Consider the following 922,746-nt stretch of genomic DNA (forward strand, 5'->3'; position numbering starts at 1 on the left):
TTATCCCGACTTGTTGAAAAAGGTAGGATCGAGCAGGTAGAAAAGAAACGTATTCAAGAAAACATTTCCTTTGTGCCTCAAATGGAAAGCCTTCATGATAGTGACTTGACCATTGAAGCGATCGTTGAAAACCTAGAAGTAAAAAAAGAAGTGTTTACACAAATAGAGCATTTAGTTTCTGACGATTGTATTATAGCTTCAAATACTTCAAGCCTAAGTATTACAAGTATTGCTGCTTCATTGAAGAAGCCAGAACGCTGTATAGGAATTCACTTTTTCAATCCGGCGCCATTGATGAAATTGGTGGAGATCATTCCAGCAGTGCAAACAGATGAAAAGATCACAGATGTCTGTGTATCGACGATAAAAAGTTGGAGAAAGACCACTGCGGTAGCAAAGGATACTCCAGGATTTATCGTCAATCGAGTAGCGAGACCATTCTACAGTGAGGCACTGAGAATGTATGAAGAAGGAATGGCTGACATCCCAATGCTAGACAAGGTTGTGCGCCAAATGGGTTTCCGTATGGGGCCATTTGAACTGATGGATTTTATAGGCCATGATGTTAATTATGTGGTGACCGAATCGGTTTTTGGAGCATTCTATTACGATCCACGTTATAAGCCATCGCTGACTCAAAAGCGATTGGTTGAAGCTGGCTGGCTGGGAAGAAAATCAGGTCGCGGATTCTACAAATTTGAAGACGGAAATAAAATTGAGCCAGATCACGATCCAGAAATGCTTACTGGCGCTGACGCTAAAGCCATTCAAGATCGCTTGCTGGTCATGCTTATCAATGAAGCTGCCGATGCACTTTATCTAAAAATTGCAACTGCCGAAGATCTTGACAACGCCATGACAAAAGGCGTTAATTACCCCAAGGGTTTACTGGCTTGGGCTGATGAGAAAGGATTGGATTGGTGCGTGAATCAGCTGGATGCATTGTATGATTTTTATAGGGAAGATCGATACAGGTGTTCGCCTCTACTGCGTAGTAAAGCGAGCAAGAAGGAAACCTTTTTCCAATCATGATAGAAGGAAAAGAAATTCCAGCCAAAATGCTTTCGCTCGATCCATTTTCCACATGGATGGGAATGGAGATCATCCATGTTGAAGTTGGCCGAGTCAAATTAGGGATGAATATCAGACCTGAGATGCTCAATAGTATGGGAAAGGCGCACGGTGGCATTACCTATGCACTGGCAGACACCGCTTTTGGCTTCACTTCAAATACACATGGTAAATATGCCGTGTCCATCGAGACCAGCATCAACCACATCGAGGCGCTGGAAGCTGGCGATTACATCACCGCAGAATGCACGCTGGATAAAACCAAAACCAAAGTCGGTTTCAATATCGTCGAGGTTAAAAAAGACGACGAATTGGTAGCCCTTTTCAAAGGCGTGGTTTATAGAACCAATAAGGATTGGGAATGAGTTCGCTTTTGCGAAAGCGAAATAGGAGATGAGATGATTAGAGGATGAGAGAAATAGTTTAATTGACGATATTTAAAAAAAATATGAATAGTAAGTATGTATTTGCTTTCGAAAAACTAGATGTATATCATAAAGCAATTGATTATGGCGAACACGTTCATTTGCAAATAAAGTCTTTTCCCAAAGATGAATTATATGCCATTTCCAGCCAATATAGACGAGCAGCAGATTCTATTGCTTTAAATATTTCTGAAGGCTACCCAGGAAGTGATGCTCAATTCATCAAACATTTGAATATTGCAATTTATAGTGCAAATGAATGTATTACTTGTAGCACCAAAGCCTTTAAAAGAAATTATATTGATTTTGAGAAAGATGAGGAAAACAGGATGTTGATCACAGAATTAACAAAAATGCTTTCGTCACTAAGGTCATACGTTAGAAAAAGATCTTTGTAATCCAACAGTATCAGCCTCATCTTCTCATCCACTAATCCTCTAAAACACTAATTAATGAACACCTACATAATAGACGGAATAAGAACACCAGTCGGCAATTATAAAGGAACACTATCCACCGTAAGACCCGACGATCTAGCAGCACACGTGATTAAAACACTAGTTGAAAAACATCCAGAAATCCCACAAGAAGATTATGCCGATGTGATTATGGGTTGTGCCAATCAAGCTGGTGAGGACAATCGTAATGTGGCTCGCATGGCCGGGTTATTGGCAGGATTACCATTTTCTGTTCCGGGAGAAACCGTCAACAGATTATGCAGCTCTGGATTAAGTGCTATCGTTCATGCGCATCGTGCGATACAAACCGGTGATGGCGAAGTGTTCATCTCTGGCGGCGTTGAGAACATGACTCGTGGCCCATTAGTCATTGCAAAACCTAGCAGTGCTTTTGGAACCGACTCTAAAATGTACGATTCCAGTTTTGGCTGGCGATTTGTCAATCAAAAGATGGCCGATATGTATGGTGTGGACGGTATGGGAAATACAGCTGAGAATCTAGTTTCCAAATTCGATATCTCCCGTGAGGATCAAGATAAATTTGCATCATGGTCACAACAAAAAGCAGCCGAAGCCAGGGAGTCTGGAAGACTTGCCAAAGAAATTGTGCCCGTTGAGATTCCGCAGCGTAAAAAAGATCCAATCATTTTTAAAGATGACGAATTTATACGCCCTGGTACAACCGTTGAAATTCTTGCCAAACTACGTCCAGCATTCAAAAAAGAAGGCGGATCAGTTACTGCCGGAAACGCTAGTGGTTTAAACGATGGTGCGGCGGCAACGATTATCGCCAGTGAGGATGCCGTTAAAAAATACGGACTCAAACCTATTGCAAAAATTTTGAGCAGCGCTGTAGTAGGTGTAGAGCCTAGAATCATGGGGATAGGTCCTGTAGAAGCAAGTAATAAAGCTCTTGAAAAGGCTGGTCTGACCATGGCTGATATGGGCGTTATAGAATTAAACGAGGCTTTTGCCTCGCAAGCTTTAGCCTGCATCAGAGAATGGGGGTTGAAAGATGACGATCCACGTATCAATCCTAATGGTGGTTCGATCGCCATAGGCCATCCGCTAGGGATGACGGGAACGCGACTGGCTTATACTGCAGCTTTGGAGTTATCGCTTTCGCGAAAGCGATATGCCCTCATCACCATGTGCGTAGGAGTTGGTCAAGGTTATGCGATGGTTATTGAGAATGTAGGTTTAAATTAGTTATCGAAATTCCAATAATTATTTCGTTTTAATACAAATTCATGATGAGGCACTTTTATCTTTTAATTTTCTTTTACTCCATCCCATTTCTGATGCTTTCTCAAGAGGTATCTATGGAAATTCTTTACAGGGAACATTCAGAGTATCCTCATGAAATCGCCTATGCCCATGTAAATAAATCAGTGCTTGTTCAAGGAGAGCAATTTGCATTTACTGCCTATGTCTATGATCGGAACCTCAAGCGACCAAGTTTCTTAACTCGTAACCTCTATTTTCAATTGACGTCAGAAAATGGTACTGTAATGGAGGAAGCTATGCTGTTAGTTAATAACGGGTCGACTGAGACAGTTGTAGAATTAGATTCGACATACGCAGCAGGTAATTACAAAATGAAGCTTTTCACTCGCTGGATGAAAAACCAATCAGATAAGCCTGAATTTACAACTGAGATCAAAGTGCTTTCTAAGGAGAACAGTCTTAGGGTTACAGAGGAAGTAATAACAAAGCCCTATGATATGCAATATTTTGCTGAGGGTGGTAAGTTATTAATGTCAGTCAATAATACGCTAGGGATCCTTATTAAAGACTCAAAAGGTCGTGGAGTTGAAATAAATAACGGCGAATTACTAGCTGGCCAAAAAGTGATTTCCTCATTCAGTACTAATGAAATGGGGTCTTCAAGAGTTTACTTTACTCCAGAACCTGGAACATCTTATTCCATTAAGGCAGTCATTGACGGTAAGACAATTATAAAAAGTATCAATGACATTTTAGATACTGGAATGATTTTATCAGTTAATCCATTAGGCAATGAAATTGGGATCACCTTAAGTACGAATAGTACTAGTTTGAGCCAAGTGGATGGCGATTATAAGGTTGCTGTACATGATGATTTGAATTTACAAGTTATTGTCATGCCTGTAAAAAAGCTTTCACAAACCACTTTTCTATCGGCAAATGAGGTTTCTCCTGGTATTAATATGGTCACTGTTTTTAATGAAGAAGGAGAGCCAATTCTTGAGAGAACATTCTTCAACTATAAAAATCTTCCTAAGAGTAATATTGCTTCAATTCAAGCAAATACTGTACTGGACTCTATAAATGTCGAGCTACAACTAGATAAAAAATTCAAATACGAAGCTCCCAATAAAGTTAGCCTCTCCATATTCCCTGTAAGCACAAAGGCTATTGATAGGAATAACTCTCTTGTTAGTAGATTCTTTTTAGGTTCTCATATTAAAGGGACTGTAGAAAACCCATCGTATTATTTCAATGATATCAACCGTCGAGTTAAATATGATATGGACAATTTGATGATCACTCAAGGTTGGACAGGTTATGAATGGGATAAACTATTTGGACCATCAAATAAACCTACTTACAGTTTTGATCAAGGGATTTCATTTAAAGCTCAGATAAATTCTAGAAACACAAGCCAGTTCATGATTTATCCTTTAAATAATTCAACTAGTGCGATTGTTGACCTCAAGGAAGGTTCAAACTTCTTTACAGCTACTGAGCTATATGCCATTGAGGGAGATGAGCTGCGAGTTAGCGGTATAAATAAGAAAGGAAAAAACATAAAACCTAATTTATACCCGACATTTGAACCTCGAGCCATTCCTAGGTATGACAGCAATGCTCCATATCTTGAGCTGCCTGTCGAGCCTGTATTAGAAGATCTGAATATCGGATCTTTCTTTCAAGGCGCGCAGGAGCTAGAGGCGGTAATCGTCAAAGCTGATGTGGAGAAAGAACGATTTCAGAAAATTATTGACCGCGAGCGTGGGTCAGTGGATGTATTTGATGATAAGGATAGAGCTAAATATTATAATCTTGCCACCTATTTAAGTCGTAGAGGCTTCAACACTTCTAGTGAAGATGGTATTTTCACTATAACTTCAAATTCTCGTGGTAATGGAGGTGTGGGATCACCATCGATTTTGATTGATGATGCATTCTATTCTGATCCATCTATTTTGACAACTCTTGATCCTAGTATTATTGATTATGTTGTAATTAATCGGGATGGGATAGGTGAGCGCCTTTCCAATAAGTTCGGGATAATTAAAATTTACACGAACCCATTGCTGTCACCTATTAGATCTCAAGACGCTATTTCTACAGCTTACCAAGTTCCGCTTAAGTTTTCAAAGAAAAAACTCTATTATAGACCAGAATACGGCAGCTATAATAGCGATTTCTTTAAGCAAGTCGGGATCATACATTTTCTTACAGATAATGACATTAGTGAAGATGGGAAGGTCAACTTTGGGTTCCCAAATCTTTTGAAAGATGAATATTTGGTCGTGTTAGAAGGTTGGACTGCAGATGGAGTTCTTATCAGTGAGGTTTTCGAAATCAAAATGTAACTGTGTTTTCGCTTTCGCGAAAGCGAAAAGTCCACATATCCATATGCAAAACAGTAGTAAAATAAAATGCTAGGAAAATTGAGAATTAATATCAATTTCTAATTTTTAAAAAAGCCTTCTACTTGTGAGTAGAAGGCTTTTTTAAATATAAATGAAGTGAGTTTTAAATGACCTCAATAAACAAACCAGCGTCGGTCTTAGCAACCTTAGCCACCTTTTTTCCAGTCAATCCTTTAACGGCTTTGTCCCATTTTTTATTAGAAAGGCCAGACTCTTCTTTCAACTGATTCAAGTCCACTTTTTCATGCTTTTTCAAACGCTCAAAAACAACTTTCTCATCCTCATTCAATTCTATACCTGCTTTTTTCTCAGGACGCATTTGAGGGAAGAATAGCACCTCTTGAATCGATGGGTTATTAGTTAAAAACATGATCAAGCGATCCATTCCTATTCCTAGTCCAGAAGTTGGAGGCATACCATATTCTAACGCTCTTAAGAAATCTTGATCAATAAACATAGCCTCATCATCACCACGGTCTGCAAGGGCTGCTTGAGCCTCAAAACGTTCTCGCTGGTCAATAGGGTCATTCAACTCACTGTAGGCATTGGCAATTTCTTTACCACATACCATTAGCTCAAAACGCTCTGTCAATTCTGGATTGTCGCGGTGCGTTTTACATAACGGACTCATCTCTTTAGGATAATCGGTTATGAATGTTGGTTGGATATAGTTTCCTTCACACTTCTCACCGAATATCTCGTCTATCAATTTCCCTTTACCCATGGATTTATCGACGTCGATGCCTTGCGCTTTCGCGAAAGCGAACAACTCTTCCTCACTCTTACCAGTAATATCAAAACCTGTAAAATGTTTGATAGAGTCGGTCATGGTCACTCGTGGATAAGGAGTTTTCCACTCAATCTCATGCTCGCCAAAAGTACTCGTCGTTTTACCATTTACCTTTACAGCACAGTGTTCCAAAAGGTTTTCTGTAAACTCCATCATCCAATTATAATCCTTGTAGGAAACGTAAATTTCCATCGCTGTGAATTCAGGATTGTGGGTGCGATCCATTCCCTCATTTCTAAAGTTTTTGCTGAATTCATAAACGCCGTCAAAACCACCAACGATCAAACGCTTCAAGTACAGCTCATTAGCAATACGCATATAAAGCGGTATGTCTAGTGAGTTGTGGTGCGTCACAAAAGGTTTTGCCGCAGCACCACCAGGAATGGGCTGGAGGATAGGCGTTTCTACTTCAAAATACTCTCGATCATTAAAAAAGGATCGCATGGCATTGAAAAGCTTTGTTCGCTTTACAAAAACGTCTTTTACTTTAGGGTTGACCACAAGATCAGCATACCGCTGGCGGTAACGCATTTCTGGATCGTTGAATTCATCATAGGTATTTCCATCAGCATCTGTTTTAGGCAATGGCAATGGTTTTAAGGCCTTGCTCAACAGTTCAAAATTTTTGACCATCACGGTTTGCTCTCCCACGTTAGTCATAAATAACTCTCCTTCTATGCCAACAAAATCGCCTATATCGAGCAATTTTTTATAAAGCTCATTATATAAAGTCTTATCGTCTCCAGGGCAAATCTCATCGCGATTGAAATATACCTGAATCTTTCCTTTACCGTCTTGGATCTCTGCAAAGGATGCTTTTCCTTGAATTCTTCTAGACATCAATCGGCCAGCGATGACTACTTTTTTTCCTTCTTCAAAATCAGATTTGATAGAAGCAGTAGTGGCATTCACATGGTATTGGGCTGCAGGATAAGGGTCGATTCCCATCTCACGGATTTTCCCTAGTTTTTCACGGCGTACGATTTCTTGTTCAGAAAGTGGCATTTGTCAATTTATTTAAGCAGGCAAAGATAACTTTGTAATGTGGTGTGGCAAAACACATTTGACTTTGACTATTAGTGAGCTGTATGATGTTTTCGCTTTCGCGAAAGCGAATTACCTCAAATAGCGGAATTAATTTTTAGAACCAGTGTAACTATTACCTAGTTTGAATGTCTTATCAAACACAATCTGTGATTTTATGTCCATTTGGAGAGTACTTCTTTCTATCATTATGCCACCTCTTGCCGTCCTTGATAAAGGTTGTGGTTCTATAGTTATTGTTTTTATTCTGACATTGCTGGGATGGGTGCCTGGGGTCATTGCTGCCTTGATTATTTTGAATAATCCTAATAGGTAAACCCATCCAATTTTGATACTATTGATTGCTTTGGTCCGCAAACACAGGGGCAATTAAATCTGTTGGCTGTACCTTTACAGGATGAATAAAACCGTCATTTTTCAGGATCTAGGCCGCAAGGATTACAAGGAAGTTTGGGATTACCAGGAGGAACTGTTTAAAGATATCCTGGATACTAAAATTCAAAATAGAAGGCAGGACGCTGGGTTAGAAACTGAGAATCACTTATTGTTTGTGGAACACGATCATGTATACACGCTGGGTAAAAGTGGAGATGTAGAGCACCTTCTGGCAAATGATCAAAAACTTGCTGACATAGGTGCTACTTATTATAAAATCAATCGTGGCGGAGATATAACCTATCATGGACCTGGGCAAATCACAGGTTATCCTATTCTTGATCTAGAAAACTTTTTTACAGATATTCATAAATACTTGCGTTTTCTAGAAGAAATCTTTATCAAAATTCTAGCAGATTACGGTTTGAAAGGCGAGCGCAGCCCTGGCGAGACAGGCGTGTGGCTGGATTTAGGTACGCCATTTGCTCGCAAAATATGTGCTCTAGGTGTACGAGCCAGTCGATGGGTGACCATGCACGGTTTTGCGTTTAATGTTAACACAAACCTTGGCTATTTTGATCACATCATACCATGCGGAATTCAAGACAAAGCGGTCACATCGCTCGCATCTGAATTAAAACGTGAAATTGACATGGATGAGGTGAAACAAAAAATTAAAATGTATTTCACAGAATTGTTTGAGGCTGAGCTGGTAGGCTAAAGTCTAAATCACCAGAGCTCTAATATTTGGCACTTTCTTAAGTGTCCGCTTTTTCCTACTGGATTATTTTTAAAGCATGACGCTCACACCAAAACAAATCAAGGAAGCTTTATCAGAACCAGAAATCGCAGCACATCTCGCTGATCTGGTGTATATTCAAGATGAACACCTTACCATACATAGAAAAAAATACGGCCGCGGTTTTACCTATTTGATTAATAATAAGGATCGAGTTAAGGACAAGGCAGAGCTCAAACGTATCAAATCTTTAGTAATTCCACCCGGTTGGAATAACGTGCGTATTTCCGCAGTGGCAAATGGGCATTTGCAATCCGTAGGGCGAGATGATAAAGGTCGCAAGGTGTATCGATACCATGATTTGTGGAACATTTTGAGAAACCAAACTAAGTTTTTTAAAATGTCCGCTTTCGCGAAAGCGTTACCCAAAATTAGAATGCGATTGCAACAAGATCTTCATTTAGAAGGAATGCCTCGCAACAAGTGTCTTGCTATCGTCTTGTCTGTAATGGACTTGACTCATGTGCGAGTAGGTAATGAATACTATGCTAAAAAAAATAAAACTTACGGGCTATCCACGTTGCGTACAAAACATTTGAAAGAAACTATCGAGGGAATATCCTTTGAGTTCAAGGGTAAAAAAGGAGTACAACAAAACACTCAAATTGATGACCCTGAGCTAGTTGAATTAATTCATGAATGTCAAGATATTCCGGGCTGGGAACTTTTTCAATACTATGATGAAAAGGGAAAACACCATGCTATTGATAGCGGGATGATCAATGATTACATCCATGAAATAGGAGGGGAAATTTTCACGGCTAAAGACTTTAGAACCTGGGGAGCGAGCACCGTTTTCTTTGAAACCATGATCAAGCTACCTGAACCTACTACCAAAAAGCAAACCAATCATAACATACTTACCGGGTATGACGCTGCGGCGGAAGAATTAGGAAATACAAGAGCAGTGTGCAGACAGTACTATGTGCATCCAGAGATTCCGAACGTGTACGAAACCGGAGATTTCAGCAAGTGGCGTAAAAAGGCAAGTTCTTACAAACAAAAAGATTTGCTATCCCCTGCGGAACGTTGTGTAAAAGAGATCATTCAAAATTTCGAAATTGAGTTTCAATTAGAAGCTTAGTTACCATTTATAAATAATCACGTCATTTCCATCTCTAGTGGTAAGGTAACGTTCTTTACCACCAGCAATTTCCGCTGTGCCATTACCATATACAGGTAAAAACGGTAAAATGGATCCCTTAGAGTCTATGATGTAGACTTTATTTTCTCCGTTGTCAACAACACTTACAAATTCTTGGGATCCCACTTTAGTTATTTCTGCTGGCAGGTATGTGCCATAAGGCAGATCAGCCTTATTCCCATTAAACTGAATGGTGTTTTTTGTTTGAATGAGCTGACTGCGTTCAGTCATGTATATATGACTCTCTGGATCTAATGAAGTTTTGGCTGTAGTCACTTTACCAGTAGTAGGATTAACCTGAAGGAGTTTGTTTTGAGAATTAATAAACTGAATCAAATTGTTGTTGAAATACAAAGGTGATCTAGCTTCTATTTTATCCTTAATTCGGGTTCGCACTTGTCCTGTTCTGCTCAACAATTGCAATTGATTTCTAGCTGTAGTAAATGCAATGTAATCTTTATTACCTCTTTTAAAATGCTGAGGAGAACTCGTAATCTTACCTGATTTTTTATAGTTGAATCCGCTGACTGTGTTTCCTCGATTGTTCAGTAAGGTTATCTCATCACCTGTGGTTACCACAAATCTATAATCTTTATCATTGTCGTAATCAAAGACGCTTAGAGGTTGAGTGATGGTTTTTTTAGCATCGTAGGGGAACTGATCAACATTTTCACCATCTCTGTCCAATAGGTACACTTTCTTCTCAGTTGAGAATAGCAATTGCTTCCTTCCATTTTTATACACATCCACTGCATGAATGTCTCCCACTATTTTAGAGTCTAAAGATTTGCTCCAGTACGGCGTCCCGTTTTCAGAGATTAAAGTGAGCTGAAAATCTTCAGATTGAAAGGCGACATCTTGGGTGTTATTGAGATGATTGGGAAACAAATGTGGTCCAGCAATAATATTCTTTTCAGATTTGAAAGTTCCTATTTGCGCAACAAGAGGTTGATCTGCAGCGGTCGTTGCATAGGGTATTTCCATTCTGTAAAACGCATAACCATCCTCATGGACGTATTGACTGATGATTGCTTTTGTAGTACTCATGTCAATTGCGTTCAAGACTTTTAGGTCTTCTTTACTAACCTCAATAATTGGTGATTTCAAAGATGGTACACTGGTGATATTGATGAGGCTACTGCTGTTACTTATGTTCTTTTTAGCGTCTTTCCACCATAATTGAGCTGCAAGTGTGGTTCCATTTTCATAATTAGAAACAATCATTTCAATGCTTTCTCTATCTGCAGCGATCACTAAAAAGTCATCTAGTAAAGCGACTTGTGAAAAAGACCCTTCAGTAAGTAATGGAGAAAGTGAATTTGTGGTAATAGGTTTGGTCAACGAATAAATTGATTGATCACGATACGTGGACTTGGCACTGCTTAAACTATCTAAATCCATGAATAAAGTTTCATAGGGTAAAAGAGTAAATGCCAAGGCACTTCCTTGTTCCAATTGAATTTGACTGACTTCCTGTGCGTTAGATAGAATGTCCATGAGCTGCGGACTTACTGTTGGCATTCGATTGTAATATGTAGTCAGATTGTTAGTCAATTGACTAACATCACCATACGTAAATGCGCTTAGGGAACGACTGTTTGCCGGAGCGATTCGATCCAGCTGATTTTCTTGAGCTTCTAAATTATTATACAGCGCATGCTTTTGTTTGATGCTATCTTTATAGGAGATCAACCCTTCAAAATGCAAGGCAGTAGGATCTTTTTTTAGGCTTAATTGAAACCATTGCGCATAATTATGTAGCTCTGATTTATTTCTTCCTAAAAGAAAATAGTACAGCCAGTTTTGATCAGTTGCTCTCACATAAAAACTTAAGTCATCGTGGGTGCGTTCATAGAGTTTTTGAAACCCTGGATCAAAAACATATTCTGCAATATTCCTTCTTATCAAACTCTCCACTACTAAAAGAGATGAACTTGCTATATGAACGCCGTCTTTGTTTGCAGAGTAATAACTTCCTCCTTTAGCTGATTTCTCTAAAATTTCTATCTGGTTGTATTCGATTCGTTTTTTAATAGAGGCACTGTCAATTGGATTTTTGAACCCTTCTGTCACTAGGGTAATGGCAACCTGATTTTTACCCTCAATGCTTAGTGCTATAAAAGACTCCTCTTTTAAACTATAGTTATCTAGAAATGCGCTAGCTTTTTTGAGTTCCTCCATTCTGGAAAGCGACTGCAATTGTTCCATCAACGGGTTATCATTTAGTAGCAACTGTAAATCATCCATATCAGACAATGCTACAATAATTTTAGAGTCCGTAGGAATGCTGTGAACTAAGGCGTTTTCTACGCTCACCGTATCAGTGCAACTGGTGAGAATTAATATAAAACCAAGAATTCCTAATAGTTTGCTCATGAATGATAATTTGAGCAAAAATAGAAGGTTATACGGCAATAGCATGGCTTTTTAAGAAAGTTATAGCGGCAATTTCAACTGCTCTGGCAACAGTTTAAAACTCATGCGATGGTAAATGGTCGTACCGTGCTCCCGTATAGCAGATCTATGTTGAGCAGTAGGATAGCCTTGATTTTTCTGCCATTTGTACTGTGGGAATTCTTTGTCCAATTGCTCCATAAATTCATCCCTATATGTTTTAGCCAGTATGGAGGCTGCCGCAATATGGAGGTATTTTCCATCCCCTTTAATAACAGTAGTAGCGGGAATATCTTTGTACTTGTGGAAACGATTTCCATCCACAGCAATATGTTCTGGTCTGATTTTGAGACCGTCAATAGCTAAATGCATCGCAAGTAGACTGGCATTTAAAATATTGATTTCGTCTATTTTGGCTTGATGCACATGAGCCACATGGTAGCACAGGGCTTCTTTTTCAATGACTTCTCTCAGTTGGTTTCTTCGCTTTCGCGAAAGCGTTTTACTATCAGTCAATCCTGCACAAACAAAACCTTGTGGTAGAATCACAGCTGCGGCAGTCACGGGTCCAGCCAGACAACCCCTACCAGCCTCGTCAGTTCCGCATTCGATTAAGTCGAGATGTATTTTTTCTTTTAAGGAAGTCAATGATTAAGAAATTCATGTACTTCAACAAATCTATAACATGTCCTAGTATATTAGAAAGAAATGAAGGAGGCTTAAATTTTTACTCGCAGGAATTATTGCAGCCTATGAATTCATAGTGGGGAAGTTTAACTAAAATCCTCGCCAGAAATTAAAACAATTTTTCTATGAAAAAACTACTAGTTCCTGAATCGGAAAGGTAAACTGCACCTGAGCTGTTGGTGGCACGTCGACAACTAACACTAAGTCTTGAGTTTGCCGGAATGAATAAAGTTTGAGTAAAGGATATCGAACCTCTTATAGAGCCATCGCTTGCTTTCATTTCTGAGCTTTTAAAAAATGGACCAACCTCAGTATTGTCTATCTCAAGTCGAGCTTCAATTTGTGATAAGCCACCGTTTGTAGGATCTGCTTCCATCGATAAATTAACGGTAATCTGATAACGGCCAGCTTCTTTTACATCAAGAAAACGTCTATTTATGGGATTACTGGATGGGGTCGAGTTAGGTCTCTGGTACAACTCTGGAGCATCATTGAATGCAGGCTTTGTGGCTGGCAGTCCAAAAATATCTGCCTTTGTAGCTCCTACCACGTTTAAATTATTATCAGTATGATTGCTGGAATTTATGAACTTTGCCATGGAGCCGATAGTAGCGTTGAGCCTTTGCCATTTAGTTACCGTCCAGTAAAAATAACCTCTTTGTAGATCTTCATTAATATTATAAACTAAGGTTCCTTTCCTTGTGTTTTCGGGTAATGGGTCGGTTTTGCTTAAATCGGTCAAATGTACTTTAGTAAAGAGAACACCAGACTTCTCAGTTCCATCTAGATCTTCTACATGGAGAATTGTTCCTGTTGCAGGAGAATCAGTTCCAATCCCTACCTGAGCAGTTGCAGGAAAGCAAATGCCTAAGGCAAACATGACTACAAGAGTGGTGTAAAAATGATTGGAAAGATTAGGAAGCATATATGAGGTGATAATTGAGTTAAAGTATTTTTTGTATAAAGATGGTCGATGTTCCAAGGGACCTGAGTCTTACAATTCCCACATTTTCTGATTTTGAAGATTGATGTCTTAAGGTTATGGTTTGACCCGCATTTATTTTCACAGATTGTGTGAATGAAAGTGAACCGTTATCTGTAGGTGATGTTGAAGTCATGTTCATTTCTGTACTACGATACAGAGGACCTCTATCTGACCCGTTTACTCGTATGCGTATATCAATTTCTGCACGTCCATCTCTTCTTGCATTTCCAGAAGTACCGTAATTACCTACCAGCGATAGTGCCACTGTGACTTGGTAAATTCCGGTTTCATTCACCGTAATTCCAGTGGTCCCGCTAGCCTGGTACAGCACCGTATTATCATTAAATTCAGTACTTCCTACAATTTGAACGGTACCGCCACCATTATTCAAATTTCCTGATGTAACCTGAGCGTTTGGATTTTTGAACTTTGCCATTTGACCTACATACGCATTGAACCGCACCCAGGATGAACCGTCCCAAAAATAAAAACCTGGACCTGATTCAAGATTAGTATTGAAAACTAAGGTTCCAGATTCGGTTCCTACGGGCAATGGGCTGATTGTAGTAAGATCAACAATATCCGCTTCAGGTAGTACAACACCAGATGAACTAGGAGAGCCATTTACCTCCAATAGAAGACCAACCGCTGGAGCACCATCAGTTCCTATCCCAACTTGTGCAAGACCAGATATCGCAGCTAATAGAAATAGTAACGTGAGGAGAATTCTACCGAATATATATGTCAAATTAGTATTCATAAAATCAGTTGATCTTTATGATGTAGAATGAACTAGGGCGACTTGCATTAAGCCATACTATATTGTCACCACTAGCATTTGATCGATAGGAAGCTAGACTTATTACGTCATCTTTTTTTAATTCTATAATCTCAACAAAGCTTACGGCACCATCGTCATCTTCAGAGTTGCGATTATCATCCATTTCAGAACTATGCTGATTAGATCCAGGATAGGTGGTATTTCCTAAACTATCGGTAATTTGGAGCCTTATTTCAACAACATTATCATCAATTAAGTCATTATCCTCTTGAGCCTCCAGGCCTAAAGTAACTGCGATACGGTATCTACCGCTAGCGTTTATTTTAAGATTTTTACTTTGTTCTGTAGAATTAGCACCAACCGTCTCATAGAGATTGTTGTTATCGTTAAATTCCGGATTACCAAATATGGGGATCTTGAATCCAGCGCTTACATCTTGATTCAAATCACCAGCGGCGCCATCAGCTACAGGGTTGCCGTAAAGCTCTTTCTTCCCAATATATGGATCTACATACCTCCAAGTGTGGGCTGGTTTATCCCACCATACATAACCTAATCCAGATGCGGTATTTGTATTGAAAGTAAGAGTGCCGTCCTCAATACCAATAGGGAATGGCGCCTCCGTATTTAAATCTTCAATGTTTGATCTTGTAAGAATAACTCCTTGTGTTCCATCGCCAGTAACCTCAAAGGCTACTCCAGGTGAAAAATGGGTAGTATTGATGCCAGCCTGTGCCATCAAGGGATGACAATCCGTAAAATGCAAAGCAAGAAAAATAAGTAGAATGGATCTCATACATTTAACCTTACGAATAAAAGTAGGAGTCAGATGTCTGAATATCGGTGTTTTATGTTTTTTTAACGTTATTTGGCGATATTCTATGCATTTGGTCGGTTAACACTTTGGTTATTAAGATTTTACTTACAGATTTATTCGATGATTTCTGACTAACACTTGTTAGTCATCGCTCCTTAGATTTTGTATTTTAGCAAAAGAAAAAGGGATAGTTCGCTTTCGCGAAAGCGAAATTCCATCAAAACCAGATTAGAACTAATTATCTATGATTTTAAAGAGTTATATAAACGGTCAGTGGCAGGCAGGAAAACAGGACGGTAACGAGCGTTTCATGTGGGATGCCATTACCGGTGAGCAAATAGGAGCTACCTCTACGGCAAATCTTGATATCGCATCAGTTTTACAATACGGTCGCGATCATGGGAAGACATTACGCAACATGACCTTCCAACAACGTGGAAACATGATCAAGAAACTGGCGTTGTATTTGGAAAAACGCAAAGCTAAATTTTACGAAGTAAGCTATAGAACTGGAGCGACACGCGCCGACTCCTGGGTAGATATAGAAGGTGGTTTTGGAAATCTTTTTGCAAACGCAAGTCTGCGTAAACTCTTTCCAGATCAATCCTACGCGGTTGAAGGCGATCCTATAGATCTATCTCGTGGAGGTCGCTTTATGGCGCATCATATTTTGGTGCCACGTCGTGGTGTAGCTGTGCATATCAACGCTTTTAACTTCCCGGTTTGGGGAATGTTGGAAAAATGCGCCGTCAATTGGATGGCAGGAATGCCAGCAGTCGTATTGCCAGCACCACAAACCGCATTTTTAACCGAGGCTGTCGTGCGCGAAATCATAGCCAGCGGGATTCTACCTGAAGGAGCTTTGCAATTGCTTAGTGGCTTGACCACAAATATCTTGGACAACGTAAATTCTACAGATGTTGTGACCTTTACAGGTAGTGCGGCAACTGGAAGAAAATTAAAATCGCATCCGCGATTGTTGGAAGAATCGGTGCCATTTACCATGGAAGCAGATTCCTTAAACTCCTCGGTTTTGGGACCAGATGCGGTTCCTGGGACTCCAGAATTTGACATTTTTGTCAAGGAAGTACGCAAAGAAATGACCTCAAAAGCCGGCCAAAAATGTACGGCTATTCGCAGGATCATGGTTCCAGAGAATTTGATGGAAGACGTTCAGATCGCGCTAGGAAAACAACTATCACAAACCGTCATCGGTGATCCATTATTGCGGGAAACCCGCATGGGCGCGATGATCAACAACGAGCAGCGTGATACTTTAAAGGAGCAAATTAGCAAGATCTCAAAAACTGCAGACATCGTTTACGGGAATCTGGATGAGGTTCAGATCACCGGCGATCGCGCCCAGAAAGGTGCGTTTATGTCGCCTATTTTGATGCGAGAGGATGAGCCATTCAAGAATACCCAGGTTCACGAGGTAGAATGCTTTGGTCCGGTGAGTACGTTGATGCCCTACAAAAACTTGGACGAGGCGATTGAGCTAGCTCACATGGGCAAAGGCTCGCTGGTGAGCAGTGTGGTCACTGGAGATGACGCTTTCGCGAAAGCGTACACCATCAACGCCGCATCATCACACGGCAGAATATTGACTTTGAATAGAGAAAGTGCACCACAATCCACGGGTCATGGTTCGCCGTTACCATTATTGGTTCACGGTGGTCCAGGACGCGCCGGTGGCGGTGAGGAAATGGGCGGTTTGCGCGGTATTAAGCACTACATGCAGCGATGTGCCGTTCAGGGAAGCCCAACATCTTTGACCGAAATCACTGGAATTTACCAACCCAACGGCGCCTACAAAGAAGCCGAAAAACATCCGTTCGCCTATCATTATGAGGACATAAAACCCGGAATGTCTCTGGAAACGCATAAACGTACTTTAACCGATACTGATATTCAGAACTTTGCAAATTTGACTTGGGATCATTTTTATGCGCATACTGATATTACCAGTCTGGAAGGCAGTATTTTTAAGAAACGAACGGCTCACGGTTACTTTATCATCAGTGCTGCCGCAGGACTTTTTGTCTATCCCAATAAAGGTCCAGTATCTGCTAACTACGGCTTGGAAGATATCAGATTCTTACGACCTTTATATCACAACGATACAATTTATGTGCGGTTGACCTGCAAGGAAAAACGCGAGCGCGACGTCAATGGCCGCGAGCACCCTAGCGGAATCGTAAAATGGTACGTTGAAGTCTTTGATGCAGAGCCAGTAGATTATGAAAATGGCAAAACCGATGAAGAAGCAGAGTCGCTTGTCGCAATTGCCACGATCCTGACCATGGTTGAAAAACGCCAGGACACGTTCCCAGAAATCACTGAAGGTTATATCAAGTCCGCTTTCGCGAAATTGAACTCGGACACAAAACCTCAATGGGGAATCATGACCGCACAACACATGGTCGAGCATCTGGAAATGAGTTACAGAATCGCTGCTGGTCAGATTCAGGATTTTGAGGTGGCAACACCAGAAGAACATTTGGAAAAAGTCGCCGCAACCTTATGGAACTACAAAAAGATGCCGCAAAACCATAAAATGCCGTTGATGAAGCAGGACGGCACGCTGGAAGATTTGAAGCATGAAGATCTGCAAACTGCCAAAGCCAAAATGCTAGAAGCACGTGAGGAATACCTGGATTATTTCAAACGCAACCCAAAGGCCGTGACTAAGAATGCTGTTTTTGGAGAGTTGAGTAAGTATGAGTGGAGTTTGTTGGAAAGGAAGCATGTTTCACACCACCTAACTCAATTTGGAATAATCGATTAAGCGAAGCCGCTATGCAGCGGCTTGACAGTCGAATAGTCAAGCCGTCGCAGGACGGCTTCGCTACCTAACTAACGAAATCATTAAAACTAGCATCTACCCACAATGAATACAATGTTCACCTACATCATGGCTCATATCGAGAATCGATTGTTTTATGTAGGTGTAACAAACAATATAAAACAAATAGTCTTTGACCATAAGAATGCGACCTTTGAAACACATACCGGACATTATAATATCAAGCAATTGGGTCTGGTTCGAAAAGCAAGATGGACCTATAGATGCGATAAGGCGTGAAAAATTGATCAAGAAATGGAAAAGAGAATACAAAATCAATCTAATAGAGTCGATAAACCCAGAATGGAAAGATCTTGCAAACAATTGGAATTTTGATGGGTTTGTAACGAGTAAAGAGAGATTTAATTAAACTAGAAACCGAAGCCGCTCTGCAGCGGCTTGAATAAGATTTGAAAATAACGAGTGAGCGAAGCCGTCCTGCGACGGCTTGACACATAAAACTGAAATTTTGACTAAGGAATACGTAAAAACAACAACAGAAAATCAAATAACAACCATAGAATTCTTCCACCCAGCACACAACTCGCTGCCAGGCGATATTCTAGCACAACTGGCTCAAGCGATCACAGATGCGGGAAATGACGACGACACCAAAGTCGTTATTTTAAAATCAGGCGGTGAGCGCACATTTTGTGCTGGCGCCAGTTTCAAAGAATTGATAGCCATCGAAGATGAAAAGACCGGCGAGGTATTTTTCAGCGGCTTTGCAAATGTGATTAATGCGATGCGCAAATGTCCCAAGTTTATCATAGGTCGCGTTCAAGGAAAAACAGTTGGTGGCGGCGTTGGTGTTGCCAGTGCCACAGATTATTGTTTTGCAACCAAATTTGCGAGCATCAAACTGAGTGAATTAAACATAGGAATTGGCCCATTTGTGGTAGGTCCAGCTGTCGAGCGCAAACTAGGTTTAAGCGGTATGAGCCAGATCGCCATTAACGCAAACGAATTTTATTCACCAGAATGGGCGCAACAAAACGGATTGTTTGCTGAGGTTTACGATTCCACAAAAGACATGGATGAAGCCGTCCAGAAATTTGCAGAAAATCTGTGCAACTACAATCCAGAAGCTATGAAACACATGAAAGAAATGATGTGGTCCAATTGTGAGAATTGGGACGAACTTTTGGCGGAACGCGCTAAGATTTCAGGTAGATTGGTTTTGAGTGAATTTACTAAAGAGACACTGAAACGATTTAAATAGAAAAACCTCTTCAATCTCTTAAAAATTGAAGAGGTTTAAAATTTACTGCTGCTTACTTGTTCTTATAATCTGAAGAATAAGTAATAAAAAGAGCAGGATGAAAACCATAAAAGTTGAGTCCATTTTCATATCTTTATTTTACTAAAACATTTGACCAGCAGCATCCGCTGTAGATACTTAGGTAATAGTTTGAAGGCTTTCCTAAGATATTTTAAATGTACAATAAAAATCCTTATTTAGAATGATTCTAAATAAGGATTTTTCATTAAAGTTATTATCATCGTTCTTATATCTAAAAAACTCATGATTTACAGCTTCAAATCCCACATACCAGTAATACACGAGAGTTCATTTGTGCATCCGCTGGCGGCGGTGATTGGTAATGTGATCATCGGGAAAAATTGTTATGTGGGCCCTAGCGCGGTGATACGCGGCGATTGGGGCGAGATTATTCTGGAAGATGGCGTCAATGTCCAGGAAAATTGCACGGTTCATATGTTTCCTGGTAAGAGCATTCGCTTTAAAGAGAGCGCACACATCGGGCATGGAGCTGTGATTCATGGAGCTAATCTGGGTCGCAACTGCTTGATAGGCATGAACAGCGTGATCATGGACGATGCGGTAATAGGCGATGAGTGCATCGTAGGTGCAATGTCATTTGTTAAGGCTGAAGTTGTTTTTGAACCACGCAGCCTCATTGTGGGCAATCCTGCCAAAAAAATAAAGGAAGTGAGCGAGGAGATGATCGCCTGGAAAACCGCGGGAACAAAACTTTACCAGCAGCTACCGGCTGATTGTCACGCGACAATGAAGCAAGTTGAGCCTTTACGAGAAATTCCCGCAAACCGCCCTGTTCAGGAAGATTTTTATAAGACGTTGCGGGAGATAAAGAAAAATTGAACTTTGAGTTCTGACTTCTGAATTTAGCTGTCAGGCTAAGCCTGTCGAAGCCGAGAACTCAGTTTATATGACTTGTCAATGGTAGGGTTACGGCTCTGAGAAAAAACTAGAATCTACTCAAGTCTAATTCCACTAGACTTTGCTTATTCATCAAATCAGTCGTACGTCTCACGTCTGCAAGAATTGAGCAAAGCTTAAGACGAGCTAGTCTTTTGTCAAACTCCGCTTTCGCGAAAGCGAATTCCAACACAATCTTCTCTACTAACAACTGTTAGTTTTTGTAAATTTGAAACATGGCAAAAACCACAGATTTTATACTGCCCAAAATGGGCGAATCGATTACGGAAGGAACGATTCTCAACTGGCTTGTTCAAGAAGGTGATTCCTTTGAAGAAGGCGATATCATCGTAGAAGTTGGGACTGACAAGGTAGATAATGAAGTGCCTGCACCATTTGACGGTACAATGATTAAATATCTCGCAGGTGCTGGAGATGTCGTAGAAATAGGAAAGCCGGTTGCAAAACTCGAAGCTTCAAGTGGTGAAAGCTCAAAAAAAGTGACGCCCAGCGATGACCATCAGGAAATTAAAAAACCTGCTGGACTGGAAGATGTTTCATCAGAAAAAGATTCTGACAAAAAGAAAGAGATGCTGAAACAAGTTCAGCATGACAAAAAACGTAGTGTTTCAAGTTCAAGTTCAAGTTCAAGTTCGGTTTCAACCTCGTACATCAATAAAGACTTATTTGTAAGTCCGCTAGTTGACAAAATTGCTCGTGAGAATCACATGTCTTATGAAGAACTCGCTCGTATTCCTGCTACTGGAAACAAAGGTAGATTGCGCAAAAGTGATGTGATCCAGTATTTGAAAGAAGGCAGGCCCAATCAGTTTGCTCAAGCAGTTTCAAACGAGCCAGACCCAACGGCATATCGCATACCGCAATTAAAGTTTGATAAAGGTCAAGGCAAGATTATTGAAATGGATCGCATGCGATCCATGATTGCAGATCACATGGTATATTCTGTGCACACGAGTCCGCATGTGACGGCTTATGTTGAGGCAGACTTGACGGACTTGGTGAATTGGCGCAATAAAAACAAAGCACCTTTTCAAGAGAAATATGGTGAGAAATTGACATTTACACCTTTGTTTGTGGATGCCGTGGCGAGAGCGATCAAAGAATTTCCTAATATCAACGCCAGTGTTGATGGGAAAAATATTATCGTCAAAGAAAACATCAATGTAGGAATGGCAACCGCTTTACCATCAGGAAATCTAATTGTCCCGGTCGTTAAAAATGCCGATCAAAAATCATTACAGGAAATTGCTGCAGATGTGAATCGCATGGCAAACCTTGCAAGAGAGAATAAGTTAGGTGGCGATGATATTAAGGGTGGTACGTTCACCATTTCAAATGTTGGGACTTTCGGTTCGTTGATGGGAACACCTATTATCAATCAGCCAGAAGTGGCTATTCTCGCCACCGGAATTATTAAAAAACGTGCTGAAGTAATGACGCGCGATGGAGAAGATAGCATTGAGATACGCAGTATGATGATGTTGTCCTTATCATTTGACCATCGGGTTGTTGATGGGTTTTTAGGAGGAAGCTTTTTAAAGCAAGTGGCGATAAACTTAGAAAAAGCTCCAGAAAGTAGCTGTTAAACAAAGCCGCTCTTTGGCGGCTTGATATTAAAAATGAGCATTTGAAAAAGTCAGTTTTAGAAGAAGGTTATAAGAACTTGGTAACCGCCAAGGCAATGGCAGAACTCTACGAGGAAAACTTTAAACAAGTTTCCAAGTACGTTCACGCGACCAGTCGCGGTCATGAGGTTATTCAGACTGCTATAGGAATGCAGCTTTTGCCACAGGATTATGCGTTTCCCTATTATCGGGATGATGCGATGCTGCTGGCAATTGGGATGAAGCCATACGATTTGATGCTACAACTGCTCGCTAAAAAAGCAGATCCATTTTCAGGTGGTCGCACCTATTATTCACATCCGTCATTGAATGACATTGACAAGCCTAAAATACCGCATCAATCCAGTGCGACTGGAATGCAGGCAATTCCTGCTACTGGTGTGGCTCTTGGTTTCCATTACCGCGAGAGCTTAACTGAGGATCAAAGAAATGAACTTGAATCAAATTCGAGTTCAAGTTCGGCTTCAGACTCAATAGTTGTCTGTTCCCTAGGCGACGCATCTGTTACTGAAGGTGAGATTGCCGAGGCTATGCAAATGGCGGCACTCAAGCAGTTACCTATCTTATATTTAGTTCAGGACAACGGTTGGGACATCAGTGCTAATGCAGCAGAAACTCGAGCGCAAAATGCCTACGAATATGCTGCTGGTTTTCATGGTATTGAGCGCATTTCGATCGATGGGACTGACTTTGAGGAAAGCTACAATACTTTAAATGAGGTTATTCGCAAGATTAGAAGTGAGCGCAGGCCATTTTTGGTTCACGCGACCGTGCCGTTATTGAATCACCATACCAGCGGTGTGCGCATGGAGTTCTATCGCGATGATTTGGAAGAATCCAGAGAGCGCGACCCATATCCGCGTATGCGTGATTTGATGCAGAAAAACGGTTTTAGTGCAGAAGAGCTGGATGATTTTGACGCTTTCGCGAAAGCGGAAACCCAAAAGGCATTAGAACAAGCCACCGAAATGCCAGATCCAGAACCAGCCGACTTATACATGCACGACTTTGCACCAACGCCCATAACCGAAGAAAAAGGCGAGCGATCACCAGCAGGAGCAGAGAAAGTAGTGATGGTAGATTGCGCGCTATTTGCCATTGAAGAATTGATGCGCAAGCACCCAGAATGTTTGCTGTATGGGCAAGATGTAGGCGGTAGGTTAGGTGGTGTTTTTAGAGAAGCTGCTACGCTGGCGCAAAAATTTGGCGATAATCGTGTATTCAACACACCTATCCAGGAAGCATTCATCGTAGGATCAACAGTAGGAATGAGCGCTGCAGGACTAAAACCCATCGTAGAAGTACAATTTGCAGATTATATCTGGCCTGGATTGAACCAACTGTTTACAGAGGTTTCCAGATCCTGCTACTTAAGCAATGGCAAATGGCCAGTGTCAATGATACTGCGTGTTCCCATAGGAGCTTACGGTAGTGGTGGACCTTACCATTCCAGTTCTATGGAAAGTGTGGTATCCAATATTAGAGGTTTGAAAATTGCCTATCCATCAAATGGTGCCGACTTGAAAGGACTGATGAAAGCAGCCTATTATGATCCTAATCCGGTAGTGATTTTTGAGCACAAAGGATTGTATTGGTCTAAAGTTAAAGGCACCAAAGGCGCTACGAGTATTGAGCCTAGTGAGGATTACGTGTTGCCTTTTGGCAAGGCTTGGGTCTTGCAGGAAATCTGGAAAAAAGAGGAAGAAGAAACCTTGAGCATCATCACTTATGGTATGGGCGTGCACTGGTCAATGAATGCCACTGCAGAACTTGGTTTACAGGATCGGGTAGAAATAGTGGATTTGAGAACGCTGCACCCGCTGGATTATGAGACGGTTTTTGCGAGTGTCAAGAAATGCGGTAAATGTCTGGTGGTGACAGAAGAACCTAGCGAGAATAGTTTCTCAAGAGCCTTGCAAGGTCGCATTCAAGAAGAATGCTTCAGATATCTGGATGCACCAGTGATGGTTATAGGATCTGAGAATATGCCTGCGATACCGTTGAATTCTGTTTTGGAAGAAACTATGATACCGAGTACAGAGAAGGTTAAGGTTAAGATTGATGAAGTTTTGAAATACTAATAAATTGCTATGAGAGTCACCCTAGAAAGGAAAAACGACAATTACCTGCTAGAAGCAAAAGGAGCGTCTGGAATTCCCGTAATGATTGATAATAAGTCCAGCGAGACCGTGCAAGGCTCCAGTCCTATGGAATTAATTCTAATGGGTGTTGGCGGTTGTAGTGCTATTGATATTATACATATCTTGAAAAAACAACGACAAACAATTTCTAGCTACAAGGTAGAAGTAGAAGGAGAACGTTTTGAGCTGGATGATTCCAAACCATTTAAGGCGATGAAAGTTGTTGTTTATCTAGAAGGAGAAATCACGCCAGAAAAAGCACAACGCGCAGCCGATTTGAGTTTCCAGAAATACTGTTCGGTTTCTAAGACGTTTGATAGAGTAGTGGCAATTACTTACACCATATCTCTTAATGGAAAAGAATTATAAAAGCTTCTGGGAATCTAGATTAGCTTTTACCTTAAGCCTAATAGTATAGGCTTTTATCGAACATATTTAAAGCAAAAAAACATCCCAATGAGCTTAAGCTCATTGGGATGTTTTTTTAAGTAGTAGCAGGTTAATTGGCCGCTTTAGCAGAAATTAAAGTGGCGCCATTAGCAGCAAGTAGAGTTAGGGTAGAACCGTTTTTTTGATATGAGTTTACTTTGTCCAGTGCGGCAATAAATTCATTCTCTTTACTCATGTCAGCACATGATTTTCTAGTAAGAGCAACATCGCCTATGTTCAATTGAAAATTCTCAACGGTAAAAGTTGCGTTATATGTATTACAACCCGCATTTCCACTCACGGTTTTTCCTAAACCATTGAAAATGATAGTCGCACCATTGTTCACTTTAGCTCCGTTCAGGACTTCCACATTATAAGTTCCATTCAGTTCTACGCGACTTCCTGTGTTCAGGACTTGGCGAGTTTCATCACAGCTGGTTAAAGAAAACGTGAGTAATGCTATCAAGCTTATAGATAATAGATTTTTCATAATAGTTATTTTAAGTTGGCTCTAAAGTATCCAGATTACTTCAAGACTTCTCTCAAATTATTGATAAAAAAATCCAGCAACGTTAGGTTGCTGGACTCGTGTAAGTTTCTGTCAATCAAAAGTTACCTATTATTCTTAGGGGGAAATTGCATTAAGATCTCTCTCACCATCTCGTTTGTGCGCTCTACCTTAGCCTGTGGCGTTGACTTCAATGCAGCTTCACCTATACCTTGCCAGATCAACTCTTTATTTTGAGCATCTATAAGATCTATATATAAAACGCCCTCGGTCGTTCTCGAAACGTCGCCTAAAGGAGCACTATAGCCAAAACCACCCCAACCGAAGCCCCAGCCCCAGCCAAAACCTCGTCCTCAGTTGTTATAAACATTCACTCGCTCTTTACTGTCTGTAAATATGCTTACTAACACGTCTGGGTTCTCTGATTTGGTAAAGCCTTTAGCAATCATTTCACTATCAATAGCTCGAAGAATACGTTTTTTATCAAGCTCAGAAATTTGAGCTTCATCAATTCCTTTCTTAAGATAAGCAAAGGTTTTGTATTGATTGAAGTCGGTGCCTATTGCATAATCCTGAGAAACACGAACAGTTTGACAGCCCACCATTGCAGTGATGACTAACAAGAGTAAAAGTAATTTTTTCATAGCGATGATTTTATTTGATAAGTTCGCTTTCGCGAAAGCGAATAAATTTCAACATACAGCATCAATTTTAATGCCGTAATTATCAGAAGATTTCGGGACTAGTGATCTTTATTCTTATCGTATCCATAAGGACAATGCCTGCAACCGTTCTTACAGCAATAGCCGCGCTTCAAATGGTATTGTTCTGTAAAACATCGATAGCCGTCTGGCGTGAGATAATAGTCACCATCTTCTAACGGAATGTGTTTTTTCATACCGTAAAGATAGCAAGGACTATCTGATGCGCTCTACAAATATGCTGGATACTACACCTGGATTTTCGGTAGCGCTCCTGAAAAAGACATCGCCTGCATTTGCTTCACGGGCGCCTATAATAGAAATATCATCACCAGTTTGTAGTTCTAGAACCTCCGTAAAACTTACCGATGAGTTGTTGTGTCCGTCCAACTGTCGAACGTAATTATTGGAATGCTTTGCTCCAGGAAAGGAGTCCGCACCAGCTCTAGTTAATTCTATAAATACATCTACATTAGTTCTAGCTGTAGTACTCTGAAACGAGAGGTTTACGGTAAAACGGTATAAACCATCTTCGTTAATAATTAGGTCATTCTCATCTGCGGCTCCTGTCGCCGGAGCGGCAACGGCAGCATTATCATTCCAAAGGACATTTCCAAACAAAGGCAATTCATTACTTCCCGATACGAAATTTTCATTAACATTGCGCTGATTAGCACCACCAGCAGTATATTGATCATTCACGGCAAATTTTGCGGTAAAGGGTTCTAAATATTCTTTTTCAACTACCTCTCCAGCATTATTTACTAGCAAGTTATAGGAAGGAGTGCCCAATTTATTACCTTGACCATACAGGTCAAAAATAATTGTACCAGCATCATCAAGTGATAAGGTTGACCCTATATCCTCAGCATTTGCTTCATTCCCAACGGTGTAAAATTTTAATTGTGAATTAGTCGTCGAGGCGATTCCAATAGCAGCATCAAAAAAGTTTCCTGAGTTTCTAAAAGCAATTCCTAGCTCGTCATCGTTATTCGTTCTACGAATAATAAACGCATCTCTACCATCAACATTTGCGGTAGCTGTGCTGTTTATTTGAAGGCTGTTCTCATCGACATTAATTTGTCGCAGTTCCCCAATGGTACCATCTCCCTTATAAATACTCTCATCACTTTCACTATCTGAAAGTCTGAGCCAGCCAGTAGTATTTCCGCTCCAGTAATAAAAGCCTATTTCAATTCCAGTTGAGGAAATCTCATTAAAAACAAGGGTGCCCTCAGATGCAGCAGCAGGTAGTGGAGCGATAGTCGATAGGTCAGTAATTTCAACTTTGGGAATCAAAATACCTTTGTTTCCTGACCCGTCTTCAATGTGTAACAGGGTTCCATCAGCTGGAAGGTTTGTACCGATCCCAACTTGCGCGGTGCTGATTACCCCTAAAAGAGTAAAACTAAAAAGTAAAAGTTTATTCATTTTAATTGTATCTACAGAAAAGCAAATATATCAGTAGAAAAACGCTTTTTATCGATTAGTATGTTAATTATTGTAAAAGCATTAGGTTTTTTAACCTATTAGAGGCCTGAAAACTATGTTTTTAAACATATGATAAAGGAGTACGCGTGTTTTTATGTGTTTTATCGACATTAATATTTAAAAGAGATCTCACTGCTCTTAATTTTGATCCACAAGAATCACGATTGATTCAATTCATCAAGTAACTATTTCTTTTAAGCCGGCTAATCTTCTTATAAGTATATCCTATTACCTTTGAGTTCGTATAAAATTTTAATGGTAGTCACATTTCGTTTACTCAAGAGTTTAAATGTAGAAGCAATCGCTTTATTTCCTGTTATAATATTCCAAGGCAAAGCCTTAAGGAATCAAAATGCTTTGTTGAATCACGAACGCATTCACCTAAAGCAGCAATTGGAGTTACTGGTCATACCATTTTACATATGGTATATTATTGAATATTTATTCTTACGCAGGAATAGAAATCATAAGGATGCCTATCGCAATATCGTATTTGAAAAAGAAGCCTATAGTAAAGAGAATGATTTACATTTTTTGGAAACCAGGTCGTTTTGGAATTTTTTAAACTATTATAGATGCTGAACAAATGAAGTTGTTCGACCATAAAGATTCTGTAAATCAACATTTCAAAACCTTTGAAGATCTGAATGTGACCATTGATATCAAAAGGGAAGACTTGTTGCATAAGGAAGTTTCAGGAAATAAACTGCGTAAGTTGAGATACAATCTTAAGGCGGCACTAGATCAAGAATACTCGCAGGTCTTGACTTATGGGGGTGCTTACTCCAACCATATAGCAGCGACAGCTGCTGCTTGCAGAATTGTAGGACTATCTTCTATAGGAATTATACGTGGTGAGGAATTAGGTGACACTTTAGAAAAAACACTAGCTACCAACCAGACATTGAGAACTGCTCATAAAAACGGCATGCAATTGAAGTTTGTAAGCAGAAAGGAGTATCGGGAAAAAATGGAGGTAGATTTTCAAGCTCAATTGATGTTAGATTATGGTGTGTTCTACAATATTCCTGAAGGTGGTACGAACGCGCTTGCTGTAAAGGGAGCAAACGAAATCCTTACGTCTAAAGATTTGGAGTCGTATGATGTTATTTGCGTGGCAGGTGGCACTGGAGGGACTGCCGCAGGCATCATCAACTCAGTAAATGAGGGCCATCAAGTATTTGTTTTTTCAGCATTGAAAGGAGATTTTCTTCGTCGAGATATTGAAAAATTTAGTTCTGATAGGTCTTTCGAGTTGGTGGGGGAAAACCATTTTGGCGGTTATGTACGATCTAATGATGCGCTCATTGATTATATGAATGTTCGCTTTCGCGAAAGCGGAATTCCGCTCGACCCCATCTACACAGGAAAAATGATGTATCGCCTAGAACAAATGATACAACAAGGAATTTTTAACGGCAAAACTCGTATTTTAGCCATCCATACAGGTGGTCTACAAGGTATACCTGGTTACAACCAAATGCTCAAGAAAAAAGGACGTCTACAACTGCAGTATGAAGATCACATTTAAAACTCTATTTATTCTAGTGTTTACCGCAGCGCTGCTGGTTTCCTGTGGCTCTAAGAAAAAAGTTACGACTACAAAAAGACGTGCGAAAACCACTAAAACAGTTCCTGAAAAACCAGAGGTTTCTGATCCAGTAAGTACTACAGAAACAGAGGATAAGGTTACTAAAACCATTACACCGTCCTATAAAGACGATGTCGCTGCTTATATCGACTTATTTGCTGCTGATGCCATGAAAGAAATGCAGTTGTATAAAATTCCTGCAAGTATCACTCTTGCCCAAGGTATTTTAGAAAGCGGCTCTGGAAAAGGAAGGCTCGCAGTAGAAGCGAACAACCATTTTGGAGTGAAATGTCATACGGGTTGGAATGGTGGTAAAATTTATCACGATGACGATGCCTCACAAGAATGTTTCAGAAAATATAAAGATGCATCCTATTCTTATAGGGATCATTCACTTTTCCTGACAGAACGTTCCCGATATCAAAATTTATTTAGACTCAAGTCTGATGACTATAGAGGTTGGGCTAGAGGCCTTAAGGATGCTGGATATGCTACAGATAGAAAATATCCTGACAAATTGATCAGTTTGATTGAACGTTACGATTTGGCCAAATATGATGCGCAAGTTTTAGGCAAAGCCTATGCTCGTAAGTCTGTTGAATCTGGTACGCCAGCATCTTTAGAATATATCATAATCAAAGGCGATACTTTATATCAAATTGCTCGAAAACACAATACAACAGTCGATCACATCAAGCGCCTCAATGGTATTAGCGGTGATAGTATCAGCATAGGTGACAAGTTGATGATTGAACGCGACTCTAAAAATTAATACATGTCCTTTACTTATAAGAGAAGTAGTGCCCTTTTTAATGAAGCTCAAAAATACATTCCTGGTGGTGTAAATTCCCCAGTACGTGCATTCAATGCAGTGGGTGGTGATCCAGTCTATGTTAAAAGCGCCAAAGGAGCTTATTTGCATACAGAAGATGGAAATAGACTCATCGACTACATCGCATCATGGGGGCCTATGATTTTGGGACATGCTTTTGAACCTGTGGTAGAGGCAGTCATTGAAGCCACTAAAAAAGGTACTTCATATGGAATGCCTACAGAGCTAGAAACTGAAATTGCCAAATTAGTCGTTTCCATGGCGCCCAATGTGGATCAAGTGCGCATGGTGAATAGTGGGACTGAGGCTTGTATGAGTGCTGTTAGACTAGCACGCGGTTTTACAGGAAGAGATAAGATTATAAAATTTGCTGGCTGTTATCACGGCCATAGCGACTCTTTTTTAATACAAGCAGGTAGTGGGGCGGTCACCTTTGGAAGTCCCAATAGTCCAGGAGTTACAGCAGGAACTGCTAAGGACACCTTACTAGCTCAGTACAACAACCTAGAGCAAGTCGCTGATATTTTTGAAAAAAATGAAGGGCAGATTGCTTGCGTTATCATCGAGCCTATCGCAGGAAATATGGGCTGTATCATTCCGCAAGAAGGTTTTTTAGAAGGGATACGAGACTTGTGTGACGTCCATGGAGCCTTATTTGTTTTTGATGAAGTCATGACTGGCTTTAGGCTTGCCCGTGGTGGAGCACAAGAAACCACTGGTGTTAAGGCAGACATCGTTACCTATGGAAAAGTAATAGGCGGTGGTTTACCAGTCGGTGCGTTTGCAGCAAGACGGCAAATTATGGATCATTTAGCACCTACAGGACCTGTTTACCAGGCAGGCACATTAAGTGGAAACCCGCTTGCGATGAGCGCTGGGATGGCGATGTTGACTCATTTGAATAACAACCCTGAAATATTCAACAGTCTCGCTGGAAAGTCAGAACACCTCCATAAGGGGATTGCCGAGACTCTTTCTAGACAAGGCATCGATCACCAAATCAATAGATACGGGAGTATGATTTCTGTACACTTTACAGATCAGCCCGTGCTGGATTTTGAGACAGCAGCGACTGGTAACAATGACTGGTTTAAAAAATATTTTCACGGTATGTTGGAGCGTGGTATTTATTTACCGCCCAGTGCCTTTGAGAGTTACTTTTTAAATGATGCCTTGTCTTATGAAGATTTGGACAGAACTATTGAGGCAGTAGATGCCGTGGTAGGGAAGTGGTAATGTGGTTTTTTCGCTTTCGCGAAAGCGAACTTCCTCTCAATTCACTCGCACAACAGTAATCAGTTTACTGAAATCTTCTTCTCCTAAAAACTGACGAAGTCCAAACTTGTATTCTACTTCAAGTTCTTTTAGCGCAGCTATATTTTTAGTTTCTGGCTTTTTCTTGTAGTGATTGGCAGCCTTAGCATAGGTGGTTACGATTTTTTCCAGCCCAGGAACTTTAGAGGCGTCCAGTTGTGTCTTTTCAATGATCATGGAAAGCTCTTTTTCAGGCTCAATTAATTGCTGTGATTTTTTCCTGGCATTTTCATTCATGATTTTCAATTGTTCTTGCGATACAACCTTATTTTTTTGTTGTGCCACTGAAGAAAAACTGGCAAGAATGATAGCAAAGAACAATAAAAATTTCATGGGACTCGAGAGTGGTTTAAAATAGCATACAAAGATGTAACGTTTTTAGGTCATTTCAATTGCTTCAAATGCAAAAAGCCTGAAAACTAATGTCTTCAGGCTTAATTTTAACTATTTTTGGCTAAGAGCTAGCCACGTTTTGCGCGTTGCATACGTTTACCGCGATAATTTTTCTGTCGAGCAGCCATTTTTTCAAACTGAGAATACTGCTCTTCATTCATGATTTTTTTGAAGGCTCTTTTCGTTGCAATCTTTTGATCCATGCTTTTTTGTTTCATGGCCATTTTTTGATCTGTAGGAAGCGCTTTGAATTCCTCTTTAGTCATTTTATTTGCTTTACGCTCGGCAATGCTTGTAGCTAATACGGCTTCAATTTCTTTTTGCTGTTTGTCAGTCAGGTCTAAAGCTAATGTCATTTTTTGCGCTTGCATGGAAGCTAGTTGTTCTGGAGCAATGTTTGCAGCAATATCTCGTCGATCATTTTGACGATCAGTGCCTCTTTTTTGAGCTTGAACGCTGATAATGGCAAACATAAATACTAGTGGTAATAGGATGTTTTTCATGATGTTATGTTTATAATTCTTATGTGATTATGACGCAACACTGTTTCAATAGTTTAAGGAGGGGAGATGATATTCCTTCTATTATAGATGAAAACAATCTTCTCAAACCTCAATTTAGAGAGCTGACACGACGTTTATAGAGAGCCAGTGTATAATCTGTTAATGCGCTACAAGCTCAACTAAGAATGTTTTAGACTTCATATTAATACCTATTTTTGACAACTCGAGTTTTACTATGAAGCACCTTTTATTTCTATTCTTTTTAGTGTCTGCTGCATGCATTGCTCAGCAACGTATCCCTAGAGATGGAACTCCAAGAACTGATCAACGTCCATTAAATAATAAAGAGGTTAGTGTAGAAGGAGAAAAGCCACCTATAACTGACTATTTAATTATCAGTCAAAATAGAGATACTACTTTCGTCGATACCACCTTGACCATTCAAAAGGATTATAAATTCAATTATTTGCGTCAGGATGATTTTGAATATATGCCGTTCCAAAACATAGGACAACCTTATAATAAGTTGGTGAAACGATTTGACATGGAACAACTTTCCCCCAGAATGGGTGCAGAGGCTCGTCATGATAACTATTACGAAATCGATGATATCAATGACTACTACGTTCCTACACCTTTAACGGAACTTTACTTTAAAACGGTCATCAATCAAGGACAACAACTGGATGCCTTATTTACTAGCAACTTATCTCCTAAGTTTAATTTTTCCATCAGTTATAAAGGAATGCGTAGCGCTGGGGATTATGTAAACTCATTGACAAGTACTGGTAATTTCAAATTTACATCAAGCTATTTTTCTGAGAGGCAAAAATACCGGATGCGACTTCATACGGTTTTTCAGGATTTGTCCAATCAAGAGAACGGTGGACTATCGGCTGACGCTTTACAAGGTTTTATCAGTGAAGATGAAGCTTTAGATGATCGTGGTAGGTTAGAACCTAATCTAGATACAGCAACAAGTTTATTAGATGGTAAGCGATTTTACATTGATCAGGATTACGAAGTTTTGGGAAGTGTGGATAGTTTGAGCAATTACAGCCTAAGAGTTTACAACAGGGCCTATTTTGAAGACAAATTTTATCGATATACGGAAGCTAGCGCCACTGAAAGTTTCTTAGGAGAAGCTTACAGACCCACAAACTTGAAGGATAAAACAAATCTTGAAGAGGGTATGCTTGAGCTGGGAGCATCCCTTGATCATAAGGTTTTAGGATATTATAAAGCTGGAGTATCCCGACTGGAATATAATTATGGTTACGATCGCATTGTCAATCAAGCTACCGGTATCGTCCCTAATAGGCTTCAAGGAGAGATCTACCAATTCAAAGCAGAGTTTGCAAAAAGGATAGGTGTTTTTGAGTTACAAGCCCGCGGTGGAATCAACATTGCAGGAGATTTAGATGGGCAATTCTTAAATGCCATGGCCACCGTAGATTTCAAAAATTTCTCTGTAGCAGCAGGTGCTGGAATTAGCTCCAGAGCACCTAATTTTAATTTTCAATTGCATCAAAGCGATTATGTACTCTATAATTGGTCAAATAACTTTAGCAATGTTGAGAAGCAGCAATTGTCCTTTCAAATAATCTCTCCTAAATATCTCGATTTAGATATTGAATTAAATACACTTCAAGATTACACCTATTTTAAAGAGAACCTCATTACGAATGATACGGGTGATGTCACAGGTTATACGGCAGCACCTGTTCAAACAAATGAAGAACTCACTTACTTAAAGATCAAGGCGCATAAATCCTTTACCTTTTTAAGGTATTTTGGATCAGATCATACGCTGCTTTTTCAAAACGTCACACAAAAAGAAAATGTAATTAATGTGCCTAGTTTCATTACTAGAAACTCGCTGTACTATAAAAACCGTTTTTTTCAAAATGCGTTGCTTCTTCAAACAGGAGTAACCCTTAAATATTTTGATGAGTACCGTATGGATGGCTATGATCCGGTGTTGGGAGAGTTCTATTCCCAAAACTCTACCACGTTAGGAGCTTTTCCCTTAGTTGATATTTTCTTAGATGCAAAAATTCAACAAACTAGAATCTTCTTTAAATTGGAAAATGCCACATCTCCACTAGGGAGGCCTGAATATTTTAGTGCTCCTAGGCATCCGTTTCGCGATTTGAGTTTGAGATTTGGACTCGTTTGGAACTTTTTCTTATAAGAAAATGTGAAATTGACGACCAGTTGTATGTCAATTATTTGCTAAAAAGGTTAATTCTTAAATATGTAAGTTTCTGTTTTTTAGTTTTCTATACTTTTCGTTTTGTTAAGTTTTGGTTTTCCTTCTCAATTTATTGACAACTGCGAGAAAAGCTTAAGCGTAAGTTTGGGGAAAATTATAAACTATGAAAATGAACAAGCTAACATTGGCCTTACTTGCGGGAGCAGTAACCTTTATTTCATGTAACGATGATGATTTAAATGATGGAAACAATAATCGCGCTGAATTATATGCGACTAGTAACACTAATGGTGCAGTAACAGTCTATGACTTTGCAAATGCCAGTAGCGCAACAACTACCACTCTTAACGTAACTGCCTCAACAGACAATGAAGGTATAGTTTACGACAACCGAACCGATCAACTTATTTTTGCAAGTAGAACTTTAGGTTCTGTTGTCATTGCTACTAATATCGCTGACCAAATCAATGGCACCGTAAGTACCTTGACTACTAACGTGGGCCCAAGCAATTTATCAAGTCCTAGATCTATTGCAATTAATGGCGACTTTATCGTAGTAGCAGATAATGCCAGTAATCAATTATTTATCTACCAGCGCTCAGGAACTACTTTAACTCTAAGAAATACCGTGAGTGTGATTATAGCGTTGTGGCAAATACAATTTAGCGGTAACGACTTATACGCTGTTGTGGATCAAACAAATAATCTAGCGGTATTTCAAAATTTCTTGAACAACTCTACTAATGCAGCGGTTGCTCCATCTAAACAAATAGCTATTGAAGGAATTACTAGAACTCACGGGCTTGTTTACAACAGTGAAGATGATATCATGATTTTAACAGATATAGGTGCAGCAACAGGAGCAGGCGCTGATACAGATGGCGGATTTCATATCATTTCTAACTTTACCAGTAAATTTAATGCTGTAGCAAATGGAGGGACACTTGCTCTAGCAAACAATCAAGTGCGAGTAGCTGGAACAGCAACGTTTTTAGGCAATCCTGTGGCGGCAGCATATGATGCACAAACAAATACTATATTCATTGCAGAACGAGCAAACGCTGGCGGTCGAGTACTTGGGTTTGATAGTTCTGCCAGCGGTAACGTTGCGCCTAGAATTAATAATCAATTGGCAGGAGCAAGTACAGTGTTTTTTTATGCAAACAATTAGATAAATATCCCTAAACAAAGGCCCCTTCTTATGAAGGGGCTTTTTTATGTGTAAAATTTTAATTCTGTTGTATCTTTAACCGTGCAAAAGTTTAGAAATTTAATTTCGTTAAGTCTGTTGGTGCTGTTTTTTGCAGCACAGTCAACGGCATTGCACCAACTTACGCATGAGGACGCTGCAGCGCCTTGTAAAATTTGCTTGGTATCTAATCAATTGCAACAATTGAATTTGGCTACAGCCTCTATTAGTGAGGTTCCAGTACCAATCCAACAACTCTTTATTCAACAAATTGAGGGGGAATTCGCTTTCGCGAAAGCGAACTCTTTATCATTCTACTACCTTTCCCGACCGCCGCCTAGTTGCTAAAAAATGATGTAATGCACCAGTGAGGTGCAAATTTTTAAGTAACTAATTTCAAATTCATGTTAAAACAACTATGGACGGTTGTGACTATACTTTTTATAGGTATACCTATTGTCAATGCTCAAGATTGTCAGATCCAGCTCAAAGGTACCGTGACTGATTTCCATGATGGTGAACCTTTGGCATTTGCCCAGTTCTACATCAAGGATCAACAAAAATCCACTACCTCAAATGAGGAGGGGACCTATATATTTAGAAATCTTTGTGCGGGTGAGTACGAGATGATAATTTCTCATTTTGATTGTATCACTAAGACCGTAAAGTTATCCATATATGAGGATCAGATTCAAAACTTCACCCTGGAACATCATGTAAATGATCTAGATCAAGTCAAGGTGATTGCAGACGTCCACGACGATCATGAATCAACCCAATCCACTACACGTGTCTTGAAAGAGACGATCAACAAGTATAGTGGAGCAACCTTAGGTGATGCGCTGGCTACGGTTCAAGGGGTATCTATATTGAAAACAGGCAATAGCGTTACAAAGCCAGTTATTCATGGATTATACGGCAGCCGTGTAGCTATAGTAAATGATGGTATGCGCCAGCAGGATCAGGAATGGGGGGTAGAACATGCACCTAATATTGACCTAAATACAGCCGGGAACATTCAAGTGATTAAAGGGGCTAGTGCCTTGAGGTATGGTGGAGATGCAATTGGTGGCACCATTTTAATTGACCCAGAGCGTGTTATTGTAAAAGACACTTTAAAAGGTCAGTTGATAAGCCAAATTCAAAGCAATGGTCGAGGCGGTAGTGTTACAGGAAGCTTGGGAAATTACAATAATACCGGTTGGTATCAACAAGCAACCTTGACTTATAAAAGGTTAGGTGATTTTGAAGCCCCAGATTATGTGTTGAGCAACACAGGAAGTTCTACATATGCTGCAAATCTCGTTGCTGGTTACCAGTCATTTGAATATGGAGCGAGTCTTAAATATTCTTTTTATGATAGTGAGCTTGGGATCTTACGAGCTTCACATATTGGAAATGCTGCTGGTCTAGCGCAAAGTATAAATTCTGGTCAACCGTTTCGTATTAGCGATTTTACTTATGATATAGATGCACCTAAACAAGAAGTTCAACATCATGCGGTTCAATTTAATGGCTATAAAAGGTTGAAGGATCTTGGAAAGCTGGAAGTTGATTATTCTTTCCAATACAACAACAGACTTGAATTTGATATACGACGGGCAGAGAATCGCGATAGAGCATCGCTAGACCTGGATCTGTTTACCCATAATTTGATGACGTACCTATTGATAGATCGCTATAGCAATACTGATATTGAAATAGGAATTGACGGAATGCTTCAGACTAATATTCCCAATCCGGATACCGGTGTTCGCCGATTAATTCCTGATTACGAGAGTCAAAAAGTTGGTGCGTTTGCATCTGTAAACCATGAATTGAATGATAAATGGTTTCTAGAAGCAGGAGCGAGATATGACTATTACCATATTGATGCAGAGAAATTTTACATTTCTACTAGATGGGAATCCTTAGGTTATGATCAGCAGTTTCCACAGTTTGAAGTGAGTGAAAATGAAGGTCAGATATTTACAAATCCAGTACTGGATTTTAATTTGATGGCTTTTACTGTAGGTGCTAAATATTTGATGGATGATCATTATGATTTTTCGGTAAACCTGAGTACTGCAAACAGGGCACCCAATCCATCAGAACTTTTCAGTGATGGATTGCATCATGCGCTGGCCACTATTGAGTTGGGTCAATTGGATCTACAAAAAGAGCAATCATACAAGATCAATTTAACCGCTCATGCAGTTCATAATGATTTTGATATAGAAATCAATCCTTATGTCAATATTGTACAGGATTTTATGCAATTGATACCTATAGGTCTGGAGACTACTGGTAGAGGTGCTTTTCCTGTCTCGCAATATGAACAAGTAAATGCGGTGCTTGCCGGCGTTGATCTAGGTGCGACTTGGAATATCTTTTATAGATCCCTGGTTGATCCAGAAACAAGGAGGGAAAGTATAGATGAAAATCTGCTACTTAATTCTAGATTTTCTTACATCTATGGTCAAAATACTACGGATGATGAACCATTGATTTACATGCCACCACCAGTTTTTGACAATGAGCTGGTCTGGGAAAATGGAATTATTGACAACCTCACCTTAAGAATTTCTAATACTACCATGTTAAAGCAAAATAGGTTTCCTGACACTGATTTTCCGGCGGAGGTATTTGATGATCAGGGAAATTCAACTATTGTGAACGTAGAAATATCGGAAACCCCTAAGGCTTACTCGTTGTGGAATCTTGTAGCTAGTTACGCTTTCGCGAAAGCGCAATTAAACTTGAGCCTCAACAACGTTTTAAATACCACATATCGAGACTATCTCAATAGACAACGTTTCTATGCAGATGATATAGGTCGTGATATACAATTACAATTCATTTATAATTTTTAAAAACTTTTAATTCTAAGACAACGATTATGAAAAATAGATTCAAATTTTTACCAGCACTTTTAATTGTAGCATCATTAATCTCCTGTGGGGATGATGATACACCAGTGCAAATTAATGAGGATGAGTTAATCACAACTGTTGAGTATGAAATGATTAATACTGCAGATGCCAGCAATGTTGTAACATTCCGTCAAGTTGATAATGATGCAGACGGTCCTAATCCCCCAATAATTAACATTACCGGTACGATACAGGCAAACGCAACTTATACTGGGAGCGTACGCTTTCTTAACGAGTTGGACTCACCCGTTGATAATATTACCCTGGAAGTTCAGGAAGAGGCAGATGAGCATGAAGTGTTCTATGGTGTAAATACCGCTGGTGTTAGCATTGTAAAAACAGACACAGATGGCAATGGAAACCCACTTGGCTTGAATACTTCTATAACAACAGGAGCAGTAGGTTCAGGGAACTTAACCATTACGTTAATACATGAGCCTATTAAGCCTAACAATGGCTTGACTAGCGCAGGTGGTGAAGCAGATGTTGTAGCTTCATTTGATTTTGACGTGCAATAAGCATTAAGTTTATTAAATAAACAAACCGTCTTGAGACTTATCTCAAGACGGGTTCTTATTTTGAAAATAGTAGATCTTATTTACAGTATTTTGTGCATCGTCAACCACGTTTTCAACGTCGTCGCTAACTGTATTTTCTTCTCTAAAGCTAGAAATACATGCGGCAAATATTGCCGCGATGGTCAATACTACAATTTTTTTGATCTTTCGTTTAAATGTAAGGTTAAGATCAACGATAAATTACAACGGTCTACGACCTGAAATAATATTGATCAAAATAACAATAACTGCGATCACTAAAAGGATATGAATCAATCCACCAGTTCCTAATCCAGGAACAACACCTAACAGTCCTAATAGCCAAACGACAACACAGATTACGGCAACAAGCCAAAGAATACTTCTCATAATAGTTAGTTTTTTAAGTTATAAAGTGAATTTACTTACAAACTAAAGAGGGTTTTGTTAACGAAACTGCAATTTTGCAATATTTAATACAATTAAATGTAAGGTCTGCTTGAAAATGCGATAAGTCCTAATTTTTTAATAATCTTCTGGGCTGTTAATTACTTTTTCAGCTTTATTCTTATGGGCCTTTAGTAAATCTGGATCCATCTTTTTAAGCAGCGCCATCATCATATTCATGCGTTGGTTATTACTGAAATGAACTTCCTTCTCGTCTAAAAAATGCCAGTATAGCGAGTTGAAGGGACACGCATCATCTTCCGCTTTTTTCTTATTTACTTGATAGGCGCAACCCTTACAATAGTTACTCATTTTATTAATATAACTGCCGCTGGAAACATAGGGTTTGGTAGCCACCAGCCCGCCATCAGCCCACTGCGACATGCCGCGAGTATTGGTGATTTCTACCCATTCAATAGCGTCGATATAAACACCTAGATACCACTCGTCCACATAATTAGGATCTGTCATGGTGAGTAAGGCATAATTGCCTGTAATCATCAAGCGCTGTATGTGATGGGCATAAGCGTTGTCCAGCGAGTTGTTGATGCTGTGCTTAAGGCAATTCATTTTGGTCTCGCCTGTCCAGTAAAAATCTGGAAGCTTGTTGCGGTTTTCAAGTTCATTTCGATGTTGATAGTCCGGCATCTCTTTCCAGTAAATTCCGCGCATAAACTCGCGCCAGCCTAATATTTGTCGTATGAACCCTTCTATTTGTGAAATGTGGATAGGGTTGTTGGTTTTTTCGCTTTCGCGAAAGCGATCTACAGCAGTTTCAATGACTTCCATCGGGCTTAAGAGCTTGCTATTCATCGCAAAGCTGAGTCTGGAATGGAAGAGGTAATCCTGATCTGTATGCATTGCATCTTGAAAATCACCAAAGTGTTCCAGTAAATTCTCGCAGAAGTAATTCAACACATCCAACGCATCCTGGCGAGTGGTGGGCCAGTTGAAATTAGTTTCATCAATACGACCAAAAGTGGCTACACCTTCCTTCTCTAGCAATTCTATGATCTCGCTTACATCTTTACGGAATCCTCTCTCATGCGGGATGGGAGTTTTCTCGTCCCATTTCTTGCGATTGCTCTGGTCATAATTCCATTTACCACCTTCAGGTTCTTTATCACCCTCGATCATGATGTCATATTTCTTACGCATATCGCGATAGAAATACTCCATGGTCAACCGCTTTTTGCCTTCAAAGAATTTTTTGACATCCATTCTTTTAGTAAGGAAATGCTCTGTATCATAACCTTGCCACTCAATTTCCAGCGATTCACAAAAGTCTTTGAGCTGTTGATCCAGGCGCCACTCGTCTGGTGCGAGGTATTCAAACTTCTCAATACTGTGTTTCTCAATCAACGCATTGAGGTTATCGACTAAATCTTGCTGGTTGTCCTTATGATCTAATTGATAATAGACATTCTCAAAACCTCGATCATCCATCCATTCTTTAAAGCCCCTCATAGCCATAAAGAAGGCGACGACCTTTTGAATGTGATGTTTTACATAATCAGTTTCTTGGCGCATTTCAGCCATGAAATAAACGATATGGTCTTGATCGCCATTGTACCAACTGTGTTTGTGATTGAGTTGATCACCTAGGATAAGTCGTAGTGTTTTAGGGTTTTGGTCAGCCATATTGTAACAAATTTGTTCCTGAATCTACTTATATTTTATAATCACGGATCTTTAAGTTATGCTAAACAGAAAAAATCTCACAGTTATCATCTCTTTATTTTACGCCGCAGGTTTCATTTTATATGCGACGGTTGCAGATGTGGACGGATCTGACATTGCCCTTTATGCAGCTTTAGGATTTGCTCTTATAATGATGTTTTCATCAAATTTAAACTCTTGTAAACTTTATTCTCTAACCTCAAAAAATCGGAACCATGGAATATAATCTTCTTAAAAAATCACTTTTTGGCTTGACAGCACTTTGGTTGATCCTATTGATTATTTGTGCTTTTGTTTTAAATGTTTCTCAAACCTCCTTGCTTATGATATATATTACGGGACAAGGATTTCTTATGGCCCTTTTAATTCCTTATTTGCAGCAGCGTAAAGAGCGCAGGAAGCGTTGTGATTTATAGTAATTTGTCTTGAAGCCATAATTTTCTATACTTCTTATCGCCATCGTATCGATCTGCCTGTGATTGGATGTTGAAGGTTCGATTTCTTGGGTCATTTCCAACACCGCTGTTATACATCCAATTTCCGTAATTGGAATGCACATCATAGTCGATAAGAATATGTTCAAAATAAGCGGCGCCTATTCTCCAGTCTTGCTCTAGATGCATGGACCAATAGCTAGCCACATTTTGCCTACCTCGATTGCTCATGAATCCAGTTGCAGCTATTTCTCTCATATTAGCATTGACAAAATCTTCTGAAGTCGTTCCATTCATCCAGTCTTTTAATGCCGGCTTGTTGGAGTTCCATTCGTACTCTTTTTCTAGAATCCCACCTAGAGCAAACAATTTCTCTTTATGCTTAAGTGAAACGTATTTAAAAAAGTCACGCCATATCAATTCAAAAATCAACCAATAGGTATCCTGATTTTTTTGCACTTCTTTTTCAAATCTCTTGACTTCATGATAGATTTGCCGTGGGGAAATACAACCGATAGCTAACCAAGCACTAAACTTGCTACTGTAATCAGAACCTATAAGTCCATTTCTAGTCTTTTTATAATATTGAAGTTTTTTAGTCTCCCAGAAATAATGGTTCAATCGGTTCCAGGCTTCTTTCTCGCCGCCCTGCCATGGGAATGCACTTCGCGAATCTTTTTCAAACTCTTCTAGTCCTAAGTCTTCTAAAGTGGGAATTGTAGTCTCTGGGACCTTTGGTGATTCTTGATGGTACCCGTCTATAGAAACACAATCTCTTATACGGGCTTCTTTTTCTAACTTTTTACGAAACCCAGTATAAACTTTAGGTATTTCTTTAATAGTAAACGGAATATCGTCTGGATGATACAAGAATTGATCAAAAACTCGGTAGCCACTAATTCCAGTTTTCAATCCAGCCGATTCTAAGGCATCACCAACTGCATTTTCCTGATCCAATTCATCTCGTGTCCATTCTTTTTGGAGGTAGATATTCTTAATAGAATATTCGGTGACTAGATCGGGAATGACCTCTTCAGGTGATCTATGATAAACTAATAAAGGAATGTCGAACTTTTGCAGTTGCTCTCGCAAGTCTTTTACTGCTTCTTGTATAAAACGAGCCCTATACTTTCCTGTTTTTCCAAAAGGCAATTCAATTTTAAGATCCATCGCAAAGTCGCTCTCTTGATAAAAGCGTGGATCAAAAAAATAAACTCCTATGACATGACCTTCTGCATCACACGCTGCCTTAAGACTCGTATTATCTTCAGTCCTTAAATCATTTCTAAACCAAACTAAATTCATACCCTTAAATCATCCTTTATTACTTGAACATTTTTTACTGCAGTATTTCACTTGATCCCAGTTCTTTTCCCACTTTTTTCTCCATGTAAACTCACGGTCACATGTAAGGCAAACCTTTGTGGGTAAATTGTTAGGATTTCGAGCTTTTTGTTTCAATGCTGATTTTTATCTTCAGTAGAATTAAAATTCTAAAGCTTTCAATTCTTCATCAACTTTTGCATAACTCAATCGTTTTTCAATGTTGCAAGCAGCGTAACCATCCAATCCATTTATGGCAAGTGAACCTGCTTTTTCTAGATTCAACCAGCCGTCTTCCAGCTGGATTCCTTCTTTTAAATAGATGTCTGTAATGCGGCACAAGACCATGATACATTTATTCTCCTTAATGTAATATTCGCTTTCATACTGAGCAGCTACTTGAATCACTGCTTCTTTCACAAACGGCGCTTTGATTCCAGTTCTAGATAGTTTTTCGATTCCCAGCTTCTCAAATTCCGAGGTGGAGGCATCGTACTTTGCGCTGCTCTGGTGCGCGGGATCTACAAGTGGTGCAATGACATGATTTAAAGTGAGTTCTCCCGTTTGTTTCAGGTTTTCATAGGTGTGACCCACACCGTGTCCTAAGGGGCGCTGAATAAAGGAAAATAAAGCAGGATCGCTACCTAGATGGGTCACACTGCTAAATATCGCAACATTGTCAATACCATTTTCAGATTGAGTGGCGAGCAGATTGGCACTTTTAAATCCGGTTACACTATTAATCAAATTACCTCGATAAAATCGGTTCATTTGATTCAGATCTGTAGTGGTATAATGGGTCATTTAGGAGGGTTTCTTTCAAAGGTAGCCCATAGCATTACTGCGCTTTCATTTTAGAATTTAAAAGTTTCCTAAATTAGGATATGGATATGGACAAGGCATTTCAGGTAAATAAGGACAGTTGGAACCGCAAGACGCAGGTTCATTATGAAAGCGATTTTTACGATAAGTTCGCTTTCGCGAAAGCGAAAAACTCATTAAACAGTTACGAGCAAGAAGCATTAGGTGATGTGACAGGCAAATCTTTGTTGCATTTGCAATGCCATTTTGGGCAAGACAGTTTAAGCTGGGCAAATAAGGGAGCTGTTGTAACAGGAGTGGATATTAGTGATACGTCCATAGAACTGGCGAGAAAATTAAGTGCCGACTTAGAAATACCAGCCCAATTTATTTGTTGTAATGTTTTAGACACAGCCCAGTTCCTAAAGAGACCATTTGATATCATTTACACCAGTTACGGAAGCATCGGCTGGTTGCCAGACTTAATGCCTTGGGCTCAAATGATTTCTAAATTATTGAAACCTGGCGGAACCTTCTATATGGTAGAATTTCATCCTATTGCCTGGATGTTCGACTACAATAAGGAGACTCCAGCAATGTCGTATGCGTATCATAAAAAGGAAGCTATTTATGAAGAGTATGAGGGCACTTATGCTGATCCCACAGCTTCTATTCAAGTAGCCGAGTATGGCTGGAACCATTCCTTAAGTGAAATCATTCAAAGTTTGATCGATGCGGGCTTATCCATCCACAAATTTGCCGAGCATGATGCAAGCCCTTATCAGATCTTTCCTGGCATGACAGAAGAAGATGGTATGTATGTGCTCAAAAATCAATTGTACCCACTCCTGTTTGAAATAGAGGCAAAGAAAGTGATTTAGGTTAATGTATTGCTAATGATTAAATGCACGATGCTCGCCTTGATCAATAATTCTATTTTTGATCAAAACTAATATTTATGGCAATTCTGGGTCCTATCATAAAGGCAGCTTTAAACATTCATGAGTATTTCACTCATGTGGATGATCATCATAAAGCCCAACAACGAGTACTTAAAGAACTCTTAGAGAAAGCCACTAAAACAGAATTTGGTAAAGAATACAACTTTAAGGAGATTCTTAAGGATAAAGATATGCACGAGGCTTTTGATAATGCCATTCCTTATCACGATTACCATAGTATGGAAGAGAAGTGGTGGAGTAGGCTTAAGAACGGTGAAAAAGACATCACCTGGCCAGGAATGCCGTCCTATATGGCACGCAGCAGTGGGACTACTGGAAAAAAAAGTAAAATGATTCCTGTAACCGATGACATGTTAGATGCCATTAGCGCTGCGGGAACACGACAAGTGAGCGCGCTGACTAATTTTGACCTGGACGCTGATGTTTTTGAAAAAGAAGCACTAGCACTAGGAAGTTCCACGCGTCTTGAAGAAGTGAATGGATTCAAAGTAGGAGAAATTAGTGGTATTGCCGCTAGTAATATTCCAGAGTTTTTAGAAAGTAAATACCGCCCAGGAGCGGATATAGCGGCCATTGATGACTGGGATAAAAAAGTGCAAACCATAGCAGAAAAGTCAGCTGATTGGGATATTGCCATGATCAGTGGGATACCATCTTGGCTAGAATTAATGCTTAAAAAAGTGATGGAGTATCATAAAGTCGATTCCATTCATGACGTCTGGCCATCGCTAAGCGTCTACACTACCGGTGGGGTAGCTTTTGAACCTTACCGTGATAGCTTTGAGGCTTTGTTTAAAAAGCCTGTAGCCATAGTAGACACCTATCTTGCCAGTGAGGGGTTTATCGCTTGTCAGCAAAGGCCAGAAAGTACTGCCATGCAGTTGATAACTGATGGAGGTATCTATTTTGAGTTTGTTCCTTTTAAACCAGAATACATTTTAGAAGACGGGAGCTTGCGTCAAGATGTGGTTGCACTAGATATTTCTCAAGTAGAGCCTGACGTAGACTATGTATTAATCATCTCTACGGTTGGCGGTGCGTGGCGCTACCTGATAGGCGACACGATCGCGTTTACTGACGTCAATCATGCTGAAATAAAAATCACTGGTCGAACCAAATTCTTTTTAAATGTTGTAGGTAGCCAACTATCGGTCCTGAAAATGGAAACCGCGCTAGGAGAACTGCAGGAAAAATATAATACCAGTATAAAGGAATTCACCGTTTATGCTAGTAAGATTGATGGAGAGTTTCATCACAAATGGTTCCTAGAAACTGAAACCGAAACAAACGAGGAAGATCTTGCTGATGCTTTGGATCAAAAATTACAGGAGGCCAATAAAAATTACTCCGTAGCACGCAGTAAAGCTTTAAAAGGGGTAAAGGTTACTAAGGTTCCAGAAGGCTTCTTCAATCAGTGGAATGCTCATCAAAAGAAAATGGGCGGTCAGGTAAAAATGGCTAAAGTTCTCAGCGATGATAAACAAGAAGAATGGGAAGCTTTTGTAAAAGAAGAGCTGGGTCAATAAAGGTAAGTAGAACATGCAATTCGCTTTCGCGAAAGCGAACCAGCATCAGCTCAATTCTTCCAGACTGGGTTTCTTGCCAGTTTCTGCATAGCGGTTGATCAACTCTGATATTTCCTCAGGCGACAAGTAAAATTTGCGCATGTGATTTTTATAGGCGTCTGATAAACTGGTGTGGTTAAGAATGAATTCTTTAGTCTTTAAAATATAATCGCCCATACCGTGTTTCACAGCATAGTCGTCTGCCGCGCGCTCCACCTCCTTTATATGAGTAGGTGAGTATAAGTACTTGATCCCGAAAAAAATCATACCTAAGCTAGAACGTCTGCGGTAATCCATCACGTGACCTAATTCATGTCCCAACCATCCTGTGAGCACATCATCTGGTATTTCATCTATGGTAAAAACCTCATTCTCCACTTTAAACTCTTTGCTAATCAGAATGATATAGGCCCGGTTTTTTCTAGAACTGAATAGGCTTTTCCACTTAGGTTGCGCTTGCATAAAGTTCTTGCGCACCATATCGTTGTACTTGAATTCAACCTCGGTATCGGCCAATTCTGGGTAAAACGACATGGCTAACTCCGCCTCGGCTCTAATGTTTTCGGGAACGATTAATTTAGGGTACTTCATGGACTGGAAAGATACTTGTTACTAGATTTTCTGTCGTGAATAATGCGTTAAATCAGTATAATAGAGTTTACAGATGGTTTTTCGCTTTCGCGAAAGCGAACTTCCTATCAAATTCTAATCTCTAGAGTTACATAATAATTACGGTCCTGTGAGGGGATAATTCCAGGTCCTGGATAACCCGTGGCGCGTCTAGTGAAGTAACTGTTATTCAAAACATTGTTGATTCCTGCTTCCAGTTTGTAGTTTTTGTACTTGTAGGAAGCGGAAAAGTCTAAAATATCATAGCTGGGAATGGCACCTATCACACCGCTTTGGTTAGCTTCGGTAGAATTAGTGGCATCTGTGAACTGGCGTGACAAATAGCTGTACTGTAGACTAGCCAGAAAATTCTTGTAGCCGGCTGTGATTCCTGTTTTAAAATTGAGTTCAGGGACAAATTCTACTTCTTTTCCTTCCACGCCATTCTCATCAGACCTTGTATATTCAGAGCGTATATAGGACGTATTGACAAAAAAATTGAAATTGTAATCCTTGTTGTTGTTGAGTAAAACCTTTCTAAGATTAAAATCTACCAGTGATTCAAGACCGTAGAGAAAAGCATCACCTACATTAGTTCTTAAGACTTTGATATTTCCATCAGGACTTTCCTGTATAATGAAACCAATGCGATCTTCATAGGATAGCCCAAAAACATTAACGTCATAGGAAAAGTAGTCCTGGTAATTACCACGTGCTCCCAGATCTGTAGTAAAACCCCTCTCGTCTGTGATATTAGGATCAATCTGAAAAGCTGGATTCACAGTACTGATGTCGTTGAAGGTCACAGACCGGTAATTCTGAGAAATATTACCGTAAAACTCTAGGCTATTGGAAGGCTTGTAACTTGAGCCTAGACCCAATAATACAAAGGAGCGTTCATTCACGGTTTCTTCTTCAATACGCTGGTTGAGGATAACATTTCCTGCAGCATCTGTGTTGATGCGTTGAAAATATCCATCACTTTCTGTTTTTATGTATTCGAATCTTACACCTGGAGTAACGCTTAGCTTTTCATTTAGATAAAGAATATTTTCTCCAAAAAAAGACAGATTGCGGTTGGGGTAATCAAATTCATTTTGTGTTGGGAAATTAGGAAACTCATCATTGCGAAATTCAAAATCTGGACCACTCCCGTCAGACCCAGGCCCTTGTCGGCTGTAATTTCTCGCTCGGTAATACTTGGACCCTATCAGGAATGTAGCATCACGATCTGCAATAGTATATTCAGAAACCAATCGCGTCTCAAATCCATAATTATTAAAATCTCCCACAATCAGGTCCCTAGGACCGCCTGGATCAACCTGGCTTACTCTATTAGATCTAAAGCCAACTGATTTCCTGGAGGCATCCAGTCCAAATGCACTAAAAGAGAAGTTGGTATTCTCAGAAAATTTGTGATCCAACCTTAGATTGTAAAGCAACCAATCTACTTTGAACCAGTTGCGCTCCCTATTGCTCTGGAAAGGGTCGTTGTTGAACTGAACATCTGTCAAGCCACCCGCTTGTTGAGCTAGGTATCTCAAATAGGTGAGCTCTCCAGTTATTTTAGTCTTTTCATTAAAGGTATACCCTATATGGGAGTATACATTCTTGCTCTCAAACTGGGAATTAGGTCTAAAGCCATCTCCTTTTTTATAGTTAAAGAAGGTATAATAACTCCATTTGCCTGCAGTACCGCTGGCACTGGTAAAGTTGGTATACAGGTTGTTGCTGCCTAAGGTATTGCGAGTAAGAATTTCCAAAGGTTTGTCCTTCACTGGTTCCTTCATAACAAAATTGATCAACCCGCCAAACTGCGTCCCGTATTGAAGAGAGGCCGCACCACGTATGATTTGGATTTCCTTCAAACCTTCAGCGGCAGGCGAGTAGTAGCTTTCAGGATAACCTAGCACATCAGCGCTGATGTCGTATCCATTTTGTCGTGTGTTGAAATTTGCGGTTCGGTTGGGGTCCAGTCCGCGTCCCCCTATATTAAGTTGCAATCCAGCATCGTCATTCTGAAAAATATTGAGTCCAGCTACCTGATTGTAGATCTGTCTTGCATTGTTAGTAGCTAAGTTTGCGGTAGAATTTTCTAGGAGGACGACCTCAGTTTTTTTACCGGCATAGATGGCTGTTCCTTCTACATCCTTCAATCTTTTTAGCTTAAAGATTTGTTCCTTACGGGCATTAATCTGCACGGCGTTAAGTGTTTCTGTAAGTGGTGCGAGCTGGAAATCCAGTTGAGTCGCACCAGTAATGTTCACGGTTAGTTCAATGACCTCATAGTTGGGCGCATAAATCACAAGGCTTATTTCATTCTTGTTTGTAGTGAACGAATAATTACCCTGTACATCTGTTGTGGAAAGTAATGCACGGTCTTTTTCATAGATGCTGGCCTGGATAACGGGTAGTCCCGAGGCAGCTTCAGTTATTTTACCTTTTATTTGAGTTTGTGCAAATGCGACAAACCCCAATAAACTGGCTAATAGAAAAATTCTATAATCCTTTGATCTCATCATTGAATGGTAAAATCCAGTCTTTATGCTGGAATGATTCTTTAATTTTATAAAGGTCAACGTTTTTATTGATATAAGGTTGACTCAGCCTGCCATTGAGTGCTACATAGGAATCTACATAAACCTCAATATTCTCGTGACCTTGCGCTTTGAAATGATCGCCCAGAAAATGGGCATATTGTAATATAAAATCCGGCTGAAAACTCATTTGCTTTTCTTGAAATGACGTTAGAAAATCAGAATTATCAACTAGAAAACTTTCTCCTGTCTGGCCGTTTACAATTCGGTATTGGGCATATCCCATTTTTTCCATGAGCATCACCCGCCATGAAAACCTGAAGCCTTCCTCAGTCCAGAAAAGTTCACCGGGATACAGGAGATATCTCCAGGGTAGTAATATTTGTACGCTCAGGAATAAGGCCAAAAAGACATATAAAGGTCTGGCGCGCCTGGTGCGATAAACATTTACAAGGTGTATTTTTCTCTTCCTGCCATACCAGCTGGCTATAGGTGACAAAAGTTTTTTAAGAATTCTGATGATCTTCTTATGCAAAGCCGGCTCAAAAAAGATCAGACAGCTTACGATCATGACCCACGGGAAAATACCTATGGGAAACAAAATCCGGGTAAGTACGTGAAATACCACTACCAGCAGGAAGCCCAACCATCTGGTTTTTCTGAAAATCAGCAAGAAGGGAATGGACAGGTCATACAGCATCCCAGACCAGCTCATCGCATAAGGAATCCAAGCTTCCTGCATCAGACTTCCGAAAACGGGTAGGTCATATTTTGAAGGCAACCACATCTTTAACGGCATGGCGCGCAACAGCCAGTCGGTATTTATTTTGGCCAGTCCGGCATAGAAATAAACGATGCAAATCAGTAATTTGATGCTGTCTATGGTCCAGCGCGGTATGTATTTATACGCTTTCGCGAAAGCGTAACAATCCACCGCATAAAACCTATTGGCAGGTAAAAAGATCATTAGAAAACTAAGTACACTTACAAAATAGTAATGGTTGAGGTAGGTAGTCTTATCCATCAACTCTATATAAGTAAAGGACAGGAAAAACAGGATGATCGCAATCCTGTACTTATAGCCAATAGCTACCATCAGTGCAGATAGCCCACAAATCGCAAATAGCAGATAGGTATAATCTCCCAGTGGACGCACCCATTCAAAGCCATAATAAGTAAAATGGAATTGTGGCTCGATATAAAGTTTCTCAATCCAGCCGTAGGACCAGAATCTGACAATTCCTAAAAACATCATGATCCCAAACCCTATACGGAAGACCGCAAGAGGTGCGCTGGAGACTGTTTTATTTAGATAATTATTCAGAGAAATCATAAGATAAAAAAATCGCCAGCAGGACTGGCGACTTTCAAAGGCTAATATAAATGGTTAATCCCCATCTGCATCCACATAGTCCACAGATATATTGAGTATTTGCAGCATGTCCACTTTCATGAAGATAACAGCGCGTTGCAATTCATCATAGGTCATGGTCATCTGACTATTGTCATTAATGACCTGTTGAGACAAATCATTATTAAGCGTTTCCATCTTTGTGCTCGCTGCACCAAACTGGTCATTGATCATGGTAGAAAGTGATACAGTGGTGGAAGCATCTACATAATCAGAATAACTTAAACCAGTAGCTGTACTTCCGTAGGCTTTCCCGTTGAAAAAATCCTGGACTGCCTTTAAACTTTCCATTGCCAGTTCTTTTGAATAAACCTCGCTGTAGAGTCCTTCCACACGATCAGGCAACGGATTGTTGGAAAAAACACCTGCCGGTATTCCTATTTTATTTGCACGAAGGCCTTTTTCGTAATAAAATATGAAGTCATTAACCAGCATGTTAATAGCGCTGGTAGCAGAGTTTCCTGTGCTTTCTATAAAGTTGGCTCTAAAGGCGTTGTTCCAATCAGTCAGCACGACTGTGGTTAGACTCTTCATTTGATCAGTAAGGTCTTCTAGATACTTAATATTGCCGGCTGCATTAGCAGCTGTCGTATATTCAGCAATAATGTCTGAATCATTAGTAGCCAGACCATAAATCATATACTCCACTGCTGGAAAACCTACGGCATCCTGGTTATTTACACTACCCAGGTCATAGCCGCCATTGGAAATGTTAGCCTCAATATCCGAAACATTAGTAGGAAATATATTCATTTGAAAGGCATATTGAATTTCCTCTGCCTTTCCAATATTGAACATTTCCACATACTGCCAGATTTTATAAGCCTCCAGCCAGGAAGCCCTCATTGCGTCCAGGTTTGACTGATTTGGATTGCCAGTAAAGGCCGCACGTGCTGCTGTTAATTGGACAAGCTTGCCTTCCAGATCTGTCATTGCGGGAATTATGATATTATCCGCAAGGTTGACCATCATGGCCTTACGGTCAAAGTTGGCTTGATCGTTTCCGGTATCTGTATCGTTATCACTGCTGCAAGAAGCAAGCGTGATGGCGATAAAGGCTAAAAATGCGATCTTTCTCATAAAAGTATTTGATTAAATTAAAGCTGCAATTGTTTTTTACCTTGAGGAAGTCGAAGTAAATCAACTTTCTTAACTGTATGGAGTTTAGTTTGCTGCTTGGGCAGTTGTAAAACTAAATCTAGCCGATATCTGATCAGAAAGTTGGTCCAATGTAGCAGGGCTCACATCCCAGAAACCATCACCTGCAGTCAATTGATCCAGCATGGATTGTACTTCGTTTCTTGAAAAGTAAGGCTGATTCGTATTAGGTTCTCTGGTGAATTGCAGACTGTAGATAAAGCCGTAACCTTCAGATAATCCGTGGAATGCACTTGCTTTATCTGAGCTTAGCTTTGCTTTTCCAGATTGTAAATAGTACACAGCTCTTACCCCAATCACTTTGGAGACATTTTCTCTTATGATTTGAGCCTGCTGATCACGTAGCTCGTAATCTCCTGCAACGATAGCTGCACGTCCCAGTTTGAATGCATTATAGATATTTGCAGCAATACCGGTGAAATCAGCATCAGCTTCTACACTGGCAACATATTTATTTAAAAAACTGTCTTGATTTAAAACTGGTGTTGCAGGCGTGCTTTCAGCGCCGTAAAGATACCCGTAGGCCTCATCCCATTTATGCTCCATGGTGGTATAATTCTTACCGGCTGCAAGAATCTTTTGGTCATTTTCAAGGCGGTTATCTGCCTCATCAAGTACTAAAGGGCTTAGGTAGTTGTTCAACATTTGATCAGTCATCAAACCACCTATTAATGATTTTGCAAATGCCTGATTGTATTCCAGACCATCACCATTAATATAACGAACGGCACCACCACCTGCTTGCTGCAAGTTTCCGGGAACTCCTTTACTTGCGGTGTTGTTCCATGCTGGGAATACTTCATTCACCTGTCTGGAAATGAAGCTGTCAAAATCAGATTTAATGGCAGCAGATGCAGTGCTGTTACTTCCAAAGAAATCTATACTTGCAGCCACTTTACTGCGAACACTTTTATCAGATTGATTAAGCTCAGGATCGTCAAAATCATTTGATCCTTGTGTATGAGCAAACTTACCGTCAATCTCTGCTTCTGTAAAGGATGTATTTAGAAAGGCTTGTGCTGTTGCTTCAGACATTTCAATACGTGTGGTTTGGCCAGAAAAATTTACCGTACTTGAATTGTTTCTTGTAAAAGAATAAGTTGCCGGTGCTTCTACCATTATTGGGTCCACAATATCATTATCATCATCGCAGCTATAAAAAGCCAGCAGAGATAAAACGGAAGTGGTGAGCAAAGGAATTCTTATTTTCATTTTATTTTTATTTAGAATTGATTAAAATAATTGTCTTTGCAAAACTATAGGTTTATTTAGAATAAATAAAAATAGATGAGAATAAATTCTATTGATAATTTCTATTCTAAGATCACTGTCTAAAAGAAATTCTTATGAGGGTTGATTAGAAGTGATAGAACTCACTAGTTTTTGGTGGGCCTCGACGCAATCCCCAAGCGAAACGCCATAGATGAAATTTCCAGCAGTAGAGAAATTAGGATTTTCTGTTTCCCAAGATTGTATTTTTTCGATCAATTTACGGTGACCTACTTCTTTTTGAGGAATGGCGTGGGGCCATTTTTTGCTATGTACTAGTTCTATAGGCCCTTCTATACCAGTCCATTTTCTCAAATAAGGAATACACAAGCGTTCCAAAACATCAGTTATGGATTTGTGCTCGCAATGATCAGGCCTCACAAAAAACGTGATCAACGCATATTTACCGGTCAAGCCTGTTGTGAATGTATTGCCATTATAAAGTGTGCCGATAAAATCTTTCCTCTCATACATAGAAGCTAAAAACCCAAAGCCTATTGTTTTCGATTCTAATTCTGATCGGTTGACTTTTACTTGTATGGTCCACATAGGATTATAAGTAATCTCTAATTTTGGGAAACTGGCTGTTTTCATAATGCTCTCTAGCGCATAAGACGGCAGAGTAGAAATGATGTGGCCAGCCCGAATGAAATCGCCATTCTTTTTTTTAATAATCCAGCTTTCCGCATTTTTATATATAGACGAGATCTGGTACTCATAACAAATGTGGTCTTGAAGCTTTCGCGAAAGCGTACTAGGCAAAGTCTCCATGCCATCTTTGAAACTCACTATTTTTCTAGGAGCAGCGGGAGACTTTTTCAAACCCTTCAATAGGCTTCCATATTCTATCTCTAGTGCAACAAATCGAGGAAAAACTGATGCCATCTCGAGCTTTGAAGGATCTCCCGCATAGATACCGCTAACGATTGCACCAGCCAGTCGCTGGGCTACTTGAGATCCAAATCGTCGTGTAAAAAAATCTAATACCGTTTCTCCATCAGGAGAGGAGCTCTTTATGAAAGGCTCCTTTAAAATGCGCAGTTTTGCTGTGAAGGATAGAATCTGCGTCGTTAATAACGTGAGCGGTGAGGCTTTAAGTGTATGTAATTGATCACCCCAAAGAATCTGACGCACCTTACTTTCTTCCCGCGCGTTGATGATTTGATTGCTAATTCCTAAATCCTCGCACAGTTGGGCAACTGTAGGAGTGAGGATCATAGAATTCGCACCAGATTCTACTACAAAGCCGTCAGTAAAGGAAGATTCAATAACTCCGCCAGCTCTTTGAGTAGCTTCTAGAACTATAAAGTCAAGACCTCGACTTTGCAATGCATGTCCAGTACTGAGACCAGAAAGTCCTGCGCCCAACACTACATAATCGTATGAATCCTTTAACTGCATGAGACAAAGGTACTACAGGGCTTTACCATAGGCTAGTATTTTGTCACTCATCATTTCGCGAGCTAACAATTTTGAATTTTATTTAGGTGGTGGAACTTTTTTCGCTTTCGCGAAAGCGGAAGTACCCATCTGATTTTCAGTTTAATAATGAGGTAAACAAATGGAGTTACGAAAACGTTTTCGTTAACTGGCACGATCGTTGAAAATACCTTAACAGCGGCCGCCGAAAAGCTTATAGAGTAGGCAACACCCTAAATACCTAAGTCATGAAAAAAATTATACTTTTTGTTGCAGCAGGTCTCTTGATGATGACAACTGCACAAGCCATCGAGAGAACTAATGATGGTCCGATCAAAGGGTACTCTAAACGTTACCAAAAGGTACAACCAGTTTTGTTTACCTATGAAAATGTAGATTATGCGATATACCCTGATGGACATCTAGAGTTTGAAGTCCCTCGTTATGTTACTAACGCGCATTATTCTAGACGGGCTACAGATAACCGTAGAGGTAGTTATGCCCGTCAAAATCTACAGTACAACCGTTACGGGCAGGTGACTTTCATCAACGGAACTCGTGTGTTTTACAACCGCAACGGTCAAGTTGCCCGATTAGGAGCACTGGATGTCGATTACCATCGCGGTATTCTAGATCGTGTGGGTGGACTGGACGTACGTTACAACAGGAACGGCAAACTGATAGCTGCTAGAGGTCACGTTAATATCTATGCAGACCTAGGCTACAGACATGATTGTAGCAGTCACAATTTTGGACATGTTGATGTTCACGGTTATGCTCAAAACGACCGCGATTGGGATGAAGGCGTTTACTTCAAAAGAGGTAAAAAGTCTAAATAAAGTTGCAGCACTTTGAACCAAACTCCTTGTTTCACAACAAGGAGTTTTTTTATGCGCTGTTGAAATTGTGATGGACAATCTATAACGATTAACTTTGCGGACTTTAAAAAAATACAATTATGCAAGAAGGTATATACGCAAAATTTCATACTAGTAAAGGAGAGATCTTAGTTCAATTACATTACAAAAGAACTCCTGGAACCGTAGGAAACTTTGTAGCATTAGCAGAAGGAAATTTAGAAAACGATGCAAAACCGCAAGGAACGCCTTATTACGACGGGTTGAAGTTCCACCGTGTGATTCCAGATTTCATGGTACAAGGTGGCGACCCACAAGGGACAGGTTCTGGTGGTCCTGGATATCAATTTGATGATGAATTCCACCCAGAATTGCGTCACGATGGCCCTGGGGTATTGAGTATGGCAAATGCGGGTCCAGGAACGAATGGATCACAGTTTTTTATTACGCACATTGAAACAGCATGGTTGGATGACAAGCATACCGTTTTTGGAAAAGTGGTTGAAGGACAAGACGTGGTAGATGCCATCGCTCAAGGCGATTCTATTGAGAAATTAGAGATAGTAAGAGAAGGCGAGGATGCTAAAAAATTCAATGCAGTAGAAAGCTTCCGTCAATTTGAAGGTGCTGGAAAAGCGCGTGAAGAGCAAGCTAGAAAGCAAGCAGAAAATGAATTAGATGAGATCGCAGCTGGCTTTGATAAAACCGAGAGCGGTTTGCGCTACAAAATTATTAATAAAGGGAGCGGTGCCAAAGCCGAGAAAGGTAAAATGGTGAGTGTTCACTATAAGGGAATGCTTCCTAACGGGAAGGTTTTTGATTCTAGTTTTGAACGCAAAAAACCAATTGATTTTACATTAGGAGTTGGTCAAGTCATCGCAGGGTGGGATGAAGGCATTCAATTACTCCAAGTAGGTGATAAGGCGCGTTTTGTAATACCATCACACATAGCTTACGGCAGTGCTGGTGCAGGTGGCGTAATTCCTCCAAATGCGACACTTGTATTTGATGTAGAATTAGTGGCAGTCAAATAAGTTGCTCCACTATATATTTCAAATCCCCAAATGAATTCGTCATTTGGGGATTTTCTTTTACGACCAATAGTTCTAATAGGGCATTAGTTCTATCGAGGTTGTTATATTTAACGCAAGTTTTAAAAATATGAAGTTACTAGTCAATTTTTGCCGTGGATTTGTAGGTCTCTTGTTCATATTCAGCGGTATGGTAAAGCTGAACGACCCTTTAGGGTTTTCCTATAAACTCGATGAATATTTTAGTGCTGCGGTGCTAGGCCTGGAATTTTTACAACCTTTTGCGCTTCCCTTAGCCATCTTTCTAGTGGTCTTTGAAGTGGTTTTAGGTATTATGTTGCTGCTGGGTTTTCACCGTAAGTTTACCGTGTGGGCGCTGTTGTTAATGATTTTGTTCTTTACGTTCTTAACGTTTTATTCTGCATATTTTGATAAAGTAACAGATTGCGGTTGTTTTGGAGATGCGATACCCTTGACGCCATGGCAAAGCTTTATTAAAGACATTATTTTACTGCTCATGATTGTCATTTTGTTCATGAATGTAAAGTTGATCAAACCGTTGTTTTCTAAATTTTACTCTTCAGTAATTACGCTTGTTATCACCTTAGGCTGTTTTGCAATAGCTTATTATGTATTGATGCACTTGCCTATACTCGATTTCAGAGCCTACAAAGTAGGTACTAACATCAGCAAGGCCATGCAAGAAGATCCTAATAGACCTGATGTCTATGGCTATGATTGGTACTATGAGAACAATGGGGAAGAAGAGGTCATAACTACGCAAGGTTTACCACCAGTAGGCAGACCTAATTATACTAAAGTAGAAACCCGACTCATTGAGAAAGGCTATGAACCACCCATACATGATTTTGTAATCAACGATGGAGATACTGATGTTACTCAAGAAGTATTGGCAGAGTCTAAAGTTGCTGTCATCATCATCTACAATTTAAGAAATGCAGAAAACAGTGGGATGCTGCAGTTGCCTAGTTTCATAAATCAAGCAAGAGCTGCGGGTTACAAAGTGATTGCCTTAAGTTCCTCGTCACCAGAAATTACCAATCAAGCCAAGAAAAGTTATGGACTCGATTTGGAATTCTATACTACTGATGGAACTGCATTAAAAACCATTGTCCGATCCAATCCTGGGATCATGCTATTGGAAAACGGCGTTATCACAGCTAAATCGCACTGGAGTGATCTAGAGGATCTGGATTTATGATCAGTTATCTCTTAAAGAAAATAGGCTATGCACTGCTCACTTTATATGGAGTAGTCACTGTTGTTTTTTTATTGTTTTATCTGTTACCAGGTGATCCTGCACAAATGATGATGGGACAAAATGAAAGTGAGCAGCAGCTCAGATCCTTACGCAGTAAATATGGTTTTGATCAGTCTTTGGGCACCCAGTATTTGTATTTTATTAATGATTTAAGTCCCTTATCTTTTCATAGCACACAAGTTGAATATTTCACTTATGACAATGGCAAATACACTGGTGTATCCTTATTTTCTGTAGAAGAGGTTGAACTACAAATCAAATGGCCCTATCTGAGAGAGTCCTTTCAAAAATCAGGTAAAAAGGTAAGTGCCGTGATAGGAGAAACTCTACCTAACACTATGTTACTAGCCGTTTGCGCCATTTGCGTGGCGCTATGTATAGGTTTGATTTTAGGAGTAATTGCTGCATTGAATAAAAATAATTGGATCGATAACAGCATACAGTTGGTAAGCACTATGGGCATGAGTGTTCCTAGTTTTTTTAGTGCGATCATCTTTGCTTACTTGTTTGGTTATTTGTGGCATGAATATACAGGTTTACGTATGAGCGGCAGCCTTTATGAATTGGATGATTATGGCGAGCAAGTAGTGGTCCAATGGCGCAATCTTATATTGCCAGCAATAGTGCTAGGTATTCGTCCGCTAGCAGTCATTAGCCAGTTAATGCGTAATAGTTTGCTAGAAGTAATGGGTCAGCAATACATCGTGACTGCTTATGCCAAAGGATTGACACAATACCAGGTGATCATGCGTCACGCTTTTAAAAATGCTTTGAATCCAGTGATCACAGCGGTAAGTGGTTGGTTTGCCAGCATGCTGGCCGGAGCCGTGTTTGTAGAATACATCTTCAACTGGAACGGACTGGGTAAAGAGATTGTGGAAGCATTGAACACTCTTGATTTGCCAGTAATTACAGGTGCCGTTTTAGTGATTGCAACCTTGTTTATTGTAATCAATATTTTAGTGGATCTGATGTATGTTGCCTTAGATCCTAGAGTAAAATTAGACTGACCATTCCTTTATTTTATCGACACTCGGCCTAAAAATCCGCCAATGATTTTATCAATATCTTTGTGGCTTAAATTATTAAGGATCCCAGAGTTCCCTAAGAACCTAAGACCATGAAATACCTAGTACTTATTTTATCCCTAACTTTTACTACTTTTTGTATCGCTCAAGGCGAAAACGAACAAATCAAAATAGATTTTCAAAAGTATGCTAGCGCCTTAAAAAGCAAGCAATACACTCAAGCTACTTCCTACATGCCAGACGCCTTATTTGAAAAAGTGGGTAAAGAACAGCTGGTACAAGAAATGAAAAACACCTTTGAAAGTGATGAGACTGATGTGAAAATTAAGGCAATTGAAATAGTTGGGTACAGCGATAAATCAACTTTAGATGGTATTACCTATGTTCCTATTCAATTCAATCAAAAATTTGACATCAAATATCTAAACCTTTTTGATGCGACTGATGATGAACAATCCCGCAATTCAACTACTAAATTTATTGTTCAAATGTTGAACGAGTCCATGCCAGAGTCAAACGTCAGCTTTGATCAAAAGCAAGAAGTTTTTGTAGTAAGTAGTAATAAAAAAGCTGTCGCTATGAAGTCAAGTGCAGCTGACAGTTGGAAATTTATTGTTATAGAAGCCCAATTGAGAAGCAAGCTGGAAGGTTTACTGCCAGCAATAGTAATTCAAAAATTAAAAATATGAGAACTAACATCGTTGCCGGTAACTGGAAAATGAATTGTGATCTACCCATGACGCAGGATTTGATTGCAAAAATTAAAAAAGAATTATCTGGTGAGCTCAAATGTGAGTTGATGATAGCGCCATCGCACCCCTTTTTATACGCTGCCTTTAATGCCTCTTTAGACACTCCTATAGAAGTAGTGGCACAAAATGCCTCAGCACACCATAGTGGTGCGTATACAGGAGAAGTTTCTATCGATATGTTACAAAGTGTCGGCGTACAGACCGTAATTTTAGGACATTCTGAACGTAGAGATATCTTTAAAGAAACAGATCAGGAATTAGCTGATAAAACCAAAACGGCTGTCGACAAAGGCATGAAGGTCATTTTTTGTTGTGGTGAGCATTTAGAAGAGCGTAAAGCAGGAAATCATTTTGTTACCGTTACTCAACAAATTGAAGAAGGACTGTTCCAACTAGATGATAAGGAATGGAAACAAATTATATTGGCTTACGAGCCTGTCTGGGCAATAGGTACTGGTGAAACCGCCAGTCCAGAGCAAGCGCAAGAAATGCATGCACATATTAGAAAATTTGTTGCAGACAAGTATGGCGATAAAACAGCAGACAAAGTGAGTATACTTTATGGTGGTAGCGTGAAGCCAGAAAATGCTGCTGAGATTTTTGCAAAACCAGATGTGGATGGAGGTCTAGTAGGTGGCGCATCCCTAGATGCGAGTTCTTTTATTGCCATAGCTAAATCATTCTAGATGTCAAAAGTGACTGATCAATTATACGTGGAATACACATTCACCGTAGAACCTACAGAGCCTTGGAATGATATTTTAGCATCAGATTTAGGTGCTCTAGGTTTTGAAAGCTTCATGGAAACGGACGAAGGTCTTTTGGCTTACGTCCAAAAAGATATAGATCACGAGGACCTTTTGAAAGATCTTGAACTCTTGCAAAATGATTTAGTAGAGATCGCTTTCGCGAAAGCGGATATCCCAGCCACCAACTGGAACCACGAGTGGGAAAGTAACTTTGAACCTATAGTAGTGCAAGATCGATGCGAGGTGCGCGCGCCTTTTCATCCCAGTCATGATACAGAGTTTGACATCGTTATAGAGCCAAAGATGAGTTTCGGTACGGGACACCACCAGACCACGCACATGATGCTGGAGCATTTATTAGAACTGAATGTGCAAGGTCAAAAAGTCTTGGATATGGGTAGTGGCACTGGCGTATTGGCCATTCTCGCTCAAATGCGAGGAGCAAGCACTGTGGATGCCATTGATATTGATACCTGGTGTTATGAGAATGCATTAGAAAACGTGGAGCGTAACAAAGTCGATCAAGTGACCGTAATTCTAGGAGGCGCAGAGCAGTTGGTAGATAAATATTACGATACGATCATCGCAAATATCAACCGTAACATCTTACTGGCAGACATACCAACTTATGCCCAATGCCTTTCATCAGGAGGTAGATTGTTGCTCAGTGGTTTTTATGAGGTAGATTTAGACGCTATAAAAGCGGCCTGTGTTGCCGCAGGAATGGAGTACGTGAGTCATAAGAAAAAGGCTGACTGGGTAGCTCCAGTGTTTTTAAAAAAGTAAAATTGCGTTAAACCAGTTTTTCAAACCCGTATCTTTATTTAATTTTGCAGTATTATGAAATTGAGCACACAGATACAAGAACTTCCAGAACTGGATGTGGAAGTGGCTGAAAAGCAAGAGAATAGAATAGTCTTATTTAATGATGAGGTCAACACATTTGACCACGTGATTGACATGCTAGTAGAGGCTTGTGACCACACACCTATACAGGCAGAACAATGTAGTTTGATTGTTCATTATAAAGGAAAGTGCAACGTGAAAACGGGTGAATACGATGATTTAGAACCACGATGTTCTAAACTTTTGGAAGCTGGATTAACAGCAGAGATTCAGTAGATGCAAATGATAAAAAGAATAAGCCCGATCGAAATCATTCGATCGGGCTTATTTTATTTTAAATCGCAATCTGCTCAAAGAAAGAGCCAATTTTCAAATGTCGATCAACCAGGTGGATCTCAATAATCCAGTGTCTTTGCTGTCCTTGAGAATTTAATTTATTCATAGAGACGTGATTCTCAGGATGAATGTAGTTGGTTTTTTCTTCACCATCTAGTTGTTCATGAGGGAAATGACCTATTAGATGCCCAGCAATAGGTCCACCAAATTCCCATCCTGCATCTTGTGCTAGACTCACACAATAACGGTATAATTCTGCACCAGTGATAGCAGGGTTTTTTTGAACGAGTTCTTGAGCGATAAACCATAAACGTTCACTATCGGCCGCTAATTTTAATTTGTAAGCATCGTTCCCAACCACATACGTACGGCCATAGTCTGCTTCCCATTCTTCCAGGATAGGACCAAAATCTAAGAACACAATATCGTCTTCTTGAACGGTCAAGTTAGGTGGATTCTCATCGTACGGGTGCAATGTATTTTCACCCGCTCGAACGATGCGTTTGTGCCAGTATTTTTTGATGCCGTAAAGCTCATCAGCCAATTTGAAAACGGCCTCATTGATTTCTTTCTCAGTGACTCCAGCGCGAATGATATTTCTCGATTCGATCTCTTTAAATAGTCCTGCAGCTTTTTCTTCAGCCGCTATAAGTTGTTCTATGCTATTACTCATACGGTAAAAATAAACTCTAAATCCTTTATCGCACAGCCATTTTGACCATGATCCTCGAACCTTTGAAAAATAGACGATACGTTAAATAAAACTAATAATATTAATGTTTAATAGTAATGCTATTATATTTGAGGCGACAAAAAATAATATGCAAACGCTACTCAAAAATTTGACAGTGGAGATTAATGATAAAATTTTCCTCAAAAACCCAGAGTCTTCTGATTTAGGAAAGCGCATCATTAAGGCCAGTATTCAAATGATTCATGAAATGGGCTTTGAACAATTTACTTTCCGAAAATTAGGAAAAGAAATTGGTTCTAACGAGAGTTCCATCTACCGCTATTTTGAAAGTAAGCATAAGTTATTACTTTATCTAACTTCTTGGTATTGGGGCTGGATGGAATACCAACTTATTCTGAAAACAATTGCTGTGACAGACGATCAAAAAAAATTGACTACCGCAGTTCAAATTCTCACACAAGAAGTTGTTGAGGATATGAATTTTGAGCATATTGATGAGGTGACCCTGAGTAAGATTGTGGTGGAAGAGTATTCAAAATCCTATTTGACTAAAGAAGTGGATCAAGAAAACAAAGACGGATATTTTGCCATTTATAAAAGGTTGGTTTTAAGATTACGCGATATGATTGCAGCGGTTAGTCCGGAATATGCCTTTGCAGCCTCTTTGAGTAGTACTATTGTAGAAGGTTCCCTTCATCAACATTTTTTAAAAAGACATTTTACAGTATTGACAGATTGTAATCAAGAAGTGTCTCCAACAGATTACTTCCTTAATCTAATACACTTGATAACCCAAGAATCATGAGTGACAAAAAACAAATTCTTACTGCATGGCAGCGTTTGACTCGCATGTTGCAGTTGGATAAGCGTGACGTGTATCAAATATTTTATTATGCCATTTTTGCTGGACTAGTAGGTTTGTCTTTACCGCTAGGTATTCAGGCGATCATCAACTTAGTACAAGGGGCACAAATATCTACCTCGTGGATTTTATTGGTTGTATTAGTAACCTTAGGGGTAGCTTTTGGTGGGGTTTTACAAATAATGCAAATACGTATAACCGAGAACATTCAACAAAAGATATTCACGCGATCGTCTTTTGAATTTGCGTATCGTTTTCCTAAGATTAAGATGAGTGAGTTGCGCAACTACTATCCGCCTGAATTAGCCAACCGTTTCTTTGACACTCTTACCATACAGAAAAGTCTATCTAAGTTGCTGGTTGATTTCCCAACGGCTTTATTGCAAATCATTTTCGGATTATTGTTGCTTTCATTTTATCATCCATTCTTTATAGCATACGGACTTCTATTGCTCGTCCTTGGATTCATTCTATTCAAGTTTACTGCTGAGCGTGGATTAAAGTCAAGTATGAAAGAGTCAAAAAGTAAATATAAAGTGGCTCACTGGATACAAGAAATCGCTAGGTCAGTTATCAGTTTTAAATTGTCAGGTAGCACTACACATGCCGTAGATCGCAATGATGAATTGACGGCAGACTATTTGACACATCGAGAAAAGCATTTCAAGGTGCTGATACTACAAGCCATTCAAATGATAGGTTTCAAGGTTTTAGTGACAGCAGGATTGTTGATTATTGGTGGATTCCTAGTATTAAATCAAGAAATGAACTTAGGTCAGTTTGTAGCGGCGGAATTAATTATCATCATCATTATAGCAGCTGTAGAAAAAATCATTTCGGGACTAGAATCCTTTTATGATATGCTGACTTCTTTGGAAAAATTAGGTGAAGTGGTAGACAAAGAATTAGAACTGTCTACTGGTGCCAAACCTTTTAAAGACGACGAGAACTTTAGAGTTGAATTGGAAAATGTGAGCTACACTGTGCCTAACAGAACCTCGCCTATTTTAAAAGACATTTCTTTGAAAATTAGCGAGCATTGTACCATTTTGCTTAATGGGCCTAATGGTAGTGGAAAATCTAGCTTACTGCGATTAATTGCAGGAATCAACGAGCCTACCTCAGGTAACGTTTATCTTAATGATACAGACTTACGCGGTGTTAACCTCAATTATTATAGATCTAACATAGGGCAATCCTTGACTGAAGAAACTCCATTTGAGGGATCTCTTAGAAATAACATCACTTTTGGCGATAAGAACATCACAGATGATCGCATCTATTGGGCGTTAGAAAAAGTTGGGCTTTTGGTTTATTTAAAACAGTTGCCTCAAGGTCTGGAAACCATGATCTACCCTGAAGGGAAACAAATTAGCTATACAGTAGGTAGGAAAATAGTTTTAGCGCGCAGTATCATTCGTAACCCAAAAATGCTAATACTTAAAAATCCATTAGATCAATTTGAACCAGAAGAAAGCGACCGTATCATGAAGTTCTTAACTGATCCAGCAAATGGCTGGTCGTTAATAGTCGTAAGCCAAAACATAAAATGGTTGGACCGCTGTGGTAGAGTAGTCACTCTAGACAATGGCCGCATCATAACTGATAAATCCATATAAGCATGCTTAATATTTCTAAAGTAAAACTGGAAAATAGACTGGATTTGGACAATTATACATCTGGTAAAAAAATATTGAATAAAACGCACTTTCAATATTTTAATAGATTCTTATTAGGGTTTGCACTAGTGTTAATCATCATACTATTTATGCCTTGGACACAAACAGTCACAGGCAATGGGTTTGTAACTACACTTACACCAGCACAACGCCCTCAAACCATACAATCTCCTATTCCCGGCAAGCTGGAAAATTGGTTTGTACGCGAGGGTGATATAGTTCGTCGTGGGGACACTATTTTGCAAATTAGTGAGGTGAAGAGTGAATATTTTGATCCCTTATTAGTCGAGCGTACAGGAAATCAGATTGATGCTAAAAGCAATTCCGTTGTAGCTTATGGTCAGAAAATTCAAGCTTTAGGACAGCAAACAGGTGCCCTATCAGCAGAGCGTCAGCTCAAGTTAAGTCAGGCTCAAAACAAAATCAAACAAGCAAATCTAAAAGTGATAAGTGACAGTATTGATTTAGAAGCGGCTAAAACTAATCTTAGGATTGCTGAAACTCAACTAAATCGTACACAAACACTAGAAAATGAAGGCCTAAAAGCGATGACTGATGTAGAAGAGAAACGATTAAAACTTCAGGAAACTCAAGCCAAAAAAATCTCATTGGAGCAAAAACTTTTACAAAGTCGCAATGAAGTAATCAATGCCCAGATAGAGATAAGCCGCATCATTCAAGAATACAACGAAAAGATTGCTAAGACCCAGAGCGACCGCTTTAGTGCAGAGTCGGCACAGCTAGACGTAGCGGCTCAAGTGAGTAAATTAGAATCAGACCGGGCAAATTACAGCATACGCAGTGGCATGTACTACATCACAGCTCCACAAGATGGACAGATTAACAAAGCGATTAAGTCAGGTATAGGTGAAACCTTCAAGGAAGGAGAACCGCTAGTAAATATCATGCCTACAAATTATGAGCTCGCTGTAGAAACATTTGTAGAGCCACTAGACCTACCATTATTACATGTAGGTGAAAAAGTGCGGGTTCAATTTGATGGATGGCCAGCTATCGTATTTTCGGGTTGGCCCAACGCAAGTTATGGTACTTATGGAGCAGAGATTGTAGCAGTCGAGACCTTCGTCAGCGACACAGTGCCTGGAAAATATCGCGTGCTTCTTGCGCCAGATGAAGATCAGGATCATGACTGGCCAGACGGTTTGCGCCCAGGATCTGGTGCTTATACCATTGCACTTTTGGATGACGTACCAGTGTGGTACGAACTCTGGAGAAAGCTCAACGGTTTCCCGCCTAATTATTACACGCCTAACACCGCTAGCGATGCAAAGAAAAAATAAGCTATTTGTTCTTCTCACAGCACTATTACTGTTAAGTGCAGGTTGTATGGAGGCAAGTTCGCTTTCGCGAAAGCAAACTTTACAACAAGTCCCATCACAAGTAAAACTGGACAGTACAGTTCTAGGATTTCAGGAGTTTTTAGGGTACGTAAAACGACACCATCCCGTCGCTAAACAAGCCGAATTACTGATCGAAGAATCACAGGCAAACCTCTTACGTGCCCGCGGTGGATTTGACCCTAAAATTGAAGTAGATTACCGCCGCAAGGATTTTAAAGGAACTGAGTATTACGATGAGCTTTCAGGAGTGTTTAAAATCCCCACCTGGTATGGAGTGGAGTTTAAAGCAGGAGCAGATCGCAATGAAGGAACTTTTTTAGATCCATCCTTAACAGTGCCTGAAGATGGTCTTTTTAGCGCTGGAGTGCAGGTGGATTTAGGGCAAGGACTTTGGATTAATGAGCGCATGGCTACCTTGCGTAAAGCGCGATTGTTTGAAAAGCAAAACGCCGCACAGCGAGACTTGCAGGCAAATGAAATATTATATGAGGCCTCTCTGGCCTATTTTGAATGGTGGCGAGCAACTCGCGAGGTGCGAGTGTTCCAGCAAATTCTAGAGGCGGCTCGTATCAGAGAGCGAGGCGTGATCATCAGTGCCCGGGAAGGTGATAAGGCTGATATTGATACAGTTGAAGCAGGTATAGCCGTCCAAAGCCGACAGTTAAGCCTCGAGCAAGCCCTTGTAGATGAGGTAAAAAGTAGGCTTAAACTGTCTAACTATTTGTGGCTGGATGGTGTTCCAGTAGAATTGCAAGAAGCGGTTGTCCCTCAGGAAACATTGGAAGGTAGTATTGATGTGGTATTAGGGGTGTTAGGAGTGAGTCTAGATCAATTCAATATGCAAAACCACCCTAAGATTTTAGCATTGAATTTTAAATTAGATCAGCTAGAGGTGGATCGACAATTAAAGGCTAATAAATTATTACCTAAGATAACTGTAGACTATAACTTTCTAACACCAGATTGGGATCAAGTAAATACGATAACCCAAGATAATTATAAAGCAGGACTAACATTCGCTTATCCCATTTTTACAAGAAAAGAGCGAGGAGACTTGCGCCTTTCAAAAATCAAGATTCAAGATGCCCGTTATGGTTTGCAAGCAGAATCCTTGATACTTCAAAACAAGGTAAGTTCCATTTTTGCGCAACTGGAGAGCTATCAACGTCAACAAGATATCGCCAGCACTCTTGCTGATAATACCATGAGAATGCTGCAAGCGGAAAATCGCAGGTTTGAACTGGGCGACAGTTCTTTGTTCATTATTAATTCAAGAGAGGTAAAACTCATTGAGGCTCGATTGAAGCAGCTAGAAGTGCAACTCAAGCTATTTACCGCAAAAGCAGATTTATTTAGAAGCTTAGTCTTACAACCAGAAAACTTCTAGTCTTGTAAGGTGCTTAAACAATCTTGATTGAGCTAGTCCAGATCATCTTCTGGGGAAGGAACATAGGTTTTATCACTGTCTTCAGTAAGTCTTCTGATTTCTGCCATTTCCTCATCAGTTAATTCCCGGTAGTGCCCTACCGGCATGTCGAGTGAGACATTCATGATACGGACGCGTTTTAGTTTGGTTACCCGGTAATCTAAAAACTCACACATGCGACGTATCTGACGATTCAATCCTTGAGTCAATACAATCCGGAACGTTTTTCTTCCTATTTGCTCTACCTCACAATCTCTGGTTACGGTATCCAGAATGGGAATACCACTTCCCATACGTTTGATGAACCGTTCATTGATACTGTGATCGACTGTGACGATGTATTCTTTTTCATGATTGTTTCTGGCTCGCAAGATTTTATTGACAATGTCTCCATCATTAGTTAGAAAGATCAAACCTTCACTTGGTTTATCTAATCGACCTATGGGGAAAATACGGGTAGGATAATTGATGAAATCAATGATGTTGTCCTTTTCAACCCGGCGGTCTGTAGTACATACGATACCTACAGGTTTATTAAATGCAATGTAAACTGGCTTTTCCTTTTTGTTAGATATCTTTTCTCCGTCAACAGCAACTTCATCAGCTGCGTGAACCTTAGTTCCTAGTTCTGGCAACTTTCCATTTATGGTTACTCGTTCTTGCTCGATTAATTTATCGGCAGCGCGGCGGGAACAAAATCCTTGCTCGCTTAAATATTTGTTGATTCTAATTCCGTTAGACATATGGCAAAGGTACTAAAGGCAATGCAGGATTGAGAGGAGAAGTTTTGTAGAAAAAAAGCTTTTTGCTGCAGCTTTCCATTTTCAAATTTTATTTTTCAATAGGCAATAGGCAATAGGCAATAGGCAATAGGCAATAGGCAATAGGCAATAGGCAATAGGCAATAGGCAATAGGCAATAGGCAATAGGCAATAGGCAATAGGCAATAGGCAATAGGCAATAGGCAATAGGCAATAGGCAATAGGTAATAGGCAATATTTAAATAGTATCTTTGCGTGCAATTAAATTCAATTGCAATGATCTCACACGATGCTAAGTTTGTAGGCGAAGGCCTCACTTACGACGATGTTCTTTTAGTACCTGGTTACAGCGAGGTATTACCTAGAGAAGTCAGTATAAAAAGTAAATTTTCCCGCAACATTACTCTTAATGTTCCTATTGTATCTGCTGCTATGGATACGGTAACAGAAAGCCGCATGGCTATTGCTATGGCGCAAGAAGGTGGAATCGGGATTCTTCATAAGAACATGTCCATAGAAGCACAAGCTCAAAAAGTACGTCGCGTGAAACGTGCAGAGAGTGGAATGATCATCGACCCAGTTACACTTACTGAAAAAGCAACTATAGGGGATGCTAAAGCCAGCATGCGTGAGCATGGCATAGGCGGGATACCGATTGTTGATGCAGATGGATTTATCAAGGGAATCGTTACCAATAGAGATCTAAGATTTGAAAAGAAAGACAGCCGCTCTGTAACGGAAGTAATGACCTCTGAAAATTTGATCACTGCTAAAGCCGGAACCTCATTGCAGCAAGCAGAATTGATTTTACAAGAACATAAAATTGAAAAGCTTTTAGTAGTATCAGACGATAACAAACTGGTTGGTCTGATCACATTTAGAGATATCACTAAATTAACCTTGCAACCTAATGCCAATAAAGACCAGTACGGCCGCCTAAGGGTCGCAGCGGCTATAGGTGTGACGGGTGATGCCGTAGATCGCGCTCGAGCCTTAGTCAATGCGGGTGTAGATGCGGTAGTAATTGATACGGCTCATGGTCATACTAAAGGTGTGGTAGATGTGCTTAAAGATGTCAAAAAACACTTTCCAGAACTAGATGTTGTAGTTGGTAATGTTGCAACTGCAGCTGCAGCAAAATATTTAGCTGATGCCGGTGCTGATGCCGTAAAAGTGGGGATAGGTCCAGGATCTATTTGTACGACCCGTGTGGTCGCTGGAGTTGGGTTCCCTCAATTAAGTGCCGTGATGGAAGCAGCACATGCCTTGAAAGGTTCTGGAATTCCAGTCATTGCAGATGGTGGAATTCGTTATACAGGTGATATTCCTAAAGCTCTCGCTGCAGGAGCAGATTGTGTGATGTTAGGATCTATGCTTGCCGGTACTACAGAATCTCCTGGTGAGACTATCATCTATGATGGTCGTAAGTATAAATCATACCGTGGTATGGGATCTGTAGAAGCTATGCAAACTGGATCTAAAGACCGGTACTTCCAGGATGTAGAAGACGATATCAAAAAATTAGTTCCAGAAGGAATTGTAGGACGTGTACCATTCAAAGGAGACCTTGTGGAAAGCATGACACAGTTTGTTGGAGGATTGCGAGCAGGAATGGGGTATTGCGGTGCAGGAACCATTGAGGATTTGAAAGAAAAAGGACAATTTGTAAAAATCACAGCTGCAGGAGTTCATGAGAGCCATCCGCATGATGTGACCATTACTAAAGAAGCACCTAATTACAGCCGTAACTAGATGAAGATTATTTGTATAGGCCGCAATTATGTTGATCATATTGCGGAGCTAAACAATCAACGTCCAGAAGAGCCTGTGGTGTTTATGAAACCAGACACGTCTATTTTACTGGATAAAAACCCGTTTTTCATACCAGAGTTTTCTGACGATATACATCATGAGGTGGAAGTCGTTGTAAAGATTAATCGACTAGGGAAACACATTCAGAAAAAATTTGCTCATAAATATTATGAGGAAATCGGTCTCGGCATTGATTTTACAGCACGGGATTTACAGAAAAAACTAAAAGATCAAGGGTTGCCCTGGGAAAAGGCAAAGTCATTTGATGGAGCTACCGTAGTTTCTAGAAACTTTCTAAAAAAAGAAGATCTAGGAGACCTTGATAATCTACCATTTCAACTGTACAAAAACGACCAACTTCAACAAGATGGGAATACCCACTTAATGCTGTGGAAGATCGATGAACTAATAGCATACGTTTCTCAATACTTCACCCTTAAAATAGGAGACCTTATATTTACCGGCACGCCAGCAGGAGTTTCTAGAGTAGTAGCAGACGATGAGTTGAGAGGAGTTTTAGCGGGTGAAGAACAATTTCAAATACGCATTAAATGAGTAAAGCATATGATTTAAGTAAGGTTCGCGAGCTGTCCGATGACGACGCTGACTTTATAAAAGCTATGGTAGAAACCTTTATCGAAGAGATTCCCATGGATTTAGAACAATTGGCCATGGCTGTAGTAAACGATGATCGAGGTCTCGTGCATGAGTATGCACACAAGATCAAGCCTACGGTAGATATGTTCGGCTTATCCTGTTTGTACGATGTCCTAGTGCTAGAAGCATGGGGAAAGTCTGAGGACGAGATGGAGATCAATGAGCATTTCATGCGGGTTCAAGAAGAATTACAAAAAGCAGTCGATCAGCTTAAAGAGGACTTTTAAGTCATGAAGGCAACCATCATCACTATAGGTGACGAGATTTTGATAGGCCAGATTGTGGATTCCAACTCCGCTTGGATGGGTAGCGCACTCAATAAAATTGGCATTTCTGTCTTTGAGATCATTTCTATAGGGGACGATAGGGATCATATTTTGTCCGCTTTCGCGAAAGCGGAACAACAATCAGACTTAGTGCTGGTCACAGGAGGTTTGGGGCCTACTAAAGACGATATCACCAAAACTACTATCTGCGAATATTTTGACGACCATCTGGTACATAACCAAGAAGTCTTGCAGCACATCAGAGAAATGTTTGCAAAATATGTGAAGGATGCGATTGTGCCAGCTAACGAATTGCAAGCGATGGTGCCGTCCAAAGCTACTATTTTAAAGAATGCTTACGGTACAGCTCCTGGAATGTGGCTGGAGCGAAATAATACAATTTTCGTTTCTATGCCTGGAGTTCCTTTCGAGATGAAGTCTTTGATGGGCGATGAGGTGTTACCATTGTTAAGCAAAACAGCAGGGCTGCCTTATATATACCACCGTACTATACTTACAGCAGGTCAAGGTGAAAGTACCATTGCATTGAGGGTAGAGGCTTGGGAGGATGCTCTGCCGCCTCATATCAAGCTCGCGTATTTGCCTAGTTTAGGGTCTGTTCGCTTGCGGTTGTCCAGTACAGGTAGCCACAGGGATCAAGTGATAAATGCAGTAGATGATCAAGTGGTTGCTTTATATGAATTGATAGAAGACATCATTATAGGAGAAAGTAATGAAGATTCTATGGCGCAACAAGTGTCTGCTCTTTTCAAAAAATCAGGATTAACACTAGCAGTAGCTGAAAGCTGTACAGGCGGTCAAATTGCGCAGCAATTGACAGAGCATTCTGGCGCATCTCAATTTTTTATGGGAGCTTCAGTGACCTACGCAACTCGTTCAAAAATTGACCTTCTAGATGTAGATCCAGCGGTAATTGATACACATACAGTAGTTAGTGAACAAGTCGCTATAGCTATGGCTGTAGGGGCGCGTAAAAAATTTCATTCAGATATAGCGGTGTCCACTACGGGCAACGCTGGACCCAGTAAAGGAGATAGTGATGCAGAGGTCGGAACTGTCTTCATAGGTATTTCTACTGAAGATGAGTCGTTTGCGATTAAATTCATGATGGGAAACCACCGAGAACGTGTAATTCAGAAAACCGTCAACAAGGCATTTGAACTCTTGCAAAAAGAAATATTAAAATTACAGGCAAAATAGGTTTGTGTGTTCCAATTTATATTCGTTATTTTGCATTCCGATTTTAAACACAGATAATCATGTCACGAGTTTGTGAACTTACTGGTAAAAAAGCGATGTCTGGGAACAATGTTTCTCACGCTATGAACAAAACGAAGCGTAGATTCAACGTGAACTTGTTCAAAAAACGTTTTTACCTTCCAACTGAAGATAAGTGGATCACCTTGCGTGTCTCTGCTAAAGCGATAAAGAACATCAATAAAAAAGGCATTACTGCCATGGTTAAAGAAGCTCGTGCAAACGGCTTAATTTCCAAGAAGTAATTCCTGATAGAATAGCACTAAGATGGCAAAGAAAGGCAATAGAATACAAGTAATCTTGGAATGTACAGAGCATAAGGCTACTGGACAACCAGGTACTTCTCGTTACATCACAACGAAGAATAAAAAAAATACTCCAGATCGTCTTGAAATCAAGAAATTCAACCCGATCTTGAAGAAAATGACTGTTCATAAAGAAATTAAATAATTAAGACATGGCAAAGAAATCCATAGCAACCCTTCAATCTGGGTCAAAAAGATTAACTAAAGCCATCAAGATGGTGAAGTCGCCTAAGACTGGTGCTTATACATTTGTAAGCGCTATCATGGCTCCTGAATTAGTAAACGATTTCTTGGAAAAGAAATAAGTTGGTTAGTTAAGATGATAAGACCGCGTTGCGTTAGCAGCGCGGTCTTTTTTTTGAATTGTTTTCTCAGCGGCTGGAAGCCATCAACTAGTGGTGTGTTCTAAGAAGCGGCATCAACTTTTTTCTTCATAAGTATGGATACCTCGCTATATGTTAACTTTGCCTAACCAACGGATTACTATGAGTTTTTTTAAAAAAATATTTACCAAAGAGAAGAAAGAAAGTCTGGATAAAGGTTTAGAGAAATCTAAATCCAGCTTTATGGATAAATTAGGTAAAGCTGTAGCTGGAAAGTCTAAAGTAGACGATGATCTTTTAGACGACCTTGAAGATGTTTTAGTGTCTAGCGACATAGGCGTTGCTACTACCATTAAAATAATCAACAGGATTGAAGAGCGCGTCGCTAGAGATAAATACTTAGGAACGGAAGAACTCAATAAAATCATGAGGGAAGAAATTGCCGGATTGATGAGTGAGGTCAATAGCGGTGATGCTACTGATTTTGTTATTCCCCAACAAGACGTCCCTTATGTAGTAATGATTGTAGGGGTGAACGGTGTAGGAAAGACGACTACCATTGGAAAACTTGCCCATCAACTTAAAAAGGCAGGCAAAAAAGTAGTTTTAGGTGCGGGCGATACGTTTAGAGCCGCCGCGGTGGACCAATTACAGATCTGGGCTGATCGCGTAGGAGTAGATATCGTAAAACAAAAAATGGGAAGTGATCCAGCCAGCGTGGCCTTTGATACCTTACAAAGTGCCGTCGCTAGTAAAGCAGACGTCGTGTTGTTAGACACAGCCGGAAGGCTGCATAACAAAGTCAACCTGATGAACGAGTTGACTAAGATCAAACGAGTCATGGAAAAGGTGATTCCTGGAGCGCCTCACGATGTGATGTTAGTTCTTGACGGGTCTACAGGTCAAAATGCTTTTGAGCAAGCCAAGCAATTTACAGCAGCTACAGAGGTGACATCACTAGCAATAACTAAATTAGACGGCACCGCAAAAGGTGGTGTGGTAATAGGCATCTCTGACCAATTTCAAATTCCAGTACGCTACATAGGTGTAGGGGAAGGAATGGAAGATTTACAAGTGTTCAATAAAGTCGAGTTTGTAGATAGTTTCTTCAATTAGCACATTTATTCTTCGATCAATAAAAACACTCCAGAGAACAACAGGTTTCTCTGGAGTGTTTTATTTTTAGACAAAGATTCACTCATGAGAAAATTAGTACTCCTATTCGCTTTTAGCTTAAGCTTTCTGGCTTGTAAAACTTCTGAAACTACGTCTACCACTGGGTCAAAAGCCGCAGAAAAAGATCAACCAGAACAAATAGATACGCTCACCCCATTAGAGTTGAAGGTACTGGACTCTAAATACATTACGAGAGAGGATGTGTTTGCAGGCCTAGAACAACAGGTTTTGGACTTCAGTACTAATTCTTCTAATGGCACTCGAACGGTTGAGCTACTAAATAAACTTGTTCTAGAAAAGAGTATTCCTGAAATACAAAAAGCGATCTACGATGGCAAGTTTACTTATGAAGAGCTCAGTTTGTACTACTTAAATAGAATTTACAAATACGACAGGAACAACGATCTTTCTTTGAATTCCGTAATTGCACTTAACCCAAAGGTATTAGAACAAGCGAGAGAGGCAGATGCTCGTTTGGAGAAAATGAAAGAGAATGGCGAGACATTGGACCCCTACAGCATCGTTGGAATGCCTATCCTATTAAAGGATAACATCAATACCGCTGACATACCTACAACGGCTGGAGCAGCTGTCTTAATTGACAACCAAACAGACGACGCACAACTCGTTAAAAATCTTAAAGATGCGGGAGCGATTATCTTGGGTAAAGCAAACCTAAGCGAGTGGGCCTATTTCTTTTGTGGCGATTGTCCCAGCGGGTATAGCGCTGTAGGTGGTCAAACCTTAAGTCCTTACAAGAGAAAATATTTCGATACAGGCGGTTCCAGTAGTGGTAGCGGCGTCTCGGTTGCTGCAAACTTTGCAGTAGCTGCGGTAGGGTCTGAAACTAGCGGCTCTATACTTTCTCCAGCGTCCCAAAACTCTGTTGTTGGATTGAAACCTACGGTAGGTACAATTTCAGGACAAGGCGTTGTTCCTATCTCTAGTTATTTAGATACAGCAGGACCCATGGCTAAGAATGTAGTGGATACTGCTATTTTATTGAACGCTATGCGAGGAGCAGATTCAGATGTTTTGGAAAAAGAATTAATTCCTAAATTAAAGTCTTACTCCCTAGAAGGAAAGAGGTTTGGTGTATTTAAAAACTTCTTAGAAACCCCCTTATACGCTGCTGCTATCCAAGATATCAAAAATCAAGGAGCTGTTATTGTAGAATTAGAGCCTAAGGAAGTCCGCTTAAATGGATTTTTGAAACTGCTTAACGCAGACATGAAGCTGGATTTACCTCAATATTTCAAAACTGCAGGTAATTCAAAGTATAGCAGCTGGGATGTGTATCAAGTCATGCAGGAAAATCTTAAAGACTCTCTAAGAGCAATGCCTTACGGTCAACGTTTATTTCAAGGCATCATGGACGAACCTGAAATGACAGACGTTGAATTTGCAGCATTCAAAGCTGAAATGACACAAACAGCTCAAGAGTATTTGAATGGGTACTTCGAACGCTATGAATTAGATGGGATCCTTTCTATTAATAACTATACCGCAGGAGTTGCCGCGGTGGGCTTTTTCCCTGCTATGACAGTTCCTATGGGTTATGATAAAGATGGAAAGCCATATGGTTTGACCTTTATTGCACCCTCAGGAAAGGATAGAGAATTGTTAGGATGGGGAGCAGGTTATGAACGCGTAAGTAAGAAGCGACAAATGCCGACAGACTACCAAAAGTAACCCATGTCACAAGATAACAAACCACCTTTATTTACCCCTAAAAGCCTGCGCATTTTCACTAAAATTGTGGCGATTTATGGTGCTTTCTATGTAGCTACAGTCATTGCAAAAAGCATTAGCGATCCGCTAAGTGAGAATCCTATGGCGCCGTCGAATGGGTATATGCCGCTTTATTTTTTGGCTGCAGTTCATTTGGTTTTGGGAGGGGTTAACCTAGCAATCATCTTATTTAAAAAATACAACTGGATCATTCCTTCCATTAGTGCAATCCTTATGATAGGCGCTAGAGTCTATTATGAGGATATTGCCTTGTGGGTTTGGAGTTGGTCGTAATAAATACATTATGAAAAATTTCCATTGGCTATTCTTAGCCTTTACCTCAGTGGGCATAGTTTCAGCTCAAGATTATGAAAAGTTGTCTCAAGAATATCGCAATGAGTTATCGAGAGAATATAAAGCAGCAGACAATCCGCCTTTATCGGGAATGGATAAGGTGAATTTTAAAGCCTTAAAATTTTACGATTTCAATCCAGATTTTGTGATTGAAGCAAGATTTGAGGCATTAGACAATACGCAAGAAATGCAACTCAACACCTCTAAACCCTTGATCCAAACCTACACCAAGTATGGCTACCTTCATTTCCAGTATGAAGGGAAACAACATAAGTTGCTCGTATTGCAAGCGGAGAATTTAAAGAATGATCCAGAGTATTACAATTACCTGTCCGTATATTTTACAGATGAAACGAATGGTAAAGGATCCTACAAAATGGGGCGCTATATGGAATTGCGCGCACCGCTAGAGGAAACCTTAGTCCTCAATTTTAACAACACTTACAACCCGTATTGCGCCTATAGTGATCGCTATGCCTGTCCAGTTCCCCCTAAAGAAAACAAATTACCCTTTGCTATTGAGGCGGGAGTAAAGACAGGTTTTCACGGCAAGCTGATTAAAAAGTAGAGTAACTATCATTCTAAGTTTCTTAGAAAAGCTAAATTTTGATTCTTATGACGCTTTCGCGAAAGAGAACTATTGACAAATTGTTTTTATCGACACCAGCTTGTAGATAGGACTTCAAAGAATCAATTCACTTAGAGTAATGTGATTAGCTAACTCCGAGGTTTGGTATTAGGTAAGTTGGTTTTCATAAAACAAATGTATATCCTATTCCAATTTGGAACTCCTCATATTTGCCCACATGTTTATAGCTAACATAAGGCTTCCATCTCCTGAAATAATAAGAAGCCCTAGAGTTAAATTCATGTAACTGATTCCAATAAATAAAATCTGTGGAAATCTCAAAACCTCCTAAAAAATAATTACTATACCCCAAACCGAAACCGATGTTATTAGTCCTTTGGTCACCATTGTAATTCAAATGGCCAACAATTACACTTAATGTTCCAAGCTTATATGCAGATGAATTTTTCAGTGTGATTCTTGATTTTACTTTATAACTAAAATATTGATTGCCATTAAAAGCTGCCTTTTCAAAAGTTCCAATTAAACTGAGATAGATGGGAGCATTTAATTGTATATATTTCTGAAGTTGTATAATAGCATTTTTGTTTCTATTAAAATCTGTGGAATAGGCAAGAGTTGCATTCAGCCCACCCGGAATCTGATCATACAGATTTTGAAACGTGAATCCATAGGTATTATAATTAATACCATAATGGGGACTGATTTTGTAAAGATTATGATGAGAATGTATCACTACAAGATCCTCATTAACTTTTAATTCAACATCTATAACATTTGAATCACTTACCTCAATACTTCGACTCTCGTATCCTGAAAATTTAAACAGCAGCGTGTCTGTTGGTTGTGCGTGAATAGAATAATTACCATCAAAATCAGAGGTCGCCTTTTCTTCAGTTTTTAAATTTTTAATAGTAACCCCTAGTATTGGCTCATCATCAATATCTGTAATTTTTCCAGTGATACTATTTTGGCAAGCCGCCCATTGACCAATACATATCAGTAATATTGTAAGAAAAAAAGGCTTTTTAAGCATACTTAAAAATAAATACAGTTTAAGTTCTCCTAACTTAAAGGATCATTAATAGGACACATTATTCTAAGTATTAAAAAAAGACCAATGAAAAAAATCATCGGCTTTTAATCCACTTTCTTCAGAAACCTATAATAGGCGATAAACTAGGCCGACGGATGATATGGTACCTACAAGTTCTGCAGGTGAAGCGTTTGCTGTCGTAAAACTGTTTCGTAAACGCAATTTCACTTCAGCGCTTATTTTTCTACTTATTTCAACTCCAGCTAAAATATTGAAACTAAAATCTGTCGCGAAAACCCTATTTCTAGCAGGTTCATCATATAATAATTCTGAAGAACTCAAAACCGAGTTATATTGAATTTGCACGCCAGGATAAAATCTTAAATTGTCGCTAGCATAAATGTAATATCGAGGACCAATACCTATACTCAAAGTATTATATGTTATCTCCGCTTCTGTTTCTTGTCTATTAAAATCTGATTGATTATTCTCAAAATATATAGCAGTATCATTGAATGATGCATAAGCTAGTTCCCCCACTAAAGTAAACTTGTTGTTAGCCGGGTCAAGGTTATATTCAGCTCTCAAATTAGGTGAAAAACTGGTCCCGCCAAATTCTGCGTCACCTCTAATGGCTGTTGTGAAGTCTGCCGTGATTGTATTAAAATTGACTGCAAGCCCAACGAGTATAGACCAAGGCTTGTAATTGCTCTGCGTTTCGAAGACAGCAGCTGGTGCACCGTTACATTCATTAGTCTTTAAAATATATTTTGTCAGATCCTTCTCATCATAATCCACATCTGCAATGATGGACGAAATGAAACTGTCACAACCGTATCCTTCAAAAAGGGTTCTTCGGTAGTCGGTGTTTTTAGAAATACCTTCTACGCTGTTTGAATAAACATTATAGACAAGTAGCTCTGGTGTCTGCATCTCTCTAGCTGCATAATAGCTGGTGTTTCTACTTGTTCTGTAAGCGTAAAGATCAATAGCTCCCTCCACTATCTGTTCTAAGAGGATAGTTTCTTTCTTTAATACTGGGTCTTTTCCTGGTGAAGCATCATTTTCTTTGAAACTACTCTTGTTGACTTGAACCTTAAACTTTTTAAATCGTACGGAATTATCATCGTAACCAAATTCCTCAATCTGATCAATCTCATATCCATTAAGATCACCTCCCTTGCTAGTTGCATAATAAATCATTTCAGGAGTCACATTATAATTAGATCTTTCAAAATAAACGGATGATTTAGTTCCGTTTTCTTTGATGATGTAACCGGGAACTTGTGTCGTTTGAGCCCCACAAAACGCGGTTAACAATAAAACTATTGGTATGAGGTAATTTTTTTTCAAAGTTGATATTTTAAAATTTAGTCCAAAATACATACTGTATGTGGATTTTCAATTTCGAAACATAGGTTTTTAAAATAAACAAGGTAAACTGTTGATCTTAAGTTTCCGCTTTCGCGAAAGCGGGATTTTCTTAAAAACGTATGGTTTTAGATAAATAAATAGAAAATTCATTGTAGGCTTCAAGATCCTCATATTGCAAACCAATGTCAACTATACGATTGTTATACTCTGTACCTAAAATCCAATGATATAAATCTCTATATTTTACAAAGGAACCGTTGAAGCATATGCCAGAAGGTATATAGATAGAGTGTTTTATACCGTAGCCAAAACTTTCTATGTTTTCGCTAGCGTTATAGTTGAGATGAGCCAGTACAATTGAAGGTATCCATTTAAAAATACGGTAGTTTGTACCTGGATTTAAAATCAATTGGTAATTAAAAAATTGATTTCCTTTAAAGTCTGCTTTTTGGAATGCTATAGTGGTAGATAAATCCCAATCGTTCCTTAATCTAAAATGTTTTTCCATAGTTACGTCTGCACGATCGTTGCTGGAAAAATCAGTTGCATATCCTAAATTTATATCTGTATCCGCTAATATGTTTAGATAACCAGTATTAGCATAAATGCCAGTTGTTCCATAATTGGATCCATAACTAACGCCAATTTTTTTGGGCTTGTAATACTCTGTTATCACTAGCACACAACCAGGAATCAACTTCAGCCTAATTTCAATGTTATTAGTATTAGTTACTACATATTGTAAATTTTCATAATAGATATTTTCAATATTCAGGGTGTCGCCTACTTTTGCTCGAATTAAGAATCTGCCTTTATTGTCAGTGAATTCAATCTTTTTCTTAGAGCTGACGTTTTTAATAGAGGTGTATGAAATACCTTCTCCTAGAGAATCTAAGACCACACCTCGAATCTTGCGTTGTGCCTCGCAGGACAGACTCGTCATTATTAGAGCCAGCAAGAAAATTAATAATCTCATGAGCTAAAGATATATAACTTAATCCCGTCAGCTGTTTAAAGTGAACGGCCACATTTGTCGTAAATTTGCAGCCGCTATGAGAACAAAATCAAGAAAGAAGAATCGTATCAATGTCATCACCTTAGGATGTTCTAAGAATGTCTATGACAGTGAAGTGTTGATGGGGCAACTGAAAGCCAGTGGTAAAGACGTGGTCCATGAGGAAGAAGGCAACATTGTCGTGATCAACACCTGTGGGTTTATTGACAATGCCAAAGAAGAATCTGTCAATACCATCCTTGATTTTGTAGACCGCAAGAGCCGCGGTGAGGTAGATCAAGTATTTGTATCGGGTTGTTTGTCAGAACGCTACAAGCCAGATCTTCAAAAAGAAATCCCAGATGTAGACCAGTATTTTGGAACTACAGAATTACCTTCTTTACTTAAAGCGTTAGGTGCAGACTATAAACATGAACTCATAGGCGAGCGTGTCACTACAACACCAAAGAATTACGCGTACTTCAAGATTGCTGAAGGTTGCGATAGACCTTGTTCCTTTTGTGCGATTCCCCTAATGCGTGGTGGTCACAAGAGTACACCTATAGAGCATTTGGTCATCGAGGCAGAAAAACTAGCTGCTAAAGGTGTTAAGGAATTGATTCTCATCGCTCAGGATTTGACCTATTACGGTTTAGATCTCTATAAAAAACGCCGCCTTGCAGATCTTTTGAAAGAATTGGCTAAAGTGGAAGGCATCGAATGGATCCGCATGCATTATGCGTTTCCAACTGGGTTTCCTGTTGATGTTCTCGATGTGATGAATGAGGAACCTAAGGTTTGTAATTATCTAGATATACCACTGCAGCACATTTCTACGCCAGTTCTAAAATCCATGCGACGTGGAACTACCTTTGAGAAGACGAATGCGTTGCTGGATCGCTTTCGCGAAAGCGTACCACAAATGTCCATAAGAACAACCTTGATTGTAGGTTATCCAGGAGAAACCGAAGAGGATTTTGAGATTTTAAAGCAATGGGTCAAAGACCAACGCTTTGAACGTATGGGCTGTTTTACTTATTCTCATGAAGAGAATACACATGCTTACAACCTAGAAGACGACGTTCCTGCGGAAGTTAAGCAAGAACGTGCTAATGAAATCATGGAAATTCAATCTCAAATCTCTTGGGAGCTGAATCAGCAAAAAATTGGACAACAGTTTAAGGTGATGATCGATCGCAAACGTGGAAACCATTTTGTAGGTCGAACCGAGTTTGATAGTCCTGATGTGGATAATGAGGTTCTAATAGATGCGGGTCATCACTATTGTAGCGTTGGGGAGTTTATCAATGTTGAAATAGTGGATGCTGAAGACTTTGACCTGTATGCAGTACCTGTAGCTTAATTTTCTTTTTCTTCATTACGCTCCGCTTTGCGTTCTCTAAAGCTCTGCTTAAAATTGCGTCGTTTGCGATTTTTAACTGAGGTTTGACGTGACTTGTTCCAGCCTAGAAAGATGAAAAAAGCTAGTACTACTGCACCTATGTAGATCCAATCTGTATTCATCCTGTAAAAATAGCAAAACAATAAAAAAGGCTCGCATTTATAAGCGAGCCTTTTTTTGGTTAGTGGCTGAGGTAAATTAATTCCCAGATCCAAATTGATACCTGATCCGAACTCCAGTAAAGAATAACTTTGCCTCGTTTATGTACTCATTACCAGCATTGTTTTGGGCGTGCAGTACGCCGTTGCTAATAAAATTAGTTGGCTCAGTACTATTGAAGCTCAATATTCCAGCATTAGGTGCATCTTCCTTGATGTCATTGAGTCCATATTCTACGAACGCACCAAAGTATATAAATGCATTGTTAGGTAAGGTTTCCTTTATTCCCAATTCTAGAGTCGCATTGATACTGTTGCTGAGTTCTACGTCTCTTTCTGCAAAATCAATTGGACCGTAGGTGCCAAAACCTGCAAAAGCTGGCGCGGTCAATGTTCCATTGAACCTCTCAAAAAATCCAGACGTCGTCAACCTTTGAGCTTGAGAATCTTGGGACGCATTCATAATTAGATTATAAGATGCACCAGCTCTCACATAAAAGCGTGTATGTCCAGTGGTCTCGAACTGCACGTTGAGAGGTATGGACAGGTTTTGGAATTCTTGAACTTCAGAATATCCAGAAACCTGATACATAAACCTAAAGTTTTCACCTTCTAGATCTTGGGCATTGTTTTGCACACCCGATAAATTACTAATGGCAGATCTTGAACGCTGGAAGGAATAACCCAAACCGCTGTTCAAACTCCAGTTTTCAGATAAGGATAGATTGACCCCCAATTCTAATCCGGCACCTGGCTCAACACTAGTGTTGCTAAGGATGCCTTCAGTGTTGAGTTCAGTAAACTGAAATTGACCACCTAGGGTGAGATTAATATCCTGAGCATTGATCAAACTCAAACTCCCAAAGAATAGGACGAGCAATGTAGTTAGCTTAATTGTCTTCATAATTATTATATATAGAATCTATTCTTTGTTTTATTGTTTGATGAAATTTAAGTATTTATCGATTCGGCTAGATTTCAAGATGACACGATAAACACCAACTGGCAAATTATCGGACAGATTGATCACTGTTTCTCGTGTGGATGATTCAACAGACTTTACAAGTCTACCATTTTGATCAAAAATATTGTACTGTGCATCGATTAAGTCCTGTTCAGGGTAATCAGCCATCAGTTTCAATTGTTGCTCAACAACAGGGTTTTGAAGAATCCTGAAAGAGAATGTGTTTCCTAAATCCAAGGTTGACTCACAGGTTTGTAAAACATCCCCATTAGGTAAAGTCATTCTCACCATATAGGTAGCATTAGGGTCAAGCTGGTCACTAGCATTATCACCTTCTGAGAAGAATTGATCTGTACCTACTTGTCGACCGTTTTTGAACCATTGATAAGCCACAAATGAATAACCTCCATTATTAGCTGGATTATTGTTTACTACTAATGTGTTGCCATACTTCTGCTCTACAATGGCGTCAAAAACAAATCTTTTCTCAATTACCAAATTGAAGGTTCTGGTATCTCGACCGTTTTCAGCAGTTACTATAATCGCTCTTCGGTAAAGTCGCGGATCAGGAGTGGCAATACTAAAGGATTCACCGGTGGAGAAGGTGGCGCCAGTGTTGCTTTCTACTTCTACATCAACTGAAGATATACTGTTGTCACAATCGATCAAGTAGTAAATATCAGTATCAGGATTAGTGAATGTTTCATTATTAATAGTAATTGACTCTATAGTGGTTTCTCTGTACAGATATACTTCCAATTCTTGAGCTACTGGCATTGCTGGTAAATAGTTGTTATCGCCAGATTGACTTGCAATAATCTCAACAAACCCTTCTGCCTCTAGACTTACAAAGCCTATAGAACTAACCGTTGCAGCTGCTGGATTGGTAAGAGGAACAAATGAATATTCTATATCAAGACCAGATGAACTTGTCGCATTCAACTGGAAGTCTGGATCAGTAGACAGACGTCTTCTTTCCAGAGCATCAAAGGTAATCGTCTGTTCTGCTTGCTCAATCGTAAGTACGGCATCAATAATTACTTGTGGGCAATCTGCGCTAGAGCTGGTAATTATTGCGGTTACTATGTAAGTACCTGCTTCAGTTTGATCATTGTTGGTATAAGTCACTGTCGCATCTGCAGGGATGTTTTCTACATCAAGTGATCTCACGCTTCCATCATAAACAAATGTAGCGTCAGCTAGTGTCGCATTTTCAATATCACTACCAGCTATTATCATATTTTGTGTTTGAGTGGTTGTATTACCATTGCCATCATCATAAGTCCATGTAACCACGGTAGTTCCTACCATTTCGATAGGAAAAACAGCATCATTGGTTACCGCAACTGTTCCACCACAGTTATCAGTAGCCGTTGGAGCAGCAAGAGTTGTTATAGAACACTGTGCAACTACATCATCAAGAGTAACTACATCTGGAATTGGAGCAGTCACGTCATCAATGATCACGTTTTGTGTTTGTGTACTTACGTTTCCGTTCCTGTCATCGTAAGACCAAGTCACTACAGTAGTTCCTTGAACTGTGATTGGTAAGGTTGCGTCGTTCGTTACAGTAACCACACCACCACAATTATCGGTTGCTGTTGGAGCAACAAGCGTAGTTATTGAACATTCTGCTGTGACATCTGTCAAGGTCACCACATCAGGTACCGGAGCCGTCACATCATCAATCACAACATTTTGCGTTTGGGTATTAATGTTTCCATTGCCGTCATCATAAGACCAAGTAACCACTGTAGTTCCTTGGGCAGTGATTGGTAAAATAGCATCGTTAGTTACCGTAATCGTACCACTGCAATTATCAGTTGCGGTTGGAGCAACAAGTGTAGTTATTGAACACTCTGCTGTGACATCTGCCAAGGTCACCAAATCAGATACTGGTGCTGTGACATCATCAATAACTACATTCTGCGTTTGTGTACTAATATTTCCATTACCATCGTCATAAGACCAAGTAACCACTGTAGTTCCTTGAGCAGTGATGGGTAGATTAGCATCATTCGTTACTGTAACCACAGCACCACAATTATCGGTTGCTGTTGGAGCAACAAGTGTAGTTATTGAACATTCTGCTGTTATATAATCAAGAGTAACCACATCTGGAATTGGAGCAGTCATGTCATCAATGATCACATTTTGTGTTTGCGTACTTACATTACCATTTCCATCATCAAATGACCAAGTTACAACCGTAGTTCCTTGAGTTGTGATAGGTAATGTAGCATCGTTGGAGACTGTAATCAATCCGCCACAGTTATCTGTAGCTGTTGGAGCAACAAGGGTTGTTATGGAACACTCTGCTGTGACATCTGCAAGCGTTGTTACATCAGGTACTGGAGCCGTCACATCATCAATGATTACGTTTTGCATCTGTGTACTCAAGTTTCCATTACCATCTTCATAAGACCAAGTAACCACTGTTGTTCCTTGAGTTGTGATAGGCAAAGTAGCGTCATTGGTAACAGTAACCAATCCAGCACAGTTATCAGTTGCCGTTGGAGCAGCAAGAGTCGTTACAGAACATTCTGCTGTGACATCTGCCAAGGTCACCACATCAGGTACTGGAGCGATTATATCATCAATCACAATATTTTGCGTTTGTGTACTCAAGTTTCCATTACCATCGTCATAAGACCAAGTAACCACTGTAGTTCCTTGAGCGGTGATAGGTAAAGTAGCATCGTTGGTAACAGTAACCAATCCACTACAGTTATCCGTAGCTGTTGGAGCGACAAGAGTCGTTATGGAGCACTCTGCTGTGACATCTGCCAAGGTGACCTCATCAGGTACCGGTGCCGTCACATCATCAACGATTACGTTTTGCGTCTGTGTACTCACGTTTCCATTACCATCGTCATAAGACCAAGTAACCACTGTAGCTCCTTGAGCAGTGATGGGTAGAGTAGCATCATTCGTTACTGTAACCATAGCACCACAATTATCGGTTGCTGTTGGAGCAACCAATGCGGTTACGGAACACTGTGCGGTGATATCTGCTAAAGCCACTACAACAGGTACTGGTGCTGTCACATCATCAATCACAACATTTTGCGTTTGCGTACTCACGTTTCCATTGCCATCGTCATAAGACCAAGTTACAACCGTAGTTCCTTGAGCCGTGATAGGTAAAACAGCATCATTTGTTACCGTAACCACACCACCACAATTATCGGTTGCCGTAGGAGCAACTAGAGTTGTTACAGAACATTGTGCCGTTACATCATCAAGAGTAACCACATCAGGTACCGGAGCTGTCACATCATCAATCACAACATTTTGCGTTTGCGTACTCACGTTTCCATTGCCATCGTCATAAGACCAAGTAACCACTGTAGTTCCTTGAGCGGTGATGGGTAAAGTAGCATCATTCGTTACCGTAACCACACTAACACAATTATCAGTTGCTGTTGGAGCAATTAGTGTGGTTATTGAACACTCTGCTGTGACATCAGATAAGGTTACCACATCAGGTACTGGAGCAGTAACATCATCAATAATTATATTCTGCGTCTGTGTGCTAATATTTCCATATTGATCTTCAAAAGACCAGGTAATCAACGTAGAAGTTCCTTCACCTGTGATAGGTAGTGTTGCATTATTAGTAACCGTGACCATTCCGCCACAATTGTCCGTAGCTGTTGGTGCAGTAAGCGAAGTCACTTCGCACTCGGCATTAATATCTGCTAGTAAAGCGACATCTGGTACTGGCGGCAAATCATCAACCACCGTCACGGTAGCTGTTTGCGATGCCGTATTTCCTACATTATCAGTAGCTGTAAGCGTTACCGTATTAGCGCCTACATCACTACAATTAAATGTTTCTTGATCCAAGCTAAAAGAAGTAATCATACATGGATTGGTGGTTCCTAAATCACCAGAAACTAGGCTGGCATTCAAACCTCTTGGCGTTGAAAAATCATCAAATAAACTGCCATTACTTCTAAAAAAGCTACCATTAAATCGCAATCTCAAATCGAATTCTTGATCAAAATCAATGAGATCGCCCGTATTTTTTCCATCTTGTACAATCAGCATTTCACTCTGTGCGGCAAAAGTACTATTAGGATTGTAGCCTGCCCAAACAACTGTTCCCGACCTGCGATAAAATGGTGAGCCACCAGCACGAGCAGGACTCGAAGCATCCACTCGTAAAACTACATAGTCACCCGCTCTTACTTTTAATCCATCAAAAGCAGCACTGGATTGTCTATTTGCTGGTACCGAGTTAATGACCATAGGATACCCATTGGATACCGCTCCTATAAATGTACTGGAAGCACCACCTAGCTGGCCGCCGTCATCTCCTATTTTCACAACTGCGCCCCCATAATTCATTCCTTCTACACATGATGATACACTAGAGCCATCGTCAATATCCTGAGGTGTGATGGAGGCACTACCATCAGCATCCAGCATTACGGTAATATCCTGAGTGACTACGGTAGGTGGAGTTCTACGTATGGTCACTTTGCTGTCATCTGTTGTTTCTGTGATTTGTGATCCTGCAAACCCAGCCAAATCGGTATAATCGATAGTAAACCCAACGATACCATCAGGTAGAGCGGTTTGATCCAGTGTAGCGATATTTGGAACCGTATAAGTAGCTGTCCAGTTTTGTGGACTTGCGCCTTGGGCTACGGTTGCCGTTTGACCTGCAATAGTTACCAATGGGCTGTTTTGCAAATCTTCCCTAGCTTCAAAGTTGAGGCTGATGGTTTCTCCCGCTTTCGCGAAAGCGGAATCACTATTATTACTACTGATAACAACAGAATTCAATGTAGGAGGCGCATCCACAATTACCGTACGTGTTACCTCGTTAGCTGCATTAAGTCCTATATCATTAATGTTATAGGTGATTACATAAGTTCCAGCTGTGTTGATGTCAACAGTATCACCGCCTACAACAACATCTGCTACATTAATCTGACAATTGTCACTAACGCTAACTCCAGCATCTGTATAAGAAGAACCTCGTAAAACAACTTCTGAAGAGTTCCCATTAAGAGTGATTACTGGAGCGGTTACATCATCAATAATGATATTTTGATTTTGGAATGCGATATTCCCGTTTCCATCGTCATAAGACCAAGTAACAACCGTAGTTCCTTGAGTCGTGATTGGTAACGTAGCATTGTTAGTTACAGTTACTGTTCCGCCACAGTTATCGGTGGCAGTTGGTGCCACCAGGCTAGTGATTTCGCATTCTGCCGTTACATCCGTTAGCGTTGCTGCATCGGGTACAGGTGCCACAGTATCTTCTATTGCAATATCAAAATCAAAAGTATTTGGACAACTTCCGTTAGTGGTATAGGAGACAGTATAGTTTCCAATAGTTGATGTATCCAGGTCAATTTTTCCAGTGCTAGTATCAAGTGTTAAACCGGTACTGGAGGAAAACGATCCACCTGCCAGACCTGTGACGGTAGGGATTGGATCAGTTCCATTAGGACAATAGGATGCTTCGCTGTATGCAAATGTTGCATCGTCTAAAGCGTTGATGGTTACAGAAGCCGTCGCACTGTTCGGACAACTTCCTGTAGTGGTATATGTTACTGTATAAGTCCCAGGCGTAGAAGCAGAAACATCTATAGTACCAGTCAAACTAATAATAGAAAGACCAGCAGTAGAACTAAAAGCTCCACCAGCAAGTCCAGTAATAGTTGGTGTTGGATCAGTATCACTCACGCAAAATGCAGCAGCACTATAGGAGAAGCTTGCATCATCTGCGGCTGTGGTGTTGACAGTTATAAAACCGCAAGAGCCTGGAGTAGCGCTACCACCTTCACCTCTTACATAATACGTTGTGGATGGTGAGGAAGGTGTTACTGAAATAGTACTTCCAGTAGTGGTCGCGATTGGTGTGCCCCCACAGGAACCGGTATATACAACCCACTGTGTAGCATCGTTCAAGGAACCAGAAATCGTAATTTCTGATGTTTCCCCTACACAAACACTAGAAGGACTTACACTTAGTGTAGGAACTGTAGGTTCAGTCACTGCTGGAGCAAATACGCTACCAGAATACATGGTTTGTACTGCGACTGGATAGTTAAAATCTCCATTGGTCCAATTGCTAGTATCATTAAATTGCGCAGCACATTGTGCCGCCGTTCCATTACAGCTTGTAGGACCGGTATAATATCCTTCAATATTGCCATTGGGAGCTCCTTGAGCGGTTTGTCCGTCCACCAGCCCTGTACCAGTCAAGGTCGTGGCCGCACCGCCAGTTAAATCACCATAGAAAGTAAGAAAAATTTGAGGATTGGTCCTGGTACCTATAAGAGCATAAAGTTGCTCAGATAAGGCATTCATGTTGAAACCAGAATCTGACTCTGTAGCAGTACCTTGATTGGCTTGAATGCCAAGACCATTATCATCTGCATCTTGAATAATGATGACGGTTCCTATCGAGATGGTTGCGCCTGTATTATTGGTCCAGGTTACATCACCTTCACTGGTAGGACTTACAAAGGCACTGCCATCCCATTCTTCATCAGTAAATACTATGGTGGTGTTGGATGGAGCATCGTCAAGCAGTATGAAGGAAAATCCATCATCATCATTGTGATAGGCTACAATGGCAATATCGCCTGGGGCGTCTATAGATCCGTTGCTGTTTTGCGCTTTCGCGAAAGCGAACATAAATAGCAGCCCTAAAAGCAAGCAAAACTTGTTTGAGTAATTTTTAATCATTGGAAAGGTATTGTATTGAAAAATATGTGTGGGTAATTAACTTCTAGAAGGGAAGACTCCTTGCAAGGCAATGATATAATGTACGCCTAAAAACGGACTACGATTATTTTGTGCCTGATTACCACCTGTATTGCCCACCGTTATGGTGCCGGTTACTGGAATATCTGCACCACCTAATTTACCATTAGCTGACCCTGTGGTGTAAGTATCTTCCCCATTATTAGCAGGAATACCTGCACCTGGATTAACCTCATCTGCATCTCCTGCAGTAGTATTTACGGGTATCGCAATACCACCTGTTGTAAGTGCAGCTGTATGAGTATGACTGGGTAATTGGAGTGCGGTCATCGTTTCAGTTTCTGTTCCTCCTTTTTGCCCTATTTGAATGGTAGATAAACCAGGACCATTTCCAGGTCCTACAGGCGTGCGTCCCCTAAGATCTGGCAAGGCAAATGTGGTACGGCAATCACCACCATATTGACAACCTATAATTGAAAATAAGGCCTGGTTTTGTGCAATTGATAAAAGTTGCCCGTTGCAGAACGCCCAACCGCGAGGTGCGAAATTACCGGCGAATAATTTTACTTCACCTATAAAACCTTCTTGCTGTGCAAAAGAGTTGAAAGAAGTAAATAATGCAAATGCGAGAATGAGTAGTGTTTTTTTCATGAGAATAGTTTTAATGGTTGTTTGGATGTTGTTTCAAAATTTATAATAATGGAAAAGTTGATTTTATTAGAAAGAAAGGATTTATTTAGAGATGTTCATTTTTGTTTATGATCGTATTATTTGGTCTCGACATATTTGTATAGTCTAGATTCCGCGTAAGCGGAATCGTATTTGAGTTCTAAAAAGCTAGGGTAGCATGATGTCAAATTTTACATGGAATTTGACGGTTTTATTCATTACAATTTTGGCAACAAATAAATAGTTTATAGGGGAAACTAGATTGTAATTTTACGACATTTTTGTAGGAAATCTTAAAGAAATTCACATTAATTAAGGAATATTTTGTAGGAATAAATATGTTTAAGCTTCAATAGTCCATCAAACAGTAGAAACTTGGAAAGATTTCCAATCAATATGAGTGTTACTATGGAAAAAGCAATTTTTACCGTCTACCGATTCCTCACATCACTCTCCACAACACCATCACGCAGTCTTATGACTCTATGGGCATGTTCAGCGATTTCTTCCTCGTGAGTTACAAGGATCACGGTATTACCGTCTGCATGGATCTTGTCAAATAATGCCATGATTTCGACCCCAGTTTTTGAATCTAGGTTACCTGTTGGCTCATCGGCAAGGATAATGGATGGGTTGTTGACTAGCGCCCGACCTACGGCAACGCGCTGGCGTTGTCCACCAGAAAGCTGATTAGGCTGGTGATCCATACGATCAGCAAGTCCTACGCTGGTGAGTACTTCTGTAGCTCTGGCGTTGCGATCTTTTTTGGACATCCCTGCATAAATCATCGGCAGCGCCACGTTGTCTAAAGCTGTCGTTCTAGGTAACAAATTAAACGTTTGAAATACAAAGCCTATTTCTTTATTGCGGATTTCCGCAAGCTGGTCATCACTTAAACTAGAAACATCAGTGCCGTTGAGGCGGTAGGTTCCACCTGTAGGTGTATCTAGACATCCCAACAGATTCATCAAGGTTGATTTTCCAGATCCTGAAGGTCCCATAAACGCAATGTAATCTCCTCGTTTTATATCAAGATCGATACCTTTTAAGACTTTGACTTCTTCTTGACCCAATTTGAAATTACGCACGATATCGCGTACCTCGATGACATTCTCACTCATAATTGATTCTTGCTAGTTGTTCATAGGACGCAAACTAGTTCCTATCGTTACAATTTGACGTAAAAAGCTTGTTGAAACTGTTCTTTTCTCAAGAATAACAAGCCCCATTGGAAGGTGTTGATGCTTGCGGTTACTTGAGGATGGCTTGTTAGTTTCTTCCACGCTTTGGTCATTCCGCTGGACCAATGTATATCATCTACAACTATAACCGTATTTGAATGGCAATAGGGCAGCAAATTCTCAAAATACTCTAGTGTAGCATTGCCATCGTGATGACCGTCCATAAAAATAAGATCATAAGTTCCTGAAGGTTTAAGAGCTAATTCACCGTCAAAAAAATCACTGAAGGTTCCTAAGATTAACTCAATATTTTGGAAGTCAGTTTCTTGCAATTTTTCTTTTGCAAATTTCCAAACTTCCCGGCTACCCTCAATGCTGGTCACCTGGTCAGCGGCTAAGGCCAAAGCATGTGTCCCTATTCCTAAGGATGTTCCCAGCTCCAAAACACGTTTTGCCTTTAAATGATAAGCAAGGCGGTACAATAATTTGGTTCTTTTGAAACTACTGCAATTATTCTTTAAAATGTCTCTAGATGTCCGGATGTCGTCGTGCAATCGTTTACTACCAGCGCCATGATCCTCAATTTGAAGTTGTTGCGGGTGGTTGTTTACGCTTTCGCGAAAGCGAACTATTTTATCATAAGCAGCATAATGAGACTGATCTTGCAAACACTCCCGATTCAAAGCAAATACAAATGGCGAGTGGATCCCGTGCAGGTGAATGGATTTGAGTCTGTGTAGAACGTAATGTTTGAGTTGGTGAAGCACCATGTAAAAGTAAGAATTCTCGATCTACCTGTCACCTTGAACTTGTTTCAACGTCTACAAAGAATTCTCGACATACCTGTCACCCTGAATTCATTTCAGGGTCTTGCCGTTAAGAAGAACTCAAGCTTGTTTCAACTCGTTTCCCTTTCAGGACTTAGATCATTCCACTCAGGGTTTTCTGCTTCAATTAAATTGATCTTCCATTGCCGATGCCAGTTCTTTAACTGTTTTTCCCTAGCAATAGCATCATTCACATATTGAAAGTCTTCAAAATAAACCAGCTTATGAGCTTGATATTTCTTAGTGAAAGTTGACCCATCACCCAGTCGATGGCGTCTCAAGCGGCCTTCGATTCCACCAGTGACACCTATGTATAAAACACCATCCTTTTTATTAGAGAGAAAGTACACGGTGTAGTTGTGGAAGGAACGTCTAGGCATCGTGGAAATCTACAATATTCTGACTATGATTCAAGAGATGCTGAAACAAGTTCAGCATGACACATCTCTTTTATTGTCACCATGAACTCGTTTCAGGGTCTCTCCTTGCGAAGGGCAAATCCCATCAGCAACTGTAATTTTTTTTGTTTGGTTATTGCTAGTCTAAAAATCTGAGCCTGTTCTAGTAGATGCTGAAACAAGTTCAGGATGACAGATATCAAAATATCTAAACACCCAACCGCTCCGTCAACTCCAGCCATTCCATTTCTTTCTCTTCCAGTTCTTCCTTTACCGCTCCCAGTTTGATGCTGTTCTCAGTCATGGTTTCTGGATCTATGGATTCATCAAGAAAGCTGTCTTGAAGCTTTTTACGATCGACTTCTAGCTGCTTAATTTTATTTTCCAATCGGGAAAGCTCTTTTTGATCTTCTCGAGAGATTCCTGCAGGAGCTGTTTTTTTCTCAGGTTTTGGGGCTGCTTTGACTTCGGGAGCCTTGACGGTCTCTTTTTCCAGAGCAATATCAGTGGTCCCAACGTAAGCCCTAAAGTCAGAATAGTTTCCAGGGAAATCGGTGATTTCACCAGACTGATTAAAGACTAATAAGTGATCTACAATCTTATCCATGAAGTAACGGTCGTGACTTACCACCACGATACATCCTGGGAAATCCATCAAGAAATTTTCCAGAACGTTTAAGGTAGGAATGTCCAGGTCATTGGTAGGCTCATCAAGAATTAAGAAATTAGGATTCTGAATCAAGATCGTACACAGGTATAATCGTTTTCGTTCCCCACCGCTTAACTTTTCTACAAAATCATGTTTCTTTTTGTTGTCAAAAAGGAAGCGTTCCAGCAATTGGCTCGCGCTTATGATTTTACCTTTGTTGAGCGGGATGTATTCGCCGTATTCTTTCACTACATCAATCACTTTTTGACCAGGTTTGATATTGATACCACTCTGGGTGTAGTAGCCTATTTTTACGGTTTCTCCTATGGTTACTTTACCAGTATCTGGAGCAAGGTCGCCATTGATGATGTTTAAGAAAGTAGATTTCCCAGTACCATTTTTACCTATGATTCCCACACGCTCGCCACGCTGGAAGTTGTAGTCGAAGTTTTCAATCAAATTCTTGTCACCAAAGGATTTTGAAATCTTGTGTAGTTCCACCACTTTAGTTCCCATGCGCTGCATATTGATCTCTAGCTCTACTTGGTGCTCTTGACGTCTGTTAAACGCCGCTTCCTTGATCGTGTAGAAATCGTCAATTCTAGATTTAGACTTTGTCGTTCGCGCTTTCGGCTGGCGACGCATCCATTGCAATTCTTTTTTATACAACTGTTGCGCTTTCTCTTGAGTGGTTTGCTCAATCTCTAAGCGCTCCTCTTTTTTCTCCACATAATAAGAGTAGTTCCCTTTGTAGGTATATAGATTCCCATTGTCCAGTTCTATAATTTCATTACACACACGATCCAAGAAATATCTATCGTGCGTCACCATCAAAATGGTATAATCTTCTTGCTTGAAATATTCTTCCAGCCATTCTATCATCTCCAGATCCAGGTGGTTGGTAGGTTCATCCATGATCAACAGCTGTGGATCAGACAACAAGGCAATCGCCATGGCGATACGCTTTTTCTGGCCACCACTTAATTTACCAACCTTCTGAGACAGATTGTCCAGTTTTAATTTAGAAAGAATCTGTTTGTATTTGGTTTCAAAATCCCAAGCGTTATGCGATTCCATCTGGTCAAAAGCTTTCTGATACGCATCTGCATCGTCCATGTTTTCCATCGCCTTTTCATAACGAGCGATGATTTGGATGGTAGGAATATCAGAAGCAAGAATCACTTCTTCAATAGTTTGCTCCTGATTCAAATCAGGTTCTTGGGAAAGGAAAGCCATGCGTAAATCATTACGACGGTTCACACTACCCGAGTCGGGTTGTTCTTTTCCCGCAATAATGTTGAGCAGCGAGGTTTTACCGTACCCGTTTTTAGCTACAAAACCGATCTTTTGACCTTGGTTGATACCCAGCGATACATTTTCAAAAAGCGCTTTGTCAGCAAAGGCTCTTGATACATTTTCAACACTTATATAATTCATGGAAGTTCCTCAGAAATAAGCGGCAAAGTTACTTCTTTTCTAGGGGTGCTGGATGGCCCTAAATGAAAGTTTCACAGGTTGACTAACATTGCTAAAATAGGAGATGCAAAGTAGATTAATGATTAGTTCGCTTTCGCGAAAGCGAACTTACTACAATAATTATGCAAGAAATAAGTTAGTTTAACGAGAATACACCTATACACAACGGGTTATGCTAGGCAATTCATTAAGATAATTTTATATTTACCGCTTATACACTTGAGAATATGCGTAAAGCAACGCTTGTACTGATAGTGGGAATGCTCATTTTAACCGCATCCTGCATTCCGCTTAATAAAATTACCTACTTACAAGAATCCAAGTCGACGGCCACTGATAGTTTGATGACCGCTAGACGGCTGCAACCACCTTATAGATTGCAGGTGAATGATGTGTTAAATATTACGTTAGCGAATAGTCCTGACCCAAATCTAACCCTTGCTTTCGCCCCTAATGCTGGAGAGGCAACAAGTGGTGCTGGTACTATAGGTTATGGGATAGATATTAGGGGAGACATACGGTTGCCCGAAATAGGGAAAGTGAAAGCCATTGGATTGACTACTGAAGAACTTCAAGAAAAGATCAAGGACATTTTACTGGAAAAATACTTTAAACAAGAAGAAGAACTGTTCTTAACCGTAAAACTCGCTGGAATCTCATACACCATGGTTGGAGAGGTGACAGGAACAGGTCAGCAAAGTGTCCAAAAAGAACAAATCAATATTATCGAGGCGATTGCCGCTGGCGGCGGAGTTCCCGTTACAGGGGATTTGACCGCAGTCAAAATTATACGCAATTATCCAGATGGAGTAAAAGTGCATAAACTGGACCTAACTGATCTGGACGTGGTGTATTCTCCTTATTACTACATTCAACCTAACGATATGATTGTGGTGGATCCTTTACCACAAAAAGTGATAGGAACTGGAACCACTGGTCTTTCTACATTTGGGACTATTGTCACGGTGCTTAGTGCTTTAGTGACCTCTATATTATTATTTACAAGGCTGTAGATGGAAGAAGAAAAAGAAGTGAACGCATTGTCTGGCATGTTTGATGTCAAGCAGTTTCTGCAAAAGCTCATCGGTTTGTGGTGGTTATTTTTGTTGTGCCTAGTGATAGGTTTAAGCTATGCGTATTACAAAAACCAATTTATTCAAACCTATTACAACATTGGTGCAATGATCAGCATCAAGGATAATACGAATCCGCTATTTACAAACAACCAAAGCTTAACTTTCAATTGGGGTGGAACAACAGATAAAGTAACCACAGCTATCACTCAGTTTAAATCTAGGTCACATGCAGAAAATGTCGTGGACCGCTTGCAGTATTACGTGGGCTACATTAAAGAAGGAGACTATTTCAATATAGACGCCTATAAGAAGACACCATTTTTTGTCTATATAGACACTACTCAAGCGCAGTTGTACCAGCAACCCATTCGCATTACCGTGTTGGATCAAGAACGTTTTGAATTGAGTGCGAATTTCGCCGCAGCAACCGCTAGCGGTTTTGACTACGGTGCCAAAGAACCAGTTCGAGTTCAGGTTCCTCAAGGAGCCTGGAAACAGCAATTTCAATTTGGGGAGTCTATAGCTTTGCCATTCTTCAAAGGAACCATCGAACGAACCGCAGAAAATACGGCAACGGGAGAGTGGGTGATACGATTGGAGAATTACTGGGGTACGGTCATGAAGTACAAGGGAATATCCGTGAGCCAACAACCGGACGGATCCTCTATACTGGCGTTAAGCTTAGAGGGACTTAACAAACAGCGTTTGATTGATTACATCAACACCAGTAGTGAGGTCTTAGTGACGGAGGAATTACGAAAGAAAAATAAATTTGCAGTAAGCACCATTGCTTATATCGATAGCAGCCTTCAAACACAAAGTGCCTTATTGAAGGAGTCAGAATCAGAACTGGAATCCTTTAGGGACAATAGTCAATTGATTGACGTGTCTGCACAGAATGCAGGTTTTAATGAAAAGTTGACCAGTTTTGAGATTCAAAAACGGGACTTGCTCAATCGGTTGAATTACTATGAAAATCTGGAATCCTACTTGAAGCGCAGGTCGGACTATACGTCGATTCAAGCTCCATCTGTAGTGGGAATTTCTGAAGGGAGTATAGGTGAATATGTGGGTTCTCTAGTACAATTGTCAGAGGAGCGCAAGCGTAAAGAATTTACATTAAAACCCGATGCTCCGGTATTTAGAGAACTGGACCGCAGCATTGATGCATTAAAAGTCGTGATTTATGAAAATATCACCAGCTCTACTGCGCTACTTAATAATGAATTAGGTGTCATTAATAGGGAAATCAATAAACTGGAATCCCAAATTAAACGATTACCAAAAGAGCAGCAAGAATTTTTAAAAATCCAACGCCAATTCGATATTACACAGCAGGCCTACAACGTTTTTCAAGCCAAAAGGGCAGAGGCAGAGCTTGTAAAAGCAGCAAACGTTTCAGATGTTTATATTATTGATGAGGCAAAGGATACAGGACAAGGAGGAAGTAGCAAGGATAGCAATATCAACTACTTAATAGCATTATTAATAGGTATTGCGATACCCGTAACGGTTGCTTTCATATTAACACTATTAGATACCTTCATCCACACCCCTAAAGAGCTGGAAAAATTGTCGCCAGTTCCACTGATAGGAGTGGTAGGTCAAATGAAGCATGACAATAATCTAGTGGTGTATGAGCAACCCAGATCTGCTATTGCAGAGTCGTTTAGAGGCTTACGATCCAGTCTGCATTTCATGTACAACCCAGAGTCGCAATACGGTTCGAGAACTATCATGGTGACCAGTAGCGTAAGTGGTGAGGGAAAAACATTTACCAGTATCAACCTAGCCACCATTTTTGCGCTAAGCGGAAAGCGAACTTTATTGGTAGGATTGGACCTCAGGAAGCCTAAAATATTCGATGATTTTAATATTGAGAATACGATTGGTGTGTCTAACTATCTAGTGAAGGATGCTACCCTTAATGAAATTATCAAGTCCTCTGGGATTGAGAACCTGGACTTGATTCTTTCAGGACCAGTACCTCCCAACCCTAGCGAACTGATCATGACTGCCCGTGCGGGAGATATGCTAGAAGAGTTGCGCAAGGCATACGATTATATTGTTTTAGATACACCTCCATTGGGCTTGGTATCCGACGCTATGGAAATTTCAAAACACGCAGATGCCTCCTTATATGTAGTACGACAGGGCTATACTAAAAAGGGAATGCTGGACATCATCAACGACAAATACCTAAAAGAGGAACTAGGCAACGTGAGTCTGTTGTTCAACTATTTTGATGACCGTGCAAGGTATGGCTATGGATACGGCTATGGGTATGGGGCTTACGGAAATGGGTATCATGAAAATACTCCGAGTAAGACAGCCGCATACCGATTGAAAAAACAAATTAAGAAATTGTTTTCGCTTTCAAGGAGCAAAGCGACGAAGAAGTCTATCCCGGACAACGATCCGGGACTAAAGCGGAATTAATTAAAACCACTGACATGAAAGAAGAAGAGTGGTTGTATGAGATAAAGCCGAAGGGCAGCTTGATCCAGCTTAATTTTAAAGAGATCTGGCAGTACCGTGATTTGTTGGTGCTGTTCGTCAAGCGTGATATAGTTACTGTTTACAAGCAGACCATACTAGGGCCGTTGTGGTATTTGATTCAACCCTTGTTTACTAGTGTGATTTTTACCTTGGTTTTTAATGGGTTTGGGGATATTCAAACCGGTTCCATCAATCCATTTCTTTTTAATCTTGCAGGGATTACCATGTGGAATTATTTCAGGGATTGTCTTACAGGAACCAGCAATACCTTTACTGCGAATGCAGGTATTTTTGGGAAGGTATATTTTCCAAGGGTCGTCGTTCCTATGAGTGTGACCTTTTCAAATGTCTTTAAGTTTGGAATACAACTATTTATCTTTATCGTGTTCTATTTCTATTTTGCATACAATGGCGGTGCGGGAACACCTAATATATACTTTTTGCTGCTTCCAGCTTATATTCTGATTATGGCATTGACCGGTTTGGGATTGGGAATGATGATTAGTTCTGCAACAACGAAATATAGAGACTTAAGCGTTTTAGTAGGTTTTGGAGTACAACTATTAATGTATGTGAGTGCTGTTCCTTACTCGTTAAGCGAGATTAAGAATTCTGATAAAGGCTGGGTCAACCAAGTATTACCATTTATTGAATGGAATCCTCTGACACAAATCATAGAAGGGTTTCGATTTATGACTTTGGGGTTGGGAGAGTTTAGTTGGCCCATGTTTTTTTATACTTTTATTATTAGTGTTGTATTTTTTCTTGTTGGTTTGATGGTGTTTAATAGAACAGAACGTTCGTTTATTGATACGGTGTAATGAGCAATATCATTCTTAAAGCAGAAAATATAAGCAAGCAATACCGATTGGGATTGATCGGTACAGGAACTATATCGCATGATTTAAATCGCTGGTGGTCTAAGATTCGTGGTAAGGAGGATCCTTATCTCAAGGTTGGGGCTGTCAACGATCGCTCAAGTAAGGCTACGGAAGACTACGTCTGGGCATTAAAGGATATCAACTTTGAGGTAAAACGTGGTGAGGTACTGGGAATTATAGGAAAAAATGGAGCAGGAAAATCTACACTACTCAAAATCCTATCAAGAGTTACAAGCCCAACAACAGGAAGTATTAAGACCAAAGGACGTATCGCGAGCTTACTTGAAGTAGGAACTGGCTTTCACCCAGAGCTTACTGGACGGGAGAATATATATCTCAACGGTGCCATCTTGGGAATGTCCAAGTCAGAAATTCACTCAAAGATTGATGAGATCGTGGAATTCTCAGGATGTGAAATGTATATCGATACTCCCACTAAGCGTTATTCCAGCGGTATGACGGTACGATTGGCTTTTGCGGTGGCAGCATTTCTCGAACCAGATATTCTTGTGGTAGATGAGGTACTAGCCGTTGGGGATGCAGAGTTTCAGAAAAAGGCTATTGGTAAGATGCAGGATATATCGCAAGGTGAGGGTAGAACGGTGCTGTTTGTGAGTCATAATATGGCGGTCGTCCAAAAATTATGTGGTAGAGTAATACTTCTTGAGAATGGCGCGATAAAGGAGGTTGGTGATTGTGTAGAAGTTGTTGCTAGTTATCTAAAAAAAGCTTCTCTTTTATCAAATATTTTTTCTGATACAACGGAAGAAGATGAAGTAAATAAAATTAGAAAAATTGAGGTCATCACTAGCAATAAATCATTTTTCCAGGATCAGTTATCTCAACTCACCATCATATTTGAATTGAAAATAGTAAATCGTATTAACGATGCTGCATTATCCTTTCAAATTGTTGATACCTTGGAAACACCTCTTGTCCATTTACTTATATTGTCAAAAGACCAAGATTTTGGAAAAACTACGGGAACAGTCATGTTAAAAGCTATAATACCAGAATTAGCACTTTATCCAGGCATTTATACGATAAATGCATTTCTAGCAGATAATACTATTAAAAAAACTTATTCCAGATTGATTCAGGTGTGTGGTTTTGAGGTTGTAAAAACAGAAAGCCGGGATTACTACTGGAAAAAGGGGTCTGCAATTTATAACGAGAAAAATACGAGCTGGGAAATTGCTTAATACATGAATAGTCCTATATCACATAAAGAAGCTCTTAAGATTGATAGTTTTAAAGCCCAACAGATTATAAAGTTGTACGAAGACCAAATCAAACTAGATGTTTCTAGACATTTTAAGGGCATTGAGAATATAGATCTTTATGAATGTGCGCAAACGGGCTATAGATTTTATTATCCTTTTTCAACCATAGGCGATGCACAATTCTATAAGGACCTGGCACACGTGCGCAGCAATTATTATTCTACCAGGTGGGAACACAAACAGATAGCGGCTAGGATTGATAGGGAAGAATCTGTCCTAGAAATAGGCTCTGGATATGGAATCTTTTTAACTTTGCTTAAGGAGCGTGGTGTTCACGATGTGACAGGAATTGAATTAAGTGCCCACGCCGCTCAGCATTGTTCGGATAAAGGCTTGCCAGTTTTCCAGCAAACAGTGGAGCAAGTAGCAGGAAAAAATAAATTATACGATGTGGTCTGTGCTTTTCAAGTTCTTGAACACATCACAGACGTACATTCATTCTTGAGCGCATGTCTAGCAGTGCTCCACCCTGGTGGTAGATTGATTTTAGGGGTACCCAACAATAATCCATTTTTATTTAAAAATGACAAGTATCATACACTCAATTTGCCGCCACACCATGCCGGTTTATGGTCTGGTGATTCTTTGAAAGCTCTCAGTGATATTTTAGATATGACAGCAGTATCTTTGTCTTATGAACCATTGTCCTATTGTATGCAGGCTTATATATCAAGTCAGATTACCAATAGCCGCAATCCTTTAAGAAAATCAATCTTTATTTCAGGACAAAAAGTTCTAGGAAGACATTTCGGTAAACTCGTAAATAAAGTAGAAAAAGGTAGAAATGTACTTGCGGTATTTAAAAAAGTAGATCATGGATAACTTTACCAGAATACCTTTTAATGCTAGCAATCTAGATAGATATTATATACGCACCTCTATTGTAAAAGCCATAGAAGATCAACTATCTGTATTAAGTGGTAAATTATTAGACATAGGCTGTGGTAAAATGCCATATAAGAAGTTCATACTAGAGAAAAGCAACGTAATCCTGTACACAGGTCTTGATATAGAAGAGGCAATTACTTACGATGCGCAAGTTAAACCAGATTATATCTGGAATGGTATGAATATGCCCTTTGAAGATAATTCCTATGACTGTGCTTTAGGGACAGAAGTTTTAGAGCACTGTCCGTCACCTGAAATAATACTTAACGAGGTATGTAGAGTTCTTAAGCCAGGCGGTCTTTTTATGGGTACCGTGCCTTTTCTTTGGCCATTACACGAGGTGCCACATGATGAATATCGTTTCACGCCTTATGCGTTGGAAAGGCACTTGCATGCAGCAGGATTTACTGCAATTGAGATCTGTGCAACAGGCGGCTGGCATGCATCAATGGCACAAATGCTGGGTCTATGGACAAGAAGATCTGGGTTGTCGCTTAGATCACGAAAGGTGTTGAGTTATATAATCAAGCCCATTATGTCTAAACTCATAAAAATGGACGCAGGCACACCAGTTAGTTTTAAAGAAAGCCAGATGATTACAGGACTAAGTTTTACAGCCAAAAAATGATAAATGAAAAATTTAATATAGCCATTTTTTCACCGAATCAAAACCCGTATTCAGAAACCTTCATCCAGGCGCACAAAAATTATCTAGAAGGCAATATCTTCTATTACTACGGTACAGGTATCAATACCCAATTAGAAAACAGCGCAAGAGTTTTTGATAAAAAATCTAACTGGTTTTATAAGTCTTACAGTATAATAGCAAACAAACCTAAGCACTATCATCAAGCGGTCATATTATCACGCTCTTTGCGTCAACATAAAATTGATATTGCTTTGATTCAGTATGGAACTCATGCCGCCCACCTGCTTCCAGTATTTGAACGCTGCGGTATACCATTTGTAGTCCATTTTCATGGTTATGATGCGAGCATAAGAACCATTGTAAAGGGAAATAATAGTTATCAATCTGTATTTAAAAATGCAGCTTCAGTTCTTGTTGTCTCAAAGAAGATGGAGGAAATGGTGATGGATATGGGGTGCTCTGCTGATAAGCTAGTCCTTAATCATTACGGTGCTCAGCCTCTTTTTAATCAGATACAGTGTAAGTTTTCAAAGCCACAATTTATAGCCATAGGTAGGTTTGTAGATAAAAAAGCGCCCTATTACACCATTTTGGCCTTTTCCAAAATAGTGGATCTGTTCCCAGAAGCACGATTAATAATAGCAGGCAATGGTGTCCTATATAATACCTGTAGGAATCTTGTCAAACATCTAGAGCTTGAAGATAAAGTAAAACTTGCAGGTGTGATCACACCAGAAAAATTTCAAGAATATCTACAAGAGTCCATGGCTTTTGTGCAACATAGTGTTACAGCACTCAATGGAGATATGGAGGGAACACCACTTGCCGTGATAGAGGCTAGTACGGCCGGACTACCAGTTATTTCTACCTACCATGCAGGAATTCCGGATGTTATTCTTCATGGAAAAACGGGACTCTTGTGTGAAGAGCACGATGTAAATGAAATGGCAGCAAATATGGTTAAAGTATTAGCAGATAGAGAATATGCTATGCAATTAGGCAAGGCTGGCAAAAAGCATATGGCCTCAAATTACTCATTTGAGCGGCATATTAACAACCTAAAACAAGTACTTCATAAAGCGACAAATAAAACAGTTTCATAATGGATGAAGTGCTGGTAACCATAATTATACCGACTTATAACCGCGCTCACCTGATAGGGAAAACACTGGAGTCTGTCAAGGATCAGGCTTTCCAGTACTAGGAACGTATCTTGGTGGATGATGGAAGCTTTGATAGTACGGAGGAGATTTTTCTCAATTTTACGAGAGCAGATTTTCGATTATTCTATCACAAAAAACCAGAGGATCGCCCTAAGGGAGAAATAGTGATAGGTAATGATTTTTGGATAGGAGCCAATACTGTGATTCTGTCTGGAGTAATAATTGTTGATAGGGTTGTTGTCGAGGCTATGTCTTTAGTTGGGCATCACGTGCCACCTTCTGCTATAGTCAGTGGAAACTCAGTAAAAGTCATTGGGTACAGATTTGATAAGGAGATAAAAAATAAGATAAAATGATTCAGCAATTTTTAATTACCAGATTTGATCTTAACTCTAAAGATTGGAAGTTAGATAAAAATTACAAACAAATTGATAAAACAGAATGGCTAGTTATAAGAATACAACTTTTTAAAAAGTACTGTTTGCCTAGTGTACTCAATCAAAAAGAAAAGAGTTTCATTTGGATCATTTACTTTCAGGTTGGTTATGAATACCTGACTGAAAACCTTGTACAAGAATTGAGTAAATACAGTTTTATTAAACCTATATATAAGCACGATTATGAAGATTTTGTTGCAACTAGTCCTAATGACATTTTAAAATTTATATCTCCTGAAACTAAAAATATTATAACCACTCGACTGGATAATGATGATATGATTTCACCTTCGTTTACAAGTCATGTAAGAAGAGTAACATCCAGATCGATTAAGAAACCGTTTATTCTAGATTTTCCATACGGGCTTTGCATGCAGGCAGATCCGGTGGTTTTTACCCGTTACAATCATAAGCTTAACCAATTCATAAGTTATATTGAACCACTTGATGCTGTTAACAAACCGAAAACTGTTTATGCCCAACAGCATAATCAATGGCACAATCACGCTGCTGTTCTTGAAGACCCTACTCCTAATTTATGGGTGCAGGTAGTTCATGAAAGAAATATCACTAATCAATTAGAGGGAGTTCTTTCCTATTCAACGGACATAAAAGGATATCCAGAACAAATTGTAGCACTACCTGCAACCTATAATTTGCTCATTTTTGCTATGAAATGTAAGGCTGCATTTCCCACTATACCTGGTCGTTATTTTTTAAAACGTTTAAAAAAATCCATCGGTTTTGGTTAAAAACTTAGTTTCTATCATCATTCCGGTATTTAATAGAGCTGGTGTTATTCCTGACACGATCAACTCCTTGATCAATCAGTCATATACACAGTGGGAGTGTATTGTTGTTGATGATGGATCTATTGATAGTACTGTGGAAGTTGTTTCCGCTTTCGCGAAAGCGGACAAAAGAATAAAATTGTTAGAAAGGCCGAGCCATGTGGGTAAAGGAGCAAACGCTTGTAGAAATTTAGGATTTTCAATTGCTAAAGGCTCCTATGTACAATGGCTCGACAGCGATGACGCACTTCATGAAGATAAGCTTAGGATACAAATGGAGGCAGCTCATTTAAATGATAAATTTACTTTATTTACAGCGGCATGGGGTTCTTTTGAAAGTACCGGAGAGTTAGCGGGCCTCGAGATCATAACGCGATTAGTGTATAATTCATTCCCTCATGTGGATGATTTTTTAGAAAGTATATCTTCCTCCTATGGGTTTCTTCCACCACATGTTTATTTGATGCATAAAGACCTTGTTCAGGAAGCTGGCGGCTGGAACGATAAATTGTCGATCAATCAAGATGGTGAATTTATGAGTAGAGTGTTTGTGAAATCAAGCCAGGTGGTCTATTGCGACGGCTCTATCGCTTATTACCGAAATAACACTGATGATCTACAAAGAACAAGTGTACTTAACTCTCATGGTAAAGCGGTAGATCTAATAAAAAGTTGGAAGATGATTGAAAAGGTTTTGAATATCAGATATAAAAAACAACTTAATTACGTTTTTACTGCAAAACAATTAGTTTATGACAGGATTAAGTCTGACTTCCCTGAATTAATCGCGGAAAATAAAGAATTTTTTGAAAGTACTGCATTCAAACAAAGGCACTGGTTGGGAAATTATTTTAGGAGATTGAAACAATTTATCAATGGATAAACAAAAAACAATCCTATTTAAATTAGGCCAGTTTCCACACCTTTCGGAAACCTTTATTATTTCTCAAATCAAACTTGCCATAGATGCTGGTTACAATGTTAAAATTTTAGTGAGACAGCTTATGGATGTATCTATATTAACTGATACCGTAGCGGTCACTAATTATGATATTCTTTCAAGAATCTTCATTGAAAACTATAATATTCCTAATAATAAGTTTAAAAGAGTAATTATAGCACTATGGAAAGCAGCGCTGGCTTTTATAGATTTGAATCTTCTCATAATGCATTGTAGATCTTTTAAATCATTTAGCCTTGCTCATATTTATCAATTTTCTTTCTATCAACAATTCACTGATATAGATATCATCCATGTGCAATTTGGAACTAACACAAGACCTGTAGATATTCTTAAGCAGATAGGTTTTTTAAAAGGTAAATTAGTTATCTCATTTCATGGGCATGATGCATTCTTTCCTATAAATGGTGTAATACCTATAGATAATTATTATGATTACGCTTTTGCTAATGCTGACTTTATCATCGCAAATACAAATTATCTGAAGAAGGCATTAATAAATATTGACTGCCCTGAAGAAAAAATCAAAGTGATCAATATACCTGTGGACCCTATTTTCTTTGAGACACCTATTCAAATGAGAAGCAATTCAAGAACTTTGCGAATTATCACAATTGGAAGACTTCACAAGATAAAAGGACATGCTCTATGTATAAAAGCTATGAAAGAGCTCAAAATGAAAGGTGTTGATGTGACTTTAACTATCGTAGGGGATGGTAAAGAAAAGGAGAGTCTACTGAGTTCAATCCAGACTGAAGAATTAATAAATCAAGTGTTTCTCCTAGGCAAAAAAAGTCAAAATCAAATTATTGATCTTTTAGATCAACATGATGTTTATATTACCACGTCAATTCCTGTTGAATATGGAAGGCGTGAAACACAAGGCATTGCAACTATTGAAGCACAAGCAAGAGGTCTTGTAGTTGTAGCTTTTGACTCTGGAGGTATCAAATATACTTTACAAGATAAAGTAAGTGGTTTTTTAGTAAAAGAAGGAGATGTGGATCAGTTAGTTGATAAGCTGATTTATTTATTTCAAAATAAAGACCAACGATTGAGGATGAGTAGCAATGCGATTAAGGTTGCTAAAGACAGATTTTCACAAGAAGTGATCCAGAAACAATGGATAAATATTTATGGAGGGCCTTAAACAATGAATGCAAACACTGGTAATTTAGTTTCTGTTGTAATTCCGTGTTATAATAATTATGACACCATTGAGTGCGCGATTGAATCAATTAAAGTTCAAACTTTTCCCAATATAGAAATTATCGTTGTTGATGATGGTTCTAATCAAGTGACAAAAAATGTACTTAAAAAATTGTCTTCTCATATAAATATTTTGATAGTACAAGAGAACCAAGGTCAGTCCACGGCACGCAATCGTGGTATTGAAAAATCCCAAGGAGAATTTATTGTTACACTAGATGCAGATGATTCCTTTGAACCTAGTTTTATTGAAAAAGCGGTTCGTATGGCACTTGATGACTCAACTGTTCAAATGGTTTCTTGCCACGCAAAGGTTATTTATGAAAACGCAAGTTTTATTTATAAACCTAAAGGAGGTACATTGCAAAATTTCCTATTTGAAAATGCCGCTTTGGGAAATCTTCTTTATCGTAAATCAAGCTGGTTTGAAATTGGTGGCTACGATGAGAGTATGAGAAAAGGCTGGGAAGATTGGGAATTTCATATAAGACTACTTAAGATAGGTGGTAGTTGCAAAATTTTACCCGAAACTCTATTTACCTATAACCGGTTGCAAACGAGCACGACAAATCTGGCTAATCAAAATAGATTACAGCTTACGAAGTACATTTTTTCTAAACATAAGGAGTTGTATAAAGAATATTTTGAGGAAACTGTAGATTATTTTCTTCAGAAAATAGATAATTTGGAGGGAAATAAGAATAAAGCTTTTCAATCGTTGGATTACAAATTAGGAAAGGTGCTGATGAGTCCTTTGCGATATATCAAAAGGAAAATCTATTGAGTTCCAAAGTCACAATTCTGCTAAGTACTTTTAATAGGGCTCAATTAATTGAGGAAACACTTGTGTCTATTCAAAATCAAACCTATCAAAATTTCGAATGTCTTATTACAGACGATAATTCAACGGATAGTACTGAAAAAGTGGTTAACGAATTTTGTATCAATGATTCGAGATTTACCTATCATCGCAAACCTAGATCATATCCAAATGGTCTTTCCGCAAACAGAAATTTTGGCCTTGATTTAGCCAAAGCGTTGGATGCTAAATACATTCAATTTTTTGACGATGATGATATAATGCATCCGAAAAAAATAGAAATGCAAATGATGTTTTTTAAACAAGATCCTCTTTTAGAAATTGTCGGGTGCAAATTTCAAGGCTTTATAGGAGATTTTGACCTTGACAAGCATGAATATGTTGGAGACATGAAAGTACAGTCTAATGATTTAGCTTGGGATTTTTTGAATTTAAATATTAGATTGAACTCGGGAGGCCCTATTTTTAAATTTAGCCTATTGAGTGAGTTTCGTTTCGATGAGCAATTATTGAATTTCGCTGAAGAAACTGAATACTATCTGAGAGTTTTTTTTATTAAAAAACCTAATTATGCGGCTTGCGATAATTTTTTATTTTTTTATAGACATCATCAAGATACGAATACATCAACTACCAAAAACTCTATTATTAAGCATGGTTCTCGTTTATATATTTTAGATAAATTGTATGAATTTATTGAAAACAACCAACTGTTTGAAAGTAGACTCTACGCTTTTTTCATTAAAGTTTATACTATAGATTCTTATAATAAGGAGATGTTACTTAAAATTAATAAATCTTTAATAACTACATCACATGAAAATCATATAAGCTTTGTTAAAATAAAAAAATTTCAATTTCTGATTTGGTTTCATAGATTTTATCGAAAAGTGTTTTTTAAAATATCTTTCTTATGCGAGAAGGGGTAAATCCACAAAAGAATAAAACGTGCATGAATAAGCGATTTTTTAATCGGATTATTATTCCTGTTTATATACCTGATGAGCCCGATCAATATCACGAGGAATCTGATAAAATTTTTGAAATTTGTTTGAATAGCCTTCGTAAAACTATAAATCTAGAAAAGACAGCGATTACAGTAATTAACAATGGTCGATCATCAAGAGTTAAAAGCATAGTCTTTAATAACCATGATATTATAGATAAGTACGTGGAATATACTTTCAACAAAGGTAAAGTTTATCCCATACTAAATGAAGCCAGATCATGTTATGAGCCCTATATTACAATTTGTGATGCGGATGTAGCTTTCTTTGAAGGTTGGGAAAATGCTGTTTTCGATATCTTTAAAAAGTTTAAAAAAGCTGGTGTAGTCGCTCCTCTTCCGTGTCAAGGATTAGCCCTAAATAATAATAGCACCTTGTTTTTTGACAATTATTTTTTAGGGAAAGTAAAGTACGGTAAAATTGTTAGTAAACTCGACAGTGAATTGTATATCAAAGGCTTAGGCAACTCCGCAGTCTACGAGAGAAATAATCGGGATTTTGATTGGATTCAGAAACAATATTTTTTAGAAAAGGATATTGTAGCTATTGTTGGATCAGGACATTTTGTGGCGACTTATAAGTCCAGTATATTTAAAGGAGATTATAGTTTCCCGAAAAAAGTATTTGAAAATGGATATGAGGATGAATTTATCGATAAGCTTGCCGACATAAACGGTTTTTATAGATTGTCAACACGTAAATCATATGCATTTCATATGGGTAATAAAGTAGATGACTACATTAATACGATAAAACAATCTCTAGATTCTTCTATTGAAATAAACGAATTTGAAATCGAATTCTCTACTTTCCAAAACACTAGAAATAAAACTTACTTTCTCAGAAACTTTGTTTTTAAGGGAATAAGGAAATTTTTCAATCTTTAAGATTTAATATTAATTATATGTTTATAACACAGAGATTGAAAGAGGTAATATATCGTAGATACGACATCACATTTTCGAGAACAGGAGATGATATACAACTTTTAAAACTTGTTAACTTTGCACAACCTGGTACATATGTAGATGTTGGATGTTGGCACCCTATAAAGGCATCAAATACTTATAGATTCTATGCTAGAGGTTGGAAGGGTATATGTATTGATGCGAACCCTTTAATCAAGACAACTTTTAATAAATACAGACCAAACGACAATTTTGTAAATTGCTTAATCGGTTCAGAGTCTTCTGTTGATATGGAGTATTTTTTGTTGGAGGAAGAATTTAGCTCAATGAATACCTTAGATTACCAATTTTTGTTGGATCATGGAATTCAGGATAAAATAAAGACAATCCTAAAGCTTCCAGTTTTATCTCTTAAATCAGTTCTTGATCAACACCTGACAACATCCGATAAGCTAGCATTTTTTGATGTAGACGTAGAGGGATACGATTTAGAGGTTTTAAAGTCCAATGACTGGCTAAAATATAGGCCAAAAGTTGTTATGGTAGAATCAAACCTTAACATTGAAGAAGATTTGAAAAGTGAAGTTTATAGTTTTATGAAAAGCGTTGGATATCGATATATTGCTAAATCAGTGGTAAATAGAAGTTTAGAAAACACGTTTTTTATAGATGATAATTAATTGAATTTATTTTTTAGTTAATCAGCGCATTTTAACTTCTTGATACCACTTAAATTTTATGTTTAAAAGAATCTTGATTCTTGCTGAGACTATAGACTCCAACTCAAGCAGTGCAGGAAAGGCAAACCATGCAATGATACAATCCTTACATGCTGCCGGTTTTAAAATTAAGATATATCACTTCTCCCACGATCAAATTTATATAGATCAAATCGAAGTAACTCTAATAAAAGAAATTAAAAGTGACCTTAACTATTGGCTAAGTCGTTCGCAGCGAGTATTACAACGACTTTCAAAAAGGAATTTTTCAAAACAGTTAGAGAACTTATTCGGCTTTTCCTTTACTTTCAAAAATGACGCGTTTAGCATGGCAAGAGCTCTTGAAAAGGAAAGTATAACTGACTTTGATTTGCTCTTAACTTTAAGCAAAGGGGCTAGTTATAGAACACACGCAGCTCTTCTTAAGCTACCTCAATGGCATAACAAGTGGCTTGCTTACATTCACGATCCATATCCATTTCATTGGTATCCTAACCCGTATAACTGGATCGAGGCTGGGTATAAGTTTAAAGAAGCTTTTTTCGTTCAAGTTATAAAAAAGGCCCAATATCTTGGCTATCCATCACAAAATCTCGCCACATGGATGAGTGCTTTTAATGATCAGTTCGCCCATAAAGCCGTGATTTTACCTCATCAGGCTGATGCAACCGATTTTGACATCAATAATTTACCAGAATTTTTTAATGTCCAAGATTTTAATGTTCTTCATGCTGGTAACCTAATGACCACGCGCGATCCACAGCCGCTCATACTGGCATGGAAAGAATTTATACTAGAAAACCCAAACGCTAAGAAAAATGCACGTCTCACGATCGTAGGCCACTCCCAGCATTTTAGAACTCAATTAGAACTTGCTGCGGCTCAAGATGAGTCAATCATTATACAGCCTTTTTATATGGATTATAAGGTGGTGCGTGCTATGGAATCTTTTGCTTCTGTAAATATAATTTTGGAAGCTGTTGCCAAAGAAAGTCCTTTCCTACCTGGTAAATTCCCGGGACTTGTGATAGCAAATGCACCTATACTGCACTTGGGACCATCTAACAGCGAAACAAGAAGGCTATTGGGAAAGAATTACCTCTATGCGGCCGAAGCCGATGATGTTCAATATATCAAAGAACTATTGAATAATTTATTTAACAAATGGCAGGCCTGTGATAAGGTTCTTTTGCTGGATCGCGCTGACCTAGATGAATATGTGTCGCCAATTTTTTTAAAGCAGCAGATTCAAAAGTTAAACTAGGATGAAAAAGATAAGCCTTCTCATTGCTACAAAAAACCGAAAGGAATCTCTGGCCTATACTTTGGAGAAGTGTTCATTTTTAGTTCAAGATCCAGAAGTTGAATGTATAATTTGTGATGACGGATCTAGTGATGGAACCTCCCAATTCTTGCAGCAGCATTATCCTCATATCACAATCTTAAGACATGAGACCAGTAATGGGATACATAGCTGTCGCAATAGCATGTTTGAAAAAGTGAGCACTCCATTTGCTATAACTGTAGATGATGATATTCATTTCTTGAAAAAGATTAAAATAGAAGAAATATTAGAATTCTTTCAAGACCATCAGGATGCGGCAGTAATGGCGTTTCGGATTTTTTGGGGTATTGAAGCTCCTCATATTATTGAACATCAGGATGTGATAGAACGCGTTCGATCATTCGGTGCAGGTGCTCACGCGATGAGAATGAGCGATTGGAAAAAAATACGTATGCTGCCTGAATGGTTTGAATTTTATGGAGAAGAAGATTTAATGGCGCTGGAGTTATTTAAACAAGAAAGGTATATTTATTACTACCCTGACATAGGAGTTCACCATCGTGTAGATCTTAAAACGCGCAAACTAGATAGACAGGACTATTATACCAGATTACGTAAAGGAATACGTTCTGGATGGTACTTGTATGCGATGTATTACCCAGTGAGAAAAGGCCTATTAAAAATCGCATATTCTCTATATTCCAAGCTGAAGAATTTTGTGTTTCATGGTGATCTAAAAATGGCTCAAACTCTATTTTACGTAATTAAAGATTTTACCCTTCATATTTTTTCGTATAAAAATGAATCTAGGTTAACATCTAAAGAATTAAAATTATACGAAAAGTTACCAGAGGCAAAAATCTATTGGTTACCCAAAGATCAAAATTCATGAAAACCCTAACCATCATCCCAGCACGAGGCGGTTCTAAACGACTGCCAGGAAAGAATCTCATGGAATTGGGAAGTCAAACGCTGCTGGAACATAGCATCGCTTTCGCGAAAGCGAACTCCTCCTACATGGATGCAATAGTTGTCTCTACTGATGATGAAGCCATAGCAAAAGTTGCCGAAAGTCATGGTGTTGCTGTGGTGATGCGACCAGCTGTGTTGGCTAGCGATACGAGCACTACGGTAGAAGCCTTGAAACACGTATTGGAGCAACCCGATTATCCAGAAGTGGAAACCCTTATTTTATTACAACCCACTAATCCGCTGAGACCATCGAGCCTATTGGAAGACGCAATGGAGACTTGGAACTCGCACCCTTTAGATACGCTATTCACTTGTAGCAGGATGACCCACAAATTTGGTTCTATTAAAAACAACCAATTTCATCCTGAAAATTATAGGTACGGTCAACGCTCTCAAGATCTAAAGCCCTTGTTTTATGAGAATGGGTTGTTATATATCTGTTCTGCCAAAAGTATTAAGAAGGGAATTATGATCGATGAAAACCATTATGCGATGGTAGTTGACCATGAATATGCCAGTATTGATATAGACAATCAGGCAGATCTTGATTATGCTCGTTATATTTGGCAACGAGATAATTCCTAGAGAGTTCCCATGTCCCAAAATCCCATATTTCAGATTGCCCAAAGAAAAGTAGGGACAAATTATGCTCCTTTGGTTATTGCAGAAATAGGGATCAACCACAACGGATCTCTTAAAATCGCCAAGGAAATGGTGGATGCCGCTGCCCGTGCTGGCGTGGAAGTAGTAAAGCACCAAACCCATATCGTTGAAGACGAGATGTCTGGCGCCGCAAAAAAGGTAATTCCCGGCAATGCTGATATTTCCATTTATGAAATCATGGAGGCTTGTTCCCTTAATGAGGAAGACGAGATTGCCCTAAAGGATTATGTGGAAGAAAAGGGAATGCTTTTTATCTCTACTCCTTTTTCACGTGCCGCTGCTGACCGTTTAGAGTGTATGAATGTGGTGGCCTATAAAATAGGGAGCGGCGAGTGTAATAACTACCCGCTGCTGGAGCATATTGCTAGCTTTGGTAAACCTGTTATTTTAAGTACAGGAATGAATACCATAGAAAGTGTTTCAAAAGCGGTAGCCATTTTTGATAAACATCAAGTTCCCGTAGCGGTGCTGCATACCACAAACCTATATCCTACACCACCGCACCTGGTACGACTAGGAGCCATGCAGGAACTCCACCAGGCGTTTCCCGATAAGGTATTTGGCCTTTCAGACCATACCTTGGGTAATATTGCGTGTCTGGGTGCGGTAGCCCATGGTGCATCTATTTTGGAACGACATTTTACAGATCATATGCAACGCACAGGACCAGATATAGTTTGTTCCATGGATGAACAAGCCTGCGCAGATTTGATACAGCAAAGTGCTCTTATGGCACAGATGCGAGGTGGTCATAAAGGTCCAGCAGCAGAGGAACAAGTGACTATCGACTTTGCCTTTGCTACCGTTTGCACGATTGCACCCATCAAAAAAGGAGAGGTATTTACTAAAGAAAATATTTGGGTAAAGCGACCTGGGACTGGTGAAATCCTAGCAGCAGAGTATGATGACATTTTAGGGAAAAAGGCGCTGAGTGATATTGGGCTGGATGAGCAATTGACCTATAAAGACATCGGGTAGATGAAAAAAATTGCATTTCTTACCGGTACACGAGCAGATTTTGGAAAGCTGAAATCACTGATTACGGCAGTGGATCAAAGTCCGCTTTTGGAGTATTCCATATTTGCGACGGGAATGCATTTGATGGACCTTTATGGTCGTACGGTCATAGAGATTGAAAAAGCAGGTTTTAAAAATATTTATAAAGCCTCCAATTCTACTGCAGAGACCACCATGGATCTAACGCTGGCAAGAACCATTGAAGAGTTTTCCAAATTTATAAAGGAAACCAAGCCAGACTTGATCGTAGTTCACGGCGATCGGGTGGAAACCCTTGCGGGAGCCATTTCAGGATCCCTCAACAATATATTGGTGGCCCATGTGGAAGGTGGTGAGATTTCTGGTACTGTTGACGAGCTATTGCGGCATGCGGTGAGCAAAATGAGTCACATCCACTTTGTTTCCAACGATACCGCTGCCCGCAGGTTGCGCCAAATGGGGGAGCTGGATGAATCGATTATTACCACAGGTTCTCCAGATCTGGATATCCTATTTTCAGCTCAGCTGCCCGACCTAAAAACCGCGATGGATTATTATGGGATTCCGTTTGAGGAGTATGCCATTGCCCTATACCATCCAGTGACCACAAATGCCCAGAACAAAAAGGATGCCCGCAGTTTTGTGGATGCTCTTCTACGAGACGATTCCAATTACGTGGTGATCTATCCAAACAACGATTTGGGTTCCAATGATATTTTAGAAGAGTATGCCCGCTTTCGCGAAAGCGGAAAACGATTCAAACTATTTCCTTCCCTGAAATTTGAGTATTTCATCACATTATTGAAACACGCACGCTTTCTCATAGGGAATAGCAGCGCTGGGATTCATGAATCACCTTATTTAGGGGTGCCTACCGTCAATATAGGTCGAAGACAGGAAAACCGTGATCTAGATAATGATACCATTATTCATACGTTAAGCGATCCTAATGCTATTTTGGAAGGTGTTTCCAAAGCCAAAAAACAAAAACTAAAACCACGTAAAATACATCAACAGGTTACTGCAGCTCACCATTTTATAAAAGTGTTGGAACAGCCAACTATCTGGGGAATAGATCATCAAAAACAGTTTAGGGACTTGAGCGTTTAAATGAGCAATAGTTCCAAACATAGCACTTTAGGTTTAGTTATTACAGATGGCGTAGGCTACCGTAATTTCCTTTTGAGTGATTTTCCCAAGGCGGTAGCTTCATCTTTCGAAAAAGTGGTGCTGTTTTCAGGATTACCTGCTAGTGCTTTTGAACAGTTGGATGTTACACGATTTACGATTGTGGAATTACCCATATATAGAGAGACGAAACGACAATGGTTTTGGCGAAAGCTGCGGGAGATCGCCCATTTGAGAATGTTTCCCAACAATGATGGAATAAGGGATAATCTGTCTATGAATTACCGCACTGGCTGGCGTCCCAACGATATTTTAGTTAAGATCATCTATGCATGGACGTGGATCAATCCGTCAGAGAAAGCCGTGCAACAATTTGAAAAGTACCGCAACAATTGTTTGAATGATAGCCCTGAACAAACGATTGTCGACAATCTATTGGACAATTACCCAGTGGATCTTCTGTTTTTCACACACCAGCGGCCACCATTTATTGCGCTTCTTACCATAGCAGCAGAAAAACGCAAAATACCTACAGCTACCTTTATTTTCTCTTGGGATAACCTTGCTTCCAAGGGTAGAATGGCTTCCACTTTTGATCATTACCTCACGTGGAGTGAATTGATGAAGAATGATCTCCTCTATTTTTACAAAAACGTTAGTGAATCTCAGGTTCACGTGGTGGGAACACCACAATTTGAGCCTTACGTGTTGGAAGAATTTCACCGGGATAGAAATTGGTTGTTGAATAAATTCGATCTTGATCCTGACAAAAAAACGATCTGCTACAGTTGCGCGGATAAATCTATAGGCCCTAACGATCCCATAGTGATTGCATCCATAGCCCAAGCAATAGATAACAAGGAAATAGAAGGCGCCCAGCTATTGGTACGTACCTCACCAGCCGAAGATCCCGACAGGTTCAAGGAAGTAAAAGATAATTATCCAGAAATCAAATGGAACTACCCTCGATGGAAACTCACTAGGGAGAACCATCCTGAACCTTGGAGTCAGCGCATTCCCGATAGGGAGGACATAGCAGAGTTGAGATCAGTTTTAGAATATTCCGACATTAATGTCAATATGTGCTCTACCATGAGTCTGGACTTCATGATCTTTGATAAACCCGTAATCAATACGGTTTTTGGGAATCCAGAGAATGGTTTATACAATGACCAGCGGTTTTTAAAATATCAACATTATAAAACAGTGATAGAAAGCGGTGCCGTGAGTATAGCAAAAAATAAACAAGAATTAATCGACCAAATCAATTTTTCGCTTGAAAATCCTACCGCAAGACTTAAACAACAAAGAGAATTGGTTAAGTTGCAAATAAGTAAACCATTAGAAGGAACCTCAAAAAGGATCAGTACTGAACTAGCAAAATTAATCTCCCGTTGAAAATAAAAGTCCTGATCGTATTTGGTACTAGACCTGAAGCCATAAAAATGGTGCCAGTGATTAAGTCTTTTAGAGCAGATGACGCCTTTGAAACCATTGTTTGCAATACCGCACAGCACCGCGAGATGACTGATCAAGTGCTGGAATTTTTCTCCCTCAAAGGAGATTACGATCTGGACATCATGCAAAAAGAGCAATCTCTTAATGGTCTAATGGGCAGGTTAATTACAAAACTGGACAATGTCTTAGAAGAGGTTATCCCTGATATAGTTCTTGTGCATGGTGACACCAGTACTTGTCTGGCAGCAACCCTGGCGAGCTTCCATAAACAGATTCCTGTAGGTCACGTGGAGGCTGGTTTGCGTACGTATGATTTTACCCAGCCATTTCCTGAGGAAATGAATCGCCAAGTCTGTGATAAGTTGGCCACCTTACATTTTGCTCCCACAGACAATGCGGTTGCTGCGCTCCTTCAAGAAGGGGTAAAGAGCAATTCAATTTTCAAGACCGGCAACACTATCGTTGATGCAGTTGAACTTGCATTACCCATGATTAAAAACAATCATCCACGTATCCAGCAAATGGACAGCTGGTTAAATCCAAGTTCACGATTAATTCTAGTCACAGGCCACCGTCGAGAGAATTTCGGTAAGGCACTTCTGGAGGTAATAGGAGCACTCAAAGAAATTTCAGAGTTGGATAACGTGCAACTTGTTTATCCAGTACACCTCAATCCTAATGTTCAAGATCCAGTATATGATCTGTTGGGTAATATATATAATTTATTATTGTGTGATCCCTTGGATTATGAGAGCTTTCTATGGCTTATGAAGCGTTGTGATTTTATAATTACCGATAGTGGAGGGATTCAGGAAGAGGCTACGGTTTTAGGGAAAAATGTGCTAATCACTAGAAATACTACGGAAAGGCAAGAAGCTGTAACAGCAGGTTTTGTCAAATTAGTAGGCACTGATAAGGGTAAAATAGTAAAAGAGGCTATTCATCTTCTCCAGCAGTCGCCACAAAAGCAGGATAAAGACAATCCTTACGGGAGTGGCGATGCAGCCACCCAGATTCTAAATGCGGTGAAAACTCATTTTATTGTATAAGCGACCAAAACATATAGCCATCGTTTGCAACTATGAAGTACGTCCAGATCGAGTAGGTGGTATGGATCGTTTTTTTGTGGCGTACGATGCTTTCGCGAAAGCGAACAGCTTTCAAGTAACTTGGTACTTCTCAAGATTTGAACCCTATTCTTTTTATAGCAACTTGACCATCAAAAATGCTGATGGAGAAAATGTGGAATCTTTCTTTTTGAAGCAACTCGCCGTAACGGCAGACGAATACGACATTTTGATCACTCATTTTACATCCTTATGCAATTCCTTTTATAAGCAAGCTAGAAAGATCCAGGATTTTGAGAAGGTTATTGTTGTAGATCATAATCCACGACCATTGAATGGGTTCACGTTCAAAAAACGACTAAAGAACAGGGTTAAAGGATTGTTATATCACAAATACGTCGATCAATTTATAGGTGTTTCTAACTATACCAGTCATCACATCATTAAAGATTTGGGCCTTCATGTAGCTGGTAAAACAACGACTATACATAATGGAATTGACACAAGTCAGGTGTGTACCAGTCAGCGTAATCGAGCAAGAACGTATACCCAGACTGATAAATTAAAATTGATTATTGTTTCTCATTTGCGGGAGTCTAAAGGAATACAGGATGTGATTGCAGCAATTTCAAAATTAGAACCTGCAGAACTTCAAAAAGTCGAAACTCATATTTATGGTTCTGGACCTATGGAGAAGGAACTAAAAGATCAGGTTGCTCTAAATGATCTCTCTAATTGCATATTCTTTAAAGGCAGCTCAGCTCAGATACCTGAATTGTTAGCCGATTTTGATTACCTACTACAACCTACTTATATGGAGTGTTTTAGCCTATCAATTCTGGAAAGCCTGGCAGCAAACGTACCTGTCATAACCACTACTGTGGGTGGTAATCCAGAAATCATTATTGAGGGTGAAAATGGTTTTTTGTTTGAGGCAAAAAATACCACCAGATTAATACAGATTCTGAAAGATTTACTCAATAATGAAAAAGGTATATACACTTCAACAAGCGATACAATTAGAAATGGGTATACTCTGGAAAAGATGGTGATCGACCATTTAAAACCAATCAATTGATGCATATAGGACTTATAACTACAGAGTACCCTATTTCAGGAACGGGAGCTTACGGTGGAATTGGAACCAGTATGAAAAATATGGCGCTGGGATTGGTTTCTCAAAACGTCAAGGTCAGCGTTTTTCTAATTAGCCAGAAGCTGGGAAAAGTCATAGAGGAAGACGGAGTGACTGTATATTTTATAGAGCAATTGAAATACCCAGTACTCAGTTGGTTTTTTTATAAAAAGCATGTTCAACACTATATCAATAAAATAATACAATCAGAGAGAATCGATGCGATAGAAGCTCCTGACTGGAGTGGTATTACTGCGTTCATGAGCTTTAAATGCCCACTAGTATTGCGATTTCATGGCACGGATGCTTATTTCTGTGAACTTGAAGGTCGTAAGCAAAAGTTTAAAAACTACTGGTTAGAGAAGTTTGCATTAAATGGTGCAGACCATTTCGTTTCAGTAAGTGAGTTTACCGCAGTACGAACTCGACAATTATTTAAATTACAATCTAAGATCACAATTATCCCTAACGCCGTGAATCTCGATTATTTTGTACCAGAAAAAGAAGAGGAAGAGCCACTGCAAATATTGTATTTTGGCACTTTGATCCGTAAAAAAGGCGTATTAGATCTAATAGAGATTTTTAATCAGGTGGTAGAGAAGCTTCCAGAAATAAAACTTTATCTAGCAGGAGTTGACACTAGGGATATCAAAACAGCTAGATCTACCAAGGAATTAATGATGGAGAGGCTGTCGCTTAAAGCGAAAAAACAAACCATTTTTTTAGGAAAATTAGAATACGCATTAATGAGATCAGAAATTGCTAAGGCTACCGTCATCGCATTGCCCAGTTATGCAGAGGCATTACCTATGACGTGGATTGAGGCCATGGCGATGGAAAAGGCGCTGGTCACAAGTGACATAGGATGGGCTAATGAGGTAATGGTAGAAGGAGAAACAGGATTTACAGTGTCGCCTGATAACCATAATTTCTATGCTCAACGTCTTGTAGAATTCCTGATAAGTCCAGAATTACGCAGGGAAATGGGGTTGAAAGCTAGAAGTAGAGTAAAGGCAAAATTCTCTCAAGAGGTTATTGCGCAGTTGAATTTAAATTTTTATCAAGGTATTATTGATTAAATGAAGGAATTTAAAACCACTCAAGGAGAAGTTTTGCTGTACATAGGTGCTCCAGATTTCAAAATGCTGGAAGCATTAGCCGCCGGTCCTGGAGATGTGTGGCATTCTGGCTTACAATCTGGACTCATGGATGCATTTCAGGAAATTAAGTTTCAGGTCGCTACCTTCTGGTGGTATATCAACGATTTTCCTAGTAACGATATCGTCATTTCATGGCGCATGCCTCATGATGCTTTTGTGGTACGCAAGACGGTATGGGAACAAACGATTGGACTCGATCATAACTATGAAGATGCTTTCATGTCCGGGCTTGATTTTGCCTACCGCATGTTGAGGTATGCTGGAGCGACCGTACTAAATGTAGCACGATTATTTCCTGTTGATGATAAGCGATTCAGTGTGAGTCGAGAAGACAGGTTTAGATTTTATCTCAAATTTTTTAAGGTCGATCATAGCCTATACATGATTTATCGAGCGCCTTTGTCTGCTAAACTAGCTGAAATAAACACATTTCTCAAACTCAAAAAAGTTACCAATCGCTATGATCAAGAGCTAATCAAACCAAGGAAATTAGCTCCGGTCTCAGGGAATCCGAAGGTGAGCTACATTATTCCCACGATGATGCGGCAACATATGACAGCTTCCCTTTTAAAAGATCTTGCAAATCAAACCTATGACCTACATGAGGTAATTTTGGTAGATGCAACACCAGAGGCTGAGAGAATCGATGGTATTTATGACGGTAATTTTCCATTTAATCTCAAGGTAAAATGGCAAGAGACGCAAGGAAGTTGTCGTGCGAGAAATGAGGCCATTGAGCTTAGTAGTGGTGAGTTTGTTGTTTTCGGAGATGATGATATCAAAATTCAGCCAGACTTTGTAGAAAAGCACATCCAGTTTTTACAAACTTATAAGGCAGATGCTTGTACCGGACTAGATATTATGGCAGACCATCCAGAGCAAAATCTAGATGACCTCAGCTATAAGTTAGACCATCTTGACCCTTGGTTTTTTAGAACCGGTGTCTCTCAATCTTTTAATAATGCCAACTCTTGTGTGCGGCGAGAATGGATTGAAAAGATAGGACTCAATGACATCAACTTTGACGGTGGTTACGGAGAAGACAGCGATTATGGCATCAGGCTAGTTAAAAATGGTGCAATCGTAATGTACAATCCTTTTTCTAAAAATTTACATCTGAAACCTGCTAAGGGTGGTTACAGATGGTGGGGAGATCAAAGTAAAAGAAAAGGGAAACAAAGAAAACCACAACCCTGGGAAGGAGATCGAAGAGTAACTAACATTATCCCAGTTCCAAGCCCTACAATTTCTTATTTTAATCTGAAACACTTTACTCAAGAGCAGGTCAAGGAGTATCGACACATTTACTTTTTTAAGCAATTATTGAAGAAAAATTTATTGGGATTACCAATAAAAATTGCTAAGCTGGCGCATAAAAGAAAGCAGTTTAAGGAATCTATGATCTATGCACATAATTTGATCAAGAAAGGCCCACAATACAAATAAATGAAACTTTCACTCATCATCTGTACTTTTGAGCGGCCGCAGGCAATTATGAGCCTCTTAACTTCTGTGCAGCAGCAGACCCGCTATCCAGATGAAATCCTAATTATTGATGGAAGCAAGGATGATCGAACGGAAGTTCGCTTTCGCGAAAGCGAAATCGGTAAAATCAATTATCATAAGGTTACAGAGATAGATCGTGGGTTGACTAAGCAACGCAATTATGGTATTGAACAGGTCTCTAGAGACACAGATATTGTGGCATTTCTAGATGATGACGTCATCTTGCAACCCGATTATTTTGAAAAATTGCTACAAACGTATGAAATCCATCCTGCAGCGGTAGGAGTAGGGGGTTACATAACTAATGAGATCCTGTGGCAAGAAACCAAATCTGTCAATCCACGAGACCTCAATTACTTTTACTTTGACGGATACCGTCGCAAGGAAAGCAGCCGTTATAAGCTAAGACGCCGGCTGGGCTTGGTACAGCAAACACCTCCTGGGGTGTATCCTACATTTGGTCATGGTAGATCCATAAGCTTTCTACCGCCTTCAGGGAAGACCTATCAAGTCAATCAGTTAATGGGAGGTGTGTCTAGTTTCCCTCTAAGCCTGCTGAAAGAACATAAGTTCTCTGAATATTTTGAGGGTTACGGATTGTATGAGGATGCACATTTCACTTTAAGAGTATCCAAAATTGGCAATTTGTATTTGAACACAGCGGCTCAATTAGAGCATCACCATGATCCAGGAGGAAGACCTAATTTATTTAACTATGGTAAAATGGTGGTTCGCAATGGTTGGCTGGTTTGGCGTACCTTCAACCCTGTACCTAATTGGAACGATAGGTACAAATGGTGGGTGATTACTATCCTATTAGCTGTTATTCGCTTTTTGAATATATGTACCACTAGGGATCGATCTGGTTCATTTCAAGAATTTTCAGGAAGGGTTATAGGGATGTTCACACTACTATTAAATAAACCAAAGAATTGAAATTCAGCAAAGACATAAATAGGTATCGGGAGTATAGTGATAGGAAGAACGTTCTCTTTTTACTATTTACGCAGCAGGGTTTATGGGCTCTGTTTTATTACCGTGTGTTTAATGCCATTTACAGATCAAAGCTACCTGGCCTACTTAAAAAGCTACTATTGGTAATTGGAGTTTTGTTCCAGAAAAAAGTAGAAATTCTTACCGGGATCACTTTACCATATAGCACTCAAATTGGTGAAGGCTTATATATCGGTCATCATTCCGGAATCATTGTGAATGCAAACGCTGTTATAGGTTCCAATTGTAATATATCTCAAGGGGTAACCATAGGCGTGAGCGGTCGTGGAGACCAACGCGGAGTGCCAATAATTGGCAATCGCGTATACATAGGGGTGAACGCAGTGATAGCAGGTCGAATTACAGTAGGTGATGCTGCAGTCATCGCAGCTAATTCATTAGTGACTAGAAATGTTGACTCGCACACTACCGTGATGGGCGTGCCGGCTGTTCAGGTAAGTGATAATGATAGTAGAGACTACATATAATGAAGTTGTTAATCGTTTCAGACGCGCCCATTTTATATCGTAATGACATGAAGATGGCCTATGCTCCTTATGTCAAAGAAATGGATTTATGGATGCGACATGTCTCACAGACAACGTTTTTGTGCCCGGCAACATATAATCGCAACTTACTTATAACTCCATTTGAAAATCAAGAATTCAACCATGTCAAGGTGCGCCGGTTGGAATTTCATAGAGTTGCTGCAGCTGTACTATCGCTGTTATCAATTCCGTTTCAAATCTATCGTTTGTATAGCGAGATGAAAAAGGCAGACCACGTGCACCTGCGAGCTCCAGGAAACTTAGCATTGTTAGCCGGATTTGTTGCTCTATCGCTTTCGCGAAAGCGGAAAACCATCAAATATGCGGGCAATTGGGACCCCAGTGCAAAGCAACCCTTGTCCTACCGCCTTCAAAAGAAATTGTTTTCCAGCCCAAAATGGTCTGAAAACACCAGCGTAATGGCCTACGGTCAATGGTCTGGACAGAGTGGTAACATCAAACCGTTTTTCACAGCCACTTATAGTAAAGTAGAAAGGAAAGTCTATAGTAAAACGCTCCAAACTCCATTCCAATTCCTTTTTGTGGGAACACTTTCCAAAAATAAGAATCCATATTTATTAATTGAACTAGTCAAGGAATTGAACCGAAAAGGGATCAGGTCAGAAGCTCACTTTTATGGAGACGGTCCAATGAGGCAAGAATTAATTCGATATTGTCAGCCTGCGCCTGTCGAAGGCTTGTCCGAGAACAATAACAATGTCAGTTCGAGCTGTCATCCTGAGCCTGTCGAAGGAGCAGTCGAGAACAGTTCAGCTTCCAATGAAGACATTGACTATAACAAATCACAATTCTATTTTCATGGGAACCAACCCGCAGGTATTGTGAAGAAAGCTTACGAAGGCGCCCATTTCGTATTTCTAGCATCCCAAAGTGAAGGTTGGCCTAAAGTTATTGCGGAAGCTATGTGGCACGGATGTCTACCCATCGCCACACCAGTAAGCTGCGTTCCTTGGATGTTAAATCAAAATAGGGAGGAAAACAAAAAGGTAAATTGGGAAACAGACCGCGGGATACTTTTTTACTCCATGGAACAAACCGTTTCTGAAATCAAAATAATGATGGCCCATTCAGTGTATTATGAACACATGTCTCAAAAAGCACAACAATGGTCACAACAGTACACTCTAGAAAAGTTCGATGAAGCAATTAAGAACCTTCTTCACAACTGAATAAATCACACATAAATTGGATGAGTAGAAGATATTCAAAGACAGTACCACACACTTTTAACTTTTAGTTTGTCACTTAAAACTGCTAACATCAAACTATTCATTATTCACTTTTAGTTTTTCACTTCATATATTCAACTTCCTACTCACAAAAATTGAATTCCTACCTTTAACCGCTGCAAGATATACCCTATGCGTGTACTCCAAATTATTGACACCCTACATCCTGGAGGTGCTGAGCGAATGGCTGTTCAAATCGCAAACGGTCTCGTGGGTATTGTAGAGTTATCTGCTCTATGTTGTACAAGGGAAGAGGGTTTTTTGAAACAACAATTACATCCTGAAGTAGTCTTCTTATTTGCAAATCGCGAGGGACAGGTGGGTTTCAAAGGAATCTTTAGAATAAATAAATTTATAAAGGCTCATAGGATTACTCATATTCATGCGCATAGCTCTTCTATTTATACTAGTTTCCTATTGGCTTTTATATTTCCCAAGCTTAAAATCATTTGGCATGACCATTATGGAAATGCTCAGTTCCTAGAAAATCGACCCATTTGGAAAATTAAATTAGCTACTAAAAAGGTAGACGCTATCATTTCCGTCAATCCAGATCTTAAAAACTGGGCTTTCAAAAATGAGTTGTCTAAAAACCTTTTTTACTTACCCAATTTTGTGGAAGACAGAGGAAGTGATACTAAAGAAGTATCGTTACCAGGCATTGATGGTAAACGCATTGTATGTCTAGCTAATTTAAGACTTCAGAAAAATCACGCCTTATTGTTGAAGGCTTGGAAAGAGTTACACTATATCTTTCCAGAATGGAATCTTCTGTTAGTTGGGAAGGGCTTTGAAGACGATTATCAAGAAATGATAGAGAGCTTAATACACAACAATCAATTAGCTACTAGCGTTCACCTATTAGGTGCTCGAACTGATATAGATGAAATTTTGTCTAGCTCAGATATTGCGGTTCTATCATCTTCCTCTGAAGGCCTACCGCTCGCTTTGTTAGAATATGGATTAGCAGGTTTGCCTGTGGTAGTTACAGATGTAGGTGCTTGTAAAGAAGTCGTGCAAGGGTTGGGTAAAGTCGTACCAGCAGAGAACGTTGATGCTTTAAAATTAGCAGTATCTGAATTGATAGAAACCCCAGAATTACGAGCCACTTTGGGAGCTGCCTTTCAAAAGCATGTACGAAATACATATGGAGCCCAGAATTATTTGAATAAATTGCTAGACATATACCAAAGAACGAATGATTAAGGTTGAAAAGCTTTCTTATCCCATTCTCATTATAGCACACTTAATAATGGCGCTAACGGTTGTGGTAGTTCCATTTACAGCGACCATTTTCTTTTATTTGATTACAGGGTATTTCACGCTTCGGATTTTTTCAAATGCAGATCGTGCTCATGAGGCCCTCTTGGCGGCTTGTTATCTGACTTGTTGGGAGGTGTTTCTGCGCATGAACAATGTCTTGTTCTTTTATGAAATGATTAAATATCTGGTATTGATATTTATGAGTTTAGGTATTTTTTACCGTGGCTTTTCCATTAAGTCTTTGCCCTACGTAATATACCTACTTTTAATGATCCCTAGTATCGTAGTTGCATCTCAAGCCATACCACTAGGAGAAAGTTTACGTAAAGCAGTAGCCTTTAACTTGAGCGGTCCTGTGACTTTAGGTGTGGTCGCGATTTACTGTTATCAACGAAATATTGAGGTGAAACGACTAGATGAAATACTCAAAATATCAGTTGGTCCGATCGCAATGTTGATGTTGTACTTATTTCTAGTCACTCCAAATGTGAGAGACATTGTGACCAGTACTGCCTCTAACTTTGCCTTATCAGGCGGTTATGGGCCTAATCAAGTAGCGACTGCACTGGGTATAGGTATGTTTATTTGTTTTGCCCGTTTTTTACGAGAACGCGACTTTTGGACGAATGTCATTGACATAACGCTGCTCATAGGAATGACCTATCGGGCGTGGCTTACCTTCTCTAGAGGTGGAGTTATTACCGCAGCGGCAATGATAATATCTGTGGTGATTACTATATTTATTTTAAAACGTTCCTCATTTCGAGTTTCTATGTTGCCTAAATTAGTTGTTCTAGCGTTCGGTGTCGTATTAGCATGGGGCTTCACCTCACTAGTTACGAAAGGGTTGATAGATAAACGCTATGCCAATCAAGATGCCGCAGGAAGGATTAAAGAGGACTTGAGTACTGGTAGAGAAGAGTTAATAACTATTGAGTTGGAGGCTTTTGCAGAAAATCCTATTGCCGGTATAGGAGCGGGTCAGGTGAAATACTACAGGGCAAAAAAGGATGGTATCCTTGCAGCTTCCCACAATGAGACCAGTCGCTTATTATCGGAGCATGGAGCCATCGGTATTTTATCCTTATTGGTTTTGATTTTTACACCACTCATTTATAGATTCAGTCACAGGCGTAATACCTATTTTTATGCCTTTTTAATTTTCTGGTTTGCTACGATCAATCACAGCGCCATGCGAATCGCTGCGCCTTCGTTTATTTATGGATTAGCCTTGCTAAACGTCATTCCAGATAGGAAGAAAAAAAGATCGATAGCAAAATTGAACCGCTGGGAGAAAAGAGGCTTTCGTCGATCAACTTCAGTTCCGATAATCGCAACACCATCAACATGAGTGCAGGTCGCATTCTATACATTGGTAATCAATTGTCAAACGCTGGCAAGACCTCCACAACCATTGATACGTTGAGTGTTTTACTGCAAAAGGAAGGCTTTAAAGTAAACACAGCCTCCTCTGTTTCTAATAAGTTGCTGCGTTTGTTGGATATGATACGAGCGACACTTAGGTATACGAATTGGTCTGATTACGTGTTAATAGATACGTACAGCACTCAAAATTTCTGGTATGCGATTCTAATAGGAAAGTTGTGTGAAAAACTTCAGTTAAAATATATACCGATCCTCCACGGTGGTGCACTTCCTAATCGACTTAAAACGCAGCCCAAATTATTACTCAATTTTCTTGAAAAGGCACATCAAGTCGTGAGTCCAAGTGATTATTTGAAGCACGCTTTCGCGAAAGCGGGATTTCACAACATACAGATTATACCCAATTCCATTGAATTAGAGCGGTATCCCTACATCAAACGCAAAACTTTTGAACCGAAATTATTATGGGTACGTTCTTTTGCAGAGATATATCATCCGCAAATGCCACTAGAGGTTTTGAAGACCTTGCAAACCATATTCCCAAACGCCCAACTGACCATGGTAGGCCCAGATAAAGATGGAAGTCTAGGTCTTTGTCAAAAAATAGCGGAAGCTGAAAATCTAAATGTGACTTTTACTGGTTTATTAACCAAGGAACAGTGGATCGAACTGGCCGCCACTCATGACATTTTTTTAAACACCTCAAAATTTGATAACATGCCAGTGAGTGTCTTAGAGGCAATGGCTCTAGGACTTCCTATAGTATCTACAGATGTAGGAGGTATTCCCTTCCTTTTAACGAATAGCTTGAATGCATTACTAGTATCAAATGGGGATGTACAGACTATGTGCGCATCCGTAACGGAGTTAGTCGAGAATAATGGACTGGCTCAAGATATTTCTTACAATGCTCGTAAATTAGTCGAACACATGGATTGGCAACACATTAAATCTCTGTGGAATAACTTGTTGAGCGATTAAACAATATATTTGATTCCGTTTTGACAATCCCCTAAATGACCAAAACTGGTTCCATACACTTCGAAATTTCTGAACGCAAGATTCTCTTACGTATCATTGATATAAGCGTGGTCTTGCTTGCTGTAAACCTGATTGGTATCTTATTTGATTTGCGCTATTTCAAGATCGATCTTGAAAATTGGGAATGGTCGGTCATGCTTGGTTTTTATATTTTCTTTTTTGCCAATGTTTTTGAATTGTACGACCTTAAAAAAGCCAGTCGCATTAACAGTACGTTACGCAGTGTGACATACACGGCTTCACTAACAGCGCTAGCCTATTTATTGACGCCATATTTAACGCCAACCCTACCAGATAACCGACTTCAAATCCTCTATTTTTTCGTTACAATTACAGGCTCACTGATGATATGGAGGGCCATCTACATTAAGTTATTTGCAAGCTCTAGGTTCAACAAACGCATAATTATTGTCGCTGATGCAGTGGATGCAGTAGATATAGCCCAAAGCCTGCAAGAGGCAGATCCTAATTATTTTATTGAAGGCTATATCAATACCGATGCTAGCGTTATGATAGGTCATGACGACCGCTTACCCATTCTAAGCATGGAGGAAGCCATGGATAAACTCAATCATGAGAACGTATCTGAAATTGTAATTGCAAGTGCTAATGTGGAAGGAATTACTCCGGCCATATATTCTTGGCTCATAGAACTGGTAGAAACTGGTTATTCGGTCAGGGAATATACGCAGGTGTATGAAGAGATGACAGACCGGGTGCCTGTAAGTTTTGTAGGTAAAGATTTTTATAGATACTTTCCATTTGCACGGAGTAATCAAAATCAATTATACCGGGTATATCACAGAACTTTTGATATACTAGTGTCCTTAGTTGGGGTCTTATTAGGCTTGTTGATTTTACCTATAGTAGTGCTAGGAAATATACTTGGCAACCGTGGATCGTTATTCTATACTCAGGTAAGAGTGGGACGCAATAGAAAGGAGTTTAAGATTATAAAATTTCGTACTATGGTGATGAATGCCGAGAAAGACGGTGCTCAGTTCACAGTAAAAAGAGATGTGCGCGTAACCTTCTTCGGTAATTTTCTAAGGAAGACGCGGATTGATGAGTTCCCTCAATTCTTCAACATTCTCAAAGGAGAAATGAGCGTTATAGGTCCTCGTCCTGAGCGTCCTGTGTTTGTAAAAACCTTGACAGAAAAAATTCCATTTTATGAAACTCGGCATATTGTGAAACCTGGATTAACAGGATGGGCACAGGTTAAGGCAAACTATGGAGAGTCTTATGAGGATCATTTAAGAAAACTCCAGTATGACTTATTCTACATCAAAAAGCGCAGTATTTTCCTCGATATTCGGATTCTAGTGAAAACCTTGAGCACGGTTATATTTTTCAAAGGACAGTAGGTGGAGTAAACCTCAAATTCCAAGCTCCAAATGGCAACACTACACCTTCGATCAGGATTATAGATAAATTCGAAATTCAGCGGGCACCACTTACAAAGGACAACTCGCGTTCCCTGCGGGAACTCTCGTGATTTAAGACAAAAGACTTTTGGTGTGATGAATTCATCATTGTTTTTGCCTTGAACCTAAAATCAAGAACCATAATGTCATACGTCTTACGTCAGCGACATCAGAGCGCAGCGATGATGGAGCCAGTCTTTTGTCAAGATTGTGGTCTAGTTCAAAATTCAGTGGATGTAGGACAAAGGACAACTCGCGTTCCCTGCGGGAACTCTCGTGACTTAAGACAAAAGACTTTTGTTGCAGTGAATTCATCATTGTTTTTGAATTGAACCTGAAGTCAAGAACCATAATGTCATACGTCTTACGTCAGCGACATCAGAGCGTAGCAACGATGGAGCCGGTCTTTTGTCAGCAAGATTAAAGCTCAGCGATAAACGAGCCAGTCGTACGTCAGCGACATCAGAGCACAGCGATGATGAAGCAACTTGGTTTACTTGCGCTTCATCTTTCCTCGCTTAAAAATCGCGAATAGGAGTACAAATAATCCCATACCGCAAGCAATTCTAGCAATATAATCACCGTGACGGCTATAAAAAGTGATTTCGTCAGAGAGCCCGATGGTTGCTTTAATAGATCCTCTTTTTTCATAGGCTAAGCGGTGAGTGACTGTACCGGTAGGAGTAATGATCGCACTAATGCCAGTGTTTGCACTGCGGGCAATCCAGCGTCTGGTTTCGATGGCCCTCAGTCTGGCGATACTTAAATGTTGTTGATGTCCTTGGGTATTTCCCCACCAGGCATCATTGGTAATTATCGCTAGGAACTGCGCTCCATTTTGAATATAATCACCTACATACTCACCATAAACCGACTCGTAACATATTACTGGAGCAACCAGAGTCCCATGAGTACTTTGAAAAACAGATCTGTTGCCCTGAGTCGTTTTGGTTCCCATGGTACCCCCTAGATCAATCATTACATCTCCCAATAGCGGTTGCAGAACTGACTTGTATGGAAAATTCTCCACACCCACTACTAATTTTGACTTATGATACAATTCAGGCGCAAAACCTGGTTTAAGGAAAAAAGCACTGTTGAAGTCGTTGTAATAAAAATCTCCTTGCGGGAAATAATTGGTTTGAGAGGTAGCTTTATCAGCATCTCTAAACCGCTCTAATATAGATATCCCGCCTAGAAAGGAAGTCTCGGGATTTGCTAGTAGGTATTGCTGCAAGTTATTTACACTGCGGTCGTAGGGAATGCTATTTAATTCAATAGCATCTGCAAGTACGGTTTCAGGGGCAATGATGAGGTCCGTTTCCGGAGTTATTTTCTCTTGTGAAAGCTGCTCAATCAAACGAACAAGGCTGTCATTATCGAGATCGTATTTCTCTACGTACGGCTCTATATTTGGTTGCAACACAACAACTTCCGTGGTTCTCTCAGGAAGATCATCGTTAGGCTTCAATAGTAAAGAAGCTATAATAGGAAGAAGCAGACAAGTCGCTGCTACTCGCACAAATTTGACACCTATAATAAGGCTGAAGGTTTTTCCGCTTTCGCGAAAGCGAACCCACAACAAATACAATGCAATGTTTGAAACCCAAATCCACAGAGAACCACCGAAGGTTCCTGTGTACTCATACCATTGAATCCAGGAGGTATACTCGCTAAACCCATTGCCCAGATTGAGCCAAGGCCAGGAGAAGTCCCAGTGCAAATGCAAGTATTCAAACCCGATCCAAAGACATACTAAAAATGTAAGTCCTGCGCCTGTGGTCGATCGTCTCGCAAACAAATGATAACACCAGAAAACAGCCGCCATCAGTAAAGAATTGACCAAAACCGCAAACCACATCCCAAATGCCGTGGAAAAATACAACCATGAGGTAGTGGCAATATTCCAGATAAAAAAAGCTAGATATCCAACTCCAAGAACCTTCCATCCACGTTTTTTAGTTTCGGAGAGTCTGATGTTACGCTCTGCCCATAATAAGGGAACAAATGCGATCAATAACAGCGCTGGAAAACCATACGTAGGCCATCCTAACCAAAGTAAAATTCCTGTGATTAACGCGAGCAATAAATTCTTAGGCATAGTTGAAGTCGGTTCTACTGCTAAAATAAAGTGTAATTTACAGAACTAGGCAGTTTCAAGTTTGCTATCTACTAAAAACAGACAGGTCTACATTCAATGAAAAAATATTTGAATAAATTGCAGCACTGGAATCGCCAATATCAGTCAAGGCATAATTGATGGAAATTCCTTTGTATTTGAAGCCTATACCTATGTTAGGCTGGAATGTCACATCTTCATTACCATCTGGTTGCTGTACATTCTGGAAATTACCAACGCCAGCTCTAACAAAAACCAGATTGGTATAGCCATATTCTAACCCAATGGCAGGCGTTGCACTAACTGCACTGCTGGAGATGACATCATTGGTTTGTATGAACCTCATGTTCAAGTCTACTTCTGCCGTCAATACGTGATCGTAGTGAAACGTAAATTCACGAGCAGCTCCCAATTGTAATTTAGGCAAGGTAATTTCAGTAGTTTCTGGAAGTTCTTGGTTTTGATTTTCTACTGCACCGCTCACGCTAGCATAAGCCTCCTCATCAATGGACCAGGTGTTATAGGTAGTCGTGATATCTCTAGCCATTAAACCGAAACTCCACTCGCCACGCTCCATTTGTAGACCTAGATCCAGTCCAAAACCTATGGAACTCGCAAAATCACCTATGACACGACGTATTACTTTTACATTCCCACCATAGGAGAAGCCGTCCAGTTTAGACTCTCTTGCATAGGAAGCAGTAAAAGCCCAGTCTGCTGTTGAAAATGTCGATATACGGTCGTAATTAATATTTCCTTGATCGTCAATCAGCTGGGTGGTATTCAAAATGTCGTCCACTGAAAACCGAATGATGGAAAACCCAAAGGCACTTTGATCATCAATGGGCATTGCATAGGAGCCATAATTGTATTGCGCAATATTTGCAAAATAATTGGCATGCATGAGAGATAGCTCTTTTTGCTCTAGCCGCATCAACCCTGCAGGGTTCCAGTAACCAGAGTTTGCATTTCCAGTTTTGGCTACCACGGCATTACTCATCCCTAATGCCGCAGCATCGACACCTATATTTAAAAATTCGTTGGAGTAGGCTCTTGAGGTTTGCGCTTTCGCGAAAGCGGAACAAATCAAAATCACTAATAGAATAAAAGTCCTCAATGGCATGATGGTTCTGATCGCAAATATCTAGGTTTATCCCTTAATAACTTCATAATGTTGTGGATATTGTCCTGCCACAGCACCCGTAGCGCTAGGAATTTAATGCATATTTGTACCTATGAAACAGTGGATTCCTAATTGTATTACGCTTCTAAATTTGTTGTGTGGTTGTATTGCCGCATTATTTGCTTTTACAGACGACCTGATTATCGCAGGTATTTTTGTGGCAGCCGGTATTTTCTTAGATTTTTTTGACGGTCTTGCTGCTCGGTTTTTAAAAGTATCCAGCGATCTAGGGGGTGAGCTGGATTCCATGGCAGATTTGATCACTAGTGGTCTAGTACCAGGAATTGTGATGTTTCAATTGCTGAATGATTCACTGGGCGTCAACTTGATAGAAGGGGCCTCTTCTTTTAAATTAGGCATGAATGAGCACGCGATTTCTCACCCTTATGTAGCATTAATTGGTTTTCTTATAACTGCTGCTAGTGCCTTGCGACTGGCACGTTTCAATCTAGACACGCGTCAAACCGATTCGTTTATAGGATTGCCTACGCCGGCTAATGCGATCTTTATTATCTCTTTAGGAATCATCGCTCAAATCACAGATACAGACTGGATCTATATGATTCTAGATAACCCATACATTCTTACAGCTATAACACTATTCAGTTGTTATATCTTAAATGCAGAACTACCGCTTTTCGCATTAAAATTTAAGAACTTCGGTTTTAAAGGGAATGAAATACGTTGGGTTTTCCTAGCAGTATCCGTAGTACTAATTCTACTGTTGCAGCTGTACGCAGTACCTTGTATTATCTTGATTTATGTGTTTATGAGCTTGTTCCCACAAGCAGAAAAATCTCTGTAAGCTTAATCTGTAAAAATCTTCTTTTTACGCAACTCAAAGTTTTGGCCTAAATACACCCTGCGTACCACTTCGTCGGCAGCCAATTCTTCTGGGTTCCCTTGCTTTAAGATTTTACCTTCAAACATCAGGTAGGTTCTATCGGTAATGGCAAGTGTTTCTTGAACGTTGTGATCGGTAATAAGAATACCAATATTCTTTTTAGTCAATTGCGCCACGATACGTTGAATGTCTTCTACCGCCACTGGGTCCACTCCTGCAAAAGGTTCATCTAGTAAAATAAAATTAGGGTTTGTCGCCAGTGCTCTGGCAATCTCTGTACGACGGCGTTCTCCACCTGATAATAAATCACCACGACGTTTGCGTCTGTCAGTTAAACCAAATTCCTCCAGCAACATATCCCGACGTTCTAATTGCTCTTTTTTAGAAAGGTCTGTCAATTGCAAAACTCCTAGAATATTATCTTCAATAGAAAGCTTCCTGAAAACGGAAGCCTCTTGAGCTAGGTAACCAATACCATTTTGTGCCCTTTTGTACATAGGGTATTTTGTAATATTGGTCTCATTGAGAAATACCTTGCCACCGGTAGGTTTGATCAATCCTACCATCATGTAAAAAGTGGTAGTTTTACCAGCACCGTTAGGGCCTAAGAGTCCAACGATCTCGCCTTGATTGACTTCTAGAGATACGCCTTTAACGACGGGTCTGCCTTTATAGGCTTTCTGTAAATTATCAGCGGTGAGCTTTTGTTGCATAGAAGACAAATTTAGGTTTTCCAATTCTCAATTTTCAATTCTGTATTCAGAATTTAGTAGCTTGCGGTAAAATACATCACAAAATGAACATTCCTAGATTCCTTATAGGGGACAACGCTCATTATCCAGAAGATATTTTCATCATTCACATGGATTATCCCAGATTCATCATCAACTTAAAAGATGATGAGGTAGAATTTTTAGAAGAAATTGAAAAGAAAGACAAAGAAGAACTGGAAGAAGAAACCAAAACCTTGATTGAAGAAGCCAGCCGCTTCTATGACGAGCAGATGGAGATGTACGAGAATGAATGATATCAAAGAACTAGACTGGAACGCCACGCTCTACCTCAATGATTGGGGAGGCGATGGGGTAGATCTATTCTTCAATATCATTACTCACAAACTATACTCGATTCCTTTATACTTGCTGTTGTTTTTCTTTTTCCAAAGAAAATTAGGCTGGCGCAACCTAGGGATTGCGTTAATCGCTATTGCTCTTATGATAGCGGCAAGCGATCAATTGGCCAATTTATTTAAAGATGGTTTTGAAAGATTGCGACCTTTTAGAGAGCCTGGGCTGGAAGGATTGATTTCTAAAGTAGGAGATAGCGGCGGTACTTACGGGTTCTATAGCGCACATGCGAGTAGCGTTTTTGCCCTAGCCACATTTACTATTCTGCTGTTTCGTAAACAACAAGCGTGGTTGACCTGTCTAATTATAGTTTGGGCGATCACTGTCGCCTACAGTCGCGTTTATTTAGGATTGCATTATTTGGGCGATGTACTGATGGGGGGTTTGATGGGAATTCTTCTAGGTTTTCTATGCTATCATTTGTTCGCTTTCGCGAAAGCGAAATATGGAGTCAATGCATCTTAAACCTATGATTTCAATAATCGCTCCGCTGCCTCAAAAGCGGTGATTTTCTTTTCTAAAACCTGTCGCTCTAGTTTTTCTATCAACAGCTGAATTTCAGGGCGGTTGTAAAACTCCGACTTCAATTGGTCTTCAATGGTTTGATGCAACCAGAACAATTCTTGATTATTTCTGCGGTTCTCAAAACTGCCGCTCTCGTTGGTATAGTTTTGGAATTCAGTGATTTTCTGGTAGACTTCTTCAATGCCTAGATGATTCAATCCACTTGCGGTAAGTACTTTTGTGCTCCAACCATGTTCTTTTTCAGGCAGTAGGTGTAAGGCATTTTGGAACTCTCGTTTAGCATGTTTTGCGGCGGTTTGATTTTCTCCGTCTGCTTTATTTATGACGATCATGTCTGCCATTTCCATAATTCCTCTTTTAATACCTTGTAAATCGTCGCCAGCTCCAGCGAGCTTGAGTAGTAGAAAGAAATCTGTCATGCTGTGAACAGCAGTTTCACTTTGTCCCACGCCCACGGTTTCAATGATGATAAAATCGAAGCCTGCAGCCTCGCAAAGAACTATAGCCTCTCGGGTTTTACGAGCTACACCTCCTAGCGTGGTTCCTGCTGGACTAGGCCTGATAAAGGCTTTTTCACTCTTCACCAATTCCTCCATACGCGTTTTATCGCCTAGAATACTGCCACGAGTAATACTACTAGAGGGATCAATAGCCAGTACCGCTACCTTCCTTCCTGACTCAATCAGCGTGCTGCCTAGGGATTCGATAAACGTAGATTTGCCCACGCCTGGAACGCCTGTGATTCCTAATCTAAAGGAATCGCCAGAGTAGGGAAGGGCTTTGCCTAAGATCGCTTTCGCGAAAGCGGAATCTTTACCCGCCGTACTTTCAACCAAAGTGATCGCTTGACTCAATGCGCTAATGTTTCCTTGCTGAATGGATTCAAATAACGCCTCTATATCAATAGATGCTTTTTGTCGCCTGAGTTTAGGATTGATGTGTGAGGATTCCAAATGTTACCGATTATGCTCTAAAGATCGCAAATCTAAAGGGAAAGTCCACTTAACAATCCATTTCCTTACATGGATCGTGGCCCCAGTTTTTCAAACTGTACCTCCAGTCAGATTCCTTAATGTCGCTGCTAGGTTTTTGTGCGCTGTGACGGTGAACGTAACCTATCACTTCATTCATATGGTTATAGTTAGCAGCCGTCAACTCATCTTTTTTCTTGTTTTTAATCTTGATAATTTTACGGCCAGATTTGTGTCCTATGGACTCTCCATCGCCGCTATCTTTACCTACACTTTTAGATTTTTCAGTATCCAGCCAGTCTTCTAGTTCACTAGGCGTCATGTTGACTACATTGTAAAACTCATCATAGATCTCGTCTTTGCTCTTGTCGCTCATGTTTTTTGTTTTCAAGATACTAACTATTGCAATCTGAAAAACCTACAAGAATGTTAAGTCGATTGGTCTCGCAACACTATTCTAAAGCTGATTGATAGTAGCTATAATGATTATACCAAGGGTAATCATGGATAGAAATAATATAGGTAGTGTATATTTTAAACCTGTGTTACGAACTAACTGTATTATAGCATAGAGAATTGACCCAAGAACTACAGCAATCATAGGGATCGTCATCAACTCACCAATGATTTGGATGAATTGAAAATTCCATTGATTTAAGGCTACTATAATTAACATTATGAAGTAAATCAATGCTATACCATTTAGTATAAATACGATCTTATTTATCTTCATGACCTTCGTTAGTAGATTTTGAATTTGTAATGTACTGCAAAATAAAAATGCCTTACTGTTAAGCAAGGCATTTTTTGTTTGTTACGCTTTCGCGAAAGCGAACTTATCAATAAATTAAAACTTTTCTAAAACCCATTCTCCTTTATTGATCAATGGAATGGCAGCTTTATACTTACAGCTTTTAGATTCACCAGTCATGACATTTTTGATGGTCACCTGATCATTACGGCCTATTTTAGGTTGGTCGCGCGTGATGGTTTCAGTCACTGGCTGGCGTTGTTGTTGACTTGCGCCAGCGCCTACCGCACGTGCTTGTGCTGCTTGCTCATCGCTGTTCAACACTTCATCCTTAGAGGTAGTGGTTTTTTCTGCCTTTTGCTCTCTAGCTTCTTTGATCGCTGCGGTGTCCTGAGTAGGTAAATCGCCTTTGAACATAAATCCAATTACTTCCTTATTCACCTTATCGATCATTTCTTTGAAGAGTTCAAAAGCTTCAAATTTATAGATCAGTAGCGGGTCTTTTTGTTCGTGAACCGCTAGCTGTACGCTTTGCTTCAACTCATCCATTTTACGCAAGTGCGTTTTCCAGGCGTCGTCGATAATCGCAAGTGTAATGTTCTTTTCAAAGTCAGTTACTAAAGAACGACCTTCAGACTCATAAGCTTCCTTCAAATTAGTAGAGACATTCAATGTTTTGATACCATCTGTAAATGGTACTGCGATACGCTCATAATTGCGCTCGTCGTTTTCTACTACATTCTTAATTACTGGGAACACCTCTTTAGCTGTGCGTTCCATTTTTTGCTTGTAGTGATCGTAAGCTGCTTTATAAATAATAGAAGCAATCTGTTGCTCGCTTTTGCTCTTAAATTCCGCCTCAGTAATCGGGCTGCTCATAGAGAAGTAACGAATCAACTCAAAGTCAAAGTTTTTGAAGTCTTGAGAGATCTTATTAGTCTGCGCTATGTTCTCTGAAATATCATAGATCATGTTAGCAATATCCACTGCGAGACGATCTCCAAACAAGGCATGGTATCTACGCTTATAGATTACCTCACGCTGTGCATTCATGACATCATCATACTCCAGCAGACGCTTACGAACTCCAAATGCGTTTTCTTCTACTTTCTTTTGCGCACGTTCAATGGATTTAGAAATCATGGAGTGCTGAATCACTTCGCCTTCTTTCATTCCCAGTCTGTCCATGGTTTTAGCCATACGTTCTGAACCGAATAAACGCATCAAGTTATCTTCCAGCGATACATAAAACTGAGAGCTTCCTGGGTCTCCTTGACGACCCGCACGACCTCTTAACTGTCTGTCTACACGACGGGAGTCGTGACGCTCTGTACCAATGATGGCAAGACCACCTGCTTTTTTAACCTCAGGAGATAGTTTGATGTCCGTACCACGACCTGCCATGTTGGTAGCTATCGTGATTTGTCCCGGATTACCGGCTTCTGCGACTATTTCCGCTTCCCGTTTGTGTTGCTTGGCATTCAAAACATTGTGGTCAATACCCGCGCGTTGCAGTGTACGACTTAATAATTCTGAAATATCAACCGATGTTGTACCAATCAATACAGGACGACCTGCTTCTTTCAAACGTGTAATTTCTTCAATCACCGCACCGTATTTCTCACGTTTCGTTTTGTAAACCAAATCCTGACGGTCGTCACGAGCTATAGGACGGTTGGTAGGAATTTCTACCACATCCAATTTATAAATTTCCCAGAATTCTCCAGCCTCAGTAACAGCAGTACCTGTCATACCAGACAGTTTCTTGTACATACGGAAGTAGTTCTGCAATGTAATGGTAGCAAAAGTTTGCGTCGCATCCTGAATCTTTACATTCTCTTTGGCCTCAATCGCCTGGTGCAATCCATCGCTATAACGACGACCGTCCATAATACGACCGGTTTGTTCGTCTACGATCATTACCTGCTCTTCGCTGGTAGTTTTGATGGCGCCAGTAGTAGCATCACGTGTCTTTTTATCCTTAGACATTACCACATATTCCGTATCGCGCTCAAAAAGCGTGTATGCTTTCAGTAGCTGGTTAAGCGTGTGAATACGTTCAGATTTCACAGCAAATTCACGGAAAAGCTCCTCTTTTTTCTCTGCTTCCTCTTCTTTAGAAAGCCCAGCATTCTCTATGCGGCCTATTTCCATTCCTACTTCAGGCATGATAAAGAATTCAGGATCATCGTCACCTGAAAGGAAGTCAAGTCCCTTGTCAGTAAGTTCTACTTGATTGTTTTTTTCGTCAATGACAAAGTACAAATCCGCATCTACCGTAGGCATCTCGCGGTTGTTATCCTGCATGTAGTGATTCTCCGTTTTTTGAAGTAAAGTTCTATTTCCTTCTTCACTCAGGTATTTAATCAAGGCTTTATTCTTCGGCAACCCTCTGTAAACTCTTAGTAGTTCTAATCCACCTTCCTTAAGGTCGCCTTCAGATATGAGTTTTTTGGCTTTCGCCAAAGTTTGCGTCAATTCTTTACGTTGCGCATTTACAATATTGTCTACTGGGCGCTTAAGAACGTCAAATTCCTGACGATCTCCTTCTGGTACTGGTCCAGAAATAATCAATGGGGTACGAGCATCATCAATTAAAACGGAATCCGTTTCATCAATAATTGCATAATTGTGTTTGCGTTGTACAAGGTCACCAGTGGCGTGAGCCATGTTATCTCTCAAGTAATCAAAACCAAATTCATTGTTGGTTCCATAAGTAATGTCAGCTAGGTAGGCATTTCTACGAGCTGTAGAATTAGGTTTGTGATAATCGATACAATCGATCGTCATACCATGGAATTCAAATAAAGGTCCGATCCAGGCGCTATCACGTTTAGCCAGGTAGTCATTCACGGTTACCACGTGAACCCCATTACCAGTTAGAGCATTTAAGTAAACAGGTAGGGTCGCTACTAGTGTTTTACCTTCACCTGTTTGCATTTCTGCAATTTTACCTAGGTGTAATGCGGTACCACCTATAAGTTGAACATCATAATGAATCATGTCCCAAGTGATTGGCTTTCCTGCGGCATCCCAAGAGTTGGACCAGATCGCATGATCGCCATCTAGAGTCACATAATCTTTTGTGCCACTTAGTTCTCTGTCCCGCGCACTAGCTGAAACTCTTAATTCTGTATTATGGAAAAAGCGTTTGGCTGTTTCTTTAACTACGGCAAAGGCCTCTGGCATGATTTCATTCAATACCACTTCTGCCTCGTCATAGGATTGTGCTTCTAGCTTGTCTATCTGTTCATAGATTTCCTCCCGCTTGTCAATATCTTCCTCTGCATTAGCATCTTCTTTCAAGGATGCAATTTGCTGTAGCGTGTTCGCTTTCGCTTGAGCGATCTTTTCTTTGAACTCTGCTGTTTTTTGCCTTAACTCATCTAGAGACAAAGCTTCCATTGCAGACTCGTAAGTCAGCGTTTTGGTTACAGTAGGTTGTAGTTCTGCGACATCTTTTTTTGATTTATCGCCTACAAATATTTTTAAAACGGAATCTAATAGTCCCATGAATTGTTATATAATTGATTAATAGCTATTTAACTTAAGTAAAATGCTCTTGTAAAGTTCTTAAATTAAAAGCAAAAAAAAAGCCTCTTACGAGACTTTTATAGGGTTGTGATGTCTAGTATTCATCCTCATTCCAGAGGTAATCATCGTCAGTTGGATAATCTGGCCATATTTCTTGGATAGATTCATACATATCGCCTTCATCTTCAATAGCTTGTAGGTTTTCCACAACTTCTAATGGCGCTCCTGTACGGATCGCATAGTCGATAAGCTCATCCTTTTCTGCTGGCCAAGGTGCGTCACTCAAATAGGAGGCAAGTTCTAGTGTCCAATACATAATGTAACTCGTTTATTTATTTTGCAAAAATAGACGTATTGCCCACTTTTGCAAGTTTTTTTGATAATTTAAGATTCAAGATTTTAAAGAGCGGTTAAGCTTTTGGAAATCAATTCGTTTTAGTCAAAGTTTGAAGTGTGTATTTCCTTGGTTGGCTGTCGTTTTTCTTCAATAGATGAGGAAGCCCGGCCCAGCGATCTTATTATTTTTTAGGAATCCACTTGATTTCTTCTGCCTGAAGATCTTTGGACAATTTACGTGCCAGTACAAATAGATAGTCAGAAAGTCTGTTGAGGTATTTGAGAACTTGTGGGTGAACAGGAGTTAATTCGTTAAGTGCTGTAGATAAGCGTTCTGCGCGTCTGCAAACTGTTCGAGCGATGTGACAGAATGACACAGATTGATGCCCTCCAGGCAATATGAAATGAGTCATGGCTGGCAAAGCTTCCTCCATTTGATCCATTTCATGTTCTAATTTTAAAATATCAGTATCAGTAACTTTTGGAATGGTAAGTCGTTCTTTCCCATTTTTAAGTAACTCTTTCTCTGGCGGAGTAGCAAGTATAGAGCCTATGGTGAATAAACGATCTTGTACTTCTATTAAAAATGCTTGCGTTTTCTCGTCAACTTTTTGATCTCTAAGGAGTCCTATCCAGGAATTAAGCTCGTCTACTGTTCCATAACTATCAATGCGTAAATCATGCTTAGGCACTCGGCTGCCTCCAAATAATGAAGTCTCACCAGTATCGCCTGTTTTTGTATAGATTTTCATAGTTGTTTATTAATTAGGGAATGGGATCGTTCTTATGATCCACCACTTTTATCTGTGAGTTGATCTCTAAGAGTGATTCAATGAACTTATTATTGTTAACTGGGCTAATGTAAAGCTCACTGTAATTTTTAGAACTGATGATAATACCATTACGCGCGGTTGCCGGCTTCAAACCTACCCATAGCGTAGTGTTTTTTGTTACCTGTCTAATATCGGCTATCTTAATTGAGCCTCTAATAGGGCCAGATACGTATTTGAGCTCTCCGTTTTCAAGAACATAATAGGTATGCACAAGTATCCAAAGCAAAAACAAAGGAACTGCGAGTATCAAAACAATACTTGGAATCCAGATGTCCAAATCTTTATTTGTATTGTTGAGCGCAGAAAAAAGAAGATAGAGCATTAAGGTGGATACAACAATAACCACGCTTATCATCAAAAATCCTTTTTTGCTTCTAAACTTCATTATTATGATTTTTCTTATTCTACCTTAGATTGCTGTTCTACAGCATCCCAATACTCATAAGCTCGACGCAAGTGCGGGATGACAATGGTACCACCTACTAATGTAGCGATGGACAAAGCTTCTACCACCTCTTCTTTAGTTAGGCCAGCCTTATGGCTTGCCTCTAAATGGTATTTGACACAGTCATCACACCTCAAAACGGTACTGGCAACTAGACCAAGTAATTCTTTAGTCTTTTTATCTAAGGCTCCTGCTGCAAAAGCATTGGTGTCCAGATTGAAGATACGTTTGATAATTTTATTATTGTCTTCTAAGATCGCGTCATTCATTTTTGCGCGGTAGGAATTGAAGTCTTCTACGATGTTACTCATGGGGATTTATTGAGATTGTTTTGCTAATTTTCTTTTGGCTCTCGCCTCACGTTTTAAAACGAATTTTGATATGTAAATACTCAGCTCATATAATATGAGAACAGGTATGGCAACTATAATTTGGCTAGCGATGTCTGGCGGTGTGATGACAGCAGCAACGATCAAGACTATGACTAGAGCAAACTTGCGGTATTTGCGCATACCTTCTGGTGTCGCAAGACCTATTTTAGTCAGGAAATAGATGATAATAGGCAGTTCAAACAAAATTCCACTGGCTAAGGCACTGGCCCTGATATAAGCGACATAACTTTGAATGCTAGGTTGGGTTTCTACAAAATCACTCAACTGGTAGGTCAACATAAAATGAACCGATAGTGGTGCAATCACGTAATACCCGAACACCACTCCTATAAAGAATAGTAGGCTGCTCACGATAATGAAACCGCTGCTGTATTTGCGCTCATTGTTTTTGAGTCCTGGAGAAATAAATTTCCAAAATTGCCACAATACCCATGGAAAAGCCACTACAAATCCAACGGTTATTGATGTCCAAACGTGAACACTGAACAAATCAGACATTTCTCTTGACTGCAGGATGAAATTGAAGTTAGGATCACAGAATTCGCTTTCAATCCCAAAGAAGCGACCTATTTTACAAAAGGTCTGATAGGTTACAAAGTCTCTTTTTATGGGGCCAAATATGACTGTATCAAAGATGAATTTGCGAGCTAAAAATGCGACGACTGCACCTATCATAATTCCTATGATGGAGCGAATCAGGCACCAGCGCAATTCCTCCACGTGGTCCAGAAAGGACATATTATTAGGGTCTGCTTTCTTACGTGCCATTTATACGATCCCTTCTCTAATGACGTCGTGAATGTGAACCACACCTGCATAGTTATCCTGCTCATCTACCGCAATCAATTGCGAGATGTGTTTTTCCTCCATGAGTTCCCTAGCCTGTATCGCCATCCAGTCGGTTGGAATGGTTTTAGGATTTTTACTCATGATATCTTGAGCTACAAGTGAATCGATGTCTTTACCACTAGTGAGCATACGTCTTAAGTCCCCATCGGTAATGATGCCTTTCACTTTTTTGTCTTCCACGACTACAGTCATTCCCAGCATATTTTCTGAGATATTCACAATGACTTCTCTCATAGAGGTTTGCAGTGCTACTTCTGGTTTGCTGCGTTGATCTGATAGATCGCGTACTCTTAGGTATAATTTTTTACCTAAGGCGCCACCAGGATGGTATCTGGCAAAATCTTGATCGGTAAATCCTTTTAGTTCCAGCAGGCTGACTGCCAGTGCATCACCTATTACCAACTGGACTGTAGTGCTGGTGGTAGGAGCAAGACCGTTAGGGCATGCTTCTTCTTGAATAGGAGCCAGTAAAACATAATCTGCCTCTGTCCCAAGGAAAGAATCTCGATTACTGGTAATCGCAATTAATTTATTGCTGAAATTTTTTATGAGGGGAACGAGCACTTTGATCTCTGGAGTGTTTCCGCTTTTAGAAATACACACCACTACGTCATTTTTTTGTACAATTCCTAGGTCGCCATGGATCGCATCAGCGGCATGCATGAAAATGGCTGGTGTGCCCGTAGAGTTCATGGTTGCTACAATTTTCTGCGCAATGATAGCACTTTTACCTATACCAGTAACGATGACTCTTCCTTGCGATTGGTGGATGTGGAGTACCGCTTTCGCGAAAGCGGAATCCACCACATTTTCCAGTTCTTTGACAGCATTTGCCTCAATGCGAATGGTGCGTTTTGCTACTTCTAGAATTTGATCTGCGGTGCTCAAAGGCAATTGGGTTTTGAACGATTTGTGTAAAACGAATTTAATCGTAAATTTAAGGGTACAAAGATAAACAAAAACAGAGCAGCCGTATGGCATTTAAGCATTCTGGATTAGAGGAAAACCTCAAGAAATACTTCGGTTTTAGTCAGTTTAGAGGACTGCAGGAAAGCGTAGTTACCTCATTATTAAATAAGGAAGATGTATTTGTGATCATGCCCACCGGCGGTGGCAAGTCCTTATGCTATCAATTACCTGCATTAATGCAAGACGGGACGGCGATTATTGTGTCGCCTCTTATTGCGCTAATGAAGAATCAAGTAGATGCCATTCGTGGTATCTCTGATAATGATGGTGTAGCACACGTACTTAATAGCAGTCTTACCAAGGGCGAGATCCAGCGCGTCAAAGAAGACATTGAAAACGGAGTGACTAAGCTACTTTATGTAGCGCCCGAGTCCCTGACTAAGGAAGAATATGTCGACTTTTTAAAAGATCAGACGATATCCTTTCTAGCAGTCGATGAAGCCCACTGTATTAGTGAATGGGGTCACGACTTTAGACCGGAATACCGCAATTTGCGTAAGATAATAGATCGCATAGGTGACGATATACCTATTATAGGGCTTACTGCTACTGCGACACCTAAGGTGCAGGAGGATATTCTCAAGAATCTACAAATTCCTAACGCAACTACTTTTAAAGCGTCCTTTAATAGACCGAACCTTTATTATGAAGTTCGACCTAAAACAGAAACGGTTGATGCGGACATTACTAGGTTCATCAAACAGAATGAAGGTAAATCTGGGATCGTTTACTGTTTGTCCCGCAAGCGAGTAGAAGAGCTTTCTCAGGTACTTCAAGTGAACGGGATCAAAGCAGTTCCCTACCATGCAGGGCTGGATGGAAAAACGAGAGCCGCGCATCAAGACATGTTCCTTATGGAAGATGTAGATGTGGTGGTTGCTACCATAGCTTTTGGAATGGGAATCGATAAACCAGATGTACGGTTTGTAATTCACCATGATATCCCGAAAAGTATTGAATCCTATTATCAAGAAACCGGTAGAGCCGGTCGCGATGGAGGCGAAGGTCATTGTCTGGCATATTATAGTTATAAGGACATTGAGAAACTAGAAAAATTCATGTCTGGTAAACCTATTGCTGAACAAGAAATAGGTCACGCCCTTTTGCAGGAAATGGTGGGTTACTCTGAGACCAGCATGAGTCGCAGGCAGTATATCTTACATTATTTTGGAGAAGAGTTTGATCCCGCCACTGGTTTAGGAGGTGACATGGATGACAATATGCGGAATCCAAAACCACAGCGAGAAGCGGTGGATGAGGTGAAAAAGTTGATCAATGTAGTGGAAGCTGCGGGAGAACGCTATAAATCAAAAGACATCGTCAAGATTTTAATAGGGAAGAGCAACGCAATGATTGCAAGTCATAAGTTGGATGCTCATGAATATTTCGGTAGTGGGAAAGATCATGAAGCAACATTTTGGACCGCTTTGATACGACAAGTCATAGTTGCCAGATTCCTGCGCAAGGATATTGAATCTTATGGCACATTGAAATTGACTGATGTCGGTAGAGAATTTGTCAAGAATGGTAAATCGTTTATGATGAGCGATGATCATACGTATCATGATGACGCTAACTCCATTGTGGGAGCTGGAAAAACAGCTGCGCTTGATGATAAACTGGTCAAAATGCTAAAGGACTTGCGTAAAAAAGTCGCCCATCAAAAAAAGGTGCCGCCTTATGTAGTGTTTCAAGATCCTTCCATTGAAGACATGGCTACTAAATTCCCAATCACCACGGAAGAACTTGCTAATATCAACGGAGTAGGAGAAGGCAAGGCGCGTAAATTTGGGAAAGCATTTGTAGATCTAATTTCGCAATATGTGGAAGACAATGATATCATTAGACCTGACGACTTAATTATTAAATCTACCGGTACTAAAAGCGGAAATAAACTTTACTTCATAACCAGTATAGACCGCAAACTCTCTTTTGAAGATATCGCTGACGCGAAAGGGATGGAGATGGTAGATCTTATCAATGAATTAGAAAGTATCGTGTATAGCGGTACTAAACTTAATGTAGGCTATTGGGTAGATGAGGTTCTGGATGACGACCAGCAAGAAGAACTCCACGAGTATTTTATGGAATCTGAAAATGATCACATCGACGCTGCTATGGAGGAGTTTGATGGCGACTATGAAGAAGAAGAGCTGCGCTTGTACCGACTCAAATTTATCAGTGAAGTAGGGAATTAGGGTGCTGATTTTTAATTTCAAGGTTCAAAATCGGAAGTGGTAATTTCTGAACCGTAAAATCTCAAATCTCAAATCCCAAAAGGTGAATTGCCAATTGTTGATTTCCTTAGGAAATCTTTGATTGCCGATTGCCAATTCTTTTGAATTTGTTTTCTTTAACAGCCTCCAGCCTCCAGCCTCCAGCCTCCAGCCTCCAGCCTCCAGCCTTCCAAAATCAAGAAAGCTCCTATCGTCATCACGATAGGAGCTTTTCAATTATAGCTAGCGTTAGATTACGCCTTATTCCCTAATAAAAGCAATTCGTTACAAATCACCTCAGTAGTATAACGTTTGTTGCCTTCTTTGTCTTCCCAAGATCTGGTGGTCAATTTACCATCGATGCCTACTTGTTTTCCTTTTGTGACGTATTTCTCAATGATCTCTGCTGTTTTGTTCCAGGCAACCACTTGGTGCCATTGAGTATCAGATACCTGTTCTCCTTGTTTGTTTTTATAACGATCAGTGGTAGCGATAGAGAATTTAGCAATCTTCTTTCCGTCAGTCAGGTTAACGATTTCTGGATCTGCTCCTAGGTGACCGATCAATTGTACTTTGTTGTTTAATGTGCTCATGTTGAATTTGTTTATATGGTTTATAAAGTGCTGCCATCGTTTGTTTCTGGATGACGGTGCAAATATGTAGCGACTTTCAAATTCACAAATCAAATTAAATAATTGCTTTCGTTTATTGTCGTTTGTAAACGTTTAATGATTTGAGTTGATCTGTGTTTATTGGTAAAAGGTAGAATTGACGTTCTATGTTAAAGGTGTTTATTTATTGAGTATTTTAGGGTTACGGATAGGAATGGTACTTACCAGGTATTGTATGCAAGCTGAAAAAGAATAATATGAGTGGAATAATAGCATTTTGCGAGAATGATAAATGCAAATCAGTTTTTGAATTTTCAAACCTGATTGGAGGAAGAGGTTCAGCTATAATTAAAATGACCAACTCGAAAGTAGGACCATGTCCAAACTGTGGTTCCAAAGGTGTTGTTTCCGACGGAGTGTATAAATATTTTGATGAAGCTATTTCCTTTATTAGAGGCCCGAAATCATCTATTGAACAACTTTTAGAATTAAAGAATTTAATAGAAACGTTTAAGAATAATCCAAAACCGAAAGAAGAGGTAGTAAAAGAAGTTGAAAAGATTTCGCCTGAATATGCTGAAACAATCAAAAAAACACCAGGAATTGATTACCATAAATGGATTACAACAATTTTGGCAATTTTAACAGCTGCTATATTAGTTCAACAAACCTACTTTAAAGGAAGTGATGACGAACTAAAAGATAAAGTCATTGAGCAATTACTAAAACAAAATCAAACGCTAATTGAACAGAAAAAACCACAACCAATCAATCTTAGCATAAAAATTGGGCGCAATGACAAATGCCATTGTGGTAGTGGAATAAAATATAAGAAGTGTTGTTTGAATAAAAAGTAAAGCCTGCGGACAACGGCAAAGGTATAATGTGTGTGAAGCGTTGGCTCCCGTTTGGCTGTCACCTTGCCTTTTAATGTTTTTGATTGATGAAGATAGTTAAAGTGATTGAATTGTAGTCTCGCGTGGAGCATTTGGAACGCCTTATGCGCATTATGCAGAGTGCATGACTGTTAGTGCAGGAAGCGAATTGCAGATGTGTAAGGCTTTTAGCATTGGCTATTTTGTAAACCTAATTTGTAAATTCAGATTAAAATATAGTTCTCTGTTTTTTTTATATATTTCGCCAAATCTGTGGCGAGAAGAACTTGCAGTATCTAGTTTTGTATTATTTAGCAGGTAATCCTCGAATTCATTTCTGTTGTAAATGTGGTAGCACAAAATATCTCCGTCTTCTTTTACGATTAAATATCCGCCTGTCGCATCATATTTTCCTGTCCAAACTTGCGATGGCATCATTCCCAGAGCAACATCTGTCAAGAAGCGTTTTATTTTGTATTCGTAAAACTTATGTTCGTTTTCAATGTCAAAGTTTAATGGATTTTGGTCAGCCGTTTTGTTTACCAAATCGGTCAAATGCGAAAACTCACTTGAATAAAAATCAAAAACAATTTGCGATAAAATCTCTGGTAACAAACTGTCAATTAGAACCAGATTATTTGAAAATATTTGTCGTTCTGTTTTTATAAAATCAAATTGCCCACCATTCTTTTGAATTTGAACAATTCTATCCATTATTTTACTTCTCGAAGCAATTGAATTGATTTTTTCAATTTCGTTTTCAGTTAAATTAGCTCCAACAATTTTATAAATAAAGTTTGTCGTTTTACCTGCATTTAATAGAGTAGAAGGGCTCCCCAGTTGCGATTTTATGCTAAATCCCAATGTAGGTTGTTGATTGGTTCTTTGGTCATGAACAACAATCGTAATATCAGTTTTTGCATAAGAACTAGCTTTTAAGGAAATACAATTTATGGATTGCATAAACTCCTCAATTTCTGGAACTGAAAAAGTCCTTTCTTTATTTTGCTTGATTGCATTTAAAAGAAAAAGTGCTTTGTCTTTAAAGTCTGAAATATGGATTTTTAAAACTTCTTCATCTCCCGAAACTAAAATAATCTCACCTTGGATTGAATAATCAAATTTACCGTTGTTTTCGGTGCGAAGTATTTTGATAATTGGGTAAACTAACCCTTCTAATTTTTCAATGTCTTTGTTTCCAAGAAATAATTGTTTGTCACCTAATAATTTGAAAAGCGCATACACCTCGCTCCATTCTCCCTTATTTCCGGTAATCATTTACAGTTAAGTTTTTCTATTATTTTTTCCGCTGTTGCTTGGATTGCGGGAACTGCAACTGAATTTCCGAATTGTTTGTATGCTTGTGCGTCTGAGACTATGATTTTAAAATTGTCTGGAAATCCCTGTAATCTTGCCCATTCTCGTGGTGTCATTTTTCTAATTCCTTCTCGATTAACCTTTCCTGAAATGTTAGTTATTGGTTTAAAATTCGTAAGTCTATCATCAAAAACTAAATTTCGTTCTCTGCCCATTCCACCACAAACAACTGCGTTTGCTGTTCCATCATTTGCAATTATTTCGTAACCAAATCCATTTCCTTTGCTTTCGTGGCGTGCTCTGTGATTTTTTAATGTTTGAACATAAGTTGTCGATAAATAATATTTAACAGAAACTTCTTCTTGTTCTAAAATATCATCTAATACTGCTGTTTTATTAGTTGGTTCTGGATACTGAAAATCAGTTATTCCTAAATCTTTACGGAAACCTACGATCAAGATTCGTTCACGATTTTGAGGAACGCCAAATTCTTTTGCATTTAATATTTGTGGTTCAGGTACATAATAGCCTAAATCTTCTCGAAGCACGTTTAATATTGTCGCCAAAGTTTTTCCTTTATCGTGATTTCTTAGTCCTTTTACATTTTCTAAAAAAATCGCTTTAGGTTGTTTCTTTTTTATAATTTCTGCAACATCAAAAAACAAGGTTCCTCGTGTATCTTCAAATCCTCCTCGTCTTCCCGCAATCGAAAACGCTTGACAAGGAAAGCCTGCACAAAGCACATCAAAATTGTCTGGAATATAATTTTTTGTTTCATTTTTTGTAATATCTCCAAAAGGAATTTCTCCAAAATTGGCTTTATAAGTTTGCTTTGAATATTTGTCCCATTCGCTTGTAAAAACACACTTTCCTTTAAGATTTTGAAGAGCTAAACGAAATCCACCAATTCCTGCAAAAAGGTCGATAAACTTAAAATTCGGTTTTTTAGGTGCTGGAAATGGAATAGATTTATTGAGGTCGAAAATGAGATATTGAAGTGCTTCCTCTGCTACTTTATTTGTAACTTCTTCTGTTGGATATTCTCTTTCAAGAATTTCTCTTACGTAGGAAAGTGCATCTTTTTTGTAATATCGAGAAACTCCATTTTTATGATTGTGTAAATAATGCGTAAAAGAAGCAGGTTTAGAATTATCAGAGTCAACTACTTTTATTTCAAATAGTTGTTTGTCAATGTTTTCTATGTCAATTCTTTCTTCAATCATCATTTACTATTTAACCTTACAAGCTAGTAAAGTTTGCTGTTTTGGTCGGTCGGTTTTTATATTTTTATTCACAATTTTATTGAGCGCAAAGGTAAGGAACAGCTCTTATGATTTTTCTGTGTTGGCTTATATATTGTCATAAAACTAATGTGCTGGTTGTGCGGCTGGGTTCAGCTTGCAGGTATCGAAAAACATTATCAAGCGGGAAATATTATCGCAAAGTACTATTCCGCCGACAACTTACCCAGTTCAAAACATTTAGGAGCCGATGTTCTACAGTTTTTAGAGTTCTATGAGAATCTCACCTATTCCGATAGTTCATTCAGTGATCACTTTAACAATGAAGCATTCGAGACTAAACAAATAAGGTTACATTGGAGAATCGAAAGGAATTCATCGCTTTCAAAAAAAGTGAAAAAGTTGAAAGGGTATAAATGTGAAGCCTGTGAAATGAAATTTGTAGATAAATATGGAGAAATTGGCAAGCAGTTTATCGAAGCTCATCATTTAAAACCTATTTCTGAACTTGGGATTGGGAAATTTAAAGTTGATCTTGAAAATGATTTTGCGGTACTATGTAGTAATTGCCACAGTATGATTCATAAGCTTGCTGACCCAAGCGATTTGAATGAACTAAAAAAAATCTTAACGAGTGTAAATAGCAATGGCTTAAATTAATTATTTGTTCTCTCGAACTTCGCTTTCGTAACGAATAATACAAATGGTACAAATAATATATTAAACAAAAGATTCTGACAAATAACCAAAAAACTTAAACTACAAATGAACAACTACATCAAAGCATACACCGGCAGCGCCATCACTATAAATAGATTAGCAGATCTATTTCAAAAAGAGAATATCACCTTCCTTATCAAGGATCGCAAAGAATCGGCTAGACTGGCCGGATTTGGCAGTACGGGTGATGATGTGGAATTACACATTCTGGAATCAGACGTAGACAAGGCGCGACCAATTATTACGGCTTTCGACAATCCGTAGCTGCAATACGTAAAAAGCGGATAGGCCTGGTCAAATCAGACGAAGTCAGTTATTTAAGATTCAACTTTGACGGTCTGAATTCCGGTTACTAGTACCTCTTTTCTTGAGAAACTTGATGTAGTAATTCCTCGCCGCGCTCCATTCTTTTGTAATTCTCTACCACTTGCGACGCTACTGATGCGGCATTGCTCACACTCGCCACGTGTGGTGTAATTAGAATTTCTTTTCGTTGCCAGAAGGGATGGTCTTCGGGAAGTGGTTCTGTATGGAACACATCTAGGGCAGCACCAGACAAGGCTCCTTGATCGAGTGCAGCGATTAAATCCGCGTCCTTCAAATGACCTCCACGCGCTACATTGATCAGGTAAGCTCCTTTAGGTAGTTTTTCAAATAGAGATTGGTTAAGAATTTCAGCGGTTGCTGGTGTCAACGGCAGCAGGCATACCAGAATCTCGCAATCTTCTAAAAATTCATCCAGCGCATCTTCCTTATAGCTTTTGATGCCTGCTATATTTTTTTTGCTCTGTGACCAGCCACTTACTTTAAAACCTGTTTTTTGTAGTTTTTTTCCTACTGCTTGCCCCAATGTTCCAAAGCCTAAAATACCAACCGAGACATCTGCCACACGCTTATAAGACATAGGTTTCCAGACGCCCTCTTTTTGGAGCTGTGTGTAGCCGGTAAGATTTTTAATATAGTTGAGACATTGAGCAAGCACAAATTCTTGCATGTCGCCCGACAGCTTTTTATCTACAATACGGGTCAATGGAACATCTTGAGGTAGCGATGGATCCTCAAACAAGTGATCCACGCCGGCTCCCATAGAACCGATCACTTTCAATTCAGGATATTTCTCAAAGACCCCATGAGGTGCCTTCCAGGTAATAGCCATGTGAATATCTCCCGGATTCTCAACCGTTGCTGGAGTATGTACAGCAATCTTAGGATCTTCAGCTTTAAGAGCCTTGATCCACGAGTCGTAGTTGTTGTCGTTTCTTATGAGAAGTAATGCCACTTTCTTGATTTTGGTTTAAAAATAGAAAAGCCAAACCAGATCAAAGAATGTTTAATGCGGGTTTAAGTTTTGTAGAGGAGCTCGCTTTCGCGAAAGCGAAATAAACCTTATGTCCTTACCATTGATAGCCCACCTGAAAGACCACAGGCACCGCAACACCGTCGTTGTGAGTAAAAATGTTCCCGTTGGAGTAGTGAATGATCTTCAACTCCGCATTCCAGCGCCGATTCTTACCGAAGTATGCGCCAGCAGCTATAAAATCTTGATAAGTGATTTTAGGCCCAGTTTCCTCGCCATCAATATCTTCTCTTGTTATAAAAGTAGGGCCGATCACGCTATAGGTAGCATACATGTCAAAAGCCTCCCGCCTCCAGAAAAAGAAACTCATTTGCGGGTAAACAGAAAAAGCGGCAGTCCAGTCCTTGTCGATACTGCTCTCAAAAGCGGTAGCGCTTATCCCATAACCCAGACTGAAAAACTTTTTAGAGCTATAAACGGTAGAAGCATAGTTTATTAGTAAAGTTTTGGACGCTTTAGCATCTCCATACCAAAACACAGGCAAACCCAATCCGTCAGTTTCACCAACTCTGGCATTCATGGAGAAAATCTTATTAGGCGCATACCCTATAAAGTCATTTCCATACCCCAATTGCAGCGTTTTAGAAGGAAAGAAGGGCTTTTTGTCAGCTTCTGATTCTGTGACTTTAGGAGTTAATTCATTGAGGTTGTATTGCACACCAGCACTAAATTGCTGTATGGAGGGTTGATTTTCTTGTGCTTTAGGCAAAAAAACTCCGTGCGCTAAGAGCTCCCACTGGTCAGATAGTTTGTAAGTAACTCCAGCACCGGTCAAAAGAGAGAAATAGCGGTAATCTGTTAGGCCTGCCTGATTCCCTAAGCTGAAACCTTTGCGGGCGACAGTAGCAGGACCAGCCTCTATAAAAACTCCCCAGGTGTCATTGATTGGAACGTCTTTTTTCACGGTAAGCGACCACAAGTTTGTCCAGACACTCTTGTTTAAGTCAGTTCCATTCACCTTGTTGTATTGAAACCAGGCTGCCGGTCTCAGCACACCATATTGAATCGCCCAGTTTTCAGAGAACTCATAGCCTAATAAAATGCGACCAGAGAACCGGTTAGGGCTGGTGTCCTGATAGGTGAATCCTGGTTCGAGCTGTTTTTGATTGAAATCATTGTAAATTAATCCCAGATTGAACTGTACGTAGGTTTTGGAAAGAAATGGATAATCTTCATCTGCAGCTTGTCCATATGAAATAATGGGTAGCAGTAGTACAAAAGGCAAGAGGTAGATTATTTTCAACAGATTCACTATAAGAAGTGGTAAATGTACCTTTTATGCTCCTAAATTAAAAGAAGGGCAGGAAGGTGTCTATGATTTCGCTTTCGCGAAAGCGAAATTCCTATCAAGGTCAAAATAAAAAATCCCGACCATTGCTGGTCGGGATTTCCTTAAATGCGAGAGGTGGTTACACCTTATTTTACTTGATTGACTACAGCTGCGAAAGCTTCTGGGTGATTCATTGCAAGGTCAGCAAGAACTTTACGATTCAACTCGATGTTGTTCTTCTTAACCGCTCCCATAAACTGTGAGTAGCTCATTCCATGCATTCTTGCACCAGCGTTGATACGCGTGATCCACAATGCGCGGAAGGTTCTTTTTTTGTTTCTTCTATCGCGGTAGGAGTAAACCATCGCTTTCTCCACTGCGTTTTTAGCAACCGTCCAAACGTTCTTACGTCTTCCAAAGTAACCTTTGGCCAGTTTCATTATTTTTTTTCTGCGGGCTCTACTGGCCACTCTATTTTTAGCTCTTGGCATAATTTAATTTTTTAGTAGCAGGCGATCTTTGTTGATTCTTAAAAAGCCTGTTTACTGGGTTTGTAAATAATTAATAAACCATCAAGGTTTACAAGATTACGGTCTTACTTAAGACGTAACTGTAATTTGATATTGTCTTCGTCTGCTTTGTGCACAAGTGTATCGTGCGTCAAAGCTAGTTTACGTTTTTTGCTTTTCTTAGTCAGGATGTGACTTTTAAAAGCGTGTTTTCTTTTGATCTTTCCTGTACCTGTAAGCTTAAAACGCTTTTTAGCACTGGATTTTGTTTTCATCTTAGGCATAAGTTCCTTTTTTAAATTCTCGCATCCTTAATATTGAAATTGTGATTTTCAAAACGCTATTCTCGACTACCGCTCGAATCAGCTTTAAGAACCCCATTAATTTTAAGGACTGCAAAAGTAGGTTTTTTATTCTAATCTTAATTATTAAGATTACTTTTTATTATGAGGATTTATTCCTCCTCATCGCTATCAGGCTCGTATAAACTTAATGCGATTTCGATATTAAGATTACCTGCTAGTTGGAGAAGTTCAGGTTCCAAGAATTTTGTTTGGATATAAAAATCCGGATACAGATTCTCGATAGCAAAATCTAAATAGATAGAGTCCTCTTTTCCTGTGTGCATACCATATGTACTTATCGTACTAAGATATTTATAGTTTTGCTTCAAGAAATTTACGGCATCTGCTTTTTGCCTGTCAAAATCATTATAATCAGCATTACTTACTTCCAGTTGAAAACCACTTGTTTCATGAAACTCAGAATCCAGTTTCATTCTAGGATCCCTTTTTTCACCTATTCTACGTATGGAATAAGCGTTTAATTTTGAAAATGACAGGAATTCATCAACCTTAAATTTTTCTCCCGAAACTCTTAGAATACAACTCATTTGAATGCTTTTTTAAAACAAGCCAAAGCTATAAAAGACTGTCCCGAGTTGGAACAGTCTTTTATCTATTTTCTGTCAATCTAGTGATCTATACACTAGAGCAACGTGATTATTTCTTCTTAGGAGCTAAGAACATGTTCATACGTTTCCCTTCCATTTTAGGCATTTGCTCTACTTTACCTAGCTCTTCAAGGTCTTGAGCCAGTCTTAAAAGCAAGATTTCACCTTGATCTTTATAGATAATGGAACGTCCTTTAAAGAATACGTAAGCTTTAAGCTTAGCTCCTTCTTTAAGGAACTTCTCAGCGTGGTTCTTTTTAAATTCGTAATCATGATCATCCGTATTCGGTCCGAAACGGATTTCTTTGATAACTACTTTAGAAGCGTTTGCCTTCATGGCTTTCTCGCGCTTCTTTTGCTCATAGACAAACTTTTTGTAGTCCATGATTTTAGCTACTGGTGGATCTGCATTAGGAGAGATCTCTACAAGATCCATTTCCATTTCCTGAGCTTTCGCTAGGGCATCTCTAGTGTCGATGATTTGTGGTTCCACACCTTCACCTACCAGGCGTAATTTGCGCGCACGAATTTTCTCGTTGATTGCGTGCTTGTCTTCTTTGATAATCCGCGCTGGTCCGCGGCTTCTGCGTCTTCTTATTGCTATGGCTAGATAATTTTAATTAAACTTAATTTTCAAATGTTTTGATACTGTCAGAGACTTCTTTTTGAATCATGGCTGCAAATTGCTCGGCAGTCATTGTTCCTAAATCATCTCCTCCATGTTTACGTACAGAAATAGTGCCATCCTTCTCTTCTTGCTCTCCAACAATTAACATGTAGGGCAATTTGGCCATTTCTGCCTCGCGGATTTTCTTGCCCATCGTTTCGGCTCGATTATCCACGGTAGTGCGAATTTCGTGATTTTCAAGAGTATCTGCGATCTTTTTAGCATAATTTTCATATTTCTCGCTCAAAGACAGCACAGTACACTGTTCAGGCATCAACCACAATGGGAAATTACCACCAGTATGTTCTAATAAAATCGCAATAAATCGTTCCATACTGCCAAAAGGCGCACGGTGAATCATTACCGGACGGTGTGACTCATTGTCAGCCCCTTTATACCATAAGTCAAATCGTTCTGGCAGGTTGTAATCTACTTGAATGGTTCCTAGTTGCCAACTTCTACCTAAAGCATCCTTGACCATAAAGTCAAGTTTAGGTCCGTAGAATGCTGCTTCACCTTCTTCCACTACATAATTAAGACCTTTAGCCTTGGCAGCCCTCAAGATGGCATTTTCTGCTTTATCCCAGTTTTCTAGATCTCCTATATATTTCTCTGGTTTTTTAGGGTCTCGTATGCTTACTTGAGCGGTAAAGTTTTCAAAACCTAGAGATCCGAAAACGTATAAAACCAAATCGATCACATCCATAAACTCTTGATCAAGTTGATCTGGAGTACAGAAGATGTGAGCATCATCCTGAGTAAAACCTCTAACACGGGTTAATCCATGCAGCTCACCACTTTGCTCATAACGGTAAACGGTGCCGAATTCTGCAAAACGTTTAGGCAAGTCACGGTAGGACCACTGTATGCTTTTATAGATCTCACAATGATGAGGGCAGTTCATAGGTTTTAACAAGAACTCCTCGTCATCTGCAGGAGTTTTGATGGGTTGAAAAGAATCTGCACCATATTTTTCATAGTGACCGCTAGTAACGTATAGCTCTTTTGAACCTATGTGCGGTGTCACCACCATTTCATAGCCAGCCTTTTTCTGAGCAGCTTTTAAGAAATTTTCTAAACGTTCCCTCAGTGCAGCGCCTTTAGGCAACCACAACGGTAAACCTTGACCTACTCGTTGAGAGAAGGTGAACAACTGTAATTCTTTACCTAATTTTCTATGATCACGTTTTTTAGCCTCTTCGAGTAGCTCAAGGTACTCTGTTAGATCTTTTTGTTTAGGAAAGGAGATTCCGTACAATCGTGTCAATTGTGGATTCTTTTCATCACCGCGCCAGTAAGCACCAGCAATACTCATAATTTTCACGGCTTTGATAATTCCAGTATTTGGAATGTGTCCACCGCGGCACAAATCTGTAAAAGTATCATGATCACAAAAGGTGATTTCACCGTCCGTCAAATTCTCGATCAACTCTACTTTGAAGGAGTTGTCTTGATCTTTATACAGCTGTAACGCATCTGCTTTAGAAACGCTGCGCATTTCAAACTCGTGTTTACCACGCGCAATCTCAATCATTTTTTTCTCGATAGCGGGAATATCCGCTTCAGTGATGGAGCGACCGGCAAAATCGATGTCGTAATAAAAGCCGTTATCTATCGCTGGGCCAATAGTCAGCTTTGCTTCAGGGAATAATTCTTCTACCGCTTGAGCCATCACGTGTGATGAGGAATGCCAGAAGGCTTCTTTTCCTTCGTCATCGTTAAAGGTGTAAAGTACGAGACTTCCGTCCTCGTTTAATGGGGTTTTGGTTTCTACCTTAATACCATTAAATTTTGCGCTGATCACATTGCGGGCAAGCCCGTGTGAAATGCTCATGGCAACATCCATGGGAGTCGCCCCTTTATCGAATTCTTTAATGCTGCCATCTGGCAGTGTGATTTTGATCATAACTACAAAATATGAACTCACAAAGTTACACTCTTTGATGGGATAGCCAACTCAAAAATTCGAGCATTACTGCAGATGATTTTTCATTAATAGTTTGTAATATTATACACTTAAACTATTTAAAATGAATGCATTTGTAGGGGAGTGCAATTGTTTGAAGATGTTCACGATTCTGATTTTTTTCGCTTTCGCGAAAGCGAACTCACAATCAGACACATCTATAGCAGTAAATTCTCCCATAACTTTTACTAAAAATACGACACGGACAGAGCTGTTTGACATTATCAAGTCTCTGGCTGATGAGCATCAGGTCAAAGCACAACTCACGGCTTACAGACGTAGCAGTGATCGAATCAATAGTCTAGGTTTCAAGTTTACTGATGCTACTGGCAAAGTTTCTGAATTTGAAACAGAGGCCTCAACTGGTATATCTGACCTTTGTTTAAATGTATCAGTGGAGGGAAGTGTCACCTTTTTCGGCCTTTGTAGTTCCCCCACGGTGGCTGAAAAAATACGTGGTGATACTACGCCAGCGGATTTAATAACTGTAGTATCTACCAACAGTTCTCCTGCCAAAGTCAATGTAAGAGAGCAACAACTGGAGGTGTTGAGGGAGAATGCAGTAGCCAGAGACCGAGCCAGAAATAGTTTGAAACTTCAAAACGAGTTAGCCAGAAAAGAAACTAATGTAGCAGTGCTGGAGGAGCGGCAAGATGAAATTGTCAGTGCTACTGATATGTTAAGACAGCAACAACAGATTGCTAGAGAAGAATTAAAGCAATTAGAAAAAGAAACTAACGCGGTGAAACGCGAGCGTAAACAGTTAGACTATAATAATGAGCGTGCACTAGCTAAAAGAGATTCCTTAAGAGATCAGCAGGCGCGATTACAACAACAACTAGAAAGAGAACAAAAAGAATTAGAGGCCACGATTCAAGCCCAGAACATAGCAAGGGAGCTTATTGCAAAGCAACAACAAGTAATTGAAGAGCAAGGTCTAAAAGCTGAAACGGCTGAAAACTTAAAAGCTTATCGTACAGCACTTTTGGGCAAAGAAGGTAATGAGACGCTTAAGAAAAAAGGATTTCTCTTCTTTGCTGCAGACCAGTGTTCCTATCAAATCTATGAAGGCTACACGATCATATTTGATGCCCTAGGTAGAATATTATTTACTATTAATAAGGAGCTGTCACAATCACCTATGAGCGGTGAATTGAAAATCAACGGTAAACGTTACACTTACTTATATCAGGCCAATTCCTTAATGGTAAAAAACCAAGTAGGTCAAGCCGTAAATCAATACGGAGAATTACTATACCCCTCACAGGAGGCTGAAATCCAACTTCAATTCAATACCACTCACGAGTTTACCATAGAAGCTGGCTTAAGCCCACGAGAACTACTGGCTGCTTTTATGGATATAGGGACCCTCAACTTTGAAGCAGCTATACTTCGGGAAACCCGTAATGCTAAGGGGGTATTAGTAGAATTAATCTTTCAACTACAAGGGGATGAATTTGTGTTTCAAGATCCAGCAGGAATCTCTTCTATACGTATAGAATTGGATCAACCACAATTGCTATCGCGAGTAGTACCTGCGAGTGCTGGCTAGTGGTTCAAAAACCTAGCTAATCGCAAAACCGTGTTATTATTTATTACTTAGACTGCACATGATAAATATATTCTTATGAGGATGTAGGTAGTGAGCTTTTGTCTATGTGTCTCCATGTTCGCTTACGCAGAAGCGCAAACGACAACGGCTGCACCACAAGCCACAGAATATCTTATCACAGCACAGGATAATCGCACCAGCCTGTTTGAGATGATCCAAAGTTTAAAAGAAAACCACGGGATCTAAACTAAGTTCAATTCTTACAAACTCAATAACCATCTGATAACGGGTTTACATTTGGAATTCGTTCCAAATGCTGGATCAGGGATATGTTTTTTATGTCTGCAAAGCAATACAGTTATGAAGTTCACAAATCCAAAAGCTTAATTTTTGACGCCATGAAGCGTACCGTTTTGGTTATACCTACGGAACTTAGTGAACTGCCAGTAATGGGCATGACTATTTTGAATGGGTTGCACTATAAATTTAGATATAGAGTAATTAACCATTAAAAATGCAGCAGATGAATTGTTGAACTTAGAAGAAAAGCCTCTAGAGGCAGCTTAAAAATGAAAACGAAAAAGCATGCTTAAAGCCTTCTTTTTGTGGTTACTTCTAAACTTTTTCAATCAATTCCAGTCGCTGCTCTCTAAATTGAAGATATCTTCAACGCCGGTCTCAAAAACATGAGCCAGTCTTAAAGCGAGCACTGTAGAAGGTACATATTTCCCTTTTTCCATTGCGTTAATGGTTTGTCGGCTCACTTGAATTTTATCAGCAAGATCTTGTTGGGTCAAGGAGAATTTAGCTCTCCATACTTTCAAACTATTCTGCATCAAGAGAATTTTTAAGCAGTCTTTTTTGCCATTGAAATCGGACGATAAAGAACATTAAAAGGGACAACATGTTAAGGGCAAGAACAAGGAATAGATCAAATCCAGAAATCAAAAAAATACTGATGATCAAAACAGCATAGTTGAAATAAAATGCCCAGATAAGAGAATCCTTGCGGATGCTTGTAATCATTTCATCCTCCCGTTTTTCCTTGGAGAAAGCAAATACAACACCGCTAATGATGGCGATACTTAAAAGTAATAGATCTGCTATATCTCGTTCTACCCAAACAAAAAATTGCCGACTGCCAAATAAAGGATTGTCAGTAACCACAGGAAGGCTTACTTCTAGTTCCATCCAGTTTAATTCAATACCTAAAAGCATTTCAGCTGCAAGGAATAGAAAACACGGAATGAAAATAATAAGTGAAGGTATTTTCAATGTATTCGGAAAAAGGATGTTTGCGCTCATGATCTAAAATTATTTACCAAAAGTAAAACAAACTTTACAAAAAGTAATGTGTATTTCACTTATTTCATACAAAACGATTGATTTAGTTGAATAACTATAAAAATAGTTTGATAACTGGACTTATAGTTATATGTTTGAAATGTGTTAGGGACCTGCCTGCCAGCAGGCAGGTTGAGGCAAGCTACCGCGTAGCGCCGAAAGCCGGATCTCGGCTTAGCCGAGAAACGCTCAAATTAAGAAACTATGGAGAAGTTAACTCAAAAAGAGGAAGAGGTCATGCAGGTTCTTTGGGATCTGGAGAAGGCTTTTGTAAAAGAAATAGTACCACAACTCGAGGGGTCTAATCATTACAATACCATTTCTACAGTAGTGCGTAAGCTAGAGGAAAAAGGATATGTAGGTTATGAGGCATATGGCAAAACACACCAGTACCATCCTATCATTGATAAATCCAGTTACCGCAATAAGTTCGTTAACAACGCCATGACTAGTTATTTCAACGATTCATATAAAAATATGGTCTCCTTTTTTGCTAAAGAAGAGAAAATCAGTGCTGACGAGCTGAGAGAAATCCTAGAAATGATTGAATCTAAAGAAGACTAGCCATGGAAGAAGCATTCATTTACTTGTTGAAAAGCGCAGGGGTACTCAGCATCTTTGTGTTGACCTATCACTTTTTGTTGCGCCGTCTGACCTTTTTTAGAGCCAACCGCTATTTTTTATTGTTTGGTATGATTGCTAGTATAGGGTTTCCTTTAATAGAAATCACACAGGTAGTTTATGTAGAACAACCAGTTGTCACCGCAACGCCACAGCCATTAATGACGCCTATGGCTTACGTTTTACAGGAGCCAGTGAAGCAACCAGTTCTGGATATCGATCAAATGTTGTTATACTTATACGCCGCAATCAGCCTATTTTTTCTGGGCAAAATGACAGTCGAGTTGCTGTCCTTGTCCAGATTGATACGTGCTGGTAAACGCAGGATAGAAGATGGTTTTGTGAGAATATCGCTTTCGCGAAAGGTGACTCCCTTCAGCTTCTTTAACTACATCTGTTTTTACGAAAAAGAAGAGAACAGCCTTGCTAGTGATTTGATCCTGAAACACGAGCAAGTTCATGCGCGGGAGTGGCATAGCATCGATCTATTACTAACTCATTTGTACTGTGCTATTTTCTGGATGAATCCGTTAGCGTGGTGGCTCAAACGACAGATAGGAGAAAACCTAGAATTTATAGCAGATGCCCATGCCAAAGTAGAAAACACCACCGGCATAAGCTACGAACGCACCTTACTTTCCAGTGCTGCCAGTCACATGCAACCTGCACTGGCCAACAATTTTTTCACACCATTCATTAAAAAACGAATTCAAATGCTACAAAAAGAAACTTCAAAAACCTGGAACGCTTATAAATATGCGTTGATACTGCCTGTGATTGTATTATTCCTGTACAGTTTCAATACGGTGACAAAGACAGAGTATGTGAAAACAGCAATGAAAAAGAGTATGGTAAATCAGGAAGCGTCTAACTCTGAAAACATGGCAGCTGTCAAACCATTGCAGGATGAAACGCAAATTAGTAGTCTAGGAGATAGTATAGAAAATAAAGGCGAGGTGACTGAAGAAAAAATCGAATTCAAAATCCCACCGACTACTACACAAGAAAGCCTTGAAAGAATCAAAAAGCAACTGAAATCAGATCATAACGTCGATTTAAAAATCAGCAATCTTAAATATAAAGATGGAAAAATTACATCTATCAATATACAGTTAGATGACAATCGTGGCTTTAAAGGCTCGCAATCCTATACAGATGATACCGCCATTCCAACGATTTGCATCACTGGAATTATTGACGAGAAAAGAAAAAGCTGGAATATGGGCAACTGTGATAGTCCTAACATGACGGTGATTCAATCCAGTGATCAGTGGGCTGATTTGAAAGCTATGATTCCTAATTTAAATCTTACAAAGTTAGAGCTAAAGATGGATGATGAGCAAATGGACTCTTTGCGAGCTACATTGAAACGCATGAAAATCGAACTGGCAAATTTGGACATTCCTGAAATGGATGCGCAAATGATGAAACAGCTGAAGGAAATGCAACGAGAGTTCAAAAATATGAACATGGACTCCATGCAAAGAGAAATGAAAAAATCCATTCGTGTAGCTCGGCAGGAACTTAAAAAAACGGATATGGATTCTATAAGAAATCAAATGAAGGTGATGAGAGATTCTTTACGAAAGAATGTATTCATTCTTCGTGAGGATCGGGAGCAGTGGAGAGATTCTATGTTGAAAAATCAGAGAAATACCATTTACGCTTATCAAGGCAAAACACCTAGAGAGGGATACGAAGGATTTCTTTCTTCAAATTCTATTTCTACTTCACCGTTATTTATACTTGATGGACAAGCTGTTCAAGAATCTGTATTCAAAAACTTAAATCCGAATAGGATTGAATCAGTTAGTGTTTTGAAAGACAAATCGGCAACATCAATTTATGGTAAAGAAGGTGAAAATGGGGTTATTATAGTCACCACAAAGTTATCTAGTTCTCAAAAGAAGGATTCTTCTGCAGGTATTCAATATTCAGCTAAATCTGCAAAATTTAATCCTGATGACAAAAGCCTTACCATATACACGCCTATTGAAATTAAAGGATTGCGAGGTCTTACCTCTGATAAATATCCATCCATTACCGTTGATGGCAAAAAAATAACTGAAGAAGAATTCAGAGACATTGATCCCCAAACTATTAAATTAATCAATGTTTTAAAAGGAGAGGCAGCTACAAAAGCATATGGATCAAAGGTAGAAAACGGATTGATTGAGATTGTTTTAAAAAGTGCTGAAGAAATGAAAATGACAGAAGATGAGCTTCACAATAAAATGTTCCCAAAAAGACAAACCACTATTAGTTCTTCACCAACTAAAAAAGTTTCTTTTGTAATAACGATAGATGAATTCACTGATTCAGAAATGAGTCTGCTAGAGAAAAAGCTTAAAAAAGAAGGCTATAATTTTAATCTTAAAACGTTTAGGAAGAAAGGCAATGAAGTTTCAAAACTTAAGTTTGACCTAGACGGTACATCTTATACTTTTGAACCTAGAAATGGAATAAAGAGTTTAACGATATCTATAAACAACAGAGATAAAGAACCTCAAGTAAGTGCGGTAACTTTTTAAAAGGTAATTCCCAATGTCAGACAGAGCTTGTCGACGGCGAGTAGTTATATACTGCTCTAAAGGTATTCCACAAGCTCAGACTGACATTGTTGTTTCTTGTCCTGTTGAATTCGATGATGCCGAAGGTTTCTCTAATTCAGTATCTCTTGAAACAGCGGAACGATATCGAGGTTACCAAATAACCGACGGGTTTCCTGGCCTTGTAGTCTATTAGATTTGACCTCCGCTCCGTGAGACCCTGAAATAAATTCAGGGTGACAAGTAGCAGGAGCTTTTTAAGTCGTTCGTCATACGTCAGCAAGATCAAAGCGAGGCGATGATCGAGCAAGTCGCTCGTCAAAAACACTATACTCCATACTCTATGTTCAGATTTTTCTAAATACAAACCCTAACTCTAATCCATCTTTGACGTTTCCTTAGCAAAAGCCTAAGACAGATTTACCTAGATTTAGAGATATGAAAAAATCAATTTTCAAAACACTTTCAAAGCTCAACAAGAAAATCCTACCCAGCTACAGCAAGGATCCAAATTTTAATCTTGCCAAGGCTTCGAAACTCCAAATGGCACTCATAGGCTACAAAACCTGGGTGACTAAAAACGCACTGGATTAGTGTTTGCGAGCCTTACAGATCAATGCGGTAGGCAAATTCAGTTGGATAAACCTCCACAACGCATCATCTGCTTAGTGCCATCCATTACGGAACTGCTGTATGATTTAGGCTTAGAAAACCGAATCGTTGGGATTACCAGATATTGCGTTCACCCGCCACAGGCTTTGAAGGAAAAACGTGTGGTCGGTGGAACCAAGAAAATTATCAATAAACGCCTTCTGGACCTAGAGCCAGATCTTATCATTTGCAATAAGGAAGAAAACACGTCAGCTATGGTGGGTTTCTGCTCCACGGTCGCGACTACCTATGTTTCTGACATCAGCACGCTGGAAGAATCTCTAGAAATGATACAGCAGTTGGGTGAATTGACAGATACTATTGCCGCAGCTTCTACTATTTCTAGTAAAATCAATGCGCTTTTCAGAAACATCAAACCCATAACAAAACCCATCCCAGCAATATATTTGATTTGGAAAAATCCATATATGAGCATCGGCACTGATACTTTCATACATGATATGATGGAAAAAGCAGGCTTTGAGAATGCCGTTGCGCCTCAAACGCGCTATCCACAACTAGAATTGGAGGACCTGGTTCGGCTGGAGCCTCAAGTGGTCCTGCTTTCGTCAGAACCTTATAATTTCAAATCAAGCGATGCCGTTGAAATTTGTTCCGCTTTCGCGAAAGCGGAAAAAAAACCACCTCAATGCCTTATCGTCAATGGCGAATTATTCTCCTGGTATGGCAGCAGGATGCTGAAGTCACCGGAATATTTTAAGGAACTCAGAGCGCAAATCGAAGCGGAGTCTGTGACAAATTCTCGGTGATTAAATGTAACTTTCAAGCTTCAAATTATACCAACTAACTAAACGAAATAACTATGAGTAGTGGAAAAATATTCGGCATAGGTGCCGTAGTTCTCATCATCATTTTGGTGATTTATGGAGTGTCTTGGAATAACAGTACGGTAACGGTAAGCGAGAAAGTACAGTCCCAATGGGCTAATGTGGAAAGCAGCTATCAAAGGCGCTCTGACCTTATTCCTAACATTGTTTCAACTGCAAAGCAATATGCAGAGTTTGAGCAAGCAACATTGACGGGAGTTATTGAAGCAAGAGCTAAAGCTACCAGTATCAACGTAGACGCATCTAACCTGACAGCAGAAAGTATTCAAGCTTTTAGTCAGGCACAAAGTGCCGTTTCTAGTGGTCTAGGCCGCTTATTAGCTACTTATGAGAATTACCCAGACTTGAAAGCAAATGAAAACTTCAAGGAATTGATCAATGAATTGGAACGTACAGAAAACCGCATCAACGTAGAGCGTAATCGATATAATGAGGACGTTAGAGCTTACAATACTAGGATTAAAAAATTCCCAGGAGCCATGTTAGCTTCCATTTTTGGATTTGATGAATCTCCTTATTTCCAGGCAGATGAAGGCGCGCAAAATGCGCCTAACGTAGGCGATTTATTTAATAACTAATCATGGCGAGCCAGGTAGAAAAATTCCTAACCGCTGCGGAAGAGGAGCAAATCGTAGAAAGCATACGTGCGGCCGAAAAGCTCACCAGTGGCGAGATACGAGTGCACCTTGAAAGCAGCTGTGAAGGCAAGGTTTACGACCGTGCCCAAGAACTTTTTCACCTGCTTAAAATGGACAATACCAAGCAAGCGAACGGTATCTTGTTTTACCTAGCCGTGGACGACCGCAAATTCTCGGTTTTAGGCGACAAGGGAATCCATGCTCATGTGGGCGACGACTTTTGGAACAGCATACGGGAAGTGATGGAGGCTCGCTTCCGCGAAAGCGAATTTAAAAATGGGCTCATTGCAGGAATTGAAATGGCAGGAGAGAAGCTCGCTGCTTTTTTTCCGTGGCAAGAAGACGATGTGAACGAATTACCAGACCAGATATCGACCAGTTGAAAAACATCCAATTTATTATAGTTGCTGCGGTACTGCTAGTTTCCAGTCTTGGAAGTGCGCAATATACCATACCGCCTAAACCAACCTCAACTACCGGTCAAACCTCCGTTTACGATTACATCGACCTATTAGATGCAGAGCAAAAATCTACATTGGAGAACAAACTCATACGTTATGCAGATAGTACGAGCACCCAGATAGTGGTGGCAATAATTGAGTCGACTAATGGTGAGGACATCAGTTTACTTAGTACCCGTTGGGCTCAAGAATGGGGAGTAGGTCAAGAAAATGAAGACAATGGGATTTTTATTTTACTAGCCCATGGCGACCGATTTATCGATATTAGTACTGGATACGGTATTGAATACCGAATGACGGACCTCATGACAGAGCGTATCATCAACCGGGTCATCATTCCAGAATTTAAAAGTGGTGATTTTTACGCTGGGCTCGACAAAGGCGCAGATGCGATATTTGCTGCCTTAAATGGTGAATTTGTGGAAACCCGAGACTTTTCTAAAAGTTCCGGAATCCCTGTTAAGGCACTAATATTTATTGCCTTCATCGTTCTGATGATTGTGTTGAGTGTTAAGAAGAACAAAGGCGGCGGTAAAAATGGCGGCAATAGGTCTGGCGCATCCTTGCTGGACATTATTGTGTTGAGCAGTCTGGGACGCGGCGGTTTTGGCGGCGGTGGCGGCGGCTTCGGTGGCGGCTTCGGTGGTGGCGGTGGTTTTGGTGGCGGCTTTGGCGGCGGTGGTTTCGGTGGCGGTGGTGCTAGTGGTGGGTGGTAGTTATCATCTGTTTGGTAGTACTTTAAGATAGCTTAGACTTCGGTTCAAACCCAAACGAATTATACTTCAATGAATTGTGGCAAAAAACTTGATGAGGTTTCCGAAACCAACCTCATGCGTTATTTCTCCTTTGCTTTTCTCATTTTTTCTATTTTAATAATCACTTCATGCGATCCATTGACGGATTGCATCATTCCTAGCAGACCTGAACTTCCAGAAAAAATATTTCCTAGTGCTTACTTAGGAAGCTATTATGAGGAAAGCTTTAGAGCTGCAATCGACAACTCTACTAATGACAACGGATACTTTTATTTCTTCTCGATCAGCAACCTTCCTAGAGGTCTAGACTATGAATCGGAAGGTCGTGAGTTGTTCATCTATGGAATACCAGAAGAAACAGGTGACTTTGAATTCACTGTTTATGTGAGTGTAGACGAGCCAGACTATGGCTATGTAGATGACGATCCAGGAATTTTTGAAGATGATGACAACTTATGCGAGGACAGCAACTCCAGAAAATACCGATTGCGGGTACAGTAATCAGTGGTTACTAGTGCTCTACGTTGCCCATCTTAAATAAACGTACCTTTGCAGCTTAATACATTACATGACATTTAAAGAATTGGGGCTCGACGAGTCCATCCTGAAAGCTTTACAGGACCAAGGATATGAGAATCCAACACCTATTCAAGCACAATCCATTCCCATCTTATTAAAAGGCAAAGACCTCCTAGGGGTTGCACAAACGGGAACGGGTAAAACGGCAGCATTTGCCATTCCGATACTACAACAATTATTAGAAGGCGAAGGGCCTAGAAAAAAACGCAAAATAAGAACACTGGTAGTTACTCCTACAAGAGAGCTTGCCATACAGATTGATGAAAATTTCACCGCTTACGCGAAATATACCAACATCAAAAACACGGTCATATTTGGTGGTGTGAACCAGACGAAGCAAGTATATGCGTTGCACCAGGGCGTTGACGTACTCGTGGCAACTCCAGGAAGACTACTTGATTTGATCAACCAGAAATATATTTCCTTAGCAGATATCGAGTATTTCGTCCTTGATGAGGCTGATCAGATGCTGGACATGGGTTTCATCCACGATATCAAAAAGTTGTTGAAACTATTGCCTAAGCAACGTCAGTCGCTATTCTTTAGTGCAACCATGCCTAGAGCGATCGTCGATCTTTCTAAGCAAATTTTAGGAGACTTTGAGCGCGTTACTATTGAACCTAAGCAAACCACTGCTGAAAAAGTAGAACAACGCATCTACCACGTCAATAAAAAGCACAAAACCGATTTGCTAGTTCATTTGCTGGAAGGCGATATGAACGATGCTACCTTAGTTTTTTCCAGAACAAAACATGGAGCTAACAAGATCGTCAAAGACCTAGAGAAGGCGGGTATCAAAAGTGCTGCTATTCATGGTAATAAGTCACAAACGGCTCGTCAACGTGCCTTAGGTGATTTTAAAGATGGAAAATTACAAGCGCTTGTGGCCACGGATATTGCAGCCAGAGGTATTGATATCGATGAGTTATCTTACGTGATCAATTACGATTTGCCTAACGTCCCAGAATCTTATGTTCACCGCATAGGTCGTACGGGTAGAGCTGGAGCAAGCGGTCTTGCAGCAAGTTTTTGTATGCTGGAAGAACGACCATTCCTAAAGGATATTGAGAAATTGATCCAGACAAAGATTCCAGTAGTGGACGATCACCCATTTGAATTTAAAATGGAAGATGCTGCAGAACCTAGTTTGAAAAAACAAGGTGGTAATCGCGGCGGTAATCGCTCTAAGCGACCTTCTAACAACTCAAGATCTAGTTCAGGAGGCAATCGCAATAAGAGCAGAAATAAAAACAGAAGTTCTAGCAACTAATTTTTTATAAATTTATTTCCAAAAATGGCGGCATCAAGCCGCCATTTTTTTGTGATCTATTTTCGTTTTGTCAAGGATCAATAATTTAATATTGAGTTCGCTTTCGCGGAAGCGACACAAGCATTTACATTCAGCAGTTATACAGATCGCTGGAATTGTCTATTTACTGATAGTTCCAAATGTATTAATCCAACCTCATCAAACCCTAATTGCCTATAGTAATCGCATAAGGCAGGATTTGACGCATCGCAATCCAATCGCAGGAATTGTTTATGGTTAGTCACCGCAAGCTCATGTATTTTTCGAATTATTTGAGCACCTATACCTTGCCCTTTATAATCTGGATGTACAACAAGAGAATGAATATAGTAAGCACTGTCGCTACGTTCTCCCCAGTATTTCAAATCAAGCTCCATAAGGCGGTACATCGCAATGATTTTAGAATCAAGCTCTAAGAAAAAGTATTCCTTGTTTTCAAATCCTTGTTTGAGCCACTCCAGCCGCTCCTGAGGTGGATCCAGCCAGTAACTCCACTGTGATAATTGCTTGAACTGAAGTCGCAAAGCGGCAATTTTCAAAAGCTCTAATGCCGCTGATATTTGATCTGGCTTTGCATTGAGGTACTTATATGAGTCTGTTTCTTTCAATGGGTTTGAATTAAGAGTGGCGTTTATAGACAGATAATTTCAGGAGTGTAAGCTTGACCTGGTAAAACTAGTAATCCTTTTAATCAACTATCTTTGCTCGCTTAATTTTTAGTCAAAAAATTAGTTTCATGAAGCTTTTCAGCAATTTCACAAGCAATCCTAAAAACGATATTTTAGCAGGGATTACAGTATCTCTAGCAATGATTCCAGAGGTGGTTGCTTTTGCTTTTGTAGCAGGTATTGATCCATTAGTAGCTCTTTCGGGTGCATTTATCATTGGTTTAATCACAGCTCTTTTTGGTGGTCGTCCAGGATTAATCTCTGGTGCTGCAGGTGCGGTGGCGGTAATTTTTGTTGATCTAATCATTAAAGGGCACGAGAAAGGGATGTTGATGGAAAATCCTATTGAAAATATGGGGTTGTACTATCTGTTCGCTGCTGTCATTCTAATGGGAGTAATTCAAATCTTAGCCGGAGTTTTTAAAATAGGAAAATTTGTGAGATTGATTCCGCATCCAGTGATGATGGGATTTGTAAATGGTCTCGCTATCGTCATTTTTCTGGCTCAGGTGGAGATGTTTTCTCATAAAAACCTAGTCATAGGAGCAGGTGGAGTAAAAAAATACGTGAGTACTTACATGCAAGGTACAGAGCTCTGGATCATGATGGGGCTTGTAGCTTTGACCATGGGAATCATTTGGGTGTTGCCTAAACTCACTAAAAAGATTCCAGCAGCCCTAACTGCAATTCTCATCACCACTGCTGTGGTTGTTTTGACCGGTATGGATGTGAGCACCGTAGGTTCTTACATCATTGAAGGCGGCGGTACTGGACTCAAAGGCGAAGTCCCTACACCAAATCTCGAATTGTGGGAAAACCTACCTATAGGATATGATACATTCAAATTTATACTACCCTATGCATTTCTAGCTGCAGCAGTAGGTCTGATTGAGTCACTGATGACGATGAACCTGGTCGATGAATTGACGGAGACTCGCGGTAGTGGTAACCGAGAGTGTGTAGCCCAAGGTGCGGGTAATATAGTTAGTGGGCTCTTCGGTGGGACAGGAGGTTGCGGAATGATAGGTCAGACGGTGATTAATATCAATGCTGGTGGGCGAGGGCGCTTATCTGGAGTTATGATGGCGGTTACTTTACTGGTCTTTATACTCTTTACTGACAAATTGATAGAACAAGTACCTATTGCAGCATTGATAGGGGTCATGTTTATGATGGTCATTGAAACTTTTGCCTGGTCCAGTTTTAGGATATTAAGAAAAATCCCATTGTCTGACGCGTTTGTTCTCATAATAGTTTCTATCGTGACTGTTGTATTTGACTTAGCTATTGCGGTTTTCGTCGGCGTTATTATCTCAGCTTTGGTGTTTGCCTGGGAAAGCGCAAAACGCATCAGGGCTCGCAAGAGTATGAAGGATGATGGAACTAAAGTTTATGAGATTTGGGGACCTTTATTCTTTGGGTCGGTCACCGATTTTAATAAGAAATTTGACCCTAAAAATGATCCCGATAAAGTGGAAATCGACTTTATAGAAGCTCGTGTTCAGGATCATTCTGGTATCGAGGCATTGCGAGGGGTAGCCAACAAATACCTGGATTTAGGAAAAGATATTAAATTAACGCACTTGAGCCCAGAATGTAAGGAGCTTTTGATGCGCAGGAACCCAGAATTTGAAACCATTATTGAGACCAGCATTGAAGACCCTCGTTATCATATAGCGACAGATTTACTGGATGCTGAAGTCTAGTAGGGGACTCTTTTCAAGTTCGCTTTCGCGAAAGCGAACTCCACAACCTAATCCGTTTCATATACCAGTTTCATGGTGATGGAAGCGGTTTTTTCTTTAGAGCTGGTATTATAAGTACCGCCCCAGCTGTAATCCTCTGAACTATTTTGACCGGTAATTTGGAACACGCCCATATCTGCAGATTGTAAATCACCTAAGGTGCCACCAGAGTTTTTTGCGATTTGCTCTGCCCGGATACGTGCATCCTCAGTAGCCTTAGAAATCATTTCTATTTTAAGATCAGAGAGTTTAGTATAGTAATAGCGTGGTGCTCGCGAGTACAGCTGTACACCTTGATTGAGCAATTCCGTAACCTCTCTGGAAATGCGCTCAATTTTTTCTACATTATTAGACTGCACATTGATGGTTTGCGAGAGTTCATAGCCAACGAAGTTTGATCCTTGGTAATTACCGTTACTTCCATAAATTGGAGCCGTTTTTTCCGCCGTATTTACAGCGCTGAAAACTAACATGGAATCACTCAAGCCTTTAGTTTTTAAATAACTTTCAATAGTTTTCTTATTTCTCGCGAGCTCAGCATACGCATCACTGAGTATAGGACTGCTGGCAGTAAACCTTCCTTCCCAAACGATCAAATCAGATACAAAATCTTGACTGCCTAATCCAGTCACGTCAATAGTGCCCTGTTTGTGATTGCGATTCATAAACGCATTGCCTAAAAATGCAGCAGCGATTACTATAGCAAGTCCAAAAATGATGGCAGGAATGGAGTTTTTCATGATCTAGGAATTTGTTCTTAAAAATAGCATATTCTAAAGAAATTGATAGCTGGATAACGATAGGACATTCTAGAATATGCCCTATACCCAATTCCTGTTACTATATCAATCCCTAACAAATTCAGAAAATCTTCATGCAATAGAAGCTTTTTCAATATCTAATTACCGTTTGTTTCTCAAATTTTAAGGATCCGCGTGACTATGTTGGTGAGCTTTATGGTAGGATCTTCGTTGATATTGGGTGCGCTGCTGGAAAATCCTCGTTATAGAAAGCCTTAAAATCAGGTAAATATTTCTGGAAAGTTCGCTTTCGCGAAAGCGGAATATTTCACTATTTCTTCACCTTCAAAATCCCTATTTTTGAGGAAAACTCTCTATCCATGGATCTAGACTTCAATAAAAACGAAGATCACAACAAGATGTTACTGTCTGCAATGAAACAAAAGCTGGCAGAAGTACATAAAGGTGGCGGCGAGAAGCGCATTGCCAAACACCATTCTAAAGGAAAAATGACCGCTCACGAGCGTATAAATTACCTGCTAGATGATGCTGAAAAAGCTATTGAAATAGCAGCATTTGCAGGAGATGGAATGTATGAAGAGCATGGCGGCTGTCCTAGCGGTGGTGTTGTAGTTAAAATAGGTCACGTACAAGGCAGGCAAGTGATTGTCGTGGCAAATGATGCTACTGTAAAAGCTGGAGCTTGGTTTCCTATTACGGGTAAAAAGAACTTGAGAGCGCAAGAGATTGCGATGGAAAATAGGTTGCCTATTATTTACCTTGTGGATAGTGCTGGGGTTTATTTGCCTATGCAGGACGAGATCTTCCCAGATAAAGAACACTTTGGGCGCATTTTTAGAAATAACGCCGTGATGAGCAGCATGGGAATCACCCAGATTGCTGCGGTGATGGGAAGTTGTGTGGCCGGTGGAGCCTATTTACCTATCATGAGTGATGAGGCGTTGATCGTAGACAAAACAGGAAGTATTTTCCTTGCAGGAAGCTATCTAGTTAAGGCTGCCATAGGAGAGAGTATCGATAACGAGACATTGGGTGGTGCTACTACCCACTGCGAAATAAGCGGTGTGACGGACTACAAAGCCAAAGATGATAAAGATGCCCTAGATAAGATCAAGCGATTGCTGGATAAGATAGGAGATTATGATAAGGCTGGATTTAGCAAGGTAAAAGCAGTAAAGCCTGGTAAAGATCCTGAAGAGCTATTTGGTGTATTGCCTCGCGAGCGTAATGCGCAATACGATATGATGGAGATTATCGAGCGCATGATTGATGCTGATACTTTTGAAGAATACAAGGCGGGTTATGGACAGACGATAATTACCGGTTATGCCCGTATCGATGGCTGGGCTGTTGGAATAGTAGCCAACCAAAGAAAAATTGTAAAAACTAAGAAAGGCGAGATGCAATTTGGTGGTGTAATCTACAGCGATAGTGCAGACAAGGCCACTAGATTTATTGCCAATTGTAATCAGAAAAAAGTACCACTCGTATTTTTACAAGATGTGACCGGTTTTATGGTAGGCTCTAAATCAGAGCACGGCGGTATAATTAAAGATGGCGCCAAAATGGTGAGCGCGGTATCAAATAGCGTTGTACCTAAATTCACCGTAGTAATTGGAAACAGCTACGGTGCAGGAAATTATGCGATGTGTGGAAAGGCTTACGATCCACGATTGATTTTTGCATGGCCAAGTGCTGAGCTTGCCGTGATGTCAGGAAACAGTGCTGCCAAAGTATTGATGCAAATCGAAAAGGCTTCTCTAGAGAAATCAGGCAACAAACTGACTGAAGAAGAAGAAAAAGAGCTCTTTGCAAAAACAAAGAATCGCTATGATGAGCAGGTGTCACCGTACTATGCTGCATCTAGAATTTGGACAGATGGAATCATCGATCCGCGGGATACAAGAAAATGGATCTCCATGGGAATCGAAGCCGCAAATCATGCTCCTATTACTAAAGACTTTAATCTGGGGGTGATACAGACATAATGTTTTTCACTTCCTTTGAATTATACTAAATCCCGCACACAGCGGGATTTTCTCGTAATGGAGCAAAGAGAAGTTTGGCTAAGTATCAAAACTGGAGTTTTCAAACAGGAACCTGAGTACTATTCTTTACTTCTTTGATAGTAAAAGAACTTTGTGTGCTGCCTATATGCTCAATGCTGGTAAGTTTTTCGGTCATAAATTCTCTAAAATGTTCCATGTCTCGTACGTAAACTTTTAATAAGTAATCATATTCACCACTCACATGAAAGCATTCAACAACCTCATCAAGTTTTGAAACTTGTGCTTCAAATAATTTTATGTGTTTTTGAGAGTGTTGTGCTAATTTAATATGGCAAAACACCTGAAATCCTAAACCGACTTTCTTCTTATCAATCAGTGCCACGTAATTCTTAATAACGCCATTACGTTCTAATTTTTTGATACGCTCAAATACGGCGGTCACTGATAAATTTAGGTTTAACGAGAGCTTTTTATTGGTTTGCTTTGCATCATTTTGCAATAGGTGGATCAGTTTGATGTCTGTAGGATCTAGTTGAAACATGAATAATTATCTGTTATGTTGATAATAAGGTATTCTTTATTAGATAAAAATAGTTTTAAAACATCTTATTGCTGAATATTATTCTATAATTATACATATATGTTGAATATAGGTCTATTAAAATTTAGTTTTAACGAAAAATAGACTTCGTGGATTACAAGAATTTCAAGCCGGCAAATAACATTCAAGATCTTCAATATTTCGGCGAATTCGGTGGTGTGAATCCGTCAATTTCTGATTCTTCGACCTATACTTTTTTGTCAGCTAAAACTATGTTTGACACCTTTGAAGGAAATGCAGATGGCTGTTATCTCTATTCTCGTCATTCCACACCCTCAAACCTCTATTTAGGGGAGGCGCTTGCTGCTATGGAAGGTACTGAAACCGCTAATGTCGCTGCAAGTGGTATGGGGGCGATTACCCCAACTATATTACACTATTGTCATGCAGGTGATCATGTCGTTTCCAGCCGTACTATTTATGGAGGTACTTATGCATTTCTTAAGAACTTCACACCTAGATTAGGGATTCAAACCTCTTTCGTAGATATAACAAAACTTGATCTGGTTGAAGCCGCTATACGGCCAGAAACTAAAATTATATTCTGTGAGTGCGTTAGCAATCCACTACTTGAAATTGCCGACATCCGAAAATTGGCAGCGCTTGCAAAGAAATACAACATTCAGTTATTGGTGGATAATACATTTTCACCTTTGTCCATATCTCCAGCCGCATTAGGTGCAGATGTTATCATGCACAGTCTAACAAAGTTTATTAATGGAAGCAGTGATACTATGGGAGGTGTTGTTTGCGGCACTCAAGAGCTCATAGACAGATTGCGTAATGTAAATGATGGCGCCAGCATGTTGTTGGGAGCTTCCATGGATAGCTTGCGCGCTGCCTCCATTCTTAAAAACTTAAGAACCTTGCACATACGTATGCAACAGCATAGTAAAAATGCTATGTTTCTTGCCCAAAAGTTTGAGGCAGACGGGTTTAGAACAGTTTACCCTGGGCTCAAATCGCATCCCGGCCACGAACTCATGACTTCCCAAATGAATAAGCAGTACGGCTACGGCGGGATGCTTACCATCGACGTAGGAAGTCTGGATCGTGCAAATGCTTTGATGGAATTGATGCAAGAAAGAAATCTAGGATATTTGGCGGTTAGTTTAGGGTTCTATAAAACCTTATTTTCTGCGCCAGGTACATCAACCTCCAGTGAAATTCCAGAGGACGAGCAAAAGGAAATGGGACTTACTGATGGATTGATCCGTTTTTCCATAGGTCTAGATGCAGACATTGAACGCACCTATGAGCTCATGAAGCAATGTATGCAAGAAACGTTGAATTAGAATTCACAACAAGTAGAATTAATTCAACTAGACAAAGAAGGTGAAATAATTAATTATAATCGTAGAAGCGTGGCCATCTCCACCTGCATTTGCATGGCTTTGGCTCTCGCAGCCTCAGCAAAATCTTCTTGCTGTGACGCATAGATAATACCTCGAGAGGAGTTGACTAGTAATCCCACTTGATCGTTTGCTCCATATTTATAAACTTCCTCAAGACTACCGCCTTGTGCGCCTACACCAGGAACGAGGAGGAATGAATCAGGTACTATTTTTCTAATGTCCTGCAAGTATTCCGCTTTAGTGGCGCCTACTACGTACATCAAACGCTCGCTGTTCTTGTACTGCGAGGTGGTTTTCAGTACTTGCTGGTAAAGCGGTAATCGATCAATTGTTTTCGTTTGAAAATCAAAGGCACCAGCGTTTGAAGTTAAAGCTAGCAAGATGGCAAACTTGTCCTCAAACTCTAAAAATGGCTCCACGCTATCTTTTCCCATGTAGGGTGCAATAGTAACGCTGTCAAAGTTGAGGTCTTCAAAAAAGGCTTTGGCGTAACGGGTGGAAGTATTTCCTATATCGCCGCGTTTGGCATCAGCTATCGTAAAGTGGTCTGGGTAATTTTTATTGAGATATTGGATTGTTTTCTCCAGCGATTGCCAGCCTTTCACTCCGTATGCTTCAAAAAACGCGGTATTTGGCTTGTATGCAACACATAAATCGTGTGTGGTGTCGATAATCGCTTTCGCGAAAGCGAACATAGGATCTTCCTCCTGCAACAAATGTGGAGGGATCTTTTCCAGATCTATATCAAGACCTACGCATAGGAATGATTTTTTGAGTTTTATTTGTTGACTAAGTTCTTTCTGCGTCATCTATTAAGAGGTAATTATTTTTTTCAATAAATGATTTACTTAATTTCAATTTCACCAATGATTTGCTCACCATAGTAAATTTTAAACTCCGTGAGTTCCTTAGGCAACGCAAAATAGATATCAATCTTACATGCTCTGAGATCCTCTGGATGAAGATAAGGCGAAATGATTTTGGGTTTCTTCTTAGTACCAAAATTTATATTGGGAGATATATCTTCATAACCCACTATGCTGTAGTCCTGGAAGGTATCCTTTATCTCAGGCTCGTAACAAACAAACTCTTGGATACTGCTATCAATTGATTGATTTTCTATCAATTTATCAAACGGCAGAAAGATCCATCCAGCCGCGTAATTGTAACGAACATCCAGCGGCCTTACCCTAACTTTATACGCATCTGAGACTAGATAGAATTTATTTGGGTCAAAGTTTTCTTTTTTACCCGATAAGGATTTCATTTTGAACCTTACCTGAACTCGTTTGGCTTCTTTTGCCGTTTTTATGGAATAGATCCAAGTTGCGCCTGAAGCTTTTTTAGCTTTTATAAACTTAAATTTAAAATTATCTGACTCTACATAATTTTGACCTTTTGCTTGAAGGCTAAAAACACACAGCAGGACCAATATTAACTTCTTACTCATTGCTATTATTGTTGGCAATCTTAAATCAACTTATGATTACAAAAGGCTAAATCCCATCGTCATTCATCTGCATCTTCTCCGTATTGTGAACCAGTTGTAATTCATCTAGAATCTTCTGGATATCACCGTTAATGATATTGTCTAGATCATACAGTGTCAAATTGATTCTATGGTCGGTTACACGTCCTTGCGAGTAGTTATAGGTGCGTATTTTGGCACTACGGTCACCACTGCTCACCATGCTTTTACGCTTGGCACTGTCGGCCTCCATTTTCTTTGCCAGTTCAATCTCATACAAGCGAGAGCGTAATACTTTTAACGCTTTTTCAAGATTCTTGTGTGATGATTTCTCATCCTGACAACTCACGATCATTCCTGTAGGCTCGTGGTGTAGTTTAATAGCAGAATACGTTGTGTTAACAGATTGCCCTCCAGGACCAGTAGATGTGGTACGCTCAATACGTACTTCACTCATGTCTAGTTGTACGTCAAATTCTTCTGCTTCAGGAAGCACCATAACGGTAGCGGCACTTGTGTGTACACGACCTTGAGTTTCAGTTTGTGGAACGCGCTGTACGCGGTGTACTCCAGCTTCAAACTTTAAGATGCCGTAAACGTCATCGCCGTTCACTTCAAAAATGATCTCTTTGTATCCGCCACTGGTACCGTGACTGGTATCCACCACGTTAGTGCTCCAGCCTTTAGAGGAACAATACTTCTCATACATACGGTATAAATCACCTGCAAAAATACTGGCTTCATCGCCACCAGTCCCTGCACGTATTTCCATGACCGCATTTTTAGCATCTTCAGGATCCTTAGGGATCATCATCATGCGTATTTCCTCTTCCAGTTTTGGAATGGCTTCCTTGGCTTCATCCAGCTGCATTTGTGCCATCTCGACCATGTCTGGATCGCTACCATCAGCAAGGATTTCTTGGGCTTCTTCAAGATTAGCGGTAAGTTCCACATATTCCTCACGCTTATCCATCAAGTCTTTGAGGTCCTTATATTCCTTAGTTAAAGCGACGTACCTCTTTTGATCAGAGATAATATCTGGCTGAATGATCAAATCATTCACCTCGTCAAACCTATTTTTTACAATGTTTAATTTATCTAGCATCTTCTATTTCAATCCTGCGAAAATACGGAAATTGCACCTAAGATGAAACGCTCCAAACATATAGGTTTAGGCGGTGGTTGCCACTGGTGTACTGAGGCTGTGTTCCAGCAATTGGAAGGGGTTCTTGAGGTCAAGCAAGGCTACATTGCCAGTAAAATTCCGGCTGATAGCTGGAGCGAAGGCATTCTTTTAGAGTATAACCCTTCGGTGATTTCACTCGAATTCTTGATTGATGTGCATTTGGAAACTCATGCCTCAACTGTGTTCCATCATCGCAGAGAGGAATATCGTAGCGCTATATATTTTTATAATCAAGACCAATGCAGTGAAGTAGAAGTGATAATGAGTTCGCTTTCGCGAAAGCGAAATAAATCCTACATCACACAACTACTGCCATTTGTGAAATTTAAGGAATCTCGAGAATCCATCAGGGATTATTACCGCACAAGGCCAGAGGCCCCTTTTTGTAAGAGGTACATCGAGCCGAAGTTGGCATTGGTTCAGCAAATGAATTCCAAGTCGAAACGAGGTCTATGAAATGTTGTGGGTATCAATACTCAAACTTCCCAAATTCACTTTCGATCGTCAACTTCTTGTGTTCGCTAGTTTCAACACGACCTACGATTTGGGCGTCCACATTAAATGATTGGGAAATCTCAATGATTTCTTGAGCAATAGACTCATTTACATACAGCTCCATGCGGTGTCCCATGTTGAATACTTGGTGCATTTCTTTCCAGTCGGTACCCGATTCTTCTTGGATCATTTTGAATAGAGGCGGCAGGTCAAATAGATTATCCTTGATGATATGAAGTTCCTTTATAAAATGCAAAATCTTAGTTTGGGCACCACCACTGCAGTGTACCATTCCATGAAGGTCTTTTTTATCGACTGTATCTAAAATTTTCTTAATGATGGGAGCATAGGTGCGGGTAGGAGAAAGCACCAGTTTTCCTGCATCTAACGGACTTCCATCCACCGCATCCTTCAAATCTTTTGATCCAGAATACACCAGGTTTACTGGGACATGGGAGTCATAACTTTCAGGAAATTGAGTCGCCAAAGTTTTATTGAAAACATCGTGTCGCGCACTGGTCAAACCATTGCTGCCCATCCCGCCGTTGTATTCTGTTTCATAGGTGGCTTGTCCAGAGCTGGAAAGTCCAACGATAACGTCACCTGCTGTAATGTTTGCATTGTCAATGACATCCTTGCGTTTCATGCGAGCAGTAACGGTAGAATCTACGATGATGGTACGAACTAGATCGCCCACATCTGCCGTTTCACCGCCTGTAGAAATAATCTCCACACCATGAGATTTCAGATCTGCAATCAGTTCTTCCGTTCCAGTGATGATGGCACTAATGACTTCGCCAGGGATTAGGTTTTTGTTGCGGCCTATGGTGCTAGAAAGTAAAATATTGTCAGTTGCTCCTACACATAATAGATCGTCAATATTCATGATGAGTGCATCTTGAGCAATTCCCTTCCAAACAGATAAATCTCCTGTTTGTTTCCAATACATATAAGCGAGACTGGACTTTGTTCCAGCACCATCAGCATGCATGACCAAACAATGATCGTCTGATCCGGTCAGGTGATCTGGTACGATTTTACAAAAGGCTTGTGGAAAAAGGCCTTTGTCGACATTTTTAATGGCATTATGTACATCTTCCTTGCCAGCGCTAACACCGCGCTGCGCGTATCTATTGGAAATATCTTTTCTCATATTACAAAAATACTATTTCCTAATTAGTATAGATAGGGCTATGCCAGAAAGTGTTTCTGGAATGTTGAGAATTAATCTTTGCGCCTAGAGGATCCTTGACTGGCAAGAATACTATCCACTACTTTAAGTCTTTCTGGGCTGTATTGAAATGCCAACTTCATCAATTCACTTGCCTCTAATCCTTTAAGTGATTCTTCTAATTTTAATTTCTTAAGTCTAGACTTTAATTGCCGAATCAATCTACGATTCGCCGCACTTTCTTTCGGGTTTTCTCTTAAGTTAGTTACAAAATTATAGGGGTGTTTAATATGCTGCTTTGCTGCGATTGCTTCGACTTCAGTCGCTGGTAATAACACTGACCAACTGGCACGATCCCAAGTGTAACTTAATCTTAATATGGCAATTCTGGCAGCGTTCCCGTCCTTCAATTCATTATTTAGCACGACACTCAAGCTATCTTTATAGTCCAGTACTTCATTAGGCTTAAAATTCATTCCCGCCTTCCAGGTTTCAAATTGATCACTGCTTGTTAGAATTTTATGATCCTCATCTAACTCTCTATAGTTGTATTCTAACCAGTCTATTTTTAAAAGGCTATCTAAGGCTTTTTGACGCGCTGGCTCTTTAGGATTTTGAGCGGATGCCATTGACGTTATTAAAGCAATTAAGAAAAGTAAATTCTTCATAATCTTTTATTCTGGCATTCTAGCTAAGTTTACCCGTTCCGTGTTCGTAGAAAGGGTTCCCAAGAAGGCGATAACTGCATTTATTTCTTCCCGACTTAATCCTAGTGGTTTGAGCAGCGGCGATGGCTGCGGTATGAGCGAATCGCGTCCTATTCCAATATATTTAGACTGAATAGGAGCAGGGTTCCCTAAATTATATAAGTCTAAAACATCCACTAAATTAGGGAAATGTCCATGATGCATCCAGGGTCCTGTTCTTGTTGTTTCTCGCAAACTAGGCGTTCTAAATTTTCCTAAATCAAGCAAATCGTTGGTAACGTAATACCTTCCTAAGTCTTCATCTTTAGTACCGAAAAGGTGTTGACCATCATTATGGTATTGATTATCACTGAAATAAGGAGTGTTATGACAATTGATACATTGTGCCTTTGTTCTAAATAAGTGTAAGCCTTGAAGTTCTTGATCTGAAAACTGGCTATCATCACCACTAATAAACTTATCAAATTTGCTTTTAGGACTTTTTACCGTTCGCTCAAAAGTGGCAATCGCATCTAGAATACGATCTAGCGTTACCTCTTCATCCCCAAAGGCGTCCTTGAACATAGGTTTATATCCTTCCACTGCGGCGATATTCTCCACTGCAATGTCAAGATTTGAGTTCATCTCTAGTTTATCCGGTATAGGAAAGCGGGCTTGATCTTCTAAACTTTCTGCACGCCCATCCCAGAATAATTCATCAGCATAAGCACTATTTAAAATAGTCATTGCATTGCGTCGTCCTCTCTGGCGCATATGTCCAAAGGATCTAGTCAAATTATCCGTCCAGGCGAGCTCTGGATTGTGGCAGGAAGCACAAGCGATATGTCCAGTTTCTGAAAGTCTGCCATCAAAAAAGAGCATTTTTCCCAGTTCCTTTTTAGATTTTGAATATGGGTTGGTTACTGGAAATTTTACTTTTGGCAAGAGCCCTAAATCTTCAAAACTTTCGCGATCTACAAGGCTGTCCAATTGTGGCTCTGGCCATAAGTTGGAATTTGGTTGACCGTAGAGAGCTCTCAATTTGTCAATCTCGCTATATCCTTCGGCTTGCTCTGTATTCTTGCAACTGGTAAAAGCCATTGCCATGATGGCAATCAAAAAAAAGGTACTAACTATTTTTATGTGTTGTAAGTCTGTCAAATTTATAGTTGTTGGGTGAAATTACGCTTTCGCGAAAGCGAACTCATTCATAATATTGATTTACAGGTCGATGGGTGTTTTGCAGTCAATACTTAGAGGGACTGGATCATTAAAATTGCTAAAGTTATATATGCGATAGAAATCTGTACGGGTGCCACCAAAAAGGCGCGTGTTGGTAGCATTGAACTCCAGAATAATCTCAAATAATCCTGGGCTGATTTCCCTATAAGTTCCATTACCACTTATTTTAATTTGTTCGCTAATTGAACCGTTGCTTACTGTTGTGCCAATAGTTATTGTCTGATTTATTACAATAACCTGTCCAGAAACAGATGAGGTACCGTCATTATCAGGAAAAAATTCGAGCGCCGGTACAATATTTAATCCTGGTGAGGTATCTGCATTAGAACCTTCATTGGTGAACCATCTGCGCAGGTTGAATGGGTTGGTTGTTCGATTTTCAAGCAAGGTTTCAAAACTCACCCGGAACCTATGGTAGTAGATATCATCTGCAGGATCTGCAGTGCCATTGTCACTTCCTAACACCGCATTAGGATTATTTGCATCCACAATCACGGGCTGTGTAAATGTGTTAAAATCTGACCATTGACAGTTGCCGTCGTCATTTGCATCAAACCAGTGAGCACCGTAAACCCTATAGAATTGATCAGCCGTATCATAAAAACTAGCGGCAGGATTTAAGCTCTGGTCACGATCCACTAAGGCGTCTCTAACAATTTCAAGACTTGTATTTCCAACAAACTCTGAATTTTCCAATCTGTTTAACTGTAGTTCAGTCCGGTATTCTTGAGCGTCAATCGCAAAATCTTCTAATGTTCTAAAAACGTAACTTATGGTAGATTCATCTGGATTGGGCAATCTTTCTATTTCAAAATCAAAATTAGATTGAGTGGCGGTGAATGGCTCAAAATTAGCAAGATCTTGTTCGGGATAGCCATTAGGGAAATTAAGATCGATGACGACCTCTTCGCCAATATTTCCTGTCACGTCGATCCTGGTTTGATCTCCTTTAAGACCATAAATCAAGTCTACTTCTTCAAGATTAATCAATATGAAATTATTGGGAATCTGTGTGTTGGGTGTGCCTATTCGAACTTCAGGATTACTGGATTCAATCAGTTCAATGGTAAGTGAGGGATCATCACTAGCATCCCACTTTTCATTAAATCGTACAAATAAGGTATCTACTAATTGACTGCCCTGAAAGGACAGCTGTGCTGGTGTGATTTCAAAATTGGTTATATTATTTGCTGTGGCACTATAATCTACAGTCACCATTTCTTCTAAAGGAGTGCTAGTAAGTGCTACGGGAATTTTTAAGGTTTGAAACCTATCCTTGTTATAAATAGCAACTGATGGGCTTCTTAGATCAATAGTGGGAGCCTCGATGGGTTTGTTATTAGCATCTAGCTGGAGGAAGAATCTCACAAACTTTCCTTGACTTTCATCAAACGAACGTCCATTGTCATCATCATTGTCGCAGGCAGACAATACGATCAGCAACAAGAAACTCAGCAAAAACTGTATTTTAGTAGCCTTCATTTTGTTGGATGTTTTCGTTATTGTCAATACTTTCCTGTGGGATGGGTAATATGAAAAATGGCGATGGATAATTAAGATTGCAGATGCTAGATAAGCAACCTTCATCGCGAACTATATCTTTTTTATATCGAATGATGTCATAAAGCAGATGGGATTCAAAGGCTAATTCTCTGCGACGTTCTAAGAATATTTCTTCTAGTAAATTAGCATTGCTGTCAACATTTTCCAGTCCTGCACGATTTCTTATCGCATTTAAACGTTGTAATGCGAGATCAGTTCCTGGCGTTGCTCTGGTTAAAGCCTCTGCCTGAATAAGGTACATTTCGCTTAAACGAATGTAGGTAGTTTGATTATTGGCTTGGTATTTCTTAGTAAATACATAAGGCCTGTTTTCAAGTCCTGTAGGTGTGCTTGTCGGTAGACTTTTTTGTTCATACAAGCTAGCTCGTATATCTTGCGCTTCTATCAATTCTAAAAGGTCGCCGCTGGCAGTATATCTATTATAAGTCGTGTTATTGGTAAAAAGATAGTACGCAGCAATACTAGAAGATACATTTAAGTCTGATGTCAATGGTGCGGCAAACGATAGGATGAATTCATCAAGATCTTCATCTGTAAGCCATTGATTAACATAGGCGTCCTGTGAAGTTAGGTTCAAGCCAGAACTCTCTATAACGGTATTTGCTTGTGAAGCAGCAGTTGTCCAATCATTGTTTTGCAAGGCAATACGTGCATAAATAGCTCTAGCAGATATTTCATTAAAGTAGAATATCTCAGAACCGTTAGATGCAAATGAATTGCCAGTGAACAGGTCAATCGCTGTTTCTAAATCCTGTTGCAACAACTCATAGACCTTGGCTGCGGTTTCTCTACTTGGGAAATCGATTCCTGTTTGTAAGGTGGAGTTATTGTAAACTATTCCTGGATGTGAACCATCACCAGTAAAGTTGATGTTTTGCGCAAATACGAGGCTGAGCTGGTAATGAGCCAGTGCTCTTGCAGTCAATAACTCTGCTAGTAATTGATCCTTTTGAAGGCTGGACAAAAAATCAAGTCCATCTACTCGTTCCAGCGCTAGATTTACACTATTGATAATGTCATAGCCTGTATCATAAAAAGTTTCAAATTCAGATGATTCAGGAGTATTCTGGAAGGAATAGGTCAAATTAATATTTGATGGTACTTCCAGCACCTTATTAATGATTCTAGGAGCAAAAGTTATATTACCACCCATAATACCTGGATAGACGTGTATAAAACTTGAAGTTTGAGCTTCTATCTGAAAATATACGCCAGAAAGGATTTGCTGCACACCTTCCAAACTTGAAAACTGCTCGTCAAAAGAAACCTGCTCATCTGGCTCGACATCGAGAAAATCACTACAGGATAGAGTGATGAGAAATAAGCTAGAGATATAAAAAAACTTTTTCATCAAAATGTAGTATTAAGTCCTAAGGAAAAGGTGCGCTGCTGTGGATACACATTAGTCAATTCTGCAATGCCATTGCGACCTTCAATTCTTTTGTCAGTATACCAATAATATAAATTTGACCCATTGAAATTGAAGGAGAGTGAGTTTACAGGTAGGTTCCACTTTTCCACTGGGGCATCGTAGGACACGGTGACTGATTTTAATTGAAAATTACTCCCATCATAGATATACCTGGAAGAGTTCACAAGCGTATTGGTATTGGTAGGAGCAGGGTTAGCAGCTAGATCACCAGGTGCTCTCCAAGCATCATAAAATACATTGACATTTAGATTACGATTGGTCAGTACATTGTACCCATCTACAAGATTGCGATCCAGACGAATATCGCCGCCATAAGTAAAGGAAGTAATAATGCCCAGTTGGAATGATTTGTAGCTTAGATTGTTTCGCATTCCTCCATAAAAATTGGGTTGTGAGTCCCCAATTTTTTTGGTGTCCGTGATATTAAAATTGGCTCTTACTTCTGCTGTATCGTAAATATTTCCATTTATTAAAAACAACTCTCTTCCTGTTGCAGGGTCGATACCTATACTCTCGTATCCCAAGAACGCACTTGTGCTGGTGCCTACTTGTTGGGCGCGAGCTATTTCTGCATTAGAGAAAGTTGATCCAGACCCACTCAAGGAAAGCACCTTATTATTTAATGAAGCGGCATTAAGACTGGTCGACCAATTAAAATCAGTTTTAGCAAACCAGTCGACATTTAGGGAAAGCTCTAAGCCACGGTTGCGCATGGAGGCACCATTGATCTGAATGTTATTGTATCCAGATTCTGGTAATGCTGGACGTGAGGTAATCTGATCTTCAATTAGGTCGTTAAAGAATTCTAGAGTAGCCTTGAACGACTGATTAAAGTTCCAGTCAACACCTATATTGAACTTGTTATTTTTTTCCCAACCTAGTTCAGGATTGGGAGCTGTATCACTGGGCGTAGCTCTAAAAAACCCTCGATTGTAGCCTTGATCATCGATATCATACAGCCCTAGCGCTGCATAACTACCTATTCTTGAATTACCCGTGGTTCCATAACTCATACGCAACCTTAGAAAATCTGTAAATGATGAGGATTTTAAAAACTTTTCCTTAGAAAGCACCCAGCTTATTCCCGCTCCACCATTGTATGCTGTGTTGTTATCCTCTCCAAAAGCTGAGCTTTGATCTATCCTGAAGTTGATCAGTAAAAAATATTTCTTATCAAAGTCATAGTTGAATTGAGAAAACAATGAGCGTCCATAACGTTCTGAAGTATCTGATTCTCGATCAATTTCTGCTGCTAGTTCAATTGGCTGCGGTCTTTCAAAGTTTACGAAATCAGCAGCGCGGATATAACTAAATTCTACTTTCTCACCCCTGGTTTCCAATCCTGTTATAGCGGAAAATCCATGTTTCTCACTAAATATGTTTTCATAAGACAATGTCGTACTCCAGTTCCAGGATCGATTGTCACGTTCCCTGAGAATACGGCGACCAAATTCCCCATTGTTTGAGATACCACTACCATTAAGTCCAGAGAAGAACTTGTCTTCATCCTTGTTAGAATAGTCCGTTCCATAAAGCATGGTAATATTAAACTGGTCGCTAAATTTGTAATTTAGGTTCAAGCTTCCCAGTAGCGCAAAGGTTTTAGCTTCAGAAACATTTTGCTGCGCCACGGCAATTGGATTTCCTATGTTCGGGAACTGGGTAAACTCCCCATTTTCATTCCTTATGGGAATTGTTGGATCAACGGCAAAACTGTAAAGAGTATTTGGATTGTTTTTTGTAATCCACGACGGCGATAATTTGAGAGCAGCATTAAATTTGTCAGACACATAGTTGGTTGTAAAACTCGTGTTCCACTGCTGAAAGCTGTTATAGGCCTGGGCTTCCTGTCGGTCTTGGTATGTTACGCTTCCGCGAAAGCGTAATTCACGACTTCCTCCGGTTGCAGCTATGGAATATCTAGAAAAGGTTCCTGTCTCATTTAATTGTTCAAACCAGTCCGTATTCACTCCATTATAAGGCTTTACAGCACCAAGGTCACCATTATTGATATTGTAGAGGTTGCTAAGCTCATTAAACTGCTCACCGTTCATATACTGTATCTGGTTGAAGGCGTTAGTGAATCCACCTTGGATCGATGCATTGAGTTTGATCTTGCCTCTGGCTCCAGACTTGGTAGTAATAAGTATAACACCATTAGCAGCATCTGCTCCATACAAACCTACTGCTGCCGCATCCTTGAGTATTTCGATAGATTCGATATCCCTGATACCAACCCTCGCCAGCGGATTCAAAAAATTTTCTGAAAACCGACCAGTGCCAGCATCAAAAAAGTCATTGCCTTCTATACCTATTTCCTCTGTCAGGATAATTCCGTCCACGATAATTAGTGGTTGAGTGCTCGTGCCCACAACATTAGCATTCAAAGGTGTTAGTGATCCTTGACCACGAATATCAATAGATACGGGTTCACCTAGATTGGGATTGCTCGTAATTAGGACTCCAGCGACTTGACCTTCAAGAAGTTCGTCAATGCTCGTTGCTGGCTGTTCTGTGGCGAGATCGCTAGGTTTTACAGTCGAGATACTTCCTACTACTTCTTCCCGTCTTTTCTTAGTTCCATAGGATGAGGTGATGACAACGGCATCTAATGATTCAATATCTTGCTCTAGTACGATGTTAAAAGTTGATTTAGTACCTACAGTTACTTCTTTAGTTAAATACCCAATGGAGGAAAAAATTAGAACTGTATTGTTAATCTCGTTCGTTCGAATGACATAATTGAATTTTCCGTCAAAATCAGTGGTGGTTCCTTGATTTGCACCCTTTACCTGAATAGTTACTCCAAACAAAGGTGCTCCAGTGGCATCAGTCACACTTCCACTAATAGGACGCGTGGACTGCGCCCACAAGGCGAAAGATCCAAAAAAGAAAGCAACGAAAAATAATCGCATAAGGGCTTTTTGATTATAAGAAAGCTGCACGGAATTGTTACCCCTGCAGCTTTTATCGTTTTAAAATACCAACTGGTTTACTCTACGATCAACTTCATTTTAGTAGCAATACCGGTTTGCTGAAGCTCTACAAAATAGATTCCAGTGGTTAAATTATGGGTCAATTGATTGTTTTGCAATTTCCCCTCAAGTACAGATCTACCTCCTAAGTCATAAATTGAAAAAGCGGCATCAGCGGCAAGATCTCCCGAGAAGCTAACAACGCCATTGGATGGGTTAGGATACATTCTCAACACTTGTTTGTTTACTGGTTTTATGGATGCTGTTGCTGGATTGAAAACAAATAACTCTTTGCCATCACTGCCGTTATCACCTTCCATATAAATCAAACCGTCCAACAAGACTAAATCGTCTATATCGATAATTGTGTTATCTATTTGACGAGTGGTAATGCCGTCTGTTCTGAATAGATTTCCACTAGTATCATCGCTGTCCTCACCACGGTAGTACACCACGTTTCCAACGGTCACGTAATCAGAAGGATCATGATTAGCATTAGTTCCTGAATTTGTGCTTATTTGAGTGATCACACCAGATGCCGTATCTAGTATCCATAATTGGTCACCTGCACCATTATCTCCTTCAAATAGTAAATCGTTGTTAAAGTTATAGATATTATTAACTCCATTCATACCTAAGGTCGCGGCAGCTGGAACTTCAATAGTGTTATTTTCGGTGCCGTCTGACTGCCATAGATCACCTTGAGCTTCAAAATAAAGAAGATTATTTGCCACTGTGAATCCTGAAATCCCAGAGTTTGCATTCCCTGATGCAATATCTTTAATTAATGTAAAGGTGTCGGTTGCTGGATTGTAAGAATACAGTTCACGACCGAAAGCAGGTTCGTCCACTGTTGTCTCCATGTATAGATAAAGTAGGCCATTGTATGCTGCAATTTCTGAAACTGTTGTTATCTCACCGTTGCCAGAGGAATTAGGAGCAATTTGAGCTGGGTTTGTCCCATCCCATTCTGTCAACTGGTTGTTGCCATCTGCTTGATTAGTTGTCAAATAGACCACATCATTAAAAACAATAGCGTTGTTAGGGACGTCTCCAGCTACAGATGGAAAAAGATCTACTTTGACCGTTCCAGCTTCTGTAAGGTCTGTCTTCCACAATTCAGAATCACCATCGTTTGCAGTGAAGTACAGTTCATTATTAAATTGAAAAACATTGAAAGGACTAGAACTGCCTGTGCCAGGATTGATGTCTTTAAGCAAACTGGTTCCTGTAGCAGTACCATCGCTGATCCATGGTTCGCGACTTACATCAACGCCACCTGAGTTGGTTCCAGAAGTATCGTCTGCAGAGAAAAACAAGCTGCCATTGAATACCGTAATGTTTGTAGGAGCAGAATTTCCTGAACCTGGATTTATGTCTATGATTTGGGTAGGAGCTTGAGCTCCTGCAGCGACAATACTCGCTATGGAAAATAGTAAAGTGTAAAGTGTTTTCATAATAGGGATTTTGATTTACAAATTTAAAAACTATTTAGATTTGTTCTAAATAAACTTGTTATTTTTTAATAAAGATAATTTAACAATCTGATATATAGAAGTTAAACTTATTTAAAGGTCGCAAACGATTTCGCGTCATCGCAAAAAAAATCCTCAACAAGTGAGGATTTTTAGTTCATAATGACTGAATTACTTTGTGAAAAGCAACTCGCGGTATTTAGTTATTGGCCACAATTCGTCGTCTACTAAAATTTCTAATTTATCACAGTGGTATCTGATATCTTCAAAGAATGGCTTGACTTCATCACAGTACAGATGAGCGGTTTCAACAGCATCTTTTGCGTTGTTGGCTTTTTTACGAGCCTCCGTCATGTCGGTAATTCCTTTATTGATATTTGCCATGTGATCAGAAATTTCTTCGATAATCAACATTTGTTCATGTGCAACTTTCTTAAAGTCCTTACCGTAGATTTCTTTAAGTCCGCGTACGTTTTCAATCAATGTGTTTTGATACTTGATTGCAGTGGGTATCACGTGATTGCGAGCAATATCTCCTAGCAAACGTCCTTCAATCTGTATACGCATAGCGTAATCCTCTATCTCAATCTCATAACGTGCTTCAGACTCCACACGGCTCATGATATTTAAATCTTCAAATAGGGCAATACTTTTCTTGGAAATTTTAGCCTTAAGCGCTGTTGGAGTCGTTTTGTTGTTACTCAGGCCACGTTTTTTAGCTTCTTTCTCCCACGCTTCTCCATAACCATCACCTTCAAATCTAATCTTCTTAGATTTTTTAATGTAGTCTCTTAGGACATTAAATATTGCTTCATCTTTCTTAAGCTTTTTGCCTTTGATCAATGCATCTACTTCTTCTTTAAATTCCATCAACTGCTTAGCAACGATGGCATTTAAAACGGTCATCGGGTTTGCACAGTTTGCAGTGGAACCTACAGCACGCAATTCAAATTTATTACCAGTAAAGGCAAATGGTGAGGTACGGTTACGGTCTGTGTTGTCCAGAATAACTTCCGGAATTTTTCCAACTACATTTAATTTAAGATCGGTCTTTTCCTCTGGGCTTAGTTTGCCGTCGGTAACTTTTTCTAGTTCGTCAAGAACTTTAGTCAATTGGGAGCCGATGAATACAGAGATAATCGCAGGTGGTGCTTCATTTGCACCTAGACGGTGATCGTTAGATGCACTTGCGATGGTGGCTCTCAATAATTCTTCATGATCGTGAACCGCCTTTATCGTATTAATAAAGAAAGTCAGGAATTGAAGGTTCTTCATAGGTGTGCTACCTGGACTTAATAGATTAACACCTGTGTTTGTAGATAAGGACCAGTTATTATGTTTTCCACTTCCATTAATACCTGCAAATGGCTTCTCGTGGAACAATACTTTAAAGTGGTGTCTAGATGCAACCTTGCGCATCACGTCCATCAACAAACTATTGTGGTCTACTGCTAGATTAGCTTCTTCAAAAATAGGAGCCAATTCAAACTGATTCGGCGCTACCTCGTTATGTCTTGTTTTTACTGGAATACCTAAAAGCATGCATTCGGTCTCCATATCTCGCATAAAATTCAATACCCTTGATGGAATTGCACCAAAGTAATGGTCGTCGAGCTGTTGTCCTTTCGCGGAAGCGTGACCCAGTAACGTACGTCCAGAAAGGTCTAAATCAGGTCTGGAGGAAGCCAAGGCACTATCGATCAAGAAATATTCTTGTTCCCATCCTAATGTTGCGATGGTTTTATTAACGTTTTTATCAAAATATTTACAGACAGCGGTAGCTGCTTGATCTATCGATTGTAGCGATCTCAATAAAGGCGTTTTATAATCTAATGCCTCACCTGTATAAGCTACAAATACCGTAGGAATACACAATGTTGTTCCCATGATAAATGCTGGAGATGTTGGATCCCAAGCAGTATACCCACGTGCTTCAAAGGTATTTCTAATCCCACCGTTAGGGAAGGAGGAGGCATCTGGTTCTTGTTGTACTAGTTGTCCTCCACCAAATTTTTCCATCACCTCACCATCGGGTTCCAATTCAAAAAATGCATCATGCTTCTCTGCAGTAGAACCAGTTAAAGGTTGGAACCAGTGTGTGTAGTGTGTTGCTCCATTTTGAATGGACCATTCCTTCATTCCTGTAGAGATGTGATCTGCAATTTCACGGTCGATTTTAGCACCATTCTCCATGGCTGCCATCACGCTTTTATAAGCTTGCTTTGTCAAATGTTGACGCATTGCAGCTTTATTGAATACGTGCTTACCAAATATTTCACTTCGTCTCGCAGGTTCTTTGACGACAACGGGTTGACGATTAAGTGTTTCTTTAATTGCTTGAAATCTAAGTGTGGACATGGGTATATTTTAAATTGATGCTGCAAAAATATTAAAATAATGGTATGACCCTGCAATTAATAAGGGTTAATCATAAAAAATTAAGATTTAATTTTAAACTACCCTATAATTTATAGGGTGCTAAAAGCAAAGTATAGGAATAATCCGTAGGAAATGAGTAGAAACAACCCCTTAAACCTAGAAATAATATATTTCTTAGGTAAATAGGCTAACGGCAGCAGAATTAATGCAAAACCTACCATCCACCATATGTCGTTATTAAGAAGTCGTAAATTATCTCCATCCAGGTAAATAGGCTCAATTAAGGCGGTGATACCTAAAACAGAGCCTAAATTAAATATATTACTACCCACTAGATTTCCTAAGGATATGGCTTTTTCCTTCTTTAGTGCAGCAATGACGGATGCGGCCAATTCTGGAACGCTGGTCCCTACAGCCACCATAGATACGGCGATCACACTTTCAGGAATAGCTAATTGTGTTGCGATTTGAACCGCACCTTTGACCAGCCATTCTGATCCCAGCCATAAAGCGATGCCTCCTAAAATTAGAAAAACGATGATTTTCCACCAGGGACTAGAGGTGCCATCCTCGTTCACATCAATATCGACGGTTACCGCTGCAGGCTCTTTGCGAGCTTTACGTATAAGGGCTGCTAGGAATACCGCAAGTAGAGCTAGCAATAACAAGCCTTCCCATCTTAAAAGATCGTTACCCCATTTCAATAAGCCGTAACCTAGAAAACTAAAAAAGACCATCCATGGCCAGTTGAATTTAAAAAAGTCTTTTTCCATGCCTAGTGGAGCAATCAATGCTGTAACGCCTAGTACGATTCCAATATTAGCAATGTTTGACCCCACGACATTTCCTACCGCAAGACCAGAAAACCCAGAAAGAGCCCCTTGAATACTTACGATGAGCTCAGGAGCGCTAGTGGCAAAAGAAACCACAGTAAGCCCGATGATCATCCTAGAAAGATTCAGCTTTAGAGAAAGCCCCACTGAGGAACGAACTAAAAACTCACCTCCAGCCACTAATAAAATAAACCCTAATAAAAGATATAAAATACTCATTTAGTAATCTCTAACGTCAGTCATTATAAAATCCTCAAGCTTCTCATCACCATCAGTATGTAATACACTTACATCGCCAGTAGTTTCAAGTACTACGGCACGAACTTCGCTTAACCGTATGACATTGGCTTCCCGTAATTTGCCTCTCAATTCATCTTTGGTAACCTTAGTTTTTTCTAGATTTTCTTCTAAGATTTTTCCATCCCGCATTAACAAAATAGGGGAATTGTCCATTAAATTTTGTCCGGTGTCGCTTTTGAACATCAGTACGGTTACAAGATAATTAATAAGGTATAGTAAGCCAATTAGCAATGCTCCTACAAATAAGGAAGGTGAGCTGGTCGCGGCACTCATGGCGAGTAAGTTACCAATCGCAACCGTGTTTAGAAAGTCAAATCCAGTCATTTTACTGAAGCTCTTTAAACCGAAAACCCGAGTATAGAGGATAATCAAAATGTACAGTACGACCGTGCCCACCAGTACTTCTGGCATGATCTCAATTTTATCTGTAAAGTGTTTCCAGTTGATTTCCATAATAGTTTTGATTCGTTATGAGGTTAGTTTCGCTTTCGCGAAAGCGGACTTTTTAAAAGCTTTTCCTGCAATATAGAGTTTTGTTTGAGGGTTCCTTACCTTACAAATACATCAGAAACCTGTTTTCAATTCTATAGCTATATCATATTGTAGGGGAGATTTACATAAAGGACGGTATATATTGTCCTTGCCTATCTCCTTGAGCTCCATGACGACTAGATTCCGGTTGTCTTGTAATTCTTGAAAGGTGTTGTCCACAAACTGAGCAGAGGATATATCGTCCTGATAGTAGCGCAAGCGATCCTTGCCTTTTGACTCACTTTCAGTCGCTAGCATTTCTTCTTCATTAGACAATTGGTAGCTCACTTTGTAAGGGTGTTTTTCTTTTTTCTTTTTTGATTTACTGTGCATGGCAAAAACAGCATTGACCTCGGTAGCTCCTGGTGTTAAACTCTTTTTGCTATTGGTACTGGATAAAAGTATCAGAGAAGATAGTGCCAACAAAAATGTGGTGCAGCGTAACTGTATCATAAGTTTTCTTTTATTTTGTGGACAATCTTCCTCAAAAATAACTCAAACCTAACCTGCTAAACAGGATCAGACTCGTATTTTTACCCAAATTTTAAGATCCATATTATGAAGTTTTTTATTGATACCGCAAATCTGGAACAGATTGCAGATGCTCAAGATCTAGGCGTACTGGATGGAGTGACTACCAACCCAAGTCTTATGGCTAAAGAAGGTATTACGGGACAAGATAATATCATCAACCACTATAAGAAAATTTGTGAAATTGTTGACGGCGATGTGAGTGCCGAGGTAATTTCAACAGATTTTGACGGTATGGTGCGCGAGGGAGAAGCTCTTGCAAAACTTCACAAACAGATAGTTGTTAAAATTCCTATGATCAAAGATGGTGTAAAAGCGATCAAGTATTTTTCTGATAAAGGAATAAAAACCAATTGTACTCTCGTTTTTAGTGCTGGACAAGCCTTGCTTGCTGCTAAAGCTGGTGCAACTTATGTTTCTCCATTTATCGGGAGATTAGACGATATAAGTACAGACGGGCTGAACCTCATTGCAGAGATCCGTTTGATATATGACAATTATGGATTTGAAACAGAGATCTTAGCAGCGTCGGTACGTCATACCATGCATATTTTAGAATGCGCTAAACTAGGAGCTGATGTAATGACTGGACCATTATCTTCTATTGAAGGTTTGTTAAAACACCCATTGACAGATATAGGACTGGCTAAGTTCCTTGAGGATTATAAAAAAGGAAACTCCTAAGGTCACTTTATTTCATAAACTAAAAGCCCGAGATTCGAAGGAATCTCGGGCTTTTTTATATGCTTTTGAAATGTCACCTATTTATATATCCCAGTAAGGTAGATTCTATCTTATAATAAAATAGATTGATATTAGGATCTATTATGGTCAACTTGCGATCCACTACCATGCTGCGGTTGCTGTTGCGCAGTGCTAATTGTCTATTGATTGCTGACTTATCGTAAAGTTGGTATTCTCTAGAGTTTCTAAAGTCATTGTTAGCTATGATATCTTGCCACTGGTCAAAATCCAACTGGTCGATGTTAATTCCTATAAATTCAATTTCTGGATACTTTAATTGTAAGTCCTTTACTTGATCATGAATGCTCAAGGCATAATCCTTGTCTTGAATCGACCAATAATACAATACGGTTAATTTTTTTACCTGTTTACTAAGGCTTGTGCGCTCATTATCCATGTTCCGCAAGTCAAAATCAGGTAACTCATTCCCTGGATCCAGGCTTATATAAGTTGCCGCCATTTGGGCAATCTCTTCATTGATTTTTTCGTCTGTAGAAATGGCAAGAAAATCCTTAACCAGCAAATTAATCTCTTCGGCATTTTTACGGCCGCGTATGAAATTACGTATTTCACCTGCTACAAAAACGTTTTGAAGCTGGTCATTCTCAAATAAGCTGTCTATCACTTTAAGACGTTCTTTATTGTATATGTAATTGTTTAGGTCAATATCTTTTGAAGACCTTTTTGACAGGTTGCGATAAGCTAAATTAGAAGCTAGGGCATTGACATATGGTCGGTACGCAAAGTTGTTAAGAAGCTTAGGTAAATCGATCTCTACCCTATTTCTATGCGCAAAAAATTCCTCTGGGACGTTGACATCTTTGTCTATATAGATGTTACTGTCGTGAATGATAGGGTAGCGTTCAAGCTCATAATAGCTGTTGAGCTTGATGATAAACTCTGCAAACTCAACAAACCTAGGGTTGAAAACATATTTTTTACTTGCTTCCTTGAGCTTTGCCAGTCGTTCTTCTTTGACTTTATGAACGTTGTCGTAAAATACACGCGGTGATTTATTCTCAAACTTCAACATGTCCATATTTGAATCCTCAATTTGTGAGAATAGATTGATCAAAAAAGTATTCTCTCGATCATGTGTCCCAGTAAAAGCTATAGTTTCGTCAAAAGCTCTTGTGTTAGCTCTGATACTTAAGCTATCTCCTTGATCAAGAAAAACCCATTGGGACTCTCCTGGATAGAATATGGTATAAAGGCCAGAATCTAACTTGTCAAATGTTTTTCTAAAAATCCCTTCTTCATCCAGCTGTAAAGTGTCATGCACATTGTCATAATTAGTTAAAACGACATAGGAATATTTTGGGTTTACAATCTTACCGCTCACACTAGTAATGGTAGGCTTGTCTTCTTCACAGGATAATAGAGAGGCAAACAGGAGCATTCCTATAATGTAATAATATGCTTTTGAAGTTCGCTTTCGCGAAAGCGTAAAAATTTCAATCATGATGGCACTTGTGGGTAGGTTACAAAAAAAACGGATCTCACCCAGTCAACGAGTTAATGGGCTGTTAAAAAGGGGGTTGTTCGTTTGTGTGAAAACCCTTTATTAATCGTATTTTTGCAGCCTTAAAAATCAAATTATGCTTACGGTTTCTAATCTTTCAGTTCAATTCGGTAAACGCGTCTTATTTGACGAGGTCAATGCCAAATTTGGCGGGAGTAATTGCTATGGAATCATCGGTGCTAACGGTGCAGGAAAGTCTACCTTTCTTAAAATTATGACTGGTAAGATGGAGCCTACCAGCGGTCATGTGCATCTAGAGGCAGGAAAACGCATGAGTGTTCTAGAACAAGATCACAACGCGCATGATAAGGATACGGTGCTGGAAACCGTTCTTAAAGGAAACAAGCCTCTACATAAATTGAAATCTGAAATCGATGCATTGTATGCCGATTATACTGATGAGAATGCAGAGAAGATAGGAGAGTTACAAGTGCTGTTTGAAGAAATGGACGGCTGGAATGCAGATAGTGCTGCGGCATCTTTACTTTCTAATCTTGGGATAGGCGAGGAGTACCATTACACTCTAATGGAGGACATGGATAATAAACTGAAGGTGCGTGTGCTTTTAGCCCAGGCATTATTCGGTAATCCAGATGTCTTGATCATGGATGAGCCTACTAATGATCTGGATTATGAGACGATTAACTGGTTAGAGAATTTCTTAGCTAACTATGAAAATACAGTGATTGTAGTGTCGCATGACCGTCACTTTCTAGATGCGGTTTGTACTAATATTGCAGATATCGATTTCGGTAAAGTAAATCAGTACAGTGGTAATTATACCTTCTGGTACGAATCTTCCCAGCTCGCTGCAAGGCAACGCCAACAAGCTAACAAGAAAGCAGAGGAAAAGAAAAAAGAATTACAAGAGTTCATTGCAAGATTCAGCGCAAACGTAGCCAAATCAAAGCAAGCGACTTCGCGTAAAAAGATGATCGAGAAATTAGATATTTCAGAGATTAAACCATCTTCCAGACGCTATCCTGCCATCATTTTTGATCGCGATAGAGAAGCGGGAGATCAAATTCTTAATGTAGAAAAACTAACAGGATCGGTGGACGGTGAAGTTTTGTTCAAAGACATTAATTTGAACGTTGCCAAAGGCGATAAAATCATCCTTTATTCTAAAGACAGCCGTGCGACCTCGTTGTTCTACGATATCATCAATGGCAAGACTAAAGCTGATTCTGGCGAATTTCAGTGGGGAGTTACTACCACGCAAAGTTATTTACCAGTAGACAATTCAGAATATTTTGATACTGATATGAATCTGGTAGATTGGCTGCGTCAATATGCGCAGACAGAAGAAGAACGTGAAGAGGTATTTCTACGTGGATTTTTAGGGAAAATGATTTTCTCTGGAGAAGAAGCCTTGAAAAGCGCCCGTGTCCTTTCAGGAGGTGAAAAAGTACGCTGCATGCTTTCCAGAATGATGATGAAGCGTGCCAATGTATTGATGGTAGATGAACCTACCAACCACCTAGACCTAGAATCCATTCAAGCATTCAACAATAGTTTGAAAAACTTTAAAGGCACCGTGTTGTTGACCACACACGATCATGAGTTTGCACAAACTGTGGGTAATCGAGTAGTAGAATTGACGCCTAATGGAGTAATTGACCGCTATAGCACATTTGAAGATTACATGGACGATAAGAAAATTAAAGAGTTGCGACAAAAAATGTACAACTCATAGATGTTCTAGCTGTCCATCTTTAATAGATAGGCATCATCTTTGCGCTAGTTCCCGTGAATTGTAATTAACTTTGTTGAAGAGTATCCATTATGGGAATTTTATCACGTCGCAAAAATAAAAAATACTCCTACGAGCCACGCTATTACCAGAATAAGGACAAGGATGGCAATCCATTTGAGATCAAACATAAATTTGATGATCAACGTTCCACCATTCATAACCATGGTTTAAAGGGCAAGTTTCACAATGCCCTACGTGACTACAAGGAAGGCACAGATCGCATCGCGAGAAATCGCATTTATATCATTGCGGCGATCCTGATCTTACTTTTTCTATGGCTCATCGATTTTGACCTATCCATCTTTAGCATTTAATTGACTTCATGTCAGACATCATTCGTTTATTACCAGATCATGTAGCAAACCAGATTGCGGCCGGTGAGGTTGTCCAAAGACCAGCTAGTGTGGTTAAAGAATTGATGGAAAATGCGATTGACGCTTCCGCGAAAGCGATTACCCTCATCATTAAGGATGCTGGTAAAACATTAGTCCAGGTCATCGACGACGGTAAAGGAATGAGCACCACTGATGCCCGAATGGCATTTGAACGTCACGCCACTTCTAAGATTTCCACTGCACAAGATTTATTCAATTTGGCCACCAAAGGTTTTAGAGGAGAAGCCTTAGCCTCTGTAGCTGCAATCGCGCATGTGAGTGTCAAAACCAGACGGGAAAATGACGATCTAGGCACCCAGATCGACATTGAAGGTAGTAAAGTGACATCTCAAGAACCTGTAGTAACTCCTGTCGGAACCATGATCAGCGTTCGTAATTTATTTTACAACGTTCCTGCTCGTAGAAAATTCTTGAAATCTGACAGCGTGGAGCTGCGCAATATTACCAACGAGTTCCATCGCGTTGCGATGGCGCATCCACAGATTGCTTTTCGCTTTGTGAACAATGACAGCGAGCTGTTCAATCTGCCGGCCAGCACCTACAGGCATCGCATTGTCAATATCATGGGTTCCCGAGTCGACGATAAGCTGGTGCCCATAAAAGAACAAACAGAACTGGTCAATATTCAAGGCTATGTAGGTAAGCCTGAATTTGCACGTAAAACTAAGGGGCTGCAATATTTTTTTGTCAATGATAGATTCATCAAACATTCCTATCTGCACCATGCAGTAGTGAGTGCTTTTGAAGGCTTATTGCCAGATAAAGCAAACCCCAGTTATTTTTTATATCTAGACGTTCCACCAGATAGTGTAGATATCAATATTCACCCTACCAAGACGGAAGTCAAATTTGAGGACGAACACAGTTTATACGCTATTGTTCGTGCCAGTGTTAAGCATGCTTTGGGACAATTCAGTATTGACGCCATAGATTTTCAAAAAGATACGGAACTCGACTTGCCTTATGAGACGATCAAAAATGGAGCACAAGCACCCAGAATTGAAGTAGACCCTGATTTCAATCCTTTTCAGCCTTCGGGTTCTTCCCACAGTCAAAAAACCAATTCACATTACCACCCTAAACCAGCGGGCAATTGGGACGCACTGTATGCAGGATTAGAAGAAAAATCAACGTTAACTGATGAAGGTTCATTAGAGCCAGCATCAGAAACGCTGTTTTCAAGTACGGAATCTACCACCACTAATATTTTTCAGCTACAGCGCAAGTACATTATCAGCACCTTGCAAAGTGGCTTGCTAGTCATCAATCAAAACAGGGCGCATGAGCGCGTTTTGTACGAGCAATTGCTGCGACAACTAACCGTGCAAAACGGCGTGAGTCAACAGCTTTTATTTCCTATACAATGGGAACGTCCCATAGAAGAGGTACAGATTTTATCCCAGCTGCAACAAGAGTTAGAAAGCGTAGGTTTTCTATTTAAAAATATAGGACAAAATATTGTCGAGATTGAAGGTTTGCCACTAGATTTAAAATCAGCTGATGTGGAAAGCCTTTTAGATTCTATCATCAAATTCCAACAAGAGGAATTGCCAGACGCAAATTTTTCTCATGTGGATCGATTGGCTTCCCGTATGGCTACCAGCATGGCGTTAAAAACTGGTGATGCGCTCAATGCACAGCAAATGCAACAATTGATTGACGAATTGTTTGCCTGCAAAGAGCCAGAATTGACAGCCCAAGGCAAGAAAGTTTTTACAACTATTACAGGAGAACACCTGAACGCAAAATTTAATTAATACATGTTTGATAACATTTCACCAGTAGTAAAGAATTTGCTCATTTTAAATGTAGTCGTCTTTATAGGTGCTGGTTTTATAGCCCCAGAACTCTCTGATGATTTAACCTTGTGGTATTATCAAAATCCTAAATTTCAGGTTTGGCAAATCGTGACCCACATGTTTATGCATGGCAGTATCATGCATATTGTATTCAATATGTACGCTTTGCTCATCTTTGGTCCACCGCTGGAGCGATGGATGGGAACTAACAAGTTCATTTTTTTCTACTTTGCCTCTGGAATCGGTGCTTATTTATTGACAACAGTTATTGATTTTATAGAATATCAAAGTATTGTAAGTGAGTTGGCTGGTCAAGGTTATGGAGCACAGGAAATAACAGAGATCATTTTCACTCCTAATCGCGGCACTAATTTATGGCAAGGAATGGTAGGCGCCAGCGGTTGTATCTTCGGTGTGTTAGCTGGTTTTGCTTACATGTATCCTAATATAAAACTACAGATCTTATTTATACCTTACCCCATTGCTGCAAAATGGCTGATAGGCGCTTATGTGTTGTATGAAACATTGAGTACATTCGGGATATTAAGTTTACAAGATAATGTAGGACATGCGGCGCATTTAGGCGGTGCCATCTTTGGATTTATTATGGTCTGGTACTGGAAGCGCAATGATATGGACAGTTATAGAATTGATTGATGGATTTTTTAGACAACCTTAAACTTAAATATGCCCAGCTCGACTTGAGTGGGAAATTGGTCGTATGGGTTAGTTTGACAACCCTTTTGTTTTGGTTGTTGGGCTATTTATACAACCCTATCACAGACTGGTTTGGTATACCAGCGGGATTTGTGCCTGCGGTGTTACAACCTTGGTCTTGGTTTACCTATGGATTTTTACATGGTGGTATTTTCCACTTGTTTTTCAATATGCTGGTGCTCTATTTTACTGGCCAGATGATGCTCAATCTCTTCAGCGGGCGACAATTTTTGACCTTGTTTTTCACAGGTATTCTTGCCGGTGGTTTTGCGTTCACACTGGCAAGTGGTCTATTTACTGACTTTTTTGAAAACACCTTGCTGGTAGGGGCAAGCGCGGGAGTTTACGCCACTTTATTTTTCATCTGTTCGTATATGCCAGACACGCCAGTACGATTGTTTTTTGTGCTAAATGTCAAGCTTAAATATCTCGCTTTCGCACTGATTGCGTTGGATGTTTTTGCCATTGTGACGAATACCAATGCTGGAGGTAGTGTAGCTCACCTTGCTGGAGCAGCTTTAGGATATTATGCGGCAACTCGCATGAAAGAAGGTATAGATGTATTAGAAGGGTTCGCGGTTGTAGGCGATTCTATAGTAAGCTTTTTCAAATCCAGTGCTAAGAAAGCACCGCGCAGGGGAAAGATGAAAACAGTCTATAAGAACCAGAGTAAAACTAGCCAAACCAAGCCTTCTTCCAACCATCAACAGCGCATCGATGGCATTTTGGATAAAATATCAGAGAGTGGTTATGAGAGTTTAAGCCGCGATGAAAAGGACTTTCTTTTCAAGGCTGGTAAGGAATAGAGTGCCGGTGGTAATTTCGCTTTCGCGAAAGCGAACTTCACAAAAATCACTTCTAGAATCTAGTAGGATCTTCCTCACCCGTGTCATAAAAACTAGGCAATTGCCAGCTGAACATCACCGCAAAAAAGCGAATGAGGATCACGGTAAATCCAGCTATGAAAAACCTGAAGTTTTCTAATACGCCTATTTTGATCATTAAAAAATAGACAACGCCACCGGCAAGACAAGCGGTAGCATAAATATTTTTTCTGAAAATCACAGGAATCTCGTTCACTAATATATCACGTATCACACCTCCAAAACAAGCGGTCACACAACCCAAGGTGATGCAAATCACGGGATGCAATCCGGCTTGAAGTCCCATTTCAAGGCCTACCACAGTATAAAGACCTATTCCTATAGTGTCAAATAAAAACAAGGTTTTACGTAATTTTAAAAGCCACTTTCTAAAAATGAAGGTAACCACAACACATATGAGAATGGTGTAAACTAAATTCATATTCAGCATCCAGGAAACTGGCTGTACGCCGATTAAAATATCACGCAAGGTACCACCGCCCGCAGCAGTTACAAATGCCATGATAATCACACCGAATGGATCCAAGCGTTTAGAAAAAGCAGCCAAAGCTCCTGATACTGCAAAGGCAACGGTACCCAGCAGGTCAATAAAATCAATTACATTCATCTAGTTGCCTTGTGTTAAGTAGGAATAATCCTTGAGTACGGTACGTATAAAAATACCGTCGCGTAAATCGCTGTTGAGCTGCAATAAACCTTCTACCTTTTGGCGCAATAGACGCAAGGTTTCATAATCACGGCTTTCACCAGCCAGGCGGTAAATCTCCTTAATCTCATTGATGTCTTTATCTGACAGCATATGAACGGTCAAAAATGTGGGTTCATAATCCTCCTTCACATCTTCAAGAATGGTGTGACTAATTTTTGTTTTTTTACGGGTGTCGATCACAATAGTATCAGACGCCATGTCGCCCAATCGCTGGTTTTTATCACTAAAAATAATGGATAATGTTCCAGGTCCTGGTAAGAACAACCAGATATCTACCAATCGCAATATCCAACTCACTAAATAGTCGCTCCAGGTTGCTGGAGAACCATCGATTTTGACCACTTTAGTTTGTACTATAAACTTTCCTGGGGTATGGCCATTAAATAAAATATTGAAGAACAGGGAGTAAAAAGCCACGGGTAGGAATAAGAGCTGGCTCAACCCAAAAGTGGTAAATCGATCCAGCAATTGGCCCAATCCATCTGTGATATAACCTATGATAATCAGATAGATAAATAAGATAAGAGCATCAATTAAAAATCCTACAATGCGGTAGCCTAGACTCGCCACTTTATAGTGGATATTGACATTCTGCGCCGTATTGATTAAGGTGTTTGACATGCGTTAATTAGTTTTTATCTTTAGCCAAAATTCACAGAATGCGCGAGGCGGCTTTTGTCAAACAAAATAAAGCAAAATGGATGGCATTTGAAAAGGCACTAGACGCTAATTCAAATATGAATGCAGATAGGCTCGCTGGTTTGTACATTCAACTGACAAACGATCTGTCCTTTGCGCAAACTTATTATCAGGACAGTAAAACGTTATTATACCTCAACTCCCTTGCCAGTCAGGCACACCAGAAGATTTACGTTAATAAAAAAGAAAAAGGAAATAAACTGTTCCGATTCTTTAAAACTGAATTTCCACTCTTTTTTGCCGACTATCAGAAAACCTTCCTCTACGCATTCCTCATTTTCATGGTAGCGGTTGGAATTGGAACCATCAGTAGCTTAAACGATGATTCCTTTGTGCGGTTAATTCTAGGAGATTCTTATGTAAATATGACCCTTGAAAATATTAGAGATGGAAACCCGACTGGAGTGTATCAGGAAGATGGAGCGCTGGGAATGTTTCTGGCTATTACCATCAATAATATACGAGTAGGGATGATCTGTTTTGCCTTTGGACTATTGACTTCTATAGGTACGAGTTATATCTTGTTTTCAAACGGTATTATGGTAGGAGCTTTTTTCTCCATGTTTGCGATGGAGAATGTAGCGCTGGAATCCTGGAGTGTCATTATGCTGCACGGGACCATTGAATTAAGTGTAATAGTTATTTGTGGTGCGGCAGGAATGGTGATGGGTAATGCCATTCTATTTCCTGGTACTTATTCAAGGCGGGTTTCTTTTGTAAAAGGAGCTAAAGCAGGAATCAAAATCGTCCTGAGCACCGTACCTTTATTCATCATTGCTGGTGCAATAGAAGGGTTTGTAACTAGATACGCTTTTATGCCAGCTATCCTCAAATACACCATACTGGTCATAAGCGCTAGCATCATTATAGGATATTACGTCATCTATCCTCAATACCTTAAAAGACAGCATGAGCAATTACGTAGAGCCTAGGTTAAGAAGGGATTTCGGTGGGATCATCACGGCCTTTTTTAATTTTTTAAAGGCCAATATCAAAGGGATTATCAACGTCTTTATAGGTTACAATGGAATGTTTTTTATTCTTTTTCTCATAAGCGTTTACTTCTTAATTACTGGGTTTGTAGAGTTTTTAATCTTGCAAAACTCTGTAGTTTATGGCGGTAATGTAAGTACAGATTCAGCTGCGATTACTATGGCAATAGCTACTATTTTTCTATTTCTAATCATCTTCATTGCAACCATCTTTAATTTTTCTCTATGTTCTAATTACTTGTCTATATATGAGAAGGGGAAGAAAAATAACATCCCTAAAAGAGAGGTTTGGATTAAAACAAAACAAAATATTTTAGGTGTAATTTTATTTTCACTTTTAGCAGTAGGAATCTATGTTATCTATGGAATAGGATATTTTATCTTGAATCTGATTTTAGTTTATATCCCTTTATTACCTTTTATAATTAGTATAGTGTTAGGAGGAGCATTGAATTCTTGGATTGGAATGGCGTTAATGTCATATATACACAATGAAAGCAAGAATATTTTAGAAGCATTTGGTGAATCATGGCAACTCCTATTCAGCGGTTTCTGGAAAGCCGTTGGAGTGAATGTTGTGCTGGGTACCTTAATTCAAATCTGTATATTTTCCCTGCAAATCGTTCCTGGAATCATCTTCGGTGTGATTGCATTTCACGCGATAGAAGATTCGGGTAGCTTTACAGACAGCACCATCAGTCATATACTTGTGATCGTATTCTTGACGCTATTTTGCATCATGTTTATGTTCATACAGCTGCTATCACAAATCATCAACGCCTTTCTATACTTTAACCTACACGAGTTCAAAAACAACGAGTACCTGCGCAGTCGCATCACTCAAATAGGCAGCATAGAATGAGGCATTTTGTTGTTATTATGATGTTGTTAAGTTTCGCTTTCGCGAAAGCGCAATCCCTACAAGACCTCGTTCCTAAAATAGAGCAGCGTCCTAGACAAATCACGGACACGCTTGATCGAGACTACGATGACCGAAGTATTCAAAGCAGACAATTTCCAGAAAATCTTAGGGAGAACTACACCGGCGAGGATTTTAACTATGAAGAAACGACCGAAGAAGTCAATAACATATTTGGTGACTTTTTTGAATGGTTGTTTAGACAGTTGGGAAGGCTGTTTGGAATCGATATTAGTCCGTTTTGGGGTACCGTCATCAAATGGGTGATCTATGCCTTGTTTGGAGCGGTTGCGATTTACTTTTTGGTCAAGCTATTGTCTAACGAGAAAATTTCAGGAATCCGAGCACGAGGCGCTAAGCGCGGCAACGAGATTAAAATGGATGAAACACATATCGAGGAAATCGATTTGAGCCAATTTATCAAAGATGCGATTACCAATGGAAACTATAGAAATGCAGTGCGGTACTTATACCTCAACTCTCTCAAGAAATTAAGTGCAAGTGGGAAAATCGATTGGGATTTTCAAAAAACCAATGGTGATTATTATAGAGAATTAAAGGACAGTGCGCTAAAAGATCAATTTAAAAAAGTTTCCTATCTGTACGATTACATCTGGTATGGAGAATTCCCTATTGATGAAGTTGCTTTTAAAAAGGCACAAACCGAGTTTGATCGACTCAATAAACAAGCAGCCTAGTGGATAAAAGATCAAAAATCATACTCTACGCTTTAGGCGCCATTTTGGTAAGTCTGTTTGTTGTTGAGAGCAATAGGCCACAGCCCATCAACTGGAGCCCCAGCTACACTAGTGGAGACAAGGTGCCTTTAGGTGCTTATGTGTTGTTTGATAACCTTCCAGAACTATTTAAGGAATCTACCGTTTCCAGTGTCAATGAAGTTCCTGTGGACTTCCTAAGAGCGCATCAAAAGGAAACAGACGCCAGTTATATTTTTTTGAATGATTACCTGGTTTTTGATCAAACCGAGACGGATTATTTAATGGAATTCGTGGCACGTGGAAACAAAGTTTTTATAGCCGTGAGCAATGCGGTAGGGCCACTAGCAGACACCTTAAAATTAGAGGTGAGTTCTAATAGTTACTACGCTGGCGGTTCTGAAGATACCATCCGTACCCGATTGGTAAACCCATCTTTTGACGATCGCAGTTATGTGTACCATAGGGAAGGAACTTATCGATATTTTGAGGCGTATGATACTTTGCGAACTAAGGTGCTGGGCGAGGTGCTGGCCTTCAATCCTGACTCTGGATATTTAGAATCTCTATTTGAAAACGAGGACGAGCAAATAGAAGAAGCTGCCGAAATAAGTGATGATATCGAAGATGAAGAAGATTTTGAAACGATCAAATTGAGGGAGCTGAAAACTCGCAAAACTCCGCAAGTTAATTTTGTAGAAATCAAGGTAGGCGATGGGGCTTTCTATTACAATCTCAATCCCATTGCTTACAGTAATTATTATTTATTAAATGGTAAGGAAGCCTTTGCGGCAGAATCACTTTCTTATTTAAATAGCGGTCCTGTTTTCTTTGATGATTATGGAAAGTCGGGTAGGAAGGTGGTAAGCTCTTCCATTCGGTTTATATTATCTCAATCATCTTTGAGATGGGCGTATTATATTGCAATAGCTGGGGTCTTGTTGTACATGCTTTTTGTAAGCAAACGCGAGCAACGCATTGTACCTGTGGTAAACCCGTTAGAAAATGCCACTGTAGAATTTACGAGAACCATTGGGAATCTGTACTATCAAAGTGGCGATTTTACCAGTATTGTAGAAAAGAAAATCACTTTTTTTCTAGAACGCATCCGCAGTTCTTTATACCTGAACACGGATAAACTAGATGGAATTTTTATCAAAAGACTGTCGGCTAAGTCAGGAAAATCTCTTGATCAGACCAGAGACATTATAGAATACATTAATACATTGAGGGCTAAACCCCTACACAACGAATACGAATTAAAGCAACTCAATAAGCGCATTGAAGCTTTTTTTAAAGAAAAAAAATAGATGGAAGAAAATCAAAATATCAATCCAGAAGATCATAACAACAATCTTCCAGAGCCTGCTCAAAAACAACACGTTCATGAAGCGAACTCCTCTAATCATATGGAAGAGGATGTCACCCCAGACTCCACTAATAACCTGGCTTCAACACCAGATGAGTCTAGTGATCTGAAATTTAGCAATAGAGTAGATCTATCTGATCTGTCAGAAGCTGTAGAAAAGGTAAAGAACGAGCTGCGCAAAGTCATTGTAGGTCAAGAAGAGATGATGGACCTTTTGATTGTTTCTATTCTTGCAAATGGTCACTCGTTGATTGAAGGAGTTCCTGGGGTAGCCAAGACGGTGACTGCTAAATTACTTGCTAAAACCATGCAGGTCGGTTTTTCTAGAATTCAGTTTACTCCAGACTTGATGCCAAGCGACATTCTAGGAACCTCTGTATTTTCTATGAAGAACAATGAATTTGAGTTCAAAAATGGACCGATTTTTTCAAATATCATTTTGATTGATGAGATCAATAGAGCTCCAGCAAAAACACAAGCGGCTCTTTTTGAAGCGATGGCAGAGCGTCAGGTGACTATTGATGGTAAAGAATATACGATGGAACGACCGTTCTTAGTATTTGCTACTCAAAATCCAATAGAGCAAGAAGGAACCTACCGACTGCCAGAGGCACAACTAGATCGTTTTCTATTTAAAATCAATGTGTCGTACCCTAACCTTGAAGAGGAAATTAAAATATTAGAAGGTAATCACCACCGTAAAAATGCAGTTCCAGAATCCTTGATTGAAGGCATTATGACGGCAGAGCAAATTGTGAGGCATCAGGAAACAGTTCGCGGCATTGTGGTAGAAGATAATTTGATCAAATACATTGCAGAGATTGTTTTGAATACGCGAGACAATGCTAACCTTTATTTAGGAGCGTCGCCTAGGGCATCTATTGCGATCATGAACGGCTCTAAAGCCTATGCAGCCATAATGGGTAGAGACTTTGTCACTCCAGATGATGTGAAGTACATAGCAAAGGCTGTTATGAGACACCGCATTATACTGACCCCAGAACGCGAGATGGAAGGCTTTACAGCAGATCGTGCGGTAAACCAAATATTAGAGACCATCGAGATCCCTAGATAGTGAAGAAAATTTTTAAAGCTACATTCCTTACGAAAAGGTTCTTTCAAGTATTGATTGCCATCGTACTCTTATTCATTCTAGCCTTCTTTTTTGAACGCTTAGAAGACTATTTAGTGCTTGGTTTCTTCATTTTGATAGGACTGCTTGTGGTGGATTTGTTCCTATTGTATTTGCCTAAATCTGGAGTCATGGGCAGTCGAGTGTTGCCTGATAAATTTTCTAATGGGGATGAAAACCCTGTTGAGATTCGCTTAAGAAACAATTACTCGTTTAAGGCATCTTATCGCATCATTGATGAGCTACCCGTGCAGTTTCAGAAAAGAGATTTTAAAATTGAGACTACACCAGAAAAGGGTAAAGCCCATACATTAACGTACACCGCTCGACCTGTGGAACGTGGTGAGTTTCATTTTGGTTCTTTGAATGTTTTTGTTAAATCTGGAATAGGTTTGGTGTGGCGTAAGTATATTTTTGACCATAATGCAATGGTGCCTAATTATCCCTCTTTTCTTCAAATGAGGAAATATGAACTGATGGCTTTTACGAATAAGCTCAAGGATTATGGGATGAAGAAAATCCGTAGGATAGGCCATACCATGGAATTTGAGCAAATTAAAGATTATACACTTGGTGATGATGTGCGGAATATCAACTGGAAAGCTACTGCCAAGCGTAATCAGTTAATGATCAACCAATTTCAGGATGAGAAGTCACAGCCGGTGTATTCTGTAATTGATAAAGGGCGAGTGATGAAAATGCCTTTTGAAGGGTTGAAACTGGTGGATTATGCCATAAACGCAACTCTAGTCATTTCAAATATTGCCTTGAAAAAAGGAGATAAAGCGGGTATGTTCAGTTTTTCGAGTAAAGTGGATAATCAAGTGATGGCGCAAAAACGGTCGTCACAAATGAATCTTATCTTAGAAACGCTATACAATCTGGAAACCGACTTTCGCGAAAGCGATTTCTCTAGACTTTATATAGACATCAAGCGCAAAATAACACAACGCAGTCTTTTATTGCTGTACACTAATTTTGAAACACTGGACGCATTGCACAGGCAATTGCCCTATTTACAAGCTATTGCTAAAAATCATTTATTAGTTGTGGTATTTTTTGAAAATACCGAGTTGTCCCAGATGCTAGAGGAACCTGTTGAGAATACACAGGATATTTTCACTAAAACTATTGCTGAAAAGTTCGCTTATGAAAAAAAGCTCATCGTTAATGAGCTTAATAAATTTGGAATACAAACGATTTTGACTAAGCCTCAAGAGCTTACGGTCAATACGATTAATAAGTATTTAGAGATAAAAGCTAGAGGGTTGCTCTAGTGAAAAGAACTAGTTAAGCGTATTCTAGACGCCTGCGAGTTTCCATGATTTCATGATACAACTTCTTAGCTTTAGAGTGAATCTCATTGGCCCTCTCGCGATTCCTCAAAGAGATTTCGAAAGATTTACGCATCAACTCGCTATACCTTCTTTCCTTTTTAATAAGTAGTCTTTCTTGTTCTGCTATTTGAATATCCGTCATTCCAGCCTTCTTCTTTCTGTAAATTCTGCTGCAAAACTATTGAATACCATGTAAACAAGCTTTTAAGGCCGTCCTAAGGTTTGTTAGAGAAAAGTTAAAACCGATTCGCTATACACTTGCTAGTCTTGTAATGCGAATACCCTTTTTAGCAAATCTGTAGTTCTTGCATTAACTTGAGTTCTAATTTGCACCTCTTCTTTAGCAATCATCGTAAAAACTCCTTCTAAAGCCTTTTGAGTCACATAATCTCTCAAGTCTGGATTCACATCATTTAACAAGGGGATTCTATTGTAACGGGTGATTGCATCTTCCCAAAGCCGGGTAGCACCAACTTCTCCCAGATTTTTATCAATCACTGGGGAGAACTTATTGTAAAGTTCTTGCTGAGTTTTGGACTGCAAATAAGCCGTTGCGGCTCTTTGATCACCTAATAAAATATTTTTCGCATCATTAAAGGTGATGTCTTTTACTGCATCTACAAAAATGGGCAAAGCTTCCTTAGTCGCTTCTTCAGCGGCGCGGTTGAGTAGTTTTAAACCTTCATCAGCGACGCTGCCTAATCCTATTTTGCGCAAGCCGTTATCTACTTCCTGTAATTCTTGGGGTAGTAAAATCTTTACCGCTTCATTTCTAAAAAAGCCATCGGTTGCAGATAATTTGATAACTTCTTGGGAAACACCTTTATTTAGAGCTTGACGTAAGCCATTTCCTATATCTGCTTGAGATAATGCTCCGGTTTGAGGAAGTTGACTGGCTATGGATTGAAGCTCTGCACAAGAGCTCAATACTGAAACTGCAAATGCAAGAATGATAATTCTCTTCATGGAAAACGTATTTTGATAAAGGTAAACGGCTCAAGGTTCTGCCTGTCGTAATAAAACGGTAAAACTGAAACGTAAAAAACCCGTCAATCGACGGGCTTTAAAAAGACTATGGTTCTTCAATTATTGATCAATAGACCCCATTACTTTTTGTGCAAAAGCATTGGCAGCTTCAATACCACTCATACCTTGTTCTACATTATTATGAACTTCTATTGCACCACAAATGTTAGTGATCAATTCGCCTACCACATCCATTTCTTCATCAGTTACAGATCTGTGTTCCACAAAATGCTCTAACACCTCAAGAGTACTTTCTAGTTGCTCTTTGTTAGCTCCTTTCTGTAGGTGTCTAATTACTGGTAACTTCATGTACGAGGTCTTTTAGATTTTCAAATTTGTTAGTTTGTACTTGGTTCACAAACGCTCCATCCTTGAAGGTCGCAAACGTAGGCAGGTTGTCTACCGTTGCTAGTTTTCTTGATTCTGGATACTTTTCAGCATCTGCTAGAATAAAGATCATATCCTCGTTTTCTGAAGCTAGTTTCTTGAACTTAGGCTTCATCACGCGACAGTTTCCACACCAGCTCGCCATGTATTGAACCACTACTTTTTTATTTCCTGCTACGATTTCCTGCAGGTTGTCTTGTTCTAAAGTTTGCATTTTTTTAGTATTAAGTATTAGGTACAAAGTATTAAGACACTTTGCTTTTCAAATTAAACGGTATCAAGTACAACGACCTCGCTAAAAGTCTTTGTACTTAATACTTGGTACTTTGTACTAAAATTAGTTTTGAGACAAGTACGCTGCAGTTGCTAGGCGATCTGCTTTCATAGCGTCTTTTCCTTCTTCCCAGTTTGCTGGACATACCTCACCATTCTTTTGAACGTGTGCATACGCATCAATCATTCTCAAGAATTCATTCACATTACGTCCTACGGGCATGTGATTTACACCTTCATGGAATACAGTTCCTTCCTCATCGATCAAGTAAGTCGCACGGAAGCTTACGTTATCGCCTTTCAACAAATACCCTTCAAGGTCGTCGTTGTATTCTTCATCTGCATCTAGAATATCTAACATGGTAGATAGGTTTCTATTAGAGTCAGCAATTAGCGGATACGTGATTCCTTCAATACCACCGTTATCTTTTGGCGTGTTTAACCAGGCAAAGTGAACTTCTGCAGTGTCACAAGAAGCACCTATGACCATGGTGTTTCTCTTTTCAAATTCTTCTAGAGCTTCTTGAAAAGCGTGAAGTTCAGTTGGGCATACAAAAGTGAAATCTTTTGGGTACCAGAATAAAAGTACTTTCTTGTTGTTGTTTTTTGCTTCTTCCAGAACGTTGATTTGAAACGTGTCGCCCATTTCGTTCATTGCGTTTACGTTAAGATCTGGAAATTTTCTTCCTACTATAGCCATTATAAATTTATTTTTTAATTGGCTGCAAAAGTAGGTGTCGCTTTCGCGAAAGCGAACTCAATCTAATTTAATGAACATATGTGATAATAGAATAAAACAATAGTAAGACAGCTTCAAAATAAGAACTGATTATATCATTCTTCTTGAGGTTTGATCTCGTTCACATCTACATTTTTACTGGCGGCAAAGTTGAAGCCGCTTTCCCACCAGGCTAGCATTTTTTGCTTGTTGAAAATCAGTGAGTTTGTGGTTAAAACGGTAGGTGTATAGTAAATGTTTATGATCGCATTTTTATTACTAGCTACAAATTTACCTATGGCGATGTTCTGCTTCTCAATGCGGTCCATCATAAATCCATGGAGATTAGTTAGCAGTGAAAATGGATTTTTAGCAGGTAAATTATTCAATTGGGTGACTTCTGTCTCTAAAACGATGACATCAAGCGTGGTCGCGCCACGTTCAATAGCCTCTTTAATAGGTACCATACTCCCAAAACCACCGTCGGCATAATCGCACCCATTTTTATGTGCCACACTCATAAACGGAATGTAGTTACAAGAAATCCAGATCCAATCGCAAAAATCTTCATAGGAGAAATCGCGTATGGATTTGTACTGGGTCTCATGGGAGGAAAGGTTAGAAACCGTTACCAACACGTCCTTGTCTGACGCCTTTAGTTGTTCAAACTCCGCCACCGTAAGGGTTTTACCAATGAGCTTTCGCAGGTTTTTACTTTCCCCAAAGGTTTTTTTTCCTTTCAAAAAACGCCTCAACACATTCCAGTGGTTAATACTAATTTGCTGGTGGTTGAATTTGTCTGTTTTGATTAAAAAAGGAGAATCGTTGAAAATGGACTTTTGATTGACGTGTGTATATACATCTTTGATTTTTTCAATTTTTTGAAGCGCCAAGTGAGAAATGAGCAAGCTACCTGTAGATGTTCCTATATACAGGTCATAGTCGTGGTGAAGTTCCTGAATCAAATACTGCGCAACGCCGCCCGCAAAAGCGCCCTTGCTGCCACCACCAGAAATAACTAATGCTCTCATAGGTTAATCGTCGCTATAGGGTGAAAGAAGGGTTGAGCAATAAATTAATTTCATATAGGATGAATTGAAATAAGCGTATAACCAAAGATACCCGAAACTTAGTCAGTTTCAGGTATCTTGAATTTCTAGTTTTTTTTGGTACCTATTAGATCGCACTCACTCTCCAAAGCACGCCACTGTCATCGTCGTTCACTAACAAACTTCCGTCCTTGTGAACAGTAACTCCTACAGGTCTACCGTATACATCTTTATCAGAGCCTTTAGCAGTAAAGCCGGTCAAGAAGTCCATCGGCGGTTGTGGTTTTCCTGCAGCGTCAAACGGGATAAAAACTACTTTGTATCCGCTTAATGGTTTGCGGTTCCAGGAACCGTGTTGGCCTATAAACGCCCCATTTTTGTAAAGCTTTGGAAATTGGTTTGCAGTATAAAATGTAAAACCTAAAGATGCGGTGTGTGGTCCTAGCGGCACATCTGGAACGATGGCTTTGTCAACCAATTCTTGATGTGGGTCTTCACTCCATCGTGGATCTTTAATATCTCCATAATAGGAGTAAGGCCAGCCGTACCAGCCGCCTTTTTTAACGCTGGTAGCATAATCAGGAACTAAGTTATTTCCTAATTTATCTCTTTCATTAACTGCTGTCCAAAGTTCGCCAGTAACTGGATTCCAGTCCATTCCAACTGGATTTCTTAGTCCAGTAGCGTATTCTATTTCTCCGCTTCCATCAGGGTTGATTTCCAGAATGGTGGCACGACGCTTTTCATATTCCATACCGTTTTCTCCAACATTGGATCCAGAACCTACCGAAATGTAGATTTTAGATTGGTCAGCATTCGTAATCAAGTTTCGAGTCCAGTGATTGTTATAACCACCTGCAGGCAAATCTAAAATTTTAGTTCCTGAGCCGTTAAGTTGTTCCATTCCATTGGTATATGGATATTGGTACAAGCCGTCCGTGTTTGCTACATAAAAGGTATTCCCAATAATCAACATCCCAAACGGCTGATTTAATCCGCTAACGAATACGTTTTGATAATCGGCTTCACCGTCCTTATCCGTATCGCGTAGCAAGGTGATTTGGTTCGCGCTATTTCTGGTGTTGGATTCTATGACAAATACATCTCCATTATCGTGAACATAAGTCCATCTTGGATGTTTTAACGCTTTCGCGAAAGCGTTTACTTTAAAACCTTCAGGAGCTGTAGGCATGTTGCCATCTTGCCAACCTATCACATTACTCACCAAAACTTCTGATTCAGTCGCGTAAGGCGCTGGTAAAGTAATTTCACCTATAGCGGTAGTTACTACTTGATTGGAATTATCGCTCATTTCTTCCTTGACTTCCTGCGGAGTGCTATCCTTAGGGTCTTTTGACTTACAGGAAATCAACAGTAAAGAAAATAATAACGTATATAAATACTTGTTCATAGCTTTTGTTTTGAAGTTATAAAAATAGGAGGTAAGGGGTAGAAAGGAGCTGTGGTTAACGGGATTTTAGGGAAAGGTTTTAAGAAAATAAGGCACAAGAAATTAGATGTAGTAGATTAATTGTAGTACAGAAAAAAATATGAATTAATATTTGTGCTTGCTTGTTTTGAACATAAAAAGTAGACCAGCCTCGAAAAAATTAGTCCTATTGATTCTATCGTAGTTCGCAATGAAACTCAATTTATCATTAATAAGAAACATTCTATAATAAACTGCATAAGTTAGGTACTTATTCCAGTAGCCTAGTTGCGCACCGTACTGTAATTGCAAATTGTAATGGTGTCTTTCAATGCCTATCGCTCCGCCAAAACCTTTATAATTATTGAAACTTTGAATACCAATTTTGGTCGTCAGTAAAGAGTTTATGAAGTTTAGACTTGTAACATTTGAAGATAGATTATAGGCTTCGAATTGAAAATTAGAATAATCCTTTTTAATGTACTCGATTGAGTTGTTGAAGAAAACCTTGCTAAATAATGAATTGTAATAGGTGAATTTTGTTTCATATGTCAAGTTATCTGCAAAGTCAGTAGCGATAGCTAATTTTAGTGATATTTTCTCCTGGAAACTTTCAAAGTGCATTAGGTTCTGCTCTTCTTGTCCATTACTAATTGAAATACCGTAGGGCGCAAAACTCAAATCTGAAAAACTACCAATTGACATCCAGATTCCACGTTCTCTAAAAGTCTGCATATTAACAGTTATGAACGCATTGTTCTCAAGTTCATATTCAACTACTTCATAGCCTGAAAGACTAAAGAGTAAAATGTTGAAACCTTCAGGAACCGTAATTTCAAATTTACCATCAAAATCGGTTTGTGTAATTACGTTTGTTCCTTTTACTGAAACTGTAGCGCCTAAAATTGGAGTTTCATTTTCTAATACCACTCCTTTATATACTTGACTAAAAGCTAAGTAATTCATTAGTAAGATCAGAATGGTCAGTAAGTCCTTCAATATGATCGTTTATAATATTTCTGGCTACAGCTCCACCTGCCTCTCACCAACTACCTTCCCAGAAAGTTCCTTAATCTTAATGCTAAACGCCGCAAACAGTAAGGTCATAAATGGCGATAGGTAATTAAAAATCGCATAAGGTAAATAAGAGACCACGTCAACACCTAATGTGGTGCTTTGATACGCTCCACAAGTATTCCAAGGGATCAGTACGGAAGTTACAGTACCAGAATCTTCCAGAGTTCTAGACAAGTTTTCTGGTGCTAGCCCTTTATCTCTATAGGCTTTAGCATACATTTTTCCTGGAACTACGATCGCTAGATATTGATCACTAGCCGTCACGTTAATGGCGAGACAACTCACCACCGTACTTGCAAACAATCCAAAAACCGAATCAAATAAATTCAATAGGGCCTTACTGATAGTAGCTAGTGCCCCTATCGCATCCATCACACCGCCGAAAACCATAGCGCAAACGATGAGCCAGATGGTTCCTAACATTCCTGCCATTCCACCTGCTTCAAATAACCCGGCAAGCTTTTCGCCTATTTCCACATTATCTGTGATAGGAGCTATGGAGGTGTCCACAGTAATAGCGTTCATGATGCCTTTATAAGCAGAAACCGTATCCCAATTCTCTAACCCACTAGCAGCAAGAACTAAATCTGGTTGGAAAAATAAAGCAGCGGCAGCCGCTAACAAGGTCCCGACTAGTAAAGCTACTAGAGGCGATACTTTCTTCACAATCATAGCAATAACTAGAACAGGAACTACAAATAGCCAAGGTGAGGTATTGAACGTATTGTCAATTGCGCTTTGGTAAGAGGAAATATCTGCTTTACCGGTATGCTCTATGGTGAAACCTAGAATCACAAAAACAATCAGCGTAATAATGATGGTCGGTACTGTGGTAAGCGTCATGTATTTGATGTGCGTAAACAAATCAGTTCCCGCCATGGCAGGAGCAAGATTTGTGGTATCACTTAACGGTGATAGCTTATCGCCAAAATAAGCCCCACTCAAGACCGCACCCGCAGTCATCCCAGCATTAATGTCTAGTGCTCCAGCAATACCTATTAGTGCAATACCCACAGTTGCGCTGGTCGTCCAGCTGCTTCCTGTTGCAACGGAGATGACCGCACAAATAACCACACAAGCAGCTAGAAAAATGGTCGGGTTCAAAATGTCAAGCCCATAGTAAATCATGGTGGGAATGATCCCGCTTATGAGCCACGTACCAGCCAGTGCACCTACCATTAATAAGATAAGGATGGCACCAGTAGTCGATTTTAAGTTTTGGGCGACTTCTTCAATCATGGTTTCATAAGAGACCTTATTAAAAAAGCCAACAATCGCAGCCACCGCTGCACCTAGTAAGAGGATAAATTGGTTAGATCCAGATAAGGCATCATCGCCATACACCACTAAAACATTAAAGGCAAGCATGCCTATAAGAGCGGCCACAGGGATCAAGGCTTCCCAAATGTTTAATTCTCTGTTTTCAATAATTTTTTCGTCCTCGTGGTTAATGTTTTGGCTTTCCATGTAAAATAAAGATGTCCGTAATGTTACAACTTTGCAATTGCAGTTGCAAACCCTATTCGTGCCTTACATAGGTTTCTAGCAGTTTTTTCTCATATCCTAGCTTTCGCGAAAGCGTAACTGCCACCCGCATCAAAGGACGCAACAATTTGAATAACAAGGAGTCCACTTGTGTATCACCCCATTCCAATAAGAGTACGGCATAAAAAGGATTATACGGAATTTGATTTGGACCAAATGTTTTTCCATCACTTACCAACCCAAAAAGTACGGCCATAAAGTTCTCAAAACCGGGTTGACCAGGTTCTAATCGCGCGCGAAAAACGATCGGCACGTCATTAGGATTGTAAAATCGGTGGTTGTGCCTGATGGGTACTTTGAATTTCTCTCCTGGTGTCAGGCGTAGTTCTTTTCCTAGATAGTGAACTCCTAATATTCCCTCAATAGGCTCAAATTCTTCCGTGAACTGCTGGTGGTAATGCACAGGGTTACCACCTCCAGGTTGTAGCTCTACTTCTATATATGTGTAAGTGCCATCCGTGCTTCGGCTGGTAGCGAGTAGCGTTGCTTTTTCTTTAGTAATGGGATTCCTATAGATAGTTGGCATGCTCAAAGCTAAGTGCTAGCACATGCATTTGTTTGATAAAGTGATAATAAATACCAATTAGCAGGCTTTACTTAGGCCGCTTTTAAATAGTATTTTTGTATTCCAAAAATTTTAAGGATGTCAGAGCAAATAGAACGAATAAAGTGTTTGATTATCGGGTCAGGACCCGCAGGATATACCGCAGCTATATATGCAGCACGTGCAGATATGCACCCTATCATGTACACAGGGATGGAACCTGGTGGACAATTAACTACAACGACAGAGGTGGATAATTTTCCTGGATATCCAGACGGTATCGATGGACCAGCGATGATGGTAGATTTACAAAAACAAGCGGAACGTTTTGGTACTGAAGTTCGATTTGGTATGGTAACGGCTGTAGAGTTTTCTAATGAAAGAGGTGGAATTCACAAAGTGACTGTCGACGGTAAAACAAACCTAGAAGCAAATACGGTAATTATTTCTACAGGAGCATCTGCAAAATATTTAGGATTAGAGAGTGAGCAACGTTTGCGCGGTGGTGGTGTAAGTGCTTGTGCAGTATGTGATGGTTTTTTCTATAAAAATCAAGATGTAGCTATTGTTGGAGCAGGAGATACGGCTGCAGAGGAAGCATCATACCTAGCCAAAATATGTAAAAGCGTTACGATGCTTGTCCGTAAAGATTATATGAAAGCTTCTAAAGCCATGCAACACCGGGTACATAGCCTAAAAAACATTGAGGTGCTTTATAACAGCGAGGTGGATGAGGTGCTAGGTGATAATGTAGTAGAAGGTTTGCGCATCGTGAATAATGAAACTGGAAACAAACATGACATCGAGATCACAGGATTGTTTATCGCTATAGGTCACAAACCTAACACAGACATCTTCAAAGGACAGCTGGATATGGGTGCTGATGGATATTTGAAAACCACACCAGGAACTACTAAAACTAATTTACCAGGTGTGTTTGCCAGTGGTGATGTCCAGGATAAAATCTACCGTCAAGCAGTCACTGCTGCTGGATCTGGTTGTATGGCGGCTCTAGATGCAGAACGTTATCTTGCCGACATAGGCGTGGTGGCAGAGGTGAAGGCTGGAGACTATAGTATTGAGTAACCCTAGAAATAGCAGAATAAAAAAATCCCTTGCTGGCAACGCCAGCAAGGGATTTTTAGTTGGTTCAAATGATGATTATCCCTTCATCAAAGCAGCCTTGCCAGCAAACTCTACCATGTCAATTTTGGCGCTGTTGTAAAGTGTTGTCTTAGAATCCCCAGAGGCTCTCAGTTCTATATTGTTAGATACGTTTACGGTAGCTTCAGCGTCTTTTTTGATGTTCAGCTTAAGATCTTTAAGGTCCAATTTTTCAGCGGTCAGACTACACTTTCCTTCCAGTACCATACTGGAATCGTCTGCATCTCCTTCCATACGTGCCGCGGCACGATCTGTCATCATAAAGTCAATTTGTTTGTACATTACTAAAGCTTTCGTGTCAGAAGAACCAGTCAAGTTGAATTGTGCAGTATCACCACTCAAATTACATTCTGACCTGGAGTCTGCCATTCCATTAAAAGTCAAGTTATTGACACGTCCAGTTAGAAACACCTTAGCATCGTCTTTTACATTAACTTGTAAGTTGTCCATTCTCAAATTTGTCACGGTAGAGATTTCAGCATCCTCAAAGGCTGTGATTTTATTCATTCCAGGCGTATAAATCACAGTTATTTTCATGCGTTTGCTGCGTCTGATATCTGCCGATGTTTTTACCGTAAGAATCCCACCTATTACGTCAACATTGATATACTGGTGTAAATTAGAGTCAGTTGCGATATCCACTTTGGGTTCTGGCCCTTCAGCAAGGGATACCTCAAAATCTTCTCCTATGCTGACTTCTTGGAATTCTGTTAATTCAATAATTCTTGTAGTGACATCTCGGTTGCCTTTTACTTTTTGCGCTTTCGCGAAAGCGAAACTCAATAAAAGGACTGTTACTATTCCTATATTTTTCATTCTGTTCGTTTGAACTCAAAATTAACGAAAAACCGCTCCACAACAGTGAAACGGTTCTTAATGTATTGCCTAAATTATAGGAGGATCCAGTCGATGAGGTAATAGAGTAATGCTATCATGGCTGTTCCTTTTTAGAGTTCCATGCGATAGTTTTTACATCTGTTTTTGTGGTGACCCATCCTTCATCCTCTTTTGATTGTACCGCATCATTTTGAGAAACTCCATCGTTACCATCATATTTCCAATCTCCATCATTTTCTTCTACTGGAACACTGGGTTGCGTGATGCTGTCGTTTGAAATTTCCTCGACTTCTTTCACCTCTTCTATCACGGGACAATCCAGACATACTGCTTTACCGTCTTTGATCTGGTAGGTATACTCATTGTTATTACCCAGGTTGAAGGCATCGTTGCTTATCCAGGATCTATAACGCTCGCCGAATCGTTCATTGAATCTAGCTTTAGTAGCTTCTGGTAGATAGATCATCACCTCAATATCTGGATCGATAAATCTACTATCCTTAGGCAGCGTGAAATAATCCGAAGCTACAAAGGAAGAGTCTGTCAACTTGTATTCAAATTGAATTGCTTTTGCGCGTTCCTTGGCTTGTTCAAAGCTGGAGCCTTTTCCTTTATATAGGATTTCTACTCTAGCCACAGAATCTGTGGTTGAGCCTATAGCAAACTTAGTTTCGTAGTACCTGATCATCTCTACACCATTGACCTTGTCAAAATCAATTTGAAACGCTCGTCGATTACTATTATAACGGCCTTGATTTCCAGAATCGGTTAATTCTAATGAAAACACCTTTTCCTTATCAACACTAAATTTCTCTGTTTTTTGGACGGTCGCGTCGATCGCCTGGCTCGCTGCAATTCTACCTATCATGATACTCAAAGCAATGACAGCAACAATCCAAACCGCTGCTAGCGAAATGTAAACTTTAGAACCTAAAGCTTTCAAGTTACTTACTAAGAGCCTAAGACCCAGCACGGCCAACAAGAACAAGGGTATTCCCGCTGTCAATATAATGGCTAGTATGAGCCAAAAGCTTGCAAATTCAGAAGGTACTACCAGATCAAATATATTGAGCAGGCTGTAACCGTCTATATTGATAAAACTTGCTGTAATAGTAGAGACAATCAAGGCAACTAGGGCAATGGTTGAAACCAAGAAGAGCAAAAGTCCAAATATTTTGACTATGGCTTTTAAAATTCCCTTTATGATTCTGCCCAGTACACTGAAGAAACGAACGGTACCTCTTTTTCCCTTTTGACCTACGATACGGTAGTCGGCGTCGGTCTTCCCGTCGACTACTGGTTCAAAACCCGACTTGAAGTTCTCTTCAATATTAGATATGTTCACTTCTTTGCCCATCATGGTCAAACGTTGGTTTGTTGTTACCGCATCTGGAACAAAAATCCATAAGATCAAATAGATAAAGAAGGAAAAGCCAGAGGTCAAGAACAAAGTAACGATCCATAAAACGCGAACCCAAACAGTGTCAATCCCTAAGTAATAGCCCAATCCAGAACTTACACCACCTATATAACCGTTTTGTGTATCTCTAAATAATTGCTTGCTTCTCATAGCATAAGCAGGGCGCTTAGCTTTAGATTCGGACTCGTTGAAGATCTCTTCGTCTACTTCATAATCTTCTGGTTGGCCCATGATGTCTATCACGGCTTCTACATGTCCTATGGATATGACTTGTTGATCGTTAGCACGCTTTTCTAGGAAAAGCTCTGCAATTCTGGATTCTATATCGCTCATGATCTCGTCAGCGCCAGTAGTTCCTGCAAAGGACCTGCGTACCGCAGCCAGATAACGCTGTAAGCGTTGATAGGCATCTTCGTCTATGTGGAAGAACAGCCCAGCGAGGTTGATGTTGATGGTCTTGTTCATGATGTTTGAGTTTTAGGTTTGGTAACTAGGTTTACGGCATTTTTAAGATCATCCCATGTGCTGGAAAGTTCTGTCAGGAAAATTTTCCCTGTTTCAGTCAGGCCATAGTATTTACGAGGTGGCCCGCCCGTGCTTTCTTCCCATCTATAATTAAGGAGTCCGGCATTTTTAAGTCTGGTGAGCAGTGGATAGATCGTTCCTTCCACTACCAGGAGTTTAGCATCTTTCAAAGTCTCAAGGATCTCTGCCACATAGGCATCTTCTTCCTTAAGAATGGATAGAATGCAGTACTCCAGTACGCCTTTGCGCATTTGCGCCTTTGTGTTTTCTATCTTCATGTTAGTCTGTATTAGTAGTTTCCTTCTCGCTATGGTCAGGAATAAAATTGATGGTTAGTGGGTAATGATACATTTCACCTTCATGTGCTTTCATGGCAGCCTTGATGGTACACACAAGATCTACAATAGCAAGTGCCAGTATCAAGGTTCCACAAATAATACCACTAGCGACAATGGTAGAAAAGATTCCCATGTCTTCCGCAAACGGGAAATAATGGCCATCCATTTGCTCCCATAGGGTTGGCCCGCCTGATATCATACTGCCTATAATGATACCGCCACCAATGAACGCGAGAATAACCGTCCATAAGGTGATGCTCAATTGAAAGTTGATAGCCTGTTTCCCGTGCCTATCGATAAAATCCGACTTCTTAGAATTGACCATCCACAATAAAATGGGGAGGATAAAATTTCCAAGAGGAAACAACCACTTTCCAAATGTGGCTAAATGTATTCCCATGGCAATATTGCGATGGTTGAATTGGTTTTGTTTTTCCATGACCTATTAATTTCTTATGCAAATATATATCTAAAAGATAGTATTATGCAATACAAAGTACCATATATTTTTTAATTGATAGATGTTTGAATGCAGTTCGCTTTCGCGAAAGCTTAATGATATCAGTTGTTACGGCTTATTTTGCCCTATGGAAATAATTTTCAAATTATAGTGGTGTAAAACTCATAAGTCAGACAATATTGATAAAACAGATATGAAATGAGACCCGCAAATGCTATCTTAGCCATCAACTGGACTCATCCTGGATTCCATTTTATATCATTTCTATGGCAAGTATTACACCTTTCAATATCAACACCTTTGTATTTTTCAAATTACCCAGTTGTTGGTGGAGCGGTGTTCGCGTTAAAGAAATTACACCAGAGCAATGCGTGGTAAGCGTTAAACACCGTTGGTTCAATCAAAATCCTTTCAACAGCATGTATTTTGCCGTGCAAGCAATGGCAGCAGAACTTTCAACGGGTGCTTTAGTCATGTCTGCCATCAAGAATTCCAATGCTAAAGTCAGCATGCTGGTGGCTAATAACGAAGCTACGTTTACTAAAAAGGCCACGGGTCGCATCACATTTACCTGCAATGATGGGGAAGCCATTACAGCTGCAATTCAAAAAACTGTAACTACTGGTGAAGGTCAAACCCTATGGATGGAATCCAGCGGTTTTAATGAAGAGGGGATTCAGGTGAGCAAATTTCGTTTTGAGTGGACGGTAAAACGTAAAGGTTGATTTCCATCTAATTTTGAGCCTTTTATAACAATCATAGAGAGCAACGCAGCCTATCTTGGTGCCATGAAAGCAACCTTCCAGAAATATACGTTAGAATTCAAACAACCCGCAGGAACTTCTCGTGGTGTACTCCATACTAAAGACACCTACTATTTAATCCTTGATAATGGAACAGAGAAAGGAATAGGGGAGTGCAACTTGTTCAAAGGCTTGTCCAGTGACGACCGGCCCGGTTATGAAGAGAAGTTGCAATGGGTTTGCGACCATATAGGAATGAAACCAGCCCAAATGATGGAAGCGCTACAAGACTGGCCTTCCATTCTTTTTGGCTATGAAATGGCCATGCAATCCCTACAATCGGCTGATCCGTTTACTTTATTCCCATCACCTTTTACAGAGTCTCAAGACTCAATTCCTATCAATGGTTTAGTCTGGATGGGTGATCAAAAATTCATGATGACCCAGTTAGAAGAGAAATTGGCTTCTGGTTTTGATTGTATCAAATTGAAGATAGGCGCGATCGACTTTGATGCTGAGATGGAGCTGTTGAAGTCGATACGATCTCGCTTTCGCGAAAGCGAAGTCACCATAAGAGTCGATGCAAACGGCGCTTTCAAACCGTCAGAAGTTCTATCCAAGCTTGATGAGATTTCAAAATATAAGGTGCATAGCATTGAACAACCCATTAAGGCAGGACAATGGCAAGAAATGGCGCAATTATGCGAGAAGACTCCTTTACCCATTGCACTGGATGAAGAGTTAATTGGGATATATCAGCCTGAAGAGCGCGAACAATGCCTGGAAACTATAAGACCTCAATACATTATACTGAAACCGGCGTTGGTAGGAGGTTTCGCTAATTCCAGAGCATGGATCAATCTAGCGACAGAGCGCAGTATAGGCTGGTGGATGACCAGTGCGCTGGAATCTAATGTAGGTTTAAATGCCATAGCACAATTCACCTATACATTAGGAGTTAAAATGCCTCAGGGCCTAGGAACTGGTGGCTTATACACTAATAACATAGAATCGCCATTAGAAATTAAGAAGGGAAGCTTGTACTGTAACGATACAGCTGGCTGGAAGACTAACCTTCTAAATCAATAATTATGTTTATTAAAAGAGCTGCTAATGCACAGAATGAAGCCTGGCGTTGGCTATTAGGCTTGTTAGTAATCTTTCTTGGATGTCAATTATTAGGAGCCATTCCCTTTACTATAGCTATTGCAGCTAAAGCTGTTAGTGACGGCAATATAGCGGTGTTGAGTGATCAATCTGCTTTGATGTCCTATTTACCTTCTAACGTTACTTTTTTCTTTTTGATGTTTACGTTTGTGATAGGTACCGTTGTATGGTGGTTATGGGTGAAGTATGTACATAAACTTACCTGGACCCAAGCGACCACCAGTAGAGCAAAATTTGACTGGAGTCGTACCTGGTTTGCATTTGGAATTGTTGGGATTACCTCAATCATCACAACGGTCGCAGGATATTATCTAATGCCAGAAGATTACCTATGGAATTTTGATCCAGTTAACTTTGGGATCTTGTTTGTATTAGCGATTATTTTAGTGCCTATACAGACGACTTGGGAGGAGTTGTACTTCCGTAGTTATATGATGCAGGGAGTAGGATTGATGGCAAAAAATAGGGCAGTACCTTTCATATTGACTTCGGTGGTTTTTGGGATGATGCACATTTTTAATCCTGAAATAGGAAAGCTGGGCTACACTGTTATGTTTTGGTACATTGGAACTGGATTTCTATTAGGACTTTTCACTTTGATGGATGAAGGAACGGAACTGGCGATAGGTTTTCATGCAGCAAATAACTTGTTTATTGCGTTGCTTGTCACAGCAGACTGGACCGCTTTTCAAACCGAATCACTGTTGATTGATATTTCAGATCCTGAAGTGAATTTTACCACATTTATTCCTCTATTGGTTTATTATCCGCTCCTAGTTCTTTTATTTGCATGGAAGTATAAGTGGAAGAATTGGAACCAACGATTGTTCGGTAAGATCGAGTTGCCACTCCAGACGGAAGCCGACGACTCCACATTCGAAAATCCTTAAACCTACATTATGATTCCTGAAGTACATCCCAGTTTTAAATTAAATGGTAGATCCTTAGACCATAATGGTCTAATGACTGTAGCATATAGTTATGTGAAAGAAGGAGAGATGTACGAGAAACAGGTAGGTGATTTTCTTTTGAACTGGATGGATGATTTCTCTTATCATACCGTATTTTCTAGTGGTTCTACAGGAAAGCCTAAGGAATATCGATTGGAAAAAGAGCACATGATCAACAGCGCACGCATGACTGGCGAGCGATTCAAGTTGCCTGCAGGAAGCGATGTATTAGGATGTTTGCCATTGAGTTATGTAGCTGGAAAACTAATGATGGTTCGCGCTATTGAATTAGGCTGGCACATCGACTTAGTCATGCCATCTCGCAATCCATTAGAAAAAGCAACTAAAAGATATGATTTTACGGCACTTACGGCTTATCAAGTTAAGCATTCGCTAGACCATCTTTACAAAAGTCGTAAGACCATCATCGGCGGTGGGCCAGTGGATGAGGCTTTAGTAGAATCTCTTAACGGGCGCCATACCAGAGCATATCATACCTATGGGATGACTGAAACCAGCACTCATGTGGGGATACGTGAATTGTATCCTAAATATGAGGAGTTTTTTACAGCATTGCCTGGAATTAAAGTCCGATTGAACGGCGCTGACTGCCTCATTGTCGATGCGCCAGACTTAATTAATGAGCCTGTGGTGAGTAATGATCTCGCTATTGTAGAGGGAGAAAAACGATTCAAAATTCTAGGAAGAACTGATAATGTGATTATTTCAGGTGGTGTTAAAATCCATCCAGAAAATCTGGAAAACAAGCTGTCTAAGTATATTGACGGGCGGTTTTTCATATCCTCTGAGCCTGAAAAGGATTTAGGTCAGCAAGTAGTTCTTTATGTAGAAGGAGGTGAGGTAGAATTAGAGTCCGCTTTCGCGAAAGCGAAATTAGACCGGTTTGAAAAGCCACGACGCATCATTTTCGTTCCGCAATTTGCTGAAACGCACACCGCTAAAGTGGATCGAAAGGTGATTATATCAAAGTATAAGAAAAAAACGGCTTAGTGTAGTTGCTCCTTTATAGCATCAGTCGCTTGATCGAGCATTTTATAAACGTTGATAAATCCTTGACTCCCGCCATAGTAAGGATCTGGAACATCTAGATTTTCACCGGGAAAGGGCACATCTAGAATCTTTTTTATTTTTTGACGTTGTTCGTCACTGGTTGCCATGGCTTGAACGTCCTCCAGATTAGACTGGTCCATGACGTAGATATAATCGAACTTTTCAAGATCTTCAGGTAGCAACTTTCGACTTTGTTGACTGCAAATATCCAATCCGTTTTTCTCAGCCACTTCAATAGAGCGCTTATCAGGAGCTTCTCCTTTGTGACCGCCACTGGTTCCAGCACTGTCCACAACAAACTTGGTGAAATTTAGTTTGGATCGCATCAATCCCTCAGCCAATGGCGAGCGACAAATGTTCCCCAAACACACCATTAAAATGGAAGTCTGAGACTTCATACTAATTCGCCAGCTTTTTACGCAAATCCTCTACGTATTTATTGAATTGTTTATCAGTGGACGCTAGATTGTCTACTGTTTTACAAGCATGTAATACAGTGGCATGGTCTCTTTTTCCAATTTTAGAACCTATACTCGCTAGGGAGGCTTTGGTCATTTTCTTAGAGAAATACATGGCTAATTGACGGGCTTGTACAATGTGTCGCTTTCTTGTTTTAGATTGCAAGGTCTCCACATCCATCTGGAAGTAATCACTTACTACTTTCTGAATCTGATCGATGCTGATTTCACGTTTGGTATTCTTAACGTAGTTCTCAACAATCTTTTTAGCCAGTTCAATAGTGATGTCCTTGTGATTGAAAGAGGAATGAGCAATCAAGGATATGATAGCACCTTCTAGCTCACGGATGTTGGTCTTGATATTATCAGCTAGATAGTTGATGATATCTTCCTCCATCTCTACACCATCGCGGTACAACTTGTTCTTGATGATGGAAACCCGAGTCTCATAGTCAGGATGGTTGAGTTCTGCACTCAATCCCCATTTGAAACGGGAAAGTAAGCGTTGCTCAATATCTTGCATGTCTACTGGTTTCTTGTCACTAGTTAGAATGACTTGCTTGCCGTTTTGATGCAAGTGGTTGAAAATATGGAAGAATACATCCTGTGTTCCCGCCTTGCTTGCAAAGAACTGAATGTCATCGACAATCAATACATCCACTATCTGGTAGAAGTGAATAAAGTCGTTGCGATTGTTCTTGCGTACAGACTCAATAAATTGTTGCGTAAACTTTTCGGCGCTTATATAGAGAACAGTTTTGTCTGGGTAGTTTTCTTTAATACCAACACCTATAGCGTGAGCCAAGTGTGTTTTTCCCAATCCTACACCACCAAAAATAAGTAACGGATTAAAAGAAGTTCCCCCAGGTTTATTAGCTACCGCCATTCCTGCGCTGCGTGCTAAGCGGTTAGAGTCACCTTCTAGGAAGCTGTCAAAATTATAAGAGGGATTCAGTTGAGACTCAATCTTAACATGACGTATTCCTGGAATGATAAATGGGTTCTTAAGCTCAGGACTTTTGCTGCGTACAGGCGCATCAACACTTTGAGAGTTGGAAATAGAACGGTTGCTGCTAGGTATTTTTTCAGTGAACGGCTCCATACCATTTAAGGAGTTCTCCATTTTAATGGCATAAATCAATTTTGCGCCCTCACCTAGCTCTTTAGTAAGAGCCGTTTTTAATAGTTTGATATAGTGTTCTTCTAACCATTCATAGAAAAATCTACTAGGAACTTGAATGCTTAGGGCAGTGTCTGTAAGCTTTACTGCTTTTATAGGAAGGAACCAGGTCTTGTATGCTTGAGGATTAATATTATCTTTTATAAATTCAAGACAGTTTTCCCATACCGATTCTGCAGTCGATGTCATAAACACTTTTTTATAGTTAGATTTGGCTCTCATGAGTAGGAAAATATCGTTAATGAACGATCCCTCAAGAGCGGTACAAATATGTGTATAAAAAACCTTAAAAAAAACTAAAAAGGGGTTTGATATTTTCCAAAATTAATCGCATGCAGTAAAGCTTTTTAACCACCTAATTTTAATTCATAATTTTAATGAAAACATCAAATGTTAAGATTCAAACTCGGTACTCTGAGACGGATCAAATGGGAATCATACACCATGCTAACTACTTGATATACATGGAGCAAGCAAGATTGGAGTGGTTGAACGCTTTAGGGTTTTCTTACCAGAAAATGGAAGAAAATGGAGTGCTGTTACCTGTCTATCAGATAGATATAAAGTACAAAAATCCGATTAAGTTTGGTGATGAAATTACCATCAAAACTACCCTTAAGAATCCCCCTACAACTAGAGTCGTTTTTGAATATGAAATCAGTAAAAACGATGGAAATATTTGTGCCACGGCAGAACTTACACTGGTGTTCACTGACGCAAGTACATTTAGACCCAGAAAACCCATTCCAGAATTCTTGGAAAGATGTCAAGAATTATTCTTTGAGTAAGTTTTCAACGTTGTATACCACTATAGAAATATGCTAGAAGATTATTTTGCCGATTTAAAACAGGATTTGCGTGGAGCCATGAGCAAACGCAACCACCCATTTAAGTATGCATACCTCGCAACGGTTGATGAAAATTTACAACCTAGGTCAAGGACTATTGTGATCAGAGAAGTGAGTGAACAGCTAGAGTGTGTCATTTTTACGGACTCACGAACTACTAAAGCTCACCAGCTTCAAATCAATCCTAAAGCAAGTCTATTATTTTACCATCCTAAATCCTTACGTCAAATACGCCTGGATGGAAAATTGGAAATCATCACTGAGGCTAACGAAGTCAAACACCTCTTTTCTAAGGTAACTTCTAAGTCTATAAAAGATTATACCACTGAATTGCCGCCTGGATCGCCCATTAAGAATCCCGATCATGTCAACTACATGGAGCGGAATGAGAATCACTTTTTGCCATTGCGTTTTGTACCCCATGCAGCTGAATTGTTGCAACTCAAGCGACCTAATCACTTAAGGGCTTTATATACTAGAAAAAGTGGGCAATGGAATGGACAATGGTTGGTGCCTTAAGATGTTGCCTTTATGGGGTACATTTTATTTAACTCCTCCACTACGGCATCTATTTGAGATAGTGGTACAGCAATATCTATCTGGCAGGAAGTAGTAAGCTCTTGGCTCTTGATGGTATACTGGCGTTCATCGATGAATCGCATGACCTGACTCATTTGTGGGTACTCAAAGAAAATTTGAACATTTCCTGTGATGACTCTTAGGACAACCTCTGCTTCATCTAATGTTTGTCGCGCAGCCTCTCGATAGGCTTGTATCAGTCCGCCGACCCCTAGTTTTGTGCCTCCAAATATTCTTGTCACAACCACCAGAATATCGCTCATTTCCAAGGTGTTAATTTGTGAAAGTATGGGGTCTCCAGCGCTATGACTGGGCTCGCCATCATCATTGGAACGGTAATTATCTGCCGTAGCACCTAGTTTCCAAGCATAGCAATGGTGGTTTGCTTTTTGGTATTTTTTGCGTAATGGCTGTATATATTCAGCAACTTGAGATTCGTCGGTTAATGGGAAGGCGGTTGCGTAAAATTTGCTTCCACGCTCTTTGTAGAGAATTTCTGGAGTAGGTAATATGATAGTTTTATAAGAATCTTTCATAGGAGTTACGCTTTCGCGAAAGCGATACAAGCTATAGCTACAACAGCAAGTAAGATGCCCCAGTAATTTTTAGGCAGCAATCGCTCTTTAAATAGTAGGAAACCAAGCAGGGCGGTGAACAATACAGTTCCCACATGATTGATGGGGAAGATGACGCTACTTTCCATATCGGTTTTCAGTGCTTTTATGATAAAAAAGATAGAAAAGTAATTTGGAACACCTAATGCGATACCAGCTGCTATAGATTTCCAGTGCAGCCAGCGTCCTTTAATAGCTTCATAGATCAATACTAATGTGCCCACGGCACAAGCCATGGTAAAGCACACCGCGCTGAATAAAGGTTCCTCGCCGCTAGGGACGTGAACTTTTTCGGCGTATTTTAACACAGTGTCGATGGTTCCACTGCCTAAAAATAGAAGTAGGGGCAATATAAAGTAGCCTTTTTGAAGGGGAAGCCCGTCTTTGGATTTCAGGGATACTAAGTAAACTGAAGCTAGTGCGATCACGATACCAACAATCTTTAACCATCCCAAAGATTCATTGTACAACCATATTCCAAAAAATACCGGAATGACTAGAGACATTTTGCTAGCAACCGCTGCGACAGACAGGCCGTTCTTTTGACTGGTCAACGCCATCACGTTAAATATGATGATGAATAAAGAACCTAAAAAGATGGAATACCAGATCCAACTGGAAGCAAGTATGGTGGATGCATTGAAAGTTCCTTGATAGGCAATAAAACCTGTGATGGAGGCCACCACATAATTCACCACAATTGCGTGTAGAGTATTTACCTTGAATACTCCATAATATTTAAAGATCACATACAACAAACTGGATGTGGCAACACTTAAAAACAACCAGATCATGCTTTTATATAGGTTTTAAGCACGTCATTTTGAATGATAAGGCGATTTTTCAATTCGGCTAACGCAGGTATATGAGGAGCAGGTAAGCCGTCTTTAAGGTAGACTACCGTTCCTATATATTGATGAATTTCATCCCACGCGTCTGCATTGAGAAAGCTTTGCAGGGTTTTCAATCCGCCTTCTACAATGACTGATTGGATTTGTAAATCGTAGAGATCTTTAAGGATGGATTGTATCTCGTTAGAAGGTCTATGAAGGACTTTAGTATCCGCCTGTTCATCAAAGATCTTGTAGGTTTTAATTAGATCATTTTTGGAATCCAGCACCACACGCACCGGTTGCTTCCCATGCCAGTCCCTAACCGTAAGGCTGGGGTCGTCATCTATCACCGTTTTTCCACCTACTAAAATAGCTTGTTCTTGCGCTCTGGTTTTATGCACGTATTGCCTAGTTTCTGTTCCGGTAATCCATACGGGCTTGTTTTCGTTTTTGGAAAGAGGCGCTAAAAAACCATCGGCACTTTGTGCCCATTTGAGAATAATGTAGGGACGCTGTTTTTTATGAAACGTAAAAAATCGCTTATTGAGCTCGTTACATTCTGTTTCCAGGAAGCCAACGTCTACTTTAATTCCTGCCTGTTCCAGTAATCGCACTCCTTTACCAGCTACTTTTTCATGAGGATCCAGTGTCCCTATGACAACTTGCTTAAACCCTTTTTCTATAAGCAAGAGCGCACAAGGCGGAGTCTTGCCGTGATGGGAGCAGGGTTCAAGATTTACATAAATGATTGCTTTTGAAAAGTTGGTAACACCTCTTTGTTCTGCATCTGCAATTGCATTGACCTCCGCATGAGGTTTACCGGCTTGATGATGGAAGCCTTCGCCTAAAATAACTCCATCAGCACCTACAATCACAGATCCTACCAGCGGGTTAGGATAGGTAGTACCCAATCCATTTTGTGCTAGTTGCAAACAACGTTGCATGTAGAAGTTATGGTTCATAGATCTGGCAAATTTAGGTTTTGTGAATTAAAGGCAGGGATATGAATATAAGTTTAGCGCATTTTTTGAATCCTAGTTTTAGGGCATTACTATCTTTGAAAGATGAAGATTAGAAAAATACATCCTGATGATAATCCTACTGTGCGAGATATCATTCAGCAAACCATTCTAGAGCACAATGCTCCTAAAGTAGGCACTGCCTACAGCGATGCGGCAACCCAAAGCATGTATGCCGCCTATCAAAAACCTAGAGCTGCATACTTTGTAGTGGAAAATGAAGGCAAAATTTATGGTGGAGCAGGAATCGCTGCATTGGATAATTTTGATGGAAATACCTGTGAACTACAAAAAATGTATTTTCTACCGGAAGCACGTGGTAAAGGATATGGCAAGCAATTGATAGAGCGATGTCTTGAGACTGCAAGAAGTTTTAAATATGAACAGGTCTATCTAGAAACCATGGACAACATGTATGATGCCCAAGGCTTGTATAAGCGAGTAGGTTTTGAATTGCTCACACAGCCATTAGGCAATACGGGTCACTACAGCTGTCCCGTTCAAATGATCAAAAAAATTAAAGACGAATGATTTTAAGGCAGATGCGAGACGTGTATGTGAACCGGTTGGAGCATTTGTATCCTGAAACGGAATCTATTTCCATTTTCAAGATACTTTGCGAGGACTTGTTGCACTTGTCAAAATCTGACATTATGATACGAGGCGAGGAGCCCTTGTCGCATTTAAATGAAGAAATTCTGTTGAAATCTTTAGAGACCTTATTGGATGGAAAACCAGTGCAACAGATCACTGGTCTGGCCCATTTTTATGGCCATGTATTCAAAGTAAATCGTCACACACTTATCCCTCGTCAGGAAACTGAAGAGCTGGTGCAATGGATCCTTGACGATCACAAAGGCAAGACGGTTCAAAATGTTTTTGACATAGGTACTGGTAGTGGATGTATTGGGATTTCTTTGGGGGACGCTTTCGCGAAAGCGAATACTTCATCAAACTCCTTGCAAATTACCTTATTGGATGTTTCCAAGGAAGCCTTGCAAGTGGCTGGTGCAAATGCCAAAGCCATTGCGCCAGTAGTCGCTATAAACTGCATTGAGAAAGATATCTTACAAGAAGACTCCTTGGGTGATTATGATATTATCGTTAGCAATCCACCTTATGTACGTGAGTTAGAAAAATCACAGCTACATATTAATGTGATCGACCATGAGCCAGGTACAGCACTTTTCGTCACAGATGAGAATCCGCTGGTGTTTTATATAAAAATATTAGAATTGGCGACCAGTCAAGCCAGACCATTGGTTTATTTTGAAATCAACCAATACCTACCTGAGCAAATGAAAAATCTTGCCGCTCAATTGGGTTACAAAAGCGAGATCCGCAATGATTTGAATGGGAATGCGCGCATGATGAAATGCTGGAAATAATCAGAAATTAAAATACTACACCTTAACAACCAATGGATCCTAAAACTCAAATAGAATCACTTAGAACCGAATTGCGCGAGCATAATTATAATTATTATGTAACCGATGAGCCCTCGGTTTCTGATTTTGAATTTGATAAAAAATTGGAGCAATTAAAAGTATTAGAAGCAGCGCATCCAGAGTTTTACGATGCGACAAGTCCATCGGTACGGGTAGGAGGTGAGATTACCAAAAATTTCAAAACGGTCAAGCATAAAAACCGAATGTACTCTTTAGATAACTCCTATAACAGAGAGGATCTGGAAGATTGGGAAAAGCGTTTGCAGAAAGCTGTAGATGGTGATTTAGAATACGTGTGCGAACTCAAATATGATGGTGCCAGTATCAGTCTGCACTATGAAAATGGAACTTTCGCTCAAGCAGTAACTCGCGGCGATGGAACTCAAGGCGATGATGTGACCGCTAATGTGCGGACTATCAAGTCAGTGCCCTTACAACTAAAGGGAGACGATGTTCCGGCAGAATTTGAAATACGTGGAGAAATCGTGTTGCCCTGGGATGGGTTTCACAAAATGAATAAAGAACGGGAAGCACTGGGGCTGGAGTTGTACCGCAATCCTCGTAATACCGCCAGTGGAAGTTTAAAGTTGCAAGACAGCGCAGCAGTCGCTAGCCGTCCTTTAGAATGTTTGCTGTATCAGTTAGTAGGTAATGAGCTACCTTTTAAAACACAAGAAGAAGGACTGGAAGCTGCGAGAAGATGGGGATTCAAAGTTCCACCACACTCTACCCTAGTTAAAGGGATCGATGGAGTTTTAAAATTTATCGACTACTGGGAGGTGGCTCGTAAAGAGTTACCCTATGAAACGGATGGGGTGGTCATTAAAGTCAATAAACTACAGAATCAGGAAGAGCTAGGCTTTACCGCCAAAGCACCCAGATGGGCGATGGCCTATAAATTCAGCGCAGAGCAAGTTTCCACCCGACTAGAAGAAATCACCTATCAAGTAGGTCGTACTGGGGCCATAACACCTGTAGCTAATTTACAGCCGGTGGAAGTTTCAGGTACTACAGTTAAGAGAGCCAGTCTTCATAATGCAGATCAAATTGAAAAACTGGACGTGCGTGTGGGCGATGAAGTTTTTGTAGAAAAAGGAGGGGAGATCATTCCTAAAATTATCGCGGTAGATCTTACGAAACGACCTGCAAATTCACAGCCTACGGTCTATGCTACGCATTGTCCGGAGTGTGGTACGGCATTAGAACGCCATGAAGGTGAGGCGCAGCATTATTGTCCTAACGACAGCAGTTGCCCGCCTCAAGTCAAAGGCCGAATCCAGCACTTTATTTCCCGCAAAGCGATGGATATCGATGGTATTGGGTCTGAAACGGTAGACCAGTTAGTAGAAGCTGGTTTGATCCATAATTATGCAGACTTGTACGACTTGCAATACGAGCAAATCATTCCACTAGACCGAATGGCTGAAAAGAGCGCTAAAAATATGTTGGCAGGAATTGAAGCTAGCAAGCAAATACCGTTTGAACGCGTGCTTTTTGCATTGGGGATTAGATATGTGGGAGAAACAGTTGCTAAAAAATTGGCCAGACATTACAAATCCATGGATGCTTTGAGGGAAATGCCGCAAACTACTGATAATGAATCTGCTGATTTATTCAGTGAAACTGTGGAGGAAGAGGATTTCAAGGAGGGTAGCGACGAAGAAGTTCACACTGAGCGCAGTCGAAGTGCGAACGCGGAAAAAATTCAAGAGCTAAGCGCTGTACCAGAAATTGGTGAACGAATCGCAGCTTCAGTGGTAGATTTTATTACAGATTCTAAGCATATGGAATTGATAGATCGTTTGAAGGATGCAGGTCTACAATTCTCGTTGAGTGCAGAGGAACTTTCTAACAGATCTGATGAGTTAGCCGGTAAAAGCTTTGTGATTTCTGGGGTTTTTGAAATGTCAAGGAATGATCTAAAAAAGCTGATAGAGGACAATGGCGGCAAAGTGAGTAGTTCACTTTCTTCCAAAACCGATTATCTGGTACGAGGTGAGAATATGGGACCCTCTAAACTTGAAAAAGCAGAAAAGTTAGACATCAAGATGATCAGCGAGCAAGAGTTTCTGGCGATGATTTGATCTTAAAAAACACGTAGGAAAAAAACAGCATAAACATAAAGTCATTCAATCCGTAAACGGAATAGAATAGTCCTGCCATAACATCCTGATCATAAACATCAAGTAAGCTATGGTTAGAGATCCAGTAAGAATAAGCAATTACATAAGCCAGTTTCTCCAATACAAATACGCCAACAAGCCATTTGACTTTATCAAAAATGCGAGCTACTGCTATAAAAGCAAGACCCCAAACCATAATCATCAAAAGTCCAAAATAAGACATGACTACCGGGTCTGTCTCTGGAATCACATTGTTGGTAAAGCCCTTTGTAAAGATCAAAACACCTAAGGTGTTCATGACTCCTGAGACGATAAAGCCTTTAGTGATGGTGGAGTTGGTCATAGATTAATGTCTGGAATTCAAGATGAAAATATGCTGAAAATTATAATAAACTTTAAAGGTCAAGGTTTATTCTCTAATTTAATTGTGTAAAAAAATACTTTTTCAGTTCTTCAATGCTTAAGGATAATTTATCATTCATTTTCTGCAGTTCATAAAGATATAATGTATCGCTGAAGCCTACATGTTTTCTCGCCTGCTTAAACATAATTAAATCCGCTAAAAACTTAAAACTCAGTGATTGTTGATTTTGATTTTTACTTGCAATAAATAACTTGGTTCCGGTCAGCGGGAACACTAGATCTTCTTTCCAAATATTTGATGAATCAGAACTTTTAAATATAATAGGATTGTCGGATATCATTTTAGGACAATCGCTCGAGTAGGATGAAATTGAATAAGGAAGATTTGATTGAGTACCCAAATAAAAATTTCTGAAGGCCATCATTAAACTTAAACCTTTTTGAAATTCGTTATTACCTGATAATCCATTTTCTCTTTCACCATCCTTATCGTTGTTCATTATTATTCCAAACTCTTTTAATCCGTGGATTCTAAGAAATTCTTGGATAACCTTCTTGCTCTCTGGCAACCTTCCATGAACTTGACTAATAAAAAGTTTTAGAACTGGTATATCAACTTCTGAAATTCCATAACGATTGTTTGCTGTAGATTTTTCCATAATTGAAAAAATCTTTGAAGCCATGTTATCCAATTTAGAATGAAAAAATTCTAGAAAATCAGATTCTTTAGAGTCGAGAAATACTGTATTTGCATTATTTTCAAAAAAATAAGATTTCGGAGAAAATTCCTTTGAGTTTTTTTTAAAAGTCTGTTGTTCAACATCGAAGATGTAAAACTTTTTATTGCGATTCAAAAAACCTTTTAAATAAAAAACTGGTAGATAATGATGTCTTGATGATCGACTATTAAACTTATTATTCATTCAAGATGCTTGGTCTATGCGTTTAAAATAATCAGTATTTATATAAAAGCAGAAAATCTAAACCTCATAAACCACTTTCTCACCAGCAGCCAGTTCCCCTTTATTCATGTAAAAGTCGATACGTCCCACATTGATGCCATAACAACCCACTTGATTGACCATCACAATTTCACCTGTGGCATTAGTCACTAAATCTGGTTGTTCTAGGAAGGTATGGGTGTGGCCACCTATAATGAGGTCGATACCGCTGGTTTGTTGTGCTAGGGCAATGTCACTGATTTTATCGCTTCCGTACTTGTACCCTAAGTGAGACATGCAAATGACAATGTCACATTGTTCTTTTTCGCGTAAAGCGATCACCATATCCTGAGCTATCATTAATGGGTCCAGGTACTCTGTTTCCTTATACATTTTAGGAGCGACAAGCCCTTCCAATTGAATCCCCAGCCCGAATAAACCTATACGCACGCCATCTTTCACCATCACCTTATAAGGCTTAGTCTGTCCCTCCATAATCGTATTGCTGAAATCATAGTTGGAGATGACAAAATCAAAATTAGCATGAGGGAGTTGCTTGTAGAGCCCATCAATACCGGCATCAAAATCATGGTTCCCGATGGTGGCAGCATCATACCCCATCATGCTCATCAATTTAATTTCCAGTTCACCACCATAAAAATTGAAGTAGGGTGTTCCTTGAAAGATGTCACCGCAGTCCAGAAGAATGGTATTTGGGTTTTCATTGCGCACCTTTTTGATCAAGGCTGCGCGTCTCGCGACACCACCTTTTCCATCATCACGCCCACCATTGATGGGCTCGATGTGAGAATGGGTATCGTTCGTATGAAGAATGGTAATTTTCTTATAAGCCTCTTTCTCATCTATGTCACTGAAAAGTCCAGCAGCAAGAGCTGTGTTACTCCAAAGTCCAGCTCCTGCAATGATTCCAGCGGCAGATGTGTTTCTTATAAATTTTCTACGTTCCATACTTAGTCCTTTTTTGTAAATCTATTGTCCACATCAAAACCTAAAGTATCGGTTTTTTTAAAATAATCGATCATGGCATTACGTACTTTATAATCTATTCGGGTACTGGAAATAGCTCTTGTAAAAAAGTCCATGTTGTCTCCTCCAGACAATAGGTAATCATTAGTCATGACAAAATAATTGCGATCGTATGTTAATGGGCTTCCATTTAAAGTGACTGATTTAATAGCATCGTCTTGAAGCTCGATTTGTAGCCCGTCAAAAGGATGCGCTAGTTTTTTAGCAGCTAGATAATTGACTAGTTCTTTCATCTCTGCCGGCGCAAGTTCAGCCACCACAATTTCGTTTTCAAAAGGCATTACCTCATATGCAGTGCGCAACGTCACATCGCCTTGTGGAATTCCAGCACGTATGCCGCCATGATTGAGTAAAACTACATCTACATCATTGCCAGTTCTGGATGTATATACGGGCTCGCCTTGCATCCTGGCGATCGCTGCCATCATATTTCCTATGCGGGTATTTAATGGCGTATCATTTTTGTACATGGCTGCAGGATTGTAGCTCAGCGGTGTGTCCATCTGTAGGTCAAGACTTTTTTTGTAGGGAGCGATGTAGTTTTCAATTTCATCGACCGCGTTGATGGTAGAATCGATTTGAGTTTGGCTAGCTGTCAGCTTCTTAGCTGTGTAGGTTTCTGTCTTGCAGGATGTTGTGAGGAATATCGCTTTCGCGAAAGCGAAAACCATTAAACCTTTCCTGCAAGTTACCGTCATAGATATTTTCATAGGTGATTGTTATACCTTTGTTGGGTTAGTAAAAGTAAATGATTTTTGACGTTTTAAAGAGCCGATGGCTGCGCAAAGAGCAGGACAAGATCAGGAAGGAAAACAGGTTACGCAATGCCTCTAAACCTTCCTCTATGGTGGTCTTGTACAATGCAGATGCCGAGAAATCAACGCTTTTTATAGAGCAATGGGCTAAAGCACTGGGTATTGAAGAAGTGACTCTAGTGGGAATGACTAAAGACGCTCAAGCGACCTCTAGTGCAAACCACATTTACTTGCACTCAAAGTCCCTTAAATGGTCTGGCGGTATCGCAGACATTCATCTTGAAAATTTGTTAAAATCTAAGGTTGACTTGCAGATCAATTATTTTAAAGAAGCGGAAGCCCTAATATATTATGTGGCACTGGCATTGCGAGTTGATTTTAAAGTGGGATTTCCTACACAGGATGTCGAATTATATGACCTTGCGATAGATACCTCGCTGGATCAAAAAGAACTTTTTATAGCAGAATTAAAGAAATATCTAAACATTATAACAACATAAAATGCAGGAATTAATAGGAACTGGAGTCGCTCTAATCACCCCTTTTAAAAAAGATGGTAGCGTTGATCACTCCGCTTTAGAGAAGCTTGTTGAATTTCAAATCGATAACGGTACGGACTATCTAGTAGTTTTAGGGACTACAGGTGAAGTAGTGACTTTAACTAGTGAGGAGAAAGAGGCGGTTGTGGCTACGGTCATTAAAGCAAACGACAGCAAGTTGCCACTGGTCATTGGGATAGGAGGGAATGATACTAGGATTGTAGTAGAGCAGATCAAGAAAACAGATCTAAGTCCGTTCGCAGCTATTTTATCTGTTTCTCCTGCGTATAACAAACCTACTCAAGAAGGAATTTACCAACACTTTAAAGCGATCGCCGAGGCTACAGATAAACCCATAATATTGTACAATGTACCAGGGCGCACGTCTTCAAACATCTCAGTCGCGACTGTTGTAAGGTTAGCTCACGATTTTGAAAATATTGTTGCGATTAAAGAAGCGGCAGGAGATATCGTACAGGCTATGAAAATGATTCAGTACTCTCCGCCAGAATTCTTGGTCATTTCAGGAGATGATATGATCGCATTACCTATGACTTTAGCGGGTGGTGCAGGAGTGATATCAGTAATTGGACAAGCAATAGCTCAAGATTTCAGCGATATGATACGTTATGCCTTGAATGGAGATGTTCAAGAAGCCTATGAATTGCATTATAAGATCGCGCCTAGTATTGATTTGATCTTTGAACAGGGAAATCCTGGTGGGATCAAGTCGTTGTTAGCTCATTTAGGTATAGGAGAAGAGAATCTACGTTTACCCTTAGTTCCTGTGGATGAAGATTTGAGAAAGCGCATGAAATCCTTTCTAGACGCATACGAGAACTAGAGTAGACACGTTTAACCTTAAGGTGCGTTTGCCTGTGAATTGGCTACCTTTGCACCGTATTAAAAATAAACAATGAAGCAAATCACGGTTCTTTTATTAATCGTCATCGCAATTACTGGCTGTTCTAATTATCAGAAAGCATTAAAATCAGAAAGCAAGCAGTATCAAATAACAGTTGCAGATTCTTTATATGCTGCAGAGAAATATGGTAAAGCCATTAGTCTTTATGAGAAGGTAGTACCTCAATTCCGCGGTACAGATAGTGCGGCACCAGCAGCTTTGAAATATGCAAATGCATTGTATTACGATGGTCGTTATCCAGAGAGTGGGTATCAATTTGAAACCTATCGCAATAGTTATGTAGGTGATCCTAATAGAGAATATGCGACCTTTATGATAGGTAAAAGCTTGTATGAGATGGCGCCTATTTATTCTAAAGATCAAGAGCCTACTAAGCGTGCCATGACTAAATTTCAAGACTACATCAATCTATATCCTAATGGGGAATATCTTGATGAGGCTAATGCACTGGTAGATGAGATGCGATATAAGCTGGACAAGAAAGCTTATGAGATTGCAAAAAATTACCACAAGAGAGCACCATTTTCAAGAGGTGGATTCGTATCTGCGATCACCACCTTTGAAAACTTTATTGTCGATCATCCAGGGTCAGAATTTCAAGACGACGCTCACTTTTATTTGATTGATTCTCAATACAATTATGCTGTAAATAGTTTTGCAGTTTTAATTCCAGAAAGACTTGAGCTTGCTAAGGAATATTATGATACCTTTGCAATCCGTTTTCCTGACAGCGAATACATGGCTGAAGCAAACGACTTGTTGATGAAAATCAACGAATACAATAACTTAAGAACTGAATAATACTATGGATACTAAAAACCTTAAAGCACCCAATACGACGGTTACTTATGATAGGGATCTTTTAACAGCCCCTACTGGTAACATGTATGAGGCTATTTCCATTATTGCAAAACGTGCAGAGCAGATCAATACTGACATCAAGGAAGAATTGATCGAGAAGTTAGAAGAATTTGCAACTTACAATGACTCGCTAGAAGAGATCTTTGAAAACAAGGAACAGATAGAAGTTTCTAAATTCTACGAACGTTTGCCTAAACCACATTCTATCGCCGTACAGGAATGGATGGATGGTAAAATTTATCACAGAGACACAGGAATTGCTGAATAGATTCCCATGAATATTTTAAGCGGGAAAAACATATTGCTAGGAGTAACTGGTGGTATAGCCGCTTACAAAGCTACATTTTTGACGCGCCTGCTTGTAAAAGCGGGCGCTTCTGTTAGGGTAGTAATGACACCGGCAGCGCGTGATTTTGTCACACCTCTTTCTTTATCCACTTTATCTAAAAATCCTGTCCTATCTTCATTTGTAAATGAAGAGGATGAGAATGGCGTATGGAATAATCATGTAGAATTAGGTCTATGGGCTGATTTGATGATCATTGCTCCAGCCACTGCAAACACAATGAGTAAAATGGTGAATGGGAACATTGACAATTTGCTGCTCGCCGTATATTCCAGTGCCAAGTGCCCGGTTTATTTTGCTCCAGCGATGGATCTGGATATGTACAAACATCCGTCTACCACAGCTAATTTTGAAAAACTTGCTGGCTACGGCAATCACATGATCCCAGCAGGCGATGGAGAACTAGCCAGCGGGCTTTCGGGAAAAGGCCGCATGGCAGAACCAGAAGAGATCGTAGCTTTTGTCAGCCAGCAGTTAGAGAGAGAGCAACCTTTAAGAGGTAAGAGATGCTTGATTACGGCAGGTCCTACCCATGAATCTATAGATCCAGTACGTTTTATAGGCAACCACAGCACTGGTAAAATGGGCATGGCACTAGCGCAAGATTTAGCAAATAGAGGCGCTACGGTTACATTGATTATGGGGCCTAGCGCTGTGCAAAATCAGCATGAGTTGATCAGAAGAATTGATGTGGTCAGTGCTCAAGAAATGTATGACGCCGTTCATATGTACGTTTCCTCTCAGGATTATGCTATTTTTAGCGCCGCCGTGGCAGATTATAAACCAGTGAATACTGCTAACCAAAAAATAAAAAAGCAATCTGATACGTTAACTATAGAGCTAGTAAAGAATCCAGATATTCTAGCGAGTGTCGGAGCTTTAAAGGAAAGACCCTTTTTAGTAGGATTTGCACTTGAGACGGAGAATGAATTAGAGTTCGCTTTCGCGAAAGCGAAAAAGAAAAACACCGATTTACTAATCTTAAATTCCATGCGGGATGAAGGAGCAGGTTTTGGTACCGATACGAACAAAATTACCATCATTGATAAATCTGGAAATGCAGAGGCGTTTCCTGTAAAGTCAAAACAAATGGTGGCTAAAGATATTATTGATGAGATTATTAAACGTACGAGTTAGCATAGTCAGCCTGCTTTGCTGGTTCATTGCGTTCTCCACCATGGCGCAGGAGTTCAATATGACCGTTCAAGTGAACGCGCAAAATATTGCTCAGCCGGATCAGACAATTTTCAAAACATTAGAGACTTCCATGCAGGAGTTTATCAATAACACCAAGTGGACGGAGAAGAACTATGATGAGGAAGAACGTATTAATGGTGCCTTGATTTTCGTAGTTACAAATTATGATAACAATCGTTTTCAAGGGAACTTTCAATTGTCCGTTTCCAGACCTGTTTATAACTCCACTTACACGTCGACCATTTTCAATTACAAGGACAACGACATTAGTTTTGAATACATAGAGAACTCTCCTTTTTTTTACAATGACAATCAGTTTCAGAGTAACCTGACGTCTTTGGTTACCTTTTATGTCTATACTGTTTTAGGTATAGATGGGGATACATTTGCTTTGAAAGGTGGTCAAAAGTATCATGAGGAAGCACAACAAATTGTCAATCTCGCACAATCTTCTAGAAATATAGGTTGGAATCCTGGAGACGGGAACGGGTTGATCTCTAGATACCGCTTGAACAACGATTTGTTATCAGATACCTACAAGGAGTATCGAGAGATAATGTATGATTATCACATCAATGGGATGGATAAGTTTGCCTTGAACCCTAAGGAGGTGAAACAAAACTTGCAAGGGTACATTATGAAATTTGAGGAGTTGAACTCTAGACGCCCCAACAGTTTGTTGCAACGTACCTTTTTTGATGCTAAGGCGGACGAGATCACCAGCATTTACACAGGTGGTCCAGCGGTAAATATTGCTAAGTTTAAGGAAACACTTCAAGATCTCGCACCTAATCAATCTACAAAATGGCGCAGTATAAAGGTGTAAATGAGCTTGGGCAGCGATTGCATTTTAGTTAGATTTAGGCAGCGATAATCGCTGCTTTTTTTTTGAATCAAACTCTTGTTTTTTAGTTGCTTAAAGAAATTCACATACAGAATTATGCCTTGATCGATCAGCTGGATTTGACGCTAGATGAAGGTTTGACGATGATTACAGGAGAAACTGGTGCTGGAAAATCTATTTTACTTGGTGCTCTGGGGCTAGTTACAGGAAAGCGTGCGGATTTATCTGCAATACGAGATACCTCTACCAAATGTGTGGTAGAAGCTCATTTTGATATTTCAAAATTGGGATTAAAGTCCTTCTTTGAAGCGGAGGATTTAGATTATTATGATGTCAGTATTATCAGGCGGGAGATATTATCCTCTGGTAAAAGTCGCTCGTTCATAAATGATACTCCAGTTACCTTAAGCACTATAAGTGAAATAGGAGGAGATCTGATAGATATTCATTCACAGCACCAAACTTTACAGCTCGCTACAGACCAATTCCAAATGGATACGCTCAATGCGTTTGTGAACGAACAGACTAAAACTACCGATCCATCTGGGAATAAACTGTTATTGGATTACCAGTCAAAGCTCAAAGAGTACAAAACACAAGTAAAGTCCTTAAAAGAATTTAAGGACAATCAAGCAGCCTTAGCTCGTGAGCTGGATTACAATACGTTTTTACTGAATGAACTTGAAGAGGCGCAACTGGACGGCTTGAATCAGGAAGAGTTGGAACAAGAAAACGAACAGCTCAGTAACGTTGAGGTTATTACGGAAGCATTGGGGCTGTTAGAACATCAACTCACCGCAGATGGTGATGGGATCATTGATGAACTGCGTGAAATCAAGGCAAAATTGAAAACAGTGGAATCTTTTTCAGCAGCTTATAAATCCTTGAATGAACGATTGACTTCAGTTATTGTAGAATTAGAAGACGTATCAGTCGAGACAGAACGCCAAAAGAGTCAAGTAGAAGTAGATCCAGAGCGTTTAGAGACGGTCAATTCAATATTAGGCACTCTAGATAACTTGTACCGTAAACATCAAATGGACAATGTTCAAGACCTGCTGCAATTAAGAGATGACCTTGCAGATAAAGTTTTGACGGCTCAAAATATGGACAGTAAGATCAAGAAAATGGAAACCTTGATCACTGCCACTGTGAAAGAATTAGATATCCTAGCCTTGCAATTGCGTCAGCTGCGTATGGATCACAAAGTAGCAATGGAGCAGCAAATTCTCGACACGGTCATGCTATTGGGAATGCCTGATGCCCAATTCAAAATTGAAATGACTGGCTTGAATGCCTATAATGACTATGGTAAAGATGAGGTCATTTTTACCTTTACTGCAAATCGTGGTTCACAGCTTCTTGCTTTGGACAAGGCGGCTTCTGGTGGTGAATTGTCGAGATTAATGCTGGCTATAAAAGCGCTGCTTTCACGATGCAAACAGTTACCAACTATAATTTTTGACGAGATTGATACCGGCGTTAGCGGTTCCATTGCAGAAAAGATGGCGGTAATCATGAAACGCATGTCTAGCGCCATGCAAGTTATTACCATCACCCATCTACCTCAAATTGCCGCTGCAGGAGACGATCATGTGATCGTACGTAAGAAAAATGAAGGCGATCGTACCGTTTCTACCATAGAAAAATTAGGCCAAAATGCTAGAGTAGAGGAGATTGCCCAAATGTTAAGCGGTGGTAGCGTGTCAGATGCTGCTCGTGAAAATGCACGTATTTTACTTCAATAGATAATTTTATATTTGCATTATATAATCAACTTATGTCTTACAACTTACTTAAAGGAAAACGAGGAATCATATTTGGCGCATTGGATGAGAATTCCATCGCTTGGAAAACCGCAAAACTAGCGCATGCTGAAGGTGCAACGTTCGTGTTGACGAACGCTCCAGTAGCGATGCGTATGGGAGAAATCAACAAACTTGCGGAAGAATGCGGGAGTGAAATCATTCCAGCAGACGCTACCAGTGTTGAAGATTTAGAAAACCTAGTAAGCAAGTCTGTTGAGATTCTAGGCGGGAAATTAGATTTTGTATTACACTCCATCGGCATGTCTGTAAATGTGCGTAAAGGAAAAGCGTATACAGATCAAAACTATGCATGGACAGAAAAAGGGTGGGATGTGAGTGCTGTCTCTTTCCATAAGACCATGCAAACCTTGTACAAACAAGACGCTATGAATGAATGGGGAAGCATCGTTGCCTTGACTTACATGGCAGCCCAGCGTACGTTCCCAGATTACAATGATATGGCAGATAACAAAGCCTATCTAGAAAGTATTGCGCGCAGTTTTGGATACTTCTTTGGGAAAGACAAAAAGGTTCGTGTAAATACCATCTCACAATCTCCAACGCCTACAACCGCTGGTAGCGGTGTGAAGGGTTTTGAAGGATTCTTGAGCTATGCAGAAAAAATGAGCCCGCTAGGAAATGCTACAGCTCAAGATTGTGCAGAGTATACCATGACTTTATTTTCTGATTACACAAAAAAAGTGACCATGCAGAATTTGTTCCATGATGGTGGATTTTCCAACACAGGAGTAAGTCAAGAAGTCATCGAGAAGTTTTAAATACAAGTTTACAAATAAACTAAAAAGGCTGTTTCTACAGCCTTTTTCAATTTAATAATGGAAGAGTTGCAGTTTTCGTTTATAGTACCCGTCTTCAACCGTCCAGTTGAGGTGGAACAACTATTGGAAAGCCTCAGCCGTGTGCGCAGTGCATCTTCCTTTGAAGTTGTAATAATAGAAGATGGTTCTAGTGAAACTTGTGAGCAGGTCTGTTCTCGCTTTCGCGAAAGCGTAAACATTTCCTACTTCTATAAGAAAAACACAGGTCCAGGCGATTCCAGAAATTATGGAATGCAAAATGCCCAAGGGAATTACTTTATTATCCTTGACAGCGACTGCTTAGTGCCAGTGCATTATCTAGAAGTTGTTAAGGAACAGCTCAGATTACATTATGTGGATTGTTATGGAGGTCCAGACGCGGCAAATGACCGTTTTTCAGATTTGCAAAAGGCTATAAACTATTCCATGACCTCTATTTTGACTACCGGCGGTATACGCGGTGGGAGTGAGGCTCTAGGCAAATTTCAGCCACGTAGCTTTAATATGGGCTTGAGTAAAAAAGCATTTGAAGCAACGGGAGGTTTTAGCACCATACATCCTGGTGAAGATCCAGATTTAAGCATCCGTTTGTGGGATCTAGGATTTGAAACTGCCTTGTTCAAGCAAGCATATGTATTTCATGAGCGACGTATTTCCTGGCGATTATTTTTCAAACAGGTGAAGAAGTTTGGAACTGTTCGGGTCATTTTAAATAAATGGCATCCACATACATCGAAACTCACCTATTGGTTTCCAACTGTTTTTCTTTTCTATTTTTTGATAGCACTCCTATTTACGTTAACGGGTCAACTTTTTTTAATAGGGACCGTATTGTTCTATCTAGCGCTGGTGGGTTTCGATTCTACTCTGAAGAATGGAGTTAAGATTGGTATGATGAGTATCCTGGCAGTGGTGATTCAGTTCTCAGGTTATGGTTTGGGTTTTATAAATGGTTATCTTCAAATAAATTTTCTGAAACGGGAAGAGCGGATTGCTTTTCCTAGCCTATTCTTTACAAAATGACCAGATCAGATTACAGTAAGTTTTTTTCATTCATAGTTTTTACTATTGCGGCTGCGATATTGTGGTTCCTTTTTCGCTACAACAACACCTATGTAGAGGATACTACGGTGAAAGTGAAATGGTCAAATGTTCCAGTGGATATCGAGTTAAATGATGACTCTAGAACTGTTGAAGTTCCTGTGAAGGTTCAGGCAAGTGGATTTCGATTACTGTGGCTCAATTACAAAGTTGTTTCTAGTACCATTGATTTCAATACGTCTGTCAACTCTAGAAATGGGGAGCTTATTTTCCGTCCAGAAAATTCTAGGAAAATGATCAACGCAGCAGTTGGTGAAGATATTCAAGTGCTGGAGATCGACAACACACCTATATCCATAGGCTATGAAAAATTTGCTTCTAAAAAAGTCCCTCTTAGGAAAAATTTCAAGGTGAAATTTCAGGGTAATTATCAAGAAGTAGGTGAAAGTGATTTTGACTTAGATGTAGTGACTATTACAGGTAATGATAAGCTAGTTAATAAGTTAGATTTTCTTGATGTTGAGCTAGATAATATCACAATTGAAGATTCACTAGTGGTTAAGAAAATTGATTTGAACGCTCTTTACCCTAAATTAAGAATTGATCCTCCAGTAGTTTCTTATACCATTCGTGCCGCTCAAATGACTGAAGGTTCCATGCGTATTCCTATAACTCTAATCAATAAGCCAGTAGACGCTAAAATCAAGTTGATTCCAGAAGTGGTTACTGTGGTGTTTTCTTGCAGGTTAAAAGACTATGAATCAGTCAGTGCTGATGATTTTAAGGTAACTGTAGATCTTCAAAACCTAAGCTCTGGAGACACTACTGCCGTGCCTATGGTAACTGTTTCTAATGAAGTCGTCAATGAAGCCCGTGTTCAGCCTCAATCTGTACAAATTCTAATTATTCAATGAAAATTGTTGGTCTAACTGGCGGCATAGGTAGCGGTAAAAGTACTGTCGCAGCTGAATTTAAAAAACTTGGGATTCCTGTTTACATTGCTGACGAGGAGTCAAAAATAATATTGAACTCTGACCCTGGAGCTATTCAAGAAGTCAAGAGTCTATTAGGCGAAGAAAGTTATAAGCTGTTAGAAGATGGGTCCACAGTTGCAAACAGAGCTTGGATAGGTGAACAGGTCTTTAATAATTCTCAATTATTAGAAGAATTAAATGCAATACTTCACCCTAAGGTGAGGCAGCATTTTGAACAGTGGCAGGCATCTAAAGACGCAATTTATTGCATTTATGAGGCAGCTATTTTGTTTGAAACTGGTGGTGATAGCAGGTGTGATTTTACCATTTTAGTTACAGCTCCTGAACAGGAAAGAATTAGAAGAGTCATGAAAAGAGATCAGGTTTCAGAAGCTACGGTCAAAGCGCGTATGAAGAATCAGTGGGCGGAGTCAAAGCGTATAAAAAAAGCAGATTTCTTAATAGTAAATGAAGATTTACACAAGATTCCTTGTTACGTAAATAATGTTCACGTTTTTATGTTAAAAAATTGAGGATAGTTATAAATTATGTAAAGTTAAGATTGGGTTAAAGAGTAATTAACACTTTATCTAACTGTTAAATTTGCGCTGTGCAAAAAAGGTTACTTTATACTTTAATAGGCTTGATGAGCCTTTCCCTTATAGGGATTATCGTAGTTCAGATTTATTGGATTACTAATAGCATTCGTTATAACGATGAGCAGTTTTCATTTGCAGTAAAACAGACCATGGTAAGCGTAGCTACAGAGCTAGAAAATAGAGAGATAGGTAGTTACCAGCTTGCATTACAAAACCTGAAGGATACCTTAGGCGGGAATATAGAGCCAGGCAAGCTGAGAAGGTTACTGCTTGCCCAACAAAATAGAAGACTTATTGAAAACTCTACTCTTCACAATAACCCACTCATAGAGGATTATAAATTAGATCCACAACTTACCGATCTAGATCTGGACAGCATTACTTTTAAAAGATTGTTTGACTCAAATGGAAAGCTGAATCGGAAAGAGGAAAATGCGTCAACAGACAACAAAATCCGGTATTCAGAACTTGATAATTTTGCTCGAAAAGTTACAGGAGAACGTGCCAGTGAATATTTTAGCATCCTTCCCTTACCACAACGAGTTTCAATTGAAGAAGTTTACGAATTAATAAAGTTAGAATTAGAGAAACGTCAAATCGAAGCTCGATTTGAATTTGCTATTTACCAAGACGGTTTTGCTACTAGAGTTCAATCTCCGGACTTTACATATGTTCCAGACGCTACCTGGGATTATCCTATTTATAGGACATCCTATGATACTGTAGAGCCTTATTACTTATATATATCACTTCCACAAAGAAAGAAGGTAATTCTTTCATCCATAATGGGAATGGCTTTACTATCTCTTGTTTTCACTACTGTCATTGTAGTTGCCTATTCAAGCGCAATTAATCAAATTTTCAAACAACGTCAGATTTCTCAAATCAAAACTGACTTTATTAATAATATGACTCATGAGTTCAAGACACCTATAGCAACTATTAATCTAGCCCTAGACTCATTAAACCATCCTAAAATTTCTTCAGATCCCGAGAAAGTGAAGAATTACTTGAGGATGATAAGAGAAGAAAATAAAAGGATGCATGGACAAGTAGAAAATGTGCTGCAAATCTCTAAGCTAGAAAAGAATGACTTGAACTTGTCTAAAGAGCGCGTAGAGATGAATGAGTTGATTAATGATAGCATCACTCATGTCCAATTATTGTTAGAAGAAAAGAATGGAACCATTAAAACCCATTTAGGAGCATTACGCACCGTGGTGTTAGCTAACGAGAGTCATATGACTAATGTCATTGTCAACATATTAGAAAATGCAATCAAGTATACTGAAAGTGCGCCCATCATTGATGTTTACACAGAGAATGTAAAAAATAAATTAGTCATTAAGGTACGGGATCAAGGAATCGGAATGGGAAAAGCGGCGCAACGTAAGGCATTTCAAAAATTCTTTAGAGAACATACCGGTGATATTCACAATGTAAAAGGTCATGGATTAGGTCTTGCATACTCAAAACGCATACTTGAGGACCATGAGGGAGAAATTTATGTACAAAGTGTTAAAGGAAAAGGTAGTACCTTTTCAATCCACTTGCCGCTAATAGTTTAAATCAATCAATTAATTCAATATTTATGGAAACTGAGAACAAAAAAATTCTACTCGTAGAGGACGATCCCAACTTTGGTACCGTGCTCAAGGACTACCTGATCATGAACGATTTTGATGTAGTTCATGCTAAAAATGGAATGGAAGGTTTTGAGAAGTTCAAAAAAGACAATTACGACCTTTGTATCCTAGACGTGATGATGCCTTATAAGGATGGTTTCACGCTAGCTAAAGAAATTCGCGAGAAAAACGAAGATGTGCCTATCGTGTTCCTTACAGCTAAAGCCATGAAAGAAGATGTGCTAAGAGGTTATAAAGTAGGAGCAGATGATTATTTGAATAAACCTTTTGATAGCGAAGTTCTATTGATGAAGGTTAAAGCGATCATACAGCGTAAAGGTCAAGACAGCATTGCTGATTCTAAAGAGTTTGAATTCCAAATAGGAAACTTCCATTTAAATTCTAAACTCAGATTCCTTTCTTACAATGATCAAGAGCCTATCAAACTTTCTCCTAAAGAAAATGAGTTGTTGAGATTGCTCGCTCTTCACTTAAATGATTTGATGCCTAGAGAACTGGCATTGACTAAGATATGGAGAGATGATAACTACTTCACCTCTAGATCTATGGACGTATACATTGCTAAATTACGTAAGTACTTGAAGCCAGATGATAATGTTGAAATTGTGAACATTCACGGTGAAGGATTTCGTCTACTGGTAAAAGATCAAGTAGATTACTAATCTAAAGTACGTTAAGATTCCATAAATTTTTCTTGGACCCGCTTTACAATCTCTGTATGGCGGGTCTTATAGGAAAACCATGTGACACTAGGGTCTTTTCTGTACCAAGTCATTTGTCGTTTGGCAAACCTTCTAGAATTTCTTTTAATTAACCTAATTCCCTCTTCTAGGGAATAATTATATTCTAAGTAAGGAAATAACTCTTGATAGCCCACCGTTTTTAGGGCGGTTAATTCTTTATAGGGTAAAAGTTCTCGAACTTCTTCTAGTAATCCAGCTTTCAGCATCACATCGACTCGATGATTGATGCGCGCATAAAGCTCTTCTCTAGGTGCCTCAAGTCCTATTTTTATTACCTCAAAACTCCGTTTTTTACTAGTGCTAGTTCTAAAACTAGAAAAAGTTTCTCCACTACTTCTATAGATACTTAGAGCTCTCAGAATACGTCGTGGATTGGATATGTCAACCTTGGCGGCATATTCGTGATCAACTTTACGTAATTCCTCTACTAATGCGTCTAAGCCATCTTGATTCAGTTCTTTTTCTAACTGTTGTTCTATAGCTTCCGGAACTTCTGGAAAATCATCGAGGCCATGAGTTATCGCCTTTTCATACAAGGCGCTACCACCCACCATAATGACTTCATCATGTTTCTTAAATAATTGATCCAGCAATTCAATCGCGTCTCTTTCAAAATCACCCACGCTATAATCCTGATGGATCGACAAGTTTTGAATAAAATGATGTGGTGCAGCTTCCAGTTCTTCTGTCGATGGAACTGCGGTGCCTATGGTCATTTCTTTAAAAAACTGTCTAGAGTCGCAGGAAATGATTTCTGTTTGGTACGCTTTCGAGAAAGCGATACCTAGCGCAGTCTTTCCCACTGCAGTAGGGCCTATGATGGTAATAAGTCGTTTGCGCTGCATTTACAATGAATATCCGCACTTGTGGCAGTAAGTGGCACCATCTTGGTGTTTTTTGGCAAGGCAATTTTGACACACCTGAGTGTTGACATGGCGGTACTCTGGATTGTTCAGTGGATCTGCAGGTTTTTTATCCTTAGCTCCGCTGGTATATTCAGCACTCACAATACCTGTAGGGACAGCGATGATTCCGTAACCCATGATCATAATTACACTTGCTAGAAACTGACCCATAGGAGTTACGGGTGCGATGTCGCCAAAACCAACAGTGGTCAATGTCACAATACACCAGTAAATGGAGACTGGAATGCTTACAAAACCACTATCAGCGCCCTCTACAAGATACATGAGGGTTCCCATAATGATGGATATTACTAATACTGCGAAAAGAAAAACTAGAATTTTAGGAAAGCTAGATTTAAGCGCCTTACTCAATTTATCTGCTTCTCCTATAAAACGTGTGATTTTTAGAATTCTGAAAACTCTTAGAAGGCGCAAAGAACGCACTGCGAGTAAGGCGTTGTAGCCTCCTGGTAAGAAAAAAGTTAAATAAAGTGGTGCTGTGGAAAGTAAATCAATAATCCCATAGAAGCTGAAAATATACTTACTAGGCTTATTTATGGTAACGATTCTCAATACATACTCTATGGTAAAGAATATCGTAATGACCCATTCGGCCATAATAAATTCTTCTGCAAATCTTGATCCTAAAGATGGAACACTTTCCAGCAATACTAATATAACGCTGATGATGATGACCACCAGCAACAACACGTCAAACAACTTTCCAGCAGGCGTATCAGCTTCATAAATGATTTCATGGAGCTTGCGTCGCCATTCGGCAGTTGGTTTGACTTGAGATTTAGGCATTAATAGTTTTTAACATAGCGAGCAGGTTGAGACTCGTGCATCATCTGATACACCTTATCAAAGATGTCGTCCACACTTGGTTTTGAGAAATAATCCCCATCAGTACCGTAAGCTGGGCGGTGATCCTTGGCAGTCAAACAATCTGGTTTGCTATCGAGCAGTTTCCAAGCATTTTGCTTATTGACTACCTGATCAAGTATAAATGCACTAGCACCCCCAGGCACATCTTCATCAATGATTAATAAGCGACTTGTCTTTTCCAAGCTCTTTCTAATGTCTTGTGAAATGTCGAAAGGCAGCAAGGACTGAACATCTATTACCTCTGCATCAATATTGACAGTTTCTAGAACTTCAGCAGCTTCCATTACTAGTCGCAATGTGGAACCATAAGAAACTAGGGTGATATCCGTTCCTTCTCTCAATACTTCTATTTTACCTACCGGAGTTTTAAATTCTCCCAGGTTTGTAGGCTTTTGCTCTTTCAAACGATACCCATTTAGACACTCTACAATAAGTGCTGGCTCATCGGCTTCTAGCATAGTGTTGTAGAAACCAGCAGCTTGCGTCATATTGCGTGGGACTAAAACATGAATACCTCTTACTAAATTTATGATCCCACCCATAGGGGAACCACTGTGCCAAATACCTTCCAACCGGTGACCACGTGTTCTAATAATGAGTGGCGCTTTCTGCTTACCAGCAGTTCTATACTGAACGGTGGCGAGGTCATCACTCATCAATTGTAAGCAGTACAGCAGATAATCTAGATATTGAATTTCAGCAATAGGGCGTAAACCTCTCATGGCCATTCCAATTCCTTGACCTAATATAGTAGCCTCACGGATTCCTGCATCTGCTACTCTTAAAGCTCCATATTTTTCCTGCATACCTTCAAGCCCTTGGTTCACGTCACCAATGGCTCCAGCATCCTCACCAAATACCAATACTTCCGGAAACTTTGCGAATAGAGCATCAAAGTTGTCACGCATGATGACTCGCGCATCCACTTCCTCCGCCTCTTCATCGTATTCTGCAGCTACTGCATCAATGTTAGTCGCCGCCCATTTGGAATGGCTGTGAAGAAAATCACCGTAATTATGATGTTGAGTTTTGATATAGTCATCGCTCCACTCTTTCAAAGCAGCAATAGCTGGATTGCTTTCTTTTAAGGAAAGACGTAGAACCTTGCGAACGGATTCCATCAATTCTTTACGCACTGGTTCCCGTTGCGCTTTTAATTCTTCTATTATAGGAGTAATGAAGTTTTTATTTGCTGAGGCACTGGCAACGGCATTCATCAAATCAATTGCTTGATCTTTCTCCTGCTTTATAGGATTTAAGTATGCTTCCCACGCTGCTTTTTTACCTTCACGTACTTGCTTTTTGATATCTTTCTCAATAGAGGTTAAATCTTCCTCTGTTGCAAAATCATTTTGTAGAATCCACTCTCTGAACTTTACGTTACAATCATGCTCGCGCTCCCACTGCAAGCGATCTTCGTTTTTATAACGCTCATGAGATCCACTAGTAGAATGTCCTTGAGGCTGCGTTAATTCTTGTACATGAATCATGACAGGTACATGCTCCTCTCTAGCTACAGCTCCAGCCTTTTCATAGGTTTCCACCAGTTCTGGATAGTTCCAGCCTTGAACTTCCATCAGTTCATAACCATCGTGATCTTCATCTCTTTGAAAACCAGACTGAATTTTACTGATGTTTTCTTTAGTTGTTTGATGTCTCGCATGAACGCTAATACCATATTCATCGTCCCAAACACTTATAACCATAGGTACTTGTAAGACTCCTGCGGCATTGAATGTTTCCCAGAAATGTCCTTCACTGGTACTTGCATTTCCAATAGTTCCCCAGGCCACTTCATTTCCATCGTTGGAAAACCCATTGTCTTCAGGTATCAAATCGTTATGTCTATAAACTTTAGAAGCTTGCGCCAGTCCCAAAAGCCTAGGCATTTGAGCAGCAGTAGGGGAAATGTCTGCGCTGGAGTTTTTCTGGTCTACCAATCGTTTCCAAGAACCATCTTCATTCAAACTGTGGGTGGAAAAATGCCCTCCCATTTGACGTCCTGCGCTCATAGGTTCTTGGGCAATATCAGTATTAGCATATAGACCTGCAAAAAACTGCTCAATGGTCAGTTCGCCTATTGCCATCATAAATGTCTGGTCGCGGTAGTATCCACTGCGGAAATCTCCATTTTTGAAAGATCTAGCCCAAGCAAGCTGGGGTAATTCTTTTCCATCTCCAAAAATCCCAAACTTTGCTTTTCCAGTTAAAACCTCTCTACGTCCTAATAAACTGCATTCCCGACTGGTAACTGCAATTTTATAATCCTTAAGAACTTCATTTTTAAAATCTTCCTGTAATAAAGGCTGTTCAGCTGTTTCTTTTGTCTGCATAGGTGTTTCTCGCTTGTCCACAAAGATAATCAAACCCTTTGCCAGTTACAACCAGATCAATACCAACGCCTGTTGAAAAGGCTCACAAACGTATTGATGTCTAACGTCACAATAAAGCGGATTTTTTGATCATAATCTGGTTGTGCGACTTCCCAACCTTTATTGCTGTATAACGGAAAGTAAAGCTCAAAATAATCCTGTAACAGGTTAAGGCGCACACCACTATCGTAAACAAATTTTGCACTAGCTTCTGAGTTTTTTACTAGCCCAACATCGCCATAGGCATAAATATATTTCCAAATACTGTAGGAAGCATTTGCTGTCGTGATCCATCGATTTGCAAATGCAGGTTCCAATTGAGATTTAAAACCGCCTTCAGCTACAATGAGTTGCTGGGAAAATAACCCTGAATCTTCCGACCGGCCATAGTAATTATAATCAAACAAATAATCTGTGGGTCTGTCCAATGCAAAAGAGAAAAAATCATCACTTCCCGTATCATTATACAAAAAGGTTCCTGCAAACAATCTAAAGTTAAGTTGGCGATTGTCCTTGAAAAGCTTTCGCCATTCTAGACTTCCGTCGAGTTTGCCAAATTTCGTAGAGATTTCAGTACCTATATTATAGGAAAAAAATCTTTTAAAATTAGGATCACTATGCGACCAGGTGATGGCAAATACATTGTAATCCGGCTCTGAAACTGGGTTCAAATCACTGCGCTCCCGGTTCACCAATACATTACGAAAATTGAGTCGCTGCTTGCGATTGCTGCGCAGGTCTTCCGGTCTAAAAGACAGGCTCAAAAATCCAGAAAATCTGCGATATAAAAGATCCTCTTCATAGCTATAGGTGTTTGCACTCAAACCATAGCGCACTTCATAAAGTCTTTCTGTACGATCTTGCATGGGGTGTGCATAGGCAAAGCCAATAGAACCTATTAATTTCTTAGAGTTAAAACCGTACGTTGGATTAATACCATATCTAAATGGTTTTGGCAATAGATTCCCATTGTAAAATCGCGCTCCTAAACTTACCCCATCGTATAAATTAAAGCCTAGATCTGGAATTAAAAAAACTTCGGTTTTTGTCGGGTCTTCTACATCTTTAAAAAACTTGAAGCGTAAGGGACGGTTGATACTAGGAAAATCTTTGAGTGTACGGTAATTGTCCCGCTGTGAAAATTCAGGAATAAGCTGCTCATAATTAATGGCGATGCGGTCTGCACGCTTTCGCGAAAGCGTAATTGTAGTATCTCTTGCAAAAGCAGGAATCCATTCTTTGGTCAAGATACTATCGTTTTTCAACCTATAAAATGGTACCGGGAGCATTCTTCCAGACTTGTTTTTCAACTTAACCTTCAGTGAATCTTCATCCCTGCTGACTGACCTGATCTTCCAGTCCATTCTCACATGAGTGGTGATGAAATCTTCAAAAAACCAGTCGGTAGATTCATTTGCATGTGAATTTAAAACTCGCTGAAATTCAGAAGTATTAGTAGGTTCGGTTAAAGAACTCGCATATAGCTGTTGAATCGTTTTCTCTAAAGATGCATCATCCAGGTAATCGTCTAAATACATGAATCCAACGCCTGCTTTATAAGGAATTCCTAGTTCTTGATTGTATTTGACTAAGCTGTCTCCAGGAGTGACCAGCGCTTGATCCAGATTGAGTCGAGCCGTATTGAGAAATAACAAGGAATATTGATCGTTAAACTTAAGTTTTGCAGCATTAAAACTGCGCAACCCCCACACTTTACTGAATTTTCCGGCGATTTTTAAATCAGGATAAGCATTTTCCTGATACTTCATCAATGTGTAGATGGTAATTGCGTTTTGCAACCAAAATTCATCCCTTGGATTTATAAGGTAACCGCTTTCCACCCATTTACGGGTCATCGCCTTAAGCATCTGCACCTCATAACTAAATCCATCTGGAAACGGATTGATAAAATCTGGCAACGAACTCAATCCATAAACAGGACTTTCCTTGTAATACCTATTGGAGATCAAAATTTGATCGTGAGGGTACGGGCCTAGATGCTCAGTTAAATAATCTGTAATCTTGTTTAAGACCACAATTTTCATAGGGTCTGATAGATTGTCATCTTTCAGGTCTGAAATGATCGTCAGTTGATCTGTATGGTATCTTTTGAATTGTAGTTTTTCCTTGCGTATATACAAATCAGCCTCTTTATAGCCGCTGCCTCCAAAAAGATAACTGTTATAAGTGTTTGTAGGAGCCTCTAGTTGTAGAGGTATCGTACTGATTGCATTAAAATTTGTGGGAATATGAAGAGATATGGTAAAGTCCATAGGTGCTCCATAAAAATCATTCAAATCTTTGTGAGAGTAGTATTGCCAGTCGCCATTAGCAAATACTGCTGGATGTAAATACCAAAACTTCAGGTTGTATTCTCCTGTACTGGTTTTCCCATAGTCTGTAAAATCATCTTCAGGAATGGTGACCTCATAATTTAAAATAAAAGTCCTAGAACTGCCTGGAATGAGGGGCTCTTCAAGTAATAATTCCACCACATCTTTTTGATTAGGCAGTCTATGGACCGTGTAATCAGCCGCAGCAGTTTGCTGTTGGAAGACGGTTTTACCACGATCTTCTTCTTTTGAAAACTGGAACCTATTTTTGAAATCTTCAGCGAACCTATTAGCTAGGGCAGTTTCTACATTGCTGAACGAGTTTGCCCAATCTAAAAGTACCACCCGATCCCAGGATTGGGAAGAGGTGTTTGTAATTACCAGTGTTTGCTCAATTTTAATAAGATCTTTGCCAGGCTCTAGATAAGCTATGATCTTCGTTTCTTGTTGAGCAAGAAGAAAAAAGGGAAAAAATAAAAATAGATATCTCAAATGTTTCAAGAACAAATTCTTTTTAGGGCAAACGTTTAAGATTGGTAAGTTTGAGTATTAGTACTTGTGAGAAAGTGCTGCAAAATAAACAATTAAAACAAAGATCGTACCCAATCCTAAAAATTAGGGCTCAAAGAATATTTGTTATAGAAATCATTAATGATTTGCACCGCTTCATCGCTCGTATCGACCACATGCAAAAGATCGATGTCCTCTGGACTTATAGTAAAGAATTTTTTGTCGAGAGTGCTCTTGATCCAATCCATCAACCCTTCCCAAAACTCACTACCCATTAGAATAATGGGAAATCTTCCTATTTTTTTAGTTTGGATCAACGTAATCGCTTCAAAAAGTTCGTCTAGCGTACCAAAACCTCCAGGCATTACAACAAAGCCTTGGGAATATTTGACAAACATGACTTTGCGAGCAAAGAAATAATCAAAGTCCAAACTCTTATCGCTGTCGATATACGGATTGTCGTGTTGTTCAAATGGCAATGCAATATTCAGCCCTACAGATGTACCGCCACCTAGATGAGCACCTTTATTACCTGCTTCCATTATTCCTGGACCGCCACCAGTAATAACACCGTATCCATTTTCTACTATCTTACCAGCTACTTCAGTGGCAAGTTGGTAGTATTTATTATCTGGTTTTAATCGAGCGCTTCCAAAAATAGAAACACATGGTCCTATGCGACTCATGCGCTCAAACCCCATTACGAATTCTGATAAAATTTTGAAGGTGGCCCAACTATCGTTGGTTTTCAAATCGTTCCATCCTTTTTCTCTGATCTCTTTTCTCATGTGCTTACTTCAATTCTTTTTTAAGAAACCTAGCCGTATGGCTAGTTTTATGTTTTGCTACTTGTTCTGGCGTTCCTACGGCAATTACCTCGCCACCGCCGCGGCCGCCTTCCATACCTATATCGATGATATGATCTGCGATTTTAATCACGTCCATATTATGTTCAATGACAAGTACCGTGTTGCCCTTATCTACAAGTTTATTTAGGACTTGTAATAATACTCTAATATCTTCAAAATGCAATCCTGTGGTAGGTTCATCTAGAATGTAGAAGGTGTTTCCTGTATCTCTTTTAGATAATTCTGACGCCAGTTTTATGCGTTGTGCCTCACCACCAGATAGAGTAGTGGATTGCTGCCCTAGTGTAATATAACCTAGGCCTACATCTTTTATTGTTTTCAGTTTTCTATAGATCTTAGGAATGGCTTCAAAGAAGTCTGTAGCCTCATTGATCGTCATGTTTAGTACATCACTGATGGATTTTCCTTTGTAACGTATTTCTAGTGTTTCCCTATTGAATCGTTTTCCTTGACAAGTTTCACAAGTCACATAAACGTCAGGGAGGAAATTCATTTCAATGACTCTTAATCCGCCACCTTTACAGGTTTCACAACGACCACCTACTACATTAAAACTAAACCTGCCTGGTTTGTAGCCTCTTATTAAAGCTTCTGGAGTTTTTGCAAAAAGGCTGCGTACTTCATTAAATGTCCCGGTGTAAGTTGCTGGGTTAGATCGTGGTGTGCGACCTATTGGGCTTTGATTGATGTCAATTACCTTGTCGCACTCATCTAAACCTTTAATGGACTTGTAAGGCATAGGAACTTTTACTCCATTAAAGAAATGAGCATTCATTATAGGGTATAGCGTTTCATTGATCAACGTGGACTTCCCACTTCCTGAAACACCACTTACTACAATCATTTTTCCAAGAGGAAAATCAACGCTGATGTTTTTCAGGTTATTTCCAGTACACCCTTTCAATGAGATTTTCTTCCCGTTTCCTTTTCTTCTCGTTTTTGGAATCTCGATTTCTCGAGTACCATTGAGGTATTGAGCTGTAAGTGTATTATGCTTTAAAATTTCAGTAGGTGTCCCCTCGCTAATGATCTCTCCACCATGTTTTCCAGCATGAGGTCCTATATCAATTACATGATCGGCACGCTCAATCATATCTTTATCGTGTTCTACTACAATTACAGAGTTCCCAACGTCTCTTAAAGATTCTAGAGAATTGATTAATTTTTCATTGTCTCGCTGGTGCAATCCTATGCTGGGCTCATCGAGTATGTATAGAACTCCAACCAGTTGGGAGCCTATTTGAGTAGCCAGACGTATGCGCTGGGCTTCTCCTCCTGAGAGTGATTTAGCACTTCGGTTTAGGGATAAATAATCCAATCCCACGTCTAGCAAAAATTGTAAACGTTCTCGAATCTCCTTTAATAATTCAGTTGCGATTTGTTTTTGCTTTCGCGAAAGCGAAGGTTCCAAATCATCAAACCATGCGACTAGCTGCACAATATCCATTATGGCAAGCTCTGCAATATTCTTTTCGTTGACTTTGAAGTACAAGGACTCTTTGCGCAATCGGGTGCCTTCACAGTCAGGACATTCCACGCGATCCATAAATTCTTTTGCCCAGCGCTGCAAGCTGGTACTGTCGTTGTTTTGATAGGTTTGCTCAATGAAATTAGCAATACCCTCAAAATCAATTTTATAATTGCGCTTCACGCCCAATTGTTTAGAATCAACTTCTAGCGATTCATTACCACCGTAAAGGATCATTTGAATCGCCTCGTCAGATACCTCACTCAATGGGTCAGTTAGTTTGAAGTCAAACTTTTGAGCTATCAGCTCTAATTGTTTGAAAATCCAATTTTTCTTATTGTCAGGATATGGCGCTAGACCGCCTTTTTTAATAGAAAGGCTGCGATCTGGAATAATTTTATCATCGTTGACTTTATATAATGTTCCTATACCGTTACAGGTAGCGCATGCCCCTTTGGGCGAGTTGAATGAAAAGTTATTCGGTTCTGGTTCTGGATACGAGATTCCTGAACTGGGACACATTAAATTACGTGAGAAATAACGACCTTCTTTAGAATCTTGGGGCACCACTATAGCAATATCATTACCATGATACATGGCCGTATTGATGGATTCTTCCAGTCTCTTGATGTCGTTCTCGCTATCTCTTACTTGAATCCTATCAATGACAATTTCAATATCATGGATCTTATAGCGATCTAGTTTCATTCCTTTAGTGATATCTACAATCACACCATCCACACGCACTTTCACAAAGCCTTGTTTGGCTATTTGTTCAAATAGCTCTCTGTAATGACCTTTACGTGATCTGATGACGGGAGCTACTAAGCTGATGCGCTGCCCGTTATATTCTTCTATGATCAATTCTCGTATTTGCTCGTCACTATAACTTACCATTTTTTCTCCAGTATTGTAGGAGTAGGCATCGCTAGCTCTGGCAAATAACAATCGTAGAAAATCGTAGATTTCAGTAATAGTTCCCACCGTACTTCGTGGACTTTTTGATGTGGTTTTCTGCTCAATGGCGATTACAGGGGATAACCCATCAATTTTATCGACATCAGGTCGTTCTAATCCACCTAAGAACTGACGTGCGTAAGCCGAAAATGTCTCAATGTATCTGCGTTGACCTTCCGCATATATCGTATCGAAGGCTAGGGAACTTTTTCCTGATCCAGACAAGCCTGTAATGACAACTAATTTTTCTCGTGGTATATTGACATCAATGTTCTTAAGGTTATGAACACGAGCGCCCTGTACCTCAATCATTTCTTCGTTTTCAGACATATTTTTTTGCAATCCCGCGAAGTTACCTCATACATCTTTTAAGACCTTATAATCTTATCTCAAAAAAATACATGTAAACGGTCTTGATGGGTCGCTCGATTAAAAGACAAATTACAGCTTCACTTTATCGATTAATCTGGTAATCTATCGTAAATCGACCTGGTTTTAAAATCCTTTAAGAACCTATTACGTAGATGTTTTTAAGTTTAAGAGAATCGAGAAAATTAAGGTCGCATGGGAGGTTATTACGAAAAAACAGATTATAAGACAATATCTTATGCTGTAATACGAGTTGCTCTAGGGGGTTATTTATTGTTTCATTCTATTATAGGGATCATTGATTTTGACCAGTTTATGGTCACGGCACTTTCCTATTTTGAAGAAGGGTCTTCTATCTCCTTTCTTGCTTATCTAACTCCTATTGTTCCATTTATGGAGTTCTTTCTAGCTTTGATGATATTGACTGGTCTTTATACAAGGTTGGCCTTACAGTGGGCCATAGGTGTCGGCATCTTTTTTATGCTATTTTTTCATTTTACAGATGATTTAACGTCTGCTCTAGAACACGCTTATGGTGTCATTGTCAAAATTTCCTTATTGAGTTTGTTGTTCTTAAATAAGTACTCGCTAGATTATTATAATTTATGGAATGTCTCAAAAGAGACTAAAACTATTTGATCTGAATATCTGTAATAGGAATGTTTATTCCAAAGACACTTTTTCTTTTTGAAATAGGAAACCCAGCATCTGTCACTTCCCAATCATTCCATTTTGCTTCCACGCCATCAAAAGGTAGGATGCTTACCCACATTTTAAAATTTTGAGGGCGGTAATTCTTGTCCAACTTCCATACATAAACATCTCCTGGTGTAGTGCCTCCACTCAAGTAGCGAACTAACAATTTTTCTTGTGCATCTTCCCTGATAATTTCACGTTCAGTCCCTGGATCCATTATCTTGTGTGGAGCCACCATCCAGAAACTATCATTATTGAAGTTTTTCAACGCATAAGCTATAGCGTCTTGAGTGTCATTTTCATTCAATGGCGTTCCATCTTCAAAAGCTAAACTGTTGGTATTAGATTCTAGATCCAGCTTTACAAATTTGTCATCCCAGCGCACTTCTACCATCCCTTGCTGTGGATACCACTTGTAATGGTTAGTTCCTCTAAAGGTCCAGGAAATAAGTTCAGCTTCTTTGAATTTTTCATGCTCGATGGCATCCAGAACCTTAAAAGCAAGTTCATCAGCGGCAGGTCCAGAGAGGCCCGTTGGAACATCTTCAGCAAGGGCGATTTTTAGAATTAAAAAAAGAATAGCGAGTAAGGCAATGAGGCCTAAAACACCTCGTAGAAGCCACTTTAAAATTGTTTTCAAAAGAATCGGTTTTGGGTTGAAATTACGACATAAAAAAATCTGCCGTGAATGGATCGCGGCAGATTTTATAATTCTATTCAGGCTTACTAGTCCTGTTTAGGGAATTTCTTCTTGTAATCAATAATAGCTTGTTCCACGATTTCCATGGCTTTTGCGCGCCCTTGGAAGTCTTCCACGTCTACTGTCTTATTCTCTAATTTCTTATAATCTTCAAAGAAATTACGCATCTCTTTTTTCCAAAATTCTGGAAGTTCTGCTACATCATTGAAGTGAGCAACGCTCATATCATTGGCCGCAACTGCGATGATCTTATCGTCCATCTCGCCACCGTCCATCATTTGCATCACGCCTATTACTTTAGCTTCTACTAAACACATAGGGACGATTTCAATTTGAGAAAGCACTAGAATATCTAGTGGATCTTGATCGTCACAATAGGTTTGAGGTATAAAACCGTAATTAGTAGGGTAGTACATGGAGGAGTAAATCACTCGATCCAGAATCAACATTCCGGTTTCCTTGTCTAGCTCGTATTTGGCTCTTGTGTTCTTCGGTATTTCAATAATTCCTGTTACCGTTTCAGGTGCATTTTCGCCGTGGCTCACGTCATGCCATGGATTCATCTTCTGTGTCATAATTTTTGTAAAAGGCTGCAAATTTAAGGTTTATACGCTTTCGCGAAAGCGAACTCACCACAAAACTCTGCACTTTAAGTACCTGATCTATTTTTAACGAAAGGTTTTACCGGCTTAAACCCTTGTTAAAAGGGCAATCGCGTAAATTTTCTCCACTTATGACGACTATCTTTATGATATGATGAGACAAGAAAGAAGCGGTTTTAAGTTTGAGCACTTTAACCCTAAGGATCTCGACCCATTTGACAAGCTTTTTGATATTTTCAAAGAGTTGATTACCCATACTTCTGGAGATTTTGATGAGGCCATCGACTGGTTGCGTGAGTTGGATAAAGAGTATAAACTAACCACTCCAGAATACACAGTGGATGATTTTATTGAAGATTTAAAAGAGCGTGGTTATATAAGGGAAGAATTTGATCCAGAAAAAGGTGGCGATGGAGAAGGAGACGAAGAAGGCAATGGTCCTGGAAAGTATTCTATTACTGCCAAAACAGAACAACTATTGCGCAAACATGCCCTAGATCAAATCTTTGGCAACATGCGTAAGGGCAATACAGGGAATCACAAGACCAACAAGCTAGGTTCAGGAGATGAGCATACCGGTGACTTAAGGGAATATAGATTCGGCGATGGGCTGGATCGTATTTCCATGACAGAGAGTTTGCGCAATGCCCAGGTCAACCATGGGATGGATGATTTCTATTTGTCAGAAAGTGACTTGATTGTAGAAGATACACAGTTCAAGGCACAGATGAGTACGGTGTTGATGATTGACATCTCACATTCCATGATTCTTTATGGGGAAGATCGTATTACACCCGCAAAAAAAGTGGCGATGGCACTTGCCGAGTTGATCACAACAAGGTATCCTAAAGACACACTAGATATTATCGTTTTTGGGAACGACGCCTGGCCTATTAAAATAGCCGATTTGCCCTATCTTAAAGTCGGGCCTTATCACACCAACACTGTTGCTGGCTTGCAATTAGCTATGGATATTCTACGTCGCAAGAGGAATACCAACAAGCAAATCTTTATGATTACTGATGGGAAGCCTAGCTGTTTGCGATTGAAGGATGGCAGGTATTACAAAAACTCCAACGGTTTGGACGAATACATTGTAGAGAAGTGCTACACGATGGCAGCTCAAGCACGCCGTTTGCATATACCTATCACCACATTTATGATCGCCAATGACCCTTATTTACAACGATTTATAGATGAATTTACCGAAGCAAATCAAGGGAAAGCCTTTTTCACAGGATTGCAAGGTCTGGGCGAAATGATCTTCCATGATTATGAAGCGAATAGGAGGAAGAGGTTGAAGTAATGATCAAAAACAAAGAAACATACATAGCCATTAATATTGTTGGAGTTGTAGTTACCATGATTCTAGGAACTTGGATTTCAATGAGTGCAAATGGTTTAACTACAAGCGGACATGGAGGGTTTCTAAACTTGATACTTCCAGCTTTTGTAGGTTTGCTTACCTTGATATTATTTTTTGTAGCCAGATTGCTTTTCAAAAGGTACAGTTGGGTAGTTACTATTATTGGATTGGTTAGCCTAATCTACTGGTCCATAAAGCTTTATTTAAATAAAATGTAGAGGAGGACTAACTTCGAAAACTAATGCTGTAGAATAATAAACTTTAAATAAAGAATTATAAATTAAAAAAAAGCTGTCTGTTCGAGCGGAGTTGAGAACTAAGTTCCACCTGCCGAAACAGCAAAGAAATAAAACAACAAACGAATTCGCATAGAAGTGCGAATTCTATATAAAGAAATATGAAGATAGAAAACATTAAAACTATAGGTGATCTTAAGAAATCTGGATGGACGTCAAAGTCCATTAAGGATGAATTAAGAGATAACCTTAAGGAGAATATTAAAAGAGGAACAGAATCTTTTACCGGGATTCATGGATATGAAAACAGCGTAATTCCAGAACTGGAACGAGCGATCCTATCCAGACACAATATCAACCTATTAGGTCTAAGGGGTCAAGCTAAAACACGATTGGCTCGCCTTATGACAGGCCTGCTTGATGAGTATATTCCTTACGTAACAGAAAGTGAGATTCATGATGATCCATTGAACCCGTTATCGAGAACAGCGATGCAGTTGATTGAAGAACATGGTGATGCTACGCCTATTTCTTGGTTGCACAGAGACGATCGGTTTTATGAAAAGCTGGCCACACCAGATGTAACGGTGGCAGATTTGATAGGAGATATAGACCCTATAAAAGCGGCCAACTTAAAACTAAGTTATGCCGACGATCGCGTGATTCACTATGGAATGATTCCAAGAGCAAACCGTTGCATTTTTGTCATCAATGAGCTTCCAGATTTACAAGCCAGAATCCAGGTGGCATTGTTCAACATATTACAAGAAGGTGATATTCAAATACGTGGATTTAAGTTACGCCTCGCACTTGATATGCAATTTGTATTTACTGCCAACCCTGAAGATTATACGAATCGTGGTAGTATTGTAACCCCATTGAAAGATAGAATTGGTTCTCAAATTTTGACCCATTATCCTGAGAACATCCAAATCGCCAAGACCATTACGCAACAAGAAGCTAAAAACGATGAGCGCACAAAGGATGGTGTCTATGTACCAGAATTAGCTAAGGACCTGTTGGAACAAATAAGTTTTGCAGCTCGTGAGAGTGAGTATGTAGATGAAAAAAGTGGCGTAAGTGCTCGTATGAGCATCACGGCCTATGAGAATTTATTGAGTACCGCAGAGCGACGTGCCTTAATGAATGGCGATGATAAAACGAACATTCGACTGTCTGATTTCGCTGGAGTGATTCCTTCTATTACTGGGAAGATTGAGCTGGTTTATGAAGGAGAGCAAGAAGGTGCAGCCTTTGTAGCTAATGAGCTGATTGGCGAAGCCATTAAAACTTTGTTTCCAGAATACTTTCCAGAATTGAAGAAGCTCAAGAAACCTGATGAGGAAACGCCTTATGATAAATTGGTAGAATGGTTCTTCAATAACGACGCTTTGGAATTGCTCGATGAATTGAATGATTCGGATTACAGAGCATTGATTGACCAAGTAGGACCTCTAGAGGATTTAGTGCAGAAACACCAGCCAGAAACAACTAAGGAAGATCGGTATTTCCTAAAGGAGTTCATCCTATGGGCATTAGTAGAATTCGACAAGCTTAGTAAAAAGCGATTTACAGAAGGCTATCAGTTCAACGACTTATACAGTGATTTTGTAAAAGGAATCTAGACGATTTAAAATTAAATTTTGGTTGCTACTCGAGGGGGTTTACCTTTGAGTATCAACCATTTTTTATGTCCTATCGTTACTTCCTTTTGTTACTTATCATTCTAGCAACTTCATGTAAAAGCGATACAGAGGTCGTGAAACCTTTCTCTGAAAACCAATTGCAAAAGATGGACATGACTGCGGTTAGCATGATGGATGCCTTGGCAAGCAACAGGCCAGAGGTTGTAATTCGCAATTTTGATCATCGCTCTTTTTCAAAACGTTTGGGTAAAAAATTCTTTTCCTTTAAGAAAGAAGAGCAGGGCTTTTTAATGGGAATTCTGATGAACTCGCTGGCTGAGCAAATTTTCACATTATCACAAACTATTACTAAGGCAGGTTTGAAACTTCAAATGATCGATGCTCGTCACAAAGGTAAAGTTTCCCAAGTGACAATTAAAGTCATGGATGCTGAAGAAGAATCGACTATTACCTATTTTGTCTTATACCTTAAGGAAAACGTAAATGGGGATTTTGTCCTTGTCAATTTCTATGATGTTTTTTCTGGAAAGAGTTTCTCTCAACTGGCGCAAGATCTTCTCGCCATCGATTTTGAAAATGAGAATATCGCTAGGTTATTTGAAAAACAGCGATTCAGGATATTAGAAGCCAGACACTTGGAGAGCTTTGGCAACTATCAAGAAGCTTACATGCAAATGGATTCTGTAACTACTGAGTTTAGAAACTTTGGAGTGTATCCTGTTTATAGGGCATTACTTTCCAGTCACTTGAATGACAGCCTTTATTTGAAAGAGTTAGAAAACCTTAAACAAATCACTCCTAATCATCAGAGTGTCCTTTTTTATGACTGCATCAGCACTTATGTCAAAACAGATGAAAAAGATCAATCGGAATGTCTTGAGGAATTTTTAATTGAATTACTGGACAATTAGTAAGTTCAAAATCAGGCGTAGATCAGAGGTTGAGATTAAAAAACCAAATTCTTACTTACCGGAAATCATAAGATTTTTAGCCTCTTTAGCTACTGCATCAGCTTCTTTGATTTGCCCCATCTTTCTTAGTAAAGAAGATTTCACATAAAGATTTTGTCCAGATTTTTCAATTTCAATCGCACGATTGATAAGAGCCATCCCAGACAGCAAATCCTGCTTATCTGTAAGGTTTTGAGCAATAGAACTGGCAGTTTGCGATAACAGCTTTTCACGATGCCATAATTGATCTAGATTCTTCTTAGTTAATTTAGGGTGTGATCCAGCAATAACTTTGTATTTACTAGGTACTGGAGCGTACACTAATAAATTTTTAGAGGCTGGCAGCTTTGCATTTTTGGCCACTAAAGCATTGAAAGCAGCTGGAGCTAGGGCGCCTGTATGTTGATCTACCAGGGTTCCATTCTTTAAAAACAGGAATGTGGGAACACCAGGGATGTTCAAAACCTCGTCAGTAATATTCTCGTCTATGTCTAATTTGTAAATCTTTGCAACACTTTTTGGGTCTGTAGCCATCGCTTCAATGGTAGGCTTCATCATGCGACAAGGACCGCACCAACTGGCCGTAAAATAGAGGATCTTCATCTCGTCATCAACCACTGCTGCGGTAGTAGCGATTTCGCTATCCGTTATATACTGTTGTGCTTGCAATTGAGATAGAGCAACTAGTGAAAAAAAACTGATAAGTAAGTACTTCATTCGTATGGTGTTTGCAGTGATGCTATCTAATTTTATACCAACTTGTGGTTTGTGCCAATAATGTGGAGGTTTTCGCTTTCGCGAAAGCGGAATCACCACACACATCACACACAAAAATAAGGACTTCATAGGTCAACTTAAATTCAAACAATGAATAACCGAAAAGAACAACTGGAAGCGCTGGATCGATTGCTTACCATAATGGATGAATTGCGAGAAGGCTGTCCCTGGGACCGCAAGCAAACCTTGCAATCCTTGCGGCACTTGACGATTGAAGAAACCTATGAGTTAGGTGATGCAATACTGGACAACGATCTCGATGAAATACCTAAAGAATTAGGGGATTTGCTTTTACATATTATTTTCTATGCTAAAATAGGTTCAGAAACGGGTGATTTTGACATAGCAAGCGTAGCGCATGGCATATCAGACAAACTAGTTTCACGTCACCCTCATATTTATGGAGACGTAAAGGTAAAGGACGAGGAAGAAGTCAAGCAAAACTGGGAAGCACTCAAATTAAAAGAAGGCAAGAAAAGCGTGCTGGAAGGAGTGCCTATGAGTTTGCCGGCTTTAGTGAAAAGTTCGCGCATTCAAGATAAAGTAGCCGGTGTAGGTTTTGACTGGGAGCATCCAGAACAAGTGAAAGAAAAGCTGGAAGAAGAACTGGCTGAGCTTCAGGTTGAAGTTGACAAAGGCGATAAAGATGCCATTGAAGCAGAATTTGGCGATGTGTTGTTCTCTCTTGTCAATTATGGGAAACATCTAGGCGTGAATCCTGAAGATGCGCTGGAGCGAACTAATAAAAAGTTTATCAAACGCTTTCAATATCTAGAATCCAAAGCCAATGAATTAGGAAAACCACTGAGCGATATGACCTTGGGAGAGATGGATGTATTTTGGGATGAGGCTAAAAAGCTTTAAATTAAAAACGGCGCCCCTCGGGCGCCGTTTTCTTCTTTTTCATTGCAATTTAAATTAAGCTTGCACTTAATTAGTCTTCATAGATCACTTTAGCATTAGCGATATCTTCATCTAGATCTGCCATTGTAGTAAAGTATCTATTGTTGTCGTTGAAAATCCGTTCAGGACGTTCTCCTACAATTACATATTCTACATCTAATTGTGGTGCGTTAATCATCACTTGATCTTGTTTACGCACTGTTTTTCCTTCTAGATCCATGTCGCTGTCTTCTAGGGTAGCAATAACATACAATTTATTACGTGTTGCGCGTACTTGTTGGATTTCAAGGTTCATATCGTTTCCTGAAATTTCAGTTTCTACAGTCAAGGTTCTTTCTGCCTTTTCTCCTGGCATGTCAAAATCAATCACGGGAACTTCAACTTCTTCTTCTTCCATGACTACAACTAATTTAGGTACTTCTACCATTTTAGTGGTCGTGCTAACATCTACATCCATCCAGTCAACATCATATTCTGGAAGATCACCAGATTCTGCTTCTACTTCTACATCAACTTCTGGCATTTCACCGCTTTCAGTTTTATTGATGTCACAACTGGTTAAAACAGCTGCTAGGGCAAAAATGGATACTATTCTAGTTTTCATAATTTTAGTTTTAGTTATTGGTCTTTGTGGTTAAAAATTGGTCGGTGTGTTTTGATAAATTTATTTGGAAGTGACTATAAATGCATGAATGACACCAGGGATGAAAAAGATTAATGTCAAGATCAAATTGATCAAGAAATCTTTCCCGAATCCTTTAGCGAGTCCAACACCCAATGGCGGAATAAAAATGTTCAAAATAATGGTTAGAATGCTCATATTAATTAGTTTAGGTTGATCGCAAGTTATATGGATCCCCTAGCTAATGTCGTTAAGCATTCCCTAATTAAGTAGGAATTAACGTATGAATATTAGATTCCAGTAAAAGTAGAAGGGGTTATGATGCGCATTTGAGCTTTTACAGAGTCACTGACGTCAAGGCCTTCAATAAAATCTGCCATGCTTTGAGCTGTGATCTTTTGATTAGTCCTAGTTAACTCTTTTAAAGCTTCGTATGGGTTAGGATAAGCCTCTCTTCTTAAAATGGTTTGAATAGCTTCAGCCACTACTGCCCAATTATCATCTAGGTCTGCAGTAATTTTTTGTTGGTTAAGTAAGAGCTTGCTCAATCCTTTTGAAGTCGCTTTGAAAGCGATGATGGTATGAGCTAGAGGAACTCCCACATTGCGCAGTACGGTAGAGTCTGTAAGATCTCTTTGTAATCTAGATATAGGTAGTTTGGCTGCCAGGTGCTCAAATAAAGCATTTGCAATGCCTAGATTTCCTTCACTATTCTCAAAATCGATAGGATTTACTTTATGTGGCATCGCACTGGACCCTATTTCCCCAGCCTTAATCTTTTGCTTAAAGTAGTCCATAGAGATATAGGTCCAGATGTCGCGATCTAAATCTATTAATATAGTATTGATTCGTTTCAACGCATCAAATAAAGCCGCCATAAAATCGTAATGCTCAATTTGAGTCGTTGGGAAACTGTGTTTTAAACCTAAACGATTTTCTACAAAGTCATTACCGAATATCCTCCAATCAATCTCTGGAAACGCCACATGATGCGCATTGTAGTTTCCAGTAGCTCCACCAAATTTTGCGGCATGTGGGATGTCTTTGAGCATTTTCAATTGCTCTTGAAGACGCACTACAAATACTTTGAATTCTTTTCCTAATCGAGTAGGAGAGGCAGGTTGACCATGAGTCCTAGCAAGCATGGGGACATCTTTCCAATCCTCAGCTAGCTGATCAATTTGTTCAATTAGCTTTTCAAGTTCAGGCTGGTATACTTGTTCTACCGCATCTCTGATTGATAATGGTATAGCGGTATTATTGATGTCTTGAGAAGTCAGTCCAAAGTGAATGAACTCTTTATGGCTCTCTAGATTCAATTCGTCAAACTTGTTCTTTAAAAAATACTCTACTGCCTTTACATCGTGGTTGGTAGTCTTTTCAATTTCCTTAATTGCTTCGGCGTCTTCCAAGGTAAAATCCTTGTACAACTTTCTCAAGTCAGATTGAATCTCATTGCTAAGAGGTTGCAGCTGAGAAATTCCGCTTTCGCTTAAAGCGATAAAATATTCCACCTCGATCAACACTCGATATTGTATCAAGGAAGCTTCAGAAAAATAATTAGAAAGGGACTCGACCTTAGAACGGTAGCGGCCATCAATAGGCGAAATTGCTTGTAAAGACATAGTGTAGCTTTAAAGCCTGCAAAAATAGGATTTTAGACTGAAGAAATAGGGGTCAGGCCTGGCTAATGCATCTTGTTATGCATTCAAGTTTTTGAGTACTTTTCCTGCGACGCTTTTATAGCCTGCGTTTTGAGGATTCGGTAAATGCTCCTCGATTAACGCTGGGAGCTGCTGGTGCACCCATTCAAACTCCTGACCTAATAAAAATAAGGCCTTGGTAGCAAATGCCAAGTTAGCCGTCTTACCACGAGCTGTCAGCAGTTCATTAAAGCAACCTTCTACCAGTTGCTCTCGCATTTTTATACTGAGCAAAGACTGCAGTGGATGCCGTTTTCTGGAATAATAGGCTTTTGAAACTAGGTAGCCAATTTTAGTAAGCGACCGCATACCAGAATGATTGATGGCTGTGGGGAAAAGCGCGCAAATATCCTTGAGGTGTGGATAGCATTCAGATTCATGAAGCAAAAAGGATTGCTCTAGGCACCAGCAAGCTTGATGAGAAACACCTGATTCCGGTCTGCATAAAAGAATAAGTTCCGTCATTAAATTAAGCTCAACACAGATTTTACCTAATCGAACTCGTGGTTCTTTATAAGCTTTGAGATTTTGTAATTCCTTTTTTAATACAAGCGCATCCATGAATCACTTAGCATTGTGAAGGTCTGCATGGATCATGTCACAGGCTTTTTGGATTCCTGTACTTGCGTTCTCTGCAATTACCGTAAGTCCATTTCCACTGTTTAATGTTGGGCTAGGGTCTACTAAATAGATAGGTGAAGCTGCTGGCGCATAATGCATTAACCCAGCTGCAGGGTAGACTTGCAGGGATGTTCCCACTACAATTACCGCATCTGCGTTTTGAATCCAGTCGATAGCTTCATCCATAGCGGGAACCTCTTCACCAAACCAGACAATATGTGGTCGCATTTGTGATCCCGCGGCACATTTATCGTGGATGGTGATATCTTCAGTCCACTCTTGGATATCTTTTATGTTACTAGAACTGCGAGCCTTGCGCAGCTCGCCATGTAAATGTAGTACTTGGCTAGATCCCGCACGCTCGTGCAAATCGTCTACGTTTTGAGTGATGACTTGAACCTCATAATTGCGTTCCAAGGCAGCAATACAATGATGCGCTGCATTAGGTTCCACGTCCTTCAACTGCGCACGTCTCTTATTGTAGAAATCAAGAACCAATTCTGGATTGGCCTGCCAGCCTTCAGGTGATGCAACTTCCATCACATCATGTCCTTCCCACAAACCCCCAGCATCTCTGAAGGTAGAAATACCACTTTCTGCACTCACACCAGCTCCTGATAATACGACTATTTTTTTCATGGGTTCCATTTTTCAGCTTCAATTACTACCGCACCGCGACCGTTGATGCTGGTAAAGAATAGATAATTAAATTCACTTTCCGTAAAGTTATATTTTGTGCGGATTTGTTTCACGCTTTCGCGAAAGTTTCTGGTCACCACCGCATGCGCACCTTTACCGTATTCTCGCTTGATAGACTTAGGTTTGTAATCTTGTGTTTTTTTTACCTTAAAAATTCTTCCTGGAAAATCTATAAACTCTTCAGAAGTAAGCAAGTGCGCGTCCTGATCTATCTTTTGAATTTTATACTCTTCAGCTAGTTGCGCAAAGGCTTGTGTTTTCATTACGGCAGCGTTGGGTTCGTATACATACGCCTTTACTTCACTAAATTCTAGAACTGGAAGGTAGCCAGGGCTGTATGAAAATTTGGGTTGATCTGTCTCTAGGTTGACAGCGGTGATAGTTAGAGAAGTATCTTTTTTATTCAACAACCATAGCAATTCTTTGACTTCATTTTTAACCGCCACTACGTGAATTTCTACCACATTAGGAAGTTGTTGAAGTCCGGCAGTAATGTCTAGCATCGGCGATGTCTTAATCAAAATTTGATCTGATTTATCAAATAGCAATTCAATATGTTCCAATACATTGGGTTCATAATCGGTAAGCAGTACTGCCTTGCTGGAGGCTGCTGTTTTGCGGCTAGGATCTAGATAAATTAGGTCAAAGCTCTGGTCTGTATTTCTTAAAAATGCAATGCCATCCTCACAAACACTTTTAGTTGGTAATTGTAAGGCTGATAGGTTGTGTGCTGTAATTTCTTGTAGGGATTTATCTCGTTCCACATGGGTGGTTTGAGAGTACGCTTTCGCGAAAGCGATTACATCAACCCCTAAACCACCAGTCAAGTCTATCATACTATTGCCTTGAGTGATCTGCGCTTTATAAGCTGCAGTGGAGGCAGAACTGGTTTGCTCTAAATTGACCTTAGGAGGGAATAGGATTTCCCGATGTTCAAAAAGTAAAGGAAATTTGTATCGCGCCTTTTGCAGACCGATTAATTGTTGGGTTAAGTCTTTGACCTCGATTTCAAATGGATGCGACTTGAGGATGAATCCAGCCGGTGATTCATGAAGGTGCTCCATCAAATACTCTCGCACTTGTGGTTGCAGCACTTTCAAATTCATAGTTACAGGTTTTGGGTAAGTTTTTTAACGATTTTATACTCGCTCAAGAATTCTTTTGAAATCACCTTGATAGCGGTATACAATGGTATAGCTAAGACCAGTCCCAGTATACCGAAAACTAGTCCTGCGATCAATATAATAATAAATATTTCCAGAGGGTGTGATCGAACTGATTTTCCAAAAATCAACGGTTGATTGAGGAAGTTGTCGATCAACTGGATGATTCCATAACCTATAGTAACCACAATGAGTTTAGGTAAAATAATTTCTGTAAAGTTGGCCCCAAGGTTATCACTTATTACAAATGCACACATCAGTACATAACCTATTGCTGGACCTAGATAAGGAATCAAGTTGAGCAAGGCACAAAAGAAGGAAATGATCAATGCATTTTGTACTCCTAAAGATAGCAGGATGACGCTATACAAAACAAATAAGATGGCAATTTGAAATACCAGTCCTATGAAATATCTGGAAAGCAGTTGTTTAATCTTAGTAAATGCTCGCAAAAACTGGCCTTCATTCCCTTTTTTAGAAAATACTAGAACACCTTCTAGCAATAGTCGGCTGTCTTTCAATAAAAAGAAAGATATAAATAGGATAGAGAATAATCCAATCATGAAACTTCCCAAGGTTCCAAAAAAACCATTGACAAACTGGGGTACGATGTCCATTGTAAAGTTCTCGCGTACAAACTCCAAGTTCTGTATGCGTTCTAATACATTGACACGATTGATCCCAAAATAATCGCTGATTTGCTCATTGAGGACTTCTAGATTTTCCTTGACTTCCTCAATATTGATTTTAGATATGTTTTCTCCCTGTTCTGCTATTACAGGTATGACCATCAGAATCGCTCCCACGATGATGGAAAACAGGAAAAGTAATGTGACGATTACTGCTAGAGTGTTAGGAAAGCGCAGTTGATCTCTTAAGAATAGTACTATAGGTCGTCCAATTAAGGATAGAACGGCTGCGATTCCAATATAGAATAGGACAGATTGTATTTCCCAAAGAAACCATGCCAGCAAGATGACACCGCCTATGATGAGCAAAGCTCTCAAAAGTCCAAAGGCGATTGCTCGCGACATTGATTTAGGTTCCATAAATTAATTAATTGGTAAACACGTACTTAACAATATTTGCTCCCATATCCAGGGCTTTACGCCTTACATTTGGCGGGTCATTGTGTACTTCTGGACTTTCCCAGCCATCCCCCAAATCGCTTTCAAATGTAAATAAAAGAACTAATCTATTTTCATGAAATATTCCAAGAGCCTGAGGACGGTTGCCTTCATGCTCATGTATTTTAGGTAATCCCTGTGGAAATTTCACGTAGGAACTGAAGATGGGATGAGAGGCAGAAAGCTCTTTCCATTGCTTATCAGGAAACAAGCGAATGATCTCTTTGTCAAGATAGGGTTTCATTCCATAGTTGTCGTCTATATGAAGAAATCCACCACTCAATAAATAGCTCCTAAGATTTTCAATCTGTGCATCATTGAAGACCACATTCCCGTGTCCCGTCATATGTAAAAACGGATATTGAAAGATGTCAATACTTTGCGGTTCTACGGTTGGGATTTTAGTGGATATAGTAGTGCCTATGTTAGAATTACAGTAGCGAACTAGATTAGGAAGGGCTGTGGGGTTGGCGTACCAATCGCCACCACCATCATATTTTAACAAGGCAATCTCTTGAGCTTGGCTGATGGAAGCTATTAAAAAACCGATTACCACAAGGAAGTGCGGTGCTGCTATTTTTGGCATATTAAAAAAAATGTTAAAAAAAGTTATCAAAAATTAGAATAATAAGATCAGTTTTTCATAGTTTTATCGTGAGCGCCCCCTAATACAGCTTACTTATGAATTTCAAACCTTTTGTAAGAATCTTGATTCCATCTATCAGTCTATTTTTGGCATTCATGCTTTTAGCTTTCCAACATATGCAAAATAACGGAGAAAGTAATGAAAAACAGAATGAAAACGAGCTAGCCAAAATAGAGGCATCTACGGATAAAGACACGCAAGGCTCCTAGTCGCTAAAGCTATTGCTATATTTTTGATAAGCACTTGTAATAAACACATCGCTGACATTTGCTATTTGAGTACTTCTAATAATTTTTAGCTTTGCTGTTGGGCCGCATTGAATAAGCTAGCGGCATAAACTCCAGCGGTTTCAGTGCGCAGTCTTGTTGCTCCTAAATGAACTGGCTGATAATTCTTTACTAAGGCTTGTTCTATTTCTTGAGGTGTAAAATCTCCCTCAGGTCCTATAAGTAATGTAATTTCTAAATCTTTTTCCAGAAAACCGGAAAGATGCTTTTTCTGTGTTTGCTCACAGTGAGCTATCAATTTTATACTTGAGCTCTCAGTTTCCATAAATTCTTCTAGAGAAGTGAGCTCGTTCAATTTGGGTTTGTGAAGCTGCAAGGACTGTTTCATAGCACTTACAAGTATCTTATCAAATCGATCCCATTTAATGGAGCGTCGTTCACTGTTACTACACAGCAATGGAGTGATTTCTGTAATTCCCAATTCCGTTGATTTTTCTAGGAACCATTCCATACGATCATTCATTTTTGTAGGAGCTATGGCAATATGAAGTTGACCACTGGGAGCAGGCTCAAATTTTACATGCTGTAACTTAAGTGAGCACTTGTTGCTGGTCAATTGTGTAATAGTTCCATCAAATAAATCACCTGTACCATTAGTAATAGATACCTGGTCGCCTACTTTTTTGCGCAATACTTTAGTGATATGCCGTGTATCCTCTTTTTCTAAAGAAAGCAGAGTAGTGGTGGCTGTAGCTTGTGGAAAGTAAAATAGTTGCATTACATGGAAATTCTAGCAGTAGCGGTTACCTCAAGTCCAGCAAAATCTTTTTGTAAAAACTTGTAGTAACCAGAAATACCTATCATCGCTGCGTTATCTGTAGTGTATTGAAAAGGCGGTATAAAAACCTTCCACCCTTTTTCTTTTTTAGAAAGCAAGCGTTCTCTGATGCCAGAATTAGCACTCACGCCACCTCCAATAGCCACAGACTTAATGCCTGTTTTATTAACAGCTTTTTCTAATTTTTGGAATAGGATTTCTATGATAGTGTATTGAACGCTAGCACAAATATCTTCTAAATTTTCTTTGATGAAATCTAGATTTTCTTTGACTTGCTTTTGGATAAAATACAGCACACTAGTTTTAAACCCGCTGAAACTGTAGTCTAGGTTAGGAGCTTTAGGAATTGGAAAGGAAAACGCGTGGGGATTTCCCTTTCGCGCAAGCGAGTCTATTATTGGGCCAGCTGGGTAATCCAATCCAAGCATTTTTCCTGTTTTATCAAAGGCTTCCCCTACAGCGTCGTCCATGGTAGTGCCTATCACTTCCATCTCGTGATGATCTGTCACTTTTACTATTTGAGTGTGTCCACCACTGATGGTCAATGCTAAGAATGGGAACTCAGGTTTTTCCTGACCTTCGTCTATAAAATGAGCTAATATATGAGCCTGCATATGATGAACCTCTATCAAAGGAATATCTAATGCCAGCGATAAACTCTTGGCAAAACTGCTCCCTACCAGCAAGCTACCCATGAGGCCAGGACCTCTAGTGAAAGCTATTGCAGTGAGTTGCTTTTTGTCGATATTTGCCTGCGCTAAGGCGGTGTGGACTACTGGAACGATATTCGACTGGTGCGCACGCGAGGCCAACTCTGGAACTACACCACCATATTGTTGATGCACTTTTTGACCAGCTATCACGTTTGATAGAACTTGATCATTTTTGAGCACTGCGCAGGAGGTGTCATCACAAGAAGATTCTATGGAAAGAATGTATGAAATCTTTGAAGCCATGAGTTGGTCGGGCATAGAAATTGGTAATCTTTGCAAAAGTAAATGATCTGTTATTAAAAAGCTTTTTAAAATACTAGGTAGAACGTTACTGGTGCTGTTGGGGCTTTTTATAATCCTAGTGATCGCTTTTTCTTTCCCGTCTGTTCAAACGGCAACCGCACATTACCTCACAGATTATTTAAATGATACGTATGATGTCGATATAGCTATCGACAAGGTAGCCATTACCTACTCAGGTGAAGTTGAGGTAGGTGCATCTCGAGCATTAGATCATCATCAGGATACGATAATCTCGTTCAATAATCTCTCTACTTCTATTCTTAGTTTTTCAGAGTTAATTTCATCTGCCCCTGTATTTGGTGATGTGAAGATTGATCAGTTGTATTTAAATATGCGCCGTTATGAAGGCGAGGAGTCAGACAACCTAAATATATTCCTTAAAAAATTTGCCAGCGAGTCCTCTAGTCAGCAGCCGTTCACCTTAAATACAGGAGAGATTTTGCTTACAGATGCACACATTAGGATTGTAGATGAAAATGCCAATCACCCTGAGCTGTTTGAAGCTAAAAATCTGAATATGATTGCTAACGACTTTAGAATCGATGGCAATGAATTGTTTGCAGATATTCAGAAGTCGAACTTTGTTATGTATAATGGCGCCATCAGTGAGAATAATGACGATCAAGGTTTTGTAGTGAAGCAATTGCAGGCTGATTTCTATTATTCTCCAGTACAAATTAAGGCTCAAGAACTTTATCTAGAAACCGCAGGATCTTATTTACAAGGCAACTTACAGTTGGATTATGGAGAAGGTGATTTTGCCGACTTTGTAGAAAAGGTAAAATGGACGTTTGGTATAGAAAAAGCAAGTATTGCTACAAATGAGCTGGACATGTTTTATGATGAATTCGTGAAAAACGAAAGCATCAGTATTTCTGGAAACATGACTGGTACTCTAAACGAGTTTGAAGTTCAAAATCTTTCTGCACAAGCATTAGGTGACCTAAATATTGAAGGTGATGTGCGTTTCAAGAATCTTATCAAAAACATCGATAATTTCTACCTTGAAGGTAATTTTAAAACTTTGCAAGTCAGCAATACTGATTTAAGAGCTTTTCTGCCAAATGTTCTAGGGAACCAACTTCCAGCAAGCTTGAATCAATTAGGGACAGTAACGGCTCAAGGATTTGCCAGCGTGAGTCGGGATAGGATAGTTTCAAAATTATCTGCTACCAGTCGTCAAGGGTTCCTAGATACTGATTTGACATTGACTGAGATCCGCTCAGGGTTCATAGGATATTCTGGAAATATAAAAGCTGCCAATTTTAATATAGGCGGCATTACTAAAACACCTAATTTAGGTAGAACCAGTCTCAATTTAAACGTGGATGGGCGTGGGTTTGATCCTAACAATGCGAGGTTGCGACTTACTGGAGACATCTCAAGATTATCGTACAACGGCTATAACTATAGGAATATCAGGGTGAATGGAGATTTACGCAAGCCTGTATTTAATGGGAAAGTGGTTGTCAAAGATCCTAATCTTCAAATGGAATTTGATGGTCTTGTAGACATCTCTCAAGAGATCAACACCTATGATTTCAAGGCATCTATCGTCTATGCTGATCTTAAGGCCACCAACATCTTTACTAGAGACAGTACTGCAATTTTAAAGGGTGATGTAGTGATTGACATGAATGGTACTAATATCAACGATGCTGCGGGTACCATCAAATTTGCTGATGCGAGTTATCAAAACGACAACGATACTTACTTCTTTGAGGATTTTGTGATTGAGAGCACGTTTGAAGATGATGTGCGTTTAATCACAATTAATAGTCCAGATATTATAGAGGGTGAGGTGCGTGGCCAATTCAAAATCGAAGAAATTCCAGAGCTTTTTAAAAATGCCATTGGGAATGTGTATACCAATTATAAGTCAAATCAGATCACTCAAGACCAGTATTTGGATTATGAGTTTAAGATCTATGACAAGATTGTTGACTTATTCTTTCCTGATATCGCTCTAGGCGAAAACACAATTCTTAAAGGTCAAGTAGCAAGTAATGAGGCTCAGTTCAAGCTTACCTTTAGATCACCACAAATCAAAGTTTTTGATGTCGATCTGAAGCAAGTCAATATACAAGTGAATAATCAGAATCCATTATTCAATACGTACATCAAAATTGACGATATTAAAAATGGATTTTATGATGTGCAGGATTTTCAGTTAATAAATGTGACCAGACAGGACACCTTATTATTCCGGACTGAATTTACTAGTGAAGACCAGCAAGACGACAAGTACAACCTTAGCTTTTACCACACGATTAATGATGAGAACAAGTCAGTAGTTGGTATACGCAAGAGCGATTTAAAATATCAAGGTAAAAAGTGGGTGATCAATCCATCAAATGAGGACGTGAAATTAGTATTTGATAATGATTTTCAAGAATTTCAGCTGGATACCTTGCGAGCACAGCACCTAAATGAACGCATTAGCATCGCTGGTCTAGTGAAAGGTAAAGACACTAAAGATGTCAATTTAAAATTTGACGGAGTGCGTATTTCTAGTTTGACCAAACCTATCGACAGTTTGAAAATGAGAGGTCGTATAGATGGGGAGCTTAAACTAGAACAAATCAATGGGAATTATGCGCCCACTAGTGATTTTTCCATCAATGACTTTGAGGTCAATAATACTCCCTTAGGAGATTTTGCGATGAAGGTCAAGGGTAATGAAGATTTAAGTATCTATGATGTGAATGCCCAATTGAAAAACGATCTGCAACGTACCTTTATAGCTAATGGTACGATTAACACGAGTGGTGAATTTTCTACTATAGATGTCACGGCAGATTTTGATGAGTTTAATTTGGTTTCATTGAGTCCGTTAGGAGGAATAGTCATAGATCAGATCAGAGGCTATGCCACTGGTAACGCTAGAGCCACAGGACGACTCACCGAGCCACAAATTGCGGGTCAGCTCCAGTTAAGAGAAGCGGGACTGCGAGTTCCTTATTTGAATACAGATTTTGATTTTCAAGAAAATGCGATAGTAGATATCACTAGCAACAGTTTTGATTTTGGTGAAATTCTATTGACGGATACTAAGTACAACACGACAGGTGAACTTTCAGGGCAGATCCAGCATAAGAATTTTGGTTTCTGGGAGTTAGACCTGACCTTAGAATCTGATCGTCTATTAGTGTTGGATACAGAACTAACTGAAGAAGCCTTGTATTACGGTACCGCATTTATCGATGGTCAAGCCACCATTACCGGACCTACTGATGAACTTTTTATTGATGTGGTTGCAACCACAGGCGACGGGACCATTTTTAAAATCCCAATTGACGATGGAGAATCTTTAGGAGACACATCGGCTATTTACTTTTTAAGTCCAGAAGAAAAAGAAGCACGACTTTCAGGACAGGAAACTGAAATTAAAGAAATTTCTGGACTGGAGCTGCGATTTGATCTAGAGGTAACACCTACAGCAACAGTTGAAATAACGGTAGATCCTACTAACGGCAGTTACTTGAGAGGTAGTGGCTATGGAAACTTATTACTAGAAATCAATACACTAGGAAAATTTGTAATGAACGGTGATTTTATCGTTACCGAAGGTATTTACAACTTTAAGTACGCAGGACTGGTAAACAAAGAATTCATTATTGAACCGGGCGGAACAGTAGACTGGAATGGTGACCCGACAGATGCAAATATCGATGTGAGCGCCACATATGCAACGCGTGCAAACCCATCCGTTTTACTGGACAATCCCAACTTAAACGCTCAAATACCTGTTGAGGTAATCACTAGACTTGAAGGGAATTTGAGTTTCTTCGATCCAGAATTTGAGATCGCATTTCCTAATGCGAATAGCGTTGTAAAGTCAGAGTTGCAATACCGTCTTGAGGATAAGTCACAGCGACAACTACAAGCCTTATCTCTGGTGACAGCCGGATCATTCTATAACCCGAACAGTATAGGTCAAAATGCCGTGACTGGGAATCTAGTGGAAAGCCTTTCTGGTATCGTAAATGATATTGTAAGTAGTGGGGACAGCCGTCTTGATTTTGGAGTAACCTATGAAGCATCAGAGCGCAACCCAAATTCAGATATTCAGAGGTCCGATCGATTTGGGATTACCTTGACCACTCAAATCAGCGATCGTGTATTCATTAATGGAAAGCTGGGAGTTCCTGTAGGAAGCACCACCACTTCAGAACGGGCGATAATTGGGAATGTAGAAATCCAATTCCTTTTAAATAAAACCGGTTCACTCACCTTAAAAATATTCAATCGGGAAAATGCGTTACAACAAATAGGACAGCAAGAAGGGTACGATCAAGGTGTAGGATTACAGTACAGTATCGACTTCAACAGCATTCAAGAATTATATCAAAAGCTTTTTTACAAGACCATCACTAAATCGCCCCAACTTCAGAAAAAAGAAACGGAAGATGAATATGATGCTACAGATGAAATTAATAACGGGTAAACATTAGCGCAATACCAATGTTTTGATGACCTCTTTACCTAAGTGTTTATTAAGGTTGTCTACAATCTTACTGCGCCCGTAAGAGAGCTCCTGCCGCAATACAGAGGATGATAAGTCAATAAACAACTTCTCACCAGTAAATTTAATTTGAGTGGTATAACTCATCACTCCTGGCCCCATCACTTCCTTCCAGGCATCGTTGACATCTACCTTTAAGAATCCTTGATTCAGCTTGTTTTGCGCCTTGAAATCACTCAGGGCATCACTCATGTTTAGAAAGTCTTCTTTTTTATTATTGCGCATCAGGATCGTAAGATTTGTAGTTGTAAATAGTTCCGTCTTCGTGAATCAAGATTAATTCGTCCTCCGTAGCTTTTTTTAAGGTTTGAGAATAAGAATTTTCGCCATCAGCAAACTTGAGAACCAGCTGATTTTCATCATTTACCCAGACAAATTTCACGGCATCACCGTAAGATATGAATCGTCCATCATAAGTAGGGCTTACACGACTTTTAGTGCCACTAGTGCCTTCCACATTAAAAAAGTCCATATGATTCGTAAATGGAAATTCTTTCTCGCTGCCGTCTGGCTTTTCTACTGTGTCAATACTCCAGTAGCCTTGAAGGTGTTCTAATTTCTTTTTGTTGCTTTGATCGTCACAACTCACTGTCATTAGGACTATGAAAAGTATCCAGGCATATCTCATAATTCAAACATTTTATAGGATTGGTTGACATTTTTGATCACCGCTTCAGTCCTGTCGCGATGTGTGTCACTGATGAATAGTTGACCGAATTGCTCATTATTTACCATACCTATCAATTGGGATACACGGTCTTCATCCAGTTTGTCAAAGATGTCATCCAGCAATAGAATAGGGACTGTTCCACTTTTACTCTTTATAAATTCAAACTGTGCCAGTTTTAAGGCTGTTAAAAAACTTTTTTGTTGTCCCTGGCTGCCGTATTTCTTGACAGGATGACCGTCCAGTGTAAATATCAGATCATCCTTATGTGTTCCAGCACTGGTATATTGTAGCTGTAAATCCTTTTGCTGGGCTGCGTTAAAAACTTGCGTAGGATCAGCATCGTTAAAGTCAGACTTGTATTCAATAGCTACCGTTTCTTCCGCACTGCGGGAAATCTGGGTATAAAAATCCTTGAAGATAGGAGTGAAGCTTTCTAAAAATTCTACACGTATGCGATGGATGAAAGTTCCCAGCCGGACCATTTGCTCATCATAAACAGTCAGTGCATCGCTGTCAAACTTACGATTGGCCGCAAAGTATTTGAGCAAGGCATTGCGCTGTTGCAGCAACTTGTTGTAATGAATCAGACTGGTCAGATAACTACTATTTTCTAATGAAATAACACCATCCAAAAATTTACGACGCGTCTCGCTACCTTCAATAATCAAGTCGCGATCTGCAGGAGAGATAATGACCAACGGTAGCAACCCTATGTGATCACTGATCTTGTCATAAATTTTCCCGTTGCGCTTCACGATACGTTTGTTCCCTCGTTTAGCACTAACCACTACATTTTCTTCCTTTTCTGCTTTTTCAAATTTCCCATTGATCACAAAAAAATCAGCTTCGTGATTGATATTTTGTAGGGTTACAGGATTAAAATTGCTTTTAGCAAAGGAAAGGTGGTAAATGGCGTCCAGCACGTTCGTTTTCCCTTTCCCATTTTTGCCTACAAAGCAATTGATCTTCTCATCCATCTCAAAATCGGCGCTTTCGAAGCTTTTGTAATTGATAAGGCTGAGAGATTTGAGATGCATGAAAAATTGGGTATCTATTTGATTGTATGGAAGTTGTGTTTATTTCGCTTTCGCGAAAGCGAACTAGCTAGACCAACATTGCTACTACAGCAAATTTAAGGTTTGCCAGCTAGAAGATTAAGTAGCAGCACATTTTTTAATATAGATAAAAATGATATTTTTGCGCGTTCAATAAATTTGATAATGGCCGCATACAATAAACGAGGTTACAAGCCTAAAACGAAGAAAGAAAAAGAAGTCATCGAGGAAAACGAGTCAGCTACAGCTGAGGTGTTTACAACTCTTGACGAAGGTGCTGGAAAAACGGAGGAGTGGGTTGAGAAAAATCAAAACATAATTCTTTATACAGTAATTGCTATTGCGGTAATCGCTTTGGGAATATGGGCGTACACTGAGTTTGTGTTAGAGCCTAAAGGTGAGGAAGCCTTACAAGAATCTGTTCAAGCTGATGAATTTTATCAAATGGCAGTAAATGCAACAGGTGAAGAGCAAGATTCTTTATTTAATCTAGCCCTAGAAGGTGGCGAGGGAAAATACGGTCTTCTTAAAATTGCAGACGAATATTCAGGGACTGAAGCTGGTAATATTGCTAATTACCAAATAGGTATGGCGTACCTTAATCTAGGTGGTGCTAATTATCAGAAGGCTATTGATTATTTGACTGCTTATGATGGTGATGGATCTGTCATGGAAGCTTATGCAAATGCTGGGATAGGTGATGCTCTAGTTCAAGTAGGTCAAGAAGCAGATGCTATTTCATACTATAATAAGGCAGCAGATATTGTTCCTAATGAATTTACAACTCCTAAATACCTATTGAAAGCAGCACAAGCTTCTCTTAATACGGGAGACTATAGCGCGGCGATCAAGAACCTTGAGCGTATTGAAGAAGAATATCCTGAAGCTGCAGAAGCCCAAACGGCTCAAATTCTTCTAGGTCAAGCAGAAGCTGCGGCTAACTAGTCATGGCAACAGCAGGGAAAGATTTATCTGCCTATGACAAGGAGGCATTACCAGACGCTTCTGGAATGCGTATAGGAATCGTTGTTGCAGAATGGAACGATGATATTACCGAAAACTTATTTAAAGGCGCCCAATCCACTCTTGTGGATTGTGGTGTTTCTAGCGATCACATATTTAGATACAATGTACCAGGTTCTTTTGAACTCATATATGGTTGTCGCAAGATGCAGGAAAGCACATTTTCTATTGCAGGAAAGCGTAAGAAACAAGAGCTGGATGCCGTGATCGCTATAGGTAGCGTGATACGTGGCGAAACGGCTCACTTTGATTTTGTATGTCAAGGAGTAACTAATGGGATCAAAGACTTAAATCTAAATAAAACTAGAATCCCAGTCATCTTTTGTGTATTGACAGATGATACCCACGCGCAATCAGTAGCACGTAGTGGTGGTATTCACGGGAACAAAGGGTCTGAAGCGGCCATCGCAGCAATTAAGATGGCGGCTTTGAAGGAAATGTAAAGCCTTCTTTTTCACACTTTATAATTACCGATTGTTTATCAAAGTTTGAGACGACCTCACAGCTTTGCAGCTATGCGGGAACATCTCCCATAACCATAGAGTCTTTCTGGCAATAGCCTGAGAGGCAAGGTGAGAATCAACAGGGCTGATAAAACAAAGAAAGCTAAGGGTTAAAAGACCCATCTTATCCCGCAATTCTAGAAAAAAATATTGCTGTTTCAAATTGTTAAGCCAGTCCGAGGTAAAAGCTTAAAATCCCTAGTGTGTTAAAAAAGCCATGTATCATGATCAGCAACCATAAATCGTATTTGCGCACATAGAAAATCACGGATAAGATTGCTCCGATAATTACTACAACTAGTTGACCTGTAATTCCTTGCTGCATGTGCATGTAACCGAAAAAACCGCAAATTATTAGAATGTTAATAATCAGGCTGATGGTACTGTCTCCAAAGAATTTGATGAAGTGTCGCATTAGATAGCCTCGAAAAATAATTTCTTCTCCAAATCCTGCAGTAGCCCAAACTATTAATAAATAAAGAATCGTGACTTCAAGATTTCCTTCTAAATGATTCATGCTAGAGTAATCTATGGGAACTCCTGTAAGCATCTCGATTCCAGGTACCACTGCAAAGACATAAAAAATAAAAAGTCCCAGTGCAATTAACGGTGCACGCAAAAGGAGATTTTTTACATTAAAATTTATACGTTTAAATCCAAGCGCTGAAAACGGCTTTCCTTTGTATTCAATATAATTGGCTATAATAATAATGATAGAGAGAATTATATTTTCAAAAGGCGTCCTGGTAAGTGGCCCGAAGTACATGAAACAAATTATGGAAAGGGTGACTAATGGGATTACTATTTGGCGTAAGTTCATTTTTTCTATTTTAAATTCGGAAACGAATTAATGAACTAAACAGTTGAAAACCCTAGGAATGATCAAGGTTTTGACTGAATGGTAGTAAATTGATTACTGGATAGTCGTTAATTATTAATTTATTTTTTTTGAAACCAGGCCATAAATGCATTTCGTTTATAACGGCTGATGCTGATTTCGGCAATTTTATCATTCTCAATTGATGGTTTCAATGCAATCCGTAACTTGCCGTTGGCAATCTTTTCAATTTGGTCTACTGCATCTTTGTGAATGATAACTTGACGGTTGACTCTAAAAAATAATTGGTCGTTTATTTTTTCTTCGAGTTCATTCAATGTAAAATCTGTGGTCACCGTAGTGCCATCATTTTGAACAGCATACACAATTTTATTTTCGCTGTAGAAACATGCGATACTTTTGTATGTTAGCTTGGTTATTTTTGCACCACTTTCAATAGTGATTTCTTGATCTTTTAAAGATAGCTTATATAAATTGTAAATATCTAGGCAGTAGGCTAATGCAATTAGAATAGTACTTAGCAATAATGTAATCAGCAATCCAATCAATAAATAATAGAATTCAGTTTCTGCACGCGCAATTTTATTTAAGATTATACTTAAAGGGATATACATGACAGTGATATACCCAAGAGTAGAGATCATGTACCACATAATGGATGCAACTTCCACTTTCTTAGAGAAATACTTTTTTCTGTAAAACTGAAAATTAAGCTCTGCTATGATTCCGATAAGTATGCACAGGGCAATAGTGGATAGAAATCCTTCTTTAGGGAATCTATAGAATTCTGCATCTGGGAAACTCTCAGGGGTTGACAAATGATTGACGACTAAAGAGAAAACTGTAAAGACAAGTAATTTCTGAAACCAACTCCATAGAAAACCTTGGCTACGTTTTGCTGATACTGATTTTAATGTCGTCTTGATGTTTTGTGAAGCATCCATTAAGTAATAATTCTCTTAGAATATAGAACGATGTGTTCCTACCATGTCAATTAACCGGATTTATAATCTTAAAGCTACTTTAAATTTGCTGATTTTACCTGAGTAAACGCTTATTCAGTTTACTTATAAGAATAGCACAAATTTCACGCGATTACGCTTTCGCGAAAGCGAACTATTTTTTTGTTCTATGCATTTTTAAGAGACTTATGAGCTGTGAGAATTGTGTGATAATTCACCTAAAAACTTCAGGAAACTGATGTGTCATTCTTTGCCTTCCACCAGCGGTACAATTGGTAGAAACCTAGTACGATCAATAGTACCGAAAAGAAAACCTGATACGTCGCCATGTCTTCCTCGCCTGTGAAATAATCATAGGTCTTCCATGAACCGATTCCTATAAAGGCGAGGGCTAAAACAAAATTGTAATTGGCTTTAGTAGAATCACTCATTGTCAGATTCCTTTTTTTGTGTAAGTACGGTGTAACCTACAAAGAGTCCATACACGATAAAGGCTCCCGCAAGAATGAGCTGCCAGGTAGGCATATCTGCTTGTTCAGTATAATACATAAAGAACCGGTACGCGCCAAATCCAATAAATAATAAGGCGAAAATCCCTCCTAATAAAGGATTACGTTGTTGTGCAGCCATGGGTATTAATTTAATACCGCCAAGATAAAAAAAAACGCCCCTTTAATGGGGCGTTTTCCAACTTAAACTAACTATTACAATGAAAGCACTAGGCGTTAAAGTAATTACTATTCCAGATGCTGGTATTAAAGTTTTTGCCGGCGGCAAAGGAATAATACAACACCATACTGGCTATGGATTTAAAGGTGAAAAAGAATATTAACACAAACTGTACACCGCTGGTCTCTTTAGAGAATAAACCATTAGGGACTGCATATGCCGCAATTAAACTCACTAACAGGGTACATAAAATAAGATTCTCAAATGATTTGAAAGGCCAGGCCCATGCTTTTCTAAAAAAGTTCAAATCATTACCCCATTTGTGGATCAAATAAAAATACCCGTTTCCTATGGGAGCAAAGAGTAGGGGATCATCTGCATTCTCTAACTTGAACATTTTAGATGGTGCCACAATTTTAAAACCTCTCAGCGTCATTTCGTGATCTTTCTCCAATTGCTTGATTTTATTCAGCGCTTCTTGTGGGATCTCGTTCTTAAAGTATTTGGTATCTAAAAATCGCAACCGGTAGTCTACACAAATATCACGAATTTGATCCACGTGATATATCCTATCGGTCTCCAGTAAATCAATGTTGAAAGGATTGCGAGGTGTTGGCTTTTGAGGGCTTTTCATCCTTGCAATGATGGCATCTTCTTTACGATCATCTTCCGTAAGAATAGCTGAAACTTGTTCTAGGATATCAGTATCCTTAAAGGCTTTCTTGCGTGCTTTTTGCAACTGGTGCTCGATGTTCGTCCTGCTCAACATAAGATTGGATTTAGGATATGAAGATGGAAATTTAATTCAAAATATCTTCCTTATGTCCTTTATGTCGAGCAGCTAGCAAGAACCTATCAGTCTAGCAAAAATATTTTTCACCAATAGCTGTAGTCTAGCGATTGAATTATCTCAATACAGCTCCCGCCTGCTTTTCTAGTTGCGCCTGTAGTTTGCCCATGACTTTATCAATTTGCTTATCTGTCAAAGTTTTTTCTGGATCCTGCAATACAAAGCTCAATGCATAGGATTTTTTGTCCTCAGGAAGCTCTTTACCTTCATAGACATCAAACAAATCGACGGACTTTAGCAACTGGCGTTCTGTTTGAAAAGCAATATTCTGCAGTTCTTTAAAGGGTGTTTTCTTATCTATTAATAAGGCTAGATCACGATGCACTGCTGGTGATTTTGAAATAGAGGAAACGGATTGATGCTCCTTGCGTATTAATTTAACGATCTCGCTCCAGTATAAATTTGCATAATACACTGGCTCATCAATATCAAAAGCTCTGGCAATTTTTTTCTTAACTATTCCTAGATCTACTAATTTGCTACCGCTATTTAAGGCAAGGCCTTCACTCAAGAAATCAAGTTTAGACTCTTTTTCATTTAAATTTTGTATTCCCAATCGGTTCAATACCGCTACTACCGCTCCTTTTAAAAAGAAAAAATCTGCATCTTGTTGTGTGGAGTTCCATGATTTTCCCTGAAGTTTTCCAACCGTTAGGATGGAAAGATGCTTCTGCTCCGTACGAGTGCCTTTTTGATATTCGTGGTAGGTGTTCCCGAATTCAAAGAACTTCAAGTTGTTCTGTTTGCGGTTCAAATTGTAGGCCACAGCCTCTAGACCGCCGTACAATAAACTTTGTCGCAAGACAGATAAGTCATTGCTAAGTGGGTTGAGGATCTTGACCTCATTTTTAGAAGAAATCTGTTCGGTAAATTGGTGGTACTTATCTGAGGTCAGGCTGTTCGCCATCATTTCAGTAAATCCTTGACCTATCAATTGCTGCGCAACAATATTCTCTAATTTGTAATTGTCCAGTTTAGAACTGGTCGCGATCGTAGCATTGAGCTTAGTAGAAGTTTCGATTCTATCATAACCGTAGACTCTCAAGATCTCTTCAATTACATCAACTGGTCTAGAAACATCATTTCTATAAGCAGGAATACTCAACCCTAGGCCTGCCTCGGTAACATTTTTCACATTGATGTCCAGCGTTCTCAAAATGTCTTTGATTTCGATACGATCAATTTGCTGACCTATCAATGAGTCGATCTTGGCGAAGGGTAGAAACACCTCGCTGTCCTCAATTTTATGAGGATACAAATCTGAAATATCGCTCGCAATCTCACCACCTGCTAATTCTTTAATTAGAATGGCTGCACGTTTTAGAGCATCTTCAGTAATGTTAGGATCTATACCTCGCTCAAACCTAAAAGAGGCGTCTGTATTAAAACCATGTCTTTTTGCTGTTTTACGTACGCTTACAGGATTGAAATAGGCACTTTCTAGAAAGATAGACGTCGTACTGTCAGTCACCCCACTATTTTGACCGCCGTAAACTCCAGCGATGCACAATGGTTTTTCTGCATCGCAAATCATTAAGTCCTCTTCATGCAACTCGTGTACCTCGCCATCCAGCGTAGTGAAGGGAGTACCAGAGCTTAAAGTTTGCACTACAATTTTTTTGCCTTCGATTTTGGCAGCGTCAAAAGCATGCAGTGGCTGTCCCAACTCATGCATCACATAATTGGTGACATCCACAACGTTATTTTTAGGCGCAATACCTATCGCCTTCAAGCGGTTTTGCAACCATGCTGGTGAGGCTGCAAGATTTAATCCCTTAATAGTTAAACCGCAATACCTAGGAGCTAATTCTTTATTTACCACCTCTATATCAAAGCGGTCGCTTCTAGAATCGACGTGAAAACTACTAAAAGATGGCGTGATGAATTCTGGAGCTGATTCGGTTATTGCGAGGCCAGCACGTAAATCGCGGGCAACGCCCAGGTGCGACATAGCATCTGCACGATTAGGTGTTAATCCTATTTCAATGACTTGGTCGGTTTCTATTTCAAAAACGGTAGCTAGTGGTGTTCCAATTTCTAGATCACCATCCAGCACCATGATTCCATCGTGTGAGGTGCCTAAACCTAACTCATCCTCAGCACAAATCATCCCATGGCTTTCTTCACCACGTATTTTTCCTTTTCTAATCGTCCAGGCTTCTCCTTTGTCATCATAAAGCACTGTTCCAATGGTGGCTACGGGTACTTTTTGACCTGCAGCAACATTTGTGGCACCACAAACGATTTGAACCACTTCAGTACCTAGATCGACTTTTGTGAGTTTGAGCTTGTCAGCATTTGGATGCTTGTAACATTCCAAAACCTTGCCCACAACCACGCCTTTCAAGCCACCTTTCACACTCTCAAACGGTGTCACACCTTCTACTTCTAACCCTAGTGAAGTTAATAAAGCGGTATGTTTATCCAGATCGTCAGGTACATTGATGAACTGTTTTAGCCAATTGTAAGAAATCTTCATAAAAGGTCGATTTGAACGCACAAAGATAGTGGGAATACCGCTTTCGCGAAAGCGGAACACTTCTTAATACTCATGTAATAAAGTGGAGTTAGAGTCCGTAAAGTAATGGGATTTTAATATTCCCAGCGGCGTAATTTATTGAGTTCTTCCATATCTTGAAGCTGCTCTGCAGGGATCACTTTAGAAAATGAAGCATGTTGCTCAATCGCGTACTCCAATTGCTCCACAATTTTCTCTACAGAATCATTTTCATAGTCGATTTCTAATGGTGCTTTAATCTCCATAGATTGTAGGATGTTGCGTTTTTTGATGCGCAAGCCTTTTTTGTCAAAACTGCGTCTAAAGCCATCAATAACTACTGGCACAACAATAGGTTTATATTGCTTAATGATGTGCGCTGTTCCTTTACGTATAGGTTTAAAAGGTTTTGTGGTGCCTTGTGGGAAGGTAATGACCCAGCCGTCCTCTAGTGCGATTCCAATGTTTTTAGTGTCGTCTGGATTTACAGATCTATTGACTTCTTCTCCCTTAGCTCGCCAGGTGCGTTCTACGGTTATGGCGCCAGCGTATGCCATGATTTTAGGCAATAGACCACTTTCCATGGTTTCCTTAGCGGCAACGTAGTAAATATTAAGTTTAGGTTTCCATAGGTAGCCTACATTCTCAATGCTGTCCTTGCGTCCAGAAAGGGAAGCGTTGAAAACGTGAAACATGCTCACAACATCTGCAAAATAGGTCTGGTGATTAGAAACAAATAGAACTCCTGTAGAAGGTAAGTCTTTTATGATTTCACTACCATCGATTTGTAGTTCATTAAAACCGCGATAACGGCGGTGGGAGAGGACTCCCATGATTCGGATCAACCAGAGTTTTAAAAATAGAATATGGCCAAAAGGATTTTTCTTGAACAATCCCATATAAAATGTCAAATTTGAACGAAAGGCTAAGGTACTAAATCAAGTCCTTATCTACCGTATAAAATTAGAGTTGATACACTCTTGTTTCTTTAAAATTCTACTTATCAAATAGAGGCAGCATCATTTCCCTTAGTTCATAAAGTATCATGGCTGTTGCGCCCCAAACGACTTGTTTTTGCAATAAAAAACAAGGGACATCTGTATTGTCTAGATAGCTTGTGGAAAGGTTAACCTTTGATATGTTTTTGGGATCCAGCAAATCCATTAATGGCACTTCAATGATTGACTTTACCTCGCTGGGTTGCGGTTTGAAGGATAAGTTCGCTTTCGCGAAAGCGAGATACGGCCTAACCATATAATTGCTAGGAGGAATGTAAATAGGAGTCACAGACCGGATCAAGAGCTGGTCCGATTGCGCTATACCCACTTCTTCCTCTGTCTCACGCAAGGCAGTGACTGAAAAATCAGCATCTTCTTTTTCTGCACGTCCACCAGGAAATGCAATTTGCCCACTGTGTTTCCCTTTGGAAATCATGCGTTCAATCAATACAAAATAAGGTACATCATTTTTAGGGTACAACAACATCATAGTAGCAGCCTCCTTAGGTGTTTTAGTAGACAGTTGAGCGCGCTGCAATTCGTCCAAACGTTCTACCGCTGCCATTTGTAGCTGCGCTTTCTCGCCTGGCAATGACATATTCCTTAATTTTGGAACATTATCTAAAAAGTCGCTGAATGAAATCAATGTGGATCTGTTTATGTATGCTGGTAGTCCTCGTTTCTTGTAAAGATACTACAGCCGACTCAAAACCGCCGCAGAAGGAAGAAGCACCGCCACCCAGTAAGGAAGAGCAAGAAGAAGAATCCCTAGCGGAATTCTACAAACCTAGGGTAAGCTATGAAGGCGATACCTTGTTAAGCTACATTCCCCAAGATAGTGTCAAAGCATTTTTTACCAGATATGGAAAGAGAAATCCAGAAACCAAAGTGCGTATGTCCACAAAATATGGAGATATCGATATGGAACTGTTTACCGAAACCCCTATATACAGGGCCAGCTTTATCTATTTAATCAAAAACGGCTATTTTGATGAAACAGTAGTTTACCGCACCGTGCCCAGGTTCATCGTTCAAGCGGGTCATAGCGATAACAAGATCACCGCTGAAAAACGTACCAGTGCTGGGAACTATAAGTTGGAGCCTAATTTTTTACCGAATGTCAAGCATGCCTATGGCACGTTGAGTAGTGCTAAACAATGGGAAGATAATCCAGAGGACTGGCACAATCCCTTTGACTTTTTTATCTCTCTGAGAGCTACAGACCATTTAGATGGAGAGCATACCATTTTCGGTAGAGTGACTTCAGGAATGGAAGTAGCAGAGAAAATTTCTCAAGTAGAAACCGACACTGCGGAATGGCCCTTAATTGATGTTTATATTAAGATGAGTGTGTTGGAGTAGGAGGTTGTACTATCCTTTAAGTTTAAGTTTAAGTTTAAGTTTAAACTGAAACTGAAACTTAAATCTCTATCTCAGTCATTTTTAAAAATTGAATAAGGAGAGAATTGAAGATTAAGCAAATGAAGTGATGTTTTTTAAAACTCAATTTGAGTGTCTAAGTTTATTTAGCTGCACCTATAAACATCTGACAAACAAAATTTTAGTAACCCATTTTTGGATTGTAATGGTAAAAAGAAAAAGAATTGACCTTTAGCTAAGGTTATGAGCGATGAAAAAACAATTTTTCCTCATACCTCATACCTCATACCTCATACCTCATTCCTCATACCTTAAACACTAGTAATTAGTATCTGTAGACAATCGCATTGATATTCATACCAGCACCAACACTGGCAAACATCACCACATCCCCTTTTTCAACTTGGTGGTCTGGCATTTTTCCTTTTACCACAAGATCCATCACCGTAGGAACAGTGGCCACACTGCTATTCCCTAATTTATGTATGATCATAGGCATGATGTGTTTAGGCATTTCCATTCCATAGAGTTTATAGAATCGAGTCACGATAGCTTCATCCATTTTTTCGTTAGCTTGATGGATAAAGATTTTCTTCAAGTCTTTAATGTCCACACCTGATTGATCTAAGGCTGCCTTCATTCCTTCAGGAACTTTTGACAACGCAAAATTATAGATGCGACGACCGTACATTTTGATATACTGGGTCTTGTCTTTTATGTTGACGTTATAGGATTTTTGGTTGAAGATAAAATAGGCTTCTTCTTCTGTATAAGTTGCAGTTGCTTGACCTATAATACCATGCTCATCATCGCTAGGTTCTACAATAACTGCGCCTGCGCCATCAGAGTAGATCATGGAATCCCTATCGTGTGGATCTACGACTCTAGAAAGGGCTTCCGCACCTATGACCAAAACCTTTTGAGCTAATCCCGATTTGATAAAGGAATCAGCTTGTGTCAATCCTAAAATCCATCCCGGACAACCAAATAGTACATCATAAGCAACGCACTTAGGGTTTTTTATACCTAGTTTTTGTTTCACTCGAGTACCTAAACTTGGCACCATATCACTGCTTCCACCATCTGGTTTGACGTCTCCGTAGTTATGGGCAACGATGATAAAATCAATAGTTTCTGGATCACACCTTGCATCATCAATCGCATTTCTTGCGGCACTAGTTGCAAGATCGCTTGTGAACATCTCGTCGTTCATATAACGACGTTCTTCAATTCCAGTAATTGCTACAAATTTTTCAATAATAGTAGCATTATCGCTCCCGAAAGAAGTGCCGTCATTATTCAAGAATTCGTGATTTAAGAACTCTTCATTTTTTCTAACGACATCAGGAATATAACTTCCAACTCCAGTAATCTTAGCTCTCATAAAATGATATAATCGGTAAAAAAAGTGATAATTACTTGAATATCCTATTTCTTAGTTGATTTTTGTATGCATGCATAGTAAATTGAAAAACTGCCAAACGGCAGTTTCCAATTCATTATTTACAAATATTCTTCCATAGGAGCACACGTACACATCAAATTGCGGTCTCCATAAGCATCGTCTGCACGACGTACGGTAGGCCAGAATTTATTGTTTGCAACCCAGTCTAATGGATAGGCCGCCTGCTCTCTAGTATAAGGAAAGTCCCAATTATTTGAAGTCAACATCATCATGGTGTGCGGTGCGTTCTTCAAGACATTGTTAGGTTCGTCTTTGTCTGTAGTCGCAATTTCTTTGCGTATGGAAATCATGGCTTCACAAAAACGATCGATTTCTGCTTTGCTTTCAGACTCAGTAGGTTCAATCATCATGGTTCCTGCCACCGGGAAAGAAACGGTAGGGGCGTGGAATCCATAGTCCATTAAACGCTTTGCGATGTCAACAACTTCAATTCCATGATCCTTGAATGGTCGGCAATCGATAATCATTTCATGAGCTGCACGTCCTTGTTCTCCAGAATACAAACACTCATAGCTGCCCTTCAAGCGCTCCTTGATGTAATTAGCATTTACGATCGCATATTCTGTAGATCTTTTCAATCCATCAGCTCCCAGCATACAGATGTAACCATAGGATATCAAACACGCCAGTGCGCTACCAAAAGGAGCAGCACTAATAGGCGTGATTGCTTGATCACCACCAGTTGGAATAATAGGGTTGGTAGGCAAGAAAGGTACCAGTCGTTCTGCCACACAGATAGGACCTACACCTGGGCCACCGCCACCATGAGGGATAGCAAAGGTTTTATGTAGGTTCAAGTGACAAACGTCTGCACCGATGTTTCCTGGGTTGGTCAGTCCTACTTGCGCATTCATGTTAGCACCGTCCATGTAAACCAGACCTCCATTCTCATGAATCAGGCCTGTTATTTCTTTAATAGCACTTTCATACACTCCATGAGTGGATGGATAGGTCACCATCAAAGCGCTTAGGTTGTCTTTGTGCTTTTCTGCTTTCTCACGTAAATCATCTACATCGATGTTTCCGTTTTCAAGAGCTTTAGTAACCACAACCTTCATTCCCGCCATTACGGCACTTGCTGGATTGGTCCCATGAGCACTAGAAGGGATCAAACATATATTTCTGTGATCATCACCGCGAGAAAGGTGGTAGGCTCTAATTGCCATTAAACCAGCAAATTCTCCCTGTGCACCAGAGTTGGGTTGTAACGAAGTTCCAGCAAAACCAGTAGCTTCATTCAATTGCAACTCTAACTTTTTCAACATTTTTTGATAACCCGCTGCCTGGTCAATAGGTACGAATGGGTGAATGTTCCCCCATTGCGGGTCAGATAATGGCAACATTTCTGCTGCGGCATTTAATTTCATGGTACAAGATCCTAATGCAATCATGGAATGATTCAAGGCTAGATCTTTACGTTCTAATTTCTTGATGTAACGCATCAATTCCGTTTCACTGTGGTAGGAATTAAATACTTCAAAAGTTAAGAAATCAGTTTGGCGTCCAGCGCCTAAGTGAGTTTCCTCTAATACTTCTGTTATGGATGAAGCTTCTTTTGAAACCGCTTTCGCGAAAGCGGAAACAATATCATTCAAGTCTGCAAGAGAGGTAGTCTCGTTGATGGAAACCTGAACGGTATCTTCATCTGGGTAATAGAAATTCAATTCTTTTTCCAAAGCCGCTTTGCGCACGGCATCTGCAGGGGTTTTGAAACTTAGTGTATCAAAATAATTTTCATTCGTTTGATAAATTCCTAGTTTTTCAACAGCATCTGCAAGAGTAGCCGCGTGGCCGTGTACTTTTTCAGCAATATATTTCAACCCACGAGGGCCGTGATACACCGCATACATACCTGCCATAACGGCTAGCAATACTTGTGCGGTACAAATGTTAGATGTCGCTTTATCACGTTTAATGTGCTGCTCACGAGTCTGCAATGCCATACGCAATGCACGTTTGCCGTCCATATCTCGAGTCACGCCTATAATACGTCCTGGAATCTGTCTTTTAAAATCTTCTCGAGTAGCAAAGAATGCTGCGTGAGGGCCTCCGTAGCCCAATGGGATTCCAAATCGCTGTGTGGTTCCAACCACTACATCTGCACCCCAGTGACCTGGAGCTTCAAGTACTACTAATGATAAAATATCAGCTGCTACTGCGATGCGGATGCCTTTGTCTTGGCACGCTTTCGCGAAAGCGGAATATTCCACCACATTACCGCTAGCACCAGGATATTGCAATAGAATACCATAGTAACTGTCATCTTTATCCATCTCTTGAGGATTGCCTTCTACCAGCTCAATTCCCAGTGGAATAGCACGGGTTTTCAGCAATTCCTTAGTCTGTGGCAATACATCTTCATCCACGAAAAATTTCACGTGGTTATTTTTCTTTTGATCTCTTTCACGTACCGAAAACAATAAGGTCATCGCCTCTGCAGCTGCTGTGGATTCATCGAGTAGGGAAGCGTTAGCCAGTTCCATCCCAGTCAAATCAGCAACCATGGTCTGATAATTTAATAAGGCTTCTAGACGTCCCTGAGCAATCTCTGCCTGATAAGGTGTGTAAGCGGTATACCAGCCTGGATTTTCAAGGACATTACGCTGGATCACTGCTGGCGTGATCGCCGCATGATAGCCTAAACCTATGTAAGTACGGTACTGTTTGTTCTCGTTACCTAAGGTATTGATGTGCGATAGAAATTCATATTCACTCATCGCATCATCCAGCTGCAGTTCCTGTTGAAGACGTATTCCTGCAGGAATGGTCTCATGGATCAACTGGTCTATACTTTCAACACCTATGGTGGATAGCATTTCAGGTAAGTCAGCGCGGCGTGGTCCTATATGTCTAAGGGCAAAACGATCTGTATTCATAGAGCTTATGTGGGCTATTTTTTCAGGTTACAAAAGTAGTCGATTATGACCTGGAAACTAACATTCAAAGGCAAGCTATCTACATCATTTTTCAACCGTTTAAGCCAAGTTGTTAACGATGCCGATTACATTTGTGCTATGATGTCATTTAAAAGGATTCTTGACTTTTATATTCAAAGCAGTTTGCATGTGAGTTTATGCTTTGTTGCATTCTATACGGTGGTGTCTTTAGAGATGGGGTTTGCGCCCTCGATGTTAGAATTAGTTGCTGTGGGCTGCTCCACTCTTGTTGGTTATAATATAGCCAAATACGTCCATCTACTTAAAGAAAATTTTCAATTTAATGTTGCGATAAAAATACTGACGGGTGTCAGTGCACTCATTGCGGTGATAGCTGTGTTTCAGTTAGGTGTTTACGCTGTGATTTTATTTGGTGTTTGTAGCATCTTGACGGCACTGTACTCCTTACCAGAGATTATAGGGAAAAGCTTCAGGCAGATTCCTGTCGTGAAGTTAATAACCATTGGCGTCTCGTGGTCGGTATTGGCGGTGCTTCTACCACATATTATGTATGAGAATGGAAATTATTTTAAAACCCATTCTGCATTTCATTTTATTTCCAGTCCAGATTATCAGGAGCTTGTATCTGCTGTTTTAAAATATGCACTATTTGTCATAGCCCTATGTATTCCATTTGAAATAAGAGATTTAAAATATGACGCTCCAGAATTGCGCACTTTGCCACAGCTCATAGGGGTTGAAAAAACAAAATACGTTGGAATATTCCTGCTACTTATTTATGGAGCGATGGAACTAGAGAATTACGGCGATCAACAGCTAACTGTTATTCTGACAGGGTGTATTTTAACACTAACAGCCCTAAGCATTTGGTTTGCTGACCGCTTTAAGTCGGATTATTATGCTAGTTTATTTGTGGAAGCTATTCCAATACTATGGCTGGGATTGTTTGTGGTTTTTGGAATTTAACGTCCTAATTCTTCTTTCAACCTGTTTTTAATAAGCTCCTTTTGATCATCCGTCAAGCGAACCCATTTTAACCGGTTCATCTTTTTGGTAAACACATCATTGTTCTTATTAAAGTCGCGACAGCCTGGACAGTGCGAGTTATGTAACTTCAAACGGAATTTCTCCTTTGAATTCAAGTCTCTATATTGATCACGTGTGCTAAGCACATGTGCATCATCGCAATTGATAAAAAGCCTAGCTATCATTATTCGTTTTCATTAAACCATTTATCCTTAAGACACTCCATCAATTGCACCCTGGCACGATGTAGAATAACCCATAAATTTGACGCTGTGATATTATGTTCCTTACAGATTGTTTCGGTTTCCAGATTATCGATGGATTTCTGAACAAAGATGGTGGCGTAACGTTCCGGCAATGCAGCGATGCAAGCATTCAAGGCTTCACCTAGTTCCCGTTGTTCGATTTCATCTTCTACTGTGGGATTGCGCAAGTCACTCACCCGTTCTTCTAGCCAGTCGCCTTCTTGATCACTTGTGTTCAAATAACTGACTCGGACTTCTGCTTTTCCCTTCTTGCTGTTCTGTTTGCGGTATTGATCTATAATCTTCCGTTTTAGAATTGAGATCAACCAAGTCCTTTCAGTACTATTCCCTTGAAATCTATGGGCACTTTTCAATCCTGCCAGAAAGGTTTCAGATACCAAGTCTTGAGCCAATACAGAATCATTAACTCTTGTGATGGTATAATTAAATAGGTAATCACCATAGCGATCTACCCATTTTTCCGGAACCAATTTTACTTCTGGCACTTTTTTATTTTTTATTACTGATTTGCTTTGCAAATCTAATTTTCAATTGCCTATTGTTATTACTCATACGCAAGCCCCATTGTCCTACGGACATTTCCCCAAAAGGGAAAACTTGTGAAACTTTATGCAGTCAAAGTTCTGAAATCTTAATTTCTTAACTGTTCTCGACTGTGCCTCGACAAGCTCAGCATAAACTGCTCGAACTAACATTCTTACTGACTACGCGACCAATCCAGCTCTTTTAAGCAAAGCGTCTATTTTTGGTTCGCTTCCGCGGAAGCGTGTATACAGCAACATTGGATTTTCAGTTCCACCTTTAGAGAGCACATTTTCTTTAAAGCTAGTCCCTATTTCCCGATTAAAAATTCCTTTTTCTTGAAACAGTTCAAACGCATCAGCATCTAAAACCTCGGCCCATTTGTAGGAATAATAACCGGCACTGTACCCACCTTGAAAGATATGCGCAAAAGCAGTACTCATGCAACTATCTACAACATCTGGATACAAATCAGTCTGATCAAAGACTTCTCTTTCATGATTCTTGACATCTGTAATGCCTGTTGGGTCAATCCCATACCAGTGCATGTCCAGCATCCCGAAAGATAACTGTCTCAATGTTTGCAAGCCTTCATGAAATGTTGCCGCTTTTTTTATTTTTTCAATGTACTTAGCTGGGATCACTTCATTAGTCTCGTAATGACGAGCAAATAGTTCCAATGCTTCTTTTTCGTAACACCAGTTCTCTAAAATCTGGCTAGGCAATTCCACAAAATCCCAAAAAACCGAAGTTCCTGATAAACTGCGATACGTAGTATTTGCTAACATACCATGTAGGGCATGACCAAATTCATGGAATAACGTAGTCACCTCGTTAAAAGTCAATAGCGATGGCTTAGTAGCAGTTGGCTTCGTAAAATTACAGACAATAGATACATGAGGACGACTGTTCGTGCCATTTTCAATGTACTGATCTTTAAATGAGGTCATCCACGCGCCATTTCTTTTTCCTTTACGCGGGAAGAAGTCGGCATAAAAGATAGAATTGAGCGTTCCATCTTCATTTTTTACCTCATGAGTAATCACATCTTTATGATACTTAGAAATGGATTCATTCTTTTCAAACGTTAAACCGTACAATCGATTGGCAACTTCAAAGGCACCATCGATAACGTTTTCTAATTTGAAATAGGGTTTGAGCAATTCATCATCCAGCTCAAAATATTCCTTCTTCATTTTTTCTGAAAAATAGGCGCCATCCCATTTTTGCAACTGATCAATTTGATCTAGATTATTTTTTTTCAAATATTCTTGAGCGTAGGCTTCAAGTTCGCGAAATTCTTTTTCAGCAGCGGGTTTTGCTTTTTCCAGCAATTCTTCAGAAAAGGTGCTCACTTTCTCTGGGGTCATGGCCATACGCTCCTCTAAGACGAAATGAGCGTGTGTTTCATAACCTAAAAGATTGGCTCTTTCATGTCGCAATCGAGCAATTTTCAACACATTTTCTTCATTATTGTGTTTGCCCTTGTATGCCCTTGCGCCAAATTCTTTAGAAAATTTCTCACGCAATTCACGGTTATCTGCATACGTCATGAAAGGGATGTAGCTGGGGTAGTCTAGTGTGAACACATAACCTTCTTTATCACGACTTTTAGCCTCTTCTTGAGCTGCTTCTAGAGCGGTTTCTGGCAAACCAGAAAGCTGATTTAAGTCGGTTATATGAAGTTCATAATCTTGCGTCGCGGCAAGTACATTCTCGCCGAAACTCAAACTCAACTCAGAAAGCTGGGTGTCCAGTTCTCTCAACCGTTCCTGCTTACTTTCTGCAAGATTGGCACCGTTGCGAGAAAATCTTTTATATTGCTTTTCTAAGAGCGTCATTTGCTCTGGATCTAGGGAAAGATCCTCCCGCTGATTATATATAGTTTTAACACGGGTAAAGAGTTCCTTATTTAAAGTGACATCGTTACCAAATTTGGATAATTGTGGGCTCACCACTCTCGCAATGCGTTGGATTTCGTCGTTCGTTTCGGCACTGTTCAGGTTAAAAAATATAGAGCTAATTCTGCTCAACGTATCTCCACTTCGGTCTAAGGCTTCAATCGTATTAGAAAAAGTAGGTGGTTGTTGATGAGCCGTAATCTTGTCAATCTCTGACTGGGCAAGGGTTATCGCTTTCGCGAAAGCGGACTCAAAATGGGATTCTTGGATATCAGAAAAAGGAGCCGTTTCAAAAGGTGTCTCAAATTTCTGTAGTAAGGGATTGTTTTCTGTACTCATATTTGTAAAAATACGAGCCAAAAATCAGATGATCTCTATGGATTTGTTAAATACTGAAGTTCTAACTAAAATGTCCGTAGCCGAAAAACACAACCGCAAGTACGACATGAATCCAACCTAAGTAATTGATGTCTTTTTTAGTAAACTGGCGATTGATGATAATAGCTAGTAAAAAATGAATACCACCAGCAACTAGAAAATGCCATTTTACAAAATGGCGCAAGCTCAATTCGTAACCCAACCATGTCAAGGTCAATAACAATGCGACGATGGAAGAGTAGAAATAGGTTTTACTCATGACGCATCTGCGCAGCGGCTTGAGTCACCTTTTCTTTGAGAGATTCCTTGTAGGCGATGATACGATCGCGAACGTCCTCTTGAGTAGCTCCTAAAATTTGAGCGGCAAGTATACCAGCATTCTTAGCTCCGTTCAAAGCGACAGTGGCAACAGGAACGCCACCAGGCATTTGCAAGATAGAAAGAACACTGTCCCAACCATCGATAGAATTACTAGACTTTACAGGAACACCTATAACAGGTAACGGCGATAGACTAGCCACCATTCCTGGTAAATGTGCGGCACCACCAGCACCAGCAATAATCACAGCAATACCTTTTTTGTGTGCATTTTGACCAAATTCAAACATTTTCTCTGGCGTGCGATGGGCGCTGACCACATCTACTTCAGTTTCAATTTGGAGTTCTTTGAGGATATCAATGGCATCTTGCATCACTGGCAAGTCGCTCGTCGATCCCATAATAATGGCAACTTTCATATTCATAGCCGTAAATTTATGAAATACACACCTGATAATTGGAAATGCAGCCTCAAAACTAAGAATGTAACTATAGCGTATGTAAGGTTAACAAAGCTGCAACACAATACCAGGCTTTGTGGATTATTTTTATACAAAATATTTATGATGATCAAGAATCTATTATTAGGAGCATTGGCAATTGCCGCAATTTCCTGTAAATCAAATGCACAAGAGAAATCTGCTGATGGGGAAACCACAGCGAGTAACACTCAAGACTATAAAGTTTCTAAAACTGAAGCCGAGTGGCAATCCATTCTTACTCCAGAAGAATTCAATATTCTGCGCGAGGCGGGAACGGAACCTCCTTTTACCAGTCCATTGAATGAAGAAACCAGCCCGGGAACATTAATTTGTGCTGCTTGTTATGCTCCGCTTTATGAGAATGAGCACAAGTTTAAGTCAGGTACAGGATGGCCTAGTTATGATCGTGCCATTGATGGCGCCATCGTATTGGATAGCGATATGAAAATAGGGTACAAGCGCGATGAAGCTAAATGTGCCACTTGTGGAAGTCACTTAGGACATATTTTTAATGATGGGCCAGAGGAAACTACAGGAAAAAGACACTGTATTAATGGCGTAGCACTGGATTTTGTTCCAGAAGGACAAGCCTTGCCTGAGTTAAGAAAATAGAAAAATTGATATGATGATGATTTGGGCGTTCCCTGAAAATTACGCTTACGCTTCATTTTCAGGTCGGGCTTTCACTTCAATCTTTTAAATAACACGTCGCAATGTATGCGATGTGTTATTTAAAAGGATTTACGTTCAATCCCTACCGCAAGCTGCTCTCATAGAGTGACATTTAAAATTAAAAAGATGACAGAGGAAGAATATAAAAAGAAGTTGACCCCAGAGCAGTACCATGTTTTACGTGAAAAAGGAACAGAGCGACCATTTACAGGCGAACATAATACCAACTATGAAGATGGTGTTTATTCCTGTGCAGCTTGCGGCAATGAGTTGTATAAGTCCGAAACTAAATTTGACAGCGGTTGCGGTTGGCCCTCTTTTGATGATGAGATAGAAGGAGCCATCGAACGCAAACGGGATACCACTCATGGAATGATGCGTACTGAGATTATGTGCGCCAATTGCGGCAGCCATTTAGGTCATGTATTTAATGATGGGCCGACTAATACAGGAATTAGACACTGTGTGAATAGCTTGAGTCTGGACTTTGAGAAGAAGTAAAACTTAAACCTAAGCTAAAGTTTAAATTTAAAAGTCTCAATTCGTTGGGGCTTTTTTGTTTACTTACCTTATCTGAAAGGTTTCAAGCCATCTTCTCAAATTACAAAATCGCTCACGAACATTGATTTTAGGTCCGATAAGTGCCATATTAACAAGAAATACTTGAGTTTTAGAGTTACCTTCTACGTAATAAAAAATATTCTGAATTAACTCGGTTTCCACAATTGATTCTTCATGAAGCCAATAGGTTTCCTTTTCACCTATATGTCCTATTCCTGCTTCAACATATGTCCACTCTTCTGAACTAGAGCCAAACCACAAAGAGGTTAATTCTTGTGTGAAATATTTTTCAAGATCAACATTTTCTTTTTCAACCTCGACTACTCCGATTAAGTCGCTCATACCATCGTGCTCCAGCGAAATAATAATTCCAGGCGTCTCGGGAACCAAATTTTCAAAAACTTCCCAGTTTTCTGGGACTTCGATTGAGTAATCATTCCCAATATTTACAACAGTTTTTAGTTGATGATGGATATTAAGTGTTCTGCAATCTTCAAATGAGTCCCTTGAAGGATTTTCAAAAGAAATTTTATTGACTTTCATAGGCAGGTCTAAATCAATTTGTGCAACACAAATTGAACTTGACAGCAATAATAAAATGATAACACGATTCATCCGACACTTTTTTTTAAACTCAATATTTAATTCCCTAAGAATTCCACTCCGGTAAATCTTCCATCCAAACCTTCATCTTAGTTTTTTTCTGGATCACTCGCATGTGGTTTGCTTCATCTGCGGTGACTAGTGAGATGACCGTTCCTGGATTCTCTGCACGGCCGGTCCTTCCTATACGGTGGATGTAATCTTTAGGAGATCTAGGTAATTCATAATTGATTACAAAAGGAAGAAACTCAATATCAATACCACGAGAAAGTAGATCCGTAGTGACGAGGCAGCGCACTTCGCTATCCGCACTTTTGAATTCGTTGAGGTGAGATTGTCTAGTTCCTTGGGCTTTTTTACCGTGAATCGCTTTTGAAGTTATCCCATTTGTGTTGAGTTTGTCATTCACATGCTCTACTTGATAGGTGGATGAGCAGAAGATCAATACCTGCTTCATCTCATGCTTCTCAATAAGATGTCTCAATAAAACTCCTTTTTTTTCTTCTGTTACTCGGTAACCAATTTGCTTAATGAGCGCCAGATCTTCTTCTGGAACTTGAATGTTGATCACAACAGGATCGAGAGTCAAATACTGAATAATTTCAGAAACCTTAGGCGATAGCGTGGCTGAAAATAACAAGGTCTGCAGACGTTTCGGCAACCTTGCAAAAACCTGATCCATTTCTTCACGGAAACCCATCGACAACATCTTATCGGCTTCATCCAATACCAAGATTTTAGTCTTGGCAATCTTTACTGCGTTCTTCTCCATCAATTCCAATAAACGCCCTGGTGTTGCCACGAGAATGTCTACTGTGTTCATTTTCATCATCTGCGGATTGATACTCACACCTCCATAAACCGCCATGGTGATTAATGGGTTTTTTAAGGCTTTTGAAAAAAGAATGATCGCTTCGCTTACCTGCACAGCGAGTTCGCGTGTGGGTACCATCACCAGCGCTTGAATTTCTCTATTCTCAGACGGCTGATTTTGCAAGCGGTCGAGTAAAGGTAGGACGTAAGCAAGGGTCTTTCCAGAACCGGTTTTAGCAATTCCCATCACATCTTTTCCTTCCAGAATGGGCGTGATGGCTTGTTCTTGAATAGGAGTAGGCTTAGCAAATTGGTTTTTCTCCAATTGGCTAAGGAGTGCACTGGAAAGCTTAAGGTCTTTGAAAGTCATAAATAAAGGTAAAGCTGCAAAGGTACAGACTTAAGATGCTAAACCTTTATTAAGATGTATGAACAGCCTGGCTCAAAATGTCAGGGCATCGTAATTTAACGTATGCCTTCAAAAAAACTCCCTGTTAGCTACTACCAAAACAACGACGTCGTATTTCTTGCCAAAGACCTCATTGGTAAAACCATCGTTTCTATGGTGGATGGTAAGCGCACCAGCGGCACAATTACAGAAACCGAAGCCTATCGCGGTTATGACGATAAGGCTTGCCACGCACATCTAGGTCGATTTACAGAACGCACTAAGGTCATGTATGAATCTGGTGGTGTGGCTTATGTGTATTTGTGTTACGGCATTCACAACTTGTTCAATATCATCACTAATACAAAAGACAATGCCGACGCTATTTTAATAAGAGCCGTTGAACCCGTGGAAGGTATCGAGATTATGCAGGAGCGTCGCGGTAAGGAACTAGATAAAACGCTTACTTCTGGACCTGGAAACTTCAGCAAGGCGTTTGGGTTGGATCGATCGCATTATGGTGAGGATCTTACAGGTAATATTGTGTGGATCGAGGAGTCTAAAGAAAGCAACTTTCGCGAAAGCGATATTATAGAGAGCAAACGCATCGGTATTGATTATGCCGAGGAAGACAAGGATTTGCCATGGCGGTTCTATGTCAACTCTTCCAAGTTTGTTAGCAAGAGATAAGTTCTGGATCTACTTTGCTGTATCGCTTGAACACTGGTCAGGCAGGAAAGCTGAAAACTTCAATCTATCTATATTCTGGATTTTCAAATCCCCATTTATTCCCTTTGTCCCATTGTTCTCTAGAGTTACCATAGGCGGAATAGCCATTATTCGTTTTGAGCATGTGCGCCAGATGCAATAAATTGTAGGTCATAAATGTGGTATTTCGTTTAGTAAAATCGTTGTCTAATCCCACTCTACCATCATCGCCATAACTAGGTCCAGGTCCAGCTTCTCCTATCCAGCCAGCATCGGCTTGTGGTGGTATGGAATAACCCACGTGCTGCATGGAGTATAGAATTCCCATGGCGCAATGCTTGATGCCGTCCTCGTTTCCAGTAATAATGGTACCACCTACTTTTCCGTAGAATTTATATTGTCCCTTTTCATTGGTCATACCGCTCATGGAGTATAATCGCTCTATAAGTAATTGACATTGTGAAGATTTCTCGCCCAGCCATATGGGCGTCCCTATAATTAGGATATCGGCTTCCATGACTTTTTTAGAAATTTCAACCCAGGCGTCTTCTTCCCAGCCGTGTTCCCTCATATCAGGTTGAACGCCGCTAGCGACTGGATGGTCAACAAATCGGATATGCTCTACAGCAACGTTTTCTTTTTCCATGATCGCAGCACTCGCGTCCATTAACAATTTAGTGTGGCTTCTAGTGGGTGATTTTTTTAATGTACAGTTGATGTATAATGCCTTTAATTTTGAGAAGTCTGGAGTATTCATAGAATAAATTTTATGTTATTTAAATATGACGAAATAATCTTATTGTGTCTTTATGTTTCTGTCAAATTTTACCATTTAATGTCAGGTTGTCATTTGTAGTGGTTTGGTACTCGATTTGACCATTGAGGTTGAAAGTGAATTCGCTTTCGCGAAAGCGAAATAATTAATACATCAAAAAAATACAAACGATATATGTCACAACAAGGAAAGATTAATGTAGCGGTGGAGAATATTTTCCCGCTTATCAAAAAGTTCTTATACAGCGATCACGAGATTTTCTTGCGCGAACTGGTTTCTAATGCCACGGATGCAACTCTTAAACTGAAGCACCTTGCCATGATAGGCGAGGCAAGTGTTGAGCTGGGCGACCAGCAAATTGAGGTAAAAATCAATAAGGAAGATGGAACACTACATATTATAGACCAAGGTCTAGGTATGACAGAGGATGAGGTGCAGAAGTATATTAATGACATCGCATTTTCTGGAGCTGAGGAGTTTCTTGAAAAATATAAAGACAGCGCTAAGGACAGCGGTATCATTGGACACTTCGGTCTTGGATTCTATTCTGCCTTTATGGTGGCGGATAAGGTTGAAATTATAACCAAATCCTATAAAGACGAGCCTGCAGTACACTGGACGTGCGATGGTTCTCCTAATTACACGATTGAGCCAGCAGAGAAAGAAAACTTTGGTACGGAGGTCATTCTTCACATCTCTGACGACGAGAAGGAATTTCTTGAAGAAAGTAAGATTCGTGAGTTGTTGACGAAGTACAACAAGTTCATGCCGGTGCCGATCAAGTTTGGTACAAAAACCGAAACTTTAGAGAAGCCAGAAGGCGCTAAAGAAGAGGACAAATCACCGACTCAGGAAGTAGATAACATCATCAACAACCCGAATCCAGCCTGGACTAAGCAACCAACAGAGTTAGAAGATCAGGATTATAAGGACTTCTACCGCGAGTTGTATCCTATGCAGTTTGAGGAGCCATTGTTCCACATTCACTTGAATGTAGATTATCCTTTTAACCTGACAGGAATATTGTATTTCCCTAAGATGACCCAAGACTTGAATGTACAAAAGGATCGCATCCAGTTGTACCAAAATCAGGTTTTCGTCACAGATAATGTGGAAGGTATCGTACCAGAATTCTTGACGATGTTGCGCGGTGTGATTGACAGTCCAGACATTCCGCTGAATGTTTCTCGTTCTTACTTACAAGCAGATGGCGCTGTGAAAAAGATTTCCAGCTATATCACTAGAAAGGTAGCTGACAAATTGAAGTCTTTATTCAATGAAGACCGAGCTGCTTTTGAACAAAAGTGGAACGATATCAAAATCGTTATTGAGTACGGTATGTTGAGTGAGGACAAGTTCTTTGAAAAGTCTGATGCCTTTGCACTCTATCCAACTGTAGATGGTTCTTACTACACGTGGGAAGAATTGATGGAAAAAGTAAAAGACTCTCAAACCGATAAAGACGGGAAAACAGTCTTGTTGTACGCTTCTAATAAAGAGGCGCAACACAGTTATCTCGCTGCCGCGAAAGCTAAAGGCTATGAAGTATTACTGCTAGATTCACCAATCGTATCCCACTTGATGCAGAAGCTAGAGCAATCTAAAGAGAATGTCACTTTTGCCAGAGTAGATGCAGATAGTGTTGATAATCTTATCAAGAAAGAAGAAGAGCAAATCTCTAAATTGTCTGACGAGGAGAAAGAAGCATTACAGAAAAGCATCACTGATACTATTGCAGATACCAGCTATAGCGTTCAAGTAGAAGCCATGAGCAGCGATGCAGCACCATTTATGATTACCCAACCAGAATTTATGCGCCGCATGAAAGAAATGCAAGCGACTGGTGGTGGCGGTATGATGGGCTTTGGCAATATGCCAGACATGTACAATCTAGTCGTGAATGCTAATCATGAGCTAGTTCAAGAAATCTTTAATGCCAAAGCTGGTAAGAAAAAGGATCGCTTGATCAAGCAATCGGTCGATCTTGCTAAGCTTTCTCAAGGATTATTGAAAGGAGAGGCATTGACTGCTTTTGTGAATAGAAGTTATGAGTTGATTAAGTAGATCAATCCAACATATTTGATTTAAGAAAGCCCTCGATTTTTGAGGGTTTTTTTTGTTTTCTGCCAATACTAGTCAATAAGTCTAACTTTCATATAAATTTGAAATTAACATATACCCAATATTAGGTATGTGTCTGATTAACAAATGTGTAAATTTCAGTGAAATAGCTTTGCTGTTCAACCATTAACATAAAATTAACAACCGTTTTAGTATATCGTAAACATTGGTTATTAGTCAATTATAATACCGATAAATAGGTTAATCGATAAACGGTTACTTGGAAATTAGCAAAAAAGTCTTCTATATTTGGATAACATTAAGAAACAACAGATCCCGAAGTTTCTTAATTAGACAGACTTCCCCTTACTGTCATAATTATACCCCTAGAATAATTTACTGTATTCAATAGCACAACTGATGCGTAAGATCTGTTATGCTAGCTCCTGAAAACGTATTTATTAATTCTAAATATTTTAATTATGAAAAGAGTAATTCTCGGCGCAGCAGCGCTACTAGCAGGAGGAATCGCATTTGCGCAAACACCTCCAATTCCATCGGGACCAACGGGACCATCTACAACAGCAACACCTTTATTAGGGCCTATTACAGTGCCAAATAATTATGTTGCACCAGGCCCACAAAAATCTGCACCTGCTTCAGCAACGCCTGGTGTAGGAGGTAATTATTCCTTAATCGATCAAGTAGATAGTGGGAACGATGCAAATGTTCTTCAAGAAGGTACTACTAATGGATCTTTTATTTATCAAATAGGAGATAATACTAGTAACTTGAATACGGCAGATGTATTGCAAAGAGGTAATGTTCAACCAGGAACGAGCGGTGAAAATAACTATGCCCAGATCGATCAGGATGGAGAAGGCAATGATTCAAAGACTCGTCAATATGGTGATATGAACGATGCCCGTTCTAACCAATTAGGAATGAACAATACATCTTCTATTCAACAAGGTAGCTCCGTTGCTGAACAGGCAGAAAGTAACGTTGGTACCGTTGATCAAGAAGGAAATGACAATAATGCGAGTATTCAACAACGTTGGGATAATAACATGGCTTCCTCTACTCAATTAGGAGATCGTAACAAATCCATTCAAGAACAGAACACTGCTGAGGAAGATGGCCCAGGTCAGATAGGTGTGATTTCACAAACTGGAGATGATAACGAAGCTAGACAGTTTCAGCAAGGTAAAGACCCAAATAATCAGGATGCTAACTACGCTGAAATAGTTCAAGGAGGAGGTTCAGGAGCTGATGCTACTGATGCTTTTGCTCAACAAGTTCAAGAAGGTAAAGCAAATGAGGCTTTAATTGAACAGAGATTAAGTGGTGATGAGGCTTATCAAGATCAAAAAGGTAATCGCAATAAAGCGATAGCGCGTCAAAACTTAGGAGGAACTACTACAGGTGGAGATAATTTATCTATGCAAACACAAGACGGTAAGCGCAATGAAGCTGAAGTGTGGCAGCAAGGTAATAATAATAGATCCTTCCAAGAGCAATTGGGTGATGATAACAAAGTATTCCACTATCAATCTTACGGTCAAAATCCTGGTGAAGGAAACCGTGCTACTTCCTTACAAGATGGTAGTATGAATGATTCTCAAATTTTCCAAGGAGGATTTAAGAATGAATCAATCGTTGATCAAAAAGGTGATGGACACATGAGTTATATTACACAGAACCAATTTGGTAGTGTAGTTAATGGAGGTGCTTCTACTTTGAATACTGCAACTGTAATACAGAGAAATTCCGGTGACACGACTGGTCTTAGATCTAAAACTAACCTAACTAAGAGAAGTTCTTCTCTTAATGGTAGCAACTAATAATAGGTTTTAGGGACTTATTATTAAGTAATAGGGTAGGATTGAGAAGGAGATACTTTTCAATCCTACTCCTTACTTATAATAACCTAATTATTGCAACGGCGTTGAATTAGGTTTTAAAATTAATGGCTAATCAAGTAAACAATAATATCATGAAACGGATTATTTATTTTTTCATTTTTCAATTGATTGCAATTACTTCATTGGCTCAAACTTACGTCAATGACAAACCCTTATTAAAAACAGGATCACCAACAACTGCTAGTGAGCAGCTCAACTTGATTTCAAATGAATCCTTTTATAAAACACCATCTCAATCAGCAGCTGTATCAAGAAACCTGGTACTCATAGATCAGGTAGGTGTTAATAATATAGGATTAATATCAACTACTTCAAATGACAGTGAAATCAGCTTGTTTCAATCAGGTACTAACAATCGTGCATTCATAGAACTGAATGCTAAAACTATAAGAGAAAATGTAGTTCAAATAGGTAATGATAATTATTTTCAAGATTACAGCATTCATGGGGCTCAACTTCACACTGCATCCATTTTTCAAGAAGGGAGTTATAATAAAATTATTAGCACAGGTAAAAACAGCCTTTCAGAAAGAATCGAGATAACTCAAAAAGGAGTGGGAAAAGAAGCATACATTATCCATAATTAATGAGATATATTCTTTGCATATTTTTATTTTCAATGGGCCTTACTACGGCTCAAGAATCCTTATATAATCAAACTATAAAGGCAGAAGTCTTACTGGAAGATCAAGGAGGTTTTTTAAATATCACAGGTATGGCGTCCAACCTGACCAATTCGGACCAAAGCATACGTTATGAACTCGCAGTTATCAAGAAGGATACTGCAACAAATAATAGTTCTAAAAACAATCAAACAGGAAGAGGAGTTCTAAAGTCAAAATCTCAAGGAATGTTATCTACTACAAGCGTCAACCTTAACACTCCTGACATTGTAACCATCATGTTATTAATATATGATGTAGAAGATAAATTGATAGGTAAAGACTTGAAACGAATAGAACCGAACACTTTACAACTCAAAAGCGAGCCAAATACATCCTATGATGGTATTGAAATCAGTGGTCTCGTCACTAGAGATATACGTACAGCTCCAGCTCGGAAATTTTACGATTATTTTTATAAAGAATATAAAAAATATCGAATTAATGGGTCGAGGGTGGTATCTATAAAAGAGAAATTTGGTCAAGGTAGAAATACTAGAATAGAGATTTCAGTCGGGACTGATTTAGTGTATCAGTTTTTTCTAAATCCTAATGATGACTTCATTAAGGAAGTAGGGGATTACAGCTTACGGGTTGTTTACCAACACTTTGAAAAATTAAAAGTAATGCAAGCTTCTATTAACAATTAAATACTTTATTATGCTCAAAAAAATTACAACATCGCTCCTGTTGTTATTTGCTCTCTGTTTCACCACAGGTATGAATGCTCAACAATTTAGTTACACTCCTATTAATCCTGCATTTGGAGGTAATACTTTCAATTATCAGTGGCTCATTCAAAGTGCTGAAGCTCAAAATAAATTTACGGATCCTGATGCTGCAAGTAGACGAGATGAGCTTTCGGACCTTGATTCATTTGCAGATGGACTGAATAGACAATTGTTAAGTCAACTTTCTCGAAACTTACTTAATGCTCAGGTCAATTTTGAAAATGGTTTAGAACCAGGTACGTTTAGTTTCGGTAATTTAGAAGTAGAAATTCTAGAATCATTAGATGGTCTAGTGGTAAATATACTCGATACCACAACAGGAGATACCACCACTGTAGTTATACCAAATAACTAATTATGCGGTATTTCAAAAAACTCACAAGATTATTGTGTCTTGTAATTTCATGCGTCTTAATTTCGGGTTGTGGAGCATATTTTAGTCAACCATTGGACACTCAAAATGCTCGCATTGGAGAAACTACTGATGCTACCTATACTTTAAGAAATCTTCCCCCACCAATAGCTCCCGCTGTTGTTGGTGTCTATCGATTTGAAGATCAAACAGGTCAATTCAAACAAACTGAGAACGGATCTACCTTTAGTAATGCAGTCACTCAAGGCGGAACTACAATTCTTATCAAAGCATTGGAAGATTCCAACTGGTTTACCATTATCGAAAGAGAAAACCTTGATAATCTTTTAAATGAGCGAAATATAATTTCTGCCACTCGTAAAGACTACTCCCAACAAACAAACACGCAACAACCACCGTTACCTTCCCTACTATATGCAGGGGTTATCATAGAAGGTGGTATTGTTTCTTATGATACTAACGTTCTTACGGGAGGTGTTGGGGCTCGTTATTTTGGAGCAGGTGGATCTAGTAAATACCGTCAGGATCGAGTAACAGTTTATTTAAGGGCGGTGTTGACCCAAACAGGTCAAGTTATGAAGACGGTCTACGTTTCAAAATCTATTTATTCACAAGCAGTGGATGCCAGCTTATTTAGATATGTCAATTTTAAACGTTTGCTAGAAGCGGAAACAGGCTTTACGAGAAATGAGCCAGCCCAATTAGCAGTTACAGAGGCTATTGAAAAAGCTGTCGAAGCATTAATAGTGGAGGGAATTGACGTGGGGCTGTGGTATCCGAAAGGTGGTCAAAATGTTGCAGATCAGATGCAGCAAAATTATCGAAGTGAAAAAGAAGTAGCTGAGAGAACTGATGTTTACCAGCGTGAACTTCTTGATCGTCGTAGTAAATGGAGGATAGATGCAGGTGGAGGTGCCACTTATGCAAACAATGATTTACCTAATCCATATTATGAATATTCCCTCCTAGCTGGAGTAAAATATAACTTCACACCATTTTTAGGTCTCTACGGTCAAGGCAGCGGTTATAGAATAAAAAACACAGGAACTCTTAATAGACAATTTGCCAGTACCGATCTCAATCTGGAATTTACAGTGCTTCCCTATGAAAAGTTTACTCCCATGATATACGCTGGTCCAGGCTTAAATTATGGAGATGGTTTTAATGTGATCGATTTTAAAGCTCAAGCTGGCCTTTCCTTTGAATATTTAGTATCGCCTAGTATAGGAATAAAAGTCTACGGTGATTATAACGTCGTTTTTTCAGATGAGATGGATCGCATAGTTTCTGGAGTTCGCGATGATCAATACTACAAATTTGGCGCTGGTATTAATGTATACCTAGGTAAAAGTCAGGCTAAAGAAAATTCACCTAGTTATTTAAAGCGACAACAAAAGAAAGAGCTAAAACGAGTAAATGAACTTCAATTGAAAAACGACATGGTGATTGATTCGCTTTCGCGGAAGCAAACTAACTCTAATAATCAACTATAATCATGAAGACAATAATCTATTTAATAGTCACTACTTGTTTATTGATAACAGGTTGTACGGAGGAAACCATCATTGTCAACGGTAAAGGAACTATAACCGGGACGGTGGTAAAAGATGTCACTTTTGAACCTTTGGCGAATGTGAAAATATCTACGAATCCAAATACTAATACTGTTTTTACTGATGACGAAGGTAAATTCACACTGGATGTTGAAAATGGAACCTTTGCTGTAAAAGCGGAGAAGGATGGGTTTCTAGTAAAATTTGAATCTGCAGATGTTGAAACAGATGAGGAAACGACAGTTGTTTTTGAACTACAAATTTCTACTGCAAATAATAAACCGCCACCATCCCCTACACTTATTTTCCCAGCTGATAAGGCAACAGCAATTGATTTTAACGTGACGTTTGATTGGGAGTCGATTGATGTAGATGGTGATTCACTTACTTATACTCTACAATTGAGAAACTCTTTAACCAATGAAGTTGAGAACTTTACTGATATTGAAACTAGTGAGTTTGAAACAAATCTTGAATTTGCTACTAAATATTTTTGGCAAGTTACTGCAGATGATGGTATCAACCTACCAGTGAATAGCGTTATACAAAGCTTTACCACGACCTCATTTCCATCTAATAGATTTCATGTTGTTCGTAAAGTGGGAGACAATAATGTGATTTACGGTGGTGATGATAATGGCAATTTGGTAGCTATAACCTCAGATTCTAAAAACAGTTGGCGACCTAGAGTTAACCGAACGATTTCTAAGATAGCCTTTTTAAGAAATGTAGGAGCTAATGTTCATGTATTTGTCATGGATACGGACGGTACTGATGTTCAACAGGTAACCAGTTCAATTCCAGTGAATGGCTTCAATCTGGATGAGGTAGATATATCTTGGACAAATAATGGAAGTGCCATTTACTATCCATCTCTAGACAAACTCTATCGAATAAATCCCGACGGTGGAGGCTTAACCTTAGTTTATCAAACGAATAATGGAAATCTTATTACAGAAGTAGACTATAATAATGAAGTTATTGCTTTGAAAACTAATAACTTAAATGGGTATAACGTTAATATTTTTACTATTAACGACTCCGGAGTAGTCTTAAATACCGTATTATCAGGTGAACCTGGAGCCGCTGGTGGCCTTGAATTGAGCATAGACAACACCAAATTAGTGTATACTAAAGATGTTTCTGGATTTGAAAATACAGAATACCGCCAACTAGATTCTAGAGTTTTTGTATACTCATTTAATTCTTCCACGAGAGTGGACAGATCCAGCTTGAAACCAAGTGGCACAAATGATTTAGACGCAAGATTTTCACCAACAGATGCTCAAATTATAGTTACTAATAGGTCTAATGATACTGACAGTGGTGGTAAGGTTCAAATATTGAAACCAAACCAAACCACTAATGATGATAGAGAAGACCTTTTTCAAAACTCCTTTATGCCAGACTGGGAATAGCATCCTTTTATCTGTGGGAAGGATGCGTATCCTTTCCTTAAAATTCTAGAAGCTCTGAGCAAGCTTCAATGGAATTAGATATCTGAATATGGTACTTACGCGCATCAATATTACTGGTGCTATTCCCTTACTGGTACAAAAAGAAAGCCAAGCTTGAGATTTAGGGAATCTCGGCTTGGCTTTTATTATTCTAAATATATTTTCAAATATAAGTACATACAATTACTTTAATCGCAAAATCAAATAAATTAACCTTTATATGTGTGTTTAATCGGTTTATCGATCGTTTAAAGGGGTAAAAAGAATGTATTGACAACCTTTGAGATTAAATAACTAATCAAATGAGCGCAAAATTATTTGCTAATTATACTTTCTACTCCAAATCCACACTCTCATAAGCACCTGCATCGGGTTCATTTGACCTGATAGTGCCTTGAATATCAGTTCTGGTTGCGGTAGCTAGATTGCCTAATGCATTTGCAGCACTTTCAGTATCAATGCGCAACAAATCAGACTGGGGATTTTCAAAAAATGGATTCTCGTTCAGTTTTACATTTTCATACAACTGTGTGTTAGTAAAGTCATACAACCCATTACCTACAAAATCGTTGAATCGGTCATTAAATCGCAAGAGTGTATTTTCCATTTTAAAATTGAACTCCACGCCTTCTGCAGCTCTCAAGCTTAATTCTAGATCTCTATCACCATAAATGATGCAATTGGTAAACAATGCTTGATTTAAAGGTTCTGTAAGGTTGGTATTAGGGAACGCATTGGATAGTATCAATGTGGGATCCTGACGGAAGCCTTTATTCCAGTAATTAGTGATTGTGCAATTGTTAAACCTATACGAACCTCCTAAGCGCACAACAAGGGAAGATTGTCCAGCATTATTGATTATTAAATTTTCAGCCTCAATATCTGCTGTTGTAGCGAGTAATCCTATGTTTGAAGAATTGTAAATTTCAGAATTATCTATTTGTAGGGTGGCACCATTGGAATCTGGATTTTGATTGTCCATAATAATTCCTATGCTGGCATTTTTTATCGTCGTGTGGGAGATTTTATGATTTTTACTACCACTCGTGAGCCAAATACCAAACCATTGACCTGCTACATCATCGAAACCTGGTTCTAATCGGTCGCCTTCTAAAATCACCTGATTTTCCATGGTTTCAGTAGTGGATGCCATTCCGTTGATTTGTAGGGAAGCTTCGTTGGCTGCTATAATCCCACTTTGGGAATGAAAAAACAATCGGGCTCCAGGTTCAATCGAGAGCGTTTTTTCAGGTGGTATGCCAGCAAAGCCATAGATCACATAAGGTTTTTCTTTCGTGAAAACGAGCTCCTGATCATTTAGGAAAAATCCAGAGATGCGCACCTCGTTATTTTCTCCGTCTGTTCCTAAAAGTAAGGTCTCTTCGATACCATTAGCATCCCGTTCTGGAAACAGGAATACCGCGTCCTTGACTAAGGTGACCAGTCGTACTTGCTGCAAATTAGCACCGCTATCAAACTCAATGACATCTTCATATACAAACTGATTGGCATTGGAGAAATCAGCGATATTGATTGTAGTTTCTATAAATACGTAGAGCGAGTCGTTAGCCAGCAGTTCTACATTCTCAAATAGTTGTCCTGGCACACCATCCACTGCTAGACGGTATTTAGAATCATTACCACGAGCCAGGCCTACCGTAGGAATCATAATGTCTTGATTGCTGTTATTATAAACCTTGAAAGTACGCGTGCTACTGCCTATGGTGCTGAAAACTGTATCTAGGAACACCGTATCCTGAGAGAAACCTAATTTTCCTGTACTATCTGAGAATTCAAAATCGTTGCGGCAGGAGGACATACTGATGACCACGACACCTAATACTATACTATATAGGAAATTCTTCATTAAGTGATTTCAAAAAGATCCCTTAACTCTTGAGAAATACGCACTGGTTTTCCTGCTTTGTCGATGGCGCACCAGTCAGATGTTGTTTTAGCAAGCAAGGTCATGGTTTCTTTATTATAAATTTCAATAAAACGTTCATACCTCACGTTTGTTGCTCGCCCTACTTGGGTTCTTATTAAGATAGGATCGCCTAGCATGGCGGATTGTTTGTACTCAATACAATGCTTGATCATTACCCAGTCATAGGTTTGAAGTAATTCTTTTGATGCAGCAGTCGTCCAGTGTTCCATGGCTATATCATTAGCCCATTGCACATAAACGACATTATTAACGTGATCCAAGTAGTCGATCTCGTTTTTGGCTACAGTCCGGGTCATTTCAAATATGGGTAAGTGGTCGTTCATTACTGGGTAACTTCTATCTCAAACATTTTAGGCCAGCGCTTTCCGGTCACAAAAAGACGGTTGGAGACTTTGTCGTAGGCAATGCCGTTCAATACATTATCTTCTTTATCCCAGTTCGGAATTTGATTTTTGAGGTCTTTCAAATCAATAGCAGCCTCTAACGCACCGGTTGCAGGATCTACAATCATAATGGCGTTCTCCTGATAAATGTTGGCATATATTTTCCCGTTGACCCATTCTAATTCGTTAATCTGAGTCAAAGATTTTCCTTTAGATACAATTTGAATGTATTCCAATTCTTCAAATGTGTTTGGGTCTAACTTCCAAATCTTATCAGTACCATCGCTCTTGTATAAAAACTCGCCATCATTACATAAACCCCAGCCTTCTTTACTGCTGCTGCCATATTTGAATTGGCCGGTTTGATTTAAGTCTAAGTCATATATATATCCAAAACGCCCGCGCCAGGTCAATTGATAGATGTTATTATTGAGAATGGTCAAACCTTCTGCAAAAACAGTATCAGGTAATTCCTTTTCCTTTAATACGATACCTGTTTCAGCCTCGGTAATACGAATACTAGACTCCCCATATTGCCCAGCACTCTCATACAACTTCCCTTCATGAAATTCTAATCCTTGGGTGTATACATTTGAATGTGGGTAGGTGTTGACAATCGTATAGTTGAGGATCTTCGGCGCTACCGGATTTTTTAAATTGATAGAGGTAGCCGCAGTGGTTACCATTCCATTGTGGTAAACTTTTACCTTGTACGTTAGGTCGCCATAAGGTTGGTTTTTTAGCTTTCGCGAAAGCGTGATTCCCTCAACATCATCTAATCGACGGGCATTTTGCGTCCATACAACGCTATCTACACCAATAGATCCATCGTCGATCAAAGAAATTTGGACCGTGTCGTCCTCATTCCAATCACTTTTATCGTTAGTAATCTCTAACGTATAATTATTTTTAAATTCATCAATATCTGATGTACAGCTTGATAATGAGAGTACTACAACCCCTATAAAAATGGCGTTTTTCAAATTCATGAGTATCTTTTCTAAAGTTGAAATATAGTAAGAAAAAAGCGGCATGAAAACCTTTGGAGGTCTGAAACTAGACCTTATATTTGCACCGGGCAAGTCCTACACAACCAGCTCCTGCTGAACTCCTCCAGGGCGGGAACGCAGCAAAGGTAAGCGGTCGTAGCGGTGTGATGTAGGTAGCTTGCCTTTTTTTGTGCGCTATACTCAAGTTTAACTATCTGATATTTAAACGTTTATGAAAAAAGTAGTTTTAGTAACTGGTGGTTCATCGGGAATTGGGAAGTCCATCGCCCTGCAGTTACAAGGGTCAGGTTACAAGGTTTATGGCACAAGTAGGAATCCACAAAATTATCCAGAAAGCCCTTTTGATCTCATAGCCATGGATGTTCAAGATGAGGACTCCATACGTCAGGGAATTTCTCAAATTATTCAAGCCGAGTCAAAAATTGATGTACTCATTAATAATGCAGGCGTTGGCATCACTGGCCCCATGGAAGAAACTCCTATAGATGCGGTCAAAAACGCAATGGACACTAACTTTTACGGGCCGTTAAGAGTTATTCAAGCGGTATTGCCACACATGCGTGAACGCAGGGAGGGAAGGATCATCAATATTACCAGCATTGCTGGCTATATGGGATTGCCATATCGAGGTGTTTACAGTGCCAGTAAAGGTGCTCTTGAAATTGCAACAGAGGCTTACCGATTAGAATGTGCTCACTTGAACATTCATTTTAGTAATGTTGCGCCAGGTGACTTTGCGACTAACATTGCTGCTGGCAGATTCCATGCTCCAGTGACTGAGGGTAGCGATTACGCTGCGGGATATTCGCACACCTTAAAACTGATCGATGATCATGTGGATGACGGCAACGACCCTATAGAAGTAGCTTATAAAATCGAGGAGATTTTGAAAGAGCAAAGTCCAGGTATTCATTACAAAGTGGGTAGTTTTATGCAAAAGTTTTCCATAGTTTTGAAGAAACTACTCCCTGAGAAAACTTATGAGCGCATGCTCAAAAAGCATTACGGCCTTTAATTAATACATTGTTGATTAGCTATTCTTTTGGCAATCTGTTCTTTACTTCGGCTTAAAAGGAACGATCATTTGATGAGCAAGATCGTCAGGGAAATCTTCATCACCAGGAAATCCTAACTCTAGATTAGGGTCGTGAAAAGGAACGTGTGCTGTTCTGAATAAATAATCCCAAACACTTAAGGATAAACCATAGTTGATACCATACTTATGGTTTTCAGGTAATTTACGGGCATGATGCCACAAATGCATTTTTGGGTTGTTCAGAATATATTTGAATGGCCCGTAATCCCAATTTAAGTTAGCATGATTCAAATGCCCTATGAAAACTCCTAGCATATGGACTACAAAAAATTGCTGGATTCCAAACCCGATCATTGCTAAAGGAGCGTATTGAAGCGTTTTATAAATAATAGTTTCCATAAAATGAAATCGGAATTGAGCTGCAAACCCCATTTCTTTTACACTGTGGTGAACTTTGTGAAACTCCCAAAGCCAAGGCACTCTATGCAATAACCTATGGATGTTCCACTGTATAAAATCTGCTATGACAAACATTATAAGAAGTTGCACCCATACAGGTAGTTTGTCCACCTTAATGGCAACTATATTTTCCCAACCCACGCTATTTAGTAAGTCATTAAATAGTTGAACGCCTACATTAGAAATAGCGTTATAACCCACTAGAGAGAAAAGAAAGAAATTAAAGAACAAGTAAAATAAGTCCAGCCAAAAGTCGCGTCTCAATATTTTCTGATCTTTTCGCCAGGGCAACCAAATCTCAAGAACAAATACCAAAGTAGATAATCCAATCAGCCAATAGAAATAATTATCCCATGCAGGATGAGTGATCTCACGCCATAGATAATTGGCGTAGTCAGAGAAGGATTGAAGAAACAAGTCAAGGTAAATATCCATAAGGTGATGAGTCGGTTAAAATTAGGAAGGTTTACTAGAACCTAGCTCATCATTTCTCAATAAGTAACATCAGCTTGACTATTTTTGAAATGATTTGAAACATAGATTATGATAAGAATAGTATTATTTGCATGCCTTGCACTAGTGGTTGTCAGTTGTAATAATAATAACGAAAGCATTAGCCAAGTAGAAGTACCAATAGCAAGCACATTTGATTGGAACGCTGCTAACGTTTACTTTTTGCTTACTGATAGATTTAATAATGGAGATTTGACCAATGACAATCTTGTACCTCGCAATGAGAAAACTGATAAGCTACGTGGTTTTGAAGGCGGCGACTTCAAGGGGATACAACAAAAAATAGAACAGGATTATTTTACGGATTTAGGAATCAATGCCATCTGGTTGACTCCTATTTTTGAACAGATTGAAGGTGGAGTGGATGAAGGCAGCGGTTTTACATATGCCTATCATGGGTATTGGGCTAAGGACTGGACCGCAGTGGAGCCTTCTTATGGAACGCTTGAAGAATTTAAGGAATTAGTTCAAGCCGCGCACCGCAAGGATATTCGAATTCTATTAGATGTAGTAATCAATCACACAGGACCAGTTACGGCAACAGACCCTCTATGGCCAGAAGACTGGGTACGTACAGGACCTACTTGCACCTATCGAGATCAAGAAACAGCTATGACTTGCACGCTTACTAGCAATTTACCAGACATACGTACGGATAGCAACATAGAGGTGGAGTTGCCAGATCTATTAGTCAACAAATGGAAAGAAGAAGGAAGGTATGAGCAAGAAGTTAAGGAATTAGAGACTTTTTTTGAAAAAAGTCAGCTTCCTAGAACGCCCGTAAACTATATCATAAAATGGGTGACGGACTACGCAAGGGAAACAGGAATTGATGGCTTCAGAATCGATACCGTGAAACATGTAGAAGAATCCGTTTGGACGACCTTTATTGAGCAGTCTCGTAAGGCGTACAACCAATGGAAAAGCAATAATCCAGAACTCATGATCCATGATGACGAGTTCTTTATATTAGGTGAGTTATACGGTTATTACGCCGCTGGAGGTCGCAATTATGCTTTCAATGAATCACAAGTAGATTATTTCGATTCGGGCTACGATGCGATGATCAATTTTGGATTTAAGGAAGATGCTAGAAAAGTCTATTCGACTTTATTTGCAGATTACAACCGTATACGAATTAAACTTAATGAAGAAAAGGAGGGAAGCCCAGTGACTTTTATGAACTATATCAGTTCTCATGACGACGGGCAACCTTTTGATCCTTTGAGAGAAAACCCTATAGATGCGGGTTCAAAACTGTTATTGACCCCAGGAATCTCACAAGTCTATTACGGTGATGAAACCGCTAGAAAACTTCAAGCAGACGGTGTTCAAGGAGATGCGAACTTGAGAACTAAGATGAATTGGGATGAAATCGATCAAATGGTTTTGGCACACTGGCAAAAACTAGGACAATTCCGTAGGAATCATCCAGCAGTGGGAGCTGGACGTGCGATTCCTTTAGAGTATACGGGACCTGGATCACTATCGGCTCGATTCTATAATAAAAATGGAGTAGTAGATGACGTGATCATAGGTGCAGGTTTACCTGATAGCGATATCACTATTGATATTACAAAAGTGTTTAAGACCCAAAAACAGCTGCGTAATGCCTACACCGGCGATCTCTTGACGATAAAGAATGGAAAAGTGACGACACAAGTGACAGAAGGTTTGGTTTTGTTAGAAATTGTAGATGAGTAGTAAGCTTGTTTTTAAGTTAGCTTTCGCGAAAGCGAAATACTTATCATCCTGTTAACATAAATTGGGAATTTGAAATTAAAATTGAGAATCTATTAAGCTAATCAAGCTGTTTTGCTCAATATCTTTAAATAAAAAATAAACCATGAGCACAAATAATTTGAATAACGCCGAAGCACAGAAGAAATACAAAGACCTGTCTACAAGTATCGATTTTGCGATGATGTTGACCCATTTGGATCAAACTCCATTACATGCAATTCCTATGAGTACTAAAAGGGTGGATGATAATGGAACGACTTATTTTTTAAGTAATGCTGATAGCGAGCACAATGCAAATATTGAAAGCGACTCTAGATGTCAATTGTTATACGCTGAGAAGCACAGTATGGAATTTTTAAGCGTGTATGGAAAGGCGGTGATTTCAAGAGATAAGGCACTCATTCACGATTTATATTCTTCAACTGATGACAACTGGTTTGAAGGGAAGGATGATCCTAACATTACCGTGATTACGTTCCATCCAGAAGAAGGTCACTATTGGGACTCTAAATCAAATGCACTCGTAAGCTTATTTAAAATGGGGTACGGCGCAATCACTGGAGAGAAAATGGATGTAGGAGAATCTGGAAGTTTAAAAGATATATAACATAAATATCTTTGAAGCTTGAAGATAAGATTATCGGGTTCAGCACACACTTATGAATAAGCTGATGCAGACTTCTGCAAACAACGATTTGCTCAAGCAACTATTCAACAAGTAAAAGCACAGGTTTTCAATTCATGCAGATGCTAGGGAATACCTCTTTTACTTACCTCTTATTAAAGCAAACCTGACTCAAGATAATGCCAGTAAAAGTTTAGCTGAGCATCATGCAACGGATTGGGAAGAAAAATAACCTTTCCAAATAGTAGAAAAAGAGAACCTGCTTTTGCCAGAGATTATCAAGAAGCGATCAAAGAACATCGCTGTAAACAATAGAAGAAGAAAAAGCCGATCTTTCCAGATCGGCTTTTTTGTTTCTGATGTCTGTCCCGTCCTAATATAAGTTGACACAAAACCGACTTATGTGATTTTTCAACTGCTGCAACTGAGTTGTGATGATCCAGGTTTGTCTCGAGCCCAGTCGGGTCGTTTTTTATACCATTGGTTGTACTTAGGCTGGTCGTCATAAGGATTTTTAAGCATTTCGTAGAACTCTGAAATTAGAGAATAGTCGCCTTGATCAGCTTTGTCGATGGCTAGTTGCGCCATATAGTTGCGCAGTACATATTTGGGATTCGTACGTTGCATTAGAGATAACCTCGCTGCTGCGGAAGCGGATTCCTCATTCAATCTTTTTACATATAAAGAGAGCCAATTATTCCATTCCTGTTTTACTGCGGGTTGTAATTCGTTCAAATTGTAAAATGCCAAGTGCACTCCTTCAAAAGCCTCTGTAATCTTACTTTCTTTATTCACTCCAGATAGTTCCCGGAAGAAAATAGTCATATCAGTTTCATGTTTAGGTAAGAGTTCCAATAATTGAGTAATAAGGTTCAGATCTTCAGGTTGATGTTTGATAAGACCTAGTTTTGATCGCATCATTTGTAAATGTTGCTCTTGATAATTTTTCTTGTACTCGTTGAGAACCGCTTCAAGGCGTTCTGACTCTCCAATCAGTGGGTAAATCGCGTTAGCTAATTGCCATAGATTCCACAGAGCTATTTCTGGCTGCGCACCATACCGGTAACGCTTATGTTGGTTGTCTGTAGTATTAGGTGTCCAGTTAGGGTTATAATCTTCCAGCCAGCCATAAGGGCCATAATCGATCGTGAGCCCTAGAATGGACATGTTATCAGTATTCATGACACCGTGCACAAAACCTACCCGTTGCCAATGAATAATCATTTCCAGGGTGCTATCAGTTACTTGTTTGAAAAACTGGATGTAACGATCTGATGAATTGAAATCAAGGTTTTTAAAATGATGTTTTATGGTAAAATCTAATAACTTTTTTAAATGACCTTCCTCGCCACGTGAGGCTGGTAATTGAAAATTCCCAAAACGCAAAAACGATGGCGCTATCCTGCACACGATAGCTCCTTTTTCTAGAGCAGGATGATGATCGTAAAACATATCTCGCATCACCTCGTCGCCACTCAAGGCTAGGGATAAGGATCTCGTTGTCGGGATACCTAAATAATGCATGGCCTCACTGCACAAGTGTTCTCTGATGCTCGAGCGCAACACAGCAAAACCATCACCGCGTCTGGAATAGGGCGTTGGACCAGCACCTTTAAGCTGTAATTGCTGAACATTTTTTTTTGCTGCTACTTCACCAATATTTATTGCACGACCATCACCCAATTGGCCTGCCCATTGTCCAAACTGAAAACCTCCATAGTTCATAGCAAATGCCTGATGACTCCCAGGTGTCCACTGTCCGGTTAAAGCGTCTTTAAAACGTTCAGTAGCCGTATCATCTTCTGTAAAGCCCAATTCGCTAGCCAGTTCCATGGATACGTGAATTAATTCAGCATTTTCAAATTTTTCTGGTTGTACAAAACTAATTGAAGCTTCTAGTACCTGCCTCGGCTTATTTGTGTAAACAGGGTCAACAGGAAGTTTTTCAATGTAAAAGGAGGTCGTAATCTTCTGAGTCATAGAGTTAAATCGGAAAAGAAATTATTTTAAAAAAAATTATCATTTGTTAATTAAAATTAAAATAATTATTTAAATTAGCGTTGTACAAAGGTTTTAAACGTTCCTTATTGAAACTTTTGATTATTGGCATAGAGAGTGCAAGCAACATTACAAATACTATCCCCTATGAAGACCCTTGAGACTAATTTAAATATTCAAAAGATACGGCAAATTGATTGTGCCGATCTTTTTTTTATAGACGATCTGGTTATTGTTGAAGTAAAGATGCACACCTTAGTCGGAAAGAAACAGTTAGAACATATCATTGAAGCCATAGAGAATGAAATACTAGATATTTCTAAGGTTCATTTTATTTCAAATAGGGTAGACCCTTATTCTCTTAAACCTACTGAGTTTCCATGCCTCAAGAAAAAAATAGATAGTTTCAAAAGTTACTCAGTAGTTACTTATGGAAGTGTTGGGGTGACCAATCTTATTTTTGAACGTATGTTTCTTAAATCGAAAATTGTAAGGTTTGATAGTTTGTTAGAAGCAATCGCCTCTAAAAGAGGAAAAAGCGGTTATGGGGGCAGGGCTTTTTTTGTAGCCTAAGTGGTCATTTAAGTATTTAAATGGTTCTCCACCTGCTTTAAATATATATCGATCATACTACTTCATTGGGTTTAGGGTTAGGATCGTTAATTTTATGGAAAGTCTTCACCAGGATTTATAGAAATTACTTTACTTCAAGTTTATGACTCCATCCAATGTAACAAACCCCAACATCAAATTTAAATACAAACATATTCCCAGTTTACTTTGGGAAAGCGCTAAGGAATGGAATCAAGATAATGTCTGGCAGCTCAGTGCGAGCATTGCTTACTATGCGATTCTTTCTTTACCAGGATTATTAATCATCCTTATTAGTATCGTTGGAGTGATTTGGGATCAGGATATTGCTACAGGAAGATTAACCAGTGACCTGACGGGATTAATAGGCTGGGATGCTGCAGAGGATATTAACAAGATGCTCCAAACTGCTGACCGTGACAATGGTATCCTTGCATCACTAGTAGGGGTAGTGACACTCCTTTTTGGAGCCACAGGTCTTTTTGTACATCTACAGATTTCCTTGAATAAAATCTGGCGGTTGAAGGTTGCCCCTAAGACACCCTGGTGGAAATTATTGACGGACCGGGCAAAAAGTTTCGGTTTCATATTGGTTCTTGGCTTTTTAATTTTAATCAGTTTTATCTTAACTGCCATAATATCCATGTTGCAGGACATTATTCAAACTAATTTTCCTGACTATTTAATTTACCTAGCACATGCGTTGAATTTTCTGATCGCATTAGTCATTATTTCTTTATTGTTCGGATTAATGTTTCGATACCTACCAGACTCTGATTTGAAATGGAAAGTCATATGGCCAGGAGCCATCCTAACTGCATTGCTATTTGAATTGGGGAAATTTCTACTGGAATTATATTTCTCAAATGCTTCTCCTGCCAGTGCCTATGGTGCTGCGGGTATTTTGGTTTTACTGTTGCTTTGGGTTTCTTACAGCGCTTTGATTCTTTTTTACGGCGCCGAATTTGTCAAGGTATACGCAAAACGTTATCACAATGGTATTCAGCCTAATAGTAAGGCCGTTAAGTATCGGGAAGAAGTGGTGGAACTTCCTAAATAGAGAAATAACAAAACCTGCAGCGATTTTCTGTTCAAATTCGCTTTCGCGAAAGCGAACTACCCAATAAACTTCACACATTAGCCTGAGGAATTCTAGAGGCATTAAGAGATATTAGATAGATTTACAACAGAAATATTTCGATACCCATGATTGCAGCCATCTCGCTATTCTTGATTGTCACCTTATCCGCCTTGATTACTAAAATTGCGTCTATCGCCCTTACTCATACCGGATTATCGACAGAAAGCGCTAAGTTTCAGGCTCGATCTGCCTATACTGGTGCAGGTCTAAGCACTCAAGAAACTGAATTGATTATGAATCACCCGGTACGCCGGAAGATCATTTATAATTTGATGTTGATAGGGAACGCTGGTATTGTGACGGTCATGTCCTCGTTAATTTTGACTTTCGTGCTTCCTGAAACAACAGCCTCTAGATTATACGGGTTATTAATTATTGTGGTAGGACTTACCGGTTTGTGGTTTGCCATACGCAGTAAATGGGTTGATCGAGGTCTTTCTAAAATGATCAGTAGTATGTTAAGACGTTATACAGATCTTGAAGTGCAGGATTTTGAAGCAGTGCTGCATTTGAAAAGCAACTATAAAATAAGCGAGGCTAAAGTAGATGCAGACGGGTGGATGTGTCACAAAACGCTCCAAGAATTAAATCTGCGGGAAGAAGGTATAACCATCTTAGGGGTGTATCGTAAGGGCGAAGAATATTTTGGATCACCTTCAGGTCCATTTAAACTGCTACCCAATGACATTGTTACGATTTACGGGAAAGCTGACGGGATTAAAAGTCTGTACAAACGTAAAAAAGACTTTTACGCTCATCTAGAGCACGAACGTTTTGTTGCTCGTGAAGAGAGCAAACGGGAAGAAGAAGTCAAAAAACCTGGGTTGGAGCAAGAATAGTAGGTGGTCATAACTTTCGGCAAAGAACGACCTACTTAAACCAGTGTTATTCTACAATTATTGCAATTAGCGAGTTGTAAAATGGCTTAATTGCTATGTGTATATGGCTTGTACTACATAGGAACATGAGGGTTCCATCAGGTAGTCATAGTAAGAATATATAAATTTCTACACTTAGCGGCATAAGCTTTCAAATAGTTTTTAATAGCCATGAGTGGAGATTCTAAACCTCCTTTTGGATGCCTCTTTCTAATTGAAGTTTTCATAACTGATGATTTCTAGTAAAGATATTAAATAGTTGCAATAACTTTACCTTTAAGTAACGTTAAATTTACATTAGATATATAAAACACTGTAAAACAGTTTATTATAATAAAACACATTTGCTATTTTAACATCTCAAATACTCATAAATAGCAATTTTCTACAAATATGAGCTATAGGTACGTATGCCACTTTCAAGAGATTCTCCGTGGCTGACTTGTAGAGCATCTAGAATTTAAATAAATCGGGTGAGTGCGGTAAAATATTAATTTAAATACGAGTGAAAATATTAGGATTTTTTGGATAATGCTTTCTTCGGTCCTAATATCCTATGGACGTTATACGAGCTTCCCATGCTCAAAATGACACTAGATTATAGTGTAACCATACAAATCATAAGCTTTTAGAGTAGTGATTTTATGATATAACTAGTATTGACTTCTGACGGCACTCGCGAGGAGGCTTTTGTAGATAATTGGATAAATACAAATGCTCGACCTTTCGATTAAATACAGCTACTTTTAAATTTTCGACAAACTGGAATTGATATGAAAAAATCTAAACCATCATTAGAAAATCTAAATTGTCTTAAGTAAAAAAATAATGCCATGCATGAGGTGGATGCTAATTTTTCTCTTATTCAATAGTGACTGGATCAGGTAATCAATTTTCCAGTGGACTTTTAAATAAACGTATAAAAAGCTGTTTGATAAATATTTGTATCCTTTTGGAGGCATAGGGGTGAAAATCATATTTTAGCGTTATAAGCTGAAATATGTATCATTGTAATCCTTAAACTATTTTGATAACCATGGCACTAAATAAAATATGGTAGTTGCAAATTAAGAAGTACCATTTGAAAAATTCTTTTTATTATTTTTTGTAACCTCAATAGTCCCCTGTTTTGATGTTTAAAATTTGTGCCGTTTTCTCATTCCTATTTCTATCCCTGATTCCTAGCAGTGCACAAGAAACTCCTAAAACCGTAGACCCGATACCAGAGCCGCCTTTTTCCTATGCTAAGGAAGAGATGGACTCGATTTTTAGAGTCGCAGAGAAATACTATTATTCAGGGAATTACGAGAAAATCATTAAGAAGGTTCCTGCACTGGTGGAACATGCGAATAGTGTCAATGCAAACCGAGCTGAAACTCGTTTACTCACTATTTTAGGTCTTTCATTTGTCAAACTGGATGATGTCAATAGTGCTGATATTATGTTTCGTGAAGCACTCGATGATGCCTTAAAGCGTCAAGACACCTTCGATATTTTGAGCCACTATATCAATCTTGGGAACACTCATTTCAATAACGATAGTGAAAAAGCCATTGATTATTTTTTACATGGCACTGATTATTTAGGCAATATTGACGTTAGTGATCTTGCCTTGACCATAATTTACAACGATCTAGCGGAGCTTTATATGACTCGCAAGGAAATTGCGAAATCTCAATATTACTTAGATCTAGCTCGACCTAAATTATACCTCCCATCTCTTTCTTCTCGTAAAAACGAATACCTATTCATCAGCTATTATGTTCAAGGACGTCTTGATTTATTACGTGGAGACAACTTCAAAGCGATCGAAAGTGCTAACATATCATTAGACTTACTAGATGAGGGAATAGATATTGAGGAAAAATATCTGATTGGGAATTATAAAAACCTTATTGATGCCTACGATTTAACTGGACAATATGAAAAGTTAAATGAGATTCGCAAACCTTATGATTCAGTTAGAGATCATCGATTTGAGAAGGACAGAATTAGACAAGCACAAATTGCTCGTTTTAAATTCAATACAGATAAGTATCAGCAAGAACTAAAACAATCTCAGTTAGAAAATGAATTAGCATTCCAGGAGGCACAACAAAATCGTATTTTACTTTGGATTTTTTCAGTGGTGAGTGTTATTCTTATTGCATTATTAGGAACGCTACTTTACACTCGCAACAGACGCAATCTGTTATTGAAAAATTTGAAGATTAAAAATGGTCAGTACTTAGAAGCCAAGCAAACTTCAGAGAAATTGGCACAAAAAAATTCAAAATTTCTTTCTACCATAAGTCACGAATTGCGAACCCCATTATACGGTATCATTGGCTTATCCTCCGTATTTCTTAAAAACCCTAAACTCAAAGAATTTGCAGATGATTTTAACTCGCTCAAATTCTCTGCTGATTATTTACTAGCCTTGGTAAATGACGTATTGAGTATCAATAAGTATGAGTCTAAGAAAGGCAGGGAGTTGAAGGAAGAGCATTTTAATATTTACGAACTGGCAACCAGTATTTCGCAGACTTTTCAGTTTTTAAATGAAAAAAATAATAATAGGGTTACACTAACTATAAGGCCAGAAGTTCCTGAAGTTCTGTACGGTGATAAGACTAAACTGTCTCAAGTCATTATGAACTTGCTGAGCAATGCTAGCAAGTTTACTCAAGATGGATCTATCTATTTTACCATTGAGCATCATAATAGTAATGGGGAACTCGTCGAACTCTTGTTTACAGTCCAAGATACCGGTCGCGGTATCAAGGAAGAAGATCAAAAAGAGATATTTGAAGAGTTCACACAAGTGCCTACACATTCTTATGAAGGTGGTACAGGATTAGGATTACCCATCGTTAATAAGCTTTTAAATATTCTAGGGAGCAAGCTTATTATGGAAAGTATCTTCGGTGTGGGGACTACATTTTCTTTTCTATTGCCTTTAGGCATCAGTTCCACTGAAAATTTAGAAACTCATGTGGATGAAGCTGATGTTGACAAACTCAAGAATAAAAAATTGCTCATTGTAGATGACAACAAGATCAATCAATTGGTGACGCAGAAAGTTTTGGAACAATATCAAATGCTTCACGATACGGTCAATAACGGTAAGGAAGCTGTTGATATCGTTGAACATAATGACTACGACTATATCTTGATGGACATCAATATGCCCGTGATGAATGGTATCAAGGCGAGTACGATTATACGTGACAAGGGAATCACGACTCCCATTCTTGCGCTTACCGCTGCTGACGACTTAAATCTAGAGAAAGATATTTTTGCGCACGGCATCAATTCCATTTTGGTAAAACCCTACCAGACAGAGCAATTACTCCATTTATTGTTACGTCACTTGAAGTAGTTTTATAGATGGTATGAGTTCGCTTTCGCGAAAGCGAAAAGCCACACCAGTTCATCTCCTATTAAGCTATCTTGAGCTCATCATCTGTTTATAAAAACTGGTTTTTGACTTATCTTGCTGTACTCAAAACTGAACGATGAAAAATTTTTTCTTTGCCATGCTGTTGCTATATTCCTTGATCGCTTTTGCACAGCAGGATGCAGGCTGGTTGCGCCACAGCACCATATCTCCAGACGGTTCGCAGATTGCCTTCACTTATAAAGGGGATTTATACAAAGTATCGTCTCAAGGTGGTACAGCACAACAGTTGACTTTTCATGAGGCACATGATTATAAAGCCGTGTGGAGCAAGGATGGAAGTCAAATCGCATTTGCTTCTAACCGCTACGGGAATTTTGACGTTTATGTCATGAATGCTAATGGAGGGAGCGCTCAGCGATTGACGTTCCATTCTACAGACGAGGAACCTTTTACATTTACCAGCGACGATAGTTCCATCTTATTTGGTGGAGTGCGCATGGACATTGCAGGTCACCGCCAGTTCCCAACTGGATCACAGCCAGAAGTGTACAAAGTGCCCGTTGCCGGTGGTAGAGTTGATCAGTTGTTCACCATTCCTGCAGAGGCTTTGACTATGAGTGTTGATGGAAAAACAATACTGTACCACGATAAAAAAGGAGGGGAAAACGAGTGGCGCAAGCATCATACTTCCAGTATTACTAGAGACTTGTGGAGTTATGATACCGTTGCCAAATCCCATAAGATGTTAACCACATTTGAAGGTGAGGACCGTCAGCCAGTTTATGGAGTAAATGACCAGACGGTTTATTATTTAAGTGAACAAAGCGGCAATTTCAACGTGCATGAAATGAGCTTGACTAATCCTACCGCCTCTATCCAACTTACCGATTTTAAAACACATCCAGTGCGGTTTTTATCTTACGGTGGTGGAATGTTGAGCTTTGGATACGATGGAAAGTTGTACACCATGAAACCTGGTGAACAGCCTAAGAAATTGAAGGTAAACATCATCACCCAGCAAATTATTAATACAGATAAATTTCTTTCAGTCAATGGAGGCGTTAGCGAGATGGCTATTTCTCCCAATGGTAAAGAAATTGCCTTTATCGCTAGAGGAGAAGTGTTTGTAACCTCAGTAGAAGAATCTTTCACAAAGCGGTTAACAAATACTCCAGAAGCAGAAGATTTTGTAAGCTGGGGTCCTGAAGGTAAATCAGTGGTTTACAGTAGTGAGCGGAATGGCAACTGGAGTATTTTTAAAACCGAAATCGTCCGGGAGGAAGAACCTTTCTTTTTTGCCTCCACTTTGCTCAAAGAAACCCCAGTCATTGAAAATGGAAAAGACAATTACCTCGCACAATTTTCACCAGATGGCAAAAAGCTGGCGTTTATTGAAGATCGCCGTTCCTTAAAAATCAGGGATTTCAAATCTGGCAACGAGATCACACTTTTAACTCCGGAAGATTTGTACCACATGCGAGATGGTGATAAATATTTCAAATGGAGTCCAGATAGCAAATGGTTGCTGGTAGACTGGAGTTTGTCGTTAAACAACAGTGATATATTACTCATGGCAGCTGATGGCTCTAAAAGAGTAAACTTGAATGAAAGTGGTTATTATGATTTCAAGCCAGTGTGGGTCAATGATGGAAAGCAAATGTTGTGGTTTTCTAATAAAGATGGGTTGAAATCCTATGCCACCAGTGGCTCTACTCAAAGTGATGTGTATAGTATGTTTTTTACTCAAGACGCTTGGGATGAGTTCAATTTGAGTAAAGAAGAATACGCTTTGTTGAAAGAGATGAAAAAGCTCTCTGAAAAGGAGAAAGAAAAGGAAAACGAAGAGGATGAAAAGAAGAAGAGTAAAAAGGATAAAGACAAAAAGGAAAAAGAAGAAATCAAAGATCTAAAATTTGATTGGGAGGAAATGAAAGAACGTACCAAGCGTTTTACAATTCACTCTTCTGACATTAGCGATGCAGTTCTTTCTAAGGATGCGAGTAAGCTATATTACCTCACAAAATTTGAAGATAAGCTAGATCTTTGGTCTACTGACCTAAGAACCAAAGAAACTAAAATGGTCATGAAACTCGGTGCCTCATCAGGAAATCTGGAGTGGGATGCAGAAAGAGAAAACCTATTTTTATTGAGTAGCGGTAAAATTTCTAAAATTGATCCTGAGAAAGAAAAGAAGGAATCTGTAACCATTGCTGGAGAAATGGAGTATGAAGCCGTTGCAGAGCGTCAAGCGATGTTTGATCACGTGTGGTTGAGAACTAACGCCATCTTTTACCATTCCGATTTTCATGGGATCGATTGGGACCTCATGAAAACTGAGTATGAGAAGCACTTGCCTTACATAGGCAACAGCAATGAATTTGCAGAGTTATTATCTGAAATGCTAGGCGAACTCAATGTATCTCACGCAGGTGCGGGAGCAGCTAATTATTCTATGGAAAATGAAGATGAAACAGCCTCCCTAGGAATATTTCTAGATTACAATCATACAGGTAATGGTATTAAAATCACGGAAATCCTAAATGGCGGACCTTTAGATAAAGCCAAGTTTGATATCAAACCAGGAATGATCATCCATAAAATTGATGGTCAACCTATACTCAACAACACAGATGTCTCATCATATTTAAACCGTAAAGAAAATAAATTTACCCTATTGGAACTTAGTGACCCTGCTTCAACTGAGTCCATCACGATTACAGTGAAGCCTATCTCCCTAAGAGAGGAACGTGGACTATTGTACCGCCGCTGGGTAAAGAAAAATGAGAAAGAAGTAGAGAAGAAAAGTAATGGCCAGTTGGGTTACGTTCATATCCCAGGTATGAGTGACGGCCCTTATCGGGATGTGTATGAGAAAATGATGGGGAAATTTTTAGACCGTAAAGGGGTGATTGTTGACACTCGATTCAACGGTGGTGGTGATTTAGTGGCAGATCTTGCTGCATTTTTTACAGGAACTCCATTTATTACCTATGCCACAGAGGACCGCGTGGTAGGCGGTGAGCCTACTTCCAGGTGGACTAAGCCTACACTAGCGATGATCAATGAAGCTCAATATAGCGATGGACATTGTTTCGCTTGTGGTTATACAGACTTAAAAATCGGTAAAACAGTTGGGATGCCTACGCCTGGTACTTGCAGTTTTGCAGGGTGGGAGGGACTTCCTGATGGTTCACGCTGGGGTGTGGTTCCAGTGAGCGCTAAAGATATCAATGGGAATTGGATGGAAAACAACCAGACAGAACCCATGATTCAGGTCAAGAACAGACCAGCAACAATTGCAAGCGGGACAGATGAGCAGCTGGATCGTGCTATTATTGAATTATTGAAAGAAGTAGGGTAGCGGTGAGGTAGTTCGCTTTCGCGAAAGCGAACTACCCACTATATCTATCTATTTTGAAATGTCCTATACCTTACACTTTGTCGATGTTTTATACTAAATTTATACGATTAAAGGCGTAAAAAAGTAGAATTAGATCTGCATGAGATAAATTTGCGTAGTATAAGTAGTGTTCCTAGAACACCTTTAACATCCTATGCATATCAAAAGATTTTCGGTATTTCTTCTAGTTTTGATGACGCTACCATTTTGCTTGGCGGTGATACCTATATCTAAAATTAAAAGTTATCAAAAGTTAAATAAAGCTAGTGCTTCAGGAACGTATTTCAACTTCGGCCAATTTTCCTCATATCAATCAATCACTAAATCCTCTACTGTGGCAGACATTTTCTGTCCTGATGATATAGTAGTGGACGCCACCCCAGGCGCATGTGGAGCGATCGTACACTTCGAGGATGCCACAACGCCAGATATTCCACAAGCTCAAGAGGTTATCATGCTTTTTGAAGGTGCTGCAGAGGATGATTCACCATACATTGAAAACGGAATGCGACTGGATGGAAATGGTTTGAGCCATATAGATGCACCCTGGCCCATACCTTGTAACAACCGGCAAGGAGCCGCAATCCATCCGAATACCTCAAACACCTGGACCTACAATGATGGCCAGCCATTTACACCTACCAGGCTTTTTGTTTGTTCGACAAATATGCGCTTTACAACGGGTGACTGTGGTACTGAATTTATCCCAGCTACTACGGGAGAAGTTACTTTTCCTGATACTCCTGAATGGCAGAATATAACTTCCATGGTCTGGGAACAATGGGGAGATGATTTTGATGCCAGTATGGATAATTTTAGATTTATTCCATCGGCGGTTCAGCAAACAGAAGGATTGGAATCTGGATGTTTTTTTCCAGTGGGAACTACGCCAGTCACCTTTAGCGCAACAGATGTTGACGGAACTGTAACCACATGTACCTTCAATGTGACCGTCCGAGATGTAGAGAAGCCCTTCCTAGAACTTAAAGAATTTACCACCGCATTAGATGCTTCCCAACTGGCAAAAATAACTATTGAAGATATTACCACATCATTGCCTACTGATAACTGTGCCATAGATACGATTGTCATAAGCCGAACCATATTTACCTGTTCAGATGTGGGCACTAATGAAATCACAGTTACCGTAACAGATGTTAATGGTAATGTGAGCTCTGATACTGTTATTATCACCATTGATGGCAGTACCTCCAACTCAGGAATTGACCCAATTACGGACGCTGTGAGCTGTGAATCTTATACCTTACCACAAATAACAGGTGAAAACCTATCTGGCTCGCAACGTTATTACACACAACCCAATGGTATGGGGCAGTCTTTCAATGAGGCTGATGTTCTGGTCTTTTCAGATTTTGCCGCTTACCCTGTCCAACTCTTTGCCTATGATGGAAGTTCTAGCAAGGAATGTAAGCCTCAAGCCACTTTTCAGCTCACCATAGAAACTCCTTCACAGTTACAACCTATAGGAGATGTACTAGCTTGTGAGAATTTTATATTTCCAGAAATAGATGGAACTAACCTATCCGGTAATCAAGCCTATTTTACAGAATCCGGTGGTGAAGGCATCAAATATGAAACAGGGGATGAAATAACTCGGGATCCTGAACAGACTTATCCTATCACCATTTTTATATATGATCAAACTTCAACAGCAGCATGTGGTACTGAGGTTTCTTTTCAACTGGATCTTACCGCATGTGAATTGGAAGTCAACATTGAAGCTAGCCAAAATGAAATTTGCGATAACGACATTTCTAGTATCGCTCTCACGGCTGTTACAAATCCAGAAAATGCTCTAGGTACGTATAGCTACACTTGGAGAAAAAACGGAGACCCTGACATTGTATCTACCAGCAAAACTTATAATCTAATTCCTGCATTCACATCTCTTTACGAGGTGACTGTGGTTGATGATGGTGCAGCAGCCACAGTTAATACAGCAAAGGCAAGCATTGAAATTCAGGTAAATGAGGCGCCTATCATTGCCGCGCCATATGCTATAGAAATTTGCGATACTAATGATAGCGGCACAGGTACAGAAGTTATGGACCTAACAACCTTAAGTGATAACATCAGCTTAGATATTGAAAATACTACGGTTACATACCATGACACTCAAGAGTTCGCAAATTCTGGTACGTCACCTTTACCGAGTATCTATGAGTTGAACATGCCAGAAACTTTGATTTATGCACGGGTGACAAACGAGAATACGGGCTGCTTTGAAACTACGAGGATTACATTAGTCTTAAATGAATCTCCTGTAATTCTGCTTGCGCAAAATTATGCTCTTTGTAGCTCTAATGATGATAATAATTCACCTACGATACTTTTAGATTCAGGATTGGAGACATTAAACTATGATTTTGAATGGAGCGTCGATCGAGGAAATGGTTCTGAATCCTTACCGTCTACAGATGCGTCGATCGTGGCAAATGAAATAGGAACCTATACGGTTGTTGCTACAAATCTTGATACAGGATGTAGTGCCACAGCTACTACTATCGTTGATGCCGCTACTCAGCCCACTGAAGTTTCTGCAGTAGCTGAAGTTTCTGCTGTTCTCAATACCCATCGTATTCAAGCTAGTTTGACTCCGGCGCCTGGAGATAATTCAAGATTTCAAGTAAGGTTGGATGATGGAATCTGGTACGACATGAATGCCCGTGCTGGTGAATTCTTCTATAATTTCCAAGGCATAGAAACCGGTAACGGCGTTCATCAAGTTTACTTCAGGGATACAATCGGTTGTTTTTATGATCAGGTGGAAGTGTTATTGGTAGGCGTTCCGCAATTTTTTACACCTAATGGTGATGGTTATAACGATTATTGGAACGTTTTCGGTTCAAACCAGTTGTTGGAAGATTCAAAAGTCTCCATTTTTGACCGTTATGGTAAACTTTTGAGTCAGTTGACAACCACTTCTGCAGGATGGGATGGAAGTTTTAATGGCGAACCATTACCGTCTACGGACTATTGGTTCACTTTGGAACTTAATGATGGTCAAGTGGTTAAAGGTCATTTTGCGATGAAACGGTAATAGAGTTCGATGTAGGGTAAAGAGTTCGCTTTCGCGAAAGCGAAATTTCAACAACTCCAATCTACACCTAGAAATTCAGGATTTATAAACTAGAACCCTGCAACAGTGTTGACTTTGTTATATTTACTTCACCACCAAAATTGACATCGTGAAGAACTATTACATTGGGATCACATTCTTGATTTTGAGTTGCAATGATGCGACTCAACAAACCGTGACGGACACCACTGCTGCCTTAAGTACGGAAATTACATCTATTCCAACGCCCCAATTAACTTTAGAACAAGCCAATAATCTGGCCTTATTGCCTTTATATTGTGTGGACCAGGAATATCCTAATAAAATGGGACACGTGACAGCGTCACCAAAAGATCAAAAACGGCCTACAGCTCAACACCCAGTTTTCTACGGTTGTTTTGACTGGCACAGTGCCGTTCATGGTCACTGGAGCGCGGTCACCTTGCTTAAACAATTTCCTAATCTAGATAAGGCTTCAGAATTGCTAGGAAAGTTGACATCAAATATTACTGCTGCTAATGTAGCGGTAGAGATTGAATACCTGGAATCTGATCACAATACTACTTTTGAACGTACCTATGGGTGGGCATGGCTTCTCAAGCTCCAGCAGGAATTAGATACTTGGGATACCACTTATGGCAGACGCATGGCGGCTGACTTGAAGCCTTTGAGCGATTTGATCGTCGAGCGGTATATAGAATATTTACCTAAACTTCAATATGCGATACGAGTGGGAGAACATTCTAACACAGCATTTGCGATGACCTTGGCCTGGGATTATGCTGTACATAAAAATGAGGTAGCCTTAAAAAGTGCAATTGGAGCTAAAGCCATGGAGTTTTATCGCAATGACGAGGACTGTCCTATCTCCTGGGAGCCTAGTGGCTATGATTTTCTTTCTCCTTGTTTAGAAGAAGTGGACATCATGCGACGCGTCATGCCAGCAGAAGATTTTCACATGTGGCTTGCTAGATTCTTGCCTGAAATGGAGCAAGGAATATTAGATATTGAAATAGGTAAAGTAAGCGATAGAACTGATGGTAAATTAGTTCATATCGACGGATTGAACTTAAGCCGGGCTTGGGTTTTATATGGTCTCGCAGCCCAGTATAAAAGATATGAGCCCCTTGTTGAAATAGCAGATGCTCATTTATCACACACACTTCCCAACCTCGTTGCAGACGACTATGAGGGCGGTCACTGGCTAGGAAGTTTTGCTATTTATGCCTTACAGCAGGCAGGAGATTTTGAGAAGAATATTTAAACGGCAGACATTCTTTTAATTATTAGAGTTTCGAATTTTTGATCTACTGGCGTATCAAGTTAAGAGGTTTCTGCACGTTCATTTCTTAATTGGGTTAGCATAAAAGTTAGAGAATCTAGGAACACTTCGACGCCAAAATTTCTTGGTGTTAATCATCATGGTAGCAGCAAAATTCAAGAGTGAACGCAATCAGCTTATATGAGCGAATTGAGATTTATCAGTAAATTCGAAAAATGAATTCTAGAACCCTATTCTTCTGCTTACTGTATTGTTTTTATGGTTTGCTGGTTCATTCTGCAACAGCTCAACAAGTAGGGGATAGCACAGCGTATTACTATAATAAATTTATTAAGCCTACTAATGATTCAGACCTAGCTAGAGCCTATCTGTATTTTGAAAAGTCCATGCTAGAGAATATTGAAAATAAAAACTTTGCAAAAGCAGTTTATGACTTGAGAAGTATATCTGAGATTCAAAATAGATTAGGACTTTTTAATGAAAGTGAAAAATCTGCGGTTGAAGCTTTAGAGTTGTTGGAACAAATGAAGGATGATGATTTTGTTCTCAATTCCAAAATCGGTTTGTACAATCAACTTGGAATGCTCTACGGTGAGCAAGAAAACTTTTTAAAAGCTCTTGAATACTATGATTACGCTATGAAGAGAGCATGAGATTCATCCAGCATGAACTCCATACGCAATAACAAGGCTGTCATATATAGCAGATTGGGAAAATATGATGCCGCAGTCGCACAACTTACCAAAGTTTACAACTACAACCTTAGCATAAATGACAAGGAAAAAATAGCCAGAGCCATTGATAACTTGGGACATGCAAGATCAAAAATCAATCACCCAATTGCTCTTGATAACCTTATGACAGCGCTTAGCATACGAAAAGAATTGAGTTATGCTAACGGCATCTTTACTAGCTACTACCACTTGAGCGAATATTATAAAGAGAAAGACCCTGTGAAAGCGATGGAGTATGCTAATATGGCTCATGACATTTCAATATCAACAAGTAACCTAAAGCAAAGAGAAGCCGCTCTGGAATTGAAAGTAACTTTGAATAATGATCAAGATATAATTGAATACCTAGCACTTAAGGACAGCATTTCTAATTTTCAAAATCTTTCCAGAAATAAGTATGCGGCGCTAAAATATGATAAACAGTCAGAGGCTAAACGAGCCGATTTGAGTCAGCTCAAAATGGAACGGTGGATCGTTTTTTCGGTGATTGTAATCCTCATTTCTATTTTAATCTATTATTATCAAAAAACAAAACATGCTAAGGAAAAGGAGCAGAAAATCTATGAAACAGAATCTCGAATCTCTAAACGAATTCATGATGAATTAGCAAATGATGTTTATGGTACCATGGTTCAATTAGAAAGCAAGCCCATTAACATACCATCAATCATTAACGATCTTGAAGCTATTTATCACCAAGCTCGAGATATCTCACAAGAGAAAACGGTATTTCATTCTGATGAAGAATATATGGATGACCTCAAACGTATGCTCAGTTCATTTTCAAATAATCAAATTAATATTATTGTTCGTGGACTTTCCAATACGTTGTGGAACGGTATTTCTGGAATTAAGAAAGTGGCAATCCTAAGGGTGCTCAAGGAAGTATTAGTAAATATGAAAAAGCATAGTGGTGCTACAATAGTTTCGATTGTATTTGAACGATTGGAAAAACAGCTAGTGATCACCTACATCGATAACGGGATCGGTGTGAAAAACAATGCTGATAATAAAGGTGTTGGACTCAAAAATGTGGAAACCCGTATTCATTCCATCGGTGGGAGATTTACATTTGATTCTTCAAATAAAAATGGATCAAAAATAGAAATAGCTATTCCAGTTTAACCTTTTAAGTATGTTCAATAAAGTACTCGTAGCAGAAGATTTAGGGAGTATAAATCACAGTGTGGTGCATACCTTAAGAGAACAACTTCAAATAGCAGTTATCGAGCACGCCTTGTACTGTGATGATACCTATTTAAAAGTCTTGAAGTCTATTAAAGATAAAGCACCTTTTGATCTACTCATAACAGATCTTTCCTTTACTAAGGATCACAGGTTTCAAAAGATTCAAAACGGTAAAGACTTGATATCTAAAGTCAGAGAGCAGATTCCTGAAATAAAAATCTTAGTGTATTCTATAGAGAATCGATCCAATGTTATAAAATCGCTCTTTACGGACTATGAGATAAATGGATACATCTGTAAAGGTCGTAATGGGTTAAAGGAGTTGGAACAAGCTGTTCTAGAAATACAGAATGGTATTGAGTACATATCTCCAGAATTAAAAAGGACTTTAAAATCAGATGTTTTTGAGTTACAAGATTATGATGTCCAATTATTAGAGAAATTGTCCCTAGGCGATTCACAAGAAGAAATTTCCATTCAGTTCAAAGAAAATAGAGTTTCACCTAATAGTATTAGCACTATAGAAAAACGATTGAATAAATTGAAGATCGAGTTCAAGGCAAAAAATACCGTTCAGTTAATTGCGATTGTCAAAGACCTTGGAATAATATAATTATCATGTAGAATGGAAATTATAATTTTCCTGTCGTACGTAGATTTTATGACAGATCACTGCTTAATTAATTGCGGTTGATCCCTTGCATCAGTAAATCCGCTTTAAGATATGATTGGCCTTTCAAAAAATTGATCTAGCACTGCACTATCGCTTTCGCGAAAGCGAAACTTCAACTTAAAACTCCTCTAAGTATTCATTCGAGATCAATTTAAAAATTAGCTCTGTTTACGGAAACCCGTAATCAAATACTTTCTCATCATTCTATTTTCGCTTCACAAAATTGATCTGATTTTATCGGAATGGTCAATTTTATCAAGTTCAACAAATTTATTTAAGTGGCCACTTGCTAAGTAATTTACACTTATGTTTTTCTTTTCTTGGGGGAGAAAGGAAGGCAGTAGATTGCAAGGTTAGTGGTTCACTTATTTTATAATTTCAAACAGTTTCAGGATTGCAGTTCCTTCCATTTGCCTGTTGAACCCAACATGTCGTCCATCTTAATCGTTAGAAAGTTATAAGTATTTAAAATTTATCATGAATAGGTATTTAGCAGTTCAATAGTAACTTGAGATGTATCCCCATAAAGTATTTTTAATTTTTAAACCTTTAACAACCAATCGTTAAACTCGGTTAAGGGTTGTGAACTGTCTCATTTAATAGTTTAGATTTCTATTGAAACCAACTTAAACGATCACATTATGAAGGCAGATATTCATTATAAGGAATCCACTTTTACCGTTAAAGGCTATGGAGCTAAAGACGAAAATAATACTACCTTAAAAGAAATGGACGTGGAACGTCCCATGATCAAGGAAGACGAGGTGATCATTGAAACACTATACAGTGGCGTTTGTCACAGCGACATCCACCAGGTCCATAATGACTGGGAAAACACTCGTTACCCATGTGTTCCTGGGCATGAGGTCATCGGTAAAATTGTGAATGCTGGTAGTAAGGTGACTAAATTTAAAGAAGGCGATATTGTAGGGGTAGGTTGTATGATCGATAGCTGTCAAGCATGCCCGCAATGTAAAAATGATCAAGAACAGTTTTGCACAGGACCACACGGTCCCACCATGACTTATAACGGTTATTTTGCTGATCCAGAATCTGATTTCAATACTTATGGCGGCTATGCGTCACACTTGGTTTCCAACCAAGATTTCTTAATTAAAATCCCAGACACTTTAGACATTAAGGCAGCAGCACCCATTTTATGTGCAGGCGTTACTACCTATTCTCCTTTAAAACATTGGGGAGTAAAGAAAGGCGATCAGGTTGCTGTTGTAGGTATTGGCGGTTTAGGCCACATGGGAGTTCAATTGGCAAAGGCTATGGGAGCAAAAGTCACTGCGATCACCACTGAAAAATCTAAAACTGATGATGTCAAAGCTCTAGGAGCAGATCATGTATTGTTATCTACAGACGATAAAGCAATGGAAGAACACGCCATGAAATTTGACTTCATATTAATAACTATACCTAGCGCATTTGACGTCAACCCTTATATCAGTCTGATTGCCCCACGCGGGAGCCTAGTTACCGTGGGACTTTTGGGAGCTTATGAAAGCCCAACCAATAACATGGAAGTCGCAAAATATGCACGTTCCATAGGTGGATCCATTATCGGCGGTATAAAAGAAACACAGGATGTTATGAATTTTTGTGCAAAACACGGGATCCTTCCTGAAGTGGAAATGATCGGAATAGAACAAATTAACGATGCCTTTCAAAAGGTGAAGGAAGAGGATGTTCGCTTCAGGTACGTTATTGACATGAAAAGCTAGCTAGAAATAGTTTGAATATAGTAAATACCTCCTAAATTTCACAAGGAGGTTTTTTTTGAGACGAAGTTCGCTTTCGCGAAAGCGAACTTATTACCTAGTTCCTAATTCTCATGCAAAGAAATATTCAAACCAATGCGACTGGACCAATCGAGCAGTTCTAGAAAAATAAAGAAAGTTATAGAAATTGAACTTAAAAGCGGTAAATTAGTAGGTGTAGATCTTTATACCCCATTGATAATCTAATAGTTGAGTTAGCTTTATTCTAATCAATTTTAATTAAAGCAAATCCCCTTGCTGCTTTCAAAACGAAGCTTTATGACATCAGTAACTGACCACTGGAGTAAAAGAGAATTAGAAGTTTATATCCTGTTGCTATGTGCTTTGGCAGACTCAAATGCTGCCCAAGCTGAGCTGGACTTGATTCATTCTAAAACGGATGGGCCTACATTTTATAAAATGGCTCAAGAAATTTCTGGAGATTCAGAAAAGAAAAGCCTTAAAAAAATACGGAAGAATATCGTGTATCATGACTATTCCATCCAAGAAATAGGAAATTTAAGACGTGAGATGGATGAAGTTTTCCGTGCAGATCAAGTGTATGTTACTAAGGAACGTTTGATGAACGAGGTTCTTCAAAACATTATTTATTGATTTTTTTAAGACAAAAATTAGAACAGCATTAAAGAATGTGGCGGTACAGAAATTCCTAATTTCGAAATTTATTAAGAACTTATAGACTTAAGCTGCCAGTGACTGCCTTAATTTGCCCTTGTACACCTACCCAGCTGTATGAAACATGCTGTGGCATGGCCCATAAAAACATTCATACCGTAATCACTCCAGAACAGCTCATGAGGTCTAGATACAGCGCCTTTGTCCTAGCTGATGTGGATTACCTTCAATTGAGCCAACATTCCTCGCAACGATTGTCAAAAAAAGAGGCTAAAGAATTAAAATTATGGACAAAATCTGTGACTTGGATTCGGTTAGAGGTATTACAAACGACTCAAGGACTTGAGGATTTAGAGACAGGTAGGGTTGAATTCAAGGCTCATTATCTAGAGAATAGCCGCTTACAAGTCATTCATGAGAACTCCAAATTCTGCAAAGAGAATGGGCATTGGGTATATCTAGAAGCTATATAAAGTCAGATGGTGTGAATGTTTTTTTTCGCTTTCGCGAAAGCGAACTCACAACATTATCCATTCTAATTCTATCCTTTTAAGACTCCTTCTGCGCCTGCGTTGCCTTCACAATTTCTTTTAAACGCTGGGCGCGTGTTTCTTTTTGAGAGCGCAATTTATTTTTCTTGCGATCCATTAATTTAGAATGTTTGCCTTTGTTTTTGGTGTTTTTTTCCTTGCCCGTCTTTGCCATGGCTAAATATTTACAGCACAAAGGTAAAGCTTAGGAAAATTCTATTGTGTTTCACTTATGCTTCATTAATAGAGGTTTAAGAATGGATCACCTATCCAAATTTGCATAGGAAGAAGCTATTTCTATGTCCTTGAGGAGAGTTTTATCAAAATTTTGGTTTGTTTATTATTAGACTTAGTTGGAATAAGCCTTACTTTATCGGCCTACAAACAAAATGTAAACATGAGAATAGCAATCCTATCACAAAACCCCAATTTATATTCTACTAAACGCATTGTTGAAGCGGGAACTAAAAAAGGGCATGAGATGGTAATTATAGACCATACGAAATGCAACCTGGTCATTGAAAAAAAGAATCCTACTATTATTTATAAAGGCAAAACACTAACCGATTTTGATGGAGTGATTCCAAGGATAGGTGCATCAGTTACATTCTACGGTACTGCCGTGGTGCGTCAGTTTGAGATGATGAAAGTATTTTCAGCAACTGAATCACAGGCATTAGTAAGATCTCGTGATAAATTGAGAAGTTTACAAATACTATCTCGTGCTGGTCTGGGATTGCCTAAAACAGTTTTTAGTAATTATTCCAAAGACGTGAGCGAGGTGGTAGACGCTGTGGGTGGTGCACCATTGGTGATTAAATTACTGGAAGGAACTCAAGGACTAGGAGTGGTACTTGCAGACAATAGAAACTCTGCCGAGTCGATCTTAGAAGCCTTTAACGGACTTCAAGCACGTGTGATCGCTCAAGAATTTATAAAGGAAGCTGGCGGCGCAGATATTAGAGTATTTATAGTAGATGGCGTTGTTGTAGGAGCTATGAAAAGACAAGGAAAGGAAGGAGAATTTAGATCTAACCTTCACCGTGGCGGTAGCGCAAATATCATTGAACTATCAGATGAAGAAGAAAATGCGGCCCTTAAAGCAGCTAAGGCTATGGGGTTGGGAATTGCAGGTGTTGACTTGCTCCAATCATCTAGAGGTCCATTGATACTTGAGGTAAACTCTTCTCCAGGTCTTGAAGGTATTGAAGCTGCGACTGGTAAAGACATCGCAAATCAAATTATCAGGTATATCGAGCGTAATGCTGGCTAATAGGTTGAGAGTCGATTTAGGTTATTTCCGGTCCCTTAATAGATCAATTTCCTCTGTAGATTTGTACTAGAGTAAAAAATAATTCCAGTGTCGATACATTCGACACTGGAATTTTTGATTTTATAAAGTGTCAATGAGCTATTTGAAACGCCTGCTTCGCAATTTCTAATTCTTCATTTGTTGGAATGACAAGGATCCTAATTTTTGATTCTTGAGATTGGATTTCTCGTAATGAATTGGACCTTATTTCATTTTTTTCTTGGTCTATAGCTAATTCCAGAAACTCCATATCGCTGCATACCTTGCTTCTAAGTAAGTTCGAGTTTTCCCCAATTCCAGCAGTAAAGATGATCGCGTCAACACCATTCATAGCCGCTGCATAGGCACCTATGTATTTCTTGATTCGGTAAGCGTTCATTTCTAGTGCAAGAACGCAGTCCTTATCTCCATTTGCAGCTTCTCTCTGTATATCCCGTAAATCGGCATACCCAGTTAATCCAAGCATACCACTTTCCTTATTTATCATGCGCTCTACGTCGCTCAATTCATATCCTAGTTTATTCACGAGATGAAAGATGATAGCATGATCAATATCGCCACTACGAGATCCCATAATTAATCCATTAGACGGCGCAAACCCTAGACTATGGTCCATGCTCTTTCCGTTTACAATTGCGGTCATGCTGCATCCATTCCCTAAATGGATGGATAGAATTTTAGAAGTTGCTAGTTGCAAATGCGCTATCGCTTTCTCTGAAACATACTTATGGCTGGTACCGTGAAATCCGTAAACCTGAATTCCTTCTTCCTCATATAGTTTATTGGGCAATGCGTATTTTTTTGCCTTTTCTGGTATGGTTTGATGGAAGGCCGTATCAAAAACGGCTATTTGTGGTGCTTTAGGGAAAAGCCGTTCGGCGATATGAATTCCCTCTAGATTATGAGGATTGTGTAAAGGGGCTAATGTCGCAAACTCAGCAATTTTACCTTTAACTTCGTTTGTAATTAAGGTGGTGTTTGTAAATAATTTACCACCGTGTACGACCCGGTGACCTACAGCATCGATTTCCTCTACATGTTTGATCACTCCTTTATCAGAGTCCAACAGTAGCTCAACAATTCGTTCTAAACCCTCTTGATGCGATGCTATCGTTCCAGTTTCTGTAAGCTCTGAATGTTGAGATTTGAAGGAAAGAACAGCATCATTTTGACCTATACGCTCTGCCATGCCGCTGCACACCACTTTTTCAGATGGCATCTGCAATAATTGAAATTTAATGGAAGAACTGCCTGCATTGAGTATTAGTATATTCATTTGTGATAGGTTAAAAGTCTTCTTGCGCCTGGATAGCAGTCACTACTACCGTATTGAAAATATCGTCCACCGTACACCCGCGACTTAAGTCATTTACGGGCTTATTCAAACCTTGAATAATTGGGCCTATGGCCAGCGCTTTGGTCTCCCTTTGAACCGCTTTATAGGTATTGTTACCTGTATTCAAATCTGGAAAAATAAAAACATTAGCCTGGCCAGCGACCTCGCTGTCGGGCATTTTAGTCTTACCCACTTTCATGTCGACGGCTGCATCGTATTGTATAGGTCCTTCTACTTTGAGATCTGGACGTAATTTTTTGACTAAAACAGTCGCTTGCCGTACTCGCTCTACATCTTCTCCCACGCCTGAACTACCTGAAGAATAGGACAGCATTGCAATTTTAGGATCAATATTAAAGGCACGACTGGTGGCAGCAGAGGATATGGCAATTTCTGCCAATTGTTCTGCAGTAGGATTAGGGTTGATGGCGCAATCTCCATAAACAGAAACACGATCTTCTAAGCACATGAAAAATACAGAGGAAACAATGGAAGCCTCAGGTTTGGTTTTAATAAACTGTAATGCTGGCAATATAGTGTGCTGTGTGGTATGAACCGCTCCAGACACCATGCCATCGGCTTTGCCCTTATAGACCATCATCGTCCCATAATAAGAGACGTCTTCCATCAAGTCTTTCGCCATAGCGAGGTTTACATTCTTGTGTTTTCTTAATTCATATAACGCTTCCGCGAAAGCGTCAAAATCAGCACTGTGGACTGGATCAACAATTGAGATTTTATCCAGGTCTAGACCTATGTCTAAAGCGGCGACTTTCTCAGTAATTTGTTTAGGATCTCCCAGTAATGTGATGGTTACGGCATCAATGTCGATCAGTTGTTTGGTAGCTCTAAGGATGCGCTCGTCCATCCCTTCTGGCAAAACGATGTGTTTCTTGTGGGATTTGGCTTTTTGTAAGAGGTTGTATTGGAACATTCTGGGTGTGATGCCGTCTGTTTTAAAAGTAATCAGTCGTTCCACTAAGGCATCAACGTTGACATATTTCTCAAAATCCTTGATCGACGATTCTATCTTCTGTGTATTTTCAGCATAAATCTGCGATTTGATATCGCCTATACTGTTAGTGACCGCATAGGTGCCGCCAGCCACTGAGATTACGGGAACTACATCAGAAAGACCTTCAATCAACTTGATGATAGAATCCTCAGGCACTAGTCCACCAGTAAGTACAATACCAGAAATCGATGGATAGTTTGCAGATATATTAGCCTGTAAAGCGCCTAGAATGATATCTGCCCGGTCGCCAGGAGTGATGACTAGTCCATTTTCCTTTAAGTGCGTCAAGTAATTGCGCAGTTGCATTGCCCCAACGCTGAAGTATCCCGCTTGATTGTTTAAATAATCTCTACCGAAAAGAACTGTCGCATCCAGCACATCAACAATCTCTTTGAGAGATGGGTTTGCTAAAATAGGATTCAGCGGAATAGCATTCACAATGACTTGTGCAGGCAACTTAGACTGCAGATTGGATATTATAGCATTAGTATGATCTGTCTGAACTTTATTAGCGATCACAGCTAGAACCTCGACACCTTTATCTCTAAACGAATCAAATGCAATGCGCAAACTTCCCGTAAGATCTTCCAACGATTTCCCAACGCCACTGGCCAGGATAATGGCAGGAACACCCAGATTGCGTGCAATCGCAACATTTATATCAAACTCGATAAGCGAGCCCTCGCCGCTGAAACTAGTGCCTTCAATAAGTACATAATCGTAGCGCTCTTCCACCGCTTTGTACTTTTCAATAATCCGGCTGATGATTTCATCCTCCTGATTCAAATTTTTCATTCGGATCACCTCACTGCGAGTAAAAGCATAGGCATCCTCAAATTTGAGATCCAGATTGAAATACGTGATTACCGTTTTAATGTGATTATCGATGCTACCTTCTACAAAATCGTCAATAATGGGTCTGAAGTAACCCACCTTTGGAGTTTTACCCAGTAATAAATGCATTAACCCTAGAGAAACTATGGATTTCCCACTGTGCGATTCTATGGTGGTGATGTATATGGCTTTGTTAGGCATAGGCTGTAATGAAGTTTTCTATTTCTTAGGTCGACTATAAAAATAATACTATCACAAGTAAAAGAGGCAACACATATAGGTTCCTCATTAGAAATCCATTGAGAGAATGGAGAGTGAGGCTTTTTTCGCTTTCGCGAAAGCGAATTTCATCTAATTTCATAAAATTTTCGTGGGTTTGAAAACATCAATTAACTTGTTAAAAAAATAGATTCATATGACCCTAGACGACTTGATGGGCAGCTTTACTATCCAAGGAGAAAATCAAAATGCTATGAAAAGCAGCTATTCTGGTACACTAGAGTTGAGCTTGAACAGTGATCTTCAAGTTGTAGCAAATTGGCAGATAGGCGAGGAGCAAACCCAAAGCGGGCTAGGTTTCTATAAAGATAATATTCTGGTAATAAATTTTAAATATACAGGCGGCGACGGAGCTCGATATTACGGGACGGTCGTTTATAAATGCGTGACTAAGGATGTCCTTGTTGGGTTCTGGTCAGAAGAATTGGGAGATCCCGCTTTTTTAGGAACAGAAAAAGCGTACCGGATAAGAAGTAGTCAAAAGATTTTGAACTGATCTAAATGAAATATGACAGTTTTCTTTCTGTTTTACTTGGAATCTTTGGATACATTTAAATTTAAAATTTTCCAGTTGAAAGCATGAGATTTATTTTAAGTATTACTTTATTCCTAGTGAGTGCAATTTCTTTTGCACAGGAAACTATGGGATTTCAGCCTTACCGGCTCACTTTTGAATCAGGTTATTACCATGCAGCTAAAAGAGATGCTAATGGATATCATTCTCAGTTTGATTTTGCTGTTTCTAAGAAGAATCATTTAATCAAACTAAACTTGTCTACTGGTTTAGGCACAAGGTTAGGCCCATCACCAGAATCTAGAAACTTGGGAGAAATTATTATTGAGGAAATATTCTTTCCATTCCGCTATGGGATTGCCTCTGGACAATACGGCTATGCAATGGATCTGAGTAATAAGGTACTATTAGAACCCTACATAGGCGGTGGAGTCTTATTTGCGAATGACTCTAGTTATCTAGTAATTCCAGTATCTGTAAAAGTAATCTATACGCTAGATGCACCTATAGATCTGGGAATTTCAGGAAATTATCAGATCAATGCATTAAATGACTTCTACACAGTTAGTGCGGTTGTAGGGTATCGATTTTAAGTAATATTCATGTTAAAAATTGTTCTTCAAAAAGTAAACCACCCAAAAGGATGGTGCTTGTAAATTCATTAAATAAGTTGATCCCGCACTGGAAAGCATGATGAGTGATAAGCTCTATAGAAGCTAGTCATGGACAAAGCCTTTAACCATTAAGGAATTCACTTAAAAAGCCATAGGTTGCTACCAATTATCTTAAGCTATACTTGTTACTCTTCTCATTTTACAATTATATTGTTGATTCAATGCTCAACCCTCAAAGCACTATGCAAAAAGAATTGATTGCGCTCTTAAAAAAAGTAAAGCAAATGCTCTCACAAACTTTTAAGAGATATGATGATAGATGGCCCTATTTAATTACTGCAATAGTAGCGGCATTAGTCTTTTTTGCGGGTATCAAATTATTTATAGCGCTTACTGAAATTCTTAAATCTGAGTACTTAGCTTCCTACGATACTACCATCAGCGAGAATGTTGCACTCTATCGCAGCCCATATTTGACAGACTATTTTGTTTTTGTAACAAACCTAGGCGATGCACTGGGATACCTTATCGTCTTTTCAGTTTGTACTCTCCTATTTTACCTAATTTTTAAAAATTGGAAATATGTGGCGCAACTGGCTTTAGTTATGGTTTTGGCACTCAGTTCAAATTTGATTTTAAAACAAATTATTAATAGGGCAAGACCAACGGCCGAGCATCTGGTCACTGTAGAAACCTTGAGTTATCCTAGTGGACACGCCATGATGGCAATGGCTTTTTACGGCCTGCTGATTTATTTAATTACTCAATTCAATTTTAGGAAAGCTTATAAATTTCTTGTCATTTTTACTCTTATCGTGCTCATTTTGAGCATTGGTCTCAGCAGGATCTATTTAGGAGTTCATTTTCCGTCAGACATTGCAGGCGGCTTTATCGCTGGGTTTATTTGGGTGGTTTTTTGCGTCATGATTTTCAATTTGATCAAAATATTTAGAAGAGATCCAGCCACTTGATTATGACGTAAACTCTTTTGAGTCATGCTGATGAATGAAGCTGGAGTGCTTTAAACCATGAAGTTACTAGGAAAAACTGATGTGCTGTTTTTGAATTTCTACCTATCTAAGTTGCGATTTAAGAAAATCTAAAGATCCATTCTAGCATTCTAGTCCGTTCTTTACCACATGGGAGAAAAGGTATACCAACTGTCGATTGTTGGATTTGGCGCAAGAGGATTGCATGCGTTAGAATTGTTTTATAGTTCGCTTTCGCGAAAGCGAAATAACATTCAGTCGCAAACCATCATTTTTGAGACCCGTAAAAACCTAGGAACTGGACTTGCCTGGGATCCAGATCAAACGTCTGCGAATTGTAGCAACATCGCTGACCGTGCAATGGATACCCTCCACGGTAGACAAGAATTTACCGTAAATAATGTCATTGTTCCTGCATTTCCTAGCTACCTAGAGTGGTTGGATGAGGTTATGGAGGTACAGGTAGATAATGAAAAGGATTCCTATTCTCCTAGAAAAGTTACTGGAGCCTATCTAGCGCAAAGAGCACGATCCATTCTGGAGCCTTTACAAATTATAAGAATGGTAGAATTGTGCAAAGAACGCATAACAAACATTCAACAATCAGGTAATCAATTTACACTGACTTCAATGGCAGGCAAAAAATATTCATGTGAAAACGTGCTACTTGCACTAGGACATTTGCCGACCAGAATGTCTAACCTTAATAAGAAATGCCTAGAGCACGCGCAGCAGTCAGGAATCCGTTTTAGTAATACGCCTTGCACGGCAACGGCACAAGAGATATATCATGATTCTAAGACAATTCTTATAAAAGGTCTAGGTCTTTCTATGATTGATGTGGTACGCATGATTGTTAAAAATAGAGGAGGAGCGTTTGCTCAAGAATCTAATAGTATTTTTTTGAAATTTATGGGAACCACAGATGTGCAAATTGTTCCCTATTCTCTTGATGGTCTAGCCATGGTACCAAAACCGATAGGCAAACGCGTTGACGATAACTTCAACCCTATAAATGCTGGAAAGGCTGAAATGCTGGCAAGATTGAAAGATGATATTGCTGCTAACAAAATTAAAACGGTTGAGGATATTTTATACCCTATCGCTCGTATCGTGATGAAGATTTATAAAGGTTTTGAAAAAACATATTCAGGTCAATCAATTGAGGCTGAAACTGGTGCAGCGCTGGTCGTAGAATGGTTTAAAAACCCGTTGACTAAAAGTGATCACATCATGGATACCTCAATGCCTATTGTGGAATATATGAAGCTCACCTGCAAGATGTCTCATGGGCAAATTGCATTTTCACTGGATTATACCGCTGGACAGGTATGGAGAGAAATGCAGATAGATATGTATCACTTGTTTACGTATGGCTTATTGCCAGATCTACTAGTGGCAGAATTTATACAAATAAATGAGCAGGTAAAGAGATATAGCTTTGGACCCCCAGTGGCTACTATTTTACAACTCATAGCTTTGCAGGAGGCTGGCGTTCTAAATTTAGATTTTCATCATGATCCAAAAATTAAGTTATCTGAAAATGGATATGAAATTTCTAACCTGAGTCAGTCTATACTATGTGATGCTATGGTAGACAGTGTATTGCCAAGACCTAATATGCGAGAGATTACAGATGACCTAATGAAATCCATATTAGAAAAACCATTGGCTGAGCAGTTTGCTAAACATCTTGGTATACGCGTTTCTGATCGTGCTCAACATCTTTTAAATTCTTGTCCTGTAGCAGGACTTTACACTATAGGTCGCAACGCTAAAGGCTCTATTTATGGTGTGGATTCTATTCTTGAATGTTTTAACAGTGATAGGATGCAACCTGTGATGGATGATATCATCAATAGGTTGTAAACTTTCTTAAGAGCGAGAATATAGAATCGGTTAAATTTTTAAGTAGGTTTTTGTTTCTCCTTTTTACTTCCCGATGCAATATCTTTCTAACCTATATTTTAAAGGGGTTGTGAGAGATTAGGCAACAAATAGGCTACAGAATAGCCATATAATCGGCAGTATCACAACAATCAAGGGAAAATACTTGTTGCCTTATTTGTATCAAAGATAACATATTTCAAGAGGTGCAAAAAAAAAGACCGCTCGTGAGAGCAGTCTCTTTCAACACAATATACAAGCACTATTGGGCTGTACCAGAACCCAAATAAACACTGTTTGATACTTGGCTACCATCAGCAGTAATAAATGCCATAAATAGCTCTACATCATCTCCCGCATAAACGCTCGGTAATGCAACATTATCAGATCCTGTTGCTCTCGTAGCTCCGTCAAGAATAGAAACTGCTTCCTTCTTTGCTGGATTGTACACTAAAAGCATCGCTTTATCTGTTCCGTAGGCGTTTCCACCTGTAGAGTTATCATCCCAAGTGAATGATACTTCGCCAGGTGTAGTTAAATCAACCGCACCGTTAATTGGTGCCGCTAATCCGCCGCGGCTTACAAGCGCATCAGGATAAAACACTTCAAAGTTTGGTTCAACGCCAGAAATAGCATTGTTTAGGATGTAAGACATCGCTGCATTAAACTCTGTTCGCTTTACCGCAAGCTTTTTGTAGCCTTGCTTAATAAATGGCTTTACAGCCTGTAAAAATTCAAGCGTGACGGTAAACTTATTTCTTTGGTTTACTTGTCCCGCAGTTCTCGGATTGGCTACACTCGCAGGTTTAATGCGTAAATAGTCAATTCCTTTCCAGCTTCCACCGATAACGTTTCCAACCTTACCTGAAAGCCCACCTAAAATTCCTTGTGCAATCTTTCCCATTTTGTTTATAGATTTTGGGGTTAATAATTATTGTTCGGATTTGGTACGGCTTTGGCCTGAAGCAATACCCTTTCCGCCTAAAGTATGGCAAGTATTATGCAAACTGCTATTGGCAGTCGCCTTTGCTTTCGGCTGCGCTGTTTTGCCCTTCAACAAAGAAATGGATACATTTTTTTAAAAGAAAAAGAGAAAAAAGAAAGGCAATCGTGTTGTGGCGTGGCAATCCTGTCAAGCTTTTTGGAAAAAATCGTGCGCTTGGATAGGGTTTAAAAAAAAGTACGCCATTTTTCAGCGTACTATTTTTTTCAAAACCCTTGTGGCTTGAGCTTTACTGGATTATAGCGTTGGCCGTAGGAAGCCACGTATCTTTCCGACCTTTTTTTTCTTTGAGAATTTCAATTATTAGATAATCTTTTGTAGAGTAATTCTCTGAAAGGTAAATTCTCTTTAGTGGGATAATAATTTAAATAGTTATAAATCGAAACAAGTAACTGGCTGCCTTGTCTATTATATTGTTTTATAGGAACAAAAAACATTCTTTGAAACTCTGGGAAATTAAAAATTATTCCTTGCATTGATAAATGACTGCCCTTTAATTTATAAGCTATATATCCTGATTTTTGAAGTTTTTTGAAATCAGCTGCATATTTCAGGTTGTCGGTAAATATCGAAGGATTAATGTCTGTTCTTGGTTTCCACTTACGCCCATTTTTAGTAATCTTAAAAATATCTGTTTGTTCAATGTTTTCATTTTCCAAAGGCATCAAGATGAAGTTATATTTTTTCAACTTACCTAAATTGCTACGGTTTCGAAGTATAAGATTTAGTAGATTGACCTTCATAAAATCAGTAAAACGATACATCATTAAGAAGAAACGAAATGATGGAATAACAAGAATAAAATCTCGACGTTTGGCACCCGGTTCATTGATATTGTCATTAGTGAAATGAATATTAAATTCTTTTCTTTTTTGATCAAAACCAATGCTTAAATGGATGCCTTCATCAAATGTTGGTACAGTGAATAAGAAACCTTTTTCTTCACTATTTGACATCCAAATGAAAAGTGATTTAAATTCTTCAAACATTGGCGTAATGTATGCTTTTTAAGCAGGTAATCCAAAAGGCGCGAGCCGCCTGCGAGATGAGCGAGGGTGCTGTGAGTGATAGCCTGTAGCGAGTGTTCAGAAATATGTTTAATCAAATATACTTTTTATGAATGTTAACCAAAATTCGAGCGAAAGGCTCTCACGGCAATGTTGAAAACACAAGGGTGGCGCTGTTTTTTGATGCGGCTGGAAAGGCAAGTGCTGGGAACGAAGGAAGCAATGTATTTAGGATGGCGGTAGATTTTCATCTCTTGATAGGGTTTAAGAGATGTAAGGATATTAAGGAAATTGAGAATTATGATTGATAAGATAACGAGATGAAAAATCTACCGCTGTGTGGTGGCTTACATTGCTGACGGAATGAGTAGCTCTTGTGAGCGGTTGCAATATGGGATCATCCGCCGTTCAGATATTGTAGTAATTTGAACTGTAGATTATAAATTCAGATTTTACTGATTTATAATGAGTATTAGCGGTGATTGCATATTGTGACTTGGGTGCTATCAAAAACTGTGACACCCTGATTAGCCCGAAGCGACACGCAGGCTCGCAAAACAAGAAATAGCGGTTACACCCACAAATTAAGCCACGCGATAGCGTGACCATAAAGGGGTGTGGGTGTAAGAGTAGCTATGGGTGCAAAAGGCGTGTAATGTGTGAAATAAAGCAAGCCGCCACTCTTGGATGGCGCACGTTGGATGTGGTGGCGGTCCCCACAAGGGCAGCTTACCTATGTTCATTTTTATAACTAAATGATAATGCTGTTTATATACCCTTGTGGGGATGCTTTATGGAACTAAATGAAACAACTGGCGCACTCCTTATTACCTGCCTTCCCCAATGTTAATGTCATCACTACAGTTCATTTTGAAGACTGAAATATGATTTGGATTTAAGCGCAAAGGCAAAGAGTACTGGCGATAGTTTTACCAGATTACTTATTAAATACTTTAGAAGGTTTCTTGAAACTATTGTCTGTACTGCGCGGAACCGTAGGCTCTTGCGATTGAAAGTAGTGTAGCTTGCGGAATGGATTGAAAGCGTAAGTGCCGAAGGTGGGGAATTATTTCTCTTTGTTCTTTAATAAAGGATTTGCGCTTAATATTTCATTGGTTCTTTTCATATCAATAAATACGCTGTTGCCGTGCATAATGAACTTTTTTAATAGATCTTCTGATACTTTAAGGGTTTCGAGTAATAGATAACCTATTACAAAATCGAATAGAAAGCTTATGTAGAGTAATTCATATTCACTGTATACATTCTTGTTGGCAATATTGCTATGAACGTGATAATCTCTTGAACGTACTACTTTACTTGGAAATGATTTCCACTCATCATCAGTGAATTTACCGATTAATACAAATGCTATTTTGTAGTGTTTAATGAACTTTGACAGGTTATTTGATTTATGTCCTGCATATAACTTCCCAAAAGCTTCAAAAGATGCTATACTATTAGTAAATCTCTTGTTATGGCTTGTATGGGTAGCTATGAAGTTTTCCATCAACTTGTCCAGGCAGAATTGAAAAGAATTATTAGTATATACTGCGTACAGCACTTTATCTAAATCAACTTTTACTTTCTCATAATCTGTATGTACATAAGTATGTGTGGACTTCGTTAATTTTTTATCATTATAATAAACCTGCTGCCATTCTCCACAGGAAAGACATTTAAAACTGAACCTTTCAAATTTGGCTGACCGCCCAAAGAGTAGTTGTAGCATTTTTTGAAATTGATCATAAATTCTAATCGCTTCCAAAATATCGACAGGCTCATCTTTTTTAAACAGAATTGAACCACGATTTTTAATGTGTAATTCTGTTCTTTCAGAATGAAAATTCAAATAATGACTTATTGTTATTTCTAAACCGATATTATCAATTGTATATAGATCATCAAATTTTTTATAAAGTAGTTTATCATCCAAATGGTCATACCACGTATAATGATTTACCCATTTTACTATTGCATCATTTATAACAGAAAATTCAGAGACTTTTGTATTTAAAGCATCTACGAAATGATCTGCACTTACAAAGGAATATTTAGGACGATATATTCTTGTCTCGACCATTCCAGATGATGAATGCTGAATGTGACAGTCAATAAAAGTTATATAACCTAAACTGGTAAAAACGCCTAAAATTTGTGGTTGCTTATAAACTGTTCTTGGTGCACAAAGATTAGTTTCCAACATTAAATCGTCATCTTTATAAAAAAGCACAGCAAATTGCTTGTTGCTTTCTTCGCCAGCAAACCATACTTCCCCATAATATTTTTGATCCTTGTTCATTCTACAGGATGTTTACCAATTTTATAAAGTAATGAAGCAATGTTTTTTGAAAGGCTTTGTAAAAATGCCTTATCTGTAAATTTTAATATGTAACGTTGTGGCTTGCTCAAGTCAGTAAGTTGATTAGTTTTATGTTCAAGTTCAAACCCTTTTTGCTCAAATGCCTTGATTTCCTTAAAATCCCTATGTGTACTCATTAATTCTCCATTGTGATGAACTAATATATTTCGAGTTTTTCGTAAGCGTTGTATATAGCTCCATTCTGGATCTAAATCTCTAACAGCTATACCCATTGAGCGTGACATAAATAATTTTGCTTTATCCATATCACTACTACCTTTAAGGTCGCTCATTTTATAGGCCGTGTTTTTTTGACGTGCATAGTTATCACATCCATATTTCAATTTATATTCAAGGAATGAGTAAAGTTGAATGACGATTGATTGCCTAAAAAATTGTTTGAAGTGATTGTCAATCTGCCACATATCGTCTATTAAACTCGATGTTAAGTGGTCGTGATATTCTGGTGGGGCATCAATTTGACCTGCTTCTATATCCTTTTGTAATTGATGAAACTTATCTTCAAGTGATTTGCCTTGTAGCTCAAATTGACGTTCTTGTTCATCTATGTAATCATCAATTTGCATCATTTCAAAATCTACCCATTGCGGTAGGAAATAATTCATTAGGTCATTTAATCTTCTTGATCTTGACATATAAGAGCATTAATGAGTTTTAAATCTATTGTAGTAGGATAATTTTAGTTGTACCGCAACATATACTTCAAATAGATACAATTCTGTTGAACCTTTTATTGGAAGCATCGAGACTTGACATTCTTCTCTCAATATCTTTTTAAATGGACCCGAAAATCTATCAAAATCTAATTCCTTTCTTGTACCAGTATGCTCAACACCTTCAATCTCATTATGAAACTCTTTTCCCATTGTGTAACTCAATGAAGATGAGAAATGGTTTGATCCCTTTGTATGTTGATGAATACGCTTGATAACACCACGTGAAATCCCTGTATAGAAAGGTTCATCGTCGAACCAAAACAGATAAATACCTTTGAAATCTTGGTCTTGCTCTAATTGAGGAATTAAGGACTTTAAGGAATTGCGAGAGGTTACTTTTCCAACTCCAGTTTTACCAAAGTTCTCATATATGCTTATCACTCTTGACTTATCTGTGAGCGTGGCGAGCATTGCAGGAAAGCTTTCCGTTATTTTCTTAAATTCCCGAGTTTCATCAGGTAAGAAATTTAATGGCCAATGCTTTTTGAGCTTTATCGTTGGGTTTATTTTTGACATTGCGAATACTAATCTTTAAAAGCTTGTGGAAAATTTCGAACTAAAAAATCAAGAGGATTAACACCTTCCCCTTTCTCCATCCCTAACGCTTCAGGCGAAACATCATCTGTGGGCCAAAGACTTTGTGCATTTGATAATTGGAACAATTTACTTTCTTTGATTTGTTTTGAAAACTTTTCCATTCTACCTTCTTCATTATTATAAGCGAATGCCAGGGAACTGGCTATTAAATCAGCACATTGTACACCCATCTCATCTTGAGAGTTCACTAACTCTACAGAAGAAATTTGATGAGGAAAACTCATAGTACGATTATCGTAACCTATTTCAATAGTCTTTTCAGTCTTGGGGATTAATTCAAGCGTTTTTTCTATGTATCTATTGTAATGTTCAATCTGCTTTGACTGATCAAACCTTACGTCAATTGTATTGCCGATTTGCTTCGCCCATTTATCACAGAGTACCAAAAAAGTTGAAAACGTAACATCTATAGAGAATTGATCAACTGCACTCAATACTTCATCAATATGATTTTTACTTTTTAAAACAGGTTCAAGAATTTCCTTTTCATCAATTTGATTATACAATTCTTTAGTTATAGTGTAAAAATTATTGATTGATAAAGTGTCCTTATTTCTAATCATCGCAACAAATGCTTCGAGAAATATGTTGAATAAATGTTTATTCCAATAGAAATTACCAAAGTAGAATATCCAATTTGTATAAGCTATGTGGCGACCGTGAAGGTATAAGTCATATCCATTATGATGAAATACGGTTTCAATAAGTAGATTAACAATTTGGCCACAAGTAGCAAACTCCTTGTTTGCATAGTATAAGATAATATGATCTTCTTTGATCCAAGGGCTGTTTAAAAAATTTAAAATCTTTCTTCTACCATTACCACTATTTTTTAATTGTTTAAAATGGATTTCGCCATCTACATTGAAAAGCGATTTTATTTCATTTTGTGCAGTTGCATCATAATTGACAGAAGCTAAAACAAAAACTTTCTGATCTTTATTTAACATATCTTGCCCAGTGTTACCTGCTTCATCAAAGTAAATCTTATTCATATTTAAAACTTTTCACTCACGTTTATTAACTGTTTAAGCAAAAGAAATTTTTGACTATCCATTAAATGATTATCTACATCAAGTTTCTTTAACTTATTACTTGCCACTTCCATTTTGCGAAGCATCGGTTTTACGTAATTTAAATAATGATTAAAATATGCACTTATATCATTTTCATCTTTTGCTAACTTGTAGCCACTACGCCCAGCTGCTGTTACTACCAAAATGCCATCGTATCGCAAATCTCTTATCAAAGTTCTTATTTGTTCAACGGTAATGTTTTTATGAAGCCTTGATAAACTACCTTGAATTGAGTGTACATCGACAAATTGATTGGGGTTAATTCTGAAACAGAAATAAAGAAACTTCAATAAATCTACTTTAGGGTCTAATTTAGAATTTTGATTGATATATAGTATTACATCATTAATTACAAACCGTGTGACCAATATAGAGGAACTGTTAGTGGATTTACTTGTAGTAGGTACTTGGTAACGATATGGGAAATATTCTGGTGGCGTCATTTTACCTATTAGAACATCAACAATATCCGACGCTTCTTTAACGTAATGTGAATGTGCAAATACTCTTCCCAAAGAACCAGCCACTAAATCGGCTAACTGAACCAATACTTCATTTTTATCATCAACCATTTTGTAGTTGCTGAACAATGATTGGATACTTAAATTTTTATTCAAATATGAATACATTTCTTGCTTGTATTCTTCAGAAATGAGTTCGTCAACATATATCTCAAAATTCTGATAATCTGAAATGATGTTAGAAGCAAATATCTTTTGGAAGTACTTATAGAAAACTTCCTTTATTTGTAAACCCGCACTGTCAATTTTGGATTTATCTACGACAACAGTATATATCTTAAAGTCAAGATTATTGCTTAAATATTGCAGTGCTTTAAGGCGTTTATCAATTTTTTTAACCGCTCTTGATTTAGATCTTATTTTTTGGCCTTGAAAGAAATTCTTGGAAATATAATCTCTTACTTCATATGCTTTATTGAGATTACTCTCTGAAACTACAATTGCAGAATACACAAAATGTGAAACTTCGTTTTGTGCCTGTAAGTTCATTGAACTTGTACCGAACTCGTCGCCGTAGATATATACTTTTTCTTCCATCCTTAACTATTTTCAACAATTGCAATTTCATCTTCTGTGAGACCATACAACTCATAAACCTTTTGATCAATTTCTTTTTCTGTGACGGCTATTTGATCTTGAAGCTCTTGCGCTTTTTTCTTGTTATCTTCAAAGAGTTCCATCCATTCAAACTCATCTTTTTTGGTAAGCGTAGCGATAGGGTTAAGGCTTTCTTCTGCTCTTAATTTGTTGGTAACTTTTATGGCCTTGTTAAGTTCTTTAATAAATTTCGTAAAATCAAGCTCATACCAATATTCAAGAATTCTTGTGATTTTTAAAAGGCTGTATTGACCAGAGAAATATGACTTGAAATTTGATTTAAGTTTTGTCAGGCTTGCGTTATACCTGATTGTGTTATTAACAGGCTTTGAGAAGTCTATCGCCTTATCAAATTTTATTGGAAAATCTAATATATATGTTCCTTTAAATTGGGCAAATGCTTTGTTTTCAGCACTTGTCATTGATTTGTGGTAAAACCCAAATAAAGATGAATTAAGTTGTGCCAACAACTGGTCTAATTTATATATCTCATCAGGAATAATCAAATAAGAGTTTTTCAATACCATCATATTATCTTCGTCCTTGGTAGCAATAATTGACGAGCCCGTACGACGCATAAGTATCTTTGGTTGTAAATACATATCAAGATTAGCATTACTTTTCATTTCACTTTGTATGAAGTTTACGTACGTTCCTGTATATTCTATGTCATACCTATTAACATCCCTACCTAAAAGTATTGGTAAATGATTTTCATCTTTTTTGTCTTCTGATAACCACAATTTATTATTCCGTGTCTCTAAACCACGATAGACAATCGCGTGATCTTTTAATTTTTCAAAACCATTATCCAATTTTTCCAATAGAGGATTTGAAGAGTATATAAATGGATTATAGCCACTGGTAAAACGATCTTTTTCGAAAGTTGCAGAACCGTAAATATTCTCTTTAATATCAGTTGTAAGTTTTATTGTACTTGGAATAGTGTCACTATTTCTTATGTGAATTACTACTGTTTCAACAACTTCATCAAAAGCAGTATTTTTTAAATAAACTATTTCTTTAATTAATTTGTTATAAACATCTTGCCGCATTTTGGAAAAATATTGACCGTCCATCCAGCTATTAGGAATAATAAACCCTAAATAACCATCGGTTTTTAAAAGAGTATTTAAAGCTAAATCTGTAAATAGGGCATATGTGTTTGGATTATACTCCGCATATTTATAATGCTTGTTTATATAATCTAATGTAGGCTGCCCGAAAATAGATTTTATATAAACTACGTAAGGTGGATTACCTATAATCACATCAAAACCACCATTTTCAAACACTTTCGCGAAAGCGGTTTCCCATTTAAAAGCTTTATCTCCAGCAACACTTTTATTATCTATAAGGCTATTGCCACATTTAATATTACTGCTTAAATCATTGAGTTTACGTCGTGGTTGTGCGGTGCGCAACCATAAGGATAGCTTTGCTATCTCCACACTCTCTTCATTTAGATCTACACCGTAAATGTTGTTCTCCAATATAGTGTTTTCAATATCAGGAAATTGTAAACCACCACCTAATACACGTACTTTAAGCTCGTCTATATAATTGTGTTCCTTTATAAGAAAATCAAGTGCCTGGTTTAAGAATGCTCCAGAACCACAGGCAGGGTCACAAATTGTAATTTGCAGCAACCATTCACGATAGGTGTCGAGAATACTAACTAATTTTTCAATGGTTGTTTTATTACGGTTTTTACGCCCCTTAAAGTATTGTTCTTCATCAAAACCAAGTTCTTGTTTCTTCTCATCACATAGCTTGCCTACGGTATTTTCTACTATGTATTTGGTAACATATTTAGGCGTGTAGAATACACCATCCTTTTTACGCTTACTGGTCTGTTTATCAAAATCGCCACCTTCAATCTCTGCGTTAACGCTCTCGATTTCATTGAGTGAGTTTTCAAAAATGTGTCCCAGTATATTTACATCTACTTGACTTTCAAAATCGTAATTGGATAATTTAAGTGTGTATTTATATAATAGGTCGTTATCTATTTCTAGTGCATCGAGTATGGCATCTGGTTTAAATAAACCACCGTTATAGGCATAGATTTCCGCACGTTTTTCTGTCCCCTTGCGCCCTATATCCAGAAAGTTGAAATACTGCTTAAAAAGACCATATAATGGACGTTCATCGCCAAAATCCCAATCATCTTTCCATTTGTTTAAGATCTGTAAGGTAGAGTTGGAAGGCAGTAACATTCTATCTTCCGCAAAGAAGATAAATAGAAAACGATCTATGAGTTTTTGAGATTTTTGAAACAGCGTTAGTTTGACATTTTTCTCTAATCTGGTTATGTCTTCATCACGTTCAGTTGTGGCGAGCTTATCCTTTACCGTCTTTGAGTTGCGCTTAACCAGATCACGATACAGCTCTCGTTTAAAAATAGAATAGTCCTTATAGAATGCTTTGGTAATTTCTTCTTCTTCAACAATAGATGCTTCTTTAATCTTTAGCGGTGTATTGTTAAGTACCTTATCCAGATGTAAGCACAAATAGAGTAGGTTAAACCGCTTCCGCGAAAGCGTAAACAAATCAAATTCTTCAAACTCTGTAGCATCATTGATGTAAAAGCGCAGCTTTTCAAAGTTGGATGTTACTACATACACACAGCCTTTTTGATTAGCCTTATAATCAAATGCCTGCCGCCTAATGCTCTCCAAGTCCTTTGTATTTGTTCCTTTTAACTCTATAACTCCTATTGCTGTACCGTCTTTAAGAATTGCGCCATCTGCCTTACGAGCGTTTTTCTCATTCTTAAACTCGGTGGTTAGGTTAGAATTAGGGTTTGGGAATAGTGTATAGCCCAGAATATTTACAAACAATTCGTTTAGAAACGTTGCTTGATACTGTTCTTCCTTTGCACTTTTAATATTCTCCTGTATCGTCGTATTCCAGAAGTACTTTTGATATTTTTTATATGCTTTATCTACCGCTGCTTCATTAAGCAAAGCGAGATGTGATTTAAGTACAGATGTTTGAAATAATGCCATTAATGCTTTGTATTGCTATTGATACTCTATTATAAAAACCATAATTTTTCCTTGCCATAAGGTGGCATATCCTTGCCAAAATGAGGTGCTATTTCAGCCACCATTTCAGGATATTTGATAGTAACCGGAACATTTTGCTGTCGCAAAGATTTCCAGTATAAACGGCTAAATTGATACACTTGCTCAATGAGCTTTCTAATCATTGCCGTGTCATTCATTGCCTTTTCATCTGGACTTGTAATGCGAAGCTTTACAGGAAAGGGGTAACCTTCATAATGTGGATATTTCTCTACTCCTGGATAACGGGCATTATTGAAAAGAAGGTATTTATACTCTTTTTTTGCAATCTTGATGAATGTACCGCTTTTAGGCATTAATTTTCCTTGCCAATTTTCATCAAAAGCGATCAAATCTTCAGATTTGGTTTTATTGATATTAACGATGTATAAAGGACATTCCATTTTAAGCATATTCATCATCTTGAGAATAGGCTTTAGTTCCTTGTCGTTCATTTCTTTGTAAAAATGTATGACTACCTTATCAGGATTGTTTTCAACCTTTACAAATTTATCTATGGCATCACTTATAGCTCCTGCCAATTGTGCTGTGTCAGATTTTGCAGAATACTCAAACCCATTAAATTTTCCATTGTTTTGAAAACTAAAGGCACTGGCCACATATTGAACATCTTCTCTCACGTTTTTAAATGCACCTACACCTATTACCAATTCTCGTTTAGGTTGTACAGTAAGTTGCCAAGGTATGCCGTCGAGCTTTGCGAGTAGTGCTAATGAAATGTTAGTCAACTCGTACACAAAATTATCAATCTTACTTTCCAGCTTTTTATAGTCTATCACTTGTGAAATGATACGGCGTTGTAAGAGTTCTTTCTTTACTTGGTAATAAACTTCACGCTTTGCGAGATTAGGCTCAAATTTGCTAAATGGACTTAAATAAATTGCCGCATACGTAATCTCGGGATCAAGATCAAGGTTTTTAATGCCGTTTGATATTTCGGGCATAGGGTTATCCAAATCTTTAAAAACTATACTAAAGCCTTTTTCTACGTGATACAGAATACCTGTAAAGTCCAGCAAACCCTTAAACCAGCTGTGTTGTTTATTGAGATAGCTTTCAAGCTTTACGGCTTCTTCTGCAAAGCTTTCGTGTAGAATGAAGAACAAATGAATGTTTTTATAAGGGGTAGATTTATATGGTTTGTACTTTTTAAAGTCAAATTTAGGAACACGCCCAATACCATTTTTAAATTGTAGATCGTTACACTCATCACTTACATATCCTACTGAACTGCTATCTACTGGAAGGAAATCTTCATTATTGATGGGAACTTCTTTTTTGAAATCTTCTTTAAAGACATATTTACTACACAGGAAATCAATTTTTTCCTTGAACTCTATGTATTTGTTCTCTGGCTTGAACACTTCTGCTTCAAAACCCAATTCACTATTTAACTCTGCATTTAATATGGCATAGGATTTTGTATAGTCGATATCATCTTCATCCCTTATATATTCATATTTGTGATATGTGGCGTTGTGAATTATTCCGCTGAAATTCTTGGCAGACACTTTTTTGACCAATTCCGAAACAGGTTCTTTAATTATCTTGCTCTTTCCATCATAAGCAATTATTAATTCTCCATAATCACTCAACTCTTTAAATTGAAATTTGAATGTGAACTTGTCATAGCGCGCAAACGTTGGATTAGAGTAATCTCGATCTCGTAGCCACAGTTGGTTATCCTTGACAAAATTTCTTTTAACCACCTTACCCTTTTTTCTAAAGAAACGCTTGATAGTGAAGTTATAGTAGTCCTTTAAAAAGTCAGAATTCTGGTCTTTTAGAACAATGTCAAGAGCTTTATAGTTATCATCTGGAAAGTAAAAAGAAGTGTAAATCGTGTCGGTTCCATCAGTGGTGATACCAGGGAATATATCTTCGATATTTGAAGGGAACTTATTGCGGAAAAGTTTACGATTACGATCGTGTTTCTCTTTCGAAAAATACATCGTAATAGGCCCTGTTGGCACATCAAAGGTCAGCGCATTATAGAATAAACTTTCTGTCATTGATTTAAGGTTTTTTGCTTTTTCCTTGGCGTAATTTAGAATTTTTAGACCATCCTGTTCATCACTTATTGTATTGAATATTTTGTCTGCCATCCAAAGCATTAATAATTCATTTTCATCCTGTTCCAGTGCTTTAGCGAAAGCAATAACCTGCTCTTTACGAGCTTCACGATTACCGCGTTCTATTTTACTTAAATAAGCCACATCCATATCCACCGCTGCCGCAAGCTGTCGTAAAAGCAACTGCTTTTCTTCACGTATATTTCTGATGTGTGTTCCAAAATCCATAACTGGAAATATTTAGACTTGTCAATATTTGTCAAATCTAAAAAAAAGAAGGAAACAAACAACTAAAAACAAGTGCTCGTTATTAACAAGTTATTGTCAAAATCGTTTATAACTGTTGTTACGCCAGTGATTTAGGGTGTTTAGGGTGTTCAGGGTTTGCGGAAACAAAGAAATCGGGACTTGCCCGATTTTCTTGATGCTTAAAGTTGAATTGCTGCTAATCGTCAGGAATTAGATATTGACCGTGGCTCTCACGATGTATGATACCATCTTTTACAAACTTGGTTATATAACCTTCTGCCGTCTTGTGCGGAATGCCGTTGGCGTCAGCAATTTCGAGATATTTGGTGCGGTCAAACTTTTTAGGCAAACCTTGTAAGAAACGTTCCTTTTTATTGGGTCTGCGCTTTTTTGCTGGTTCAGTAGGTAAATCATTGAATACTGCACTACTGTGTTGTACCAAGACCGTAATAATCTTTAAACAATTCTCAAAATCTGCATCTTCACATTCCTTTACCGTATTTACGTCGCCATCTTCCATTGTACGTAAGGCTGTAAAAATCATTGCCATTCTAAATGCCACCAATCCCAATCTTCGTACGGTTGCAATGTATTCCATAGGCTGTAAGCTGATATACTTTGCTTGCATTTTTGAGAAATACTCATTAAAGCGCTGTTGCTGCTTCCGCGAAAGCGTAACCCTTATTTCAGGATTGTTTTTGAGTGTCTTGTACAAACCCAAAAACTGATTTCCTAAATTTGTGTAATGCTCTTCTAAACCTACCTTACTATGTGTTGCAAATACATCTTTCCATTCAGGTTTAATATTCATATAGTAGAATACAAAGCGGCTGAATAAGCCGTTTTCTGCATTGGGAACCAATAAAGCAATCTGCTTGGGCGTACCTGATAAGAGCGTTGATAAACACGGTTTTTCAATGTCTACAAGTTCTCGATCTGTCCTGCGGTAGTAACTGATGTTCTCGTGATGAAATGCCTTTCGGAAACCATCGCTATAATTGCCGTAATCAGATTTGAATGCTTGAGTAAGTGTATCGCCTTCGGTTTCAAACATTAATCCGCGACCTTCATTATCTGAAATCAACTGATATACTCCTGTTGTGCTATTGTTGGCAGGAATAAACAGCATCCTTTCAGGTGGTTTAATAGGCTTTTCCAAATTGTCACTTTTATTTTTGTTCATATTATAAGTTGCCATTTCCGCTTCGTGCTGTTGCTTTAAGGATTTCGACTGTTCCCTAAACATTTTATGAATAGGCATTACCAACTTTTTAAGTTGGTTGAGCTTGCCTTTTCCTGCCGAAGCTGCGGCCGTTACAAACAGGTACAAGTTTGCATAGACTTTGCGCTCATCATAAAATCCGTAAAGATTAGGAAAGCAGGCACTTAATACAGTCAATGCACCTAATAATAAAATATCACGTTCTTCTGGACTGCTTGCAGGCTGTGTCACGGCTTTAAGAAATTCAGGTACTGTGTCGTGTACCGCTTGCGGTATCACGGGCATCATCGCAATTGTAGGTTCATCTAACTTTTCTGAAGGAATGCTGTTCTTGCTTTTTGCAAGCTTAATACCAGCTTTGTGAGCGTGATGATAGAAGGTTGCAATATTAATACCGTGTCCAGATGCTGAAAGGCATTTGGTAAATTGGTCGTCGCATTCCTTGTGATCGTAATCTGAAAAGTTGCGGCTTACACGATGGTACATATCTCTGCCTTGCTCGCCGTATTCAGATGCCAATGCAAAACCTATATTTCGCCAGGTTGCATAGTCGCCTGTAATGTCTATTCCAGACTGTTCAATGCTCGAAATATAGCTTTCAATATCATTATTTGTAACTGCTGTAGGCACAGGTTGCTGAACGATGGGTTCTATGGGTGGTGCTTGCTTTGCAGGCTTATCCAGCCATTCTAAAGGATTAAAATTCTTCATAGTGCTCTATGTCTTTTATGAAGAAATGCATTAGGGTCGTGGCATAAAAAACAAGCCCGGGAAATATCCTTACCAGATGCATCTACTTCTATGTTGTATGTATGTTGTAAATAATTTGTAATTGCCTGAAAATACTGTGCGTGTGTTGCCTGTTCAAGATCAACGCGAACAACCCATTTAAGGCCATCGCCCGATGGGGATGCAAATAAAAGTTCTGTGTCAAATGCTTTGTCGGCTAATAATAACTGCCTTGTTTTTTCCAAGTTGTCCAGATGGTCGAAGTCAATCGTGATGAGGTTAGAATGCTTAACCAGATTGTTGTCGTTTCTCCTTTCAAAAACTCCCGAAAATGTGACGTAATCCAAATTGTTTGCTTTGAATTTACGTTTGGTTTTAGGGTCTGTTATTGCTCTTAATTCAGTAGTCACACTTTTATACTTTTCACTTGTGATAAGCTTGTGTATATTATGTAACCGTAGCGTTTCCGAAGGAAATACGTTACGGATAGGTGCTTTAAAAAAACTTATATCTGTGTACCAAGTATCATCTTCATCATTGAGCCACGCAAGTGGATCTTCATCATCTTTTACTTGGATATTAAGATGCAAAGCATCGCAAATACGTATCAGTAAATCATCTTCATTTTCAGTTTTAAAATACTTTGCCGCAAATTCAAAAACATCTCCCTTAAAAGTGGGAATTTCTATATCTGAATGTATTGCTACACCAGCTTGAATGCAAACTGAAAGCGTTTCCTTATCGTCATTAAAAGGATTTCTCGTTATCCCGCAATCCCTTCCCGAAAGGGAAAGGACGGTTGTGCCGGGATAGTACTGTCGTATCACATAGGCGTAAATATTTAGCCCGTAATGTGTCTTATCTAAAATTGCAGCTCTACTTACCATCTGTCTTGAAATTATGGTTATAGTAATTGCTTTTAAACAGATCTTCAATATCAGATACCTTATAGTAGAATTTTCCAGATACTTTGCTGTAAGGCAATGTGCCATTGCTCCTAAAGGTCTGTAGGGTTCGCTTACTAATGTGAAGCATTTGCATCACATCCTGATTATCTACCCAACTGTCTTTTAAGACTTCTGCTCTCGATTGTCTTATGAGTTGGATATATATTTTCAGTTCCTTGATTTGTTCAGAGAGCGCAAGGATTAATGGGATTAAATCGTTCATAGCTGTACCCTTCCTTTATTGATTAGGTAATCGGCAGCTTGCTGTTCGATCTCGTCCTGCGTGTCCATACGGTTGCGTAGCAACCATTGGTCAAGTTCTTCCCTGTGGAAATAGATTTTCTTTCCGTTGGGTTTGTAATGTGGTATGGCTCCTGTACTCGTTAGTTTGTACAGATGCGATTGAGATAGTTCTAAAAAAGCACAAGTCTCGTTAAAATTCAATACCGTTTTTTGCAACGCCTGTTGCTGTTGCAGCATCTTTTCGATGCGGTCTAATTGTTCAATAATGTTATCGTCCATTATTTCTATTGTTATAAATAATTAAGGACGTTTGCGCAAACATCACAGCTGATTGTCAACTGCAAGTGCAATATGGGAAGATGTGCTTGGTACTGTAGAAAAAGGCAAAAATGGTATTAACAACACGCTGTATATTAGCGTGTTGAAATAGAATTGGTATTAACTTTTGGTACTATATAGTTATAATACCACTTTAAGAAATAATGATTTTTTAGCTTATTTGGTCAAGCCAAGGATGTTTGATGAGCAACTGATTGTACTTTGGTCGTTTTGAACCTTCAAAGTTTCGGTATTCCTTATCTGCATAACTACCTGGACCATATCTGTGAGCGAAGAACTTTATGATGTGCTTTCTTTCAATCTTTTTTGGTGGTTTCCCATCGGGAAAAACACGTTCATTGAAGTACCCTTTTTCAAATAATGTGAGAAAAAAGGCAGCTATTACCTGTTTGTTGCCACGTTTGTTATTGAATGAATACTTGTTATCAATAAGATTTTCTTCCACCAATCTTTCTTCAAGACGAGCAAAAGCGTCAGCTTTTGAGGATTTGACCAGCTCTGCATAAGTCAAGATTTTATCATTAGGTATTCTAAAGTCAAGGTCTGCTTTAATCGCGTTGAATTTACCACCTACATTTATAGATGGTTTTGGTTTGCTGATAGGTTTACCACTAAATTCAACTACGTACAAGTCATTAGGTGGTAACTCCTGAAAATATACTTCGTGAATTTCTTCTTGAGTAAGTAATGGTTCATCACTATTGTATGAAAATCTATGCTGCAATTCTAAAAACAATAAAATTGCATTTGCTTTCAAATAAAATATAGCGTGTACGTGGTCTGCATCAGCAGATGCACCCGGAACAGTAAAAGCTTTTTCCTGCATTTCATTATTCTGGATATACTGCTGTATGTTTAATAGATAACTTATAAATCTATTATGCCATTTTTGATATAGAAACTGTAGATGTTCTTCTGTTGAGGTTCTATCAAGTTCTGCTATCATTTCATTAAAATGAAGCGCTGTCTCTTTATCAATGAGCTTTTCGTAATACTTGAGCTTTGGTGAAAATGCTTTTTTAGGAAAGCGGATTTCTTGGGTAGGCGTTGTTTCCTTGTACTCTTTATCAAGTTTTGGAAGTAGCTCTTTAAATTTTAATTCGCTACGTTGGTCTTTTAAATAAGTATCAACATAAAGTATATCAGAAAATAAATCTTTGCTCATTATAAATCAAGTTGAATACGGTTAGAAGCTTCACGTTTTTTGTCATCTATTACTTTTGCATAAATCTGTGTGGTACGCAATTCTTTGTGACCTAATAATTTTGATACTGTATAAATATCAGTTCCCAAAGTTAGCTGAAGCGTAGCGTAAGTGTGCCTTGCGCAGTGAAAAGTGATTGTTTTAGAAATTCCAGCCTTCATCATCCATTGCTGTAACTTAAGATTTGTCCAGGCGCTATAATGTAATCCTTGAAAAACTTTATCTGTTGGGTCTTTTCGGTCGCCCAATAATTGAACAGCTTGTTCTGGAATAGGTAGGGTTTCAGCTCCTTTAGTTTTCTTTTGTCTAAATCTAATGTAGTAACCGTTTTCTTTAGAGTGCTGTAATTCTGACCAAACCATTTTCTCTATATCAGACCATCGCAAGCCGGTAAGGGCAGAAAATATAAAGGCTTTCTTTAGTTCTGGTAATTCACATTCTGTATTAACAGCTTGCTGTAATTCAGATAATGTAAGAAACTCGCGTTGTGGTTCGCCTTGTTTAAAATGGTCAACACCTGCTGCTGGATTTACTCTTAATATACCATCTTTCACAGCTTGCTTAAGAGCTGCTGTGAATTTACCGTAATATGAATATTTAGAATTTTGAGATAATGACTTGTTCGCTCTACCAATTGCAGTCTTATCGAGGTATTCTTTAAACCGTTCTACAAATTGTTTATCAACCTGGTCGAAACTTATGTCAGTTGTTTGAAATGCCTTTAGATGTTTCAACATACTGTACCAATTGCCGTGATTACCTTTACTGGTATTTTTCTTTTCTGCAAGTGCGGTCACATAAGCAATAAAACTTCCCTTTAATTTCTCAATATCCTGAAATCCGTAGTGTCCGTTTTGTATCTCGATTTGTCGCTGTGCACAAATAGTCGTTGCCAGTTCTTTAGTCTTTTTATTGAGATCTTTCTCTGCTTTGCTTTTAGCGTTTAGAGATAGATACAATTTTAGATACTCTGTTTTTCTTTTGCCCTTATGGTAGTAATCAAGGTACAAAGCTATTTTTCCGTTTTTCTTGCGCTCGCGTAGTGTGACTTTCATAAGGCTATTAATTAAAGAGGTTTTCAATCTGGTATCGTGCAACTATATGTTTTCGTCCAAAGGGAACTGCCTTTAGCTGTCCGCGCTTAATCATACGTTGTATGGTCCATCTACTTACACCTATTAATTGTGATGCTTCGGTTACACTTAAAAAATCTTTGTTGGCAATATTAGTAGATGAGGTTTCAACTGCCTGTGGGGTAGTAGTCTGTTGCTTGTGAGTTTCTCGTAAAGCTTGCTTTACTTTTTCTTCTCTCTTAATCTGTTTGTAGTGCCTGCTGTTGCATTTATGCGAACAGTAACGCGTAACTGTGGTACGTGCGGTAAATAGATTTCCACAGTATTCGCAGGTTTTTGGGATGTGTAGATTGGTACTCATATATGGTGCTATTTATGCAGAAGTGGTGCAACGTGGGGCGTTATGGTGCATCATTTCGCTTTGTTTCCTAATCATCATTTTTGGGCAACAAATACACAAAGTAGGCAACGATTAGACAACAAATATAGCTGAAAAAGGGCAAATAAGCAACAAAAAAGAATAGATAAATATGTGTAAAGTAAAGAAAAACAGTTAGTTAAGTACAAAAAGAAAGTTGCTTACTTCCCGATGCAAAACTGACTAAAAATATTCCCCAACAGCTCATCATTAGTGATCTCGCCTGTGATGATGCCAAGTGACTCTGCAGTAGCTTTGATGTCTATGGCGAGGAACTCACTCGAAATATCGTTTTCAATGCCATTTTGAACCTCTAGCAAGGAACTGTACGCTTTTTGCAGAGCGTCATAATGCCTGGCGTTACTCACGATGCTGTCATCTGCGCTCAATGCGCCACTTTGGAAACTGGCAACTAGTGCTTCTTTAAGTTCCTCAACACCAGTACCTGATTTTGCGCTTAACGATATTACAATCGTTTCTGGTGAACGTTTTTTGATTTGTTTAGTGATTTCAGCATGTTGTAAACCTGTAATTTCATCTAGTTTGTTCAAGATGACCACGACAGGTTTATCTGGAAAACGTTCTTTTAAAATCTGGATGCGCATCAAACAGTGCACAATTCGCGGGTTTGAATTGAGCTGTGTGGCGTCCAGTAGATAAAGAACCAATCTGGACTGCTCTGCTTTGGAATAGCTGCGCTGGATCCCCATCGTTTCAATGGTATCTGTTGTTTCCCTGATTCCAGCAGTGTCAATAAACCTAAAACGGATTCCATCGATATTGATTTCGTCCTCAATGCTGTCCCTAGTGGTTCCAGCGATGTCGCTTACAATTGCTTTTTCCTCGTTCAGCAAAGCATTTAATAAAGTAGATTTCCCAACGTTAGGTTCGCCCACAATAGCGATTGGGATTCCCGATTTCAACACATTACCAAGGGCAAAAGAGTCAATCAGCTTCCGCAAGGTTTGTTGGCTTTCAGACAACAGTCGTTTGAGATCATCCCTATTGGCAAATTCCACATCTTCCTCACCAAAATCCAATTCTAATTCTATCATGCTCGAGAAGTTGAGCAATTGCTTTCTTAACCCTTGTAGTTCGCTAGAGAAACCGCCGCGCATTTGCTGTAAAGCAATCTGATGGGCAGTAGCACTCTCGCTAGATATCAAATCGGCTACAGCTTCTGCTTGTGAAAGATCCATTTTGGCATTGAGAAAGGCCTGTAAAGTGAATTCACCGGCCTGAGCCATACGTGCACCTTTTCTCAAACACAAGCCTATGATTTCTTGTTGTATGTAAATGGATCCATGGCAGGAAATTTCTACAACATCCTCTCCCGTATAGGATCTAGGAGCGTCAAACCTAGTCAATAGCACTTGGTCTACGATTCGATCGCCGTCATAAACGTGTCCTAATGTCACTGTATTTGGATGCAGTCGCTCGTATAATTTTGAGGATGGTTTTGAGTGCGCTTTCGCGAAAGCGGGAACAAAAACCGCCGCAGCAATAGCATGAGATTCTGAACCTGAAAGTCGAATCACAGCAATGGCACCTGAACCTGCAGGCGTAGCTAAAGCAACAATAGTATCATTTTTGAACATAGTACAAAGGTACATTCTATTCTTTTGAAGTGGTCATACCGTTCAGAAAAGTCTGTAAATCAAAACAGCCCAATCAAACGATTGGGCTGCTCTTAAATGTAGCGTTGATTGCGTTTATTGGATCATCAATTTGCGGGATAGTTGTTGATCGCCATTAGATAGCGTAATAACATACATACCCTGCGCTATGTCGCTGGTGTTGATTACCGTTGCGCCACTGGAAGTCAAATCTAAAGTTTGATTGATAACTACCTGACCTAAAAGGTTAGTCACCTTCAAGCCTATGTTTGCATTATTCCACTCTGGTACATTCACAAATAAGTGCCCATCGCTTACAGGATTAGGATACACGCTCCATGAAATGGTTGCAGCCTCATCAGTCCCAGCTGTACTTTTGTCAAATTTGAGTTTGAAGCGATCAGCGTTCGCACTTTCGTTTGACGTATCTACCGTATAATTTACTGTATTTTGTCCAGAGTCTAGAGTAGTTTCTGTATTCAAAAACTGATCTACTAGAATCGCCGTAGTTTCAGCTTCCATGTTTTCTAGATTTACCCACAGTTCATAGGTGGCGTATTGATAGTTTCTAAAGTCTAATTCCAGTATTTCTTGATCTGTAGGAACAGCTCTGGATTCAATACTTAAGAACGTATTTTCATCATATTTTCTAGAAATACTTTCATCAATATTAAAAAGCTTTCTAGCATCGTTGAGTGTTTTATCATTTGTCCCATCAAAATTCATTTTCAACTGGTCCACTAAAATTCTTTCCGTACCGTTGATAGCGGTCAAATTCATTGAAATGGACGGTGTTTCGTTTACAGAAAATGTGGTCAAATTAGTTTGCGAGGGAGCTCTGGAAGCTCTATCAAATGTGATAGAAGCGGCACCATTAGTTGCAGTTTCTACAAAGAAGGATTGACCTGGTTGGATGAATTGTAAAGGACTGTCTGCACCGCTAACGTCTATAGTTGCATAAGCTCCTCTCGTAGAAGCATTGGCGTTCCATACATAGACAAAATTAGGATTCAAGTTCGTTTTAGGTAAGGATTCAAAGTTTACCACTGCTTGAAAAGGATTACCAACTAGACTGAAAAATCCTGCTGTAGGATTCAAGGTCACGCTAGGTTCCGTTAGAACTGGTGCTCCTAATGCTCTTAACGTCACATTACTGTTGGGCTGGTTAGCAGGACTGGAAGCCAAGTCATAATTGCGATCCCCTCGCACAAATAGGCGGTATCCTTTTCCTGCTTCAAGAGATAGCACGTCTGTATTGGCAATAGGGTTCCAAGCTGCTGATTGATTGGTAGAGGTGTCTGTATTGTCAAAAGTAAATAATGACGATGCTCCAGTAGTTGTAGCATCAAATCCATTTGCCCCAGTAGTCGAGCCAGTTATATGTGTGCCAAGTCCTGCTACAGCGTTTCCACCATCTTGCCAGTTGTCATAAATGGATCCGGAACTATTCACAGGAGAAGTAACAAAACGAAACGCTCTTCTATCATTAGTGAATGCTGGAATAAAACGTTCCATACTTAGATCTCCAGTTACTGTGGCGCTTGCACCACTAATCAATTGCGCGGTACCGTTAGCATCGCTTGCAAATCGTGTAGTGCCATTGTTGGTCAATGATCCATTAAGGTTAAGTATTTGATCTGATGAGATGGTTAATATTGCAGCACCATCAACAGTGAGTGAGTTATTAATTGTTACAGGGACATCTGCCTCAACTGTATTCTTTACAACGATAGATTCGCTTGGCGTGGGTACGCTTGCATTGACCCAGGTTGCGGTCGAGCTCCAAACTCCATCAGCAATTGTTCTTTTTGTACCGACAAAATCTAAACTTGAAGTAAAGGTTACATCATCGGTTCCCGGATTACCAGATGGTAAACCATCTCCATATCCTTCATCACTTCTAAAAACACCATTTCCACCAAATCCGTCCATGTAGGTAATAACAAATTTGAAATTGTTGGAATTTGAAATTCCCAATTCACTCCAGTCGAATGAAAAAGTAAAAGATGTATCGGTATTGTTAGCTGGGTTTCCAACACCATCTATGAAAGGGAATTCAGCATTTTCAATGAGCTGCCACAACCCTCCAAAGCCAGTGTTGATTGCTATTGCATAATCAGCTTCAAATCCACTTGGGAAGTTAACCACAGAACGTGAAGCTCCATCAAAACCTCCATAACCAGCTATGGAACGTCTTAATTTGTCTCCTGAATTAGGATCGTTAAAATTTACCGTTGAACTAAAGCCCCCTGATTTGGAATCGATATAAATCACCATCTCATTATTGAAATTGTCGCTAGTACCTTTTGTGAAAGTACCTGTAACAGTAGTGCCATTATCTGAAAATTGAAGAGAACTTGGGCCTACTGGACCTCCAAAGCCAGTATTACCATTACCAGAATAATTGACTTGTGCCTGTAACGCTATCGTGGCGAAAAAAAGCGAAAATAATGTCGAAACGTAAAATTTTATCATGATGTTTAATATTTATCTAGTAAATATATTCAATAAATAGTTCTTTCAATCACTGGTTTTAAGTTAGGTAGCATTGATTCCGCACTCTTTATCGATTTTTTAAGGGGTAGTTGGAACTACAAGGTTTTCGTAAATTCTCGGAATTAAGTGCTGTTTGCACAAAATCCTTTATTTTTAAGTATTTAAAAATCTGACCTGATGAAAATGACCTTTAAATGCATTGCGTTTGTGACGGTATTCGCTTTCGCGAAAGCGTACGCACAAGAAAAACTTACCTACCAGCAACCCTCTGAGGAGATTATGAAGCTGGTAGATTATGACCGCCCACCATGGGCATTAATAGATACGGATGCAGAAAACATGGTGCTGCTCTACAGGGATACCTATAAATCCATCGCCGATTTATCTGAAGAAGAAATGCGGCTGGGTGGCTTGCGCATCAATCCTAAAACTAACATAGGCAGCCGAACGACCTTTTATGACAAGGTCGCCATTCAAAAAGTAGGATCTAAAGAAATGCGGCCTGTAACTGGTTTACCCGCTACGCCTAAATTATCCAATGTCAATTGGTCTCCAGATGAATCCATGATAGCCATGACGCACACCACAAATAATGGAACTGAAGTCTGGGTGCTGGACGTGGAAAAAGCAGCAGCCCGCAAACTTACTGACGCTACTGTAAATGCAAATATGGGAAACCCACTGGACTGGTTTAAAGATGGAAAATCTTTATTAGTCAAAATGCTGGCAGATGATCGCAAGCCACTTATTGATACGAGTGTAGACATCCCGTCAGGCCCTACCATTTCTACCAGCGATGGTTCTAAAGCACAAAACAGGACCTATCAGGATTTACTTAAAAACCCTTCAGACGAGCATAATTTTGAGCAACTGGCATTGAGCAAATTGGTGCGAGTACATCTAGATGGAACTTCATCAGATTACCTTCCAGGAGCTATGTATACAGGTGTTTCTTTTTCGCCAGATGGTTCTCATGTGATGGTTTCTAAACTGCAAAAACCTTTTTCTTACATCGTCACATATGGCAGGTTTCCACAACAATCTCATGTATACGACACAAACGCCACTTTAGTTGCTCAAGTAAATGACGTGCCGTTAATTGAAGAAATGCCACAAGGTTTCATGGCAGAACGTGAAGGGAAAAGGAACATGTCCTGGAGGGCAGATCAACCGCATACCTTAATGTTTGCGACTGTTTTAGATAAAGGAGATCCTGAGGTAGAGGTTCCTTACCGTGATCAAGTATATACTTGGGAAAGTCCTTTTAAAGAAGGGACTCAAAAGGAATTGGTAAAGACAAAAGATCGCTTTTCTGGAATCACCTTTGGTGATAAGAATACGGCAATAGTATATGATTACTGGTGGAATACTCGCAATACAAGAACCTATGTATTTGACCCAAGCGATGCCTCAAAAGAACCAACGGTTCTTTTTGATCGCAGCTATCAAGATTCCTATTCAGATCCAGGGAGTTTTGTGACGGTTAAGAATGAATACAATAACAGTGTGCTAAAGCTCAATGGAGATATCGCTTTCCTAATGGGAGATGGGTATTCTGATAAAGGTCAGTTTCCATTTATTGATCAAATAAACCTTGAGACTCAGGATAAAAAGCGTTTATACACGTCCACTTATACAGACAAGAAAGAGACACTAGTTGAAGCGCTAGATATGGATAAAGGAACTGTGTTGGTGCGTATAGAAGGACCTACACAATACCCTAATTACTACATCCGTAATATTTATAAAAAGAACAAACTGGATCAGATCAGTTATTTTGAAAATCCCTTTTCTGGAATGCAAAACGTGCATAAAGAACTCATCACCTATAAAAGAGATGATGGTGTGCCTTTGAACGCAACGTTGTATTTACCACCTAATTATGACATGAAGAAGAAGGAAAAACTTCCTATGCTATTATGGGCTTACCCAGTGGAATACAAGGATGCATCTAATGCTGGTCAAAACACTCAAAACCCTAATGAATTTATCTATCCAAGTTATGGAAGTTTTGTCTATTGGGTGATGAAAGGTTATGCTGTGGTTGACGATGCGGCATTCCCAATTATTGGCGAAGGGGATACAGAGCCAAATGATACCTTTTTAAAGCAATTGGTGGCTAACGGTAAGGCGGCAATTGACGCAGTAGATGAAATGGGGTATATAGATCGAAATAGAGTAGGAGTAGGAGGTCATAGTTACGGTGCTTTTATGACAGCAAATCTATTGGCACATTCTGACCTATTCGCAGCTGGAATCGCTAGATCTGGAGCCTATAACAGAACCTTGACGCCATTTGGCTTTCAAAGTGAGGAACGTAATTACTGGGAGGCGCCAGAAATTTATAATACCATGTCACCTTTCATGAATGCAGAAAAAGTGGATGAGCCTATATTACTTATTCATGGACAGGCAGATAATAATAGCGGTACCTATCCATTACAAAGTGAGCGTTACTTTAATGCCTTAAAAGGTCTGGGAGCTACGGCACGACTGGTAATGTTGCCTAAAGAAAGTCACGGTTATGCCGCTAAAGAGTCCATTCTTCATGTGTTATGGGAGCAAGACCAATGGCTGGATAAATATGTAAAGAATAAGCCAGTGGCAAACAACGAAATGAAAGCAGAACCGCAAATGAAAGGTGAGTAAAACTTTAACCAACCATTAATTAAAAACGATCCCTTGAGGATCGTTTTTTTTGCTTTCAAGAAGTTTTACATAGCCGAAGTTTATGCTGAACTCGCGGAAGTATGAAAGGGAAATCACCTAGAGCATCCCAATCAACACAATAACGAGTTGTATTTTTACGGCATGTATTCAAAGGAAGAAGCAAAGCAAATACGACAGGATTTTTGGACCTTTTTTGGGAAACGGTACCACCGCAAGTGGACTTTGTACGATACAAAAATTAAGGATATCAATCTGAAATTTTCCATGGAAGATCCACGGGCAATGGTTTCAATAGATGTGGAACATGATGATGACGTTTTCCGCGAGTATTATTTTGATAAGTTGAAAAGCCTAAAGTCTATTTTAATAGAAGAAGTTTCTGAAGATTTGGTTTTTGATCCACACTACCTTCTAGAGTCAGGAAAAGAAATTTCTAGAATCTATATCTATCTAGAGCCGGTTAAATTAATGCGTAAAACAGACTGGCCTAAGATTTATGAATTTTTCTATAAGTATATGGATCGCCTAGAAACCTTTTTCTGGGAATATCAAGATTATATCAAGGAGTAAATTATCTCCTTTTTAAGCTTTTTATAGTTCTCATAATCAACTTCAAACCCTCTTCATAACCGTCTTGAAACTGCTTGAAAAGCCTTGGAATCTCTTCAATTTGTTCCTTTCTCTTTGCACGGTTTTCAATTTCTTGTAGCAATAGAGTTTCCTTTTCCATGCCCAGCATTCGATAACTACTTTTCACCTTGTGTGCGAGAAGGCCAGAGGCATAATAATCCTCAATAGACATCTTGTTTTTAAGGTCCTCATAATCATTAGGAACCTCAATCATAAACATTTCCAGCACCGCGATAAATGTTTCTGGATCGTCGCCGAAGGATTCCTTTAATTGTTCTAATTCTAAAATATCATTTTCACTCATAATCATTTGTTTTAGGTCATCCCAACCAGCCATCGCGATCCAGACTGCGGTACTGGATTGCCTCAGCAATGTGTGTTCCGGTTACTTGTTCACTAGCCTCTAAATCGGCAATTGTACGGGAAACTTTTAATATCCTATCATAAGCACGGGCGCTCAAATTCAGTCGCTCCATAGCCTGTTTTAATAATTGTTTGCTAGCATCGTCTAGGGCACAATGCTGTCTAATTTCTTTACTGCCCATTTGGGCATTATAGTGGGTTTTTTCGCTTTCGCGAAAGCGTTCCGTTTGCACATTCCTTGCTGCGGTCACTCGCTCGCGTATCACGGTCGACTTTTCAGCCGTGCGCTCTTCCGTCAATTTCTCAAAAGGCACAGGTGTGACTTCTATATGTATATCAATCCGATCCAATAAAGGCCCTGAGACTTTGCTCAAATACCGCTGCATTTCTGCAGGACTGCTTTGAACAGGCGCGCTAGGGTCATTAAAATAACCGCTAGGACTAGGGTTCATACTCGCGACTAGCATAAAGCTAGAAGGGTAAGTTATTGTAAATTTTGCTCTAGAAATAGTCACCTCGCGATCTTCTAGAGGTTGTCGCATGACTTCCAGTACACCGCGTTTAAATTCAGGAAGCTCATCTAAAAATAAGACACCATTATGACTTAATGAAATTTCACCAGGCTGCGGGTAAGCTCCACCGCCGACTAGTGCTACATCTGATATCGTATGATGCGGACTGCGAAATGGCCGTTGCGCCATTAGACCAGCTTTTTCAAGTGTTCTTCCAGCAACGCTATGTATCTTAGTCGTCTCTAAAGCTTCCTGCAAAGTCATTGGTGGCAAGATGGATGGCAAGCGTTTAGCAAGCATGGTTTTTCCAGCGCCCGGTGGTCCTATTAAAATGATATTATGTCCTCCAGCGGCTGCAATTTCCATACAGCGCTTGATGGACTCTTGACCTTTCACATCTGCAAAATCAAACTCCGGATGCTCTAGAGCTTGAAAGAATTCATCTCTGGTGTCCACAATGGTCTCCTCAAGTTCTTGACCTTTATCAAAAAAGTCAATGACCTGAGATATGTTGTTGACGCCATAGACTTTTACATCATTGACAATTGCCGCTTCACGTGCATTTTGAGTGGGTAAAATAAAACCCTTAAAACCTTCCTGACGTGCCTTAATTGATATAGGTAAAGCTCCCTTGATAGGCTGCAGCGTGCCATCTAGAGACAACTCCCCCATAATAATGTACTTGTCTAAATCATCTGCTTTTATTTGGTTTGAGGAAACTAAAATCCCCATCGCCAGGGGTAAATCATAAGCACTTCCTTCCTTTCTTAAATCTGCAGGAGAGAGGTTGATGATCAACTTCTTACCGGGCATTTTATAACCCACGTTAGATAGAGCCGCTGCAATTCTATAGGAACTCTCGCTTATGGCTTTGTCTGGCAATCCCACAAGATGGTACCCGATACCGGTGGCTGAATTTACCTCGACGGTAATCGTGGTAGCCTCAACACCGAAAACGGCACTCCCATAAACCTTAGTTAACATCCTTAGAATTTTAGAATAAAAGTAAGATAAAAAGCATGAAACATCCATGTTCATACGATTATTAGGATGTACCACCGTTTTGGGCGTTTTTTGCCTAATTAGTAGTCATTAATTTTCAAATTTCCTTAGAATTCTATATCTAGTAATTTAAATAGATTTGATGCTTGTTACGCTTTCGCGAAAGCGCGCTCCTTCCTATCTTTAGTTCATGCAAACATTATTACAAAAAATACAACAACGTCGTTCCATTTTTCCTAAAGACTATACTGGTGACGCAGTATCGAGCGAGCATATGGATCAAATTTTAGAAGCCGCAAGATGGGCGCCCACGCACAAAAAGACCCAGCCCTGGAAATACAAGGTGTTCCAAGGAAATGGGCTGAAGCAGTTGGGCGATTTTATGACCGCTCAGTTTGTAAAGGATTCTGGAAAAGCAGAAAGTTTTAAGTCAAGAAAACTTGCCGAAAAAATGCAGCAGTCATCAGCGGTGGTATTAATATTCTTGAACAGGCAAATCAAAGAGTCATTGCCAGAATGGGAAGAAGTCGCAGCTGTATCTATGAGCGTTCAAAATATGTGGCTGACGGCTCATGATTTGGGTTATGGATGTTATTGGAGCTCTCCTAAATCCTTTGCTAAAATGCAAGAATTTGAGGCGATCGATCTGGAGTCGAACGATCAGTTTCTAGGTTTTCTCTACATAGGAACAGTAGACTCCCAACCAGAAGAACTACCAAAACGCAAATCGGTAGAGGAATTTGTACAATTCATTAATTGACCTATAACTTTTGTAGCTTTATGATAGGTGCGTGTCAAACCTGTGATTCACTGGTTTTATCAACTGATTGTCAAAAAGTTAATACAATAGTTATTGCGAGGAATTAATCGTACTTTTGCAAAATAATTAAATACTGTTATTTGAAAAATTTTGAAGCCTTAGGGCTCTCACAGCCGTTACTTGACGGCCTCGCTGAAATGGGATTTGAAACCCCAACTGAGATTCAGCAACAGTCCATTCCCCTTTTATTGCAACATGATGGAGACTTTATAGGTCTCGCGCAAACCGGTACGGGAAAAACTGCTGCTTTTGGTTTACCCTTATTGGATCTTATAGATTTGAACTCGAGAGAAACGCAAGCCTTAATACTTGCACCTACTCGAGAACTTGCTCAACAAATTTGTGGGCAAATGGAGCAAATGTCCCAAAAGTTGGGCAAGCTTAATGTAGTTCCCGTTTTTGGAGGAGCTAACATCATGAACCAGATACGTGACATACGTCGTGGCGCCCAGATTGTGGTAGCCACACCAGGTCGTTTGATGGACTTGATGAAACGTAAAGAAGTGAATCTTGATTCCCTCAAATTCATGGTACTCGATGAGGCCGATGAGATGCTGAACATGGGATTCAAGGAAGACATCGACTTCATCCTTTCTAAAAGTGATGGCGGTCGTAAAATCTGGCTGTTCTCTGCTACTATGGCTCGCGAGATCAAGCGCATTGTCGATACCTACATGGTACAACCGGAAGAGGTACGTATCAATCAAGAGAATATTGTAAATACCAATATTGAACACAAATCTGTTCAATTAAAGGCATCTGATAAGATTGAGGCATTACGTCGTTACCTGGATTATGATGCAGATATGTTTGGCGTCGTATTTTGTCGTACCAAACGTGATACGCAAAAAGTAGCAGATGAGTTGAATAACAATGGTTATGCAACTGAAGCGTTGCATGGTGATATGTCTCAAGCCCAGCGTGATGCAGCCATGAAGAGATTCCGTGATAAGAATTTGAAATTGTTGATCGCAACAGATGTTGCTGCTCGTGGTATTGATGTAGATGATATTACTCACGTAATTCACTTTGCTTTACCAGATGATCCAGAGTTTTATGCACACCGCTCTGGTCGTACAGCTCGTGCAGGTAAAAAGGGAGTTTCATTAGCCTTGATTACTAAAGGAGATACAAGAAAACTGAAGTATATCGCTAGCAAACTGGGAATTAGTTTTGCTCCAGGTGAAGTGCCAGCATTAGAGGCAATTACTCAAAAACGTATTACTCGATGGTCTGAAAACCTGAAGAATCAAGAAGTGAATCCTAAAATCAGCGATGAGCTGATGAGTACGGTTATTGCTGAATTTGATGAGGTATCTAAGGAAGATTTAATCGCAAGATTATTGACTAAAGAATACAATTCTATTTACAAGCGCAATTCCATTAAGGATGTAAATGACCGTTCTAAAGGACGTGATGACGACCGTGGCGATCGAGGAGATCGCGGTGGACGTAGAGATCGTGGGCCTAAAAACGCTAGAGGTAAGGAAGAAGGAATGAAAACTTATTTCGTTAACCTCGGTCGTAAAGACAACATCAATAAAGGTGCTTTGTTAGGTTACGTTTGTGATGCTACTGGACTTACAGGTGATGACATAGGACGTATCGTACTTGATGGCGCTCATTCTTTCATGGACGTAAAGCAAGAAGTTGCTGCACAAATGGAAAAATTGAACGGTATGCAACGTGATGGGCGAGAGGTTCGAGCTAATGAGCATCATGGTCAAGTAACCGAGTCAAGAGATCGCGGCGACCGTAAAGGTGGTGGCGGTTACAAAGGAAAACACGATGGCGGTGGTGGTTTCAAGGGACGCAGATCTGACGATTCTAAAAGTGGCGGTGGATACAAAGGACGCAGGTCTGATGGAGATTCCTCCTCAGCTCCTAGGTCTGGAGGTTTCAAAGGTCGTAGCACCAAGACGTCTGATGATAGTTCAAGATCACGTTCTTCAAAGCCTAGTGGTGATAAAGGAAGATCTAAGTTCTTTGGTAAGAAATGGGACTAGGTAATTTCTAGTTTTATAAATATTCAAAATCCCATCGTATTGATGGGATTTTTTGTTTGTATTAAAAGTGAATTCTGCGGATTGATATTTTCTTATGCTAATTGGGGGGGGCAGTAGAAGTCTGGTTGGTTTCGACCAGAAAAATATTTTTTTGCATTCTGCTATAGTTAATCATATTTGACGATGATTAAGTATTTTATAATACACTTAAAGTTTCAAACATCGCGTTTGAATCCTTTAAGTGCTTAGAGAAAAGCTCGTTGTTAGCACCATAAGAGTAAACATATATCTCGTCCTCAATTTTAAAAACCCTATCCAATTTTATATAAGATATATTATTCAAAACGAAACTTTGACGAATTAAATAAGTATCTCCTTGAGCTGTTTTTTCAAAACTCTTTTCGATTTTGTGATTTTTGTAAAAACGGGATCTCTGATAATTTTTTTCTACAAAATCATTCAAATTATCTGAGGGCTCCTTCTTAATATCATATTTTAATATAAGGACAGATGCCTTGAAATACCTATTATTATAAATTTCTGGTTTGTAGCTTAAATCACCATGAATATTATTAAATGAATGCCAACCAACCGGAATTGCCAAGCTGTATGTCATGTTTTCTGTAGATTCAGGCGTTGAGTAATTACTTCTAGCATTTTTTTCCTTACTACTAGCACAGCTGAAACTTATAAACAGTATCAATAATATCGTTAAACCTAAAATTGCCTTATTCATAATAACTGTTTTTATAGCTTAAGTTTAATAGAATCCTTAAAAATGAATATTAGGACTCATGATGTAAAGATGGGAGTTTTTGGTGGTGAATCGCAGTTTTTAATTTATTTCAAAAAATAGTTTGACAATTTTGACATTTTAATCAAATATTTCTGCTTTGCAAAACTAAGGTAACAGGCATTTACAATCTTGTATCTATAATCTCCTGAACCACTTCAGGATTCAATAGCGTGGAAATATCTCCCAATTCATCCATCTCACCAGAAGCAATTTTGCGTAATATGCGTCGCATGATTTTTCCAGACCTGGTTTTAGGAAGTCCAGAAGTGAACTGAATTTTTTCCATTTTGGCAATCGCACCTATGCGTTCTGAAATGAGTTGGTTGATCTCGTTGCGCAAGTTGTCGTGATTGCGATCCTCACCAGTTTCTTTAAGAATCACGTAGCCGTATAACGAATTGCCTTTGATATCATGTGGGTATCCCACGATAGCGCTTTCTGCAACTGCAGGGTGTTCATTGATGGCATCTTCAATAGGCGCTGTTCCCAGATTATGACCTGAAACGATGATGACATCATCTACTCGGCCAGTAATGCGATAATATCCTGTAGCGTCCCTTAGAGCGCCATCGCCAGTAAAGTAAGTTCCTGGAAAAGCGGTAAAATAAGTTTCTTTAAACCGATCATGATCGCCGTATATACTGCGAGCGATTCCTGGCCATGGGAATTTCATGCACAAAAACCCGGAGACTTGGTTGCCCTTGAGCTCCTCACCATCTTTGTTCATTAATGCGGGCTGTATTCCCGGCAGCGGTAAGGTAGCAAAAGTGGGGATGGTAGGTGTGGCAAATGGAATAGGGCTGATCATGATACCACCGTTTTCCGTCTGGAACCAGCTGTCTACAATAGGGCAGTTTTTCTTCCCAATATTATCGTTGTACCAGTGCCAGGCTTCTTCGTTAATAGGTTCCCCTACGGTTCCTAGAATTTTTAGCGAACTCAAATCGTATTTTTCTACATGGCTTAGGTTTTCTTTAGCCAATGCACGGATCGATGTTGGAGCAGTGTAAAATTGGTTGACTTTGTGCTTGTCTATAACCTCCCAAAATCTTCCCCAGTGTGGGTATTGAGGTACACCTTCAAACATAAGACTTGTAGCTCCATTCAGCAATGGCCCGTACACAATATAACTGTGTCCGGTAATCCAACCTATGTCTGCACTGCACCAGTAAACATCTGGCTGCTGGTATTGGAAGACGTTTTTAAAAGTATAGGCACTATATACCATGTAGCCAGCGGTAGTGTGTAACATGCCTTTAGGTTTTCCTGTAGACCCTGATGTATAGAGAATGAAAAGTGGATCTTCCGCCTCCATCATTTCAATGGGGCAATGGTCAGATGCTTTTTCCAATAGTGGTTCAAGCCAATGATCCCTATTTTCTTTCATTTTAACCTCGGTTCCTGTGCGTTTCACGACCAGGACACTTTCAATTGATGGCGTTTCCTTTAAAGCCTCGTCTAGGATACCTTTAAGATCTATACTTTTGGTGCCACGATACGAGCCGTCGCTGGTAATTACCATTTTACAACTCGCATCATTAATTCTAGTTTGCAAGGCGGTACTAGAAAACCCAGCAAAAACAACCGAATGTACAGCACCTATGCGAGCACAGGCGAGCATCGTCACCGCTAGATCTGGAATCATGGGCAAATAAACACATACACGGTCGCCGCGTTGTATGCCTTGATCTTTAAGAACATTGGACATTTTACAAACCCGAGAGTGCAATTCCTTATAAGTAATATGCTGTGCAGGCTCTGATGGATCGTTAGGCTCAAAAATAATCGCCGTCGTGTCGCCTAGGGCATAGAGGTGCCGGTCTAGACAATTCTCAGTAATGTTGAGCTGAGCACCTTGAAACCATTGAATTTCAGGTTTATGAAAATCCCATTGCAGTACCTGATCCCAGCGTTTGCGCCAGACAAAATTCTCCTCAGCAATTTCTGCCCAAAATTGTTCTGGTTGCTGGACAGACTTACGGTATACTTGAAAATATTCTTCTAATCCTTTGATATGGTAATTGCTCATGACAACTGCTTTAGGCCATCAAAAGGTAAGCACATCTATTGAATTTCGCGAATCAGATTTTAAATATCGAGGCTTGTTCTTTTCTTCTTGTTTGCAAAACAATGGATGTGGAGTTCGCTTTCGCGAAAGCGAACTTCTGACAAGTTAAGTGGGTCAGTATATGAAGGGTTGCCGCCTAACCCAATAATTCATTGAGCAATGCCGCTAAACGGACGCCACCTTTCTGCAGCTGGTTGCGAACGGTAGACATGTAATCGTACATATAGCGGTAGCCTAGTTTTTCACCTACTTCAGTATTTGCGTACACGTCTTTAACAAGAACACGGCTGTCTTTCATCCAGTCCCGGTGGGTTCCAGCCGCCATAACCTCGCGTTCTTTTTTAGTTAAATGTGGCATATTATCAGCTAACTCCGTATAAGACATTCCGAAGCTCTCAATCATTTTAGTATCCCAAACGCTATGCAAGTTTGTTCCATCGTTGAACCAGCGCACTTGAAAATCATTACCACCTTTATCTTCACTTATACCTACGTGCATAGGCTGGTGCAAGTCGCCTATAAAGTGAACTAATAAGCGCAAGTGAAATGCTTTGTCTTCCTTGCTTGTTAAAGATGATTTAAGGACTTCAATGCATTTATCGATGCCTTGAATAATGTCGCCACGATCGTTGTGTGGGTGTTCCTCATAGGTACTATCAAAAGGTACGTTGACATAATGCCATGGGCCATAAGCACGGTAGGCATCGTCACTTTTAATCTCGTCAGCATATGTGGAGGTCAAGGCCAGCGATTGACCGTCTAGAAGATCAGCAATAGCTTTTTGTGCTTTCTTGTTCAAATATTGCTCTGCTATTTCTCCTGTAGCGCGGTGGCCCGTTTGGCCCCAATCATAGGCTTGAGCGTTAAAGGAAATGAAGCCAATGAATAAAACGAAAAGATATTTCATAGGATAGTATTGTCTAAGGTTAAAAATGTGTGATAAAAGTTGAAAATAGGGACTACAATTTTGCTCTTTGCGCATCGCGTTGCTTTTGGAATCCTGTCAGGAAATTACGCAAATATTGATCATTGAGGGGTTTGTATTTCGCATGTTTCGGATTGCGGAAAAATGCGCTCAACTCCGTCGTGCTTACATTTTGACCGCCTAGACGCAGTAAATAAACGATTTCTTCCGCTTTAAAATTGAAGGCTATTTTGAGTTTACGCAGGATAATGTTGTTATCGAGAACAACCTCCGCCACGGGCGTGCGACCTTCTTGTTTGCCTCTATAATTAACGATGACTCCATTGAGAAATGTTGCCAGATTTTCATCAATCACTACATCAAAGGCTTCATCTTCTTCTTTTTTCAACCAGTCGCTAACTTCAGCTCTAGAAACGGGTTCACCGCCTTTAGCATAGATGTCCATCATGGCATCGTCGCTCAAGTTGAGAATGTAACGCAGGCGTCTTAAAATATCGTTGTTATCCATGTGTTATCTAAGTAGCAGTAGCAAAGATAAGAGTTCGCTTTCGCGAAAGCGAACTTTATTCAATTCTCATTTTTATAAATCACACCATCCTTCATAACAAAATACACCTGGCGCATGGCTTTGATGTCCTGAGTAGGATCGCCATCTACAGCGATCAAGTCGGCAAGTTGATTGTTCTTGATGGTACCTAGTTGTTCCAGGTGAAATATCTGTGCGTTACCAGAGGTTGCTGTTTTGAGCACATCGATAGGAGACATGCCATAATTTACCATCAATTCCAGCTCCCGGTAATTCTCACCATGAGTAAAAACGCCAACATCCCCACCAAAGGCGATGGTAACGCCACTTTTTAGAGCTTGTTGAAAGGATTTCTTCTTTTGAGTAATGCGTTCAGGTTCTGGATCGCTGGCTTTGTTCCAGCCGTTGTACTGTAAAATGGCATCACCTGCTGCAAGGGTAGGGCATAACGCAACATTGTGCTTTTTCATGAGCTCATAAATCTCTGGCGTCGCTGCATCGCCATGTTCAATGGTCTCGACGCCGCCTAGAATAGCCCGTCGCATACCTTCTGGAGTACTGGCATGAGCGACGGCATGGGTTCCAGCGCTTTTTGCTGTTTCTACCATCATTTTAATTTCTTCTAATGAAAAAGTAGGCTGTGATGGAGCACCGGTTTGCCAGCGGTAGTCTGCATAGATTTTAATAAAATCAGCACCATTACCTATTTGACGTCGCACGGTGGCGATTACATCATTGCCGCTGGCTTCTTCTGCACCTAAAGGCACAGTAACGCCATCGTGAAAACCTTTGGGGCCGTAAGCTCCCGTAGCTACGATGGCAGGACCAGCCACTAATAATCGAGGTCCGGGAATGATGCCCTGATCGATGGTTTTCTTAATGTAAACATCGCTGTAACCAGCACCTTCCGCACCCAAGTCTCTCATAGTGGTAACTCCTGCCATTAGCGAATTGCGCACATGATTGGTCGCTCTAATGGATCGCTCGACTGGCGACTCTTTTAACACCTGATCGTTCCAAGAGGTCTCGTTATAGGGATGCAACAAAATATGGGAATGACCTTCAATAATTCCAGGCATCAAGGTTTTTCCAGAAAGTAAAATTTCTTCAGTTCCCACAGGAATTTTGATGGCAGCTCGTCTGCCCACTTGAGAGATCTTATTACCTTCTATCAAAACGACCCAGTCTTTATGTGTTTCCACACCATCAAATACTTGATCTGGAACTAATAAAAATTGGGCATCAACAGTCGTAAAAGAAATGATGATTAGGAAGTAAAGAATAGTTTTCATAGCCATAAAGTAAGTCAAAAAAAAGAGTCCATCCCAGATTGAGGATAGACTCTTTTCAAAAAATAGATCGATCTATTTATCGAACTACGATCTTCTTAGTCACGGATCCTTTTGAATTACTCATTTGCAATAAATAAATACCGCTGGAAAGGCTGTGATCAATACGACCGTTTTGGGTAATCTCTTGATTCAATGCCGTTCTCCCCAAGGCATCAATGATGCGTACCTGAGTAGGTTCTGTCACGTTTTTAAGAAATAAGAATGCATTAGATGGATTAGGATAAATGACGATACCGCTTAATGTATTGCTTTCGCTAGAAAGCGTGTAAGTTTCACCCTGCTTGTTGCCCCAGATAAATTCTACTAATTCAGGGTCATCAATAAATGGGTTTCTGTTGATTTGCCATTCATATATAACATTGTTGCGATTCATTTCAAAATCATCTGGTGGATCCTGGCGATGCCATTGCAGCAATGTCGCTAGATCACCTAACTCGCCTAAACCAGAATCAGGATCTCCATCGACTACATCAATCCCACTATATCTTAAGGCCATGTAAAAAGCAGATCGTGCCACATCGCCATGCCAGCTTCCTTGACTTCCAGTAGGGCCATTATAAAATGAGCCTCCTATACCATAATTTTTATTTCCTCGAGAAGAATTGGTACCGGAATCTGCAGCTCTTAAATGATGGGCATCGCTGTTGCCGTGACGTAAACTGTCCACACTGGTTTCTACCCAGACATTAATTCCATCTGCAATATCATCCTCTTTTATACTGAAGTAACCACCACGAGATCTGGGAAATACATGCTCTCGATTCCAAGAACTTCCAGAGTTTGAATTGCCTTGAAAGTAGACGTCTCTTATTTCATCTTCGGTATAAAGCAACCAGACTTTATTAGAGTTGGTAGGCGTGGCATCTGCATCTCGAAGTATGGTAGTAATATCAGCATAGGTATGCTCTCTTACCACTCCTGTTTGAGCAATAATATCCGTAATCGCGGCTTCTAATTGTGGAGAAGCTAGATTTTCTAGGGAATTGTAGTAATCTGCTGGCGCTGTACTGGCAACCAGGCCATAAGTAGGGTTTAAGGGTGTTCCATAATTTGAAACTTGGAAGTCATCATCAATAACTAAATAAGTTACATTGTCTCGCAATCTCTTGTAGCCCGCTGGTAAATTATTACCTAGGTTGATTCTCAAAAATTCATCGCCCTCATCAATGGTATCGTCGACCAGATTAAAATCTAAGGTTTGTGATGTTCCACCGGCTGGAATGGATATGCTTGTCATACCTGTAAAATCTGCAGTAGTAAAACCTCCATTGCTTAAGGAAAAGTTCAAGTTAAAATCTTCAGGGGCTGGTTTTGTGAGCGTAAATTCGATACTGAAAAAATCACCTTCATTCAAGTTTTCTGTTGCGATAATGGTAAAATTCAACCCTATATAGGAAGGTTCAGTCGTGTCGTTTAAGGAGTGTGGAGTAGGAGTTTTTGCCTCATAAGTACCATCTGCCTTGCGTTGCAAAGAGTTTGTGTTGTTACCTGCGCCTTCGTTGTATTGAACTTGCTCGCCCAGTAAATCTAAGAGTTCTTGGGCATCTGGATCATTAGTTCCATAAACAAGCGCATCGATTAAGGTCTGATCGTTTCTAGCAAAAGTCAAATCTGGAAAATCAGATGGTTCACCTATATATATGGCAACACCATCGGCTCCGTTTTGGAATACACCTCGACCATCACCTAATAATCGATCTACGGCAGGGTTCACATCAGAACTTCCTAAAACCACGAGTCCATTGGAGTCAGAAACCAGTCCGTCCAGGTCTTCCACATAATAACTGCGTCCTTGACCTGTACTTGAGGTGCTGGAACCATTAAAAAGCACCATTATGTATCCATCAAGGGGTTCAAAAGGGTTGTCTGTTTTAAGTTCAATAAACTCTTCTAGATCAACACTTGGGGTATCGGCGTCTAATTCGTTAATAATAATTTGTGAGTTCGCTTTCGCGAAAGCGAAAATTACCACCACAGCTGTAAGTAAAATATTCTTCATAGGAACCTTTATGGGTTGTGTAAAAATACGGGATCATGGCAAGTTCAATGATACCTTAATGTTAAGACTGTTATTTTAAGAGTTTCTCGACGGATTATCGATTGCGATCTGTGTAAGTTTGACTATGACAATTGATAGAACGGACTATTTTTATTCAGATTTGCATGTTTTTACTGGTGCGTTGCCAGAAATTTATTCAAATCCTAGATCCTTTTCTAAGGTTCCAGACGCCTGGAACATTGTAGTGACTGATGTTGAAAATTCTACCGATGCCGTAAAAAATGGTAGGCAGCAGGAAGTAAATTTAGCTGCTACTGGTAGTATTGTTGCCTGTATCAATATTTCAAGAGATGCAGGATTAGAAATTCCGTTTTTCTTTGGTGGTGATGGGGCTACATTATTGATTCCTGATAAGATTCTGCAAGATTGCCTTCATGCGTTAAGCCTACATCGCGAAAGGTGTTTGACATCTTTTGGCTTTCACCTGAGAGTAGGCTATCGCACCGTGCACCAAATGAGGTCTCAAGGTTGTCAGCTGCACATCAGTAAATTCAAGAGGAATTTATACCATGTCATGCCACTGATTGTAGGCGACGCCTTACAGCGCGCAGAAAACGAAATTAAGGGAAATGAACCACAAGACTTCGGAATAGAGGAGTTACAAACGAGAATGCTCAATCTAGAAGGCATGGAATGCAAATGGGACAAAATATCTCCACCTAAAGATGAGAACGAGGTGCTTTCCTTAATCATACACGCAACTGACGTGCTTTATCAGCACGATGCTTACAGCGCTATTTTGAAACGAATTGATGAGATTTATGGAGAAGACACAGAGCGTAATCCAGTCTCGCTAAAACACCTAAAGATGGTGAACCGATTTAACCAACTTAAAAATGAAGTTAAAATAAAATATGCTACTTCTGACCTTAGAAAAATGATCAGTTCTTTCGCTAGGTCGATGTTTGGGAAGCTATACATCAAGTTTACAGAAAAAGGCCGAAATTATTTAACAGAGCTGATACAATTGACGGAAGTATTGTTGCTTGATGGTTCCATCAATACGGTCATCACAGGTTCTATTGAACAGAGGGAACAGCTTTTTGAAATGCTGGATAATATGGAACGCAATCAACAGATCAGCTATGGCTTTTATTCTAGTAAAAGCAGTATTCTGTCTTGTTATGTAACAGCGATCGATGATTACCATATTCACTTTTTAGATGGAGATAATGGTGGCTACACTCAGGCAAGTAAAATTCTTAAGAAAAAACTACGAGCCACAGGATAAAGCAAACTTCAAATTTCTCAAAAGTAATAGAGCCACCTTTAATAAGGTGGCTCTATCTTAAAACTCTAGGGGTTATCTGAAAGCAATAGTTGTTCCTAGAATTTCCAATGTTAATAGTAGGTGAATCGGCGCACCTTAGCGATATACTTAGCGAGTCGTATCACCTGGTGGCTGTAACCGTATTCATTATCATACCATACGTAAACGACAACTTTTTTACCATCAGCACTCACAATAGTAGCGTTAGAATCATAAATCGACGGTGCGTTAGAACCTACAATATCAGTAGAAACCAACTCATTATCGATACTGTATTTGATTTGCTCTACCAGATCACCTTCAAGCGCATATTTCTTTAATGTGGCATTCAGCGCATCCTTACTTGTGGTGTTTTCCAACTCTAAATTCAAAATAGCCAGGGAACCGTTAGGCACTGGTACTCTAATCGCATTTGAAGTTAACTTTCCTTCAAAAGAAGGCAATGCTTTACTTACAGCGCTACCGGCTCCAGTTTCAGTGATTACCATATTTAAAGCAGCAGCTCTACCGCGACGGTATTTGCTGTGCATGTTATCTACTAGATTTTGATCGTTAGTATAAGCGTGAATGGTTTCAAGATGACCACTTACCACGCCAAAACTATCTTCAATCGCTTTCAATACTGGAGTAATCGCATTTGTCGTACAACTGGCTGCTGAGAAAATATCTACATTATCTGGGGAGTGATCTAGATGATTTACTCCATGAACAATGTTAGGAATCCCTTTTCCAGGGGCAGTAAGCAATACCTTATGCGCTCCTTTTGCTTTTAAGTGTCTTTTCAACGCCTGATCATCACGGAAGGCTCCTGTGTTATCGATGATCAAGGCATCATTAATACCATAGGCGGTATAATCAATATCCTCTGGAGCATTTGCACTGATGATTTTTACAGTGGTGCCATTAATTATTAATGACTCATCATCAACATTATAACTAACAGTACCAGAAAAATTACCATGAACGGAATCCTGGGCTAGGAGAGAAGCTCTTTTTTCAAGAACGTTCTCTGTAATTGCACCACGAGTTACAATTGCTCTCAATCGCAATTGACTTCCTTTACCAGCTTTAGTCATCAACTCACGAGCCAGTAAACGGCCTATACGACCAAAACCGTAAAGCACTACATCTTTTGGAGTAATTTCTTCTGTGCCTTTGGCATCTCCTAATTTTTTAGAAACAAAAGCAGTAGCTTCTTGCAGTTCATTTTCTTCTAGATGGTATTCATAAGTCAATTTACCAATATCCAACTTTGATGGTGGAAGGTCCAATGATAGAATAGCTTGAGCGATCTCAACGCTATCAAAAATGGAAATAGGCTTTTGAACAAATTCGCCAGCATATTCATGCAAGTTGATGATCTCGCTCACATTGCGATCGATCAATTGATTTCTAAACAATACCAATTCAATGGACTTATCGTACCATAGATCACTAACCGCTTTAATGAAAGCTACCGCAGCGCGCCGGCGATCGGTTTGAAATGCTAGTTCTTTTTCGTAGATATCTACTTGACTCATGAAATTATTTTTTTTGCAAAAATAGTCTTCTCCAACGTTTTCGTAAAATATGGTAGTGTTTTTTTCGCTTTCGCGAAAGCGAACTCCAAAAGATTATAAACCTTTTAAATATAGGTCATAAAAAAGCCCGATCTATGCGTCGGGCTTTTGTACTATTTAGTAGGCTTAATCAGCGATCAATCGTAATCTTTCTGTTTCACCTTTTGCATTTTTTAACTCTATGATTAAACTTTCATTAGGAGTTACTTTTTGCATCAGCGATCTAAGGTCTTCCACGTTCTTTACTGACCTGTCGTTAATTTTAGTAAGAACATATCCAGTCATATCATACCTAGCAAGGTTTCCTTGAGTTCCAACGATACGGACACCATCGTTGACTTGAAACTCTTCTTTTTCATCACTATTTAAATCTCTCAAGTCCATTTCTAAAGCAGGAATGGTCACAGTAGAATTTTTAGTGATTTCGATTTCTAAATCACGCTCCTTACCGTTTCTCAAAATTCGAGCGGTTACACGGTCACCTGGATTTTTACTGCCTACATAACCAGTCAAATCAGCAAACGATTTCATACGAACGCCATCAATATCGGTAATGATGTCGCCTTTTCTCAATCCCGCCATATCAGCACCACTATCGGTTACAACCTCGCTCACATAAATACCTTCACTGCTGCTCAAGCCCATTTCTGTAGCTACTTTACCATTAATTTGACCTCCCGAAATTCCCAGCATTCCTTTTTGTACGAAGCCAAATTCCATCAAATCCTGTATCACTTTACGGGCATTATTAGAAGGTACCGCAAAAGAATAACCAGTATAAGATCCAGTAGGCGACTGGATGGCAGTATTGATACCTACCAACTCACCGCGAGTATTGACCAAGGCTCCACCAGAGTTTCCCGGGTTTACCGCAGCATCAGTTTGAATAAAACTTTGTGGGGTACTATCTCGCACATCGAGATCACGTCCTTTGGCACTTATAATTCCTGCGGTCACAGTGCTAGTCAAATTGAACGGGTTCCCAACGGCGAGTACCCATTCTCCAATCTTCACTTGATCTGAATCGCCAAAGGCGACAAAAGGCAAGTCTGCATCAGTTTCAATTTTTATTAGGGCAATATCAGAAGTTGGTTCTGTACCTACCACCGTGGCCTTGTAAGTACGATTGTCGTTCAAGGTCACTTCAAGTGCAGAGGAATTAGCAATCACGTGATTATTGGTGACAATATATCCATCCTTAGTTATTATAACGCCGCTACCAGTACCTATAGCTTGTTGCTGTGGGACTCTACCGTACATATAATCTCTCATGGTAGGCCTGCCTCTAGAAACCGTTAGGTTCTTTACGTGGACAACGGCATGGACTGTTTTTTCAGCAGCTTCAGTAAAATCTACACCGGCTATAGAGGTGTTTTCCTCATAACTCACGGGAGTTACAGGTAGAAAAGATTCAGTGTTGCCTATTTGGATTTGGGATTCAGGACTATCTTCTATGAAGATTTTGTACGATCCCAATATAATGGTACCGCCTAAAACTGCGGCACCCATGGTTTTAAGTATTGAATTCATAAATAGGGTTTTATAATTTGTAAACTTTTAAAATTTAATTTCATTGTACTTCAATCCTGTATTAACCCGTATTTAACAAGCGGTATTTTTAGCGTTCCTCTTACATTTGCAAGATGAATTCCATTACATTTTATAAATATCAAGGTACAGGCAACGATTTTATCATTATTGATGATCGTCAGGAAGAGTTCTCCAAAAAAGATACCAAACTTATCCAGAGCTTCTGCGACCGAAAATTTGGCATAGGTGCTGACGGCCTCATCCTCCTTCAAGAACATAGACTACACAATTTCAAAATGGTTTATTTCAATGCAGATGGAAATGAAAGCAGCATGTGCGGTAACGGCGGTCGTTGTGTGGTCAGTTTTGCTCAGTTTTTAGGGCTTGTAAATGAAACGGCTACATTTGAGGCGATTGATGGATTACATGAAGCTCGATTGTTTGATAATCATATAGTCAGTCTACAAATGAAAAATGTGAATTCATTACAAATGTTTGATGGACATGTGTTTATGGATACAGGATCTCCTCATCATGTAGAATTGACAGACAATGTCGATCATGTGGACGTACCTACTCAAGGGCGCTACTTGCGTAATGAATTGTACGGTGCTGCTGGAGCAAACATTAACTTTGTACAATCGCAAACCGCAAGTGTATTTAAGGTACGCACCTACGAGCGTGGGGTGGAAGATGAAACTTTAAGTTGTGGTACTGGAGTCACCGCGGTAGCACTTGCCATGCATAAAACAGGACAGACTCAATCACAAGAGGTAACATTAGAAACCCCAGGTGGAAGTTTGAAAGTGAGTTTTGAACCCACACCGCAAGGTTATGAGAATATTTGGCTTACCGGTCCTGCTGTACAAGTATTTAAAGGAACCATAGTCCTATGATCCTACAAACTGAAACTTGTAAACTGCGTGCGGTGGATCCAGAGGATCTAGATTACATCTATGAGTTGGAGAATAATCCAGCGATATGGGATGTAGGACACACTTTAACGCCTTATTCCAAGTTTACTATTAGAGAATATCTGGAAAACGCGCACCGCGATATTTATGAAGTCAAGCAGTTGCGTATGGCGATTTGTAAGAAGGATGACACCATAGTAGGAGTGGTAGACCTTTATGATTTTGATCCTTATCACAAACGCGCTGGTGTGGGTATCGTGATACCTCAAGACTTTGATAGATCAAAAGGTTTTGCGAGTGCAGGTTTGCAAATGATGATTGACTACAGTTTTAATAGACTGCGGTTGCACCAATTGTATGCTGGTATCGCTGCTGATAATCTGGCGAGCAGAAAATTATTTGAGAAATTACGCTTTCGCGAAAGCGGAACAAAAACAGACTGGATTGCAACAGAAAATGGATTTAAGGACGAAACTATGTATCAACTGATCAATGAATAATTTTAAAAAGATACTCCTAGGTGTGGTATTAGTAGGACTAGTAGTAATGGCAGTTTTTGCCTACCGTGTCTACAGCACTTTCTTTACTCCTAATACCAACTTCACCACAGACACTTATGAAGTGTTGATCCCGACAGGTGCTGATTACAATCAAGCTTTCTTAATTATTGCAGATGCCGTAGCAGATCGAGATGAATTTCATCAAACCGCCGTGCGTAAGGGGTATGTGAAAAATGTAAAGTCAGGCCGGTTTCTTTTGAAGCCAGGCATGTCGAATAACGATATTATCAATACGGTGCGCTCTAAAAATATACCGTTGAATATACGCTTCAACAATCAGGAGCGCTTAGAAAATCTTGCGGGACGCATAGCGTTACAAATTGAGGCAGACAGCGCCTCTTTGATTCAAGCGATGAGAGATTCAACGTTCTTGAAGCAGAATGGATTTACCCAACAAAATGCATTGACCATGTATTTGCCTAATCAATATGAGTTTTACTGGAACAGCAGCGCCACTACCTATAGAGACCGTATGTTGAACGCTTATAAGAACTTTTGGAATGAAGCTCGTCTAGCTAAGGCTCAAAAAATAGGATTGAGCCCTCAAGAAATTACTGTGCTGGCCTCAATAGTGCACAAGGAAACAGCAAAGGCAGATGAGCGCCCTAAGGTAGCTGGTGTTTATATGAATCGATTGAAAGACGGTATGAAACTAGACGCAGATCCTACTGTCATCTATTCTAAAAAACTATTGGAGGGTGATTTTGACCAAGTGATCAAACGTGTCCTATATAAAGATCTAGAACTTGACAGTAAATATAACACCTACAAATATTCAGGATTACCTCCAGGGCCTATAGTTACTGCAGATTTAAACGCGATCGATGCGGTTTTGAATTTTGAAAAACATGATTATTACTACTTCGTCGCAGATGTGCAAAACTTTGGTTATCACAAGTTTGCAAAAAACCTAGCTCAGCATAATGCCAATGCCGCAGAATATAGAAAATGGATTCAACAGCAGAATATCAACCGCTAGTTGAAAATTGACGTTTTAGCCTTTCATCGTTTTAAACAATTGTAGGAATTTACATCAAAAACATAAATATTTCTTAAAGAAGTAGGTCAATTTTAAGTTTTGTGAGCCTACTGTTCATGGCGTATAAGAGCACTTTCGCACCTCCTAAAAACCCCTAAGTTACTGTTTAACACTCTTTTGTGTTGAAACATGATATATGTCGTAAATTTGCAGCGCTTTTAGAAAGAGTGACAGCAACTTTCGAAATAGTAACTTATGAGAACACACTTTGTAAACTTTCTAGCTTATCCAGTCGTTTTGATCGCAGGTTTTTTTGTCTTCAAAAAGGATAACTTGAGTACTAAGAGTATTGCTGCACACCAGGAGTCAAAAATGACTTTCCTATCCAGCGCTGAGCCTATCTTCTATGGTCCAAACCAGGAAGATTTTGAAACCTTCACCCAAGACTTGAGATATTATTCTCTTGCTACTTCCCGTCCAGATTCTTTTATTTCTTTCAGAGAAGCACTTGCTTTCAAAGAAAGCCAAGGAAAATACGGCGTTGTGAATTCGTTGGGTTATTTAGGTAAGTACCAGTTTGGGATGTCCACGTTGCGCCTTTTTGGGGTACGTGATTCTTTGACATTCTTGAATTCTCCTAAATTACAGGAAAAGGTCTTTGTTAAGAATTTGCGTTACAATCACGACTTATTAGAAGATTATATCGAGAAATACGATGGTCAAAAAATAGGAGGTGTAGAAGTCACAGAAAGTGGTATCCTTGCAGCAGCTCATTTAAGCGGTGTAGGTGGTGTTAAGAAATATCTCAGATCAAATGGTCGAGGTCGCAGTCGCGATGCTTATGGGAGTTCTGTGCGAGGATATATGAAGAAATTTGCCGGTTATGATCTAAGTAAGGTCATGAAGAGATAATACAGCACCGGAATAGAAAATCAAAAACCCAACTTGAGAAAGTTGGGTTTTTTGCTTTGCGGTCAAATGGATCGTAGCTTAGTAAATTATAAGACTGGATACCAGTAAGGAGCTTAATAATAGGATGCACGAGAGATTACTTTTACTAAAACAAGGATATCAAGTAGTACTGTATCGTAATAAAAAGTACGGAACCACCAGAACCGATTTTAATAATGGTAAAAGCATTAAATTGTATGCCGAAGAGCTGGGCGGTACCGATTTTATAAGTCTCAATTATTACAGACTAGATTCTGGAGGTGTCTGTAAACCTTGTGAAATGCCTGAGGAAAAAGTGCTTGATTTCTTAAGGAATTATCAAATGGTAGAAGACTCCTTGTAATATCTATTATTTTCAAAAGAAAAAGCATGCCTGAATTACCAGAAGTCCATGGTTACAAAGTTTACATCGATAGCACCAGCCTGCACCAAAAGATAACTCAGTTTGATTGTAGGGATCAGCGCTTGTTGAAACAACCCCTTGCCGATTTTGAAAAACATCTTTTGGGTAAGGAGCTTTCTAAAACTCAAAGAATAGGCAAATACCTATTTATAGTGACTACGGGCGATAAGATCTTGGTTTTGCATTTTGGGATGACCGGACGGCCTAATTATTACAAGTCAGAGGAAGAACGGCCTAAGTTTGGGCACATAGTTTTGACTTTTGAAAACGGATTCCATTTCGCTTTTGAAAACAAAAGGAAATTCGGCTGGTGGGATTTAATAGATTCGGTTGAAGAGTTTAAAAAAGAACATGGTTTAAGTGATGATGCGAGAGACTTAAGTTTTGAAGATTTTAAGGCGTCTCTAGAAACCCGTAAAACGCACATAAAAAAAGTTTTACTAGATCAACGCGTGGCTGCAGGCGTAGGAAACTGGATGGCTGATGAAATTTTATATCAGGCTAGAATGCATCCCAAAAAGAAAGTGGAAGAGATGAATGAGGCTGATATTAAAAAAGTGTTTGATGCCATGAAAAAGGTTATCGAGGTGGCCATTGAGAAGGATGCTCATTACAGCGATTTCCCTGAGGATTTCTTAATGCATTTTAGAGAAAAAGGAGCAAAGTGCCATCACACTGACTGCGAGATTGAAAAGGTAAAACTAGGCGGTAGGAGCACGTATTTTTCTCCAGAGTGGCAGCAGATGTAATTCAATAGAGTCCTGCTCGACCTCTACTATCACTCGAACCTTCTTCTGGGGTGAAATAAATACTTAGAGTTATTTCGCTCGTTCTTACCTACAAGCTCTAACCAGCTGCTGCGGTGGACCCAATGCTTCCGTTACCTGTTTCGAGCGGCAGCCTGCCTGCAGCAGGCAGGTCGAGAAAAGGTTTGTTCTAAAACTTAATTCAATCCCGACTCCCAAAAATTGCACTTCCTATGCGCACCATCGTGCTGCCTTCTTCAAGTGCAATTTCATAATCTCCAGTCATCCCCATGGAAAGTTCTGTAAAGTCATGACGATCTGCTAATACATCGCCTGTTTTGATTTCTTCAAAAAGAGCTTTCAAGGTTTTGAACTCTTTACGCACTTGATTTTTATCGTCTGTAAAAGTTGCCATTCCCATCAGTCCTTTGATTTGAATGTTATCCAAACTTTTAAACGCATCCGACTTCAAGAACTCCGATAATTCCGCTTTGTCAAATCCGTATTTGCTCTCCTCTTCCGCAATGTGCATTTGAAGTAAGCAATCGATGACTCGATCGTTCTTTTTAGCTTGTTTATTCACTTCTTTCGCCAGTCTAGGCGAGTCCACACTGTGAATTAAATGAACGTATGGCGCCATATACTTGACTTTATTACGCTGCGTGTGACCTATCATGTGCCAATGAATGTCTTTGGGCAGCGTTTCCCATTTCTCGGTCATTTCCTGAATCTTATTTTCACCCAGGTGCCGCTGGCCCGCATCATAAGCCTCTTGCAAGTCGCTGTTAGGCTTTGTTTTACTGACGGCTACTAGAGTGGCTTGTGGCTCTACGCTTTCGCGAAAGCGAACTATTTGATCTGCTATTTTACTCATTTTCAAATTCGTAAATGATGAATCCGCTGGGTAATTTAGGGCGGATGTAAGTGCTTTTAGGGGGCATTTTAAGGTCTGCGTCTGCGATGGACTTCATTTGATCTACAGTAGCCGGGAAAAGTCCAAAACCGACTGCGTAAGCTCCTTTGTCGATTTTACTTTTCATAACTAATAGGTCTGACTTTCCATAACTATAATCGATGCGATTGTCGTTGCGTAAATCTTCAATACCTAAAATGGGTTTTAGAATCAAATCATAGAGCATTTGTGTATCGAGATCGTCGAGCGGCGTTTCTATTTTATGGATGTCCTTGCGCAGGTACAAGCTATAGAACTCCCCATCCAGATACATGCAGAAATGGTGCTTTTTAGATGGTTTGTAAATTTCCAAGTCATGATTTTTAATTCTAAAATGCTGATCGAGCTGGATTAAAAATGCCTCTTTAGAAAGTCCGTTAAGGTCTGTCACCATCCGGTTGAATTCATAGATGTTGAGTTGGCTTTCAGCAATAAGAAAACTCATAAAGTAATTGTAGCTCTCGTGTTGATCGCCCATTTCTTGTGAAAGCAAATGAGAGCTCGCACTGCGGTGGTGACCATCTGCGATATATAGCTCAGACTTCTCAGCAAATCGCTTCTCAATCATGCTGCAAATCGCTGGATCAGTGACTGCCCATATTTTATGCCTGTTAGAATCTGTAGTGGCAAAATCGTAAACTGGAAAAGTATCTTTGACTTGAGCGATGATCCTATTGACTTCTGCATCATCTTGATAGGTGAGCAAAACAGGCTCTGCATTGAAGCCTACAATTTTAAGATAATCCTTAAAAAGAATCTCGCGATGACTAAGGGTGTCCTCGTGTTTCTTGATTTTGTTATCTGCATAGTCTACAACGCTGGTCCCAGCGATAATACCCGTATAGCTGTGATGCGGGTCTGTATTCTCATAGATATAAAATGCAGGTTGTTCTTCCTGCATCAAATAACCTTCTTCCTTAAACTCTAGAAACCGGTTGCGTACTAGGTTGAAACGTTCCTCACCCGTAATCTCATGGCTGAACTTGTAACCCGGATTTAGAATTTGCAGAAAACTAAAGGGATTGTACTTGAGCTGCATCTCCAATTCTTCCACAGAGTAATCCTGATAACTGCGCGATATCAAGTGCGCTGCCTTGTCAGGAGTGGATCTGGTGGCTTTAAAGGGTTTTACTGTTGGCATTTAATTATCGATTTATACTTCAAAAATTGAAAAGCAGTTTACCATGGTTGGTTCCTGAAGAAACTATTTTTTAAAGCATTTTAGTAATTATAATTTGTCTTCTTTTTTCAATAGACCCATCAATTTCCTTAGAGGTAAATATGACTTTGTAAAGATCGTACTCATTCAAGTTTAATATTTCTTGATTTACTACACGCTCTATTTCATCAGCCAAACTCTGCGTTTTTTGCTCTTCACCTATATTAAGGTTCGGATCGTTTATCTGTATAGTAAAGCCTAAAAAGGATTTTCCATTTTTTGTTCCTGACTCAAAACCAATATTAACATCCTCAACTTGAACGATTTTTTCAACTTTAGATAAAAACTCTTCATTGCTGCTTTTCATCACAGGCATACCTACAGGATCCTTGGCATTAAATACATTCCTTATTCGATCAGAATCAACACATGAGTTTGAAATCAAAGCGACGATAAAAACAAGCAGAATATTCCTCATAACTATTTTTTAAATGCGTTTGAGATTTTTTCTGCCTTTCTAGATTCTGAATAATCATAAAAACCTTCTCCGGATTTCACACCTTTTTTGCCGGCCATGACCATATTCACCAATAGCGGACATGGAGCATATTTAGGATTCTTAAAGCCATCGTACATCACGTTGAGGATGGAAAGACAAACATCTAGTCCTATAAAATCTGCCAATTGTAATGGCCCCATCGGGTGTGCCATTCCTAGTTTCATTACGGTATCGATTTCCTCCACACCAGCAACACCGTTGTACAAAGTTTCAATCGCTTCGTTGATCATAGGCATTAAAATCCTGTTCGCTACAAATCCAGGATAGTCATTTACCTCCATAGGAGTTTTCCCTAACTCCTCAGATAATTTCATGATCGTGTTTGTCACTTCATCGCTGGTGGAGTATCCTCGAATGATCTCGACCAACTTCATAATCGGTACTGGATTCATAAAGTGCATCCCAATGACCTTGTCAGGTCTTGAAGTTACTGCTGCAATTTGAGTAATGGAGATGGAAGAGGTATTAGTCGCAAGAATACAATTAGACGGAGCAGACTCGTCCATTTGCTTAAAAATCTTCAATTTCAAGTCCAGGTTTTCAGTCGCAGCTTCAACAATCAAATCTGCATTTTTAACGCCATCAGGAAGTGATGTGAAACTCTGGATGTTATCTAAGGTTTCCTTTTTGTCTGCTTCAGAAATCTTCTCTTTAGCGATCATTCGATCCAGGTTTTTACCAATGGTAGAAAGACCGCGATCAATGCTCTCTTGTGAAATGTCCACTAGAGAAACTTGAAAACCGGATTGTGCAAAGGTATGTGCGATGCCGTTCCCCATGGTTCCGGCGCCGATGACTGTGATATTTTTCATTTTATAGTATTATGTGTTATGTACAAAGTATTAAGATTGATTTGAACTACACAGCTGTTCTCGACTGCGCTCGAACTGAGATGATGTGTAATTCAGACTTCGTTTCTAAAGCGATTTGAAATTCTCTATAATTTTCAACGCGACATCTAATGCAGATGTTCCATCCTCTAGATTAACGATAGGTCTGGTATTGTTTTCAATGGCATCTGCAAAGGTTTCTAGCTCCATTAAAATGGCGTTTGATTCTTCAATATCAGGGTTGTCAAAGTAGATTTGCTTTTTGATGCCTTCTGCATTTTGTAGAATCATATCAAAATCTCCTGGAACTTCCGGAGCATCTTTCATGCGGACCACCTCAACTTTTTTAGTTAGAAAATCTACTGATATGTAGGCATCCCGTTGAAAAAACCGGGCCTTACGCATTTTCTTTAGGCTGATCCTACTGGCTGTTAAATTAGCCACACAACCATTCTCAAACTCGATACGGGCATTAGCAATATCTGGAGTTTCAGAAATGACACTCACCCCACTAGAACTTACGGACTTCACAGGACTTTTCACGACGCTCAAAATAGCGTCAATATCATGAATCATTAAGTCTAATACCACGCTCACATCTGTTCCTCGCGGGTTAAATTCTGCCAGACGGTGCGTTTCAATAAACATCGGGTTTTCAATGCGGTCTTGCACAGTCCTGAAGGCATCGTTGAATCGCTCAACATGTCCTACTTGCCCTTTGACATTATGCTTTCGCGAAAGCGATATTAACTCTTGAGCCTCTGCAACGGTAACCGTTATGGGTTTCTCAATAAATAAATGCTTTCCAGCCTCTAGAACTTTCTTGCCGCTCTCGTGATGGTAGGTGGTAGGAGTGACTACATCTATCATGTCACAGGCTGCGATGAGCTCGTCTATATCAGGAAAATAGGTGTATCCCAAGGAGGCTTCTACCTCTCGTGCGTACTCTGGATTAGAATCGTAAAAACCGACTAGCTCATAGCGGTCGGATTGCTGCAATAATTTCAAATGGATTTTTCCCAAATGTCCTGCGCCTAGAACGCCTGCCTTCAACATAAATGGTGTGTTTCCCACAAAAATAGGGATTTAGATGGTTAGTTGATGAGTCTTTGAGCTGTGAGTCTGTGAGTTTTGTTTTTTTGGGCGTTTCCATCCCGCTTTTGGCGGGATAGTCGGGCTTTACGTTGCAAGTCCTCGTCCCGCTTGTGGCGGGACTGTGGGCTTTTCACTTCAATCCCTAACGCATCTAAATTCAAAATTCTAATCGACCATCTGGCATTTGATTTTTTGAACATTGCAACTACTACAGCTGTGAATAAGTACGTTTAAATAGGTTGTAGAAAACCACAAGTTTTGAGGTCGTAATTTTACTTTTGTGTCATCAAGGATGATTTTATACATAAAGGGAAACGGCGCCATCTAGTTCAATTGATGCGCGATAAGGGCATTGCGGACACTACTGTGCTGGACGCAATGAATAAAGTGCCACGTCATTTGTTTCTGGACAGTTCCTTTTTAGAACATGCCTATAAAAACAAGGCATTTCCTATAGGGGCAGATCAAACGATTTCGCATCCCTACACGGTCGCCTTTCAAAGCGAATTATTGCGCGTACAACCAGGCGATAAGATTCTAGAAATAGGGACTGGTAGCGGTTATCAATGTGCTGTTCTTCTAGAAATGAAATTACAAGTGTATACGATTGAACGCCAAAACGAATTGTTCAAACGTACCAGCTCTCTTTTTAGAAAACTACAGTACCGTCCACGTAAGTTTGTGTTTGGTGATGGTTATAAGGGTCTGCCTGAAGAGGCGCCTTTTGATGCCATAATCGTGACCTGTGGCGCACCAGAAATTCCAGATGCTTTATTGAGCCAATTAAAAATAGGAGGCAGGCTTGTGATTCCCGTGGGAGTAGATCATCAAATAATGACGCTAGTCGTGCGCAATTCTGAAACTGACTTTTCAAAGACGACTTATGGCGAATTTAGGTTTGTTCCCTTTCTAGGAGGGAAAGAGTGAATTTGATAGGATGCACCTAGAGCTGGGTATTAAATCAGGTTTCCTGCAAGGATACGCCATACCTCTCTGTTGCTTTTTCTAAATTAGAGGATAGGGATTCTAACCAATTCATATGGTTGGCAATCAGATAGGCCTCCTGCAACCTGTGAAGGGTTTCCGTATCTAATTCTGTATTTCCTTTTTTGATGTTTTCATCCCGTAGATTAGACAGCTGTTCATATTTCTCTAATAAGCTTTCTTGGGCCTCTTCAATGGTTTCTTCTTCCATTTTAGAATCTAAAGGTTCTTGATCTAAACGATCTACAGATCGTTGCAGCGCATTGGTTATTTTATGCAGCAACGTATTGAAACCTTCAGAAGCAGGTGTCGTTTGATGATTGATGATAAAATTACCTATGGAGGCAATAGCACTGATCATGGTTTGATTGAGCGTCACCATTTCGTATATCAATTGAAATTCCTTTCGCTTTGATTCTGGTTCTTGAGTCAATCGTTGGAAGGCAGCGTTCAAATTGCTTACCGCTAAAAAGGCATTCTTTCTGGCCAGATTATACGGTAATTTATAAGCAGTGCGATCTTGATACAATTTCTGAGTGGCCAGCAAATACTCTCTATTCATTTCAAGAGCATTGAGCAATTTAGGCTTCAATGTGTTTGCTTCCCAACTGGGCAAAATCGTATAGTTAGCGATTACAGCAATGACAGCACCTATCACAGTGTCGAGAACGCGGTATTGAATCACCTCAAAAGCATCTGGATTTATAAGTGAATACAAAAAGACAATACTAAGCGTGATCAACGCTGCTGCAGACTTGTAATTAAGCTGCAACATGGCAAAGGCTAGGATTAATGAGAAGTAAGCTAGCAGTGCATAGACTACCGTGTTTTGCGTGAGTAACACGACTCCTACAGCAATCGCTGCACCTATAAGCGTACCGATGATACGATCTTTTGAGCGCGCCTTAGTGAGTCCATAGCTGGGTCGCATGATTACAATAATGGTGAGCAAGATCCAGTAGGTATTTTGAATCTCAAAAAAGTAACCTAATGCATAGGCAAAAACCATGGCTATAGTGAGGCGCAAAGAATGCCGGAACATGTTAGATTTCCAGTTTAAATTTTGCCACAGCACGTTCCATCGATATTCCTGCAAGGTCAAGAACTTGCTGGAATCCTGCCTTTTCAAAGACACTCTCGAGGCATCCTTAACATTGGCCATCACCCGCCTGATCGCTCTTATTTCTTGTAGCAATTGTTCTTGATAATCGTATAAATTTTTAAGGATTAATGCACCTTCACGTGCTTCAGGTAACTTCACTACCTCTATAAAATCTGTTATGGAGGTATTGGCTTTCGCCAAAGCGTGCAAAAGGACATTCTTCTTAGGTATTTTGTCTTTTTGTATGAGCAGTTCCGCAAGACGGATCAAGTGATTCCCCATGACCTTGTTCAGCTTTTTAGAGGCTTTTAGAAATCGTTTGTGGTCTTCAAAAACGTCATCAATAATTTCATAATTCAAATGCTTCGCTTCAATAAGCTCAAATATTTTGATGGAAGACAAAAATATCAACAATTGTTTTTCTTCATACCTAGATCTCCCAGAACGCTTACGGGCGGTGAGCAAGGTTTCTCGTAAGGTTTCTTGCTTTTCATTGATCTGCGTCTGCAACGCAAAGGTTTTCTTTAAGCGATCATCTCTTTTCTCTTTCTTAGAGAGTAATTTACCTCGCAGTTTTAAGTATTCTCCCAGTAAGAGTAGGGTATCTGACAACAGCTGATTCTCATCCTTTTTAGGCGACAACCTTTGAAAAACCATAGAGACTATCAAGTACCATAGCCCACCTATGCCCATTAGTGCTACTTGAAGCAAAATTTCCACAGCTGACTCTTTCTGCACTGCAAATGCAATCACTAATGCCAGCAAACCAGAAAATGATACCAGAGAAGCTCTAAATCCATAAACAGAGATAAGAGCTACTAAGAAGGTGATCAACGCAATAGCTGCCAATAAAAAAGGAAAAAAGGGTTTCAAAAACAGAATAATGGTCGTGATGACCATGGTCAATAAAATACTTACTAAAATGGCGTTTACCTTACGCTTGTAACTTCCAGGTACATCACCAGGAGCATTCAAAAACGCTCCTACAACCACGGCGGGAGCATATTCAAAAAGACCTAGAAGATACAAGACGCCAAAAGGTACTGCAATCGCAACTCCCAAGCGTATACCACGATCAAAGTTGGTGCTCTTAAGAAATAATTCTAATTGTTTGAATTTTTCGTTCAAAGGATTTGCAATTTATCGGGAAAGTTAGAGCAAATATGATGGAGTGAAGGAAGGTTTAAGAAGCATTTCTAACTTCAACGAATAAGTCATTTCAAAAATTCAGTTCTAAAACTTCTATTTACTAATTTACTTTAGCATCCGCCCTCGAGGAGCATCGGCCTCTTGTAAGACAATATCAGAATGTAAAAATTGAGCCGCTGCAGCAGAATCTTTGACTTTACGGGCACTACGTTTCATCATTTCAGATTCAAAAGGTTGAAGCACATGTTTCCTCAAGTCATCACTTTTTTTACTAGATCCCGGCTGGCAGCCTTTAGTGATTTCCCGTGCAAGCGATAGGGCGTCTAACAAGGCCTGGTTTGCTCCTTGACCTTTAAAAGGACTCATAGGGTGCGCTGCATCACCTAATAAGGTCACTGCTCCGCAATTTTTTAAATGTTCTAGTTGAAGTAGTTCTCTATCGTACACGGGATATCCAGATACTTGCTTCACAGCAGTAGCTTCTATGATTTGAGGTATGGGATGGTGCCAGGAGGACGTGATGCGATGCGCTTCTTCTTTTAGAGAGAATGAACCTTGCGAACTCAGGGCTTTCGCTTCTTTCTCTGTTAAGGGATAACTCAATTGCCACATGATGGAATCTTTATTATAAGGCATCATATAGATGCGTTCCTGACCATTAGCTGTTTGAAAAACTGTAGCCGAATCTAGCAATTCACTATCAAAATCGCCAAGTCTAGACAATGGACAAATTCCTAAGATAACGATACAATCAAGGTATTGTAAGGGCGCTTTAGTGTCTAGTACAAAATCTCGCACTGCACTTCGTATTCCATCGGCTCCTACGACCATACCTGCCTTAATTTTTTTTAGCGTTCCATTGAATTGAAAACTCAAGTCAATGGAATCAGAGCCAGTATGGAGTGCTACTAGTTGATGTCCCCATCTTATGGATTGGGATTCTTTTAGTTGTTGTAGTAAGGCCAGTCGCAAAGATTGTCTGGCGATGTGAATATTTGTTCGCTTAGCTTCTGAGGTTTCATTGGACTCCATCCATTTTCTCAAGCCCCATTCTCCTAAAATCGTTCCGTCTGTATGATGAACTACATGACGGGTAGAAACCACGCCGTCTTTAAGAGAGGTGATGCCAAAACCATCCATCGCTTTACTTGCTTGTTGCAAGGTGAGTCCGTAGCCTTGGGATCTTGCGTCAAAACTATCGTCGCGTTCAAATAGCGTGAACGGTATCCCGCGATGCAGGCAAGCTACAGCTAAAGCGGTACCGCCTATACCGCCACCTATGATGGCTACATGTGGGTAGCGTTCTGTATCAGCTTCAGGTGCTTTTTCGTCAGGCAATAGTCCAGATCCTGAGCAGTGGGAACAAGTGGTCAGGTGGCCTTTAGGTGGTGTGGGGATCTCAGTCGCTCCATTGGACTTTTTAAAGTCTATCAGTGCTTGTTGATAGCGCAATTTTGCTTTCTTGCGTATGCGTTGGCTTTTTTTACCACGTCCTTGGCATTTGGGACACATGCTCCAGCTTCCTTGATGTTTTTTTGGTTGTAGTTCACCCATGCCCACAAAGGTACTACATCGCAGAAAGGCTTTATGATTTGATGCGTTTGTGAAGAAGTTCGCTTTCGCGAAAGCGTAAACTTTAAAGATCTCAGAACCTATGACGAAATCTTTAAGTATATCTTTTGCATTGCAATCTTTTCAAAAGTCACAAGTGTCGTTTCTTTACAGCCAAAATTCAAGTAGATGAAATCATTGCAAATGATTCTTTCCAACCGAAACTATTTTGCTCCTTCCTGGGTGTTTTCATCTGTGAATATATTGATAGGTACGTGGATTTTATACATTCCTCACATCAAAATGAAATTTGCGCTGGATGATTCCCAGGTAGGTTTTGCGCTATTTTTTACGGCTATCGGATTGCTTATCTCTATTCCTTTCGTACCGTATTTGAACAAAAAGCTGGGTGTAGGTCGCAGTACGCAAATAGGCATTTTAGTTCTAGCCGTATTGTTCAATCTTCCGCTTTTGGCGGCTAATTACATAAGTCTTTGTGGGAGCTTGTTGCTCACTGGAATTTTGTCTGGTTTTACAAGTACCTCGATGAATTCCTTGGTTTCTATTATTGAAAACAGAAATAACAACAACTTCATGTCTGCGGCACACGGGTTTTTCAGCCTCGGCGGATTCTTAGGTGCTGGAATAGGTAGTTTTCTGATCTTACAGTTCTCTAATCCTAGTTATCACATGCTGTTGATGTCCTCACTGGTGATTGTTACAAATCTTTTCTTATCAAAAAATTACAGTGCTATTAAAGAAGCACCACAGTCAGAGCACCAAGAAAAAACAAATATTTTCAAGAATATCAATCCTGTGTTTGGGCTCTCGATTATAGCTTTTATAATCTTTTTTAATGAAGGTGCCGTGGAGCACTGGAGCAATTTATTCTTGTTTGACATGGTTCAGGTAACAGAAAGCCAAGCAGGATATGGGTTTGTGATTTTCTCGTTAACGATGACGCTGGGAAGATTTCTGGGGGATGGCGTGAGTAGGAGGTTGGGCTCTATAAAAACCATGGGAGCTGGTTTGATCATCGCAGCGATGGCTTATTTACTGATCTTGACAGCAGACTTATTTATCAGCGTTCTAGGGTTTGGGGTCTTAGGTTTAGGTATTTCTGTAATCATTCCTGAACTGTTTCGAATGGCGGGCAGGTCTAAGCAATTGAGTACATCGGTAGCAATTTCGGTGGTGTCAGGTATTGGGTTTTTAGGTTTTTTAGTCGGTCCTGTATTGTTAGGGTTTATATCTAACTGGAGTAGTTTGATGATGAGCTATGTATTCCTATTGCTTTTAATAATCACTGCTTTTGCTCTTGTAGTTTTCCGATTGAGATCAAAGTATTCAGCATCAAAGACTGAGATTACTGAGTGATTTTTTATGTTTGAGTAAGTGAAAACGCTAGTCCGCTGAGAGCCAATGCAACACATTCCTCACAAATTCAATATTTTCTAATGCCGCTGGGGTATTGAAACCTACTTTAAAGGTGTTCCCATTTTGAGAAATCGTTTGAGCTGTAAATAATGCTGCTTCTCCAAATACGGCTATTTTCCCTTTACCGTAATTCATAATCGCGCCTTGATACTGATCCTTAAGATTCACTTGTAAGGTGGAATCATCAAATTGCCACGCAATCTCAGGAACAAGACATCGATCATTTTGATTGAATTTTAGGATCCCAAGAGCTTCATCAGGCTTCCTGAAAGAGGATCCTGTGAATGAAATGACTTTATGGACAGCAGCTCCATAGGTCCCATCTGTCAGGATGCTGTTTGCTAGTCTGTTGTTTTCAACTGTGAAGGCTTCATATCCTTGATCTTTATCAGATAACTGTGCAAATCCATCACAAAAATCAAAACCGAATGCATTGGCCAGCTCGTTTGCAGCGCCGGCAAAAGGCATGTGGTCTGCAATGAGAAGCAATCTTCCGCCATTATTAACCCAAGACTTGATCGTAAGAATTTCATCTTCCGCAAAAGCTGGATAGATAGGACGCCTCCAATTCCCCTGATTTTTAGAATTGATGGGGTTAGCGATGACCAGCACCTTAACTTCACTTAATGCAGTGTTTGAGCTGAATTTTACAAGCTGGTATCCATCTCGTTCTGCCAGTTTAGCAAAAGGAGCAAAGCCACCATCCAGCTGATGTAAATTGTTGTGTTTTCCATCAATGTAAATGATAGGAGCGTCATTGCCGCTATAGCGCGGATTGTCAAATTGAAACTGGAAAAGGGTATCCGGCTGCTGTTGTGCCTGCATGGAGGTGATGGCACATATACCTAATAAGGCGGTAAGTAAGAGTTTGCTGTACATATTATAACCCCAATTCTTTTTCAATACTACTTCATTATTATTTGTCAATTGCTGTAGCGAGCAAATTTAAAATTGCCAATCTTTGAAATGGGCTCCATTTTTATTGCTCATATTTCTTAAAATATAAACTGAAGGTGGTACCCTTATCTACTTCACTTTTCACTTCAATTTTCCCGTCCATAGCCTCAATTTGATTTTTAGTAATGAACAAGCCTATACCTTTTGCATCCTTGTTGCCGTGAAATGTTTTGTACATTCCAAACAGCTTTTTACCAAATTGTTTTAAGTCAATTCCAGTTCCATTGTCTTGTACGTGTAGTATAATAAAATCCTCAGTTTCCTCACTGGTAAAAACAACGGTGCTTTGACGTTCCTTGGAACCGTATTTAATTCCATTGGTAATTAGGTTCAGGAGGATACTATCTACATAGGAGGCAACTCCTAATATCATCAATCCTTCATCGACGTTATTTGTGATATCTGTGTCTGAGTTTTGAGCAAAAAAGGTATTACTTGCTATTGAATTTTCTACCGCCTGGTTTAAATCAATAGGTTTGAGGTTGTCTTTAACGCTGGTGTTGATGGTTACAATCTCATTTAAATGATTGATCGTCTCTTTTAAATTGCTAGAAGCTGTCAATAAATGTGAAAACAACTCGTCTGTTTCGAACTCTGTATGTTCCATGATAAAAATACTTAGGAGCATCTCAAAATTAGTGGAATGGGATTTTAAGTTATGGGATACGATATGTGCAAAGTTGTTGAGCCGTTCATTTTGCTCCCTCGTTTGCTCAATAGTTTTAGTCAACTCTAATTCCTTTTCTTTTAGTGAAGTAACGTCAGTGTGCGCTCCTAACATTCGTATGGGCTTGCCTTCATCATCACGTATGGCAAGACCGCGACATTGTATCCATACGGTATGACCTTCTTTATGTTTGTATCTGACTGTTTGATCATAAGGAAAGTCAGGATTCTGAAAATGCTTTTGGCAATTCTCCACCGCTAGCTCTAGATCTTCAGGATCAATAATACTTTGCCATGCAGCTGCCTTATGCGGCATTTTTTCAGGATCGTAACCTAGGGTAGTCCAAAATTTTGGATTCATCCATTCCTCTTCCATGTTTTCAATATCCCAATACCACAATCCGTCGAGCGCAGAGTCTTGGATAAAATCAAATATTTTAGGGTCTTTTTGTATTAATTTGTACAGTTCTTTTTTGAGATAGTTCATTCAAAGACTAATTAAGGGGGGTTTTTACTTTAATCCAATTGTTACATAATGTACAACTTTCATCAAACACCTATTTTTATAGGCCTGCTTTTAACATATATTCAATGGAATCAATGTGAATTGAAACGGAGGTAAAAATCTACGTACAAGAAGAACGCAGCTATTTAAAACTAGATTTGAAAAACTAAGCTAAATTGAATTATAAAATCATTACAACCACGACAACTAATTTTTTCTTGTTCTGGAAACTTCTATCGATCAGTGTCTTTGTGGCGTTCATAAGCTGTAAAACATCTATTGCGCGTAAATCTCAGAGCACGATGGTTCATCCTTGTGAACCATTTGATGCTTTTGAACAAGTTCAAGCCATGGAAGACGGGAAACTTACCGCATACAAATCAAAGGTGCCAATTGTAATTGATGGTTGTATTGCTGATGAGGTTTGGTCACAATCGGATTGGTACGATATGAATTATATATGGATGGGAGATCCTGTTGCTCTGGAAGATTATCAGGGACGTTTCAAAGTAGCTTGGGATGAGGACTTCCTTTATCTAATAGTCGCAGTGAATGATGATTTTTTAAATCCTACACTTAAAGATGGACTCGAGAACTACTGGAAAGGAGACTATGTTGAGGTTTTTATTGATGAGGATGGGTCAGGTGGAGACCACAAATTCAATCATCAGGCTTTTGCTTATCATGTTTCTACTGAAGGACATGCGATCGACAAAAACACCCAAGAGGAGACCGTTTTCTTTGATGACCACATCAATGTACAACGATCGCAAAATGGATCTATGTACGTCTGGGAAATGGCTATTAAACTCTACGGTAAAAACTTTGATGAAAATTCTAACGCTAATATTCCAGTGTCAATAAAAGCCGAAAAGCGCATCGGTTTTTCAGTCGCGTATGGAGATAATGATGGCCGCTTAACTCGTGAAAACTTTATGGGATCTAAGAAAACACATGGCGCCAATAATGATGAAGGCTACATCAATGCTGATGTTTTTGGGAGTCTTTTATTTAAAGAATAAATAGATCTTCAAACTACTCTTAGAACCGTCAAACCATAAAACGTAATTTTTAAAAACTTGATAGAGCTGAAGCAAAACTAAAAAGCTCCATTTTTCTATATGTAGAAGAATGGAGCTTTAAATTTTACGATGGAAATTCTATATCTCGAGGACAGAAACCTGTACTATGTTATTTCTTGGTCATTTGAACATTAGAAGCTACAGTAACCTCAATCCCTTGGGCTGACACTGTGATTTCTGTATCTGAAGTCTTAGCCGTTCCTGTGCTGATTTCTACTACAGATTCCCCTGTCATAGATCCAGAACCTGCACCAGACACGTCTCCTTTTATGTCTAGATAAACCATGCCATCAGCAATTTTAGTCACGGTGTAGGTGGTTTTTACGTTCATTCCTTGATTGGAGTTTTCTGTGGTCCAGGAAGATCCTACACTTACTTTTTCTTTAGGATAATTAATGGCAGCTTGTCCAGTTGTAAATTGATCGATTCCAGGTACAGCAGGCTCTGATGTTGTTTCCAGCGTATTTCCATAAACGTCTATGCTGCTATAAATCACGGCATTCATCATGGGGCTCAATTGAGATTTTAGCATTTTTCCTGTGGCATCCAGTTCCTCATCACTTTTAGTAGAGTCATAAGTCATTGACATCCCGCCTTGATTTATATCCATAGAAACTGAAGAAATTTTAGACTCTGTTTTGATAAGGTCGTCAGTAACTTCCGCTACTTTCATGTCCATGAGTATGGTCATGTCTGTACCGCCTTGAATTCCAGTCGATTGTTTTTGAACTACTTTGACCTCATAGGTATCACCTTCATTATAATTGAGACGTAATAAGGCAGATTCTTGGCCATAGGCCTGAATGGATACTGCGAGGAATAATACTGCGATTAAGTTTTTCATGCTTTTGTTTACGGATAATTAGTTTTTAAAACGTGCTTTTAAAGCCTGTTTCTTAAAATTAGAAACTCAAATTTAGTGCAATTCCATCAATAATAAATGATGAAAAGCTATAGAGGCGTCTCGTTTTCTTTTTGCACCTTAGAAACATCATAGTGTGGAAATTCTATAGTGATCTCAAGCCGTTGATCTGAAACGCTGCAATTAGCTTGTTAATAAGTTCGCTTTCGCGAAAGCGAAATTCCCATCAAACCCACTGCAAGCAAGTGAATCCATGCTTAACTACAGCAAACTCAAATAAATAACGCTGAACTTATTTTAATGGATGCCCACAGTGAGGCTAATGGGCAAATGATCTGATCCAATATTTTTACCAGTGGATCTTTCTAGAACGGTTATGTTTTTTGAAACGAGGAAGTGGTCTAAAGTGGTTTGGAACAACAGATAGTTTGCCGGCCAGGTGGGTAACAGGCCGAAACCTAGCCGGCTGTCTTTCAAATCTCCTCTGGTAAGCTTCCTGAAGTGATTAGAGAAAGAGGAGGTGTTGAAATCTCCAGCGATGATAAGGTGGTCTGAATAAGTAGCTCGGTTTTCTAAGATGTTGGAGAGATGGGTATTCCTATTTTCAAACGTCTGTTGACTGATAGGCGGTATAGGATGTGTTGCAATCAATGACATGCTGATATTTTCAATGAGAAGATTTGCAATAATGGATGGCTTGCTATTCAATTCAAAATAATCAGCCGTGCCTTGCATTTTGTATTTGCTCCATACAGTAATTCCAAAGTTATCATTCCTAGGCATCAGCTTGCGGTATGGATAGGCTTCCATGATAGGCTCTAGTGCATCTTGCCAGGTAGGAGTGAATTCCATTAGAATTAAAACATCAGGGTCATCTTCAGTAATGTACTGGAGAACAAGCTCTTTCTCTGAATTACTGGAGTGCAAATTGATACTCGTAAATTTCACTTTTTTATGGGATGGCAACTCGGTAGTGTTGCTCTGGAAGTAGTAAGGAGCTATAAAATAGCCGTTCCATAGAACGGCAGAGCTTAACAAGACTAACAGTACTATTCTCCTTTTAATCAAGAAGAAGCAGCTTATGAGCAATACGATGGATAGGGTGAGATACTGGAATTTAAAATTTGAAAAGATGTCAATCAACCAATAATCAGCAGCAATATTGGGAAGGATAGAAGCTACTACAATCGCGATTGTAGCGATCCAAAGGGATTTCTGTACTATGGACTTATTCATGATTTTAAATTACTCAATAGCATCCAGATTCTTGCTTTTTGTACTTAATAGGTCTTAACAGCTTTCTAATTTCAGTTTTGCGGTAAACTCACTATGGTCAAAACTTTTCTTCTACTAGGGAGGTGGAGTCTAAGGAACTTCCAATTATAATTTCAAAATCGATAACACCTATAATCAACTCTTCCTCTGTAATGACTTCAACTTTCCAAAGCCCTGGTTTAATGTTCTTTTTGTAGGTATAACCGCGGTAACCAGCATCTCTGCCTCCAGTAATTTGATAACCTATATCATCGACAATTTCCCAAGTGTCGGTGCTATCGTTATGCCATTTCCAACGATGAAATATGGATTTCTTAATATCCGTTGGGGCAAATATGGATGTGAATACAAATACCTTTTCACCAGGAACGGCTGCAAATTCTAGATGGTGTTTTCTCCAGAATATATACCATTCATTGGCTTCATAAGTGACCACATAATGGTTGTTCTCTACTTTAACATCATGTGCTACCATACCACTATCTAATGCAAGAGGTACAGGTGGTATGAGGTTGAAAAAATAAAATAAATTAATCGTGGTGTAAATGACTACTATAAAACTGATCATTTTTTTTATGCCAATCTCCAAACGGGTGCTGTAGCTGGTTCTATAAATAAAAAGTATAAAAGCCATGGTGAAGGCAAGACTTACAAAACCTGAGATAATAAAAACATAAGTGTTCATTATTTTAATAAATACAGGTGTGATAAAAGTGAAAAACGTAAAATTCACAAAAAAGTAAACACTGAACTGTAAATACTTATTTGATATTCTCTTTTTAAGAAACTCGTTCGCAATAAATAAGGCAAGGAGAATGATAAAAAAGGTGACTGTTTTAGACAGAGAAACACTCCTAAAGAAATAAATTACAAACGCACTTGAAAGACCCCCAAAGAAAAACTGAATGGCTAGTGGTAAGTACATCTCATATCGTTTCAGAAAGCTATTTTTCCACTTACCATCATCAGCTATATTGTAGAGATAAATGCTTAGTGTCAATAAGGTCATGTAGGTGCATAAGGCAATTAAATCATACAACCGATCAATACGCCCAAGAGTTAAAGAGTCGAGAATGAATCCACCGACGAAAAAAAGTAGTGGAGCATATTTTTGATTTGCCTGAAAGGTTCTTGCAACCTTACTATTTCTAACCTTGACTAGAGTTCTTTTCATAGGAATCGTGAAAGAGCTGGAAAGTTAAATAATAAAAGCGATAGGCTTTACTAATTCAAGGCGGCCTTTGAGTGATTTTCAGGTTTAGAAAATGGCTATGAAGATTTTTTTGTGTAAGCTGATTACTTTGCAAGTACTTATCAAACTGAAAATCCGCGAGGATTTTCAGAAATAGGCGAGAACAAGAAATTACTAATAGCCGTTATTGGCAACTGTCTTTATTTAATTTGATACCCATTTTCGAGCATCATTCAATTCATTTATTTTATAGGTCTTTATTTTCATTCCTGGGGTTATAAAATCAGCAACTCCTGATAGCTTATCAATCCACTTTTTATCTGTTACTATGGCGTATTTCCCAACCTTCCCTATTGCTTTTAAATCTACCTGAATTCCTTTCATAAATGTTTTTAGGTTTTCAAGGGCAGGAAACGAATGTAGCACAATTATTAAATTGATTTTTTCTTTTGATTTTCTGTCAAGTATTTCATAAAGTGCACTCATAGATGTATGGTCTAGCTTGTCGTGATGCAATTCAACCTCAAAAACATCATCATCTATTTCATTTATGGTCACATCCGTAAGGTAGTCTTCAGCTCTGTAGGTCTTTTTATCAGTCTCTTTCAACCATTGGATTGCTTCATCCCGTTGGGATTTATCAAAAGTTTTTATAGGCATGTTTGGGGTGAAAAAATTGGCTGTCGGGACTAAGTTGGCCATTAATTTCTTGTCAGACAGTATAGCATATTTTTCAATGACATTGAGCGATGCTGTTTTAAGTTTGAACAATTCATCAAGTGACGAAAAATCTTCCGGCCACGGCAGTTCCTCCATAACTCCTAGCAAGCTAATTTTATCGTTATTTTCCTTAAATTCTTGGAACGATTTCATTAAGTTCTTGGCATCGTTTTCGGTTAATTTACCTTTTGCGTGAAATTCATAAATGTTCGAGTTTTCGATTTTCTTTAAATCCATTTCTCTTAATTTTAATGTTTGTTTTAGCTTGTATATAATGGCAAAGGTATAATGCGTGTGAGGCGTTCCCTCACGTTTGGCTGTTACCTTGCCTTTTAATGGTTTTGTTTGATGAAGATAGTTAATGTCATTGAATTGTAGCCTCGCGTTGAGCATCTTGCATCCGACGAGCACAGCGAGAGGAATGCACTGCCTGATGCGCTTTATGCCATGTTCGTGTCAGTTGGTGGAGGAGGCGATGCCTTAGCTAATTACAAACCAACTTTTCGATCAGGTGTTTCACACCTTTGCCGTTTCTGTCTCCGACGAGCGAGGTAGGAGCGAGAGGAAGACACTAGAGTAGATCGGGAGTCTTGAAATTTTGTGATCCTTTTGATTGATGGATAGTTTTGGCAATGCTCGCATTCGAATCGTTTAGAAATCTAGGCCTTAGATTCAAAATTTCATAGCGGAGAGCTACGGCCGCAGGCAATTGGCCTGAATGTGATTGTATAAGATTAGTGGCGTGCTTAAGCACTTAATTTAGCAAATAAACACCAGATAGAAAATCCGCAAGGATTTTCGTAAGTAGGCGAGAACTAGCCATTAATTTTATACGGTGTTGTAAGCTGGCTTTTTATTTTTAAAATTTCCACCAAGGTTTTTTCGGTTCCATTGGTTGAACTTCAGTTTCTATTTTCCAAAAAGCACCATCGTATTTTTCATCAGCTTTTTTGTTTGTCAAACTAACTCCATATGGATAAATTCCGTCTTCAAGTCCGTTTTGAATTCTTTTCATTAATCTTTGAATTGGCCAACAACGAGTTCCGTCTGCTAAATTCACTTCGATATTCACTTCTCCGTTCGGGTCATTGTCGTCCGTAATCCATTTTGAATCAGGAACATTTTTAATTAAAGTTTCTCCGATATAAGAGCCTATCGAAAATATAGTTCCACCAAAATTTTTGGAAAGGCGACCACCTTTAATCGGTTGTCCGTCTTTCGTATATTTTTGGATAAATCGGTCGATTTCAATTAAACTTCCCATTGAGTAGTCTAATTCGATTCCGTCGGATTTGAACGCTTTTACAGTCCAATCAGATTGCTTTTTTATATCTTCTAATAATGTCGCCATTCAGTATTTTTAGCTTGCTTACAACGGCAAAGGTATAATGCGTGTGAGGCGTTCCCTCACCTTTGGCTGTTACCTTGCCTTTTAATGGTTTTGATTGATGAAGATAGTTAAAGTGATTGAATTGTAGCCTCGCGTAGAGCATTTGGAACGCCTGATGCGCTTTATGCCATGTTCGTGCCAGTTGGTGGAGGAAGCGATGCCTTAGCTAATTACAAACCAACTCTTCGATCAGGTGTTTCACACCTTTGCCGTTCAGGCCAATTGAGTGGTTTGGGAGTCTTGCTATTTTGATGAGCTGACGTGATGTTTGATTCAGGTTGAACAACCGTTATTTATGTTAGAATCGCACTAGTTTGAAGAGCTGATCAAAATAGCATAGCGGAGAACTACGGCCGCAGGCAATTGGCCTGAACGGTCTTGTATATGAAAAGTAGCGGATTTTAATCACTAACTTTTTGGATTATAACTGACCTATAATTTATTCATTTTCTTTCGTTTAAGCTTTAAACTGTTATTTTTTATATACGTTGTTAGCAAACGTACTTTTATTCTATTCCGTTTTCAGCGAGTAATTTGTCAAATGCTTTTCCGCCCCAATCCTTTCTTAAATTTTCGTTTTTTGTTCTTGCATTTAAAATCTGCTTATTTATGTCTTGATTATCATAAGAGATTAACGCTTTGGTAGCAGACAAATAAATATGTGCATTCCATTCCATTTCTAAAATTTCTATTAACGGTTTTACAAATGATTTGTCTTTAATTTCAGATGCTTTTGTAGCATATAAGGGGAAATTATGAACGTTTGATTTCTTTATGTTTTCCCTGATTAATTGAAACCCAAAATCTCTGTCTTTATTTATTATTAAGTCCAGCATTTGTTCATTCAAGCTTTTTGTTTCTTCAAAATTGTCAAAACTGAAATTCGCAATGTCCAATTCATTAGGGTTTTGCATACTTTTTTTAGTCAATTCAAACGTCTTACTTGAATTTAAACTGCTTAAATACTCAAATACCTTTGGCGAAATTTTATTTTCTTCTTCCCATAGCTTCCATAGAAGTTCGTCTTAGCTATCAGATTGAAATTCGTTTAATGCGGAAAAAATCATATTCAAATGATATTTTCTAATATTCTTGTGCTCGACTTGTGTAAAAGGTATCAGTAATTGGTTTTTTGCTTCTTCATTCTTATAGCTTGCAATTGCTCTGTATAATTGTGTCCATTCATTACTATAATGGGTGTTATCCAAAGTCTTTTGAAGCTGTGATTTTAAAAATGTAAAGAATTCTGAATTTGGAAAATTACTTATAGCTTTATATGTATGAAAATATCCGCCTTCTTCAGAATTGTCTTTTTCTCGATTATTGAGAATGAGTTCAATATCCTCTACTTTATTGTATTTGGCTAATTTAACTAATGCAGATTGGTCATTTTTTTCAAGGTATAATTCTTTGATTTTCCCATAATTAGATTCAGATGATTCTATTCGCTGAATTGCACCATACTTGGCATTTAGATTGTTATTTGAGTATACTAACAAGCTGTCCAACTCTCGAAATTGTTGTTTGTTAAGTTTTTTCGAATCTAAATCCACGTATTGAGGTGTTAGCACCTGAATATAAAAATCGCCAACTTTTTCTTGTCCTCCGATACAACCAAACTGTGTACTAATTAATTCATCATCGTTCAAATGGTTTTTCACGATTTTGAATAAGTCAACATTTTTATTGTAAGATAAAGCCCAAAACGAATAGCTTCTAACAACTCCATTAGGGTGATTAGTTAATTCAATCAATTCACTTTCAGTTGCTGTTTTTTTTAAAGTTTCAAAGTTGTCCCATTGTTTTGGTCTCATTCCAGATGAGTAAACCGCAGAACTCATCAATTCATTGACTTTCTCAATTTTCTTTACTGCCTTTTTAGTTTTGTTCGAGATTTTACTATCATCATAATTGCTTTGAGCAAAAGATGAAATGGTTATAAACAGAATTATGATTGTTTGCAGTATTTTCATTTCGGTATGTTTGCTAACGGCAAAGGTATAATGCGTGTGAGGCGTTCGCTCACCTTTGGCTGTTACCTTGCCTTTTATTGTTTTTGGTTGATGAAGATAGTTAATGTGATTGAATTGAAGCCTCGCGTTGAGCATTTGGAACGCCTGACGCGCTTTATGCGTTGTTCGTGCCAGTTGGTGAAGGAGGCGATTCCTTAGCCAAGTACAAACCTATTCTTCGATCAGGTGTTTCACACCTTTGCCGTTTCTGTCTACGACGAGCGAGGTAGGAGCGAGAGGAAGACACTAGAGTAGATCGGGAGTCTTTAAATTTTGAGGTCTTTAAGACTGATTACTATTTTTGGCAATGCTCACATTCGAATCGTTTAGAATTCCAGGCCTTAGATTCAAAATTTCATAGCGGAGAGCTACGGCCGCAGGCAATTGGCCTGAACGGTTTAGGCTATGCGCAGTTGCGTGTCTCAGCCTTATCTTTCCAAATATACCCAAACCGTAGAAAATTCCGCAGGAATTTTCGGATGAGCAAGAACCGAGCAATTGCGTATAGCCAGTGTTGTGAGCTGTACAATTACGGCATTTGTTCAATGGTATAGATTTCCACCAATCTTTTTTTTACCAGTTCCACCAAAAAACTGTGAGAAGTTCTTGTAGGGTTTACACCAGAATTCCCATTTGTAAAGTCAAAAGAAACCAAGGGTTTACCATTAAGTGAGCCGTCATTGCTCAATCCTAATATATTCATAGATGAAATTGAAAATGGATTTTCGTTGATTTTTGTAAAATTCTGCATAGTTCCGTCGAAAGCTTTTACCATTTCAAAATCAATGTTATTAGAAGAATAGTCCGCGTCTTGTCCTTGCATAGAGTAAATTAAAGATTTTAATGAAAAGGCACCGATAATAATATTATGTTCCTCGCTTAACTCTTTTTTAGTAAACCACCTTATATTAATTTGGTTGGAAGCTTCGTAGAATTCTTTTGGCAGATAGATTTCATTATTTTCAACTAATGCTATTGTACGATATGATACACCAACTTGGCTGAAAGTCATCAACTCGATATTTCGTCCACCCTGACTGTTTAGCTTGAACCGTATATTTTCATCAGTATCTAATGCTATTATATCGGTTGACGAATTTCTGTTTTTCCAGAGAATATCATTATTGGTAATATTGAATACTTCTTTTAGTAATTCTATTGGTTTCATAAATGTTGAATTAGTTTTGTAGTATAGCTCACAACGGCAAAGGTATAATGCGTGTGAGGCGTTCCTTCACATTTGGCTATTACCTTGCCTTTTAACGGTTTTGTTTGATGAAGATAGTTAATGTCATTGAATTGTAGCCTCGCGTTGAGCATTTGGAACGCCTGATGCGCATTATGCGTTGTTCGTGCCAGTTGGTGGAGGAGGCGATGCCTTAGCTAATTACAAACCAACTCTTCGATCAGGTGTTTCACACCTTTGCCGTTCAGGCCAATTGAGTAGATCGGGAGTCTTGAAATTTTGAGGTCCTTTTGATTGATCGATAGTTTTGGCACTGCTCGCTTTCGAATCGTTTAGAAATCCAGACCTTAGATTCAAAATTTCATAGCGGAGAGCTACGGCCGCAGGCAATTGGCCTGAACGGTTGTGTATATGGCTCGTAGCGTACAAACTAGCGATTATTTTTCGGTTAAGCACGAGCCGAATTTTTTAATTTTCTTATTACCTTTTCTTTTCAATAAGCCAAATTAAAAAATTTGGCGGACTTGCAAATATGCATTAGCTTAGATTAAGCAACTAATTAGCTATGAGCTATATACGGTGTTGCCCACAGTATTTTTTCAGAGTTCAATTCCGTATTTTCTCAATGTTGCTTTAAACCAACCAGACTTTCCTTTCCAATTGTCATAATTTCTCAATTTTTCAATTGCAATTTTTTTGTAATCGTCATTTTTACTTTCCAACATTATTTTAGTAAACAAGTGTAAATTGACAACTTCATTTTCGGTTTGAAATTTAGCTTTTGGAAAGTCATTTTTTAAATAATTTTCTAATTCCTCCGAGTATTCAGACGAGTAATATTTTTTTAAATAATCAAATGCATAAGCATTATTTTTACTAACAGCCAATTCCGTAATTCGAGGCAAATAATTGTCTTTGTGTTTTCTATTCTTAAAGGTTCTATCATAAAGTAGCCAATAAACTTCTTTTTCTGAATAGATTATCACGCTATCTAATTTTTCCATAGTCAAGTCAGTTGCAAGTGCTTTTTGCATTGCTAAATCTTGCTCGTAATTATTGCCTTTAATTTTTCGAGACTCTTCTAATCTGATTTTATTCCAATATTCGTGATAAATAATTGATGAAACTGGGTCAATTCCCATTATACAACCTTCAAATGTCTCAACCATTTCATTTTTCTGTAATTCAGCTGATAGTAATTCAGGAACATTTCCTTTGTTTGACTGAATGAGCTCAATCGAAGCGTAAGTCCGAATTATTGGATTTTCGTGTCTTGATAATTCTATTAGTTCTTTTTCGGATAGTTTTTTCTTTAATTTTTGAAATCTTGCGTATTGTGGACTTACCATACAAGCAATTCCGACACAATAAGATTCCACTGTATTTACTTTAATAATTGAATTAATCAGTTGTTCTTTTGTTTGCGAAAAACAAAGACTAATTGTCAAACTAAATATTATCGTGAGTAGTTTTTTCATATTGTGGGCAACGTGTTTGGCTATGGTTTCGTTGCGGAATGGTTCGGCAGAATTATTCCGCCGTAAACCAAAGTTAGTAAACACGCAGGAATTTCCGGGAGGAAATTCCGCCGCAATGAACTATAGCCGTTGTTAGGTGTAGTAATTTTCTGATTTCAAACAGCACTAATTATTGCCAAATATAAGTTTGCTGCATAACCACAATAAATCAATAGTTCCTCAATTTCAAATTCCGAATTGTAGTCAGCCATTTCAACATCATAATCATAATTTAATTTCGTCCAGTTATTTACTGAATTTAGTGAAAACTGATGTGTCTCAGATTCATTAAAAACTTCAAATCTTAGTTTCCATTTCGCTTTGTTTTTCAACAAATAGTTAAATTCTTTTCCATTTGCTTTTTCTAGCCTAATAACCATATGACCTTTGAGGTTAAAGGTAATGTCTCCTATCTGGCTTTCATTCTTAAAAATATCGACTTTACTTGTCCAAATATTTTTTGGCTTGATTACAATATTGTTTCCATTTAATGCGGTTTGAGCTTTTTCCGAAAACCAATTAGTATAAGCTAATTCACAAACCTCATCATCATTCTTGATTAGTTTAAAATTACCTTTTCCAGAACTTGATATTATTTTCATTGCATTTGTTTTTTATTACACCTAACGGCAAAGGTATAATGCGTGTGAGGCGTTCCTTCACGTTTGGCTGTTACCTTGCCTTTTAATGGTTTTGATTGATGAAGATAGTTAATGTTATTGAATAGAAGCCTCGCGTGGAGCATTTGGAACGCCTGATGCGCTTTATGCGTTGTTCGTGCCAGTTGGTGAAGGAGGCGATTCCTTAGCCAAGTATAAACCTATTCTTCGATCAGGTGTTTCACACCTTTGCCGTTCAGGCCAATTGAGTAGATCGGGAGTCTTGAAATTTTGTGATCCTTTTGATTGATGGATAGTTTTGGCAATGCTCGCATTCGAATCGTTTAGAAATCTAGGCCTTAGATTCAAAATTTCATAGCGGAGAGCTACGGCCGCAGGCAATTGGCCTGAACGGTTTTGTATATGGCTCGTAGCGTGCAAAATAGCGATTACCTTTCAGTTAAACACGAGCCATTTTTTTTAATTTTATTATTATCTTTTTTGTTAATAAGCCAGATTAAAAAATTTGGCGGACTTCCAAATATACCATAACTTCAATTAAGCAATCAATTAGCTATGAGCTATATACGGTGTTCTACATCGTATTACTTCGCTCTATCATATCTGAAATCATTGAGTGTAATAGCTATTGTTTCGTTATCCCTTCTCAGGATATCGCATTTTATAATTGGTTCAATATAATAAGCCCAACCATGAGGTCCATCTACTGGCTCGCCACCAAGTTCAATTAGTATCAGTTTAACCAATATATTTTTCTCTTTAAAAGGTTCATAAGTAAAAATAGCTTTTCTTGAGAAAGTATTATTCGCTATTTCTATTTCATAAATATTAGTAGAATTTTCGATTCGAACTTTCCCTTCGGAATCTGTTTTTAAAATTCTTAACGTATTAAGTTTTTTGTCTCGCAAAACAACGTTCACTGAAAATTCAGGAAAACTATTAAATGTGTTTATTACAGTAATTTCACTAAAATTTTTATCTTTTTCCGATGAAATTATTTCGATTTCACGAGTTGCGTAAGAGAAAGGTAATTTTTCGCTTTTTTTGAAATTAAAAATTAAAGTCGTATCTGTTCTTATGAACGTTCCAGCAGATTTGAAAGATTCAGCATTACTTTCTTCAATATATTTAAACTTAGAGTTTTTAAGTATAAATTTTGATTTTCGAAGTCCATTATCAAATTCATACACTTCTTTACTGCAACTTATAAGAAGTACAGTCATTATAAGCATTGTTATGATATTGGTTTTGGTCATATGATGTAGAACGGCAAAGGTATAATGCGTGTGAGGCGTTCCCTCACATTTGGCTGTTACCTTACCTAAAATTGATTTAGATTGATGAAGATAGTTAATGCAGTTGAATTGAAGCCTCGCGTGGAGCATTTGGAACGCCTGATGCGCTTTATGCGTTGTTCGGGCCAGTTGGTGAAGGAGGCGATTCCTTAGCCAAGTACAAACCTATTCTTCGATCAGGTGTTTCACACCTTTGCCGTTCAGGCCAATTGAGTAGATCGGGAGTCTTGAAATTTTGAGGTCCTTAGGACTGATTACTTGTTTTGGCAATGCTCACATTCGAATCGTTTAGAAACCCTGGCCTTAGATTTAAAATTTCATAGCGGAGAGCTACGGCCGCAGGCAATTGGCCTGAACGGTCTCGTATAACCGTCAGTTACGGGTTAAATTAGCGTTTATTTTCGGTTTGGCACAGGCTTTAGCAATTCCGAGTGGATTCGGACGTAGTCGAATCCGCCGTAATTGCGGTTATACATTGTTGTAAACAGTTTTTTATTCTTTCTCATTTATTGATTTCAGAGTGTATTTGTCATAAGCTATTAAGTCAAACACTTTGGATTCTCCGGTATTCAACCACTTTTTATAAATCAGTTTTCCGTTCATATAAACGTACAATTCGTTATCCTTTGTTTCTTTTTTGAAAACCATTTTATCCTTGCCAAACTGAAAAGTCAGTTACGATTCCATTTTCGTTAAACTCGATTGTCAAACTTCCAGTATTTATTCCGCGTTTTGACATTCCTAAATAATATTTAAAGTCCGTTTTCACTTCTGAATCTGGTTTTCCCAATAGTTCAATAATTTCCGTTTTCGATTTTCCTTTCAGTTCGTAATTATTTCGCAAACTGTTCATCATATCCCAACGCAATGACCATTCAGATTCCGATTCCGTCCAGTTTTTCCACTTTTCAGAGTCAAATTTTTCGTGAGTGATATTTCCTTTCAGAACAAATCCGATTAGAATTAGCATTCCGAAAATCAGAAATCCGTATTTTAATGCTTTTCTCAATGTTTGTCTTAAATTGTTTACAACGGTCTCGTATAACCGTCAGTTACGGGATTAAAGTTAATGATTTTCGGTTAAGAACTGACGTTAGTAATTCCGAGTGGATTCGGACGTAGTCGAATCCGCCGTAATTGCGGTTATATATTGTTGCCAGCAGTTATTTTTTCCATTTTACTTGGTCAGCAAAATTCTTAAAATCTGCAATTGTTTGTTCGTGCTCTTCCATTGCTGTTCCTCGAATCATAATATAGTTTAGGTCATTTTTCAATAATAAATAATATCGTTTATTCCCATTTTCTAAATTGAATACACCTTCGTAAGCGTCTTGTCCATTTCGCTCCGTTTTAAATTTGTCAACATCATTTAATGAGGTAAGCTCTTTGAAAGTTTTCTCAAAGTCTGATTCATTTCTAAGAACTCCATAAACTATTGCTAATGATGGGTCTTTTTCTCTATTTTTTCTTTCATTCCCGTCTCGCGTATAAAAGTGCGTGTTCTGTGATTTGGTAAAATGTTTGAATCCATTGTAATTGCCGTCAATAATGAATGGTGATAGGGCAAGAGGATTAACAACTATACTTTTATCATACTTTACGTTCTCTAACAGGAATTCAATTTCTTTCTCAGATTTTTCATCGTTTAGAAAATGTTTTGCTGTTAGAAAAGTACAAAATTCATTATCTCCAAAAAGTACCATTCGGATTTTCAAACTATCAGCTGATTTTACAATCAACTGTTTAGCATTAAATCCATCTATTAGATATTGTTTAGTGTCTAAAATTTCTCCGCCACTCCTTTCGATAAATGCTTTATTTAAGTTTTTAGCTTGACTTTCAAAACTATCATTTAATAACTCAGTCACAAGAATCATTGCATCGTTGGCATTAACAAGTCCAACTATTTTTTTCGATTCGGTAAAAGACGATTTTGGAAATAAAACTTTAGTCCCAACAATATTTATCAGTTCAGAATTTTCAATCGATTCAGTTTTTGAATTGTTCTGACCGCAAGAATTTAGAATAAATGCAAAGACTATAAAAATAAGTAATGTTGTTTGTTTCATAATTGCTGGCAACGGCAAAGGTATAATGCGTGTGAGGCGTTCCTTCACATTTGGCTATTACCTTGCCTTTTAACGGTTTTGTTTGATGAAGATAGTTAATGTCATTGAATTGTAGCCTCGCGTTGAGCATTTGGAACGCCTGATGCGCATTATGCGTTGTTCGTGCCAGTTGGTGGAGGAGGCGATGCCTTAGCTAATTACAAACCAACTCTTCGATCAGGTGTTTCACACCTTTGCCGTTCAGGCCAATTGAGTAGATCGGGAGTCTTGAAATTTTGAGGTCCTTTTGATTGATCGATAGTTTTGGCACTGCTCGCTTTCGAATCGTTTAGAAATCCAGACCTTAGATTCAAAATTTCATAGCGGAGAGCTACGGCCGCAGGCAATTGGCCTGAACGTTTGCGTATAAGAATAGTTGCGGGTTTGCGTGCGAGGAATTTCCGCAGGAAATTCAGATGTAGCAAACACGCAACTACCTTTGATTTAGCACTAAACAGCAATTATTTTTATACATTGTTGTGTGCAGTTATTTTATTCCGATTTTTATTTTTCGGTTCTGTTGTTTTTAAAACTCTATTTATTATTATTCCAACATACGAGGTCAGAACAATAATCAGCGATATTATAATTTGCCAATATTCCGATTCCAAATCCTCAAATAATAATTCGAATTGAGGGATTTGGACAAAAGTCAAAATTGTTATTAGCGCTAAAAAAATCAACAATGATTTTAAATTCCGACTTTTTGATTTCGAGTTATATCCGATTAAGAGTTCTTTTGTATAGAAAATCAAAAGTCCAATTGTCAAGACATTCGGCAAGAATAAATTCCAAAATCCATATTTTTCCTTAAACAGATTTCCAAATGTTAAATAACCAAAGGTCAACCAACCAAAAATATAGATTGTGAATAAGGTCAATCCAATCCACAATAATTTAAATAATAATTCTGGTTTCCATTTTTCCATTTCTGATGCTCTAATTGCACACAACGGTCTAGTATAAGAATAGTAGCGGGTTTTTACACACTAATTTTTCGGATAAACACAGACCTTTTATAAATTTACTTGCTTTTGTTTTAGCGATTAATCCGCTATTATTTTTATACATTGTTGTAAGCTGGCTTTCTACGTTCTGCTTTGTTTTTCGAGGTTTTAATGTTAGTTCGAAAGTGAGAGTTGGCGTGAAAGCTCTTTGCAACCGCAGACACGAGGATTGCAATGTGCTTGAACATCAGCGTTGGCTTACACAAGTAACTTTTCTTTTCCATTACCATACACTTTTATTTCCTTTTTAAATGTATAGAGGTAATTTGCAATTAATTTTCTCTCACTTATTTTTTTCTGATTAACTAAATAATGACTTATTTTTTGATTCGTTACAAAATGAATGAGGTCAACTAATTCTGAAAAGGTATAATTCTTATTAATTCCAATGCCAATGCTCTTCTTAAAAATGTCGTTAATCTCAGTTTTAAGAGCTTGCTCTATTTTACCAAGTGAAACACCAGATTTACTTTCTTCCCCTTGTTCTTTTAGCTCTTCTATTGAAGTTGGTAAATCTCCAAATCCTAAAAAAACTTTTGCTCCATTTTCAACTGATTTTCGTCCTAATTGAGCATTAGAATTACAAGATAATGCAATGACTTTTTTTTCATTAAAAACACTCAGGTTTTGTTCATTTATAAAGTTGTCCTCATAAAAATATTTATCCGGTTCTTCAGATTTCACAAGTTCATTTTCTAAAGTTCCATAATAATCTCCTTTTGCTCCATAAAGGCAATTACTTTTTCCGTGACCCATAAACAACAATAACCCGTTAACGGAAAAATCTCGAATGGTGCTCAAACATTGATTGTGTGAGGTTTGATTTGGCTTGACGCTGAAATAATGTAAGTCATCTGAAAACTCTCCTTGTAAATGACTTTTTATTCTATCTAAGAAACTCGTTGATTTATCATAGGGATGAACAATTAAAATCTTTTTACTCATACCTAAATCTTTTCTGTTAGATATGCAATGACTTGTTGAATTATTTCTCTTTTAAACTCAACTCCAAGAATATCATCATTATCTAAGACGTCTGCAACTTCTGCGTAAGACATCCCATTAAATTTCTCGGTTACAAAATTATTTTCAAAAACAAAATCGGGATACAATCTTAAAGCTTGTGTTACAATTAGTTCTGTAGATTGAATGTCATCTTTTAAAAACTTTAAGATAATGGAATCTCTGTCATCTCTATCTAAATATTCGTGTACACTATATTTTATTAATGACTTTATTTTTCCTAAACCCTTTTGTTTAATTATTGCTCTGTCTGGTTCGTTTGCTGTTTTTAAAATTCCTAAGTTAGGTTCAATTATATTTCTAAGCACTTGGTCCAAAACACCAGAGTAAACTAATTTAGGCGTGTACCTAAATAACCTTCTGTTATTGAAATTGCGTAAAAGTTCTACTCCATTAATATCCTCATCATCTAATTCATAATCAAAAGCAATGATGTCGAATACTAGATTATGGTATCTTTTTTTGGCTTCTTTTTCAACTTTATCGATATCAATTTTTCCTAAAGAAAGAACTTCAGTAAATGCGGTATTCCCAACATCAAATTGTCTGCAATCTAAATCAATTCCTTGATGTCTTGCATCTCTAACCAATTGCTTAATTTCTTCAGTTTGGTCATCATTATCTATGATTAAACAACTTCTTTTTATCATTTAATTATTATTTCAAAACAGGCTCCTTTAAGTTTAACATTATTGCCAATTAATTTAATAGTTCCATTCATAGATTTTAAACCCTCCCTTACAGAGTTTAAACCAATACCAGAACCGCCATTTGTTGTTGTAATACCTAGTTCAAAGATTTTGTTTTTTGACTTTTCATCTTCTAAGAATTTTTCCGCTACACCTTTACCATCATCGGAAAAAAGAATTCTTAATTCTTCTTTTGAAGGATTAGTCATATCAATTTCAATTAAACTAGCACCTGCTTTTTCAGAATTTGATATCAGGTCATCAAGAACAACGGACATATCAAGTACACTAAACTTTTTTGTTAATGACGTGTCCTTTTCAACAATCTTGAATTCAAGCTCATTCCTTGGGTATATGTCAGAATAAATTTCGATATACTGTTTGATATATTGAACTACATCAGCTATTTGAGCATTTCTATCTGTTTTGAAGTTGGAACGTGTAATTATTTTGCTAATCTTATTTGCCTTTTCAGATTGAAACTTAATAGCTCCTAAGGATTTAAGTAAGGAATTTTTGGTATAGGAATCGTTTAATATCTTATCATATAAATTATCTACACTACTACTTATTTTTCTAGAAGTAATTTTTATGTTGTGTACTAAACCTTTGGCATCTTCTGTAAGTGTTCTGGAAGATGTTTTTAAGTAGGTGTTCTTTTCTTTTTCTAATTCTAATTCCTCTTGAAGTTTTTTAGCTTCTTCTTCTAACCTGATAGCCTCATCTTCAAGCTCTTTTGTTTCTTCAAACTTCTTTTCAAGCTCTAATTTTAATTTACTCTGTTCCTTTTTAAGCAGTTCAATTTGACTTGCTTGACCTGGGAAATTTTCTATTTCATTTTCTGAGCTTTTTAAATCATTGATTAGTTGTGTTATTTGTTCAGAGGATAGTGTTTTGTTGTTAAGTTGTCCTACAATAGAATCTATTTCAGCTTTAGCTTTTTTAGCCTGCTCATCGGCTAATTCTGTAACTAATTCTTTATTAATAGATAACGATATTATTTCGTCATTTTTAGCATTTATAATTTTTTCAATTATTGATATTACACGCTTATTTCTTGTTAGCAAATCTTCTTTGTACTCTTCTTTCCCTTCGTTCCAGTTTTTGTCATCTAGTACCTTTTTTTCAATTGCTGACTCTTTTAGCGGTGTACTGTCCCATTTTATTCCTTCATCTACAAATCGTTCAAGTCTTCTAAAAGTTTTAAAATAATAACCGTATGGTGCTGAGTTTTTAGTCAGTTGTTCATAATGTTTATTGTTGTCAACACCTGAACGGTTTGAAATAATAAAAAAATCTTCTTTTTCATCATCTAACTCAACTCCATTTATTTCGATACGACCTATTACCTCTCTTGTTCCTAAAAACCTACTGTGTCCTTGTCCTTTTCTTAACTCCATACCCAACCAATCATTCCCTTGGTCTCCGTATGGTGGTATTCTAAATCCATTAATAAAAAGGAAAATAGAACCAAAATCTACAGACCTTATTCCAGTCTGTCTTTTGAAGTATGCCTTTGAATAAGGATTTAAGTAGTATATGTTAACTTCGATATCCTTTAGAAGGTCGAAGGGATTATGTTCTTTAAGTGTAAAAATTTCATTGCCTCTATCTCGTAGTACTGTTGTTATAGTTTTTCCATCTTCTGAAATATTAGCTTTTATGTAAGTAGCTTTGAAATCTAATTTGTTAAAAATCCTATTCTTGACAACACCGTTTATTTTCTCACTTTCTGGTAAACCACGCTCAATTTTTTTGAATTCGTCCGCTTTTATAATTACGTCAAAAGATTCAGCTTCAAAGTTTTGATTTGGATTAATGAAGCGTTCTAGTTGTCTTTTTAGAGATTGAATTTTTGACAAATCCCAATCTTCTCTCAAATTACTGATAAACAGAGTTGTACCTTCCTCAAATTTTTCAAGTTGAGTTTCTTTTACATATTGTTCAATCGGAATCTTATCTAATTCGAAATCTACATCTTGAATATTTTTTTCAATGTCATCAACTTTTTCAAATTCAGTCCAGTCTATAGAAAGTTTTAAAAATGGTTCGTCATTTTTTTTAGTGTAAATAACCAAGGATTTGCCTAACCTATCGCAGGAAAATCTACCAACTCCTTTATTACCTGCCAGCTGTCTATTAAACTCTTCTTTTTTAGATTTTTTTTCAGAATAAGCAATATTTAACCATTTGTTGATAAGGTCATATTCGGACATCCCTGAGCCGGTATCACGAAGTATAATCTTAGATTGGTTATATTTTTTATATTCTTTTGTGGAAAGTTCAGTTATAACATCTCTGAAAATTATTTTTGCTTCATTAGAACCTGCATCAAATGAATTTTTGACCAACTCCAATACAGCAATATTGTCATCTGTAATTAAATCTTTTCCAATTATACTTTTTAAGAGGATATTTGTTCTAAAACTAACTTTTGCCATTACAATATCGAGTTTAAAACAAATCCGACTTGCTCGCCAAATAAAGGTGGTATCGCATTACCTATTTGAGAATATCTAGGTACTTCTTGAGTTCTTCTTTTTCCTCCTGTTGTGTATTTACCTTTGAACTCATACCAATCGTTGAAGGATTGAATTCGGGCATATTCTCGGACAGTAAAAATCCTTGGTTCACAATAATGAATATAATCGTCAGGTAATGTTGTAATGGTTGGTGTTGGTAATGCTCCTGATAATGGGATAATAGTCCTTTTTTTAAGGTTAAACCTATTTTTAATATCGTCTGAAAGAGTTTTATTTTTATCGGCATTTTCGAGTATAAATTCGAATTTTTCGATTGTAGTAGGGTTGTGTTTCGCAAATCTGTGACTATCAGGGATTTTCGCTGAGTAATCTCCTTTTAGAAGTTTTTGATATTTGGATTTAGTTTTGTTGTAAAAACCTGCCTTAAATGATGAAGTGTCAGGTGATACTGTTTCACTAATTCTCAATAAATCGGATATAGCATCTTCCAAGCTATTTGTAATTCCTATTCCTTTATTAACAAGAAATTTTTCTCTTTCCTTTCTTATAGAATCAAAAAAATCTGTTGGTTTTGTATTGCTTGCTATGTCTTTTCTAATACCAACTAATATGAAACGAGTTCTTTTTTGAGGAACTCCATATTCTGAGAAGTCAATTAGTCGACCTTCTACTTTGTAGCCTAAATAATTTTTATCCTTTGGGGTATATTCTAGAGCACTTTTCACGTATTCGGAATACACCTTTCCTTGAATTTTATTTTTGTCAAACTTTTGAGTAAACCCTTTTACATTTTCAAAAAAGATAACTTTTGGTTGTACTTGCCTAATAAATTTGATGTACGATTTGATTAATTTATTTCTCGAATCATTTTCAATCCTTTTGCCTGCTGTTGAAAAACCTTGACAAGGTGGTCCACCAGCGACCATATCAATAGTTCCTCTTAAATTGATTAATTCTTTCGAGTGGTTTTTAATTATTTGATTTATGTCGTGGTTTGATTGTGCCAACCAATTTGGCCATTCAAAATGACTATTGTTTTCAATTAAATTATACTCTAAGGTTTTAAAAGCATCAGGGCTTTTTTCTACTGCAAACTTTCCTTTCCAATGTCCAGAATTGAATAATCCAAGTGATAGTCCACCACAGCCAGCAAATAGGTCGATATATGTTTTCTTTTCACTCATATTTGCTCTGTAGAATTTTTTGTTGAGTATAACAATTCACGAATATCAACATCTAATACGTTTGCTGTTTTCAGTAGATTTTCAAGCGATGGTTGTCTGGCATTAGTACACCATTGAGAAATTGTCGATGCATCTTTTCCAATTTGTTCAGCTAACCATTTGTTTTTTCTCCTTGTCTCAGCAAGAACAACTTTAATCCTGTTGATTTCCAATTCAGCCAATTTATTTGTGTTTAACGCAAATATATTAACTTATTCGGAATAAAATTTACTTTTCTTGATGTTTTTTCAGGGTGGCGGTGGGGAAGTGAAAGCTCTTTTTATTTTGTGAGGCACGAGCAAAATGAAATGTGCTTGAACGTGTGGTGGCTCTTTTTTCAGCTTGCTTACAACGGCAAAGGTATAATGCGTGTGAGGCGTTCCTTCACATTTGGCTATTACCTTGCCTTTTAACGGTTTTGTTTGATGAAGATAGTTAATGTCATTGAATTGTAGCCTCGCGTTGAGCATTTGGAACGCCTGATGCGCATTATGCGTTGTTCGTGCCAGTTGGTGGAGGAGGCGATGCCTTAGCTAATTACAAACCAACTCTTCGATCAGGTGTTTCACACCTTTGCCGTTCAGGCCAATTGAGTAGATCGGGAGTCTTGAAATTTTGAGGTCCTTTTGATTGATCGATAGTTTTGGCACTGCTCGCTTTCGAATCGTTTAGAAATCCAGACCTTAGATTCAAAATTTCATAGCGGAGAGCTACGGCCGCAGGCAATTGGCCTGAACGGTTTTGTATATGGCTCGTAGCGTGCAAATTAGCATTGACTATTCGGTTAAGCACGAGCCGAATTTTTTAATTTTCTTATTACCTTTTCTTTTCAATAAGCCAAATTAAAAAATTTGGCAGACTTCGCAAATATGCCTGAACTTCCGATTAAGCAACTAACTAGCTATGAGCTATATACGTTGTTGTGGCTAGTTATTCCTCGGTTTGCATTTCATCGTTTTCAAATTCTGGCGGTGGCGGTGGAATAATCCTTTTACCATTCATATGCGAAAAATCGAAAAATGAAAACCTTGTATCATTTAGCTCATCTATTCCTATTCTTTTTCCGTTTGATAATTTGTTATATGGTAAACTGAACCATTTTTCAGACAAGTATTCTTTATAATAATCAATTCCAATACTTACTTCCTCTAATGCTAATTTGAGTGATTTTATCGGAAAGGGTTTTTTATAAATTACAACATCAAAATGGACTTTCGAGATTGAATCCCACATTTTTGATTCTGGAATTTGAACGTCATATTTGTGAGTTGATACATTTGGAATTCCGTTTTTCAAATATTCAAATGTTATATATCTTAAAGAATCTATTTTCTTCAGTTCGTCATCAAATAAAATCTTTTCATTATCCACAATACTAATAGATGTGTTGTATTTCCCACATCCAAAATAACCTTCCACGCTATCTCTTAAAAAAAAGTATTCTGACAGCGCTTTTTCAAAATGTTTAGATTTTGGGTTTTCTTGAATGAATTTTGAGTAGTCTAAATATTCCCTAGACTTTTCAGTTTTCAACCACCTAATTTCAGTTTGGTCATTCTCAACTTCCTTGCATTGAATTGCCAAAATTAAAATCAGAAAAATGTTTAGTGATGTTCTCAATTTTTTTTTATAATTAGCCACAACGGCAAAGGTATAATGCGTGTGAGGCGTTCCCTCACATTTGGCTGTTACCTTACCTAAAATTGATTTAGATTGATGAAGATAGTTAATGCAGTTGAATTGAAGCCTCGCGTGGAGCATTTGGAACGCCTGATGCGCTTTATGCGTTGTTCGGGCCAGTTGGTGAAGGAGGCGATTCCTTAGCCAAGTACAAACCTATTCTTCGATCAGGTGTTTCACACCTTTGCCGTTCAGGCCAATTGAGTAGATCGGGAGTCTTGAAATTTTGAGGTCCTTAGGACTGATTACTTGTTTTGGCAATGCTCACATTCGAATCGTTTAGAAACCCTGGCCTTAGATTTAAAATTTCATAGCGGAGAGCTACGGCCGCAGGCAATTGGCCTGAACTAGTGTATAGAAGCAAGTTACACATTAACTTCATTTAAATCAAGCACTTTCAAATCCTAAAAAGCTATAACATGTCGTTTTTTTAAGTGACTTTCACGTGAAAATATCAGCATGTTTCAAGACTTCAACACCTTGCTCCAGATTAAGAAATACAGCAGCAACACCATCAGGTCTTACATAGGACTATTACAGGTGTTTCAAGACTTTTTAGGTTTTCAAATGCCTATGGAACGGTTGGAGGATTACTATCTTTTTCAGAAACTGGGCGAGTTAATCCTCACTAAAAGTTACGTATATACAACCCAAAAGCAATTGTTGAGCGCTGTCAAACTATACCTGCTTGAAATGCATAAGAGAGAAGTTGATTTTAAAAAATTACAACCTAGGGCTCCGCAACAAGTACTGCCCCAAATCCTATCTCTAGAAGAGGTGACTTTATTACTCAATAGAACAACAAATTCTAAACACAAAGCCATGCTGACTGTGGTTTACAGTCTAGGATTAAGAAGCGGTGAATTGATCCAACTTAAAATTTCTGATTTTGACAAACACCGCAATTGTGTATTTATAAGTCAGGCCAAAGGTCGTAAGGATAGAATCCTGCCTTACCCTGATGCCCTTAAATCTATATTGCGAGCCTATTATCTGGAATACAAACCTAGCAACTACCTTTTTGAAGGTCAGAAAAAGGAAACTTATACCACAGGATCGCTGCGCGCAGTATTCAATGCTGCTTGTAAAAGAGCGGGAATTACTAAGCAGGTCACCTGTCATAACCTCAGACATTCCTATGCTACCCATTTATTAGAGGCAGGTACAAATTTAAAGGTGATTCAAAACTTATTAGGACACACTAATATCAAGACCACCTTACTCTATACCCGGGTTTCTGATCGCAGCATCGTCAATACCAGCAGCCCGCTTGATTTTTTGAAATTAGATCATGAAAAAGTCAGTTAACTTGAAATGTCCAAGTCCTAACCAGATAACATTACCCATCCATAACTCACTCGCACAATTAGAATAATTAAGAATCCCTACCTATCTGTAAAGTTCAAGGTTTCCTTGGTGGCTATGAACACCTCTGCGATTCTATGAGCTTATCCGTATAGCACTGTTATCACTTACTTCTTTAAATAATGGAAGGAGCAACCTATTGTGGTAAGTTCGCTTTCGCGAAAGCGAACTCCTTATAAACCAAATTCTATCCCCACTACAAAAGCACCATAATTGCGCTCGCTGGTAATGCTGCGCACATAATCCACCCGGAAAGGGCGGAAGGAGCCAAACCCTATATTGTCGATCCCTGCGCTGACTTCATAATAAGGTTTACGCTCTGTCATCAAGGCTTTGGCACTAAGGATCAAATCATAGTTCAGCTGGTTGATTCCCGGTATTTTACCCATGATGAATCCTTTAAAATCGTGCTGCAGGTGTACCTGTGCATAAGACTTATTGGTACTGTAATCATAGTAATCCAGCAATCCAAAACCATACGGGTTTAATGCCTCTAACTTGTAGCGCAATCGGTTCCCATTAAAATGCTGGCGGTCGATAAAGGAAATGCCGTCTGCATTCAAAAAAGTTCCTGCATTCACCCAATAGCTGGAGCGACCCAAATTCCCTTGATCAAAATTTTGATACACACTGGCGCGAAACTGGTGGTAGTTGTAATTATCACTGCTAGCGGCTATTCCACCTTCATAACCTAGATTGATGGTAGGGTATTTCTCGTTCGTAATATTGATCTTGCGATCTGGATAGCTTTGATACTTTTGCCCTGGGCGTAGGGTCAGGGAAACATTTGTTTTAACCAATTCATGCTCACTGATAAATGCTAATCGTTGATTGTCCAGCAATAAAGGATCGTTAGGCGTATAATCGACATCGGACTGAGTAAACCAAACCTGGTCTGTGGTATTTTGTAAAGGCTGTCGACGCTCGTAGCCTACAGATCCTGAAAGGAAAATTCCATTGCTCACCTCTTCAGAATACCCGATACGGCCGTAATCCAATCCATAGAGTTTAGCATAATTGCGCTCAAAGAATAAACTAGAGATCGTGTTTTCTAGACTGGTAATAGGCCGGGTTGTGTTGATTTGGTTGGCTTGCGTACCACCTGATATACTCAGCGTCCTGCGATTGATTCTATTGAACCTATAGTTAGCGTATGCGGTGTAGCGCAAGCGATCGTCGTCAAATCCATAATTGAAATTGATCCCTGTGCTGAAGGAGCTGTTATAATCTTCATCAAAGCCTTTATTGTAGTTTAGACCTGTGCTGACCACAAAGCCTTGGACGGTATTGAAGCCTTCAAAATTGTCAGCGCCTATCACACCATTGTAGCTTAATCTGGATTGCTTATTGGAATTTCTATAAGAGTATCCCGTCAGTAGTTTCTGAATTTTAAACTTGTTGTTGACCGCATCCACACTGTCCTTATACTTTGGATCGTTCCGTACACTAGAGATGCTGTCTTTTTTTACATATTCTCGAGTTTCTTCGCTTGTCAAAGGGACTGGTCGTATGGTTTTCCAAAACAAACTGTCCTTTTTATTAGCTTCTCTATTGAAAGCTAAGGTTTCTGGACCGAAAGTTCGTTTATCAAAATTAGGATTGAAATTGTAGTTGGTATAATTAGCAATAAACCGACCATTGCCCTTAAACCCAAACAGTCCAAAAGAGAAGGTGATGTTTTGGGTACGTTTGACCCAGTCTTTACTGCTGGGCTCATAAGAGAAATCTTGTTTAAAGGTCAACTCCTTGATGACGGGAACATTGATGTTTAACCCGCTGGTGGTTAATTCTAAACCATAAATAGTCCATTGGTCTTCCACGATGTAAATAAAACCATTAAAGGTATTGTCTTTAGGACGGCGGGAGATGACTTCAATTTTATTGATAAGGAAATTATTGCTATCGAAAAAGGTACCTACTAATTTGTATTTGTAATAGCTAAAAGCATAGTCTGCAATAGGGGAGACGATGCGGTTGTTCAAGTCTATATTGTTGTTGTAGAAATCAAAATTAGCAGCCTCGGCACTGTTGACACTAAAACCTCTGTCGTCACCACTTATTTTACTGGCGGTGATGTATTCTTTAAAGTTATTAGGTGCTTGATAGGCAATATTGCTCACGGTTTCTGATAAATACACAATCCCGCTGCGGTTTAGGGAATCTAGAGAGCCACCTATGTCACCTATTTCTTGGCCTAAAAACTTCTCTGGAACATCTTCCATACGCCATAGTCCACGAGAGTAGAAGTCTGCCGTGTAGCTGGAAGTTTTGAGTCGGTTGGTTTCGCGGTTTTTGATGGCTTCGCGTATGACCCGGTCAGCCGGGTTTTCATCAGTGCGTACCACTACCTCGTCCAGTGAAGTGGTTTCCTCTATTAGGGTGGCATCTTGGGTGAAGAGAAACGTGGTTAGGTTCACCGTAATTTCTTTGGTCTTGTATCCTAGACTTTGAAATATAATGGTATGCTTTCCAGGTTTTTTGAATTCTAGCGCATAGACCCCATCCACATTAGTAGACGTTCCTGTGTAGGTGCCTTTTATATATATGGAGGCAAATGGTATGGGTTCCCCAGCGGCATCGGTTACCGTACCCGTAATTTGGCTAAAAAGGAAAAGAGGTAATAGAAATAAAACGAGAGCGTAAATTGACTTCATAAAAGGTATTGAGAGGATGGATAGTTTGTAGTAAGACACCATAATGAAGTGTAAGTTACTACTGTTAGTTACTCCATAGACTTTTAAGAAGTAAAAAAGTTTAGGCGTTGTAGGTTTTTTTGATTTGATCCAGGCGCTTTTTATTGTCTCGATTCTTCATGGTTTCCCGTTTGTCAAAGAGTTTTTTCCCTTTCGCAAGAGCGATCTGTACCTTAGCAAATCCGCGATCATTGATAAACATCACGATAGGAATGATGGTGTTACCAGAGTTCGTCACATCCTTGTGCAACTTTTTAAGCTCACGTCGTTGCAATAACAATTTACGCGCTGCTTTAGGTGCGTGATTAAAATGCGTGGCATGTGAGTATTCCTGTATGGTCATGTTAATGATCCACAGCTCATCGTCTTTGAACTCACAAAAAGCCTCTGCAATACTGGCTTTTCCTAAGCGTATGGCCTTGATCTCTGTACCCGTAAGTACAATTCCAGCCGTATACTTGTCCAGCAATTCATATTCAAAGCGCGCTTTGCGGTTCTTAATCTGTACGTTGTTCTTAAAATCCATGAAGTCACAAATATAATTTAACAGTTTGAGCCCATCGTTATATATTTGTGAAATGAAAAAAATCCTCTTTTCCATAACGCTAGTAACTTGTAGTATTTTAATTTCCTGTGGCGATCCAGAACCTACCGCCGCTGAAATCATGGATTTAAGCATCCAGGCTCATGGAGCAGATCTTGCTGCAAATGCTCGTATGGACTTTATTTTCAGGGGCATCAACTACAGTGTAGATCGTTATGATGGGCAGTTTGCTTATGAACGCCGTTTCCGTCAAGGCGATATGGATGTTCTGGACCGTTTAGATAACAATGGTTTTACCCGTCATTTTAATGATTCTCTAGTGGTGTTGAACGATACGATCGCGCAGCGCTATCAGTCGTCAGTGAACTCAGTGATTTATTTTGCACAATTGCCTTATGGTCTCGATGGCGATGCAGTTAACCTAAAATTGATAGGCACGGACAGCATCATGGACAGCAATTATTATGAGATTCAGGTTACTTTTAAAGAAGAAGGTGGTGGTGAGGACCACGAGGATGTCTTTGTATACTGGATCGACACGCAAGATTATCTGATTGATTACATGGCCTATTCTTATTGTGAGGATGATTGTGGATTTCGCTTTCGCGAAAGCGTGAACCGTAGAAATCTCAATGGGATCACCGTGCAGGATTACAACAATTATAAATCCAACCGTCAGGATCCAAAGCTAGAAGATCTGGACGACGCCTTTGAGGCTGGAAAATTACAATTGTTGAGCGAGATTAAGACAGAGTTTCCTGACGTGAAACTACATAATAAGTAGAATTCTCATCCTGATTACAATTCAGTAACCCATTCTTACAGTTGGGTCATTCTGCTTTTTTTTAAGCCAGTTGCTAGTGGATCTTTGGGACGTCCTTCAATAAGAAGTACATTTAAGATTCAAGACCAGAACCATGAGATTCAGCTCGATTACCAAAACCATTTTGATCAGCGCCTTTATTGCGCTGGTGATTTCCCTTATTAATTATGGATTTGGCAATCAACCAGTTGATATTTATGAAGCGGCGCAGGATTACTCGATCAATTTTTTGTTTGCCATTAGTATCACTCTGGTAAATGAAACCTTTTTCTCCTATTTCAATGATCGCATGTCTTGGTCCACGGCACCGCTGTTGCGATTAGTTCTAGGTGTTCTAGGCTCAGTTGTGGTTACATTAATCACGTTGTTTTTGCTAATTGCTTTTACCCGAATGATCATATTTGGGATGGGCTGGCAAGAATTTTTGGACTCGCAGCGTCAATCTTGGTATCTGTTTGGAGTTGGGTTTACGCTGGTAATTGCGCTTATTTTTCACCTGTTTTACTTCTATAAACAACTACAACAATCTAAGCTTAAGGAGCAAAAAGTCATTGCCAGTTCAGCGACGGCACAATTTGATGCATTGAAAAACCAGTTGGATCCTCATTTTTTGTTCAACAGTTTGAATGTATTGGTTTCCTTAATTGAAGAGAATCCAAGTGCGGCAGTGAACTTTACCACCTCTTTATCTAAAGTATACAGGTACGTTTTAGAACAACGCGGCAAGCAACTAGTTAGCGTTCAAGAAGAGTTGGCTTTTGCTCGTATATATATAGGACTGCTCAAAATGAGGTTTGAAGACAGCCTAGAAGTTCAAATTCCAGAGCAGGTGTCTCATCCTGAATTACAAATCGTCCCACTTTCCTTGCAGTTATTGATAGAAAATGCCGTCAAACATAACGTCATCAGTTCCAGCCAGCCATTGCACCTGCAAATCTATGAGGCCGATGGACAGCTGGTAATCAAGAACAACCTTCAAGCTAAAAATGTGCTGGGCAACAGCACTGGTGTAGGCCTGGCAAACATCGCCTCCAGGTATGGACTACTCACGGAACAAAAAATGACCATTGATAAAAACCGAACCTCATTTCAAGTGCATTTACCCTTACTGGATCCTGATCGTATACAACAACCTAAAACTACAGCTATGGAAACTCCATTAGAAGATTACCGATTGATGCAAGCCAAAGAGCGCGTGAAAAATATTAAAGAATTCTATGACGAACTCTGGCGCACCGTTTTGATACTGCTCTTTCTAGCCGTGTTGAATTACTTCACCTCAGATTTTCTATGGGTGATATTCCCAGCGATTGGGATGGGGATAGGATTATTTTTTCAATACATGAAAAACTTTGATCGGCATATATTCCTAGGCAAAAACTGGCAGAAAAATAAGTTGGATGAATTGATGAACGACCAAAACTTCTAAACCATGCAAACACAAGAAACTTACCAAGAAAAATATGCCCGGGCCAAGGCTCGTGTGCAGGAACTTAAATCTTTTTACAACCACATCGTTGTGTACGCATTCGTCAACCTGGGCCTTGCTGGATTGAATTACTATACAAATCAATGGAGCTTTCCATGGTTTTTGTTCCCATTATTGGGTTGGGGCATAGGACTGTCCAGTCATGCGGTGCGTACATTTCAATGGGACCCATTGACAAGTCAAGACTGGGAGGAGCGCAAGATTCAAGAGATCCTGCGCAAGGAGGAAAACCAATCTTTACAATAACAGCACATGCGCGTACTTATTATTGAGGATGAAAAACCAGCCGCCCGTCGCTTGCAACGCATGCTGGAACAATTAGATTTAGAAATTTCTCGTGTAGTTCATTCTGTTAAGGAAGCGATAGAATATTTGTCAAGCGCCACTGAGCCAGATTTGATCTTCTTAGACATCCAGTTGAGCGATGGGCTTTCTTTTGAGATATTTGAACACGTACAAATCAACAGCGCGATTATCTTTACCACTGCCTATGACGAGTATGCATTGCAGGCGTTCAAGCTCAACAGCATTGATTACTTACTGAAACCTATAGATGCAGTAGAGTTGGAACAGGCGGTGAATAAGTTTAAAATTCGCTTTCGCGAAAGCGAAAAGTCCAACAGCGTCAGTACACAATTACAACCTATCGACTTGCAACAGATTGCTAAGTTGCTAGGTACTCATCATGAGAATTACAAAACGCGGTTCACCGTGAAAGTAGGGGAGCACATCAAATTATTTACTGCAGATGAAATCCAGCTCTTCTACTCTGAAAACAAAGGTACCTACATCAACCTAGCAAATGGACGTAACTATTTAATAGATGGAAAGCTAGAATCCGTGGAGGCAGACTTAGATCCTAAGCAATTCTTCCGTATTTCTAGGCAGGTCATAGTGCGCATCGATGCCATAACAGATATCATCAGTTATACCAATTCTCGATTAAGAGTAAAGATTGATTCATTTAAAGAACTGGACTTAATTGTGAGTCGAGAGCGAGTAAAGGACTTTAAAGCCTGGTTAGAAGGCTGATAATCTTAAATAGGCGTTAATTCTAGAACCTATAATAGGTCTTTAACATATTCTTTAAAACCGTGATTCTTTATCTGACGTAAGTTTAGCATAATCAATAAAAAAATTACCCATGAAAAAAATTGCCCTTTGGTCCAGTATCGCAATATGCGCCGTAGCCGGTGTCTTTATTGCAGCTGATCACCTAGATGCTCCAGCCGTTGCTATGACAACTTCTGACATCGCAGACTTTTATGCTTTTGAAGGCGCTAACGCTGCCTCCACGACTTTTGTAGTAACGATTCCAGCGGCTGATGCAAACGCACAGTTTGATGAGAATGTACTTATCGAGATCAACATTGATAATACAGGTGCCGCAGATGGTGTTATAGAAGATCTTGTAATCCAAGCTATACGTCAAGGAGACAAAATGTACTTCTTCGGTCCTTATGCACCTAGTCAGACTGGATTGAACAGTACGATCAACACAGATCAGTTTGTAGCTTCTGTAGATATAGGAAGTCAAACAACCGTAGACGGTGTGAATTATTTCGCTGGTTTACGTCAAGATGCTTTCTTCTTTGACTTTGAAAGATTTAATACAGTAGTTGGAACAGCTCCAGCGTCTGGATTTGGTTCCACAGGTAATAATACGTTTGCTCCTTTAAATGTAAACGCTATTGTTATTGAAGTTCCTAATTCTAGACTAGGAACTGCACCACCACACATTGTAGATCAATTGCTACAAACCACTACTGGTCTTCCTGCAGCCTATAATGTCTGGGTGGAAACTAAAAGAAGATAATAACATTTTAAAAAAAATAGAATACCATGAAAATATTCAATATAAAATATACTATCGCAGCAGCTGCGCTAGCTATGATTACCATAAGTTGTGGAAATGATGACGACATCACTGGAAATCCAGTAACAACTGACTTCACTGGTACATTTGTACAAGAAGATCAAATGGGACGTCCAGGTATCAACACTGTTTTCCCAACGACTGATGCAGATGAAAATGCTTTCAATCAAACTATTCCTTCTAATGGAATCAACAGATGGCAGCCAACTTTTCAAGATAAAGTAGAAACTCTGTATAATGCTTACGGAGCATCGTATGAGAATAACATTCTAGGATTGGATTTGCCAACTCTTACAACCGCATTATCATTAGATGTGTTGCAAGTGGCGCCTAACGCTAGTGGACCTACAACCTATTTCGCAAGTACTAGTAACTTCTTGACAGGTCGTAGATTACAGGATGATGTGATTGACGTTTCTTTGATTCTTCTTTTTGGAGGAAACAGCGGAGCACGATTTGACGGTCAAAATGGAACACCTAACTTAGTTTCTGATAACGTAGGACTAGAAGCAGGTGTGACTCAGAGTGCATTCCCATACATGACTGCACCTCAATTTTAGAAATAAATTGATTTAACTTACAAGCCGATTCTAGCAATAGAGTCGGCTTTGTTGTAGTATAAAACCAAATACCGATTATGAAAAAACTATGGATACTTTTTGGCTTCTTAGGACTTGTTTCTTGCAACCAAGAAACCACCCAACAGCCTGAAAACATTACGAACATTGAAGATTATCAAGTCTATCTTGATACGGATGAAACTGAATTGATATCGCAATTAAAAGCAGAGGTGGAAGAATTAAAAACTGAAGCAGCTGGCGACACGACCCGTATCGTACTCAATGGATCGATTGCAGGGAAGTTGAATACATTATTTGATCTTACTGGAAATGTAGATTATTTGAATGAGTCCGTTCGCTTTCGCGAAAGCGTGGTCAAAAACACCTATATACGTCCTGAAAATTCTAAACATGCCCTGGCTCAAGCCTACATCAAGCAACATCGTTTCAAAAAGGCAGATAGCTTAATGCGCAGTTTTACTCAAGAATTTAGTGGTCCAGAAAGTCAAATGGTTCAATTTGACATTGCCATGGAACTTGGAGAATATAAAAAGGCAGAGTCCTTACTAGATTCTATGAGAAATACCGGTGATTATAATTACTTGATACGTGCTGCGAAATGGAATGATTACATAGGGCAGCTGGGAACTACGGTCAACCTGATGGAGAACGCCATGGAACTAGCAGATCAAAGCGGAGACCAGAGTAGACAGTTGTGGAGTTATTCTAACATCGCAGATTACTATGGCCATCATGGCGATCTAGAAAAGTCATATGCACATTACTTAAAAACCTTAGAAAAAGACCCACATAATACCTATGCGTTGAAAGGTATTGCATGGATTGCCTATTCTCATGATAGTGATGTGGAGGAGGCTAGAACCATTCTAGAAAACTTGAGCAAGCGCCACCCCACGCCAGATTATCTACTAGATCTTGCGGAATTGTATGAATTTGAAGGAAAGGAGCAAGAAGCTATGGCCCTAAAGGAGGATTTTATGACCCGAGTTTCAGATCCAGAGTACAGAGGAATGTATAACGCCTATAAGATTACTGAATTGATTGATGCTGGACAGACTCAAAAGGCTGTAGATCTGGCACGAATTGAAGTTCAAAACCGAGCTACTCCTGAAACATATGATTTATTGGGATACGCACTTCTTACTAATGGAGAGGCTCAGGCTGCTTTAGAAAATCATGAGCAATATGTGATAGGTAAAACATTTGAGCCCGTTGCTCAATTCCACACCGCTTTAATCTACAAGGCAAATGGTATGGATAAAGCTGTAGCGGCCTTTAAAGAGGAGCTTCTAGAGACGGAATATGAGATGGGTCCAGTTACTTATAAAAAAATTGAGGCTTTATAAAACCACAACCTAAATGTTTACGTAAGTATACTGATAGTTAATTACTCTGGAATTGAGAAAGTCAGCGTAATTTTTGGTTGGTTAGTTTAGGAATGCCTGGCTCGAGAGAGTCAGGCATTTTTGTTGGTTCTTATTCCTATGTATTTCAGGAAAGCTATCAGGGCGTTTTATTGAATAGCGCCCAGTGTATACAGTCGTTCTAAAGTAGGAGTAGGGCTACCACCAGCTTCTTCTAAGGTTATACCAAAAGCTTGGGTGTCATTAGCATTAGTAAACTCCAGCATCGTTTTAGAACTGGAAGCTACAAGGCCTAAGTTCGTAGGTGTTAATGGATTCAAAGTCAACGACCATAACTGGTAAGTCATGTTAGCTGGTGCTTCAGGCAAGCCAGTAATGTCCAGATAGGTAACGTCTTTTTCTGCGTTGTGAAAGGCTACAGCGCCAGCCGTGGTATGATTTCCTTGACCTGCAAGATTTACTTTAACGGTATTCGGATCTTTAATGAAAGCTAAGGCTTCTTGATAATCTGCATTCAAGGAATCTAAGTCAGTAACTTCATTAGTTAAAAATTCATTTTTTTGTTCTACAGAAACCATCTGCTCAGTAATATCTGTGTTTTCATAGAATAAATAACCACAACCTAAGAACAGTAACAAAGAAGCCGCCCAGCCTAAATACTGGCTCCAGTGGTTATTCTCTGCCTTGGCCTTATCTTCTTTAATGTAGGCTTTGATTGATTCATAAAGAGCAACTTGATCCACTGCAGGAGCTATGCCCGCAGCAAGCTGAAAATAGGCGCTTTCAATGCGTTCTACCTCTTCTTCAAGTTCTGGATTTTGTTTAATGAGTTTAGCAATAGCTAGCGTTTCTTGACGGGTTAATGCCCCACAAACGTATGCCTCTAAATCTCCGCTATTTTTAATTTCTTGTATTTCCATCAGTTAAGCATCATTTCGCGTAAGCTGTTCAGACACTTTCTATGTCTGGTCTTCAATGTACCGGAAGGCATATCTAATTCTTCAGCACCATCCTTAAAGGTAAAACCTTTGAAGAAGATGATGTCAATTATCTTGATACACATGGGTTCCAATTTCTCCACCCATTGTTTCAAAAACAGAGTGTTGGTTTCCTCATCCAGATTATTGTTACTTACGATGATATCTACGAAATTATCAGCACTTAAGTTTTTAAGACTGTTCTTATGACGCTTACTGCGCAGATAATCGACAGAGGCATTTCTGGCTATGTTTAGGATCCAGGTAAAGAATCGACCAGAGTTGGAATCATAGCTATCGGCATTTTTCCATATTTTGATAAATACATCTTGTAATATTTCTTGAGCGACATCGTCGTTTTTGACAATGGCAAAAATCACTCCATGTAACGCGACTTGATACCGTTCGTAAATTCTATTAAAAGCGACCTCGCTGCCTTCTTGCATTCTGGCGATCAGTAGATCGGGTTGAGCATTCATATTGTTTAGTAAATATTTTTAAAGATGCAAAAAAAAATCTACAAGTAGATACTTGTAGATTTTCAATTTTAATCTCGATATGTATTTATTCAATAACACCACAAGCGACTCTCGCTCCAGCAGCACCACTAGGTTGTGATGTGAAATCATCTGCAGTTGCATGTACGATGACTCCTTTTCCTTTAATATTTTTAGTAGCATCATCACAATCCATACACCATTTGTCTGTACTAAAGGTGTAACTAGCTTCACCATTTGCGTTTGCTTCTAGATTCCCTATGTCGCCCATATGGTGCGAACCTTCATCCCAGTCGCCATGCTCGTTAGATTTAGGATTCCAATGTCCACCAGCACTTGTAGCATCAGTCGCACTACAATCTCCATTCTCATGTAAATGAATTGCGTGAACTCCTGGTTCTAATCCAGTAAGGTTAGCAATCATTTTAACTTGCGCGCCTTCTTGTACAAAAGAAATCACTCCTGTAACGTTACTACCACTTTTAGAAGCCATAGGCACAGCTATTTCCATTTTGCTATCCATAGAAGATTCAGAATCCATAGAAGAACTGTCCTCCATTTCAGTCATGGTTTCATCTGTCATTTCTTCCTCTTTAGTTTCTTTACAAGAAACGCTTAAAGTTAAGGCTAGTGCCATTAAGGCAATATTCAATTTTTTCATTGGTTTTAGTTTTATTCTGTGAAGTTAGCCAAGTGCAGTCCAACGACCAACCATTTCACAATTCTTTAAAATTTATGCTTATGATTAAAAAGGCAGAATTTTATCAAACTTATTTGGATTCAGATTTCCTAATTTTAAATTTTCCATAGCATTTAAGGCTACATCTACTCTTTTTTGAGAATCCTTAATCCCGTAGATCAAGAAAATTAAATTGCGCTGTTTACCAGGCAAAAGGGATTCAAATATTTGGTAGGCTTCATAATCACTTAAGAGTACAGCTTCCAGTTCTTCTGTCATAGGAGCTTGATACTTACTGGTATCTTCTTGCATGTCTATATGCACATTATCACCTTCTTCAATAGCAAGTAATTTCTTGTTGGCTTTTGAAAACATAAGGTACCTTAACCCTTTTCTTTTGATAACGCCAGCATAAAGAGTTAACTCGTTCTCATTTGCGCTGACATTTGCAACTACACGTTTGATTTTGTAGATATCCAACTGCTCAGCAATATCTTCTGGAATAATCAATGCGCCTATCCATCCATCTGTATTAAGTGGAGTTGTAAACGTGAAAGTCATTTTATGAGCTTAGTGATCACTTGCGTTTGTGTGTGGAGCGTCTTATGTACTGGACATTTATCTGCTATGACCATCAACTTATCTAGCTGGGTTGGATTCAGATCGCTATCTATTTTTATATGTCTAGTGAACGTATCAATTTTGGCAGTATCACTCTCGCAGTTCTCACAATCCGTCGCATGTTGCTTCCCATAGGTCACATGACATTCTACATTTTGCACCTTCCATTTTTTACGCCGGGCATACATTTGAAGGGTCATGACCGTACAAGAAGCTAAACCGCTTGATACAAGGTCGTAGGGTGTGGGTCCAAAATTATTACCACCATAGCTTACTGGTTCATCTGCTGTAAAATAATGGGATCCTGCTCGCATCTGTGTGGTAAAAAGTGTTTCTTGATCCAGGCTAGCAACTACAGGGAGCTCAGAATCTAATCGATCTTCCTTTTGCTTTTCTAGATATCGAGAGGCCCAGCTGGCAATGACTTCGCCTACATAAATACTATCAACTTTATCTGTTAATAGATGGTCTGCACCATCCAGGCTCAAGAAGCTTTTAGGATGAATCGCTGCATGGTATAGCTTTTCAGCATGTGATATGCCTACAGTTGTGTCCTGGGGGGAATGGCAAATTAAAATTGGACGTCGCAAGTTGTTCAAGGTTTCAGTTACCATTTGCTCATTGATGTCCCTGAGAAACTGTTCTTTGATTTTAAAGGGTCTTCCGCTTAATTCTACTACTGCTTCTCCATTTTCCACAATCGCTTCGAGCTGGTTGCCAAAAAGGTGTTTCACATGTTTCGTATCGCTAGGTGTTCCAATTGTTGCAACAACCTTGATGCATTCCGCTTTCGCGGAAGCGTAAATCACCGCAGCACCGCCTAATGAATGACCTATGGCGAGCGTTGGCGCTTTATAATTTTTCTTCAAATAGTCAATAGCGGAAAGTAAATCCTCCACATTACCCGAGAAATTAGTATCTCCAAAATCACCCTCAGAATCGCCTAGTCCTGTAAAATCAAATCTCAAAACGCCAAAACCAGCGGTAGTAAGCGCTCTAGAAATATTTCTTGTGGCGCTAAAGTTCTTACTGCAAGTGAAACAGTGAGCAAAAATGGCATAGTTATGCGGAAGGCGATCTGCTGGCAATTCTAGCCTGCCGCTTAACTGATAACCTTCCGCATTTTCAAATTCGATTTTTTCGTAATTCATAGACTGATGCTATTCCCAGAGGTCTAGCTGTACTTTTTTCATTTCAGATTTATAGGTTTCCCAGTCTGTAGATAGCCATTCCTTAGTTTCTGCCATGGTTTTTACCGCCATATTTTCAGCTTGAGTATACAGCTGCGTTTCCGTAGCAGTTTGAGGTCCTTGACGGCTATTGATATAGCTTCTTGCTCCATACAGGCGTTGGGTAACTGTAGTCTCTGGGTTGCGGGTAATGCCCTGACGATCGTCGATAGTCCCGAAGTATTTAGCTTGCTCAGTTTCTATGGCTTTGATGATCGAGTCTGTAGTTTTGATTTGCTCTTTGTATTCTTTCTTATCTTTTTCAGTCAAAAGGCTCTTAAAGGCTTCGGCTGTTTTTTTGTTCTTGGCCAACTCTTGAGTGACTTGATAAATGCGGTCTGTTAGGTCTTCCAACTCTTTCATGGCTTCATACTTAGCCTTGCGATTTGCATCACTGATCTCTGAAATTCTGGGATCATCTTGTACGTTAATTTGCGTTTCACTTTCATAACCCGCGTATTCTAATACCGCTTTATAGGTGCCTGGCAACACGTCCACACCACCGTTTTCACGGTCAGAATCGTTAAATCGACGAGAAGGAAAGTTCTTACCGCTTTCCCTCAACCTCCAGTTCCAATCATGTATTCCTTTTTTCTCAGGCGCTTTTGAATTCAGCGTTCTAATTAGTCGTTCCCCATCGTAAATTTTGAGGAATAGGCTGTCTGTCTTTACAGTGTCGGACTTCTTAAGTAAATCTTTATCAAAATAGTATTTGAACCTCCCATTACTACCGCGATTCTCACCTTGATACATAGCATCTGCACTGAATCTGCTACCGGTAGGTTGCTGATATCTGGCGTGGTATGCGATGGGTGGTTCAAATAACTGAATAGGCTTCTCAAATTTTGCATTGTTTCTGGCTAATTCTCGCAACGGACGAATGTCGTCCAGTACCCAAGCTGCACGGCCAAATGTTCCAATAACTAAGTCCTGCTCGCGTGGATGAATCACTAAATCTTTGACAGGTACCGTTGGAAATCCGTTAGTGTATTTAGTCCAATTTTTTGCTCCGTCGATGGAGACATACAACCCATCATCGGTTCCTAAAAACACTAGGTTGTTTTCCTTAGGATCTTCAATGATACTTAAGGTGTAGCTGGCTACATCGTCATTATTTATAATACGTTCCCAACTTTTCCCATAATTAGTTGTGCGGTAGGCGTATGGTTCATAATTGAACCTGCGGTAATCGTTTGCAATTAATAGGGCATGGCCTTTTTTAGTCTGGGATGCTTTGATTTGAGCAATCCAGCTTCCTGCTGGAAGACCTTTTAACCCGTTAGAAACATCAGTCCAGTTGCTACCACCATCTTTAGTCACGTGTACTCGCCCATCATCAGACCCTGTATATATTACATTACGCTCTGCGGCGCTAGGTTCTATGACTAAGAGGGTCGTATGATTTTCAGCTCCTGTGGCATCCATGGTCAACCCTCCAGATTCACCTTGCTTTTGCTTTTCAGGATCGTTAGTGGTCAAGTCTGGGCTTATTACAGTCCAGGTCAATCCCTTGTCAGTTGATTTATGCACAAATTGGCTTCCAAAATAAAGAGTGCTGGAATCAAATGGATCCATTTGAATGGCAGAATTCCAATTGAACCTCAAATCCACATCTGGATCTGGGTGTGTAGGTTGTATGCTATAATTGTTACCAGTTTCCCAATCGTATCGTTGAACAGATCCTTGTTGACTCATGGTATAACCAAAACGGTTGTTATCTGGGTCAGGAATTACGTCAAATCCATCACCAAAGCTAATCTCTTGCCAGTAGCTGTTTCTGATTCCCTGATCACGCCATGTGTATGCAGGTCCTCGCCAACTTCCATTGTCCTGCATCCCACCATACACATTGTACGGCGTCTCCATATCTACATTAATATGATAGAACTGCGCCACGGGAATGTTTCCAATAAATCTCCAGGACTCACCACGATCGTTTGAAATGTTCAAACCACCATCGTTGCCATCAATAATAAAATCAGGATTATTAGGATGAATGTAAAACGCATGATGATCTGGATGAACCCCATTGTTTGCTCCATAAGCATTCATTAATTGGTCAAAATTTCTACCACCATCTTCTGATACGTTTACATAAGTAAATACAGAATACACCCTATTTTCATTAGAAGGATCTACATAGATCTCAGAATAATAAAAGGGTCTATTTCCTATATCACTCTTATCATTAATTTTTTTCCATTTGAACCCTCCATCTGTTGACTTGTAAAGCGCGTTTTTTTTAGCCTCAATTAAGGCGTATACTACGTCAGGATCACTTTTGGCAATAGCCACACCTATACGACCCAGTTCTCCTTTAGGCAAACCATCTTCATCGCTCAATTTTTTCCAGTTGTCACCACCATCATGTGTGATGTACAATCCAGAACCCTCACCGCCCGATTTAAAAAACCATGGATCGCGCTTGTGTTCCCACATTGCGGCAATCAATTTGTTAGGATTGCTAGGATCCATTACTAGATCTGCCGCTCCAGATTTATCGTTAGTGTATAATACTTTTTTCCAGCTCTTCCCACCATCGGTGGTTTTGAAAACTCCACGTTCAGGATGTTCTCCCCATGGAGAACCTATGGCTGCTGCATAAACTGTGTTGGGGTCTGTAGGATCGATTACCACCCTATGAATGTGACGTGTTTTTTCAAGTCCCATTGCTTTCCAGGATTTTCCACCGTCTAGAGATTTGAAAATACCGTAACCACCATTTAAGGAGTTACGTGGGTTCCCTTCTCCAGTTCCCACCCAGATCACACTTGGGTTGGACTGCTGTATAGCTACCGCACCTATAGAGGCGGTGACTTGATCTTCAAAAATAGGTTTCCAAGCAGTTCCAGCACTTTCAGATTTCCACAAACCACCGCTGGCTGTACCAGCGTACATAATATTAGGATCACTTTCTACGACATCAATGCTGGTCACACGACCTGACATTCCGCCTGGACCTATATTTCGAGGTTTCATTTCTTTGACCAGATCTAGATCAAGTTTTTGTGAAAAAGCAGTTAGCGGTAGGATAACCAGTAGGAGTAAGGTAAATTTCTTCATAAAGCTAGAATAAAATAAGTTCCTAAAGATATGAATTGATTCCGCTTTCGCGAAAGCGAACTTCAAACGATTTTCCTACTTCAACAAATCAAAAGCGGTTTGAGCGCTATGCAATGCACCTTCCATATATCCAGGAAGTACAGCACTAGTCTCAGAACCTGCCATAATCAAAGAGTTTTCATGAAATGTTTGTCGCAATAACGAATGGCCATTATTTTGATGTGGGGTAAGAGAGTTATTTGAAGCAACATGTGTAAACTCTTGTTCTTGCCAGACGATTTCTTCATAAGAAATGTAATCTAAAACTCTAGTGCCAAATATTGTTTCCAACTGTTGCATCACTTTTGCTTTCCGGTCTTCTGGAGTCCAAGTATTCGCTTCTGGATGTAGAAAACCCATCATGGCAAATCGATCTTGATCTGCATTGGAATAATCATAAAGCTCTGTGATAGGACCATAATTGCTAAAACTAGTCACCGGAATTTGTTCATATTTCCAAAACGCTTTAGGAAAACCTATTCCAAACTTAATGGAGTTTTCCATCCAGGTATGAGTTTTTGAGGCTATTTGCTGATAGTCATTGGGAAGCTCAGGATCAAAACTGATCCTTGCATTTAAAATGGCCGGAGGCAAGGCGCAAATTACTTTTTCTGTGGTAAAAATTCCTTGAGAGGTTTGAAGTTTATACCCTTTTTCTTCTCTAGTAACTCTATTTACCATAGTGTCCAAATGGATCTTTTCAGCATCTAGGGTGGAAGCAAGTGATAAAATCAAGTTAGTAGCTCCTCCTTTAATACGATAACTGATTTGTTCCTGCGGCGGCAGTTGAAATTGCTGATAACTGGCATTGGCTGTAGGTTGATACCATACTTTAGGCCCCATGCTTTGAGGATGCGTGAGAATGTTTAAATCCTCCAGTAATTGCTTTAACTTAGGATTATAATCCCAAAACCAAGCGGCACCTAGATCTATAGGTACATGATTGCCAGACATTTTAGTGAATATACGACCGCCCAATCGGGATCTACCTTCAAGAATCTGATAGTCCATACCCTTGAGTTGAAGAAGATAGCCTAAATAAACTCCAGTGAGCCCACCGCCCAGAATGGTAATCTTAGCATGCATAAAAAAAGCCTTTGAATGAAATCAAAGGCTTTAAAGGTACTAACTAGTTGCTATTATTGCTGTGGTAACACAATTTCTTCTTTCCACATTTCATCGCCTAGAGGCCTCAATTTATTACTTCCTGAAAACTCTCTGCTAGGGCGTGATTCAATAAATGGATTATTAAAACGACCATTTACAGCGATGTCGTTCAAGCATAAGTTTAGCAGCGGTTCTGACGGGTCGCCTAAAACGCCTAAGTTTCCAAAATTTTCATTTTGTCTGATATCTGGTTGTAAACCATCAAAATAGTCTGTTCTACCGACGCTGTTTAAGCTCTTCAAAACTAGCGGTTGCATAGCATAACGGTGCGCAGGATTTGCACCTTGTCTTGTAAAGTCCTCACTGTCATATAAGGTGATGCTGGCTTGAAATTTACCTGCGGTATCGTCACCTACTTGAACTACATTGACATATGGATCTAATGAATTGATTAATAGTTCACTGGCGCTCGCGCTATTGCCAGTCGTGATGATGTGTACCTTAGATAGAGATAGACGGTTGAGCGCAGCCCCACCTGTGGTGTTATTCTTAAAAAAATTGACCAGTTGGTCTGGATTATTTTCTTGTAAAAATTCTTGAATATCAGGATTCCACTGTTCAGTAGAGAAGACATCAGTTGTAGGATTATTAGTAACTAGACTACCTAGAGTAATGGCACTATTTACAGAACCACCGCTATTATATCTCAAATCAATAACGAGATGGGTGATCCCTTGAGATTTGAAGTTGGCAAATACTGAATTGAGTTGGTCGTCAAACTGGCGTAAAAAACTATTGTAAACTAGATAGCCTACTTTGGCATTGCCTTGATCAATGACTTTACTAACTAGTATAGGGTCTTCTTGAACTTGCGCCTTAGTCAAATTTATGGTGTTGCCATTAGCAATTGGATCTCCATTATTATAATCGGCAAGAGTTATGGTGTAGCTGTTTTGAGCAATCAGCGTTCTAAAATTCGTGCGAGTTAGTTGGATGCCATCAATTTCAGTAAAAATTTGACCACGTACAACACCTTGTGCAGCTGCACTGGTATTAGGAAGTACATATCTTACATAACCAAATATATTATTGACATCATTCGCATAGCCTACCAGACCGAACTCCATTCCATTATTCAAGCTGTTTCCTGAAAGTGCTTGTTCTAAGGCTATGTAATCACTAAAAATAACACTGAATCGATCCACACGGTTGGGGTCGAAGATCAGAGATTCAAAAAAATCTTCAGGTGTATCAAATTGGGCGTGAAAATCTTCTAATTCTTTCACGGTAGAAAATCGATCATCTGCAAGCACAGGAACGTCAGGTTTATATAAATAAAACGCATTCATTCCACGATAAATAAAATTCTTTATCGTTAGGTCACTTGCAAGCTTATCATCATTGTCTTGCGCACAGCTGTTGAGCAGTGCAATAGCGATTAGGGAAAGAAAAAGGGACTTGAAAATTCTCATAGGAGCGCGATGTTATAAGGCATTAAAAATAGATAAACCAATAGGTCTTTAAATCAATATTCTAGAGATTTTACGAAAATCAAAATAGAAAATTGAAGTGTTGAAAAGACTTTATAAAGCATAAACCATGCTAAGATGCTGGTTAAAATGTTTTTTTTCGTCCATTTGTAACATATCGATAACACTCTCGTCATGATAATAGAACCACGTTCATGAACCAACCAAAATTCATAGCGACATTCAAAGAAGTACAGCGTAATATGTACCTGTTGTCTCGCAGATTGCTCACCTCACATGAGGAAGCTGCAGATGCTGTACAGGAGACGATGTTGAAGCTTTGGGAACGCAGAAAAGAACTAGGGAAGATTGCTAACAAGGAAGCCTATGCCATGCAAATGGTAAAGAACTACTCACTGGATCGCTTAAAAAGTAAACAAGCCAGTCACCTGAAAATTGTTCATAGCAACTATGAATCTGATGACCGGAACGTGTTAGATGATCTAGAGCAAGAAGCTAAGGTTGGGATGGTTCAAAAGATGATTGCAGAATTACCTGAAAATTATAAAACAGTCATTCATCTTAGAGATATCGAAGGCTATGATTATGAAGCCATTGAACGCATCATGGACATGAAGTCTACTGCCGTCAGGGTAGTGCTGAGTAGGGCACGCAAGTTGCTTAGAAAGAAAATAGAAGAAAAATATCAAAGCTATACCGCATGAAAAAGCTATTGGAAAAATATTGGGAAGGCAACACCAGCCTTCAAGAAGAGCAGGAGTTGAAGGAATATTTCAACAGTGGTGCCGTGGCACAAGAACACGAGGTGTACCGCGTATTGTTCAACAGTTTTGAGCTTGAAGGCAGCATTGAGGAAGAAGGTTTTGACGCTTTCGCGAAAGTGAAATCACAACAAACTGAAAAGAGCTATTTCAAACGTAGAACATGGACAGGGATCGCAGTTGCCGCAAGTGTCACTGCTATGATTGCAGTAGGATCGGGTTATTATGACCAAGAGCCTGCTCAAGACTTAGGAACCTATGAAACCCCAGAAGAGGCTTATGCCGCTACCGTGGCAGCCTTAGAAATGGTTTCCAATAAATTTAATCAAGGAAAACAAAATTTAAAACCCATTACCGAAATAGAAAAACAGACGGTACAAGTTTTTAATATCAATCAACTTTAATATAAAATCCAAAAAAATGAAAAAAGTAATCTACATAGTGTTATTCCTGGCAACAGCCATGACCGCTACAGCCCAAAATTTTGACGAGGTGGGTAATCTATCTCATGTTTCTGAAACACGAGTGACTGGAGCGATGTTTAAAATGATATCAGGAATTGATATTGATGACCCAGAATTTGCAGAGTTGATGAAGACCGTCAACAATCTTAAGGACTTAAGAGTTTACGCTACAGATGACAAAGGGTCTGCCGCTAAAATGAAATCCTTTGCGGATAATTTTATTTCTAAAAATAATATGGATCTTTTGATGAGTGTTAAGGAAGATGGTCAAAAATTCTCTTTCCACGTACGTAAAGGGAATACGGAGACAAAAATTAAAGAATTGGTAATGTTCATTGATGGCGCCGATTCTAAAGAGTCTAGTGCTGTATTTCTTGTGATCACGGGAGATCTTGATTTGAATCAAATTGCTAAGATCACGCAGCAAATGAATGTACCTGGTCAAAAGCAAATAAAAGAGGCCACACAGAAAAAGTAATATACCCACCATCCAAAAATCAGTATCATGAACAAGCTTATACTAAAAGTAATTGCACTTTCTCTAACAGCAATGGCGCTATTGACCTCTTGTGAACAACAAGAGAGCTTACAACAGTACTATGTAGATCACGAAGAAGCTGATGGCTTCATTATGACCTCCATTCCTAAAACTATCGTACCTATTGATAAAAGCAAATTGAGTAATGAATCTGTTGAGGCATACGAATCGATAAACAAAATCAATGTTTTAGCAATGCCTTTAACCGCTGATAACAAGGAGATGTTTGCACAAGAAACAGAACGATTAAACAAGATCTTTAAAAATGAGAAGTACGAGTTACTCATGTCTCATAATAGCGATGGTTTCAAGGTTAAAATGATGTTTGATGGCACACAAGATGCTATTGATGAAATCATTGTCTATGGAAATTCTCCAGAAATGGGACTGGGTGTAGCGAGAGTATTGGGTACCGATATGAATATGGCTAGGATATTGAACATGATGAAAGAACTGGAAGGAACAAATACAAGCCCAGCAGGAATAGAGATGATGATGAGGGGAATGGGTATGCCTTCACAAAACATGAGAATTGACGCAAAATAGTCGCTATTCTACTAAAATTTATAAGCCCCTTCCTTCAAAAGCAAGGGGCTTTTTGTTTCTAATAATCTGCTCTAGAATACGAGAGAAGAAACTTATATTTGCAGCCGCTTAAAATCAGAAGTTATGAAAGCCGGAATCGTAGGTTTACCAAACGTTGGGAAGTCCACATTATTCAATTGTTTGTCTAATGCTAAGGCGCAAAGCGCCAATTTTCCATTTTGTACCATTGAACCTAATGTAGGTGTGGTGAACGTGCCAGACCCACGTCTCAAGAAATTAGAAGAGCTCGTGAATCCAGAACGTGTCGTTCCTGCTACCGTAGAGATTGTAGATATTGCTGGTCTTGTTAAGGGTGCAAGCAAAGGAGAAGGTCTTGGGAATCAGTTTTTAGGGAACATTAGAGAAACCGACGCGATCATTCACGTGTTGAGATGTTTTGAGAACGATAATATCGTTCACGTAGATGGTAATGTGAACCCTATTAGAGATAAGGAAACTATAGACATCGAACTTCAATTAAAAGATTTAGAGACAGTCGATAAGAAGCTTGAAAAAGTAAAAAAGGCCGCCCGCACAGGAAATAAGGATGCGATGAGAGAAGACGAAGTCTTGTCTGCTGTTAAAAGTGCTTTAGAGTCTGGAAAATCTGTAAGAACCGTACAAGTAGATGAAACGTCGAGAGCGGAGTTTATCAAGCCATTACAGTTCATTACAGACAAGCCTGTTTTATATCTATGTAATGTAAATGATGATGCTGCTGTTACTGGGAATGCTTATGTAGAGCAAGTACGAGAATTGGTGAAAGATGAAAATGCAGAAGTTCTCATTCTAGCAGTAGGGACAGAAGCAGATATTACGGAGCTGGAAAGCTATGAAGAGCGAAAAGAATTTTTAGCAGATATGGGTCTTGACGAGCCAGGAAGCGCTAAGCTGATCCGTTCTGCGTACAAGTTGTTGAATCAAGAAACTTACTTTACCGCTGGTGTAAAAGAAGTTAGAGCATGGACCATTAACTCTGGAGCTACTGGACCACAGGCGGCTGGAGTTATTCATACAGATTTTGAGAAAGGATTCATACGTGCAGAGGTTATTAAATATGACACCTACGTGCAGTATGGCTCAGAACAAAAAGTAAAAGAAGCTGGTAAATTGAAAGTTGAAGGGAAGGAATACATCGTTCAAGATGGAGACATCATGCACTTCTTGTTCAATGTATAATCACTAATTATATTTGAAGTTGCCTTTATTTAGGCATCAATTCGGGATGTGGCGCAGTCTGGTAGCGTACACGGCTGGGGGCCGTGTGGTCGCAGGTTCAAATCCTGTCATCCCGACAAATGAGGCTTTCAAAGCCTATCAAATTATAGCAAAAGCTATGATTTACAAGGTTTTATATGAAATGGGAATATAACTCATATCATGGAAAACCAACCGATTCGGTTAGCAATTCGGTTAGCATACCCCAATAAGGAAAAGTGCTAACCGAATAGGCTGTAAAACACTGTTAATTAAATAGTTGATTTGACATTCGTCGAGAAGTAAGTATAACTTTTAAGACGACAACTATGAAATCACGGTTAGCATTTAGCCTGCTATTTTGGCTGGAAACTTCCAGAGTCCAAAATGGAACGGCTCCAATTATCGCACGTATTACTGTTAATGGTAAGCGATCAAACATCAGTTTGCAAAGAAAAGTTGAGATTGCTCGATGGAGTAAATCCAGATCTAGAGCCACTGGAAGTAGTCAAGAGTCCATAAAGCTCAACCGATTCCTAGATCAGTTTCAAATTGATATCTACGAGACTTTCGACCAGTTAGTAAAAGAGAAGGCTCACATAAGCCCTCAATCCATCAAGGCAAGGTATTTAGGTCAAGATAGCCAAGAATATAGTTTATTGGATCTTGTTGAGTATCACAATGAAAAAATGACCGTTTCACTTACACACGGTACTTTAAAAAATTACTATACCACCCATAAGTATATCAAGCTGTTTTTGAAAAACAAAATGAACACGGATGACCTCAACTTGTCACAGTTGTCTTTTAGGTTTTTAATTGATTTTGAGAACTATCTGCGCAGTCACACTCCGACTGATCATCAAAGGAAGATGGAAAACAATACTGTGATGAAGCACATACAGCGACTTCGTAAGATGGTCACAATGGCTTACAAAATGGAGTGGCTGGCCAAAGATCCATTTGTAAAATTTAAACCTACTTATGTCCGCAATGAGCGTGAATTTTTATCGGATCAGGAGTTGCAGGGTATTATAGAGAAGCAATTTAGAATTGAACGATTGAACTTGGTAAAAGATCTATTTGTTTTCGCCTGCTATACAGGCTTGTCCTACATTGACTTGATAAAACTAAAAATGGACAATATAAGTTTGGGTATCGATGGGAATAAGTGGATTATAACTAACCGTCAAAAAACCAATAACCGAGTTAAAATTCCTTTGTTGGACATTCCTCAGCAGCTAATCGATAAATACTGCGATCATCCCAAGTCAGTAAGCAATGGAACATTGTTTCCTAAAATGTCCAATCAAAAACTGAATTCTTATTTGAAAGAAATCTCCGATCTGTGCGGGATAACTAAAAATCTAACATTTCACATTGCAAGACACACATTTGCGACAACAGTAACCTTGTCAAACGGTGTACCTATAGAAACAGTATCAAAATTGTTAGGGCACAGTAAAATTGCCACAACGCAAATTTATGCTCGAGTATTGGAGCATAAAGTAAGCCATGATATGGCCAATTTAAGAGCTGTTCTCGAGGATGCAAAGGAAAATCAAACCACTAAAAACCAAGAAAGTAAATCGCAACAAATAATTTAATTGTAGCTATTTGACACTAATTACCTTACTTTTGTGTCAAATGAAACGATTTATCCACAAATCAATGGCAGTTCTTATGGCAGCCGTAGTTCTCATGACTACGATGTCGTTTACTGTTGATATTCATTATTGTGGAGATTCTTTAGTAGATTTTTCTTTTGTCCAGCAAGTAAAAACTTGCGGAATGGAAACAGCGCAACCCGCTAAAACTTGTGAGAATCCCAAAATGAGTGAAAAGTCCTGTTGTACAGATCAACAGATTGTCAAGGAAGGCAAAGACGACCTTAAAATATCTTTTGACACACTTAGTTTTGAGCAGCATACGTTCATCGCTGCTTTTACATATTCTTATATAAACTTATTTGAAGGAACCGAATCTGAAGAAGTTCCTTTTGAAGATTACCCGAGACCCTTTGTCAAACGGGATGTGCAAGTGCTGCACCAGACTTTCTTAATTTGATGTATTAGATTTTTAGAATGAAGCCCAACAGCTATGCTGTCGTGGGCTAAAACTCGTGTTTGCCATTTTCCGCAACACGCAATTCCAAAACTCTAATAATAAAATGCTATGCTGAATAAGAGCATTAAATTTCTCATAGAAAATAAACTTGTTGTCGTTCTACTACTCGCTCTATTTGTGGGTTGGGGCGTGGTCAACGCACCCTTTAATTGGGAAACAGGTATTTTGCCCACAGACCCAGTTGCCGTTGATGCCATACCTGATATTGGCGAGAACCAACAAATTGTTTTTACCAAGTGGCAAGGTCGCTCGCCACAGGATATTGAAGACCAAATCACATATCCGCTTACCACTTCCCTTTTGGGTATTCCGGGCGTGAAAACCATCCGTAGTTCATCTATGTTTGGATTTTCCAGTATCTATATCATTTTTGAAGAAGATATCGAGTTCTACTGGTCGCGCAGTCGAATACTCGAAAAACTGAACTCACTTCCTTCAAACCTTTTGCCCGATGGTGTCAATCCATCTCTTGGGCCAGATGCTACAGGTCTCGGACAGATATTTTGGTACACATTGGAAGGTCGCGACAAAGACGGTAACGTAACTGGTGGATGGGATTTACAGGAATTGCGTAGCATTCAGGATTACTATGTGAAGTATGGCTTATCCTCTGCAAGCGGTGTTTCTGAAGTAGCTTCTATAGGCGGTTATGTTCAGGAATATCAAGTGGATATTGATCCAGAAAAAATGCGCCAATATAACGTGAGTATGGGCGATGTGGTCAAAGCTGTAAAGCAGAGCAATCAGGATATAGGTGCGCAAACCCTCGAAATCAACCAAGCCGAATATCTCGTGCGCGGATTGGGTTACGTAAAGTCCATCGCAGACATTGAAAGTGCCGTTGTAGATTCAGAAAACTTTACTTCCATCCGCATCAAAGACGTGGCAAACGTTCATTTGGGACCAGCGACAAGACGTGGCATTCTCGATAAGGAAGGTGCCGAAGTCGTAGGTGGTGTTGTAGTCGCTCGCTATGGTGCAAATCCGTTGGAAGTTATCAATAATGTAAAGGCTCAAATCGCGGAATTAAGTTCTGGACTTCCCACAAAAACTTTGGCAGATGGTCGCACTTCGCAAGTAACCATCGTGCCTTTTTATGACCGTACCGAACTCATTCAGGAAACCTTAGGGACGCTCAACGAAGCCCTGACTTTGGAAATCTTGATTACCATTTTAGTCATTATCATAATGGTGTTCAATCTACGTGCATCCATCCTAATTTCAGGATTGTTGCCCGTAGCTGTTTTAATGGTGTTCATCACGATGAAACTCTTTAACGTAGATGCCAATATTGTTGCACTATCGGGTATTGCCATTGCCATAGGAACTATGGTGGACGTGGGCGTCATACTCGCCGAAAATATGATACGGCATTTAGAAGATGAAAAATTACGCTTTCGCGAAACCGGAATAGAATACACCACAAACGAAATCATCTACAACGCAACTGCCGAAGTTTCTGGCGCTATTCTAACGGCAGTTTTAACGACAATCATCAGTTTCCTTCCCGTATTCACCATGATTGGTGCCGAAGGAAAGTTGTTCCGCCCGCTTGCCTTTACCAAAACAATGGCACTCTCAGCATCGCTTATCATTGCCCTTTTCCTGATTCCGCCATTTGCAGCTTTCCTTTTTCGTAGGACAAACATCAGGAAACGCTCAAAACATTTATTGAATGGAGTCCTTGTGTTGTTTGGTGTTGCTGCATTTATTTATGGCTATTGGTTAGGTCTGATTCTAGTGGCATTTGCAGCTTGCGGCTTTTTCTTTTTACTCAAAGCTAAAAAGGAATACGAGTTACATATTTATAAGTACAACTTCACGCTTAACCAGAACATCATAAATATTATTATTTCGGCCACAGCGATTGTGCTGCTTCTCGCAGAGTACTGGCGACCATTAGGCTTTGACCGCAGCATTGTGATGAACCTGATATTTGTTTCCATCATCTGTTTTGGACTGCTTGGCGTGTTCTCAGTTTTCAGGATATACTATGAGCGTATTTTAAAATGGGCACTTCAGAATAGGTTTCTATTTTTGATAATTCCCACTACGGTGCTCGTGCTCGGTTTCATTATTATGCGTAATACAGGTAAGGAATTTATGCCAGCACTCAATGAAGGTTCATTCTTGCTGATGCCTACATCCCTACCACACGCAGGTGTTGAAGAAAACAAGCGTGTATTACAACAACTCGATATGGCGGTGGCAAGCATCCCAGAAATCGAGACAGTAGTAGGGAAAGCGGGAAGAACAGAAAGCGCACTTGACCCAGCACCGCTATCGATGTATGAGAATGTCATTCAGTATAAATCTGAATATATGCGCAATGCATCTGGCGAGCGACAACGCTATAAGGTCAATGATGATGGATTGTTTGTACTGAAGAACGACAAATTCATTATCAATCCGAACAATGAAATAGATGATAATGTTAACTATGATGAAGCATCGCTCAAAACTTCCGCCACACGCGAAGAGTTGATAGAAGATGACGACGGCGAGTATTACCGAAACTGGCGACCGGACATTGAAAGTCCAGATGATATTTGGAACGAGATTGTACGAGTGACCAAATTACCAGGCGTGACATCGGCACCCAAGTTGCAACCCATCGAAACACGATTGGTAATGCTACAAACGGGAATGCGAGCACCTATGGGTATCAAGGTAAAAGGTCCCGATTTAAAGTCCATAGAAAACTTCGGACTGCAACTGGAAGATATTCTAAAACAAGCCGAAGGCGTAAAAGAGCAAGCTGTTTTTGCAGACCGTATCGTGGGTAAACCCTACTTGCTCATCGACATTAAGCGAGACCAATTGGCCCGATATGGCATATCCATAATGGACGTACAGGAAATCCTCCAAGTGGCCGTGGGCGGAATGCCACTCACGCAGACGGTGGAAGGCCGTGAACGCTATGCCGTTCGGGTTCGCTATCCAAGAGAGTTACGGGCAAATCCAGAAGACTTGCGTAACATCTATGTTCCGGTAGAAAAAGGTAGCCCTGTACCGCTGGGCGATTTGGTAGATATCCGATACGAGCAAGGTCCACAAGTCATTAAAAGTGAAGATACTTTTCTAATTGGCTACGTGCTGTTTGACAAACTCGATGGCTTTGCCGAAGTAGATGTGGTAGAAAATGCCCAAGCCTTGATTCAAGAAAAAATTGATAACGGTTCGCTCGTCGTACCACAGGGCGTGAGCTATCGCTTTACGGGAACGTATGAAAATCAGCTACGAGCAGAAAAAACACTATCGGTTGTTGTGCCACTTTGCTTGCTTGTCATTTTCTTGATTCTGTATTTTCAGTTTAGGTCGGTTTCTACATCACTTATGGTGTTTACTGCCATCGCTGTGGCCTTTGCAGGTGGCTTTATAATGATATGGCTATACGGGCAGGATTGGTTTTTCAATTTCAGCTTTTTCGGCGAAAATCTTCGGGACTTGTTCAATATGAAAACCATCAATTTAAGTGTCGCCGTTTGGGTAGGTTTTATTGCCCTCTTCGGTATTGCTACGGATGATGGTGTGGTAATGGCCACCTATTTAGACCAGTCTTTCAAAAGCAACGAACCAGACAATAAAAAGGGCATTCGTCTTGCCACCTTGGAAGCCGCAGGAAAACGCATCCGTCCTTGTTTAATGACTACCGTAACGACGGTGCTGGCACTACTGCCCGTACTCACATCCACAGGCAAGGGAAGTGATATAATGATACCGATGGCAATTCCCATTTTTGGCGGAATGATAATCGACGTTACGTCCTATTTCTTGTTACCAGTGCTATACAGCTGGAAAAAGGAATACCAACTTAAAAGAGCAAACAAATGAAAAAATTGAAATATATGCTCGCGCTCTTATTTGTTTCTGCTTTCGCGAAAGCGCAACAACTACAATCCTACATCCAGGAAGCTGAAGCAAACAATCCAGAAATTCAAGCCTTTGAACTGCGCTATAATATTGCCGAAGAAAAGGTAAATGAAGCCAACTGGATTCCAAATACCGAAGTGAGTGCCGGCTATTTTGTGAGTGAGCCTGAAACCAGAGTCGGTGCGCAACGTGCACGAATAGGCGTAAAACAGATGTTGCCGTGGTTCGGTACTATTACAGCTCGTGAAAATTATGCCACCGCAATGGCAGATGCCGAATATGTGGACATCACGATTGCAAAGCGCAAGCTCGCACTTTCGGTCGCACAATCCTATTATAGCCTGTATTCTATACGTGCCAAGCAAGCTGTGCTGGATGAAAATATACAGCTATTGCAAACCTATGAGCAACTTGCACTCACGTCTGTAGAAGTAGGTAAAGCGAGTGCCGTAGATGTGTTGCGACTTCAAATACGGCAAAATGAGTTACAGCAACAAAAGGAAGTTTTGGAAGAAGAATTTACGGCAGAACAAACAGCTTTTAACAATTTGCTCAACCGTGAATCAATGATGACTGTTGACGTAGTTCCAGAAATGGAAATTCCGCAGGAAGACCCTTTTTATGAGAATGAAGCGCTGGCGCTCAATCCTGAACTGCTCAAATACGATAAACTTTATGAATCTGTGGCACAATCTGAACTACTCAACCAGCGTGAAAGCTTACCTATGATTGGTTTTGGTGTGGATTACTTGCCCGTAACCGAACGTAGCGATGTTAACTTCAGCGATAATGGGAAAGATGTATTGATGCCAATGGTGTCGATTTCTATACCCATTTTCAATAACCGCTACAAATCCATTTCAAAACAAAATGAACTGCGACAGCAAGAAATAGAGACCCAAAGGGAACAGCGATTGAATGTGCTGGAATCCGCTTTCGCGAAAGCGCAATCACAACGCAACCAAGCTCGCATTGCTTACTACACACAAGAACGCAATCTAAAACAAGCCCAAGATGCCGAAGAAATTCTGGTAAAAAATTATGAAACTGGCACTATCGATTTTAACGATGTGCTGGACATTCAGGAATTGCAGTTGAAGTTTCAGATGAATCAAATCGAGTCGGTGCAGATGTACTACGTACAATCGGCCATTATTAACTATTTAATCAACTAATTATGGTCAAGGATTTTTACATAAAGAATATGGTATGTGATAGATGCATCAAGGTTTTAAGGGATGGACTTGATAAACAAAATATCGAATTGTTACATATCGAATTGGGTCGTTTGCGCCTCGATATCGAGAGCGATGATGAAATCGAAAAATTGAAAACTTTACTTGAAAGTAATGGGTTTTCACTTATTGGCAGTACCGAAGAAAAGCTCACAGAGCAGGTCAAGGTAGAACTGATAAAGGCATTGCAAGAATTGCCTCTGGAACTCGATAAGAAATTATCCGCTCACTTAGCCGATGCATTAGGTCACGAGTATTCTAAAATCAGTAAGGTCTTTTCAATTACCGAAGGCATTACCATCGAGAAGTATTTCATCAAACTCAAAATCGAAAAGGTGAAAGAACTGATACAGGCCAACGAACTCAATTTTACCGAAATGGGACAACTTCTGGGTTATAGCCATATCAATCATTTGAGCAGTCAGTTTAAAAATGAAACGGGAATGAGCCTGACAGCTTATAAATTCCAACAGAAAAATTTTAGGAATTCATTGGACAAAATTATGTAGATAACAACCATAATTTTGACACAGCAGTTTGATTTACAGCAATAATTTTACTTAAATAAAATTATTTTAATCTTAAAAAACAATTGATTTAATCGCATTTGCTTTAAAATAAAACCGAGAACGATGATTAGAAAAATGACAATGTTGCTTGTGCTTCTCATTTCAACAAATAGTATAGCACAATTTGCAGCGAATAAGAGTGAAGAAAATATAGATAATTGGCCAGAACGCGTTTATGACCTTACTATTGACTACGAGACTGTAAATTTTACGGGTAAAGATGTCAAGGCTATGACCATAAATGGTGGTATTCCTGGTCCAAATCTTGAATTTAACGAAGGGGAGTTTGCCATCATCAATGTGACCAATAAAATGGACGTGGAAACTTCAGTGCATTGGCACGGGATGATATTACCAAATTTCTACGACGGCGTTCCATATCTAACCACACCACCCATACTCCCTGGGGAAACTTTACAGTATAAATTTGCCTTAAAACAGTCTGGTACCTATTGGTATCATTCACATACAGGTCTTCAAGAGCAAAGAGGCGTTTATGGCTCAATCCAAATCAACCCTAAAAAAACTGATTTAGAATATGACAAGGATTTAGTTCTCGTTCTGTCAGACTGGATGGATGAAAACCCCAAGACACAGCTTAAAAATTTAAAACGTGGCAACGAGTGGTATCTCATCAAGAAAAACCAAGTACAGAGCTGGGACAAGGTTATTGCCAAGGGAGCTACCGGTGCAAAGCTGAAAATGATGTGGCAACGCATGCCGGATATGGCAATTTTAGATAATTATTACGACAGGTTTTTTATTAATGGAGGAGCAGAACAGAATTACCCAGGTTTCAGCCCTGGCGAAAAGGTTCGGTTACGTTTTGTAAATGCTGCAGCCGCTTCTTATTTCTGGCTAACATTTGGGGGTGAAGACCCCATGCTGGTTTCTGCAGATGGACTGGATGTTGTACCTGTAGAGAAGAATAAAACCTTAATAGGCGTTGCGGAAACTTATGACTTTATTGTTACCATCCCAGAAAGTGGAAAATTGGAAATACGTGCTACTTCTCAGGATGGTTCTGGTCAGGCATCAGCTTATTTGGGAACCGGCAAAATTCTGGATGCGCCTGAAGTTCCAAAACCTGACCTGATAAAGCAAATGCAGCAAATGATGAATATGGGCATGAAAATGGGCGCACCAGCAGCCAAATTCAATCCTTCAAAGAACGATTCCATTGAGAAGATGAAAAAATACGCGATGAAGATGGATGGAATGAAGATGGATGAGATGCAAAAAGACAAAGATTCTACAAAAATGATGCACGACGATATGGCTCATCAGGATATGAAAATGGAAGGTGACAAAGGACAAATGGACGGCGGAATGAAAATGGGTTATATAGTGCCAAAAGACAAGGTTATCGGTGATAATATGAAAACAGGAGGCAATCCGGAATTTAACTATAACTATTTAAAAGCACTTGGAAACACTGAATTTGAAAAGGGAAAACCTGTGCGTGAAATGCTTTTCAACCTAACTGGAAATATGAACCGTTATGTATGGTCAATCAACGGTATTCCTCTTTCTGAAACCGATAAAATAAAAATCAACCAAGGCGAAGTGGTTCGCATTACTCTTAACAATATGACGATGATGCACCACCCAATGCACCTACACGGACACTTTTTTAGGGTGCTTAATGAAAATGGTGAGCGTAGCCCGTTAAAGCATACGGTAAATGTGGCACCGATGCAGAAAGTAGTTATTGAATTTGATGCTGTGGAGTATGGCGATTGGTTTTTCCATTGCCACGTACTTTACCATATCAATAGTGGGATGGCAAGAATATTTAGCTATGATACACCACGTGACGAAAGATTAAAAGGCTATCCACTTACTAATTTGACTACGGAAGCAGACCATATGTGGACTTGGGGCGAAGTAACAGCTGCAAGCCATATGACAGAATTGTTTTATACAGCAACTAACATAAGAAACCAGTTTATAATAAGAGGCGAATATGGTTGGAATGAAAACATAGAAGCAGAGTTTACATACGAACGTTGGCTCAATAGTTACTTCAGAGTGTTTGGTGGTGTGAATGTTGAAAATGAGGGTAAAGATAGTCTTGATGAGATTTCAACCACCGGTGTAGTTGGTGTGAGGTATTTGCTTCCACTGCTTATAGATTCTGATTTGAGAATTGATAATAAACTAAGGCCTACAATCTCTTTCGCGACAGCAACAATGATATTTAGAAATATAGCATTGTTCGGTAAATACGAATACCAAATGGATTTTGGTTGGGTCAGCGATTTTGAGCCAGAAACTGAATTTAAAGAAGAAACTACTTGGCAAGTAGGACTGGAATATGTATTGAGCCGTGACTTCTCATTGATGGGAAGCTACGACAACCGTTTTGGTGCTGGTGGCGGACTCTCTCTAAGATTTTAAAACAATTATCAATTTAAATAAATAACAAAAATGAAAACAGTACAAAGAACAATAGGTACAATGGCACTTGCTGCACTAATGGTGTCAATGGTTTCCTGTAAAGACGGAAACAAAAATGAACCTGCTGCGCCTATAAGCAATGAGATGCACCAAGAGTCTATGGATGATAACAACAATATGGCGATGAATGACAACCAAGATGCACGAGCAGAAGCAATTCTAAAGGATTATTTCAACTTAAAAGATGCGCTTGTGGGCGATGATAACAGCAAAGCAAAAGAGTTGGGCGCAACACTTGCAAATACTTTAGGAAGTTTTGACGCATCCAGCTATTCAGATGGTGAGCAACAAGAACTCAAGGATATTATGGAAGACGCAATTGAACACTCAGAACACATTGCAGAAAGTGATATAGCACACCAGCGTGAGCACTTCAAGATATTGAGCAAGGATGTTACGGATATGGTCGCTATTACTGGAACAGAGATGAAGATATACGAGCAATTCTGCCCAATGTATAATAACAATGGGGGTGGTGCTTGGCTGAGTATGAACGAAGAAATTAGAAATCCCTATTTCGGTGAACAAATGTTGAACTGTGGGAATGTACAGCGAGAAATCAACTAATTGAAGTTTTTAAAATTCATAGCATGGCTTGCCCTTGGGGTACTGGTTGTAATTCAGTTCTTTCCAGTAACACTGAACGAGAGCAATACTCTACCGCAAAGTGATTTTATGGTAGTAAATCAAGTACCTGCAACGATTAAAAATCGGTTGCAGGTTTCATGCTACGATTGCCATAGTAACAATACGGAATATCCATGGTACAGCAGGATTCAGCCTACGGCTTGGTATCTCGAAAACCACATACAGGAAGGCAAGGACGAACTTAATTTTAATGAATGGGACACTTATTCCAGCCGTAGGAAAAACAGCAAGTTGCGTTCCATCATTAATCAGATAGAAAGTGGCGAGATGCCACTGGATAGTTACACACTTATTCACGGTGGTGCAAGACTGGATAGTACTGCTGTAAAAGAAATTATAGGCTATATGGATAGCTTAAAAAAAGATTAAGTCCTGATACGGGAAAAGATAATTTTTTATAATAGTTAGGTTAGAACTTTTCTTGTGTCAGGCGCAAATTAATATGAAAGATTGTTGCAATACAGGTAATAACAAAACGCAGAATAAGAACCCGCTAAAAAATTGGTTCAATTATAGCGTGTACGCTATCATAGCCATTATAGTTCTTGAAGCTTTGGTGCTGCAACTAATTGGGGACTATTAAAAACCGTAAGAGATGAAAACAAAACATTTTTTTTCAATCATTTTGGTCATTGCCTTCTTAGGAGGTTTGACCAAAACCTTTGCCTTAAGTGAGGAACGAAATAGCCTTGATGCAACTGAATTATCGGTCAGCACAGCATCTGCTGTACAATCAGACTCTGTAAAAGCAGATTTTGATGCGTTTCCCAACCTGCACCCTATGGTCGTACATTTTCCCATTGTACTATTGCTGCTAGCGGTGGTTTTACAATTGATACAGTTGTTTACCTTGAACCAGACAATGGACTGGGTAATACTCCTAATGGTAGGGTCTGGGTTTATTGGGGCGTATGTCGCTGGAACATTTGTACACCCGCACACAGAAGGACTTACCGAAATGGCAAAAAGAGTACTGGAACAACACGACAAATATGCCGACTGGACACTTTGGTCGAGTGCTCTTGCCGCTATTCTGAAAATAGTAAGCCGGTTTTGGGTCAAATTAAGGCGTGGTTTTGAAATAGCAGTTTTTGTAGTGATGGCTTTTTCAGCCTATTCGGTGTCTGAGGCAGGACATTATGGTTCGCAGTTGGTATATATAGAGGGAGTCGGTCCACAAGGAAATTATATTGAAACCGAAAGTGAAAAAGGTCACGAGGAAAGTGATGGGCATTCACATTAAACAAGGATAATGAGAAAAGGATTTATCATAACGAGCATCATATTGGTTTTGGCGGTAGCATCCATAATTATAATGTACCCCTTGTTGTGGTGGCTCGCATTGGTATTACTTCCTTTCTTGATTTTAGGACTTATCGATTATTTTCATAAATCAGATAACATTAGGCGTACCTATCCATTATTTGGTAGAATTACCAATTTTCTGGAAAAACAACGGCACGTTGTCCAAGAAACCGTTTTGCTAAACAGGAGGGAAGGAAAGCCCTTTAACTGGATACAAAAGGAAATAGTCTATAAACGTGCCGCGAATGCTAATAAAAGTCAACCTTTTGGCACACAAATACCGTATGATAAGGTTGGTCGTGAATGGTTTACACATTCCACCTATCCGGCAAAAGAAGTTAACGATAATTTCAGGGTAACAGTTGGAAGTTCCAAATGTGATAAGCCTTATTCTGCAAGCATTCTGAATCTTGCGGGAATGAGCTATGGCTCTATCAGCAAAAATGCGACCTTAGCTCTTAATGGCGGTGCTAAAATAGCTGGTTTTGCGCAGAATACAGGCGAAGGTGGTTTTACGCCTTATCATCAGGAATATGGAGCTGATATTATATTCCAAATCGGTACCGGCTACTTCGGATGCCGTACCGAAGAAGGTAATTTCGACCCTGAAAAGTTCAAAGATATCGCCTCACACGAGGTGGTCAAAATGATTGAGATAAAAATTTCCCAAGGGGCTAAACCAGGCTTTGGTGCCATACTACCTGCAAAGAAAAACACCGAAGAAATTGCAAAGTTGAGGGATGTTGAAAAAGGCACTGAAATTCTATCGCCACCGCATCATTCGGCATTTGGAAACGATGAAGAGATGATTTCTTTCATTGGAAAATTGAGAGAGCTTTCCAATGGCAAACCAATTGGCATAAAACTATGTATCGGGCAAAAAGACGAATTTGAAAGAATGGTTCAAGCTTTCGCTGAAAAGCAAAATTATCCAGACTTCATTGCAATTGACGGTGCCGAAGGAGGCTCAGGTGCGGCTCATATGGAATCCCTTCATTGGGCGGGTGTGCCAATAAATGAAGCAATCCATTTTGCACATTACACTTTAATAAAGTACAAGTTGAGTGATGAAATAAAGTTGATGGCGGCAGGAAAGATTATATCGGCTTTTGATATCTATCGAATGCTTGCACTTGGAGCAGATGCCTGCTATAGTGCCAGAGGAATGATGTTTGCCTTGGGCTGTGTTCAATCGCTAAAATGTAATCTTGATACTTGTCCCACAGGTATTACCACTATGGTACCCTCAAGGGTAGATTCATTGGTAGTAGAAGATAAGAAGACCAAAGTGGCCAATTACCATAAAAATACAATAGATGCCTTTAAAGAGTTGCTGGGTTCAATGAGACTTGAAAGTAGGAAGGCCATACATAAAAAATACATTGTTAGAAGAATAAACGAAACCGAAACAAAGACGTATGAAGAAATTTTTATAAAACCCTCAAAAGAATGAGTGATGAACAGGATATAGAAACCACGGCTGCCTTTTATGGGCAACTTTTTAATAGTCCAAAGCGTGTAAAAATGGCGCTATAGTTCCAATAACGATTACAGCTAAAACCTTGGTAACACTTGAATTGGCCCTTCGATTTTTTGTACTTGTTTTTGGAATCGCAAATGTGAAAAGAATTCGAGTGAATAAATAACCCTTAATAACTAAAATTATGAAAACTCTTAAATTGACAACATTCTTAACGCTGCTCCTAATGTCGACAGGACAAATGTTCGGTCAAAATGTAAATACAGAAAAGCAAGCCGTGCTGAAAGTAATGAAAACCTATAAGAATGCGCTGCAAAACCTAACGACCGAAGGTACATTCGAGTTATTTGCAAAAGACTCAGAAGTTTTTGAGTCCGGTGGTGTTGAGGGTTCCTATGCCCACTATATAGAACATCATTTGGGTCCAGAATTGGGGCATTTCAAGAAGTTTGAATTTTCAGATTATGAAATTGAGGCAGAAGTAGATTCGCCCTATGCATTTACTACCGAAACCTACATCTACACAATCGTTCTCAACCCAGATGATAAAGGCAAAAGTAGAACGATAAAGAAAAAAGGGGTGGCAACTTCTATCCTTAAAAAGATAGATGATAAATGGCAGATCGTAAAAACACATTCGTCATCGAGAAACGTAAAATAAGTTATAGCCAATCAATTTGAAACATACTTACCACATACACGGAATGACCTGCAATGGTTGTAGAACGCACGTAGAAGAAACGCTCTCTAAAGTTGAAGGGGTTACCAATGCAGCTGTAGATTTAAAAAAAGCCGAAGCGATCATAGAAATGGATTCCCATATTCCAATAGAGAAATTTCAAGAGGCGCTGAAAGCCAATGGTGGGCAATACAGCATCCATCAAAATGGCGAACATCAGCATACCCACGATAAGAAGAAAGTTGAGAAACCCAAAGGCAAAGGAACGGGAACGTTCTATTGTCCGATGCATTGCGAGGGCGACAAGACTTACGACAAGACAGGCGATTGTCCTGTTTGCGGAATGGATTTGGTTGAAGAAGTTAATCTTTCTGCAACCACATCAGTACAATGGACGTGTCCTATGCACCCAGAAGTCATAAAAGACGAGTCTGGTAGTTGCCCTATATGCGGTATGGATTTAGTACCGATGGAACCCGATTTATCCGCAGAGGAAAAGACCTATAAAAAACTGCTTAAAAAGTTCTGGATAGCAGTCGCCTTCACATTGCCCATTTTTATCATCGCAATGTCCGAAATGCTACCCAACAATCCCTTATATGATGTTTTAGAATTAAAATATTGGAACTGGATTCAGTTTGTACTTTCCATTCCCGTAGTTTTCTACGCTACTTGGATGTTTTTTGAACGCGCCTACCGCAGTATAAAGACGTGGAACCTCAATATGTTCACGCTTATCGGTATCGGTGCAGGCGTTGCTTGGCTGTTCAGCGTGTTCGGGATGCTCGTGCCCGATTTTTTCCCTGACCAATTCAAGACCGAAGCAGGTACGGTACACGTTTATTTTGAAGCGGCTACGGTCATTCTAACCTTGGTATTGCTTGGGCAGGTTCTTGAAGCCCGTGCTCATAGCAAGACAAATTCCTCAGTCAAGGAACTTTTAAAATTAGCACCGAATAAAGCGGTAAAGGTGGTTGATGGCGAAGAACAGGAAGTGGCCATCGATGAAATTAAATTGGGCGATATTCTGCGTGTGAAGCCGGGCGACAAGATTCCCGTGGATGGCGTGATTACCGAAGGCGAAACTACCATTGATGAATCGATGATTACGGGCGAACCCATTCCCGTTAACAAATCTATTGATGATAAAGTAAGTAGTGGCACAATCAACGGTAATCAATCCTTTTTGATGAAAGCTGAAAAGGTTGGATCTGACACCTTGTTATCACAGATTATACAGATGGTCAACTATGCCAGTCGCAGCCGAGCACCCATCCAAAAGTTGGCAGATACCGTTTCGGGATATTTCGTGCCGGTCGTTGTCATAATCGCTTCTGTGACATTCGGCGTTTGGGCAATTTGGGGCCCGGAACCCGCCTATGTATATGCTCTGGTCAATGCCATTGCCGTATTGATTATTGCTTGTCCGTGTGCTTTGGGGCTTGCGACACCAATGTCCGTAATGGTCGGTGTTGGTAAAGGTGCACAAAATGGGGTGCTTATAAAGAATGCCGAAGCTCTTGAAAAAATGGATAAGGTAGATACCCTCATTGTCGATAAGACCGGAACGATAACTGAAGGAAAACCTACAGTTGAGAAAGTGGGTGCTTTTGGAGACCGCTTTCGCGAAAGCGAAATTCTACAATTCATAGCATCTCTAAACAGTTCTAGCGAGCATCCGCTAGCTGAAGCGACTGTGAAATATGGAAAAGAACAAAACACAGAGTTTTTAAAAGCAGATGGATTCAATGCAGTTACTGGAAAAGGTGTTGAAGGTAAAGTGAACGGAAAAGAAGTAGCCTTGGGTAATGCTAAAATGATGGAAATGGCTAATGCTACAGCTTCCGAAGCTATGGAAGAAGAGGCACAATCCTACCAAAAACAGGGGAAGACCGTTTCCTATCTCGCCATTGATGCTAAGGTTGTTGGCTACGTAGTCATAGGCGACAAAATCAAGGAAACGAGTGCAAAAGCTATCAAGGATTTGCAGGATAAGGGAATTGCAGTCATTATGCTTACGGGCGATAATCACGATACAGCCCAAGCTGTCGCAGATGAACTTAAACTTGCAGATTTTCAAGCAAGTATGCTACCGGAAAACAAATTACAAGAAGTCGAGAAATTACAAGAGCAAGGCAAGGTGGTTGCAATGGCAGGCGACGGCATCAACGATGCACCTGCTTTAGCAAAAAGTGATGTAGGTATCGCAATGGGAACAGGAACGGATGTTGCCATTGAAAGTGCAGCCATTACTTTGGTTAAGGGCGATTTACACGGTATCGTAAAGGCAAGAAACCTAAGTGATGCAGTTATGCGGAATATCAAACAGAACCTATTTTTTGCAATGATTTATAACACGCTGGGTATCCCGATTGCAGCGGGATTACTTTACCCCTTCTTCGGAATACTCTTATCGCCAATGATTGCGGCCTTGGCAATGAGCTTTAGTTCGGTATCGGTAATTGCCAATTCATTACGTCTAAAAAGTAAAAACATATAATCTAACTAATTGAATACTTATGAAATATAAAATTTTGATAATCCTATTGATTGTTGCTGTCAGCGGCTGTAAAAACGAAGAAAAGAACAATCCTGAAATAAAGCCAGAGCATAATCATACCCAAAGTGAACCAGAATCTGAGAACAAAAAACCCCTAAGTCCTCACACATCCGCAATGGCGATGATAGGTGATGCACATATTCATATTGATTATTCGTCGCCAGGAGTAAGGGATAGAATTATTTTCGGTGGATTGTTGGCTTACGACCAAGTCTGGCAGGCTGGTGCCCATAAGGCTACTTGGTTGGAAACAAACAAGGATTTAGAAATTGACGGTAAAGAATTGAAAGCTGGGAAATACGGTTTTTTTGTAATTCCAAATCAGGAAGAATGGACAGTCATTTTCAGCAGGAATTGGAACCAGCACGGCAAGGACGACTATACTGAAAAAGATGATGTATTACGGTTTAAAGTGACACCTAAAATTTCCGAAGACATCAAGGAACATTTAGAGTATAAAATAAACAAAACAACTGAGACTTCCGGAACAATATCAATGAGTTGGGAAAAAGTCACAATTGAATTTCCTTTTGAAATAAAATGAAAATAGTGAGAAGAAAAACAGCGAAATGGATTAGAAAAACACACCGCTATTTGGGTATCTTCTTAGGTATTCAGTTTCTGATGTGGACAATCAGCGGGATGTATTTCAGCTGGACAGACATCGACGAGATACACGGTGACCATTTTAAGAAATCGGCACCTGTGCAGACCTCATTTAATGATTTGCTCGGCACATCCCAACTGGCTACTAAAGAACCAGTTCAATCCTTGGAACTTCTAGAAATAGCAAATGAACCTTATTATTGGATTAATGATGCACAGCTTTATAATGCAAGAACCGGTCAAAGGAAAAATGGGATTACTAAAGAAGAGGCACAACAAGTTGCAACTAGGAATATGTCGGACGATTTGGAAATGGAAAAGATCCAATTAGTCGATTCTGTAGGGCCACATCACGAATATCGCGGTCGCCCACTTCCAGCTTATGTAATCTCGTATGAGACACCACAAAATTTAAAAGCCTATGTGGCGGTTGAGAATGGCGCTTTTCAAACGGTGAGACACAGGGATTGGCGCTGGTTTGATTTTCTATGGATGACCCATACTATGGATTATCAGGGAAGGGATAATTTCAACACATTCTTGTTAAGGGCATTTTCACTTTTAGGATTGATAACCGTCTTAAGCGGTTTCGTTTTATGGTATATCAGTTCCCCATCGATCAGAAGACTGAAGAAGAAAATTAAATAATTAGTAACCAAAAAACCAAAAATTATGAATTCAAATGAACACACAAATTCAGGAAAATCAAAAAATCACTATACGCGTTTTGTAGCGATGCTCGCTTGCTCTTTTATAGCAATGTATATTACAATGTATTTAAACACCTATGAATGGGACCACGTATGGTTTAGCCTTACACGCTTCTATATGGTCTGTCTTGGTATCGCTGCAATGGCCATTATCATGTTTGTGGCAATGCGCGGTATGTACCAAAATAAAAGAAAGAATATCGCCATAGTCTTGGGAAGTATCGTTCTCTTTGTAGGTGCATTAGGACTGGTACGTGACCAAAAATCCACCGTGGGCGATGTGCTTTGGATGAAAGCAATGATACCACACCATTCCATTGCAATTTTAACAAGTGAACGGGCAGATATTGAAGACCCTGAAGTCAAGAAGCTGGCAGAAGAAATCATAAAGGCACAACGCAGGGAAATCGCCGAAATGAAAGAAATGATTGAACGTTTAGAGAACGAATAATTAGGGCGCTCGATCGGGCTTTCCGCTATATCTTTTTTGTACAGAAAAAGCACATAAAAGGATACCGCTTCAATCCCTAGCGCATCCACCAGACCTAACAGGTTTTAAAAACAAAAGTTATGAACAAGAACATTTTATATATAGCACTAGCCATAATAATAGGTTTGGGCGCAGGCTGGCTCATTTTTGGAAACGGGTCAAGTGATACCATGGCAAATAAGGATATATCCGATATGTCTGATCAACACGACCACTCTGGCGAGAGCGCAGACCAGATGTGGACGTGCTCTATGCATCCACAGATTATGCAACCCGAAGCTGGCGATTGCCCAATATGTGGAATGGACTTGATACCTGTAGAATCAAGTGCTGACGGTCTCGCAATGGATGAGATTAAAATGACCGAAAACGCAATGGCGTTGGCAAATATTCAAACTACCATTGTGGGTAATGCAGAAAAAAGCGATGATGATGGGATGATATCCCTTTCGGGAAAAATAGCTGCCAACGAAGAAAATAAAACTGTGCAAGCCAGTTATTTTAAAGGCAGAATAGAACGACTCAACGTAAACTATGAAGGTCAACAAGTTAATCGTGGTCAATTATTAGCAACCATTTACGCACCCGACCTTGTCGCAGCACAGCAGGAATTAATTACCGCAGTATCGTTAAAAGAATCGCAACCCGCTTTATACCAAGCTGTTCGCAATAAACTCAAAAACTGGAAGCTTTCAGACGTACAAATTAATGCCATAGAAGAAAGTGGTAAGGTGCGAGAGAACTTCCCGATTTATGCGACGGTTTCCGGAACGGTTTCAGAAGTAATGGCTGCACAGGGTGATTATGTAAATCAAGGACAACCTATTGTGAAATTGAGCAACTTAAATTCCGTTTGGGCAGAATTTGATGCTTATGAAAATCAGATAGCACAATTCAGCGTTGGGCAAAAAATCAACATCACTACCAATGCCTATCCAAACAAAAAATTTGAAGGAACAATTTCGTTTATTGACCCTGTTCTAAATAATGCGACACGAACGGTAACGGTGCGGGCAACTCTGCAAAATAGAGACGACCTATTTAAACCAGGAATGTTTGTGACGGGTAAAGTCAAAGGTGTAACGCAAACTATGGAAAGTTCACTTGCCGTACCCGCAAGTGCTGTACTATGGACAGGCGAGCGCTCATTGGTATATGTAAAAACCAATCCTAACGAGCCTGTATTTGAAATGCGCGAAGTGACCTTGGGCAATCGCTCTGGCGAAACTTACCAAGTATCGTCCGGCTTAAATAACGGCGACGAAATTGTTACCAATGGAACATTTACAGTAGATGCAGCTGCTCAATTACAGGGTAAAAAATCAATGATGAATCAACAGATAATGCCAGATGAATCGGCTATGATGCGCGATATGGAAATGAGTTTCAGTAATGCGTTTAGTTCTGCATTTAAAGAAGTATTACCATCGTATCTAAAAATGAAAGATGCTCTGGTGGCAAGTAATGCTGTAAAGGTTTCCGCTTTCGCGAAAGCGACATCTAAGAAATTAAAGGAAATTTCTACATCGGATTTAGGCAAAATGGAAAAGCAACATCTTACCAAAGGTATCGAGATGCTGGATGCTATCGCAAACAATGATATGTTGGAAAATCAGCGTTCTCACTTCGTCATCCTGAATGAGAATATCGTGCCTATTGCTATGAGTGTTCAAAATTTAAACAATTATTTCATCCAAAAATGCCCGATGGCAAACAACAATAAAGGTGCAGTTTGGTTGAGTACAGAAGAAGAAATTAAGAATCCATATTACGGCGATGCGATGTTGACTTGTGGTAGTGTGATTGAGTCATTGTAATTGTCATTTGCAACCCAGTTCCAAAACCATTCAGTTACCTTTGTACTGTGAGAATATTTGCAATCATACTTTCCATTTATTTCTTGGCACTCAATGTAGTGCCTTGTAGCGATGCGGCAAATAATACCGATGATACCCAAGTTGTTACAGTAATCGATATTGATGGCGACCACGACCAAGACTGTGAGTTATGTTCGCCTTTCTGTCAATGTCATTGCTGTCACGTTCATACAATCGACTTTGGGTTAATGGCGTTTGAGCCATATCAAAGCCCAATATCAAGTAAAATTTTCACATCTTTTCAAAACCACGGCAAGGATTTCCTTACTTCCCTTTTTCAGCCTCCGCAAGTATAATTCAGTTTTCATAGGATAGCTATATCCTGTTTTAAAGTTTTTCTAATTGAAAAGCTTTTTGATGTTTTCGCTTTCAAGCTACTTAGTAGCGCAGAAGTTCATATTGAGCTTGTCGAAATACGAAAGCGTACCCTCTTTTTTAACTGAATTAATTCCCTAATCTATGATTAATAGAATCATTGATTTTTCAATCAATAACAAATTCATTATTGGCCTATTTACCTTGACTCTTATAGGAGTTGGTATTTGGTCAATGGCAACCGTAAACCTTGGTTCGGTACCAGATATTACCAATAATCAGGTTCAAGTAATTACCCAATCGCCCAATCTGGGAACGGAAGATATTGAACAGTTCGTAACCTATCCCGTAGAACTATCTATGGGTAATTTGCCAGGCGTTACCGAAATAAGATCTATCTCACGCTTTGGGCTTTCTGTAGTGACGATCGTTTTTGAAGACGATATGGGGACCTATCTTCCTCGGCAGCTGGTACAGGAAAAACTTAACGAACTGGGCGAATCCATACCTGAAAAATTTGGAAGTCCATCTATGGGGCCCATTTCCACAGGATTAGGTCAAATTTATGAATACACTATAAAACCAGAGGAAGGTTTTGAAAGCAAGTATTCGCCTATGGAACTACGCACCGTTCAGGACTGGGTTATCAAACGACAACTCACATTATTAGAAGGCGTAGTAGAGGTTAATTCTTATGGTGGTTCCATAAAACAGTATGAGGTTGCTGTCGATCCAGAGAAGTTGAACAGTATGGGCATCAGTATTTCACAAGTTTATGAGGCTCTCGCTCGAAACAACGTGAATACAGGAGGTGCTTACATAGAGAAAAATAAAATGTCAAATTTCATAAGGGGCGAAGGTCTTATTCGCTCTTTGGAAGACATCAAGAATATCTCAATTACCAATGAGGGTAACATTCCTATTACTATTGGAGATGTTGCAACGCGTGTCCATTTTGGGAATCAAGTGCGTTACGGTGCTTTTACGCAAGACGGTAAAGAAGCCGTGGGAGGAATAATAATGATGCTAAAAGGATCAAACCCCAATGCTGTTATTGAAAATGTTAAGGATCGTATGGCAGAAATAGAAAAATCCTTGCCAGAAGGTCTAACTATCGTACCTATAATTGATCGTAGTGAACTTATTGCCAGAACTACAGATACGGTTAAGACCAATTTACTAGAAGGTGCTTTGATCGTGATATTTGCCCTTGTTTTATTATTGGGAAGTTTAAGAGGTGGTCTCATTACGGCCACTACCATACCGTTGTCCCTGCTCTTTGCCTTTATCCTGATGAAGCAGTTTAATGTATGGGCAAACTTAATGAGTTTGGGAGCTATCGACTTTGGGATTATTATAGATGGTGCCGTGATTATTATAGAAGGTACGGTGTATGAGATCCAAAAACGCATTAGGTCTGGCAAGCTAGAATTCAATCAAGGCGTGATGGATAAAGTAGCCTATGATGCCGGAAGCACAATGATGAGTTCCGCTTTTTTTGGGCAAATCATTATCCTCATCGTTTTTACGCCTATACTTTTTCTTACAGGTGTAGAAGGTAAGATGTTTAAACCTATGGCATACACCTTTGGGTTTGCAATGATAGGTGCTATCATTTTGTGCCTTACGTATGTTCCAATGATGTCTGCACTCTTTATGAAACCAATCCAAAACACCAAAAACTGGTTTGGTAGATTTGAGCGCTGGCTTGAAAAGGTAAGTGATAGAATCATAGGTGCTATACATAGTGCTTATATGCCTTTATTAAAAGGAGCTCTCAAGCTGAAGCTTATCGTGTTATCATCTGCTGCTGTTCTGCTTATTATCGCTGGATTCATATTTTCTAATATGGGTGGAGAATTCGTGCCGCAGCTCGATGAAGGAGATATAGCAATGCAGGCGTTCATTAGACCTGGAAGCTCGCTAACAGAATCTATTGAAGTTTCAAAGAAAATAGAAACTATCCTATTAGAAAATTTTCCTGAAATTAAAACGGTAACAGCACGTATAGGTGTGGCAGATATCCCTACAGATCCTATGCCTATGGATATTGCAGATATGTACATCATTCTCAATAAGGATATGGACGACTGGACAACCGCTTCTACTAAAGAAGGTCTGATTGAAGCTATCAGGGATAAACTGAATGATGAACTCGTAGGTGTTAATTTATCATTTACCCAACCGGTCGAATTAAGATTTAATGAGCTTTTAGAAGGTGTAAGAGAAGATATTGCAGTAAAGCTATATGGCGAAGATTTAGAGGTGCTATCAGAAAAGATTCAGGAAATGGCTGCGATTATACAGACCGTCCCTGGCGCGGGCGATGTGAGCGCAGAACGTACAGCTGGACTACCACAAATGACCGTAAAGTTCAAACGAGATAAAATGGCGCAATATGGACTGGATATTCAAAAAGTAAATGATTACATAAGTACCGCATTCGCTGGCGGAACCGCAGGAGTAATTTTTGAAGGCGAGAAACGATTTGATCTTGTGGTACGATTTGATGAAAGCCATAGAAAAAGTATCGATGACCTGCGCAATATGTACATCGATCTTAAGGATGGAAATCAGGTGCCCATTATCGAAATAGCCGAGATCGAATACGTCCCTGGACCTATGCAAATCTCACGTGACAATACATATAGAAGAACCTATGTAGGTGTAAATGCACGAGGCAGGGATGTGGAATCCGTAGTAAAAGACATTCAGCAAAAATTAGATGAAGAACTAGACTTGCCACCAGGATATTATATTACCTATGGTGGAGAGTTTGAAAACCTGCAAAGCGCAAAGGATCGTTTGGTAATTGTGGTGCCCATCGCCTTGTTCTTGATATTTATACTATTATACTTTGCCTTAAAATCCTTTTCACAATCCCTAATGATTTACATAGCGATACCCTTGGCAGCCATCGGTGGTGTGTTTGCCTTATGGCTTAGGGATATGCCTTTTAGTATTTCCGCAGGTGTAGGGTTTATTGTGCTATTTGGTGTCGCAGTTCTTAACGGGCTGGTTCTTATTAACCGATTTAATTCTTTAAAGGAAGAAGGCGTTACAAGCATAAAGGATAGAATATTTCAAGGGACTAAAGAACGTATTCGCCCCATAATGCTCACGGCAACCACTGATATTTTCGGATTTTTACCTATGGCATTTTCCACATCAGCCGGTGCAGAGGTGCAGCAACCGCTCGCTACGGTGGTTATTGGTGGGATGCTTACAGCCACCCTGCTCACGTTGGTCGTTCTTCCCGTGCTCTATACCTTTATAGAAAAGCGACGTGAGCGCAAAGACCAGAACAAAATCGGTTCTTTTCATCCGCAAGCATTGACAACGATTTTGATACTTGGTTTTATGTTAGGTGGTACCGCTTTCGCGAAAGCGCAACAAACACAAGCACCTGTGCCAGACCTCATTGTTCAGGATAGCATTACACCGATTACCTTATCTCGGGCTGTAAAAGTTGCCAAAGAGAATTATCCTGCACTTAAAGCGAGCCAACTCGAAATCGAAAGACAGAACGCCCTCACAGGCAATGCCTATGACTTCGGGAGTACGCAAATATTTACAGGTGGAGAAGAAGTGGCAGATGGTCAGGGTGTTTATACATTAGTCGGTATCGGGCAACAGAATATCGATCTACTCGGAATAGGTGCCGAAAAACGCTTGCAACAACAACGCATCCAGTTAGCCGAGACAGCTTTTGATCTTTCTGAAATTCAAATAGAACTGGAAGTCAAAAAAGCCTGGTCAGAAGCTTTTCAGGCAAAAAAGAAGTTCGCTTTGTACCGAGAATTGGACAGCATTTATGGTCAGTTTGCTCGATCGGTAGAGCTCAATTATGAAGTCGAAGCCATTTCAAGATTGGAATATGGCGCCGCGCGCAATCAAGCTTTGCAGGTCAATAATAAATTTCAGCAGGCAGAGACAGACTATTTCATCGCTCTGCAAAAACTCAATCTTTGGTTGACACCAGATACGATGTACACCGTTACTGATGAATTGGGAGATACTGAAATTTCAATTTTAGAGACAGATAATACATTGAATGGACATCCTGAATTATCGCTTTCGCGAAAGCGTATAGACGAAGCACAGGCAAGTTATGATGCAGCAAGAGCAAACTTATTGCCCAAGTTAAATCTGCAAGGTGGCCTACAACGTGTCAACGGCGATAGCGGTTTTTACACATATCAAGCAGGGATTTCCATACCGCTGCTATCGGGTCCAGACCGCAGCCGTGCAAAAGCGGCAAAACTGGATGCACAGATTGCAGAAACCAATGCCGCCTTCAAACAGCGTGAACTGCAATCACAATTTGCACAGGCACGGCAAAATTATGCGCGATGGCGGGACACTTGGTTTTTCTATAAAACCGAAGCCCTGCCGCTTGCCATAGACCAGCGAAAGGGCGCATTGCTGGCGTACAAAGAAGGTGCGCTGGATTATGCAGCATTCACGCAAATTATACGTGATGCCATACAGACCGAAATGGATGCGCTGGAGGCACTCGATAATTATTTAGATGCCTTGTTTGAACTACAATATTTCCAAAACTAAAAAAGATGAAAACGATAAAATATATACCGATTACCGCAATGCTGATGGCATTGACATTGACCAGCTGTGGCGAATCAAAAACTAAAGATGGCCAAAATGAAAAAATAAATTCTAAAACTGAAGAAACTATTTCTGATGATGAATATTCTGATGGCGAAGCTAAAGAAGTAATGCTCACGGCACAGCAATTTGAAGCTTTGCAGATGGAAATTGATACACTCGCGCAACGCAATATGAGTGGTTATGTAGAAGCAAATGGGACCCTGGAAGTACCACCCCAAAACGAAGCAATTATTACCACCCTTGCAGGAGCAAATGTGGCATCCATAGAAGTAATTGAAGGCGACGAGGTGAAAAAAAACCAAGCCGTTGCCTTTTTATCACACCCCAGTATTATACAGATACAGAGTGATTACTTAAATGCGTACAGCAACAGTCGCTTTTTACAACAAGAGTATGAACGCCAAAAAAGGCTTTATGAAGCTGGTGTGGCATCTGGTATGAATTATCAAAAAGGCACGGCAGACTATGAGGCATCTACCGCAATGGTGAATGGATTGGAAGCTCAGTTGCGACAATATAACATCAATGTGAGTGGTGTTCGCAACGGTACTATTTACCAGCGTGTTGCATTGCGCAGTCCCATTGCAGGTGTTGTAGAAAAGGTTTTCATAAAGACTGGACAATATGTAGAACCACAGACCAACCTAATGGAAATAGTAGATACAGACCACGTTCACGCAGATTTAATGGTTTTTGAAAAGGATGTGGATAAAGTAAAGAAAGGACAAAAGGTACGCTTCAGTATTCAATCGAGGTCAGGAAAAGAGCTGGAAGCCGAAATTTATTCGGTCAGCCAGACTTTTGAGCAAGATCCCAAAGCAGTACACGTACACGCAGAAATTGAGAACAAGGGTGGCGGTCTCATCCCTGGAATGTACATTAAAGGTAGGATTGAAGTTGATAACCAGCAGACGACTGCACTACCTGAAAGTGCCATTGTTACAGAAGCTGGTAAGGATTACGTGTTTAAAGTGCAAAAGGAAGGCGATGCGTGGAGTTTTATACCAGTAGAGGTTACAACCGGCGAGAAAGATGGCGACTGGATAGCCATACGCTTTTTCGAAACCCCAGACCCTAATACCCGCTTTGCCTACAATAATGCCTATTACCTTATGGGAGAGATGAATAAAGGCGAAGCAGAACACGAACATTGATGAATATGGAAAAGACAAGAAAGAAAAATTTAAAAGAAGCCAGAACACTACAGGTTTGGAACGTTATTTACGATGTTATCGAAGTGGTGGTATCGCTTATAGCAGGGTTTGCGGCAAACAGCTCGGCATTGATTGGATGGGGGTTGGACAGCACTATAGAAGTTGTAAGTGCGGCAACGTTGGGCTGGCGGTTGCACGGTGAGCTCAAGGGCATTGATGAAGAAAAAGTAAAACGAAGACAAAAAATCACGCTGAATGTGATCGCAATTTCCTTTACGCTAATTTGTATCTTCATTTCGTATGATTCAATTACCAAGCTCATCACTAGGGAAACCGTAAGCTGGAGCACGATGGGACTGGTCATATTGCTGGTCTCGCTCGTTGTGAATCCTATCTTGATCTATTTCAAAAGAAAATATGGAAAGAAACTGGACAGTCCCGCCTTACTGGCGGATGCCAAGGACACCTTTATTTGCCTGTACCAGACCGTGGTCGTACTTATAGGATTACTATTGGTCAACTGGCTGGGCTGGTGGTGGGCAGATCCTGTAGCGGCATTGCTTATCGTCCCCTATGCTGCAAAAGAAGGCTGGGAAGCCTATAATAAAGCTAAGAACATCAACTATAATATCGTACAAAATGACTGAAATAGAAAGAACCTTAAATGATCATAGCGTGCGTCCCACTGCTATGCGCATATTGATCTATAAATATCTTGCTGAACAAAAGATTGCTCAGGCATTGCTTGATATTGAAACCGCTTTCGCGAAAGCGGAACGCTCCACCATTTTCAGAACATTGAAAACATTTGAAGAAAATGGGATTGTGCACCAGATAGAAGACGGCACTGGAATCACGAAGTATGCGCTTTGTGAGCCAGGTTGTAATTGTGAGATAGAACAAGATTTACACCTGCACTTTCGCTGTAATAATTGCAACGAAACCGTATGTCTTACCGAGCATAAAATTCCGCATATCAACCTGCCAGATGGCTACGTGGCCGAAGATGTAAATCTTGTCGTGACAGGTATTTGTGAAAAGTGTAGTTGCTGACTTTGCACAACGGTTGCGCAATAGTTTCAGTAAATTGTATTATGCAAAAACCCATAATATGATACAGATACTAAATTCAGATAAAGAAAATGTAATTGCAGCTCGCATCACGGGCACAATTTCAAAGAAGGATGTGGAAAAAATCCACCCGCTCATCCACAACATCGTCGAAAAAGGCAAACAAGTAGATTTCTATTTTGAAATGGAAGACTTTGATGGCTATACCCTCAAGGGTTTTTGGGAAGATATAAAGGCAGATGCGGCTCATATTTCAGATTACGGGAAAATGGCATTTGTAGGCGAAAAGAAATGGCAAGAATGGACTGCAAAAGCTACAGATTTCTTCACAAGTTCTGAAGTACGATTCTTTGAACTGGAAAATAAGGAAGTAGCTACACAATGGATCAAGGCATAATATGAAAAAACAAAAACTTGATTTAAAGGACATAGATCCCAAAGAGCACAAAGGCGAGCACAGTCACAACGATGGCCATAACCATAGCAGTCCAGAACAACTGTCTAATTTCAAAACCTACCTGCCGGCTATTTTCAGCTTTGTAATGTTGATTATCGGGATTGCGGTTGATTACTTTGACACCTTCCAGTTTTTTGAAGGTTGGGTAAGAGTGGTTTGGTACACGGTAGCCTACATACCTGTTGGTTTCCCAGTAATTAGGGAAGGTTGGAAAAGTATTAGAAAAGGGGATTTCTTTACCGAGTTCTTCTTAATGTCTATCGCCACATTAGGGGCGTTCGCCATCGGTGAATATCCTGAAGGTGTGGCGGTGATGTTATTTTATGCGGTGGGCGAACTGTTCCAAAATGCAGCGGTCAATCGAGCAAAAGGAAATATAAAAGCCTTACTCGATGTTAGACCTAATGAAGCTTTGGTTTATCGTAGTGGCGATTATGTTTCAGTAAATCCCGAGACGGTTGAAATTGGCGAAAAGATTCAGGTGCGTGTAGGCGAAAAAGTTCCGCTGGATGGCATTCTGCTGTCTGAAAAGGGTTCTTTTAATACGGCTGCCTTGACAGGCGAAAGCAAACCTCATACTATTGCTAAAGGTGATAGTGTTTTTGCTGGAAGTATCAACCTTGATGGTGTAATCGAGATTGAAACCACAAAAGAATTTAAAGACAGTTCCATTGCACGAATTCTGGATATGGTGCAGAATGCAACTGCCAGAAAATCAAAGACCGAACTGTTCATCAGAAAATTCGCAAGGATTTACACGCCAATCGTTGTATTTCTGGCAATAGGACTGACCTTCCTGGCATACTTCTTTGTGGACGATTACGTGTTTAGGGATTGGCTTTACCGGGCGTTGATATTTCTCGTTATTTCGTGCCCCTGTGCGTTGGTCATTTCTATTCCGCTGGGCTATTTTGGCGGATTGGGTGCGGCATCACGAAACGGTATTCTATTCAAGGGTGCATCCTTTCTCGATGCAATGACCCAAGTGAACACGGTCGTAATGGACAAAACAGGAACTGTTACCAAAGGTGTTTTCAAAATTAAGGAAATCAATTCCATCACATTTGAGGAATCTGATTTTATGAAATACCTGATGGCGATGGAAGAACAATCCACACATCCCATTGCAAAAGCGATTCTTGAGTATAGGGCGGACGGTTCAGATTATGAGGCGACTAATGTTTCAGAGGTTGCCGGAAAGGGATTGAAAGGAACGGTCAATGGGAAGACGGTGTTGGTAGGCAACAAAGCGTTGATGACTTCAAACAACATAGAAGTTCCTTCGGAAACGGATGGTATCGTAGAATCAATTGTAATGGTGTCTATTGATGGGAAATTTGCAGGTTATGTAACCATTGCAGACGAACTAAAGGATGATGCCCATCTGGCCATTAAACAAATTCGGGATTCAGGAATCACCAAAATTATAATGCTATCAGGCGACAAGGACTCTATTACGCAGCAAGTTGCAAAAGAGTTAAACATCGATTGGGCAAAAGGTGGGTTGTTACCAGAAGATAAACTGAATGAAGTCGAAGAACTCAAAAAACAACCTGATACGAAAGTTGCATTCATAGGCGATGGTATCAACGATGCACCTGTTTTGGCAGCAAGTGGTGTAGGTATCGCCATGGGTGGTTTAGGAAGCGATGTCGCCATTGAAACAGCCGATGTTATCATCCAGACCGACCAACCGAGCAAGATTGCAAGAGCGATTAAAATTGGTCGTTCCACACGCAGAATCGTATGGCAAAATATTGCGCTTGCATTTGGTGTAAAAGTCATTGTTTTGATATTGGGTGCTGGTGGGCTTGCGACAATGTGGGAAGCCGTATTTGCTGATGTAGGTGTTGCTTTGTTGGCTATTCTTAATGCTGTTAGGTTGCAGAAGATGAAGTGGGAATAACTGTATTGTCAAAATAATTGAAATTAAATGAAATAAAATTGATTTTTCCTACGGGAACACTTTATTAAATACCTTTAACCAAACACAAACTATATGGTTAAAGAATTACTCGATGCGTTTCTCAAATACAAAGAAGACATCAAACCCCTTATGGATACGGATTTATCAGATCCTTTAAATATCAAAAAGGGTTTAGCGCTCAGTACCAAAAGCATGCATTTTTTGCGCCGCTTGATCCGGGATAAGAAATTTCCAACCATAGAGGAGGAGATTGAGTTTTTTAAACATACCAAACCATTTATCAACGGACGGATTATTTATTTTTCTACGTTGTATAATTTCCAACTCACAAGAAAAGCAGGGTCTATTAAAAAGAGACAAAATTGTATTGATAGGGAGTTGGAAGGCATACAGCTGTTGATACATCGCATTCCAGAATTTTACGGGTACCACCGCACCAATGATACACGTCTCGATGAGTTCTATTTCGTGAGAGGACACGAAAAGTTAGACCTCATCTCTGATCCGTCCTACCATTATACGGATCCAGATTTTTCTACCAGTCACGACATCTCTGTTTCTCAAATTATTGCTTACGATCTACTGACGTTGTATTTCAATAAAGAATTAGAAACACTCAGGCGCATCGAACTCAATCTCAAAACAGAGCCCGAAAGTCCCGCCATCCTTCACGACCTTTCCTGGACCGCTTCTAAAACCGATTTGGTGGAGGTGATCTATGCCTTACAGGCATCTGGAGCTATTCGCGACGGCAGGGCAGAGATCAAGAAAATGGCTCAGGTTTGTGAGACCCTATTCAATCTCGACTTAGGAAATGTGTACAAAACGTATTTAGAAATCAAATCGCGAAAATCTGATAAAACCTTCTTTTTAAACCAACTCAAATCCAGTTTAGATGCGAAGATCCTCAGCGAAGAGGAAAAATACTAAACCCTTAATTACCATCACTTTGAAATTTTCATAGTGTTAAAGTTCTTCGGTACCTGTTCGGTAGTACCGAAGAATTCATATCAATTTAAAGCAGCTTTGTCCAACGAATGTCAAATCAGTGGAAAGGAGCTGCTTTAAAAATGATAACCTGGTGGCTCCTTTTTTTAAAACTTCAAATCTATGCCAGCAGCTATTATTACCACAGACGATCTACACGATTTCAAATTAGAACTTATAGCCGAATTCAAAAAGATCATCGAGCAACCCGCTTCAAAATACGTTAAGAAATACCTCAAGTCCGCTGAGGTAATGGAACTACTTCAGATCAGCCCAGGAACCTTGCAAAACATGCGCATCAATGGAACGCTACCTTATTCAAAGGTGGGCGGGATCATTCTTTACGAGACAGAGGCCATTCAAAAAGTACTGGAGGACAATCGTGTGAATAACCAATAGGAAAATTTGTCCATTTTGATTCATGATGCAAGAAGTCAATTACATCCTACACCTCAACGCAGTATTTAAATTGTTTCAGGAAGATGGAAGGTTAAACCCAACGCATATCAGTTTGTATCTGGCCTTGTTTCAATTATGGAATCATCATCGCTTTCGCGGAAGCTTTCACGTGAACAGAGAAGATGTAATGAAGCTATCTAAAATCGGGTCCAAATCCACCTATCATAAGTGCCTGCGGGAATTGCACAATTACAAGTATTTGATTTATGAGCCATCCCACAATCCATTCAAAGGGTCAAAAATTAAGATGCTCAAATTCAGTTCCCGCGAAGGCGGGAATCTCTTGGAGTCAGACAAACAAATTGATTCAAATCCAACTGTCCCATATTCAAGACAAGTAGTGGGACAAGTGGTGGACTTAGGTGTCCCAAATCAAGGACAAGCACTGGTACCTTCTAATAAACATATACAAACTAATAAAAACAGCTTTAAACTAACCAAGCCAAAAAATGAAAATGAAGTTTTAGAATTTTTCAAAAAAGAAAAGTGGCCAGAGATGGAGGCGCAAAAATTTTACAACCATTACCAATCCATCGGTTGGAAAATAGGAGGGAAGATCAAAATTGAGAATTGGCACGCTTCCGCGAAAAATTGGATGCTCAAAGCTGACGAGATCAAACAAGAAAAACAAGTGTCCCATTTACGGGACAACTCTAACATTCCCCCTCTGGGGGAACCAAAGGGGGCTAACAACCTCCACACCACCCGAAACAAGAACTACAATCAACCCCTTTAATTCCCGCGCAGGCGGGAATCTTTAAAACCTACCACCGAAGTCATCCCGCGTTCATCGCGGGACCGCTTTAATCAAACCACAATCACAAACATACCACCATGACAAACCTCGCCACCACTTTCAATCCAAACACCCCTCACATCATCTACGAGGGTGGTTTGGAATACCGTTTGGGCACCTTGGAAGGAAATCTCATTCAATACGATTTTGCCAAAGTCGTTAAATACTTAGGCGTAAAAGGCAAGCTACTTTTTGGTAAAGATTTCAAACTCTATGATGAGGATAAAGAACTACTCTTAAAACTAGCCAGCTATTTTGTAGGTGATGAGAGTTCCTGCAGCAAGTATGATCTGGAAGTAAGTAAAGGACTTTTACTAACCGGTCCCGTAGGTTGCGGAAAGACAACTCTGATGAGGTTACTCCCTCACTTAACGCCCCACCGTCGTGCCTACGAATTCATGCCCTGCCGCAACATAACTTTTGGTTTCAATCATTTAGGCCACAAAATCATTGAGGACTATGCCACCACAAAACCCTATTGTTTCGACGATCTAGGCGTAGAACAAACCGGCAAGCATTTCGGCCAGGACTGCAATGTCATGGGAGAAATCCTAATCTCCAGATATGAAATATTCAAGAATCTTACACCTCACAACAATTCCCCCTCTGGGGGATTAAAGTGGACAAGGGGCCAAGGGGCTAGGGGATTAAAGGGGTCTTTAACCCACGTCACCACAAACCTCAACGCTGACGAGCTCCAAGAGAAATATGGCGAACGTGTACGCTCACGAATGCGCGAAATGTTTAACCTGATTTCGTTTGATGAGAATAGTGTTGATAAAAGAAAGTAATAATCTCACTCTTTATAGCGAAATTGGGAGTTGCATACCATACCCGTATTTGATATCTAACTCTCACGATCTATTTCTTCAGTGCCCAATATTCTGAACCACCTTCCTCAATGATTCTAGACACCAAAGCTTCAGTCTTGTTTGCAAAGGGAGTTGTATACAGGAATTGAAATAGATCAACCCACATACCTCTCAGGTATAAATATTGTTCGGATGATTTATTTCTGATCGTTCCATTGAGAATTAACAGTTCGCAAATCTCAAGTACCTGTTCGGGACTCCGTTTCGCAAAAGACATAAGCTGTCCTTCTAAGGGGTGTAAAAAAGATAGTTTGCCATCTGTTGATTTGAGAGTGGACAGAATTAGCTCGATCTGTGTATCCATACTCAATAAAGAACTTTTATTCGAAACCCAGAAAGAAAAACATTCAAGGATTTTCTGTTCCGGTCGATGATCAAGGTATCGATGCCACAAATCTTTTAAAGATTGAGATATACCTTCTGGTAGCTTTGAGCTTGAGCTATGCTCTTCATCAATGATGTGGTGCCCTATCAGATCGATAAATCGTGAGTTTGATTTACTACAACCTTTTTCAAAAAATAGATCTACAATCTGTTCGGCTTTATTACCTGTTGCTGCGTAAACGAAGTAATTCATCATATGCGTAGCAATGCCAGTATCAAATGATCCACTGTATTCTCTGTCAGTTTCTGGTACAGGAGGATTTGTAATCCAGTAAACGTACGCGTCTTGATACATCGGTAATTCAAGATATCCAGTCCATGGACTTTGCCTTAAAAATCCTATCCAAACCTGAAGTCTTAAAACATAGGGGTACGATTCAGACCATAAATGTTTCGTTTGGTGAAGTAACCACGATCTATCCAGATTGAATATGGTGCAGGTGTAGAACCCAAACATAAAATGCAATGCTCTGGTTTTTTCATTATAAATGAAATCTTTAAGTGTTGACTGCCATCTTTCAGCTGGATGAATATGCTGAAAGCGACTTTCATTCAAATGCGTTAGAAAATTCATATAAGACATGAAAGCTCTACCACGAATTGAACTTAAGGCAAGTGCTTGGGCATCCCATGCAAGTGAAGGCCCTCCCGCTTTTGAAACAGTTTTTTGTGTGGTTGATAATTCCTCGTCGGTTGGTTTAGGATCCTCATGAAGTAGCATGATTTCTAGAATCTTGCCTAACTGCTCTATACTGGTTGGATTTGTACTCGAATCGATAAAGTTTGAAGATGGCTCTACCAGTTGCGCTACAAGATCTCGCACCCGTGAAAATATCATCTCCTTAGTGGTCAAATCATGAAACCTTGATTGAAAATCCTCAGAATAGGTTACATCTACCAATTTGTCCTCTTTGTATAATGACAAAACTTCGGCAACAAAATCAAGAACTAGCTCTTGATCTTCTTCTATTAGAGCCCCACGAAAACATTCCACAAGTCCATCCAATATGTGATAAACGTACGTGAGCGTTATTTTCTCTGGTTTTAAAAAATCTTTCAGTCTAGGCAAATATTCAGAGGCACGTTCTTTCATGTCTTGAGCTATTAATTTGCCCAGACCCGATGCGTTGATAGGTCGTAGAAATGATTTTGACCTCCTTCTTTTGATAATTTTTTCAGGATGCCATTCCTTTTCTATTTTTTCTATCAGTTCATTAACTGGGAGCTTTGCTAGGTCTAGCTTGTTTATGGGCGATTGATCGAGTACCATACCCCCAGTGACTGTACTTATTGAAGGTGTTGGTTTGTAATTCTCGATCAATTCAATTCCCTCATGAGCCAATTCATTTAGCTGTTCAATGCTTAAAAATTCTTGAATGGCAGAAAAAACAGGTGTGGCATAAACTATTTTACGATGTGAATTTTCTGATTCTTTATTAAAGTACAATAGGTAGTTCTGGAAGATTTTCTTTTTTTCCTGATCGTTGAGTCTGGGATAATGTTTGCTAATAGTTAAACCGTATTCAGCGCCAGAGAGAAATTCAGTGGGTTCATCAAAATGCGTAAAGCGAACAGATTCCTCTACAAAGAGGTCATTGTAGCACATACCTGCCATACCAATCAAATGATATCTCAATTTCCAGCAAATGGGAGAATCGGGTAGTTCATTCCAAATAAGTGAAATATCTTCTGTTTCTGTGGATGCTGCGATAACCCTTTCAGCAAGATGCTTATAACAAAGCAGCAATTTTTCAATAATTTCTGTGTCGTAATCGATGATTGCAGAATGAACATCGGTGGAAACAACATCAAAACTTAAAAAGTTAATAGCATCTTGATAAGGAAAAATAGCTGCTTCATGACTTTCAAGGCATAATCCATTATTAAAAATTTTGCACAGCAATTTGAGTGTGTCAACGGTATGTGCGCTTGGGGTTTCTAGTAAACCTACCAAAGTTTGTTCGGTCGTTGTAACCGCATAATTGAAGGGATTAAACCCTCTGCGTGACCAAGGGTCGTATTTTGTAGGCATTGATGAGTCTACCGCAAACCTAACTTTCAAATAAAGAATAAAATGATTCCAGTTCCCAGTTTCGACTATATTCTCAGCGAGATTTTCCAATAGGTAGTCGGAACGATCTTGTACGTTTTTGAATGACCATGGTGGCGTATCTAACATTTTTAATAAAGCCTCTCTATTGTCGCCTTGAATATATGCAAGAGATCGAATCAAACTATGTCTAGTTGCGGCTGGATCAGCATCTTTGGCAACTCTATAATTCAAAAAAATAGAAGCAATCATGTCTGGAGCCTTGCTGGCAAGTCGTTCAAGTGAAAAAAGCTCAAACGCTAGCCATTGATCCAGTTCAAAATGTTTTACGGACCACTGCAGGTCATCGTAAAAGCCATGCTCGATGAGTACAGATAGCGATTCAGGTGTCACGATGGAATAGAAATACTGCGCTGCATCTAGACTTTTAGTAATATAATTCTTGTTAGCTTCAATATCTGCGATTTCTGGTTCCGCATTTCCAAATTTCAGTACTAACTCGCCTAGACGCTCGTGAACATCTAATTGCCTGAATAGAATTTTATAAAGTTCATCTTCAAATTCATGAACCAGTCCATCATAATCCGATTCTGAAACCTGATCCTTAGGATTGGGTTTGTTCAAATAGTGATGGGCGATATCCGAGAACATATTATAGATCTTTCCTAATTTATTCAAATGTTTGATCTCATTTTTTCTGGTCCCAAACATTTCAAATAGGACTGATTTCTTATCTGTGCCGTTAGGAAACTGAATGAATTTAGATTGGTGCAATACATGGTAAAAGATTTCTCTAAAAGAATGAGCTGATTGAGACATCCAGTCTGGATTTGCTCTCAGGTTAGGTTGCATTGCAAACAAACCGCCCTTATAAAGCTTACTTGCGCTAAAGGGAATATTGTATTGATCAAATAGCTTATCCAGACGCTGGGCAATAAATGTTTGCCTGTCAGTTAAGGTTGTTGTTTGATAAATATTTGATAAAGCTTGATCTAAGGCCATTTAAACAGTATATGGGATAAGCGGATATTCTAAATGAGTACTGCATTATGCTCGATCTTGAATATTCAAAATATAGATAAGATTGTTTCCGCTTTCGCGAAAGCGAAATAGGCAACAATCATCACTACCCTAAAATACAGTATATTTTTAATATAAATCACGTACATTTCACTATTCAAACTAGATCATGATGAATCGGATCAAGGAAATCCTCGAGGACAAAGGTATCAAACAGGTATGGCTGGCACAGCAGCTTGATAAAAGCTACAACGTGGTCAACGGCTATGTACAGAACCGCGCACAGCCCAGTCTGGAGGTGCTTTATGAAATCGCACGCATACTGGATATTGACCCCAAAGAACTATTAATTACCCCTAAAGAGCAACAGTAAGAGATGGACGGTACAAGCCTAACACCACAGGAAATAAAACTACAGCAGCTCAAGGAGCTGCTACCAGAAGCCTTTAGCGAGGGAAAAATAGATTGGGAAAAACTACAGCTCACGCTGGGTAGGGACATTAACTTAAGCAATGAGCGCTATTTACTCAATTGGGCAGGAAAGAGCGATGCCTTTAGGGCACTGCAAACACCAGCCACGCAAACGCTCATACCTCTCAAGGAAGAAAGCATCAATTTTGAGGAAACAGAGAATATTTTTATCGAGGGCGAGAATCTTGAGGTACTTAAAGTATTACAACGAAGCTACTTCAATAAGGTCAAGATGATCTATATAGATCCACCCTACAATACGGGTAACGATAGTTTTATCTATCCAGATAAGTTTAGCGAGACTAAGGACGATTATCAAAAGCGTGTGGGCGATAAGGACGAGGACGGTTATATGACCAAGGAAGGCCTCTACCATAAAAACAGCAAGGAAAACGGTCAGTACCACAGCAACTGGCTCAATATGATGTATCCACGCTTGTTTTTGGCAAAAAATCTATTAAAGGATGACGGCGTGATTTTCGTATCGATTGATGATAATGAAGTGCACAATCTTCGTATGTTGATGAACGAGATTTTTGGAGAAGAAAACTTAATGGGCCAGCTTTTATGGAAACGTAGACAAAATGCAGATAGCAGAAATCAATCAAATGTTTCTACCGATCACGAGTATATTTTAGTCTATTCAAAAAGCTCATTAGCATCCTTCGTCGGAAAAGAAATTGATAAATCTAAATACAAAAACCCAGATAAAGACGAAAGAGGACCTTGGGCAAGTATAGATTTATCAGGATTGGCAACTAAAGACCAACGACCAAATTTACATTATGATATAGTAGATCCAGAAACAAATATCTCTTATCCTCCAAATCCTCGAAGAGGTTGGTCTAAATCTAAATCGAATGTTGAGGAAATGATCGCAGATGGAAGAATATTATTTCCAAAGTTACCGTCCGGAAGACCGAGGGAGAAAAAATTTGTGAAAGATCTGCAAAAGGATCGTACCGGTTTTTCCACTTGGCTCAATTCAAAAATAGTTGGCTACACCACAAATGGAACTAGACAAGTATCAGCTTTAATGGAAGATAAAATTTTTGATTTTCCTAAACCTGTTGCTTTAATTTCATTATTTATTGAACAAATAACTAAAACAAAGGAAGAAGATATTGTATTAGATTTCTTTGCAGGATCGGGTACGACAGGGCAAGCATTATTAGATACAAATGCAGCAGATGATGGCAATAGAAAATATATATGTGTTCAGCTTCAAGAAAGAACATCAGAAAAAAGCGAAGCCTTTAAACAGGGCTACAAAACAATTGCTGATTTAGCAAAAGAACGCATTCGACGTGCCTCATCAAAAATCCAAAATGAAAATCCAGATTATAAAGGCGACCTCGGTTTTAAAGTCCTAAAACTGTCAGACAGCAACTTTAAACAATGGCGCCAGCTGGACGTCAAGGATGAAAAGGCAATCGAAAAGCAACTGGATATGTTTGTCGATCCAGTAAGTGAGAATGCCGTCATAGAAAATATAGTATATGAGTTGCTTCTCAAGTCAGGAAAGGATCTCAACAGTAAAATCACTCACAAGGATAGTCTCTATATTATAAATGACAATGAGCTGGTTATGATGCTGGAGCAAGCCACAGAAGAAACGGTAAAGACAGCAATCAAACTCAAACCAATTAAAGTAATTGCTCTGGACAAATTGTTTAAGGGCAACGATCAGTTAAAAACCAATACGGCATTACAAATGAAGGATGCAGGTATTGAATTTAAAACCATATAAAGATCAATCTAATTCCAAAACTATGTTAGATCGTATTAAAATCAAGGGCTACAAGTCAATCCGTGATCTGGATATAGATCTGGAAATGATCACATTGCTCATAGGAAGCAACGGCGTTGGAAAATCTAATTTCATTTCGTTCTTTAAATTGGTCAACAACATTTACGAGCAAAGACTTGAGCAATATTCTTTAAAACAAGGCATTGACAATCTTTTGTATTATGGTCGTAAAAATACAGATCTCATAGAGGGATATTTGAATTTCGGGAAAAACGCTTACCGTTTCAAATTAGAGCCTCAAGAAACTGGCTCTTTTTTCATAACTCAAGAAGATAGTATTTACCACAATGCACCTAACAATCATTCATTTTGGAATCAGAACACCAAAGAGAGCGGTATTAAAACTTCTAATAGCATACGGGATAGATATTTACGTGAACACTTAGAAACCTTTAAAATCTATCATTTTCACGATACCAGTCCAAGCGCCCCATTACGTACGCCGGCAAATATTAATGACAACAGAATATTGAAGGAAAACGGCGATAATCTTGCGGCCTATTTGTACTACCTACAGGAAAAGCACCCTAAAAGTTTTAAACGTATAGAGAAAACCATTGCCAGTATTGCCCCATTTTTTGAAAGATTTAATTTGGAACCAGACAGGCTAGACGAAACACGTATCAAATTGATATGGAACGAGGTCGATCAACCAGATACCTATTTTGATGCCAGCCATCTATCGGATGGTAGCTTACGCTTTATGGCGCTTACGACATTGTTACTACAGCCTGAATTACCACAAATCATAATCATTGATGAGCCTGAATTAGGCTTGCATCCAGTAGCGGTAAATAAACTCGCAGGGCTTATTAAAAGTGCCGCTGCAAAGGGTTGTCAAGTAATCGTTTCTACCCAATCGGTCAACCTCTTAAACAATTTTGAACCAAAGAACATTATTACGGTGGACAAGGTAGATAATCAATCCAGTTTTGACCGTTTGGACAATAATGACTTGGACAGATGGCTGGACGATTATTCTATGGGCGAATTGTGGACCAAAAGTATCATTAAAGGCCAGCCACAATGAGAAGAATAGTAATTATTGTAGAGGGCGATACAGAAGAGGCTTTTGTAAACACGATGCTGCAACCCTATTTTATACACAAAGGCATCGTTGTGAATTGTTTTAAAATCAAGCATACAAAAGGTGGATTGACTAAATATTCACACTTCAAAAAGGACATCATTAAAACGGTCTATGAAAACAACGTGGTAATATCCAGTCTCATAGATTTTTATGCCTTACCAAAAGATTTTCCTCGTTATGATGAAGCAACAGCCATTGTAAATAAGAGCGACAGATTGTTATTTCTTGAAAATGCCATACGTGAAGATATTGAGCAGACACAAGGAGGATCATTTGCAAACCTATTCCCTTACATCCAGCTGCATGAGTTTGAGGCATTAGTATTCTCATCCATCACAGGTATTCAAGCACTTTTTGAAGAAGATGAAGCAAATATCACACAAATACGAACGATCATTAATGGTCATAATTCGCCAGAAGATATCAATGATAGTCCAGAAACGGCACCGTCAAAACGCTTATTGAATCTGATAAGCGGTTATAATAAAATTGTGGACGGCGTATTAATCTTAGATGAAATAGGCCTTCCTGTAATTATTGAAAAATGTCCACGCTTTCACTGGTGGTTGAATGAATTAGAACGTAGAGCAAGTTTATGAAATTAGAATTTGAAGCATCCTTACCCTACCAAAACGAAGCGCGCAAAAGCGTGATCGATCTATTTGAAGGCCAGCCTAAAGAAGATGCTGCGGTAAATAACAATGTTTATCAAGGCACTCAACAGTCACTCATTGTAGGTGTGAGCAACAACCTCATTTTGTCTGAAGAGCAACTGCTTAAAAACCTAAAAGCTATACAAGAACGCAATGAGATAGAAGCCTCAAAAAAGCTGGACGGTATGAACTTTTCAATAGAGATGGAAACCGGTACAGGTAAAACCTATGTGTATCTGCGTACCATTTATGACCTCAACGAGCAGTATGGTTTTAAAAAGTTTGTCATTGTGGTACCATCGGTGGCCATACGTGAGGGTGTATTGAAAAACTTGGAAATAACGCACGACCACTTTCAGAACATCTATGAAAAGGAACCCATACATTTTCAGGTATATGAGAGCAAGAATGTAAGCAGTCTAAAGGGTTTTGCAAACGGTAATACGATTGAGATAATGGTTATGAATATTGACGCTTTCGCGAAAGATGACAATATTATAAATCAACCACACTATAAAACCAATGGGTTAAAACCAGTAGAGTACATCAAGAGCACAAACCCCATCGTGATTGTGGATGAACCACAAAATATGGAAACCGACAAACGTCGGGAAGCTATTGAAAATTTAAATCCATTGTGCACAATTCGCTATTCTGCAACGCATAGAAACATGTACAATCTCGTCTATAACTTAAATCCAGTAAAGGCTTATGACCTTGGTTTGGTAAAGCAGATTGAAGTAGATAGCGTGATGGAAGAAAATGCAGACAACGCGGCTTATGTAGCGGTCACATCCATTGTCGCAGCAAAAAGAGGTGTCTCAGCCAAAGTCGCTATAATGACCAATACAGACAATGGTGTTAAAAAGAAAACAGTCACGGTAAAAACAGGAAGCGATCTATACAAACTATCCAACAACCGTGAAATTTATAACGAAGGTTTCATTATAGAAGAGATTGATGCAGCCAATAATTGCATTTCATTATCGAACGGAAATATCATCTATAAAGGTGCGTCCCAAGGCGGTCTCAATGAGGAAGTGATGAAATTTCAGATGCGTAAGACGATTGAAGAACACCTTAAAAAAGAAAAGAAATTTCTCGATTTAAAAGATGAGGATGGAAACCCTGAAAAGATAAAAGTACTCTCATTATTCTTCATTGATAAAGTAGCGAACTACAGGAGTTATGATGCAAATAGTAATGCCCTCAAGGGAAAGTTTGCGTTGTGGTTTGAGGAAATTTATAAGGAGCTTGTCGCAAAAAACACATTCAAAGAATTAGATCGTTTTGATATCAATGATATTCATAACGGCTATTTCGCAAGCGACAAAAAAGGCAAATGGAAAGATACGGCAGACACCGCAAGATCAAAAGAAAGTGCTGATGCAGCAGACACCTACAACCTTATTATGAAGGATAAGGAGCGCTTACTGGATATAAAAAACCCATTGCGATTTATCTTTTCACATTCCGCTTTACGAGAAGGTTGGGATAATCCAAACGTGTTTCAAATCTGCACGTTGAATGAAACCAAATCTGAAATTAAGAAGCGACAGGAAATAGGCCGTGGTTTGCGATTGGCGGTCAATGATAGTGGTAAGAGGAATAAAGATAAAAATGTCAATAGGTTAACCGTAATTGCAAATGAGAGTTATGAAGATTTCGCGAAAGCACTACAAAAAGAAATAGAAGACGAGTGCGGTGTTTCCTTTTCTGGAAGAATCAAAAACAAAAGGGAACGAACCCCAATTGAGTACAGAAAAGGATTTGAAGCAGATCCCAAATTCTTGACACTTTGGGAAAAAATCAAGCAGCATACGACGTATCGTGTAGATTATAACACGGATAATTTAATAGAAAAAGCTGCTGAAGTATTGAAGGAGTTACCCGAAATTAAAGCACCTTCCATAAGATCAGTAAAAGTCGGTATTAAAATGGATGCTACTGGTGTAGATACAATGTATGCCAGTGAAGGCTTTCAAAGTTATGACCTGAAAAATTGGCTTATACCAGATGTTTACGAATACATCCAGGATAGAACAGACCTTACCAGATCCACAATAGCTGCCATTCTTAAAAAATCAGGTAGAATGAAAGAGATATTGATCAATCCTCAGCTTTTCCTAGACTTAAGCACACAGGCCATACGACGCACATTATATGAGCTAATGATCAAGGGTATTAAGTATGAAAAAATTGCTGGAAGCGAGTATGAAATGCGCCGTTTTGAAGCGCAAGAACTGGAGATTTACGTCAACGACTTTACCTATACAGTTACCGATGAGAGTAAAACTATTTATAAAGAGTATATCCCATTAGATTCCAAAGTAGAAAGCCAGTTTGCTGCAGATTGTGAATCCAGCGAGAATGTTCAATTCTATTTCAAATTACCTTCTTGGTTTAAAATCCCAACGCCTATAGGAACCTATAATCCAGATTGGGCAGTAATTTTACAAAATGACGCTAAAATATATTTTGTTGCAGAAACTAAGGATACAGGAACCAATGAAGTAGATGTAACAAAACTACACTTAGACGAGCAACTTAAAATAAGGTGTGGAAAGGCACATTTTAAAGAGCTGGACAATGTTGCCTATAAGGTCGTGCGAACTGTTGGGCAATTGAGAGGATAAGGAACCAAATTAATAAAATGTACCCTTCAAATAAATCAGAGCAATGGCCAATCCTATTTCATTTATTAAGCGAGTGCTATTAGGGTATAAGAAGCCAAAGTATAAGTTGATTCAAATGAACTGGAGCATGGTGCAAAAACTAGACTTCTCGCTAGCCACTAAAAATCCAGATGGAAGTACGTCTATTGAATTGACTAAACCACATCCATCGTTTATTAAATCCAAGTTCTCAAAACAACATTTGTCCGAAAATGAGGTTTTGGATTGGATTATTGGTAAAAAACATCTGTATATGCTAATAAACGAAATATTCTATGATTTGAATAGACCTATTTATTCAGCTTTAGAACTCAGAGAACCTTACGTAGATCCTAAATCAATACCTGGAGATCTTGATATGGTCTTATTTCAAAATCCAGACCATGCTATAGGTTTTGAATGTAAAGTAATCAAATTTGATCACGAAAAGCGATTGAATAATTTAGAAAATTCCAGTAGAGCTTTTAACAAACTAAAAGGTATCGATAAAGGCTGGAAACAATTGGATGGTTATAACAAGTTAGGGTTTCACAAGACGTATTTGTTATTGATAATCCTGGATGATCAAAGTTCTAATAAGGCCGAAGGCCAGATATCAAGAAGAATACATAACAAAATTGTAACGGATTTGGATTCACTTAATAAAGAAAGTCAATCAGGGATTTTAATCTACTACATCAGTCAAATTACTCCCTACGAGTTTAATGTACAAAACATAGTAAGACTTGAGAAATACAAAGAAGCGATACCTTCAGTTCAAAAAGAGAGTCTAACTACACTAATTATTGACCGTTTAAAGGATTTTGATAAATTAAGCTATTGATCAATCCCCCACCTCCGGCACTTGCCAGCTCATCATTCATTACCTCATTCCGCAAGCTGCATTCGTGCATTCATTCTTCACTAACAAGAGCCTACGGTTCCGCGCAGTACAGGTAGGTATTATTTTGGAACATGAGAGCATGTGCAGCAGTACCATAAGATCTTTACTCATTAAATAAGTTTATTGCAACTTAAGACCTACCAGTACTCTTTGCCTTTGCGCGCGCATTACATACGGTTTAGTCATGCTTCCAAACTTCAGTAATTCTAGGAGCATCCTGCAAGGCAGGTAATAAGGTGTGCTCCATTCATTCCATTTTGTTCCATAAAACATCCCTGCAAGGGGCACATTTAAGGTCTTGTCATCCTGAACTCGTTTCAGGATCTTCTAGTTGCTAGGAAGATCTAGGTTTCAATCCCCTTGCAAGGACCGCCGCCACTTCCAACGCGCCATCCAAAGAGCGCGGCTTGTTTTATTCCACACATTCCATTCATTACGCACTCGCGTCTACTGTTGCCCCTTTAAAACCCAGTTAGGTAACGCGCCAAAGGCACGAATGCATTTTAAAGGGTCAACCGCCGCTTATCGTTTTGCGAGCCTGCGTATCGCAAGGGCTTCCCGGGTGTCACATTTTTTGACAAGTCAATTCATCACTAACAATAGCAATAACGGTCGTCAGCCGTGCCGTGAAAAAACGGCACCACTTCCTCCCTAAAGAGTAAGAGCTGCTAGCCTTAAAAGAATAAGTAAGTCATCAAATTTTGAATTCCTCTAGGAATTCAAAACAAAAAGTCCCCTCTGGGGATTAGGGGCCAGCAGCACTTACCATTATAACAACATCAAAACACCCCTCAGCCGATCAAAAAACTGCGCCACCCTCGTGTAAACATAGCCGTGAGCACCCTCCAGCCTTAAAAAATTAACGTTGGCGTCAGCTCACGAAAATAAAAAGTCTTCTCTGGGGATTTAGGGGCATAGGGGCTTGGCTTCCAGGTGCCCACTCACGGCACCCTTGCTCATCTCGCAGGCGGCTCGCGCCTTTGGATTACCTGCTTAAAAGTATTCATAAATTGTAACAAACAAAATTGAATATTATGAGCCTTGACAAATATCATTTATCCAAAAAAGGGGAGAACTGGCAACTAAAAAAGGAAGGCAATCAGAGAGCAACAGAAACCTTTGAGGGTACAAAATCTGATGCAATTAAAGAGAGCTCTGCACATTTGAAAAAAGGAGAAGGAGCGTCCCTTAGAATTCATAAAACTGATGGTAAAATCCAGGAAGAACGTACTTATCCACGCTCTAAAGATCCGAAAAGCAGTAAAGGATAGAATAAAAAAAAGTAAACAAAGGTAGTCGGCTTCCCTCGGCCAGCGCTATGATGTAGTAAAGTTCAAGCCACAGGTTTTGAAAAAAATAGCACGCCAAAGGGCAGTTCTATTTTTTTCAAATGTTCATTCAAGCGTGCGATTTTTTCCAAAAAACTTGACAACATCGCCACGCCTTCAATCCTTTTGCTTTCTTTTTTTTGTTTTTCTTTTAAAAGTCATTTTAGTTGGGCTTGGCGGTCTGCCAAATCACCCTGCAAAGAAAAGACCTCAAGATTTCTCAGGAGGTCTTTATAATAAGTACGAATGTCAATTGTTTTTTCGCTTTCGCGAAAGCGATTTATTCCTTCCTCGCAATAGCCTGCTAGTAATCCTGTCTTTCAAATAAATCTTTAGTAGTAGTGAAACTAAAAAACTGATCACCGCTCCAATAACGGCCATCACCACCGAAGTGATCAAATCGTCAGTATCGAAAGACGGAAGAACAGCTGCGATAGCACCACCCAAAGTTCCTGCCTTGATCGATAGATACTTTACAGGCATAGCTAGTAAGTCTTGTCTTTCAAAAACTGTTTCCTAGTCGCTTCTTCTTCCTCTTTGGCCAGCCGATCGTTGAGGTCAGCTCCAAGATTTTTGGAGTTTTCTAAAGCTTTCTCGTCTGCGATCACTGCTTGACTAACGGCTGTGGCCACGGTACCGGCAACGGTCAGATAGGTCGCTATGGCGACCATGGTTGCGGGCAATGCAATTGGTGCAGCAATTACGGCACCGCCAGCGGTAGCGAGAGCGATTCCTATATTCCGCAGAATCCGAAAAAATCGCGGTGTAGGTTTGGAGTAACGTTCTATAATATTCATGATGTTAAGATGTTAGGATGTTATGATGAGTGTAACTTTTTGGTTGAGGTCATAAGTTTGATGACAGAGCGACAGCAACTTGGTTAATGCCGCTTTAGAGGACCAACCTTGACCAATTCCGATCAATTGAGAAACCGGAGCCAGACAGCCGCGCAGTTCCTTTTCTGCATTATTTGCAGGATGAATCAAAATCAAACTGCGGTTGTAGACGTCCGAAACGTGCAAATGATTCCCAAAACGTTTAGACACTCTCGGGATCACGTTATAACTACCTTCTGGAATACAAGAGATTTCCTTTTTGTTGTCTTTCCACGGCAGTTCAATCATAAAGCAGATCAGGACACCATTAATAAAAAGAGCACCATTGGTGCCCTTTTCAAAATAGCTTCGTTTCAGAAGAAGATCCATGTTATACGGTATCTACTGTGGCTACAGATAGCGCATTGTAAGCACCATTCTTAAGCGGATACATCTGTCCGTTCACTTCCTGGTAAAACTCGATCCCAACAACTTGAAGAATCGGTAGTTCAGAACCTGCAGGAAGGGCAACCGCAAGATTGATAGGAGCTGTGTCCGCACCATTGTAGGGAAGAATAGCAGTTTCCGCACTTTCAAAAGTGGAGGTCTCGTTAATAAAGTCCAGCTCTGCAGCACCAGTCGTTACCTTAAAGTGGGTCGTCCCACCAGGAGCCGCAATCCGAATCGTAGGTGAAAAAGCTGCCATGGTCAATCCCACATCTCCTGTATCACGATCTAATGTGGTTGCATAGGGAGCAAACAAGGTGGACCCTAGTTTCCCATTAAGGTTGAATTCAAAACCTTGAAGAACACTCATATCTCCATCCTGAACCGTTCTAAGTCCACGCTCATTAATTGCGTCGGTTTTGGTAACTGCCACCAGACTTTTTGTGAGTCGGCTAACGACTCGTTTGTCCTTTGCATTCTGCAAAAGCACTCGAATCGCATTGCGAATCACCTTGCCACCGTTTCCAGCACGTCCAAATTCAGATCCATTCTCTCGCGTTCTCTGGAACGCAGGATCATTTGCGATACGAGAAGCATCTACGCCACCTTTGGTGCGCGCCAGATGGCCATCGCCGCTTTTGTAGAAAGAAATATCTCCTAGAGTCCCTTTCAGTTTAATAATACCAGTTTGCCTAGCCATAATTCATTGATTTTTTTGATTACGGAACAAATCAAGTTAGATTTACTTAGAGAAATAAATAGCAACCTACATCCCAGCCGATTAGCACGATTTTTGCCAATTGTTCTTGTATTAATGAAGTATAGATTCCTTAGGGATAAAGTATGGATAGGGTATAACAATGAAGATTTTAAGAGCCTGCATATTTCCAAAAGACGTTCACTGCCTCACCGGCAGGAGCGAACGCTATGGCAGGAAGCTATTGAATGACATTAGAAAGCATTTTGATAAACAACCACACCAATTCATTACCGTAGAAGAATTCGCCGAATACAGTGGAATCAAGGAAGAAACAATCACGGAATATTTGCAACAGGTTTCATAGTATTTATGCCTATTTGCATAGGATTAGAACTCCCGAATTCTTATCTTTAAACAGTAGACGGAGTGACAAATAATACTATTTGATAGCACCTGTTTCGGTTAGCAATTCGGTTAGCACCAATTGTTTAGGCTTCTTAACAACCTCATTATCAATAGCGATAAGACAGACGTTCAAATCCTGTCATCCCGACAAATGAGGCTTACACAGTCTATCAAATCATAGCAAATGCTATGATTTACAAGGTTTTAGATAAAATGGTAGTTTAACCCATATCATCGAAAACCAACCGATTCGGTTAACAATTCGGTTAGCAAATTCAAAAAAGAAAAGTGCTAACTGGATAAGTTATAAAAACCTGTTGTTCAAATAGTTGATTTGACATTCGTCTAGAAGTAACTATAACTTTTAAGACGACAACCATGAAATCACGGTTAGTATTTAGTCTGCTATTTTGGCTGGAAACCTCCAGAGTTCAAAATGGAATGGCTCCAATTATCGCACGCATTACTGTAAATGGTAAGCGATCAAACATCAGTTTGCAAAGAAAAGTTGATGTTGCCCGGTGGAGCAAATCCAGATCTAAAGCCACCGGGAGTAGTCAAGAGTCCATAAAACTCAACCGATTCCTAGATCAGTTTCAAATTAATATCTACGAGACTTTCGACAAGTTAGTAAAAGAGAAGGCTCACATAAGCCCTCAATCCATCAAGTCAAGGTATTTAGGTCAAGATAGCCAAGAATATAGTTTATTGGATTTAGTTGAGTATCACAATGAAAAAATGATCATTTCACTTAAATAAGGCACTTCAAAAAATTACTGTACTTCTCATAAGTAGATCAAGCGGTTTTTCAATAGCAAAATGAAGATCGAGGACCTAAACTTAGAAAGTTAAATAAATACCAAAGCCTCACCACAGCAAAACCAGCAATAAGCATAAAGCGTTTGTTTGCATAGATAACCTTAAAACAAACAACAATGAATTTCAAGAACCTAGTAAGAATAAGTATGCTTGGAGCGGCAATCACCCTCGTTTCCTGCGGACCAACAAAAAGTATGGAAGGTGACAAGATGATGAATGATGAGAAAACCGTAATGGTAGGTGGTGCAGCAATGTATCCTTCTAAAAACATTGTGGAGAACGCTGTAAATTCTAAAGACCACACGACACTAGTCGCAGCAGTTAAGGCGGCAGACTTGGTGAGCACCTTACAAGGTGAAGGTCCCTTTACCGTTTTTGCTCCTACAAATGCAGCTTTTGAAAAACTTCCAGCAGGCACAGTAGAGACTTTGCTAAAGCCAGAGAACAAAACAGCACTTCAAGGCGTATTGACGTACCATGTCGTGGCAGGTAATTTCAGTGCAAAAAACATTATTGATGCGATCAATAAAAATAATGGTTCTTTTACAGTTACTACAGTCAACGGCCAAAAACTCACGGCCAGCTTAAAAGGCGGTAAAGTGATCTTAACAGATGCTAAGGGTGGTACATCCACAGTTACTATTGCAGACGTTAACCAGTCCAACGGAGTCATACACGTGGTAGATACCGTACTACTTCCTGCATAATGTAGTTTAGTTTTTATGTTGAAGAGCTGTCTTGTAAAAGGCAGCTTTTTTTATGAAGTTATTTGTCACTTCAAACCTTAACCTCCTGTTCAAAATCCAATGAAAACTTTTTGGGCGACAAGAACAGTTGTAAAACCTGTATTAAAGAATTTGATAAAAAAAATTTAGCTAATTCCGTAGGAGTTAAAAGTTCAATATGTAATAGGATAGGAAGAGAAACAAACTATATCTTAGGACCACGAGTTAAGAATGAAAACAAAGAAATTGAAAACAAAAAATAAGCACAACAAAACCTAAGAAAATATTGGGCAGATAAGGTTTTCAGAAAGGTTTGTTCACTTACCAAATTTCTGTTTCAGTGGACAGGTGCTCAATTCTAAAGCCTTACGTTTCCTAGCCGGAACGTTGGAAGTAACATAAACAAAACGAATAAAATTCAAATTTAAACACTCTTGAAAGATTGTAAAACAAATGAATTACATCGTTGAAAATGAAAAGTTGACCCTACAACATATTCCAGGAAATGGAGCTTGGACTTATCAATTGATAATTCCCAATACAAAAAAATATCAAAGGAAAATGGGGAGATTTAAAAGTTTCAGGGACAATAGATGGTTATGAAATAAAGGGTAAGAATTTGGGACCAGTAAAAAATTCTGACAAAAAAATGTCCGTTAATTCAGAAATTAGAAACGCGATAAATAAAGATGGAGGGGATACCGTAATTGTGACATTATATCTAGAAAATCAAACCGGAACGAATGATAATTCTGAAATTTTGGAATGCTTTAAGGATGCACAAGTATTGCAAATTTTTAAACGACTGGACAAAATGGAACAGACAGAGATTCTAAATGAAATCTGGACTGTTGCAACGGACGACCAAAAAGCGGAAAAAATAATCAAGGCCATTGACAATCTTGAAAGTAAACGAAGATAAGGAAGTGGGAAAATACCAGCGCCCACAATGTATAACCCTTCGTAGCGTGCTTTTGCAACGCGTCTCTTCTTCCAAAAAAAAGGTAAGCAATTATATGCTGCGCCAGCATTTGAAATGCGGTTTTTTAATAGCATGTTTTGATGAATAAATTTCTTCATTTGAAGAGGGCAAGGTGCACCTTATCAATAAGTACACGTATCATTCACTAACTTAAAAACCTTGAAAATTCTAAAGTTTTCGTACGACCAAAGAATCAAACGAATACTGAAATCAAAGCTCTATGAATAACAAAAACGAAGATAGGTTACAGTCGGCCCGCGATGGTTGGAGCAATAGAGGTAGTAGAAGACCTCCTTTTGCTGTTGAGCCCAAGGAAGGTCAGCGTTCTGTTTGGGACTTTCCACGTCCGCCTGTGATTGAAAAAGTGACTAAAAAGGTTCTTGTCAAATATCAAGGCAAAACAATTGTAGATACCCAGAAGGCCTTAGCAGTGTTAGAAACAGCAAGCCCGCCTACCTATTACATCCCACAGGAGGATGTCCAGCTGGATTTGCTAGAACCAATACTCGGGAAAAGCTCCTTTTGCGAGTGGAAGGGTAAAGCAACCTACTTGGTATTAAAGGAGAAAAAGAACCAACCTGTCGCTTGGTCTTATGCAAATCCGTTTGAAGAATTTGAAGAGTTAAAAGGCTACTTAGCGTTCTACCCACAACACCTGGAATGTTTTGTAGGTGAATATCCAGTAAAAGCCCAACCAGGCGAGTTTTATGCGGGCTGGATCACACCTGACTTGACTGGACCTTTTAAAGGAGACAGCGGGACAGGCCACTGGTAATGAGATACTGATATCAAACCCTTCAGCCATTTTTTTGATAACTCCACTTATCATTTTCCTTACACGATCATTCTGCTGCCCATTTAAGGTCTCCTTATAAGGACCGCTAGAGAAGTTTTATGTAGTGGAGAAACCCTGCTAATTTGAGGCTTTCACATTTCGTGAATGGCGGTAATAAAGAAAGGCTTGTGTTGCGAATAGTTGTCCAAACCAAACATGGTAATATGATGTAAAGTTAACCACATGGTAATTTAATAATTCCAAAGCTGATGCACATTTACAGCAAAAAATGGAATTATTTATTTTAGTATTTGCGGCTTTATTTTCAGTCATCAACCCGCTGGGAACTCTTCCTATTTTTGTTGGTCTAACACAAGAACATTCTAGCAGTGAGCGTTCAAAAATTTCGTTATTCACCGCCATTAATGTTTTAATCATTCTGATCATAGCCTTCTTTGTAGGCAGATACATCCTACACTTTTTTGGAATAGGCATTGACTCGTTAAGGATTGCGGGAGGATTGATTATAACTACTTCGGGCTTTGCTCTGCTAACCGGATCATTTTCTAAACATAAGGGAATGGATAAGCAGCGCGTAAAGGACGATGCCTACCAACGGGATGCGATCTCATTAACGCCTCTTGCCATTCCAATGCTCGCGGGACCTGGTTCTATTTCCTTATTGATAGGATTGTATGAACAATACGGTTTATGGATGCAAAAACTTACCGTTATAGCGGCCATCATTGCTGTATGTGTGGCGACCTTTTTAATGCTTCGCTGTTCGCACTATATCGTAAAGTTTTTAGGAGCTTCTGGTATCAATGCAATCTCAAGAATCATTGGCTTTATCGTTATTGCCATTGGTATTGAATATATAAGCTCATCAGCAATAGCTCTTATGCGGCAAATCTAATTTTAGAAAGTAAGCAATATTTAAAGTTTTTCTACCCTCGTGTTGAGCGTTTATAACATCTGCAATGATGGGCTAAAAAAGAAGCGATGATCTTGAGACAGCATGTAAGCAACAGTTTTAATGGTGTTGAAACAGCTCATTTCAATTGGTTGATAAGAACCTAAATTCAAGCAATGTTTATGCGATAAGTTGAATAGAATCCCGCTTTCGCGAAAGCGAAACAAACATAAATTAAAGAACTCCAATAAGAGCTTTTAAATAAGACAGACTTCTTACCAGACTACTTGTCTTTTCGATGAAACCTAACCTTTTTTATACGTTCACCATTTAGTAATAACGCATCTTCATGAAATTTTAAACTATAGGAATTGACCAGTATTTTGGTACTGGATACCAACAAACCTTTTGTGTTCTTGTCCGATCGATAGCTAATCTCGTAATTCGCACCTTCAAGATGTTTCATAGAGATATTAGAGTCTGTTTCTGAGTTGTAATAAGTACCATCGATTTTTTTAAAATCAAAGTCGTTTTCCAGATCATTTACTTTGGTCAGAGAATAAGGTGCGTGGGTTGTATAATAGGCTGTGACTTGCATACCACCTTTAGAATTGGTGGTAAATTCCTGCTTGAAGGCTGGGTCGTATTTCTGGTGAAATATATTATCGGCTTCCCGCTCTAGTTCTACATCATTCCTTCCATCTCTTTTATGGAAAATCTTGTCGTCTCCTTTCTCAAAGGTGAAGGCAAAATTGCTATCAGTTTAATAAGTGCCTAAGAGGTTGTTTTCGCCAATGTAATTCCCAATTGCAGAAGGCTCGGTAACAAGAAAAGTTTCGGTAGAGGGCAGGTTAAACAGGACATCTGCCATTTGCCGTGTCTTACTGGAGGGTATGGACTTTCCAGTGTTTGTTAAGGTTATCATGGATACTGCTTCTTTAGGAAATCGGATCAAAGTTGCTTTCCAGGCACCTGTGGCGCCTTCATGAAAAAGGTTTTCGAGATCTTTATACTTTCCAAATTCTAGCCCGTAACCATAGTTTTTGAACTGAAAATCCTTAATGGTTTCTTGACTTTCTGCGATGATGTTTTTTTTGAATTTCGTCTCGCCACTCCACATACACGAAATTCCAATTTTTGAATGGCTTACTTTACTAACTCTTGGGTTATTATTTCGTGTTCTAATATGTATCTATTGAATCTACCCATTGATTGGAAAAAACATGGTTAAATGAAAATGATTGTCTTTTTCAATCTCTAAGGTTCCTTTTAACTGTTTGTTCATCATGGACACGATTTTCATTCCCATGGTATTCGCTTTGGTACTTTCTATTTTGAAATTACCGTTGTCAAAATATTCAAAAACATACCTATTTTCCTTTTTATGAAAACGTATGGTAATTATGGGATTTTCAATTTTTTCAAATGCATGTTTGTTAGAGTTACTGATCAACTCGTTGAATAAAATGGAAAAAGGAGTGATCTGATCAATACTCATAATTGAAGAGTCGATATCGACGTCATATTCAATATCAAATAAAAATAATTTTTTATAATAGGAAATTATACGCTCTACGTTTTCTTTTACTACCACGTTGTTTTCATTTTCAGTGTTGTAGAGCAGATCGTGAATGCCAGCTATGGACTCTATCCTTCCTTGGCTATTTTCTAAGACACTTTTTAGAAACTCATCGTCGCTATCAGCCATTTGCATTTCTAAAAAACCTGAAATGATTTGCAGATTATTTTTGATCCTGTGATGTATTTCTAACATCATATTATTTTTCACGCTGGCTTCATTTAATGCTATTTCATTTTTTGCAAATAAGCGTTGTTTAATTTGGTATTGATGGAACAAATAGACCAAAATACCTATGACCGCAAGCAATAATAAAATAATGAACCACCAGGTTTTATAAAATACCTGTTCAGAGATTACAGTGAGTTCTAAAGTTTCTCCTAATTTGTTATTAGAAGTGTCTAAGGCTTCAATTTGTAAAGTGTACCTGCCAGGTGCAAGGTTTGCATACAACAATTCCTTACCAGGATAAGTTGCGTACCACTCTGATTCAATTTCTTCACTGAGTAACCTAAATCGATAATTTACATTTTCAGGATTCAAGCTTTCAAAAACTGATGTATGGACAGAAAACCTTCTGTATTCTGATGGTAGAACGATCTCTTCAGTGGTTTTCAAAAATTGAGGCGAAGTATGCATTTCCCATCTATCTTCTTCACTATTAAAAAATGATATGGAGCTAAACTTTGGTTGCACATCAATACTGTTGTTCTTGCTCAAATTTCTCAGATTGAAAAAACTAAGTCCTTTCGAACTACCCATAAAAATATTCCCTTGTGAATCTTTATAAGAGCTGTGCTGGTTCCCTTTTAGTTCGTAAAGTCCTTCTTTTAAACCATACCTCACTATTTTTTTGGTAGATAGGTTAAATGAGACAATACCAGCATGCGTATTAAGCCATAAATTATAATTGTCATCTTCGACCATGCCTACAATAGCGGCATTGAACTGATCGTCATAAATAAAGTCCAGTTTTTTCGTGGTAGTATTAAACCTATAGAGTTCACCTAATTTTGTAGATACTAATACACCGTAACTATCTGAATAGTGGATGGATAGCAAGTTTTCAGCAGCCGCATTTTCAAAGCTATATATTTTGACGATACCATTTATATATTCAAAAAGACCTAGTGATGTAGTGGCATATAGGGTTTTGCCATCAGTGGCAAATTCTTTTACCTGTAAATTCCCGGTATTTGGAATTTTAGCGTATTTGTTTTCATTATTACTGTATTTATAAATAACACCGCCTTGACCGGTCGTAAAAATCGTATCCTTAATTCTGATCATTTCCTCTGCAGGAATGTTCAGCGTTTGATTTTTTATAATCTCAAAACTTGAATTTAGGGTGTATAAATTATTTTGGTTCCCTGTTATGATCTTGTCTTTTTCAATAAAAATATCGCTAGCCTGATTGATGGAGATTTTTTTTCCATTAGATGAAACATCTACTTTTTGAGCTGTATCAGATGCTACATCTATCACATAAAACCCTTCATTCACGGTGGAGACCATATAGGTACTGTCAGGAAGCTGTTGGACAGCTCTCACACTTTTACCCTTAAGAAACGTTTTAAACCTAGTGTTGTTAAAAATATAGACTGATAACTTTTCGCCATCGAGTACGACCAGATCTTGTCCTAATTTTCTATAGGCAATTTTAGAGAAATTCTTAAAGTCAATTGTTGCTAGGACTTCAGGTTTAAGATCATTAAAATCGTAAAGTTTAAACTCACTATAGTCGCCTACTTTTTTGATTGTATACGCTTTGGTAAAATCGGCATTAAAAATAAGGTCGCGATTTAATTGATTATACTCATCTGTTTTTGGCACTTCACTAAACTTCCCGCTTTGGTATTTAAAAACATTTTCATAACCCTCTAGATAATAGAAATCTTGACCGTTGACTTTCAAGAATTTTTGAATCTCATTGGGATAAATAGTCTTTCCATCCTTACTGATAAAATCACCTTCCGACAGTATTTTTATCAATTTACCCTGAGAATCCAGCAGTAAAAACTCTTCGTTGACTACTAATTTTACGATGGAGAATTGATCTGTAGAAACAACATTAGAAAGAAAAGGTCGTTCAACAGGCTGGTCAATAGCTATGGAGTCTATGAACTTCAGCTGTAGGTGATCAATTGCCGCACTGTATAATTTATTTTTTGAGGTAATCAACAACCTTGTTGTATCACCCACCTGATATTCTTTAGAAACGATAAATTCCTTTTTCAAGGTATTATAAGCGTTCACAGGTGAGAATTTCAAAGTCTGAGTATCTATATGAAAGAGCTGTGCTTTGGAGTCTTTATAGAATAATTTTAGATACAGCCCTTTCTCATGCTTAAAAAAAAGGCCATCTTTAATTTCTTTATCTGACGTATTTGGAATTTTTAAAGTAAAAAAATTAGCGCCGTCAAACCGCTGGATAACAATCTCTTTATCGCTAAAAAGGTAAGGGTTAGAGTCTCTGCTTTCTCCTAGAATCCAAAGCCACCCGTCACTATCATATTTGGCATCAAAGGGTTTAGATATTAAATATCCCTCTCTAGAGGTAAAATTGTTTGAACTTAATAGTTTGGAACCTTCCTGCTGGGCAAATAATGTGGAACTATATAAAAATAGAAGAAAGAATAAGTGTTTCAAAAAAACAGTTTTATGAGTTCCAAAAAAGCCAAATGTAAAAAACATCATTCAACTTATAACTAGTCACTTCTCATTGGTTAAATGAATTTTGCAAAAAAGGTCTATTAATCTATATGTCTATTATTTACCCTTATTTCGCTTTCGCGAAAGCGAAATCATCAACTAGGATCTAGGTAGAATTATCTGCAACCTACACCAGCCCTATATCTTTAGAATGTTTCATAGCAACAGAGCTATTCTTGAAATAACATACCGGAACGCCATTTTGTTCTACTATACGCAATGTGTCACTCACTTGGCTTTTAGGATCAGTGCTGACTTGTCTTATGTAAACTGCTAACAGTTGGTTTGGAAAATGCTCTGCGATATAAGTGTAAATAAATGGATCCTGTTGGGTGTCATCACCTAGCAGGATGAACTGGCGTTCAGGATAAAAATTGAGGATAAATTCAATGCGATCTTGCTTATGTTGGTGATTCCCGCCGCCAGAAGACAGTAAGTCAAATATCCCACTTTTGATAGTTTTTAAAAATAAGACGGCTTTAGGAAAACCGTGGAGAATTGTAAACTTCTCTATAAAATTGTACAAGTTCCACTCACTGCTGGATACATAAAAAAACAATGCGGGTTGCGATACTGGCCGTTCTACTTGCGCCAGCAATTGGTAATGCTTTAAAACACCTACAAAAAATTTACGCCTGTTGATATTGCGTGTAAGTAATATATAGATTTTCCTTAAAATACTGGAGGAGTGCGAGATCAAAAACGTATCGTCTATGTCAGATATGATGCCGGGTCCTGGTGCTGCTTTAACTAATTCGCCTGTTGCTTCAATTGATTTGTTGAAATGATTGAGGCTTACTGTAAACCCATGCCATCCATCAGGAATATCTAAATCATGTGAAAGCTCAAATTTGAAAAAGCCATTTTCATTTGAAACAGCTGTGGACTCTAGACCTTTAAATTGAAGAGTGAGGTCAATGTTTTCAATAGTTTTAATACTGAATGTACGCCACATGTAATAGATGCTTTTGAACCAACCGCTTTCTACACTATAGTAAGATGGGTCGTTTTTTTTGAAAACATGGCCACTTATATAAAGCTTTTTATCACTTGCAAAACCTCGATAAATTTTAAGTTTTAATTTCATCCACTTTTGAACCTAACATCTATTTTCGAATATAGGAACAAAAGGCATGAGCAAGAAGCTATCTAAAGATAAAATTTTAATCGTTGTGAATCCCGTTTCGGGAGGTATTGACAAAACTCAATACCTAAATAAAGCCAAAACAAGATACCAAAGCTCCTACGCACTGGAAGTTTACCATACTACAGGCAAAGACGATGATACTGCAATTAAGAAGCTCCTGAAGGAGTCTAAAATATCCCGCATTGTGGTGATGGGTGGCGATGGAACTGTAAAATTAGTCGTCCCTTTAGTGGATAATCAAACTATTATAGGCGTGGTTCCATTAGGGTCTTCAAACGGTCTGGCTACGGACCTTGATCTCCCAACTGATATTGAAGAGGCAATTGCCGTTGCGATAAATACAAATACACGATATATAGATACTTTAAAAATCAACGACCATTTAGGGCTGCATATAAGTGATATGGGATTGAATGCAGAGCTGATTAAGAATTATAGTGAAACCAATATACGTGGACATTTTGGGTATGCGATGAATGTCCTGCCCACGCTTTTTAAAAGCGATATGCCTATGAATTTTACCGTACGAGCAAACGAGCAGGTCAAAGAGTTTAATGCGGTGATGGTTGCATTTGCTAACAGTAAAAAGTTTGGTACTGGAGTAACGATCAACCCGGACGGCGTCGTTGATGATGGTTTTTTTGAAATATTGATTTTTAAGAATTTGGATACCATCAATGTACTTAAAACCATCATGGGCAAAATAGACCTAGACTCAGAATTTGTAGAGGTAATTAAAACTAAGGAAGCCCAAGTAAGCTCAGAGCGTGGCGTTAGCTTACAGATTGACGGAGAATTTTGCGATTATGTACAAAAGGTTAGTATTAGCATTCTGCCTAAAAACATATGTATAGCCGTTCCTAAAACCTCTAGTGACAAACAATCATCAATCTGTTAAGGTCTATCTTCCTATTTTTGCCGATCTACTTGCAATGAGGCGTATATGTTATTTTTAATTTCCAATTATCCATACGAACTTAAATTGGCCTTGTTTATCACACAAGGCTTGTTCTGGACAGCTACTTATATAGAATGTGTACGGGTTGGGTTCAAACAAAAAACGTATGCCGTACCTTTTGTAGCCTTATGTCTGAATTTTGGTTGGGAATTCTATTATACGATTCAAGGGTACCTTTCTGAGGGACTTGATGTTACAACTTCTATTAATTTATTATGGCTCAGTTTTGATACCTTGATCTTAGTGACATATTTCAAATATGGAAATGAATTGAAACTTCCTAAGATTCAATTTTATGGCTACAGCATCGCATTTCTAACGCTTTGTGTTGTGGGATATGCAGTGATTGGGATGCATTTTGATCTCGCAGTATCTGCAGTTTATGCTGGATTTGCCATCAATATATTGATGTCCCTACTGTTTATTAGAATGCTCATACGTCGACCAGGAACTAAAGGTCAAAATATGTTTATTGCGGTGTGTAAATGTTTAGGAACGGTATTTATTACCATCGCCATAGGTGTCGTAGGGATCAATAGGATAGGAGGCGTCAAGCCCTTAATACTGTATACTGGTATTCTTATCTTAATCTTGGATTTGGCTTACATTTTCCTTCTTAAACGAGCCAAAGCGTCCCATAAAGCGGTAGTCTAGCAAGACGAATCGATTGCTAAGTAGACCTATGAAAAGTCTCTAGATACAACTGCTCGACTTTTTCACGAGCCCAAGGCGTGCGGCGTAAAAATTTAAGACTGGATTTTATAGTTGGATTTGTATTAAAAGCATTGATCCTAATTTTTCCACCCAGATCATGCCAGCCGTAATGTTCCACAAGTCGTTCTACCATGTCAGCAAGTTTAACGCCGTGTAAGGGATTATTAGGTTGCGTTTCCATCAGTCGACCTCTAATTCCATAGTTTCTTTTACCGCATTGGAATTTCCATTATCATCCACTTTCACAATGAAAAAATGATCGAAATCAGCATCATCTAGCTCACCATAAACTTGATCTTGTTGCAAATCATTAGCGTATTTATTGATGGTATTGCTATGACCGAAAAGCACTACCGTTTTACCGCGATACTGCTCTAACAATGATTTACCATTGACCTGGCTCACATCATAAATTTCTGTATCTAATTTTTTAGCTTTCGCCAGCGGTGTAGCAGTTTGCAGAGTGCGATTGGTGTCTGAGGACAATACGGCGTCCACATCTTTTAAGAAGAAATAATTAACCCATTGATTTGCACGCTGTTGTCCTTGGGCTGTTAAGTCTGGATTTGACCCTTGATTGGTTTTCTTTTCTGCATGACGTATAAAATAGAAAGTGGTCACGCTTTCATCAGTTTCTGCGTCAGATTGTGATGTGGAGTTGTTGCAGGAAATGATCGCAAAACAAAGTAGGTACATTAGTTTTCTCATGGTAGTTCTTCAATTCTTGTAAAAATAAGCAATCGGGTGCAGGATTTTGTAAATCGCAGTTTTATCCACAATATTGTGAAGAATTGTGTTGATTAATTTCGCTTTCGCGAAAGCGAACTCACCTCAACCTTTCCTATATTTCAAGCTAGTACACATGGAAGCCTATGAGCGAGGAAACTAAATATACGGAGGACAATATACGGTCCCTGGACTGGAAGGAACATATCAGGATGCGTCCTGGAATGTACATTGGGAAGCTGGGCGATGGCTCCAGTGCTGATGACGGAATCTACATCTTACTGAAGGAAGTCATCGATAATTCCATCGATGAATTTGTTATGGGAACTGGTAAAACAATCGAGGTTTCCATACAGACAGAACGTGTTATTGTGCGCGATTATGGTCGTGGGATCCCACTAGGAAAAGTGGTAGACGTCGTTTCTAAAATGAATACTGGAGGGAAATATGACAGCCGCGCCTTCAAGAAATCTGTGGGACTGAATGGGGTAGGTACTAAGGCGGTGAATGCACTTTCCAGCTATTTTAGGGTAGAATCCACTCGTGATAATAAAAGTGCGAGTGCAGAATTTGAGCGAGGCGAGTTGACTAATGAGGAACATCTAGACGAGACCAGCCGAAGAAAAGGAACTAAAATAACCTTTGTTCCCGACGAGGATATTTTTAAGAACTACAAATACCGCCCAGAGTATGTGGCGCGTATGCTTAAATATTATGTATTTCTCAATCCAGGATTAACTATTGTTTTCAATGGAGAGAAGTTCTTTTCTGAAAACGGGTTGAAAGACTTACTGAGTGAAAATATCAATGAATCGGATCGATTGTATCCTATTATTCATTTGCGCGCTGAGGATATTGAGATTGCGATGACACATAGCAAGACCCAGTATTCTGAAGAATACCACTCGTTTGCTAATGGTCAGAATACGACTCAAGGAGGTACGCATCAAGCGGCTTTTAGAGAAGCCGTAGTGAAAACCATACGAGAATATTACAACAAAAATTACGAAGCGAGTGATGTGCGCAAGTCTATTGTCAGTGCCATCGCCATAAAGGTGATGGAACCAGTATTTGAATCACAGACAAAAACTAAATTAGGATCTACAGACATGGGCGGCGATCTGCCCACCGTGCGTACTTTTATTAACGATTTTGTCAAAACGCATCTGGATAATTATTTGCATAAAAACCCAGAAACTGCAGATGCGTTACAACGCAAAATCATTCAAGCGGAACGGGAGCGTAAGGAGCTGAGTGGTATACGTAAGCTCGCGAAGGACCGAGCGAAAAAAGCCAGCCTTCACAACAAGAAATTACGTGACTGCCGGGTGCATTTGACTGATAACAAAAAAGACAATTATCTAGAAAGTACCTTATTCATTACCGAGGGTGACTCGGCCAGTGGATCGATTACAAAATCACGGAATGTGAATACCCAGGCGGTGTTTTCATTGCGAGGTAAGCCATTAAATTCCTATAACATGAGCAAGAAAATTGTTTATGAAAACGAGGAATTCAACTTGCTGCAAGCGGCGCTGAATATTGAGGACAGCATGGAAGACTTGCGGTACAATAAAATCGTGATCGCAACTGATGCGGATGTGGATGGAATGCACATACGATTGTTACTGATCACATTCTTCCTTCAATTCTTCCCAGAATTGATTAAAAAAGGACATTTGTACATCTTACAAACTCCACTTTTCAGAGTACGTAATAAGAAGGAAACTAAATACTGTTACACTCCAGAGGAGCGAGCGGAAGCCCTAGCAACTCTAGGTAAAAATCCAGAGATCACCCGATTTAAAGGATTAGGTGAGATCAGTCCTGACGAATTCCAACACTTCATAGGTGATAACATCAGGTTGGACCCTATCATGCTGGACGACAACATGAGTATAGAAGAACTGTTGAGTTTCTATATGGGTAAAAACACCCCAGACCGTCAGGAGTTTATTATTGATAATTTGAAGGTGGAATTGGATGTGGTGGAAGAAGGTTTGCCTTTGTAATCCTATACTTGAATAAAATAAAAGACACAAAATAAAGGAGATAAAGCTTTGAAAAATAAGACTATCATTATCATTTTAGCAGTTGGCGTCTTTTTAATTATCGTAGGCGCATTGTTCAAAATCTTGCATTGGGGTTTTGGCGAAGGAGCATGGGTAAATGGTAATACGATTTTGGCGACTGGTCTAACTCTAAAAGTTGTTGCATTGGTGTCATTCATCACTAAGTTTTTGAATGGGTATAAAAAATAATGAACAGGAACTTTTCTATTATAAGATTTTATTTATCTCAAATAGTACAAATGTCAGTTCGAGCGCAGTCGAGAACAGTTTGGAAGTTAAAGTTGCTGAATGAAACACTATAAAATAAAGGATGAATATTTAGTATTGACTGACTCTAGCTCGTCTATATTAGCAATGCCCTATATAGCTTTGAGCTTTACGGCCGTGAGCTTAATCCTTACCATCATAAGTAATCGGGATCAAGAATCTGATGCGTTTACAGTTTTGACATGTGCTCTATTAATTTTATGTCTATTTGCAATCGGTTGGGCGTTGATTAAAAAAACATACAAAAATCAGTTCGCTATTGCGGACATAAAACAGGTCAGACAAGGTTCAGTAGACCGCTCGTTATTTTATCTAGTTTTGCACAATGGTAAACAGCGAAATCTTAGCGAAGTAAAAGAAAACATAAGAGCTACAGAATTATTGATGATGTTAAGAGAAATAAACCCTTCAATCACCGCCAATTTCACCGAAAAGGAAGTTAAAACCAGATAGATTTTAAAGCAGCATGAGTGAAGACAACGAAAACGAAGAACTAGAAAACTTAGACGACGGCTTTGAAGAACAAGCTACCGAGACCATCACCCGGGTCACGGGCATGTATAAGGAATGGTTTCTGGATTACGCCAGTTACGTAATTCTAGAGCGTGCCGTGCCTGCGATTGAGGATGGTTTTAAACCCGTTCAACGCCGTATCATGCAGTCCATGAAGGATTTGGATGATGGTCGTTACAACAAGGTGGCTAATATTGTGGGCCACACCATGCAGTACCATCCGCATGGTGATGCTTCCATTGGTGATGCTATGGTTCAAATAGGTCAAAAGGATCTATTGATTGACATGCAGGGTAACTGGGGAAATATTCTCACCGGTGATCCAGCTGCGGCCTCAAGATATATTGAAGCTCGACTATCTAAATTTGCACTGGAAGTTCTCTTCAATCCTAAGATAACAGAATGGCAATCTAGTTATGACGGGCGACGTAAAGAACCTATCAACTTACCTGTTAAATTCCCATTGCTTCTAACACAAGGCGCCGAGGGAATTGCCGTTGGCTTAAGTACTAAAATACTACCACATAACTTCAATGAAATTATTGATGCTAGCATCAAGCATCTACAAGGCAAACGTTTCAAATTATATCCAGATTTCCCAACTGGCGGTGAAGCAGATATTTCTGGTTATAACGATGGAATGCGTGGAGGTAAGGTACGCGTGCGGGCAAAAATGCATTCTCCTGACAAAAATACCATTCTCATAACGGAAATTCCGTTTTCTACAACTACCAGTTCGTTGATTGATTCAATCTTGAAAGCCAATGAAAAAGGCAAGATTAAAATCAAAAAAATCGAAGATAACACTGCTGCAGAGGTAGAAATCCAAATTCACTTGCCACCAGGATTATCGCCAGATAAAACCATGGATGCTCTTTATGCTTTCACAAATTGTGAAGTCAGTGTTTCTCCGCTAGGTTGCGTGATTGAAGATAACAAGCCATTATTTGTTGGAGTGACTGAAATGCTGCGTCGCAGTACAGATCACACAGTAGAAATTATACGTCAGGAGCTTCAAATCCAGCTCGATGAAGTAGAAGAGCAGTGGCACTTTGCCTCCTTGGAGCGCATCTTCATTGAAAATCGCATCTATCGGGATATTGAGGAGGAAGAAACTTGGGATGGAGTGATCAATGCCATAGATAAAGGCTTGAAACCTCACATTACTCATTTGAAACGTGCTGTTACAGTGGACGATATCGTTCGTTTGACAGAAATTAGAATTAAAAGGATTTCCAAATTTGACATAGACAAGGCGCAGCAAAAAATCGAGGCTTTAGAAGATCGAATTGCAGAGCTTAAAAAGAATCTGGAAAACCTGATTGATTTTACCATAGCCTATTTTCAGAAATTACAAAAAGACTACGGTAAAGGCCGCGAACGCATGACTGAGCTCAAAGCTTTTGATGATATTGTGGCTAGCAAGGTGGTGATCAGAAATACTAAACTCTATGTAAACAGGGAAGAAGGTTTTGTAGGTACCAGTTTGAAGCGTGATGAATATGTGGGCGACTGTGCTGATATCGATGATATTATCGTTTTCACGAAAAGTGGAACTATGATGGTCACTAAGGTAGACGCCAAGACTTTCGTGGGTAAAGGCATCTTGCATGTGGCGATCTGGAAGAAAAAAGATAAGCGTACCATCTATAACCTTATCTATAAGGACGGTAAAACTGGGCCAAGTTATGTGAAACGCTTTGCAGTAACCAGCATGACTCGAGATAAGGAATACAATATAGGTTATGGAACCGCAGGAACCAGCGTCCATTATTTCAGTGCTAATCCTAATGGGGAAGCAGAGATTGTTACGATCAACCTTCGTCAACAAGGAAGTATCAAGAAGTTAAAATGGGATTTAGACTTTTCAGATATATTGATCAAAGGAAGATCCTCTAAAGGAAATCTAGTAACTAAGTACAACATCAAGAAAGTAGAGCTCAAAGAAGAAGGTGTGAGTACGTTGAAGCCACGTAAAATATGGTTTGATGAAACGGTAAGGCGCTTGAATGTAGACGGTCGCGGTGATTTGCTAGGGGAGTTTAAAGGTGAAGATCGACTCCTAATTATAAACCAAAAAGGAGACGCAAAAACGGTCATACCTGAAGTTACTTCTCGGTTTGATGACGATATGGTAGTACTTGAGAAATGGATTCCTAATAAACCCATTAGCGCTATTTACTTTAATGGCGAGAAGGAGTTGTTTTATGTGAAGCGATTCTTAATTGAAAATGAAGACAAAGAAGAGTCCTTCATATCAGACCATGATAAGTCCTATTTAGAGATTGTATCCACTTCTCATCGTCCGGTAGCAGAGATTGTATATTCTAAACCCAGAGGTAAAGAACAACCACCTAATGAGGAGGTTGAACTGGAAGAGTTCATTGCTATCAAGGGAATTGCAGCACAAGGTAACATGTTGACTAAAGAGAAGGTCAAGCAAATCAATCTTCTAGACCCGTTGCCTTATGTGGAGCCAGATGTAGAAGAAGTTGAGGTGGTAGAAGAAGAGGAAGACGAGAAAACTACAGGCCCAGCAGAGGCTACGACTTCTAAATTAACTACTGACAGTGATGAGACTGATGACGATTCACCTATTGATGACAAAGGACAAGCAAGCCTGTTCTAATTTAGAAGAAGCTCGAATAAATTATAAAAATGGGGTTATTAACTGAATTTAAGGAGTTTGCGGTCAAAGGAAACATGATCGATATGGCTGTAGGTATTATTATAGGTACCGCGTTCAATAACGTAGTGCAAACTATTGTCAAGAAAGTGCTTCTACCACCTATGTCCATGCTCACGGATGGTGTTAATTTTGCTGAACGCAAATGGGTGCTCAAACCAGCTGTAGATGGCGATGTAGCTACTGAAATTGCGATTGGTTATGGAGAACTGATTGAAGTTTCTATTGATTTTCTAATTATAGCGATAGTTGTTTTTATAGTGATCAAATTAATGAACAAACTACGTAAAAGCGCTGAGGACCCTAAAGATCCTAAAGAAGTGACTCCTAAAGATATTGAACTGTTGAACGATCTTAAAGAGCTGATGCAGGAACAAAATAAAATTTTAACGAGTAAATAATTAGTGGGTCAACCCCATATGCACAGGTGTCATAAGAAGTTCGCTTTCGCGAAAGCGAAATAATAACAGAATCCATTAAACCATTGAGCTTTCTCTAAGTCCTAAAGTGGAAGACTTTTAGTGCTGATTTTTTAGCCAAGATCAGCCATAACATATAGTTTTCATTTTAGATTTATTTGATAGCCAAAAGAAAAGCGCCAGAGAAAGACTCTGGCGCTTTTTTAATTGTTAAAATGGGGTTCTAGATTTTCTTAGCTGTCCCACGATAAATCTGATCGCGCCCAGATTGTTTGAACTCAAATGTATAGGAATCCTCTGTTGTGGTTAGGATTTTAAATAGATAGGCTCTACTATCAGCGTTCGTTTTTGGATTGATAGGTATAACGCGCCATTCACAGGGATTGATCCATTCAATGCGTGATGTATCAATTTGATTCTCAAAATATTCTATTTGAAGATCCTCAGTGCGTTCAAATCTAGTTTTTAGTAACTTTCCTCCAGATTCTTGCTCCCAGACAAACGATCCAGTTCTAAAGTCGGAACAATTCCGTTTGTTGGTATAAGTATCACAACTACTGACGGTCAATACCAGTAGGAGCAAAAGGCAACATTTTCCCATAACTATTTTTAAAAATTAGATATAATAATAAGTAGACGAACATGTGTATGAGCACAAGAGCTATAAATGCATACACTGGAACGCCTAACAATTGATAAGGCCAGGTGTAGGTCCATACTCCCATATTGATAGCTACCATTTCACCTATAGCAGGTATGATAAGCGTCAAGACAATCATCAAAACAATACGCTGGACCAAACTGGGATTTTTTAAAAAAGGAACCAGCTGATGTTCTAATTGGTACAAAATGTAAAAGGCCATCATCCATGCAAACGGCAACCAGGCGGGTAATGTGCTATCAATGTAATGGTATTCCCAATAGTCGTTTGACACTCCCCAATACTCTGCAACAATTCCGAAAACTCCAGTCATCAGCATTCCAGTTATTAGAATCCAATTTTTCGTCCCTTCAGGTTTGATCACTTTTACGTAAGCAACATGAAACAATTTGATCAGAATGAGACCCGCCACTATAAATGGATAGGTTTTTAATAATCCAATCGCTACACCAGCAATAGAAACTTTGAGAATTGCTTTAAAAAATTCTATTAAAACCTTAGAAAGTGAATGGAACATGCATCATTGATAAAGTGCAAAAATAATGCATAGCAAATCGTCGCTAACTACCTGTTGTAAAGAATCCCTATTTACAAATGCATTAGGCCATTAAGAATCAAAAGCTTCAAAAGTACAGTCGTCATAAATCAAAATTACTTTTGTGATATTCTTCCCTTTTTTTGAAAGAGTGGATGTGAGTAAATTGGTAGTCTCTGTTGATTCATTTTTAACTGGATCGATAGAGGTGGAGGTATTTGCCTGAGGTTCTTCCAGGCGTTTTTTACCTGATCCTGAATCTGTAGGTGTGACTATTTGAGGACTTTTTTCTAAAACTTCTGATGTAGAGTAGGTGCCTTTACCATTCAGCAACCAATACAAATCGACGTCTGGAAATTGCTTCAATACGGACATGATAAAATCGAGACTTGGCTTATTACGTCCTGACAATATATGTGAAATAGAACTGCGACCTACGCCGATTTGCTCTGCAAAACTTGAAGCATTCAGGTCATGACGCTCCATAATTTGTTCCAATCGCTTCGAAAAGTCTGCCGAATTTACCATGTGACAAATGTAAACATTTGGAGCCGTATATTATGTTTAAACCTGTAAACAATTCACTTTTTCACCTTGTTTCAATACTTTATATTGTTGTTATCACATCAATTAAAGGTTTAGCTATATTAAATCAAAAGCCTGATATAAAGTATGTAGATAGTATGACAGGCATTCGGTTTAGTTTCTTGGCAGTAAGGGGGTAGATATCAGGTGTAAATCATACAGAAATGTTTACAGTAATAAACATTATTTAAAATTGAACAGTTTACATTGGTAAACAATAAGATGTTTACAATTGTAACATGTGCTGTGTTTACTTGAATTCAACTGGTAAGCGCTAACTTTGCTCTTATGATGGAGAATACTCAGCAACAATCTAAGCCTTTGGGTCGGTACTTTACTTACCAAGAATTTGAAGATCAATTTTTACCTATAGTTCAATCTCTTCCTCAGGATACTTACACCTTCTCCTATTTAGGATCGTCTGTTCAAAATCGTTCCATTTACGGTTTGCAAATCGGTCACGGGAAATTGAAGATTCTGGCATGGTCGCAGATGCATGGCAATGAATCTACTTCTACTCGTGCATTATTAGATCTATTACAATCAACAGATTTAGATCAAATAATTAAAGGTGTGTCATTATATATTATTCCTGTTTTAAATCCAGACGGATTAGAAGATTGGACCAGAGTTAATGCAAATGGAGTGGATTTGAACCGAGATGCTTTGGAGTTAAGTCAGCCAGAAAGTTTGATACTAAAGGACGCATTAGATTTCTTTGAGCCAGACCTTGCATTGAATTTACATGGCCAACGCACCTTTTATGGATTGAATAACAGTGTTCTTCCTGCTCAGCTATCATTTTTGACCCCTTCAGGTGATTCCAATAAGCAAGTGACCGATTCTCGTTTACAGTCTATGTCTTTAATAAATGCCGTTGTTGAGCAGCTCTCAAGCTCCATGGGTGCGGGAATTGGTAGGTATGATGATGGTTATAATCCTAATTGTTGGGGCGATCACTGTCAGTCCCTTGGTATTCCTACGGTGTTGTTTGAGGCTGGGCATTCCGGTGACGATTACTCGAGAGATCAAGTAAAAGGTTTTTATCTGGAGAGCTTGAAGATTGTGATTAGCACAGCTAAAAGGAATATGACTTGGAGCGATGACACGGAAACCAAATACTTTAATATTCCAGAAATCCACAAGAGTTACTGTGACATTCTTATTAGAAACTTAAGCTCTAGTTGTAAATCTGTTGACCTCGCTGTGATGTATCACGAGCAGTTGATAGAAGGACAGCTCTGTTTTATCCCTATGATTTTTGCCATCAACGAGCCTAGCATTTTATATGGACATAGAACAATTGACTTAACCTCACACAAAACCTACAACGATGATTTGGTAATTTCTGAGGATATGGAGGTAAGCTCAGATTCACTAAAAATCCGTTCGTTTATTAAATAATCAATAAATCTTCAATAATATTAGGAATACACTGCTTCTATCTGTTATTTTGTATTAAAAATAAGAAGATACTATGAGGGCTAAAATAGATGATATCGACAAGCAGATTCTTGATGTACTAATTGAGAATACGCGTACACCTTTTACAGATATAGCAAAGCGTTTGAATATATCTGCTGGTACTGTTCATGTGCGGGTCAAGAAGATGGAAGAGTCTGGAATTATTCATGGTTCTTCTTTAACGGTAGATTACCGTCAACTGGGCTACAACTTCATTGCTTATATAGGAGTTTATCTAGAGAAAACCAGTCAAACGCAGTTTGTTCTTAGTCGAATTTCTGAAATTCCCTATGTCACCGTTGCTCACATCACCACAGGAAAATTCAATATTTTCTGTAAAATTAGAGCTAAGGATACCACTCATGCTAAAAAGATCATTTTCCAATTAGATGATATAGACGGCGTGAGTCGTACAGAAACGATGATCAGTCTAGAAGAAAGCATCAACGATAAGAAACGATTGTTGCACAAGGTATTTCAAGACCTATAATGATTTTCCGTAGAGATCTGCGTCCTGCAGAATATGCCGCCTATTACGAAGATTACATCAATTCCATACCCCAGGAAACAGAGATGATGATGCTTTTACAGGATTCTTTACAGGAGACTTTAAAGGTTGTAGAGCAAATTGATAAACCTTTTGACCATCGCTATGGTACAGATAAATGGAATATAGGTCAGGTACTTGCACATAATGTGGATACAGAGCGTGTTTTTTCCTACCGTGCCTTGTCCTTTATGAGAGGTGATGCTGCAGAGCTTCCTGGCTTTGATCAAGATGTGTATAGCAATAGCTTGAGGGATTTCGCTTTCGCGAAAGCGAACTTATTAGAATCCATAGAGGTAGTTAGAAGATCTACCATAGACCTATTTGCAAATGCTACACCAGAAGCCTTAGGATATACAGGAGTGGCAAGCGGTCATACTATGGCAGTACGAGCTATACCATTTGTGATTTGCGGTCATTGGAACCATCATATGCGCATTATAAAGGAGTTATATTAACTACTTTTAAGAAAGTCACCTTGATTTTATCACTCCATAAGGGATCTTTTGTGAAGCCTTAACGGCCGTTTCATGAGATATCCAGGCATCTTTGTAACGAACTAATAAAAACGAAGATGATGAATAAGAGAGTAGCAATTTTAGCAACCAACGGATTTGAAGAAATAGAATTAACTAGCCCTATGCAAGCCTTAAAGGATGCAGGAGCTACTGTACATATTGTAAGTCCTGAGAAAAATGAAATTAAATCTTGGAGAGACGGCAACTGGTCTAACAAATATAAAGTTGATAAGCATATAAGTGAAGTGACAGTTGATGATTATGAAGCCTTGTTATTACCAGGAGGAGTTATAAATCCAGACCAACTACGAACCGATGAAAAATCTATAGGTTTTATTAAGGATTTTTTCAAGCATAAAAAGCCGGTTAGTGCCATTTGTCATGGTTTACAAAGTTTAATCAATGCGGAAGTAGTGGAAGGAAGAAAAGTAACCTCGTATCACTCCATTCGTAAAGACTTAGAAAACGCGGGTGCGCACTGGGTAGATGAAGAAGTAGTAGTGGATCAAGGATTCACCACCAGTAGAAATCCTGATGACTTACCAGCATTTAATAAAAAGGTAGTGGAAGAATTAAGAGAAGGAAAGCATGAAAGACAACATGCATAATTGAAATTCAATAAATTAAAAAATCCCATTCGAATCAACGAATGGGATTTTTTATTGGGTATTATTTGCTTTACTGGTTCAGCATTACCGGCATCACGAGCATTGTTACATTCTCGCCTTCATCAAGGCCGTCCACTGGTGTTAATATTCCAGCACGATTAGGAAGCGACATTTCAAGAGAAACATCATCACAAGTCAAGTTATTCAACATTTCAATCAAGAATCTACTGTTGAAGCCTATTTGCATATCATCACCCTGGTAATCGCAGGTTAATCGCTCATCTGCTTTGTTGCTGTAGTCTAGATCCTCTGCGGAGATGTTCAGTTCTGCTCCAGCCATTTTCAAACGTATTTGATGCGTGGTCTTGTTAGAAAAGATGCTCACACGTCTTACACTGTTCAAAAACTGAGTTCTTGAAATGGTCAGTTTGTTAGGATTTTCCTTAGGGATTACTGCTTCGTAATTAGGATACTTACCATCAATAAGTCTACAGATGATTGTAGTATTTTCAAAAGTGAATTGAGCGTTGCTATCGTTGTACTCAACAAGAACTTCAGCTTCAGTTCCTTGAAGAATGGATTTAAGTAAATTCAATGGTTTTTTAGGCATGATGAATTCCGCAGTCTCATTTGCGGCAAGATCTTCCCGACGGTAGCGTACTAGTTTGTGAGCATCAGTAGCTACAAAGGTTAGTCCATCGCTAGCAAATTGGAAGAAAACCCCACTCATCACGGGTCTTAAATCATCATTTCCTGCTGCAAAAATGGTTTTATTGATAGCGGTAGCCAGTGTATCTCCCATGATAGAGGTGCTGCTAGGATCTTCAAGACTTACTGCTTTTGGAAACTCCTCAGCTGGCGCACAGGCGATTTCTGACTTCCCTTTATCATGGCTTACCGTCATCATAGTACCTTCTGCATGAAAAGTTAGCGGTTGTTCAGGAAAGGTTTTCAGGGTATCTAATAATAGACGTGCAGGTATAGCAATATGTCCATCATCTTGACTTTCCACTTCTAATCTCGTAATAATTGTGGTCTCCATGTCAGATGCAGATACCTTCAGTTCATTGCCTGTAAGATCAAAAAGGAAATTATCGAGAATAGGCAATGTGTTGTTATTATTGATCACGCCACCTAAAAGCTGCAGGTTTTTCTGTAGATAGGAACTGGAAACTATAAACTTCATTCTTTAATATTATGGTTAGCCGACAGCGCTTTAAAAACACTTTTCGGTATAAATTTTGTAATTGAACCTCTAAAATGCGACATATTAAGTCAGTTGCAAAGATATTTTTAATAATATTGAACACGCTACATACTTATCAACAAATTCACTGATTTTTCAAATAAATACTATGTTTAAACAACTACTCACAGCTTCTTTTCTAATCGGCTGCCTTACAATTGGAAAGGCACAAACTGACACAGAGCGTCAGCAAATTATTTCTACTTATGATGAAGGAAAAATAGCGACGGCCAAAGCTTACTTAGAAAATATGGCTGAAAAAAATCGAGCGGAAGTACAAGAATACTTAGCACTAAACCCATCCATACAAAAAACACGTGTTTCAAATGGTGAGTTCGTATGGCTTGAACGTATCGATAGGTATGGGAATCCAGTGTTTATTTCTACTACTAATTTTAATGGGGGATTGACCATTGGGGTGAACCATTTACATAGTGGTGGAAGTCTAGGGCTAAATATTGAAGGACAAGGAATAAATGCTGGGTTGTGGGATGGCGGTTACGCAAGATCCACTCATGCTGAGTTCAATGATAGGGTGACCTTTGGAGAAACCGAAAAGGCCGTAAGTGATCATGGAACACATGTAGGCGGGACCATGATAAGTAGAGGAAATAACACACAGCTTAAAGGTATGGCTCCAAGAGGAACTATAGTTTCTTATCGATTCGATGATGATGTATCAGAAATGTTCAATGAAGCTGCTGCAGGATTATTACTATCCAACCATAGCTATGGTCGCTTGGTGGATGAGTCGACTCCTGTCGCTGTGTTTGGAAAATATGAGGAAACCGCTACAAGTTTTGATTTTGTAACTAATTTATATCCATATTACTTACCTGTGGTAAGTGCAGGTAATGACCGTAATGACGGTTATAACCTTTTAGATAATGGATATGATATACTTACTGATAGAACGCTTTCTAAAAACTCGATGACAGTAGGAGCAGTAGAAGGTATTTTTGCATATTCAGGACCTTCTAGTGTAAAAATGTCAAGTTTTAGTTCTTGGGGACCTACTGATGATGGTCGCATCAAGCCTGATTTAGTAGCAAAAGGAGTTAGCGTTACTAGTTTAGGAAATGATTCTGACACATCGACGGCAACAATGAGTGGAACGTCCATGTCATCCCCTATGGTAACTGGTGGGCTTATGTTGCTTCATCAACTTTTCAATCAACAAGAAGGTAAATTCATGAGGTCAGCTACAGTGAAAGGATTGGCACTGCTCACAACTAAAGAGGCTGGAGATAACCCAGGTCCAGATTACAGGTTTGGTTGGGGACTTCTTGATGTTGAGGCGGCGGCAAAAATGATCTTAGCAAACAATCAGTCCAGTACTATTCTAGAAAGAAGCCTTTCTTCTGGCGGGTCTTATCAAGCTGCTTTTTCTACAAAGGGCTCAAATACGTTATCATTTGCTTTGTCTTGGACTGATCAACCAGGACAGGCACCTAGTGACGCGGAAGATGACCCGACACCGATACTTGTTAATGATTTGGACATTAAAGTAACTGCAGCAGATGGCACGGAATACTTTCCTTATAAACTTGATGTGAATAATCCTGAGGCAGCTGCCACCACTGGTATCAATAATGTAGACAATATTGAAATTATAAAAATAAACGCACCCGCAGGCGATTATACGGTAAGTGTAACTCATAAAGGAAGTTTGTTAGGATCGCAAGCCTATTCCCTATTGGTCAATGGTGCTACACCTAAAACAGCATCCTCTAGAAGAGATCAGATAACCTCATTAAGCATGTTTCCAAATCCTGCAACAAACCAATTCAACATCACTTTTAGTGAGCCTTTGAATGGCGCTAAGATTTTAGTAAACATCTATAATTCTATAGGTCAAGAAGTATTGACTAAGCAATTTGATAATTCAGGAAACTTCAATCAAGCGATCGACATTGCTGGATTATCTAGTGGAATGTACCTTGTAAAAATAGGAGACGGTAATGTTTCTTCCACCCGAAAGTTGATCGTGAGATAAGATTACTTTAGAACCTCAAATTAAAAAGGCTGCCCAGATGGGCAGCCTTTTTAATTCTGTCAAAATGAAATCTTAATAGACTTCTAAAATTTTTTGAGTTTGATCATTATAAGTAAAAGTATCTCCTTCTTTTAAATCTTTCATTGCTTTGAAAATTGGGGCTTCTTTAGAAATAGCATAAATTTTATCTATCTCTTCCCTCATGGGTAGCTCACCCATTGCGATACTAATCAACAGAGTTTTGTCTTGTAATTTTACGATGGCACCTTCTTGTACGGTTTGTTTGCCGCCATGAAAATCCATATTGCTCAAGGTCAATAACATATCTTCATGTTCCTCTCTCAGCTGGGCATGACGTTCAAAATCTCCTAAGAGCTCTCCTTGACTGTCGTCATTGTCATAACCATGCTTCGTTTCATTAGACTCGATACTTTCGTTGATCTCATCTAGTTTTTCTTTGTGCACAGCAATACGTTCTCTTATTTCCTTTTTACAAGCGGCCACGGCAGCTAGTTTCAAATCTTTCATAGCTTGGTTTTAGAGTGCTAAAGATACAAGGCTGCAGCTCTAAAATAGGATGGCTTAATTAAAATTTAGCATTCGGTTAGAGGTCAATGGCCGGACGCTCAAATAACTGAATACTGCTTATCAAACGCTCGCGTACGATATTCATCATGCGCTTATTGAGAGCGCTAGAATTTTCGATATAGGTTTGATATTCATTTAAAGTAAACATACCTATCATGATTCCCTTCAAACTATTGCGGAATTTCTGATCTCTATTGACAGCATTTTCAATGTAGTCTGTTCGCTTAACGACATTGAGACCATAAAAAACATTTTTATGTTTTTTGATGTAGTTTCTGAAAACTTCCACTAGCAAATCGTGTTGAAGTTTAGCCACAGGTCGCAAGGTGCGGTTCTGGAATTGCTCATCAGCGCTCATGGTGTCGTTGATTTTAGCGCTAGGTATATCTGGCCTCAGCGCTACTAGGTATTCGTCTCTATTTTCCATGAGTTGATGTTTCTTAAATGTAATGATGATGTGGGTTTTTACGCTTTCGCGAAAGCGTAGGTTCTCAACAACCTTATCAACACGGTAGGATTAGTTAAACCATTGCAAAGGCTTGCCGCACGCTGGCTCTCGAATTGTATTTTTAAAAGAAAAAGATGATCACCACAATAAATCCATACACAGGCCTAGAATTAGAATCTTATAACGAAGACAGCGTCAAGCAAATTGAAGACAAACTAAAGATTGCTGATGTTGCATTTAAAGAATGGAGAACCACTGACTTTGTCCTCAGGTCTAAATTAATTAAAAAAGTGGGGGTTATGCTTAAAAGTAACTCTAAGGTGTATGCCCGACAAATGGCACTGGAAATGGGCAAGCCTATCTCTCAGGGAATATCAGAAGTTGAAAAATGCGCCTGGCTCTGTGATTATTATGCTGAGAAAGCTCCAGGATTTTTAGAGCAAGAAAATTTTGAAACAGATTATCACAAATCTTATGTGAGTTATGAACCAATAGGGGTGGTGCTTGCCGTGATGCCCTGGAATTACCCGTTTTGGCAAGTCATGCGATTTATTGTTCCAGCATTAATGGCTGGAAATGTAGGTGTTTTAAAACACTCCAGTAGCGTTATGGGATGCGCCGTCATGCTACAAGATCTTTTCCAAGAGGCTGGTTTTCCAGCGGGCTGCTTGACTAGTTTAATTATAGGTAGCGACCCGATTGAAAAAATCATTAAAAACCCAATAATTAAAGCGGTTACTCTGACAGGGTCTAAACCTGCTGGAAGTGCTGTTGCATCTGTTGCGGGTAGTGAAATTAAAAAGTCAGTACTGGAATTGGGAGGAAGTAATGCACTAGTTGTTTTTGATGATGTGGATATAGATAGTGCGGTGGATACTTGTTTGAGTGCTAGATTTCAAAACACAGGTCAAAGTTGTATTGCTGGTAAAAGACTTTTATTGCAAGAAGGAATTGCTGGAGTCTTTTTAAACAAACTAACCCAAAAATTAACAGAACTGAAATCTGGTGACCCTTTAAGTGAAGATACGTATATAGGAGTCATGGCTAGAGCAGATCTTGCAGAAGGGTTGGAAGAAACAATGACTAAATCCCTAAATATGGGAGCCAAATTGCACATAGGAGGAAAACGAAATCAAGCCTATTTTGAACCTACTATTCTAACGAGTGTTACCAGTGATATGCCTGTATTTAAGGAAGAGACCTTTGGACCCTTGCTGTCGGTCACCACTTTTAAAACAGAGGAAGAAGCTGTGGATCTGGTGAATCAATCTGATTTTGGACTAGGAGTTAGTCTTTTTTCACAAAACATCGACCGATTGGAAAAATTAGCTCCGCATTTTGATGATGGTGCTGTGTTTATCAATGAGAAGGTAAGCAGTCATCCTAACTTACCTTTTGGTGGTACTGGAATTTCAGGTTATGGTCGCGAATTATCTAGATTTGGGATTAGGGAATTTGTAAATATTAAGACGGTAGTGGTTAATAAATATTAATCAAATCAGGAATGTCTTCCTAGGGGATGTTTTTTCATCCTTTTTTCAAGAAAAACCATTGTAATCCTATAATAGATATACTGTTATTAAATGCTCCTTTTTGGAGCATTTTTTTTGCCTCGTCCTTTTTGATCCTTACCAATTCAATGTCCTCTTTCTCCTCTGTTTTCCCACCTTCTTTCGTGACCTGTTGTGAAGAGTTTACCTGGGCATAATAAATAGTGATCTGTTCAGAACATCCACCTGGTGAAGGAAAGTAGGTCATTACTTTTTCTAGGTCTTGGATTTCAAAACCTATCTCTTCCTTTACTTCTCGTCTAGCCGCAACTTGCCCTTCTTCATCACCGTCTATAGATCCGGCGACTAACTCCAGCATCCACGGGTTGTTCCTTCTAGCACTAGGATATCTAAATTGGCGAGTGAATAGAAAGGAATCTGTATCCTTTTCATAGATCAATACTGCGACAGAGTCTCCACGTTCCAAACATTCTCTAGTGGCATGGATAGAATCTCCATTATGGACAGCCTCATGGATTACATCTGCTCTAAGCACTTTCAAAAATCCAGAGTAGGCAATTTTTTCATTTTCTATTTCAAACTTCATCTTTAATTTATTTGATGTCTAAGATAATTCCCAAAACGTTTTACAAATCTATCATAGCCTTGTAACTTAGTAAGCTCAATATTTTTCTATGAACAAAAAAATTATTTTAGCTGCGTTTTTAACAGGAACGCTCGCGTTATCAAGTTGTAAGACTAATAAGACCGCTTCCGCGAAAGCGAGCTCTGAAACGGCTAAGTCTAAGGAAAAAGACAATGGGATGAAACCTTATGCTAAGGTCATCACTAAAGATGCTACAACAGACGAAGGTCTTTTTAAAGTCCATCAGCTGGACGACAAATACTACTACGAGATCCCTAACAATACCTTGAAGAAGGATATGTTGTTAGTCAGTCGTATCGCTCAGATTCCTTCTAACCTGGGTGGTGGGTATATGAACGCCGGTAGTAAAACCAATGAACAAGTAGTGGCATGGGAACGATTTCAAGATAAGATCCTTTTAAAGGTAAAATCCTTCTCTGAGGTTTCTTTAGATTCTGCAGCAGCTATAGGAAACTCTGTTAAGGTGAATAATTACGAGCCTACGTTGTATGCTTTCGATATTTTGGCATTGAATCCTGACTCCACTGCAATTGTGATTGATGTGACTAAATTCTTCAGCTCTGACATTCCAGCATTGAGCGGATTGAGCTCAGGATTGCGTTCCAGTTACAAAGTACGCAATCTAGATAGCGATCGCAGCTTTATTAACTCCATCAAAAGTTTCCCAGAAAACGTAGAGGTAAAACAAGATTTCACTTATAACGCATCTGAGCCGCCATCTAATGGATCTGTAGGTTCTATCAGTCTACAAATGAATCAGTCCATGATCTTGCTTCCTAAAGAGCCTATGATGCCTCGATTGAATGATCCTAGGGTAGGTTTCTTCACGGTAGACCAAATTGATTATTCCAGTAAAGCCTTAAAAGCCGATGAGAAAACCTACATACGTCGTTGGAGATTAGAACCTAAAGACCCTGAAGCCTACGCTCGTGGAGAGTTGGTAGAGCCAGTGAAACCAATTGTCTATTATCTAGACCCAGGAACCCCAGAAAATTTAAAAGAGTACATCAAACAAGGTATCGAAGACTGGCAGATTCCATTTGAAGCGGCTGGATTTAAGAATGCCATCATTGCTAAAGATGCTCCAACAATGGAGGAAGACCCTGAGTTTAGTCCAGAGGACATCAGATACTCTGTAGTTCGTTATGTAGCCAGTACAACTCGCAACGCAGTAGGGCCAAGTGTGAGCGACCCAAGATCTGGAGAAATCATTGAAAGCGATATCATCTGGTATCATAATCACTTGAGGTCTTATAGAAACAGATATTTACTAGAAACAGGAGCGGCTAATCCATCTGCTAGGACATTGGACACGGCACCGGAAGAAATAGGAGAGATGATGCGTCAGGTCATTGCTCATGAGGTAGGTCACGCATTAGGTTTCCCTCACAATATGGCAGCGAGTTTTGCTTATAATGTGGAAGACTATAGAGATGGAGATTTTACTCAAGAAAACGGTATTGCAGCAAGTCTTATGGATTATGCTCGTTACAATTACATCGCACAGCCGGGAGACGAGAACATCCGTTTTGTACGTCAAATGGGACCTTATGATGCCTATGCCGTAAACTGGGGGTATCGTGTGATCCCAGGAGCAACTACTCCTGAGGCTGAAGTTGAGACGCTTAACAAATGGATTATGGAAAAAGCTGGTGATCCTAAGTATAAATTCGGTCGTCAAAGCAGCAGTTTTGACCCACAATCACAGACAGAAGCTATAGGAAATGATCCTGTAAAAGCAAGTTCTTACGGAATCAAAAACTTAAAATATGTTGCTGAAAATCTTCCAGATTGGACTTCAGAAAGCACTAATGATTATGACGATCTAGAAGAGTTGTACGGTGAGATGTTAGGCGTTTGGTCCCGTTACGTAGGTCATGTAGTGACTAATGTAGGAGGAGTAAACGAAGATCTTAAAAAGCCAAATCAAAGTGGCACGGTATACAGCAATGTGGATAAGCAAACGCAGAAAGAATCTGTAGACTGGTTAGTGGACAATGTGTTTGAAACTCCAGAATGGTTGATTGATCCTGCGATTGTACAGAATATTGATTATGCTGGATATGCAGAAACGATGAGAGCGCTTCAAGAGCGTCACCTTACAAATTTATTGAGTCTGGATCGCATAGGTAGATTGCTTAATGCAGAAACTGTAGCGACGGATTACTATAGTGCAGTGGATCTATTTGATGACACTAGAAAAGGTGTTTTCCAACCTAATGGTAAGTTGGATATCTACCAAAGAAACTTGCAACGTGCTTTTGTAGATCACATGAGTTCCCTAATGACGGGAGAAATGCGTCGTGGACGTAGTGGTGGTTATTACGATGTAAATCAAAGCGATGTGCGCTCCATTGTTCGTGGGGAGTTAAAGACCCTTCAATCTACAGTACGCTCTAAAATGCGTGGAACTAGCGATACGATCACGAGATTTCATTATGATGACTTATTGTCTAGAATCGATATGATATTGAATCCAGAAAAATAAGATTGTGCATTATTAAATTAGAAAGCAGGCTGCTGAGGCCTGCTTTTTTGTTTGTAGTAGTTTCGCTTTCGCGAAAGCGAACTATAAAATAATCTTTGCTAGCATTGATAATGTGAATAGTGATCTAGATTCAAGCTATACGCAATGAATATTATTTCTTCACCACCAACTCAATGCGATCCTCCTTGATCAAAACCATCTTTTGCTTGTAAAGGTTTCCAACGGCTTTTTTAAAGGATTTTTTACTCATGTTGAAATGGAAACGCACAGAATCTGGAGAACTCTTATCAGTAACTAAAATATATCCTTGCGGACTTTCTCTAAGTGCATCTAGAATGGTCTGGGAGTCAGTCTCAATGACGTTAAGATAGCCTTGTGGCCTTAGAGAAACATCAATTTTCCCGTCCTCACGTATGTTTTTGATAAACCCGATGCCTTCCATATTCTCTTCCAGCTCGATATAAACATCGTCATGATAAAGCAATCCTTCAAATTCATTTTCTATAAGCACCGTAAAACCTAGCGGCGTTTCTTTTTCAATGATAAGGTGTACTTTATCTCCTACTTTTAAATTCATGGGATGGTGTATTTATTTTTTTTGAAACCTTGTAAAAATACTGGAAGCCAGAGAGGTATGAACTGGGTTCATTCATCATCACGTGCAAATGCTTTTAAATTTGTTCCTCACGATTTAATTGCGATCACGTTTTTACATCGGCTATTTCTAGAATGCAATATGAGGATATTTTTAATTTTATGTGGACAATCAGACTCGTAAAATCAAAGACAAAAATAAGACTTTGGAGATGTAAACTTAGCTTCAAAGTGACTTGGTAAATTTAGATTTTTGCGGCGGTTGACTATTCCTTGTGTTCCCTTTCATCACTACGTTCTACCCAAAGGAAAAACACAAAACCTATACCATATAAGCATACATCTATCACGTCAGCCGTATAGCGATCATTAACTTTAGGAAGTAACCATTCAAAGTAAAGGGCATAAACGATGGTAAGGGCAAAGGCGATCCCAATTGGAATCTGTAGGTTCTGATCACCCTTAATTTGCCTGACTGTATATTGACAAATTTTTAATACAATAGGCATACATAACAAATCATTCAGATAGTTATTTACAAGGTTAGGTATATCTATAGAAAGACGTTGGGCTATAAATATCAATAATGCAATCAGCATAAAAACTGGAAAATAAAAACGTTTAATGGTATAGATAAACATTGGGAAAAATGACACAATTTAGGCTGCTATATATCCGAAAACCAATGCTAAAAAACCACCGATAGCTAATACAATAATCCAAGTGGTATAAAAAAAACGCGCCAGATATCTGATGATAATGTTATCATGGTTTTTTGCATTTTCTAGAAAAAGCGTAAAGGCGCTTTTAGGTTTGGTGGTGCTTGAAATCATCTGTTTTTGAACTGCTCGTTCTTTACGTTCTAGTTCACGCTTCAAGGTATTATTGATAAGGGTGCCGCAGACAGGACAATAATCCTTGTTTAGAGATATTTCACCACAATTGGAACATTTTCTATAGATTGTGTTCGCCATATATGTATTTAAAACAGTGAAGTTGCATCAAAAATGATTTAACTTAATGCGAACACCTTTATCAGGAACGCAAAACTCTAATTTAAGGTTTTCTCAGTTTTCAATTGTTTTAAAATAACTGTGATTTCGTTAAGCTTTTCTGAAAGGGAGAGGGTATAGTCAAAAGCGTACCTGTAAAATGCAAACCGAATTTCTAATAAACCAGCACCGTAAATATTTCTCAATATAAATGTACGAAAGCTAGTTATTTCATTGTTCTCAGTTTACCGCCAGCGGTAAAGCTATAATTCAAAGCCTTAGATTCAAAATTTCACCCTGACCCCTAGGATCGAGGTAGGAGAGAGAGGAAGACACCTAGCTACGGCCGTAAGCAATTGGCCTGAACGGTAGGTGTAAGCTCAGAAACGGACTGGCGTTGACCGATGTTCAGCTTAGAGAACAATATAGCAAAAAGGCGAGAATTTTCGAGAGAAAATTCCGTCGTTATTGCGTTTATACATTGCTACCACACGTTTTATTTTCCGTGTTTCAATATTAATATTTTTCCATTCCACGAATCAAAGACCAACTCAAAAGTTCCACCTTTCATTCCTTTTGGAAGAGTTCCAGTCATTATCCAATAGTCACATATCAAATGAATTTGATATGGCTTTTCATATTGAATTTTTTCTTTTCCATAAAGTTCGAACAAAATATTTTCCGCGTAGTCGATTGCATTTTCTTTTTTAGGAATCAGAGGCGATTCCATTATTTTTCTTTCCGATGTATTTTTCAGAGCGTAATCTAGTAATTGTTCTGCATGTATTAGTTCGTCCGACTTATTTTCAAATTCTTGAGCTTGAAGAATCGTCGAGATTAAAAATCCGATTATTATTAGTCCTATTTTCATTTTTTCTAATGTGTGATAACGGCAAAGGTATGATGCGTGTGAGGCGTTCCCTCACATTTGGCTGTTACCTTGACTTATTTTTGTTTTGTTTGATGAAGATAGTTATTAGATCTTGAATTGTAACCTCGCTTGGAGCATCTTGCACCCGACGAGCACAGCGAATGCACTAGAATAGATCGAAAGTCTTGAAGTTTTGAGGTCTTATGACAGATGGATCATTTGGACAGTGAAAGCATTCGAATTGTCTTGAAATTCAGGCCTTAGATTCAAAATTTCAACTTGTCTCCGACGAGCGAGGTAGGAGCGAGAGGAAGACACCCAGCTAAGGCCTCTGGTAATTATTGACCTGAACGTCTCGACTTTGAGTAGTTGAGAGGGTGTTTACTTGCATTACTTATAGCAATCGTTAGGCAACGTTTTTATTTCCGTAATGCTTAATTTCGTTCAGTTCTGATTCTTTAGATTTTTTCTCTTCTTCGATGTCATAATCATCTTGAAGTCCCAGCCAGAACTTGGCAGAATTTCCAAAATATTTACTCAATCGCAAAGCTGTGTCCGCTGTAATTCGACGGTTTCCTTTTACGATTTCCGAAATTCGAGTTTGCGGAATTTTCAAGTCCTTGGAAAGTCGGTAAGCCGTAATTTCCAATGGCTCAAGAAACTCATAATTCAGGATTTCTCCAGGATGTACATTTGCTAACTTTTCCATTGTATTTTTTTAATGATAATCTATTATTTCGACTTCGCTTGCGTTTCCTTTATCCCAAATGAAGATAATCCTCCATTGTTTGTTAAGCCGAATGCTATAAAATTCATTTAATTTTCCAGTCAGTTTTTCAAGTCTGTTTGAGGGCGGAATTCGCAAATCAGCAATGTCCTGCGAGTTGTTCAACATTCTCAATTTTCGACGTCCAACGTTTTGAACTTCAATCGGCATTTTCTTGACACGTATTCCATTCCAAATTTGTTCGGTCTCTTTCGATCCAAAGGAAACAACCATAGGCTCACTTTACGTTACTAACGCGAAAGGTAAGTATAAAGCTTGTTTTTTGCAAATGTAGGAAAAGGCAAATGTATAATTCGTCTGTGGCATTTCCTCACGTTGGGCTGTTACCTTGCCTTAGTTTGAATTTGATTGATGAAGATAGTTAATGTAATTGAATTGTAGCCTCGCGTTGAGCATTTGGAACGCCTGATGCGCTTTATGCCGTGTTCGTGCCAGTTGGTAGAGGAAGCGATGGCTTATCTAATTACAAACCTAACTAAAGACTAGGCGTTTCACACATTTTCCATTCAGGTCAATTCTCTCGTAAGGTCTTTTTATTGATTAGTTACTCTATTTCTACAGTTTTGACAACATCGTTATATTCTTTTTTCAACTTTTCATTCAGTTTAGTTTTAGATAAAAAATCAATCATAACTATGGCATTTTGATCTTTAACATCCAATATATATCTTGTGATATAAGGTTGCTCAACCTCGCCGATTTCTCTATAGTTAACCCATGTTACTTGATTATTTTGACTGATTTTTTCCACGCCAAATGTAAAATTACTTGGTTCGGACACTGAATCTTTTACGATCGCGCCACTCATTAAAGAATACAAGTAAGCTTCAGAATTCTCGTAGGCAATACTTTTTTCAATAAATATCGCGTTAACATCGCTATCTTTTTCATTAATAAGGATTTTAATCCTAGGGTCATGCACATATTCCTCGTAAACAAAATCTTTTGAAACCTTAATTATTAATGTATTATCATCTAAAGTTATTTCATGCAGCTTTAAGCTATCATTCTTATGGTACGACTGTGAATTACAGGCATATATCGTTAAGTACATAAAGGAAATCAAATATCTTATAAAAAGTGTCATATCAGTCTTTTTATTGGTTCCAAGCGGTCAACACCGTTTGAGAGTATATTTTGGATAACTATTATTAGAATGGAAACGGTTATTAATTTCTTCAATAATGTTTTTTCCTAATGTGTGGTAACGGCAAAAGTATAAAGCGCGTGAGCCGTCCCTTCCTTTCTACGCGCTCTCTTTTTGTGGAATCGTAAAATAAAATGTGCTTCCTTCTCCTGGTGTTGATTCTACCCAAATTTTCCCCTCGTGTAAATCAACGATTTTCTTGCAATGTGCCAGGCCTATACCTGTTCCCTCATAGTGTTTTTCAGTATGCAATCGCTTAAATATACTGAAGATTTCTGAAGGGTTCTCTGTGGATATCCCAATACCGTTGTCTTTCACAGCAAATCGCCAGCCATTGTCTTTCTCAGCAGTTATACTTATCACAGGTGTTATACCAGGTTTTACAAACTTGATGGCATTAATGATTAAATTTTGAAAAAGCGAACTAAGTTCTGTTTCATAGCCATTTAATGTGGGTAATGTCCCGATTTCTATTTGAGCATCAGTCTCTTTGATGGTAGATTCTAAATCTTGTTCCACGGTTTCAACGAGCTTTTGACAGTCTATCTGTGTCACTTCTTTCTTGTTTCCAACCGTGCTGTATTCCAACAAGTCGGTAATTAGATTTTTCATTCTACCAATGGACTGATTGATGAATTTTAGAAACGTGATCGCATGTTCATCTAGTGTTTCTCCATAATCACTCTCTATCATTTTTACCAGCATGGAAATGTTGCTGAGAGGTGATTTTAAATCATGAGATGCGATGTAAGCGAACTCACTTAGCTCCTTATTCTTTTTTTCCAGTTCGTTTTTAGCTTTTTCTAATTCTGTCACGTTTCTAAGCATTACGTACACGTAATTGTCTTGAATGTGGTGTACAGAACACTCATAAGTACCTGCCACCATATGATTGGAGTACTGTACCAAGCCTAAATTGATGGTTTCATGTTCCCGAGCCACCTTTCTATAGGTTTCAATAACATACAAGCCTGCTTCATGCGCATAAGCTTCTGGTGCTACCTCCATGATCTTTTTGCCAAAAACTTCCTCCTTTGTTTTCCTCATCTCATACAAAAGAACTTTGTTCATGAATACATATTGAATGCTTTCGATGTCATCCAGATCTGTTACTTGAAAAATACCTACCCCAACGGGCATATCATCAAATGTTTTAGTCAGAATGTCAATGTTTAAAAGGTTATTCATTCGTAAGCGGATTTTTTAGTACCAGACCCAGTTTCCTTTTGGGACAGACCTAATTTAAAAATTTAATGACGGTTTTTATAATAAAATTAACAATTCAATGAAATTAATCGGCAAATGGTATGTTAGGTATCGAGATACAATACAAAAGCCCATTCTGAAAGGAATGGGCTTTTCAAATAGGCTAGGAGAGTGGTTTATTTCTCTCGTGAATATTTCTCCATATAACGCTCGTACAAGTCTTTTTGGCGGGTGTCCAGTGAGATATCACGACCATCAATAAAAGCACGACTCAGCTTGTTAGTTCTCATGTCCAGCGCATTTCCTTCAGATATGAATAGGGTAGCACTTTTCCCTTGTTCTAGAGAACCATAATCCTTGTCAATACCTAGAATTTTAGCTGGGTTCAAGGTTACCATCATCAAGGCTTTTTCTACATCCAGGCCAAAACCAGAAACCGTTCCTGCATAAAAAGGAACGTTACGCACCTGGTGTCGCTCCATACTTCCTGAATTCTCTAGGGCTACCATCACCCCAGCATCTGCTAATAGTTTTGGAAACTTGTACGGCATGTCATAATCCTCATCATCTCTTGCTGGTAAATCGTGTACACGTCCTGCTAAGACTGGGATTCCTGCGGCTGCGATATCCTTGGCTACGTCTTGAGCCCCTTGAGCTCCTACCAGTACGATGTTGCTGGTCATGTTGTTCGCTTTCGCGAAAGCGATGACATCAAGAACTGCTTTCTCCCCACTTACATGGATGTACATATTAGCTTCACCTGCAAGAACTGGTTGTAATGCCTTCAATTTCAAATCGATTTGATCTGGATTGTCTGTGCTACCGTAGGCCTTGCCTTTATTTAAAAGCTGTTGTAGTTCCTCAACTTCCTCGTCATAATCTTTACTAGGCTCGATAGGGCCATAGTTGGGCCAGGAACCGGATCTTGAAAAGCTACGAGGCCAGTTTACGTGAATACCATCATCGACGCGCACTGCGGCATCCTCCCAGTTCCAGGCATCCATTTGTACCACACTCGACTGTCCAGAAACGCGACCACCACGTGGTGTGATCTGGGCGAGAAGAATGCCGTTAGGTCTCATGGTTTCTACCACACGACTTTCTGCATTGTAAGCAATTAAACTGCGCACATGCGGGTTGTATTCTCCTATCTCGTCCTCGTCATCACTAGCGCCCACTGCATCTACTTCTACCAGTCCTAGAGTGGTGTTAGAAGCAATCATTCCAGGGTAAATATGTCTACCACTGGCATCGATCACCTCACCTTTAGGTGCTGTCAATCGTACCGTGGTAGCGTCTGCTATCATTGTCAATTTTCCATCCTCAAATTCTATTACAGAATTCTCGATCACCTCTCCATTTCCTAAATGGGCGGTACCGTTTATGATGCGCACTGCTGTCGACTGTGCGGGAGCAGGTGCTTGCTGTGCCAGGGCGGTAATGCCGAAGAACAGACTTACTAAACTTATATATTTTTTCATGTTCTTCATTTTTACCATTCTATTGTATCACAATCATAAAGGGTTTTCACGGCTTGTTTAGGTGCCTGTGTTTTAAGACCTTTATTTTTTGCCATGATCATTTCATTAACTAATTGCTGACGCTCTTTTTTAACGGCAGCTCTCATTTGCTCATCTTTCTTTATATCAAAGAATACCGCTCCATCAATCATCGTCATTTGCGCTGTCGCTTGAATATCTAAAGGATTTGTGTTCCAAAGAACTAAATCTGCATCCTTACCTTCTTTGATACTACCAGTACGGTCATCAATGTGAAGTAATTTAGCCGGGTTGAGTGTTACAAACTTCCAAGCTTCTTCCTCGCTCACGTCACCGTATTTGACGGCTTTAGCTGCTTCTTGATTCAGTCTTCTAGACATTTCGGCATCATCACTATTGAATGCTGTTACCACTCCTTGCGAGTGCATGATCGCTCCATTGTAAGGTATGGCATCTAGCACTTCATATTTGTAAGCCCACCAGTCAGAGAAGGTGGAACCACCAGCGCCGTGTTCAGCCATCTTATCAGCCACTTTGTAACCTTCTAAAATATGTGTGAATGTATTGAGAACAAAGCCGTAACGCTCTGCCACTTCCATCATCATGTTGATTTCACTTTGTACATAAGAGTGACAGGAAACATAGCGTTCTCCTTTTAGGATTTCAGAAATGACTTCCATTTCTTCATCATATCTAAAGTCATCAGTACCACGAGATTTGTCATAAGCCTGGCCTCTGGTAAAGTAATCTTCAAATACCTGCTCAACACCCATACGTGTTTGTGGGAAGCGAACTCCGTTATCATATCTAGATTGCTTTACGTTTTCACCTAGTGCAAACTTGATGAACTTAGGAGAGTTGTTATAAATCATCTCATCTGGTTTATAACCCCATTTCAATTTGATGATGGCACTACGCCCACCTATAGGGTTAGCGGAACCATGTAATAGTTGCGAAGTAGTTACACCACCCGCAAGATCACGATATAAGTTGATGTCTTCATGATCGACAACGTCTTCAATAGTAACTTCCGCTGTAGAATTATGTCCAGCTTCGTTGACACCACCATCGATACCTATGTGAGAGTGTTCATCAATGATACCGCTAGTTAAATGCATTCCTGTAGCGTCAATAACTCTAGCACCACCAGCGCCTAGGTTGGAGCCTACTTTTGAAATTTTACCATTTTTGACTAAAACATCTGTGTTTTCTAGAATACCATCCGCTTCATTAGTCCACACCGTGGCGTTCTTGTAAAGAATGGTTTCCGCTACTGGTTTTGTGATAGATCCAAAAGCAACATTAGGATAGGTCAAAGGGCCCATTTCTTTCATGGCCATATCTTCATCCTTGTCCTCATCGTCTTTCTTGTCATCTTCTGACTTTTCATCTGTCGTCGTTTTTCGAGCCGTGAAGTTTCTTTCGGTTCCATCAGCAAGGTAGACTTTACCACTAATCATGGAATTGTCAGGACCTAGCTTTGCGTTCCAGCGGTTATAACTTTTATCAGTAGTGTCTTTTTGGGTGGTGGTTACAGTGATCCAGTCTCCATTTCTAGAAATCTTACTACCTAATTTGGTGCTGTCTTGCTTTACCACAACTGATTTAGAATCACCAGAAATAGTCATCGTGTAGTTTTCACCGTTAAGAGAAGTGGTATAGGTACCGTCTACATTTAGAATGCTGCGGTCTTTTAACTGATGCTTAGATCCCTGAACCCAATTCTCATAGATGTCCGTATCCTTATCAAACAATTCACCGGAAGTAACGATGAAGTTGGCCAGCTTTCCTTTTTCCAGCGTACCAATCATGGCATCTGCTTGAAGCATTTTTGCCGGTACAGTAGTTAAAGCAGCAAGTGCTTGGTCAGCGGTTAAGCCATATTCCATAGCTCTCATCAGTTTTTCCTTAAGATCTCCAGGAGACTTCAACCCATGGGTGGTAATTGCATAATTTATTCCTGCTTTTTGAAGCATCATTGGGTTAGCAGGACCTTGTTTCCAGTCGCGCATGGTAGATAAGTTGATGTACCATTCTTGGTAAGGATTGGTTACATCATAGGCATCTTCAAAATCCATTGGTAGGATCAATTGAGCATTAGTTGCTTTGATATCATCGATCATTTCATAAGCGTCCATTCCACCTACAATGATGAATTGTTTGCCTACGCGATCCCCAAGTTTATCTGCTCTCAGAATATTCTTCTTATCTCCAGCTTCTATGTATTGCACCATGTTCTTGGTATTGTTCAAAGCTTCAAGAGAACGGTCTTTAGTTTTTGATTTTCCTTTAGCATACCAGTCGGCATCAAAATGCGCTTGACGCAATAAAGCTAGCGTCCCCATCAGTGAAGTAGGGTAGGATTGGTTGGTCTGACTGCTGCGGTCAAAGGAGTAATAAGCACCGTTTGAGTTTTTCAAAACTCTGCCAGAATCGTCACCGTTGGTATTTAAGGCAACTAACATTCCAGTACCACGGGCGATACCATCATGCAAGTGGGTTTGAACGGTTCCATAACCGGCTTCCATCATGCTTTTAGCGGCTTTCTCATCGTATTCATAAAAATCGATGGCATTTTGCTCTGGTCTGATGTGATCATTCCAGTAAAAACCTTTGCGGCCTTCATCATACTGCTGTCCACCACGAGATGTTCTGGAAGGTTTTTCCATTCCAAAATCACCATAAGCTTCAATAAAAGAAGGATAAATAAAGGTTCCTGTGGCATCCTCTACAAGAGCATTTTTAGGAATCTTGATGTTTTTGCCTATTTCTACAATTTTGCCATCCTTTATTAGAATGGAGGCGTTTTCAATTTTTTTCCCAGGCGCCGTTATAATCGTGGCATTAGTAATTGCCCGGGAGGCACTACTAACGGCAGATATGTCGTCGTTGTTAGGAAAATACTCTTGGGCATGTGAGGTCATTGCAGCCACCGCCAAGAGTGAAAAAAGTAATTTTTTCATATAAGAGGTTGTTTAAAATCTAAAGATAGGGAAGAGATTTTGAATAATAGGCGTGTTACGCTTTCGCGAAAGCGGAATTACCAACGACCTGTAAACAATTTGCTATTTATAGTAATTCACGAGCAAGGCCACAACGTAGGAATACGTGCGCATTCCGTCCGGCTGGTTATTTGCTTTCAAGTAGGATTCATAGGTCTTTTGAGAAATTTTCTCAATGACGTTATCATTATAAGGTGCCCAAAAGTCGCGCAAATCTTGATAATTCTCAATGATGCCGTAATGCATTGCAGCTCTCGCGAGTTCCATCTGTAAGGGATCTTTCATACTCAAATCATTCAAGCAGTACCCTAAAGCAAATATGGTGGCGCTGTACTGAAAGTAAAGATCGTCGTGATTCATGCCTGCCAGTACCGCAATAAAATTGGCTTCATTTTCTTTTGCAAAGCCCAGCTGGTGCGACATTTCATGTAAGATCAAAACAGGTGTTTTATAGTTGTCAATGTAGCCGTTGGTCTGTGCCTCTCCAGTTATGGGATTCAAATAACCGCTGTATCCCATGTAAGTGAGCGGTAAGGTCAATAATGACTTTTTAATACTAGCAGGTCCATAATCTAAGGATGGATAGACGGCACCTAGATTAGAAAATCCAGATGGGGCCAATTCAAACAATTCCGATTGGGATCTAGTAAATTCTACTTTCAATGAATCTACCGGTTGCAGCTGCTCGTGCAGGGCATTAGCTGTAAATACCAATTTTTGTGTGACTCTGATTAACTCTTCATCGGTGTAAGTAGCATCTAATTCTAAAATTTCATTTAATGGCTGCCTGTAATAATTGAAGCCCCATGCAAAATGGAAGAAGGCAAGAATAATGTTTAATGCAGTGAAAACCTGAGTATATCGCTTTCGCGAAAGCGTGACAACCTCCTTAAAATGAATCACAAACCAGCGTATTACAAGAATGATGATAAGCACATATAGAATGTCGCCGAACGAAAATGGAATCCATCCTAAGCCTATACGCATCGCACGGCTGATGTAAGTGTAAATACCCATACTATACCATTTCTCAACAAATGCCGGGAAACGTCGTAACTGCAAATAACCCATGATTTGTATCAACAGCAATACTACCGATAATAGGAGCGGAGCCCATTTTTTCATATCAAAAAAATTAATTCTCTATGGTAACAGGTATAGGTCCCCCATGACTTAAAAAGCCTCCACCTATTTCTTCAACATTCACATCCAGCTCATCCATAGTGCTGATTCTAGAAATATTAACATCTAGTGTTTCCGCATTGGAAAGGCGAACCGTAATCGAACCATCTTCGTTTATAGGTACCATTGCCATAGCTGCAGGCTTTTCAGTGGTAGTAACAAAATTTGATACTGTTAGGATGGAAAGATTCAAGGCGATTACAGCCAAAATCCCTTTGGTAAATAGGTCATTTTTAAACATAGCTCACTTTAATTTGATAGCTAAGATATCGAAATTCAATTTTGGCAGTATTGGTATTGGACGGTTCGCTATCTATCTCTAATTTTTCCGACCTTTGATCAAAAGCTTTACCTATGAATCTTGTTCTAGCCGACTTCAACCAGCACACCCCATTATTACCATTTACTTACACGAGACCTACATCATATATACGTTGCGGAATCTTGACCATGGCAGAGCGATGGGAAAAACTACTGGACTTAAAGACAAGTTATCAGACGGAAGATTATTTACAAATCAAATACCCGATAAAGGAGACCAGTGATAACCTGGTTGTAGCAGGTCATATTTTTGCTACAGATAAGTTGGCTGCTGCCATCCTTAATCTTGAAATAGGGCAGAAGCTACTTGCAGGAAATAACATCGTTGCTTATCGAGCGGAGAAAATCCACACGCCAACCATTGAACTGACTCAAGTATTGTTTACTGAAGAAGATGTGGACGGGATTTTCAACACCTGGGACATCTTCTCAAAAAATGGAAAAGCCCTTCAAGCTGACTTTGATTTAATTACAAAAGGAAGAAAAAGCCAACCCATTCCTGCTAGTGTACAAACCGTAAATCCAGAACAAATATTCCTAGAAGAAGGAGCAGTGGTGCAATTCTCTATTCTAAACGCATCTACAGGACCTATTTACATAGGTAAAAATGCAGAGGTTATGGAAGGTTCCATTATTCGTGGCAGCTTTGCGTTATGTGAGCACAGCGCAACAAAACTGGGAACTAAAGTGTATGGCCCAACGACAATCGGACCGCATTCTAAAATTGGTGGCGAGGTGAATAATTCGGTGATTTTTGGATATTCGAATAAAGGTCATGAAGGTTTCCTAGGCAACAGCGTGCTAGGCGAGTGGTGCAACATAGGCGCCGATACTAATACGAGCAACCTCAAAAACAATTATGCCGAGGTCAAATTATGGAACTATGAGACAGGAAGATTTGCCGCTACTGGTTTGCAGTTTTGTGGTTTGATGATGGGAGATCACTCTAAATGTGGTATCAATACCATGTTCAATACAGGAACCGTTGTGGGCGTGAGTGCTAACATTTACGGTGCCGGATTCCCACGTAATTTCATACCCAGTTTTTCATGGGGTGGTCCACAAGGCACCATGACCTACAAACCTTCTAAAGCCTATGAAGTCGCTCATGTAGTCATGCAACGTCGAGGATTGACCTTAGATCAAACCGATATAGATATTTTAGATGCGGTATTTGAAAAGACAAGTAAGTACCGTAAGGATTAATCAGCTCGCACGTATTTTTCAGCGCAGGCTTCCATACATTGATAATTGACAACCAAAACACCAATCTCTTTGTCCAAGGTATAGGTAGCTTTACAGTCTTCCAATTGGAAACCTTTATCTGAAGGGTTCCAAGTGGCTACGGTACCTTCTTGAAAATTGTTTCCCATGCACACATTTTCATTAGAAATTACAGTTCCATAAGCGGTGAACAATAAAGTTTTATCGCTGTTCACTCTATGAAAAGTCGCCTTGCCATCGCCTATATCACTCAAGGATTCCACGTGTTTCCAGGCACCGATTAAGTCATTATCCACTTCTTGATCATCGCAAGAGGTGGTAAGTATGGCAAGAACAAATACTGCTAGAAATCTCATAATCATTTTTTTGAATTTTAACCTACTCCAACTTTTCAAGCCTTTGTTTAAATTGTTATTTTAGATGCTTTGTCTAAAATTATGAAATACCTACCAACTCTAGCGTCCTATCTGATTGTTTTTTGTTCCGCTTTCGCACCGTGTCAAGCACGGCATACACTTGATAAGTTCGCTTTCGCGAAAGCGAACTTCATCAAAGCGCAATCCACAGAAAACCCACAACAATTCAAAGGCTTCTTCAACTTCATCTATGATGATGACAAAGGAACCATACTGCTGGAAGTGAAGGAGTTGGATAAAGAATTCTTATACGTTCACTCGTTGTCTACTGGTTTAGGTTCTAATGATATAGGGCTGGATCGAGGACAATTAGGCGATGGTGTAGTTGTGAAATGGGTGAAAGCAGGAAATAAATTACTGTTAGTACAACCTAATCAACGATACCGAGCCATCACCAGCAATGAGGAGGAGCGCAAATCTGTTGAGCAAGCTTTTGCAAGATCCGTTATTTATGGATTTGAGATTAAAGACGATAAAAAAGAGAAGACTGAAGTGAGTAAAGGAACCTATACCATCGACTTAACTCCTTTTTTAATGGAAGATGCGCATGGCGTAGCAAAACGATTGAAAGACCGCAATCAAGGTACTTATAAAATAGAAAAATCCAGAAGTGTACTCTGGTTAGAGAACACCAAGGCATTTCCTAAAAATGTAGAATTTGAAGCACTGCTTACTTTTACTGGTGAAGCAAAAGACAGTGATATACGCAGTGTGGCTCCAGATGCCGAATCAGTTAGCGTGATTCAGCATCACAGTTTTGTGGAATTACCAGATGATAATTTTGAGCCTAGAGCCTTCCATCCTAGATCAGGTTCGTTTTACACCAGTTACCTGGACTACAGCAGCCCCATAGGTACCCCAATGGAAAAGCGGTGGATCACCCGACACCGATTGGAGAAGAAAAACCCGCAAGCAGCAATGAGCGAAGCGGTAGAAACTATTATTTATTACTTAGATCGAGGAACACCAGAACCAGTACGTAGTGCTTTGTTAGAAGGTGCCGGCTGGTGGAATCAGGCTTTTGAAAGCGCAGGTTACACAAATGCCTTTCAAGTCAAAATGCTTCCTGAAGGCGCTGATCCGATGGATTGCCGTTACAATGTGATCCAGTGGGTACATCGCAGTACCAGAGGTTGGAGTTATGGTGGTAGTGTGACAGACCCAAGAACAGGAGAAATAATAAAGGGTCATGTAAGTTTAGGGAGTTTGCGCATACGTCAGGACTACATGCTCGCTCAGGGAATGTTGAAAGAACCATTTGCTAACGGTCAAGAATCGCCAGAGATGCTGAAAATGGCGCTAGCAAGAATCCGTCAGCTGGGAGCTCATGAAGTAGGTCATACTCTGGGTTTTGCACATAATTATGCAGCCAGTGTGAGCGATCGCGCTAGTGTTATGGATTATCCGCATCCTAAATATGATCTAGTTGATGGAGAAATAAGCTTGGCTGATGCCTATGATACGGGAATAGGAGAGTGGGATAAATTGACGGTTCAATATTCTTATGGAACACCAGAGGAAAATGAGACTGAAAAAGACTTTTTGTTGAGAATTATCAAGAAGGCAGAATATGAAAATCTTCAATTTATAAGTGATAGCGATGCTAGAGCAACCACAGGCGCTCATGCCGATGCTCATTTATGGGATGGAGGTGAAAACGCAGTGACTGAATTGAACCGAATGATGAAAGTGCGTGAGGTTGCGATGAATCAATTTGGAGTGAATAATGTTGCTGATGGTCAGCCTTTAAGTGTTTTGGAAGATGTATTTGTTCCTGTGTATTTTTCACACCGCTATCAGGTGGAAGCAGCATCTAAGCTGGTAGGAGGGATGCGCTATTCCTATGCTATGAAAAAGGATCAAGCATTTGAGTATGTTTCCAAAAGCGAACAAAAATCGGCACTCAGCGCGTTACTGAATACATTGAAAGTAGAGCAATTGGCCATTCCGCAAGGGGTGTTGAGTTTATTTCCGCCACGGGCTTATGGGTATAATAGAGATCGTGAAAGTTTCAAATCGCAAACTGGAGTCGCTTTTGACCCTGTAGCTGCTGCCGCAACCAGTGCAGATGTGACTCTAGACTTTTTGCTGAACTCCACTCGATTAAATCGCGTGGCACAGCAAGCTATTTATGATGAAGATGCCTTGAACTTAGAAGAAGTTTTAGATCAAACCACAGAGCTTGTAACCAATCAGAGATATAGATCTGCTTATGAAAAACTTATCAAAACCAGATTGGAAGAACAACTATTGCTCAAGTATTTAGGATTGCTATCGAGTAGAGCAACTACGGCTACCGTTGCTGCGGGAGTTTATCAACAAGTGCTGGAGCTCTACGACCGGTATGATGGTTCTAAAGATGCAAATGACCAATTTCTAGCTGCCATGATTGAAGATTATCGATTGCACCCAGAAAATTATGAAGCTGCAGTGGTACCAGGCATTCCGGATGGGAGTCCTATTGGGAGTTGTGGGATGTAGAATTTTGTGATGTTTTTTCTTCTAGTGTAAAGAAAGTGTGCTTTTCAAGGATTTGAGACACCCATCTCTTATCTTCCCTCAAGGGAAGACGATACATGGTGCTGGATTTAGTCTAGACGGTAAATTCTGATATCAATTGTTTCCCTTGAGGGAAATGCCGAAGGCAAAAGGTGTAGCAGAGTGATTGAAATACTTAATTAAATGGTTGTTAGAGAGTTGGTTGATGGAATATGATAATCCACGAATGACGGTAAAACACCCATCTCTTATCTTCCCTCAAGGGAAGACGATACATGGTGCTGCATTTAGTCTAGACGGTAAATTCTAATATCACTTGTTTCCCTTGAGGGAAATGCCGAAGGCAATGGATGTTAAAATATAAATCATGAAGTTTTGAAATATTCGAAATGAGAAACCACAACATTTTACCCTATTCACCCGCAGCAAGAGATTTATCCAAACGTTTGCGAATTAAAATGACAATAACTGAAAAGCTATTTTGGGAACAAGTCAAGCAGTCCAAACTTGGTGTGGTTGTTAGAAGGCAAATGCCGATACTAGATTATGTAGTTGATTTTTACATCAAAGAAATTGGATTGGCTATCGAATTGGATGGCTTTTCCCATGATAACAATGTTCTTGAAGATGGAAAGAGGCAAGGTAGGATTGAGGAATTGGGAGTGACATTTATTCGATTTAGAAATGAACAGATTCAAAAAAATATGGATGAGGTTCTATTAGAATTAAAAGGATTAATTGCTGACTTGAAAAAATAACAACTCAAAACACCCATCTCTTATCTTCCCTCAAGGGAAGACGATACATGGTGCTGCATTTAGTCTAGACGGTAAATTCTGATATCACTTGTTTCCCTTGAGGGAAATGCCGAAGGCAAAGGGTGTTAGAGAGTGATTGGAATACTGACTGAAAATTCCGAATGCAAAAGACGTTAGAGAGTGATTGAAATACTAATCGAACCACTATATCCCACTCACCGCAGCCTCCGCACATCGTTCTCCATCCATCGCAGCACTCACAATACCACCCGCATAACCACCACCTTCACCACAAGGGAATAAATTACTGATTTGTGGATGTTCTAGAGTATCGTTTCTTGGAATCTTCACGGGTGATGAGGTTCTAGACTCTACACCTACAATGTTGGCTTCATTAGTATTATAACCATGCATTTTATCTCCAAAGGCTTGAAATCCTTTACGCAATCGACTGCCTAAATGTTTAGGCAGCAAACTGTGTAATGGTGCACTCAATAAACCTGGCTGATAGGAGCATTCATTTAAACTACTTGATAATTTCCCCTCAACAAAATCAGTCAATCGTTGTGCTGGTGCGGTTTGCGATCTTCCGCCAGCAGTGTAGGAAATACGTTCTAGGCTTTTTTGAAATTCCAGTCCAGCAAGAGCACCGTATTGAGCAAACGATCTCAAATCTTCTTCGGCATTGATTTCTACCACAATACCGCTGTTGGCAAACTTGTTATTTCGTCTTGATGGTGACATACCATTAACAACGACCTCTCCATCTTCAGTAGCTGCAGGGACTATAAACCCGCCTGGGCACATACAAAATGAATATACACCACGTCCTTTTACTTGTTGAACAAGACTGTATGATGCTGCTGGCAGCAGGTCAGGACGTTCCATACCACAATTGTACTGTATGGAGTCAATAATGTGCTGTGGATGCTCGACACGCACGCCCATGGCAAATGATTTGGCCTCTATCTCAATTTTCTTTTTGTCCAGTAAATGAAAGATATCTCTAGCACTATGACCAGTAGCAAGGATGACGCGCTCCACGGCCATTTCGTGCCCGTTATCTAGAATGATGGCTCTTATTTTTTGATCTTTTATTTCAAAGTCGGTCACCTTAGTCTCAAAATGAATCTCACCACCGTAATTCAAAATGGTTTCCCGTATGCGTTGTATGATTTTAGGTAATTTGTTCGTGCCTATATGCGGATGCGCGTCTACTAGAATTTCGTGGGTTGCACCGTGAAAAACTAAGTTTTCGAAAATGCGACGCACGTCACCTCGTTTCAAACTACGCGTGTAGAGTTTCCCGTCGCTATAGGTTCCTGCACCACCCTCACCAAAGCAATAGTTGGAATCAGCATTCACCACATGATCTTGATTGATGGCTTTGATGTCGCGACGGCGTTTTTGCACGTCTTTGCCTCGTTCTAAAACTATAGGTTTGTAGCCCAGCTCAATGCAACGCAAGGCAGCATACATACCTGCAGGTCCAAAACCTATGATGTGGATTTCCTTAGCACTAGAAACATCTTGATAATCAAAATGATATTCAGATTCCTTCGGGAGCTCTTCGTTGATATAAACAGCAAGCTTGTAATTGAATACGACAACCTTTTTACGCGCATCTATAGATTTGCGTAATACTACCACGCCATTGATTTTTGAGGCATCCTCAACTAGAAAGGCCGCAGCTCTTTTAGTCAAATTGGGATCCTGTTCTTCCTCAGGTAGACTTACGCGCAGCTGTATCTCTTTGATCATGTCGCAAATTTATGGATTTGTAAGCAGATACTGCGGGCAATTGATATAGTAGAATTCAATGCTTTGCACTAATTTTAGAGCCTATGAAAAATACATATTTCTTTCTACTGGTTATTATTGTTCAATTTACAAACGCACAAGACTATTATTTTCCAGAGCGCAATGAAAGCTGGCAACCTATCTCTCCTGTTGAGGCTTCTATAGACTCCAATAAACTGGATGCGGTTATCGCTTTCGCGAAAGCGAACGAATATTCAGGTTCAAGGGATTTAAGAATTGCCATCCTAGAAGGATTTAAAAGCGAGCCGTTCCACGAGATACAAGGTCCTACCAAAAAACGCGGCGGGCCGGCGGGAATGATTCTTAAAAATGGAAAATTAGTGACTCAATGGGGCGACACGAAGCGGGTGGATATGACTTTTTCTGTGACAAAAAGCTTTCTGTCCACGGTTGCGGGACTGGCAGTAGATCAAGGATTGATAGCCAATGTTGATGATAAAGTGCAGTCCTATGTTTGGGACGATACATTTGCAGGCAGGCACAATTCTCAAATTACCTGGAGCCAATTGCTACAGCAAAACAGTGCCTGGCAAGGAACGCTTTTTGGCGGGCAAGATTGGGCAGATCGACCACCACGAGAAGGAGGTATTGATGACTGGAAATACGCGAAGCCCGCAACTCCAGGTACGGTTATGGAATATAACGATGTGCGTGTGAATGTGCTAGCTTACAGTTTACTACAGGTGTGGCGTCAACCTTTACCTCAAGTGTTAAAAGAGCATGTAATGGATCGAATAGGCGCTTCTACTACCTGGCGCTGGTACGGCTATAAAGATGCTTGGGTAGATGTGGACGGGCTGCAAATGAAAAGCGTCACTGGCGGTGGACACAGCGGTGCTGGTATGTTCATAAATACTGAGGACATGGCTCGCTTTGGCATGCTGTTTTTGAAGAATGGAAAGTGGAATGATCAGCAATTGATATCATCTGAATGGATCGATGCTGCTATCACACCTTCACAACCAAATGTGAATTACGGATTCATGTGGTGGCTAAATCAAAAAGGTCCTAGACACTGGAATGGTGTAGGAGAGGACGTATTTTATGCAGCTGGTTTTGGTGGTAACTTTATCGTAGTGGATCGTAAAAATGACCTTGTAGTGGTTACTCGATGGTTGGAGCCTAGTAAGATTGGTGTGTTTATGAAGAATCTTATAGATGCTTTTTAGATTAATTTCAAAAGAAATATTACACTTATATCATTAATACCTCATATTACTTAGAATAGCCATATAAAAACTCCAGTCCTTCATAAATGGATTCTGGTAATACCGACGTATGATCTTCATCAGGGTATTTGACGAACTTAAAATGATCTACAGGAAGCCCTTTAGTAAGTAAGTACTCATTAAGTTTATCGGTCCAGGTTGTAATTAGTAAGCCTTCAGAACTTCCATAACATAGGAAAAGTTTCTTTTTAGATACTTCATTTGAAAAGTTACGGTATAAGCTTTCGTAATAATTATCATCTTTAATCCACCATAAAGATGGAGAAATGCTGATATAATTATCAAAAGTAGGTTGAGCTGATGAAAGGTTATGAATACCAAAGAGTCCGCCCAGGGAATGCCCTAAAATGCTTCGGTCTTTGATGTCTGTGTTATAAGTACCATCAATGAAAGGAAAAAGTATATTAGTCAAAAAGCTTGTAAAAAGTTCAGAGCTTCCAGAATTACCTCTTGTGATTTCAAAAAATTTTGGTTGACTAAAAATTACCATGGGAAAACCTAATTTTTCCATTTCGAATGGAGTAGGCGTATAATCCCTAGTGCGCTGTTTGTTAAATTCATATTCATTCCCAGTGGTGGAAATTCCTACCAAAATAGCGGCCCGCACTTTTCTTGAACCTTGTAGTAAAGTGAATGCGCCTACCACGCTATCTTCCAGCCACCAAGCATCTAAATAATAGAGAACGGGATAATCGATTGAATCTTGATAAGTTATAGGTAGTTGAACTTTAATTAAGTAATTCTTCCCTTGCTCTGAGCTTAACAGATGTTCTTGTGATAAATCAGGACTCTTGACCTGTTGTCCAACAACAGTCGCCATGAATGAAAAAACTGTAAAAAGTGCGGTACCAATATACCTTTCCAACTGAAAATATTTTGAATGGTTATTTAAAAAAAAGTGTGTACTCAAAAATAAACAGACTTTGTTTCATTAAAAAGTTGCTAGTTAGCTAAAGGTTCATTTTTAAAATGAGGTTCTAGCAATTTAATTAAAGTGAATTAAATGCACTCCTAGCGTAATAACCAAAAACACCATCAATCAGTTTAACAATTCAACCGCATACTTTGCTTAAGGCTTTCAAAACCTAGAAGTTTAGATGAATGGGACATTACTTTTGAGATTTATAATTCACTAAATACTGCGATGAAACATTGCCCGATCCTTATAGATCGGGCAATTGTAAAACTTTAATCTTTCACGATTTAGTCGTCCTTAACGTCATACCGATCTGCCATCATGACCTTATCCCATGCCTTGACAAAGTCATGTACAAATCTTTCCTGACCATCATCAGCGGCATAGACCTCAGCAATATTCCGTAATTGTGAATTTGAACCAAAAATAAGGTCGCAACGGGTAGCGGTATATTTTGCTTCTCCATTTTCTCTATTTTTTATATCAAACAATAGTTTACTAGAACTTTTCGGTACCCATTCATAATCCATACTTGTGAGCACTTGAAAGAAGTCATTGGTCAATTGGCCTGGACGTTCAGTAAATACTCCATGTTTAGAGTGATCAAAATTTTGATCTAAAACTCTCAGTCCGCCAGTAAGCACTGTCCATTCAGGAGCGCTCAAATTCAGTAATTGAGCCTTGTCAAGGAATATTCTTTCTGTAGACACTCGGTAACCTACTTTGTCATTGTGATAATTCCTAAATCCATCGGACACCGGTTTTAACCAGTCAAAGCTTTCCACATCTGTCAATTCTTGAGTGGTGTCCATACGTCCTGGGGTAAATGGTACTTGCACGTGCGTACCTGCATCATTCGCCGCTTTTTCAATGGCAGTACAACCTCCTAAAACTATTAGATCAGCTAGGGAAATTTGCTTATCTCCAGACTGATTACTATTGAATTTACTTTGAATTTCTTTTAATGTGTCTAGTACCTGATTCAACTCCGTTGGGCGGTTCATTTCCCAATTATTTTGTGGTTCTAATGCTATTCTTGCTCCGTTAGCTCCACCACGTTTATCTGAATGGCGGTAGACGGCAGCTGATGACCATGCGGCAGAAACCAAGGCAGAAACGCTCAAATCACTAGCAAGAATTTGATTTTTCAAATCTGCAATGTCTAAATCGGTTACTAGCTCATGATTGCAGGCAGGTACTGGATCTTGCCATAGTAAATCTTCTTGTGGTACTTCAGGACCTAAATAGCGGTCTTTAGGTCCCATGTCGCGATGTGTCAATTTAAACCACGCTTTCGCGAAAGCGTTTGTAAAATAATCAAAATCACTCATGAATTTTTCACACACTTTACGATAAGCAGGATCTACTTTTAAAGCAATATCTGAAGTCATCATCATTAAATCATCCATCTTACCATCAATGTGAGCATCAGGTGTTTTAGGAGCATCTGGATTGATGGGAGTCCATTGACCCGCACCTGCAGGGCTTTTCTTTTGTTCCCAATCAAACTTAAAAAGGTTGATGAGGTAGTCATTGTCCCAATTAGTTGGGTTTGGAGTCCAAGAACCTTCAATACCATTGGTACTGGTGTATTCTGCATTCCCTGTTCCTACTGGATTGTGCCATCCAAAGCCTTGAGCTTCTATAGAAGCAGCTTCAGGTGCAGCACCAATTTTATCAGCAGGTACAGCACCATGGCTTTTTCCAAAGGCATGTCCTCCAGCTATGAGTGCTACTGTTTCTTCATCATCCATGGCCATACGCTTGAAAGATTCCCGAATGTTTCTAGCAGAGTCTACAGGATCCATGTTACCGCCTGGGCCTTCAGGATTCACATAAATTAAGTTGGAGTGTGTGGCTGCTAATGGATTTTCTAGATCATGATAATCTTCTTTAGGACCACCTACCCAACGCAGGTTTTCATTTACCATTTCTTCTGGATGTCCTAAATGGTTACCGCCTGTTGGGGATTCATCGTATGGCTTGCCATTCCAAAACTCTGGACCCCAATAGGTGCTACGATCTGGTTCCCAGGCATCACGGCGACCTCCAGCAAAACCAAAAGTTGGGAAGTTCATAATTTCTAAAGAACAGTTTCCAGTAAGAACGATAAGATCAGCCCAAGATAGAGCAGCACCATATTTTTTCTTTATAGGCCATATCAAACGTCTGGATTTGTCAATATTACCATTATCCCACCAAGAGTTGATGGGCGCGAATCGTTGCATCCCTTGAGCTGCTCCTCCACGGCCGTCAGCGATACGATAGGTTCCTGCTGAGTGCCAAGCCATGCGAATCATTTGGGGACCATAATTTTTATAATCTGCAGGCCACCAGTCTTTGGAATCTATTAAAACCTCTTTTATATCTTGTTTTAATTGTTTGAAGTCTATGTTATTAAATGCAGTCTTGTAGTCTTCATCGCTTAAGGGGTTGGAAACGGGTTGCTCCTGATGTAGCAATTCAACTTGTAGGCGGTTAGGCCACCAGTCGTCCGTTCTAGGAGCTGTTCCTATGGCACCGCCTATTCGGGTGCCGCGAAATGGACATTTTTCTAAACCTTCTGGGTTTTCAATATTTTTCATTAAAAGGGTTTTTGTAATTTTTAGAAGGATGGACAGCAAATGATTGCGTCGACCTAAAGATGTTATGCTACAATTTATTCCGCTTAGCTTTCATATAAAAGCTTTCTAGCATTATTGGGAATACTTTATAAGAATGGATCAACGATACAGATTTTCAAGTAATTGATCTCTAGCTTAATTTTTTCAACTATTTGATGTGTATTTAGGAAATTCTGACACCTATAAATTTGTGACGAGTTCGCTTTCGCGAAAGCGAAATTCCTTGAAGTATTATTTTTAAAAGTGTCATTGAACGCTCCTAGATAAACTGGTTTTTTATCAATCTTGAGAAAGGTTATTTTCATTGAACAACCACATATAGCTTTCTGGAAATTCACGACGCCAGAACCATTCGCTGTGTGCACCATCTGGAAGGATTACTCGCTTTATTTCGGGCTCACCAAAACCTGCTTTGTGTAAGGTTTTGATCATATCGTCAATATTTTGCACTAACCCAGCACCTTCCTTAGCTCCTCCTAGAAGTACAATTCTCATGTCATTATTTTTTCCTGTCGTGCGCACGTGATCATATACCCGATCAGAAAACCAGAAGGATGGAGAAAAAACACCTGCCTTGCTGAAAATATCTTGGCGTTCTATGGCGGCATAAAAAGAGATCAAACCACCCATGGAGCTTCCCATAATCCCAGTATTCGTTCGGTCTGGTTTAGTCCTGAAATTAGAGTCAATATATGGTTTTAGCGTTTCTACTAAAAAGTTTACATAAGATGCTCCCTCACCGCCACCATAATTAGAATTAACCCAAGGGGAATATTCATCTAATCTAGTACTGCCGCCATTATCAATGCCCACGACTATCACTCCTTGATCTCCACCTTGAAACATCTTATTTAAAGACTCATCTATTTCCCACTCTTCAGAATAACTTGTAGCAGCATCGAATAAATTTTGACCGTCCTGCATATATAAAACTGGGTATGATTTGTTGCTAGCGTCATAATCTGGCGGCAAGTACACCCAAATCCTCCTGCTGCGCTCCAGTTGTGGAATGTCAAAATCTTCGCTTATTATCGTTACATTTTTAGGTGGATCCACTGCAGTAGTTCGAGCATCTTTCCAATTGGATATGTGTAGCTCTATCTGTTTAGGTTTTCCAGAATATGTAAATTTTCGATTACCTAAATCCTGACCGTCTTTGTCTACTTCAACATTGCTCCAGCTGCCTTTAGTAAATTTAAAGTCGTGTTCTCCTAATGATGGATAAAAGGATAGGCTATAGAACCCATTTTCGTTTTCTTCTAGTCTATATTCATCACTATTTGGATTCCAATTATTAAAATCTCCCGCAACATAAATTTGATCTCCAGCAAGCATATCGCTACTACGAACTGTAACTTTCAAGGTGATCTGAGCAAAAATGCTTGAATAACTCAACAAGAGAATAGCGATAAGTGCGGTGTTGAGTTGAAACAACTGCTTCATTTTATTTTTTTTTTAATATAAGAAGATTATTGGTTTTCAGATTGCTACGAATATCGCTTTCGCGAAAGCGGAACTACCCCTAAAACATCTGCTTTTTTAGATGATCACATGAAAATCGTGTCTGGCGAGGAAGTTCGCCATGCTAGATTTTTACCACCGAAATTAGTGTTAGTGAGACTTGTAGATATGCCTTCATGATTTTTGAATCAGCATATAGAGCCACCTCGCTTAAAGTGTCTGAGTGATATCTAGAATTCATTAAGAACGTGTGTACAGTTGTACAAAAGAGTTTAAATTCAGTCAGGTTCATTACATTGAATTCTATCTTTGCAGGATGCAGCAATCTAAGGTTCTTTTTATAACACCTCCTTTTACTCAGTTAAATACAGCCTATCCGGCGTCTGCTTATCTCAAAGGTTTTCTTGAAGGACATGATATATCTTTTTCTCATTGTGATTTAAGTATCGAGTTATTCACCTCAGTTTTCTCTGGTAATTTTCTTCGCTCCATTTTCAAAGAAGCAACAGATTTGGGTAATAATTTTTATCCAAATGTTAGTGCAATGAAAGAGCTTTATATATCAAGGGTTGATATCGTTATAGGCTTTCTTCAAAAGCAGGATATTACAACTGCAAATAAAATATTAGAAACTGATTTTTTACCCTTGGGCCACCGATTAATAAACGTGAGCACTCAAATTAAATGGGAAGCTGGGGAACTAGGAATTATTGATAAAGCAAAGCATTATGGAACCCTATTTATAGAAGAAATAGGTGATTTTATTCAGGCGAATGTCGATGAGTTTTTCGCATTCACTAAATATGCGGAGCAAATCGCTACTGCAGCAAGTAGCTTTGATCAATTGGATGAATTAATGAGGTATCAACCTACACTCATTGAGGATGAAATGATGAATATCCTAGAAGAGAAACTTCAAGAGCACACTCCAGATTTAGTTTGCTTTACGATTCCTTTTCCTGGAAATCTGTTTGCCGCCTTACGTTGTTCTCAGTTTATAAAACAGTTTTTTCCAGGTATTCCAATTGCATTTGGTGGTGGGTATTGTAATACAGAATTACGTTCGCTTACGGACTCCAGAATTTTCAAATTCATTGACTTTATTTCATTGGACGATGGAGAAGGGCCATTACTAAAAATAGTCAAGTATTTAGAAGATGTGATTGATATTGATGAACTTGAAAGAACCTTTGTTCTAGAAAACGGTCAAGTGGTTTACAAGAATAAAATTCCAAATACCATTTTTCATCATAGAAACCTGCCCGCTCCAGATTATTCCGGATTACCATTTGATAAATATGTTTCATTCTTAGATGTGGTCAACCCAATGCATCGCATGTGGACGGATGCTAGATGGAATAAATTGACTATTTCTCACGGTTGTTATTGGAAACAATGCTCATTTTGTGATGTGAGTTTAGATTATATAGGTAATTATCAAAACACAACAGCTGAAGCTTTAGTAGATAAAATTGAGAAAATAATTGAGGATACAGGCATAAATGGTTTTCACTTTGTTGATGAAGCTGCTCCGCCTAAAATGTTGAGAGCCTTATCAAATCAACTGATAGAAAGAAATGTAAACATCACCTGGTGGACAAACATTCGATTTGAAAAAACATTTGATTTTGAATTATGTCAATTAATGCAAAAATCAGGTTGTATAGCCGTTACCGGCGGACTGGAAGTAGCTTCAGATAGATTGTTGGCTAAGATGAAAAAAGGAGTTGATATAGCACAAGTGGCAAGAGTCACTCATAACTTTTCTGAAAATAATATCATGGTTCATGCCTACCTGATGTACGGGTTTCCAATGCAAACCGAGCAGGAAACTATAGATTCCTTAGAAGTTGTGAAGCAATTATTTGAGAGGAACTGTATTCAGTCTGCATTTTGGCATCAATTCACAACAACGGTTCACAGTCCAATAGGCAAGGACCCTCAGGAATTTGGTATAGAAATAACAGGACCTGTTTTTGAAGGCTTTGCTCAAAACGATTTATACCATATCGATGCCCAAGGAGCTGATCACCCTAAATTCACTAAGGGTTTAAACTTTGCATTAAATAATTATTTAAATGGACTGGGATTTAAAGAGAGCTTACAAAATTGGTTTGACTTTCCTGTTCCTAAAACCAGTCACCCAAAAGATCTTATCGAAAGTGTTTTATCCCAAGTTGGAGCTAACTAAATGATTTTACGAAAGGAATCTTTCCCAAGGAAACAATGATTTTCATTTATTGCCCTTGTGTGCCGTTTTTCTTTTCGGCGATTGAGATGTAGATACTAGAGTAGATCGGGAGTCTTGAAATTTTGTGGTCCTTTTGATTGACGGATTGTTTTGGCAATGCACACGTTCGAATGGTTTAGAATACCAATCCTTAGATTCAAAATTTCATAGCGGAGAGCTACGGCCGCAGGCAATTGGCCTGGACGGTTTCGGTTACCGCAAGTTGCGGGATTAAGGACGCGGATTTGTCGGCTTAGTTCAATTAATAATTGGTCTCTAAAATAAACATTTTCACCACACAACCCGTTATTTGCGGTGAACCGATGTTGGGCTTAGTTAATTTCCTTTGGCTTAGTAGATCTTTTGAGTCCAAGAAAATCTATTAAACCTGGATGAACCCTATAAGTTTTTGCGCTTTCTTCAAACTGCGCGCGTGTATTTTTATATTTAAAAATATATTCAGATCCACCATAACCACTACCACCTGCTTTATAATATCCAATAATTGAGAATTCAAATAAGCTTTTCAATGAATCATAAGTATCTATTTCTTCGCTAAAAAGAGATTTTTTCTTTTGTATAGAATTATCAAAATCATCCATGTCGAATTGGTGGTAACCTATACTTTTTATTATTTCTAGAATATTTTCATATTTTGGAACATGTTTATGAATCTCGTCATCAAGTTCATCTAAAAAATACTTGCTATAATCGTTTTTTGCAGAGTTTATTTCTTTATTAGTTATCATGCCTTCTCTTTCATCATTCAAGTTATGAGATTTAATTATTTCATTGCAAAATTGAATTGCATCTCTTGGTCTTAAAAAAGTTCGATCAGTTATATAACTATATTTAGATTGCTTACCAGTCATTAGTTGATTTTCATCGAAAACTTGTTCCCATTTAATTTCTTCGTTAGGTGTTTCCTTCAGATTTTCGGTAAGTCTTCTTTCTATTAATTCTTTTAATGAATGACTTCCTGGTCTGTCCCATTCAATTACCGTAGTTGAAGATTGGGTTAGTTTATTTTTATCTTCAAATTTTAATGAATTGTATATATCGTCTCTAAGAAAGATTATAATAGAAAGCTTCTTATTATTTTCTTTAGCTATTCTATTTATTTCTTTCGCTGCCAGTAATAGTCCGATTACTCTATTATTATAGTCGGGATTTTTAGGATCAAATCCAAGATCTAATTGATCAAACAATATATGGTAAGAATTATCAGGATTTAAGCTACCAATTATATATTCTATCAAATTTAAATTCACCTCTTGTATAACCGTAGGCAGATACTCCATAGGTAATCCTTCTGGGGTCATTGTAGCTTTTATTAGCGCTAAATCAACCGTGAAATTGGATTTAAATTTTAGTTTTTTTGAAGGAGTAAAAATTTGTGTAACATCTGGATCTCTTGTTCCATATGTGTCCACTATAAAACTTTCTATTTTAGACAAATAGTCGAGAGATTCATCATTATATGGCAAGCTTTGATCTTGATTTAATAAAATCTTTGACAGACTCATCAATATTAAATATTTCCAACTGTGAGTAAATTTATCAAAATCTGGTACTCCAATCTTTGCTTGTTTATCATGATAATGCCATGGATAATCTGAGAAGGTATGGCCGAAACTAAAAAAGGAATAATCCTTATTATTTAAAAACTTTTTAAAAATTGCAGTTTTACCTGTTCCTTTTCTTCCTAGAACAATGAATTTTTCAAAATCTCTAATTTCATTATACGAATCATGATTTTGGAAGCACTTCATTAGAAGTTCATCGTTATCGGCATCAATTCCTCCGATTGATTTTATGCTTGTTAAGTTCTTCATATTATTAATTAAGCCCAACAGCAAAGGTATAATGCGTGTGAGGCGTTCCCTCACGTTTGGCTGTTACCTTGCCTTAATTAGTTTTGTTTGATGAAGATAGTTAATGTTATTGAATAGAAGCCTCGCGTGGAGCATCTTGCATCATACGAGCACAGCGAGAGGAATGCACTGCCTGATGCGCATTATGCATTGTTCGTGCCAGTTGGTGGAGGAAGCAAAGCCTTAGCCAAGTACAAACCTATTCTTCGATCAGGCGTTTCACACCTTTGCCGTTTCTGTCTCCGACGAGCGAGGTAGGAGCGAGAGGAAGACACTAGAGTAGATCGGGAGTCTTGAAATTTTGTAGCCTTGTGATTGGTTGTTGATTTTGGCAATACTCGCTTTCGAATGATTTAGAAATCCAGGCCTTAGATTCAAAATTTCATAGCGGAGAGCTACGGCCGCAGGCAATTGGCCTGAACGGTCTCGGATGAGTAGTTGCGTGGGTTAGCAATTAACTTTGCAAGTACGCACCAAACTGAAAATCCGCGAGGATTTTCGTAAGTCGGCAGTGACCTAGTAATGAACATGGGCGTTGTTACAAGCTGGCTTTTTAAATTCCGATTATCTTTTTAAACTTTTTTGGGTATTTATGTCTAAAAAACATACTTGAGGAAAAAAGTCCAAGTATTATCATAAAAGGGAAAAGGAAATATAATTCAGATTTCGCATCGTTCATATCGTATATAATTGTTCCGTCATCTTTTTCTATCTCAAATATTACTGGGTTCCATATTTTTGATTCATTTTTTTTTATCCAAACTTTTACTGTTTTTGAATTAAGTAATGATTTTTTTATGTTTTCATATTTTTCATTTCGGTAGTCATATCCAATGTTTTTAGTTAGCGAATAGATTTGTGTCTGTCCAATTATTTGCAACTGTAATTGAGATTTCGTGCTTTTTACTTTATGAAGACCTCTGTCTGTGACTATTTGTGTATAGTAGGTTTCTATTTTTTTTATTTCTCCAGTTTTAGAAATCAGTGAACTTTTTAATGTGAATAAAGTTGGCGCAAAAAAGTATAAAGCACAAAAAATGCAAGTGATTCCGAAAGTTAAATTCAATTCTGTGTAGTAATTTTTCCACCACTTTTTACTATTCATAAATTCAGAGTAAGTTGCTCATTCAGCTTGCTTGTAACGGCAAAGGTATAATGCGTGTGAGGCGTTCCCTCACATTTGGTTGTTACCTTGCCTTTTAATGGTTTTATTTGATGAAGATAGTTAATGTCATTGAAATAAAGCCTCGCGTGGAGCATTTGGAACGACTGATGCGCATTATGCATAGTTGATGACTGTTGGTGGAGGAAGCGATGACTTATCTAAGTACAGACCTAATTATTAATCGGGCTTTTCACACCTTTGCAGTTTCTGTCTCCGACGAGCGAGGGTAGGAGCGAGAGGAAGACACTAGAGTAGATCGGGAGTCTTGAAATTTTGTGGTCCTTAGGACTGATTACTAGTTTTGGCATTGCTCGCTTTTGAATGATTTAGAAATCCAGGCCTTAGATTCAAAATTTCATAGCGGAGAGCTACGGCCGCAGGCAATTGGCCTGAACGGTCTCGGCTATGAGTAGTTGCGTGGATTAGCACTTAACTTTGCGAGTACGGACCAAACTTAAAATCTGTTAGGATTTTCAGAAGTAGGCGAGAACAAGCAATTACTTATCGCCATTATTGTGCGAAGTTATTCTTTAGTTTTTCAAATTCCTTTTCGTATTTCTCAATTCGAGTTTGGTCTTTTGTCGATAAAAGAAATGGTTTTCTTTTTCCGATAATCATTCTATCATAAACCAAATTTCCATTTTCATCTTTTATTTCGACTTCGTGATAAGGTCGAAACATTGAACATTCCGTTTTGGTCAATTTGACTGCAAGATTTGCATATTCTTTTGTCGGAAACTGATTCGAAAGTTCGAGTATTTTTAAATTTCTCAAATTTGTAATTGGTTCAAGAGATTCTTCTGCGACTTTTATGTTAGTCAGTCTCAAATATTCCAATTGAGGAAGTTTAGAAAGTACTTTTAAGCTGTCAACTTTTAACTTTTTATCTATTCCGCCATCTAATGATAAACTTTTGATTTGAGTCGCTTTCTCCAATGCTGACAAGTCTGAAATCTTGTAATAATCTCTAATCGCTAATTTTTTCAAATTCGGATTAGATTCTATATTCCAAAGCTCAGTCGCTTTTGCATTCCATTCCGTTATTAGAGTTTCACACTTATTTAAATTCTCTAAACAACTTAAGTCTTTTGCAAGAAATTGATAAAGACTCACATATTTCGGTTGATTAAGCGAAAAAATTTGTTCGATGTCTTTTTCTTTAGCTCCAATTAACCAAAGTTTTTCAATATTCAGTTCGTTCAAGAGCTTTCTGTTTTTTACGTCCGCACGAATATGCAATTCAGTTTTAGAATTGTCAAAATCTGCCAAATCAGAAATAAATTTTGGCTTTTTTTCAAATCTGTCTATTGTAATATCGCTCATTTTTTAATTACGCACAACGTCTCGTATAAAAACTGTGCGAGCAGCGAGCGTGATTGTCCGCGGGACAATCCGCTAAGCAAGCAAGCGAGCAGGAAGTTTGGATTTAGAACAGGTTTAAGCATTGTTTTTATATGTTGTTGTAGTGCATTTTTATTTTCCAATACCTGTATTGTTGATATGTTCGACTAAAGCATTTTCCAAATCATCAGATACTTTCCAGAACCTATCATCCATTTTTTCAATATCTTCTTCCAGTTGGTCTTCATCAAATTTATCAAATTCTTCTTGTCGGGCATCTGGTCCTTCAGGAACTCCATTAGGGAAATAGGTTTTATTAAATTTTCGTAACTGGTTTGCAACCGAACTAAAATTTAGATATTCCAAATCCTCAATGGTATCGGCATTTTTGTCCGCTCCGTAATTTATATAATGATCCCATAATCCGTCAGTTGTTAAAGGTTCAACATTAAACCATACTCGCTGTTCTCGATTCAATTTATTGTAATACGAGAATCCTAAATCAACAATTTTTTCCCAAGAATCTTGGGCTTCATCTCTTGTCATAAGTTTTGTTTTTTTAAATGCACTACAACGGCAAAGGTATAATGCGTGTGAGGCGTTCCCCACGTTTGGCTGTTACCTTGCCTTAATTAGTTTTGTTTGATGAAGATAGTTAATGTCATTGAATTGTAGCCTCGCGTGGAGCATCTTGCATCCGACGAGCACAGCGAGAGGAATGCAATGCCTGATGCGCTTTATGCATTGTTCGTGCCAGTTGGTGGAGGAAGCAATGCCTTAGCCAAGTACAAACCTATTCTTCGATCAGGTGTTTCACCCCCTTACCGTTTCTATCTCCGACGAGCGAGGTAGGAGCGAGAGGAAGACACTAGAGTAGATCAGGAGTCTTTAAATTTTTTGGTCCTATTGATTGATGGATTGTTTTGGCAATACTCGCTTTCGAATGATTTAGAAATCCAGGCCTTAGATTCAAAATTTCATAGCGGAGAGCTACGGCCGTAGGCAATTGGCCTGAACGGTCTCGTATAACCGTCAGTTACGGGTTAATATGCGTTAATTTTTAGGTATAGAACTGACTATAACAATTCCGAGTGGATTCGGACGTAGTCGAATCCGCCGTAATTGCGGTTATACGTTGTTGGCAACAGTTTTTTTACCCAATAATATAATTCCAAAAATCACATATTTTAAAATCGGAATGAAAGCAATATAACCTTGTAATTCATAATTTCCCTTTCTTTTGTCAATATATGAGTCAAATTCCGTTGGATATTTTTCCATCAAATAATCTGTTCCGAAATATGTAAATAAAAACTGCAATGTGATAATTCCGAAAAACATTCCAATTAGTTTAATCAGAACTTTTCGAGGATCAATTTCAGTTGGATGATTAAACTTGTTTATTAACCATACAATTAGAAACACAAATATGATAAGGCTCACTATTTCAGGAAGCCATAAAATCATTATTGAGTCCGTTTTATTTATTATCAGAATATTTCTAAAAATGTATTCGATTAAACCACAGAATTCAAGTAATGAGAAACATGCAAAAGCACCTATTCCTAAATTATTGATAAAGTCAGGTTGTATTCTTTTCAAATCTTGTTTGGTTTAAATTGTTGCCAACGGCAAAGGTATATTGCGTTTGAGGCGTTCCCTCACAGGTAAATGTTACCTGGTCTTTTAATGGTTTTGTTTGATGAAGATAGTAAAGTAATTGAATTGAAGCCTCGCGTAGAGCATCCTACATCCGACGAGCACAGTGAGAGGAATGCACTGCCTGATGTGCATTATGCGTTGTTCGTGCCAGTTGGTGGAGGAAGCAATGCCTTAGCCAAGTACAAACCTATTCTTCGATCAGGTGTTTCACCCCCTTACTGTTTCTGTCTCCGACGAGCGAGGTAGGAGCGAGAGGAAGACACTAGAGTAGATCGGGAGTCTTGAAATTTTGAGGTCTTTAGGACTGATTACTAGTTTTTGCAATGCTCGCATTCGAATCGTTTAGAAATCCAGGCCTTAGATTCAAAATTTCATAGCGGAGAGCTACGGCCGCAGGCAATTGGCCTGAACGGTCGTGGCTATGAGTAGTAGTGCGGGCGCAAACACGCACTTTTCTTTCGGTTTAACAAAGAGCCAAAACAAGGTTTTGGCGGTCATCGTAAAATAGCAATTTCTTTCGGGTTAATCACTGCATCCCGCATTATTTATAGCCGTTGTTTTGTGTAGGTTATTTCGCACCAATTTCAAATAATTTGCCGTTTACTTCCAATTTCTGTTCAAGGTTATCCTTATGAAATATCATATACATATCATCTTTTACTTTTGATAATTTGACTATTGTATGATTCTCAATTACTTCTAATATCCCAATATTTTCCTTGGTTTTCAAAAATTCAAACCATCCAGGTGATTTAATTAAGCAATAGTCAAACGTTGTAGAACTTAAGTCACACTTATTAAAATTCAATGTTTCGATTTCGGCTTTGTCAAATTTGCAACCTTTCAAATTGCATAAGCCGAAACTACTATTATTAAACTGGGCTCCTGTAAAATTTACATCTTGAAAATCCTTGTCAATAAAAATGTTCAAGCTCAAATCAGCTCCAGAAAAATTCCAATTATGAAAGTTTGTGAGATTATCGGTTATTGAGGTTGTTTTCAAATGGCAATTTGATAAGTCCAATTTAGATTCATTTAGCTTTAGAAGTCTTTTAGCAATTCCTTGTATTCTGAATTTAGCCTCGTCGCTACGCCACCCTCTTAAATCATCCAATTCTTCCTTATATCTTTCAACGTCATTTTCAATCTTAGTTCTTTCCCTTTGTCTGCTATCCTTCCGGTCTTTATAAGCATCGTATAAAGTTATTAAAATACCAAAGACAAACAAGTCAAAAACTAAACCGTGGAATTCTACAAGAATGTCGTGATAGCTAAAATGTGAATCCAATGAATTCAATATTAGGAGCGTAATAACGCCAGTAAAAGCAAGAGCAGTAAATATTATAATTTTGGTATTATCTTTCAACAGTGTTTTTTTTAACTTACACACAACTCGTTATATAAACTCAAAACTACTTTTTATCCGGAGATTTTCATAGGTTAAGTGCAATTATACTGCTCCTATAACAGCTGCAAAATCTTGTCGCGAGCACTCTTTCGCGAAAGCGAACCCATTAAAATAACTTCTTGCGCAATCCTAAAATACCACCGGCGCATGCTAGAAAAAATCCTAATAAGGCGAGACCTATAATCGTTTGACCGTACAGGAGCTTTCCAATGGAAAACAGCAAGCTGTAAACGCCTGCTACACCTAATAGAAAGGCAATGGTTTTAAATTGGAAATTATGAAATTTAGATTCCTTGCCAAAGATGGCTTGGTTGAATTTTGCTAGGGTATCAGCACTAGTAGGTTGGGTCATAAAGGTCACTAAAAGCCAGGCAATGCTGGTCACCAGTACGTTCAAACAAATTTTCTCATAGCCGGCAAGATCTGTAAATAAGGCGCCGTCCAGTCTGGCATTTACAAAAAAGGCAAGTGCCATTATAAAGGAAACTCCCATAGCCGTAATCTCTGACCACGGGTTGATGCGGTACCAGAACCAGCGCAGGATAAACAACAATCCAGAACCAGCACCTATTTGAATGACTAGGTCAAAAGCGTCTTTTGCTTCTTCCAGGACCAGTGCAAGCAAGCCGGCAAGAACCATCATGATCACGATGGAAACACGACCCACCACAATTTTGTTAGTTTCGGTAGCTGTAGGTTTTATAAAGCGGGCGTAAAAGTCGTTGACCACATAACTGGAACCCCAGTTCAAATGGGTGGAGATCGTACTCATAAATGCCGCTACTAATGACGTGACCACCAGACCTAAAAGTCCTGCGGGTAAAAAGGTCAACATGGCGGGATAACTCAAGTCATTACGTATGAACTGGCTGCCCAGCCCAGGGAATGCGGCGGCTAAGGAATCTAAATTAGGGTAAATAATCAAGGACGCCAGTCCAATAATGATCCATGGCCAAGGTCGCAACGCATAGTGCGCCAGATTAAAAAAAAGTACCGCCCATGTGGCATTTTTTTCATCTTTGGCCGCCAGCATGCGTTGTGCTACGTATCCGCCGCCGCCTGGCTCTGCTCCCGGATACCAGGTACTCCACCATTGTACAGCAATTGGAATAATAAAAATCGCCATGAGTAGGTCTGTATTAGAAAAGTCGGGCATCAAGTTGATTTTAGAAATCACGTTAGGGTGGGAGATCAGGTTTTGCATGCCGCCTATTTCTGGTAGATCCAGAATGTACCAAGTCGCCCAGATGGAACCTACCATCGCAATGATGAACTGTATAAAGTCAGTAATCAATACGCCTTTCAATCCACCAAGAAGTGAATAGGCCACTGTAACTATACTGGCAATAATTAGAGTCCTACCTGCGGTAAAGCCAAACATCACATGACCAATTTTAATGGCCGCAAGACAAACGGTTCCCATGATAATGACATTGAATACCACGCCCAGGTAAACTGCTCTAAAACCTCTTAAAAAGGCGGCGCTTTTACCGTCATACCTCAATTCATAAAACTCTAGGTCTGTAGTGATCCCGCTACGGCGCCACAAGCGCGCATAAAAAAAAACGGTCAGCATGCCTGTCAATAGAAACGCCCACCATTCCCAGTTTCCAGCCACTCCAGTAGTCCTTACAATACCAGCCACAAGGTTAGGCGTGTCTGCAGCAAAGGTGGTAGCGACCATAGATACCCCTAACAACCACCAGGGCATGTTGCGACCAGAAAGGAAAAAGGAATCGGCACTTTGAGAGCTTTTACGGGAGACGATAATTCCTACTACTAGGGAAATCACAAAAAAGGCGATAATAATCGCAAAATCAATAAATTCTAAAGCCATGCACTGAAAAGTTATTAACGAAAACGTTTGAATTTTTATAGAATGCTAAATATAAACGAATTCGTAACTTACAATGACGATTCTTTAATAGATTAGCTAGCAGATTGTCAAAAAGAGTGAATGAATAAAATGCAAAAAATAGGTGTGATGACCTCTGGTGGTGACTCTCCAGGGATGAATGCCGCGATACGTTCTGTAGTTCGTACTTGTGCCTATCATGAATTGGAATGCATCGGTATCTACCGTGGTTTTCAAGGATTGATAGAGGGTGATTTTAAGTCTATGGATGCCCGTAGCGTCAATAATATTGTCAATAAAGGCGGTACTATTTTGAAGAGCGCTCGATCTAAGGAGTTTATGACGAGAAAGGGACGTGATACCGCTTTCGCGAAAGCAAAAGAACAAGGACTTGATGCATTAGTCGTTATAGGTGGTGATGGAAGTTTCACTGGAGCCATGATTTTCTCTGACGAAAATGATTTTCCAGTCATGGGAATCCCAGGAACTATTGATAATGACATTTACGGTACCAGCTCGACTTTAGGATACGATACCGCATTGAATACGGTAGTGGATGCAATTGATAAAATACGCGATACCGCTAGTTCCCATAACCGACTCTTTTTTGTCGAAGTAATGGGGCGTGATGTAGGTAACATTGCACTGAACGCAGGCGTTGGAGCAGGAGCAGAAGAAATTTTGATTCCTGAAGAAAATTTAGGTAAAGACCGTTTGTTAGAGAGTTTGAAACGCAGTCGTGCTTCCGGTAAGTCTTCTAGTATCGTTGTGGTAGCAGAAGGTGATAAAACTGGTGATAATGTTTTTGAATTGAAGGATTATGTAGAAGCAAATTTACCAGAATACGAAGTTCGAGTATCAGTTTTAGGTCACATGCAACGCGGTGGCTCACCATCCTGTTGGGATCGAGTCCTAGCGAGCCGTATGGGAGTTAAAGCAGTAGAAAGCTTGATGGAAGGCAAATCTAACTATATGGTGGGTATACAGGATACTAAAATTGTACTCTGCCCGCTGGATCAAGCTGTCAAAGGAAAAACAGATATTGATAAGGAATTGATACGTGTGAGTGATATCATGACGACTTAAAAGTGAAAAACGAAAAGTGAAGAGTGAAGAGTGAAGAGTGAAGAGTGAAGAGTGAAGAGTGAAGAGTGAAAAATGAAAAGTGAAAAGTGAAAAGTGAAAAGTGAAAAGTGAAAAACGAAAAGTAAAAACTGCCATTTTGATTTTGCGTTTTAGTTAGAAAAAAGATTTTAAGAAGAGCGATAGTCTCTTATAAGTACATTAAAAAAATCGACTGTTGGAAAACAGCCATTAATAGTTAAAAAAAACATCATGAGTAAGAAATTGAAATTAGGAATTAACGGATTTGGACGCATAGGTCGTATTGTTTTTAGAGCGACTTTGGAACGTGATAATGTAGAAGTAGTTGCGATCAACGACTTAGTAGATATAGAGCAATTGGCGTATTTACTCAAGTACGATTCCGTTCACGGTCGTTACGGCGGGACGATTGAAATTAAAGACGGGAACTTGATTGTTGATGGAGTGCATGTAAGAGTAACCGCAGAGCGCGATCCAAAAAACTTGAAGTGGGATGAAGCAGGAGTAGATGTAGTAGCAGATTGTACAGGAATTTTTACAGATTTAGACAATGCACAAGCGCATATCGACGCGGGAGCTAAGAAAGTAGTGATTTCTGCACCTTCTAAAACGGCGCCTATGTTTGTAATGGGTGTGAATGATAATGAACTCACAGCAGACCACAAGATTGTATCTAATGCATCTTGTACCACCAACTGTCTGGCTCCTATGGCCAAAATATTGAATGACACCTTTGGGATTGAAGAAGCGTTGATGACTACAATTCACGCTACTACAGCAACTCAAACAACGGTTGATGGACCTAGTAAAAAGGACTTTAGATCTGGACGTAGCTCTATGGTAAATATTATCCCTGCTTCTACAGGGGCAGCAGTAGCTGTGACTAAGGTAATTCCAGCGTTGAAAGGAAAACTCACAGGAATGGCGTTCCGTGTACCAACGGTAGACGTTTCCGTAGTGGACTTGACGGTAAAGTTGAGTAAAGAAACAAGCCTAGAAGAAATTCACGCTGCATTTAAGAAAGCATCAGAAGGTTCTATGAAAGGTGTGGTAGGTTACACGGATGAGCCTGTAGTATCTCAGGACTTTGTAAGCGATCCACGCACCAGTATTTATGATGCTGAAGCTGCAATTGAATTGAATCCATCTTTCTACAAGTTGGTAAGCTGGTATGATAATGAATTTGGGTATTCCAACAAGTTAGTTGACCTAGCTGAGAAAATTAATTCTCTATAATTTCCTACCTACAAAAAAGCTGCTGGATTTCCAGCAGCTTTTTTATTTATTAACTTCAAAATTCCTACCATGATAGTAATTACTGACGGTGGCTCTACGAAATGCGATTGGATTGCGCTAAATGATCAAGGAGAACAGCTTTTCAAATCTAGAACACGCGGCTTAAATCCGGCAATACTTTCTAGCGACGACCTACAATCTAGAATTTTTGAATCGGAGGAATTGGTGAAGCATAAGAATGAAATTAAAACCATTCATTTTTATGGTGCTGGTTGTGGAACAGAGAAGCCCAGACTAGCGCTAGAAGTGATTCTTCAAACCTATTTCTCAAATGCTGATGTGGTGGTTAAAGAAGACACCGCTGCCGCAGTGTATGCCGCAGTAGGAGATGAGCCAGGTGTGGTCTGTATTTTAGGAACGGGTTCCAATTGTTGCTATTCTGATGGGGAGGAAATTCACCAACGTGTTAAATCCTTAGGTTATACTTTAATGGATGAGGCCAGTGGAAACTGGTATGGGAAGCAATTGATACGTGATTATTATTTTAAAAACATGCCAGAGCCTTTAATGGAAGAGTTTGCGAATTCCTACGATATGAATGATGATTTTATCAAGTTCAATTTATATAAGCAACCTAATCCAAACGCTTACCTCGCCAGTCATGCGGAATTCATCTTCCAACATTTAGAAGAAAATTATATCAAGAAACTATTAAGACGAGGATTGAGAAAATTCTCTAGAAATATGATCCTTCAATTTAGAGAAGAGATCAAGTCCCACCAGGTACACTTTGTAGGTAGCATCGCTCATTTTGCAGAGCACCGCATAAAGCAGGTAGCTATTGAGTATGATTACGAAGTAGGAAATATTGTAAGAAGACCTATTGAAGGATTGGTGGAGTACCACAAGAACAAGCTGAAGGCTTAATGAAATTTTAAATATTCTATTTTAAAATTAAATTCTTTGGTTACCTCTCTTGAGGCTAGAATGTTGAATCTATAAATACAGGATAATAATTCCAATTTAGGTTTCCGCTCGATGATGCCATTTGGGGTATTAAATATCTTAAAGTCTGCCATCTCTAAGTGCATGATCTTCCATTGATTAGCCACAATATCTATGGTCAGGCTAAGCTTGTCGCGTTGCCAGGCTAGATCATGTTCCAATTGAAATTGATAAGGAAAACCATCCGTCATGATTTTAAGTTCTATAAACTTATAATCACTTAAATCTTGAGCTTGTTTCTTAGATCGCAACCCTGCCCATCCTGTTTTTAGATCCTTGCGTACACGACCTTTAAATTCAATAAAATCTTCATGCTGAACAACTTCAGCACTTGAATTGCCACCTACTACTTGATCAGTAAAAGGGATCCAAGAAAGACTTTTAACAGACTCACCAAAGTAAATTTCTTTTGGTTTGACAATATGCATACTAAGATGGAAGGGTTATTTGATACGAAAGGTACCAAAGGAAAAGTTTAAATTACAACTTTTGAACGTAGAAATCTGTCGCTGCCCTAGTCGAGTTTGTGAATAAATAGATGACCTGCTCGCTATCAGTCAACTCCATTTGAAAAAGAAATTCTTGGGAAGCAATTTTCCTGAAATCTATATCGTTGACCAACCATTGAGGGTAGCCGGCGACCTGATTCTTTTTAGTGCTTCCTATGAGTTCTTCTTTAGCAGCACGGTAAAGGCTCCATGGGTTTTTAGGTGATGTATCTACGATCTGATGGTGTATGGTAGCATCGTGATGTATGACTTCTTCCCAAATGGGGAGTGATTTTATTTTTACAAGTTCTGATGCAGCATCTAGTTTTTCTGTGAGTATCAATTGCACGTTAGAAGGATCTTGAAACATTTTGTCCTTATTTAAAAATAAATGCAACTCATAAGTCGGATGTGTTATAGTTCCATAATAGGGAACCGCTTGATTTTTACTATTTTTTGGAGGAGGCAATTCTAAGTTAGAAGCTTTGCCCATCTCAAACTCATATGCCGGTAGCAGTAGAGGTTGTAACAGCGAGGTAGCAGTCATCAATTGATTTGCTGTGATTGCAGCCCCTGCATCTCTCGAGCGCATCAGACTTTCATAATATCTAGAGGACTTCCCAAACAATCGTTCCAAATAATTCCACATAGTAAAAAACGTTTTTAACTAAAAAAGAGCGCTAGGAAGGTAGCGCTCTTTTTAATAAAGTTTAGACTGTCTAAGATTCTTCTCCAGAATTTTCCTCTTCCGTAGCCTCTTCTTCTTTAACTAATTGACGTTGAAGAATATTCAATTGCTTCTGTTTCTCTTTAATCACGTCCAATTCCTTTTTCAAATTCGCAATATTTTTACGTTGCTGCACTAAAAAAGGGTTTTTGTCATCTTTTGCGTTGATAAACTGAAGATTGTTTTCTAATTGTCGGGTTTCATCTTGTATTTCATCTCTGCGCTTGCGCAAATAAAACCGTTCATTCTTGAAATCGCGATCATCACCTTCCTTAAGGCTTTCTAATTTGTTGTTGTATTTCAACATTTCCGCATCTACAGCGCTCATTCCAGCTGCTGTCAATTTAGATTTGACAAGCTTTTCAAACTTCTCCTGTAAGTGTCTTTTGGAATAAGGGATACGACCTAGAGCGTTCCATTCTTCCATAATTGACTCAACCTCCTTCATTATGGTCTCCTTATCATCTTGAGGAACCAGTTCTTTCAACTTGTCATAAACTTCTACCTTCAAAACAAAATTGGCTAGCTCTTCTTTGCTTTCAGCTTTTTTCTGAGCGTTTTGCTGATCAAAAAAGGCGTTACACGCTTTTTGGAAGCGTTTCCAAATCTTATCACTGTCTTTGCGAGGTACATGACCTATTTTCTTCCAATCGGCTTGAATGCGCTTCATGGTGTCTAGAGATTCTTTGAAATTCCCAGCTTCAGAATGCTCTTCAGCAATTTTTACTAACTCTAACTTCTTAGCTAGATTTTCCTGCTGTTCATTTTTCAAGCCTTTATAAAACTCATTCTTTGCTTTATTGAAGTCTCTTGTAACGCTGCGGTATTGGCTCCAGAGTTCGTTATTTACTGCTTTTGGTGCTGGGCCGGTTTGTGTAAAGAGTTCTCTTAACGCATTTATTTCCTTAAGACGTTCCTGCCAGTCGCGGTGGCTGCTAGGTTTACTGTCTATAATATTACGCACTTCTTGAATGATGTTTTCTTTAATAGTCTGGTGTTTACCTGCCATTTTATCACGCTCCTCATAATACGCCTGGCGACGCTCATGAATCACATCTGACGCTGCTTTAAACTCTTCCCAGATAGGATCTCTCAATTCCTTCTCTACTGGGCCAGTATCTTCTTTCCACATGCGGTGCAACTCTTGAAGCTCCCGCAACGCATTATGAACATTAGGCTCGTCACCTAACTCCACCGCTCTAGCAATAATCTTTCTACGGAATTCTAGGTTGCGTTCAAAATCTTTGTCTCGCAACTCCTTACTCAAGGAAATATAGTCGTAGAAGTTCTGCACGTGCAAGCGGTAATCTTCCCATATGATATTGTAGGCATCGTGTGGTATGCTTCCCGTGTTTTTCCAGTCGTCTTGAAGTTGATTGAACTTCTTAAAAGTAGATCCTATATTTTCTTCTTCAGTAATCAGGTTTTTGATCCCTTCAATGATGGCTCGTCGCTTTTCAAGGTTCTGTTCTTTCTCTTTGCGCACCTGACGCTGGAATTCTCCGCGTTGTTTGCGGTAGAGTGCGTGTAGCTCTCTGAATGCTTTACTTTCTGTATTCTTATATTCAAAATCAGCAGAACGTTCTTCTTCTGCCAGTTCTAATTGGGCTTTTCTAAAAGCTTCTTGTTGCTCCAGTTGAGTTTCTTTATCGACCGTTTCAAAAGCTTTTTCAATATCACCTGCTTGTGATTTAATTTTGTTGATAGGGAATTCTTGCATCAAGTGACGCAACTCATCTGTCAACGCCACTATACTCATCTCACTGTAATCCTTTGGTTCTGGATCACTGGCAGTGGCATCAAATTCCTGATCTGATTCTTCATCATCCTCATCTTCATCCACATCAACGATAGGGTCTTCCGTACTTTCTACTTTGTCCTTTTCTTCAACGATAGCATCCTCATGAGTGGAGTCTTGATCATCTTGCTTGGTTGTAGTTTTTACTCCTGTCTTTTTAGCTGTTTCAGGTGATTCTTTCTCTACCTCAATATGCTCTTCCGGCTTTGATTTTTGGGATTCGTCTACCATTGCATTTTCAAGGGTATCTTCTTGCAAGTGATCTTTTTGATCCTTGTTTAGCTGTCCGTCTGCATCTTTAGGCAGGTTATCTTTCGTGTCCATGATATGGGTTTAATTAAGACGGCAAGATAAATAGAATCTCCCGCTATCACAATCTTGTAGAGAATTACCTATTCCAAAGTTCCCAAGCTCGCTCTGCTTGATGCACAAGCATTTGATATCCATTCACTGCCTTAGCACCTTGTTGCAATCCTTTTTTCATGAAAAGTGTCTGGCTAGGATTGTAGACCAGGTCGTAAAGAATGTGCTGTTTTCCTAGATGTTCATAAGGGATTAATGGACATTGATGAATATCTGGATGGGTGCCTAAAGGTGTGGTGTTGATGATCAATTTTACTTGAGAAAGTACATCCTTATTCAGCACTTTGTAATCGATGGTATGTTCGTCATCACCTGGCGATCGACTTACTTTGAGAAAGGGGATTTGTAAGGATTCTAGCGTATAGGCAACTGCTTTAGAAGCACCTCCAGTTCCTAAAATAAGAGCATTGCCGTCAATAGGTAAAAAGGGCTCCAGGCTCTTAGCAAAACCGTAGGCATCGGTATTGTGACCCGTCCAGATGTTATCCTCAATGACCACTGTATTTATCGCGCCTATGATTTCAGCCTCTTCACTCACACGATCTACCACTTTCAACATGCTTTCCTTATAGGGAATTGTCACATTAAGACCTCTCAATATTTCTGATTTTCCTAGCGTGGTGCGTTGAGATGGGTTGTAAAGTACGCTTTCGCGAAAGCGAACTAGATCTTCCTCACTGCCCAATTCAAAATTGCGGTACTCATGATCCTTGAGTTTCAACTCTTCGAACTTTTGTGAAAAATAGGCACGGGAAAAACTGTAATCCAGTCGCGCACCGATCAATCCAAAAATGCTAGACGGGATCTTTTTGGTTTCCATAATGGTCTAATAAATACACGATTCCAAAGCCAATTCCTATCATCACGATGGCGATCCAGGTTTGTGGATCTGCCATGGATGGCCAGTAACGTTCATAGTTTTCAACAATGCGGTTGCCCGTTACATCAAAGGCAAGGTCGCCAAGATTATTTAATTTATAGGTTTCTTCTTTCCAAGGCCACACTACCCCTAAAGAACCGGTTATGAAACCGATGATGGTAGCATTCGTCTCGTCTCGATAATGTTTAAGTGTCCAACCTAATAAATGCGATAAGCTGATCAAGCCCGCTAGTGAGCCAAAAACAAAAACTACCAGTATCACTAATAAATCCATATGAAGTGGGTCGTTCCACCAGGTAAAATCCCCTTGAAGCGATAGAATTACTGTCTTCAAGAAGGTATTGATACTATCGACCAGTAAGAGCACGTAATTTCCTAGCAAAATCAAAATATAACTACCGCTCAATCCTGGCAAGGTCATCCCAGTAACGCTCACCATACCACAAAAAAACACAAAAAATAAATTTGTGTTGTCTTGAGCAGGATCGAGTAGGGAAGTGCCTATGCCTATAGCCGCTCCCAGACATAACAAGCCTATATTTAGCCGGCTCCAGTTATCATAGTTGCGGGACAGGTAGTAAATAGACCCTAGAATCATACCAAAAAAGGCCGCCCAAACTAAAATAGGATAGTATGAAATGAGAACATCAAAACCTAAACTAACTGTGAAATAACTGATAAGCTCACCCAACAACAATAGACCTAAAAACCGACCATTAATATAATACCCAAAACTGCGGAAGCGTCCTGCTGCGAGCAGTTTCAGTGCTTTGAGATTCAGTTTTTGAAAGCTGTATATAAATTCTTCATAGAATCCAGCCACGTAAGCTACAACACCACCGCTGATCCCAGGAACTTTATTAGCCGTACCCATAGCCATACCTTTAAGAACCAGGAAAAACTTATCGCTAAGACTGCGGGTAGGTTGACGCACTATTCAGGTTTTTTTATAGCAAAACGTTCTAAGATAAGAATAAGTAAAAAGCCTATAACTATTAAAGCTATTACCCAAAGCAATTGGGGATCGCCATCATACTGCGAGGGCAAAATACTCTGCTCAAGAAAAGGAACTTCCAGACCTTCACTATTTGTTCTGGTACTCAAGACCTTTTTCCAGGGCCACAATTTGTTTAATGATCCTATCATGAAACCAGTAAGCAGTGCTAGAGTTAGATTTTTTTTGTGTTCAAATAACCATGTTAATGCTCTTGAAAACAACTTAAGTCCTAGGATCGCACCTACACCTACTAAGGCAAGATTACCTAGGCTACGCAATGCTTCCGTCCAATTTCCTTTAATCACTCCTTCTACTAATCCTGTAATAGAACTTAGTACGGTGGTGTAGCTGCCTAATAGCAATAATAAAAAAGCTCCTGATATTCCAGGTAAAATCATGGCGATAATGGCAATGAAACCCGAGAAAATCAGATACCACCAGCTGCCTGGTGCTCCTAATGGTTCTGCAATAGTTATAAAGTAGGAAACTAAGGAACCTACTATAATTGCCACGACAGCTAATAAATTCCACTGCGTAATCTGTTTGCCGATGTACCAAACACTCGCGAGTACTAATCCAAAGAAAAAGGACCACACTAGAACAGGGAAATGCTCTAGGAGATACGTAATTAACTTTGCCAGACTCAATACGCTGATGGCAATACCTAACAACAAGGAAAACAAAAAGCCCAAGTTATATTTGACAACAGTAGCTTTCCAACCTATTCGGTTAAAATCTGTCACCATACTAAAATCTAAGTTGTCAATGGTTTTGATCAACTCTTCATAGATTCCAGTAATAAAAGCAATAGTACCACCAGATACTCCAGGAACAACATCTGCCGCGCCCATCATCATTCCTTTAAGAACTACAGCTCCTTTTGTTTTAAATGACATAAATTGAAACTTCAAATATGAAGTGGTAAACTGTTGTAATACAGCTCTATAACTTTTATTTTTACCTATGAATAGTTTGCTTACGATCTGGACCTACACTAACTATTTTAATAGGAATGTTCAATTCTTTTTCTAAGAAATGGATGTAGTCAGTTAGTTCCTTTGGGAACTCTTTCTCGTCTCTTAGCTTAGTCAAATCCTCTTTCCAGCCTGGCATTTCTGTATAGACTGGTTCTACGTTTTCTGGCTCGATATTATAAGGCAGGTGTTTGATCTCTTTACCACGGTACTTGTAAGCAGTAGCGACTTGGATTTTGTCAAACCCACTCATGACATCACCTTTCATCATCATTAGTTGAGTCACACCATTGATTTCACAAGCATATCTCAAGGCCACAAGATCTAACCATCCACAACGTCTCGCTCTACCAGTAGTAGCACCAAATTCGTTTCCAACCCGTGCCATAATCTCGCCATACTCATCGTCTAATTCCGTTGGGAATGGTCCGCTACCCACACGAGTTGTGTATGCTTTGAAGATTCCATAAACTTCACCTATTTGTGTAGGTGCTACTCCCAGTCCTGTACAAGCTCCAGCTGCTGTAGTGTTAGAAGAGGTTACAAATGGATAGGTTCCAAAATCTATATCTAGTAAGGATCCTTGTGCACCTTCAGCCAGGATGGTTTTTCCATCTCGTTGTGCTTGCTGTAGATATTCTTCAGAATCGATAAAGGTCAATTCTTTCAACGCTTTCACTGCTGCGAAAAATTCTTTTTCTAGTTCCTCAAGGTTGTATTCAATATCCACATTGTGGAAACCGATCATCGCCTCATGCTTGTCAGCCAGATTGCGGTATTTTTCTTTCCATGTAGGCAATTCCAGATCTCCTAAACGTATGCCGTTTCGGCCAGTCTTGTCCATGTAAGTAGGTCCGATACCCTTCAGCGTACTTCCAATTTTTGCTTTCCCTTTTGATGCCTCACTTGCCGCATCTAGCAAACGGTGCGTAGGTAGGATCAAGTGCGCCTTTCGCGAAAGCAATAATACCTTTTTAATGTCTAGATCGAATTGCTTTAAATTATCCAATTCTTTCTTGAAAATCACTGGGTCGATTACGACTCCATTTCCCACGATGTTGATCGCTTCCTTGTGGAAGATCCCGCTAGGAATGGTGTGTAATACATGTTTGATACCATCAAATTCTAGAGTGTGCCCTGCGTTAGGTCCTCCTTGAAATCTTGCTATGATATCGTATTTTGAAGTAAGTACGTCTACGATCTTACCTTTTCCCTCGTCGCCCCATTGAAGACCGAGCAATAAATCTACTGCCATTATGTGTTGTTTTCGGTTGTGTTTTTGACGCCGTAAAAATATAAAGAATGGTTGGTTATCTTGACATCAAAGACCTCCTCAATAGTCTTTTTTATTGACTCAATTCTAGGGTCACAAAACTCGATTACTTCATTAGTATCTTGAATAATCAAATGGTCGTGCTGACGGTCAAAATAGGACTTTTCATAATGCGATTGATTTTGTCCAAATTGATGCCTGCGCACCAGCCCGCAATCCAGTAATATTTCGATCGTATTATAAAGAGTAGCGCGACTTACCCTGTAATTCTGCTCCTTCATTTTTACGTACAAAGACTCGACGTCAAAATGCTCTTCACTAGCATAAATCTCGTCTAAAATAGCATAACGCTCTGGAGTTTTACGATGCTTCTTATCGCTTAAAAATTGGGTGAATACACCACGTACGATTTCCTGCTCTCTTTCTAAATTGTTGATAATTTCACTCATGATTTAAGATCTAGTGACTTTGTCGATGCCGTTAATCTTATTAAGATTTTGCATCAACTTTGTCAACATAGTTATGTTAGGTACAACGACTGTAATATTACCTATAAACACGCCGTCATCACTTGAAAAACTAATGTTTCTAATGTTCACGTGCATATTTTGGGAGATCAACTGGGTGATTTCTTGAACCAGTCCCATCCGGTCAATACCGGTAAGTGTGATATCTCCACGATGTTCTTTCTGGGAGGAATCAATCCATTTTGCTGAAATGATTCGGTACGCATATTTACTTTGTAAACTGATGGCGTTTGGGCAATTGTTTTTGTGCACTTTTATTCCTTCACTCACGGTCGTAAACCCAAAAACCGAATCTCCTGGTATAGGATTACAACATTGTGATAAGGTATAATCTAACTGTGCTTGCTCTTTACCAAAAACCAGCTCATCATATTTTTGTGTGACCTCTTCTTTATGCAACTCGGTATTCTCCGGAGCCTTGCGCATCTTGCTTTTAAAGAAGTTGTATAAGGCGTTGCTGCGACTGCTTGCATACTCCTTGATCATTTTGTTATCGATACTGCCTATTCCCACGCGGTAGAACAGGTCCTGACTGGTCTTCATTTTAAAATACGTCACCATTTCATTGACGGTATTTTCATCCAGTTTGATCTTTTGAGATCTTAACTTTCTGGCAAGAATAACTTTACCTTCATCAGCAACTTCTTTTTGATCGTCCTTAAGAGCACTTTTAATTTTTGACCTGGCTCTAGCTGTGGTAGCATAATCCAGCCAATTTTTGGTCGGCTTTTGATTTTCACTAGTAATTATATCAACCTGATCACCGCTATTAAGTGTGTGAGATAAGGGAACTAATTTACCATTCACTCTGGCACCACGGGTATGTAAACCTACTTCCGTATGTATGGCAAATGCAAAATCGAGTGGCGTAGCACCTTTAGGCAGGGACTTTAGTTCACCTTTAGGCGTAAACACAAAAATTTCTTTGCTGTATAAGTTCAGCTTGAACTGCTCAACAAAATCTATAGCACTGGCCTCTGGATTTTCTAGGGCTTCTTGCAATCGATTAAGCCATTCATCTAGGCCGTCTTCTTCACTGCCTTGCTTGTATTTGTAATGCGCTGCATAGCCTTTTTCAGCTATTTCATGCATGCGCTCACTGCGTATTTGCACCTCTACCCAGCGTCCATCTGGTCCCATCACTGTAATGTGCAGGGCTTCATAACCGGTGGACTTAGGGGAGCTGATCCAATCGCGCAGGCGTACTGGATTTGGTCTAAAATGGTCGGTAACTACACTGTAGATTTTCCAAGCGAGAAACTTCTCATTTGCCCTGTCACTGCGAAATATAATGCGTACCGCAAATTTATCATAGACCTCGTCAAAGCTTACATTTTGCTTTAACATCTTACGGCGTATGGAGAAAACCGATTTAGGTCTTCCTTGAATGCGGTATTCTAAACCTTCCTTATTCAGGCTGTCATCAATAATCCCGCTGAATTGTTTGATGTAATCGTCTTGTTGTTCCTTACTTTCTTTTATGGACTTTTGGATATCGTCAAACACATCAGGCTCCGTGTATTTTAACCCTAGATCTTCTAATTCTGTCTTGATGTTGTACAATCCTAAACGGTGCGCAATAGGAGCGTAGATGTATAGGGTTTCACTAGCGATTTTCACCTGCTTGCTAGGTGGCATACTGTCCATTGTTTGCATATTATGCAAACGATCAGCAATCTTGATAATGATTACTCGCACGTCATCATTGAGGGTCAATAGCATCTTCCGGAAATTCTCTGCTTGAGAAGAGATGTCCGCATCATTTTTGAGGTGCATGATCTTAGTCAATCCATCCACGATCAATGCAACCGTAGGATTGAAAAGTTTTTCAATATCAGCCAGCGTGTATTTGGTATCCTCAACCACGTCGTGAAGCAATGCAGCTGCAATCGCTGTAGCGTCTAGACCTATTTGCTTTGCAACAATTTTTGCAACAGCAATGGGGTGAAAGATGTAGGCTTCTCCAGACTTGCGGCGCTGCGGAGCATGAGCCTCAACGGCTAGATCAAAAGCCTGGCGTATCAATTTCTTGTCATCGCGGGACAAGGCTTGATAGCTGATCTTCAGCAATTCCTTGTATTCCTTGGCAATACGTTTGTTTTCTTCTTTAACCGCAACTTCTGTCATAACAGTAAAAATACATTAGTTTGTACGATTAATCAATATAGAAAGGAGCCATATGTGTGTGGTTTTTTCGCTTTCGCGAAAGCGAAAAAATCAAAAATCATAAGGTGTGAAATAGCAGGTAACCCAATTGGGATTTAAAGACTGTTTTCTATATAAGTGTCAAGAAGGGCTCTCGTTTTATTCTGGATTTTACGTTCCATAATATTTGTCCATCCTATCAAAAAACCGCTGATTCCAAGTGCCTGTCGAGACCAATTCCAAAGGTTGAAATTATCCCGATGATGCACTATAAGTCCATCCTTGAAGTCAAAACTAGCGAGGACCTGATTGACGACCTTGCGATCGCTTTTTCCATAAAAATAAGTTGCCGTCCAGGCTACTTGTGCAGTATCCGCCCCATAAATGAGAACTCTATAGGATATTTGAGGTTTACGTTTTTTGTTTTCTAGTAGCATTTGCCACATGCATTCCGCTCGCTTTCCATGCAGTTGCCCAAAGACTGGGTCTTCAAAAACTATTTGCGGAGCATAACATTCTATCATGCCATGCGCATCGCCGTGAGCGAAGGAGTCGTAGAATTTATTAAGCAGCTGCCGCGTTTCCATGAGAAGATTTGAAGTGAATATAAGAAAATTAACCCAAGGGTTTTCATTTGCTTTTAGTCATTACAATTAGTTTAAACTGTTGCTTTATTTATCGGTATAAATTTCTCTTATAGCAATCTTTGATAATTCTCTAATGTTTGTCTGGTATAGCTGTAGAATTCGGATATATTTGATAAATAACTTACTAAAATCATTTCTTATGGATACTAAATCAGGACACGATAAAGGCGCGGCAAATTCAAATGTTTGGGAAATTAACGACCCTAGCGCTGTTGCTAAATGTCCATTCATGGGTGGTGTACCAACGAGTACCGCAGGAAAAGGAACGACTAATAAAGACTGGTGGCCTAATTCCTTAAACCTAAATATACTAAGACAACATGCTACAAAATCAGATCCTATGGGAGCTGATTTTAACTATGCAGAAGAATTTAAAAGTCTGGATTTAGAAGCTTTAAAGGCTGATTTGAAATCCTTAATGACTGACTCTCAAGACTGGTGGCCGGCAGATTATGGACATTACGGTGGATTATTTATTAGAATGGCCTGGCACAGTGCAGGAACCTACCGTATAGGCGATGGACGCGGTGGTGCAGGATCTGGTACGCAACGATTTGCTCCACTAAATAGCTGGCCAGATAACGGGAATCTTGACAAGGCGCGACTGTTGTTGTGGCCTATCAAGAAAAAATACGGTCGTAAAATCTCTTGGGCAGATTTGATGATTCTAACAGGAAACATGGCCTTAGAATCTATGGGTTTTAAAACTTTTGGTTTTGCAGGCGGTAGAGAAGACGTGTGGGAACCAGAACAAGATATTTACTGGGGATCAGAAACAGAATGGATGGGTAATGAGGCTCGTTATGCGACAGGAGATCTAGAAAGCCCGCTAGGAGCAACTCACATGGGATTGATCTATGTTAATCCTGAAGGTCCTAACGGTAATCCAGACCCACTAGGTTCTGCACATGATATAAGACAGACTTTTGGCCGTATGGCAATGGACGATAAAGAAACTGTAGCTCTTACTGCGGGTGGTCACACCTTTGGAAAAGCTCATGGTGCCGCAGATCCTGAAAAGTATGTAGGAAGCGAACCAGCAGGAGCTGCCATGGAAGAAATGAGTACAGGCTGGAAAAACTCCTATAAAAGTGGTGTGCTAGATGACGCAATCACCAGCGGACTGGAAGGAGCATGGACACCAAACCCTACCCAATGGGATCATGATTATTTTAAAGTATTGTTAGGTTATGAATGGGAATTAACTAAAAGTCCTGCGGGAGCGCACCAGTGGAAACCAACAGCTGAATCCAAGGCTATGAAAGCACCTCGTGCTGGAGATGCCTCGGCAACTCAGGATTTGATGATGTCCACGGCAGATATGGCGCTTAAGAAAGATCCAGAATATTTAAAGATCTCCAAGCACTTTTTAGAAAATCCAGAAGATTTCGAAGACGCTTTCGCGAAAGCGTGGTACAAATTAACCCATAGGGACATGGGACCTAAGTCTCGCTACCTAGGAACAGATGTGCCTGCGGAAGATTTGTTATGGCAAGACCCTTTACCAGAAGTAAAGACTCCTATCATCGATGCATCAGATATTGCACATTTAAAGGAAGTGATACTTGAAACTGGGTTGACAGTGTCTGAATTAGTTTCTGTTGCATGGGCATCTGCTTCTACATTTAGAGGTTCTGATAATCGTGGTGGAGCAAATGGAGCACGCATACGTTTAGCACCGCAAAACCGCTGGGAAGTGAACAATCCGGAGCAGTTAACGAAAGTCTTGAACGCTTTAAAGAAGATCCAAAACGATTTTAATGATACTCGATCAGGTGGTAAACACGTGTCAATGGCAGATTTGATTGTATTAGGAGGAACTGCTGCTGTAGAAAAAGCAGCCAAAGATGCAGGGCATTCAGTTAAAGTTGGTTTTGATGCTGGTAGAGTAGATGCAACTGTAGAGCAAACAGATATAGATTCATTCGGATATCTAGAGCCTAAAGCAGACGGGTTTAGAAACTATGTCAAAAAAGGACAAAAAGCGACCGCAGAAGAATTATTGATCGATCGTGCCAATTTAATGACCTTGTCCATTCCAGAAATGAGTGTGCTGGTAGCTGGTATGCGTGTTTTAGATACCAATTATGATGGTTCTAAGGACGGTGTGTTTACTGATAAACCTGGAACACTTTCCAATGACTTTTTTGTAAACGTGACTGATTTAGGAACCACCTGGAAAGCCATGTCATCTTCAGAAATGTTGTTTGAAGGAAGCGATCGTAAAACAGGAGAAAGCAAATGGAGAGGAACGAGGGCAGACTTGATTTTCGGATCCAATACAGAATTACGAGCAATTGCTGAAGTCTATGCTTGTGAAGATGCACAAGAGAAGTTTGTAAAAGACTTTGCTGCAGCCTGGACTAAAGTGATGAACCTAGATCGATTTGATTTGAAATAAAATCAGTTCGCTTTAAATTTTAAACGGCTCCTATTCGGAGCCGTTTTTTTTTGAACTACATTGATTTTTTATAATCTATCCCTATAGAAATAGGCCTATCTACTTTGATTAGACTTTTTAGCCTTCTTTTCAGCTTTCTTTTCTTTCACCGTCTTAGCCGGTTCTTTTTTCATATTTTTCTTTGCGTCTTTACTTTTAGCCATGATAACATTATTTTAAAGTTAGGCTAATCTAGTCATTTATAATTGAGCAATGTATAGTGTCAATCCCATAACGAATATTAAAAATATTCTAAATAGAGCATCGTAATAGCGATGGTATCAAAAACGGCATGAAAGAAAATACCGTACCATAGATTCCTTTTAAAATACAAGATCAAACCGTGATAGGCCATTCCTGCTAGGCAAGCGTTGATAGCACCGGCCCAACCCAGTTGAACATGATACAACCCAAAAAGTAGTCCAGTAATCACAAAACTTGCAGGAGCCGCAATTTGGTTAGGAAACAGCTTTTCAATATGGGTAAAGATGAAACCATGAAATACAATTTCTTCATACAATCCACCGATGATCCAACCCATCAATAAAATGAAAAGGTAGTATCCTAGGTTTCCTCTTATTTGATCATACAAGGGCACTTCCACATCTTCAAAAACAATAAAGCTCTCCAAGAGCGGAAAGAAAATATATTGAAGAAAACAAAAAAGTATAATCGCCGCAATGGTACCAATCAACAATGGTTTGAGGCTCAATCCCTTTAAGGTTAGACCTACGTAGGCAAAGTTTTCTCCTTCATACCTCAAATAGAGCCCTATCAATAATAGAATGGGTAGGCCATAGAAAAAGGGGAAGGGCACTAGACCAGAGTGCGGTAAGATCAAAGCTGTTGCAACGATCAACAAGATGATGACACTTTCTTTAAGACCAGCTCGTTTTACTTTAACTCCCATTTGCAATAGTTTTATTTGCTGCTAGCATCAAATAGCCTTGACTTCATAGGCTTTCAGGCAATTTTCTAGAGACTCCCCTTCAGAATGTATGCATTCACAGAACTCAAATCCAGCGACTTCATTCTCTGTTCCTTCAAATTGTTGTTGACAATCGCCTACAGAGTTCCTAGGCATTACATCAAAGCCGAACTCTGATATTACAACAGTCAATACCATAACAGCCACCACTCCTGCGAAGAAAGCAAATGGGAATTTATTATTGTACTTCTTTGGCTTTTGGAAAAAAGCAGTCGGCTGGATGTTTTTGAGAGGTAACAAATATTTCAATCGGTCGTAATTCCATACGATCAAGAACAGATTTGCAAACACCATCAATGGAGAGGTAACTAAAGAACCTTCAAATCTAACAGCAATGGAAAGGATGCAAATATTTACAATGATAGGTAGGTACAAAACAGCACCCAATGCAACGGTTCTAGGAATCAAAAGTAATAGTGCAGCGAGAACTTGTGCTACACCTAGAAACGTATAATAATATCCAGTGTGATGCAATGCCTCGAGATAGGCTCCCATAGGATGCAAAGCAGATAAACCACTAGCAAATCGCTCACCAAATATTTTTACAAGACCTGCTACTATAAATGCGTACGCCAGACTAAACCTACAGAAAAGGGAAAAGAGCCAATACCATCTATTCTGCTTGATGCTGAGGTAATGGTTTTCAAACTTAGATAAACGTCCCACGATCGACTTTTTAAAAACTCCTTACGGAATTAGATTATCCATAGGACGTTATCGACACTTATATTGTTACAAGTAGCTCTTTAAAACTAAATTTATCTGTGAATAAAGAAATCATAGGTAGCAGAAATACAAACTAGAGCGTGCCCACAAAATCTGCAAAAACCTCCTTATGTTTTTCCAGATTTAAATCTGGAGATAAGGACGCCCTTACAATGTAATCTTTATCACCTTCCTTAGTTGTTCCCTGGGTGCTTGTTGCAGGAATGGTCCAGTAGCAGCCTTTTAATTGGCCATAGCTCACACAAAATTTACTCTCCGTTGGAATTTCAGAAATCATCATGTTGATGAGTTTCAAATTCAGCTTTCGTTTGTAAGATTCTCGTTCTTCATCGGTCGTACCTTTTGTGGGAAGGTCTAGTGAAAAGACAGAAGGGGTGAAGCCTTGGGCAGCAAGCTCTTCACTTACAAAGTTCATTTTAGCCTCTGGCAATGATTTTTTAATAAAGTTTACGAATTCTCTCGTATTCTCATAAGCATCAGCTATCCTTTGGTTCATGGAGGGCAATTGCTGTGCTAATATTTCAAATTGAAAGCTAGTTGCCTCATTGTCACAAAGTTCTAGATGAAGGCCTATTTTCTCCATTAAACCTGTCGTTTTGTTGTTTCCAACCACATATCCTGCAGTACACTTACCGCCGCTAGGAAATTTTGAGCCACTGGCATAGGAGATCGTTCTCACAGTTGATAGAATTTCTCCTTCTCCTAAAAACTGGTAATTAGGACAAAATGTTTGATCTAATATAAAAACTGGGTCTATAGCAGGAGTGCCGCTAGGCGTAGTTCGCTTTCGCGAAAGCGTACTTTTTAAAGCTTCCAAAACTGGCACTTCCACTCGAGGATTGGTCGGGATTTCTGCAATGATATAAGGAACAGCATCTTGTGCGGCAATTTCTTCTAACACGCGATCGATGCTTCTTACCATATCGTTATCGCCATCTACCGGTAAATCAACCACTTCTACAGTGTCAAGGGTAGCGGCAACCCGTCTTGCTTGATCATTTGTACCTCCATAACAATTAGGTGGGACGATAAACTTGATGGCTTTGCCTTTATGATTTTCAATGGCATCATGAATCAAACCCATCATGATGGCATATTGTATGGATAATCCACTGGATCCTACATGAGGAGTTAAATCAGTACCAGTGACTTTTTTAATAGAGCTTAAAACACTCGCCTTATCGGCTTCCAGATTAGTTTCAATTCTTTCAATTTCAGATTGATTGACAAATGAATGTAAAGCTGTCAAAGAATTTGCTGGAGTCATTGCAATGGTTTCCCTGCGACGCACATGCTGGATATCAGATATGTATTTATTGTTAGCTTTTCCATTGACTGTCAATACACTTCCTAAGTCTCCATGCAGCTGAATGTGAAAATCAATCGAATCAGCTATCGACATTGTGCCTATAGAGGCATCGCTAGAGATAAGTACAGTGCTACCATCAAATACCGCTACCTCACTCATGGAGCTTATTTGTTTCAGCTCAAAAGTATAACCGTAAACTTCCTTAATTAAAGGAGTATCAAAATGTTTTGGGAGCTCGCCAGTATAGAAAACTTGAGTTGTTTTGTTCTGTAGAAGGTTGGTTCTCAAAATAGACAAAAGCGGAATGGACTGAGAGGAAAAACTAATCACATTTTCTGAATCTAAATGATGAATTTTGGCAATTCCCCATTCCAAGATGCAAGAGAGCGGATGTCCTAACCGGATGTAGTCATAAGCCGTGGGCAACTCAAGGAGAACAGATGTATCTGAATTACTTGCCTGATACAATTCCTCAAACTTTTCTAAGAATTGAACCTTAGCAAATTGCTCCTCATAAATATCTAAGCGATGCGTTGTCAATCCTAACCAATCTGTTGGCCTATTTTCTAAAACTTCTTTTATATAATTTAATACTTTATTGTCTTTCATTCTGCAGCTATAATTCGTTTGCTTTCAAGTAGGAGGCTAAAACTTTACCTGGTTTTAATTTCTAGATTACCTACTAATTTTGAAAGTCAAAGGTACAAACCACATATGTCCTTAACTGCATTTGATAAGGTCTTTGCTTAAGTTTATGACTGTGCCTGAGTACAAGATTTAAAAGAACCAACTGGGTCTTTGTAAAAATTGAATCAATATTTTATAACTTTCTAAATAGCACAGAAGAATTCCCCATTAGGACCATCATTCTCCACTAGAGCAGGAGTTAAGGCACCTGGTAAAACTGCCTCTACAGGGTTGTCTGCATGTTCTCCACCTAGATCTGTTTTGAGCCAGGTAGGATCCAGATAATTGATACGTACATTAGTATCTTGAACGGCAATGGCAAGGTCCATGCTCAGCTTATCCACAGCCCACTTAGAAGCACCATATGGAGCTAATTGTGGTTGATCCATAATTCTCGAGGTCACATTGACCACCCGACCAAAATCATTTTCAATCATCGCTGGCATGAAGGCACTACACAATTTGTACATCGCCACTACATTAACCTGGTACGTCTCCATCCAGTCTGTAGTAGAATGGCTCCAAATATCCTCGCGATACGGGCGCATGATTCCAGCATTGTTGTATAGAATGTCAATAGAAATCTGCAAAGCCTTTACTTGCTGGATCAATTTACTGATCTGGTCATCATTGCTCAGATTTCCATAAACACTATAGGTTTTCACAGGATACGATTTTAAGAGATCCAGCGTTTGGCTCGTGCTTTCTTCAGTTCTACCGTGAAGGATAATGTTGCAGCCTTTTTGAGCGAGGCCTAGCGCTATTTGTTGTCCCACGCCACGACTGGAACCAGTTATAAATGCATTTTTACCTTGTACATCAATCATGTGAATTCTTTTAATGTTTGTGATGTGTTCGCTTTCGCGAAAGCGAACTTGCTATTGCTCCACCTTTATAGCAATGAAGCGGAAGCATGAATTATAGAGTACTGTCGTCTTTTTTCTTACCGAAGAATAAAAACTTAAACAATTTAAAACCTCCTAAAGCCAATATACCTACCACAATACCCGTGATCACCTCTGACAAAATGGTGGGTAGCGAGTGCAATAGCTCTTCTATAAAATGGACGTTATGCAAGAAAATGCCACCAGCTACTAATATGAGCGCAATCGTCCCGATGACTGATAAACTCTTTACAATCTTAGGTAATGCAGCTACTAGAAAAGCTCCAACGGAATGCTTAAATCCCTTTTTCTCATTACTAGATTTGATCATCTTGAAACCTAAATCATCCATCCTAACAATGGCGGCAACGATACCATAAACGCCAATGGTAGCGATGATGGCCACCACAGAAACTACTAAAACCTGATTCAAAATAGGCTCTTCAACCACTGAACTAAGGGCGATAATCACGATCTCTACAGACAGAATAAAGTCTGTTACAATTGCTGCTCTGATTTTTTCTTTTTCATGGGCGACAATTTCCTCTTCAGTCATTTCCAAAGGCGGTATGTCCGTTTCAGAAGCAGCATGCGGGAAAATCCATTCATAGATTTTTTCAGCACCTTCAAAGGCGAGATAAATTCCACCTAGTAGAAGGATTATAGTGATTGCCCAAGGCAAAAATGCACTGAGCAAAAACGCTACCGGTAGTATAATTAGTTTGTTTATGAAAGAGCCTTTGGTAATCGCCCACAATACAGGGATTTCTCTTGAGGAAACAAAACCTGAGGCTTTTTCTGCATTTACGGCAAGATCATCGCCTAGAATTCCAGCTGTCTTTTTTGTCGCTACTTTGCTCATCGCAGCCACATCGTCCATAAGAACACCTATATCATCTAGTAAAGCAAAAAATCCTGAGGCCATGTAATTTAAAATTTGTGTAAAGGTACAAAGCAGGTGGAAGTATTGTGTGAATAGCCATAAAGTAACCTACTATTTTGAGATTTATTGATGGGATTGGAATTTCGAAAATCTTCTATGCTACTATAGAAGGATTAATACTCATCAAAGTAGTTCCCTCAAGTGATTTTGATTACACCGATAAAGAAATAATTATCTCTTCGCCTTGTCAATAACATCAGTCGTTAACTCATATTGTCTGATCTGTTACTCTTGACATTTCTCTGGTAAATCAGCTGGATGTACTGTTCTAAAGTCGTGCTTATCCATCGGTATAATTTCCACCATTTTATCGATCATGCCCTGTGGGTCAAATTGGTTATCGGCCATCTGTTGCGCCGCTTTTTCAACATGCTTAACATCTGTAAAATGATGATCATCGTTAAACCATTGTTTGTAAGTGTCATACATTCTATCATTGAATCCAGTATCAAATGGTCCTGGGTTGATTGTTGCGACTGTAATTCCTAAGGGCTTTAATTCATCCCTTAAACATTGAGCAATTACTTCGAGCGCATGTTTTGATGGTATGAACAGCACCGATATTGTGATGTCCTTTTTTTGCAAGTCCTATGGCAGATCCTTTCCCCAGTCCAGATCCTGCGCCTGTAATTAAAATAGTTTTCATGTGTTGTGATAGTTTAGAAAAAGGTACCTCTATGTTGACGTGTATCTACCACAGTTGGCTAAACCTTAAATTATAAAAAGCTAAACTATTATTACTTAATAGGTTTACTATCAATAATTTACTAATGTACAAGTTCAAATTATTATGGACACTTCTCCAATTAGGAAGGATAAATGGTAAAATCAATAGTGACAGGCATGGCTGCGGATTACCGTTAACAACAATGAACCAGTCAGAACATCAAGTTAAGTACCGCTCGCTAACTATCGCTTTGATATTTTCCATACTTAGAGGTTTATGGAAAAAGCCTTTTACAGATTTATATTGACCTGCTTTAGATAGATCGCTTTTATCAGTAGAAGATGAAACAATGTAGATATGAAGATTAGGAAACTCATTGACCTTTTTTTTCTCAACCTTATCTAGAAATCCCCAACCATCTAATACAGGCATATTGATATCTAAAAGAATTGTGTAGGTCCCGTTGACATTCATTTCTTTTTGAAGGTAATCTAAAGCTAATTGACCATTTTCGAATTGATCAATTTGTAGGGTAGTGTCTACGAGTCCTAATAGACGGGCCGCGATCAAACGATAAATAGCATCATCATCAACTAATACAATTTTTCTTTTCATTGGGGCCAATTTACTAATTTATCAGTTCATTTGTTTCACTAACAATGTCCTTGACTATTTGATCCATTTCCATCGTAGAAGTACGTAACTGCTCCATCCAAAAGTTTAAATCATCTGATAAATTAGATTGCTCCTCCAAGAGGTTTATGATGCCCAACACTCTAGAAAGTGGTGCACGTACAACATGTGATTGCGTCCACGCAATATCTCTAAGGGTTTCATTTTGTCGCTCTATTATTTTCATGCGCTGCACAGATTCCGTAATATCCGTCATGGCTCCAACCATGCGAACTGCAACCCCTTTGTCATCCCTAATTATTAAACCTTTGTCTTTTACATACAAGGTTTCACCATTTTCGTTAACTACTCGGTATTCCAGTTCCCATCGGGTTACTGTTGGATCAGCTATTGCTTTGTGAACACTGTTTTGAACTTTTTCAAGGTCTTCGGGATGAAAGTTATCTTGCCAGAATCCAGAAATATTTTTCAAGTTGGAAGCCTTCTTACCGAAAAATCGTTCTACGACTTTATCACGCTCATTGGTACCATTTATTAGGTCCCAATCCCAGATAGAGTCATTAGTAGCCTCAATAACTTTTTCAAAACGTTCTTTCGACTCTAGGATTTTATTTTCAGCCTTTTTACGTTCTGTAATATCTAGAACTATGGCTAGGAATCGTTTTTTGTCGCCTTGGTTTACTAATTGTAAGTGGGCTTCTACAGGATAACTGCTTCCATCTTTCCTTTGATGAATGGTAAAAAAGATAATTTTCTCTTTTTCTCTTGTTTCTAGAGGGTTGATGAGTTCTTTAAACGAGGATATCGTAAAGTTTGGCTTCAAGTCTAACGGTGTTAAGGCTTCAATCTCTTTTGAAGAATATCCTAAATTGATGAGTGCACCTTTATTTATATAGGTATATTGAAGGGTTTCAGCATCAAAAATGTAAATCTCGTTTAAACTGTTTTCAATTGTTTTTTGAAGATTACTTCTTTCTGTTTCAGATTTCTTAATTTCAGTAATATCAATATTAGTCCCTAGATAACCTACTAGTTCGTTGTTCTTATTGAATAGTTCTTTTGCGGTACCGTTCACCCAAACAACATCTCCATTTTTGTGTTGAAATCGGTATTCATAAACCCACTTTCCATTAGATAAAACAGATTTATACCAGTTGTTTTTAACGTAATCCTCATCATCAGGATGTAAAGCGTTGGCCCAACCCTTGCCTAAGGCTTCCTCCATAGTCATACCAGCCAGATCGAGCCAGGTATTATTAGCATAAATGCAATCTCCTTCGACATTTGTCGTATAGATGGCTATAGGTGACTGCTCTGTATATGCTTTAAATTTAGCATCACTTAGCTGTGCTATCTCTTTTGCTTTCAAGGCGTTTATCTCTGCTACTTTACGTTCATGAATATCTTGGAAGCTTCCATAAATCTTTACTCGAACGTTATTTACTACTTCGCTTTTTCCAATAGCTCTATTCCAGCGTTCATTCCCTTTGGCAGTTATCAATAAGATCTCTTCATCAAACTCAATACCGTCACTAATTAAAAGTTCAAGAGCCTTTTGAATGCGCTCTTTACTCTCTCCTACATGGAACTCTATACCTCCAGTTAAAGTAGGATTGTAACTCTCATCCAGCTCTAAAATATCAAAGAGCATTGGTGACCAGTACATGTTATTCCCATCCTGATGAACCAAGTCCATTTCCCAGCTGCCCATTCGTGCTGTTCTAACTGTTTGCTCGAGTAATTTTTCGTTTTTGACCTCTTCGGTAACATCAAGGATAATCGCATTATAGATAACGGAACCGTCCGCTAGAAATTCAGGTTCTCCAGTACCAAGGAAGGTTTTAAATTCACCAGAGGGCATCATATATCTAAAGCGACTATTCCATCTGGTTTTAGTTTCAATAGATCTAGAAACATCAGCTTGAACCTCTTCAAAGTCACCACCATTTTTAACGCCATTCCATATGAGGTCAAAATTTTCTTTGATCTCAGCTGCTGTATAGCCACATAATTGTTCTACTGAACCAGACACATAATTCAGAGCATCCGTTCCATCAGGAAAGATTTGATACTGATAAACCACTCCTGGTAAGTTATCTGCAAGTGATTGCAATCTGACCTCTGCTTCCTTACGGTCGTTGATGTCTTGAACACTACCGTACAAACGAGTACATTTACCATCTACCATTTCTGCAACTCCATTGGCGCGTACCCATATCTCAGTCTTATCAGTGGATACAATGACCGCTTCAAAATCAAACGGGTTTCCAGAGGTGATGGATTCCTGAATCGCCTCCTGCACCATGGGACGAAAATCCTTTCTGTAGAAGTTGATGGCTTCTTCTAAATTTGATTCATATGTGTTTGGGTCTGTTCCATGTATTTCGTGAACCTTGTCAGACCAGAAAAGACTTTGATTTTCTATATCAATTTCCCAACTTCCAATTTTGGCAAGTCTGCTCGCTTGCTGATTCAATTCTCTTAATTTCTTCTCCTCCGTTACATCTCTCTCTACGGCAACCCAGTGTGTATACAATCCTTTTTCATTGGCAACTGGCGTCATTGTGAAGTTATTCCAAAACTCTTCTCCTGATTTTTTGTAATTGATGATAGTAGTTTCACAGGGTTCCAAATTTATAAGAGCTTTGTCTATTCTTGCCAGTTCTTCTGGATTTGTTTTGCGACCGTGAAGTATTCTAGGAGTCTTACCAATGACATCTTTAGCCTCATAACCTGTCATTTCAGTAAACGCTTGATTGACATAAATAATCTTAGGCCCAGGATACTCAACAGGTTCTACTTTTGTCATTAAAATAGCATCTTTAGTATTTGTGATGACACTCTCTAGGAGCTTAAGCGTATGCTCTTTTTCAATTTTATAAGTGATATCCCTAGAGTTAGATACAATACCATTGACTGCCGGATTGTCTGTCATGTTAGTCAGTACCGTTTCTAGCCATCTCCATTCATCCTTATGATTTTTGAAACGAAAAGGTTCTAGAACTACCCTGTTTTGGGTAGTCAATTGATTCAATCCTTCTGAAGCTCTTTCTGCATCTTCTGGGTGGATAAATTCAAAGGCATTTCTGCCTATAAATTCATCGTGTGGGATGCCAAGAACAGATAGACTGGTTGGACTCGCATACTTATAGTTCGCTTCTGCATCTAGTATAGCAATCATATCAGCACCTTCCTGAACTAATGCTTTGAAGCGCTGTTCACTTTGTTGAATTTTAGTTTCTTGCTCAATGATTTCTTTGGCATCCCGTACGACACAATACATGAGTTGTGTAGTTTTATCCCAGTGTACCGACCATAAATTATAGGCAATACCTCCACATTTTTTCTTATATCTATTAATGAAAGATTTGATGTCTTGACCGTTAAGAATGGCTGCTGCTGTTTCTTCAGTTTTAGGCAAATCCTCTTCTTTAATAAAATCAACGTAAGGTTTGCCCACCAACTCTTCAACGGTATACCCCCAATGGTCAATACTAGCAGCGCTGACAAATACAAAATTGCCCTTCTCATTGATGGTACAAAAAACATCCAGGGATGCGTCAATTAATTGATTTGCTTCAGATTTTTGCTTAACAATACGGGTAATATCTCTTGATTTACAAGCTATTGCAAAAATCTCTTGATCGTCTCCTTTGAGTGGTGTTAAGGTGATTTGACCGTAATGTATTTCATTACTTTCAGGATGAGAATAATGTTCTTCTAAATTAAAACACTCGCCTTGTAGCGCCCTACTATAATAATTTTTCCATTTTTCCATATAACCCTCGCCAAATCCTTTTACCAGTACAGGTTCGTAAAGGTTCAGTTCCTTTCCCGTCACTTCTTTTATGAGGTTAAAATATCTCTTGTTCGCATAAATCAATTGTAAGTCAAGATTGATTATCCAAAGAAGGTCCTCGCTTTGATCCAGAAAGATATTTGTCAATTGAGCTTGATCCATTTGAGGGAGGGTTATAATTACATCGAGAATTTAATAAAATTTGACCAAAATTTAACTTTTAGGGTTCTGATTATTTGATCTAAAAACGAAATGTTAAATAGTTTGAAACCAGATAATAAACAATTTTTTAGTAGTCCATTACTTACACAAAAAACCTTGTAGCAACAACGAATATTCCTTTATTTGTGCGTCAAAGCACCAATTTTGGCTGCATTTATAAAAAAAATGAACAAATGTTATCAATATAATCCTACAGGTTTTTTTTGATATGATTTCTTATAGAAATAATTGAGAAGGAACATGAAGTTTAATGATGATAATTTTTAAGCTATATGTGAATGGCTCGAGAATCGGTAAATCCGGTAATAGAATAATTTTTCTACTACTTTATGAAATTATTTTCTTACTCGATGCTTTAGAGAATTTGTTCTAAGAAAAAGAAACCATCATCACCATGATTCGTTTTACTAAGTTAAACTAACTATCAAAAGTCTGTAAATTGTTATTCCACTACAGTGATGATAGATATTTCAAAGTTAGAATGGGGCGCTAGGGAAGTATAGCTTGACTTTTCAGTTATATCTAGTGATTCCGTTTCTGAATCAGGCAACCCTAGCTATGGTTCAATACAAACAAAATCAGCGGCAGGTTTTGACCAAAGTGCGAGATTGGAAAAGCCTTCAAACTTTACGAGAATACCTTTGTTTTTTCCGCTTTCGCGAAAGCGAACCCAATCAAAATCTACGTCTGCAAGTATCAAAGCATCGCGATCAAACAAGGTCTTTGAAAGTGATAACGCAGAATTTACCAAAGGGATTTCGCGAGTTTCATTGGAAAGTAAACCTGATGAGCCCAAGGTACGAGCCTTTAATGATTTGGTAGTAGGGAACTCGATCACGTAATGCCCTAATTGCTTGCCATCATTGAGCAGACAGGCATAAGCTGTATGACCACCACAGGCAAAATGCATGGGAACCTTGTCTTTATTCTCAACGTAGTAGGTCATCTTCAATTCATTTTCAACCAACTCATAAACCACTGAAAATGAAAACCTAAACGGATACTGTTTCAAGGTTTCTGGAGAGCTGTGTAGTGTAAACGAACATTTTGAATCGGTATGCTGCTTAAAAATAAGATCCTCAGTATGCCTGATGATACCGTGTCTGGGCATCAAATAATCCTGACCTTGATATGTGATCTTGTTGCCTTTAATCTTCCCGATAGCAGGAAACAACACTGGCGAACTGCTGCCCCAAACAGATTCCTCAATCTGCCAAATATATTCTTTACCAGTTGCCTTATGCTTTAAGGATCTAATTTCCGCGCCTGTAGAACTTATGGTACAAATGAGTTGATCGTTCTGTATGGTATAGAGCATGCTATTGTTCAATATGCATATGGGACTTACTCTCTAAGACTCCAAATCTCATAAATGGGATCACCTTTGCTGGATAATCCTGAATGATGCCAGTCACCATTCTTTAGATCATAGTCGAACTCAAGACTTGCACCGACTCTGGAATCGTCCTTAGAAAAGAACTCGATATTCTCAGTATATTTTCCATCAACAGTGGAATAGCTGCCACCGCCAGTTCCTTTGAATTCTTTGCTTGTAGTGTCGTAAGCGATCCATTGAAAGCGCGTACCTGAAAGGATTTTCATGGTTTTTCTTGAGCCAGTAGTATCTCTCGATTGAGTCTCACCATCTCTCACACGCCCTGACATTAACCACGCACCATTCAACGCACCTTCAGATCCATCGTCTATCCGACTGAAAGTCATTCCTAGTTCTGGTATTTGCATTGTATCATTATCTACGATAACTTGAAGCTGTTGTTCCTGTCCAACAAGACTTGGATCTTGTGTGTGAAACTCAATGGTTTCGGTTAATACGCCGTTGTTCATTAACCAAGATCCGCCCATAGTGCTCATGAATTTACCTGTGGTTGCGTCATAAGTGGTAAGTACATTATGATCGTCTGTAACGATGGCGACTGTTTTTAGGGTATTTCCGTTGAGATCGGTAGATGTAGCTTCCCATGCACCAGTAATTTCCTGAGCAGTAGTAATGAGAGAAAAGCAGCCAACTAATAAAAGAAAAAGAGTTTTCATAGGTAGATCGTTTAGAGGTTCAAATTAATAAAGAATCAAACAGGATTCATTATTGAAATCTTAATTCTTGGAATAGGTAACTATTAGGTCTGCCACTTCTTGCAAATTAGTTGCAAAGATTTCTGCTTTAGGAGCTAGCGGATATTGCTGCTGTCCAGGTCTAGCAATAAAAGCCGCGCGCCATCCTGCCCATTGAGCGCCAGCGACGTCCCAACCGTGAGCAGCAATCATCATGCATTCATCGGGCTGTACATTCATGTGTTGCGCTGCCCAATCATAGGCTTCTTTAAAAGGCTTGAATTTTCCAGCGCTTTCAACGCTCAACAATTCATCAAACAAGTCAGTCAGTCCAGAATTTTTCATTTGTTGGTTGACTCCTTCGTTGGAGCCATTCGTAAACGCAACTAATTTATAATTGTCATTCTTCAACCGAGTAAGAGCATCTTTAACTTCTGGATGTGGTTTGAGATCGCGTAAAGAATCGATCACAAGACTTTCTGCTTTACGCTTTGAAAGTTCGATATCATTATTGGCCGCCACCATTTGCAAGGTCGCTGCACCAATCTTTGCAAAATCGGCATACTGACCGCCAGCGCTAGTCACTAGCGAATACTGCAATAGAGTCGTAAACCACAATGGCAGCAAATCATCACGACCGTTTAAAAGTTCGCTCACATTTTCTTTCAAACTGGAAAGATCAAGCAAGGTTTCATTCACATCAAAGAATAGGACTTTTGGTCTATGGTTCATTTATTCAGTTTTAAGATTTTGAAGACTCAGACGTCTCGTGCTCTTTTAGTATTTGAGTCAATACTTGTTTGAATACATCTACAGGCTGCGCACCAGTCACGGCACTTTTTCTATCAAATATGATTGTGGGAACGGAATTTACACCTAGTTCTTTCCAATAATTTTCTTGGGTTGTGATTGCTTTTCGCGCTTCTTCATTATTCAATCGTGCCATTCCTTCCTCAGCATTCAGGCCTACATCCAGTAAGGCTTGTTTCAAAACTTCCCGTTTGGAAACATCCTGACGCTCGCTGAAAAATGCTGTGGTTAGCCGCATTTTCAATTCCGTTTGTTTGTTGAATTCCTTGGCATATTCCAATAAGATATGCGAATCAAACGTATTGGCCATGCGCTGTTCTTCGTAATAATCAAAAACAAAATCAACACTATCGCCAGCGGCAGTCATTTGCTCCTGCATTTGTCGGTATTGCTCTAGACTAGAACCATACTTTTCTACAATATGCTCCTGTAAATTCTGACCTTCAGCAGGCATGTTGGGATTGAGCTGGAATGGTTGCCATTCGATTTCGATTTGGTCTTCAATCCCCAATTCATTGATTGCCTTTTCCAATCGTTTGTAACCTATGGTGCACCATGGGCAAACAACGTCTGATACAATGTCGATTTTTAGTTTTTCCTTCATTATTATTTCATATAGTTCGCTTTCGCGAAAGCGAAATACCCATTTATCGCAATGGAAGATTAAGCCCTCTTTGATAAATTAAGTATCCTGCAAAAATCCATACGCCAGCGGTGGATAACAAGTGTATGGTCTTAAAGTTTGGTCCTATTTCTGGAAAAAACAATAACAGGAGTCCGGCGTTAATAGATAAGTGGAACAAGATGGCTATCCACACACTGCCTCTAGAATGTACTACCATCCATGTAATGATGATGGACAGTCCCACCAATAAAACCAGATAGGTAAGAATAGGGAAAAGGTGGAGGGATTTACCGCTTACTAAGGTTCCAAAAGGTGCCCAAAACAATGGGATGTGCCAGCAAAACCAGATAATTCCTATGACAATAGCACTTTTAAGATTGGAAAATTGAGTCTGAAATTCTGCCAACAAAAAGCCTCTCCAGCCTAACTCTTCTCCTAATGGGCCTGCATAAAATCCGGACCATAAAACGATAGGAATAAAAGCAACGGCAGCGAACTTAAAATCTCCAACGCTTCCAAAAAACCACTGATATAACAGTAACCCAATAGCAACAAATACCAGCGGAAGCACCAATATCAGTACATAAATCCACCAAGCTGCTTTGAACATAAAGAGTTTTTTGCACAACTTCCAGGTATTAGAGAACCCATCAAATAGAAGTGTTATAATAATCGAACTTAGGCTCGGCCCGTAAACACCAGCAAAAAAATAGATCAAGAAGGTGTCGATGCTTTCTGCAGTGATTCCGTCTTCCAAATGCTGCAAACCCAGTATCCATAAGGTCCATGACCAGATGAATGTCAATGCTATAAAGGATGCTACTTTCTTAAAATTCATGAACAGTGATGAAATCTTCCCTGCAATTTGAGAAAAATTTGGAAATTAATCAATGAAGTTCTGGTCCTACGGTCGTGCGTTCAACGCATCCGTATACCTATAAATACCGAATCCCTTGATGTTGAGAAACTCCTTATTGGTGATAGCAGTGCTTGCCTGGTAATCATTGCTCCATTCCACAAAGGCTTCCTCGAACTCATGATCCGTGGCGGTTGTAGCAAAGTAATCCCAAATTTCAGGCGCTAACGAACTCTGATTGACATTGAATAGAATAACAATGTTAACTTGTTGGTTGAGTTCCATTCCAGCTTGCGCTAGCAAATTCAACTTATTGACGATGGAGTTTTCTTCAATCGAGCCAGATAAATTCCAGGCGTCTGTATGGTAGTTGGTTAAAAAGATCTCGTCGTGATGGAGAACTAATTCCTTCGCAATGAGTAGGCTAGGTGGCAGACCAGGATCTTTGATCTTTCCTATGTAAAATTGACGCGTCACGCCAGGATTCAATGGACCAGCCATTCCTGGTGGTGGCGTGAATTTCAGATCGTTCAATCTATCGATCCATGGCTCATAATTATCTAGATAATTCATGGTTCCATTCCAGAACTCAATTTCACTGACAATTCCATCTGGCCTGCTGTCTTTGCGACCATCGTGATAGCCTTCAATCTCAGAGAATGAATCCCCAAACCCAGCAGATACAAAAGAAACCTTGACGAAAGGATCTTCGTTATGGGCTTTGTTTACAAAGGCTCTGAGATCATCATCCAGTCCATCGCCCAACGCATCACCAATATTATAGAGATAGATATCAGTAAAATCATTCACATCTACCCATGCGAGCAAATCATCTTCCAAGGCATCATTGCCCAAGATTCCAGCCGTATAAAAGTCATTGATGTAGACACCGCGATGCTCGGCAAGCAGCCCTATGGAAATGGTGTCGTCATCTTCGTCGCAGGAAGAGAAAAGGAGTAGAGTTACTATAGCTAATGTTAAGGATCTTAATATCATAACTCATATAATTATCAGACTATAAACAAGATACGATAATTATTAGGGTTTTTGATTTAGGAGATTACTTAAGCCATTATCTTTCAATTAAGGCTCTTTCAAAAATACCTTTCCAATGAGGTGAAAAAAAAGAAAACTCCCAACCCAACAAAGGATCGAGAGTTCTATAATTATTCAGTTAAACGACTAGGAGATGCTGAAACAAGTTCAGCATGACAGATATTGAAGATGCCGACCTACTTCAGCATGACAGAAATCCAAAGATGTGGATCTGTCTCGACCAAATCAACAATCAACAATCAACAATCGTCAATCTCAAATCGCCAATCCCTAAGCTTCCACAGCTTCAGCACCAATCTCCAATTCTACATCTACTTGATTACGCAAGATATCATCCATGGTTTCACGTTCACGTATCAAGTGTGACTTGCCATTATGCCAAAGCACTTCTGCAGGACGATAACGCGAATTGTAGTTGCTCGCCATGGAGTAGCAATAGGCACCAGCGTTGGAAAAGGCAAGAATATCGCCTTCGGCGATTTCGCTTATTTGTCGGTTTTGTGCAAAAGTGTCCGTTTCACAGATGTAACCTACGACGCTGTAAAAGCGGTTTTTGCCATCTGGATTGGAAATATTCTTGATACCGTGGTAAGACCCATAAAGCATTGGTCTGATCAAGTGATTAAAACCAGAATCCACACCAGCGAAAACCGTGCTGGTCGTTTGCTTGATCACATTGACTTTAGCCAAAAAGTGTCCAGCCTGAGAAACCAAAAACTTACCTGGCTCAAAAGCCAGCGCAATGTCTTTACCGTAACTCTTGCAAAACTCATTAAAACGATCGCTCAGTTGATCGCCCAGTTCTTCAATATCTGTTGATACATCACCTTCTTTGTAAGGTACTTTAAATCCAGAGCCAAAATCGATGAACTCTAGATCTTTAAATTTCGCCGCGGTTTCAAAAAGGATTTCGGTCGCATACAAGAATACGCCTATGTCCAGAATGTCACTACCGGTATGCATGTGCACACCATTCACGGTCATTCCCGTATTTTCTACGATACGCAACAAATGCGGAATCTGATGTATGGAAATACCAAATTTGGAGTCAATGTGACCAACGCTAATGTTAGCATTACCACCAGCCATCACATGCGGATTGATACGCACACAAACAGGAACCGTAGGATGCTTAGCACCAAATTGCTCCAGTATCGACAGGTTGTCAATATTGATCTGCACGCCCATACCGGCCACCTTCTCAATTTCCTCAAGGGAAACGCCATTCGGCGTGTAGATGATTTTGGATGGATCCACGCCAGCAGCTAGGCCCAACTGTACTTCCTGTGAACTCACGGTATCGAGTCCGGCGCCTAACTGTTTAAAAAGCTTCAAGATCGAGATGTTTGACAATGCCTTTACGGCGTAATGGATTCTAAGGTTTTTCGCTTTCGCGAAAGCGGACGTCAAACGTTCATACTGCGAGACAATAGCCTCTGCATCATAGACATAGACAGGACTACCGTGTTCCTGGGCTACGCTCAAAAGATCTTGTGCATTCATTTTATTATGCGTTAAGTTAAGCGTACAAAAATAATAGGAGAGAGGCGGATAACAGCGATAATCCCAAAAAGTTTGTAGTACTTGATTTACATTTTAATTTTAGCTTTTCATTTCGTTTTTATTAGGACGTTCCCTTCGCTACCGCTCAGGTTGGGCTTTGCGTTGCAAGTCCTCGATCGTGCCTCGCTGTGGGCTTTCCACTTCAATCCCTAACGCAAACAGGATTAACGATATGAGATTGGAGATTTTTGATTTCCGATTGAGAAAATGCTTGGTCCAGCGTAGTAGAGACCTTTTTTGGAAGTCAAAATCTTATGATTTCTGTTTTGAGTGTCAGCACTGTATTGAGTTTATCGAGTTGTCGAGAAAAGGAATTTGCAGTAAACTTGCCTTGGAACAAGAACCATATCTTCTCTGTCGCTCGATACTGGTTTACTGGATGGTTGTCAGATGCAGGTTAAACTTCATTGAATAAAATAGAAATGTTCATGAAATTTTTCCCCTTTGGGGAAATGTCCGCCAGGGGGTGGACAATGGGGCCTGCGCAGGAGTAAATACCCACAAACTCAAGGTCTCAGAATCCTCATAACTCTGAACTCGTAAGTCATAACTTTTTATTAGTACCAATAATTTCCATTAACCCGCCTGCTTTCCTATTTTTGCTAGACGAATCGAAAGAATTAAAAAACACATATGAACCTTCACGAATATCAAGGAAAAGAAATTTTAGCCAGTTATGGTGTTACCATTCAACGTGGTAAAATCGCAACTACTCCAGAAGAAGCCGTTAAAGCTGCCAAGGAATTGACCGAGGAAACTGGAACTGGATGGCACGTCATCAAAGCACAGGTACACGCAGGTGGCCGTGGTAAAGGTGGCGGAGTAAAACTTGCCAAAAGTCTTGACGATGTGAAGAAGATCTCTGGTGAGATTATAGGAATGGACCTAGTAACGCCACAAACTTCTGCAGAAGGTAAGCGTGTACACCAAGTATTGATTGCAGAGGATGTTTACGAACCAGGCGAGGTTGAAGTAGAAGAATTCTACATGTCCGTATTATTAGACCGTGCACAAGGGAAAAACATGATTATGTATTCTACCGAAGGTGGAATGGATATCGAGACGGTTGCAGAGGAAACTCCGCATTTGATCTTCACTGAAGTTATTGATCCAGCACACGGATTGCAAGGATTCCAAGCGAGACGTATCGCATTTAACCTAGGTTTGAGCGGTAAGGCATTTAAAGAAATGACCAAATTCGTTTCCAAATTATACAATGCGTACGTAGGATCAGACAGCGCACTATTTGAGATCAATCCAGTATTGAAAGCAAGTGATGAGCGTATCATTGCTGTGGATTGTAAGATTACTTTGGACGAGAATGCATTGTTCCGTCACAAGGATCTTGAGGCGATGCGCGATATAAGAGAAGAAAACCCAACAGAGGTTGAAGCTCGTGCGGTAGGATTGAACTATGTAGATCTTGATGGTAATGTAGGATGTATGGTAAACGGTGCAGGACTTGCGATGGCAACGATGGACTTGATCAAGCAATCTGGTGGTGAACCAGCTAACTTCCTTGACGTGGGTGGTACAGCAGATGCCAAGAGAGTAGAAGAAGCATTCAAAATTATCTTGAAGGATAAAGGAGTGAAAGCTATTCTTGTAAATATCTTTGGTGGTATCGTACGTTGTGACCGTGTGGCACAAGGAATTATCGATGCTAAGAAAAGCATGGGTGACGCGATGAATGTACCATTGATTGTACGTCTCCAAGGAACTAATGCAGAGATCGCAAAAGAATTGATTGACAACTCTGGAATGGATGTACAAAGTGCTATTGAATTTCAGGAAGCAGCAGACAAAGTACAAGCGGTGCTTGCTTAGTCTTCAATACTATTTTTAATTAAACTATTGAAAGCCACGCAACTTGCGTGGCTTTTTTGCATCTTAGCTTCATATCAACATAATACTATGGTTTCCTCAAGATTGGTTTTTCTCGCTATTCCGCTGTTGATCCTATTGAACTCTTGCGATTCAGATAGTGATATTACTGAAGGGAATGAAGTGCTGGAGGTTTTGCATTATAAAAATGTAGCCTATGGATTCGAACCAATCTTGACCACCCAAATTAAAGTCAATCAAACTTCTACAGGCGTAGAAAATTTCTACGGCTACATAGATGGATTCAATTATGAATATGGTTACAATTACCTACTATCTGTAAATGTATTTGAGGTTCAAAACCCATCGGCGGATGGCTCTTCACTTAGATATGAATTAGCTAGGGTGATTTCAAAAACTAAGGTTCCCCCAAATACCACATTCAAAATAGATCTTAAAAAACAATTTGACAATGGTGCGGATTTATATGTTTCAGGTTCATCTGCAACGAGTTTTCAAATTTTAAATCAGCTGGATATCGATTGCTCTGATAGTTGCACAGAGTTGGAAGCGGCACTAAATGAACCTAATGATGTCGTTGGAATTTTCCAACACAATTTTGACGGTACTATTAAGCTGGTTGGATTAGAACGATAGAAGAAAAAAACGCGGAACAAAAAAAAACCGTCCCAAATTCGGGACGGTTTTTTTATGAACTTCTGTAAAAATAAATTCTAAACAAGGGAACTGTTCTCGACACTTCGACCAGCTCAGTGAGACGCTGCCGCTGGAACTGATCTTTGTTTTTACTTCGTATTAATCCTCATCCTCATCAGATTCCTCATCTGCAATCTCAGCAGCTTCTGCATTTGGATCCATTTCTGGTAGTGCGTCTGGGTCTGCCATGTCAGCATCGTCATAGTCATCCACGTCAAATGCTTCCATTTGCATCTCTAATTTCTGGGAGATTTTCACAAGGTATTTCACGTCTTCCGTTTTTACCTCGACCGCATGAATCGTTTCATTCTTGTGATTTTTGAAGGTAATCACGTCGTCATCTCCATAGCCATCAGGATAACGAGCGACCAATAGCTGTAACACATCAGGCGTTAGCTTCTTATAATCAACGATTACATTTCTCATAAATAGGATTTCAATTTTGGGGTAAAATATAAAAATAAGTAAACACCAACAATTATTTCAAAAGAGTTTCTCTAGCTTAAGTATAATTTAAAACCATTCCGAATTTCTTGTACATCAACTACACAATCCGTTTGGTAGGAACCTATGGCATTTAATAGAACAAAACGTACCTCACCGTTGACATTCTTTTTATCGTGAGCCATAAACCCAATGATCTGCTCTACATCTGACGCACTGAATTTAAGACCTAATTCTAAGGCCTCATAAAACTCTTCAATCTGTTTTAAATCCTTTTTACTTAGGCCTGTATTGAGTTGGCTCAAATAGCTTTCAATAATGATCCCTGCGGCAACAGCTTCTCCATGAAGTAACTCCTCTTGCTGTTTAGGATTTGACATGCAGTACGATTCAATAGCATGACCCACGGTATGTCCATAATTTAAGGATTTCCGGGCATCTTTTTCAAATGGATCGCTCAAGACCACGTCATTTTTAATGATGATGGATTGATAAATTAAGGATTCAAAAGTGTCGCTAGAAAAATCAAAGTCCAACTCTAACATATTTTCCCAGTAAGCACGATCGGCAATCAAGCCGTGTTTGAACATCTCAATACTGCCGTTGCGCAATTGCTGCTCTGGTAAGGTGGAAAGGAATTTTGGATCCACAAGAGTCATTACAGGTGGCTGTATGACACCTACCTGATTTTTTAAGGGCCCTAAATCCACACCATTTTTTCCACCTATAGAGGCGTCCACCATCGCTAGCAAACTAGTTGGAACATGAATAAAATCAATACCACGTTTGATAGTGGCAGCTACAAAACCGCCTAAATCTGTGACTACACCACCACCCAAGCTTATAAAAAGACTGTTACGATCACAATTGAGCTCAATCAACGCGTTCCAAACACCGCTGCAAGTATCAATGTTTTTAAATTCCTCACCAGCATCTATTTCAATCACTTCTATTGGAGCCACCGTTTCCAGCTTTGCTGCAAATGGGGCATAACAATGTTCCATGGTATTTTCATCAACAAGGACAAAAACAGTACTCGGTTTTTTAACTGCAATAAACTCATTCAGAGCACGGTAACATTCGTCGCCAAAATGAATGGCATAATTTTCATTGATAATTGAAGTCATTGCTAGAAATACTTGATGTTTGATGGAAATTTCGCTTTCGCGAAAGCGAACTCTCCATTCTCATTACCACTATCGATAATCGCTGTCAAAAGTACCAACTCTATGCTAAAAGACAACTCTTTCCAATTTATATTTGCTAGATGAATCATGATATTTTTGAGAATACCGCAACGGCTTTTGCTTTGAAAACGGACGCTGAGCTGAAGAAATCCCGCTTTATATTTTCTATGATGGGCCGCCAGTGGCTGGTCGATTTAGGGTCTAAAGCTACCATGATGGGTTTAAAAATGGGACTGCCCATTAAAGGATTGGTGCGACATACCATATTTGATCAATTCTGTGGCGGTACGACTGAAGATGAATGCATGCCACTGGTAGAAAAGATGTACAGCAAGGGCGTAAGTTCTATTCTAGATTATTCCGTAGAAGGAAAGTCTAATGAAGCCGATTTTGATAATGTGGTAGGAAAGAAGTTGACCTTAATACATGCTGCTTCAGAAAATGAAGCTCTACCTTTTGAGGTGGTAAAGCCTACCGGTATCGGTCGTTTTTACATATGGCAAAAACTTACGGAGGGAAAAGAACTCACAGCACCAGAGCAACTGGAATGGGAGCGTATCGTGAATCGTGTAGATCTCTTATGTAAAACTGCGGTAGATAGTGATGTTGCCCTCTTATTTGACGGTGAGGAAACCTGGATGCAAGATGCTGCAGATCGACTGATACGTGACATGATGTTGAAATACAATCAGGGAAAAGCTTACATCTATAATACTGTTCAATGCTACCGGCACGATCGCATGGATTACATTAAAGAATTGTATAATGATGCGGTCGCAAACAACTTTATCGTTGGAGCTAAAATTGTACGAGGGGCTTACATGGAGAAAGAGCGTAATCGCGCTGCTCAAATGAATTATCCATCGCCTATTTGTGCTTCAAAAGATGCTACTGATGCAATGTTTAATGGAGTGATGAACTTTATACTGGATCGACTGGATGTGATTAAACTGTGTGTGGGAACTCATAATGAGCAGAGCACGCTGGAAGCCATGCAGATTCTAGAGAATAAAGGTGTACCTGCAGGAACGGAGGATGTGTGGTTTGGTCAGCTTTATGGAATGAGCGATAATTTGACATTTAATCTCGCTAAAGAAAATTATAATGTTTTCAAGATCGTCCCATTTGGTCCGATCAAAGATGTGATGCCTTATTTAATACGTCGTGCACAAGAGAATACCTCAGTTGCAGGACAAGTGGGTAGGGAATTGACCTTGGTCAATGAAGAACTGGAGCGTCGCGACGTTTAATTATTCTATAACCATTTTTTCTACTCGAGCATAGCGCTCACAGTTCGTCACTATTAAAGCAGTCTTGGCCAATTCCTGTCTACCATTAATATAATAACGGTTGCAAGGAACGGTGTCTGTATTTGATTTAGCGAAATCAACATCGCCGTATTTTAGAATCATTTGAATACTCAACGTATCTAATTCTCTATTTTTGAGATTTTCACGCACTTCAGGAGAAAGCCGGATTGACTTTTTACCGATGTCTGCAATCACGCGATCTTCAGGAAACCAGTTGCATTGAGCGCGTTTACCGCTTAAAAAAAAGATGAGAAACACAAGCCCAATAGCGAAACCGCCCATATAAAAGCCCAAGCGTTTGATAAAATCCATGGAGTCGTCTTAAAAGATCAACAAATTTACGTCGCTACACGGCAAGTTATACCACTCCCCAACGGATTTATTGGTAAGAATTCCATGATACATATAAATCCCATTCTTAAGACCCTTGTCCATCCGGATGGAATGCTCAATCCCACCATCATCAGCAATGTTCAAGATGTAAGGGGTGAAGATGTTGCTTAATGATATGGATGCTGTTTTAGAATACCTAGAAGGTAAATTGGGTACACAATAATGCGTAATACCAAATTTTACAAAAGTCGGATTCTCGTGAGTTGTCAATTCGCTAGTTTCAAAACAACCGCCCATATCAATACTTACGTCAATGATCACGGCACCAGGTTTCATGTTCTCTACCATAGTTTGAGAAACGACAACAGGAGCACGGTTTTTACCACTCAAAGCGGCGATGACTACATCGCAACGCCTTAATGCTTTAGATAAATATTTAGGTTGAAGGGTAGAGGTGTATACCGTTTGACTGACATTGTCTTTGATCCTGCGCAAATTTGAAATAGAATTATCAAAAACTTTGACTTGAGCGCCTAGTCCTATAGCGGTGCGTGCAGCGAACTCACCAACAGTGCCAGCACCCATGATGACCACATCAACAGGCGGAACGCCTGTTATATTTCCAAACAATTGACCCGTACGATTGGTGCCACTGCTTAACAATTCTGAAGCGATTAGAATAGCTGCTACTCCAGAGATTTCGCTCAAGGCAGTAGTAGCCACATGATTCCCGTCATCATCTTGAATGAATTCGAAGGCAAGAGCGGTTATTTTCTTAGCGGCTAACTTTTCAAAATAAGATTTATCGCGAGTCTTTAATTGTAAAGCACTGATAAGGACCGTTTGTGGTTTGATCAAGGCAATTTCCTCATCACTGGGAGGTGCTACTTTAAGAACAGTAGGACAAGAGAACACTTTTTTAGTATCTGAAGTTAATTCTGCTCCAGAATTTAGATAGTCATTATCCGTAAAACTACTTCCTAGACCGGCTCCTTTCTCCATCAGAATACGGTGCCCGTGAGCAGTCAAGGCTGCTACTGCATCAGGTGTCAAACAAATGCGCTTTTCTACTTGTTGGTTTTCTTTAGGGATACCAATGAATAATTCCTGCTTGTTGCGCTGAATTTCCAGTCGCTCCTCTTGAGGAATCAATTGGTCTTTAGTAAAAGGTGAGAGGATATGACTCATAAAAGAATTTGAAGAGTCTGTAAGTTAAGAAATTACTTAAAGAATTTATCGCTAGGTTTCTTAACGAAGTTTTCAATCTCAGAAATATCGATATTGTTGATTTTGTCGAAAACTTTGGTTCTAGCTAAATAGGACATAGAAAGGGATGCTACGACTACTGGTACTATATACCCGAGCTCATCTCCTTCATCCATAAATTTAAGATCGTCATTGATAGAGCTGTACAGTTGAAAACCATACATAGCCATTGGAATAATAATACAATGATACCACCAATGCTTACAAGTAAGAAACCAAATAACCATGAGGTAGAAAGGAATAAACTTTCCCATAATAGTCCATGCAGATAACATTACGCTTTCATAATGCTGACTATCAAATGTAAATAAAAAATTGTCCCAGGATTCAACATCCGGGACAACTTCATATGTGTAAAAAAAGTAAGGTGTTATGGCCAGAATGACCGCTACAAAACTACCCGCGAGAAGGTAACTTGATCCTTGCTTTGTCGATTTTTTTTGCATTGGTTGTTTCAGGAGCAAACGATGTTGCTGCGGTTGCAGCTAAAGATACTGCAAAAAGGGAAACTAGGGCAAATGCTTTGAGTGATTTGTTGTTCATGATATTTGGTTTGAGTAATTAAAAAAATGGTTTAAGTAAATAAGTGATACTAAACTAGTACTCAACCCTACTTTTTTTTAATAATTAGACCAATGATCGTTGAAAGAATCAAGTATTCGTTAAAAACACCATTAAGTATTTGCGTCTAACTTAAAAACGTAACAACAGTTCATATATTTCATCGATGAACGACAGCACTTACTCGAATCTCCCTTTTTTGTTCTGTTAGGGTTACTATTTCAACGTGCTGGTAATCAGATAGTAATGGTATTGATAAATCTGGCCATTCTATGAGTTTTAGTGCTGGGCTCTCTAGGTATTCTTCGGCTCCTATATCGTGCAGTTCGTCGATTGAGTTGAGTCTGTAGAGATCAAAATGGTATATAATGCCGTTTGAACCCTTGTATTCATTGACTATACTAAAAGTAGGTGAAGAAATGTCTTCAGTCACTCCTAACTTTTTACAGATCGCTGTAATCAATGTCGTCTTACCGCTACCCATAGGAGCATTAAATAAAAGGGTATTTACTTTCGCGGAAGCGATAACATATTCTGCCGCCTTATCTATGTCCTTTATATGATACTCCATCTATCTAGGGGTAAATACAGCAAACGGAATCAACATTTCTTCCATGGATACGCCACCATGCTGATATGTATTGCGATAATAACTCACATAGTGATTGTAATTGTTAGGGTAAGCAAAGAATAAGTCGCCTTTAGCAAAAATGAAACTACTGCTCATATTGATTTTAGGTAACTTGATCGTGGCTGGGTCTGTTGCTGCTAATACATCCTTGTCTTCATAGGATAAGCTCCTTCCGGTTTTATATCTCAAGTTTAAGCTGGTGTTTTTATCTCCTATTACCTTACTAGGTGTTGTCACATTAATAGTACCGTGGTCTGTAGTCAACACTAACTTCATTCCCAACTCTTGTCCACGCTGTATCATTTCTAATAAGGGTGAATTTTTGAACCAACTGACGGCTAACGATCTATAGGATTTATCGGTACTTGCTAATTCTTTAATAACTTCCATTTCTGTCTTAGAATGGGATAGCATGTCCACAAAGTTGTAAACGATTACCGTCAGATCATTATCTTTTTGAGTTTTGAAACTCTCTTCCAGCTTGCGTCCACTATTTTCATTAGTAATTTTATGATACTGATGTTTGATGGATAGTCCGAGTCTTTTGAGTTGTGCCTCTAGAAAATCGTTCTCATGCATATTCTTCCCGCCTTCTTCCGTATCGTTGAGCCAGTATTCTGGATGTCTTTTCTCCATATCTGCTGGCATTAATCCTGAGAAGATCGCATTACGGGCGTATTGTGTAGCGGTAGGTAAGATGGAGCAATAAGTTTCTTCTTGAATCTTTTTATAATGGGTGTTGATGATGTTTTCAAAAACCTTGAACTGGTCGTAACGCAAATTGTCTACCACCACTAATAATACTTGCTCCTTATTTTTTAAAAGAGGGGCGACTAGGTTTTTAAATAATTGATGGCTCAGTAATGGAGCATCCTCGTTTTTATCTTCAAACCAACTGGGGTAATTCTTATCAATGAATTTGCAGAATTGATGATTGGCTTCGGTTTTTTGAGCGCTAAGTATTTCAAACATGCCAGAATCATCCACGTTTTCTAGCTCAAGTTCCCAGTACAATAGTTTTTGATACAACTGAGTCCATTCTTCATAAGTGTTAATCATGGACATATCCATGGCTATTTTACGAAACTCCCGTTGGTAATCAGATGTAGTTTTGGCATTCACTAATCTAGAGTGGTCTAGATTTTTTTTGAGCGAAAGCAGAATTTGATTTGGATTTACTGGTTTGATCAAATAATCCGCGATTTTAGAACCAATGGCTTCCTCCATGATATATTCCTCCTCACTTTTAGTGATCATGATCACGGGAAGATTGGCTTGTTTTTCTTTGATCTCATGAAGGGTCTCTAATCCTGTAAGACCAGGCATGTTTTCGTCTAAAAGAACAATATCATATAACTCGGTTTCTATAGCTTCTAAAGCCTCAGTTCCAGACACTCGCGTGCTGACCTCATAGCCTTTTTGCTCTAAAAATATAATATGTGGTTTCAGTAGGTCCACTTCATCATCTACCCATAGTATTTTGATCGTTGTCATATCTGTATATTTGTTGAAACGCTTGCATCTATTGAAACAGCAGAACAAACTTAAAATATTAAACGATCCTATCTATGGATTTATTTCCATTCCTAATGATGCGATTTTTGAGTTAATTGAACATCCTTACTTCCAGAGGTTAAGAAGGATTACCCAAATGGGGTTAAGTTATTTAGTTTATCCTGGAGCTCATCATACCAGATTCCATCATGCTATAGGTTGTCTCCATTTAATGCAGCGAGCCGTTCAAGTGCTTCGCTCTAAAGGGATTGTCATTGATGATGTAGAAGAAGATGCTTTATACAAAGCCATATTACTACACGATTTAGGGCATGGTCCTTTTTCACATGCACTGGAAAATTTGATCATTCAGGGCATCAGTCATGAAGAAATTTCACTTCTTTTTATGCAGGATTTGAATGCCCAGTTTAACGGAAGTTTAACCCTTGCTATTAAAATCTTTCAAGGCAAGTACCATCGCCCATTTATGCTAGACTTAATATCAAGCCAGCTGGATATGGATCGTTTAGATTATTTGAAACGCGATAGTTTTTATACAGGAGTAGCTGAAGGCAACATTAACAGCCAGCGCTTGATATCCATGCTCAATGTCGTTGACGACCGTCTAGTAGTAGAAGAAAAAGCACTGTACAGCGTGGAGAATTTCCTTTCAGGCAGGCGCTTGATGTACTGGCAAGTCTACCTACATAAGACTGGAATAGGAGCAGAGCACTTGTTACAAAGTGTGGTCCAAAGAGTTCATGAATTACTGGATAATGGGGTTACTGTAGACATTCCTACTACCTTGCAGTTTTTCTTGAGTAATAAAACCATCGATCGCTCTCAGTTACTGGAACGTTTTGCAGCAATAGATGATACGGATATTTTTACGTTGTTAAAAAGTAACCAGAGTCATAGCGATCTGGTACTGCGAGAATTATGTCAGATGATATTGAACCGACAGTTATTACGCATTAAGTTTTCAAATACACCCGTACCACAGAAAAAGCTAGATAAGAAAATTGAGAAGCTAAAAAAATCCTACAAACTCAATGATAAGGAAGCAAGCTACTTCATTTTTCATGGGGAAATTAGTAATTCCGCTTACGCGAAAGCGAAACCCATATTAATTCTCAACAAAAAAAATAAAGTAGTAGAATTGACAGATGCTGCCAAAGAGCCTAGTTTCAAAGCCTTGGCTAAAGTTGTGACTAAATATTACTATTGTTACCCTAAGATTCAAGATTGATTTAAATTACTATTTTTGCTGTAATGAAATTTAACGTGCAACAAATTGCAGATATACTGGAAGGAACCGTCAGCGGCGATCCCGATATTGAAGTAGATAAGCTATCCAAAATAGAGGAAGGGTCAGAGGGAAGTTTAAGCTTCCTTTCCAATCCCAAGTATACCTCATATATTTATTCTACTAAGGCATCTGCAGTTATAGTCAATGATACTTTTGAACCAGAGCAAGAAGTAGACTGTACCTTAATTAAGGTAGCAGATTCCTACAAGGCTTTTTCTAAATTATTGGAATTTTATCAAGCTGCAAAGCTCAATAAGAATGGTATAGAAAATCCAAGTTTTATACATGAATCGGTATCTTATGGTGACGGTCTTTACTTGGGAGCTTTTTGTAGCGTGTCTAGCAATGTGAAAATAGGGGAGAACGTCAAGATATTTTCCAATGTCAGTATCGCCGAAAATGTAAGTATAGGTGACAATTGCGTGATTTATTCAGGCGCTCACATTATGTCAGATACCGTTATTGGAAATCATGTGGTCATCAATTCAGGCTGTGTTATAGGTGCTGACGGGTTTGGGTTCTCACCTAATAGCGACGGGTCGTATTCTAAGATTCCACAAATAGGAAACGTCATCATTGAGGATAACGTGGATGTAGGCGCATTAACTACTATAGACAGAGCAACTTTAGGAAGTACCATTATCAGAAAGGGAGTGAAACTTGATAATCAAATTCAAGTGGCACATAATGTAGAAATAGGAGAAAATACGGTCATTGCATCACAGACTGGTATTGCTGGTTCCAGTAAAATAGGTAAAAACTGCAGGATAGGTGGTCAGGTTGGAATTGCGGGACACCTTGTAATAGGTGATAATGTAGGTATACAAGCACAATCAGGGATAGGGAAGAACATTAAGTCAAATTCTAATATCCAGGGTTCACCTGCGTTTGATTATGGCGATTGGAATAGGTCTTACGTAAACTTCAAGAACCTTCCTAAACTAGATAAAAGAGTTAGAGACTTAGAAAAAAATAAGGCATAAATGACTGCTACAGAATTTAAGCAAACAACCATTGAAAAGGAAGTTTCCCTAAACGGTGTGGGACTTCATACAGGAAAGAAGGTAACACTTAACTTTAAACCTGCTCCAGCGGATCACGGTTATGCTTTTCAGCGTATCGACCTAGAAGGCGAACCTGTAATTGAAGCGTTAGCCAACTATGTGACAGATACAAAAAGAGGAACAACATTAGATAAGAATGGTGTCCAGATCAATACTTGTGAGCATGTACTGGCTGCCTTAGTAGGGCTGGAGATCGATAACTGTATCATTGAAATTGACAGCAGCGAGCCTCCTATTATGGACGGTTCCTCTAAATATTTCGTAGAGGCTTTAGAAAAAGCTGGTAAAATAGAATTAGAACAAGTTCGCAAGGAATTTGTAGTGAAAGAAGTCATATCCTATAAGGACGAGGAAACGGGTAGCGAAATTTTATTGATGCCCTCTGATTCTTATCAAATCACCACGATGGTAGATTTCGGTACTAAGGTTTTAGGAACTCAAAATGCCACACTTGATAAAATTTCTAATTTCAAGGAAGAGATAGCAAGCTCCAGAACTTTCAGTTTTTTACATGAGATTGAAATGCTTTTAGAGCAGGGTTTGATTCAAGGTGGGGATTTGAATAATGCTATCGTTTATGTAGATAAAGAATTGTCTGAAAAGACAATGACTAATTTGAAGAAGGCTTTTAAAAAGGACAATATTGCTGTAAAACCTAACGGGATTCTAGATAACTTGACCTTACATCACCCTAATGAAGCAGCTAGACATAAGTTACTGGATGTCATTGGTGATTTAGCTCTAGTAGGTTATAGAATTCGAGGTAAAGTGATTGCCACTAAACCTGGTCACTTTGTAAACACACAGTTCGCAAAAAAGCTTTCTAAGATCATCAAGAAAGAAATTCGAGATAATGTTCCTCAAGTGGATATTCATCAAGAGCCTTTGATGGATACAGTGAAGATCATGAGCGTGTTGCCGCATCGACCTCCATTCTTGCTAGTGGACAAGATTTTCAAATTAACAGATACTGAAGTAATTGGTTTGAAGAATGTCACCATGAACGAGCCTTTTTTTACAGGTCACTTCCCAGGACAACCAGTAATGCCTGGAGTTCTTATTGTGGAGGCGATGGCTCAAAATGGTGGGATTTTAGTTCTCAGTACTGTTCCAGATCCAGAAAATTACTTGACTTTTTTCATGAAAATGGACAACGTGAAGTTTAAAAGAAAAGTGTCTCCAGGAGATACACTTATCTTTAAGGCGGAATTGATTACACCTATACGCCGAGGAATTGCACACATGCAAGCCTATGCATATGCAAACGGCATTTTATGTGCCGAAGCAGAGCTGATGGCACAAATTTCAAAAGTAAAATAATGAACCAACCATTAGCATACGTCCACCCAGGAGCAAAAATTGCCAAAAACGTGGTAATTGAACCCTTTACAACCATTCACAATGACGTAGTGATAGGTGAAGGATCTTGGATCGGGTCTAACGTTACTATTATGGAAGGTGCTCGCATTGGAAAAAATGTAAGTATTTTTCCAGGTGCTGTGATATCAGCCGTGCCTCAAGATAAGAAGTTTGATGATGAGGATACCCAAACCATCATAGGCGATGGAACAACTATTAGAGAATGTGTTACGATCAATAGAGGAACCTCTGATCGCATGAAAACTATTATAGGCAAGAACTGCTGGATAATGGCGTATTGTCACATTGCACACGATTGCATTGTGGGTGACAACTGTATCTTTTCAAATAACAGTACCCTTGCTGGACACATTACGGTAGGAGACTACGTCGTGCTTGCAGGAATGTCAGCAGTGCAACAGTTTTGTCAAGTAGGTAGCCATGCATTTGTAACGGGAGGATCCTTAGTTCGTAAGGATGTACCACCATTTGTAAAAGCTGGTCGCGAACCATTGAGCTATGTTGGGATAAACTCAGTTGGGTTGAGAAGACGTGGTTTTGAATTGGAAAAAATCCGAGAGATACAGGATATTTTCAGGATTCTTTACCAAAAGAACTACAACGTAACACAAGCGGTAGAGATAATAGAAGCAGAAATGAGCGCGACTACAGAGCGCGACGAGATATTAGAATTCATCAAAAACTCCAAACGAGGTATCATGAGAGGATACCTAGGAAGCAATTAAATTATGGCATCAACTAGCGACATTAGAAAAGGATTGTGCATACGTTACAACCACGATATTTTTAAAATCATTGAATTTCTTCACGTTAAGCCTGGGAAAGGTCCAGCCTTTGTAAGAACTAAACTTAAAAGTGTCACCACTGGTAAGGTGTTAGACAACACTTTTTCCGCAGGGCATAAAATCGAAGACATACGAGTAGAGTCCCAAAAATTTCAATTCTTATACAAGGATGGGGAATGGTATCACTTTATGAATGCAGAGGATTATACACAAATCCGCTTGCTTGAAAATTCATTAGATACTCCAGAATTGATGAAGGAAGGGGAGAATGTGACCATCCAAATCAATACTGAGGATAACACGCCTTTATCTGTTGATATGCCTCAATATGTAACTCTTGAAGTTACTGCTACAGAACCTGGATTGAAAGGAAATACTGCTACTAATTCTACTAAGCCTGCGACTGTAGAAACAGGTGCAAGTGTGAACGTTCCATTATTTATCAATGAGGGCGATATCATCCGTATTGATACGGAAAAAGGCGCCTATCACGAGCGAATGAAACAATAATTTGAAATTTTCCACCACATATAGATTATCTGAAATCGCTGAAATACTCAACTGTGAGTATGTAGGCGATGCTAATTTTCCTGTGACTGGAATGAATGAAATCCATGTGGTGACACCTGGAGACATCGTTTTTGTTGACCATCCTAAGTATTACCACAAGGCACTGGAAAGTGCAGCGACCATTGTTTTAATCAATAAAAAGGTTGATTGTCCAGAGGGCAAAGCCTTATTACTGTCAGACGACCCATTTCGAGATTTTAATAAATTAACACAGCATTACAATCCTTTTTCCGCTTTCGCGAAAGCGGAACAACCCACCTATAAATTAGGAAAAAACTGTATTATCCAGCCTAACGTATTCATTGCAAATGACGTCGTCATAGGAGACAACTGTGTGATTCATAGTAATGTTTCCATTAACAATGGTTGTGTCATAGGTAATAATGTAACCATACATTCAGGAACCGTTTTAGGAACTGATGCGTTTTACTATAAACGCCGTGCAGATGGTTATGATAAATTGCTTAGCAATGGACGAGTGGTTATAGAAGACAATGTAGAAATAGGTGCCCTGTGTACCATTGATCGTGGTGTGAGCGGCGATACCACCATAGGTTACGGCTCTAAACTGGATAATCAGGTGCACATAGGACATGATACGGTTTTAGGAAAACACGTTTTGATTGCTAGCCAGACGGGAATTTCTGGATGTGTGGTGATTGAAGATGAGGCAAAAATATGGGGACAGGTAGGAATACGTAGTGATGTGACTATAGGCAAAGGAGCAGAAGTATATGCTCAAAGTGGTATTTCTAAAAATGTACCAGCTGGAACCAGTGTATTCGGATCTCCAGCGTCAGATTCAAAAGAAAAGTTTAAAGAGTTGGCTGCTGTCCGTATGCTGCCTAACTTTATGAAAAATAATAAATAACATGTCATTAACGGCAAAAAAGAAGGTTCAAGCATTTTTTGAATCAGATGCATTTAAAAATAAAGAGGTCTATGAAGAATTCCTTCATAAAGACCTTAAGATTTACTGGCATTCAAGTACAGGTTATAATGTTTACGATTTCAATAGTTATTGGGAACTGATAGAATCAGCGTCTTTATCTTATGAAAGTTTAAGGTACGATGTTAGTCATATCTTAAGTGAAAAAGACGAGGTAGCCGTTAGATATACCTTATATTCCAGAACCATCGAAAACCCAAATGAAGAAGTGCCTATAGGGTATTTTATCAGTATTTGGAAAATGGAGAATGGGAAGTTGGCAGAATGCCATCAAACTAGCCATCCAGCAATTTAATTTTAATAAAACTCAACTAAAAAATAAATAAATGAGCGTTTTAGTCAATAAAGATTCTAAAATAATAGTGCAAGGTTTCACAGGTAGTGAAGGAACATTCCACGCAGGTCAAATGATCGAGTACGGAACAAATGTAGTAGGCGGTGTGACTCCAGGAAAAGGAGGACAAACGCATTTAGACAAGCCCGTTTTTAATACCGTTCAAGAAGCGGTAGAGAAAGCAGGAGCTGATGTTACTATCATATTTGTACCGCCAGCATTTGCTGCAGATGCGATAATGGAAGCGGCAGACGCAGGAATCAAAGTGATTATTGCGATTACAGAAGGTATCCCAGTAGCTGACATGGTGAAGGCTGCTGATTATATCAAAGACAAAGACTGTCGATTAGTTGGTCCTAACTGTCCTGGTGTCATTACTCCTGAAGAAGCAAAAGTAGGTATCATGCCAGGTTTTGTATTCAAGAAAGGAAAAGTTGGAATTGTTTCAAAATCAGGAACATTGACTTATGAAGCATCTGACCAGGTGGTGAAGCAAGGCTACGGAATTTCTACAGCTATCGGTATAGGCGGTGATCCAATCATAGGAACAACAACTAAGGAGGCAGTAGAATTATTTATGAATGACCCAGAAACAGAAGCTATCGTTATGATAGGTGAGATAGGTGGTCAGTTAGAAGCAGATGCGGCACAATGGATTAAAGAAACTGGAAACAAAAAACCAGTTATTGGATTTATTGCAGGAGAAACTGCTCCAGCAGGAAGAACCATGGGTCATGCAGGTGCAATCGTAGGTGGCTCAGAAGACACTGCTCAAGCAAAGAAAAAAATAATGAAAGAATGTGGAATTCACGTTGTGGATTCTCCAGCCGAAATTGGTAAAAAAGTCGCTGAAGTTCTAGGTTAGAACTTTTTAAAGGCTTGGCTACCTTTATACTTAAATATCCCCCTTATGGCAGATTACACAATCAACCAAGAAGCGGCAGTCAAAATGAAACTGCACTACCAACAGGAGTATTCACAAACGGTGAAAAAACTGGCAGAGATCAAATCCATACTGGATCAACTGAAAGATGTTGATACTGGTGTGATAGAAGATTATACGCCAGAACAGACTGTGACAGTCTCCCCTCAAAATGATCGAGGAAGAGATACCGCAGCACCTAAACGTAAATACAAGAAAAAGCCTGGACGTAAATCCATATGGGGAAAGTTTATTCTTTCGAGACTTAAATCGACTAGAGTTCCATTATCCTATGATGATATGGCAAATCACGCCATTGCCATCAAGAATTTGGAACCTACAGATTTTGAAAAAATTCGTAAGAAAATCATTGCAGCTGCTTTTGTCTTGCGATCTAAGCAGGATAAGATTGATAATTACGCAATCAAAGGCTCACGTACAAAGTATATGGGTTTGAAAGAATGGTTTGAGCGTGAAGGGCTATTAAAAGATGAATTCCGTAATAAAATTATAACCAAATGAAACTTTTGGAAGGAAAAAATGTGATCATCACTGGTGCCAGTAGAGGTATAGGTAGTGGAATCGCTAGAATGTTTGCACAACACGGCGCTAATGTCGCTTTTACTTACAGCAGCTCTGAAGCTCCTGCTCTAGAACTGGAAAAGGAATTGACTGACCTAGGCGTTAAGTCGAAAGCTTACAAGAGTAACGCAGCAGACTTTAAGGAAGCACACGAACTCATTGATCAAATCACCAAAGATTTTGATTCCATTGACGTATTAATTAATAATGCTGGAATCACTAAAGACAATCTTCTAATGCGCATCAGCGAGGAGGATTTTGATAAGGTCATTGAAGTGAATCTTAAATCAGTTTTCAACATGACTAAAGCTGTACAGCGTACCATGTTGAAACAACGTTCTGGAAGCATCATTAATATGAGCAGTGTGGTAGGTGTTAAAGGTAATGCAGGTCAAACCAACTATGCAGCGAGTAAAGCTGGTATTATCGGCTTTACAAAGTCAGTCGCTTTGGAATTAGGCTCTAGAAATATACGCTGTAACGCCATTGCTCCAGGATTTATTGAGACTGAAATGACCGGCAAGCTTAATGAAGAAACTGTTCAAAGTTGGAGAGAAGCTATTCCTCTAAAGAGAGGTGGAACTCCTGAAGATGTAGCAAATGCTTGTGTGTTTTTAGCAAGTGATTTAAGTGCCTATGTGACGGGTCAGACTCTGCATGTAGATGGAGGAATGCTTACCTAAATAGAGTTTATGATCTGGATCTGGTTGACGCTCGCAGCTTGCGCAGCTATCATTATTGCTTTGATCCAGTACAATTATTTGTTCTCTAGAGCAAGAGACAAAAGAAAACCGTGGTTTGCCGTTTTACGGGCGATCACGGTTTTTTCTATTTTGGTTTTATTCATTTCTCCTAAGTTTGAAAGTACCAGCTACCAAACCTTAAAGCCTCAGCTTGTGGTAATGGTGGATAATAGCATCTCCATAGAACAGCTAGGAATGAGTGATGCCTTAAACACTGATGTATTGAACATTAAGAATGACAGCGAGCTCAATAAGAAATTTGAAGTACTTTTCTATAATTTTGATGCGTCTGTTACCCCAAGTGATAGCCTTTCTTTCAATGGAAAATCTACCGATATTTCTAAAGCTATTTCAGAACCACAAGAGCTCTACAGGGACAGAAATAAATCAATTGTACTACTTACTGACGGGAATCAGACGGTGGGTAAGAGCTATCAATATGAAAAGCTAGATCGCAAAACGCATTTGTATCCTATTGTTTATGGTGATACCACAAACTATCCAGATTTAAAAATCAACCAACTTAATGTCAATCGTTTCAGCTATTTGAAGAATGAGTATCCAGTAGAGGTTTTTCTCAGTTACTCAGGAACTGACGATGTAAGTACTACTTTCAAAATAGAAGAAGGCAATACGACCTTACATCAAGAATCGGTTCGGTTTAACTCAGCTCAAAAGTCGGCCGTTCTTAATTTCAATTTAACGAGTAATTCAGTAGGACTTCATAAGATGGTGGCACAAGTGGAGACCTTGCCTCAGGAAAAAAACACGAGTAATAATAAACGTGATTTTGCGGTCGAGGTAATCGATCAACAATCTAAAATTCTATTGCTCACCACAACAATTCATCCAGATATTGCTGCGATAAAGAATGCTATTGAAAGTAATCAGCAACGTAAGCTAACTATCAAGAACATCAACGATCCTGTCGATATCAATGAGTTCAATATGGTGATACTTTATGGGTATAATTCCGCTTTCGCGAAAGCGAACTCTACCATCAAAACTCTTAACAAGAACACCTGGATTGTTCTAGGAACTAAGCCGGATATTTCTTTTTTGAATCGAAATAACGAAGCTTTCCAGATTGAAAATTACCCTCAGTTTGATGATGTGCAACCTATTGTGAATGAGGCATACCCGAACTTTAATCTCGAGTCCTTCAATTTTGATGGGTACCCGCCAGTGCAATCACCCTTTGGCCAGATTACTGCGAGTACAACTTTACAACCTTTAATGTTTAAGCAAATAGGGAATGTGAAGACGCAACAGCCACTGTGGTTTACTTACGACTTAGGGACCACAAGACATGCTGTTTTTGCAGGAAGCGGTTTATGGCGATGGCGCACTCAAAACTATCTTGACTCTAAGGATTTTAGGAATTTTGATGAGTTGATCAATTCTCAAATCCAATATTTATCCAGTAATAAAAAGCGGGATCGCTTGAGTATTGACTATAAGACCTTCTATTATGAGAATGACCGCATCTTGATTTCAGCCCAATACTTAAATGACAATTATGAATTTAAAGATGATGGGATTCTTAATATTCAACTAACAAATGCAGATACTAAAGAGCATATCATCAGGCCGTTAGTAATTTCAAATTATAATTATTTAGTTGATTTAAGCGGGTTGCCTGCTGGATCTTATGAGTTTTTAATAACCGCTTCAAATGAGAAACTAACACGTTCTGGCAACTTTAATATTTTAGAATTTGATATTGAAAACCAGTTTGTAAATGCAAATTACCAAGGATTACAAACTATCGCTACTGATAACAATTTGTTCTTTCCACGACAAATACAAGAATTAAAAGAAGTATTGCTTAAGGATTCTTTAATGCAAGATGTGGAAAGGCAGGAAGTCTCTTACCAATCTTTGATTGATTGGAAGTTATTGATGGGTATTATCCTTACCTTACTCGCGATAGAATGGTTCTTAAGAAAATACAACGGACTTATTTAACAAAAAACAATTATGGAAAGATTATCTAGAGCTGCGATTTTTGCGATCGTAGGAGTTATTTTATTTATTATAGTCATTATTAAAAGTTCTGTGGTGGTAGAAGCAGGGCAAGCTGGAGTTCTGTTTAGACCGTTCAGTGATGGTATTGATACTGAAAACACCTATGGTGAGGGATTTCATATCATTGCTCCATGGAATGACATGATCATTTATCCTGTTAGACAGTTATCTATCAGTGATAAAATGAGAGTACTTTCAGTCAATGGTCTTGAAGTTTCAGTGGATGGAACCGTATGGTACCAACCAGAATATGACAAACTGCCTTTTTTACATAAGGAGAAAGGGCGCAACTATGAAAGCGAAATCCTTGCACCAGCAATTAGTGCTGCAGCACGTAGTGTGGTAGGAAGATACACACCAGAGCAACTGTATTCCAGTAAGCGTGATGTAATTCAAGCAGAGATATTAGACGAAGTGCGTAAAGAATTGAAAACTCAATATGTGCAGGTTAATCGCGTGCTTGTAGAAGACGTCACTTTACCGACTAAAATTAAAGAAGCAATTGAGCGTAAACTGCGTCAGGAACAAGAGTCATTAGAGTACGAATTCCGCCTTGCTAAAGCAACTAAAGAAGCAGAACGTCAAAAGATTGATGCAGAAGGTAAGGCTGTTGCTAATAAAATCTTAAGCGCATCGCTAACCGACAAGATCCTTACGGAAAAAGGTATTGAAGCTACCTTAAGACTAGCAGAATCTCCTAATTCTAAAGTAGTCGTGGTAGGATCAGGTGACAGTGGATTGCCCATCATCTTAGGCAATCAATAGTCGATATGTCACTTACTAAAAATCCGCGTGATGTGATCACGCGGATTTTTTTATAATTTGAAGTGCCATTAAAGCCAGCACTTAGTTCTTTTCTTTCTTTTTTTCTATGAGTAAGGCAGCGGCTTGTCCTTTCCAATCGTCCCTATGAATTCTTCCAGGAAAGAAATCAATCAGTTGTGTAATTCCTAGCATATCTTGATCAGTCATGTTAGATAACTGGCTGTAATTATAAATACCGATTTCATTCAATTTTTCTTCAACGAAAGGTCCAATACCCACAATTTTCTGAAAATCATCTTTGTTGTGTCGATCTCCACGGCCGAGAGTTGAAAAATCCAACTTCTCTTCAATAATGGTGGTTTTTGCATCGCTACTTAAAGATCCAGAACGCTCTCTGGTTTTCATGGCGCGTACAGGTCCTGGTCTAGATAGTTCATCAATATCTATTCGTTCTTGTGCCTTGCTTGCCTTCGGTTCGGATTTCTGATCCTCCGTTTGGGCATTAGGTGATAAAGGAACTTTGACCTGTTCTGTCTTTACCACGATAGTTTTCTGCGAGCGGCCTCCAAAAAAATAGCCTATTAAAAAAGCCCCAAGCAGCATCGCCGCAATAATCGCATAATAAGGCAGGTGTAAATTGAAATCTTCCATGATTTTATTTCACGATTAGGATAATAGAACGGTTCGCACCAGATGTTCCTGATTTTTTACCGCCTCGCGCTACAGACTGAATTTTATTAGCTGTAATTCCCGATTGTATCAATAACTTTCTCACAGTACTGGCATTATCACGTGATATCGCAAAATTCTCCTCATTATCACCATCTGTAGTGGTATAACTATAAGCGTACACTTTGCTTCCTGGATTTTGATCCAATACTTTCTTGATTTCAGAGGTATAAGCGGTGAATTTTTGATCACCATAAAAGTAGCTGCCCTGAAAGCCAGTTGTGAACTTTTTACTGGCCAATACAGTATTAGAGCCACTGTTGGTTTCTTTATTTACCGGTGTCTTAACGCTAGGGCTTCCTGGAGTAGCAAAGCCTGCAGAGGCATTGGTAGCATTCCCTTTTATTTCCATATGAATGCCGCCGTCAACGTATCCCTTTTCTATATTAAGATTTTTAATGGCACCAGTAGTTATCATTCTATCTGCGACAATCCCAGTAGTACTCAACAAACGCTTTACATATTCTGCTCTAAATTTTCCAATAGAGGCGGATTCTGAAGGATCAGCAAACCCTGTAATTTGTAAGGTAGTTCCTAAGTTTTCCTCTAGATATTTCTTAATTGAAAGACCATACTCTCTACATGCAAAAGGTATTTTCACTTTCTCTAACCCCTTATAGACCGTGGCGAACTCGTTACATTCGATTAATGAACGACCATTAGGTAATATAATGTTGAATTTAGTAGGAGCTGTATAATCAGAAGTTTGAACGACAGGTTCAGGATTAAAAACATCTGTACCTGTTTCTGAACCTACTATGGTAGAATCTGAAAGCATTGGTTCATTTTCAATCAATAAACTATCTTCTTTCTCATCGAGAACTGAGCCTTCGATATCTTCAAAGACTACATCATCCGTTTGAAAGGAATCCTTTAAAGAATTGTTAGTTTGATTTTCGTCGGTTGTAGCAAACAAGTCAGTGGATAAACTTGGTACTGCAAACTCAAGTATGGCAATGCATGCTACAGCATACATGAGAAAAACCAATAAACCACCAAAAAAACTTTTCACTCTATGTAATTTAGATAAATATACTAGTTGTTGTGTTTATCAAGGCAACAACTTGAGTATTAGTTATTAGTTGTCAAGGAATTTTGACTTCAATTCAGGTGTAGGAATCATACAGTTGTCTTTTTTTCCAAACCAATCGTATCTATTGCGAGCGATAAAATCGTAAACGGAATTGGTCAAAAACTTAGGTAAAACCACAAATGCATAAAGTAAAGGCCAGGCACCTGATAGGTTTTTGGCGATCCTTAAGGCAGCACTAGCTTTGATATGCACTTCATCATTCTCTAGTAAAACAATGCTGTCAATTTCCTGAGGATCAATTCCATGCTGATCTAATAATTTAACGCCTACATCGCTTTGTAACGCTGCAAATCTAAATTGATCTTTAGGATCATGATCAATAATGAAAGTGACTGCTTTATTGCAGAGGTTACATACACCATCAAAAAGGATTGTTTTCTTTTCCATTATTTCTTGACTGGTTCTAATTGCTCTAGACTTACTAAGGTAGTAAACATGCCATAATTAACTGTAGCTTTTCCTTTTTCAATAGAATCAATGGTACCAATAGATTTTGAGTCGATTAAACGCACCCGTTCGTCAATTTTGAACTCGTGAACCGGCTTTTCAACCACCACTTCTTGTTTAGGAACGGCTTTGCGTTGCTCTCGAATTTTAGTCACTTTTTGGATGACTTCATTTTCTACCTGCTTTTGTTTTCCCTGTGCTTTTTTGGCCTCTGCCTTTTTCTTAGCAAGCGGTTGCCTTTTTACATTTTCAGTGATCACCATTTTCATCAACTCATCTAATAAAAGTCGCTTCTTCTTATTGTTATGAAAATCCTTAGCTAGTTGATCAAACTTTTTACCAAGCTGTATTTGCCGCTGATTTTTATCATAGAGCTCTTGAAAATCTTCCAATTTTTGCTGTACGCGATCTTGAGTGTCTTCAAGTTTATTAGCCTTCTGAGTGGCTTGAACCTCTTTAGTCCTCAATGATTCATTATTACGCCTTAAATCAGAACGTTCCTTTTGCAACGCAGCAATCGATTTGTCAAAACGTATTTTACCTCGCTCTACCTTTTTCTTTGCCTTATTTATGAGTGAGTAGGGGATTCCATTTTTTTGTGCCACTTCAAATGTGAATGAACTCCCAGCTTCACCTAATTGCAGCTGATATATAGGTTCTAAGGAACGTGCATCAAACAACATATTAGCATTGGTCATTTCTGGCAATTCGTTGGCCAGCATTTTGAGGTTTGTGTAGTGCGTTGTTATAATTCCATAGGATTTGCGAGAATACATTTCTTCCAGCATACTCTCCGCTAAAGCACCTCCCAATTCAGGATCAGACCCTGTACCGAATTCATCAATAAGGAATAAAGTTTTATCATCTGCTTTACGTAAAAAGCCGCGCATATTTTTTAAACGATAACTGTAGGTACTTAGATGATTATCAATACTTTGATTATCTCCTATGTCTGTAAGTATATTATCAAAAAAACAAACCCTACTTTTTTCATGAACAGGAATGAGCATTCCTGCCTGGGTCATAACCTGCAGTAACCCAATTGTCTTAAGAGTAATCGATTTACCTCCAGCATTAGGACCTGAGATGACGATAATGCGATTGTTAGGCGTCAACTGTATACTTTGTGGGTATGTTTTTTCCCCACGCTCTTGATTTGCTACCCACAATAATGGGTGATAGGCATCTACTAGATCTAATTCTCGATTTTCAGTAATCATAGGCAGCACGCCATGAATCTTACGAGCATACTTGGCTTTGGCTGAAATTACATCGGTTGCCGACAGATACTCTCTATAGATTTCAAAATCCTCTTCAAAGTACCTCATAAAATCAGTCAACTCTTTGAGAATGCGCTGTATTTCCTCGTGTTCTTCAATCTCGAGTTCAGACAGCTTTCGCGAAAGCGTTAACACGCGCTCTGGTTCTATATAAGTGATGCTACCGGTCTTGGAACTGCCCATGATCTTTCCCTTTACCTTGCGGCGGTGCATGGAACGAACGGCGAGGACGCGACGGTTTTCTACGACACTTTCTCGGATTTCATCGAGATACTCTAACTTAAGATAATGCGTTAAGGCTGCTCCAAAGCTCCCATTGAGCTGCCCACGAACGCTGTTCATTTCCCTACGCAGATCTTTCAATACAGGTGAGGCATCATCCTTAATTTCTCCAAACCGATCTAGCACCGCATCTACACGCTCTGGAATCTCAGTATTTAATGGGATTTCATTGGTTCTAGTGGCAAGCTTAGGGAAATGCTCTTCAGTTTTTTTGAAAAAACGTATGTGATCATTGACTGACCTAGGAAGGGTTACCAGCCTACGAATGCTTTCTTTTTCTAAAATACTGTTCTCAATTCCTAGCAACTGTAACTCCCGATCTATGGGGTCAAATCCATGATTAGGTATGGAAAACTCAGTGGTATAAGAGGATAAATACTCGTGGGTTTGCGCTAGTGAATTTTTGATGTCACTGGTTTCTGGATAGGGAACCACATTTGCCATACGGTCTTTACCGTCTTCAGTACTGCAATAAACCGTGGCTTGTTTGATGACCTTGTCAAACTCAATATCCTGCAAGGTCTTTTTAGAAATTTTCCTCATGCGCATTACAAAAATAGGGTAGTAGTGGCAGTTGTTATGTGGGATTTTCGCTTTTTTAACGCCCTAAACCTCTTTCTTTATTGTGGACTACTTCATGGCTTTGACCTTGGAGTTTGCTAGTAGACTTATTTAAATTTACAAAAAACAAGTGCATGCCCATAAAAATCGATGAGAGTTGGAAAGAACTATTGCGAGAAGAATTTAGCCAAGAGTATTTTGAGCAACTGATTGAATTCGTCACTGCGGAATATAAGCGTACCACCTGTTACCCGCCGGGTAGCAAGATATTTGCGGCATTTGATCGTACACCCTTTGAGCAAGTTAAAGTGGTCATTATAGGGCAAGATCCTTATCATGGTCCTGGACAAGCTAATGGTTTATGCTTCTCAGTTGCTGATGGGGTAGCGCATCCACCATCGTTGATGAATATTTTTAAAGAACAGCAAAAAGATCTTAATAATCAGTACCCTAATTCTGGAAACCTAGAAAGTTGGGCAGATCAAGGCGTATTATTACTGAATACCGTGCTCACCGTAGAACAGGGAAAGGCTGGAAGTCACCAGAATAAAGGCTGGGAGCGCTTTACTGATCAAGTCATCAAGACCTTGTCTAATGAGCGCGAACAATTGGTTTTCCTTTTATGGGGTGGCTTTGCCAAGGGTAAATTAAAATTAATTGATGAGAAAAAACACTTTGTATTGACCAGTGGCCATCCTTCACCATTGAGTGCTAATCGCGGCTATTGGTTTGGAAATAAACATTTCTCTAGGACTAATCGATACTTGCAGGAAAAAGGCAAGGAGCCGATCAATTGGTAATTATTCCTCCTCGTCTGGAAATGGTAAGTCGTATATGAGTTTTTCAAGCGTGATTTCTTCTTTAGAAATTCCCACCGCTTGAAACTGTTTGTTAATTTTTGCAACGGTTTTTGCTTTCAGTTGTTGGTCTGTAAATTCAGTTCGTAGCAACCATTGTTGAACATCTCCTACCTGCAAATCGTAATGTGAAGCAATGGTTCGGTCGATACTTGGAATGTGTTTGAAATCAAGTGAGTAGGTGTTTATTATTTGAATCATTTTAATCAATGCTTCTTCCTTCTCAGCAATACAGTTATCCGTTGCAGCGATCACAAAACTAGGCCATGGAGTAGCAATGGTTTCTAGCCTTTTAAATATCCCTTGATCCACATAAGGCTGTGTCATATAGCGTTCCCATAGGAACAATTGCGCTTCTCCAGCACTTAGGGATTTTACAGCACCATCTAACGTATTTACCAACTCAAACTTTAAAGTTTTTGGGTTCCAGTCGTGCCTTCTTGCGAGAAGGTAGCTCATCAAATGAGAGCCACTACCATAGCGACTAATGGCAATTACTGGATCAATAAGCTGTGCGGTATCTTCTGCAATTAGACTTGCAGGCGCATGGACACCCCATAATAAAGGGGATTCAACATATACCTGCAAGATTTTGGATGGATTTCCAGCAATTATATCCTTGACAATCCCATCAGTTAAAATACAGGCTACGTCTAGTTCTCCATCCCTTAAAGATTGGCACATGCGACCGGTACCTTCTGGTATGTCTTGCCACTGTAAGTCGATGTTCGCTTTCGCGAAAGCGTTATCCTCTAGAGCTAAGTGCCATGGAAGATTGAAGTGTTCAGGAACGCCGCCTATGGTAATGGTTGTCATGATTATGAGTTATGCTTGTGTTTCTTTTTTAAGTACTTGTAAATCTCCTGTTGGGAGCGCACAATGTCGCTAGCCTCTTCATCCACCATTGGGTTGTCTTCTTCTGGTGTATGCATTCTTGCTTTAATATTGTCTTGCAATTGGATCTTCAATATTTGATCCAACTCCAGGTACACATCATTGTCGTAGATAGGGGTAAGCACCTCAATTCGACGATCCAGATTACGGGACATCCAGTCCGCACTTCCCATGAAAATAAGTGGCTCTCCATTATTATGGAACTTGTAAATACGGCCATGTTCTAGAAAACGATCTACTATGGAAGTCATCTCAATGTTCTCACTGATTCCTTCTAACCCTGGAACTAGACAAGTAAACCCTCTAACAATCAATCGGATTTCTACACCGGCCTGACTGGCTTTATAAAGTAAGTTGATCATACCTTGATCCTCCAGCTGATTCATTTTGGCTGTGATTTTAGCTGTTTTTCCACTTTGGGCACTGTCAATCTCCCTTCGTATCAACTCTTCAAATGTGCGTCTGGTAGTAAAAGGGGAGATAAGTAAATGTTTAGCTCTAGGAATGATCAAATCGCCTTCCAAGACTTGAAAAACACGCAAGAGATCCTTGGTAATCCCTTTATGTGCGGTAAACAGTCCGTGATCACAGTAAATTTTAGAGGTTTTAGCATTAAAGTTGCCAGTACCTATGTAGGCGTATCTTCTTAACTTTCCATTCTCTTTTCTTAGAACGAGCAGTACCTTACTATGTACCTTAATTTTAGGATAACTGTAAATGACGGTAGCACCATGTTCTTCAAAAATACGCCCCCACTTGATGTTATTTTCTTCATCAAAACGGGCTTTAGCCTCTACAAAAACGGTGACTTTTTTACCATTTTCCAAGGCAGTTAGCAGTGAATCAGTCAAGGCACTTTCATCTGCTACACGATAGAGACTTATTTTTATATGTTCCACTTTAGGATCAAGCGCTGACTGATCTATAAACCGCTGTACGTAATCAAAAGACATGAATGGAAAATGAACCAGCTGATCTTTTTGCTTAATCACATCAAAATAATCTTTACCGTGCAAGGCCTTGTGCTCTATAGTCCTTAGATCTGGAGCATGTAGCTCTTCATTATCTGTAGGATCTGGAAAACCGAAAAAATCGTGGAAATTATGATAGGTACCCCCTGAGACCATGTCAATTTTTCCAAGTCCTAGGCTTTTTCTAATGTTTTTAATAACCTCTTTTGGGATACGCTCATCATACAGGAACCGGGTAGGTTGACCATCAGTGCGCTGCTGCAAAGATTCATATATTTTGTCAGCCAATTCACCTTCTAAATCTTGATCTAAATACAGCTCTGCATCTCGTGACAGTTTGATAGAGTAACTATCGACAACCTCTTCATCTGGAAAAATGTTTTTCAATTGGAGCTTGATAATATCGTCAAGAAAGCAGAGGTAGTGTTCTTCATCTTTTTGACCTAAGGATATAAATCGATCCTGCTCTGTTGAGGGTATTTCAACGACGCCGTAACGATTTTCATTTTTAAAAGTGACTAGGAAATAGAGGCTTTGATTTTTTAAAAATATATCACTGGACTTACTGGCTTCCACATATTGAGAGTCTAATTTATTTTTTAGATTCTTTTTAAAGTATTCTGCTACCTCTTTAGAAAAATCAGATTTCAATTTTGAGGCGGTCAATAAGTGAATGTGGTTTGCGGCTAATTCTGGTACAATCTGATCAAAAAATATGTCCCCTAGCTGGTGCTGTTGTTCTCCCACTTTTTTGAGAAGTTGCTTGACAAATTTAGAAGGTCTTAAAGCCAGTTTTTTACGCAAATTTTTGTCAACCCTTTTTAATTGTCGCAATTGCGATACTCGAACCCTAAAATATTCGTCCAGATTAGAAGAGAAAATGGCGATAAACTTGAGTCGTTCATACAAAGGGTTGCTTTGATCAGCTGCTTCTTGCAAGACTCGATCATTAAAACTCAGCCAATTGATGTCTCTATGCTGGTATGGGTATTCTTTTATGGGTTCCAATTGTTTCTGTTGATTTGTTCTTTTAGTTCAATAGTCAGTCCGCTATTTAAATGGCGGCAATGCGCTCTAAGGTAAATTGAATCAATTCATCTACCGTCTTCTCTGGCTGCTCAGAAAAATTGCCAGTCGCTCGATTTGCCAAAACAGCATTTAAAGAAACCGCTCTGTGCCCTAACAAATTAGCCATAGCATATATTCCAGAGGTTTCCATTTCTAAATTGGTAATCTGATGGCCTTCATAATTGAAGTTGGCAATCAAATTTTTGAGTTCTTTATTAGATGGGGCTAATCGCAACCGTCTGCTTTGAGGTCCGTAAAAGCCAACATTAGTTATGGTAGTACCATTTAGCATTTCGAACGTTTGAAAATGCTTGGACAATTCTTTGTTGCATTGAACGATATAAGGTGTTGCCATGTCATCAGATAGCTTCAATTCTTTAACCAGCGCATCTGCAAAGGTTTTGTCTGCTAGATCATTGTCATACCAGTGTAGTAAACTATCAAATCCTATCCCTCGCTGTGATAATAAGAAAGAATCTACTGGGATATTAGGTTGTACCGCTCCAGTAGTCCCTACTCGTATAATGTCTAGCGAAATCAACTCTGACTTGATTTTTCTAGTCTTAAAATCAATATTGACTAACGCATCTAATTCATTGAAAACGATATCAATATTATCCGTTCCGATTCCAGTGGATATGACGCTGATGCGTTTACCCTTATAAGTTCCTGTGTGCGTATGAAATTCTCGTTTGCCTGTTCTGAACTCGATATGATCAAAGTATTTAGAAACCTCTTGAACCCTTTCAGGATCACCCACCGTGATAATTGTATGAGCTAACTGGTCTGGTCGTAAGTTGAGATGGTAAATACTGCCATCATTATTGAGTATTAATTCTGAATCTGAAAATACGTGTTTATCCATCTATTGCTATTGCTATTGCTGAAATTTCTACATTGACAAACTTAGGTAGGTTAGCCACTTCTACAGTTTCCCTTGCTGGAGCATCTTCTTCATTAAAATAACTGCCGTAAATTTTATTGACGGTCCCAAAGTTGTTCATGTCGCTCAGGAAAATACTGGTTTTAACAACACTACTAAAATCCATATCAGCGGCTTTCAAAACCTCCTCTAGGTTTTTCATTACTAGATGAGTTTCTTTTTCAAGGTCTTCTATGTCTAGCTCTCCTGTTTCTGGATTGATGGCGATTTGACCACTGGTGTATAAAGTTCGTTGGCTGCCAGAAGTCCATAATATCGCCTGATTATAAGGTCCAATTGGGCTGGGCGCCGATTTTGTGTAGATAATTTTCTTCATAAGATAAAGATACCTTAAAAGATGTGAGGGAATAAAAAAACGTGCTGCAAGGCAGCACGTTTTAGAATAGATTTAGCAATTGAGGCTATTCTCTCTCAGCCATTTTCATTTCAAAGATCAAATTAGAGTTGGGTGGGATAGGACCACCGCCGTTTGCTCCATAAGCCAATTCAGATGGAATGAAGGCAACAATTTGATCACCGTATTCCATACTTAGTAATGCTTCTCTAAATCCAGGAATCATTCCTACTTCAGGGCTGTATTCAACAGGCATGCTTCTGTAAGCGTTAGCACGCTGCTTGTTAGGATTCACCGCGTCAAACAATAATGCCGTTTCAAGATCACTGCTGTCAAATAAAGTACCGTTTTCTAGGTAACCGCTGTAATCTAATAGCACATTTGTTCCTATAGCTGGTTTTTCACCACTTCCTTTCTTGACCATATAGATGCTTACGCCACTAGGTAGCTTGCGTGCTTTCTCTTTTAAAGCGGCTAGCTCAGCTGCTTTAGCTTCTCTTATCGCTGGTGCTGCTTCACGACGCTCTTCCGCTAGTTTTTCTTCATTCACACGACGTTCCTCTGCAATTTTCTGTTGTTCTTTAAAAACTTCAGGAGCGTCCCACTTTTTAGCTTCCTTTCCTTTACGAATGATACGTACCTTTTTCATTACCACACTATCTACTGGTCGATCTGCCGGTCCAGTTTCTACTGTAGCGATGGAGTCTACCACTGCAAGACCTTCGATTACCTTTCCAAATACATTATAACCGCCGTCCAGGTTTGGGTTAGGCTCATCCATTATAAAAAACTGACTTCCATTTGTGTTAGGGCCAGCGTTAGCCATGGAAAGAACACCTTTAGCATCATGCTTCAACGTGTCAACAATTTCCTGATCAAATTGATATCCTAATTGGCCAGAACCTGTTCCTGTAAAATCACCTCCTTGAATCATAAAACCATCGATCACACGGTGAAAAATCAATCCGTCATAAAACGGCTTTCCTTTTAAGGAGTCGTTTACCTCTGGGTGAGTTCCTTCAGCTAATGCGACAAAGTTTGCAACAGTTGCTGGAGTTGCTTCATAATATAACTCGGCAAACATGGTACCGTGAGTAGTAACGATTTCAGCATAGATCCCGTCTTTGGCATCTGGATACTCTTCTTTACAAGAAGATGCTGTGAGTATAATGGCTAGTGCGATAAGTAAGCCGTTAATTTTCTTCATTTTTTTATTTTTAATTATAGTTAAACGTGTTATGGTAAGTTCGCTTTCGCGAAAGCGAATTTAAAATTATCTTATTTGGTACTTTCTATTTTCAGTAATTTGACGCGGCTTATTAGTGGAGTATTTATCCCAATACGCTTGTTATCACCGTAAAATCCATAGGCAGTATAGGAAGGGAAGTAAAATAACACCTCGTCGTTCTCTTGCATCAATTTTAATCCTTCTCGCAAGCCTTTAAAAACACCGTACTCTTGTTCTAAACTCTTAGTCACAGGAGAAAGTTCTTCTTTAGAATAAATAGTTTCACCTTCTAGATTGCGCAAATCGTACTCAAAAGTCACCCGGTCACCAAATTCTGGACGGTCTCCAGCGATACTATCTTGAACGATAAACCGGTAATAGAAACCATTAGGAGACCTAGTAAACTCAATAGAATCCTGAGCGATTACACTCTCGATATAAGCTTCCTCTGCTGCATTACGCTCTTTATTGAGTTCAATGGAAAAATCAGTAGTAGTGCTTGATTTCCTGCTTTTAGGCTCCCGTACTTCTATTTGATTTTTACAACTGCTAGCCATGATCACCAAAAGGGCGACAGGGAGACTAGATTTTAGTGCGTTGCAGATCTGCTTCATAGTGCGGCAATATACTAATTAATTTATCCACTGTTTCTTGCATAGATGCCTCTGATCGACCACCAGCCGCATTCTTGTGTCCACCGCCATTCCAGTGTTCCCGAGCCAATTGGTTCACGTCAAAGTCGCCTTTAGACCGCAAGGAAGTCTTGATGATGCTTTCATCTGCTTTTTCGATAAAGATCTGTGCAAACACAATACCATCTAGACTTAACGCATAGTTTACAAAACCTTCTGTATCTCCTTTTTGGAAATTGTTGTCGTCCAGTTCTTTTTGAGTGAGCGTGATAAAGGCAGTTCTATAGTTCTCTAAAATAACCATATTATTCAGGGCCACACCTAGAAGTTTCATACGAGTAGGCGTATTGACATCATATATCCTTCTATTAATGTGCTCGCTATCTGCCCCTAAATCCACTAGATTTGCCGCAACACGCAGTGTAGTAGAAGTGGTAGAGCGGTATTTAAAACTACCTGTGTCTGTCAGGATACCCGTGTATAAACTAGAAGCCATTGCAGCATCAATAGTATTTACAGCGTCTAAATTCTCTAGAAAATGATATACCATCTCGCAGGTGCTACTCATTCCCGTATCACTGTACATATAATTAGCAAAATCATCGGGTTGCTGGTGGTGATCAATCATGATAAATGTTGCCTTTGCTTTAGAAAGCGGAGTTTCTAGATCTCCTGCACGGTGAAAGGCATTATGGTCAAGAATAAATATAAGGTCTGCGTCTGCGATAAGATCATCTGATTGATCTCTTGTCATCTCGTAATTGAGAATTTGATCGCTGTGTTCCATCCATTTTAAGAATGTAGGGAAATCATTAGGCGATATCATGGTGGCAGAGTGTCCCGTTTTAGTCAGGTATCCATAAAGGGCTGTAATGGATCCAACGGCATCACCATCAGGACTTTTATGTGGAACTATCACAATGTTTTTAGGGGAGGAAAGCACTGCTTTCAAGCTTTCGTACTGTTCTTTTTGCATAGGGGACAAAAATAAGATTAATACTCTATATACAAATAGGGGGTTCCTTATTTAACCTTGATCTATTATGTACTGAAAAAACGCGCTAGCCCTTGCGGGAAGCCTGATTTAAAGCATTACTTTTGCAGCGCAATTTTAAAAAAGAGAAATGGCAACAAATAGAACATTTACAATGATCAAGCCTGATGCTGTCGAGGATGGACACATCGGTGCAATATTGGAAAAAATTACAAGTAGCGGTTTTAAGATCGCAGCTTTGAAACTTACTCAAATGACGGTAGCTGATGCGCAAGAATTTTACGCAGTACACAGCGAACGTCCATTCTATGGTGAGCTAGTAGAATTCATGTCTCGCGGCCCAATTGTAGCAGCAGTTCTTGAAAAAGATAACGCCGTTGCAGATTTCCGTACGTTGATAGGAGCAACCAACCCAGCTGAAGCTGCTGATGGAACGCTTAGAAAACTTTTTGCTAAAAGTGTAGGTGAAAACGCTGTTCACGGTAGTGATAGCGATGAAAATGCAGCTGTTGAAGCAGCATTCCACTTTGCTGGACGCGAAATGTTTTAGAACTTATTCGTCACATATTGAAAAACCTATCTCTTAATTGAGATGGGTTTTTTGCTTTAGTTCACTTTCGCTCCTGTTGGTTTATTCAATCTTCTTTATCCTGAAAATCCTTTAATTTATACCTGCTTCGCCACCAATAATAAATAGCCATCGCAATTAATGGAGCTAAGAGTTGTAAGAAAATTTTAAGAAAGTTTGTCCCATTGAAATATTCATATTGAAAATTAATATCAGAGCTATAAAACAAAAAAGACAGAATAGTTGCTGCAATGCTTCCAGCTAGTAGACCTTTGGTGACTTTATTCATATACGGATCATTTCAAACTCTTCTGGACCATCGTTTGTGTAGGAAATGCACTTATACCCATAGTCGGTCACATCAGTTATTACCACGCGCAGTGTTTCATTTACCACATTCATATTGTCGTTTTTATCCACGTCTTCAATGTGTAATTCATACTCACAATCAGATATCCAGTTGACGGTGCTGTATATTTTCATTTCAGTACTGGGACTGGTTTCAATGCTCGTACTGTCTGTACGGGTTATGATCCACTCTCCATAAGCTTCATTAGCATACTTGAAAGTTCCAGTTTTTACACTAGAACAATCTAGCACTTCAACCAGGTCATCTTTTTTGTTTTGCTTACAGCTTATGGTGATGAAAGCCAATAGCGAAATCAATATTACTTTATTCATAATCGATGTGAATTTGTTTTGAGCCATTCATAAACTTTGGGCAACGGCAATCCCATTACATTATAATAACAACCTTCTAATTTATCAATGCCCGTATATCCTATCCAGTCTTGGATACCATAAGCACCAGCTCTATCAAATGGCTTGTAGGTTTCTACGTAATAGTTGATTTCAGCCTCAGAAATTTCTTTAAAGTAAACTTCAGTACAGTCCGTAATGGTTTCTTGTAATTTTGAAGATGTAAAGCTTACTGAGGTGAAGACTTCATGTCTCTTATTGCTCATGGAGTGAAGCATGTTTTTAGCCTCTTGGGCATTCTTCGGTTTGCCTAGTGCTTTGCCCTCTAACCATACGATAGTGTCGCTAGTAATGATCAATTGGTTTTCCTGGATGTCATCGCTAAATGCTTTCGCCTTGAGCGTAGAAAGAAACTCTGTGATTTGTCCTCCCTGAAGGTAATCATCATAAACCTCATCTACTGGTCTGGTCTCGATGCGAAAATCAATATCCAGCCCTTTTAAGAGCTCCTGACGTCGTGGTGATTGCGACGCCAAAATAATTTCTACCTGTTGTAATTTTTCTTGCAACATTAAACCTCAAATTTTATAATTCCCATACCCAATACACCAAAAAGCAAGACCAATTTACAAACTAATGAGAGTACCTTAAATTCCTTCAAAGTGCTAGCAGTGAAGAGTCGTAAACCTACAAATAGGAGTGGAGCCACGATTAAAAACAAAATATAATAAAGACTTCGTTGATCTTTATACAACTCAAATGTGGCCAAGTATCCAAGAATAACAACACACACCAAGGTATAAATCGCCATGAACTGAACGGCTCTTTTATTGCCTAAAACTATAGGTAAACTTGACCTGCCGCTAGCGTGGTCACCCTTGACGTCTTGACAATCCTTAATCCATTCCCGCAGTAAATTGACGAGAAATGCAAATAAGGCAAAGACAGCTAAATGTTGCAATGCGCTCAGTTGAGTAGCGCGATTTAAAGCTGTAACAGCAGGAAACAATTCGAACAATGCTGTTATCAGAACAACTGACCCTACTAGAAATGAGATCACAATGTTGCCTACAATCAAAATACTTTTCAGTGTCGTGGCATAGGTGTACAATAAAAAAGCAACACCTATAAACAGCCCTGCCAGCGATGGTTTTTGAATGCTGTTTGCCAGTATGAAACCGCAAGCGATGGCTGTACTAGTAAGGAAGATGTAAATAGTGAATGCTCGTTTTTCAGTAATTGATTTCCCAACAATGACTTGGTCTGGTTTGTTAATGACATCAGTAGCAACATCATAGATATCATTGATGACATTCCCACTGGCAGTTAATAGTGCGGTGGCAAGTATCAGGAGAATTTCTTGCCATGTTTCTAGTCCTTTAACAGCAGCAGTCGATGGAAAATACCAATAGACAATCACAACCTGAGTGATGATTGTCAATAGCACATTAGGCCAGCGTATGAGTCTCAAATAGATCAACTGCTAGCTGCATTAGTTCCAGACACCACATTCCAACGGCTTTGCACTTTTAAAACTTGTTCTATCACATCACGCACGCAAGCATCGCCACCATTGCGATGGGAGATGTAGTCACAAACCCTTTTCACTTCAGGAATAGCGTCTTGAGGGCAAGCGGCTAATCCTGCAAATTCCAAGGCGGGAACATCAGGCATATCATCACCCATGTATAGGATTTGCTCTGGTTTTAAGTCGTGTCTGGTCATGTATTCAGTGAGTTGAACCATTTTATCATGTGCGTTTAAAAAAACATCAGTGATGCCTAAACCTTCTAAACGTGATTTTACACCGTCGTTTTTTCCACCGGTGATGATGCAAACTAAATAACCTTGATTGAGCGCCGTTTTTAGAGCGTAACCGTCTTTAGCATTCATAGTACGCAGTAGCTCGCCGCTTTCTGAGATCAGCAAACGTCCATCTGTTAAGACACCATCGACATCAAAAATAAAGGCTTTGATTTGGCGTAGTAGTTCTTTATAATTTTTTTCCATGAGAATTTTTAATTGAATGAGTAATCGCGCGGTACATCTCGCGATCGCTGTCTATTAATAGTGCTATGTGCTTATTTATCGTGTTTTGATCTCCACGCATAGCGGGTCCAGTTTGTGCGTTTTTAGGTCCTAACTCTTGTGCTTTTTTCAAGGTTTCGATCATCAACGGTTCTAACAAGTCAGTATCCATAGCCGATTGCTCTAGTAATTCCGCGGCTTTATGATAACAATGATTGACGAAATTGTTCATATACACAGCCGCAAGATGCAACTGTCGACGCTGGGCAGAGTTGACTTTTTTCCGCTTTCGCGAAAGCGTGCTCGCCACAAGCTCAAGTTGCTCCATAGTAGAGTCGTTGCTGGCTTCAAGACAAAAGGTAACCTCGCTTAAATCTATAGATCGACCTTTACTAAAAGTTTGAGGAATGTAAAAAACGCCGTAATCGTCAAACCTCGACAATAAGTTTACATCAACACTTCCACTGGTGTGTACTACAGTGGCTTGTGATTTTGATAAACCATCGGAAACTAGTTGTATTTTATCATCAGGAACCGCTAATACGACCAAATCACATAAAGGAATTGATCCCACAAATAATGGGGCTTTGATGTCATTTATCTTACGGTTACTATCATTGCTATAGCCCACAACTTGCACGTTATCGCTGTGAGATTTTTCCATCGCTTGACACAACTGTGTTCCTAAATTACCTGTACCGATAAAAAATACCTTGATCATAGCGTAAAAATACACCCTAACAACCGACTCACAAACTATGGCTGTGCCGCATTTGTGCGGTATCTTTGCAGCCTGTTAATTTGACCTATGAAAGACAGGATTCAAGCACTACTTTTCTCCACCCGTACCATGTCCGTTTTATTACTCACGTTTGCCATTAGTATGGCGGTTGGAACATTTATTGAAAACTCTTACGACACGCCTACTTCAAAGCTGTGGGTGTACAATACCTGGTGGTTTTCACTACTCATGTTTTGGTTAATGCTCAATTTTATTGGGAACATCAAAAGATATCAACTTTGGCAATGGAAAAAATGGGCAACCTTGACCATGCACTTATCCTGGATCCTTATCATCATTGGTGCTGGAATTACTAGGTACATTTCCTATGAAGGGATGATGTTAATTCGAGAAGGGCAAACAGAGAACACGTTTTTAAGCGATGAAACCTACTATAGCGTATTAATCCAAGGGAATGATCCTGATGGGAACCCAATGCAGCGAGAGGTTAAAGAAAAAGTATTGATCACTCAGTATGATTATGACCATACAGAGACTTTTGATTACTACGATCAGGAAATCAGTTTTACTATCGACACCTTGATTTATGATGCCGTGGAAGGTTTGAAGCTAAATGATACTGGCGGTAAATATTTGAAGATCGTTGAAACAGCTGGCGGTAATCGTCACGATCATTTAATTAAAGACGGTGAGGAAGCCAGTATTCATGGTGTTTTGTTTGCAGTCAACAAAGATCCTGAAGAAGCCCAAGAAAAAGGGATGATCAATATTATCGAAAACTGGAATGGCTATTCTATTCAAACTCCCTTTGCCGGCGATTATTTCAGAATGGCAGACCAACAAAAAGGAGATGTCTATGCGGATAGTCTCCAACCGTTGCAATTGCGTTCTTTATACAACATGGCAGGAATGCAATTTGTAATCCCAGAACCAATTCAACAAGGTGAAGTGGGTATTGTAGCTAGTTCAGAGCCTACGGCTGCTAAAGCCTATGGATTGATAGGAACGGTACGCAGCGGCGATGAAGAGAAACGCATAGAAATGCGAGGCGGTAAAGGAATAGAGAGCGATTACTCTGATGTAGAGCTTAATGGGATGAAATTTTATATTAAGTATGGTAGTATTTCTAAAGAACTTCCATTTTCCATTACTCTAGAAGATTTTATTGCTACCAAATACCCTGGAACTGAAAAAGGATATTCCGCCTTTGAAAGTAAAGTGGTAGTGAATGATGCAGACAGCACTATGACTCAAGAGCGTATTTATATGAACAACGTCTTAGACAAGGACGGGTATCGTTTTTTCCAGTCTGGTTTTGATCCTGATGAATTAGGAACGCATTTATCGGTGAACCATGATTTTTGGGGTAAGCTCTTTTCTTATGCAGGTTACATTTTGTTGTACATAGCGATGATGGCACTAATTTTTGATAAGAATACGCGTTTTGGTGAGTTGCGTCGATTGATCAATCGTATAGAAAAGCGCAAGTCTAAATACATAAGTATTTTAATAATTGGTTTAGGAACCTCTCTGTCCTATGCTCAAACACCAATTGTAGATCATACGGGTCACAATCACGCAGTACAGCCTGCGGTGCAAGAAGATCACACTGGTCATGATCACGAGGTAAACGATAACGATACTTCCATGGAAGTTCGGGAAGGTGGTGTGAGCACAAATATGGATGCCGACGCGATGAAAACCACAGAGGCTGGACCTATAACTCCCCAAGTTATTCCTGAAATACCTCTAAGGGTTTTAGACAGTATTATTGTAGCTAACATGGTACCGCAAGCGCAAGCAGATCGTTTCGGTAGAGTAGTGGTGCAGGACAATGGTCGTATGAAACCTATGAGCACCCTAGCTTCTGAAATCCTTAGACGCATGTCTGAAAGAGATTATTATGAGGCTAAAGTGGGCGACTCAACAGTTCGTTTGTCTCCAGAGCAGACGTTGATCAGCATGATGCAATTTGGTCAATTATGGTTTGAAGTACCGGTAATTAAGCTGAATCGTAAAAACGATTCTATCAAGAATGTTTTAGATCTAGATACTTCTCGGTCTTACGCCAGTGGTATGGATTTCTTTAGAAAACCGAACGGTGAAGTTGGTGGTTATAAATTAAGCCCGTTTCTAGATGCTGCAAATAGTGCTGATGTCAAAACAAATATTCAAAACGAATTTATCGATATCAACTTTAGTGTTGGTTTGTTAGACCAAGTGATTACTGGAAGTATTCTAAAAATCTTCCCAAATCCGAATGCTGAAAATAACAAGTGGTTTGCAAGGCCAGAGCTTGAAGATGCCGGTTTTGAGCGTGAGGGAGATTATAATTTTGTAAGAGATTTTATACCAGCTTACACCACATTGCTCAATGAAGGGAATCAAACTGGAGATTATCTGAGAGCCAATACAGCATTGAACAGTCTTTTTGAATTCCAAAAAGCGTATGGAGGTGATATTATCCCATCCCTAGAGAAAATAGAAGCAGAAATCCTTTACAACAAATATGATGTTTTTAAAGGCTTGTACAAATGGTACGTTTGGTTTGGAGTCGTAATGTTGATCTTACTCGTGGTAGAAATCGTGCGCCCTATGAAAGAAATTCGCTGGGCCATCGTCTTTCATAAATATGCGGTAGTTGGAATTTTCTTAGTTCATACAATAGCACTGGGAGTTCGCTGGTACTTGAGTGGTCATGCACCCTGGTCAGATGCTTATGAATCCCTTATATATGTGGCCTGGGCAACCATGGCATTTGGTCTCATGTTCGGTCGTAAAAGTGAGATGACGATTGCAAGTACTGCCTTTGTGGTGGCTATTATATTGTGGGTCGCGCAATTGAACTGGTTGGATCCATCGATAGCCAATTTACAGCCTGTATTGGACTCCTATTGGTTGATGATTCACGTGGCGGTTATTGTGGGTAGCTATGGACCGTTTGCGTTAGGAATGATTTTAGGTATTGTGTCCATGATTCTCATGATCTTTTCAACCGAAAAGAATAAGAAAAAGATGGATCTCAACATTAAGGAGCTTACTTACATCAATGAAGTTTCCTTGACTGTAGGATTGATCATGTTGACCATAGGAAACTTTCTAGGCGCAATGTGGGCTAATGAGAGTTGGGGACGTTACTGGGGTTGGGATCCTAAGGAAACCTGGGCACTCATCACCATATTTGTTTATGCCTTTGTATTACACTTGAGACTAGTTCCAGGCTTGAAAGGTCGATGGACCTTTAACTTGTGGTCGGTACTGGCATTTTACAGTGTGATGATGACTTACTTTGGGGTGAACTTCTACTTATCTGGATTGCACAGTTATGCAAGTGGAGATCAAATATTCTCCTATCAAGCGGTAGTCATCTCGCTCGCAGTTATTGGCGCATTAGCTGCAGTGGCGCGCTGGAGAGAGAAGAAAGTTTATGGGAAGAAGAGGATGAAGTAAATTTCGCTTTCGCGAAAGCGATTTAATCAACCATGCCTTTATCTACAGTAAAAGATCTATGTATATTATTATTTGATATACATTAAGGTATCTGCCAATCGCCACCTTTAAAAGGTTGCAGAAGGAATTAAAAGGATAATGGAACTAGGATTCCGCGATCTTTCAGCGTTCTATTAATCCCTTTATATGTAGCGGGTTTGTAAGAGGTTGTCGTTTCAAATATCTCTTGGAGTATTTCGATTTGTTTTAAGGTAAGTTGTTGATCATCTGTCTGTATATGAATGTTTCCACTATTGTCTACGTCTTGAAATACCATGATAACGCCTCGCACGGGCTTTAATTCGTCATAACTCCTAAATGCATATTGAAATAATTTGGTATACTTCGGGTTAATTTTATTACCAATTCTAAATTCTTCCCACTGTCCTTTGTATTTAAATTTTGGCATTTCATCCACATCTGTTGAAAACATGGCTTCTGATTCAATTACGCCGTTGCAATATGTTTTGATCAATTCAAAAGAACCACTATCACCAGCGGAATATGCTTTTTGTAACCATGTACACCCGCCATTCTGATTTCCTAAATTGAGCTCTAATGCTCCCAGATTAAACAAAGCCGTCTTATTCAACGGCTCTTTTTCAACTATTGCCTTAAATTTTGATTTCGCTGTTTGAAAATCAGCTTGCTGGAACGCTTGATTTCCTTCTAGCATCAACTGGTCTATCTGTGCTTTTTGTGCATTACCCTCAACTAGGACAAAGAAGATTAGTAGCGGTAATAGTATGAATATTCTCATTGGAAAGATTTGTACAAGGATACTAATAATAAGTCCATGTCTAGTCCTAAATAATCTGTATCCATTATTCAGGACTAGAATAAAAATGAAGTTATTCTACAATGAGTTTAAATACTCTGCCTATAGTTCTTGATTGAATTTTTACGAAATAAATCCCAGATTTATCTAGGAAGAATTGATTATGATCTAGACCTTTCTGCACTAATTTCCTACCTGCTACATCATAAACAATAACTTGAACTGACTCTTGTAAACCTTTGACATAGAACACACCTGTTGATGGATTAGGATAAATTGAAACAGAAGCTAAAAGTTCATCTTGTTCTCCTGCAGTGTTTCCATACGTATGACGGCCAACATCTGAAAACGTATTTACTGGAAACGAATTCCATTCTGCCGTAAGGTTGAAGTTGACGTTAGGATTTGCAATCTCAGGTTTTCTGACAAGTGTTTTGTTCTCTCCAAAAACTACATTAGATCCTGCCCCAAATGTTCCTACAATATCGATTAATGTTCCATTTTTGAAAAGGCCAACGGGATCATTACCATTGTAATCTAATGCGGCACCATTGCCTGCAAGAACATCTGATTTATCCTGTAGCGCCTGATCTGCTTGCGAGTTAGCTATGACAAAAACTTGTCCAGTTGCAAGGGTACCAGAGAGTGGTGTGTTATTTTGCCAGTTACCGCTACCATTACCATCTTTTTGAAGGCTGTATGCTGATAAATCTACGGGACTGCCCGTAAAGTTGGCAATTTCTATTGCTTTATTGAAGCTGGTTCCCTCTACATATTCTGAAATGAACAATTCGTCAGCGTTCAATCCCGTGCCTTGGAAAGGAAGATTAGTTACCGTGACGTCATCAGGCTGACCATCATTGTCTGTATCGACATTGGCAATATCATTGGGATCATCACTAATTCCACTCACTATAGAACCTGTATTGGTAGGATCTGTATTTGCGTTAAACTCCGTTTGGTTGGTGACACATTTACAACTACTGTCTAAATCTGCTTGCGTAAGGTCGTATCTTAAAATTCCAAATGGATTGGTACTTGTAGTTCCAGGTGTAAGATTATCTAATTGTCCAGAACTGTCAAAACTACCTTTATCTCCAGCAATGTTGATGTTATATAAGGTTACCGTTCCAATATTAGTTACTGAGTAAAAATATTCTATCTCATCACCTAAGTTTACCATGTTGTCGCCGTTCGTATCAACATATGTTCCTGTTAATTCACCTCGTATAGCAACTTCTTCTGCACCGTTACCCCAAATCATTTGCACGTATTCTGGGTTATCTATATAAGGATTGCGATTGTTTTGATGTTTATAAACTTCGTTGTTGCGATCAATCTCTCGATCTCCTACGGGATCTTGCGCATGCCATTTGAGTAGTAAATTGATGTACCAGTCTTCATACCATTGGTCTGGTGTTCCATTTCTAGGGTCATTTTGCCCATCTGGACTGTCCCAAGAACTGTCGTTAAAATTATCCTCATATCGAGTGGAAAAATAAAGCAGGCTGCGAGCTATGTCACCTTTAAACTCATCTATAGGCTCGAATACCGTTCCTGAAAATCCGGGAGTAACTGACGGTCCCTTTTTGCTACCATTCTGTGATGTGTATGTAGGATTATCTACCTCTCCAAAAGGAAAACTACCTCGCTGCCCATTGACTTGCCCGTCTGTTGGAACCACATGGTGCGCATCGCTGCGCATAGGCTCTTGAGAATTAAATCTTCCTTGAGGGAATAAGTGCTCTCTATTATAACAAGTTCCTTCAGGACCAACATTTCCACAATTTTCACTGAAAGAATAGTTGTAGGGATCTGCTCCATCTGGATTTTCTGAATAAATATCTAAAATAGTGGATGCTTGACTACTATCGTAAAACTCGTCATTATCTGAAGTCTGGTAGAGGCCGATTAATGCACTATAACTTTGCCCATTGTACCCATCGGTAATAATTTGCTTTAAGGCCGTTTTTAGCTCGTAACCCGTTTTTCCATCAGCATTGCTATAATAACCAGCTGGTGCTTGGGCTGCTCCAAAAAGGGAAAGCAAAAAAATGAATAAGGTTATAGTTCTCATAAGCCGATGAATTAATTCTTTCTGAGCAGGCGCGCCATGTAAAATCCGTCAAACCCATCACGGTGCGCTAAAAGAGATTGTGAATCCAATAATTCAAAGTTTGATCCTGCTTCAGAAGCTAGAAATTTTTCTACTTGCAATTCATTTTCTGAGGGTAAAATGGAACATGTCGCATATACCATCAAACCTTCAGGTTTTACCACACGACTATAGGATTGGAGGATCTCTTGTTGAGTTGCTCTGATCTCGTCAAGAAATTCTGGCTGTAATTTCCATTTCGCATCTGGGTTGCGTCGCAGTACTCCTAAACCGCTACATGGTGCATCAATAAGTAATCTATCAATCTTGCTGTCCAGCTTTTTAATGACTTTAGTAGAGTCAATCAAGCGTGTTTCAATATTATGGGCTCCAGCACGACGGGCTCGACGCTTCAATTCGTGTAGTTTTCCTTTATAAATATCGGTTGCTATTACTTGACCCTTATTTTCCATTAAAGCTGCAAGGTGCAAGGATTTTCCACCGGCACCGGCACAAGCATCCATTGCACGCATGCCTGATTCTACTTGTAAATAAGGAGCGATAGTCTGTGATCCAGCATCTTGAACTTCAAAAAGGCCATTTTGGAAAAGGTCGGTTTGAAAAACATTAGCCCGTTCATTGAGAATCAATGCGTCTGGGAAACGCTCATCTGTAGTTGTTTGAATTTCTTCCGCTAGAAGTTTTTCTTGAAGGGTTTTGACATCTGTTTGTAGTGTGTTGGCACGCAATACCACATCAGCTTGTTTGTTCAAAGCAGACATTTCTTTAGCCCACAACTCTTCTCCCAGTTCTTTTCTACCTAAGTCATCAAGCCAGTCTGGAATGGATTCCCGGTATTTCAAATCTGAAGACAGTTCATCAAATTTTCCTTTGATACGGCGTACGGGAGTGTTATAGTATTCTTCCCAGGCAGGTACATCATGTCCTTTAAGAACAATCCATACCGCCGTCAAACGCCACAAATCTGCCGGATTAAATGGCTCTTTTACATTTGCAATGGCAGCGTACAATCGCTTGTAACGCACAATGTCATAGGTAGTTTCCGCAATGAAACCGCGGTCTCTGGAGCCCCAGCGCGTATCTCTTTTAAGGATTTTTTGAATAGCTTGGTCGGCATATTTGCCTTCGTTGAAAATCTGATGCAATGCATCGACAGTTCCTTGTAGTAAATTATGATGAAATCTCATGCTGCAAAAATACAGTTATCTTATGGGGTAGAATGTTACAAAAAGGTTGTTTTTTGTAATGCGGTTGCTGGGGAAGTCCCGCTTTCGCGAAAGCGTAATTTTTCTCAACTTTATTACTAATAAATACAACCATGCATTACAGACTTTTACTTGCGTTACTACTAGTACTCAACTCATGCAAACCAGAATCGGAATTAAAAGAGGATATATCTCCTGTGACTGGGATTGAGCTTCTAGAGATTTCCAATGATTCTTTAAGTGTAAGAGCATTAGAATTTTCAGGAAACACCTTTTGGTTTGCCGGAAACAAAGGAAGTTATGGATCCATCATCGATAGTTCAAAGCAACTAACTAAAGGCCGAGTGATTTATGAAGGAAATGAGTCGCTGGAGTTCCGTTCTATTGCCGTCACTGATAATTTTACTTTTATTCTTACTGCTGGGAATCCTGGATTGATCTATAGAATTTCTCATGAAAATGACTCCCTAGCTCTTGTATATAAAGAAGTAGGAGAAACGGTTTTTTATGATAGTTTGAAATTTTGGAATGATAATGAAGGTATAGCAATGGGTGATCCTCAAGATGGTTGTTTTACCATTTTAATGACAAAAGATGGAGGGAATAACTGGGATAAAGTACCGTGTGAAGCATTGCCAAATATGATAGAAGGAGAAGCTGCTTTTGCTGCGAGCAATTCCAATATAGCAATTAATGGCAATCACATTTGGATCGTTACTGGCGGTGCTGCCGCCCGTGTGTGGCATAGTGCTGATAAAGGCAAAAGTTGGCAAGTCATGGAGTCTCCTATTTCACAAGGTGGAGCGATGACAGGAATCTATGCTGTTGATTTTTATGATGAGAATCTAGGTGTTATCATGGGCGGAGATTGGAATGCCAAAGAAATTAATACATCTAATAAAGCGATAACAAGGGATGGTGGTAAAACATGGAGCCTGCTGGCCGATGGAGTAGGTCCCGGTTATTCTAGTGATATTAGTTTTGTACCTGGAACACAAGGACAAGAACTTCTTGCCGTGGGAACACCTGGGATATGGTGGAGCAGTGATCAAGGAGAAAACTGGATTCAGTTAAGTGAATCAGGATTTTATACTGCTGCATTTTCTCAAATGGATGAAGGTGTACTTGCCGGAAATAATTTGATCAGTAGTTTTCGGTTGATACGTAAATAAATTAATCGATAAACGACACTGATTAGTGATATATAACAAACTGAAAAACAAACATATATATTGAGTCTTGTGTTAAAACTCATATTTTAAGCGATGAAATGCTTTGAAGTCCATTCGACATACTACATTTATATCGGTTTAAGTAAATAAGCACTGATTTTACAATTTGTTGTTTATTAAAATATAGCGGTGGAGATCGCTAGCTAAAAGAGAGGAGGAGTCCTCTCTTTTTTTATGCGTATTATTTTGACTTACTTGACAGAATTTAAAATCTCGTTCACTGCAGTCACATAGTTGCGAGAACCCCCAGCTTTTTTAATCTTCTTCATGGTTTTTTGAGGGTTGTCAAACTGCTCTGCAAAATAGCCCCAAAACCCCTGCATTTTCATTTTTATAGGAGTAGGCCCTTGCAAGAAGGCATCATAATCTGCATATATGGTGTCGTGAAATTCCCTAAATCGTTCCCAGCGGTCTGCGGGATATGCTGAAAGATTATTTTGAATCATATATGGCAACCACGGGTCTGCAATCAAGCCTCTACCTATCATAAAATGATCTATAGAGGGGAAGCGATCTTGGCGTTCTTTAAAAATGCTGACGCTTGTGATATCACCATTATAGTAAAGCTTTTGCTTCGCTCGATCCACGCATTTTTGAAATGCCTCTAGATCGACACCGCCTTTATACAATTGTTTTCCTGTGCGTGCATGAATCGCTATACTCTTAAGTGGATATTTTTCAAGTGTTTCGAAAGTTTCCAAAATATCGCCCGCATGTTCGTAACCCATGCGCATTTTCATGGAAACTACAACATCAGTTTCTGCATGAACTCGTTCCAGTATATGATCAATTTGCTCATGATTGCATATGAGTCCAGAGCCCATACCGCGCTTAGTCACCATAGGGTAGGGACAACCTAGATTCCAGTTTAATTCCTTATATCCTAAGGACCTGATGTAGTTCGCAGCGAGTAGAAACTCTTCTGCATCTGCAGTCATGACTTGTGGGATCAATTCTGGCACTGTATTATTCTCAGGCTCTAAATCTCGTTGATAGGAAGATTTGATTTCTAATTTCCCATTGAACCGTATGTAAGGCGCGTAAAACGTATCAATACCACCAAAAAATTTATGAAACGCATTACGGAATCTAAAGTCGGTAAAACCTTGTAGAGGTGAGGATAGAAGAGTAAAGGGTTTGGACATCAATTGGTTTTATAAACTCGGGTTAGGTCCAGAATATTGATCCCATTAGTTTCAAGTCCGTGAACATTTTTACTAATAAATCTAACACTTTGATCATAGTACAATGGCACAATTGCAGCCTTGTCTATAATCATAGAATCCATTTTTATATAGAGAGCTTCTCGTTCTTTAGGGTCAGGATTAGTTAAAGCGTTTTCATAGTACGCATCAAATTGTGGATCTGAAAAATGCGTGTAATTGGGCCCGTTAGGTGAAAAGTTTTTAGAATAAAACAGAGATAAGTAATTTTCTGCGTCTGGATAGTCTGCAATCCAACTGGAGCGGAAAACGTCCAATTGACCAGCACTTCGCGCTTGCCTTAAGGTGGAAGGTGGCATTACTTCAACCTCCACTTGAATACCTACTTTCTCTAATTCTTTTTGAATGTATTCACACAGGTCCAGATAGTTTGCGTTTGTACTTATCGTAATTTGTGGGTTTGGGTTACCAGATTCGCTCACATATTCAGAAACTAATTGTCTGGCTTTTGTAGGATCATACTCGTAGCCTTGAACCTTGCCACCTGCAGGTAGTCCAGCAGGGATAAACCCGCTGTTTGCGGGAGTTCCTATATTATTGCGCAAATACTTGATCATTTGCTTGCGATCAAAACCTAGATTGATAGCCTTGCGTATTTTTTCACTTTGTAGTTCTGGCGTGTTGCTATCTAATTGTAATCCTAAATATTCAGTATTCAGGAACGGTGCCTTGATCATTTGAACGCGAGTTGCATAGGCAGGTTTCAATTCGCCTTGTGTTGTCAGCAATTCATCCTTATAACTGGGATCGAGAGCGTTTATAAAATCTAAATTCCCTTGTGCAAATTCTAAAAATTCTGATTGTTTATCATTTTTGAAAGTGATAGCTACGGCTTCTAAATAGGGAAGGGCTTTACCTTCATCGTCCACCTCATGATATAAATCATTTCTACGCAATACCAATTTTACGTTTTCCTCCCAACGCTTCATGTAGAAAGGTCCCGTGCCTATGGGGTTGGACCGCTGATCGTAATCTGCATCTAAGCGTTCAGGTCTAGGAATAACAGAGCAGTATTTCATGGTTAATAAACCCAAAAAAGCAGGGAAGGGGTTTTTGAGCTTAATGATTAACTCATTTTCACTTACTACGGAAATGCTATCCACGTTACTCATGATCCAAGACCCAGGAGATGCCACTGTAGGATCGGTCAATCGTTCCAGAGAGTATTTTACATCAGCTGCAGAAACTTCCAATGCACTTGTAGCGTTTTCCGCTTTCGCGAAAGCGATATTCTCATGAAAATAGAGACTATCTTTAAGTTCGAAGTGATATAGAAGTCCATCCTCGCTGACGTGCCAATTCTCGGCCAAATCAGGCACTACCTCCAGATTCTGATCTAGTTTTACCAATCCATTGTAGATAAGGTTACAAGCCCAAATATTGCGCTGGTCTTTAGAGAACGCAGGATCCAGACTGGTAATGTTTGCATGTTCATTATAACGGAAGACCGTAGTTTCATCAATCGCCTCACCAGAATCAGCACAGCGCACTACAATTAGTGCTAATAATAAGAGAAGAAAACCCTTTTTCATGGTGGCAAAGATACTGGTTTGAGTGAGTAGCGATTTGCTAGTGTGGGAGAATGTTATTAAGTCATTGAAAGTTTTTTCAGTCTTTAAATGAAGGTATCTTTGCAGTCTGGTAAAATAGGAACATGAACGCAGTCGCAGACAAGAAATCGGTCGCATTTTATACCTTAGGTTGTAAGCTTAATTTTAGCGAGACTTCTACTATTGCTCGTGATTTTGATAAGCAAGGTTTCGAACGTAAGGAGTTTGAAGAAGCTGCTGATATTTATGTCATCAATACCTGTAGCGTAACGGAGAATGCAGACAAACGTTTTAAGTCCATAGTGAAAAAGGCTCAAAAACAAAATAAAGATGCGTTTACCATTGCGGTAGGTTGTTATGCGCAATTGAAACCAGAAGAACTAGCGGCTGTTGACGGTGTCGATTTGGTTTTAGGGGCAACAGAGAAATTCAAGATCACAGATTATATCCACCAACTTTCAAAAGATGAGCCAGCGCAAATCCACTCTTGTGAGATTGATGAGGCAGACTTTTATGTGGGAAGCTATTCGATAGGTGATCGCACCAGGGCGTTTTTAAAAGTTCAAGATGGGTGTGATTATAAATGTACGTATTGCACGATACCATTAGCGCGAGGAATCTCTCGCAGCGATACTATGGAAAATGTAATCGAAAATGCTCGCGAAATTGCCGCTCAGGACATTAAGGAAATCGTATTGACTGGCGTCAATATAGGGGACTATGGTAAAGGCGAATTTGGAAATAAAAAGCATGAGCACACCTTTTTAGACCTTGTAACCCAATTAGATCAAGTAGAAGGGATTGAACGACTTCGTATTTCTTCCATTGAACCAAATTTATTGAAGAATGAAACCATAGAATTGGTTTCAAAGTCCAGAGCTTTTGTACCTCATTTTCACATACCGTTACAGTCAGGAAGCAATGAGTTGCTGGGTAAAATGAAGCGTCGCTATAAGCGTGAACTGTATGTCGATCGAGTAAAAAAAATCAAGGAACTAATGCCCGATTGCTGCATAGGCGTTGACGTGATCGTCGGTTTTCCTGGCGAGACAGACGATCACTTCATGGATACCTATAAGTTCCTAAGCGATCTTGATATTTCATATTTGCACGTATTTACCTATTCTGAACGCGACGATACAGAGGCTGCGGTAATGGAAGGAGTTGTTCCTATGAATGTGCGCAAGAAACGCTCTAAAATGCTGCGCGGACTCTCGGTTAAAAAACGTCGTGCATTCTATGAAAGCCAACTAGGCAAAACAAAAACAGTCCTTTGGGAAGCTGAAAACAAGGAAGGCTTTATTCAAGGTTTCACAGAGAATTATGTCAAAGTAAAAACCTATTACAATCCAGAACTTGTCAATCATTTGCAGCCGGTACAATTGTTAGAGATCGATGAAGATGGTACCGTACGCGTGGATATTTTATAGTTCGCTTTCGCGAAAGCGAACTATTTATCAATCGCTCTTGCACGTTTGAAATTAATTGTTAGTTTTATACCTATGTTACATAGGTATGTCAAACCCTTCCTTATTTCGTGGTAATCTTACAGCTATTGTGCTCCAATTATTGGAAGCAGAAGGCCGGATGTATGGTTATGAAATCACGCAAAAAGTCAAGGAAAAGACCAATGGATCTTTAAGTATTAAGGAAGGTGCTTTATATCCCATACTTCACAAACTAGAAGCTGAAAATTTCCTTACAGTAGAGGTAGAGAAGGTGGACAAACGCATCCGTAAATACTATAAAATCACAGAAGCTGGTGAACAAGAGCGTGTGACCCAATTGCAAGCCCTAAAAGAATACATGAATACTATGGAGCAACTGTTTCAACCTAAATTGAGTTATTGATGTCGCAATTAACGGACCAGCAAATCGAATCTTTATACAAATTCACAAGACAACATTTTGTAGAATATTACGACCTTCAAACTGAACTTGTAGATCACATGGCCAATGGCATTGATCAACAATGGAATGAAAATACTAATCTAACTTTTGAGCAAGCTAGAGATCGGGAGTTTAAAAAATTTGGTGTTTTTGGATTTATGGATGTTTTAGAACAGCGTCAAAAGGCGATGAGTAAGAAGTATGCAAAAATCGTTTGGCAACATTTCAAGGATTATATGAGATTACCTAAAATTTTAGGTTTTGTGCTCAGCATCTTGATTGCGTATACCATTTTAAAATATACAAGTGTTTCAGAGGAGTTTTTCTTAGGAGCTATAGTTACTAGTGCCATTATCTACATTTCAGCTACTTTTTATAGAAGGAAACAAATTAAGAAGACTCGGGTAGCCAGTGACAAGAAATGGATGTTTGAAGATATTATTTTTAGTCAAGCAGCAACAGGAGGTGTTGCATTAATACCCCTACATTTCTATAACATTTTCGGTCGGCTCTCTGGAATTTCAGAAATGAATTCAGTCTGGATTTTGATTTTAAGTATGATTATTTGCAGTTTCTACCTTTTCCTTTACATCATGACGGTTGAAATTCCACAGATGGCAGATGAATATCTGGAGCAGACGTATCCTGAGTATCGAATGGTGTAAAGTTGTTCCAGCTGCTACTTTACGTCAAAAATGATAGGTAATCCATAAATTACACCTACTGGTTTTCCTTTTTGCCTCCCAGGCTGCATTTTAGGAAGTCGCTCTATGACTCGGATTGCTTCTTCTTCCAGAATAGGGTGAACTGCCTGGGCATTGATACCTATGATCTCCCCAGACTTATCAATTTTAAATTGGACGTTGATATTTATTCTGCCGCTTAATCCTATGGGGCCAGCGACTGAAGCTCTGAAATTATTAGAAACATGGGTAGTAATGCCTTTTTGCATGCATCTTTTATATTCTGCGTTGGTAGTACCTGACTCACAACCAGGGAACACGGGTACTTGTTCAATAATGGCAAAGGCAGTAATTTCTGAAATACTGTCCGTTTCCTTTTTAATGGACTGCTTCTCTATTTCAAACTTCTTTTTTGCTTCTATTTCTTTCCTTATGTTGATTTTTTCCATGCTGCGGGCAAGGCCCACTTGAGCGATAGAAATGGCGGGATCGTTGGGCTTAGACAATTGAATCGCTTTTAAATACGAAGCTTTTGCAAGTTCCAAATCTTCCAGTGCAAAATAAATATTGCCCTCTAGCATATGAACCAATCCAAGTTTTTCTAATTCCTCAGATGCCATACTCTCTTTGACTAGATCCAGCGCTTTCTCAAAATTTTGAGCAGAATAAGCTTTTAAGGTTTTGTTCAATAATCGGATCTCTTTTTTATTGAGATCAGGCATTTGCGCAAAGGCTGTAACGCATGTAGAAATAGCTATGCAAAATGTAAGAATGTAAAATCTCATAATTTTTTGATTCAATGTGATTGAGCTTTGGTCGTAGTAAAGAGGCTATTTAATTCCAAATATGAACATGCATAGATTCTTTCACAGCAATAGGTTTTCCATTTACAGTTGCTGGTTTTAGTTTTGACATTTCTCGTAAGATTCTGATTCCCTCTAATTCTAGCAAGGGATGTGCAGCATAAACTTCAATATCACTTAATGTTCCCTCGTTTGTAACAGTAAAGAACGGGTAAATTACGGTAGGTACATTGATTCCAATATCCTTCAAAATCGTTTTATCAAAATTGAAACTAATTAAATCGTTTACATAATAATGAAAACATTTGTCGGTTGTTTTTTGATCTTCATAGACGCTACAGCCTGGATAAATAACCATACTGTCCAGACTTGTTACTTTTTCAAAATTATTAAGATTCACAATGCCACTAGCAACTTCACCTTCAAATGATTGTTTGGGAACTTTTAAATCTTTGATATGATTTATATTTTTTTGAGATCTTGAAATAGCATTCTGTAAAAAAGTTCTCCGATCATCGGTAATGTCAAGTCCAGTTAATATCTTATAGTAAAGTTTCCTCGATTCATCAAAAGCCTTTTCAGCGAAGTAAATATTAGCTAATAGAAGCTGTGCGTCAGGTTGCTCCTTCAAATCATCTTTTTCCATAGCTTTCAAACACAGTCTCTTGGCTTTTTTGAGATCAAGTTCTCCATAGGCAGCTTTTGACCTTTGAAATAATCTAGAATTTAAATCTATGGATTGCGCATGACCCTTATGAATAAGTGCCATTAGTAAAATAATGGTCAATAATTGCAATCTTTTTATAGTTGGTTTACTAATGCTCATTTTACAAATGTCAAATCGATGGGGAGTCTATAAATGATACTCAAGGGTTTGTCCCTTTGGATTCCTGGAGATAATGCTGGAATAGTATTTAAAACCCTTATAGCTTCAATTTCTAATAGAGGACTCACTCCTTTTACTTGCAGGATTTCTAACTTACCTTCACTATTAATTTTAAACTTGGTCTCAATTCGTCCTTTAGGATATGGAAATACAGAACTTATTAGACCTTTCTGAAATCGACTAGTTATCAAGTTATTCATGGAAGATTGCATGCATGATTTGAGCATGGCGTTTCCTGATACTAGTTCACAACCCGGATAGATAGGAACTCGCTCAAAAACCTTATAGTCCTCTGGATTGTACTTTTTTTTGACCTTAGGTGCTAATTTTAAGGAATCTCGATAAAGTTGATCCTCTTTGTCCTGCTCAAAATAATTCAAACGAGCAGTAGCTCTACCCAGGCTCAATTGACCTATGACCTTTCGTGAATCATTTGAATCTAGATCTTTTATGAAATTGTAGTAAGCAACTCTAGATTCTTCAAAATTTCCTAAAGCAAACTCAATGTTTCCTAGTAAGTAATCTATTTCTGAGGTAGGTGATAATGCGGAGTCTTCTGAATCGATATCCTCAAATAGTCGCTTCGCTTTTTCAAATTTTTGAGAGCGGTAGAGTTTTTCGACCTTTTGAAAATCTTTTTCTATTTTTTTATTTTCAGAATATTTTTCTTGTGAATAAACATTTGAAATCATCAGTGAAAGAATCACAAAGAAAAACCGGTAAAGCATCGTAGCAACTTTTTCCAAATATAGTGATCCCTAGAGGCTGTTTCAAAACTTAATTCAAGGTTAAAATTTATACTTTGCAAACCTTATATTTGCTTCCTATGGCTGGAAATACATTTGGGACTGTTTTTAAATTGACCACATTTGGTGAGTCTCATGGAGTAGCGATTGGGGGTATCATTGACGGCTGTCCAGCAGGAATTCAGCTAGATTTTCAAGCCATTCAGCGTGATTTAGACCGTCGTAAGCCAGGCCAAAGTAAAATTGTAACTCAGCGCAAAGAATCGGATACTGTGCAATTTTTGTCTGGAATCTTTGAAGGTGTGACTACGGGTACGCCTATTGGTTTCCAAATAGTTAATGAAAATCAAAAGTCCAAAGACTATTCGCACATCAAGGATTCGTATCGACCCAGTCATGCAGACAAGGCCTACGATGACAAGTACGGTACGAGAGATTATCGTGGCGGTGGCCGCAGTAGCGCGCGGGAAACAGCTTCCAGAGTTGTGGCGGGTGCCGTTGCAAAACAAATGCTGGCAGGCCTTCAAATTCATGCCTATACCAGTAGCGTCGGCGATTTGAAATTAGATAAAAACTACAAAGAACTCGATTTTAAAGAAATTGAGAATAATGCAGTGCGTTGTGCAGATTCCGCTTTCGCGAAAGCGTGTGAAGACAAAATAATGCAAGTGCGAAAGGCAGGGGATACCATTGGAGGTGTTATAAGTTGCGTGATTCAAAACGTACCGGCATCTTTAGGCGAGCCTGTTTTTGATAAATTGCATGCAGATTTAGGCAAAGCCATGCTTTCTATTAACGCCGTCAAAGGTTTTGAATATGGTAGTGGTTTTGCTGGAAGTGAAATGTTAGGTAGCCAGCACAACGACCTCTATGAGAAGGATGGAAGTACCAAAACCAATCATAGCGGCGGTATTCAGGGAGGCATTTCTAACGGAATGGATATCTATTTCAAAGTGGCTTTCAAACCAGTCGCCACGATCATGCAGTCCCAGCCTACAATTGATAAACAAGGTAACGCTACTGAAATGCAAGGCAAAGGCCGCCATGACCCTTGTGTTGTACCGCGGGCCGTGCCTATAGTAGAAGCTATGGCAGCGCTGGTCCTTGCAGATCACTTTTTAAGAAATAAAACAGCTAGAGTTAACACGTACTCTTGAATAGATTTTGATATTTACAAAAAGAAATAATACCCCACTTACATGAAGAAGTTAGCATTACACTGGCAAATATTAATTGGAATGACCTTAGGGATTCTGTTTGGATTTCTAATGATCCAATTTGATTGGGGTAGAGGCTTTGTAGAAGATTGGATCAATCCGTTAGGGACCATCTTCGTTAATTTATTGAAGCTGATTGCAGTTCCATTGATTTTAGCATCCCTGATCAAAGGGATTTCTGATCTGAAAGATATTGCTAAGTTTCGCAAAATGGGATTGCGCACTATTCTAATTTACATTGCAACGACTGTTATTGCTATTACTCTAGGATTGGTATTAGTTAACGTGTTAAACCCTGGTGCTGGAATCTCACAGGAAACTATTGATAATTTAAGCGCTACTTATGAGGGGAACTCGGACATAGCAGGTAAACTTACTACTGCTGCTGCCCAAAAAGACGCCGGACCCTTACAAGCCTTAGTTGACATGGTTCCGGATAATGCGGTAGCTGCTATGGCCAACAATAGCTTGATGCTTCAAGTAATTTTCTTTGCTATATTTCTAGGTATTTCTATGCTACTCATAGGCGAGAAACGAGCAGAACCATTGAAGAACTTTTTCGATTCTTTAAATGATGTTGTACTTAAAATGGTAGACCTGATCATGTTGACAGCTCCATTTGCTGTATTTGCACTGCTAGCTAATGTTGTTGTTAGTGCAGATGATCCAGATATTTTATTGGCCTTGTTGTTTTATGCAGGAACGGTAGTTTTAGGTTTGCTTTTGATGATAGGCGTTTACTGTTTGATTTTCTGGCTCTACGTCAAAAAATCCCCACTATGGTTTTTAGATAAAATTGCACCTGCACAATTGCTTGCATTTTCTACCAGTTCTAGTGCGGCCACGCTACCGGTAACTATGGAACGTGTTGAAGAACATATGGGGGTTGAAAAAGAAGTAGCCAGTTTTGTACTTCCTGTAGGGGCTACCATCAATATGGATGGAACTAGTTTATACCAAGCTGTAGCTGCGGTTTTTGTGTGTCAAGCTCTAGGTATTGAACTTGCATTGACGGCTCAATTAACTATTGTTCTCACAGCGTTGCTAGCATCTATTGGTTCTGCTGCTGTGCCTGGTGCAGGAATGGTGATGCTGGTGATTGTTTTGGAATCTATCAGTTTCCCTAGCGACTTGCTTCCCATTGCGCTGGCTTTAATCTTTGCGGTTGATCGACCTTTAGATATGTTGCGTACAACTGTAAACGTTACTGGAGATGCTACTGTAGCTTCTATAGTGGCAAAATCTCTTGGAAAATTTGGTGAGCCTAAGGTGGAAGATTGGGACGACAACCTGGATGAGGTGACTTCATAATTTAGCCCAGGTCGCACACGATTTTTCTCATTTCCTATTCAGTGGGTTGAGTTTTCTTGTAGTAGATAATTGGTGGATTACGCTTTCGCGAAAGCGAACAAACCAACAGCTCTCTGCTTCTAACTATTGCATTTACTTAACATCAATCTATATCTTTTATTCATAGTTTGCGCGTACCAACCAATATCCAAAACTATGAATGTCTGTTTTTTAATGTATCCCTGGGAAGAAATTGCGCCAGAAACTGACTCTACTCTTGCCATTATTCATGAATGCGTGAAACGCGGTCATCGAGTAGCTATCGCAACACCTGCAAACCTTACCATTAGAGATAGTGTAGCCTATGCTTTTTCTAAAATGATACGAAAAATGGACAATGTTCCAGCACAGCAGCGTTCCTTTTACAAACGTGCAGAACTTAAAGAAAAGATGTTGCCTTTGGCAGGTTTTGATGTCTTAATGATGCGTGCAAATCCTCCCCTGGATCCTATAGCACTTAACTTCCTAGACAGCGTTAAGGATGATGTTTTTATTGTTAATGATATAGAAGGCCTGCGAGAGGCAAATAACAAGTTATACACCGCATGTTTTGATGATCCAGACAATACCATCATACCGCGCACTCACGTTTCTAAAAACAAAGAATATCTAAAGTCAGTAATTAAAGAGAATCCCAGAGAGAAAATGATTATGAAGCCTTTGAATGGCTATGGAGGTAGTGGGGTGATCATGGTGGAGAAGTCTGCCATGGGAAATGTAAATAGCTTATTGGATTTTTATATTGATAATAAGGATGGAACCACAAACTACATCATCTTACAAGACTACATTGATGGTGCAGAGAAAGGAGATTCTAGAATATTATTATTAAATGGGAAACCTATTGGCGCAGTGCGTCGCGTTCCAGGTGGCGATGATCATCGCTCAAACATTAGTGCTGGCGGGACTTTTGAAAAGCACACTTTGACTCCGGAGGAAAAATTACTCTGCAAGAAAATTGGGCCTAAATTAGTAAAAGATGGACTTTACTTTGTGGGTATTGATGTTATCAACGGCATGCTGGTCGAGGTAAATGTGATGTCCCCTGGAGGAATTATACAAATCAACAAAGCTTCAAAAACAAAGATTCAACAAAAGATTGTCGATTATTTTGAAGAGGAAACCAGTATACGTGTACAAGCACTTGATAGAACCACTAAATTAAAAAGCAAGCTGATTAATGAATAAAATGTCCATACGTAAGATCTTGAGTAAGATCGAGAATGAGGAAACCTTTCACGCAGTAGCTGATGATTATTCCTTTTCCATCAAGATTGATGATTACGTCCCATATGTTTGCGCTGCAGTGCATGATGGGCACCATTTTGATAAACGACTATGGAGCAAATGCTTGCATACGGAATATGACAGGTGGTATGAGGAAGATCCTTGTACTGGCAACATGATTTCCTTATTACCCATAACCATTATCGCGCATGATAGTAGGTTTGAATACGATTTGAACCGTGACCCTAAGGAGGCTATTTATGAAACTGCCTGGGGAAAGACGCTTTGGAAAACACCACTTTCTGAAGCTGAAAAAATGCGAGCTTTAGAAAAACATGATAATTTTTACAGGGTAGTTTTACAATTGATTGTTAAGCTAGAGGAGCAATTCGGCACTGCTGTTTTTTATGATTTTCATTCCTACAATAGGAAACGTTGGGATCGTGAAGTTCCTGTTTTCAATCTAGGAACCTCAAATGTGGATCAGATGAAATACAATTTAGCAATCACTCAATGGCAGGAAATTCTCAACAATGTGACTTTGCCTATTGATCAAAAAGTAACCTGTGCAATTAATGATGTCTTTCAGGGTAATGGATATTTTTTGAAATACGTTACTTCTAACTCGCTGAACTCTTTAGTTTTGGCCACTGAGGTTTCTAAAATTTATTGCGACGAGGAGACTGGTGTCATTTTCCCTGAAGTAGTGCATACCCTTAAGGATAAATTGAAGTATTACATACAATCACACGCACACAGATTTTATGATCGCCACCATACCTATGAATCTTAAACTTAATGTTTGGAATCAAAAATCACTAAGGAATTTCAAGTAGTTCACGAGATTGATGACAATATCCACCGGCTGGTGCGTAATCTTGAGTTACTTGCCTTCATTAATCCATTAAACATTGCTCAGGAGCGAAAGAAATTTTTCAAGGAAAAGTATAAATACGATCCTGAATTCAAATATCGTAAGGTCCGGTTCGATACTTATAAATTGCATAGGCTGTTTTTTAGCCAGCGATTGAAAGACATAGATGACCCTATGATACGGGAGCTCTATAAGGATGTAGTTTATACCTATAGCGGTATGCTACAATGTATTGAGACCATAAGTGAACCAGGCAATCGGTTCTATTTCAACAGCCTGCGCTTTTACGGCACTCCTACGGATAAGATGGTAGAGAATGCAAAGTTTATCCTCCATCACGATGAGGGCGCTGTAGAGCAAACAGCTTTATCTATACCTACTATATCCACCTACGATGCCATTGAATTCTTCAATGAGTACAAGCGTATTTATGACTTTGATTTTGGTATAAAGACGAGTAGCGCGATGAGTGCAGCTGCCATGGTCTCCAATAAAGACCAAATGCTGATTTTAAAAAAGAATCATTTGTTTTCTCAGCATCAACTTAATGTATTAGCTCACCACGAGATTGGAGTGCACTTGGTAACCACATTCAATGCAGCAGAACAACCCTTACATATTTTTAGTAACGGATTTCCTAATAATGTAGAAACACAAGAAGGACTGGCGGTATTTGCTGAATATATGAGCGGTAACCTTACTGTTTCCCGGTTGAGAGAGTTGGCTTATCGTGTCATAGCCACAGATTCTTTAATTAAGGGGAATGACTTTAGTGAGACCTTCAATTTAATTCATAACCAGTTCGGTTTAGATCGCGAACGAGCTTTCAATATTGTATTGAGAGTACATCGTGGTGGTGGTTTTACTAAAGATGCGCTGTACCTCTCAGGATTACAAAAAATTTATTCGCGATATGAAGCAGGAATGAGTATGGAATCATTGTTGTTGGGTAAATGTTCCATAGAATATGAACCAGTAGTGAATCATTTGAAGGAATTGGATTTGGTAAAACCTATATCTTTCCCTTGCAAATCGTTTCAAAAAAACCACAATACTAATCAACGTGTCGAATGGATCTTAGAAAACTTAAAGTAAATGCCCTCTTTTCCATATGCTTGATTAGCATTACAACAGCTTTTGCTCAACACCCTATTGAGGTTCCTATCTATGTGACTACATCCCAAGAACCTGCTGATAAATCTATTATAGCTATAGCTGCAGATCCAGTAGTAGATTATGTGTATAGAAAAGTTGACACCGCTTATAGGTGGGGTTATTCAGGATTCAATAATCTTGTGGTTGGAAACCAAATTTATCCGTTACACTTAGAAGAATATGACGATTTCAATATCGCCGTATTTCAACAAGATTCAACAACTACTATAGTATACTCTGGCGCTCAAGGCGCAGTTAAAAACGATTTTTTATTACAGCGCCGTAAAGCATTTAAAGAATACAGTAATTTACCAGGTTTACTTCAAAGACCTATTGAAGATTTAACTGTTTCTTTGGATAGCTTAAGCTCTACATGGATTACAGAATTAAATTCTTACCCATTTTCAGCTCGTTTTAAAGAAGACGAAAATCAATACTACAGCTCTTATAGCAACTATGTATTGCTTACTCATCAAGTGTTAAAAGAAAAAAAGTCAGACTTGACGGAGTTGGAGTTAGTAGATTTCCCTAAAATTGATTTTAATAATCATCGCTATTATACGACGATACCTTTTTATAGAGAAATGGCTCGAGCGTACCATTTTAAAAGGTTAGTGAATTTAGATTCAAAAGGTAAAGGCCGTCGCTACTTGAGAGATTTGAACGGTTATGCGATGATCAATGATTTGCAAACAAAAGCATTCGTACAATCTACGGAACATCATCCTAAAGCAGAATATTTATTTGATGTTGCAAAGCCTCAATATACTCCACATGATAGAGAAGACCGGCGTCTGCACCGTAGGAGTAGGAAAACAGGAGTTGGAACTGAGTTTATGAACCCACCTAGTTTCGCTTTAGACGGCAAAGCTGTAAGTTTTGATCAACTTAAAGGAAAAAAAGTGTATCTCTTTGTTTACAGTCTTAAGGATCCAAATTTTATTCAAAACTTGAATCGCTGGAATCAATTTCATGCCAATAAAAAACAAGAAGATGTTTATTTTGTCACCTATTCGCTTGATAACGAATTGAACAAGGAGCTATGGAGATCCCTTCAGTTGAATTCTCAAATCGCTGGCTGGAATCTAGGCAGCAACCTCAAAAAATCGAATGAGTGGTGCAAAGATTTAGGAATTGTAGTACTCCCTAGAGTTATTTCTATTGATGATACAGGAATTGTGATTGACCCTAATGTGGATTTAGGCTTTCAAAAATCAAAGTACTAATTAGGTATTCACCATTCTGATTTAAGTAGGGTCAAAGTATAGAAGTTCGCTTTCGCGAAAGCGAACTCTCCCTCAACTGAACTAACTACCTTTGCATTTTAATCTTACCTCATGTCAGAATTGCAAAAAGAACTCGAAGAACGATCAAATAACAGCTGTGAGCTATGTGGTTCCAAAGAATCTTTAATGATTTATGAAGTGCCAGATTCACCAACTGATGTCAAAGATACCAGCGTCTTAGCTTGTTCCACCTGTGTCAATCAACTTACAGATGAAGATCAAGTGGAACCAAATCACTGGCGATGTTTAAATGATTCAATGTGGAATCAAACGCCTGCTGTACAAGTTATTGCATACCGTATGCTCAACCAATTAAAGAGCGAAGGCTGGCCAGCAGATCTTCTAGAAATGATGTACTTAGAAGAGGAGACTAAAACCTGGGCAGAGGCAGGAATCCAGAGAGGTCCACAGATTATTCATAGGGACGCCAACGGTCATATATTGAGCAAGGGTGACAATATTGTTTTAATCAAAGATCTTGACGTAAAAGGAGCAAACTTTGTAGCAAAGCGAGGTACCGCGGTTCGTAATATTTCACTAGTACACGACAATGCAGATCAAATTGAGGGTCGTGCTAACGGTCAGCATATCGTCATTTTAACGCAATACGTAAAGAAAACTTAGTAAGCGTACTTTCTTTTACGCATCCACAAAAACAAGAAACCAGCTCCTAGAATGAGCATCAATGGTACAAGAATGTTAACAGCTTGCCAATAGGTGCGGTTGTCATAACTACGCTTGATATCTAGGAAGGGCACCTTTACATTCTTATTACGCAGTTCCATCAAATTATCATCGGCGAGCATGTAGTTGACTACATTCATTAAAAACTCTTTATTGCCATAAAATTGACCCGTACGCATGTCGTAGCCTAAATCTTGTGGTTGACCACGATCCACCTGATTTTTCATAATATCACCATCGGCAGATAGAAATAGGGCTGTGGGCTGACTTTCCTCTAGAGCATTAGGTAAATCAAAAGGTTTCACTCTGTTCTTGTAGGCGCTGATAAATTGACCTTCAGCCATAGCAGCTAAAGGTTTAGATCCAGACCTATAGAGCGCTGGGTCAATATCCACGTCAATTTCTGATAATGATAAAGCAGCTGGTAGGGTGACCTGTTGGGTTTCTTTACTGGAGGCGAGCAAAATTTTCTTTTTGGTCGCTGTCTTCAAGGTATCTAGACTCCCGGTATACTCAAACTTTACATCTTCCAGATTGCGGGTAATGGTATTGCTGCTATCACCACTAGCCAGCGGGTAATACGGCCATTGAAATGCTTCATATTGCGTATTTCGACCTTCCCCAGTAGCAAGAGCTAGTGCGCCACTCTGTATATCTTTGATTAAACCACGATTGAGTCGCATCCCATAACGGAAAAGCATGTCGTCTAGTTTTAAATCTCTAGGTAATGCATAGGCTATTGCTTCAGGGTTAGCAAGACTGTCATTTTCCATGATTATAGGGTCTATTGCCATGAGCAATTGGCCACCATTCATGAGGTACTGGTCTAGAATAAATTTCTTTGTCTCAGATAATGCCACTGTCGGCTTCGCCTCAATGACTAGATCGTAATTTTTTAACTCTTGGAGTACTTGTACAGGTGTAATGCTATCACTTTTAGTAACAAACTCAATCCCAAATGGTGCCACACGATAATATGCCTGAAGCGACCCGATGAAGTCTGCAAGTTGTAGATCAGTTAACTCACCGCTATCGCGCAGTACAGCTATTTTTTTGTCTTTGGATTTTGAAACTTTACGCAGTCCATCTGCCAGCTGGTATTCCAACTGCTGTATCGAGGCATTGACACGCTCCTCAGTAGTGGAACGAGCTACTTTTTTGAGTAAGGGAATCGCAGTGCGTTTGCCGTCATATGCAATAATTGCATAGGGAATCACAGTCACATTAGTCTGCTTTCCTTTCTCCATGATGGTTGCCATGGCAGGTTGCACACCTTCCGCAGCCAGTCTTTGAATGACTTGATTTGATTCTTCCTGATTCAAATCCTCTAAGGGATTTAGAAACTCATATTTCAAGTTGGGATGAATTGAAGCCAGTTCTTCCAATAATTGACGGGTTTCTTGTTTCAACTTCAGGAATTCAGCAGGTAATTCTCCATCTAGAAAAACATCTACATAGATATCCATAGGTGCTTCATCCAGCAAACTCTTCGTTTCTTTAGAAATAGTGTAACGCCCATCTTCAGTCAAGTCAAATCGATGATGGTAACGACTGGACAGGAAATTGAGCGCGACAAGCGCAACGATCCACAGGACAATATTTCTTACACTGTTCCCCATCACTTCTTACTTAAGCTTGTTTTGAGTGAAATTTCGCTTAAAGCGAAAAAGAATACCGCTACACTAACAAAGTAAATCACATCTCTAGTGTCTAAAACGCCTCGAGCCATACTTTCATAATGAAACTTCATCCCAAAAGAGGGCAATAAGGTGTCGCTAGATACATAACCTGCAGCACCTTCAAACCCGAAATAAATGGCGAAACACAGGACTGCCGCTGCTAAAAACGCCACGATCTGATTACTAGTTATGGTCGAGCAGAATATAGAAATAGAAGTATAGCCTAATGCTAATAACAAAGTGCCTAAATAACTACCTAGCGTACTGCCTAAGTCAATGTTGTAACTAGAAGTTCCCAGTTCACCAATGGTGATGACATATATCAATGTGGGAATCAGTGCTATAAAAATAAGGCTTAATGCAGCTAAGAACTTTCCGCCTATCAAACTACGAATGGAAATAGGTCGTGTCAAGAGAATTTCTAAGGTACCTAAATCCCGTTCTACTGTAAAGCTGCGCATACAAATCGCCGGAATCAAAAACATAAACAACCATGGAATCAATAGGAAAAATGGCGTCAAGTCTGCAAAACCGTAATTCAGAACATTAAACTCACCGTCAAAGACGAAAACAAACAAACTGCTGATTAAAAGAAATATGCAGATGACCAAATAGCCGCTTAGGCTACAGAAAAATCCACGTAATTCCTTTAAATATATGGCTTTCATTTCAGGCTATGGATTTTATTCACTGTATGAGCGATAGGTTTGCGATCAAATAAAGCCTTGGTTTTAGGCCATATTTCTTTAAATAACGTGGAGTGTCGGTAATTATTTAAATCAGCTTCAGATTCCCAATAGCTGTAGGTAAAAAAGGTCTGTGCATCATCCGCGCCTTGATACAACTCCAGTAGTTGGCACCCTGGCTGCTCGCGTATGTTTTCTTTGATTTCTTCAAACATGGTTTCAAAGTCGGCTACCAGATGGGCGTGAAAATGCATTTGTACGATACGGACAATCATGAGTTCTCAAAGTTAATAATTACTGGAGCATCAATTTGTAACCCGAATAATGTACTAGCACTACCCACCGTCATAGGATTAGATCGATATGTTGCAATTTCGATAAGCCCGGAACTGTTGAATACCACCATTCCCTTACCATCCACATCGCGTTTGTTAGGCTCTACTTCAAAATTAACAATGTCAGAATATCTATCATAGATTGCCTTCAACTTCTCACTTCTTGTGGATAAAACAAATTTCCTCCCACGACCTACTTGATGGAATAGTTCCCGGCTAATGTTAGTCACGCTATTCCCATAATTATCTATGTAAATCACTTGACCATTGATATAACTCTGGCTTTCTGAAACAATTGGATGAATGCCAGTAATGGATCTCAAAGATTCTATAGGTCTCCCTATAACCTCAAGAGTCCCGCCACGAGCAATGTGACATGCAGTGCTCACAAATACGTCTAGCGTGGTAAAATTTGATGAGATGCGATCATGAATATTGATCTCAACCATCTTTTCAGCCTTCAGTTTGCTCATGATCAAACACAAAACACCATTGTCTGCACAGATAAAGTAATGACCATTTAATAGTATGGCTACATGCTTGTTCTCTGGAGTATGCTCGGCATCAACCCCTATAATGTGAATAGTTCCCTCTGGGAAAGAAGCATAAGCATTTTGAATGATGTAAGCAGCCTCTGCAATATGAAAAGGGGACACATCATGTGAGATATCCACAATGTTTACCGTTTCCAATTCTTTATAGATCGCTCCTTTAACTGCGCCTACATAGGGGTCTTTCCAGCCAAAATCAGTAGTCAAAGTAATTAAGGGCATAAAAAGACGGTGCAGTTGTTGATTAAATTCAGCATTAAAAGTGAGTGGCACTTGAACGGTTGAAGATAGTTTTTACTATTTTCATAAGCCCATGGGCACTCCCAACAAAACTAAAAAAATAATAGACGTAACACGTCACTTAATTTACCGCTTTTGAACGAACTTGTTATCGACCTTGCCGACGCCAACCCTAGAGAATTTTTTGGGGTGAAAAACAAAAATCTCACCTTCCTCAAACAACACTATCCCAAGCTCAAGATTGTAGCTAGAGGATCTGTTATGAAAGTCTATGGTGATGAAGAACAACTGCAGGAATTTGATAAGCGACTGGAAATGCTCCTGAATCACTTCACTAAGTATAATAAGCTGGATGAAAATACCATCGAGCGTTTACTTACTGCAAACGAGACGGAAAATTATGAATCTAAAGGAACTAGTGATGTGCTAGTTCATGGTAATAATGGCGCATTGATTCGGCCTAAAACGCCTAATCAGCGCAAGTTGGTAAGCTTGTGTAAGCAAAACGATATGGTATTTGCGATCGGCCCTGCAGGTACAGGAAAAACTTATATAGGAGTGGCGCTAGCCGTGCAGGCGTTAAAAAACAGAGAGGTTAAACGAATTATTATTACTAGACCGGCGGTGGAAGCAGGGGAGAACCTAGGATTTTTACCAGGCGATTTGAAAGAGAAACTGGATCCTTACATGCAGCCTATTTATGATGCCTTGCGCGACATGGTTCCTGCAGAAAGGCTCGCAAGCTACATTGAAAAAGGAACGATACAAATCGCTCCTTTAGCATTTATGCGTGGTCGCACGCTCGATCAGGCTTATGTGATTCTTGATGAGTCGCAAAACACTACACATGCTCAAATGAAGATGTTTTTGACCCGCATGGGGAAAGATGCAAAATTCTTTATCACGGGAGATCCTGGACAAATCGACTTGCCACGACGCACCATTTCTGGTCTCAAAGAAGCTCTTTTGATATTAAAAGATGTAGAAGGTGTTGGCATGATGTATCTAGACGATAGTGATGTAGTGCGCCACCGATTGGTTAAGAAGGTAATCGCTGCGTATAAAGAAATTGAAAACCGCAATTAGTGATGGTTCAAGTTCGCTTTCGCGAAAGCGAATACCCTATTCAAAAAAGTAAATAACTAGTTAATAAAATAGCAACCCACAGGTCAAGTTACACTTAGGATTTCTGACCTTTGCCGAAGTTTTAAATTCCCTATATGTTCCTTTTTGATACGATCACAGATACCAACTTCAATTTTCCCGGACAACAGTCCGTATACAAAGGTAAAGTACGCGAGGTGTACGGTTTAGAAAATGATGTATTAGTGATGATTGCTAGTGACCGTTTGAGTGCTTTTGATGTGGTGATGCCACGAGGGATTCCTTTTAAAGGTCAAATCTTAAATCAAATAGCTACTAAAATGATGGCAGCTACTGAAGATATAGTGCCCAATTGGTTGATCGCAACTCCAGATCCTAACGTTGCGATAGGGCATAATTGCGAACCATTCAAAGTAGAAATGGTGATACGCGGGTATATGAGTGGACATGCAGCGAGAGAATACAAAGCAGGAAAACGAGAATTATGCGGTGTTTCCATACCAGAAGGGATGAAAGAAAATGATAAGTTTCCAACACCAATCATCACACCTGCTACTAAAGCGGAAATGGGAGATCACGATGAGGATATCTCTAGAGAGAATATTCTAGCTCGTGGTATAGTTTCAAAAGAAGATTATGAAGTTCTAGAAAAATATACACGAGCGCTTTTTGAACGAGGAACTCAACTGGCTGCAGCTCGCGGGCTCATTCTTGTCGATACTAAATACGAATTCGGAAAAACGGCAAATGGTACTATAGTTTTGATCGACGAAATTCATACTCCAGATTCCTCCAGATATTTTTATGCAGATGGCTACGAGGAACGCCAGCAAAAAGGAGAAGCTCAAAAACAGTTGAGCAAAGAATTTGTTAGACAATGGCTTATTTCTAATAATTTTCAAGGGTTGGAAGGTCAAACCGTTCCTGAAATGACAGATGAATACATCCTTTCTGTAAGTGAACGCTATATAGAACTCTACGAGCAAATCACGGGAGAGGAATTTGAAAAGGCAGACACCAACAACATTTTAGATCGTATTGAACAAAATATAGAAGGTTGGTTGACTCGATAAAACAGGGCAATTTCAAATCTTAATAATGTTCTCAATTGACGTAAAACACTATTTTTTCTGCAATACGTGACTATCTAGCAGCATATGTGCCGATCTGGCAGTGATGCTATTTTTTAAAGCACCATACTAATAAGTCTGTTAACTACTGTAAAACAGTGGGTTAACAAGGAGTTTTATCATTATAGTGAAATACTTTCTCTAAGAGGCTCCATCGCATGAAGCTTGCACCTGGTTAGGTAACTAGAAACTAAATTAAGTTACCAAATGAAAGTACTTGTAATAGGAGCAGGAAATATGGGACTGGCGTATGCCAAGGCTCTTGTAAAATCTGAATACCTAAGTAAGGAAAATCTGATGATCTCAGATACGAGCCCTGAAAAAACTTTAGAGCTTAAAAAAATCAGTCGTTTTGATGTGTACACAGACTTAAATGAATGTTTGCCACTCGCAGACATCGTTTTCATAGCTGTTAAACCATACCACTCTGGCGATTTACTCCAAGAGCTAAAACCGATGACCAAGAAAGACCAAGTTATCGTGTCAATCATGGCAGGCGTTACCATTAAAACCATACAAGACGGTTTAGGCATTCGTAAAGTAGTTAGAGCGATGCCTAATCTCCCAGCCCAAGTGGGTAAAGGGCTCACATCATTTACAGCATCTGAAGAGGTTTCAAGACTGGAGCTTTCCACAGTTCAAAACTTGTTGAATACTACCGGGAAATCTGTGTATTTAGATACAGAGAATGATATTGATGCTTCTACTGGTATTTCAGGTAGTGGTCCAGCATATGTATTTTATTTTATGCAGTCCATGATGGATGCTGCAAAAAAAATGGGCTTTTCAGACCATGATTCTAAAGTACTAGTAAGCCAGACCTTTGAAGGGGCAGTAGAACTTTTTAACCAATCAGATTTAAGCCCAAAATCTTGGATGAATCGGGTAGCTTCTAAGGGTGGAACCACTAGAGCTGCTCTAGACTCTATGGATGACAATAATGTAAAGGAAAAGATTGAAGAGGCAGCATATGCAGCTTTCAATCGTGCTGTAGAACTTGGAAAATAAATATGATAGATATTAAACAATCTAGAAACAGACATAAAAAGAGAGTTGTTGTAAAAGTGGGAACTAATGTGATGGTCAATAAAGACAATCGCATCGTTAGACCCATTCTTAAAAAACTGGTAGATCAAATCGCTCGATTGTACGAAGAGGATATAATTACGATTCTCATTTCTTCTGGGTCTGTGATCGCAGGTATGGAAGTACTGGATGACAATGATATTGAAGATATCACTATAAGAAGACAAGTTTATTCAGCCGTGGGTCAACCTCGTATGATGCGCCATTACTACAGTATATTTCATGATTATGGAATGCGTTGTGCACAAGTTCTTGCCACAAAACGAGATTTTGATGAAGGGAAGCATCGGGAGAACATGATCAATTGTTATGAAGGCTTGTTAAGTCAAGGTATCGTCCCCATTGCTAATGAAGATGATGCAGTATCTCTATCTATGTCCATGTTTACAGATAATGATGAATTAGCAAGTCTCGTCGCAGAATTGATTCATGCAGATATGCTCATATTACTGACAGATATCGATGGGGTCTATGATGGAAACCCAGCAGATAAGGACTCAAGAGTGATAAAATCAGTAACTACTGATCAAGCTGTCGAGCAATTCATACAATCTTCCAATAAAAAAGAAGGTGAAGGTCGCGGCGGAATGAAATCTAAAATAAATGTTGCTAAACAAACCGCAGCTAAAAACATACCCACTTTTATTGCTAACGGTAAACGTGATGATTGCATCATCGATATTGTCAATGGTAAAGAAGTAGGAACACGTATTCACCATGTGAATAATGAAATGGAAAACAAGGACGCTTAAGAGCACCACAGATTTTCAAAAACTAAAATACAAGAATGAAATTATTAAATGAAGTAACTAAAAATAACGTATTACAATCCATGATGGATCAACTTGCGCAACGCAAGGACAATATCATCGAGGCTAATAAGAAAGATCTTAACGCTTTTAGTGGCGATGATCAAGCACTTTATGATCGTCTCATTGTTGATTCAAATAAAGTCGATGACATGATAAGAGCGGTACGTGAAGTGAAAGATCAGCCAGATCCAGTAGGAAAGGTCATTACTGACGACACGCTGGATAACGGTCTTAAAATCACTAATAAAACAGCACCATTCGGTACTATCATGATCATTTATGAATCAAGACCTGATGTGACAATAGAAGCAGCAGTTTTGGCCTTTAAAGCCAATAATAAAATTCTGCTTAAAGGAGGTAAAGAAGCACATGAAAGCAATGAAGAGCTTGTAAAATGCTGGCATCAAGCATTAAAAGACAATGGATTGTCTACCGACTGGATTCAGTACCTAAAAATGGATCGCGCTGCCACCCAAGAGTTTTTGAGGAATCCAGATCAACCACTAGATTTAATTGTGCCAAGAGGTGGAGAGCGTTTAATTGAATTTGTAAAGCAACATGCTAAATGTGCGGTATTGGTAAGTGGGCGTGGTAACAACTTTGCCTATGTCGCTCCAGATGCTGATATAGAGAAAGTGATTCCCGTACTAGTGAATGCTAAAACGGATAAAATCTCTGGGTGTAACGCTTTAGATAAAATTTATATCGATGCTAATCATCCAGATTTGAAAGCTGTAAGTCGAAAAATTGAAAAAGCATTGACTGATAAGAAGGTAGAAATCGTCGCTAGTCAGGAAGTGATAGGTCATCTGGAAACTACTCAACTTATTGAAAATGAAAGCGTTTGGTTTGAAGAGTTTCTTGCCAAAAAAGCAGCAATTGGAATGGTGGATGGATTAGATGATGCTATCGATCACATCAATAAATATTCTGGTGGGCACTCTAATATCATCCTTACTGAGAACTTAGACGATGCAGGAGTTTTCATGGAGCAAGTCGATAGTGCTGCCGTTTATCACAATGCGTCCACTCGATTTACAGATGGAGGTCAAATGGGCGTAGGGGCAGAGCTCGCCATAAGCACTGATAAATTGCATCACCGCGGTCCATTGGGCTTAAAACAATTGGTAACTAATAAATATTACGTGTCTGGAACCGGACAGATCCGTGAATAGTGAGTAATTCTATTTTAAAATCCAAACAGCCTAGACTTAGTTCTGGGCTGTTTTTTTGTGAAAAGTAGTTCGCTTTCGCGAAAGCGAAATAAACGACAAACTTCTTACTAATAACAAATTATCTATTGATATCCAGCTGCCTGCAAATTGAAAAGTCTTGCGTACAGATCATCGTGATCCATTAATTCTTGATGCGTTCCAATTTCAGCAATTTTTCCGTCTTGTAATACTAGAATGCGATCTGCCATTCGAACGGTAGAGAAACGGTGAGAAATGATGATGCTGGTTTTACCCTCAGTAAGGGCTATGAATCGTTCAAAAACGTCATACTCAGCTTGTGCATCAAGAGCACTGGTGGGTTCATCTAGTACCATAATGTCTGCATCTTTCATGTAGGCTCTAGCAAGTGCCACTTTTTGCCATTGTCCACCACTTAGTTCTTGACCTTTAGCAAATCGGCGACCTAATTGTTGATCAATACCATCGGTCATTTCGGCAATTACTTGACTGGCAAGACTTCGCTCAGCGGCATCTGTAATCATTTGGTCATTCTCAATCTGCGCAATATTTCCTACCGCGATATTTTCCCTTAAACGGAATTCATACTTGAAGAAATCCTGGAAAATGACACCAAATCGAGCTCTGTATTCTTCTTTAGAAAATTTATTGATGTTGATCCCATCTAGTAAGATCTCGCCACTAGTAGGCTCGTAGAATCGCAATATCAACTTGATCAATGTGGTTTTACCAGCGCCATTTTGACCTACAAAAGCAATTTTTTCACCTGCTTTAATCTTAAAATTCACACCTACTAAAACAGGAGTATCACTTCCCGGATAATTAAACCTCACGTTCACTAAATTGAAACCTTGTTGGATTTTGTCTGGTAAGGGAACAGGGTCTGCGGTTTCATTTTCTAGCGGAATATCCAAGAAATCAAAATAATCTCTTAAGTAAAGGGCGCTTTCAGAGATACGCGTAAATCTGGAAAAGAACTGCTGCAGGTTGTTTCTCAAGCGGTTAAAAGATCCAGAAAGAAAGGTCAATTCACCAATGGTAAGCACGCCAGCTATCACTTTAAAAATGATAAAGACATAAGCGCCGTAATAAGACAGCGTTCCTAGTATGTTAAAAAGCGATCCATAATTACTTTGTCGCAACGATAAGTTTTTATTAATCAAATAATAACTATGTGATAGATTCTTAAATCTAAACGCGATATAATCTGTCAGCCCAAAAAGCTTTACTTCTTTGGCAGTGGTATTATTAGCACCCACAAATCTCAAGTAATCCAGCTCTCGACGTTCTGATGTCCAGCTGCGTGCTAGGGAATAACGGTGGGAACTGTACTTTGCCTCACTGATAAAAGATGGTATGATGCTTAGTACTAAAAGGACTATCAACCAGGGCTCAAAATAGATCAAAGCCGCTACTAGAGCGATAATACCTATAACGCCCTGCACTTGACTCAACGCATCACTCATCAAATTCACACGCCCGTTGGTTTGTTGTCTGGCACGCTCTAACTTGTCATAAAAATCTGGGTCTTCCAGTTGCTCTAGCGTCAACTCATTGGTTTTACGAATAATTTTTTCTGAAGAGGCATTGGAGTAGAGGTCACCTATCAATCCATCAGTCAACGTGACTAAACGGTTGAGAAGTTCTGTTAATACCACCACACCCAGTTCGATTCCTACATAAGTCCAAAGCCTAGTAAGGTCTTGATCATCCAGCGAGATCTGTAAAATAATCTCGTCAATAATTATTTTTCCGATCCACAATGTCACTACTGGCGATAAGGCAGTAAGCAATCGCGCCAGGCTATTGAGTGCAAATAACTTAGGACTTACCCTCCATATTTCCTTGAAAAATCGCGGGATTGCAGATAAGGAACTGAGAGAAAATACGGAGGTTTTTTTCTTTTCGGTTATGGATTGTAATTGGGGTCTTGCCATGTTTACAAAGATACTTTACAAGAAACGACTCAGGTAATGCAATGTGATTTTAAATGAATTCGCTTTCGCGAAAGCGAACTACAAACCATTTTCCAGCACAACCACAGGCTTCTTTGTCACTCGATAAAATCCAATCGCAGCCGCTAAACCTACGAGCATGAATCCAGCACACATCATAAAAACGTGTTGATGACCCAATTCACCAGGGGAACCATCCAGCAGTATACCAATAGCAGGACCCATAAAAATATCTGGAGTATACCCGACTAGAGAAATCAAACCAACCGCAGTTCCCGTAGCAATTAGCGGAATATGGCCCTCTTGCAAGGCTGCAAAATATAATGTACGGAAGGCGTAGACGCCTGTAGCAATAATCAGTAAGGAAAGAAGAAATAAGGACTCCCAAGAGCCATCTATAATACCGCTAGCAAAGAATAAACAGCCAACGAACGACAACATAAAGCCAATGATCATGAGTAGGGAGGTTTTAGTTCTATCAGCCAGCAGTCCAACGCCTACACCTACAAAAGGCCTGATGTAGAGGAGGTAAGTGCCTACTTTGGCAGATTTAACCTCGTCATAGCCCATCACCTTGCTTGCGTAAAGCGAGAAGATATCTGTTATTTTATATCCCACGTAAGCACATAAGATGATAATCATGAGTAGCCAGACCGTTTTTATTTTGATGACAGTACTGAAGTTTTTTAATAAGTCACGCCAGTGGTCGACTTGTATGGCTTTCTGATCTGCTGCTGGTTTTAAGAATACCACTATTAATACACCTATCAAGGCTACAATGCTGGAACACGCATAAATCACTTGTTGGAATGCGTCCTGTTGATTTGCTGTCGCATCCAGCGCATCTGCATTTATAAAAAATGAAAAAATTAAAATCCCAACTGAACCGAATCCCGCAGCTACTAAACCACGCCCACCATCTAATAATCCGAACGCTAGTCCTTGTCTGTTTTTACCACCTATCACACGCGTGGCTTTTACCATCGCCGCCCAGAATAAAAATATTGTAGTAAATCCCCAATACCCATACAAGAGTTGCAGCGTCCAAAAGTTAGGTTCATTTGCCAGTACGAATCCACCTGCAGCAGTGGCGATAAGTGCTATGGCTATTAAATATTTAGGCGGGTATTTATCGGCAATTGTTCCACCAAATAAATAAGATAAAAACGCAACGATACCGTAGGTGGAGAAGCAAGCGCCCAACTCTGTATTACTCAGTTGGAAAACTTCTAGAAAAGTGGGCCTAAAAATACGCGCCAGCACAAAAGGTAATATGAATACAGCCTCGCCTGCTAGTATAAGCAAGGTGATGTTAAGCCAATTGATGCGAGTTTTGGAAATGATACAAGGTTTAAAGTAAAAATACTAGATTTCTTTGGGCTTTAAAATAAACTTGATCAAGGAGCCTAAGGAAATCAAACTCCAACAAGCCTCTAAAAGAATAAATGGCCAATACCGCAACAGTATAGAGGCGGCGCAAGCGAGAGAAGCTCCTACAAGGTTTAATAAGATAAATGTCAAACTTACTGTTTTGACTCTACCTATTACATTCAAAAAATAAGCAAGTAAAATCAAGAATACCCCAACAGCTCCTATCCAATCTGTCAAATTCATATGCTCTGAGTTTAAACTACTAACGCCTAGAAGATTTCTATATGAAATTCTTCCAGGCGTTAAAAATGTTTAGTTCGTAAGAAATCCTATTAAATCAACTTTTCATTTCCTTTACCGAAATAAGAGAAACTTTGATCTGCCTTCAAAACGAGTAAAGATTCATAAATCATTTTGATCACATTTTCCACATCATCTCTATGCACCATTTCTACTGTTGTATGCATATATCTCAATGGTAAGGAAATTAATGCACTAGGCACGCCGCCATTGCTGTAGGCAAAAGCATCTGTATCTGTTCCTGTAGACCTACTTGTCGCACGTCGCTGGAACGGGATTTTATTTTTAGTAGCGGTATCTATGATTAGATTGCGCAATTTGTTCTGAACAGCTGGGGCATAAGCTACCACAGGTCCCTTACCTATAGCCGCGTCACCGTTGGTTTTTTTGTCAATCATTGGAGTGGTGGTGTCGTGAGTAACATCAGTCACAATCGCTAGATTAGGCTTTAAGCGTTGTGTGATCATTTCCGCTCCGCGTAATCCTATTTCTTCTTGAACACTGTTGGTCACGTACAAACCAAAATCCAACTGTTTCTTATTCTCCTTAAGCAATCTTGCAACTTCAGCAATCATGAAGCCTCCCATACGGTTGTCGAGAGCGCGGCATACGAATTTGTTCTTATTCAGTACGATGAATTCGTCTGGATAAGTGATGACACAACCTACATCAACGCCTAGTTCAAGGACACCTTCTTTATTCTCAGCACCTACATCTATAAAAATGTTTTCCAGTTTTGGAGATTTCTCGTCTGACTTATCACGGGTGTGAATCGCTGGCCAACCGAATACACCAGTGACGATTCCTTTAGCTGTATGGATATTTACGCGCTTAGAAGGGGCAATTTGATGATCACTACCGCCATTGCGTACCACATAAATTAACCCATCATCTGTGATGTAATTGACATACCATGAAATCTCGTCTGCATGACCTTCAATGACGACCTTATATTTTGCATCAGGATTAATGACACCTACAGCAGTTCCATAATCGTCCGTGATAAATTCATCTACGTAAGGCTTCAAATAATCCATCCAGACGTTTTGACCGTTCCATTCGTAGCCTGTAGGTGAGGCAGTGTTCAGGTATTCTTCTAGAAATGCTAGTGATTTATCAGTAAGTATGCTTTTTTGAGCCATGGGTTTTATTTTGAGCGTGAAGATAATAATCGCGGCGGGAAAAGGTTTGATTAACTGTCGTATTCTTATTTTTGGAACGCTTTTTGGCAGTTTTTGGTTATGAATAAAAGAGTATTATTTGTTATTGTTTCGGTTTTTGTTTTCGCTTTCGCGGAAGCGCAAACTACACCAACTACACTACCAACTCCAGGTGATACGGTTAAAACGGCTTCACCTGACTATTACTATATAGATGGAGACAGCGTCAGCGCTATAGAGTTGGATGAAGTTCTACTAATTCAAGATCTTAAATTCACCAGTCGCTATGAGCGCATACGTTACCTAATTTTACAGCGTAAAGTGAAGCGTGTCTGGCCTTATGCTAAACTTGCCGCAGAGCGACTGACGGAACTCGATGAGCGTCTGGCCAGTATTCCCGATGCTCGCGGCCAGCGTAAGTATGCTAAAATGGTAGAAGATTACATCGAGGATGAATTTACTGCGGAGCTTAAGAAACTCACACGTACAGAAGGTCAAATATTGATTAAGTTGATCCATCGTCAAACTGGGGATACTGCTTATGAGCTCATACGCCGTTTGCGCAGTGGATGGAGTGCTTTCTGGTTCAATAATACTGCTAGTATATTTGATATTTCATTAAAGGAGGAATATCAACCTACTACAAATGTTGAGGATTTCTATGTGGAGGATATATTACAACAACAATTCAAACGAGAAGGTCTTGAACCTCAAGAGTCCGCAATCGAATTTGATTATTTCACTGGTAGAAATAATTGGAAAGCTTTTCAAAGTAAGTTACCAGAGGACTACGATAAAGTAAAACTGGCAGAGCGAGCTCAGAAAATTGAAGAGTACAAAAAGAAAAAGCAAAAGAAGGAAGCGAAAAAGGCAAAACGTGAGCGTCGCAGGAAAAACTAAATATTAATTTGCTATAGATGGAGTGAAGAAGTACATATTTAGAAATTTATCAGTAATCTGTACCACTTGATCTAATTGTTCTTCACGACTAATCGTCGCTTTTCCATCACCAAATTGTTTCCCGTAAAACCCAAATTGCGAGTGGTTTCCACCCTTGATGATTTCATGCGTTGCGTGAGGTGGTAATTTATCGGCGTTTGCCTCACTTTTTACAACAGGTGCAATAAAATCTCTACTTCCTGATATTTTCAATACAGGTATTTTGCACAAGGATAAATCAATATCTCTTGGGTGTGTTGTGCCTAATAATACGAGAGCATCTGGAATAATAGGGTATTCTTTTACAAATTGAGCTGCCATTTTCCCACCTTTAGAATGCCCCATAATGACAATTTTCTTTTTGGGATTTTTAAACAGGTCTTTATCTGCGATTTCTTGATATCCTAAATCAGCCATACGCCATGGCATCTTAACGATACTAAAGTCGTAACCTTTGCTTGCAAAACTAGCAGCAAGTGGCTCATAGGCTTCTGGATCTACAAGTGCCCCTGGTAAAAAAATGATTTCTATATCATTGTTAGGTACAGCGGTATAACTAAGCATACCATCGTACTCCATAAAGGCTAGCGCCTTGGATTCACGTAACTGCTCCTGATCAAAGCCTTGTGGTGAAAAACTGATGTACACATACACGAATATGCCTAACCCTATAACAAGCCACAGCAAACCACAATATTTCAAAAATCGCATGCTTAATAAATTGGTTGGTTAATGGTAGTACCAATTTACTAAAAATTTAATGCACAGTATTTAATTCATTGCCTTAATACGTTGACTTAGACTAGGATGCGAATAATTGAAGAAAACGTAGACTGGGTGCGGTGTTAAATTACTTAAGCTACTTTTGGATAAGGTTTTTAATGCTGCGATGAGTGGTGCGCTCTTGTAAGTTTCTTTTGCGTAATGGTCTGCCTGGTATTCAAACTTTCGCGAAAGCGAACTCATTACAATACCCGTTACCGTAGAAATAGGGGAGTACAACAAACCAAATGCAATCAAACCTATATGAAAGGAAGCATTTGATACTCCTAATGCCTGTGCTAATAAGTCGCTATCTACAAATAAAGAAAAGAGCCATAGGGTAAAACCAGTGGTGATCGTGCTTGCCAGCAAATTATAAATGATATGCATTTTCTTGTAATGACCCACTTCATGAGCTAGTACTGCAACAATTTCTTCTTCGGTAAGCTTGTCAATAAGCGTGTCATATAATGTCACTCGCTTCTCACTACCGAAACCGCTGAAATATGCATTTGCTTTTGTAGATCGTTTACTACCATCAATCACATAAATTTTTTCTAATTGAAAACCTACGCTTTCTGCATAGGTCTTGATTTTGTTTTTTAATGCTCCTTCCTGCAGTGGGACTTGTTTATTAAATAAGGGTACAAATAAGCGTGCGTAAAACATATTCATCAACAAGGAAATAACGATAACTAGCATCCACACGTACCACCAAAAGTCATCTCCCGCCCATTGATAGCATAAAATAATCACCGTGAGCAGACCGCTGCCTAAAATAGCGGTCAATAGCCAACCTTTAATTTTATCCAGTAGGAATGTTTTTCTCGAAGTTTTATTGAATCCAAAACGTTCTTCTATTACAAAAGTTCCAAAGTAAGAGAAAGGCAATGAGATCAGTTCTCCAGCGATAGCTATAATCGCAAAAAACACAATGGCTACAAGGATTTCCCCATCTACCATGGATCTTGCCCACTGGTCAACAATGGCAAAACCGTCTAGGAATAGAAAAATTAGAATTGCTGTAAAAGAAACACTGCTGCTTATGAGACCAAATCTGAAATTAGTTTTTTTATACTCTTGTGACCGCTCATATTCTTCTATATCATAAACATCAGAGACCTCGCTGGGTATTGATTTAGAATACCAGGTGAAATTGAGATAGCTCAAACCTCGTTCTAAAACAAAGTCAAAAACTAAAATACCTATAATGATGTAAAATAAGGTCTGCGATTCCATGGAGCTAAGATACTAGGTGACTGACGGTACTCAAATTAAGGTCAAATGAACTTATACACCTTTTCTAACCAAATCCACGCTGGCGTTTTGCTTCAAATAAAAGTACCGCAGCACTAACGGATACGTTCATGGAATCAATCGCGCCTCCCATGGGTATGATGATATTTGTTTTAGCAGCATCGCGCAAGTGCTTTGACAGTCCTGTAGCTTCAGTCCCCACAGCAATAGCCGTGGCAGTTGTAAAGTCCATGCGATCGTAGTTTTCACTTGATTGTAGCGTGGCTGCATATAAATTTATGTCGTTGCTTTTCAAGAATGCAATAGTGTCTGCCGCGCTGGCGATAGCTGTAGGAACGGTAAAAACACAGCCCACGCTGGATCGTATCACATTAGGATTGTATAAGTCTGAGACTGGATCCACAATGATTACGGCATCGATGTTTGCTGCATCTGCAGTTCGCAATAATGCTCCTATATTTCCAGGTTTTTCAGGTGATTCTGCGATAAGGATGAGCGGCGCATTAGATAAATGGAGTTGTGAAAGATGTGGGTTTTTCGCTTTCGCGAAAGCGATACAACCTTCAGTCCCACTGCGATAAGCTAATTTCTCATAGACCTCAGACGATACAGCTATTATATCAGTATTTTCCTCAAGTGTTAATTGCTTTCTTACTTGTGCAGGTTCAAAATCTTCACGACCTAGTAAAATTTCACTACAGACTAAAACCTGAGTCATTTCAAAATTTCCAGCACGCGCCAGTTGGATCTCGCGTTGACCTTCTATGAGAAATTGGCCTTCTTTTTTACGCGTCTTACTCTTGCGTTGAAGCTGTTCCGCATATCTTATCAGGGCATTATGAGGACTGGAAATGTATTTCAAATTGATTGATATAAAACTTAATAGGTCGCTGTTTTAGGCAAGTACTTATCCTTCATCCAGAAAGTGCCAAAGGGAACTACTGACATCAGTAATACAATCACCGTGTCTTTAAAATTCCATTTCAATAACTGACCTACAACGATAGCCAAAACAATATAAGCCAAAAATAAAAAGCCGTGTGTCATACCCACAATGGTATTAGGCAAGCCTATGCCACCTAAATATTTCAACGGCATGGTAACAAATAGGATAAGTAAAAAGGAATAACCCTCAGCAATAGAGAGAATGCGGAAAATATTAATCATTAGTAGACTTTTTCAAATCGTTCAATGACAAAGGTATGTTAGTCTCCCGACCATACAATTTGATTTCTTGAATATCTGCAGGTAGGTAGAACCCTTCTGCCATCAAGGCACGTTTCACATTACCAATCACTCGTCCTTTAGTCTCTGATGCCACTCGCCCGTAATCAACTGTATCCACCCAAAACATGACTTTTAGATTAACGGTACTGGTAGCCAGCTCATCTTCCATCACATAACTGCTGTGCTCCTCGTCAGAAACTACCTTTGGGTCTTCATTTATGGATCGCATAATGGTTTCCTTGGCTAGATTGATATCATCTTCATAATCTAGTCCCACTAGGAAATCCCAACGGAAAAATCCATCCTCAGTGTAGTTCGTTACTGGTTGTGTAATCACATCACTATTAGGAATATAAACATCTTTACCATCAAAGGTTTTGAGTTTTGTATATCGAAACTCCAATGATTTTACTTTACCAAAATTAGAGCCTATTTCAACCGTATCATTTACATTAAAAGGTCGATTAAAACTTAAAATAATACCAGCAATGAAGTTTTGACCTATGTCTTTAAACGCAAAACCTAAAATGACCGCACTCGCACCTGCAGTGGCAAAAATACCAGCGCTAATATCACCAAAACCGGCTACCCGTAGTCCTAACACGATGACGGCAACTATCAGTAAGAAACGAATCGATCTACCTAAAAACCGACTCATCAAGGGGTCATTAGTTCTTGCTCTTGCCCTGCGAGTGGCAAAACGACTAATCATACCTGCAATTAAGAAACCTAAGATAATAATGATCAAACCCAATCCTAATCTAGGAAGGGTTTCAATCAACTCCTCGTAATAGTGACTTAGGGTTTCAGTCAGTTGATTTTGAAAATCAACCTTGTTGGTTGTATTGTTCTGCATTTCTTTTTGGTTTGATGTAAAGTTACAGGCTCAGAAACTTTCAAATGTTAAGCTTAGAAAAAATTCAAGGTAGAAAGAACTACAGGTCTATTTTTGTAACATGCAACAATCTCCAAAAGTTACCATTATAGGTGCCGGTGTTAGCGGTTTATGCGCAGCCATCGCTCTTAAAAATGCCGGAATCACGGCACAAATAATTGAGGCTCAATCCAGCCTAGGCGGTAGGGTACAAACTACTTTAAAAGATAATTTAATCTTAGACCATGGATTCCAAGTACTGCTAGACAGCTATCCTGCGGCACAGAAATACCTTGACCTAAAGACGCTTGACCTTGTCAAATTTGCTCCAGGCGCAATTATCTATAAAGGTGGAAAATCCACTAAAGTTGGGGATCCTACAAGAGATGCGAGTTTCCTATGGGCCACTGCATTTTCTAGCATAGGTAGTATTAAGGATAAGTTGAAGATGTTTTCGCTTTCGCGAAAGCTGAAACAAAAAAGTCTGAAATCCATATTTGAAGCTAAGGAAATAAGCACTTTAGAATACCTAAAGCAAGAAGGTTTTTCAGAAAAAATCATAGAAAACTTTTTCAAACCTTTTTATGCTGGAATTTTTTTAGAAACCGAATTATCCACCAGCAGCCGAATGTTTGAATTTGTGTTCAAAATGTTTTCAGAGGGCTCTGCTACACTGCCATCAACGGGAATTGCTGCCATCTCTATACAGTTGGCACGCCAGTTAGAAGAGGGCCAGATTCAATTAAACAGTTCAGCTTCTAGGGTTCAAGGTTCAAAAATTACCATGGATGATGGAACCCAAGTTCATTCAGATTACACAATCATCGCAGGACAAGCAGATCGATTGATTCCTAATTTACCTATATCTAATTTGCAATGGCATGAAGTAACAGTGCTCTATTTCAAAACCAATCATAAAGGGTTTGGCAAACCTATTATAGGTTTAGTAGCTGATAAGGGTACTTTAACTAACAACTTCCATTTTCTACAAGATCTTTTTAAAGGTCATGATAATGTGATCAGCGTTTCAGTGGTAAAAGCGCATGAGCATGAAGAGCATGAGTTGGCAGCAAGAGTGCGTATGGAGCTAAAAGAATACTGCCATATAGATTTAGGGGAAGTGATTGAGGTAAAAAAGATCAAAAAAGCCCTCCCTAATTTGAGAAACATCAATTATTGTATGGAATCTACAGAAACTCAATTAACGGACCATATTTATCTGGCCGGCGATCATTTAAGTAACGGCTCCCTTAACGCTGCAATGCTTAATGGGGAAGTAGCTGCGCAAGCCGTGATCGATAAAATCGAAGGGAAAGTTCTGGTCGGGTGAGGTAATCAACACAAGCCGATGATACCGAAACGAATCATGAAAACTGTATTTTCCTGTCTCTAATTTATTTGACCATTATTGTGGGTAAATAATTTCTTTAAATTTTAAGACAAATAAAAAATCCAGAAAACTCCTCTCTATAAAGCTTCTGGATTTAGTTAATTACCGTAAAATATGGATGGTTACTTTTTAATCAAGCCAATTTCTACAAGTCGTTGGTGTAAAAATTCGCCAGCAGTAATATCTTCATATTCCTTAGGGTGATTATCATCTACACATTCGTCTAGACAATCTAACTTCATATCACTTCTAGGGTGTAAGAAAAATGGTATCGAATATCGGTGTGTGTGCCACAATTCTCTAGGTGGGTTGACAACACGGTGAATGGTAGATCTCAACTTATTATTAGTATGTCTTTGCAGCATATCACCTACATTAATTACCAATTCGTCTTTTTGAGCGATAGCATCCAGCCACTGCCCATCACGACGTTGTACTTGTAAACCTGGAGCACTCGCACCCATCAACAAAGTAATCAAATTAATGTCTCCATGTGCTCCAGCTCTAACGGCATTTTCAGGTTCACTTGTAATAGGCGGATAGTGAATAGGGCGCAGGATAGAGTTTCCATTACTTGCCCAGTGGTCAAAATAATTTTCTTGAAGTCCTATGTGCAAGGCCAGCGCACGTAGCACGTATATACCTGTTTTTTCTAACATGCGGTAGGCCTCCATTCCAGTTTCATTAAAATCTGGAAGCTCTTTTACTACAACATTTTCTGGATAAGTTTCTGTCAATTCAGCATCATTGCTAGGCTCCTGACCAAAATGCCAGAACTCTTTCAAGTCGCCTTCTTTTTTGCCCTTTGCGTGCTCTTTCCCGAAGGATACATAGCCACGTTGTCCACCTAATTCTGGACGTTCATAAGATTTTTTAGTTTCCACAGGCAGTTGAAAGAACTTCTCCACCTCAGTATATAATTTTTCTTCTAAATCATCAGATAGAAAGTGGTTTTTAAGCGCCACAAATCCTATTTCTTCATAGGCTTTTCCTATCTCATCAATAAATTTCTTTTTCTTTTTAGGATCCTCGCTTAAAAAATCAGCGAGATCTACACTTGGTATATTTTGCATGATGACACTATAATTTTAAAATTCAAACTTACCTCACTTGATCTTGATTAGGTGTGTAAGAGTAAGTGCTGAACACATTATTAAATAGAGTTTAAAGATAAGATTCTTTAGCATTGGAAGAACATAGTTGACGTCAAACTTATGATATTATTCTACATTTGATCCACTAACATAGACCTTCAAATTGCTTATGTCTTCCTTATCAATCCCAGATTCTATAAAACAAGAAACTTCTATTAAGCTATTCAAAGCAATGCTGTTGCCTCGATTAGTGGAAGAAAAGATGTTGATCTTATTGCGCCAAGGTCGCATTTCTAAATGGTTCTCAGGAATTGGGCAAGAAGCCATCTCTATCGGTGTAACCATGGCCATGGAAGAAGAGGAATACATCCTGCCTATGCATCGCAACTTGGGTGTTTTTACCTGTAGGAACATACCCTTATGGAAGCTGTTTGCTCAATGGCAAGGAAAAACAGATGGGTTTACTAAAGGACGCGATCGCAGTTTTCATTTTGGGACTCAAGAGTATAAGATTATAGGAATGATTTCTCATCTAGGTCCCCAACTAGGTGTTGCTGATGGTATTGCACTAGCACAAAAATTGAAAAAGACTAAAAAAGCAACTGTGGTTTTCACGGGTGAGGGTGGAACCAGTGAAGGTGATTTTCATGAAGCACTCAATGTTGCTAGTGTCTGGGATTTACCTGTACTTTTTTGCATTGAAAATAACGGTTATGGACTTAGTACTCCTACAAGCGAGCAGTACCGCTGTAAAGATCTTGCCGACCGTGGCATAGGCTACGGGATAGAATCCCATATTATAGATGGAAATAATATTGTAGAAGTCTATTCTAAGATCAAAGACATTTTAGAAGAAATGCGGGAACAACCACGACCCGTATTGGTTGAGTTTAAAACTTTTCGCCTGCGTGGTCATGAAGAGGCAAGTGGTACTAAATATGTGCCCGATGAACTTACCGCATATTGGGAAGCGAGAGATCCTGTCGAGCTCATGAAACAAGCACTTTTGGATAAAAAATGGATATCAGATGAAGATATCGATCGATGGTCGCAGGAATTTAAAAATACCATTAATGAAGATTTAGAGATCGCTTTCGCGAAAGCGAAACCCACGTCATCAATTGAACAAGAATTGGCTGACGTTTATAAACCAAACACTATTAAATACCCGGCATTACCTGAAGCCACCCAAAACATACGTTTTGTGGATGCCATTCATGAAGGACTAAAAGGCGCAATGCGCAAGCATGAAGATTTAGTAATTATGGGTCAAGATGTGGCAGAATATGGAGGAGTTTTCAAAATAACGGATGGCTTCTTGGAGGAGTTTAGTGCAGACCGTGTGAGAAACACACCTATATGTGAAAGTGCTATTGTAGAAGCTGGCATGGGACTCAGTATCGCTGGAATGAAAGCGGTAGTAGAGATGCAGTTTGCTGATTTTGTAAGCAGTGGCTTTAACCCCATTGTAAACTATCTCGCAAAATCATATTACCGTTGGGGACAGCAAGCTGACGTTGTCATACGCATGCCATGTGGCGCCGGTGTTGGTGCTGGACCTTTCCACTCCCAGACTAACGAGTCCTGGTTCTATACCATTCCGGGATTGAAAATTGTCTATCCAGCGTTTCCAGAAGATGCTAAAGGTTTACTAGCCGCCGCCATTGACGATCCTAATCCAGTACTGTTTTTTGAACACAAAGCCTTGTATAGATCTGTATATGGAGAAGTTCCAGTGGAAGATTATGGGATTGAGTTGGGTAAATCACGACTTGTCAGAGAAGGAAAAGATCTTAGCATTATAACTTACGGTGCAGGAGTCCATTGGGCATGTCAGTTAAACGATGAACTAATGTTAAGTATTGACATTATCGACTTGCGAACTTTAGTACCCTTAGATAAAGAATCCATTATAAAAAGCATTCAAAAAACAGGAAAAGCATTGGTGTTGACTGAGGATAATTTGACAGGAAGCATCGCTAGCGATATTGCATCAATGATAGGTCACGACTGCTTTGAGCAGTTAGACGCACCTGTGGTAAGAGTAGGAAGTATAGATACACCTATACCATTTCACCAAGATTTAGAGCGTAGGTATCTACCCATAAATAGACTTAGAGATGCGATAAAAAGTTTGCTAGAATATTAGCTAGTAAGCACTTAATTTTTTTAAATTTGAAACACCCCTCAAAACTAAATTCTACTATTATGAAATTCATGGATGAAGCGGACAATTTTAGATACGTCCTTTGGTTCTTGACCGGCTTGTTTGCAATATTAGTTTTCTTTGGACCTAGTGAGGGAACTCTCGGTTTGACGGGTAGATTGTTATTTGGTTTGTTCTCAAGTCTTTTAGTTATTTATTTGATTTTGAAGTTCATTCAAAAGAAGTATTACTCGCGAAAGGTAGAAGAGTCTCAATCTTAACTTTTATAATTCTTCAATAGCGACTTTCCGCTTCTATCTTTGAGAAGTGGATACAAACTTTGATATTATCATAGCAGGCGGTGGACTTTCTGGTCTTTGGGCTGCCATAGAACTCGGCGGGAGTTATAATGTTTTAATGCTTGATCTTGATACGTACCCCAGACACAAAATGTGTGGCGAGTATCTTAGCGCAGAAATCTCCGATTTATTACAATCTAAAGGCATCAACCTGAGCAAATTATCGGACGTTCACATTGATAACTTTCAAATTTCATTACACAACGGCAAACGCATTTCAAGTAGACTTCCTTTGGGTGGTTATGGTATTTCTAGGTTTTATTTGGATAACGAACTTTTCAAAAAAGCAAGTGAGACTTGCACTATTAAAAAAGAACGAGTCGTAGAAATTTACGATGATCAAGAAATTCAAAAAGTAATTACAAATGAGTCTTCCTATACCTGTAAACAAGTAATTGTTGCCACAGGAAAACGCTCTCAACTGGACCGCCAGTTGAAAAGAGAGTTCATGCAAACCAAATCAGAATGGCTAGCGGTGAAGATGCACTATGATTATGAATTCCCTACAGATCGCGTAGAGTTACATAATTTTGACGGTGGTTATGCTGGTCTTTCTAAAACCGAATCTGGAGCGGTCAATTTATGTTATCTGACTAGTTTTAGATCCTTCAAGCGTTACAAGGATGTCGCCGTTTTTCAAGAAAAAGTTTTGAGTGCTAACCCTCACCTCAAAGTTTTTTTTGAGAAAGCAGTTCCCTTATGGAAAAAGCCGATTACCATATCGCAAATTTCTTTCGGAGCTAAAAAGCAAGGCGCACACCAACTTTTATTTATTGGAGATTGTGCGGGATTAATACATCCCTTATGTGGAAACGGTATGGCCATGGCAATACATAGCGCACACATCGCTGTTAGTGCTATTGATGAGTACTTAAACGGACGTCTCAACAGGAAACAGATGATCCAGCGATACAATAAAAACTGGCGTTCTACTTTTAGCTCACGCATGCTCATGGGACGCTGCATGCAAGCGATTTTAATACATCCAGGAATTACTCGAGTAATGTATAATATATTACACCGACTCCCTTTCTTGATGCCTAAGATTATCAAAAAAACCCACGGTAAACCAGTTCAGTCTTGAGATTTCAGTCCCATCGCCGCAATACGGAAGCCGAATGGATGGATGATCCATTACTAGACCCCATAATTTTAGATCAGGCGGTAGCAGACATCAACACGGTAAATCACCTATTAGGCGGCTACAAATTCACAAAGGCGGCTGTCCAACAAGTAATTAATGAAAACCCACAGGAATCGTATAAGATCATCGATTTTGGCTGTAGTGATGGCGCGATGCTCCGGTATTTAGCACAGGAATTACCGCAAGAGCAACTGGATCTATTGGGAGTGGATTTAAGCCCTAGATCGATCCAACAAGCTCAAGAAAAGAGCAGGGATTTTGAACGTATTCGCTTTCGCGAAAGCGATATTTTCAAAACACCCGTGCAAGATTTGAAGTGTGACATACTTTTAGTGACATTGACACTACATCATTTTGCGGAAGAAGAGGTATTGAGGTTTCTAAAACGATTTCAAGAAATGGCAGGTATAGCAATCATCATCAATGACTTGCATAGAAGCCCAATTGCCTATAACTTCTTTAAAATATTTAGTCCTATTTTTATAAAGAATGAGATTTCCATGCATGATGGATTAATCTCCATTGCCTCTGGTTTTAAGCGATCTGATTTTAAGCGATACGCAAAACAACTGGAGATCATTAATGACCGATTGACATGGAAGTGGTCGTTCCGTTTTATCTGGATCATACCCACACATGAGCGTAACAATTAAAAGCGTTGCCACAGTAACGCCTCAATATTCTAAACAAACGTCTGAAATTCTTCCATTCGTTGAAACCTGGTTAGCAGATCAAGACGAGCGCCTGCGCCGCAAAACCATTAAGATTTTTGAAGGTGCTGCAGTAGATAAACGATATTCCATAATGGACCCAGTTGAAGTATTTACAAAGACTTCATTTCAAGATCGTAACGATATCTATAGGAGGGAAGTGGTGCCACTGGCAAAGACCGCTGTGGAACAAGCCTTATCTAAAGCCAACTGGGTACCCCAAGATTTGGATTACATTATTACCGTCAGCTGTACGGGTATTATGATACCATCTATTGATGCGTATCTGATCAATGAAATGAACATGCGTCAAGATATTGTAAGGTTACCAGTAACTGAGATGGGTTGCGTGGCTGGAATATCTGGACTTATATATGCTGATAATTTTCTAAGGGCTAATCCTGGAAAGAAAGCCGCTGTCGTGGCTATTGAAGCACCTACAGCAACCTTTCAAATCAATGATTACTCGATGGCTAATATGGTTAGCGCTGCGATCTTTGGTGATGGATGTGCTTGCGTCCTTTTATCATCAGTGGAAGGAGGGGAAGGACCACAAATTAAAGGTCATGAGATGTACCATTTTCCTGATGCCACTCATATGATGGGTTTTGACCTTGTGGATAGCGGTCTCAAAATGGTGTTGGATAAAGAGGTGCCAGAAACTATTGCAGCTCATTTTCCTGCAATCATCCATCCATTTCTTAAGAAGCATGAATTGGAAATTAAAGATATAGATCATTTGATATTCCATCCTGGTGGGAAGAAAATAGTCCAGACCGTGGAAGCCTTGTTTAGTGATTTAGGTAAGAATATAGATGATACAAAGGAAGTGCTGCGACTTTATGGAAATATGAGCAGTGCGACGGTGCTTTTTGTTTTAGATCGTTTCATGAATAAGTCAAATGTAAAAAAAGGCGATACTGGATTGATGCTCAGTTTTGGTCCAGGTTTTACCGCTCAACGTATTTTAGTACAATGGTAAAAGATCTAGAAGGAACCTACGGTTTAATATTAGGGGGCAGTAGTGGTCTAGGCTATGCTAGCGCAGTTAAATGTGCCAACCACGGCATGAAGTTGATCGTTATCTATCGTTCAGGTAGAGCACAACAAGATGTTGTAAATCAAAGATTTGAAATTTTAAAAAACTCCTCCAATCACCTCTTTATAAATGCAGATGCAACAAACGAGCTAAAGATCCCTGGTTTAATTGAAGAGCTTAAAAACTATCTGAATGGTCAGCGTTTATTTTTACTGCTTCACAGTATTTCTAAGGGAAATTTGAAACCCATGAAGGGAGAGAGTGCATTGAACACTGGTGACTTCACGCAAACAATTCAATCCATGGGGATCAGTTTATACGCCTGGGCTCAAGCCTTGCGATCTGCCGGTCTTTTAGCAAATCCATCTCGTGTGATCAGCTTTACCAGCGAGGGCAACCAGAAACCTATGCCCGGGTACGCTGCTGTGAGTGCCGCTAAAGCAACTCTAGAGGCGATTACCAGGAATATGGCGCTAGAATTTGCAGTAGAAGGGATTACAACCAACTGTATTCAAGCTGGGGTGACTGATACAGAGAGCTTGCAGCGCATTCCCATGTATGAAGAACTCAAAAAAAACAGCCTGCAACGCAACCCGTTCAACAGATTGACTCAGCCAGAAGATGTAGCAAATACCGTTTACCTATTGTGCCGTCCTGAGGCTGCTTTCATCAATGGCAGCGTTATTAAAGTCGATGGAGGGGAATCCCTAACTTAGCACTCATGTTACTATCTCAACTAGAAAAAATAGTCGCAAATCTTCCCTACGGCGAGGGTTTTAAGTTTGTGGATCAATTATTAGAATTAAATGAGGATCAGGTAATTGGGATATATCGCTTTCGCGAAAGCGAATACTTTTACAAGCATCATTTTATCCATCAACCTGTAACTCCTGGAGTAATTTTGCAAGAATGTATGGCTCAAATTGGCTTAGCTTGCTTGGGCTCTTATCTAATGCGAGACTCGAAAGAACAACTACAATTTGTTTTTACTGAAGCTCATGTCAATTTTTTAGAAAAAGTAGTACCAGGAACTACCGTCATTGTTAGTGCTAAAAAGGAATATTTCCGATTCGATAAACTGAAAGTGGTCGTTCAAATGCTAGATGAAAATGAAACTAAAGTAGCCGAAGGCTGGTTGTGCGGAATGATTCTTACCGCTCCAAAACAAAAATCTGACTCATGAAATCAACGAGTTCTAATAGGGTAGTGGTAACTGGACTGGGAGTTGTAGCACCTAATGCCACAAATGTTACTCGGTTTTTAGAAGCTTTACAAAATGGAACTAGCGGCATAAGGTTCGATCAGCAGCTCGCCGATTTAAACTTTGGGTGCCAAGTGGCTGGAACACCGCCCGTGACTCAAGAACTGATCGATGAATACCTAACGCCGCTCCAGCAACGTGGATTTAAGGCAACAGGTATGTTATATGGCATCATTGCTGGCAAACAAGCCTTTGCTGATGCTGGATTAGAAATAGCTCCTAAAGAACACGCATTGGAAGATTTCGGGATCATCTTCGGTACAGGTCAAAGTGGTGGTGAGAAATTTAGAGAAGCCATTCATTTAATTGATGAAGGCAAAGTGCGGCGACTGGGAAGTACCAGTGTGATCCAGACTATGAGTAGCGGTATCAGCGCATGGCTGGCAGGTGAGTTGGGTGCAGGTAATCGTGTCACAAGTAACTCTAGTGCTTGCTCTACTGGAACAGAGGCGCTGCTTATGGGCTACGAACTGATCCAATCTGGAAAGGCAAAACAAATGCTGGTAGGATCTACTAGCGACTCTGGACCTTATATCTGGGGTGGTTTTGATGCCATGCGTATTTTGCCTACTGGCTATAATGAAAACCCGCAAGCCGCAAGCAGGCCATTTTCTGATGATGCGTCAGGTTTTGTACCAGGTTCTGGTGCTGGAGCTTTGATTATAGAAAGTTTAGAGTCGGCAAGAGAGCGTGGAGCCTCCATTTATTGTGAGATTATAGGCGGTGCTATAAATGCAGGTGGGCATCGTGGAGACGGTAGCATGACAGCGCCTAATGGTGAGGCTGTTAAGAAAGTCATTCGTATGGCTATGAAAGATGCTGAAATTGAGTCAAATCAGGTAGATGCGATCAACGGGCACATTACCGCCACAGGAAAGGATGCTTATGAGGTCAGAAACTGGTCACAAGCACTGGAGCGATCAGGAGATAATTTTCCTTATATGAATAGTTTTAAATCTTCAATCGGCCATTGTCTCGCTGCAGCTGGTAGTGTGGAATTAGTAGGCAGTGTTTTGCAACTACAGCAACAACAAGTATTTAAAAACAATAACATCCACCAATTACATAGTGATATTACAAAGATTCTAAGCGATGACCGAATCCCGACCGAAACTATTTCTATAGACTTAAATGTCTTGCTGAAAGCGAGCTTTGGCTTTGGTGATGTGAACGCATGCGTGGTATTGAAAAGATTTAATGAATGATTATAATTTTTAATTGCACTTATCTTTAATACGCGTTCTAACTTAGCAATGATTCATATTTCAAATTTTAGCATGACCCATACAGAAATTCAAGAGCGACTTTTCAAAATTGTAAAAGTGTATTTACCACAAGATGTAGATGCAACTGCCATCAAGCCTGAAAGTCATTTAATGAACGATTTGAATATAAACAGTGCGCACCTGGTAGATGTGGCACTAGATGTTGAAGATGCTTTTGACATCGTATTGAATGAAAAAGATATGGAAGAAATGCAAACCGTCTCTGATGCAGTTCGCATTGTTCAAGCAAAAACAAGCTAAATCTTAATAGCTTGTTTCATTTTTTTTGATTTGATGACTTGCAACTAAAGTTATCTGATTATATCATAAAAAACTAGTTGAATTCTCTTAAATTTATCAGTTTCATACTATATCTTCATGTTATTAACGAATTATTTAAGAATAAATTCGATTAACTAAAAATGCTGTAGTACTTTAGTGTTCTATGGCACGATTACCTAAACTACAGCGATTTGAAAACGAGGTAGCCTCAAAATACCAGATATTTAATGGTATTTTCATGACGCTTCCTTTTGATAATATTTCTAATACAGGCGGACTGTTGCCGTTGTTTCATGAGATCTGCAAAGAAGGTTTCAAACGACAAAAAAACCCAACAGAGATTGTAGATTATTTCTACGAACGCTATATGCGGGATACCAGTCAAGAAGAACGGGAGCAATTATTGTTTCGATTTATTCAATATATTGAACGTCAAGTTGTTTTATTTGATGCCATAGAAGACGCTGCATTTGCTACGGTCCAGAATTTAGACGGTCGTGGGACACTGCGCAGTATTAAGGAGGAAGCTCAAGCCTTGAAAAAGGAATCTGAACTTGCTGCATACTTACAAGAGTTGAAGATAAAGCCAGTACTAACAGCACACCCCACGCAGTTTTATCCAGGATCTGTATTAGGAATCATCAATGATTTAAGCACCGCCGTGAATCGAAATGATGTGCGAGAAGTAAAACTCTTGTTATCACAATTAGGGAAAACACCGTTTTTCAAGAAAGAAAAACCCACTCCTTTTGATGAGGCCACCAGTCTCGTTTGGTATCTAGAAAACATTTTCTACTACGCCATGGGGAACATTTACGATTATGTCACCTCAAACTTACCAGTAACTCGGGATTTTCAAAATGCCATGATAGAGGTGGGATTCTGGCCAGGCGGAGATCGCGATGGAAATCCCTTTGTGACCACTCAAATCACGCTGGACGTCGCTCAGAAATTGCGCAGTACGATTTTTAAAAATTACTACCGTGATTTGCGTAAGCTAGGACGTAGATTAACCTTTAAGGGGGTAGAGCAACCACTTAAGCAACTGGAAATCAAATGTTACCAAGCCATTACTGAAACAGGTACATTGAATTTCACCGCACAAGACCTTCAAGAGGAATTGCAAGGAATTAAGAGAACCGTGATTGATAAGCACAACAGCTTATTTGTAGAAGAAATTAATTCGCTAATCAATAAAATCCATCTCTTTGGGATTCATTTTTCCAGTCTTGACATACGTCAGGACAGTAGTATACATGATCAAGTATTTGATAAGTTGTTCGCTTTCGCGAAAGCGAACTTCCCAGAAAATTACTCTCAATTATCAGAGGAAGAACAGCTGAAAGCACTCGCGACTGTAAGAGCTGACATTCAAGAGTCCGATGTGGAAGATGAGTACACCAAGCGAACTATTGGTAGCATACGTGCCATCAAAACAATCCAAGAACGCAATGGAGAACGAGCTTGTCACCGCTATATAATATCTAACACACAAAATATATTGCATATTATGGAAGCATATGCGATGCTAAAATTGTGTGGATTACACCAGCCTGCTGTAGATGTCGTTCCCTTGTTTGAAACGGTCCCAGATTTGATTCATGCGCCTAATGTGATGCGCAAGCTGTATTCCAACAAAGAATATCGAGATCATTTATCCAGAAGAGATCAACAGCAACACATCATGCTAGGTTTCAGCGATGGAACTAAGGATGGAGGGTATTTAATGGCCAATTGGAGTATTTATAAAGCTAAAGAAGCGCTGACAAGCGTGAGTCGGGAATTTGGCATAGATGTGGTATTTTTTGATGGTCGTGGTGGACCTCCAGCTCGTGGTGGTGGACAAACGCATCAGTTTTATGCATCCATGGGATCTAAAATTGAATCCAAACAAATACAATTAACCGTTCAAGGTCAGACGATTAGTTCCAAGTTCGGCACCTTAGACAGTTGTCAATACAATCTGGAACAATTACTCAGTAGTGGAGTATCCAATGCTATTTATGACAATGCCGCTAATGATTTTTCTGATCAGGAATCCAAGACCATGGATGCATTAGCTCAATACAGCTATGACGCCTATACCGCATTTAAGGAGCATCCTAAATTCCTGCCCTATCTAGAAAACATGAGTACGCTCAAATACTATGCGATGACAAATATAGGTAGTAGACCCAGCAAGCGTGGGAGCAGCAGCGAACTCCAATTCAAAGACCTGAGAGCCATTCCTTTTGTAGGTTCTTGGAGTCAGTTAAAGCAAAATGTTCCAGGATTTTATGGGGTAGGTACTGCATTGCAAAAAATGGAGGAAGATGGAAAATGGAATGAAGTTCAAGAGTTGTACAAACACTCTAAGTTTTTCCGTACACTTCTGGATAATAGCATGATGAGTTTAACTAAGTCATTCTTTGGTTTAACTGCTTATATGCAGACAGATGCTACTTATGGCGAATTTTGGAAAATGATTCATGCGGAATATGAGCGTTCTAAATCATTAATGTTGAAGCTTTCTGGAATGAAAGAACTGATGGAAAATGAACCCGCTGGGAAAGCGAGTATTTTAGCCAGGGAAGATATTGTATTACCGTTGCTTACCATCCAGCAATATGCTTTAAAAAGTATTCAAGAAATGCCTGCGGATGATTCTAAACAGCGTAAAGTTTACGAAAGACTGGTCACTCGATCCCTGTATGGAAATATCAACGCCAGTAGAAACTCGGCTTAAAAGTTGAATTTTTTAAAAATCTTGTTCATGTATGTTTAAGTATTCTTAAACAATCGTGCTAAGTATGTTATGGGCTGTATTTTAGGAGTATTGAATAATCAATTTAAAAAGTAAATATATGAGCAGTCCAAAAACCGACGTTTTTAAAAATACACCAACCGACCATAAAATTCACGATCTCATCAAAAACCGATGGAGTCCACGCAAGTTTGCAGATACTCCAGTCAGCGATACAGACCTTCAATCCCTATTTGAAGCAGGTCGTTGGGCAGCAAGTAGCAGTAACTTACAGCCATGGAATATTGTCTGGGGCAAAAAAGGGAGCACGGCTTACGATCGCATTATGAAAGTCCTTGTGGAATTCAATCAGGGTTGGGCAAAAAATGCCCCTGTGCTGATGCTGGGTGTTTTTGATAAAAAGACGCCTGATGGAAAAGATAATTTTCACGCGCTACATGATTTAGGTCAGTTTGCTGCTAATATGTCCATACAGGCGCAAAGTATGGGCATAGCACTACACCAGATGGCAGGCGTAAAGCATGAAGAGGCGTTGAAAGAATTTAAATTTCCAGACACGTACCATGTAGCAACAGCCATCGCTGCAGGATATTATGGCGGTGAAATGAGCGACCTTCCTGAAGATTTAAAAGGAGAAGAGAAAAAAGAACGTCAACGTAAAAAGCAAGATGAATTTATATTCAACGGCGATTACGTAGAAAGAGCGGAAGTGGATCAGAGTTAAGTTTTAATCGCCCGTCGTGTGCAATTTGAAAAACGAAAAGTTTGAGAAATAAATTACTGATTTTATTGACTTTAATTTCTCTCAATTCCTGCCAAATGAATTGGTATGGAGATATAAGTTTGGGCTCTGATTTTTACTATATGGTTGAGCCAGCTTTTAACAGTATCGTGATTCCTGTAAATCCAAACGAACCTTATAAATCCAGTATTTACATCATAAAGGATATTGAAAGTGTCGGATTTAATAAAAACTATATCCTTGTGACTTCAAAAATCGGAGACGAGACAAAGTATTGGCGGATTGACAAAAAAGCGGTATCAAAAGAATTGGGTTATAAGGTTAACTCAATAATGGAATTATCAAATGTTTTGGAAATTAATTCAGTGGAATTTGACAAAATCAAAAAAGACGAAAAAATCAAGTTGAAAACCAAAACTGAATATAGAAAGGAACTGAATTATGAATAAAAAAATGTACACAACGCGGTCTATAAAAGATAGCTGATTTGGGCTTTGTGAGAGATTTGTGTTTATTAACTAAGATCGCCAAATTTTTAATTTGGCTTTTTGAGAAGATATATAAATTCGGCTCTGTGTTTTAACGAAAGGGTCTCGTTTTTATAAACGCTACGTTTCATGCACAAACCATTAACAGTCAAGCTTTCGCGAAAGCGAGTAAGTCTAAGTGAACAATGCTCCAAACCAGTACTTCAGGAGTAATAATCTAGAACAACAGCCCTGTAAACGCAGGGCTGTTGTTTTTTTTAAGCAGAGGCTAATTTACTACGTCCATCATTGAACATAAAAGTCAATTCCGGCTTCAGTGTTTTAAATGCGTTTTTAAAATTGTTAGCAGATTCTTCTATTATAATACTGTCGTTGCTCTTCAAGCGTATCTGCATTTTTAAAGTGCTGACCAGCTTATCGCGGTTATCGAAGGTTCGACTTAAAAAACAGTAGATCGTAGAAATATGCGACTCTTCATCCATTAGATCCTCTAGAGAATCAGTAATGAATTCTTCCAGTTTTTTACTTCTGGTTAAATGGGTATAGTTAAAATGTACCATAATCGATGAATTTGTTCAAACATACCGATTAAAAGCAGTCAGTATTCGATTAACGACTATTTTAACAGTTTTTAGAGCTTTTTATCGGTATTCAACGACTCTTTAACGTCTTGTCGATCTTTTTCATCGCTTTTATAAAAACTAGAAAATAGCATTCCTATACCTAAAGCAGCGAAAATTACTGCTAAGGACAACCATTCTGGAAATTCTACATGATGAACCAGAATAAGCTTGACGCCCACGAATGCGAGTATTGCCACTAGGCTGTAATGAATGTATTGAAACTTGTCCAACAAATTAGATAAGAAGAAGTACATGCTACGTAATCCCATAATCGCCAGTATATTACTTGCGAATACTAAAAATGGATCTGAAGTTATCGCAAGAATTGCAGGTATAGAATCCAGAGCAAATAGGATATCTGTCAATTCAATGACGATCAATGCAAGAAATAGGGGAGTTGCCACTCGTTTTCCTGCCTGGATCACAAACATCTTTTGACCATCCAATTGCTTAGTTACAGGAAACAACTTCCTAGCAAAGCGATAGATAGAAGACTTATCTGGATCAAAGTCTTCCTCATGTGAGGTCAACATATTGTAAGCCGTATATAATAAGAAGGCACCAAAAACGTAGGTCATCCAGCTCACTTCATTGATCAGTGCGACCCCAAAAAAGATCATCAACCCTCTAAAGACAAGAGCTCCTACAATACCCCAAAACAATACACGATGCTGATATTTTAAGGGAATAGTAAAAGATTTGAAGATAACCGCGATGACGAAAATATTATCAATACTAAGAGATAACTCGATCAAATAACCAGTGACATATTTTAGGGCAGCAGTTCCAGCACTTAGATTATCTGGATTAGCAATCCAGTTGTTATCATAGATAAAATACACCATGCCAGTAAACGCTAACGCAATTCCTACCCACAAGGCAGTGTACTTAGACGCTTCTTTTGTATTGATTACATGCGCGTTCCTATTGAATACAAAAAGATCCAGTACTAAAAAAATACTTACTAGTATTATAAATGAAATCCAAACAATCATATAAAATGGGTATAAAATAAAATCCAGCCGTTACAGCTGGATTAAGTGTTTCAAAGATACAATGCTTAGGGAATATGAATCTTAGAAGTATCGTTACCGAATAGTTCTGTAATATCCCCATACAAATGAGCTTCTATAGCCCGTTTACCTTTTATAGCAATGGGGAATATGAAGAGTTCTGGCTCGTGCTGTAACAACTTTATGGCGCCATCATTATCTAGCGTCACGTTGTCACCGTGCTTTTGAACAAATGTGGAATGATCCATATGTAAGAGGTCTTTTACTTCTCGACCTAATAAATTAGCAATTTCACTCCACAGTGTCCCTGTGATTTTCTCCTTGGTAATATCCAGCGCGTTTAGTTTCACGTCTGCCGATTGGGCATATGCAAAAATCTCGCGGTGGTTTTTAATATCAGAATTGTAGAGAAGGACAATTTCCCGCTCGTCAGTGGCAATAGATATCATATTAATGAGAAATCATATCAGACTTGCGCTTCTCGCACTGCGTCTTAAGTTGGCTTACTACCTTAGCTACGGATTCTTTGAAGGTATTGTGGGACTCTTCAGCAAAAAGGCGTGGTCCTGGCGCGCTCAAACGGATTTCAGCGATCATTCCAGTTTCACGGCTGCTTGTATTTTCTTTTCTAAAAAAAACATCAGCTCTAGTCACCCAATTGTATCTATCAAATATAGGTTGAAGCTTTTCTTCAGTGAATGCTTCCAGCTCTTGGCTGCCTGTTACGTGTTGGTAGTTGAAATTTATCGACATATGTTTTGATTTTTATTTTAAAGATAAAGAGTACGTCTAGTCTTGATCTCTAATTTAATCAATTATTAGCAATGCTTTAGGGTAATCTTAAGGGAATTTACAGATCGCTGTTAATTCCTTGAGAAATCAAGGAGAAAGCTTGGTTTTCCACATTCTCAGCTAAGTTTCACTCGATCAATAAAATACCTGATTGCACCGTATTTCATGGGTCTTTGGACCTCATAAAATTTGTAGAACTGCTTATATTCGCTGGCTTATGAAAAATTTGGTGACCTGCACGGTGTTGATGATTAGTTTCGCTTTCGCGAAAGCGCAATTAGGATTCTGTACTGGTGCATCTAGTGAGGCCATATTCACCGAAACTTTTGGCCAAGGAACGACCAGTGGACCGCCTTTAAGTGCCATGCAAACCACCTACAGGTTTGTAAATTCAGGTGTGCAAGATGGAGAGTATACAATTTCAAGCAATTTACGCCAGTTAGGAAGTTTCCATAACGCCGACGATCATACGGGAAACCCCAATGGTAAAGCGCTTATTGTGAATGCTTCTTTCGCACCTGATCAGTTTTACCAGACAACTATTAATGGTCTGTGTGAAAATACCAACTATGAGTTCAGTGCCTGGATCATTAATTTATATAATCCAGGTAGTAATGCTTGTACAGGTAGAGAGGTTCCTGTACAAGTGCGATTTGAGATTTGGGATGCGACGGACACTAATAGACTCGCTCAAGGAGTCATGAATCCCAGAAATGGAGAAAATCAACCGGTCTGGATTCAATATGGCCTTACGTTTACAACGGCAGCTGGACAAAGTGGATGTATTTTGAAAATGATCAATGAAGGTAGCGGTGGCTGCGGCAATGATCTAGCGATTGATGATATCGTTTTCCGTACTTGTGGCGATGTGGTGCAATTGGAAGACGATGCCAATGCTTTAAATAGGTTTCGTTGTTCTGCTGATCCCGCAGAATCCATAACACTAAATGTCAACACAAGCGAGGCTGTATTTACCACTCCAGAATACCAGTGGCAATCTAGTACTGATGCTATTAACTTCAATGATATCAGTGGAGAAACTGCTAGCAGCTACACCACACCGCTCATCACTAGCGATACTTTTTATCGCGTAAAAATAGCCGAGGATGCTGTAAATCTAGCAGGCTCACAATGTGCCAACTTTTCAGAGATATTTGAGTACGATATTATTGAAGTACCTAATGCAAGTCCTGTAAATGATAGGGTAGCGGTTTGTGATGATGCGCTAGGTGTTCTGGAAGTGAACCCTGCTACAGGCTTTGAAGTAGATTGGTACGATTCGGCTACCGGCGGTAACATGCTACTGGGCGGCTCCAGCACCTTTGAAACTAGCCAGGCTGGATTTTATTATGCCGAGTTGCGTGAACCAAGCACTGGATGTGTGAGCGAAAACAGAGCCGAGATTGAATTTGTAACAAGTGATATACCCATAGTGACAAGTGCTAATTTTAGTATTTGCCCAGAAACGAGTGTTACCTTGGATACTGAGTTTGAAAATGCTGCTAGTTACGAATGGAGCACAGGAGAAGTGACACCCACCATTGATGTGAATGCCGCTGGAAGCTATACTTGTGTGGTTACGAATGATCAAGGTTGCAGTGCTACTGCTACCTTTGAAGTTGACGTATTTACCATTCCTGAAATAACAGACCTGATTTTAGTAGGAGATGAATTGCAAGTGATTACTAATGACGGTAATTTTTTATACAGTATCGATGGGGTGAATTACCAACAGAGTAATATTCTAGATATTAGTGACTTACTGAGAGTCAACGTGCGAGTCACGGATCAAAATAACTGTACAATTGTGACTCAGACCTTTGATCGCATTGGAATACCTGATTATTTTACCCCTAATGCGGATGGATTTAATGATGTATGGACTATCGGAAATATAGAGGCTTTTCCGGGCGCTAGAGCAGAGATTTTTGATAGATACGGTAAGTTGCTTAGAGTGTTGACAGTGGTAGATTCAGGATGGAATGGAACTTTTAACAATGAACCATTACCCAGCTCTGACTACTGGTATCGCATCTATTATGAAAGCCAAGAAGTGGTAGGACATTTCAGTCTAAAGCGATAGAGTAGAGGTTATTGTAAATAATTAAGTCCTTTTTAGGGATAGCTTGGCAGGATTTTGGTAACTTAAATGCTGAAAATCGATTCTCATGAAAAGCAACATATTCACTCCGTATAAAGCTCTGATTCCAGTAATAGCTGTCGTGGCTTTTTTTATAACTTCCTGTAGCGTCACTAAAACCGGGACTGAAGCGGAGTACGCCGCGCTTCAAGAACGTATTCAAACAGGAAATATCAAGATCGCTGTAGATGCTGCTTATCCTTTAAATACATTTGCAAGCCAGCAAGTTTTGAACAGCGTGTTACGAGGTACAGGCGATAACGCAAATCGTATAGATTTGACCGGTGACGGTTATTATCTAGAGTTAGGGCCTAGACGAGTGATTGCAAATTTACCATTCTATGGTGAGCGACGTCAAGGTGGTGGTTATAATGATATCAGTGATTCTGGAATTCAGTTTGATGCGATCCCGAAAGAATATGATCTAGAATTAAAAAAGGACAAGTATCAGTACGACGTGAACTTTTTAGCAAGTAAAGGCACAGAGAATTACGACGTAGAAGTGATCTTATTTGCAAATGGCAATGCGGTGATTTATATCACTAGTAATACTAGAACTCGTATAGAATATCGAGGCAAAGTAGTGGATGAGGTAGAATAGACTTAGGTAATAGAATACCTGCGGATTCTTAATTATTCTATTTGACATAATATAAATTATGGTTCATTTGAATAGAATAGTTATTATTCCTTAAGCCATCGTTGAATCACAACTTAATCATTGGCATCCCTTGACTGGCTTGATAATACATATAGCCAATCCATGCAGCATACAAGAATGCAAATATGGTGACTGCGATAATATGTTTGCGGACAGACGCTTTCCATTGAAGCGATAAAAAGAAAGCAAAAAGCGGTATGATCTGTAATCCATGTAAACCGAAAAAATGAGCGATTCGCAAATCGCCGGCTATCGTACTCCAGTTTACAAATGGTAATCCAGCGCCGCCATCAGCAATCCCCACAGTATGTGACATTTGGCTGACCATTTGACTGCCTATCCAACTGCCCGTGACAATAATGACCCAACCCATGAAGATGGCAAATTGAATGGCCTTAGTGGTTTTTAATTTTAGGCGTACGGTCTCAACGACAAACAGTATCATGATGAGTACGTTGATTCCTATGAGTAATCCCATAGCAGCAAATAGCAACCCATCGAATAAAGTAGATTGGTTGTAATGAGAAGGTACTCCTCGTGAGGCCTGATAAACTATGATTCCCACTTCTAGGAGTAGCGACCACGAAATTATATTGTTTATGATATTTTTTTTTCGCCTTGAAAAAGGATATAACGTGATCAGAAAACCTACGGTAAATATGTAGATAGCTCCTGAGATACAGAATTTCAAAGGTTTGATCCACACATTTATTCCATATAAGGTTCTATCATCTATAAAGAAGGCCATCCAGCAAAAGAGTGCTCCCAGTAGGTGAATCAGCGCGATGGTAAAAAGTATTGGGCTTTCTTGTCTGACCGTACGAACTGCTTTTCTTAAATAATTCATGCTGTCTTTCCTTTACTTAATTTAATGATCATAAAAAGTAAAAAGCCTAATGGGCCAAACATGAATGTAGCCAATAAACATACCGCCATAATCAATTGGTGGATACGTAGTTTTTCATTTTGTGTTAACATCCACATACCCACCACGAGGTCAAATGCGAGGTAGTGTATCCAGCCAGCTAAGACTGCCTCTTCTGTGGTAAATAAATCCATCACAGATGCCAGACTGCCAAAATCCATCATACCTCCTGCCATCAAGGCTTGAACTATATATATCACATAGATCACAGCTAAAACAATCGGAATAACCTTGAAGTGCATTAAAAATTTGGTCACCTTCCATTTAGGCAAAATGATCATTAAGATCCACATAGGCAGGACTAGAATATTTACTACTGAAAAAACGTCTGTAGGAGTCATAGTTGGTTGGTTTTAAAGCAAATTGCTTTTTTTGGTTATTCAAATATGCAACTATTATGCAGAGCTCTATATTTTAAATAGCTGAACCGTACGATCTTGTCGCTGAATTGTAACCAATTTGGCTTGCCGAATAAGGTATTTGATTTAAACAATGCTACTTCCTGTTATTGTAAATTGCTAAGCTTTGACTATTGCACTATTTATGATTCCTAAACTTCATTACATATCCAACGCCGAAACTCCTCAAGATCATCTGGATAACATCCAGAAAGCCTGCAGTGCTGGAATAGAATTGGTACAATTGGACATGAGACACGTCAAGAAGGCGGCAGTGTTAAAACTATCTAAGGACGTACAGGCTATTACTTCGCATTTCCAAACCCGTCTCATTATAACGGGTCATTATAAAATTGCTAAAACCATTAAAGCAGATGGTGTGTTTTTAGAAAAAACAGACGCCTGCCCTACTCTAGTTCGAAAGCAACTTTTCCCATGGCAAAGCATTGGTGCGAGCACCCATACATTGCAAGATTGCGAGAGCTTACTTAAAAAAGAGGTGGATTATATAGCATTAGGACCCTTCAAAACTTTTGATGATACTCAAACCATAGCTTTAGGGCTCAATGGCTATACTGCTATTGCGGAAGCTTTAACAACTGAAACACCCTTAATAGGTTTTGGCAATATTGCTACTGACGATGTGAAAAATATTTTGGAAACTGGAATATCCGGAATCGCGGTATCCCAAGAAATCAAAGCCGATTTTAATTTGATCAAAACCTACCATCAATTGCTTAACGCTTCTTCCACACAAGAGATGCGGCACAACTTCTAAATTGATTTTATGATGAAAACTTGCTTAAAAGCTGTAGGTAAGTTCGCTTTCGCGAAAGCGAAAAAAACATCTATATTCTAACCTACTCAGTCTAAAACCACTACAAATTTAGCATAGCAATTGTGAACATCTATCCAATGATTTACAAGTTGAAGCATATCCACAACTCTATATTTGCCGCCTAAAAATAATAGATGAGTGCAACCTGGTACGAGTGTAAAGTGAAGTATAGAAAATTTGATGAGGCGACAGCAAGCCATAAGATGAAAACAGAGCCCTTTCTAGTGGATGCGATATCTTATACAGAAGCTGAAAGCAGAATTACCCAAGAAATGGCGGCTTATTTGAATGATAACGAGGAAATCAAAATCACCAATATCAAGGTGGCTAATTATGCTGAGATTCACCCTTTTGAAAATACAGATCGCTGGTTTCGTTCAAAGATTTCGCTGATTGCAGTGGATGAAGAAAGCGGCAAGGAGCGCAAGACGAATATGTATTTACTCGTGCAAGCTAATGATGTGAAAGAAGCTTATGAAAATACGGTAAGCGCCATGGCAGATACTATGGGAGAATATTCCATTCCATCCGTATCAGAATCTCCTATCATGGATGTGTTCCCTTATTTCACAGGAGAAGAGTCTGATGTAGAACGTCTGAAAAACTTTACAGCTCTTAAGGACTCTAAACCAGTCTCTAATGAAAATGATGAAGTATTAGAAATGGAAGATTCCCTTACTTCAATCGCCGATTAAGCCTTATTTTTTTTCAAAGACCATGCAATGCTGCCAGGGCAAGTTGTCGATATTCTCGACTAATTTGAACCCAGCAGCATTCCATTCTTTGATAGATTGAGCCTCGGTCATTTTGTGGATGGTTTTGATGGGGATTTGTGGATCTTCACCACGGTATTCGATCAAAAACACCTTGCCATCTGCTTTTAATGCATTTTTAATGGATTGCATCATCTCTAATGGGTAATTGAACTCGTGATACACATCTACCATCAGGACTTTATCGACGCTATTCTCTGGCAAATTCACACTTTGTTCGCTGCCTTTGATCAGGTTGACGTTATCTAGTCCATTTATTTGCTGTTGGCGACGTATTTCCGTCAGCATTTCGTCTTGAATATCTACTGCGTAAATGGATCCTTTGTCTGCCATGCGAGCCATTTTAAAGGTATGATAACCAGATCCAGCGCCTATATCTGCAATCACGTCATCTGCCTGGATATCCATGTTTTGTAAGAGTTCAGAAACATTTTCTTCTTGTTCCCGTTCTGGACGGTTGAGCCATTCCATGCCTTGGAATCCCATCACATGCGCAATTTCTCTACCTAGGAACCACCTCCCTATCCCGTTGTAATCGCCGGACTTATAGGTATAGATTTCGTTAGTGGTTTCGGTTTGTAATTCTTTTTTCTGACTGTTGCAGCTTTGTAAAGGCACTATCAAGAAGCCCATCATTGCTGATAGGTATAGGGTTTTCGCTTTCGCGAAAGCGAAATTCCCACACATTAAATAACTCAACTTAAACTTCATATCAATCTATTTAAATAATTGCAAGTCAGATTATAATATTTACACAGCCTTTCTCAACACCTCTAAAGGCGAACTGTTTAAGACACTACGTATATTGCTCAAGCCTATCGCCAGAACCAACACCGATATTCCTGGTAAAAACACTAAAAATGGAACTCCAGAAGGCAGGAATGGTTCTTTAAAAACAATGAGTGCGAGTAGAAAACTGCTCACCAGTGCCAGTAGAATTCCTACTAAACTACCTAATATTCCTAGGAACAAATATTCCAATGCGGTGATCTTGAGTATCTGTTTGTTTTTTGCTCCCAGCGTGCGTAGCAAGACACTTTCCTTGATGCGCTGGTACTTGCTGGTACTTACAGACCCAATCAAAACAATGATTCCAGTAAGAATACTGAAAAATGCCATGAAGTTAATGACCCAAGAAACTTTGTCTAGAATGTCCTCTACAACCGTGTACACTTGGCGTAAATCAATGATAGAAACGTTAGGAAAATCCCGTACCAAATCTTGCTGCAGCCCAGCCGATTGCTCTGGTGTCGCAGCATAAGTTGTCAAGACATTAAATTGAGGAGCATCCTCCATAACTCCCGTTGGGAAAACTATGGAAAAGTTGAGTTGCAGATTAGCCCAATCCACTTTTCTAATACTTCCTACGGTTGTCTTCATTAGCACTCCTTGCACATTGAAAGTTACCGCGTCCCCTACTCCTATTTGAGCATCTTCAGCAAGATTATCGCTTATGGAGATCTTGATATCGTTGCGATTCTCTTGTTTAGGAATCCAATTTCCAGCAACCAATTCTTCTGACGGAATCAAATGATCTCTGTAAGTGGTTCTAAATTCGTGATTTAAGATCCACCGGCGTATTTGGGTGGTAGTATCCGTACGGATGCTGTTGACCAGTTTGCCCTTGATGCTGTGCATGCGCATAGTAACCAATGGGATATTATCAATGATGGGGAGTTGATTATCTGCATTCGTTGCGACCACAGCCTCCAACTGGTCTGGTTGCACGTCTAGAGTGATTAGGTTGGCCTTTTCTTCGGTTTGACCTAGTTCTGCTTTATCAAGTAAAATGTCTTTAGTAAAATACAACGTGCTGATCAAGAAGGTTCCTAATCCTATTGCGACCAGCAAAACTACCGTCTGGTTGTTAGGCCTGAAAAGGTTCAATAAACTTTGTCTGGTGGTAAAAGAAGCTTTTCTAGGGAAGTACTTTTTAATCACTGACATGGTACCAATTGCAATACCAGCAAGAATGGCAAACGTAACGATCACACCACCTATGAACGAGAGCGCAAACAGAGCTTCCCTAAGCAACCAAAATGAAAAACCAAATAAGAAGATCAAGATCAATCCGATTACGCCATATCGAGCCTTTCTAGATGCTGCGGGCTTAGAACTACTCATACGTAAGACTTCCAATGGCGAAACGTACCAAGTACGTAACAAAGGCAACAAAGCAAACAAGACCGACATAAACACACCCAACAACACACCTATCAATAAGGGTTGTGCGCTGATGCTTATTTCTACATCAAACGGAAGGAACTCTTGCAATAAATAAGGCAACAATTCTAAAATAGCTACGCCAATAGCGCTACCTATCAAACCACCTATCAGTCCAATACCCGCAATCTGGATTAAGAAAATAAGGAAACTTTGTTTACGGGAAGCACCCATACATTTCAACACGGCAATCGCTTGAAGTTTTTCTTTGATATAAATATTTACAGAACTCGCGATTCCCACACAGCCTAAGAGTAATGCTATAAAGGCCGCCAAGTTTAAAAAGACAGCAACATTTTCATAACGCCTTCCCAGTCTGCGGCTGGTGCTGGTGTGGGTATCCAGATCTGCATCTAATTTATCAAGCATGGGCTCTACCCTATTTTCCAGCGCCTCTAGATCTGCGTCTGGTTGATTGAAAAAGAACTGGTATTCTTTTCTACTACCGAATTGTAATAACTCGGTCTGATCTACTAGTTGAAATGGAATCACAACAATAGGCGCTACGGATGTTGAAATCGCATTACTACCTGGCATAGATTTGAGGGTTCCTGATATCGGCAAAGTCAATTCGCCTACTTTTATAGAATCCCCAGGCTTGATTTTATACTGTAACATTAAGGTGGCATCTACCAGGGCACCGTCATTATCTAGGTAATTGGCAGATGCGGTACTAGGTTGCGTCTCCATTTTTCCGTAAAATGGAAAAGCCCCATCAATAGCGTGAACGCTAACTAGTTTAGTTCCTCGATTTTTTGGGAACGCAATCATGGATACAAAATTGACCTCCTTTGCGTCGGGCTGCAATGAGTCAATAATGGCTTGAACGCGTTCATTAGGAACATTATCACTATCGATGATAAAATCAGCACCCATAAGTGATTTTGACTGCCGCTGGATATTGTCTGTCAGATTTTGACTGAAGAGTTGTATGGATACTACGGCAGCAATTCCTAAAATGATAGATGCCATGAAAAGCAGTAGTCGCGTTCGGCTGGCTTTAGCATCTCGCCAGGCCATTTTAAATAGCCAAGACCATTGTGTCGATGTTGTTAGTTCAGATCTATTCAAACCGCAGCTGTAGATTGATTAGAAACAATCTGACCACCTTTAAGTCTGAGAATTTGCTGCGTGCGCGCTGCAAGATCCAGATCATGAGATATGATCACCAGTGTCGTTCCAGCATCTTGATTGAGATCAAACAATAATTGGATGACCTTTTCACCAGTTTCCTCGTCCAGATTTCCCGTGGGTTCATCTGCAAACAATATAGAAGGTCTATTGGAAAATGCTCTTGCGAGTGCCACCCGTTGTTGCTCCCCACCAGATAGTTGTGACGGGTAATGATCTACTCGATCGCGCAGACCTACTTTCTCAAGAAGTTCTTTTGCCCTACTGATAGCTTTTTTATCGCCTTGCAGTTCTAAAGGGACGCTCACATTTTCTAAGGCAGTGAGTGTAGGAAGCAATTGAAAGTTTTGAAATATAAAACCTACTTCTCGATTGCGTAATTCGGCACGCTGGTCTTCATTTAAGGTACTTAGATCATGACCACATAAATCTACAGTTCCAGCGTTAGGCTCATCCAATCCTGCACACAAACCCAATAAGGTCGTTTTTCCACTACCCGAAGGCCCGACGATGGAGAAGGTTTGTCCTTTTTCCACTTCAAAAGTGACGTTTTTTAAAACGGTAAGTTGTTTGGAACCGCTGGTATAGGTCTTTTCCAACCCGCTAATCTTTAATATCTTTGACATTCAATTTTCTTCTAAATAACGCTATTGTACATGCTCAAGTCTAAAACTATACAAACCCTTTTAAACAAAGGCATTTCAGTACGTTGGAACTTCATAAACTTTTGTTATATCATGGTCGCAGTGGCCCTGATTTCTTGCAAAAACAATCCAGAAACTCCATCGACGGCGGTTGAAAGCGGTACTTATACAACTGAAAATGAGAACTCTACGGCATCAAGCAATGCCACCATCCTATTTTTTGGAGATAGTATAACTGCGGGTTATGGACTTGATGATACAAATGATGCTTTTCCAGGAATTATTCAGACAAAGATTGATTCTTTAGGGTGGAATTATGAAGTAGTCAACTCTGGTCTAAGTGGGGAAACAACAGCTGGCGGTAGAAGCAGAATTGAATGGATTCTCAATCAGGAAATCGATGTGTTCGTATTAGAATTAGGCGCTAACGATGGACTTCGCGGTGTGCCCTTATCAGAAACTAGAGGTAATTTACAAGCCATCATAGACGCTGTAAAAACCAAAAGCCCGCAGACAAAAATCGTTTTAGCCGGAATGCAATTACCACCTAATATGGGACAAGCTTATACGAATGAATTCAAATCTATTTTCATCGAACTTGCTGAACAAAATGACATAGCATTGATTCCTTTTATCTTAGAGAACGTTGGTGGTATCGCTTCACTGAATCAAGCAGATGGAATTCATCCCAACGTTGAAGGACACAAGATTGTGGCAGAGAATGTTTGGGACGTTTTGAAAGATGTGATTGAGCCAGAGTCTTAGAAAAACTAACTTCTCCTATAGCTATAAATGGAAGGGTTTGTTCGCTTTCGCGAAAGCGAACTCATACCAAGTTTCATTGCACTTTCCAGATCTAGGCTAAAACTTCAAATCATTCCGGTAATTTATTTAACGGATTACAAAATTTCTGAAATAGCGATTAAGCAAATAAAAAAGCTCCTGATCAACCTCAGGAGCTTAAGAATTAAATTTGAAGATTTAAACGCATTACCAGATCTTAATACGTTCTTCTTCAGTTTTGTAATTAGCTTGTCCTTCCTTCACATCAAAGGCTTCATAGAATGGAGTAAAATTCATTAATGGGCCATTGACTCTCCAGGTAGGCGGTGAATGAGGATCTGTAGTCACATAGTTTCTTAAAAATTCATCACGCATTTTCACTCGCCAGATGCGGGCTATAGAAAGGAAGAAGCGCTGGTCTGGAGTATAACCGCCTATTTTCTCATTGCCTTTACCTTGATCTGTTAATTGGAATGCATCATAGGCAATGGAGATGCCACCATTATCCGCTGTGTTTTCTCCTACCGTCAAGGCTCCGTTCAGGTGAACATCATCTAGAACCGTAAACTGACTGTACTGATCGATGATTTGTTGAGTTTTTGCTTGAAACTTAGTATAATCCTCAGCGGTCCACCAGTTAGAAACATTTCCATCCTTGTCAAACTGAGCGCCTTGATCATCAAAGGCATGAGTAAATTCGTGACCTATAACCATTCCGATACCACCATAATTCACAGCATCATCTGCATATAAATCAAAATAAGGCGCTTGTAAAATTCCTGCGGGAAACACGATTTCGTTTGCGGAAGGGTTGTAATAAGCCGTCACAGTAGAAGGCGTGGTGTACCACTCGTCCCTGTTGGGTTCCTTGCCTAGTTTTGCTAGTTCATAATTAAATTCATCCTGACGCAGTGCTACCACATTCTCAAAAAATGAATTGCGATCAATGTTTGCATCATAAGTTCTCCAAACATCTGGATATCCAATTTTTTTATTGATCGCATACAATTTATCCACCGCTTTAACTTTAGTGCTATCGCTCATCCACTCTAGATTGTTGATGCGTTTCTCCAGCGTTTTCTGAAAATTATTCACTAGATCCAGCGCTCTTTCTTTGGCTTCTTCTTTAAAGTAACGTTTAACATAAAGCTGTCCCAGAGCAAACCCTAATTGCTGATCCACCCGCCTGGTCATCAATTTTGACCTAGATTGCTGCTCTGATTGACCAGAGAGAACCTTAGAATAAGCAAATGTCGCGTCTTGAAAAGGTTGGCTTAGTAAGTCGGCATGAGCATTTAGAGAGTTCGCTTTTAAATACAATTTCCAATCGTTCAATGGAACGCTGGCGAGCATGCTATTTAATTTTTTGTAATACCCTGGCTGCTCCACATCTATCATCTCAGCTTCTGCTCCTAGATTCTTCAGTAAACTATTCCAACCTATGTTCTTTTGGGTGTTTTGAAGTTGATCTACTGATGTTAAGTTATAATTCTCTTTCACATTACGGCGTTCCACGCGAGTCTTGTGTGATGAAGCCAATTGCTTTTCTATGTTGTAAACTGTTTCCGCTTTCGCGAAAGCGTTATCCATACCAGCCAATTCAAACAAACGAGCTACATATTCTTTATAAGCTTTTTGAATAGCAGCCACCGATGCATCCTCCGCAAAATAATAATCTCGATCAGGCAATCCCAGACCCGTTTGTGAAACGTGTAGGATATTCATTTTGCTATTCTCTTGATCTGGTGAAACGTATGGATTCACAATAGAATAATCTCCTGATTTGACTTGTTGCGCCACAAAGCCCATCATGGAAGGAACATCAGTAATCGTGTCAATCCTTTTTAAAATAGGTTGCACAGGCTTCATTCCTCGCTCATTGATTTTTACCGTATCCATTCCTGATGCATAGAAATCACCTACTTGTTGCTCCACACTACCTTTAACAGACTCTTTTTTAGAAACGTTTTCTAGTATTTCTCTTAACAATTCCTGCTGCGGTATGTTTAAAAATCTATAAGCACCTACTCCTACTTGGTCGTCTGCAATAGGTGTATTCTCATACCAGGTTTTATTAACGTGATCGTAAAAATTATCTCCAGGGGCAATAGAATCAGTAATGCCATCAAATACAACCGTCCTATCTTTTACAGGAACAGGCATAGGGTCTGTAGAAGTATCGCTTTTACAAGAGGTCGCTAAAAGCGCCAAAATACCTAGGTATACAAGGTTTTTCATAAGTGAACAGGGTTTGATCAAATATACTAATAAGACCTTTGCTTAGATCAATTCTTAATCATGCTAATCTCTATAAGCGACATAGTACCATATGGTTCCATCCTGCGCAGGAATTCTTTCTATGACGTATAATATGTGCTGTGCCGCCAAAATTTCACCACTCATATAATAGGCTTCAGGATCACTATCAGGATGCTCGTATAAGCTGCTATTCTTAACTAGAACAGCATCTCCTATTCCTTTACAATTCGGGTTCTAATAATCCTGTTGATAGGCAACTTTTAGCCAAATTTCATAGGTTTCTGCATCCTGTTCTATGTCCATAACTATGACAGGTTGATCTTTGACCAAAACATCACTCTTCATTGTGGCAGTCTGACCGTTGACCATAGGCGACTCATAGATCTTGACCGTTTTTGTAGGGTAGATGACATTATCTGGTAATGGATAGCCTTCAGCATCTTTGTTCTTGTTAAAAATCTCCACTTCGATCACCTTTTCGCCATCAACTATTACGGGAACATAGCCGGTAGCGTCCATAAAAGAAGCTATGCGTTCTCTCGCTTCATCATAATGAATTGCATCTTCTTCAAATTCTATAAGGTAATCGGTGTATATGTTGAGCGTATTTGCCTCCACGGCATCTGCCCATGCGGCATCATCATTGACGATCTCTTGCGCAAGGTCGTCACTTGTATCTTCTACTGCATCAGAATCAAACATCCACACCAGTAAAAACGGAAGTATAATTGCCGCAGCAGCTCCAATGATGTAAGCCTTCCACGGTTTTTTTCTCGTATAAACGCGCTTAATCTTCTTCTTTCTAGTAGGAATAGCTGCTGCACCAGGTTCTCCACTCTTGGCAGCTTCTTTTTCAAATTGAACTCTCAAATCGTCTACCAGTCGCTGCGCGCCAACATCAAAACCTAGCGTGAAATCAATAAATTGAGTTCGTACCATTCTAAGTGGAACGTTACATTCTTCGATCTTGATGGGCACCACAGGAATGTTAGAATGTTTTGCAAATGCGATTTCATCCTTAACGTTTTCAGAAGCTACTGAGGTACATGACAACACCAATATCATCGCATCTGCTTTTTTGATCTGTGCCTCTAGAACATCGTCCCAGCCTTGACCTACTGGGATTTGCTCATCAAACCATATCTCAAAATCTTGTTTGCGCAGTACATCAACGAGGTGCCTGACATATTCCTTATCTGCTCTGGAATAACTTATAAATAATCGTTTCATAGGATTGGTATTTAGTGGTTAGCTTAAGAATGTTCTTTTCAGAAAACGGACAAATTCATCGTCGGTAGTTTGTTTCAAGGTCGTGTATGCGAGATAGGCATTCGTGTGCATCGATATTTTCTCTCGGACTCCAGCATCAGCTGCTGCGATGGCATACTGTTCCTTAGCCGCCTCAAAATCTGCGAGATACATGCTTGATTCAGCAATAGTGGCTGCTTTCCAAATGCTATCAAAAGGATCTTGTTGAGCTAGCTTTCGCGAAAGCGTGGCATATTTCTGCATCATGCTTCGATATTCCTCATGTATCAGGCTGAGGAATGCGAGATTGATCGCCAAAAAATATTGCTGATCGTTGTTGTTTTCTGCTACGGCCATATCATATGCTTTTTTGTAGAGCTTAAAACTCAAGTCCCCATCAGCATCTTTCATTGTTTGTAAATACCGTCGTTTTACTCTACCCGCTAGCAAACCAAACAGATGAAGGCTTTCACTCTCTTCCACCTTATTTTCGGCTAATTCAATGGCGTCATCTAGACGGTCTAATCCTTCTAATGCAAATAATAAGTTGCGAACTCCTTTAGCTCCTAATTCCATTCGATCTGGCCATAATTCTCTAACCACGGCATCATAATTACCTAGAAGTAAATTGATTTCCTCTTTATTGGTGTATTGAATTGCAAATTGACTATCCGTCAATGTCTTTATAATCAATTGATATCCATCATGATGGGTGTCTTCTGGCTGTACCATGGAAAAGTGATCTCCCTCTATAAGTATGTCGTTTGATGGATCAAACACTCCGAAAGCCGTATCTATAGTAATGGTAGCGTCTTGCGTACCTATAGCATTAGCTAACTTGAAAGGCATCCGTTCTTCGAAGGCTTGACTCCAGTCTTGCCTTAACTTCGTTATCAAAGAACCTTGACGATCGTAATCAGATGCTCTTTTCTCTATAGAATTGTTAGAATTAATTTGCAAGCCTTTATGAGGTGTTCCCATAAATATGACATGACTTATTCTTTCCCGCTCTTCAGGACTCATTTCTAAGATGGCCTGCTGTACTGCTAACCCTCCTAAACTATGACCTATTAAAGCTACTCGTTTGTAGTTTTCAAATTTGTAACGAAAACTTGAAACAATATTATCAGCTAGTTTTTGTAAGTCTAGTGGGCTCGCCCATATGTCATGTCCCATCTCTGGCGTAAAATTCTCTGAGAAGCCTATGGGAAATAAATCCCAACCATCCATTTGAGAATCTTGAGCTAATAATTTAGGAATCACCCCAAAAGATTCATGTGCCTGACCTGAAAACCCATGTATAAATAATGCTGCATTGACACCATGATTTTCTCTGAAGCTGGTCACAATTTCGGCATCTGTTTCTTTACTCATGCTGGGCACTGCGTTTAAATCGGCTACTTGAGTTATAGGTTCATTCTTATTGGTATTTTTGCTTAGAATAAAGTCGTCATACATTTGAAGCGTTACAAACGGTCGCTGTATGCTCTTGATCTCAGGAACTTTACGCATGATGTGATTGATGACATCAGTCATTCGCACATACTCTTCATTAAAATCATCCCGATGAGTCCCTTGTAAAACTTCCAGCAAACATTTTGTAAATAAACTATGAGGGGCATCTTTAGGGATGATCCAGGAAAGCTCTTCAGCACGGCAGGATGATAAAATAGACATACCACGTCCATCGTCGATCTTGTGCATCATATCTTCTGGGTTCTTCAATCGCTCCTTTAAAGTAGACTTACTTATATCTGGACCAGCTTTAGTCATGCCTTCAGCATGGCAGCAATCGAGCATTAATATTAACCGTCTTGTTTGAAGCTTTTGTAACTTTTCTTTAAGCTCTGTCGCAAGCAGCCAGGTCGTACGGTAATTCTTAGGATCAAAGTCATTAGGCACCCAGTAGTAATGCGATTGATTTTCATGGTCCGACTTCAAGTTCTTTCCTCCCTGTTCTAGCTCAATAATGTCATTATCGCTATAGGTTCCTCCATGACCGGAGTAAAACAATATTACAGAGGCATTTTCATCTACTTTGTCAATTAAGTCGTCAAAGGCATTGAGGATTCTATCACGAGTAGCTTGCTCTTCCGTTAGTAAGTGTATGTTTTCTTTTTTATAACCTGCTATCTCAGGGTTTGACAATAGCGCTGCAATGGCAGCAGCGTCCCGCACACTGGCTGGTAAATCTGCTCCTACTCCTATAAGTAGTGCATAGGCATTTTCTAAGCTGGACATAATTTCATGAATTAAATGGCGTCGTGCAATCGTTGTAACACTGCTACCTGGTGATGATTAATACTAAGTGGAGCACTATCAACAGCAGTGAGCAAAGCCGCCATTTTTTCATTTTTAGTTTGTGAAAACACCTGTTGTTGAGCCAACTGGGAAGAGATCGTTTGAAGTTTCTTTCCTTTGATGGAAATCGAATTTTCTACAGCTAATTCGAGTAAGGTAGACTCGATGGATTTTTTAATTGCTACTAATTGTTCATATGGTCTGGCGGTTATAGAAGTACCATGGATCCCATTAAATGACTTGGCTTGAGGGCTAGAACTCTCAAGGTCGAAAACCTCTTGAGCTTCTGCTAAAGCAGATTCAAAGTTCAAGGAAAGGCCACTAGAATTAGCCGTAATGGAGCCTAGTCTACTAAAGGAGCGCGATATGGATTTCCTGAATAGCAAAATAATGATTATAAGGCTTGCAGGCCAGATGATAGCATCAATGAGCGCAATAAATTCTTGAACAGTCATAGGTTCGATTTTAGTTAGTGCCAGTAATTCATGATTCTTTTAAATTCAGGGGTTTTGTTTAAATCTGCAAAATGAGGGTCATTTTGGAAGGTTGCTGGGGTATATATATTTCCAGCGGCAATGGATTTACCTAGTAATTCTAGAGCTTTTTGATCATAACCTGCAGCAGCATGAAATCTTGCAAGGTGGTATTCAGTTGCGCCATAATCGTATGCTTTCCTACCTGATTCTATGGCGTTCAAATACTTCATCACGTTTTTCTCGTTGCCTACTTTAAATTGTAGAATGGCATTATAAGAGAGTAGCCAGGCGTTTTCGGGATTTTTTTCTAACAATTGCTGTGCGAGCAACAGGGCATCGGTTATTTCACCAGAAAAGTAAAGTGCCTCCAGACTCGATGTATTGATATCATTTGTAAGTGTTTGCAAAGTTTTAGAGAAGTTCGCTTTCGCGAAAGCGGTATTCCCCATCAACAATGCCTCCTTACCCGCATATAAATGATATTCGGCCAATTGATCTGGATTCCTTGTAATGACTTTGATTGCTAGAAGTTTCTTTATTTCATCAGGTTTATTACTCCTTACATAAGCTGCGATCAAGGGCTTTGTTATCAAATATGAGCCGTCTAATCGTACCACTAAAGGCCGCAAAGAATCGATTACAGACTGGTAGGAGCCTAATTCAATTTCTGCCAAAGCATGAACATAATAGCGTATCACGCAGGCGGAACATTCTTTTAAATCTACTCCCTGCATAGAGATCATTTGAAACACGGGCGCCACATCAATAGGTCTATTTACATATTGCTGCGCTACGGTCATTGTAGTACTATTAGTGGTCAAATCTCGAGGTGCATAACGATATTCTTTAAGCAACGTCTCATAAATACGATCGTTATTTCCTGCCATGAGCGCCTCATAGTGCTCTAATAAATTGTTTTGCCGTTTATTGTCATAAGCGGTGAGTTGTACAGTTTGACGCAGGGAATCTGCCATCTCAAATTCGCCTTTACCATAGTAATAGGCAACACGCATGACCTGGGGTTCAAAATAATTAGGGTCCTCTTCTATAGCTTTATTCAATAATTCCAGATACCTCTCTGGGTTATCTGTATTTATTTTTGCTTCTAGAAAATACTGATACGCTTTGAATCTGGGTGGTGTCTTTTGAAGATTGAGCATGGGGTCTTTGTCCTCCAGAAACAGATAGCTCATTATCAATTGTTTAGCATTCTCTACACATTCTAGTGGATTATCACCATCACAATATTGAGGTTGGAAAGACATTAAAATTTCTGAGGTGACCCCATCAATCACTGCACTGTGCAAAACCAACTGGTCGTCATCTAGGTAATAGCTTCCTGTAACTATTTTGCTAGGCTTGATGTACTGATTTAATATTTCTTGCTCATTGATGTCGCTTTGCAGTCCAAAGTCCTTAGAGTACTGCATAATCGTTTCGGCGGAAATGACTTGACCAATTTCTTTTTCATTTATTCCTTGAATAATCCAGTCGGCTGCCATTTTACCAACTACGTCAAACTCTTCCAACGAAGTGTTGTTACCGAATTTGAGAACCGCAATTCTATCGCCGTCTCGAATCAGGGAGTTTGCATCGACCAGTTCAGTAGATACTAAATCTTTTCCAGTTGCACCTTGGAAGAAATTAGCCTTAGTTATAATAACAGCAGTAAATGCACAAAAAACGGCGAAAATGGAAACCGTAGAAAAATACATTTTTTTAAAGGAAGCAATGGACAGCGCTTTCTCTGGAGATTTTTTAGGGTCGACATCTGTATCAATCCTGAATTGATAGATGTAATAGAGATAAAAAGGAAAACCAAGAACCAATATCAAAATAAGAATGGTAACTGACTTTTTAGGCAAACCTATAGGTTCCCATACTACAGCAAGCACTTGGAGCAGTACCCAAGTGGAAACCAGATAGATGGAAATCAGCTTGTGCACGTCCTTATTTTGACACTCCTTTATGAAGGATTTTACTGTCATAGTTGGTTAGGATCACTTAATAAACTGAAATTTAATGATTTATGATAAATAATTACTAACTTAACCATGAAATTAATATGAACTTAAATCCACTATCATGAGCGATTCTAAAAAGCCAGTAAATGAGGGAACTTCTAAACCAAGTCCCACCATCAAACCAAAAGGCGGAGAGACTTCAAAGCCAGGTGTGAGTATCAATCCTAAACAAGGCACCTCAAAGCCAGGTGTGAGTATCAACCCGAAATAGTTTTTCAAACTTGAAAACTGGACACAAAAAAACCCATCGAATCTCGATGGGTTTTGAATTTCAATTCCTAATACCTTGCGGTATCTAGAAACTTAGGTTACTGCGATAAAGTCTAATTATAGAACTTTTACGTTTACAGCGTTCAATCCTTTGTTTCCTTCTTTAAGATCAAAAGATACTTCATCGCCTTCGCGAATTTCGTCGATCAATCCTGAGATATGTACGAAGTGGTCCTTATCAACACCTTCTTCAGTGATGAATCCGAAACCTTTAGTTTCATTGAAAAATTTTACTGTTCCTGTACTCATTGTAATGTATTTAAAATAATTTATGATGCAAATATCATCTTATTATTGAAACTAATAGCCAATTATGCATTAAAGTTTCAATAAAAAGTTTTTGATAATCAACAACTTACTGTTTAAAGCACTTAAACAGCGCTAATTAAAATTGCAGTTTCTTAAAAACTGTCATACATGTACCCTCAAAATGTCTCTATATTTTAAAAGTGAGAGGTTTTGATTAGCTTTAGACACCCATAATTAAATACCAACCATGGCACAATTGCGCAAGGAAGATTTGTCTCAAGAAGTATTTGACCTATACGACGATTACGCACACAATAAAATTGACCGCAGGGTTTTTATAGAGCGACTATCTGTATTTGCTGTAGGAGCTGTCACTTTACCTTCTTTATTAAGTTTTATCACACCTGATTATACCGATAAGATCATTGCTGAAGATGACAATCGATTCCAAAGTGAATGGATAACTTACGAATCTCCTAAAGGCGGCGGTACCATTCGAGGACTGCTTTCCAGACCTTCAAACACTGGTAAACATCCTGGTATCGTTGTGGTTCATGAAAATCGAGGGCTGAATCCTTATGTGGAAGATGTAGGCCGTCAAGGTGCCATTGATGGATTCATTACCCTAGCGCCAGATGCATTGACCCCTCTAGGTGGTTATCCTGGAAACGATGATGAAGGCCGAAAAATGCAAAGTAAAAGAGACCGTCTTGAAATGCTGGAGGATTTTATTGCAGCTTATAATTACTTGAAAAATCATCCAGATTGTAATGGTAAAGTTGGCGTGGTGGGATTCTGTTTTGGTGGTTGGGTAGCTAACATGATGGCGGTGCAATTACCTGGTTTAGGTGCTGCGGTTCCCTTTTATGGCCGTCAACCAGAAGATGATCAGGCGGCGGAAATTGAAGCACCGCTCCTATTGCAATACGCAGGACTAGACGAGCGTGTGAATTCCGGTTATCCTGCGTTCGATAAAGTGTTAGAAGCTAACAATATAGAGCACACTGCGCATTTTTATGATGGTGTGAATCATGGGTTTCACAATTACTCTACTCCCAGGTACGATCAACCAGCGGCAGAGCTCGCCTGGAGTCGTACCATAGATTTCTTCACAAAACACTTGAGCACTTAATTAACTAAAGATTTGAAATAAGTTCGCTTTCGCGAAAGCGAACTTCACATACATATCTCAACTAACAATCAATAAATTAAAAATAAAACCAATGAAAAAAACCACTTTATTATTATCCTCTTTGCTGCTGTCAGGCAGCATGCTATTTGCGCAAACGGAAGATCCCGTCGTTGATGCGATAGTAAAAGAAGGAACCGAAAACTCTCAACTAGAAAGTCTAGCCCATGAATTGATGGATGTGGTGGGACCTAGATTGGTAGGCTCACCACAAATGAAAGCGGCTGGCGACTGGGCGGTAGCAAAATATAAAGACTGGGGTATCAATGCCGAAATTGAAAACTATGGCGAATGGCGTGGTTGGGAACGTGGTATCACACACATAGACATGCTAGCCCCTCGAGTGCAAAGTTTACAAGGAATGCAACTGGCATGGAGTCCTAGCACTTCTAAAAAAGGAGTGCGTGGCGAGGTAGTTACTTTACCAACCGTCAAAAATGCTGGCGAATTCCAAAACTGGCTCAAAACAATTGAAGGAAAAATTATTTTAACTTCTATGCCGCAGCCTACAGGACGTCCAGATGAAAACTGGGAAGAGTTTGCAACTCCAGAATCCTTTACTAAAATGAAGGAAGATCGAGACGAACGGTCTAAGGAATTCCGCGATAATTTTGGGAATATGGGCATCAATTCTAGAGAACTTGATAAAGTATTGGAAGATGCTGGCGCTGCCGCGATCGTCTCTTCTAACTGGTCCAGAGGTTTTGGTGTGAACAAGATTTTTAGCGCTGGGACTAAAAAGATTCCAGAGATTGATCTAGAATTAGAAGATTATGGAATGTTATACCGCCTAGCGGAATCAGGTCATAAACCAGAAGTTCACATAGTTTCAGAGTCTAAGGAATTAGGTAAAGTTCCTACTTTCAACACGATAGCTACAATTCCTGGAACAGAAAAGCCTGAAGAATATGTTGTTCTTTCAGCACACTTCGACTCTTGGGACGGTGGTACAGGAGCTACAGATAACGGTACAGGTTCCATCACAATGATGGAAGCCGCCCGATTGCTCAAAAAGCATTACCCTAATCCAAAGCGTACCATCATCATCGGCCTATGGGGTAGCGAGGAACAAGGATTGAATGGATCTAGAGCTTATGTAGAAGATCATCCAGAGATCGTAGAAAACGTACAAGCAGTTTTCAATCAAGATAATGGAACAGGTCGTGTGGTGAATCTATCAGGCGGCGGATTCCTAAGATCTTACGATTATTTAAGCAGCTGGTTAAATGCAGTACCTGAAGATATTACGAAACACATTGAAACCAGTTTCCCTGGAGCGCCTGCTCGTGGTGGCTCTGATTATGCTTCTTTCCAGGCGGCTGGGGCGCCAGCATTTAGTTTGAGCTCCATCAGTTGGGATTATTGGAATTATACCTGGCATACGAATCGCGATACCTATGATAAAATCGTTTTTGACGATGTACGCAACAATGCGATCTTGACTGCAATTTTGGCTTACAAAGCCAGTGAAGATCCAGAAACAGCTTCCAGAGAAAAAGCAGTACTAGGTGTCGATCGCAGAACAGGTGAGCCTAGAGAATGGCCTACTCCACGCTCCCCTACTCGTTTAGGAGGTATGGATTAAATACATAACCGATAAATAGAAAGCCCTGAAGCATGACGCTTCAGGGCTTTTTTGTTTCATCAAATATGGGGTCACCTAAAACACATCCTATGTGAGTTGAATTGAGTGGAAACCAACTTGAATACTAAAGTTTGCTTTTGCTTTTTAAACAAATAAAAGCACCAATGCCAAGACCAATCCTGCGCCGGCAAAATACATTCCCTTCTTAAAGATAGGCGTGGAAGGTAAAAACATCCAAAACGCAGACACTACAAAAAACAAAAGACTAACACCGAAGAAAATATTTAAGTAGTACAATGGGTCGCCAGTCTCTGATTTATGAAAGTTTTGCATTTTGCCCAAAACATACGGCGTCTCTGTCTTTGTATAACTTGCTGCCCCAGTTTCTTTGTTATAAGAACCATTTTTAAATTCAATTAAAGATGCTGTTTCAGATGTAGCTTTAAATCTCTTTATCTTAAGTTGTTGCCCTACCTCTTCTGCACTAAGATTGGTTTCTAAGTTTTTTTCAACAACTACCTTGTTTTTAAATACATCAGTGTCCCTAAATATTAAAGTGATACCACTAATGGCATAAACTGCCATGATGCCTGCCAGGAAAAAACCTAGATAACGGTGGTACATTCTCGCTTTATTGGAAGTTTTTCTACTCATAATTTATTTGGAATATTTCTAAATAGCAAAACTACAATAGAGATCTAAAACTAGAAAGCAAACTCAATTTATTTTCCAATAACCGGAACAAATATGAGTGTGGTCATATTCTTTCATACCTACGACAAATGAAATGAATCTACTTATTCAGCTCTTGAGCTAAAGGAAAGATTCCGTGCATAACGGTTTACTGGTTGATTATTTCGCTTTCGCGAAAGCGAGATAAGCAGGAGAGCCATTAACTAGGTCGTTTCCTTGCAATTATATCATCAGCTGTTCTTTTCCTGCTGTTGATGAAATAGACACCAGTAAGCAGCAACAAGGCCGCGATGCCAGTTTGAAGGCTCAGCTCCTCTCCCAAAAAATACCAGCCTAATAAAATGGCAATGACTGGATTTACAAAGCTTGATGTAGATACCTTTTCAGGTGACACATTCTTGAGCAAATAGTTGAAGGATGTAAATGCAGCAATACTCCCAAAAAGGGTCAAACAAATCAAAGAAACCTGTGTTTGCGTTTGCCAGTCCAGCGGAGACTTCCAGGATTCTCCGAATAACAAACTCGCAACCACCAGAATCAGGGCTGCGGAAGCCATTTGATACGCAGTGGTTACAAAGAAATTGGATGGTAAGTCTGCTTTGGCAACAAATAAACTACCGCTACACCAGGCGATCAAACATGTAAAAATCATGAGAATACCTATGACCATTCCTTCTTTAGCTATGATATCATTTTGACTTACCAGCACATACATTCCTATCAACCCTAATGTTACTCCTACCATGGATTTCCATTGTAACCTTTTACGCTGTATGATGCGCATCATGAGTAATATGATTAAAGGTTGTAATGCAGCTAACAAAGACGCAAATCCCGAGTCTACCCATTTCAGCGACCATACAAAAACACCGTTACCATAGGCAAGAAATAGAAATCCCGCTAGAACGCAATTGAATAATTGCTTGCGTGTAATCGCTAGGCTGTATCCCAAAACTTTAGAGATCGCAAAAATAATCGCACTGGCTGATGAGAATCGTATGGAGGCTAGGAAGAAGGGCGGTAGTTCTTGAACCGCCATTTTATTCCACAAGTAGGTGCTGCCCCAGAATACATAAACGCAAAAGAACGCAATGATTAATAACCAAGTATTACGGGAAAACTTCATTCAATACAAATCTGAAAAGCCAGATCACCGACTTTAATAAGCCTGCAATACTACTACTTTTATAGCTCTTGATCTGAAGCGTTATATCGAATTAATCGATGCTCATATTGACGTCTAATCGGACTACGGGACAACTAAATAGTGAGATTTAAAGTTTATCTAAGGGACTAGTTGAATGAATTGACAAGTCTATAAGGCTTGATCTAATTAGGTTGTGAGTTCGCTTTCGCGAAAGCGAAATTATCCAATTATCCCACGCAAGACAGTTTAATCCTACATATCCCATGCAAATAATGAGGTGGTCATTATATTTGTAATGTTTTTTCACCTCATCATTAGGCAAATGAAAGTATCTAAACAAGAGAGTGCTCAGAATCAGTTGCGTTCTATCAAGGGAATATTTGAAAATCAGAACGCACTGTCTTTCAATTTATTCCAGCATATGCCCATAGGTATATGTATCACTAACACAGAAGGTTATTTTACAGACGTTAACGCAACCTACTGTGATATATATGGATATACCAAGCAGGAACTAGTAGGTTCAAAATTTACAAATGTTGTTCCTGAACATCTTAGAGACCTATTAATGCGCCACCATGATGAATTCATGGAAAAGGAATATGAACTGCAAGGGCGATGGGAAGTTCAAGATAAAAATGGAGACAAATTTGATATAATTGCTAATGCAGCTTTTTTAAGGGATGAAAAAACGAACGAGAAGCGTAAAATGACGCTAGTAGTTCGAGCTGAAGAATTAGAGGATACTATTATAAGGCTAGAAACAACCATTGACATTCTTGAAAAAAAATTAGAAACACAAGATATTGCCAATCGCCTTGCGGAACATGATTTAAGAAATCGTTTAAGCTCTATTGTAAGTATTGCCACGATCTTGTCAAATTCTTCTATCGATGATGCTCAACGCAAGTGGATTGACACCATCAAACGTGTAGGGAAAGACACGTTACATTTACTTTCTTCGGCGAGAGATTATGCCAAGATGGAACGAGGCGAATATCAGCCTAATATTGAAGAATTTGACATTATCGCCGCAATAGCTACAGTTACAAAGGATTATCAAGATGTGATCGCTGAGAAAAATTTAGAAATTCAATTGCAGAACAATGGTATTGAAGTCGAGCCCGGTGAAGATGAGCTTATTATTAAAGGCGACCAGTTTTATTTAGAACACTTATTTCAAAATTTAATAGGTAATGCAGTAGAAGCTTCTCCTAATGGTAATTTAATCTCTATACAGATTATTAGTGATGAAGAATTTAAAATCAATATATCAAATCAAGGTGCGATTCCCACTAGTATTCAAGATCGTTTTTTCGACAAGTATACTACGTCAGGAAAAGAAAGAGGTACTGGTCTAGGAACTTATATTGCTAAGATGATAGCTCAATTTCACGGTGGTAACATTACATTCATTTCCAACGAAACTGATGGAACCACGCTTACAATTCATATGCCTAAAGGAAGTCTTGTATAAAAAACAGCGGCTCTGAGAGCTGCTTTTCTAAAGAATAGTGTCTAGAGAGAGGTGCCGTCCTCACGGTACTCCACATCCATTTTTTTGCCTTCTTGTTTGAATTCTACATCGTAGAACCAACCTTTACTGTAATGTTGAACGCGTTCCACCTCTGTAATTTTTAGATCTTTGTAATCTTTCTCGATTGCTAACTTAATAGCTTCTGGTAATTCAGATTTTTTTATAGAATTTTCTGTTTCTACCCATAAACCGTTAGGTTCAAAATCAGCCCTATATCTTTCTCCATTAATTTTGAAGTTGGCTTCCCAAAGCCCGTTGGAATCTAAATGCCAATCTGGGTCAGTTTCTCCAGGATACTTGGCTTGAAAATTAGCAACTACTGATTGAGGTGCCTTTTTGTCTTTTGAATCTTGACAGCTTGCCGTTCCTATCACAAGAATTAAAATAAATAAGGAGGCTATATTCTTCATGATCATTTTTAAGGCAAACCTAAGTCAATACAGCAGTTTCAGGTGTTTACAAACTACCAATTGGCTTAAGATTACCTAATAGTTATAAAAATTGAACATTCCTTAACTTTTGTCATGTGATCAAGGACATGTTGAAAAAAGTATTTGACATTTTTGTTATTATTGATACAATGGCACGATTTTATACATGTAGGATTGACTTTTAGGAATTTATTATCATTTGCAGTGGTAACCTACTTGTAAGAAATGACTTAATTTGTTTTACAACTTCCCATATGATAAGTGCACCTATACCGTCAAATGAAAAAAAGCGTTTGCAAGCTGTAGAAAAATATGAACTTCTGGACACTATGCCAGAAGATAACTACGACAGCATCACAGACATCATTGCCAGCATTTGTCAAGCACCGATTTCTTTAATCACTCTTGTCGATAAAGACAGGACCTTTTTGAAATCTAGACATGGTGTTGAATTGACTGAGTCCCCAAGAGATATTTCCTTTTGCGCTCATACGATTACTAGTGAGGATGACATTACTATCATTCCAGATGCAACCAAAGATCAACGGTTCATAGGAAGTCCATTGTTGACCGAATCTAATATTGCTTTTTATGCGGGTGTACCTTTAATTGATAGGAACGGTTACAAGTTAGGCTCTTTATGTGTTTTTGACACAAAGCCTAGATCTTTGAATGATGTACAGTTAAGAGCTCTCAAAAGCATGGCTAAACATGTGATGGTTCTTTTTGAGGAACGTCACCGCAATATGGAGCTCACCCAGGCGCAAAAATTGTTAGAGGAGCGCAATGAAGAATTAAAAGACTTTGCTGGTATTGTATCTCATGACCTGAAAGCGCCATTATCTAATATTATGATGATTGCAGATTTATTGCAGAAAGAGAATCAAGGTAAGATAAGTGACAAATCCTATAAATACTTGCAATATCTGAGAGACGCGGGAGGCAGCTTAAGCCGCTATATTGATGGTATGCTTATTTTTTATAAAAGTGATGAGCTCGCTAACCACGCCTTTGAAGAAATAAGCTATGTCGATCTTGTAGAAGACATCGTGGCAATGGTGGTGACTGATGAGCATACCCTTGTTACCTACGCTCCAGAAATGGATGTGACAATGAAAACAAGTAATGCTGCATTACATCAAATATTACTGAACTTAGTTTCTAACAGTATCAAATATGGTGATAAGGATCCAACCACTATTCACATTGCCATGGAGGTTCTGCCTGATTTTTACCAGCTAACTGTGGAAGACAACGGCAGAGGGATTTCAACTGAGCAAATTAAAAGCGTCTTTAAATTATTTTATACTGCGGCTGAAGAAGACCGCCATGGAAAAAAAGGTACCGGTATAGGTCTTGCTACTACAAAGAGACTCTTAGATCAATTAGGAGCATCTATTGATATTGAATCTGAAGTAGGTGTGGGAACTAAAATCACTTTAAAGTTTCCAAGAGATAACGACTAACTAAATAGAATACATAAATACTTGAACTGATACGTCCAGGTATTTTTATGCACTTAAATTTGCGACTTAGGGATGTCAGGAAGTTGTGCTTTTGTAGGTTTAACTACAAATGGTGTGAACCAATCCCAAGTAATTCCTACTGAAAATCGAGTAAAACTATCTAGAAACCTATAGTTGTAGTCATCACGACCCACAGATAATTGAGCAACAAAGCCAATATCACTATCCCAAGGGTAAACAATCACTTTAGATTCAGATCTCAAAGGATCACTTGACGGATGGGATCCAAAATGATAAAATAACTGCTGACTCAAAGTATATCTCGTCATTTTAAAATGCTCAGTAAATTCATAACCCACCTCAACCCGATGTCTTCCATAGATATCTATATCTTCTGGATTGAAACCTCCAAAGTTTGCTACACCTAAAAATTTATTATGATACAATTGATAGGTTGCTATGATCGAATGGATTCGTTCTGGTACATTGTTATCATTAAAAGTATTCAATCTGTAGTTAAAACTTAAACGTGTCAGATTTGTAGAAAAGTTTCCAGTTCTCCTATTAAGCAATGCAGCGAGATCTGTATCGTCTGTAAAACTATCGTATAAAGCCTGACTTTCTGGAGAGTTATCTTCAAACTCTGTGCTAAAAGCACTACGAGCTTGTCCATTACTATAATGACCCGATTCAAGACCTACGGTTAAAAAATTATCAGCATTCGTTTTAAATATTTTCTGCCAGCCCAATAGTACTTTATATGTAGGTGTTTTGACAGGTTTAGACTCTTCATCATAAATTCTAAATTCTGGCTGAAACGTCAAGTAGACGGCATCTCCATTGGTGATCGTATCCTTATTTAAAGCAGTTCTTAAATCGTTGTAAAACCCATAATACACCGTCGGCTTTGCCTCAAGTAATATTTGTTCGTATTGATTATTTCCTAAACCAACAGAAAGTTCTGGACGAACTGAGATCGGGTAATACTCTTTAAAACCGCTGGTTTTATCAGTCTGCGCGCTCATAACAAAGGCACTGCATAGAATCAAATAAATGATATATTTCATATGTAGTTCGTACTTAAAAAAAGATGGTTCTCTAATCTTAAGAGAACCATCTTCATTGCATTATTAATATATGGTTAATTCTTGAGAGACTGCATATCAATCACAAAGCGGTATTTCACATCGCTATCAGTAACCCGGTCATATGCTGTGTTTATTTCATCCATATCAATCATTTCTACATCGCAAGTGATGTCATTTTTACCACAAAAGTCTAACATTTCTTGTGTCTCTTTGATTCCACCTATCAAGGAACCTGCGATACTCTTACGACCAATAATCAGGTTACCACCGTTCATAGGCTCTAAAGGTTCAATAGCGCCTACCATCACCATGGTCGCATCTCTTTTCAATAATTGCAAGTATGGATTCACATCATGTTTTACTGGTACGGTATTCAGAATAAAGTCAAAGCTTCCTCTATGTTCCTTCATAGCTTCGTCATCTTTTGAAATAAGGACTCCGTCAGCTCCTAATCTCTTAGCATCTTCTGCTTTTTCTGGAGAAGTAGTGATCATGATTGTTTCTGCTCCCATAGCAGCAGCAAATTTGATTCCCATATGGCCCAAACCTCCTAGACCTACAACACCTACCTTGTCTCCTTTTTTAATCTTCCAGTGATTCAATGGGGAAAAAGTCGTAATCCCTGCACATAATAATGGTGCAACTGATTTTAAATCTAAGTTTTTAGGGATATTTAGTACAAAGTGTTCTCTTACAGTGATGCTTGTAGAATAACCACCAAAAGTATGACCGCCTAAATGTTTGTCTTTCCCGTTGTAGGTACCCACCATACCGCTTTCACAAAACTGTTCTAGATCATCCTCACAAGCACTACAGCTTAAACAGGAATCTACCATACACCCTACTCCAACAAGATCTCCTTCAGAAAATTTAGATACTGAAGAACCAACTTCAACTACCTTTCCTACAATCTCATGTCCAGGAACCACCGGGTATTTTGCGTTTCCCCAATCGTTTCTTGCTGCATGTATATCACTGTGACACACCCCACAGTAAAGGATGTCTATTTTTACATCATTTTCATTTAAATCACGTCGCTCAATCGTCATCTCCTTAAGATCTGCTTTAGGATCTTGTGTACCGTACGCTTTTATTTCCGTTGTCATATTTGTTTTTTATTTGTTGCTACAAAGATAACGGAGCGATTAAGGTCTACGGTTAAGCTCTCGTTAAACATCATGTGGACATGTGATAGGTTCCATTTTTAGATTATGTTTATGGAATATTCGCTTTCGCGAAAGCGTAACTAACCTACCATAACTTATGAATGTTCTTCATGTGCTGATTTACTTCAGTGGAATCGCCTTTTTATTTTTTGGTATTACATGCTTATTTACGCCACGTATGCGTATGGAGTTCATACGCTTCGGACTGTCTAAATTACAACGTCAAATTACTGGAGTAGTTCAAATAATTGCCGCCATCGGCTTGCTGCTATTTGAGTTCAATACGTTGCTTGCCGTAATTTCCGCCGCAGGACTTTCCTTACTAATGCTATTGGGTTTTATAGTAAGAATGCGGATCAAGGATTCTGTTTATGAATCCTCGCCCGCATTTGTTTTTATGATTTTAAATGCGATTATCGCGTTTAAATTATGGTTGTTACTCTAGATAAAGATAACTAATAGGGATAAAATTAGAAATACCGCAGCTGGAATGGATTTCTTAGCTGGGTCATTCACTTTAATGTGCATGGAAATGGCTACTGCCATGAGCAGTGCGATTCCTGCAGCACCTACCCACTCCACACTTGGATAAAATATAGAGATCATTAAGAGTACGGCACAAAAGCACTTCAAGGTTCCTGTAATGACCATCATGCTTTTAGACAGCCCATATACGGTAAACTCTTCACGCATACTAGTTGCATTTTGAGCCCTCCATGGAGTTGCTTTATTTCTATTGATCAACCAGACATTTAAAATGCTTAGCCCTACGACCAGTTTTATTATAATTTCAATAATCTCTAAAATGCTCAAATTCATGTATTCTGATTTAGTTGGATTGCTAATTTATCAATAAGGACTGCGCTCTACTGTCAACAAATTCACAAAAAAAGCCGTTGTGGTTTCCCTTCAACGGCTCTAATTTTTTAATGATATAAAAAAATTATCCTTTTACTTCTTTCTGAGCTTCTCTTCTCATTTCTTCACCAGCAACAATTCCTATCTCCACACGTCTGTTTTGTGCACGACCGGCTGCCGTGTCATTTGTAGCGACTGGAGTAGTTTCACCGGCATAAGTTACTGCCATACGATCAGATGCAATCCCATCTGCTACTAAATAGTCTCTAACGGCAAATGCTCTTCTCTTAGAGAGTTCTAGATTATATGCCGCATCCCCCTGGCTATCTGTGTGACCTGAAACAAGAATTTCAGTTCCTGGATAGTCATTCATCACATTTACTAATTTGTCAAGAGTAGCTCTAGAACTAGCATTTAATGTGGACTGATTTGTTGCAAAGTTCACGCCACTGCCTTCATCAAAGGTCACAACAATACCTTCTCCCACTCTTTCTACTTGAGCTCCTGGAATTTCTTGAGAAATTTCTTGAGCTTGACGGTCCATTTTACGACCTATAACATTTCCAGCCACTCCACCTACGACAGCACCTATAACGGCACCTTCAGTTTGATTGGCTCCGTCCCCAACGTTGTTACCTATGATGGCTCCTAAAATAGCTCCACCCGCTGCTCCAATGGCAGTACCACGCTGTTGTTTATTTGTATTTTGTAATGATTGACAGCTCACTATTAATAGTACGGCTGTTGCAATGCTTAAAAATTTAGTTTTCATATCTATTTTTATTCGGTTAGTTTTCTAAAATTCATGTTGACTTTAACGGTTTTACCATTTACCAGTACACTTTGGCTCCAAGTCATGCTATTTTCAGTCAAGTTATTAACGTTTAATCTAAATCCAGCATCAGTTTCACTTCTATAATTGTCGCCTGTTGGCTTCAATAAAAGATCACCTTCTATAATGTCTTTTGATCCAGGTATCACCCAGATAAAATTTCTGGTTCCTGTATCACAACTAGGAGTTTCAATAGAATAGTTTCCTCGGTTGTTGTTAGCAACAAAGTACCATTGACTTCCTTCGAAACATTTTGCACTTACATCTTGCAATAAAGTAGATTCAAATTGTCCGTTACCATCATAGGTTACATTATCTACTACCCAATTTCCACGTACAATACGTTCTGTTTGCTTTACGGCATTTTGTGTACCACCACAACCTACTAGTAGTAAGGCGGCAACAAATCCTGATATCAATAATTTTTTCATAAGTTTTGTTTAATAGTACCTCAATATTAGTAGTATGACTGACCATACTTTCAAAGATTAACTATGTTTAACAGACAACCGTTAAATTGGGCAAAACACACAGCAAATCTATTTATACACTTTCAAGCATCCCCATGGCATTGTTTACCTTTGTAAAAAATGTTTATGCTTCAACGCTGTTTTATTTCTTTTTGGATTGTTAGTTTGTTGTTTTCTTGTACAGAACCAACAGCAGAGTCTGAAGGCACTCGCGATGACACTAAGGCTAACATTGAAAACTCCAAACCTAAACGTCAGTTAACCCAAGAGTTTAAGGATTATTGGTATGCTGGAGTTGCTGAAATTTCCAGTTATGACTTACAACATGATCGGTATGGAGAGAAGAGACAAGGTAGCGCGGTATTCATATTTGTAACTGAACCATTTGATCCCATAGATCAAATAAAAGCCGACCAGCCAGCGGACTCCAATCAATCTGTATTAAAATTGAACGCCACGCGTGATTTTTTAACAGGTATTTATCCTTACAAAATAATGAGCAGTACCTTTCTGCCTCTAGAAACTGAAGACAATGCAGTTAAGGTAGCAACTTCTATACAAGAATGGTGTGGACATACTTATATGCAATTCAATCGTAATGAAGATCAATACGATGTCGAGTTGTTTAGCTATTTTCAAAGTGAAGGGAACAAAAAATTTCAAATATCCAATGCTATTTTGGAAAATCAAATTCCTTCCCAACTGCGCTTAGGTCCAGAAGCAATGCCTACAGGTGAAATCAATATAATTCCCCCTACCGAATATTTAAGGTTGACTCATTCTGAAACTAAGGTCCTACCTGCTACCGCTCAATTAACTAAAACAGATAGCAGCTATATGTATGTAGTAAATTATGATTCTGGTAGAAATATTGAGTATGTCACAAAAAGTGAGTTTCCTTATATCATCCAATCCTGGAAAGAAGAATTTCCTAGTCGTGACGGTACATCAATGACGAGTGCTACAATCAAGAAAACATTGCGAACTCCTTATTGGAAACAAAACAGTACTCAATACGAGATCTTAAGAGACAGCTTGCACTTATGAAAGAGTTTTTTCTACAACGAGAAGTCATTTTAACCTGTGTTATATTATTCATAGGTTTCTTAATTCATCGCATCATCATATGGAGTGCGATGAAATTGAGCACCAAGGTCCAGCGTTCAAAGCTTCGCAAACAATACTTGAATCGTTACATAGGCTACATCATCTGGACTATGGTAGGTATTACGATAATATTTGTTTGGAGCATCAATAATGAAGAGTTCTGGTTAGCCTTAGGCTCTACATTTGCCGTTGTAGGAGTAGCTTTATTTGCAAACTGGAGCATCTTAAGTAATGTTACCGCAAGTTTTATTTTGTATTTCAACTTTCCATATAAAATTGGTGATCGAGTGCGAATACATGATAAAGACTTACCAATAACCGGTGTCATTGAAGATATCAAAGGATTTTATACAGTTTTGAGAACTGCAGACGGAGAACTGGTCACCTATCCTAATAATCTACTATTACAAAAAGGAGTCAGTATTCTCTACAATCGTACGGAATCCGTATTTGACATTGATAAACATGAAGAAGCAGATCGTACTGCTCGATAATTAACTACCATGGACTTAAGCGACCAACTCAAAAATTTATTTCCTGATCACGAAGTGCCAGAAGAGCCGCAGGAAGAACAAAGTAATATCTGGTTACAAGATGATCCTCTCGAATGCAGATTTGAAAAACGTAAGGGAAAAGTAAACACAGTAATAGCTGGCTATACAGGAGCGACTGAAGATTTTAAAATTCTCGCTAAAGAGATTAAAACGACCCTAGGTGTAGGCGGTAGTTTCAAAAACGATCAAATCATCGTACAAGGAGATTTTAGAGAACGTATTATGGAAATCCTTAAAGAAAAAGGGTTTAAAGTCAAGCGTGTAGGCGGTTGATCAATCAATCCCCCCAATCTTAAGCATAAAAAAACCATCCTAAATCAATAGGATGGTTTCTAATATGAGTCAAAAACGCTGCTTATGCGTTCGCTTTATTTTCTTCTTCTAATTTTTTAGCCTCTTTCTTCATCTTTCTCTTTTCCAGCATAGTACCAGTAATCCAATAAGGAATAGCAAAAGCGGTTAAGAAAATCATCAGCCAGAATCCTATGGTTAGGATCGCTGCAAATGCTAAAAAGCCTAAATATTGATCAAATTCAAACATAATCTTGTATTAGATGTCGCAAAGATAAAGGCTTTGATGGTAAAATGAAAAAGTACACACGACTTTATCAACAAAAATATGAGCTGTGTTGTGAATAATACTTGTGGGGAGCTCGCTTTCGCGAAAGCGAACTTACCCACCACTCACTTAAACATATTAAGAGTAATTTATAGATTCTAAAATCGGGCAACCAGCGCGTGTCTGCTATATTTGTGGAAAATCAAGCCAAATGGATTACCGTATAGAAAAAGATACCATGGGACCTATAGAGGTTCCTGCAGATAAGTTGTGGGGTGCACAAACACAGCGCTCCCGTGAGAATTTTAAAATAGGACCGGCGGGCAGTATGCCTCTTGAAATCGTTTACGGCTTTGCCTACTTGAAAAAAGCAGCGGCCTATGCAAATGAAAGTCTGGGTGTACTTGAAGCAGAAAAACGTGATTTAATCGCTCAAGTTTGTGATGAAATCCTAGATGGAAAGCACGACGACCAATTTCCCTTAGTCATCTGGCAGACGGGTTCTGGGACGCAATCTAACATGAATGTGAATGAAGTGATTGCCAATCGTGCGCATCAAATCGCTGGCAAAAAGATAGGTGAAGGCGATAAAACCATTCAACCTAACGATGATGTCAATAAATCACAAAGTAGTAATGATACATTCCCAACAGGAATGCACATTGCATGTTATAAGAAAATCGTTGAAGACACGATTCCAGGAATTATCCAATTGCGAAATACGCTGCATGATAAGGCGGTAGCTTTTGATGATGTAGTAAAAATAGGGCGAACGCACTTGATGGATGCGACACCATTAACCTTAGGTCAGGAATTCTCAGGCTATGTTTCTCAGCTAGATCACGGGATCATTGCATTAGAAAATACCCTGAATCATTTGAGTGAATTGGCTCTGGGCGGAACAGCCGTTGGTACAGGATTGAATACCCCAGATGGTTATGATGTAAAGGTTGCAGAATATATCGCTGAGTTTACAGAGCTTCCCTTTAAAACAGCCGCTAATAAATTTGAAGCACTAGCCGCACACGACGCGCTGGTAGAAACTCATGGAGCTTTGAAACAAGTAGCGGTATCCTTGAATAAAATCGCTAATGACATTAGAATGCTTGCTAGTGGGCCGCGCAGTGGTATTGGCGAGATCACTATTCCAGCAAATGAACCAGGAAGTTCTATAATGCCTGGAAAAGTCAACCCAACCCAATGCGAGGCCATTACCATGGTATGCGCTCAAGTGATGGGTAACGACGTGACCGTAAGCGTAGGAGGCATGCAAGGCCAATACGAATTAAACGTATTCAAACCAGTTATGGCCGCTGCCGTATTGCAAAGCGCCACATTATTAGGAGATTCATGTAGAAGTTTTGAGAAGCACTGTGCAGCAGGTATAGAACCTAACCATGCAAGAATCAAGGATCTTTTGAACAATTCCTTGATGTTAGTAACCGCATTAAACACCAAAATTGGTTATTACAAGGCAGCTGAGATTGCAAACAAAGCACACGAAGAAGGAACCACTCTTAAAGCTGCTGCCGTTTCTACAGGTTATTTAACTGCTGAAGAATTTGACGAATGGGTCAAGCCTGAGGATATGGTCGGGAAAAGATAATGTTATCAAATAGCTTTTCTATAAAATCATTTAAAACTCAACATTAACTTAAAGTTATTTCCTACAAAATTCATAAACCATATATTGTTTATTCAATCAAATAAACACAACTATGAAAAAGTACATTCTTACTATCACAGCAGCAGCTTTACTTTCGACAAGTCTTATTTCTTGTAAAGAGGACTCTAAACTTGATAAGTTAGAAGATGAGTTAGAGCAACGTTCCGATGATTTAGAAGATGCATCTGACGATATAGGTGATGTGGCAAATGATGTTGAAAGCGCTTTAGAAAATTTTAAGGAAGCTCTAAAAGAAGTTGAAAATAAAGAAGATCGAGACTTGATACGTCAACGTGTAAATACAATTTTTGACGAAATGGAAATGGAACAGAATAAAGATATGAAAGAAGGTACTGAAGAGTAATTTCGTGGTATTGTCTAGTCTCAACCAAAACGCCCAAGCTTTCTAGCTTGGGCGTTTTTTTGTATTTTAAATTATTACTACAAATTCATATTCAATACAGCTCTAAATCGAGTCTCATTGTTCATCATCTTTTCAAATGCTTTACGAGCATCTTTCAAGGCAAACTCTTCAATCATAGGTTTAGTTCCTGTCATAGCGCTAAACTTAAGAGTGTCTTCGCTATCAGGAGCGGTACCACTAGGCCAACCCTTAAGGCTTTTACGCGCTTGTAACAATTGCATAGGTGAAACTTCAACATTATCTGGCGTGGCGGCAATTAACAACATAGTTCCATCCATAGCCAGACCGTCAATGACACTAGAAATAGCACCTGCGTGAGGTGCTGTGGCTACAATTAAGTTTGCACCACCTAATTCCTGCAAGCGTTCCACGGCATCTTCATCGTCCGTAGCGATGAATTCATGAGCTCCCAGCTCCATGGCCAGTTTCTTTTTGTCCTCGCTTGTAGAAATAGCGATGGTACGCATTCCCATTTTATTGGCATATTGAATAGCGAGATGACCTAAACCTCCTATACCTTGAACGGCGACCGTATCTCCAGCTTTCAAGCCTGCATTACGCATTCCGTTATAAACGGTGATTCCTGCACAAAGCAATGGAGCAGCCTCAGTGCTTTTAAGTTCTTCAGGAACGGCTGCAGCTGCTTCAAAAGGAGCTGTCATGTATTCTGCATAACCACCGTCATACGATATTCCTGAAACTTTGGCGTTTTCACAATTTATAAACTTACCACGACGACAGGGGTCGCAAGTAAAACAGTGGCCACCATGCCACCCTATCCCTACTCTTTGTCCTTTTTTGAGACTGGTCACTTCACTTCCTAATTCTTCTATAATTCCAATAACTTCATGGCCAGGTGTTCTAGGGAATGGATTTCCCATGGCTCCTTGCTTTACAAACACATCGCTGTGACATACGCCACATGCCTCAACTTTGAGTAATATTTCGTTATCCTTTGGACTAGGTTTGTCGATATCTACGATTTCTAGATCGCCACCTTGCTTAGTAAATTGAGCTGCTTTCATTTGTTTTGTTTTTTTTATAAGTTACAACCCATATAAAATACTTCCAGACTCTTTAAAATAAACTTAACGTGGTAGAGTTCGCTTTCGCGAAAGCGAACATTCTTAAAGCCCAATCAACTACAATCACCTTTATCGAACCTCATAAATAACCTTTACTTTTATGGTTTAAAATGACCATCATGAAATTGACGTATATCCTCATCCTTGCCTTCATTGCCACCAGTTGTAAGACGGCCGTGAAACCTGTCATGACCATACCGATGAAACAGAACGCAAAGCTGACTTTAATCTCAGAAACACTAGGTCTTTCCCATGCAGAATCTGTAGCATACGATCCCAACTACAATAGATTATACGTATCAGTTCAAGGTGAGCAAGTGCCAGGTGATGGTGGTATTGCAACGATTGACCTTGAGGGAAATATGATAAATAAAAACTTTACAACAGGGCTCAATAATCCTAAAGGCATAGCAATAGCAGGCGATTGGATCTATGTTTCTGACGTGACAGAATTGATAGGTATCAACAGAGAAACGGGTGAGATTTTAAAACGATATACACATGAAGATGCAAAATTTTTGAATGACGTTGCGGTAGATGAAAACAATGATGTGTATGTTTCTGATATGGGTACCTCTTCCATTTTTAAACTAGATGATAATAAATTTATCAAATGGCTATCAACGCCAGAATTAGAAAACCCTAATGGATTACTGGCCGTAGGAAACAATCTTTACGTCGCTAGTTGGGGTTTGCCTGGATCAGAAAATGCAGAAGGAAACACTCAAGGAAGACTCTTAAAACTTGACCTAAACACCAAAAACATAGAGCAAGTCACAGCAATACCATTAGGCAATCTAGATGGCATTCAAGTCTATGACGATCAGCATTTCTTAGTTTCCGACTGGAGAAAAGGGGTTATTTACAAAATATCAAAATCAGGTATCGCAGAGCTCTTTTTGACCTCAGAAGCTAGCGTTGGTGATATTTTATATATTCAAGATCAGCAACTACTTGCCTTGCCCCTGAACCGCCAAAACAAAGTTCAAATCTTTACAGCAAATGAATAGTACTATGATGTTGAAGCCCGCAACTATAAATGATAAATTGCGCTTATTGCCTATAGGAATTGACGAGCAAGAACGATTGCGACGTATGATGCATCTTATTTATAAACCTATTTATAGGCATTTGTGGAAAGATGATGGTGAGGCTTATGTAGAGTCTCAATACAATAAAGATCAAGTATTGACAGAATTATCATTGCCTAATGCAAGGTATTATTTTGTGGAATACAAATCAGAAGTTGTGGGGATGCTGCGGTTTCTGTTTGATTGTCCCTATGAAAAAAGTCCGAATCTAAACACAACAAAATTACACAGGATCTATCTGGACCCGGCAACTCATGGTTCAGGCATCGGCTCACAACTTATTGATTATGTATTTGAGCAAGCCATTAAGAATAATCAAAAATCAGTTTGGTTGGAATGCATGGATACTCAAGAACCAGCAATCCGTTTTTACAAGAAAAAAGGATTTTACATTGAACGACCCTTTACTTTAGACTCTCCGACCATGAACAAAGAATTTCGCGGGATGTATTTGATGAAGTATGATTTAGAAGCTTGTTAAAAAGGTGGTGGTAAATACGCTTTCGCGAAAGCGAAATTCCAATAATTAAAATCCTAAAAAAGTATCTTTGTACCAAGCCCACAAAAGCGCCCACAATGATCCATTTTTACGGTAATCCCCAAAAGAAAATTTACGCAGTACAAACCGCAGCAAAACTCACAGATGAAGTTGATAAAAAACTTCAATGGCTGTTTGCTGATGCTCCACTTTTACAGGCGAAATCGCTACCAGGCTATTTTACTGGTCCTAGAGCGACCGCTATCACTCCATGGTCCACAAACGCCGTTGAGATCACTCAAAATATGGAGATAAAAGGCATTCAACGTATTGAAGAATTTGTTGCCTGTACTGCTGATAGCACTTATGATAAGATGTTGCTGCAAAAATTTGATGGACTGGATCAGTCCCAATTTGATATTAATGTAGAAGCTGAAGGTGTTTTAGAAATCGATGATATTCCTGCTTACAATATGCAAGAGGGACTTTCATTAAGCGATGACGAGATCGATTATTTAATCGCTCTTTCTGAAAAATTAGAACGCAAATTAACAGACAGTGAGGTTTTTGGATTTTCTCAAGTTAATTCAGAGCATTGTCGTCACAAGATCTTCAATGGTACGTTTATTATAGATGGTGTAGAAAAACCCTCCTCTCTTTTTAAGCTGATTAAAAAAACAAGTAAGGAAAACCCTAACGAGATTGTAAGTGCTTATTCTGATAATGTGGCTTTCGTTCACGGACCAGAATCTGAACAGTTTGCTCCAGCGACAGCTGACAAACCAGACACCTACCAGCTTAGTATGTTTGATAGCGTGATTTCCCTAAAAGCAGAAACACACAATTTCCCTACGACCGTAGAGCCTTTTAATGGTGCCGCTACAGGCTCAGGCGGTGAAATACGTGATCGACTGGCTGGTGGTCAAGGTTCCTTGCCACTTGCAGGAACTGCTGTTTACATGACAAGCTACTCAAGGTTAAACGAGCAGCGACCATGGGAAAAAGGCTTTGAAGCCAGAAAATGGTTGTATCAAACACCTATGGATATTTTGATCAAAGCTTCCAATGGGGCTAGTGATTTTGGAAATAAGTTTGGGCAGCCATTAATAGTAGGTTCTGTACTAACTTTTGAACACGACGAGCAAAACGATGGAGCCGTGAACGTAGACGAAGGGTCTGCACCTAGAAAATTAGGTTATGATAAGGTAATCATGCAAGCCGGTGGTATAGGGTACGGCAAACTAGATCAAGCACTCAAAAAAACACCAGAAGCTGGCGATGATATCATCGTCATGGGTGGTGACAACTATAGGATAGGAATGGGTGGTGCTGCAGTAAGTAGTGCAGACACAGGTGCATTGGATTCCGGCCTTGAATTGAACGCCGTACAACGATCCAATCCTGAAATGCAAAAACGCGCTGCTAATGCCATACGAGGTTTGGTCGAAAGCGACAATAACCCCATCAAATCTATACATGATCATGGCGCCGGTGGTCACTTGAACTGTCTATCAGAATTAGTTGAGGAAACTGGAGGTACGATCGATGTGGATGCATTACCCGTGGGAGATCCTACTCTATCTCGTAAGGAATTGATAGGTAATGAATCACAAGAACGTATGGGGCTTGTCATGGACGCTAAGGATACTCCTATTTTAGAAAAAATTGCAGCTAGAGAACGTGCTCCTTTATACAAAGTAGGTAAGGTTACTGGTGATAATAAATTCACCTTCAGCGAGAAGGATGGTCGTAGTCCTATGGATCTTGCGCTGGAAGATATGTTCGGTTCCAGTCCTAAAACGATCATGGATGATAAAACCATCAATCGCAACTATGCCGATCTTTCCTATGAAAAAAACAAGCTAGATCAGTACATAAATAATGTACTTCAACTAGAAGCGGTAGCTTGTAAAGACTGGCTTACCAATAAGGTTGACCGTTGCGTTACTGGTCGTGTGGCTAAACAACAAACTTGTGGGGAATTGCAATTACCGCTCAATAATGTGGGCGTCATGGCAATGGATTATAACGGTAAATATGGTGTTGCAACCACGATAGGACATGCTCCCATAGCAGCTCTGATCGATCCGGCAGCTGGTTCCCGCAATGCGATTGCAGAAGCGTTGACCAACCTTGTTTTCGCTCCGCTAGAAAAAGGACTTGCTGGTGTGAGTTTGAGTGCTAACTGGATGTGGCCTTGTAATAATCCAGGAGAAGATGCGAGATTGTACGCCGCAGTAGAGGCCGTTAGCGATTTTGCTATTACTTTGGGAATCAACATACCTACCGGTAAAGACAGTCTTTCCATGAAGCAAAAGTATCCTGATATGGATGTTCTTGCTCCAGGAACGGTGATCATAAGTACCGTTAGTTCCTGTGATGACATTACTAATGTTATTGAACCTGTTTTACAACGGGATTACAACGCGCCTATCTATTATATCAACATGAGTGGTGACCAGGCAAAATTAGGAGGTTCCAGTTTTGCTCAAACATTAAATGCTGTAGGTAGAGATTGTCCAGATGTGGTGGATGTTTCCGCTTTCGCGAAAGCGTTTACCGCCGTACAAAAACTAATAAAATCAGGCAAAGTGCTTGCCGGTCATGATATTGCAAGTGGTGGTCTTATAACTACATTACTAGAAATGTGTTTCCCATCTCAAAATGTAGGTATGCAACTATCTATCAATCAACTGGGTGATGATCTTATCAAAACCTTATTTGCAGAGAATGCAGGGATCGTTCTTCAAGCTACTGATGAGAGTGTAGAAATGGAATTGAAAGCTAGTGGTATTCCTTTTTATAAAATTGGAACTGCAACAGCCGAATCTGTTCTAGAAATTGATGGCTATCGTATGGACATCAATGCCGCTAGAGATCAATGGTACGAGACTTCTCACCTGCTCGATCGACAGCAGTCCATGAACGGTAAAGCAGACGAGCGTTTTGCCAATTATAAAAATCAGCCTTTACGATTTGAGTTTCCTTCACAGTTTGATGGAAAACTACCTGTCATTCCTGCCAAGCGTATTAAAGCGGCAGTGATTAGAGAAAAAGGAAGCAACAGCGAGCGAGAAATGGCGAGAGCGATGCACCTTGCAGGTTTTGAAGTGCTCGATGTTCATATGACTGATTTGATCGCAGGCCGTGAAAATCTGGAAGACGTTCAATTTATTGCTGCCGTAGGCGGGTTCTCTAATAGTGACGTTTTAGGAAGCGCTAAAGGATGGGCTGGAGCTTTTCTATATAACGAGAAGGCAAATGCTGCATTGAAGAACTTTTTTGCGAGACCAGACACCATGAGTATAGGGGTTTGTAATGGTTGCCAACTTTTTGTAGAGCTAGGATTGATCAATCCAGATCATGATGAAAAGCCAAAAATGCTACACAATGACAGCGGCAAGTTTGAATGTAATTTTACCAGTGTTGAGATAGTCGAGAACAATTCCATCATGCTACAATCATTAGCAGGAAGTAAACTAGGCATCTGGGCAGCGCACGGTGAAGGAAAATTCCAATTACCAAAAGATCGCAGCGAGTATCAAATTCCGGCCACTTTTGCATATGACAAGTATCCGGCAAATCCCAACAGCTCTGACTATAATGCTGCCATGTTAAATTCAGAAGACGGTCGTCATCTTGTGATGATGCCTCACCTAGAGCGTTCCACCTTCCCATGGAACTGGGGTTATTACCCTAAGGACCGTAAAGATGATGTGGTAACACCGTGGTTGGAAGCGTTTGTGAATGCTAGGGTGTGGTTGGAAAAGAAATATAAATATGAATAGATTAATAATTATTTGCTTATTGTTCTTTTTACAAAGTGGCTACGGTCAGGTGAAGGATACTTTATACGGAAAAGTCAAAGAATTAAGTTCCTACGTAACATTTCAAGACAGCAGTATTCAGAATACAAAGCTGTTCTCGACAGAAGGAGACTACGGACATTACGGATTTTACTCAAAAGAGTTTGCATTAAGTAGATGGAGAAGTTGGTGGTACAACACTTACTTCGTACACTATATTAACTTAAAAAAATCTTTCAATGAAAATGGTCAGTTAATTGATGAAAGTTGGTTCTATAAAAATGGATCTCTTGTAAATCGATACAAATACGTTTACGATGATAAAGATCGCATGATTTCAGAATTGGAATATTCTGATTATAATCCAGAAGAAGTAGACATATTAAATTACGGATATAAAGCAAATGGTAAGTTGGCTGTAGTGTTGAAAACACATATTTACAACGATTATCAACGCATCTCCTTAGAACGTTTAAAATATGATATTCAAGACCGGATCATTAGACGTGATCATATCAATAGTAAAGGTGAAATGTCTTCCAGTCTAATAGAATACGATTCCTTAAAAAATGTTCGTAAGACTTTCGCTTACGCAGAAGATCGTTGGATTTCATCTGGAGAAAGATCCCATACTTTAGAGGAGTATCCAGAAGGAATGAAATTTATTCAATTCGTAGATTCACTAAATGAAAACGAAAATGTTGTTAAGCGTATCAGTTATTCCGAACGAAATTATGACAACGCAGTAACGCCCGAACAAACAAGCCTATATACTTATGAAAATGGGAAGCTTATCAAGGTAGTTCGCATTGATGATAACGATGCTGATTATATCAACACTTTCAAATACGATGATAAGAACCGACTTACTGAGGAAATTCGCACATTTAATGATCGAGATGTTCCAATACATTTAAATCAATATCAATACGACGAAAGTGATCAAGTAACAAAATTAAACTATTATGATAATGGCTTCGGTAAAAGCGGTCCTGAGGTCATAATTGTTGATTTTGAAATAACCTACGATGATAGAGATAATTGGATTGAGCAGAAAAAGATCGTTAATGGAAAACATCTCTACACTTGGAGAAGAGATATTGAATATTGGGATTAGTAGTAAGGAGTTTAAAAAACTACCAACTATCTGTTTCAACTATACACAATACTTACTTGCACTCTTTACCACAATTTAATTGAAAAGTTTGTTGAATGGCAAAAATTAATGAAGCCATATTTAAAAGTAAAACCTCGCTTTCAGTTTACTATAAAAATAAATGTTTTAAAATATTGTAAGCTCCTTTCCTCAGAAGAGGAAAGGTGGATTACGAAATGGCGATAGCCATTCGTAAGACGGATAGGTTGAAGGTGTAAAAGTGCAACTCATTTATCTCTTATCTTTTAGTAATGAAACGTCGTCCTCAAATCCATGATCTCAAGCATCTTGAACCGTTCCGCAAACAGTTGAGAAAGAACTTAACGCCAGCGGAGGCTTATTTGTGGACTTATTTGCAAACTGGAAAACTGAACGGTTTAAAATTCAGACGCCAGCATTCTATCAAGAATTACATTGTAGATTTTTACTGCGCCAAACATAAACTTGTAATTGAATTGGACGGTAATCGTCATAATGAACCTGTGCAAAAAGAGAAAGACAACAATCGGGATTCAGATGTAGCAGCGCTGGGAATTAGCATTTTGAGATACGAGAATGAATATGTATTTGAGAAGTCACCACATATACTAAATGTCATTAAAAAACATTGTGGAATCGATTAGCATTTTTCAACCACTCTTGATTGCGTCGCCGTGCACGGCGAAGTCAATCTGTCCTCCCCCTTTTCTAAGGCGAGGAGCCGTTAACTACAATCTTTATTTTTCTCGCTTTCGCGAAAGCGAAAATTAAAAAAAACCTCTCCATAACGGAGAGGCTTTTACTTTATCATTAAACTGTTAGAACAATTTTACTTAAATATAGGGCAATGATCTGCTCCTATCTTTCATCTACTGGCGGCGGTGGAGTGCTACCACCACAAGCCGTCATATCTATCTGCATGAAAGTAGCCCAACTGCGTCCTGGGAAACCTGGTCCATGCCCCCAGGCAGTTTCATTCGCTCCTGCAGTGCTCGATACCACTGCATGTGCAGCTACACAAGTTTCTGCTGGAAGATTAGTGCTGTCAGCTGTATAAGTCACTACAGTGGTTCCGTCGCTGTGATTTGCACTGTATTCAAAATGACCAACTTTAGGGTTTCCTGAGCCAGTTGTAGGAATATCACCGGTACAATTACCTACAGACATGTGGGTTTCATCTAGGTTCCATCCCGGGATGGTAGTGTAAACGATGGAAACAACAGTCCCATCTACATAAACCTCTACCGTTCCTACTACTTCAGTTTGTCCTGCGATAAGGTCAGTAGATTGACAGAGTACTGCGGTAGGCGAAGTCGACTTTGCACCAAAAGCAGAGGAATTAATATTAAAGTCAATTTGTTGTGGGATAGGTTCACTATTTTCTTCAACAGAACACGCGGTAAACAATACTGCGCATAATAAAAGTGTAGATAGTATTCTCATGATCTAGGGTTTTTAGTTGATCGAAAAGTAATAAGAATCCGAAATAAATATCGTCAAATAGTATTTTTCATCGTTTAAATGATACTTGTTTTTCTATTTAATGCTTTTAGACTGTTAATAGGGTGTATTTGGTATCATTTATTAACTTTTCTCTATAAAACGGGTTGAACTATCTAGCGAGCACCTTTACATACTTTCAAAATATTAGTTAAGGTGACTTTATCATATGAATCGCATTAAAAAATCGTGCATAAAAAAAGCCTCTCAAGTGGAGAGGCTTTTCATTTAAACAAGGAATGACTTACGCCATCTCCTGATCTTTCTTACTTTTTCTGTACAAGTAATTATTAAAGATGTTACGTTTAGCAAATCGGTATCGGTTAGGCGCATTGATCAACTTTTGGAAAATAGGCTTTTGAACACCGAAGTATTCATAAGTACTTCCATCTGTAAAAGTGATTTCCAACACTTGACCTTTAAGATCAAAGTCTTCTATACCTGTATTTGTAGTAGTTTCTGTGTAAGCGTCCTTGTTCGCTTCCTTAGTTTCTGGAGCAATACTCACTAGGAAATGGTAACCATCAATGATTTGACGACTCATCACTTCCGCTTCTTCTTTTTTCTCATCTCCATCCTGAAATTTATCAGGATGCCACTCTTTAACTAGATTACGGTAGGACTTTTTCAGCTCCTTGAGATCGATTTCCTTCTCAACACTGAACATTTTTTTATACTGATTGATACGCTTCATAAATTCCTTTTTTCTAAGGCGGCGCAAAAGTAGGTATTCAAGCTTGAGATTCAGCACTTTATTTGCAATAAAATAAGTTAAAAATTATCTGGTAATCCCCTAACAATCAATTAGAAAAACTTCATGCTGTATTAGGACGTTTCGAGAATTATGATACCTTTAGATAGGACTTTAAGAACTTATTAGAACCATTAAACATCAAATGATACACCCACATACAGAAGTGAAATTTATTAGTAAAGAAATAGGCTATGGCGTCGTTGCTACTCAACTGATACCAGCAGGCACTATTACCTGGGTACTAGATGAACTGGACCGGGAATTTACGCCTGAACAGTTTGAAGCCATGGCACCACATTATCAGGAAATCTTAGAAACCTATACTTTTCGAAATAATAAAGGGAACATGATCCTGTGTTGGGATATAGGCAGGTTTGTAAATCACAGTTTTAAATCAAACTGCTTGACTACGGCTTATGATTTTGAAATTGCCGTCAGGGATATTCTACCTGGAGAACAACTAACAGATGATTATGGCTACTTGAATATTTCTGAACCTTTTGAGGCAGTGGAGGAAGGCACCAATAGAACAGTAGTTTACCCTGATGACCTTGTAAATTTTCATGCCATCTGGGATGATCAGATCGAAAAAGTTTTTGATAAAATACCTAAACTCGAACAACCCTTAAGACATTTAATAGAACCTAAACTCTGGAACAAAGTGAATGCTATCGTTTCAGGAGATCAGAAAATGGATTCTATATTGACCAACTATTTTGATCCTTCAAAACCTATTAATCATTAAAAACGTATGAACATCGCTTTCGCGAAAGCGAATACCACCCCATAATTTTTATTACATCAATTATGATTTGTACTAAGAAACTGTTTGCCTTTTCAATAGCTGTATTTCTTTTTGCTTCCTGTAAAAAACAAGATCCCGATTCTGTATCTCATGAATCGGGCACGTTTGAATTAGACAGTACAGAAGAATTTGAGGGTACGGTAGATGCCAGCATGTTCCTTGCAGAACTTCAAGGAACCTGGAAACGAGTGGATTATCCTTTCAGCACATTAGTCATTCAAGAAAGTACAGAAAAACTCATATCAGAAGGAATGGCTGAAGAGCCTAGCTTTATAGATTTTGAACTTTCTATGAATTGCAGGTATGCTGATGAAGCTCATGTTGAGTTAGAATCCAAGGAGTTTATTAAAATGACTCCCTTCTATGAAGCTTGTGAATTTATCAAGGTGAACAGAGACACCTAAGAAATAGCACCATTAGACCGTAGTTATAAAATCATGTATGCAAGACAATAAGTTTCTAAAACACATCTGGAAGAAGATTTCTATCGGGTTATTCGTAGTCTTTTATGGTTTTGCTGGAGTTTATCATTTCATAAGTCCTGAAACCTATTTACCGGTCATTCCAGACTGGTTGGGTGATCCTAAAATGATAAACATTCTCGCTGGAATGGCCGAAATTATTATTGCTACACTAGTGATCATTCCAGATACCAGAAAGCAAGCCGGATATTTGGCTATCGCTATGTTGCTCGCTTTCACGATTTCTCATATCTATTTTATCCAGTTGGGTCATTGTGCCGCTGACGTCTGCTTGGATCCATGGATTGGCTGGGTGCGATTGGTTGTAATTCACCCCTTGTTGATTTACTGGGCCTATCGAATCAGCAATTCTTAAATGATGTTCGCTTTCGCGAAAGCGAACTATTCTACAGAATCCTTAGTTTGAGGGTCACCTGATTTATTATCAAACAAGCGTTCCATCCTGTCAGAAACGTCCAGCGTACGAATGGGAAATGGTATCCTGATATTGTTGTCATTGAAGATATCATTAATCAATAGAATCGCTTCATGTTGTGCTTGATACATTTGACTTTTCTTGACAAAATCCACCCAAAACCGAACCATGAAATTGATAGAAAAATCTGAAAATTCTAAGAAGTAAAACTCAACGCGCTCGCCAGGTCTTTGTTCAAATTTACCGCTTATAGCCTCTCTAACCAGTTCTTCTACCTTGCGCAAGTCAGACCCATAAGCAATCCCACAACTTACTGTAATCCTCGATCTGGGCGCTAGGGAAAAATTGACAAATGGTTCTTCAACAAACTTAGAATTAGGCATGATGACATAATGATTGTCCGGTCTGCGCAGCACTAGATTGCGCAAGCTTATCTCGTGTACAAAACCGCCGTGACTGTCCGTTTCTATATAATCTCCTATTTTAATTTTAGGAAGAAAGGATAGCATAATTCCTGAAAAAGTGTTGCTTAAAGTTCCTTGTAAGGCTAGACCTATGGCTAGCGCCACCACCCCAGCCCCAGCAAGTAAGGATGTTAGAGCTTTATCAAGGTCCATAACACTTAAAGCCACAAAGAAGCCTATAAACAAAATACATGCAAATACCACCTTGATGATGATGCGACGTACAGACTGATTTCCCAAATACTTGCGGAATACGCGACGTAGTAAACTGGATGTCCCTTTAGCAATAAAATAAAAGACTACCATCACAAGAATGGCAACCGCAAGATTGGGCATTCGTAGAATGATGGCATCCCACCAGGTTTCCATTTTCAAGATCAGTTGTGACCACATGCTATCCGATTCTTGTATGGCTAAAAACATCATATTCATAATAAGTTGGTTTTAATTTACAATAAAGTGGAAAGTAATAAGGTGGCAACTACTAACAAGATCAAACTTAAGCCACCTCCTATTATCAAAAAGTGCCGGAATTTATAAATACCTGTTCCATAAATTAATGCGTTAGTTTGATAGCCCACAGGAGTAAAAAAGCTAAAGTTTGCTGCAAACATGACTGCAAGTATAAATGGCTTTAAGGGAAGCTCGAACCCTACAGCGACTGACATGGCAATAGGTGTCATAATAATGGCTGTGGCATTGTTTGATATTGTACCACTCATCAACATTGTGAATAGAAAAGTCAACCCTAAAACCATCATAGGAGTCTGGCCATCTAATATCGTAAGGAACTGGTTAGAAATCCATTGATCTGTTCCTGTATTGTTCATTGCTATACCTAGCGGTATCATACCAGCAAGCAAAAAAATGATCTGCCAATTCACTCGATGGTATATTTTCTCTAGAGAGATGCACTTCGTAAGCAGTAAAATACCGATTCCCGTAAGTGAGCTTGCAAGAATGGAGAGTACGCCACTACTGGCTAAACCAATTACTATTAATAGTGTGACAAGAGTGGTATACTTTTTAAGTAACGGAACAGATTTTTTCATCTCATGTTCGTTCAATATAGCCACATTCTCAATGCGCTCTAGATCATTAATTGATCCGTCTTGAAGTTCCAATAGTAGTCTATCGCCAGGTTTGATACGTATCTCGTTAATATCTTTCCTTATCAATCGTTCCTTAGTATTCCTGATGTTTTTACGTTTTTGAACAGCTAGAGGATACGCACCCTCTAAGGATGATTTTCGAATCTGGCGTAAGGTTTCCCCTATCAAATTAGATCCAGGTAAAATGAGCAATTCGATATATTTCATAGGAGATTCCTCTGCGAGGTCCTCATCCATTTCATCAGTGGATTGATTAGAATTGTCTTTTGCAGATTGCCTTGCTCGATGTAGAATCAGATCGTCTTTATTGATAAAATTCGCAATGACATCTACCTGTCCCATGATAACTAGTTCATCAGCTGCCATTAATTCAATATATTTCCCAGGGGCATTCACAACTTTCGCATCCCGAATCAGTTTGATGATGCTTACATCAGGGTTATCCTTAAGAATACTGTCAGACAATCTCTTGCCTATCAAGCTACTCTGATCAGATAGCGTGACGGTGAAAAGGTATTCCTGTACCCTATAAGTTCCTTCTAGGTCTAGTTTTTTTTCTTTAGGTAAGAATCTAGAAGCGACTGTCATGAAGACAATTCCAATAGCTAAAAAAACCAATCCAAAAAGAGTAAACTCGAAAAATCCTAGTTTCTCTGCTCCTAGATTTTGCGATACAGAACTCACAATAAGGTTTGTAGAGGTTCCCATCAACGTACAGCTACCACCCAGAATTCCTGCAAAAGAAATAGGCATCAACAACTTACTGGAAGAAAAATGAAATCGTGCTGCGAGCTGGGAGACAATCTTTATGAAGATGATGACGACAGCAGTAGTACTAATAAATGCTGAGATAGACGCACTTATGAACATGAAAGCAGGTGTGATCAAAATCAAGGGTAAAATGCTTACTTTTTTAATACCTTGAGTAAGCCATTCAATAACCCCATTGTCCTCAAGGCTTATCGCTATAATCATTAAGGAGAGCACCGTTATAGTAGCAGGATCAGCAAAACCACTGATCGCTTCTTCTGGCTTTGTAAGCCCTAGAAGTACCAGGCTAACAATAATTAGAAAAGCGATCTTATCAATAGGAAACCACTCCGTTAAAAAAAGCAAGATGGTCATGCCCAAGACCACAAACACTAAAATGATTTCTATATCCATAATCCAGCTAAAGAATGAAAATATTTTTTTTTGCTTTTGTACCTACTAAATAAAGCTTAAATTTTAAATGGGAAGATGAAAACTTAATTACCTTATCCTAAAAGGAGAATAGATTTTAATAATCATGCTTAAAAGAAAAGGATTTAGCAAACGCAAATACAGTTGGATGTATGCACTGATCATGGTAGCAGCCATATTGATACTATCCATAATTGCATTTCAATTAGGCTTGCGTCGTGAACTTTATATAAAGATTTTATACATCCCCATTCTGTTCTTTGGAATCATTTCTTTTACTCGGGATATCGTTTATAACTCGGTAAAGGAATTTAAGTTCAAAAAATTACTTTTCTATGCTATGCGCACCAGTGTTTTTACTTGCGTATTCCTTTATCCGTTGATCATGCTGTTTTTGATATATTTCTATTCTGACGGTGGAATGATCAAAATGAGGGAAACAGTAATGGGTGATGCAGGAGATTTGCGGGTATTATTGTCTTTAGAACTGGAAGTTTTTATCGTGTTATTCTTTTCATCTTTAGCCTCCGCTGGGATTTATTTGAACCGGCAGGAACATAAGGTTAAAATTTAATCCAATTTTGCTTTTTTTATTTCGCTTTCGCGAAAGCGAAAAGTAGAACAGTAAATCTTCAATATTTTGGATTCTAAGAATTACCAGATGCTTTTATATTAACCTCATAAAAAATCCCGTCCAGTTAATAACCGGACGGGATTTTTATTTCAATAGGCTTGAGGGTTTACAACACTTTAGCATTTTTAACCTTCTGCTTTGTAAGTGCCAGTTCCAAAACATTGCTCATATCACTCACATAATGAAAGGTCAAGCCTTTAAGGTAATCGGCTTTGATTTCTTCAATATCTCTGCGGTTTTGCTCACAAAGCAAGATCTCTTTAATCCGAGCTCTTTTTGCTGCAAGTATCTTTTCTTTGATTCCGCCTACAGGAAGTACTTTACCACGCAAGGTTATTTCACCTGTCATGGCAATGCTCTTTTTCACTTTGCGTTGTGTGAATAAGGACACTAAAGAGGTTAACATCGTGATTCCCGCACTTGGACCATCTTTAGGTGTTGCTCCTTCTGGTACGTGAATGTGTACGTTGTATTTATCAAAGGTTTCAGGGTTTATTCCTAATTCCTCTGCGTGTGCCTTGATGTATTCCATGGCAATGGTGGCACTTTCTTTCATCACCTTTCCTAAGTTACCGGTAATATTTAATTGACCTTTACCTTTACTTAGAATAGATTCTATAAACAAAATATCACCACCTACACGAGTCCAGGCTAATCCTGTAACGACACCCGCCACATCATTATTCTCATATTTATCCCTCATGCGCGGTGCGCCTAGAACCTCAATTACCGTCTCGTTAGTGACCTTAAGATCGTACGGATCTTCCATCGCAATGCTTTTAGCAGCGTAGCGCACCATTTTGGCAATCTGCTTATCCAGTGAACGTACCCCACTTTCTCTGGTGTAGCCTTCTACAATTTTTTCGATTTGAGGTTTAGCAAGTTTAAATTGGTCTTTTTGCATACCATGCTCTTTCAACTGCTTAGGAAGCAAGTGTCGTTTTCCTATTTCCACTTTCTCTTCAATGGTATAACCGGTGACATTGATAATCTCCATGCGGTCACGTAAGGCTGGCTGTATAGTTTGCAAGCTATTTGAAGTGGCTACAAACATTACCTTGCTCAAGTCAAAGCCCATTTCTAGAAAGTTGTCGTAGAAACTATTGTTTTGCTCGGGGTCTAACACTTCCAGCATTGCACTGGAGGGATCACCATTGTTAGAACTACTTAACTTATCAATCTCGTCTAATACAAAGACTGGGTTTGAGGTTTTAGCTTTTTTTATACTTTGAATAATCCTACCTGGCATCGCACCTATATATGTTTTACGGTGACCGCGTATTTCAGCTTCATCGCGCAATCCACCTAACGAAATTCGAACATATTCACGACCCAAAGCTTCTGCAATCGATTTTCCTAAGGAAGTTTTACCAACTCCCGGAGGTCCATACAGACAAAGAATTGGTGATTTCATATCGTTACGTAGTTTTAAAACTGCGAGGTATTCAATGATGCGCTTTTTAACATCATCCAGACCATAGTGATCGCGATCCAAAATCTTCATGGCTCGCTTCAAGTCAAAATTATCTTTAGAATACTCGTTCCATGGCAAGTCCAATATCAAATCAAGGTAATTACGCTGAATCGAGAATTCCGCTACTTGCGGATTCATACGCTGCATTTTAGCGAGCTCCTTTTCAAAGTGTTCCTTGACTTTATCGTCCCATTTTTTGGTTTTCGCACGCTGGCGCATTTCATCAATTTCTTGATGCGAGCTTACCCCTCCACCCAATTCTTCTTGAATGGTTTTCATTTGTTGGTGTAAGAAATATTCGCGTTGTTGCTTGTTAATATCCGTTTGTACTCTGGATTGAATATCGTTTTTCAACTCCAGTTTTTGACGTTCCACATTCATGAACTTCAAGGTCTCTAACGCCCTATCTTTCAAATCATTAATCTCTAGCAAATTCTGCTTGTCTTCTACTTTCAAATTCATGTTAGAAGACACAAAATTTACTAAGAAACTATTCGACTCAATATTCTTGATTGCAAAGCTAGCCTCACTAGGGATGTTCGGGCTTTCCTTAATTATCTCAAGAGAAAGCTCCTTAATCTTTTCAATGATCGCATTAAATTCTTCGTTTTCAGCTGCAGGTCTCGCCTCTACTACAGATTTTGTAGTAGCCTTCAAATAAGGCTCCGTCTCCACGATATTATCGATTTCAAAGCGCTTTTTACCTTGAATGATGACAGTGGTATTCCCATCAGGCATCTTGAACACTTTTAAAATACGGGCTACCACACCAGTGGTATGAAGATCTTCTTGACCAGGATCTTCAACTGATTCGTCTTTCTGTGCAACAACACCTATTGCCTCATTGTTTTTATTGGCTTCTTGAAGTAATTTGATAGATTGATCCCTTCCAGCTGTGATAGGAATTACTACTCCTGGAAAAAGTACCATATTGCGCAATGGCAAGATGGCCAGGGTTTCTGGAACGGCTTCCGCATTCATTTCCTCCTCGTCCTTAGAGCTTAAAAGCGGTATAAATTCCGCATCCTGATCAAATTCCTGTTGTGACATAATGTCTATTTGAAACTTCTTTGGTTTGAACATATCTTTTCAAGTCGCCACAATGGCAGTGCATTGCGGCTTATTTATGTAATTAATTACAAGCTTTTTATGGAGTTTTGAGGGAATTCGCTTTCGCGAAAGCGAACTGACCCAACATCAATATCCTATTTTCCAGATATTTACTACTATAAATCAGATTGCAAAACTGGATTCTATGAACCCTTTAAGCTTGATACTCCTTATTATTTTTCAAATTCAATGCCAGTGACTGTAACATCCTTTTGAATATTGCATCTTTAGCACAGAAACACTAACCAAGTGAACCTAACCAACACAGATAACGATGTCTTTGACCTATGTGAGAAAGGCGACCGGAGGGCCCAAATGCGAGTCTATAACGATTATGCAAAGGGAATGTATCACGTAGCATTAAGAATTGTTGATGATACCGCACAGGCAGAAGATATCATGCAAGAAAGTATGATTACGGCATTTTCAAAAATCAGACAATGGAATCGGGAAGCTACTTTTGGCAGCTGGCTCAAACGCATTGTGGTCAACAACAGCTTGACGCACCTGCGCAAATGCAGCAAAATGCCCCTTACCTCATTTGAAGAGCATTTTGAGCCAGTAGAAGAAACGGGTGAAGTTTTTATGGAAGATGCAGGATGGACGGCTCAACGAGTCTTGAAAGCCATGAAAGAATTAAAAGAAAATTACAGACAAGTGTTGACGCTTTCTCTAGTAGAAGGTATGGATAATGAAGAGATCGCAGAAATTATGGGGATATCTCATGGCATGTGCCGCACAACGATTTCTCGTGCAAAATCAAGTTTAAGAAGCAAACTACAGACGTTATGAAAGATGCAATGAAAGAATGGTTTGACCAGCAAGAGTTTGATAGAGAACAATTGCCTGAAGGTCATGAAGAGCGTTTTCTAGCAAGGCTGGAAACTGCCTGTGAAGAACAAAAGCAAGAGAACAGGATTCCAAATAGGAAGTCTAACGGTCGTGTGATCACCATGCCGTCTATCCTCAAATGGTCTGCGGCTGCTGTGATAGCGATACTTATAGGATCTGCTAGTTTTTACATAGGACAATCACAATCCTACGAACTCAAATCTGTTTCTCCAGCGATGGCCAAAGCACAGAGCAATTATGTAGAAGTGATCGATCAACAGTTAGCGGCACTGAACCAGCTGCAATCGCCAGCCACAGAGCGAATCATCGCTGATGCTAAAGCTAAACTGCTGAAACTTGAAACTGATTATTCAAAAATCAAGGCAGACTTCAAGACTAATGGGGATAACCCTGCTGTGATCGACGCCATGATTCAAAATTTTAAAACTAGAATTCTATTGCTAGAGGACGCTCGAGCGCAAATCAATGCCCAACAAGATCAACTTAAAAAACAACAACATGAAATACTTTAATTTAATCATAGCGCTGCTCTTGTGCAGCAGTTGGATCGCCACGGCTGGTCCAGCGGATAAATACAAAAAGACCAAACGCATCAATAAAACCTACAACGTCAATAGTGATGTATTAGTAGATATCGAGAACAGCTTCGGCGATGTAACTTTTGAATTATGGAATCAGAATTCTGTAAGCATTGAGGTTGTGGTTGAAGTAAGTGGAAATAATGAAGAAAGTGTAAACGATCGTTTACGCATGATTGATGTGCAGTTTAGTGCTTCCTCGTCTAAGGTTTCTGCAGAAAGTGAGATACCTAATGAGAACACTTCTTTTTTTGGCCTATTCGGTAGTGGTAGTAAAACAAATACTCATGTGGATTATGTGGTTAAAATGCCTATGAATTCAGCGGTAGATGTGGAGAACGATTATGGTGCTGTGATCATTAAAAAGATGAATGGTCCATTGACCTTAAGCTGTGATTTTGGACGCTTGCAAATAGGACAATTATTGAATAGAGAAAATGAGTTGTCATTTGACTATACGGAGAACTCCAACATCGACTACATGAAAGCAGGAACTATTAAGGCAGACTTCAGCAAGTTCCACCTCTATGGTGCAGATCAGGTAAATTTTAGTGGAGATTACACGACCGCAAGATTCGGTCCAGCAAAGCAATTGAAATATAACTCAGACTTCTCTACTATAAAAATTGAGAATGCAGGTACCATTGATGGTCGTGGAGATTATTCTACCGTTACCATCGAGAAATTTGAAAACAGTGCTGACTTAAAGGCCAGTTTTGGTAAAATGACAGTTAATGATTTGGCTAGTGGTTTCAAATCGTTAACTATTAAATCAGACTACACCACGGTTCAGGTAAAATATACTGGCAATGTTCCTTATGATTACGAAATAAGTACAGAATTCGGATCCCTCAAATTAGGTAGCGGATTGAACACCGTTGATTCCCGAAAAGAGTCCACAGAGTCCTATAAACAAGGTTATAACGTTACAGGTAATTCTGGAAGCCGTGTGGAAATTAACAGCAGCTTCGGCAGCGTGACTTTAAAATCAAACAACTAAAAACAAATAATTATGAAAAATCTATTCTTTACAGTTTTAGCGGTCTTTGCTTTTCAAATGACTAACGCACAATGGTTCGGTGGTAAAAAAGTAACTGGTAACGGCAACGTGGTTACGCAAAATTTTAAAACCTCAGATTATGAAGGTGTTAAAGTCGCTGGTTCCATGGATGTTGAGTTGATCAGTGGTAAAGAAGGGGACATACTTGTCGAGGCAGAATCTAACGTGATGGAATACTTAGAAATTGAGGTAAAAGGAAATAGACTTGAAATAGGTCTTAAGAATGACATCAATTTCAACACTCGTAAAGGCATCAAAATATATGTACCTGTTGAACAAATCGATGAAGTTAGCCTGGCAGGAAGCGGTGACATCTATAGTAATTTAACTTTAAAATCTGAACGTATGACTATCTCAGTAGCTGGTAGTGGCGACATCAAGTTAAAATCAGAATCAAAACGACTGAAATTGAATGTGGCAGGCAGCGGTGATTTGAAAATGTCCGGACGTACAGAAAACTTAGAAGCAAGTGTGGCTGGAAGCGGTGACATCAGCGCCTACGATTTAAAGGCTAATAATGTAAAAGCGAGTATCGCTGGAAGCGGCGATGTGGCAGTATTCTGTAATGGAGGTACGATGACAGCAAGTATTGTGGGTTCTGGTGACTTACGCTACAAAGGTGAAACCAGCAACATTAAGAAAACAGTAATGGGTAGCGGAGATATTACTAAGATGTAGAATAGTTCGCTTTCGCGAAAGCGAATTCTCTATAACCCATAACTCCCAAAAGAGGAATATCTCTTTTGGGAGTTATTGTTTTAAAAAAGTACGACTAAGTCGTAATGAACCTAGAAAGTCGAGGAACCAATTGAAGTTAGATATTTAACCTAATTTCGCAGCCTTTTACTGAGTACCCACCCATGTCCAAATTACCTCCCCAGCACAAATTTCTTGATTTATCAGACTATGGACGCAGTGGTGGACAATGGATCGCTAGGAGTTTACAGGAAACCCGCTTCACTCCTATTCACGTAACCTTGCTTTTTGTAGTCAGTGGATTGATTGCTATCTATTGTATCTGGCACGGGTATTATGTTCAAGCCGCATTTTTTTTAATTTTAAAATCGATTATTGATGCTGCTGACGGTGAATTAGCGCGGCTTAAAAAGACACCCTCTTATGTGGGTCGTTATCTGGATTCCATATCTGACTTATTGCTGAATTTACTGTTGTTGCTGGTCGTTATGCAAGTAACTAATGAAAGTTTTTTATGGACGCTACTTGCTTTTATAGGCTTACAGTTGCAAGGAACTTTGTACAATTATTATTATGTGATTTTACGAACTAATGTAGATGGCGATATCACCAGTCGTGTAAGAGAGAACACAATGCCGCTAGCCTTACCAGGAGAAAGTCAAGCGGCGGTTAACTTTTTCTTTCGTTTGTACTCTGCACTTTATGGGGGCTTTGATTTTATAATCTATCAATTGGATAAAAATGCAAGTGATTCAAAACCATTCCCTGGCTGGTTCATGACATTACTTTCCATCTACGGTCTAGGGTTTCAACTGCTCATCATCGCTTTGTTGCTTCTGCTCGATCTTCCTGAATTGATTATACCTGTGATCATAGCAATGACTGCTTTAATTGCAGTATTTATAACAATACGTAAGATGTTATTGAAATAACGTTCAAGTAATCAATCAGTGCTGGAGCTGACAGCCAAAGTCTTGAGCTTGGGAACTCTTAGGAGCAATAGTATTCCAATTACAAAGAATACCACCAGAAATAGGATGCTACCACGCATGGAGCCTGTAATCTCGCCTACCACGGCAAACAGAAACATACCTATTACAATCCCAATTTTCTCTGCCACATCAAAAAAACTGAAGAAAGAAGCAGTGTCTAAACTGCCTTCTGGAATCATTTTAGAATACGTACTTCTGGAAAGCGATTGGATGGAACCCATTACAAAGCCTACAAAACCTGCCGTAATATAAAATTGCATAGGAGTGGTCACAAAGTAACCATACACACATACCGTTGCCCAGATGATGTTAATACCTATCAGCACATTGATGTTTCCATGCTTTCGCGAAAGCGAACTAGCGACATATGCACCTACTATGGCTACCAATTGAATCAATAGAATAGAAATGATCAAACCTGTGGTTGCACCACCTTCTCCCCATTCCACTTCTTCAGTTCCGAAATAGGTTGCGACCAGCATGACGGTTTGTACGGCCATGCTGTAAATGAAAAATGCTGCGAGGTAGCGTTTCATCTGCCTATTCTCACCTAGTTGTTTCCATATTTTTTGAAGTTCCAGAAAACCATTCGTAAATATGTTTTTGACATCACTACGGTCTTTTCGGGTTCCCATAGGTAAGTACGAATACGTATACTGGGCAAAGCCTATCCACCAAACACCAACCAAAACAAAAGAAATTTGAGTGGGTAGTTTCTCGCTTTCAAAAAAACCACCTTGAATTAAAATAAGACAAATAATTAATAATATCACGCTGCCTATATAACCCATCGTAAAACCGTGAGCACTGACTTTATCTTGCTGCTCAGGAAATGCGACATCAGGCAAATAAGAGTTGTAAAAAACTAAGGAACCCCAAAACCCCACTAGGGCTAATAGATACACCGCAAGACTGATCCACAAATAGTCAAAGCTGAAAAATGCTAATCCTATGCTACAAGTCCCCCCTAAATAACAAAAGAACTGTAGAAAACGCTTCTTCTTACCAGAATAATCGGCTACCCCAGAAAGTATGGGTGATATAATGCTTACAATCAAAAAGGCAATTGCTGTTGTAATAATGATAATTGTCTCATTATTCATTCCTTGAATGGCATCAGGCACATTACCAGTTTCAAAGGCGTTTTTACTAATGGCGCTGTAATATATAGGGAAAACAGCACTAGCTATTACTAATGAATAAACGGAGTTTGCCCAATCATAGAACGCCCATGCATTCAATAATTTTTTGTGGCCTTTGGGGTAAGTTTTTTGCATAAAAAAGGGTTCTACTAGAACCCTTTAAAAGTATACTTTTTGAAATGACTATTTAAATGAAGTCACTCCGTATTTTTTTGCTTCAGCTTTAGCAATTGGAGCTAACCTTTCGAGATTGGCAATACGCGTCTGGTTGGACGGGTGCGTACTCAAAAATTCTGGTGGTGCTTGACCGCCACGAGCAGCCATTCTTTTCCACAATTCCGCTCCTTCGTCTGGATTATATCCAGCGATAGCAGTTAGAATCAAACCAATTTTATCAGCTTCATTCTCGTGTGCTCTAGAAAAAGGTAAAATTCCTAAAGTTGTACTTCCTAAACCATAAGCTTGATTCAAAATTTGCTGGGTTTCTTGGCTTGCGCCGCTTACGACTCCGCCTACTGCGAGACCTACTTGACCTAATGCCTGCAATTGTCCAGCGCGCATGCGTTGTCCACCGTGATTTGCTAATGCATGAGCTACTTCATGGCCCATCACAACAGCTACTCCTGTTTCTGTTTGAGTAATTGGTAGAATCCCGGTGTAGAAAGCGATTTTACCACCTGGCATTGCCCAAGCATTTACTTGATCGTCATTGATCAGACTGTACTCCCATTCATATCCATTTAAATATTCTGGGTGTCCTAAAGCGTTCAACCATTTTTGAGAGGCATTTTTGATATTTTGACCTACATTAGTAATCATTCTTGATTCAGCCGTACCAGTTACCACCTTACTTTCTTCTAGTACCTGATTGTACTGTGCAAATGCAGCAGGGAAAACCTGATCGTTTGCAACTGGTTTTAATGTACGTTCTCCTGTGAACACGTTAGTTGCACAAGACAGCACCACTAAAGAAGCTGCAAGTAATGATAAGCGAGTGATTTTCATTTTCATTTAATTAATTGTTGAATTTTTTTAATGTCGATTCCGTGATGACTTTCGGTATGAATAACGAGTCCATCCTTAAGAACAATGACTTGTGGTGACTGATGTGTGACATTTAATTCACTAGCAATCGCGTTGCTGACATCTCTATATTGAATAAGATCCAGTAAATAATACGTTACCTCTTGATCTTTCTTCTCATAGTTACGTTCAAAACTGTTTAACGCCATTCTTGAAATACCACATCTGGTACTGTGTTTAAATATGACCTTAGTTTTAATTTTAGAATTTTTGATCAAACTGTGCAGTTGGTCAATGGATTCTAGATTCTCCCAAGCGATGCCTTGAATCTCTTCTTTGGCAACATCACGTTGAGATTTAAATAATTTGTCCATTAAGCCCATATAAGTTTCTTTTTAAACAATTCAAATATAATTCTATGCTAGAGTTAAAAGTGCTAATACTATAATAATATGTCATTATGTCGGTTTAAAAGCTTTTTTTTGCTGACTAAATGGCAAAATAGTGACTGGTACGTTGTTTGTCTACTTTTCATAAAATTAAAATAATGAACTTAAATAAACTCACCATAAAATCGCAAGAGGCGTTGCAACAAGCACAGCAACTTGCACAAGAATCTGGTCAACAGATGATTGAGAATGCGCACCTTTTCAAAGCGATGATGATGATTGATGAAAATGTGATGCCATTCATATTTAAAAAGCTGAATATCAACTTGAATTTAGTAAATCAACTAATTGACAGTCAAATTGATTCCTTCCCCAAAGTAGAAGGTGGCGATGTACAATTCTCTAGAGAAACCTCTAGGGTCTTGAATAACGCCATATCGATTGCGACAAAAATGGATGATGAATACGTTTCCATGGAGCATCTACTTTTGAGTATTTTTGATGGTTCTTCCAGAACGGCTCAGATTCTTAAAGATCAAGGAATGAAAAAGAAGGATCTTCAGGCAGCCATTTCAGAGTTGCGTCAAGGAGATCGAGTGACTTCTCAAAGCGCAGAAGAAACTTATAATAGCTTGAGTAAATATGCCAAAAACCTAAACGAACTGGCGGACAAAGGCAAGTTGGACCCTGTGATAGGTCGTGATGAAGAAATCCGCAGGATTCTACAGATTCTTTCTAGACGAACTAAAAATAACCCCATGCTCGTCGGTGAACCTGGAGTAGGTAAAACTGCTATTGTAGAAGGTTTAGCGCACCGTATCATAGCAGGAGATATTCCTGAGAACTTAAAAAACAAACAAATATATTCCCTAGATATGGGAGCACTCATTGCAGGTGCTAAATATAAAGGCGAATTTGAAGAGCGTTTAAAAGCAGTTATCAAAGAGGTGACTTCTAGTGATGGCGATATTGTTCTATTTATTGATGAGATCCACACTCTTGTAGGTGCTGGAGGTGGTCAGGGCGCCATGGATGCGGCGAATATTTTGAAACCAGCGTTGGCCCGCGGTGAATTGAGAGCCATAGGAGCGACCACATTAGATGAATATCAAAAGTATTTTGAAAAAGACAAAGCTCTAGAACGTCGTTTTCAAAAAGTCCAAGTGAATGAACCTGACACAGAAAGTGCCATTTCTATTTTACGCGGTATCAAGGATAAGTACGAGCACCATCATAAGGTGCGCATTAAGGACGATGCCATCATAGGAGCTGTAGAATTATCCCAACGCTATATTACCAGCAGGTTCCTACCAGATAAAGCCATTGATTTAATGGATGAGGCAGCCTCAAAACTGCGCATGGAGATCAACTCCAAGCCAGAAGAATTAGACGTGCTTGATCGTAAAATCATGCAAATAGAAATTGAAATAGAGGCCATAAAGAGAGAGAAGGACGAGGTAAAACTTAAATCCCTGCGCAATGATCTTGCAAACTTAAAAGAAGAGCGCAACGATCTTAATGCGCAATGGGAAAATGAAAAAGAGTTGGTGGACGGTATTCAAAATATCAAAACTGATATCGAAAACTATAAACTGGAAGCAGAAAGGGCAGAACGTGATGGAGACTACGGTAAAGTAGCCGAATTACGGTACGGTAAAATAAAGGAAAGCCAAGAGCAGCTTGAAAAGCTTCAACAAGAAGTAGGAAGTCTTGATAAAGGCAATTCTCTAATTCAGGAAGAAGTGACTTATGATGACATTGCTGAAGTAGTAGCTAAATGGACTGGGATACCTGTAACAAAAATGCTGCAAAGCGAGCGTGAGAAGCTGTTGCGACTGGAAAATGAGTTGCACAAGCGAGTGGTGGGACAAGAAGAAGCTATTGTCGCTGTAAGTGATGCGGTACGTAGAAGCCGTGCTGGTCTGCAGGATCAGAAAAAACCTGTAGGATCCTTCTTATTTCTAGGAACAACCGGTGTAGGTAAAACGGAACTTGCCAAAGCGTTAGCTGAATATCTGTTTAACGATGACAGTGCCATGACGCGCATCGATATGAGTGAATACCAGGAACGTCACAGTGTAAGCCGCCTAGTTGGTGCTCCTCCAGGATATGTGGGATATGATGAAGGTGGACAGTTGACTGAAGCGGTGCGTCGCAAACCTTATTCGGTGATATTACTGGACGAGATTGAGAAAGCACATCCTGATACGTTTAATATCTTATTGCAAGTGCTCGATGAAGGACGACTGACAGATAATAAAGGCCGTGTCGCCGACTTTAAAAATGCCATCATCATCATGACCTCAAACATGGGAGCAGATGTGATTCAAGAACTATTTGAAAAGGCTACAGGTGACCTGGAAAGCACGATGGAAGCAGCAAAAATTGAGGTTTTAGGTGCGCTCAAACAACGAGTTAGACCAGAATTCATAAACCGTATCGATGACATCGTCATGTTCACTCCACTGACACAGCAGGACATATTTAAAGTAGTTGAACTACAACTTAAAGGTGTGACTAAAATGCTGGCTCAACAAGGAATCATTGTAGATACTACGAGCCAGGCTGTTGAACTTCTAGCTACTTTAGGTTTCGATCCACAGTATGGAGCACGACCGGTGAAGCGAGTGATACAGAAGCAGATTTTGAATGAGTTATCAAAGAAAATCTTAATGGCAGAGGTTTCTTCAGAAGACGTGATCTTGATCGATGCGTTTGAAGACCAGATTGTTTTTAGAAATGAAAGCACTGTAGTGGATCTAGATTAAATACTGATTTTGTAAAGTAGTTCGCTTTCGCGAAAGCGAACTCTTCACAGCATAAAAAAAAGCCCATCTTAAACTAGTAGGATGGGCTTTATCTTGGCTAATAAACAAACGCTACTCGCGAATCAATTTCAAGCTATGAGATTGATTTCCTGCGTTAACTCGTACTATATATATACCAGTAGAAAGGTTTTCTAATTGCAATTGATTTGACCCAGTTTGTAAAGGGGCTTGTGCCACCATTTTCCCGGTCATATCCATCACTTTATAAGAAGCTTTAACTACTAGTGAATTAGGAAGATCTAAGTTTACACCTCCATTTCTACTAGGGTTAGGATATAATCTCAACCCAGCAAGTGCCTGATTTACATAATCTGTAGACAATGTAGCCTGAGCTTCATAAGAACCTATATCACGAGAAGGACCAAACACGGGCTCTCCCCTTTGATCTGTCAAGTTGTTTCCTGGCTCTCCTGCATCCTGAGCTCTGGTTCCGTTCATCAAGGCGTGTGTGAATGTATTACCGCCATTATCCTGCAATGGGCCTAAAGAGGCAAATGCAGGGGAAGCAGTTGAACCTTCAATATCAGTAGCCATTGCATCAAAAGAATTAGCATCATCAATCTCGATCAAGTTGTAACCGTCTGAGGCAATACCACTAACGTTCACACTTGATGCTGCTGTATTTTCTGCAACCAGCGTGTTTTTGATTGTAAATGTTCCTGCAATAGAAGATAGACCTCCACCTGTACTGGTGGCATTATTGCGAGCTACAGTTACAATATCAAAAGTTGCACTCGTACCAGCATTAAATACTCCACCACCATTTACTGTGGATGAATTAGAGGAAATCGTTGACGTTTCAACAATTAATGTACCGCCTTGATTTGAGATACCTCCACCATTGGACCCGTTGGCTGAATTGTTAGAAATGGTCGTATCATATACCTGAGTATCTCCACCATTTATGAATATTCCTCCACCACCATTGTCAACTGCAGTACCATTTGCCGAGTTACCGTCAATGGTAGAATTTGAAACAATCATCTGGCTCCCTGTCTGATTCCATAATGCGCCACCTTCTGCAGCAGCTGCGTTATTATTTATGGTACTCGTATTGATATTCACCACAGTCACACCTGAAATGTGCAACGCACCTCCATTACCTGGCGCGGCAGTTCCTGCCGTTCCATTCACATCATTGCCAGAAATATCTGAGTTGTTCACATCTAAGGTTCCATTGATAATTTCAATGGCACCACCAGCTCTATTAGCTGCATTTCCAGTGATGGTAGAATTCAAAATGGATACTGCACCGTCCGTACTTAACAATGCCCCACCAGAACCAGAAGCTCCAGTTGCTAAATTGTCAGTTATAGTTAATGCATCTATATTTAAAGTACCACCATTATTAAATAATGCTCCGCCACCATCATCAGCTCCTGCTCCAATTGCTGTATTGTTGGATAAAGCTACATTAGATAAACTCATGGTTCCTACGTTATTCCAGAACCCACCACCTTCAAGCGCTGCGCTATTTGAAGTTGAAGTTCCGCCTGTTACATTAACGATACCAGGGCCAGTGACATGGATTGCTCCACCATTACCAGGACCGCCATTAGCAGTGAACCCACCCATATCTAATCCTGCTGTGTTGCTAGTAAAGTTGACATTAGTGAGTGTGGAAGTTGTTGCTCCTAAGGACCAATCTTCCAAACCACCACCGGCACGACTCGCACGGTTATTAGATACCACTACTGGAGAACCAGCCGTACCATTTATAGTCAGTGTCGTTCCTGTAGCCATAAGAATTCCTCCACCAGATCCTTGAACTCCAGATGCTAAATTAGCGTCGATGGTAGTTCCCTCATTAATAATGACAGATCCAGTACCATCTTCAGCAAAGATTCCTCCACCTCCAACTATTTCTGGAGGCATTCCAGAAACGAAATCTCCTTGAGCATCATTATTTGTTATCATGGTTCCATTGATGGTAAGCACTCCTTGATTATTCCAAAGTCCTCCTCCTTCTTTCGCTGCGATATTTCCGCTAACGGTCCCGCCAGTAATTGTAACCGGTGCAGCTCCACTCACGTGAAGTCCACCTCCATTACCAGGTGCCCCTGCTCCTACTACAACTCCTGTAGTATTACCGTCTAGGGTCACATTTGTTAACGTCACACTAGAATCACCATTAGTTTCAATTCCACCACCGGCTCTATTGGACTCGTTTCCTGAAATCTCAGAATCTGTAGCGGTAAATGTACCGGCTGCATTTAGAACACCACCACCTGTAGATTGGGCTCCAGTAGCTTGATTGTTAGTCACTACAGTACTTTGTTCTAAAACTAGAGTTCCACCTTCATTGTAGATTCCACCACCACCAGAAGCACCAGCTACCGCTGTGTCAGATCCGGCTGCTGTATTTGCATTGATAGTAGCACCTGAAACAGTCATGGTTCCGGATCCATTCCACAAACCACCGCCTTCATTTGCGGCATCGTTAGAAGAGAATTCACCACCAACTATGGCATTATTTCCAGGTCCAGTGACATGGATAGCGCCACCATTCCCTGGGCCACCATTTGCTGTAAAAGTTCCCACCGATAAACCAGCTGTATTGCCCGTAAAATTTGTATTCGTAATAGAATTAGAATTTGTGGCTAACGACCAATCTTCTAGACCACCACCAGCACGACTCGCACGGTTATTAGAGATCACTACTGGAGAGCCAGCTGTACCATTAATAGTCAGTGTCGTTCCAGTAGCCATAAGAATTCCTCCACCAGATCCTTGTGCTCCTGAGGCTAAGTTAGCGTCAATGGTAGTTCCTTCATTAATAATGACAGATCCAGCACCATCTTCAGCAAAGATTCCTCCACCTCCAACTATTTCTGGAGGCATTCCAGCAACGAAATCTCCCTGAGCATCATTATTTGCTATCATGGTTCCGTTAATGGTTAGCACTCCTTGGTTGTTCCAAAGTCCTCCTCCTTCTTTCGCTGCGATATTTCCGCTAACCGTACCACCTGTAATTGTAACCGGTGCAGCTCCACTCACGTGAAGTCCACCGCCATTACCAGGTGCGCCTGCTCCTACTACAACTCCTGTAATATTACCGTCTAGGGTCACATTTGACAAAGTCACACTGGAATCACCATTAGTTTCAATACCACCACCGGCTCTATTGGACTCGTTTCCTGAAATCTCAGAATCTGTAGCTGTAAATGTACCGGCTGCATTTAGAACACCACCACCTGTAGATTGGGCTCCTGTTGCTAGATTGTTAGTTACTGCAGTATTCTGCTCTAAAACTAGCGTTCCACCTTCATTGTAGATTCCACCACCACCAGAAGCACCAGCTACCGCTGTGTCAGATCCGGCTGCTGTGTTTGAGTTGATAGTAACACCAGAAACGGTCATGGTTCCGGATCCATTCCACAATCCACCGCCTTCATTTGCTGCTGTATTTGTGTTTACAGTACCACCATTGACATCAACAGACCCAGATCCACTCACGTGAAGTCCACCTCCATTTCCTGGCGCGCCTGCTCCTGTAATTACTCCTGTGCTATTTTCATTCAGCGTTACGTTAGTCAATGTTACAGAACTCGTACCATTAGTTTCAATACCACCACCGGCTCTATTGGATTCATTTCCTGAGATCTCAGAATCTGTAGCGGTAAAGGTACCGGCTGCATTAAGGATTCCACCACCAGTGGACTGTGCTCCTGTTGCTAGATTGTTAGTCACTAAGGTATTCTGCTCTAAAACTAGCGTTCCACCTTCATTATAGATTCCACCACCACCTGAAGCACCAGCTACTGCTGTATCAGATCCGGCTGCTGTGTTTGTGTTGATAGTAACACCAGAAACAGTCATGGTTCCTGATCCGTTCCACAGTCCACCGCCTTCATTTGCTGCTGTATTATTAGTTGCGCTACCTCCTGTAATAGTGTTACTTCCTGGCCCTGTTACATGGATTGCTCCACCATTGCCTGGGCCACCATTTGTTGAAAAACTTCCCACAGAAACTCCGGCGGAATTACCCGTAAATTGAACATTGGTCAATGAATTAGTTGATGTATTCAAAGACCAGTCTTCTAAACCTCCACCTGCGCGGCTTGCTCTATTATTAGAAATTATGACAGGTTCTGCAACGGTTCCATTGATGGTGAGCCTAGTTCCTGTAGCCATTAATATACCACCACCTGATCCTTGAACTCCCGTAGCGATGTTGCCATCAATCAAAGTGCCTGAATTTATTACTACTGAACCTGAACCATCTTCAGCAAAAATACCGCCTCCTCCTACGATTTCTGGCGGTGTGCCTGCGACGAAAGAGCCTCTGGCATCATTATTCCTGATAATACCTCCATTAATAGTGAGAACGCCCTGATTATTCCAGAGAGCACCACCTTCTTTACCTGCTATATTTTCTTGAAATAAAACATTTGTGAACGTGTAAGAACTGGAACCTGAAACGTGTAAAGCCCCTCCATTACCTGGGTTACTACCTGCGTTGTTTGCAGTAAAAGTTGCATTATCAATGGTTATGGCCACTGCTGCATTTGCTAGGTCTTCAATTGCCCCTCCAGCTCGATTTGCCGTGTTATTTGTAAATGCGGCACTGTCAATGTCAAGAATACCGCCATTGCCATTAAGAATAGCACCACCACTACCTGAAGTTCCTGTCGCTGAATTCCCAGTAAACTCTGAATTTCCTGCAATAATTACTGTAGAACCACTGTTCCAAAGAGCACCACCCCCATTGCTAGCAGCTACTCCAGTAGCCGTATTGTTAATAAAATTTACATCAGACAAGTTCAATACTGTGGTCGTACCTGAAACCGCAATGGCGCCGCCATTTGTAGCAGTACCATCTTGTAGAATTAAATCGTTCAAGTTTATAGAGCTAGCGACATTAGCACTTATATTGAAAATGCGACTGCTGTTAGTACCTGAAATCCTCGTACGAGTGCCGGCATTGTCCCCATTGATGGTAAAATTAATGAAGGAGTTAATGGCGATCTCACCCATTGTGACATTGATCGTTTGCCCTTGAATGCTGGGGTCAAAAGTAATTGTTCCACCGCTGCCGGTATCTGCAATTTCTTTTCTAAGTGTGCCGTCAGTGCCGTCGTCTACCGTCTTTGTAACAAGTTGTGCATTGACACAATTGATACCTAGTCCTAAGAATAACGCTACCAACGCGGGTAGAGTAAAGTTTTTCATAATGATTTAGGTTTACATTAGTGATTAGAAATACTTCTAATCTCGCTTAAATCTAGTTTAGTTTTTCACAATTCAACTTTGTAAACCTCTGTATTTTAAAGTTTTATGAAATATTTGTGAGAAAAATAGCGGTACGTAATTTGACTAGATTCAGTTTTCACAAAGAAGAAGATATTTTTTAGTTATCTGTTTTTCAACACTTTAAAAATCATCTTTTCGATGTTCTTTTCAAATTGCTGTCATGTGGCGGATTTACGCTTTCGCGAAAGCGAACTTGTTATCACTTGTGATATTCATAATAAGCCATTTGCAAAATCAAGATCTTTCCTTACTTTGCAGTATACAATTATCTAATATGCAAATCAAAAGACTTTTTGACTTTCCATACTACCAACTGGAGAAGTATTCTAGAGCAGACGCTTTAGTCACGAAGAAAAATGGAACATGGGAGAAAACTTCTACTCAATCATTTGTAGATCAATCCAGAGCTATATCTAGGGGACTGCTGCACATGGGTGTCCAAAAAAACGATAAAATAGCTATCATTTCCACCAATAATAGAACGGAGTGGAACATTATGGACATCGGTATAATGCAAACTGGTGCTCAAGATGTGCCTGTGTACCCCACTATTTCTGAAGAGGAGTACGCTTATGTTCTCAATCATAGTGAGTCTAAATATGTGTTTGTTTCTGATCGGGAAGTTTACGATAAAGTAATGATGATTAAGGATCAAGTGCCTTCCTTGATGGAAGTTTACAGTTTTGATACCATTGATGGTTGTCGTAATTGGGAAGAGGTAAAAGCTGCCGGTGCCTCAAAAGATAACGATGCTGAACTAGATGAGATCATGAAGTCGATTCATGAGGATGACTTGGCTACACTTATTTACACATCAGGAACCACTGGAAAACCTAAAGGTGTAATGCTGTCGCACAAAAATATTGCTAGCAATGCAATAAATTCTGAGACTCGCTTGCCTATTGAATTAGGACAGTCGAAAGCTTTAAGCTTCTTACCAGTATGTCACATTTATGAGCGAATGCTACAGTATTTGTACATCTACACTGGTAGCGGTATCTACTTTGCAGAGTCTTTAGAAACCATTTCAGAAAATCTCAAGGAAGTCCAACCTGAAGTGATGAGCGCTGTACCTCGCCTACTTGAAAAGGTATACGACAAGATTATTGCTAAGGGTGCTGATCTTGAAGGTGTCAAGAAGAAATTATTCTTCTGGGCTGTAGAATTGGGATTGGAATGGGAGCCATATGGTCAAAACGGCTGGTGGTATGAAACAAAGCTTAAGGTTGCTAAAAAACTCATTTTCTCTAAATGGCAAGAAGCTTTAGGCGGTAATTTACGAGCCATAGCTAGTGGTAGCGCAGCATTACAGCCACGACTTGCGCGTGTATTTAACGCAGCTGGAGTTCCTGTAATGGAAGGGTACGGATTGACTGAAACCAGCCCTGTAATATCTGTAAATGATATGAGAGCTGGAGGTTTTAAAATAGGAACTGTCGGTAAACCCTTACCTGACACAGACGTAAAGATTGCTGAAGACGGTGAGATCCTAATCAATGGTCCTCAACGCATGATAGGGTACTATAAAGACAAAGAAAAAACAGACGAAGTCATAAACAGTGAAGGTTACTTTCATACCAGCGATATAGGTGAAATTGACGCTGATGGTTTCCTTAAAATTACTGACCGTAAAAAGGAAATGTTCAAAACTTCTGGCGGTAAATATGTGGCGCCACAGTTAATTGAAAACACGATGAAACAAAGCCGATTTATCGATCAAATTATGGTGATAGGCGAAGGGGAAAAGATGCCAGCCGCATTTATACAGCCTAACTTTGAGTTTCTAGAAGACTGGGCAAAGCGCAAGGGAATCTCCTATACAGATCATAAAGATTTGATCAGCAAGGATCAAGTCAAAGAACGTTACCAGAGAGAAGTTGAAACTCATAACGAAAAATTTGGCAAATGGGAACGGGTTAAAGTTTTTGAATTGACTCCAGAAGTTTGGACCATTGAAGATGAACTTCTCACTCCTACTATGAAATTAAAACGTAGAAATATTAAAGAAAAATATATTGATCTGTATAATAGGATCTATACTAATAAGATTTAATGTGACTTTTATTTCTCATCAAAAGCCTGCGATATCGCAGGCTTTTTGATTTATAAACTATGATTTTCAGTGAGTGGTTTCCTCTTTAAACATACCATTACAATCTACCATAGAATCAAGCTTAAAACGTTTTATATATTAACTTTTTGCTTCATCAAAAACTAATATATGCACGTGAGTATGAGCGCCAAAGACGCCCCAGCCTAGTTTGATTATCTAATATATACATTACCTTTGATTCGTTCCAGCATGATGCTGGTGTGAAGATTTTAAAAGAAAGTATTTGTACGCAATTGTTGATGTAGAAACTACCGGTGGTAAGTTTAATGAAGAAGGAATAACTGAGGTTGCCATTTATAGATTTGATGGACATGAAGTTGTCGATCAATTTGCAAGCCTTATCAATCCAGAACAGCCCATACAACCATTTGTCATAAAATTGACAGGTATCAGCAATGCCATGCTGGAGCGCGCCCCTAAATTTTATGAAGTTGCAAAGCGCATTATTGAAATTTTAGATGGAACCATCTTGGTGGCTCACAATGCCAACTTTGACCACCGAATGCTACGATTGGAGTTCGAGCGATTAGGTTATGAATTTGATATGCAAACTTTATGTACAGTAGAGCTTGCACAGCAATTGATGCCAGAACAGGAAAGTTATAGTCTAGGAAAGCTGGTACGATCTCTAGGAATACCCATTACAGATAGACACAGGGCAACGGGCGATGCACTGGCGACCGTTAAATTGTTCAAACTACTACTTAACAAAGACACCAGCAAGGACATTTTAAACAAGAGTTTAAAGAGTTTCCCTAAGCCGAAGGTGGCGCCTAATCTAAAAACCTTTTTAGAAAAAGTTCCAACCTCAACCGGATTGTATTATTTGTATAATGAGGGTGATGATTTGATATTCATAGGTCGCAGTCGCAATATCAAAAAGAATCTCACACAGCAATTTACCAGTGAACGTCGCAGATCTGTAGAGCTAACTGCACTAGTTCACGATGTGAAGTTTGAAAAGACAGGAAGTGATTTAATTGCGATGCTTAAAGAGAATGTCGAGATCAAAAAGCACCGCCCTAAATTCAATAAAAAATCTAAAAAATCTATTTTTTCTCATGGACTGTACGTTTATGAAGATGAAAAAGGATACCTGAATTTTCAAATTAAATCTGCCCGTAAGGACAGTGGTTATGTCACCTCCTTCAGCAGCTCACGTTCTGGACGCTCTTTTCTAGACAGCATGCTCAAAGAATATGAGTTGTGTCAAAAAAAATCAGGACAAGAAACGGAAGGTGGGGATAGTTGTTATCTCTATGTAAAGCAAGAATGTAAAGGAGCTTGTATTAATGAAGAGTCAGCTACCGCCTATAATGAACGTGCACAGAAATTAATTGAAGACCATAATTTTCAAAATGCAAATCGCATCCTCATTGATCGTGGACGTGAGGTTTCAGAGCGCAGTGTGGTACTTATAGAAAACGGCACGGTCAAAGGTTATGGATATGTTGATCTTCAAATTCAATTTACAGACCCTAAAATTTTGCGTAATATCATTACTGAAATTCCGGAGGATCCCGATTACCGCCACATCGTTCAAAGTTATTTGAGGCATCGCAAAATCCATAGGATCATTAAATTCTAATTATAGCTTGATGGTGAAGATTAGTTAGCTTTCGCGAAAGCGAACTTCTAACAAGTCCACCTTCTCATCGATTTAATGAATACATCAAAACAGATCTCATGACCAACGAAAAAGGAAACTTATACCTGATACCAGTAACACTAGGAGATGTCGATCCCCTTGAGGTCATGCCTATTTCTATTAAAAGGGTCATAGAGAATGTGAATCACTACGTGGTGGAAAATGAAAAAACGGCACGTAGATCTATTAAGAGCATGGTACCTGAAAAAGAGCAAGCCATTCTCGAATTTTCGTTAATTAATAAATACACAGAGCCTTCAGAAATACCTTCCTTTCTAGCACCTTGCCTCGCAGGTCATCCCATGGGATTAATGAGTGAGGCTGGAGTTCCTGGAGTGGCAGATCCTGGTGCTGATGTGGTAGCTATTGCACATGAAAAGGGAATAAAAGTGATACCGCTCGTAGGACCTAGTAGTATTTTAATGGCTATGATGGCCAGCGGTTTGAATGGTCAAAATTTTGCTTTTAATGGCTACCTACCTATTGACGGAAAAGATCGCAAACGCAAGCTGATAGAGCTAGAACAGCGTTCTAGACAAGAACAACAAGCACAATCCTTTATTGAGACGCCTTATCGCAACAATAAGATGATAGAAACGCTGGTGGCAAACTTACATCCAGACACCTTACTCTGCATTGCTTGTGATATCTCCCTGCCGACTGAATTTATCAAAACACAACCAATATCCCAATGGAAAAATAGTGCGATAGATATTCATAAACGTCCCGCTATTTTTATCATTCAGCACAAAGTAATTAGCTTCTAATTATTTAGAAATGTAGATACCGAAAGCTAACCTACCGCCTTCTTCTCCTGTAAAATAAGAAATAGAACCCTTAATCAAACCTGGAAAAACAAGCTCTAACCCACCACCATAACTGGTATGGAACGTGCTGACAGTGTCTCGTGACACCCAAACCCGTCCTGTATCAATACCTATGTAAGGAACCATTCTTAAGGGTAAAAGCCTGGTTTTTATCGGTTTCGCATCATATTTTAAATCAAATTGGGCATTTAAAGCATAATTTCCTGCAAATCGATCTTGTCTAAACCCTCGCAATCCACGGTCTGCACCTAGTCGAGCTGCTTGATAAAATAAAGGATCGTCACCTATACGCAATTGGCCAGCAATCATTGATTTCAGAACTAAACGACGATTATCATCAATAGCGTTCCAAAAAGTCAAAGAAGGATCGATTTGAACAAAATGTTCTCCATTTGCCAAATTATCAGTAAATACGATCTGATTTTCCAGCCACATTCCGCGAGTGGAGAATCTCGTATCATCCACACTTTTAAATTCGTAATTGAAAAAGAAATCTGCGTAATCATCTCGTTTATTTTCAATTCCTGTGTCTACAGAGACATTATCATCTACCTCTACCCCTCGATATCGAGCTCCAAGTTCAAAATTGCTTCCATAATCTCCTATTTTATAGATAGAAAGTCCTGCCCATTGTTTTTGTAGTAAAACCCTATTGAGATCAAAACTGGTACCTTCTACATACTGCGAATCATTCCCATAACCAAAGAAGTTTTCCGTGTAATTATTAGTGGTGATACCAGCTTCCAGTTGCAGGTTCCAATGCCCCAAAATATTCGCCTTAGCCACGTAACCCTCAAAAACCGCCGCTTGGGTCAAAGATCTATAATCCACATCAATTCCATACTTTAAGGAATAAGGGTTGCGCTCATATCCTATGGTGGATTTTTCAATTCCTATACTAGGTTTGAAGCCATCGTCAGGATTGTATTCCATCTTCAGGCGAAAGGTGCTTTTTTCAGAGACTTCTTTTTCTGTATCATAATGATTGATATCATAGTCATCTCTTAAAATAACTTTTGCTCGAGAAGTGGACTTTATCCTATTGTCTTCGCTTTTATAATCATAAACAGAAATATTCTTTCCTTTACTGATATCATAAAGATCCTTTCCTTTCCCGCCGGCAATGACTATTTGAATTTTACTATTTCCTGTTCCACTTACAAAGAACTCATCATCATCGTCCAGTCCATAAATCCATATTTCTTCAGAACTTTTATCGTGAAAAGTACGTGAGAATAATTCGTTTTTACTTTCTCCGTCTTTAATGCGGTGTGCGGTAATAGTCGTTTTACCATCTTCCCTGATGATTTCAAATCGGTCATCTTTATCTGTTCCTTTCAAAGTTTGGAAAGAGATGAAATGATCATAATACCGTTGCACGATACTGTTGAGATTTCGCTTTCGCGAAAGTAGATCCTTTTGAGTTTCTTGCCATTGTTCATCCTTCACCTCGTCTGGCATTTCATTAAAGGCCTTCTCAACTACCTCAAGTGTAATATTGTCTTGAATATGTTGAACTTCTTTTAACCAATCGGTCAAATCAGTTCGTTGCAAAACGGCCCGATCTAAATTAATGGCACTCTGACTGAATTCTTTGATAAATGGAATGTCTGGACCATAATTCCCAAATTGCTTAGTGCTCCCTATCACATCATTCATAATGTCTAAGAGCTTTCCATCGAACCTTGCAAACACCTGGTCACGATCTCTAGGTATCGCTACAAAACGGCTTTTATCCTCGCTATCCTTAATCTCTGCCCAGCGCCATTGATCCTCATGGCGGTCCCAATCTCCTAGCAACATATCAAAAACTCGAGCGCGTATATATAATTGTTCGTCTATTATATATTCTTCATCAGATCTTATTTTCTCAAAAAGATCATCTGTGCTTTCCACATCTTCATTGTACCCAAACATGTGGGCATTGTTGAAACTGTCGTCTGGCTTTTCTACGATCATATACAATCGATCACCATGGTCTTTATTAAAGTGTCCTAAAACAGGCTGTTTAGGAACATAAAACAACTTAGGATGTGTATGACTTAGATTAATAGCTCCAGCCAGTCTGGGTATGGCAAAAGCCCCATAAGGATGAGCTGCAGTGTAAAAATCTCGTATTAATTCTTTAGGAAGAGTTTCAGCAAAATATTTATCGGCATCCAGATCATCATAACCGGCACTTTTCAGAAATTGTACTGCATCTTTTTCTAGAGCCCTCATGTTGTACTCCCGGTCGAGACTGTCTACTAATCTCAAACCTTGAGTTTGATTACCGCCACCCGCACGTTCTACTTTAAGACCACCATATAAAGTGTCCAGCATCACTATGGGAGCTTTCACATCAATACCATACAACTTGCGATAATGCGTTCCATAAAACTCTTCATGTTTTTGATCTACCTCAGTTTCCTCTTTAGGGTAGACACTTGCCATTTTGTATTTTTCTGTAACCGCTGGAATACTTGATATATCATAAGATTCCTTTTTACCGAAAAGATTATTGGCATAAACCTGTTGAATCTGGTTGCTTTTATTAATTGTATGGAAGAACACCTGCGAACTTTGATCTTGAAAAATACGCACCTCTGCATATCCTAATTGCCCTGCACTGAACTTCCCTTTCTTACCTAAGGATGCAATGTTGGTGGCTGTTGTAGATCCAGAAATAATTTGTTTGATGTTATCATAATCGATAAATTGTAGACTTTCCTCGTGAGCTGATACAATCAGTAATCGATCAACACCGTTCCCCATTTTTTCAATTTCTTCCATCAACTCGTTCATCAATGGATTGTAACGGTCTTGTGGGAATAAACCCGCTTGAGAACGAACAACGCTGTATGGAAATCCAGCCACCGGCAAATAGGCGTTTTCTTGTTTTGGAGTAGTTAGCATACGTAAGCCTAACTCCCCACCATGAACACCATTAGTGTATAATGGGTGGTGCATGGCAAGGATAACAGTCTTATGTCTCGCTTTGCGCACGGCATCCTTGAGTACTTTAATGAATTTTTCTCTAGTATGTATCTCGCAGTCGTCATTGAACTTTGGGTTCTGATCCCAATTTTCTATGTACCACTGGGAATCTACTGCAATGAGGTGCATACTGTCAGAGATATCAATTTCTTCAATAGGACACGCGTTTTCTGGTTGAAAGACCTCGTCGTTATCAAGTATCTTCTCGGTATACTCTTCAATTTTTTTTAATCCATCAATGCCTTTATCATTCCAATCCTCGTCCCCAGGAATGACAAGAATTTTCGAGGATAGTTCAGCAATTTGTCTAAGTTGGCTTTTGAACTGTTTGGTATCCTTCTGGCCTTCGTCATCCGTATTCAATTTGTCGGCCTTCACGTTATCACCCAGAATAAGTGTGTAGTCTTTGTCTGTTGCCTTGCTTTTAATGTCCTGAATTATTGCCTGAAAAACGGCTGGATCCTCCGCTTGATTAGACCCTAAATTTCCTAGTAGGAAAAAGCTGCGATAGTCTTCGTCATTACTAGATAGTTCTAAAGGCTTGCTAATTTGAATGGCCCGATTAGCACAAGAATAAACAAGTGCCACGAGGGATAACAGTAAAATGGATTTATAAGAACTCTTTTTCATAAACGATGGATTGTGGCAAATCTAACCGAGTCCCAAGAGTAGCCGAAGTGTTTAACATAACATCAACTAAAAGCGTCAGTCATTAGGCAAAAAATAGACTTTAAAAGATTTTTCATCTCCTGTAAGTGAAAGATTGAGTGACGTAGCTTCCTTTTTTTATAGTTCGCTTTCGCGAAAGCGAAATTACTTACCGCAAATACAAGTTTTAAAGACATTAGCATTTAACTTTAGAAATTCATTATTTAAACAACATCCATTAATTATGAAAATCAATAAGATTTACTACGTATTTCTCGGTGCTCTAGCGCTGGCATGTTCTCCAAAAATGGTAGATAAGCCAGCTTCTAATCAAGAGCAACAAACTAGTACTGCTGAAGAGACCAGCATGAACACCATGCCAGGCATGGATAAAAAAATCCCAATGGATCCTGATGTCCGTATGGGAGTTTTAGACAACGGCTTGACTTATTATGTCAAAAACAACGGAAAACCTGAAGATAAGGTGGAGCTGCGTCTAGCAGTAAACGCTGGTTCAGTTTTAGAAGATGACGATCAGCAAGGTCTAGCTCACTTTATGGAACACATGAATTTTAATGGAACAACTAATTTTGAGAAAAATGAGTTGGTAGATTACCTGCAGGGAATTGGTGTAAAATTCGGTGCTGACTTGAATGCGTATACAAGCTTTGACGAGACAGTTTACATCTTACCTATCCCTAGTGATGATCCAGAAAAGCTAGAAAAAGGATTTACGATTCTTGAAGACTGGGCACATGGTGCATTACTAAAAACTGATGCGATCAATGATGAGCGCGGCGTGGTTCTAGAGGAATCTAGAAATGGTAAAGGAGCAGGTGATCGCATGAATAAAGTGACGATACCTGTTCAGTTTTATGGCTCCAAGTATGCAGAGCGACTGCCTATAGGAAAGGATGAAATTCTCAAAAACTTTGAACCAGAAGTTTTGAAGAGGTTTTATAACGACTGGTACCGTCCAGATTTAATGGCTGTAGTTGCAGTAGGTGATTTAGATCCTGCTGTTCTAGAACAGAAAATTAAAGATCATTTTTCTGGAATAGAACCTAATAAAAACCCAAGAGAACGTCCTGAGTTCAATTTACCAAACCACCAAGATACTAAGGTTGCCGTAGCTCAAGATCCGGAGGCTACTTTTGCCTCTATCAATGTAAGTTATAAGGACACTTTTGAATCAGAGCCAACAAGCACTGTTGGGGATTACCGTGATGACCTTGTGAATGGGTTGTTTTCTTTCATGATTAACAATCGTTTGCAGGAATTGACGCAGAAGCCTAACCCTCCATTTATTTTTGCTAGCAGTAGCTATGGTGGAACCGTCGCTAAAAATAAAAATGCCTATTCTTCATTTGCTGGATCTGCTCCTGATGGTCAATTAGGTGCTCTGAAAGCAGTCTTGGAGGAAAATCAACGTGTGAAATTATATGGTTTTGGAGAAGCAGAATTAGAGCGTGCTAAAGCGGCGTATAAATCAAGTTTTGAATCCTTCTACGCAAATCGTGACAAGACAGAAAGTGGTCGTTTAGTAGGTCAATATGTAAATGATTACTTGAACGGTGGGGTCACTCCTAGCCCAGAATGGCGTTACGAAACTACCATGGACTTATTGCCAGGAATCGAAGTTTCAGAGGTAAATGCTAAAATTCAAAAGTACATACACGACGATAATAGAACCATTGTTTTTACTGGACCAACGACTGAAAACAAGCCTACTGAAGCTGAAATTTTGAAAGTGGTAAATGAAGTCGCTTCCGCGGAAGTTGCTCCATATGAAGATGCAGTGGTACGTGAAAACTTGATTGAAACATTACCCGCAGCTGGATCAATCACCAAAACTGAAACGAACGAGAAATTAGGAACTACTACTTATACCTTAAGCAATGGTATAACAGTAACAACAAAAAAGACCGATTTCAAAAATGATGAGATCCTAATGTCTGCTTATAGTTATGGTGGTAGCAGTTTGTATTCAGATGAAGATTATATGGCTACAGTATTTGCTAATGGTGGATTGACAGAAGCTGGAGTTGCTGGTCTTTCCCAGACTGATATGGATAAGTATATGACAGGGAAACTTGTGAATGTGCGTCCATCTATAGGTTCTACAACTGAAAACTTGAGCGGTTCCGCAACACCTCAAGATCTTGAAACCATGTTCCAATTGGTTCACTTATATTTTACAGACTTGAACAAGGATGAAGAGGCTTACAGTAGTTTTATCTCTAAACAAAAGTCCTTTGTGGGTCGTATGATGTCAAACCCGCAAACGTACTTCAGTAATGAGGTGAATGAAATGCGATTTAAAGGTAACCCAAGATATGCAGGATTCCCAGATGAAGCAGCCTACGATGCTGCAGATTACAACAAAGCTTATGAGTTGTACAAAGAACGTTTTGCCAATGCTGGAGATTTCAATTTCTTCCTAGTTGGAAATGTGGATGATCAAGTCATCATGGATCTTTCTAAAAAGTATCTCGCAAACCTCCCGTCTACTGGTGAGAAAGAAATGTACAAGACTTTTGACTGGAAAGAAAAGCAAGGAACTCGCGAGATTACCGTGAACAAAGGAACCGAAGAGAAAAGTCTAGTGCAAATGCGCTGGGACTATGACATTGCTACATATAATGCTGAAGAAGATCTTGCTGTAGATGCATTAGGAGAAGCTCTGACGATCAGAATCATCGAAGTATTACGTGAGCAAGAAGGCGGAATTTATGGTGGTGGAGCTCGTGGTAGCATGAGCAAGATACCAGAGCCAGGTTTTAACTTTAGTATTTCGTTCCCTTGTGGACCAGATAATGTAGAGAAATTAATCGCTGCTACTCAAAAAGAAATTGCAGCATTAAAGGAGAACGGACCCAGCGATATCATTCTTAATAAAGTTAAAGAAGGATACTTATTGGAATACAAAGAAGATTTGAAGTCTAACCGTTACTGGTTGAATAATCTTGTAAGCGCTAGTCGTGAGCAACGTGATCCTAACAACATGATGAACTTTGAAGCAAAAGTTGCAAAAATGACTGCAAATGATATTCAGGCTGTGGCAAATAAGTATCTTAATGATGACTACATCTTAGCGATCCTAATGCCAGAAGTGAAGTAGTGAAAACTATTTAGAAAACTACAGATCAATCTGATATAGAAAGCCCATTGCATAATTAGCAATGGGCTTTTTTAATTTGGAACAGCTTTAACATTTGCTCCTAAAGCTTGTATTCAAGCATGCTCGGGAACAATCGAGAGTTATTTAAAAGTTGCACTCATCAGCACTTGTAAAGAGGTCTCGACTGCGCCCGATCAGACATTGGAGTTTTTGGAAACGGTAGTAAAGTTAGCAATCAGACAGCGCCACATTCACGGCCAATCCTCCAGTGCTCGTTTCTTTGTATTTAGAATTCATGTCTTGTGCAGTTTGCCACATGGTTTCTATGACTTTATCCAGAGGAACTTTAGCGTTTTTGGCATCCGTATCTAGTGCCATCTCGCATGCATTGATAGCTTTAATAGCACCCATCGCATTTCTTTCAATACATGGCACCTGAACCAAACCACCTATGGGATCACAGGTCAATCCTAGATGATGCTCCATAGCAATTTCACTAGCCATTAGCACCTGTGCAGGTGTACCGCCCATAAGTTCAGTAAGTGCTCCTGCTGCCATGGCACTGCTCACTCCTATTTCTGCCTGGCAACCACCCATTGCGGCGCTGATAGTAGCTCCTTTTTTGAATAGTGCCCCTATCTCACCAGCCACAAGTAAGAATTTTTTGATATCCTGGAAGTCAGCATCGTGATTTTCAATAGTTAGATAATACATCAAAACGGCAGGAATAACTCCAGCACTTCCATTAGTTGGCGCTGTTACTACTCTTCCTAAAGATGCGTTGACCTCGTTAACCGCCAGTGCATAGCAAGAAACCCATTTAAGTATTTCTCTGAATTTAACTTCCGTACCACGTATAGCGTCAATCCATTCTTCCTTATTGGAATACTCAGCACCTTTTTTGAGACGCTGGTGTGTATCAAAAGCTCTACGTCTTACATTGAGTCCGCCAGGTAGAATTCCTTCAGTATGGCAGCCTATGTACATGGAGTCGAGCATCACGTCCCAAATATCTTTGAGTCCAGCGTCAATGGCTTCTGGCGAATTGAGATATTCCTCGTTTTCCAGTACAATTTCAGAAACCGCTTTATTTTCCCGATCGCAATATGCCTGCAATTCTTTAGCATTGTTTACAGGTCTTGGGAAACATTCAAAAATAGCGCGTTGCTTAGCCGCACGTTTACGCTCCTTTTGAACAAAGAATCCGCCGCCAATGCTGAAATAGGTTTCAAATAGAGTCTTCCCATCATTTAAAACCGCTTTAAAGCGCATGCCGTTAGGGTGAAACGGTAAAAAGTTTTTATGAAACTTGATCTGGGTAGCTGGATCAAAGGAGATCAGGTGAACACCATCCAACTGTAATAGTTTTTGATTGGTAATATATTCGCATACTTCCGGAATTTCTGCGATGTCACAGGTTTGAGGATCTGCATTAGTCAATCCCATAATTACCGCTATATCCGTAGCGTGGCCTTTACCTGTTAAGGACAGTGAGCCGTATAGATCCACTTCAATGGACTGTACATGTTCTAACCAATTTTTATCTCGCAGTTTTCCTAGAAATGCTCTTGCGGCACGCCAGGGTCCAAGCGTATGGGAACTGGATGGCCCTACTCCAATTTTGAGCATGTCAAACACGCTGATGGCTTCTATTTTCTTTTTAGGTTCCGACATAGAAAGGTTGTCAATTTTGCGGTGACAAATATAGGTTTTGTGAAAGAACTTTATCTCGACACTTTGATAAACACAGGGCGACGCTCTCGCTCGATATTGGTTGATAAAAATTGTATTTATCTAGATACTGAGGAAAAGGTCTCAATAAAATCAAAATGAAAGCCGGTTCGTGCGGCAGTACAGAATGAGCGGGTTATGGTATTGAATCTTTCTGTAGATGTTCCAATTCTAGCTTGCAATATTTTGAACTATTAATCTGCTAATTTCTCTATTGCAGAATCTGGAAGAAGTTCGCTTTCGCGAAAGCGGAATAGAATTTACACCTATTATAAAACCAATGGATGACTACTAGTGACAGATTGGTTTAAAAGAAGCACTGTTTATAGACTACTAAATGACAACTTTTCTAGGATTCTGACAGCTTGTCATTTGGATTGTGGTGGCACAAACATTGACTTTAGGTAAGCGTAATAGAAAATAAAATTGCTAACTAAAATATAGTATAATGAGTAAAATAATTGGAATTGACTTAGGTACGACCAACAGCTGTGTTTCCGTAATGGAAGGAAGCGAGCCAGTGGTAATACCTAATGCAGAAGGGAAACGCACGACTCCATCTGTTATCGCTTTCGTTGAAGGTGGTGAGATTAAAGTGGGTGACCCTGCAAAAAGACAAGCAGTGACGAACCCGACTAAAACGGTTGCGTCTATCAAAAGATTTATGGGTAACAAATTCAGCGAGGTTTCTAATGAGGCTGACCGTGTTCCTTATAAAGTAGTAAAAGGTGATAACAATACGCCACGTGTAGATATTGATGGTCGTTTGTATACACCACAAGAATTAAGTGCTATGATTCTTCAGAAAATGAAGAAAACGGCAGAAGATTACCTAGGACAAGAAGTAACTGGAGCAGTAATTACAGTACCAGCTTACTTTAACGATTCTCAACGTCAAGCCACTAAGGAAGCTGGTGAGATCGCAGGATTGAAAGTAGAGCGTATTATCAATGAGCCTACTGCTGCGGCACTAGCTTATGGAATGGATAAAAAAGATACAGATCAGAAGATCGTTGTATTTGACTTTGGTGGTGGAACGCATGACGTTTCTATCTTAGAATTGGGTGACGGTGTATTTGAAGTACTAGCTACTGATGGTGACACGCACTTAGGTGGTGATGATGTAGATGAAAAGATCATCGACTGGTTGGCTGATGAATTTAAGTCGGCTGAAGACATCGACCTGCGTAAAGACCCAATGGCGTTGCAACGTTTGAAAGAAGCTGCTGAAAAAGCAAAAATTGAGCTCTCATCCAGCGCACAAACTGAGATCAACTTACCATATGTAACGGCAACCGCTAGCGGACCTAAGCACTTGGTTAAGACTTTGACCAAATCTAAATTTGATCAATTGATTTCTGACTTAGTAAAAAGAACGATTGAGCCATGTGAGAAAGCATTGAAAGCTGCGGGATTGTCTAAGAGCGATATCGATGAGATCATCCTAGTAGGTGGATCTACTCGTATCCCAGCTGTACAAGAGGCTGTGGAGAACTTCTTCGGTAAGAAGCCTTCTAAAGGTGTAAACCCTGATGAGGTAGTTGCCGTAGGTGCAGCGATCCAAGGTGGTGTATTGACTGGAGATGTGAAGGATGTATTGTTACTAGATGTAACTCCGCTTTCTTTAGGTATCGAGACTATGGGTAATGTGATGACCAAATTGATTGAGGCTAACACAACGATCCCAACTAAGAAGTCACAAGTATTCTCTACCGCAGCTGATAACCAGCCAAGTGTTGAGATCCACGTACTGCAAGGAGAACGCGCCATGGCGCCAGATAACAAGACGATTGGAAGATTCCACTTGTCAGATATTCCACCAGCACGTCGTGGAACACCACAAATCGAGGTAACCTTTGACATTGATGCTAACGGTATCATCAAAGTAAGTGCTGAAGATAAGGCGACTGGTAAGAAGCAAGATATTCGTATCGAGGCATCTTCAGGACTAAGCGAGGAAGAAATCGAGAGAATGAAGCAAGATGCAGCTGCTAACGCAGATGCAGATAAGAAAGCTAAAGAAACAGCTGATAAACTGAACAGTGCAGATCAAATGATCTTCCAGACTGAGCAGCAGTTAGAAGAATTTGGCGATAAGCTTCCAGAAGATAAGAAAGCTCCTATTCAAGAAGCGCTGAATGAATTGAAAGCAGCTTATGAAACTAAGGAAGTTGAAAAGATCGATCCAGCACTAGAAAAACTGAACACCGTTTGGACAGCAGCTAGTGAAGAGATGTACAAAGCACAAGCAGATGCTCAAGGTGGACAACCTGGGCCAGACGCAGGCGCTGAGGCTTCCAGCGATGCTGATACTAGCGATGTGGAAGATGTAGATTTTGAGGAAGTGAAGTAAGTGAGATAGTAACGGCGCAGCCGTTGCGTAATCGAACTTATCCCAAACAAGCCCTAGCGCAGATTTGGGATCTCTATAAAGTAAGAAAGACTCTGATTTGTTTCAGGGTCTTTTTTTGTATTATCAGTTTTAAAATAGTTTTTTCATTTGCTAAAGTAATATTAACGAGCTGCACCCTATAATGTATTTAGGAGCAATTTCAATTTTGTAATTTTAGAGTTTATGCAAACCACCCTCCACTACTTCTTGCACTTTGGCGCGCCATTTTTTATCGCCTATCTGTTTTTCAAGAACGATTGGAAAAAAGCGTATTTGATTCTGCTAGCCACGATGCTGGTCGATCTAGATCATTTACTAGCCACGCCGATTTTTGAGGCTGATCGATGCAGTATCAATTTTCACCCGCTTCATACCTACTGGGCAATGATCGTTTACGTTGCTTTCTTGTTTTTGAACAAAACATTACGAATCATAGGTATCGGTTTACTTTTTCACATGATTACAGATGCAATAGATTGTATGATGACATGAAATTTTGAAAAAAGCTGCTGGAAGGCCTTATTTATAGCGGGTATAGCCTAAAGAATTTTAGAGTAGTAAATTAAAAGGTTCGGTTTTAAGGGAAGCTTACAAGCAATCTTGAAGTAATGCAGTTCACCCCCAATCGACTAGTCAATCATACTTCGTTTATCGACTGATAATTAGTTAAATAATTTTTCTAGAAATTCTTTATTTAGAATTCAAATAATTCATCAATTCCGATTCTTTATTGATTTCTAATTTCTTATAAATATTTCTAAAATGAGTTTTAACGGTGTGGATGGATATGTTGAGAGTATCAGCAATTTCTTGACGGCTATGACCTTTTGAGAATAAACTGGTGATCTTGTTTTCAGTATCAGTTAAGGTCTCTAACCTGTGCAAATAAGTTTGATCAAAGATCGTTTCTTGTACTTGACTTTTTGCGCACCTCACGATACCTCGAACACCATCTATAGCTAATGGGGATGCATAAACGATGCCCGTGGATACTGTAGGTTCACCTTTTTCATTATACCTCGCATAACTACTGTATTCTACTACTGAAGTAATTTTACCGGTGCCGCTGTGCTTGAGCTTATAATAAATTTCAAAAATAGCTTCTTTGCGTTCTTGAATACCTAGACCTTGATAACACTCCTGCATTTGTGGAAAAACATGTAAGGACAGTGCCTTAAAATCTTCCTCAATCATAATTTTTGGTAGAATATCAACCCCAGATTGTTTGAAGTCTTTCACTTGTTTACCTGTAAATTGATGACAATTTACCCCAACATGCACATATTTTAACTCGCTTAAATTCAAGGCGTAGCATAGAGAGTTGCTGTACATAGGGCCTTTAGTAATCTCCTGAAATCGCTCGATAAATTCCTCCAGACTTTCGTCAGGTTCTCCTTCACGATTGCGCAATACTTTTTTATGTGCCTCAAGTGCAGTATTCATATGGGGTTGTAATAAGCAAGTACCTTGAGGGGGAACGGGCACTACTCAAAATTAAGCAATTCAAATGAGAAGTTGAACTATTCATCGATGATGTCATTAAGTTAATTCGGTTTTTCACGAGTTCGCTTTCGCGAAAGCGAAACAAACCAACACCTCTTCTATTATTGATTTTATTGTATACATAACAATGCACCATAACATTACCTTTGCAGCATGAGCGACCCAATTAAAAACCAACAAGAAATTCTAGACAAACTGGGTATTGAACAGTTGAACGATATGCAACAAGCTAGCGCTGTTGCTATCCAACAGAATAAAGAGATAGTACTTCTATCGCCCACTGGAACTGGTAAAACGCTGGCTTTTTTACTGCCTCTAGTAGCATCACTGAATCCGGAAGTTGATCAAGTTCAAGCTCTAATCCTAGTTCCATCCAGAGAACTAGCCATTCAAATTGAACAAGTGTTGAGAGAAATGGGAACCGGCTTTAAAGTCAATGCAGTGTATGGTGGTAGATCTGGAGCGGGAGATAAAGTGTTACTAGCAACTCCACCGGCTATCTTGATAGGTACTCCTGGTCGTGTAGCGGACCATTTGAGACGCGGAAACTTTAAAACCACAGCGCTCAAAACTTTAGTCTTGGATGAATTTGACAAATCACTTGAAACAGGTTTTGAAGCTGAGATGAGAGAAATAGCAGAAAACTTGCGACATCTCACTCATAAAATCTTAACCTCTGCAACGCAAAAAGTGGGGATTCCTCCTTTTATGCAAATGCACCACCCGAAACGTTTGAATTTTTTGTCAGATGTGGAAGAAACTAAGCTCAAATTAAAAATAGTAGTTGCACCAACTGAGGACAAGTTACCCACTCTACACAACTTATTAGCAGCAACAGGAACAGGACGTGGTATCATATTCTGTAACCTAAAAGATACTATTGCAGATGTGAGCGATTACCTATACGATAGAGAATTTCCGCATTCTGTTTTCTATGGTGGACTGGAGCAAATAGATCGCGAGCGGGCCCTGATAAAATTTCGCAATGGGACGCATCGTGTCTTGTTAGCAACAGACCTTGCAGCGCGTGGAATCGATGTTCCAGACCTAGATTTTATTATTCACTACCAATTGCCTTATAAGCGCGAGGAATTCATTCATAGGAATGGAAGAACCGCAAGAATGCATGCTACCGGCACTGCATTTATCCTGAGGCACCAGCAACAAGAACTTCCTGAGTTCATTGAAAATGCTGAGGTGATTCAAATTCCCCATGTCAAAAAAATGCCTCAAGAGCAACAATGGGAAACCCTATATATTTCAGGTGGTAGAAAGGACAAAATATCTAAAGGTGATATCGCTGGCCTTTTCTTAAAACAAGGAAACCTTCAAAAGGAAGAGTTAGGTATTATCGAATTAAAGCAGGATTGCTCTTTTGTAGCGGTACCTTATAACAAGGCTTTTGAATTGATCAACACACTCAACAACAGCCGAATTAAAAAACGTAAACTAAGAATCAGCCTTTTAGAACTATAATATTATGAGTGAAACCACACCTCCTACCCCAGCAAACGATGATTTGCGGCAGCAAGAATTTCTAGTGAAACACGTATTTTACGATTTAGAAAATAAGAATGAAGGTCTTGAGGCGGACAAAAACTACTTCAGCGAGAATGATTTTGCTTCCATCTTACTGCGTGCAGAACATTATGGCATCGCCCTTTCTAACATGGAAGCCTACCATGAATTGAAATTATACGGTACGGATAATCATGAGGTGTACCGTAAAAAAGCAACCCATCCACAATGGTACAAATCTGCCTTTGGAAAGTTTAAACGCGCTCAGAAGGGCATGTTGTATAGAGCCACATTCAAAGTTTCACAAAAATTGCTGGATAGAAAGGAGTAATAATTACTTCCGATAAATTTGTTTAGTAATAAAAAAACTCCGTTTCCAAACAAATATTTGAAAACGGAGTTCCTTGTAGAGTAAGTAATTCTAGTAATCGTTACCTAGCTGATCTTTATACTCTTTGCGAAGAGAACTTACTCCATTAAGTCCTCCTAGTACCGCAACAATGACTCCTAGAATTAAGGCAATCGACACGTATAAAGCTGCTTTTGCTATTCCTTGCGCTGCATCTTCTGTCTGGTCAACGACCTCTTCCTTTGTCTTTTTTAAATAAACCTGCGCATCATCTACAACTTCCTCATAGCTTTCTACATAGTTATCTACCATATTTGAAGCTTCTTCCTTAGAAAGGTTAGAACGATTTACAATTACGTTTGTAAGTGCTTCTTTATCTAAGGCATCTAAAGAATTAGCAAACTCATTTTCTGCTTTTTGAAAAACTTTATCCACCTCTTCATCAAGCGTCGTTGGATCTTTAACGGCTTGTACAGCCTGATCTTCAGTTGCGTTAGCAAGATCCTCGGCTTGGGATTCCAAACGTTGTGGGTCTAAAGCCTCCTTCTCCGTATCTCTTAATAAAGCATAAAACTCAGATTTAGCCTCTTGCCAATTGACATCACCCACTTCAACATCCTGATTATCAGTTGAAGTATTTTGAGAAACTAGACTGTTTCCTACTTCCACAGCTGTTTTAGTAATAATACTTCCAACTCCAGAAATTACATTTCCAACTGCTGAAAAAACAACTAAATAAGAAAGAATACAATACAGCGCCCATGTTAGAAAGCCCTGCATAACGCCACCTTTGTTTGAAAAAGAAACACCAACTCTTGCAGCTACCCTTGCACCTATAAAGATGGCAATCAGGTTAGAAAGAATCCACCATATGATGGCTCCCGTTCCGACACCGCTTAAAGCATTTCCTTCTTCTGTAGGTTCAATGGTGCTGAACCCTACGGCTATACCGATGAGGTTTAATAATAATAAGATTGCAAACACAGTGGTCAGACCACCTGCTATAGCGCGCCATGAGATGGCTTTTTTCGGTAAAGAGCCGAATTGGGGTAATTTTTTATCATTGTCCATAATTTTGTTTTTTAAAAATAGTTAGTAGTTATGATTAAGGATTTGATTGACTTATACTATAAGTTTTCAAACTCCTTTTTAAGTTCTTCCTTAGTCTTTCCAATTTTTTTCTGTAAGCCACCTAATATTTCTTCAAACTTTCCTTCTGAATAATTCAGGTCATCATCGGTAAGTTGAGCATACTTACTCTTTACCTTTCCTTACCTTTCCTTTTACTTCTTTCCATCTACCTTCTAGTTGATCTGTATTCATAAAATTATAGTTTATAATTACTTATTAGATCAAAAATAAATATTATCTATAGGAATATTCTTAATAAAATATAAATCCTTACTTTTTAGTGGGTAAAACCTAAAGTAGAAAAAGCTGTTCTTTATGAGTAAAATGAGAACAAAACGATGAAAAAAACGCTGAAATTGATTCTTGAAATAGTACCTATTTTGAGAACCTACTGAATTTTAGGCATAAAGTAATTACTAAATAAAGTAGGAGAATAAGTATCCTATTTTAATCAAAATGCACCACTCTCAGATGTCTGATGTCTGAAGTTGCTCAACCATGAAATAAAAATGAGAAGAATTGATAAGATGCGATTTTGTGATTACAAACTGACATTACTTAATAGAATTATAAAATTTTAAATTTAATTAAGACAGTAACATCGTTATTAAGAACTATTGTGTTATCGTTTGTTAAAAAGTTTATTTAAAATCACTATTTCCTTAAATTAGAAAGGTAATCTTAAAACTATCTATTATGAGTATTGTAAAAGTGATTGAAGTGCTAGCCACTTCCGATAAAAGTTTTGATGAAGCAACCAGAAACGCAGTGAAGGAAGCTTCTAAAAGCGTAAAAAATATAAAATCAATCTATGTTAAAGAAATGCACGCTAATGTAACCGATAACAATATCGTGTCTTTCGCGGTAAATGCTAAAATTTCTTTTGAAATAGAGAGCTAAAACATATTTATGATAATGGGGAAACGATTTTTAGAATTGTTTCCCCATTTTTTTATTTAAGAAAACTTGGTTTCCATTCAATAAGACATTTCCAAAAAACTTCATTCATAATTCTGTGAATGGATGATCCGTGAATAATCACGGCTTAAGATTTAAAACCTTCAGAAAACACAGAAGACAACTTGTGTATTAAGGCTTTGATGTTTACTTCAAATTTTAAAAATCGACCTAAAAGCAGTAATAGAAACTATTTTTCTAAATTATTATCTCATAAAACCCTAATCACTTCGATTTTTACAGATAACTCGATTTTATCTTCCTAATATTCGTATGATCATTTAGAATTGACCCTATGGCTTATTCATTATGAATCGGCATGAAAACTAAGTGTCTGCTCACAGAATTAAGGAGTCATTTTAAATGGGTCAGTCCAATTATGAATTCTTGAGAGTAACGCTTTCGCGAAAGCGTACTCTTTTCAAAATCAATCTATAATTACTTTATGAGCGGTATTGCCCTGGTCTGATTGCACCGTCACAATATATGCTCCGGTAGCCATTCCTGAATATTGTAATTTCATGTCGCTAGAGTCACCCATAGCTTCCCATTTCATCACTTGTTGTCCTAACATGTTAGTCAAGTAAACCTGATCAATGGCGCTGTTTGTAGTATTCAATACTTGAATGTAATCTTGAGAAACTGGTTTGAAAACCTGTAATCCGTCGTTAGTTTGAGCCACATCATCTGCTCCAAGTGTGGCTGATTTTTCAAAAGTGATAAAAAACCTATTCTTATAACGTCCTTTGAATAAGAAACTGCTTTCAAAATTACCATTCAATAAATCAGTAAAAGTACCTTCTGTTTGATCGTACAAGAATATCTGTTGACCTTCAGGTAAATTTTCTAAGTCATCAATGGTAATCTTTATAGTTCCATTATCTCTCATTTTGACAGCTAGAGGTAGCCTGGTGGTTTCTTGGATTTGATCCACACCTTGGATGATGTAATTTTCATTTCCTATCATCCATGCCATGTCATCAAACTGCTCTCCATACTGGAGCCCGTCATATCCATGATCGTAATCTAGAGAAGCGTTAGGATCAACTGTAAGCAACAATTGTCTATGTATCAAATTAGGAGAGTCAAACCCTAAGCGGATTTTAACTCGATTGTCTGGTTCATCAAAATAACGACTGGCGGTTTGACTGGAACTTCCTGGCGCTGCAGTGAATACACTCTCACCACCACCTATGGTTTTAAAATCACGCTGAGAATTTCTAAATTTTATCTGTCCATCGCTAATTCCTGTTACAAAGAAACCTTGAGCCACAGGAATATAGCGCTCAGGTAGTTTTACAGGGACACCACCATTATTCACTAATGGGTGAGCTGTACCGTAGGTAGCATTTCCCACGCCTCCAGAAAGATTGTAGGTAGCATAACCTCCTTGGTATTCTTTCAAGATATGGCTACCACCTCCCCAGTGCTCCCAGAAGTAAAGAGTACCGTCCAATTCTGGATTATCTAATAAAAACTGTCTTGCATCAATGGCACTTGCATAAGGGTTTCCTACTAGATAATCGTTTCCTGCATTGATCGGTAAATTGATATTACCATTATTAGGTACACCTTCAAACGTATAATTTTGATACCCGTCATCTGAGTGTGTTCCTTTCATGGTCCAACCTTCACCTGCCTGATTTGTTCCATCAGGTCCTAAATATTGCCAGTTAGAGTATGAACCACTAGCCAGATTGCCATACTTATACAGCCATCTTCCTGAAATGGTAGCAGCTTCAGCATCTGTTGCCGGTTTACCATCAGCTACATTTTGACCAGTAAATGATAATTCGAGTGGATTTGAAGCCGCTGTACCATCCCTCAATACTCCTCTAATCGAATAGGTAGTATTAGGCGCACTTCCACTACTGCTTACTGGTGATGACCAGTAATTATAGTTAAAGCCATCGCTAGTTCCTTTTTGATCGCGCTCGATATACCCATCTGTTCCCATGACCAGATCACTATTTGTAGTCTGCACAAGTTGAGAATCATCTTGTAAATCAATAAACCCGTCCAATTGCAAGCGGTGGGTTACAGTGAGTCCATGATCATTTCTAACCCTTAATCGACTACCGCTCATCATTTCAAGCCCTAACAAGGTTACATCTTCATTTACAAGATTTACGTTGTTTTCAATTCTTACAATATTCCAGTCAATTTTTACAGTTTGCCCATTGATAACACGACTATAACCTGGAAGAAACATTTCATCACCATTTTCCCATCTCCCTTCACGATCCCATCTTCCATTAGTTGCACTCACGTATGGTAGCGGAGCGGTTTGTGTTTGAATTTGAAAATTCTCAGGGCTTTTCAAACTTCCTCTATGCCCCTTACCTGAAGCATCATTTAAATGAGTTCCTATATAGGTATTCATATCAAAGTAAGCTTCTAGGTTGTCCCAGTTGATTCCTGTAAGATCATTTTTAGATACGTCTGTTGGAATTACTGCACCTTTGATCCCTGATCCATCTGGAAGCAACTCCTGATTCATAACAAATCTCAACTGATCTAAAGTCAAGGCTACAGAAAAGATGCGTACCTCATCAATCTTACCATTAAAAGTATCGCTTATTGAGTTTTTATCAATATAACGAGATCCTATTGAAAATTTATTCGTGTTGGCTGCTGGAGCCGCCATGTTCTGATTGCGATCTAAAAAGCCATCGATGTATAAACGACCTGACCCACCTGTATAAGTAAAAGCCACATAGGTCCAGACATTGTTATTTAATAACGTATTTGAAGTAATAATTTCAGATCCATTGAAACGCATACCGATGCGGTTGTCGTTTGTCATAAAAAACTGATATCCATCAGCTCCACCAGCTCTTTTAGAAACAATGGTGCGGTCTGAGTTGGTTAAATTGGGCCCTTTAGATAACACCCAGGCAGAAACAGTGAACTCGTTACCTAAATCCAACTCATCGTCCATGGCTATAAAATCATTAGCACCATCAAATTCAATGTGTCTGGAAGAAATTACCTCATGAGCAACACCAAACTTTACATATTTGACACCATCAAAGTCATATTTACATTCTTGTAAGGATCCATTACCTTTTAAGAATATAGTTTCAACATTAGTAGAGAAGTTTTCGTCATCAGCGACAATCATAACATAAGCATCATTACCAGTCAAGGCAGGAAGAGAGGTCAAGCCTGATGTTTCCACTGATACTTTAACTTCTGGAATGTCATTACCTGCTTGTGAAATTTCTTTAAACTTCCAGGTACGTTCTGATACATCAGTAAACGTGGTAATTACAGAAGCTCCTAATCCAACTTCTAAAGGTTCTGGCAGTGCTTGTAATGTAGAAGGTGTGCTTCCCCACATCAAGAAATCTCCATCTGATTCAAAACTATTCCCGTTAAGCCCGTTGGTTGCAGCAATTTCACCTAGTCCAATGGTAAGAAACGTATTAGGGTCAACACTTTTAGCCTGTTTCTGATGTAACAAGGAGCAATCATCACGGCCTATACCGGTAACATTGTAAGTATATCCTGCATCAATAGACGCATTCCACAATGCATTCCCAGCGGAGTCAAAATAAGCTCCTGGTACGTGAGGCAAGCCTATTTCTGGAACCGGAAATAATCCTAACGTAATGCCATATTTTACAGCAAGATACGACTCTATACGAGCACGGTCTAGGTCTGACTTTCTGGTAGAGAAACTCATTATTTCCATGATGTCCCCAGTAAAACTAGGACCGAAGAATTCTGATCTACCCAACCAATACCTGGAGTTCAATATTTCTTTAAACGTAGTTAAATTCTCCTCCTGCATTAATGCTGGATCTAGTGTTACTCCTAGATTGACACCATCCAAATATAAATTCATAGCAGAACCATCTGAATTAATACGCGCGTTAAAAATAACAGGACGGTCATAAACCAAAGTAGGATGTATTATTGCTTTCCCATAGCTTCCAGAAGCTCCTTGATTGTAAGCAGCGATATCAGGAGACGTTCCATATCTTGAGCTTGTGTCGTTAATAGAAATTCCAGTTACATCCTCTGAGCCGATATCTTCCAAATAGTAATCTCCCATAAAAACATCCTCAGTAGGTCTTTGTGAAGAAATCGTCCCTGTAGGGTTAATAACTATGTATATGTCCTGATTGTAAAAACCAGACTTACCATACATCGCTTTACTACCGTCAAAAGATACTACAGGATTAAAATTGACATTATTAGTGGCATTGTCATAGTAAATAGGTCGTTCCGCTCCTGATGAAGTGGCACTAGTCCATTCCGTACTAATATTTGATGTTGGATTCAAGGAAGATATATTTGTCCATTGATCAACAGGATCTCCATCACTCATACCAGCTAGAGTTCTTGTATTGAGCCACAATTCCAAATTTTGTCCAATTCCAAGACCACAATCTGAATAATTTTTCTCTTGAATTGGTGATCCCGTAATTACAAAATTGTCAATTGCTAAACCATCCGCATTATTATTATTGTAATTATCTGAAGCAAAGTATACCCTAAATTGAACTTGACTTTGATTATCGAACCCTTGAGAAGGAAGGTCTATAGAAGAGGTTTCCCATCCTGAAGTATCATAAGTCCAACCACCCAATTGAATGTTGTTCCCATATTCATCCACACCATCTAAGACTCCATTTGCACGTGATGGATACCAGTTTACAGCTATATCATTTTCTTTTCCTAACACATGCCAATTGACTCCATCATTGGTATATTCTATTTTAAAACCTTCATATCCATTGCCGTACATGTCTAAAAAATACTCAAAAGAAAAGTTGAGTTTGTCATAGCCAGTCAAATCGATCACTGGAGAAGTGAGATATGTGACCATATTTGGTTCATACGTACGTCCAGCCCTCGATTGTGTTATGAAAATGTAAGACCCTGTACGACCAAACGATCCATTATCGCTACCAATAGACCAGCTACCTCTATTCGTGGTGTATGTCCAATAACTATCTCCAGAGTAATCGGTAAAATCTGCATTGAAAACCGTGGTCTGTCCCATACAATAGAGACTAAATAATGACCAAAATAAAAGAAATAAATAGAAGCGTAAATTTTGTAGAGTTGATCGCATTTATACTGGTAAAGGGGTTCCTACAATTTTAACCCTACAAGATATCCTAGCCAGTAAAATCAATGATAAATAGAAACGTATGATCAGTGAATTTTTTATAACAATCTTGTTTACAGTAACTTAACAATAAAAAGAATATTATCATTATACCCCAATAGTATGTATTTCAGCCGATAAATTATCAATTGTTAATGTGCATTTAGCCGATAAATGGACATTTAATCGTGTAATTTTCCCTTAAAATTATTCCAAAACGTCATTTCGTCGGTTATTCACTATTGAATATCGACGAAATGCACGATTTTATAATTTGTGAAAATAACCGCTTTCGAGATCATTTCTTTGCATTAATCCAGTGGCTCATATATTTAAAATGAGCGTTTGCGTGGTACGTGAGCATTCTTTCATTAAAGCTCTGATTCATCCTTGCCTCTTCTTTTGTGATTTGAAGCTGTAGGAAAAACGCTTTCGCGAAAGCGGACTCCTCAAATTCATCCTGCAAAATTTTAAAGCCTTGTTCTTGATAGGAGTTCCAAGAATCCAAATCAGCGTACAATTGGTAAGCAGTTGAAGCGACCTGTTGAACCTCATCGCAAACAACTCCAGACACTAGCCTAGAACTGAACATACCTTCAGCGCCTATTGAGGTCATTACAGAGGGGATTCCATATTTCATGGCGTCGTATAGCTTTCCTTTTAAACCTGCGCCATACCTGAGTGGTGCTAATAATACGCGGTGCTTTGACAAAACTTCCTCGACCCTTTTAGCATGCCCCTTGATATGAAATCCGTTTTCAGGAGAATGTAGTTCCAGTATCTCTTTAGGTGCGTTCGATCCATAAATAAACAGTTGCGAGTCAGGAAAAGTCGAACGTATTTCAGGCCAAACATAGCGATGTAACTGGCGCACTGCATCTAGATTAGGAGCGTGTTTTAAATTACCTATGGTGCAAAAGTCTGATCGCTTTTCAAACGGCACCACATTAGATTTCAAAGATTCAATTTCCTCTTTCTTTATTAGAAAGGGTAGATAAAACAATTTTTTAGGCAGTATTTGAAATTGGTCAATCAATAGCTCCATTTCAAAAGAAGAAATGATCAAATTCATGTCAACCCGCTGTACACTGCTTATTTCTCTAACTGCAAGTTCGCTTTGAAAACCTTCCTCTAGCGATATACCATTCTCTATATGGTTCTTTCTGGCGGTTCTTAAAAAGTGTAAATCCTCGGTATCTATAATCTGGATGGCATTAGGCAGTACTTTCCTTACCCGCCAACCGAATTGCTCCTCTATCAAAAACCTATCGTATAAAACTACCTCCGGTTGCTGTTGATTTAGTAAATCATCAAACAAATCGCTGTTCAATTGTACAGGTATCATTTTCACACCTCTAGATTCCAGCGGGATTCTGGAGGTTGATTTTATCTTTGCTGCGCTACAGAAGGTAATTTGATACCCTTGATCTATAAATAAATCGATCAACTGTAGCATGCGATATCCAGCAGCAGTGCGGTTTGGTTCTGGCCAAATGTATCCTATGATCAACAAGTTATGCATGCTACAAAGTTAGGACACTATCTTGTACATAAGTGACAGATAACAATAATGAGATGTTAAGGGATTACGGATAGAAATATTTACTTTAGCATTCTTAAAATCTTAGGTATTTACATGGGTAAAATCATTGCAATTGCAAATCAAAAAGGTGGTGTTGGTAAAACGACGACAGCTGTCAACCTGGCCGCATCACTAGGAGTTCTAGAGAAAAAAGTACTATTAATTGATGCTGATCCACAGGCCAATGCCTCGTCTGGATTAGGAATCAATGTGGATGATGTAGAGATGGGCACATATCAATTGCTAGAACATACCGCAAGCGCTAAAGACCTGATAGTATCTACCTCATCGCCTAATCTAGATATCATTCCAGCACATATTGACCTAGTCGCAATTGAGATCGAATTGGTTGATATGGAGCAACGCGAGTACATGCTGCGCAAAGCTTTAGCTCCTATAAAAGAAGACTACGACTATATTATTATAGACTGTGCGCCGTCCTTAGGATTGCTTACTTTAAATGCATTATCTGCCAGTGATAGTGTGTTGATCCCTATCCAATGTGAATATTTTGCTCTGGAAGGATTAGGAAAGTTATTGAATACCATTAAAAGTGTCCAGAAAATTCACAATACACAATTAGATATCGAGGGTTTGCTACTCACCATGTACGATAGCAGATTGCGCTTATCTAACCAAGTCGTGGAAGAAGTGAACCAGCATTTTGAAGGATTGACTTTTAAAACAATCATACAGCGTAACGTGCGTTTGAGTGAAGCTCCCTCTTATGGTGAGAGCATTATAAATTATGACGCGGCAAGTAAAGGTTCTGAAAATTACTTGAGTCTAGCGAATGAACTAATTCAGAAAAACTCATAACTCATGGCAAAAGCAACTAAAAAACAGGCATTGGGCCGTGGATTATCTGCATTGCTAAAAGATCCATCCAACGACATCAATACGGCACAAGACAAAAATGCCGATAAGATCGTTGGGAACGTCATTGATCTTCCATTGGAGGATATTGAAATGAATCCCTTCCAACCACGAACGAGCTTTAATGAGGAACATTTGCGAGAGCTGGCATCCTCTATTAAGGAGCTGGGTGTGATCCAGCCCATTACGGTTCGCAAAAAAGGCTTCGGTAAGTTTGAGTTGGTTTCTGGAGAGCGTCGCTGCCGTGCGTCGAAACTACTAGGAATGAAGACCATTCCTGCCTATGTGCGCATAGCAAACGATCAGGAGTCATTAGAAATGGCCCTGGTTGAAAACATACAGCGTCAAGATTTAGACCCTATTGAAATCGCTTTGTCCTACCAGCGATTGATTGAAGAGATTGACTTGACTCAAGAACAAATGAGCGAGCGAGTAGGTAAAAGCCGCAGTGCGATTGCTAATTACTTGAGATTGCTAAAATTAGACCCGATAATTCAAACAGGAATGCGGGATAATTTTATTTCGATGGGCCACGGCCGCGCGTTGATTACCATTGAAAGTTTGGAAGAACAACTCGACATCTATCAAAAGATCTTGTCGGATAATTTATCTGTACGGGAAACTGAGGCTCTTGTCAAGGATTCTAAGGAAAGTTCGCTTTCGCGAAAGCGAACTACTAAAAAATCCCTTCCTGAATATGTAGAATCGTCTATTGAAAATCTACAGGAAACGCTGGGTACGAAAGTAACCGCAACCGCAAATTCAAAAGGAAAGGGAAAATTAAGCATCGCTTTTAATTCCAAAGAAGAGTTGGAACGTATCACTAAATTGATCAATGGCTAAGATTTTCTGTTTTATGCTTTTGCTACTTGTTGGTAGTCTTGCCCTGGCGCAGGATCCTACGGATAATATTGTGGTGGATGCTCAAACTAAGCGTTTGCTGGTAGCTCAAGACAGTATCGCTAATCTTTATGATGCTAATCGACCTTCTAAGGCCGCATTTTATAGTGCTGTGATTCCTGGGCTGGGACAAGCTTACAATGGGAAATATTGGAAAATTCCATTAGTTTATGGAGCGATAGGTGGCTCTATCTTTGCCTATATCACGAATGATAAAGAATATGATCGCCTGCGCACTGCCTTTCAAATAAGGCTATCCGGTGGGACTGACGATGAATTTTCAAACCCAGACGGCACACCTATAATTTCTAACGCAGGACTAGAGCGTGCACAACGTACCTCACAGCGCAATAAAGAATTGAGTCTTTTGATCACCGCTGCGTTTTATGCGATTCAAATTATAGATGCAAATGTGGACGGACATTTAAGTCAATTTGATGTGGATCGAGACTTGAGTTTTAAGCCCTATTTAGATTACAATCAATCGGCATCAGGAACCAGTTATGGTTTTGCCTTATCATATACTTTTTAAAATGAAAATCGGACTTCTAGGCTACGGTAAAATGGGCAAAGTCATCGAGCGAATCGCTACCGATCGTGGTCATGAAATTGTAGCTAAAATTAATCGAAATGATGACAAAAACGAGCTGTTAAAGGCAGACGTTGTCATAGAGTTCAGCGCTCCAGAGAGCGTTATAAAAAACCTAAAGTATTGCATTAACAATGAGCTTTCAACAGTTTGTGGTACAACTGGTTGGAATGACAGTATAAAGGAAATCTATAGCCTTTTAGAAGCCAAAAACGGCGCTTTAGTTCATGCGTCGAACTTCAGTTTAGGCGTGAATATTTTCTTTGAGCTCAACAAGAAACTGGCAGCAATGATGAATCAGTTTGACGAATACAATGTTCATCTTAAAGAGATTCATCATACTGAAAAAAAGGATGCTCCTAGTGGTACAGCCATCACGGTTGCTGAAGGCATTATGGAGAATACCACCTACTCCAAATGGCATTTGGGAGACTCAAATAAACAAGAATCTCTCGGCATTGAAGCATTACGAGAACATGATGTCAAGGGAACTCATATAGTTACCTACAATAGTCCAGTAGATCAAATTGAAATTACACATACAGCACACAGCCGGGATGGATTTGCTCTAGGTGCTGTGATCGCTGCAGAATGGATTGAAGGTAAGAAAGGAGTTTACGGGATGAAAGAAGTACTGGGACTGTAACAAATACAGACATAAAGTAACCAATAACCGAATTAAGAATTAGAATTTTAGCACTGTAAGGAATGAGTTGGACAGGATGGTTTTTACTATTTATCGTATTACAAATACTTCACGGAGTAGGTACTTGGAAGTTTTATAAAGCTGCTGGCTTCAAGTCTTGGCAGGCTTTTATTCCCATCTATAATGCGGTGATCTTAATGAAAATCATCAATAGACCTGTCTGGTGGACGGTTTTGTTGTTTTTACCTGTGGTAAACTTGATTATGTTTATTGTAATTTGGGTAGAATTGCTGCGATCTTTTGGATTCAATAAAGCTGTGGACACTACCCTAGCGGTGCTTACTGGTGGTTTATATCTTTACTATGTCAACTACACGCAACCACTTACTCACAAAAAAGATAGATCACTAAAACCTAGAACAGCGGTTGGTGAATGGACAAGCTCCATTTTATTTGCAATCGTGGCAGCAACTATTGTGCATACCTATGTCATGCAGCCTTTCATTATTCCAACACCTTCTCTAGAAAAGACTTTATTAACAGGTGACTTCTTGTTTGTATCAAAGTTTCATTATGGTCCTAGATTCCCAATGACACCTATTGTAGCACCTATGGTACACGATACCATTCCTGTGGTGGGAATCAAGAGTTACCTCGATCGACCACAACTTCCTTACCTACGCCTTCCTGGTTTGAGCAAAGTGAAGCGGAGTGATATTGTGGTGTTCAATTGGCCTATTGATAGCGTTAATGCCTATCCCTATAATGATGGAGAATATCATTACAAGCCTATTGATAAAAAGTCAAATTATGTGAAGCGTTGTGTGGGAGTTCCTGGAGATACGCTATCCATTATACGCGGCAGAGTACATATCAACGGGAAGCCTCTAGAACTACCTGACCGCGCTAAAATCCAACATTCCTATGTTATAGAAACGAAAGGAAGACAATATACAGAGGAGCAAATGCGCTCCTACGGCATCACAGATGGGTTCCAGCAAGGGCTATTGGTAGAAACAGATAAACCAGGACTATCCATCAAAGCAGCTACTGAAGATGCCATTGCACAGCTGGAAGCTGATGGTAATGTGGTAAGCAAGGAGCAAGTCGTATTCTCAGACGGTGGTTCGCAACGGTATTTCCCGTATGATGGAATGGTCGCTAATGATTATGACAACTTCTCCCCTTTTCTGATTCCTGCGGAAGGCATGACCACCCCTATTTCCTATAAAAACATAGATTATTACAAAAGAATCATTGAAGTCTATGAAGGTACAGAAATGGAAATTTCAAACACAGTAGAAATCAGTGGTAATAAAGTGTATTTGAATGGCAAGCCGTTAACAGAATATACGTTCTTGCAAGATTACTATTGGCTTATGGGTGATAACCGCCATAACAGTGAGGACAGCCGTATATGGGGGTATGTTCCAGAAAGCCATGTGGTAGGTAAACCTGTATTTGTTTGGATGAGTCTGGATCAAACTAAACCATTCTTCCAGATGGTACGATGGGATCGACTGTTTACAACCGTTCACGGTAGCGGGCAGCCTATCTCCTACTTCGTTTATTTTGTAGTGGTATTGATTGCTTATTTTGCCGTTCGGAAGATTTTAAAAATACGCAAAGCCAAAAAACAGTAATGACGCTCATCCTACATCCCAGTTATTTTATGGATGTAGTGACGTTAGGACGTCTTTACAAGGCTTCCACAGTCTTACTGGACACAAATGACAGTTACGTCAAACAAACCTATAGAAACCGTTGTTTGATAGCTGGGGCAAATGGAACGTTGAATTTAAACATTCCTATAGTCCATCAAGGGTCTGGGTCATCTGTGGCTTATTCTACAATTGAAATAGACCATAGTCAATCCTGGGCTAGCACGCACCTTAAAAGTATAGGAAGCGCTTATCGCAGCAGTCCTTACTTTGAATACTATGAAGATGATCTTAAAGAGCTTTTTGCACATATCCCACAGCAATTAACGGATTGGAATGTGAAAACAATGAAGTGGTTGTGCGACTTACTTCATATACCCACAGATTGGGCAAAAGCAAATAACTATACCTCAGATCCCGAGGCTACGTATTTAATTATTGCTAAAAAAGAATATCTAGAAACCCTACCTGCTTATGCTCAAGTGTTTCAAGAAAAACACGGTTTTACACCACATTTATCGGCACTGGATTTGTTATTTAACCTTGGACCAAGCTCCCGTGACTATTTAAAACATATAGAGACAAACCAGTGACCAGCCATTACGATCGATTCAAAGCTTTTTATCAAACCTCCAGTTTCTGGAGTGGAAAGCTGGCTGGAGTTCAACAATTCCCACTATCGAATTTTAATTTCGAACACTTATCAGAAGCTGAGGAGTCACTGGAACTACCTGCCATACCTGTAGATACCGTCTTAGGCAAAAGAGCAGAATACTTTTTTAAGTTTTGTGTCGAACAAAGCTCGAATTACCAGTTACTAGCAGCTAATGAGCAAATATTTAGTGGTAAGGACACCATAGGTGAGTTGGACTTTATTTTGCAGCATCGGTATAGTGGTAAAGTTATTCATGTTGAATTGGTTTATAAATTTTACATCTATGAACCTCACTCTCACAAACCCTCACGATTTTTAAGTCATAATCAAAATGAGGAATTGTCCTTCTACGTGGGGCCTAATCGTCGCGATTATTTCATAAAAAAGTTTGAACACCTTGCTGCTCGACAGCTGCAGTTACTGTATCGTCCAGAAACTCAGGAACGTTTGTCACATATAGGTATTTCCCTAGATAAAATAGAGCAACAGGTGTGTTTTTTGGCTCATGTATTCATCCCTAGAGAGGCCTGGCAACAAGACTTCCCCTATCTCAATAAAAAATGTATTGTAGGATATTATATGGATGAGTTCGCTTTCGCGAAAGCGTATACCGACAACCTTTATTTCCTGCCTGAAAAAAAAGAATGGAAGATGCAGCCGCAACGACTGGATCAATTTTACACGCATCAAAAGATCTTGGAACATTGCAGAACAAGCTTGCAAAGAGGTTTTGCCCCAATGGTGTGGATGCTTCTACAAGACGGAAGCTTTGAGAGGTTTTTTATCGTTTCCACAAGAGATTGAACGCCCTGTTTTAACAAGATGTTTTCAACCTTATCGCCTTTGATTATTATCTTTAAGAAAAAGAATGATTATGGAACGCAAGTTTGAAAGAAAAACGGAAGACCAGCCACTAGGTAAGCTGGGAGATAGATCAAAGCCGAAAGATTTTGATCTTGAAAAAGAAAGCATTAACAAGAAAAATAAAGAAAAAGAAAAATAAATGAATTACCTGAATTTTAATACTGAAAAAGCAAAGGACACCTCAAAGCAACTCAATATTTTGTTAGCTGATTATCACATGTATTATCAAAAGCTACGCAACTATCATTGGAACATAGTAGGTCATAACTTTTTTGACCTGCATGTAAAGTTTGAAGAAATGTATGATGATGCTGTTTTAAAGATTGATGAAATTGCAGAGCGTATTTTGACTTTAAGGTATCAACCAACTTCTAATTACAGTGACTATATTAAAATGTCCAGTATCAAAGAAACCAAATCTGATCTACAGGATACAGAGATGGTAGACAATCTATTATCTGATCATGGTTTGTTACTCAAACAAATGGCTCAAGTAGTAGAAACTGCCGGAGAAGCGGAAGATGAAGGTACTATAGATTTAATAGGTGCTTACATACGTGAACTGGAAACAACTAGCTGGATGCTTGATGCCTGGAGAATGAAGAAGGGCGATACTCGTACATCTGTATAAGTTCAATTCTAATAAATTTACGAAGCCATCTCCACCTAGAGATGGCTTTTTTTCATCCTATGAACAGATATCTCTTTATAACACCTTGGTTTTTGTTGCTCTTTGCCTGTCAGGACCTTGGCAACCTTCAAGCAGTTGCAGCTGTACCTAATTCGTTAGACGAAATAAGCGGTATGCAGGTGTTTACAATGCCTAGTGGCGATGTTTCTTTCTTATCCATAAATGACTCTGGGAATGGGCCTCATCTCTATTCTTATATCCAATCAGATCAAATTTATGATCAAAAGGTAAAGGGCGTCTCAAATATAGATTGGGAAGATATAGCCTTATCCCTTACTGCTGATGGAACTCCCGAGTTTGTATTTATTGCCGACACGGGCAATAATAACAACTCCAGAAAAAGCTTTCAGATCATACAGGTACATGCAAACGAGATTGGCTCCAGTAACAGTATAACATCCAAAACCTACCCCTTTATTTATGAAGATATGCAAGACAACTTGCCTAGCAGTGGAATTTACCACGACTGTGAAGCTATTGTTTATAAAGAGGGAAGGATATATTTGTTCACGAAAAATCGGAATAAGAAGTTTGACGGCTTTACTTCCATTTATAGCCTTGACATCAAGAATGAAGCTACTGTAGCTAAATTATTAAACAAGGTTTATATAGGCTCAAAACGTAGTACCTCTCGAGTAACTGCAGCTGATATCAATCCTAAAGGAGAAGTAGGGTTACTCACTCACAATAAGGTGATTTTACTTAATGATTTTGATGAAAGCTTTTCAAGTTTTGACAAGAAGATTTATGAACTGAAACACGATTCTCAAAAGGAAGCAATGGCCTTCATCAATGATTCAGTTGTTTTGATAGCAGACGAACGATCAAAAAAAGGCGGTGGGAATGTTTATAAATTTGAACTTAAGGCTTCTTTTTTAGATGTTTCAAGAAAGTGATTCCTCCCCATAATTCAACAGCTACGCCAATGATAATCATGCCCGTTGCTCCTACTATTCCGAAGTAGCTCATCGCTACCCCAGCGATTACAATCATACTACCAACTGCTATAAGGGCAATACCTGATCTGGGATTTAACATGATTTAAATGTATTTAAATGAAGGCGAGAGATGGTAACACAATGAACACTCATAACTAGTAAACTTTCAAATATATAAAACCTCTAAAGTGTTAGAAACTAAAACCAACTTGAAAACTGAACCTTAAACCATCCTCACCATTGAATAGGTTAAACGTCGCACCTATGGCATCAGCAGAATTGATCCAAAAACCACCTCCGTAATCATTGTGCCACTGTTTGCTTTCTTCACCATCCAGCCATACTCTACCTACATCGCCACCCGCAAAAATTCCAATTTGTAAAGGCAAAAATCCTGATTTGAATTCTTTAAAACTGTACCTCAAATCTGCTGTTCCTGCAAAGGAGCTTTCTCCAGAAAAACGTTGGGTACGATACCCACGCAGTCCAGTGTTTTGTCCCAATTGAGCGCTTTGATAAAATTCAAAATCATCCCCTAATATTACATGGGCTTGGGCTAAAGTTCTCAAAACCAGTTTACGGTTTTTGGTTACTGCATTGTGAAATCCTAGCTTGGGTTTCAGGTAGTAAAAAATATCTTCAAACTCTTGAAGGTTTCCAATGATACCATTGTCGAATTCAAAAATCATCCCACGAGTAGGATTGAGTGGGTTATCAAATGAGGAGTAGTTGTAAGTAGCATTGAGATCCCCATACCACTTTCTATCAAAAAACTCTGGATCAGAAAGTGTAGCGGCATAATCAGCTATGAATCGATCCTGACTATCTTCTACTTCAATACCACGTACGGTAGCTGTCAACTTTAAATTAGAGCCGTATTCCCCACGATACACCGTACCCGCTCCGACTGCATAAGTACTCAATCGTACCCGATTAAAGTCAAAATCTACTACATCGTCATTGTTTGCAGTATCATTTCCTAATCCGAAAAAATTCTCTGTAAAGGTTGGCCCAGTATATTTACCGTAAAATAGCAAATTTGCATTTCTAAATATTCCAGCAAACTCCCCTTGATACTCAATCAAATATCCCTGAGTTGCGAAATAATATCCCGCCGTAAATTTGTGTACTCTTGTATGTGGATTTCTATTAAAACCATCTACGGTATATACATTTTGAAGCCCTAAACGTATACCATCATCCGGATTAAATCCTATTGCTGGAGTCAAGACATTGTAGGCTTTTATGTTCTTTCTAGGATCGTAAAGGTTGATGCCATAAGCGTCTGTTGTTCTTTTTGTAGCATCTGCAATACTTGTAAAGGTGTTTTCCTTAGATTGATGATCAAATAATGTGATCGCCCTGCCCTCTTCTAGATCATAGATATCATTATCTTGACCACCTATCACACGCACTTTTATAGGGTTTCCAGCCTTGTCTGTAGCATGAATAATATCTTCATCGTCTAACGCATAAATCCAGATCTCTTTAGTATCAGTCTTGTCATATATTCTATCTAACACTACATCAGCTCTTTCTCCACCCTTGTTTCTATAGACTGTGACTCTTGTTTTTCCCTTTTCAATTCGTTCGATATCGATAATATCATCCTTATCTGTTCCAGTTACAATTGCTAGTCGGGAAAGTACTTTATAATACCGCTCTGCTATATCAACCAGATTGGCACGACGGTCTTTCATACTGTTTATAATATCTTGAGTAGTAGGATTTACATAAATTTCTGCAGGAAGGTTTCTAAATGCGGCTTCAATCTCTGCATCTGTCAAATTATTTTGAATAAATCTCGCTTGTTCTAGCCATACTTCTCTATCCGCTTCTTTTGCAAGGCTGCGATCTAAATAAGTGGCTGCAGTGTTGAACCACTTGACATTATCTAAATTATCATTGTAAGTAGCGAATTGTTTTGTGATTCCTATAAGCGTGCGGAGTGTGGCAAATACAGCTCCATCAAAATTAGAAAATACCTGATCTCTATCCCTAGGTATAGGCTTGAAGATGTGATTACCGTTATCCAATTCGAACTCTGACCATCGCCATTGATCCTGATGACGGTCCCAGTCGCCTAATAACATATCAAACATCCTCGCTCTAACATAGGAATCTTGATCAATTTTGTACTTCTCATCTTGAGCGAGTTTCTCAAAAACATCGGCAGTGCTATGAATATCGTCTGGTTTTCCAAAACTTTGCAGATCCTTAAAATTATCTTCAGGACGTTCCACGAGCATGTACAATTCATCCCCATAATCAAAATTGTAATTACCCAATGCTTTTTGTTTTGGTACGTAATAAATTTCTGGATTCGTATGATAAATTCCTAAAGACTCAGATAATTCAGGTACAGCAAGAGCTCCATAGGGATGAGCCGCGGTATAAAAGTCATACAATAAATCCTCAGCAGCGCTGCCTTTGAATCCTTCTTCAACGGATTGATCCTTGAAAACCGTGGTTTGTAAAAACTGCACCGCACTCTTTTTAAGTGCTCGCAAATTGTATTCCTTGCCTTTAGAATCTTGTAGTCTTAAGGATCTAGTTTGATGACCACCGCCTGCTCGCATCACTTTTAATCCTCCCTTAAGTGTATCAAGTACAGCTACTTTGGCATTGATTTCAATTCCATAGAGATCACGATATTTCTTCCCCCACAACCCTTCAAATGCGTCAGACTTGTCGGTACGGTCATCTGTATATATGTTCGCTTTCGCGAAAGCGGGAAAATCAGAAGGTAATGAGTCCACATTGTAAACTTTTGACTCTTCTATAGCTTTCTTAGTATACAGTAACTTGTGTTTCCCATCTTCAAAACCATAAAACTGTACCCAAGAACTACCGTCTTTCATAACATCCATACGAGCGAAACCGTTACCCCCATAAGAAAATAGGCCGTCATTACTGAGGGTCACGTATCCACTCTTAGAACCTGAGCCTGAAACAATCTGCCGAACGCCCTCATTGACAATGTATTGAAGTGTATGCTCGTGACCACTGGCGAATAAAATACGCTCTGCCTTAGAAGCAACGGCAAGTGTCGCCATACGGTCTGCCAATTCTTGATACCTTGAATTTTGCCTGTCTTGCGCGCTCACCCCACCACTAGTTCTAATCAAACTGGCTAAGGATGCTAATACCGGAATGGGGAAATTGCTTTGTGTAGGATATAAATGTTTGATGGCTGCATACTGTCCCCCATGAACACCATTGGTAAACAAGGGATGATGCATCACGACTATGATGGTTTTATCTTGATTTTTCTTGAATTGGCTTTCAATTTCTATAAAAAACTCTTTGCGTGTCTTAATCTGATCACAGTCTGAATTTACCGTAGGAATTTCATCCCATTTCGCTAAATACCATTGACTATCGATTATAAGTAGTTGAATGTCATCAGAGATTTCTTTGCTCTCCACTGCACAACCTACTTTAGGTTCCCAAATGTCTTTGTCTTCTAATGCATCCTCAATGTATTTTTTCTCTCGCTCTACATTTACTAAGTTCTCATTGTAGTAATCGTGATTTCCAGGAATAAAAATGGTTTTACCTTCAAATTGTTCAGCAACATCAATCTGTGCATCCAAATGATTTTCAGCAATAGGACGAAACTCTGAACCCTCAGCAGGCATTCCGGTTGGGTAAATGTTATCTCCCAAGAATACAAGGTAATCCCCTGAGGTTTCCCGAGCTGTCTTCAAATAACTTTCTAGAGAAAGTAAACCATCGCTTTTACCACCTATGGGTGAGTAACCTACGTCGCCTATGAGGTAAAAACTTTTTTCAATATCAGAATTTGGCGGGTAGGGAATATCAACTTCTTCACCTTCTTTATACTGAGCATTGTAGCTTGCACATCCAGAAAGGATTACGAAGCCTATTAATAAAAGAATGTTATTTTTATTCATTTATGAGTTATTCATGGTAATTTTAAATCTTAAACTCTCTTATGACTGAACTGCTGAAAACAACTGACGACTATGTGTTGCACTTGTTTAAAGAAAAGCTTGATGAATCCTATGTTTACCACAACTACACTCATACAAAAAGAGTAGTTAAAAGTACTCAGGAAATCATCGACAACTCTGAAATAGATGTTAAAGAGGAAAAGGCTTTATTACTAGCCGCCTATCTACACGACACAGGATACATTTATGGTGCTGAAGGCCACGAAGAAGCTAGCGCTAAAATTGCCGAAGAATTTCTTAAAGATCAAGGTGAGGATGAAGAGTCAATTGAATTAGTCAAACGACTTATACGTGCCACTAAATTCAATGATCAGCCAGAGGGAAAGTTGCAAGAAATCTTAAGAGATGCTGATTCTTCACATTTTGCAAAGGATTATTATTTTGAGACGAGCGAACTACTCAAGAAGGAATTACAAATGCGCGGTAAAGAATTCACCGCTAAGGAATGGCGCAAGGAAAATATCGCTGTTTTCACTGAAAAGCACCGCTATTACAGTGACTATGCTGTAAAAAATTGGAATACTTCTAAGAATGAAAATTTGATGAAGTTGTTCAAGAAGAAGAAAAAAACCAAAGCAAAGTACAATAAAGAAAAGATCAAAGTAGATCTAAAAAATCAAAGTCCAGAAAGAGCTATTCAAACGCTCTTCCGCACCACTTTGAGAAATCACATCAAATTGAGCGATATAGCGGACACTAAAGCTAACATTTTGCTATCCGTTAATGCAATTATTATATCACTTGCATTGGCTAATATCATTCCAAAATTGGATCAAGTAAGTAATAGACACTTGCTCTACCCTACTTTAGTACTTATACTTTTTTCTGTAGCCAGTATTATTTTATCCATTGCTTCCACAAGACCAAATGTTACTAGTGGCGAGTTTACTGATGAGCAAGTCGAAAAGCGTGAAGTGAATCTTTTATTCTTTGGTAACTTTCATAAGGTTCCCTTTGAACGTTATGAAAAAGCCTTGATGAGCTTACTCAATGATAAGGAGGAAGTTTATCAAAGCCTACTAAAAGATTTATGGCTGCTTGGGGTGGTTCTAAACAGGAAATATAGCTTGCTGCGGTGGACTTACACGATTTTCATGATCGGGATCATATCTTCAGTTATTGCATTTATCATCGCATTTACTACTTATGATTATGAGGTTGTTGCAAATGTAATTCCTTAATCAAGTCATCATATGTCATTCTGTTTTCAGATGCCTTAAAGCCATAGAGGATGTTTACCCTTATGGCTTTTAAGCCTATGACTCCTTGAACATCTTCAAGCTCTAGATGCTCTACTTCCTCACCTAAGTATTTTTTGAATTGTAGGTAGTTGACGTAGCGCATATATTCCCGCTCATTTTCTTTATTTGTATAGATAATGGATATGGTCCCTTTTTGGGTAACACGTTCTTCAGTACCCTTTATACACGCTTTATCTATGCGCTTTTTGATCACTTCGTATCTAGCGTTATAGGTCCCATCTACATCAAATCGTTTTTCATCAATTCTATAGCGGATGCTTAAGGTGCTATCAAAAACTAAAATCATGGATGCCGCATCTAGTTGAGATGGCAAGTTTTTTTGAATGGAGTAAAACTTATCCTCCATCTCAATCATAGTCTGTAATTGCCACAGCCTTAAGTTGTAAAGGTATACTACATTAAAATCTAAGTCTTCTCTTATACTCTTACCTACATAGATGTTGTGCTCAACTCCATCGGTTTTAAAACGTTCAAAAAAATGAGTGTAAATTTCTTGTGCTTCTTTTTGTTTGTTATCAATATATCGTGATAATGCGTGATTTATAGTCTGCACTGCATTGTCATAGTTATTTCGCTTTTTATAAATAACCCCATTAACAGGATCCAACTGTTCTTGATAAGCTACAGTACGTTTTTTTAGATCCTCAGACAAGGTTTTAATATGATCCATGACTGGATTGATCTCTTCGGTTAGTAATTTGATAATTCCTCTTTCAGCATTTGCATCAATAGGCCCATCTTCTAATTTACTGTTGTATTCTTTGACACGAAATGCAATCTGGTCGTAGATAGGAAGTGGTTCAAACTCTTTCGCGGAAGCGATAATGGAACAAACATTATCTAATTGACCACACAAATCTTCTTTAATAGCAGTGTTTCTAGCATCACTACTTCCTACTACATCAATTTGACCGTATAATGGATAAACATCTTCAAACCCAAGATCCTTAAAGGTTTCTTCCCTATCATTCATGCGGGCTTTGAGAATGCGTCGCGCTTCTCTCTCAAATTTCCATTGCACGCTGGGATGAATTGAGGTACACTCCGTTTGAATGATGGCCTTAATTCTATTTTCATCCTCTTCCGCACCTCGTATGATTGCTGATTTTATGTATTCAATGATATTTTCAATTTTGGAAGCATTAAAGCTGTTTAGGGCATAAGGTATTTCGCTACCCAACTCTAGTACGCCTAGCAGCCGCTTTTTCTTAGTCACTGGATACAGTATGGCACTCTTGAAGCCAGCCTCTCTCAAGTTTTCAGACATGAACTTATTTCCCTGTCTTGTGTTGAAATCGTCGAGATCTGGAATAATAAGTGGCTTTTTAAGGTCTATGAGCTGTTTATATGCCTCGCTGCACAACGCATTTTCACAATGTTTACTGTGACTTGACCCTAATAAATAACTGTTAGAGTCGGTAAAACTCATCTGCTCAAAGGTTCTATCGTAAGAATCGAATGAGGTAAAACCAGCATAGATTTTATCCATATTAAACATCTTTTTAAAAATGTCTTCTATGTTTTCTTGTTGTGCCAGCTTAGATCCAGGATTGTTGAGTAAAACCGTTTTTAAATCAGATATCGCAGCGTCAACTGTAATGTCTGTAAAGGATATGATTCCAAAACCTTCAAATCTGTAAGACCCTAAAGGAAAACTGTCTTTCCATAGCTTTTCGTTTTCTGGATACCTGAGTAATTCATTGATTTCTTCCTCTGTTAACTCATGAGTATCTTTATGTGTAAATACATCTATGAAGTCTGCATTATAGGTAATGCGATAGGTCCTTATATTTCCATTACTATCAGGAATTTCAGCGTGCATGACTGAACTCATATCGAGTTTTCTATCGTAACATTTATTGAGGATTAAACCGCAAGCCATAAGAAATCGATCAAATTTTGAATTCTCTAGAAAATCAAATTCAAAATCATCGCCTGCCTGCTTGAGAATATTCTGTAATCGCTTAGTGCAATTAAATAGTTTAGTAGAAAAGGGGATGGTGGCTGCCTTAATCTCGTTATGTGTAAGGGACTCTGGAAATAATTCAGCTAATACTAGATTGATCTGCTCTGAATATTTTTTTACATTTTCATCATTTATCTCAGCGCTAGGAAAGCCGCCCTTTGCTAAAGCCTGCAACAATGCGGAGTAATAGAGCTTTTTAAAACTGTTGTCTTCGTTCTCTATGCGTTCTTTGTAAACATTGATGATTTTATCAAAGCGTAGCACTACTTCAACGCCTAAATCAGTTCCTTTTTTCCCTTTCTTTGCCATAATTTAAATATACCAATTCTACTGTTGATAGGAGGAAGCAGAGTTTGTTTTTAATTTATTTAATCGGTTAATCTGCTATTTTTGTTGCAAATTTTAATTTATGAGAAGTTCTTTAAGTCCCATTTATATCCTATTCATTTATATTTTAGTAAGTTCCTGTATTTCTAAAGAGGAGTCTGTGCCATCTATCGCAGGTGAAACAGTCGGTATGTATAATGGCATGAGAGTTTACCTAAAAGAAGGAACGGCTGACGGTTCTCAGGTGTATATAGATACTGCTATTATAATCGACAACAAGTTCGATTTTGGGCTTTTAGACAAACGGGAAACAAGTGCTCCCCTATTCTTAGAAATGGACACTGCTCCAGGAATGTTAAGCTTCGCCTCAGAAAATCAAGGCATTTATATTAAAACTTTGAAGGATAGTTTGATGTACAGTACTATTGACGGTGGTATTGAGAATCAAGTCTTCTCCCGGTACAGAAACATGAGAATAGAACATGGGAATAAGGTAAGAGAGTATCAACAAGAACGAAACACTGCTTTTGAGAAAGGTGAAACGAAACGAGTTGAAGCCATAAATGAAGACTGGAAAGAAAAGGAAGAAGAATTTAGAAATGAATTGAAAGAATTGATGCTTGAAAACCCAAATAGGCTAGTTGCACCTACTATTTTGGACTTTCTATTAACTCGTAATTACGTAAGCAGTGAACAAGCCAGAGTGCTCTACAATAAATTAGGTGACCAAATCAAGCAAACCGACCTAAGCGCAATCATAGACAAGCGTTTGAAAAAGTTTGAGGTAACGGCCATAGGCAGTAAAGCTCCTTATTTTGAAGGCAAGAGTCCAGATGGAAGTATTATCAAATTACCAGAGGTATTAGGTGAAGTAACCTTGATTGATTTTTGGGCTTCCTGGTGCGGGCCATGTCGTGTGGAAAATCCGAATATTGTTGAAGCATACAACAAGTATCATTACAAAGGATTCAATATCATTAGCGTATCTCTAGATCAACCCGATGCAAAAGAAGCCTGGGTCGCTGCTATAGAAAAAGATCAAATGAATTGGAATCATATTTCTAGGCTAGCCTACTGGAGCGATCCCATAGCGGCTCAATATAATGTCACTGCCATTCCAGCGAGTTTCTTGCTTGATAAAAATGGAGTAATTATCGCCAAAGACCTAAGAGGTAACCAACTTTCTGAAAAGTTGAAATCCCTATTAAATTAGATTTTACCTAGTTTCATTAACACAAATAAAATAATAATAGGAATCAGAAGAGCGACCACTATAAGCGTCTGTTCAAAAATCAGATTGAAATCATAGATGAGCGTGACAAGGTATCCCGCCATGGCCCCACCAAAATGAGCGTCGTGGCCTATATTTCCTACCTTATTTTTAATTCCATAAATGGAGTAAATTAAATAACCGATACCAAAAATATATCCCGGAATGATTCCATAAATCATCATTTCTGGCAAAAGCAATATCCCACTATAAATGATTCCCGCAACAGCACCACTAGCTCCTATGGCGCTATAATGGTATTCCTCCTTATGAAACATATAACTTAAGAAATTGCCCCCCAGAAGACTCACGATGTAAATCACGAGAAATGAAATCGTTCCTAAAAAACTCACCACGATACCCGCAAAAAAATACAAGGTTAGCATGTTAAATAGAAGGTGTTGGATATCTAGATGCAGAAAACCGCTCGTTATAAAACGATAGCTTTCTCCTCGTTGAATACCCATTATATTGAACTTATATTGATCAAAAAAATCGTAATCTTTAAAGCCTCTAAAGCTTATAAGACAGGTGATTGCAATAATTACAATGGTCACTATATCTATGTCGTAGAACATATAAAAAATCTTAAGAGCCAAGATAGTATATTTGTGAAAATTCAAACGATGCAAGCCGTCGCATTTTACCTCGCTTATCCCATTATTTGGTTAATTGCGAGACTTCCCTTTCCTGCTATCTATTTTATCAGTGACGGTGTTTATATACTGGTTTATCATGTGCTGCGGTATCGCCGGGAGGTCATTTTTAAAAATATAAAGACGGCATTTCCAGAACTCTCTGAAAAAGAAGTGATTCAACTTTCTAAACAAAGCACACGACACTTCTGCGATATATTTGTGGAGATGGTCAAGTCCACAGGAATCTCTTCTCAGGAACTACATGATCGGTTTGTTTGTGACAATTTAGAGGAGATCAACGCTTTCGCGAAAGCGGAACAACCTATAGTTATTTTAATAGGCCACCAGGCAAGTTACGAGTGGACCATGTCATTGGACGATTTTATAGGTTTTACCACCTACGCAGTGTATAAGCCTATCAAAAATGCCTATTTCGATAACTATATACGTAAAGTTCGTTCAAAATTTGGTTCTATTTTGATCCCCATGAAAAAGGCGTATCACATCATGCAAGAGCGACAAAAGTCAAAATCTGACGTAGGGTTATATGCCCTTGTAGCAGATCAGTCTCCTAAGGCAGCTTCTGCCCAATTTTTCACCACCTTCTTTGACCAAATCACACCTGTTTTTATGGGCGGCGAACGCATTTCTAAAGAATATGGTATGCCTGTCTTTTTTCTACAAGTAGAAAAGGTCAAACGTGGTTATTACAAAGCGCATTTTGAAAAGGTAACAGATGACGCCAGTCAGGAACCTAAATGGATGGTAACCGACACCTTTTTTCAACTGCTAGAAAAGCAAATACGCAAACAACCTCAATATTACTTGTGGACGCACAAACGCTGGAAAGTCAAGCCAGAAGATGCTAGGCGTGCTGTTGAGCTATCGCCTCGAGTTCCCCAATAAATCGATCTGCTAATCGATCTGCAGATTCTTGACTACCGGATTCAGTATAAATACGTATGATAGGTTCTGTATTTGATTTACGCAGGTGTACCCATTCATTTTCAAAGTCTATTTTAACGCCATCTATTGTGGTTAAATCTTCTGAAGCGTACTTCTCTTCTACATCCTTCAATATCGCATCCACTGGCATCCCTGGAGTTAATTGTACTTTTTTCTTGCCCATAAAATAGGTGGGGTAGCTATCACGCAAGTCACTTACTTTCATCTGTTTCTCAGTAAGCAATGACAAGAACAGCGCAACGCCCACAAGTGCATCTCTACCATAATGGCTATCAGGATAAATGATACCGCCATTTCCCTCACCACCTATCACTGCGTTTACCTCTTTCATTTTTGTAACTACATTCACCTCACCTACTGCAGCTGCATGATAAGTTCCTCCATGTTTCAAAGTCACATCACGCAAAGCTCTGGAAGATGACAAATTGCTCACCGTATCTCCTTTGTTTTTGCTTAGCACGTAATCTGCACAAGCTACTAATGTGTACTCTTCTCCGAACATTTCACCCTTATCTGTAATAAAAGCTAGCCTATCAACATCTGGATCTACTGTGATTCCAAAATCTGCGTTATGTTCCACCACTGCGGCACATAAATCCCCTAAATGTTCTTTTAAAGGTTCTGGGTTGTGAGGAAAATGTCCCGTCGGGTCGCAATACAATTCAATAACCTCAACTCCCAGCGCTGCACACAAGGCTGGAATTGCTATACCACCTGTAGAATTCACTCCATCTACTACTACCTTAAAGTTCCCTGCTTTTATGGCATCTACTTGAACAAGTGGTAGATGAAGCACCTCAACAATATGACGATCGATATAATCGGTCATCGCACTTACTTGACCTAGATCATCAACTTCCGCGTAAGCGAAATCCTCTGCCGCTGCTGTATCTAGAATTTTTTGACCTTCTACTCCATCAAGAAATTCTCCTTTATTGTTTAACAACTTTAATGCATTCCATTCTTTAGGGTTATGACTTGCAGTCAAGATAATACCACCGTCTGCTTTCTCTAGTGGCACAGCAATCTCCACTGTAGGCGTAGTGCTAAGCCCTAAATCAATAATATCACATCCAACTCCTACTAGCGTATTTTGAACTAAAGACTGAATCATAGAGCCACTGATACGGGCATCACGACCTATAACTACTAGCGGTCGCTCCTTGCCGGAAGCCACTTTGATCCATTTACCATACGCGCTTGCAAATTTTACGGCATCTAGAGGTGTCAAATTATCACCCGGCTGCCCTCCTATGGTCCCGCGTATTCCTGAAATAGATTTTATAAGTGTCATGAGTGTTAAGCATTATATTTACAACAAATGTAGTTTTCTAAGAGATCAACCGCAAAACCAATCCATGAATTATCTCGCTCACTTATTGCTCTCGGGCAACGATACTGAATTACGCATTGGTAATTTTATTGCCGACTCTGTACGCGGGAAAAATTTGAAGCGGTTTCCTGAGCGTGTCGCTCAAGGCATCATGGTACATAGAATGATAGATACATTTACAGACACCCATTCTATTGTAAGGGAAAGCAAAGACCTCATACGTACTAATTACGGCTTGTGGAGCAGTGTTATTGTAGATTTATACTACGACCATTTCCTAGCCGCCAACTGGTCTAATTATCACGATACAGAGTTGGAAGAATACACCCTAGATTTTTATGCCGATTTAAAAGAGTACTGGGAGATCCTGCCTCCTAGAATTCAACGCTTCTATCCTATTATGGTAGAGCACAACTGGATCTACAGCTACCGCACTGTGCAAGGAATGAAACACATCCTTTATCAAATGAACCAAAGAACTAAAGGAAAGAGCAATATGCAACTGGCTGGAGTAGAACTCATTGAAAATTACGATGCCCTTCAAAAGCAATTCACGGCCTTCTTTGAAGAGCTGCAAACGTATTCTAAAAACATCATCCATCAATTAGATCTGGATTGATTGTCTTTCATTGAAATAATAAAATTTAACTCAACAAAAAACCTCGCGATTGCGAGGTTTTAATATGTATAATGGAAATTCTCATTTGTTAGGAATGATCAAATTTTGTCCCGGATGAATTATATCTGGATTTTTAAGTTTATCAGTGTTTGCCTCAAAAATCTTTTTGTACTTCATCGGGTCGCCATAATATTTCTTGGCAATCAAGCTTAACGATTCTCCTTTTTGAACTTCATGATGCGTATAAATACTGGTATCAGCCACCTTAATATCGGCCATGATATCTGATGGATTTTCTCCACCTACTTTTTTGATTTCATCCCACAGTTGGTCTTTATAATATTGATTATCTGCCGTGCCGTAAATCTCTAATTTACCGTTGTTGACTTTGACATCTCCACCTTTAATGTTTAGTTTTTCACCTAAGTCTAATACACTTTGATATTTTTCTTTTACCATAATAATAGTTGTTGTAGTTAAGTCTTAAAGGTATTAGATACGAGCAGTTAAACTGGTAACTTCATGCTAAATTCTAATCGTCAGCATCCTTAATTGTGGTGTAAACGTTGTTCACATCCTCATCCTCTTCCAACTTCTCAAGAAGTTTGTCCACGTCTTCTTGTTGCTCTGGAGTTAGTTCTTTCTGAACTGTAGGAATGTATTCAAAACCTGAGCTTAATATTTCTAGACCTAATTCCTCCAATCCATTTTGCATGGCTCCATAATTTTGGAACTCTGCATAGATCATGATTCCATCGACGCTATTGTCATCATCTTCATCTTTCTCGTCAAGGAACAATTCTTCAGCACCGTAATCGATAAGTTCCAATTCTAATTCTTCTAGGTCCTTTCCTTCGGCAGGAATGCGGAAATGGCATTTATGTTCAAACATAAATTCTACGGATCCACTGGTACCTAAACTACCGTCATATTTAGTGAAGTAACTGCGCACGTTTGCTACAGTACGGTTATTATTATCAGTAGATGTTTCTACAAGTACAGCAATACCGTGTGGTGCATAACCTTCAAATAAAACAGTTTCATAATTTTTAGTGTCTTTATCACTGGCTTTCTTAATTGCACGCTCCACATTTGCTTTAGGCATATTCACCGCCTTAGCATTCTGTATCACCGCTCTAAGTTTAGAATTAGAATCAGGGTCAGGTCCACCTTCTTTAACTGCAATGACAATATCTTTACCTATGCGTGTAAAGGCTTTAGACATGGCACTCCATCGTTTCATTTTACGCGCCTTGCGGAATTCAAATGCTCTTCCCATTTCTACTGTTTGATTTAAATGTGGCGTAAAATTAAGGTTCTGAATGATCTCTTGCAACCATAAAAAAACCGCCAATTGGCGGTTAACTTTTTACTCGACTATCACAACCAGCGGCTGTAAGTCCCCTCGTATGCGTTTATATAAATTCAACTGTTCTCTTGCTAGAATATCAGCCATCTCGTTGCCTTGTTCTACATATATAGATTCGAGGAATTCGTTTTTTTCAACTATAGTTAACCCTTGATCACCAACTATAATATCACGCCTTGCTATAAATTCACCATTCAATTTCTCGATTTGTAGTATTTGTTTTTCAGTCAAGGACAGTTCATCGTTCAATACTTGAGTGAGCATTTTAGCTTCCTCCATTTGACGGTCGTTAGGCTCAGGGGCAATATAGTCTTGAGCACTTAAAGCGCTGCTGGTCATTATTGTTAGTAGTAAAAGGATACGTTTCATGGGGTTTTATTTTGAAGATACACTATATGTAGGATATTACTTCTTAAGTTCTTTTTAAAATTTGAGATGAGTGAATAAAAAATCCCTTGTGTTGCCACAAGGGATTCTATTTAATTATATACAGTTACTCATCGCCAACTATGTGCTCGATAGCAGCGGCTAGTTTAAAATCCTTCTCCGTTAAACCTCCAACGTCATGCGTATTCAGGGTAATTTCTAAGGTATTGTAAACATTATGCCAGTCTGGATGATGTTCCATTTTTTCAGCCTCCATGGCAATCCTTGTCATTACTGAAAAGGCATCCATAAAGTTATCAAATTCAAATGTAGTGTGGATCGCATCATCATAATAATCCCATCCTTCTACTTTTTCCAAATGTTTTTCAATTTGGGCTTCGGTTAGTTTTTCCATTGTTACTTTTTATCGTCGCCGTCAAGCGCGTTCTTTACATTGCGTTTTGCCTCACCGTAAGCTTCCTTAGCTTTACCTTTAGCTTGATCTGCTTTTCCTTCTGCTTCTGTGGATTTATCGTCGGTCAGTTTTCCAAAACCTTCTTTCACTTTTCCTTTAGCTTGATCCATTTTTCCTTCTAGCTCTTTGTCGCTCATGATAGTTGTTTTTTAAGTTATGATTTAAAGTTAATACGCTTTCGCGAAAGCGATCAAAACAAAATCATAATCTTAATTAAAGGTTTGCCAACTCATCTTCTATATTTGTTACATGAGAAAGTTGCTCCTATTCATAATCCTGCCAGGCATTACCATCGCACAAACTACAGAAACTGATCTGACCCTTCATCTAAGGGAAATTCCTAGACAAAATCTTGCGATCGATTTAGGAATTGCGGAACCGATTGGTGATTATGGCAAAATTGCACGTTCAGGGTTATCGGTTGGGATTGCTTATGATTACTATTTCAGCAAAAATATAGGATTATCATTTTCAGGAAGGCATACTTATAATGAGACAGGGTTTACCATGCAACCCAATGGACCATCACCACAGAATGAATCTTCCACACAAATCACTGCTGGTTTTCTAGCAAGCAAAACTTTTAATAGATTCCAGATCGATGCGTTTGCACGAGCTGGAGTATCATTTCTTGATGTAAATGACAATGGATTTGCTAGTGACAATGATGATCGATTCCACTTAATTAATGAAGACACTAAAGATTCCAGTGCCACTCTTGATTTAGGACTTCGATTTAATTATTATTTCCGTCGCAGTGTGCAGTTGTATTTCTCACCGCAATTACAGACAACCATTGGAAAACCTTTAGTTTACGATACATCGTCAGAATTACTAAGTTCAAATCCTGGAGATCTCGTACTTACAAGAAGAGAATCAAACTTGAGCAATTTGTTGTTTACGGTTGGGGTCAAATTTGCTATAGGTCGTGAATACACGAACGGTGAACTGAGAGACGATAGCGAGCTCGACAATTAACAAAGGATTGGTATGCTGTTTTTTGTTTAGAGATTATCTTTAAACCTTAAACGGATTTAGATTGAAACTATACCAAATACACACACGTCAAGAATTGCCTATAAGCATTGATAAGGCTTGGGAATTTCTTACCAACCCCAATAACCTAAAGCTGTTGACTCCGCCAGAGATGGAGATGACTGTGCTCTATGGAACTGAGCGAGGGGTGTATCCAGGCCAGCTGATAGAATATAGTGTGAAGCCGCTACCCTTCTTGAAAACCAATTGGGTGACGCACATCACTCAAGTCGAGGATAAAAAATATTTTGTCGACGAGCAGATGTATGGGCCATATGCTACCTGGCATCACAAACACTTCATCAGCGAGATTTCAGGTGGGACATTGATGGAAGACATTGTGCACTATAGATTACCCTTAGGTCTTCTAGGAAAAATGGTTCAACCCTTTTTAGTGAAGCCTAAGCTGGAGGAGATATTCCGCTTTCGCGAAAGCGCACTTATCAAAAAATTTGGTATGTATACCGCGCCATCAAATCAAACCACATTAAAACAAGATATACTCAATTAACATGTCAAGAAATATACTACTCATAGGCGGAAGCCACGGAATCGGAAATGCAATCGTTCAACACCTGCATGAGGGAAATAATGTCTATGTTGCCTCAAGAGAGAATGAAAATTTACCAGATGGCGTAACTCACATCACTTTTGATGCGAGTACAGATTCAATAGACTTAGATCAATTGCCAGAGGCACTAGATGGTTTTGTGTATTGTCCAGGAAGCATCAATCTGAAGCCCTTCAAAATGTTGAAGCAAGAACAATTTGAGGAAGACATGAATATCAATTTTTTCTCATTAATTAAGGTAACACGTGATGTATTGCCATTATTAACTAAGAAAGAAAATAGCAGTATCGTTTTCTTTTCCACGGTTGCTGTGCAAACGGGAATGCCATTCCATACCAGCGTGGCAGCGGCTAAAGGCGCTATTGAAGGTTTTGCAAAAGCGTTAGCTGCAGAGTACGCCCCAACAGTTAGAGTAAATGTAATCGCTCCTTCCTTAGTAGATACACCTCTAGCTGGAAGATTGTTAAATAACGATGCCAAAAAAGAAAAGATGGGAGATCTTCACCCCTTAAAACGAGTTGGAACTGCTGATGATATTGCTGGTCTAGCCGTATATTTATTAGAGCAAAATGCGGGCTGGATGACTGGTCAAGTGTTGGGATTAGATGGTGGTAAATCTACTTTAGACTTAGGATAGTATGGCAGATCAGGTAAATGTATTTTGGTTCAGAAGGGATTTGCGATTGGATGACAATGTAGGCTTTTATGAAGCCTTATCGGGAGAGTTGCCTGTTTTACCTCTATTCATTTTTGATAAGGAGATTTTAGATAAATTACCCGAGGATGATGCCAGGGTAACTTTCATTTATGAAGAGTTGCAGCGCATGCGCAAAAAGCTTCAAGACGAGGTTGGCAGTTCTATCGCCATGTATTATGGTAAACCAGAAGACGTATGGAAACAAGTACTAAATGACCACGATGTAAATGCAGTTTTTACTAATAGGGATTATGAACCCTATGCGAAAGATCGAGATGACTCCATAGAAAAGCTCATAGGGGAGCATGACATAAAACTCCACACCTTTAAAGATCAAGTCATTTTTGAAAAAAGCGAAGTAGTCAAAAATGATGGTGATCCCTATGTGGTTTATACACCTTATAAAAATAAATGGCTGGAGCGATTCCAGGAAGAACATAAAGATGCAGACGGCCTGCGCATTTACTATACAAGTTCCATTTTAGAGAATTGCATTCAAAATTCCCGCCTGCCAAATCTTACCTTAAGTGATATGGGTTTCCAAAAATCCAGTATTGAGGTTCCCGAATATGATGTTACTCCTACCACTATTGAAGAATACGAGAACACCAGAAATTTTCCTGCAAAAGAAGGAACTACTCGTTTAGGGGCTTACTTAAGATTTGGGGTTGTCAGCCCTCGTAAAATGGTAAAAAAAGGATTGCAGTCTAAAAACCAGGTGTTTTTGTCTGAATTGATTTGGCGTGAATTTTTTATGCAAATCCTATTTCATTTTCCCGAAACCAAAGACAATGCTTTTAGATCAAAATATGATCGTATCGAATGGCGTAATAATGAGGATGAATTTGAAAAGTGGAAAACGGGAACAACTGGGTATAAGCTAGTAGATGCTGGAATGCGTGAGTTGAACACCACTGGTTATATGCACAATAGAGTACGCATGCTGGTTGCGAGCTTCTTGTGTAAACACTTACTTATTGACTGGCGATGGGGTGAAACCTATTTTGCAGAGAAACTATTGGATTATGAAATGTCCAGTAATGTAGGGAATTGGCAATGGGCTGCTGGAAGCGGTGTAGATGCAGCTCCTTATTTTAGAATCTTTAATCCTATTACTCAAAAAGATAAATTTGATAAAGATCGAACTTATATCAATGAGTACGTTCCTGAGCACGATTCTAAAGATTATCCAGATATGATGGTCAATCATAAAGAAGCTCGAGAGCGCTGTTTGAAAACCTATAAAGCTGCTGTATCTTAGCAGCTAAACTACAGTTTGATGAAATTTTCCGTTGCTTTATTAGCACTATTTGCTCTCAGCATTAGTTGTAAACAGAAATCTAAAATAATTGATCCTAAGGAGGTTACTACTAACTTTGAGAACAACCTCAATCCAATAGACTCTAATCAAACCGACTCACTGTCTGGAAATCTAGCAACAAATCAAAATCTAGAAAAAAGTTTGGAAGACGATGTGGTAGAGGACGAATTTATCTACTTACCCTTCAGTCCATCTAAGGTTATGAAGCGATTAGGGCTTTCAAAAGTTAATGAGGATCGCAGCGTGCAAACACTTTTAGCTTCGCCTCTGCGAGAATCAGATGCTTTAAGACCACATATAATAGAAACTGGTGATGGAACATTTGATACTTATATGTTATCAATTGATGGTTATGATTCCGTGGTTTTCTATTATGAAAGTGATGTCATCACGACTATTGAAGTGATAAGTTCCATCGGCGCACCTGCAGATATGATTGGTCCAGGTCTAGCTTATGAGAATATTAAAAGTACCTATGAAAACCCGATTGCTTACGGCAGCGAAATTGAGGCGCGTGTATATGTTCATTTAGACAGTTTAAGCATTAGATTAGCCACTAGTTATGGTATCCCAGAGCCTATAGAGATCGAGGATGATACTGAGATTTTATACATTGGTTTTTAAGAGTCTAAAGGTTTTAAACTAGCTTATTTTCAATAGTAGCGAAAACGTTATAGTTCTCAATTATAAAATTATAGTGTTGATAAATATTTATAACATATTGATATTCAGTTTTTTAAAAATAATTTATCTGGGTGAGTTTTTAGCCAAATAATCCCATTTATCATTTTGGCACGCTGGTTGATTCCTTAATAGTAAGCAAACAATGATGTTTGCAATTAACACCCTACTATTATGAAAAAGCTTTCTACCCTATTGGCAGTTTTGTTTCTTGGATTCGGGATTGCTCATGCAGAAAAAGTTGAGAGTGACGACCGCTACCGCGGTTATACAGATAACTTTATTTTTGTAGAAGATGGGATCGAATTTGCAGTCTTCCCTGACGGTCAATTTGATTTTAATTACCTGAACAATGGCCCTCAATTAAATGGCTATGTCGACTTAGGAAATGTCAACATCTCCTTCAACACAGGATTTGATTATGACCCATACGTACAATACGACCAGTATGGTGCCGTCATTCAGATTGAGAATACTCCTATTTATTACGACTCGTACGGTCGTGTGATCCAGGCAGGTGATGTATTTATCAATTACCGCAATGGTTATGTGAATCGCATCGGTAATTTATATGTACGGTACAGCCGTCCTGGAATCATATTAAACTATACCGGTTACATCAATGTTTTCAATAGACATTATGTGTATCAGCCTTGGCATAGATATTATGCAGCACCTTTTGTTGATCGTGTTGTAGTATATTCTACTCCTTACCGTGCCTATTATAACCCTATACGATTCTCTTATAATTATCATAGAACTTATTGGAATACACCTACATATTATAACGGGTGTTTTGCAAGTAACAGGGCAAGAAGATCCTTCTATAGACCTTATGACCATGTAGTTTATAACGATTATGAAAGAGGACGTAGAAATTCACGCGGTCGTGTAGAATCTATAGGTCGTAGAACGGAAAATTATAGAAAAGAGATTGCCACTGGTAGAAACTCTATCTCTAGAAGTAACAACAATCGATCTAATGGTCGCTTAGTATCTAACACGAGAAGTAGTGAGTCCAGAGGATATTCTAACAATAAGAATAATGCTTCAGGAATTGCTGGAAGATCTACAGATATGCGTAACAGCCGTCAAAACGATTCTCGAAGCAATGGTAGGTCAGATTCGGCTATCTCTGGAAGAAATTCGAACCAGCGTGGTATTGCTACCAATAATAGAAACTCCAGTGCGAATCAAAGATCATCCAGATCAACTGGTGGTGCAGTAGCTCAATCTAGAAAAGCGCAAACTTCTGATCGCAATGAGAATGCAAACAGATCTTATGGAAATACCCGTTCAAATAGCGGACGCAGTGTAGGTTCTCAAAGGGAAGCAACTCCTAGAAAAGAACAAAGCTCTAATAGAACAAGCCGAGCGCGAACGTCGCCGCAACGATCTCAAAGAGAACAAGCAGCGCCACAGCGCGCACAAAGTCAGCAATCAGCGCCTCAACGCTCACAGAGACAACAGTCTACTAGGCAACAACAGCGCACCAGTAGACCTGCAGCACAGAAGAGTGCTCCTAGTAGAAGATCAGAATCTTCAAGTAGATCCAGATCCTCTTCAAGTCGATCATCAGGTAGATCCAATGATCGTGGTCGCGGATAAGTAGAATTTTTGAATAAGCCAGGGAACGTCTTTCTTTTTAAGGAAGGCGTTTTCTTTTGCGTAAAAATGAATGTACAGCTTCATTAATCTCCTTAGATAATTTCAGTCGGTATACAATCAAACTAAATGCTGCTGTTATCAGAGAACTTTTTAAACCTATGTTGACCAAAACGTTCCAATGGAAATCCCAAGGATAAAATACAACCGTAAGGACTCCCATGACCAGTAAACTAATTCCTGTCTGCGAAGTCCAAGGATGGATCTTAAGTTTAAGCTGGACGTAGTACGCTTTCGCGAAAGCGTAAACCACATAAGATATACAAGTAGCCACTGCAGCACCTAACAAACCATAAGCTGGGATCAACCACATGTTCAAACCCCAAGCTACTAGTGCAAGTCCCAAGCCTAACCAAAGCGTGAATTGATAAAGATTAGTATTGTAGAGAATCGCATTATTACTACCCAACAGATTCTCTGTGAATTTAACCAAGCATATTAGAAACACCACAGGAATCGCCACCGCAAATTCCGCTGGAAGCAGCTGATAAAACTCGTTAACATTACATACGATTAGTACAAGTAAAAGTCCCGAGACGATAGTAAGATTCAGGGAGCTGCGTTTGTATAAATTTTCTACTTTATCCAGGTGACCCGCATTAAAATAACCCGCTGTTAAAGGGTGCATGATTTGAGCCATTCCTCTAGCTGGTATGGCAATAACTGTCGCGATAAATCCAGCAACCCCATAGTAGCTTATGTTTGCTATGTCCATATACTGGTTGAGCATGTTTTTATCTAAGTCAATCAGGGCGGTTCCTACACTACCCGCAACAACCATAAGTGTAGAATACCATAGCAACTCACGACCAGCTTCCAATTTATAAAAAACAAATTTAGGAGCATAAGTGCGCCATGCCAGAATGCCCATCAACAGCATGCGCAAAAAATAAATCAAAATCAGGCTTTGGATAAATTGTACCTGACTTATTATATCAAATACAACAAGTAACAATGCCACAGTTGCGGCAGCTCTATAAAATACCTCCTTTAAAAAGTTGCCTTCGATGGTTTTCAAATACACCTTTGTCCACGCATAAAATATTTCAAAATAAGCTTGAAAGACAGCAATCAAAAGAATGGGCCACAGATAGTCCCCTACCATAGGATTGGTAGTTGTAATAAGCATTTTCAAATCCTCATAAAACCAATAGACTAGACCAAAAATAGGTATCGCTCCTACTAACGGCCAAAACAGCATCTGGGTTAGAAAATTATTCCGTTGACGATCCGTTTCAAAAGTGCTGTAATATTTGACGATGGTGTTGTGAAGTCCAAATGACATTAATGGAAAAAGCAAAAACGAAGTACTTAGAATATAATTCCACAGTCCATAGTAATCATCACTCAAATACGCGGTTGCCAGTACTAAAACGTTGACCGCTCCTAGCACAAAGCCTATGCCTGTAATCACTAGATTCCAACTGCTATGCTTTATGACTATTCCCATCAGCTATTTAGAAGATCAACTAATTGTTGAGTCAATTGCTTTCTATGATACTTTGAGATATCACTAGAATTACCCTCTAACTTTTCTTTTTTATAGGATTGATAAAACTGCCTGATTTGTTGCTTTAGGTTTGCGCCATCATAGGTAAAATAATGTCCTGCATCGGTTTCTTTAAGTATTTGCTCTATGTCAGAATCTTCAGGGCCGATGCCGATAATAGGCCGACGACTCGCGAGGTATTCAAATAGTTTTCCTGGTATGATCGCCTTAGTCATCAAACTGTTTATTTCAATAAGTAATAACACCTGGCTTTCAAACATCAATTGAACTGCGTGATCATGATCCACATAACCCAGTAATTTCAAGTGCGAACCTAATCCAGCTACTTTAATAGAGGAAATAACTGTTTTACTCACGTTTCCGGCTAATTGCAATTCAAAATCTTGACTGAACTCTGGATCCTCTGTTACTAATTCGCTTAGCGTTTTCCACAACATCAATGGATCGCGATCTGCCAGCAAGGTCCCTATGTGGCTCAAGGTAAACTTGCCGTCAGGAGCCTTACTGCTATTAGTTTTCATATCATAACCATTAGTAATAACTGTAATGGACTTCTTTGTTTTATTAGAGAATTCTGCTTTAGTAGAAGGGCTTGTTACTATAATTTGATCAGCGGTTTGCAACACTTGTGTTTCTAGTTGCAAATGTTTTTTTGCAGCGGCTTTGGTCAGTTTCAAATCCTTGTGGTAACCTATAGTGGTCCATGGATCACGGAAATCTGCTAGCCATTTGATGTGGGACAAGGATGGGTGATTTTTAAGCCACAATCCAGTCAAGTGCACAGAATGTGGTGGTCCCGTAGTGATGAGGGTATCCGCTTTCGCGAAAGCGGAATCATTCTCAAGTCGTTGCATCACCTTGTCAGCCCATGCCTTACGTGCATCTGGGATAAACATATTCCCACGTATCCAAAGCAATATCTTTTCTAAAGCACCAGGAGACTTCTCTATGAAACCACGTTGCAGCTTTTTAGTTTTAGTTCCAAAAAGTTTCTTGAGCGCACGACTAGGCTCCTGGATGTGTACTTTAATCATGGTGATATCCTCTGGAATTTCTCCCATTAGAGAATCGTCAATACTGGGATAATCTGGATTCTCAGGAATCACTACATGAATGTCAAAATCATCTTTAGACAGGTACTTTACAAATTTCAACCATCGTTGTACTCCTGGCCCACCAGCGGGAGGCCAATAATAAGTGACAATAAAGATGTTTTTTTTCAATTATCGATTTTTACGATACCAAAACACAGCAGATCCTAAGATCAGCAACCCTAGTAGTATATTACTTGCCAGCATTACCGCGTTACCTGTGGCAACTACTTCAGGTTCAAAAGTAAAAACAATCTCGTGCTCTCCTGGAGACACGTTCAAACCTCTTAATGCATAGTTGACTTTAGCAATGGGAACCTCGTTACCATCAATGGTGGCTTTCCATCCATATGGATAATAAGCCTCAGAAAAAACGGTAAGCCCAGGTTGAGAACTAGTTGAGGTATATACTAGTTTCTCTGGTGAGAAACTCTCTAAAGTTATCGCGGCAGTACTGTCCTGAGCAATTTCACCTAGACCTATATAGTCTTTCTGATCTTGTTGAATGATCGCTAAATTTTTACCATCTAGCTTTTTTAATGCTAAGATTTCTTGGTCAGCGTTTGGTACTGTTTCTACCTTATTAACAAACCAAGCTGGACCTAAGTTTTCAGGATTCTCAGTGACTTGAACCTGCATCTCATCAGCCGTCAAGATATACTTCACGTTGAACATGTTAAGAATCTCGTGATTCTGCTCATTTATTCCCGGAATGAATGCGCCATTGTCCTCTCTCAGATAGAAGTCTGCGAGATCTTCAATGCGTTTAGGTTTTGCCCCATGGTACCCGCCTAATGATCTATGAAAGTAAGGACCGCGACCAGAGTTGAATGGATCTACTAGCAAATCATACACTCTATAGAAACCTTCATCCTCGCTAATAACTCGGTCAGCTGATGTAGGTAAAAAAGGCTGGTCATAATCTCTTGGGAAAACAAAATTGCTTTGCTCCAGTGGAGTATCTGAATAGGTAATAAAGTTTTGATCAAATCCGACTAGATCTACCAGTATCAATACTCCTAAAGCTACCAATATTAAATTTTCAGAGAACTTAGATTTCAAATACAGCCATAAAGCAGCGACTATCAATCCTACATAAAGCAAGGAGCGAAAAGCATCTGCTTGCATCACTTCAAATCGGTCTTGTCGCAAAGCATCTACGAATCGAGGACCCAATTGCTCACTATCCCGATAGGAATTATCATAGAGACCAGCAAAATCAAAAATTTGATTCCCAAATAGCGCTAGAATAAGTAGGACTGCGCCTAACCCAATTCCTGAAAATTTTAGTGCTTTGAATTTATCTTCCTTATCTCTAGCTCCATTGAATACCTGATACAATCCAACCATAGCCAAAATAGGTATACACAGCTCAATAATTACCTGAATAGAAGTAATCGCACGGAATTTGGAGTACAACGGCACATAGTCTACAAAGAACTGGGTAAGAAAATCAAGGTTTTTACCGTAGGATAATAAAAGCGCTACAATAGTAGCACCGACGGTCCACCATTTGAGTCTTCCTTTAATTAGAAATAGCGCCAAAACAGCTAGGAAAAATACAGTGATACCTATGTAAGCTGGTGCTTCTACAATTGGTTGAGCACCCCAATAAAGAGGAACACTTTGCTGAACAAATTCTAAGGCTTCTGATTTAGGAGCTCCATAAGTGTCCATGATGAATTGAACAGTATTGGAATCTTCATCTGGACGTGCTCCGCTCCCACCGCCAGCAAATCTTGGAATGATCAGATTCCAGCTTTCTGCAATACCATAGCTGTATTGAGTGATATAGTCGTAGTCTAATCCGTTTGTGGATTCCACGTTTCCGCCTTGAGCGTTTATAGTGAGTTCTGAAGGTCCACGTGTACTTTCCTTGCTGTATTCTTGTGTGGCTAACAAATTACCAGCATTCGTTCCTAATGCTAACAAGACAGCAGCAATCATGATTCCTACTGCTTTGAAATAGTGTGGTAAGACACCTCGTTTTACAGCGTCAATAAAGTAAGCGATCCCCATCACAACAGCTGCAATAAGCAGGTAATACGTCATTTGTGGATGATTAGCTTGAAGTTCCAGGGCCATTGCAACCGCGGTTAAGATACCTCCCCACAGGTATTTTCTTTGAAATACTAGAATAAGTCCACTTAAGACTAATGGGAAATATGCAATGGCATGCGCTTTCGCATTATGTCCCACTCCTAAAATGATCACTAAATAAGTCGAAAAACCAAACGCGAAAGCACCTAATAGAGCTATTTTCCAGTTGACACGCAACACTAGCATGAGAATGTAAAAACTGAAAAAATAAAGAAATAGGTAGTCCGCTGGTCTAGGTAGGAATCGGATGGTGCGATCCAGTTGATCTATAAAATCATATTCATAGCGTGCCCCTAATTGGTAAGTAGGCATTCCACCAAATGCTGCATCAGTCCAGTAAATTTCTTCACCGGTAGTTTCTCTATTTTCAATAAGTTGCCGGGCATTACCCTTGTACTGTACGATATCATTTTGATACAATTTTTTACCGCTAAGAACTGGGAAGAAATAGGCTAAGGAAGCAATGATGAAAATCAATAGCACCACAATATGCGGAGCAATTTTTTTAAATGAAATGCGCATTAAAAAGTCAGAATGGTTTGAAATCGAAAATTAATCAATTTCTTCATAGTCGACGTACTCGCCTACTGTTTTCTTAGGATTCTTTTGTCTAGAAGTAGACTTTGAATTAGGAGTATTTACTTGCGTTTTTCCGTTTGTAAAAGGACTGTCGCTAGACGTATTTTGTTGTTTATGGAACTGCTTTTGTACTCGTTGCATAGCCTTGCGTCCTGCCCATGATAGGATAGATTTACCATAATATTTGAGTAATAATCTAACGGCGAGATAAACACCAATAATAATAAGAATGGCCTGTAGTAATTTCAATGACTTATAATTTGCTATAAAATTAGTGTCCTACCCGTTTCATACTCTTTAATAAATCTTAAATTTGGTTTTCATTCGATCCTATGAAACTCAATAAACTAATCGTAATGCTGTGTTTTGCATTACTTGGTTCGCACCTCACGGCTTACGGACAGTATACAGAAACTATAAACACTAATAATCCAGGGCAATCACAAGGTGCCTTTTCAGTAGGTACAAATGTGATTCAGGTAGAAGGATCTGCTTTATATCGCAGTGAAGAGCACGATTTGCTGAATTACCAACGTGATATTAAAGGTCTAGCTTTTCAGATACGTTATGGTTTTTTACTAGAAGAATTAGAGCTCTCTTACTTTGGAACCTTTAATAGTGTTGATGAGACTGTGAATCAAGGTTTTGGACCTATTGAAAGTACTTTTTCAAATTTTTCTCGCAGTACGATAGGCGCAAAATATTTAATTTTTGATCCTATTAAAAAATGGGGAGAACGCAAGGTCAACTTATACAGCTACAAGGATAACCGCAGACTCAAATTAAGAGATTTAGTTCCTGCGGTTTCCATATTTGCAGGGGCTAATTTTGACTTTAGTGATGTCAATTCACTGACTCCACCCTCAGATTCTAAAATCTCTCCGCGTCTTGAGTTGATTACCCAAAACAATTTTGGACCTTGGGTATTTGTCACAAACATAATAGCTGACAGGGTCTCGACTGACTTTCCTTCTTATGAAGGCATATTTACACTCACCCATAGTATCAACTCAAAGTGGGCCGCATTTGGTGAGTTTCAAACTCTGATTTCTGATTTTTATAGCGATGATATAGCCCGCGCTGGCGGTGCCTATCTGATCAACCGCAACTGGCAAGTAGACGCAAGTGCCGCGGTAAATTTTAAGGATACACCTAGTTTTTACCAAGTGAATTTTGGCATGAGCTACCGCCTAGATTTTCATAAAGATCCAGTACCAGCTCAATAAACCTACCCTAGAATAGCATTCATGAGTATTACCGTAAAACGTATATCAAATAAAAAGGATATTAAACAATTTGTGAAGTTCCCCATGGATCTTTACAAAAACAACCCCTATTTCGTCCCTTCCATCATTAAAGATGAAGTGGATAATTTTGACCCAGAAAAAAACCAAGTCTTTCAAAATGCAGATTGCTGGATGTTTCTCGCTTTTCGCGAAAGCGAAATAGTCGGACGTATCGCTGCTATCATTAATCATCTAGAAGTAAATGATCAAGGTAAGCCTAAGATGCGTTTTGGGTGGATGGATATGGTCGATGATATTGAGGTGACAAAGGCGTTGCTGGCAGAAGTGGCCAAAATAGGCAAAGAAAACAACCTTGAGTACATGGAAGGTCCTGTTGGTTTTACCCAAATGGATAAAGCAGGATTATTAGTGGAGGGATTTGACGAGGTAGCCACCATGATCACATGGTACAATCATCCCTACTACAAAGAGCATATGGAACAATTAGGCTTTGTAAAAAGCGCTGAATGGGTAGAGTTCAAATTCATTCCTCCTAACCCGATTCCTGAAAGATTCCACAAATTTGCCGATTTGATCGCTAAGCGGTACGAGTTGACCCAACTCAAGTTCAAAAATATCAAAGAAGTAGAGCCGTATGTGGATGACATGTTTGAATTGCTCAACCAAACCTATTCAAAACTGGTCACTTATGTACCTATACAGCAATATCAAATTGACTTGTACCGGGAGAAATACTTGCCTTTCATCAATCCAGACTTTTTAGAATGTGTGGTGGACAAGGATGGTAAATTAGTCGCCTTTGCGATTACTATGCCTTCATTTTCTGAAGCTTTACAAAAAGCAAATGGTAAATTATTCCCTTTAGGATTTCTTCATTTATTAAAAGCCAAAAAGAAGAATACTCGCGCAGCATTCTATTTGATAGGTATTCATCCGCGATTACAAGGTAAAGGCGTCACCGCAATGATGTTCCGCAATGTGACTCAGAATTTCATGAATTACGGGATTGAAGTTTGTGAAACTAATCCAGAATTAGAAGATAACATCGCGGTTCAAGCCCTATGGAAAGATTATGATCCGACGTTGCACAAACGCAGACGCATCTACCGTAAAGACCTTTAAGTGGACAAACTAGACCCATCTCGCATCCTGTTTGAAGACAATCACTTGATTGCAGTCAATAAACTTTCTGGCGATCTTGTTCAAGGCGATAAAACTGGTGACTCCATTCTTCCTGATCTCATCAAAGAGTACATAGCAGTGAAATACGATAAACCTAGAGCCGTCTATCTAGGCGTTACCCATCGGTTAGATCGACCAACCTCTGGCGCTGTGGTGTTTGCGCGTACTTCTAAAGCATTGACGCGCATGAATAAACTATTCTCTGATCGTGATACAGAGAAGATCTACTGGGCTGTTGTAGAAGGACATGTGACAAAGGATAAAGAAAGTTTGACTCATTACCTAGTGCGCAACCCTAAGCAAAATAAAAGCTACGCCCACGATCATGAAGTTCCTAACTCAAAAAAGGCGACACTGCATTACCAATTGCTCCAACGTATGGACAATTACAGCCTGCTAGAAATAAAATTAGAAACAGGCAGGCACCACCAAATACGCTCACAGCTAAGCAAAATAGGCTTTGCTATAAAAGGAGATTTGAAATATGGTGCGAGACGCAGTAACAAGGATGCGAGCATACATTTACACGCAAGATCCTTATCTTTCATACATCCAGTGCGCAAGGAACCCGTAACATTTACGGCACCGGTTCCAGTTCATGACGCCATCTGGAATGCTATTGATAAGAATTTATGACACCTAAACAAGTACACCAGCTACAACTCGATTTTTTCAAGAAAAGAATCACCTTTGATTTTTCTTACCGTATCAAGGCCTTAGAAAAGTTAAAAAAAGTTTTACTAGAAAGAGAACAAAAGGTATACGAAGCCTTGAAGGCCGATTTGCGTAAAAGCGAATTCGAATCCTACGTATCTGAATTTCAAACCGTGATGGCGGAGTTGGATAGATACATAAAAAACACAGCCAAGTGGGCCCGACCTCAAAAGGTGAGCTCCACCCTACTTAACTTCCCTTCTAAGGCAAGAAGACACCCGGAGCCTTATGGAAATACACTTATCATCTCGCCATGGAATTACCCTTTTCAATTAGCAATGTCGCCCTTGATAGGAGCTATTGCGGCTGGAAATACAGTGGTTTTAAAACCCAGCGAATTTTCCACTGCCACCAGTGATATATTAAAAGAGATATGTAAAGAAAGTTTTGAAGCGAATCACGTGACTGTTGTTTTAGGTGATGGTGAGACTGCACAAGAGTTAACCGCGCTCAAATGGGACTATATCTTTTTTACCGGCAGCCCTGGCGTTGGTCAAAAAATTTATGAAGCTGCTGCAAAACATTTGACACCTGTAACTTTAGAATTAGGCGGTAAAAATCCAGCGGTAGTTCATGAAAGTGCAAATTTGAAGGTGTGTGCAAAACGCATTGTATGGGCAAAGTTCCTCAATAGTGGGCAGACTTGTATAGCGCCAGATTATATTCTAGTACATGAGTCTGTGAAAAATGACTTGGTACGCTTACTCAAAGAGACGATCACTGATTTTTTTGGGGAAAATCCTAAGGAATCTGCGGATTATCCACGTTTGATAAGAGAGAAACATTTTGAGGCATTACTGGAAATGATGGAGGACTCACAAGTAATTACTGGTGGCACTCATGACAAGTCTGATCTCTACATAGCTCCTACCTTGCTGGATGAACCTAGCCGAGAAAGTAAAGTGATGCAAGACGAGATTTTTGGTCCCTTACTTCCTCTTATTTCCTATCAAAACAAGGCAGAGGTAGAGCAATGGATCACTAGTTATGACAAACCCTTAGGGGCATATGTGTATACTGGCGATAAAGATTTTAGCCGTTGGTTTATCAATAGATTTTCATTTGGTGGTGGAGCGGTTAACGATAGTATCGTTCAATTTTTGAATGAGAAATTGCCCTTCGGTGGTGTGGGGACCAGCGGGATAGGCAGTTATCATGGCAAGAAAACTTTTGAAACCTTCAGCCACTATAAAAGTGTTGTGTACCGCGGCACTTGGCTTGACATTCCGTTAAAATACCCACCTTACACGATAAGTCTTTCGCTGGTAAAAAAAGCTTTTCGCTGGATTTGAAATAGGTTTAATAGCTTTTCATACTAGGTTCCCCAGCTTGCAAATAAAAGGTTAAGTTGATGTTATTTCGCTTTCGCGAAAGCGAACTTCCTTTATCTTTAAAACAAAAAGTCATGATCAAAGAAGGAACCAAAGTAAAATGGAGCTGGGGAAATGGGACGGCTGAAGGAACGGTTCAATCCACCTTTGTCAAAAAAGTGACTCGAACCATCAAAGGAAATGAGGTTACTCGTGAAGGTGAAGAAGGCAATAAAGCGTTGTATATTAAACAAGAAGATGGCGATGCTGTATTGAAGCTGGAAAGTGAAGTAGAAAGAGTAGACTAAAATAAGAGAATGAGCAATACCCTAATTTATAGCGGAATGACTGAATTCTTGATTCTATCCACAGTGGTAGGATTAGTGATTTATGGATTTCAACAATTTTCAGATTCTGGAGATCGTATGGCTATTAAGGTGCGCAAGGATGGCAGTCGCGAGTACGAAAGGGTATCTGCTGAGCCTGATACCACTTTGCCTCTTTGGATAAAGATTTTAATTTTTATAATTATCGCCGGTGTGCTATTTATGCCACTGGATTTCATACTTAACCGATCTTAATTATGGCAGAAATCATCAAACTTTACGAAGAAAAAACCGACCAAAAACAGCTGCGCAGGATTGCAAAAGCTATGAAAGAAGGTGCATTAGTCATTTACCCAACAGATACTGTTTATGGACTAGGTTGCGACATTACAAATAAGGAAGCTATTGAAAAGATCGCTCGCATCAAAGGAGTAAAATCAGACAAAGCCAACTTTTCCTTTATTTGTGATAGCTTAAGCAATTTGAGCGATTATACCAGTCAAATCGATTCTGGAACTTTCAAGCTTTTGAAGCGTAATTTGCCTGGGCCGTATACGTTCATTCTATCAGGAAACAACAATTTACCTGGAATATTCAAAAAGAAAAAAACGGTAGGTATACGCGTTCCAGATAATGCCATCGCCATTGGTTTAGTAAAAGAGTTAGGTAATCCTATTATTTCAACCTCTATTAAGGACGATGATGAAGTGTTGGAATATACCACAGACCCTAGTTTGATTGCAGAGAAATGGGACAAATTAGTAGACATAGTTATTGATGCTGGATTTGGAGGGAATATAGGATCTACAGTAATTGATTTGACCACTCCTGAACCTACATTGATACGAGAAGGAAAAGGAAGCACAGAACTTTAATCCCCAGTCTTAAGATACTAGCAAGCCTCTATTTTTAGAGGCTTTTTTATGTTTAAATAAAAGCAAATTCACAAAGCTTTACATATTTGAACTTGGAGATACGGCTATATTAGGTAAAACTTAAAATTAAAAAATGCCTTACTTAGAAAAAACAACTGCAAATAACGAGTCCAATATATCCATCTATTATGAAGACTACGGAATGGGAAAACCCATCATCTTAATTCACGGGTGGCCTTTAAGTGGTGATATGTGGGAATATCAAGTACCTGCGTTGATTGAAGCGGGACATCGTGTTATTACTTATGATCGTCGAGGTTTTGGTAAATCTTCAAGACCGTATGATGGTTATACCTATGAAAGTATGGCAGAGGACCTGCACAGTTTGATAAAAAAGCTAAGTCTTGAAAATGTCACTCTCGTAGGCTTTTCAATGGGCGGCGGTGAATTAGGCAAATATGTGGAAATGTTTGGAACTCATCATATTTCAAACTTGATTTTCATAAGTTCTATAGCTCCTTATATGCTCAAGACAGATGATAATAAAGAAGGAGTTCCTGAAGAGGTTTTTGAAGATATGAAAGCGAATGTTAGTAAAGATCGAGCTGGGTTCTTGAAAGGATTTGGTAAAGATTTTGTCAATTATAAAGATCATAAGGACAAAGTTTCTCAGGGAATGTTAGACCATAGTTTTTCTATTGCCGTGAGTGCTTCGCCTAAAGGAACTTTAGATTGCATTGATGCGTTTGGTAAAACAGACCTTAGAGATGCGATGAAAAAGATCGATGTACCTACTTTGTTCATACATGGTGATGCAGATCAGATTGTGCCTCCTGCCCCTACTTCAAAGCAAGGACATGAATTAGTAAAAGATTCAAAATTGCACATGTTCAAGGATGCTCCTCATGGCTTATTCTTAACTCATACTGAAGAATTGAATAAGGCAATCATTGACTTTTTAAAATAAACAGTGACAATTGAAAAAACACCCCTTAAAATCTATCGATTTTATGGGGTGTTTTTTCTATAGCATGCTTTTAATTAAATATTTTTGATATTTTTTATCAAATTTTTACTTAATCCTTTTACAAAAAGTTGATTTGATTGTATTTTGTAATAAAACTAATAACCTATGAAAAATATCGATAAAATTTTTGAAAACAATAAAGAGTGGATACAGTCCAAACTGGCTGTAGATGATAAATACTTTGACAAACTAGCTTCTGGTCAGGATCCTGATATCCTATACATAGGTTGCTCTGACAGCCGGGCAACTGCTGAAGAAATCATGGGCTTAGGTCCTGGAGAAGTTTTTGTACATAGAAATATTGCAAATATGGCTTCTAATCTGGACTTGACTGCAATGGGTGTTATTAACTATGCAGTGACTCATTTGAAAGTAGATCATGTAGTTGTTTGTGGACATTATGGTTGTGGAGGTGTTAAAGCCGCTATGCAATCTCAAGATCTTGGGATTTTGAATCCATATTTAAGAAATATACGTGACGTATACCGTATGCACAAGGAAGAGTTGAATGGTATCAAAAATGAAGAAGATAGATACAAGAGACTCATAGAACTTAATGTTCAGGAACAATGTATCAATGTTCTTAAAACCAGCGATGTACAGCTTGCCTTTAGAGATCGTGGTATTACCGTTCACGGTTGGGTTTTTGACTTAGCCACTGGTAAACTTATCGATCTCAAAATTGATTTTGAATCTATTTTAAAAGACATCATGGAGATTTATCATCTCGATTAATTTTTTTTAGTAGCAATTAATAGAGCGCCCTCTGTAAACACAAAGGGCGTTTTTTATTGAAGAAGATATACACCATAAACAGCCTCGACAACAATTGATCTTACTTTGATGGAACATCAACATTTTTTGATTTACAAGCCGTATAAAATGGTCAGTCAGTTTGTGACTAATGACCGACATCAAAAAAGGAAGCGTTTCTTAGGAGAATTAGCTGACTTCCCTGAGGGAGTTATGGCTGTAGGTAGACTTGATGAGACTAGCGAAGGTTTGCTGCTTATAACAACAGATGGCAAATTGAGTCACCAAGTCAACAATTCAGGCAAATTTAATAAAGAGTATTATGCTCAAGTAGACGGGAGCATAACTGAAGAGGCTATCCTAACTTTAAGACAAGGAGTGGATATAAGTGTTAACGGCAAAACTTATAGAACCAAGCCTTGTGAGGTCAAACAGCTAGTGAACATTCCTAAACTACCTCAAACGGATCAGAAGATCAGAGATGATAGACATGGACCCACCAGTTGGATCTCTATCGTACTAAATGAAGGTAAGTTTAGACAAGTTCGTAAAATGACTAGTGCAGTAGGTTATCCTACTTTGAGACTGGCTCGAGCTAGAATAGGAAACTATTCCTTTGAGGGGATGAAATGTGGAGAGATTATAAGATTGAAGGCAAGACTTGAGAATATCAGCTCTTGATGATGATCATGGTCGCTTTGACTCCAGAAGCTAAATTCCAAACGTTTTTTGAAATAATCTCGCCCTTTTTATTCATTACTTTAAACTCTGCGGTATTAGGGCCCGAGGATCCTTGATTCAAAGCTTCTATTTCTAGTTTATTAAAACCAGGGTTCAGGTTGATCGCAAAACCTTGAAAAACATTGCGCAAATAAATTTGATCTACGATAATTTGTCCATCAAGCCACACTCGAACTAAGTCGCCATCTTCAAACTGATGATCTCGACATACCATTTCTAATACACTTTCACCCGTACGAATTTCGCCAAGAAACGTGTCGCTTCTAAATCCTATGGCATTGCCATTATCTGCAAAGAATTTTTGTTGCTTAAATTGAACTCCTGGATCTAGTAAATCACTATCGGTACGCATACTCACCGCAGGTCGCTCACTACTTCTAGAAAAAAATGGCGTTATTTCTTTCTCTTTTTTAGGAAATAATAAAGACCCACCTTCTTCAGTTTGGGGTACAGGATTCACTTTGACTGTTGAAGTACGCGGCGTTTCCTGCGCATACGCAGTCAAACTCAACAAGAATAAGAGAAGTTTTAACCCGTTTTTCATACCTTAAATGTAGCAATTTCCTTGCCCAACTGATTTTGTGAACAAAAACTTTTATCATCTAAGACTCTAAATAGTTGAATTAGTTGCGTTAAGGCTTTAAAAAGTTCGCTTTCGCGAAAGCGAACTTTTTAAAAGAAGTATGTCCTACATTAGCTAATTCGCTGTATATGAGCCCCTATTTGTTTAAGGCGACCGTCAATATTTTGATATCCTCTATCAATCTGTTCTATGTTATGAATAGTGCTGGTTCCTTTGGCACTGAGAGCGGCAATAAGCAATGAGATTCCTGCACGTATGTCTGGAGAAGTCATGGTTGTTGCCTTAAGGCTGGATTGGAAATCATGGCCTATCACGCTAGCACGGTGAGGGTCACAAAGAATAATTTTAGCCCCCATATCGATGAGTTTGTCTACAAAAAACAATCTGCTTTCGAACATTTTTTGATGAATCAGTAGGCTACCACGAGCTTGAGTGGCGACTACTAACACAATACTCAATAAATCTGGAGTAAAGCCAGGCCAAGGCGCGTCTGATATGGTCAATATGGAACCGTCAATGTAGTTTTGAATCTCATAACCATCTTTATGAGCAGGAATGTAAACATCATCTCCTCGACGTTCTAGTGTAATCCCCAACTTACGGAATGTTGATGGAATTAACCCCAATTCATCGTACGCAACGTTTTTTATGGTGACCTCACTTTTAGTCATAGCGGCTAGACCTATCCAGCTGCCAATCTCGATCATGTCTGGAAGGATTCTGTGTTCCGTCCCGCCCAGTTCGCTCACTCCTTCAATGGTCAACAAATTGGAGCCTATTCCAGAGATCTTAGCTCCCATACGGACTAGCATTTTACACAGTTGCTGTAAATAGGGTTCACATGCGGCGTTGTATATGGTTGTAATTCCTTTAGCCATTACAGCTGCCATAACAATGTTCGCTGTTCCGGTAACAGATGCCTCGTCTAGCAACATGTGTGTTCCTGTGAGCTCCTCTGCCTCTACACCGTAGAAGTATTCCTCTTTATTGTATCTAAATTTTGCACCTAACTTTATAAACCCTTCAAAGTGAGTGTCCAGTCTTCTACGGCCGATTTTATCCCCACCAGGACGTGGGATAAAACCTTGACCGAATCGAGCCAACAATGGTCCAACTAACATAATGGATCCACGAAGGCCACGACCTAATATTTTATAATCCTCTGATTGAAGAAAGTCTAGATCTACATTATCTGCTTGAAAGGTGTACGAACTTGTACCGTTCTTTGTCACCTTAACTCCTAAATGACTTAATAGATCAATTAGTTTATTGACATCGATAATATCAGGTACATTATTAATAGTCACAGGATCGGAAGTCAATAAGACCGCACATAAAATTTGTAACGCCTCATTCTTAGCTCCTTGTGGATGAATATCTCCTTTGAGTGCATGACCACCTTCTATAATAAATGTTCCCATGGTTTTTTTGACTTTGAATTTTAAAAATAATATGATCAGAACGGTCGAACCTCAACTTCTCTGTCAACTATTCAAAAGTAATTAACAGAGATTAGAAATACAGAGATTTTTTAAACTCATACTCTGGCACAAAAAAAACAGCCGTTTAGGCTGTTTTTAAATAATTCTTCAAAAGACTTAATTGCGTCTGCGTCTGTTATTGTTGTTATTACTTCTTCCACCTTTTTTTGAACGGCTTCTGTTATTGTTATTATTGCTCGTATTTCTACGGGTATTAGTGTTGCGGTAGATCAGATCCTTAGATTCTAGTAGGTCTTCATCTTTAGCAGCGAGATTGATTTGTCCATCGCTCAATTCAAATAAATGTTTGAATATCACTGAATCATCAACGGAGTCTTTGTTCCAATTGAGAAAAGACTTTTTCATGTGATTTGCAATGATGAATGTCAAAGCTTCTCGCTTCTCCCCTTTTTCCCATGAAGTAGCTACATCAATCATGCTCTGTATGTTATTCCCGTAAAATCTATATCTAGGTTTCTTTTGAGGATAAGGCATACGCGGTGGATGCGCTTCTAAATCTTCTTTACTAGGTAATGGGTATGGGGAATCTACATCAATATCAAACTCTGATATGATAAAAAACTGATCCCATAGTTTGTGTTGAAAATCAGCGACATCTCTTAGATGAGGGTTCAAATTACCCATAACTCCAATGATGGCATTTGCCATGCGGTTGCGCTCTTCTTTAGTCTCTAGGGTTTTACAGTGCTCTACAAGCTTCTGTATATGACGACCGTATTCAGGTATATTAAGCTGATTACGCTCTGTATTGTACTCTAATGATGATATCAAAATGAAATGTAGTTCTTATTGTGAAGTGCTGCAAAATAAACAAAAAGCAGTTAATCTTGTTAAAATATATTGGTAAATGAAGTTTGCATCTATAAGGAAATAACTCCCTCCACCTTAGAAACTTCTTTATACTTTGCAATAACAGCGTCAGGATCTTTCATATTTACAATGATTGAAACACTGGTATATGTTCCTTTACTGGATTCTTTAGTCGTAATAACAGCCCCTATATTATTGAAAATATTTTCGATTTCTGAAATCTTATCTCCGGCTGTGGGAACAATAAACTTGTATAAGTATTTAGAGGGCCACAAACTGGTATCTGCTAGTTGTAACTTTAGCTTTTCGTAAAATTCGTCTGACTTGGAATCGCTCATAATAGGAATAACTTATGCAAATATAATCATCGGGATGCGGTCCTGCTAGAACTGGATTTAGTTAATTTGTAGTTCATGGAATCAACAGCTAGAATATTGTTAATAGGAGGTCCTGGATCAGGAAAAACAACCTTAATTAAAGCCATTGAGGATAAAGGTTATACCGTACATCATGAAATCTCGCGAGAGATTACGCTCAAAGCTCAAAAACAGGGAATAGAACAGTTATTTCTAGATGATCCCATGTCATTTTCCAATCAGCTCCTAGAAAAAAGGATTGAACAGTTTCATAGGGCTGATTCTGGCATTCATTTTTACGATCGTGGTATCCCTGATGTTCCCGCATATCATAAATCTACTAAGGATCCGATACCGGAATCGTATTATGAGGCTTCAAAGAAGCATATCTATGATCAAGTTTTTTTCCTGCCACCCTGGAAAGAAATCTATGAAAGCGACAATGAGCGTTATGAATCCTATGATCAAGCAGTAACCATCGGTAAAATACTTACTGACTTTTATGAATCTTTAAATTACAATGTTATCAGAGTACCTAAGTTACCAGTAGCAGAACGATTAGATTTTATACTAAGAACCTTAAAAATTGATTGAAGCCTCTAGAGACATATTACAAAAAGTCTACAGTTATGATGCATTCCTGCCCTTGCAAGAGGATATCATTGCTAATGCATTAAAAGGAAAAGATACGGTAGCACTATTACCCACAGGTGGCGGTAAATCTTTATGCTATCAGATTCCAGGATTGCAGCTGGATGGTATTTGTATAGTTGTTTCTCCTCTCGTAGCGCTTATAAAGGACCAGGTTTCTCGCCTTCAATCTTTAAATGTCAAAGCCATAGGCCTGACGGGTGCGATACGTTATCAGGATCTGGATGATATCCTAGACAATGCTATTTTTGGTAATTACAAGTTTTTGTATTTAAGTCCAGAGCGGTTGCAACAACCCTTAGTTCAAGAGAGAATCACTAAAATGAAGGTGAATTTAATAGCTGTGGATGAAGCCCACTGCATCAGCGAGTGGGGACATGACTTTAGACCCGCCTATAGAGATATAACCATATTAAAGTCATTAGTCCCTAATGTTCCTGTTATGGCACTCACCGCCACCGCTACGCATAAGGTTCAGGAAGATATCATATCTAATTTAGAACTTGAAAACGCCACAGTATTTAAGAATAGCTTCAAACGAGATAACATCACCTATCGCATTCTAGAAACTGCTGACAAGCGTAAATCTACCGTACAATTTTACGAGCACCAGCCGTACAGTTCCATTGCATACGTGCGAAGTCGTAAAAACAGTATTGAGTACGCCCGATTATTACAACAACACTATATCACCGCTGGATTTTATCACGGCGGGCTGGATTCAAAAGCAAGGGACCAATCCATGCAAGAGTGGATGAATAACACAACTACAGTTATAGTAGCAACTAACGCTTTTGGGATGGGAATCGATAAGTCAGATGTGCGCAGTATTGTACACCTGCAACTACCCGATAGCATTGAGAGTTATTATCAAGAAACCGGTCGCGCCGGTCGTGATGGTAAACCCAGCGTTGCTCAATTTATTTATAATGTGAACGATCTTAACCACGCTCACAATCAGTTCATTAAAAGCTTGCCCTCGGTTGATTTTTTGAAATTGGTGTACCGTAAATTGAACAATTATTTTCGGATTCCACAAGGGGAAGGAATGGAAAGCCCGCATCATTTCTCGTTTGCAGATTTTTGTAGGACTTATGACTTGAATGGTGTGGCGTGTTACAATGCCTTGCTAGCATTAGATCGATTTAGCGTGCTCTCGATGTTGCAAGATGTTAAGGATAGGACGAGTATTCGCTTTCGCGAAAGCGGAAAAAACATACTCCAATTTGCTATGAACGACCCTATAGCAAGTGCCATCATTCAATCTCTCATGCGCACTTATGGCAGCAGCCAAGAACAGGAACTCAACATCAATCTGGGCTTGATCGCCTTGCGCAGTAATACAAGCGAAGAAAACGTTATTCGTATATTAGAGAAAATGGCGCAACAAGAGCTTATCGATGCACAGTTGACTCCAGCAGATACACACATTAATTTTTTAGTGCCACGAGAGGATGATCGTACTATCAATCGATTTGCGAGTGATCTAGAAAAGCAGAACAAACTGAAGGAAGCTAAGCTTAAAGCCATGATGCAGTTGGTTCAAAATCGGAAGGACTGTATTCAGAATTTGATTTTAGCCTACTTTGATGAGCCTGTACAAACACCTTGCGGGAGCTGTTCCAATTGTAAGCCTAAAAAGAGGTCGGGAGCTGAGCTTAATTCTATAATGCTTTTGCAAACTTTGCAAAGCGCAAGGACATTTGAAGACCTTTTAGTTACTCTAAATACGGATAAAGCAAAACTTACAGAAGCACTGAGAACCCTTTTAGAAAAACAACAAGTAAAAATCACCAAAGACAATAAATACATCATTCATGAATAGATCCTTAAAAATCGTTTTCTATGGTACTCCAGAGTTTGCTACTGGAGTTCTAAAAAAGTTAGCAGAATCTGATCATCAGGTGGTCGGTGTGGTTACAGCACCAGATAAGCCAGCAGGACGAGGACGTCAATTGCAACAAAGCCATGTAAAAACTTTTGCAGAGAAAAAAGGACTTAACATACTACAACCTACTAATTTAAAATCTGAAGAGTTTATAGAGCAACTAAAAACATTAGGGGCTGACTTACAAGTGGTGGTTGCCTTTCGTATGTTGCCTGAAAGGGTATGGTCTATGCCGCCTTTAGGTACCTTTAATTTACATGCAAGTTTGCTCCCACAATATAGAGGAGCAGCACCTATCAACTGGGCGATCATCAATCGTGAGGAAAAAACTGGTGTCACTACCTTTTTTATTGATGAGCAAATTGATACAGGAGCAATTATAGATCAAGTAAGTTGTAATATAGAAGAAGAGGAAACTGTAGGTACTCTATACGGGAAGCTGATGGAGTTAGGAGCTAATCTAAGCTTGAAAACAGTGAACGACATCGCTAATGGTCCTATCCAAACTAAAATTCAGAAGGAGGCACAGGATTTAAAGGAGGCTCCTAAACTGAATGCGTTAAATACCACGCTAGACTTTAATCAAACTGCAGGAGAAGTAGATGCCATGGTAAGAGGTTTGAATCCTTTCCCTATTGCTAAAGCAGTTCTAATTGATGAAGAACATCAAAATATCAAGATATACCAAACACAAATCATACGCCGACCGCATAAAATGTCTCCAGGAAGTATAGTCGTGGAAAACGGAAAAATTAAAGTAGCATGTGCAACTGATTTTATCGACATCTTTGAGTTGCAATTACCCAATAAAAAGAGAATGAAAGCATCCGATTTGTTAAATGGATTTCAATTCAGCCCGAATGCTAGATTTGATAAGGCCTAGCGATAAAACGACACAATAATCGGTTTTTTGTTAACAATTGTTCAAGGTTATAAACAATTTTTCCACTTTCTCGCTCTTATCCTTGCGTGCTAGCAGAATCCGTATAAATTTGTTTCTACGTTTTAGTTTAACCAACATTAATTTAAATTCTATTATGAACAAAACTGATTTAATCGAAGGAATGGCAGAATCTGCTGGCATTTCAAAAGCAGCTGCTAAAAAGGCATTAGAATCTTTTCTAGGTAACGTTGAAAAGTCTCTTAAAAAAGGTGACCGTGTATCTCTAGTAGGTTTTGGTTCTTTCTCAGTCTCTAAAAGAGCTGCACGTGAAGGAAGAAACCCACAGACTGGTAAAACCATCAAAATCGCTGCTAAAAAAGTAGTGAAATTTAAAGCAGGTAGCGACTTACAGAAAGCTGTAAACTAAGACTGCTATCTTTTAAGATTTAACCCGTTTCTAACCGAAACGGGTTTTTTTTTGTAAAAAACAACCAAAGATTAAATTAAATTCTTGTTAAAGAATAAATTTAATTTATTATGTTTAAACCTAGTCAAGAGCTTATGAATACACTTATTCCAGAACGTGGCAAGCTACTAGTTTCAGAACCCAGCATTATTGGGGATGTTTCCTTTTCAAGATCAGTTGTTCTATTGACAGAATTTAATGACGATGGAATTGTAGGGTTTATCATTAATAAGCCTTTAGATTTCACACTCAATGAACTGATCCCTGAAATTCATCAAGAATTTGAGGTTTATGAAGGTGGACCTGTTAGTCAAGACAACCTCTATTTCCTTCATCGCATACCAGAATTGATCCCTAACTCGCATCTTATTCAAGATGGTATCTATTGGGGTGGCGATTTTCAGACAGTGAGCACCTTAATCAATTTAAATAAAATTCAGACAGAGGATATTAAGTTTTTCCTTGGGTATTCTGGTTGGGAACGAGAGCAGTTACAACAAGAGTTGGATTCTAACTCTTGGGTAGTTACAGATAATGAAGACAGCAGTGAAGTACTCTCTGATCAAATGCACGACATCTGGAAGCATAAAATGCGTAATCTAGGCGACGGGTATGAGATATGGTCCAATGCACCAGAGAATCCTAGTTACAACTAGGAAAACAACTTTTCATTAAAAAAAGATCGCAACTCATCGCCAGCGGTTTGCTCGTATTCCTTTTTTCGGTACTTCGTGATATTCTTGATTCCTTGAATCACATTAGTTGAAAATAATTCATCCGCACGTTGAAGTTCAAAAGGGGTAATACTTTCTTCTACTATTTCATAATTCAACATGCGCTTTAATTGCGCTATCACTTGTTCTCTCATGATACCGTTTAAGCATCCATCTACAAGCGGTGGTGTTTTTATGATATTTTCAGATCTTAAAAATAGATTTCCAGATATACTTTCTACTACCATTTTATTTTGATTCAAAAGCAGCATGTCATCATAGTCATTCTCCGTTTTGTAAACACCCGCTAGGATATTTACGGTTTTAGTGGACGTCTTTAAATTACCTAGCATTCCTAAAGGAAGTAAATGGTCTTTGAAAAGTTCCACTTCATTTTTCTCACTCCTTTCAAATATTTGAGATAGATCTGTCATTTCTATCGTAAATGAAACTGTATTGTCAGTAGGGGTATATAATCCTCCTGCATTTCGCCAAACCGATATACGGACTCTAGAATGGCCTCCTTTTACTTTTGAAGTATCGTACAATCTAGTGATTTGTTCTTCAAAATACTCTGGAGTAAAAAATTGTGGGATCTCCATGCGTAAGAGCCGCATGCTGGACATGAGTCTAAAATAATGGGATTCATAGAAAATAGCGGTTCCTTGAAAGCAACGTATAGTTTCAAACACTCCATCGCCATAGAAGGTTCCACGATTATTGTATGGCAGTTTTGCCTCATCATTCTCTATAAGTACATCATTAAAAATCACCATAAAAAAAGCCCTGAAATTCAGGGCGCAAATTTAATTGTTATAAAACGGTCTATCGAGAACCTAAGACCTTTTTTAGTTCGCTGATTTGGTTTTCCCAAAACATTTTCTGCTCCTCCACTTCATCTTCATCATCACCAAAGTCGGTCACCATCAAAGAAACATCCTTAGTTATTTCATCTACCTCTATGCGTAACTCAAAATACTTTTTAGTATCCTCATCATAATCCCATTGGAATCTAGCGCGCTCCTCGCCTATTCGCTTTATGATTTTTGCTTTTTCTTCCGTTCCATCCCAGATAAATCTGAAATATTCTCCTCTACTATTCACATTGTCTGCAAACCATTCTGACATCCCAGATGGCGTTGCAATATATTGATACAATAGGGTTGGCGATACGTGTACTACAAACTCTAATTCAAACTTTATAGGATCCTGCATTGAAATATTTCTTTGTCGGCAATATAATGTAATCCTAGGGAGACTTTAAAATTTATTGAATTAAAATTTTTGATGTAGAGTATTTGGTTGCGATTATAAATTAAAGTTATATTTGCAGCCGCTTAAACTACCAGCAGTTTAAGATTGATGGCGTGGTAGCTCAGCTGGTTAGAGCGCAGCACTCATAATGCTGAGGTCGGCGGATCGTGCCCGCCCCACGCTACAAAAAACCTTCCAGAAATTGGAGGGTTTTTTTATTGTCTAGTGGTTCCTCTTTCTATTAATGAAGTTTTTAAGGTGTGAATGCGTGTGACCTTTATTTCCTCCTCGTTAGTAATCAAGTTTTTTAATCGTACAAAGGTTTTCTTACCTAGTTCAGCGGCGTGCTGATCGATGACTGTCATTTTAGGATACGAATATTCAGAGAGCAATCCATTAGAATAGCAAATGATCTGAAGGTCCTTAGGTATTTCAATACCTAAGTCACGGGCTTTATTCAATGTGATGATACCTGCCATTTGGTCTAAGGCTATCACAGACTCGATACCGTCATACCTTAAAGCATCTTCAATTCTGCTTTCAAACTCTGTCTCATTTGTGCTTGTTATAAAGTTCAAAAGAACATCATCATATTCCTTAACCTTACGACGTATGCCCTCTTCCCGTAAACGACCTACACTTAAGTTGCTGATGGTACTTACCATGCAAATATGGCGATCTCCCTTATCCACTAGAAATTGAACACTGCGAGAGCCAGATAGAGCATCGTCATTAACCATTTTATCGCATTCCAATTCATCCACTACTCTATCAAACATCACAAGAGGAGTTCCACGATCAATCACTTTTTGAATGTGCGCATAATCAGATTTTACCTGAGTCTCTTCTGCCGCTGCGATAATGAAACCATCTACATAATCATTATTAAGCACTTCTAGATAATCTGCTTCTTTGCTCAAGAGCTCTTTTGAAAGGCACGTAATGATTTTATAATCATTCTCTGTTGCGACTTGCTCGATACCTGTTAGTGCTTGAGCAAAAAAGCCATTGATAATATCAGGAATGACCACAGCAATGACTTTATGGGATCTAGGATCTTCCATTGTTCCTTTATATCCCATCTCCTTAGCGGTAGCAATGACAAGCTCTTTCGTCTCATCACTGATCTCGGTACTGTTTTTAAGAGACTTTGAAATGGTAGAAACTGATAGTCCCAGTTTATCTGCAAGTGCGCTTAGAGTGACCTTATTTTTCTTCACAGGATATTTTTATATAAAGGTAATGGATTAGAGATGAAGCTGTAATTATTTCGCTTTCGCGAAAGCGAACTCCTTTTCAAAACCTGTCCTTTTCAAAATCTTGACAACACTCATATGTTAATTTAAACAAAAAACAAATAAATAGACTAATCGTTTAAAAGCTTATTTTATAGATAATAAGTATTACAAATAGATTAAAACTCTCTTTTGTTACTTTAATGGATTACTTTTATTTATCATTTTATTACTGCTATGCAAAAAATTACTCAGAATTGTATACTAATTATTTTTACGTTGATTTTGAGCAATACTATAATCGCTCAAAAATCTAAGGAGCATAATGCTGGATTCACAGAGCGTACTGATAGCCAGAAACCTATATTGAGCTTGAAGGATGCGCCTCTATTTCAGGTAAACGCCACCCATCAACTCGAGAAAGTTGACATATCAAACATTGCTCCTATCACAGAAACGTTGATTACAAAAACATCTAGTGCAACTTATAATTTAGCATCAGCCAAAGTTGCACATGAACCTGTCGGTTCTACAAGAGAAAATTTCTATTACCACAATATGGAAATGGATTTTACTGGATGGACTACATCTAGCACAAATGGTTTGGAATGGGCGGTAGGTACAACTGGGGAAAAGGGAGAAGGATCCTATCTTGTAACCACTCCCTATGGATCTTACCCTAGCAATGCGCAAGCTTATGTCACCACGGCCACCATATCGACAATTGGTTTTACAAACATTCAATTGAGTCTAGACTTTCTAACTCTATTAACTGATGTTGAAGATGGGTTAAGAGTGGAGTATAGTTCAAATAATGGTTTTAGCTGGACGGTGTTAGGAAATGATGGTACAGGATCAGGAGCTAGTAACTGGTATAACAATTCGACTGTAAGCGCTTTTTCATCTACTGCATCTGCATGGACAGGAAATAATTCCTCAAATGACCCTAATATAAGTCGTTTTGAACAAGCGACATATCCATTACCATTAACGCTGAGCAATAATGCCAATGTAAAGTTTCGATTTGTGTTTGCCTCTAATAATAACCGTTCTGGTATAGGAGTAGCTGTCGATAATTTGATATTGACCGGTCAGCGTACTATACCTGCTACAATCACAACTGGCCCTGCTAATGTATCCAGTCAATTAAGTTTATGGTTGCGCTCATCAGATTTAGCTTTGAGTAATGGAGATCCTATGAATATATGGGAGGATAAGGCTTTGAATCACGATGCAGTAGAATATACCGCTAAAGCTCCATCTTATACTAACAATAGTGTGGACAACGTCAACTTCAATCCTTCTGTTACTTTTGATAGGTCGCAAGGTCAACATATGAGAGGTATAGGTGGCTTTAACTCTCAAGATTATTGGGTAGTGGTAAGAAGTGACCTAAATACTTCTAAAGAAATCAGTGATGAAACTGTACTTATAGGCGGAAAATATTCCGTTGAAAACCCATCAAATGATCCTTCCGGACTAGGTTGGGGTCCTGTATCTGCTAGGTTTAGTAGTGAAGTGCTAGCACATTGCATAGATCCCATAAGTGAAAACGATGCAGCTTCAGGAAGCTACGGTCGTGCCTTTACCAACTCAAGTCGAACTTTCGATGATGTTCGTATCATCAATGTGAAAAACAACTCTACAAACAACCAATCAGAAATTTACATCAACGGCCGTAAAGTGGATAATACGACTGGACAGACAACGGTCAGTAATGCTGTTTTAAACTTCCAACAATTTACTAATATTCCTTATTATCTAGGAGTAGGTAGATATACGTTGACAGGTTTGCCTTTTGAAAGTCATTTGAATGGACAGCTTACAGAAGTCTTTAGTTATAGAACTCGCAAATCAAATACAGAACAACAACGTATTTATTCTTATCTGTCTATAAAAAATGGCGTTTCCCTTCAAGCGCCTACTACTTCATTATCCGTTAATGACCATCAAGCCACCTGGGATTATATAGATTCTAATGGCGACGTCATTTGGGATTTTGCATCAAATAGTGGGTTTGCTTATGATGTTGCGGCGATAGGTCGTGATGACCTTTACCAATTGAATCAAAAGCAGTCTCAAAGTGAGAATTCAACTTCAATTGTGGCCATAGGTCTTGATGAGGTTAAGGATATAGGTACTGACAACCCAAATTCTTTTGCAGCAAATCGTGAGTTTATGATTTGGGGTCATAATAATGGCGACTTGTACAAAGCCAGCGCTGCGATCACCCATACGGTAGGTACTACAATCTCTGTTCCTACCAGTATGGAACGGATGAATCGCATTTGGAAAATCAAAGAACGAACTACTGGAGATATTGGATTCTTGGAATTCAGAGTACCTACCAGCGCTTTTGCAGGTTTGAGCCCTGTAACTGGAGAGAAAGAACGCGTCCTTATCATTGCAGATGACCCCAATTTTACAGTGAATCTGAGAACCGTGTTTTTCAAAACATCAGGTGCTTATGAACGTGTAAAAGTTGAATTGGATGGTACTAAGTATTTTTCCTTAGGTGTAGCTGATGTTGTGTACTCAACTCAAGGTTTAGAATTTGATGGGGTAGATGATTTCATTGAGGTACTGGATGGCAAAAACATTGAAAGCAATTTCACCATAAGTGCCTGGGTTTATTCCACTGGAAGTAATAATAGTAATAGCAATCGTACGATCATCTCAAAAAGAAATGGTACGGATGGTTTTCAATTTTATATAGGGAACGACAATAAGGTAAATGTTTACTGGCATAATGGTACTGCTCAAACCCTTGTTACTAATACTGCAATCAACAATAACGCTTGGACGCACGTCGCTGCAATATATGACGGCACAGTAGTAAAGCTTTACATTGATGGAATTTTAGATAATTCTGCTACAAGAACACCTCCTGTAGCCAATTCAAATATTATGGCTATTGGGGCTCGCAAAAGATCTAAAACGAATATTGTAAATAGGTTTAAGGGTCAGCTTGATGAAATTAGAATATGGAATACGGCACTAACTGAAGATCAATTAAGGTACATCATGAATCAGGAGGTAATGGACAACTCCTCATTAGTTGCAGGTGAAATTATGCCATTAGGTGTCACGAAAGATGCCATTAAAACGGTGACATGGGATAAATTACAGGCGTATTACGACTTGAATAGCTATATAGGTACCGCCTTGAACGATCATTCCATTAATAAAAGCCATGGTCAAATGGCATATGAGGATCAATACACCATGAAAATTCAATCTGCTCCACTTCCTTATGTTACTCAAAGTAACGGAATTTGGGAGAATCAAAGTAATTGGGAAAATGGATCAATGCTGTTTACACCAGGATCTACAAGAGTTATTAATGGTTCTTCAGTTAAGGTTGATTGGAACATTGTGAGGTCAAAAGACAGTATAGTAATTAACTCGACTGATGTTGAATTGTTAGGTTTAATGGTAGAAAGCGATACATTGAGGGTGCAAAACAATCATGGCCTTTCAGTAACACATTACTTGAAACTTGACGGTAAAATAGATTTAGTTGGAGAAGCCCAATTGGTACAAAATGATCAAAGTGATTTAGATCCATTGAGCAGTGGTAATCTAGAGAGAGATCAACAAGGGACTGGTGATGTGTATAATTACAATTACTGGGCATCTCCCGTAAGTTTTATAAATAATACCACAAACAACACAGGCTATAGTCTCGCTAGCAATTTAAAAGATGGGACAGATGAAGATAACCCTAGAGACTTAAACTTTACTACTAGGAGTAACCCTAATGGTGCTATTGCAACCACATCTACTGCCGCTACTATTTCTAGTCGATGGTTATACAAATACAGTAATTTAACTTCTGGCGTTTATGCTAACTGGCAAGCTATTGAAAATGGAGACATGCTCAATCCCGGTGAAGCTTTCACTATGAAAGGAACTGGATCGTCCACTGATCAGAATTATACATTTGTAGGTAAACCTAATAATGGTGATATGGACCTAGCAATTACCGCAGGTAACGATTACCTTGTTGGAAACCCTTACCCAAGTGCAATGGATGCACAGGCATTCCTTACTGATAATACAGATCTAGATGGAACACTCTATTTTTGGGAACACTGGGGAGGTGGTAGCCATATTCTAGCGGAATACCAAGGAGGTTATGCCATGTACAACTATTCAGGTGGCACCCCAACCGCTACTAAAGGAACCTCTCACCCATTAGTAAATGCAGACGGTACTGCGAACAAAGTACCAGGTCGGTACGTCGCAGTATCTCAAGGATTCTTTGTGATAGGAGAAAATACAGGAACTATCAAATTCCGTAATACGCAACGCATTTTTGAAAAGGAATCTAGTGGTAATAGTGTATTTGTTTCAGCACCTGGAAGTAGTGCTACTAACCCTGCTCTAGATTACAACCCACAACCAGATAATAGAACTAAAATCAGACTTGGATTTGACTCTCCTAACTTGATTCATCGTCAACTATTATTAACCATTGATCCTAAGGCAACTTTAGCCTACGATCGCGGGTACGACGGTCTTCAATTTGATGATCAAATGGACGATATGGCTTTCTTAATAGGCAGTGATAAATATTCCATTCAAGGGATAGGCAGTATTGAAGAGCAGGTAGAATTGCCATTGTTTGTAAAACTAAAAGATAACGGTACAATCAAAATAGGACTGGATCACATTCAAAATCTAGATGAAAAGACTCCAATTTATATTAAGGATGAAGTGACTCAAACATTACATGATTTAAGAGAGAGTGCTTTTGAAAGTCCTTTTTTATTCAAGGGTCAATATAAGTCACGATTTTCAGTAGTCTTTAAAAATCAAGGTACCCTAGGAAGCGACCTTATTACAGACCAAGAGGCTATTATAGTATTTACCCCTAGAAATGGATCTACAATTCAAATTAAAACGCCAACCAGCATTCAATTGCAAACAGTGTCCATAATCAATATGCTAGGGCAAGTCATCCATACGGTAGATGTCAGAACCGCATCTGGTGAAATAAGTATCCCGAGAAATAATTGGGCAACAGGCAGCTATATTGTAAAAATGACTACCGATGATCAAATGTATTCCAGGAAAGTGATATTAGACTAAAAAGTAGTATTTATTTTAGCCAACAGGTCTTCGGGAGATAATGATTCTTGAAGACCTGTTTTCATGTGTTTCAACGTGAGTTTACCTGTCTTAATCTCATTCTCACCTGCTAGAATCACATACGGGATCGAATTCTTGTCCGCATAAGTCATCTGCTTTTTCATCTTCCCTGGTTCTGGGTAGAGCTCTGTTTTTATTCCGCTTTCGCGAAAGCGAAACATCCATTCCATACAATAACTAGCCTCAGTTTCACCAAAATTGATAAATAAGGCCTGCACGCCCGCTTTAACGCTATCTGGAAACAACCCTAATTCTTCTAAAACAAGATAAATGCGATCCAGACCGAAACTGATCCCTACCCCACTCATATCCTTCATCCCGAAAATACCAGTCAAGTCATCATATCTTCCTCCACCACTAATACTCCCCATAGAAACACCATCTGGTGCGGCAACCTCAAAAATGCAGCCAGTGTAATAATTCAATCCTCTAGCTAGAGTGATGTCTAAGTCCAGATGCGTCATTTTCATTTCTAGCGGCGCTAGCTTTTCTTTAATCGTTTCAAGTTCAGTAATTCCTTGAAGTCCTATTTCGCTTTGCGAAAGTAGTTTCTTCATCTGAGCTACTTTTTGCTCAAAGTCGCCAGACAATTCAAAAACAGGTTGCAATTTCTCGATGGCAGCTGCCTCAATTCCTTTTTCCAGCATTTCTTTTTTAACAGCATCAGCACCTATCTTGTCAAGTTTGTCAAGGGCTACCGTAAAATCAATCAATTTATCTGCAGCACCCATCATTTCTGCAATTCCAGCAAGTACTTTGCGGTTATTGATTTTTATGGTACACCCTTTTAATCCTAAGTCTGTATAAACGTCATCAAATAACTTGATGAATTCTACTTCTTGTAATAGAGAATCACTACCCACCACATCTGCATCACACTGGGTAAACTCGCGGAATCTACCTTTTTGAGGGCGGTCTGCACGCCATACGTTTTGTACCTGGTAGCGTTTAAATGGAAATGCGATATCATTCTGGTGTTGTACCACATACCGGGCAAATGGGACAGTAAGATCATAACGTAGAGCTCGATCGCTGATTTGTGAGGTAATCACAGATTCGTCTTTAGTGACTAGATCTGATTCGGGTACTTTATTCAAGAACTCTCCATTATTCAAGATCTTAAAAATCAAACGATCTCCTTCTTCCCCATACTTACCTAGCAAGGTCTCAGAATTTTCAAAACTGGGCGTTTCAATGGGCATAAAACCGTACAATTGAAATCTATTTTTAATAATATCAATAATATACTCCCGTCGTTCCACCTCGTTAGGGCTGAAATCTCGAGTACCTTTAGGAATAGATGGTTTTTGTGCCATGGCTTGCTTTAAAGCTGCAAATATAAAGCCTTGCCCACAGATGCCGTACCTAGCTTGAAAAAAACACTCTGTTCCTTCAGGTCTCTATTTCAAGATCTATTAAAAATTATCTTCTATAATTGTAACGTTGCAAGTGAACTTAAGTCCAATAGGTCATGATAGGATTATTTCGTGAAAATGTTAGTATTGCACAGCAAAGCATCAGGAGCCAATTACTGCGCACCATTCTGACCGTATTTATCATTGCAATTGGTATCACAGCTCTTGTGGGTATATTAAGTGCAGTAAACGCTCTAGAACGTACTCTTAGCGACGGGTTTACTGACATAGGAACAAATACCTTCAACATACAACGGTATTCCCAGACTTTCCAACGCAGCGGCGGCGGTGAAGTGCGCAAGATAAATCCAATCGTTAGTTATACAGATGTTAGAGAATTTGAGGATAACTACTCCTTCCCAGGAGCTCAAGTAGGAGTTTCTTTCCAGGCCACCTCTCAAGCCGAGGTTAAAAGCGAGGATCGAAAAACGAAACCCAAAGTCATCGTCACTGGTATCAATGAGCATTTCATAAGTAACAGCGGTACAAAAATTTTAGATGGTCGTGCTTTTTCAGCATCTGATATAGAAAACAACAGCCGGGTTGCACTTGTAGGGAGTGATATGGAAGATGCCTTATTTCAAGGCTTAAATCCTATTGGGCAAACCATTAGCATCCGTGGTAATAAGTTTACCGTGATCGGTTTATTAGAAGAAAAAGGGTCCACATTTGGCAACAATGTGGATTTAAGAGTTTTGATACCTATAGGTGTAGCACGCAGTATTTACACCTTACCTAATATTAGCTATGACTTGAGCGTCAAAGTATTGAATCAGCAATTGATGGATGCAGCTAAAGATAAAGCGACCTTACTCATGCGCAGTATACGAGGATTAACTCCGGTAGAAGAAGATAATTTTGGTATCATTCAACGGGATGAATTAATGTCGTCTGTAGATGAAATCAGCATTGCGCTGAATGCCGCTGCTATTATCATCAGTGTGATTACCATATTTGGAAGTTCCATCGCTTTAATGAATATCATGCTGGTTTCAGTAACAGAACGTACTCGCGAAATAGGTGTTCGTAAAGCTCTAGGCGCCAAAAGAAATACGATCTCCTGGCAGTTTTTTATAGAAACTTTATTGATCAGTCAGTACGGTAGTTTGCTTGGGATTGTACTGGGAGTCTTGATCGGTTACGCGGTATCCGCAGGATTTGAGATCACATTTGTTATTCCTTGGACTGCAATTATTTGGGCTACTATCATCTCTATAGTCATCGCCATTTTCTCTGGAATCATCCCTGCCATTAAGGCTTCCCGATTAGATCCTATCGAGGCCTTGCGGTATGAGTAATATCATTACAGCCAGTTATACGTCGCCTGTGGGTGAACTGCTTATAGGAGTCTATAATAACCAGTTGTGTCTTTGTGATTGGGTTTATCGTAAACAGCGGCCAACCATTGACAATCGAGTACAAAAATTTTGTGGTGCTATATACAAAGAGGGAACACATGATGTGATAACATCGACAGTTCAGCAACTGGATGCCTATTTCAAGGGCGAGTTAAAACAATTTGACGTACCGCTTTTATGCTGCGGCACAGATTTCCAGAAAAGCATTTGGCAAGATTTACAGGATATTCCCTATGGGGAAACCATGTCGTATGCATCGCTTTCGCGAAAGCGGAACAATCCTAAAAGTATTAGGGCAGTGGCAGCAGCTAATGGTGCAAATGCTATTTCAATTCTAATTCCTTGCCATAGAATCATCGGCAGCGACGGATCGCTTACTGGGTATGCCGGTGGGTTGAGAGCCAAAGAAGCACTACTCCAGCTAGAAGGCATCGATCTCTATAATGGCCAGCAAAGCTTATTTTAAAAGCCGTTCTTCTCTTTGCCCATTTCCATCAAATCATCAAAGTAACGGAATAAGTCCCCCTTAGTGATTACAGCGCCGGACTCGATAAGTTTAAATTTATCAGCATTAGGATCTTCACCATAAGCCTTGGTAGCAGTAAATATCTTAACCTCTTCGTCTAATAAATTGTTCTGAAGCCATTTGTAACCTGTAGGTGTGGTAATATCTATTTTCTCATCACCTACAATGATGGAGATCAATCCCATTTCTTTTTCTCTGAGTTCAAAGAGGTTCATGGTATTAGGACTGATGTGTTCTAGAAATTCCGCTTTGCCTAGCACACCTTCCCAAACCAGGTCTGAGAATATATCAATCTCTTCCTCAGCAACTTCTGGCTTATTGGCTTTGATTTCCTCCCATTCTGTAGCAGTAATGGTTTGAGTAGCCAAAAAGTTGATGAACTCTGGGTGTAGTTCTTCTAATTGTTCTTTAGTAAGTCTTCTGTACTTCATAAGATGTAATAAAAAAGCCGTTCCAAAAAATGGAACGGCTCTGTTATAATTCAATTGGTGTTATCCTTTAGTAGCGACAACTTCAAATGTAAAGTTCGTTTGCACTTCACGGTGAAAACGGATCGTAGCTTCGTACTGACCCAATCTCTTGATGTTACCACCAGCGATAGAGATAAATTTCTTATCAATTTCCACACCTTCTTTAGCTAGAGCGTCAGAAAGATCAGCAGTAGTTACAGAACCGAAAAGTTTGTCACCTTCTCCTGACTTAACAGCCATTTTAAGGTCCATTCCATTCAATTTGTCTGCTTGTGATTGAGCAGCCTTGATATTTGATGCTTCTTTGTGAGCACGTTGCTTCACAGTTTCAGCCAGTTGCTTTTTTGCACCAGGAGTTGCCATTACAGCTTTTCCTTGTGGGATCAAAAAGTTACGTCCATAACCAGGCTTAACGGTAACGAGGTCATCGGTAAAACCTAAATGCTCTACGTCTTGTTTTAGTATTAGTTCCATTAGTATAGTCTGATTAAATTATTTTAAAAGATCTCCTTCAAACGGCATCAATGCGATGTGTCTACATCTTTTGATAGCTACTGCTACCTTGCGTTGATATTTTAATGAAGTTCCAGTCAAACGTCTAGGAAGAATTTTTCCTTGCTCGTTAACTAGACCCATCAAGAAATCTGGATCTTTATAGTCAATGTATTTAATACCGCTGCGTTGAAAACGACAGTATTTTTTTCTCTCTTGAGTCTCGATCTTCAAAGGGGATAAGTAACGGATATCTCCGTCCTTTTTACCTTTGGCTTGTTGTTGTAATGTTGCCATAATTAAGCTTGAGATTTTTTAGACATTCTACTTCTTCTTTTTTCTGCCCACTCGATAGCATATTTATCAAGTCGTACAGTAAGGTATCTCATCACGCGCTCGTCACGACGGAATTCGACCTCATAGTCATTGATTACCTCACCTGGTGCGGCAAATTGGAATAAGTGGTAAAATCCACTTTTCTTGTTGTCGATTGTGTAAGCCAATTTTTTTAGGCCCCAATCTTCGTTAGCTACCATTTCGGCACCGCGGTCAGTAAGAAATTTCTCAAACTTCTTTACTGTTTCCTTTACCTGATCATCAGATAAAACGGGATTCAAAATGAAAACAGTTTCGTATTGATTCATGTTACATTAATTTAAAACGAGTGCAAAAATACTCTTTTTATAGAATTCACACAACATTATTTTGTCTTGAATAATGCGACAACTTAAAACTACAATCAAATCATAAGATTCGTTAAAAAAGCTAGATCTATCGATAAAACGTAAAAGCAATTTGCATTTCGTCTTGAAAGGTAGTAGTATTGTGTAATACTTTTATGGTGTAACGCTTATGACCGATACTATTTTAAAATGCTTTGTGGTCGATGATTCCAGCATTCAACGATTAGCCATCGTTAAACTTATAGAAAACCATCCTAATCTCAAGCTAGCGGGAGAATTCAGCAATGCCATAGAGACTAAAGCGGCGATTAAGGACGCTGGGGTTGACTTGATATTTCTAGATGTAGAAATGCCCATCCTTACGGGATTTGATCTTCTAGATGACATCACTGAAAAGCCAGGAGTCATATTTGTAACGGGTCAGACAAAATATGCCTTTAAGGCTTTTGACTACTCCGCTATAGATTATTTACAAAAACCTATTAAGAAAGATCGTTTCCTTTACGCCGTTGAGCGCGCGTTGCTCGCACACAAGATGCGTACTGAAATGGTAGAAGATAAAGGTGAATTCATCTTTGTCAAAAGCAACCTTAAAAAACGTAAAGTATACCTTAAAGACTTGAAGTTTATTCAAGCTCTTGGAGATTACGTAAAACTAATTACCGAAACTGAAAGCTTAGTGGTTTTGTCCACTATGAAATCTTTTGAAAAGCAGTTACCTGCTGAAGATTTTTTAAGAATACACAAATCTTACATCGTCAACTTGCGACGCGTAGAAAAGTTCAATTCCAAAGCAGTTGAACTAGACTCTGAGGTTCTTCCTTTGAGCCGCAATCGCAAAGCAGATCTTGTAGAGGCTTTGTCACAATTTTAAATACTACTACCCAAGGTAGGAGAAGACCTGTTCAAATTGAGCAGGTTTTTTTTATGCAAAAAAGTTAAAAGTTTTTTTCGCTTTCGCGAAAGCGTATTCTCCATAAACCTAATAACAATCCACATCTATATTGCATCGCACTGCACGAAATTGTTTGATCGATTCAAAGCTGCGACGCACTTTTGAAATAAATCCTTTGATGGTTTCCGGATGATGTTTCTTTCCCATTTTTACCAACGCATGAACATGGTACAAGTTCCGGATGCGGGAAACTGGCGGGAATTCTGGCCCTAATACCTCTACTCCATGCTCGATCTGATTCAACGCATTGACAAACCACTGTCCTGCTTGTAGCGTCGTATTATAATCACGATGCTTAAAAGTTATTCTTATCAAGCGCTGGTAGGGCGGGTACTTGAATTGATATCTATCCTCCAACTGTTCCGTAAACATGGTAGAGTAATCGTAGGTACTCACTTGTTGAAGAATTCTATGATCTGGATTGTAGCTTTGAAGCAATACCAGGCCACGTTTCTCTGTTCGACCTGCGCGCCCAGCTACCTGAGTTAGTAATTGAAAACAACGTTCATGCGCCCTGAAGTCAGGAAAATTGAGCATCGCATCTGCATTAAGAACTCCTACCAGACTCACATGTCTAAAATCCAAGCCTTTAGTAAGCATCTGCGTTCCTACTAGACAATCCACTTCTCGACTCTCCACTTGATCAATCAGCTTTTCATAACTGTACTTACCGCGTGTGGTGTCTAAATCCATTCTAGCTATTTTTCGAGAAGGGAATAATTCTTTGAACTCCACCTCTATTTGTTCCGTACCGAAGCCTTTAGTATCTACATCACTGCTGGAACAAGCCATACATGCCAGCGGGATAATGGTGTGATAGCCACAATAATGACAACGCATCTGGTATCTATGCTGGTGAACGGTAAGACTTACATCGCAATTAGGGCATTGAGGGGCATGACCACATGTGTTGCATTCCATAATGGGTGCAAAACCTCGACGGTTTTGGAAAAGGATGACTTGATCGCCTTGATCAAACGCATGATTCATATGATCGATGAGCGAATCAGAAAAATGATGAGTCATTCTTTTTTTACGGTGCTTTTCCTTGATGTCAATCATATTGATTTCTGGCATCAAAACGTTGCCATACCTATGCTTCAATTCAACCAAGTCAAATTTACCGATGGTGGTATTGTAATAGGTTTCTAGCGCCGGAGTAGCACTGCCTAAAAGAACTTTGGAATTCTTTAATTTCCCCAACACAATAGCTGTATCCCTAGCGTGGTATCTAGGCGCTGGATCAAACTGTTTGAAGCTGGTCTCATGTTCCTCGTCCACAATTACAAGGCCTAGATTTCTAAAAGGAAGCAATAAAGCACTGCGAGCACCTATCACAACATAAGGCTCCTTAGCTTCTAGAACTAAGCTCCACACTTCCTGACGCTCATTCAACGAATACTTAGAATGGAAAACTAAAACCTGGTGCTTGAAAAAATATTGTAGTCTAGAGATGAGCTGGGTTGTCAATGCAATCTCAGGCAGTAAGTAGAGACACTGCTTTCCCTGTTCCAGCATCTCTTGGATAAGCCTAACGTAAATTTCTGTTTTCCCGCTAGAAGTTACACCGTGCAAAAGGACTGTTTTGTCGTTTTCAAAACTTGTTTTGATTTCAGCTAGCGCTTTCTCTTGGCTGTCATTTAATACATACAACTCATTTCCCGATTCTACATCCATCAACATGCGACTTACTTCTTGCTCTGTTTCTAAAAGTATTGACTTTTCTACAAGCGATTTGATCACAGCACGACTCACCCCTGCCCTAGTTTCTAAATCCTTGCTTTTCACCAGTCGATTTCCGGCACGCATCATGAATAATGTCATGATAGCCTGACGTTGTTTAGGTGCACGTGTCAGAGAATCCAATAGTTCTCGCAATACTTCTTCATCAGCATACTCTTGAGACAGCTGAATGTATTTTTCAGTTTTGGCTTTATAGGTGTTGTAGAGTTCTTCTTGAATGAAAACCAAATCTTTCTCTAGCAATCCTTTTAAAATAGGTAAAACGGTTTTACGGTCTAAAATTCCCATCACATCTTCTACCTTCAATGCCTTGCGATTTTCTAGAGCCTCTATAATTAAAAACTCAGAATCTGTTAATTCATCATCAACCGCTGTCGTTTCCTCATTGCGTAAAATAATGGTTTCACTTTCTAGAAGTAATGATTTAGGCAAGGCTGCTTTCATCACTTGTCCCACGCTACACATATAATAGGAAGCTATCCATTCCCAGAATCGGATTTGACCCTCTTGCAGTATCGGTTCTTGATCAATAACAAATTCAATGTCTTTGATCTCGTAAGCAACCTCAATATTTTCACGAACGCCGACTGCTATACCAGTATATAATTTTGATTTTCCAAAAGGAACTGCCACCCGCATTCCTGATTTTATGGCTTGCGCATCTGCATCACTTAAGCTGTATGAGAAGTAACGCTCTAGTGGTAATGGTAAGATGACATCGAGAAAATAAGCCATAAAAAAAATCGGTTATGTAAAAATAACCGATTGCTTTTTTGTTGCCAGATACTGGCTCAGTAATTTGTCAAAAACTTATAGGCGTTCCCATGTTTGCGTGCGGTAGAGAAACAATACATAACCTCGTACCATTAGTACGTCAGGATTGTCCTCATTCAACCAGATTTTACAGTCATAAGATTTACCGTTTTCAGGATCGATAACCGTTCCTTCTTTGTACATCTTGCCTTGCTTTTTAAGGTCTTTGATAATCACCATTCCCTCAATAGGTTGGTCTTTCAATTTCCCTTCACATTCAACACATTTGGGATTTTCAGGAGCATCCTTAGCAAGTACTTTCAATACTTTACCGTAGTACGAATCTCCCTTTTTATAAATTTCTACATGAGATTTTACTTCACCTGAGTTTTCATCAATAGTTTTCCATTTTCCCGTAACGTCTTGAGAGTACGCTTTCGCGAAAGCGAAAAACACCAGCATCATAATTGCAATATTCTTCATTTGAAAGGTATTAGAAAGCCCATGAATTTCATGGGCTTTGAGTGGTTTAACTAAGATCTGATTAGGATCCTAACATTCCTTTTTTAAGATCTTTATCTGCTGGACTATTACCCAACCAGATTCCGAAAAGTGCTTTTTTGAAATCCAATCCTTCAATTGTTCCTAACAACTTCCCGTTCTTGTGAGCCATAGTTCCTTTACCTGGCACATAAGAAATCTGAAATTCGTTTCCTTTTACAATCTCTTCATTGAAGAATCCAATGAACTTGTTGATTCTAGGTTGTAACATTTTACGTTCTGCAGAGGATGCACTGTTTTCAAAACCTTCAGTGATAGACTCAATCATTTTGTCTTGAGTAACCAGTTTGCTCACAATATCAAGTGTGATTGCCATAGGCTGATCAGCGTTGACAAGAGTTGGCCCGCTTTTAGACTTAGTAGTGGTATATAAACCACCTACATACAGATCAAAAACAAACTTTTCACGCAGTCCTGCGCCGTTAAGTGTTAGTTCTTTTCCATCTACGGTAACATTTTTCTCTACTACCACACCTTCAATGGTCATTTGGGCAGAAGCTGTATAAGTTCCTAATGCGGCTACAGCTATTAAAAGTAATTTTTTCATGATTTCAGATTTAATATTTTAAATATAGTATTATCATTTCAAATTCCGTGCCTTTAATGATCTGATCGATGCATTTAGTTCAAAACCCAAAAGTAAAATATTGGCGCTCAGCCAAATATAGATCATCAAAATCAGGAGTGCACCTATAGAACCGTAAATTTCATTATAAGAGGCAAAGTTGTCAATATACAATCCATATAAATAGGAAGACAATAGAATCAACAAAGTGGTTATCACAGATCCTATCGAGAAGAAACGTGTTTGTCTACCTTCTTTTGTTCCAGTATAATACAGAGTAGATACAAAAACATAGAGCAAGAATATAATTGTTACATAACGCACAATGATCAAACCAATCTCTGTCGAACTTTGAGTCATAAAATCTTGTGCTCTAAGCAGAGCAATCCAGTATTCCACCACACCAAACAATACAATAGATATTAATAAAAACAACGTAAGCAGTAAAGACACACCAACTGATATAAAATACTGCCGCAACATATTCCTATTAAAGGAAGAATGATATGAACGTTCAAAGCCATCAAAAATGGCATTCACCCCATTGCTCATAAAAAATAAGGAAGTAATAAATGCCACCGTCAACAGTCCGGTGTTTTCTTGCAGTGCGATTTCTCTAAAGATGTTATCAAATGATCCTGCGGCTTGCGCTGGTAACAATCCATTCACGAATTCTAAAAATTGCACCTGAAAGTTGTCTACAGGCACAAAAGGAATCAAATTCAACATAAAAAGAATGAAAGGGAATATAGCCATAAAGAAGCTATAACTAATCGCACTAGCTCTTAAGGTGAATGCTCCCTGAACGATTCCCATACTATAAGTTTCCCATAAATCATAGGCGGTCATCCCTTCAAATCCAGGAAGTCGTGCCCTGCTGGAAACAGAAACAAACCAGGAGACCAATGGTATGCGGTCCAGAACTTCCTTTAATTTAGTCATGCATGGCTTTCAAACTGAGGTCCATATTATAAACGCTGTGTGTTAATGAGCCACTAGAAATGTAATCCACCCCACATTCTGCATATGCACGGGCTGTATCTAGAGTAATACCACCACTGCTTTCAGTCAAACATCGATCGCCTATTAATTCGACGGCTTTACGCGTATTTTCAAAGTTAAAATTATCTATCAAAATACGGTACACCTTGTTCGACTTCAAAATCTCTTCGATCTCCTCTAGGTTTCTGGCTTCTACAATAATCTTGAGGTTTTTATCGGAATCATTTAGGTAGGCCACTGTTTTTTCAATTGCTTTAGTGATTCCACCTGCAAAATCGATATGATTGTCCTTTAACATGATCATATCGTACAACCCATACCTGTGATTGACTCCACCACCAATGGTTACCGACCATTTTTCCAACAATCGTATTCCCGGTGTGGTTTTACGAGTGTCCAATATTTGGGTTTTAGTTCCTTCTAAAACTTTTACGAACTCATTTGTCTTGGTGGCTATTGCGCTCATACGCTGCATGCTATTCAACACGAGGCGTTCTGCCATCAAGATGGATCGAGAAGACCCAGATACATAGAAAACCTCGTCGCCATAGGATACGTGATCCCCATCTTCTTTCAACTGTTCTATAGATAATGCAGGATCGACGTGGTGGAATACCGCTTTCGCGAAAGCGACTCCAGCAATCACTCCTTCATCCTTCACTAGCAAACGTGCTTTCCCAGTCGCAGTGCGAGGAATACAAGCCAGACTACTATGATCACCATCACCTACATCTTCCCGGAGAGCATTAGTGATAATCCTATTCACTTCTTCTTCAAACAGGGGTCCGCTATACTTCATTACTATTTTTTGCTCGGTTTATTCCCAAAAGTAAGGTTATAAGGGCAATCCCTTTATATTACTTAAAGATTTTACCTTTGTCGTATGAAGATTATTTTACTGGCAGTTGGAAAAACGGACGATTCTCGCATAGCAGATTTAATTAAAGTGTACGCTGATCGCTTGCAGCATTATATCAATTTTGAATTAGAAATCATTCCGGATCTTAAGAAGACTAAGAACCTGAGCGTGGATCAACAAAAAACGCTAGAAGGTGAATTGATCCTAGGAAAAATTCAAAACAGCGATTTCGTAACGCTTCTTGATGAAAAAGGGAAAACATATTCCAGTCTTCAATTTGCTCAACTGATCAACAAACGCAGTCTCTCTGGCATGAAACGATTGGTTTACGTGATAGGCGGGCCATATGGTTTCTCTGCTGAGGTGTACAGTCGCGGCAATTCCAAACTCTCATTAAGCAGCATGACATTCTCCCATCAAATGGTGCGCTTGTTTGCTGTAGAGCAACTGTACCGGGCGTTTACCATTTTGAAGAATGAGCCTTATCATCATGAATAGCTAGTTCACTATATAAACAGACGACTAAGAGCTCTTAGTAAAACGCTGAGATTAGCTTTAGTTAATCACTTACAACCTTGTATTTTTGCATTCAAATCTCAACAATGCTTATACTAGGAATCGCAGGTGGAACAGGTAGTGGTAAAACCACAGTCGTGAGTCAAGTGGCTCATGAATATCCCGATAGCGATGTGACTGTAATTTCTCAAGATTCTTACTATAAAGACACTAGCCATCTTACTTACGAGGAGCGTGTCAAAATTAACTTTGACCACCCTAGCTCTATTGATTTTGACTTACTCAAAGAGCACTTACATCAATTGCGCGAAGGAAAAACTATAGATCAACCGGTGTACTCCTTTGTGGAACATAACCGGACTTCAGAAATTGTAAAAACCGCGCCCAGTAATGTGGTGATCGTTGAAGGAATTTTGATCTTGACCCAACCAGAAATTCGGAATTTGTTCGATATCAAAGTCTACATTGATTGCGATAGTGACGAACGGTTGATCCGTCGATTGAAAAGAGACATTTCTGATCGTGGTCGTGATCTAGATGAAGTTTTAGATCGATATCAAACCACTTTGAAACCTATGCACCAACAGTTTATAGAGCCTACAAAAGCCTATGCTGATGTCATTATTCCTACCAATAGATTGAATGAGGTAGGTGTTAAAATCTTGCGTTCGATTTTAGATCAGAAATTAGGCTAAATCCGTATCTTGGAATTTATGAAATGGCAACAACTCAAGAAGAAGTGGTATTTCAATAAATACCTAATCATAACGGCATTTTTTATAGTCTGGATAGGTTTTTTAGATACCAATGCCTGGTTCACCTCTCATAGAGCACTGGACAAACAAATTAATGAAAAAGAGCAAACAGCAGATTTCTACATGCGTGGAATTGCCGCTGATAAAGCACGCATCCAGCAGTTACAAGATAGTGTTGGCTTGGAGAAATTTGGCCGTGAGCGCTACTTGATGCGCAAGGAAAATGAAGAAGTCTACATCATTGAATATGCAGACTCCATAAAACAAAACGATTGATGAAGAAGCACTTATTTGATGAATTTCAACCAGTATCGGAAGCTGCCTGGAAACAGAAAATCCAGATGGACCTTAAAGGCGCTGATTACAACCAGACGCTCGTCACCGCTACTGCTGAAAGTATCAACATCAAACCTATTTATCATGCAGATTCGGCTCCAGTCATGGATATCCCTAATCGCGGGACTTCCAACAATGACTGGTATATTTCTCAAAAGATATATTGTGGTAATGCCAGAGCGGCCAACAAGAAAGCACTAAATGCTTTAAATCGAGGAGCTGAGGGAATTTTACTGGACATTCCAAATGCTGATATTGATCTGACTGTTTTATTGAAAGACCTTCCAGAAGAAGGTTTACAAGTTCACCCTCGATTTATAGATCTTGAGTTTCTCAAGAAACTGCACGGATTCCGTCCTAAAGCCTATGTTCACTTAGATCCCATCCATCAACTGGCCGCTCAAGGAAATTGGTTCAAAAATCAAGAGCAGGATCTCAAAAGCTATAGCGAGTTCCTCACCACCTTCAATGGTTATTTTTCAAACATTACGATCAATACGAGCACTTACGAAAAAGCGGGCGCAACAACTACCCAGGAATTAGCGTACTACGCTGCCCACTTGAATGAATATTTGAATCACTATTGCGATACTGGAAAGGAGCACGATAAGGACATTTATACCGCTTTCGCGAAAGCGAACAAAAGAATAAACATTGACACCACTATAGGTTCTAACTATTTCATGGAGATAGCGAAATATAGAGCCTACCGAATCTTGACCAAAACACTAGGCAAAGCCTATGGGATTGACAATCTAGGCTGCTATATCACGGCTACACCCAGTTTGCGCAACAAGTCCTTGCTAGATTATAATGTCAATCTATTGCGCACCACAACCGAATGTATGAGCGCTGTATTAGGTGGCGCAGATACCGTTCACAATTTACCTTATGACGCTTTTTTCAATAAGGAAAACGAATTTGGCGACCGCATTGCCCGCAATCAATTGTTGATACTAAAAGAAGAAGCTTATCTAAATAAAGTGGCTAATGCGGCAGATGGAACTTATTACATCAACTCGCTGACAAAAGAGCTTTCTGAAAAGGCTCTAGAACTATTGAAAACCATTGAGAATGGTGGTGGTTTGATACAATCCCTCTTTGAAGGTACGATCCAGCGTAAAATCAAAGAAAGTGATGCCGCTGAACGGGAACTTCTCAAAAAAGGCGGGAAAACGCTGGTAGGCGTCAACAAATTCCCAAATGCGGAGCAACCGCTTAAAAAGAAATATGAGATCTTACCATTTCAAAAAATTGAAGCTCGTAAAACCTTGATTCAACCTATTACTATGAAGCGTCTTGCAGAAGACCTTGAGAAAAATCAAATGCCGAAATGATGAACAAAAGAAAAGACATTTCCCAATTAAGCATTGATTTTGATAATCGACATGAGGTAAAAAATACTACTGCCCATGTGGATTCAAATTATGAAACATCAGAAGGAATCACGTTAAAAAAACTCTATTCTGAAGCTGATCTTGAAAACCTCGAACACCTGAACTTTGTAGCTGGTCTAGCTCCTAATTTACGTGGCCCCTACTCCACTATGTATGTGCGACGTCCATGGACCATACGTCAATATGCAGGTTTCTCTAGTGCGACAGAATCAAATGCATTTTACAAACGTAACCTTGCTGCTGGACAAAAAGGACTATCAGTAGCGTTTGATCTAGCTACTCATCGCGGTTATGACAGCGATCACGAGCGTGTCGTTGGCGATGTGGGTAAAGCTGGAGTAGCGATCGACAGCGTGGAGGATATGAAGATTCTTTTTGATTCCATACCACTAGATAAGATGTCAGTTTCTATGACTATGAACGGTGCCGTATTGCCTATTATGGCTTTTTACATCGTTGCGGCTATGGAACAAGGTGTTGACATCAAGGAATTAAGCGGTACGATCCAGAACGACATCTTAAAAGAATTCATGGTACGTAATACGTATATCTATCCGCCGACGCCTAGTATGCAAATTATCTCTGATATTTTTGAATACACGAGTGAGAAGATGCCTAAGTTCAATTCGATTTCGATTTCTGGTTATCATATGTATGAAGCAGGTGCGACCAGTGATATTGAGTTGGCTTACACGCTAGCAGATGGTTTGGAATACGTTCGCAAAGGTCTGGAAGCTGGGATGGACATAGACACCTTTGCTCCTCGCTTGTCCTTTTTCTGGGCAATTGGGATGAACCACTTTATGGAAATTGCTAAAATGCGTGCCGCAAGAATGCTGTGGGCTAAAATGATCAAGCAATTCAACCCTAAAAACTCAAAATCACTGGCGCTTAGAACCCACTGCCAGACTTCTGGCTGGTCCTTGACAGAGCAAGATCCATTTAACAATGTGGCGCGCACCACCATTGAGGCTGCTGCAGCGGCATTTGGCGGTACACAAAGCTTGCACACTAATGCATTAGATGAGGCCATCGCCTTACCTACCGACTTTAGCGCTCGCATTGCTAGAAATACACAAATCTATTTACAGGAAGAAACGGGAATTACCAAAACCGTCGATCCTTGGGCCGGCTCCTATTATGTAGAATCCTTGACAGATCAGATTGCTCATAAAGCATGGGAATTGATTGAAGAAGTGGAAGAATTGGGCGGAATGACAAAGGCCATCGAGGCAGGAATCCCCAAAATGCGTATTGAGGAAGCTGCGGCTAAAAAGCAGGCACGAATTGATTCTAACATCGATGTGATCGTAGGCGTGAATAAATACCCAAGTCCTGACGAGGATCACATGGACACGCTGGAAGTGGATAACGCTGCGGTTCGACTGGAGCAAATTGATAGGCTTGAACAAATTAGAGCAGATCGTGATGAAAATAAGGTCAAAGAAACCCTAGAAGCACTTACTACTTGTGCTAAAACTAGCACTGGAAACCTTTTAGAACTTGCCGTTAATGCTGCCAAAGAGCGCGCTACTTTAGGAGAAATTTCAGATGCTTTGGAGAAAGAGTTTGGCCGTTACCGGGCGACTATAAAGAGCGTTCAAGGGGTTTATAAAAAAGAAATTATGAATGATCCCGCTTTCGCGAAAGCGCAACAACTAGCAGATGCTTTTGCTAAAAAAGAAGGCCGTCGTCCACGTATTATGATTGCCAAAATGGGTCAAGACGGCCACGACCGTGGTGCCAAAGTAGTGGCAACAGGTTATGCTGATGTAGGTTTTGACGTAGACATAGGGCCATTATTTCAAACCCCAAAAGAAGCGGCTAAACAAGCTGTGGAGAACGATGTACATGTATTGGGGATAAGTTCGCTAGCCGCAGGACATAAAACTCTTGTCCCTCAAGTGATGATGGAACTTAAGAACTACGGTCGAGAAGACATTATGATCATTGTAGGCGGCGTAATACCACGCAAAGATTACGAGTTTTTGTTTGATGCTGGCGTGGCGGCGGTATTTGGACCAGGTACTAAAATCAGTTCTGCGGCTATTGATATTTTGACCTTGTTGGATCAGTAAAGAATAATGATAAAGTATTCCTAAAACACTAATTTCCAGTAAGCGCGATAAAATTCAAACGTCTACTCTTAAATAATACGATACTTTTTAATACTAACCATCCTTTTTTCTATGAGCTGTTCAACAGATGATTTGATGATATTTGATTTTTCTAAAGATAGTGACATCTCAAACTGGCGCATCGAGGACGATCGTGTCATGGGCGGCATCTCACAAGGAAAATTTGAGTTGAGTGATCAAGGACACGGACATTTTTACGGAAACGTCACAGTGGAAAGCAATGGTGGTTTCAGTTCTGTACAGAATAACTCTGTTGATGTTGAAGTAGACCCTAGTCAATCCTTGCAAATCAAGGTAAAAGGCGATGGCAATACCTATCAGTTTAGAGTTCAACCATCAAACAGTGCTAGAGAAAGTTATATCAAAGAATTCAAAACCAATGGTGAGTGGCAAACTATCAAAGTTAAATTGTCAGACATGGAACCTACTTACCGAGGTCGCGATCTGGATATGCCCAATTTTAATTTTGACCAGATCAAGCACCTGCGCTTCATGATAGGCACTAAGAAGGTGGATCAAAAGTTTGAGCTGTTTATTGACTCTATTGAACTAGTGGATTAATCCACGATCAAGTCCTTAGCTAGAAACAATGTGTTTTTATTGTAATACCAATTGCGCTCTGCAGGAATTTTAATTCCTTCAATCACTTTAAGGTCGTTCATCAAGATATATTCACCAGAATCTTGGAGGATTTCTCCATTTTGATCTGTTTTGAAAAACTGATACGCCTCAAGTGCAAATGAATCTGTATCAAAATAAAAGTACCAAACATCACTGCCAACCTCTTGCGTGTATGTTACTTTTACCTTGTAGGCATTGATATTCCAGAACCATACCTTTGCCACATGGTCATGAACGATTGTTCCAGTATCGTTTAACTTCATGGGCAGTCCATATAGATACGTATAGTAATCTTTCATCGTCATTGCGCGATCGCGATCCTTATCGCTTACGTCCTCAATGATTTTACCTCCTTTTGCCATACTCACAGAATATTTATTGACATAGTAACTAGTAGATTCACTTACAGTTGTTGATGTAAGAGCAAATATCTCCTCGGGCAGATTGATTTGTATTTTGCTTATTCGATCTGCTTTCTCTGGCATTTCCATCTTGATGGTAAATGTGGCATCAAAGGTTGGCCAATTATTGTCTGGATCGTGAAAATCAATGGATTTTTCGATAATTTCCTTTGCGGTAAATTGTATGGAGTCTTGTTGTGAATTCGCTTTTGCGAAAGCGAATACTATAAAAAGAAAAGAGATGTATTTCATTTTACTAAACTAGGTGAAATACAAGAAAATACTGAGAAAATGCGAAATGAACCGATTGTATTACTAAAAAAAGGGGCGACGCTTACTTGATAATTGTATCAGTAGCAAGGTATTTCTTATCCTTATTGTAATACCATTTGCGTACCCTTGGCATGCGAATGCCGTTAATTTTATGTTCTTCAGAAAGTAAAATGTATTCCCCTGTGCTGTAGTCCGGTTGCCTGTTTTCTTTTTCTTTGTAAAATTGATAGGCCTCCATTTTATAGGTAATAGGGTCAAAATAAAAGAACCAAACATCGCTCCCCACACCTGGTTTATAATTTACCTGAAGAACTAAATATTCTTTCTTATTCAATTTTTTCTTCTGTACTTCATAAGAAACTATGGTTCCTGGATCTTTAAGTTTCATGGGTAAACCATACAAATAGGTATAGTAATTACGCATCGTTACCGCACGTTCAAAATCGGCCTCCATAGTGGTTAAGGTACTGTCAGGTTGTGAAAGGTCAAGTTTTGCCACGGTTACACTATCCTTGAACACTCGATATTCATTAATGATATCGCCACGCTTCGATATAAGTTCAAAGGTTTTAGCTGGTAAATTAATGTCCACATAGCTGATACGATCCTCAGTATCTGGCATGGTCATTAAGATCTCTAGGTTCCCGATAAATTTTGACCAATTCCCTTGTGGATCATGATAGGCAATAGCTTTATTTAATAATTGTGGACCCGTTAATTGCGGCGGCAATTCTTGGGAATTCGCTTTCGCGAAAGCGAAAACCATCAAAATTAAGTAACTGTGTTTCATGGTACTAAAATAGAAAACCCTCAAGTATTCTTGAGGGTTTTCTATTCAAATGAATAAGATAAATTTTTAATTCTTGTGCATAAACGCCTGCTTGGCTCTTAAGGTAGCTTCATCTTCTACCACATCTTCATCTGGCACGCAGCAATCCACAGGACAAACGGCGGCACATTGTGGCTCTTCATGAAACCCTACACATTCCGTACACTTGTCTGGCACGATGTAATAAAACTCGTCGCTTACTGGCTCTTGAGTTTCATTAGCGTCCACTTCCTTGCCAGTTGGCAACACTACATTTCCATCCAGGTCTGTACCATCGGCATAACGCCAGTCGTCTGCTGCTTCATAGATCGCTGTGTTGGGACATTCCGGTTCACAGGCTCCGCAGTTGATACATTCGTCGGTTATGATGATCGCCATAGCTGTTTTCTTTACTTTTGTGCAAAAATAAGATTCATTGCCTGTTAAGCCAATTAATACCTCGTTAAATGATAGGGTTTCCGCTTTCGCGAAAGCGGGCTCCATTCTATCCCAATACCTAGACTCTAACCATAGCGCCATTGATATTGATAAGGACCTATGGACGGTTACCATCAACCAAACATTGTTGCTGGCCGAGCAAAAAAACTCCTGGTTTACAAAAGACAATCTGTTATACGCGCTACAACAATGGTCAGAAGCTCTGACTGAAGATAACTTAAATCAATGGTTAGCTCCATACCATCTGGAAGAAGTAACTACTAAAAAAGTAGCGGTTATCGCTGCTGGAAATATTCCTATGGTAGGCTTTCACGATGTCTTAAGCATCATACTCAGCGGTCATTATGCCCAAATTAAAACCAGTAGTAATGACGATGTATTATTGCCTTGGATGTTGAAACTGGCAGCTGCTGACTTGCCAGAATTGGAGCAATCTTACGAGTTCACACAAGACCGCCTGACCGATTTTGACGCAGTAATCGCAACGGGCAGCAACAATACCGCACGATATTTTGAACATTATTTCAGTAAAAAACCAAATATCATACGTAAAAACAGAAACTCAATCGCGGTGCTTACAGGTGAGGAAACGCATGAAGAATTAGTGGCTTTGAGCGATGATGTGTTTTTATTCTTTGGATTAGGTTGTCGCAGTGTAAGCCACCTTAAAGTTCCTATTGATTATGATTTTGATGCCTTTTTCAAGGCGATGTATGAAAAGCGTGAGCTTATTAATTACATCAAATATTCTAACAATTACGACTACAACAAGGCGGTTTACTTAATGAGCGAATTCAAATTGCTGGACAATGAATTTTTAATCATCAAAGAGGAAACGGAAAGCTATGCTTCTCCTATCGCTTCATTAGGCTATAGCTACTACACTAATGATCAAGAAATTGTTCAAGAAATTGAAAACAAATCAGAAGACTTACAGTGTGTTGTGTCTAATGATAGCATGCAGAAAGTACTTCAGCCAGCAATTGGCGAACTTCCTGCACCGCAGTTGGTGGATTTTGGACAGACTCAGAAACCTAGGCTTTCTGATTATGCAGATGGAGTGGATGCCATTCAATTTCTTTTGACAATTTCTTAAAAAGTTATTCTTTTAGTAACATAGTTGAATAGGCAATTTTGCACCTTTGTATGAACCTAAAAACAACTACATGCTGAAGTATAATTTTAGCGCTGGACCATGCGTTTTACCTCAAGAAGTTTTGAAAAAAGCAGCTGATGCTGTTCTTAATTTCAACGATTTAAGTATCCTAGAGATCTCACATCGCAGCAAGGATTTTATAGGTGTCATGGACAAAGCTCAGGCCTTAGCATTAGAGCATTTAGGACTTACTGGCAAAGGTTATTCTGCATTGTATTTAGGTGGTGGAGCAAGCATGCAATTTTTGATGGTAGCTTATAACCTTCTAGAGAAAAAAGCAGCTTATTTAAACACAGGAACCTGGTCAGACAAAGCGATCAAGGAAGCTAGACTTTTTGGAGAGGTACAAGTAGTCGCTTCTTCTAAAGAATCCAATTACAATTACATTCCAAAGGACTATACTGTTCCTGATGATGTAGATTACTTCCACTTCCAGACCAACAATACTATTTTTGGAACTCAACTACAAAACACGCCTGATGTCAACGTACCTCTAATTTGTGATATGAGTAGTGATATAATGTCTCGCCAGCGTGATTTTGAGAAGTACGATTTGATTTATGCAGGAGCACAAAAAAATATGGGACCGGCTGGAGCTACCCTAGTTATAGTTAAAGATGAAATTTTAGGTAAAGTCTCTAGGCAAATTCCTTCCATGTTGAACTATAAAGTTCATATTGAAAAAGAGTCCATGTTCAACACACCTCCCGTTTTTCCTATTTACGCAACTATGCTGACTTTAGAATGGTTGAAGGATAATGGTGGAATTGATTGGATTGAGAAAATAAATAATCAAAAAGCCGATATGGTGTATGGCGAGATTGATCGCAATCCACTATTTACAGGTTTTGTTAAGGATAAAGAAGACCGTTCTAAAATGAACGCTACTTTCTCTTTGCACGATGAATCGCTAACAGAGCGTTTCAACGCTATGGTCAAAGAAGCTGGAATCAACGGATTGAACGGACACAGATCTGTTGGTGGGTATCGTGCTAGCATGTATAATGCACTAAGTGTAGAAAGCGTACAAACATTAGTGGACACTATGAAAGAATTAGAGCGTACTGCATAAGAAGCTATGAGTTCCCTTTTTAAAAACCTAGACGATTGTAAGATTCTATTATTTAATATAGATGCTAGATTACGCAATCAACACAGACAATTTATCTCCAGCGCAAGGTTAGCATTGGAACAATGGATTGATAAAAAAACATCGCCCTATGGCGACAGTAAGGCCGTAAAGCGATAGCCTTGAGGCTGGTTGAATTTAATTAATTGCAGGTGCTGAATCCTAGGGATTTCTGCCTGCACAGGTAAACAAATTATGAGCAAAAAAGTACTCGCCAACGATGGCGTTTCCCAAAGTGGAATAGATAAATTAAAAGCTGCAGGATACGAAGTTATCACAACTAATGTAGCACAAGAACAATTACAAGATTACATCAATAAACATGAGATTGATGTCTTATTAGTTCGCTCTGCCACTACAGCTCGTCAAGAATTGATCGATAATTGCCCTAGCCTAAAAATTATAGGTCGTGGCGGTGTAGGAATGGACAATATCGATGTTCAATACGCACGTGATAAAGGCTTAAAAGTGATCAATACCCCAGCTGCCAGTAGCGCTAGTGTGGCTGAACTGGTTTTTGCACACTTGTATGGTGGCGTTCGATTCCTATACGATAGTAATAGAAACATGCCGTTAGAAGGCGACACTAACTTCAAAGGCTTGAAAAAAGCCTATGGTGCTGGAGTTGAACTGCGCGGCAAGACTATCGGGATTATAGGTGTAGGCCGTATAGGTCAGGAAGTGGCAAAGATTGCAGCTGGTGTGGGAATGAAAGTAATTGCTCACGACAGCTTTGCAGAAAAAGCTCCAACCGTTTCTTGGAAATTGTTTGACGGTCAGGAGATCAGTGTTGAAATCCCATTGGTTGGGAAAGAAGAATTAATCAAGACGTCCGATTTTATTACTCTTCACGTTCCTGCTCAAAAGGACTATGTTTTAGGCAAGAAGGAGTTTGAAATGATGAAAAAGGGATCTGCTGTTATAAATGCCGCTCGTGGTGGTGTTCTCGATGAGGTTGCGCTGGTAGAAACTTTAGAAAATGAGCATTTAAGCTTTGCAGCTTTAGATGTCTTTGAAAAAGAACCCGCTCCAGAAATAACCTTAATGATGAACAGTAAATTATCACTAACACCTCACATAGGTGCAGCCACAAATGAAGCTCAAGATCGTATAGGTGAAGAACTCGCTGATCAAATTATATCCATATTAGGATAATCTGACTTGATTGATTTAAAAAGCGCATCTTAAAAAGGGTGCGCTTTTTTGTTGGCGATCATTTTAAACCACTGTTTAAAATTAAGAAGTTCGTTTAAAATAGAATATCTTTAATGAGCCAATTCTCTCATCATGATCAAATTAATAGCCGTAGAAAATCCTGAAATTCTTGCGTTTAAAGTCATCCAGGAGTTGGAAAAAGACGATGTGGATTGGCTAATTGAACGGATTGCAAAAAGAGAGAAGCGACAAGATGAGTCAGTTTTATTATATGTAGAGTTCGAAGATTTTGGCGAGTTGACCATCACCCGCATATGGGATCATTTCAAAATGCTCCTCAATCACATAATGGAATTACTTGCTACAGTTAAAAAAATCGCGGTTGTTACCTCTAATATTTCTCTGCGAGAAAAGCTATCTATGGAATTTAAAATAGTACCAAAGATCGCATTCAATTCTTTTGATCTTCATGAAAAGGATGTGGCTGCAGATTGGCTGGTGAAGGAAAAATGAAAGTATTATCCTACTTTAGTCACTTCCGTATTTTGGGGTCTGTATTTTTATGCCTCGCATGTCCTACTGCTTTGCTTTCCCAAGGTTATTTAAAGCTTGAAAAAGAAGTACGAAAAATTGCAGCAGATGAACACTTTCCCTCATTAGATATCATCGCATGGAGTCCAAAAGACTCTGTCATAATCAACTATCATGATCCAGCAACTCAAGATATCGATACCTATGGGATAGGAAGCGCTACTAAAATGCTGGTAGGAACTTTCGTTTTACATCTTATTGAAAAAGGAAAACTTCAATTAAATGATGAAATTGGGCAGCTTTTAGAGCTGCCTAATAAGTCTCCTTACGCCACCATCACTGTTCGTCAATTATTACAGCATACCAGTGGGATTCCAGATTATACACGTAATTCGATATGGCTGGATCAAGTTATAAAAGGCACAACCCCAACAAGTTTTAAAGAACGGTTTCAACTGATTCCAAATAAACTCCATCCCTTAAATAAGTTTTACTATAGCAATTCGAACTATTTGTTCTTAGAGCAAATTGTTGAGAAGGTTGAAAGGATCCCCTATGATAAAGCATTAAACGATTTCTATAAAAACTTGGGACTGGAACAGGTCCAACTACAAACAGGCAGAGACAGCACACAGACTTTCTTTGCACAAGATAATACGGGTACAAACGACGTCACTGCCACCCAAGAAACTTATGGATACGCTGGCGATGTTCATACTACCAGTCACACACTATTACAGTTTATGGTAAAAATGTTTGTCGAGCAGTCTATTATAGAACCAGGATCCATTCAACAGCTTCAACAATGGGTTTCTATGGATGCTATGAAAATTCCAGTAGGAGAAGGTTTCATTACTCATTATGGGAATGGACTTATGAAACTTGACTATAAGGAACAGCTATGGATAGGTCACGCTGGTGGCACCCTCAAATATCAATCGTTTGTATTTTTCAATCCCAGTGATTCTACCGTTTTGATTGCTTTAACTAATGCCAGCGGCTCGCATTACACGAATGCCTTTGTGCAAAAATTAATCCCTGCAGTTTTAGACAAACTCTAGTATCATTTAATTTGTAGGTATTAGGTTAGGAATTTCGCTTTCGCGAAAGCGAACTAAGCCTCAAAATTGTCGTAACTTAATCACTCAATCTATTTTACTATATGGCTTCAATTTTAGACCTACTGCAAACCGAAATGGGACAAACCCTTATCAATGGTGCTGCCAAAAAAGTGAATACAACTCCTGACAATACGGCAAATGTACTGTCACAGGCCATGCCCTTAATTTTAGGTGCCATGCAACGTAATGCCAAAACACCACAAGGAGCAGCGTCGTTATCAAATGCATTATCTGACCCGAAACATAACGGTAGTATGCTAGAAATGCTGGATAGCCTTTTCGGTGATGGGCCTGGAAGTCCAGAAGAATTAGAACAAGATGGTGCTGGAATATTGAAACATGTGCTAGGTAACAAACAGTCCCACGTGGAGAGCGCCATATCGACTTCTAGCGGCGTCGATGCTCAGTCTGTTGCACAAATTATTAAAATTGCCGCGCCCATCATCATGGGATTGTTAGGCAAGCAAAAACAGGAGAAACAAATAAGCAAGAATGGAGTCGGTGATCTGATAGGTTCTGTGTTAGGGCAATCTGGTGATCACGATTCGTCGTTTTTGACAACAATTCTAGATGCTGATGGTGATGGCAGCATGATTGATGATGTAGCTGGTATGGTTTTAGGCAGTAATGGAAAGAAAAAAGGCCTGGGTGGTATGCTAGGTGGATTATTTGGGAAATAGAAACTTATGCGCAATTTAGCTGCTTCATTACTCTTTTTGATTGTCATCGTGATTTTTGCTAGTTGCGGTGGTTCTAAAGATTTCCCAGTTGACGAGGTTTCTGGCGTTGCAAAAGATACCATTCGTATTGCAAACGATAGTCTAGAGTACGAGATCATCATTATAGAAATAGGGTTTAACTCTTGGCTTGCAACGCAACCCCCTAGAGGATACTATACTCAGAGTAGTATGGATATTAGTAATGATTTTAAGGTCACCGAGTATAACTTGAGAGCCAACGATCCATTGCGTTATGGAGCAAATCTCTATCCATTTAGAATTGATTATGACAGGAATGTAGATTATGGCTATGAAGTAACTTACTTACTTTTTAATTACTTTAAATTCTTTGAAGAGCGGTACAATCAACGTCTGTAAACTATTTTTGCAGCATGCAAAAATTAAAAGACCGCTGGGAAATAACTAAAGACTGGCAACTCGTTTATATTATTTTGGGAATCATCGGGCTCCTTGCTTGCGGCTATTTTGTAGCGACTAAACTGATTCCTTCGACTTTCGAAGAGGTAACCTATGAATATCTGTTTGTCGCTTTAGTAACGCTAATCAATGCCTACGTGTTTTACAAAATCACGATGTGGTTATTTGTGAAGCTACAACCTAAATGGAAGGTGGAGAAGAGATGGGAATTAATCGCCATTTTTCTGGTTTTTGCAATTACAGGGTCTGCATCTGCCAGGGTTTCTGGACCTGTATTAGAATGGATAGGAATGGATCGAGAAACTACTAACGCCTGGATTTTTTGGCCTATCCGACTGCTCATCATCTTTCCATTTTACCAAGTTTTATTAGTAGCAATGGGTTGGATATTTGGTCAGTTTGAATTCTTCTGGGCATTTGAAAAGAAGATGTTGCGCAGATTCGGAATCAAGCTGGATAAGAACTTAGAAGCTTAAAATAATAGACTTAATTAATTCTCTCTAAAAAGATTTTAATCATAAAAAAAGTCCTCATTTCTGAGGACTTTTTTCGTGATCGCAGAAGGATTCGAACCTTCGACCGCCTGCTTAGAAGGCAGGTGCTCTATCCAGCTGAGCTATGCGACCTTACTGTTGCTTCTTTCAAAGCGGTTGCAAATATAAACCAATTTTAAAAAATGCTAAAGGGATTTTTTGTTTAAAATTCAGTCTATTTCCAACTTAATAAATTACCTCAAAAATAGAATAGCAGATCTTATCCAACTTTGTCAAATTGCGAAGGCTGGAACACTTGAAAATCTTGAGTGAAAACTAGAGATTTTTATAAATTAAATGGATCAATCGTTACTTCTTGTTTTGATAGTATTTATAAATAGTTCTAAGTTATAGTGGTATAGCAATATTTCTTACTTGAATTTGTGCACGCATATATGAAATCAATCGACCTTTGTGACGACATAGTTACAACTTCTATTCAATCTTTAAATTTTAAATAGTTTAAGGTAGGATTCAAGAATGATTTCAAATTCAAACCAATTATTTTTAGTACTTAACCTATGCCTTACCGAGTTTTTGAAGAGTTTAACATCCAAGTAACCGATGATATTAAAGAAAATTATAAAAGTGTTATTGAGCATTTAGGAGAAGACGTCTCCCGTGAAGGTCTTGTCAAAACCCCTGAGCGAGCAGCGAAAGCCATGCAATTCCTCACTAGTGGTTATGATCAAGACCCTGGAGCAGTGCTAAAAGGAGCCATGTTTGCCGAAGACTATCAGGATATGGTAATCATCAAAGACATTGAATTGTATTCTTTATGTGAGCATCACATGTTGCCGTTTTTTGGGAAAGCTCATATCGCATACATACCTAATGGCCATATCGTAGGGCTTTCTAAGATTCCTAGAATAGTAGATATTTTTGCTAGACGTTTACAAGTTCAAGAACGTTTGACTCATGACATTTTAGAATGCATTCATAGTACTTTAAAACCTCAAGGTGTAGCAGTTGTTATTGAAGCTTCACACATGTGTATGATGATGCGAGGTGTTCAAAAACAAAACAGCGTTACAACGACAAGTGGATTTAGAGGGCAATTTGAAAAAGAAGGTACTAGAAGTGAGTTTTTAAATCTCATTTCAGCTAAACTTCATTAAAATCGGAACACTTTTTGAATGTTTAGAAATGAATAATTAATATAACTATGTTTCAATCAAAATCTTCAAAACTATTTTTCAGTGTCCTATTCGATTTGGTTGGTATGGCATCGTATGCTGTTCCATTTGTAGGCGAACTTATAGATATTATCTGGGCTCCTATTGCGGGTTATCTTATGACTAAAATTTATCCTGGAAAAACTGGTAAAACCGCTGGTATACTAACAACTATCGAGGAGTTAATTCCAGGACTGGATATCATACCCACGTTTACCCTTACCTGGATATATACTTATGTTATTAAAAAGGAAACTAATGAAATTCAAGAGCCTCAAGTCATCGAGGTAGAAGCCCTTTAAGAAGTAATAGCAAGATCCGCATGTTTTGAAAGAAGCTTGCGGATTTTTGGGTCTATGATAATCTGGCAATAGTCTTGATCTCGATTGTTATTGTAGTAATTCTCATGGTGCTTTTCAGCTGGATAGAATGCAGATCCTGGGGCAATTTCAGTAACTATAGGATCGTCAAACTCACCTGATTCTTCTAAGTCTTCCACGTAGTCACGAGCGATTTTTTCTTGCTCCTCGTTTACGTAAAATATCGCACTGCGGTAATGAGAGCCTATATCATAGCCTTGACGATTTAAAGTCGTCGGGTCGTGAGTCGCCATAAAGACTTCTAACAAATTACTATAGCTCACAATGGACTCATCATAAACGATACGGATTGCTTCAGCATGACCAGTTCTTCCTTGTACGACTTCTCTGTAAGGCGGGTTTTTTATGTTACCACCACAGAACCCAGGCTCTACACTGGTTACACCTTTAACCCTTTGAAAAACAGCTTCTGTACACCAAAAACAACCACCAGCAAGAATTGCTTCCATAATCTTTTTATTCACAAGTTACAACGGTAGTCGTTTTATAGATAATTCTTAACACTCATTTAAAGATTTCACTGTACATACACATTATTTTTGCGGGATGTTCAAAAATTTCATGACTAAAAAATACTTGGTCCTTGTTTGTATTTTGATAAGTTCCGCTTTCGCGAAAGCGCAATCCTCAAACATAGATACCACAATTATCAAACGTAAGTCCTACAAGGCTACTAGAGTAACTACAGAACCCGAAATTGATGGGAAGCCATTTGAAGACTTTTGGGCTAATATACCAGCTGGCGGGAACTTCAGGATGATAGAACCTACCAGCGGACTGCCAGAGAGGGAAACTCACAAAACAGAATTCAAAGTAGCCTATGATGATGACGCTTTGTATGTCGCCGGCTACATGTACGATAGTAATCCTTCACAAATTGCAAGACAATTTTCACAGCGTGATGAGGTGTTTGCACAAGCGGATTTATTCGGTTTTTTTATAAATACCTACAACAATCAAATCAATCAAACTAGATTTTACGCCACAAGTGCTAATAGTCTAGGGGATTCCGTAGCAGAAAATGGAAGGGATGATTTTAGTTTCAATGTAGTTTTTAGATCTGAAGCTACAATAGATGAAAACGGTTGGTATGTGGAAATGCGTATTCCTTATAGAACCTTACGATTTAATGAGGCTCCTGTACAAGACTGGAGTTTTCAAGTTTATAGACAAATCAGGCATTTGAATGAAGAGTATTCCTATAATTACATAGATAGGACTCGCGGAAGTTCTTCACAGTACGACGCCTTGCTTACTGGAATTAAAAATATTAATCCACCACTGCGCTTAAATTTATATCCATTTGCTCAAGGGAGTTACACCACGTTTGATGGTACGACTACTTCTAATATTTCTGCAGGAATGGATTTGAAGTATGGAATCAATGAGGCCTTTACACTAGATGCTACGTTAATTCCAGATTTTGGCCAGGTGGCTTTTGATCAAGTGCGATTGAATTTAGGCCCTTTTGAACAAACCTTTGGTGAGAATAGAGCGTTTTTTACAGAAGGAACCGATCTTTTTAATAAAGGTGGGCTATTTTTCTCAAGACGTATAGGTCAATCACCTACAGGATCAGGAAGAATTGAGTTATTTGCTGATGAGGATATCATTGACAACCCAGATGCCTCTAAACTCTTGAATGCGGTAAAAGTAACGGGTAGAAATCGTAACGGGCTAGGTATAGGTTTTCTGAATGCTATTACAGAGCGAACTGAAGCCACCGTTGAGAATAGTTTGTCTGGCGAGCGCCGTAATGTATTGACAGAGCCACTTACAAATTACAATGTTTTTGTTCTAGATCAACAATACGGGAGTAATTCCTCTGTATCCTTTGTTAATGCAAGTACCTTGCGCGATGGTAGTTTTACAGATGCTAATGTTACCGCACTTGTTGTAGATCATAATGATAGGGACCTTACCTATAATTATGGAGCCGAATTGAAAATGAGTAATCGATTCACCCCAGATGGAACTGTAACAGGTTATAATACGGAGTTGGATTGGAGGAAAACCAGTGGGAGCTGGCGCCCACGATTATCTCATGATTTTGTAAGTGAAGACTGGAATCCTAACGATTTAGGAAGAAACTTTAGAACCAATTTCCAACAATTTGGAGGTGAGATTGAATACAATCAATTTGTTCCTACCGGAATTTTCAATAGTTATAGTGTAGAACTTGGTGCTAGTCACCGCAGGTCAGCTGATCCAGATTTTCACATTAATAGTGGAGCTAGAATCAATGCTCGATTTAGAACTAGGGAGCGAAATGCTTTCGGTGTGGATGCGAATGTCAACACTCGGAATCTAGATCGTTTTGAGTCTAGAATTGATGGCCTCAATGTGCGATATGCTGCTAGTCAATCTTTTGGTGGTTTTATATCCACAGACTACCGCAAAAAGTTTGCAGTAGATGTACGAGCAAATTATTTCTATCTCTTTTCTGATCCAGAAAAAGGATACAGCTACAATATTGCTCCACGATACAGATTCTCAGATAAATTTTTACTGGTATATAGATTCAACTGGAATAAAAACGATCAAAGAATAAGTTACGTAGCTCGCACTAACGATCGCACAACGAGTATTTTAAGCCGCAGAGACACCCATAGTGTAGAGAATCAGCTTTCTGGAACCTACAATTTTGACAACAAGCAAGCACTAAGTCTTTCCTTCAGAAACTTCTGGTCCAGAGCTAGATTTAGTAGAGATTTTGAAGAATTGCAAGACGACGGTACCACCACAGACAGTGATTTTGAGCTTGCAGAAAACTCCAATCCAGATGCTAACTTTAACGTGTGGAACCTTGATTTATCTTATAGATGGAGATTTGCACCAGGTAGTGAAGCAACTTTATTATATCGCAATAGCATCTTCAACTTTGACAATCAAGGTAGTATTGAATTTAATGATAGCTTGAACGATCTATTCATGGAACCCGTGAGACATAATGTGTCACTTCGTATTTCTTATTTTCTTGATGTCAACGATGCTAAAAGCTGGTTCCGTTCCGCTTAAAAGCGATTACCTTTGATTTCTATGATTCAAGCGAGAAATATTCATAAAAGCTACGCAGACCTTGAAGTTTTAAAGGGAGTTGATCTGTCGATTAAAGAAGCTGAAATTGTAAGCGTGGTTGGAACTTCAGGTGCCGGTAAAACTACCTTACTTCATATTCTAGGAACTTTAGAGCGTCCAGATAAAAATCCAGATACCTCGCTCACCATAAATGGAACGGATGTCACAAAGCTATCGCAACGACAGCTTAGCCATTTTAGAAATCAATCCTTAGGATTCATTTTTCAATTTCACCAGTTATTGCCAGAATTTACAGCTTTAGAAAATGTGTGCATTCCTGCATTCATTAATAAAAAATCAAAAGCTGTGGCTGAAAAGCGCGCTCAAGAATTATTAGAATACTTAAAGTTAGGAGATCGCATTCATCACAAACCTGGAGAGTTAAGTGGTGGTGAACAACAACGTGTTGCGGTAGCAAGAGCGTTAATAAATGATCCACAAGTAATTTTTGCTGACGAGCCTACTGGAAACCTAGACAGCAATACCGCAGCAGATCTTCACTCATTGATTCTTGATTTGCGAGATTCCTTCAAGCAAACCTTTGTTATCGTTACACACAATCAAGAACTTGCCACACTTGCAGATCGCACGCTTACCATGAGTGATGGAAGATTTCTAGAGCATGAATAAAAAAGAACTCAAAGAATTTCTTGACCATAAGGTAGAAGTCTACAACACTCCAGACTTTATTCCACACGACCCCATTCAGATTCCGCACAGGTATTCTGATCCTAAAGACATAGCGATATCTGGATTTCTAGTGGCAACTATTGCGTGGGGAAACCGTAAATCCATCATCAATAATTCGAACAAGTTGATGGATCTGATGGACGATTCTCCTGCTGATTTTATCAGCAACTTTCAAGAATCCGATTTAGCTCAGTTTGACGACTTTGTACATCGCACCTTTAATGGTGAAGATTGCAAGATGTTTTTAAGAGCATTGCAGGATATTGAGTTAAAAGATGATGGATTAGAGCACGCTTTCGCGAAAGCGTACTCCACTTCTACCCACCTGCAAGAAGGTATTTCTAAATTTAAACAGCGGTTTTTTGAAGTGGACCACCTGGCAAGAACCCAAAAACACGTAAGCGACCCGATGAAGAACAGCAGCGCAAAACGAATCAATATGTTCCTGCGCTGGATGGTACGCAAGGATCAAAACGGAGTTGATTTTGGGATATGGGACCAAATACCCATGAGTGCCCTTTCCTTACCGCTGGACGTTCATACTGGTAATATTTCTAGAAAATTGAAGTTGCTCAAACGCAAACAGAACGATGCTAAAGCGGTGCTAGAGTTAGATCAAGCACTGCGCAAATTAGATCCAATTGATCCAGTTAAATACGATTTTGCACTGTTCGGGTTAGGAGCTTTTAAGGAATTATAAGCGAGCCACTGCTATCAAATTAATTTGTAAATCCTAGGGAACGACCTATCTTTGAGCAATCCTAGATAATCGATGCTTTTTAAAAACCCCACAGTACTTTACGGGCTTTTGTTTCTACTCGTTCCGATTATTGTTCACCTTTTCCAATTAAGAAAGTTTAGAAAAGTTGCTTTTAGCAACGTGGCATTTTTAAAGCCTCTCTTGACTCAAACTCGTAAAAGCAGAACTCTTAAAAAGTGGCTTACACTGTTTGCTCGACTACTTGCGGTTGCTTGTGTTGTTATTACTTTTGCGCAGCCGTTTTTTCCTTCAATTACGGATTCTCCTGCAGACGATTCCTTGATCGTTTACCTAGACAACTCCTACAGCATGCAAGCTAAAGGTATAGATGGCGTGTTGTATCAAAATGCAGTGAATCAACTGATAGAAAAACTACCTAGCGATCTCAACTTGAGCGTATTCACTAATGACCAGGTGTATAAAAATGTCTCCCGACAAGAGATTGCTAATGAGTTACTCAATGCAACCTACGCTCCTACCGCTTTATCTAATGAGCAGATTCTACTTAAAGCACAATCTCTTTTAGGAACTCAAGACCAGAAGGCAACGCTTCTCTGGATTTCAGATTTTCAGAGAAGTGGAGAACAGCCTTTTCAAGGAAATGGAGATCAATTAAAAACAGAATTGGTAAAATTAGAAGCTGTACAAAACCAAAATATCAGCATTGATAGCGCTTATATTACCGTGAACGATGCCTCTGAAAGGTTTGTTGACGTATTCATTACCGCTAATTATCAAATAGATGCGCCAGTAACAGTAAGCTTGTATAACGACAACATATTGCTTGCCAAAACCACTGCATCGCTAACAAACCAAAACGGGAGTGCCCAATTTAAGATTCCAGCAAATACAGTCCTCAACAGTTATCTCGAAATTGTAGATGAGGGACTCAAGTTCGATAACCAGCTGTTCCTGTCAACAAATAAACGGGAAAAAATTAAAGTGTTGCACGTTAATGACAGCGGCAATGACTTTTTGAAAAATATTTATACGAGCGATGAGTTTGATTATCAAAATACTACATTCTCTCAACTCAATTACAATAGCATTAAGGACCAGGATGTAGTTGTTGTCAATGAAGTGAATACCTTACCATCTAATTTTGCAGTAGAGCTTAATAAATTCATGTCGGCTGGAAAAACTTTGGTAGTGATCCCTTCACTCAGCGGTCAAGGCTACAGCGCGTTGAATGGCGCAGGGAATCCGCAATCCTTGCCTGTCGAGAAGCGCATCGTTAGCATCAATTTTGACCACCCTTTGCTACGAGATGTTTTCAGTAAGCGAGTTACCAACTTTCAATATCCTAAGGTGGAGAATATCGCTTTCGCGAAAGCGTCACTCAACAAAATTCTATCTTTTGAAGATGGATCATCCTTTTTGTGGCAAGATGGAAACACTTTCTTTTTTGCAGCACCATTGAATGAAGGGAATTCCAATTTTCAAAATTCGCCACTAGTAGTACCTATTTTTTACAAACTTGGTTTGAGAAATAGAGAGTCAGGAAACCTCTATCAACAATTAGGAAAAAACAATCAGGTCACCCTTCCTATAAAATTAGAACAAGATCAAATTGTAGAATTAGCACTAGGCGAACAACGGTTGATTCCAGAACAGCGCGCCTATGATTCCTATGTAGAATTGCAAACTGGTACAGAGGTTTCTCAACCTGGAACCTATCAAGTACTTCTAAAAAATGAGCCTATTGCCTCTTTATCCTTCAATGTAACAAGAGAGGAAAACAAGAATGATTTTTACAACGTGGAAGAATTAGGTGCCAACACTTTATCTAGCGTATCTGAATTTGTACAGCAATATAAGGAACGCGCGCAAGCTTCAGACTTATGGAAATTCTTTCTTACTGGTGCCTTATTTTTTCTAATTTGCGAACTGATGATTTTAAAATTTATCAAATGATCCTAATCAAAAATGCCCGAATCATTTGTGCTTCTAGTGAGCACCACATGAAACAGATGGATATACTCATACGTGATGGGATCATTGAGAACATCGCGTCTAGTATTGAGAATGACAATGCACAGGTAATTGAACAAGAAAACTTACATGTTTCCATAGGATGGTTTGATAGCAGTGTGAGTTTCGGCGAACCTGGATTTGAGGAACGTCAGACCATGAAAAACGGATTACAAGTCGCGGCTACAAGTGGTTTCACGCACATCATGCTGAACCCTAATAACCAGCCTAACCCACAAGATGCCAGTGGAATCAATTATTTAAAATCGATAAGTTCTGGAAGTCCTGTAACAGTACTTCCAGTTGGAAACTTTTCCCTTTCACAAGAAGGCGCACATTTAGCGGAACTTTACGACATGCACCAAGCGGGAGCCGTTTCGTTCTATGATTACAAGCATTCCGTTGAGAATGCTAACTTATTAAAAGTAGGACTGCAATATGTAAAACCTTTTAAGGGTATCATTCAATCCTTCCCTCAAGATGCCCAAATCGCAGGCAAAGGAATGATTAATGAAGATCAAGCTGGTACAGAACTAGGTTTAAAAACCATCCCAACGTTTGCAGAAGAATTGCGAGTAGCTCGTGATATCGAACTCGCCAGGTATACCGGCTCTCATTTACATATTCCTACGGTTACTACTAACGCTGCGCTCCTATTGATTGATAAAGCAAGAGAGAGCGGTGTTCAAATCACCTGTAGTGTTGCTATTCACCATTTTACAACAGCGAGCGATGCGTTACTGGATTACAATACTAACTTCAAAGTTCAGCCGCCATTAAGAGATGTTGAGGAAACTAAAAAAGTTTTGGATCATGTAAAAAATGGACTGGTAGATATGATCACCAGCGACCATATTCCACTTACCATTGAATCTAAAGACGTAGAGTTTGATCAGGCTGATTATGGCAGTACAGGCTTGGAAAGTGCTTTTGGAATGGCAAATGAAGCTCTAGGTACAGAACAAAGCATAGAACTACTTACTGGCGGATATGCAGTTTTTCAAAAAGAGCTGCCTAAACTTGAGAAAGGATCACCTGCAAACCTGACCTTTTTTGATCCATCAGAATCGTATGTGTTGAGCAAACAACAACTATCGAGCACCTCTAAGAATAGTCTATTCATCGGTAGGAATTTGAAGGGAAAAGTCCTAGGCACGTATAACAACCAAAAACTACAGTGGAATGAGCGCAACTCCTAAAGGCAAGAATTTAGCACTTATGGCTTATGCCAGTACCTTATTGCTCTACTTTCATTTGATCCTATTCATTGCAGTTTTAGGAATTGCCCTATTGCTCAATTTCAATAAGAAACAAGAATTTACTACATTCCACCATCGTCAGATGTTTGGAATAGCAGTCATTGCCTTTTTAATAACCGCTTTCAGCAATATCGTCCCATCTGGATGGGTGGCTATTATACTGATTACCACGATTGTATTTATCGCCATACTAGGGTTTCTAGACGCGACAAGAAATCAAATGACACCACTGCCTGTGGTTGGCGGTTTATTCCAAAAGTGGTTCAGCTTTATAAAATAATTCATGAAAACAGATTTAAGTCTCAAATACATCAGCCGTTGGGCTGCCGATAAAAACGCTCCTTTATTATTGCTCATCCATGGATACGGCAGCAATGAAGAAGATTTATTCTCCTTTGCACCACAAATGAGCAATGACATGCACATCGTTTCTTTACGAGCGCCGTACGATATGCCTCCTTATGGTGCAGCCTGGTACGCAATAGATTACACTGCAGATGAAGGAAAGTTTTCTGATTTAAATCAAGCGCGTCAAAGTATGAATCTCATTAAAAAGTTTATTCAAGAGCTGCTCGCGAAACACAAATTAGAGCCTTCCAGCATCAACGCTTTAGGTTTTTCTCAAGGAGCTATTTTATCCATGGGTTTAGCCTTGTCTAATCCGTCCTTTTTCAAAAACGTAGTTGGAATGTCGGGCTATTTAAATACAGATCTGGTGGAGAATTATGATTCTTTAGAAGTTCGCTTTCGCGAAAGCGAAAACCCCACCAATTTCTTTGTATCCCACGGTACTATGGATCAAGTGATCCCGTTTTCTTGGGCCATTAAAACCCAGCCTATTTTAGAAAAACTAAACGCTGATTATGTATTCAAACAATATCCTATAGGTCACGGCGTATCACCAGATAATTTTCACGATATGAAAGCGTGGCTAGAGGCACGGCTATAATTAGCGGTACTTTTCATTGAGCACTGAAGCTGTGGTCTCTAGGTTGATCGTTTTATCGTCCTTAATGGTATATGTGACCAGTAATTCGCCCCACTGATAATTGTCTGAAAAATTGACTAAAACCCATTTGTGGTTGATAAATCTGGTATCGTTAACTTGAAAACCTCTTCCCTGCCCTATGAAAGGGACTAATGGATTTCCTCCTTCAGTTAAATTGAGTTCTAATAATTGGTCAGTGACGTTCTGCTTGACCTCCTCTACCGTCCAGCCTAATTTATTAAAATAGTCTGCAGCTTCCTGATGTTGCTCAAGTGTAAAACTCAAGGGTTGTAGCATTTGAGAATCCTCAATGCTGTCAAGTTCCTGCTCTTGAGCGATATATTTTTTGCGTAAGCTTATCAAGTCCTTTTCCAGAACCTCTTGATAATTACGGCCGTTAATATAAGTGATCAGGGCAATTAATGCGGCAAAAATGAATAGGTATAAAAATATACTTCGTCTCATGAATCAGTAGTAATTTGTAAATTATCGTATGCTAGAAAGACATTTTCAGGTAGTGTTTTTTCGACGTCTGCATGAAAACCTAGGTGATGACTTATGTGAGTAAAGTAAGTACGTTTGGGCGCCAGTTCCCTTACAAGTTCTAAGGCTTCTTCCACATTTAAATGGGTGCGGTGCGTCTCGTACCTTAAGGCATTGACAACTAAAACATCCAGACCCTTGAGCTTTTCTTTTTGGTCTTCTTCAATAGTTTTAACATCAGTCATATAAGCAAAATTCTCAATGCGGAATCCGTGCACGGGCAATAGTCCATGGTCGGCTTGTACGGGAATTACTGTAATTCCTTCCACCACAAAATTATCATCGTCAAAAAGGTGAACATCCAGATCTGCAACACCAGGATATTTATTACTCGTCGCCATCATATAGTGGAAACGTTCTTGTAGAGATCTTTGAACCCGGCTGCTCATATAACACTGTATTGCGCCTTGTCTAAAAAAGAAGGGTCGTAAATCATCGAGTCCTGCCGTATGATCTGCATGCTCGTGGGTAAAAAGGAGAGCATCAAACCTATCGATTTGATTGGTCAACATTTGCTGCCTAAAGTCTGGACCACAATCAACTATAAAGCGTTTATCGTTCACTTCTATAGCGCAACTTACTCTTAATCGCTTATCACGTGGATCCTCACTTTTACAAACAGGATGGTCGCTACCTATGACAGGTATTCCCTGAGAAGTTCCAGTTCCTAAGATGGTGATTTTTACTTTCATTAAGTTAGGTTAAAAGTATTGATATTTTTTTGTTCTAGTAAGGGGTTCGCTACCTTTGTTTTAAACAGTAAAAGACCACTTAATGGCGATTACCCTTCCTGGAGATAACGATTTTGAATCAGTCCCATCGTTGAAAAACAAAGCATTGCGAGTTAATTTGAACCGCAATATCTATGGAACCTTTGCTGAAATAGGCGCAGGACAGGAAACAGTAAGGCATTTCTTTAGAGCAGGTGGCGCATCGGGAACCATTGCAAAGGCAATGAGCGCATACGATAAAGATTTTTCTGATGCTGTTTATGGAGTACAAGATGATGGTCGTTACGTAACGGAATCTCGCTTGCGTAAAATGTTGAGACATGAAACTGATCTCATTGAGGAACGTATATCTAGAGAAAAGCATCCTGAAAAACTATTTTTTACCTATGCTAATACAGTGGCAACCATTGATTTTGCTAAAAAGTTCTTAGGTCATGGTTGGGTTGGGATAAAATTTCAGGCCTCTCCAGGTGAAGAATACAGTGAGATTATCTTACACGTCCGTTTTAAGGAGCGTGATGCTCGTTTACAGCAAATAACCCTAGGTATACTGGGAACGAATTTGATCTATGGTGCTTTTTATAAACATGATCAACCAAAGAAACTGCTGAAATATCTTTACGATCATATCGACAAGGATAAGATCGAAATTGATATGATCAATTTTGATGGTCCACGATTTAAAGAAGTGGACAATCGTTTAATGAGTTTACAGTTGTTACGCAACGAAATGACGGAGGCGGTAATGTTTGGACCAGACGGGAATAACATTCTAGCTGCTAAGATTCTTTACAAGAAAAACGTTCTGGCTTTAAGGGGAAGTTTTAGGCCAGTGACTAAGGTTAATATGGACATGTATGAAAAGTCCAGAGCCATGTTTATTAAATCTGGAAAGGTAGAAGAAGAGCGTCTAGAAACCATTTTTGAAATCACGTTGAGTAATTTAAAGGCATCTGGAGAGATTGATGAAAAGGACTTCATGCACCGTGCAGAGCTGCTTTGTTCTCTAGGACAAACGGTCATGATATCTAACTTTAAAGAATATTACCGTCTGGTAGAATACTTAAATAATTATACTAAAGAGCGTATAGGCTTAGTGATGGGTGTCAACAATCTAGTAGACATATTTGACACGAGATACTACCACCATTTGAGTGGAGGAATTTTGGAAGCATTTGGTAAGCTATTCTTCAAAGATTTACGCGTGTATCTGTATCCTATGAAGGAAGCAGATACTGGTAAAATGGTCACCAGTGAAAATCTTAAAGTACACCCTCGAATGAAGGAATTGTACAAGTTCTTTAAGTACAATGGTCGCGTTATTGATATTGAGGACTACGATCCAGAAATTGGACATATATTCTCTCGCGAGGTCTTGCGAATGATCAACGAAGGAGAAGACGGGTGGCAAGAAATGTTGCCAGAAGGAATTCCAGAGTTGATTGAAGAAGGAAACTTCTTTGGATGTAATTTAAAAGATGAACAAGTGGACTGCGGGTTATAGAATCTGCTCGCTGTGTTCCTTAGTCTTCACTTTAGTAATTACTTCTTCTATTTTTCCATCTTCATCGATAACAAAAGTCGTACGGTGGATTCCATCGTATTCTTTACCCATGAACTTTTTAGGTCCCCAAACGCCATAGGCATTTAGTAATTCATGATCCTCATCAGCTAGAAGATCGTAGGGCAGTTCATATTTTTCTTTAAAATTGGATTGACGTTTTTGGCTATCGGCACTTGCACCTAGTATTTCGTATCCGCTTTCGCGAAAGCGATCTACATTATCTCTCAAATTACAAGCTTCTACAGTACATCCTGGTGTGCTGGCTTTAGGATAGAAAAACAAAACCAACTTCTTACCTTTGAAATCTGAAAGGGAAACTGTTTTACCGTCTTGATTAGGAATTGAAAAATCTGGAGCTTTATCTCCTGCTTTTAATGTTGTCATGATTGTAATTTGAAATCTAAAGATACAAAATGAATAAAAAGGAGAAAGTAAATTTTGTGATGGATACGCTAGAAAAGCTCTATCCAGAAATACCGGTACCACTGGATCACAAAGATCCTTATACACTCCTGATAGCTGTACTAATGAGTGCCCAAAGCACTGATGTACGAGTAAACCAAATCACTCCACTCCTATTTGACAGAGCTGACAACCCATATGACATGATCCGGTTAACTGTTGAAGAAATCAGAGAGATTATAAAACCGGTCGGACTTTCCCCTATGAAAGCTAAAGGTATTCATGGTTTGAGCCATATTTTAATTGACAAACACAATGGATTAGTTCCACAGACTTATGAAGAATTGGAGGAACTACCAGCTGTAGGACACAAGACAGCTGCGGTAGTGCTATCCCAAGCTTTTGGAATTCCTGCTTTTCCTGTAGATACGCACATCCATAGGTTAATGTATCGCTGGAATTTGACTAATGGAAAGAATGTGGTGCAAACTGAAAGGGATGCTAAAAGACTATTTCCTAAAGAAAAATGGAACGACCTTCACCTTCAAATTATCTGGTACGGTCGTCAATATAGCCCAGCAAGAGGTTGGGACTTAGATCAAGATATCATTACCAAAACTATAGGACGGAAAACCGTGCTGGACGAGTATAATAAAAAAAAGAAGATCCGATCTAAGCAATAGATCGGATCTTCTAAATCTAAAAAACAAAAAAATTAGTTGTTCAGCGTTTCAATAGTCATGTTAGGCAATCTGATAACGCTCAGTGCTTTAGAATAGGCTAAAATCCTATTAACAGTTTCCGGTCTTGGACCTGTCGGTTTCACTCGTTCTGAAGATGAGGATGTATTGTAAAGTTTTGGCATGTGTAAGTGTGTTTATGATACTAAAACGCACTCAACTTTACAATAGTATATCTACATCAACTTTATTTTGTCAAAACGATATTATGCTTATCAATAACTTTTCTCAAGTTGATAAGCGCATAACGCATTCTTCCTAGGGCAGTATTGATACTTACATCAGTAGACTCTGCAATTTCTTTAAAAGACATTTCTTTGTAGATACGCATCAATAAAACCTCCTTTTGGTCTTCAGGAAGCTCCTCTACCAGTCGTCTTACATCTTCGTGCACCTGGCTAGATATCATTTCTGATTCAATGCTGTCCTCACCATCGCTGATCACATCAAAAATATCGAAGTCATTACGCGATTGGAATTTAGGCATGCGCTTATTACGACGGAAGTGGTCGATAACAAGATTGTGAGCAATACGCATCACCCAAGGAAGAAACTTTCCTTCCTCATTGTACTTGCCGCGTTTAAGCGTACGAATGACTTTAATAAAAGTATCTTGAAAAATATCTTCAGTGATATCTCTATCTAGAACTTTAGAAAAGATGAAACCGTGAATTCTTTGTTTGTGGCGATTGACAAGTACCTCGAGTGCACTTTCTCTACCTTGCATGTACTCTTTTACAAGCACCGCATCGTTTGCGTTTATATCATTCATACTATAACAACTAATGATCCAGCTAGTTAGACAGATCGATTTTTTAGAGTAATGTTATAGTATACGCTGTAGATTAAAATTTTGTTAACGGGTTAAAGATAACAACATTTGTTCCAATCTAGCAAAACATGTCTTTACAATTTAACAAATTAATGATTCTCGTGCTTCCATTATCGTTGAACCGCTTGCTATCTTTGTGAATATGGCAGAAAAGATCATTTTCGACAACATTGATACCCTAAGTCCTAAAAGGAACATCTTAGTAAAGGGCGCTGAATTACATAATCTTAAGAAGCTGAATGCTGTCATTCCTAGAAATGAAATGGTAGTCATTACTGGATTATCTGGAAGTGGCAAATCCTCTCTAGCTTTTGACACTTTGTATGCAGAAGGTCAACGCAGGTATGTAGAAAGTCTTTCCTCCTATGCTCGGCAATTCCTAGGCCGATTGAACAAGCCAAAAGTAGAATACATCAAAGGTATCGCTCCGGCTATTGCTATAGAGCAAAAGGTAAACTCTACTAACCCACGTAGTACAGTGGGAACAACGACGGAGATTTATGATTATCTGAAATTACTGTTTGCTCGTATTGGCAAAACCTATTCCCCTGTATCAGGAAATGAAGTGAAAAAAGATACAGTAACTGACGTGATAAACTATATCAAGGAGCAGGAAGATGGGACTAAAATGCTTCTTACCACAAGACTGATTGTAAAAGGAAAACGCGACGTCCCACAACAGCTTGCGGTTTTGTTACAGCAGGGTTTCACTCGTATTAAAGTTAATGGTGAAGTTCACCGTATTGATGAGAATGACCTAAGTTTTACAAACAAGGACAAAGTCTTTATCGTGATTGACCGTATTATCAAACGAGACAATAAAGATTTTTATAACCGCCTGGCAGATGCGATAGACACCGCATTTTTTGAAGGTAAAGGTGTAGCTTATGTGGAATATTTAGACGGTAGCAAGTCAAGGGAATTTACCAACAAGTTTGAACTGGATGGTATGGAATTCTTGGAACCTAACCCTAACCTCTTCAGTTTTAATAATCCATATGGAGCCTGCCCTAAATGTGAGGGTTATGGTGATGTGATAGGGATTGATGAAGATCTGGTCATTCCTAACACGGCGCTATCCGTTTATGAAAGTGCTGTATTTCCTTGGCGAGGTGATAGCATGAGTTACTATAAAGATCAGCTGATCAAAAATGCCGATAAATTTGATTTTCCAATTCACCGACCTTGGTTTGAATTGACTGACAAACAAAAAAGCTTAGTCTGGGATGGAAACAAATACTTTGCAGGAATACATTCCTTTTTTGAAGAGCTTGAAGCAAAAGCATACAAAATTCAAAATCGGGTGATGTTATCCCGGTACCGCGGAAAAACTAAATGTTCGCTATGTAAAGGAAAGCGATTGCGACCTGAAGTAAACTATATCAAAGTCAATGGTACCACCATTACTGATCTTGTAGAATTGCCCATCAAGGAACTGCGTGTTTTCTTTCAGGAACTCACTCTGGACGACACGCAAAAGGTCATCGCAAAAAGACTACTTAAAGAAATACATAGTCGATTAGAATTTCTATCTGATGTAGGACTGGACTATTTGACGCTCAACCGTAAATCCAATTCCTTATCTGGTGGGGAGTCCCAGCGTATCAACCTCGCAACCTCATTAGGGAGTAGCTTAGTAGGAAGTATGTATATTTTGGATGAGCCTAGTATTGGCCTGCATCCACGGGATACCAAACGATTGATTAAGGTATTGAAAAACTTGCGAGACCTTGGGAACACAGTAATCATCGTAGAGCATGATGAAGAAATCATGCAAGCGGCAGATCGCATCATTGATATAGGCCCAGAAGCTGGAACTCACGGTGGCGAGGTGGTTGCTGCAGGAACTCTTGCAGAAATTTTGAAATCGACCAGTTTAACTGCTCAATATTTAAATGGGACGATGGAAATCCCGCTTCCGCGAAAGCGAAGAAAGCACAAGTATCACGTAGACATCAAAGGCGCAAGACAAAACAACCTTAAGAACATTGATGTTAGTTTTCCATTGGGAGTTTTGACCATGGTAACTGGCGTCTCGGGTAGCGGGAAATCTACTCTTGTGAAAAAAATATTGTATCCAGCCATGCTCAAAAAGCTAGGTGGCTATGGTGCAAAAGCTGGTCAGTACACTGATATCAGCGGTAAGTTTGAAAATGTAAAAACTATTGAATTTATAGATCAGAATCCTATAGGGCGCAGTTCTAGATCCAATCCTGTGACCTATATCAAGGCTTATGATGATATACGCGGCTTACTGGCTTCTCAAAAGCTCTCCAAAATAAGAAACTACCAACCGAAACACTTCTCCTTCAATGTTGACGGAGGTCGATGTGAAACTTGTAAAGGAGATGGCGAGGTAACTATCGAGATGCAATTCATGGCAGATGTTACCTTGATTTGTGAAACCTGTAACGGAAAACGATTTAAAAAAGAGATCCTGGAGGTCCAGTTTGAAAGTAAAAACATTGACGATATACTTAACTTAACGATCAATGATGCGATGGACTTTTTTGAATCCAAGGGACAGGATAAAATTGTACGGAAGATCAAGCCTTTACAAGATGTAGGATTGGGCTACGTAACTTTAGGACAAAGTAGTTCTACCCTATCAGGTGGAGAAGCACAGCGCATCAAACTTGCCAGTTTTCTAGTCAAAGGCACCACTAGCGATAAAACGCTATTCATCTTTGACGAACCTACAACAGGATTACACTTTCACGATATCAATAAATTACTAGACAGTTTTAATGCGTTAATTGAAAAAGGACACAGCGTCATTGTAATTGAACACAATATGGATTTAGTCAAATGTGCCGACTATGTCATTGACTTAGGACCAGAAGGCGGTGCTGAAGGTGGTTACCTTGTAGCTGCTGGAACACCGGAGGAAGTTGCCCTAGTTGAGAAGAGTTATACCGCCCCTTTTATTGCAGAAAAACTAAATTAGAGTGAACTAATAGTAGGCTAATGAAAAAACCAAGATTACGTCGTAAAGCAACGCCTAAATCTCGCAACAGCGTCTTTCAGCCACCTGGAACTATTTCCTATGTAGGTGAAGATCGCACGGAGAAGGTAGCTACTGAAACCATTCTTTACGACGAGAAAGAGTTTAAAAAGCTAGAAGGTATTTTTCTGGATAAATTAGAGGATGATCAAGTGAATTGGTTCAATGTGGACGGTGTGCATGAAATTGATCTCTTGGAAAAAGTGGGAAGTAAATTTCACTTACACCACTTGCTACTGGAAGACATTGCCAATACCACTCAACGTCCTAAAACCGAATTCTACGAAGAATGCATTTACCAATGCATAAAAATGATCAGCTACGACCCTGAGGAAAATGAAATCAATCAGGAACAGGTGAGTATTTTACTTACCAATCATGCAGTAATTACATTTCAAGAAAAAACGGGCGATGTGTTTGAAAATATACGGGAGCGCATTGAGCAGTCCCGTGGTAGAATACGATATAGTAACAATGACTACTTGTTTTATGCATTAATAGACAGTGTTATTGATCATTATTTTATAGCTGTGGAGCAAATAGGAGAATACCTAGACCAGCTCGAAGATGAGATTTTTGATGATCCTCAAAAATCATCTCTAGAACGTGTGCAAAAAAACAAACGCATGTTGCTTACTCTACGCAGGGCAATATTCCCATTGAGAGAGTCTATCAGCCGTTTACTTAAAGAGGATTCTAAATTTATTGACCCACAAATTAAGAGTTACTTTCAGGATGCCTATGATCACTGCATTCAAATCATTGAAACAGTAGAATCCTATCGCGAGATCAATGGTGGGTTGAGGGATATGTATTTATCCAGTGTAAGCCACAAGATGAATCAGATCATGCAGGTGCTAACAATTATGTCTTCCATATTTATTCCCTTGACATTCTTAGCTGGAATTTATGGGATGAATTTTGACCATATTCCTGAATTGCACTGGGAGCATGGCTACCGTTACTTCTGGATATTAAGCGGCTGTATGTTTGTTGCATTGCTCGGTTTTTTCAAGTGGAAAAAGTGGCTTTAATTTGTAGGTAAATTCTTTTTGGCACGCGAATTGTAAAGTATATAGGGAAGGTAAATTATAAGAGTAAGTTGCTTTCATAAAGTTTTTTGGTTGGTTAGTGGGAAATCTCGAGATGTCTTTCGACTCTCGGGATTTCCTCGTTTATAGAGAACCGTTTCATTAAAATTCCGGTTACTTTTGAAATTCAATTTTTGCCCATGAAAAGACTTCTTTCCATACTCATTCTATTTGCCCTATCTAGTTGTGAAAATAGCAAAGAAAAAAATATAGAGCAGCCAGCAATAACTACTGTTGACAAAGTATTTCCCGAAGATTTTCTAGGCATTTATAAAGGTGACCTACAAATCACATCTAGCAACGGAACTTCACAAATTCCCATGGAATTTCATCTATCCAAAACAGACACCGTCGACAAATTCAATTACAAAATCTTCTATGGAAAAGAACGTGATCCTAGAAACTACAATTTAGAACGCACACACAACCCTAATCTATTTCTAGTAGATGAGAACAATGGTATTGTACTAGAAAGCGCCTATGCAGATCATACCTTGTACAGCACCTATGAAGTGATGGGTAACTTATTGCACAGTACGGAGATCTTCTACGACGATAAAATGGAATTTATGATCGCCATGGCTCGAATCCAAGACACCTCAATGACAGGTAATGAGGAAAGCGCCATAGTGAAGAATTACCCCATGTCAGTGCTGCAGCGAGCGACGCTCTACAAGCAAACCGACTCCACTCGTACAAAATAAAAAAGTCCCGCTTAATGCAGGACTTTTAGTGTATGGTTCGCTTTCGCGAAAGCGAAATAACTATTATTTATGCAAACGCCTCAGCAACTGCTGCACTCAATCTCTTATAAACGCCAGAATCCAAGCGATCGCGTATAGCATCAAACGCATCTAGTGTTACTTCTATATCTTCCATGGTGTGGGTAGCCGTTGGAATCAATCTCAATAAGATCAGCCCTTTAGGTATTACTGGATACACTACAATCGAACAGAAGATACCGTAGTTCTCACGCAAATCTTTAACCAGCGCCATAGCTTCTGGTATACTTCCTTTAAGGTACACTGGAGTCACACAGCTTTGCGTGGTTCCTATATCAAAGCCACGTTTCTTAAGACCAGACTGCAATGCATTTACATTTTCCCAAAGCTTTTCTTTCAACTCTGGCATAGAACGTAACATATCTAGACGTTTCAAAGCACCTATCACTAACTGCATTTGCAATGACTTTGCAAACATCTGTGAACGTAAGTTGTACTTTAGGTAGTCCATTATTTCTTTATCAGCAGCAATGAATGCTCCTGTACTGGCAAGGGATTTTGCAAAAGTTGCAAAATAAACATCGATGCCATCTTGAATACCTTGCTCCTCGCCTGCTCCGGCACCGGTTTTACCTAGTGTTCCAAAACCGTGCGCATCGTCCACAAAAAGTCTGAACTTATACTTGTCTTTAAGGGCTACAATCTCTTTCAATTTCCCTTGCTCTCCACGCATCCCAAATACACCTTCAGAAATAACGAGGATTCCGCCGCCAGTTTCTTCAGCAAGTTTGGTAGCTCGCTGTAAGTTTTTCTCGATACTATCCAGATCATTGTGCACATAAGTGAAGCGCTTCCCCTGGTGAAGTCGTACCCCATCAATAATACATGCATGAGCATCGACGTCATATACGATCACATCGTCTTTAGACACTAGCGCATCTATGGTAGACATACATCCCTGATAACCGAAGTTTAATAAATAAGCCGCTTCCTTGTCCACAAATTGAGCAAGTTCACGCTCTAGTTGTTCATGCAAGTCTGTATGACCGCTCATCATTCGAGCGCCCATTGGGTAAGCACTACCATATTCAGCAGCAGCTTCTGCATCTACTTTGCGAACTTCAGGGTGATTGGCTAATCCTAGGTAGTCGTTAACACTCCAGGTAATAACCTCGCGCCCGTTGAAACGCATGCGGTTTGAGATAGGTCCTTCTAGCTTAGGAAACACAAAATAACCCTCTGCAATAGAAGCCCATTTTCCTAGTGGTCCTTTGTCCGCATAAATTTTATCAAATAAGTCTTTCATCGTCAAAATTAAGCTGCAAATATACGATACAAAACGCAGATCTCCTATGCTATAATAGGCATAGAAAATTTGATATTAGTTGATAATCTGTTGATAACTAATAGGTTGTATGGATAAGTTCGCTTTCGCGAAAGCGAACTCATTAAACCTCTAACCACCTCAAAATAAGGAGGTTTACTTAATATACTCAATATGCTGCTCTGCCGCAGTAGAAACTGAATCAAAGAACCCTTGATCCTGCATCCATTTGTCGTTGTATATTTTACTCATATAACGAGACCCGTGATCTGGGAATATCACCACAACCACAGCATCCTCACCAAAGGCATTTTCTTTAACCAATTGTTTTACCGCTTGCATCGCTGCACCACTGGTATAACCTACGAACAATCCTTCAGTCTGTGAAATTTTACGTGCCATGTGGGCAGCGTCTTCATCCTTCACTTTTGTGAAGCTGTCAATCACATCAAAATCAGTCGCTGTTGGAATCAAGTTTTTACCCAACCCTTCAATACGATACGGGTAAATTTCATTCTTATCGAATTCTTGAGTTTCGTGAAACTTTTTAAGTACACTACCGTACGCATCAACTCCTAAGATTTGCACATTAGGATTTTGTTCCTTGAGGTATTTTGCAGTTCCAGAAATGGTACCACCTGTACCGCTACATGCTACTAAATGAGTGATTTTTCCAGCCGTTTGTTTCCAGATCTCTGGACCAGTGGACATATAATGAGCTTCCGTATTCAGCTCATTAAAGTACTGATTGATATAAATACTGTTTTTTATTTCTTCATGCAGTCGTTTAGCAACCTCGTAATAGCTGCGAGGATCGTCTGCACTCACGTTTGCTGGACACACATATACTTTAGCGCCCATCGATTTAAGCATGTCGATCTTATCAGCACTGGACTTAGAACTCACGGCTAGAATACAATCATAGCCTTTAATACGGCTTACCATGGCGATACTGAATCCTGTATTACCTGAAGTCGTTTCTATAATGGTGTCGCCAGGCTTAAGAAGTCCTTTATTTTCTGCCTGCTCTATAATATGTAATGCAATTCGATCTTTAGAGGAATGTCCTGGATTGAAAGACTCCACCTTAGCATAATAATCGCCAGGAAAGCCGTCAACGGTTTGGGATAGTTTGATTAGGGGGGTTTCTCCTATTAACTCAAGAACATTGTTGTACGCCTGAATTTGTCCGCTCATATAATGTGTTTTTGTCGAGTGCTAAAAAAGCGCAAAACGTTGCAAATCTACATAATTTTTTAGTTGCTCACTTTTTGCTCCATATCGATCAAAAAGGCAAATTCAATAGCTACCTCTTTCAAAGCATCATATCTTCCTGATGCACCGCTATGACCGCTAGACATATCTGTCTTAAAAAGAATGACTTGACTCCCTTTTTGGTGGTCTCTCAAACGTGCTACCCATTTTGCCGGTTCCCAATATTGAACTTGGCTGTCATGGTAGCCTGTAGTAACGAGCACATTAGGATATTCCCTATCGGCAACCTGATCGTATGGAGAATAACTCAACATATACTCATAGCTATCCTTATGATTTGGATTTCCCCACTCGTCGTACTCTCCTGTCGTTAAAGGTATGGTATCATCTAGCATGGTACTTACGACATCTACAAAAGGTACGGCACTCAAAATCCCGTTGTACAACTGGGGCGCTAGATTCATGATAGCTCCCATTAACAAACCACCTGCAGATCCACCGCTGGCATAAAGGTGTCCCGCTTTCGCGAAAGCGTGCTCTATTAAATACTCACTACAAGCCACAAAATCAGTAAAAGTGTTCATCTTTTGAAACATCTTTCCCTGATCGTACCATTCGCGGCCTAGATATTCACCGCCACGCACATGAGCGATGGCAAAAATAAAACCTCGATCCAGCAAACTCAATCGGGAAATGGAAAAGTACGGGTCAATCGTATGCCCATAACTTCCATAGCCGTATTGTAAGGTAGGATTTCCATCTGCTTTGCGCATGTCCTTTTTATATACAAGACTGATAGGGATTTTTACACCATCTTTAGCAGTGGCCCAAACACGTTCTGACCCATAGTTTTCAGGGTCAAATTCTCGATCTTCAATTTCTTGAGTCTTCAAAATTTTCTCTTCCCTTGTACGCATATTAAATTCAATGACCGATGGTGGCATGGTCAAAGAGTTATATCCATAACGCAATACTTCAGAATCAAACTGAAAATTAGCACTGGTGTAGGCTGTATAAGTCTCGCTAGAAAATGGCAAGAAATAATCTGTAGTTCCATCCCAGGACTTGATCCGGATTCTATTCAGACCATTAAAGCGATCTGTCACCACCATGTAATCTTTAAAAATATCGAGATCTTCTAGCAAGGATTTAGGATCATGAGGGATCAGGTCTACCCAATTCTCCATTTGCGCAGTCTCGATAGCGGTTCTCATCACTTTAAAATTGAACGCGTCATCCTTATTAGTCATGATGTAGAAATGATCCCCATAGTGAGAAGCACTATACTCCATTTCTTCCTGACGCTCTTGAATAATTTGAAACGAGCTGTCCGGCTTATCTGCATCAATGAATCGGATCTCATCACTTAAGGTGGATGAGGATTTGATCATGATGTATTTAGCAGACATGGTTTTGTATACAAAACAGTTGAAGGTATCTTCAGTCTCTTCGTAAATCACTTGCGCCTGATCCACATCTTGATCCAATCGATACTTAAATATCTTATCAGCTCGAAGTGTTTGTGGATCTTTGCGTACAAAAAACAACGTGTGATTATCATTAGCCCAAACGGAACTTCCTGTCGTTCCCAGAACAGCATCTGCCTTGATCTCGCCGGTCTCAAGATTTTTCACAAACAAGGAATATTCCCTTCTTCCTACCGCATCAATACCATAGGCCACTAAATTGTTATTAGGAGAGACATTGATTCCAGATAATTTGAAAAAATCATGTCCTTGAGCCATCTCATTGACATTAAAAAGTAACTCAACTTTATCAGTTCCATCCTTACGACGGTAATAATATGGATAGGACTCTCCCTTTTCCATTTTAGTGAAGTACCAGTAATCATTGTATAAGTAAGGTACGGACTCATCATCTTCTTTCAACCTACCTTTAATTTCTTCAAAAAGATCTTGCTTAAGGTCTGCCGTATGCGCAGTCATTTGCTCATAGTACTCATTTTCCTCATTCAAATAACTAATGACCTCAGGAGCATCTCGCTCTTTCATCCAGTGGTAGTTATCTAATCGCTGGTGATCGTGAATCTCGTGAACGTGGGGTATTTTTTTGGCTCTTGGGGCTTTGATATCCATAGGGAATTGTAGTCGTGTAAAATAAGCGCGCAAGATAATCAAAGGTTAAGTGATGCTCTAGATTCTAGGGAGTTGTTATTTTTGTGGCTTACAATTCAAAAGCAAGATTATGTTAGGAGATATGATGGGGATGATGGGCAAGCTCAAAGAAACCCAACAAAAAGTAGAAGATACTAAGAAGAGAATGAGTACCGTATTGATCGATGAGAAATCAAGTGATGGACTCATCAACATTACCGTAACTGCAGATCGTCAAATCAAAACCATAGAGATCGCAGACGAATTGCTAGAAGATAAAGAGCAATTAGAAGATTACCTGATTCTTAATTTGAATAAAGCCCTGAACCGTGCTTCAGAAATTTACGATAAAGAGGTAGCTGCCGTAGCGTCTGAAGGAATGCCAAATATTCCTGGGATGGATATGTTTAAGTAAGGGGTTGATGATGGGGTGATTTCATGATGAATCTTAATGATTCTGTCATGCTGAACTCGTTTCAGCATCTCTTGAAATGAAGTACAAAATTGATCGATAACAGGATGGTATGCCCATTTGGGAACTCAAAATTCTGTTTTGAGACAGATCACGAACTCTCACGTGGAAGACCCTGAAATAAATTCAGGGTGACAGTCAATAATTGGGATTGAATAAATAGAAATTAGCAATTTAGGATTTGCGTAGCAAATTAATAATCGGAAATTTTTCAAGTTCAAGTTCAAGTTCAAGTTCAAACTTAGATATAATTTTAAATTTAGATTTAAGCAGAAAACTTACCCATCACTTCCATAAACTGCTCATGCTGCGCATCGGTATAATCCAAGTGGGTTACTAAGCGCAACTTGCCTTGTCCCATATTACTGATGATGATGTCGTTTTTTGCGCAATAAGCACTCACCGCTTTCTCATCAAAGACCTCAAAAATCACAATGTTGGTTTCCACAGGTTCTACCTTTTTCACCCACGTCTGTCCTTCTAGAAATAGGCCTAATTCGGTTGCTTTGCGGTGATCATCATTAAACCGTTCCATGTTATGATCTAACGCATATAAGGCTGCTGCTGCCATGAAACCTGTTTGACGCATGCCGCCGCCTAATACCTTACGCACTCGCATGGCTTTTTCCATTAGCGGATTTTTACCCGCAAGTACCGTTCCTAGCGGAGTCCCCATTCCTTTAGAAAAACATACAGAAACAGTGTCAAACAGCTCTCCATATTCCTTTGGATCCTGATTCGTTTTTACAATAGCATTCCACAAACGTGCGCCGTCCAGATGCAATCCCAGGCCATGCTTTACACACACTGCTTTGATCTCCTTAACTACTTCCCAATCATAACAAGCACCACCGCCTTTATTGGTTGTGTTTTCTAAACAAACTAAAGTTGTCAATGGACTGTGGTAAAAATCTGGCGGATTGATCGCCTCTTCCACTTGGGTAGCGGTAACCATCCCGCGAGAACCGTCCAACAATTTACAGGAAACCCCACTATTGAAAGAAACACCACCACCCTCATAGTTATAAACATGCGCATATTTATCACATATCAATTGCTCTCCAGGTTGTGTGTGCATTTTGATAGCGGCTTGATTTGCCATACTTCCCGTTGGAAAAAACAGCGCATCGTCCATTCCAAATAATTCCGCCACACGGCGTTCTAATTCATTTACCGTGGGGTCTTCCTTATATACATCATCGCCAACTTCCGCATGAAACATGGCGTCCAGCATGGCAGGGCTTGGTTTTGTTACCGTATCACTTCTTAAATCAATCATGGAATCTATTTAATCTTAAGTTTGTTACATTGTGAAACATCTTGTGGCTCAATACTCTTTTTTAGTTCGCTTTCGCGAAAGCGAAAAACCCACAAATCACGAGATAAATTTAAAGCTCTTTGCACACTTAAGCACAGTCAAACACCAATTAAAAAGGGATTTTAGCTGTATTTTTGTGCTCCAAATTATTTGACTTATATGATCACAGCAGACCAAATCGCGCAATTGAAGGAACGTACCGCAGCGTTGAAGGATTATCTGCAAATCGAGGCCAAGCAAATCGAGATTACGAATCTCGAGGAGAAAACCTTTTCTCCAGATTTTTGGAACAATTCCAAAGAAGCCGAAGCGATCATGAAAATCCTGCGCAACAAAAAAGCATGGACGACTGATTATGCTACTGCGGTGACTTTAGGAGAAGATCTGGAAGTACTCTACGAATTTTATAAGGAAGATGAAGCAACGGAAGAGGACGTGATTTCTAAATTCAATGCCGCAACAGAACTAGTTGAAAAACTAGAATTTAAGAACATGCTTTCTAACGAGGGCGATGATTTTAGTGCCGTATTGCAAATCACAGCCGGTGCTGGTGGGACTGAGTCCTGTGACTGGGCTGAAATGTTGATGCGCATGTACATCATGTGGGCAGAAAAGAGCGGCTATAAGGTCAAGGAACTTAACTTTCAGGCTGGTGATGTGGCTGGTATAAAAACAGTGACGCTGGAGATTGAAGGCGATTACAGTTTTGGATGGCTGAAAGGTGAAAATGGTGTTCATAGATTAGTACGTATTTCTCCATTTGATTCAAATGCTAAAAGACATACCTCTTTTGCGTCAGTTTATGTATATCCACTAGCAGATGATACCATAGAAATTGATATCAATCCAGCAGATATTTCTTGGGATTTCGCTCGTTCTAGCGGTGCTGGTGGACAAAATGTAAACAAGGTAGAAACTAAAGCGATCTTAACACACCATCCTTCAGGTATCATTATCCATAATTCTGAGACTCGATCTCAACTAGAGAACCGGGAGAAAGCCATGCAAATGCTGAAGTCTCAATTGTACGAGATTGAATTGCAGAAACAAAATGCAGCTCGAGATGAAATTGAATCTGGCAAAATGAAGATTGAATGGGGTTCTCAAATACGTAATTATGTATTGCATCCTTACAAGCTGATCAAAGATGTGCGTACCGCTCACGAAACTGGGAACGTAGATGCAGTACTCAATGGCGATTTAGATGCCTTTTTGAAAGCATTCCTCATGTCGACAGGTCAAGAAAAACCTTCAGACCAACTTTAGGTTTATCTTGTTAACACGGTATTATAATTTATAAGCTTTCCTTTAACTTAAACTTAGCATAAGCCGCTTAATCCAATGAACAGTTTTGCCGTCATAGATCAAAGACCAAAACTCTCATGAAATACACTCTTACCTCTTTATGTTTATTCCTTTCTTTTTATTTGTATGCACAAGGAAATATGCAAGTATCTGGAAAACTAATAGATAAAGCCACTCAAACTCCACTTGAATTTGCCACCGTCTCTCTCATAAGTAATGACCCTGATGTCTCACCACAAGGTGGAGTTACAGATTTAGATGGAAATTATTTGTTTACGGTTACACCTGGAACTTACACTGTCAAATGGGAATTTATTTCTTTTAAACCTTTGACTCGAACTAATGTTTCGATCACAGAGAATATCGATTTTGGAATTCTGGCCCTAGAACAAGATGTGGATCAACTAGATGCAGCAATTGTTGTGGCAGAGAAAACTACAGTAGACTTAAGATTAGATAAGAAAATATATAATATAGGTAAGGATCTCACGGTTCGCGGTGGTACTGTAAGTGATGTGCTTGATAATGTTCCTTCAGTATCTGTAGATGTGGAAGGAAATGTAGCATTAAGAGGTAACAACAGCGTTCGAATTTTGATCGATGGTCGCCCTAGTGCTTTAGTAGGCATTAATGGAGCGGAGGCATTACGCCAAATCCCGTCAGAAGCTATTGAAAGAGTAGAAGTTATTACATCTCCCAGTGCGAGGTATGATGCTGAAGGCACTGCTGGTATCATAAATATTATTCTAAGGAAAAATAGAATTCAAGGTTTTAACGGGTCTATAAATTTAAATGGTGGGTACCCAGAACGTTATGGCGCATCAGTCAACTTAAATTATCGTACCAATAAATGGAATCTATTTACAAATACAGGCTACAGGTACCGGACTTCTCCTGGGAATGCCTCCTCAGAAACTCAATTTCTGTTTCCTGACGGTGTTCAAACTACAGATAATGTTTTCATTAATGAGCAGCGTGACTTTGATAGATTGGGTAGAAACTATTTTACCAGTTTTGGAGCTGAATATTTCATTAATGACAACAGCAGTATAGTTGGTAATATTGTTTATCGCTTAGATAACGATGATGATGTAACCACGAATGACATCCAGCGTTTTGATGAAAACATGAATCTTAATGAACGTACGATAAGAGAAGAGCAAGAGGCTGAGGATGAAACAGATCTTCAATTTTCATTAGATTATCAAAACGATTTAGATGAAAATGGACAAAAATTAATAGCCACAGCACAGTTTTCAACCTCAGTAGAAGATCAACAAGCAAATATTTTAGAAACAGAGACCACTACCAACACCATTAATGATGTTGAGCGGACTCTTGAACAAGAAGATGAAACTGAAGGTCTCATTCAAATAGACTGGGAAAAACCCGTTGGTGAAAATATTCAATATGAAGCGGGTTATCGAGGTAATTATCGCGATATCACAAATAGCTTTTTCTTAGAAGAACGACAGGTATTTCCTAACGGCCCACTCGTACCGGATGCTGGTTTGAATAATACTTTTCAATATGAGGAATTTGTAAATGCTGTTTATGGTCAATATGGGCAAAAATTTGGGGAATTCTCATTTTTAGCTGGATTGAGGTTTGAACAAACTAATATCGCCATCGATCAGGAAACTACAGATGTTACTGACAAAAAGGATTACAGTAGTTTCTTTCCTACAGTCAATTTAGGTTACGAATTACAAGAGGGAGAAAACTTCACCCTAGGTTTTAATAGAAGGGTGCGCCGTCCAAGAGGTAGAAGTTTAAATCCTTTTCCAAGTAGATCGAGTGAAGCAAGTATTTTCCAAGGAAATATTGATTTGAACCCAACCTTTTCCAATCAACTCGATCTCGGCTACTTAAGAAGGTGGGAAAAGTTAACCCTGAGCACTTCTATATACTTCAACCGCAGTACGGATAATGTAGAAACCATTCAAGAACAGACAGGACAAGTAACAGATAATGGCGATCAGGTAATACGCAGAACCCCAGTGAACCTTTCAACTGAAGAACGTTTAGGTTACGAACTTACTCTCACCTACAACCCTTTTAAGTGGTGGACTATCAATTCTGATTTAAATGTTTTTAGAGTAGAAACAGATGGTGAATTCCAGAGTCAAAATTTTGACTTTGTCAATACCACCTATTTCGTAAGACTAAATCAAAAATTTGAATTACCTGAGGAAATTGACTTCCAGGCGCGTATTAATTACCGCGGCGCCTCTGAAAATGCACAAGGGTCTCAAAATGGGATTGCTACAATAAACCTCGCAGCGAGTAAAGATATTTTGCAGGGTCAGGGATCACTCACCTTTAACGTTAGTGATTTATTAAATGCAAGACGCAGGGAATCTACCACTGTTACACCTAATTTTATTTCGGATAGTGCTTTCCAGTATAGGGAACGTCAATTTACCATGGCATTCGTCTATACATTCAATCAAAGAAAAAAAGAAAATCAAGAACGTGGCGGTGATGAAGAGGAGTATGAGTTTGAAGGTTAGAACAATTAACAATTCATAGTGATTTTAAACAGTTTTATAATGACACATTTGTCTAAACTTAATTAATCATGAAAAAAATTCTTTTTACGCTGGCTCTAGCTCTAGGAGCTACAGTAGCAACTCAAGCTCAAGAAATTTCCAATAATGCAATCGGCCTACGTTTAGGTGATGGCGATGGATTTGGTACTGAAATATCCTACCAACGCGCTCTAGGTGGTAACAACAGACTAGAATTGGATTTAGGTATTGAATATGGTAATCGATACGACGCTTTTAGAATCACTGGTGTATACCAATGGTTATGGAATATTGAAGGCGGATTCAACTGGTATGCTGGTGTAGGTGGTGGTTTAGGAAGCATTGATTTTGACGATGATTTCCCAGGACGTGACCGTAATGACGATGATAGCGAGATATTCATATTTGCCGCTGGTCAAGTAGGTATCGAGTATAATTTTGACTTCCCTATAATTCTTTCTTTGGATGTAAGACCAGAAATCTATTTTGCAGATTACCGCGATGATTTAGAATTAGACGTTGCCTTAGGTATCCGTTATCAATTCTAGAACGAGAAACTAATAAACAGAAAAGCGACTTCAATGAAGTCGCTTTTTTTATGCACTATTTTTTTGTCACTATAAGTTCAAGACTTTCATGTAAAGTTTCTCATACTGTGGTATGATTAGATTAATGTCAAATTGTCCCGCTTTCGCGAAAGCGGCATTCTTAAAATTATTAAGTACATCGTCGTCTTTGAGGATCTTGATAGCATTTTGCGCCATTTCCTCCACGTTGCCTACATCGCTGGTAAATCCAGTAACTCCGTTCTCGTTAACCTCTGGCAATCCTCCTGTGTTAGAAGAAATAACTGGAGTACGATTTGCCATCGCCTCTAAAGCAGCAAGTCCAAAGCTTTCTTTCTCTGACGGAAGTATAAACAAGTCTGAAAAGCAAAGGATCCTATCAATCTCGTTACTGTTTCCTAACCATTTGATCTTGAGTTGCAATTTACGACTGCGAGCATATTCCTCTGCCTCTGCACGTTCTGGGCCGTCACCTACCATAATCAATATGCTAGGTATTTCCTTCTCTACCTTTTCAAATATTTTGATGATGTCCTTAATTCTTTTTACGGGACGCATGTTACTAATGTGAGTGATAATACGCTCTTGAGGGAACGCCATAATAGATCGATCGCAGTCATTAAATTCTGTCTTGTACAGAGACATGTCTATAAAATTAGGCACCACATCAATATGCTGTCTGATATCAAATAGTTCTAGTGTATCTGTTTTTAGACTCTCAGACACTGATGTCACTACATCGCTATGATTTATACTGAAAGTAACCGACGGCTTGTACCCAGGATGATTTCCTACCAGTGTGATATCTGTACCGTGCAAGGTGGTCACCATGGGCAATTGTATACCCACATCCTTCAACATTTGCTGCGCCATGTATCCTGCATAAGCATGCGGGATGGCATAATGCACATGGAGCACATCGATCCCAAACTCTTGAACAACGTTCACTAGTTTACTGCTTAAGGCTAAGTCGTATGGCTGATAGTGGAACAACGGGTACTCTTCTACATCCACTTCATGAAAATAAATTTTTTGAGAGAGCAGCTCTAACCTTACAGGCATCCTATAAGTCACAAAATGAATCTCATGTCCACGATGCGCTAAGGCTGTTCCTAACATGGTGGCGACTACACCACTACCTCCAAAAGTTGGGTAACAAACAATGGCAATTTTCATGAGACTTTAATTTTATTGAATGATTGAGTCATATATGATTTGCTGAATATTCGTTCTAATATTTTTTGAGATCAAGAAGCGATTGTCCGCATCTGGATACACGCGGTTGGATAAAAATACATATACCAACTCCTCTTTTGGGTCTGCCCAGGTG

At 39.2% G+C, this 922,746-nt stretch carries 855 protein-coding genes, 3 tRNA genes, 1 other RNA gene and 2 pseudogenes (2 of these 861 running past the window's edge); 437 read left to right on the forward strand and 424 right to left on the reverse strand.

Annotated elements, in window-relative coordinates; translation table 11 throughout:
- The 5 genes from NMS_RS07835 to NMS_RS07855 form a co-directional block, all read left to right on the forward strand.
- On the forward strand, positions 1 to 1,032 hold the 3' portion of the coding sequence (locus NMS_RS07835) for a 3-hydroxyacyl-CoA dehydrogenase NAD-binding domain-containing protein (protein WP_052476832.1). 183 nt of this gene lie to the left of the window's left edge; 1,032 of the gene's 1,215 nt are visible here — the last part of the coding sequence; the start codon falls outside the window, past its left edge; it ends in the stop codon at positions 1,030 to 1,032.
- The gene (locus tag NMS_RS07840; protein WP_173405822.1) at positions 1,029 to 1,436 is read left to right on the forward strand and encodes a PaaI family thioesterase; all 408 of its coding nucleotides are present in this window, start codon (positions 1,029 to 1,031) and stop codon (positions 1,434 to 1,436) included. The genes NMS_RS07835 and NMS_RS07840 overlap by 4 nt, the downstream gene beginning before the upstream one ends.
- 83 nt (positions 1,437 to 1,519) lie before the next feature.
- A complete protein-coding gene (locus tag NMS_RS07845) occupies positions 1,520 to 1,894 on the forward strand; it encodes a four helix bundle protein (protein ID WP_041496207.1) in 375 nt (124 codons plus the stop codon).
- A gap of 54 nt (positions 1,895 to 1,948) precedes the next feature.
- Positions 1,949 to 3,163 carry an acetyl-CoA C-acyltransferase gene (locus NMS_RS07850; RefSeq protein ID WP_041496208.1) on the forward strand — a complete coding sequence of 405 codons (1,215 nt, stop codon included), beginning with the start codon at positions 1,949 to 1,951 and terminating at the stop codon, positions 3,161 to 3,163.
- A 113-nt stretch (positions 3,164 to 3,276) separates the two neighbouring features.
- Positions 3,277 to 5,535, forward strand: a complete 2,259-nt coding sequence (locus tag NMS_RS07855) for a hypothetical protein (protein ID WP_148311350.1) — start codon at positions 3,277 to 3,279, stop codon at positions 5,533 to 5,535.
- Positions 5,536 to 5,698: 163 nt separating this feature from the next.
- Here NMS_RS07855 and lysS read toward each other — a convergent pair whose 3' ends face one another.
- Complete coding sequence (gene lysS, locus NMS_RS07860) at positions 5,699 to 7,390, reverse strand: lysine--tRNA ligase (protein ID WP_041496210.1); 1,692 nt, start codon at positions 7,388 to 7,390, stop codon at positions 5,699 to 5,701.
- Positions 7,391 to 7,586: 196 nt separating this feature from the next.
- On the opposite strand from lysS, the gene NMS_RS13730 reads away from it, so the two are divergent.
- From NMS_RS13730 to NMS_RS07875, 3 genes are all read left to right on the forward strand, one after another.
- A complete protein-coding gene (locus NMS_RS13730; RefSeq protein ID WP_084217656.1) occupies positions 7,587 to 7,745 on the forward strand; it encodes a YqaE/Pmp3 family membrane protein in 159 nt (52 codons plus the stop codon).
- An 81-nt stretch (positions 7,746 to 7,826) separates the two neighbouring features.
- The gene (gene lipB, locus NMS_RS07870) at positions 7,827 to 8,525 is read left to right on the forward strand and encodes a lipoyl(octanoyl) transferase LipB (RefSeq protein ID WP_041496211.1); all 699 of its coding nucleotides are present in this window, start codon (positions 7,827 to 7,829) and stop codon (positions 8,523 to 8,525) included.
- 76 nt (positions 8,526 to 8,601) lie between these two features.
- A complete protein-coding gene (locus NMS_RS07875) occupies positions 8,602 to 9,687 on the forward strand; it encodes a DNA topoisomerase IB (protein WP_041496212.1) in 1,086 nt (361 codons plus the stop codon).
- Here the strand turns inward: NMS_RS07875 and NMS_RS07880 are convergent, their stop codons facing one another.
- From NMS_RS07880 to NMS_RS07900, 5 genes are all read right to left on the reverse strand, one after another.
- Positions 9,688 to 12,123 (reverse strand): hypothetical protein, encoded by a 2,436-nt coding sequence (locus tag NMS_RS07880; RefSeq protein ID WP_041496213.1) that lies wholly within the window; start codon positions 12,121 to 12,123, stop codon positions 9,688 to 9,690.
- 60 nt (positions 12,124 to 12,183) lie between these two features.
- Positions 12,184 to 12,789 carry a ribonuclease HII gene (locus tag NMS_RS07885; protein ID WP_052476840.1) on the reverse strand — a complete coding sequence of 202 codons (606 nt, stop codon included), beginning with the start codon at positions 12,787 to 12,789 and terminating at the stop codon, positions 12,184 to 12,186.
- Between the two features lie 148 nt (positions 12,790 to 12,937).
- Entirely contained in the window at positions 12,938 to 13,753 is an 816-nt protein-coding gene (locus tag NMS_RS07890) for a hypothetical protein (protein ID WP_041496214.1), read from the reverse strand.
- Between the two features lie 19 nt (positions 13,754 to 13,772).
- Positions 13,773 to 14,573, reverse strand: coding sequence for a hypothetical protein (locus tag NMS_RS07895; RefSeq protein WP_041496215.1), 801 nt, complete (start codon positions 14,571 to 14,573; stop codon positions 13,773 to 13,775).
- Positions 14,574 to 14,577: 4 nt separating this feature from the next.
- The gene (locus NMS_RS07900; protein WP_148311351.1) at positions 14,578 to 15,390 is read right to left on the reverse strand and encodes a hypothetical protein; all 813 of its coding nucleotides are present in this window, start codon (positions 15,388 to 15,390) and stop codon (positions 14,578 to 14,580) included.
- Between the two features lie 265 nt (positions 15,391 to 15,655).
- Between NMS_RS07900 and paaZ the strand changes: the two genes are divergently transcribed.
- From paaZ to NMS_RS07920, 5 genes are all read left to right on the forward strand, one after another.
- Positions 15,656 to 18,199, forward strand: a complete 2,544-nt coding sequence (gene paaZ / locus NMS_RS07905) for a phenylacetic acid degradation bifunctional protein PaaZ (protein WP_041496217.1) — start codon at positions 15,656 to 15,658, stop codon at positions 18,197 to 18,199.
- A 111-nt stretch (positions 18,200 to 18,310) separates the two neighbouring features.
- Entirely contained in the window at positions 18,311 to 18,496 is a 186-nt protein-coding gene (locus tag NMS_RS14030) for a GIY-YIG nuclease family protein (protein ID WP_316931180.1), read from the forward strand.
- On the forward strand, positions 18,411 to 18,626 hold the full coding sequence (locus tag NMS_RS14090) for a GIY-YIG nuclease family protein (RefSeq protein WP_316931183.1): 216 nt from the start codon (positions 18,411 to 18,413) through the stop codon (positions 18,624 to 18,626). The genes NMS_RS14030 and NMS_RS14090 overlap by 86 nt, the downstream gene beginning before the upstream one ends.
- A 99-nt stretch (positions 18,627 to 18,725) precedes the next feature.
- The gene (locus tag NMS_RS07915; protein ID WP_041497581.1) at positions 18,726 to 19,478 is read left to right on the forward strand and encodes an enoyl-CoA hydratase/isomerase family protein; all 753 of its coding nucleotides are present in this window, start codon (positions 18,726 to 18,728) and stop codon (positions 19,476 to 19,478) included.
- Between the two features lie 303 nt (positions 19,479 to 19,781).
- Positions 19,782 to 20,378 carry an acyltransferase gene (locus tag NMS_RS07920; protein ID WP_041496218.1) on the forward strand — a complete coding sequence of 199 codons (597 nt, stop codon included), beginning with the start codon at positions 19,782 to 19,784 and terminating at the stop codon, positions 20,376 to 20,378.
- Positions 20,379 to 20,484: 106 nt separating this feature from the next.
- Here NMS_RS07920 and NMS_RS13905 read toward each other — a convergent pair whose 3' ends face one another.
- Positions 20,485 to 20,646 carry a hypothetical protein gene (locus NMS_RS13905; protein ID WP_158448972.1) on the reverse strand — a complete coding sequence of 54 codons (162 nt, stop codon included), beginning with the start codon at positions 20,644 to 20,646 and terminating at the stop codon, positions 20,485 to 20,487.
- A gap of 25 nt (positions 20,647 to 20,671) precedes the next feature.
- Between NMS_RS13905 and NMS_RS07925 the strand changes: the two genes are divergently transcribed.
- The 3 genes from NMS_RS07925 (at position 20,672) to NMS_RS07935 (ending at position 24,591) form a co-directional block, all read left to right on the forward strand.
- Entirely contained in the window at positions 20,672 to 22,042 is a 1,371-nt protein-coding gene (locus NMS_RS07925; RefSeq protein WP_041496219.1) for a dihydrolipoamide acetyltransferase family protein, read from the forward strand.
- Positions 22,043 to 22,137: 95 nt separating this feature from the next.
- Positions 22,138 to 24,162 carry an alpha-ketoacid dehydrogenase subunit alpha/beta gene (locus tag NMS_RS07930; RefSeq protein WP_052477069.1) on the forward strand — a complete coding sequence of 675 codons (2,025 nt, stop codon included), beginning with the start codon at positions 22,138 to 22,140 and terminating at the stop codon, positions 24,160 to 24,162.
- A 9-nt stretch (positions 24,163 to 24,171) separates the two neighbouring features.
- Positions 24,172 to 24,591, forward strand: a complete 420-nt coding sequence (locus NMS_RS07935) for an OsmC family protein (protein WP_041496221.1) — start codon at positions 24,172 to 24,174, stop codon at positions 24,589 to 24,591.
- Between the two features lie 130 nt (positions 24,592 to 24,721).
- On the opposite strand, the gene NMS_RS13475 is transcribed toward NMS_RS07935, so the two are convergent.
- The 4 genes and pseudogenes from NMS_RS13475 to NMS_RS07950 form a co-directional block, all read right to left on the reverse strand.
- The gene (locus NMS_RS13475) at positions 24,722 to 25,141 is read right to left on the reverse strand and encodes an META domain-containing protein (protein WP_052476845.1); all 420 of its coding nucleotides are present in this window, start codon (positions 25,139 to 25,141) and stop codon (positions 24,722 to 24,724) included.
- A gap of 122 nt (positions 25,142 to 25,263) precedes the next feature.
- A pseudogene (locus NMS_RS07945) lies at positions 25,264 to 25,803 on the reverse strand (DUF4136 domain-containing protein).
- Positions 25,804 to 25,901: 98 nt separating this feature from the next.
- Positions 25,902 to 26,057, reverse strand: coding sequence for a DUF5522 domain-containing protein (locus tag NMS_RS13910; RefSeq protein ID WP_158448974.1), 156 nt, complete (start codon positions 26,055 to 26,057; stop codon positions 25,902 to 25,904).
- A gap of 19 nt (positions 26,058 to 26,076) precedes the next feature.
- A complete protein-coding gene (locus NMS_RS07950; protein ID WP_041496222.1) occupies positions 26,077 to 27,291 on the reverse strand; it encodes a hypothetical protein in 1,215 nt (404 codons plus the stop codon).
- A gap of 315 nt (positions 27,292 to 27,606) precedes the next feature.
- Here NMS_RS07950 and NMS_RS07955 point away from each other — a divergent pair, with 315 nt between their 5' ends.
- From NMS_RS07955 to hemL, 4 genes are read left to right on the forward strand one after another with little or no spacing between them, the layout of a single operon-like run.
- Positions 27,607 to 27,933: a hypothetical protein gene (locus tag NMS_RS07955; protein WP_041496223.1), complete on the forward strand. Its 327-nt coding sequence runs from the start codon at positions 27,607 to 27,609 to the stop codon at positions 27,931 to 27,933.
- A 4-nt stretch (positions 27,934 to 27,937) separates the two neighbouring features.
- On the forward strand, positions 27,938 to 28,882 hold the full coding sequence (locus NMS_RS07960) for a 1-aminocyclopropane-1-carboxylate deaminase/D-cysteine desulfhydrase (RefSeq protein WP_041496224.1): 945 nt from the start codon (positions 27,938 to 27,940) through the stop codon (positions 28,880 to 28,882).
- Positions 28,866 to 29,714 carry a glucosaminidase domain-containing protein gene (locus NMS_RS07965; protein ID WP_041496225.1) on the forward strand — a complete coding sequence of 283 codons (849 nt, stop codon included), beginning with the start codon at positions 28,866 to 28,868 and terminating at the stop codon, positions 29,712 to 29,714. Before NMS_RS07960 ends, NMS_RS07965 begins: the two co-directional genes overlap by 17 nt.
- A gap of 3 nt (positions 29,715 to 29,717) precedes the next feature.
- Entirely contained in the window at positions 29,718 to 31,010 is a 1,293-nt protein-coding gene (gene hemL, locus NMS_RS07970; protein ID WP_041496226.1) for a glutamate-1-semialdehyde 2,1-aminomutase, read from the forward strand.
- 36 nt (positions 31,011 to 31,046) lie between these two features.
- On the opposite strand, the gene NMS_RS07975 is transcribed toward hemL, so the two are convergent.
- Together NMS_RS07975 and NMS_RS07980 are read right to left on the reverse strand one after the other, a co-directional pair.
- Positions 31,047 to 31,421, reverse strand: a complete 375-nt coding sequence (locus tag NMS_RS07975) for a hypothetical protein (protein WP_041496227.1) — start codon at positions 31,419 to 31,421, stop codon at positions 31,047 to 31,049.
- A gap of 128 nt (positions 31,422 to 31,549) precedes the next feature.
- On the reverse strand, positions 31,550 to 31,984 hold the full coding sequence (locus NMS_RS07980; protein ID WP_041496228.1) for a hypothetical protein: 435 nt from the start codon (positions 31,982 to 31,984) through the stop codon (positions 31,550 to 31,552).
- Between the two features lie 235 nt (positions 31,985 to 32,219).
- Between NMS_RS07980 and NMS_RS07985 the strand changes: the two genes are divergently transcribed.
- The 4 genes from NMS_RS07985 to NMS_RS08000 all read left to right on the forward strand — a co-directional run bounded on the left by NMS_RS07985 (position 32,220) and on the right by NMS_RS08000 (position 38,818).
- Entirely contained in the window at positions 32,220 to 34,178 is a 1,959-nt protein-coding gene (locus NMS_RS07985) for a putative porin (protein ID WP_041496229.1), read from the forward strand.
- 190 nt (positions 34,179 to 34,368) lie between these two features.
- The gene (locus NMS_RS07990; RefSeq protein ID WP_052477070.1) at positions 34,369 to 35,370 is read left to right on the forward strand and encodes a hypothetical protein; all 1,002 of its coding nucleotides are present in this window, start codon (positions 34,369 to 34,371) and stop codon (positions 35,368 to 35,370) included.
- A gap of 422 nt (positions 35,371 to 35,792) precedes the next feature.
- Complete coding sequence (locus NMS_RS07995) at positions 35,793 to 38,240, forward strand: TonB-dependent receptor (RefSeq protein ID WP_041496231.1); 2,448 nt, start codon at positions 35,793 to 35,795, stop codon at positions 38,238 to 38,240.
- A gap of 26 nt (positions 38,241 to 38,266) precedes the next feature.
- Positions 38,267 to 38,818, forward strand: a complete 552-nt coding sequence (locus NMS_RS08000; RefSeq protein ID WP_041496232.1) for a hypothetical protein — start codon at positions 38,267 to 38,269, stop codon at positions 38,816 to 38,818.
- Between the two features lie 42 nt (positions 38,819 to 38,860).
- Here NMS_RS08000 and NMS_RS13915 read toward each other — a convergent pair whose 3' ends face one another.
- The 3 genes from NMS_RS13915 to NMS_RS08010 all read right to left on the reverse strand — a co-directional run bounded on the left by NMS_RS13915 (position 38,861) and on the right by NMS_RS08010 (position 40,924).
- On the reverse strand, positions 38,861 to 39,004 hold the full coding sequence (locus tag NMS_RS13915) for a hypothetical protein (protein ID WP_158448976.1): 144 nt from the start codon (positions 39,002 to 39,004) through the stop codon (positions 38,861 to 38,863).
- A 54-nt stretch (positions 39,005 to 39,058) separates the two neighbouring features.
- The gene (locus tag NMS_RS13825) at positions 39,059 to 39,226 is read right to left on the reverse strand and encodes a lmo0937 family membrane protein (RefSeq protein WP_041496233.1); all 168 of its coding nucleotides are present in this window, start codon (positions 39,224 to 39,226) and stop codon (positions 39,059 to 39,061) included.
- A gap of 135 nt (positions 39,227 to 39,361) precedes the next feature.
- A complete protein-coding gene (locus NMS_RS08010) occupies positions 39,362 to 40,924 on the reverse strand; it encodes a cryptochrome/photolyase family protein (RefSeq protein WP_041496234.1) in 1,563 nt (520 codons plus the stop codon).
- A gap of 254 nt (positions 40,925 to 41,178) precedes the next feature.
- Here NMS_RS08010 and NMS_RS08020 point away from each other — a divergent pair, with 254 nt between their 5' ends.
- Positions 41,179 to 41,379: a hypothetical protein gene (locus NMS_RS08020; protein ID WP_041496236.1), complete on the forward strand. Its 201-nt coding sequence runs from the start codon at positions 41,179 to 41,181 to the stop codon at positions 41,377 to 41,379.
- Here NMS_RS08020 and NMS_RS08025 read toward each other — a convergent pair.
- From NMS_RS08025 to NMS_RS08030, 3 genes are read right to left on the reverse strand one after another with little or no spacing between them, the layout of a single operon-like run.
- The gene (locus tag NMS_RS08025; RefSeq protein WP_041496237.1) at positions 41,374 to 42,702 is read right to left on the reverse strand and encodes a DASH family cryptochrome; all 1,329 of its coding nucleotides are present in this window, start codon (positions 42,700 to 42,702) and stop codon (positions 41,374 to 41,376) included. The two genes, NMS_RS08020 and NMS_RS08025, sit on opposite strands and share 6 nt — an antisense overlap.
- A gap of 9 nt (positions 42,703 to 42,711) precedes the next feature.
- Positions 42,712 to 42,858 carry a DUF2256 domain-containing protein gene (locus NMS_RS13735; RefSeq protein ID WP_084217658.1) on the reverse strand — a complete coding sequence of 49 codons (147 nt, stop codon included), beginning with the start codon at positions 42,856 to 42,858 and terminating at the stop codon, positions 42,712 to 42,714.
- Positions 42,859 to 42,882: 24 nt separating this feature from the next.
- Positions 42,883 to 43,524, reverse strand: coding sequence for a flavin reductase family protein (locus NMS_RS08030; RefSeq protein WP_041496238.1), 642 nt, complete (start codon positions 43,522 to 43,524; stop codon positions 42,883 to 42,885).
- Between the two features lie 80 nt (positions 43,525 to 43,604).
- On the opposite strand from NMS_RS08030, the gene NMS_RS08035 reads away from it, so the two are divergent.
- Together NMS_RS08035 and NMS_RS08040 are read left to right on the forward strand one after the other, a co-directional pair.
- Positions 43,605 to 44,402, forward strand: coding sequence for a class I SAM-dependent methyltransferase (locus NMS_RS08035; RefSeq protein ID WP_041496239.1), 798 nt, complete (start codon positions 43,605 to 43,607; stop codon positions 44,400 to 44,402).
- 77 nt (positions 44,403 to 44,479) lie between these two features.
- Entirely contained in the window at positions 44,480 to 46,009 is a 1,530-nt protein-coding gene (locus NMS_RS08040) for a GH3 family domain-containing protein (RefSeq protein WP_041496240.1), read from the forward strand.
- 45 nt (positions 46,010 to 46,054) lie between these two features.
- On the opposite strand, the gene NMS_RS08045 is transcribed toward NMS_RS08040, so the two are convergent.
- The 6 genes from NMS_RS08045 to hemG form a co-directional block, all read right to left on the reverse strand.
- A complete protein-coding gene (locus NMS_RS08045) occupies positions 46,055 to 46,639 on the reverse strand; it encodes a hypothetical protein (RefSeq protein ID WP_041496241.1) in 585 nt (194 codons plus the stop codon).
- 107 nt (positions 46,640 to 46,746) lie between these two features.
- The gene (locus NMS_RS08050; RefSeq protein ID WP_041497584.1) at positions 46,747 to 49,176 is read right to left on the reverse strand and encodes a TonB-dependent receptor domain-containing protein; all 2,430 of its coding nucleotides are present in this window, start codon (positions 49,174 to 49,176) and stop codon (positions 46,747 to 46,749) included.
- A complete protein-coding gene (locus NMS_RS08055; protein ID WP_148311352.1) occupies positions 49,157 to 50,527 on the reverse strand; it encodes an HTTM domain-containing protein in 1,371 nt (456 codons plus the stop codon). The genes NMS_RS08050 and NMS_RS08055 overlap by 20 nt, the downstream gene beginning before the upstream one ends.
- A gap of 54 nt (positions 50,528 to 50,581) precedes the next feature.
- A complete protein-coding gene (locus NMS_RS08060) occupies positions 50,582 to 51,685 on the reverse strand; it encodes an imelysin family protein (RefSeq protein ID WP_041496242.1) in 1,104 nt (367 codons plus the stop codon).
- An 84-nt stretch (positions 51,686 to 51,769) separates the two neighbouring features.
- Positions 51,770 to 52,975, reverse strand: a complete 1,206-nt coding sequence (locus NMS_RS08065) for a DUF4856 domain-containing protein (RefSeq protein ID WP_041496243.1) — start codon at positions 52,973 to 52,975, stop codon at positions 51,770 to 51,772.
- 132 nt (positions 52,976 to 53,107) lie between these two features.
- Positions 53,108 to 54,433, reverse strand: coding sequence for a protoporphyrinogen oxidase (gene hemG / locus NMS_RS08070; protein ID WP_041496244.1), 1,326 nt, complete (start codon positions 54,431 to 54,433; stop codon positions 53,108 to 53,110).
- A 266-nt stretch (positions 54,434 to 54,699) separates the two neighbouring features.
- Here hemG and NMS_RS08075 point away from each other — a divergent pair, with 266 nt between their 5' ends.
- From NMS_RS08075 to NMS_RS08110, 8 genes are all read left to right on the forward strand, one after another.
- The gene (locus tag NMS_RS08075; protein ID WP_148311353.1) at positions 54,700 to 55,290 is read left to right on the forward strand and encodes a hypothetical protein; all 591 of its coding nucleotides are present in this window, start codon (positions 54,700 to 54,702) and stop codon (positions 55,288 to 55,290) included.
- Positions 55,291 to 55,409: 119 nt separating this feature from the next.
- On the forward strand, positions 55,410 to 56,342 hold the full coding sequence (locus tag NMS_RS08080; RefSeq protein WP_041496246.1) for a peptidylprolyl isomerase: 933 nt from the start codon (positions 55,410 to 55,412) through the stop codon (positions 56,340 to 56,342).
- Between the two features lie 127 nt (positions 56,343 to 56,469).
- Positions 56,470 to 57,561 carry a BT_3928 family protein gene (locus NMS_RS08085; RefSeq protein ID WP_041496247.1) on the forward strand — a complete coding sequence of 364 codons (1,092 nt, stop codon included), beginning with the start codon at positions 56,470 to 56,472 and terminating at the stop codon, positions 57,559 to 57,561.
- Positions 57,558 to 58,631: an ABC transporter permease gene (locus NMS_RS08090; protein ID WP_041496248.1), complete on the forward strand. Its 1,074-nt coding sequence runs from the start codon at positions 57,558 to 57,560 to the stop codon at positions 58,629 to 58,631. The genes NMS_RS08085 and NMS_RS08090 overlap by 4 nt, the downstream gene beginning before the upstream one ends.
- A gap of 110 nt (positions 58,632 to 58,741) precedes the next feature.
- Positions 58,742 to 59,338: a hypothetical protein gene (locus NMS_RS08095; RefSeq protein WP_041496249.1), complete on the forward strand. Its 597-nt coding sequence runs from the start codon at positions 58,742 to 58,744 to the stop codon at positions 59,336 to 59,338.
- Positions 59,335 to 60,087 (forward strand): triose-phosphate isomerase, encoded by a 753-nt coding sequence (gene tpiA, locus NMS_RS08100; RefSeq protein WP_041496250.1) that lies wholly within the window; start codon positions 59,335 to 59,337, stop codon positions 60,085 to 60,087. The genes NMS_RS08095 and tpiA overlap by 4 nt, the downstream gene beginning before the upstream one ends.
- The gene (gene prmA, locus NMS_RS08105; RefSeq protein ID WP_041496251.1) at positions 60,088 to 60,936 is read left to right on the forward strand and encodes a 50S ribosomal protein L11 methyltransferase; all 849 of its coding nucleotides are present in this window, start codon (positions 60,088 to 60,090) and stop codon (positions 60,934 to 60,936) included. It abuts the gene before it with no gap.
- A gap of 54 nt (positions 60,937 to 60,990) precedes the next feature.
- Entirely contained in the window at positions 60,991 to 61,272 is a 282-nt protein-coding gene (locus NMS_RS08110) for an ATP-dependent Clp protease adaptor ClpS (protein ID WP_148311354.1), read from the forward strand.
- Between the two features lie 58 nt (positions 61,273 to 61,330).
- Here NMS_RS08110 and NMS_RS08115 read toward each other — a convergent pair whose 3' ends face one another.
- Positions 61,331 to 62,005, reverse strand: a complete 675-nt coding sequence (locus tag NMS_RS08115; protein WP_041496252.1) for a M24 family metallopeptidase — start codon at positions 62,003 to 62,005, stop codon at positions 61,331 to 61,333.
- 148 nt (positions 62,006 to 62,153) lie between these two features.
- On the opposite strand from NMS_RS08115, the gene NMS_RS08120 reads away from it, so the two are divergent.
- From NMS_RS08120 to NMS_RS08135, 4 genes are read left to right on the forward strand one after another with little or no spacing between them, the layout of a single operon-like run.
- Positions 62,154 to 62,831, forward strand: coding sequence for a TetR/AcrR family transcriptional regulator (locus NMS_RS08120; RefSeq protein ID WP_041496253.1), 678 nt, complete (start codon positions 62,154 to 62,156; stop codon positions 62,829 to 62,831).
- Positions 62,828 to 64,507, forward strand: coding sequence for a peptidase domain-containing ABC transporter (locus NMS_RS08125; RefSeq protein WP_041496254.1), 1,680 nt, complete (start codon positions 62,828 to 62,830; stop codon positions 64,505 to 64,507). The genes NMS_RS08120 and NMS_RS08125 overlap by 4 nt, the downstream gene beginning before the upstream one ends.
- 2 nt (positions 64,508 to 64,509) lie before the next feature.
- On the forward strand, positions 64,510 to 65,868 hold the full coding sequence (locus tag NMS_RS08130) for an HlyD family secretion protein (RefSeq protein WP_041496255.1): 1,359 nt from the start codon (positions 64,510 to 64,512) through the stop codon (positions 65,866 to 65,868).
- Complete coding sequence (locus NMS_RS08135) at positions 65,852 to 67,315, forward strand: TolC family protein (RefSeq protein WP_041496256.1); 1,464 nt, start codon at positions 65,852 to 65,854, stop codon at positions 67,313 to 67,315. The genes NMS_RS08130 and NMS_RS08135 overlap by 17 nt, the downstream gene beginning before the upstream one ends.
- 32 nt (positions 67,316 to 67,347) lie before the next feature.
- Here the strand turns inward: NMS_RS08135 and rluF are convergent, their stop codons facing one another.
- Both rluF and NMS_RS13920 read right to left on the reverse strand, forming a co-directional pair.
- Positions 67,348 to 68,097 (reverse strand): 23S rRNA pseudouridine(2604) synthase RluF, encoded by a 750-nt coding sequence (gene rluF, locus NMS_RS08140; protein WP_041496257.1) that lies wholly within the window; start codon positions 68,095 to 68,097, stop codon positions 67,348 to 67,350.
- A gap of 88 nt (positions 68,098 to 68,185) precedes the next feature.
- Positions 68,186 to 68,350, reverse strand: coding sequence for a hypothetical protein (locus NMS_RS13920; RefSeq protein ID WP_158448978.1), 165 nt, complete (start codon positions 68,348 to 68,350; stop codon positions 68,186 to 68,188).
- Positions 68,351 to 68,391: 41 nt separating this feature from the next.
- Here NMS_RS13920 and guaB point away from each other — a divergent pair, with 41 nt between their 5' ends.
- The 11 genes from guaB to NMS_RS08190 all read left to right on the forward strand — a co-directional run bounded on the left by guaB (position 68,392) and on the right by NMS_RS08190 (position 76,585).
- On the forward strand, positions 68,392 to 69,867 hold the full coding sequence (gene guaB / locus NMS_RS08145) for an IMP dehydrogenase (RefSeq protein ID WP_041496258.1): 1,476 nt from the start codon (positions 68,392 to 68,394) through the stop codon (positions 69,865 to 69,867).
- Positions 69,868 to 70,482, forward strand: coding sequence for a fumarylacetoacetate hydrolase family protein (locus NMS_RS08150; protein ID WP_041496259.1), 615 nt, complete (start codon positions 69,868 to 69,870; stop codon positions 70,480 to 70,482). It begins immediately after the preceding gene.
- A complete protein-coding gene (locus NMS_RS08155) occupies positions 70,479 to 70,811 on the forward strand; it encodes an Hpt domain-containing protein (protein ID WP_041496260.1) in 333 nt (110 codons plus the stop codon). Before NMS_RS08150 ends, NMS_RS08155 begins: the two co-directional genes overlap by 4 nt.
- Positions 70,812 to 70,814: 3 nt before the next feature.
- Entirely contained in the window at positions 70,815 to 72,071 is a 1,257-nt protein-coding gene (locus NMS_RS08160) for a competence/damage-inducible protein A (protein WP_041496261.1), read from the forward strand.
- 59 nt (positions 72,072 to 72,130) lie between these two features.
- Positions 72,131 to 72,373, forward strand: a complete 243-nt coding sequence (gene rpmB, locus NMS_RS08165; protein ID WP_041496262.1) for a 50S ribosomal protein L28 — start codon at positions 72,131 to 72,133, stop codon at positions 72,371 to 72,373.
- Positions 72,374 to 72,395: 22 nt separating this feature from the next.
- Complete coding sequence (rpmG, locus tag NMS_RS08170) at positions 72,396 to 72,578, forward strand: 50S ribosomal protein L33 (protein WP_041496263.1); 183 nt, start codon at positions 72,396 to 72,398, stop codon at positions 72,576 to 72,578.
- A 7-nt stretch (positions 72,579 to 72,585) separates the two neighbouring features.
- Entirely contained in the window at positions 72,586 to 72,738 is a 153-nt protein-coding gene (locus NMS_RS13625) for a DUF4295 domain-containing protein (RefSeq protein WP_070097868.1), read from the forward strand.
- A gap of 180 nt (positions 72,739 to 72,918) precedes the next feature.
- A complete protein-coding gene (gene ftsY, locus NMS_RS08175) occupies positions 72,919 to 73,872 on the forward strand; it encodes a signal recognition particle-docking protein FtsY (protein WP_041496264.1) in 954 nt (317 codons plus the stop codon).
- 84 nt (positions 73,873 to 73,956) lie between these two features.
- Positions 73,957 to 75,624 carry an amidase family protein gene (locus tag NMS_RS08180; RefSeq protein ID WP_041496265.1) on the forward strand — a complete coding sequence of 556 codons (1,668 nt, stop codon included), beginning with the start codon at positions 73,957 to 73,959 and terminating at the stop codon, positions 75,622 to 75,624.
- 3 nt (positions 75,625 to 75,627) lie between these two features.
- The gene (locus NMS_RS08185; protein WP_041496266.1) at positions 75,628 to 75,957 is read left to right on the forward strand and encodes a hypothetical protein; all 330 of its coding nucleotides are present in this window, start codon (positions 75,628 to 75,630) and stop codon (positions 75,955 to 75,957) included.
- Between the two features lie 10 nt (positions 75,958 to 75,967).
- On the forward strand, positions 75,968 to 76,585 hold the full coding sequence (locus tag NMS_RS08190; RefSeq protein ID WP_041496267.1) for a DUF1684 domain-containing protein: 618 nt from the start codon (positions 75,968 to 75,970) through the stop codon (positions 76,583 to 76,585).
- Positions 76,586 to 76,769: 184 nt separating this feature from the next.
- Here NMS_RS08190 and NMS_RS08195 read toward each other — a convergent pair whose 3' ends face one another.
- The 3 genes from NMS_RS08195 to NMS_RS08205 all read right to left on the reverse strand — a co-directional run bounded on the left by NMS_RS08195 (position 76,770) and on the right by NMS_RS08205 (position 79,992).
- Positions 76,770 to 77,642 carry a carboxypeptidase-like regulatory domain-containing protein gene (locus tag NMS_RS08195; protein WP_041496268.1) on the reverse strand — a complete coding sequence of 291 codons (873 nt, stop codon included), beginning with the start codon at positions 77,640 to 77,642 and terminating at the stop codon, positions 76,770 to 76,772.
- 126 nt (positions 77,643 to 77,768) lie between these two features.
- Positions 77,769 to 78,995, reverse strand: coding sequence for an outer membrane beta-barrel protein (locus NMS_RS08200; RefSeq protein ID WP_158448980.1), 1,227 nt, complete (start codon positions 78,993 to 78,995; stop codon positions 77,769 to 77,771).
- A gap of 130 nt (positions 78,996 to 79,125) precedes the next feature.
- Positions 79,126 to 79,992 carry a hypothetical protein gene (locus NMS_RS08205; RefSeq protein WP_148311355.1) on the reverse strand — a complete coding sequence of 289 codons (867 nt, stop codon included), beginning with the start codon at positions 79,990 to 79,992 and terminating at the stop codon, positions 79,126 to 79,128.
- 76 nt (positions 79,993 to 80,068) lie between these two features.
- Between NMS_RS08205 and rimO the strand changes: the two genes are divergently transcribed.
- Positions 80,069 to 81,373, forward strand: a complete 1,305-nt coding sequence (gene rimO, locus NMS_RS08210; protein ID WP_041496271.1) for a 30S ribosomal protein S12 methylthiotransferase RimO — start codon at positions 80,069 to 80,071, stop codon at positions 81,371 to 81,373.
- Here the strand turns inward: rimO and NMS_RS13925 are convergent.
- The 8 genes from NMS_RS13925 to NMS_RS08245 form a co-directional block, all read right to left on the reverse strand.
- Complete coding sequence (locus NMS_RS13925; RefSeq protein ID WP_158448982.1) at positions 81,370 to 81,534, reverse strand: hypothetical protein; 165 nt, start codon at positions 81,532 to 81,534, stop codon at positions 81,370 to 81,372. The two genes, rimO and NMS_RS13925, sit on opposite strands and share 4 nt — an antisense overlap.
- 76 nt (positions 81,535 to 81,610) lie before the next feature.
- Positions 81,611 to 82,474: a hypothetical protein gene (locus tag NMS_RS08215; RefSeq protein WP_148311356.1), complete on the reverse strand. Its 864-nt coding sequence runs from the start codon at positions 82,472 to 82,474 to the stop codon at positions 81,611 to 81,613.
- 30 nt (positions 82,475 to 82,504) lie between these two features.
- The gene (locus NMS_RS08220) at positions 82,505 to 89,245 is read right to left on the reverse strand and encodes an immunoglobulin-like domain-containing protein (RefSeq protein WP_084217662.1); all 6,741 of its coding nucleotides are present in this window, start codon (positions 89,243 to 89,245) and stop codon (positions 82,505 to 82,507) included.
- A gap of 36 nt (positions 89,246 to 89,281) precedes the next feature.
- Positions 89,282 to 89,914, reverse strand: a complete 633-nt coding sequence (locus tag NMS_RS08225; protein ID WP_084217663.1) for a tail fiber protein — start codon at positions 89,912 to 89,914, stop codon at positions 89,282 to 89,284.
- 449 nt (positions 89,915 to 90,363) lie between these two features.
- On the reverse strand, positions 90,364 to 91,053 hold the full coding sequence (locus NMS_RS08230) for an ABC transporter ATP-binding protein (RefSeq protein ID WP_041496274.1): 690 nt from the start codon (positions 91,051 to 91,053) through the stop codon (positions 90,364 to 90,366).
- Positions 91,054 to 91,100: 47 nt separating this feature from the next.
- Complete coding sequence (locus tag NMS_RS08235) at positions 91,101 to 91,883, reverse strand: O-methyltransferase (protein ID WP_148311357.1); 783 nt, start codon at positions 91,881 to 91,883, stop codon at positions 91,101 to 91,103.
- A gap of 128 nt (positions 91,884 to 92,011) precedes the next feature.
- Complete coding sequence (locus NMS_RS08240; protein ID WP_041496275.1) at positions 92,012 to 92,320, reverse strand: GIY-YIG nuclease family protein; 309 nt, start codon at positions 92,318 to 92,320, stop codon at positions 92,012 to 92,014.
- A gap of 226 nt (positions 92,321 to 92,546) precedes the next feature.
- Entirely contained in the window at positions 92,547 to 94,424 is a 1,878-nt protein-coding gene (locus NMS_RS08245) for an ABC-F family ATP-binding cassette domain-containing protein (protein ID WP_041496276.1), read from the reverse strand.
- A gap of 266 nt (positions 94,425 to 94,690) precedes the next feature.
- Here NMS_RS08245 and NMS_RS08250 point away from each other — a divergent pair, with 266 nt between their 5' ends.
- From NMS_RS08250 to NMS_RS08405, 33 genes are all read left to right on the forward strand, one after another.
- Positions 94,691 to 95,476, forward strand: a complete 786-nt coding sequence (locus NMS_RS08250) for a polysaccharide biosynthesis/export family protein (RefSeq protein ID WP_041496277.1) — start codon at positions 94,691 to 94,693, stop codon at positions 95,474 to 95,476.
- Complete coding sequence (locus tag NMS_RS08255) at positions 95,477 to 97,978, forward strand: polysaccharide biosynthesis tyrosine autokinase (protein ID WP_070097869.1); 2,502 nt, start codon at positions 95,477 to 95,479, stop codon at positions 97,976 to 97,978.
- Between the two features lie 14 nt (positions 97,979 to 97,992).
- Positions 97,993 to 98,859: an ABC transporter permease gene (locus NMS_RS08260; RefSeq protein WP_041496278.1), complete on the forward strand. Its 867-nt coding sequence runs from the start codon at positions 97,993 to 97,995 to the stop codon at positions 98,857 to 98,859.
- Positions 98,859 to 100,121, forward strand: coding sequence for an ABC transporter ATP-binding protein (locus tag NMS_RS08265; protein WP_041496279.1), 1,263 nt, complete (start codon positions 98,859 to 98,861; stop codon positions 100,119 to 100,121). Before NMS_RS08260 ends, NMS_RS08265 begins: the two co-directional genes overlap by 1 nt.
- A gap of 3 nt (positions 100,122 to 100,124) precedes the next feature.
- A complete protein-coding gene (locus NMS_RS13480; protein ID WP_052476846.1) occupies positions 100,125 to 101,024 on the forward strand; it encodes a class I SAM-dependent methyltransferase in 900 nt (299 codons plus the stop codon).
- The gene (locus NMS_RS08275) at positions 101,017 to 101,718 is read left to right on the forward strand and encodes a class I SAM-dependent methyltransferase (protein ID WP_041496280.1); all 702 of its coding nucleotides are present in this window, start codon (positions 101,017 to 101,019) and stop codon (positions 101,716 to 101,718) included. Before NMS_RS13480 ends, NMS_RS08275 begins: the two co-directional genes overlap by 8 nt.
- A complete protein-coding gene (locus tag NMS_RS08280; RefSeq protein ID WP_041496281.1) occupies positions 101,715 to 102,842 on the forward strand; it encodes a glycosyltransferase in 1,128 nt (375 codons plus the stop codon). Before NMS_RS08275 ends, NMS_RS08280 begins: the two co-directional genes overlap by 4 nt.
- A complete protein-coding gene (locus NMS_RS14110) occupies positions 102,842 to 102,943 on the forward strand; it encodes a glycosyltransferase (RefSeq protein WP_148311358.1) in 102 nt (33 codons plus the stop codon). Before NMS_RS08280 ends, NMS_RS14110 begins: the two co-directional genes overlap by 1 nt.
- A gap of 123 nt (positions 102,944 to 103,066) precedes the next feature.
- Entirely contained in the window at positions 103,067 to 103,258 is a 192-nt protein-coding gene (locus tag NMS_RS14115) for an LbetaH domain-containing protein (RefSeq protein ID WP_394330693.1), read from the forward strand.
- Complete coding sequence (locus NMS_RS08290) at positions 103,255 to 104,091, forward strand: glycosyltransferase (protein WP_041496282.1); 837 nt, start codon at positions 103,255 to 103,257, stop codon at positions 104,089 to 104,091. The genes NMS_RS14115 and NMS_RS08290 overlap by 4 nt, the downstream gene beginning before the upstream one ends.
- Positions 104,084 to 105,013 (forward strand): glycosyltransferase family 2 protein, encoded by a 930-nt coding sequence (locus tag NMS_RS13490; protein WP_052476851.1) that lies wholly within the window; start codon positions 104,084 to 104,086, stop codon positions 105,011 to 105,013. The genes NMS_RS08290 and NMS_RS13490 overlap by 8 nt, the downstream gene beginning before the upstream one ends.
- Positions 105,006 to 106,241 (forward strand): glycosyltransferase, encoded by a 1,236-nt coding sequence (locus tag NMS_RS08300; RefSeq protein WP_041496283.1) that lies wholly within the window; start codon positions 105,006 to 105,008, stop codon positions 106,239 to 106,241. The genes NMS_RS13490 and NMS_RS08300 overlap by 8 nt, the downstream gene beginning before the upstream one ends.
- A 3-nt stretch (positions 106,242 to 106,244) precedes the next feature.
- Positions 106,245 to 107,084, forward strand: coding sequence for a glycosyltransferase family 2 protein (locus tag NMS_RS08305; RefSeq protein WP_041496284.1), 840 nt, complete (start codon positions 106,245 to 106,247; stop codon positions 107,082 to 107,084).
- Positions 107,081 to 108,049 carry a glycosyltransferase family 2 protein gene (locus NMS_RS13495; protein ID WP_052476854.1) on the forward strand — a complete coding sequence of 323 codons (969 nt, stop codon included), beginning with the start codon at positions 107,081 to 107,083 and terminating at the stop codon, positions 108,047 to 108,049. The genes NMS_RS08305 and NMS_RS13495 overlap by 4 nt, the downstream gene beginning before the upstream one ends.
- A gap of 23 nt (positions 108,050 to 108,072) precedes the next feature.
- Positions 108,073 to 109,014, forward strand: a complete 942-nt coding sequence (locus tag NMS_RS08315; RefSeq protein ID WP_148311359.1) for a glycosyltransferase family A protein — start codon at positions 108,073 to 108,075, stop codon at positions 109,012 to 109,014.
- Between the two features lie 35 nt (positions 109,015 to 109,049).
- Positions 109,050 to 109,715, forward strand: a complete 666-nt coding sequence (locus NMS_RS08320) for an FkbM family methyltransferase (RefSeq protein WP_158448986.1) — start codon at positions 109,050 to 109,052, stop codon at positions 109,713 to 109,715.
- Between the two features lie 58 nt (positions 109,716 to 109,773).
- Positions 109,774 to 111,018: a glycosyltransferase family protein gene (locus tag NMS_RS08325; protein WP_041496286.1), complete on the forward strand. Its 1,245-nt coding sequence runs from the start codon at positions 109,774 to 109,776 to the stop codon at positions 111,016 to 111,018.
- A gap of 1 nt (position 111,019) precedes the next feature.
- Positions 111,020 to 111,931 (forward strand): glycosyltransferase family 2 protein, encoded by a 912-nt coding sequence (locus tag NMS_RS08330; RefSeq protein WP_041496287.1) that lies wholly within the window; start codon positions 111,020 to 111,022, stop codon positions 111,929 to 111,931.
- The gene (locus NMS_RS08335) at positions 111,928 to 112,596 is read left to right on the forward strand and encodes an acylneuraminate cytidylyltransferase family protein (protein ID WP_041496288.1); all 669 of its coding nucleotides are present in this window, start codon (positions 111,928 to 111,930) and stop codon (positions 112,594 to 112,596) included. Before NMS_RS08330 ends, NMS_RS08335 begins: the two co-directional genes overlap by 4 nt.
- 9 nt (positions 112,597 to 112,605) lie before the next feature.
- On the forward strand, positions 112,606 to 113,652 hold the full coding sequence (locus NMS_RS08340; protein WP_041496289.1) for an N-acetylneuraminate synthase family protein: 1,047 nt from the start codon (positions 112,606 to 112,608) through the stop codon (positions 113,650 to 113,652).
- Positions 113,653 to 114,780, forward strand: coding sequence for a UDP-N-acetylglucosamine 2-epimerase (gene neuC / locus NMS_RS08345; protein ID WP_041496290.1), 1,128 nt, complete (start codon positions 113,653 to 113,655; stop codon positions 114,778 to 114,780).
- Complete coding sequence (locus tag NMS_RS08350; protein WP_041496291.1) at positions 114,781 to 116,196, forward strand: glycosyltransferase family protein; 1,416 nt, start codon at positions 114,781 to 114,783, stop codon at positions 116,194 to 116,196.
- Positions 116,193 to 117,305, forward strand: a complete 1,113-nt coding sequence (wecB, locus tag NMS_RS08355; RefSeq protein WP_041496292.1) for a non-hydrolyzing UDP-N-acetylglucosamine 2-epimerase — start codon at positions 116,193 to 116,195, stop codon at positions 117,303 to 117,305. Before NMS_RS08350 ends, wecB begins: the two co-directional genes overlap by 4 nt.
- Positions 117,298 to 118,401: a glycosyltransferase family 4 protein gene (locus tag NMS_RS08360; protein WP_041496293.1), complete on the forward strand. Its 1,104-nt coding sequence runs from the start codon at positions 117,298 to 117,300 to the stop codon at positions 118,399 to 118,401. The genes wecB and NMS_RS08360 overlap by 8 nt, the downstream gene beginning before the upstream one ends.
- The gene (locus NMS_RS08365) at positions 118,401 to 119,537 is read left to right on the forward strand and encodes a glycosyltransferase family 4 protein (RefSeq protein WP_041496294.1); all 1,137 of its coding nucleotides are present in this window, start codon (positions 118,401 to 118,403) and stop codon (positions 119,535 to 119,537) included. Before NMS_RS08360 ends, NMS_RS08365 begins: the two co-directional genes overlap by 1 nt.
- Entirely contained in the window at positions 119,538 to 121,064 is a 1,527-nt protein-coding gene (locus NMS_RS08370; protein ID WP_041496295.1) for a glycosyltransferase family 2 protein, read from the forward strand.
- On the forward strand, positions 121,065 to 122,060 hold the full coding sequence (locus NMS_RS08375) for a glycosyltransferase family 2 protein (RefSeq protein ID WP_041496296.1): 996 nt from the start codon (positions 121,065 to 121,067) through the stop codon (positions 122,058 to 122,060).
- Entirely contained in the window at positions 122,057 to 122,605 is a 549-nt protein-coding gene (locus NMS_RS08380; RefSeq protein WP_041496297.1) for a serine O-acetyltransferase, read from the forward strand. The genes NMS_RS08375 and NMS_RS08380 overlap by 4 nt, the downstream gene beginning before the upstream one ends.
- Complete coding sequence (locus NMS_RS08385) at positions 122,605 to 123,855, forward strand: glycosyltransferase (RefSeq protein WP_041496298.1); 1,251 nt, start codon at positions 122,605 to 122,607, stop codon at positions 123,853 to 123,855. The genes NMS_RS08380 and NMS_RS08385 overlap by 1 nt, the downstream gene beginning before the upstream one ends.
- 192 nt (positions 123,856 to 124,047) lie before the next feature.
- A complete protein-coding gene (locus NMS_RS08390) occupies positions 124,048 to 125,121 on the forward strand; it encodes a glycosyltransferase family 4 protein (RefSeq protein ID WP_041496299.1) in 1,074 nt (357 codons plus the stop codon).
- Entirely contained in the window at positions 125,114 to 126,529 is a 1,416-nt protein-coding gene (locus NMS_RS08395) for an O-antigen ligase family protein (protein WP_084217667.1), read from the forward strand. The genes NMS_RS08390 and NMS_RS08395 overlap by 8 nt, the downstream gene beginning before the upstream one ends.
- The gene (locus NMS_RS08400) at positions 126,526 to 127,545 is read left to right on the forward strand and encodes a glycosyltransferase family 4 protein (protein WP_041496300.1); all 1,020 of its coding nucleotides are present in this window, start codon (positions 126,526 to 126,528) and stop codon (positions 127,543 to 127,545) included. The genes NMS_RS08395 and NMS_RS08400 overlap by 4 nt, the downstream gene beginning before the upstream one ends.
- 35 nt (positions 127,546 to 127,580) lie before the next feature.
- Positions 127,581 to 128,972, forward strand: a complete 1,392-nt coding sequence (locus tag NMS_RS08405) for an exopolysaccharide biosynthesis polyprenyl glycosylphosphotransferase (RefSeq protein ID WP_041496301.1) — start codon at positions 127,581 to 127,583, stop codon at positions 128,970 to 128,972.
- Positions 128,973 to 129,137: 165 nt separating this feature from the next.
- On the opposite strand, the gene NMS_RS13835 is transcribed toward NMS_RS08405, so the two are convergent.
- The 3 genes from NMS_RS13835 to NMS_RS08415 all read right to left on the reverse strand — a co-directional run bounded on the left by NMS_RS13835 (position 129,138) and on the right by NMS_RS08415 (position 132,274).
- On the reverse strand, positions 129,138 to 129,350 hold the full coding sequence (locus NMS_RS13835) for a hypothetical protein (protein ID WP_148311360.1): 213 nt from the start codon (positions 129,348 to 129,350) through the stop codon (positions 129,138 to 129,140).
- A 175-nt stretch (positions 129,351 to 129,525) separates the two neighbouring features.
- A complete protein-coding gene (lnt, locus tag NMS_RS08410; RefSeq protein WP_041496302.1) occupies positions 129,526 to 131,133 on the reverse strand; it encodes an apolipoprotein N-acyltransferase in 1,608 nt (535 codons plus the stop codon).
- 64 nt (positions 131,134 to 131,197) lie between these two features.
- The gene (locus NMS_RS08415) at positions 131,198 to 132,274 is read right to left on the reverse strand and encodes a putative type IX sorting system protein PorV2 (protein WP_041496303.1); all 1,077 of its coding nucleotides are present in this window, start codon (positions 132,272 to 132,274) and stop codon (positions 131,198 to 131,200) included.
- Between the two features lie 112 nt (positions 132,275 to 132,386).
- Here NMS_RS08415 and NMS_RS08420 point away from each other — a divergent pair, with 112 nt between their 5' ends.
- Complete coding sequence (locus tag NMS_RS08420) at positions 132,387 to 133,139, forward strand: CDP-alcohol phosphatidyltransferase family protein (protein WP_041496304.1); 753 nt, start codon at positions 132,387 to 132,389, stop codon at positions 133,137 to 133,139.
- Between the two features lie 2 nt (positions 133,140 to 133,141).
- Here the strand turns inward: NMS_RS08420 and lptB are convergent, their stop codons facing one another.
- A complete protein-coding gene (gene lptB, locus NMS_RS08425) occupies positions 133,142 to 133,891 on the reverse strand; it encodes an LPS export ABC transporter ATP-binding protein (protein WP_041496305.1) in 750 nt (249 codons plus the stop codon).
- Between the two features lie 83 nt (positions 133,892 to 133,974).
- Between lptB and NMS_RS08430 the strand changes: the two genes are divergently transcribed.
- Together NMS_RS08430 and NMS_RS08435 are read left to right on the forward strand one after the other, a co-directional pair.
- Positions 133,975 to 134,205, forward strand: a complete 231-nt coding sequence (locus NMS_RS08430) for a hypothetical protein (protein WP_041496306.1) — start codon at positions 133,975 to 133,977, stop codon at positions 134,203 to 134,205.
- Entirely contained in the window at positions 134,198 to 134,770 is a 573-nt protein-coding gene (locus NMS_RS08435) for a phosphatase PAP2 family protein (protein ID WP_041496307.1), read from the forward strand. The genes NMS_RS08430 and NMS_RS08435 overlap by 8 nt, the downstream gene beginning before the upstream one ends.
- Before the next feature lie 2 nt (positions 134,771 to 134,772).
- On the opposite strand, the gene meaB is transcribed toward NMS_RS08435, so the two are convergent.
- From meaB to NMS_RS08485, 9 genes are all read right to left on the reverse strand, one after another.
- Complete coding sequence (gene meaB / locus NMS_RS08440; RefSeq protein WP_041496308.1) at positions 134,773 to 135,783, reverse strand: methylmalonyl Co-A mutase-associated GTPase MeaB; 1,011 nt, start codon at positions 135,781 to 135,783, stop codon at positions 134,773 to 134,775.
- A 49-nt stretch (positions 135,784 to 135,832) separates the two neighbouring features.
- On the reverse strand, positions 135,833 to 136,177 hold the full coding sequence (locus NMS_RS08445; RefSeq protein WP_041497599.1) for a DUF3140 domain-containing protein: 345 nt from the start codon (positions 136,175 to 136,177) through the stop codon (positions 135,833 to 135,835).
- A 471-nt stretch (positions 136,178 to 136,648) separates the two neighbouring features.
- Positions 136,649 to 140,065, reverse strand: a complete 3,417-nt coding sequence (gene secA / locus NMS_RS08455; RefSeq protein WP_041496310.1) for a preprotein translocase subunit SecA — start codon at positions 140,063 to 140,065, stop codon at positions 136,649 to 136,651.
- Positions 140,066 to 140,180: 115 nt separating this feature from the next.
- On the reverse strand, positions 140,181 to 140,402 hold the full coding sequence (locus tag NMS_RS08460; protein WP_041496311.1) for a DUF2795 domain-containing protein: 222 nt from the start codon (positions 140,400 to 140,402) through the stop codon (positions 140,181 to 140,183).
- A gap of 202 nt (positions 140,403 to 140,604) precedes the next feature.
- Positions 140,605 to 141,174, reverse strand: coding sequence for a cob(I)yrinic acid a,c-diamide adenosyltransferase (locus NMS_RS08465; protein ID WP_041496312.1), 570 nt, complete (start codon positions 141,172 to 141,174; stop codon positions 140,605 to 140,607).
- A 13-nt stretch (positions 141,175 to 141,187) separates the two neighbouring features.
- The gene (locus NMS_RS08470; RefSeq protein ID WP_041496313.1) at positions 141,188 to 141,640 is read right to left on the reverse strand and encodes a PH domain-containing protein; all 453 of its coding nucleotides are present in this window, start codon (positions 141,638 to 141,640) and stop codon (positions 141,188 to 141,190) included.
- A 14-nt stretch (positions 141,641 to 141,654) separates the two neighbouring features.
- Complete coding sequence (locus tag NMS_RS08475) at positions 141,655 to 142,011, reverse strand: carboxymuconolactone decarboxylase family protein (RefSeq protein WP_041496314.1); 357 nt, start codon at positions 142,009 to 142,011, stop codon at positions 141,655 to 141,657.
- Between the two features lie 6 nt (positions 142,012 to 142,017).
- On the reverse strand, positions 142,018 to 142,860 hold the full coding sequence (tatC, locus tag NMS_RS08480; RefSeq protein WP_041496315.1) for a twin-arginine translocase subunit TatC: 843 nt from the start codon (positions 142,858 to 142,860) through the stop codon (positions 142,018 to 142,020).
- Positions 142,861 to 143,829: a KpsF/GutQ family sugar-phosphate isomerase gene (locus NMS_RS08485; protein WP_041497600.1), complete on the reverse strand. Its 969-nt coding sequence runs from the start codon at positions 143,827 to 143,829 to the stop codon at positions 142,861 to 142,863.
- A gap of 86 nt (positions 143,830 to 143,915) precedes the next feature.
- Between NMS_RS08485 and recQ the strand changes: the two genes are divergently transcribed.
- Complete coding sequence (gene recQ / locus NMS_RS08490; RefSeq protein ID WP_041496316.1) at positions 143,916 to 146,108, forward strand: DNA helicase RecQ; 2,193 nt, start codon at positions 143,916 to 143,918, stop codon at positions 146,106 to 146,108.
- A 24-nt stretch (positions 146,109 to 146,132) separates the two neighbouring features.
- Here the strand turns inward: recQ and NMS_RS08495 are convergent, their stop codons facing one another.
- Together NMS_RS08495 and NMS_RS08500 are read right to left on the reverse strand one after the other, a co-directional pair.
- Positions 146,133 to 146,363 (reverse strand): hypothetical protein, encoded by a 231-nt coding sequence (locus NMS_RS08495; RefSeq protein WP_041496317.1) that lies wholly within the window; start codon positions 146,361 to 146,363, stop codon positions 146,133 to 146,135.
- A 17-nt stretch (positions 146,364 to 146,380) separates the two neighbouring features.
- Entirely contained in the window at positions 146,381 to 146,719 is a 339-nt protein-coding gene (locus NMS_RS08500) for a single-stranded DNA-binding protein (RefSeq protein WP_041496318.1), read from the reverse strand.
- A gap of 275 nt (positions 146,720 to 146,994) precedes the next feature.
- On the opposite strand from NMS_RS08500, the gene NMS_RS13995 reads away from it, so the two are divergent.
- The gene (locus tag NMS_RS13995) at positions 146,995 to 147,594 is read left to right on the forward strand and encodes an SEC-C metal-binding domain-containing protein (RefSeq protein WP_041496319.1); all 600 of its coding nucleotides are present in this window, start codon (positions 146,995 to 146,997) and stop codon (positions 147,592 to 147,594) included.
- 216 nt (positions 147,595 to 147,810) lie between these two features.
- Here NMS_RS13995 and NMS_RS08510 read toward each other — a convergent pair whose 3' ends face one another.
- Together NMS_RS08510 and NMS_RS08515 are read right to left on the reverse strand one after the other, a co-directional pair.
- Positions 147,811 to 148,890 carry an HpaII family restriction endonuclease gene (locus NMS_RS08510; protein ID WP_041496320.1) on the reverse strand — a complete coding sequence of 360 codons (1,080 nt, stop codon included), beginning with the start codon at positions 148,888 to 148,890 and terminating at the stop codon, positions 147,811 to 147,813.
- Positions 148,887 to 150,152 (reverse strand): DNA cytosine methyltransferase, encoded by a 1,266-nt coding sequence (locus tag NMS_RS08515; protein ID WP_041497601.1) that lies wholly within the window; start codon positions 150,150 to 150,152, stop codon positions 148,887 to 148,889. Before NMS_RS08515 ends, NMS_RS08510 begins: the two co-directional genes overlap by 4 nt.
- A gap of 147 nt (positions 150,153 to 150,299) precedes the next feature.
- Between NMS_RS08515 and NMS_RS13500 the strand changes: the two genes are divergently transcribed.
- Positions 150,300 to 150,830, forward strand: a complete 531-nt coding sequence (locus tag NMS_RS13500) for an MrcB family domain-containing protein (protein ID WP_052476861.1) — start codon at positions 150,300 to 150,302, stop codon at positions 150,828 to 150,830.
- A gap of 105 nt (positions 150,831 to 150,935) precedes the next feature.
- Complete coding sequence (locus NMS_RS08525) at positions 150,936 to 151,154, forward strand: putative signal transducing protein (RefSeq protein ID WP_041496321.1); 219 nt, start codon at positions 150,936 to 150,938, stop codon at positions 151,152 to 151,154.
- An 88-nt stretch (positions 151,155 to 151,242) separates the two neighbouring features.
- On the opposite strand, the gene NMS_RS08530 is transcribed toward NMS_RS08525, so the two are convergent.
- From NMS_RS08530 to thrS, 7 genes are all read right to left on the reverse strand, one after another.
- On the reverse strand, positions 151,243 to 152,169 hold the full coding sequence (locus NMS_RS08530) for a 2-hydroxyacid dehydrogenase (RefSeq protein ID WP_041496322.1): 927 nt from the start codon (positions 152,167 to 152,169) through the stop codon (positions 151,243 to 151,245).
- Between the two features lie 115 nt (positions 152,170 to 152,284).
- A complete protein-coding gene (locus NMS_RS13505) occupies positions 152,285 to 153,472 on the reverse strand; it encodes an acyloxyacyl hydrolase (protein WP_148311361.1) in 1,188 nt (395 codons plus the stop codon).
- 191 nt (positions 153,473 to 153,663) lie between these two features.
- On the reverse strand, positions 153,664 to 154,008 hold the full coding sequence (rplT, locus tag NMS_RS08545) for a 50S ribosomal protein L20 (protein ID WP_041496323.1): 345 nt from the start codon (positions 154,006 to 154,008) through the stop codon (positions 153,664 to 153,666).
- Between the two features lie 104 nt (positions 154,009 to 154,112).
- Positions 154,113 to 154,310: a 50S ribosomal protein L35 gene (rpmI, locus tag NMS_RS08550; RefSeq protein ID WP_041496324.1), complete on the reverse strand. Its 198-nt coding sequence runs from the start codon at positions 154,308 to 154,310 to the stop codon at positions 154,113 to 154,115.
- Positions 154,311 to 154,480: 170 nt separating this feature from the next.
- Positions 154,481 to 154,918, reverse strand: a complete 438-nt coding sequence (locus NMS_RS08555; RefSeq protein ID WP_041496325.1) for a hypothetical protein — start codon at positions 154,916 to 154,918, stop codon at positions 154,481 to 154,483.
- A gap of 109 nt (positions 154,919 to 155,027) precedes the next feature.
- Positions 155,028 to 155,540 (reverse strand): translation initiation factor IF-3, encoded by a 513-nt coding sequence (infC, locus tag NMS_RS08560; protein WP_262491894.1) that lies wholly within the window; start codon positions 155,538 to 155,540, stop codon positions 155,028 to 155,030.
- A gap of 64 nt (positions 155,541 to 155,604) precedes the next feature.
- Positions 155,605 to 157,551: a threonine--tRNA ligase gene (gene thrS / locus NMS_RS08565; protein ID WP_041496327.1), complete on the reverse strand. Its 1,947-nt coding sequence runs from the start codon at positions 157,549 to 157,551 to the stop codon at positions 155,605 to 155,607.
- Between the two features lie 124 nt (positions 157,552 to 157,675).
- Between thrS and NMS_RS08570 the strand changes: the two genes are divergently transcribed.
- On the forward strand, positions 157,676 to 159,163 hold the full coding sequence (locus NMS_RS08570; RefSeq protein ID WP_148311362.1) for a hypothetical protein: 1,488 nt from the start codon (positions 157,676 to 157,678) through the stop codon (positions 159,161 to 159,163).
- Positions 159,164 to 159,277: 114 nt separating this feature from the next.
- Complete coding sequence (locus NMS_RS14065) at positions 159,278 to 159,409, forward strand: hypothetical protein (protein WP_262491889.1); 132 nt, start codon at positions 159,278 to 159,280, stop codon at positions 159,407 to 159,409.
- A 383-nt stretch (positions 159,410 to 159,792) separates the two neighbouring features.
- On the opposite strand, the gene NMS_RS08580 is transcribed toward NMS_RS14065, so the two are convergent.
- Together NMS_RS08580 and NMS_RS13510 are read right to left on the reverse strand one after the other, a co-directional pair.
- Entirely contained in the window at positions 159,793 to 159,999 is a 207-nt protein-coding gene (locus NMS_RS08580) for a helix-turn-helix transcriptional regulator (protein ID WP_041496330.1), read from the reverse strand.
- Positions 159,989 to 160,468, reverse strand: coding sequence for a hypothetical protein (locus tag NMS_RS13510; RefSeq protein ID WP_052476864.1), 480 nt, complete (start codon positions 160,466 to 160,468; stop codon positions 159,989 to 159,991). Before NMS_RS13510 ends, NMS_RS08580 begins: the two co-directional genes overlap by 11 nt.
- A 243-nt stretch (positions 160,469 to 160,711) precedes the next feature.
- Here NMS_RS13510 and NMS_RS08590 point away from each other — a divergent pair, with 243 nt between their 5' ends.
- The 9 genes from NMS_RS08590 to NMS_RS08630 all read left to right on the forward strand — a co-directional run bounded on the left by NMS_RS08590 (position 160,712) and on the right by NMS_RS08630 (position 168,879).
- The gene (locus NMS_RS08590; protein ID WP_041496331.1) at positions 160,712 to 161,071 is read left to right on the forward strand and encodes a BlaI/MecI/CopY family transcriptional regulator; all 360 of its coding nucleotides are present in this window, start codon (positions 160,712 to 160,714) and stop codon (positions 161,069 to 161,071) included.
- 2 nt (positions 161,072 to 161,073) lie between these two features.
- The gene (locus NMS_RS08595) at positions 161,074 to 163,659 is read left to right on the forward strand and encodes a M56 family metallopeptidase (protein ID WP_041496332.1); all 2,586 of its coding nucleotides are present in this window, start codon (positions 161,074 to 161,076) and stop codon (positions 163,657 to 163,659) included.
- 456 nt (positions 163,660 to 164,115) lie between these two features.
- Complete coding sequence (locus NMS_RS08600) at positions 164,116 to 164,271, forward strand: hypothetical protein (protein WP_041496333.1); 156 nt, start codon at positions 164,116 to 164,118, stop codon at positions 164,269 to 164,271.
- 41 nt (positions 164,272 to 164,312) lie between these two features.
- Positions 164,313 to 165,098, forward strand: a complete 786-nt coding sequence (locus NMS_RS08605) for a helical backbone metal receptor (RefSeq protein ID WP_231862374.1) — start codon at positions 164,313 to 164,315, stop codon at positions 165,096 to 165,098.
- Between the two features lie 53 nt (positions 165,099 to 165,151).
- Positions 165,152 to 165,754, forward strand: a complete 603-nt coding sequence (locus NMS_RS08610) for a LemA family protein (protein ID WP_041496335.1) — start codon at positions 165,152 to 165,154, stop codon at positions 165,752 to 165,754.
- Positions 165,755 to 165,756: 2 nt separating this feature from the next.
- Positions 165,757 to 166,197: a TPM domain-containing protein gene (locus tag NMS_RS08615; RefSeq protein WP_041496336.1), complete on the forward strand. Its 441-nt coding sequence runs from the start codon at positions 165,757 to 165,759 to the stop codon at positions 166,195 to 166,197.
- Entirely contained in the window at positions 166,194 to 166,991 is a 798-nt protein-coding gene (locus tag NMS_RS08620) for a TPM domain-containing protein (RefSeq protein ID WP_041496337.1), read from the forward strand. The genes NMS_RS08615 and NMS_RS08620 overlap by 4 nt, the downstream gene beginning before the upstream one ends.
- A gap of 69 nt (positions 166,992 to 167,060) precedes the next feature.
- The gene (locus NMS_RS08625) at positions 167,061 to 167,531 is read left to right on the forward strand and encodes a hypothetical protein (protein WP_052476865.1); all 471 of its coding nucleotides are present in this window, start codon (positions 167,061 to 167,063) and stop codon (positions 167,529 to 167,531) included.
- 67 nt (positions 167,532 to 167,598) lie between these two features.
- Positions 167,599 to 168,879 carry a DEAD/DEAH box helicase gene (locus NMS_RS08630; RefSeq protein ID WP_041496338.1) on the forward strand — a complete coding sequence of 427 codons (1,281 nt, stop codon included), beginning with the start codon at positions 167,599 to 167,601 and terminating at the stop codon, positions 168,877 to 168,879.
- Between the two features lie 137 nt (positions 168,880 to 169,016).
- Here NMS_RS08630 and NMS_RS08635 read toward each other — a convergent pair whose 3' ends face one another.
- On the reverse strand, positions 169,017 to 169,526 hold the full coding sequence (locus tag NMS_RS08635; RefSeq protein WP_041496339.1) for a GNAT family N-acetyltransferase: 510 nt from the start codon (positions 169,524 to 169,526) through the stop codon (positions 169,017 to 169,019).
- A gap of 128 nt (positions 169,527 to 169,654) precedes the next feature.
- On the opposite strand from NMS_RS08635, the gene NMS_RS08640 reads away from it, so the two are divergent.
- Positions 169,655 to 171,292 (forward strand): SulP family inorganic anion transporter, encoded by a 1,638-nt coding sequence (locus NMS_RS08640; RefSeq protein ID WP_041496340.1) that lies wholly within the window; start codon positions 169,655 to 169,657, stop codon positions 171,290 to 171,292.
- Positions 171,293 to 171,339: 47 nt separating this feature from the next.
- Here NMS_RS08640 and NMS_RS08645 read toward each other — a convergent pair whose 3' ends face one another.
- Positions 171,340 to 172,071: an SIMPL domain-containing protein gene (locus NMS_RS08645; protein WP_041496341.1), complete on the reverse strand. Its 732-nt coding sequence runs from the start codon at positions 172,069 to 172,071 to the stop codon at positions 171,340 to 171,342.
- 380 nt (positions 172,072 to 172,451) lie between these two features.
- Between NMS_RS08645 and NMS_RS08650 the strand changes: the two genes are divergently transcribed.
- Positions 172,452 to 174,080: an acyl-CoA carboxylase subunit beta gene (locus tag NMS_RS08650; protein WP_041496342.1), complete on the forward strand. Its 1,629-nt coding sequence runs from the start codon at positions 172,452 to 172,454 to the stop codon at positions 174,078 to 174,080.
- Positions 174,081 to 174,180: 100 nt separating this feature from the next.
- Here the strand turns inward: NMS_RS08650 and NMS_RS08655 are convergent, their stop codons facing one another.
- Entirely contained in the window at positions 174,181 to 174,642 is a 462-nt protein-coding gene (locus tag NMS_RS08655; RefSeq protein ID WP_041496343.1) for an Lrp/AsnC family transcriptional regulator, read from the reverse strand.
- Positions 174,643 to 174,791: 149 nt separating this feature from the next.
- On the opposite strand from NMS_RS08655, the gene NMS_RS08660 reads away from it, so the two are divergent.
- Entirely contained in the window at positions 174,792 to 175,997 is a 1,206-nt protein-coding gene (locus NMS_RS08660; protein ID WP_041496344.1) for an aminotransferase class I/II-fold pyridoxal phosphate-dependent enzyme, read from the forward strand.
- 53 nt (positions 175,998 to 176,050) lie between these two features.
- Here NMS_RS08660 and pyrF read toward each other — a convergent pair whose 3' ends face one another.
- From pyrF to prfA, 3 genes are read right to left on the reverse strand one after another with little or no spacing between them, the layout of a single operon-like run.
- Positions 176,051 to 176,866: an orotidine-5'-phosphate decarboxylase gene (pyrF, locus tag NMS_RS08665; RefSeq protein WP_041496345.1), complete on the reverse strand. Its 816-nt coding sequence runs from the start codon at positions 176,864 to 176,866 to the stop codon at positions 176,051 to 176,053.
- Between the two features lie 35 nt (positions 176,867 to 176,901).
- On the reverse strand, positions 176,902 to 177,507 hold the full coding sequence (locus tag NMS_RS08670; protein WP_041496346.1) for a hypothetical protein: 606 nt from the start codon (positions 177,505 to 177,507) through the stop codon (positions 176,902 to 176,904).
- A gap of 46 nt (positions 177,508 to 177,553) precedes the next feature.
- The gene (gene prfA, locus NMS_RS08675) at positions 177,554 to 178,630 is read right to left on the reverse strand and encodes a peptide chain release factor 1 (RefSeq protein WP_041496347.1); all 1,077 of its coding nucleotides are present in this window, start codon (positions 178,628 to 178,630) and stop codon (positions 177,554 to 177,556) included.
- Positions 178,631 to 178,672: 42 nt separating this feature from the next.
- Between prfA and NMS_RS08680 the strand changes: the two genes are divergently transcribed.
- Positions 178,673 to 179,167, forward strand: coding sequence for a peptide-methionine (S)-S-oxide reductase (locus tag NMS_RS08680; RefSeq protein ID WP_041496348.1), 495 nt, complete (start codon positions 178,673 to 178,675; stop codon positions 179,165 to 179,167).
- A gap of 13 nt (positions 179,168 to 179,180) precedes the next feature.
- On the opposite strand, the gene NMS_RS08685 is transcribed toward NMS_RS08680, so the two are convergent.
- The 11 genes from NMS_RS08685 to NMS_RS08735 form a co-directional block, all read right to left on the reverse strand.
- Complete coding sequence (locus tag NMS_RS08685) at positions 179,181 to 180,359, reverse strand: AIR synthase related protein (RefSeq protein WP_041496349.1); 1,179 nt, start codon at positions 180,357 to 180,359, stop codon at positions 179,181 to 179,183.
- A 71-nt stretch (positions 180,360 to 180,430) separates the two neighbouring features.
- Positions 180,431 to 181,045 (reverse strand): hypothetical protein, encoded by a 615-nt coding sequence (locus NMS_RS08690; protein ID WP_148311363.1) that lies wholly within the window; start codon positions 181,043 to 181,045, stop codon positions 180,431 to 180,433.
- Positions 181,046 to 181,051: 6 nt separating this feature from the next.
- Positions 181,052 to 182,224: a cytochrome-c peroxidase gene (locus tag NMS_RS08695; RefSeq protein ID WP_231862375.1), complete on the reverse strand. Its 1,173-nt coding sequence runs from the start codon at positions 182,222 to 182,224 to the stop codon at positions 181,052 to 181,054.
- A gap of 60 nt (positions 182,225 to 182,284) precedes the next feature.
- Positions 182,285 to 183,787, reverse strand: coding sequence for a trigger factor (locus NMS_RS08700; RefSeq protein WP_041496351.1), 1,503 nt, complete (start codon positions 183,785 to 183,787; stop codon positions 182,285 to 182,287).
- Positions 183,774 to 185,219, reverse strand: coding sequence for a RagB/SusD family nutrient uptake outer membrane protein (locus NMS_RS08705; protein ID WP_041496352.1), 1,446 nt, complete (start codon positions 185,217 to 185,219; stop codon positions 183,774 to 183,776). Before NMS_RS08705 ends, NMS_RS08700 begins: the two co-directional genes overlap by 14 nt.
- Complete coding sequence (locus tag NMS_RS08710; protein WP_041497610.1) at positions 185,219 to 188,215, reverse strand: SusC/RagA family TonB-linked outer membrane protein; 2,997 nt, start codon at positions 188,213 to 188,215, stop codon at positions 185,219 to 185,221. Before NMS_RS08710 ends, NMS_RS08705 begins: the two co-directional genes overlap by 1 nt.
- Positions 188,216 to 188,292: 77 nt before the next feature.
- Positions 188,293 to 189,732 carry a T9SS type A sorting domain-containing protein gene (locus tag NMS_RS08715; protein WP_041496353.1) on the reverse strand — a complete coding sequence of 480 codons (1,440 nt, stop codon included), beginning with the start codon at positions 189,730 to 189,732 and terminating at the stop codon, positions 188,293 to 188,295.
- Positions 189,733 to 189,921: 189 nt separating this feature from the next.
- Positions 189,922 to 192,108, reverse strand: a complete 2,187-nt coding sequence (locus NMS_RS08720) for a glutamine synthetase III family protein (RefSeq protein WP_041496354.1) — start codon at positions 192,106 to 192,108, stop codon at positions 189,922 to 189,924.
- A 110-nt stretch (positions 192,109 to 192,218) separates the two neighbouring features.
- Positions 192,219 to 193,181 (reverse strand): calcium/sodium antiporter, encoded by a 963-nt coding sequence (locus NMS_RS08725; protein WP_041496355.1) that lies wholly within the window; start codon positions 193,179 to 193,181, stop codon positions 192,219 to 192,221.
- A complete protein-coding gene (locus NMS_RS08730; RefSeq protein WP_041496356.1) occupies positions 193,182 to 193,715 on the reverse strand; it encodes a DUF421 domain-containing protein in 534 nt (177 codons plus the stop codon).
- 111 nt (positions 193,716 to 193,826) lie between these two features.
- Entirely contained in the window at positions 193,827 to 194,246 is a 420-nt protein-coding gene (locus NMS_RS08735; RefSeq protein ID WP_148311364.1) for a hypothetical protein, read from the reverse strand.
- 105 nt (positions 194,247 to 194,351) lie between these two features.
- Here NMS_RS08735 and fsa point away from each other — a divergent pair, with 105 nt between their 5' ends.
- The gene (fsa, locus tag NMS_RS08740; RefSeq protein ID WP_041496358.1) at positions 194,352 to 195,008 is read left to right on the forward strand and encodes a fructose-6-phosphate aldolase; all 657 of its coding nucleotides are present in this window, start codon (positions 194,352 to 194,354) and stop codon (positions 195,006 to 195,008) included.
- Positions 195,009 to 195,081: 73 nt separating this feature from the next.
- On the opposite strand, the gene NMS_RS08745 is transcribed toward fsa, so the two are convergent.
- Entirely contained in the window at positions 195,082 to 196,530 is a 1,449-nt protein-coding gene (locus tag NMS_RS08745; RefSeq protein ID WP_041496359.1) for a TlpA family protein disulfide reductase, read from the reverse strand.
- A gap of 136 nt (positions 196,531 to 196,666) precedes the next feature.
- On the opposite strand from NMS_RS08745, the gene NMS_RS08750 reads away from it, so the two are divergent.
- From NMS_RS08750 to NMS_RS08770, 5 genes are all read left to right on the forward strand, one after another.
- Positions 196,667 to 198,286, forward strand: coding sequence for an ABC-F family ATP-binding cassette domain-containing protein (locus NMS_RS08750; RefSeq protein WP_041496360.1), 1,620 nt, complete (start codon positions 196,667 to 196,669; stop codon positions 198,284 to 198,286).
- A gap of 89 nt (positions 198,287 to 198,375) precedes the next feature.
- Entirely contained in the window at positions 198,376 to 198,660 is a 285-nt protein-coding gene (locus NMS_RS08755; protein ID WP_041496361.1) for a hypothetical protein, read from the forward strand.
- 8 nt (positions 198,661 to 198,668) lie between these two features.
- On the forward strand, positions 198,669 to 200,498 hold the full coding sequence (mutL, locus tag NMS_RS08760) for a DNA mismatch repair endonuclease MutL (RefSeq protein ID WP_041496362.1): 1,830 nt from the start codon (positions 198,669 to 198,671) through the stop codon (positions 200,496 to 200,498).
- A gap of 3 nt (positions 200,499 to 200,501) precedes the next feature.
- Positions 200,502 to 201,197, forward strand: a complete 696-nt coding sequence (locus NMS_RS08765; protein ID WP_041496363.1) for a rhomboid family intramembrane serine protease — start codon at positions 200,502 to 200,504, stop codon at positions 201,195 to 201,197.
- Entirely contained in the window at positions 201,197 to 202,063 is an 867-nt protein-coding gene (locus NMS_RS08770; RefSeq protein ID WP_041496364.1) for a rhomboid family intramembrane serine protease, read from the forward strand. Before NMS_RS08765 ends, NMS_RS08770 begins: the two co-directional genes overlap by 1 nt.
- 52 nt (positions 202,064 to 202,115) lie before the next feature.
- On the opposite strand, the gene NMS_RS08775 is transcribed toward NMS_RS08770, so the two are convergent.
- Positions 202,116 to 202,748 carry a trimeric intracellular cation channel family protein gene (locus tag NMS_RS08775; RefSeq protein ID WP_041496365.1) on the reverse strand — a complete coding sequence of 211 codons (633 nt, stop codon included), beginning with the start codon at positions 202,746 to 202,748 and terminating at the stop codon, positions 202,116 to 202,118.
- On the reverse strand, positions 202,749 to 203,471 hold the full coding sequence (locus NMS_RS08780) for an RDD family protein (RefSeq protein ID WP_041496366.1): 723 nt from the start codon (positions 203,469 to 203,471) through the stop codon (positions 202,749 to 202,751).
- 38 nt (positions 203,472 to 203,509) lie between these two features.
- Here NMS_RS08780 and NMS_RS08785 point away from each other — a divergent pair, with 38 nt between their 5' ends.
- The 6 genes from NMS_RS08785 to NMS_RS08810 all read left to right on the forward strand — a co-directional run bounded on the left by NMS_RS08785 (position 203,510) and on the right by NMS_RS08810 (position 209,954).
- Positions 203,510 to 204,481 carry a stage II sporulation protein M gene (locus tag NMS_RS08785; RefSeq protein WP_041496367.1) on the forward strand — a complete coding sequence of 324 codons (972 nt, stop codon included), beginning with the start codon at positions 203,510 to 203,512 and terminating at the stop codon, positions 204,479 to 204,481.
- A complete protein-coding gene (locus tag NMS_RS08790) occupies positions 204,459 to 205,403 on the forward strand; it encodes a hypothetical protein (protein ID WP_041496368.1) in 945 nt (314 codons plus the stop codon). The genes NMS_RS08785 and NMS_RS08790 overlap by 23 nt, the downstream gene beginning before the upstream one ends.
- Positions 205,400 to 206,158, forward strand: a complete 759-nt coding sequence (locus tag NMS_RS08795) for a hypothetical protein (protein WP_148311365.1) — start codon at positions 205,400 to 205,402, stop codon at positions 206,156 to 206,158. The genes NMS_RS08790 and NMS_RS08795 overlap by 4 nt, the downstream gene beginning before the upstream one ends.
- The gene (locus NMS_RS08800; RefSeq protein WP_041496370.1) at positions 206,158 to 207,486 is read left to right on the forward strand and encodes a DUF4350 domain-containing protein; all 1,329 of its coding nucleotides are present in this window, start codon (positions 206,158 to 206,160) and stop codon (positions 207,484 to 207,486) included. Before NMS_RS08795 ends, NMS_RS08800 begins: the two co-directional genes overlap by 1 nt.
- A 99-nt stretch (positions 207,487 to 207,585) precedes the next feature.
- A complete protein-coding gene (locus tag NMS_RS08805; RefSeq protein ID WP_041497612.1) occupies positions 207,586 to 208,620 on the forward strand; it encodes an AAA family ATPase in 1,035 nt (344 codons plus the stop codon).
- On the forward strand, positions 208,620 to 209,954 hold the full coding sequence (locus tag NMS_RS08810; protein ID WP_041496371.1) for a DUF58 domain-containing protein: 1,335 nt from the start codon (positions 208,620 to 208,622) through the stop codon (positions 209,952 to 209,954). Before NMS_RS08805 ends, NMS_RS08810 begins: the two co-directional genes overlap by 1 nt.
- A gap of 13 nt (positions 209,955 to 209,967) precedes the next feature.
- On the opposite strand, the gene NMS_RS08815 is transcribed toward NMS_RS08810, so the two are convergent.
- The 10 genes from NMS_RS08815 to NMS_RS08860 form a co-directional block, all read right to left on the reverse strand.
- Positions 209,968 to 210,156 (reverse strand): hypothetical protein, encoded by a 189-nt coding sequence (locus NMS_RS08815; RefSeq protein WP_041496372.1) that lies wholly within the window; start codon positions 210,154 to 210,156, stop codon positions 209,968 to 209,970.
- A 119-nt stretch (positions 210,157 to 210,275) separates the two neighbouring features.
- Complete coding sequence (locus NMS_RS08820) at positions 210,276 to 210,980, reverse strand: DUF4197 domain-containing protein (protein ID WP_041496373.1); 705 nt, start codon at positions 210,978 to 210,980, stop codon at positions 210,276 to 210,278.
- Between the two features lie 120 nt (positions 210,981 to 211,100).
- Positions 211,101 to 211,349, reverse strand: a complete 249-nt coding sequence (locus tag NMS_RS08825) for a DUF6952 family protein (protein ID WP_041496374.1) — start codon at positions 211,347 to 211,349, stop codon at positions 211,101 to 211,103.
- Entirely contained in the window at positions 211,330 to 211,641 is a 312-nt protein-coding gene (locus NMS_RS08830; RefSeq protein ID WP_041496375.1) for a thioredoxin family protein, read from the reverse strand. Before NMS_RS08830 ends, NMS_RS08825 begins: the two co-directional genes overlap by 20 nt.
- A 123-nt stretch (positions 211,642 to 211,764) precedes the next feature.
- Positions 211,765 to 212,400, reverse strand: a complete 636-nt coding sequence (locus NMS_RS08835; protein ID WP_041496376.1) for a peroxiredoxin — start codon at positions 212,398 to 212,400, stop codon at positions 211,765 to 211,767.
- A gap of 134 nt (positions 212,401 to 212,534) precedes the next feature.
- Positions 212,535 to 213,449, reverse strand: a complete 915-nt coding sequence (locus tag NMS_RS08840) for a patatin-like phospholipase family protein (RefSeq protein WP_041496377.1) — start codon at positions 213,447 to 213,449, stop codon at positions 212,535 to 212,537.
- 145 nt (positions 213,450 to 213,594) lie between these two features.
- The gene (locus NMS_RS08845; RefSeq protein WP_041496378.1) at positions 213,595 to 214,878 is read right to left on the reverse strand and encodes a PQQ-dependent sugar dehydrogenase; all 1,284 of its coding nucleotides are present in this window, start codon (positions 214,876 to 214,878) and stop codon (positions 213,595 to 213,597) included.
- A gap of 144 nt (positions 214,879 to 215,022) precedes the next feature.
- A complete protein-coding gene (locus NMS_RS08850) occupies positions 215,023 to 215,895 on the reverse strand; it encodes a carboxypeptidase-like regulatory domain-containing protein (protein ID WP_197539484.1) in 873 nt (290 codons plus the stop codon).
- Positions 215,896 to 215,919: 24 nt separating this feature from the next.
- Positions 215,920 to 217,440: a Na+/H+ antiporter NhaC gene (gene nhaC / locus NMS_RS08855; protein ID WP_041496380.1), complete on the reverse strand. Its 1,521-nt coding sequence runs from the start codon at positions 217,438 to 217,440 to the stop codon at positions 215,920 to 215,922.
- A 52-nt stretch (positions 217,441 to 217,492) separates the two neighbouring features.
- Positions 217,493 to 218,044, reverse strand: coding sequence for a cupin domain-containing protein (locus NMS_RS08860; RefSeq protein ID WP_041496381.1), 552 nt, complete (start codon positions 218,042 to 218,044; stop codon positions 217,493 to 217,495).
- Between the two features lie 117 nt (positions 218,045 to 218,161).
- On the opposite strand from NMS_RS08860, the gene trxB reads away from it, so the two are divergent.
- The gene (trxB, locus tag NMS_RS08865) at positions 218,162 to 219,148 is read left to right on the forward strand and encodes a thioredoxin-disulfide reductase (RefSeq protein ID WP_041496382.1); all 987 of its coding nucleotides are present in this window, start codon (positions 218,162 to 218,164) and stop codon (positions 219,146 to 219,148) included.
- Between the two features lie 75 nt (positions 219,149 to 219,223).
- Here the strand turns inward: trxB and NMS_RS08870 are convergent, their stop codons facing one another.
- The 4 genes from NMS_RS08870 to NMS_RS08885 form a co-directional block, all read right to left on the reverse strand.
- On the reverse strand, positions 219,224 to 220,042 hold the full coding sequence (locus NMS_RS08870; RefSeq protein WP_041496383.1) for a GIN domain-containing protein: 819 nt from the start codon (positions 220,040 to 220,042) through the stop codon (positions 219,224 to 219,226).
- Positions 220,043 to 220,157: 115 nt separating this feature from the next.
- Positions 220,158 to 221,948 carry a PspC domain-containing protein gene (locus NMS_RS08875; RefSeq protein ID WP_052476868.1) on the reverse strand — a complete coding sequence of 597 codons (1,791 nt, stop codon included), beginning with the start codon at positions 221,946 to 221,948 and terminating at the stop codon, positions 220,158 to 220,160.
- Positions 221,945 to 222,286: a PadR family transcriptional regulator gene (locus NMS_RS08880; RefSeq protein ID WP_041496384.1), complete on the reverse strand. Its 342-nt coding sequence runs from the start codon at positions 222,284 to 222,286 to the stop codon at positions 221,945 to 221,947. Before NMS_RS08880 ends, NMS_RS08875 begins: the two co-directional genes overlap by 4 nt.
- A 1-nt stretch (position 222,287) precedes the next feature.
- The gene (locus tag NMS_RS08885) at positions 222,288 to 222,785 is read right to left on the reverse strand and encodes a DUF4870 domain-containing protein (RefSeq protein ID WP_041496385.1); all 498 of its coding nucleotides are present in this window, start codon (positions 222,783 to 222,785) and stop codon (positions 222,288 to 222,290) included.
- A 287-nt stretch (positions 222,786 to 223,072) separates the two neighbouring features.
- Here NMS_RS08885 and NMS_RS08890 point away from each other — a divergent pair, with 287 nt between their 5' ends.
- The 4 genes from NMS_RS08890 to NMS_RS08905 all read left to right on the forward strand — a co-directional run bounded on the left by NMS_RS08890 (position 223,073) and on the right by NMS_RS08905 (position 226,677).
- The gene (locus NMS_RS08890) at positions 223,073 to 223,531 is read left to right on the forward strand and encodes a DUF4442 domain-containing protein (protein WP_041496386.1); all 459 of its coding nucleotides are present in this window, start codon (positions 223,073 to 223,075) and stop codon (positions 223,529 to 223,531) included.
- A gap of 63 nt (positions 223,532 to 223,594) precedes the next feature.
- Positions 223,595 to 224,638, forward strand: coding sequence for an o-succinylbenzoate synthase (locus NMS_RS08895; protein WP_041496387.1), 1,044 nt, complete (start codon positions 223,595 to 223,597; stop codon positions 224,636 to 224,638).
- Between the two features lie 2 nt (positions 224,639 to 224,640).
- Positions 224,641 to 225,606 carry a CPBP family intramembrane glutamic endopeptidase gene (locus NMS_RS08900; RefSeq protein WP_041496388.1) on the forward strand — a complete coding sequence of 322 codons (966 nt, stop codon included), beginning with the start codon at positions 224,641 to 224,643 and terminating at the stop codon, positions 225,604 to 225,606.
- A gap of 9 nt (positions 225,607 to 225,615) precedes the next feature.
- A complete protein-coding gene (locus NMS_RS08905; RefSeq protein WP_041496389.1) occupies positions 225,616 to 226,677 on the forward strand; it encodes an AMP-binding protein in 1,062 nt (353 codons plus the stop codon).
- On the opposite strand, the gene NMS_RS08910 is transcribed toward NMS_RS08905, so the two are convergent.
- Positions 226,674 to 227,135 (reverse strand): low molecular weight protein-tyrosine-phosphatase, encoded by a 462-nt coding sequence (locus tag NMS_RS08910; protein ID WP_041496390.1) that lies wholly within the window; start codon positions 227,133 to 227,135, stop codon positions 226,674 to 226,676. The genes NMS_RS08905 and NMS_RS08910 overlap by 4 nt on opposite strands.
- 1 nt (position 227,136) lies before the next feature.
- Positions 227,137 to 228,564 carry a chromosomal replication initiator protein DnaA gene (gene dnaA, locus NMS_RS08915; protein ID WP_041497614.1) on the reverse strand — a complete coding sequence of 476 codons (1,428 nt, stop codon included), beginning with the start codon at positions 228,562 to 228,564 and terminating at the stop codon, positions 227,137 to 227,139.
- Between the two features lie 188 nt (positions 228,565 to 228,752).
- Here dnaA and NMS_RS08920 point away from each other — a divergent pair, with 188 nt between their 5' ends.
- Together NMS_RS08920 and NMS_RS08925 are read left to right on the forward strand one after the other, a co-directional pair.
- The gene (locus tag NMS_RS08920) at positions 228,753 to 229,163 is read left to right on the forward strand and encodes an acyl-CoA thioesterase (protein WP_041496391.1); all 411 of its coding nucleotides are present in this window, start codon (positions 228,753 to 228,755) and stop codon (positions 229,161 to 229,163) included.
- A gap of 30 nt (positions 229,164 to 229,193) precedes the next feature.
- On the forward strand, positions 229,194 to 229,742 hold the full coding sequence (locus NMS_RS08925; RefSeq protein ID WP_041496392.1) for a pyridoxamine 5'-phosphate oxidase family protein: 549 nt from the start codon (positions 229,194 to 229,196) through the stop codon (positions 229,740 to 229,742).
- Here the strand turns inward: NMS_RS08925 and NMS_RS08930 are convergent.
- From NMS_RS08930 to ribD, 3 genes are read right to left on the reverse strand one after another with little or no spacing between them, the layout of a single operon-like run.
- Positions 229,739 to 230,338 (reverse strand): IMPACT family protein, encoded by a 600-nt coding sequence (locus NMS_RS08930; RefSeq protein ID WP_041496393.1) that lies wholly within the window; start codon positions 230,336 to 230,338, stop codon positions 229,739 to 229,741. The two genes, NMS_RS08925 and NMS_RS08930, sit on opposite strands and share 4 nt — an antisense overlap.
- A 5-nt stretch (positions 230,339 to 230,343) precedes the next feature.
- Positions 230,344 to 231,210, reverse strand: coding sequence for an EamA family transporter (locus NMS_RS08935; RefSeq protein ID WP_041496394.1), 867 nt, complete (start codon positions 231,208 to 231,210; stop codon positions 230,344 to 230,346).
- On the reverse strand, positions 231,207 to 232,211 hold the full coding sequence (ribD, locus tag NMS_RS08940) for a bifunctional diaminohydroxyphosphoribosylaminopyrimidine deaminase/5-amino-6-(5-phosphoribosylamino)uracil reductase RibD (RefSeq protein WP_041496395.1): 1,005 nt from the start codon (positions 232,209 to 232,211) through the stop codon (positions 231,207 to 231,209). Before ribD ends, NMS_RS08935 begins: the two co-directional genes overlap by 4 nt.
- A 102-nt stretch (positions 232,212 to 232,313) precedes the next feature.
- On the opposite strand from ribD, the gene NMS_RS08945 reads away from it, so the two are divergent.
- The 3 genes from NMS_RS08945 to ligA are packed head-to-tail and all read left to right on the forward strand — an operon-like array spanning position 232,314 to position 235,800.
- Positions 232,314 to 232,799, forward strand: coding sequence for a GNAT family N-acetyltransferase (locus tag NMS_RS08945; RefSeq protein ID WP_041496396.1), 486 nt, complete (start codon positions 232,314 to 232,316; stop codon positions 232,797 to 232,799).
- Positions 232,796 to 233,656: a N5-glutamine methyltransferase family protein gene (locus NMS_RS08950; protein WP_041496397.1), complete on the forward strand. Its 861-nt coding sequence runs from the start codon at positions 232,796 to 232,798 to the stop codon at positions 233,654 to 233,656. The genes NMS_RS08945 and NMS_RS08950 overlap by 4 nt, the downstream gene beginning before the upstream one ends.
- A 32-nt stretch (positions 233,657 to 233,688) precedes the next feature.
- A complete protein-coding gene (gene ligA / locus NMS_RS08955; protein ID WP_041496398.1) occupies positions 233,689 to 235,800 on the forward strand; it encodes an NAD-dependent DNA ligase LigA in 2,112 nt (703 codons plus the stop codon).
- Here ligA and NMS_RS08960 read toward each other — a convergent pair.
- From NMS_RS08960 to NMS_RS08975, 4 genes are all read right to left on the reverse strand, one after another.
- Positions 235,769 to 236,182 carry a hypothetical protein gene (locus NMS_RS08960; RefSeq protein WP_041496399.1) on the reverse strand — a complete coding sequence of 138 codons (414 nt, stop codon included), beginning with the start codon at positions 236,180 to 236,182 and terminating at the stop codon, positions 235,769 to 235,771. The genes ligA and NMS_RS08960 overlap by 32 nt on opposite strands.
- 73 nt (positions 236,183 to 236,255) lie before the next feature.
- A complete protein-coding gene (locus tag NMS_RS08965) occupies positions 236,256 to 237,125 on the reverse strand; it encodes a DUF4238 domain-containing protein (RefSeq protein WP_041496400.1) in 870 nt (289 codons plus the stop codon).
- Between the two features lie 57 nt (positions 237,126 to 237,182).
- Positions 237,183 to 238,112 (reverse strand): bifunctional metallophosphatase/5'-nucleotidase, encoded by a 930-nt coding sequence (locus NMS_RS08970; protein ID WP_041496401.1) that lies wholly within the window; start codon positions 238,110 to 238,112, stop codon positions 237,183 to 237,185.
- A 2-nt stretch (positions 238,113 to 238,114) separates the two neighbouring features.
- Complete coding sequence (locus NMS_RS08975; protein ID WP_052476869.1) at positions 238,115 to 238,900, reverse strand: 5'-nucleotidase C-terminal domain-containing protein; 786 nt, start codon at positions 238,898 to 238,900, stop codon at positions 238,115 to 238,117.
- Between the two features lie 38 nt (positions 238,901 to 238,938).
- On the opposite strand from NMS_RS08975, the gene NMS_RS08980 reads away from it, so the two are divergent.
- From NMS_RS08980 to NMS_RS09040, 13 genes are all read left to right on the forward strand, one after another.
- The gene (locus tag NMS_RS08980; protein ID WP_041496402.1) at positions 238,939 to 239,445 is read left to right on the forward strand and encodes a DUF6913 domain-containing protein; all 507 of its coding nucleotides are present in this window, start codon (positions 238,939 to 238,941) and stop codon (positions 239,443 to 239,445) included.
- 1 nt (position 239,446) lies between these two features.
- Positions 239,447 to 240,328: a 4-hydroxy-tetrahydrodipicolinate synthase gene (gene dapA, locus NMS_RS08985; RefSeq protein WP_041496403.1), complete on the forward strand. Its 882-nt coding sequence runs from the start codon at positions 239,447 to 239,449 to the stop codon at positions 240,326 to 240,328.
- Positions 240,329 to 240,400: 72 nt separating this feature from the next.
- A complete protein-coding gene (locus NMS_RS08990) occupies positions 240,401 to 241,210 on the forward strand; it encodes an outer membrane protein assembly factor BamD (protein WP_041496404.1) in 810 nt (269 codons plus the stop codon).
- A gap of 4 nt (positions 241,211 to 241,214) precedes the next feature.
- A complete protein-coding gene (locus NMS_RS08995) occupies positions 241,215 to 241,538 on the forward strand; it encodes a DNA-directed RNA polymerase subunit omega (protein ID WP_041496405.1) in 324 nt (107 codons plus the stop codon).
- Positions 241,539 to 241,544: 6 nt separating this feature from the next.
- Positions 241,545 to 242,753, forward strand: a complete 1,209-nt coding sequence (gene coaBC / locus NMS_RS09000; RefSeq protein ID WP_041496406.1) for a bifunctional phosphopantothenoylcysteine decarboxylase/phosphopantothenate--cysteine ligase CoaBC — start codon at positions 241,545 to 241,547, stop codon at positions 242,751 to 242,753.
- Positions 242,728 to 243,639 (forward strand): type IX secretion system protein PorD, encoded by a 912-nt coding sequence (gene porD, locus NMS_RS09005; protein WP_041496407.1) that lies wholly within the window; start codon positions 242,728 to 242,730, stop codon positions 243,637 to 243,639. The genes coaBC and porD overlap by 26 nt, the downstream gene beginning before the upstream one ends.
- Positions 243,640 to 243,725: 86 nt before the next feature.
- Positions 243,726 to 245,405, forward strand: coding sequence for a DNA repair protein RecN (gene recN, locus NMS_RS09010; protein WP_041496408.1), 1,680 nt, complete (start codon positions 243,726 to 243,728; stop codon positions 245,403 to 245,405).
- 32 nt (positions 245,406 to 245,437) lie between these two features.
- A complete protein-coding gene (locus tag NMS_RS09015) occupies positions 245,438 to 246,244 on the forward strand; it encodes an enoyl-ACP reductase FabI (RefSeq protein ID WP_041496409.1) in 807 nt (268 codons plus the stop codon).
- Between the two features lie 57 nt (positions 246,245 to 246,301).
- Positions 246,302 to 247,306, forward strand: a complete 1,005-nt coding sequence (locus NMS_RS09020; protein ID WP_041496410.1) for a glycosyltransferase — start codon at positions 246,302 to 246,304, stop codon at positions 247,304 to 247,306.
- Entirely contained in the window at positions 247,303 to 248,238 is a 936-nt protein-coding gene (locus NMS_RS09025) for a YbbR-like domain-containing protein (protein ID WP_041496411.1), read from the forward strand. Before NMS_RS09020 ends, NMS_RS09025 begins: the two co-directional genes overlap by 4 nt.
- On the forward strand, positions 248,235 to 248,831 hold the full coding sequence (coaE, locus tag NMS_RS09030) for a dephospho-CoA kinase (protein ID WP_041496412.1): 597 nt from the start codon (positions 248,235 to 248,237) through the stop codon (positions 248,829 to 248,831). The genes NMS_RS09025 and coaE overlap by 4 nt, the downstream gene beginning before the upstream one ends.
- A gap of 113 nt (positions 248,832 to 248,944) precedes the next feature.
- Positions 248,945 to 250,465, forward strand: a complete 1,521-nt coding sequence (locus NMS_RS09035) for a sensor histidine kinase (protein WP_052476871.1) — start codon at positions 248,945 to 248,947, stop codon at positions 250,463 to 250,465.
- Positions 250,466 to 250,488: 23 nt separating this feature from the next.
- A complete protein-coding gene (locus NMS_RS09040; protein WP_041496414.1) occupies positions 250,489 to 251,205 on the forward strand; it encodes a response regulator transcription factor in 717 nt (238 codons plus the stop codon).
- A gap of 11 nt (positions 251,206 to 251,216) precedes the next feature.
- Here NMS_RS09040 and miaA read toward each other — a convergent pair whose 3' ends face one another.
- The 6 genes from miaA to uvrA (NMS_RS09070) all read right to left on the reverse strand — a co-directional run bounded on the left by miaA (position 251,217) and on the right by uvrA (NMS_RS09070) (position 261,918).
- On the reverse strand, positions 251,217 to 252,131 hold the full coding sequence (miaA, locus tag NMS_RS09045; protein WP_041496415.1) for a tRNA (adenosine(37)-N6)-dimethylallyltransferase MiaA: 915 nt from the start codon (positions 252,129 to 252,131) through the stop codon (positions 251,217 to 251,219).
- Positions 252,132 to 252,998 carry an ion transporter gene (locus NMS_RS09050; RefSeq protein ID WP_041496416.1) on the reverse strand — a complete coding sequence of 289 codons (867 nt, stop codon included), beginning with the start codon at positions 252,996 to 252,998 and terminating at the stop codon, positions 252,132 to 252,134.
- Positions 252,998 to 255,412, reverse strand: a complete 2,415-nt coding sequence (locus NMS_RS09055; RefSeq protein WP_041496417.1) for an alpha-ketoacid dehydrogenase subunit alpha/beta — start codon at positions 255,410 to 255,412, stop codon at positions 252,998 to 253,000. The genes NMS_RS09050 and NMS_RS09055 overlap by 1 nt, the downstream gene beginning before the upstream one ends.
- A gap of 56 nt (positions 255,413 to 255,468) precedes the next feature.
- Positions 255,469 to 258,285: a gluzincin family metallopeptidase gene (locus NMS_RS09060; RefSeq protein WP_041496418.1), complete on the reverse strand. Its 2,817-nt coding sequence runs from the start codon at positions 258,283 to 258,285 to the stop codon at positions 255,469 to 255,471.
- A 107-nt stretch (positions 258,286 to 258,392) separates the two neighbouring features.
- Complete coding sequence (locus NMS_RS09065) at positions 258,393 to 259,082, reverse strand: LOG family protein (protein WP_041496419.1); 690 nt, start codon at positions 259,080 to 259,082, stop codon at positions 258,393 to 258,395.
- A 4-nt stretch (positions 259,083 to 259,086) separates the two neighbouring features.
- Positions 259,087 to 261,918: an excinuclease ABC subunit UvrA gene (uvrA, locus tag NMS_RS09070; protein WP_041496420.1), complete on the reverse strand. Its 2,832-nt coding sequence runs from the start codon at positions 261,916 to 261,918 to the stop codon at positions 259,087 to 259,089.
- Between the two features lie 234 nt (positions 261,919 to 262,152).
- Here uvrA (NMS_RS09070) and NMS_RS09075 point away from each other — a divergent pair, with 234 nt between their 5' ends.
- Positions 262,153 to 262,596, forward strand: a complete 444-nt coding sequence (locus NMS_RS09075) for a DoxX family protein (RefSeq protein ID WP_041496421.1) — start codon at positions 262,153 to 262,155, stop codon at positions 262,594 to 262,596.
- On the opposite strand, the gene NMS_RS09080 is transcribed toward NMS_RS09075, so the two are convergent.
- On the reverse strand, positions 262,589 to 263,293 hold the full coding sequence (locus tag NMS_RS09080; RefSeq protein ID WP_052476873.1) for a hypothetical protein: 705 nt from the start codon (positions 263,291 to 263,293) through the stop codon (positions 262,589 to 262,591). The genes NMS_RS09075 and NMS_RS09080 overlap by 8 nt on opposite strands.
- A gap of 86 nt (positions 263,294 to 263,379) precedes the next feature.
- The gene (locus tag NMS_RS09085; RefSeq protein ID WP_231862376.1) at positions 263,380 to 263,928 is read right to left on the reverse strand and encodes an inorganic diphosphatase; all 549 of its coding nucleotides are present in this window, start codon (positions 263,926 to 263,928) and stop codon (positions 263,380 to 263,382) included.
- A gap of 178 nt (positions 263,929 to 264,106) precedes the next feature.
- On the opposite strand from NMS_RS09085, the gene NMS_RS09090 reads away from it, so the two are divergent.
- From NMS_RS09090 to NMS_RS09105, 4 genes are all read left to right on the forward strand, one after another.
- Positions 264,107 to 265,261 (forward strand): vWA domain-containing protein, encoded by a 1,155-nt coding sequence (locus tag NMS_RS09090; protein ID WP_041496422.1) that lies wholly within the window; start codon positions 264,107 to 264,109, stop codon positions 265,259 to 265,261.
- Positions 265,261 to 265,539: a hypothetical protein gene (locus NMS_RS09095; protein ID WP_041496423.1), complete on the forward strand. Its 279-nt coding sequence runs from the start codon at positions 265,261 to 265,263 to the stop codon at positions 265,537 to 265,539. The genes NMS_RS09090 and NMS_RS09095 overlap by 1 nt, the downstream gene beginning before the upstream one ends.
- Positions 265,540 to 265,718: 179 nt before the next feature.
- The gene (locus tag NMS_RS09100; protein ID WP_041496424.1) at positions 265,719 to 267,182 is read left to right on the forward strand and encodes a magnesium chelatase; all 1,464 of its coding nucleotides are present in this window, start codon (positions 265,719 to 265,721) and stop codon (positions 267,180 to 267,182) included.
- 65 nt (positions 267,183 to 267,247) lie between these two features.
- Positions 267,248 to 268,114: a hypothetical protein gene (locus NMS_RS09105; RefSeq protein WP_041496425.1), complete on the forward strand. Its 867-nt coding sequence runs from the start codon at positions 267,248 to 267,250 to the stop codon at positions 268,112 to 268,114.
- A 51-nt stretch (positions 268,115 to 268,165) separates the two neighbouring features.
- Here NMS_RS09105 and NMS_RS13515 read toward each other — a convergent pair whose 3' ends face one another.
- Complete coding sequence (locus NMS_RS13515) at positions 268,166 to 268,999, reverse strand: thioredoxin family protein (protein ID WP_084217677.1); 834 nt, start codon at positions 268,997 to 268,999, stop codon at positions 268,166 to 268,168.
- A 21-nt stretch (positions 269,000 to 269,020) separates the two neighbouring features.
- On the opposite strand from NMS_RS13515, the gene mazG reads away from it, so the two are divergent.
- Entirely contained in the window at positions 269,021 to 269,794 is a 774-nt protein-coding gene (gene mazG, locus NMS_RS09115) for a nucleoside triphosphate pyrophosphohydrolase (RefSeq protein WP_041496426.1), read from the forward strand.
- Positions 269,795 to 269,864: 70 nt separating this feature from the next.
- Here the strand turns inward: mazG and NMS_RS09120 are convergent, their stop codons facing one another.
- The 10 genes from NMS_RS09120 to tsaD all read right to left on the reverse strand — a co-directional run bounded on the left by NMS_RS09120 (position 269,865) and on the right by tsaD (position 278,435).
- Entirely contained in the window at positions 269,865 to 270,437 is a 573-nt protein-coding gene (locus NMS_RS09120; protein WP_041496427.1) for a hypothetical protein, read from the reverse strand.
- A 60-nt stretch (positions 270,438 to 270,497) separates the two neighbouring features.
- Complete coding sequence (locus tag NMS_RS09125) at positions 270,498 to 270,653, reverse strand: YqaE/Pmp3 family membrane protein (protein ID WP_041496428.1); 156 nt, start codon at positions 270,651 to 270,653, stop codon at positions 270,498 to 270,500.
- A gap of 92 nt (positions 270,654 to 270,745) precedes the next feature.
- Positions 270,746 to 272,080 (reverse strand): adenylosuccinate lyase, encoded by a 1,335-nt coding sequence (purB, locus tag NMS_RS09130; protein ID WP_041496429.1) that lies wholly within the window; start codon positions 272,078 to 272,080, stop codon positions 270,746 to 270,748.
- 75 nt (positions 272,081 to 272,155) lie between these two features.
- The gene (locus NMS_RS09135) at positions 272,156 to 272,623 is read right to left on the reverse strand and encodes an adenylosuccinate lyase (RefSeq protein ID WP_231862377.1); all 468 of its coding nucleotides are present in this window, start codon (positions 272,621 to 272,623) and stop codon (positions 272,156 to 272,158) included.
- A 99-nt stretch (positions 272,624 to 272,722) separates the two neighbouring features.
- Complete coding sequence (locus tag NMS_RS09140; RefSeq protein ID WP_041496431.1) at positions 272,723 to 273,418, reverse strand: SIR2 family NAD-dependent protein deacylase; 696 nt, start codon at positions 273,416 to 273,418, stop codon at positions 272,723 to 272,725.
- Positions 273,415 to 274,584 carry a THUMP-like domain-containing protein gene (locus tag NMS_RS09145; RefSeq protein WP_041496432.1) on the reverse strand — a complete coding sequence of 390 codons (1,170 nt, stop codon included), beginning with the start codon at positions 274,582 to 274,584 and terminating at the stop codon, positions 273,415 to 273,417. Before NMS_RS09145 ends, NMS_RS09140 begins: the two co-directional genes overlap by 4 nt.
- A gap of 2 nt (positions 274,585 to 274,586) precedes the next feature.
- Positions 274,587 to 275,675 carry an AI-2E family transporter gene (locus NMS_RS09150; protein ID WP_231862378.1) on the reverse strand — a complete coding sequence of 363 codons (1,089 nt, stop codon included), beginning with the start codon at positions 275,673 to 275,675 and terminating at the stop codon, positions 274,587 to 274,589.
- Between the two features lie 22 nt (positions 275,676 to 275,697).
- Positions 275,698 to 276,354 (reverse strand): DUF4159 domain-containing protein, encoded by a 657-nt coding sequence (locus tag NMS_RS09155; RefSeq protein ID WP_041496434.1) that lies wholly within the window; start codon positions 276,352 to 276,354, stop codon positions 275,698 to 275,700.
- Between the two features lie 354 nt (positions 276,355 to 276,708).
- Positions 276,709 to 277,419: a 16S rRNA (uracil(1498)-N(3))-methyltransferase gene (locus NMS_RS09160; protein ID WP_041496435.1), complete on the reverse strand. Its 711-nt coding sequence runs from the start codon at positions 277,417 to 277,419 to the stop codon at positions 276,709 to 276,711.
- Positions 277,419 to 278,435, reverse strand: a complete 1,017-nt coding sequence (gene tsaD, locus NMS_RS09165; protein WP_041496436.1) for a tRNA (adenosine(37)-N6)-threonylcarbamoyltransferase complex transferase subunit TsaD — start codon at positions 278,433 to 278,435, stop codon at positions 277,419 to 277,421. The genes NMS_RS09160 and tsaD overlap by 1 nt, the downstream gene beginning before the upstream one ends.
- Before the next feature lie 91 nt (positions 278,436 to 278,526).
- Between tsaD and NMS_RS09170 the strand changes: the two genes are divergently transcribed.
- Complete coding sequence (locus NMS_RS09170) at positions 278,527 to 282,942, forward strand: translocation/assembly module TamB domain-containing protein (protein WP_231862379.1); 4,416 nt, start codon at positions 278,527 to 278,529, stop codon at positions 282,940 to 282,942.
- A 3-nt stretch (positions 282,943 to 282,945) separates the two neighbouring features.
- Here the strand turns inward: NMS_RS09170 and NMS_RS09175 are convergent, their stop codons facing one another.
- The 3 genes from NMS_RS09175 to recF are packed head-to-tail and all read right to left on the reverse strand — an operon-like array spanning position 282,946 to position 284,727.
- Positions 282,946 to 283,245, reverse strand: a complete 300-nt coding sequence (locus tag NMS_RS09175; RefSeq protein ID WP_041496437.1) for a DUF721 domain-containing protein — start codon at positions 283,243 to 283,245, stop codon at positions 282,946 to 282,948.
- Complete coding sequence (locus tag NMS_RS09180; protein ID WP_041496438.1) at positions 283,235 to 283,648, reverse strand: lipocalin-like domain-containing protein; 414 nt, start codon at positions 283,646 to 283,648, stop codon at positions 283,235 to 283,237. The genes NMS_RS09175 and NMS_RS09180 overlap by 11 nt, the downstream gene beginning before the upstream one ends.
- Positions 283,645 to 284,727, reverse strand: coding sequence for a DNA replication/repair protein RecF (recF, locus tag NMS_RS09185; protein WP_041496439.1), 1,083 nt, complete (start codon positions 284,725 to 284,727; stop codon positions 283,645 to 283,647). The genes NMS_RS09180 and recF overlap by 4 nt, the downstream gene beginning before the upstream one ends.
- Positions 284,728 to 284,910: 183 nt before the next feature.
- Here recF and NMS_RS09190 point away from each other — a divergent pair, with 183 nt between their 5' ends.
- Positions 284,911 to 285,690 carry a tetratricopeptide repeat protein gene (locus NMS_RS09190; protein WP_041496440.1) on the forward strand — a complete coding sequence of 260 codons (780 nt, stop codon included), beginning with the start codon at positions 284,911 to 284,913 and terminating at the stop codon, positions 285,688 to 285,690.
- 2 nt (positions 285,691 to 285,692) lie between these two features.
- Positions 285,693 to 286,211: a 6,7-dimethyl-8-ribityllumazine synthase gene (gene ribH, locus NMS_RS09195; RefSeq protein WP_041496441.1), complete on the forward strand. Its 519-nt coding sequence runs from the start codon at positions 285,693 to 285,695 to the stop codon at positions 286,209 to 286,211.
- A gap of 226 nt (positions 286,212 to 286,437) precedes the next feature.
- On the opposite strand, the gene NMS_RS09200 is transcribed toward ribH, so the two are convergent.
- The 8 genes from NMS_RS09200 to NMS_RS09235 all read right to left on the reverse strand — a co-directional run bounded on the left by NMS_RS09200 (position 286,438) and on the right by NMS_RS09235 (position 293,683).
- Complete coding sequence (locus NMS_RS09200) at positions 286,438 to 287,091, reverse strand: CPBP family intramembrane glutamic endopeptidase (protein ID WP_084217679.1); 654 nt, start codon at positions 287,089 to 287,091, stop codon at positions 286,438 to 286,440.
- Positions 287,092 to 287,210: 119 nt separating this feature from the next.
- Entirely contained in the window at positions 287,211 to 288,053 is an 843-nt protein-coding gene (locus NMS_RS09205) for a LytR/AlgR family response regulator transcription factor (protein ID WP_041496443.1), read from the reverse strand.
- A gap of 245 nt (positions 288,054 to 288,298) precedes the next feature.
- On the reverse strand, positions 288,299 to 288,502 hold the full coding sequence (locus NMS_RS09210) for a hypothetical protein (protein WP_041496444.1): 204 nt from the start codon (positions 288,500 to 288,502) through the stop codon (positions 288,299 to 288,301).
- Positions 288,495 to 288,701: a hypothetical protein gene (locus tag NMS_RS09215; protein ID WP_041496445.1), complete on the reverse strand. Its 207-nt coding sequence runs from the start codon at positions 288,699 to 288,701 to the stop codon at positions 288,495 to 288,497. Before NMS_RS09215 ends, NMS_RS09210 begins: the two co-directional genes overlap by 8 nt.
- An 88-nt stretch (positions 288,702 to 288,789) precedes the next feature.
- A complete protein-coding gene (locus NMS_RS09220) occupies positions 288,790 to 289,509 on the reverse strand; it encodes a membrane protein (protein WP_041496446.1) in 720 nt (239 codons plus the stop codon).
- Positions 289,510 to 289,645: 136 nt separating this feature from the next.
- Entirely contained in the window at positions 289,646 to 292,069 is a 2,424-nt protein-coding gene (pheT, locus tag NMS_RS09225) for a phenylalanine--tRNA ligase subunit beta (RefSeq protein WP_041496447.1), read from the reverse strand.
- A 113-nt stretch (positions 292,070 to 292,182) separates the two neighbouring features.
- Entirely contained in the window at positions 292,183 to 292,986 is an 804-nt protein-coding gene (locus NMS_RS09230) for a lysophospholipid acyltransferase family protein (protein WP_041496448.1), read from the reverse strand.
- Between the two features lie 97 nt (positions 292,987 to 293,083).
- Positions 293,084 to 293,683, reverse strand: a complete 600-nt coding sequence (locus tag NMS_RS09235; RefSeq protein ID WP_084217681.1) for an NUDIX hydrolase — start codon at positions 293,681 to 293,683, stop codon at positions 293,084 to 293,086.
- 38 nt (positions 293,684 to 293,721) lie between these two features.
- Here NMS_RS09235 and NMS_RS09240 point away from each other — a divergent pair, with 38 nt between their 5' ends.
- Positions 293,722 to 294,447, forward strand: a complete 726-nt coding sequence (locus NMS_RS09240) for a peptidylprolyl isomerase (protein WP_041496449.1) — start codon at positions 293,722 to 293,724, stop codon at positions 294,445 to 294,447.
- A 343-nt stretch (positions 294,448 to 294,790) separates the two neighbouring features.
- Here NMS_RS09240 and NMS_RS09245 read toward each other — a convergent pair whose 3' ends face one another.
- Positions 294,791 to 295,849 carry a 3-oxoacyl-ACP synthase III family protein gene (locus tag NMS_RS09245; RefSeq protein ID WP_041496450.1) on the reverse strand — a complete coding sequence of 353 codons (1,059 nt, stop codon included), beginning with the start codon at positions 295,847 to 295,849 and terminating at the stop codon, positions 294,791 to 294,793.
- A 119-nt stretch (positions 295,850 to 295,968) separates the two neighbouring features.
- Entirely contained in the window at positions 295,969 to 298,806 is a 2,838-nt protein-coding gene (gcvP, locus tag NMS_RS09250) for an aminomethyl-transferring glycine dehydrogenase (protein ID WP_041496451.1), read from the reverse strand.
- Positions 298,807 to 298,851: 45 nt separating this feature from the next.
- Between gcvP and NMS_RS09255 the strand changes: the two genes are divergently transcribed.
- Positions 298,852 to 299,793 (forward strand): UbiA prenyltransferase family protein, encoded by a 942-nt coding sequence (locus tag NMS_RS09255; protein WP_041496452.1) that lies wholly within the window; start codon positions 298,852 to 298,854, stop codon positions 299,791 to 299,793.
- Here NMS_RS09255 and NMS_RS09260 read toward each other — a convergent pair.
- The 5 genes from NMS_RS09260 to purE all read right to left on the reverse strand — a co-directional run bounded on the left by NMS_RS09260 (position 299,790) and on the right by purE (position 303,657).
- Positions 299,790 to 300,038 carry a hypothetical protein gene (locus tag NMS_RS09260; RefSeq protein WP_041496453.1) on the reverse strand — a complete coding sequence of 83 codons (249 nt, stop codon included), beginning with the start codon at positions 300,036 to 300,038 and terminating at the stop codon, positions 299,790 to 299,792. The genes NMS_RS09255 and NMS_RS09260 overlap by 4 nt on opposite strands.
- A complete protein-coding gene (locus NMS_RS09265; RefSeq protein ID WP_041496454.1) occupies positions 300,038 to 300,604 on the reverse strand; it encodes a sigma-70 family RNA polymerase sigma factor in 567 nt (188 codons plus the stop codon). The genes NMS_RS09260 and NMS_RS09265 overlap by 1 nt, the downstream gene beginning before the upstream one ends.
- A gap of 219 nt (positions 300,605 to 300,823) precedes the next feature.
- Complete coding sequence (locus tag NMS_RS09270; protein WP_041496455.1) at positions 300,824 to 302,881, reverse strand: M3 family metallopeptidase; 2,058 nt, start codon at positions 302,879 to 302,881, stop codon at positions 300,824 to 300,826.
- Between the two features lie 61 nt (positions 302,882 to 302,942).
- A complete protein-coding gene (locus tag NMS_RS09275; protein WP_041496456.1) occupies positions 302,943 to 303,179 on the reverse strand; it encodes a hypothetical protein in 237 nt (78 codons plus the stop codon).
- Positions 303,172 to 303,657 carry a 5-(carboxyamino)imidazole ribonucleotide mutase gene (gene purE, locus NMS_RS09280; RefSeq protein WP_041497624.1) on the reverse strand — a complete coding sequence of 162 codons (486 nt, stop codon included), beginning with the start codon at positions 303,655 to 303,657 and terminating at the stop codon, positions 303,172 to 303,174. Before purE ends, NMS_RS09275 begins: the two co-directional genes overlap by 8 nt.
- A gap of 147 nt (positions 303,658 to 303,804) precedes the next feature.
- On the opposite strand from purE, the gene msrB (NMS_RS09285) reads away from it, so the two are divergent.
- Both msrB (NMS_RS09285) and msrB (NMS_RS09290) read left to right on the forward strand, forming a co-directional pair.
- Positions 303,805 to 304,332 (forward strand): peptide-methionine (R)-S-oxide reductase MsrB, encoded by a 528-nt coding sequence (msrB, locus tag NMS_RS09285; protein WP_052477076.1) that lies wholly within the window; start codon positions 303,805 to 303,807, stop codon positions 304,330 to 304,332.
- Positions 304,333 to 304,518: 186 nt separating this feature from the next.
- Entirely contained in the window at positions 304,519 to 304,893 is a 375-nt protein-coding gene (msrB, locus tag NMS_RS09290; RefSeq protein ID WP_041496457.1) for a peptide-methionine (R)-S-oxide reductase MsrB, read from the forward strand.
- A gap of 63 nt (positions 304,894 to 304,956) precedes the next feature.
- On the opposite strand, the gene NMS_RS09295 is transcribed toward msrB (NMS_RS09290), so the two are convergent.
- Both NMS_RS09295 and NMS_RS09300 read right to left on the reverse strand, forming a co-directional pair.
- Positions 304,957 to 305,568: a hypothetical protein gene (locus NMS_RS09295; RefSeq protein ID WP_041496458.1), complete on the reverse strand. Its 612-nt coding sequence runs from the start codon at positions 305,566 to 305,568 to the stop codon at positions 304,957 to 304,959.
- A 34-nt stretch (positions 305,569 to 305,602) separates the two neighbouring features.
- Positions 305,603 to 306,739, reverse strand: a complete 1,137-nt coding sequence (locus NMS_RS09300; RefSeq protein ID WP_041496459.1) for a DEAD/DEAH box helicase — start codon at positions 306,737 to 306,739, stop codon at positions 305,603 to 305,605.
- A 102-nt stretch (positions 306,740 to 306,841) separates the two neighbouring features.
- Here NMS_RS09300 and NMS_RS09305 point away from each other — a divergent pair, with 102 nt between their 5' ends.
- On the forward strand, positions 306,842 to 307,447 hold the full coding sequence (locus NMS_RS09305; protein WP_041496460.1) for a DNA-3-methyladenine glycosylase: 606 nt from the start codon (positions 306,842 to 306,844) through the stop codon (positions 307,445 to 307,447).
- A 64-nt stretch (positions 307,448 to 307,511) separates the two neighbouring features.
- On the opposite strand, the gene NMS_RS09310 is transcribed toward NMS_RS09305, so the two are convergent.
- Complete coding sequence (locus tag NMS_RS09310; protein ID WP_041496461.1) at positions 307,512 to 308,222, reverse strand: flavodoxin family protein; 711 nt, start codon at positions 308,220 to 308,222, stop codon at positions 307,512 to 307,514.
- Between the two features lie 192 nt (positions 308,223 to 308,414).
- Here NMS_RS09310 and htpG point away from each other — a divergent pair, with 192 nt between their 5' ends.
- The 7 genes from htpG to NMS_RS09345 all read left to right on the forward strand — a co-directional run bounded on the left by htpG (position 308,415) and on the right by NMS_RS09345 (position 316,963).
- A complete protein-coding gene (htpG, locus tag NMS_RS09315; RefSeq protein ID WP_041496462.1) occupies positions 308,415 to 310,304 on the forward strand; it encodes a molecular chaperone HtpG in 1,890 nt (629 codons plus the stop codon).
- Between the two features lie 479 nt (positions 310,305 to 310,783).
- Complete coding sequence (locus tag NMS_RS09320; protein ID WP_041496463.1) at positions 310,784 to 312,145, forward strand: hypothetical protein; 1,362 nt, start codon at positions 310,784 to 310,786, stop codon at positions 312,143 to 312,145.
- Between the two features lie 152 nt (positions 312,146 to 312,297).
- On the forward strand, positions 312,298 to 312,813 hold the full coding sequence (locus NMS_RS09325; protein ID WP_148311366.1) for a hypothetical protein: 516 nt from the start codon (positions 312,298 to 312,300) through the stop codon (positions 312,811 to 312,813).
- Positions 312,813 to 313,538, forward strand: coding sequence for a CsgE family curli-type amyloid fiber assembly protein (locus tag NMS_RS13520; RefSeq protein ID WP_084217683.1), 726 nt, complete (start codon positions 312,813 to 312,815; stop codon positions 313,536 to 313,538). Before NMS_RS09325 ends, NMS_RS13520 begins: the two co-directional genes overlap by 1 nt.
- A 10-nt stretch (positions 313,539 to 313,548) precedes the next feature.
- Positions 313,549 to 313,974 (forward strand): curli production assembly/transport component CsgF, encoded by a 426-nt coding sequence (locus NMS_RS09335; RefSeq protein ID WP_041496465.1) that lies wholly within the window; start codon positions 313,549 to 313,551, stop codon positions 313,972 to 313,974.
- 2 nt (positions 313,975 to 313,976) lie between these two features.
- Entirely contained in the window at positions 313,977 to 315,485 is a 1,509-nt protein-coding gene (locus NMS_RS09340) for a CsgG/HfaB family protein (RefSeq protein ID WP_041496466.1), read from the forward strand.
- Positions 315,486 to 315,487: 2 nt separating this feature from the next.
- Positions 315,488 to 316,963 (forward strand): carboxypeptidase regulatory-like domain-containing protein, encoded by a 1,476-nt coding sequence (locus tag NMS_RS09345; protein WP_041496467.1) that lies wholly within the window; start codon positions 315,488 to 315,490, stop codon positions 316,961 to 316,963.
- A 373-nt stretch (positions 316,964 to 317,336) separates the two neighbouring features.
- On the opposite strand, the gene NMS_RS09350 is transcribed toward NMS_RS09345, so the two are convergent.
- Genes NMS_RS09350 through NMS_RS09360 form a run of 3 tightly spaced genes read right to left on the reverse strand, consistent with a single transcriptional unit; the run spans position 317,337 to position 320,322 of the window.
- Positions 317,337 to 318,869: a hypothetical protein gene (locus NMS_RS09350; protein ID WP_041496468.1), complete on the reverse strand. Its 1,533-nt coding sequence runs from the start codon at positions 318,867 to 318,869 to the stop codon at positions 317,337 to 317,339.
- Positions 318,869 to 319,273 (reverse strand): acyl-CoA thioesterase, encoded by a 405-nt coding sequence (locus tag NMS_RS09355; RefSeq protein WP_052476878.1) that lies wholly within the window; start codon positions 319,271 to 319,273, stop codon positions 318,869 to 318,871. Before NMS_RS09355 ends, NMS_RS09350 begins: the two co-directional genes overlap by 1 nt.
- On the reverse strand, positions 319,273 to 320,322 hold the full coding sequence (locus NMS_RS09360; protein WP_041496469.1) for a glutaminyl-peptide cyclotransferase: 1,050 nt from the start codon (positions 320,320 to 320,322) through the stop codon (positions 319,273 to 319,275). The genes NMS_RS09355 and NMS_RS09360 overlap by 1 nt, the downstream gene beginning before the upstream one ends.
- Positions 320,323 to 320,409: 87 nt before the next feature.
- Between NMS_RS09360 and ffs the strand changes: the two genes are divergently transcribed.
- Both ffs and NMS_RS09365 read left to right on the forward strand, forming a co-directional pair.
- Positions 320,410 to 320,509: signal recognition particle sRNA small type (gene ffs, locus NMS_RS13630), an RNA gene on the forward strand.
- Positions 320,510 to 320,554: 45 nt separating this feature from the next.
- A complete protein-coding gene (locus tag NMS_RS09365; RefSeq protein ID WP_041496470.1) occupies positions 320,555 to 321,358 on the forward strand; it encodes an SDR family oxidoreductase in 804 nt (267 codons plus the stop codon).
- Between the two features lie 42 nt (positions 321,359 to 321,400).
- Here the strand turns inward: NMS_RS09365 and NMS_RS09370 are convergent, their stop codons facing one another.
- Complete coding sequence (locus tag NMS_RS09370; protein WP_041496471.1) at positions 321,401 to 322,273, reverse strand: sterol desaturase family protein; 873 nt, start codon at positions 322,271 to 322,273, stop codon at positions 321,401 to 321,403.
- Positions 322,274 to 322,381: 108 nt separating this feature from the next.
- Between NMS_RS09370 and NMS_RS09375 the strand changes: the two genes are divergently transcribed.
- Entirely contained in the window at positions 322,382 to 324,055 is a 1,674-nt protein-coding gene (locus NMS_RS09375; RefSeq protein ID WP_041496472.1) for an alpha-amylase family glycosyl hydrolase, read from the forward strand.
- Positions 324,056 to 324,197: 142 nt separating this feature from the next.
- Positions 324,198 to 324,701, forward strand: coding sequence for a pyridoxamine 5'-phosphate oxidase family protein (locus NMS_RS09380; RefSeq protein WP_041496473.1), 504 nt, complete (start codon positions 324,198 to 324,200; stop codon positions 324,699 to 324,701).
- 429 nt (positions 324,702 to 325,130) lie between these two features.
- Here NMS_RS09380 and NMS_RS09385 read toward each other — a convergent pair whose 3' ends face one another.
- Entirely contained in the window at positions 325,131 to 326,699 is a 1,569-nt protein-coding gene (locus NMS_RS09385; protein WP_041496474.1) for a protein adenylyltransferase SelO, read from the reverse strand.
- Positions 326,700 to 326,864: 165 nt separating this feature from the next.
- Here NMS_RS09385 and NMS_RS09390 point away from each other — a divergent pair, with 165 nt between their 5' ends.
- The 13 genes from NMS_RS09390 (at position 326,865) to NMS_RS09450 (ending at position 345,940) form a co-directional block, all read left to right on the forward strand.
- On the forward strand, positions 326,865 to 327,290 hold the full coding sequence (locus NMS_RS09390; protein WP_148311367.1) for a hypothetical protein: 426 nt from the start codon (positions 326,865 to 326,867) through the stop codon (positions 327,288 to 327,290).
- Positions 327,291 to 327,432: 142 nt separating this feature from the next.
- Positions 327,433 to 328,368, forward strand: coding sequence for a YihY/virulence factor BrkB family protein (locus NMS_RS09395; protein ID WP_041496476.1), 936 nt, complete (start codon positions 327,433 to 327,435; stop codon positions 328,366 to 328,368).
- 146 nt (positions 328,369 to 328,514) lie between these two features.
- Entirely contained in the window at positions 328,515 to 329,288 is a 774-nt protein-coding gene (locus tag NMS_RS09400) for a TrkA C-terminal domain-containing protein (protein WP_041496477.1), read from the forward strand.
- A 1,171-nt stretch (positions 329,289 to 330,459) separates the two neighbouring features.
- Entirely contained in the window at positions 330,460 to 332,688 is a 2,229-nt protein-coding gene (locus tag NMS_RS09405) for a response regulator (protein WP_041496478.1), read from the forward strand.
- A gap of 136 nt (positions 332,689 to 332,824) precedes the next feature.
- A complete protein-coding gene (locus NMS_RS09410) occupies positions 332,825 to 336,070 on the forward strand; it encodes a S41 family peptidase (RefSeq protein WP_041496479.1) in 3,246 nt (1,081 codons plus the stop codon).
- Positions 336,071 to 336,443: 373 nt separating this feature from the next.
- Positions 336,444 to 339,170, forward strand: coding sequence for a T9SS type B sorting domain-containing protein (locus tag NMS_RS09415; RefSeq protein WP_158448989.1), 2,727 nt, complete (start codon positions 336,444 to 336,446; stop codon positions 339,168 to 339,170).
- A 148-nt stretch (positions 339,171 to 339,318) separates the two neighbouring features.
- Positions 339,319 to 340,452, forward strand: a complete 1,134-nt coding sequence (locus NMS_RS09420) for a DUF2891 domain-containing protein (RefSeq protein ID WP_041496481.1) — start codon at positions 339,319 to 339,321, stop codon at positions 340,450 to 340,452.
- A gap of 233 nt (positions 340,453 to 340,685) precedes the next feature.
- A complete protein-coding gene (locus NMS_RS09425; protein ID WP_041496482.1) occupies positions 340,686 to 341,123 on the forward strand; it encodes a hypothetical protein in 438 nt (145 codons plus the stop codon).
- Between the two features lie 12 nt (positions 341,124 to 341,135).
- Positions 341,136 to 342,329, forward strand: coding sequence for a tetratricopeptide repeat-containing sensor histidine kinase (locus tag NMS_RS09430; RefSeq protein ID WP_041496483.1), 1,194 nt, complete (start codon positions 341,136 to 341,138; stop codon positions 342,327 to 342,329).
- A 10-nt stretch (positions 342,330 to 342,339) separates the two neighbouring features.
- On the forward strand, positions 342,340 to 343,005 hold the full coding sequence (locus NMS_RS09435; RefSeq protein WP_041496484.1) for a response regulator: 666 nt from the start codon (positions 342,340 to 342,342) through the stop codon (positions 343,003 to 343,005).
- Between the two features lie 701 nt (positions 343,006 to 343,706).
- Positions 343,707 to 344,795 (forward strand): NAD(P)-dependent alcohol dehydrogenase, encoded by a 1,089-nt coding sequence (locus NMS_RS09440; RefSeq protein ID WP_052476879.1) that lies wholly within the window; start codon positions 343,707 to 343,709, stop codon positions 344,793 to 344,795.
- A 315-nt stretch (positions 344,796 to 345,110) separates the two neighbouring features.
- Positions 345,111 to 345,446 carry a hypothetical protein gene (locus NMS_RS09445; protein ID WP_041496485.1) on the forward strand — a complete coding sequence of 112 codons (336 nt, stop codon included), beginning with the start codon at positions 345,111 to 345,113 and terminating at the stop codon, positions 345,444 to 345,446.
- A 155-nt stretch (positions 345,447 to 345,601) separates the two neighbouring features.
- A complete protein-coding gene (locus tag NMS_RS09450; protein WP_052476881.1) occupies positions 345,602 to 345,940 on the forward strand; it encodes a YchJ family protein in 339 nt (112 codons plus the stop codon).
- A 76-nt stretch (positions 345,941 to 346,016) separates the two neighbouring features.
- On the opposite strand, the gene NMS_RS13985 is transcribed toward NMS_RS09450, so the two are convergent.
- Positions 346,017 to 346,172 (reverse strand): hypothetical protein, encoded by a 156-nt coding sequence (locus NMS_RS13985; protein WP_173405824.1) that lies wholly within the window; start codon positions 346,170 to 346,172, stop codon positions 346,017 to 346,019.
- 222 nt (positions 346,173 to 346,394) lie between these two features.
- Here NMS_RS13985 and rimK point away from each other — a divergent pair, with 222 nt between their 5' ends.
- Positions 346,395 to 347,270: a 30S ribosomal protein S6--L-glutamate ligase gene (gene rimK, locus NMS_RS09455; protein ID WP_041496487.1), complete on the forward strand. Its 876-nt coding sequence runs from the start codon at positions 346,395 to 346,397 to the stop codon at positions 347,268 to 347,270.
- Positions 347,271 to 347,400: 130 nt separating this feature from the next.
- Here rimK and NMS_RS09460 read toward each other — a convergent pair whose 3' ends face one another.
- Complete coding sequence (locus NMS_RS09460; RefSeq protein ID WP_041496488.1) at positions 347,401 to 348,585, reverse strand: acetate/propionate family kinase; 1,185 nt, start codon at positions 348,583 to 348,585, stop codon at positions 347,401 to 347,403.
- 10 nt (positions 348,586 to 348,595) lie between these two features.
- Positions 348,596 to 350,695, reverse strand: a complete 2,100-nt coding sequence (pta, locus tag NMS_RS09465; RefSeq protein ID WP_041496489.1) for a phosphate acetyltransferase — start codon at positions 350,693 to 350,695, stop codon at positions 348,596 to 348,598.
- A gap of 214 nt (positions 350,696 to 350,909) precedes the next feature.
- On the opposite strand from pta, the gene NMS_RS09470 reads away from it, so the two are divergent.
- From NMS_RS09470 to NMS_RS09485, 4 genes are all read left to right on the forward strand, one after another.
- Complete coding sequence (locus tag NMS_RS09470; protein WP_041496490.1) at positions 350,910 to 351,269, forward strand: hypothetical protein; 360 nt, start codon at positions 350,910 to 350,912, stop codon at positions 351,267 to 351,269.
- Positions 351,270 to 351,352: 83 nt separating this feature from the next.
- Positions 351,353 to 351,880 carry a hypothetical protein gene (locus NMS_RS09475; RefSeq protein WP_041496491.1) on the forward strand — a complete coding sequence of 176 codons (528 nt, stop codon included), beginning with the start codon at positions 351,353 to 351,355 and terminating at the stop codon, positions 351,878 to 351,880.
- A gap of 242 nt (positions 351,881 to 352,122) precedes the next feature.
- Positions 352,123 to 352,872 carry a phosphatase PAP2 family protein gene (locus NMS_RS09480; protein ID WP_231862380.1) on the forward strand — a complete coding sequence of 250 codons (750 nt, stop codon included), beginning with the start codon at positions 352,123 to 352,125 and terminating at the stop codon, positions 352,870 to 352,872.
- Between the two features lie 168 nt (positions 352,873 to 353,040).
- Positions 353,041 to 354,759 (forward strand): FAD/NAD(P)-binding protein, encoded by a 1,719-nt coding sequence (locus NMS_RS09485; protein ID WP_041496492.1) that lies wholly within the window; start codon positions 353,041 to 353,043, stop codon positions 354,757 to 354,759.
- Positions 354,760 to 355,039: 280 nt separating this feature from the next.
- On the opposite strand, the gene NMS_RS09490 is transcribed toward NMS_RS09485, so the two are convergent.
- Positions 355,040 to 355,681: a DUF6266 family protein gene (locus NMS_RS09490; RefSeq protein ID WP_041496493.1), complete on the reverse strand. Its 642-nt coding sequence runs from the start codon at positions 355,679 to 355,681 to the stop codon at positions 355,040 to 355,042.
- A 395-nt stretch (positions 355,682 to 356,076) separates the two neighbouring features.
- Entirely contained in the window at positions 356,077 to 356,769 is a 693-nt protein-coding gene (locus NMS_RS09500; protein WP_041496495.1) for a hypothetical protein, read from the reverse strand.
- Positions 356,770 to 356,900: 131 nt separating this feature from the next.
- Between NMS_RS09500 and NMS_RS09505 the strand changes: the two genes are divergently transcribed.
- Complete coding sequence (locus tag NMS_RS09505; protein WP_041496496.1) at positions 356,901 to 357,095, forward strand: hypothetical protein; 195 nt, start codon at positions 356,901 to 356,903, stop codon at positions 357,093 to 357,095.
- A 758-nt stretch (positions 357,096 to 357,853) separates the two neighbouring features.
- Here NMS_RS09505 and NMS_RS09510 read toward each other — a convergent pair.
- The 16 genes from NMS_RS09510 to NMS_RS09585 form a co-directional block, all read right to left on the reverse strand.
- Positions 357,854 to 359,089 (reverse strand): ApeA N-terminal domain 1-containing protein, encoded by a 1,236-nt coding sequence (locus NMS_RS09510; protein WP_041496497.1) that lies wholly within the window; start codon positions 359,087 to 359,089, stop codon positions 357,854 to 357,856.
- Positions 359,086 to 359,775, reverse strand: coding sequence for a hypothetical protein (locus NMS_RS09515; RefSeq protein WP_148311368.1), 690 nt, complete (start codon positions 359,773 to 359,775; stop codon positions 359,086 to 359,088). Before NMS_RS09515 ends, NMS_RS09510 begins: the two co-directional genes overlap by 4 nt.
- A 39-nt stretch (positions 359,776 to 359,814) precedes the next feature.
- Positions 359,815 to 360,402 (reverse strand): hypothetical protein, encoded by a 588-nt coding sequence (locus tag NMS_RS09520; RefSeq protein WP_041496499.1) that lies wholly within the window; start codon positions 360,400 to 360,402, stop codon positions 359,815 to 359,817.
- 8 nt (positions 360,403 to 360,410) lie between these two features.
- A complete protein-coding gene (locus NMS_RS09525) occupies positions 360,411 to 361,478 on the reverse strand; it encodes a DUF3800 domain-containing protein (protein ID WP_041496500.1) in 1,068 nt (355 codons plus the stop codon).
- Positions 361,479 to 361,480: 2 nt separating this feature from the next.
- On the reverse strand, positions 361,481 to 362,617 hold the full coding sequence (locus tag NMS_RS09530) for a DUF3800 domain-containing protein (RefSeq protein ID WP_041496501.1): 1,137 nt from the start codon (positions 362,615 to 362,617) through the stop codon (positions 361,481 to 361,483).
- A 2-nt stretch (positions 362,618 to 362,619) separates the two neighbouring features.
- Complete coding sequence (locus NMS_RS09535; RefSeq protein WP_041496502.1) at positions 362,620 to 365,688, reverse strand: Eco57I restriction-modification methylase domain-containing protein; 3,069 nt, start codon at positions 365,686 to 365,688, stop codon at positions 362,620 to 362,622.
- Between the two features lie 29 nt (positions 365,689 to 365,717).
- On the reverse strand, positions 365,718 to 368,066 hold the full coding sequence (locus NMS_RS13635) for a Piwi domain-containing protein (RefSeq protein ID WP_070097871.1): 2,349 nt from the start codon (positions 368,064 to 368,066) through the stop codon (positions 365,718 to 365,720).
- A gap of 217 nt (positions 368,067 to 368,283) precedes the next feature.
- A complete protein-coding gene (locus NMS_RS09545; RefSeq protein ID WP_041496503.1) occupies positions 368,284 to 370,020 on the reverse strand; it encodes a DUF3987 domain-containing protein in 1,737 nt (578 codons plus the stop codon).
- Entirely contained in the window at positions 370,017 to 370,925 is a 909-nt protein-coding gene (locus NMS_RS13740) for a BT4734/BF3469 family protein (protein WP_052476882.1), read from the reverse strand. Before NMS_RS13740 ends, NMS_RS09545 begins: the two co-directional genes overlap by 4 nt.
- Positions 370,915 to 371,208: a helix-turn-helix domain-containing protein gene (locus tag NMS_RS09555; RefSeq protein WP_041496504.1), complete on the reverse strand. Its 294-nt coding sequence runs from the start codon at positions 371,206 to 371,208 to the stop codon at positions 370,915 to 370,917. The genes NMS_RS13740 and NMS_RS09555 overlap by 11 nt, the downstream gene beginning before the upstream one ends.
- Entirely contained in the window at positions 371,205 to 371,507 is a 303-nt protein-coding gene (locus tag NMS_RS09560; RefSeq protein ID WP_041496505.1) for a helix-turn-helix domain-containing protein, read from the reverse strand. Before NMS_RS09560 ends, NMS_RS09555 begins: the two co-directional genes overlap by 4 nt.
- Positions 371,508 to 371,718: 211 nt before the next feature.
- Positions 371,719 to 372,732, reverse strand: a complete 1,014-nt coding sequence (locus NMS_RS09565) for a DUF6617 family protein (RefSeq protein ID WP_041496506.1) — start codon at positions 372,730 to 372,732, stop codon at positions 371,719 to 371,721.
- The gene (locus tag NMS_RS09570) at positions 372,732 to 373,826 is read right to left on the reverse strand and encodes a site-specific integrase (protein ID WP_041497635.1); all 1,095 of its coding nucleotides are present in this window, start codon (positions 373,824 to 373,826) and stop codon (positions 372,732 to 372,734) included. Before NMS_RS09570 ends, NMS_RS09565 begins: the two co-directional genes overlap by 1 nt.
- Before the next feature lie 7 nt (positions 373,827 to 373,833).
- On the reverse strand, positions 373,834 to 374,205 hold the full coding sequence (locus tag NMS_RS09575) for a helix-turn-helix domain-containing protein (protein WP_041496507.1): 372 nt from the start codon (positions 374,203 to 374,205) through the stop codon (positions 373,834 to 373,836).
- 218 nt (positions 374,206 to 374,423) lie between these two features.
- The gene (mnmE, locus tag NMS_RS09580) at positions 374,424 to 375,860 is read right to left on the reverse strand and encodes a tRNA uridine-5-carboxymethylaminomethyl(34) synthesis GTPase MnmE (protein ID WP_041496508.1); all 1,437 of its coding nucleotides are present in this window, start codon (positions 375,858 to 375,860) and stop codon (positions 374,424 to 374,426) included.
- Positions 375,861 to 375,974: 114 nt separating this feature from the next.
- On the reverse strand, positions 375,975 to 378,353 hold the full coding sequence (locus tag NMS_RS09585) for a T9SS type A sorting domain-containing protein (protein ID WP_041496509.1): 2,379 nt from the start codon (positions 378,351 to 378,353) through the stop codon (positions 375,975 to 375,977).
- Positions 378,354 to 378,551: 198 nt separating this feature from the next.
- Between NMS_RS09585 and NMS_RS09590 the strand changes: the two genes are divergently transcribed.
- Positions 378,552 to 381,023 (forward strand): S9 family peptidase, encoded by a 2,472-nt coding sequence (locus NMS_RS09590; protein ID WP_041496510.1) that lies wholly within the window; start codon positions 378,552 to 378,554, stop codon positions 381,021 to 381,023.
- A 162-nt stretch (positions 381,024 to 381,185) separates the two neighbouring features.
- Positions 381,186 to 381,614, forward strand: a complete 429-nt coding sequence (locus NMS_RS09595) for a DUF4268 domain-containing protein (protein WP_041496511.1) — start codon at positions 381,186 to 381,188, stop codon at positions 381,612 to 381,614.
- A gap of 1 nt (position 381,615) precedes the next feature.
- Here the strand turns inward: NMS_RS09595 and NMS_RS09600 are convergent, their stop codons facing one another.
- Positions 381,616 to 381,978, reverse strand: a complete 363-nt coding sequence (locus NMS_RS09600; protein WP_158448992.1) for an Hpt domain-containing protein — start codon at positions 381,976 to 381,978, stop codon at positions 381,616 to 381,618.
- 16 nt (positions 381,979 to 381,994) lie between these two features.
- The gene (locus NMS_RS09605; protein ID WP_041496513.1) at positions 381,995 to 383,533 is read right to left on the reverse strand and encodes a YifB family Mg chelatase-like AAA ATPase; all 1,539 of its coding nucleotides are present in this window, start codon (positions 383,531 to 383,533) and stop codon (positions 381,995 to 381,997) included.
- A 208-nt stretch (positions 383,534 to 383,741) separates the two neighbouring features.
- Here NMS_RS09605 and NMS_RS09610 point away from each other — a divergent pair, with 208 nt between their 5' ends.
- Both NMS_RS09610 and NMS_RS09615 read left to right on the forward strand, forming a co-directional pair.
- Positions 383,742 to 384,311: a nitroreductase family protein gene (locus NMS_RS09610; protein WP_041496514.1), complete on the forward strand. Its 570-nt coding sequence runs from the start codon at positions 383,742 to 383,744 to the stop codon at positions 384,309 to 384,311.
- Positions 384,312 to 384,451: 140 nt separating this feature from the next.
- Positions 384,452 to 386,377 carry a DEAD/DEAH box helicase gene (locus NMS_RS09615; protein ID WP_041496515.1) on the forward strand — a complete coding sequence of 642 codons (1,926 nt, stop codon included), beginning with the start codon at positions 384,452 to 384,454 and terminating at the stop codon, positions 386,375 to 386,377.
- 196 nt (positions 386,378 to 386,573) lie between these two features.
- Here the strand turns inward: NMS_RS09615 and NMS_RS09620 are convergent, their stop codons facing one another.
- The 6 genes from NMS_RS09620 to NMS_RS09645 all read right to left on the reverse strand — a co-directional run bounded on the left by NMS_RS09620 (position 386,574) and on the right by NMS_RS09645 (position 394,043).
- Positions 386,574 to 387,113: a hypothetical protein gene (locus NMS_RS09620; protein ID WP_041496516.1), complete on the reverse strand. Its 540-nt coding sequence runs from the start codon at positions 387,111 to 387,113 to the stop codon at positions 386,574 to 386,576.
- A gap of 181 nt (positions 387,114 to 387,294) precedes the next feature.
- Positions 387,295 to 389,202, reverse strand: coding sequence for an acetate--CoA ligase (gene acs / locus NMS_RS09625; protein ID WP_041496517.1), 1,908 nt, complete (start codon positions 389,200 to 389,202; stop codon positions 387,295 to 387,297).
- Positions 389,203 to 389,377: 175 nt separating this feature from the next.
- Positions 389,378 to 390,148 carry a S1/P1 nuclease gene (locus NMS_RS09630; protein ID WP_041497636.1) on the reverse strand — a complete coding sequence of 257 codons (771 nt, stop codon included), beginning with the start codon at positions 390,146 to 390,148 and terminating at the stop codon, positions 389,378 to 389,380.
- Positions 390,149 to 390,200: 52 nt separating this feature from the next.
- A complete protein-coding gene (locus tag NMS_RS09635; RefSeq protein ID WP_041496518.1) occupies positions 390,201 to 390,674 on the reverse strand; it encodes a YehS family protein in 474 nt (157 codons plus the stop codon).
- Between the two features lie 59 nt (positions 390,675 to 390,733).
- On the reverse strand, positions 390,734 to 391,984 hold the full coding sequence (locus tag NMS_RS09640) for an amidohydrolase family protein (RefSeq protein WP_041497638.1): 1,251 nt from the start codon (positions 391,982 to 391,984) through the stop codon (positions 390,734 to 390,736).
- 76 nt (positions 391,985 to 392,060) lie between these two features.
- Positions 392,061 to 394,043, reverse strand: coding sequence for an endonuclease (locus NMS_RS09645; RefSeq protein ID WP_052476887.1), 1,983 nt, complete (start codon positions 394,041 to 394,043; stop codon positions 392,061 to 392,063).
- Positions 394,044 to 394,167: 124 nt separating this feature from the next.
- On the opposite strand from NMS_RS09645, the gene NMS_RS09650 reads away from it, so the two are divergent.
- Entirely contained in the window at positions 394,168 to 395,334 is a 1,167-nt protein-coding gene (locus NMS_RS09650) for a DUF3095 family protein (RefSeq protein WP_041496519.1), read from the forward strand.
- Between the two features lie 110 nt (positions 395,335 to 395,444).
- On the opposite strand, the gene NMS_RS09655 is transcribed toward NMS_RS09650, so the two are convergent.
- Positions 395,445 to 396,893, reverse strand: coding sequence for a glyceraldehyde-3-phosphate dehydrogenase (locus tag NMS_RS09655; protein ID WP_041496520.1), 1,449 nt, complete (start codon positions 396,891 to 396,893; stop codon positions 395,445 to 395,447).
- Between the two features lie 165 nt (positions 396,894 to 397,058).
- Positions 397,059 to 398,462 (reverse strand): trypsin-like peptidase domain-containing protein, encoded by a 1,404-nt coding sequence (locus NMS_RS09660; protein WP_041496521.1) that lies wholly within the window; start codon positions 398,460 to 398,462, stop codon positions 397,059 to 397,061.
- Positions 398,463 to 398,575: 113 nt separating this feature from the next.
- On the opposite strand from NMS_RS09660, the gene dapF reads away from it, so the two are divergent.
- The 6 genes from dapF to NMS_RS09690 all read left to right on the forward strand — a co-directional run bounded on the left by dapF (position 398,576) and on the right by NMS_RS09690 (position 403,018).
- Complete coding sequence (gene dapF / locus NMS_RS09665; RefSeq protein ID WP_041496522.1) at positions 398,576 to 399,358, forward strand: diaminopimelate epimerase; 783 nt, start codon at positions 398,576 to 398,578, stop codon at positions 399,356 to 399,358.
- Positions 399,355 to 399,876 carry a GNAT family N-acetyltransferase gene (locus NMS_RS09670; RefSeq protein ID WP_041496523.1) on the forward strand — a complete coding sequence of 174 codons (522 nt, stop codon included), beginning with the start codon at positions 399,355 to 399,357 and terminating at the stop codon, positions 399,874 to 399,876. Before dapF ends, NMS_RS09670 begins: the two co-directional genes overlap by 4 nt.
- Positions 399,869 to 400,915 carry an endolytic transglycosylase MltG gene (gene mltG / locus NMS_RS09675; RefSeq protein ID WP_041496524.1) on the forward strand — a complete coding sequence of 349 codons (1,047 nt, stop codon included), beginning with the start codon at positions 399,869 to 399,871 and terminating at the stop codon, positions 400,913 to 400,915. The genes NMS_RS09670 and mltG overlap by 8 nt, the downstream gene beginning before the upstream one ends.
- A gap of 255 nt (positions 400,916 to 401,170) precedes the next feature.
- Positions 401,171 to 401,827 (forward strand): hypothetical protein, encoded by a 657-nt coding sequence (locus tag NMS_RS13530; protein WP_052476889.1) that lies wholly within the window; start codon positions 401,171 to 401,173, stop codon positions 401,825 to 401,827.
- A gap of 124 nt (positions 401,828 to 401,951) precedes the next feature.
- Complete coding sequence (locus tag NMS_RS09685) at positions 401,952 to 402,209, forward strand: hypothetical protein (protein ID WP_041496525.1); 258 nt, start codon at positions 401,952 to 401,954, stop codon at positions 402,207 to 402,209.
- A gap of 26 nt (positions 402,210 to 402,235) precedes the next feature.
- Positions 402,236 to 403,018 (forward strand): Fpg/Nei family DNA glycosylase, encoded by a 783-nt coding sequence (locus tag NMS_RS09690; protein WP_041496526.1) that lies wholly within the window; start codon positions 402,236 to 402,238, stop codon positions 403,016 to 403,018.
- A 199-nt stretch (positions 403,019 to 403,217) separates the two neighbouring features.
- Here NMS_RS09690 and NMS_RS09695 read toward each other — a convergent pair whose 3' ends face one another.
- The 6 genes from NMS_RS09695 to NMS_RS09720 form a co-directional block, all read right to left on the reverse strand.
- Positions 403,218 to 403,889: a YggS family pyridoxal phosphate-dependent enzyme gene (locus NMS_RS09695; RefSeq protein ID WP_041496527.1), complete on the reverse strand. Its 672-nt coding sequence runs from the start codon at positions 403,887 to 403,889 to the stop codon at positions 403,218 to 403,220.
- The gene (locus NMS_RS09700; RefSeq protein ID WP_041496528.1) at positions 403,882 to 405,108 is read right to left on the reverse strand and encodes a DUF1015 domain-containing protein; all 1,227 of its coding nucleotides are present in this window, start codon (positions 405,106 to 405,108) and stop codon (positions 403,882 to 403,884) included. Before NMS_RS09700 ends, NMS_RS09695 begins: the two co-directional genes overlap by 8 nt.
- 70 nt (positions 405,109 to 405,178) lie before the next feature.
- Entirely contained in the window at positions 405,179 to 405,604 is a 426-nt protein-coding gene (locus NMS_RS09705; RefSeq protein ID WP_041496529.1) for a hypothetical protein, read from the reverse strand.
- Positions 405,605 to 405,606: 2 nt separating this feature from the next.
- The gene (locus tag NMS_RS09710) at positions 405,607 to 406,497 is read right to left on the reverse strand and encodes a 3-hydroxyacyl-CoA dehydrogenase family protein (RefSeq protein ID WP_041496530.1); all 891 of its coding nucleotides are present in this window, start codon (positions 406,495 to 406,497) and stop codon (positions 405,607 to 405,609) included.
- Positions 406,498 to 406,602: 105 nt separating this feature from the next.
- Positions 406,603 to 407,571 carry a Gfo/Idh/MocA family protein gene (locus NMS_RS09715; protein ID WP_041496531.1) on the reverse strand — a complete coding sequence of 323 codons (969 nt, stop codon included), beginning with the start codon at positions 407,569 to 407,571 and terminating at the stop codon, positions 406,603 to 406,605.
- A 38-nt stretch (positions 407,572 to 407,609) separates the two neighbouring features.
- Positions 407,610 to 407,810: a hypothetical protein gene (locus NMS_RS09720; RefSeq protein ID WP_041496532.1), complete on the reverse strand. Its 201-nt coding sequence runs from the start codon at positions 407,808 to 407,810 to the stop codon at positions 407,610 to 407,612.
- An 85-nt stretch (positions 407,811 to 407,895) separates the two neighbouring features.
- Between NMS_RS09720 and NMS_RS09725 the strand changes: the two genes are divergently transcribed.
- The gene (locus NMS_RS09725) at positions 407,896 to 408,537 is read left to right on the forward strand and encodes a protein-L-isoaspartate(D-aspartate) O-methyltransferase (protein ID WP_041496533.1); all 642 of its coding nucleotides are present in this window, start codon (positions 407,896 to 407,898) and stop codon (positions 408,535 to 408,537) included.
- A 34-nt stretch (positions 408,538 to 408,571) separates the two neighbouring features.
- Here NMS_RS09725 and NMS_RS09730 read toward each other — a convergent pair whose 3' ends face one another.
- A complete protein-coding gene (locus tag NMS_RS09730) occupies positions 408,572 to 410,824 on the reverse strand; it encodes an FUSC family protein (RefSeq protein WP_041496534.1) in 2,253 nt (750 codons plus the stop codon).
- A gap of 126 nt (positions 410,825 to 410,950) precedes the next feature.
- Positions 410,951 to 412,399 carry an FAD-dependent oxidoreductase gene (locus tag NMS_RS09735; protein ID WP_041496535.1) on the reverse strand — a complete coding sequence of 483 codons (1,449 nt, stop codon included), beginning with the start codon at positions 412,397 to 412,399 and terminating at the stop codon, positions 410,951 to 410,953.
- A 186-nt stretch (positions 412,400 to 412,585) separates the two neighbouring features.
- Here NMS_RS09735 and NMS_RS09740 point away from each other — a divergent pair, with 186 nt between their 5' ends.
- Positions 412,586 to 413,773 carry an MFS transporter gene (locus NMS_RS09740; RefSeq protein ID WP_041496536.1) on the forward strand — a complete coding sequence of 396 codons (1,188 nt, stop codon included), beginning with the start codon at positions 412,586 to 412,588 and terminating at the stop codon, positions 413,771 to 413,773.
- Positions 413,774 to 413,800: 27 nt separating this feature from the next.
- On the opposite strand, the gene NMS_RS09745 is transcribed toward NMS_RS09740, so the two are convergent.
- The gene (locus NMS_RS09745; protein WP_148311369.1) at positions 413,801 to 414,736 is read right to left on the reverse strand and encodes a hypothetical protein; all 936 of its coding nucleotides are present in this window, start codon (positions 414,734 to 414,736) and stop codon (positions 413,801 to 413,803) included.
- A 76-nt stretch (positions 414,737 to 414,812) separates the two neighbouring features.
- Complete coding sequence (locus tag NMS_RS09750; protein ID WP_052476892.1) at positions 414,813 to 415,943, reverse strand: sensor histidine kinase; 1,131 nt, start codon at positions 415,941 to 415,943, stop codon at positions 414,813 to 414,815.
- A gap of 194 nt (positions 415,944 to 416,137) precedes the next feature.
- Between NMS_RS09750 and NMS_RS09755 the strand changes: the two genes are divergently transcribed.
- A complete protein-coding gene (locus NMS_RS09755) occupies positions 416,138 to 416,983 on the forward strand; it encodes a sugar-binding protein (RefSeq protein WP_148311370.1) in 846 nt (281 codons plus the stop codon).
- A gap of 169 nt (positions 416,984 to 417,152) precedes the next feature.
- Here the strand turns inward: NMS_RS09755 and NMS_RS09760 are convergent, their stop codons facing one another.
- The 20 genes from NMS_RS09760 to NMS_RS09855 form a co-directional block, all read right to left on the reverse strand.
- On the reverse strand, positions 417,153 to 417,887 hold the full coding sequence (locus NMS_RS09760; protein WP_052476896.1) for a DUF6263 family protein: 735 nt from the start codon (positions 417,885 to 417,887) through the stop codon (positions 417,153 to 417,155).
- A gap of 315 nt (positions 417,888 to 418,202) precedes the next feature.
- Positions 418,203 to 419,141, reverse strand: coding sequence for an endonuclease/exonuclease/phosphatase family protein (locus tag NMS_RS09765; protein WP_041496538.1), 939 nt, complete (start codon positions 419,139 to 419,141; stop codon positions 418,203 to 418,205).
- A 97-nt stretch (positions 419,142 to 419,238) separates the two neighbouring features.
- Positions 419,239 to 420,354, reverse strand: a complete 1,116-nt coding sequence (locus NMS_RS09770; protein ID WP_041496539.1) for a DUF2914 domain-containing protein — start codon at positions 420,352 to 420,354, stop codon at positions 419,239 to 419,241.
- Positions 420,355 to 420,576: 222 nt separating this feature from the next.
- Positions 420,577 to 421,329: a SpoIIAA family protein gene (locus NMS_RS09775; protein WP_158448993.1), complete on the reverse strand. Its 753-nt coding sequence runs from the start codon at positions 421,327 to 421,329 to the stop codon at positions 420,577 to 420,579.
- Positions 421,330 to 421,951: 622 nt separating this feature from the next.
- A complete protein-coding gene (locus NMS_RS09780) occupies positions 421,952 to 422,443 on the reverse strand; it encodes a hypothetical protein (protein WP_052476897.1) in 492 nt (163 codons plus the stop codon).
- 545 nt (positions 422,444 to 422,988) lie between these two features.
- On the reverse strand, positions 422,989 to 423,396 hold the full coding sequence (locus NMS_RS09785) for a hypothetical protein (RefSeq protein ID WP_041496541.1): 408 nt from the start codon (positions 423,394 to 423,396) through the stop codon (positions 422,989 to 422,991).
- A 111-nt stretch (positions 423,397 to 423,507) separates the two neighbouring features.
- Positions 423,508 to 424,455 (reverse strand): hypothetical protein, encoded by a 948-nt coding sequence (locus NMS_RS09790; protein WP_041496542.1) that lies wholly within the window; start codon positions 424,453 to 424,455, stop codon positions 423,508 to 423,510.
- A gap of 568 nt (positions 424,456 to 425,023) precedes the next feature.
- On the reverse strand, positions 425,024 to 425,662 hold the full coding sequence (locus tag NMS_RS09795; protein WP_041496543.1) for a hypothetical protein: 639 nt from the start codon (positions 425,660 to 425,662) through the stop codon (positions 425,024 to 425,026).
- 617 nt (positions 425,663 to 426,279) lie between these two features.
- Entirely contained in the window at positions 426,280 to 427,158 is an 879-nt protein-coding gene (locus NMS_RS09800; RefSeq protein ID WP_148311371.1) for a hypothetical protein, read from the reverse strand.
- A 155-nt stretch (positions 427,159 to 427,313) separates the two neighbouring features.
- A complete protein-coding gene (locus NMS_RS09805) occupies positions 427,314 to 427,799 on the reverse strand; it encodes a hypothetical protein (protein WP_041496545.1) in 486 nt (161 codons plus the stop codon).
- Positions 427,800 to 428,401: 602 nt separating this feature from the next.
- Positions 428,402 to 429,040, reverse strand: a complete 639-nt coding sequence (locus NMS_RS09810) for a hypothetical protein (protein ID WP_148311372.1) — start codon at positions 429,038 to 429,040, stop codon at positions 428,402 to 428,404.
- 721 nt (positions 429,041 to 429,761) lie between these two features.
- Entirely contained in the window at positions 429,762 to 430,121 is a 360-nt protein-coding gene (locus tag NMS_RS09815) for a hypothetical protein (RefSeq protein WP_041496547.1), read from the reverse strand.
- Between the two features lie 154 nt (positions 430,122 to 430,275).
- Positions 430,276 to 431,229 carry a hypothetical protein gene (locus tag NMS_RS09820; RefSeq protein WP_148311373.1) on the reverse strand — a complete coding sequence of 318 codons (954 nt, stop codon included), beginning with the start codon at positions 431,227 to 431,229 and terminating at the stop codon, positions 430,276 to 430,278.
- A 458-nt stretch (positions 431,230 to 431,687) separates the two neighbouring features.
- Positions 431,688 to 432,149, reverse strand: a complete 462-nt coding sequence (locus NMS_RS09825) for a hypothetical protein (protein WP_041496549.1) — start codon at positions 432,147 to 432,149, stop codon at positions 431,688 to 431,690.
- A 276-nt stretch (positions 432,150 to 432,425) separates the two neighbouring features.
- Entirely contained in the window at positions 432,426 to 433,172 is a 747-nt protein-coding gene (locus NMS_RS09830; protein ID WP_041496550.1) for a hypothetical protein, read from the reverse strand.
- A gap of 2 nt (positions 433,173 to 433,174) precedes the next feature.
- A complete protein-coding gene (locus tag NMS_RS09835; RefSeq protein ID WP_041496551.1) occupies positions 433,175 to 433,900 on the reverse strand; it encodes a hypothetical protein in 726 nt (241 codons plus the stop codon).
- Positions 433,897 to 436,380 (reverse strand): ATP-binding protein, encoded by a 2,484-nt coding sequence (locus NMS_RS09840; protein WP_041496552.1) that lies wholly within the window; start codon positions 436,378 to 436,380, stop codon positions 433,897 to 433,899. The genes NMS_RS09835 and NMS_RS09840 overlap by 4 nt, the downstream gene beginning before the upstream one ends.
- Positions 436,380 to 437,606 carry a DNA cytosine methyltransferase gene (locus tag NMS_RS09845; RefSeq protein WP_041496553.1) on the reverse strand — a complete coding sequence of 409 codons (1,227 nt, stop codon included), beginning with the start codon at positions 437,604 to 437,606 and terminating at the stop codon, positions 436,380 to 436,382. The genes NMS_RS09840 and NMS_RS09845 overlap by 1 nt, the downstream gene beginning before the upstream one ends.
- A complete protein-coding gene (locus NMS_RS09850; RefSeq protein WP_029448989.1) occupies positions 437,603 to 437,827 on the reverse strand; it encodes a helix-turn-helix transcriptional regulator in 225 nt (74 codons plus the stop codon). The genes NMS_RS09845 and NMS_RS09850 overlap by 4 nt, the downstream gene beginning before the upstream one ends.
- A 748-nt stretch (positions 437,828 to 438,575) precedes the next feature.
- Positions 438,576 to 439,265 carry a hypothetical protein gene (locus tag NMS_RS09855; RefSeq protein ID WP_148311374.1) on the reverse strand — a complete coding sequence of 230 codons (690 nt, stop codon included), beginning with the start codon at positions 439,263 to 439,265 and terminating at the stop codon, positions 438,576 to 438,578.
- A 519-nt stretch (positions 439,266 to 439,784) separates the two neighbouring features.
- On the opposite strand from NMS_RS09855, the gene NMS_RS09860 reads away from it, so the two are divergent.
- On the forward strand, positions 439,785 to 440,633 hold the full coding sequence (locus tag NMS_RS09860) for a tyrosine-type recombinase/integrase (RefSeq protein ID WP_041496555.1): 849 nt from the start codon (positions 439,785 to 439,787) through the stop codon (positions 440,631 to 440,633).
- Positions 440,634 to 440,863: 230 nt separating this feature from the next.
- Here the strand turns inward: NMS_RS09860 and NMS_RS09865 are convergent, their stop codons facing one another.
- Positions 440,864 to 443,344, reverse strand: a complete 2,481-nt coding sequence (locus NMS_RS09865) for a DUF5686 and carboxypeptidase regulatory-like domain-containing protein (protein WP_041496556.1) — start codon at positions 443,342 to 443,344, stop codon at positions 440,864 to 440,866.
- Positions 443,345 to 443,444: 100 nt separating this feature from the next.
- Complete coding sequence (gene smpB / locus NMS_RS09870) at positions 443,445 to 443,909, reverse strand: SsrA-binding protein SmpB (RefSeq protein ID WP_041497647.1); 465 nt, start codon at positions 443,907 to 443,909, stop codon at positions 443,445 to 443,447.
- Positions 443,910 to 443,961: 52 nt separating this feature from the next.
- Between smpB and NMS_RS09875 the strand changes: the two genes are divergently transcribed.
- From NMS_RS09875 to NMS_RS09905, 7 genes are all read left to right on the forward strand, one after another.
- A complete protein-coding gene (locus NMS_RS09875) occupies positions 443,962 to 444,711 on the forward strand; it encodes a DUF6503 family protein (RefSeq protein ID WP_041496557.1) in 750 nt (249 codons plus the stop codon).
- 133 nt (positions 444,712 to 444,844) lie between these two features.
- Positions 444,845 to 446,179 carry a histidine kinase gene (locus tag NMS_RS09880; RefSeq protein WP_041496558.1) on the forward strand — a complete coding sequence of 445 codons (1,335 nt, stop codon included), beginning with the start codon at positions 444,845 to 444,847 and terminating at the stop codon, positions 446,177 to 446,179.
- 3 nt (positions 446,180 to 446,182) lie between these two features.
- Positions 446,183 to 446,485 carry a 2TM domain-containing protein gene (locus tag NMS_RS09885; RefSeq protein WP_041496559.1) on the forward strand — a complete coding sequence of 101 codons (303 nt, stop codon included), beginning with the start codon at positions 446,183 to 446,185 and terminating at the stop codon, positions 446,483 to 446,485.
- A gap of 6 nt (positions 446,486 to 446,491) precedes the next feature.
- Positions 446,492 to 447,271: a LytR/AlgR family response regulator transcription factor gene (locus NMS_RS09890; RefSeq protein WP_041496560.1), complete on the forward strand. Its 780-nt coding sequence runs from the start codon at positions 446,492 to 446,494 to the stop codon at positions 447,269 to 447,271.
- Positions 447,272 to 447,383: 112 nt separating this feature from the next.
- Positions 447,384 to 448,055 carry a DUF4331 family protein gene (locus NMS_RS09895; protein WP_041496561.1) on the forward strand — a complete coding sequence of 224 codons (672 nt, stop codon included), beginning with the start codon at positions 447,384 to 447,386 and terminating at the stop codon, positions 448,053 to 448,055.
- A gap of 26 nt (positions 448,056 to 448,081) precedes the next feature.
- On the forward strand, positions 448,082 to 448,675 hold the full coding sequence (locus NMS_RS09900; protein WP_041496562.1) for a DUF4331 family protein: 594 nt from the start codon (positions 448,082 to 448,084) through the stop codon (positions 448,673 to 448,675).
- A 77-nt stretch (positions 448,676 to 448,752) separates the two neighbouring features.
- The gene (locus tag NMS_RS09905; protein ID WP_041496563.1) at positions 448,753 to 450,042 is read left to right on the forward strand and encodes a tetratricopeptide repeat protein; all 1,290 of its coding nucleotides are present in this window, start codon (positions 448,753 to 448,755) and stop codon (positions 450,040 to 450,042) included.
- A 167-nt stretch (positions 450,043 to 450,209) separates the two neighbouring features.
- Here the strand turns inward: NMS_RS09905 and NMS_RS09910 are convergent, their stop codons facing one another.
- The 8 genes from NMS_RS09910 to NMS_RS09945 form a co-directional block, all read right to left on the reverse strand.
- Entirely contained in the window at positions 450,210 to 450,980 is a 771-nt protein-coding gene (locus NMS_RS09910; RefSeq protein WP_041496564.1) for an anti-sigma factor, read from the reverse strand.
- A complete protein-coding gene (locus tag NMS_RS09915; RefSeq protein ID WP_041496565.1) occupies positions 450,980 to 451,516 on the reverse strand; it encodes an RNA polymerase sigma factor in 537 nt (178 codons plus the stop codon). Before NMS_RS09915 ends, NMS_RS09910 begins: the two co-directional genes overlap by 1 nt.
- An 85-nt stretch (positions 451,517 to 451,601) precedes the next feature.
- Entirely contained in the window at positions 451,602 to 452,195 is a 594-nt protein-coding gene (locus NMS_RS09920) for a superoxide dismutase family protein (protein WP_041496566.1), read from the reverse strand.
- A gap of 84 nt (positions 452,196 to 452,279) precedes the next feature.
- Entirely contained in the window at positions 452,280 to 452,774 is a 495-nt protein-coding gene (locus NMS_RS09925) for a YdeI/OmpD-associated family protein (protein ID WP_041496567.1), read from the reverse strand.
- Entirely contained in the window at positions 452,771 to 453,985 is a 1,215-nt protein-coding gene (locus tag NMS_RS09930) for a bifunctional alpha/beta hydrolase/OsmC family protein (protein WP_041496568.1), read from the reverse strand. The genes NMS_RS09925 and NMS_RS09930 overlap by 4 nt, the downstream gene beginning before the upstream one ends.
- A gap of 9 nt (positions 453,986 to 453,994) precedes the next feature.
- Positions 453,995 to 457,126, reverse strand: a complete 3,132-nt coding sequence (locus NMS_RS09935) for a VPS10 domain-containing protein (protein WP_041496569.1) — start codon at positions 457,124 to 457,126, stop codon at positions 453,995 to 453,997.
- Between the two features lie 75 nt (positions 457,127 to 457,201).
- Entirely contained in the window at positions 457,202 to 458,251 is a 1,050-nt protein-coding gene (locus tag NMS_RS09940) for a flavin monoamine oxidase family protein (RefSeq protein ID WP_041496570.1), read from the reverse strand.
- Positions 458,252 to 458,304: 53 nt separating this feature from the next.
- Positions 458,305 to 459,744: a S41 family peptidase gene (locus NMS_RS09945; protein WP_041496571.1), complete on the reverse strand. Its 1,440-nt coding sequence runs from the start codon at positions 459,742 to 459,744 to the stop codon at positions 458,305 to 458,307.
- Between the two features lie 212 nt (positions 459,745 to 459,956).
- Here NMS_RS09945 and NMS_RS09950 point away from each other — a divergent pair, with 212 nt between their 5' ends.
- The 33 genes from NMS_RS09950 to NMS_RS10105 all read left to right on the forward strand — a co-directional run bounded on the left by NMS_RS09950 (position 459,957) and on the right by NMS_RS10105 (position 496,512).
- Positions 459,957 to 460,466, forward strand: coding sequence for an RNA polymerase sigma factor (locus NMS_RS09950; RefSeq protein ID WP_041496572.1), 510 nt, complete (start codon positions 459,957 to 459,959; stop codon positions 460,464 to 460,466).
- A complete protein-coding gene (locus NMS_RS09955) occupies positions 460,463 to 460,927 on the forward strand; it encodes a hypothetical protein (RefSeq protein WP_041496573.1) in 465 nt (154 codons plus the stop codon). The genes NMS_RS09950 and NMS_RS09955 overlap by 4 nt, the downstream gene beginning before the upstream one ends.
- 16 nt (positions 460,928 to 460,943) lie before the next feature.
- Positions 460,944 to 461,465: a DUF4252 domain-containing protein gene (locus NMS_RS09960; RefSeq protein ID WP_041496574.1), complete on the forward strand. Its 522-nt coding sequence runs from the start codon at positions 460,944 to 460,946 to the stop codon at positions 461,463 to 461,465.
- Positions 461,466 to 461,492: 27 nt separating this feature from the next.
- A complete protein-coding gene (locus tag NMS_RS09965; RefSeq protein ID WP_041497648.1) occupies positions 461,493 to 462,071 on the forward strand; it encodes a DUF4252 domain-containing protein in 579 nt (192 codons plus the stop codon).
- A 123-nt stretch (positions 462,072 to 462,194) separates the two neighbouring features.
- The gene (ychF, locus tag NMS_RS09970; RefSeq protein ID WP_041496575.1) at positions 462,195 to 463,289 is read left to right on the forward strand and encodes a redox-regulated ATPase YchF; all 1,095 of its coding nucleotides are present in this window, start codon (positions 462,195 to 462,197) and stop codon (positions 463,287 to 463,289) included.
- Positions 463,290 to 463,331: 42 nt separating this feature from the next.
- Positions 463,332 to 463,405: transfer RNA gene (locus NMS_RS09975), tRNA-Pro, on the forward strand.
- A 231-nt stretch (positions 463,406 to 463,636) separates the two neighbouring features.
- Complete coding sequence (locus tag NMS_RS09980) at positions 463,637 to 464,914, forward strand: site-specific integrase (protein WP_041496576.1); 1,278 nt, start codon at positions 463,637 to 463,639, stop codon at positions 464,912 to 464,914.
- A 40-nt stretch (positions 464,915 to 464,954) separates the two neighbouring features.
- Positions 464,955 to 465,374, forward strand: coding sequence for an HYC_CC_PP family protein (locus tag NMS_RS09985; RefSeq protein WP_041496577.1), 420 nt, complete (start codon positions 464,955 to 464,957; stop codon positions 465,372 to 465,374).
- 108 nt (positions 465,375 to 465,482) lie between these two features.
- Positions 465,483 to 469,268 carry an efflux RND transporter permease subunit gene (locus tag NMS_RS09990; RefSeq protein WP_041496578.1) on the forward strand — a complete coding sequence of 1,262 codons (3,786 nt, stop codon included), beginning with the start codon at positions 465,483 to 465,485 and terminating at the stop codon, positions 469,266 to 469,268.
- On the forward strand, positions 469,265 to 470,482 hold the full coding sequence (locus NMS_RS09995) for a TolC family protein (protein ID WP_041496579.1): 1,218 nt from the start codon (positions 469,265 to 469,267) through the stop codon (positions 470,480 to 470,482). Before NMS_RS09990 ends, NMS_RS09995 begins: the two co-directional genes overlap by 4 nt.
- Positions 470,483 to 470,484: 2 nt before the next feature.
- Positions 470,485 to 471,051, forward strand: a complete 567-nt coding sequence (locus NMS_RS10000; RefSeq protein WP_041496580.1) for a helix-turn-helix domain-containing protein — start codon at positions 470,485 to 470,487, stop codon at positions 471,049 to 471,051.
- 123 nt (positions 471,052 to 471,174) lie between these two features.
- Complete coding sequence (locus tag NMS_RS10005) at positions 471,175 to 473,511, forward strand: multicopper oxidase domain-containing protein (RefSeq protein ID WP_041496581.1); 2,337 nt, start codon at positions 471,175 to 471,177, stop codon at positions 473,509 to 473,511.
- 30 nt (positions 473,512 to 473,541) lie between these two features.
- Positions 473,542 to 474,138 (forward strand): DUF3347 domain-containing protein, encoded by a 597-nt coding sequence (locus NMS_RS10010; protein WP_041496582.1) that lies wholly within the window; start codon positions 473,542 to 473,544, stop codon positions 474,136 to 474,138.
- Positions 474,139 to 474,588, forward strand: a complete 450-nt coding sequence (locus NMS_RS10015) for a heme-binding domain-containing protein (protein ID WP_041496583.1) — start codon at positions 474,139 to 474,141, stop codon at positions 474,586 to 474,588.
- A gap of 226 nt (positions 474,589 to 474,814) precedes the next feature.
- Positions 474,815 to 475,462 carry a DUF2231 domain-containing protein gene (locus NMS_RS10020; protein WP_041496584.1) on the forward strand — a complete coding sequence of 216 codons (648 nt, stop codon included), beginning with the start codon at positions 474,815 to 474,817 and terminating at the stop codon, positions 475,460 to 475,462.
- A gap of 9 nt (positions 475,463 to 475,471) precedes the next feature.
- The gene (locus NMS_RS10025) at positions 475,472 to 476,977 is read left to right on the forward strand and encodes an FMN-binding glutamate synthase family protein (RefSeq protein ID WP_041496585.1); all 1,506 of its coding nucleotides are present in this window, start codon (positions 475,472 to 475,474) and stop codon (positions 476,975 to 476,977) included.
- A gap of 211 nt (positions 476,978 to 477,188) precedes the next feature.
- Entirely contained in the window at positions 477,189 to 477,665 is a 477-nt protein-coding gene (locus NMS_RS10030) for a nuclear transport factor 2 family protein (protein ID WP_041496586.1), read from the forward strand.
- A 16-nt stretch (positions 477,666 to 477,681) separates the two neighbouring features.
- Positions 477,682 to 480,183 (forward strand): heavy metal translocating P-type ATPase, encoded by a 2,502-nt coding sequence (locus tag NMS_RS10035; RefSeq protein ID WP_041496587.1) that lies wholly within the window; start codon positions 477,682 to 477,684, stop codon positions 480,181 to 480,183.
- Positions 480,184 to 480,202: 19 nt separating this feature from the next.
- Positions 480,203 to 480,787, forward strand: a complete 585-nt coding sequence (locus NMS_RS10040; protein ID WP_041496588.1) for a DUF2911 domain-containing protein — start codon at positions 480,203 to 480,205, stop codon at positions 480,785 to 480,787.
- Between the two features lie 2 nt (positions 480,788 to 480,789).
- Complete coding sequence (locus NMS_RS10045) at positions 480,790 to 481,497, forward strand: PepSY domain-containing protein (RefSeq protein WP_041497650.1); 708 nt, start codon at positions 480,790 to 480,792, stop codon at positions 481,495 to 481,497.
- 24 nt (positions 481,498 to 481,521) lie between these two features.
- The gene (locus NMS_RS10050; protein WP_041496589.1) at positions 481,522 to 482,010 is read left to right on the forward strand and encodes a DUF305 domain-containing protein; all 489 of its coding nucleotides are present in this window, start codon (positions 481,522 to 481,524) and stop codon (positions 482,008 to 482,010) included.
- Positions 482,011 to 482,129: 119 nt separating this feature from the next.
- Positions 482,130 to 483,866: an efflux RND transporter periplasmic adaptor subunit gene (locus NMS_RS10055; protein ID WP_041496590.1), complete on the forward strand. Its 1,737-nt coding sequence runs from the start codon at positions 482,130 to 482,132 to the stop codon at positions 483,864 to 483,866.
- Positions 483,867 to 483,913: 47 nt separating this feature from the next.
- Positions 483,914 to 484,222, forward strand: a complete 309-nt coding sequence (locus NMS_RS14095; RefSeq protein ID WP_084217688.1) for a DUF6660 family protein — start codon at positions 483,914 to 483,916, stop codon at positions 484,220 to 484,222.
- Positions 484,223 to 484,385: 163 nt separating this feature from the next.
- Entirely contained in the window at positions 484,386 to 488,807 is a 4,422-nt protein-coding gene (locus NMS_RS10060; protein ID WP_041496591.1) for a CusA/CzcA family heavy metal efflux RND transporter, read from the forward strand.
- A 5-nt stretch (positions 488,808 to 488,812) separates the two neighbouring features.
- Positions 488,813 to 490,024, forward strand: a complete 1,212-nt coding sequence (locus tag NMS_RS10065) for an efflux RND transporter periplasmic adaptor subunit (RefSeq protein ID WP_041496592.1) — start codon at positions 488,813 to 488,815, stop codon at positions 490,022 to 490,024.
- Positions 490,025 to 490,029: 5 nt separating this feature from the next.
- Positions 490,030 to 490,671 (forward strand): cation transporter, encoded by a 642-nt coding sequence (locus tag NMS_RS10070; RefSeq protein WP_041496593.1) that lies wholly within the window; start codon positions 490,030 to 490,032, stop codon positions 490,669 to 490,671.
- A complete protein-coding gene (locus NMS_RS10075; RefSeq protein ID WP_041496594.1) occupies positions 490,664 to 491,077 on the forward strand; it encodes a Fur family transcriptional regulator in 414 nt (137 codons plus the stop codon). Before NMS_RS10070 ends, NMS_RS10075 begins: the two co-directional genes overlap by 8 nt.
- A gap of 58 nt (positions 491,078 to 491,135) precedes the next feature.
- The gene (locus NMS_RS10080; RefSeq protein ID WP_041497651.1) at positions 491,136 to 491,492 is read left to right on the forward strand and encodes a SpoIIAA family protein; all 357 of its coding nucleotides are present in this window, start codon (positions 491,136 to 491,138) and stop codon (positions 491,490 to 491,492) included.
- A gap of 1 nt (position 491,493) precedes the next feature.
- Entirely contained in the window at positions 491,494 to 493,458 is a 1,965-nt protein-coding gene (locus NMS_RS10085) for a heavy metal translocating P-type ATPase (protein WP_041496595.1), read from the forward strand.
- Positions 493,459 to 493,551: 93 nt separating this feature from the next.
- A complete protein-coding gene (locus NMS_RS10090) occupies positions 493,552 to 494,409 on the forward strand; it encodes an RteC domain-containing protein (RefSeq protein WP_041496596.1) in 858 nt (285 codons plus the stop codon).
- 180 nt (positions 494,410 to 494,589) lie between these two features.
- Positions 494,590 to 494,865, forward strand: coding sequence for a helix-turn-helix domain-containing protein (locus tag NMS_RS10095; protein ID WP_041496597.1), 276 nt, complete (start codon positions 494,590 to 494,592; stop codon positions 494,863 to 494,865).
- Between the two features lie 22 nt (positions 494,866 to 494,887).
- On the forward strand, positions 494,888 to 495,661 hold the full coding sequence (locus tag NMS_RS10100; RefSeq protein WP_231862381.1) for a hypothetical protein: 774 nt from the start codon (positions 494,888 to 494,890) through the stop codon (positions 495,659 to 495,661).
- A 98-nt stretch (positions 495,662 to 495,759) separates the two neighbouring features.
- Positions 495,760 to 496,512 carry a P-loop NTPase family protein gene (locus NMS_RS10105; protein ID WP_041496598.1) on the forward strand — a complete coding sequence of 251 codons (753 nt, stop codon included), beginning with the start codon at positions 495,760 to 495,762 and terminating at the stop codon, positions 496,510 to 496,512.
- 70 nt (positions 496,513 to 496,582) lie between these two features.
- Here NMS_RS10105 and NMS_RS10110 read toward each other — a convergent pair whose 3' ends face one another.
- Positions 496,583 to 500,029, reverse strand: a complete 3,447-nt coding sequence (locus NMS_RS10110) for a hypothetical protein (protein WP_041496599.1) — start codon at positions 500,027 to 500,029, stop codon at positions 496,583 to 496,585.
- Between the two features lie 190 nt (positions 500,030 to 500,219).
- Between NMS_RS10110 and NMS_RS10115 the strand changes: the two genes are divergently transcribed.
- The 7 genes from NMS_RS10115 (at position 500,220) to NMS_RS10145 (ending at position 508,900) form a co-directional block, all read left to right on the forward strand.
- Positions 500,220 to 500,420, forward strand: a complete 201-nt coding sequence (locus NMS_RS10115; RefSeq protein WP_041497654.1) for a helix-turn-helix domain-containing protein — start codon at positions 500,220 to 500,222, stop codon at positions 500,418 to 500,420.
- A gap of 3 nt (positions 500,421 to 500,423) precedes the next feature.
- Positions 500,424 to 502,268, forward strand: coding sequence for a site-specific DNA-methyltransferase (locus NMS_RS10120; protein WP_041496600.1), 1,845 nt, complete (start codon positions 500,424 to 500,426; stop codon positions 502,266 to 502,268).
- 22 nt (positions 502,269 to 502,290) lie between these two features.
- Positions 502,291 to 503,358, forward strand: a complete 1,068-nt coding sequence (locus NMS_RS10125; RefSeq protein ID WP_041497655.1) for an AAA family ATPase — start codon at positions 502,291 to 502,293, stop codon at positions 503,356 to 503,358.
- On the forward strand, positions 503,355 to 504,017 hold the full coding sequence (locus tag NMS_RS10130) for a DUF4276 family protein (protein WP_041496601.1): 663 nt from the start codon (positions 503,355 to 503,357) through the stop codon (positions 504,015 to 504,017). The genes NMS_RS10125 and NMS_RS10130 overlap by 4 nt, the downstream gene beginning before the upstream one ends.
- Entirely contained in the window at positions 504,014 to 506,707 is a 2,694-nt protein-coding gene (locus tag NMS_RS10135) for a restriction endonuclease (protein WP_041496602.1), read from the forward strand. The genes NMS_RS10130 and NMS_RS10135 overlap by 4 nt, the downstream gene beginning before the upstream one ends.
- A gap of 43 nt (positions 506,708 to 506,750) precedes the next feature.
- Positions 506,751 to 507,569, forward strand: coding sequence for a hypothetical protein (locus NMS_RS10140; RefSeq protein ID WP_041496603.1), 819 nt, complete (start codon positions 506,751 to 506,753; stop codon positions 507,567 to 507,569).
- A gap of 1,094 nt (positions 507,570 to 508,663) precedes the next feature.
- The gene (locus tag NMS_RS10145; RefSeq protein ID WP_041496604.1) at positions 508,664 to 508,900 is read left to right on the forward strand and encodes a DUF2188 domain-containing protein; all 237 of its coding nucleotides are present in this window, start codon (positions 508,664 to 508,666) and stop codon (positions 508,898 to 508,900) included.
- 306 nt (positions 508,901 to 509,206) lie between these two features.
- Here NMS_RS10145 and NMS_RS10150 read toward each other — a convergent pair whose 3' ends face one another.
- From NMS_RS10150 to NMS_RS10165, 4 genes are read right to left on the reverse strand one after another with little or no spacing between them, the layout of a single operon-like run.
- Complete coding sequence (locus tag NMS_RS10150; protein WP_041496605.1) at positions 509,207 to 509,440, reverse strand: hypothetical protein; 234 nt, start codon at positions 509,438 to 509,440, stop codon at positions 509,207 to 509,209.
- Between the two features lie 2 nt (positions 509,441 to 509,442).
- Positions 509,443 to 509,754, reverse strand: coding sequence for a hypothetical protein (locus NMS_RS10155; protein WP_084217689.1), 312 nt, complete (start codon positions 509,752 to 509,754; stop codon positions 509,443 to 509,445).
- Positions 509,755 to 509,766: 12 nt separating this feature from the next.
- Positions 509,767 to 510,162, reverse strand: coding sequence for a DUF5675 family protein (locus tag NMS_RS10160; RefSeq protein ID WP_041496606.1), 396 nt, complete (start codon positions 510,160 to 510,162; stop codon positions 509,767 to 509,769).
- A 1-nt stretch (position 510,163) separates the two neighbouring features.
- Positions 510,164 to 510,919: a hypothetical protein gene (locus NMS_RS10165; protein ID WP_041496607.1), complete on the reverse strand. Its 756-nt coding sequence runs from the start codon at positions 510,917 to 510,919 to the stop codon at positions 510,164 to 510,166.
- Between the two features lie 783 nt (positions 510,920 to 511,702).
- Here NMS_RS10165 and NMS_RS10170 point away from each other — a divergent pair.
- From NMS_RS10170 to NMS_RS10195, 5 genes are all read left to right on the forward strand, one after another.
- A complete protein-coding gene (locus NMS_RS10170) occupies positions 511,703 to 512,083 on the forward strand; it encodes an Arm DNA-binding domain-containing protein (RefSeq protein ID WP_052476901.1) in 381 nt (126 codons plus the stop codon).
- 254 nt (positions 512,084 to 512,337) lie between these two features.
- Complete coding sequence (locus NMS_RS10175; protein WP_231862411.1) at positions 512,338 to 512,850, forward strand: fasciclin domain-containing protein; 513 nt, start codon at positions 512,338 to 512,340, stop codon at positions 512,848 to 512,850.
- A 568-nt stretch (positions 512,851 to 513,418) separates the two neighbouring features.
- A complete protein-coding gene (locus NMS_RS13645; protein WP_394330694.1) occupies positions 513,419 to 513,790 on the forward strand; it encodes a DUF1905 domain-containing protein in 372 nt (123 codons plus the stop codon).
- Between the two features lie 280 nt (positions 513,791 to 514,070).
- Positions 514,071 to 514,625, forward strand: a complete 555-nt coding sequence (locus NMS_RS10190) for a DUF427 domain-containing protein (protein WP_070097872.1) — start codon at positions 514,071 to 514,073, stop codon at positions 514,623 to 514,625.
- Positions 514,626 to 514,914: 289 nt separating this feature from the next.
- A complete protein-coding gene (locus tag NMS_RS10195) occupies positions 514,915 to 515,541 on the forward strand; it encodes a MarC family protein (RefSeq protein WP_041496610.1) in 627 nt (208 codons plus the stop codon).
- A gap of 760 nt (positions 515,542 to 516,301) precedes the next feature.
- On the opposite strand, the gene NMS_RS10205 is transcribed toward NMS_RS10195, so the two are convergent.
- The 3 genes from NMS_RS10205 to NMS_RS10215 all read right to left on the reverse strand — a co-directional run bounded on the left by NMS_RS10205 (position 516,302) and on the right by NMS_RS10215 (position 520,916).
- Positions 516,302 to 516,658: a hypothetical protein gene (locus NMS_RS10205; protein ID WP_041496612.1), complete on the reverse strand. Its 357-nt coding sequence runs from the start codon at positions 516,656 to 516,658 to the stop codon at positions 516,302 to 516,304.
- Between the two features lie 81 nt (positions 516,659 to 516,739).
- Positions 516,740 to 519,766: a histidine kinase dimerization/phosphoacceptor domain -containing protein gene (locus NMS_RS10210; protein WP_158448995.1), complete on the reverse strand. Its 3,027-nt coding sequence runs from the start codon at positions 519,764 to 519,766 to the stop codon at positions 516,740 to 516,742.
- Positions 519,767 to 519,956: 190 nt separating this feature from the next.
- Entirely contained in the window at positions 519,957 to 520,916 is a 960-nt protein-coding gene (locus tag NMS_RS10215) for an App1 family protein (protein WP_041496614.1), read from the reverse strand.
- A gap of 46 nt (positions 520,917 to 520,962) precedes the next feature.
- Here NMS_RS10215 and NMS_RS10220 point away from each other — a divergent pair, with 46 nt between their 5' ends.
- On the forward strand, positions 520,963 to 521,874 hold the full coding sequence (locus NMS_RS10220; RefSeq protein ID WP_041496615.1) for a diacylglycerol/lipid kinase family protein: 912 nt from the start codon (positions 520,963 to 520,965) through the stop codon (positions 521,872 to 521,874).
- Between the two features lie 45 nt (positions 521,875 to 521,919).
- Complete coding sequence (locus tag NMS_RS10225; protein ID WP_052476904.1) at positions 521,920 to 522,588, forward strand: transmembrane-type terpene cyclase; 669 nt, start codon at positions 521,920 to 521,922, stop codon at positions 522,586 to 522,588.
- A 16-nt stretch (positions 522,589 to 522,604) separates the two neighbouring features.
- On the opposite strand, the gene NMS_RS10230 is transcribed toward NMS_RS10225, so the two are convergent.
- Positions 522,605 to 522,829, reverse strand: coding sequence for a VF530 family protein (locus tag NMS_RS10230; protein ID WP_041496616.1), 225 nt, complete (start codon positions 522,827 to 522,829; stop codon positions 522,605 to 522,607).
- Positions 522,829 to 523,356: a SixA phosphatase family protein gene (locus NMS_RS10235; protein ID WP_041496617.1), complete on the reverse strand. Its 528-nt coding sequence runs from the start codon at positions 523,354 to 523,356 to the stop codon at positions 522,829 to 522,831. The genes NMS_RS10230 and NMS_RS10235 overlap by 1 nt, the downstream gene beginning before the upstream one ends.
- A 164-nt stretch (positions 523,357 to 523,520) precedes the next feature.
- On the opposite strand from NMS_RS10235, the gene NMS_RS10240 reads away from it, so the two are divergent.
- The 5 genes from NMS_RS10240 (at position 523,521) to mscL (ending at position 529,313) form a co-directional block, all read left to right on the forward strand.
- Positions 523,521 to 525,386 (forward strand): DNA topoisomerase IV subunit B, encoded by a 1,866-nt coding sequence (locus tag NMS_RS10240; protein WP_041496618.1) that lies wholly within the window; start codon positions 523,521 to 523,523, stop codon positions 525,384 to 525,386.
- Positions 525,387 to 525,434: 48 nt separating this feature from the next.
- Entirely contained in the window at positions 525,435 to 525,635 is a 201-nt protein-coding gene (locus tag NMS_RS13850; RefSeq protein ID WP_148311375.1) for a GldL-related protein, read from the forward strand.
- 99 nt (positions 525,636 to 525,734) lie between these two features.
- Positions 525,735 to 526,166, forward strand: coding sequence for a hypothetical protein (locus tag NMS_RS10250; RefSeq protein ID WP_041496620.1), 432 nt, complete (start codon positions 525,735 to 525,737; stop codon positions 526,164 to 526,166).
- 13 nt (positions 526,167 to 526,179) lie between these two features.
- The gene (locus NMS_RS10255; protein WP_041496621.1) at positions 526,180 to 528,855 is read left to right on the forward strand and encodes a DNA gyrase/topoisomerase IV subunit A; all 2,676 of its coding nucleotides are present in this window, start codon (positions 526,180 to 526,182) and stop codon (positions 528,853 to 528,855) included.
- 29 nt (positions 528,856 to 528,884) lie between these two features.
- Positions 528,885 to 529,313: a large-conductance mechanosensitive channel protein MscL gene (gene mscL, locus NMS_RS10260; protein WP_041496622.1), complete on the forward strand. Its 429-nt coding sequence runs from the start codon at positions 528,885 to 528,887 to the stop codon at positions 529,311 to 529,313.
- Between the two features lie 241 nt (positions 529,314 to 529,554).
- On the opposite strand, the gene NMS_RS10265 is transcribed toward mscL, so the two are convergent.
- The 3 genes from NMS_RS10265 to NMS_RS10275 form a co-directional block, all read right to left on the reverse strand.
- Positions 529,555 to 529,914 carry a DNA topoisomerase IV gene (locus tag NMS_RS10265; protein WP_231862382.1) on the reverse strand — a complete coding sequence of 120 codons (360 nt, stop codon included), beginning with the start codon at positions 529,912 to 529,914 and terminating at the stop codon, positions 529,555 to 529,557.
- Positions 529,886 to 530,509: a DUF6989 domain-containing protein gene (locus tag NMS_RS10270; RefSeq protein WP_052476906.1), complete on the reverse strand. Its 624-nt coding sequence runs from the start codon at positions 530,507 to 530,509 to the stop codon at positions 529,886 to 529,888. Before NMS_RS10270 ends, NMS_RS10265 begins: the two co-directional genes overlap by 29 nt.
- 90 nt (positions 530,510 to 530,599) lie before the next feature.
- Positions 530,600 to 531,055, reverse strand: coding sequence for a helix-turn-helix domain-containing protein (locus NMS_RS10275; protein ID WP_041496624.1), 456 nt, complete (start codon positions 531,053 to 531,055; stop codon positions 530,600 to 530,602).
- A 345-nt stretch (positions 531,056 to 531,400) separates the two neighbouring features.
- Between NMS_RS10275 and NMS_RS10280 the strand changes: the two genes are divergently transcribed.
- The 4 genes from NMS_RS10280 to NMS_RS10295 all read left to right on the forward strand — a co-directional run bounded on the left by NMS_RS10280 (position 531,401) and on the right by NMS_RS10295 (position 534,249).
- The gene (locus NMS_RS10280) at positions 531,401 to 532,516 is read left to right on the forward strand and encodes a M14 family zinc carboxypeptidase (protein WP_041496625.1); all 1,116 of its coding nucleotides are present in this window, start codon (positions 531,401 to 531,403) and stop codon (positions 532,514 to 532,516) included.
- A gap of 73 nt (positions 532,517 to 532,589) precedes the next feature.
- The gene (locus NMS_RS10285; protein ID WP_041496626.1) at positions 532,590 to 533,066 is read left to right on the forward strand and encodes an Lrp/AsnC family transcriptional regulator; all 477 of its coding nucleotides are present in this window, start codon (positions 532,590 to 532,592) and stop codon (positions 533,064 to 533,066) included.
- Entirely contained in the window at positions 533,066 to 533,581 is a 516-nt protein-coding gene (locus tag NMS_RS10290; protein ID WP_041496627.1) for a DinB family protein, read from the forward strand. The genes NMS_RS10285 and NMS_RS10290 overlap by 1 nt, the downstream gene beginning before the upstream one ends.
- 119 nt (positions 533,582 to 533,700) lie before the next feature.
- A complete protein-coding gene (locus tag NMS_RS10295; RefSeq protein WP_041497661.1) occupies positions 533,701 to 534,249 on the forward strand; it encodes a type 1 glutamine amidotransferase domain-containing protein in 549 nt (182 codons plus the stop codon).
- 70 nt (positions 534,250 to 534,319) lie between these two features.
- Here NMS_RS10295 and dnaN read toward each other — a convergent pair whose 3' ends face one another.
- Complete coding sequence (gene dnaN, locus NMS_RS10300; protein ID WP_041496628.1) at positions 534,320 to 535,435, reverse strand: DNA polymerase III subunit beta; 1,116 nt, start codon at positions 535,433 to 535,435, stop codon at positions 534,320 to 534,322.
- A gap of 169 nt (positions 535,436 to 535,604) precedes the next feature.
- Between dnaN and NMS_RS10305 the strand changes: the two genes are divergently transcribed.
- Positions 535,605 to 537,491: a S8 family serine peptidase gene (locus NMS_RS10305; protein WP_052476908.1), complete on the forward strand. Its 1,887-nt coding sequence runs from the start codon at positions 535,605 to 535,607 to the stop codon at positions 537,489 to 537,491.
- 72 nt (positions 537,492 to 537,563) lie between these two features.
- Here the strand turns inward: NMS_RS10305 and NMS_RS10310 are convergent, their stop codons facing one another.
- Together NMS_RS10310 and NMS_RS10315 are read right to left on the reverse strand one after the other, a co-directional pair.
- Complete coding sequence (locus tag NMS_RS10310) at positions 537,564 to 538,019, reverse strand: hypothetical protein (RefSeq protein WP_041496629.1); 456 nt, start codon at positions 538,017 to 538,019, stop codon at positions 537,564 to 537,566.
- 76 nt (positions 538,020 to 538,095) lie between these two features.
- Positions 538,096 to 538,506 carry a hypothetical protein gene (locus NMS_RS10315; protein ID WP_041496630.1) on the reverse strand — a complete coding sequence of 137 codons (411 nt, stop codon included), beginning with the start codon at positions 538,504 to 538,506 and terminating at the stop codon, positions 538,096 to 538,098.
- A gap of 155 nt (positions 538,507 to 538,661) precedes the next feature.
- Between NMS_RS10315 and NMS_RS10320 the strand changes: the two genes are divergently transcribed.
- Complete coding sequence (locus tag NMS_RS10320; RefSeq protein ID WP_041496631.1) at positions 538,662 to 540,020, forward strand: NAD-dependent succinate-semialdehyde dehydrogenase; 1,359 nt, start codon at positions 538,662 to 538,664, stop codon at positions 540,018 to 540,020.
- 34 nt (positions 540,021 to 540,054) lie between these two features.
- Here NMS_RS10320 and NMS_RS10325 read toward each other — a convergent pair whose 3' ends face one another.
- Entirely contained in the window at positions 540,055 to 540,624 is a 570-nt protein-coding gene (locus NMS_RS10325) for an NUDIX domain-containing protein (protein ID WP_041496632.1), read from the reverse strand.
- 88 nt (positions 540,625 to 540,712) lie between these two features.
- Between NMS_RS10325 and NMS_RS10330 the strand changes: the two genes are divergently transcribed.
- Positions 540,713 to 543,172 (forward strand): zinc-dependent metalloprotease, encoded by a 2,460-nt coding sequence (locus tag NMS_RS10330; RefSeq protein ID WP_041496633.1) that lies wholly within the window; start codon positions 540,713 to 540,715, stop codon positions 543,170 to 543,172.
- Between the two features lie 151 nt (positions 543,173 to 543,323).
- Here NMS_RS10330 and NMS_RS10335 read toward each other — a convergent pair whose 3' ends face one another.
- The 12 genes from NMS_RS10335 to NMS_RS10390 all read right to left on the reverse strand — a co-directional run bounded on the left by NMS_RS10335 (position 543,324) and on the right by NMS_RS10390 (position 554,693).
- Entirely contained in the window at positions 543,324 to 543,749 is a 426-nt protein-coding gene (locus NMS_RS10335) for a S1 RNA-binding domain-containing protein (protein WP_041496634.1), read from the reverse strand.
- A 283-nt stretch (positions 543,750 to 544,032) separates the two neighbouring features.
- Positions 544,033 to 544,365 carry a hypothetical protein gene (locus NMS_RS10340; RefSeq protein WP_158448997.1) on the reverse strand — a complete coding sequence of 111 codons (333 nt, stop codon included), beginning with the start codon at positions 544,363 to 544,365 and terminating at the stop codon, positions 544,033 to 544,035.
- A gap of 60 nt (positions 544,366 to 544,425) precedes the next feature.
- Positions 544,426 to 544,644: a hypothetical protein gene (locus tag NMS_RS10345; protein ID WP_148311377.1), complete on the reverse strand. Its 219-nt coding sequence runs from the start codon at positions 544,642 to 544,644 to the stop codon at positions 544,426 to 544,428.
- Between the two features lie 610 nt (positions 544,645 to 545,254).
- The gene (locus tag NMS_RS13540; protein WP_052476910.1) at positions 545,255 to 545,629 is read right to left on the reverse strand and encodes an NTF2 fold immunity protein; all 375 of its coding nucleotides are present in this window, start codon (positions 545,627 to 545,629) and stop codon (positions 545,255 to 545,257) included.
- Positions 545,630 to 546,035: 406 nt separating this feature from the next.
- Positions 546,036 to 546,338, reverse strand: a complete 303-nt coding sequence (locus NMS_RS10355) for a HigA family addiction module antitoxin (protein ID WP_041496637.1) — start codon at positions 546,336 to 546,338, stop codon at positions 546,036 to 546,038.
- A 9-nt stretch (positions 546,339 to 546,347) separates the two neighbouring features.
- Positions 546,348 to 546,629, reverse strand: a complete 282-nt coding sequence (locus NMS_RS10360) for a type II toxin-antitoxin system RelE/ParE family toxin (protein ID WP_041496638.1) — start codon at positions 546,627 to 546,629, stop codon at positions 546,348 to 546,350.
- A gap of 331 nt (positions 546,630 to 546,960) precedes the next feature.
- Positions 546,961 to 547,503: a hypothetical protein gene (locus NMS_RS10365; protein WP_148311378.1), complete on the reverse strand. Its 543-nt coding sequence runs from the start codon at positions 547,501 to 547,503 to the stop codon at positions 546,961 to 546,963.
- Positions 547,504 to 547,662: 159 nt separating this feature from the next.
- The gene (locus NMS_RS10370) at positions 547,663 to 548,751 is read right to left on the reverse strand and encodes a sensor histidine kinase (RefSeq protein WP_084217695.1); all 1,089 of its coding nucleotides are present in this window, start codon (positions 548,749 to 548,751) and stop codon (positions 547,663 to 547,665) included.
- Between the two features lie 194 nt (positions 548,752 to 548,945).
- Positions 548,946 to 550,250 (reverse strand): amidohydrolase family protein, encoded by a 1,305-nt coding sequence (locus NMS_RS10375; RefSeq protein ID WP_231862383.1) that lies wholly within the window; start codon positions 550,248 to 550,250, stop codon positions 548,946 to 548,948.
- Positions 550,251 to 550,261: 11 nt separating this feature from the next.
- Positions 550,262 to 553,231, reverse strand: coding sequence for an amidohydrolase family protein (locus NMS_RS10380; RefSeq protein WP_041496640.1), 2,970 nt, complete (start codon positions 553,229 to 553,231; stop codon positions 550,262 to 550,264).
- A 102-nt stretch (positions 553,232 to 553,333) separates the two neighbouring features.
- Positions 553,334 to 554,395: a DUF3810 domain-containing protein gene (locus NMS_RS10385; protein WP_041496641.1), complete on the reverse strand. Its 1,062-nt coding sequence runs from the start codon at positions 554,393 to 554,395 to the stop codon at positions 553,334 to 553,336.
- Between the two features lie 10 nt (positions 554,396 to 554,405).
- A complete protein-coding gene (locus NMS_RS10390; RefSeq protein WP_041496642.1) occupies positions 554,406 to 554,693 on the reverse strand; it encodes a hypothetical protein in 288 nt (95 codons plus the stop codon).
- A gap of 113 nt (positions 554,694 to 554,806) precedes the next feature.
- Here NMS_RS10390 and NMS_RS10395 point away from each other — a divergent pair, with 113 nt between their 5' ends.
- Positions 554,807 to 555,979, forward strand: a complete 1,173-nt coding sequence (locus NMS_RS10395) for a GlmU family protein (RefSeq protein WP_041496643.1) — start codon at positions 554,807 to 554,809, stop codon at positions 555,977 to 555,979.
- Here the strand turns inward: NMS_RS10395 and NMS_RS10400 are convergent.
- Entirely contained in the window at positions 555,976 to 556,353 is a 378-nt protein-coding gene (locus NMS_RS10400; RefSeq protein ID WP_148311379.1) for a hypothetical protein, read from the reverse strand. The genes NMS_RS10395 and NMS_RS10400 overlap by 4 nt on opposite strands.
- Before the next feature lie 81 nt (positions 556,354 to 556,434).
- On the opposite strand from NMS_RS10400, the gene NMS_RS10405 reads away from it, so the two are divergent.
- The 3 genes from NMS_RS10405 (at position 556,435) to NMS_RS10410 (ending at position 559,670) form a co-directional block, all read left to right on the forward strand.
- Positions 556,435 to 558,894, forward strand: a complete 2,460-nt coding sequence (locus tag NMS_RS10405; RefSeq protein WP_084217697.1) for a zinc-dependent metalloprotease — start codon at positions 556,435 to 556,437, stop codon at positions 558,892 to 558,894.
- Between the two features lie 184 nt (positions 558,895 to 559,078).
- A complete protein-coding gene (locus NMS_RS13930) occupies positions 559,079 to 559,222 on the forward strand; it encodes a hypothetical protein (protein WP_158448999.1) in 144 nt (47 codons plus the stop codon).
- 79 nt (positions 559,223 to 559,301) lie between these two features.
- A complete protein-coding gene (locus NMS_RS10410) occupies positions 559,302 to 559,670 on the forward strand; it encodes an endonuclease domain-containing protein (RefSeq protein WP_041496646.1) in 369 nt (122 codons plus the stop codon).
- A 204-nt stretch (positions 559,671 to 559,874) separates the two neighbouring features.
- On the opposite strand, the gene NMS_RS10415 is transcribed toward NMS_RS10410, so the two are convergent.
- On the reverse strand, positions 559,875 to 561,431 hold the full coding sequence (locus tag NMS_RS10415) for an NAD(P)/FAD-dependent oxidoreductase (protein ID WP_041496647.1): 1,557 nt from the start codon (positions 561,429 to 561,431) through the stop codon (positions 559,875 to 559,877).
- Between the two features lie 83 nt (positions 561,432 to 561,514).
- On the opposite strand from NMS_RS10415, the gene NMS_RS10420 reads away from it, so the two are divergent.
- On the forward strand, positions 561,515 to 562,660 hold the full coding sequence (locus tag NMS_RS10420) for a serine hydrolase domain-containing protein (protein ID WP_041496648.1): 1,146 nt from the start codon (positions 561,515 to 561,517) through the stop codon (positions 562,658 to 562,660).
- 46 nt (positions 562,661 to 562,706) lie between these two features.
- Here the strand turns inward: NMS_RS10420 and NMS_RS10425 are convergent, their stop codons facing one another.
- The 3 genes from NMS_RS10425 to NMS_RS10440 all read right to left on the reverse strand — a co-directional run bounded on the left by NMS_RS10425 (position 562,707) and on the right by NMS_RS10440 (position 567,703).
- Positions 562,707 to 563,585, reverse strand: coding sequence for an alpha/beta hydrolase (locus NMS_RS10425; RefSeq protein ID WP_148311380.1), 879 nt, complete (start codon positions 563,583 to 563,585; stop codon positions 562,707 to 562,709).
- Positions 563,586 to 563,923: 338 nt separating this feature from the next.
- Positions 563,924 to 566,221: a catalase/peroxidase HPI gene (gene katG / locus NMS_RS10430; RefSeq protein WP_041496651.1), complete on the reverse strand. Its 2,298-nt coding sequence runs from the start codon at positions 566,219 to 566,221 to the stop codon at positions 563,924 to 563,926.
- 318 nt (positions 566,222 to 566,539) lie between these two features.
- A complete protein-coding gene (locus tag NMS_RS10440) occupies positions 566,540 to 567,703 on the reverse strand; it encodes an alpha/beta hydrolase (protein ID WP_041496654.1) in 1,164 nt (387 codons plus the stop codon).
- Positions 567,704 to 568,265: 562 nt separating this feature from the next.
- Between NMS_RS10440 and NMS_RS10445 the strand changes: the two genes are divergently transcribed.
- A complete protein-coding gene (locus tag NMS_RS10445) occupies positions 568,266 to 569,912 on the forward strand; it encodes a B12-binding domain-containing radical SAM protein (RefSeq protein ID WP_231862384.1) in 1,647 nt (548 codons plus the stop codon).
- Between the two features lie 371 nt (positions 569,913 to 570,283).
- Here NMS_RS10445 and NMS_RS10450 read toward each other — a convergent pair whose 3' ends face one another.
- The 7 genes from NMS_RS10450 to NMS_RS10485 form a co-directional block, all read right to left on the reverse strand.
- Positions 570,284 to 571,786, reverse strand: a complete 1,503-nt coding sequence (locus NMS_RS10450) for a P-loop ATPase, Sll1717 family (RefSeq protein ID WP_041496656.1) — start codon at positions 571,784 to 571,786, stop codon at positions 570,284 to 570,286.
- Positions 571,787 to 572,378: 592 nt separating this feature from the next.
- Positions 572,379 to 572,930, reverse strand: a complete 552-nt coding sequence (locus tag NMS_RS10455) for a hypothetical protein (RefSeq protein WP_041496657.1) — start codon at positions 572,928 to 572,930, stop codon at positions 572,379 to 572,381.
- A gap of 570 nt (positions 572,931 to 573,500) precedes the next feature.
- Positions 573,501 to 574,313, reverse strand: coding sequence for a leucine-rich repeat domain-containing protein (locus tag NMS_RS10460; RefSeq protein ID WP_041496658.1), 813 nt, complete (start codon positions 574,311 to 574,313; stop codon positions 573,501 to 573,503).
- Between the two features lie 150 nt (positions 574,314 to 574,463).
- Complete coding sequence (locus NMS_RS10465) at positions 574,464 to 574,877, reverse strand: DMP19 family protein (RefSeq protein WP_041496659.1); 414 nt, start codon at positions 574,875 to 574,877, stop codon at positions 574,464 to 574,466.
- 582 nt (positions 574,878 to 575,459) lie between these two features.
- Positions 575,460 to 575,933 (reverse strand): hypothetical protein, encoded by a 474-nt coding sequence (locus NMS_RS10470; RefSeq protein WP_041496661.1) that lies wholly within the window; start codon positions 575,931 to 575,933, stop codon positions 575,460 to 575,462.
- 628 nt (positions 575,934 to 576,561) lie between these two features.
- Positions 576,562 to 577,359, reverse strand: a complete 798-nt coding sequence (locus NMS_RS10480) for a pentapeptide repeat-containing protein (RefSeq protein WP_158449001.1) — start codon at positions 577,357 to 577,359, stop codon at positions 576,562 to 576,564.
- 148 nt (positions 577,360 to 577,507) lie between these two features.
- Positions 577,508 to 579,238 carry a sodium:solute symporter family protein gene (locus NMS_RS10485; protein ID WP_041496666.1) on the reverse strand — a complete coding sequence of 577 codons (1,731 nt, stop codon included), beginning with the start codon at positions 579,236 to 579,238 and terminating at the stop codon, positions 577,508 to 577,510.
- A gap of 120 nt (positions 579,239 to 579,358) precedes the next feature.
- Here NMS_RS10485 and pfkA point away from each other — a divergent pair, with 120 nt between their 5' ends.
- The 3 genes from pfkA (at position 579,359) to NMS_RS10500 (ending at position 582,523) form a co-directional block, all read left to right on the forward strand.
- Entirely contained in the window at positions 579,359 to 580,342 is a 984-nt protein-coding gene (pfkA, locus tag NMS_RS10490) for a 6-phosphofructokinase (RefSeq protein ID WP_041496667.1), read from the forward strand.
- 249 nt (positions 580,343 to 580,591) lie between these two features.
- Positions 580,592 to 581,596 (forward strand): type I glyceraldehyde-3-phosphate dehydrogenase, encoded by a 1,005-nt coding sequence (gene gap / locus NMS_RS10495; protein ID WP_041496668.1) that lies wholly within the window; start codon positions 580,592 to 580,594, stop codon positions 581,594 to 581,596.
- A 69-nt stretch (positions 581,597 to 581,665) separates the two neighbouring features.
- A complete protein-coding gene (locus NMS_RS10500; protein WP_041496670.1) occupies positions 581,666 to 582,523 on the forward strand; it encodes a BadF/BadG/BcrA/BcrD ATPase family protein in 858 nt (285 codons plus the stop codon).
- Here NMS_RS10500 and NMS_RS10505 read toward each other — a convergent pair.
- From NMS_RS10505 to NMS_RS10550, 10 genes are all read right to left on the reverse strand, one after another.
- Complete coding sequence (locus tag NMS_RS10505) at positions 582,520 to 583,029, reverse strand: CIA30 family protein (protein ID WP_041496671.1); 510 nt, start codon at positions 583,027 to 583,029, stop codon at positions 582,520 to 582,522. The genes NMS_RS10500 and NMS_RS10505 overlap by 4 nt on opposite strands.
- 52 nt (positions 583,030 to 583,081) lie before the next feature.
- Positions 583,082 to 583,738, reverse strand: coding sequence for a hypothetical protein (locus tag NMS_RS10510; protein WP_041496673.1), 657 nt, complete (start codon positions 583,736 to 583,738; stop codon positions 583,082 to 583,084).
- 70 nt (positions 583,739 to 583,808) lie between these two features.
- Positions 583,809 to 585,938, reverse strand: a complete 2,130-nt coding sequence (locus tag NMS_RS10515) for a DUF349 domain-containing protein (protein ID WP_084217699.1) — start codon at positions 585,936 to 585,938, stop codon at positions 583,809 to 583,811.
- Positions 585,939 to 586,002: 64 nt separating this feature from the next.
- The gene (locus tag NMS_RS10520; RefSeq protein ID WP_041496674.1) at positions 586,003 to 586,797 is read right to left on the reverse strand and encodes a shikimate dehydrogenase family protein; all 795 of its coding nucleotides are present in this window, start codon (positions 586,795 to 586,797) and stop codon (positions 586,003 to 586,005) included.
- Entirely contained in the window at positions 586,772 to 587,791 is a 1,020-nt protein-coding gene (locus NMS_RS10525; RefSeq protein WP_041496675.1) for a DUF368 domain-containing protein, read from the reverse strand. Before NMS_RS10525 ends, NMS_RS10520 begins: the two co-directional genes overlap by 26 nt.
- Positions 587,791 to 588,750 (reverse strand): DUF368 domain-containing protein, encoded by a 960-nt coding sequence (locus tag NMS_RS10530; RefSeq protein ID WP_041496677.1) that lies wholly within the window; start codon positions 588,748 to 588,750, stop codon positions 587,791 to 587,793. Before NMS_RS10530 ends, NMS_RS10525 begins: the two co-directional genes overlap by 1 nt.
- 61 nt (positions 588,751 to 588,811) lie before the next feature.
- On the reverse strand, positions 588,812 to 590,083 hold the full coding sequence (locus tag NMS_RS10535) for an adenylosuccinate synthase (protein WP_041496679.1): 1,272 nt from the start codon (positions 590,081 to 590,083) through the stop codon (positions 588,812 to 588,814).
- Positions 590,083 to 590,550, reverse strand: coding sequence for a Fur family transcriptional regulator (locus NMS_RS10540; RefSeq protein ID WP_041496680.1), 468 nt, complete (start codon positions 590,548 to 590,550; stop codon positions 590,083 to 590,085). The genes NMS_RS10535 and NMS_RS10540 overlap by 1 nt, the downstream gene beginning before the upstream one ends.
- A gap of 3 nt (positions 590,551 to 590,553) precedes the next feature.
- Positions 590,554 to 592,755 (reverse strand): RelA/SpoT family protein, encoded by a 2,202-nt coding sequence (locus tag NMS_RS10545; RefSeq protein WP_041496682.1) that lies wholly within the window; start codon positions 592,753 to 592,755, stop codon positions 590,554 to 590,556.
- Between the two features lie 134 nt (positions 592,756 to 592,889).
- Positions 592,890 to 593,360, reverse strand: a complete 471-nt coding sequence (locus tag NMS_RS10550; RefSeq protein WP_041496684.1) for a nuclear transport factor 2 family protein — start codon at positions 593,358 to 593,360, stop codon at positions 592,890 to 592,892.
- Positions 593,361 to 593,559: 199 nt separating this feature from the next.
- Here NMS_RS10550 and katG (NMS_RS10555) point away from each other — a divergent pair, with 199 nt between their 5' ends.
- Positions 593,560 to 595,821, forward strand: a complete 2,262-nt coding sequence (gene katG, locus NMS_RS10555) for a catalase/peroxidase HPI (RefSeq protein ID WP_041496685.1) — start codon at positions 593,560 to 593,562, stop codon at positions 595,819 to 595,821.
- Positions 595,822 to 596,101: 280 nt separating this feature from the next.
- Here the strand turns inward: katG (NMS_RS10555) and NMS_RS10560 are convergent, their stop codons facing one another.
- The 15 genes from NMS_RS10560 to lysA all read right to left on the reverse strand — a co-directional run bounded on the left by NMS_RS10560 (position 596,102) and on the right by lysA (position 613,638).
- Complete coding sequence (locus NMS_RS10560) at positions 596,102 to 596,770, reverse strand: CPBP family intramembrane glutamic endopeptidase (protein WP_041496686.1); 669 nt, start codon at positions 596,768 to 596,770, stop codon at positions 596,102 to 596,104.
- Between the two features lie 27 nt (positions 596,771 to 596,797).
- Entirely contained in the window at positions 596,798 to 597,514 is a 717-nt protein-coding gene (locus NMS_RS10565; RefSeq protein WP_041496687.1) for a hypothetical protein, read from the reverse strand.
- Between the two features lie 133 nt (positions 597,515 to 597,647).
- A complete protein-coding gene (locus tag NMS_RS10570; RefSeq protein WP_041496688.1) occupies positions 597,648 to 599,492 on the reverse strand; it encodes a PLP-dependent aminotransferase family protein in 1,845 nt (614 codons plus the stop codon).
- 221 nt (positions 599,493 to 599,713) lie between these two features.
- Positions 599,714 to 600,397 (reverse strand): SDR family NAD(P)-dependent oxidoreductase, encoded by a 684-nt coding sequence (locus NMS_RS10575; protein ID WP_041496689.1) that lies wholly within the window; start codon positions 600,395 to 600,397, stop codon positions 599,714 to 599,716.
- A gap of 91 nt (positions 600,398 to 600,488) precedes the next feature.
- Positions 600,489 to 601,379 carry a DUF808 domain-containing protein gene (locus NMS_RS10580; RefSeq protein WP_041496690.1) on the reverse strand — a complete coding sequence of 297 codons (891 nt, stop codon included), beginning with the start codon at positions 601,377 to 601,379 and terminating at the stop codon, positions 600,489 to 600,491.
- Positions 601,380 to 601,622: 243 nt separating this feature from the next.
- A complete protein-coding gene (locus NMS_RS13755) occupies positions 601,623 to 601,982 on the reverse strand; it encodes an SDR family NAD(P)-dependent oxidoreductase (RefSeq protein WP_231862385.1) in 360 nt (119 codons plus the stop codon).
- 301 nt (positions 601,983 to 602,283) lie between these two features.
- Positions 602,284 to 602,679, reverse strand: coding sequence for a response regulator (locus NMS_RS10590; RefSeq protein WP_041496691.1), 396 nt, complete (start codon positions 602,677 to 602,679; stop codon positions 602,284 to 602,286).
- Positions 602,680 to 602,692: 13 nt separating this feature from the next.
- Positions 602,693 to 606,658: a PAS domain S-box protein gene (locus tag NMS_RS10595; RefSeq protein WP_041496692.1), complete on the reverse strand. Its 3,966-nt coding sequence runs from the start codon at positions 606,656 to 606,658 to the stop codon at positions 602,693 to 602,695.
- 616 nt (positions 606,659 to 607,274) lie between these two features.
- Positions 607,275 to 608,036: an aldose 1-epimerase family protein gene (locus NMS_RS10600; protein ID WP_041496694.1), complete on the reverse strand. Its 762-nt coding sequence runs from the start codon at positions 608,034 to 608,036 to the stop codon at positions 607,275 to 607,277.
- A gap of 26 nt (positions 608,037 to 608,062) precedes the next feature.
- Entirely contained in the window at positions 608,063 to 608,770 is a 708-nt protein-coding gene (locus tag NMS_RS10605; protein WP_041496695.1) for a membrane or secreted protein, read from the reverse strand.
- Positions 608,771 to 608,830: 60 nt separating this feature from the next.
- Entirely contained in the window at positions 608,831 to 609,520 is a 690-nt protein-coding gene (locus NMS_RS10610; RefSeq protein WP_052476915.1) for a haloacid dehalogenase type II, read from the reverse strand.
- 10 nt (positions 609,521 to 609,530) lie between these two features.
- Positions 609,531 to 610,202: a DsbA family oxidoreductase gene (locus NMS_RS10615; RefSeq protein WP_041496696.1), complete on the reverse strand. Its 672-nt coding sequence runs from the start codon at positions 610,200 to 610,202 to the stop codon at positions 609,531 to 609,533.
- A 43-nt stretch (positions 610,203 to 610,245) separates the two neighbouring features.
- Positions 610,246 to 611,061, reverse strand: coding sequence for a CPBP family intramembrane glutamic endopeptidase (locus NMS_RS10620; RefSeq protein ID WP_041496697.1), 816 nt, complete (start codon positions 611,059 to 611,061; stop codon positions 610,246 to 610,248).
- 66 nt (positions 611,062 to 611,127) lie between these two features.
- Positions 611,128 to 612,075, reverse strand: coding sequence for an aminotransferase class IV (locus tag NMS_RS10625; RefSeq protein ID WP_041496699.1), 948 nt, complete (start codon positions 612,073 to 612,075; stop codon positions 611,128 to 611,130).
- Between the two features lie 330 nt (positions 612,076 to 612,405).
- Positions 612,406 to 613,638, reverse strand: coding sequence for a diaminopimelate decarboxylase (lysA, locus tag NMS_RS10630; RefSeq protein WP_041496700.1), 1,233 nt, complete (start codon positions 613,636 to 613,638; stop codon positions 612,406 to 612,408).
- Between the two features lie 693 nt (positions 613,639 to 614,331).
- On the opposite strand from lysA, the gene sucC reads away from it, so the two are divergent.
- Together sucC and NMS_RS10640 are read left to right on the forward strand one after the other, a co-directional pair.
- A complete protein-coding gene (gene sucC / locus NMS_RS10635) occupies positions 614,332 to 615,525 on the forward strand; it encodes an ADP-forming succinate--CoA ligase subunit beta (RefSeq protein ID WP_041496702.1) in 1,194 nt (397 codons plus the stop codon).
- Between the two features lie 87 nt (positions 615,526 to 615,612).
- Positions 615,613 to 616,179 carry a DUF4377 domain-containing protein gene (locus NMS_RS10640; RefSeq protein ID WP_041496703.1) on the forward strand — a complete coding sequence of 189 codons (567 nt, stop codon included), beginning with the start codon at positions 615,613 to 615,615 and terminating at the stop codon, positions 616,177 to 616,179.
- A gap of 159 nt (positions 616,180 to 616,338) precedes the next feature.
- Here the strand turns inward: NMS_RS10640 and NMS_RS10645 are convergent, their stop codons facing one another.
- From NMS_RS10645 to NMS_RS13935, 3 genes are all read right to left on the reverse strand, one after another.
- Positions 616,339 to 616,665 carry a hypothetical protein gene (locus NMS_RS10645; protein WP_041496704.1) on the reverse strand — a complete coding sequence of 109 codons (327 nt, stop codon included), beginning with the start codon at positions 616,663 to 616,665 and terminating at the stop codon, positions 616,339 to 616,341.
- A 71-nt stretch (positions 616,666 to 616,736) separates the two neighbouring features.
- Positions 616,737 to 617,810, reverse strand: coding sequence for a 3-dehydroquinate synthase (gene aroB, locus NMS_RS10650; RefSeq protein WP_041496706.1), 1,074 nt, complete (start codon positions 617,808 to 617,810; stop codon positions 616,737 to 616,739).
- Positions 617,811 to 617,812: 2 nt separating this feature from the next.
- Positions 617,813 to 617,959, reverse strand: a complete 147-nt coding sequence (locus NMS_RS13935; RefSeq protein WP_158449003.1) for a hypothetical protein — start codon at positions 617,957 to 617,959, stop codon at positions 617,813 to 617,815.
- Between NMS_RS13935 and NMS_RS10655 the strand changes: the two genes are divergently transcribed.
- Entirely contained in the window at positions 617,951 to 619,120 is a 1,170-nt protein-coding gene (locus NMS_RS10655; protein ID WP_041496708.1) for a proline dehydrogenase family protein, read from the forward strand. The genes NMS_RS13935 and NMS_RS10655 overlap by 9 nt on opposite strands.
- On the opposite strand, the gene NMS_RS10660 is transcribed toward NMS_RS10655, so the two are convergent.
- From NMS_RS10660 to porX, 6 genes are all read right to left on the reverse strand, one after another.
- Positions 619,121 to 619,492: a hypothetical protein gene (locus NMS_RS10660; protein WP_041496709.1), complete on the reverse strand. Its 372-nt coding sequence runs from the start codon at positions 619,490 to 619,492 to the stop codon at positions 619,121 to 619,123.
- A 9-nt stretch (positions 619,493 to 619,501) separates the two neighbouring features.
- Complete coding sequence (locus NMS_RS10665) at positions 619,502 to 620,701, reverse strand: alanine dehydrogenase (protein WP_041496710.1); 1,200 nt, start codon at positions 620,699 to 620,701, stop codon at positions 619,502 to 619,504.
- Between the two features lie 32 nt (positions 620,702 to 620,733).
- On the reverse strand, positions 620,734 to 621,033 hold the full coding sequence (locus tag NMS_RS14040) for a hypothetical protein (protein WP_231862386.1): 300 nt from the start codon (positions 621,031 to 621,033) through the stop codon (positions 620,734 to 620,736).
- 142 nt (positions 621,034 to 621,175) lie between these two features.
- Positions 621,176 to 621,322: a hypothetical protein gene (locus NMS_RS13950; protein WP_162483964.1), complete on the reverse strand. Its 147-nt coding sequence runs from the start codon at positions 621,320 to 621,322 to the stop codon at positions 621,176 to 621,178.
- Positions 621,323 to 621,500: 178 nt separating this feature from the next.
- Positions 621,501 to 621,911, reverse strand: a complete 411-nt coding sequence (gene tsaE / locus NMS_RS10675) for a tRNA (adenosine(37)-N6)-threonylcarbamoyltransferase complex ATPase subunit type 1 TsaE (protein ID WP_041496713.1) — start codon at positions 621,909 to 621,911, stop codon at positions 621,501 to 621,503.
- Positions 621,912 to 623,465, reverse strand: coding sequence for a T9SS response regulator signal transducer PorX (gene porX, locus NMS_RS10680; protein ID WP_041496715.1), 1,554 nt, complete (start codon positions 623,463 to 623,465; stop codon positions 621,912 to 621,914). It lies immediately after the preceding gene.
- Between the two features lie 31 nt (positions 623,466 to 623,496).
- On the opposite strand from porX, the gene NMS_RS10685 reads away from it, so the two are divergent.
- The 12 genes from NMS_RS10685 to NMS_RS10740 are packed head-to-tail and all read left to right on the forward strand — an operon-like array spanning position 623,497 to position 634,896.
- Positions 623,497 to 624,714: an HD domain-containing protein gene (locus tag NMS_RS10685; RefSeq protein WP_041497673.1), complete on the forward strand. Its 1,218-nt coding sequence runs from the start codon at positions 623,497 to 623,499 to the stop codon at positions 624,712 to 624,714.
- Positions 624,715 to 624,737: 23 nt separating this feature from the next.
- Entirely contained in the window at positions 624,738 to 625,757 is a 1,020-nt protein-coding gene (gene lpxD / locus NMS_RS10690; RefSeq protein WP_041496717.1) for a UDP-3-O-(3-hydroxymyristoyl)glucosamine N-acyltransferase, read from the forward strand.
- The gene (locus tag NMS_RS10695) at positions 625,758 to 627,158 is read left to right on the forward strand and encodes a bifunctional UDP-3-O-[3-hydroxymyristoyl] N-acetylglucosamine deacetylase/3-hydroxyacyl-ACP dehydratase (RefSeq protein WP_041496718.1); all 1,401 of its coding nucleotides are present in this window, start codon (positions 625,758 to 625,760) and stop codon (positions 627,156 to 627,158) included.
- The gene (lpxA, locus tag NMS_RS10700; RefSeq protein ID WP_041496719.1) at positions 627,158 to 627,943 is read left to right on the forward strand and encodes an acyl-ACP--UDP-N-acetylglucosamine O-acyltransferase; all 786 of its coding nucleotides are present in this window, start codon (positions 627,158 to 627,160) and stop codon (positions 627,941 to 627,943) included. The genes NMS_RS10695 and lpxA overlap by 1 nt, the downstream gene beginning before the upstream one ends.
- Before the next feature lie 3 nt (positions 627,944 to 627,946).
- Positions 627,947 to 628,513, forward strand: a complete 567-nt coding sequence (efp, locus tag NMS_RS10705; RefSeq protein WP_041496721.1) for an elongation factor P — start codon at positions 627,947 to 627,949, stop codon at positions 628,511 to 628,513.
- Between the two features lies 1 nt (position 628,514).
- Entirely contained in the window at positions 628,515 to 629,444 is a 930-nt protein-coding gene (locus NMS_RS10710; protein WP_041496723.1) for a UDP-3-O-(3-hydroxymyristoyl)glucosamine N-acyltransferase, read from the forward strand.
- 1 nt (position 629,445) lies between these two features.
- Positions 629,446 to 629,817, forward strand: a complete 372-nt coding sequence (locus NMS_RS10715) for a nuclear transport factor 2 family protein (protein WP_041496724.1) — start codon at positions 629,446 to 629,448, stop codon at positions 629,815 to 629,817.
- A 31-nt stretch (positions 629,818 to 629,848) separates the two neighbouring features.
- Positions 629,849 to 630,721, forward strand: a complete 873-nt coding sequence (gene sucD / locus NMS_RS10720; protein WP_041496725.1) for a succinate--CoA ligase subunit alpha — start codon at positions 629,849 to 629,851, stop codon at positions 630,719 to 630,721.
- Between the two features lie 45 nt (positions 630,722 to 630,766).
- Positions 630,767 to 631,300, forward strand: a complete 534-nt coding sequence (locus NMS_RS10725; RefSeq protein ID WP_041496726.1) for a hypothetical protein — start codon at positions 630,767 to 630,769, stop codon at positions 631,298 to 631,300.
- The gene (gene fabG, locus NMS_RS10730) at positions 631,297 to 632,043 is read left to right on the forward strand and encodes a 3-oxoacyl-[acyl-carrier-protein] reductase (RefSeq protein WP_041496727.1); all 747 of its coding nucleotides are present in this window, start codon (positions 631,297 to 631,299) and stop codon (positions 632,041 to 632,043) included. Before NMS_RS10725 ends, fabG begins: the two co-directional genes overlap by 4 nt.
- A 9-nt stretch (positions 632,044 to 632,052) precedes the next feature.
- Complete coding sequence (locus tag NMS_RS10735) at positions 632,053 to 634,071, forward strand: vWA domain-containing protein (protein WP_041496728.1); 2,019 nt, start codon at positions 632,053 to 632,055, stop codon at positions 634,069 to 634,071.
- Between the two features lie 12 nt (positions 634,072 to 634,083).
- Positions 634,084 to 634,896 carry a prohibitin family protein gene (locus tag NMS_RS10740; protein WP_041496729.1) on the forward strand — a complete coding sequence of 271 codons (813 nt, stop codon included), beginning with the start codon at positions 634,084 to 634,086 and terminating at the stop codon, positions 634,894 to 634,896.
- An 81-nt stretch (positions 634,897 to 634,977) separates the two neighbouring features.
- On the opposite strand, the gene NMS_RS10745 is transcribed toward NMS_RS10740, so the two are convergent.
- From NMS_RS10745 to NMS_RS10760, 4 genes are all read right to left on the reverse strand, one after another.
- Positions 634,978 to 635,547 carry a hypothetical protein gene (locus NMS_RS10745; RefSeq protein ID WP_041496731.1) on the reverse strand — a complete coding sequence of 190 codons (570 nt, stop codon included), beginning with the start codon at positions 635,545 to 635,547 and terminating at the stop codon, positions 634,978 to 634,980.
- A gap of 4 nt (positions 635,548 to 635,551) precedes the next feature.
- A complete protein-coding gene (locus NMS_RS10750) occupies positions 635,552 to 636,637 on the reverse strand; it encodes an OmpA family protein (protein ID WP_148311381.1) in 1,086 nt (361 codons plus the stop codon).
- Positions 636,638 to 636,703: 66 nt separating this feature from the next.
- Positions 636,704 to 637,105, reverse strand: a complete 402-nt coding sequence (locus NMS_RS10755) for a thiol-disulfide oxidoreductase DCC family protein (RefSeq protein ID WP_041496734.1) — start codon at positions 637,103 to 637,105, stop codon at positions 636,704 to 636,706.
- Positions 637,105 to 639,270: an endonuclease MutS2 gene (locus NMS_RS10760; protein WP_041497674.1), complete on the reverse strand. Its 2,166-nt coding sequence runs from the start codon at positions 639,268 to 639,270 to the stop codon at positions 637,105 to 637,107. The genes NMS_RS10755 and NMS_RS10760 overlap by 1 nt, the downstream gene beginning before the upstream one ends.
- Positions 639,271 to 639,422: 152 nt before the next feature.
- Here NMS_RS10760 and ung point away from each other — a divergent pair, with 152 nt between their 5' ends.
- Positions 639,423 to 640,088 carry a uracil-DNA glycosylase gene (ung, locus tag NMS_RS10765; RefSeq protein ID WP_041496735.1) on the forward strand — a complete coding sequence of 222 codons (666 nt, stop codon included), beginning with the start codon at positions 639,423 to 639,425 and terminating at the stop codon, positions 640,086 to 640,088.
- On the opposite strand, the gene NMS_RS10770 is transcribed toward ung, so the two are convergent.
- From NMS_RS10770 to NMS_RS10800, 7 genes are all read right to left on the reverse strand, one after another.
- A complete protein-coding gene (locus tag NMS_RS10770; RefSeq protein ID WP_041496736.1) occupies positions 640,089 to 640,961 on the reverse strand; it encodes a substrate-binding domain-containing protein in 873 nt (290 codons plus the stop codon).
- 2 nt (positions 640,962 to 640,963) lie between these two features.
- A complete protein-coding gene (gene ppk1 / locus NMS_RS10775; RefSeq protein WP_041496737.1) occupies positions 640,964 to 643,018 on the reverse strand; it encodes a polyphosphate kinase 1 in 2,055 nt (684 codons plus the stop codon).
- A 46-nt stretch (positions 643,019 to 643,064) separates the two neighbouring features.
- A complete protein-coding gene (locus NMS_RS10780; protein ID WP_041496739.1) occupies positions 643,065 to 643,943 on the reverse strand; it encodes a nucleoside phosphorylase in 879 nt (292 codons plus the stop codon).
- Positions 643,936 to 644,337: a Rid family detoxifying hydrolase gene (locus tag NMS_RS10785; RefSeq protein ID WP_041496740.1), complete on the reverse strand. Its 402-nt coding sequence runs from the start codon at positions 644,335 to 644,337 to the stop codon at positions 643,936 to 643,938. Before NMS_RS10785 ends, NMS_RS10780 begins: the two co-directional genes overlap by 8 nt.
- A gap of 85 nt (positions 644,338 to 644,422) precedes the next feature.
- Entirely contained in the window at positions 644,423 to 645,562 is a 1,140-nt protein-coding gene (locus tag NMS_RS10790; RefSeq protein ID WP_041496741.1) for a peptidylprolyl isomerase, read from the reverse strand.
- Between the two features lie 71 nt (positions 645,563 to 645,633).
- On the reverse strand, positions 645,634 to 646,197 hold the full coding sequence (gldI, locus tag NMS_RS10795) for a gliding motility-associated peptidyl-prolyl isomerase GldI (protein ID WP_041496742.1): 564 nt from the start codon (positions 646,195 to 646,197) through the stop codon (positions 645,634 to 645,636).
- Positions 646,166 to 647,191: a DHH family phosphoesterase gene (locus NMS_RS10800; RefSeq protein WP_041496744.1), complete on the reverse strand. Its 1,026-nt coding sequence runs from the start codon at positions 647,189 to 647,191 to the stop codon at positions 646,166 to 646,168. The genes gldI and NMS_RS10800 overlap by 32 nt, the downstream gene beginning before the upstream one ends.
- Positions 647,192 to 647,339: 148 nt before the next feature.
- Here NMS_RS10800 and NMS_RS10805 point away from each other — a divergent pair, with 148 nt between their 5' ends.
- Positions 647,340 to 647,759 carry a nucleoside-diphosphate kinase gene (locus tag NMS_RS10805; protein ID WP_041496745.1) on the forward strand — a complete coding sequence of 140 codons (420 nt, stop codon included), beginning with the start codon at positions 647,340 to 647,342 and terminating at the stop codon, positions 647,757 to 647,759.
- 85 nt (positions 647,760 to 647,844) lie between these two features.
- Here NMS_RS10805 and NMS_RS10810 read toward each other — a convergent pair whose 3' ends face one another.
- From NMS_RS10810 to NMS_RS10835, 6 genes are read right to left on the reverse strand one after another with little or no spacing between them, the layout of a single operon-like run.
- On the reverse strand, positions 647,845 to 648,066 hold the full coding sequence (locus NMS_RS10810; protein WP_041496746.1) for a hypothetical protein: 222 nt from the start codon (positions 648,064 to 648,066) through the stop codon (positions 647,845 to 647,847).
- Positions 648,063 to 648,458 (reverse strand): hypothetical protein, encoded by a 396-nt coding sequence (locus NMS_RS10815; protein WP_041496747.1) that lies wholly within the window; start codon positions 648,456 to 648,458, stop codon positions 648,063 to 648,065. Before NMS_RS10815 ends, NMS_RS10810 begins: the two co-directional genes overlap by 4 nt.
- Positions 648,455 to 649,048, reverse strand: a complete 594-nt coding sequence (locus NMS_RS10820) for a Maf family nucleotide pyrophosphatase (protein ID WP_041496748.1) — start codon at positions 649,046 to 649,048, stop codon at positions 648,455 to 648,457. Before NMS_RS10820 ends, NMS_RS10815 begins: the two co-directional genes overlap by 4 nt.
- On the reverse strand, positions 649,048 to 649,956 hold the full coding sequence (locus NMS_RS10825; protein ID WP_041496749.1) for a geranylgeranylglycerol-phosphate geranylgeranyltransferase: 909 nt from the start codon (positions 649,954 to 649,956) through the stop codon (positions 649,048 to 649,050). The genes NMS_RS10820 and NMS_RS10825 overlap by 1 nt, the downstream gene beginning before the upstream one ends.
- Positions 649,953 to 650,486 (reverse strand): KdsC family phosphatase, encoded by a 534-nt coding sequence (locus NMS_RS10830; RefSeq protein WP_041496751.1) that lies wholly within the window; start codon positions 650,484 to 650,486, stop codon positions 649,953 to 649,955. The genes NMS_RS10825 and NMS_RS10830 overlap by 4 nt, the downstream gene beginning before the upstream one ends.
- Positions 650,470 to 651,225, reverse strand: coding sequence for a Rossmann-like and DUF2520 domain-containing protein (locus tag NMS_RS10835; protein ID WP_041496753.1), 756 nt, complete (start codon positions 651,223 to 651,225; stop codon positions 650,470 to 650,472). Before NMS_RS10835 ends, NMS_RS10830 begins: the two co-directional genes overlap by 17 nt.
- An 87-nt stretch (positions 651,226 to 651,312) precedes the next feature.
- Here NMS_RS10835 and ccsA point away from each other — a divergent pair, with 87 nt between their 5' ends.
- A complete protein-coding gene (gene ccsA, locus NMS_RS10840) occupies positions 651,313 to 654,696 on the forward strand; it encodes a cytochrome c biogenesis protein CcsA (protein WP_041496754.1) in 3,384 nt (1,127 codons plus the stop codon).
- 127 nt (positions 654,697 to 654,823) lie between these two features.
- On the opposite strand, the gene NMS_RS10845 is transcribed toward ccsA, so the two are convergent.
- The 3 genes from NMS_RS10845 to NMS_RS10855 all read right to left on the reverse strand — a co-directional run bounded on the left by NMS_RS10845 (position 654,824) and on the right by NMS_RS10855 (position 658,816).
- Entirely contained in the window at positions 654,824 to 655,495 is a 672-nt protein-coding gene (locus NMS_RS10845) for a tetratricopeptide repeat protein (protein WP_041496755.1), read from the reverse strand.
- 91 nt (positions 655,496 to 655,586) lie between these two features.
- On the reverse strand, positions 655,587 to 657,590 hold the full coding sequence (locus NMS_RS10850; RefSeq protein WP_041496756.1) for an endonuclease: 2,004 nt from the start codon (positions 657,588 to 657,590) through the stop codon (positions 655,587 to 655,589).
- A gap of 11 nt (positions 657,591 to 657,601) precedes the next feature.
- A complete protein-coding gene (locus NMS_RS10855; protein WP_041496758.1) occupies positions 657,602 to 658,816 on the reverse strand; it encodes an RsmB/NOP family class I SAM-dependent RNA methyltransferase in 1,215 nt (404 codons plus the stop codon).
- 131 nt (positions 658,817 to 658,947) lie between these two features.
- Between NMS_RS10855 and NMS_RS10860 the strand changes: the two genes are divergently transcribed.
- The gene (locus NMS_RS10860; protein WP_041496759.1) at positions 658,948 to 660,006 is read left to right on the forward strand and encodes a WD40/YVTN/BNR-like repeat-containing protein; all 1,059 of its coding nucleotides are present in this window, start codon (positions 658,948 to 658,950) and stop codon (positions 660,004 to 660,006) included.
- Positions 660,007 to 660,257: 251 nt separating this feature from the next.
- Here the strand turns inward: NMS_RS10860 and NMS_RS10865 are convergent, their stop codons facing one another.
- The gene (locus NMS_RS10865; protein ID WP_041496761.1) at positions 660,258 to 661,211 is read right to left on the reverse strand and encodes a tRNA dihydrouridine synthase; all 954 of its coding nucleotides are present in this window, start codon (positions 661,209 to 661,211) and stop codon (positions 660,258 to 660,260) included.
- Positions 661,211 to 662,821 carry an ABC transporter substrate-binding protein gene (locus tag NMS_RS10870; RefSeq protein WP_041496763.1) on the reverse strand — a complete coding sequence of 537 codons (1,611 nt, stop codon included), beginning with the start codon at positions 662,819 to 662,821 and terminating at the stop codon, positions 661,211 to 661,213. The genes NMS_RS10865 and NMS_RS10870 overlap by 1 nt, the downstream gene beginning before the upstream one ends.
- A 122-nt stretch (positions 662,822 to 662,943) precedes the next feature.
- Here NMS_RS10870 and mtaB point away from each other — a divergent pair, with 122 nt between their 5' ends.
- The 3 genes from mtaB to NMS_RS10885 all read left to right on the forward strand — a co-directional run bounded on the left by mtaB (position 662,944) and on the right by NMS_RS10885 (position 665,394).
- Positions 662,944 to 664,269, forward strand: coding sequence for a tRNA (N(6)-L-threonylcarbamoyladenosine(37)-C(2))-methylthiotransferase MtaB (gene mtaB / locus NMS_RS10875; protein ID WP_041496764.1), 1,326 nt, complete (start codon positions 662,944 to 662,946; stop codon positions 664,267 to 664,269).
- Between the two features lie 85 nt (positions 664,270 to 664,354).
- The gene (locus tag NMS_RS10880) at positions 664,355 to 664,690 is read left to right on the forward strand and encodes a PadR family transcriptional regulator (RefSeq protein WP_041496765.1); all 336 of its coding nucleotides are present in this window, start codon (positions 664,355 to 664,357) and stop codon (positions 664,688 to 664,690) included.
- Positions 664,690 to 665,394, forward strand: a complete 705-nt coding sequence (locus tag NMS_RS10885; protein WP_041496767.1) for a hypothetical protein — start codon at positions 664,690 to 664,692, stop codon at positions 665,392 to 665,394. The genes NMS_RS10880 and NMS_RS10885 overlap by 1 nt, the downstream gene beginning before the upstream one ends.
- A 14-nt stretch (positions 665,395 to 665,408) precedes the next feature.
- Here NMS_RS10885 and NMS_RS13550 read toward each other — a convergent pair whose 3' ends face one another.
- The 3 genes from NMS_RS13550 to NMS_RS10900 are packed head-to-tail and all read right to left on the reverse strand — an operon-like array spanning position 665,409 to position 667,829.
- On the reverse strand, positions 665,409 to 666,197 hold the full coding sequence (locus NMS_RS13550; protein WP_148311382.1) for an energy transducer TonB: 789 nt from the start codon (positions 666,195 to 666,197) through the stop codon (positions 665,409 to 665,411).
- Positions 666,198 to 666,246: 49 nt separating this feature from the next.
- Positions 666,247 to 667,041, reverse strand: coding sequence for a hypothetical protein (locus tag NMS_RS10895; protein WP_041496768.1), 795 nt, complete (start codon positions 667,039 to 667,041; stop codon positions 666,247 to 666,249).
- Complete coding sequence (locus NMS_RS10900; RefSeq protein ID WP_148311383.1) at positions 667,038 to 667,829, reverse strand: tetratricopeptide repeat protein; 792 nt, start codon at positions 667,827 to 667,829, stop codon at positions 667,038 to 667,040. Before NMS_RS10900 ends, NMS_RS10895 begins: the two co-directional genes overlap by 4 nt.
- A 98-nt stretch (positions 667,830 to 667,927) precedes the next feature.
- Here NMS_RS10900 and aroC point away from each other — a divergent pair, with 98 nt between their 5' ends.
- From aroC to NMS_RS10935, 7 genes are all read left to right on the forward strand, one after another.
- Positions 667,928 to 669,004: a chorismate synthase gene (aroC, locus tag NMS_RS10905; RefSeq protein ID WP_041496771.1), complete on the forward strand. Its 1,077-nt coding sequence runs from the start codon at positions 667,928 to 667,930 to the stop codon at positions 669,002 to 669,004.
- Between the two features lie 42 nt (positions 669,005 to 669,046).
- Positions 669,047 to 670,375 (forward strand): dicarboxylate/amino acid:cation symporter, encoded by a 1,329-nt coding sequence (locus NMS_RS10910; RefSeq protein WP_041496773.1) that lies wholly within the window; start codon positions 669,047 to 669,049, stop codon positions 670,373 to 670,375.
- A 195-nt stretch (positions 670,376 to 670,570) separates the two neighbouring features.
- Positions 670,571 to 671,602, forward strand: a complete 1,032-nt coding sequence (gshB, locus tag NMS_RS10915) for a glutathione synthase (RefSeq protein ID WP_084217703.1) — start codon at positions 670,571 to 670,573, stop codon at positions 671,600 to 671,602.
- A gap of 1 nt (position 671,603) precedes the next feature.
- Complete coding sequence (locus NMS_RS10920; RefSeq protein ID WP_316931170.1) at positions 671,604 to 672,434, forward strand: N-formylglutamate amidohydrolase; 831 nt, start codon at positions 671,604 to 671,606, stop codon at positions 672,432 to 672,434.
- Positions 672,435 to 672,443: 9 nt separating this feature from the next.
- The gene (locus NMS_RS10925; protein ID WP_041496778.1) at positions 672,444 to 673,610 is read left to right on the forward strand and encodes a flavohemoglobin expression-modulating QEGLA motif protein; all 1,167 of its coding nucleotides are present in this window, start codon (positions 672,444 to 672,446) and stop codon (positions 673,608 to 673,610) included.
- A complete protein-coding gene (locus NMS_RS10930) occupies positions 673,586 to 674,896 on the forward strand; it encodes a hypothetical protein (RefSeq protein ID WP_041496779.1) in 1,311 nt (436 codons plus the stop codon). Before NMS_RS10925 ends, NMS_RS10930 begins: the two co-directional genes overlap by 25 nt.
- Positions 674,897 to 675,007: 111 nt before the next feature.
- Positions 675,008 to 675,580 (forward strand): PhnA domain-containing protein, encoded by a 573-nt coding sequence (locus NMS_RS10935; protein ID WP_041496780.1) that lies wholly within the window; start codon positions 675,008 to 675,010, stop codon positions 675,578 to 675,580.
- On the opposite strand, the gene gldG is transcribed toward NMS_RS10935, so the two are convergent.
- From gldG to NMS_RS10955, 4 genes are read right to left on the reverse strand one after another with little or no spacing between them, the layout of a single operon-like run.
- Positions 675,577 to 677,259, reverse strand: coding sequence for a gliding motility-associated ABC transporter substrate-binding protein GldG (gene gldG, locus NMS_RS10940; RefSeq protein WP_041496782.1), 1,683 nt, complete (start codon positions 677,257 to 677,259; stop codon positions 675,577 to 675,579). The genes NMS_RS10935 and gldG overlap by 4 nt on opposite strands.
- Positions 677,259 to 677,987, reverse strand: coding sequence for a gliding motility-associated ABC transporter permease subunit GldF (gene gldF, locus NMS_RS10945; protein WP_041496783.1), 729 nt, complete (start codon positions 677,985 to 677,987; stop codon positions 677,259 to 677,261). The genes gldG and gldF overlap by 1 nt, the downstream gene beginning before the upstream one ends.
- The gene (locus tag NMS_RS10950; RefSeq protein WP_041496784.1) at positions 677,984 to 678,280 is read right to left on the reverse strand and encodes a putative quinol monooxygenase; all 297 of its coding nucleotides are present in this window, start codon (positions 678,278 to 678,280) and stop codon (positions 677,984 to 677,986) included. Before NMS_RS10950 ends, gldF begins: the two co-directional genes overlap by 4 nt.
- Positions 678,277 to 679,113 (reverse strand): SAM hydrolase/SAM-dependent halogenase family protein, encoded by an 837-nt coding sequence (locus NMS_RS10955; RefSeq protein WP_041496786.1) that lies wholly within the window; start codon positions 679,111 to 679,113, stop codon positions 678,277 to 678,279. Before NMS_RS10955 ends, NMS_RS10950 begins: the two co-directional genes overlap by 4 nt.
- Before the next feature lie 153 nt (positions 679,114 to 679,266).
- Here NMS_RS10955 and NMS_RS10960 point away from each other — a divergent pair, with 153 nt between their 5' ends.
- The 5 genes from NMS_RS10960 (at position 679,267) to NMS_RS10980 (ending at position 684,438) form a co-directional block, all read left to right on the forward strand.
- Positions 679,267 to 680,217: a PhoH family protein gene (locus NMS_RS10960; RefSeq protein WP_041496787.1), complete on the forward strand. Its 951-nt coding sequence runs from the start codon at positions 679,267 to 679,269 to the stop codon at positions 680,215 to 680,217.
- Between the two features lie 134 nt (positions 680,218 to 680,351).
- Positions 680,352 to 681,308, forward strand: coding sequence for a phosphoribosylaminoimidazolesuccinocarboxamide synthase (locus NMS_RS10965; RefSeq protein ID WP_041496788.1), 957 nt, complete (start codon positions 680,352 to 680,354; stop codon positions 681,306 to 681,308).
- 264 nt (positions 681,309 to 681,572) lie between these two features.
- Positions 681,573 to 682,373, forward strand: a complete 801-nt coding sequence (gene proC / locus NMS_RS10970; RefSeq protein WP_041496789.1) for a pyrroline-5-carboxylate reductase — start codon at positions 681,573 to 681,575, stop codon at positions 682,371 to 682,373.
- 2 nt (positions 682,374 to 682,375) lie between these two features.
- Positions 682,376 to 683,203 (forward strand): glutamate 5-kinase, encoded by an 828-nt coding sequence (gene proB / locus NMS_RS10975; RefSeq protein WP_052476919.1) that lies wholly within the window; start codon positions 682,376 to 682,378, stop codon positions 683,201 to 683,203.
- A gap of 35 nt (positions 683,204 to 683,238) precedes the next feature.
- Positions 683,239 to 684,438 (forward strand): glutamate-5-semialdehyde dehydrogenase, encoded by a 1,200-nt coding sequence (locus NMS_RS10980; RefSeq protein ID WP_041496791.1) that lies wholly within the window; start codon positions 683,239 to 683,241, stop codon positions 684,436 to 684,438.
- A gap of 122 nt (positions 684,439 to 684,560) precedes the next feature.
- On the opposite strand, the gene NMS_RS10985 is transcribed toward NMS_RS10980, so the two are convergent.
- From NMS_RS10985 to NMS_RS10995, 4 genes are all read right to left on the reverse strand, one after another.
- Positions 684,561 to 686,393 carry an ABC transporter ATP-binding protein gene (locus NMS_RS10985; protein ID WP_041496792.1) on the reverse strand — a complete coding sequence of 611 codons (1,833 nt, stop codon included), beginning with the start codon at positions 686,391 to 686,393 and terminating at the stop codon, positions 684,561 to 684,563.
- A gap of 78 nt (positions 686,394 to 686,471) precedes the next feature.
- Entirely contained in the window at positions 686,472 to 687,716 is a 1,245-nt protein-coding gene (locus tag NMS_RS10990; protein WP_231862387.1) for an MFS transporter, read from the reverse strand.
- 60 nt (positions 687,717 to 687,776) lie between these two features.
- Complete coding sequence (locus tag NMS_RS13760; RefSeq protein ID WP_084217705.1) at positions 687,777 to 688,025, reverse strand: CBU_0592 family membrane protein; 249 nt, start codon at positions 688,023 to 688,025, stop codon at positions 687,777 to 687,779.
- 89 nt (positions 688,026 to 688,114) lie between these two features.
- Positions 688,115 to 689,224, reverse strand: coding sequence for a M42 family metallopeptidase (locus NMS_RS10995; RefSeq protein ID WP_041496794.1), 1,110 nt, complete (start codon positions 689,222 to 689,224; stop codon positions 688,115 to 688,117).
- 99 nt (positions 689,225 to 689,323) lie between these two features.
- Between NMS_RS10995 and NMS_RS11000 the strand changes: the two genes are divergently transcribed.
- Entirely contained in the window at positions 689,324 to 690,142 is an 819-nt protein-coding gene (locus tag NMS_RS11000) for a DUF4294 domain-containing protein (protein WP_041496795.1), read from the forward strand.
- Between the two features lie 3 nt (positions 690,143 to 690,145).
- On the opposite strand, the gene NMS_RS11005 is transcribed toward NMS_RS11000, so the two are convergent.
- The 5 genes from NMS_RS11005 to NMS_RS11025 form a co-directional block, all read right to left on the reverse strand.
- Entirely contained in the window at positions 690,146 to 690,892 is a 747-nt protein-coding gene (locus tag NMS_RS11005; RefSeq protein ID WP_052476921.1) for an alpha/beta hydrolase, read from the reverse strand.
- A 60-nt stretch (positions 690,893 to 690,952) separates the two neighbouring features.
- The gene (locus tag NMS_RS11010) at positions 690,953 to 692,182 is read right to left on the reverse strand and encodes a M48 family metallopeptidase (protein WP_041496796.1); all 1,230 of its coding nucleotides are present in this window, start codon (positions 692,180 to 692,182) and stop codon (positions 690,953 to 690,955) included.
- Between the two features lie 64 nt (positions 692,183 to 692,246).
- Positions 692,247 to 693,062, reverse strand: coding sequence for a TrmH family RNA methyltransferase (locus NMS_RS11015; RefSeq protein WP_041496797.1), 816 nt, complete (start codon positions 693,060 to 693,062; stop codon positions 692,247 to 692,249).
- 17 nt (positions 693,063 to 693,079) lie between these two features.
- Positions 693,080 to 693,367 carry a DUF3817 domain-containing protein gene (locus tag NMS_RS11020; protein WP_041496798.1) on the reverse strand — a complete coding sequence of 96 codons (288 nt, stop codon included), beginning with the start codon at positions 693,365 to 693,367 and terminating at the stop codon, positions 693,080 to 693,082.
- The gene (locus tag NMS_RS11025; protein ID WP_041496799.1) at positions 693,360 to 694,283 is read right to left on the reverse strand and encodes a mechanosensitive ion channel family protein; all 924 of its coding nucleotides are present in this window, start codon (positions 694,281 to 694,283) and stop codon (positions 693,360 to 693,362) included. The genes NMS_RS11020 and NMS_RS11025 overlap by 8 nt, the downstream gene beginning before the upstream one ends.
- A 100-nt stretch (positions 694,284 to 694,383) precedes the next feature.
- On the opposite strand from NMS_RS11025, the gene NMS_RS11030 reads away from it, so the two are divergent.
- A complete protein-coding gene (locus tag NMS_RS11030) occupies positions 694,384 to 695,631 on the forward strand; it encodes an FAD-dependent oxidoreductase (protein ID WP_041496800.1) in 1,248 nt (415 codons plus the stop codon).
- Between the two features lie 182 nt (positions 695,632 to 695,813).
- On the opposite strand, the gene NMS_RS11035 is transcribed toward NMS_RS11030, so the two are convergent.
- Positions 695,814 to 696,764: an isopenicillin N synthase family dioxygenase gene (locus NMS_RS11035; protein ID WP_041496802.1), complete on the reverse strand. Its 951-nt coding sequence runs from the start codon at positions 696,762 to 696,764 to the stop codon at positions 695,814 to 695,816.
- A 190-nt stretch (positions 696,765 to 696,954) separates the two neighbouring features.
- Between NMS_RS11035 and NMS_RS11040 the strand changes: the two genes are divergently transcribed.
- From NMS_RS11040 to NMS_RS11095, 12 genes are all read left to right on the forward strand, one after another.
- Positions 696,955 to 698,934, forward strand: coding sequence for an alpha-ketoacid dehydrogenase subunit alpha/beta (locus tag NMS_RS11040; RefSeq protein ID WP_041496803.1), 1,980 nt, complete (start codon positions 696,955 to 696,957; stop codon positions 698,932 to 698,934).
- A 59-nt stretch (positions 698,935 to 698,993) separates the two neighbouring features.
- A complete protein-coding gene (locus NMS_RS11045) occupies positions 698,994 to 699,212 on the forward strand; it encodes a hypothetical protein (RefSeq protein WP_041496804.1) in 219 nt (72 codons plus the stop codon).
- Between the two features lie 46 nt (positions 699,213 to 699,258).
- On the forward strand, positions 699,259 to 700,374 hold the full coding sequence (locus NMS_RS11050) for an NAD(P)/FAD-dependent oxidoreductase (RefSeq protein WP_041496805.1): 1,116 nt from the start codon (positions 699,259 to 699,261) through the stop codon (positions 700,372 to 700,374).
- The gene (locus NMS_RS11055; RefSeq protein WP_041496806.1) at positions 700,371 to 701,087 is read left to right on the forward strand and encodes a methyltransferase domain-containing protein; all 717 of its coding nucleotides are present in this window, start codon (positions 700,371 to 700,373) and stop codon (positions 701,085 to 701,087) included. Before NMS_RS11050 ends, NMS_RS11055 begins: the two co-directional genes overlap by 4 nt.
- Complete coding sequence (locus NMS_RS11060) at positions 701,071 to 702,126, forward strand: type III polyketide synthase (RefSeq protein WP_041496807.1); 1,056 nt, start codon at positions 701,071 to 701,073, stop codon at positions 702,124 to 702,126. The genes NMS_RS11055 and NMS_RS11060 overlap by 17 nt, the downstream gene beginning before the upstream one ends.
- Entirely contained in the window at positions 702,120 to 702,899 is a 780-nt protein-coding gene (locus NMS_RS11065) for an SDR family oxidoreductase (protein WP_041496808.1), read from the forward strand. Before NMS_RS11060 ends, NMS_RS11065 begins: the two co-directional genes overlap by 7 nt.
- A gap of 5 nt (positions 702,900 to 702,904) precedes the next feature.
- Positions 702,905 to 703,366 (forward strand): 3-hydroxyacyl-ACP dehydratase FabZ family protein, encoded by a 462-nt coding sequence (locus tag NMS_RS11070; RefSeq protein WP_041496810.1) that lies wholly within the window; start codon positions 702,905 to 702,907, stop codon positions 703,364 to 703,366.
- Positions 703,363 to 704,649, forward strand: coding sequence for a beta-ketoacyl-[acyl-carrier-protein] synthase family protein (locus tag NMS_RS11075; protein WP_041496812.1), 1,287 nt, complete (start codon positions 703,363 to 703,365; stop codon positions 704,647 to 704,649). Before NMS_RS11070 ends, NMS_RS11075 begins: the two co-directional genes overlap by 4 nt.
- 72 nt (positions 704,650 to 704,721) lie before the next feature.
- Entirely contained in the window at positions 704,722 to 704,970 is a 249-nt protein-coding gene (locus NMS_RS11080; protein ID WP_041497678.1) for an acyl carrier protein, read from the forward strand.
- 184 nt (positions 704,971 to 705,154) lie between these two features.
- On the forward strand, positions 705,155 to 707,716 hold the full coding sequence (locus tag NMS_RS11085; RefSeq protein ID WP_041496813.1) for a phosphoenolpyruvate carboxylase: 2,562 nt from the start codon (positions 705,155 to 705,157) through the stop codon (positions 707,714 to 707,716).
- Positions 707,717 to 707,834: 118 nt separating this feature from the next.
- On the forward strand, positions 707,835 to 708,458 hold the full coding sequence (locus NMS_RS11090) for a nitroreductase family protein (protein ID WP_041496814.1): 624 nt from the start codon (positions 707,835 to 707,837) through the stop codon (positions 708,456 to 708,458).
- 41 nt (positions 708,459 to 708,499) lie between these two features.
- Positions 708,500 to 708,925, forward strand: a complete 426-nt coding sequence (locus NMS_RS11095; protein WP_148311384.1) for a hypothetical protein — start codon at positions 708,500 to 708,502, stop codon at positions 708,923 to 708,925.
- Between the two features lie 296 nt (positions 708,926 to 709,221).
- Here NMS_RS11095 and NMS_RS11100 read toward each other — a convergent pair whose 3' ends face one another.
- The 4 genes from NMS_RS11100 to NMS_RS11115 form a co-directional block, all read right to left on the reverse strand.
- Entirely contained in the window at positions 709,222 to 709,524 is a 303-nt protein-coding gene (locus tag NMS_RS11100) for a hypothetical protein (RefSeq protein ID WP_041496816.1), read from the reverse strand.
- Between the two features lie 71 nt (positions 709,525 to 709,595).
- A complete protein-coding gene (locus NMS_RS11105) occupies positions 709,596 to 710,582 on the reverse strand; it encodes a TerC family protein (protein WP_041496817.1) in 987 nt (328 codons plus the stop codon).
- A gap of 65 nt (positions 710,583 to 710,647) precedes the next feature.
- On the reverse strand, positions 710,648 to 711,049 hold the full coding sequence (locus NMS_RS11110) for an arsenate reductase family protein (RefSeq protein ID WP_041496818.1): 402 nt from the start codon (positions 711,047 to 711,049) through the stop codon (positions 710,648 to 710,650).
- Position 711,050: 1 nt separating this feature from the next.
- Entirely contained in the window at positions 711,051 to 711,353 is a 303-nt protein-coding gene (locus NMS_RS11115) for an HPF/RaiA family ribosome-associated protein (RefSeq protein ID WP_041496820.1), read from the reverse strand.
- Between the two features lie 256 nt (positions 711,354 to 711,609).
- Between NMS_RS11115 and NMS_RS11120 the strand changes: the two genes are divergently transcribed.
- Together NMS_RS11120 and NMS_RS11125 are read left to right on the forward strand one after the other, a co-directional pair.
- On the forward strand, positions 711,610 to 713,475 hold the full coding sequence (locus tag NMS_RS11120; protein ID WP_041496821.1) for a T9SS type B sorting domain-containing protein: 1,866 nt from the start codon (positions 711,610 to 711,612) through the stop codon (positions 713,473 to 713,475).
- 85 nt (positions 713,476 to 713,560) lie between these two features.
- Complete coding sequence (locus NMS_RS11125; protein WP_041496822.1) at positions 713,561 to 714,133, forward strand: DUF4251 domain-containing protein; 573 nt, start codon at positions 713,561 to 713,563, stop codon at positions 714,131 to 714,133.
- A gap of 106 nt (positions 714,134 to 714,239) precedes the next feature.
- Here NMS_RS11125 and NMS_RS11130 read toward each other — a convergent pair whose 3' ends face one another.
- Together NMS_RS11130 and NMS_RS11135 are read right to left on the reverse strand one after the other, a co-directional pair.
- Positions 714,240 to 715,040, reverse strand: coding sequence for a hypothetical protein (locus NMS_RS11130; protein WP_052476925.1), 801 nt, complete (start codon positions 715,038 to 715,040; stop codon positions 714,240 to 714,242).
- Positions 715,037 to 715,459, reverse strand: coding sequence for an ABA4-like family protein (locus tag NMS_RS11135; protein ID WP_041496824.1), 423 nt, complete (start codon positions 715,457 to 715,459; stop codon positions 715,037 to 715,039). Before NMS_RS11135 ends, NMS_RS11130 begins: the two co-directional genes overlap by 4 nt.
- A gap of 184 nt (positions 715,460 to 715,643) precedes the next feature.
- On the opposite strand from NMS_RS11135, the gene NMS_RS11140 reads away from it, so the two are divergent.
- On the forward strand, positions 715,644 to 716,294 hold the full coding sequence (locus tag NMS_RS11140; protein ID WP_394330688.1) for a thiamine phosphate synthase: 651 nt from the start codon (positions 715,644 to 715,646) through the stop codon (positions 716,292 to 716,294).
- Positions 716,295 to 716,488: 194 nt separating this feature from the next.
- Entirely contained in the window at positions 716,489 to 717,049 is a 561-nt protein-coding gene (locus tag NMS_RS11145) for a DUF4494 domain-containing protein (RefSeq protein ID WP_041496826.1), read from the forward strand.
- Positions 717,050 to 717,052: 3 nt separating this feature from the next.
- On the opposite strand, the gene NMS_RS11150 is transcribed toward NMS_RS11145, so the two are convergent.
- Genes NMS_RS11150 through NMS_RS11160 form a run of 3 tightly spaced genes read right to left on the reverse strand, consistent with a single transcriptional unit; the run spans position 717,053 to position 721,107 of the window.
- Positions 717,053 to 717,838 (reverse strand): class I SAM-dependent methyltransferase, encoded by a 786-nt coding sequence (locus NMS_RS11150; protein WP_231862388.1) that lies wholly within the window; start codon positions 717,836 to 717,838, stop codon positions 717,053 to 717,055.
- A 39-nt stretch (positions 717,839 to 717,877) separates the two neighbouring features.
- Positions 717,878 to 720,370, reverse strand: a complete 2,493-nt coding sequence (locus tag NMS_RS11155; protein WP_041496827.1) for an ABC transporter permease — start codon at positions 720,368 to 720,370, stop codon at positions 717,878 to 717,880.
- Positions 720,371 to 720,417: 47 nt separating this feature from the next.
- Positions 720,418 to 721,107, reverse strand: a complete 690-nt coding sequence (locus NMS_RS11160; protein WP_041496828.1) for an ABC transporter ATP-binding protein — start codon at positions 721,105 to 721,107, stop codon at positions 720,418 to 720,420.
- Positions 721,108 to 721,137: 30 nt separating this feature from the next.
- Here NMS_RS11160 and NMS_RS11165 point away from each other — a divergent pair, with 30 nt between their 5' ends.
- Positions 721,138 to 721,890, forward strand: a complete 753-nt coding sequence (locus tag NMS_RS11165) for an arylesterase (protein WP_041496829.1) — start codon at positions 721,138 to 721,140, stop codon at positions 721,888 to 721,890.
- A 225-nt stretch (positions 721,891 to 722,115) separates the two neighbouring features.
- Here the strand turns inward: NMS_RS11165 and NMS_RS11170 are convergent, their stop codons facing one another.
- From NMS_RS11170 to NMS_RS11190, 5 genes are all read right to left on the reverse strand, one after another.
- Positions 722,116 to 724,146, reverse strand: coding sequence for a M13 family metallopeptidase (locus tag NMS_RS11170; RefSeq protein WP_041496831.1), 2,031 nt, complete (start codon positions 724,144 to 724,146; stop codon positions 722,116 to 722,118).
- 255 nt (positions 724,147 to 724,401) lie between these two features.
- Positions 724,402 to 725,397 (reverse strand): toll/interleukin-1 receptor domain-containing protein, encoded by a 996-nt coding sequence (locus NMS_RS11175; RefSeq protein WP_041496832.1) that lies wholly within the window; start codon positions 725,395 to 725,397, stop codon positions 724,402 to 724,404.
- An 18-nt stretch (positions 725,398 to 725,415) separates the two neighbouring features.
- On the reverse strand, positions 725,416 to 727,656 hold the full coding sequence (locus tag NMS_RS11180; protein WP_041496834.1) for a caspase family protein: 2,241 nt from the start codon (positions 727,654 to 727,656) through the stop codon (positions 725,416 to 725,418).
- An 11-nt stretch (positions 727,657 to 727,667) separates the two neighbouring features.
- Positions 727,668 to 728,171 carry a hypothetical protein gene (locus tag NMS_RS11185; RefSeq protein ID WP_041496835.1) on the reverse strand — a complete coding sequence of 168 codons (504 nt, stop codon included), beginning with the start codon at positions 728,169 to 728,171 and terminating at the stop codon, positions 727,668 to 727,670.
- A gap of 14 nt (positions 728,172 to 728,185) precedes the next feature.
- Positions 728,186 to 730,180, reverse strand: a complete 1,995-nt coding sequence (locus NMS_RS11190) for a tetratricopeptide repeat protein (RefSeq protein ID WP_041496836.1) — start codon at positions 730,178 to 730,180, stop codon at positions 728,186 to 728,188.
- A gap of 97 nt (positions 730,181 to 730,277) precedes the next feature.
- On the opposite strand from NMS_RS11190, the gene NMS_RS13940 reads away from it, so the two are divergent.
- Positions 730,278 to 730,427, forward strand: coding sequence for a hypothetical protein (locus tag NMS_RS13940; protein ID WP_158449005.1), 150 nt, complete (start codon positions 730,278 to 730,280; stop codon positions 730,425 to 730,427).
- Between the two features lie 116 nt (positions 730,428 to 730,543).
- Here NMS_RS13940 and NMS_RS11195 read toward each other — a convergent pair whose 3' ends face one another.
- Entirely contained in the window at positions 730,544 to 730,735 is a 192-nt protein-coding gene (locus tag NMS_RS11195; protein WP_041496837.1) for a cold-shock protein, read from the reverse strand.
- Positions 730,736 to 730,982: 247 nt separating this feature from the next.
- Between NMS_RS11195 and NMS_RS11200 the strand changes: the two genes are divergently transcribed.
- Together NMS_RS11200 and NMS_RS11205 are read left to right on the forward strand one after the other, a co-directional pair.
- A complete protein-coding gene (locus NMS_RS11200; RefSeq protein ID WP_041496838.1) occupies positions 730,983 to 731,867 on the forward strand; it encodes a dienelactone hydrolase family protein in 885 nt (294 codons plus the stop codon).
- Positions 731,868 to 731,958: 91 nt separating this feature from the next.
- Positions 731,959 to 733,509: a M20/M25/M40 family metallo-hydrolase gene (locus tag NMS_RS11205; RefSeq protein ID WP_041496840.1), complete on the forward strand. Its 1,551-nt coding sequence runs from the start codon at positions 731,959 to 731,961 to the stop codon at positions 733,507 to 733,509.
- Positions 733,510 to 733,653: 144 nt separating this feature from the next.
- Here NMS_RS11205 and NMS_RS11210 read toward each other — a convergent pair whose 3' ends face one another.
- Together NMS_RS11210 and NMS_RS11215 are read right to left on the reverse strand one after the other, a co-directional pair.
- The gene (locus NMS_RS11210) at positions 733,654 to 734,163 is read right to left on the reverse strand and encodes a PepSY domain-containing protein (RefSeq protein WP_041496841.1); all 510 of its coding nucleotides are present in this window, start codon (positions 734,161 to 734,163) and stop codon (positions 733,654 to 733,656) included.
- A gap of 238 nt (positions 734,164 to 734,401) precedes the next feature.
- The gene (locus NMS_RS11215) at positions 734,402 to 735,328 is read right to left on the reverse strand and encodes an EamA family transporter (protein ID WP_041496842.1); all 927 of its coding nucleotides are present in this window, start codon (positions 735,326 to 735,328) and stop codon (positions 734,402 to 734,404) included.
- A 343-nt stretch (positions 735,329 to 735,671) separates the two neighbouring features.
- On the opposite strand from NMS_RS11215, the gene NMS_RS11220 reads away from it, so the two are divergent.
- Positions 735,672 to 736,826 carry a PAS domain-containing sensor histidine kinase gene (locus NMS_RS11220; RefSeq protein WP_041496844.1) on the forward strand — a complete coding sequence of 385 codons (1,155 nt, stop codon included), beginning with the start codon at positions 735,672 to 735,674 and terminating at the stop codon, positions 736,824 to 736,826.
- 41 nt (positions 736,827 to 736,867) lie between these two features.
- Here NMS_RS11220 and NMS_RS11225 read toward each other — a convergent pair whose 3' ends face one another.
- Entirely contained in the window at positions 736,868 to 737,296 is a 429-nt protein-coding gene (locus tag NMS_RS11225) for a PepSY-like domain-containing protein (protein ID WP_041497682.1), read from the reverse strand.
- Positions 737,297 to 737,571: 275 nt separating this feature from the next.
- On the opposite strand from NMS_RS11225, the gene NMS_RS11230 reads away from it, so the two are divergent.
- Entirely contained in the window at positions 737,572 to 738,783 is a 1,212-nt protein-coding gene (locus NMS_RS11230) for a GAF domain-containing sensor histidine kinase (RefSeq protein WP_041496846.1), read from the forward strand.
- Positions 738,784 to 738,836: 53 nt separating this feature from the next.
- Here the strand turns inward: NMS_RS11230 and NMS_RS11235 are convergent, their stop codons facing one another.
- A complete protein-coding gene (locus NMS_RS11235) occupies positions 738,837 to 739,850 on the reverse strand; it encodes a hypothetical protein (RefSeq protein WP_148311385.1) in 1,014 nt (337 codons plus the stop codon).
- 74 nt (positions 739,851 to 739,924) lie between these two features.
- Positions 739,925 to 740,977, reverse strand: a complete 1,053-nt coding sequence (locus NMS_RS11240) for an NAD(P)-dependent alcohol dehydrogenase (RefSeq protein WP_041496847.1) — start codon at positions 740,975 to 740,977, stop codon at positions 739,925 to 739,927.
- A 157-nt stretch (positions 740,978 to 741,134) separates the two neighbouring features.
- On the opposite strand from NMS_RS11240, the gene NMS_RS11245 reads away from it, so the two are divergent.
- Positions 741,135 to 741,482: a DoxX family protein gene (locus NMS_RS11245; protein ID WP_041496848.1), complete on the forward strand. Its 348-nt coding sequence runs from the start codon at positions 741,135 to 741,137 to the stop codon at positions 741,480 to 741,482.
- On the opposite strand, the gene NMS_RS11250 is transcribed toward NMS_RS11245, so the two are convergent.
- The 3 genes from NMS_RS11250 to NMS_RS11260 all read right to left on the reverse strand — a co-directional run bounded on the left by NMS_RS11250 (position 741,479) and on the right by NMS_RS11260 (position 743,158).
- Entirely contained in the window at positions 741,479 to 741,856 is a 378-nt protein-coding gene (locus NMS_RS11250) for a DoxX family protein (protein WP_041496849.1), read from the reverse strand. The two genes, NMS_RS11245 and NMS_RS11250, sit on opposite strands and share 4 nt — an antisense overlap.
- 124 nt (positions 741,857 to 741,980) lie before the next feature.
- On the reverse strand, positions 741,981 to 742,667 hold the full coding sequence (locus NMS_RS11255) for an OmpA family protein (RefSeq protein ID WP_041496851.1): 687 nt from the start codon (positions 742,665 to 742,667) through the stop codon (positions 741,981 to 741,983).
- Positions 742,668 to 742,675: 8 nt separating this feature from the next.
- On the reverse strand, positions 742,676 to 743,158 hold the full coding sequence (locus NMS_RS11260; protein WP_041496852.1) for a lipocalin family protein: 483 nt from the start codon (positions 743,156 to 743,158) through the stop codon (positions 742,676 to 742,678).
- 165 nt (positions 743,159 to 743,323) lie between these two features.
- Between NMS_RS11260 and NMS_RS11265 the strand changes: the two genes are divergently transcribed.
- From NMS_RS11265 to NMS_RS11275, 3 genes are read left to right on the forward strand one after another with little or no spacing between them, the layout of a single operon-like run.
- A complete protein-coding gene (locus NMS_RS11265) occupies positions 743,324 to 744,244 on the forward strand; it encodes a hypothetical protein (protein WP_041497685.1) in 921 nt (306 codons plus the stop codon).
- Positions 744,241 to 744,798: a mechanosensitive ion channel family protein gene (locus NMS_RS11270; RefSeq protein WP_041496853.1), complete on the forward strand. Its 558-nt coding sequence runs from the start codon at positions 744,241 to 744,243 to the stop codon at positions 744,796 to 744,798. Before NMS_RS11265 ends, NMS_RS11270 begins: the two co-directional genes overlap by 4 nt.
- Before the next feature lie 9 nt (positions 744,799 to 744,807).
- A complete protein-coding gene (locus NMS_RS11275; protein ID WP_041496855.1) occupies positions 744,808 to 745,131 on the forward strand; it encodes a translation initiation factor in 324 nt (107 codons plus the stop codon).
- Positions 745,132 to 745,213: 82 nt separating this feature from the next.
- On the opposite strand, the gene NMS_RS11280 is transcribed toward NMS_RS11275, so the two are convergent.
- Positions 745,214 to 745,399, reverse strand: coding sequence for a hypothetical protein (locus NMS_RS11280; RefSeq protein WP_041496857.1), 186 nt, complete (start codon positions 745,397 to 745,399; stop codon positions 745,214 to 745,216).
- Positions 745,400 to 745,628: 229 nt separating this feature from the next.
- Here NMS_RS11280 and fumC point away from each other — a divergent pair, with 229 nt between their 5' ends.
- Positions 745,629 to 747,023 (forward strand): class II fumarate hydratase, encoded by a 1,395-nt coding sequence (fumC, locus tag NMS_RS11285; protein ID WP_041496858.1) that lies wholly within the window; start codon positions 745,629 to 745,631, stop codon positions 747,021 to 747,023.
- A gap of 112 nt (positions 747,024 to 747,135) precedes the next feature.
- Entirely contained in the window at positions 747,136 to 747,447 is a 312-nt protein-coding gene (locus NMS_RS11290; RefSeq protein WP_052476931.1) for a hypothetical protein, read from the forward strand.
- 77 nt (positions 747,448 to 747,524) lie between these two features.
- On the opposite strand, the gene NMS_RS11295 is transcribed toward NMS_RS11290, so the two are convergent.
- Positions 747,525 to 748,532: an alcohol dehydrogenase gene (locus tag NMS_RS11295; RefSeq protein ID WP_041496859.1), complete on the reverse strand. Its 1,008-nt coding sequence runs from the start codon at positions 748,530 to 748,532 to the stop codon at positions 747,525 to 747,527.
- A 179-nt stretch (positions 748,533 to 748,711) separates the two neighbouring features.
- On the opposite strand from NMS_RS11295, the gene NMS_RS11300 reads away from it, so the two are divergent.
- The 5 genes from NMS_RS11300 (at position 748,712) to NMS_RS11320 (ending at position 755,746) form a co-directional block, all read left to right on the forward strand.
- The gene (locus tag NMS_RS11300; protein ID WP_148311386.1) at positions 748,712 to 749,602 is read left to right on the forward strand and encodes an SMP-30/gluconolactonase/LRE family protein; all 891 of its coding nucleotides are present in this window, start codon (positions 748,712 to 748,714) and stop codon (positions 749,600 to 749,602) included.
- Positions 749,595 to 750,164 (forward strand): GNAT family N-acetyltransferase, encoded by a 570-nt coding sequence (locus NMS_RS11305; protein ID WP_041496860.1) that lies wholly within the window; start codon positions 749,595 to 749,597, stop codon positions 750,162 to 750,164. Before NMS_RS11300 ends, NMS_RS11305 begins: the two co-directional genes overlap by 8 nt.
- 95 nt (positions 750,165 to 750,259) lie before the next feature.
- Positions 750,260 to 753,949, forward strand: a complete 3,690-nt coding sequence (purL, locus tag NMS_RS11310; RefSeq protein ID WP_041496862.1) for a phosphoribosylformylglycinamidine synthase — start codon at positions 750,260 to 750,262, stop codon at positions 753,947 to 753,949.
- Positions 753,942 to 755,084 carry a hypothetical protein gene (locus NMS_RS11315; protein WP_148311387.1) on the forward strand — a complete coding sequence of 381 codons (1,143 nt, stop codon included), beginning with the start codon at positions 753,942 to 753,944 and terminating at the stop codon, positions 755,082 to 755,084. The genes purL and NMS_RS11315 overlap by 8 nt, the downstream gene beginning before the upstream one ends.
- A gap of 290 nt (positions 755,085 to 755,374) precedes the next feature.
- Positions 755,375 to 755,746, forward strand: coding sequence for an endonuclease domain-containing protein (locus NMS_RS11320; RefSeq protein ID WP_041496864.1), 372 nt, complete (start codon positions 755,375 to 755,377; stop codon positions 755,744 to 755,746).
- Positions 755,747 to 755,960: 214 nt separating this feature from the next.
- Here the strand turns inward: NMS_RS11320 and NMS_RS11325 are convergent, their stop codons facing one another.
- The gene (locus NMS_RS11325; RefSeq protein ID WP_041496866.1) at positions 755,961 to 756,545 is read right to left on the reverse strand and encodes a hypothetical protein; all 585 of its coding nucleotides are present in this window, start codon (positions 756,543 to 756,545) and stop codon (positions 755,961 to 755,963) included.
- 301 nt (positions 756,546 to 756,846) lie between these two features.
- Entirely contained in the window at positions 756,847 to 757,296 is a 450-nt protein-coding gene (locus NMS_RS11330) for a KTSC domain-containing protein (protein WP_041496867.1), read from the reverse strand.
- Between the two features lie 202 nt (positions 757,297 to 757,498).
- On the opposite strand from NMS_RS11330, the gene NMS_RS11335 reads away from it, so the two are divergent.
- The 3 genes from NMS_RS11335 (at position 757,499) to NMS_RS11345 (ending at position 758,998) form a co-directional block, all read left to right on the forward strand.
- Positions 757,499 to 758,101: an SET domain-containing protein gene (locus NMS_RS11335; protein ID WP_041496868.1), complete on the forward strand. Its 603-nt coding sequence runs from the start codon at positions 757,499 to 757,501 to the stop codon at positions 758,099 to 758,101.
- A 62-nt stretch (positions 758,102 to 758,163) separates the two neighbouring features.
- A complete protein-coding gene (locus NMS_RS11340) occupies positions 758,164 to 758,565 on the forward strand; it encodes a hypothetical protein (protein WP_041496870.1) in 402 nt (133 codons plus the stop codon).
- Between the two features lie 37 nt (positions 758,566 to 758,602).
- A complete protein-coding gene (locus tag NMS_RS11345) occupies positions 758,603 to 758,998 on the forward strand; it encodes a DoxX family protein (RefSeq protein WP_041496871.1) in 396 nt (131 codons plus the stop codon).
- 26 nt (positions 758,999 to 759,024) lie between these two features.
- On the opposite strand, the gene NMS_RS11350 is transcribed toward NMS_RS11345, so the two are convergent.
- Entirely contained in the window at positions 759,025 to 759,954 is a 930-nt protein-coding gene (locus tag NMS_RS11350; protein WP_041496872.1) for a mechanosensitive ion channel family protein, read from the reverse strand.
- 17 nt (positions 759,955 to 759,971) lie between these two features.
- Positions 759,972 to 761,798, reverse strand: a complete 1,827-nt coding sequence (locus NMS_RS11355) for an SLC13 family permease (RefSeq protein ID WP_041496874.1) — start codon at positions 761,796 to 761,798, stop codon at positions 759,972 to 759,974.
- A gap of 124 nt (positions 761,799 to 761,922) precedes the next feature.
- Between NMS_RS11355 and NMS_RS11360 the strand changes: the two genes are divergently transcribed.
- Positions 761,923 to 762,390 carry a hypothetical protein gene (locus tag NMS_RS11360; protein WP_041496875.1) on the forward strand — a complete coding sequence of 156 codons (468 nt, stop codon included), beginning with the start codon at positions 761,923 to 761,925 and terminating at the stop codon, positions 762,388 to 762,390.
- A gap of 166 nt (positions 762,391 to 762,556) precedes the next feature.
- On the opposite strand, the gene lon is transcribed toward NMS_RS11360, so the two are convergent.
- Positions 762,557 to 765,007, reverse strand: coding sequence for an endopeptidase La (lon, locus tag NMS_RS11365; protein WP_041496877.1), 2,451 nt, complete (start codon positions 765,005 to 765,007; stop codon positions 762,557 to 762,559).
- A 276-nt stretch (positions 765,008 to 765,283) separates the two neighbouring features.
- Here lon and NMS_RS11370 point away from each other — a divergent pair, with 276 nt between their 5' ends.
- From NMS_RS11370 to NMS_RS11390, 5 genes are all read left to right on the forward strand, one after another.
- Complete coding sequence (locus tag NMS_RS11370) at positions 765,284 to 765,826, forward strand: RNA polymerase sigma factor (RefSeq protein WP_231862389.1); 543 nt, start codon at positions 765,284 to 765,286, stop codon at positions 765,824 to 765,826.
- A complete protein-coding gene (locus tag NMS_RS11375; RefSeq protein WP_041496880.1) occupies positions 765,823 to 766,398 on the forward strand; it encodes a hypothetical protein in 576 nt (191 codons plus the stop codon). The genes NMS_RS11370 and NMS_RS11375 overlap by 4 nt, the downstream gene beginning before the upstream one ends.
- A complete protein-coding gene (locus tag NMS_RS11380) occupies positions 766,385 to 767,464 on the forward strand; it encodes a DUF4097 family beta strand repeat-containing protein (protein ID WP_041497689.1) in 1,080 nt (359 codons plus the stop codon). Before NMS_RS11375 ends, NMS_RS11380 begins: the two co-directional genes overlap by 14 nt.
- Before the next feature lie 12 nt (positions 767,465 to 767,476).
- On the forward strand, positions 767,477 to 768,202 hold the full coding sequence (locus NMS_RS11385; RefSeq protein WP_041496881.1) for a head GIN domain-containing protein: 726 nt from the start codon (positions 767,477 to 767,479) through the stop codon (positions 768,200 to 768,202).
- 182 nt (positions 768,203 to 768,384) lie between these two features.
- Positions 768,385 to 769,152, forward strand: coding sequence for a CDP-alcohol phosphatidyltransferase family protein (locus tag NMS_RS11390; protein WP_041496883.1), 768 nt, complete (start codon positions 768,385 to 768,387; stop codon positions 769,150 to 769,152).
- 11 nt (positions 769,153 to 769,163) lie between these two features.
- On the opposite strand, the gene NMS_RS11395 is transcribed toward NMS_RS11390, so the two are convergent.
- The 3 genes from NMS_RS11395 to ytxJ are packed head-to-tail and all read right to left on the reverse strand — an operon-like array spanning position 769,164 to position 771,751.
- Entirely contained in the window at positions 769,164 to 770,489 is a 1,326-nt protein-coding gene (locus NMS_RS11395) for an MFS transporter (RefSeq protein WP_041496884.1), read from the reverse strand.
- Between the two features lie 48 nt (positions 770,490 to 770,537).
- On the reverse strand, positions 770,538 to 771,365 hold the full coding sequence (locus NMS_RS11400; RefSeq protein ID WP_394330689.1) for a M48 family metallopeptidase: 828 nt from the start codon (positions 771,363 to 771,365) through the stop codon (positions 770,538 to 770,540).
- Positions 771,362 to 771,751, reverse strand: a complete 390-nt coding sequence (gene ytxJ, locus NMS_RS11405; protein ID WP_231862390.1) for a bacillithiol system redox-active protein YtxJ — start codon at positions 771,749 to 771,751, stop codon at positions 771,362 to 771,364. The genes NMS_RS11400 and ytxJ overlap by 4 nt, the downstream gene beginning before the upstream one ends.
- Positions 771,752 to 771,924: 173 nt before the next feature.
- Between ytxJ and clpB the strand changes: the two genes are divergently transcribed.
- Positions 771,925 to 774,534, forward strand: coding sequence for an ATP-dependent chaperone ClpB (clpB, locus tag NMS_RS11410; RefSeq protein WP_041496887.1), 2,610 nt, complete (start codon positions 771,925 to 771,927; stop codon positions 774,532 to 774,534).
- Between the two features lie 111 nt (positions 774,535 to 774,645).
- Here clpB and NMS_RS11415 read toward each other — a convergent pair whose 3' ends face one another.
- Positions 774,646 to 779,766 (reverse strand): T9SS type A sorting domain-containing protein, encoded by a 5,121-nt coding sequence (locus NMS_RS11415; protein WP_084217707.1) that lies wholly within the window; start codon positions 779,764 to 779,766, stop codon positions 774,646 to 774,648.
- A gap of 355 nt (positions 779,767 to 780,121) precedes the next feature.
- Here NMS_RS11415 and NMS_RS11420 point away from each other — a divergent pair, with 355 nt between their 5' ends.
- From NMS_RS11420 to NMS_RS11430, 3 genes are all read left to right on the forward strand, one after another.
- On the forward strand, positions 780,122 to 781,900 hold the full coding sequence (locus NMS_RS11420) for an AMP-dependent synthetase/ligase (RefSeq protein WP_041496888.1): 1,779 nt from the start codon (positions 780,122 to 780,124) through the stop codon (positions 781,898 to 781,900).
- Positions 781,901 to 782,183: 283 nt separating this feature from the next.
- Positions 782,184 to 783,548 carry an exonuclease domain-containing protein gene (locus tag NMS_RS11425; protein ID WP_041496890.1) on the forward strand — a complete coding sequence of 455 codons (1,365 nt, stop codon included), beginning with the start codon at positions 782,184 to 782,186 and terminating at the stop codon, positions 783,546 to 783,548.
- 98 nt (positions 783,549 to 783,646) lie between these two features.
- Positions 783,647 to 784,375: an SAM-dependent methyltransferase gene (locus NMS_RS11430; RefSeq protein WP_041496892.1), complete on the forward strand. Its 729-nt coding sequence runs from the start codon at positions 783,647 to 783,649 to the stop codon at positions 784,373 to 784,375.
- Here NMS_RS11430 and NMS_RS11435 read toward each other — a convergent pair whose 3' ends face one another.
- Complete coding sequence (locus NMS_RS11435; RefSeq protein ID WP_041496893.1) at positions 784,376 to 788,041, reverse strand: metallophosphoesterase; 3,666 nt, start codon at positions 788,039 to 788,041, stop codon at positions 784,376 to 784,378.
- A 262-nt stretch (positions 788,042 to 788,303) separates the two neighbouring features.
- Here NMS_RS11435 and NMS_RS11440 point away from each other — a divergent pair, with 262 nt between their 5' ends.
- Entirely contained in the window at positions 788,304 to 791,180 is a 2,877-nt protein-coding gene (locus NMS_RS11440) for a M16 family metallopeptidase (RefSeq protein ID WP_052476940.1), read from the forward strand.
- Positions 791,181 to 791,408: 228 nt separating this feature from the next.
- On the opposite strand, the gene NMS_RS11445 is transcribed toward NMS_RS11440, so the two are convergent.
- A complete protein-coding gene (locus tag NMS_RS11445) occupies positions 791,409 to 792,854 on the reverse strand; it encodes an L-serine ammonia-lyase (RefSeq protein ID WP_041496894.1) in 1,446 nt (481 codons plus the stop codon).
- A 505-nt stretch (positions 792,855 to 793,359) separates the two neighbouring features.
- Between NMS_RS11445 and dnaK the strand changes: the two genes are divergently transcribed.
- Together dnaK and NMS_RS11455 are read left to right on the forward strand one after the other, a co-directional pair.
- Positions 793,360 to 795,264, forward strand: coding sequence for a molecular chaperone DnaK (gene dnaK / locus NMS_RS11450; protein ID WP_041496895.1), 1,905 nt, complete (start codon positions 793,360 to 793,362; stop codon positions 795,262 to 795,264).
- Between the two features lie 222 nt (positions 795,265 to 795,486).
- Positions 795,487 to 795,795 carry a DUF6122 family protein gene (locus tag NMS_RS11455; RefSeq protein WP_041496896.1) on the forward strand — a complete coding sequence of 103 codons (309 nt, stop codon included), beginning with the start codon at positions 795,487 to 795,489 and terminating at the stop codon, positions 795,793 to 795,795.
- Positions 795,796 to 795,993: 198 nt separating this feature from the next.
- On the opposite strand, the gene NMS_RS13555 is transcribed toward NMS_RS11455, so the two are convergent.
- Positions 795,994 to 796,746, reverse strand: coding sequence for a helix-turn-helix transcriptional regulator (locus NMS_RS13555; protein WP_052476942.1), 753 nt, complete (start codon positions 796,744 to 796,746; stop codon positions 795,994 to 795,996).
- 213 nt (positions 796,747 to 796,959) lie between these two features.
- Here NMS_RS13555 and NMS_RS11465 point away from each other — a divergent pair, with 213 nt between their 5' ends.
- Both NMS_RS11465 and NMS_RS11470 read left to right on the forward strand, forming a co-directional pair.
- A complete protein-coding gene (locus NMS_RS11465) occupies positions 796,960 to 798,282 on the forward strand; it encodes a DEAD/DEAH box helicase (protein ID WP_041496898.1) in 1,323 nt (440 codons plus the stop codon).
- Positions 798,283 to 798,286: 4 nt separating this feature from the next.
- Positions 798,287 to 798,655 carry a hypothetical protein gene (locus NMS_RS11470; RefSeq protein WP_231862391.1) on the forward strand — a complete coding sequence of 123 codons (369 nt, stop codon included), beginning with the start codon at positions 798,287 to 798,289 and terminating at the stop codon, positions 798,653 to 798,655.
- A 90-nt stretch (positions 798,656 to 798,745) separates the two neighbouring features.
- Here the strand turns inward: NMS_RS11470 and NMS_RS13560 are convergent, their stop codons facing one another.
- Together NMS_RS13560 and NMS_RS14045 are read right to left on the reverse strand one after the other, a co-directional pair.
- Positions 798,746 to 799,744, reverse strand: a complete 999-nt coding sequence (locus tag NMS_RS13560; RefSeq protein WP_052476944.1) for a hypothetical protein — start codon at positions 799,742 to 799,744, stop codon at positions 798,746 to 798,748.
- A gap of 56 nt (positions 799,745 to 799,800) precedes the next feature.
- Positions 799,801 to 799,996, reverse strand: a pseudogene (locus NMS_RS14045) (CsbD family protein).
- Between the two features lie 504 nt (positions 799,997 to 800,500).
- Between NMS_RS14045 and NMS_RS11480 the strand changes: the two are divergent.
- Positions 800,501 to 800,704, forward strand: coding sequence for a dodecin family protein (locus tag NMS_RS11480; protein ID WP_041496899.1), 204 nt, complete (start codon positions 800,501 to 800,503; stop codon positions 800,702 to 800,704).
- A 484-nt stretch (positions 800,705 to 801,188) separates the two neighbouring features.
- Here NMS_RS11480 and NMS_RS11485 read toward each other — a convergent pair whose 3' ends face one another.
- Both NMS_RS11485 and NMS_RS11490 read right to left on the reverse strand, forming a co-directional pair.
- A complete protein-coding gene (locus tag NMS_RS11485) occupies positions 801,189 to 805,775 on the reverse strand; it encodes a LamG-like jellyroll fold domain-containing protein (protein WP_052476946.1) in 4,587 nt (1,528 codons plus the stop codon).
- A gap of 406 nt (positions 805,776 to 806,181) precedes the next feature.
- On the reverse strand, positions 806,182 to 807,405 hold the full coding sequence (locus tag NMS_RS11490; protein WP_041496900.1) for a glycosyltransferase: 1,224 nt from the start codon (positions 807,403 to 807,405) through the stop codon (positions 806,182 to 806,184).
- A gap of 114 nt (positions 807,406 to 807,519) precedes the next feature.
- On the opposite strand from NMS_RS11490, the gene NMS_RS11495 reads away from it, so the two are divergent.
- From NMS_RS11495 to NMS_RS13565, 10 genes are all read left to right on the forward strand, one after another.
- Complete coding sequence (locus NMS_RS11495) at positions 807,520 to 808,284, forward strand: ParA family protein (RefSeq protein WP_041496901.1); 765 nt, start codon at positions 807,520 to 807,522, stop codon at positions 808,282 to 808,284.
- Between the two features lie 3 nt (positions 808,285 to 808,287).
- The gene (locus tag NMS_RS11500) at positions 808,288 to 809,184 is read left to right on the forward strand and encodes a ParB/RepB/Spo0J family partition protein (RefSeq protein WP_041496902.1); all 897 of its coding nucleotides are present in this window, start codon (positions 808,288 to 808,290) and stop codon (positions 809,182 to 809,184) included.
- Entirely contained in the window at positions 809,177 to 809,773 is a 597-nt protein-coding gene (locus tag NMS_RS11505) for a DUF5683 domain-containing protein (protein ID WP_041496903.1), read from the forward strand. Before NMS_RS11500 ends, NMS_RS11505 begins: the two co-directional genes overlap by 8 nt.
- 1 nt (position 809,774) lies before the next feature.
- Positions 809,775 to 810,476 (forward strand): 4-hydroxy-tetrahydrodipicolinate reductase, encoded by a 702-nt coding sequence (gene dapB, locus NMS_RS11510; RefSeq protein WP_041496904.1) that lies wholly within the window; start codon positions 809,775 to 809,777, stop codon positions 810,474 to 810,476.
- A 62-nt stretch (positions 810,477 to 810,538) separates the two neighbouring features.
- On the forward strand, positions 810,539 to 812,119 hold the full coding sequence (lepB, locus tag NMS_RS11515; RefSeq protein ID WP_041496905.1) for a signal peptidase I: 1,581 nt from the start codon (positions 810,539 to 810,541) through the stop codon (positions 812,117 to 812,119).
- The gene (locus NMS_RS11520; protein ID WP_041496906.1) at positions 812,119 to 812,730 is read left to right on the forward strand and encodes a WbqC family protein; all 612 of its coding nucleotides are present in this window, start codon (positions 812,119 to 812,121) and stop codon (positions 812,728 to 812,730) included. The genes lepB and NMS_RS11520 overlap by 1 nt, the downstream gene beginning before the upstream one ends.
- On the forward strand, positions 812,727 to 813,596 hold the full coding sequence (locus NMS_RS11525; protein WP_041496907.1) for a DUF1853 family protein: 870 nt from the start codon (positions 812,727 to 812,729) through the stop codon (positions 813,594 to 813,596). Before NMS_RS11520 ends, NMS_RS11525 begins: the two co-directional genes overlap by 4 nt.
- A gap of 70 nt (positions 813,597 to 813,666) precedes the next feature.
- Positions 813,667 to 813,795 (forward strand): hypothetical protein, encoded by a 129-nt coding sequence (locus NMS_RS14070; protein ID WP_262491890.1) that lies wholly within the window; start codon positions 813,667 to 813,669, stop codon positions 813,793 to 813,795.
- Complete coding sequence (locus tag NMS_RS11530) at positions 813,796 to 814,287, forward strand: Dps family protein (protein WP_041496909.1); 492 nt, start codon at positions 813,796 to 813,798, stop codon at positions 814,285 to 814,287.
- Positions 814,288 to 814,346: 59 nt separating this feature from the next.
- Positions 814,347 to 815,243, forward strand: coding sequence for a hypothetical protein (locus tag NMS_RS13565; RefSeq protein WP_148311388.1), 897 nt, complete (start codon positions 814,347 to 814,349; stop codon positions 815,241 to 815,243).
- Between the two features lie 233 nt (positions 815,244 to 815,476).
- On the opposite strand, the gene NMS_RS11540 is transcribed toward NMS_RS13565, so the two are convergent.
- Positions 815,477 to 819,202, reverse strand: a complete 3,726-nt coding sequence (locus NMS_RS11540) for a metallophosphoesterase (protein ID WP_041496910.1) — start codon at positions 819,200 to 819,202, stop codon at positions 815,477 to 815,479.
- 41 nt (positions 819,203 to 819,243) lie between these two features.
- On the opposite strand from NMS_RS11540, the gene NMS_RS11545 reads away from it, so the two are divergent.
- On the forward strand, positions 819,244 to 820,443 hold the full coding sequence (locus NMS_RS11545; RefSeq protein ID WP_041496911.1) for a Pycsar system effector family protein: 1,200 nt from the start codon (positions 819,244 to 819,246) through the stop codon (positions 820,441 to 820,443).
- On the opposite strand, the gene NMS_RS11550 is transcribed toward NMS_RS11545, so the two are convergent.
- Complete coding sequence (locus NMS_RS11550) at positions 820,403 to 822,799, reverse strand: GAF domain-containing protein (RefSeq protein WP_041496912.1); 2,397 nt, start codon at positions 822,797 to 822,799, stop codon at positions 820,403 to 820,405. The genes NMS_RS11545 and NMS_RS11550 overlap by 41 nt on opposite strands.
- A 100-nt stretch (positions 822,800 to 822,899) precedes the next feature.
- Between NMS_RS11550 and NMS_RS11555 the strand changes: the two genes are divergently transcribed.
- The gene (locus tag NMS_RS11555) at positions 822,900 to 824,030 is read left to right on the forward strand and encodes a TlpA disulfide reductase family protein (RefSeq protein WP_041496913.1); all 1,131 of its coding nucleotides are present in this window, start codon (positions 822,900 to 822,902) and stop codon (positions 824,028 to 824,030) included.
- On the opposite strand, the gene NMS_RS11560 is transcribed toward NMS_RS11555, so the two are convergent.
- A complete protein-coding gene (locus NMS_RS11560) occupies positions 824,027 to 824,665 on the reverse strand; it encodes a rhomboid family intramembrane serine protease (protein ID WP_041496914.1) in 639 nt (212 codons plus the stop codon). The genes NMS_RS11555 and NMS_RS11560 overlap by 4 nt on opposite strands.
- A gap of 33 nt (positions 824,666 to 824,698) precedes the next feature.
- Between NMS_RS11560 and NMS_RS11565 the strand changes: the two genes are divergently transcribed.
- Positions 824,699 to 825,631 (forward strand): lysophospholipid acyltransferase family protein, encoded by a 933-nt coding sequence (locus NMS_RS11565; RefSeq protein WP_148311389.1) that lies wholly within the window; start codon positions 824,699 to 824,701, stop codon positions 825,629 to 825,631.
- Here the strand turns inward: NMS_RS11565 and glmM are convergent.
- Positions 825,591 to 826,985: a phosphoglucosamine mutase gene (glmM, locus tag NMS_RS11570; RefSeq protein ID WP_041496917.1), complete on the reverse strand. Its 1,395-nt coding sequence runs from the start codon at positions 826,983 to 826,985 to the stop codon at positions 825,591 to 825,593. The genes NMS_RS11565 and glmM overlap by 41 nt on opposite strands.
- Positions 826,986 to 827,049: 64 nt before the next feature.
- Between glmM and NMS_RS11575 the strand changes: the two genes are divergently transcribed.
- Entirely contained in the window at positions 827,050 to 827,643 is a 594-nt protein-coding gene (locus tag NMS_RS11575; protein WP_041497702.1) for an acyl carrier protein phosphodiesterase, read from the forward strand.
- A gap of 81 nt (positions 827,644 to 827,724) precedes the next feature.
- Here the strand turns inward: NMS_RS11575 and NMS_RS11580 are convergent, their stop codons facing one another.
- The 5 genes from NMS_RS11580 to NMS_RS11600 all read right to left on the reverse strand — a co-directional run bounded on the left by NMS_RS11580 (position 827,725) and on the right by NMS_RS11600 (position 829,990).
- Positions 827,725 to 828,102, reverse strand: coding sequence for a LysM peptidoglycan-binding domain-containing protein (locus NMS_RS11580; RefSeq protein ID WP_173405825.1), 378 nt, complete (start codon positions 828,100 to 828,102; stop codon positions 827,725 to 827,727).
- 73 nt (positions 828,103 to 828,175) lie between these two features.
- Positions 828,176 to 828,922 carry a YebC/PmpR family DNA-binding transcriptional regulator gene (locus tag NMS_RS11585; protein WP_041497704.1) on the reverse strand — a complete coding sequence of 249 codons (747 nt, stop codon included), beginning with the start codon at positions 828,920 to 828,922 and terminating at the stop codon, positions 828,176 to 828,178.
- A gap of 90 nt (positions 828,923 to 829,012) precedes the next feature.
- Positions 829,013 to 829,381 (reverse strand): hypothetical protein, encoded by a 369-nt coding sequence (locus NMS_RS11590; RefSeq protein WP_148311390.1) that lies wholly within the window; start codon positions 829,379 to 829,381, stop codon positions 829,013 to 829,015.
- Positions 829,382 to 829,505: 124 nt separating this feature from the next.
- Positions 829,506 to 829,793, reverse strand: coding sequence for a 4a-hydroxytetrahydrobiopterin dehydratase (locus NMS_RS11595; protein WP_041496921.1), 288 nt, complete (start codon positions 829,791 to 829,793; stop codon positions 829,506 to 829,508).
- Between the two features lie 2 nt (positions 829,794 to 829,795).
- Positions 829,796 to 829,990, reverse strand: coding sequence for a CsbD family protein (locus tag NMS_RS11600; RefSeq protein ID WP_041496922.1), 195 nt, complete (start codon positions 829,988 to 829,990; stop codon positions 829,796 to 829,798).
- Between the two features lie 112 nt (positions 829,991 to 830,102).
- Between NMS_RS11600 and NMS_RS11605 the strand changes: the two genes are divergently transcribed.
- The 6 genes from NMS_RS11605 to NMS_RS11630 all read left to right on the forward strand — a co-directional run bounded on the left by NMS_RS11605 (position 830,103) and on the right by NMS_RS11630 (position 835,766).
- Positions 830,103 to 830,831 (forward strand): autotransporter outer membrane beta-barrel domain-containing protein, encoded by a 729-nt coding sequence (locus tag NMS_RS11605; protein WP_041496924.1) that lies wholly within the window; start codon positions 830,103 to 830,105, stop codon positions 830,829 to 830,831.
- A gap of 61 nt (positions 830,832 to 830,892) precedes the next feature.
- A complete protein-coding gene (locus tag NMS_RS11610) occupies positions 830,893 to 831,399 on the forward strand; it encodes an SRPBCC family protein (protein WP_041496925.1) in 507 nt (168 codons plus the stop codon).
- A gap of 1 nt (position 831,400) precedes the next feature.
- The gene (locus tag NMS_RS11615; RefSeq protein ID WP_041496926.1) at positions 831,401 to 832,096 is read left to right on the forward strand and encodes an SDR family NAD(P)-dependent oxidoreductase; all 696 of its coding nucleotides are present in this window, start codon (positions 831,401 to 831,403) and stop codon (positions 832,094 to 832,096) included.
- A 1-nt stretch (position 832,097) separates the two neighbouring features.
- Complete coding sequence (locus NMS_RS11620; RefSeq protein WP_041496928.1) at positions 832,098 to 833,417, forward strand: cryptochrome/photolyase family protein; 1,320 nt, start codon at positions 832,098 to 832,100, stop codon at positions 833,415 to 833,417.
- Positions 833,418 to 833,435: 18 nt separating this feature from the next.
- Entirely contained in the window at positions 833,436 to 834,101 is a 666-nt protein-coding gene (locus NMS_RS11625) for a hypothetical protein (RefSeq protein WP_041496930.1), read from the forward strand.
- 231 nt (positions 834,102 to 834,332) lie between these two features.
- Positions 834,333 to 835,766, forward strand: coding sequence for a hypothetical protein (locus NMS_RS11630; protein WP_041496931.1), 1,434 nt, complete (start codon positions 834,333 to 834,335; stop codon positions 835,764 to 835,766).
- Between the two features lie 37 nt (positions 835,767 to 835,803).
- On the opposite strand, the gene NMS_RS11635 is transcribed toward NMS_RS11630, so the two are convergent.
- Genes NMS_RS11635 through NMS_RS11650 form a run of 4 tightly spaced genes read right to left on the reverse strand, consistent with a single transcriptional unit; the run spans position 835,804 to position 841,352 of the window.
- Positions 835,804 to 837,273 (reverse strand): polysaccharide biosynthesis C-terminal domain-containing protein, encoded by a 1,470-nt coding sequence (locus NMS_RS11635; protein ID WP_041496932.1) that lies wholly within the window; start codon positions 837,271 to 837,273, stop codon positions 835,804 to 835,806.
- On the reverse strand, positions 837,273 to 838,556 hold the full coding sequence (locus tag NMS_RS11640; protein WP_041496933.1) for a glycosyltransferase family protein: 1,284 nt from the start codon (positions 838,554 to 838,556) through the stop codon (positions 837,273 to 837,275). Before NMS_RS11640 ends, NMS_RS11635 begins: the two co-directional genes overlap by 1 nt.
- A complete protein-coding gene (locus NMS_RS11645) occupies positions 838,557 to 841,046 on the reverse strand; it encodes a YfhO family protein (RefSeq protein WP_041496935.1) in 2,490 nt (829 codons plus the stop codon).
- A gap of 30 nt (positions 841,047 to 841,076) precedes the next feature.
- On the reverse strand, positions 841,077 to 841,352 hold the full coding sequence (locus tag NMS_RS11650) for a DUF4834 family protein (protein ID WP_041496936.1): 276 nt from the start codon (positions 841,350 to 841,352) through the stop codon (positions 841,077 to 841,079).
- Positions 841,353 to 841,435: 83 nt separating this feature from the next.
- On the opposite strand from NMS_RS11650, the gene NMS_RS11655 reads away from it, so the two are divergent.
- The 10 genes from NMS_RS11655 (at position 841,436) to NMS_RS11700 (ending at position 849,218) form a co-directional block, all read left to right on the forward strand.
- The gene (locus NMS_RS11655) at positions 841,436 to 842,329 is read left to right on the forward strand and encodes a transporter (RefSeq protein WP_041496937.1); all 894 of its coding nucleotides are present in this window, start codon (positions 841,436 to 841,438) and stop codon (positions 842,327 to 842,329) included.
- Positions 842,330 to 842,350: 21 nt separating this feature from the next.
- Positions 842,351 to 843,472, forward strand: a complete 1,122-nt coding sequence (locus NMS_RS11660) for a hypothetical protein (RefSeq protein ID WP_041496939.1) — start codon at positions 842,351 to 842,353, stop codon at positions 843,470 to 843,472.
- Positions 843,473 to 844,168 (forward strand): RluA family pseudouridine synthase, encoded by a 696-nt coding sequence (locus tag NMS_RS11665; protein WP_041496940.1) that lies wholly within the window; start codon positions 843,473 to 843,475, stop codon positions 844,166 to 844,168.
- Positions 844,165 to 845,538 (forward strand): aldehyde dehydrogenase, encoded by a 1,374-nt coding sequence (locus NMS_RS11670; protein ID WP_041496941.1) that lies wholly within the window; start codon positions 844,165 to 844,167, stop codon positions 845,536 to 845,538. The genes NMS_RS11665 and NMS_RS11670 overlap by 4 nt, the downstream gene beginning before the upstream one ends.
- Positions 845,539 to 845,651: 113 nt before the next feature.
- On the forward strand, positions 845,652 to 845,864 hold the full coding sequence (locus NMS_RS11675; RefSeq protein WP_041496943.1) for a hypervirulence associated TUDOR domain-containing protein: 213 nt from the start codon (positions 845,652 to 845,654) through the stop codon (positions 845,862 to 845,864).
- Positions 845,865 to 845,873: 9 nt separating this feature from the next.
- The gene (locus NMS_RS11680) at positions 845,874 to 846,137 is read left to right on the forward strand and encodes a hypothetical protein (RefSeq protein WP_148311391.1); all 264 of its coding nucleotides are present in this window, start codon (positions 845,874 to 845,876) and stop codon (positions 846,135 to 846,137) included.
- A 2-nt stretch (positions 846,138 to 846,139) separates the two neighbouring features.
- Positions 846,140 to 846,757 carry an L-threonylcarbamoyladenylate synthase gene (locus NMS_RS11685; RefSeq protein ID WP_041496945.1) on the forward strand — a complete coding sequence of 206 codons (618 nt, stop codon included), beginning with the start codon at positions 846,140 to 846,142 and terminating at the stop codon, positions 846,755 to 846,757.
- Between the two features lie 133 nt (positions 846,758 to 846,890).
- Positions 846,891 to 847,724, forward strand: coding sequence for an alpha/beta fold hydrolase (locus NMS_RS11690; RefSeq protein WP_041496946.1), 834 nt, complete (start codon positions 846,891 to 846,893; stop codon positions 847,722 to 847,724).
- A 165-nt stretch (positions 847,725 to 847,889) separates the two neighbouring features.
- Entirely contained in the window at positions 847,890 to 848,519 is a 630-nt protein-coding gene (locus tag NMS_RS11695; RefSeq protein ID WP_041496948.1) for a carbonic anhydrase, read from the forward strand.
- A gap of 108 nt (positions 848,520 to 848,627) precedes the next feature.
- A complete protein-coding gene (locus NMS_RS11700) occupies positions 848,628 to 849,218 on the forward strand; it encodes a pseudouridine synthase (protein ID WP_041496950.1) in 591 nt (196 codons plus the stop codon).
- On the opposite strand, the gene NMS_RS11705 is transcribed toward NMS_RS11700, so the two are convergent.
- The 4 genes from NMS_RS11705 to NMS_RS11720 form a co-directional block, all read right to left on the reverse strand.
- Complete coding sequence (locus tag NMS_RS11705) at positions 849,208 to 849,822, reverse strand: hypothetical protein (RefSeq protein ID WP_041496952.1); 615 nt, start codon at positions 849,820 to 849,822, stop codon at positions 849,208 to 849,210. The two genes, NMS_RS11700 and NMS_RS11705, sit on opposite strands and share 11 nt — an antisense overlap.
- Positions 849,823 to 849,971: 149 nt before the next feature.
- Entirely contained in the window at positions 849,972 to 851,282 is a 1,311-nt protein-coding gene (murA, locus tag NMS_RS11710; protein ID WP_041496953.1) for a UDP-N-acetylglucosamine 1-carboxyvinyltransferase, read from the reverse strand.
- Positions 851,283 to 851,459: 177 nt separating this feature from the next.
- Positions 851,460 to 852,134: a DUF4290 domain-containing protein gene (locus NMS_RS11715; protein ID WP_041496954.1), complete on the reverse strand. Its 675-nt coding sequence runs from the start codon at positions 852,132 to 852,134 to the stop codon at positions 851,460 to 851,462.
- 89 nt (positions 852,135 to 852,223) lie between these two features.
- On the reverse strand, positions 852,224 to 852,511 hold the full coding sequence (locus NMS_RS11720; RefSeq protein ID WP_041496956.1) for a DUF493 family protein: 288 nt from the start codon (positions 852,509 to 852,511) through the stop codon (positions 852,224 to 852,226).
- Positions 852,512 to 852,586: 75 nt separating this feature from the next.
- Here NMS_RS11720 and NMS_RS11725 point away from each other — a divergent pair, with 75 nt between their 5' ends.
- The 5 genes from NMS_RS11725 to NMS_RS11745 all read left to right on the forward strand — a co-directional run bounded on the left by NMS_RS11725 (position 852,587) and on the right by NMS_RS11745 (position 857,073).
- On the forward strand, positions 852,587 to 853,123 hold the full coding sequence (locus NMS_RS11725; protein ID WP_041496957.1) for an AAA family ATPase: 537 nt from the start codon (positions 852,587 to 852,589) through the stop codon (positions 853,121 to 853,123).
- Positions 853,116 to 855,005 (forward strand): RecQ family ATP-dependent DNA helicase, encoded by a 1,890-nt coding sequence (locus NMS_RS11730; RefSeq protein ID WP_052476950.1) that lies wholly within the window; start codon positions 853,116 to 853,118, stop codon positions 855,003 to 855,005. Before NMS_RS11725 ends, NMS_RS11730 begins: the two co-directional genes overlap by 8 nt.
- A complete protein-coding gene (gene fmt, locus NMS_RS11735; RefSeq protein ID WP_041496958.1) occupies positions 854,998 to 855,951 on the forward strand; it encodes a methionyl-tRNA formyltransferase in 954 nt (317 codons plus the stop codon). Before NMS_RS11730 ends, fmt begins: the two co-directional genes overlap by 8 nt.
- Before the next feature lie 154 nt (positions 855,952 to 856,105).
- Positions 856,106 to 856,378, forward strand: coding sequence for an HU family DNA-binding protein (locus NMS_RS11740; RefSeq protein WP_041496960.1), 273 nt, complete (start codon positions 856,106 to 856,108; stop codon positions 856,376 to 856,378).
- A gap of 134 nt (positions 856,379 to 856,512) precedes the next feature.
- Entirely contained in the window at positions 856,513 to 857,073 is a 561-nt protein-coding gene (locus tag NMS_RS11745; protein ID WP_041497706.1) for a YqgE/AlgH family protein, read from the forward strand.
- Here NMS_RS11745 and NMS_RS11750 read toward each other — a convergent pair.
- Together NMS_RS11750 and NMS_RS11755 are read right to left on the reverse strand one after the other, a co-directional pair.
- Positions 857,070 to 857,906, reverse strand: a complete 837-nt coding sequence (locus tag NMS_RS11750) for an aminotransferase class IV (RefSeq protein WP_041496961.1) — start codon at positions 857,904 to 857,906, stop codon at positions 857,070 to 857,072. The two genes, NMS_RS11745 and NMS_RS11750, sit on opposite strands and share 4 nt — an antisense overlap.
- Positions 857,907 to 857,955: 49 nt before the next feature.
- The gene (locus NMS_RS11755; RefSeq protein ID WP_041496963.1) at positions 857,956 to 858,345 is read right to left on the reverse strand and encodes an START-like domain-containing protein; all 390 of its coding nucleotides are present in this window, start codon (positions 858,343 to 858,345) and stop codon (positions 857,956 to 857,958) included.
- A 149-nt stretch (positions 858,346 to 858,494) separates the two neighbouring features.
- Between NMS_RS11755 and NMS_RS11760 the strand changes: the two genes are divergently transcribed.
- Positions 858,495 to 858,568 (forward strand) — tRNA-Met (locus tag NMS_RS11760).
- 31 nt (positions 858,569 to 858,599) lie between these two features.
- On the opposite strand, the gene NMS_RS11765 is transcribed toward NMS_RS11760, so the two are convergent.
- Complete coding sequence (locus NMS_RS11765; RefSeq protein WP_041496964.1) at positions 858,600 to 859,604, reverse strand: LacI family DNA-binding transcriptional regulator; 1,005 nt, start codon at positions 859,602 to 859,604, stop codon at positions 858,600 to 858,602.
- Positions 859,605 to 859,904: 300 nt separating this feature from the next.
- Between NMS_RS11765 and NMS_RS11770 the strand changes: the two genes are divergently transcribed.
- Positions 859,905 to 864,713: a LamG-like jellyroll fold domain-containing protein gene (locus tag NMS_RS11770; RefSeq protein ID WP_158449007.1), complete on the forward strand. Its 4,809-nt coding sequence runs from the start codon at positions 859,905 to 859,907 to the stop codon at positions 864,711 to 864,713.
- Here NMS_RS11770 and hisS read toward each other — a convergent pair.
- A complete protein-coding gene (gene hisS / locus NMS_RS11775) occupies positions 864,710 to 866,089 on the reverse strand; it encodes a histidine--tRNA ligase (protein ID WP_041496965.1) in 1,380 nt (459 codons plus the stop codon). The genes NMS_RS11770 and hisS overlap by 4 nt on opposite strands.
- Positions 866,090 to 866,244: 155 nt before the next feature.
- On the opposite strand from hisS, the gene NMS_RS11780 reads away from it, so the two are divergent.
- Both NMS_RS11780 and NMS_RS11785 read left to right on the forward strand, forming a co-directional pair.
- Entirely contained in the window at positions 866,245 to 867,486 is a 1,242-nt protein-coding gene (locus tag NMS_RS11780) for an ABC transporter permease (protein ID WP_041496966.1), read from the forward strand.
- Positions 867,479 to 868,012: a methylated-DNA--[protein]-cysteine S-methyltransferase gene (locus tag NMS_RS11785; RefSeq protein WP_041496968.1), complete on the forward strand. Its 534-nt coding sequence runs from the start codon at positions 867,479 to 867,481 to the stop codon at positions 868,010 to 868,012. Before NMS_RS11780 ends, NMS_RS11785 begins: the two co-directional genes overlap by 8 nt.
- Here NMS_RS11785 and NMS_RS11790 read toward each other — a convergent pair.
- Genes NMS_RS11790 through rpsF form a run of 4 tightly spaced genes read right to left on the reverse strand, consistent with a single transcriptional unit; the run spans position 868,009 to position 869,678 of the window.
- Complete coding sequence (locus NMS_RS11790; RefSeq protein WP_041496969.1) at positions 868,009 to 868,503, reverse strand: DUF6495 family protein; 495 nt, start codon at positions 868,501 to 868,503, stop codon at positions 868,009 to 868,011. The two genes, NMS_RS11785 and NMS_RS11790, sit on opposite strands and share 4 nt — an antisense overlap.
- Before the next feature lie 60 nt (positions 868,504 to 868,563).
- A complete protein-coding gene (rplI, locus tag NMS_RS11795) occupies positions 868,564 to 869,016 on the reverse strand; it encodes a 50S ribosomal protein L9 (RefSeq protein ID WP_041496970.1) in 453 nt (150 codons plus the stop codon).
- A gap of 18 nt (positions 869,017 to 869,034) precedes the next feature.
- Positions 869,035 to 869,331: a 30S ribosomal protein S18 gene (gene rpsR / locus NMS_RS11800; RefSeq protein WP_041496972.1), complete on the reverse strand. Its 297-nt coding sequence runs from the start codon at positions 869,329 to 869,331 to the stop codon at positions 869,035 to 869,037.
- Positions 869,332 to 869,333: 2 nt separating this feature from the next.
- On the reverse strand, positions 869,334 to 869,678 hold the full coding sequence (gene rpsF / locus NMS_RS11805; protein WP_041496974.1) for a 30S ribosomal protein S6: 345 nt from the start codon (positions 869,676 to 869,678) through the stop codon (positions 869,334 to 869,336).
- Positions 869,679 to 869,886: 208 nt separating this feature from the next.
- On the opposite strand from rpsF, the gene NMS_RS11810 reads away from it, so the two are divergent.
- Positions 869,887 to 870,591: a LytR/AlgR family response regulator transcription factor gene (locus NMS_RS11810; protein WP_041496975.1), complete on the forward strand. Its 705-nt coding sequence runs from the start codon at positions 869,887 to 869,889 to the stop codon at positions 870,589 to 870,591.
- A gap of 108 nt (positions 870,592 to 870,699) precedes the next feature.
- Here NMS_RS11810 and priA read toward each other — a convergent pair whose 3' ends face one another.
- From priA to nadC, 5 genes are all read right to left on the reverse strand, one after another.
- Positions 870,700 to 873,150, reverse strand: coding sequence for a replication restart helicase PriA (gene priA, locus NMS_RS11815; RefSeq protein ID WP_041496976.1), 2,451 nt, complete (start codon positions 873,148 to 873,150; stop codon positions 870,700 to 870,702).
- A gap of 75 nt (positions 873,151 to 873,225) precedes the next feature.
- Entirely contained in the window at positions 873,226 to 873,651 is a 426-nt protein-coding gene (locus NMS_RS11820) for a DUF2147 domain-containing protein (RefSeq protein WP_052476954.1), read from the reverse strand.
- Between the two features lie 61 nt (positions 873,652 to 873,712).
- Positions 873,713 to 874,276, reverse strand: coding sequence for a chalcone isomerase family protein (locus tag NMS_RS11825; RefSeq protein WP_041496977.1), 564 nt, complete (start codon positions 874,274 to 874,276; stop codon positions 873,713 to 873,715).
- Positions 874,277 to 874,309: 33 nt separating this feature from the next.
- A complete protein-coding gene (locus NMS_RS11830) occupies positions 874,310 to 875,236 on the reverse strand; it encodes a YihY/virulence factor BrkB family protein (protein ID WP_041496979.1) in 927 nt (308 codons plus the stop codon).
- Entirely contained in the window at positions 875,229 to 876,095 is an 867-nt protein-coding gene (nadC, locus tag NMS_RS11835; protein WP_041496980.1) for a carboxylating nicotinate-nucleotide diphosphorylase, read from the reverse strand. The genes NMS_RS11830 and nadC overlap by 8 nt, the downstream gene beginning before the upstream one ends.
- A gap of 84 nt (positions 876,096 to 876,179) precedes the next feature.
- Here nadC and rlmH point away from each other — a divergent pair, with 84 nt between their 5' ends.
- The 6 genes from rlmH (at position 876,180) to NMS_RS11865 (ending at position 881,858) form a co-directional block, all read left to right on the forward strand.
- Positions 876,180 to 876,653 (forward strand): 23S rRNA (pseudouridine(1915)-N(3))-methyltransferase RlmH, encoded by a 474-nt coding sequence (gene rlmH / locus NMS_RS11840; protein ID WP_041496981.1) that lies wholly within the window; start codon positions 876,180 to 876,182, stop codon positions 876,651 to 876,653.
- 104 nt (positions 876,654 to 876,757) lie between these two features.
- The gene (gene udk / locus NMS_RS11845) at positions 876,758 to 877,366 is read left to right on the forward strand and encodes a uridine kinase (protein ID WP_041496983.1); all 609 of its coding nucleotides are present in this window, start codon (positions 876,758 to 876,760) and stop codon (positions 877,364 to 877,366) included.
- A gap of 18 nt (positions 877,367 to 877,384) precedes the next feature.
- A complete protein-coding gene (locus tag NMS_RS11850; RefSeq protein WP_041497710.1) occupies positions 877,385 to 877,702 on the forward strand; it encodes a hypothetical protein in 318 nt (105 codons plus the stop codon).
- Positions 877,702 to 879,099 (forward strand): methylmalonyl-CoA mutase subunit beta, encoded by a 1,398-nt coding sequence (locus NMS_RS11855; protein ID WP_041496984.1) that lies wholly within the window; start codon positions 877,702 to 877,704, stop codon positions 879,097 to 879,099. Before NMS_RS11850 ends, NMS_RS11855 begins: the two co-directional genes overlap by 1 nt.
- A complete protein-coding gene (gene scpA, locus NMS_RS11860; protein WP_231862392.1) occupies positions 879,096 to 881,237 on the forward strand; it encodes a methylmalonyl-CoA mutase in 2,142 nt (713 codons plus the stop codon). The genes NMS_RS11855 and scpA overlap by 4 nt, the downstream gene beginning before the upstream one ends.
- Positions 881,238 to 881,348: 111 nt before the next feature.
- Entirely contained in the window at positions 881,349 to 881,858 is a 510-nt protein-coding gene (locus NMS_RS11865; protein ID WP_041496985.1) for a CIA30 family protein, read from the forward strand.
- Here NMS_RS11865 and NMS_RS11870 read toward each other — a convergent pair.
- The 3 genes from NMS_RS11870 to NMS_RS11880 form a co-directional block, all read right to left on the reverse strand.
- Positions 881,855 to 882,571 carry a DUF6503 family protein gene (locus tag NMS_RS11870; RefSeq protein ID WP_041496986.1) on the reverse strand — a complete coding sequence of 239 codons (717 nt, stop codon included), beginning with the start codon at positions 882,569 to 882,571 and terminating at the stop codon, positions 881,855 to 881,857. The genes NMS_RS11865 and NMS_RS11870 overlap by 4 nt on opposite strands.
- Positions 882,572 to 882,653: 82 nt before the next feature.
- Entirely contained in the window at positions 882,654 to 883,382 is a 729-nt protein-coding gene (locus NMS_RS11875) for a DUF6503 family protein (protein WP_041496988.1), read from the reverse strand.
- Between the two features lie 66 nt (positions 883,383 to 883,448).
- Positions 883,449 to 883,799, reverse strand: a complete 351-nt coding sequence (locus NMS_RS11880; protein ID WP_041496990.1) for a 4Fe-4S binding protein — start codon at positions 883,797 to 883,799, stop codon at positions 883,449 to 883,451.
- A gap of 37 nt (positions 883,800 to 883,836) precedes the next feature.
- Between NMS_RS11880 and NMS_RS11885 the strand changes: the two genes are divergently transcribed.
- From NMS_RS11885 to NMS_RS11920, 9 genes are all read left to right on the forward strand, one after another.
- Positions 883,837 to 884,955, forward strand: a complete 1,119-nt coding sequence (locus NMS_RS11885; protein WP_231862393.1) for an acyl-CoA reductase — start codon at positions 883,837 to 883,839, stop codon at positions 884,953 to 884,955.
- Between the two features lie 70 nt (positions 884,956 to 885,025).
- Positions 885,026 to 886,087 (forward strand): 3-phosphoserine/phosphohydroxythreonine transaminase, encoded by a 1,062-nt coding sequence (gene serC, locus NMS_RS11890; protein ID WP_041496991.1) that lies wholly within the window; start codon positions 885,026 to 885,028, stop codon positions 886,085 to 886,087.
- A gap of 6 nt (positions 886,088 to 886,093) precedes the next feature.
- Positions 886,094 to 886,264, forward strand: a complete 171-nt coding sequence (locus NMS_RS13945) for a hypothetical protein (RefSeq protein WP_158449009.1) — start codon at positions 886,094 to 886,096, stop codon at positions 886,262 to 886,264.
- A gap of 75 nt (positions 886,265 to 886,339) precedes the next feature.
- Positions 886,340 to 887,299, forward strand: a complete 960-nt coding sequence (locus tag NMS_RS11895; protein WP_041496992.1) for a D-2-hydroxyacid dehydrogenase — start codon at positions 886,340 to 886,342, stop codon at positions 887,297 to 887,299.
- 132 nt (positions 887,300 to 887,431) lie between these two features.
- Positions 887,432 to 887,812, forward strand: a complete 381-nt coding sequence (locus NMS_RS11900; protein ID WP_041496996.1) for a SpoIIAA family protein — start codon at positions 887,432 to 887,434, stop codon at positions 887,810 to 887,812.
- Positions 887,809 to 888,891 carry a serine hydrolase domain-containing protein gene (locus NMS_RS11905; protein ID WP_148311392.1) on the forward strand — a complete coding sequence of 361 codons (1,083 nt, stop codon included), beginning with the start codon at positions 887,809 to 887,811 and terminating at the stop codon, positions 888,889 to 888,891. The genes NMS_RS11900 and NMS_RS11905 overlap by 4 nt, the downstream gene beginning before the upstream one ends.
- A gap of 101 nt (positions 888,892 to 888,992) precedes the next feature.
- Positions 888,993 to 889,631, forward strand: coding sequence for a DUF937 domain-containing protein (locus NMS_RS11910; RefSeq protein ID WP_041496998.1), 639 nt, complete (start codon positions 888,993 to 888,995; stop codon positions 889,629 to 889,631).
- A gap of 6 nt (positions 889,632 to 889,637) precedes the next feature.
- Complete coding sequence (locus NMS_RS11915) at positions 889,638 to 890,048, forward strand: DUF6146 family protein (protein ID WP_041496999.1); 411 nt, start codon at positions 889,638 to 889,640, stop codon at positions 890,046 to 890,048.
- A gap of 14 nt (positions 890,049 to 890,062) precedes the next feature.
- On the forward strand, positions 890,063 to 890,584 hold the full coding sequence (locus tag NMS_RS11920; RefSeq protein ID WP_041497000.1) for a DUF6787 family protein: 522 nt from the start codon (positions 890,063 to 890,065) through the stop codon (positions 890,582 to 890,584).
- Positions 890,585 to 890,660: 76 nt separating this feature from the next.
- Here the strand turns inward: NMS_RS11920 and NMS_RS11925 are convergent.
- Positions 890,661 to 890,734, reverse strand: a tRNA-Arg gene (locus NMS_RS11925).
- Positions 890,735 to 891,162: 428 nt separating this feature from the next.
- Between NMS_RS11925 and folE the strand changes: the two genes are divergently transcribed.
- A complete protein-coding gene (gene folE, locus NMS_RS11930) occupies positions 891,163 to 891,759 on the forward strand; it encodes a GTP cyclohydrolase I FolE (RefSeq protein ID WP_041497002.1) in 597 nt (198 codons plus the stop codon).
- A gap of 47 nt (positions 891,760 to 891,806) precedes the next feature.
- A complete protein-coding gene (locus tag NMS_RS11935; RefSeq protein WP_041497003.1) occupies positions 891,807 to 892,118 on the forward strand; it encodes a hypothetical protein in 312 nt (103 codons plus the stop codon).
- On the opposite strand, the gene msrA is transcribed toward NMS_RS11935, so the two are convergent.
- Positions 892,115 to 892,645, reverse strand: a complete 531-nt coding sequence (msrA, locus tag NMS_RS11940; protein ID WP_041497004.1) for a peptide-methionine (S)-S-oxide reductase MsrA — start codon at positions 892,643 to 892,645, stop codon at positions 892,115 to 892,117. The genes NMS_RS11935 and msrA overlap by 4 nt on opposite strands.
- 112 nt (positions 892,646 to 892,757) lie before the next feature.
- On the opposite strand from msrA, the gene NMS_RS11945 reads away from it, so the two are divergent.
- The 7 genes from NMS_RS11945 (at position 892,758) to NMS_RS11975 (ending at position 900,903) form a co-directional block, all read left to right on the forward strand.
- Positions 892,758 to 895,214, forward strand: a complete 2,457-nt coding sequence (locus tag NMS_RS11945; protein ID WP_041497714.1) for a DUF5916 domain-containing protein — start codon at positions 892,758 to 892,760, stop codon at positions 895,212 to 895,214.
- Positions 895,215 to 895,235: 21 nt separating this feature from the next.
- Positions 895,236 to 895,904 (forward strand): ABC transporter ATP-binding protein, encoded by a 669-nt coding sequence (locus NMS_RS11950; protein WP_041497005.1) that lies wholly within the window; start codon positions 895,236 to 895,238, stop codon positions 895,902 to 895,904.
- Positions 895,897 to 896,664, forward strand: coding sequence for a TIGR02757 family protein (locus NMS_RS11955; RefSeq protein WP_041497007.1), 768 nt, complete (start codon positions 895,897 to 895,899; stop codon positions 896,662 to 896,664). The genes NMS_RS11950 and NMS_RS11955 overlap by 8 nt, the downstream gene beginning before the upstream one ends.
- 72 nt (positions 896,665 to 896,736) lie before the next feature.
- Positions 896,737 to 898,638 (forward strand): BatA domain-containing protein, encoded by a 1,902-nt coding sequence (locus NMS_RS11960; protein ID WP_041497009.1) that lies wholly within the window; start codon positions 896,737 to 896,739, stop codon positions 898,636 to 898,638.
- On the forward strand, positions 898,635 to 899,894 hold the full coding sequence (locus NMS_RS11965; RefSeq protein ID WP_041497010.1) for a dihydroorotase: 1,260 nt from the start codon (positions 898,635 to 898,637) through the stop codon (positions 899,892 to 899,894). The genes NMS_RS11960 and NMS_RS11965 overlap by 4 nt, the downstream gene beginning before the upstream one ends.
- Positions 899,878 to 900,234: a hypothetical protein gene (locus NMS_RS11970; protein ID WP_041497011.1), complete on the forward strand. Its 357-nt coding sequence runs from the start codon at positions 899,878 to 899,880 to the stop codon at positions 900,232 to 900,234. Before NMS_RS11965 ends, NMS_RS11970 begins: the two co-directional genes overlap by 17 nt.
- Positions 900,235 to 900,237: 3 nt before the next feature.
- On the forward strand, positions 900,238 to 900,903 hold the full coding sequence (locus NMS_RS11975; RefSeq protein WP_041497012.1) for an alpha/beta hydrolase: 666 nt from the start codon (positions 900,238 to 900,240) through the stop codon (positions 900,901 to 900,903).
- Here the strand turns inward: NMS_RS11975 and NMS_RS11980 are convergent, their stop codons facing one another.
- Together NMS_RS11980 and NMS_RS11985 are read right to left on the reverse strand one after the other, a co-directional pair.
- Positions 900,904 to 901,407, reverse strand: coding sequence for a hypothetical protein (locus NMS_RS11980; RefSeq protein ID WP_041497014.1), 504 nt, complete (start codon positions 901,405 to 901,407; stop codon positions 900,904 to 900,906).
- On the reverse strand, positions 901,404 to 902,177 hold the full coding sequence (locus NMS_RS11985) for an MBL fold metallo-hydrolase (RefSeq protein WP_041497016.1): 774 nt from the start codon (positions 902,175 to 902,177) through the stop codon (positions 901,404 to 901,406). Before NMS_RS11985 ends, NMS_RS11980 begins: the two co-directional genes overlap by 4 nt.
- Positions 902,178 to 902,259: 82 nt before the next feature.
- On the opposite strand from NMS_RS11985, the gene NMS_RS11990 reads away from it, so the two are divergent.
- Positions 902,260 to 903,720 carry a hypothetical protein gene (locus NMS_RS11990; RefSeq protein ID WP_041497017.1) on the forward strand — a complete coding sequence of 487 codons (1,461 nt, stop codon included), beginning with the start codon at positions 902,260 to 902,262 and terminating at the stop codon, positions 903,718 to 903,720.
- Here NMS_RS11990 and bcp read toward each other — a convergent pair.
- Entirely contained in the window at positions 903,715 to 904,164 is a 450-nt protein-coding gene (gene bcp / locus NMS_RS11995) for a thioredoxin-dependent thiol peroxidase (protein WP_041497019.1), read from the reverse strand. The two genes, NMS_RS11990 and bcp, sit on opposite strands and share 6 nt — an antisense overlap.
- Positions 904,165 to 904,193: 29 nt before the next feature.
- Here bcp and NMS_RS12000 point away from each other — a divergent pair, with 29 nt between their 5' ends.
- Positions 904,194 to 904,865 (forward strand): endonuclease III domain-containing protein, encoded by a 672-nt coding sequence (locus NMS_RS12000; protein WP_041497021.1) that lies wholly within the window; start codon positions 904,194 to 904,196, stop codon positions 904,863 to 904,865.
- Between the two features lie 244 nt (positions 904,866 to 905,109).
- On the opposite strand, the gene NMS_RS12005 is transcribed toward NMS_RS12000, so the two are convergent.
- Positions 905,110 to 905,694 (reverse strand): RNA polymerase sigma factor, encoded by a 585-nt coding sequence (locus tag NMS_RS12005; RefSeq protein WP_041497022.1) that lies wholly within the window; start codon positions 905,692 to 905,694, stop codon positions 905,110 to 905,112.
- Positions 905,695 to 905,896: 202 nt separating this feature from the next.
- On the opposite strand from NMS_RS12005, the gene uvrA (NMS_RS12010) reads away from it, so the two are divergent.
- The 3 genes from uvrA (NMS_RS12010) (at position 905,897) to NMS_RS12020 (ending at position 910,553) form a co-directional block, all read left to right on the forward strand.
- The gene (uvrA, locus tag NMS_RS12010; RefSeq protein WP_041497023.1) at positions 905,897 to 908,701 is read left to right on the forward strand and encodes an excinuclease ABC subunit UvrA; all 2,805 of its coding nucleotides are present in this window, start codon (positions 905,897 to 905,899) and stop codon (positions 908,699 to 908,701) included.
- A 20-nt stretch (positions 908,702 to 908,721) separates the two neighbouring features.
- On the forward strand, positions 908,722 to 909,792 hold the full coding sequence (gene corA / locus NMS_RS12015; RefSeq protein WP_041497025.1) for a magnesium/cobalt transporter CorA: 1,071 nt from the start codon (positions 908,722 to 908,724) through the stop codon (positions 909,790 to 909,792).
- A gap of 197 nt (positions 909,793 to 909,989) precedes the next feature.
- Positions 909,990 to 910,553, forward strand: a complete 564-nt coding sequence (locus NMS_RS12020; RefSeq protein ID WP_041497026.1) for a hypothetical protein — start codon at positions 909,990 to 909,992, stop codon at positions 910,551 to 910,553.
- A gap of 67 nt (positions 910,554 to 910,620) precedes the next feature.
- On the opposite strand, the gene NMS_RS12025 is transcribed toward NMS_RS12020, so the two are convergent.
- The 3 genes from NMS_RS12025 to NMS_RS12035 form a co-directional block, all read right to left on the reverse strand.
- The gene (locus NMS_RS12025; RefSeq protein WP_041497027.1) at positions 910,621 to 911,877 is read right to left on the reverse strand and encodes an aminotransferase class I/II-fold pyridoxal phosphate-dependent enzyme; all 1,257 of its coding nucleotides are present in this window, start codon (positions 911,875 to 911,877) and stop codon (positions 910,621 to 910,623) included.
- A 174-nt stretch (positions 911,878 to 912,051) separates the two neighbouring features.
- On the reverse strand, positions 912,052 to 913,092 hold the full coding sequence (locus NMS_RS12030; protein WP_041497028.1) for a PLP-dependent cysteine synthase family protein: 1,041 nt from the start codon (positions 913,090 to 913,092) through the stop codon (positions 912,052 to 912,054).
- A 59-nt stretch (positions 913,093 to 913,151) separates the two neighbouring features.
- On the reverse strand, positions 913,152 to 915,206 hold the full coding sequence (locus NMS_RS12035) for a S9 family peptidase (protein WP_041497029.1): 2,055 nt from the start codon (positions 915,204 to 915,206) through the stop codon (positions 913,152 to 913,154).
- Between the two features lie 109 nt (positions 915,207 to 915,315).
- Between NMS_RS12035 and NMS_RS12040 the strand changes: the two genes are divergently transcribed.
- A complete protein-coding gene (locus NMS_RS12040; RefSeq protein WP_041497031.1) occupies positions 915,316 to 915,639 on the forward strand; it encodes a YbaB/EbfC family nucleoid-associated protein in 324 nt (107 codons plus the stop codon).
- A gap of 322 nt (positions 915,640 to 915,961) precedes the next feature.
- Here NMS_RS12040 and NMS_RS12045 read toward each other — a convergent pair whose 3' ends face one another.
- Positions 915,962 to 916,975 carry a threonine aldolase family protein gene (locus NMS_RS12045; protein WP_041497032.1) on the reverse strand — a complete coding sequence of 338 codons (1,014 nt, stop codon included), beginning with the start codon at positions 916,973 to 916,975 and terminating at the stop codon, positions 915,962 to 915,964.
- 198 nt (positions 916,976 to 917,173) lie between these two features.
- On the opposite strand from NMS_RS12045, the gene prfB reads away from it, so the two are divergent.
- The 3 genes from prfB to NMS_RS12060 all read left to right on the forward strand — a co-directional run bounded on the left by prfB (position 917,174) and on the right by NMS_RS12060 (position 921,398).
- Positions 917,174 to 918,280, forward strand: a complete 1,107-nt coding sequence (prfB, locus tag NMS_RS12050) for a peptide chain release factor 2 (protein WP_041497033.1) — start codon at positions 917,174 to 917,176, stop codon at positions 918,278 to 918,280.
- A 116-nt stretch (positions 918,281 to 918,396) separates the two neighbouring features.
- The gene (locus NMS_RS12055; protein WP_084217713.1) at positions 918,397 to 920,832 is read left to right on the forward strand and encodes an outer membrane beta-barrel family protein; all 2,436 of its coding nucleotides are present in this window, start codon (positions 918,397 to 918,399) and stop codon (positions 920,830 to 920,832) included.
- 68 nt (positions 920,833 to 920,900) lie between these two features.
- A complete protein-coding gene (locus tag NMS_RS12060; protein ID WP_041497034.1) occupies positions 920,901 to 921,398 on the forward strand; it encodes a hypothetical protein in 498 nt (165 codons plus the stop codon).
- Between the two features lie 69 nt (positions 921,399 to 921,467).
- Here NMS_RS12060 and bshA read toward each other — a convergent pair whose 3' ends face one another.
- Positions 921,468 to 922,592 carry an N-acetyl-alpha-D-glucosaminyl L-malate synthase BshA gene (gene bshA / locus NMS_RS12065; protein WP_041497035.1) on the reverse strand — a complete coding sequence of 375 codons (1,125 nt, stop codon included), beginning with the start codon at positions 922,590 to 922,592 and terminating at the stop codon, positions 921,468 to 921,470.
- 12 nt (positions 922,593 to 922,604) lie between these two features.
- Positions 922,605 to 922,746, reverse strand: the 3' end of a protein-coding gene (locus NMS_RS12070; protein ID WP_231862394.1) for a glycoside hydrolase family 3 N-terminal domain-containing protein. It continues 2,825 nt past the right edge of the window; 142 of the gene's 2,967 nt are visible here — the last part of the coding sequence; the start codon falls outside the window, past its right edge; it ends in the stop codon at positions 922,605 to 922,607.

Source organism: Nonlabens marinus S1-08 (genome assembly GCF_000831385.1).
GTDB lineage: Bacteria > Bacteroidota > Bacteroidia > Flavobacteriales > Flavobacteriaceae > Nonlabens > Nonlabens marinus.

Bases quoted from the DNA above. Each gene is read 5' to 3' on its own strand.
- NMS_RS10025 (WP_041496585.1), top strand. From the start codon at position 475,472: ATGAGAAAAGGATTTATCATAACGAGCATCATATTGGTTTTGGCGGTA.
- fumC (WP_041496858.1), top strand. From the start codon at position 745,629: ATGGATTACCGTATAGAAAAAGATACCATGGGACCTATAGAGGTTCCT.
- NMS_RS11980 (WP_041497014.1), bottom strand. From the start codon at position 901,407: ATGAGACGAAGTATATTTTTATACCTATTCATTTTTGCCGCATTAATT.
- NMS_RS08055 (WP_148311352.1), bottom strand. From the start codon at position 50,527: ATGATTTCTCTGAATAATTATCTAAATAAAACAGTCTCCAGCGCACCT.
- NMS_RS07965 (WP_041496225.1), top strand. From the start codon at position 28,866: ATGAAGATCACATTTAAAACTCTATTTATTCTAGTGTTTACCGCAGCG.
- recQ (WP_041496316.1), top strand. From the start codon at position 143,916: ATGGCATTTAAGCATTCTGGATTAGAGGAAAACCTCAAGAAATACTTC.
- NMS_RS10740 (WP_041496729.1), top strand. From the start codon at position 634,084: ATGGAAAGATTATCTAGAGCTGCGATTTTTGCGATCGTAGGAGTTATT.
- NMS_RS09670 (WP_041496523.1), top strand. From the start codon at position 399,355: ATGATCCTACAAACTGAAACTTGTAAACTGCGTGCGGTGGATCCAGAG.
- guaB (WP_041496258.1), top strand. From the start codon at position 68,392: ATGATCTCACACGATGCTAAGTTTGTAGGCGAAGGCCTCACTTACGAC.
- NMS_RS08125 (WP_041496254.1), top strand. From the start codon at position 62,828: ATGAGTGACAAAAAACAAATTCTTACTGCATGGCAGCGTTTGACTCGC.
- NMS_RS09830 (WP_041496550.1), bottom strand. From the start codon at position 433,172: ATGAGTAAAAAGATTTTAATTGTTCATCCCTATGATAAATCAACGAGT.
- NMS_RS08580 (WP_041496330.1), bottom strand. From the start codon at position 159,999: ATGCAGAATAGTTTGAAAGTATGGAGAGCTAAATTCTCCTTGACCCAA.
- NMS_RS10305 (WP_052476908.1), top strand. From the start codon at position 535,605: ATGTTTAAACAACTACTCACAGCTTCTTTTCTAATCGGCTGCCTTACA.
- porD (WP_041496407.1), top strand. From the start codon at position 242,728: ATGAGATTATTAAACGTACGAGTTAGCATAGTCAGCCTGCTTTGCTGG.
- NMS_RS09450 (WP_052476881.1), top strand. From the start codon at position 345,602: ATGGCCCATAAAAACATTCATACCGTAATCACTCCAGAACAGCTCATG.
- NMS_RS11030 (WP_041496800.1), top strand. From the start codon at position 694,384: ATGCAACAATCTCCAAAAGTTACCATTATAGGTGCCGGTGTTAGCGGT.
- NMS_RS10280 (WP_041496625.1), top strand. From the start codon at position 531,401: ATGATGGAGAATACTCAGCAACAATCTAAGCCTTTGGGTCGGTACTTT.
- NMS_RS11490 (WP_041496900.1), bottom strand. From the start codon at position 807,405: ATGCATAACTTGTTGATCATAGGATACATTTGGCCAGAACCAAACCGC.
- NMS_RS09940 (WP_041496570.1), bottom strand. From the start codon at position 458,251: ATGCATGCTAAGATTACCATTCTGGGCGGTGGGCTCACTGGAGTTTAT.
- uvrA (WP_041497023.1), top strand. From the start codon at position 905,897: ATGGCAGAAAAGATCATTTTCGACAACATTGATACCCTAAGTCCTAAA.
- NMS_RS11225 (WP_041497682.1), bottom strand. From the start codon at position 737,296: ATGAAGAATATAGCCTCCTTATTTATTTTAATTCTTGTGATAGGAACG.
- NMS_RS11170 (WP_041496831.1), bottom strand. From the start codon at position 724,146: ATGAAAAACCTTGTATACCTAGGTATTTTGGCGCTTTTAGCGACCTCT.
- rpmI (WP_041496324.1), bottom strand. From the start codon at position 154,310: ATGCCTAAGATGAAAACAAAATCCAGTGCTAAAAAGCGTTTTAAGCTT.
- mltG (WP_041496524.1), top strand. From the start codon at position 399,869: ATGAATAATTTTAAAAAGATACTCCTAGGTGTGGTATTAGTAGGACTA.
- NMS_RS08890 (WP_041496386.1), top strand. From the start codon at position 223,073: ATGGCAAGTATTACACCTTTCAATATCAACACCTTTGTATTTTTCAAA.
- pta (WP_041496489.1), bottom strand. From the start codon at position 350,695: ATGCCTAACAAAGCCATATACATCACCACCATAGAATCGCACAGTGGG.
- NMS_RS10120 (WP_041496600.1), top strand. From the start codon at position 500,424: ATGGACGGTACAAGCCTAACACCACAGGAAATAAAACTACAGCAGCTC.
- NMS_RS11220 (WP_041496844.1), top strand. From the start codon at position 735,672: ATGAAAGTATCTAAACAAGAGAGTGCTCAGAATCAGTTGCGTTCTATC.
- NMS_RS09610 (WP_041496514.1), top strand. From the start codon at position 383,742: ATGCAAACATTATTACAAAAAATACAACAACGTCGTTCCATTTTTCCT.
- NMS_RS10845 (WP_041496755.1), bottom strand. From the start codon at position 655,495: ATGAGAATATTCATACTATTACCGCTACTAATCTTCTTTGTCCTAGTT.
- NMS_RS09425 (WP_041496482.1), top strand. From the start codon at position 340,686: ATGAATTCTAGAACCCTATTCTTCTGCTTACTGTATTGTTTTTATGGT.
- NMS_RS08240 (WP_041496275.1), bottom strand. From the start codon at position 92,320: ATGCCTAGACGTTCCTTCCACAACTACACCGTGTACTTTCTCTCTAAT.
- NMS_RS08035 (WP_041496239.1), top strand. From the start codon at position 43,605: ATGGATATGGACAAGGCATTTCAGGTAAATAAGGACAGTTGGAACCGC.
- NMS_RS08080 (WP_041496246.1), top strand. From the start codon at position 55,410: ATGCAAGAAGGTATATACGCAAAATTTCATACTAGTAAAGGAGAGATC.
- NMS_RS08600 (WP_041496333.1), top strand. From the start codon at position 164,116: ATGAAAAAATCAATTTTCAAAACACTTTCAAAGCTCAACAAGAAAATC.
- NMS_RS09410 (WP_041496479.1), top strand. From the start codon at position 332,825: ATGAAAAATTTTTTCTTTGCCATGCTGTTGCTATATTCCTTGATCGCT.
- NMS_RS10660 (WP_041496709.1), bottom strand. From the start codon at position 619,492: ATGGATTTTATCAAACGCTTGGGCTTTTATATGGGCGGTTTCGCTATT.
- NMS_RS08075 (WP_148311353.1), top strand. From the start codon at position 54,700: ATGAAAAAAATTATACTTTTTGTTGCAGCAGGTCTCTTGATGATGACA.
- NMS_RS11810 (WP_041496975.1), top strand. From the start codon at position 869,887: ATGACCGATACTATTTTAAAATGCTTTGTGGTCGATGATTCCAGCATT.
- uvrA (WP_041496420.1), bottom strand. From the start codon at position 261,918: ATGTCTGAAAACGAAGAAATGATTGAGGTACAGGGCGCTCGTGTTCAT.
- NMS_RS09795 (WP_041496543.1), bottom strand. From the start codon at position 425,662: ATGAAACCAATAGAATTACTAAAAGAAGTATTCAATATTACCAATAAT.
- NMS_RS08835 (WP_041496376.1), bottom strand. From the start codon at position 212,400: ATGGCTATAGTAGGAAGAAAATTTCCAGATCTTAACGTAAACGCAATG.
- NMS_RS09200 (WP_084217679.1), bottom strand. From the start codon at position 287,091: ATGAACTTACGCCAAATAGTAATCCCATTAGTCACCCTTTCCATAATT.
- NMS_RS08780 (WP_041496366.1), bottom strand. From the start codon at position 203,471: ATGTCAAACACCTTAATCAATACGGCGCAGAATGTCAATATCCACTAT.
- NMS_RS09590 (WP_041496510.1), top strand. From the start codon at position 378,552: ATGAAAATGACCTTTAAATGCATTGCGTTTGTGACGGTATTCGCTTTC.
- NMS_RS10580 (WP_041496690.1), bottom strand. From the start codon at position 601,379: ATGGCCTCAGGATTTTTTGCTTTACTAGATGATATAGGTGTTCTTATG.
- NMS_RS11115 (WP_041496820.1), bottom strand. From the start codon at position 711,353: ATGTCGATAAATTTCAACTACCAACACGTAACAGGCAGCCAAGAGCTG.
- NMS_RS09650 (WP_041496519.1), top strand. From the start codon at position 394,168: ATGACAATTGATAGAACGGACTATTTTTATTCAGATTTGCATGTTTTT.
- scpA (WP_231862392.1), top strand. From the start codon at position 879,096: ATGATGAACAAAAGAAAAGACATTTCCCAATTAAGCATTGATTTTGAT.
- NMS_RS11865 (WP_041496985.1), top strand. From the start codon at position 881,349: ATGAGCTGTTCAACAGATGATTTGATGATATTTGATTTTTCTAAAGAT.
- NMS_RS08715 (WP_041496353.1), bottom strand. From the start codon at position 189,732: ATGAAAACACTTTACACTTTACTATTTTCCATAGCGAGTATTGTCGCT.
- NMS_RS08050 (WP_041497584.1), bottom strand. From the start codon at position 49,176: ATGAGATCAAAGGATTATAGAATTTTTCTATTAGCCAGTTTATTGGGG.
- NMS_RS10570 (WP_041496688.1), bottom strand. From the start codon at position 599,492: ATGAAAGACAATAAAGTATTAAATTATATAAAAGAAGTTTTAGAAAAT.
- NMS_RS10235 (WP_041496617.1), bottom strand. From the start codon at position 523,356: ATGAGAAAACTAATGTACCTACTTTGTTTTGCGATCATTTCCTGCAAC.
- NMS_RS10335 (WP_041496634.1), bottom strand. From the start codon at position 543,749: ATGAATTTAAAAGTAGGAGATAAAGTACACCTTATCATTGAAAAAGAA.
- NMS_RS08670 (WP_041496346.1), bottom strand. From the start codon at position 177,507: ATGAGTAAGAAGTTAATATTGGTCCTGCTGTGTGTTTTTAGCCTTCAA.
- rplT (WP_041496323.1), bottom strand. From the start codon at position 154,008: ATGCCAAGAGCTAAAAATAGAGTGGCCAGTAGAGCCCGCAGAAAAAAA.
- NMS_RS11675 (WP_041496943.1), top strand. From the start codon at position 845,652: ATGATCAAAGAAGGAACCAAAGTAAAATGGAGCTGGGGAAATGGGACG.
- NMS_RS09630 (WP_041497636.1), bottom strand. From the start codon at position 390,148: ATGAAATATCTTTTCGTTTTATTCATTGGCTTCATTTCCTTTAACGCT.
- NMS_RS11550 (WP_041496912.1), bottom strand. From the start codon at position 822,799: ATGGCAAAGAAAGGGAAAAAAGGAACTGATTTAGGCGTTGAAGTAGTG.
- NMS_RS10900 (WP_148311383.1), bottom strand. From the start codon at position 667,829: ATGCTTTACCGGTTTTTCTTTGTGATTCTTTCACTGATGATTTCAAAT.
- NMS_RS10605 (WP_041496695.1), bottom strand. From the start codon at position 608,770: ATGAAAACTCTTTTTCTTTTATTAGTTGGCTGCTTTTCTCTCATTACT.
- NMS_RS10885 (WP_041496767.1), top strand. From the start codon at position 664,690: ATGTCGCAATTAACGGACCAGCAAATCGAATCTTTATACAAATTCACA.
- NMS_RS11625 (WP_041496930.1), top strand. From the start codon at position 833,436: ATGAAATTTTCCGTTGCTTTATTAGCACTATTTGCTCTCAGCATTAGT.
- NMS_RS08475 (WP_041496314.1), bottom strand. From the start codon at position 142,011: ATGAGTAACATCGTAGAAGACTTCAATTCCTACCGCGCAAAAATGAAT.
- NMS_RS08720 (WP_041496354.1), bottom strand. From the start codon at position 192,108: ATGTCCACACTTAGATTTCAAGCAATTAAAGAAACACTTAATCGTCAA.
- NMS_RS13925 (WP_158448982.1), bottom strand. From the start codon at position 81,534: ATGAATACAGATTGGATCTACATAGGTGCAGTAGTACTAGCTTTTTTC.
- NMS_RS10405 (WP_084217697.1), top strand. From the start codon at position 556,435: ATGAAATACCTACCAACTCTAGCGTCCTATCTGATTGTTTTTTGTTCC.
- NMS_RS09210 (WP_041496444.1), bottom strand. From the start codon at position 288,502: ATGAGTGATTCTACTAAAGCCAATTACAATTTTGTTTTAGCCCTCGCC.
- NMS_RS10420 (WP_041496648.1), top strand. From the start codon at position 561,515: ATGAAAAATACATATTTCTTTCTACTGGTTATTATTGTTCAATTTACA.
- mtaB (WP_041496764.1), top strand. From the start codon at position 662,944: ATGAACGCAGTCGCAGACAAGAAATCGGTCGCATTTTATACCTTAGGT.
- NMS_RS11120 (WP_041496821.1), top strand. From the start codon at position 711,610: ATGAAAAATTTGGTGACCTGCACGGTGTTGATGATTAGTTTCGCTTTC.
- NMS_RS11430 (WP_041496892.1), top strand. From the start codon at position 783,647: ATGACCAACGAAAAAGGAAACTTATACCTGATACCAGTAACACTAGGA.
- NMS_RS08570 (WP_148311362.1), top strand. From the start codon at position 157,676: ATGAATGCATTTGTAGGGGAGTGCAATTGTTTGAAGATGTTCACGATT.
- NMS_RS10735 (WP_041496728.1), top strand. From the start codon at position 632,053: ATGATCTGGATCTGGTTGACGCTCGCAGCTTGCGCAGCTATCATTATT.
- corA (WP_041497025.1), top strand. From the start codon at position 908,722: ATGAAAAAACCAAGATTACGTCGTAAAGCAACGCCTAAATCTCGCAAC.
- NMS_RS11465 (WP_041496898.1), top strand. From the start codon at position 796,960: ATGAGCGACCCAATTAAAAACCAACAAGAAATTCTAGACAAACTGGGT.
- NMS_RS09340 (WP_041496466.1), top strand. From the start codon at position 313,977: ATGCGGTATTTCAAAAAACTCACAAGATTATTGTGTCTTGTAATTTCA.
- NMS_RS10160 (WP_041496606.1), bottom strand. From the start codon at position 510,162: ATGGATCTTCTTCTGAAACGAAGCTATTTTGAAAAGGGCACCAATGGT.
- NMS_RS10415 (WP_041496647.1), bottom strand. From the start codon at position 561,431: ATGATCAAAGAGATACAGCTGCGCGTAAGTCTACCTGAGGAAGAACAG.
- dnaA (WP_041497614.1), bottom strand. From the start codon at position 228,564: ATGACATCGACTGCAGAATCGGTATGGGAAAACTGTCTTGAATTTATA.
- msrB (WP_052477076.1), top strand. From the start codon at position 303,805: ATGATCAAGAATCTATTATTAGGAGCATTGGCAATTGCCGCAATTTCC.
- NMS_RS11855 (WP_041496984.1), top strand. From the start codon at position 877,702: ATGAAGAAGCACTTATTTGATGAATTTCAACCAGTATCGGAAGCTGCC.
- NMS_RS09190 (WP_041496440.1), top strand. From the start codon at position 284,911: ATGGCCGCATACAATAAACGAGGTTACAAGCCTAAAACGAAGAAAGAA.
- ligA (WP_041496398.1), top strand. From the start codon at position 233,689: ATGGATCCTAAAACTCAAATAGAATCACTTAGAACCGAATTGCGCGAG.
- NMS_RS11585 (WP_041497704.1), bottom strand. From the start codon at position 828,922: ATGGGAAGAGCATTTGAATTCCGCAAGGCGCGTAAAATGAAACGATGG.
- NMS_RS07975 (WP_041496227.1), bottom strand. From the start codon at position 31,421: ATGAAATTTTTATTGTTCTTTGCTATCATTCTTGCCAGTTTTTCTTCA.
- NMS_RS08190 (WP_041496267.1), top strand. From the start codon at position 75,968: ATGAAAAATTTCCATTGGCTATTCTTAGCCTTTACCTCAGTGGGCATA.
- NMS_RS11965 (WP_041497010.1), top strand. From the start codon at position 898,635: ATGATCCTAATCAAAAATGCCCGAATCATTTGTGCTTCTAGTGAGCAC.
- NMS_RS08390 (WP_041496299.1), top strand. From the start codon at position 124,048: ATGCGTGTACTCCAAATTATTGACACCCTACATCCTGGAGGTGCTGAG.
- NMS_RS10270 (WP_052476906.1), bottom strand. From the start codon at position 530,509: ATGTTCCATTCACTTTCTAAGGTTTTAATAGAATTTTTTAAAGCAATT.
- NMS_RS11915 (WP_041496999.1), top strand. From the start codon at position 889,638: ATGCGCAATTTAGCTGCTTCATTACTCTTTTTGATTGTCATCGTGATT.
- NMS_RS07960 (WP_041496224.1), top strand. From the start codon at position 27,938: ATGAAGTTGTTCGACCATAAAGATTCTGTAAATCAACATTTCAAAACC.
- NMS_RS09760 (WP_052476896.1), bottom strand. From the start codon at position 417,887: ATGAAAAACTTAATCGCAGTATTATTCCTCGCAGTATCCATTCAGGCC.
- gldF (WP_041496783.1), bottom strand. From the start codon at position 677,987: ATGAAAGCCATATATTTAAAGGAATTACGTGGATTTTTCTGTAGCCTA.
- NMS_RS08625 (WP_052476865.1), top strand. From the start codon at position 167,061: ATGAATTGTGGCAAAAAACTTGATGAGGTTTCCGAAACCAACCTCATG.
- NMS_RS10440 (WP_041496654.1), bottom strand. From the start codon at position 567,703: ATGAAGCAGTTGTTTCAACTCAACACCGCACTTATCGCTATTCTCTTG.
- NMS_RS08860 (WP_041496381.1), bottom strand. From the start codon at position 218,044: ATGCCAACTATCTATAGGAATCCCATTACTAAAGAAAAAGCAACGCTA.
- NMS_RS09920 (WP_041496566.1), bottom strand. From the start codon at position 452,195: ATGAAAAAATTGAATATTGCCTTAATGGCACTAGCCTTAACTTTAAGC.
- NMS_RS08655 (WP_041496343.1), bottom strand. From the start codon at position 174,642: ATGTTTCAACTAGATCCTACAGACATCAAACTGATCCACCTATTGCAA.
- NMS_RS09440 (WP_052476879.1), top strand. From the start codon at position 343,707: ATGAAGGCAGATATTCATTATAAGGAATCCACTTTTACCGTTAAAGGC.
- NMS_RS10465 (WP_041496659.1), bottom strand. From the start codon at position 574,877: ATGACAAGAGATGAAGCCCAAGATTCTTGGGAAAAAATTGTTGATTTA.
- NMS_RS11685 (WP_041496945.1), top strand. From the start codon at position 846,140: ATGGCAGAAATCATCAAACTTTACGAAGAAAAAACCGACCAAAAACAG.
- NMS_RS09395 (WP_041496476.1), top strand. From the start codon at position 327,433: ATGACTCCATCCAATGTAACAAACCCCAACATCAAATTTAAATACAAA.
- NMS_RS10145 (WP_041496604.1), top strand. From the start codon at position 508,664: ATGAGCCTTGACAAATATCATTTATCCAAAAAAGGGGAGAACTGGCAA.
- NMS_RS10655 (WP_041496708.1), top strand. From the start codon at position 617,951: ATGAATCATGATATTTTTGAGAATACCGCAACGGCTTTTGCTTTGAAA.
- NMS_RS11875 (WP_041496988.1), bottom strand. From the start codon at position 883,382: ATGAAACACAGTTACTTAATTTTGATGGTTTTCGCTTTCGCGAAAGCG.
- NMS_RS11100 (WP_041496816.1), bottom strand. From the start codon at position 709,524: ATGGTACATTTTAACTATACCCATTTAACCAGAAGTAAAAAACTGGAA.
- NMS_RS09695 (WP_041496527.1), bottom strand. From the start codon at position 403,889: ATGAGTAAAATAGCAGATCAAATAGTTCGCTTTCGCGAAAGCGTAGAG.
- NMS_RS09860 (WP_041496555.1), top strand. From the start codon at position 439,785: ATGTTTCAAGACTTCAACACCTTGCTCCAGATTAAGAAATACAGCAGC.
- trxB (WP_041496382.1), top strand. From the start codon at position 218,162: ATGTCAGAGCAAATAGAACGAATAAAGTGTTTGATTATCGGGTCAGGA.
- NMS_RS11895 (WP_041496992.1), top strand. From the start codon at position 886,340: ATGAGCAAAAAAGTACTCGCCAACGATGGCGTTTCCCAAAGTGGAATA.
- NMS_RS09205 (WP_041496443.1), bottom strand. From the start codon at position 288,053: ATGGATGCTTCACAAAACATCAAGACGACATTAAAATCAGTATCAGCA.
- NMS_RS10075 (WP_041496594.1), top strand. From the start codon at position 490,664: ATGACTGAAATAGAAAGAACCTTAAATGATCATAGCGTGCGTCCCACT.
- NMS_RS08300 (WP_041496283.1), top strand. From the start codon at position 105,006: ATGGATAAACAAAAAACAATCCTATTTAAATTAGGCCAGTTTCCACAC.
- NMS_RS09525 (WP_041496500.1), bottom strand. From the start codon at position 361,478: ATGAATAAGATTTACTTTGATGAAGCAGGTAACACTGGGCAAGATATG.
- NMS_RS08995 (WP_041496405.1), top strand. From the start codon at position 241,215: ATGGATACTAAAAACCTTAAAGCACCCAATACGACGGTTACTTATGAT.
- NMS_RS10090 (WP_041496596.1), top strand. From the start codon at position 493,552: ATGGTTAAAGAATTACTCGATGCGTTTCTCAAATACAAAGAAGACATC.
- NMS_RS11085 (WP_041496813.1), top strand. From the start codon at position 705,155: ATGGCACGATTACCTAAACTACAGCGATTTGAAAACGAGGTAGCCTCA.
- NMS_RS07845 (WP_041496207.1), top strand. From the start codon at position 1,520: ATGAATAGTAAGTATGTATTTGCTTTCGAAAAACTAGATGTATATCAT.
- smpB (WP_041497647.1), bottom strand. From the start codon at position 443,909: ATGGATTTTAAGAACAACGTACAGATTAAGAACCGCAAAGCGCGCTTT.
- NMS_RS09835 (WP_041496551.1), bottom strand. From the start codon at position 433,900: ATGATAAAAAGAAGTTGTTTAATCATAGATAATGATGACCAAACTGAA.
- NMS_RS11910 (WP_041496998.1), top strand. From the start codon at position 888,993: ATGGCTTCAATTTTAGACCTACTGCAAACCGAAATGGGACAAACCCTT.
- pyrF (WP_041496345.1), bottom strand. From the start codon at position 176,866: ATGACGCAGAAAGAACTTAGTCAACAAATAAAACTCAAAAAATCATTC.
- NMS_RS10545 (WP_041496682.1), bottom strand. From the start codon at position 592,755: ATGACAGAAGTTGCGGTTAAAGAAGAAAACAAACGTATTGCCAAGGAA.
- NMS_RS11255 (WP_041496851.1), bottom strand. From the start codon at position 742,667: ATGAAAACTAAATTTTTAAGCATTGCAACAGCCGTACTATTAATAGTG.
- NMS_RS11240 (WP_041496847.1), bottom strand. From the start codon at position 740,977: ATGACAACGGAAATAAAAGCGTACGGTACACAAGATCCTAAAGCAGAT.
- NMS_RS11175 (WP_041496832.1), bottom strand. From the start codon at position 725,397: ATGAAACGATTATTTATAAGTTATTCCAGAGCAGATAAGGAATATGTC.
- NMS_RS08905 (WP_041496389.1), top strand. From the start codon at position 225,616: ATGATTCCTGAAGTACATCCCAGTTTTAAATTAAATGGTAGATCCTTA.
- NMS_RS08705 (WP_041496352.1), bottom strand. From the start codon at position 185,219: ATGAAAAAGTTTTTTTATATCTCTAGCTTATTTCTCATCACTCTATCC.
- NMS_RS08090 (WP_041496248.1), top strand. From the start codon at position 57,558: ATGATCAGTTATCTCTTAAAGAAAATAGGCTATGCACTGCTCACTTTA.
- NMS_RS11780 (WP_041496966.1), top strand. From the start codon at position 866,245: ATGATAGGATTATTTCGTGAAAATGTTAGTATTGCACAGCAAAGCATC.
- coaE (WP_041496412.1), top strand. From the start codon at position 248,235: ATGAAAATTGTTGGTCTAACTGGCGGCATAGGTAGCGGTAAAAGTACT.
- NMS_RS11955 (WP_041497007.1), top strand. From the start codon at position 895,897: ATGAATAAAAAAGAACTCAAAGAATTTCTTGACCATAAGGTAGAAGTC.
- NMS_RS11540 (WP_041496910.1), bottom strand. From the start codon at position 819,202: ATGAATAAAAATAACATTCTTTTATTAATAGGCTTCGTAATCCTTTCT.
- NMS_RS11265 (WP_041497685.1), top strand. From the start codon at position 743,324: ATGCTTCAACGCTGTTTTATTTCTTTTTGGATTGTTAGTTTGTTGTTT.
- NMS_RS09430 (WP_041496483.1), top strand. From the start codon at position 341,136: ATGAACTCCATACGCAATAACAAGGCTGTCATATATAGCAGATTGGGA.
- NMS_RS10460 (WP_041496658.1), bottom strand. From the start codon at position 574,313: ATGAGCGATATTACAATAGACAGATTTGAAAAAAAGCCAAAATTTATT.
- NMS_RS08815 (WP_041496372.1), bottom strand. From the start codon at position 210,156: ATGACGGATATTCAAATAGCAGAACAAGAAAGACTACTTATTAAAAAG.
- NMS_RS08260 (WP_041496278.1), top strand. From the start codon at position 97,993: ATGAAAGAAGAAGAGTGGTTGTATGAGATAAAGCCGAAGGGCAGCTTG.
- NMS_RS09915 (WP_041496565.1), bottom strand. From the start codon at position 451,516: ATGAATGCTCAACCCGATCTACTGATCGCCAGAATGCAAGAAGGCAGC.
- NMS_RS08895 (WP_041496387.1), top strand. From the start codon at position 223,595: ATGAAAGCAACCTTCCAGAAATATACGTTAGAATTCAAACAACCCGCA.
- NMS_RS10340 (WP_158448997.1), bottom strand. From the start codon at position 544,365: ATGCTGATTGCATTATTGATATTTATAGCCCAACGTCTTTCTATAGAT.
- NMS_RS10140 (WP_041496603.1), top strand. From the start codon at position 506,751: ATGGCCAATCCTATTTCATTTATTAAGCGAGTGCTATTAGGGTATAAG.
- NMS_RS10365 (WP_148311378.1), bottom strand. From the start codon at position 547,503: ATGACACTTTTTATAAGATATTTGATTTCCTTTATGTACTTAACGATA.
- NMS_RS08185 (WP_041496266.1), top strand. From the start codon at position 75,628: ATGTCACAAGATAACAAACCACCTTTATTTACCCCTAAAAGCCTGCGC.
- NMS_RS11660 (WP_041496939.1), top strand. From the start codon at position 842,351: ATGAGTATTACCGTAAAACGTATATCAAATAAAAAGGATATTAAACAA.
- NMS_RS11090 (WP_041496814.1), top strand. From the start codon at position 707,835: ATGAGCAGTCCAAAAACCGACGTTTTTAAAAATACACCAACCGACCAT.
- NMS_RS09560 (WP_041496505.1), bottom strand. From the start codon at position 371,507: ATGGACGATAACATTATTGAACAATTAGACCGCATCGAAAAGATGCTG.
- NMS_RS09475 (WP_041496491.1), top strand. From the start codon at position 351,353: ATGAGATTTATTTTAAGTATTACTTTATTCCTAGTGAGTGCAATTTCT.
- NMS_RS09765 (WP_041496538.1), bottom strand. From the start codon at position 419,141: ATGAATAAGTCCATAGTACAGAAATCCCTTTGGATCGCTACAATCGCG.
- NMS_RS08290 (WP_041496282.1), top strand. From the start codon at position 103,255: ATGATTCAGCAATTTTTAATTACCAGATTTGATCTTAACTCTAAAGAT.
- NMS_RS10785 (WP_041496740.1), bottom strand. From the start codon at position 644,337: ATGAAGAAAATTATCTACACAAAATCGGCGCCCAGCCCAATTGGACCT.
- NMS_RS09240 (WP_041496449.1), top strand. From the start codon at position 293,722: ATGAAATCAATGTGGATCTGTTTATGTATGCTGGTAGTCCTCGTTTCT.
- purL (WP_041496862.1), top strand. From the start codon at position 750,260: ATGATCCATTTTTACGGTAATCCCCAAAAGAAAATTTACGCAGTACAA.
- NMS_RS09750 (WP_052476892.1), bottom strand. From the start codon at position 415,943: ATGAACTATCTCAAAAAAGAACTGTACAAATTAATACAAAAAGACCCT.
- NMS_RS10835 (WP_041496753.1), bottom strand. From the start codon at position 651,225: ATGATCAAGGTATTTTTTATCGGTACAGGTAATTTAGGAACACAGTTG.
- NMS_RS09785 (WP_041496541.1), bottom strand. From the start codon at position 423,396: ATGCAAAACCCTAATGAATTGGACATTGCGAATTTCAGTTTTGACAAT.
- rpmG (WP_041496263.1), top strand. From the start codon at position 72,396: ATGGCAAAGAAAGGCAATAGAATACAAGTAATCTTGGAATGTACAGAG.
- NMS_RS09400 (WP_041496477.1), top strand. From the start codon at position 328,515: ATGATTGCAGCCATCTCGCTATTCTTGATTGTCACCTTATCCGCCTTG.
- NMS_RS10760 (WP_041497674.1), bottom strand. From the start codon at position 639,270: ATGAGGAAAATTTCTAAAAAGACCTTGCAGGATATTGAGTTTGACAAG.
- NMS_RS10230 (WP_041496616.1), bottom strand. From the start codon at position 522,829: ATGGAAACGCAACCTAATAATCCCTTACACGGCGTTAAACTTGCTGAC.
- dapB (WP_041496904.1), top strand. From the start codon at position 809,775: ATGAAAATCGGACTTCTAGGCTACGGTAAAATGGGCAAAGTCATCGAG.
- NMS_RS08730 (WP_041496356.1), bottom strand. From the start codon at position 193,715: ATGGAAATCAACTGGAAACACTTTACAGATAAAATTGAGATCATGCCA.
- NMS_RS12035 (WP_041497029.1), bottom strand. From the start codon at position 915,206: ATGGATATCAAAGCCCCAAGAGCCAAAAAAATACCCCACGTTCACGAG.
- NMS_RS08045 (WP_041496241.1), bottom strand. From the start codon at position 46,639: ATGAAGTACCCTAAATTAATCGTTCCCGAAAACATTAGAGCCGAGGCG.
- NMS_RS09050 (WP_041496416.1), bottom strand. From the start codon at position 252,998: ATGCCTAAATCTCAAGTCAAACCAACTGCCGAATGGCGACGCAAGCTC.
- NMS_RS10715 (WP_041496724.1), top strand. From the start codon at position 629,446: ATGTCATTAACGGCAAAAAAGAAGGTTCAAGCATTTTTTGAATCAGAT.
- NMS_RS11850 (WP_041497710.1), top strand. From the start codon at position 877,385: ATGAAATGGCAACAACTCAAGAAGAAGTGGTATTTCAATAAATACCTA.
- NMS_RS11350 (WP_041496872.1), bottom strand. From the start codon at position 759,954: ATGAATATGATGTTTTTAGCCATACAAGAATCGGATAGCATGTGGTCA.
- NMS_RS10385 (WP_041496641.1), bottom strand. From the start codon at position 554,395: ATGAAAAAATGGGCTCCGCTCCTATTATCGGTAGTATTGCTGTTGATA.
- NMS_RS08945 (WP_041496396.1), top strand. From the start codon at position 232,314: ATGAAGATTAGAAAAATACATCCTGATGATAATCCTACTGTGCGAGAT.
- NMS_RS10910 (WP_041496773.1), top strand. From the start codon at position 669,047: ATGAAGAAGTTAGCATTACACTGGCAAATATTAATTGGAATGACCTTA.
- NMS_RS09645 (WP_052476887.1), bottom strand. From the start codon at position 394,043: ATGAAGAATATTTTACTTACAGCTGTGGTGGTAATTTTCGCTTTCGCG.
- NMS_RS10250 (WP_041496620.1), top strand. From the start codon at position 525,735: ATGAAACACTATAAAATAAAGGATGAATATTTAGTATTGACTGACTCT.
- NMS_RS10165 (WP_041496607.1), bottom strand. From the start codon at position 510,919: ATGGCTAGGCAAACTGGTATTATTAAACTGAAAGGGACTCTAGGAGAT.
- rluF (WP_041496257.1), bottom strand. From the start codon at position 68,097: ATGTCTAACGGAATTAGAATCAACAAATATTTAAGCGAGCAAGGATTT.
- NMS_RS09510 (WP_041496497.1), bottom strand. From the start codon at position 359,089: ATGAACAAGGATCAAAAATATTATGGGGAAGTATGGTTTGCTGGCGAA.
- NMS_RS09260 (WP_041496453.1), bottom strand. From the start codon at position 300,038: ATGATAGCTAGGCTTTTTATCAATTGCGATGATGCACATGTGCTTAGC.
- NMS_RS09705 (WP_041496529.1), bottom strand. From the start codon at position 405,604: ATGAGGAATATTCTGCTTGTTTTTATCGTCGCTTTGATTTCAAACTCA.
- NMS_RS08690 (WP_148311363.1), bottom strand. From the start codon at position 181,045: ATGAAGAATTTACTTTTCTTAATTGCTTTAATAACGTCAATGGCATCC.
- NMS_RS11500 (WP_041496902.1), top strand. From the start codon at position 808,288: ATGGCAAAAGCAACTAAAAAACAGGCATTGGGCCGTGGATTATCTGCA.
- NMS_RS10065 (WP_041496592.1), top strand. From the start codon at position 488,813: ATGAAAACGATAAAATATATACCGATTACCGCAATGCTGATGGCATTG.
- NMS_RS10530 (WP_041496677.1), bottom strand. From the start codon at position 588,750: ATGTCATTTAAAACAAAAGGAGCTGTAGTTCTTAAAGGAATGATGATG.
- NMS_RS10880 (WP_041496765.1), top strand. From the start codon at position 664,355: ATGTCAAACCCTTCCTTATTTCGTGGTAATCTTACAGCTATTGTGCTC.
- nadC (WP_041496980.1), bottom strand. From the start codon at position 876,095: ATGAAGTATAGCGGACCCCTGTTTGAAGAAGAAGTGAATAGGATTATC.
- NMS_RS11470 (WP_231862391.1), top strand. From the start codon at position 798,287: ATGAGTGAAACCACACCTCCTACCCCAGCAAACGATGATTTGCGGCAG.
- NMS_RS09530 (WP_041496501.1), bottom strand. From the start codon at position 362,617: ATGGAAGAAAAAGTATATATCTACGGCGACGAGTTCGGTACAAGTTCA.
- NMS_RS10040 (WP_041496588.1), top strand. From the start codon at position 480,203: ATGAAATATAAAATTTTGATAATCCTATTGATTGTTGCTGTCAGCGGC.
- NMS_RS09485 (WP_041496492.1), top strand. From the start codon at position 353,041: ATGGGAGAAAAGGTATACCAACTGTCGATTGTTGGATTTGGCGCAAGA.
- NMS_RS08785 (WP_041496367.1), top strand. From the start codon at position 203,510: ATGCGCGAGGCGGCTTTTGTCAAACAAAATAAAGCAAAATGGATGGCA.
- NMS_RS11020 (WP_041496798.1), bottom strand. From the start codon at position 693,367: ATGATTAATATTTTCCGCATTCTCTCTATTGCTGAGGGTTATTCCTTT.
- NMS_RS09120 (WP_041496427.1), bottom strand. From the start codon at position 270,437: ATGAAAACTAGAATAGTATCCATTTTTGCCCTAGCAGCTGTTTTAACC.
- NMS_RS09890 (WP_041496560.1), top strand. From the start codon at position 446,492: ATGCGCGTACTTATTATTGAGGATGAAAAACCAGCCGCCCGTCGCTTG.
- NMS_RS11680 (WP_148311391.1), top strand. From the start codon at position 845,874: ATGAGCAATACCCTAATTTATAGCGGAATGACTGAATTCTTGATTCTA.
- NMS_RS10815 (WP_041496747.1), bottom strand. From the start codon at position 648,458: ATGAATAAAGTAATATTGATTTCGCTATTGGCTTTCATCACCATAAGC.
- NMS_RS08845 (WP_041496378.1), bottom strand. From the start codon at position 214,878: ATGAACAAGTATTTATATACGTTATTATTTTCTTTACTGTTGATTTCC.
- NMS_RS09350 (WP_041496468.1), bottom strand. From the start codon at position 318,869: ATGAAGAATTTCCTATATAGTATAGTATTAGGTGTCGTGGTCATCAGT.
- NMS_RS09140 (WP_041496431.1), bottom strand. From the start codon at position 273,418: ATGAAAAAAATAGTCGTATTATCAGGAGCTGGTGTGAGTGCAGAAAGT.
- NMS_RS07890 (WP_041496214.1), bottom strand. From the start codon at position 13,753: ATGCTTCCTAATCTTTCCAATCATTTTTACACCACTCTTGTAGTCATG.
- NMS_RS11360 (WP_041496875.1), top strand. From the start codon at position 761,923: ATGCTTAAAAGAAAAGGATTTAGCAAACGCAAATACAGTTGGATGTAT.
- NMS_RS09980 (WP_041496576.1), top strand. From the start codon at position 463,637: ATGAAATCACGGTTAGCATTTAGCCTGCTATTTTGGCTGGAAACTTCC.
- NMS_RS09360 (WP_041496469.1), bottom strand. From the start codon at position 320,322: ATGAATTTGAAAAACGCCATTTTTATAGGGGTTGTAGTACTCTCATTA.
- serC (WP_041496991.1), top strand. From the start codon at position 885,026: ATGCTGAAGTATAATTTTAGCGCTGGACCATGCGTTTTACCTCAAGAA.
- NMS_RS10155 (WP_084217689.1), bottom strand. From the start codon at position 509,754: ATGAATATTATAGAACGTTACTCCAAACCTACACCGCGATTTTTTCGG.
- NMS_RS11325 (WP_041496866.1), bottom strand. From the start codon at position 756,545: ATGAGAATACTATCTACACTTTTATTATGCGCAGTATTGTTTACCGCG.
- NMS_RS08420 (WP_041496304.1), top strand. From the start codon at position 132,387: ATGAAACAGTGGATTCCTAATTGTATTACGCTTCTAAATTTGTTGTGT.
- NMS_RS08595 (WP_041496332.1), top strand. From the start codon at position 161,074: ATGGAAGAAGCATTCATTTACTTGTTGAAAAGCGCAGGGGTACTCAGC.
- proB (WP_052476919.1), top strand. From the start codon at position 682,376: ATGATAGATATTAAACAATCTAGAAACAGACATAAAAAGAGAGTTGTT.
- NMS_RS10325 (WP_041496632.1), bottom strand. From the start codon at position 540,624: ATGAAGTTTGAAATAGAAAATGAAAAAATTGCCTACTCTGGATTTTTG.
- katG (WP_041496651.1), bottom strand. From the start codon at position 566,221: ATGAAAAATATTGAAAACCCAGAAGGTTTAGAAAAATGTCCATTTCGC.
- NMS_RS09810 (WP_148311372.1), bottom strand. From the start codon at position 429,040: ATGACTGTACTTCTTATAAGTTGCAGTAAAGAAGTGTATGAATTTGAT.
- NMS_RS11595 (WP_041496921.1), bottom strand. From the start codon at position 829,793: ATGGAAAAACTAACCGAAGCCCAAATTGAAAAACATTTGGAAAAAGTA.
- htpG (WP_041496462.1), top strand. From the start codon at position 308,415: ATGTCACAACAAGGAAAGATTAATGTAGCGGTGGAGAATATTTTCCCG.
- NMS_RS09235 (WP_084217681.1), bottom strand. From the start codon at position 293,683: ATGTCATTGCCAGGCGAGAAAGCGCAGCTACAAATGGCAGCGGTAGAA.
- NMS_RS08085 (WP_041496247.1), top strand. From the start codon at position 56,470: ATGAAGTTACTAGTCAATTTTTGCCGTGGATTTGTAGGTCTCTTGTTC.
- NMS_RS08590 (WP_041496331.1), top strand. From the start codon at position 160,712: ATGGAGAAGTTAACTCAAAAAGAGGAAGAGGTCATGCAGGTTCTTTGG.
- NMS_RS11750 (WP_041496961.1), bottom strand. From the start codon at position 857,906: ATGGTGATTTTTAATGATGTACTTATAGAGAATGATGAGGCAAAACTG.
- NMS_RS09365 (WP_041496470.1), top strand. From the start codon at position 320,555: ATGAAAAAAGTAGTTTTAGTAACTGGTGGTTCATCGGGAATTGGGAAG.
- NMS_RS09775 (WP_158448993.1), bottom strand. From the start codon at position 421,329: ATGGATTTAAAGAAAATCGAAAACTCGAACATTTATGAATTTCACGCA.
- NMS_RS10515 (WP_084217699.1), bottom strand. From the start codon at position 585,938: ATGGACACGAAAGATAACCTGCCTAAAGATGCAGACGGACAGCTAAAC.
- NMS_RS13945 (WP_158449009.1), top strand. From the start codon at position 886,094: ATGAGTTCCCTTTTTAAAAACCTAGACGATTGTAAGATTCTATTATTT.
- NMS_RS11705 (WP_041496952.1), bottom strand. From the start codon at position 849,822: ATGAAAAACGGGTTAAAACTTCTCTTATTCTTGTTGAGTTTGACTGCG.
- NMS_RS13995 (WP_041496319.1), top strand. From the start codon at position 146,995: ATGAGTGGAATAATAGCATTTTGCGAGAATGATAAATGCAAATCAGTT.
- NMS_RS11400 (WP_394330689.1), bottom strand. From the start codon at position 771,365: ATGAAAATGAAAATCACTCGCTTATCATTACTTGCAGCTTCTTTAGTG.
- NMS_RS09620 (WP_041496516.1), bottom strand. From the start codon at position 387,113: ATGAATAAGGCAATTTTAGGTTTAACGATATTATTGATACTGTTTATA.
- nhaC (WP_041496380.1), bottom strand. From the start codon at position 217,440: ATGGAAAGCCAAAACATTAACCACGAGGACGAAAAAATTATTGAAAAC.
- NMS_RS08610 (WP_041496335.1), top strand. From the start codon at position 165,152: ATGAGTAGTGGAAAAATATTCGGCATAGGTGCCGTAGTTCTCATCATC.
- NMS_RS08115 (WP_041496252.1), bottom strand. From the start codon at position 62,005: ATGAGTAATAGCATAGAACAACTTATAGCGGCTGAAGAAAAAGCTGCA.
- NMS_RS09105 (WP_041496425.1), top strand. From the start codon at position 267,248: ATGTCCTATCGTTACTTCCTTTTGTTACTTATCATTCTAGCAACTTCA.
- ung (WP_041496735.1), top strand. From the start codon at position 639,423: ATGCCCATAAAAATCGATGAGAGTTGGAAAGAACTATTGCGAGAAGAA.
- NMS_RS10535 (WP_041496679.1), bottom strand. From the start codon at position 590,083: ATGGCAGTAGATTTATTGCTCGGTCTTCAATGGGGCGACGAGGGAAAA.
- thrS (WP_041496327.1), bottom strand. From the start codon at position 157,551: ATGATCAAAATCACACTGCCAGATGGCAGCATTAAAGAATTCGATAAA.
- NMS_RS11455 (WP_041496896.1), top strand. From the start codon at position 795,487: ATGCAAACCACCCTCCACTACTTCTTGCACTTTGGCGCGCCATTTTTT.
- NMS_RS08970 (WP_041496401.1), bottom strand. From the start codon at position 238,112: ATGGAACGTAGAAAATTTATAAGAAACACATCTGCCGCTGGAATCATT.
- NMS_RS09295 (WP_041496458.1), bottom strand. From the start codon at position 305,568: ATGAATCGTGTTATCATTTTATTATTGCTGTCAAGTTCAATTTGTGTT.
- NMS_RS10770 (WP_041496736.1), bottom strand. From the start codon at position 640,961: ATGACAACCATTACCATAGGCGGCGTTCCTGAACACTTCAATCTTCCA.
- NMS_RS10055 (WP_041496590.1), top strand. From the start codon at position 482,130: ATGAACAAGAACATTTTATATATAGCACTAGCCATAATAATAGGTTTG.
- NMS_RS10370 (WP_084217695.1), bottom strand. From the start codon at position 548,751: ATGAATAACCTTTTAAACATTGACATTCTGACTAAAACATTTGATGAT.
- NMS_RS09950 (WP_041496572.1), top strand. From the start codon at position 459,957: ATGAACCAACCAAAATTCATAGCGACATTCAAAGAAGTACAGCGTAAT.
- lpxA (WP_041496719.1), top strand. From the start codon at position 627,158: ATGAACCAACCATTAGCATACGTCCACCCAGGAGCAAAAATTGCCAAA.
- NMS_RS08095 (WP_041496249.1), top strand. From the start codon at position 58,742: ATGAAATACCTAGTACTTATTTTATCCCTAACTTTTACTACTTTTTGT.
- NMS_RS08405 (WP_041496301.1), top strand. From the start codon at position 127,581: ATGACCAAAACTGGTTCCATACACTTCGAAATTTCTGAACGCAAGATT.
- NMS_RS07875 (WP_041496212.1), top strand. From the start codon at position 8,602: ATGACGCTCACACCAAAACAAATCAAGGAAGCTTTATCAGAACCAGAA.
- NMS_RS11130 (WP_052476925.1), bottom strand. From the start codon at position 715,040: ATGAATTATTTAAGAAAAGCAGTTCGTACGGTCAGACAAGAAAGCCCA.
- NMS_RS08960 (WP_041496399.1), bottom strand. From the start codon at position 236,182: ATGACCAACTCCACCATCACTAAAGGCTTTATCGTCTCAGGAGTCATG.
- ccsA (WP_041496754.1), top strand. From the start codon at position 651,313: ATGAAAGACAGGATTCAAGCACTACTTTTCTCCACCCGTACCATGTCC.
- NMS_RS08030 (WP_041496238.1), bottom strand. From the start codon at position 43,524: ATGACCCATTATACCACTACAGATCTGAATCAAATGAACCGATTTTAT.
- NMS_RS11280 (WP_041496857.1), bottom strand. From the start codon at position 745,399: ATGTTTGAATTTGATCAATATTTAGGCTTTTTAGCATTTGCAGCGATC.
- NMS_RS08235 (WP_148311357.1), bottom strand. From the start codon at position 91,883: ATGGTGCTTCACCAACTCAAACATTACGTTCTACACAGACTCAAATCC.
- NMS_RS07995 (WP_041496231.1), top strand. From the start codon at position 35,793: ATGTTAAAACAACTATGGACGGTTGTGACTATACTTTTTATAGGTATA.
- NMS_RS08265 (WP_041496279.1), top strand. From the start codon at position 98,859: ATGAGCAATATCATTCTTAAAGCAGAAAATATAAGCAAGCAATACCGA.
- NMS_RS09710 (WP_041496530.1), bottom strand. From the start codon at position 406,497: ATGAAAAATATCACAGTCATCGGCGCCGGAACCATGGGGAACGGCATC.
- NMS_RS11275 (WP_041496855.1), top strand. From the start codon at position 744,808: ATGGACTTAAGCGACCAACTCAAAAATTTATTTCCTGATCACGAAGTG.
- coaBC (WP_041496406.1), top strand. From the start codon at position 241,545: ATGAATATTTTAAGCGGGAAAAACATATTGCTAGGAGTAACTGGTGGT.
- NMS_RS10810 (WP_041496746.1), bottom strand. From the start codon at position 648,066: ATGAATAAAGTCACCAAAGGTCTACTAGCTGGAAGCATTGCAGCAACT.
- NMS_RS11485 (WP_052476946.1), bottom strand. From the start codon at position 805,775: ATGGGACAGACCACGGTTTTCAATGCAGATTTTACCGATTACTCTGGA.
- NMS_RS11530 (WP_041496909.1), top strand. From the start codon at position 813,796: ATGAATTACCTGAATTTTAATACTGAAAAAGCAAAGGACACCTCAAAG.
- NMS_RS11945 (WP_041497714.1), top strand. From the start codon at position 892,758: ATGACTAAAAAATACTTGGTCCTTGTTTGTATTTTGATAAGTTCCGCT.
- NMS_RS09445 (WP_041496485.1), top strand. From the start codon at position 345,111: ATGACATCAGTAACTGACCACTGGAGTAAAAGAGAATTAGAAGTTTAT.
- NMS_RS09040 (WP_041496414.1), top strand. From the start codon at position 250,489: ATGGAAACTGAGAACAAAAAAATTCTACTCGTAGAGGACGATCCCAAC.
- NMS_RS11290 (WP_052476931.1), top strand. From the start codon at position 747,136: ATGAAAAAGTACATTCTTACTATCACAGCAGCAGCTTTACTTTCGACA.
- NMS_RS09145 (WP_041496432.1), bottom strand. From the start codon at position 274,584: ATGAATTTGAAAGTGCTGCAACCACAAGTGCGAGAGTATTTGATGGAG.
- NMS_RS09300 (WP_041496459.1), bottom strand. From the start codon at position 306,739: ATGACTTTCAAAGACCTTAAGCTTTCCAGTGCACTCCTTAGCCAATTG.
- NMS_RS09955 (WP_041496573.1), top strand. From the start codon at position 460,463: ATGAAAAAGCTATTGGAAAAATATTGGGAAGGCAACACCAGCCTTCAA.
- NMS_RS09175 (WP_041496437.1), bottom strand. From the start codon at position 283,245: ATGCGCAATAATAAAAAAGAAGACTTTCTAAACATGAGTGATGCCCTG.
- NMS_RS11060 (WP_041496807.1), top strand. From the start codon at position 701,071: ATGAGCGTAACAATTAAAAGCGTTGCCACAGTAACGCCTCAATATTCT.
- NMS_RS11320 (WP_041496864.1), top strand. From the start codon at position 755,375: ATGAAACGTCGTCCTCAAATCCATGATCTCAAGCATCTTGAACCGTTC.
- NMS_RS08700 (WP_041496351.1), bottom strand. From the start codon at position 183,787: ATGAAGGCTACTAAAATACAGTTTTTGCTGAGTTTCTTGTTGCTGATC.
- NMS_RS10150 (WP_041496605.1), bottom strand. From the start codon at position 509,440: ATGCCTGTAAAGTATCTATCGATCAAGGCAGGAACTTTGGGTGGTGCT.
- NMS_RS08790 (WP_041496368.1), top strand. From the start codon at position 204,459: ATGAGCAATTACGTAGAGCCTAGGTTAAGAAGGGATTTCGGTGGGATC.
- NMS_RS09935 (WP_041496569.1), bottom strand. From the start codon at position 457,126: ATGAAGAAATTTACCTTACTCCTACTGGTTATCCTACCGCTAACTGCT.
- NMS_RS10010 (WP_041496582.1), top strand. From the start codon at position 473,542: ATGAAAACAGTACAAAGAACAATAGGTACAATGGCACTTGCTGCACTA.
- NMS_RS11745 (WP_041497706.1), top strand. From the start codon at position 856,513: ATGAATACACTTATTCCAGAACGTGGCAAGCTACTAGTTTCAGAACCC.
- NMS_RS11295 (WP_041496859.1), bottom strand. From the start codon at position 748,532: ATGAAAGCAGCTCAATTTACTAAGCAAGGTGGCGATCTAGAAATCGTA.
- NMS_RS10695 (WP_041496718.1), top strand. From the start codon at position 625,758: ATGACTGCTACAGAATTTAAGCAAACAACCATTGAAAAGGAAGTTTCC.
- NMS_RS08525 (WP_041496321.1), top strand. From the start codon at position 150,936: ATGAACAACTACATCAAAGCATACACCGGCAGCGCCATCACTATAAAT.
- NMS_RS11605 (WP_041496924.1), top strand. From the start codon at position 830,103: ATGAGAAAGTTGCTCCTATTCATAATCCTGCCAGGCATTACCATCGCA.
- ychF (WP_041496575.1), top strand. From the start codon at position 462,195: ATGAAAGCCGGAATCGTAGGTTTACCAAACGTTGGGAAGTCCACATTA.
- ribD (WP_041496395.1), bottom strand. From the start codon at position 232,211: ATGAACCATAACTTCTACATGCAACGTTGTTTGCAACTAGCACAAAAT.
- NMS_RS10395 (WP_041496643.1), top strand. From the start codon at position 554,807: ATGAATCTTGTTCTAGCCGACTTCAACCAGCACACCCCATTATTACCA.
- NMS_RS09825 (WP_041496549.1), bottom strand. From the start codon at position 432,149: ATGGAAAAATGGAAACCAGAATTATTATTTAAATTATTGTGGATTGGA.
- dnaK (WP_041496895.1), top strand. From the start codon at position 793,360: ATGAGTAAAATAATTGGAATTGACTTAGGTACGACCAACAGCTGTGTT.
- NMS_RS11635 (WP_041496932.1), bottom strand. From the start codon at position 837,273: ATGGGAATAGTCATAAAGCATAGCAGTTGGAATCTAGTGATTACAGGC.
- gldG (WP_041496782.1), bottom strand. From the start codon at position 677,259: ATGGGGAACAGTGTAAGAAATATTGTCCTGTGGATCGTTGCGCTTGTC.
- NMS_RS09990 (WP_041496578.1), top strand. From the start codon at position 465,483: ATGCTGAATAAGAGCATTAAATTTCTCATAGAAAATAAACTTGTTGTC.
- NMS_RS10790 (WP_041496741.1), bottom strand. From the start codon at position 645,562: ATGAAGAAAATTAACGGCTTACTTATCGCACTAGCCATTATACTCACA.
- NMS_RS09390 (WP_148311367.1), top strand. From the start codon at position 326,865: ATGAAGACCCTTGAGACTAATTTAAATATTCAAAAGATACGGCAAATT.
- NMS_RS11070 (WP_041496810.1), top strand. From the start codon at position 702,905: ATGTTACTATCTCAACTAGAAAAAATAGTCGCAAATCTTCCCTACGGC.
- NMS_RS10360 (WP_041496638.1), bottom strand. From the start codon at position 546,629: ATGGTTGTTTCCTTTGGATCGAAAGAGACCGAACAAATTTGGAATGGA.
- NMS_RS09270 (WP_041496455.1), bottom strand. From the start codon at position 302,881: ATGAGTACAGAAAACAATCCCTTACTACAGAAATTTGAGACACCTTTT.
- NMS_RS08250 (WP_041496277.1), top strand. From the start codon at position 94,691: ATGCGTAAAGCAACGCTTGTACTGATAGTGGGAATGCTCATTTTAACC.
- NMS_RS11205 (WP_041496840.1), top strand. From the start codon at position 731,959: ATGAAAAAAACCACTTTATTATTATCCTCTTTGCTGCTGTCAGGCAGC.
- NMS_RS09150 (WP_231862378.1), bottom strand. From the start codon at position 275,675: ATGTCGCGAGCAATCGCCTTTGGACTTTTGAGAGCTTTGCTCATCATA.
- gap (WP_041496668.1), top strand. From the start codon at position 580,592: ATGAGTAAGAAATTGAAATTAGGAATTAACGGATTTGGACGCATAGGT.
- NMS_RS08255 (WP_070097869.1), top strand. From the start codon at position 95,477: ATGGAAGAAGAAAAAGAAGTGAACGCATTGTCTGGCATGTTTGATGTC.
- NMS_RS08245 (WP_041496276.1), bottom strand. From the start codon at position 94,424: ATGAATTATATAAGTGTTGAAAATGTATCAAGAGCCTTTGCTGACAAA.
- NMS_RS11110 (WP_041496818.1), bottom strand. From the start codon at position 711,049: ATGATATCTATTGCCACTGACGAGCGGGAAATTGTCCTTCTCTACAAT.
- NMS_RS10310 (WP_041496629.1), bottom strand. From the start codon at position 538,019: ATGAAAGATTTGAAACTAGCTGCCGTGGCCGCTTGTAAAAAGGAAATA.
- NMS_RS07880 (WP_041496213.1), bottom strand. From the start codon at position 12,123: ATGAGCAAACTATTAGGAATTCTTGGTTTTATATTAATTCTCACCAGT.
- NMS_RS11600 (WP_041496922.1), bottom strand. From the start codon at position 829,990: ATGAGCGACAAAGAGCTAGAAGGAAAAATGGATCAAGCTAAAGGAAAA.
- NMS_RS11150 (WP_231862388.1), bottom strand. From the start codon at position 717,838: ATGAAGTTTAAGTTGAGTTATTTAATGTGTGGGAATTTCGCTTTCGCG.
- NMS_RS10110 (WP_041496599.1), bottom strand. From the start codon at position 500,029: ATGGCCTTAGATCAAGCTTTATCAAATATTTATCAAACAACAACCTTA.
- NMS_RS09545 (WP_041496503.1), bottom strand. From the start codon at position 370,020: ATGAAGAATTTTAATCCTTTAGAATGGCTGGATAAGCCTGCAAAGCAA.
- NMS_RS08205 (WP_148311355.1), bottom strand. From the start codon at position 79,992: ATGAGATTATTAATTTTCTTGCTGGCTCTAATAATGACGAGTCTGTCC.
- NMS_RS09960 (WP_041496574.1), top strand. From the start codon at position 460,944: ATGAAAAAAGTAATCTACATAGTGTTATTCCTGGCAACAGCCATGACC.
- NMS_RS13950 (WP_162483964.1), bottom strand. From the start codon at position 621,322: ATGAACAACAAATCACTCAAAGCATTTGCCCTAGTTTCCCTTTTTGCA.
- udk (WP_041496983.1), top strand. From the start codon at position 876,758: ATGCTTATACTAGGAATCGCAGGTGGAACAGGTAGTGGTAAAACCACA.
- NMS_RS09700 (WP_041496528.1), bottom strand. From the start codon at position 405,108: ATGCCAACAGTAAAACCCTTTAAAGCCACCAGATCCACTCCTGACAAG.
- NMS_RS10540 (WP_041496680.1), bottom strand. From the start codon at position 590,550: ATGAGTGAAATTATCAACAATTTAGAAAGAGAGCAGGAAATCGTACGT.
- NMS_RS11125 (WP_041496822.1), top strand. From the start codon at position 713,561: ATGAAAAGCAACATATTCACTCCGTATAAAGCTCTGATTCCAGTAATA.
- NMS_RS11560 (WP_041496914.1), bottom strand. From the start codon at position 824,665: ATGTTCTACGACATAGATATAGTGACCATTGTAATTATTGCAATCACC.
- NMS_RS11555 (WP_041496913.1), top strand. From the start codon at position 822,900: ATGAGAAGTTCTTTAAGTCCCATTTATATCCTATTCATTTATATTTTA.
- NMS_RS10100 (WP_231862381.1), top strand. From the start codon at position 494,888: ATGATGCAAGAAGTCAATTACATCCTACACCTCAACGCAGTATTTAAA.
- NMS_RS13730 (WP_084217656.1), top strand. From the start codon at position 7,587: ATGTCCATTTGGAGAGTACTTCTTTCTATCATTATGCCACCTCTTGCC.
- NMS_RS09255 (WP_041496452.1), top strand. From the start codon at position 298,852: ATGACCTGGAAACTAACATTCAAAGGCAAGCTATCTACATCATTTTTC.
- NMS_RS08870 (WP_041496383.1), bottom strand. From the start codon at position 220,042: ATGAAAAATATAGGAATAGTAACAGTCCTTTTATTGAGTTTCGCTTTC.
- NMS_RS09515 (WP_148311368.1), bottom strand. From the start codon at position 359,775: ATGAATTATTTCCTACCGCAATGGGTAGATTTTGAAATGATGCAAATT.
- NMS_RS07900 (WP_148311351.1), bottom strand. From the start codon at position 15,390: ATGAGATCCATTCTACTTATTTTTCTTGCTTTGCATTTTACGGATTGT.
- NMS_RS11920 (WP_041497000.1), top strand. From the start codon at position 890,063: ATGCAAAAATTAAAAGACCGCTGGGAAATAACTAAAGACTGGCAACTC.
- NMS_RS08225 (WP_084217663.1), bottom strand. From the start codon at position 89,914: ATGAAAAAAACACTACTCATTCTCGCATTTGCATTATTTACTTCTTTC.
- NMS_RS09690 (WP_041496526.1), top strand. From the start codon at position 402,236: ATGCCTGAATTACCAGAAGTCCATGGTTACAAAGTTTACATCGATAGC.
- NMS_RS11935 (WP_041497003.1), top strand. From the start codon at position 891,807: ATGTTTCAATCAAAATCTTCAAAACTATTTTTCAGTGTCCTATTCGAT.
- NMS_RS11960 (WP_041497009.1), top strand. From the start codon at position 896,737: ATGCTTTTTAAAAACCCCACAGTACTTTACGGGCTTTTGTTTCTACTC.
- NMS_RS08430 (WP_041496306.1), top strand. From the start codon at position 133,975: ATGAACATTCCTAGATTCCTTATAGGGGACAACGCTCATTATCCAGAA.
- NMS_RS13555 (WP_052476942.1), bottom strand. From the start codon at position 796,746: ATGAATACTGCACTTGAGGCACATAAAAAAGTATTGCGCAATCGTGAA.
- NMS_RS08990 (WP_041496404.1), top strand. From the start codon at position 240,401: ATGAAGCAAATCACGGTTCTTTTATTAATCGTCATCGCAATTACTGGC.
- NMS_RS11165 (WP_041496829.1), top strand. From the start codon at position 721,138: ATGCTCAAGTCTAAAACTATACAAACCCTTTTAAACAAAGGCATTTCA.
- NMS_RS09375 (WP_041496472.1), top strand. From the start codon at position 322,382: ATGATAAGAATAGTATTATTTGCATGCCTTGCACTAGTGGTTGTCAGT.
- NMS_RS11250 (WP_041496849.1), bottom strand. From the start codon at position 741,856: ATGAATTTGAGCATTTTAGAGATTATTGAAATTATAATAAAACTGGTC.
- NMS_RS11870 (WP_041496986.1), bottom strand. From the start codon at position 882,571: ATGAAATACATCTCTTTTCTTTTTATAGTATTCGCTTTCGCAAAAGCG.
- NMS_RS10000 (WP_041496580.1), top strand. From the start codon at position 470,485: ATGGTCAAGGATTTTTACATAAAGAATATGGTATGTGATAGATGCATC.
- NMS_RS09780 (WP_052476897.1), bottom strand. From the start codon at position 422,443: ATGGCGACATTATTAGAAGATATAAAAAAGCAATCTGATTGGACTGTA.
- proC (WP_041496789.1), top strand. From the start codon at position 681,573: ATGAAAGTACTTGTAATAGGAGCAGGAAATATGGGACTGGCGTATGCC.
- NMS_RS09635 (WP_041496518.1), bottom strand. From the start codon at position 390,674: ATGGATAACAACGATATTTTAAGACGCCTGCGTTACATTCTCAACTTG.
- NMS_RS08305 (WP_041496284.1), top strand. From the start codon at position 106,245: ATGAATGCAAACACTGGTAATTTAGTTTCTGTTGTAATTCCGTGTTAT.
- NMS_RS11695 (WP_041496948.1), top strand. From the start codon at position 847,890: ATGAAAAATATCGATAAAATTTTTGAAAACAATAAAGAGTGGATACAG.
- NMS_RS13530 (WP_052476889.1), top strand. From the start codon at position 401,171: ATGAGAACACACTTTGTAAACTTTCTAGCTTATCCAGTCGTTTTGATC.
- neuC (WP_041496290.1), top strand. From the start codon at position 113,653: ATGAAAAAAATTGCATTTCTTACCGGTACACGAGCAGATTTTGGAAAG.
- fabG (WP_041496727.1), top strand. From the start codon at position 631,297: ATGAAACTTTTGGAAGGAAAAAATGTGATCATCACTGGTGCCAGTAGA.
- NMS_RS11335 (WP_041496868.1), top strand. From the start codon at position 757,499: ATGATACACCCACATACAGAAGTGAAATTTATTAGTAAAGAAATAGGC.
- NMS_RS13835 (WP_148311360.1), bottom strand. From the start codon at position 129,350: ATGATGAATTCACTGCAACAAAAGTCTTTTGTCTTAAGTCACGAGAGT.
- NMS_RS11580 (WP_173405825.1), bottom strand. From the start codon at position 828,102: ATGGTAAAAGAAAAATATCAAAGTGTATTAGACTTAGGTGAAAAACTA.
- NMS_RS11825 (WP_041496977.1), bottom strand. From the start codon at position 874,276: ATGAAAAAATTACTTTTAATAGCTGTAGCCGCATTAGGAACTTATACA.
- NMS_RS09995 (WP_041496579.1), top strand. From the start codon at position 469,265: ATGAAAAAATTGAAATATATGCTCGCGCTCTTATTTGTTTCTGCTTTC.
- NMS_RS11880 (WP_041496990.1), bottom strand. From the start codon at position 883,799: ATGGCGATCATCATAACCGACGAATGTATCAACTGCGGAGCCTGTGAA.
- NMS_RS09790 (WP_041496542.1), bottom strand. From the start codon at position 424,455: ATGAAAATACTGCAAACAATCATAATTCTGTTTATAACCATTTCATCT.
- NMS_RS12030 (WP_041497028.1), bottom strand. From the start codon at position 913,092: ATGAGCGGACAAATTCAGGCGTACAACAATGTTCTTGAGTTAATAGGA.
- purE (WP_041497624.1), bottom strand. From the start codon at position 303,657: ATGAAAGTTGCCATTATTATGGGATCGACGAGCGACTTGCCAGTGATG.
- NMS_RS11330 (WP_041496867.1), bottom strand. From the start codon at position 757,296: ATGAAGCGTATCAATCAGTATAAAAAAATGTTCAGTGTTGAGAAGGAA.
- NMS_RS09230 (WP_041496448.1), bottom strand. From the start codon at position 292,986: ATGGGATTGTTCAAGAAAAATCCTTTTGGCCATATTCTATTTTTAAAA.
- rlmH (WP_041496981.1), top strand. From the start codon at position 876,180: ATGAAGATTATTTTACTGGCAGTTGGAAAAACGGACGATTCTCGCATA.
- ftsY (WP_041496264.1), top strand. From the start codon at position 72,919: ATGAGTTTTTTTAAAAAAATATTTACCAAAGAGAAGAAAGAAAGTCTG.
- NMS_RS11380 (WP_041497689.1), top strand. From the start codon at position 766,385: ATGAAATACTTTAATTTAATCATAGCGCTGCTCTTGTGCAGCAGTTGG.
- NMS_RS10805 (WP_041496745.1), top strand. From the start codon at position 647,340: ATGGCAACAAATAGAACATTTACAATGATCAAGCCTGATGCTGTCGAG.
- NMS_RS09160 (WP_041496435.1), bottom strand. From the start codon at position 277,419: ATGCAACTATTTTACTTTCCACAAGCTACAGCCACCACTACTCTGCTT.
- NMS_RS10855 (WP_041496758.1), bottom strand. From the start codon at position 658,816: ATGAGATTTCATCATAATTTACTACAAGGAACTGTCGATGCATTGCAT.
- NMS_RS10375 (WP_231862383.1), bottom strand. From the start codon at position 550,250: ATGAAAAAATATATAAGTTTAGTAAGTCTGTTCTTCGGCATTACCGCC.
- NMS_RS11075 (WP_041496812.1), top strand. From the start codon at position 703,363: ATGAAATCAACGAGTTCTAATAGGGTAGTGGTAACTGGACTGGGAGTT.
- NMS_RS09520 (WP_041496499.1), bottom strand. From the start codon at position 360,402: ATGTCAAAAATAAACCCAACGATAAAGCTCAAAAAGCATTGGCCATTA.
- NMS_RS08025 (WP_041496237.1), bottom strand. From the start codon at position 42,702: ATGAATTTAGTTTGGTTTAGAAATGATTTAAGGACTGAAGATAATACG.
- NMS_RS09565 (WP_041496506.1), bottom strand. From the start codon at position 372,732: ATGAGCAAAGATTTATTTTCTGATATACTTTATGTTGATACTTATTTA.
- glmM (WP_041496917.1), bottom strand. From the start codon at position 826,985: ATGACACTTATAAAATCTATTTCAGGAATACGCGGGACCATAGGAGGG.
- NMS_RS08470 (WP_041496313.1), bottom strand. From the start codon at position 141,640: ATGAAGTTTAGAAGCAAAAAAGGATTTTTGATGATAAGCGTGGTTATT.
- NMS_RS13560 (WP_052476944.1), bottom strand. From the start codon at position 799,744: ATGGACAATGATAAAAAATTACCCCAATTCGGCTCTTTACCGAAAAAA.
- NMS_RS08900 (WP_041496388.1), top strand. From the start codon at position 224,641: ATGTTTATTAAAAGAGCTGCTAATGCACAGAATGAAGCCTGGCGTTGG.
- NMS_RS08110 (WP_148311354.1), top strand. From the start codon at position 60,991: ATGAAATTGAGCACACAGATACAAGAACTTCCAGAACTGGATGTGGAA.
- NMS_RS08365 (WP_041496294.1), top strand. From the start codon at position 118,401: ATGCATATAGGACTTATAACTACAGAGTACCCTATTTCAGGAACGGGA.
- NMS_RS13515 (WP_084217677.1), bottom strand. From the start codon at position 268,999: ATGAAGTCCTTATTTTTGTGTGTGATGTGTGTGGTGATTCCGCTTTCG.
- NMS_RS09370 (WP_041496471.1), bottom strand. From the start codon at position 322,273: ATGGATATTTACCTTGACTTGTTTCTTCAATCCTTCTCTGACTACGCC.
- NMS_RS07985 (WP_041496229.1), top strand. From the start codon at position 32,220: ATGAAGCACCTTTTATTTCTATTCTTTTTAGTGTCTGCTGCATGCATT.
- NMS_RS10615 (WP_041496696.1), bottom strand. From the start codon at position 610,202: ATGAAGGAAAAACTAAAAATCGACATTGTATCAGACGTTGTTTGCCCA.
- NMS_RS09900 (WP_041496562.1), top strand. From the start codon at position 448,082: ATGAAAATATTCAATATAAAATATACTATCGCAGCAGCTGCGCTAGCT.
- NMS_RS08735 (WP_148311364.1), bottom strand. From the start codon at position 194,246: ATGATACAGTTACGCTGCACCACATTTTTGTTGGCACTATCTTCTCTG.
- NMS_RS09655 (WP_041496520.1), bottom strand. From the start codon at position 396,893: ATGAGTCAAGTAGATATCTACGAAAAAGAACTAGCATTTCAAACCGAT.
- NMS_RS13500 (WP_052476861.1), top strand. From the start codon at position 150,300: ATGTGCTGGTTGTGCGGCTGGGTTCAGCTTGCAGGTATCGAAAAACAT.
- NMS_RS08195 (WP_041496268.1), bottom strand. From the start codon at position 77,642: ATGCTTAAAAAGCCTTTTTTTCTTACAATATTACTGATATGTATTGGT.
- NMS_RS11740 (WP_041496960.1), top strand. From the start codon at position 856,106: ATGAACAAAACTGATTTAATCGAAGGAATGGCAGAATCTGCTGGCATT.
- NMS_RS10355 (WP_041496637.1), bottom strand. From the start codon at position 546,338: ATGGAAAAGTTAGCAAATGTACATCCTGGAGAAATCCTGAATTATGAG.
- NMS_RS09385 (WP_041496474.1), bottom strand. From the start codon at position 326,699: ATGACTCAGAAGATTACGACCTCCTTTTACATTGAAAAACTTCCTGTT.
- prmA (WP_041496251.1), top strand. From the start codon at position 60,088: ATGTCAAAAGTGACTGATCAATTATACGTGGAATACACATTCACCGTA.
- NMS_RS10125 (WP_041497655.1), top strand. From the start codon at position 502,291: ATGTTAGATCGTATTAAAATCAAGGGCTACAAGTCAATCCGTGATCTG.
- hemL (WP_041496226.1), top strand. From the start codon at position 29,718: ATGTCCTTTACTTATAAGAGAAGTAGTGCCCTTTTTAATGAAGCTCAA.
- NMS_RS09605 (WP_041496513.1), bottom strand. From the start codon at position 383,533: ATGTTAACTAAGGTTTATGGGAGTGCCGTTTTCGGTGTTGAGGCTACC.
- NMS_RS11985 (WP_041497016.1), bottom strand. From the start codon at position 902,177: ATGAAAGTAAAAATCACCATCTTAGGAACTGGAACTTCTCAGGGAATA.
- NMS_RS11045 (WP_041496804.1), top strand. From the start codon at position 698,994: ATGAAATTCATGGATGAAGCGGACAATTTTAGATACGTCCTTTGGTTC.
- NMS_RS10920 (WP_316931170.1), top strand. From the start codon at position 671,604: ATGTCCATACGTAAGATCTTGAGTAAGATCGAGAATGAGGAAACCTTT.
- NMS_RS10320 (WP_041496631.1), top strand. From the start codon at position 538,662: ATGATCACCACAATAAATCCATACACAGGCCTAGAATTAGAATCTTAT.
- NMS_RS11655 (WP_041496937.1), top strand. From the start codon at position 841,436: ATGAAACTCAATAAACTAATCGTAATGCTGTGTTTTGCATTACTTGGT.
- NMS_RS13540 (WP_052476910.1), bottom strand. From the start codon at position 545,629: ATGAAAATAGGACTAATAATAATCGGATTTTTAATCTCGACGATTCTT.
- NMS_RS10295 (WP_041497661.1), top strand. From the start codon at position 533,701: ATGAATAAGAGAGTAGCAATTTTAGCAACCAACGGATTTGAAGAAATA.
- NMS_RS09490 (WP_041496493.1), bottom strand. From the start codon at position 355,681: ATGGGAAAGATTGCACAAGGAATTTTAGGTGGGCTTTCAGGTAAGGTT.
- NMS_RS08650 (WP_041496342.1), top strand. From the start codon at position 172,452: ATGGATCTAGACTTCAATAAAAACGAAGATCACAACAAGATGTTACTG.
- NMS_RS10130 (WP_041496601.1), top strand. From the start codon at position 503,355: ATGAGAAGAATAGTAATTATTGTAGAGGGCGATACAGAAGAGGCTTTT.
- NMS_RS08925 (WP_041496392.1), top strand. From the start codon at position 229,194: ATGCTAGAAGATTATTTTGCCGATTTAAAACAGGATTTGCGTGGAGCC.
- NMS_RS12020 (WP_041497026.1), top strand. From the start codon at position 909,990: ATGAAAAGACTTCTTTCCATACTCATTCTATTTGCCCTATCTAGTTGT.
- NMS_RS10510 (WP_041496673.1), bottom strand. From the start codon at position 583,738: ATGTGGAATTATTTGGAACGATTGTTTGGGAAGTCCTCTAGATATTAT.
- NMS_RS08230 (WP_041496274.1), bottom strand. From the start codon at position 91,053: ATGAGTGAGAATGTCATCGAGGTACGCGATATCGTGCGTAATTTCAAA.
- folE (WP_041497002.1), top strand. From the start codon at position 891,163: ATGCCTTACCGAGTTTTTGAAGAGTTTAACATCCAAGTAACCGATGAT.
- NMS_RS14030 (WP_316931180.1), top strand. From the start codon at position 18,311: ATGTTCACCTACATCATGGCTCATATCGAGAATCGATTGTTTTATGTA.
- NMS_RS08385 (WP_041496298.1), top strand. From the start codon at position 122,605: ATGAAGTTGTTAATCGTTTCAGACGCGCCCATTTTATATCGTAATGAC.
- NMS_RS09595 (WP_041496511.1), top strand. From the start codon at position 381,186: ATGTATTCAAAGGAAGAAGCAAAGCAAATACGACAGGATTTTTGGACC.
- NMS_RS11390 (WP_041496883.1), top strand. From the start codon at position 768,385: ATGTCCAAATTACCTCCCCAGCACAAATTTCTTGATTTATCAGACTAT.
- NMS_RS08010 (WP_041496234.1), bottom strand. From the start codon at position 40,924: ATGGCTGACCAAAACCCTAAAACACTACGACTTATCCTAGGTGATCAA.
- NMS_RS08555 (WP_041496325.1), bottom strand. From the start codon at position 154,918: ATGAGTTGTATTCTAAGAGTTTCGGGAGAAAAATTTAAGGTTGATGAA.
- NMS_RS11505 (WP_041496903.1), top strand. From the start codon at position 809,177: ATGGCTAAGATTTTCTGTTTTATGCTTTTGCTACTTGTTGGTAGTCTT.
- tsaE (WP_041496713.1), bottom strand. From the start codon at position 621,911: ATGGAGTATCATATAAAGGACATAGATAAGGCGGCAGAATATGTTATC.
- NMS_RS08980 (WP_041496402.1), top strand. From the start codon at position 238,939: ATGATTTTTGACGTTTTAAAGAGCCGATGGCTGCGCAAAGAGCAGGAC.
- dnaN (WP_041496628.1), bottom strand. From the start codon at position 535,435: ATGAAGTTTATAGTTTCCAGTTCCTATCTACAGAAAAACCTGCAGCTT.
- NMS_RS11145 (WP_041496826.1), top strand. From the start codon at position 716,489: ATGAGTGCAACCTGGTACGAGTGTAAAGTGAAGTATAGAAAATTTGAT.
- NMS_RS11035 (WP_041496802.1), bottom strand. From the start codon at position 696,764: ATGCAAAATATACCAAGTGTAGATCTCGCTGATTTTTTAAGCGAGGAT.
- NMS_RS09180 (WP_041496438.1), bottom strand. From the start codon at position 283,648: ATGAGATATGCCTGGATACTTTTCATAGTCCTAATGACAGTGAGTTGT.
- NMS_RS09685 (WP_041496525.1), top strand. From the start codon at position 401,952: ATGCACGAGAGATTACTTTTACTAAAACAAGGATATCAAGTAGTACTG.
- NMS_RS08920 (WP_041496391.1), top strand. From the start codon at position 228,753: ATGAAAACATCAAATGTTAAGATTCAAACTCGGTACTCTGAGACGGAT.
- NMS_RS09015 (WP_041496409.1), top strand. From the start codon at position 245,438: ATGTCTTACAACTTACTTAAAGGAAAACGAGGAATCATATTTGGCGCA.
- lysS (WP_041496210.1), bottom strand. From the start codon at position 7,390: ATGCCACTTTCTGAACAAGAAATCGTACGCCGTGAAAAACTAGGGAAA.
- NMS_RS10505 (WP_041496671.1), bottom strand. From the start codon at position 583,029: ATGCATATTGTCAAACCAAAAGAAATTTACTTTGGTGAGTCTGTTAAA.
- NMS_RS08645 (WP_041496341.1), bottom strand. From the start codon at position 172,071: ATGAAAAACTCCATTCCTGCCATCATTTTTGGACTTGCTATAGTAATC.
- NMS_RS08330 (WP_041496287.1), top strand. From the start codon at position 111,020: ATGAAAAAGATAAGCCTTCTCATTGCTACAAAAAACCGAAAGGAATCT.
- NMS_RS11720 (WP_041496956.1), bottom strand. From the start codon at position 852,511: ATGAGCGATTCCAAGTCAGACGAATTTTACGAAAAGCTAAAGTTACAA.
- dapA (WP_041496403.1), top strand. From the start codon at position 239,447: ATGCAGGAATTAATAGGAACTGGAGTCGCTCTAATCACCCCTTTTAAA.
- NMS_RS10190 (WP_070097872.1), top strand. From the start codon at position 514,071: ATGAATAACAAAAACGAAGATAGGTTACAGTCGGCCCGCGATGGTTGG.
- NMS_RS10020 (WP_041496584.1), top strand. From the start codon at position 474,815: ATGAAAACAAAACATTTTTTTTCAATCATTTTGGTCATTGCCTTCTTA.
- NMS_RS08615 (WP_041496336.1), top strand. From the start codon at position 165,757: ATGGCGAGCCAGGTAGAAAAATTCCTAACCGCTGCGGAAGAGGAGCAA.
- NMS_RS09570 (WP_041497635.1), bottom strand. From the start codon at position 373,826: ATGAAAGTCACACTACGCGAGCGCAAGAAAAACGGAAAAATAGCTTTG.
- NMS_RS08120 (WP_041496253.1), top strand. From the start codon at position 62,154: ATGCAAACGCTACTCAAAAATTTGACAGTGGAGATTAATGATAAAATT.
- NMS_RS13520 (WP_084217683.1), top strand. From the start codon at position 312,813: ATGAGATATATTCTTTGCATATTTTTATTTTCAATGGGCCTTACTACG.
- NMS_RS07950 (WP_041496222.1), bottom strand. From the start codon at position 27,291: ATGAATAAACTTTTACTTTTTAGTTTTACTCTTTTAGGGGTAATCAGC.
- bcp (WP_041497019.1), bottom strand. From the start codon at position 904,164: ATGACAACATTAAAAGCAGGAGATAAAGCTCCAGATTTTTCAATTCCT.
- NMS_RS09880 (WP_041496558.1), top strand. From the start codon at position 444,845: ATGAGATTCAGCTCGATTACCAAAACCATTTTGATCAGCGCCTTTATT.
- NMS_RS14065 (WP_262491889.1), top strand. From the start codon at position 159,278: ATGTTCGCTTACGCAGAAGCGCAAACGACAACGGCTGCACCACAAGCC.
- NMS_RS09945 (WP_041496571.1), bottom strand. From the start codon at position 459,744: ATGAGAATTTTCAAGTCCCTTTTTCTTTCCCTAATCGCTATTGCACTG.
- NMS_RS10590 (WP_041496691.1), bottom strand. From the start codon at position 602,679: ATGAAAAGAAAAATTGTATTAGTTGATGATGATGCTATTTATCGTTTG.
- NMS_RS10830 (WP_041496751.1), bottom strand. From the start codon at position 650,486: ATGGAAAAAAATTATAAAGAACTACTACGCCAAATCAAAGCCTTTATT.
- tatC (WP_041496315.1), bottom strand. From the start codon at position 142,860: ATGGCACGTAAGAAAGCAGACCCTAATAATATGTCCTTTCTGGACCAC.
- NMS_RS09735 (WP_041496535.1), bottom strand. From the start codon at position 412,399: ATGGGTGAACTACAACCAAAAAAACATCAAGGAAGCTGGAGCATGTGT.
- NMS_RS11065 (WP_041496808.1), top strand. From the start codon at position 702,120: ATGGTAAAAGATCTAGAAGGAACCTACGGTTTAATATTAGGGGGCAGT.
- NMS_RS08215 (WP_148311356.1), bottom strand. From the start codon at position 82,474: ATGAAGACAATTAAGCTAACTACATTGCTCGTCCTATTCTTTGGGAGT.
- NMS_RS10400 (WP_148311379.1), bottom strand. From the start codon at position 556,353: ATGAGATTTCTAGCAGTATTTGTTCTTGCCATACTTACCACCTCTTGC.
- NMS_RS08685 (WP_041496349.1), bottom strand. From the start codon at position 180,359: ATGAGAAAAGATATTTCCAATAGATACGCGCAGCGCGGTGTTAGCGCT.
- hemG (WP_041496244.1), bottom strand. From the start codon at position 54,433: ATGCAGTTAAAGGATTCATACGATTATGTAGTGTTGGGCGCAGGACTT.
- mscL (WP_041496622.1), top strand. From the start codon at position 528,885: ATGGGGTTATTAACTGAATTTAAGGAGTTTGCGGTCAAAGGAAACATG.
- NMS_RS11520 (WP_041496906.1), top strand. From the start codon at position 812,119: ATGACGCTCATCCTACATCCCAGTTATTTTATGGATGTAGTGACGTTA.
- NMS_RS08155 (WP_041496260.1), top strand. From the start codon at position 70,479: ATGAGTAAAGCATATGATTTAAGTAAGGTTCGCGAGCTGTCCGATGAC.
- NMS_RS10410 (WP_041496646.1), top strand. From the start codon at position 559,302: ATGAGAAACCACAACATTTTACCCTATTCACCCGCAGCAAGAGATTTA.
- NMS_RS09805 (WP_041496545.1), bottom strand. From the start codon at position 427,799: ATGAAAATAATATCAAGTTCTGGAAAAGGTAATTTTAAACTAATCAAG.
- NMS_RS11040 (WP_041496803.1), top strand. From the start codon at position 696,955: ATGTCTTCCTTATCAATCCCAGATTCTATAAAACAAGAAACTTCTATT.
- NMS_RS08325 (WP_041496286.1), top strand. From the start codon at position 109,774: ATGTTTAAAAGAATCTTGATTCTTGCTGAGACTATAGACTCCAACTCA.
- NMS_RS11495 (WP_041496901.1), top strand. From the start codon at position 807,520: ATGGGTAAAATCATTGCAATTGCAAATCAAAAAGGTGGTGTTGGTAAA.
- NMS_RS11690 (WP_041496946.1), top strand. From the start codon at position 846,891: ATGCCTTACTTAGAAAAAACAACTGCAAATAACGAGTCCAATATATCC.
- NMS_RS11905 (WP_148311392.1), top strand. From the start codon at position 887,809: ATGAAAGTATTATCCTACTTTAGTCACTTCCGTATTTTGGGGTCTGTA.
- NMS_RS10115 (WP_041497654.1), top strand. From the start codon at position 500,220: ATGAATCGGATCAAGGAAATCCTCGAGGACAAAGGTATCAAACAGGTA.
- NMS_RS11005 (WP_052476921.1), bottom strand. From the start codon at position 690,892: ATGCGATTTTTGAAATATTGTGGTTTGCTGTGGCTTGTTATAGGGTTA.
- NMS_RS11135 (WP_041496824.1), bottom strand. From the start codon at position 715,459: ATGACTCCTACAGACGTTTTTTCAGTAGTAAATATTCTAGTCCTGCCT.
- NMS_RS10600 (WP_041496694.1), bottom strand. From the start codon at position 608,036: ATGCTCTATACCATACAGAACGATCAACTCATTTGTACCATAAGTTCT.
- NMS_RS10625 (WP_041496699.1), bottom strand. From the start codon at position 612,075: ATGATATTAAGATCCTTAACATTAGCTATAGTAACTCTACTCCTTTTC.
- NMS_RS09660 (WP_041496521.1), bottom strand. From the start codon at position 398,462: ATGAATTCAATACTTAAAACCATGGGTGCCGCAGTTTTAGGCGGTACC.
- NMS_RS08065 (WP_041496243.1), bottom strand. From the start codon at position 52,975: ATGAAAATAAGAATTCCTTTGCTCACCACTTCCGTTTTATCTCTGCTG.
- NMS_RS10205 (WP_041496612.1), bottom strand. From the start codon at position 516,658: ATGTGGAGTGGCGAGACGAAATTCAAAAAAAACATCATCGCAGAAAGT.
- NMS_RS11435 (WP_041496893.1), bottom strand. From the start codon at position 788,041: ATGAAAAAGAGTTCTTATAAATCCATTTTACTGTTATCCCTCGTGGCA.
- NMS_RS11790 (WP_041496969.1), bottom strand. From the start codon at position 868,503: ATGAAGTACAGAAGACTTACTAAAGAACAATTAGAAGAACTACACCCA.
- NMS_RS10030 (WP_041496586.1), top strand. From the start codon at position 477,189: ATGAAAACTCTTAAATTGACAACATTCTTAACGCTGCTCCTAATGTCG.
- NMS_RS10330 (WP_041496633.1), top strand. From the start codon at position 540,713: ATGAACAAAAAAATTATTTTAGCTGCGTTTTTAACAGGAACGCTCGCG.
- NMS_RS08770 (WP_041496364.1), top strand. From the start codon at position 201,197: ATGGATTTTTTAGACAACCTTAAACTTAAATATGCCCAGCTCGACTTG.
- NMS_RS09345 (WP_041496467.1), top strand. From the start codon at position 315,488: ATGAAGACAATAATCTATTTAATAGTCACTACTTGTTTATTGATAACA.
- NMS_RS11180 (WP_041496834.1), bottom strand. From the start codon at position 727,656: ATGTCCAGCTTAGAAAATGCCTATGCACTACTTATAGGAGTAGGAGCA.
- NMS_RS10285 (WP_041496626.1), top strand. From the start codon at position 532,590: ATGAGGGCTAAAATAGATGATATCGACAAGCAGATTCTTGATGTACTA.
- NMS_RS08340 (WP_041496289.1), top strand. From the start codon at position 112,606: ATGTCCCAAAATCCCATATTTCAGATTGCCCAAAGAAAAGTAGGGACA.
- gcvP (WP_041496451.1), bottom strand. From the start codon at position 298,806: ATGAATACAGATCGTTTTGCCCTTAGACATATAGGACCACGCCGCGCT.
- NMS_RS08830 (WP_041496375.1), bottom strand. From the start codon at position 211,641: ATGCAAACTTTAGAACAAGACAACCTGCAGGAAATCGTAGCAGGAAAT.
- NMS_RS10080 (WP_041497651.1), top strand. From the start codon at position 491,136: ATGATACAGATACTAAATTCAGATAAAGAAAATGTAATTGCAGCTCGC.
- NMS_RS08775 (WP_041496365.1), bottom strand. From the start codon at position 202,748: ATGAATGTAATTGATTTTATTGACCTGCTGGGTACCGTTGCCTTTGCA.
- purB (WP_041496429.1), bottom strand. From the start codon at position 272,080: ATGTCTTTACAAGCAATTTCGCCTATTGATGGCCGCTACCGTTCTAAG.
- NMS_RS10610 (WP_052476915.1), bottom strand. From the start codon at position 609,520: ATGAACCATAGACCAAAAGTCCTATTCTTTGATGTGAATGAAACCTTG.
- NMS_RS09875 (WP_041496557.1), top strand. From the start codon at position 443,962: ATGAAAAAAATCCTCTTTTCCATAACGCTAGTAACTTGTAGTATTTTA.
- dapF (WP_041496522.1), top strand. From the start codon at position 398,576: ATGAATTCCATTACATTTTATAAATATCAAGGTACAGGCAACGATTTT.
- lptB (WP_041496305.1), bottom strand. From the start codon at position 133,891: ATGCAACAAAAGCTCACCGCTGATAATTTACAGAAAGCCTATAAAGGC.
- NMS_RS09055 (WP_041496417.1), bottom strand. From the start codon at position 255,412: ATGCAGACAAAAGAAACAGCTGAACAGCCTTTATTACAGGAAGATTTT.
- NMS_RS10215 (WP_041496614.1), bottom strand. From the start codon at position 520,916: ATGAAATTAAAACTTAAAATTTATCGAGGTTTTGCAAGTGATAAAAAG.
- NMS_RS08875 (WP_052476868.1), bottom strand. From the start codon at position 221,948: ATGAACAAGACCATCAACATCAACCTCGCTGGGCTGTTCTTCCACATA.
- NMS_RS07925 (WP_041496219.1), top strand. From the start codon at position 20,672: ATGGCAAAAACCACAGATTTTATACTGCCCAAAATGGGCGAATCGATT.
- NMS_RS09505 (WP_041496496.1), top strand. From the start codon at position 356,901: ATGTTAACCAAAATTCGAGCGAAAGGCTCTCACGGCAATGTTGAAAAC.
- NMS_RS09845 (WP_041496553.1), bottom strand. From the start codon at position 437,606: ATGAGTGAAAAGAAAACATATATCGACCTATTTGCTGGCTGTGGTGGA.
- NMS_RS08630 (WP_041496338.1), top strand. From the start codon at position 167,599: ATGACATTTAAAGAATTGGGGCTCGACGAGTCCATCCTGAAAGCTTTA.
- NMS_RS11480 (WP_041496899.1), top strand. From the start codon at position 800,501: ATGAGTATTGTAAAAGTGATTGAAGTGCTAGCCACTTCCGATAAAAGT.
- NMS_RS10380 (WP_041496640.1), bottom strand. From the start codon at position 553,231: ATGAAAAAATTACTTTTTTCACTCTTGGCGGTGGCTGCAATGACCTCA.
- pfkA (WP_041496667.1), top strand. From the start codon at position 579,359: ATGAATAAAATGCAAAAAATAGGTGTGATGACCTCTGGTGGTGACTCT.
- NMS_RS11155 (WP_041496827.1), bottom strand. From the start codon at position 720,370: ATGGCCTGGCGAGATGCTAAAGCCAGCCGAACGCGACTACTGCTTTTC.
- NMS_RS08750 (WP_041496360.1), top strand. From the start codon at position 196,667: ATGCTTACGGTTTCTAATCTTTCAGTTCAATTCGGTAAACGCGTCTTA.
- NMS_RS09090 (WP_041496422.1), top strand. From the start codon at position 264,107: ATGATGAGACAAGAAAGAAGCGGTTTTAAGTTTGAGCACTTTAACCCT.
- NMS_RS08510 (WP_041496320.1), bottom strand. From the start codon at position 148,890: ATGATTACCGGAAATAAGGGAGAATGGAGCGAGGTGTATGCGCTTTTC.
- NMS_RS10950 (WP_041496784.1), bottom strand. From the start codon at position 678,280: ATGATTGTCCGTATCGTACAAATGCATTTTCACGCCCATCTGGTAGCC.
- NMS_RS09215 (WP_041496445.1), bottom strand. From the start codon at position 288,701: ATGGCTGCACAACAACGTAATCCTTTATTAGGAGGGATTTTCGCCTTA.
- NMS_RS11630 (WP_041496931.1), top strand. From the start codon at position 834,333: ATGAAAAAGCTTTCTACCCTATTGGCAGTTTTGTTTCTTGGATTCGGG.
- NMS_RS10390 (WP_041496642.1), bottom strand. From the start codon at position 554,693: ATGTTTAAAAATGACCTATTTACCAAAGGGATTTTGGCTGTAATCGCC.
- NMS_RS09965 (WP_041497648.1), top strand. From the start codon at position 461,493: ATGAACAAGCTTATACTAAAAGTAATTGCACTTTCTCTAACAGCAATG.
- NMS_RS10955 (WP_041496786.1), bottom strand. From the start codon at position 679,113: ATGCCCTTAATTACTTTGACTACTGATTTTGGCTGGAAAGACCCCTAT.
- NMS_RS08755 (WP_041496361.1), top strand. From the start codon at position 198,376: ATGGGAATTTTATCACGTCGCAAAAATAAAAAATACTCCTACGAGCCA.
- NMS_RS09220 (WP_041496446.1), bottom strand. From the start codon at position 289,509: ATGTTGAGCAGGACGAACATCGAGCACCAGTTGCAAAAAGCACGCAAG.
- acs (WP_041496517.1), bottom strand. From the start codon at position 389,202: ATGAGCAATTACCATATCAAAGGATTAGAAGAATATTTTCAAGTATAC.
- porX (WP_041496715.1), bottom strand. From the start codon at position 623,465: ATGACAACGATCAAAATACTATGGGTAGATGATGAAGTGGACCTACTG.
- NMS_RS08435 (WP_041496307.1), top strand. From the start codon at position 134,198: ATGAATGATATCAAAGAACTAGACTGGAACGCCACGCTCTACCTCAAT.
- NMS_RS10895 (WP_041496768.1), bottom strand. From the start codon at position 667,041: ATGAGCATTAGTAAACCAACTATAAAAAGATTGCAATTATTGACCATT.
- NMS_RS11975 (WP_041497012.1), top strand. From the start codon at position 900,238: ATGAAAACAGATTTAAGTCTCAAATACATCAGCCGTTGGGCTGCCGAT.
- NMS_RS09125 (WP_041496428.1), bottom strand. From the start codon at position 270,653: ATGAGCATTCTAACCATTATTTTGAACATTTTTATTCCGCCATTGGGT.
- NMS_RS07955 (WP_041496223.1), top strand. From the start codon at position 27,607: ATGGTAGTCACATTTCGTTTACTCAAGAGTTTAAATGTAGAAGCAATC.
- rplI (WP_041496970.1), bottom strand. From the start codon at position 869,016: ATGGAACTAATACTAAAACAAGACGTAGAGCATTTAGGTTTTACCGAT.
- NMS_RS11000 (WP_041496795.1), top strand. From the start codon at position 689,324: ATGAATAAAAGAGTATTATTTGTTATTGTTTCGGTTTTTGTTTTCGCT.
- NMS_RS12040 (WP_041497031.1), top strand. From the start codon at position 915,316: ATGTTAGGAGATATGATGGGGATGATGGGCAAGCTCAAAGAAACCCAA.
- bshA (WP_041497035.1), bottom strand. From the start codon at position 922,592: ATGAAAATTGCCATTGTTTGTTACCCAACTTTTGGAGGTAGTGGTGTA.
- NMS_RS10095 (WP_041496597.1), top strand. From the start codon at position 494,590: ATGCCAGCAGCTATTATTACCACAGACGATCTACACGATTTCAAATTA.
- NMS_RS13740 (WP_052476882.1), bottom strand. From the start codon at position 370,925: ATGGTAAGTAGAGCTGCAATTTTAGATAAGACACATTACGGGCTAAAT.
- NMS_RS10725 (WP_041496726.1), top strand. From the start codon at position 630,767: ATGGCAGATTACACAATCAACCAAGAAGCGGCAGTCAAAATGAAACTG.
- NMS_RS08880 (WP_041496384.1), bottom strand. From the start codon at position 222,286: ATGAAGATAGAAAACACAAAGGCGCAAATGCGCAAAGGCGTACTGGAG.
- NMS_RS08375 (WP_041496296.1), top strand. From the start codon at position 121,065: ATGAAACTTTCACTCATCATCTGTACTTTTGAGCGGCCGCAGGCAATT.
- NMS_RS12025 (WP_041497027.1), bottom strand. From the start codon at position 911,877: ATGAAAGACTTATTTGATAAAATTTATGCGGACAAAGGACCACTAGGA.
- NMS_RS08180 (WP_041496265.1), top strand. From the start codon at position 73,957: ATGAGAAAATTAGTACTCCTATTCGCTTTTAGCTTAAGCTTTCTGGCT.
- NMS_RS11990 (WP_041497017.1), top strand. From the start codon at position 902,260: ATGGCGATTACCCTTCCTGGAGATAACGATTTTGAATCAGTCCCATCG.
- NMS_RS14070 (WP_262491890.1), top strand. From the start codon at position 813,667: ATGGAACGCAAGTTTGAAAGAAAAACGGAAGACCAGCCACTAGGTAAG.
- NMS_RS09085 (WP_231862376.1), bottom strand. From the start codon at position 263,928: ATGACACAGAAGATGAATCCATGGCATGACGTGAGCCACGGCGAAAAT.
- NMS_RS07935 (WP_041496221.1), top strand. From the start codon at position 24,172: ATGAGAGTCACCCTAGAAAGGAAAAACGACAATTACCTGCTAGAAGCA.
- NMS_RS11160 (WP_041496828.1), bottom strand. From the start codon at position 721,107: ATGTCAAAGATATTAAAGATTAGCGGGTTGGAAAAGACCTATACCAGC.
- NMS_RS11755 (WP_041496963.1), bottom strand. From the start codon at position 858,345: ATGCAGGATCCTATAAAGTTTGAATTAGAGTTTGTAGTACACGTATCG.
- NMS_RS11245 (WP_041496848.1), top strand. From the start codon at position 741,135: ATGAATGTTCTTCATGTGCTGATTTACTTCAGTGGAATCGCCTTTTTA.
- NMS_RS08515 (WP_041497601.1), bottom strand. From the start codon at position 150,152: ATGATTGAAGAAAGAATTGACATAGAAAACATTGACAAACAACTATTT.
- NMS_RS10995 (WP_041496794.1), bottom strand. From the start codon at position 689,224: ATGGCTCAAAAAAGCATACTTACTGATAAATCACTAGCATTTCTAGAA.
- NMS_RS11200 (WP_041496838.1), top strand. From the start codon at position 730,983: ATGGCACAATTGCGCAAGGAAGATTTGTCTCAAGAAGTATTTGACCTA.
- NMS_RS08465 (WP_041496312.1), bottom strand. From the start codon at position 141,174: ATGAAAATCTATACAAAAACAGGCGATACTGGTGAGACTTCATTATTT.
- NMS_RS10755 (WP_041496734.1), bottom strand. From the start codon at position 637,105: ATGGAAAAGAAAACAATCCTTTTTGATGGTGTATGTAACCTCTGCAAT.
- NMS_RS08160 (WP_041496261.1), top strand. From the start codon at position 70,815: ATGAAGGCAACCATCATCACTATAGGTGACGAGATTTTGATAGGCCAG.
- NMS_RS10315 (WP_041496630.1), bottom strand. From the start codon at position 538,506: ATGGAAAATAGAGACGAATACCTAGTAGCGCTGAGGCCAGATATACCT.
- NMS_RS09305 (WP_041496460.1), top strand. From the start codon at position 306,842: ATGCCTTCAAAAAAACTCCCTGTTAGCTACTACCAAAACAACGACGTC.
- NMS_RS13985 (WP_173405824.1), bottom strand. From the start codon at position 346,172: ATGGCAAAGACGGGCAAGGAAAAAAACACCAAAAACAAAGGCAAACAT.
- NMS_RS13910 (WP_158448974.1), bottom strand. From the start codon at position 26,057: ATGAAAAAACACATTCCGTTAGAAGATGGTGACTATTATCTCACGCCA.
- NMS_RS11445 (WP_041496894.1), bottom strand. From the start codon at position 792,854: ATGTCGGAACCTAAAAAGAAAATAGAAGCCATCAGCGTGTTTGACATG.
- NMS_RS08275 (WP_041496280.1), top strand. From the start codon at position 101,017: ATGGATAACTTTACCAGAATACCTTTTAATGCTAGCAATCTAGATAGA.
- NMS_RS09535 (WP_041496502.1), bottom strand. From the start codon at position 365,688: ATGGCATTATTTCAAACATCTGTACTTAAATCACATCTCGCTTTGCTT.
- NMS_RS09985 (WP_041496577.1), top strand. From the start codon at position 464,955: ATGAAACGATTTATCCACAAATCAATGGCAGTTCTTATGGCAGCCGTA.
- NMS_RS10965 (WP_041496788.1), top strand. From the start codon at position 680,352: ATGTTCCTTTTTGATACGATCACAGATACCAACTTCAATTTTCCCGGA.
- NMS_RS09065 (WP_041496419.1), bottom strand. From the start codon at position 259,082: ATGAGAAAAGAGATCAGAGAAAAAGGATGGAACGATTTGAAAACCAAC.
- NMS_RS10445 (WP_231862384.1), top strand. From the start codon at position 568,266: ATGAAAGAGCTTTATATATCAAGGGTTGATATCGTTATAGGCTTTCTT.
- rpsR (WP_041496972.1), bottom strand. From the start codon at position 869,331: ATGGCAACATTACAACAACAAGCCAAAGGTAAAAAGGACGGAGATATC.
- NMS_RS11545 (WP_041496911.1), top strand. From the start codon at position 819,244: ATGACTGAACTGCTGAAAACAACTGACGACTATGTGTTGCACTTGTTT.
- NMS_RS11105 (WP_041496817.1), bottom strand. From the start codon at position 710,582: ATGATTGTTTGGATTTCATTTATAATACTAGTAAGTATTTTTTTAGTA.
- sucC (WP_041496702.1), top strand. From the start codon at position 614,332: ATGAACCTTCACGAATATCAAGGAAAAGAAATTTTAGCCAGTTATGGT.
- NMS_RS13825 (WP_041496233.1), bottom strand. From the start codon at position 39,226: ATGAGAAGTATTCTTTGGCTTGTTGCCGTAATCTGTGTTGTCGTTTGG.
- NMS_RS10085 (WP_041496595.1), top strand. From the start codon at position 491,494: ATGAAAAAACAAAAACTTGATTTAAAGGACATAGATCCCAAAGAGCAC.
- NMS_RS10500 (WP_041496670.1), top strand. From the start codon at position 581,666: ATGATAGTAATTACTGACGGTGGCTCTACGAAATGCGATTGGATTGCG.
- NMS_RS08840 (WP_041496377.1), bottom strand. From the start codon at position 213,449: ATGAGAGCATTAGTTATTTCTGGTGGTGGCAGCAAGGGCGCTTTTGCG.
- NMS_RS08060 (WP_041496242.1), bottom strand. From the start codon at position 51,685: ATGAGAAAGATCGCATTTTTAGCCTTTATCGCCATCACGCTTGCTTCT.
- NMS_RS10860 (WP_041496759.1), top strand. From the start codon at position 658,948: ATGCATTACAGACTTTTACTTGCGTTACTACTAGTACTCAACTCATGC.
- NMS_RS12000 (WP_041497021.1), top strand. From the start codon at position 904,194: ATGAATAAAAAGGAGAAAGTAAATTTTGTGATGGATACGCTAGAAAAG.
- NMS_RS11420 (WP_041496888.1), top strand. From the start codon at position 780,122: ATGCAAATCAAAAGACTTTTTGACTTTCCATACTACCAACTGGAGAAG.
- NMS_RS10575 (WP_041496689.1), bottom strand. From the start codon at position 600,397: ATGATTGATGTACAAGGTAAAAATGCATTTATAACTGGTTCCAGTCGT.
- priA (WP_041496976.1), bottom strand. From the start codon at position 873,150: ATGGCTTATTTTCTCGATGTCATCTTACCATTACCACTAGAGCGTTAC.
- NMS_RS09470 (WP_041496490.1), top strand. From the start codon at position 350,910: ATGACCCTAGACGACTTGATGGGCAGCTTTACTATCCAAGGAGAAAAT.
- mazG (WP_041496426.1), top strand. From the start codon at position 269,021: ATGAATAACCGAAAAGAACAACTGGAAGCGCTGGATCGATTGCTTACC.
- NMS_RS10985 (WP_041496792.1), bottom strand. From the start codon at position 686,393: ATGGCAAGACCCCAATTACAATCCATAACCGAAAAGAAAAAAACCTCC.
- NMS_RS09840 (WP_041496552.1), bottom strand. From the start codon at position 436,380: ATGGCAAAAGTTAGTTTTAGAACAAATATCCTCTTAAAAAGTATAATT.
- NMS_RS11375 (WP_041496880.1), top strand. From the start codon at position 765,823: ATGAAAGATGCAATGAAAGAATGGTTTGACCAGCAAGAGTTTGATAGA.
- NMS_RS10800 (WP_041496744.1), bottom strand. From the start codon at position 647,191: ATGCAAAAAGAACAGTACGAAAGCTTGAAAGCAGTGCTTTCCTCCCCT.
- NMS_RS10745 (WP_041496731.1), bottom strand. From the start codon at position 635,547: ATGGAAGATTTCAATTTACACCTGCCTTATTATGCGATTATTGCGGCG.
- NMS_RS09895 (WP_041496561.1), top strand. From the start codon at position 447,384: ATGAAAAAAATTGCCCTTTGGTCCAGTATCGCAATATGCGCCGTAGCC.
- NMS_RS11785 (WP_041496968.1), top strand. From the start codon at position 867,479: ATGAGTAATATCATTACAGCCAGTTATACGTCGCCTGTGGGTGAACTG.
- NMS_RS09715 (WP_041496531.1), bottom strand. From the start codon at position 407,571: ATGTTGAAGGCAGGCGTTCTAGGCGCAGGACATTTGGGAAAAATCCAT.
- NMS_RS09800 (WP_148311371.1), bottom strand. From the start codon at position 427,158: ATGAAAAAACTACTCACGATAATATTTAGTTTGACAATTAGTCTTTGT.
- rpmB (WP_041496262.1), top strand. From the start codon at position 72,131: ATGTCACGAGTTTGTGAACTTACTGGTAAAAAAGCGATGTCTGGGAAC.
- NMS_RS09095 (WP_041496423.1), top strand. From the start codon at position 265,261: ATGATCAAAAACAAAGAAACATACATAGCCATTAATATTGTTGGAGTT.
- NMS_RS07920 (WP_041496218.1), top strand. From the start codon at position 19,782: ATGATTTACAGCTTCAAATCCCACATACCAGTAATACACGAGAGTTCA.
- NMS_RS08280 (WP_041496281.1), top strand. From the start codon at position 101,715: ATGATAAATGAAAAATTTAATATAGCCATTTTTTCACCGAATCAAAAC.
- NMS_RS09640 (WP_041497638.1), bottom strand. From the start codon at position 391,984: ATGAAAACTATTCTTTACTTCCTAATCATCATTTCTTTTACGACTGTT.
- NMS_RS11215 (WP_041496842.1), bottom strand. From the start codon at position 735,328: ATGAAGTTTTCCCGTAATACTTGGTTATTAATCATTGCGTTCTTTTGC.
- murA (WP_041496953.1), bottom strand. From the start codon at position 851,282: ATGGGAACATTTATTATAGAAGGTGGTCATGCACTCAAAGGAGATATT.
- NMS_RS10865 (WP_041496761.1), bottom strand. From the start codon at position 661,211: ATGTCCAAACCCTTTACTCTTCTATCCTCACCTCTACAAGGTTTTACC.
- NMS_RS10195 (WP_041496610.1), top strand. From the start codon at position 514,915: ATGGAATTATTTATTTTAGTATTTGCGGCTTTATTTTCAGTCATCAAC.
- NMS_RS10560 (WP_041496686.1), bottom strand. From the start codon at position 596,770: ATGGGAGTTAAAGTAAAACGAGCTGGTCTTAAAGAAAGTGTCATCATC.
- lipB (WP_041496211.1), top strand. From the start codon at position 7,827: ATGAATAAAACCGTCATTTTTCAGGATCTAGGCCGCAAGGATTACAAG.
- NMS_RS08040 (WP_041496240.1), top strand. From the start codon at position 44,480: ATGGCAATTCTGGGTCCTATCATAAAGGCAGCTTTAAACATTCATGAG.
- fsa (WP_041496358.1), top strand. From the start codon at position 194,352: ATGAAGTTTTTTATTGATACCGCAAATCTGGAACAGATTGCAGATGCT.
- NMS_RS08395 (WP_084217667.1), top strand. From the start codon at position 125,114: ATGATTAAGGTTGAAAAGCTTTCTTATCCCATTCTCATTATAGCACAC.
- recF (WP_041496439.1), bottom strand. From the start codon at position 284,727: ATGCATCTCAAATCTCTCAGCCTTATCAATTACAAAAGCTTCGAAAGC.
- NMS_RS10645 (WP_041496704.1), bottom strand. From the start codon at position 616,665: ATGAGAAATGTAATCGTTGATTATAAGAAGCTAACGCCTGATGTGTTA.
- NMS_RS10485 (WP_041496666.1), bottom strand. From the start codon at position 579,238: ATGGCTTTAGAATTTATTGATTTTGCGATTATTATCGCCTTTTTTGTG.
- NMS_RS11010 (WP_041496796.1), bottom strand. From the start codon at position 692,182: ATGGAATCGCAGACCTTATTTTACATCATTATAGGTATTTTAGTTTTT.
- lysA (WP_041496700.1), bottom strand. From the start codon at position 613,638: ATGAATGCACAAGATCTTTTGAGCGTAGCCCAGGAACACGGTAGTCCT.
- NMS_RS11645 (WP_041496935.1), bottom strand. From the start codon at position 841,046: ATGCGCATTTCATTTAAAAAAATTGCTCCGCATATTGTGGTGCTATTG.
- ribH (WP_041496441.1), top strand. From the start codon at position 285,693: ATGGCAACAGCAGGGAAAGATTTATCTGCCTATGACAAGGAGGCATTA.
- NMS_RS11615 (WP_041496926.1), top strand. From the start codon at position 831,401: ATGTCAAGAAATATACTACTCATAGGCGGAAGCCACGGAATCGGAAAT.
- NMS_RS14040 (WP_231862386.1), bottom strand. From the start codon at position 621,033: ATGGGAAAGTTTATTCCTTTCTACCTCATGGTTATTTGGTTTCTTACT.
- NMS_RS08130 (WP_041496255.1), top strand. From the start codon at position 64,510: ATGCTTAATATTTCTAAAGTAAAACTGGAAAATAGACTGGATTTGGAC.
- NMS_RS13935 (WP_158449003.1), bottom strand. From the start codon at position 617,959: ATGATTCATCTAGCAAATATAAATTGGAAAGAGTTGTCTTTTAGCATA.
- NMS_RS10980 (WP_041496791.1), top strand. From the start codon at position 683,239: ATGAAATTATTAAATGAAGTAACTAAAAATAACGTATTACAATCCATG.
- NMS_RS11315 (WP_148311387.1), top strand. From the start codon at position 753,942: ATGAATAGATTAATAATTATTTGCTTATTGTTCTTTTTACAAAGTGGC.
- NMS_RS09500 (WP_041496495.1), bottom strand. From the start codon at position 356,769: ATGTTTGAAGAATTTAAATCACTTTTCATTTGGATGTCAAATAGTGAA.
- NMS_RS09600 (WP_158448992.1), bottom strand. From the start codon at position 381,978: ATGAGTGAAAATGATATTTTAGAATTAGAACAATTAAAGGAATCCTTC.
- NMS_RS11590 (WP_148311390.1), bottom strand. From the start codon at position 829,381: ATGAAACGTATCCTTTTACTACTAACAATAATGACCAGCAGCGCTTTA.
- NMS_RS12055 (WP_084217713.1), top strand. From the start codon at position 918,397: ATGAAATACACTCTTACCTCTTTATGTTTATTCCTTTCTTTTTATTTG.
- lpxD (WP_041496717.1), top strand. From the start codon at position 624,738: ATGAAATTTAACGTGCAACAAATTGCAGATATACTGGAAGGAACCGTC.
- NMS_RS09380 (WP_041496473.1), top strand. From the start codon at position 324,198: ATGAGCACAAATAATTTGAATAACGCCGAAGCACAGAAGAAATACAAA.
- NMS_RS09740 (WP_041496536.1), top strand. From the start codon at position 412,586: ATGAAATCATTGCAAATGATTCTTTCCAACCGAAACTATTTTGCTCCT.
- sucD (WP_041496725.1), top strand. From the start codon at position 629,849: ATGAGCGTTTTAGTCAATAAAGATTCTAAAATAATAGTGCAAGGTTTC.
- NMS_RS09885 (WP_041496559.1), top strand. From the start codon at position 446,183: ATGCAAACACAAGAAACTTACCAAGAAAAATATGCCCGGGCCAAGGCT.
- NMS_RS08805 (WP_041497612.1), top strand. From the start codon at position 207,586: ATGGAAGAGGATGTCACCCCAGACTCCACTAATAACCTGGCTTCAACA.
- NMS_RS12005 (WP_041497022.1), bottom strand. From the start codon at position 905,694: ATGAATGATATAAACGCAAACGATGCGGTGCTTGTAAAAGAGTACATG.
- NMS_RS08725 (WP_041496355.1), bottom strand. From the start codon at position 193,181: ATGAGTATTTTATATCTTTTATTAGGGTTTATTTTATTAGTGGCTGGA.
- NMS_RS10275 (WP_041496624.1), bottom strand. From the start codon at position 531,055: ATGGTAAATTCGGCAGACTTTTCGAAGCGATTGGAACAAATTATGGAG.
- NMS_RS09275 (WP_041496456.1), bottom strand. From the start codon at position 303,179: ATGAGTAAAACCTATTTCTACTCTTCCATCGTCGCATTGTTATTGACC.
- NMS_RS11355 (WP_041496874.1), bottom strand. From the start codon at position 761,798: ATGGATATAGAAATCATTTTAGTGTTTGTGGTCTTGGGCATGACCATC.
- NMS_RS11830 (WP_041496979.1), bottom strand. From the start codon at position 875,236: ATGACTAAATTAAAGGAAGTTCTGGACCGCATACCATTGGTCTCCTGG.
- NMS_RS11820 (WP_052476954.1), bottom strand. From the start codon at position 873,651: ATGAAGAATATTGCAATTATGATGCTGGTGTTTTTCGCTTTCGCGAAA.
- NMS_RS10060 (WP_041496591.1), top strand. From the start codon at position 484,386: ATGATTAATAGAATCATTGATTTTTCAATCAATAACAAATTCATTATT.
- lon (WP_041496877.1), bottom strand. From the start codon at position 765,007: ATGTTCAAACCAAAGAAGTTTCAAATAGACATTATGTCACAACAGGAA.
- tpiA (WP_041496250.1), top strand. From the start codon at position 59,335: ATGAGAACTAACATCGTTGCCGGTAACTGGAAAATGAATTGTGATCTA.
- NMS_RS11970 (WP_041497011.1), top strand. From the start codon at position 899,878: ATGAGCGCAACTCCTAAAGGCAAGAATTTAGCACTTATGGCTTATGCC.
- NMS_RS10170 (WP_052476901.1), top strand. From the start codon at position 511,703: ATGAAATCACGGTTAGTATTTAGTCTGCTATTTTGGCTGGAAACCTCC.
- NMS_RS09405 (WP_041496478.1), top strand. From the start codon at position 330,460: ATGTTTAAAATTTGTGCCGTTTTCTCATTCCTATTTCTATCCCTGATT.
- NMS_RS08220 (WP_084217662.1), bottom strand. From the start codon at position 89,245: ATGATTAAAAATTACTCAAACAAGTTTTGCTTGCTTTTAGGGCTGCTA.
- fmt (WP_041496958.1), top strand. From the start codon at position 854,998: ATGAATAGATCCTTAAAAATCGTTTTCTATGGTACTCCAGAGTTTGCT.
- NMS_RS09155 (WP_041496434.1), bottom strand. From the start codon at position 276,354: ATGCCAAAAATAGCAGCACCGCACTTCCTTGTGGTAATCGGTTTTTTA.
- NMS_RS10930 (WP_041496779.1), top strand. From the start codon at position 673,586: ATGGATCTTAGAAAACTTAAAGTAAATGCCCTCTTTTCCATATGCTTG.
- NMS_RS11300 (WP_148311386.1), top strand. From the start codon at position 748,712: ATGAAATTGACGTATATCCTCATCCTTGCCTTCATTGCCACCAGTTGT.
- NMS_RS12060 (WP_041497034.1), top strand. From the start codon at position 920,901: ATGAAAAAAATTCTTTTTACGCTGGCTCTAGCTCTAGGAGCTACAGTA.
- NMS_RS13565 (WP_148311388.1), top strand. From the start codon at position 814,347: ATGAACAGATATCTCTTTATAACACCTTGGTTTTTGTTGCTCTTTGCC.
- NMS_RS09135 (WP_231862377.1), bottom strand. From the start codon at position 272,623: ATGACGGAACTTATTCTTTTATGCAGACCGGAATCAGGTGTTTCTCAT.
- NMS_RS13625 (WP_070097868.1), top strand. From the start codon at position 72,586: ATGGCAAAGAAATCCATAGCAACCCTTCAATCTGGGTCAAAAAGATTA.
- NMS_RS07855 (WP_148311350.1), top strand. From the start codon at position 3,277: ATGGAAATTCTTTACAGGGAACATTCAGAGTATCCTCATGAAATCGCC.
- NMS_RS08370 (WP_041496295.1), top strand. From the start codon at position 119,538: ATGAAGGAATTTAAAACCACTCAAGGAGAAGTTTTGCTGTACATAGGT.
- NMS_RS08020 (WP_041496236.1), top strand. From the start codon at position 41,179: ATGGAATATAATCTTCTTAAAAAATCACTTTTTGGCTTGACAGCACTT.
- NMS_RS08820 (WP_041496373.1), bottom strand. From the start codon at position 210,980: ATGAAGAGAATTATCATTCTTGCATTTGCAGTTTCAGTATTGAGCTCT.
- NMS_RS09575 (WP_041496507.1), bottom strand. From the start codon at position 374,205: ATGAGTACCAATCTACACATCCCAAAAACCTGCGAATACTGTGGAAAT.
- NMS_RS08950 (WP_041496397.1), top strand. From the start codon at position 232,796: ATGATTTTAAGGCAGATGCGAGACGTGTATGTGAACCGGTTGGAGCAT.
- NMS_RS10595 (WP_041496692.1), bottom strand. From the start codon at position 606,658: ATGGATCAAGCTCAATTGACAAATATCTTTCTGGATCAAAGCGAGGAC.
- NMS_RS08965 (WP_041496400.1), bottom strand. From the start codon at position 237,125: ATGAATAATAAGTTTAATAGTCGATCATCAAGACATCATTATCTACCA.
- NMS_RS11270 (WP_041496853.1), top strand. From the start codon at position 744,241: ATGAAAGAGTTTTTTCTACAACGAGAAGTCATTTTAACCTGTGTTATA.
- NMS_RS13635 (WP_070097871.1), bottom strand. From the start codon at position 368,066: ATGGATTTTGGAACACACATCAGAAATATACGTGAAGAAAAGCAGTTG.
- efp (WP_041496721.1), top strand. From the start codon at position 627,947: ATGGCATCAACTAGCGACATTAGAAAAGGATTGTGCATACGTTACAAC.
- NMS_RS07930 (WP_052477069.1), top strand. From the start codon at position 22,138: ATGGCAGAACTCTACGAGGAAAACTTTAAACAAGTTTCCAAGTACGTT.
- NMS_RS11415 (WP_084217707.1), bottom strand. From the start codon at position 779,766: ATGAAAAACTTTACTCTACCCGCGTTGGTAGCGTTATTCTTAGGACTA.
- NMS_RS11440 (WP_052476940.1), top strand. From the start codon at position 788,304: ATGAAAATCAATAAGATTTACTACGTATTTCTCGGTGCTCTAGCGCTG.
- NMS_RS11620 (WP_041496928.1), top strand. From the start codon at position 832,098: ATGGCAGATCAGGTAAATGTATTTTGGTTCAGAAGGGATTTGCGATTG.
- lnt (WP_041496302.1), bottom strand. From the start codon at position 131,133: ATGCCTAAGAATTTATTGCTCGCGTTAATCACAGGAATTTTACTTTGG.
- NMS_RS08400 (WP_041496300.1), top strand. From the start codon at position 126,526: ATGAGTGCAGGTCGCATTCTATACATTGGTAATCAATTGTCAAACGCT.
- NMS_RS08415 (WP_041496303.1), bottom strand. From the start codon at position 132,274: ATGCCATTGAGGACTTTTATTCTATTAGTGATTTTGATTTGTTCCGCT.
- paaZ (WP_041496217.1), top strand. From the start codon at position 15,656: ATGATTTTAAAGAGTTATATAAACGGTCAGTGGCAGGCAGGAAAACAG.
- NMS_RS08500 (WP_041496318.1), bottom strand. From the start codon at position 146,719: ATGAGCACATTAAACAACAAAGTACAATTGATCGGTCACCTAGGAGCA.
- clpB (WP_041496887.1), top strand. From the start codon at position 771,925: ATGAACTTAAATAAACTCACCATAAAATCGCAAGAGGCGTTGCAACAA.
- NMS_RS11575 (WP_041497702.1), top strand. From the start codon at position 827,050: ATGAATTATCTCGCTCACTTATTGCTCTCGGGCAACGATACTGAATTA.
- NMS_RS11190 (WP_041496836.1), bottom strand. From the start codon at position 730,180: ATGACAGTAAAATCCTTCATAAAGGAGTGTCAAAATAAGGACGTGCAC.
- ytxJ (WP_231862390.1), bottom strand. From the start codon at position 771,751: ATGGACAAATTATTTAAATCTCAACGTGATGTTGCCAAAGAAGAGATT.
- NMS_RS08885 (WP_041496385.1), bottom strand. From the start codon at position 222,785: ATGGAAAAACAAAACCAATTCAACCATCGCAATATTGCCATGGGAATA.
- lepB (WP_041496905.1), top strand. From the start codon at position 810,539: ATGAGTTGGACAGGATGGTTTTTACTATTTATCGTATTACAAATACTT.
- rpsF (WP_041496974.1), bottom strand. From the start codon at position 869,678: ATGAATCAATACGAAACTGTTTTCATTTTGAATCCCGTTTTATCTGAT.
- NMS_RS09930 (WP_041496568.1), bottom strand. From the start codon at position 453,985: ATGAATTACGAAAAAATCGAATTTGAAAATGCGGAAGGTTATCAGTTA.
- NMS_RS13550 (WP_148311382.1), bottom strand. From the start codon at position 666,197: ATGAGATTTTACATTCTTACATTTTGCATAGCTATTTCTACATGCGTT.
- NMS_RS08745 (WP_041496359.1), bottom strand. From the start codon at position 196,530: ATGATTGAAATTTTTACGCTTTCGCGAAAGCGAACTTCAAAAGCATAT.
- NMS_RS08150 (WP_041496259.1), top strand. From the start codon at position 69,868: ATGAAGATTATTTGTATAGGCCGCAATTATGTTGATCATATTGCGGAG.
- NMS_RS10520 (WP_041496674.1), bottom strand. From the start codon at position 586,797: ATGGAAACCAAAAAGATCCCGTCTAGCATTTTTGGATTGATCGGTGCG.
- NMS_RS08680 (WP_041496348.1), top strand. From the start codon at position 178,673: ATGAAACGCTCCAAACATATAGGTTTAGGCGGTGGTTGCCACTGGTGT.
- NMS_RS11670 (WP_041496941.1), top strand. From the start codon at position 844,165: ATGACACCTAAACAAGTACACCAGCTACAACTCGATTTTTTCAAGAAA.
- aroC (WP_041496771.1), top strand. From the start codon at position 667,928: ATGGCTGGAAATACATTTGGGACTGTTTTTAAATTGACCACATTTGGT.
- NMS_RS10005 (WP_041496581.1), top strand. From the start codon at position 471,175: ATGATTAGAAAAATGACAATGTTGCTTGTGCTTCTCATTTCAACAAAT.
- NMS_RS09325 (WP_148311366.1), top strand. From the start codon at position 312,298: ATGAAACGGATTATTTATTTTTTCATTTTTCAATTGATTGCAATTACT.
- mutL (WP_041496362.1), top strand. From the start codon at position 198,669: ATGTCAGACATCATTCGTTTATTACCAGATCATGTAGCAAACCAGATT.
- msrB (WP_041496457.1), top strand. From the start codon at position 304,519: ATGACAGAGGAAGAATATAAAAAGAAGTTGACCCCAGAGCAGTACCAT.
- NMS_RS07850 (WP_041496208.1), top strand. From the start codon at position 1,949: ATGAACACCTACATAATAGACGGAATAAGAACACCAGTCGGCAATTAT.
- NMS_RS13940 (WP_158449005.1), top strand. From the start codon at position 730,278: ATGAGCGATTCTAAAAAGCCAGTAAATGAGGGAACTTCTAAACCAAGT.
- NMS_RS10640 (WP_041496703.1), top strand. From the start codon at position 615,613: ATGGTTTCCTCAAGATTGGTTTTTCTCGCTATTCCGCTGTTGATCCTA.
- NMS_RS11700 (WP_041496950.1), top strand. From the start codon at position 848,628: ATGGAACATCAACATTTTTTGATTTACAAGCCGTATAAAATGGTCAGT.
- NMS_RS10935 (WP_041496780.1), top strand. From the start codon at position 675,008: ATGTCAGAATTGCAAAAAGAACTCGAAGAACGATCAAATAACAGCTGT.
- NMS_RS08350 (WP_041496291.1), top strand. From the start codon at position 114,781: ATGAGCAATAGTTCCAAACATAGCACTTTAGGTTTAGTTATTACAGAT.
- NMS_RS09435 (WP_041496484.1), top strand. From the start codon at position 342,340: ATGTTCAATAAAGTACTCGTAGCAGAAGATTTAGGGAGTATAAATCAC.
- NMS_RS11345 (WP_041496871.1), top strand. From the start codon at position 758,603: ATGCAAGACAATAAGTTTCTAAAACACATCTGGAAGAAGATTTCTATC.
- NMS_RS10850 (WP_041496756.1), bottom strand. From the start codon at position 657,590: ATGAGAACTATAACCTTATTCATTTTTTTGCTTTCCCTTTTTGGAGCA.
- NMS_RS09035 (WP_052476871.1), top strand. From the start codon at position 248,945: ATGAGCCTTTCCCTTATAGGGATTATCGTAGTTCAGATTTATTGGATT.
- NMS_RS10175 (WP_231862411.1), top strand. From the start codon at position 512,338: ATGGAAGGTGACAAGATGATGAATGATGAGAAAACCGTAATGGTAGGT.
- aroB (WP_041496706.1), bottom strand. From the start codon at position 617,810: ATGACTTCAATTATCAATGAAAATTATGCCATTCATTTTGGCGACGAA.
- NMS_RS09480 (WP_231862380.1), top strand. From the start codon at position 352,123: ATGCTCAACCCTCAAAGCACTATGCAAAAAGAATTGATTGCGCTCTTA.
- NMS_RS09020 (WP_041496410.1), top strand. From the start codon at position 246,302: ATGGAAGAGTTGCAGTTTTCGTTTATAGTACCCGTCTTCAACCGTCCA.
- NMS_RS11210 (WP_041496841.1), bottom strand. From the start codon at position 734,163: ATGAGTAGAAAAACTTCCAATAAAGCGAGAATGTACCACCGTTATCTA.
- NMS_RS11900 (WP_041496996.1), top strand. From the start codon at position 887,432: ATGATCAAATTAATAGCCGTAGAAAATCCTGAAATTCTTGCGTTTAAA.
- NMS_RS08825 (WP_041496374.1), bottom strand. From the start codon at position 211,349: ATGAAGTTACCAGTAATTAGACACCTACAGAAAGGAGCTAACAAAGAG.
- NMS_RS11230 (WP_041496846.1), top strand. From the start codon at position 737,572: ATGATAAGTGCACCTATACCGTCAAATGAAAAAAAGCGTTTGCAAGCT.
- NMS_RS08335 (WP_041496288.1), top strand. From the start codon at position 111,928: ATGAAAACCCTAACCATCATCCCAGCACGAGGCGGTTCTAAACGACTG.
- NMS_RS08445 (WP_041497599.1), bottom strand. From the start codon at position 136,177: ATGAGCGACAAGAGCAAAGACGAGATCTATGATGAGTTTTACAATGTA.
- gldI (WP_041496742.1), bottom strand. From the start codon at position 646,197: ATGAAGCAGATCTGCAACGCACTAAAATCTAGTCTCCCTGTCGCCCTT.
- NMS_RS09770 (WP_041496539.1), bottom strand. From the start codon at position 420,354: ATGAAAAGAACTCTAGTCAAGGTTAGAAATAGTAAGGTTGCAAGAACC.
- NMS_RS10455 (WP_041496657.1), bottom strand. From the start codon at position 572,930: ATGAATAGTAAAAAGTGGTGGAAAAATTACTACACAGAATTGAATTTA.
- NMS_RS11235 (WP_148311385.1), bottom strand. From the start codon at position 739,850: ATGAAATATATCATTTATTTGATTCTATGCAGTGCCTTTGTTATGAGC.
- NMS_RS10255 (WP_041496621.1), top strand. From the start codon at position 526,180: ATGAGTGAAGACAACGAAAACGAAGAACTAGAAAACTTAGACGACGGC.
- NMS_RS07840 (WP_173405822.1), top strand. From the start codon at position 1,029: ATGATAGAAGGAAAAGAAATTCCAGCCAAAATGCTTTCGCTCGATCCA.
- NMS_RS08935 (WP_041496394.1), bottom strand. From the start codon at position 231,210: ATGATCTGGTTGTTTTTAAGTGTTGCCACATCCAGTTTGTTGTATGTG.
- NMS_RS09320 (WP_041496463.1), top strand. From the start codon at position 310,784: ATGAAAAGAGTAATTCTCGGCGCAGCAGCGCTACTAGCAGGAGGAATC.
- prfA (WP_041496347.1), bottom strand. From the start codon at position 178,630: ATGCTAGATAAATTAAACATTGTAAAAAATAGGTTTGACGAGGTGAAT.
- NMS_RS10135 (WP_041496602.1), top strand. From the start codon at position 504,014: ATGAAATTAGAATTTGAAGCATCCTTACCCTACCAAAACGAAGCGCGC.
- NMS_RS13480 (WP_052476846.1), top strand. From the start codon at position 100,125: ATGAATAGTCCTATATCACATAAAGAAGCTCTTAAGATTGATAGTTTT.
- NMS_RS08460 (WP_041496311.1), bottom strand. From the start codon at position 140,402: ATGTATTGGACACTAGAACTTGCCTCCTATTTGAGTGACGCACCTTGG.
- NMS_RS08135 (WP_041496256.1), top strand. From the start codon at position 65,852: ATGCAAAGAAAAAATAAGCTATTTGTTCTTCTCACAGCACTATTACTG.
- NMS_RS11385 (WP_041496881.1), top strand. From the start codon at position 767,477: ATGAAAAATCTATTCTTTACAGTTTTAGCGGTCTTTGCTTTTCAAATG.
- NMS_RS13475 (WP_052476845.1), bottom strand. From the start codon at position 25,141: ATGAAAAATCTATTATCTATAAGCTTGATAGCATTACTCACGTTTTCT.
- pheT (WP_041496447.1), bottom strand. From the start codon at position 292,069: ATGAAGATTTCTTACAATTGGCTAAAACAGTTCATCAATGTACCTGAC.
- gshB (WP_084217703.1), top strand. From the start codon at position 670,571: ATGAATGTCTGTTTTTTAATGTATCCCTGGGAAGAAATTGCGCCAGAA.
- NMS_RS09310 (WP_041496461.1), bottom strand. From the start codon at position 308,222: ATGAATACTCCAGACTTCTCAAAATTAAAGGCATTATACATCAACTGT.
- NMS_RS10550 (WP_041496684.1), bottom strand. From the start codon at position 593,360: ATGGAAACGCGGCAGCTGCTTAATAAATTCTACGACTCCTTCGCTCAC.
- NMS_RS10665 (WP_041496710.1), bottom strand. From the start codon at position 620,701: ATGAGTCATATCCTCTCACCTTTTACTAAAGACCAATTGATTCCTCAA.
- NMS_RS10820 (WP_041496748.1), bottom strand. From the start codon at position 649,048: ATGTTGCAAGAAAAATTACAACAGGTAGAAATTATTTTGGCGTCGCAA.
- NMS_RS09585 (WP_041496509.1), bottom strand. From the start codon at position 378,353: ATGATAAAATTTTACGTTTCGACATTATTTTCGCTTTTTTTCGCCACG.
- NMS_RS10070 (WP_041496593.1), top strand. From the start codon at position 490,030: ATGGAAAAGACAAGAAAGAAAAATTTAAAAGAAGCCAGAACACTACAG.
- prfB (WP_041497033.1), top strand. From the start codon at position 917,174: ATGATCACAGCAGACCAAATCGCGCAATTGAAGGAACGTACCGCAGCG.
- NMS_RS08910 (WP_041496390.1), bottom strand. From the start codon at position 227,135: ATGAAGTCTCAGACTTCCATTTTAATGGTGTGTTTGGGGAACATTTGT.
- NMS_RS10240 (WP_041496618.1), top strand. From the start codon at position 523,521: ATGAGCGAGGAAACTAAATATACGGAGGACAATATACGGTCCCTGGAC.
- NMS_RS09245 (WP_041496450.1), bottom strand. From the start codon at position 295,849: ATGAGAGCTAAGATTACTGGAGTTGGAAGTTATATTCCTGATGTCGTT.
- tsaD (WP_041496436.1), bottom strand. From the start codon at position 278,435: ATGGCTTCAAAGATTTCATACATTCTTTCCATAGAATCTTCTTGTGAT.
- NMS_RS10290 (WP_041496627.1), top strand. From the start codon at position 533,066: ATGATTTTCCGTAGAGATCTGCGTCCTGCAGAATATGCCGCCTATTAC.
- NMS_RS10225 (WP_052476904.1), top strand. From the start codon at position 521,920: ATGTTATTTTTAATTTCCAATTATCCATACGAACTTAAATTGGCCTTG.
- NMS_RS09925 (WP_041496567.1), bottom strand. From the start codon at position 452,774: ATGACTTTCACGTTTACAACTCCACTTAATACAGATGGATGGATAGGC.
- NMS_RS11185 (WP_041496835.1), bottom strand. From the start codon at position 728,171: ATGACTGTTCAAGAATTTATTGCGCTCATTGATGCTATCATCTGGCCT.
- NMS_RS09555 (WP_041496504.1), bottom strand. From the start codon at position 371,208: ATGAACGATTTAATCCCATTAATCCTTGCGCTCTCTGAACAAATCAAG.
- NMS_RS09720 (WP_041496532.1), bottom strand. From the start codon at position 407,810: ATGTTCAAAAAATCAAATGCCAGATGGTCGATTAGAATTTTGAATTTA.
- secA (WP_041496310.1), bottom strand. From the start codon at position 140,065: ATGGGACTATTAGATTCCGTTTTAAAAATATTTGTAGGCGATAAATCA.
- NMS_RS13760 (WP_084217705.1), bottom strand. From the start codon at position 688,025: ATGAATTTGACAGATTGGATAGGAGCTGTTGGGGTATTCTTGATTTTA.
- rimO (WP_041496271.1), top strand. From the start codon at position 80,069: ATGAGAACAAAATCAAGAAAGAAGAATCGTATCAATGTCATCACCTTA.
- NMS_RS09910 (WP_041496564.1), bottom strand. From the start codon at position 450,980: ATGGAAATACAAGAAATTAAAAATAGCGGAGATTTAGAGGCATACGTT.
- NMS_RS11950 (WP_041497005.1), top strand. From the start codon at position 895,236: ATGATTCAAGCGAGAAATATTCATAAAAGCTACGCAGACCTTGAAGTT.
- NMS_RS09355 (WP_052476878.1), bottom strand. From the start codon at position 319,273: ATGAACGACCACTTACCCATATTTGAAATGACCCGGACTGTAGCCAAA.
- NMS_RS11395 (WP_041496884.1), bottom strand. From the start codon at position 770,489: ATGCAAAAAACTTACCCCAAAGGCCACAAAAAATTATTGAATGCATGG.
- miaA (WP_041496415.1), bottom strand. From the start codon at position 252,131: ATGCAGCGCAAACGACTTATTACCATCATAGGCCCTACTGCAGTGGGA.
- NMS_RS08795 (WP_148311365.1), top strand. From the start codon at position 205,400: ATGAGGCATTTTGTTGTTATTATGATGTTGTTAAGTTTCGCTTTCGCG.
- NMS_RS10780 (WP_041496739.1), bottom strand. From the start codon at position 643,943: ATGGATAAACACGTATTTTCAGATTCAGAATTAATACTCAATAATGAT.
- katG (WP_041496685.1), top strand. From the start codon at position 593,560: ATGGATACTAAATCAGGACACGATAAAGGCGCGGCAAATTCAAATGTT.
- NMS_RS08315 (WP_148311359.1), top strand. From the start codon at position 108,073: ATGAATAAGCGATTTTTTAATCGGATTATTATTCCTGTTTATATACCT.
- msrA (WP_041497004.1), bottom strand. From the start codon at position 892,645: ATGGAAGCAATTCTTGCTGGTGGTTGTTTTTGGTGTACAGAAGCTGTT.
- NMS_RS08710 (WP_041497610.1), bottom strand. From the start codon at position 188,215: ATGCGATTATTTTTCGTTGCTTTCTTTTTTGGATCTTTCGCCTTGTGG.
- NMS_RS11195 (WP_041496837.1), bottom strand. From the start codon at position 730,735: ATGAGTACAGGAACAGTAAAATTTTTCAATGAAACTAAAGGTTTCGGA.
- NMS_RS11340 (WP_041496870.1), top strand. From the start codon at position 758,164: ATGATTTGTACTAAGAAACTGTTTGCCTTTTCAATAGCTGTATTTCTT.
- NMS_RS11025 (WP_041496799.1), bottom strand. From the start codon at position 694,283: ATGCAGAACAATACAACCAACAAGGTTGATTTTCAAAATCAACTGACT.
- NMS_RS07980 (WP_041496228.1), bottom strand. From the start codon at position 31,984: ATGAAAAACATCCTATTACCACTAGTATTTATGTTTGCCATTATCAGC.
- NMS_RS09100 (WP_041496424.1), top strand. From the start codon at position 265,719: ATGAAGATAGAAAACATTAAAACTATAGGTGATCTTAAGAAATCTGGA.
- NMS_RS09025 (WP_041496411.1), top strand. From the start codon at position 247,303: ATGACCAGATCAGATTACAGTAAGTTTTTTTCATTCATAGTTTTTACT.
- NMS_RS10620 (WP_041496697.1), bottom strand. From the start codon at position 611,061: ATGAATTTTAAGAAAGTAGCATCCTTTATAGCATTGACATTCATCTGG.
- hisS (WP_041496965.1), bottom strand. From the start codon at position 866,089: ATGGCACAAAAACCATCTATTCCTAAAGGTACTCGAGATTTCAGCCCT.
- NMS_RS11725 (WP_041496957.1), top strand. From the start codon at position 852,587: ATGGAATCAACAGCTAGAATATTGTTAATAGGAGGTCCTGGATCAGGA.
- NMS_RS14110 (WP_148311358.1), top strand. From the start codon at position 102,842: ATGGATGAAGTGCTGGTAACCATAATTATACCGACTTATAACCGCGCT.
- NMS_RS09075 (WP_041496421.1), top strand. From the start codon at position 262,153: ATGGGAGGTTATTACGAAAAAACAGATTATAAGACAATATCTTATGCT.
- NMS_RS08765 (WP_041496363.1), top strand. From the start codon at position 200,502: ATGTTTGATAACATTTCACCAGTAGTAAAGAATTTGCTCATTTTAAAT.
- NMS_RS08930 (WP_041496393.1), bottom strand. From the start codon at position 230,338: ATGAAAGATTCTTATAAAACTATCATATTACCTACTCCAGAAATTCTC.
- NMS_RS10450 (WP_041496656.1), bottom strand. From the start codon at position 571,786: ATGAAGAACTTAACAAGCATAAAATCAATCGGAGGAATTGATGCCGAT.
- NMS_RS11080 (WP_041497678.1), top strand. From the start codon at position 704,722: ATGACCCATACAGAAATTCAAGAGCGACTTTTCAAAATTGTAAAAGTG.
- NMS_RS08975 (WP_052476869.1), bottom strand. From the start codon at position 238,900: ATGAAAATATCTATGACGGTAACTTGCAGGAAAGGTTTAATGGTTTTC.
- NMS_RS09865 (WP_041496556.1), bottom strand. From the start codon at position 443,344: ATGAAGTCAATTTACGCTCTCGTTTTATTTCTATTACCTCTTTTCCTT.
- mnmE (WP_041496508.1), bottom strand. From the start codon at position 375,860: ATGTTCAAAAATGATACTATTGTTGCTTTAGCTACGCCTGCAGGTTCA.
- NMS_RS11260 (WP_041496852.1), bottom strand. From the start codon at position 743,158: ATGAAAAAATTATTGATATCAGGATTTGTTGCCGCCTTACTACTAGTA.
- NMS_RS08640 (WP_041496340.1), top strand. From the start codon at position 169,655: ATGAAGCTTTTCAGCAATTTCACAAGCAATCCTAAAAACGATATTTTA.
- NMS_RS10050 (WP_041496589.1), top strand. From the start codon at position 481,522: ATGAATTCAAATGAACACACAAATTCAGGAAAATCAAAAAATCACTAT.
- NMS_RS10870 (WP_041496763.1), bottom strand. From the start codon at position 662,821: ATGAAAAAGGGTTTTCTTCTCTTATTATTAGCACTAATTGTAGTGCGC.
- NMS_RS09460 (WP_041496488.1), bottom strand. From the start codon at position 348,585: ATGAATATACTAATACTCAATGCAGGCAGTTCTTCCATTAAATTTCAA.
- NMS_RS08000 (WP_041496232.1), top strand. From the start codon at position 38,267: ATGAAAAATAGATTCAAATTTTTACCAGCACTTTTAATTGTAGCATCA.
- NMS_RS11305 (WP_041496860.1), top strand. From the start codon at position 749,595: ATGAATAGTACTATGATGTTGAAGCCCGCAACTATAAATGATAAATTG.
- NMS_RS09905 (WP_041496563.1), top strand. From the start codon at position 448,753: ATGAAAAAACTATGGATACTTTTTGGCTTCTTAGGACTTGTTTCTTGC.
- NMS_RS10220 (WP_041496615.1), top strand. From the start codon at position 520,963: ATGAGCAAGAAGCTATCTAAAGATAAAATTTTAATCGTTGTGAATCCC.
- NMS_RS07990 (WP_052477070.1), top strand. From the start codon at position 34,369: ATGAACAAGCTAACATTGGCCTTACTTGCGGGAGCAGTAACCTTTATT.
- NMS_RS07895 (WP_041496215.1), bottom strand. From the start codon at position 14,573: ATGAATACTAATTTGACATATATATTCGGTAGAATTCTCCTCACGTTA.
- NMS_RS12045 (WP_041497032.1), bottom strand. From the start codon at position 916,975: ATGATTGATTTAAGAAGTGATACGGTAACAAAACCAAGCCCTGCCATG.
- rimK (WP_041496487.1), top strand. From the start codon at position 346,395: ATGAGAATAGCAATCCTATCACAAAACCCCAATTTATATTCTACTAAA.
- NMS_RS09335 (WP_041496465.1), top strand. From the start codon at position 313,549: ATGCTCAAAAAAATTACAACATCGCTCCTGTTGTTATTTGCTCTCTGT.
- NMS_RS13510 (WP_052476864.1), bottom strand. From the start codon at position 160,468: ATGAGCGCAAACATCCTTTTTCCGAATACATTGAAAATACCTTCACTT.
- NMS_RS10105 (WP_041496598.1), top strand. From the start codon at position 495,760: ATGACAAACCTCGCCACCACTTTCAATCCAAACACCCCTCACATCATC.